This window comes from Aestuariivivens marinum (genome assembly GCF_022662175.1).
Classification (GTDB): domain Bacteria; phylum Bacteroidota; class Bacteroidia; order Flavobacteriales; family Flavobacteriaceae; genus Aestuariivivens; species Aestuariivivens marinum.
This window is the reverse complement of the sequence record NZ_JAKMCR010000001.1, coordinates 922,743-1,669,144: the sequence shown is the minus strand read 5'-3', so window position 1 is coordinate 1,669,144 and position 746,402 is coordinate 922,743. Positions and strand designations below refer to the sequence as shown.

The 746,402-nt window shown below is 34.6% G+C and carries 654 protein-coding genes, 5 tRNA genes, 1 other RNA gene and 1 pseudogene (1 of these 661 only partly in view); 277 read left to right on the top strand and 384 right to left on the bottom strand.

Annotated elements, in window-relative coordinates:
- The first annotated feature begins 86 nt into the window (after positions 1–86).
- From MR053_RS07235 to MR053_RS07225, 3 genes are all read left to right on the top strand, one after another.
- Positions 87–8,078 (top strand): LamG-like jellyroll fold domain-containing protein, encoded by a 7,992-nt coding sequence (locus tag MR053_RS07235; RefSeq protein ID WP_242131768.1) that lies wholly within the window; start codon positions 87–89, stop codon positions 8,076–8,078.
- 179 nt (positions 8,079–8,257) lie between these two features.
- Entirely contained in the window at positions 8,258–9,079 is an 822-nt protein-coding gene (locus tag MR053_RS07230) for a hypothetical protein (RefSeq protein WP_242131767.1), read from the top strand.
- 180 nt (positions 9,080–9,259) lie between these two features.
- On the top strand, positions 9,260–12,046 hold the full coding sequence (locus MR053_RS07225; RefSeq protein ID WP_242131766.1) for a LamG-like jellyroll fold domain-containing protein: 2,787 nt from the start codon (positions 9,260–9,262) through the stop codon (positions 12,044–12,046).
- Between the two features lie 95 nt (positions 12,047–12,141).
- Here MR053_RS07225 and hisS read toward each other — a convergent pair whose 3' ends face one another.
- The 5 genes from hisS to rpsF all read right to left on the bottom strand — a co-directional run bounded on the left by hisS (position 12,142) and on the right by rpsF (position 15,973).
- A complete protein-coding gene (gene hisS, locus MR053_RS07220; protein ID WP_255744891.1) occupies positions 12,142–13,758 on the bottom strand; it encodes a histidine--tRNA ligase in 1,617 nt (538 codons plus the stop codon).
- A gap of 408 nt (positions 13,759–14,166) precedes the next feature.
- Positions 14,167–14,634 (bottom strand): DUF6495 family protein, encoded by a 468-nt coding sequence (locus tag MR053_RS07215; RefSeq protein ID WP_242131765.1) that lies wholly within the window; start codon positions 14,632–14,634, stop codon positions 14,167–14,169.
- A gap of 235 nt (positions 14,635–14,869) precedes the next feature.
- Complete coding sequence (rplI, locus tag MR053_RS07210; protein ID WP_242131764.1) at positions 14,870–15,322, bottom strand: 50S ribosomal protein L9; 453 nt, start codon at positions 15,320–15,322, stop codon at positions 14,870–14,872.
- Between the two features lie 13 nt (positions 15,323–15,335).
- The gene (rpsR, locus tag MR053_RS07205) at positions 15,336–15,632 is read right to left on the bottom strand and encodes a 30S ribosomal protein S18 (protein ID WP_130938278.1); all 297 of its coding nucleotides are present in this window, start codon (positions 15,630–15,632) and stop codon (positions 15,336–15,338) included.
- 2 nt (positions 15,633–15,634) lie between these two features.
- Positions 15,635–15,973: a 30S ribosomal protein S6 gene (gene rpsF, locus MR053_RS07200; RefSeq protein ID WP_242131763.1), complete on the bottom strand. Its 339-nt coding sequence runs from the start codon at positions 15,971–15,973 to the stop codon at positions 15,635–15,637.
- A gap of 206 nt (positions 15,974–16,179) precedes the next feature.
- Here rpsF and MR053_RS07195 point away from each other — a divergent pair, with 206 nt between their 5' ends.
- Positions 16,180–16,875 carry a LytR/AlgR family response regulator transcription factor gene (locus tag MR053_RS07195; RefSeq protein ID WP_223549147.1) on the top strand — a complete coding sequence of 232 codons (696 nt, stop codon included), beginning with the start codon at positions 16,180–16,182 and terminating at the stop codon, positions 16,873–16,875.
- Positions 16,876–16,900: 25 nt separating this feature from the next.
- Here the strand turns inward: MR053_RS07195 and priA are convergent, their stop codons facing one another.
- The 3 genes from priA to nadC form a co-directional block, all read right to left on the bottom strand.
- Positions 16,901–19,354: a replication restart helicase PriA gene (priA, locus tag MR053_RS07190; RefSeq protein WP_242131762.1), complete on the bottom strand. Its 2,454-nt coding sequence runs from the start codon at positions 19,352–19,354 to the stop codon at positions 16,901–16,903.
- 3 nt (positions 19,355–19,357) lie between these two features.
- Positions 19,358–20,296 carry a YihY/virulence factor BrkB family protein gene (locus tag MR053_RS07185; protein ID WP_242131761.1) on the bottom strand — a complete coding sequence of 313 codons (939 nt, stop codon included), beginning with the start codon at positions 20,294–20,296 and terminating at the stop codon, positions 19,358–19,360.
- Between the two features lie 73 nt (positions 20,297–20,369).
- The gene (gene nadC / locus MR053_RS07180; protein ID WP_242131760.1) at positions 20,370–21,230 is read right to left on the bottom strand and encodes a carboxylating nicotinate-nucleotide diphosphorylase; all 861 of its coding nucleotides are present in this window, start codon (positions 21,228–21,230) and stop codon (positions 20,370–20,372) included.
- 113 nt (positions 21,231–21,343) lie between these two features.
- Between nadC and rlmH the strand changes: the two genes are divergently transcribed.
- A complete protein-coding gene (gene rlmH, locus MR053_RS07175; protein ID WP_242131759.1) occupies positions 21,344–21,817 on the top strand; it encodes a 23S rRNA (pseudouridine(1915)-N(3))-methyltransferase RlmH in 474 nt (157 codons plus the stop codon).
- Here the strand turns inward: rlmH and hpf are convergent.
- Together hpf and MR053_RS07165 are read right to left on the bottom strand one after the other, a co-directional pair.
- Positions 21,814–22,113 carry a ribosome hibernation-promoting factor, HPF/YfiA family gene (hpf, locus tag MR053_RS07170; RefSeq protein ID WP_242131758.1) on the bottom strand — a complete coding sequence of 100 codons (300 nt, stop codon included), beginning with the start codon at positions 22,111–22,113 and terminating at the stop codon, positions 21,814–21,816. The genes rlmH and hpf overlap by 4 nt on opposite strands.
- Before the next feature lie 123 nt (positions 22,114–22,236).
- Complete coding sequence (locus MR053_RS07165; RefSeq protein WP_242131757.1) at positions 22,237–23,793, bottom strand: tetratricopeptide repeat protein; 1,557 nt, start codon at positions 23,791–23,793, stop codon at positions 22,237–22,239.
- Between the two features lie 129 nt (positions 23,794–23,922).
- Here MR053_RS07165 and MR053_RS07160 point away from each other — a divergent pair, with 129 nt between their 5' ends.
- The 11 genes from MR053_RS07160 to MR053_RS07110 all read left to right on the top strand — a co-directional run bounded on the left by MR053_RS07160 (position 23,923) and on the right by MR053_RS07110 (position 38,094).
- Positions 23,923–24,504 (top strand): non-canonical purine NTP diphosphatase, encoded by a 582-nt coding sequence (locus MR053_RS07160; protein ID WP_242131799.1) that lies wholly within the window; start codon positions 23,923–23,925, stop codon positions 24,502–24,504.
- Positions 24,505–24,554: 50 nt separating this feature from the next.
- Complete coding sequence (locus tag MR053_RS07155; protein ID WP_242131798.1) at positions 24,555–26,774, top strand: RelA/SpoT family protein; 2,220 nt, start codon at positions 24,555–24,557, stop codon at positions 26,772–26,774.
- 26 nt (positions 26,775–26,800) lie between these two features.
- A complete protein-coding gene (locus MR053_RS07150; protein WP_242131756.1) occupies positions 26,801–27,253 on the top strand; it encodes a Fur family transcriptional regulator in 453 nt (150 codons plus the stop codon).
- A gap of 12 nt (positions 27,254–27,265) precedes the next feature.
- Positions 27,266–28,540: an adenylosuccinate synthase gene (locus MR053_RS07145; protein ID WP_242131755.1), complete on the top strand. Its 1,275-nt coding sequence runs from the start codon at positions 27,266–27,268 to the stop codon at positions 28,538–28,540.
- 112 nt (positions 28,541–28,652) lie between these two features.
- Entirely contained in the window at positions 28,653–30,431 is a 1,779-nt protein-coding gene (locus tag MR053_RS07140; protein ID WP_242131754.1) for an OstA-like protein, read from the top strand.
- 7 nt (positions 30,432–30,438) lie between these two features.
- Entirely contained in the window at positions 30,439–31,617 is a 1,179-nt protein-coding gene (locus MR053_RS07135) for an aspartate aminotransferase family protein (protein WP_242131753.1), read from the top strand.
- Positions 31,618–31,771: 154 nt separating this feature from the next.
- Positions 31,772–33,160, top strand: coding sequence for a tetratricopeptide repeat protein (locus tag MR053_RS07130; RefSeq protein ID WP_242131752.1), 1,389 nt, complete (start codon positions 31,772–31,774; stop codon positions 33,158–33,160).
- Between the two features lie 52 nt (positions 33,161–33,212).
- Complete coding sequence (locus MR053_RS07125) at positions 33,213–34,133, top strand: DUF368 domain-containing protein (protein ID WP_242131751.1); 921 nt, start codon at positions 33,213–33,215, stop codon at positions 34,131–34,133.
- Positions 34,134–35,153, top strand: a complete 1,020-nt coding sequence (locus MR053_RS07120; RefSeq protein ID WP_242131750.1) for a DUF368 domain-containing protein — start codon at positions 34,134–34,136, stop codon at positions 35,151–35,153.
- Positions 35,146–35,886, top strand: coding sequence for a shikimate dehydrogenase family protein (locus MR053_RS07115; protein ID WP_242131749.1), 741 nt, complete (start codon positions 35,146–35,148; stop codon positions 35,884–35,886). Before MR053_RS07120 ends, MR053_RS07115 begins: the two co-directional genes overlap by 8 nt.
- A gap of 174 nt (positions 35,887–36,060) precedes the next feature.
- On the top strand, positions 36,061–38,094 hold the full coding sequence (locus MR053_RS07110) for a DUF349 domain-containing protein (protein WP_242131748.1): 2,034 nt from the start codon (positions 36,061–36,063) through the stop codon (positions 38,092–38,094).
- A gap of 69 nt (positions 38,095–38,163) precedes the next feature.
- Here MR053_RS07110 and mqo read toward each other — a convergent pair whose 3' ends face one another.
- The 14 genes from mqo to MR053_RS07040 all read right to left on the bottom strand — a co-directional run bounded on the left by mqo (position 38,164) and on the right by MR053_RS07040 (position 56,377).
- The gene (gene mqo, locus MR053_RS07105) at positions 38,164–39,519 is read right to left on the bottom strand and encodes a malate dehydrogenase (quinone) (protein ID WP_242131747.1); all 1,356 of its coding nucleotides are present in this window, start codon (positions 39,517–39,519) and stop codon (positions 38,164–38,166) included.
- 782 nt (positions 39,520–40,301) lie between these two features.
- Positions 40,302–41,075, bottom strand: a complete 774-nt coding sequence (gene mazG / locus MR053_RS07100; RefSeq protein ID WP_242131746.1) for a nucleoside triphosphate pyrophosphohydrolase — start codon at positions 41,073–41,075, stop codon at positions 40,302–40,304.
- An 80-nt stretch (positions 41,076–41,155) separates the two neighbouring features.
- Positions 41,156–43,423 carry an aconitate hydratase gene (locus MR053_RS07095; protein ID WP_242131745.1) on the bottom strand — a complete coding sequence of 756 codons (2,268 nt, stop codon included), beginning with the start codon at positions 43,421–43,423 and terminating at the stop codon, positions 41,156–41,158.
- Between the two features lie 178 nt (positions 43,424–43,601).
- Complete coding sequence (locus MR053_RS07090; RefSeq protein ID WP_242131744.1) at positions 43,602–44,738, bottom strand: acyltransferase family protein; 1,137 nt, start codon at positions 44,736–44,738, stop codon at positions 43,602–43,604.
- A gap of 1 nt (position 44,739) precedes the next feature.
- Positions 44,740–45,852 carry an acyltransferase family protein gene (locus MR053_RS07085; RefSeq protein ID WP_242131743.1) on the bottom strand — a complete coding sequence of 371 codons (1,113 nt, stop codon included), beginning with the start codon at positions 45,850–45,852 and terminating at the stop codon, positions 44,740–44,742.
- Between the two features lie 40 nt (positions 45,853–45,892).
- On the bottom strand, positions 45,893–46,846 hold the full coding sequence (locus tag MR053_RS07080) for an AAA family ATPase (protein WP_242131742.1): 954 nt from the start codon (positions 46,844–46,846) through the stop codon (positions 45,893–45,895).
- A gap of 3 nt (positions 46,847–46,849) precedes the next feature.
- Positions 46,850–48,301, bottom strand: coding sequence for a peptidylprolyl isomerase (locus MR053_RS07075; RefSeq protein ID WP_242131741.1), 1,452 nt, complete (start codon positions 48,299–48,301; stop codon positions 46,850–46,852).
- On the bottom strand, positions 48,264–49,118 hold the full coding sequence (locus MR053_RS07070; protein ID WP_317221706.1) for a peptidyl-prolyl cis-trans isomerase: 855 nt from the start codon (positions 49,116–49,118) through the stop codon (positions 48,264–48,266). Before MR053_RS07070 ends, MR053_RS07075 begins: the two co-directional genes overlap by 38 nt.
- 62 nt (positions 49,119–49,180) lie before the next feature.
- Positions 49,181–51,133 (bottom strand): peptidylprolyl isomerase, encoded by a 1,953-nt coding sequence (locus tag MR053_RS14005; protein WP_242131740.1) that lies wholly within the window; start codon positions 51,131–51,133, stop codon positions 49,181–49,183.
- Positions 51,134–51,492: 359 nt separating this feature from the next.
- Positions 51,493–52,965: an IMP dehydrogenase gene (guaB, locus tag MR053_RS07060; RefSeq protein WP_242131739.1), complete on the bottom strand. Its 1,473-nt coding sequence runs from the start codon at positions 52,963–52,965 to the stop codon at positions 51,493–51,495.
- Between the two features lie 69 nt (positions 52,966–53,034).
- Entirely contained in the window at positions 53,035–53,529 is a 495-nt protein-coding gene (locus MR053_RS07055; RefSeq protein ID WP_242131738.1) for a hypothetical protein, read from the bottom strand.
- Entirely contained in the window at positions 53,530–54,057 is a 528-nt protein-coding gene (locus MR053_RS07050; protein WP_242131737.1) for an FMN-binding protein, read from the bottom strand.
- Positions 54,058–54,152: 95 nt separating this feature from the next.
- Positions 54,153–55,343: a hypothetical protein gene (locus MR053_RS07045; protein WP_242131736.1), complete on the bottom strand. Its 1,191-nt coding sequence runs from the start codon at positions 55,341–55,343 to the stop codon at positions 54,153–54,155.
- Positions 55,344–55,513: 170 nt separating this feature from the next.
- A complete protein-coding gene (locus tag MR053_RS07040) occupies positions 55,514–56,377 on the bottom strand; it encodes a hydroxymethylglutaryl-CoA lyase (protein ID WP_242131735.1) in 864 nt (287 codons plus the stop codon).
- Between the two features lie 144 nt (positions 56,378–56,521).
- On the opposite strand from MR053_RS07040, the gene MR053_RS07035 reads away from it, so the two are divergent.
- Positions 56,522–57,391, top strand: a complete 870-nt coding sequence (locus MR053_RS07035; RefSeq protein ID WP_242131734.1) for a T9SS type A sorting domain-containing protein — start codon at positions 56,522–56,524, stop codon at positions 57,389–57,391.
- Here the strand turns inward: MR053_RS07035 and MR053_RS07030 are convergent.
- Complete coding sequence (locus MR053_RS07030) at positions 57,377–58,408, bottom strand: quinone-dependent dihydroorotate dehydrogenase (RefSeq protein WP_242131733.1); 1,032 nt, start codon at positions 58,406–58,408, stop codon at positions 57,377–57,379. The two genes, MR053_RS07035 and MR053_RS07030, sit on opposite strands and share 15 nt — an antisense overlap.
- A gap of 227 nt (positions 58,409–58,635) precedes the next feature.
- Between MR053_RS07030 and pepT the strand changes: the two genes are divergently transcribed.
- Complete coding sequence (gene pepT, locus MR053_RS07025; protein WP_242131732.1) at positions 58,636–59,883, top strand: peptidase T; 1,248 nt, start codon at positions 58,636–58,638, stop codon at positions 59,881–59,883.
- A 254-nt stretch (positions 59,884–60,137) separates the two neighbouring features.
- Here the strand turns inward: pepT and yajC are convergent, their stop codons facing one another.
- The 3 genes from yajC to nusB all read right to left on the bottom strand — a co-directional run bounded on the left by yajC (position 60,138) and on the right by nusB (position 61,936).
- Positions 60,138–60,425, bottom strand: a complete 288-nt coding sequence (gene yajC, locus MR053_RS07020; RefSeq protein ID WP_223549207.1) for a preprotein translocase subunit YajC — start codon at positions 60,423–60,425, stop codon at positions 60,138–60,140.
- Positions 60,426–60,427: 2 nt separating this feature from the next.
- A complete protein-coding gene (locus MR053_RS07015; RefSeq protein ID WP_242131731.1) occupies positions 60,428–60,910 on the bottom strand; it encodes a DUF1573 domain-containing protein in 483 nt (160 codons plus the stop codon).
- An 81-nt stretch (positions 60,911–60,991) separates the two neighbouring features.
- Positions 60,992–61,936: a transcription antitermination factor NusB gene (nusB, locus tag MR053_RS07010; RefSeq protein WP_242131730.1), complete on the bottom strand. Its 945-nt coding sequence runs from the start codon at positions 61,934–61,936 to the stop codon at positions 60,992–60,994.
- 174 nt (positions 61,937–62,110) lie between these two features.
- Here nusB and MR053_RS07005 point away from each other — a divergent pair, with 174 nt between their 5' ends.
- Both MR053_RS07005 and MR053_RS07000 read left to right on the top strand, forming a co-directional pair.
- Positions 62,111–63,874 (top strand): ABC transporter ATP-binding protein, encoded by a 1,764-nt coding sequence (locus MR053_RS07005; protein ID WP_242131729.1) that lies wholly within the window; start codon positions 62,111–62,113, stop codon positions 63,872–63,874.
- 172 nt (positions 63,875–64,046) lie between these two features.
- Positions 64,047–64,424 carry a PUR family DNA/RNA-binding protein gene (locus MR053_RS07000; protein ID WP_223549215.1) on the top strand — a complete coding sequence of 126 codons (378 nt, stop codon included), beginning with the start codon at positions 64,047–64,049 and terminating at the stop codon, positions 64,422–64,424.
- A 71-nt stretch (positions 64,425–64,495) separates the two neighbouring features.
- Here the strand turns inward: MR053_RS07000 and MR053_RS06995 are convergent, their stop codons facing one another.
- The 3 genes from MR053_RS06995 to MR053_RS06985 are packed head-to-tail and all read right to left on the bottom strand — an operon-like array spanning position 64,496 to position 66,776.
- Complete coding sequence (locus MR053_RS06995) at positions 64,496–65,539, bottom strand: lysophospholipid acyltransferase family protein (protein ID WP_242131728.1); 1,044 nt, start codon at positions 65,537–65,539, stop codon at positions 64,496–64,498.
- A 4-nt stretch (positions 65,540–65,543) separates the two neighbouring features.
- A complete protein-coding gene (locus tag MR053_RS06990; protein WP_242131727.1) occupies positions 65,544–66,437 on the bottom strand; it encodes a bile acid:sodium symporter family protein in 894 nt (297 codons plus the stop codon).
- A gap of 3 nt (positions 66,438–66,440) precedes the next feature.
- Positions 66,441–66,776 carry a tRNA-binding protein gene (locus MR053_RS06985; protein ID WP_242131726.1) on the bottom strand — a complete coding sequence of 112 codons (336 nt, stop codon included), beginning with the start codon at positions 66,774–66,776 and terminating at the stop codon, positions 66,441–66,443.
- A 48-nt stretch (positions 66,777–66,824) separates the two neighbouring features.
- Here MR053_RS06985 and MR053_RS06980 point away from each other — a divergent pair, with 48 nt between their 5' ends.
- Positions 66,825–67,385: a thioredoxin family protein gene (locus MR053_RS06980; RefSeq protein WP_242131725.1), complete on the top strand. Its 561-nt coding sequence runs from the start codon at positions 66,825–66,827 to the stop codon at positions 67,383–67,385.
- Here the strand turns inward: MR053_RS06980 and MR053_RS06975 are convergent.
- The 3 genes from MR053_RS06975 to MR053_RS06965 all read right to left on the bottom strand — a co-directional run bounded on the left by MR053_RS06975 (position 67,378) and on the right by MR053_RS06965 (position 69,425).
- Entirely contained in the window at positions 67,378–67,863 is a 486-nt protein-coding gene (locus MR053_RS06975; RefSeq protein WP_242131724.1) for a GNAT family N-acetyltransferase, read from the bottom strand. The two genes, MR053_RS06980 and MR053_RS06975, sit on opposite strands and share 8 nt — an antisense overlap.
- Positions 67,864–68,409, bottom strand: coding sequence for a YfiT family bacillithiol transferase (locus tag MR053_RS06970; protein ID WP_242131723.1), 546 nt, complete (start codon positions 68,407–68,409; stop codon positions 67,864–67,866).
- Between the two features lie 83 nt (positions 68,410–68,492).
- The gene (locus tag MR053_RS06965; RefSeq protein WP_242131722.1) at positions 68,493–69,425 is read right to left on the bottom strand and encodes a peptidylprolyl isomerase; all 933 of its coding nucleotides are present in this window, start codon (positions 69,423–69,425) and stop codon (positions 68,493–68,495) included.
- Positions 69,426–69,694: 269 nt separating this feature from the next.
- Between MR053_RS06965 and MR053_RS06960 the strand changes: the two genes are divergently transcribed.
- The gene (locus MR053_RS06960) at positions 69,695–71,197 is read left to right on the top strand and encodes a sulfatase family protein (RefSeq protein ID WP_242131721.1); all 1,503 of its coding nucleotides are present in this window, start codon (positions 69,695–69,697) and stop codon (positions 71,195–71,197) included.
- A gap of 19 nt (positions 71,198–71,216) precedes the next feature.
- Here MR053_RS06960 and MR053_RS06955 read toward each other — a convergent pair whose 3' ends face one another.
- Positions 71,217–73,421, bottom strand: coding sequence for an ATP-dependent DNA helicase RecQ (locus MR053_RS06955; RefSeq protein ID WP_242131720.1), 2,205 nt, complete (start codon positions 73,419–73,421; stop codon positions 71,217–71,219).
- A gap of 252 nt (positions 73,422–73,673) precedes the next feature.
- Here MR053_RS06955 and MR053_RS06950 point away from each other — a divergent pair, with 252 nt between their 5' ends.
- The 4 genes from MR053_RS06950 (at position 73,674) to lptB (ending at position 76,651) form a co-directional block, all read left to right on the top strand.
- Positions 73,674–74,591, top strand: coding sequence for a KpsF/GutQ family sugar-phosphate isomerase (locus tag MR053_RS06950; protein WP_394800246.1), 918 nt, complete (start codon positions 73,674–73,676; stop codon positions 74,589–74,591).
- Positions 74,591–75,430 (top strand): twin-arginine translocase subunit TatC, encoded by an 840-nt coding sequence (gene tatC, locus MR053_RS06945; RefSeq protein ID WP_242131718.1) that lies wholly within the window; start codon positions 74,591–74,593, stop codon positions 75,428–75,430. Before MR053_RS06950 ends, tatC begins: the two co-directional genes overlap by 1 nt.
- Positions 75,423–75,773, top strand: a complete 351-nt coding sequence (locus MR053_RS06940; RefSeq protein WP_242131717.1) for a carboxymuconolactone decarboxylase family protein — start codon at positions 75,423–75,425, stop codon at positions 75,771–75,773. Before tatC ends, MR053_RS06940 begins: the two co-directional genes overlap by 8 nt.
- A 137-nt stretch (positions 75,774–75,910) precedes the next feature.
- Positions 75,911–76,651, top strand: coding sequence for an LPS export ABC transporter ATP-binding protein (gene lptB / locus MR053_RS06935; protein WP_242131716.1), 741 nt, complete (start codon positions 75,911–75,913; stop codon positions 76,649–76,651).
- Between the two features lies 1 nt (position 76,652).
- Here lptB and MR053_RS06930 read toward each other — a convergent pair whose 3' ends face one another.
- Entirely contained in the window at positions 76,653–77,537 is an 885-nt protein-coding gene (locus MR053_RS06930; RefSeq protein ID WP_242131715.1) for a DUF808 domain-containing protein, read from the bottom strand.
- A 10-nt stretch (positions 77,538–77,547) separates the two neighbouring features.
- A complete protein-coding gene (locus MR053_RS06925) occupies positions 77,548–78,303 on the bottom strand; it encodes a CDP-alcohol phosphatidyltransferase family protein (RefSeq protein ID WP_242131714.1) in 756 nt (251 codons plus the stop codon).
- Between the two features lie 185 nt (positions 78,304–78,488).
- On the opposite strand from MR053_RS06925, the gene MR053_RS06920 reads away from it, so the two are divergent.
- On the top strand, positions 78,489–79,559 hold the full coding sequence (locus MR053_RS06920) for a putative type IX sorting system protein PorV2 (protein ID WP_242131713.1): 1,071 nt from the start codon (positions 78,489–78,491) through the stop codon (positions 79,557–79,559).
- Positions 79,560–79,571: 12 nt separating this feature from the next.
- On the top strand, positions 79,572–80,747 hold the full coding sequence (locus MR053_RS06915) for a lipoprotein N-acyltransferase Lnb domain-containing protein (RefSeq protein ID WP_242131712.1): 1,176 nt from the start codon (positions 79,572–79,574) through the stop codon (positions 80,745–80,747).
- A gap of 166 nt (positions 80,748–80,913) precedes the next feature.
- Here the strand turns inward: MR053_RS06915 and MR053_RS06910 are convergent, their stop codons facing one another.
- The 36 genes from MR053_RS06910 to MR053_RS06735 all read right to left on the bottom strand — a co-directional run bounded on the left by MR053_RS06910 (position 80,914) and on the right by MR053_RS06735 (position 120,335).
- Positions 80,914–82,305, bottom strand: a complete 1,392-nt coding sequence (locus MR053_RS06910) for an exopolysaccharide biosynthesis polyprenyl glycosylphosphotransferase (RefSeq protein WP_242131711.1) — start codon at positions 82,303–82,305, stop codon at positions 80,914–80,916.
- 59 nt (positions 82,306–82,364) lie between these two features.
- A complete protein-coding gene (locus MR053_RS06905) occupies positions 82,365–83,378 on the bottom strand; it encodes a glycosyltransferase family 4 protein (protein ID WP_242131710.1) in 1,014 nt (337 codons plus the stop codon).
- 95 nt (positions 83,379–83,473) lie between these two features.
- Positions 83,474–84,298 carry a transglutaminase-like domain-containing protein gene (locus tag MR053_RS06900; protein WP_242131709.1) on the bottom strand — a complete coding sequence of 275 codons (825 nt, stop codon included), beginning with the start codon at positions 84,296–84,298 and terminating at the stop codon, positions 83,474–83,476.
- 121 nt (positions 84,299–84,419) lie between these two features.
- On the bottom strand, positions 84,420–85,787 hold the full coding sequence (locus MR053_RS06895; RefSeq protein WP_242131708.1) for an O-antigen ligase family protein: 1,368 nt from the start codon (positions 85,785–85,787) through the stop codon (positions 84,420–84,422).
- Entirely contained in the window at positions 85,771–86,922 is a 1,152-nt protein-coding gene (locus MR053_RS06890; RefSeq protein ID WP_242131707.1) for a glycosyltransferase, read from the bottom strand. The genes MR053_RS06895 and MR053_RS06890 overlap by 17 nt, the downstream gene beginning before the upstream one ends.
- 1,061 nt (positions 86,923–87,983) lie before the next feature.
- Positions 87,984–89,099, bottom strand: a complete 1,116-nt coding sequence (locus tag MR053_RS06885) for a glycosyltransferase family 4 protein (RefSeq protein ID WP_242131706.1) — start codon at positions 89,097–89,099, stop codon at positions 87,984–87,986.
- Positions 89,099–90,430 carry a glycosyltransferase family 2 protein gene (locus MR053_RS06880; protein WP_242131705.1) on the bottom strand — a complete coding sequence of 444 codons (1,332 nt, stop codon included), beginning with the start codon at positions 90,428–90,430 and terminating at the stop codon, positions 89,099–89,101. The genes MR053_RS06885 and MR053_RS06880 overlap by 1 nt, the downstream gene beginning before the upstream one ends.
- Before the next feature lie 2 nt (positions 90,431–90,432).
- Positions 90,433–91,167, bottom strand: coding sequence for a class I SAM-dependent methyltransferase (locus MR053_RS06875; protein ID WP_223549265.1), 735 nt, complete (start codon positions 91,165–91,167; stop codon positions 90,433–90,435).
- A gap of 6 nt (positions 91,168–91,173) precedes the next feature.
- Complete coding sequence (locus MR053_RS06870; protein ID WP_223549267.1) at positions 91,174–92,340, bottom strand: glycosyltransferase family 4 protein; 1,167 nt, start codon at positions 92,338–92,340, stop codon at positions 91,174–91,176.
- Between the two features lie 3 nt (positions 92,341–92,343).
- Complete coding sequence (locus MR053_RS06865) at positions 92,344–93,780, bottom strand: MBOAT family O-acyltransferase (RefSeq protein WP_223549269.1); 1,437 nt, start codon at positions 93,778–93,780, stop codon at positions 92,344–92,346.
- A gap of 3 nt (positions 93,781–93,783) precedes the next feature.
- Entirely contained in the window at positions 93,784–94,887 is a 1,104-nt protein-coding gene (locus MR053_RS06860; RefSeq protein WP_223549271.1) for a glycosyltransferase, read from the bottom strand.
- Positions 94,880–96,268, bottom strand: coding sequence for an asparagine synthase-related protein (locus tag MR053_RS06855; RefSeq protein ID WP_242131704.1), 1,389 nt, complete (start codon positions 96,266–96,268; stop codon positions 94,880–94,882). Before MR053_RS06855 ends, MR053_RS06860 begins: the two co-directional genes overlap by 8 nt.
- Positions 96,269–96,494: 226 nt before the next feature.
- A complete protein-coding gene (locus MR053_RS06850) occupies positions 96,495–97,682 on the bottom strand; it encodes a glycosyltransferase family 4 protein (RefSeq protein WP_242131703.1) in 1,188 nt (395 codons plus the stop codon).
- 496 nt (positions 97,683–98,178) lie between these two features.
- A complete protein-coding gene (gene asnB, locus MR053_RS06845; RefSeq protein WP_242131702.1) occupies positions 98,179–100,020 on the bottom strand; it encodes an asparagine synthase (glutamine-hydrolyzing) in 1,842 nt (613 codons plus the stop codon).
- A gap of 3 nt (positions 100,021–100,023) precedes the next feature.
- Complete coding sequence (locus tag MR053_RS06840; RefSeq protein WP_242131701.1) at positions 100,024–100,779, bottom strand: class I SAM-dependent methyltransferase; 756 nt, start codon at positions 100,777–100,779, stop codon at positions 100,024–100,026.
- Positions 100,780–101,805 carry a glycosyltransferase family 4 protein gene (locus MR053_RS06835; RefSeq protein WP_242131700.1) on the bottom strand — a complete coding sequence of 342 codons (1,026 nt, stop codon included), beginning with the start codon at positions 101,803–101,805 and terminating at the stop codon, positions 100,780–100,782.
- Between the two features lie 10 nt (positions 101,806–101,815).
- Positions 101,816–102,652, bottom strand: coding sequence for a polysaccharide pyruvyl transferase family protein (locus MR053_RS06830; RefSeq protein WP_242131699.1), 837 nt, complete (start codon positions 102,650–102,652; stop codon positions 101,816–101,818).
- Positions 102,643–103,530: a hypothetical protein gene (locus MR053_RS06825; protein WP_242131698.1), complete on the bottom strand. Its 888-nt coding sequence runs from the start codon at positions 103,528–103,530 to the stop codon at positions 102,643–102,645. Before MR053_RS06825 ends, MR053_RS06830 begins: the two co-directional genes overlap by 10 nt.
- The gene (locus MR053_RS06820; protein WP_242131697.1) at positions 103,512–104,297 is read right to left on the bottom strand and encodes a glycosyltransferase family 77 protein; all 786 of its coding nucleotides are present in this window, start codon (positions 104,295–104,297) and stop codon (positions 103,512–103,514) included. Before MR053_RS06820 ends, MR053_RS06825 begins: the two co-directional genes overlap by 19 nt.
- Before the next feature lie 18 nt (positions 104,298–104,315).
- Positions 104,316–105,164: an FkbM family methyltransferase gene (locus MR053_RS06815; RefSeq protein ID WP_242131696.1), complete on the bottom strand. Its 849-nt coding sequence runs from the start codon at positions 105,162–105,164 to the stop codon at positions 104,316–104,318.
- The gene (locus tag MR053_RS06810; protein ID WP_242131695.1) at positions 105,161–106,087 is read right to left on the bottom strand and encodes a glycosyltransferase family 2 protein; all 927 of its coding nucleotides are present in this window, start codon (positions 106,085–106,087) and stop codon (positions 105,161–105,163) included. Before MR053_RS06810 ends, MR053_RS06815 begins: the two co-directional genes overlap by 4 nt.
- A 105-nt stretch (positions 106,088–106,192) precedes the next feature.
- Complete coding sequence (locus MR053_RS06805; protein ID WP_242131694.1) at positions 106,193–107,059, bottom strand: glycosyltransferase family 2 protein; 867 nt, start codon at positions 107,057–107,059, stop codon at positions 106,193–106,195.
- A gap of 43 nt (positions 107,060–107,102) precedes the next feature.
- Complete coding sequence (locus tag MR053_RS06800) at positions 107,103–107,858, bottom strand: glycosyltransferase domain-containing protein (protein ID WP_242131693.1); 756 nt, start codon at positions 107,856–107,858, stop codon at positions 107,103–107,105.
- Positions 107,855–108,757 (bottom strand): glycosyltransferase family 2 protein, encoded by a 903-nt coding sequence (locus MR053_RS06795; RefSeq protein ID WP_242131692.1) that lies wholly within the window; start codon positions 108,755–108,757, stop codon positions 107,855–107,857. Before MR053_RS06795 ends, MR053_RS06800 begins: the two co-directional genes overlap by 4 nt.
- A 34-nt stretch (positions 108,758–108,791) precedes the next feature.
- Positions 108,792–109,580, bottom strand: coding sequence for a class I SAM-dependent methyltransferase (locus tag MR053_RS06790; protein ID WP_242131691.1), 789 nt, complete (start codon positions 109,578–109,580; stop codon positions 108,792–108,794).
- 258 nt (positions 109,581–109,838) lie between these two features.
- Positions 109,839–110,894 carry an alginate O-acetyltransferase AlgX-related protein gene (locus MR053_RS06785; RefSeq protein ID WP_242131690.1) on the bottom strand — a complete coding sequence of 352 codons (1,056 nt, stop codon included), beginning with the start codon at positions 110,892–110,894 and terminating at the stop codon, positions 109,839–109,841.
- 11 nt (positions 110,895–110,905) lie between these two features.
- Complete coding sequence (locus MR053_RS06780; protein WP_242131689.1) at positions 110,906–112,114, bottom strand: glycosyltransferase; 1,209 nt, start codon at positions 112,112–112,114, stop codon at positions 110,906–110,908.
- Positions 112,115–112,148: 34 nt separating this feature from the next.
- Positions 112,149–113,177 carry a glycosyltransferase family 2 protein gene (locus tag MR053_RS06775; protein ID WP_242131688.1) on the bottom strand — a complete coding sequence of 343 codons (1,029 nt, stop codon included), beginning with the start codon at positions 113,175–113,177 and terminating at the stop codon, positions 112,149–112,151.
- A 6-nt stretch (positions 113,178–113,183) separates the two neighbouring features.
- Complete coding sequence (locus MR053_RS06770; protein WP_242131687.1) at positions 113,184–114,047, bottom strand: beta-1,6-N-acetylglucosaminyltransferase; 864 nt, start codon at positions 114,045–114,047, stop codon at positions 113,184–113,186.
- Between the two features lie 8 nt (positions 114,048–114,055).
- The gene (locus MR053_RS06765) at positions 114,056–114,919 is read right to left on the bottom strand and encodes a glycosyltransferase family 2 protein (protein ID WP_242131686.1); all 864 of its coding nucleotides are present in this window, start codon (positions 114,917–114,919) and stop codon (positions 114,056–114,058) included.
- Entirely contained in the window at positions 114,906–115,682 is a 777-nt protein-coding gene (locus MR053_RS06760) for a methyltransferase domain-containing protein (protein WP_242131685.1), read from the bottom strand. Before MR053_RS06760 ends, MR053_RS06765 begins: the two co-directional genes overlap by 14 nt.
- The gene (locus MR053_RS06755; RefSeq protein WP_242131684.1) at positions 115,675–116,781 is read right to left on the bottom strand and encodes an ATP-grasp domain-containing protein; all 1,107 of its coding nucleotides are present in this window, start codon (positions 116,779–116,781) and stop codon (positions 115,675–115,677) included. Before MR053_RS06755 ends, MR053_RS06760 begins: the two co-directional genes overlap by 8 nt.
- Entirely contained in the window at positions 116,778–117,845 is a 1,068-nt protein-coding gene (locus tag MR053_RS06750) for a DegT/DnrJ/EryC1/StrS family aminotransferase (protein ID WP_242131683.1), read from the bottom strand. Before MR053_RS06750 ends, MR053_RS06755 begins: the two co-directional genes overlap by 4 nt.
- Positions 117,842–119,104: an ABC transporter ATP-binding protein gene (locus MR053_RS06745; protein WP_242131682.1), complete on the bottom strand. Its 1,263-nt coding sequence runs from the start codon at positions 119,102–119,104 to the stop codon at positions 117,842–117,844. The genes MR053_RS06750 and MR053_RS06745 overlap by 4 nt, the downstream gene beginning before the upstream one ends.
- Before the next feature lie 15 nt (positions 119,105–119,119).
- Complete coding sequence (locus MR053_RS06740; protein ID WP_242131681.1) at positions 119,120–119,983, bottom strand: ABC transporter permease; 864 nt, start codon at positions 119,981–119,983, stop codon at positions 119,120–119,122.
- A 148-nt stretch (positions 119,984–120,131) separates the two neighbouring features.
- Positions 120,132–120,335 (bottom strand): hypothetical protein, encoded by a 204-nt coding sequence (locus MR053_RS06735; RefSeq protein ID WP_242131680.1) that lies wholly within the window; start codon positions 120,333–120,335, stop codon positions 120,132–120,134.
- A gap of 1,286 nt (positions 120,336–121,621) precedes the next feature.
- On the opposite strand from MR053_RS06735, the gene MR053_RS06730 reads away from it, so the two are divergent.
- The gene (locus MR053_RS06730) at positions 121,622–122,371 is read left to right on the top strand and encodes a hypothetical protein (RefSeq protein ID WP_242131679.1); all 750 of its coding nucleotides are present in this window, start codon (positions 121,622–121,624) and stop codon (positions 122,369–122,371) included.
- Between the two features lie 126 nt (positions 122,372–122,497).
- Here MR053_RS06730 and MR053_RS06725 read toward each other — a convergent pair whose 3' ends face one another.
- From MR053_RS06725 to MR053_RS13955, 3 genes are all read right to left on the bottom strand, one after another.
- Positions 122,498–124,969 (bottom strand): GumC family protein, encoded by a 2,472-nt coding sequence (locus MR053_RS06725; RefSeq protein WP_242131678.1) that lies wholly within the window; start codon positions 124,967–124,969, stop codon positions 122,498–122,500.
- Between the two features lie 2 nt (positions 124,970–124,971).
- A complete protein-coding gene (locus MR053_RS06720) occupies positions 124,972–125,766 on the bottom strand; it encodes a polysaccharide biosynthesis/export family protein (RefSeq protein ID WP_242131677.1) in 795 nt (264 codons plus the stop codon).
- A 1,384-nt stretch (positions 125,767–127,150) separates the two neighbouring features.
- On the bottom strand, positions 127,151–127,276 hold the full coding sequence (locus MR053_RS13955; RefSeq protein WP_255744874.1) for a hypothetical protein: 126 nt from the start codon (positions 127,274–127,276) through the stop codon (positions 127,151–127,153).
- A 278-nt stretch (positions 127,277–127,554) separates the two neighbouring features.
- Between MR053_RS13955 and MR053_RS06715 the strand changes: the two genes are divergently transcribed.
- The 6 genes from MR053_RS06715 to secA all read left to right on the top strand — a co-directional run bounded on the left by MR053_RS06715 (position 127,555) and on the right by secA (position 135,818).
- Positions 127,555–129,417: an ABC-F family ATP-binding cassette domain-containing protein gene (locus tag MR053_RS06715; RefSeq protein WP_242131676.1), complete on the top strand. Its 1,863-nt coding sequence runs from the start codon at positions 127,555–127,557 to the stop codon at positions 129,415–129,417.
- Positions 129,418–129,539: 122 nt separating this feature from the next.
- Entirely contained in the window at positions 129,540–129,848 is a 309-nt protein-coding gene (locus tag MR053_RS06710; protein WP_242131674.1) for a GIY-YIG nuclease family protein, read from the top strand.
- 56 nt (positions 129,849–129,904) lie between these two features.
- A complete protein-coding gene (locus tag MR053_RS06705) occupies positions 129,905–130,759 on the top strand; it encodes an O-methyltransferase (RefSeq protein ID WP_242131672.1) in 855 nt (284 codons plus the stop codon).
- Between the two features lie 276 nt (positions 130,760–131,035).
- Positions 131,036–131,608, top strand: coding sequence for a cob(I)yrinic acid a,c-diamide adenosyltransferase (locus MR053_RS06700; protein ID WP_242131671.1), 573 nt, complete (start codon positions 131,036–131,038; stop codon positions 131,606–131,608).
- A gap of 460 nt (positions 131,609–132,068) precedes the next feature.
- Positions 132,069–132,290, top strand: coding sequence for a DUF2795 domain-containing protein (locus MR053_RS06695; RefSeq protein WP_019387375.1), 222 nt, complete (start codon positions 132,069–132,071; stop codon positions 132,288–132,290).
- 174 nt (positions 132,291–132,464) lie between these two features.
- Positions 132,465–135,818: a preprotein translocase subunit SecA gene (gene secA, locus MR053_RS06690; protein WP_242131669.1), complete on the top strand. Its 3,354-nt coding sequence runs from the start codon at positions 132,465–132,467 to the stop codon at positions 135,816–135,818.
- 496 nt (positions 135,819–136,314) lie between these two features.
- Here the strand turns inward: secA and argS are convergent, their stop codons facing one another.
- The 3 genes from argS to MR053_RS06675 all read right to left on the bottom strand — a co-directional run bounded on the left by argS (position 136,315) and on the right by MR053_RS06675 (position 138,819).
- Complete coding sequence (argS, locus tag MR053_RS06685; RefSeq protein WP_242131666.1) at positions 136,315–138,099, bottom strand: arginine--tRNA ligase; 1,785 nt, start codon at positions 138,097–138,099, stop codon at positions 136,315–136,317.
- An 83-nt stretch (positions 138,100–138,182) separates the two neighbouring features.
- Positions 138,183–138,620: a VOC family protein gene (locus MR053_RS06680; RefSeq protein WP_242131665.1), complete on the bottom strand. Its 438-nt coding sequence runs from the start codon at positions 138,618–138,620 to the stop codon at positions 138,183–138,185.
- Positions 138,613–138,819: a hypothetical protein gene (locus tag MR053_RS06675; protein WP_242131664.1), complete on the bottom strand. Its 207-nt coding sequence runs from the start codon at positions 138,817–138,819 to the stop codon at positions 138,613–138,615. The genes MR053_RS06680 and MR053_RS06675 overlap by 8 nt, the downstream gene beginning before the upstream one ends.
- A gap of 413 nt (positions 138,820–139,232) precedes the next feature.
- Between MR053_RS06675 and MR053_RS06670 the strand changes: the two genes are divergently transcribed.
- Entirely contained in the window at positions 139,233–141,284 is a 2,052-nt protein-coding gene (locus tag MR053_RS06670) for a tetratricopeptide repeat-containing sensor histidine kinase (protein WP_242131663.1), read from the top strand.
- Positions 141,285–141,287: 3 nt separating this feature from the next.
- Here the strand turns inward: MR053_RS06670 and ctlX are convergent, their stop codons facing one another.
- The 38 genes from ctlX to rpsL all read right to left on the bottom strand — a co-directional run bounded on the left by ctlX (position 141,288) and on the right by rpsL (position 166,552).
- A complete protein-coding gene (ctlX, locus tag MR053_RS06665) occupies positions 141,288–142,223 on the bottom strand; it encodes a citrulline utilization hydrolase CtlX (RefSeq protein ID WP_242131661.1) in 936 nt (311 codons plus the stop codon).
- A gap of 19 nt (positions 142,224–142,242) precedes the next feature.
- Positions 142,243–143,157 (bottom strand): dimethylarginine dimethylaminohydrolase family protein, encoded by a 915-nt coding sequence (locus MR053_RS06660; protein ID WP_242131659.1) that lies wholly within the window; start codon positions 143,155–143,157, stop codon positions 142,243–142,245.
- A 163-nt stretch (positions 143,158–143,320) separates the two neighbouring features.
- Positions 143,321–144,607 carry a citrate synthase gene (locus tag MR053_RS06655; RefSeq protein ID WP_242131658.1) on the bottom strand — a complete coding sequence of 429 codons (1,287 nt, stop codon included), beginning with the start codon at positions 144,605–144,607 and terminating at the stop codon, positions 143,321–143,323.
- Positions 144,608–144,786: 179 nt separating this feature from the next.
- Complete coding sequence (locus MR053_RS06650; RefSeq protein ID WP_242131656.1) at positions 144,787–146,115, bottom strand: citrate (Si)-synthase; 1,329 nt, start codon at positions 146,113–146,115, stop codon at positions 144,787–144,789.
- Positions 146,116–146,309: 194 nt separating this feature from the next.
- Entirely contained in the window at positions 146,310–147,599 is a 1,290-nt protein-coding gene (eno, locus tag MR053_RS06645) for a phosphopyruvate hydratase (RefSeq protein WP_242131654.1), read from the bottom strand.
- A gap of 216 nt (positions 147,600–147,815) precedes the next feature.
- Positions 147,816–148,940, bottom strand: coding sequence for a glutamine-hydrolyzing carbamoyl-phosphate synthase small subunit (carA, locus tag MR053_RS06640; RefSeq protein ID WP_242131653.1), 1,125 nt, complete (start codon positions 148,938–148,940; stop codon positions 147,816–147,818).
- Between the two features lie 86 nt (positions 148,941–149,026).
- On the bottom strand, positions 149,027–149,503 hold the full coding sequence (gene rplQ / locus MR053_RS06635) for a 50S ribosomal protein L17 (protein ID WP_223549356.1): 477 nt from the start codon (positions 149,501–149,503) through the stop codon (positions 149,027–149,029).
- Between the two features lie 73 nt (positions 149,504–149,576).
- On the bottom strand, positions 149,577–150,569 hold the full coding sequence (locus MR053_RS06630) for a DNA-directed RNA polymerase subunit alpha (RefSeq protein WP_242131650.1): 993 nt from the start codon (positions 150,567–150,569) through the stop codon (positions 149,577–149,579).
- Positions 150,570–150,667: 98 nt separating this feature from the next.
- Positions 150,668–151,273 (bottom strand): 30S ribosomal protein S4, encoded by a 606-nt coding sequence (gene rpsD / locus MR053_RS06625; RefSeq protein WP_242131649.1) that lies wholly within the window; start codon positions 151,271–151,273, stop codon positions 150,668–150,670.
- 193 nt (positions 151,274–151,466) lie between these two features.
- Entirely contained in the window at positions 151,467–151,850 is a 384-nt protein-coding gene (gene rpsK / locus MR053_RS06620; protein ID WP_223549361.1) for a 30S ribosomal protein S11, read from the bottom strand.
- A gap of 113 nt (positions 151,851–151,963) precedes the next feature.
- Positions 151,964–152,338 (bottom strand): 30S ribosomal protein S13, encoded by a 375-nt coding sequence (gene rpsM / locus MR053_RS06615; protein ID WP_242131646.1) that lies wholly within the window; start codon positions 152,336–152,338, stop codon positions 151,964–151,966.
- A 107-nt stretch (positions 152,339–152,445) separates the two neighbouring features.
- Complete coding sequence (gene ykgO, locus MR053_RS06610; RefSeq protein WP_013305171.1) at positions 152,446–152,562, bottom strand: type B 50S ribosomal protein L36; 117 nt, start codon at positions 152,560–152,562, stop codon at positions 152,446–152,448.
- Between the two features lie 60 nt (positions 152,563–152,622).
- Entirely contained in the window at positions 152,623–152,838 is a 216-nt protein-coding gene (gene infA / locus MR053_RS06605) for a translation initiation factor IF-1 (protein WP_007094967.1), read from the bottom strand.
- A 13-nt stretch (positions 152,839–152,851) separates the two neighbouring features.
- Positions 152,852–154,198, bottom strand: a complete 1,347-nt coding sequence (gene secY / locus MR053_RS06600; protein WP_223549365.1) for a preprotein translocase subunit SecY — start codon at positions 154,196–154,198, stop codon at positions 152,852–152,854.
- 13 nt (positions 154,199–154,211) lie between these two features.
- A complete protein-coding gene (gene rplO, locus MR053_RS06595) occupies positions 154,212–154,664 on the bottom strand; it encodes a 50S ribosomal protein L15 (RefSeq protein ID WP_242131643.1) in 453 nt (150 codons plus the stop codon).
- Positions 154,665–154,680: 16 nt separating this feature from the next.
- Positions 154,681–154,860: a 50S ribosomal protein L30 gene (gene rpmD, locus MR053_RS06590; protein WP_223549370.1), complete on the bottom strand. Its 180-nt coding sequence runs from the start codon at positions 154,858–154,860 to the stop codon at positions 154,681–154,683.
- A gap of 11 nt (positions 154,861–154,871) precedes the next feature.
- Entirely contained in the window at positions 154,872–155,396 is a 525-nt protein-coding gene (rpsE, locus tag MR053_RS06585) for a 30S ribosomal protein S5 (RefSeq protein WP_167917012.1), read from the bottom strand.
- Positions 155,397–155,402: 6 nt separating this feature from the next.
- A complete protein-coding gene (gene rplR, locus MR053_RS06580) occupies positions 155,403–155,759 on the bottom strand; it encodes a 50S ribosomal protein L18 (protein ID WP_242131642.1) in 357 nt (118 codons plus the stop codon).
- 10 nt (positions 155,760–155,769) lie between these two features.
- Positions 155,770–156,312 (bottom strand): 50S ribosomal protein L6, encoded by a 543-nt coding sequence (rplF, locus tag MR053_RS06575; protein ID WP_242131640.1) that lies wholly within the window; start codon positions 156,310–156,312, stop codon positions 155,770–155,772.
- An 18-nt stretch (positions 156,313–156,330) separates the two neighbouring features.
- Positions 156,331–156,729, bottom strand: coding sequence for a 30S ribosomal protein S8 (gene rpsH, locus MR053_RS06570; protein ID WP_223549376.1), 399 nt, complete (start codon positions 156,727–156,729; stop codon positions 156,331–156,333).
- A gap of 75 nt (positions 156,730–156,804) precedes the next feature.
- Positions 156,805–157,074 (bottom strand): 30S ribosomal protein S14, encoded by a 270-nt coding sequence (rpsN, locus tag MR053_RS06565; protein WP_242091660.1) that lies wholly within the window; start codon positions 157,072–157,074, stop codon positions 156,805–156,807.
- 3 nt (positions 157,075–157,077) lie between these two features.
- A complete protein-coding gene (rplE, locus tag MR053_RS06560) occupies positions 157,078–157,629 on the bottom strand; it encodes a 50S ribosomal protein L5 (RefSeq protein ID WP_242131639.1) in 552 nt (183 codons plus the stop codon).
- A 5-nt stretch (positions 157,630–157,634) separates the two neighbouring features.
- Positions 157,635–157,946: a 50S ribosomal protein L24 gene (gene rplX, locus MR053_RS06555; RefSeq protein WP_242131638.1), complete on the bottom strand. Its 312-nt coding sequence runs from the start codon at positions 157,944–157,946 to the stop codon at positions 157,635–157,637.
- A gap of 14 nt (positions 157,947–157,960) precedes the next feature.
- On the bottom strand, positions 157,961–158,329 hold the full coding sequence (gene rplN / locus MR053_RS06550) for a 50S ribosomal protein L14 (protein WP_027138502.1): 369 nt from the start codon (positions 158,327–158,329) through the stop codon (positions 157,961–157,963).
- A gap of 2 nt (positions 158,330–158,331) precedes the next feature.
- Positions 158,332–158,589: a 30S ribosomal protein S17 gene (gene rpsQ, locus MR053_RS06545; RefSeq protein WP_044626931.1), complete on the bottom strand. Its 258-nt coding sequence runs from the start codon at positions 158,587–158,589 to the stop codon at positions 158,332–158,334.
- A gap of 12 nt (positions 158,590–158,601) precedes the next feature.
- Positions 158,602–158,793, bottom strand: coding sequence for a 50S ribosomal protein L29 (gene rpmC / locus MR053_RS06540; RefSeq protein ID WP_223549383.1), 192 nt, complete (start codon positions 158,791–158,793; stop codon positions 158,602–158,604).
- A 13-nt stretch (positions 158,794–158,806) separates the two neighbouring features.
- A complete protein-coding gene (rplP, locus tag MR053_RS06535; protein WP_223549384.1) occupies positions 158,807–159,226 on the bottom strand; it encodes a 50S ribosomal protein L16 in 420 nt (139 codons plus the stop codon).
- A gap of 20 nt (positions 159,227–159,246) precedes the next feature.
- Positions 159,247–159,966, bottom strand: coding sequence for a 30S ribosomal protein S3 (gene rpsC / locus MR053_RS06530; RefSeq protein ID WP_242131634.1), 720 nt, complete (start codon positions 159,964–159,966; stop codon positions 159,247–159,249).
- A 9-nt stretch (positions 159,967–159,975) separates the two neighbouring features.
- A complete protein-coding gene (rplV, locus tag MR053_RS06525) occupies positions 159,976–160,383 on the bottom strand; it encodes a 50S ribosomal protein L22 (RefSeq protein WP_242131632.1) in 408 nt (135 codons plus the stop codon).
- A gap of 6 nt (positions 160,384–160,389) precedes the next feature.
- Positions 160,390–160,668 carry a 30S ribosomal protein S19 gene (rpsS, locus tag MR053_RS06520; RefSeq protein WP_013869040.1) on the bottom strand — a complete coding sequence of 93 codons (279 nt, stop codon included), beginning with the start codon at positions 160,666–160,668 and terminating at the stop codon, positions 160,390–160,392.
- Positions 160,669–160,671: 3 nt separating this feature from the next.
- Positions 160,672–161,499 (bottom strand): 50S ribosomal protein L2, encoded by an 828-nt coding sequence (rplB, locus tag MR053_RS06515; RefSeq protein ID WP_242131630.1) that lies wholly within the window; start codon positions 161,497–161,499, stop codon positions 160,672–160,674.
- 10 nt (positions 161,500–161,509) lie between these two features.
- Positions 161,510–161,800, bottom strand: coding sequence for a 50S ribosomal protein L23 (gene rplW, locus MR053_RS06510; RefSeq protein WP_223549392.1), 291 nt, complete (start codon positions 161,798–161,800; stop codon positions 161,510–161,512).
- 5 nt (positions 161,801–161,805) lie between these two features.
- Positions 161,806–162,435 (bottom strand): 50S ribosomal protein L4, encoded by a 630-nt coding sequence (rplD, locus tag MR053_RS06505; RefSeq protein WP_242131628.1) that lies wholly within the window; start codon positions 162,433–162,435, stop codon positions 161,806–161,808.
- On the bottom strand, positions 162,435–163,052 hold the full coding sequence (gene rplC / locus MR053_RS06500; RefSeq protein WP_242131627.1) for a 50S ribosomal protein L3: 618 nt from the start codon (positions 163,050–163,052) through the stop codon (positions 162,435–162,437). The genes rplD and rplC overlap by 1 nt, the downstream gene beginning before the upstream one ends.
- A gap of 177 nt (positions 163,053–163,229) precedes the next feature.
- Positions 163,230–163,535 (bottom strand): 30S ribosomal protein S10, encoded by a 306-nt coding sequence (gene rpsJ, locus MR053_RS06495; protein ID WP_223549398.1) that lies wholly within the window; start codon positions 163,533–163,535, stop codon positions 163,230–163,232.
- Between the two features lie 11 nt (positions 163,536–163,546).
- Positions 163,547–165,673 carry an elongation factor G gene (gene fusA, locus MR053_RS06490; protein ID WP_242131625.1) on the bottom strand — a complete coding sequence of 709 codons (2,127 nt, stop codon included), beginning with the start codon at positions 165,671–165,673 and terminating at the stop codon, positions 163,547–163,549.
- A gap of 7 nt (positions 165,674–165,680) precedes the next feature.
- Positions 165,681–166,157 carry a 30S ribosomal protein S7 gene (gene rpsG, locus MR053_RS06485; RefSeq protein WP_223549401.1) on the bottom strand — a complete coding sequence of 159 codons (477 nt, stop codon included), beginning with the start codon at positions 166,155–166,157 and terminating at the stop codon, positions 165,681–165,683.
- Between the two features lie 20 nt (positions 166,158–166,177).
- Entirely contained in the window at positions 166,178–166,552 is a 375-nt protein-coding gene (gene rpsL, locus MR053_RS06480) for a 30S ribosomal protein S12 (RefSeq protein WP_223549403.1), read from the bottom strand.
- Between the two features lie 269 nt (positions 166,553–166,821).
- Here rpsL and MR053_RS06475 point away from each other — a divergent pair, with 269 nt between their 5' ends.
- The 11 genes from MR053_RS06475 (at position 166,822) to rlmB (ending at position 184,560) form a co-directional block, all read left to right on the top strand.
- On the top strand, positions 166,822–168,474 hold the full coding sequence (locus tag MR053_RS06475) for a POTRA domain-containing protein (protein ID WP_242131624.1): 1,653 nt from the start codon (positions 166,822–166,824) through the stop codon (positions 168,472–168,474).
- A gap of 273 nt (positions 168,475–168,747) precedes the next feature.
- Positions 168,748–171,948 (top strand): SusC/RagA family TonB-linked outer membrane protein, encoded by a 3,201-nt coding sequence (locus MR053_RS06470; RefSeq protein ID WP_242131623.1) that lies wholly within the window; start codon positions 168,748–168,750, stop codon positions 171,946–171,948.
- Between the two features lie 10 nt (positions 171,949–171,958).
- The gene (locus MR053_RS06465; protein ID WP_242131622.1) at positions 171,959–173,404 is read left to right on the top strand and encodes a SusD/RagB family nutrient-binding outer membrane lipoprotein; all 1,446 of its coding nucleotides are present in this window, start codon (positions 171,959–171,961) and stop codon (positions 173,402–173,404) included.
- 13 nt (positions 173,405–173,417) lie between these two features.
- Positions 173,418–174,089 carry an immunoglobulin-like domain-containing protein gene (locus MR053_RS06460; RefSeq protein ID WP_242131621.1) on the top strand — a complete coding sequence of 224 codons (672 nt, stop codon included), beginning with the start codon at positions 173,418–173,420 and terminating at the stop codon, positions 174,087–174,089.
- A 21-nt stretch (positions 174,090–174,110) separates the two neighbouring features.
- The gene (locus MR053_RS06455) at positions 174,111–174,605 is read left to right on the top strand and encodes a lipid-binding protein (RefSeq protein ID WP_242131620.1); all 495 of its coding nucleotides are present in this window, start codon (positions 174,111–174,113) and stop codon (positions 174,603–174,605) included.
- A 69-nt stretch (positions 174,606–174,674) separates the two neighbouring features.
- A complete protein-coding gene (locus MR053_RS06450) occupies positions 174,675–176,126 on the top strand; it encodes an aryl-sulfate sulfotransferase (protein WP_242131619.1) in 1,452 nt (483 codons plus the stop codon).
- A gap of 191 nt (positions 176,127–176,317) precedes the next feature.
- Positions 176,318–179,458, top strand: coding sequence for a SusC/RagA family TonB-linked outer membrane protein (locus tag MR053_RS06445; protein WP_242131618.1), 3,141 nt, complete (start codon positions 176,318–176,320; stop codon positions 179,456–179,458).
- Positions 179,459–179,470: 12 nt separating this feature from the next.
- Positions 179,471–180,913: a RagB/SusD family nutrient uptake outer membrane protein gene (locus MR053_RS06440; protein ID WP_242131617.1), complete on the top strand. Its 1,443-nt coding sequence runs from the start codon at positions 179,471–179,473 to the stop codon at positions 180,911–180,913.
- An 88-nt stretch (positions 180,914–181,001) separates the two neighbouring features.
- On the top strand, positions 181,002–182,948 hold the full coding sequence (locus tag MR053_RS06435; RefSeq protein ID WP_242131616.1) for a S8 family serine peptidase: 1,947 nt from the start codon (positions 181,002–181,004) through the stop codon (positions 182,946–182,948).
- Between the two features lie 25 nt (positions 182,949–182,973).
- Positions 182,974–183,711 (top strand): hypothetical protein, encoded by a 738-nt coding sequence (locus MR053_RS06430; RefSeq protein WP_242131615.1) that lies wholly within the window; start codon positions 182,974–182,976, stop codon positions 183,709–183,711.
- Between the two features lie 102 nt (positions 183,712–183,813).
- The gene (gene rlmB / locus MR053_RS06425) at positions 183,814–184,560 is read left to right on the top strand and encodes a 23S rRNA (guanosine(2251)-2'-O)-methyltransferase RlmB (protein ID WP_242131613.1); all 747 of its coding nucleotides are present in this window, start codon (positions 183,814–183,816) and stop codon (positions 184,558–184,560) included.
- A gap of 3 nt (positions 184,561–184,563) precedes the next feature.
- Here the strand turns inward: rlmB and MR053_RS06420 are convergent, their stop codons facing one another.
- Complete coding sequence (locus MR053_RS06420; protein WP_242131612.1) at positions 184,564–185,289, bottom strand: rhomboid family intramembrane serine protease; 726 nt, start codon at positions 185,287–185,289, stop codon at positions 184,564–184,566.
- 137 nt (positions 185,290–185,426) lie between these two features.
- Between MR053_RS06420 and MR053_RS06415 the strand changes: the two genes are divergently transcribed.
- The gene (locus MR053_RS06415; protein WP_242131611.1) at positions 185,427–186,710 is read left to right on the top strand and encodes a replication-associated recombination protein A; all 1,284 of its coding nucleotides are present in this window, start codon (positions 185,427–185,429) and stop codon (positions 186,708–186,710) included.
- Positions 186,711–186,734: 24 nt separating this feature from the next.
- Here MR053_RS06415 and MR053_RS06410 read toward each other — a convergent pair whose 3' ends face one another.
- The 6 genes from MR053_RS06410 to radC all read right to left on the bottom strand — a co-directional run bounded on the left by MR053_RS06410 (position 186,735) and on the right by radC (position 192,363).
- A complete protein-coding gene (locus MR053_RS06410; protein ID WP_242131610.1) occupies positions 186,735–187,598 on the bottom strand; it encodes a hypothetical protein in 864 nt (287 codons plus the stop codon).
- The gene (locus MR053_RS06405) at positions 187,588–188,994 is read right to left on the bottom strand and encodes a DUF5723 family protein (RefSeq protein ID WP_242131608.1); all 1,407 of its coding nucleotides are present in this window, start codon (positions 188,992–188,994) and stop codon (positions 187,588–187,590) included. Before MR053_RS06405 ends, MR053_RS06410 begins: the two co-directional genes overlap by 11 nt.
- Entirely contained in the window at positions 188,991–189,557 is a 567-nt protein-coding gene (locus tag MR053_RS06400; protein ID WP_242131604.1) for a hypothetical protein, read from the bottom strand. The genes MR053_RS06405 and MR053_RS06400 overlap by 4 nt, the downstream gene beginning before the upstream one ends.
- A gap of 39 nt (positions 189,558–189,596) precedes the next feature.
- Positions 189,597–190,289 (bottom strand): YjjG family noncanonical pyrimidine nucleotidase, encoded by a 693-nt coding sequence (locus MR053_RS06395; protein WP_242131603.1) that lies wholly within the window; start codon positions 190,287–190,289, stop codon positions 189,597–189,599.
- Positions 190,276–191,580: a polysaccharide deacetylase family protein gene (locus MR053_RS06390; protein ID WP_242131602.1), complete on the bottom strand. Its 1,305-nt coding sequence runs from the start codon at positions 191,578–191,580 to the stop codon at positions 190,276–190,278. The genes MR053_RS06395 and MR053_RS06390 overlap by 14 nt, the downstream gene beginning before the upstream one ends.
- An 84-nt stretch (positions 191,581–191,664) precedes the next feature.
- The gene (gene radC, locus MR053_RS06385) at positions 191,665–192,363 is read right to left on the bottom strand and encodes a RadC family protein (protein WP_242131600.1); all 699 of its coding nucleotides are present in this window, start codon (positions 192,361–192,363) and stop codon (positions 191,665–191,667) included.
- Between the two features lie 141 nt (positions 192,364–192,504).
- On the opposite strand from radC, the gene MR053_RS06380 reads away from it, so the two are divergent.
- The gene (locus MR053_RS06380; RefSeq protein ID WP_242131599.1) at positions 192,505–194,031 is read left to right on the top strand and encodes a sulfatase family protein; all 1,527 of its coding nucleotides are present in this window, start codon (positions 192,505–192,507) and stop codon (positions 194,029–194,031) included.
- A 135-nt stretch (positions 194,032–194,166) separates the two neighbouring features.
- Here MR053_RS06380 and MR053_RS06375 read toward each other — a convergent pair whose 3' ends face one another.
- The 4 genes from MR053_RS06375 to MR053_RS06360 form a co-directional block, all read right to left on the bottom strand.
- Positions 194,167–195,522 (bottom strand): UDP-N-acetylmuramate--L-alanine ligase, encoded by a 1,356-nt coding sequence (locus MR053_RS06375; RefSeq protein WP_242131597.1) that lies wholly within the window; start codon positions 195,520–195,522, stop codon positions 194,167–194,169.
- A gap of 142 nt (positions 195,523–195,664) precedes the next feature.
- Positions 195,665–196,615: a tetratricopeptide repeat protein gene (locus tag MR053_RS06370; RefSeq protein ID WP_242131595.1), complete on the bottom strand. Its 951-nt coding sequence runs from the start codon at positions 196,613–196,615 to the stop codon at positions 195,665–195,667.
- 223 nt (positions 196,616–196,838) lie between these two features.
- Complete coding sequence (locus tag MR053_RS06365) at positions 196,839–197,564, bottom strand: SDR family oxidoreductase (RefSeq protein WP_242131594.1); 726 nt, start codon at positions 197,562–197,564, stop codon at positions 196,839–196,841.
- 44 nt (positions 197,565–197,608) lie between these two features.
- Positions 197,609–198,133, bottom strand: coding sequence for a DUF4136 domain-containing protein (locus MR053_RS06360; RefSeq protein ID WP_242131593.1), 525 nt, complete (start codon positions 198,131–198,133; stop codon positions 197,609–197,611).
- A 76-nt stretch (positions 198,134–198,209) separates the two neighbouring features.
- On the opposite strand from MR053_RS06360, the gene MR053_RS06355 reads away from it, so the two are divergent.
- Positions 198,210–199,145, top strand: coding sequence for a glycosyltransferase family 2 protein (locus MR053_RS06355; protein ID WP_242131591.1), 936 nt, complete (start codon positions 198,210–198,212; stop codon positions 199,143–199,145).
- On the opposite strand, the gene MR053_RS06350 is transcribed toward MR053_RS06355, so the two are convergent.
- Both MR053_RS06350 and MR053_RS06345 read right to left on the bottom strand, forming a co-directional pair.
- Positions 199,128–199,544 (bottom strand): sugar 3,4-ketoisomerase, encoded by a 417-nt coding sequence (locus tag MR053_RS06350; RefSeq protein ID WP_242131590.1) that lies wholly within the window; start codon positions 199,542–199,544, stop codon positions 199,128–199,130. The genes MR053_RS06355 and MR053_RS06350 overlap by 18 nt on opposite strands.
- Before the next feature lie 14 nt (positions 199,545–199,558).
- Complete coding sequence (locus MR053_RS06345) at positions 199,559–200,398, bottom strand: glycosyltransferase family A protein (protein ID WP_242131589.1); 840 nt, start codon at positions 200,396–200,398, stop codon at positions 199,559–199,561.
- Between the two features lie 36 nt (positions 200,399–200,434).
- On the opposite strand from MR053_RS06345, the gene MR053_RS06340 reads away from it, so the two are divergent.
- Complete coding sequence (locus MR053_RS06340; protein WP_242131588.1) at positions 200,435–201,571, top strand: glycosyltransferase; 1,137 nt, start codon at positions 200,435–200,437, stop codon at positions 201,569–201,571.
- An 18-nt stretch (positions 201,572–201,589) separates the two neighbouring features.
- Here MR053_RS06340 and MR053_RS06335 read toward each other — a convergent pair whose 3' ends face one another.
- The 7 genes from MR053_RS06335 to MR053_RS06305 all read right to left on the bottom strand — a co-directional run bounded on the left by MR053_RS06335 (position 201,590) and on the right by MR053_RS06305 (position 209,332).
- Positions 201,590–202,882 (bottom strand): O-antigen translocase, encoded by a 1,293-nt coding sequence (locus MR053_RS06335; protein ID WP_242131587.1) that lies wholly within the window; start codon positions 202,880–202,882, stop codon positions 201,590–201,592.
- A 20-nt stretch (positions 202,883–202,902) separates the two neighbouring features.
- Positions 202,903–203,970 (bottom strand): DegT/DnrJ/EryC1/StrS family aminotransferase, encoded by a 1,068-nt coding sequence (locus tag MR053_RS06330; protein ID WP_317221705.1) that lies wholly within the window; start codon positions 203,968–203,970, stop codon positions 202,903–202,905.
- A gap of 29 nt (positions 203,971–203,999) precedes the next feature.
- Positions 204,000–204,944 (bottom strand): FemAB family protein, encoded by a 945-nt coding sequence (locus MR053_RS06325; RefSeq protein ID WP_242131583.1) that lies wholly within the window; start codon positions 204,942–204,944, stop codon positions 204,000–204,002.
- A 24-nt stretch (positions 204,945–204,968) separates the two neighbouring features.
- On the bottom strand, positions 204,969–206,066 hold the full coding sequence (locus MR053_RS06320; RefSeq protein ID WP_242131582.1) for a sulfatase-like hydrolase/transferase: 1,098 nt from the start codon (positions 206,064–206,066) through the stop codon (positions 204,969–204,971).
- 386 nt (positions 206,067–206,452) lie between these two features.
- A complete protein-coding gene (locus MR053_RS06315; protein ID WP_242131581.1) occupies positions 206,453–207,835 on the bottom strand; it encodes a class I SAM-dependent methyltransferase in 1,383 nt (460 codons plus the stop codon).
- Positions 207,828–208,028 carry a hypothetical protein gene (locus MR053_RS06310; RefSeq protein WP_242131579.1) on the bottom strand — a complete coding sequence of 67 codons (201 nt, stop codon included), beginning with the start codon at positions 208,026–208,028 and terminating at the stop codon, positions 207,828–207,830. The genes MR053_RS06315 and MR053_RS06310 overlap by 8 nt, the downstream gene beginning before the upstream one ends.
- Before the next feature lie 62 nt (positions 208,029–208,090).
- Complete coding sequence (locus MR053_RS06305; protein WP_242131578.1) at positions 208,091–209,332, bottom strand: O-antigen translocase; 1,242 nt, start codon at positions 209,330–209,332, stop codon at positions 208,091–208,093.
- Between the two features lie 246 nt (positions 209,333–209,578).
- On the opposite strand from MR053_RS06305, the gene MR053_RS14000 reads away from it, so the two are divergent.
- Complete coding sequence (locus MR053_RS14000) at positions 209,579–209,824, top strand: hypothetical protein (RefSeq protein ID WP_317221555.1); 246 nt, start codon at positions 209,579–209,581, stop codon at positions 209,822–209,824.
- 14 nt (positions 209,825–209,838) lie between these two features.
- On the opposite strand, the gene typA is transcribed toward MR053_RS14000, so the two are convergent.
- A complete protein-coding gene (gene typA / locus MR053_RS06295; protein ID WP_242131576.1) occupies positions 209,839–211,638 on the bottom strand; it encodes a translational GTPase TypA in 1,800 nt (599 codons plus the stop codon).
- A gap of 130 nt (positions 211,639–211,768) precedes the next feature.
- On the opposite strand from typA, the gene kdsA reads away from it, so the two are divergent.
- On the top strand, positions 211,769–212,590 hold the full coding sequence (gene kdsA, locus MR053_RS06290; protein ID WP_242131575.1) for a 3-deoxy-8-phosphooctulonate synthase: 822 nt from the start codon (positions 211,769–211,771) through the stop codon (positions 212,588–212,590).
- A gap of 158 nt (positions 212,591–212,748) precedes the next feature.
- Here the strand turns inward: kdsA and MR053_RS06285 are convergent, their stop codons facing one another.
- The 4 genes from MR053_RS06285 to MR053_RS06270 form a co-directional block, all read right to left on the bottom strand.
- Positions 212,749–213,126, bottom strand: a complete 378-nt coding sequence (locus MR053_RS06285) for a DUF1801 domain-containing protein (RefSeq protein ID WP_242131574.1) — start codon at positions 213,124–213,126, stop codon at positions 212,749–212,751.
- A 93-nt stretch (positions 213,127–213,219) separates the two neighbouring features.
- The gene (locus MR053_RS06280) at positions 213,220–213,966 is read right to left on the bottom strand and encodes a slipin family protein (protein WP_223549472.1); all 747 of its coding nucleotides are present in this window, start codon (positions 213,964–213,966) and stop codon (positions 213,220–213,222) included.
- A 127-nt stretch (positions 213,967–214,093) separates the two neighbouring features.
- Positions 214,094–214,873 carry an SDR family NAD(P)-dependent oxidoreductase gene (locus tag MR053_RS06275; RefSeq protein ID WP_242131573.1) on the bottom strand — a complete coding sequence of 260 codons (780 nt, stop codon included), beginning with the start codon at positions 214,871–214,873 and terminating at the stop codon, positions 214,094–214,096.
- A gap of 28 nt (positions 214,874–214,901) precedes the next feature.
- Entirely contained in the window at positions 214,902–216,107 is a 1,206-nt protein-coding gene (locus MR053_RS06270) for an NAD(P)-dependent oxidoreductase (protein WP_242131572.1), read from the bottom strand.
- Positions 216,108–216,279: 172 nt separating this feature from the next.
- Here MR053_RS06270 and ssrA point away from each other — a divergent pair.
- Positions 216,280–216,678, top strand: a transfer-messenger RNA (tmRNA) gene (gene ssrA / locus MR053_RS06265).
- A gap of 256 nt (positions 216,679–216,934) precedes the next feature.
- Here the strand turns inward: ssrA and MR053_RS06260 are convergent.
- The 13 genes from MR053_RS06260 to MR053_RS06200 form a co-directional block, all read right to left on the bottom strand.
- Positions 216,935–218,422: a hypothetical protein gene (locus MR053_RS06260; RefSeq protein ID WP_242131571.1), complete on the bottom strand. Its 1,488-nt coding sequence runs from the start codon at positions 218,420–218,422 to the stop codon at positions 216,935–216,937.
- 931 nt (positions 218,423–219,353) lie between these two features.
- Positions 219,354–222,764, bottom strand: coding sequence for a VCBS repeat-containing protein (locus MR053_RS06255; RefSeq protein WP_242131570.1), 3,411 nt, complete (start codon positions 222,762–222,764; stop codon positions 219,354–219,356).
- A 6-nt stretch (positions 222,765–222,770) separates the two neighbouring features.
- On the bottom strand, positions 222,771–224,756 hold the full coding sequence (locus MR053_RS06250) for a glycoside hydrolase family 97 protein (protein WP_242131569.1): 1,986 nt from the start codon (positions 224,754–224,756) through the stop codon (positions 222,771–222,773).
- A gap of 139 nt (positions 224,757–224,895) precedes the next feature.
- The gene (locus MR053_RS06245) at positions 224,896–227,289 is read right to left on the bottom strand and encodes a hypothetical protein (RefSeq protein WP_242131568.1); all 2,394 of its coding nucleotides are present in this window, start codon (positions 227,287–227,289) and stop codon (positions 224,896–224,898) included.
- Between the two features lie 245 nt (positions 227,290–227,534).
- Entirely contained in the window at positions 227,535–229,205 is a 1,671-nt protein-coding gene (locus MR053_RS06240) for a RagB/SusD family nutrient uptake outer membrane protein (RefSeq protein ID WP_242131567.1), read from the bottom strand.
- 25 nt (positions 229,206–229,230) lie between these two features.
- On the bottom strand, positions 229,231–232,497 hold the full coding sequence (locus tag MR053_RS06235) for a SusC/RagA family TonB-linked outer membrane protein (RefSeq protein WP_242131566.1): 3,267 nt from the start codon (positions 232,495–232,497) through the stop codon (positions 229,231–229,233).
- A 168-nt stretch (positions 232,498–232,665) separates the two neighbouring features.
- Positions 232,666–233,799, bottom strand: coding sequence for a FecR family protein (locus MR053_RS06230; protein WP_242131564.1), 1,134 nt, complete (start codon positions 233,797–233,799; stop codon positions 232,666–232,668).
- Between the two features lie 133 nt (positions 233,800–233,932).
- On the bottom strand, positions 233,933–234,487 hold the full coding sequence (locus tag MR053_RS06225) for an RNA polymerase sigma factor (protein WP_242131563.1): 555 nt from the start codon (positions 234,485–234,487) through the stop codon (positions 233,933–233,935).
- Between the two features lie 160 nt (positions 234,488–234,647).
- Complete coding sequence (locus tag MR053_RS06220; RefSeq protein ID WP_242131562.1) at positions 234,648–235,190, bottom strand: hypothetical protein; 543 nt, start codon at positions 235,188–235,190, stop codon at positions 234,648–234,650.
- A 202-nt stretch (positions 235,191–235,392) separates the two neighbouring features.
- Positions 235,393–236,424, bottom strand: coding sequence for a UDP-glucose--hexose-1-phosphate uridylyltransferase (locus MR053_RS06215; protein ID WP_242131561.1), 1,032 nt, complete (start codon positions 236,422–236,424; stop codon positions 235,393–235,395).
- A 19-nt stretch (positions 236,425–236,443) separates the two neighbouring features.
- On the bottom strand, positions 236,444–237,592 hold the full coding sequence (gene galK / locus MR053_RS06210) for a galactokinase (RefSeq protein WP_242131560.1): 1,149 nt from the start codon (positions 237,590–237,592) through the stop codon (positions 236,444–236,446).
- 19 nt (positions 237,593–237,611) lie between these two features.
- Complete coding sequence (locus MR053_RS06205; protein ID WP_242131559.1) at positions 237,612–238,496, bottom strand: aldose 1-epimerase; 885 nt, start codon at positions 238,494–238,496, stop codon at positions 237,612–237,614.
- A 9-nt stretch (positions 238,497–238,505) separates the two neighbouring features.
- Complete coding sequence (locus MR053_RS06200) at positions 238,506–239,498, bottom strand: GntR family transcriptional regulator (RefSeq protein WP_255744857.1); 993 nt, start codon at positions 239,496–239,498, stop codon at positions 238,506–238,508.
- Between the two features lie 186 nt (positions 239,499–239,684).
- Between MR053_RS06200 and MR053_RS06195 the strand changes: the two genes are divergently transcribed.
- Both MR053_RS06195 and MR053_RS06190 read left to right on the top strand, forming a co-directional pair.
- Positions 239,685–241,334 carry a sodium/sugar symporter gene (locus MR053_RS06195; protein ID WP_242131557.1) on the top strand — a complete coding sequence of 550 codons (1,650 nt, stop codon included), beginning with the start codon at positions 239,685–239,687 and terminating at the stop codon, positions 241,332–241,334.
- Between the two features lie 115 nt (positions 241,335–241,449).
- The gene (locus MR053_RS06190; RefSeq protein WP_242131556.1) at positions 241,450–242,316 is read left to right on the top strand and encodes an alpha/beta hydrolase; all 867 of its coding nucleotides are present in this window, start codon (positions 241,450–241,452) and stop codon (positions 242,314–242,316) included.
- Positions 242,317–242,329: 13 nt separating this feature from the next.
- Here the strand turns inward: MR053_RS06190 and MR053_RS06185 are convergent, their stop codons facing one another.
- Positions 242,330–242,749, bottom strand: a complete 420-nt coding sequence (locus MR053_RS06185; RefSeq protein WP_242131555.1) for a (4Fe-4S)-binding protein — start codon at positions 242,747–242,749, stop codon at positions 242,330–242,332.
- Positions 242,750–242,862: 113 nt separating this feature from the next.
- Between MR053_RS06185 and kynU the strand changes: the two genes are divergently transcribed.
- The 8 genes from kynU (at position 242,863) to MR053_RS06145 (ending at position 250,731) form a co-directional block, all read left to right on the top strand.
- Positions 242,863–244,134: a kynureninase gene (gene kynU / locus MR053_RS06180; protein WP_242131795.1), complete on the top strand. Its 1,272-nt coding sequence runs from the start codon at positions 242,863–242,865 to the stop codon at positions 244,132–244,134.
- Positions 244,127–245,548 carry an FAD-dependent oxidoreductase gene (locus MR053_RS06175; RefSeq protein ID WP_242131553.1) on the top strand — a complete coding sequence of 474 codons (1,422 nt, stop codon included), beginning with the start codon at positions 244,127–244,129 and terminating at the stop codon, positions 245,546–245,548. Before kynU ends, MR053_RS06175 begins: the two co-directional genes overlap by 8 nt.
- Before the next feature lie 4 nt (positions 245,549–245,552).
- Positions 245,553–245,957 carry a RidA family protein gene (locus MR053_RS06170; protein WP_242131552.1) on the top strand — a complete coding sequence of 135 codons (405 nt, stop codon included), beginning with the start codon at positions 245,553–245,555 and terminating at the stop codon, positions 245,955–245,957.
- Between the two features lie 50 nt (positions 245,958–246,007).
- Positions 246,008–247,447, top strand: a complete 1,440-nt coding sequence (locus tag MR053_RS06165) for an aldehyde dehydrogenase (protein ID WP_242131551.1) — start codon at positions 246,008–246,010, stop codon at positions 247,445–247,447.
- Positions 247,448–247,561: 114 nt separating this feature from the next.
- Complete coding sequence (locus tag MR053_RS06160; RefSeq protein WP_242131794.1) at positions 247,562–248,344, top strand: SDR family oxidoreductase; 783 nt, start codon at positions 247,562–247,564, stop codon at positions 248,342–248,344.
- A gap of 24 nt (positions 248,345–248,368) precedes the next feature.
- On the top strand, positions 248,369–248,902 hold the full coding sequence (locus MR053_RS06155) for a 3-hydroxyanthranilate 3,4-dioxygenase (protein WP_242131550.1): 534 nt from the start codon (positions 248,369–248,371) through the stop codon (positions 248,900–248,902).
- A gap of 99 nt (positions 248,903–249,001) precedes the next feature.
- Complete coding sequence (locus tag MR053_RS06150) at positions 249,002–250,087, top strand: amidohydrolase family protein (RefSeq protein WP_242131549.1); 1,086 nt, start codon at positions 249,002–249,004, stop codon at positions 250,085–250,087.
- Positions 250,087–250,731: an O-methyltransferase gene (locus tag MR053_RS06145; RefSeq protein ID WP_242131548.1), complete on the top strand. Its 645-nt coding sequence runs from the start codon at positions 250,087–250,089 to the stop codon at positions 250,729–250,731. The genes MR053_RS06150 and MR053_RS06145 overlap by 1 nt, the downstream gene beginning before the upstream one ends.
- A gap of 21 nt (positions 250,732–250,752) precedes the next feature.
- Here the strand turns inward: MR053_RS06145 and MR053_RS06140 are convergent, their stop codons facing one another.
- From MR053_RS06140 to MR053_RS06125, 4 genes are all read right to left on the bottom strand, one after another.
- Complete coding sequence (locus MR053_RS06140; protein WP_223551239.1) at positions 250,753–251,040, bottom strand: Sec-independent protein translocase subunit TatA/TatB; 288 nt, start codon at positions 251,038–251,040, stop codon at positions 250,753–250,755.
- Between the two features lie 78 nt (positions 251,041–251,118).
- Entirely contained in the window at positions 251,119–253,380 is a 2,262-nt protein-coding gene (locus MR053_RS06135) for a M1 family metallopeptidase (RefSeq protein ID WP_242131547.1), read from the bottom strand.
- Between the two features lie 110 nt (positions 253,381–253,490).
- On the bottom strand, positions 253,491–253,988 hold the full coding sequence (locus tag MR053_RS06130; protein ID WP_242131546.1) for a DUF6702 family protein: 498 nt from the start codon (positions 253,986–253,988) through the stop codon (positions 253,491–253,493).
- Between the two features lie 282 nt (positions 253,989–254,270).
- On the bottom strand, positions 254,271–255,077 hold the full coding sequence (locus MR053_RS06125) for a carboxypeptidase-like regulatory domain-containing protein (RefSeq protein ID WP_242131545.1): 807 nt from the start codon (positions 255,075–255,077) through the stop codon (positions 254,271–254,273).
- A 106-nt stretch (positions 255,078–255,183) separates the two neighbouring features.
- Here MR053_RS06125 and pepE point away from each other — a divergent pair, with 106 nt between their 5' ends.
- A complete protein-coding gene (gene pepE, locus MR053_RS06120; protein WP_242131544.1) occupies positions 255,184–255,891 on the top strand; it encodes a dipeptidase PepE in 708 nt (235 codons plus the stop codon).
- A 42-nt stretch (positions 255,892–255,933) separates the two neighbouring features.
- Here pepE and MR053_RS06115 read toward each other — a convergent pair.
- The 3 genes from MR053_RS06115 to MR053_RS06105 form a co-directional block, all read right to left on the bottom strand.
- Positions 255,934–256,009 (bottom strand) — tRNA-Gly (locus MR053_RS06115).
- A gap of 46 nt (positions 256,010–256,055) precedes the next feature.
- Positions 256,056–256,478, bottom strand: coding sequence for a GNAT family N-acetyltransferase (locus tag MR053_RS06110; RefSeq protein WP_242131543.1), 423 nt, complete (start codon positions 256,476–256,478; stop codon positions 256,056–256,058).
- A 177-nt stretch (positions 256,479–256,655) separates the two neighbouring features.
- Positions 256,656–257,051 (bottom strand): ankyrin repeat domain-containing protein, encoded by a 396-nt coding sequence (locus MR053_RS06105; protein WP_242131542.1) that lies wholly within the window; start codon positions 257,049–257,051, stop codon positions 256,656–256,658.
- 249 nt (positions 257,052–257,300) lie between these two features.
- Between MR053_RS06105 and gpmI the strand changes: the two genes are divergently transcribed.
- From gpmI to MR053_RS06080, 5 genes are all read left to right on the top strand, one after another.
- Positions 257,301–258,818 carry a 2,3-bisphosphoglycerate-independent phosphoglycerate mutase gene (gene gpmI / locus MR053_RS06100; protein ID WP_242131540.1) on the top strand — a complete coding sequence of 506 codons (1,518 nt, stop codon included), beginning with the start codon at positions 257,301–257,303 and terminating at the stop codon, positions 258,816–258,818.
- Positions 258,819–258,859: 41 nt separating this feature from the next.
- On the top strand, positions 258,860–259,270 hold the full coding sequence (locus MR053_RS06095; protein WP_242131539.1) for a BT0820 family HAD-type phosphatase: 411 nt from the start codon (positions 258,860–258,862) through the stop codon (positions 259,268–259,270).
- Between the two features lie 67 nt (positions 259,271–259,337).
- A complete protein-coding gene (gene map / locus MR053_RS06090; RefSeq protein ID WP_242131537.1) occupies positions 259,338–260,156 on the top strand; it encodes a type I methionyl aminopeptidase in 819 nt (272 codons plus the stop codon).
- A 6-nt stretch (positions 260,157–260,162) separates the two neighbouring features.
- Positions 260,163–260,480 carry a cupin domain-containing protein gene (locus MR053_RS06085; RefSeq protein ID WP_242131536.1) on the top strand — a complete coding sequence of 106 codons (318 nt, stop codon included), beginning with the start codon at positions 260,163–260,165 and terminating at the stop codon, positions 260,478–260,480.
- 6 nt (positions 260,481–260,486) lie between these two features.
- Complete coding sequence (locus MR053_RS06080; RefSeq protein ID WP_242131535.1) at positions 260,487–261,251, top strand: class I SAM-dependent methyltransferase; 765 nt, start codon at positions 260,487–260,489, stop codon at positions 261,249–261,251.
- Positions 261,252–261,322: 71 nt separating this feature from the next.
- On the opposite strand, the gene MR053_RS06075 is transcribed toward MR053_RS06080, so the two are convergent.
- Positions 261,323–262,300 carry an FAD:protein FMN transferase gene (locus MR053_RS06075; RefSeq protein ID WP_242131534.1) on the bottom strand — a complete coding sequence of 326 codons (978 nt, stop codon included), beginning with the start codon at positions 262,298–262,300 and terminating at the stop codon, positions 261,323–261,325.
- Positions 262,301–262,318: 18 nt separating this feature from the next.
- Complete coding sequence (locus tag MR053_RS06070) at positions 262,319–262,696, bottom strand: Na(+)-translocating NADH-quinone reductase subunit F (RefSeq protein ID WP_242131533.1); 378 nt, start codon at positions 262,694–262,696, stop codon at positions 262,319–262,321.
- Positions 262,697–262,916: 220 nt separating this feature from the next.
- On the opposite strand from MR053_RS06070, the gene MR053_RS06065 reads away from it, so the two are divergent.
- Complete coding sequence (locus MR053_RS06065; RefSeq protein WP_242131532.1) at positions 262,917–263,501, top strand: c-type cytochrome; 585 nt, start codon at positions 262,917–262,919, stop codon at positions 263,499–263,501.
- Positions 263,502–263,566: 65 nt separating this feature from the next.
- Here the strand turns inward: MR053_RS06065 and nqrF are convergent, their stop codons facing one another.
- The 6 genes from nqrF to MR053_RS06035 all read right to left on the bottom strand — a co-directional run bounded on the left by nqrF (position 263,567) and on the right by MR053_RS06035 (position 269,706).
- On the bottom strand, positions 263,567–264,877 hold the full coding sequence (gene nqrF, locus MR053_RS06060; RefSeq protein ID WP_242131793.1) for an NADH:ubiquinone reductase (Na(+)-transporting) subunit F: 1,311 nt from the start codon (positions 264,875–264,877) through the stop codon (positions 263,567–263,569).
- A 1-nt stretch (position 264,878) separates the two neighbouring features.
- A complete protein-coding gene (nqrE, locus tag MR053_RS06055) occupies positions 264,879–265,634 on the bottom strand; it encodes an NADH:ubiquinone reductase (Na(+)-transporting) subunit E (RefSeq protein WP_242131531.1) in 756 nt (251 codons plus the stop codon).
- 70 nt (positions 265,635–265,704) lie between these two features.
- Complete coding sequence (locus MR053_RS06050) at positions 265,705–266,352, bottom strand: NADH:ubiquinone reductase (Na(+)-transporting) subunit D (protein WP_223551209.1); 648 nt, start codon at positions 266,350–266,352, stop codon at positions 265,705–265,707.
- Between the two features lie 6 nt (positions 266,353–266,358).
- A complete protein-coding gene (locus MR053_RS06045) occupies positions 266,359–267,108 on the bottom strand; it encodes a Na(+)-translocating NADH-quinone reductase subunit C (RefSeq protein WP_223551208.1) in 750 nt (249 codons plus the stop codon).
- A gap of 4 nt (positions 267,109–267,112) precedes the next feature.
- Entirely contained in the window at positions 267,113–268,351 is a 1,239-nt protein-coding gene (locus tag MR053_RS06040) for an NADH:ubiquinone reductase (Na(+)-transporting) subunit B (RefSeq protein WP_242131530.1), read from the bottom strand.
- Positions 268,351–269,706, bottom strand: a complete 1,356-nt coding sequence (locus tag MR053_RS06035) for a Na(+)-translocating NADH-quinone reductase subunit A (protein WP_242131529.1) — start codon at positions 269,704–269,706, stop codon at positions 268,351–268,353. The genes MR053_RS06040 and MR053_RS06035 overlap by 1 nt, the downstream gene beginning before the upstream one ends.
- Before the next feature lie 157 nt (positions 269,707–269,863).
- Here MR053_RS06035 and MR053_RS06030 point away from each other — a divergent pair, with 157 nt between their 5' ends.
- Both MR053_RS06030 and apaG read left to right on the top strand, forming a co-directional pair.
- A complete protein-coding gene (locus MR053_RS06030) occupies positions 269,864–271,114 on the top strand; it encodes a type IX secretion system plug protein (RefSeq protein WP_449500932.1) in 1,251 nt (416 codons plus the stop codon).
- An 84-nt stretch (positions 271,115–271,198) separates the two neighbouring features.
- Entirely contained in the window at positions 271,199–271,585 is a 387-nt protein-coding gene (apaG, locus tag MR053_RS06025) for a Co2+/Mg2+ efflux protein ApaG (protein WP_242131527.1), read from the top strand.
- A gap of 96 nt (positions 271,586–271,681) precedes the next feature.
- Here the strand turns inward: apaG and MR053_RS06020 are convergent, their stop codons facing one another.
- Both MR053_RS06020 and MR053_RS06015 read right to left on the bottom strand, forming a co-directional pair.
- Entirely contained in the window at positions 271,682–272,674 is a 993-nt protein-coding gene (locus MR053_RS06020; RefSeq protein ID WP_242131526.1) for a DUF6695 family protein, read from the bottom strand.
- Complete coding sequence (locus tag MR053_RS06015; RefSeq protein WP_242131525.1) at positions 272,667–273,392, bottom strand: NRDE family protein; 726 nt, start codon at positions 273,390–273,392, stop codon at positions 272,667–272,669. Before MR053_RS06015 ends, MR053_RS06020 begins: the two co-directional genes overlap by 8 nt.
- 153 nt (positions 273,393–273,545) lie before the next feature.
- On the opposite strand from MR053_RS06015, the gene pruA reads away from it, so the two are divergent.
- Together pruA and MR053_RS06005 are read left to right on the top strand one after the other, a co-directional pair.
- Complete coding sequence (pruA, locus tag MR053_RS06010; protein ID WP_242131524.1) at positions 273,546–275,174, top strand: L-glutamate gamma-semialdehyde dehydrogenase; 1,629 nt, start codon at positions 273,546–273,548, stop codon at positions 275,172–275,174.
- Between the two features lie 538 nt (positions 275,175–275,712).
- Positions 275,713–276,669 carry a tetratricopeptide repeat protein gene (locus MR053_RS06005; RefSeq protein ID WP_242131523.1) on the top strand — a complete coding sequence of 319 codons (957 nt, stop codon included), beginning with the start codon at positions 275,713–275,715 and terminating at the stop codon, positions 276,667–276,669.
- 5 nt (positions 276,670–276,674) lie between these two features.
- Here the strand turns inward: MR053_RS06005 and rsmG are convergent, their stop codons facing one another.
- The gene (gene rsmG / locus MR053_RS06000; RefSeq protein ID WP_242131522.1) at positions 276,675–277,304 is read right to left on the bottom strand and encodes a 16S rRNA (guanine(527)-N(7))-methyltransferase RsmG; all 630 of its coding nucleotides are present in this window, start codon (positions 277,302–277,304) and stop codon (positions 276,675–276,677) included.
- A 141-nt stretch (positions 277,305–277,445) separates the two neighbouring features.
- On the opposite strand from rsmG, the gene MR053_RS05995 reads away from it, so the two are divergent.
- Together MR053_RS05995 and MR053_RS05990 are read left to right on the top strand one after the other, a co-directional pair.
- A complete protein-coding gene (locus MR053_RS05995; protein WP_242131521.1) occupies positions 277,446–278,546 on the top strand; it encodes a fatty acid desaturase family protein in 1,101 nt (366 codons plus the stop codon).
- A gap of 21 nt (positions 278,547–278,567) precedes the next feature.
- The gene (locus MR053_RS05990; RefSeq protein ID WP_242131520.1) at positions 278,568–279,752 is read left to right on the top strand and encodes a pyridoxal phosphate-dependent aminotransferase; all 1,185 of its coding nucleotides are present in this window, start codon (positions 278,568–278,570) and stop codon (positions 279,750–279,752) included.
- A gap of 83 nt (positions 279,753–279,835) precedes the next feature.
- Here the strand turns inward: MR053_RS05990 and MR053_RS05985 are convergent, their stop codons facing one another.
- Positions 279,836–281,329 carry a TrkH family potassium uptake protein gene (locus tag MR053_RS05985; RefSeq protein ID WP_242131519.1) on the bottom strand — a complete coding sequence of 498 codons (1,494 nt, stop codon included), beginning with the start codon at positions 281,327–281,329 and terminating at the stop codon, positions 279,836–279,838.
- Positions 281,330–282,679: a Trk system potassium transporter TrkA gene (gene trkA / locus MR053_RS05980; RefSeq protein ID WP_242131518.1), complete on the bottom strand. Its 1,350-nt coding sequence runs from the start codon at positions 282,677–282,679 to the stop codon at positions 281,330–281,332.
- 255 nt (positions 282,680–282,934) lie between these two features.
- On the opposite strand from trkA, the gene ubiE reads away from it, so the two are divergent.
- On the top strand, positions 282,935–283,663 hold the full coding sequence (ubiE, locus tag MR053_RS05975) for a bifunctional demethylmenaquinone methyltransferase/2-methoxy-6-polyprenyl-1,4-benzoquinol methylase UbiE (protein ID WP_242131517.1): 729 nt from the start codon (positions 282,935–282,937) through the stop codon (positions 283,661–283,663).
- A 1-nt stretch (position 283,664) separates the two neighbouring features.
- On the top strand, positions 283,665–284,393 hold the full coding sequence (gene porT / locus MR053_RS05970) for a type IX secretion/gliding motility protein PorT/SprT (protein WP_242131516.1): 729 nt from the start codon (positions 283,665–283,667) through the stop codon (positions 284,391–284,393).
- A gap of 68 nt (positions 284,394–284,461) precedes the next feature.
- Here porT and MR053_RS05965 read toward each other — a convergent pair whose 3' ends face one another.
- Positions 284,462–285,196: a TrmH family RNA methyltransferase gene (locus MR053_RS05965; protein ID WP_242131515.1), complete on the bottom strand. Its 735-nt coding sequence runs from the start codon at positions 285,194–285,196 to the stop codon at positions 284,462–284,464.
- A gap of 157 nt (positions 285,197–285,353) precedes the next feature.
- On the opposite strand from MR053_RS05965, the gene tamL reads away from it, so the two are divergent.
- From tamL to MR053_RS05940, 5 genes are all read left to right on the top strand, one after another.
- The gene (gene tamL, locus MR053_RS05960) at positions 285,354–287,879 is read left to right on the top strand and encodes a translocation and assembly module lipoprotein TamL (RefSeq protein WP_242131514.1); all 2,526 of its coding nucleotides are present in this window, start codon (positions 285,354–285,356) and stop codon (positions 287,877–287,879) included.
- A gap of 179 nt (positions 287,880–288,058) precedes the next feature.
- On the top strand, positions 288,059–289,126 hold the full coding sequence (fbaA, locus tag MR053_RS05955; RefSeq protein WP_242131513.1) for a class II fructose-bisphosphate aldolase: 1,068 nt from the start codon (positions 288,059–288,061) through the stop codon (positions 289,124–289,126).
- A 220-nt stretch (positions 289,127–289,346) separates the two neighbouring features.
- Positions 289,347–290,204: an acetyl-CoA carboxylase, carboxyltransferase subunit beta gene (gene accD, locus MR053_RS05950; RefSeq protein ID WP_242131512.1), complete on the top strand. Its 858-nt coding sequence runs from the start codon at positions 289,347–289,349 to the stop codon at positions 290,202–290,204.
- 200 nt (positions 290,205–290,404) lie between these two features.
- Positions 290,405–290,674 (top strand): 30S ribosomal protein S15, encoded by a 270-nt coding sequence (gene rpsO, locus MR053_RS05945; protein ID WP_242131792.1) that lies wholly within the window; start codon positions 290,405–290,407, stop codon positions 290,672–290,674.
- A 208-nt stretch (positions 290,675–290,882) separates the two neighbouring features.
- On the top strand, positions 290,883–293,126 hold the full coding sequence (locus tag MR053_RS05940) for a polyribonucleotide nucleotidyltransferase (RefSeq protein WP_242131511.1): 2,244 nt from the start codon (positions 290,883–290,885) through the stop codon (positions 293,124–293,126).
- A gap of 52 nt (positions 293,127–293,178) precedes the next feature.
- On the opposite strand, the gene MR053_RS05935 is transcribed toward MR053_RS05940, so the two are convergent.
- The 10 genes from MR053_RS05935 to MR053_RS05890 all read right to left on the bottom strand — a co-directional run bounded on the left by MR053_RS05935 (position 293,179) and on the right by MR053_RS05890 (position 300,825).
- Positions 293,179–293,682 (bottom strand): hypothetical protein, encoded by a 504-nt coding sequence (locus MR053_RS05935; RefSeq protein ID WP_242131510.1) that lies wholly within the window; start codon positions 293,680–293,682, stop codon positions 293,179–293,181.
- A gap of 44 nt (positions 293,683–293,726) precedes the next feature.
- The gene (locus MR053_RS05930) at positions 293,727–294,002 is read right to left on the bottom strand and encodes a hypothetical protein (protein ID WP_242131509.1); all 276 of its coding nucleotides are present in this window, start codon (positions 294,000–294,002) and stop codon (positions 293,727–293,729) included.
- A 142-nt stretch (positions 294,003–294,144) separates the two neighbouring features.
- Complete coding sequence (locus MR053_RS05925; protein ID WP_242131508.1) at positions 294,145–295,137, bottom strand: NAD-dependent epimerase/dehydratase family protein; 993 nt, start codon at positions 295,135–295,137, stop codon at positions 294,145–294,147.
- Between the two features lie 82 nt (positions 295,138–295,219).
- Positions 295,220–296,017, bottom strand: a complete 798-nt coding sequence (locus tag MR053_RS05920; protein WP_242131507.1) for an SDR family NAD(P)-dependent oxidoreductase — start codon at positions 296,015–296,017, stop codon at positions 295,220–295,222.
- A 33-nt stretch (positions 296,018–296,050) separates the two neighbouring features.
- Positions 296,051–296,869, bottom strand: coding sequence for an SDR family NAD(P)-dependent oxidoreductase (locus MR053_RS05915; RefSeq protein WP_242131506.1), 819 nt, complete (start codon positions 296,867–296,869; stop codon positions 296,051–296,053).
- A 13-nt stretch (positions 296,870–296,882) separates the two neighbouring features.
- Positions 296,883–297,836: an SDR family NAD(P)-dependent oxidoreductase gene (locus MR053_RS05910; protein ID WP_242131505.1), complete on the bottom strand. Its 954-nt coding sequence runs from the start codon at positions 297,834–297,836 to the stop codon at positions 296,883–296,885.
- On the bottom strand, positions 297,833–298,510 hold the full coding sequence (locus MR053_RS05905; protein ID WP_242131504.1) for a CPBP family intramembrane glutamic endopeptidase: 678 nt from the start codon (positions 298,508–298,510) through the stop codon (positions 297,833–297,835). The genes MR053_RS05910 and MR053_RS05905 overlap by 4 nt, the downstream gene beginning before the upstream one ends.
- A complete protein-coding gene (locus MR053_RS05900; protein WP_242131503.1) occupies positions 298,507–299,193 on the bottom strand; it encodes a DUF6134 family protein in 687 nt (228 codons plus the stop codon). Before MR053_RS05900 ends, MR053_RS05905 begins: the two co-directional genes overlap by 4 nt.
- 115 nt (positions 299,194–299,308) lie before the next feature.
- Entirely contained in the window at positions 299,309–300,451 is a 1,143-nt protein-coding gene (locus MR053_RS05895) for a helix-turn-helix domain-containing protein (RefSeq protein ID WP_242131502.1), read from the bottom strand.
- A 209-nt stretch (positions 300,452–300,660) separates the two neighbouring features.
- The gene (locus tag MR053_RS05890) at positions 300,661–300,825 is read right to left on the bottom strand and encodes a hypothetical protein (protein WP_242131501.1); all 165 of its coding nucleotides are present in this window, start codon (positions 300,823–300,825) and stop codon (positions 300,661–300,663) included.
- A gap of 165 nt (positions 300,826–300,990) precedes the next feature.
- Between MR053_RS05890 and MR053_RS05885 the strand changes: the two genes are divergently transcribed.
- From MR053_RS05885 to rpe, 4 genes are all read left to right on the top strand, one after another.
- Positions 300,991–301,989: a hypothetical protein gene (locus tag MR053_RS05885; protein WP_242131500.1), complete on the top strand. Its 999-nt coding sequence runs from the start codon at positions 300,991–300,993 to the stop codon at positions 301,987–301,989.
- Positions 301,990–302,054: 65 nt separating this feature from the next.
- Positions 302,055–302,429 (top strand): hypothetical protein, encoded by a 375-nt coding sequence (locus MR053_RS05880; RefSeq protein WP_242131499.1) that lies wholly within the window; start codon positions 302,055–302,057, stop codon positions 302,427–302,429.
- A gap of 92 nt (positions 302,430–302,521) precedes the next feature.
- Positions 302,522–303,385 carry a sigma-70 family RNA polymerase sigma factor gene (locus tag MR053_RS05875; protein ID WP_027137161.1) on the top strand — a complete coding sequence of 288 codons (864 nt, stop codon included), beginning with the start codon at positions 302,522–302,524 and terminating at the stop codon, positions 303,383–303,385.
- A 185-nt stretch (positions 303,386–303,570) separates the two neighbouring features.
- Positions 303,571–304,233, top strand: coding sequence for a ribulose-phosphate 3-epimerase (gene rpe, locus MR053_RS05870; RefSeq protein ID WP_242131498.1), 663 nt, complete (start codon positions 303,571–303,573; stop codon positions 304,231–304,233).
- On the opposite strand, the gene MR053_RS05865 is transcribed toward rpe, so the two are convergent.
- Positions 304,230–304,646: a CBS domain-containing protein gene (locus MR053_RS05865; RefSeq protein ID WP_242131497.1), complete on the bottom strand. Its 417-nt coding sequence runs from the start codon at positions 304,644–304,646 to the stop codon at positions 304,230–304,232. The genes rpe and MR053_RS05865 overlap by 4 nt on opposite strands.
- 82 nt (positions 304,647–304,728) lie before the next feature.
- A complete protein-coding gene (locus MR053_RS05860) occupies positions 304,729–305,148 on the bottom strand; it encodes a CBS domain-containing protein (protein ID WP_223551144.1) in 420 nt (139 codons plus the stop codon).
- Between the two features lie 239 nt (positions 305,149–305,387).
- Here MR053_RS05860 and MR053_RS05855 point away from each other — a divergent pair, with 239 nt between their 5' ends.
- Entirely contained in the window at positions 305,388–305,948 is a 561-nt protein-coding gene (locus MR053_RS05855; RefSeq protein ID WP_242131496.1) for a CHRD domain-containing protein, read from the top strand.
- A gap of 49 nt (positions 305,949–305,997) precedes the next feature.
- On the opposite strand, the gene MR053_RS05850 is transcribed toward MR053_RS05855, so the two are convergent.
- From MR053_RS05850 to mraZ, 23 genes are all read right to left on the bottom strand, one after another.
- On the bottom strand, positions 305,998–306,768 hold the full coding sequence (locus MR053_RS05850; RefSeq protein WP_242131495.1) for a zinc-dependent peptidase: 771 nt from the start codon (positions 306,766–306,768) through the stop codon (positions 305,998–306,000).
- Positions 306,769–307,427: 659 nt separating this feature from the next.
- Positions 307,428–308,630, bottom strand: coding sequence for a hypothetical protein (locus MR053_RS05845; protein ID WP_242131494.1), 1,203 nt, complete (start codon positions 308,628–308,630; stop codon positions 307,428–307,430).
- A gap of 173 nt (positions 308,631–308,803) precedes the next feature.
- Complete coding sequence (locus MR053_RS05840; protein ID WP_242131493.1) at positions 308,804–309,565, bottom strand: outer membrane lipoprotein-sorting protein; 762 nt, start codon at positions 309,563–309,565, stop codon at positions 308,804–308,806.
- 19 nt (positions 309,566–309,584) lie between these two features.
- Complete coding sequence (locus MR053_RS05835; RefSeq protein ID WP_242131492.1) at positions 309,585–311,963, bottom strand: efflux RND transporter permease subunit; 2,379 nt, start codon at positions 311,961–311,963, stop codon at positions 309,585–309,587.
- Positions 311,960–312,574, bottom strand: coding sequence for a TIGR02453 family protein (locus MR053_RS05830; protein WP_242131491.1), 615 nt, complete (start codon positions 312,572–312,574; stop codon positions 311,960–311,962). The genes MR053_RS05835 and MR053_RS05830 overlap by 4 nt, the downstream gene beginning before the upstream one ends.
- A 3-nt stretch (positions 312,575–312,577) precedes the next feature.
- Positions 312,578–313,300, bottom strand: a complete 723-nt coding sequence (locus MR053_RS05825) for a hypothetical protein (protein ID WP_242131490.1) — start codon at positions 313,298–313,300, stop codon at positions 312,578–312,580.
- A gap of 43 nt (positions 313,301–313,343) precedes the next feature.
- Positions 313,344–314,465 carry an acyl-CoA dehydrogenase family protein gene (locus MR053_RS05820; protein ID WP_242131489.1) on the bottom strand — a complete coding sequence of 374 codons (1,122 nt, stop codon included), beginning with the start codon at positions 314,463–314,465 and terminating at the stop codon, positions 313,344–313,346.
- Positions 314,466–314,577: 112 nt separating this feature from the next.
- The gene (locus MR053_RS05815; RefSeq protein WP_242131488.1) at positions 314,578–315,441 is read right to left on the bottom strand and encodes a helix-turn-helix domain-containing protein; all 864 of its coding nucleotides are present in this window, start codon (positions 315,439–315,441) and stop codon (positions 314,578–314,580) included.
- A gap of 358 nt (positions 315,442–315,799) precedes the next feature.
- A tRNA-Arg gene (locus tag MR053_RS05810) sits at positions 315,800–315,873 on the bottom strand.
- Positions 315,874–315,883: 10 nt separating this feature from the next.
- Entirely contained in the window at positions 315,884–316,333 is a 450-nt protein-coding gene (locus MR053_RS05805; protein ID WP_242131487.1) for a GatB/YqeY domain-containing protein, read from the bottom strand.
- Positions 316,334–316,477: 144 nt separating this feature from the next.
- Positions 316,478–318,445, bottom strand: coding sequence for a cell division protein FtsZ (gene ftsZ, locus MR053_RS05800; protein WP_242131486.1), 1,968 nt, complete (start codon positions 318,443–318,445; stop codon positions 316,478–316,480).
- A 68-nt stretch (positions 318,446–318,513) separates the two neighbouring features.
- Complete coding sequence (gene ftsA / locus MR053_RS05795; RefSeq protein WP_242131485.1) at positions 318,514–319,824, bottom strand: cell division protein FtsA; 1,311 nt, start codon at positions 319,822–319,824, stop codon at positions 318,514–318,516.
- A 3-nt stretch (positions 319,825–319,827) separates the two neighbouring features.
- A complete protein-coding gene (locus MR053_RS05790) occupies positions 319,828–320,520 on the bottom strand; it encodes a cell division protein FtsQ/DivIB (protein WP_317221556.1) in 693 nt (230 codons plus the stop codon).
- Positions 320,521–320,536: 16 nt separating this feature from the next.
- A complete protein-coding gene (gene murC / locus MR053_RS05785; RefSeq protein ID WP_242131483.1) occupies positions 320,537–321,889 on the bottom strand; it encodes a UDP-N-acetylmuramate--L-alanine ligase in 1,353 nt (450 codons plus the stop codon).
- Positions 321,889–322,992, bottom strand: coding sequence for an undecaprenyldiphospho-muramoylpentapeptide beta-N-acetylglucosaminyltransferase (gene murG, locus MR053_RS05780; RefSeq protein ID WP_242131482.1), 1,104 nt, complete (start codon positions 322,990–322,992; stop codon positions 321,889–321,891). Before murG ends, murC begins: the two co-directional genes overlap by 1 nt.
- 46 nt (positions 322,993–323,038) lie before the next feature.
- A complete protein-coding gene (locus tag MR053_RS05775; protein ID WP_242131481.1) occupies positions 323,039–324,232 on the bottom strand; it encodes an FtsW/RodA/SpoVE family cell cycle protein in 1,194 nt (397 codons plus the stop codon).
- A 15-nt stretch (positions 324,233–324,247) separates the two neighbouring features.
- Positions 324,248–325,582: a UDP-N-acetylmuramoyl-L-alanine--D-glutamate ligase gene (gene murD, locus MR053_RS05770; protein WP_242131480.1), complete on the bottom strand. Its 1,335-nt coding sequence runs from the start codon at positions 325,580–325,582 to the stop codon at positions 324,248–324,250.
- A gap of 14 nt (positions 325,583–325,596) precedes the next feature.
- A complete protein-coding gene (mraY, locus tag MR053_RS05765) occupies positions 325,597–326,838 on the bottom strand; it encodes a phospho-N-acetylmuramoyl-pentapeptide-transferase (RefSeq protein WP_242131479.1) in 1,242 nt (413 codons plus the stop codon).
- A gap of 87 nt (positions 326,839–326,925) precedes the next feature.
- Complete coding sequence (locus tag MR053_RS05760; protein ID WP_242131478.1) at positions 326,926–328,389, bottom strand: UDP-N-acetylmuramoyl-L-alanyl-D-glutamate--2,6-diaminopimelate ligase; 1,464 nt, start codon at positions 328,387–328,389, stop codon at positions 326,926–326,928.
- The gene (locus tag MR053_RS05755; protein WP_242131791.1) at positions 328,386–330,347 is read right to left on the bottom strand and encodes a penicillin-binding protein; all 1,962 of its coding nucleotides are present in this window, start codon (positions 330,345–330,347) and stop codon (positions 328,386–328,388) included. Before MR053_RS05755 ends, MR053_RS05760 begins: the two co-directional genes overlap by 4 nt.
- Before the next feature lie 63 nt (positions 330,348–330,410).
- Positions 330,411–330,728 carry an FtsL-like putative cell division protein gene (locus MR053_RS05750; protein WP_223551123.1) on the bottom strand — a complete coding sequence of 106 codons (318 nt, stop codon included), beginning with the start codon at positions 330,726–330,728 and terminating at the stop codon, positions 330,411–330,413.
- Entirely contained in the window at positions 330,729–331,625 is an 897-nt protein-coding gene (gene rsmH, locus MR053_RS05745) for a 16S rRNA (cytosine(1402)-N(4))-methyltransferase RsmH (protein ID WP_242131790.1), read from the bottom strand.
- Positions 331,612–332,082: a division/cell wall cluster transcriptional repressor MraZ gene (gene mraZ, locus MR053_RS05740; RefSeq protein WP_223551120.1), complete on the bottom strand. Its 471-nt coding sequence runs from the start codon at positions 332,080–332,082 to the stop codon at positions 331,612–331,614. Before mraZ ends, rsmH begins: the two co-directional genes overlap by 14 nt.
- Before the next feature lie 294 nt (positions 332,083–332,376).
- Here mraZ and MR053_RS05735 point away from each other — a divergent pair, with 294 nt between their 5' ends.
- Entirely contained in the window at positions 332,377–333,141 is a 765-nt protein-coding gene (locus tag MR053_RS05735; RefSeq protein WP_242131477.1) for an alpha/beta fold hydrolase, read from the top strand.
- An 87-nt stretch (positions 333,142–333,228) separates the two neighbouring features.
- Positions 333,229–333,840: a ribosome biogenesis GTP-binding protein YihA/YsxC gene (yihA, locus tag MR053_RS05730; protein ID WP_242131476.1), complete on the top strand. Its 612-nt coding sequence runs from the start codon at positions 333,229–333,231 to the stop codon at positions 333,838–333,840.
- 257 nt (positions 333,841–334,097) lie between these two features.
- Here the strand turns inward: yihA and MR053_RS05725 are convergent, their stop codons facing one another.
- Positions 334,098–335,195 (bottom strand): ABC transporter permease, encoded by a 1,098-nt coding sequence (locus MR053_RS05725; protein WP_242131475.1) that lies wholly within the window; start codon positions 335,193–335,195, stop codon positions 334,098–334,100.
- Positions 335,196–335,202: 7 nt separating this feature from the next.
- Complete coding sequence (locus tag MR053_RS05720; RefSeq protein ID WP_242131789.1) at positions 335,203–337,350, bottom strand: carboxy terminal-processing peptidase; 2,148 nt, start codon at positions 337,348–337,350, stop codon at positions 335,203–335,205.
- Positions 337,351–337,669: 319 nt separating this feature from the next.
- Between MR053_RS05720 and surE the strand changes: the two genes are divergently transcribed.
- The 5 genes from surE to MR053_RS05695 all read left to right on the top strand — a co-directional run bounded on the left by surE (position 337,670) and on the right by MR053_RS05695 (position 342,625).
- Complete coding sequence (surE, locus tag MR053_RS05715) at positions 337,670–338,446, top strand: 5'/3'-nucleotidase SurE (protein WP_242131788.1); 777 nt, start codon at positions 337,670–337,672, stop codon at positions 338,444–338,446.
- 11 nt (positions 338,447–338,457) lie between these two features.
- Positions 338,458–338,739, top strand: a complete 282-nt coding sequence (locus tag MR053_RS05710; RefSeq protein ID WP_223551112.1) for a hypothetical protein — start codon at positions 338,458–338,460, stop codon at positions 338,737–338,739.
- Positions 338,740–338,846: 107 nt separating this feature from the next.
- Entirely contained in the window at positions 338,847–339,959 is a 1,113-nt protein-coding gene (gene lpxB / locus MR053_RS05705; RefSeq protein ID WP_242131474.1) for a lipid-A-disaccharide synthase, read from the top strand.
- An 8-nt stretch (positions 339,960–339,967) separates the two neighbouring features.
- Positions 339,968–340,510 carry a C40 family peptidase gene (locus MR053_RS05700; RefSeq protein WP_242131473.1) on the top strand — a complete coding sequence of 181 codons (543 nt, stop codon included), beginning with the start codon at positions 339,968–339,970 and terminating at the stop codon, positions 340,508–340,510.
- Positions 340,511–340,585: 75 nt separating this feature from the next.
- Positions 340,586–342,625 carry a ComEC/Rec2 family competence protein gene (locus MR053_RS05695; RefSeq protein ID WP_242131472.1) on the top strand — a complete coding sequence of 680 codons (2,040 nt, stop codon included), beginning with the start codon at positions 340,586–340,588 and terminating at the stop codon, positions 342,623–342,625.
- Positions 342,626–342,630: 5 nt separating this feature from the next.
- Here the strand turns inward: MR053_RS05695 and MR053_RS05690 are convergent, their stop codons facing one another.
- The 5 genes from MR053_RS05690 to MR053_RS05670 form a co-directional block, all read right to left on the bottom strand.
- Positions 342,631–343,176, bottom strand: a complete 546-nt coding sequence (locus MR053_RS05690; RefSeq protein WP_242131471.1) for a thioredoxin family protein — start codon at positions 343,174–343,176, stop codon at positions 342,631–342,633.
- Positions 343,177–343,180: 4 nt separating this feature from the next.
- Positions 343,181–343,645, bottom strand: a complete 465-nt coding sequence (locus tag MR053_RS05685; protein ID WP_242131470.1) for a thioredoxin family protein — start codon at positions 343,643–343,645, stop codon at positions 343,181–343,183.
- 111 nt (positions 343,646–343,756) lie between these two features.
- Positions 343,757–345,520 carry a peptide MFS transporter gene (locus MR053_RS05680; RefSeq protein ID WP_242131469.1) on the bottom strand — a complete coding sequence of 588 codons (1,764 nt, stop codon included), beginning with the start codon at positions 345,518–345,520 and terminating at the stop codon, positions 343,757–343,759.
- Positions 345,521–345,767: 247 nt separating this feature from the next.
- Complete coding sequence (locus MR053_RS05675) at positions 345,768–347,357, bottom strand: peptide MFS transporter (protein ID WP_242131468.1); 1,590 nt, start codon at positions 347,355–347,357, stop codon at positions 345,768–345,770.
- Positions 347,358–347,381: 24 nt separating this feature from the next.
- Positions 347,382–349,616, bottom strand: a complete 2,235-nt coding sequence (locus MR053_RS05670; protein ID WP_242131467.1) for a S9 family peptidase — start codon at positions 349,614–349,616, stop codon at positions 347,382–347,384.
- Between the two features lie 240 nt (positions 349,617–349,856).
- Here MR053_RS05670 and MR053_RS05665 point away from each other — a divergent pair, with 240 nt between their 5' ends.
- Positions 349,857–351,179 (top strand): hydroxymethylglutaryl-CoA reductase, degradative, encoded by a 1,323-nt coding sequence (locus MR053_RS05665; RefSeq protein ID WP_242131466.1) that lies wholly within the window; start codon positions 349,857–349,859, stop codon positions 351,177–351,179.
- A gap of 3 nt (positions 351,180–351,182) precedes the next feature.
- A complete protein-coding gene (locus MR053_RS05660) occupies positions 351,183–352,148 on the top strand; it encodes a GYDIA family GHMP kinase (protein ID WP_242131465.1) in 966 nt (321 codons plus the stop codon).
- Positions 352,149–352,201: 53 nt separating this feature from the next.
- Here the strand turns inward: MR053_RS05660 and MR053_RS05655 are convergent, their stop codons facing one another.
- From MR053_RS05655 to MR053_RS05625, 7 genes are all read right to left on the bottom strand, one after another.
- The gene (locus MR053_RS05655; RefSeq protein WP_242131464.1) at positions 352,202–354,358 is read right to left on the bottom strand and encodes a SurA N-terminal domain-containing protein; all 2,157 of its coding nucleotides are present in this window, start codon (positions 354,356–354,358) and stop codon (positions 352,202–352,204) included.
- A 152-nt stretch (positions 354,359–354,510) separates the two neighbouring features.
- Complete coding sequence (locus MR053_RS05650) at positions 354,511–355,800, bottom strand: hemolysin family protein (RefSeq protein WP_242131463.1); 1,290 nt, start codon at positions 355,798–355,800, stop codon at positions 354,511–354,513.
- A gap of 4 nt (positions 355,801–355,804) precedes the next feature.
- Positions 355,805–355,993 carry a hypothetical protein gene (locus MR053_RS05645; RefSeq protein WP_242131462.1) on the bottom strand — a complete coding sequence of 63 codons (189 nt, stop codon included), beginning with the start codon at positions 355,991–355,993 and terminating at the stop codon, positions 355,805–355,807.
- A gap of 83 nt (positions 355,994–356,076) precedes the next feature.
- On the bottom strand, positions 356,077–356,631 hold the full coding sequence (lptC, locus tag MR053_RS05640; protein ID WP_242131461.1) for an LPS export ABC transporter periplasmic protein LptC: 555 nt from the start codon (positions 356,629–356,631) through the stop codon (positions 356,077–356,079).
- Positions 356,631–358,010, bottom strand: coding sequence for a tetratricopeptide repeat protein (locus MR053_RS05635; RefSeq protein ID WP_242131460.1), 1,380 nt, complete (start codon positions 358,008–358,010; stop codon positions 356,631–356,633). Before MR053_RS05635 ends, lptC begins: the two co-directional genes overlap by 1 nt.
- A 25-nt stretch (positions 358,011–358,035) precedes the next feature.
- A complete protein-coding gene (locus MR053_RS05630) occupies positions 358,036–359,346 on the bottom strand; it encodes a hypothetical protein (protein ID WP_242131459.1) in 1,311 nt (436 codons plus the stop codon).
- On the bottom strand, positions 359,346–360,074 hold the full coding sequence (locus tag MR053_RS05625; RefSeq protein WP_242131458.1) for a type III pantothenate kinase: 729 nt from the start codon (positions 360,072–360,074) through the stop codon (positions 359,346–359,348). Before MR053_RS05625 ends, MR053_RS05630 begins: the two co-directional genes overlap by 1 nt.
- Positions 360,075–360,225: 151 nt before the next feature.
- Between MR053_RS05625 and MR053_RS05620 the strand changes: the two genes are divergently transcribed.
- Both MR053_RS05620 and MR053_RS05615 read left to right on the top strand, forming a co-directional pair.
- Positions 360,226–360,298: transfer RNA gene (locus MR053_RS05620), tRNA-Phe, on the top strand.
- Positions 360,299–360,443: 145 nt separating this feature from the next.
- Positions 360,444–361,991: a sulfatase family protein gene (locus MR053_RS05615; RefSeq protein ID WP_242131457.1), complete on the top strand. Its 1,548-nt coding sequence runs from the start codon at positions 360,444–360,446 to the stop codon at positions 361,989–361,991.
- Positions 361,992–362,027: 36 nt separating this feature from the next.
- On the opposite strand, the gene MR053_RS05610 is transcribed toward MR053_RS05615, so the two are convergent.
- Positions 362,028–362,534, bottom strand: coding sequence for an OsmC family protein (locus MR053_RS05610; RefSeq protein WP_242131456.1), 507 nt, complete (start codon positions 362,532–362,534; stop codon positions 362,028–362,030).
- A 210-nt stretch (positions 362,535–362,744) separates the two neighbouring features.
- On the opposite strand from MR053_RS05610, the gene acs reads away from it, so the two are divergent.
- The 9 genes from acs to MR053_RS05565 all read left to right on the top strand — a co-directional run bounded on the left by acs (position 362,745) and on the right by MR053_RS05565 (position 371,108).
- Complete coding sequence (acs, locus tag MR053_RS05605; protein ID WP_242131455.1) at positions 362,745–364,667, top strand: acetate--CoA ligase; 1,923 nt, start codon at positions 362,745–362,747, stop codon at positions 364,665–364,667.
- Positions 364,668–364,829: 162 nt separating this feature from the next.
- Complete coding sequence (locus tag MR053_RS05600) at positions 364,830–365,165, top strand: arsenosugar biosynthesis-associated peroxidase-like protein (RefSeq protein ID WP_242131454.1); 336 nt, start codon at positions 364,830–364,832, stop codon at positions 365,163–365,165.
- A gap of 89 nt (positions 365,166–365,254) precedes the next feature.
- Positions 365,255–366,310 carry an arsenosugar biosynthesis radical SAM (seleno)protein ArsS gene (arsS, locus tag MR053_RS05595; protein ID WP_242131453.1) on the top strand — a complete coding sequence of 352 codons (1,056 nt, stop codon included), beginning with the start codon at positions 365,255–365,257 and terminating at the stop codon, positions 366,308–366,310.
- Positions 366,311–366,368: 58 nt separating this feature from the next.
- Positions 366,369–366,860: a rhodanese-like domain-containing protein gene (locus MR053_RS05590; protein ID WP_242131452.1), complete on the top strand. Its 492-nt coding sequence runs from the start codon at positions 366,369–366,371 to the stop codon at positions 366,858–366,860.
- The gene (locus MR053_RS05585) at positions 366,853–367,482 is read left to right on the top strand and encodes a TIGR04282 family arsenosugar biosynthesis glycosyltransferase (RefSeq protein WP_242131451.1); all 630 of its coding nucleotides are present in this window, start codon (positions 366,853–366,855) and stop codon (positions 367,480–367,482) included. The genes MR053_RS05590 and MR053_RS05585 overlap by 8 nt, the downstream gene beginning before the upstream one ends.
- A complete protein-coding gene (locus tag MR053_RS05580) occupies positions 367,475–368,287 on the top strand; it encodes a purine-nucleoside phosphorylase (RefSeq protein ID WP_242131450.1) in 813 nt (270 codons plus the stop codon). Before MR053_RS05585 ends, MR053_RS05580 begins: the two co-directional genes overlap by 8 nt.
- 92 nt (positions 368,288–368,379) lie before the next feature.
- Positions 368,380–369,348, top strand: a complete 969-nt coding sequence (arsM, locus tag MR053_RS05575; protein WP_242131449.1) for an arsenosugar biosynthesis arsenite methyltransferase ArsM — start codon at positions 368,380–368,382, stop codon at positions 369,346–369,348.
- Between the two features lie 90 nt (positions 369,349–369,438).
- Positions 369,439–370,329 (top strand): DUF547 domain-containing protein, encoded by an 891-nt coding sequence (locus MR053_RS05570; RefSeq protein ID WP_242131448.1) that lies wholly within the window; start codon positions 369,439–369,441, stop codon positions 370,327–370,329.
- A 5-nt stretch (positions 370,330–370,334) separates the two neighbouring features.
- Positions 370,335–371,108: a TIGR04283 family arsenosugar biosynthesis glycosyltransferase gene (locus tag MR053_RS05565; RefSeq protein ID WP_242131447.1), complete on the top strand. Its 774-nt coding sequence runs from the start codon at positions 370,335–370,337 to the stop codon at positions 371,106–371,108.
- Between the two features lie 8 nt (positions 371,109–371,116).
- On the opposite strand, the gene MR053_RS05560 is transcribed toward MR053_RS05565, so the two are convergent.
- Positions 371,117–371,845: a metallophosphoesterase family protein gene (locus tag MR053_RS05560; protein WP_223550575.1), complete on the bottom strand. Its 729-nt coding sequence runs from the start codon at positions 371,843–371,845 to the stop codon at positions 371,117–371,119.
- Between the two features lie 295 nt (positions 371,846–372,140).
- Here MR053_RS05560 and MR053_RS05555 point away from each other — a divergent pair, with 295 nt between their 5' ends.
- From MR053_RS05555 to MR053_RS05525, 7 genes are all read left to right on the top strand, one after another.
- Positions 372,141–373,442, top strand: a complete 1,302-nt coding sequence (locus tag MR053_RS05555) for an NAD(P)/FAD-dependent oxidoreductase (RefSeq protein ID WP_242131446.1) — start codon at positions 372,141–372,143, stop codon at positions 373,440–373,442.
- A 2-nt stretch (positions 373,443–373,444) separates the two neighbouring features.
- Positions 373,445–375,043, top strand: a complete 1,599-nt coding sequence (locus MR053_RS05550) for a 4Fe-4S binding protein (protein ID WP_242131445.1) — start codon at positions 373,445–373,447, stop codon at positions 375,041–375,043.
- Positions 375,044–375,261: 218 nt separating this feature from the next.
- Positions 375,262–377,037, top strand: a complete 1,776-nt coding sequence (locus MR053_RS05545) for a tetratricopeptide repeat protein (RefSeq protein WP_242131444.1) — start codon at positions 375,262–375,264, stop codon at positions 377,035–377,037.
- A 93-nt stretch (positions 377,038–377,130) separates the two neighbouring features.
- Entirely contained in the window at positions 377,131–377,886 is a 756-nt protein-coding gene (locus tag MR053_RS05540) for a sterol desaturase family protein (protein WP_242131443.1), read from the top strand.
- Between the two features lie 4 nt (positions 377,887–377,890).
- On the top strand, positions 377,891–378,817 hold the full coding sequence (locus MR053_RS05535; RefSeq protein WP_242131442.1) for a homocysteine S-methyltransferase family protein: 927 nt from the start codon (positions 377,891–377,893) through the stop codon (positions 378,815–378,817).
- A gap of 137 nt (positions 378,818–378,954) precedes the next feature.
- Positions 378,955–379,647 (top strand): glycosyltransferase family 2 protein, encoded by a 693-nt coding sequence (locus tag MR053_RS05530; protein ID WP_242131441.1) that lies wholly within the window; start codon positions 378,955–378,957, stop codon positions 379,645–379,647.
- Positions 379,644–381,134 carry a cellulose synthase family protein gene (locus MR053_RS05525; protein ID WP_242131440.1) on the top strand — a complete coding sequence of 497 codons (1,491 nt, stop codon included), beginning with the start codon at positions 379,644–379,646 and terminating at the stop codon, positions 381,132–381,134. Before MR053_RS05530 ends, MR053_RS05525 begins: the two co-directional genes overlap by 4 nt.
- Positions 381,135–381,140: 6 nt before the next feature.
- Here the strand turns inward: MR053_RS05525 and ggt are convergent, their stop codons facing one another.
- Entirely contained in the window at positions 381,141–382,832 is a 1,692-nt protein-coding gene (gene ggt, locus MR053_RS05520) for a gamma-glutamyltransferase (protein WP_242131439.1), read from the bottom strand.
- 113 nt (positions 382,833–382,945) lie between these two features.
- On the opposite strand from ggt, the gene MR053_RS05515 reads away from it, so the two are divergent.
- Complete coding sequence (locus MR053_RS05515; RefSeq protein WP_242131438.1) at positions 382,946–384,403, top strand: mannosyltransferase; 1,458 nt, start codon at positions 382,946–382,948, stop codon at positions 384,401–384,403.
- Here MR053_RS05515 and MR053_RS05510 read toward each other — a convergent pair.
- The 15 genes from MR053_RS05510 to MR053_RS05445 form a co-directional block, all read right to left on the bottom strand.
- Entirely contained in the window at positions 384,390–385,175 is a 786-nt protein-coding gene (locus MR053_RS05510; RefSeq protein WP_242131437.1) for an RMD1 family protein, read from the bottom strand. The two genes, MR053_RS05515 and MR053_RS05510, sit on opposite strands and share 14 nt — an antisense overlap.
- Positions 385,176–385,586, bottom strand: coding sequence for a VOC family protein (locus tag MR053_RS05505; RefSeq protein WP_242131436.1), 411 nt, complete (start codon positions 385,584–385,586; stop codon positions 385,176–385,178).
- Between the two features lie 21 nt (positions 385,587–385,607).
- The gene (locus MR053_RS05500; protein ID WP_242131435.1) at positions 385,608–385,829 is read right to left on the bottom strand and encodes a hypothetical protein; all 222 of its coding nucleotides are present in this window, start codon (positions 385,827–385,829) and stop codon (positions 385,608–385,610) included.
- 16 nt (positions 385,830–385,845) lie between these two features.
- Positions 385,846–386,172 (bottom strand): hypothetical protein, encoded by a 327-nt coding sequence (locus tag MR053_RS05495; protein WP_242131434.1) that lies wholly within the window; start codon positions 386,170–386,172, stop codon positions 385,846–385,848.
- A gap of 27 nt (positions 386,173–386,199) precedes the next feature.
- On the bottom strand, positions 386,200–387,174 hold the full coding sequence (locus MR053_RS05490; RefSeq protein ID WP_242131787.1) for a deoxyhypusine synthase family protein: 975 nt from the start codon (positions 387,172–387,174) through the stop codon (positions 386,200–386,202).
- The gene (gene speB, locus MR053_RS05485; RefSeq protein WP_242131433.1) at positions 387,164–388,102 is read right to left on the bottom strand and encodes an agmatinase; all 939 of its coding nucleotides are present in this window, start codon (positions 388,100–388,102) and stop codon (positions 387,164–387,166) included. Before speB ends, MR053_RS05490 begins: the two co-directional genes overlap by 11 nt.
- On the bottom strand, positions 388,092–389,489 hold the full coding sequence (locus MR053_RS05480; RefSeq protein ID WP_242131432.1) for a type III PLP-dependent enzyme domain-containing protein: 1,398 nt from the start codon (positions 389,487–389,489) through the stop codon (positions 388,092–388,094). Before MR053_RS05480 ends, speB begins: the two co-directional genes overlap by 11 nt.
- A 329-nt stretch (positions 389,490–389,818) precedes the next feature.
- Positions 389,819–390,658: a pseudouridine synthase gene (locus MR053_RS05475; RefSeq protein WP_242131431.1), complete on the bottom strand. Its 840-nt coding sequence runs from the start codon at positions 390,656–390,658 to the stop codon at positions 389,819–389,821.
- A 65-nt stretch (positions 390,659–390,723) separates the two neighbouring features.
- On the bottom strand, positions 390,724–391,626 hold the full coding sequence (locus MR053_RS05470) for a geranylgeranylglycerol-phosphate geranylgeranyltransferase (RefSeq protein WP_242131430.1): 903 nt from the start codon (positions 391,624–391,626) through the stop codon (positions 390,724–390,726).
- Positions 391,627–391,700: 74 nt separating this feature from the next.
- Complete coding sequence (locus tag MR053_RS05465) at positions 391,701–392,630, bottom strand: mevalonate kinase family protein (RefSeq protein ID WP_242131429.1); 930 nt, start codon at positions 392,628–392,630, stop codon at positions 391,701–391,703.
- A 54-nt stretch (positions 392,631–392,684) separates the two neighbouring features.
- Positions 392,685–393,767: a diphosphomevalonate/mevalonate 3,5-bisphosphate decarboxylase family protein gene (locus tag MR053_RS05460; protein ID WP_242131428.1), complete on the bottom strand. Its 1,083-nt coding sequence runs from the start codon at positions 393,765–393,767 to the stop codon at positions 392,685–392,687.
- Between the two features lie 503 nt (positions 393,768–394,270).
- A complete protein-coding gene (locus MR053_RS14040; protein WP_394800315.1) occupies positions 394,271–394,396 on the bottom strand; it encodes a DUF1697 domain-containing protein in 126 nt (41 codons plus the stop codon).
- Positions 394,397–394,403: 7 nt separating this feature from the next.
- Positions 394,404–395,624 (bottom strand): BaiN/RdsA family NAD(P)/FAD-dependent oxidoreductase, encoded by a 1,221-nt coding sequence (locus MR053_RS05455; protein ID WP_242131427.1) that lies wholly within the window; start codon positions 395,622–395,624, stop codon positions 394,404–394,406.
- The gene (locus tag MR053_RS05450) at positions 395,621–396,310 is read right to left on the bottom strand and encodes a glycerophosphodiester phosphodiesterase (protein WP_242131426.1); all 690 of its coding nucleotides are present in this window, start codon (positions 396,308–396,310) and stop codon (positions 395,621–395,623) included. Before MR053_RS05450 ends, MR053_RS05455 begins: the two co-directional genes overlap by 4 nt.
- Complete coding sequence (locus MR053_RS05445) at positions 396,307–397,176, bottom strand: acyl-CoA thioesterase (protein WP_242131425.1); 870 nt, start codon at positions 397,174–397,176, stop codon at positions 396,307–396,309. Before MR053_RS05445 ends, MR053_RS05450 begins: the two co-directional genes overlap by 4 nt.
- Before the next feature lie 176 nt (positions 397,177–397,352).
- Here MR053_RS05445 and MR053_RS05440 point away from each other — a divergent pair, with 176 nt between their 5' ends.
- Positions 397,353–398,105 (top strand): SdiA-regulated domain-containing protein, encoded by a 753-nt coding sequence (locus MR053_RS05440; RefSeq protein ID WP_242131424.1) that lies wholly within the window; start codon positions 397,353–397,355, stop codon positions 398,103–398,105.
- On the opposite strand, the gene MR053_RS05435 is transcribed toward MR053_RS05440, so the two are convergent.
- From MR053_RS05435 to msrB, 3 genes are all read right to left on the bottom strand, one after another.
- Positions 398,102–401,812, bottom strand: a complete 3,711-nt coding sequence (locus tag MR053_RS05435) for a metallophosphoesterase (protein ID WP_242131423.1) — start codon at positions 401,810–401,812, stop codon at positions 398,102–398,104. The two genes, MR053_RS05440 and MR053_RS05435, sit on opposite strands and share 4 nt — an antisense overlap.
- 160 nt (positions 401,813–401,972) lie before the next feature.
- Positions 401,973–402,521 (bottom strand): peptide-methionine (S)-S-oxide reductase MsrA, encoded by a 549-nt coding sequence (gene msrA, locus MR053_RS05430; protein ID WP_242131422.1) that lies wholly within the window; start codon positions 402,519–402,521, stop codon positions 401,973–401,975.
- Positions 402,511–402,972: a peptide-methionine (R)-S-oxide reductase MsrB gene (msrB, locus tag MR053_RS05425; RefSeq protein ID WP_242131786.1), complete on the bottom strand. Its 462-nt coding sequence runs from the start codon at positions 402,970–402,972 to the stop codon at positions 402,511–402,513. The genes msrA and msrB overlap by 11 nt, the downstream gene beginning before the upstream one ends.
- A gap of 135 nt (positions 402,973–403,107) precedes the next feature.
- Here msrB and MR053_RS05420 point away from each other — a divergent pair, with 135 nt between their 5' ends.
- The gene (locus MR053_RS05420) at positions 403,108–404,397 is read left to right on the top strand and encodes a Pycsar system effector family protein (protein ID WP_242131421.1); all 1,290 of its coding nucleotides are present in this window, start codon (positions 403,108–403,110) and stop codon (positions 404,395–404,397) included.
- Here the strand turns inward: MR053_RS05420 and MR053_RS05415 are convergent.
- Positions 404,364–406,745, bottom strand: a complete 2,382-nt coding sequence (locus MR053_RS05415) for a GAF domain-containing protein (RefSeq protein ID WP_242131420.1) — start codon at positions 406,743–406,745, stop codon at positions 404,364–404,366. The genes MR053_RS05420 and MR053_RS05415 overlap by 34 nt on opposite strands.
- 268 nt (positions 406,746–407,013) lie before the next feature.
- Between MR053_RS05415 and MR053_RS05410 the strand changes: the two genes are divergently transcribed.
- From MR053_RS05410 to MR053_RS05245, 34 genes are all read left to right on the top strand, one after another.
- Positions 407,014–411,351, top strand: coding sequence for a T9SS type B sorting domain-containing protein (locus tag MR053_RS05410; RefSeq protein WP_242131419.1), 4,338 nt, complete (start codon positions 407,014–407,016; stop codon positions 411,349–411,351).
- Between the two features lie 95 nt (positions 411,352–411,446).
- Positions 411,447–413,687 (top strand): GH92 family glycosyl hydrolase, encoded by a 2,241-nt coding sequence (locus tag MR053_RS05405; protein ID WP_242131418.1) that lies wholly within the window; start codon positions 411,447–411,449, stop codon positions 413,685–413,687.
- Between the two features lie 82 nt (positions 413,688–413,769).
- The gene (locus tag MR053_RS05400) at positions 413,770–415,647 is read left to right on the top strand and encodes a sodium:solute symporter family protein (protein WP_242131417.1); all 1,878 of its coding nucleotides are present in this window, start codon (positions 413,770–413,772) and stop codon (positions 415,645–415,647) included.
- A gap of 105 nt (positions 415,648–415,752) precedes the next feature.
- Positions 415,753–416,718: a glycoside hydrolase family 130 protein gene (locus MR053_RS05395; protein ID WP_242131416.1), complete on the top strand. Its 966-nt coding sequence runs from the start codon at positions 415,753–415,755 to the stop codon at positions 416,716–416,718.
- Positions 416,719–416,755: 37 nt separating this feature from the next.
- On the top strand, positions 416,756–417,835 hold the full coding sequence (locus MR053_RS05390; protein WP_242131415.1) for a carbohydrate-binding family 9-like protein: 1,080 nt from the start codon (positions 416,756–416,758) through the stop codon (positions 417,833–417,835).
- Between the two features lie 19 nt (positions 417,836–417,854).
- Positions 417,855–418,997, top strand: coding sequence for a glycoside hydrolase family 18 protein (locus MR053_RS05385; RefSeq protein ID WP_242131414.1), 1,143 nt, complete (start codon positions 417,855–417,857; stop codon positions 418,995–418,997).
- 18 nt (positions 418,998–419,015) lie between these two features.
- The gene (locus MR053_RS05380) at positions 419,016–420,134 is read left to right on the top strand and encodes a putative glycoside hydrolase (RefSeq protein ID WP_242131413.1); all 1,119 of its coding nucleotides are present in this window, start codon (positions 419,016–419,018) and stop codon (positions 420,132–420,134) included.
- Between the two features lie 27 nt (positions 420,135–420,161).
- Entirely contained in the window at positions 420,162–421,181 is a 1,020-nt protein-coding gene (locus MR053_RS05375; RefSeq protein ID WP_242131412.1) for an isoaspartyl peptidase/L-asparaginase family protein, read from the top strand.
- The gene (locus MR053_RS05370) at positions 421,171–423,513 is read left to right on the top strand and encodes a beta-N-acetylhexosaminidase (protein ID WP_242131411.1); all 2,343 of its coding nucleotides are present in this window, start codon (positions 421,171–421,173) and stop codon (positions 423,511–423,513) included. Before MR053_RS05375 ends, MR053_RS05370 begins: the two co-directional genes overlap by 11 nt.
- Positions 423,514–423,673: 160 nt before the next feature.
- The gene (locus MR053_RS05365; protein WP_242131410.1) at positions 423,674–426,031 is read left to right on the top strand and encodes a PSD1 and planctomycete cytochrome C domain-containing protein; all 2,358 of its coding nucleotides are present in this window, start codon (positions 423,674–423,676) and stop codon (positions 426,029–426,031) included.
- A gap of 4 nt (positions 426,032–426,035) precedes the next feature.
- The gene (locus tag MR053_RS05360; RefSeq protein WP_242131409.1) at positions 426,036–427,496 is read left to right on the top strand and encodes a DUF1501 domain-containing protein; all 1,461 of its coding nucleotides are present in this window, start codon (positions 426,036–426,038) and stop codon (positions 427,494–427,496) included.
- A 2-nt stretch (positions 427,497–427,498) separates the two neighbouring features.
- Complete coding sequence (locus tag MR053_RS05355; protein WP_242131408.1) at positions 427,499–428,542, top strand: NHL repeat-containing protein; 1,044 nt, start codon at positions 427,499–427,501, stop codon at positions 428,540–428,542.
- Positions 428,539–429,342, top strand: a complete 804-nt coding sequence (locus MR053_RS05350) for a chitobiase/beta-hexosaminidase C-terminal domain-containing protein (RefSeq protein ID WP_242131407.1) — start codon at positions 428,539–428,541, stop codon at positions 429,340–429,342. Before MR053_RS05355 ends, MR053_RS05350 begins: the two co-directional genes overlap by 4 nt.
- A 4-nt stretch (positions 429,343–429,346) precedes the next feature.
- Positions 429,347–431,461: a c-type cytochrome domain-containing protein gene (locus MR053_RS05345; RefSeq protein ID WP_242131406.1), complete on the top strand. Its 2,115-nt coding sequence runs from the start codon at positions 429,347–429,349 to the stop codon at positions 431,459–431,461.
- A gap of 5 nt (positions 431,462–431,466) precedes the next feature.
- Positions 431,467–432,798, top strand: coding sequence for an alpha-L-fucosidase (locus tag MR053_RS05340; RefSeq protein WP_242131405.1), 1,332 nt, complete (start codon positions 431,467–431,469; stop codon positions 432,796–432,798).
- 2 nt (positions 432,799–432,800) lie between these two features.
- Positions 432,801–435,149: a GH92 family glycosyl hydrolase gene (locus MR053_RS05335; RefSeq protein WP_242131404.1), complete on the top strand. Its 2,349-nt coding sequence runs from the start codon at positions 432,801–432,803 to the stop codon at positions 435,147–435,149.
- A 10-nt stretch (positions 435,150–435,159) separates the two neighbouring features.
- A complete protein-coding gene (locus tag MR053_RS05330; protein WP_242131403.1) occupies positions 435,160–436,656 on the top strand; it encodes an alpha-L-fucosidase in 1,497 nt (498 codons plus the stop codon).
- A gap of 2 nt (positions 436,657–436,658) precedes the next feature.
- A complete protein-coding gene (locus MR053_RS05325) occupies positions 436,659–439,115 on the top strand; it encodes a hypothetical protein (protein ID WP_242131402.1) in 2,457 nt (818 codons plus the stop codon).
- 18 nt (positions 439,116–439,133) lie between these two features.
- Positions 439,134–441,389, top strand: coding sequence for a GH92 family glycosyl hydrolase (locus MR053_RS05320; RefSeq protein ID WP_242131401.1), 2,256 nt, complete (start codon positions 439,134–439,136; stop codon positions 441,387–441,389).
- A 38-nt stretch (positions 441,390–441,427) separates the two neighbouring features.
- Positions 441,428–444,082 carry a glycoside hydrolase family 3 N-terminal domain-containing protein gene (locus tag MR053_RS05315; protein WP_242131400.1) on the top strand — a complete coding sequence of 885 codons (2,655 nt, stop codon included), beginning with the start codon at positions 441,428–441,430 and terminating at the stop codon, positions 444,080–444,082.
- A 16-nt stretch (positions 444,083–444,098) separates the two neighbouring features.
- A complete protein-coding gene (locus MR053_RS05310; protein ID WP_242131399.1) occupies positions 444,099–446,330 on the top strand; it encodes a DUF4838 domain-containing protein in 2,232 nt (743 codons plus the stop codon).
- A 2-nt stretch (positions 446,331–446,332) separates the two neighbouring features.
- Positions 446,333–447,163, top strand: a complete 831-nt coding sequence (locus MR053_RS05305; protein WP_242131398.1) for an endonuclease/exonuclease/phosphatase family protein — start codon at positions 446,333–446,335, stop codon at positions 447,161–447,163.
- Between the two features lie 134 nt (positions 447,164–447,297).
- Positions 447,298–449,097, top strand: coding sequence for an alpha-L-fucosidase (locus MR053_RS05300; protein ID WP_242131397.1), 1,800 nt, complete (start codon positions 447,298–447,300; stop codon positions 449,095–449,097).
- A gap of 110 nt (positions 449,098–449,207) precedes the next feature.
- On the top strand, positions 449,208–450,542 hold the full coding sequence (fucP, locus tag MR053_RS05295) for an L-fucose:H+ symporter permease (RefSeq protein WP_242131396.1): 1,335 nt from the start codon (positions 449,208–449,210) through the stop codon (positions 450,540–450,542).
- A gap of 21 nt (positions 450,543–450,563) precedes the next feature.
- Positions 450,564–452,249, top strand: a complete 1,686-nt coding sequence (locus tag MR053_RS05290; RefSeq protein ID WP_242131395.1) for a beta-N-acetylhexosaminidase — start codon at positions 450,564–450,566, stop codon at positions 452,247–452,249.
- 131 nt (positions 452,250–452,380) lie between these two features.
- Complete coding sequence (locus MR053_RS05285) at positions 452,381–453,253, top strand: AraC family transcriptional regulator (RefSeq protein ID WP_242131394.1); 873 nt, start codon at positions 452,381–452,383, stop codon at positions 453,251–453,253.
- A gap of 161 nt (positions 453,254–453,414) precedes the next feature.
- Positions 453,415–455,079: a UxaA family hydrolase gene (locus tag MR053_RS05280; RefSeq protein ID WP_242131393.1), complete on the top strand. Its 1,665-nt coding sequence runs from the start codon at positions 453,415–453,417 to the stop codon at positions 455,077–455,079.
- 11 nt (positions 455,080–455,090) lie between these two features.
- Positions 455,091–455,870, top strand: a complete 780-nt coding sequence (locus tag MR053_RS05275) for an SDR family NAD(P)-dependent oxidoreductase (RefSeq protein ID WP_242131392.1) — start codon at positions 455,091–455,093, stop codon at positions 455,868–455,870.
- Between the two features lie 78 nt (positions 455,871–455,948).
- Positions 455,949–456,806: a fumarylacetoacetate hydrolase family protein gene (locus MR053_RS05270; RefSeq protein ID WP_242131391.1), complete on the top strand. Its 858-nt coding sequence runs from the start codon at positions 455,949–455,951 to the stop codon at positions 456,804–456,806.
- Positions 456,807–456,962: 156 nt separating this feature from the next.
- Positions 456,963–457,742 (top strand): L-fucose dehydrogenase, encoded by a 780-nt coding sequence (locus tag MR053_RS05265; RefSeq protein ID WP_242131390.1) that lies wholly within the window; start codon positions 456,963–456,965, stop codon positions 457,740–457,742.
- 31 nt (positions 457,743–457,773) lie between these two features.
- Positions 457,774–458,109: an L-rhamnose mutarotase gene (locus tag MR053_RS05260; RefSeq protein ID WP_242131389.1), complete on the top strand. Its 336-nt coding sequence runs from the start codon at positions 457,774–457,776 to the stop codon at positions 458,107–458,109.
- A 6-nt stretch (positions 458,110–458,115) separates the two neighbouring features.
- Positions 458,116–458,865 (top strand): (Fe-S)-binding protein, encoded by a 750-nt coding sequence (locus MR053_RS05255; protein ID WP_242131388.1) that lies wholly within the window; start codon positions 458,116–458,118, stop codon positions 458,863–458,865.
- 11 nt (positions 458,866–458,876) lie between these two features.
- Positions 458,877–460,247 carry a lactate utilization protein B gene (locus MR053_RS05250; protein WP_242131387.1) on the top strand — a complete coding sequence of 457 codons (1,371 nt, stop codon included), beginning with the start codon at positions 458,877–458,879 and terminating at the stop codon, positions 460,245–460,247.
- A 3-nt stretch (positions 460,248–460,250) separates the two neighbouring features.
- Positions 460,251–460,835 (top strand): LutC/YkgG family protein, encoded by a 585-nt coding sequence (locus MR053_RS05245; RefSeq protein WP_242131386.1) that lies wholly within the window; start codon positions 460,251–460,253, stop codon positions 460,833–460,835.
- A gap of 118 nt (positions 460,836–460,953) precedes the next feature.
- Here the strand turns inward: MR053_RS05245 and MR053_RS05240 are convergent.
- Positions 460,954–461,035: transfer RNA gene (locus tag MR053_RS05240), tRNA-Leu, on the bottom strand.
- Between the two features lie 91 nt (positions 461,036–461,126).
- On the opposite strand from MR053_RS05240, the gene MR053_RS05235 reads away from it, so the two are divergent.
- Both MR053_RS05235 and MR053_RS05230 read left to right on the top strand, forming a co-directional pair.
- Positions 461,127–462,515, top strand: coding sequence for a dipeptidase (locus MR053_RS05235; RefSeq protein ID WP_242131385.1), 1,389 nt, complete (start codon positions 461,127–461,129; stop codon positions 462,513–462,515).
- 128 nt (positions 462,516–462,643) lie between these two features.
- On the top strand, positions 462,644–463,522 hold the full coding sequence (locus MR053_RS05230; protein WP_223551866.1) for a DMT family transporter: 879 nt from the start codon (positions 462,644–462,646) through the stop codon (positions 463,520–463,522).
- A 45-nt stretch (positions 463,523–463,567) separates the two neighbouring features.
- On the opposite strand, the gene MR053_RS05225 is transcribed toward MR053_RS05230, so the two are convergent.
- On the bottom strand, positions 463,568–464,770 hold the full coding sequence (locus MR053_RS05225; protein ID WP_223551865.1) for an NAD(P)/FAD-dependent oxidoreductase: 1,203 nt from the start codon (positions 464,768–464,770) through the stop codon (positions 463,568–463,570).
- Positions 464,771–464,980: 210 nt separating this feature from the next.
- Between MR053_RS05225 and MR053_RS05220 the strand changes: the two genes are divergently transcribed.
- Positions 464,981–466,081 (top strand): DUF4407 domain-containing protein, encoded by a 1,101-nt coding sequence (locus MR053_RS05220; RefSeq protein WP_242131384.1) that lies wholly within the window; start codon positions 464,981–464,983, stop codon positions 466,079–466,081.
- A 6-nt stretch (positions 466,082–466,087) separates the two neighbouring features.
- Here MR053_RS05220 and MR053_RS05215 read toward each other — a convergent pair whose 3' ends face one another.
- Positions 466,088–467,659 (bottom strand): discoidin domain-containing protein, encoded by a 1,572-nt coding sequence (locus MR053_RS05215; RefSeq protein WP_242131383.1) that lies wholly within the window; start codon positions 467,657–467,659, stop codon positions 466,088–466,090.
- A gap of 218 nt (positions 467,660–467,877) precedes the next feature.
- Between MR053_RS05215 and MR053_RS05210 the strand changes: the two genes are divergently transcribed.
- The gene (locus MR053_RS05210; protein WP_242131382.1) at positions 467,878–468,306 is read left to right on the top strand and encodes a YybH family protein; all 429 of its coding nucleotides are present in this window, start codon (positions 467,878–467,880) and stop codon (positions 468,304–468,306) included.
- 489 nt (positions 468,307–468,795) lie between these two features.
- Here MR053_RS05210 and MR053_RS05205 read toward each other — a convergent pair whose 3' ends face one another.
- The 7 genes from MR053_RS05205 to MR053_RS05175 form a co-directional block, all read right to left on the bottom strand.
- A complete protein-coding gene (locus MR053_RS05205; RefSeq protein WP_242131381.1) occupies positions 468,796–469,374 on the bottom strand; it encodes a PhnA domain-containing protein in 579 nt (192 codons plus the stop codon).
- A 93-nt stretch (positions 469,375–469,467) separates the two neighbouring features.
- Positions 469,468–470,268 carry a hypothetical protein gene (locus MR053_RS05200; RefSeq protein WP_242131380.1) on the bottom strand — a complete coding sequence of 267 codons (801 nt, stop codon included), beginning with the start codon at positions 470,266–470,268 and terminating at the stop codon, positions 469,468–469,470.
- A gap of 194 nt (positions 470,269–470,462) precedes the next feature.
- The gene (locus MR053_RS13995; protein ID WP_317221704.1) at positions 470,463–470,663 is read right to left on the bottom strand and encodes an MmcQ/YjbR family DNA-binding protein; all 201 of its coding nucleotides are present in this window, start codon (positions 470,661–470,663) and stop codon (positions 470,463–470,465) included.
- 132 nt (positions 470,664–470,795) lie between these two features.
- On the bottom strand, positions 470,796–471,545 hold the full coding sequence (locus tag MR053_RS05190) for a cyclase family protein (RefSeq protein WP_242131379.1): 750 nt from the start codon (positions 471,543–471,545) through the stop codon (positions 470,796–470,798).
- A 54-nt stretch (positions 471,546–471,599) separates the two neighbouring features.
- On the bottom strand, positions 471,600–472,793 hold the full coding sequence (hemW, locus tag MR053_RS05185; protein ID WP_242131378.1) for a radical SAM family heme chaperone HemW: 1,194 nt from the start codon (positions 472,791–472,793) through the stop codon (positions 471,600–471,602).
- A gap of 303 nt (positions 472,794–473,096) precedes the next feature.
- Positions 473,097–473,648, bottom strand: coding sequence for a crossover junction endodeoxyribonuclease RuvC (gene ruvC / locus MR053_RS05180; RefSeq protein WP_223551857.1), 552 nt, complete (start codon positions 473,646–473,648; stop codon positions 473,097–473,099).
- Between the two features lies 1 nt (position 473,649).
- Positions 473,650–474,246 (bottom strand): outer membrane beta-barrel protein, encoded by a 597-nt coding sequence (locus MR053_RS05175; RefSeq protein ID WP_242131377.1) that lies wholly within the window; start codon positions 474,244–474,246, stop codon positions 473,650–473,652.
- A gap of 70 nt (positions 474,247–474,316) precedes the next feature.
- Between MR053_RS05175 and MR053_RS05170 the strand changes: the two genes are divergently transcribed.
- The 3 genes from MR053_RS05170 to MR053_RS05160 are packed head-to-tail and all read left to right on the top strand — an operon-like array spanning position 474,317 to position 477,343.
- On the top strand, positions 474,317–475,288 hold the full coding sequence (locus MR053_RS05170) for a hypothetical protein (protein WP_242131376.1): 972 nt from the start codon (positions 474,317–474,319) through the stop codon (positions 475,286–475,288).
- On the top strand, positions 475,285–476,406 hold the full coding sequence (locus MR053_RS05165; RefSeq protein ID WP_242131375.1) for a glycosyltransferase family 2 protein: 1,122 nt from the start codon (positions 475,285–475,287) through the stop codon (positions 476,404–476,406). The genes MR053_RS05170 and MR053_RS05165 overlap by 4 nt, the downstream gene beginning before the upstream one ends.
- Before the next feature lie 52 nt (positions 476,407–476,458).
- Entirely contained in the window at positions 476,459–477,343 is an 885-nt protein-coding gene (locus tag MR053_RS05160) for a hypothetical protein (RefSeq protein ID WP_242131374.1), read from the top strand.
- Between the two features lies 1 nt (position 477,344).
- Here MR053_RS05160 and MR053_RS05155 read toward each other — a convergent pair whose 3' ends face one another.
- The 3 genes from MR053_RS05155 to MR053_RS05145 all read right to left on the bottom strand — a co-directional run bounded on the left by MR053_RS05155 (position 477,345) and on the right by MR053_RS05145 (position 480,764).
- Positions 477,345–477,821: a hypothetical protein gene (locus tag MR053_RS05155; protein ID WP_242131373.1), complete on the bottom strand. Its 477-nt coding sequence runs from the start codon at positions 477,819–477,821 to the stop codon at positions 477,345–477,347.
- A gap of 124 nt (positions 477,822–477,945) precedes the next feature.
- Entirely contained in the window at positions 477,946–480,402 is a 2,457-nt protein-coding gene (locus tag MR053_RS05150; protein WP_242131372.1) for an energy transducer TonB, read from the bottom strand.
- 2 nt (positions 480,403–480,404) lie between these two features.
- A complete protein-coding gene (locus MR053_RS05145; protein ID WP_242131371.1) occupies positions 480,405–480,764 on the bottom strand; it encodes a BlaI/MecI/CopY family transcriptional regulator in 360 nt (119 codons plus the stop codon).
- Positions 480,765–480,907: 143 nt separating this feature from the next.
- Here MR053_RS05145 and MR053_RS05140 point away from each other — a divergent pair, with 143 nt between their 5' ends.
- A complete protein-coding gene (locus tag MR053_RS05140) occupies positions 480,908–481,384 on the top strand; it encodes a DUF456 domain-containing protein (RefSeq protein WP_242131370.1) in 477 nt (158 codons plus the stop codon).
- Positions 481,385–481,611: 227 nt separating this feature from the next.
- Here MR053_RS05140 and MR053_RS05135 read toward each other — a convergent pair whose 3' ends face one another.
- The 4 genes from MR053_RS05135 to MR053_RS05120 form a co-directional block, all read right to left on the bottom strand.
- Positions 481,612–482,286, bottom strand: coding sequence for a response regulator (locus MR053_RS05135; protein ID WP_242131369.1), 675 nt, complete (start codon positions 482,284–482,286; stop codon positions 481,612–481,614).
- Between the two features lie 8 nt (positions 482,287–482,294).
- Complete coding sequence (locus MR053_RS05130; RefSeq protein WP_242131368.1) at positions 482,295–484,304, bottom strand: tetratricopeptide repeat-containing sensor histidine kinase; 2,010 nt, start codon at positions 484,302–484,304, stop codon at positions 482,295–482,297.
- Between the two features lie 107 nt (positions 484,305–484,411).
- Positions 484,412–484,558 carry a hypothetical protein gene (locus tag MR053_RS05125; protein WP_242131367.1) on the bottom strand — a complete coding sequence of 49 codons (147 nt, stop codon included), beginning with the start codon at positions 484,556–484,558 and terminating at the stop codon, positions 484,412–484,414.
- A 350-nt stretch (positions 484,559–484,908) separates the two neighbouring features.
- A complete protein-coding gene (locus MR053_RS05120; protein ID WP_242131366.1) occupies positions 484,909–485,922 on the bottom strand; it encodes a LacI family DNA-binding transcriptional regulator in 1,014 nt (337 codons plus the stop codon).
- 384 nt (positions 485,923–486,306) lie between these two features.
- Here MR053_RS05120 and MR053_RS05115 point away from each other — a divergent pair, with 384 nt between their 5' ends.
- The 6 genes from MR053_RS05115 to MR053_RS05090 all read left to right on the top strand — a co-directional run bounded on the left by MR053_RS05115 (position 486,307) and on the right by MR053_RS05090 (position 490,147).
- On the top strand, positions 486,307–486,657 hold the full coding sequence (locus MR053_RS05115; protein ID WP_242131365.1) for a hypothetical protein: 351 nt from the start codon (positions 486,307–486,309) through the stop codon (positions 486,655–486,657).
- A 211-nt stretch (positions 486,658–486,868) separates the two neighbouring features.
- Complete coding sequence (locus MR053_RS05110) at positions 486,869–487,282, top strand: DsrE family protein (RefSeq protein WP_242131364.1); 414 nt, start codon at positions 486,869–486,871, stop codon at positions 487,280–487,282.
- Positions 487,283–487,431: 149 nt separating this feature from the next.
- Positions 487,432–488,298 carry a helix-turn-helix domain-containing protein gene (locus tag MR053_RS05105; protein WP_223551843.1) on the top strand — a complete coding sequence of 289 codons (867 nt, stop codon included), beginning with the start codon at positions 487,432–487,434 and terminating at the stop codon, positions 488,296–488,298.
- 100 nt (positions 488,299–488,398) lie between these two features.
- The gene (locus tag MR053_RS05100; RefSeq protein WP_242131363.1) at positions 488,399–489,529 is read left to right on the top strand and encodes an acyl-CoA dehydrogenase family protein; all 1,131 of its coding nucleotides are present in this window, start codon (positions 488,399–488,401) and stop codon (positions 489,527–489,529) included.
- 11 nt (positions 489,530–489,540) lie between these two features.
- Entirely contained in the window at positions 489,541–489,825 is a 285-nt protein-coding gene (locus MR053_RS05095; protein WP_242131362.1) for a hypothetical protein, read from the top strand.
- Positions 489,812–490,147 carry a hypothetical protein gene (locus tag MR053_RS05090; protein WP_242131361.1) on the top strand — a complete coding sequence of 112 codons (336 nt, stop codon included), beginning with the start codon at positions 489,812–489,814 and terminating at the stop codon, positions 490,145–490,147. The genes MR053_RS05095 and MR053_RS05090 overlap by 14 nt, the downstream gene beginning before the upstream one ends.
- A gap of 43 nt (positions 490,148–490,190) precedes the next feature.
- Here MR053_RS05090 and MR053_RS05085 read toward each other — a convergent pair whose 3' ends face one another.
- Positions 490,191–491,447, bottom strand: coding sequence for a hypothetical protein (locus MR053_RS05085; protein ID WP_242131360.1), 1,257 nt, complete (start codon positions 491,445–491,447; stop codon positions 490,191–490,193).
- 398 nt (positions 491,448–491,845) lie between these two features.
- Here MR053_RS05085 and MR053_RS05080 point away from each other — a divergent pair, with 398 nt between their 5' ends.
- The 5 genes from MR053_RS05080 (at position 491,846) to MR053_RS05060 (ending at position 497,952) form a co-directional block, all read left to right on the top strand.
- The gene (locus MR053_RS05080; protein ID WP_242131359.1) at positions 491,846–492,463 is read left to right on the top strand and encodes a class I SAM-dependent methyltransferase; all 618 of its coding nucleotides are present in this window, start codon (positions 491,846–491,848) and stop codon (positions 492,461–492,463) included.
- A 624-nt stretch (positions 492,464–493,087) separates the two neighbouring features.
- On the top strand, positions 493,088–495,253 hold the full coding sequence (locus MR053_RS05075; protein ID WP_242131358.1) for an ATP-binding protein: 2,166 nt from the start codon (positions 493,088–493,090) through the stop codon (positions 495,251–495,253).
- Between the two features lie 133 nt (positions 495,254–495,386).
- The gene (locus MR053_RS05070; protein ID WP_242131357.1) at positions 495,387–495,953 is read left to right on the top strand and encodes a hypothetical protein; all 567 of its coding nucleotides are present in this window, start codon (positions 495,387–495,389) and stop codon (positions 495,951–495,953) included.
- Positions 495,954–496,200: 247 nt separating this feature from the next.
- Positions 496,201–497,340 (top strand): T9SS type A sorting domain-containing protein, encoded by a 1,140-nt coding sequence (locus MR053_RS05065; protein ID WP_242131356.1) that lies wholly within the window; start codon positions 496,201–496,203, stop codon positions 497,338–497,340.
- Between the two features lie 189 nt (positions 497,341–497,529).
- Positions 497,530–497,952 (top strand): hypothetical protein, encoded by a 423-nt coding sequence (locus tag MR053_RS05060; RefSeq protein ID WP_242131355.1) that lies wholly within the window; start codon positions 497,530–497,532, stop codon positions 497,950–497,952.
- A 7-nt stretch (positions 497,953–497,959) separates the two neighbouring features.
- On the opposite strand, the pseudogene MR053_RS14035 reads toward MR053_RS05060, so the two are convergent.
- Positions 497,960–498,124, bottom strand: a pseudogene (locus MR053_RS14035) (Arm DNA-binding domain-containing protein); the annotation flags it as partial.
- A gap of 344 nt (positions 498,125–498,468) precedes the next feature.
- On the opposite strand from MR053_RS14035, the gene MR053_RS05055 reads away from it, so the two are divergent.
- The gene (locus MR053_RS05055; protein WP_242131354.1) at positions 498,469–499,101 is read left to right on the top strand and encodes a hypothetical protein; all 633 of its coding nucleotides are present in this window, start codon (positions 498,469–498,471) and stop codon (positions 499,099–499,101) included.
- Between the two features lie 333 nt (positions 499,102–499,434).
- Here the strand turns inward: MR053_RS05055 and MR053_RS05050 are convergent, their stop codons facing one another.
- Positions 499,435–500,250 carry a hypothetical protein gene (locus MR053_RS05050; protein WP_242131353.1) on the bottom strand — a complete coding sequence of 272 codons (816 nt, stop codon included), beginning with the start codon at positions 500,248–500,250 and terminating at the stop codon, positions 499,435–499,437.
- Between the two features lie 500 nt (positions 500,251–500,750).
- On the opposite strand from MR053_RS05050, the gene MR053_RS05045 reads away from it, so the two are divergent.
- The 5 genes from MR053_RS05045 to MR053_RS05025 all read left to right on the top strand — a co-directional run bounded on the left by MR053_RS05045 (position 500,751) and on the right by MR053_RS05025 (position 506,804).
- Entirely contained in the window at positions 500,751–502,151 is a 1,401-nt protein-coding gene (locus MR053_RS05045) for a leucine-rich repeat domain-containing protein (protein ID WP_242131352.1), read from the top strand.
- Between the two features lie 905 nt (positions 502,152–503,056).
- A complete protein-coding gene (locus tag MR053_RS05040; RefSeq protein ID WP_242131351.1) occupies positions 503,057–504,385 on the top strand; it encodes a phage integrase SAM-like domain-containing protein in 1,329 nt (442 codons plus the stop codon).
- Positions 504,378–505,229, top strand: coding sequence for a hypothetical protein (locus MR053_RS05035; RefSeq protein ID WP_242131350.1), 852 nt, complete (start codon positions 504,378–504,380; stop codon positions 505,227–505,229). The genes MR053_RS05040 and MR053_RS05035 overlap by 8 nt, the downstream gene beginning before the upstream one ends.
- Positions 505,230–505,318: 89 nt before the next feature.
- The gene (locus tag MR053_RS05030) at positions 505,319–505,600 is read left to right on the top strand and encodes a helix-turn-helix domain-containing protein (RefSeq protein WP_242131349.1); all 282 of its coding nucleotides are present in this window, start codon (positions 505,319–505,321) and stop codon (positions 505,598–505,600) included.
- Between the two features lie 4 nt (positions 505,601–505,604).
- The gene (locus MR053_RS05025) at positions 505,605–506,804 is read left to right on the top strand and encodes an AAA family ATPase (RefSeq protein WP_242131348.1); all 1,200 of its coding nucleotides are present in this window, start codon (positions 505,605–505,607) and stop codon (positions 506,802–506,804) included.
- Between the two features lie 214 nt (positions 506,805–507,018).
- Here the strand turns inward: MR053_RS05025 and MR053_RS05020 are convergent, their stop codons facing one another.
- On the bottom strand, positions 507,019–507,264 hold the full coding sequence (locus tag MR053_RS05020; RefSeq protein ID WP_242131347.1) for a helix-turn-helix domain-containing protein: 246 nt from the start codon (positions 507,262–507,264) through the stop codon (positions 507,019–507,021).
- A 98-nt stretch (positions 507,265–507,362) separates the two neighbouring features.
- On the opposite strand from MR053_RS05020, the gene MR053_RS05015 reads away from it, so the two are divergent.
- The 4 genes from MR053_RS05015 (at position 507,363) to MR053_RS05000 (ending at position 509,798) form a co-directional block, all read left to right on the top strand.
- Positions 507,363–507,872: a hypothetical protein gene (locus tag MR053_RS05015; protein WP_242131346.1), complete on the top strand. Its 510-nt coding sequence runs from the start codon at positions 507,363–507,365 to the stop codon at positions 507,870–507,872.
- Between the two features lie 66 nt (positions 507,873–507,938).
- A complete protein-coding gene (locus MR053_RS05010) occupies positions 507,939–508,343 on the top strand; it encodes a hypothetical protein (protein ID WP_242131345.1) in 405 nt (134 codons plus the stop codon).
- A 15-nt stretch (positions 508,344–508,358) separates the two neighbouring features.
- Positions 508,359–508,754 carry a hypothetical protein gene (locus tag MR053_RS05005; protein WP_242131344.1) on the top strand — a complete coding sequence of 132 codons (396 nt, stop codon included), beginning with the start codon at positions 508,359–508,361 and terminating at the stop codon, positions 508,752–508,754.
- Between the two features lie 651 nt (positions 508,755–509,405).
- Complete coding sequence (locus MR053_RS05000) at positions 509,406–509,798, top strand: JAB domain-containing protein (RefSeq protein WP_242131343.1); 393 nt, start codon at positions 509,406–509,408, stop codon at positions 509,796–509,798.
- A 5-nt stretch (positions 509,799–509,803) separates the two neighbouring features.
- Here MR053_RS05000 and dinB read toward each other — a convergent pair whose 3' ends face one another.
- Positions 509,804–511,021, bottom strand: a complete 1,218-nt coding sequence (dinB, locus tag MR053_RS04995; RefSeq protein ID WP_242131342.1) for a DNA polymerase IV — start codon at positions 511,019–511,021, stop codon at positions 509,804–509,806.
- Positions 511,018–513,981 carry a DNA polymerase III subunit alpha gene (locus tag MR053_RS04990; RefSeq protein ID WP_242131341.1) on the bottom strand — a complete coding sequence of 988 codons (2,964 nt, stop codon included), beginning with the start codon at positions 513,979–513,981 and terminating at the stop codon, positions 511,018–511,020. Before MR053_RS04990 ends, dinB begins: the two co-directional genes overlap by 4 nt.
- A 62-nt stretch (positions 513,982–514,043) precedes the next feature.
- Between MR053_RS04990 and MR053_RS04985 the strand changes: the two genes are divergently transcribed.
- The gene (locus tag MR053_RS04985) at positions 514,044–514,808 is read left to right on the top strand and encodes an XRE family transcriptional regulator (RefSeq protein ID WP_242131340.1); all 765 of its coding nucleotides are present in this window, start codon (positions 514,044–514,046) and stop codon (positions 514,806–514,808) included.
- 1 nt (position 514,809) lies between these two features.
- Here MR053_RS04985 and MR053_RS04980 read toward each other — a convergent pair whose 3' ends face one another.
- Positions 514,810–515,541 (bottom strand): SOS response-associated peptidase, encoded by a 732-nt coding sequence (locus MR053_RS04980; RefSeq protein ID WP_242131339.1) that lies wholly within the window; start codon positions 515,539–515,541, stop codon positions 514,810–514,812.
- 204 nt (positions 515,542–515,745) lie between these two features.
- Here MR053_RS04980 and MR053_RS04975 point away from each other — a divergent pair, with 204 nt between their 5' ends.
- Together MR053_RS04975 and MR053_RS04970 are read left to right on the top strand one after the other, a co-directional pair.
- Complete coding sequence (locus MR053_RS04975) at positions 515,746–516,045, top strand: helix-turn-helix domain-containing protein (RefSeq protein ID WP_242131338.1); 300 nt, start codon at positions 515,746–515,748, stop codon at positions 516,043–516,045.
- A gap of 48 nt (positions 516,046–516,093) precedes the next feature.
- A complete protein-coding gene (locus tag MR053_RS04970; protein ID WP_242131337.1) occupies positions 516,094–516,789 on the top strand; it encodes a YDG/SRA domain-containing protein in 696 nt (231 codons plus the stop codon).
- Here the strand turns inward: MR053_RS04970 and MR053_RS04965 are convergent.
- On the bottom strand, positions 516,786–517,157 hold the full coding sequence (locus MR053_RS04965) for a (deoxy)nucleoside triphosphate pyrophosphohydrolase (RefSeq protein WP_242131336.1): 372 nt from the start codon (positions 517,155–517,157) through the stop codon (positions 516,786–516,788). The two genes, MR053_RS04970 and MR053_RS04965, sit on opposite strands and share 4 nt — an antisense overlap.
- Before the next feature lie 138 nt (positions 517,158–517,295).
- Between MR053_RS04965 and MR053_RS04960 the strand changes: the two genes are divergently transcribed.
- The 8 genes from MR053_RS04960 (at position 517,296) to MR053_RS04925 (ending at position 530,028) form a co-directional block, all read left to right on the top strand.
- Complete coding sequence (locus tag MR053_RS04960; protein WP_242131335.1) at positions 517,296–518,876, top strand: type I restriction-modification system subunit M; 1,581 nt, start codon at positions 517,296–517,298, stop codon at positions 518,874–518,876.
- A complete protein-coding gene (locus MR053_RS04955; RefSeq protein ID WP_242131334.1) occupies positions 518,873–520,174 on the top strand; it encodes a restriction endonuclease subunit S in 1,302 nt (433 codons plus the stop codon). The genes MR053_RS04960 and MR053_RS04955 overlap by 4 nt, the downstream gene beginning before the upstream one ends.
- Positions 520,174–522,621 carry an McrB family protein gene (locus tag MR053_RS04950; RefSeq protein ID WP_242131333.1) on the top strand — a complete coding sequence of 816 codons (2,448 nt, stop codon included), beginning with the start codon at positions 520,174–520,176 and terminating at the stop codon, positions 522,619–522,621. Before MR053_RS04955 ends, MR053_RS04950 begins: the two co-directional genes overlap by 1 nt.
- Positions 522,611–523,882, top strand: coding sequence for an McrC family protein (locus tag MR053_RS04945; RefSeq protein ID WP_242131332.1), 1,272 nt, complete (start codon positions 522,611–522,613; stop codon positions 523,880–523,882). Before MR053_RS04950 ends, MR053_RS04945 begins: the two co-directional genes overlap by 11 nt.
- A 3-nt stretch (positions 523,883–523,885) precedes the next feature.
- Entirely contained in the window at positions 523,886–527,089 is a 3,204-nt protein-coding gene (locus MR053_RS04940) for a type I restriction endonuclease subunit R (RefSeq protein ID WP_242131331.1), read from the top strand.
- An 18-nt stretch (positions 527,090–527,107) separates the two neighbouring features.
- On the top strand, positions 527,108–527,968 hold the full coding sequence (locus tag MR053_RS04935; protein WP_242131330.1) for a TIR domain-containing protein: 861 nt from the start codon (positions 527,108–527,110) through the stop codon (positions 527,966–527,968).
- 57 nt (positions 527,969–528,025) lie between these two features.
- Entirely contained in the window at positions 528,026–528,937 is a 912-nt protein-coding gene (locus MR053_RS04930; RefSeq protein WP_242131329.1) for a hypothetical protein, read from the top strand.
- A gap of 77 nt (positions 528,938–529,014) precedes the next feature.
- Complete coding sequence (locus MR053_RS04925; protein WP_242131328.1) at positions 529,015–530,028, top strand: protein kinase domain-containing protein; 1,014 nt, start codon at positions 529,015–529,017, stop codon at positions 530,026–530,028.
- 383 nt (positions 530,029–530,411) lie between these two features.
- On the opposite strand, the gene MR053_RS04920 is transcribed toward MR053_RS04925, so the two are convergent.
- The 5 genes from MR053_RS04920 to dnaE all read right to left on the bottom strand — a co-directional run bounded on the left by MR053_RS04920 (position 530,412) and on the right by dnaE (position 537,252).
- A tRNA-Asp gene (locus MR053_RS04920) sits at positions 530,412–530,485 on the bottom strand.
- 81 nt (positions 530,486–530,566) lie between these two features.
- A complete protein-coding gene (locus tag MR053_RS04915; protein WP_242131327.1) occupies positions 530,567–531,496 on the bottom strand; it encodes a DUF58 domain-containing protein in 930 nt (309 codons plus the stop codon).
- An 18-nt stretch (positions 531,497–531,514) separates the two neighbouring features.
- Positions 531,515–532,057, bottom strand: a complete 543-nt coding sequence (locus MR053_RS04910) for a ClpP family protease (protein WP_242131326.1) — start codon at positions 532,055–532,057, stop codon at positions 531,515–531,517.
- An 84-nt stretch (positions 532,058–532,141) separates the two neighbouring features.
- The gene (trxA, locus tag MR053_RS04905) at positions 532,142–532,459 is read right to left on the bottom strand and encodes a thioredoxin (protein WP_167917628.1); all 318 of its coding nucleotides are present in this window, start codon (positions 532,457–532,459) and stop codon (positions 532,142–532,144) included.
- Between the two features lie 404 nt (positions 532,460–532,863).
- The gene (gene dnaE / locus MR053_RS04900) at positions 532,864–537,252 is read right to left on the bottom strand and encodes a DNA polymerase III subunit alpha (RefSeq protein ID WP_242131325.1); all 4,389 of its coding nucleotides are present in this window, start codon (positions 537,250–537,252) and stop codon (positions 532,864–532,866) included.
- 338 nt (positions 537,253–537,590) lie between these two features.
- Between dnaE and MR053_RS04895 the strand changes: the two genes are divergently transcribed.
- From MR053_RS04895 to MR053_RS04845, 11 genes are all read left to right on the top strand, one after another.
- Positions 537,591–538,778 (top strand): hypothetical protein, encoded by a 1,188-nt coding sequence (locus tag MR053_RS04895; RefSeq protein ID WP_242131324.1) that lies wholly within the window; start codon positions 537,591–537,593, stop codon positions 538,776–538,778.
- Between the two features lie 119 nt (positions 538,779–538,897).
- Positions 538,898–539,272 (top strand): hypothetical protein, encoded by a 375-nt coding sequence (locus tag MR053_RS04890; RefSeq protein WP_242131323.1) that lies wholly within the window; start codon positions 538,898–538,900, stop codon positions 539,270–539,272.
- A 16-nt stretch (positions 539,273–539,288) separates the two neighbouring features.
- Positions 539,289–540,197: a DUF5777 family beta-barrel protein gene (locus MR053_RS04885; protein ID WP_242131322.1), complete on the top strand. Its 909-nt coding sequence runs from the start codon at positions 539,289–539,291 to the stop codon at positions 540,195–540,197.
- Positions 540,198–540,203: 6 nt separating this feature from the next.
- Positions 540,204–540,479 (top strand): hypothetical protein, encoded by a 276-nt coding sequence (locus MR053_RS04880; protein WP_223552202.1) that lies wholly within the window; start codon positions 540,204–540,206, stop codon positions 540,477–540,479.
- Between the two features lie 17 nt (positions 540,480–540,496).
- On the top strand, positions 540,497–541,498 hold the full coding sequence (locus tag MR053_RS04875) for a 4Fe-4S dicluster domain-containing protein (RefSeq protein WP_242131321.1): 1,002 nt from the start codon (positions 540,497–540,499) through the stop codon (positions 541,496–541,498).
- Positions 541,499–541,500: 2 nt separating this feature from the next.
- Entirely contained in the window at positions 541,501–542,817 is a 1,317-nt protein-coding gene (gene nrfD, locus MR053_RS04870) for an NrfD/PsrC family molybdoenzyme membrane anchor subunit (RefSeq protein WP_242131320.1), read from the top strand.
- Positions 542,814–543,686 (top strand): hypothetical protein, encoded by an 873-nt coding sequence (locus MR053_RS04865; protein ID WP_242131319.1) that lies wholly within the window; start codon positions 542,814–542,816, stop codon positions 543,684–543,686. The genes nrfD (MR053_RS04870) and MR053_RS04865 overlap by 4 nt, the downstream gene beginning before the upstream one ends.
- 11 nt (positions 543,687–543,697) lie before the next feature.
- Positions 543,698–544,096 (top strand): c-type cytochrome, encoded by a 399-nt coding sequence (locus MR053_RS04860; RefSeq protein WP_242131318.1) that lies wholly within the window; start codon positions 543,698–543,700, stop codon positions 544,094–544,096.
- Positions 544,097–544,287: 191 nt separating this feature from the next.
- Entirely contained in the window at positions 544,288–545,202 is a 915-nt protein-coding gene (locus tag MR053_RS04855; protein WP_242131317.1) for a 4Fe-4S dicluster domain-containing protein, read from the top strand.
- Positions 545,199–546,536, top strand: coding sequence for an NrfD/PsrC family molybdoenzyme membrane anchor subunit (gene nrfD, locus MR053_RS04850; protein WP_242131316.1), 1,338 nt, complete (start codon positions 545,199–545,201; stop codon positions 546,534–546,536). The genes MR053_RS04855 and nrfD (MR053_RS04850) overlap by 4 nt, the downstream gene beginning before the upstream one ends.
- A gap of 3 nt (positions 546,537–546,539) precedes the next feature.
- Complete coding sequence (locus tag MR053_RS04845) at positions 546,540–547,139, top strand: hypothetical protein (RefSeq protein WP_242131315.1); 600 nt, start codon at positions 546,540–546,542, stop codon at positions 547,137–547,139.
- A 285-nt stretch (positions 547,140–547,424) separates the two neighbouring features.
- On the opposite strand, the gene MR053_RS04840 is transcribed toward MR053_RS04845, so the two are convergent.
- Positions 547,425–547,874, bottom strand: a complete 450-nt coding sequence (locus tag MR053_RS04840; protein WP_242131314.1) for a ferritin-like domain-containing protein — start codon at positions 547,872–547,874, stop codon at positions 547,425–547,427.
- 198 nt (positions 547,875–548,072) lie between these two features.
- On the opposite strand from MR053_RS04840, the gene MR053_RS04835 reads away from it, so the two are divergent.
- The 3 genes from MR053_RS04835 (at position 548,073) to rimM (ending at position 550,355) form a co-directional block, all read left to right on the top strand.
- On the top strand, positions 548,073–549,134 hold the full coding sequence (locus tag MR053_RS04835; protein WP_242131313.1) for a lactonase family protein: 1,062 nt from the start codon (positions 548,073–548,075) through the stop codon (positions 549,132–549,134).
- 111 nt (positions 549,135–549,245) lie between these two features.
- The gene (locus tag MR053_RS04830) at positions 549,246–549,764 is read left to right on the top strand and encodes a 30S ribosomal protein S16 (RefSeq protein WP_242131312.1); all 519 of its coding nucleotides are present in this window, start codon (positions 549,246–549,248) and stop codon (positions 549,762–549,764) included.
- A 66-nt stretch (positions 549,765–549,830) separates the two neighbouring features.
- Entirely contained in the window at positions 549,831–550,355 is a 525-nt protein-coding gene (gene rimM, locus MR053_RS04825; RefSeq protein ID WP_242131311.1) for a ribosome maturation factor RimM, read from the top strand.
- Position 550,356: 1 nt separating this feature from the next.
- On the opposite strand, the gene MR053_RS04820 is transcribed toward rimM, so the two are convergent.
- Entirely contained in the window at positions 550,357–550,821 is a 465-nt protein-coding gene (locus MR053_RS04820) for a DUF2383 domain-containing protein (RefSeq protein ID WP_242131310.1), read from the bottom strand.
- Positions 550,822–550,988: 167 nt separating this feature from the next.
- Here MR053_RS04820 and MR053_RS04815 point away from each other — a divergent pair, with 167 nt between their 5' ends.
- Positions 550,989–551,708, top strand: coding sequence for a tRNA1(Val) (adenine(37)-N6)-methyltransferase (locus MR053_RS04815; protein WP_242131309.1), 720 nt, complete (start codon positions 550,989–550,991; stop codon positions 551,706–551,708).
- A 4-nt stretch (positions 551,709–551,712) separates the two neighbouring features.
- On the opposite strand, the gene MR053_RS04810 is transcribed toward MR053_RS04815, so the two are convergent.
- From MR053_RS04810 to MR053_RS04795, 4 genes are read right to left on the bottom strand one after another with little or no spacing between them, the layout of a single operon-like run.
- Complete coding sequence (locus MR053_RS04810) at positions 551,713–553,089, bottom strand: c-type cytochrome domain-containing protein (protein ID WP_242131308.1); 1,377 nt, start codon at positions 553,087–553,089, stop codon at positions 551,713–551,715.
- Positions 553,090–553,116: 27 nt separating this feature from the next.
- Positions 553,117–554,025 (bottom strand): sugar phosphate isomerase/epimerase family protein, encoded by a 909-nt coding sequence (locus tag MR053_RS04805; protein WP_242131307.1) that lies wholly within the window; start codon positions 554,023–554,025, stop codon positions 553,117–553,119.
- Between the two features lie 8 nt (positions 554,026–554,033).
- Positions 554,034–555,503, bottom strand: coding sequence for a DUF1501 domain-containing protein (locus tag MR053_RS04800; protein WP_242131306.1), 1,470 nt, complete (start codon positions 555,501–555,503; stop codon positions 554,034–554,036).
- 10 nt (positions 555,504–555,513) lie between these two features.
- Positions 555,514–558,207 (bottom strand): DUF1553 domain-containing protein, encoded by a 2,694-nt coding sequence (locus MR053_RS04795; RefSeq protein WP_242131305.1) that lies wholly within the window; start codon positions 558,205–558,207, stop codon positions 555,514–555,516.
- 200 nt (positions 558,208–558,407) lie between these two features.
- Between MR053_RS04795 and MR053_RS04790 the strand changes: the two genes are divergently transcribed.
- Positions 558,408–559,586 carry an acyl-CoA dehydrogenase family protein gene (locus MR053_RS04790; protein ID WP_242131304.1) on the top strand — a complete coding sequence of 393 codons (1,179 nt, stop codon included), beginning with the start codon at positions 558,408–558,410 and terminating at the stop codon, positions 559,584–559,586.
- 96 nt (positions 559,587–559,682) lie between these two features.
- The gene (locus MR053_RS04785) at positions 559,683–560,402 is read left to right on the top strand and encodes an SGNH/GDSL hydrolase family protein (protein ID WP_242131303.1); all 720 of its coding nucleotides are present in this window, start codon (positions 559,683–559,685) and stop codon (positions 560,400–560,402) included.
- 175 nt (positions 560,403–560,577) lie between these two features.
- Here the strand turns inward: MR053_RS04785 and MR053_RS04780 are convergent, their stop codons facing one another.
- The 15 genes from MR053_RS04780 to MR053_RS04710 form a co-directional block, all read right to left on the bottom strand.
- A complete protein-coding gene (locus MR053_RS04780; protein WP_242131302.1) occupies positions 560,578–560,907 on the bottom strand; it encodes a 2Fe-2S iron-sulfur cluster-binding family protein in 330 nt (109 codons plus the stop codon).
- Between the two features lie 158 nt (positions 560,908–561,065).
- Entirely contained in the window at positions 561,066–561,404 is a 339-nt protein-coding gene (locus MR053_RS04775) for a hypothetical protein (protein WP_223549500.1), read from the bottom strand.
- 5 nt (positions 561,405–561,409) lie between these two features.
- On the bottom strand, positions 561,410–562,837 hold the full coding sequence (locus tag MR053_RS04770) for an NADH-quinone oxidoreductase subunit N (protein WP_242131301.1): 1,428 nt from the start codon (positions 562,835–562,837) through the stop codon (positions 561,410–561,412).
- A gap of 21 nt (positions 562,838–562,858) precedes the next feature.
- A complete protein-coding gene (locus MR053_RS04765) occupies positions 562,859–564,346 on the bottom strand; it encodes a complex I subunit 4 family protein (RefSeq protein WP_242131300.1) in 1,488 nt (495 codons plus the stop codon).
- Between the two features lie 9 nt (positions 564,347–564,355).
- Complete coding sequence (nuoL, locus tag MR053_RS04760; RefSeq protein ID WP_242131299.1) at positions 564,356–566,284, bottom strand: NADH-quinone oxidoreductase subunit L; 1,929 nt, start codon at positions 566,282–566,284, stop codon at positions 564,356–564,358.
- A gap of 9 nt (positions 566,285–566,293) precedes the next feature.
- The gene (nuoK, locus tag MR053_RS04755; RefSeq protein WP_223549507.1) at positions 566,294–566,611 is read right to left on the bottom strand and encodes an NADH-quinone oxidoreductase subunit NuoK; all 318 of its coding nucleotides are present in this window, start codon (positions 566,609–566,611) and stop codon (positions 566,294–566,296) included.
- A complete protein-coding gene (locus MR053_RS04750) occupies positions 566,608–567,132 on the bottom strand; it encodes an NADH-quinone oxidoreductase subunit J family protein (RefSeq protein WP_242131298.1) in 525 nt (174 codons plus the stop codon). Before MR053_RS04750 ends, nuoK begins: the two co-directional genes overlap by 4 nt.
- 4 nt (positions 567,133–567,136) lie before the next feature.
- Entirely contained in the window at positions 567,137–567,613 is a 477-nt protein-coding gene (locus MR053_RS04745; RefSeq protein WP_223549511.1) for a 4Fe-4S binding protein, read from the bottom strand.
- A 3-nt stretch (positions 567,614–567,616) separates the two neighbouring features.
- Positions 567,617–568,675: an NADH-quinone oxidoreductase subunit NuoH gene (gene nuoH, locus MR053_RS04740; protein WP_242131297.1), complete on the bottom strand. Its 1,059-nt coding sequence runs from the start codon at positions 568,673–568,675 to the stop codon at positions 567,617–567,619.
- A gap of 12 nt (positions 568,676–568,687) precedes the next feature.
- Positions 568,688–569,812 (bottom strand): NADH-quinone oxidoreductase subunit D, encoded by a 1,125-nt coding sequence (locus MR053_RS04735; protein ID WP_242131296.1) that lies wholly within the window; start codon positions 569,810–569,812, stop codon positions 568,688–568,690.
- 3 nt (positions 569,813–569,815) lie between these two features.
- Positions 569,816–570,382 carry an NADH-quinone oxidoreductase subunit C gene (locus tag MR053_RS04730; protein ID WP_242131295.1) on the bottom strand — a complete coding sequence of 189 codons (567 nt, stop codon included), beginning with the start codon at positions 570,380–570,382 and terminating at the stop codon, positions 569,816–569,818.
- Entirely contained in the window at positions 570,379–570,948 is a 570-nt protein-coding gene (locus tag MR053_RS04725; protein ID WP_449500931.1) for an NADH-quinone oxidoreductase subunit B, read from the bottom strand. The genes MR053_RS04730 and MR053_RS04725 overlap by 4 nt, the downstream gene beginning before the upstream one ends.
- A complete protein-coding gene (locus MR053_RS04720) occupies positions 570,939–571,289 on the bottom strand; it encodes an NADH-quinone oxidoreductase subunit A (RefSeq protein WP_223549518.1) in 351 nt (116 codons plus the stop codon). Before MR053_RS04720 ends, MR053_RS04725 begins: the two co-directional genes overlap by 10 nt.
- Positions 571,290–571,302: 13 nt before the next feature.
- On the bottom strand, positions 571,303–572,316 hold the full coding sequence (locus tag MR053_RS04715; RefSeq protein ID WP_242131294.1) for a 2-oxoacid:ferredoxin oxidoreductase subunit beta: 1,014 nt from the start codon (positions 572,314–572,316) through the stop codon (positions 571,303–571,305).
- A gap of 1 nt (position 572,317) precedes the next feature.
- Positions 572,318–574,174: a 2-oxoacid:acceptor oxidoreductase subunit alpha gene (locus tag MR053_RS04710; protein WP_242131293.1), complete on the bottom strand. Its 1,857-nt coding sequence runs from the start codon at positions 574,172–574,174 to the stop codon at positions 572,318–572,320.
- A 177-nt stretch (positions 574,175–574,351) separates the two neighbouring features.
- Between MR053_RS04710 and MR053_RS04705 the strand changes: the two genes are divergently transcribed.
- The 3 genes from MR053_RS04705 to MR053_RS04695 all read left to right on the top strand — a co-directional run bounded on the left by MR053_RS04705 (position 574,352) and on the right by MR053_RS04695 (position 579,034).
- Complete coding sequence (locus MR053_RS04705) at positions 574,352–574,702, top strand: 4Fe-4S binding protein (RefSeq protein WP_242131292.1); 351 nt, start codon at positions 574,352–574,354, stop codon at positions 574,700–574,702.
- 315 nt (positions 574,703–575,017) lie between these two features.
- Complete coding sequence (gene nifJ, locus MR053_RS04700; protein ID WP_242131291.1) at positions 575,018–578,548, top strand: pyruvate:ferredoxin (flavodoxin) oxidoreductase; 3,531 nt, start codon at positions 575,018–575,020, stop codon at positions 578,546–578,548.
- 105 nt (positions 578,549–578,653) lie between these two features.
- A complete protein-coding gene (locus tag MR053_RS04695) occupies positions 578,654–579,034 on the top strand; it encodes a HEPN domain-containing protein (RefSeq protein ID WP_223549528.1) in 381 nt (126 codons plus the stop codon).
- Positions 579,035–579,800: 766 nt separating this feature from the next.
- Here MR053_RS04695 and MR053_RS04690 read toward each other — a convergent pair.
- The 5 genes from MR053_RS04690 to trmB all read right to left on the bottom strand — a co-directional run bounded on the left by MR053_RS04690 (position 579,801) and on the right by trmB (position 582,943).
- Complete coding sequence (locus MR053_RS04690) at positions 579,801–580,046, bottom strand: NifU family protein (protein ID WP_242131290.1); 246 nt, start codon at positions 580,044–580,046, stop codon at positions 579,801–579,803.
- A gap of 2 nt (positions 580,047–580,048) precedes the next feature.
- Positions 580,049–581,185, bottom strand: a complete 1,137-nt coding sequence (locus MR053_RS04685; RefSeq protein ID WP_242131289.1) for an Mrp/NBP35 family ATP-binding protein — start codon at positions 581,183–581,185, stop codon at positions 580,049–580,051.
- A gap of 119 nt (positions 581,186–581,304) precedes the next feature.
- Positions 581,305–581,634, bottom strand: a complete 330-nt coding sequence (locus MR053_RS04680) for an MGMT family protein (RefSeq protein ID WP_223549533.1) — start codon at positions 581,632–581,634, stop codon at positions 581,305–581,307.
- On the bottom strand, positions 581,631–582,266 hold the full coding sequence (locus MR053_RS04675; protein WP_242131288.1) for a LysE family transporter: 636 nt from the start codon (positions 582,264–582,266) through the stop codon (positions 581,631–581,633). Before MR053_RS04675 ends, MR053_RS04680 begins: the two co-directional genes overlap by 4 nt.
- Positions 582,267–582,268: 2 nt before the next feature.
- The gene (gene trmB / locus MR053_RS04670) at positions 582,269–582,943 is read right to left on the bottom strand and encodes a tRNA (guanosine(46)-N7)-methyltransferase TrmB (RefSeq protein ID WP_242131287.1); all 675 of its coding nucleotides are present in this window, start codon (positions 582,941–582,943) and stop codon (positions 582,269–582,271) included.
- 149 nt (positions 582,944–583,092) lie between these two features.
- Here trmB and MR053_RS04665 point away from each other — a divergent pair, with 149 nt between their 5' ends.
- Positions 583,093–584,142, top strand: coding sequence for a glycosyltransferase (locus MR053_RS04665; RefSeq protein ID WP_242131286.1), 1,050 nt, complete (start codon positions 583,093–583,095; stop codon positions 584,140–584,142).
- On the opposite strand, the gene MR053_RS04660 is transcribed toward MR053_RS04665, so the two are convergent.
- A complete protein-coding gene (locus tag MR053_RS04660; RefSeq protein WP_242131285.1) occupies positions 584,122–585,168 on the bottom strand; it encodes a sensor histidine kinase in 1,047 nt (348 codons plus the stop codon). The two genes, MR053_RS04665 and MR053_RS04660, sit on opposite strands and share 21 nt — an antisense overlap.
- Positions 585,168–585,848: a response regulator transcription factor gene (locus MR053_RS04655; RefSeq protein ID WP_242131284.1), complete on the bottom strand. Its 681-nt coding sequence runs from the start codon at positions 585,846–585,848 to the stop codon at positions 585,168–585,170. The genes MR053_RS04660 and MR053_RS04655 overlap by 1 nt, the downstream gene beginning before the upstream one ends.
- 197 nt (positions 585,849–586,045) lie before the next feature.
- Here MR053_RS04655 and MR053_RS04650 point away from each other — a divergent pair, with 197 nt between their 5' ends.
- The 3 genes from MR053_RS04650 to MR053_RS04640 all read left to right on the top strand — a co-directional run bounded on the left by MR053_RS04650 (position 586,046) and on the right by MR053_RS04640 (position 589,362).
- Positions 586,046–586,372, top strand: coding sequence for a T9SS type A sorting domain-containing protein (locus tag MR053_RS04650; RefSeq protein WP_223549546.1), 327 nt, complete (start codon positions 586,046–586,048; stop codon positions 586,370–586,372).
- A 110-nt stretch (positions 586,373–586,482) separates the two neighbouring features.
- Positions 586,483–588,249 (top strand): T9SS type A sorting domain-containing protein, encoded by a 1,767-nt coding sequence (locus MR053_RS04645; protein WP_242131283.1) that lies wholly within the window; start codon positions 586,483–586,485, stop codon positions 588,247–588,249.
- Positions 588,250–588,381: 132 nt separating this feature from the next.
- Positions 588,382–589,362, top strand: a complete 981-nt coding sequence (locus MR053_RS04640; protein WP_242131282.1) for a LuxE/PaaK family acyltransferase — start codon at positions 588,382–588,384, stop codon at positions 589,360–589,362.
- Positions 589,363–589,470: 108 nt separating this feature from the next.
- On the opposite strand, the gene tyrS is transcribed toward MR053_RS04640, so the two are convergent.
- The gene (gene tyrS, locus MR053_RS04635; protein ID WP_242131281.1) at positions 589,471–590,766 is read right to left on the bottom strand and encodes a tyrosine--tRNA ligase; all 1,296 of its coding nucleotides are present in this window, start codon (positions 590,764–590,766) and stop codon (positions 589,471–589,473) included.
- A 90-nt stretch (positions 590,767–590,856) separates the two neighbouring features.
- On the opposite strand from tyrS, the gene MR053_RS04630 reads away from it, so the two are divergent.
- On the top strand, positions 590,857–591,867 hold the full coding sequence (locus tag MR053_RS04630; RefSeq protein WP_242131280.1) for an NAD-dependent epimerase/dehydratase family protein: 1,011 nt from the start codon (positions 590,857–590,859) through the stop codon (positions 591,865–591,867).
- On the opposite strand, the gene MR053_RS04625 is transcribed toward MR053_RS04630, so the two are convergent.
- The 3 genes from MR053_RS04625 to MR053_RS04615 are packed head-to-tail and all read right to left on the bottom strand — an operon-like array spanning position 591,830 to position 594,520.
- Positions 591,830–592,447 (bottom strand): DUF4296 domain-containing protein, encoded by a 618-nt coding sequence (locus MR053_RS04625; RefSeq protein ID WP_242131279.1) that lies wholly within the window; start codon positions 592,445–592,447, stop codon positions 591,830–591,832. The genes MR053_RS04630 and MR053_RS04625 overlap by 38 nt on opposite strands.
- Entirely contained in the window at positions 592,444–593,790 is a 1,347-nt protein-coding gene (locus tag MR053_RS04620) for a dihydroorotase (RefSeq protein ID WP_242131278.1), read from the bottom strand. Before MR053_RS04620 ends, MR053_RS04625 begins: the two co-directional genes overlap by 4 nt.
- A gap of 7 nt (positions 593,791–593,797) precedes the next feature.
- Positions 593,798–594,520 (bottom strand): polyprenol monophosphomannose synthase, encoded by a 723-nt coding sequence (locus tag MR053_RS04615; protein WP_242131277.1) that lies wholly within the window; start codon positions 594,518–594,520, stop codon positions 593,798–593,800.
- A gap of 115 nt (positions 594,521–594,635) precedes the next feature.
- Between MR053_RS04615 and MR053_RS04610 the strand changes: the two genes are divergently transcribed.
- Entirely contained in the window at positions 594,636–595,283 is a 648-nt protein-coding gene (locus MR053_RS04610; protein ID WP_242131276.1) for a DUF4271 domain-containing protein, read from the top strand.
- 21 nt (positions 595,284–595,304) lie between these two features.
- Positions 595,305–596,054: a uroporphyrinogen-III synthase gene (locus MR053_RS04605; protein WP_223549564.1), complete on the top strand. Its 750-nt coding sequence runs from the start codon at positions 595,305–595,307 to the stop codon at positions 596,052–596,054.
- A gap of 51 nt (positions 596,055–596,105) precedes the next feature.
- On the opposite strand, the gene pckA is transcribed toward MR053_RS04605, so the two are convergent.
- Together pckA and MR053_RS04595 are read right to left on the bottom strand one after the other, a co-directional pair.
- Positions 596,106–597,722: a phosphoenolpyruvate carboxykinase (ATP) gene (pckA, locus tag MR053_RS04600; protein ID WP_242131275.1), complete on the bottom strand. Its 1,617-nt coding sequence runs from the start codon at positions 597,720–597,722 to the stop codon at positions 596,106–596,108.
- 63 nt (positions 597,723–597,785) lie between these two features.
- A complete protein-coding gene (locus MR053_RS04595; protein WP_242131274.1) occupies positions 597,786–598,184 on the bottom strand; it encodes a DUF423 domain-containing protein in 399 nt (132 codons plus the stop codon).
- Positions 598,185–598,288: 104 nt separating this feature from the next.
- On the opposite strand from MR053_RS04595, the gene MR053_RS04590 reads away from it, so the two are divergent.
- Both MR053_RS04590 and MR053_RS04585 read left to right on the top strand, forming a co-directional pair.
- Positions 598,289–599,653 (top strand): saccharopine dehydrogenase family protein, encoded by a 1,365-nt coding sequence (locus MR053_RS04590; protein ID WP_242131273.1) that lies wholly within the window; start codon positions 598,289–598,291, stop codon positions 599,651–599,653.
- 122 nt (positions 599,654–599,775) lie between these two features.
- Entirely contained in the window at positions 599,776–600,243 is a 468-nt protein-coding gene (locus tag MR053_RS04585; protein ID WP_242131272.1) for an Lrp/AsnC ligand binding domain-containing protein, read from the top strand.
- Between the two features lie 93 nt (positions 600,244–600,336).
- On the opposite strand, the gene MR053_RS04580 is transcribed toward MR053_RS04585, so the two are convergent.
- Entirely contained in the window at positions 600,337–601,881 is a 1,545-nt protein-coding gene (locus tag MR053_RS04580; RefSeq protein WP_242131271.1) for a glycine--tRNA ligase, read from the bottom strand.
- A 130-nt stretch (positions 601,882–602,011) separates the two neighbouring features.
- On the opposite strand from MR053_RS04580, the gene MR053_RS04575 reads away from it, so the two are divergent.
- Both MR053_RS04575 and MR053_RS04570 read left to right on the top strand, forming a co-directional pair.
- A complete protein-coding gene (locus MR053_RS04575) occupies positions 602,012–602,689 on the top strand; it encodes a ComF family protein (protein ID WP_242131270.1) in 678 nt (225 codons plus the stop codon).
- A gap of 103 nt (positions 602,690–602,792) precedes the next feature.
- On the top strand, positions 602,793–604,409 hold the full coding sequence (locus MR053_RS04570) for an Ig-like domain-containing protein (RefSeq protein WP_242131269.1): 1,617 nt from the start codon (positions 602,793–602,795) through the stop codon (positions 604,407–604,409).
- Here MR053_RS04570 and MR053_RS04565 read toward each other — a convergent pair.
- The 7 genes from MR053_RS04565 to MR053_RS04535 form a co-directional block, all read right to left on the bottom strand.
- Complete coding sequence (locus tag MR053_RS04565; protein WP_242131268.1) at positions 604,393–605,175, bottom strand: amidohydrolase; 783 nt, start codon at positions 605,173–605,175, stop codon at positions 604,393–604,395. The genes MR053_RS04570 and MR053_RS04565 overlap by 17 nt on opposite strands.
- Before the next feature lie 2 nt (positions 605,176–605,177).
- Entirely contained in the window at positions 605,178–606,320 is a 1,143-nt protein-coding gene (locus MR053_RS04560; protein WP_242131267.1) for a methionine aminotransferase, read from the bottom strand.
- 149 nt (positions 606,321–606,469) lie between these two features.
- Positions 606,470–607,693, bottom strand: coding sequence for an L-2-hydroxyglutarate oxidase (lhgO, locus tag MR053_RS04555; RefSeq protein WP_242131266.1), 1,224 nt, complete (start codon positions 607,691–607,693; stop codon positions 606,470–606,472).
- Positions 607,694–607,705: 12 nt separating this feature from the next.
- Positions 607,706–609,478, bottom strand: coding sequence for a MutS-related protein (locus MR053_RS04550; RefSeq protein WP_242131265.1), 1,773 nt, complete (start codon positions 609,476–609,478; stop codon positions 607,706–607,708).
- Between the two features lie 78 nt (positions 609,479–609,556).
- Positions 609,557–610,252 carry a zinc metallopeptidase gene (locus tag MR053_RS04545; protein WP_242131264.1) on the bottom strand — a complete coding sequence of 232 codons (696 nt, stop codon included), beginning with the start codon at positions 610,250–610,252 and terminating at the stop codon, positions 609,557–609,559.
- Positions 610,253–610,330: 78 nt separating this feature from the next.
- Entirely contained in the window at positions 610,331–610,591 is a 261-nt protein-coding gene (locus MR053_RS04540; RefSeq protein WP_242131263.1) for a SemiSWEET family sugar transporter, read from the bottom strand.
- A gap of 123 nt (positions 610,592–610,714) precedes the next feature.
- The gene (locus tag MR053_RS04535) at positions 610,715–613,765 is read right to left on the bottom strand and encodes a leucine--tRNA ligase (protein ID WP_242131262.1); all 3,051 of its coding nucleotides are present in this window, start codon (positions 613,763–613,765) and stop codon (positions 610,715–610,717) included.
- Positions 613,766–614,468: 703 nt separating this feature from the next.
- Between MR053_RS04535 and MR053_RS04530 the strand changes: the two genes are divergently transcribed.
- Positions 614,469–615,347 (top strand): cell division protein FtsX, encoded by an 879-nt coding sequence (locus MR053_RS04530; protein WP_242131261.1) that lies wholly within the window; start codon positions 614,469–614,471, stop codon positions 615,345–615,347.
- 112 nt (positions 615,348–615,459) lie between these two features.
- A complete protein-coding gene (locus MR053_RS04525) occupies positions 615,460–615,714 on the top strand; it encodes a DUF3098 domain-containing protein (protein ID WP_242131260.1) in 255 nt (84 codons plus the stop codon).
- A 96-nt stretch (positions 615,715–615,810) separates the two neighbouring features.
- Here the strand turns inward: MR053_RS04525 and MR053_RS04520 are convergent, their stop codons facing one another.
- Positions 615,811–616,935 (bottom strand): glycerate kinase, encoded by a 1,125-nt coding sequence (locus tag MR053_RS04520; RefSeq protein ID WP_242131259.1) that lies wholly within the window; start codon positions 616,933–616,935, stop codon positions 615,811–615,813.
- Between the two features lie 107 nt (positions 616,936–617,042).
- On the opposite strand from MR053_RS04520, the gene MR053_RS04515 reads away from it, so the two are divergent.
- The 3 genes from MR053_RS04515 to MR053_RS04505 are packed head-to-tail and all read left to right on the top strand — an operon-like array spanning position 617,043 to position 619,313.
- Positions 617,043–617,837 carry an undecaprenyl-diphosphate phosphatase gene (locus MR053_RS04515; RefSeq protein WP_242131258.1) on the top strand — a complete coding sequence of 265 codons (795 nt, stop codon included), beginning with the start codon at positions 617,043–617,045 and terminating at the stop codon, positions 617,835–617,837.
- A 13-nt stretch (positions 617,838–617,850) separates the two neighbouring features.
- The gene (gene truB, locus MR053_RS04510) at positions 617,851–618,543 is read left to right on the top strand and encodes a tRNA pseudouridine(55) synthase TruB (RefSeq protein WP_242131257.1); all 693 of its coding nucleotides are present in this window, start codon (positions 617,851–617,853) and stop codon (positions 618,541–618,543) included.
- Positions 618,544–618,596: 53 nt separating this feature from the next.
- A complete protein-coding gene (locus MR053_RS04505) occupies positions 618,597–619,313 on the top strand; it encodes a hypothetical protein (RefSeq protein WP_242131256.1) in 717 nt (238 codons plus the stop codon).
- Here MR053_RS04505 and MR053_RS04500 read toward each other — a convergent pair.
- Entirely contained in the window at positions 619,297–619,914 is a 618-nt protein-coding gene (locus MR053_RS04500; protein ID WP_242131255.1) for a thioredoxin family protein, read from the bottom strand. The two genes, MR053_RS04505 and MR053_RS04500, sit on opposite strands and share 17 nt — an antisense overlap.
- A 92-nt stretch (positions 619,915–620,006) precedes the next feature.
- Here MR053_RS04500 and MR053_RS04495 point away from each other — a divergent pair, with 92 nt between their 5' ends.
- Positions 620,007–620,573 (top strand): DNA-3-methyladenine glycosylase I, encoded by a 567-nt coding sequence (locus MR053_RS04495; protein WP_242131254.1) that lies wholly within the window; start codon positions 620,007–620,009, stop codon positions 620,571–620,573.
- Between the two features lie 173 nt (positions 620,574–620,746).
- On the opposite strand, the gene aat is transcribed toward MR053_RS04495, so the two are convergent.
- The 3 genes from aat to MR053_RS04480 form a co-directional block, all read right to left on the bottom strand.
- On the bottom strand, positions 620,747–621,370 hold the full coding sequence (gene aat, locus MR053_RS04490; protein WP_242131253.1) for a leucyl/phenylalanyl-tRNA--protein transferase: 624 nt from the start codon (positions 621,368–621,370) through the stop codon (positions 620,747–620,749).
- 88 nt (positions 621,371–621,458) lie between these two features.
- Positions 621,459–621,836, bottom strand: coding sequence for a DUF3127 domain-containing protein (locus MR053_RS04485; protein WP_242131252.1), 378 nt, complete (start codon positions 621,834–621,836; stop codon positions 621,459–621,461).
- Positions 621,837–621,869: 33 nt separating this feature from the next.
- A complete protein-coding gene (locus MR053_RS04480) occupies positions 621,870–622,742 on the bottom strand; it encodes a flavin reductase family protein (protein WP_242131251.1) in 873 nt (290 codons plus the stop codon).
- A gap of 117 nt (positions 622,743–622,859) precedes the next feature.
- Between MR053_RS04480 and MR053_RS04475 the strand changes: the two genes are divergently transcribed.
- Positions 622,860–624,017, top strand: coding sequence for a sensor histidine kinase (locus MR053_RS04475; RefSeq protein WP_242131250.1), 1,158 nt, complete (start codon positions 622,860–622,862; stop codon positions 624,015–624,017).
- A gap of 346 nt (positions 624,018–624,363) precedes the next feature.
- Here MR053_RS04475 and MR053_RS04470 read toward each other — a convergent pair whose 3' ends face one another.
- Both MR053_RS04470 and greA read right to left on the bottom strand, forming a co-directional pair.
- Positions 624,364–624,753, bottom strand: a complete 390-nt coding sequence (locus MR053_RS04470; protein ID WP_242131249.1) for an HIT family protein — start codon at positions 624,751–624,753, stop codon at positions 624,364–624,366.
- 110 nt (positions 624,754–624,863) lie between these two features.
- A complete protein-coding gene (greA, locus tag MR053_RS04465; RefSeq protein ID WP_242131248.1) occupies positions 624,864–625,337 on the bottom strand; it encodes a transcription elongation factor GreA in 474 nt (157 codons plus the stop codon).
- Between the two features lie 173 nt (positions 625,338–625,510).
- Here greA and MR053_RS04460 point away from each other — a divergent pair, with 173 nt between their 5' ends.
- Positions 625,511–625,936 carry a hypothetical protein gene (locus tag MR053_RS04460; RefSeq protein WP_242131247.1) on the top strand — a complete coding sequence of 142 codons (426 nt, stop codon included), beginning with the start codon at positions 625,511–625,513 and terminating at the stop codon, positions 625,934–625,936.
- Positions 625,937–626,054: 118 nt separating this feature from the next.
- Here the strand turns inward: MR053_RS04460 and MR053_RS04455 are convergent, their stop codons facing one another.
- The 8 genes from MR053_RS04455 to MR053_RS04420 form a co-directional block, all read right to left on the bottom strand.
- Positions 626,055–628,202, bottom strand: coding sequence for a TonB-dependent receptor (locus tag MR053_RS04455; RefSeq protein WP_242131246.1), 2,148 nt, complete (start codon positions 628,200–628,202; stop codon positions 626,055–626,057).
- A gap of 344 nt (positions 628,203–628,546) precedes the next feature.
- The gene (arfB, locus tag MR053_RS04450) at positions 628,547–628,954 is read right to left on the bottom strand and encodes an alternative ribosome rescue aminoacyl-tRNA hydrolase ArfB (protein WP_242131245.1); all 408 of its coding nucleotides are present in this window, start codon (positions 628,952–628,954) and stop codon (positions 628,547–628,549) included.
- Positions 628,954–630,507, bottom strand: coding sequence for a DUF4301 family protein (locus MR053_RS04445; RefSeq protein ID WP_242131244.1), 1,554 nt, complete (start codon positions 630,505–630,507; stop codon positions 628,954–628,956). Before MR053_RS04445 ends, arfB begins: the two co-directional genes overlap by 1 nt.
- Positions 630,491–631,075, bottom strand: a complete 585-nt coding sequence (locus MR053_RS04440; protein WP_242131243.1) for an AAA family ATPase — start codon at positions 631,073–631,075, stop codon at positions 630,491–630,493. The genes MR053_RS04445 and MR053_RS04440 overlap by 17 nt, the downstream gene beginning before the upstream one ends.
- A complete protein-coding gene (pnuC, locus tag MR053_RS04435) occupies positions 631,036–631,668 on the bottom strand; it encodes a nicotinamide riboside transporter PnuC (protein ID WP_242131242.1) in 633 nt (210 codons plus the stop codon). Before pnuC ends, MR053_RS04440 begins: the two co-directional genes overlap by 40 nt.
- Positions 631,652–631,912, bottom strand: a complete 261-nt coding sequence (locus MR053_RS04430; RefSeq protein ID WP_242131241.1) for a thiamine-binding protein — start codon at positions 631,910–631,912, stop codon at positions 631,652–631,654. The genes pnuC and MR053_RS04430 overlap by 17 nt, the downstream gene beginning before the upstream one ends.
- A gap of 64 nt (positions 631,913–631,976) precedes the next feature.
- Positions 631,977–632,714, bottom strand: coding sequence for a geranylgeranylglyceryl/heptaprenylglyceryl phosphate synthase (locus tag MR053_RS04425; RefSeq protein ID WP_242131240.1), 738 nt, complete (start codon positions 632,712–632,714; stop codon positions 631,977–631,979).
- Between the two features lie 17 nt (positions 632,715–632,731).
- Positions 632,732–633,364, bottom strand: coding sequence for a 4'-phosphopantetheinyl transferase family protein (locus MR053_RS04420; RefSeq protein WP_242131239.1), 633 nt, complete (start codon positions 633,362–633,364; stop codon positions 632,732–632,734).
- Positions 633,365–633,495: 131 nt separating this feature from the next.
- On the opposite strand from MR053_RS04420, the gene ahcY reads away from it, so the two are divergent.
- From ahcY to MR053_RS04405, 3 genes are all read left to right on the top strand, one after another.
- Positions 633,496–634,812: an adenosylhomocysteinase gene (ahcY, locus tag MR053_RS04415; RefSeq protein WP_242131238.1), complete on the top strand. Its 1,317-nt coding sequence runs from the start codon at positions 633,496–633,498 to the stop codon at positions 634,810–634,812.
- Between the two features lie 74 nt (positions 634,813–634,886).
- The gene (locus MR053_RS04410) at positions 634,887–635,357 is read left to right on the top strand and encodes a very short patch repair endonuclease (RefSeq protein ID WP_242131237.1); all 471 of its coding nucleotides are present in this window, start codon (positions 634,887–634,889) and stop codon (positions 635,355–635,357) included.
- 46 nt (positions 635,358–635,403) lie between these two features.
- Complete coding sequence (locus MR053_RS04405) at positions 635,404–635,862, top strand: DUF1569 domain-containing protein (RefSeq protein WP_242131236.1); 459 nt, start codon at positions 635,404–635,406, stop codon at positions 635,860–635,862.
- 12 nt (positions 635,863–635,874) lie between these two features.
- Here MR053_RS04405 and MR053_RS04400 read toward each other — a convergent pair whose 3' ends face one another.
- From MR053_RS04400 to MR053_RS04380, 5 genes are all read right to left on the bottom strand, one after another.
- Positions 635,875–636,252: a DUF3052 domain-containing protein gene (locus tag MR053_RS04400; protein WP_242131235.1), complete on the bottom strand. Its 378-nt coding sequence runs from the start codon at positions 636,250–636,252 to the stop codon at positions 635,875–635,877.
- A 120-nt stretch (positions 636,253–636,372) separates the two neighbouring features.
- Positions 636,373–636,633 carry a 50S ribosomal protein L27 gene (rpmA, locus tag MR053_RS04395; protein WP_242131234.1) on the bottom strand — a complete coding sequence of 87 codons (261 nt, stop codon included), beginning with the start codon at positions 636,631–636,633 and terminating at the stop codon, positions 636,373–636,375.
- A gap of 25 nt (positions 636,634–636,658) precedes the next feature.
- The gene (gene rplU, locus MR053_RS04390) at positions 636,659–637,168 is read right to left on the bottom strand and encodes a 50S ribosomal protein L21 (protein ID WP_242131233.1); all 510 of its coding nucleotides are present in this window, start codon (positions 637,166–637,168) and stop codon (positions 636,659–636,661) included.
- A 115-nt stretch (positions 637,169–637,283) separates the two neighbouring features.
- A complete protein-coding gene (locus MR053_RS04385; RefSeq protein WP_242131232.1) occupies positions 637,284–637,721 on the bottom strand; it encodes a DUF4199 domain-containing protein in 438 nt (145 codons plus the stop codon).
- A gap of 333 nt (positions 637,722–638,054) precedes the next feature.
- Positions 638,055–639,785 (bottom strand): S1C family serine protease, encoded by a 1,731-nt coding sequence (locus MR053_RS04380; RefSeq protein WP_242131231.1) that lies wholly within the window; start codon positions 639,783–639,785, stop codon positions 638,055–638,057.
- Positions 639,786–640,039: 254 nt separating this feature from the next.
- Here MR053_RS04380 and MR053_RS04375 point away from each other — a divergent pair, with 254 nt between their 5' ends.
- Positions 640,040–640,420, top strand: coding sequence for a heavy-metal-associated domain-containing protein (locus MR053_RS04375; protein ID WP_242131230.1), 381 nt, complete (start codon positions 640,040–640,042; stop codon positions 640,418–640,420).
- A gap of 82 nt (positions 640,421–640,502) precedes the next feature.
- On the opposite strand, the gene gldD is transcribed toward MR053_RS04375, so the two are convergent.
- The 4 genes from gldD to mutY all read right to left on the bottom strand — a co-directional run bounded on the left by gldD (position 640,503) and on the right by mutY (position 644,076).
- Positions 640,503–641,108, bottom strand: a complete 606-nt coding sequence (gldD, locus tag MR053_RS04370) for a gliding motility lipoprotein GldD (protein WP_242131229.1) — start codon at positions 641,106–641,108, stop codon at positions 640,503–640,505.
- A 32-nt stretch (positions 641,109–641,140) separates the two neighbouring features.
- Positions 641,141–642,445, bottom strand: a complete 1,305-nt coding sequence (locus tag MR053_RS04365) for a gliding motility-associated protein GldE (protein WP_242131228.1) — start codon at positions 642,443–642,445, stop codon at positions 641,141–641,143.
- A 46-nt stretch (positions 642,446–642,491) separates the two neighbouring features.
- Positions 642,492–642,947: a single-stranded DNA-binding protein gene (locus MR053_RS04360; RefSeq protein WP_242131227.1), complete on the bottom strand. Its 456-nt coding sequence runs from the start codon at positions 642,945–642,947 to the stop codon at positions 642,492–642,494.
- Positions 642,948–643,035: 88 nt separating this feature from the next.
- Positions 643,036–644,076: an A/G-specific adenine glycosylase gene (gene mutY, locus MR053_RS04355; RefSeq protein WP_242131226.1), complete on the bottom strand. Its 1,041-nt coding sequence runs from the start codon at positions 644,074–644,076 to the stop codon at positions 643,036–643,038.
- Between the two features lie 141 nt (positions 644,077–644,217).
- On the opposite strand from mutY, the gene MR053_RS04350 reads away from it, so the two are divergent.
- Entirely contained in the window at positions 644,218–644,508 is a 291-nt protein-coding gene (locus tag MR053_RS04350) for an HU family DNA-binding protein (protein ID WP_042242127.1), read from the top strand.
- A 412-nt stretch (positions 644,509–644,920) separates the two neighbouring features.
- Positions 644,921–646,465 carry an Rne/Rng family ribonuclease gene (locus tag MR053_RS04345; RefSeq protein WP_242131225.1) on the top strand — a complete coding sequence of 515 codons (1,545 nt, stop codon included), beginning with the start codon at positions 644,921–644,923 and terminating at the stop codon, positions 646,463–646,465.
- Positions 646,466–646,535: 70 nt separating this feature from the next.
- Here the strand turns inward: MR053_RS04345 and MR053_RS04340 are convergent, their stop codons facing one another.
- Positions 646,536–647,138: a hypothetical protein gene (locus tag MR053_RS04340; RefSeq protein ID WP_242131224.1), complete on the bottom strand. Its 603-nt coding sequence runs from the start codon at positions 647,136–647,138 to the stop codon at positions 646,536–646,538.
- Positions 647,139–647,371: 233 nt separating this feature from the next.
- On the opposite strand from MR053_RS04340, the gene MR053_RS04335 reads away from it, so the two are divergent.
- Positions 647,372–649,219, top strand: coding sequence for a helix-turn-helix domain-containing protein (locus MR053_RS04335; protein ID WP_242131223.1), 1,848 nt, complete (start codon positions 647,372–647,374; stop codon positions 649,217–649,219).
- Positions 649,220–649,399: 180 nt separating this feature from the next.
- Here MR053_RS04335 and MR053_RS04330 read toward each other — a convergent pair whose 3' ends face one another.
- The 4 genes from MR053_RS04330 to MR053_RS04315 form a co-directional block, all read right to left on the bottom strand.
- Positions 649,400–650,185, bottom strand: a complete 786-nt coding sequence (locus tag MR053_RS04330) for a carbonic anhydrase (RefSeq protein ID WP_242131222.1) — start codon at positions 650,183–650,185, stop codon at positions 649,400–649,402.
- A gap of 155 nt (positions 650,186–650,340) precedes the next feature.
- Positions 650,341–651,381, bottom strand: a complete 1,041-nt coding sequence (locus MR053_RS04325) for an NADP(H)-dependent aldo-keto reductase (protein ID WP_242131221.1) — start codon at positions 651,379–651,381, stop codon at positions 650,341–650,343.
- A gap of 166 nt (positions 651,382–651,547) precedes the next feature.
- On the bottom strand, positions 651,548–652,507 hold the full coding sequence (locus MR053_RS04320; RefSeq protein ID WP_242131220.1) for an OmpA/MotB family protein: 960 nt from the start codon (positions 652,505–652,507) through the stop codon (positions 651,548–651,550).
- A gap of 10 nt (positions 652,508–652,517) precedes the next feature.
- A complete protein-coding gene (locus tag MR053_RS04315) occupies positions 652,518–653,306 on the bottom strand; it encodes an exodeoxyribonuclease III (protein WP_242131219.1) in 789 nt (262 codons plus the stop codon).
- A gap of 243 nt (positions 653,307–653,549) precedes the next feature.
- Here MR053_RS04315 and MR053_RS04310 point away from each other — a divergent pair, with 243 nt between their 5' ends.
- Positions 653,550–656,972 carry a hypothetical protein gene (locus MR053_RS04310; RefSeq protein WP_242131218.1) on the top strand — a complete coding sequence of 1,141 codons (3,423 nt, stop codon included), beginning with the start codon at positions 653,550–653,552 and terminating at the stop codon, positions 656,970–656,972.
- Here the strand turns inward: MR053_RS04310 and MR053_RS04305 are convergent.
- The 4 genes from MR053_RS04305 to MR053_RS04290 all read right to left on the bottom strand — a co-directional run bounded on the left by MR053_RS04305 (position 656,969) and on the right by MR053_RS04290 (position 661,495).
- Positions 656,969–657,889 (bottom strand): M28 family peptidase, encoded by a 921-nt coding sequence (locus tag MR053_RS04305; protein WP_242131217.1) that lies wholly within the window; start codon positions 657,887–657,889, stop codon positions 656,969–656,971. The two genes, MR053_RS04310 and MR053_RS04305, sit on opposite strands and share 4 nt — an antisense overlap.
- 171 nt (positions 657,890–658,060) lie before the next feature.
- Positions 658,061–658,801 carry a succinate dehydrogenase/fumarate reductase iron-sulfur subunit gene (locus MR053_RS04300; RefSeq protein ID WP_242131216.1) on the bottom strand — a complete coding sequence of 247 codons (741 nt, stop codon included), beginning with the start codon at positions 658,799–658,801 and terminating at the stop codon, positions 658,061–658,063.
- 10 nt (positions 658,802–658,811) lie between these two features.
- Positions 658,812–660,824 carry a fumarate reductase/succinate dehydrogenase flavoprotein subunit gene (locus MR053_RS04295; RefSeq protein WP_242131215.1) on the bottom strand — a complete coding sequence of 671 codons (2,013 nt, stop codon included), beginning with the start codon at positions 660,822–660,824 and terminating at the stop codon, positions 658,812–658,814.
- Between the two features lie 11 nt (positions 660,825–660,835).
- Positions 660,836–661,495: a succinate dehydrogenase cytochrome b subunit gene (locus tag MR053_RS04290; protein WP_242131214.1), complete on the bottom strand. Its 660-nt coding sequence runs from the start codon at positions 661,493–661,495 to the stop codon at positions 660,836–660,838.
- A 245-nt stretch (positions 661,496–661,740) separates the two neighbouring features.
- Between MR053_RS04290 and MR053_RS04285 the strand changes: the two genes are divergently transcribed.
- On the top strand, positions 661,741–663,033 hold the full coding sequence (locus MR053_RS04285; RefSeq protein ID WP_242131213.1) for an aminopeptidase P family protein: 1,293 nt from the start codon (positions 661,741–661,743) through the stop codon (positions 663,031–663,033).
- A gap of 61 nt (positions 663,034–663,094) precedes the next feature.
- On the opposite strand, the gene MR053_RS04280 is transcribed toward MR053_RS04285, so the two are convergent.
- On the bottom strand, positions 663,095–664,417 hold the full coding sequence (locus MR053_RS04280) for an aspartate kinase (RefSeq protein ID WP_242131212.1): 1,323 nt from the start codon (positions 664,415–664,417) through the stop codon (positions 663,095–663,097).
- Positions 664,418–664,529: 112 nt separating this feature from the next.
- Here MR053_RS04280 and MR053_RS04275 point away from each other — a divergent pair, with 112 nt between their 5' ends.
- The 4 genes from MR053_RS04275 to MR053_RS04260 all read left to right on the top strand — a co-directional run bounded on the left by MR053_RS04275 (position 664,530) and on the right by MR053_RS04260 (position 666,605).
- Positions 664,530–665,186, top strand: a complete 657-nt coding sequence (locus MR053_RS04275) for a hypothetical protein (RefSeq protein WP_242131211.1) — start codon at positions 664,530–664,532, stop codon at positions 665,184–665,186.
- Positions 665,183–665,959 (top strand): alpha/beta hydrolase, encoded by a 777-nt coding sequence (locus MR053_RS04270; protein ID WP_242131210.1) that lies wholly within the window; start codon positions 665,183–665,185, stop codon positions 665,957–665,959. The genes MR053_RS04275 and MR053_RS04270 overlap by 4 nt, the downstream gene beginning before the upstream one ends.
- Before the next feature lie 61 nt (positions 665,960–666,020).
- A complete protein-coding gene (locus tag MR053_RS04265; RefSeq protein WP_242131209.1) occupies positions 666,021–666,287 on the top strand; it encodes a hypothetical protein in 267 nt (88 codons plus the stop codon).
- A gap of 75 nt (positions 666,288–666,362) precedes the next feature.
- Complete coding sequence (locus tag MR053_RS04260; protein WP_242131208.1) at positions 666,363–666,605, top strand: hypothetical protein; 243 nt, start codon at positions 666,363–666,365, stop codon at positions 666,603–666,605.
- Here the strand turns inward: MR053_RS04260 and thiL are convergent.
- On the bottom strand, positions 666,595–667,641 hold the full coding sequence (thiL, locus tag MR053_RS04255) for a thiamine-phosphate kinase (protein ID WP_242131207.1): 1,047 nt from the start codon (positions 667,639–667,641) through the stop codon (positions 666,595–666,597). The genes MR053_RS04260 and thiL overlap by 11 nt on opposite strands.
- 165 nt (positions 667,642–667,806) lie before the next feature.
- Between thiL and MR053_RS04250 the strand changes: the two genes are divergently transcribed.
- The 16 genes from MR053_RS04250 to MR053_RS04175 all read left to right on the top strand — a co-directional run bounded on the left by MR053_RS04250 (position 667,807) and on the right by MR053_RS04175 (position 682,617).
- Positions 667,807–669,060: a choice-of-anchor B family protein gene (locus tag MR053_RS04250; RefSeq protein WP_242131206.1), complete on the top strand. Its 1,254-nt coding sequence runs from the start codon at positions 667,807–667,809 to the stop codon at positions 669,058–669,060.
- 7 nt (positions 669,061–669,067) lie between these two features.
- The gene (locus MR053_RS04245) at positions 669,068–670,408 is read left to right on the top strand and encodes a hypothetical protein (RefSeq protein ID WP_242131205.1); all 1,341 of its coding nucleotides are present in this window, start codon (positions 669,068–669,070) and stop codon (positions 670,406–670,408) included.
- Positions 670,401–671,171 carry an MbnP family protein gene (locus MR053_RS04240; RefSeq protein ID WP_242131204.1) on the top strand — a complete coding sequence of 257 codons (771 nt, stop codon included), beginning with the start codon at positions 670,401–670,403 and terminating at the stop codon, positions 671,169–671,171. The genes MR053_RS04245 and MR053_RS04240 overlap by 8 nt, the downstream gene beginning before the upstream one ends.
- Before the next feature lie 30 nt (positions 671,172–671,201).
- Positions 671,202–672,245: a cytochrome-c peroxidase gene (locus MR053_RS04235; RefSeq protein WP_242131203.1), complete on the top strand. Its 1,044-nt coding sequence runs from the start codon at positions 671,202–671,204 to the stop codon at positions 672,243–672,245.
- Between the two features lie 104 nt (positions 672,246–672,349).
- Positions 672,350–672,679: a HesB/IscA family protein gene (locus tag MR053_RS04230; protein ID WP_242131785.1), complete on the top strand. Its 330-nt coding sequence runs from the start codon at positions 672,350–672,352 to the stop codon at positions 672,677–672,679.
- Positions 672,680–672,727: 48 nt separating this feature from the next.
- A complete protein-coding gene (gene sufB, locus MR053_RS04225) occupies positions 672,728–674,179 on the top strand; it encodes a Fe-S cluster assembly protein SufB (RefSeq protein WP_223549719.1) in 1,452 nt (483 codons plus the stop codon).
- Positions 674,180–674,191: 12 nt separating this feature from the next.
- A complete protein-coding gene (locus MR053_RS04220; RefSeq protein WP_242131202.1) occupies positions 674,192–674,611 on the top strand; it encodes a hypothetical protein in 420 nt (139 codons plus the stop codon).
- A 23-nt stretch (positions 674,612–674,634) separates the two neighbouring features.
- Positions 674,635–675,387: a Fe-S cluster assembly ATPase SufC gene (gene sufC, locus MR053_RS04215; RefSeq protein WP_242131201.1), complete on the top strand. Its 753-nt coding sequence runs from the start codon at positions 674,635–674,637 to the stop codon at positions 675,385–675,387.
- Positions 675,388–675,455: 68 nt separating this feature from the next.
- Positions 675,456–676,769, top strand: coding sequence for a Fe-S cluster assembly protein SufD (gene sufD / locus MR053_RS04210; RefSeq protein ID WP_242131200.1), 1,314 nt, complete (start codon positions 675,456–675,458; stop codon positions 676,767–676,769).
- 119 nt (positions 676,770–676,888) lie between these two features.
- Positions 676,889–678,103: an aminotransferase class V-fold PLP-dependent enzyme gene (locus MR053_RS04205; RefSeq protein WP_242131199.1), complete on the top strand. Its 1,215-nt coding sequence runs from the start codon at positions 676,889–676,891 to the stop codon at positions 678,101–678,103.
- A gap of 147 nt (positions 678,104–678,250) precedes the next feature.
- Positions 678,251–679,342: a zinc metalloprotease gene (locus tag MR053_RS04200; RefSeq protein ID WP_242131198.1), complete on the top strand. Its 1,092-nt coding sequence runs from the start codon at positions 678,251–678,253 to the stop codon at positions 679,340–679,342.
- Positions 679,343–679,423: 81 nt separating this feature from the next.
- Positions 679,424–680,224: an META domain-containing protein gene (locus MR053_RS04195; protein WP_242131197.1), complete on the top strand. Its 801-nt coding sequence runs from the start codon at positions 679,424–679,426 to the stop codon at positions 680,222–680,224.
- Between the two features lie 40 nt (positions 680,225–680,264).
- The gene (locus MR053_RS04190) at positions 680,265–680,687 is read left to right on the top strand and encodes a SufE family protein (protein WP_242131784.1); all 423 of its coding nucleotides are present in this window, start codon (positions 680,265–680,267) and stop codon (positions 680,685–680,687) included.
- A gap of 64 nt (positions 680,688–680,751) precedes the next feature.
- Positions 680,752–681,078, top strand: a complete 327-nt coding sequence (locus MR053_RS04185; RefSeq protein ID WP_242131196.1) for an SUF system Fe-S cluster assembly protein — start codon at positions 680,752–680,754, stop codon at positions 681,076–681,078.
- A gap of 79 nt (positions 681,079–681,157) precedes the next feature.
- A complete protein-coding gene (locus MR053_RS04180) occupies positions 681,158–681,664 on the top strand; it encodes a DUF2480 family protein (protein WP_242131195.1) in 507 nt (168 codons plus the stop codon).
- Between the two features lie 8 nt (positions 681,665–681,672).
- Complete coding sequence (locus tag MR053_RS04175; RefSeq protein ID WP_242131194.1) at positions 681,673–682,617, top strand: DUF3078 domain-containing protein; 945 nt, start codon at positions 681,673–681,675, stop codon at positions 682,615–682,617.
- A gap of 358 nt (positions 682,618–682,975) precedes the next feature.
- Here MR053_RS04175 and hflX read toward each other — a convergent pair whose 3' ends face one another.
- The gene (hflX, locus tag MR053_RS04170; RefSeq protein ID WP_242131193.1) at positions 682,976–684,193 is read right to left on the bottom strand and encodes a GTPase HflX; all 1,218 of its coding nucleotides are present in this window, start codon (positions 684,191–684,193) and stop codon (positions 682,976–682,978) included.
- 74 nt (positions 684,194–684,267) lie between these two features.
- Between hflX and MR053_RS04165 the strand changes: the two genes are divergently transcribed.
- Positions 684,268–685,236 carry an endonuclease/exonuclease/phosphatase family protein gene (locus tag MR053_RS04165; RefSeq protein WP_242131192.1) on the top strand — a complete coding sequence of 323 codons (969 nt, stop codon included), beginning with the start codon at positions 684,268–684,270 and terminating at the stop codon, positions 685,234–685,236.
- A 50-nt stretch (positions 685,237–685,286) separates the two neighbouring features.
- Here the strand turns inward: MR053_RS04165 and MR053_RS04160 are convergent, their stop codons facing one another.
- The gene (locus MR053_RS04160; RefSeq protein ID WP_242131191.1) at positions 685,287–686,687 is read right to left on the bottom strand and encodes a DUF5689 domain-containing protein; all 1,401 of its coding nucleotides are present in this window, start codon (positions 686,685–686,687) and stop codon (positions 685,287–685,289) included.
- 10 nt (positions 686,688–686,697) lie between these two features.
- Positions 686,698–689,466, bottom strand: coding sequence for a carboxypeptidase regulatory-like domain-containing protein (locus MR053_RS04155; RefSeq protein ID WP_242131190.1), 2,769 nt, complete (start codon positions 689,464–689,466; stop codon positions 686,698–686,700).
- Between the two features lie 183 nt (positions 689,467–689,649).
- Here MR053_RS04155 and MR053_RS04150 point away from each other — a divergent pair, with 183 nt between their 5' ends.
- A complete protein-coding gene (locus MR053_RS04150; protein ID WP_242131189.1) occupies positions 689,650–690,681 on the top strand; it encodes an endonuclease/exonuclease/phosphatase family protein in 1,032 nt (343 codons plus the stop codon).
- Between the two features lie 22 nt (positions 690,682–690,703).
- Here MR053_RS04150 and MR053_RS04145 read toward each other — a convergent pair whose 3' ends face one another.
- The 10 genes from MR053_RS04145 to uvrC all read right to left on the bottom strand — a co-directional run bounded on the left by MR053_RS04145 (position 690,704) and on the right by uvrC (position 705,474).
- Positions 690,704–691,141, bottom strand: a complete 438-nt coding sequence (locus MR053_RS04145) for a hypothetical protein (protein ID WP_242131188.1) — start codon at positions 691,139–691,141, stop codon at positions 690,704–690,706.
- A gap of 95 nt (positions 691,142–691,236) precedes the next feature.
- Positions 691,237–693,786 (bottom strand): TonB-dependent receptor, encoded by a 2,550-nt coding sequence (locus tag MR053_RS04140; protein ID WP_242131187.1) that lies wholly within the window; start codon positions 693,784–693,786, stop codon positions 691,237–691,239.
- 158 nt (positions 693,787–693,944) lie between these two features.
- Positions 693,945–695,564 carry a glucose-6-phosphate isomerase gene (pgi, locus tag MR053_RS04135; protein ID WP_242131186.1) on the bottom strand — a complete coding sequence of 540 codons (1,620 nt, stop codon included), beginning with the start codon at positions 695,562–695,564 and terminating at the stop codon, positions 693,945–693,947.
- Between the two features lies 1 nt (position 695,565).
- A complete protein-coding gene (locus tag MR053_RS04130; RefSeq protein ID WP_242131185.1) occupies positions 695,566–696,897 on the bottom strand; it encodes a peptidoglycan DD-metalloendopeptidase family protein in 1,332 nt (443 codons plus the stop codon).
- On the bottom strand, positions 696,855–697,775 hold the full coding sequence (locus MR053_RS04125) for a tryptophan 2,3-dioxygenase family protein (RefSeq protein WP_394800321.1): 921 nt from the start codon (positions 697,773–697,775) through the stop codon (positions 696,855–696,857). The genes MR053_RS04130 and MR053_RS04125 overlap by 43 nt, the downstream gene beginning before the upstream one ends.
- A gap of 3 nt (positions 697,776–697,778) precedes the next feature.
- Entirely contained in the window at positions 697,779–698,585 is an 807-nt protein-coding gene (locus MR053_RS04120; protein ID WP_242131183.1) for a DUF3108 domain-containing protein, read from the bottom strand.
- 117 nt (positions 698,586–698,702) lie between these two features.
- Positions 698,703–699,863 carry a 4-hydroxyphenylpyruvate dioxygenase gene (hppD, locus tag MR053_RS04115; RefSeq protein ID WP_242131182.1) on the bottom strand — a complete coding sequence of 387 codons (1,161 nt, stop codon included), beginning with the start codon at positions 699,861–699,863 and terminating at the stop codon, positions 698,703–698,705.
- A 126-nt stretch (positions 699,864–699,989) separates the two neighbouring features.
- Positions 699,990–701,147 carry a homogentisate 1,2-dioxygenase gene (locus MR053_RS04110; protein WP_242131181.1) on the bottom strand — a complete coding sequence of 386 codons (1,158 nt, stop codon included), beginning with the start codon at positions 701,145–701,147 and terminating at the stop codon, positions 699,990–699,992.
- Positions 701,148–701,344: 197 nt separating this feature from the next.
- Positions 701,345–703,588, bottom strand: a complete 2,244-nt coding sequence (locus MR053_RS04105) for a patatin-like phospholipase family protein (protein WP_242131180.1) — start codon at positions 703,586–703,588, stop codon at positions 701,345–701,347.
- A 92-nt stretch (positions 703,589–703,680) separates the two neighbouring features.
- Positions 703,681–705,474: an excinuclease ABC subunit UvrC gene (gene uvrC, locus MR053_RS04100; RefSeq protein ID WP_242131179.1), complete on the bottom strand. Its 1,794-nt coding sequence runs from the start codon at positions 705,472–705,474 to the stop codon at positions 703,681–703,683.
- Between the two features lie 84 nt (positions 705,475–705,558).
- Between uvrC and MR053_RS04095 the strand changes: the two genes are divergently transcribed.
- The 4 genes from MR053_RS04095 to MR053_RS04080 are packed head-to-tail and all read left to right on the top strand — an operon-like array spanning position 705,559 to position 708,398.
- Positions 705,559–705,978 carry an ATP-dependent zinc protease family protein gene (locus tag MR053_RS04095; RefSeq protein ID WP_242131178.1) on the top strand — a complete coding sequence of 140 codons (420 nt, stop codon included), beginning with the start codon at positions 705,559–705,561 and terminating at the stop codon, positions 705,976–705,978.
- 1 nt (position 705,979) lies between these two features.
- The gene (gene rimK / locus MR053_RS04090) at positions 705,980–706,855 is read left to right on the top strand and encodes a 30S ribosomal protein S6--L-glutamate ligase (RefSeq protein WP_242131177.1); all 876 of its coding nucleotides are present in this window, start codon (positions 705,980–705,982) and stop codon (positions 706,853–706,855) included.
- Positions 706,856–706,859: 4 nt separating this feature from the next.
- On the top strand, positions 706,860–707,831 hold the full coding sequence (locus MR053_RS04085) for a succinylglutamate desuccinylase/aspartoacylase family protein (RefSeq protein ID WP_242131176.1): 972 nt from the start codon (positions 706,860–706,862) through the stop codon (positions 707,829–707,831).
- A gap of 3 nt (positions 707,832–707,834) precedes the next feature.
- Complete coding sequence (locus MR053_RS04080; RefSeq protein ID WP_242131175.1) at positions 707,835–708,398, top strand: 5-formyltetrahydrofolate cyclo-ligase; 564 nt, start codon at positions 707,835–707,837, stop codon at positions 708,396–708,398.
- Here the strand turns inward: MR053_RS04080 and MR053_RS04075 are convergent.
- The 10 genes from MR053_RS04075 to panC form a co-directional block, all read right to left on the bottom strand.
- Positions 708,395–710,278, bottom strand: a complete 1,884-nt coding sequence (locus tag MR053_RS04075) for an OmpA family protein (RefSeq protein WP_242131174.1) — start codon at positions 710,276–710,278, stop codon at positions 708,395–708,397. The genes MR053_RS04080 and MR053_RS04075 overlap by 4 nt on opposite strands.
- A gap of 90 nt (positions 710,279–710,368) precedes the next feature.
- Positions 710,369–710,989: a lipoprotein signal peptidase gene (locus MR053_RS04070; protein ID WP_242131173.1), complete on the bottom strand. Its 621-nt coding sequence runs from the start codon at positions 710,987–710,989 to the stop codon at positions 710,369–710,371.
- A gap of 257 nt (positions 710,990–711,246) precedes the next feature.
- Entirely contained in the window at positions 711,247–711,621 is a 375-nt protein-coding gene (locus MR053_RS04065) for a TraR/DksA family transcriptional regulator (RefSeq protein ID WP_223549784.1), read from the bottom strand.
- A gap of 5 nt (positions 711,622–711,626) precedes the next feature.
- Positions 711,627–715,031 carry an isoleucine--tRNA ligase gene (gene ileS, locus MR053_RS04060; protein ID WP_242131172.1) on the bottom strand — a complete coding sequence of 1,135 codons (3,405 nt, stop codon included), beginning with the start codon at positions 715,029–715,031 and terminating at the stop codon, positions 711,627–711,629.
- Positions 715,032–715,192: 161 nt separating this feature from the next.
- The gene (radA, locus tag MR053_RS04055) at positions 715,193–716,551 is read right to left on the bottom strand and encodes a DNA repair protein RadA (RefSeq protein WP_242131171.1); all 1,359 of its coding nucleotides are present in this window, start codon (positions 716,549–716,551) and stop codon (positions 715,193–715,195) included.
- A gap of 100 nt (positions 716,552–716,651) precedes the next feature.
- Entirely contained in the window at positions 716,652–717,128 is a 477-nt protein-coding gene (locus tag MR053_RS04050) for a hypothetical protein (protein ID WP_242131170.1), read from the bottom strand.
- Positions 717,129–717,189: 61 nt separating this feature from the next.
- Positions 717,190–718,341 (bottom strand): alpha/beta hydrolase, encoded by a 1,152-nt coding sequence (locus MR053_RS04045; RefSeq protein ID WP_242131169.1) that lies wholly within the window; start codon positions 718,339–718,341, stop codon positions 717,190–717,192.
- Positions 718,342–718,417: 76 nt separating this feature from the next.
- Positions 718,418–719,374, bottom strand: a complete 957-nt coding sequence (locus tag MR053_RS04040; RefSeq protein ID WP_242131168.1) for a lysylphosphatidylglycerol synthase transmembrane domain-containing protein — start codon at positions 719,372–719,374, stop codon at positions 718,418–718,420.
- A 156-nt stretch (positions 719,375–719,530) separates the two neighbouring features.
- Positions 719,531–719,881, bottom strand: coding sequence for an aspartate 1-decarboxylase (gene panD, locus MR053_RS04035; RefSeq protein WP_242131167.1), 351 nt, complete (start codon positions 719,879–719,881; stop codon positions 719,531–719,533).
- A 13-nt stretch (positions 719,882–719,894) separates the two neighbouring features.
- Positions 719,895–720,746, bottom strand: coding sequence for a pantoate--beta-alanine ligase (panC, locus tag MR053_RS04030; RefSeq protein WP_242131166.1), 852 nt, complete (start codon positions 720,744–720,746; stop codon positions 719,895–719,897).
- A 108-nt stretch (positions 720,747–720,854) separates the two neighbouring features.
- Here panC and MR053_RS04025 point away from each other — a divergent pair, with 108 nt between their 5' ends.
- From MR053_RS04025 to MR053_RS03995, 7 genes are all read left to right on the top strand, one after another.
- Entirely contained in the window at positions 720,855–721,664 is an 810-nt protein-coding gene (locus MR053_RS04025; RefSeq protein ID WP_242131165.1) for a glycogen/starch synthase, read from the top strand.
- A gap of 24 nt (positions 721,665–721,688) precedes the next feature.
- The gene (locus tag MR053_RS04020; RefSeq protein ID WP_242131164.1) at positions 721,689–723,353 is read left to right on the top strand and encodes a DUF4270 domain-containing protein; all 1,665 of its coding nucleotides are present in this window, start codon (positions 721,689–721,691) and stop codon (positions 723,351–723,353) included.
- Between the two features lie 171 nt (positions 723,354–723,524).
- Entirely contained in the window at positions 723,525–725,372 is a 1,848-nt protein-coding gene (gene glmS / locus MR053_RS04015; protein WP_242131163.1) for a glutamine--fructose-6-phosphate transaminase (isomerizing), read from the top strand.
- Positions 725,373–725,625: 253 nt separating this feature from the next.
- The gene (locus MR053_RS04010; RefSeq protein WP_242131162.1) at positions 725,626–728,397 is read left to right on the top strand and encodes a TonB-dependent receptor; all 2,772 of its coding nucleotides are present in this window, start codon (positions 725,626–725,628) and stop codon (positions 728,395–728,397) included.
- 1 nt (position 728,398) lies between these two features.
- Positions 728,399–729,928, top strand: a complete 1,530-nt coding sequence (locus MR053_RS04005) for an SGNH/GDSL hydrolase family protein (RefSeq protein ID WP_242131161.1) — start codon at positions 728,399–728,401, stop codon at positions 729,926–729,928.
- Between the two features lie 169 nt (positions 729,929–730,097).
- Positions 730,098–731,606, top strand: coding sequence for a F0F1 ATP synthase subunit beta (gene atpD / locus MR053_RS04000; RefSeq protein ID WP_223549810.1), 1,509 nt, complete (start codon positions 730,098–730,100; stop codon positions 731,604–731,606).
- Between the two features lie 75 nt (positions 731,607–731,681).
- Positions 731,682–731,960 (top strand): F0F1 ATP synthase subunit epsilon, encoded by a 279-nt coding sequence (locus tag MR053_RS03995; protein ID WP_242131160.1) that lies wholly within the window; start codon positions 731,682–731,684, stop codon positions 731,958–731,960.
- A gap of 58 nt (positions 731,961–732,018) precedes the next feature.
- Here MR053_RS03995 and MR053_RS03990 read toward each other — a convergent pair whose 3' ends face one another.
- From MR053_RS03990 to MR053_RS03965, 6 genes are all read right to left on the bottom strand, one after another.
- On the bottom strand, positions 732,019–733,101 hold the full coding sequence (locus MR053_RS03990; protein ID WP_242131159.1) for an acyltransferase family protein: 1,083 nt from the start codon (positions 733,099–733,101) through the stop codon (positions 732,019–732,021).
- 45 nt (positions 733,102–733,146) lie between these two features.
- On the bottom strand, positions 733,147–733,863 hold the full coding sequence (locus tag MR053_RS03985) for a LytR/AlgR family response regulator transcription factor (RefSeq protein ID WP_242131158.1): 717 nt from the start codon (positions 733,861–733,863) through the stop codon (positions 733,147–733,149).
- 95 nt (positions 733,864–733,958) lie between these two features.
- Positions 733,959–735,026, bottom strand: a complete 1,068-nt coding sequence (locus MR053_RS03980) for a sensor histidine kinase (protein WP_242131157.1) — start codon at positions 735,024–735,026, stop codon at positions 733,959–733,961.
- 142 nt (positions 735,027–735,168) lie between these two features.
- Positions 735,169–735,507, bottom strand: a complete 339-nt coding sequence (locus tag MR053_RS03975) for a carboxypeptidase regulatory-like domain-containing protein (RefSeq protein WP_223549820.1) — start codon at positions 735,505–735,507, stop codon at positions 735,169–735,171.
- A 25-nt stretch (positions 735,508–735,532) separates the two neighbouring features.
- Positions 735,533–737,527 (bottom strand): SusD/RagB family nutrient-binding outer membrane lipoprotein, encoded by a 1,995-nt coding sequence (locus MR053_RS03970; protein WP_242131156.1) that lies wholly within the window; start codon positions 737,525–737,527, stop codon positions 735,533–735,535.
- Between the two features lie 15 nt (positions 737,528–737,542).
- Positions 737,543–740,854, bottom strand: coding sequence for a SusC/RagA family TonB-linked outer membrane protein (locus MR053_RS03965; protein WP_242131155.1), 3,312 nt, complete (start codon positions 740,852–740,854; stop codon positions 737,543–737,545).
- 521 nt (positions 740,855–741,375) lie between these two features.
- Between MR053_RS03965 and MR053_RS03960 the strand changes: the two genes are divergently transcribed.
- The 3 genes from MR053_RS03960 to MR053_RS03950 form a co-directional block, all read left to right on the top strand.
- Complete coding sequence (locus tag MR053_RS03960) at positions 741,376–741,945, top strand: RNA polymerase sigma-70 factor (RefSeq protein ID WP_242131154.1); 570 nt, start codon at positions 741,376–741,378, stop codon at positions 741,943–741,945.
- Positions 741,946–742,023: 78 nt separating this feature from the next.
- On the top strand, positions 742,024–743,010 hold the full coding sequence (locus MR053_RS03955; RefSeq protein ID WP_242131153.1) for a FecR family protein: 987 nt from the start codon (positions 742,024–742,026) through the stop codon (positions 743,008–743,010).
- 184 nt (positions 743,011–743,194) lie between these two features.
- Positions 743,195–746,402, top strand: partial view of a SusC/RagA family TonB-linked outer membrane protein gene (locus tag MR053_RS03950; RefSeq protein WP_242131152.1) — the 5' portion only. 83 nt of this gene lie beyond the right edge of the window; 3,208 of the gene's 3,291 nt are visible here — the first part of the coding sequence; its start codon is at positions 743,195–743,197; its stop codon lies off the right edge, out of view.

The window sequence follows — 746,402 nt, the reverse complement described above, 5'->3', positions numbered from 1 at the left end:
CTACATCAGACCCTTTAACTTATAACTCGCAAGGCACGTTCACTATCAACTGGACGTTCGATGACGGTAACGGCAACTCCATAATAGTGCCTCAGACAGTAATCGTAGATGATGTGACGGATCCCGTTACGCCATCCCTTGCAGACGTGACCGGGGAGTGTTCTGCAACAGCTACTGCCCCAACAACAACCGATGCCTGTGCCGGAACAATCACTGGTACTACATCAGACCCTTTAACTTATAACTCGCAAGGCACGTTCACTATCAACTGGACGTTCGATGACGGTAACGGCAACTCCATAATAGTGCCTCAGACAGTAATCGTAGATGATGTGACGGATCCCGTATTAACCAACTGCCCATCAAACATTATATTGGACAATATCTCTGGAACCTGTAGTAATACGGCTACTTGGACACCACCAACAGCCAGTGATAATTGCTCGGTAACACTTACAAGCAGTCATACTCCGGGAGATACTTTTAATGTAGGAACTACAACTGTTACCTATACGGCAACAGACCCTGCTGGTAATACAGATACCTGTAGCTTTACCGTGACTATAAATGATATAGACCCTCCTGTTGCTATTTGCCAAGACTTTACAATTATACTCGATTCCGATGGCGCCAATACTACAGGGGATAAATTAAATGTAAGCTCTATTAATAATGGAAGTTATGATGCTTGTGGAAGTGTAAATGTGTCACTTGCCGATGGAGGGAATACCATGAACATCTTCTGTACAGATGTAGGTATCATGCAAGTCGATATGATCGTAACTGATAGTGCTGGAAATACATCAACATGTACGGCCAACGTAACTGTAGTTGATGACATTGATCCTGTTGCCATATGCAGAGCAACTCCACTAACCGTACAATTAGACAATACCGGGAACTATACTTTAGATCCAGCCTTATTGGATAATGGAAGTAACGATGGAGCAAACCCTTGTGGGGTTACTTTATCCTTAAGCCAATCAAACTTTGATTGTACGGACGTAGGTTCTAATACAGTAACTTTAATTGCCACCGATGGAGGAGGCAATACAGATACTTGCGACGTTACCGTAATTGTAGAGGATAACGTACAGCCTACTGCGGTCTGCCAAGCTTATACGGTTTATTTAGATGCTAATGGTAATGGCTCATTAACAGCAGCAGATATTGATGGTGGTTCTAGTGATGCTTGTGGCATCGTAGATTTATCAGCAAGTAAAGAAGATTTTGACTGTTCCGATTTAGGTCTTAATTCGGTGAGATTAGATGTAACAGATACTAATGGTAATGCTTCCAGCTGCTTTGCAGATGTAACTGTAGTTGATAATATTCCACCCATAGCTCCAAACTTAACTAATATATTATGGGGTTGTGATTACACGCCAGCTATACCAACAACTACCGACAATTGTACCGGAGGAACAATTTCGGGTGTTCCAAATACAACATTCCCCATAACCACAACCACAACTATTATTTGGACATTTACCGATAATGCCGGAAACGATTCTACATCAACACAAACTATAACTATAGATCCTGTTGTTTGTAATAGCTCAGTAACTCAGAACGTAAGTTGTTTTGGAGGCTCTGATGGTATTGCTACAGTTAGCGGGTCTGGGGGCAATGGCCCTTATACCTATAATTGGGGTGGTTTAGACCCTAATGCATTACCAGCCGGCACGCATACAATTACAGTAACCGACTCCGAAGGTTGTTCTAGCACCTGTACGGTAACCATTACAGAACCTACACAATTAACGTCAACAATAACAAATCAATCCACTAATTTGTTCTGTTTTGATAGTCCAACCGGATCAATAACAGTAGCTGGAGCTAATGGTACATCACCTTATGAATATAGTATTGATGGTGGTACATTTCAAAGTAGTGGCACGTTTAACAATTTAATAGGTGGCTCCCATACAATAACAACAAGGGATACTAATGGTTGTACTGTAGATATTTCAACCACTCTTATTGGCCCTACAGAAGCACTTATAGCAGATGTTCAATTAACGGATGCCAATTGTTTTGAGCCCGGATCTAAAGGCGTTCTTGTTCAAGGTCAAGGTGGTAACGGCGGATATGAGTATCAAATGTACGGTGATGTCATCGTGTCTTGGACTACAGATGGCGATTTTGGAGGCTTGATAGACGGTACTTATTTCTTCCAAACTAGGGATTCTCAAGGCTGTGTATCAAATCCTGTTGAAGTTACAATAAATGAGTCAACTCGGGTAAAAGTTGAAATTCCAAGTTGGCAAAATGTATTATGTTATGGAGAAGCGACTGGTAGTGCTAGTGGCGTAGTTTCAGGAGGTAAAGCGCCTTATACCTATTTATGGGATGACCCCTCAGCACAAACCACTTTAGCTGCCACAGGTTTAGCTGCCGGCACCTATACTTTAACGGTAACAGATTTTTACAATTGTCCGGTTACCGCAACGGTCACGATAACAGAACCTGATGATATAACGATTTCTGAAACCCATATAGATGTTAATTGTCATGGCGACAATACCGGTTCCATAACAGTAACAGCAACTGGTGGTACTCCTGGATATCAATACAACATTAACAATGGTGTTTACCAAGGCAGCAATACCTTTACAGGGTTAAGTGCAGGAACCCATACAATAGGGGTTTTGGATGCTAACGGCTGTGAAAAACAACTGGATGTGGTCATTACAGAACCTACTCCTATTACAGCGACATACACAACTAATACTATTGGTTGTGCTGAAGATAATAATGGAACAGCTACCGTAACAGCGTCTGGGGGTGTGGAACCCTATACGTATTCTTGGAGCAATGGACAAACCGGAGTCACGGCCACTGGATTAGCAGCTGGACCACATACAGTAACAATTACTGATGCCAACAATTGTATATTAGCACAAAATATAACCTATTCTAGTCCAGATGCCTTAACAGTAGCCATGAGCACGACCGTTACTTCTGGTGTTGGACAGTCTGACGGTATCGCAGAGGCTACACCTAGTGGTGGTGTGGGACCTTATACCTATTTATGGAGTAATGGCCAAACTAGTTCTACTGCAACTGGTCTAAGTCAAGGCTCTTATTCTGTTATCGTTACTGATAGCAAAGGGTGTCAAGTTACAGAAACGATTATAGTTGCAGACATCATTAACATTGTACTAGATTATGAAGCGGCCTGTGACCCCAACTTATCTGTGGATTTGCAAAGATTATTTGTAAGATTACTTGACCCGAATGGGGTTCCACTAATTACAGGTGGCTATGGTGATTTAACCTATACCTGGAATTTTGGAGCTAATGTACAATCACCCAGTAATCCTTACACAACTGTAAACGACAATTCAACTATTGAAGTTATTTATACTATTGGAGGCAACAAAACAGTTGCTCTTAGTGTTACAGACGAATCCGGACAAACGGTAAGTTATTCTTTTGATATATTCATTGATTCTTGTATTGAGTTCGACGTAGAATGTGACCGCTGTGTATCACAAGATTATCAGCTGTTGGATTGGTATATTGGAGATCAAAATGGAGATAGACTTTCAGACTGTGGTACTGCAGGAGCTATTATTACTGAACCCGTTTATATTTGGTTTTATTTAGACCATGGGGATAATACCAATTATAACCTAAATGTAGTGGCGGAATATGTTACCACCCATCCTTTAACAGGTGAAGTGACTGTAGAATCTATTGAAGAATGTTTATATGAAGGCGTTAAAATTGGAACGGGAGCCGCCTATTTATTTATAGACAACAGCTATGTTTGCGGTAGTACCATAGAAATATCTAAATTTTTAATCTCCTGGACCAAATTAGCTAAAACTCCTTGTGGACAAAGAGAACCTAAATGTTTTTGTCCAGGATTTGATATTGCCGTAGGGTCACCTTTAACAGCCATTGCTACTGCAACCAATATAGATTGCTATGCTGGAACCAATAATGGTACAGCTACTGTAGATGCCTTTGGAGGTACACCTCCGTACACATATCTATGGACTACCAACGATGGCAGTGGTTTAAATCCAACTGCTAAAGATCAAACAGGTCTAAGCCCGGGTACTTATACAGTTACTGTTACAGATTCTAACGTGACTTATGATCCGGATTTAGAAATGGATGTTTCAGACCCCTATACCTTTACAACCTCTGTAACGGTTGGGGAACCACCTGAATTAACCATAGATAGTTTTGATCCTAATGTGCCTCCATGTCATGGTGGTTCTAACGGGTATGCCCAGGTTAATGTTTCCGGTGGAACAGCACCTTATACCTATGCTTGGTCCAATGGGCAAACTACACAAACAGCAACTAATTTAAGTGCTGGCACATATAGTGTAACCGTTACCGATGCCAATGGGTGTACCGATTTTGCCTCTTTAACAATTACGGATCCGCCATTGCTTACAGCAACAGCTATTGGTACAGAACCACTCTGTTTCGGTAACAGCAATGGTACTGCAATAGTAACTCCTGCCGGAGGAACACCCGGACCTGGATATACATACTTATGGAGTAATGGTCAAACAACTCAAGAAGCTACAGGTTTAGCAGCAGGCAGTTATTCCGTTACAGTAACAGATGCCAATAATTGTACAGCTACAGCTAGTGTTACTATTGGCCAACCAACAGCCTTAGACGCAACAACCTCCAAAACTAATGTATTATGTAATGGAGCTGCTGATGGAACCGGCACTATAAATGTTACTGGAGGTACTGCACCTTATACCTATCTATGGAGCAATAGTCAAACTACTCAAACGGCAACAGGTCTTGCTCCTGGAACTTATAACGTAGTGGCAACAGATGCTAACGGCTGTCAGATCTCAAGAAACGTAACCATTACACAACCAACTGTACTAACCTTATCCACTGAATTCAATGAACCACAATGTTACCAAGGCGCAAATGGTGGAACAGCAAAAATTTATCCGTCAGGTGGTACGGCACCATATTCCTATTTATGGAGTGATGGGCAAACTACTCAAACAGCAATTAATTTAGCTGTTGGAACCTATACCGTAGATGTTACAGATGCCAATGGATGTACGGAAAATGCATCCATAGATGTAACCCAACCTTTAGAAACAACCGCCAATGCAGGCCCTGATCAAGATTTAAGTGTTGCAAATTGCGGTGTAACCTCTACAGTTTTAAATGCCTCAGGAACAGATTCTAATGGCACCCCTTTACCCGGAAGTTGGTATATAGTATCAGGTACCGGAGGTAGTTTCTCTAGCATAACCGATCCTAATGCGATTTTTACAGGTCAAGCTGGTACAACCTATCAATTACTTTGGGAGATTGATTGTGATCAAGATCTTGTTGTGATTTCATTTGGAGAAGGTTGTAATACCTTGGACTTTGATGGTGACAATGATCACGTAACATTTCAGAATGAATACAATTTAAGTGGTCCTTTTAGTTTTGAAATCTGGGTAAAACCGGATCCTACCCAAAATGACGGTGGAGCCAATAATGCTATACAAACCATTTTCTCGAAAAGAGACGCATCAGACCTCTCTCATGGATACGATTTAAGATTAGAAGGCACAAATCTTTTATTCAGGTATAACAACGGAGGTATTATATCGGCTTCTAATGCTTTAGGAACCAATAGATGGTATCATATTGCCCTAACATATGATGGATCTGATTATATTTTATATGTAGATGGTATCCAAGTAGGTTCGGGAACTGGTACTATACCTATCTCAAATAGTGACGAATTTATGCTCGGCGCCATGGATCAAAATCCCGCTGGTGGTAATCCAAACCCCGTTAATTACTACAGTGGATGGATGCAGGAATTACGCATTTGGAACACAGCATTAACTGTAGAACAGATTCGACAAATGATGAATCAGACTATTGAAAGTAACGGAACCGCTACCAGAGGTTCAGTAGTTCCAATTGATGTTGCTGGATTAAATTGGTCTACTTTAACAGGTTATTATAGAATGCTTCAACCTGCTGCACTCTCGGGAACAGGTTACTTGACATCAACTTTTGGAATTGGTCCAGACGGACAAATGCGCAATATTGAAACCACCCAACAAGAAACAGCACCACTACCATATGAATCTGATGAGGATGGTAATTGGAATGCCGTTAACACAACTGGAAATGATGCTGCTTCTCCTTGGAAGTGGGGACACTCTGTATGGGACCACCCAAATAGCACAGGTATTAATGGAGATCCTATAGATTGGAATATTGTAAGAACAGGGCATAATATTACTTCAGATTTACAAGATTTAACCCTACTTGGACTACTTGTAGATACTGCCGAACTTACAATTACTAACACTGGCACTCAAGATGAAAACAATCCTGGACATGAACTAAATATTTCACATTATTTACTTTTAAATGGGTTAATTGATTTAATTGGTGAATCGCAACTCATTCAGAAAAAATACGGGTATTATGATCATGACAACAATGCAAGCACGCCGGAAATAACTAACCAAGTAAGCGAAAGTATTTTGGACGCTGCTAGTTCTGGACACTTAGAACGTGACCAACAAGGGCAATCTAATTTATATAATTATAATTATTGGAGCTCACCCGTAAGTCCTACTTATAATGGGGCGTACAACGTTAGCGGTGTGTTAAAGGATGGTACAGATACTAACAATCCATTACCTTTACAATGGACTAGTGGATATAATGCTAATCCAACTACATCGGGTATTACTTTGAGCAGACGCTGGATATGGGCATTCAAGAACAATCCTATTAACTTTTATGCTAATTGGGAATATTTACAAGAAACAGGAACCTTAACCCCAGGTCTAAGTTTTACAATGAAAGGTAGTGGTGCCTCTGGAAATGAACAAAATTATGTTTTTGATGGACTTCCCCATAATGGAACCATCACAACACCAATATCATTTGGCAATGAAGCATTAGTTGGAAATCCATACCCATCTGCCTTTGATGCTAGAAAATTCATTAAGGACAATATCCCAGGTGGTAACCCAGGTACCTCCTCGAGTTTTGATGGAGCCCTTTACTTTTGGGTACATTACGATACAAATAACACACACGTACTGAGAGACTATCAAGGTGGTTATGCACAACTAACTTTAATTGGTGGAAATCAAGCCGTGGCACCATTAATAACCATTGATGGATATGAAATAAGTGGCATTGGATCATCCAATAAAATACCGGACTATTATATTCCTGTAGGACAAGGCTTTTTTGTGTATGCAGTTGAATCTGGTTCTGGTTCAGGGGATGTGACTTTCCATAATAGACATCGCGTTTTTAAAACAGAACAAGGTGGGGAGTCTGTGTTTATGAAACAAACCAATACGAAAGGAAAAACAAATACACCAGCTCCACAAAATAACCAAGAAATTGATGATATACAAAGGGTTCGAATATTATTTAGAACACCTGAAGGAGCAAAACGACCTTTATTATTAGGGTTTACTCCCGATAATTCAGCTACTGATGGTTTTGATTTTGGATATGACGCCATAAATAGAGAAAACCACCCGAACGATATGCTCTTTAGAATTGGTGATAAAAATTATATCATTCAAGGCGTTGGGGAATTTGATGAAAACAAGGAATATCCCCTTGCTATATTTTCTGAAACTGGAGGACTAATTGAAATTCATTTAACCGGATTGGAAAACTTACCTTCAAATACCAAAGTCTATATATATGATTCTCTATTAGGTAATTATACAAAAATCAATAATCAAGAATTCAATATAACTTTAGATCCGGGTACGTATCTTGACAGATTTTATGTGACCTTCTCTAAAAAGAATTCCCTTTCCACTAATGATGAGTTACTTGAGCAAATAGGAGTTAATTACCTTCAAAGAACCAATGAAATACATGTTAAAACAAACAATAATATAATTTTAAAGAAAATATATTTAATCAATATTTTGGGGCAAACAATCAATAAATGGGATATATCCAATACGGTTCATTTTTCAAATGATATAAAAATTCCAGTAAGAAATATTTCAGAAGGTAGCTACATAATCAAGGTTCAAACAGAAACAGGATCGATAAATAAAAAGATAGTTGTTGGACAATAAATAACTAAAAGTAAAAAATTAAAGAATGGACTTTTTGTCCATTTTTATATGCACTTTATCGATTAACAGTTTATATATTTTACACTTTATCGTATTTTTTTGTATTTTATCGTTATATTACTAATTTTGTTTTATATTGCATCAGCAATTTAATTTAATGTCTATTAAACCCAAATCTAATGACAAAAATTACTCGCTTATGTTTAATACTTGCTATCCTATTCCTTTTTAATGGAATAATTAATGCAACTAATACAAACAATGTTAATAATTCTAAAAACTCTTCTTCAACTTCAACAGAAATTCAAAGAGTCCGTATTTATTTTACATCTCCAAATGGGATTATAAGATATTTATTATTAGGTTTTACATCAGATGATAGTGCAAGTGATGGTTTTGATTTTGGATATGATGCCTTGAATAGAGACGATCTTCCAGACGATTTAAATTGGATGATTGACGATGATAGATATTTAATACAAGGTGTTGGAGCTTTTGATGATAACAAACAATATCCACTCGGGATGTTTTTGAAAAATGATGGAAATATTAAGATTGATCTCCAAGAACTTGAAAATTTTGAAACTCCCATAAATGTTTACATATACGATTCACTTTATGAAACTTATACAAAAATAAATAAGGCCACCTTCACTGAGAATATGACTAATGGTGAATACCTTGATCGCTTTTTCATTGCTTTTAAAGACAATTCTAGTGCTTTAGCTAAAAACAGCCTATCAATAGCGGATGAATCTATAGAGTATGCTCAAATAAATTATTTAAGAAGCTCTAAAGAGTTATACATAAAAACCAGTGATGGAAGCAATATAAACAAAATAACTGTTTATAATATTAACGGTCAAAAACTATATTCAAAAAATAATCTAAGGGATAACCTCATAAAAACCAACCTATCAAATTTAAATAGTAATCATGCCATTGTAACGGTTGAAAGTGATGATGGTAAAATGTCCTCTAAACAACTCATCATAAATTAAAAGAATTAGTCATTACAATCAATCTAAAGTGTCTAAAAAATAAATTTTTTAAACACTTTTTTATACATATCCTTTATAAAAATATTTAAAATTATGTATTTTGTCGATTTTATTTGCATTTCATAGATTATAAATATAATTTTATAATATAAATATTAACCCCAACTAAAACTTAACCTAATGAGAACACTTTCATTCAAAAGAAAGTATTTCATTATCATAACCTGTTTATTGTTATGCAAAAGCTTAATGGCTTTATGCTATAGTGTAAAATCAATAAACAGGCAGAACCTAAGCCCTCCAAACAAACCTTCCAAATTAGACTTTGATGGTATAAATGATTATATTGATTTTGGTGACAACACGGCTTTTGAATTTGATACTACATTTTCAATGGAAGCCTGGATACTTCAAGAAACAACAGTATCTACAGGAACAATCATTTCCAAAAGCAACACAAAAACATCACATGGTAGCGGATATCAATTCACTATAAAAAACAACCATCCCAATCTTAAGTTCTATAATAATTTAGGCTTAATACTAGTTGATATAACCTCCCCATATCCCATAACTAATAATCGCTGGTATCATATTACTGCCACCTATAATGGTTCATTGGCTAAACTATTCATAGATGGAATAGAAGTTGGAAGTGCTAGTTCGCCCCAACCTTCTTATGGTGATGAAAAATTCTTAATAGGTGCAACGTATAACAGTGATACACCTACTTCACCCAATAATTATTTTAATGGTTTTATTGATGAAGTACGCCTTTGGAATATAGCCCTGACACCTGATCAAATACATGAAATGATGAATCAGGAAATTGAACAAGATGGTGTCGCCATAAAAGGTAAAATCATTCCTTTGAAAATCTCTGGCGGTTTGCTTTGGAACAATCTGGAAGGTTATTACAACATGAACGCTAACGATGCAACCGATAAATCCAGTTACGCTAGAAATGGAAGTCCAGAGAACATGACTACTAAACAGGAACAAACTGCCCCTCTTCCCTATACAACAAAAGCTAATGGCAATTGGTTAGATAAAACAACTTCTACACCTTGGAGCTTTGGGGATACGGTTTGGAATTCCCCCAATACCATTGGTATTGATGGCGTTACTACAATAGACTGGAATATTGTTAAACTTTCCCATACTATAAACGGCCCAAATAGCAACATTAACCTGCTTGGTTTAGTCATGGACACCAACAGCCAACTCAATATCGCCAACCCCAATGAGCCTCTAGATGAATTAAACACTGGCCACGCACTATATATATCCCATTATTTAAGGTTGGATGGCAAAATAGATTTAATAGGGGAATCCCAACTCCTGCAAGATGAAGGTTGTATTCTATCAGAAGCCAGTACAGGTACACTGGAAAAAGACCAACAAGGCACAAAGGATATGTTTACCTATAACTATTGGTCTTCTCCCGTTGGTACAAACAATATCGCAACAGACAGTACCAGTACCCAAAACAATTTTACGGTACCAGATGTGTTAAAGGATGCTGTGGTCTCCTCAAATCCACTGGACATAGCATTTGCCTCTTCGGGATACGATGGGGCTCCAGGCATAGCTAATACTGTAGGAGCCACCATTGCCGATTATTGGATTTGGAAGTATGCAAAAAAAATAGGTTACACCAATTCACAATGGCAACATATGAGAAGCACTGGAACCATTTATCCAGGAGAGGGCTTCACCATGAAAGGAGTCGATAATACCCATGGTGCGATTTCCCAAACACAAAATTATGTTTTTAACGGAATGCCAAATAATGGAGACATCGCATTAACAATTGCTACCGGAAATGATTATTTAGTAGGCAATCCATATCCTTCAGCCTTGGACGCCAGCGCATTTATAAAGGACAATATTAGTATGGTAGCTGGAGGGAGAAATATAATTAATGTTATTAATGGTTCCTTATATTTCTGGGATCATTATGCCAATAGCACCCATGCCATACAGGATTACAAAGGAGGCTATGCTACCTACTCACTTATGGGTGGTATTCCTTCCATAAATAATGACACACGAATTAACACCACAGGAAAACCGAAAACAAAAACACCCGAGCAATACATTCCTGTAGGTCAAGGTTTTTTTGTATTTGCCAGAAACACCGAAGACAACAATACCTTGTTACTAGGGGGAGATATTGCTTTTAAAAATAGCCAACGGGTGTTCCAAAGAGAATCGGATGCCTCCTCCACTATTTTGAAATCTACAAGTTTCAAAAATATTGTAAATAAAACAGTAGATGTCAGACAAAAAATTAGGTTACTGTACAGTTCTCCCAATGGCTATTATCGTGAGTTACTCGTAGGTGTTGACGAAAATGCCACTAGTGGTTTCGACATAGGCTACGATGCCGATTTATTTGAAGACAACAAGGAAGATATGTATTGGTCTATAGATAGCGGTGCTAAACTAACCATTCAAGCCGTTGCCAATTTTAATAGTGAACAAGTGCTTCCATTGGCTATAAAAACCAATGTTGACGGATTATCATCCCTTAAAATTGACAAATTAGAAAATGTTGATTCCGATAAACTGATTTACCTTCATGATAAGGCACTAAACATTTACCAAGATTTGAAGCAAGAACCTTATGAAGTTTTTCTTTCTGCCGGTGAGCATACAGAGCGTTTCGAAATCACTTTTAAAAATTCCAACGCTCCATCTTTAAGCACTAACCGTATTGATAACAACTCTTTAAATGTCTATTTCTCGAATGAAAAACAAAGCTTTATTCTTCATAATCCTAAATTAAAGGAAATTAAAGCCATTAAAATATATAATGTAATAGGTCAGTCTATTTATGAGTTTACAAACCTTAAAAATGAAAATTACCAAGAGCTTAAAGCAAAAAAAACACCTACTGGAACCTACGTCATAAAAATGGAAACGATAGACAGCACACTATCGAAAAAAGTACTCATATATTAAGTTTTAGTTCATGTTAGTTTGAGTTAGTCGCTTAATACCCCAAATCTACCATTAACTCTGCTAATTACGAGAGTCTCAAAATAATTTGGGACTCTCTATTTTTGTTTTAATTTACCTATTAAAGCTTCAAGACTTACCTGCTCCTGATCTCCCTTGACCATATTTTTAAGCGTATACATATTGGATGCTATTTCCGATTCACCTACTAAAACCACATAAGGAATATTACGCTTATTGGCGTGATTCATTTGTTTTTTCATTTTAGCAGCATCAGGATAAAGCTCTGCATTAATTCCATTTGAACGCAATTGTTTAATTGCCTTGAGTGAAAATAAGGCTTCCTGTTCACCAAAATTAATAAACAGTACCTCAATATTTTTAGTCACTGTTTCTGGAAACAAGTTCAACTCTTCCAACACCAAATAAATACGGTCGAGCCCAAAACTAATACCCACTCCACTTATATCTTTCATGCCAAAAATACCCGTTAGGTCATCATAACGGCCACCGCCCCCTATGGACCCCATTTTTACTGAAGTTGGTGCAGCTACTTCAAAAATAGCTCCCGTGTAGTAGTTTAGTCCTCGGGCTAAAGTCACATCCAGTTGTAGTTTTGCAGTAGATAGATCCAATTCGGAAATAGCCTTATCTATAAATGCTATTTCCTGAATACCTTTTAATCCAACTTCTGATGTTGACAAAATAGCTTTTAGACTTTCTATTTGGTCTTCAAAAGTTCCCGACAAAGAAAATAATGGCTGTAGCTTAGTAATTCCTTCTTCCGAAATGCCTTTAGAAAGCATTTCTTCCTTCACTTTATTCTCGCCTATTTTATCCAGTTTATCCAAGGCCACAGTAAAATCGATAAGCTTATCACTAGCACCAATCACTTGAGCAATACCCGATAAAATTTTACGGTTATTGATTTTAATAGTAACACCCTTCAGCTTTAAAGCTTTGAAAACACTATCATATAATTGAATAAACTCAACTTCTTGCCAAAGCGATTTACTGCCTACTACATCTGCATCACATTGGTAAAATTCCCTAAACCGACCTTTTTGAGGTCTATCTGCTCGCCAAACAGGTTGGATTTGATAACGTTTAAACGGAAATTCTATCTCGTTTTGGTGTTGTACCACATAACGTGCAAAAGGCACTGTTAAATCGTAGCGAAGTGCTTTTTCGGAGATTTTTGATATATGTGTTTTTGAATCAAAAAGAAATAAACGAGCACACTTTAGCAAAATTATTTTTTTACATTTTGCCTTATAGCTATCTTGTAAAGGTAAAGATTTAGAAAAATCAATTTCTTTAATATTTAAAATATAATCTTTAATTTTGCCGTAATAATCTTCATTGTAGCCCTGTTTTAATTCATTTTCAATTGAATCTATCAAGATACCTTTATCTTTATTTAATGACTGATCAAGATAATTATAAAATTTTTCTAAACCGAAGAGGGTAACGGCATCGTCCATTAATAATGCTTTATAAAAATCCCCAGAATTCAAAATCTTAAAAATAAGTCGATCTCCTTCATCCCCATATTTCCCCATTAAAGTTTCTGAATTCTCAAAACTAGGTGTTTCAATAGGTTGAAATCCAAAAGTTTCAAAAGTATTGCGAATGGTATTGAAAATATAGTTACGTTTTGCTACCTGTTCTGGGTTAAAATCTCGGGTTCCTTTTGGAATACTTGGTTTTTGCATTATTAGTTTTTAGTAATTAGCTCCTTATCATACCATCACAGAGGTTTCTTTATGATGGGGTCTGACAAAAATAATTAATGATATTGTCATTGCGAGCTTTTTCAATAAAAAAAGCGTGGCAATCTCTACAGTGAAACTAAAATGATAATTAGTTTTTGTTGGCTATTAAGGATTCTATTGGCAATGTTTTTCTCAATCTTAAAATCCAATCTTATTCAATCTAATTTTATCGCCAAGATGCTAAGAGGCAAAAGCTATTAATATAATTATGCATAGCAACTGCCAATTGCATACTGGAATTAAGTAATTGTGCTATTTGCGAATAGTAAATCTCATTCAATCTTATGTTATCGTTTACAGCCAGACTTTATACTGCAACTGCAAACTGCAAACTGAATACTAATCTCCCTAATTAATTAGCTTATCAAAATATTGATACAACTCCCCTTTAGTGATTACTGCGCCTTGTTCAATCATTTTAAACTTATCCAAGTTTTTGTCATCGCTATAATCCTTATCCGCTTGAAAGAATTCTACATTCTCATCCATCAAGTTATCCCTTAGCCACTGATACCCCTCCTTAGTGGTAATATCTACATCATTTTTAACATTTAAAACAATGGCACTCATATGGTCTTCACCCAAATGGAACAAATACATGTGTTGAGCAGAGATGTGCTCTAAATATTCCGCTTGGTTTAAAACCCCTTCCCAAATGAGATCACTAAACACATCCAATTCGGTTTCGGCTAGCTCGGGTTTGTTTTGCTTTAAGTTGGCCCATTCATCGGCAGTAATGGACTGTGTGGCCAAAAAATTGATAAACTCTTGGTGCAGTTCCTCAAATTGTTCTTTGGTAAGTCTTGAATATTTCATTTTACCTCTTATTTTTTATTGTACTGAAAAGCCTCAAGTAGCATAGGCAATTCTGAAAGTAATTTATCTCGTCATTCACGCTGCCAAACTGAGGGTAATCTAAGTTGAAGCGATGAATCCTAATGAGATAAGATTCTTCAGTCGGCTATAGCCTCCTTCTGAATGACACTTTATAAACAACCTGAACAAAAAAGCCCCAACTAAGGTTGAGGCTTGAAAATTATATACTATAAAATTAATTTGCTTGTGCAATAACTTCAAAAGGTAATTCAACAGTAACCTCTCTGTGTAAACGTACAATAGCAGTATATTTGCCTAAACGTTTTACGTTTCCACCAATCACATTGATGAATTTTTTGTCTATCTCATGACCTTCTTTCTCTAAAGCGTTAGCCACATCAATATTGTTTACAGAACCAAATAATTTATCTCCAGCACCAACTTTAGAAGTTATTTTAATCTCTAAAGCCTTTAATGCTTCAGCAGTTTTATTGGCATCGTCTACAATTTTCTTTTCTTTATAAGCCCTTTGCTTTAAATTCTCTGCCAAAACCTTCTTGGCAGATGGCGTAGCTAAAATAGCATGGCCTTGAGGAATTAAATAATTTCTACCATAACCGCTCTTAACTGTTACAACATCGTCTTTAAATCCTAAGTTTTCAACGTCTTGTTTTAATATAAGTTCCATTGTTATCGGTATTTTATTTTAATAAATCTGCTACGTAAGGCATTAAAGCCAAGTGACGCGCTCTTTTTACGGCCACAGAAACTTTTCTTTGATACTTTAAAGAGGTTCCTGTTAAACGTCGTGGTAAAATTTTACCTTGCTCGTTTACAAACTTTAATAAGAAATCTGGATCTTTATAGTCTATGTACTTAATACCAGACTTTTTGAAACGACAATATTTCTTTTGTTTGTTGGTTTCTATATTAAGCGGAGTTAAATACCTGATTTCTCCGTCTTTTTTTCCTTTTGCTTGTTGATCTATTGATGCCATAATTAAGCTTTTACTTTAAGTTTTTCTCTTCTTCTTTCTGCCCAAGCTACAGCGTGTTTATCTAATTTTACGGTTAAGTAACGCATAAAACGCTCGTCACGCTTAAACTCTAGCTCCAATTGACCAATTGCATCACCTGCAACGGTGTACTCAAACAAATGGTAAAAACCACTTTTCTTGTTTTGAATAGGGTAAGCCAATTTTTTAAGCCCCCAATCTTCTTTAGATACCATCTTAGCCCCTTTTGAAACAAGAAAATCTTCATATTTCTTTACTGTTTCCTTTATCTGATCTTCAGATAAAACGGGATTTAAGATGAAAACAGTTTCGTAATGATTCATAAAAATCTAATTTATTGTTAAAAATGGGTGCAAAAATAGCTAAATATTTCATATATTGCAAGTGAAACCCAACTTATTACAACTAGTTATAATGTCATTCATTAAATGTTAAATTTTTGTTAAATTAAGCATTTAATCGATGATTTTTGGTTTTTAACCGAATTTTTTGTACTATTGTCGATACTTAACCGAAATATTAAAATGTTATGACTTTAAACTGTGTAGTAGTAGACGACTCAGCAATACAGCGTCTCTCGATTGTAAAGCTGGTAGAGAATCATCCATCGCTTAACTTAATTGCAGAGTACAGCAGTGCTCTAGAAACAAAGAATGGTTTAAATACGCACCAAGTTGATCTTATCTTTTTAGATATTGAAATGCCTGTTTTAAATGGTTTCGAACTTCTAGACGTATTAAATAACAAACCACAAATTATTTTTGTTACCGGTAAAACCGAATATGCCTTTAAAGCATTTAATTATGATGCTACCGATTATTTGCATAAGCCTATAACAAAAGAACGCTTCAACACCTCTGTAGAAAAAGCCCTAGAACAACACAAATTAAAATTAGACTTTAGCGAGGAAGAAGGCGAACATATTTTTGTGAAAAGTAACCTTAAAAAACGTAAGGTATATATAAAGGATATTAAATGGATTGAAGCTCTTGGGGATTATGTAAAATTAGTTACCGAAGAAACTAGCCTTGTGGTATTATCTACCATGAAAGCCTTTGAAAAAGAATTACCTGAAAATAAATTTTTAAGAATCCATAAATCTTATATTGTTAACTTAGATAAGATTGATCGATTTAATAGTAAAAATGTTGAAGTAGGCGCTTATGAAATTCCTTTAAGCAGGAATAAAAAAACCCAATTGGTTGATGCCTTAAATAACATTTAGGGATTTTATAAAAATCTATCTCTCACTAAAAGTTATCAACATTTAAAGTCATTTTAACCGACCGAAATTCTTTAATACTAAAGAAGCTGTTATTTATTTTAATAATAGCTTCTTTTGTTTTTGACAAGGACTGCCCTTGAGGAATCTTTACCAAAATGTTTTTATGGAACTGATTTCTAATCCTTGCTATTGGTGGTGATTCTGGTCCCAATACATATTTAGAAAAAATTTGCTGTAAGGACTTGGCCAACCATACTGAAGCCTGTTCCACCTTATTAAAGTCCTTGTGCTTTAAAGTTATTTTAATAAGTTTATAAATTGGAGGATACTTAAAGTTATACCTATCGTTTAGCTGTTCCTTAAACATGACCTGGTAATCATTAGTAGTAACCTGTTGTAAAATATTATGATAAGGGTTATAGGTTTGAATTAATACCTTACCCCGTTCGTTGGTACGACCTGCCCTGCCAGCAACTTGTAACATTAATTGAAAACTACGCTCATGTGCCCTAAAGTCAGGGAAATTCAGCATTGTATCGGCATTCATTATGCCTACTAATTTTACATTTCTAAAATCAAGCCCTTTTGTTAGCATTTGGGTTCCAACCAAAACATCAATTTCTTGCTGTTCAAAAGCTGTAATAATCTTTTCGTAACCATATTTGCCTCGAGTAGTGTCCAAATCCATCCTAGCAACTTTGTGCTTAGGATACAATATTTTAACTTCTTCCTCAATTTGCTCTGTACCAAAACCTTTTGAATCCAATTCCGAACTTCCACAGGCCTCACAGTTTTTATGCATTACTGTATTATACCCACAATAGTGGCAACGTAGCTGATTTCTATATTGGTGATAGGTTAAACTTACATCGCAATTGGGGCATTGTGGAGCATGTCCGCAAGTAATACATTCTACTATAGGAGAAAATCCCCTCCTATTTTGAAATAAAATAATTTGAGAACCCTCGTCTAAAGTTTCTGTCATAGCATCCAAAAGCGTGTCACTAAAATGTCCTTTCATACGCTTTCGCTTGTGTTTATCTTTTAGATCTACCAATTGAATCTCTGGCATTAAAACGTTATTATAACGCCTGCTGATTTCTGCCAAACCATATTTATCTTGTTGTACATTAAAATAACTTTCCAAACTAGGTGTCGCAGATCCCAAAAGGGTTTTTGCTTGATGCATTTTAGCCAACACAATGGCCGTATCGCGTGCATGGTAACGCGGTGCCGGATCAAACTGTTTGAAGGACTGCTCGTGTTCTTCATCAATAATGATGAGTCCCAAATCATTAAATGGCAAATAGACGGAAGATCTTGCCCCCACTATAATTTGAGCTTTCGAAGCAGACTGCAATACATTTTTCCATACCTCAACTCGCTCCTGTGAGGAGTATTTAGAATGATATACCGATATGCGTTCACCAAAATATAGTCGCAATCTGCCTATAAGTTGGGTGGTTAAAGCTATTTCGGGAAGTAAATACAATACTTGCCTACCCTGTTCTACTATATCTTCAATTAACTTTGAATAGACTTCGGTTTTTCCTGAAGACGTCACGCCATGAAGCAAAGCAACGTCATGTTTATGGAATGCTTTTTTAATAGCATCTAAAGCCTGTATCTGGTCTGTGTTTAATATCTTAGTTTCATGCAACTCCCCTCCTTTATAAGAAATCCTATCTGTTTGGATATGATATTCTAAAAGAATCCCTTTGTCAATTAATGCTTTAATTATTGAGGTGGAAACACCACTTTCTGTTGATAAATCTGAAACCTTAACTGGTTTTTTTGTTTTTGCTGCTATTGAAAACAAGGTCAGGACCACCTCTTTTTGTTTATGTGCTCTCCCCAAATCGTCCAATAACCTTTGAAGTGCTTTTTCAGAAGTATAATTGACGTTCAATTTTACATAACGCACCAATTTGGGCCTATACTTTTCATAGACTTCTTCCTCAAGAAAAACAACATTTTTCTCTATCAATCTATTTATAATAGGTAACACCTGTTTTTTATCCAGAATACCCATAACATCCTGAACCTTTAAAGAAGACTGGTATTGCAAAGCTTCAAAAACCAAAAATTCATCATCCTTTAATTCCGATTCATCAATGGAGACACCTTTGTTCTTAACAATACTGGTTTCACTTTCCAAAATAAAAGCACTTGGTAAGGCAGCACGCATTACATCACCTAAAGTACACATATAATAACTAGCTATCCATTGCCAAAACTGCAATTGTAAATCGTTTACCAAAGGTACATCATCTAATATTTGATGTATTTCTTTAGCTTCATAGACCGTTGGTGGTGTTTGATGAATACCTGCAACAATACCTGTATATATTTTGGATTTTCCAAAGGGAACAGCTACCCGCATGCCTTTTTCAATAAAATTAGCTTCGGAAGCAGAAATACTATATGTAAATAGCTTTTGAAGCGGTATAGGAATTATAACATCTATATAGTTACCCATAAACTACCTCCTTTTCCGAAGTTTATTTAAAGACACATTAAGTTCGTAACCTAAAAGCAAAATATTAGCATTGAGCCATAAATAGAATAACAATATTAACAGCGCTCCAATAGAACCATACAGTTTGTTGTATTGACTAAAATTCTCAATATAGACACCAAACAAATAAGAGGTAGAAATGATAAGCAAGGTAGTAAATAAGGCACCTACTGAAAAAAACTTGGACTCACGACCTTCTTTTGTTCCGAAGTAATATAATGTGGCTGTAGCAATATAGACCATAATAACAAAAAACACATATTTAGCTATATCGTACCAAAAAACGGTATCAGGCTCAACATAACCCGTGTTATTTAACACATCTACCAATCCTTGAACCACATAAATTTGAAAATACCCCAAAACCACAATGGTTATAATAAGTAAAAAAGCCAATATTAAAGCGATTCCTAAAGCATACAGATATTGCTTAAAAACATTTCGGCTCAATTGTTCATGGTACGAATTTTCAAAACCAGAGAATATAGCATTCACCCCATTGGCCATTAAAGCAATAGATAGCACAAAAACCGATGACAATAAGCCGCCTCGTTTGGAGCTTTCTATATTTTTAAAAATGTTGTCAAAGAAAAAATCGGAAGTACTTGGTGGTAAAAACGATTTCAAAAAATTCATAAAATCATCTTGGAAATTTGCTACCGGAATTTCCGGAATAATAATAATAACAAACAACAAAAAGGGGAACAAAGCTGTAAAAAAACTAAAAGCAATGGCACTAGCACGTGTTGTTAGTGCTCCTTTTACAATACCAGTGATATAAAGTTCTAATAAATCATAAAATGACAGTCCTTCTAAACCTGGTAATTTAATTTGCTTAAAAAATCGGATTAGAACATTTAAAATCGGGATTTTATCGAGATTATCTTCTATAGGTTTAGTCATTAAAACACCCTTTTGTTTTGGCCTATTAAACAAGTTATTTATACAAAAACAGCCAAAAAATTTGAAAAGGCAATTAATTAACTGCCTTTAAGCTTAAATCCATATTGTGGACCGAATGTGTTAAAGCACCACAGGATATATAATTTACACCACATTCAGCATAATGCCTAATAGTTGTTTCATTAATATTACCCGAAGATTCAATAAGACATTTATCTCCTATTAATTTTACGGCCTTACGCGTATCTTCATAGTCAAAATTATCCAACAAAATTCTATAAACACCATCATTTCTCAATATTTCCTCTACCTCTACCAAATTTCTTGCCTCTACCATAATCTGCAGGTCCTTTCCAGTCTCCCTTAAATATTGTTTGGTAGTTTCAATAGCTTTGGTAATTCCTCCAGCAAAATCAATATGGTTATCCTTTAGCATAATCATATCGTACAAAGCAAACCTGTGATTTTCACCACCTCCAATTTTCACAGCCCATTTCTCCAAAACTCTAATACCGGGAGTCGTTTTTCTGGTATCCAAAATTTTTGTTTTGGTACCCTTTACCAAGTCAACATAAAGTCTTGTTTTTGTTGCAATGGCACTCATACGCTGCATGGCATTTAAAACTGTACGCTCAGCCTTTAATATAGATTGCGATGGGCCCTCCACATACATTACAATATCTCCAAAGGTCACCTCGGTACCATCTTCAATAAGCACATCTATCCTCAAACTTTTGTCTATATAGGCAAAAACTTTTTTTGCAAAATTAACCCCTCCTATTATCCCTTTATCTTTCACCAATAGCTTAGCTTTACCTCTAGCATTTTCTGGAATACATGCCAGTGAACTATGGTCACCATCTCCAACATCTTCACTTATGGCTGCAGCAATTATGCGTCTTACTTCTGAATCAAAATATTCTTGTGTAATCATTATTTAAAAGTTTGATGCTAAAATAATAAATTGATTGGCGAAATAATATTTTACATTTACCAAATTTTAATTTTTATTAAGATAAAATCCGTCGTTCATCTTAATTTTACATTATGACTATTAAACTTTTGGCCATTGGAAAAACAGACAACGCACAACTTGTCTCTTTAATTGAAGATTACAAAAAACGTCTCAGGTTCTACATAAAATTTTCCTTTCAAATCATCCCCGACATAAAAAAAGTCAAAAATTTAAATGAAGAACAACAAAAAGAAAAGGAAGGTAAACTTATTTTAAATAACTTATCAAGTTCAGATGTTTTAGTATTATTGGATGAAAACGGACAACAATTTACCTCTATTGCATTTTCAAAACACCTCCAAAAACATATGAATTCCGGGATAAAACAACTTGTTTTTGTTATAGGAGGACCTTATGGCTTTTCACAGGAAGTTCATCATAGAGCGAACGAAAAAATAGCCTTATCCAAAATGACATTTTCACATCAAATGATAAGGCTTTTCTTTACTGAACAACTGTATCGGGGGTTTACTATACTTAGAAACGAACCCTACCACCACCGTTAGTGCTTAACAAAAGTTTGTTTTCTCTTTTTTAACTGTACCTCCAAATCCTTAAGGGTCTTTTTAACAGCATTTTCAAAGGTATTTTCACTCGACGTTGCAAATAACCTAGGACCTGGGGCACTCAATTCAATTTTACATATCTTTCCATTTTCCTTGGCATTATGTTCAATCTCAAAATGGACCTCGGCATTGATAATCCAATCATATTTTTGGTTAAGTTTATTTAATTTCCCGGTTACATAAGCGTTCATGGCCTCACTGGTTAGCATATGAACATATTGAATGTTAATTGTCATAATTCTATTTTTAATCCATTAAACAATACTCTAAAATAGTAAAATTAAAAAAAGGGGCCTCTAACAAAAATCATAAAAAAGAGATAAAAATCATATCATAAAGAACCTAAGGCATTTAGCTATTTAAATTTTATCCACTATTGGTACAGCTTTTCCTTTTGCACTTGAGATTTCGGCTATTGCCCTTAACGGAATTAACCTTTTAGTCCCTCTTTCCAATGCTTCTTTATAATAAGCAATCGCTTCTTCTGATCTGTTTTGTGAAATTAAAAATTTAGCGAATAATTCTTTTGTTGGGACAATAATATCTGGAGGCCCATAACTATAGGTCAAACTTTCTTCAAGTTCAACAGATTCTTTCAAAAAATGCTCAGTCTTGTCTAAATCCTCCTTAAGCCATGCTTTCAACCCCAACAATTGAACTTTCACGGTTTCAGCCCTCTTCACATCCTGTCTATTAGGTAACGATCTATCTGATGAGGCGCATAAACTTCCTCCTTTACCAATATTATCGACCAAAAGTGATTCCTTATTTATTTCATCTTCAAGATCATCAATATTCTTAATTAATGCTTCTTCATCCTTATTTTTAAAAGCTTTCATTCCTTCAATAAAATAATTTTGAGCCTTAATCGAAATATTTGCTCCTGAAACATCTATACCTACATTTGCTATAGGATGACTCCAAAGATCTGTCTCTGCAAGAAAAGTTCCTTTTAAGAACAAGAGATGCACTCTTGCCCGTTTCGATGGTTTTTCATTACAAAACTTTTGCATATCCCAAACCATTTTTTCAGCCTCATCAATTTGTCCTTTTTGTAAATACCCATACTGCAACCAATGGTAAGCGTGGTACCCCCTTGCATCATTATCCAAACCTTTATCTTCCATTCTTTTTAGGCTTGCCCCATAAGAATCTATATTAGAGGCAACTACTTTATCCCACATTCCTAAAGCCACATAAATATGAGATGGCATGTGCAAGGCATGACTAGCATCTGGCGCTACTTTTGCATAAGAATCTGCTGCTTCAAGTGCAAGATGGGCATGTTTAGGGTCATCGTAGGAATGAATTAGATAATGCAGTGCCCCTGGATGTTTGGCATTATTTTTTAAAACCTTATTGGCTACCAAAGCGCCCTCTCCATAAATAGAATCATTTCTTCCTTCTGTAACAGACCCCAATAGAGATAGAGAATAAAAAGCGGCCACTTCATTTTGATTTGGATATTTAACATACAGTGCCTTCATAAACTCCATATAACTTTTATCCCGTTCATCCTTTGGAGTTTTAGGCTTATATAGAATCTTTATGGCTTCTAATAAGTCCATTTCCACAGGATTTAATCCTGAAGTATCTATTTGTTCCAATTTATTTATAGCTTCAATACCGTCTTGATAATCTTGTTCCCTCCAAAGACTATGATTATAGGTCATCGCTTCACCCCAATAAGCCATAGCCATATTAGGATCTGCTTCCTGGGCTTGAACAAAAGCTTCCCTTGCATCTTTATATTCAAAACTATGCAATAACAACAATCCTTTTTCAAAAAAAGGAAGAGCATGCACCTTTCCAGTAACCTCAAAATCAACGATTCCTAAGTAAACAGACTGTTCCTCCTTTTTTTTGCAGGACACCATTAAAATAAAGGATACAAAGACAACAATTGATTTTTTCATTGGTTATAGTTTTAAATTTATGACGTCAGAATTCTTGCTGTTTTTAAATATACGTAAAATTTTTATCGGAAATTAGCAGCACGTTAAGATTATTGACGTTGCCTAATCACTTAAAACCTGTTTGTTTTGATAAAACTTGTTTTCGCCACTAACAATTTGAATAAAATTAAGGAAGTCCAAGCTTTGGTTCCACCACATATCAAACTATTAAGCTTAAAGGATATTGGTTGCTTTGAAGATATACCTGAAACCCAAGATACTATAGAAGATAACGCCAAACAGAAGGCCAATTATATAAAGACCACTTATAATTATGATTGTTTTGCAGATGATACGGGCTTGGAAGTTGAATCGCTTAATGGTGCTCCCGGGGTACTTTCTGCTCGCTATGCTGGTGAACATCGAAGCGATAATGATAATATGGATAAATTACTTTTAAATTTAAAAAATCGCAATAATAGAAATGCACAATTTAAAACTGTAATTTCATTAAACTTAAATAATGGCAACTACATTTTTACCGGAATTTGTAAAGGTGAAATCACCCCTACTAAACAAGGTGAAAAAGGATTTGGTTATGACCCTATTTTTAAACCTAAAGGGTATAATGACACCTTTGCCCAAATGGATTTAACCCTTAAAAATAGGATTAGTCACCGTGGTAAAGCCATTTCACAACTCATTGCTTTTCTAAATTCAGCACATATTTAAAAAACAAAAAGGTTGCCTGTTAATTATCTTTATGCTATTTTTAATATATGATGACCGAAGAAGCCATAGAACAAGAGAATTTAGCCATTACCAAAGCTTACAAAGAACTGCTTAAAGTAAGCTATCGTACACTTTCAAAAGATGACAAAAAACTTATCCGTAAGGCTTTTGATGTTGCTTTGGATGGCCACAGGAATCAGCGTAGAAAATCTGGAGAGGCATATATTTTTCATCCTATTGCTGTTGCTAAGATTGTAGCCCAAGAAATTGGATTAGACGCTACCTCAATAGCTTCTGCACTTTTACATGATGTAGTGGAAGACAATGAAAATTATTCCATTAATGATATTGAACAGCTATTTGGTGAAACCATTGCAAAAATTGTAAACGGTCTTACTAAAATATCTTCACTTAGTAAAGAACAAGATATGGATGTTTCTTTACAGGCTGAAAATTTTAGAAAAATGCTATTAACATTAAATGATGATGTTAGGGTAATTATTATAAAAATAGCAGACCGACTACACAATATGCTTACTATGGATTCCATGCGTCCAGACAAACAAGTTAAAATTGCTTCTGAAACACTATATATTTATGCACCATTAGCACATAGAATAGGTTTGTATAACATAAAAACAGAACTCGAAGACCTTGGATTAAAATACACAGAACCAGAAGTTTATAACGATATTTTAAACAAAATAAAGGATAGCAAGGAAGAACAAGACAAATATATAGAACAGTTTAGTGATGTTATTAAAAACTCTTTGGACAAAGAAAAAATGGATTACACCATTAAAGGAAGGCCTAAATCCATTTTTTCCATTAGAAAGAAAATGGTTAAACAAGGGGTTTCTTTTGATGAAGTCTATGACAAGTTTGCTATTAGAATCATTTATAGCAGTGATGAAATAAATGAAAAATTCTTAGCCTGGAAAATATATTCCATAGTAACCGATCACTTTCGGCCTAACCCTACCAGACTTCGTGATTGGATTTCATCACCAAAATCAACAGGTTACGAAGCACTTCATATAACAGTAATGGGACCTAAAGGAAGATGGGTAGAGGTTCAAATTCGTAGTGAACGTATGAATGAAATCGCTGAAAAAGGATATGCAGCGCATTACAAATATAAACAAGTTGGAGAAAAAGAGGACAGCCTTGAAAGTTGGATTAACCGATTACAGGAAGCGCTTGAAAACCCTCATTTAAATGCAGTTGATTTTGTAGAACAATTCAAACTTAATTTATATGCTCAGGAAATATTTGTATTTACCCCAAAAGGAGAATTAAAGTCATTACCCAAAGGCGCTTCTGCTTTAGACTTTGCCTTTAGCATTCATACCGAAGTAGGCATGAAAACACGAGGCGCTAAAGTCAATGGTAGACTAGTACCTTTAAGTCATATATTACATAGCGGTGATCAAGTAGATATATTAACCTCCGAAATAGCCAAACCTACTACCAACTGGCTAGATTATGCCACTACGGCTAGAGCACGTAGTAAAATAAAATCGGCTTTAAAAGAAGACAAAAAAATAATTGGGGAGGAAGGCAAGGAGATTTTAAGACGAAAACTAAGACAACTTAAAATTAATTTAAATGAACAAACCGTTAATGATTTAGTACGTCATTTTAAACTTAAAACCAGTCTCGATCTTTTTTATCGTGTGGGCATAGGTTCTATAGACAACTCGATGTTAAAAGAGTATGCAGCATCCCGAAGCAATGCCTTTGTAAGCTATATTAAAAATAAAATTTCCCGAAAACCTACCATAAGCAAAGAGGAAATTGAAAGAGATGAAATTACTGCAAAATATGACCTACTAGTATTTGGCAAAGAAGAAGAAAAGTTGGATTATAAATTAGCAAATTGCTGTAACCCAATACCTGGTGATGAAGTTTTTGGTTTTCTTACCGTTTCCGAAGGCATAAAAGTCCATAAAAAAAATTGTCCTAATGCCCTTAGTTTACAGTCCAATTATGCATATCGCATCATTCAAGCTAAATGGATAGACTCCTCACAACAGGAATTTCTGGTAAAAATAGAAGTGTCCGGGATTGACCATTTAGGCCTTGTTAATGAAATTACCCAGGTAATTTCCTCAAATATGCATGTTAATATGAAGAGTCTTAATTTTGAAAGTGACGACGGCATATTTTCAGGTCGAATTAATGCCATTATAAAAAACAATAGTATGTTAAAAACATTGTTAGAAAAACTAAAAAAAATTAATGGTATCGATAAGGTTAAAAGAGTATAAAAAAGTGTAAATTTGACACGAAAATTATGAGTACGAATTCCGAGTCTAAAAATCAAGATATTGTCAAAAATGTCTTTACCGGCTTTTTAGAAGCTAACGGTCACCGAAAAACACCGGAGCGTTACGCTATACTTCAGGAAATATATAATAATAACGAACACTTCGATATAGAGTCTTTGTACCTAAGTATGAAGAATAAAAAATATCGTGTTTCAAGAGCTACACTTTACAATACCATTGAATTACTTTTAGAGTGTGGTTTGGTTAGAAAACATCAGTTTGGCCAAAACCAAGCGCACTATGAAAAATCATATTTCGACAAACAACACGATCACGTTATTTTAACCGATACTGGAGAGGTTATTGAATTCTGCGACCCTAGAATTCAGTCCATTAAAAAAACAATAGAAGAAGTTTTTGATATCGAAATTCATACACACTCACTTTACTTTTACGGAAACAAAAAATCAACCAATTAATTTAATTTTATAATGGCAGTAGATTTACTACTAGGATTACAATGGGGAGATGAGGGCAAAGGAAAAATTGTTGATGTACTCACTTCCAACTACAATATTATAGCACGATTTCAAGGTGGCCCAAATGCAGGGCATACTTTAGTCTTTAATGGTAAAAAACATGTATTGCATACCATTCCTTCAGGTATTTTTCATGACAATGCTATTAATTTAGTTGGAAATGGTGTCGTTATAGACCCTGTTATTTTTAAGGGTGAATTGGATAAATTGGAAGCACAGAATGTCGACTATAGAAAATCACTACTAATATCACGTAAAGCGCATATTATTTTACCCACACATAGGTTATTGGATGCAGCCAGTGAAGCTTCTAAGGGAAAAGCTAAAATAGGTTCAACCCTAAAGGGAATTGGCCCAACTTACATGGATAAAACCGGTAGAAATGGTATTCGTGTAGGTGATTTGGAACTCAGTGATTGGAAAAAACGTTACAGGGCTTTAGCTGATAAGCACGAATCGATGATCGCCTTTTATAATGTTGACATTCAATATAACTTAGAAGAGTTGGAATTCGAATTCTTTAAGGCAGTAGAGGTTTTAAAATCATTAACATTTATAGACTCTGAAGAATATATTTACCAGGCCCAAAAATCTGGAAAGACCATTCTTGCCGAAGGCGCTCAAGGCTCTCTTTTAGATATCGATTTTGGAACCTATCCATTTGTAACCTCCAGTAATACAACAGCAGCAGGAGCATGTACCGGATTGGGTGTGTCTCCAAATAAAATAGGCGACGTATTTGGTATCTTTAAAGCATACACCACCCGTGTAGGCTCAGGCCCCTTCCCTACCGAACTGTTTGATGAAAACGGTGCTACCATGGCCCGTGTTGGACATGAATTTGGTGCTACTACAGGGCGTCCAAGACGTTGTGGTTGGTTAGACCTAGTAGCCTTAAAATATGCCTGCCAAGTTAATGGTGTTACCCAGCTTATGATGATGAAAGGTGATGTATTATCTGGTTTCGAAACACTAAAGGTTTGTACAGCTTATAATTATAAAGGTGATGTTATTGAACACTTACCTTATAATATTGAACCCGAAAACGTTCAACCTATTTACACAGAGTTTAAGGGGTGGAAAGAAGACTTAACTAAGCTATCTGAAGCCTCCCAGTTACCACAGGAACTTAATGATTATATTGCGTTTTTAGAAAAAGAACTCGGAATACCAATCACCATCGTTTCGGTAGGACCAGATAGAAAACAGACTATTTTTAGGGATTAATTATTATACAATTAAATGGTTTAACGCTTCAAAAACTTATTTTGGAGCGTTTTTTGTTTCATTATTCTTAAACATTATTTTTATCATTATTTTTGCTATAAACTATCATAATTTGAACACATCAATCAAACTTACCATATACTGTTTATTTAGCTTCTTTTCTATTCTTTCCACTGAAGCCCAACAAAAAAAGAGAATTGAAATCCAACAAGCAGGGGCCATAATTAAAAACGAAGACAAGTACCCTGGCGCCCAAGTTATTTTGCGTAATGATGAAGGTCAAGTACATATAACACATGAAAGTATAGCCATGTGGTGCGATAAAGCCATACAGTATAAAAATGACAATTTTATTGAAGCCTACGGCAATGTGAAAATGATTGAAAGTGATTCCATTATCATGAATGCAAAGTATGTGGAGTATAGCGGTAAATCCCAATTGGCCTTTGCCAGCGGTGATGTCATTTTAAAGACTCCTGATTCTGAACTTAAAACAGACACGCTTTATTATGACAGAATAAAGCAACAGGCTTATTACAGGAGTGGTGGTAAGGTTGTTAAAGATACCTCTGGAACCATTACCAGTAAAATAGGCCGGTATTATATGAACCTAAAAAAATACAAGTTCATTGACAGTGTGGTTATGATCAATAAAGAATCGACCATTAAGACCAATTTTTTTGATTACTACGAAGACACTAAAGAAGCATATCTATATGGCCCTTCAACCATAATAACCCCCGAAAGTGAAACTTATTGTGAAAAAGGCTTTTATGATACCCAATTAAAAACAGGTTATGCCGTTAAGAAAGCAAAAATTTATTACGATAACCGTATTGTTGAAGGCGATAGTTTGTTTTTTGACAACAATACCAGTTTTGCTTCGGCTACAAACCATATAAAGGTAACAGACACTATTAATAAAAGTATCGTTACAGGCCATTATGCCGAAGTTTTTAAGGCCAAAGATTCTGTATTTATTACCAAACGTGCCTTAGTTTCAACACTTCAGGAAAAAGATTCCATCTATATTCACGCAGACACGCTAATGGTAACCGGAAAACCCGAAAAACGCATTACAAGAGCCTTTAAAAATGTAAAGTTGTACAAGTCGAATATGAGTGGCAAAGCCGATTCCATCCATGTAAATCATGCCACGGGACTCACCCAAATGATCAATATTTCAAAAGGTTCAAATGTCGACCTCTTTTCCGTTAAACAGAAACCCATACTTTGGAATATTAAAAATCAGATTACGGGCGACACTATTCATTTAAAGTCAAATCCCGAAACCGAAAAGATAGACTCCCTTATTGTGTTCGACAATGCTTTTGTGATAAGTAAAGACTCTTTGGATGCAGGCTACAACCAAATTAACGGTAAAAAATTAATCGGACTATTTAACGATGAAAATGAATTATACCATGTTGACATATTAAAGAATGCACAATCCATATACTACATGCGAAATGAAAACAACGAACTTGTAGGTATTGATAAGTCCAAATCGGGGAGTATTGAAATTTTTATAACCAATAGGGAAATTGATGAAGTTAAAAAGTTAAATCAGATAGATGGTAAAATATATCCTGAATCTGAATTTCCCGACAAAGAAAAGTTATTAAAAGGCTTCGATTGGCGCGAAGAAGAGCGTCCTCTAAGTGTGGAAGATTTGTTTAAAGACGATCCTCCTTTGGTATTGCCCAAAATAAAAGGATTGGAAGATTATATCCCTCAGGAAGACTTTTTTGATAAAGAAATGCTGGAGCGCATTGAAACCGCCGACAAAGAATCTATCCCAAATTCAGAAGAAGGCAAGGCCTCTAGAAACTTACCTAAACGTGTAAAGAACAAAACCAGACCTGTAGGTTACAAGAATGTTCCTAAATAAACAGGCAATGAAGACGGATTTTTTTAAATACCAAGCCCAGACAACACCACATCCTATAGGCATGGAAATTTCACATGCATCCGGATCTTATATCTATGACAGTAACAATAAAGCCCATTTAGATTTTGTTGCAGGGGTTTCGGCATGCCCGTTAGGACACAGGCACCCAAAGATTATTCAAGCTATTAAGACCCAGCTAGAATGTTATATGCATGTTATGGTTTATGGCGAATATGTCCAAAAACCAGCAGTAGAGCTTACCAAACTACTTGCCAAACATCTACCAAATACTTTAGAAAAAACTTATTTGACTAATTCTGGAACCGAAGCCATTGAAGGTGCCATGAAATTAGCCAAACGTGCGACCGAAAGAAGCGAAGTTATCGCTGCTAAAAATGCTTACCACGGTAATACTATGGGGTCTATGAGTGTTATGGGCTATGAAGAACGCAAACAAGCATTTCGTCCACTTATTCCAAATATAAGGTTCATTGAATTCAATAATAAAACTGATTTAGAATACATTACACAAAATACTGCTTGTGTTATTTTGGAAACCATACAAGGTGGTGCTGGCTTTATTGAACCAAAAAATGGTTACTTAGAGGCTGTTAGAAAAAAGTGTGATCAAACGGGGACATTGCTTATACTGGATGAAATTCAACCTGGTGTTGGACGAACCGGAAAATTATTTGGATTTGAGCATTACAATTGTATTCCAGATATTCTGGTTACTGGTAAAGGTCTGGGAGGAGGTATGCCTATTGGAGCTTTTACCGCATCGAAAGACCTCATGGATTTATTACAAGATCAACCCAAACTAGGACACATTACCACTTTTGGAGGACATCCGGTAATAGCCGCTTCAGCATTGGCTACACTACAAGAAATCATTAATAGCGACTTAATGCCGCTAGCTCTTGAAAAGGAAGTGCTCATTAGAAAACTCTTAAAACATGCATTAATAAAAGAAATAAGAGGTATTGGTTTAATGTTGGCTTTAGTCTTACCCTCAAAAGAGATTGCCGATCGACTTATTATTGAAGCACAAAAACACGGACTCATCCTTTTTTGGCTACTTTTCGAGCCCAAGGCCGTTCGTATTACTCCACCTTTAACTATCTCAAATGAAGAAATTACAAAGGGATGTGGCATCATTATTGATATTTTAAGCAGTATTAAGTAAGCTTCAAACTATTGACAATCAAACAAAAAAAGACATTATTGCCAGTCAAAAAAAACAACTGTTCATTACTTTGTTAAAAACATTTGCCCAATTCAGTACAAAAAAAAGAATAGAACCTTAAATTTATTCAGCATAGAACTATACTATCGTGCCTATGGAGTTTAGTCAAGACGACAACAACAACTTACCTTTATCAAAATTCGAATCGATGCTAAAAACAAACCATGTATTGTTTTTTGATTCGGAAGAGTTTGAAAACATCATCCACCACTACCTTAATCATGGTAAAATAGCTCTCGCTAAAAAAGCTATTAAATTAGGTTTGAATCAACATCCAAGCTCAATAAACTTAAAACTGTTTAAGGTTGAAATTTATGTTTTTGAAGATAAATTGGTTGAAGCAGATGAACTCTTGAACTCCCTATACATTTTAGACCCAACCAACGAAGAAATATACATCCAAAAAGCCAATATTTTATCAAAAAAGGACGATCACCAAAAAGCTATAAGCGTACTTAAAAAAGCGTTGGAGCTTACCGATGATGCCATAGACATCTATTCCTTAATAGGTATGGAATATTTGTTTTTAGATGAGTTTGAAAGTGCCAAAACTTACTTTATGAAGTGCCTTGAAGAGGATCTAGAGGATTATTCTGCATTGTACAATATTATTTACTGTTTTGATTACCTGAACCAAAACCAAGATGCCATAGAATACCTAAACATGTTTCTGGATAAAAATCCATATTGTGAGGTCGCTTGGCACCAATTGGGCAAACAATATTTAGTACTAAAAAAATACCGAAAGGCCTTAACGGCTTTTGATTTTGCCATTATTTCCGATGATACCTTTGTTGGAGCTTATTTGGAGCGGGGAAAAGTATTGGAAAAACTGAAACGTTACGAAGAAGCTATTGAAAATTATAATATTACCCTTAAGCTCGATGATCCAACATCCTTCGCCTTATTGCGTATTGGCAACTGTTACGAAAAATTAGGTAATAATGACCTTGCCGTGCAGTACTACTACAAAACGGTGCATGAGGATCCTTTATTGGATAAAGGCTGGATAGCCATAACAAAGTTTTATAACAAGAATAAAAATTACCAAAAAGCACTATATTATATCAATAAAGCTATAAATATCGATGCTGAAAACGTAACCTATTGGAAGTTATATGCACAAATAAACCACCGTTTAAACTTTTTTGAAGAAGCCGAACGTGGCTATAAAAAAACTTTAGAACTTGGTAATTATGAATTAAATACTTGGCTTTCTAGAGGCGATTTACTCATAAAATTAGGTGAACTGGAAGCCTCGGTATATAACTTTGAACAGGCTGTTGAATTTTATCCAGAAAACGCCGAATTGGAATATCGCTTGGCGGGCTTATATTTTGCTTTAAATGAAAACGACAAAGGCTCTTTCCATCTTAAAAATGGACTTCGTTACAACAAAGAATATGCTTTTATAATAGAAGAACTTTTTCCGGAAGTAACGGATAAAACCCAAGTTAAAAATCTGCTAAAAACAAATCTGTAAACTATCGTTACATTAAAATACATATCTTTGGTTTTTTTGCTAAAACGAAAGTATGCAAAGACGGTTATTCGATTATATAGTCATATCCCTTAAAGGTATTGCCATGGGTGCTGCCGATGCCGTACCAGGGGTCTCAGGGGGTACCATTGCTTTTATTTCAGGTATTTACGAAGAACTAATCACCTCTATTAGTAATGTAAATCCGTCCCTTTTTAAAACGCTTATTAAAAAAGGCTTTGTCCCATTTTGGAAAATGTTAAACGGCAATTTTTTAGTAGCATTATTACTTGGTATTGTCGTAAGTTTTGTAAGTTTTATGAGATTGGCGAAATATTTATTGGAAAACCACCCTATTTTAATTTGGTCCTTCTTTTTTGGACTTATTCTGGCTAGTATTTACTTTGTTGGCAAACAAATCCAACAATGGAACTTTCCTATTTTAGTTGCTTTAATAATAGGAATTGTAATTGCCATTTATGTAAGTCAATTATCGTCCTTAACTACAAATGAACACTCATGGTTTTTATTTTGGGCTGGTGCAATAGCCATATGTGCCATGATTTTACCGGGCATTTCGGGTTCTTTTATCCTTATTATTTTAGGAGCATACAAAACATTAAGTGATGCACTGCACGATTTCGATATAAAAAAAATATTAGTTTTTGCAGCAGGAGCTGTTATAGGTCTTTTAAGTTTTAGCCATGTCCTAAAATGGCTTTTTAAACACTATCACAATATTACATTAGCTCTATTGACGGGGTTTATTTTTGGATCTCTAAACAAAGTCTGGCCATGGAAGGAAACCTTAACATGGTATACCAATTCAAAAGGTATTAAGACCCCTTTATTGCAGAAGAGTATCTCTCCATTTTTCTTTAATGGTGATAATCAAATCCTATTTGCCTTGCTTTTAATGATTATTGGTTTTTTAACTATTTTTATATTAGAAAGGTTAGGAAGCAAAAAAGTATAAATGGAAAGCACCAGAACACTTACAGATAAAATTTTTCTGGTCCTAAAAGGATTAGGTATGGGAGCTGCCAATAAAGTCCCTGGAGTTTCTGGAGGTGTTGTAGCTTTTGTTGCTGGATTTTATGAAGAGTTCATTTATTCACTTCAAAAAATTAACCGCAAGGCTTTTTTATTACTTATAAATGGCAGGTTTAAAAGCTGCTATAATTATATAAACGGTCGTTTTTTAGGCTTGCTTTTCTTTGGTATGATCGTGAGCTACTTTAGTGTATCAAAGCTATTGGATTATCTTATTTTTCATTACGAATTATATGTTTGGAGCGTCTTTTTTGGAATGATTATGGGCTCTATTTACTATATAAATAAAGACTTTAGGGATTGGAATTATAAAACCTACACTTTTCTAGCTATTGGTATAACTCTTGGGGTGGGCATTAGTTTTCTAAATCCAGCCATGGAAAATGATAATTTGTGGTTTGTATTTTTTTGTGGTATCATTAGTGTCTCGGGCATGACACTTCCAGGATTTTCTGGGTCATTTATTCTTATTTTATTGGGTAATTACGTCTTGCTTTTGGTCGATTCGGTAAACGCCCTTTATGATACTTTTTACGAAATACTAAGGGGCGATTTTATGTTTATAGAAAACTCTCAACGTATAAAAATGTTAAAAGTTTTGGGCGTATTTACATTAGGCTCAATAACTGGATTAGTAACATTTTCACATGTTTTAAGTTATATTTTAAAACATTATAAAAAAATTACCCTTTCAACAATTATTGGGTTCATTATAGGTTCGCTAGGTGTAGTATGGCCATGGAAAGAAACCATATATAAATATGATGAAAGCGGACAACTTCTGCACGATTCAACAGGAGAAAGAATTATTGAGAATTACCAACGATACATCCCCGATCCAAATAAAGAAACATTATACGCCATATTTTTTATATTATTGGGGATTTTAATCGTTCTAGCTTTAGAGGCTTATGGCGCAAAAACAAGAAAGCAAAATGCATAAACTGGGACTTTTAGGGAGACATATAGCTTATTCATTTTCAAGAACATACTTTAAGAATAAATTTGAAAGGGAAGGTATTAAAAATTGTACTTATGAAAATTTTGATATAGGCCGCATTGAGTTATTTCCTAACATAATAAAAAACACTCCCCATTTAAGAGGTTTGAATGTTACGATACCCTACAAACAGGAAGTAATTCCTTTTTTGGACGAGATGGATGAAGTAGCAGAAGAAATAGGCGCCGTAAACACCATTAAAATTACAAAAAACAACAAACTGATTGGTTATAACACAGATTGTTATGGTTTTGAAAAGTCCCTAGTTCCTTTATTAAGTTCCAATCATAAATCGGCATTGATTTTAGGTACCGGAGGTGCAAGTAAAGCCATTGCCTATAGTTTAAAAAAACTGGGGATATCCTACTATTTTGTTTCCAGAAGCGCATCAAAACAAGTAAAATACATCTATAGTGACTTGACTGAGGCTATAATTAAACAACATTTAATCATTATTAACTGTACACCATTAGGGACATTTCCTAATGTAGACGATTGTCCAAATATCCCTTACGAAGCCATTACAGATAAACATGTTCTATACGACTTAATCTACAATCCAGAAGAGACTACTTTTTTAAAACAGGGAAAAGCTTATGGAGCTACCATTTGTAACGGACAAAGGATGCTGGAGTTACAAGCAGAAAAGTCCTGGTCTATCTGGAATTTATATTAAAAACTTGCTTTTTATTGACTTAAGCCAGGCTTTACTTTGTAAATCCTTAGGTTGTTAGTATATTTATACCTGTTCTTTTTATAAAATTTTTACAATGAAAAACTATTTTTCATTAAAAAATAGTTTTATAGAACAACTCAAAATAATTATTTAACGACCCTAAACATTTTTAAAATGTCTGAGACTGATAACCTGCAAAAAGCAGAAGGAGAACAAGAAATAAAAAAAGAAAACAACACTAAAACTGGTAGTCAGGAGATTACAGATACTCGTGTTGTAAATACCGAAACTTCTCAAACAGAGGAAGCAAAAACGCAAATAGAGCCAGAAAAAGATCTAGAAGAAATTGAAGTTTCTTCAGAACAAGAAGAAGCCAAAACAGAGATTAGTGATAGTGACACACAAAATAATGACGATAAAGTTTTAGATGAAATAGAAGCTTCCAATGCCGAAGATGCCGAAGACGAAGGCAATAAGGATCGGCACACCATAGAGCATAAAGAATATGATAAAATGTCTTTGGAGGCATTGGCCATTGAACTTGAACGACTTTTAAAAAATGAAAAAGTTCAGGCTATACGCTCACATGTTCAAAATATAAACAATGAATTCAAATCGAAGTTTCAAGACCTAATGGATGAAAAAAAGGCAGAGTTCATTAATGACGGTGGTCACGAAATAGATTTTTATTACAGTTCACCTGTACAAAAGAGATACAAACAAGCTTATAGAGAATACCGGCATAAACTAAACGAACACTATAAAAATTTAGAAAAATCCTTAAAGGATAACCTAGCTGAAAAGCTAGAGATCATAGAAGAACTTAAAGGTTTAATAAATATAGAGGAAAACATAAATACCACATATAAGCATTTCAAGGAATTGCAAGAACGGTGGCGCAATACTGGTCCTATACCAAGAGACAAATATAATAATGCATGGAACAGCTACCACCACCATGTAGAAATGTTCTACGATTTTTTACATCTAAATAGAGACCTGCGCGATTTAGACTTTAAGCACAATCTTGAAAAAAAACTAATTATTATTGAGCGTGCCGAAGAATTGGCTCAAGAAAATGATGTTTTACATGCTTTCAGGGAACTTCAGGAGCTTCATAAAATGTGGAAAGAAGAATTAGGCCCCGTAGCTAAAGAACATCGTGAAACCATTTGGGAGCGATTTAAAACAGCTACAAAACAAATTAACGATAAAAGGCAACTCTATTTTAAAGAGATAGATAAGGTCTATGAAAAAAACCTTGAAGTAAAGGAGCGGATTATAGCTAATATTAATGACATCGCACAAGAAAACACAAATTCCCATAATGGCTGGCAGAAAAAAATTAAAGAAATTGAAACCTTGCGAGATGCATTTTTTAACGCAGGCAAAGTACCTTTAAAAGTTAATGAGGCTACTTGGTCTAAATTTAAAGAAGCTGTAAGGGAATTTAACAGGAAAAAAAATGCCTTCTATAAAGATCTAAAAAAAGAGCAATACAACAATCTTCATAAAAAATTAGACCTTATAAAAATAGCAGAGGACAACAAAGACAGTGAAGATTTCGAATCGGTTACACCTTTAATGAAAAAGATTCAGAGCGACTGGAAGAAAATAGGCCATGTTCCCCGTAAGGACAGTGACAAAATATGGAAACGCTTTAAAGCTGCCTGCAACCATTATTTTGACAGAATACATGCTAATAGAAATGCTTCTAACAAACAGGAGTTGGAAGCTTTCAACAAAAAACAAGAAATGCTCGATTCTATTCGAAAAATAGAACTGAGCGGAGATAAAACCAAGGATTTAGAAACTATTAACAAACAAATCTCTAATTGGAAGGAAATAGGTAGGGTTCCTTACGATAAACGTTATATTGAAGGCAAATTCCATAAGGTATTGGACGGGTTATTTTTGAGTTTAAAAATGGACCAGAACGAAATAGAAATGATTAAGTTCGAAAACAAGCTGGAACAATTAAATAATGAAGAAGACTCGAAACATTTAGATAACGAACGTGCCTTTATAAGTAAAAAAATAGATGAAATTAAGGGACAAATTAATCAGTTGGAAAACAACTTACTGTTTTTTACAAATGTTGATGATGACAACCCATTGGTAAAAGAGGTTCACAGTAATATTAAAAACCACAAGGATGCTCTAAAACTATGGAAGAAAAAACTCAAAAAAATTAAGGAGCTTTATTAAAAACCTGAATGATGAAGCTTATAAAAATGACAAAACACCTCTATTTTTTAAAAAAAAATAGAGGTGTTTTTAATTAAAGCTCTTTTCCAATACAGCCTTCATTACCGCATAAGAAGTTGAAGCTCCAGGCGATGCCCCTAATAAAGCTGCTATAGTTTTATCTTGGGAAACGATAATTTCGGTGCCAAATTCCAGCCTACCATAACCTTTTTTGTTCCGCTTGATAATCTGGACGCGCTGCCCAGCAACTACTATTTTCCAATCATCATTATCAGCATTTGGGTATAATTCCCTAAGCATATCCATTCTATCCTTAAAAGTTAACCGTACTTGCTTAATTAAGTATTTTACCAATGGTAAATTTTGATAGCCGGCACCCAAAAGACTCATGATATTATCAAATTCAACCGATCTAGGTAGATCGAACATAGAGCCATGCTTTAAAAACTTAGTCGTAAATCCTGCAAACGGTCCAAATAACAATTCTTTACGTCCATTAATAACTCTGGTATCCATATGCGGTACGGACATGGGAGGCGCACCACGTTTTGCCTTGCCATAGGCCTTGGCATAATGCCTTTCAATAATATCTGGATTGGTACAACGCAACCACAGGCCACTTATAGGAAACCCTCCATAGCCCTTGGACTCTTTAATATTAGCTTTTTCCAATAACGGTAATGTACCTCCACCAGCACCAATAAACACATAATTGGAAACAATTTTCCAGTGTTTACCAATATATTGTCCTTTTACCGTAGTTAGCCAACGCTTATTATTTGTTTGTTGAAGATTATAAACATTTCCATTATTCAGTAATTGCACATTATTTTGATTTCCTAGAAAACGGAAGATCTGGTCAGCGATTTCGCCGAAATTAATATCATAGCCTTTGTTGAAGTAAGTAGCAGCAATGTCTTCTTTATCCGCTCTTCCTTCCATCATTAACGGTAACCACTCTTTGATCTCATCTTTATTGTCAGAAAATGCCAAGTCCTTAAAATGAGGATATTCTTTTAAGATACGCCAACGTTTTTCTAAAAAGGCCATGTTCTTTTTACCTTGAACAAAACTCACATGGGGTACTTCGTTGATGCATTTAGATAAATTTTTAATATAGCCTTTACCTGCACAGTATTTCCAGAAATTTAGGGTTTCGTTAAACTGTTCCGAAATTTCAATAGCTTTCTTAACATCAATTTCACCTTTTCTTTCCGGAGTATAGTTTAGTTCACAATTGCCTGCATGACCTGTCCCAGCATTATTCCAAGCTTCAGAACTTTCTTCAGCCATCTTAGGCAATTTTTCAATGATGGTAATTGTTTTTTTGGGAAACTTTTCAAAAAGTAAAATAGCTAGTGTGGCACTCATGATGCCCCCTCCTATCAATACAAAGTCAGAATGTTTTATGGTTGTATTAGGCATTTTAAAAAGATGTGTTTTAAAATCGCCCGCAAAGATATATGTTTATTACAATGCTTTAAATTATGGATTGCTCCATTTTTAAAAAATTGCCAAAAACGTAATTAAAATAAACGTCCTCTGAAAAAAAGATAATGGTTTCTATTAAAACTTATTTTTTTGAAGACATGAAAGATGTTTTAAGGGCCAACTTGTTTGTGGGTGACATGCTTCAACTAATATATTAGGCTTTTCACCTAAATTCAAAACAGTAAATTTGTGAGTATTTTCCAAATATAACGAAACAAACAAATATTTTTACACTTTGTTAGCATTAGATTTTTTTATTTCTTTTATTAGTTTTTCAATCAGTTCATTTTTGCTCATAAAATCTTGAAAGATTTTACTTTTTGGAAGAAAATATAAATCCTTTATTTTTCCAGATTCAGTATATTTTAATTTAAATGGAAAGTCATCAAAAAGAAAAGTCCGTTTAATACTAATAATGTCTGAAAATAGAATATTTTGATTCGAATTAAAACTACCAATCGATATTGAATTTTCATTCCAGTAAACCGTTTTTAGCTTGCTTATTCCCATTAGTCTAAAAAAACAATAAAACACAATCCAACAACTCGCAAATATTATTTTGGTTTTGAAGTCGAATAGCAATAACGAAACCAAGAATATTATTGATAGAGTAATTAACTTAATAATTCCAACCATCTGAAAGATTATTGTAAAATCGGAAGATATTTTTTTCTTCATTTGCAATTTAATACTAACTACGGTTTGTACTTAATTTATTAAAGAGCCTTAGCTTCTTCCCAAAACACATCCATTTCTGCCAAGGTCATCTCTTTTAAAGGCTTGTTTAAACTTTTCGCCTTACTTTCCAGATATTGAAAACGTTTAGAAAACTTTTTATTTGTACGTTCTAAGGCGTTTTCTGGATTAATATTTAAAAATCGAGCATAATTAACCATAGAGAACAAGACATCCCCAAATTCATTTTCAATGGCATCCTTGTTACCAGATTTAACCTCGGCCTTAAATTCGTTAAGCTCTTCTTCTACCTTTTCCCAAACTTGGTTAGGGGCTTCCCAATCGAAACCAACGCCTGCTACTTTATCCTGAATTCTATTAGCTTTTACCAATGCTGGTAAACTTTTAGGAACACCTTCCAATACACTGGTTTTACCTTCTTTTAGTTTGAGCTTTTCCCAATTACGCTTTACATCCTCTTCATCTTTCACTTCTATATCACCATAAATATGGGGGTGTCTATCGATTAACTTATCGCAAATACCATTACAAACATCGGCAATATCAAAATCCTGAGTTTCGCTACCTATTTTAGCATAAAAAACAATATGTAGTAGTAGGTCTCCCAACTCTTTTTTTATTTCACCCAAATCATTGTCCAATATAGCATCACCCAGTTCGTAGGTTTCCTCTATAGTTAAATGCCGTAAGCTTTCCATGGTTTGCTTTTTATCCCACGGGCATTGTTCACGTAACTCATCCATTATGGTTAATAACCTGTTAAATGATTTAAGCTGTTGATCTCTGGTATTCATAAAAATTTTTTAAAAAGAAAAGACCTGCTAAGCGTCAAACACCTAACAGGTCTAAATATACTCTAAAATAGCTAATTTTATTAAGCGTTTTGCTCTTTAATTAAATTTAAAGCTGACCCTGCCTTAAACCATTCAATTTGTGCATTGTTATAGGTGTGGTTTGCTTCTACAATAGCTTTACTTCCATCGGCATGTACCACCTCAATGGTCAACGGTTTATTAGGTGCAAATTCATTCAGGTCCAAAAAGTTGAAGGTATCATCCTCTTGAATTAAATCATAGTCACTTTCATTGGCGAATGTTAAACCTAACATACCTTGTTTTTTCAAATTGGTTTCATGTATACGAGCAAATGACTTCACAATTACCGCAGCAACACCCAAATGTCTTGGTTGCATAGCCGCATGCTCACGCGAAGATCCTTCACCGTAGTTATGGTCTCCTACTACCACAGTTTTAATACCTGCTTTTTTATACTCTCGTTGAGCATCTGGCACACCTACATACTCTCCTGTTAATTGATTTTTAACAAAATTGGTTTTATCGTTAAAGGCATTTACAGCACCTATAAAGGTGTTATTGGCAATATTATCCAAATGTCCTCTAAAACGTAACCAAGGACCAGCCATACTAATATGGTCTGTAGTACACTTCCCTTTTGCCTTAATCAATAATTTTGCCCCAACAATGGTATCGCCAATTGGTTCAAAAGGCGTTAGCAGCTGCAAACGTTCAGAATTCTCATCAACGATAACCTGAACCCCACTTCCATCTTCAACAGGAGCTAAATAACCGCTATCTTCAACAGCGAACCCTTTTGGAGGTAATTCCCATCCTGTTGGCTCATCCAACATCACTTCTTCACCATTTTCATTAATCAGCTTATCAGTTAACGGATTAAAATCCAATCGCCCTGCAATAGCAATAGCTGCCGTTAATTCTGGTGATGCTACAAAAGCATGGGTATTAGGGTTACCGTCTGCACGCTTGGCAAAGTTCCTGTTAAATGAATGTACGATGCTATTTTTTGGTGCATTCTTTGGATCACTGTATCTTGCCCATTGTCCAATGCATGGTCCACAAGCATTAGTAAAAATTTTAGCATCTAATTTTTCAAATACCTCTAGAATACCATCACGTTCTGCAGTATATCGCACTTGTTCTGAACCTGGGTTAATTCCAAACTCAGCTTTAGTTTTTAAACCTTTATCGAGTGCTTGCTGTGCAATAGAAGATGCTCTGGATAAATCTTCGTAAGATGAGTTGGTACAAGATCCTATTAGTCCCCATTCTACTTTAATCGGCCAATCATTGGCTTTAGCCTTTTCTGTCATGGCTGTACCTACTGGTGTAGACAAGTCTGGTGTGAACGGTCCATTTAATAACGGATTTAATTCTGATAAATTGATTTCAATAACTTGATCAAAAAACTGTTCTGGATTAGCATAAACCTCTGCGTCTGCAGTTAAATAATTTTTCACCTTATTGGCAGCATCAGCAACATCAGCTCTATCAGTTGCTCTCAAATAACGCTCCATGGATTCGTCGTAACCAAAAGTAGAAGTTGTTGCTCCAATTTCTGCACCCATATTACAAATGGTTCCTTTTCCTGTGCATGACATTGCAGTAGCGCCTGAACCAAAATACTCAACAATGGCTCCCGTTCCTCCTTTTACAGTAAGGATTTCAGCAACTTTAAGAATAACATCCTTAGGTGCTGTCCAACCAGAAAGCTTACCTGTTAATTTAACTCCTATAAGCTTTGGAAACTTAAGCTCCCATGCCATACCGGCCATAACATCTACAGCATCGGCTCCACCTACACCAATAGCTACCATACCCAATCCACCGGCATTAACCGTATGGGAATCGGTCCCTATCATCATACCTCCTGGAAATGCATAGTTCTCTAAAACAACCTGATGGATAATTCCAGCACCTGGTTTCCAAAATCCAATACCATATTTGTTAGAAACAGACTCTAAAAAGTTAAAAACTTCACTACTTACATTATTGGCATGCTTTAAATCAACAGCAGCACCTTCTTTCGCTTGTATTAAGTGATCACAATGTACTGTGGTAGGTACCGCAACCTTGCTTTTACCTGCTTGCATAAACTGAAGCAAGGCCATTTGGGCTGTAGCATCTTGACAAGCAATTCTGTCGGGTGCAAAATCAACATAATCATTTCCTCTTACAAAAGCCTTAGTAGGAACTCCATCCCACAAATGATTATATAAAATCTTTTCTGAAAGTGTTAATGGTTTACCAACCACTTCTCGGGCTTTATCTATACGTTCGGCCATTCGTTCGTAAACACCCTTAATCATATCTATGTCAAATGCCATATCCTTAATTTATTTATTAGATTTTTTAAGTGTCGCAAAGTACAAAATTAATGCAAAGTTTTAAAAATAAAGGTCTAAGAATACTGGTAAACCATACAAATTTATTATAGCATTATTATGAATAAATATAGATTAAAATATTCTCAGTTTTTAGGGCTCAAAATAGCTTTTTAACAGTTTATGTATTAAAAAAATATTTGATTCTTAAATCATCCCTTAAATTGGTCATAGGCTTTTCGAAATAATTATACACCATCATGGAAAGCAAATAGGTAATTATTAGATACATGAATGCACATACAATACATTCAAGCATGCTTAAGCTATTAAAATCCAATAATAATTGCATTAAATACAATACAAATGTATAATGTAACAGATACATGGCATATGAATATATGCTTATGTTTTTAATAATTTTAGAAAGCCATGGTCTTGGTTCTTTCAAAAAGTAAAACTTGGGCAACAAAAAACCTATTGTTATTGAATTTAAGGGTAACAACATCACATTCCAATAGAATGGTGTTTTTTCTATACCTATACCCAACATTGGCATTATTATAAATAGTAACCCAATTAAAAATACACCTAAAAAGAAAAGCAAATCTTTTAATTTTTCAATACGTTTCTTGTATTTGTTAAAGTAATACACCAATATAAAACCATAGAAAATACTGTCTAACCTATAAATTACTATAGGCTTTAAACTAGAATTCCATATAGCTAAAGATTGTAAGGTATTAGCTGATTTAGCATAATATAATAGTTTAGTAACCAAAAAGAGAAGCACTAAGAAAACAGAAGTCCATAAAAATAGTTTATCTTTTTCCTTAATCGTTTTAAATAACTTATACATAATATAAAGACCTATAGGCGCCAAAAGATAGGCGTACTCTTCTATTGATAAACTCCATGATTCAGGAAAAAAAGGGATGTGGTATTTGTTAAAATTTTGAAGAAAGAAAACATATTTCCAAAGGTCATTAGGCAATTTATATCCTACTAGAATAGCTATAAAGATATTAACCAATAACATTAAATAATATAATGGTAAAGTCCTAAACCAGCGTCTTACCAAAAAATGAAGCACATTTTTTTGGGAAAAAGACGTTGTTGTGATTAACCTTAAAAGTATACCCCCTATTAAAAACCCACTTAAAACAAAGAATAATTCCACGCCCTCTATTCCCAACATCTTCATTCCAGGCAATCGATAACCCTGAAAAATATAAGTAGTATGCGATAGAACAACCATAGCAATGGCTATTGCTCGCATAACATCCAAACCAAATATTCTTGGTGTATTGTTTTTCAATTTATCTAGGAATTTTTTGGTCTCTAAATTTTAAAATAGGCTTTTCAAAATAAACATATATGAGGTTTGACACAAAAATAGTCGCGCTTAAAAAAAATAAAACCAGAAATGCTTTCACTAACATTCCAAGGGCTACAACATCAATAAACAATTGTAAATTGAGCAATAACAGAGAATAGTTAACCAAATATATGGCATACGATCTTGTACTTACAAACTCAATAACTTCTTTATATATCCCTTTTCCTTTTATATCCAAAAACAATGGAAACAATAGCAATAAAGACATGCAAAGTACTTGTAAATACAAAAAGGAATAAAACCATAAATGGGTTTCAGGTGACATTTTGAATATATAAATTAGTGCGTGTAACATGATAAAAATTACTAAACCAGATACAAACAAAATGCTCTTATACCTATTTATGAAGCTTTTATAAACGGTAATAAAATATACAGCCAAAAACCCATAATAAATACTATCCATTCTATAGACAACCACCTTTCTAAAAGATGAACTCCAATCGTGATAGTTTAAAACATCGGCATTAAAATAATAATGGATTTTCAAAAGTGTAAGTAAAACTATGGTTACTAGTGAAGTTAAAAAAAACAACTTTTCACCATTCCATTTAATGATTATTGACATTAAAAAAAGAAGCAAGGGCAAAAAGATGTAAGCGTATTCCTCAATGGATAAACTCCAGGCTTCAGTGAAAAAATTAGGATGTTCCCAAGCGAAATTTTGAAGAAATAGCCCATAAAGAAAAGTGTCTTTAGGTAGTTTCAATCCAATTAGGAATGCCAATACAATATTGACACACAAAATAAGAAAGTAATTGGGCAATGTTCGAAACCAACGGCGTTTCCAAAATCTTAGCAGTTTTGACCAATTTATATCATCATTGTTCATCATTTTAAGTAATATGCCGCCTATTAAGTAGCCACTTAACACAAAAAACAAATCAACACCTACTGCCCCCATCAATCTGAAAATATTCAGAACAACAGTTACATTTTTAGGGAACAATAAAAAAGTACAATGGGAAAAAATAACCAGACCTATTGCCAAAGCCCTTAAGCAATCCAGACCAAATATTCTATCTGACTTCATTTGATACATTGAAAACAAGTATCAATGTAGCATTTTTTTATTAAAATAGACTTTCAATAATCTGGCTTTCTGTTATACCTTCAGCCTCAGCTTTGTAATTTTTAATAATGCGGTGCCTTAAAATACTATGGGCTATGGCCTGTACATTTTCCATATCTGGTGAAAATTTACCATGAATGGCAGCATGGGTTTTTGCGGCCAATATCAAGTTTTGAGAGGCTCTTGGCCCTGCACCCCAATCGATATAGGTTTTTACCAAATCGTTAACCGTATTTCCTTCAGGTCTAGTTTTACCTACCATAGATACAGCATATTCAATAACGTTATCGGCTACTGGTATACGGCGTATTAAATGTTGGAAATCTATTATTTCTTGAGCAGTAAATAAGGCATCCACCTTATGTTCCACATCGGTTGTTGTTGTTTTTACTACCTGCACCTCTTCTTCAAAAGAGGGGTAACCCAAATTAATGGCAAACATAAAACGGTCCAATTGGGCTTCTGGTAAAGGATAGGTTCCTTCCTGCTCTATGGGGTTTTGGGTTGCCAACACAAAATAAGGGAGGCTTAATTTATAGTGATGGCCAGCCACGGTTACTGCACGTTCCTGCATGGCCTCTAACAAGGCTGCTTGGGTTTTAGGTGGTGTACGGTTTATCTCGTCTGCTAAAATGATATTCGCAAAAACAGGTCCCTTAACAAACTTAAAATGTCTATCCTCATCTAATATTTCGCTACCTAAAATATCACTTGGCATTAAGTCTGGTGTAAATTGTATACGCTTAAAATCCAAACCTAAAGCCTGGGCAATTGTATTGACCATTAAGGTTTTAGCCAAACCAGGTACACCAATCAATAAAGAATGTCCACCAGAAAATATAGAGATTAATATTTGATTGATTACCTCATCTTGACCAACAATGACTTTAGCTATTTCAGCTTTTAATTGGTTGTAACGTTCTACAAACTGTTCAATGGCAGCAACATCAGACATGTATTATTTTTTTAACCAGTTACTAGAAAACTCACAATCTCTATATTCTCCACCAATTTTAATATAGGTATCCATAATTTTCTCGGCTTGCCATTGTTCTATGGCCTTGATTTGTTTTTCCTGAAGAGCCAATTCCTTAATCTTAAGAAAATCTTGGGCATAATCAGCTTCATGATCATCAACTCTATCCGTAACGGTTAAGATTACAAACTTAATATCTCCTGTTCTTTCTTGATCGGTTAATACCAAACTGACTTCCCCGTCTTCTAAATTCTGAATTTGCGCATACAACTCAGTATCCATTTTTGTCAATTCAAAATTATAGTCTTGGGTTTCTGGATTGATAAGTTGTCCGCCTTCGGCCCTGGTTTCTTCTTCATCACTTATTTCCCTAGCAGCATCTGAAAAAGAAATATCACCACTAACAATACGTTGCCTTACCTTTTCTAGACGTTCCTTAGCTTCACGAATAGCTTCATTAGAGACTTTAGGTCTCAATAAAAGGTGACTTACATCGTATTCCTGCCCTCTAATTTTTTGAAGATGAATGATATGAAATCCAAAATCGGTTTCAAAAGGCTCCGATATTTCTCCTTCTTGTAATGAAAATGCGACCTGCCTAAACTCTTTAACCATTCTTGGTTTCTTTCTATTTAAGATATATTTATACCCCGATTGTTTCAATCCAGGATCTTCCCCATATAAAATAACTTTAGACCTAAAACTAGCCCCATTTTCTTCTACATCTGCTTTAAACTCTTTTAACCTGTCGATTACCTTTTGCTTTTCTTCTTCAGAGACCTTTGGCTTGGCAACTATACGTGCCACCTTTAAAGTTGTTCCAAAAAAAGGACGTTCTTCTTGAGGTATATTATTAAAAAACGTTCTTACCTCTTCCGGAGTCACCTCAATTTCCTCAACCACTTTTGCTTGCATTCTTCTTGCCAACATATTGGCCTTGTTAATCTCCATCATTTCATCCCTAAGACTTTTTTCGTCATCTTTGTTATAGAACTCTAAAAGACGCTCCATGGAACCATTAACTTGTTGCAAGAACTGCTCTAATTGGAAATCGACCTGTTGTCTTACTTCGGCATCGGAGACTTCAATACTATCCTGTATGGCATGGTGGGCATATAACTTATCTTCTAACAATTTTCCCATTAACTCACAATCTCTAATATCCTTGGTATTATAACCACTAGCTTCTAGTTGTGCTCTATTTTTAGGAATATCGGAATCTAAAATTATATAATCGCCAACTACAGCCGCCACGCCGTCTACCTTAACTGCATTTGCTGTATCCATTTTTACTTTAGGCTTTACCTCTTCTTTCTTATCCTCTTCAATAATCTCTTGGGCAGCCGTTAAATTAATCGCTATTACGACTAAGGTGAACGTAACCAATGGCTTTATACTATTTAAAAATCTCAAACTGTTTATTTTTAATTGCATCTTTTGTAATATCTTTTTCTATTTGCTTTATGAGCTCTAATTTTCTTTTGTTAATTACAATTTGGTCGATGGTAGGTTTAACATATTCTAATGGTGCCGTTTCGTTTCTCAAAAGGACATCATTAATTTGCATCAAATATACTCCTAATGAGTCTTTGAGTTGTATAAAATTAGATTTTTTTAACAAATCATCTTTATTCATCACATTTAAAGCTGGGATCTTGGCAATAACCTGATCAACTTTTACCCAAATAGAATCGTTTAAAGAATAGGATTTAAACTGGATGGAAATGGAATCGAGTTCTTTTTTATCTTCTGTATTAAACCGCTTAAAACGTTTTTCAATGGTATTAAAATTGTTTATACTTTCAACAACATGAATGTAACGGAACTTAATAAGTTCTTCATTCAATTTAAAAACATCCTTGTTTTCACTGTAATACACTTGGGCTTCTTCATAACTTACAACAGTATCCACACTTCTACTCACCAAAGCCTCTAAATAGGCCTTTGCAAATAAATCGTTCTTGTATTGGTTTACCAAACGGTTGAAGATTTCCTGCTTGCTTTCACTTAAATTAAGCTTTGCCCCATCGAACAACAATTGTTGGGTAGCCCAGCTTTTTATATAGTTTTGGACCAAAAGTGTACTATCTTCTTTTGAAGTCCCTTCAGATACGAGTCCCTCAATATCGTCTTCATACAAAAAAGAATTATTTACTCGGGCAATAGCATCACGATCATCAACCTTTTTGAAAAAATTACAGGACACAAAAGTACTGCTTATTAACATAATGGTCCATATTCTTAATTTCACTTGTGGTTTACTTTTGTTAATTAATCAATTATTACTTTTTCTGTTTTTTTAACCTCGTCTGACTATAGCTTACTCTTGACCTCATTTCTCACTTCTTTTAAAACGTCAGCATTAATAACAACCTTATATTTTTTTCTCAGTTCTTTCATCCATTGAGCCTCTTTGAATTCTTGGTAATCACTAATCACCAATCCTTTTGCTTCCTCAAAAGTTTTTAAGGACTTTGGGATAATCTCTTTTGTTTGTATTAAAACATAACCCGAATTATGTTTGTAGATTTTGGACAACCCTTTTTTAAATTTATATTCTTTTGGGATCGACTGATGGTTTGCATCCATATTACCTTGTGTAAAAATAACTTCAATATTATCGTTACTATTTACCAAGTTTTTAATTTGATCTATTTGCAAGCCTTCATTCAATAACTTAGCAACTTTTTTAAGTGGCTTTTGTTTGGATGAAGACGCTACCAAAGTATTTATACTTTCTGGTGTGTAATAATTAGCTTTATGACTGTTATAAAAATCCTGGATTTCAGTTGAATCTTTCGCAGCATTCCAAATGGTAGATTCCATAAGATCGAACAGTAACAACCCGTCACGATATTCGTTAACTACATGGGCAAAATCCTCATTTTCAAACTCCAAGTTATCCTCCTTATATTTAACCAGACTACTATTTAAAAAGGTTTCATAGTTTTTTTTCACTACGACCGAAAATGGCTCCCTCTTTTGAAAACTACGTTGGCTTTTTAACAAATATTGTCCAAAATCGTTATAACTTAATGCTTTATTACCAATTTTTAACAAAAGTTTGTTAGCGGTGAAATCCTGTGGAAGCGACCAAGTCCTTCTAAAATAATTTTCATTTAAAATAGAAGTGAAATAGTCAAGGACAGGCTGTTCCTCATTGATATGATATTGTTTCTTTAATTTACTATATAAGGCCTCATCAATCAATTTAGACCTATCATCGCGTTTGACCTTTACTTCCAATTCTGGCTTTAAAATCTTAAAAGGTGCGATTGGTGTTTTTTGGTAAAGTTTTATAATATGCCATCCGAACTTAGTCATAAAGGGTTGCGAAACATCTCCTATATTTTCCAATTCAAATGCCTTTTCTTCAAATTCTGGCGCGCTAAGTTGTCCACCAGAAAATGGATTTAGGAGACCACCCTTCGACGCCGAACTTTTATCTTCTGAAAATTGTTTCGCCAAGGCTTCAAAATCTTCTCCTTGGATTATTTTTTTATATATTTCGTTAATTCTAATTTCTGGATCTCCATTATCATCAGTACTATTTAACCCAATCATGATATGGGCTACGGTACGTTCGCCCCTAGATTTTCTTTTATCAAATACTTTAACAATATGATACCCAAACCGTGTTCTAAATGGTTTGGAGATTTCACCAACAGGTGTATTAAAAGCAGCATTTTCAAACTTATACACCATTTTAAAACCTGTAAAATACCCCAATTCTTCTCCAAAAATGGTCTTACCATTATGCACCTGCTTTCTCACCGTTTCAAAACCTTCTTCCATGGTACGTTCTCTTAGCTTAAGTATTTCGTTGTAAGCCAGCAAAGTATCTTGCGGACTTGCCTCTTCATCTACCCTTACCAGTATATGGTTGGCATTTACATCATGTGAAATGCGTTCATAAGCTTCTTCAACCAAAGCATCAGTAACTTTAGTATCGGATATATAACTTTTAGCCAGTTGTTTTTTATAAGTATCTAATTCCCGTTTATAGCTTTCTTTTTCATTTAGGCCCAAGGCTTTAGCTTCTTTTAACTTTAATTTATAATTGGTGAAAAGGGTTAAATATTCATCCACATCCTTTTGGGATTCATCCTGAACCAAATCAAGGTTTTTATTATAAACCCTTAAAAATTCAGAAACATAAACTGGATCTCCATCGACCGAAAAAAGAATATCATTAGTAGCCGTTTGGGCATAGCTCTTAAAAACAAAACACTGAACTACTAAAATTGAAAAAAACTTAAATTTCACAGGTTTAAATTTTTTAATTATTTGATAATATATTATTTACAAAATCAAGAACGTGTGTAAGCACTCCGTTCTCTTTTTAAAAATTTTAGATATTTCAATTGGTAAAGAAATTTATAAATTTTTAATGTTCATTTTATTTAAATATCAACTTTTAAGCTAGTCACAAAAATAGCAATATATACCTATAATACAAGTTGTTTAACATAACGTTTAAAAAGCAATTCTCGTATGAATCGTGAATTATAGGCCTTACCATAAAATTTCATAAACTATGATTAAACCATAGGATTTAGATAAAGCTTCTAACAAAAAAAGCATGACGAAGAGCCATGCTTTTGAAATTTTATAATTAAATATACTTACCTCGAATAATTAGGAGACTCTTTGGTAATAGTAACATCATGGGGATGGCTTTCATTAATACCACTTGCGGTAATTTTAACAAAACGTCCAGTGTCCTTTAAGGTCTCTATATCTTTCGCACCACAATAACCCATACCAGCGCGTAACCCACCTATAAACTGGTGGATACTTTCGTACAGATCGCCTTTATAAGGTACACGACCTACAATACCTTCTGGTACTAATTTTTTAATATCATCTTCAACATCTTGGAAATAACGGTCCTTACTACCTTCTTTCATAGCTTCAACAGAGCCCATACCGCGATAAGACTTAAACTTTCGTCCTTCATAAATAATGGTTTCTCCTGGAGATTCCTTGGTTCCAGCCAATAGAGATCCCAACATCACACAATCTGCACCAGCTGCAATAGCCTTTGGAATATCTCCCGTATATCGAATACCTCCATCGGCAATTACTGGAACACCACTGCCTTTAATAGCAGCAGCCACTTCAAGTACCGCCGAAAACTGTGGAAAACCAACACCAGCTACCACACGGGTAGTACAAATTGAACCTGGTCCAATACCTACTTTTACTGCATCGGCCCCTGCTTCAACCAAATATTTGGCGGCTTCGCCCGTAGCGATATTACCAACTATAACATCCAATTGTGGAAATTTGGCCTTTATATCCTTTAAAACACCTACAACACCTTTGGTATGTCCATGTGCTGTATCGATTACAACAGCGTCAACCCCTGCATTAACCAGAGCTTCTGCCCTATTAACTGCATCAGCAGTAACACCAATAGCAGCAGCTACTCGTAAACGTCCATATTCATCTTTATTAGCATGAGGTTTCTGACTTAGCTTAGTGATATCCCTAAAAGTGATAAGACCGGATAATTTAAAATTATCATCAACAATAAGCAGTTTTTCAATTTTATTAGCCTGAAGAATCGCTTCGGCATCCATAAGTGATGTCCCAACTGGAGCGGTCACTAAGTTTTCACTAGTCATAACCTCAACAATAGGCTTATTATTGTCATGCTCAAAACGCAAATCACGATTGGTAACAATCCCTTTTAAGGTGCCATCTTTATCTACAATTGGAATACCCCCAATACCATTCTCTGCCATAGACTGCTTTGCATCTATAACCTCGGCAGTAAGCGGCAATGTTACGGGATCTATAATCATACCACTTTCAGCTCGTTTTACCCGTCTAACCTTCATGGCCTGAGCCTCAATAGTCATGTTTTTATGAAGTACTCCTATACCACCTTCCTGAGCCATGGCTATAGCCATTTTACTTTCTGTAACCGTATCCATAGCTGCCGAAATAATAGGCACATTTATGGTAATGTTACGTGTAAATTTCGTTTGAATATTTACTTCACGCGGTAAAATTTCTGAAAATGCTGGAACTAAAAGGACGTCGTCGTAAGTAAGGCCTTCCCCTACTATTTTATTTTGATGTGCAGTCATTGCAATTACGTTATAATTGCGTGCAAATTTACATATTTTTTCCTTTCACTGCACAAAAAACCGTCTATTTTAAGCAGGTTTCTTTTGAAATAATTGGTATAGTACAATAAAAACCGATAAGGTAAATGTTAAGGTCATTAAAATGCCCGAAATCATAACTATGTATTTCATCCACAGCATCCCATTCCATAACAAATATAATCCACCAAAGGTAAATACTACAGAGAAAAAAGGTTCGACCATCAAAAATAGCTTAAACTTATTTGGTAATTTGGTAATCGCCACAAGCACTCCTAATAAAAAGAATATAATGGCCATGGACAGGACGTGGTTATGAACCAATCTCAGCATTTCCTGTTCACTCTTCTTAAAACGCATAACTTCAACATCTTCATCATGCTCATTGCCCAAATATTGTTCCTCTATACCATTTGGATTTGCTGAAGATGTTTCACCAACAAATAGTAAACCAGTATAAAAACCTATACTTAAAACCACTATAAATACACCTATTAGTAACTTTATTTCCTTTGGTAGTGTAACTATGACCCCGTTTATCTGCATCTATAATATATTTTTGGAATGGAGTATTTTTAACGATTTTAACAAATTGTTCATTGCTGTAGTCATAGAACGAACTGATATGGTCGCTCCAGAAATTGCAACAATATTTTCGCCATAATTTAATTCGTCGTTTTGAGACTTACCCACAAACTGTTTTAGCCAACGCTTACTACCAATTTCACCGCCATAATCCTCCCGATATACCAATACCTTTGCCTTAATAACTATCAGGTTCTCATCAAGTAATACTAGGTAATCAAACTGTGCCGTTTTACTTGGTGCCTGACCGATATAGGCATAACCTAAAAAATTATGATTTTCTACAATTCTAAAAAAATTATCGGCTTTAAATTCTGAAGGTAAATCTTTAGATATACTTTCATCTATACTTTGACTGGCAAGGGCATACATCTCTACCTGAAATGTTTCCTTAATTTCTTTATCAACTTTCTTTTTAATGTTTTTTGGCAAACCAAAAGACATTAAAGCCATTATCAATAATAATATCGAAACTTGTTTAAAGCGCATGATGCAAAAGTATTCTTTTTAAAGTGATGAAACAAGATACTCTATTTTTAGAATAATATTAAGTACCTTGTTTCACCAGTAATTCAATTCCTTATTTAGAACCAAACACCTATTCCAAAATTTAATCTATCGGAAACATTATCACCAGACAATGCATTATCCCTAAATTGATAATCCCCTTTAAGTACAACTCCAGGAGCTATGTGGTAACTCAATCCAGTGGTAATATCCGTTCTATTATAGGCATCGTTTCTAACAAAACTTCCTGCCGTATCTGCATGTGTATCATATTGTTCGTACCTCAAAAATGCAAATAATCGTTGCTGTTTTTCTATGGGCAACAAATTATAAGCACCCTCTATATACCAGCCTTGCAAAGCACTACCTAAACCTTGATTAATTGGTCTATTGGTTGCTATGTTGTATGCTTCTGTATCACTAAGACTTGCATAAATAAACTGACCACGAGCGGTAAACCTTTGATAGGCATAGCGTGCATCCAGTCCCAACATGGCAATACCAATATTAGCACCTTCAAGTTCTTCAATATTATCTTCTGCCTGCGTTTTTCCTGTATAACCAGCTAATCCTAAACGGAGACCTGGCAACCCGTAATAATCTAATTTTACTGATAAAGTAGGACTATCGATTGTAGACTTAATTGCTTTTTGACGCCCTCCTCGCAAACCACTTGATCCACTTAAAAAGCCACTTAAGCCACCTGCTCCATCAGAAGTAGTAGATTTAAAACCGTTGAAAACATAGGCTTGGTAACCCAAAGACAAATCATTGAACCTACCTGTAACCCCTACTCCAATCTCTCTCCAAGTAGTTGGAATAATAACATTATCTACGGCCGGACGTTCTACACCATTAAATGTTGTTGGTTCATGAAACTCATTAACAATTCCCATTGGAACCAACATTAAACCACCCCTAAGGCTTACATTAGAAGCTATAGCATAATTAACAAAAGCTTGTTCAACGAAAACTTCCTCTACATGTTCTAATTCCAATTCCGTTACAAACTGGGTTTTGTCATTAAACTTATAACCAAATAAAAGTACTAAACGCTGCACATCCAATTCACCGTTTTTTGCTTCTGGCTGGTTATAAGTTATCTCACCATAAGCACCAACAGTGACGGCTTTACCATAATTACCAGATAAAAGACGTTGAGCTGCATTAATCTGCTTTTGGGGATCGAACGTAATAGAATCCTGTGCTGTTTGTGCTTGAAGAAAAGACACCAATAAAAGTGCAATTAGTAACGTTAATTTTTTCATGATTTGATAAAATTTTATTTTTATTTAGATTAATTATAAATAATAGTTAGTTTATAGCCACAAAGATAAAACCCAAAATTACTTGGACAAAATTTATTTAGATTAAATTTAAATAAACTTTTATTAAAAAACATAACACTCTAATAATGTGAGGTTTAACCAATGTATTTTTAATGATAAAAATTGAATATTTTGGAAGCTTCATTAAAAGCACTCTCAAAACTAAAGGCGTTTAGTGTGTTAGTTTTGTTAGACGTAAAGTAAGATAATAGTTTTTCGGTTGGCATGTTGCCTGTAAGTTCGTCTTTAGCCATAGGACAACCGCCAAAACCTTGAATGGCACCATCAAAACGATAGCATCCAGCCTTAAAAGCGGCATCAACTTTATTAAACCAACTAGATCGTGTGGTATGTAAATGGGCACCAAATTCAATATTAGTATATAACGGAATTAAATTTGAAAATAAATACGATATCGTTTCTGGGGTCGCTGAACCTACCGTATCACTTAACGAAAGTATGCTTACACCCATATTGACCAATATCTCGGTCCACTTACCCACTATTTCCACATTCCATGGGTCGCCATAGGGGTTACCAAATCCCATAGAAATATAAACAACTACTTCCTTGTTATATTTATAGGCAATTTCAAGAATTTCTGATAACACCCCTACCGATTGAGTAATGGTTTTATGTGTATTACGCATTTGAAAGTTTTCTGAAATGGAAAATGGATAGCCTAAATAATCTATTTCCCTGTGTTTACAGGCATCGTTGGCGCCTCTAGTATTAGCAATAATAGCCAACAATTTACTAGTAGTCTTACTTAAATCGAGTTGGGACAAAACTGCTGTCGTATCCACCATCTGAGGGATAGCCTTCGGTGATACAAAACTTCCAAAATCAATAGTATCAAAACCAACTCGCAATAAGGCTTGTATATACTGTACCTTTTTTTCGGTAGGTATAAATTGTTTAATCCCTTGCATAGCGTCTCTAGGGCATTCAATGATTTTGACTGGCTTGGTCATAATTGATTTTATAACGAGATAAAAATAGCACTATTTTTTGTAAGACCTAAGCTTTATTACCGACATAAGAGTTGATTTTTCCTGATTAATATGAAGCCCTTTTATTCATTAGCACCCTTTCTTTTCTTATTTTCCATAACCTTTTTGCATACAGTTAATGGTCAAAGTTTTGCTGTATACAATTTTACGATTACCAGTACTTGGAATGAAACTGATCATACATCAATCCCTAATAATGCCCATTGGTCTGATTTGGTTGGCGCAACACATAATGTTATTAATGAATTTTTGGAAGAAGGGCAACCTGCTTCGATAGGAATTAAGAATGTTGCCGAATTGGGTTCAAACACAAATTTTGAAAATGAAGTCAATGTAGCAATTGCTTCCAATAGGGCTAACCAGTGGTTGCAAGAGCCTTTTACTCCACATGCTGCCATTAGTTCGGCTACACTAACAAATGTTCAAGTGAACGAAAACTATCCATTATTAACATTGGTTTCAATGGTAGCTCCCAGTCCAGATTGGTTTATCATGATTAACAGTTTAAATTTAAGAAATGAAACTAATACCAATTGGAAGCCTTCTTTTTCAACTGATGTCTATGCCTTTGATGCTGGAACGGATGATGGTATTGATTACGAATCGAATAATATGGCAAGTAATCCGCCTGTAGGTATTTTCAAAATTAATGGACCACCTTTTAATGGCAATGTTATTGGTACGCTAACTGTTAGCTTACAATCTGTTTTGGATGTTAAAGAAGATACTTTTCAAAATTTATCAATCTACCCCAATCCAAGTGATGGAAAAGTAACTATTTCTCACTCCCAGAATATAACTTTTAAAGACATTGAAGTTTTTAATGTTATTGGAAAGCTTATAAAAACCTATAACCATATAAAACCTGCTAATATAATTAAGTTAGACCTTTCACAATTAAACAAGGGGATCTATATTTTAAGACTTAATACAATTAATGGGCGAAGTAAAACACTAAAACTAGCACTTCAATAAAGCCCTATTTATAGACTTTACAAGTGAAGGTCCTTCGTATATAAACCCTGTATAGACCTGAACCAAATCGGCACCTGCATCAATTTTTTCTAAAGCATCCTTAGCCGAATGAATTCCTCCAACACCAATTATAGGAAAGGCTTTGTTACTGTGTTCCGATAAATATTTAATCACACGCGTACTTTTATCTTTTATGGGCTGACCGCTCAATCCACCATTGCCAATAGCATCCAGTTGTACTTTCGATGCTTTTAAACCATTTCTATCGGTAGAAGTATTGCTCGCTATAACGCCATCCAATTTTGTATGCTTTACTAGTTCTATGACTTCATCTAACTGGCCGTTGTTCAAATCTGGTGCTATCTTTAACAGGATTGGTTTTTCCTTTGCAAAACTGGCATTGACCTTTTGCACGGCACTAATTAATTCCTCCAAATAGTCCTTGTCGTTCAGCTTGGCATGACTTCCAACATTTGGACAACTCACATTAAGCACAAAATAATCCACATAGGGGTGCAGGGCATTAAAACACTCCAGATAGTCCTTGGTATAATCTTCGGGTTTGGTCGCCGTATTTTTACCAATATTACCTCCTATAATCAATTGGCCCCTATTCTTCTTCAACTGTTCAATGGCTGCTTCCACCCCCTCATTATTAAAGCCCATACGGTTTATAATCCCCTTATCATCCTTTAATCTAAACAATCTTCTCTTGGGGTTTCCGGGTTGAGCCTTAGGGGTTACTGTACCTATCTCAATAAAACCAAACCCAAAATTGGCCAACTCATTATATAATACCGCATTTTTATCGAAACCAGCAGCCAACCCAACAGGATTTTTAAATATTAGCCCAAATAAATGACGCTCCAAACGTTTATCATTTACCACATACAAACTTCTAAAGAGTTCCTTAAGACCAGGAATCTTAGACATAAACTTTATTAATGAAAAGGTGAAATGATGGATTTTTTCTGGGTCGAACGCAAAAAATAGAGGGCGAAATAATAATTTGTACATTCAGTATTATTTGTGCAAAAATACATAAAAATTTTTGTTTGTAAATTCATTGTAAAAAATGAAAAATTATATGTTCATCAAAATAAATTACTGATGTAAATACTAGATGTGAATTCTATAGGTTATAATCGTGTAAATAAAAATGGATTGGGCTAAAGACAAAAAAATTAATAATCGTAACTTTATGGTTTAAAAAAGCTATCAATTATTTCAATGACTATTTTACTATGATTTCAAAAGAAGATATTATAAAACGTTTTATAAGTTATGTTACTGTAGACACACAGTCAGACCCCAATTCCAATACCACACCAAGTACAGAAAAACAATGGGATTTAGCACACAAATTAGTAAAAGAGCTTAAAGCTATTGGCATGCAGGATGTGACTATCGATGACAACGCCTATATTATGGCAACCCTACCTAGCAATGTGGACCATGAAGTACCAACCATTGGTTTTATTTCACATTTCGACACCTCTCCAGATTTTACAGGAACAAACGTTAATCCCCAAATTTTTGAAAACTATCATGGTGGGGATATTTTATTGAATAAAGAAGAAGATATTGTATTGTCTCCAGATTATTTTGAGGACCTAAAACAGTATATCGGTCAAACGCTAATTACCACCGACGGCGCTACGCTTTTAGGAGCCGATGACAAGGCGGGCATCTGTGAAATTGTTTCGGCCATGGAATACCTTATCAACAACCCGGATATTAAACACGGAAAAATTAGAGTTGGCTTCACACCGGATGAGGAAATAGGTCGTGGTGCCCATAAATTTGACGTTGAAAAATTTGGTGCCGATTGGGCCTACACTATGGATGGGAGTCAAATTGGTGAATTGGAATACGAAAACTTTAACGCTGCCAGTGCAGTGGTAAAAGTTAAGGGTAAAATTGTGCATCCAGGTTATGCCAAAGGAAAAATGGTAAACTCGATGTACATCGCTACAGAATTTATTAGTTCCTTACCCAAAATGGAAACTCCAGAACACACGGAAGGTTACCAAGGTTTTTTCCATTTACATAATATGCATGGTGAAGTAGAAGAAACAACACTTGAATATATTATACGTGATCATGATAAGGCCCATTTTGAAGCACGAAAAGAGGTTATGCTAAAATTAACCAACGAAATCAATTCACAATACGGGCGAGAGGTTATTGTAACAGAGATTAAGGATCAATATTTTAATATGCGTGAAAAAATAGAACCTGTTATGCATATTGTAGATGTTGCTGAAGAAGCCATGAAACAATTGGATATAGACCCACTTATTAAGGCCATTCGTGGGGGAACAGATGGATCACAATTGAGTTATATGGGCCTACCCTGTCCCAATATTTTTGCTGGTGGACATAATTTCCATGGGCGCTACGAATATGTTCCTGTGGAGAGTATGATGAAAGCCACACAAGTGATTTGTAAAATTGCTGAATTGACAGCTGAAAAGAATGGTTCTTATTAAACCTATTTTTAAAACACAAAAGCATAGATGATGTAAGTAATTACATATTCTTTCATGCTTCTGAGAGTCTTTTCAGATTATTTAGTTAGACATGTATTTGCAAATTTAAACACAACACTACCAAACAATTTCGATTAAAAAATTAGAAGCCAATAACAAGTTACTTAGGTTTGAAAAGCTATTAATTGGACAAAAATAAAAAAAGCCCCCTTTAAAAGGAAGCTTTCCTAAATTTTTAAATAATCTGCTCAGTATTATTTAGCAGGCGCATTCACTTTATTGCTCATTTCCATAGAAATTGCCGACCGATCAAACTTTAACTTTCCAGCTAAGGTTTCAATAACACAACTGTTATCCTTATCGTTTAATTCGGCTATCTTGCCATGCAAGCCACTTTTAGTAACCACTTTATCGCCGCGCTTTAATTCTGCAGCAAACTTCTTTTCTTTTTTTGCACGTTTCATTTGTGGTGCTATCATAAAAAAGTATACCACAACAAACATTAAAATTAGGGGCAAAAAAGAGCCCATTCCTTCTCCCATATTTAGTTTTTTTGTACTGCTGTTGCAGTTGTTTTATTTGGATCTGGCTTAACAAAAGCCGTTATTCTAACTGTTTCGGTTCCTTTTTCGGTATTGGCAGTAACCGTAACGGTTTTAGATACCTTGTTGGTGCCACTGCCGTTAAACTTAACCGTAAATTGTCCCGTGTCACCTGGCGCTAACGGCTCCCTGCTCCAATCCTTAGGTACGGTACAACCACAGGAACTCTTAATGTCTGTGATAACTAAAGGTGCCTCGCCTGTATTCTTGTAACTAAACACTGTCTCTACTGGTGTCTTGGCTTCAATTTCACCAAAGTCATGCTCCGTTTTGTCAAATTCAATAACTGGGAATTTAGAGGCTACAGCATCTCTTTCAGCTGCTTGGGCTAAATTATCTTCGTCTATTTTTTTTGCTGCATTTTCTTTACAAGATGTAAAAGAAATTAAGCAGATTGCACTTAATCCTAAAATTAACTTCTTCATAATAGATGGTTTTAAATTTTTTGGTTGGTAAAAATAACAATTATTTACCCGATTAAAAATTTTTTACACATCTTAACAAAATTAAAGTAACCCTCTGCCAACTTTATTTAATGTATTCGCTTCTTGGTACTCCTTAACCAGCTTATCCAAAATACCATTTATGAAGATACTGCTCTTAGGTGTAGAGTATTCCTTGGCAATCTCCAGATACTCGTTAATAGTCACTTTTACAGGGATGGACGGAAACTCCTTAAGCTCACAAATGGCCATCTGTAATAACACAAAATCGATATTAGCGATACGGTCTGCATCCCAGTTTTTGGTCCTTTGTTCAATCTCTTTATTAAGTTTAGACGTATTTAAGATTGTTTTTCTAAACAAATCGACAGCAAATTGCTTATCGTCCAAATCCTTGTATAATCTAGGTGTAAAATAACCTTCCGAAACGGCGGGCTTCACTTTCCTAAGTAATTTTAAAATGGTAGTATTAACTGTTGGAAGGTCATCCAACCAAGTTAAGTGTTTGTCTTCAATATAATCATAGAGTTTATCGTTAGGTGCTATAACATCCTTAAAAATATCGATTATAAATTCTTTATCTTCCTTAAAATTAGAGGTTCGGGATTGCATATAAGTAGCATAGAGATCACTTGCTATAACAGCCTTAAAAATTACATCTACATACTCATCATCCAACTGCCAATTATTTATCTTATGGGCTTCAAGTTGTTCTTGCAATTGCTTATTGCCCCTTAAAAGGTGCAATAATTCATTATTCACAAACTTACGGTTTGGATTTTTATCCTCTTGGGTTGCTAAATGTTTGTTTTGCTTTTTTTGTAAGTCGGTTTCTGCTCTTTTTTGAACTTCTATTAGTAGTGATAACAGTAACAGATAGAGGTTGTACATATTATCGATGCTAAACAAAAGGAACTTTTGGGGTTTTGATAAATCGTCGCTTGCACTACCACTAAATGCATATATGGATTGCATTACTTTTACACGGATATGTCTTCTGTTGAGCATAATTACAAAGAGCCTTTAAATAAAAATATGTTATACTAATAATCTTATTTTCGGTACAAAAATAATACTATTTTAAAAAACCCAGTTCAAAATAGTATATTAATTACATCTACTTAAAATGCTGTATCTTTGCTTTCTTAATTTTTGAAATAAAATTAGATTTGTTCATTTTAAATGAAAGCACTCCAACATTTAAATAAATACTTTTATAAGTATAAAACCTACCTAACTATTGGCGTTATTATTACTATTGTTGCCAGGATATTTTTGCTTTACACCCCTCGCTATGTAAAAAAGATATTTGTTGTAGTTGAAAAGGGGTTAGAGGGTTCGATTAACAAAGAGGTTTTTAAATCCGAGTTAATTGAAGCTGTTTTGTATATCGTTGGTGCCGCTTTAATTGGCGGTATCCTTACCTTTTTTATGCGACAAACCATAATAAATGTCTCCAGATATATTGAGTACGACTTAAAAAATGAAGTATACAGCCAATACCAAAAATTATCTTTAAACTTTTACAAAAAAAACAGGACAGGTGATTTAATGAATCGCATAAGTGAAGATGTGGGCAGAGTACGTATGTATGTAGGACCAGCTTTAATGTATAGTATTAATACGATTACACTTTTTGTTATTGTAATTATTTATATGGTAAATGCATCGCCTAAACTTACATTGTACACCATACTGCCTTTACCCATTTTATCGGTTATAATTTATAAATTAAGTAAAGAAATTCATCATCGCAGCACTGTTGTACAAGAATATCTATCAAAGCTATCTACCTATACCCAAGAATCGTTCAGTGGTATCTCTGTTATTAAAGCCTATGGCATTGAACCTTTAACCAATAAAAATTTCAATGAGCTAGCTTTGGAAAGTAAGGAAAAACAGATAAGCCTTACCCGTGTACAGGCTTGGTTCTTTCCTATGATGATTCTGCTAATTGGTGCCAGCAACCTACTTGTTATATATATTGGTGGTATGCAGTATATAAATGAGGAAATTGAAAGCCTAGGTACTATTGCAGAGTTTATCATTTATGTAAATATGCTTACATGGCCAGTGGCTACCGTAGGTTGGGTAACATCTATCGTACAACAGGCAGAAGCTTCCCAAAAACGTATTAATGAATTCTTAAAACTTGAACCTGAAATTAAGAACAAGGTGGAAAATCCAACAGAAATTGATGGTGATATTGTGTTTAGCAATGTCTCTTTCGTTTATGATGATACCAATATTCAAGCTTTAAATAACATTAGTTTCACAATAAAAAAAGGTGAAACCTTGGCCATACTGGGCAAAACAGGTTCAGGAAAATCAACCATATTAGATTTAATAGGTAGGTTATATGATATCAATGCTGGCTCCATTACCATTAATAACACCCCCATAGACCAACTCAACCTGAATAATTTGCGTAATAGTATTGGTTATGTTCCACAGGATGCCTTTTTGTTTTCAGATAGTATTAAGAATAATATTAAATTTGGAAATGAGGATGCCACCGACGATGATGTTGTTCTAGCTGCCAAAAAAGCTTATGTACATAAAAACATCGTGAACTTTAAAAATGGATACAATACTGTTTTGGGAGAACGTGGCATTACACTTTCAGGCGGACAAAAGCAACGGGTATCTATAGCACGAGCAATAATTAAATCACCCAAAATTTTGTTGTTTGATGATTGTCTTTCTGCGGTCGACACCGAAACTGAAGAAAAAATACTCAAAAATCTGAATAAAATTTCTTCCAATAAAACAACGGTTATTGTTAGCCACAGAGTGTCTTCAGTCAAAAATGCAGATAAAATTATTGTTTTGGATAATGGTAAGATTATACAGGAAGGCAAACATGAAAGCTTGATAAACACAGAAGGTTACTACAAGCACCTCTACTTAAAGCAACTAAGCGAGAACGAGGCAAATAAGTCTTAAGCACCCAATATTGCTAATTTAACCTGCTTCCTCTCTTAATAGAAATACAATAAAAACCAAGATTCTAAAAAGAAAAATTAAAAATTGTTGGTTAGTTTCGGTTTTTTTTAGATTTTTGGTGAATATAACCATAATAGTTATCAATTTTAAACAAACAAGAATAATAAATGATATGATGGAGAAAGAGGAAATTTTTTCAAAAGTTTTACGAGCAGGAAGACGCACCTATTTTTTTGATGTACGTGCAACAAAAGCAGACGATTATTATTTAACCATAACTGAAAGCAAAAAGTTTACTAACGACGACGGATCTTTTCACTACAAAAAGCACAAAATTTATATTTACAAGGAAGACTTCGCTGAGTTTAAGGATATCTTAAGCGAAATGACCGATTACATTATAAATGAAAAGGGCGATGAGGTCATTAGCGAACGTCATCAAAAAGACTTTAAGAAAGAATATAATAATTCAGAAAACGGTGAAGCAATAACAGAAGACGCAGTTAAATCTACCGAAAGTTTCACTGATATTGATTTTGAGGATATTTAAAATCTAACTAATTTTTCAACTAAACTAAACTCAATTGAAAACCACTAAATACATTCTATTTAGTGGTTTTTTTATGCCTTTACTCGAACCAAAATAATTATTAAAGAAATTGCCAAAAAACCTGTTGCCACACCCCAGTTAAAAGCTAAAAATAATGCAATATAAACTATAAGAAGCCATAGAGGCACGAGTGTTATTGCCAAAGCAAACCTAAAAGTCGACACAAACTCTACCTCATCTATTTTAGGTTCTACGGCAAACTTCCAAATACCATAAGGCGCAAATAAAAGAGCAACAAAAAAGACTTTAAATACCATGCTTAAGAATCTCGGTGGCAATTCCTTTTTGAACTGACAATTTGAAAAATTACTAGCCATACAATCATTAACAGCTACTGGATTTAAAAAATCTGCACCAAGGGATTCCAATCGACTTAAAGTAGCATTATAATCCTTAGAAGGTATATGGGTTGTTAATTTTGAAATTTCAGTATGAACTCTAGTTTTTAACTGATTTACGGCTTCATTTTTATCGTCCAACAAAAAATCCTTAGCAGCTATTGCTTTGCCAAAAATAACAGTAACACTATCAGGAAAGGTATCTGCTTTTTCAAAATTTAAACCTATAGGAATGAGTTGTAAATCGGTATCAGGATATTTTTCCAAAGTTTCAAAAACAATACGGGTAAACCCTTTACTTAAGGGACGTACGGTTCTTATAATATTATGGCTTCCTTCAGGAAAAATAGCAACTGCCTTGCCTTGTTGTAACAATAATGAGCAAGTATTAAAAATGGAATTGTTTTGTGTTAATGTATTCCACCCATCCCTAATACGGTAAACAGGCAACATTCTAAACGTGTGCAGCAGTTTACTTACCAATGGTTTTTTAAAGACCGCTGCACGCGTTAAAAAATATGAAAATCGACCGCTCCTTGTGGCTATGAGCAAAGCATCAATTAAGGCATTTTGATGATTAGCCAAGAACAGTACCGGTTTATACTTTGGCACATTACTGTATTTAACAATCCTAATTTCTTTAAAGTAGAAGAACAGCCCTATCCTTAAATAAGCACGTATAGTATGTAACCATAATTTTCCCAAAACACTTCCCAAACCACTAAGTTTTGTTAGACCAATAAGACGCCAATATCAAGCCTGAAATAATATGCCAGACACCCCAAAAGGCAGCCAAAATGGCCATGCCCCCCAATCCGTCAAAAAAAGTAAAAATAAGCAATAAGCCCAATCCAGAATTTTGGATACCGGTCTCAATAGTTATTGTTTTTCTATTTTTAAATGACAATTTAAATAAATAGGCTACCATAAACCCTAAAAGTAATGCCACCATATTATGAAATACGGTCAAGGTAAATACCCTATGTATATATGCATTAAAAACATCTATATTTTTAGTAAAAGCCAAAATCACTATAACACCAAACACCATAATGGAAAAAGGCTTTAACAATTTTGATACCCTTATGGCCACAAATTCATTCTTATAGCGAAAAATCATTCCCAATACTAATGGAATTCCAAGAATTAAAACCACAAGCTTAAACAGTTCAAAAAAATCAATTTCCACGGTCTTTAATAGGTGAGCCGTGGGTTGATAAAAACTACCGTAAAACTGGAAATTTAATGGAGTCATAAATACTGCCAAAAAAGTAGCTAAAGCCGTTAAACTCACAGATAAAGCTGTATTTCCTTTGGCTAAATGTGTCATAAAATTAGAAATATTACCTCCGGGACAAGCGGCCACCATAAACATCCCCAAAGCTATACTGGGTTGGGGTTTTATTGAAAGCACTAAAATAAAAGTGATCAATGGAAGTAAAAAAAATTGCGACAAAACCCCTACCAGAAGTATCCTTGGTGCTTGTATCAGGTGCTTAAAATCATCAACTGTAATACCCAGTGCAACACCAAACATAACTACTGCGAGCGCTACATTTAACACCCATAAACCCGTACTGTCAAAATTAATTTTTACCTGATCTATTTCCAACATAGTTTAAGCCACAATACTTCCATTTTTAACTTTATGTTCTGGATTAAGCAATATAACATCCTTTTCCATTACCGCGCCTAGTACCAAACACTCACTCGTAAAATTAGCAATTTGTTTTACAGGGAAATTTACAACGGCTACTATTTGCCTATTCAATAAATCTTCCTTAGCATATGATGCAGTGATTTGGGCAGAGGACTTTTTTATACCTAAATCTCCAAAATCAATGGTGAGTTGATAGGCCGGTTGACGTGCTTCTGGGAATTCATTGACTTCAATGATGGTCCCCACACGTAAATCTACTTTGGTGAAATCTTCAAAAGTTAAAGTGTTACCCATGTTTTAAAAATACAAATTATTCCTAACTTTGAATAAAAGTTAAGCACCATGGCTCGAACCCCATCAAACATGCTTCCCTTAAAAACAAAAGCTCCCGATTTTTTGCTTATAGATACGATTACCGATTCGGTTTTAAGTTTAAATGACCTGAAGGGAGACAAAGGGACTGTTATCATGTTTATTTGTAACCATTGCCCATTTGTAATCCATGTTAATAAGGCATTGGTTGCCGTTGCCAATGATTATAAAAAAAATGGAATTGGTTTTATAGCCATATCAAGTAACGATGTAGACAACTACCCACAGGACAGTCCTGAAAACATGAAAATTCATGCTGAAAGAGAAGGTTACCCGTTCCCGTATTTATATGATGAGAGTCAAGAAGTAGCTAAATCATACAGTGCTGCTTGTACGCCAGATTTGTATCTGTTTAATAACGAATTAAAATTAATTTATAGAGGACAACTGGATGGTTCAAGACCTGGAAATGGCATTCCTGCCACAGGAGAAGATTTAAGACATGCTTTAGACTGCCTACTTAATAACAAAGCTAACAACAGACAACAAAAACCAAGTATAGGCTGTAATATCAAGTGGAAGATTAACTAAACTGTAACTGCCAAATGCCAATGGTTTGCCAACTGTTAAATTTAAAACCTACATCCTTTAATTCGGCTACTTTTTGAAATCCAAACTTTTCATGTAGTTTAATACTCGCATCGTTTGGTATGGTAAGCACTCCTAAAACCGTATGGTAGTTTTCTTGTTTTAGGAGCTTCAACAGTTCGGCATATAATTGGGTACCTATTTGTTTGCCATGAGCATCAAACTTAACATAAACAGTCGATTCTACAACATAATCGTAAGCAGGTTTTGGTCTAAATCGACTACCATAGGCATAGCCCAAAATGGTATTGTTTTCCACAAACACAATGAAAGGATAGACTTTATTTATAACATTCAATTTCTTTACAAAGGCTTCTAAAGTTAGAGGCTCTATATCGAAAGTTACGGCAGTATTAATAACATAATAGTTATAAATCTCCAACAAGGCTTGGGCATCATCAATATGTACAGGTCTTATCATTTAAATCCAACCATTTTGTTTTAATGCGTTTTCTATATGCGCGTAATGATGGTTACAATGCCATGCATAAATACCAACATTTAGCTTTAGTGGGACTTCGCTATTACTTTCGGGATGAATAAAACGTCTCTTCCGCTCTGTTTCATTCAACCCCTTTAACAAATACACCAACTTATAGTGCACTGCTTTTAAATGCTCTAAAGACATCACTATAGGTGCTGTTTTGGTATCGTGCAATTCTGCCCAAAGTGCTTCGTTATATGGTTTAATAATAGGTTTATCCTCTGTCAATGCCCATTTAAAACGAATATAACTGTGATGATGGCTATCGGAAACATGATGTACCACCTGACGAATAGTCCAACCACCTGGTCTATAAGTCGTATCCAATTGCTCTTTGTTCAAAAACTTAACCAATGCCTCTAATCGTAAAGGAAAGCGCTCTAAAGTTTCAATCCATTCATTTAATACCTCAGAAGTAATATGCTCTGGAGCTTTAAATGTACCAATGGGATATCTTAGTTGTTGAAGTTCTTCGTATGTCATATATAAATATAAAAAAAGCACTCTAAATTTGGAGTGCTTTTAATTCATATTTTGAATCAATTATTCAAAAACTAATTCGTTGATTATTTCACGTTCATCAACTCAACATCAAAAATCAAAGTCGCATTTGGAGGAATTACACCCCCAGCACCAGCACTTCCGTAAGCTAAATGACTAGGAATTACAAAACGTGCCTTATCCCCTACTTTAAGCAACCCAATACCTTCATCCCAACCTGGAATAACCTGCCCAACACCTAAAGCAAAATCAATAGGTTGGTTACGTTTATATGACGAATCGAATACCGTACCATCTGCCAACTGCCCTTTATAATGAACAGAAACCGTTTTACCCTTTTCAGCTTTTGTGCCGTCTCCTTTTTGAATGATTTGGTAACGTAAACCACTATTGGTTTTATCAAAACCAGCAGCTAATTTTTCCAATTCAGCCTCTGCCTTAGCCTTTTCCTCAGCCAGTCGTTTTTCCCTAGCACCTTCAAAAGTCCTGAATGCTTCAACAGCATTAAACCCTTCTGCTTCTGTACCAACACGAACTATTTCCAAAGTCTCAATAACATCCCCTTGTGCAATGGCATCAACAACATCCTGACCCGATTGTACTTTACCAAAAACTGTGTGGTTATTATCCAACCAAGGCGTTTCAACATGTGTTATAAAAAACTGACTGCCATTAGTACCAGGTCCCGCATTGGCCATAGACAACACCCCTGGCCCATCATGCTTTAAATCTGGATGGAACTCATCATCAAATTTATACCCTGGATTTCCCGTTCCTGTACCTTGGGGACAGCCCCCTTGGATCATAAAGTCTGGTATAACCCTGTGGAATTTTAACCCATCATAATATGGTTTTCCTTGTGGTTTGACCGAGTTCTCTAAGTTACCTTCAGCCAAAGCCACAAAATTACCAACCGTTCCCGGAGTTTTTTTGTATTCTAAGGCAACAAGTATTTCTCCTTTTGTTGTATTGAATTTTGCGTATAATCCGTCTTGCATTATATTCTGTTTTTAAATGAGCCGCAAAGATAGACATTGCATCCCTATCTATAAAATCAATCTCCAAAAGTTTACCTTAGCATCTTTACTAGCAAAAGCTTTATTACATTTATTTTGATATATTTAGGTTTCTATTAATTTCTTTAAAGACAGAGATGCAATTACTTTTAAATTCTTTTAAAGTTTACCTGATTTTCACCCTACTTTTAAGCTATAGCTGTGCTCCCCAAAAAAAAGATCATAAAAAAAGACCAAACATTGTATTTATAATGTCAGATGATCATGCCTACCAAGCCATTAGTGCCTATAACGACAACCTCATCAAAACTCCAAATATAGATCGTCTTGCCAACGAGGGTATGCTATTTACCAATGCCTCGGTTACCAACTCTATTTGTGCGCCATCAAGAGCCGTTATTCTCACAGGTAAACATGCGCACATAAATGGTAAAATAGATAATTTATCTCCTTTTGACACCACTAATATTACATTTCCACAGTTATTTAAAGAAGCGGGATACCAAACTGCTATGTTTGGTAAACTGCATTTTGGTAATAATCCTAAAGGATTAGATGAATTTAAAATACTACCGGGTCAAGGCGATTATTACAACCCAAAATTTATAACTTCAACAGGTGATACCATTATTAATGGTTATGTGACCGACATCATCACCGATCTCACTTTAGATTGGATGGAAAAGCGCAGGGACACTACAAAACCTTTCTTGTTGATGTATTTGCACAAAGCTCCTCATAGAAGTTGGCTTCCGGCAAATAGGCATTACAAAACGTATACCAAAAAAACATTCCCACTCCCTTCAACCTTATTTGATGAATACAATACGAGGGATGCAGCTTCAAAAACTGCTGAAATGAATATTTTAAGGCACATGCACCTTGGGTATGACAATAAATTAACCCCAGAAACTATAAACGAATTGAATATTGCGTATACAGGATTGCACAATCGTGCCATCGATCGTATGAATAACATTCAAAAAGCAAGTTGGGATTCCGTATACAAACCTATAAATGAAAATTTTATAGCCCAATATCAAACTATGAACGATTCAACTCTAATGGTTTGGAAATACCAACGGTATATGCAGGACTACTTAGGTTGCATAGCTGCTGTAGATGATAATGTAGGGAGGTTATTAAATTATTTGGATGACAAAAATTTAAGTAATAATACCGTTGTGGTCTATACCTCAGACCAAGGGTTTTATTTAGGTGAACATGGCTGGTTCGATAAGCGGTTTATGTATAATGAATCGTTTAAAACACCACTGCTTATTAAATGGCCGAATGAAATTACTCCCGGCTCTACAGAAACCGAATTGGTTCAAAACCTAGACTTTGCCCAAACCTTTTTAGACATAGCGGGCATTGAAGCTCCAAAAGATATGCAAGGTAAAAGCTTGGTGCCTTTGTTAAAGGGTGAAAAGGAATTATGGGATAGGGATGCAGTATATTATCATTATTATGAATACCCAGCCGAACATGCTGTAAAACGCCACTATGGCATCGCCACAAAGCGGTATAAATTAATACACTATTATTATGATGTGGATGCTTGGGAACTCTATGATAGGGAAAAGGATCCCATGGAGCTTAACAATATTTATAACAGTGCTCATTATACTTCAGTAGTAAAAGAGTTAAAAGAAAAACTCAAAAAACTTAGAAAAAACTATAAAGATTCCGACAGTTTAACCAATCATTATATTCAAGTTTATAAAGACAAAGGGTATATTAAGCAAAATTGAAAACGCCTTATAACTTCCTTTAATTGGCTACCTCACTAATAAATTTAATACGGTAAAGACGCAGTTCTTCATCGTCATAATCGCCTTCAAATTCGTCAATGGCAGCGTCTATACTGTCGGTATCAGATTCCATAAAATAGTCATGGATTTCCTCTTGCTGGTCTTCATCTAAAATATCATCAATCCAGTAGCTTATATTCAATTTAGTTCCTGAATACACGATAGCTTCCATTTCCTTTATAAAGTCTTCCATACTCATACCCTTAGAAGAGGCAATATCATCAAGCGGTAGTTTTCTGTCTATATTTTGGATAATGTAAAGTTTATTGGCCGAGTTACTCCCTGTAGATTTCACTACAAGATCATCGGGTCTAATAATATCATTTTCCTCAACGTATTGTGCAATCATGGTAACAAAATCCCTACCGTACTTTTTAGCTTTTCCATCACCAACACCATGCACATTACTCAATTCGGCTATGGTAGTTGGATATTTTAAGGCCATATCTTCCAATGATGGATCCTGAAAAACAACAAATGGTGGCACACCTAACTTCTTAGCATTCTTTTTACGAAGATCCTTAAGCATTCCCATCAAAACCTCGTCTGCAACAGCTCCACCTCCTTTAGAAGCTGTTATGATACTGCCATCTTCCTGCTCCCCTTCATAAACATGGTCTTCGGTCATCATAAAAGATACAGGCTTGGCTATAAAATCCCTACCTTCAGTGGACAACCTTATTACGCCATATGTCTCTATATCTTTTTTGAGATAACCAGCTACCAAAAGCTGTCTTAACAAAGCCATCCAATACTTTTTATCTTTTTCATTTCCAGAACCAAAAAATGGTTGCTCATTGGTTTTATGCGAATTGATTAAGGCATTTTCTTTACCTACAATTACCATTACCAAATCCTTGGCCTTGTATTTCTCATTAGTACTTTTAACAGTTTCCAACAATAACTTTACATCATCCTTGGCTTCATGCTTCTTTTTGGGATGCCTAACATTGTCATCCATATCACCACCTTCACCTGTTTCATTATCAAACTCTTCTCCAAAATAGTGAAGTATAAATTTTCTTCTCGAAATTGAAGTTTCAGCAAAAGCCACAACTTCTTGCAATAATGCATGACCTATTTCCTGTTCTGCAACAGGTTTACCAGACATGAATTTTTCCAATTTTTCTATGTCTTTATAAGCATAAAATGCCAAACAATGGCCTTCGCCTCCATCACGGCCTGCACGCCCAGTTTCCTGATAATAACTTTCTATGCTTTTTGGAATATCGTGATGAATCACAAACCGAACATCTGGTTTATCGATACCCATACCAAAGGCGATGGTTGCCACCACCACATCTACATCTTCCATAAGAAACATGTCTTGATAATTCGATCTGGACTTGGCATCCAACCCGGCATGATAGGGTACGGCTTTAATACCATTTACCTGTAGTACCTGTGCCAATTCTTCAACACGTTTCCTGCTTAAGCAATACACTATCCCTGACTTGCCTTGATTTTGTTTTATAAAACGTATAATATCAACATCAACCTGCTTGGTTTTTGGCCGTATCTCATAATACAAATTGGGACGGTTAAATGAAGCTTTGAAAACAGTTGCAGATTGAATACCCAAATTCTTTAAAATATCTTCTTGAACTTTGGGCGTAGCCGTCGCAGTTAATGCTATTATTGGAATATTATTTCCTATTCTGGCAATAATTTGCCTTAGATTTCTGTATTCAGGTCTAAAATCGTGACCCCATTCACTTATACAGTGTGCTTCATCTATGGCCATAAATGATATTTTTACAGAACGTAAAAAATCTACATTTTCATCCTTGGTCAACGACTCTGGTGCAACATAGAGTAATTTGGTAACACCATTTACAATATCTCCCTTTACACGCTTAACTTCTGTTTTATTGAGCGACGAATTCAACACATGTGCAATACCTTCTTCATTGGACACTCCTCTAATGGCATCCACCTGATTTTTCATTAAGGCTATCAAAGGCGACACCACTATAGCCGTTCCCTCTTGCATTAAAGCCGGTAATTGATAACATAGGGATTTTCCACCCCCGGTAGGCATAATTACAAAAGTGTTATTTCCCGATAAAATGTTTTCAACAACACCTTCTTGCAGTCCTTTGAATTTAGTAAATCCAAAATACTTTTTTAACGCAGCATGCAATTCACTTTTTGCTATTAACATGAATCATAAAAAATTTATACACACATACTAAAATACACTAAACTTTAAAAAAGCAATACGAAATTTAGTAATATTATTTAGAGACCCCTCAATGATTTTTTCGTTAGTTTTGTAACGAAATTTTCAAATCGAATTAGTTTTAATTCGATTATTAACTTAAAGATAACAAAATCTTTAAAAGCATCAACAAAAAATAAATAAATTTTGAGCCAAAAAGATTCTATAATTACTACGGCAAAACATACTATTGAAATGGAAAGCGAAGCCATTTCAAACCTGTCAAACCTGGTTAATGACGATTTTGCTAGTGCTGTCACTCTTATATACCAATCTAAAGGAAGGGTTATTATAACGGGCATTGGAAAAAGTGCTATAATAGCCAATAAAATTGTAGCAACTTTAAACTCAACAGGCACTCCTGCTATATTCATGCATGCTGCCGATGCTATTCATGGCGATTTGGGTTTGATTTTAGAGGATGATGTTGTCATCTGTATTTCAAAAAGCGGAAACACCCCTGAAATAAAAGTTTTGGTACCCCTCATTAAAAGTGCCAAAAACAAAATGATTGCCATAACGGGCAACGCCGATTCCTTTTTAGGGCATCAGGCCGATTATGTACTAAACGCCTATGTAGAAAAAGAAGCATGCCCAAACAACCTTGCTCCTACTACAAGTACCACGGCACAATTGGTAATAGGAGATGCTCTTGCTGTATGTCTATTAGAGTTACGCGGATTTTCAAGCAGGGATTTTGCAAAATACCATCCAGGTGGTGCTTTAGGAAAAAAATTGTATTTAAGAGTACAGGATATTTCTTCTGTTAACCAAAAACCAAAAGTTTTAAGCAGTACCAATATCAAGGATGTAATTGTTGAAATTACAGAAAAAATGCTTGGTGTTACTGCTGTAGTTGAACAAGACAAAATTATAGGCATCATTACCGATGGTGATTTAAGACGCATGCTTTCCAAGGCAGATGATTTTTCGCAACTAACCGCCAAAGACATTATGAGTAATAATCCAAAGCGCATAGCAGCAGATGCTATGGCAATAGATGCCAAAAAAATTATGGAAAACAATGGTATTTCACAACTTTTGGTGGAAGAAGAGGGTAAATACGCAGGCGTTATCCACCTTCATGACTTAATTAAAGAAGGCATCATATAATGGCAAAACAAAAAAAGCAAAAAAAGAACATTAATGAGATGTCCTTCCTAGACCATCTTGAGGATTTACGCTGGCATTTAATAAGGATTGTTGTGGCCATAGTTATTGTTGCATCACTGGCCTTTATGCTCAGCCGTTTTATATTTGATAATATCATCTTTGCCCCGCTAGATATGAGGTTTCCAACCTATGATCTGTTATGTCGAGCAGCCAATTATATTAATGTGGACACCACTTTTTGCGCTGAAAAAATACCTATGATCATACAAAACCGGACCATGGCCGGACAATTTTCAGCAGATATCTGGACCGCTATTTTAGCCGGGTTCGTTATTTCGTTTCCTTATGTTATTTATCAGCTTTGGAAATTCATTAGCCCAGGTCTACATGAGAATGAGCGCAAACACTCCAGAGGATTTATTATTATTTCATCATTATTATTCTTTATTGGAGTATTATTTGGATATTATATTATAACACCTCTATCTATTAATTTTCTGGCCAACTATAGCGTATCTACAGTAGTTGACAACCAAATAGACATAAGCTCGTATATTGCATTAGTACGTTCTTCCGCCTTAGCATCAGGATTAATATTTGAATTACCTATAATTATCTACTTTCTAACCAAAATAGGACTGGTAACTCCTGAAATTTTGAAAAAATACCGAAAATATGCCTTGGTTATTGTGCTAATTCTTTCTGCTATTATAACCCCTCCCGATATTGCAAGTCAAGTTATTGTAGCCATTCCTATCTTAATTTTGTACCAAGTGAGCATTTACATTTCTAAGATAGTGGTTAAGAACCAACGTAAAAAAGAAAAACAACATGGCTGATATCGTAAAGGAATTTGACGATTATCGCTCTAAGATGAACGATAAAATCCTAGCGGATAACAATAAAATAATCAAGCGTATTTTTAATTTAGACACTAACGCTTACACCAAAGGCGCTTTAGACCTAAAAACCAAAGAGCTATTGGGTTTAGTTGCTTCTGCAGTATTACGTTGCGACGATTGTGTAAAGTACCATTTAGAAACCAGCTATAAACTTGGCCTAACAAAGGAAGAAGTGGTTGAAGCCTTAAGCATAGCCACTTTGGTTGGTGGCACTATTGTAATTCCTCATTTACGACGCGCCTACGAATTTTGGGATGCCTTGGAGTCCCAAAATAAATAACTGCTTATATCTGTTAAATATTTCCCATGAATAACAGTGGCTCTTTGAAATTAAGTTTACAATATCGCGTTAAACCTATTATAAATTCTATTACGGTATATCCGATTTTACTATTTTAGCACTCAAGCAAACAGTCTATGATTTTAAGAGCCGAAAATTTAATGAAGTCCTATAGCGGACGAAAAGTAGTTAAGGATGTTTCTTTGGAAGTCAAACAAGGTGAAATTGTTGGACTTCTAGGCCCTAATGGAGCAGGTAAAACCACATGCTTCTATATGATTGTAGGCCTTATAAAACCCAACGGAGGCCATATTTTCCTAGACCATACCGAAATCACCAAATACCCTATGTACAAGCGGGCACAAAATGGCATTGGCTATTTGGCACAGGAAGCCTCGGTCTTTAGAAAGTTGAGCATAGAAGATAATATTTTAAGCGTTTTACAGCTCACCAAATTGAGCAAAAAAGAACAGCTCCTTAAAATGGAATCCCTTATTGAAGAATTTGGATTAAACCATATCCGTAAAAACAGGGGTGATTTATTGTCCGGTGGAGAGCGTCGTCGTACCGAAATTGCACGTGCTTTGGCTACCGACCCTAATTTCATTTTACTCGATGAACCTTTTGCCGGTGTAGACCCTGTGGCGGTAGAAGACATCCAACGTATTGTAGCGCAACTTACCAAAAAGAATATTGGCATTTTAATTACCGACCATAACGTACAGGAAACCCTGGCCATAACAGATAGAACCTATCTAATGTTTGAAGGAAGTATCCTTAAAGCTGGAGTACCCGAAGAATTGGCTAACGACAAAATGGTTCGTAAAGTCTACTTGGGCCAAAACTTTGAGCTTCGTAAAAAGAAAATCAGGGATTAGGTTAGCTTCTATCCCGTCTAAAAGAGCCCCGAATGGCTTTTAAAGCTTTTACCACTAAAAGTGCAGCTAAACCAACTAATAACCCCAATAAAAAGTCTCTTAATAAGCTTGGAATACTTTCTAAAAAGTGATGCAAAAAGGCTATATTGTGAACAAAAATACCTCCAGCGACTAATAATAAGGCCATAGTACCTATTACAGAAAGTCCCTTAATTACCCATGGTAATGCATTTATTAAAAAATTTCCAATAGTTTTTAAAATATTCTTTTTATTGGCATTGGCTTTAACCAACCTATATCCTAGGTCATCCATCCTAACTATTAGGGCAACAATACCATAAACTCCCACAGTAGCTATTACTGCTACAATTGTCACCACTAAAACCTGAAAAAATATTGGTTTTCCTAATACTGTCCCTAGCGCTATAATTATAATTTCAACGGACAAAATAAAATCGGTAAAAATTGCCGATTTTATCTTCTTCTTCTCTATTTCCAAAATAGTTTTTTCACCGTCACTAGGCTTGATCTCAGTATCCTTTTCATGATGGTGAGGTATAAAATACCCATATATTTTTTCTGCTCCTTCGAACGCTAAATAAACACCTCCCAAAACCAAAATCAAGGTTACCGCCCATGGTACAAAAGCACTTAATAAAAAAGCAATAGGCAAAATGATAAGTTTATTAAGCATTGATCCTTTTGTAATCGCCCATAATACCGGCAATTCTCTTGAAGATATAAAACCCGTTGCCTTTTCAGCATTAACAGCTAAGTCATCTCCTAAAATACCAGCCGTTTTTTTTGTGGTAATTTTACTCATTACAACAACATCATCCATTAATGTAGCGATATCATCCAATAATGCAAAAAATCCAGAGGCCATGAAACGTTTATTAAAATTTGGAAGTTAAATTATCTAAAACAGACATAATTATATACAATAAAGTAAGCAAGGGAATAGCTGCAAACTGTAACACAATAAGCAACACAATACAAAGCAAGACAAAAATATAACGGGTGGCATTCTCTTTAAAACCAAAGGTCTTAAATTTTAACGCAAACAATTTTATGCCGGAATTTAACAGATAGCAACTAAGCAAAGTCATTGCAATTAAAAACCATTTGTTTAGTATAATAGCGTTTAGAATGTCATTGTTTTGAAATTCCATAATAAGTGGCAAAGACAAAATAAGCACAGCATTAGCCGGTGTTGGTAAGCCTTTAAAATAAGTTTGTTGCTCCGTATCAATATTAAAGTTAGCCAATCGGTAGGCCGAAGCCAATGTTATGAATAAACCCAGAAGAGGCAATAAAGAATATTCAAGTCCGTTCCAGGATATAACAGTATCCCAACTACCATATGAACTATCAAAAGTTACCTCTCCTAATGTTAACTCCAACAACTTATACATCACTATCCCTGGCACTAAACCACTGGTAATTAAATCGGCCAAAGAATCCAGTTGTAGTCCCAATTCACTTTGCACCTTTAATTTTCTAGCTAGCAAGCCATCAAAAAAATCAAAAAAAACACCTAAAAAGACAAAAAAAGCTGCTGTAACAAAATTGCTGTTAACGGCATAAATAACACCTATACAACCACAAAATAAGTTTAAAAGTGTTAAGGCATTGGGGATATGTCGTTTCATATTTACGGTTTTACATTCAAGGTTTCAAGTTTTTGGTGACACGCCAAGGTATCAAGCCATAGCAACTTAAGACAATATGTAAAAATAACAAACAAAAGTTGACCAATCCAAGCTAAAAACAATATCTCTTCCAAATTCAAGTTTATAGATTGTAAATAATGTGCATATTTGTAAAAATTTTGTGATTGAAAGTTTACTTAACTACTATTCTTTGTATCCTAACACTGTTTGTAAGTGGTCAAACCACAAGAAAATATTCAAATGAGTTTATGAATATTGGGGTGGATGCTGCCGCATTGGGAATGAGCAGTGCAGTGACCTCCCACACAGCCGATGTTAATTCAGGCTATTGGAACCCGGCAGGTTTATTGGCGCTAGAAGATAACCAACTAGCCTTGATGCATTCCAGTTATTTTGCCAATATTGCCAATTACGATTATGCTGCCTATGCCATGCCATTGGACAACAGGAGTGCAGTTGCCGTATCCTTAATAAGATTTGCCGTAGATGATATATTAAACACTACACAACTTATAGACGAACAAGGCAATATAAATTACGATCGCATAAGTTTGTTTTCTACCGCCGATTATGGGTTGACTTTTTCTTATGCAAGGGCATTACCCGTTGAGGGTCTTAATTATGGTGTAAATGCCAAAGTCATTCGTCGAATTATTGGTGATTTTGCCTCTTCATGGGGCTTTGGGTTAGATTTAGGTATTCAGTTTAAAACGAAAAACGATTGGAAATTTGGGGTTATGGCTCGCGACATTACCACCACATTCAATGCCTGGGCGATTGATGAGGGTGAATTTGAAACCATTAGGGATGCCATTGAAGGGCAAAATCAGGAACTTCCTGAAACTACCGAAATAACCATTCCAAAATTGCAGCTAGGTGTATCTAAACTTGTTACATTCAATTACGATTACACCTTGTTAACAGCAGTTAACCTAAATATGCGTTTTGAAGAAAACAACGATATCATTTCTTCATCGTTTGCAAGTATAAATCCTGCATTGGGGTTTGAGTTTGGTTATATAGATATGGTTTATTTACGGGCTGGCATGGGTAATTTTCAAAATGAACTACAAATAGACAACACCCAACAACTTACCTTCCAGCCTAGTTTTGGCGTAGGGTTTAAATATAACGGTATTCAAATAGACTATGCCTTTACCGATATTGGCGACCAAAGTGTAGCGCTCTATTCGAACGTGTTTTCCTTAAAACTCGATTTTAGTATCTTTAGATAATTTCTTTTTTCAATGTACAAAAAACTACTTTTCTTAATTGCCTTACTACTTACCACGCATCATGTAAAAGGACAGCAAAGAACATTATCCTCAGAAGCAGAAATAAGTGTACTCACTGTTGGCCCTGGCATATCTTTAAACGATGCTTTTGGTCATAGTGCTTTTAGGATAAGAGATTATGTTAAAGGAATTGATTTCGTTTTTAATTATGGGGTTTATGATTTTAAAACGCCTAATTTTTACCTCAAGTTTGCTCAAGGAAAACTTAATTATTTAATAGGATTTGATTACTACGAAGATTTTTATGAAAGTTATGTATCCCAAAACAGGACCATAAAAGAACAGATATTACATCTATCGCAAATCGAAAAACAACAATTGTTCGATTACTTAACAAACAATTATAAACCAGAGAACAGAGCCTATCTCTATGATTTCTTTTACGACAATTGTGCCACCAAAATGCGTGATGTCCTGCAGGAGGTAACAAACAATAACATTAAGTTCAACACCCCAGAACATTTTAAGGCCAAAACATTTAGAACACTTATACACGACAACCTTAACTTGAATTCTTGGGGCGCAGTAGGCATCGATATGGCTTTGGGATCGGTTATAGATAGACAAGCAACACCTTATCAACACATGTTCCTGCCCGAAAACATCTATCTCTTTTTTAAGGAAGCCACCTTTAAAACAAAACCCAATCAAACATTGGTAAAACAAAGTAAAGTCTTGTTCCAAAAGATGGAACAAGACCAAAAAACAAACTTTTTTACCAGTCCGTTATTCATTTTTGGGCTTATTGGTTTTTTTATTCTGTTTTTAACCTACAAGGACTACAAAAATAAAAAGCGCACCGTTTGGTTAGATGCTTTATTGTTTAGTACAACTGGACTTATTGGTGTTTTTATTCTATTATTATGGTTTGCAACAGACCATACGGGTACGCACCAAAATTACAATCTGCTTTGGGCTTTTGCGCTTAACCTATTTATGGTTCCCCAGCTTTTTAAAAAGGAAGCGTCTAAATGGTTTTCCAAGTATATTAAGTTTTTAGCTATCTTACTTTGCCTGTTAACTCTGCACTGGATTATTGGTGTTCAAGTATTTGCCGTTACATTAATTCCTTTTTTGGTCGCTTTATTAGTCCGATATGTGTTTTTGGTTAACTGTTATAGGGTTTAAGGTTTATGGTTTGATCAAACTGAGACTGTAAACTGCAAACTGAGACTGCGACTCCCATCATCGGTCATCGGTACTCTGCCCTTCCTGTTCTCGCCAAGACACAAAGACACAAAGTTTTTTACATATTGACACTGCAAACTGAGACTGCCAACTACCTACTAAAAAACTACTGTCCCCTAAAGAAAACAACTGTACTAATAGTTTTCATTAAGATATTGAAATCTAGAAAAAAACTGCGATGTTTTATGTAATACAGATCGTGCTGTAATTTAAGCAAGCTATCATCTACCGAGGAACCATAACGTGTTTTTACCTGCGCCCAGCCCGTAAGCCCTGGTCTTATAATATGTCGGGTTTCATAAAAGGGTAGTAATTGTGACAATTCACGAACAAAGTGCGGACGCTCTGGCCTGGGGCCAATCAAACTCATATCCCCTCTTAAAATATTAATAAACTGTGGAAATTCGTCCAATCTAGTGTTTCGTAAAAATTTACCAAAAGTTGTAATTCTGGAATCGTTTTTTTTAGCCCATACCGCGCCATTATCTTCAGCATTTTTAATCATGGTTCTAAACTTTATCATCCTAAATACATCTCCGTTTTTCCCTATACGATCCTGAACATAAAACAAGGGCCCTTTATTACTTATAAGGTTTCCTAAAAAAATCAATGGTATCAGTAAAATGCCAATTAAAACACCTACAACAGCAATTAAAACATCCATTAACCGTCTAAAAAATAGATACAACTTATTTTGGTTACTTCTACTAAACGGGAAATATTTATAAAAATCCTTACCTACAAATTGTACTGGAACCCTATGGGTCATTTCCTCGTAAACTTGGGTATACTCTTTTATTGAAAAACCGGTTTCCAAAAGGTTGATAAGGGTATGGTATATGTCTTGGGTTATATTTTCCGAATTATAGGTGGCCACAACTATTTCCTTGATATTATGCTCCTTGATCACTTTATGTATCTCATTGGAATTGAATTGTGGAATGCCTAAAAAACGTAAGCCTTCTTTTTGTTCTACTTCACAATTTATAAAACCAATAATCTTATAATTGGGATCGGCCTCATTAAAAGCATTAATAATCGACTCAATATTAGACACTTCACCCACCAGCAGTACTTTTTTATAAAATCGTGGCGAAACAATAAACGTGATATACATAAAACGCCAAAGAAGCAAAGCCACTAAAATTGAAAAGTAAAAGTAGACGATTTGCAATCTGTTATCTGGTAAAAACGGTGTATAAAACGGCGTTAATAAATAAAATAAAACGGTTAAGGATACTGTTAGTACAATATTAGAAGCCACCAATTCCAATTTACTGGATTTTTGCAAATCGTAAAGTTCGAAAACAGTTCCAAACACCGAAATATACAAGATGAGCACCAAAACCCAGGTCCAGTTTTCCTTAGTAAAACTAAAGTAATCAAAGTCAAAAAGGTAACCCACCAAATAAAGTACCCCTAACACAAATACCAAATCGAAAATTCGAAGCAGTACCTTACGCTCAGATATATTAAAATGAATACTTTGGTTGGGCATGTTAATAAAGATATGATAGCAATATGTAAATATACTATGTTAAAACGACAAGACCATGTTTATTCTAAAATACTAATCCACTGCGATTTTATTTCACGCCAATCGAAAGACTCAGCCTTATAACGTGCATTTTCTACCATTTGGTTAAGCGCTTTTGGGTTGGCCATCAAATACATAATCGCGTCAACAAACTCGTGTTCATTCTCTGAATCAACAAGAATTCCATCTTTACCATGTGTAATTAAATAGGGCATTCCACCTACATTAGTTGAAACAACTGGAAGCCCTAAGGCCATGGCTTCAACAACGCTAACCGGCATATTATCAAAATGGGTGGTATTAATAAATACATTATAATCCTTTGAAAGGGCTGTCCATTGCTGTTTATCCAACACACCTGTAAACTTTACCGAAACCTGTAGTGCTTCAGCTAACCGTTTCGTAGCTTCTAAACTACCATCACCACTATCGGGCCCAACCATACAGAGTGTGGCCTTTACACCTTTATCAGTTAACCCCTGCAATACCCTTACAGCCAGTTCGGGATTATAAATTTTTGAGAAGGATCGTACCCAAATTAAATTTGCTCCATCCATAGGTCTTTGCCTAAAGGGGTATTCATCAATTTTAATCGTATTGGGGATATATTCAAGGTTTGAATAACCATACCTATTAAAACTGTCTTTTATAAAAACCGATGGGGCTATGTTTACAAAAGCATGTTTAAATATTAATCGGCTTAAAAAGGGATTGGTTCTTAGCCTTGACTCCAAGTTACCACCATGCAATATAGGTATGTAGCTTAACTTTAAGAACCTACATAATTGCGATACAAAAAAAGCATACCAAAAGTTTAAGGTGCTATAAGTATCAATAAGCACATAGTTGGCATGGTTTTTATTTACCACACATGTTTTTAACATATCCCATAATCTCACAAATTTATTGGTTTTTGAAGACGCATAGCTTATGAAGAAACCTTCCTGTTCCAGCAAAGGCCCCAATTGCCCAATACTTGTTAGATTGCGACCATGCGTGACCAAATTATTACCAATATACACTAGTGATATCATACAGTTAAAGGTACGAGAAAATTTATCTCTTCAAAAAGTTAAAAGCTAAAGATTCTTGGCTTAGATTCACTTTGCTCTTAATGTAAAAGTAACAATCACCTGTCGTAAACCAATTCATTTTTGTAATCGTCTAGGGGGAAAAGGTAATAATAACTCTTTTGGATAAGGTACAGCCAAAAATGGATCACAAAAACGGGACATAAAGCCATAAACCTATCTAAATAGACATCGTAAGTTTTACTATGGTAATTACAAATTAAAAAAGGGGCCCGATCCCGTTGCAAATAATAAAAATTTATAAGGTCCACATCAGGTGGATTGGTCTCTAAAAACGATTTGAATGCAATGGGCTTCTTCCGTTTATTACATTCAAACAATTCCATTACAGATAAGGGCACTAGGCTCCCTTCCAAATAAAACATTAGGGTTTTAGACACATCTATCAACACCCATTTTTGTAAGGATTCCGAATAAAACTCATTAAAGGCATGCCCTCCAAATTCTGAATTAAAAGGAAATGAGGTAATGCCCCATTCACGTACTTTTATATCATTAACTACACAAAAATTATTGAATATTTGCGCCATGTCGCTACAGACACCCCCTTCACCAGCCAACATTTTTTCTAATGCTTTTTCAGACGATAGGCTAAGCCCCCGCCCTCCTTTAATATTAACACGCAGCCAACGCGCCAATGCCAGGGCTTTATCAAAGTCATTAAATTCGCGTTTTTCCTTTAAAGCCAATGCACTGACCACAGCAAAACTTTTAGGAATCGCATGCTTTGCATTAATGGTATTATAAAAATAATTACCCAATTCTTCTTTGCTAACATTTTTGGATAAAAGTTTGAATCTTACATAATACAAGAAAGGATGCCTTTTAAAAATCCATTTTATTTTTTTTCCAATACGAAGCATATAAACAACTGGTAATCCTGCTAAAGTTAGAAAAACATTTTGACTTTTAAATAATCTTATCGTTTAACCCTAATTATTTGCACATAAAATACTATAAATAAAATGGCAAATGAGATCAAGATTATTTGTTAAGACTGCGCGTAAATACCCGTTCGGGCACGACGTTTAAAAGCGCCAATGCATACAATAAGGCTGGAGCTGCAATACGCATCCCAGAATGGTTAATGGTGGCAAACCAAAAGCAGAGAAAGGCATAAAAAAAGTAATTGCGTTTGTTCGCTGTCCTATACCCTAAGGGCTTTATAATTAATATCATGATAATAATTATTCCTAAAAACCCGTGTTCCGATAATAAACGTCCTATTTCATTATGTGAGGGCAATGGGTTGTTATCCCGTTCTACTCGTATATCCTTAACCCGACTCGCTCCAATACCCAAAAACGGATGGCTTAAAAAGCCCTCTATTTCTTCTTGAAACAATACAATACGGCCGGTTGTAATGTCTTCTTTTTTAATCCCCTGTGCATTTTCATTGGCATAGCGTTTATCTATCAACCCCCTGGTTTGACTAGAACTAATCGTCCAGGCCACCATTACTGTAATACACAATAAAACAAAAGATATCACAATTTGGGTTTTCATTTTATGGGACGATCTATAAAACAGCGTCCACAAAAAAGCCCCTATTACAATAATTGCTGCAAATACACCTCCTCGGCTAAAGGTAACAATAGCACGAAAGGTCATAGCTCCCAAAAGGGCTACATTAAGCACCTTTAAAAACAGCGTTGGCGATTTCATAAACAATCTAACTACCATAGCAAACATGCCCAAGCCTAATGCGGTAGATACTTGGTTGGGACCAAACCCACCAGACATAGCGACATTCGAGGCTGTTCCCGATAGAGTATCCCTAATACTTGGGTTATATAAAAACAAATAGGTGGTCATTGTAATACAGGGTAAGGCCAAATACAAAATAATGTTTAGCAATTGCCTGTTAGTTACCTTTCTTTCGTAACAGAATAAAGCGGCAATCCCCAAACATACCGGACCACTTAACACAAAGGCAATATTGGTCCTAAAATTCGCAAAAAAACTTAAGGTTGTAGACGCAACTAAAATGGAGGGAACCAAGAGAATTAAATAAATAAAATAAGGATAGCCTTTGCCATTTACACCTCTAAAGAACATGCCCATCAACATAAATAAAATAACCAAATATTTTGAGGCCTCGTAGGCCATTCCGCCATCGGTCATCCTAAACAAGACCTCGGCCCCAGAAAAATAGGCACAACCCAAAAACACATAATACGCCTTATAGGCATTTGGTGTCAAGATTATTCTAAAAATAAAATACCCCATAGCCACTAAAAAATAAACTTTCGACAGGGGTTCAAAAGCATATAGTACAATCCCAAGGGCCACATGCAGTAACACGGCCAACACATAATGGTCTTTAATATGTTTTCTAATTCTGGGCGTCAATGGGAATACTGTTTAAAATTTCTGTCATTATTCGGTAGTTATAATGGGAAAACGTAAATCGTGATACAATGGAAGGAACATGGTCCATAAACGATTTGCATTTGGTTTCAGGCAAATATAATAGCTTTTGTAAAAGGGTACTTAAAACAGCAACTGTTACGGGTTGCATCAAATACCCATGAACATTGTGCTTTATATAATGGCCTATAGATGACCATTGTGAAACAATTGGAATACAACCAAAGTTCATCGCTTCTGCGATTACCTTTGGAAAACCTTCCGAAGCCGTAGTAGGCAATAAAAACACATGGCTTTGTTTGTACACCTCAACGACTTTGTTCTTAGGTAATGCCCCATGAAATATAAAATGAATTGAACTGGTCTTTACTAAATCTTTAAAATATCGGGACTCTTTACCTTCCCCAACCAAATGCACGGTTCCAACCCGATCAAGTTCATCCTTAGCCAGTTCCAAAAATGCTTTAATAATGCGTTCCACACCTTTCTCCCGTTCCAGACGACCCACAAAACAAAATGACAGCCGTCCACTAAAATCCTTTTGTTGCCTTATGGTATTTCCCAACTCAATATCCTCATCTGTAAGACAGGGGTTTTCAAAGCTTATGTGATGCTTGGGTTGCCCCTCCCAAAAGCCGTTTATGGTTACCTTTCGTGATTGATTTTTTAATAACCACCGCTGCAGGGCATAACCCATTGGTGGATGTTTCTGGTTCCAATGCCCTGCATATTTATACCAGCCTGGTTTTTTAACAAAACACGTAAGGTAAGGAAGCAAATACACGCCTATACCTGTTGGCGCTCTTAATTGAAACACATCTACTTGTTTTAGTACTTTTGAAAGAATACCAATGGTTTGGGAGCCATACCATAAAATATGTAACTTACCAAATACGTTTTTACCCCCAACAGTAGGCACAGGCACAAAATGAATTTTATCGGATTGATAGGGTAAAGCACTGGCAGGTGCTGGTGTATCGTGTAGCATGGCAACATGGTATATCTCATCAAAAATATCCAGCAAATGATTGATTTCATTTACCGTTGGTCCCCAACCTACAATTGTACCATCAGGTGTTTTATAATGTTCAGTATGGGATATAATAGCCAGTTTCATGTTAATAAGCAAAGTTGCTATTTTTATTTAAATCTAAAAACTATTTTTAGCTATACCATCCAAAACTTCTTAGTTTATATCATACCCCATAGTCTAGCCACAAATGTTCCTCCCGGACCAAGCGTAAAAAAACAGTCTAGTAGACTGTTTTAGCGAAGGAGCCAGATGGCGCATGGCAAAGAGGTGAATAAAGGCCAACGTCTTCAGACGGAGGGTTCAAAAAAAACCCTCTCATTTCAAAAACGTCTCTGCGAATGGACAAAGGGAGCGAAGCCCTCTCTTAGAATAGATTCTTCACTTCGCTGTGCTCGTTCTGAATGACAGAGTTATTCTGAATGAAAGAAACGTTGTCATGCAGAGCGAAACGCTGTGGAGCGAAGCATCCCTCTTAGAATGGGTTCTTCACTTCGCTGTGCTCATTCTGAATGACAGGGTTATTCTGAATGAAAGAAACGTTGTCATGCAGAGTGAAACGCTGTGGAGCTAAGTATCTCTTTTCTAAATGGAACTCCATTTAGAAAGAGGGTTCAGACATGAAACAACCTAACGTGCCTTGTAGCTGGCAGGCGAGCGTCAACAGATTGAAGAAGCCGTGAAAACCTATGCTGTTTGACGACCAACGGGAGGAGCCCATAGGTTTTAGGCTTCAAAATCAGATTTGACCGCCGAAGCTATAAGCACTAGACTTTTTTGGTTCTTTTTTTGGCAATGAAAAAAAGAACATTAATAAAATCAAACGCCCATTTCTCCAGCCCTGCGACTGGATTCATTCCCCTCTAATGATTAATACCGTATATAACTCGAATTTACCGTAATAAAACACCCTTTCTTCCTTGCTGGTCACTGAGGCACTCGAAGTGAAGGGAAATGGATTACGCCATGGGCGTGAGACGGAGGGTTCAAAAAAACCCTCTCATTTCAAAAACGTCTCTGCGAATGGACAAAGGGAGCGAAGCATCCCTCTTAGAATAGATTCTTCACTTCGCTGTGCTCGTTCTGAATGACAATAAATTCGATAGTATTTAGACAGAGGATTAAAATTAAATTTAGCCAAAAAATAGTTAAGGATACGCATTAATAGTATCTATATAAAGCTTAACAACCTTATCCCAACGATGTTGCTCAGCCCATAAAACAGACGCTTCCTTAAACTTTGATTTGTTGTGCATAATATTAGATATAGCACTAATAAATGCTTTGGCAGCCATTCGATTAATGAGAATTCCAGATTTACCTTCTAAAATAGCCATTTCTACCCCACTTCCCCTTGCGCCAATAGCAGGAATTCCCAATGCATTGGCTTCAATTATAGCAATACCAAACCCTTCAACATCTCCTGTTTTTGTTTCACCACTTAGCATCACAAAAATATCAGAAGCTATCAAGAGTTGTTTCAACTCTTGGTGTGCTACTTCACCATGAAACGTAACATAATCTTCAAGCCCCAACGCTTTAACCGTTTTTAAACAAGCATCCATAGAATTAGCAATGCCCACACAATGGTAGTGAAGTTCCGGAAACAGCTTAAGCAATTCAGGCAAGTGCCTTATAACGTTTATCTGCCCTTTGCGTTCAGAAATACGACCAACAGTAATAAGCTTAGGACTTCCCTTTAAATGCAAACTTTTGTCTAGTGGTTCATCTGTCCATTTAGAGGCATCAAACCCGTTAGGAATGACCTTAATACAATCCCGTTTAAATTGCTCCACCAAACCTTTGGTATAGTTTGAAACGGCAACAATATACCGAAAACGTCTCAGGGCCATTGCCGTTAACTTCCTAAAAACAACTGACTTTAAATTAACCTCAGACCCATGTATGATGGCCAAATACTTTTTATTAAAAAACAAGCTAAACACCCCCACACTCCACAAAGAAAACTTTCCCGAAGCAATAACCATATCGTTATGTCTTATATGGCGCCATAAAAAATACAGGCGTTTTAAATACATAAAGGATCGAATAAACGATACTGAAATGCGAATCACTTTAAAGGGCAATGCAGCATCAAACGTAGCTTCCAGTTCACCAGAAACCGATCTGGAATCACTTATTACGGTAATTCCATATCCATGTTTACTTAACTGCATTCCCAAATTATAGGCATGATTGCCTATACCCCCGGGTTGTGGTGGAAATTCAGAACTCACAATAAGGATATGCTTAGGTTTTATCATTACTTTAAAGTATCAATTAATGGGCCTTGTTTTAATTTACAAGTAGATAAACGCCAAGATTTTATAACCTGAAACAATACCAAAGGTAAAAGTACAATCGATATCAAAGCACCCAATACCAATAGAGGTTTATTCTTTTTAAAGCGATAAGGCATTATAGAAAGGGGCACCAGCCTTAAAAGAGCTAGTTTAGCTCTTTGGTTTCCAAAATAACGTCTAAAAAAATAGAGCACACTGGGTATGGGACGGGGCGCATTCCATTTTTGGGTTCTAAAAGCATCCCAACTGCCCATATCGCGCAACCCCCCAGAGCCCACTTTTAAATGCAATCGTTTGGCATAAGGATTCGACACATTTAAAAAGCCATGCAAAAACACACGTAACCCAAACTCGCCATCGCCCATGCGCTGTTTTTCAAACTGACGGTCAAACAAACCAACCTGTTCAAAAACCGCTCTTTTCACCAAAGCATTACCCGTATCCAGCTGGTCACTTATTCTAAAAAAAGAATAATTTTTAGGAACCTTATCGCCAATTTTTGAAATAGAAACCCCAGAAGACACATCGGCTTTAAAAAAGTCCAGGCATTTCAAGTGCATACTAATCCAATTGGGTTCAACACGGCTATCATCATCAAAAAACAGTAAATAATCGCCTTGAGCTGCTTTAACGGCTGTATTACGGGCCAACCACAAGGCCTTTTCCTTTTGACGATAAACCCTCATATCTAATTTAAAAGAGCTATAAAAAGAAGCCTCGTATGGTTCAGATTGATCCACCACAATAACTTCAAAGTGGGTGTAATCTTGATGCTCTAAATCGGTTAAAACATCTTGGAGGTAATTGTATCGGTTTAAGGTGGGAATAATAATACTAATTTTAGGCTTGCTTTCCAGTAGTTTAGATTGAAAACCATTCCAATTAGGATAAGGAATAGGGGTTTCTAAATACCTACTTCGCTTGATATATCGGCTGGAATAGTAGGCTTGTAACTCCCTAAAAGGGTTATTAAAACTTAGTAACCGTAGAGCCAACACATAAGCCACCCATGCTGTATGGAAATATTTTCGAATAAAGCGATATTGATCTTGTATAGGGATAGCTTCAATAGTGTTTATGGTTTGTTCTTGGCCTATATAGCCTTTTTGTATAAGCTGCCAAGAAACATCATAATTTTTAGCTATTTCAGAGCAATAGTCTTTATCTATTAAAGCATAATTTAAATCACCAGGAGGTAACGTTGAGACATCTGGAAACACAAAGCTACCATTTTGTCTAGGCAATCCAAAATAATGTGTCGGCTGTAAGTATGTTAATAATTTAAAAAGCATCTCTATTTTGTAAAACACCAAACCAGATGGTGATTACTTAATCCATATGTATTAATTAAATCTAATTTTAAATCTTTAACCTTTAAAGTTTTAGTTTTAAAACCAATAGCTTCAAATCTTTTGAAGTAGTCTAAACCACAACTTCTACAATGGTCATCATGTCCATGTATTTTCTCATAATCATAATAAGGCAATGTTTCATCTTCAAAGGTCGTTTCATTATCAATAGGATAAATAGGAACACTGACCAAAAACCTACCTCCAGATTTTAATATACTATACACATTTGAAATTGCTTTCAAATCATTTGGGATGTGCTCTAATACATGCCAAGCAATAACCAAATCATAATGATCATTAGGTAATGTCAACTTTGTTAAATCTTCAACAATGTTAATATGCTTAACAGCCCTATTATTTAATCTATCATATTGCGCCTCTTTTGAAATAAGGCTTTTTAAACAGTGGTATTCATTTAAATTTGGAGCTACATGCAATATTTTTTTAGCCTCACTTAACAAACCAAAGTACTTTAAGGCAAAAGGAACAAGGCGTGTACGTGGTAAGGAATTACATTTAGGGCACTTTCCCTTAAAAAAATGTTGCCCTTGCCAACCACATATTTCACAAACTACCACATTTCCTTTATAAAAACAGACTCTTAAACCGTTTATAATTTTACTTAAAAGTTTTTGTAAATAGGGCTTTGGGTTTGAAATGAGTTTTCTATAGTTCATTATTAATTAGGTTGTAAAAAAGTTACAAAATTCCATTTTTTGTTTTTCTAAACCAAACGCTTCAATGACTCTTGTTCTAGCTTGATTTCTAATCTTGTTTTTTGGAGCTTCTGACAAATTTATTATATCCAATAAGGTTTTAGCTAACTTTTTTGGTTTGCCTTTTTCAACCACCCATCCAGTTTTCTCATGCAATACATTTTCAGGCAAACCACCTCCATCTGAAACCACACATAGTAGGCCCATGGCCTGCGATTCTAAAACAGCGTTACAAAAACCTTCAGAGTAACTGTATTGAATATAGATATCGGCTTGTGCCAGTTCCTTTAAAGTCTCTTTATGGGCTAATTTTCCAACAAGTGCTACGTATTGGGATAATCCCAATTGATGAATGGTAAACATTAAGGTTTCATATTTTGGTCCATCTCCTATAATATGATATTTAAAATCCATTCCTTTAGCTTTTAACAAGGCCAAAGCTTCCAAAGTAGCCTGTAATCCTTTAATCCAGTGCAAACGTGCCACGGTTACAAACCGAACGGGATTATTTTTCACAAATGGCTCTTCTTTAAAAAGTGATAAATCTACTGCCGGAGTTATGATTTGATGTGGTATATTCTTAGGTAAACCAAGGGCATATGCCTTTTGTAATAAATACATAGAAATACTATGCACTTTATCCACCCGTTGCCATAGTAAATTATAACATCCTGGATGTTTTAAAGGATAAACATCAAGGTCAAACCCCCTAAAACTAACGGTCATATTAGCTCCTATGGCTTTTGCTACATGTTCACTCTGTATGGCTATGGTAGCAAAACCAAAATGCAACCAGTCGAGTTTAGCGGTTAAAATATGGACATTATTATAGGCGTTTTTTAGGCTTTGTATCAGTAGTCGTCCAGCCCGTTGTTCCAATTGTATAAAACGCCTAAACCGCTTATAATAAACTAGGAATTTAAAGAGGAAACAAACGGATACTAATAATTGTTTAAACAGTTTTTGTTTATAGAATTTTGGAGCTATTCTTACTTGGCATAAAGAAAAATCAGGGTGTTTGTCTTGTACAAATAGAGTTATATCAAAACCATTTGTTTGAAGCCCCTTTATTTTTGATATAAAAAAGGTTTCAGAATATTGTGGTGTTTTTGCAAGTACAATTCCTATTCTCATATATTAAAATTGAAAATAAATAAATTCCTGTTCTTTACCACCATATAAAAAAATACTTATAGCTATAATATAGTATAATGTCCATCTAACTATTCTAGGATATTTTAGCCATAAATGTTCTATTGCAAATAAACTGTGTCTGCCACACCATTCAATAATCAGGAATACAGCTATAAATATAATTAAGTAAGTAGGTCTTACTTGGGGTATAGTAAATAAAGAATCATTGTATAAACCAACCATATAATCAAAGCCTTGCGACAAGGTTTCTGCCCTAAAAAACACCCAAGCTAATGTAGTCAATACAAAAGTCAACAACATCAATATAATATCTTTAATCTTAGGCATTCTCTTGTTTTGAGCAACTATAGAAAGGTGGGCCCTGTTTTTTTTCATTATTAAAAGAGGAACAAAGTAAAATGCATGTAATGCACCCCATGCAATAAAAGTCCAGTTGGCACCATGCCAAAAAGCACTGATCAAAAAAACAATGAATACGTTTCTAACTTGTTGTAGTTTAGAACCTCTTGAACCGCCTAATGGAATGTAAATATAATCACGAAACCAAGTGGACAACGAAATGTGCCACCTACGCCAAAACTCGGCTATATCTCTTGAAAAATAAGGGAAAGCGAAATTTTGTTTTAAGTCAAATCCAAACAATCTAGCGGTACCAATGGCTATATCCGAATAACCTGAAAAATCACCATAGATTTGAAACGCAAAAAACACGGCACCTAGCAACAAAGTGCTTGCTGAATAATTAGTATAATTGTCAAAAATCAAATTAACAAACTGAGCACAGTTATCCGCTATAACTACTTTTTTAAATAAGCCCCATAAAATTTGTCGAAGTCCATTAACAGCCTGATTATAGACAAAATTTCGTTTTTTATAAAATTGGGGTAATAAGTTCTTGGCACGTTCTATGGGTCCAGCGACCAACTGGGGAAAGAAACTAACAAAAGCAGCAAAAGCAATGAGATTTTGAGTGGGCTTTAACTTACCTTTATAAATATCTATGCTATAACTTAAGGTTTGAAAGGTGTAAAAACTAATTCCTACTGGTAAAATTATATTTAAACTGTTCGCTTCGATTTTTGTTCCAAAAAGTGAAAAAGCCTCTACAAAATTTGAAATAAAAAAATTGTAATACTTAAAAAAACCTAGTAAACCAATATTTACAATAATGCTAGTCAATAGTAGAATTTTTCTGGTATTAGCATCGAACTGTTTTGCCATAAAAAACCCTACGAAAAAATCTACAATAGTGCTAAAGATTATAAGTCCTAAAAATCGCCAATCCCACCAGCCGTAAAACAGGTAGCTTGCAATTACAATAAAAGCATTCTGTAATATTAAATGTCGTCTAAAAACAAACCAATAGAGTAAAAAAACAATAGGTAAAAAAAGAGCAAAATCTAAAGAATTAAAGAGCATAATCTATAGCTTTAATAACTTTGTATAAAGTGTTTGATGATTTAAAACACATTGGTTAATGTTAAAATATTGAACTGCAGAAATACGCATAGTTTCTTCCAAAGACTCTCTTTCATTACTGGTCATATCTATAACCTTATTAATAATTTTTATTAAAGAGGTAACATTACCAGCTTCAAATAAACAAAAATCAAATGGTTTTAAAATATCAACAATACCCGAAATTTTAGAACCTATAACTATTTTCTCCATAGCCATGGCTTCCATTGGGGCAATGGGCAAACCCTCTTTTCTGCCTATATCTAAGGTAGGAATCACAAAAATACTGGCCAAAGCCAAATAAGAACGTACATCCTGGTGCCTCCCTAGAAATTGAACATTACTGCCTTTATATTTATGCTTCAAGTCATGACCGTAAGTGTTATGGTAATCTCCAATAATCAATACTTTTATCGATTCGTCATTTAATAAATTTACAGCTTCCAACAGGACCTCAATGCCCTTTACTGGCACTAGATTAGCAACAGATACAATTACAAAATCTGAGTCTTTGATATTTAAAGTTGATTTCAAAGTTTCGGAAGGAGGCTGAGGTTTAAAATAATTGATATCGACTCCCAAGGGCATATAAACAACTTTATAATTAAAGGGCTTTAAAAAGGTATTTACCATATCGGTATTAATGGCAATCACTTGAGTACTCAACTGGGTACGCCATTGCCATGCTTTATTGCCCCAACCCATAGCTTTCTTGGTATATATAAAGGGGATTCCCGCTAATTTTGCAGCTAAAGGCTCGGTAATATCTGAACTCCAATGCCAGGAATGAATGATATCGAATTGATGTTTCCTAAAAAACCGAAAAATCTTTAATATTCGAAACGGTAAACTTAAAAAAGGCCTGTATGGTTGGGCAAATCTAAAAATATGGATTTTAATCCCTAAAGCGGCAACCTCATTAAAAAACTCCCCTTTATCATGAAAGCAACATATTTCAGGCACAAAGATTGTTTTATCCAAACCTTTTACCAAATCATACACGACTTTACCACTGCCGGCAGTATCAAAATTAGGGATGGTAAATAATATCTTAATACGCTTAGCCATGAACCTGGGTTTTATAAAATTGGGATAATACCAAAAGCATATTCATAGGGTGTGCATATTGTAAGGTGTCTTTATTAAAAAATTCATTGTTATAAGTTGTTACCAACTCCTTTGGAATAAAATCATTAAAATCACGATTGTTTATACGTTTTAATAACTCTTCTTGGTTAGAGCGCCCTAAAAATTGAAGTTCCCAATTCCGTTGCACATAAGGTAATCCCTTAATCGATGAAATAACCCGTTGCATTTTTTTAAGGAAACGATAGGGCAAATTATAAGGCACTTTATCAAAATGGTAATTATATAAATGGAAGGGGCGATGGTCCTGCAACGTAATTTTAGCTAATGCCGGCGCATAACGTTTTATGTAAGCTATTTGCAGTTGGCGCCCTGTTAAATAATATTCTGGCAGGGTACATATAAATTCACATAGCCTATTATCGTAATAGGGCAAGCTTATGGGAGCAATACGTTCAAACATTGACAAACTCACGGAAGTCCATCGTGGTGCCCAATACAGACTCTTAAACGCCCGTAATTTGGCATTGGTATCTTCAATATCAATTTTGGACAACAGCCCTGAAATTCTAGATCGAAGATAATCCATAAAGTTACCTTGTAAACCCCAATACTGCCATAAGGCTTGAGCAAATTCGAGTCCTCCTCGTTTAATAAGTTTTTTCGGCAGTACTTCTACAGTTTCTTCAAAAGACAGTTGGGGTAGATTCATGGAATCAAACAGCACATCACCCCAATGTCCTAAGGAAATCACGTCCCCTTTGCCTTGTAGGTTATTTATAACGGCCATTTGCCGCGGACTCGTAAAATCGGAATAACAATTATTAATGTTGGCCAAATCATCTATAACCGACCATAAGTAACCTTTAGGAATCACATAATCTTCAAATTCAAAACAACAAACCTCAGCTATACGTTGGGCTATTTTGTTTTCGGGATAGCCATTCTCAAACGCATAACTATAGCTAAAAACGTCTGCTTTTAATTGTTTCAATGCGGCCGCTTGGGTCCTACTATCCAAGCCTCCCGAAAGCGGCAATATAACCCGTTGGTCTTTGGTCTGCTCCTTAACAATGGTTTCAAATAAGCTTATAAATTCATCAAGGGCTTCAGAAAAGGATACTGGTTTCGGGTTGCTGTGCCACTTAAACCATGGTTTGGAATCTATCAAATAACCATCACCATCCAAGGTATGTTGCGATGCGGGAGATAAAACCGCCTGATCTTTCCAATAAGTATCCCTATCCAAAAAAAAGCCTATGGCTGCAAATATGCAAATGGCCTCTAGGTTTAACTCATGAGGCGCCTTAACCTTTGCAAAGGTTTGGTGCGTTGGGATAATGGGAGTGGTTATATCGGTCATATCAATGCACTAATATAGAAAATAGATAGAACACACATGCCTTTTTATAGGCCCAATAATCTAAAAGCTCCCCTCCTTTCCAAAGAGGGCGACCGAGCGTTAAAAATATATCCAGTGGATATATTTAGCGAAGGGGCGAGATGGCGGATGGGCATAAGGCGTGACGGGGAGTTCGCATTTTGTCATTCAGAAGAAGGCCGAAGGCCGACTGAAGAATCTCTAATTATCACCCCACAACCCTTTTATACATATCCAAAAACTGGGCAATCGAGGCTTCGGCATTAAAGTTTTTCTTAACAAATTGGTGTGCATTCAAAGTCATACGTTGCAACTCGATTTCAGGCATCTGCATTAGCTCTTGCACCGCTTTCGCTATAGATTCTGGATCTCGTACAGGCACTAACCATCCTGTTTTATTAGGAATAACCACCTCAGTCATGCCACCACAATCCGTTGAAATAACTGGAACCCCCAATGCCATGGCTTCTAAGATCACATTGGCAATCCCTTCTTCCAAACTAGGCAGAATTACAGCATCAAAACGCTGTACTTTTTTAAACAATACATCTTGTGGCATCCCCTCCAAAATGGTAATCTCATTTTCAAGCCCTAATTGATGGATTTGAAATACAATGTCTTCAGATATTGCATTTGAAGCTATAATCGTGTAATGCACTTGAACACCTTGTTCCTTTAAAAGTTTTACTGCATCTATAGCATAACTATAACCTTTTTTCCAATGAAAACGCCCTATGGATACCATACGAAAACAATTCGTATTACTTTTTTCAAAAACTCTAAAAGCATCAAAAGTCGTTTTAGCTATCGGAGAATGAATAACCTCTATTTTTTCTTTATCTGCCTGATATTTTTGAGCTTCTATAGCTATCGCTTTTGAAACAGCGTGAAACCTATCAACCTTAGGAAATAACGCTTTGTAAGTATTTGCTAGTTCAACATCTGCTATAGGAGAATAATTTATATGTGCCCCTCTTAAACTTAACAATAGTTTAACACCAAACTTGTCTTTTAAAAACACCCATTGCTTAATATCCTTTGCCCACTGAATATGAAAAATATTTGGCTTATGAAGTATTACAGGTACCAATCTTGATAAAGCATGCCTCCTTTTATGCCATCCCGAATAGGGCTTTAATTCTTTCCAAAGGTGTGCAAACCGCTTAGGATATAATATCATCAACGTTAAAACCCTAAACAGGGTAATCATTACATTTACAATCTTATTTTTTGGAGTTCCATAAATTTTTATGTTGGGTGACTTATACTTTGTAGGCACTGTTTGTTTACCGAATAATAACACTTCATGCTCTAAAGCCACTCCTTTAATTAAATTTTCTATAAAGGTGGTACTTGGTATGGATCCTGAGTAAATGGCTATTTTCAATGATTTCAATTTATTTATCACGTTAAAGATAAATCAATTATCAAATTAATCTAGTTTTTCATGGTGTTTGTGGTTAAGATGGTAATAAAATTTATATTCAGTATTTGCAAACCCTCCGTCTGAATACTTTTAGTATTCAGCCACCTCCCTTAAACTTAAAGGAGGAGCACAATATATAAACAAAACAGCTCCCCTCTTGAGATAAAGAGGGGAATGCATTTCACCCAGTGAAAGAAAGGGGAGTTTGAATGTAAACATCAAACAAAACCAACTTCTGGATATAGTCTTAAGATTCTTCACTCTGTTCAGAATAACGGTGTAAATTAAGCCTGAAAACACAATCCAATACGTCATTGTGAGGCACGCCAGTGCCGTAACAATCTGCCTAATCCTAAACGTCATTGTGAGGAGTCCCAATAAATTGGGGCGACGTAACAATCTGTTTAATCCAAACTCCAACCCAAAAGATTCTCACGCTCGGTTGCACCGAGCTCAGAATGACATTTCAAACCAACCCCTGTACTTTGGCCCACTTCTGCCAGGCATAAACATGCCAAACGCCCCAGTCATTGTCGTGCGTTTTATTGTAAAACCGTTTGACATAGTCTTTTATGGCTTCTTCATTCAAACAGGAAGCCCCATAAAGCGGTGTGTTAAAAACTAACTGCTCAACATCTTGCTTTAAACTTTGGTGCAACCAATCGCTTAACGGTACTGTAAAACCTTGCTTATCTTTATTTATGGTTGTAGCATCAAAGTAATTACCCATCATGGTTTTAAGTAGCCTTTTCAAATCTTTTTTTGCTTTAAAGGACTTGGGAAGATATTGAAAAGCCACCTTAATAACCTCTTTATCCAAAAAAGGCACTCGAACTTCCATACTATTGGCCATACTCATTAAATCTACTTTTTTAAGCACCCGTTGTAGGTGGCCATAAAACTCATTATATCGTAATTGGGCCAAAAGGGCTTTAGAATGGCGTTTGGAATCAAAACGGTAAAGTAGTTGTATGGGTTCAGAAAAAGCAATGTCATTATTAAAAAGAGCATCCAAATCGGTTTTAAAAATATAAGTATGCTTAGCTTGAATAAATTCGTCAAGCGTTTTATAATGATAAGGTGCCCAAGTACGGGTTAAGCCTAATTTATTACTAAATCGCACTAAGGGTTTTCTAATACCAAAAGGGACTTTAAACCAACATCGTTTTTTTATAACATCCAACATACGGGGGTATCCAAAAAACAATTCGTCCCCACCATCGCCAGAAAGCATTACGGTATGTCCCTTAGAGGCTGCCTTAGTGATTACATAACTGGGAATACTGGAAAAATCGCCCAAAGGTTCAGATAGATACTTAAAATGATGATCGACTTCGTTTAAAATATTTGTTTCGGTTACACGATGTACTTTGTGGACCATACCAAGTTGTTCGGCATAACGGGAAGCCTGAAAACCTTCATCCAGACGTTGATCGTCGACCGATAAGGTAAACCCTTCAATATCGGGCTTATGGGTTTTGGCTATGGCTGTTATTAAGGGACTATCTATACCTCCACTTAAAAAACTGGCCAAGGGCACATCGCTTACCAATTGCCTGTTTACCGCATCATGCAATTGCTGTTCTACAGTACTTTCAATGTTATCTTCACAATGATCATTTATCTTATCTGGAAACTGGCAAAACGAAAACTGTTGTAACTCGCCTAAGGAATCTATACAAATACAAGTACCAGGTTGTACTTGGTATATGTTTTCATAAATGGTGTTAGGTGCCTGCATATAACCAAACCCAAAATAGTCTTTAATAACATTGGGGCGTAATTCTAATTGAGCTTTAAACCAATTATGTCGAAACACTTGGTTAAACTGTGAAGCGGCCACGAGTCCCTTATCGTTTATACCATAAAACAACGATTTGATACCAGCAAAATCGCGGGCTAAATAGATGATTTGCGTTTGGGCGTCCATAACAGTAAGGGCAAACATTCCGTTAAGAACTTTTAAAGTCTCGTGGACACCTAGTATATCCAATAGATGAACTAAAACTTCAGTATCTGAAGTCGAAGATAAATTGTGGAGTTGGTATTGCTCTTGTAACGTTTTATAGTTGTAAACCTCACCGTTAAACACCACATGGTAGCGTTTGCTTGGGCTCCACATGGGTTGGTTTCCCAACTCAGACAGGTCTATAATCGCCAAACGGTTAAACCCTAACCGGTAATTGTGTCCTGTCTCTATTTGTGTATTATCTGGCCCCCTGTGTTTCGACAAGGCCAAAAGCACCTCAAAATGATCGGGATTACTTAGGTCGCCCTTAAAACTAAATTCTGTAAGGAAGCCGCACATATTTTATTGTTTTCTTTCAAAAATTCCTATAATGGTTGATGAAAAATATTTTGATGGATACTTTTCTACATACGTATTCAAAAAGAATTTAAACACCAATCTATGTATCTTAAAAATTAGTTTTTGTATTAAATTCAGTTTTTGATGCACACTAAAAGGAAAACCTCCAAAATAAGTTAGTTCCACAATATTTAAACCATTCCTTTTGGCAAAATGCTTAAATACTTTTAAAGACATACATTTTAAATTATGAACTTTAAGGTTCCTCCTATCAACCAATAGTTTATAGTATTTTATATACCCTTTCATATTAGGAATCATAATCATAATACACCCTTGAGGTTTTAAATAACTTACATGTAAATCTAATATATGGTTGAAATCTTTAAAATGTTCTATAAAACCATTTGAAAATACAAAATCATATTTTGATTGAGGTTGATACACGGTAAAATCTTTCTGGAGAATCTCAAACGATTCTACTCCCATCACTTTAAAAGACTCTTTAATTTGACTAAGGTCAGAATTAAAATCTAAACAGGTAGGATATACTCTAAATTTTGAAGCCAAATATGCTAAATACCGTCCCGGGAAACCGCCAATCTCAATAAGGGATGTGCTAGGAGTATTTGTAGTATTAAAAAAAATATCCCAATAAAAATCATAAAACGAACATACCTTAATTATATGTTGCCTATTAGCATGATTATTACCATAATAGGTTTCCCAATAACGCTGTGTGGTTAAGTTTTTGTTCAATTAATTCTTTTTGGAATAGATAAAGTCTTCTGTTTCTTTGGCAATTTTTGTCCAATTGTAATTTTCCACTAACCTTTGCTGGTTTGCAACCATCTCGTTGATGTAGTTATCATCATTCAATAACTTCTTAATATAATCTAGAGTTCCTTGTATATCATCGGTTTCAAAAACAGGAACACCAGACCCTTCAGGAAGGTAATCCTTTACGGCACCAACATTATTTATGATTAATGGACATTTATACACCATTGCTTCTAGAATGGCATTGGATGCCGTACAATCTTTCAAGGACATTAAAAGCCCTTTTGAAGATGCATAATAATTGTATAATTCATTATCCAATACATTATGGGTTAAACATGTTACGTTAGGTAAATCCTTATATAACTTGGCATGTTCCATAAACATGATGACTACAAAACTAACATCTAAATCGTTTGCCAGTGCTTTCATGATGTCACTATTCCTTTGGTGGTCTCTATGGGACGTACCCACTAATAATAATTGATTTTTTCTTTCAATAGGCTTTAAGTTATTCGTAATTTCGGTATTAATTCCATGCGGTATAAACTTAATATCCGCATTTGAATACTTCTTAAAAAAAGAAATTTGATTTGGCCCCATTACAATGATTTTATCTAAGGTTCCAAGCACCTTTTTCCTATTATAATGCAATCGTTTTTCTAATTCATAAGGTGGGTGGTGAAATGTTGCTACTAAGGTATTCTTCCTTAGGTTAAAAGGAAACCTTTTTAAATAATGTAGAAAATAAAAATCCATATCCCCATATAAGATATGGACCTGTTTTGACTTAAAAACCTTAAAAAGAATAAACAACTCCTTAGAAATGGTTTCACTTCTATAGTTTAAAACACGGGTTTTCCTTTTTAGGTACGACGCTAATTTAAAAGGTATTTTTAAACTTTTAGGATATTTAAATGCTATGGTAAGATAGTTTACAATACGCTGATAACCCGAATTATTACCATGTCTTGCCCATTCTTTGGATAATATATATATTCTCATAATGAATTATCTAATAAATCACCCCCAACTTTTTTAAATTATCCTTTTCCGGAAAATAAAAATCTTTCAAACCAATCTCTCTCTCAAGGGTAGTAGCCTTATTTAAAATATAATTAACAGAATAAATATCTCTGACCGGTTCTGGCAATTCTTTATCAATCGACAAGAAATAATCACGATACTTAAACATTGGTTCCTTGGATTGAGGTCTCACAAATGTACATGGTTTATTTAATGCATGACTAAATATTATACCATGTAAAGATGAGGCATAAACATGCTTAGATTTTAATATCTCTTTTGCAATTTTCTTTGGGCTATTATCAACATTTATAACTTTTATCCCCGAAGGGTATTTTCCATTATAAACATTTGTATCCATGAAATGTGGAATAAAAATAACTTGACTTTCAGAGCTTCTGCTTAAGTTTAGATTATATACCTCCTTTATTAATAGACCAGGGTCATATTCGAATTTTAAATTAGATAAGTCCGTACCATACTTCTCAAACAATGACCTTGTCAAAGGCCCTCTGACTCCATAAACTTTTAAAGATTTGATTAAATCTCTATCTTCATGAATATCATTCCCTTTCCATCCAACACCATTTATTATATCTCCCTCTTTAATCTTACTAATTATTGACCCTACCAACAATAATCGATTACCTTTATTTTTTATATTAATTGCCGACTCATTGTACAAATATTTTATTAAATCGATATTAAAGATATCACCTGCATTACCCTTTTTAAAAACCAAATGTTTAGGATTTCTAAATTTATGCCTATAATATTTAAAAAGTGACACATTTCTTTGATCCCAATAATAAGTCCTTAAAGCCATAACTCTTTTTGCTTTAAAGTTACTATATTCCAATCAACATCATTTATTCCATAACCAACAATAATATTTTCTCTATCTAAGGATAATCCAGAAAAGTAACTACAAGAGATTAAATTTTTATTAAACTTAAACTTACTTCCAAATAAAGATTTCCATGAATGAATTAAAAAAGATTTCTTAACGGCTATCTTAGGCGAGTCTTTTAAAAACAAAATACAGATGCGTCCTAAATAAAGCCTTTTCCTTTTTCTATAAAGTTTTTTGTGAGCTATAAAACAAAACTTGCCTTTAACCTTTACCAATTGAGTGCCTATTGAATAATTCTTTAAACTTTGGGTTTTATCATAAAAACACTTTTCAAACTCTATATAGTTCTCATCAGTTTTAATTGCTTTTAAAATAGTTAGAGGGCTTAAATTATATAGCGCATATAATTCTTCTTCATCAATAAAAAACGCCCAATTCTTTTCTGTTCTATAGCGTTCATTATAACCACAAAATTTATAATCAAAAATTCTACTTTTCTCTAATTGAAATAGCACCAGATGATTAAAGTCTTTAATAGCATCACCTGTATTAAACGTCCCATAAACTTTATTATTCATTATGAATAATTTCGGATCCGCAACTTTATGTATTCCTTCATTATCTTCAAAATATCTAGACAAGTTTAGCTGCTCAATATTCCCAGCATCATCCCAAACAAAAATAAGCCCTAAAATGGTTTCAGATTTATCTTCATATACCCTTATACTTAAATACCCAACACCATTATGTAGAATTAGGCTAGGATTGAATATATACGAATACTTCTTCAAGATTTGCATTAACTCCTGTGGTAAAGAATAACTAGGATAATTTATAAAGGTTTTAACCATTTTTTCAATCTTTTCTTAACTTTTGCTAATATTAATCTAAAACTAACTTTATCATTTTTGTAATCGTATATTTCCTTTATATCAATTCCATACTCTTTTAAAATAGAATTTGGAACTAATGAAGCATGTAAATTCAGTCTTTTTTGTGTATTAAGAAGATTTTTTTGTTTAGTGGGGCCTCTACCTGTGAAATGGATTATAAATGGTTTATGGATGTCTTTTTCAAAAAGATTTTCACACCTACTATTAAATGCTTTATAATCATGCAACATATAACGGTTTTTGTAGACTTGCCTTTCATGTAATAAGTAAATTATAGCGTCTTGATCCCCGTTGGTAAAATAGCCCAATTCTTTACGCCACCATGATTTTACAAGGCCTAAATCCAAACTTAAAGCTTCCGACAAGAATTGTTTTGAAATAGTGTTGCACTTTAAAATGAATTGCCCGGAACTCAAATAGGTTTTTAATGTTTTGAACGATGGACTTTTACATAGGGAAATAAAGTGGTTTTCTTGTGGAGCAAAAAGCATGATATCTTTGTTGAAATCGACAAAGAAAGCATCGTCGTCAATCCAAACCATATAGTCGTAAAGGTCTATATATTGTAAGATGTAATTAATTTTATTAAAGTAGGGGTTTCTTGTTTTAGTTGGGTAATTGCAGTGAATGTAGGTATAACCAAATAAGTCTGCATAAACTTTATGGTTTATCGCAGAACTAAATGTGGTGGCAGGGTACCTACCTGAAATTATACATACTTGCATGTTTAACATAGTTTTGCTTTATACAACAAGACCTGAGAACAGTTCTTTAATTTCTTTTTTGTCTTTAGTTGTAAATAAATAATTTCGAAACTCACTGGGTTTTGAAAACCACATTAACCGATTAATTGAATAATTGTTTTCGTCAATATCATAGATGTTATAATACCTTGGAAATAACCTCTTAACTTTACTTAGGTTCTTTATGTTGTTAATTTCAACTAGGACATCAGGTCTGTCATGCTCTAAAATGTCTAGCATGCCTCTCAAAGTGTCTTGCTCTGCGTCTTCAACATCTATTTTTACAAGGCTAACGGGGTTTTTATCAATTGTTCTTGAGTGAAAACCATCAAGTTTTATTGCATTTACTTCATCTTTGTGGTCATTCATTTTTTTTGGGATTAAACTAGCTACAGAACTAATTATTCCTTGTTCTTTATAAAAGTAAAAATCGACTATACCATTGAAATTGGTACACGCGGCTCTAACCAAGTTAATGTTTTTTAGCTTATTTAACTCACAATTCTTTTTTAGCCTTTCTAAAGTGTTCTCCTGTATATCGAATGCAAAGACTTTGTTGTTTTCAGAAATTTTTGCAGCTATTAAAGAATATATCCCTGTGTAGGCTCCCACATCGTAAACAATACCTTTATTGTTAACTTTTAAAAGATCATTCCACAACATCAAACTTGTATATTCCCAACCTTTAAATCCAGTCCAATACAATTCCTTTACAACTGTATCGTCATTTTCATTATACATTTTAAAATTTACAATACCATCAATATTAATGTCAATTTCTCCGTGTAAAGGATTTTCCTTCCAAAATAACTTTTTCTGATTTATGTTTAGATTAGAATAACTTTTCACTGTGATTTTTTTAATTTTAAATGCTTTCTTTTACGTTTTAAAATATATCTTAAAAAATAGTCATCGAGATAGCATAAAGCATGCCAGATACCGAACAAAAGAGTTCCTAATTTACGGCGATTTCCCAACTCAATTTTTCGATGTGTTTTTAATGCTTTAAAGTATAACTTCCTGTTAACTAATTCTGGAAACTCCTTTTTAAAGTCTTTTAACAATTGCCTAGAGGCTTTTAACTGTCCCCATGTATTTGTGGTAACCGATTGTCTTTGCGTCGTGCGATCCATATGTACCAACACTTTGGGGATACCATATACCTGGGATACCAAAGCAAAGCGCAACACATAATCCCAATCTACATTAAAATTACCATAGGTATTTTTAAAGGCCAAATTATTTTTTAAATGGGTATTTTTTCTAAGCATCATACAAGTGTTCACAACCTTTAGTTGGTTTTCGTATAAATACTTAAACAAGGCATCCCCTTGAGGGAATTGCTTTCCATGAGCCAATAATCCTGGAAACAAATCGCGTCTGGTTTCACTAACAAACTCAGCGATTCCGGATACCAAACCTACTTCGGGATAGTCTTGCAGGACCTCTATTTGCCATTGCAGCCGCTCTGGCACATAGATATCGTCCTGTTCGGCCATGGCTAAAAATTCGGACTGCGGTGCACTGGCTTGTATAAGTGCATTTAGATTATGTGCCAATCCTAAATTTTGTGGGTGCTGTATGATTTTAATTCTGGCATCCTTAAAATCTTCAGCAATAGCTTGAGAACCATCATGTGTACCATCAATACCAATCAACAATTCAAAATGGCTATAGGTTTGCCTAAGTAAACTTTCTAAAGTAGCCCTTAAGGTACGTTCCCCATTATAAACAGGTAATATTATCGATACTAGGGGCAGTTGGTTAGACATTAAAAAATTGTTTTAAGTTTACCAATGTTTTTAACTTGAGAATGTGCTTGTCATTCAGACCCCGATGTATCGGGGGAAGAATCTTAAATATTAAATAGTCAAGGATCATCCTTTCAAAAAATGCTTTAATCTAACCATGGTTTTAAACACGGGATGGTACAATTTAAGCAATTTCCATTGGTTTTTAGAGTGCAAATGCCAAAATAGATGCTTATAATAACTCGTAAATAATAAATGTTGTTCTTGAAGTCCATTATTTTTATTTAGGGAACTGGCTTGGGCATCATGCAATCTAAAACCAACCAATGTGTCATTAATAAACCCCACATCGTAGCGTACCATAACCCGGTACCAATACTCATAATCCAATACTTGTTGTAAATCTTCACGAAACCAACCTATAGTATCAAAACACTCACGCTTTAGAAGGACGGCAGTGGGCTCACCTATTTTGTTTTTAGGGCTATTTAAAAATTGACGATCTTTTAAATAAACCCTGCTGTTTATTACCCCTTCCATAACCAAAACATCTTGCCAATAGCTATGCAAATCACCATAAAAGCCAATAAAATCTTGAATTTTGGGCGTTAAGGTGTCGAATAAAAACTGCCGCTTACAATACACTAGGCCAATATTAGGATGTTTTTGAGCCATGTCCACCATCCGTGCTATACAATCGGGTTCTAGGATGTCGTCTTGTAACAAAAATTTAATGTATTCGCCCTTAGCTTGTTTAACACAATAATTCCAATTGGCACCAATGCCTTGTGGCTGGTGTTGATAAACATACAATAGAACGCTTGTATTCACTTGAAAAGATTGTACTATTTCCAGCGTATTGTCAACAGAAGCATCGTCAGACACTATAATCTCTAAATTAGCATAGGTTTGGGCTATTGCAGAGGTCATTGCTTCTGCAATGTATTTAGCACCGTTATAGGTGGGGATGCAAATGGAAACTAGTGGCTGCATGTTTTTCTATTTTTTCGTTAACTTAACTAATTCCTATTGGACATTATATTAACTTCTTAAGTTTTCTTAAAAATTTTACCATTAAAAAAGAAAAATCTTTTAAAAACCAATAATTATATTGCATAATGGACTTTTTTTCAAGATAGTGATCGTATCTATGAAGATGGTATTTAGAAAATTCATTACTAAAAACATTACCTTTTATCACATTTATTTTTTGCTTGGTTTTATAGATGGTGAAAACAATTGACAATTGATCCCTGCGGCTATACTTTAAGGTTTGTTCCCACCAAAACGGATAAAAATTTCCAGAATCAATATTTAGGTTTTTAACCATAATGCCTGTAGCATACATGCCTGCGTGAGCTGGCATGCCATTAATAAAATAATATATAGCTTGTCTTAAAATCCGTAATGAGAAATCCTTGCCGATCCTAATACTACTCATTGCTTCACTATAAAAATCATCACGATTTGGATGCATAAACATGGTCAAAAAAGATTTTTTTCCTAAATCAATCAAATCAGGAAGTTTATCAAAAACTAATTGAATATTTGCATCGTGCCATATTAAAACGTCGTAGTTCTTTAAAATAGCATCCCCCATTATTTTATAATAAAATGCATTTTTGGATACATCGTTAAACAATTGGGGCTTTAGTACGGTTGTATATGGCCATATACTTTTAACGGTATCGGTAAATAAATAAAAACTTACGTTGCTATCATCACTATAATTCAATGGAGGCTGCAGTGCATCCTTATCTCCAAATAGGCCAGTGTAAACGGCTATTTTCATACAATTCTTTTTAAAGTCAATCGAAATATATAGTACAATCCTTTCGCACCAAATTCTTTTAAAATGGCTTTTCTTATACTTTTTTCAAACAATCTATTCCTTGAGGAAAGCTGGCCTAAAAATCTATAACAGCGGTAAATCAAAAAAGCTTTTGCTTTTTTTGGAGCTTCGTTCTTAATCTCCAAATATGTATACCAATAGGAACTTAAATAACCTTGGGATTGTTTTATTCTGTTTTTTCTAAGTAACCCTCTTATTGAATTGTCATGATAGTGTTCCAAGGTTACTATTTCCTTTATAAAAGTTGCATGGGTAGTTTTTAAAACCAGTTTGCAAAAATAATTATATTCTTGGCCAGAGTGTAAATTCTCATTGAACCTTATGGATTTGGCAACTTTAGATTTTATGCAAACATCACGGGTTAACCAATTAATCTTGTGGGTTATATAATTAAGGGCAGAAATGTCATTTGAATTAAACATGTATTGCTTTTCACGAGCTTTGTTTAAATGTTCATTGTTAAAACACCTTGTCTCAGTTATAACAAAATCAAAGGTACCCATTTTCAATGCAGATACTTTAACATCTAAATGATTGGGAGTCATCAAATCATCGCTATCGAAAAAAATCACATAGTCTCCTGTAGCTTTTATCAATCCAATATTACGGCAAGCATTTGCCCCTTTTAAACTTGATTCAGGTCTTATAAATAGTTTAAACCGTTGGTCTTCATGAATTACTGCATTAATAACCTCAACAGAATTATCTGTTGAGCGATCATCAATAATTAAGCATTCCCAATTCTTATAGGACTGGTCAATAATGGAATTCAGTGTTTCAGTAACAATCTTCTCACGATTATAAACAGGGATTATTATAGAAACCAAAGGAGAATTCATAAGTTATATCTTAATACAGTGAAATATAATGCAATTAAAATAGGGTCTTAAATTCTGAAAAACTTAATAGATTCAAATATTCAATCCTATTTTTATTTAATTCTGGGTATTCATAAAACTCCATATTGTGATTAAGATATTGGCCTATATTTTTCTTTTTAGATAAAATTCCAACCCCAAAATCAGTGTCTATACAGCATGAGAAAACAGATGAATTAGCACGCCATTTCATAAAAGCCTTCCAAGTGGTACCATTCCAATTAGAAAATGATGGTGTGTACTTATAATCGTATTCATACCTAGCATGCCACTCTGTAGGAGGATTACAGTCATGAAGAACAATAAATCCATCATCTTTAATAAAATTCATAGAATTTGCAATGTCTCTATCAACCTGATGGGCTAGGTGTAAACCATCAATAAATATCAAATCGAATTTAATGTCTGGACTTAAAATCTTATTTTGATACAATTCTTTAAAAAAATTATCACTTGTTAATTTAAAATCTACTGGATTTTCTTTAAACTCAATCCCAGGATCTACCGAATATTTAATTGCTGCCTTAATCTTATTAAAATTTTCTTTAGGATTTCTTACACCAATCTCTAAATACAAGGTTTCTCTCGAAAATTGGGATAGGATAAAATTAATAATATCTGTGCGCAAAGGTCTTTTGGACATTTCAATTTTATCCTGCCTTCTTCCTTCAATATAATATGGGTCATTTAGAAAATTTTTACCCTTTATGTAATAAAAAAAAAGAGGGACCCTTAACAAAACCTTTTTAATTTCTTTATATATTTTCATTAATCTTTCTGCCATATGACTTACAGGGATTCAAAAGTGATTCTCTATTTATTGAACTTATACTAGTATTAATCAACTATCTAAACAACGATAATAATCTATCAGATAAACTTTGGTATAAAATTACTACTTAAAACTTTAATTGTCAGTTCTGCTTAATTTAAAAGCAGACATACTATTAAATATTAAAGTTTCTGCAAGTATCAATTTTTTATGATCAATTTAAGCTAATATAGCAAAAGCCACATACTGGTTTAAAAAAATATTTTGCTATCATTGAATTAATCCATATACTTCTTCAGCAATCAATTTAGTTGCAATTGGTGACCAATGCGTATCATCCGCAAAATACACATCTTTAACACCATTATCAATATATGGTTTTAACACAGCCTTTGTATCAATATACAAATAGTCTTTGGGCAACACTTTTAAATTCTCGAAAAATAGGTTTTCCCTATGCCTATTACCAATTATATAGTCATAATATATATCATATTTGTCAGCACATGGCATAACGATTAAATCTATGCCTAGAGCTTTAAGTTCTATATTTAACCGATTAAGAATGTTATTAAATTGCTTAACATTTTCTGCATTGCTGTAATTATTCATATTACTTATATCTCGATCATAAAAAAGGAGCATATCTTCGTTGGCCGAAAAAAGAGGCTTAGATAATTTTTTTTTATACACAGAAGATTCGAAAGCACGATCATTAAAGCAATACAACAAACCATAACGATAAAAATGCACCATATCATTCATTCTCATTCTAAAAGTACTATTTTGATACTTCTCATTTAAAGACAACTCAGCTTTTATATTCTCAAATAGATCAGTTATGGTCAAGCCTTTTTTTTCATTTAAATCATTCAAATGTCTAAGGATGTCTCTTTCTACAATTTGCAAAATAATGTAATCAGCCTTAACATGTTCAAAAATATCACTATTAAGCATTTGGTATAAAAAATGAAGAGGCTTATAATTTTCCAGCGCAAATGTTTTATAATCAAAATTCACTACATCCAATCCCTGTTCAATGGCCAAATAATTTTGATAACCATAAGCCCCTTGCTGGGAAAAAGAGTCGCCTATGGTCAAAACATCTACATACTGCACAGAATCTAGATGCAACTCAGAAAACTCATGATACCTTTTTTCTTGATTAAAAACTTCATGAAATTGATTTCTATAATCTTTAGGGTAAGGTATTTTCCCCAATCGATTTAAATCCCCTCCAGACTTCGTATAACTAATTTCGGCTACTATACCCAGCAAAACAAAAGGAACTAAAAATAATGCTAATTTTTTAAGAAATAATCTCATGAATCTTTTCTTTAATAACCCATATAAATATTAACAAGATGCTTTGTTTGTTTGTAAATATCATGGTTCGCTACTACATATTCCCTACCCAATCGGCTATACTCATCCCAGTTCATTCGCCCATCTATCAACATACTAAGACCTTTACAAAAACCATCAATGTTCAAAGGCGGCACTACAGTCCCACCTCGCACTATTTCCTTTACGCCTCCCACATTAGTTGCCAACACAACCATCCCACTAGCCTGCGCCTCCAACAATACAGTCGGCAAAGCTTCTGCTTTACTAGGCAAAAGAAATAAATCTGAAGTCGCCATTAATTTTGCCACATACGCAGAGTCTTTAGCTCCTAACAGTTTTACAATATGACCTAGACCAAGCTTTTCTATCAAATCTTCCAGTTTTAAACGCTCAACACCTTCACCAATAATCATATAGTTTAAATCTAAATTGGCCCTTGTCGCTATTAATTTACAAATGGCATGTATAGCTATATGCAATGCCTTTTCTTCCACCAATCTGGCAACTGTCAAGATATTTATAACCCCCGCCTTAGAAATCGCCTTTTCCCTTTTATAAAAAGCAGTATCTATACCATTAGATAATTTAAAAAGTCTTTCCTTTAATGCCCCAAATGACAACAACCTTGAATAATTAAAATCTGATATTGCAAATATCCCATCGCCAAATTCAAATAGATCTGCATAGATTGCCCCCCCTTTTTTTACACCTAACCTAATATCATAACCATGAAATGTAGAATACAACCTTAAGGGCAGCCCTACTTTTTTAAAGATAGCAGCTTCATTACCATTGGTACCATAATGCGCATGTATGATATCAATACGGTGCTTTATAAGGTAATGCACCCTAAAGAAGGTATTAAGCGATCGCTTCATTTTTTTAAAACTGGAAAAATCCAATGACCGCCTATAACATTTACCATATTCATGCCTAAACCCTTTTATCCCCAATATCCAAATAAAGAGCATTACCCTAAAAAACTTATTTTTTGGTGTGGACGCATCAATATCAATATGCTTCTTTTGAAGCTTATAGGCTTCATACCCATGTAAAGCTTTTATTTCCTCTTGATTTATGCCTTTATAGTTAGTATAAATAAGCACATCTATACCTTGTATTATTAAAGCAATTATTTGATCTCTAATAAATGTTTCTGAAAAAGTTGGAAATTTATTTAACCAGAACAGTACTTTCATAATACAATGGTGTATAGCTCAAGTAGTGAATATACTATTTTTTGTTAGTAAAGAATAATAATGATTTTACAAAAAAAATAATATGGGTTCTAAACGAAAATCTAAAAGAAGATATATGACATAAACTCAAATACTCAAAATATACAAGCGGATTAAATCGATCTCGATCCAAAAAAAAGGAATTTACAGATTGATATTCCAGAGCATTTAAGTAAGCTTTTAAACCATCGTTGTCAAAAAAATCTAAAGTTTTATTAGCCCTAAGAAGCTGCTTCTTTTTTTTTATTAAAATCTTTAACCCATTAAAATCCAAACTTTTACCCTTAAATACTTTTTTCCATACATCCTGCTCAATTCCACTAAAGGTTATGTTTAAATATTGGAATAATCGAATGCGTGTATTAAGTTTGCTCTCTATTTGCATAGCCCTTCGTTCTTGTGAGACTTGTTTATCATGGATACGGTACTTCAGTAAGGGTTCTTGTAAATTGTAAAATCTACCATATTGTAATAAATCTACCCACAAAGCATAATCCTCTGCCGGTTCACTAAAAACATCATATTTCAATTGATTTTCTACTAAAACAGATTTCCTTAACATAATAGTGGGATGTGCAAAACAAGTACCCTCCAACAATCTAAGCTTATTAGCCTCGTGCATTTCTGGATATGGTTTTATTACACCTGTACCAATAGAGATATACCAAGCACCACAAACAACAACATCGCTTTGTTCCTCCAAAAATGCAACTTGTTTTTCAAATCGTTCAGGCAAACTAACATCGTCACCATCCATTCGGGCAATATACTTGCCTTTGGCTAGCTCAACACCTAAATTTAAGCTAGTCGTATAGCCTGTATTAATGTTCTTTTTAATAAACTTAATTCTAGAATCCTTGATTTCAGAAACAATTTTAACCGTATTATCTGTTGATGCATCATCTAGTATTATAAGCTCAAAATTCTCATAAGTCTGATACAATATACTTTCAACAGCCTCCTTTACATAAAGCTCACAGTTGTAAACAGGCATAATAACACTTACTAGTGGGGTTTGAGACATGCGACATTAATCGTTAAAAGTTTTCAATAAACAAGCCTTAAGTTTTTGCGATACAGGAAACTCAAATTTTCTAGCAAATAGTTTATTGCTTGCTATTATTTTTTTCAAATCACTCTCATCTAAATTGGCGGGATGGTTCCCATTACGGGTATTCCAATCAATATAGCGCAAACTGTCATTAATCACTGTTAAAGCGTAAGGTGAATTCATAATAATGGTCTGAAAATAAATTTCTTCTGAACAAAAAGTATGTCGCAATCGCTTCAAAAATCTTGGGTTTTCATGCGTATAATCTAAAACATATCTTAAAGTACTATTGTTAAGGGTCCACCAAGTCTCACCACCAAATAACTTGGGAAGCCTTTTGGAAAGTCGTCGTTTAAAATGTATTTTTTTTTGGAAGTCAATCAATTTAAAGATATAATCCCTGTGCTTTTTGGCATCAATAAGGTCGTAAAAATTATAATACATTAACCGATTTAAACCACCTTCCTTCCATTTTTCAGATGGCAATTCATGATAATTTAAATAATTTTTTCCGGTATCAATATTGAGAAAATAAGAGATATTCTTTATGGGATAATCATGGCCACTAATTAAATGAAACATACTAATTTCCTTATTTAACAGGGCTTGTTCTGCTAGATGTAAAATACATTTTAAATGATTGATCCCTCCCCAATTAACCCTATACTTTCTTGAAATAAGCTTAACATTAGCAAACCCCTTTAACTGGTCAATATCAAAAGGTTCTACTTTAATTTTCCTATCAATATGGATATAGACACAAAAGTTGTTATCAAAAAAAGAAATGACATCTTTCAAATGATCAAAATTTTTATAGGCAGTAATTAAAAGGGCATGCTTCATAAAATAAATCAAAACTTAAATCGAAGATACCAATAATAACCTACTTGAAGCTTTGGCCATTTCTTAAACCTCAAGCTTGCTAAATCTAAATACAACTGGTTTAGTTTCTCTTTTACAATACTTTTCTCTTTTTTGTTCAATGCATTAAATATTGTTTTATAAAACCTTAAAAACTGGTACCTAGCTTGGGCTTGGGAAAGCTTAGAATAGACACCATCATGATGAACACGATACACGCTCATAAACTCGTTTATACACTGTATTTTTTTATTATCGGATATTATTTTATAAAGTCCTAAATCTCCAAACGGTAATTCATAGTACCATTTAGGCAACTCTAATTCCTCTGGTTTTCTAAACACAATACTTGCTGTTGCAATAAAATTATAGTATTTTAATAACTCTATATATTCAAACGCTTTGGTTTCAAACGGTTCTGGAATCTCATATGCATCTAGTATATTGTTTTTTAAAACCTGTGCGCTATGGAAGCAAATATTAATTTCTTTATTTTTTTCCAAAAAATCCACCTGTTTTTGCAATTTTAAGGGGTCAGTCCAATAATCGTCGCCTTCGCATAAGGCAACATACTTGCCTTTGGCACGTGGAAAATTATATCGAGCCATAATTCCCCTAACCCCAAGAGAATATTGATTTTCTTTTTGAAAAATGGGAAATACTACTTCAGGATGTTTTAGTACATAAGATTCAATAATTGATTTGGTTTTATCTGTTGAAGCATCATCATGAATTAATATTTCATATTCAAAATTAGTTTCTTGCATTAAAAAACCCTCTAATGCCTCCTCAATAAATTTTTCATGATTATATGTAATACAACATATGCTTACCAAGGGCTTAGTTTTTATCATGACAAATGTTTTTTAATATAAAAATAGGCCTATTCAAAAACTCTCCCAAACGATCATTACGTTCTATATTATTTTCGCTTAAGGGCTCATACACTATTACCTCTTTTTTATCAACGGCAACACCTATTGTTTCAATATTCCAATACTTACCAATCCCCTCTTTTATAAAATCTATTTGCTCTTGTTTTGTCCCATTGTTAAACAAACACCTATCCTTATCTCCTTTCCAGTTATAGCCCAATTGAAAAATAAGCGTACTTACTCTTGAACTTAAAAAATTAAGTTGGTTTATAATTTTTTCTTTTGCTTGTATAATGGAGTAATTTTTATTGCCATAGTCATCACCAACATGATGCAAAACATTTAATAGTAACCCAACATCAAATTTATGTGTGTCATTATTATTTTCGAAAGTGTAATAATCATCAATAATTTCGATTTTTTCATGATACCCTAAAATATTTGAGGCTAAATCAACAAATTTGGCATGTGTTTTATTGCCTTCAAAATAAGTAACATGGTGGGCATTTGCCTCTAAAAATTCATGAGAAAAAAAACCTGTGTTGCCCCCAATATCAATAATGGTCTTGTTAATGGGTTCAATATACTGCAATATAAAGTTTAAGCGTTCCTTTTCATATCTGGATATAGCAGGGGTTTTAGGCAATTGCATGAGCCTACTTAGCCTATCAGACAACACCTGATAAGAGGCATGCTTACTTTCACTTTCATAAAGCAATTTTAACGCTTCTAACTTATCCACCAACTTCTTTTTTATAATACTCTAAAGCGTCCTCTCTCTTATAAACATCAGAATCCAACCAATCTGTTATACTAAAACGTTTATCGCTGTAATAAACTAAAGAATTTAGTTCATTTATGCTTTTAATAAACCCTCCATGCCAAAAATACTTTTTATTTTTGGCTATATTGTTAAATGTTGGTGCTTTGTCAAGAAACTGGTAATCGAATAAAAAAGATTCAAATAAGTTGGCATTTGCATCTACAAACAATTGTGATGGCCCCCAAAATCTAGGATTTGCCTCAATCATATAATTTTTGAATTCTTTTTGTTTAACTTCAACCATAACCAACCCCCTGAAATTCAGAGATAAAAATAAAGCTTCGTATTTTTTTGATTCATCTGAAAAATGAAAATCAGACGAAGTAGCAGCTACTATTGACTTTCCGCCTGATTGCTGCACTATATTTTTTTGTGAAAATTTATATATCACTTTATTTCTACTAAAGTAATATAGCAAATAATGGCTATCCCCTTCAATAAACTCTTGAAAATAAAAATCGTCAATGGGATAGTTTTCCACAAAATAAACCTTTTCACTTTCATTAAATATGAGTTGAGGTGAAAAGGTCTTTCCTCCTTTTGAAAAATACTTCTTAGGCTTAGCTACAAATGGATAATCTATATTTTCAATTGTATAAAATTCTTTAGGAATAGATATTCCATTTTCTTTGCAAACAACTCCAAAACTGTATTTATCCGAAATTATATCATATAATGATTTTTTAGTAAGAGGCACAATAACTTTCATAGCTTCAAGCCGACTTCTTTCTTTTAACAAAAAACGGTTTAGAGCCTCTGTTGATGGAGCAATGAAGACATGAGTAGTCTTTACTTTTTGCCTTACTAAACATATATATTTCTTAATGACATCTAAATCTAAACTTAAATCATCTCTAATAGCAATAACTTTATTTTTATAAGTGGTAAAAAAGATAAAATCATCAAAAGATTTTGCGACAACAATATAATCCAACTTGTTCTTTTCAAGAGTTCTTATAAAAGAAACAACCGCTCTTTCATTAAATCCTGAGAAAATTAAGATTATAGGCTTACTCATAGTCTAACTATATTACAAATAGCTGTTATGTCAGCTTTTTTTAAACCTACATATAAAGGTAAACACAAAATTCTCTTTGATATAGATTCCGAAACACATACCTCTTGTTTAGTTACATAAGGAAGTTTATTTAAACTCGGATAAAAATAACGTCTAGGAAAAACATTATTTTCATTTAAAACTTTTTTTGATTCTAGTAATTGGGTTTCTGTCTCAAATACTATAGGATAATAACTATAGTTCCATTGAGTCCCTTCCCTAATTTTTAATGCTTTTACATTTGAACCCTTTAAGATATTGTTATAAATTTCAACACAATTAATCCTTGTATCTAATATTTTTGCCATATTTGGAAGTAAGGCAAGTCCCATAGCTGCTTGTAACTCACTCATTTTGGCATTTGTTCCCAAACCTTTAATGTCCTCTTGGCCATGATGACCAAAATTATGATAATCAAACAGTTTTTCATACAATTTAGTATTCTGCGAAAACAAGGCACCTCCTTCCCCTGTATGGAACAGTTTAGTGGCATGAAAACTACAGGTACTTACATCACCATAATTAAAAATTGATTGCCCTTTATAGGTTACCCCAAAAGCGTGGGCACCATCGTAAATAACCTTAAGGTTATATTTTTTTGCGATTTTATCGATAGCCTCTACATGGCATGGGTTTCCAAATACGTGAGTAGCTAAAATAGCCGTTGTTTTATCCGTAATAGCGTCTTCAATCTTGGACTCATCTATGGTTAAATATTCTGGGTGGATATCTACAAATACAGGAATACAGCCTTCCCAAAAAATACTGGAAGTAGTAGCCACATAACTAAAGGGAGTTGTAATAACCTCACCTTTTAAACCAAGAGCTTTTATGGCAATTTGCAAAGATAAAGTACCATTGGCAGTGGCCAAAATATGCTGCGTTCCCAAATAAACATTTAACTTGGTTTCTAACTCTTTTACCAATATACCTCTATTGGTCAGCCATCCTGTATTCCAAGCCTTCTCTAAAATGGCTTGGTAATCGTCTTGAGGAGGTAAAAATGTTTTGGTAACAGGAATCATTCAGTAAGGTTTTGCCATGTTAATTGAGGTTTAATATAGCCCGGTTCTTTACCCATATAAACCCCTAAATCCCTTTTAGCATCAACAACAGTAAAACTCATAATATCCTTTTCAATAAAAACAGCTTTTCTTTTGTTTTCAACAACAAAAAAAGACAAAAAATACTGTCCAGAGCGTAAAAACGATTTTGGGAAACTACAATGTAATCGATTATATCCTTTAAGGAGGTCAATACTTCCACTTGAAAATGAAAACAGTGGCTCTCCTAACTCATTAAATAAATGATAAGTGACATGATATTGTTCTGGGCACGAAGATTTAATAGTAATACAAGTGACCAATTCTAGAGCATCATCTTCCAATATTAAGGCGCTTTCAGTTTTATTTTGACCCTTGGCAATAATCTCGTGCAAAATAAATAGATCATTATCATAAAGGTCATCAAATATCTTTTTATTTTCCAACTCAAAACCATCTTTCAAATAAAAGCTTACTGCTTCAGTAGTATCACCCATAAAAGCAATTTTCCCTTGTCGCAAAACCATACCCCTGGTACACAAGCTTTTTACTGCAGCCATATTATGACTAACAAATAGTACTGTTCGCCCATCACCTTTACTAATGTCTTGCATTTTACCAATGGCCTTTTTTTGAAATTCGGCATCACCAACGGCCAACACCTCGTCAATAACCAAAATATCAGGTTCTAAAAAAGCGGCAACCGCAAAAGCCAACCGAACCCGCATCCCTGAAGAATATCTCTTAACTGGGGTGTCAATATAACGTTCACAACCAGAAAACGCAATTATCTCATCTTCTTTACTCTTTATTTCTGCTTTGGTCATACCCAATATGGCACCATTTAAATAAATGTTCTCCCTACCTGTTAGTTCGGGATGGAAGCCTGTGCCTACTTCTAACAAGGAGGCTATACGCCCTTTTGTTTTTATGTTGCCTGTTGTTGGGCCAGTTACTCGGGATAATATTTTTAACAAAGTAGATTTGCCAGCACCATTTTTTCCTATAATCCCTAAAACCTCGCCTTCCTGTACCTCAAAATTGATATCCTTAATCGCCCAAACATATTGGCTATCTCCTTTTGTACTCCTATCATTAAGCTCTCCTACCTTTAAAAACGGATCTTCCTTCCCCCTAACTTTATACCACCAGCGTTTTAAGTCATCACCCAATGCACCACTACCAATTAACCCTAATCGATACTGCTTACTTATGTTTTCAACTTTTAAAATAACACCCATTTTCCTTTTCAATAACTACACAGTATCAATAAAATTCTTTTCAGTTTTATTAAAAACCAACATACCCAATAATAACAATATCATAGTACTTATAATAGTAAAACCAAGCCCTTTAACCGAAATGCTCCCTGTATTTAAAAGTACATACCGAGCGGCTTCAATAATATAAGCCATAGGATTATATTCCACCAACCAGGCAAACTGCGGTAGTTTTTCACGTACCAATGCCAAAGGGTACATAACGGCTGAAGTGTACATAAGCAATTGTACGCCAAAGTTTAATAGATATTTTAAATCACGATACTTGGTAACCATAGACGATATAATCATGCCCAAACCCAAGCCCAACAACCCCATAATCACTACCAATAACGGAAACAATAAAACACTCTCATTTATAGAAACTTGGGCACCTTTTAAATAATAGTATAAAAAGAAAATAATAAATATAAAAAGTTGTATGCCAAAACGCATTAAATTGGAAATAACAACAGATAATGGCGATATAATACGCGGAAAGTAAACCTTACTGAAAATACCTGCATTACTATTAAAGGTATTTGATGTAGCCGTTAAACAACTTTTAAAATAATTCCAAACTGAAATACTGGCTAGATTAAATAAAAATGGGGGCACAGCACCTGTTTCTATATTGGCGACCTTATTAAATATTAGCGTAAAAGTTATTGCCGTAAATAAAGGCTGGATTAAATACCATAAAGGACCTAAAATAGTTTGCTTATAAACGGTAATCACATCACGTTTTACAAACAACACCAACAAATCACGATAGCGCCAAATTTCCTTAAAATTAAAGTTTATTAACTTGCGATTTGATGAGATATTATATAACCAGGTATCATCACTGGAGCGATTCAATATTTTGGGGTTTTTAGTTAAGGGATAAATATACTCAATATAGTTAAAATTCACATTTCAAAAGCCCCAAAATACAAATAGTTACCCTTCAACTCCAAAATATTGAATGATAAACTCTAAATACTGAATACTACCTGCCTTATAGACATCAACGAACTCCAATCTTATTAATTCGATTAAAAACATCCTCATAGGGCAATCCCATGTGCTCACAAAACTCAGCAATAGTAATTAATTGATGACGTTCCTTCTTTAAAAGCAATCTAATATCTCGTAAGACCTCTCGTGCATAACTTTCACTACGTCCGGTCAAAATAATAATATCTTGCGTATAAATACAAATACGATGCATGCTTTGGGGCATTACTAAATAATTGAAAACTAAAACACAACAAGCTTTAATTAGTCTGTTTCTTACAATAATATAAATTTAGACAAAAATAACCTACAAAAAAAATTATAATTAACAAATTATAAACAGAAATTCTATAATATAAAATCCAAAATTTAATCATACAACCTAATTATACTGCCTCCTCCCGAGCCAAGCGAAAAAAAACGGTCTAGTAGACTACTTTAGCGAAGGAGCCAGATGGCGCATGATAAAGAGGTGGCTCACACCAAAAGCATGAGGCGGAGTTCAGAAATTAAACACGGTACAACATCAATAACAGGGAAAACGTGCCTTATAGCTGGCAGGCGAGCGTCAAAAGATTGAAGAAGACGTAAAAAACCTATGCTGTTTGACGACCAACGGAAGGAGTCCATAGGTTTTAGACTTCAAAATCCTTTTTGACCGCCGAAGCTATAAGCACTAGACTTTTTTGTTACTTTTTTGGGCAATTCAAAAAAGTAAAACCAACCTTGTTCCTCCTGGGTCAAGCGTAAAAAAACAGTCTAGTAGACTGTTTTAGCGAAGGAGCCAGATGGCGCATGGTAAAGAGGTGGCTAAATGCAGCAGCATTTAGACGGAGGATTCAAAACCACCACACAAACACTTTCCATCAACAAGGGAACATGTCACAAAGTGACGGAAGGGTCTATACACACATCAAAACGTGCATTATAGCTGGCAGGCGAGCGTCAAAAGATTGAAGAAGACGTAAAAAACCTATGCTGTTTGACGACCAACGGAAGGAGTCCATAGGTTTTAGACTTCAAAATCCTTTTTGACCGCCGAAGCTATAGGCACTAGACTTTTTTGTTACTTTTTTGGGCAATTCAAAAAAGTAAATACCTATATGGCCAGTCACCAAGCCATCAAACTGAATGGAGACACCTAAATGTATTAGTATTTCGTATGTGGATTAAATTTTAATTAGTATCAATTAAGCATTCTTTCCATACGGTTAGTGTATGGCTCAAGTATGGATAATGTATGTCAAGGGCATTTCAGCAGAATACATAAAAAACACCATTTTTTAAATAAATCAGCTAAATAGTTTATAATTCAACATATTCTAATACCTACAACAGTAATTCAATACAACCAGTATAAATCCAGTATACATTAGCAACGGTACATAAAGAGTATATCACATTACTAAATTCAAAATATGGTATACAACCCCAAATCAAGTACCACATAAAAGTTTAACCAGAGTGTCTTAATAAAAGATACTCACAAATCTTATTATTATGGCAAAACTTAAAAGTTTTATCAAAATTGAAGGAACCCTAGACGACTTGACCTTTTACAAAGGTAAAGAAGGGTATTTAGTAAAAACCAAAAGCGGTGTTAGTGCTAAACGCATTAAAAACGATCCTGCTTTTGCACGAACCCGCGAAAACGGTGCCGAATTTGGCCAGGCAGCAACAAGTGGCAAACAATTGAGAAGGGCTATTTTAGCCTTATTAACCGATGCTAAAGACGACTTGGTAACCTCACGCTTAACACAAACAATGACCAAGGTAAAGAATGCCGACACCACCTCCCCAAGAGGAGAACGTAAGGTCGCTATTGGATTAACAACGGCACAAGGAAAATTGACTTTAAATGGTTTCAACTTTAACGAAAATGCCATTTTAAGTAGTGTACTGTTAAGCGATTATACACTTAATACAGCCACTGGAGAAATTGACATCCCCGATTTTATACCCCAACAAAACTTAGATGCTCCAGAAGGTGCTACTCATGTAAGCTTAGAAGCAGGATTTTTAAACATTGACTTTGCTACCGATGACAAAGACCTGCAATTAAGCCCAATCTTTAATACCGCGATTAACAACACGATAACACCAGTGGCATTAACTCCTGTTGGGGTACCAAGCGGATCGGGAAATGCACTCTATTTTTTAAAAGTAGCCTTCTTTCAGGAAATCAACGGCATACAATACGCCCTTAACAACGGTGCTTTTAATGCCTTACAATTAATTGAAGTCTTATAAAAAAAGGAAGCCAAAAAAACTCCTCCCTTATCCAAAGGGAGGTGGCTAAACGCTATAGCGTTTAGACGGAGGAATCAGAAATGACTCCCAACGAAGGAACAGGTACAAAACCCTAAAAAATCATAACTAAACCCGTTTAAAAAATTGTTTCACCCTACCCAAAACTGAGGACTTATCTTTTTCATGGTAGGCCTCCCCATACACGCCATAACCATAGCCATAGCCATAGCCATAGCCATAGCCATAATTTTGGTTGGTTTTGTGTTTATAAAAATTAAGAATAAAACTAATGTTCTTTAATTCACCTTTACGATGTTTCGCATTTACCAATTGCAACATGCCCTTTTTGGTAAAATCCAAGCGCACCACAAATAATATGGCATCGGCAAAGTTCGCTATCTCCAAGGCATCGGTAACCAAACCTACCGGCGGGGTGTCCAGCACTACAATATCATAAGTGTTCCTGAGTGTGCTAATCAGTTCATCCAGTTTACCCCGCATTAACAATTCACTGGGATTGGGTGGTATGGGCCCGCTGGTGACCACATGTAGATTGTCAATATGGGTTTTTTCCAACACAGATTCAAATGTCTCCTCCCCAATAAAATAATTAACAAGTCCCTTATCATTATCAAGGTCAAAATCATTAAATATTTTAGGTTTACGTAAATCCAGACCCAGTAATATGGTTTTCTTGCCCGATAAAGCATAGGCCGTAGCCACATTAATGGAACAAAAGGTCTTGCCTTCCCCACTTACCGATGAGGTCACCATAACCGTACGTCCCCCTTCCTTTGGTAGCTGTTTATAAAAAAACTGTAAACTGGAACGTATGGCCCTAAAGGATTCGGCAACGGCCGATTTGGGTTTTTCAAATACCACCAAATTATTTTTATAACGGTATTTGCCAATCAACCCAATAATAGGAATAGTAGACAGGCGTTCTACTTCATCCGAGCCATGAATGGTGGTATCCAATAAAAATACAATAAAGATGAGGCCCAGTGGCGCAAAAAAGCCAACCATAAGCGCCATCATATAGTTTAGGCTCTTGTTGGGCCCTATAGGCGGGTTCCCTATATCCTTAGCCTCATCTATCATTGAAATATCTGAGACATTGGCCGCCTTTACAATAGCGGCCTCACTACGCTTGGCCAGATAAATATCGTAGGCTTCCTGACTTAAATCCAGCTTACGCTGTATTTTTAAATACTCTTGCTGGTCTTCGGGCAATTCACTGAGCTTCGCCTCCAGCTTACGTATTTGGGCATTTAGCGTATTTAGCTGTATGGTAATGTTTCTTTTGGTGCCCGAAATAATTTCAAACAGCACATTCTTTTCGGCATCAATACGGCTATCCAACTCCTTAAACAAAGTGGAACCTTCCTTGGTGGTTGCTTCCAAATTTTGGCGCTCAATGGCCAAATTGGTAATCTTACCCACGCTTGTTAAAATATTACTTTCCTCAATACCTACAGAGGAGGGTGCAGCAATATCGGTATAGTCGGTTTTGGTTTGCAAATAGGTCTCCAACAGGTCTAAATAACGCAACTTGTCGTTAACCACATCTTTTTCCCTATCAAATGCCTTGAGTTTAGCCGACACCTCCTGCATTTCCACATCTACATCAAATATTTTATTTTGGGTTCTAAAGGCATCCATTTCCTCGCTCACGGCCTTTAAATCCACATTAACCGCATTTAAGGTACTGTCTATAAACTTAATGGTGTTAGTAGCATACTGGTTTTTACGTTCCAATTCGGTTTTACTCAATATGGCAACGGTAGTATTTAAGTAATCTACAATCTTGGCCTTATTGGTGCCAGACATCGCTAAGTTTAATACTGCCGAAGACTGCCTGCTGGGAGCGGCACTAACCGCTCTGGAATACTGATACACAATCCCGTCAAAATTGGCAAATTGAATATAATATTCAGCACCCGGCCTTACACTTGCTCCCTGCCTTATTTGTAAGGTCAAGTTTAAAAAAGAAAGATATACAGGTGTTCCAACTTTAAACCGCTCATTAAAGTCGCCCAAGGGAACAGTAACACCTTGTATGGTCTTATCACCATACTTTTGCACCGAAACACGATCTCTTTCAAAAGTAGTGAACACCTCAAAAATACTATCATTTACAAAACGAATACCTATGGGCTTACCCAATAGCTGCCCTTTTGTTTTATCTATATCCACACGAAACGGTGCCCTGGTATAAATATCCTCCATACGATACTTACCCTGCACCAAATAGCTTAGGTAATACTGTAGGGAATCCACCACCAATTCGTTATGTGCTCGAGTATTGAGCGAGGTCATTATTTTACCCACCTTACCCGACACCCCGCCCCAGTTAAAGGAGATACTGGTATTGGCCGTAAAAAAAGGGTTTTGGTCATTCTCAATAGAGACCAAAGCACCCAGACGATAAATGTTTTGCTTACGTACATTAATGGAATAGGCTATCACCATGGCAATCCCTATACTCAATAAAATAAGTTTCCATAGGTGGAGCACCTTAAACAAAAAACCCTTAAAATCGAAGGTCATCCCTTTCGATTCTACATGGTCCAGATCTTCAAATTCGTTATAAGACATGTTTACAGGCGATTAAATAGTAAAATGGTGGTCGTTACCAACGACAATATGGTCGCTACGGCACTAATATTTTGCAAGGCATTAGTACCCGTACCCCATGATTTTTGTCTTAAGGGTTTTACATAAATCATATCGTTGGGTTGAATATAGTAATAAGGCGATTGCATCACTTGCCTATCGGTTAAATCGATATGGTGGATCTTTTGGCCATCAGCGTATTGCCTTATAATAAGCACATCCTTTTTGTTTCCTGTATCCGGTATATCGCCAGAGTTGGCAATAGCCTCAAAAATATTGGCGCGCTCCTGATATAATATTTTTGTGCCTTTACCATTAATTTCGCCGTAGGTTGTGTATTTTAATCCTGTAAGTTTAACCGTAACAAAAATATTGGCGGTTTCCTTAAACTGGTCTTCCAAAAGCATTTGGGTAATTATTTGTTCTATATCTTTAACGGTATAACCCAAAACCGACACCTCACCCAACTCAGGAATGCGAATTTTACCGTGTAAATCTACCGTAAACCCATCAAAATAGGCACGCTCACCGGCGGTAGCGTTTAAATTACCCTCCCCAATGGGGTTAAATATCTCTGCGTTTTCTTGATCGGTTACTTTGATACGTATATTTAAAATGTCATTGATTTGAACACGATAAGGCTTTTGCTGTTCTACTATAACAGGGATCGAATCGGTTGCCTGGGCCTTATTTTGTAAATAAAGCGTATCCTTATAAGGAATGCAGGACACCAACGCAACCTGCATCAGTATAATGGTAATAAAAAAAGCGTTTTTCATATTGAGGCCTAATGCTTAGTCACAAAGCTACATATTTTTTTATTATATCGAACGCCCTAACTCCACCCTAATTTATAATGGAGGTGGCCAAATGCATTTGCATTTAGAAGGTGGGTTCAAAGCACATATTATGGATAACCAAAATGTGCTTTTTAGCGGGCAGGCGAGTGTCAATGGATTGAAGAAGTCGTAAAAACCTATGCTGTTTGACGACCAACGGAAGGAGTTCATAGGTTTTAGGCTTCAAAATCCTTTTTGACCGCCGAAGCTGTAAGCACTAGACTTTTTTGGTTCTTTTTTTGGCAATGAAAAAAAGAACAAAACCAAACTCCCCTTTCTCCCGCTTTACAGCGGCATTCATTCCCCTCTTAAACTTAAGAGGGGAACAAGCAATATTAAACTTTATGGCAAACCAGTTCCTCCCGGGCCAAGCGTAAAAAAACAGTCTAGTAGACTGTTTTAGCGAAGGAGCCAGATGGCGCATGGCAAAGAGGTGGCTCACGCTTACAGTGTGAGACGGAGGGTTCAAAGCGGATATTATCACAAACCAAAATGTGCATTGTAGCTGGCAGGCGAGTGTCAATGGATTGAAGAAGTCGTAAAAACCTATGCTGTTTGACGACCAACGGAAGGAGTTCATAGGTTTTAGGCTTCAAAATCCTTTTTGACCGCCGAAGCTGTAAGCACTAGACTTTTTTGGTTCTTTTTTTGGCAATGAAAAAAAGAACAAAACCAAACTCCCCTTTCTCCCGCTTTACAGCAGGATTCATTCCCCTCTTAAGCTTAAGAGGGGAACAAGTGATATTAAACTTTATGGCAAACTAGCTCCTCCCTTGCCCTGTAAGGGAGGTGGCTAAATGCTTTAGCATTTAGAAGGTGGGTTCAAAGCACATATTATGGATAACCAAAATGTGCATTTTAGCTGGCAGGCGAGTGTCAACGGATTGAAGAAGTCGTAAAAACCTATGCTGTTTGACGACCAACGGAAGGAGTTCATAGGTTTTAGGCTTCAAAATCCTTTTTGACCGCCGAAGCTGTAAGCACTAGACTTTTTTGGTTCTTTTTTTGGCAATGAAAAAAAGAACAAAACCAAACTCCCCTTTCTCCCGCCCTAAAGCGGCATTCATTCCCCTCTTAAATTTAAGAGGGGAACAAGCAAAATGGAACCTTACTATTTATATTTTAATAATTAATTTAATTAACCTTGTTCCTCCCTTGCTCTGTAAGGGAGGTAGCTAAATGCAATAGCATTTAGACGGAGGGTTCAAAGCGGATATTTTCACAAACCAAAATGTGCATTGTAGCTGGCAGGCGAGTGTCAATGGATTGAAGAAGTCGTAAAAACCTATGCTGTTTGACGACCAACGGAAGGAGTTCATAGGTTTTAGGCTTCAAAATCCTTTTTGACCGCCGAAGCTGTAAGCACTAGACTTTTTTTGGTTCTTTTTTTGGCAATGAAAAAAAGAACAAAACCAAACTCCCCTTTCTCCCGCTTTACAGCAGGATTCATTCCCCTCTTAAGCTTAAGAGGGGAACAAGCAATATTAAACTTTATATTAAATCAGCTCCTCACTTGCCCTGTAAGGGAGGAGGCTAAATGCTTTAGCATTTAGACGGAGGGTTCAGTAATAGTTCAATTAAAAACCGTAACTAGCTCCAATCCTAAATAATCAAACTCCCCGACCACACTAATCGTGTACCTACCCCCCTTTGTCATAAGAGGAGAACAAGTGATTTTAAACCTCCTAAACTTCCCATATTTTTCCGTTCTTTGCAAAAAAAGACCCATTGAATTACCTAACAGTTGAAAACATATCGAAATCCTACGGCGAATTAACGCTTTTCGAGAATATTTCCTTCAGCATACATAAAGACCAAAAAATTGCTTTTGTAGCTAAAAACGGCACGGGAAAAACCTCTATTCTAAACATCCTTTCGGGTGAAGATCAAGCCGATTCGGGTAATGTCATTTACCGTAAAGACATTACAGTATCCTTTTTGTCGCAAGACCCAAAGTTTGATAGCTCGCTTACCGTTGAAGACACCATTTTTGCCAGTGACAACCCTATTTTAAGCATCATTAGCAATTACGAAAAAGCCCTTTTAGAACCCAATGACACCGAAACCTACCAAAAGGCTTTCGAAGCCATGGAACAACACCAAGCATGGGATTTTGAGACCCAATACAAACAGATTCTTTTCAAGTTAAAATTAGATAAACTCGACCAGAAAGTCAGCACCTTATCGGGTGGACAAAAAAAAAGGTTGGCACTGGCCAACGCCCTAATCAACAAACCCGATTTGCTCATCTTAGATGAGCCTACCAATCATTTGGATCTAGAAATGATTGAATGGCTGGAAGCCTTTTTCGCCAAAGAACAGATTACCCTGTTTATGGTGACCCACGACCGGTATTTTTTAGAACGGGTCTGTAATGAAATCATTGAATTGGATGAAGGCCAGCTCTACAACTATAAAGGCAATTATTCCTATTACCTTGAAAAACGGGAAGCCCGTATAGAACGGGAAGCGGTAGAGACCGGAAAGGCCAAGCAACTCTTTAAAAAGGAACTGGAATGGATGCGCCGTCAACCCAAAGCCAGAACCACCAAATCCAAATCACGAATAGACGATTTTAAGGACATCAAGCACCGCGCCCACCAACGCCGTAAAGACCATCAAGTGCAATTGGAACTCAACATGGAACGCTTGGGTAGTAAAATCATAGAGTTTCATAATGTCTCTAAAGCCTTTAAGAATAAAACCATTTTAAACAAATTTGATTATACCTTTAAAAAGGGGGAACGCATAGGGATTATTGGAAAAAATGGCACAGGTAAAACCACCTTTCTAAATATTTTAACCCAAGTCGCCAAACCCGATTGGGGCAAGGTGGTTAAAGGTGACACCGTTAAATTTGGATACTACACCCAAAACGGCATTAGCATAAAACCAGAACAAAAGGTCATTGATGTTATTCGAGAGTTTGGAGATTACATTCCATTAAAAAAAGGCCGACAGATTAGTGCTCAACAACTATTGGAACGCTTTTTATTCAGCAGAAAAAAACAATACGATTTTGTTGAAAAACTAAGTGGTGGTGAACGCAAGCGCCTGTATTTGTGTACCGTGTTAATTCAAAACCCTAATTTTTTAATCCTTGATGAACCTACCAACGATCTGGATATTGTTACCCTGAACGTTTTGGAAGAATTTCTACTGGATTTTCCTGGTTGTATTATCGTTGTATCGCACGATCGCTATTTTATGGATAAGGTTGTAGATCATTTATTTGTATTTAAAGGTGAGGGTATAATTGAAGATTTCCCTGGAAACTATACCGATTATAGAATTTACGAAGATAGCCAACCCATTGTAAGTACAACTTCTGAAAATAAAAAGGATAAAACGGCATGGAAACAAAATGAAGCATCAAAACTCTCCTATAATGAAGAAAAAGAACTAAAGAATATAGAAAGCAAGTTGAATAGCTTGGCCTATGACAAAAAGGAGCTGGAAAGCAAATTTAACAACCCCGATTTAACCCAAGAAGAGATCAACACCCTTTCAGATGAATTACAACAACTTATAAAAACCATTGAAGCTAAAGAAGAACGCTGGTTTGAACTATCGGCTAAACTGGAGGAGTAATTCTTTGTCACCTCTAGCGTGATACAATACCATATATTATCTCTACTGTCAGGGTAAGCGCAGTCGAACCCCAATTTATTTTATTATGTTTGTATTACCTAAACACCTACTATCATTTAACTATGCTTATTTATTATGTATACATACTCCAATGTAAAGATGGTAGTTACTACACAGGAATAACCAGTGATTTAGAAAAAAGATTTGCTGAACATCAATCTGGCTTCAAAAAAGATTCATATACCTGTAAAAGAAGACCTTTAACTTTAGAGTTTTATCAAGAATTTAATGATGTCGAACAAGCTATATATTTTATAAAGAAAATAAAAAAATGGACTAAGGCTAAAAAAGAAGCCTTAATAAAAGGAGACTTTAATATGTTGCAAATACTTTCAGAGTCTAGAAATGCAACTCATTTTAAATATAGGTGATGCAGCCAAGAGGCTTCGACTGCGCTCAGCCTGACAATCAAATACTTTATCTTTAAGTGCATCAAACATTCCAATACATAAAGTTTCTACTTAAATCTACCAACCAACATGGTGTACACTCCCCTTTTGTGTATAATTTGGTTACAAAATGTTTTTATGACAGAACAGCGTATAAAGACTATAAAACAATCACCAAATACAGGAAAAAACTATTAAAGAACAATACTAAAATTTTGGTAACCGATTTGGGCGCAGGCTCTCAAATTATGAAACACCAAGAGCGTAGCATTTCCCAAATGTCCAAACACGCTGGCACAACCCTCAAAAGAGCCAAACTCTTATATAGGCTTAACCGCTACTTTAAGTTTGAACATATTTTAGAGCTGGGCACATCGTTGGGCATTGCAACACACGCATTAAGTTTAGGCTATCCAGAATCCTATATCGAAACTATTGAAGGATGCCCTACAGTTTCTAAATTCACCATGCAACAGTTTAAAAATCAGAAAATAGAAAATATTAGTTTCATTGTAGACGAATTTAATGACTACCTGAAATCTAAAATCCAAAATCCAAAACCCACTAAAGTCAGACTGAGCGCAGTCGAAGCCCAACAAACAACTAACAACAAACAACTAACAACAAACCGAAAACCAACGTACGACCTTATCTTCTTTGACGGTAACCATCAAAAAGAAGCGACTTTACATTATTTTGAATCGTTATTGGAAACCATTCACAATGATTCTGTATTTATCTTTGACGATATTTATTGGAGTAATGGCATGACAGAAGCTTGGAAAACCATAAAACAGCATCCAAAAGTTACCGTAACCATTGACACTTTTTACTGGGGTTTCGTCTTTTTTAGAAAAGAACAGGCTAAAGAGCATTTTACGATTAGGGTTTAAAAACGTAAATTGCCTAAACTATTCCAACTTTAAATCATGCTTTGGATTCTAATAATAGGTTTTTAATTATAACATTTTTTGTTGGTAATTCTAGTGGACAAATAAAGAGACTTCAAAAAGAATTATAAGTTAAAGAAAGTAAATAAGAAATTAAAAAAGGAAGTAATTATTTTATTTCTAATAGTCTATCTTTAATCTTCAACTGTCATTCCTATGTTTGTGAATATGTGGCAAAAAATCTTTTAACTTCTAACTTTTAACCTTTAACTTTGAAATATGAAGATTTACACCAAAACTGGAGACCAGGGCACAACAGCTTTATTTGGAGGCACCCGAGTACCAAAACACCATATTCGTATTGAAAGTTACGGCACCATAGATGAGTTAAACTCCTATTTAGGGTTAATTCGCGATCAGGATATCCATGAAGATTATAAAAATGTAATTATTAATATTCAAGAGCTTCTGTTTACTATTGGTGCTATTTTAGCCACCGACCCTCAAAAAGCTACGTTAAAAAGTGGCAAGGCACGCTTGAATATTGAAAAAATAAGCATTAAAGACATCGAACATTTAGAACACGAAATGGACCAAATGAACGAAAACTTGCCTTCAATGACACACTTTGTGCTTCCTGGTGGCCACCAAACCGTGTCATTCTGTCATATAGCCCGCTGTGTATGCAGGCGGGCAGAGCGTTTAGCTTCTGCTTTAAACGAGTTGGAACCGTTTGAACCTAATGCCTTAATATACCTAAACCGCCTTTCTGACTATCTTTTTGTATTGGCACGGAAGTTGACCTACGACTTACAGGTAAATGAAATTAAATGGATTCCTGAGAAGCATTAAATTTTAGTCATTGTGAAACATTTGAAAAATGTTGTGGCAATCTGTTAAATGAAATAAAGATTACCTCATCGCAAAAGCTCATTGTAATGACCATATATTAAGCGAAACTTAGGCCATGCCTAGGGATTACAGCGGCATCCTTTTTAAAACCTGAATGTAACAGATTGTAAGTACTAGAATTTGGCAGATTATTACATTCTTCGTCCACGTAACGACATTTTAAAAAGATATAGCGGAAAGCCCGACCTGTCACCCTGAGCGCAGTCGAAGGGCAGGTAACGCCCAAAAAACAATTAAAACAGTAGTGCTTTTCAACAAATATGGGACTTTTAAAGATTTTGATTTCAGCTGATTATAACACAAAATAAACGCTCTTTTAAGTAATGATTAAATAATTCATTTTTTTCTTGTTTGTTTGAACTAAAAAATTATTTTTGCACAAAATTAAACCCATAAAGAAATGTATTGGACTTTAGAACTTGCATCCTACTTAAGTGATGCGCCCTGGCCAGCAACCAAGGACGAGTTAATAGATTACGCTATTAGAACCGGTGCCCCTTTGGAGGTTGTTGAAAATTTACAGTCAATTGAGGACGAAGGCGATTCTTATGATTCAATTGAAGAAATTTGGTCTGATTATCCAACAGATGAAGATTATCTGTGGAACGAAGATGAATATTAAATAAAAAGCATAAAGAATAGTTAAAAAGTCTCGATTTTGAGACTTTTTTTTATTCAAATAATTAAACATAGTGTATCTTTGAATGCCTTAAAACGCACAAAAAACACTACTAAATAATATGGAACCTAATACAGCTATTTGCTATTTCGGTTCCACATAACAAAATATATACCCATGAGTTTTTTAAATTCTGTATTGAAGGTTTTTGTTGGAGACAAATCCAAACAGGATGTTAAGTCCATTATGCCCATTGTAGAGCAAATAAAAACCTTTGAATCGGCACTAGAAGCCTTATCACATGACGAATTACGAGCTAAAACAATCGAGTTTAAAGCCAAAATTGCTGAGGCCAACAAAGCCATAGATGAGGAAATTGCCAACCTGCTGGAAGAAGCCGAAAACACCGAAGATATAGATAGACGTGAAGATATTTATCAGGATATTGATAAACTAAAGGACGACGCCTATAAAATAACCGAAGATGTATTAAACGACATCCTGCCCGAAGCCTTTGCCGTTGTAAAAGAAACTGCTAAACGTTTTGTAAACCATACATCCATAGCAGTTAAGGCCAACGAATTTGACAGATCCCTATCAGGAAACAAAGATTATATTACTTTAGATGGCGACAGTGCCATATATTCCAATTCTTGGGATGCCGCCGGCAAACCCATCACGTGGGACATGATACACTACGACGTACAACTTATAGGCGGTATTGCACTACACCAAGGTAAAATTGCCGAAATGCAAACAGGTGAAGGTAAAACCTTGGTCGCTACCCTGCCCGTGTATCTAAACGCTTTAGCGGGCAAAGGTGTACATCTGGTAACGGTAAACGACTACTTGGCCAAACGGGATAGTGCGTGGATGGCACCCATTTTTGAGTTCCATGGCTTGAGTGTAGACTGTATAGACTACCATCAACCCAACTCAGCAGCACGTAAAAAGGCCTATAATGCCGATATTACTTATGGTACCAACAACGAATTTGGTTTTGATTACCTAAGAGATAACATGGCTCACGCACCAGACGATTTGGTACAACGTCCACACCACTATGCTATTGTAGATGAGGTGGATTCTGTATTGGTGGATGATGCCCGTACCCCATTGATTATTTCAGGCCCCATTCCAAAAGGCGATCGTCATGAATTTAATGAACTAAAACCTAAAGTTGATGATATTGTAGGTGTACAACGCAAATACTTAACTGGGGTTTTGGCAGAAGCTAAAAAATTAATAAAAGAAGGCGATACCAAGGAAGGTGGTTTTCAATTGCTACGTGTGTTCCGTGGTATGCCAAAAAACAAGGCGCTTATTAAATTCCTATCAGAAGAAGGCATCAAGCAACTGCTTCAAAAAACCGAAAATTTTTACATGCAGGACAACAATAGGGAAATGCCTAAGGTTGATGCCGAACTGTACTATGTAATTGACGAAAAAAACAATCAAATAGAGCTTAGCGATAAAGGGGTGGAATATCTTTCTGGAAAAGATGATCCTAACTTTTTTGTGATGCCAGAAATAGGTCTTGAAATAGCCCAAATTGAAAAGCAAGGTTTATCCCCTGAAAAAGAAGCCAAACTCAAGGAAGAATTATTTAAGGATTTTAGCGTCAAGTCGGAGCGTATCCATACCCTTAATCAACTTTTAAAAGCTTATGCCCTTTTTGAAAAAGACACCCAATACGTGGTTATTGACAATAAGGTGATGATTGTTGATGAACAAACGGGACGTATTATGGACGGTCGTCGCTATAGTGATGGGTTGCACCAAGCGATTGAAGCTAAGGAAAATGTAAAAATTGAAGATGCCACCCAGACCTTTGCCACGGTAACCCTCCAGAATTACTTTAGAATGTACCGCAAACTTTCGGGTATGACCGGTACTGCCGTAACCGAGGCCGGGGAATTTTGGGAAATCTACAAATTGGATGTGGTTGAAATCCCAACCAACCGCCCTATTGCCAGAGACGACAGGGACGATTTAGTCTACAAAACCAAGCGCGAAAAGTATAATGCCGTTATTGAGGAAGTGACCCAACTTTCGCAAGCTGGCCGTCCGGTTTTGATTGGTACCACCTCGGTAGAAATTTCGGAGTTACTAGGTAAAATGTTGAGCATTCGTAAAATACCACATAACGTACTGAACGCGAAACTCCATAAAAAAGAAGCCGATATTGTTGCCGAAGCGGGTAGACCGGGACAGGTTACCATTGCCACTAACATGGCCGGTCGTGGTACGGATATTAAATTAACCGAAGAGGTTAAAAAAGCGGGCGGGTTGGCCATCGTGGGTACCGAACGTCACGATTCGCGCCGTGTGGACCGCCAATTACGTGGTCGTTCAGGTCGTCAGGGAGACCCAGGAAGCTCACAGTTCTATGTGTCGTTAGAAGATAATTTAATGCGCTTATTTGGTAGTGAACGCATTGCCAAAATGATGGACCGTATGGGATTGAAGGAAGGCGAAGTGATCCAACATTCCATGATTTCCAAATCTATTGAACGCGCCCAGAAAAAAGTGGAAGAAAACAACTTTGGGGTTCGTAAACGTTTGTTGGAATATGACGATGTGATGAATGCCCAACGTGAGGTGGTATACAAACGCCGTCGTCATGCCCTGCACGGTGAGCGCTTGCGTGTAGATTTGGCCAATATGATTTTTGACACTTCGGAAGGAATTGCCGAAACCAATAAGGGTGCTAACGATTACAAAAATTTTGAGTTTGAGCTGATTCGGTATTTCTCAATGAGCGCACCCATTTCTGAAGCAGATTTCGAGAAATTAACCGTCCAAGAAATCACTTCAAAAATATACAAGGCAGCTTTTGAACATTACAGAGAAAAGATGGAGCGTAATGCCGATATTGCCTTCCCTGTGATTAAGAATGTATACGAAACACAAAGTGATAAATTCAAGCGTATTGTAGTGCCGTTTACTGATGGCGCAAAAACCCTGAACGTGGTTACCGATCTTCAAAAAGCATATGAAACCAATGGTAAGCAGTTAATTACCGATTTTGAAAAGAACATCGCTTTAGCCATTATTGATGATGCGTGGAAAACCCATCTTCGTAAAATGGACGAATTAAAACAATCGGTACAACTGGCAGTCCACGAACAGAAAGACCCTTTATTGATCTATAAATTTGAAGCTTTTGAACTGTTCAAGGCCATGATAGACCAAGTGAACAAAGATGTTATTTCATTCTTGTTTAAGGGTGAATTGCCACAGGAAACGCAAAACACAATACAAGAAGCACGTGCCAGAAAAAGAGAGAAGCTAAACACACAAAAGGACGAAATTCCTAATTTGGATGAACGTTCAGCACAGGCTAGAGCTGCTGGTAATACTCAACGCAGACAAGAAGTTGTTGAGACCATTGTTCGTGATAGACCAAAAATAGGTCGTAACGACCGTGTAACCATTAAGCATGTTATAAATGGTGAAAACAAAACCTTGAAATACAAACAGGCCGAACCTTTAATTGCCAAAGGTGATTGGGTGTTGGTTGAGGATTAATAAATATATTCCTGTGCTCTGCCCTGAGCTTGTCGAAGGGAAAACAGGAATCTCATAATAAAAATCCCGATAGCTGAATAAGTTATCGGGATTTTTTATTTCTAAACCCTCCGACTAAATACCATAGTATTTAGCCACCTCCCTTCCAGGCAAGGGAGGAACAAGTATCTTGAATTAATTCATTGAAATGAAGTAAGCTGAGTTTAAAAATCATGATAGAAAAATGTACTCGAAGCAAAAAATAGATTCTTCAGTCTCACGAATTCTCGGAATCCTTCTGAATGACAAAAACACTACATCCGTTTGGGACTTGAATACCAAGTACACGAAATGCCTTTGTCATTCCTGCGAAGGCAGGAATCCAGTAAGTTAGGTTGGCTTATCTTTATGGGATTTCTCACTTTAGCCTGTCTTGAGCATCTCGACTTGGCTCGATACGGGCTTAAGTCCAAAGATTCGAAATGACATCAAACTGCAAAAAAATCAATACATTCTATTACATCCGTTCCGGGACTTGAATACCAAGTACACTAAACGCATCTTTAATGGTAGATGCTACTTTTTGCGACAGTTGTACCCTAAATATTTTATCAGTTTCGGTATCTGCACCCAAAATAGAAACGTTTTGATAAAACGAATTGAATTCCTTAACCAAATTATAAGTATAATTGGCTATTAAAGCAGGACTATGCTGTTCTGCTGCAAATTGAACAACCTCTGGAAACAGTTCTAATTGCTTAATAAGTTCTCGTTCTTTATCATGAAGAGACCTTTCGACTGCGCTCAAGGTGGCATGGTAGTCAAAATCGGCTTTTCGGATTATGGATTGAATACGTGCATAAGTATATTGAATAAACGGTCCCGTATTGCCTTGAAAATCGATGGATTCCTTAGGATCGAACAAAATACGTTTTTTAGGATCCACCTTAAGAATAAAATACTTTAGTGCTCCTAATCCTATAACTTTGTAGAGTTCCTGTTTTTCTGCTTCGGTATAACCATCCAGTTTCCCTAATTCTTCCGAAATCTCACCAGCCGTTTGTGCCATTTCATCAATCAAATCGTCGGCATCAACCACTGTCCCTTCCCTGCTCTTCATTTTTCCACTGGGTAAATCGACCATACCATAACTTAGATGATATAAGTTTTTGGCCCAATCAAAACCTAATTTTTTTAGAATTAAAAACAGTACTTTAAAGTGGTAGTCCTGTTCGTTACCAACGGTATAGACCATACCACCTACATCGGGAAAATCCTTGATACGCTGTATTGCAGTTCCAATATCCTGAGTCATATAAACTGCTGTGCCGTCGGCACGTTGTACAATTTTTTTATCAAGCCCCTCATCGGTTAAGTCACACCACACCGAACCATCCTCAGCCTTTTCAAAAACACCAGTTTTTAAACCTTCTGCTACAAACTCTTTTCCCAACAAATAGGTGTTGCTCTCGTAATACAATGTATCGAAATCAACTCCAAGGTTTTTATAGGTTTCGTTAAATCCGTTGTAAACCCAACCATTCATTGTTTCCCAAAGTTCAACCACAGCTTTATCACCTGCTTCCCATTTACGGAGCATCTCTTGGGCTTCTATAAGAAGAGGTGCCTGTTTTTTGGCTTCTTCCTCTGGTATTCCCTTTGCTACTAAACCTTGAATCTCGGTTTTGTATTCTTGATCGAACTTCACATAATAATTACCAACCAGTTTATCTCCTTTCAAGCCTGTACTTTCAGGTGTTTCCCCATTACCAAACCTTTTCCAAGCCAACATACTTTTACAAATATGAATACCCCTATCGTTTATAATTTGTGTTTTATAGACTTTTTTACCAGATGCCTTTAATATTTCTGCAACACTATAGCCTAAAAGGTTGTTTCTAATATGTCCTAAATGTAACGGCTTATTAGTATTTGGTGAAGAATACTCCACCATTATGGCTCTCTCCTCTGGATTTGGCTTTACAAATCCGAAGTGATCTTGCTTGTAGATACTATTAAAAAAATTGATATAATACGAATCGTTAATCTCAAGGTTTAAAAACCCCTTAACAACATTAAAGGCTTTTACGTCTGTAGCATGTTCAAGCATATAAGCTCCAATAGTTTCACCTATCTGTACTGGATTACCTTTAACAAAACGTAACAAAGGGAAAACAACCACTGTAATATCGCCAGCAAATTCCTTTCTTGTCGCTTGGAACTCCACTGAATCGACATCTACCTGAAATGCTGATTTTACAGCTTGTTTTACCTGAATTTCTAATGTCTCTTGAAGATTCATCCTATCTTGATTAATAAGTGTGCAAAGATAGAATTTTTATCAAAACATATGGTAGACTATCTATTATTACATAGTTTGTGCTTTTAATAAAATTCATCCTCATTAACCATCAAAGTTGTTAATTCAACCGTATGGCCATCGGGGTCTTTGGTATATATGGAATGAAAAAAATAATGGTCTTGAATATTGAAATCCATATTCAATTGAGCATAACGCTCTTTAGCCTTTTCAAAATTCTCTTTGGTAACATGAAAAGCAAAATGGTCAATCTTTATGTTCTTTGAAAAAGCATCCAATTTGGGATCATCTAATTTTGCAGGGAACAATGCAATTCCGGATTTACCCGACAGTAAAAATATGGGGTATGCTCCCCATTCGGGCAATTGGTACTTTTTAAGACCTAAGACCCGTTGATACCATTCAGCTGAAACACTCAAATCTCGAACACGAATAGCAACATGGTCCAAAAATCCAATTTCTATATTATCTTCTATAGTTTTTTCTTTAAAATTTTTAGTCAACTTTTTTACCCGCAAACAAACTTAACACTATAGCTACCAAACCTAAAGCAATGGTAATATAGGCATCCGTATTGTCTTGAGCCTCTACGCTAAAATCACCTATACTAACCGATGCTTCTGGCGCAATCAATGTATAAATGCCATAAACTAATAATCCAAGTCCAGCTACTAAAAGAATTGTTTTAACTGATTTATTCATAATACAAATTAAGTAAGATTTACATGGTTAAGATACAAATTATTAACTTGAATTATAACCAATACTATTTAATGCTATTTAAGCACATATAAAAACAGACTTGTTTAAGGTGTATTTCATCGACAAAAGTGTAGTTTGTATATAATATTTGCCGTTAATCTATTCATCGATTTTTTTACGAATTTTTGCTATTCATTTCATCTAATTTATTGGTATTAAAACCTAAATATTAGCTTTTAATATGTGATTTTACAACTTTTGTTAAGCTATTAATTATCCATTTCAAGCAAAATAATTTAATAACGCTAAAAATTACATTTAAATTAGTAAACGATAGAGCACTCTTATTCCCTCAATGAAAGTCTCCTTAAGATACCTATTTATTAAATGATTTAGTTTAATGTAGATATTGTATGAGGAAATTAATTACGTTAGGCACTCTTTTAATTATGTTCTTAGGTTTTTCGCAAACCCAAGACATAGATAGCCTTACAATACAATTAGCCTTTCAAAAACAGGATACACTAAAAGCAAAGACTTCCTTAGAGCTCATTAAACTCCTCTACGATAAAAAAGATTATAACAAGGCTGTAAAGTTTATTGTTAAAACCGAAAAACTAGCTACAGATCTAGATTATAAAAAAGGGCTTGCCGATGTTATCTACTATAAAGCCTTAATTTATGCTCATAAAAACGATTATATCAATGCCATTAGTAGTTATGCAAAATGTAAGGACTTGTATAACGCGCTCAACGATACACTTGGTATCGCAAAAGTGAATAATGGTATTGGCTTAATAGAAATTAAACGCGGTAATTATGCTAAAGGATTACAGTATGCCTTATCGGCTATTGAAATTCTAGAACAGCAAGATTTAAAACAGGAACTTAGCTTGGCGTATAGTAATCTTGCTGATGCTTATTATAATATTAGTGATTACGATAAAGCGATTAGTTTTTATTTAAAAGCCTTACCCTTACAACAAACCTTAGTCGATATTGATGGTATTAACTCATCGTATAGCAAACTAGCCGATTTATATTCCTTGAAAAAGGAACATAGAAAAGCTATTGAATATTATAAAAATCTTTTAAATGCCAATATTGAAAACGACTCCATACAGGGCGTTGTTTCTGCTAAACTAGGTGGTGAATACTTGCAGTTTAACGACTATAATAATGCTTCGAAATATTTATTACAAGGATTAAACTTAAACAGACGTAATGACAACCAAACAGGTTTATTAATGACTTTAAACAATTTAGGTACCCTAAATTTAAATCAAGGTCGATTAATTCTTGCAGAACGACAATTATTTGAAGCTGGTAATATAGCTAAAAGCTTAGATAACAAACAAGAACTCCTCAGGTATTATAATACAATGAAACGCTTAGATTCAACCAGAAAGCGATTTGATCGAGCTTTTGTATGGCAGCGTGAATATTACAGCTTAAAAACATCATTAGAACAAAAAAGATTGTCTGCTATTGACATCGATACTAATATTGACACGGATATTAATTCAACTTTAAATTTAGACAATACAATTGAAGAAAGCGATAAAACCTTAACGTCTCAATCTGAAGTCGATAAACAGAAATCGTTTAAGCTATTGTTCTATATTTTACTGGCCATACTTGTTATGGCTATCGTATTTATTATTTTGACCAACTCTAAACGTATGGACAACATTAAACTGGTTCAGAGTTTAGAAGAAAAAAACCTAAAAGCCAACTTACAGCACGAAGCAGATCTCGAGCAAATAAAGCATTTAGAGAACATTAACAATGTAAAGGACAAGTTATTTTCCATTATATCGCACGATTTAAAGGATTCACTATCGTCTATTAATGGTTTTATAGACTTATTAAAAGACGATACGCTTTCTAAGGAAGAATTTGATAATTTAATCCCCGAATTAAGTGATAATGCAAGTAATGCTTCCCTATTACTGTTCAATCTTTTAAATTGGTCTAAATCCCAAATGCAATCACTTGAACCTAAACCTAGTCTGTTTGATATTCAAGAAGTTTTTGAGGACAAAGTAAATTTAGTTGAGCAACGTATGGCACAAAAAGGTATAAACCTTATTGATCATTCTTTACGCGATTTTGCTTATGCAGATAGAAGTATGATAGAAATCGTGATTCAAAACCTATTAGCCAATGCATTAAAGTTTTGTAATAAAGGCGACACGATTACAGTGTCCAACCATATCAGTAATGGTAGCTGTATTTTAAGTATTGCTGATACCGGTGTGGGAATTTCAAAAGAAAATCTTGGGAAGCTTTTTAAAAGTAGCACTTTTACCACTGCAGGAACCAATAACGAAAAGGGTACTGGTTTAGGTTTATCTATTTGTAAAGAACTGGTTGAACTTAATAATGGTAAAATATGGGTGGAAAGCACATTAAATGTTGGCACTACATTTTATGTACAACTACCAAAATCTAAGCCTGCTTAATACTTAGGCTTTTGGCAAAAAGACTTCTGCCATCATACAACGGGCACTACCACCACCACAAGCTTCAATAGTATCCAGTGAACTTGATAGTAAGTTTGTATGCTTTTCCAATTTTTGTACTTGTTCATTGGTCAATGCATTATATGCAGCTTGACTCATTATTAAATAACGGGAATCATTTTTGCCCCTCACTTGAAGCATATTACCTGCAAAGTGGTTAACTTGCTCTTCGGAAATATCAATTATATCCTTACCATCTTCCTTTAAATGCTTTAAAATATTTTTGCGTTCTTTTTTATCGTCAATACTATTTAAACAAATAACAGCAAAGCTTTCCCCTATGCACATCATCACATTGGTATGATAAATGGGCAATCGTTTATTATTAACCCATTGATAAGCGGTGAAAATAACTGGTGTAAATTCAAAATCTTCACAAAATTCTATAAACAAATCTTCATCTGCTCGTGAAGACAAGGCGCAATAGGCCTTTCGGCTTACACGATCCAACACTATACTACCGGTACCTTCTAGAAAAACACCTTCTTCTTCAGCACTTGTATAGTCTATAATATTTTTAATAATAAATCCTTGTTCTTCTAGGGTTAGCAATATATCTTCACGTCTTTCCAAACGTCTGTTTTCTGCAAACATAGGGTAAAGGCCAACATCGCCATTTTTATGAAAGGACACCCAATTGTTTGGGAATATGGAGTCTGGAGTATCATACTCGTTAGTATCACTAACAACAATCACATTAACCCCTATTTGTCTTAGCTTTTCAACGAAAGCATCAAACTCTTGTTGTGCCCTAACATTTACTGTTTCAGGTAAAATTTTGTCCAAAACTTTTTGGTAGTAATTATTAATGGCCGTCTGCTCGTTCATCCTGTAATTTATTGGACGAATCATTAAAATGGTATTTGTGGTTTGCTCCATAATTTCTTAGGAATAAAAACTAGTCTCTTATTAGAGGTAGGGTTGTACAACGCAAAAGTCCTTCTTGTTTTCCTATTTCGGCATAGGGCACCTCTTCTACAGTAAAGCCTTGCTCCCTAAGCCACTTATTTAAACGTGTGAAGTTTTTTTCGGAAATGACAATATCTTCCGAAATTGAGAACACGTTACTGTACATCTCGTACATTTCATTCTTGGTTATTTCAAAAACATTGTCCTTTCCAAAAAAGTTTACGAGCCATTCGTATTCCTCCTCTATTAAAAATCCATTCTTGTGAATAATAGCCTTTCCTTTACCTAGGGGATTAAAGCAACAGTCTAGATGTAATGCATTTTCTTTGGGATCTGTATTTGATTTTCGTAGTTCGAAAGATTTCACCTTTTTATGAGGAAACATTTCCTGAATCGAAATAACAGCCGCTTTATTGGTCCTAGCAGTGATATAGCTAGCATAATCTTCACCCGTATAAGTACCTATAAAAATATAATCGTTCCAAGGCATAACATCACCACCTTCAACATGACAGTCTTCAGGCAAAACAATTCTGTTTTTACTATCTATTTGGTTCCACACATAGCGTATGGCTTCAACCTCTTCTTCTCTATTGGGTAATATATTGGCACGTATTATCTTATCCTCTATTACGAAAGCAATATCTCTTGAAAAAATTTGATTACAGTTTTCAATCACTTCAGGGCGATAAACCATAACATCATATTTTTTAAAAACAGCAGCTACGGCCTCCATTTCTTCAACCATATCTTCTTCCTTTGGATAATTACCAGCCAATACGTGTTGAATGCTTTTAGGGTCGTAACATTCTGAAACACTAGGTGTTGGTCCATTGCTTTTGGCTGTACCTAAAATTACAGCTCTTAACCTAGATGTTTCATTTTTTACATTGAGTTTTAGCATAAAATTTTTTATCTGTATAAGTCTAAAAACAGACTTAATTTCAAGCTTCAAAACTAATGATTATTACACAATTTTTAAATTATTCTAAAAAATATTACTTTAAAAAAGAAAAGCTTCATGAAAAACCCATGAAGCTTATAAATTCTATAAAATCAAATAATTTTTATCTTTTGTCAATTGGCACAAAAGCCCTATATGTTTCACCTACATATAACTGTCTTGGTCTTCCAATTGGTTCACCATTTAAACGCATTTCTCGCCATTGTGCAATCCAACCAGGTAAACGCCCCAAAGCAAACATGACCGTGAACATGTCGGTAGGAATACCCATAGCTCTGTAAATAATTCCTGAGTAGAAATCTACATTGGGATACAGTTTTCTATCAACAAAATATGGGTCTTCCAAAGCTTCTTTTTCCAGACCCTTTGCTATATCTAATATAGGATCTTCAATACCTAAATCACCTAAAACTTCATCTGCAGCCTTTTTTATAATGCGGGCACGGGGATCGAAATTTTTATATACTCTATGTCCAAAGCCCATTAAACGGAACGGATCATCCTTGTCCTTGGCTTTAGCCATATATTTTTTGGTATCACCACCATCCACTTTTATAGCTTCCAACATTTCCAACACAGCTTGATTAGCCCCTCCGTGTAATGGCCCCCACAATGCAGAAATACCAGCTGAAAGTGATGCAAATAACCCAGCATGTGAAGAACCGGTTATTCTAACTGTAGATGTAGAACAATTTTGCTCATGATCGGCATGCAGGATTAATAATTTATCCAATGCATCAACAACCACTTTGTTTTGAACATAATCTTCATTGGGTTGCTTGAACATCATCTTCAAGACATTTTCTACATAACCCAAGTTCTTATCACCATAATCTAACGGCAACCCTTGCTTTTTACGCAAGGTCCAAGCTACCAATACAGGAAATTTACCTAGTATTTTTACAATAGCTTTATACATATCCTCCTCCGACTTGACATTTACCGACGAAGGATTAAAAGCCGTAAGTGCACTTGTTAAAGAAGAAATGATTCCCATAGGGTGTGCCGATTTCGGGAAAGCATCAACAATTTTCCTAACATCATCGTCTACAACAGATTGTGCTTTTATGTCACTATGGAATCTTTCACTTTGTTCTTGAGTTGGAAGTTCTCCAAAAATAAGCAAGTAAGCTACTTCTAAAAAACTTGCTTTTTCTGCTAATTCTTCAATGGAATAGCCCCTATATCTTAATATGCCTTTTTCACCATCAAGAAATGTAATGCTGCTGGAACAAGATCCAGTATTCTTATAACCTGAGTCTAAAGTTATTACACCACTAGTAGCTCCTCTTAAGCTTTTAATATCTATTGCAACTTCATTCTCGGTTCCAGTAATTAACGGAAAGTCATATTTTTTCCCATCTATTTCAATGGTAGCAGTTTTTGCCATAAGTTCAAGTAAATTTATTTTGTTTAAGCGGAACGCTAAATTACAAAAAAAGACCCTATTTTTAAAGTTTATCAATAATGATATTAATCAATTTAAACATAATTAAAATTGATAGTAAATAAAAAAGTGATTATTAAAAAAACAATCACTTTTTTAAGTATTCAAAAGAACAGATGGTTTTAATTTGTTCCGACTAGTTCTTGAGTAGGCTTAACCATTTTTTCTAGCATATCTGTAGTTACAGATTTAGGTCTTTCTAATGGATAACCCAATGCTCTATCCCATATAATATTGGATAGGACACCTATTGATCTACCAATAGCAAACAAAACTGTATAAAAGTCGTACTCAGTAATACCATAATGCCATTGCACCACTCCAGATTGAGCATCAACGTTTGGCCATGGATTTTTTGCTTTTCCTTGTTCTCGTAAAATATCTGGAACCACTTTATATAATGCGTCCACATACTTAAACAACTCGTCATCTGGCATATGCTTTAAACAAAACTCTCTTTGGACTGTATACCTAGGATCTGTTTTTCTCAATACCGCATGTCCATAACCAGGAATTACTTGACCACTATTTAAAGTATCCCAAACATATTGTTTCATTTCCTCCTCAGTTGGTAAATTTCCATTCATTTGATTTCTCAATCCCTGTAACCATCTTAACACTTCTTGATTTGCTAGACCATGTAAAGGTCCGGCCAAACCATTAATCATGGCTGAAATTGAATAATACACATCAGATAGGGTACTTGCTACTAAATGACCCGTATGAGCACTAACATTACCACTTTCATGATCTGCATGTATAATAAAATACATGCGAGACACATCATCATAAGGTTTATCCTTACCCATCATATAGGCAAAATTTGCACCTAAATCCATAGACGGATCTGGATAACGGTGTCCTTTCCCTTTTTGATATAATTTGTTATAAATATAGGCTCCTATCAATGGCATTTTAGCTATTAAGTTAATAGCATCTTCAAAGGTACTGTCCCAATAATCCCATTTACTTAAACCTCTCTCGTACATCACATTAAAATGAGACTCCCGCTGTAGACTCATTACAGCTGCAGAAAGAATTGCCATAGGGTGACTTTCACTGGGAAAAGAATCTATTACATCCCAAACATAACGCGGTATTATGCGTCGGTTTCTAAAGGTTACCATAACCTCATGAACTTCTTCTTTTGTTGGCATTTCACCAGTTAACAACAAATAATAGAGTCCTTCTACATAAGGCATTTCAGCCCCTTCTGCCTTTGGTAATTTATTTAACACTTCTTGAAGTGTATACCCTCGGTATCGAATACCTTCGTATGGATCTAAATATGAAATATCAGTTATTAGGCTTTTTATCCCTCTCATACCACCAATTATCTGAGATACAGTTACCTGATCAACAACTTTATCTCCACTTTCTTTTAAAAGTTTAGTAGTTCGCTTTCTATGATCTAGAATTTTTTGGTATAAGGTATCTTTTAATTTACTCATGACAAATATGATATTAGATTATTAAATAAGTACATTTTATAAATCTATCACTTATTTAACATTTAAAATATGATATTTATCAACAAATGGATTATATATAAAATATTTCACACGCAATCCATATTAAAACTAAAAGAACAAAAAAAGCCAAATTCAAGATATGAATTTGGCTTCCAACTATAGTTAAACTAGGTTTATTTTAACTTAAAAGCTTTTTTACGAGGAAAATAAGCAACTTCCCCCAATTCCTCCTCTATACGAAGTAACTGGTTATACTTTGCCATACGATCACTACGTGACGCAGAACCTGTTTTTATTTGTCCGCAGTTTAAAGCTACAGCTAAATCGGCTATCGTATTATCTTCTGTTTCTCCTGAACGGTGTGACATTACAGAAGTATAACCAGCATTTTTAGCCATATTAACCGCTGCAATAGTTTCGGTTAATGACCCTATTTGGTTTACTTTAATTAAAATAGAATTGGCAATACCGCTTTCAATACCACGAGATAAACGTTCCACATTGGTAACAAATAAATCATCACCAACTAACTGTACATGATCTCCAACTTTATCGGTTAACAATTTCCAACCATCCCAATCATTTTCATCCATACCATCTTCAATCGAAATAATTGGATACTTTTCACATAATTGGGCCAAATATTCAGCTTGCTCTGCAGATGTTCTTACTGCTCCTTTATCACCTTCAAATTTAGTGTAATCGTACTTTCCATCAACAAAAAACTCGGCGGAAGCACAATCTAAAGCTATCTTTACTTCATCACCAAATTTATAACCTGCATTTTCAACTGCTTTAGCAATGGTTTCAATAGCGTCTTCTGTTCCATCCAATGTAGGTGCAAAACCACCTTCGTCACCAACAGCTGTGCTTAGCCCTCTGTCATGTAACACTTTTTTTAAATGATGAAAAATCTCGGTTCCCATTTGCATAGCATGGGTAAAACCTTTTGCCTTTACAGGCATAATCATAAATTCTTGGAAAGCGATAGGAGCATCACTATGAGACCCTCCGTTAATGATATTCATCATTGGTACAGGAAGTGTATTGGCCGAAACACCACCTACATATCTGTATAAAGGTAAACCTAGTTCTTCTGCTGCTGCTTTGGCAACCGCTAATGAAACTCCTAAAATAGCATTAGCTCCCAATTTTGATTTATTAGATGTTCCATCTAAATCGATCATGGTTTGATCTATAAAGTTTTGCTCAAAAACTGAAACCCCCAATAGAGCATCTGCTATAGTGGTATTTACATTTTCAACAGCCTTTAAAACGCCTTTTCCCATATAGGCATTACCTCCATCCCTTAATTCTACAGCTTCATGCTCTCCCGTAGAAGCTCCAGAAGGTACTGCAGCTCTACCCAACACACCATTCTCTGTAACAACATCTACCTCTACGGTTGGGTTACCTCTTGAATCTAATATTTGTCTTGCGTGAATATTAAGTATTGCACTCATAATTGATTTATTTATAAACTTTTAACTTATTGAAGTAATTCAAAAACTTTCATCAAATTTACGACTAAATCTCAGCACTATTATGTAATTCTCTAACAAATACATAAAAATGCACCTATAACGTTTTAGTGACATTCAGTCGTATTTTAACAAGGGTATTTTCTAAAACAAACAATCTAAAAAGACTGTTTTTTAAAGAAATTCTTTTTTGTAAAATTATTCAGCTACTGAAAGTTTACTTTTTTTAATGTTTTCAATAAACTGATCGAAAAGATAATCTGAATCATGTGGTCCCGGACTAGCTTCCGGATGGTACTGTACTGAAAAACAATTTTTATTTTTCATTGCCAATCCTGCTACCGTATTATCATTTAAATGAAGGTGCGTTACCTGTAAATCTTCATTTGCTTCAGCCTCTTCCCTGTTTACGGCAAAACCATGATTTTGGGAGGTAATCTCACCTTTTCCTGTCAGTAAGTTTTTTACAGGGTGGTTAATACCTCTATGTCCATTGTGCATTTTATAGGTCGACACGCCATTGGCAAGTGCTATAACTTGGTGTCCCAAACAGATACCAAACAATGGTAAGTTTCGCTTAATAATTTCTTTTGCTACCGCCTGCGCTTCCTTTAATGGCTCCGGATCACCAGGACCATTAGACAGAAAATATCCATCTGGGTTAAATGCTTCTAAATCCTCAAACTTAGAATTGTAAGGAAACACTTTTATATACACATCTCGTTTAGCGATGTTTCTTAAGATATTCTTTTTTATTCCTATATCTAAAGCTGCTACCTTATATGTCGCATTCTCATCTCCAAAATAATATGGTTCCTTAGTAGATACTTTTGAAGCTAATTCCAAACCTTCCATATTGGGAACTTCTGCTAGTTGTTTTTTAAGTTCGTCAATATTATCTACATCTGTTGAAATGACTGCATTCATTGCACCATTATCCCGTATATAACTAACCAAAGCTCTGGTATCTACATCTGAAATGGCAAAAAGGTTATTTTTATCTAAAAATTCTTCTAAAGAAGCATCTGCATTATCTCTGGAATATACATAACTAAAATTCTTTACTATTAGGCCTGCTATTTTAACAGAATCTGACTCTACTTCATCTGCATTGGTTCCATAATTTCCTATATGCGCATTGGTAGTTACCATAAGCTGACCATAATAAGATGGATCGGTAAAAATCTCTTGATACCCAGTCATACCTGTATTAAAACACACCTCTCCAAATGCTGTTCCTTGTTTATTACCTACTGCTTTCCCGTGAAAAATGGTACCATCTGCTAGAAGAACGATGGCTTTTTGTCTTTTTTGATATTTCATGTTTTTAAAAAAGTTTTACAAAATTGCAAAAAAAAAGGATAAACTAATAATAGTTTATCCTTTATATTTCAAATGCTTATCAACATTTATTCTTCCTCTTCGTTTGTTGCTTTTGTTTCAACAGCAGGAGCAGCCGCAGGTTTAGAACCACCTCTTCTACTTCTTCTAGTTGTTTTCTTTTTAGGTTTGTCTGCATTATAGATTTCGTTGTAATCTACAAGCTCTATCATAGCCATATCGGCATTATCACCTAAACGGTTACCCAATTTAATAATTCTAGTGTAACCTCCCGGTCTGTCACCAACTTTTGTAGCAACTTCCCTGAACAATTCAGTAACTGCTTCTTTTTGTCTTAATCTACTAAAAGCAATACGTCTGTTATGCGTAGTATCTTCTTTAGACTTAGTAATGAGTGGCTCAACAAACTGTTTTAATGCTTTAGCCTTAGCTACAGTTGTATTAATACGCTTATGCTCTATTAATGAACAAGCCATATTTGCCAACATCGATTTTCTGTGAGCAGCCTTTCTGCCTAAATGGTTGAATTTTTTTCCGTGTCTCATGACATTTGTTTTAAACCTTTATCTTGCTCAATCCATGTTTGCGGAGAGCAAATTATAAAGGAGTTAGAAATAATTAATCTTTATCTAATTTATATTTACTTAAATCCATTCCAAAGTTTAAGCCTTTAATACTTACCAACTCTTCTAGCTCTGTTAAAGATTTTTTACCAAAGTTTCGGAACTTCATTAAATCGTTTTTGTTGAATGAAACCAAGTCACCTAAAGTATCTACCTCAGCAGCTTTTAAACAATTAAGTGCACGTACAGATAAGTCCATATCGATTAACTTTGTTTTAAGCAACTGCCTCATATGAAGCGATTCTTCATCATAAGTTTCAGTTTGGGCTATTTCATCAGCTTCAAGAGTGATACGCTCATCAGAGAATAACATGAAGTGATGAATTAAGGTTTTAGCAGCCTCAGTCAATGCATCTTGAGGGGTTATAGAACCATCGGTAATAATTTCAAAAACCAATTTTTCATAATCGGTTTTTTGCTCTACACGATAATTTTCTATACTGTATTTAACATTTTTTATTGGTGTGTAGATTGAATCGGTAAAAATAGTACCTATTGGTGCCGAAGCCTTTTTATTTTCTTCTGCAGGCACATATCCTCTACCTTTTTCAATTGTAATCTCTAGGTTGAAATTAACTTTAGGATCTAAGTTACAGATAACCTGCTCTGTGTTAAGCACCTGAAATCCAGATATGAACTTTTGAAAATCTCCTGCCAATATTTGTTCTTGACCAGAAATTGAAATAGAAACTGACTCGTTGTCTATATCATCAATCTGTCTTTTAAAACGTATTTGTTTTAAATTCAATATAATTTCAGTAACATCTTCCACCACACCAGCTATTGTGGAAAATTCATGATCTACACCTTCAATTCTAACCGATGTAATTGCAAATCCTTCTAAAGAAGACAATAAAACTCTTCTTAGCGCATTTCCTACTGTTAAACCGTAACCAGGTTCAAGAGGTCTGAATTCGAATTTACCTTCAAAATCAGTAGAATTGATCATGATTACTTTATCCGGTTTTTGAAAACTAAATACTGCCATATCTTTTTCTTCGTTTTAATTGTTATTTAGTTGCGCGGTCTATAAGTTTGAAGAAGAACGAATAGACCCTTTGGCTAAATACCAATGTTATTAATTTATTATTTAGAATATAATTCGACTATGAATTGTTCGTTGATGTTTTCTGGAATTTGAATTCTAGCAGGAACAGAAACATAAGTTCCTTGTTTAGTATCATTATTCCAAGTAATCCACTCGTAAACGTGGCTTGAATTTGAAAGCGATCTTTCAATAGCTTCAAGCGATTTAGATTTTTCTCTTACTGCTACAACATCACCTGCTTTTAATTGGTAAGATGGTATATTTACCAAGTTTCCATTAACAGTAATATGTCTGTGTGAAACTAACTGTCTTGCAGCACTTCTAGAAGGAGCTATACCCATTCTATACACAACATTATCTAATCTAGACTCACAAAGTTGTAATAGAACCTCACCGGTAATACCCTGGGCAGCTCTAGCTTTTTTAAATAAATTTCTAAATTGACGTTCTAAAATACCATAGGTGTATTTCGCTTTTTGCTTTTCCTGTAATTGGATAGCATACTCCGATTTTTTCCCTCGTCTTCTGTTGTTTCCGTGTTGACCAGGAGGGTAATTTCTTTTTTCGAAAGACTTATCGTCTCCAAAAATAGCTTCACCGAATTTACGGGCTATTTTAGTTTTAGGACCAGTATATCTTGCCATTTTAAATTGTGTTTTAAGAGTGATTATGAATTAAGGTCTTAATCTTATCCTTCGATAATCGTAAATCTCTTGTTGATACTTGTTTAAATTATTTATTAAAGTGAAACTAACTCGGTAATATCAAAAACCTCAATCACCAAGTAATTTCAAAAAATTCCTGCAAATATAAGAAGAATATTAGAAACAATAGTTCTTAAACCCTTCTGCGTTTTGGAGGTCTACATCCATTATGTGGCAATGGTGTAACGTCTACTATTTCTGTTACTTCTATACCCGCATTATGAATAGATCTAATAGCAGATTCTCTACCATTTCCTGGACCTTTTACAAAAACCTTTACCTTTTTCAAGCCAGCTTCCAATGCAACACCAGCGGCGTCTTCGGCAGCTAATTGTGCTGCATAAGGCGTGTTTTTCTTAGATCCTCTAAATCCCATTTTACCTGCTGAAGACCATGAAACCACATCGCCTTTCTTATTGGTAAGTGAGATAATAATATTATTGAATGACGCTGTTATATGGGCTTCACCTATAGCGTCTACAACAACTTTACGTTTTTTTGTACTTGTTTTTGCCATATTCTTTTAGTTTCTAGTTGTTAGCTTTTAGTTATTGGAATCCTAAACTTTTACATTTCGAACAGATTCTTCTAACGTCCAAATACTAATGACTAATGACTATTGTTTAATTATTATTTAGTTGCCTTTTTCTTGTTAGCAACAGTTTTTCTTCTACCTTTTCTGGTTCTGGAGTTGTTCTTTGTTCGCTGACCTCTAAGTGGAAGTCCGGCTCTGTGACGAATACCTCTGTAACATCCAATATCCATTAAACGCTTAATGTTTAATTGGGTTTCAGAACGTAATTCACCTTCAATTTTATAAGTTCCAACAGCTTCACGGATTGCTCCAATTTCGTCGTCTGTCCAATCTTGAACTTTAGTGTTTTCGTCAACTTTAGCAGTTGCTAAAATTTCCTTTGCCCTACTTTTACCTATACCATATATATAGGTTAAAGAGATAGCTCCTCTTTTGTTTTTTGGTATGTCTACACCTGCAATTCTTGCCATACTAATTTTAGTTTTTAGTTGTTAGTTTTTAGTTGTTAGAATCCTAAACATTTCTATTTCGAACAGATTCATCTAACTACTAAGTAAACTAATGACTTTTATCTATTTTAACCTTGTCTTTGTTTAAATCTAGGATTCTTTTTGTTTATAACGTAAAGTCTTCCTTTTCTACGCACTATTTTACAATCTGCGCTTCTCTTTTTAACTGATGCTCTTACTTTCATCTTTTTTGAATTTTGGAACTCTTTGTGGTTTCGACTACACTAAACCAAAAGTTCAAATTTTTAATATCTATAAGTGATGCGAGCCTTAGTTAAATCGTAAGGACTCATTTCTAATTTTACTTTATCACCAGGTAACAATTTAATGTAATGCATTCGCATTTTACCAGAAATATGTGCCGTAACAATATGGCCGTTTTCCAGTTCAACACGAAACATGGCATTAGATAATGCTTCTATAATTGTTCCGTCCTGTTCTATTGCTGCTTGTTTTGCCATAGTTTATAATATATTAAGCTACTGCTTTTCTATTTTTTCCAGTTTTCATCAAGCCATCATAATGCCTATTTAATAAATAAGCATTTATCTGTTGCATGGTGTCTATAGCTACGCCAACCATAATCAATAGCGAAGTACCTCCAAAAAATATGGCCCAATTAGATTGTACGTTCATCAACTTAACAATGAATGCTGGAAAAACAGCAATTAATGCTAAAAATATAGAACCAGGCAATGTTATTTGAGACATGATCTTATCCAAATACTCTGATGTTTCAGAACCTGGGCGAATGCCGGGAATAAAACCCCCACTTCGCTTTAAATCATCGGCCATCTTATTGGTAGGTACTGTAATTGCAGTATAGAAATAGGTAAATACTATAATCAACAATGCAAACACCACATTATACCAAAATCCAAACATATCCGAAAATTGTGTTTGCATCCATGCTCCAACAGCCGTTTCTTTCAATAAAGCTGAACCACCTATTAAACTAGGCACAAACATGATAGCTTGAGCAAATATAATTGGCATTACACCAGAAGCATTCAATTTTAACGGAATATATTGTCTGGACCCAGCCATTACATTTCTTTCATAGCCTCCAGAAGCCGTTCTTCTAGCATATTGTACAGCAATTTTTCTAACAGCCATAACCAATAGAATAGACAACAAAATAATAACGAACCATATTACCAATTCAAAAAGAATAAGCATCACGTTATTACCTTCTAATCTCGTAGCAGCATTTTGTAAAAACGCTTGTGGCAAAGTGGCAATAATGCCCACCATAATTAATAAGGAAATACCATTACCAATACCCTTATCAGTAATTTTTTCTCCTAACCACATAGCGAAAATACACCCGGTTACTAATATTACAACAGATGAAAAATAGAACAACCCTCCAGTTCCTAATAAGAAAGCCGATTGAGGCACGCCCAATGCTGGTAGACTAGCAAGATATCCTGGCGCCTGTAACAAACAAATACCGATGGTTAACCAGCGCGTAATTTGTGTTATTTTCTTCTGGCCACTTGCTCCTTCCTTTTGTAGTTTTTGTAAATACGGAATAGCTATTCCCATTAACTGAACCACAATAGAAGCAGAAATATATGGCATGATACCTAATGCAAAAACAGAAGCATTTGCAAAAGCTCCACCAGTAAAAGCACTAAGTAATCCTAATATACCACCTTCAGTGCTATCTGCCAAGCCACTTAACTGTTCAGCGTCAATTCCTGGTAAAACAACTTGGGCACCAAATCGATAAACCAATAACAGACTCAAGGTTAATATGATTCTGTTTCTTAGTTCCTCAATTTTCCAAACATTCTTTATTGATTCTATAAACTTCATGTATTGTATAGTCTTATAACGTTATTGCCTCACCGCCTGCAGCTTCTATAGCAGCTTTAGCTGAAGCAGAGAACTTGTGGGCAGATACTTTTAATTTAGCCTTTAATTCACCACGACCCAATACTTTTACCAAGTCGTTTTTATCAACCAAACGGTTAGCGAATAAGGTTTCAAAATCTACAGTATCCTTTATTTTCTTGTCATCAACCAATTGTTGTAAGGTATCTAAATTAACACCTTGGTATTCGACACGGTTAATGTTGTTAAAACCAAATTTAGGTACACGTCTTTGAAGTGGCATTTGTCCACCTTCAAATCCTATTTTCTTAGAATACCCAGAACGTGACTTAGCTCCTTTGTGACCACGGGTAGCGGTACCACCTTTACCAGATCCTTGTCCGCGACCTACTCGCTTGCCTTGTGTTTTTACCGAACCTTTTGCCGGCTGTAAGTTACTTAAATCCATTTTTTAGTCTATATTTTTAAGCTTCTTCAACAGAAACTAAATGTGAAACTTTAGCAATCATCCCTAAAATGTTAGGCGTCGCTTCATGCTCTTTTACTTGACCAATCTTTTTAAGACCAAGAGCTTCTAAAGTTCTTTTTTGTCTTAGCGTACGATTGATAGCGCTTTTAACTTTTGTTACTTTAATCTTTCCCATTTCTGATCGTATTAAGCGTTAAAAACTTTTTCAAGTGAAATACCTCTATCCCTTGCAATGGTATTAGCGTCCCTTAATTGTAATAAAGCATCGAATGTTGCCTTTACTACATTGTGTGGATTAGAAGACCCTTGCGATTTAGATAACACATCATGTACACCAACTGCTTCCAATACAGTTCTTACAGCACCACCGGCTATAACTCCTGTACCAGGTGCTGCAGGTATGATATTTACCCTTGCTCCACCGTATTTTCCTTTTTGTTCGTGTGGCAAGGTTCCTTTTCTAATAGGAATTCTAACCAAGTTTTTCTTGGCATCTTCCACGGCTTTTGCAATAGCACTAGCTACGTCTTTAGATTTTCCTAAGCCTTGTCCTACAACACCAGCTTCATCACCAACCACTACAATCGCTGAAAAGCCAAAAGCCCTACCACCTTTAGTTACTTTTGTTACTCTTTGTACACCAACTAAACGATCTTTAAGATCTAATCCACCTGGTTTTACTAACTCTGCACTTTTATATTTTTGAAACATAATTTCTTAGAATTTAAGTCCTGCTTCTCTAGCTCCGTCGGCTAATGATTTAACTCTACCGTGATACAAATAACCACCTCTATCGAAAGCAATGGTCTCTACTCCTGCCTTTAAAGCTTTTTCAGCTAAAGCTTTACCTACAAGGGCAGCAGCTTCAGTTTTATTTACTTTAGCAGTATCAATATCTTTATCCCTTGAAGATGCAGCAACAATGGTTTTTCCAGTTACATCATCAACTATTTGGGCATAAATTTCTTTATTACTTCTGTAAACAGCCAATCTAGGTCTCGCTTCTGTACCAGAAACCACCTTTCTTATTCTGTTCTTTATTCTTAATCTTCTTTCGTTCTTTGTCAATGCCATAACTAAATTATTAAGCTGATTTACCTGCTTTTCTTCTTATTTCTTCACCAACAAACTTGATACCTTTTCCTTTGTAAGGCTCTGGTTTTCTAAAGCTACGAATCTTAGCCGCTACCTGACCTACAAGTTGTTTATCATGAGACGTTAATTTAACGATAGGGTTTTTTCCTTTTTCAGAAACTGTCTCAACTTTAACTTCTGGAGCAATGTCCATTACAATGTTATGTGAGAATCCTAATGCTAAATCTAATTTTTGACCTTGGTTAGATGCTCTATAACCTACACCTACCAATTCCAATTCCTTAGACCAACCTTTAGAAACACCTTCTATCATGTTGTTTACTAAAGCTCTATATAAACCATGTTTTGCTTTTTGGTCTTTAGTATCAGATGAGCGAGTAACCAATACATTACCTTCTTCTACTTTTACCTCTACAGCATCAAAACTTTGTGTTAACTCTCCCAATTTTCCTTTTACAGTAATTACGTTCTCGTTTACGTCTACTGTTACACCTTCTGGAATGGCTACTGGATTATTTCCTATTCTTGACATTTCTTTTGGGTTTTAATATTAGTAAACGAAACATAAAACTTCACCACCTACATTTTCTCTTTTAGCTTGTTTACCTGTCATAACGCCATGAGACGTTGAAACGATAGCTACACCAAGACCATTCAAAATTCTAGGTAATTCATTAGCACCAGCATACTTACGTAAACCTGGTTTACTAACACGTTGAAGTTTTTTAATTACGGGTTCTTTAGTTTCTTTGTTGTACTTAAGCGCTATTTTAATAGTGCCCTGTACTGTTGAATCATCAAACTTGTAACTTAAAATATATCCTTGCTCGAATAATATTTTAGTGATGTCCTTTTTTAAATTAGAAGCAGGAATCTCTACCACTCTGTGGTTGGCACGCACTGCGTTTCTAATTCTAGTAAGATAATCCGAAATTGGATCTGTATACATATTTATTAATTTGCGGATGTGGTTTTCAATACCGTCCCTCGGCTTTGAACCTTCAACCTGTTTATAATTCTTTTATTACCAGCTAGCCTTTTTTACGCCTGGAATAAGACCTTGGTTAGCCATTTCCCTAAACGTTACACGAGAAATTCCAAAAACTCTCATATATCCCTTAGGTCTTCCTGTTAATTTACATCTATTATGCTGACGTATTGGGGAAGCATTTTTTGGCAACTTTTGTAACGCTTCGTAATCGCCAGCTTCTTTTAAAGCTTTACGTTTAGCTGCGTATTTAGCTACTGTTTTTGCTCTTTTTACCTCACGGGCTTTCATTGATTCTTTAGCCATAACTTAGTTCTTTTTAAAAGGTAACCCTAATTCAGTTAATAATGATTTTGCTTCCTTATCTGTTTCGGCAGACGTTACAAAAGTAATATCCATTCCAGAAATTCTGTTTACCTTATCGATATTTATTTCTGGAAAGATGATTTGCTCGGTAACACCTAAGTTGTAGTTACCGCGTCCGTCAAAACCTGTAGCCTTTATACCGTTAAAATCTCTTACCCGTGGTAAGGCAGAAGTAACTAAACGATCTAAAAACTCGTACATTCTCTCGCCTCGTAAAGTAACTTTGGCACCAATTGGCATCCCTTTACGTAATTTAAAAGAAGCAACATCTTTTTTAGATATGGTTGCTATAGCTTTTTGTCCAGATATAGTAGTTAATTCTTCTACGGCGTAGTCGATTAACTTTTTGTCTGCCACAGCAGCTCCAACTCCTTTAGATATTACTATCTTTTTAAGTTTAGGAACCTGCATTACATTTTTATATCCAAATTCGTCTGTAAGAGCAGCAATTACTCTGCTTTTATACTCTTCCTTAAGTCTTGGTGAATATGCCATAACTACTAAATTACTTCTTTAGATTTTGTTGAAAATCTTACTTTCTTATCACCTTCCATTTTGTAACCAATTCTAGTTGTTTCTCCTTTTGCAGTCAACAACGACAAATTAGACACATGGATTGGTGCTTCCTTTTCTACAATACCACCTTGAGGATTTTGTGCACTTGGCTTAGTATGTTTCTTTACTAAGTTCACACCCTCTACGATAGCTTTGTTCTTATCGATTAATACTTTCTGTACTTTCCCTTCTGAACCTTTATGGTCTCCGGCAATAACACGTACTGTATCTCCTGTTTTTATTTTAAGCTTTCCCATCTTAATAATTTGTATTAAAGCACCTCAGGTGCTAATGATACAATTTTCATAAATTGTTTATCACGAAGTTCTCTTGCAACAGGACCAAATACACGCGTACCTCTCATTTCACCTGCTGGGTTTAAAAGGACACAAGCATTATCGTCGAATCTGATATAAGATCCGTCAGGCCGTCTTACTTCTTTTACAGTACGTACTACAACTGCAGTAGAAACAGCACCTTTTTTAATGTTTCCATTAGGTGTTGCATCTTTAACGGAAACAACAATTTTGTCTCCTACAGAAGCGTATCTTCTTTTAGTACCACCTAGAACACGAATGGTCAATACCTCTTTTGCTCCAGTGTTATCTGCTACCTTAAGTCTTGATTCTTGCTGTACCATAATTACTTCGCTCTTTCAATTATTTCAACTAATCTCCAACACTTGGATTTACTTAAAGGACGTGTTTCCATGATCCTTACTGTATCCCCTTCGTTGCAGTCATTTTTCTCGTCGTGTGCTACGTACTTTTTCGTTTTTAAAACGAATTTTCCATACATAGGATGCTTTACCTTTTTCACTTCAGAAACCACAATAGACTTCTGCATTTTGTTACTTGTAACAACTCCTATACGTTCTTTTCTTAAATTTCTTGTTTCCATCTTTCAGCAGAATTATTGTAATTCTCTTTTAGTTAATTCAGTCGCAATTCGAGCTACAGTACGTCTAATAGTACGTAATTGAATTGGGTTCTCTAAAGGAGATATTGCATGTGCCAGTTTAAGGTCTGTATAACTCTTTTTGGTCTCACCAAGTTTTTCTTGTAACTCAGCTGTAGATAATTCTTTAATTTCTGATTGTTTCATATCATTAAATAAATTATGCTTCGTAATCTCTAGCAATAACAAACTTAGTCTTAACTGGTAGTTTTTGTGCTGCTAAGCGCAATGCTTCTTTAGCAATATCTAATGGCACACCACCAATTTCAAATAAAACACGTCCTGGTTTTACAACAGCTACCCAATATTCTACGGCACCCTTACCTTTACCCATACGTACTTCAAGAGGTTTTTTAGTAATAGGCTTGTCTGGAAATATTTTAATCCAAAGTTGCCCTTCCCTTTTCATGTAACGAGTAGCGGCAATACGTGCTGCTTCAATTTGGCGAGATGTTAAAAAATTCGAGTCTAATGCTTTTATACCAAAAGTACCGTTTGAAAGTTGGTTTCCTCTTTGGGAAATCCCTTTCATGCGTCCTTTTTGCTGCTTACGAAATTTTGTTCTTTTAGGCTGTAACATTTTTCTTTTACTTTAAAAAATTACTTTCTACGACGAGGTGCTTTAGCTCCACGTCCTGCTCCACCTTTTCCACCTTGCTTTTTAGATAATCCTACAAGCGGAGAAAGCTCTCTTTTACCATATACTTCACCTTTCATGATCCATACTTTAACACCCAATCTACCATAGGTAGTGTGTGCTTCTACTAAAGCATAGTCAATATCGGCCCTGAATGTTGATAATGGAATACGTCCTTCTTTGTAGTGTTCGCTACGTGCCATTTCAGCACCGTTTAAACGCCCACTAATTTGAATCTTGATTCCTTCAGCATTCATACGCATTGTAGCAGCAATAGCCATTTTTATTGCACGACGGTAAGAGATACGATTCTCTATTTGACGGGCAATACTTGATGCTACCAAAAATGCATCCAGTTCAGGTCTTTTAATTTCAAAGATGTTAATCTGAACCTCTTTTCCAGTAATCTTTTTAAGTTCTTCTTTTAACTTGTCTACCTCTTGACCGCCTTTACCAATAATGATACCTGGACGCGCCGTAGTGATAGTAACGGTTACAAGCTTAAGAGTTCTTTCAATAATTACTCTACTCACACTAGCTTTAGCCAGACGTACGTGAACGTACTTTCTAATTTTATCGTCTTCGGCTAGCTTGTCGCCATAATCGTCTCCTCCGTACCAGTTAGATTCCCATCCTCTGATAATTCCTAAGCGATTTCCGATTGGATTTGTTTTTTGTCCCATACTTCTATCTTAGCTTTGTGTGTTATTGTTAGCACCAACCACTAATGTTACGTGGTTGGAACGTTTTCTAATTCTGTGTGCACGACCCTGTGGCGCTGGACGCAATCTCTTCAACATTGATCCACCATCAACTCTAATTTCTTTTACGAATAATTCAGCCGACTCTACATCTGCATCTTCGTTTTTTGCTTGCCAGTTGGCGATAGCAGAAAGTAATAACTTTTCTAAACGCGATGAAGCCTCTTTTTGGTTGAATTTTAAGATATTAAGTGCTTTTTCTACGCGTTCACCTCTTACTAAATCGGCTACTAAACGCATTTTCCTTGGTGACGTAGGACAGTTATTAAGCTTAGCAAAAGCAACTTGCTTTTTTTCTTCCTTAATAGCGTCTGCCATTTGTTTTTTACGACTTCCCATAGCTTACTACTTTTTACCTTTGTTTTTAGCACCTGCATGCCCACGGAATGAACGTGTTGGTGAAAATTCTCCTAATTTATGACCTACCATGTTTTCAGTTACATAAACTGGTACAAATTGGCGGCCATTGTGCACTGCTATGGTTTGTCCAACAAAATCAGGCGTAATCATACTGGCTCTAGACCAAGTTTTGATTACCGTTTTCTTGTTAGCTTCTACGTTTGCAGCAACTTTTCTTTCTAATTTATAATGAACGTAAGGTCCTTTTTTTAATGATCTTGCCATGTCTTATTTCTTTCTACGTTCTACAATATATTTATTACTTGCTTTTGTTTTAGAACGTGTTCTATAACCTTTAGCCGGGATGCCTTTTCTAGATCTTGGGTGACCTCCAGAAGCACGTCCTTCTCCACCACCCATTGGGTGATCGATTGGGTTCATTACTACTGGTCTAGTACGTGGTCTTCTACCTAACCATCTTGTTCTACCAGCTTTACCAGAGATAAGCAACTGATGGTCTGAGTTAGAAACAACCCCTATAGTAGCCATACAAGTAATCAACACTAAACGGGTCTCACCAGAAGGTAATTTAATAGTAGCAAATTTGCCATCCCTAGCCATTAACTGGGCAAAAGCTCCAGCACTACGAGCCATAACAGCACCTTGACCTGGACGCAACTCCACACAAGAAATAATAGTTCCTAATGGAATTTGACTTAATGGCATAGCGTTTCCAATTTCAGGAGCAACACCCTCATTACCAGACACAACATTTTGCCCAACCTGTAAACCATTTTGAGCAATAATGTATCTTTTCTCGCCATCTTGATAGTTCAATAAGGCAATAAAAGCGGTTCTGTTTGGATCGTATTCTATCGTTTTAACCTCGGCTGGAATACCAGTTTTGTTACGTTTAAAATCGATAATACGATACTTTTTCTTATGACCACCACCTATGTAACGCATGGTCATTTTTCCTTGACTGTTTCTACCACCAGACCTTTTTTTCGGAGCCAATAAACTTTTCTCCGGCTTATCAGTAGTAATGGCGTCAAATCCATTTACTACTCTAAAACGCTGCCCTGGTGTGATTGGTTTTAATTTTCTTACTGACATTGTTGTCTAATTACATGTTACTGTATAAATCAATCATTTCACCTTCCGCCAGTTGTACAACCGCCTTTTTCACAGCGTTTGTTTTACCATGTTGAATACCCGTTTTTGTATAACGTGTTCTTCTATCTGGACGGACATTTATTGTACGAACTTTTTCAACAGAAACCCCATAAGCAGCCTCAACCGCTTGTTTAATTTCTATCTTGTTCGCCTTTGGATTCACTGAAAACCAATAGCAATTTTTCATCTCGCTATCTGCTGTCGCCTTTTCAGTAATTATAGGTTTAATTAAGATACTCATGGTTTCTATTTACTTAAATTTGATTCTATTCCTTCTAATGCGCCTTCTAAAAGCACTACTTGATTAGCGTTTAAAATCCTGTAAGTGTTTAATTCCGAGTTAGTTATAACTTCAGAGCCTTTTAAATTACGCGATGACAAATATACATTATTATTTGAGCCACCCAACACAAACAAAGATTTTTTGTTTTCTAAGTCTAAAGCCTTTAAAACCGCAGTAAAGTTTTTTGTTTTAGGTGCATCAAAATTGAAGTCCTCCAAAACAACTATCGACTTCTCGTTAGCTTTGATACTTAAAGCCGATTTACGTGCTAAACGCTTTAAATTCTTATTAAGTTTGAAGCTATAATTTCTAGGCCTTGGACCAAACATACGCCCACCACCTTTAAACACTCCAGACTTAATACTACCTGCTCTAGCAGTACCAGTACCTTTTTGCTTTTTAATCTTACGTGTACTTCCTGCAATCTCACTTCTTTCCTTAGACTTGTGAGTCCCTTGTCTTTGGTTAGCTAAGTATTGCTTAACATCTAAATACACTGCATGAGTATTAGGCTCAATAGCAAACACTTCTTTAGAAAGCTCGGCTTTTCTACCAGTGTCTTTTCCGTTTATATCTAAAACTGCTACTTTCATTACTTTCTAATAATTACATAAGCGTTTTTGTGTCCAGGTACACAACCCTTAACAACAAGTAAGTTCTTTTCTGGAACTACTTTTAAAACCCTTAAATTTTGAACTTTCACTTTTACTCCACCCATTCTTCCGGCCATTTTCATGCCTTTGAATACTCTTGCAGGGTAAGACGCAGCTCCAATAGAACCTGGCGCTCTTAAACGGTTGTGTTGTCCGTGGGTAGACTGACCTACTCCACCAAAGCCATGACGCTTTACAACACCTTGAAAACCTTTTCCTTTTGATGTTCCTGCAATATCAACAAATTCTCCTTCGTTGAAATGTTCTACGGTGATCGCATCACCTAACTTGTACTCCTCGTCAAAACCCTTAAATTCTATGACTTTGCGTTTTACAGAAGTACCCGCTTTTTTAGCATGACCTAAGTCTGCCTTAGTAGCGCTTTTTTCTGTCGCGTCATCGAAACCAAGCTGAACTGCTTCATAGCCATCAACTTCTTTGGTTCTGACTTGGGTAACGATACATGGTCCAGCTTCGATTACAGTACAAGGAATGTTTTTCCCATTCTCATCGAAGATGCTGGTCATACCGATTTTTTTTCCAATTAACCCAGACATACTGATTTTTGATTTACGATTGCAGATACCTATCTACAATCTTTGTTAATAATTAATCTACTATTTAAAATATTTCAGGGACAAAATACTTTTCGTCCCTGAAATGTATTTTTCCGTTTTTCCCGCGACCGCATCGGTGGGACATGTAAGATTCCGAAATAAGTTCGGAATAACAAACTATACTTTAATCTCTACTTCTACGCCACTTGGTAATTCAAGCTTCATCAAAGCATCGATAGTTTTTGATGAAGAAGAGTAGATATCCAATAAGCGCTTAAATGAACTTAATTGGAATTGCTCTCTAGATTTCTTGTTTACGTGTGGAGAACGTAATACAGTGAAAATTTTCTTGTGCGTTGGTAATGGAATAGGACCAGTTACTACAGCACCTGTACTTTTTACTGTTTTTACAATCTTATCGGCAGATTTATCTACCAAGTTGTGATCGTAAGACTTTAATTTTATTCTGATTTTCTGACTCATGTTCTTAATTTTTAAGCTTCAACGCCTTTAGCTGCCTTGATTACTTCTTCAGATATATTTGAAGGTGTTTCAGCATAATGTGAAAATTCCATAGTTGATGTTGCACGACCAGACGATAATGTACGTAATGATGTTACATAACCGAACATTTCAGATAATGGTACATTGGCCTTTACAACTTTAGATCCTGCTCTATCGCTCATATCATTTACTTGACCACGACGACGGTTAAGGTCTCCTACAATGTCACCCATGTTTTCTTCTGGAGTCAATACCTCCAATTTCATAATAGGTTCCATAATTACAGCTTTTGCAGCTTTTGCAGCAGCTTTAAATCCTATCTTAGCAGCTAATTCAAACGATAACTGATCAGAATCTACATCGTGATAAGATCCATCCGTTAATGTTACTTTCATAGCATCTACTTCGTAACCTGCCAACGGACCGTTCTTCATGGCTTCTTTAAATCCTTTTTCAACAGAAGGAATAAATTCCTTAGGAATGTTACCTCCCTTAATCTCTGATACGAACTCAAGACCTTGCTTACCTTCTTCGGCTGGTTCAAGTTTAAATACAATATCTGCGAATTTACCACGTCCACCAGATTGCTTTTTGTAAACTTCTCTGTGCTCGGCACGTTGCGTAATCGCTTCTTTATACTCTACTTGTGGCTGACCTTGGTTTACTTCAACCTTAAATTCACGTCTTAAACGGTCTACAATAATATCTAAGTGAAGCTCACCCATACCAGAAATAATGGTTTGCCCTGAAGCCTCATCGGTTCTAACAGTAAATGTTGGATCTTCTTCAGCCAATTTACTTAAAGCCATACCTAGTTTGTCAACATCAGCTTTAGTTTTTGGCTCAACAGCAATACCAATTACTGGATCTGGAAAATCCATGGATTCCAATACAATAGGATGCTTTTCATCAGACATGGTATCACCTGTCTTAATATCTTTAAATCCTACTGCAGCCCCTATATCTCCAGCTTCAATATATTCAATAGCATTTTGTTTATTAGAGTGCATTTGGTAAATGCGAGAAATACGCTCTTTTTTACCTGAACGGTTGTTCAAGATATAAGACCCTGCATCTAAACGTCCTGAGTATGCACGGAAGAATGCCAAACGTCCTACGAAAGGATCGGTAGCAATTTTAAATGCTAAAGCAGAAAATGGTTCTTTAGCATCTGGCTTACGCGATATTTCAGTACCTGTATCTGGATTTGTTCCTACAATATTATCTCTATCTAATGGAGAAGGTAAGTAACGACAAACAGCATCCAATAAGAACTGTACCCCTTTATTTTTAAATGAAGACCCACAAATCATAGGAATGATAGCCATATCCATTACAGCAGCTCTAAGCGCAGCGTGCACTTCTTCTTCTGTAATAGAATCTTCATCTTCCATAAATTTTTCTAAAAGATTTTCATCATAAGTAGCTACTTCTTCTATTAAAAGTGCACGATACTTATGGGCTTCTTCTTTTAATTCTTCGGGAATTTCAATAACATCAAAAGTAGCTCCCTGGGTTTCATCATGCCAAACAATAGCACGGTTTTTTACCAAATCGATAATTCCTTTAAAGTCTGCCTCATCACCAATATTTAATACAATTGGCACTGCGTTGGACTTCAACATATCCTTAACCTGTTGGCAAACCCCTAAAAAGTTAGAGCCCTGACGGTCCATTTTGTTAACAAAACCTATACGAGGTACCTTGTAATTATCTGCTAGTCTCCAGTTAGTTTCAGATTGTGGCTCAACACCATCAACCGCACTAAACAAGAATACTAAACCATCCAATACACGTAGCGAACGGTTAACCTCAACGGTAAAGTCAACGTGACCAGGGGTATCAATAATGTTAAAGTGATATCCTTTCGTATCATCGATTGGCTGACCATTTTCCAATGGGAAATTCCATGTACAGGTAGTCGCAGCAGAAGTAATGGTAATACCTCTTTCTTGCTCTTGCTCCATCCAGTCCATAGTAGCAGCACCATCGTGTACCTCACCTATTTTGTGCGATACACCAGTATAATAAAGGATACGCTCTGTAGTTGTTGTTTTTCCTGCATCTATATGCGCAGCAATACCTATATTTCTAGTATATTTTAAATCTCTTGCCATGTCCTAATTAAAATCTAAAGTGAGAGAATGCTTTGTTAGCTTCTGCCATTTTATGAGTATCTACTCGTTTTTTAACTGCCGCACCTTCTTCTTTAGCTGCTGCTAAGATCTCAGCTGCTAAACGTTGTGCCATTGATTTTTCGTTACGCTTACGAGAGTAACCGATTAACCACTTCATGGCAGTTGAAATTTTTCGATCTGGACGAATTTGCATTGGAATTTGGAATGTAGCACCACCCACACGGCGACTACGTACTTCTACGTGAGGCATTACATTTGATAAAGCATCCTTCCAAATTTCTAAAGCCGATTTTTCTTCATCAGTTTTCTTAGCATCTACAATATCAATCGCATCATAGAATACTTTAAACGCTACAGACTTCTTACCATCCCACATCATGTTGTTCACAAAGCGTGTTACCAACTGATCGTTAAATCTTGGGTCTGGTAAAAGTGGTCTCTTTTTAGCTTGTCTTTTTCTCATGTCTTCTTCTTAAAGTTTAATTACTTCTTAGGGCGTTTAGCACCGTACTTAGATCTACGTTGCGTTCTACCTTGCACACCAGCAGTATCCAAAGCACCACGCACAATATGATATCTAACTCCCGGTAAATCCTTTACCCTTCCACCTCTAACCAATACTATCGAGTGCTCTTGTAAATTGTGTCCTTCTCCTGGGATGTATGCGTTCACCTCGTTACCATTAGTTAACCTTACCCTAGCTACCTTACGCATAGCGGAATTTGGTTTCTTAGGTGTTGTAGTGTAAACACGAGTACATACGCCACGTCTTTGAGGACAAGAATTTAAAGCAGCCGATTTACTCTTCTTGGTTATTTTGGCTCTTCCTGTTCTTACTAATTGTGAAATTGTTGGCATAAATTATTATATAAATTTAAAAATCCTCTTCTTAGAGGGCTGCAAAGGTAGAAATTAAAATGAATTATTCAAACCCTAAATCATTAATTTTTAAGTGAATCGAAAAATAAGTTAAGTCGTTATATTATTAGTATCTATTTTACGTTAGATTTACATTAAAAAGCTGGAAGACCGAAGTTAGAAGACCGAAGCTCTAAATGCATTTATTAAATTCTATTTAGCAATCTGTACTTGTGCAAAAAAACACTTTTTTATTCCTTATTATATATATGCTTTTTTCTTCGGAAATAGACAGCCAAAATTTAAGGCTGAACATTGAAGGGAAAAACCAAGCAGAAACTGCAAAAATTGATTCATTGGATTATTTAAAAATTCACCCCAATTATCAATCCATAATAAATGAGGTGCATGCCATTCAAAATACACTTTACAAACAAGGCTATATTGAAAATGATTTGAAATATATTAAAAAGGATAACGACTCTGTTTTTACGGTCAAAATCCAAATAAATCAAAAATTCAACACCATATATATATATTATGACAAAACTGTAGTTGATATTGATACCCTAAATTCAATTTCCAACAATGTCAATGAAAACTATTTTGAGGTACCCTTTAATCAGGTTGAAAACACCCTTTGGATTATAAATTCAAAATTAGTAAACAAAGGCTATCCTTTCGCTAAACTAAAACTATCTAACATATCGATTGACGACAAATACCTAAAAGCTAGTTTAATAATTGAAGCCTTTGATCAAAAAAGACACATTGACAATATCGTAACAAAAGGTTACGATAAATTCCCTAAGTCTTATTTAAAACATTATTTAAAAATTAATCCCAAACAAACTTTCGATTTAGCGGCCATTAAGGCTAAAACCAAAAGACTGAACGATTTAAAATTTGCCAGTCAAATTAAGCCCCCCGAAGTTTTATTTTCAAAAGACTCCACTACCCTCTATTTATATATTGAAAAAACCAAGAGCAATAATTTTGATGGTTTTTTAGGTTTTGGTTCAAACGAAGACTCTGGTACTATTGAATTTGATGGGTATCTAAACTTAAACCTCTCCAATAACCTAAACTATGGTGAAACTTTTAGGCTTTTGTATAAAAGCGATGAAAACGACCAAAAAACCTTTGAAGCCAACCTGTCCCTTCCTTATTTATTTAGATCTCCCGTTGGATTGGATATCCAGCTATATCTTTTTAAACGAGATTCCTCCTTTACCAATGCGAATCAATCGATAAGGCTTCAATATCAAATTAACTCTAAACATAAAATCTACTCAGGCATCAATGGCACAAAATCAAATAACCTCCTTAAAAACTCCACCTCTACAATAACTGACCTTAATGCAAATTACTATGCCTTTGCTTACCAATATATCAATCTTAAACCAGACGATTTGTTGTTTCCTATAAATTCAACATTATATATTGAAACCCTCTTTGGAAAAAGAAAGACCATTGATGTTTCAGAAAGTCAAACAAAATATACTATTGACGCTCTAAAAATTATAGGTTTCAATATTAGAAACAGTCTTTATATAAGATTTAACGGAGCTAGTATAAATTCAGATAATTATTTCGAAAATGAATTGTTACGGTTTGGAGGCATGAATTCCATAAGAGGGTTTGAAGAAAACAGTCTCTATGCCTCATTATTTGGTTTAATTAATACTGAATACCGATATAAAATGAGCAATTCAATATATGCGCATTCAATAATCGATGCCGCCTATTTTGAAAACAAAATCGCCGCTACTAAAGAAAAACTATTTGGATTTGGATTTGGATTTGGCCTTTTAACAAAATCTGGATTATTTAAGTTCGTTTACGCTAATGGAAAAAGTGAAAATCAAAAATTCAAATTATCCAATTCTAAAATCCATTTAAGCTTAACCTCTTCTTTTTAATAAATTCAGTTAAAATTCAGCCTTAAGCACCTCTACTCAATATTAACAATTCATTAACAAACAAGTTGTTATGCTTGCATAACAATCACATAAAAGGCTTTAAGGAATTAAAAGCGATTTGTTAAAACAGCAACTTATATCTATAAAAAAGAATTGATTTTTTAAGAAAAATGTATTTCGAAATAAGTGAAACATTAATTTTTAACTCAAATTTGTTGTTTTATTAACTTTTTATTAAGACTTTTGGCATTGACTAATTCAAATAATTAAGAAATGAAAACAAAGTTTAGCGGAATGCTAGCGCTTTTCCTTGCGCTAGTTGTGCAGTTTGCTATTGCACAAGAAAAGACAATTACCGGTACTGTTTCAGATAATAGCGGATTACCGCTACCGGGAACAACTGTCTTAATTAAAGGTACTTCCACTGGTACCTCTACCGATTTCGATGGTAATTATTCAATTAAAGCAAACACTGGAGATGTTTTAGTTTATAGCTTTGTAGGATATACTACTAAAGAAATCACTATAGGCTCGTCTAGTACCATTAATGTTACCATGCAAGAAGATGCTGCAGTATTAGAAGAAGTAGTGGTAACTGCTTTAGGTATTAAAAGACAAAAAAGATCCCTTGGGTATGCTGCTACAGCTATTGATGATGAACAGCTAACAGAAGTTACTACAGTGAACCCTCTAGAAAGTTTATCGGGTAAAGTTGCTGGTGTAGATATTACAGCACCCAATCAACCAGGAGCTTCCCCCAGAGTTATACTAAGGGGATACACTTCATTAAATGGCAATGGTCCTTTATATGTTGTTGATGGCACACCAATTTCTAGTTCGGTTAATACAGGAAGTGTTTCTGGGCGAACAACAGATGTAAACAGATCTTTTGATGGTGGTAGTAACATTAACGATATTGACCCAAACTCTATAGAAAGCATCAATATCCTTAAAGGTGGTGCAGCAACTGCGTTATATGGATCTAGAGCAGCAAATGGAGCAATTATAATTACTACCAAAAAAGGTAAAGCTGATCAAAAGTTAACAGTCGAGATTAAAAGCTCTATTGACTTTTTAGAAGTTTCCAGAGTTCCTCACTTACAATATCAATTTGGTCAAGGATGGGATGGTCTAGGATATTCCTTCACACCAGCAGGAACTTTAGGTGCTTCTAACGAGAATGGTTCTTGGGGTCCTGAATTTAATGGGGAAATAAGAACATGGGGGCAAATTGTAAATAACAGCCAATTAATAAAGCCTTATGTAGCACTTGAGGACCAAATGTTAGATTTCTTTGATATTGGAAACACCTATGCCAATACCATTAGGTTAAGCGGAGGCTCTGATAATTCAGATTTCTCTCTTACATTTTCCAGATTGGATACTGATGGTGTTTTCCCAACAGATGCAGATGCTTTGAAAAAAAATACCCTTTCTGTTAATGCAGGACTCTCCCGTGATAGATTTAGGGTTAGAATAGCCGCCAATTATGCCCAAACACGCCAAAATGCAATTAATACAGGACAAGGAGATGATGCAGGCCAAGGGGCTACTTTAGTACAAGAGTTATTGCAGGTTCCTACCGATGTAAGTATTATTGACATGAAGGATTATTTAGGCAATCCATTTTATGGAAACGATTGGTTCTATACTCCTTATGCAAGAAACCCCTATTGGGTTTTGAATGAAAACGCAACAAATGTAAGACGTGAGAACCTTTACGGCAATATCAATTTCCAATATGACATCTTATCCAATTTAATAGGAACATTTCAGTTAGGTACCAACATTGTTAATAATGGGGTTCACAGTCATGGAGCTGTAGTTAATTTCACTCCAGGCTCAGCTAATGATGCTCTTGGCCAAAACCCAATAGTTGGTGGTGTTACAGAACTTATGAGTCAAAGGAGGCAATATGAAGCATTACTATATTTTGATTATAATACAGAATTATCTGATGATTTTGGTTTAGAAGCAAATTTGGGTGGTGAATTACGAAATTCTCAGTTCTCTTCTTTAGATGTAACAGTCACTAATTTAGATGTGCCTAATTTTTATGAAATTTCAAATTCTGCTGTAACTCCAATAACAGAACAAAATGATTCTCAGCTTAAAAATTACTCACTTTTTGGATCCTTAACCCTTAATTATAAAGACAGGATTTACTTAAATCTTACCGGTAGGAATGAGTGGGCATCTACTTTAGGTATTGGAAATAATTCATTCTTCTACCCATCTGCTAACATGAGTGCTATTGTTGTAGATAATGGTCAACATTTTGTAAAACTTAGAGGAGGATATTCTCAATTGGCCAATAGTGCAGCTGTATATTTAACCCAAAGTGAAGCTGCTCAAGGTGAGAATGACGGGTATTTTGGAAAAATTCTTTACCCCTTTGGCGGTGTTAACTCCTTCGAAATTGGTAGAACCTTAGGAAATGCTGGTATTAAGCCTGAATTTACCGATGAATATGAAGTTGGTGCCGAAGTAGCCCTATTCAATAGACGTGTTACTATTGATGCTGCTTATTACAATAAGAAAACAGACGGTGTCATCACGCAGTTACAATTACCTCCTACCACAGGTTATAGGGAGATTTTTGGAAATTATATGGACGTAGAAAACAAAGGAGTGGAATTAGCTGTAGGTTTAGTTCCTGTAAGAACCGATGATTTTAGTTGGAATATCGATTATACATTTACTAAAAATAAAAATGAGGTAACCAGATTACCAGAAGGATCTGAAAAACTTTTGCTTAATAGTGCTTATAGTGTTAGCTTTTATGCTATTAAAGGTCAACCATTGGGTGTATTTCAGGCCCTAGGCCCCAAAACTAATGATACTGGCCAAATTATAGTTGGGGACGATGGATATCCCGAAACCACAGATGAAGAAGTTACATTAGGTGACTCGCAACGCGATTTTGTGATGGGGCTACAAAACACCTTTAAATATAAAAATTTCAGGTTATCATTTGCTTTTGATTGGAAAGAAGGTGGTGAGATGTACAGTTATACTTCAAGATTGTTAGGTTTTACTGGAAATTCCCCAGCAACGACCTATAATGATCGCTTACCATTTATCATTCCAAATTCAGTTGTGGATAACGGTGATGGTACATATTCAGAAAACACTACCCCTGTTGGCTTCGAGGATGTAGGGGGATACTACAATGCTTCAAATAACCCTAGTACAGAAGCCACAAATCATATTATAGATAAAACATTTGTTCGTTTAAGAGATGCCTCTTTGTCGTATTCTTTCCCTTCAAATTGGATTGAAAATACAGGGATTAGCGATTTAACTGTGAGTTTATATGGCAGAAACCTTTTTATGTGGACTCCCGATGAAAACCCATATGTTGATCCAGAAGTCACTTCTTTTGGTGGTGCTGACTTAGTAACTGAATTTGGCGAGTTTGCTGCAAACCCTGCACAAAGAACCTATGGATTTTCACTTAAAATGACATTTTAAAAAATAGATTATGAAAAAAATAATAGTATTATTAATCGGATTTACATTGATCTTCTCGTGTGACGATCAATTAGATATTAACCGAGACCCTGATTTCTTATCACCAGATCAATTAGCGTTATCGGTTAACTTACCTACAGGTATTACAGGTATTGCAGCTGCACAAGGAGCTACCTATGCCATAATAGGTGGATTTTGGTCCCAACATTGGACACAGAGTAATGCTGCTAATCAATACCGAGTTATTGATAGTTATGATTTGAATACAACAAGTACTATTCAAACAGGTGCTTGGTTAGATATGTATGATGCTCTTTTAGACATTAGAAATGTAAAAAGAAATGCTGAGAACCAAGAGAATTGGAATTATTTTTTAATTGCAACGGTAATGGAAACTTGCGCATCGCAATTATTAACAGATTTTTATGGTGACATTCCCTATAGCGAGGCAAATGACCCTGAAATTTTCCAACCGGTATTTGACCCTGGCGATTCTGTATATGATCAAATGATTGCAGACTTAGATGAAGCCCTTGGAAAAAATTTATCGGCTTCACAGGGTAATGCACCGGGAATTGACGATTTGGTTTTTGGAGGCGATATGAGCGCATGGGTTAAATTTGCCAATACTATGAAATTAAAAATCTTTATGAGACAAACTGAAGCAAGACCAAGTGTTGCACAATCTGGGATTTCAAGTATGCTCAGTTCAAATGCACAGTTTTTGGATGAAGATGCGGCTATAACACAATTTAAAGATCAGGCCAATCAAAGTAATCCTTTGTATGAGTCGGACAGAAGACAATTAAATGTGCAAACAAACCTTAGAGCAAGCACCACCATGTATTCATTTTTTGAAAGTAACAGTGATGCACGTCTATCTAAATATTACGGCCCAGGAAACCCTTTAGATCAAGGCGACTTCAACAATACTGATGTTGCTCCAGCTTCTATATCGGTTGTTAATTTAAGTGCCACAACACCCTTATACTTTATAAGCCATGAAGAAAGTTTATTTCTTCAAGCAGAAGCAGCGTTAAGATACAACAATGGTACAGGCGCTAAAGCTTTATACGATGCAGCCGTTATTGAAAACTTTAGTAAGTGGAGTCTTGATGGTTCAGCACATGTGGCTGCCAGTGGTGTATATGAGTACCCTTCAGGGGGAACCACAGCAGAACAATTAGAGGCTATCATTGTACAAAAATGGGCTGCCAGCTTCCCTGGAAACGGTTTTGAGTCCTATTTTGAGTGGTTAAGAACTGGTTACCCTAAAACTTCAAATGTTGCACAAAGTGATGCTGGCTATATTCCTGGTGAATTTGCTTACTCATTAGAAGGTTCAACTGGTGGTGTATTTCCCCAACGAATTGAATATCCAAATACAGAACTTCAAAGAAATGGAAATGCTCCTACTTTATTAGACATAAAAACACCGATTTGGTGGAATCAATAAAAAATTTAAGATTATGAAAAAAGCAATAATTTTATTAATGACCATCGTTACCAGTGTTTTTATTGGCTGCGATACAGAATCTACAGGAAACGTTTCGAGAGTTACCGTATTTCCTGAACTAACAATCAATGGTGACGCTACTATTTTTCATGTAGCTGGAACTCCTTTCAATGATCCTGGTGCCAACGCCACGGTAGGGGGTTCACCTATAGAGTTTTCAACTAATTCAAATTTAGACACCAATACACCCGGAATTTATACGATTAGCTATTCAGCTTTCAATGAAGATGGTTTTGAAGCTGCAGCAGTTCGTACGGTTTATGTATATGAAACTGGTGACGACATAGCAGGAATCTATAACGGTATTCGTGATAACAGAGGTTTTGGTGGATTGGTTTTAGTTTCTACCAGAAATGATGGTGATTATAATATATCTGATATGCTTGCTGGTTATTATCATCAAGGTCTTGGATATGGCCCAGCATATTCATTCCCCGGAGTTATAGCTGTAACTAATGGCGTAGTAACTCATGTGCAACTTGGAATGGGAGGTTTTGGACCTGTATCAATACAAAATGGATCAGCAGATACTAGTGGTTCAACAACAGTTATGAAATGGTTTGGACAATTAGACAATTATGCTCCATTTGGATTTGATGTTACATTCACAAAAATTACTGATTAACTTAACAATATTAATATAGACATGAAGAAATTTAAATATAATATAGTTAATTCTCTAGTTTTAATTTTATTCACATGTGCATTAGTTGTATCTTGTGATGAAGGAGGGGAATTGGATCCAGGAGAAACTGCACTTGTTGAAGTTGCAGGAGATTGGGTTGTTGAAATTGAAAGAGATGGTAGTCACTGGGATCATAATATAATTAGTACTTATAATACTGCTGCTAACAGTCCTACTGTGATGTGGTTAGACGACCTAGAGCATGGTTGGGGGTTAAAGGCCAAAGTTCCGGTAAACCTTCAAGCCAAGACATTTGGTGGAAACAACTTAGAAGAGATATATTACGATGTTACAGTAAATATTACAGAAGGCGTAATTATAAAGAATGGTGCAACAGCACCTAGTGGAACGGTTGTAGACAGCATCTATTTTAAAGCCGAATTTTCAGATATTCCCGGTCAAATTTGGGAATATTATGGCTACAAGAGAACAGGTCATTTAGAAGATGAACCTTAATTATTAGATTTGTTAAACTCAAAAGCCATCCAATATTTGGGTGGCTTTTTGATATTACAAAACATTGCAATGTTAACAAAGAAAAATACTATTATAATCATTGTTTCTGCAATTATTCTACTTTCTTGCAGTAGCGAAAACAATACAATCATAGACAATCCCGATCTAGAACCACCTGTTGTCGATATTGAAATTCCTAAAGAAAATTCATTAGGTGTTTTGTTGAATAAAAAAGGTGTTTTTGATGGATTTTCTTTATTTACGCCCTCTAAGTCTACAGAAACATATCTTATAAACAATTGTGGAGAAGTAATAAATAAATGGTCTAGTGAATATAAATCTGGTAAATCGGTGAATCTATTAGAAAATGGAAATTTGCTGAGAGCTGGAGAAATTTTAAATCAAAATATTAAAATTGGTGGTATTGGTGGTGTGATAGAGCTATTCGATTGGGATGGAAACTTAATTTGGAGTTACATTTATTCATCGGAACAATTTAGTCACCATCATGATGCCATTCCCTTACCTAATGGCAATTTACTTTTATTAATTGCAACCAGAAAAACTTATGATGAAGCCATTTCTGCGGGTAGAGACCCAGATACAATGATTGATGGTGAATTATATAACGAACAAATTGTTGAAGTGGAAATGATTGGTAATGACCAAATAAATATTGTTTGGGAATGGAATATATGGGACCATCTCATTCAGGATTTTGACATGACCAAGGATAATTATGGAGTTATTGAAGACAATCCTCAATTATTGAACATAAACTTTGTGGGTAGATCGGCAGATAAAGCAGATTGGTTACACGCTAACTCCATACAATATAATTCAACTTTAGATGAAATAATTATTAGTTTTCAAGGAACCAGTGAAATATTCATTATCGACCATTCTACCACAACCGAACAAGCTGCATCACATGCTGGTGGAAACAAAAATAAAGGCGGAGATATTTTGTATCGCTGGGGGAACCCAATATCATATAACCTTGGTTCAGAAGAGGACAGAACCTTATGGGGACAGCATTACCCACATTGGATTCCAGATTCCTACCCGGACGGAGGCAAAATTCTTATATTCAATAATGGCCTTGAACGTATTGGAGACTTTTCAACTGTAAACATAATTTCCCCTCCAAAAACAAGTACTGGAGATTACATTATTAACCCTGGTGAAGCTTTTGCTCCTCAAGTAGCCGAATGGGAATATAAAGCTGATATGTTTTTTTCAGAAATAATTTCAAGTGCACAAAGACTACCAAATGGAAACACATTGATTTGTGAAGGCACCAAAGGACGCTTTTTTGAAATTGATGAAAATAAAAATGTAATATGGGAGTACATAAACCCAGACTCTGGTTCAGGTATTTTATCACAGGGAGACATGGCACTAGATAATGCTGTATTTAGAGTTTTTAAGTATAGCAAAGAATATCCTGCTTTCAATAATAAAGACTTAACACCTCAAAATCCTATTGAATTAGAATTTAATATAGGAAATTGCCATTAAAAGGTAATCCTAAAAAAAGTTAAGAAAATAGACCTTCATCTACATTAACAATTAAAAATCTAAACAATTTAAAAATAGTTTAATCTTAAAATGTTAATTATTTAACCAAAACATACTTTTCAGTTATCTTTCTTTGTTTTTTAAAAAATTTATCATGATTTTTGAACTTGACTAATTCTAATAATTATAACATGAAAAGAAAATTGAGTGGAATGTTAACGCTATTCCTAGCGTTTGTGGTGCAATTTACATTTGCACAGGAAAAGACAATAACCGGTGTAGTCTCCGATGAAAGTGGACTCCCTTTGCCAGGAACTACTGTCTTATTGAAAGGAACTTCAACAGGAGTATCAACAGATTTTGATGGTAAGTATTCAATTACTGCTAGCGCAGGTCAAGTGCTTGTATTTAGCTTTGTTGGGTATACAAATCAAGAAGTAACCGTTGGAGCTTCCAATACAATCAATGTAACCATGCAAGAGGATGTATCGGCTCTTGATGAGGTGGTAGTGGTTGCTTATGGTACACAAACAAAACAATCTATTGTTGGTTCTGTGGGTGTAATCTCTGATGCCGTTATTGAAACCCAACAAGTTACCTCTCCTCTAAGGGCAATTCAAGGAGCCGTTCCAGGTGTTAATTTATTGACACAAGGAGGGCAACCTGGAAATAATCCAGAAATAAGAATAAGAGGTTTTGGTAGTTTAAATGCCTCTCAAGACCCTTTGATTGTAGTCGATGGTGCTCCTTTTAATGGTAACCTAAATACCATAAGTCAAGATCAAATAGAATCTATATCGGTCTTAAAAGATGCATCTTCTACTGCTTTATATGGTTCTAGAGGTGCTAACGGTGTTATTTTAATTACCACTAAAAAGGGGACAAAGAATACTGCTCCTAAATTAACCTTTAGGTCACAAATTGGTATATCTAATCCTACTATAGGCTTGCACGATTTGGTTAAATCAGAAGATTATTTAAAATTGAATTGGGAAGCGTTGAAAAATACCAATCAATATGTAAATAATCAGTCCCCTACTGATGCAGCCCAAAATGCAACCAATCAATTAATTGATTACGTTGGTTATAATCCATATAGTGTTTCTAACCCTATTGATGTTAATGGTAATTTGGTAGCTGGAGCAAACTTATTATGGGAAACAGACTGGGAAGATGTTTTATTAAACGATGATGCCTTGCGCGTTAACCATAATGTAAGCCTTTCTGGTGGTGATGACAAGTCAACTTATTTCATGTCAATTGACTACTTAAAAGATCAAGGTCCTGTAATTAGATCAAATTTTGAAAGGGTTTCTGCCCGATTAAACTTAGAATCACAAGTTACTAATTGGCTAAAGGCTGGTTTAAGAACTAGTTTTTCAAGATCTAATTCAGGTAATCCAGATCAAACCAGTGGAAGTGTACAACAAGTTATCTCATATATTTATGGTGTAGCTGGAATTTATCCAATTTATGTTAGGGATGCTAACGGTGCCTTAATAAGAGATTCCGGAGGCAATTTAATTTATGATATAGGTGATGGCTATATAGTAGGGCAACCCGTAAATAGCGTAAGGTCTACTTTTGGTGGAGAAAATGTTCTAGCCACAATTATGTTAGGTGAAGAAAAAAGAAAAAGAAGTAATTTTCTTGGGAATGCCTATGCGGAAGTTAAATTATTTGAAGGTTTGACTTTTAAAACTAACTTTAGTTACGAACAATACTTGTTCGATTTGTTTAGTTTCAATGATGACCTCGTTGGTTTTGCTGCAGGTATTGGGGGTAGAATTTCTCAACAAAGAGATATCACTACTACTGTAAATGCTATTCAAAGCCTTAATTACAATAAAGATTTTGGAAATCACAACCTTGGTCTCGATTTAATAACAGAAGCCTATACATTTAATTACGATTACTTAAATGCGCAAGGAACTGGGTATCTAGCTGGAGTTGAAGTTTTAGACGGAAGAACTGTTCCTGAAGATGTTGGAGGTAACCTAAATGCCGAACGCCTAAATAGTTATTTAGCCAGAGTATCCTATAACTATAACAAAAAATATTATGCTGAATTCTCGGGTCGTAGGGATGGTTCTTCAAGATTTGGTTCAGATGTGAGATGGGGTAACTTTTTTGCAGCTGGTGCCAGTTGGGTCGTTTCAGGAGAGTCGTTCTTAAATAATAGCAATATCTTAACGTATTTAAAACTTAAAGGTTCTTATGGTGAGTTAGGAAACAATCAAGTACTAGATGCTTTGGGCAATCAAGTTTATTTCCCTTACCAATCTGGGTTTAACCTTGGCTGGAATAATGAAGGTAATACAGGTGTACTATTATCTGGGGTAGCCGATCCATTTATTACTTGGGAAAAAACAGCATCAACAAATGTTGGATTAGATTTCGAATTATTTAATGGTGCTCTATCTGGAACTGTTGAATATTTTAACAAAGAATCGATAGATTTAATATATGATAAACCATTGCCTTCTTCTACAGGTGTAAGTGAAATTACTACTAATGTTGGATCTATTAAGAACTTTGGCTGGGAAGCGTCTTTAAAGTCAAATATTTTAAATACTGATGATTTTACTTGGACTGCCGGACTTAACTTTTCCCTTATTGAAAATGAGATTACTGAACTTACTCAAGATGAGTTTATTAACGGTTCCAAATTATGGAAAGTTGGTAACTCCATTTACGATTTCTACATTCGTGATTGGGCTGGAGTTGATCCTGCCGACGGTAGAGGCATGTGGTTTTTGGATATAGAAGATGCCGAAGGTAATGTTATTGACAAGGTTACGACCAAAAACTATAACGAAGCAACGAGATACCAACAAGGAAGTTCTATTCCAGATGTTTTTGGGGGGTTAACTACTTACTTAAGGTATAAACAATTTGATTTGAACATTCTAGCCAATTTTAGTTTTGGAGCGCAGTTATTGGACACCGATTACTCTGGTTTGATGAATCAGTTTGAAAATCCTGGAAACCCAATTCATCCAGATAACTTTAACAGATGGCAAAACCCTGGAGACATTACAGATGTACCATTACTACTAGCCAGCAATAATGATCATGCTGGAAGGTCTAGTCGTTTCCTAGTCGATAACGATTATGTGCGCTTAAAAAGTTTAACCTTTGGATATAATTTTCCAGAATCAACATTAAATAGATTTGGCGTTAGCAGATTACGCTTATTCTTACAAGCCGATAATATGCTAACATGGCAATCCCATAAAGGTATAGATCCAGAGCAATCTTTTAATGGTTTAACAAATAACAGATCGCCTTTATCTAAAACCATTACTTCAGGTGTGATTGTAGAATTTTAAAAAATTATGAAAATGAAAAAAATTATTAACTTAAAAAGATATACCATTCTTTTATCGTTTGCCTTTTTAACAATAGTGGGCTGCTCAAAAGAATTTTTAGATGAACCAAAAAACACCGATGGTGTGACTTCTGATGTAGTGTTTTCCAACAATTCTACCGTGGAAGCGTTTATTACTGGTATTCTCAGGAATTTTAGAAGTCAATATAACCTAGTTGATTCAGCTGGGCTTCAATCTATTTATTTTGCAAGGACCATTAAAGGGAATGATTTAATTCAAGCACCTAGCTGGTACCTATTCGATTATAGTCATGAAAATAGAGAGCCAAACTATAGGCGTACTGTTTTTAATTGGGATTTTAGCTATGAAATTATTAATCAGGCCAACACCTTAATTCAAGGCGTTACCAATAGTACCACGCTAGATGATGCTGCTAAAAAAGAATATATTGCAGTAGGCAAAACGCTTAGGGCGTTTTATTACTTTCAGTTAGCATTAGATTTTACTCCTAACTACACTACCAACTCTAGTATATCCAGATTACCTATATATACTGAGCCCGCAACAGGGGAATCCGAAGGTAATCCAACAAGTGCTACAAGTGAAGTTTATAGCCTAATTATCTCAGATTTAAAAGCTGCTATTGCCGATTTATCTGCCAATAGACTTGGGAAAAGCTATATCAATAAAGCAGTGGCCCAAGGTATTTTAGCCCGTGTCTTATTAGTAACACAAGACGATTGGGCTTTAGCGTCATCCTCAGCTAGAGAAGCTTATGGCGGTGATGCCGCTGCTGCTGTACCATCAACGAGTTATGGAACAGGATTTCTAGATATGAGTGATCCAGAATGGATTTGGGCCATGTACCAAGACCAAGTAGAATCGACATACTACTATGGTGCACCTGCCAATTTTACAGATCATATCTCAGCACCTGCTTTTTATAAGGCCACGTATATTAACAAAAACTTTGTGAATACCTTCTCTGATACAGATGAAAGAAATTTATTTTTCGACTTATATGGCTCTTCTACTCCTTACAGAGAATTCATTACCACGAAATTCTCATTTACATTAGAAGAAGATTTTGCCATACTGAGAAAATCTGAAATGGTCCTTATAGATGCTGAAGCACAATACCATTTAAATAATGAAAGTGCCGCACATGATTTACTCTACGCATTACAAAAAGACAGAGATCCTAATGCTGTAAAGTCTTCAAATACAGGGCAAGCCTTATTAGATGAAATTTTACTGGAAAGACGTAAAGAATTGTACGGTGAAAATGGTGTTGAATGGTTTGATTTAAAAAGATACAAAAAACCTATTGTAAGGGACGATGTGCACAGGGTTGTACTTACTGTACCTGCAGACAGCCCATTATGGTGGCTCAAAATACCTGAAAAAGAGATTGATGCCAATCCAAATATTGATGACAGCATTAATAATGAATAAATTTTCATTATAGGATTCAAATGATAAATGGTTTTTTACCATTTATCATTTGAATTAATTATCTCTATCTTTTACACTAAATCTGGAAATGACAATTAGAGTATTCTTTTTTTTATTACTTATTCTATCTAATATAATTTCTTATGCCCAGACTGAGGCAGAAAGAAAAAAAATATCTGATAGCTATGATATGACCAAAATTGAACGGTTAAAGCATAAGTTACAAAAAGAAAATCTTGAAAGAAAGGAAAGAATAAATAAATACCTTGAAAATAAAGGACTTAAAAAAAGATTTAGTAAGAATGGCAAAACCTATGAAATTCATGATATAGTGAATGGCAAACCCATATATTTCACCACTCATAATTTAACAAGTGCCAAGGCAACCAAAGCAGCCAGACTATGGTCCGGTGGTAGTTTGGGGCTTGATTTGAATGGTGAAAATATGATTATTGCGGTATGGGATGAAGAAGATGTTAGAGCCACGCATCAAGAATTTTTGGATGATCAACCCATGCCCGAATCTAGGGTTACTTTTCCAGAACTAGCAGGAACGACTCGACCTGCCAGTAATCATGCAACACATGTTGCCGGTACACTTATAGCCAATGGTACTGTCACAAATGCTAAAGGCATGGCCCCTAAAGCATTGTTAAGATCCTTTGATTGGGATTTAGATGATGATGAAGCATTGGATGAAGCTCAAAACGGGTTGCTAGTTTCAAATCATTCTTATGGTGTATCCATTTTTGATGATGCTATACCAACCCCTAATTTGCAGGTTTCAAGCTCCAATATAGGTGCTTATAATTCTGATGCTAACACTTGGGATGATGTTGCCTATACGGTTCCTTATTACCTAGCCGTTAACTCTGCTGGAAATGATGGTGAAGATTCTTATACTGGAGGCTTAGGCACAGGGTATGACAAATTGTATGGTAACAAAACTGCCAAAAACAATTTGGTAGTGGCCAGTGCCAATATTTTTGTAAATGGATCGGGAGAAATTAGTTTTTTCCAAAGAAGTAATTTTAGTAGTCAAGGACCAACAGACGATTTTAGAATAAAACCAGACATAACTGGTAGAGGTGAATCTGTATATTCATCTGGTGTAGATGCAGATAATGATTATTTCACCACAAGTGGAACATCAATGGCTTCGCCTAATGTAGCTGGTTCATTAATTTTATTACAACAGCATTATAACAATCTTAATTCTAGTTTTATGCGTGCTGCGTCATTAAAGGGTCTTGTATGCCACACCGCTATAGATGATAATTTAAAACCAGGACCAGACCCTTGGTTGGGTTGGGGTGTTTTGAACGTTGAAGCTGCTGCTAATATAATTACCAATAACTCTAATGGTTTAGCTGCTATTAATGAATTAAGCTTAAACAATGGTGGAACCTACACTTACAATTTTAGTGTTAGTTCCCCGGGTTCGATAAAAGCAACCATTTGTTGGACGGATCCACCGGGATCAGTTTCCAGTAGTCCTGGTAATTCAATGACACCGCGATTAGTAAATGATTTGGATTTAAGAATTACCGATCCTAGCACTACAGTTTACACCCCTTGGAAATTAGACAAAACAGATGTTACTGCCAATGCCATAAAAGGCGACAATGATGTTGATAATATAGAAGTCATTGATATTACTTCTGGAAGTGCTGGAAATTATACTTTAACAGTAACGCACAAAGGTACACTAACTGATGGACAGCAAGCCTTTTCCTTGATTTTAACGGGAACTAACCTTACTTTAAGTACCTCCAATAAATCAATAGCCAATGTTTCCATATGGCCAAACCCAGTTAAAGATAGATTACATATAAACTTTTCTTCCAAATTGAGTGCTAACAGCAAAATCGAATTAAATGATATTCAAGGTAGAAAAGTTTTTTCGAAGGTTATAGGCTTAAAAGAAAATCAAAATAATTACACCATTAATGTAATGAATTATAATCCAGGTATATATGTTTTAAATATTTCTAATGGGTTATATACTCAAAAACAAAAAATTATTATAAAATAAAAGATTAACTCAAAAAACTAATATTATGAAAAAAATATTATCCTTATTTACAATAATGCTCGTCTTTGTTGTATTTACCAATTGCGAAGAAAATGAAATTACTCCTAAGGTTTTAGAAATTGATTACGTGGGCTTTGAATCAGGTTTTATACTAGGTGTTGATCCAACTGGAACAGCGGAACAAGAAATAAAAATTGCTACTTCCAATAAAACAACAAGTGACCGAACTTTTAACCTTGTTGTGGACTCTGACTTAACAACTGCTGATGCTTCTGCATATTCAGTACCTAACTCAGTTACTGTACCTGCTAATTCAAATATAGGTGTTTTTAATATTGCGGTTATTGGAGAATATATTGATCCTAGTGGTGATGACATTTTAGCTATTGGTTTTTCATCAAATGATAATAATGTATTTGTTAGTGGTTCAATAAGTTTGAATTTAAAACAAGTATGTCCTAACCCAGAGCTTATATTAGATATTACTTTTGACCCCTGGCCAGAAGAAATTTTCTGGAGATTATTAGATAGTAGTGGGAATACATTGTTTGCAAGTGCTAACTTAGCGTACGGTGCCTATGCTGGTTTATCCGGAGGAATAACAAAACCTATGTGTTTAGCTAATGGCTCCTATACTTTTGAAATTTATGACCAATATGGTGATGGAGCAGGACCATTTAGCCTTACTTATGATGGTTCTGTTGTATTTTCTTCAGACGGAGGCTACGGACCTGGTACTAGTCATACTTTTACATTACCTTAAATAAAACTTAAATTATATACATCATTTTTTCGATAATGTATTAATATATAAAAGTCCTATTTTAAATTTAAAATAGGACTTTTAATTTTATACCTTTACCCCATGCAAAACCAAACGCAAATATTCGGTATACGAGCGGTTATAGAAGCTATTAATGCTGGTGAGAGTATAGACAAGGTATTTTTACAAAAAGGCTTAAGAGGCGAGCTATTTGGTGAATTGGAGGCTCTTTTGAGAAAACAGGCCATTAATTCGTCTTATGTCCCAGCCGAGAAGCTTAATCGATTGACCAAAAAGAACCATCAAGGGGTGGTCGCCCAAATATCCCCTATTGCTTTTCACGATTTGGAAGATTTGGTTTTAAATGTTATTGAATCTGGAAAAATCCCACTCTTTTTACTTTTAGACCAATTAAGTGATGTACGTAATTTTGGCGCCATTATTCGAACTGCCGAATGCACGGGTGTAGATGGCATTATCATACAAAAAAAGGGAGGCGCTCCCGTTAACGGCGATACGATTAAAACCAGTGCTGGAGCAGTGTTTAAAGTACCTATCTGTAAAGTAGACCACATTAAGGATGCCGTATTTTACATGCAATCTTCTGGTATAAAAGTGATCGCCGCTACAGAAAAAACCAACAATACACTTTATGATATTTCTTTTAATGAACCATGTGCCATCATCATGGGTTCTGAAGGTAAAGGCATAAACCCATCTATTTTAAAAGTAGCTGATGCAAAAGCGAAACTGCCACTGTTGGGCGAAATAGAATCCTTAAATGTTTCTGTAGCATGTGGCGCTTTTTTATATGAGGCAGTTAGGCAGAGACTGTCTATTGACGATTGAAAGTTATTCTTTTTTCTCCTTATAGGTATAATTTATTTTGGGTTGATTGTTGTCAGACTCAGGTCCTAAGTTTTCAATAAAGTTGCCTTCTGCATCAAAATGCCTTAAAAAAGGATCCTCATCTTCATTGTAACTTTCTTGTTCCCATATATATTTTTTAGGCTTTGCAATTTCTTTTCTAAAAAACAAAGCAAAAGCCAACCCAACTATTAACCCAGACAAGTGACCTTCCCAAGAAATGCCTTCCTCAATGGGCAGGGTATACCAAATCATACTTCCGTATAAAAAAACAATTAATAGAGATAATGCTATTAACCTAAAGTGTTTTGCAAAAATCCCCTTAAAAAACGTAAAACTGATTAAAACATATATTAACCCGCTAGCACCTATATGGTAAGATGGCCGTCCAATGTACCATGTTAATAGTCCAGAAAACAATATACCCCATAATATTACTTTCCAAGTGATTGCCCTGTAGAAATAAAACATAGCAGCCGACAAGACAAACAATGGAATAGTGTTATGGTAAAGGTGTTGAATGTTACCATGTATAAACGGACTAAGTAACACACCTCGTAATCCTTTTAAAGTTTGGGGATAAATTCCATATTTGCTAAAATTAAATCCAAAACGAACCTCGAACCAAAATACTAACCATATGATAAGCACAAAGAAAACAGGATAGGCAATAACACCTGTTGAAAATTTAAATTGGCTTTGTACTTTCATAATACCTAATATAACAAATAGTTAACCAATTTTGACTTTAATGCTAAATTGGCAGAAATCAATTCTGTTGTTCAATCGCAATAATTAGTACAAAATAAGATTCCTTTTTACAAAGGAATTGTTTTAATTTTACATTTATGAATGCCAACGAACCTTTAGCAGAACGTTTACGACCAAAGACCTTGACAGATTATGTTAGCCAAGCCCATTTAGTTGGCCCAAATGGCAGTTTAACGCAACAAATACATCAAGGATTAATTCCATCCATGATTTTTTGGGGGCCACCAGGCATAGGAAAAACAACACTTGCAAACATCATAGCAAACGAATCTGGACGGCCATTTTACACCCTAAGCGCCATAAATTCTGGAGTTAAGGATATACGTGATGTCATTGACAAGGCCAAACAAAGTGGGGGTTTGTTCACCACTAAAAATCCCATTTTATTTATTGACGAAATTCATAGGTTTAGTAAATCTCAACAAGACTCCTTATTACAAGCTGTTGAAAAAGGCTGGATTACACTTATTGGTGCCACCACCGAAAACCCGAGTTTTGAAGTCATCCCTGCGCTTTTATCGCGTTGCCAGGTATATATACTAAATGCCTTTGATAAAACCGATTTAGAAGTACTTTTAAAACGTGCCATTGAACAAGATGAATTTATATCCAAGAAAAACATTACACTTAAGGAAACCAATGCGCTTTTAAGACTTTCGGGAGGTGATGCCAGGAAGCTACTGAATATTTTTGAGCTTATTGTGAGTTCGTTTACGACCAATAACATAGAGATTACCGATGCTATTGTGCTACAAAAAGTTCAGAATAATACGGTACGATATGACAAAACTGGCGAGCAACATTATGATATTATTTCAGCATTTATTAAATCCATTAGAGGCAGCGATCCCAATGCAGCGGTATATTGGTTAGCCAGAATGATTGAAGGTGGTGAAGATGTGAAATTTATTGCACGGCGTTTACTAATATTGGCAAGTGAGGATATAGGCAATGCCAATCCAACAGCATTGGTTATTGCAAATAGCACCTTTCAGGCTGTCTCAACCATTGGTTATCCAGAATCTAGAATAATACTAAGTCAATGCGCTACTTACCTAGCTTGCTCTCCAAAGAGTAATGCTGCTTATCAAGCTATAGGCAAGGCGCAACAATTGGTAAAGGAGACTGGGGATTTAAGTGTTCCGTTGGAGATTAGAAATGCACCAACCAAACTCATGAAAGAACTGGGCTATGGCGATAATTACAAATACGCCCACAACTACGATAATAATTTTGCCAACCAAGAATTTCTCCCTGAACAAATACAAAACACTAGATTGTACGAACCAGGAAAGAACGCTAGGGAAAATGCCCAACGGGAGTTTTTAAAACAACGTTGGAAAGACAAATATGGATATTAGAGATATTAGACCGTAGTTTAAATTTTAGAATTTTATATCCAATGTTTTCTTGATTGGTGTACTTCCCGCCAATTGTTCTATTACCCATTCATTACCTTCTTTGTAAATAATCGCACTAATGCCTTCTACCAAAAATACGTTGTTTACACCTGTTTCAACAATTTTATAAATGACTTTAGGTGAACTGTCCACTAACTGAAAACCATTTTCGATAGCTTGGGCATATAGCATACTTTTGGGAGCTTCTTGAACTTCTACAACCTGTTTTTTTGTTACAACAGGCTTTTTAACTGCTACAACTTGAGGTACATCCTGTTTAATTTCGGTGGGTTTAGCTTGCTTTTCTTCTTTCAAAGATTGAATTTCGGCTTTAAGCGCCTCAATTTCTTTAGTAACCGCTTTAGTTTCAGCTTTAGGTTCAACAGATGTAGTGGTAGCGACTACAGATGTATCAGGACTATAGCTATAATTAACACTCTCAAAGGATTCAAAAGCATTTCTCAAAGCATCATTATAAGCCTTTGCAAATTCCTTTTCCCTACTTTCACCCACTTGCGAAGTGTAAATCACTCTATCGTTACAATCCTTAAGTACTATGTTAAGTTTTGTTTTAAATAGTCCAGAATCTTTTATTACATCAGACTTTAATGCCAAACATCTATTAGCAACCATATCTTCTGGATACCCCTCACCTTCCATTATTGATTCAAAACCATATTTTTCAAACAAAAATTTAGCTAAGCCATTTAATCGATATTGATTTTCCTCCTTTAAAAAATCGAACTTTTTCGGAACAATTACATATTTATAATTGTTTAAGTTGGATTGGGAAAATATACTGTTAACAAAAAAACAGATAAGTACATAAAATATTAGTTTAGTCTTCATTTTTATTAAATATATAGTTAAAACCTAATTGTACAGAGGCACTTTGCGTATTGTAAATATTTTTTAAAGATAAAAAATTATCTGCCATAACATAAAAATTTAAGCTTCCTAAATGAGCAGACACACCTAAACCTATGTTACTAAAAGAATAAGAATCTACTGTATAGGTTACTTTTGCTCGTAAACCTTTAAAAAAGTGTCGATAATAGTAGGCCGTTAATGCCGATTGTGGTCTCTTTGGCCTATTGATTGCATAAAGTTGTAATCCAACAGCATTCATATATTCGTCATCATGCCTGGTACAATCGCAATCTTCATATTTTTGTTTTCCAAAGACATAATTTAATGAGGCATTGAACTTTATTGGTCGCCAAGTGGTATATTTAGTTGTAGTCTCATCAATATCTACTAAATCTTCAAAAGCTTCTCTTACTTCATTCCAATAATCTTCTGCGGTTTGACCCTCATTTGCTTCTGGAAATAAAGGATTTATACCTTCAAATACGTATTGTCCCTTAATTTCATAATTCGTTATGTCCTTACTATGCCTTACAAAACCAATATCCAATAAACTTACATCAAAAGTCCATTGCTTGGTTATATTATAAGAAACCCCAACATCAAACCCCAAGCCTAAATTACCTCCAAGAAGTGTTCTTTTAACAATATCTTTTTCTGAAAAATCAGAATCTTCATCCTCGTCTCTAATTATTCCTGAAGTTTGAAGCGCAAAATCAAGATTAAAAGTATGGGCATAAAAATTATTAACGCCTTGTCGGGTTACAAATCCACCATCATTTTTAATTGAATGGAAGTTAACTATGCTGGAATATATTTTACCTCGAACACCATACGTAAATTCCCTATTCACTTTCTTATTATAACCTACATGAAATACTGAAAGCGCTTCCCCTCTTAAGCTGACATGATTCAATTGAAAGAACTCCCCAATGTTATTGGCATTACCTTCCAGAGCCAATACAGCTATATCTTTAGGAAAGTAGGAAATAAAATCGGTTTCTTGGTACAATCCAAAACTTAAATATTTATTTTTCCTCTTGAAATCACCAAATGAAAAACCTCCCGATAACACTTCAAGCTGTTGTGTGAACGTGAAAAAATCATTTGGTTTCATCCTGTTCACTGCTCTTTGGAGCTTTACATTAAAGTCGATGCCATCATCAGCAAAAAGGTCGTAAACGGTAGTTCCTGATGTTCCTGCACTAGCATGGATGTGAGATAATAAAGGAAATCCAAGATACCCTTTGTTTTTAACTTTACCTCCTGGATTTAACATAAGGGATTGAGGTATGTCTGAAAACCCATAAAGTATTTGTTTGTTTTGGGAAAACGACAAACAGCTGATAAGGGCTAATAAAGCGCTCAGTTTATTCATTCTGAAACGTCTATTGATGTATAAAACAACCCTTTAGACTTAAGCTCAACACGTCCTGGGGTATTATCGTTTAAGGGATCTCCACCAGCAAGTACCTGCATGGTTAACACCACTTTATTAGAAGCCTTTAAGTCGTCAAGTGCTTGGTTTTCAAAAATTTCAGTATGTGTAGTAATAATATCAGTATTGTTAGGGGATGCTAAGGCCATTAAAGAAAATCCATGTCGCTTTTGGTTATTGATATCAAAAAACTCGATGGTTACGTTGCTGCTTCTATTTATGGAGTTAATTACCTTAAAAACAAATTCAGCTTTTACAACATAGTCCACAAAAAAATCACGGTTAAACAAATCGATGATTACGGAATCCCTAACCGTAACCAATTCGGTATTATCAACAAAAAACTCAGTAGCATCAGCATTGAAAAAAATCAAATCGGAAGCCACAATAGGCTCCAAAACCAAGTCGTTTGCTTGATTAAAATCAACCTGTTTAGTACAGGATGACATAAATAAACAGAAAATAATTAAGGGTAATGTATACTTTAAAAATTTCTTTATCATAGCTTTAGTAAAACGAACAACTTTATGAACTTAGTATTCTTACAAAAACTTTTTTAGATGAATTAATTTATCAACTTGTTTAATCTCACCATTTAGATTACCATTAAATGTTCCAAATAAAATAGCGCCCATTCCAATATCAATGGCTCCTAGAATATCTGCTTCGTAGTTATCACCTATCATTACTGCTTGGTCTGCTCTTACTTTTGCAACCTTCAAAGCATGCTTAAAAATCTTAGGGTTAGGTTTTTTAACCCCTACATTTTCTGAGTTTGTAATTGTTTTAAAATAATGATGAATTTTGGACTTCGTTAGTTTGCCTTGTTGGACTTCTTCAAAGCCATTGGTAATAATATGTAAGTTGTAACTTTTTTGTAAATAGTCTAAGATTTCAAAAGTGTTTTCAAACAAATGATTGAACGAAGTTAAATGGGTAATATAATCTGAAGACAAGCTATTAATTGTCCCCTTAGTAACTTTATAGCCTACTGCTTCAAAAGCATCACTTAATCTGTTATAACGCAATGTTGCCTTATCAACCTTCTCCTCTCGGTAAAGTTTCCAATAGTTTAGATTTATGGGCTCGTAATAGGATAAAAAAGTACCTAAATCAATGTTGATATTATTAATTTTAAAAATCTTATGGAAAGTCAAGGCTGAATTCTTGTCGAAATCCCAAAGGGTGTGATCCAAATCAAAAAAAACGTCGGTTATACCTTTAAGCTTTTCCATCTGCAGAATCTAGAATATTATTAAACAGTTCCTTAAACCCATTCCATCTGGACACACTGCTAAATGTATAATTATGGAAAACGGGTACAAATTCACCATCAACCTGTTTTATTTCAGTAATAATCTCATTTAAAACTTTTTTCTTATCCAATAAGGATTTGTGTTTTAAAAGGGCATAATCCATAATATGGTAGGAGTTTATCTTAAGAGGTGTTTGTGTTTCATAATCCAAATCATAAAACAAAAATGGCGTACAAGAACCTGCCCTAAATCCTACTTGGTTAACATATCCCATGGTATAGTCTTCTTTTATTTCTAATTCTACCAAATTTCTATAGGATTCGGGGAAATTAAGTTTGGAATACGATTGACGTGATGCGACCAATGAGGCATTTATTATAGATTCCATTTGTAGTTTTTCTTTCTTTAAAATTGCACTATTTTCGATAGCAAAATACGATGCTTTTAATCCTACATGACAATAGTCTGCAATATGCTTTATTAAAGATTTAAACTCCTTATTGTTAGGATTGGTTCCTTTATCGTATGTAGAATAACCACCAACCAAAAAGAAAAACAGAAATTTAAATTTAGTCTGTTTTTGCTTGTTAATAATGTATTTGTAGTTATCAAAGGGATCATGTTTAAAACCAAAAAGAACCATAAACCTGTTATAAAGCGTTTTAAGCTTTAAACTAAAAACATCCTTTATAATACCTCCTATGGTGCGCATAACACCTTTTAGCCTAAAATTATAGGCACTGGGTATATCTATTATTGGTTTTATGCCATACTTTTTTTTTGGGAATTTAAAATCTGGATATTGTTTTTGTATCTGAGCCTTGAATTTATAAGCCCAAATATCTACTACTGGTTGATGCAAAAACCCATATTTAAAAGCAATACTTTCAGTAGCTAAAAAACGACCATAATCATCCCGAACCTGTGGTAAATATTCTTCATACCGTGATAAAAGATAAAATGCTGCAGCAAAAATATCGAATGGCATTGCACTTTTGTCACCATTATAAAAAAAGCACTTGGTGTTTTCCCAATCGTGTACATTAATTTCTATATCTGTAATACCTTGCTCAAATAGTATATCGTGACTTTTTATAAAAAACTCATTCCCCAATTGTTGTCTGGTATAAGACATTTTTGCATTATCATGGGCAATAAAATCTTCTATTTTTGTGGTAAATGCCACCTCAATTCCTAAAATTCGTGTACAGATATGTTTAAAAACATATTTTAATCTTGGTGATATGCTATGTGTATAAACTAAAAGCATCTGTTAAACATAAACAAATTTTTATTTTTAAATTCCAAACTCCATTACTTTACTAATTTAATGCTATATACCATAATATCATATTTACAAGAGGGTCTCATCAGCAAAACTAAAGTATGCTTTTTCGGTTATAATTAGGTGATCCAACACGTTTATATCTAAACTTTGTGCAGCTGTCTTAAGTTTTTTTGTAATTTGTTTATCGGCTTCACTAGGTCTTAAGGTTCCAGACGGATGGTTATGAGCTAATATTAATCCTGTTGCCCCAACTTCAAGAGCATTTTTAAGTACCAAGCGTACATCGACCAAGGTTCCTGTAATCCCGCCTTTACTTAATTGGTGTTTATGAATAACTTTATTGGAATTGTTTAAATAAATGATCCAAAATTCTTCATGCACCAACTCCCCGATTACAGGTTGCATCAATTCGAAGACCGATTTGCTAGAATTAATTTTCTGCTTTTGAAGCGCTTCCTCTCCCCTTCTTCTTCTTCCTAATTCCAATGCAGCTGCTATAGTTATGGCTTTAGCTTCACCAATACCCTTAAATACCATAAGCTGCTTTAGTGATAACTTACCTAGCTCACTCAAATTATTGTCAACACTGGCTAAAATACGTTTACATAAATCTACTGCACTTTCATCTTTATTACCAGAACCAATTAAAATAGCTACCAACTCGGCATCACTTAGAGCAGCTTTTCCTTTGTTAAGTAATTTTTCCCTGGGCTGATCATCTTGCGACCAGTGTTTTATGGAAAAAGAGGGTTTTCTTTCAGACATTTTATAAATATAAATATTGTAGTTTTATAAATCAAAAAAACAGATTGTTTAAATTATCGTTTTATAATGAAATTCATAACCAACTTTAAGAAACATATATACAGCCTAATTGTTTGGTCTTCATTATTTATATTAATTTGTTTGAACTGCTCTAAACCTATTAAAAAAGAGGTAAAAAAGCCAAACATTATCTATGTATTGGCAGACGATCTGGGCTATGGCGATATTTCAAGTTTCAATCCAGATAGTAAAATTAACACCTCAAATATCGATAAAATTGCCAGTGAGGGAATGAGATTCATAGATGCCCATACTTCGTCGGCTGTTTGTACGCCAACACGTTACGGCATTTTAACGGGACGCTATAATTGGAGAAGCAGACTTAAAAGTGGTGTTTTAACAGGTAAGTCTAAAGCCTTAATACCAAATTCTAGGAGTACAGTTGCCTCAATGCTAAAAACCCAAGGCTACCATACTGCATTTATTGGAAAATGGCATTTAGGTTGGGATTGGGCCTTAAAAGATGAAGACAATACCTCTGGAGAGGGCTGGAATCCTGTCGATTTTAATAATATCGATTTTTCCAAACCTATTACCAATAGCCCAAACGATTTGGGCTTCGATTATGCCTATGGCCATTCAGGATCTTTAGATATGGCACCTTATGTTTATGTTGAAAATGGAAAAGCGACCATGATTCCAGATTCGGTTACCAAAAACACGGGAAAATATTCGTGGTGGCGTAAAGGTCCAACATCAAAAGACTTTATTCATGATGATGTGACCCCTAACTTTTTTAGGAAATCCTTCAAATACATTGCTGAAAGATCCGAAGAAAAGCAACCCTTTTTCCTATACTTAGCATTACCTTCACCACATACCCCTATACTTCCAACTGAAGCATGGAAAAATAAAAGTGGGGTAAATCCTTATGCTGATTTTGTTATGATGGTCGACGCCTTTATGGGCCAACTAACAGAAACCTTAAAGCAAAATGGTATTGAGGATAATACGCTTGTTATATTTACTAGTGACAATGGCTGTTCGCCACAAGCCGATTATGTTGTTTTAAAAGAAAAGGGACATAATCCTAGTTCTATTTACAGAGGTCATAAGGCTGATATTTTTGAAGGTGGACACCGCGTACCTTTTATAATGAAATGGCCAAAAGGTATCAATAAAGGGTCTACATCAACCGAAACCATTTGCACCACCGATTTTATGGCGACCTGTGCCGAACTAACTGGTTATACATTGAAAGACAATGAAGCCGAGGATAGTTATAGTATGCTATCCCTATTTAAAGATAAAAACCTTAAAACCCCTTTTAGGGAAGCTACAGTACACCATTCCATTAACGGTAGTTTTGCTATAAGAAAAGGCGATTGGAAGCTTATTATGTGTCCTGGATCTGGAGGATGGAGTTTTCCTAGACCTTCAGACAAAGCAGCTATAGATTCCTTACCTGAAAATCAGTTATATAATTTAAAATCAGACCCTAGTGAAACTCAAAATTTAATAGTAACAAACAAAGAAAAAGCTGAAGAATTAAAAGTATTGCTCGCAAAATATATTACCGAAGGTAGAAGTACACCTGGTACCCCACAAAAAAACGATGCTATTGATTTTGAGTGGAAACAGGTAGAATTTATTAATGATAATATCTAATAAATCCTTTGATTTAATTTTGGTTTTTAAGAAAAAAACATCATTCCAGTGAAAACAGGAATCCATATTTTTTTAAAGATTTATTATTTAGTACCCTATACAATAACAGATAGCTTTAATATAATAAATACCATATTATTTGATCAGTCTTTTTACCACCTCAAAATCCAATCCACCATAATTTCCCGAACTCATTAAAAGCAGTACCTTATCACTAAAATTTTGAGAAAACAAAAAGTTTTTAAAATCTTCTGGGTTTGTGTAAATTATTAAATCGTCCCGTTGGAACGCCTCGGCAATTTGCTCGTGGGTCACTTCCTCCAGTTTTTTAATTTCAACGGCATGGGGCGAATAAAATACCACAGCCATATCGGCAGCATCTAAAGCACCTTTATATTCCTTTAAAAATTCGGCATTCAGGCTGCTATAGGTATGCAATTCCAAACAAGCCACTAAAGTCCTATTTTGGTATTGTTCCTTTACGGCTTGGGTAGTGGCCTGCACTTTACTAGGAGAATGTGCAAAATCCTTAAAGACTACACTTGTTTTACTTTCCGCTATCTTTTCCAAGCGTTTACTGGCTCCTTTAAAAGTGGCAATAGCTTCGTAAAAATCATCTTCATCTACACCCATATGCTGACAAATCCATTTGGCACCTGCAAGGTTATTTAGGTTATGTTTACCAAAAATTTCAATGGGCAGATCACCTTCAGGGGTCGCCAACAAAGTTTGTCCGTTTTCAACAGTATATTCCGGAGTATGGTATGGAATCTTTCGAATAGTATTATCACTTGCTTCTACCACATGCTTTACCTCAGGGTCTTCTTCATTGTAATTAATACTGCCTCCACTAACTATGGAATCTACAAATATTTTAAACTGCTCTATATAATTTTCGAACGTTGGAAACACATTAATATGATCCCAAGCAATACCACTCAACAATGCTATATTAGGTTTGTATAAATGAATCTTGGGGCGTCTATCTATCGGGGAACTTAAATATTCGTCGCCTTCCAAGACCATAAAATCAGCATCTTCAGTAAGTTTGACCATAACATCGAAGCCTTCCAATTGGGCACCAACCATATAATCTACATCACGATCATGATACTGCATAACATGTAAAATCATTGAGGTTATAGTTGTTTTACCATGGCTACCGGCTATAACCACACGGGTTTTGTTCTTGGATTGCTCGTATAAAAATTCAGGGTAACTATACACTTTTAAACCCAATTCTTGAGCCTTTAACAATTCTAGATTATCGGCTTTGGCATGCATTCCCAAAACAACGGCATCAAGCTCTTTAGTGATTTTTTCCGGAAACCACCCAAACGTATCAGGTAATAACCCTTTGGCTTCCAATCTGGATTTAGAAGGCTCGAAAATAGTATCGTCACTTCCTGTAACTCGATATCCTTTATTGTGTAGGGCCAATGCCAAGTTGTGCATAGCCGCACCACCTATGGCAATAAAATGTACGTTCATAAAGCAAATATCAAATTCCAAATATCAAATTCCAAATTATTTGTATAGAAGTTATTTCACTGGGATTTATAGAAACCCCAACTACCCTTTGCATTATTATATCATGTGTTTTGATGACCTAAATATATGTTCAAGACTACAACTAAAGCTGCAAAATTTTTTCCCGATATACTTTAAAGGGTTTTATTTTTGGAAGTTCGGCCAAAGCTAAATCTATATATTTAAGAGCTTCCTGTTTATTCTTTTTGTGCATATGGATCTGTGCTAAACGGTAATGTGCCCAAGCCTTTGGCACACCGTCTTGTATCGAATAATTTTCGATAAAAGTCTTTAAGCATTGCTCGCCTTTTTGAAGCTGTACATTATATTCGGCCGCAATTTTACCAATTTGGTAATGTAAGGCATTACGATTGTGTTTTTGTTGGGCATCTTCAACAGTTTTAATGGCCTTTTCTGGTTTGTCTGTACTTTCGTAAAACGAGGTAAGTTTAGAAAAACAGGTTAGTGAACCTCCAACATTAATGGCTAATCTATAATATTTTTCAGCCAATTCGGGTTCATCGTCATACTCATAAATATAGCCCTTGGCCAGATACCCATCTACAGTTGAAAGGTTTTCCAATTCCTCAGCAAATGTTAAGGATTTACTTTTACTACCCCCTAAGATGCCGGGCAATTGCATGTACAATTCTACTAAAGCCCAACGGACTTCAATATGGTTGGGATCCAACTCGGCCGCCCTTAAAAATGATGCCTTAATATCTCCTATAAAACCCAAAGATTTTAGCTTGTTTTCCAAGGCCTTCATCCCCAAAACACCACCGTATTTATAATGGTAATTGGCCTCTAAGTCATTGACCTCCAACAACCTTTTGTACTGAACAATAGCTTGGTCCCATTTCTTTTGGTGCCCATACGCATCTCCCAATAACTCAATAGCTTTTAAATGGTTAGGGTGGTTTGTCAAAAAATCTATGATTACTTTTTCTGCCTGGAGATATTGTTGACCCTTAAAAAGGGTAGTAATATTTTCAATATCCAATTGCCCAAACATAAGGATAGGAAAAAGAAGAAAAACTAAAAATTTATTCATAGCATATAGGTCGAAAAAGCAAAGTTAATCTTTCTACTTGACTTAAAAAATGGCCAACTTTACTCAACCAATAGTAATTATTAGGTATTTATTATGTTCTTGGATATAATTTACGGGTTAACTATGCCGGTAATATGAGCAATGGCTTTACCACCATTTAAAGCATATATGTTCCCGAGTTTAGTAGTCATAGTGAAGGCACACGTATAACTGTAGAATAAAATTATTTTGTTGGTGGTTTGCTTGGACGCACTTCTATTTTACTCGGTAAAGTTCTTGGATTCATTTTAATCAAATCGACAACCAATTCGCCTATATCCTCTATTTGGATTTTCCAAGCATCGGAATCGTCTGGAGTATTACCGTTAAAATGTGTTGAAACCGAGCCTGGCATGATGGTACTCACTTTTATATCATGTTGTCTCAAATCCAACATCACCGCTTGGGTAAAACCAGTGAGTCCAAATTTACTGGCATTATAGGCCGATCCCTTTGCAAAAAAATTAGTGCCCGCTAAACTGGAAATGGTAATAAAATAGCCTTTAGACTGTTTTAAGGCATTAACCGAAGCTTTTATGGTATAAAACACACCTGTTAAATTGGTATCGATGGTGTCTTGCCATTGTTGTGGTGTTAAATCCTCAATACTCGCAAAATACCCTAACCCAGCATTGGCAATAACAAAATCCAGTTGACCAAATGTTTCTAAAACCAATTTCACCGCTTCCTGCTGACTTTCAAAATTTCTCACATCAGCTTGAATTCCCATGGCAGTTGCCTCACAACTATTATTAGCATTCAACTGTTGAGCAGCTTCTATAGCAGATGCTTCGCTTCTACTAGTAACCGCTACCTTAATGCCTTGTTCCAATAAGGCCTGAGCTATGCCAAACCCTATTCCTTTTGATCCTCCAGTAATAAGAGCTACTTTATTTTGTAATGATTTCATTGGATTATGCTTTTGGTAAAGCTACGAAAAATGAAGTTGAAGTTTTAAGACTTTGGCGGGTATTTGCTTAACACTTTTTTTACAATGTTATTGAGGTGGACTTCCCTTTTTTCTGCTGTGGCATTTGGATTAAAGCTAGATTCACTTACTGCTTGCCAAAAAAGACCTTTACCGTTCTTTTCATCAACAAAATCGAATGTAATCTGTCGGTTAATATTGGCCTGTCCTACAGGCAAACCTATGGAGATACCACCGCCTACATTTCGACCACCACCGCCAAGGCCTACACCTACGGTGCTTCTTTGTGCCTGCTGGAATTCGTTGCTTTTAATATCGATGAAAAAATCTGGTGTTTCGGATAATGAGAATCCATGTGCTTTCATATGTAAATCAAGAGCATCCAATAACCGCTTGGTATCCAGTTCACTCAAACCTGTTTGCATATCGCTATAGTAGTTATAGGTTTTGTATTGGGAAAAATTAGTATCTTTTTCGAAATCGTAATTAACGTAAATTGGTGCACAAGACGCAACACACAATAATAACACTAGAAATCGCAATATATTCATCTTTTTTTTATAAAGTTAATCAAAAATTATTCCAACAAGCTGAAAACATTATTTTTGCTAGATAAGTCGTATACCCATGCCTTTTTTTTCAGTAGTCATACCGCTTTATAACAAAGAAGCTTATATAGCAGACACCTTAAACAGTGTGCTCAACCAGACATTTGAGGACTTTGAAGTGATTATTGTTAATGATGGCAGTACAGATGGGAGTTTGGAAATGGCTTCTAGTTTTAAAGATCAACGAATTAAAATTTTTAATCAGGAAAACCAAGGCGTTTCTGTTGCCAGGAACTATGGGATAGAGCAAAGTCAATCTGATTTTATCGCATTACTTGATGCCGATGACATCTGGTATAAAAATCATTTAGAAGAGCTTAAAAAGCTAATTAAAACTTTTCCGGAAGCGGGGTTGTTCTGTAATAATTATAAGGTAAATCGAGATAAAGATTTTGTTACCCCTACAAAGTTCAATTTTAAATTTGATAACAAATGTTTAATTATAGATGATTTTTTCAAGTCCAGCATTATTAACTGTGTTGCTTGGACCTCATCTGTAGGTTTTAAAAAACAAGATTTTGAAGAAATTGGTTGTTTTGATATAAATTTACTAACCGGACAAGACATTGATTTATGGATTAGATTTGCTCTAAAATTCAAAGTTGCTTTTAATCCAAAAACGACTACCCTTTATAATAATTATGATCTCTTGAGTCTTTCGAATAGTAAATATAACAACCAAAGATATGATTTAATCAATAAATTTATTGAAGAGGAAAAAACTCTACCATCGCTCAAAATATATCTAGATATAAATAGGTATGCCTTAGCCATAAGGTGCATATTGAATGATGAAAAAGTTCTCTTTAAAAAGTTAAAAAAAGAAATTAATTATAGTAACCTTAATTTCAAGCAACAAATATTAATACGATTACCTAAAAAAATATTATGGTTATCTAAAAAAATTCAAGACTACTTAATTCGAAACGAGATCTACTTATCGTCTTACAGATAACATAAATTGACGATAATCACGAATATAATCTTCTTCTTTAAAAATATCCGAGGCAATAACCAAACATATTGCTCCTGAAGAAAAATTTTCTAATTCCCTCCATATCATTGTTGGTATCAACAAACCCTTACTGGGCTGATTAAGCATCACTCGATCCTTATTTTTTCCGTCTTCTAAAACAACATCAAAACTTCCACTCAATGCAATAAGGACTTCTGATTGTTCTTTGTGTGCATGCCCTCCCCTTGTTGCTCCACTAGGAACATCATATAAATAATAAACACGCCCAATATTAAAAGGAATACACTTTTCTTCAATGACAGACAAATTCCCTCTACCTTCTTTATCTATAATTTTTGGAATATCTAAAATTTGAGTGTTTCTTGTTTTTAATCCCATAAAATCTAATTAAATTATCTTTTCTCAATTCCTTTTTTTATTAATTCTTTGTAATGATAAATTCCTTTTATCCCAACCATATATTTAGATCCAAATTCATTTAATTTTATTTCATGGGCCATAAATGCATGATATAGATACTTGATTAGCTTTAAATAAGTCAAACTACCAGAATACTTATAAATTAAAGCACTACGTGCAAACACCATAGGATCACTTCCCATCACTCTTCCTGAACTAAAATAGTTGTGAGTTAAAATAACAGCTCTTTCAAAATAAATTTTAATATTTTCTTTTAAAGCATCTCTCAAAAAAATGTATTCATCAGCAGTTGGAAATATTGCTCCTAAACCAAAATTAATATTAAATCTTATACCTGACCTTAGAACTCGAGATCTCCTAAAAGCTATAACAACTGAATTTACGGTAAGTAATGTTTTTTGATTATGCCACTCTATATTAGGATAAGCTTTGAAAAGTTGTCCTTTATCATCCTCCATTTGAAAAGTTATAATATCAGCATCCTTTTTTTTATCAAACGATGCCATTATTATTTCTTTAAAATCATTTTTGTACTTAATATCATCATCCGCAAATAAACAAATCCTTCCGGTAGCATGTTTGATTGCTAAATTTCTACTTAATGACAGACCTTTTTCATAAGCATTAACAACCTTTACATTTTTGTAAGTTGATATTAATTCCTTTCCTTTTTCAGTTTGATTGATTATCAAAATATTATAAGAAGAAAAATCGGAACTGGGAAACATCTTTGAAAGAAAAGAAAAGTTGGTTCTTTGCATGGTAGAAATTAAGATTTCAAAATCGTTCTCTTTTCTTTCTGCCTTTATCATTAAAATTTATCTTTACAACAAAGATAGATAATCTCTATGAAAATTTTATTAATTGGAGAATACAGCAGGCTGCATAATTCACTTAAAGAGGGCCTCATTAAAAATGGACATGATGTTTTGTTGGTAGGCTCAGGTGATGGATTTAAAAATTTCCCTGTTGACATTAATATACGACCTGTATTAATTGAAAAACCTTTTTACTTCTTTTTTGAAAAAATTTTCTATAAACTATTTAAAATAAGTTTAGCCCAGTATGAATGTGCTTTTAGATTTTATAAAATATTGCCAAAACTTAAAGGCTTTGATATAGTACAATTAATTAATGAAAACAGTATTAGAACTCACCCAAAATTAGAGATTTGGTTATTAAAAAAGCTTATCCTCCAAAACAAAAAAATATTCCTTTTATCCTGTGGCACTGATTATATTAGTGTTAAATATGCCTTTGATAAGAAATTTAGATATTCCATTTTAACACCATTACATGAAGACCCTAATTTAAAGAAACACTTTGTGTATGTGTTAAAATACATCAAAAAACGATATTATAAACTTCATAGATTTCTATACCAACAAATAGAAGGTCTTATAGCATCAGATTTAGATTATCACATTCCCTTACTTAATTATTCTAAATATTTGGGACTCATACCCAATCCTATAAATACTGATTCAATATCTTATATTACAAATGACTATTCTTCTAAAATTGTTATTTTTCATGGTATCAACAGATTGAATTATATTAAGAAAGGAAATATCTTTTTTGACAAAGCATTAGAACTTATCCAAAAAACCCATGCCGACAAAGTTGAAATTATTAGGATAGAAAACATTCCTTATAATGAGTATATAAAACTTTATAATCGCTGCCATATATTACTAGATCAGGTTTATGCTTACGACCAAGGCTATAACGCCTTAGAAGCCATGGCTAAAGGAAAAGTGGTTTTTACAGGTGCAGAGAAAGAATGGTTGGAATATTTTAATCTTGAAGAAGATACTGTAGCTATAAACGCTCTTCCCAATGAGCAGAAAATAGCTGATAAGCTAGAGTGGTTAATATTAAATCCAAAAGAGATAAGAAAGATATCAAAAAACGCCAGAGCATTTATTGAAAAAGAACACCATTACATAAATATAGCAAAAACCTATATCTCTAAGTGGAAATAAAACTAATGGCTTTAGAGTTTATGGCTTGTTATTTTTGTTTAGTTTATAAAAATAACCATAAACTACCATTATCACAACTACGAGGTAAACAATGAACCTATAAAAATGGGCCATCACAACCCCTGTAGCTCCATACAGATCTACTAGATACTTGGAAAAGACAAAAAATAAGCCCAATGAAATCAACTCCGTAAAAATAAAGCTTTTAACCAATTTCTTGGCTAAAAATTGATGAGCAATCACTAGAGAGGCAAGTCTAATAAAATCTCCCATTAACTGCCATTTAAACAGCGGCTCCAATCCTACGAAATTAGGATATATGATATTGATAATAAAATCTCTAAAAATGTATATCAACAACATTCCAAGACCGAATAATGGTAGTAACGTTTTATAAATATTTATTACTTCTTTTAAAAACCCATTTCTATCATAAATCCTCGAAAATTTGGGAATAACATATAGTGTAAAAATGGCTGAGGAAAAAGCCATGTAATTCTTAGATATAAAGTTCATGGCTGTCCAATACCCTGCTTCATTAATATCAATTCTATTGGTTATCATAGTCCTAATATCTAACTCAACATAATTTAACAAAACAGTAGAGACAAAAGACATAAGTGTAAATGCCAACAACTCTTTGGCAAATGGCAATTTTAAACTTAATGTTTTAATCTGTATGAATCGCTTTAGGACAGAACCAAATATATAAACTATAACCAAAGATTGAATAATAGGTGTTATAACAATTGAAAACAAAACACCTTCTAAGTCAAAAGAATATAAGCTAACTAAAAGAACAACAACAGATAACAAATAGCTAAATAAGTCTATTTTTGCATATTTCTTATATTCTGAAAGACCATTGATAACTCCATGAAAGACACGATTAATACCAATTAAAATAGGCAATAAAGCCAAAACCCTAATTAACCAAACAACATCTAGGTCTTTAAATAGTATGGTATTTAACCATGGGGCTAAAAAAAACAAACACAAACTGGTAAGCAATGAACCTATAAAAACAAAAGTAAATGCAGTAGAAAATAATTTGCTTATCTCTTCATTATCATTTTTGAACTCAGCAACGTATTTTACAATTCCATTGAATATTCCTAAGGAAGATGTACTAGTAATAATTTGGATAAGATTTCTAATCTGGCCTATTTTAGCTATCCCAACCTCTCCTACAGTAACCGCCAAAAACCTTTGGACAATTATCGATATTACCAAACGTGTAGATATTACAACTGCATTTACAGAGGTAATTTTAAACAGAAGATTATTGACTATAATATTCTTGATACGCATCAAAATGTAATAATCTATAATTAAAAATTATTAATAGCATAAACAATCTCATACAACTCTTCATCTGTAAGCATAGGGCTAATTGGCAAACTTAAAACTTCATTATAGATTTTCTCTGTTATGGGTAACAATAAATGACCCAACTCCCTATACGCTTGCTGTTTATGAGGAGGAATTGGGTAATGAATTAATGTTTCAACGCTATTAGCAATCAAATAAGTTTTTAGCTTATCTCGTTCTTTATGCCTAACTACAAATTGATGAAAAACATGGTTTTTTGAAGCATTATAAGTTGGAAAAATTATTGCTTCGTTATTTATGGATGTACAATACATTTTGGCAATTTCCCTCCTCCTTTCATTATCTAAATCCAAATGCTTTAGCTTAATTTTTAGGAAAGATGCCTGTATTTCATCCAATCTGCAATTATATCCTTTAATATCATTTTCATAAGTTGATATCCTTCCATAATTTCTCAATCGAAGTAAAACGTTTGCCAAATCATCATCATTTGTTGTTATAGCTCCCGCATCACCTAAAGCTCCTAAATTTTTGGTAGGATAAAAACTAAACGCAGCAGCATTTGATAAATTACCTGCCTTTCTACCATCTTTATGTATTGCTCCATGAGCTTGAGCCGCATCTTCAATTAACAATAAGTTAAAATCTTTTGAAATTTCTTCTAATGCCACAACATCATATAGTCTTCCATATAAATGAACTCCTAAAACAGCCTTTGTCTTTTGAGTTATCACTTTTAAAATTTCGATAGGATTAACATTAAAAGTCTCTAAATTAGGCTCGACCAGAATTGGTACTAACCCAGTATTACTTACCGCTAGAATTGTAGCAATGTACGTATTAGCAGGAACAATTATTTCATCCCCTTCTTTTAGTTTACCAAGCACTTTATAGGCCTCTAAAATTAATTTTATAGCGTCAAGCCCATTGCTTACCCCAATGCAATATTTTACCCCACAGTAGATAGCATAATCTTGTTCAAATTTGTTTACTTGATCTCCTAAAATATAGTTTCCAGAATCTAAAAATGATTGAAAGGAGTCCATAAACTCCTTTTGAAACCTCATGTTCACTTTATGTAAATCTAAAAACTTAATCATTCTAAATCCAAACTAAAAAAATGCTGTAAATATACTCTTGCTCCTAATTCTTCTTTTTGCTTAACTAATCCCGCATTAAAACCCATGTCGTTGTTTTCAACAACAGTCCCCATAGAAAAGTATTCTTTATTTTCTTTTTTATACTTATAAATTAAATGTAGAAACAAATAATCCAATGCTCTAAATTTCTCACCCTTTAAAGATGTTGCGCCGTATTGAGATTTGACAACACCTCCCATTTCAAAAATAGTTATACCTGCCAATATTTCACCTTCTAAATAGATATTAAACTGTTTAATATTATTGGGAAAAGCATTTTGTAAGTTATTTATTTCAAACAATGTATGTACTGGCTTTGTATTATGTTTTTCAAGGAGTCTTTTTTTGAGTATTCTATCCCAGAAAATGGAAAGTTCATCATTTTCTTTTATTTCAAACCCAAAAACTTTGGCTTTTCGAAAATGCTTCAATTTTGTTTTATGTATATTAAAAGGAAGCTTATAATCTATTGCAAAAACCATTTCACTATGAAATGTAGTGTGTTTTTTCGACAAATAATACCCCAATTCATAACTCGGCTCCGAGCAGTAAAATCCTGGTATCTGTTTTATAAAAACCTTTGAAAATCCTTTAAGTTTTAAAAAATTAATTACTGAATCAAAAATGGCCGATATTTTTAGAAATGATGTTTTTTTCTCCAATATTAACCCGCCGTAAGTTAAACCTTGATGTGAATAAATTGAATTACTTACTTTATTGGCAGGCATTAGAGCTACTAGTTTCTCATTTTTGTATACCAAAAGCGAATAATCTTCAAACCTATCCGCATGGTATTCCATAAAATCCCTATAAAAAAGAAATGTAGCATTCTTAGCACTTGAAACAAAACGGTCCCATTGTGCCTTATATTCTGGTTTATATCTTTTTATTGATAAAATCACTACGGTTTTAATAGATGAATAAAGTTAATTTGAAACTTTGTTAAATACAACTTCACCCTTTTCATTTATATATTCATAAATACCTGATGGCGCTCCTTTTTCTATAACCGTAAAACTCTTATCGGACTGTAAATTATGTAATAGTTTGTCATCCTCGCTTAGATAAGCAAACAAGACCCTAAATAAATTAACATTTGTTTTTAATTGATCGTCATACTTTTGAAGCGTTTCTTTACCCCACTTTATTGCTAAAGCTGTTGAGAAAATAGAATAAATTAAATCTCGGTCCGTTTGTTTTATTTTACACTCCATAGTATAATCAAAACCAACAAATCCTCCATGGTCTGCTATTATAACTATAATTCCATTTTCATCTTGGTCTTCTATTTCTTCAATTATTTCCTTTAACCATCTATTACTTTTTTCTAATTGATTAAGATAATTTACTCTTTCTATATCTCTCCCACTCGAATAGCTTTTATATGTACTTATATGACCTGGCTGAAGTTTTTCTATAAAAAAGAAATTTGGCCGACTATTATTAATTATAGCTTCTTTAAAATCCCGTAAAATATCTTTATTCATTTCAAAACCCTTTCCTAAAAAGGACACTTCACCTAACTCTATATTGCAGTAATCGTAACCCATTTCTGGTCTGTTAAGTAATAAATAAGATTTTTCTAACAACAAATTGGTTTTATAGCCATTTTGCTTAAAAACCTTTACTACAGGGTTTTCGCCAACAATAATATCTCTAGCATTATATAATTCTTTATAACTACTATTAGTATTATTATAATAATGATGCTTCATACAAAACATGGAGCTATTTGAAGATAAGGTCGAAAAATAGTTGCTTCTAAAATTGTTATATAGTTTAAACTTTTTATCTTTTAAAAAGACTTCAAATTCACTATTGTTATATTGATAATAACCTCTTTCTAACTCTGAAAAATTTGGGTAACCATCAGGCTGAATAATATAAATATTAGGTTTTCTTTTAAATTCAACGTTAATAATTGAGTCCGGTTGTATTGCCCATTCATTATTGCAATTGAACTGTTTATTTATATCTGGAAGCAACATTGGTAAAACAATAAGTGCCATTATTAGTTGTAGCATTACTATTTTTTCAAAATGTTTCTTTATAAATATCGCAATAAACAAAGCCAATATAATTGCGATTAGCAAAATTTTTCGTTTAAGGCCATATATACTAAAAGTGATTAAAAATATAAAAAGGCAGATATTTAAAATTGGAACAATATATTCATATTGTTTTACAGACAAATACCTTTTACTAAATCCAGCTAAAAGGTTAAATACTCCCACTGGTATTAAAATAAATGTCAATAAAAACATAAATAATTGCTCCCATGAATTTACCAACGTAAAATTAGAATTGTAATAATATAATATTGGATAAAGTCCAGCTGATACAGCAGAAATTGTAGGGTTTAGTTTTTCCTTTTCAAAAAAATAAATGATTCTTTTTCTAGTTTTACCTATCATTCTTTTCTTTTAAGTAAATACATGATGCGATTGGAATCAACAATAAGTTCTTTCTCCAAAATATTGAAATAAATAGTATAACTTTTTTCAAAAACATCAATATTATAAAAATCAAAATAATCTTCAAATTCCCCTTTTGTTTTTAATAGGCGCTGCACCCAAGAATCTTCACGCTTTGGAAACTCTATAATCAAATATTTCGAAAAAGAGGCAAAAAATTCGGCCGACCCATGAAAAGGAACATTTCCTGACAGGGTCAAATGATGTATTACGGCCAAAGCAAGTGTAGCATCAGGACCAAAGGCCTTAATTCGTTTTAAAAAAGAAGCTCTTTCGGTATTATTAAACCCTATAGAAGCAGACGGATTTAACACATCTATAACAAAGGGTAATATGTGTTTTTCTTGATTAGCTTTTACCGATTTAAAATTTAAATCAACCGCATTATTATCTATATCGCAAACAAGTGCCATTTTCAATTTTCTATTTATTCTACGAACAAAAGTACCATCATTGCCACCTATATCAACTAAAGTTTCCGCCCCTAACTTATTTATCCATGAATCTACAAGCTTCGATTTTAGCATAAAACTTGATTCAGAGTAATTCGTTTTAGAATAATAATTCCCCCACTCACTAGCTGTCTCAATCTGAAAGTTGTTTATGTAATCGTATAAACCTTTTACGATATTTAGTTGGGCCTTTTTTGAGAGCTTGGCTTCTTTTACATTACCTTTGTAATCTTCATTATGTTTGCTTTCAAACTTTGCCAATAAATGAATATTTGAATATAAAAAAGGGTTAAATTTCGTTTTTAATGGCAGCATTGAAGATAACATATCCAAGGGTATACCATCAATAAAATTCACCATTAGACCCAAAGCTTTAACTCCAATATATTTTGCCAAAACCAAAGGTCCCAAAAAGTGCATTATAAATTGCTTGTAAGCTCTCCAAGGTTGATTTTCCTGATAAAAATCGAAAGACAATGAATCTATAAAAACCGCTTTACCTTTATGAAAAGTAACATTAAATGCAGATGCATCTTTAAGCGTAAAATTATGATCTAAACAGTATTTTTGTAATTTTAATGTTAAAAGTGCTGCTTCCTTATATTGATTAAAACTCCATTCGTAATGATAAGTAATAAAAGGAATTTGTTCTGGTTGAATTATTATTTCTGTATCAGTAACCGTAATTTCCTCGTGTCTGATTAAAAGTCCTGCAGAGAATAAATTATTATAAAAACCCTGTTCCTTAAAGGTAAAGTACTGTTTGAAGTAAATTGGATTGACACAACGTTTTATAAGACCATTTTCAACAAAAACATAACCAGACGGGTCTCTAAATGAAGCTGAATGAAAACTTCTATTATTCACTCTTTCTCTTTTTTTCTATATCACTATCTGTAACATCAATGTCATTAAGCGCATTTTTCTCTTTAGCCAAACCAAAAAACAGCTTCATTTTATAAACTAAATTTTTTGAAAACAACAAAACTCCTGCTACAGCTGCCACAATAGCTTGAACAATCATAGCACCCAAACCCGGATCAAAATAAAGAAAATACATAATTTAATATTTTCAACTAATCATTAATATAACCTTTTTTCTATAAAATCGTAAAAACATTACTACTCAACCCTTTGATTATCCACTCCAAACAAAGAACTTCCGAAGATAAGCAATATCACACCAAAATACATGGTATAGCTTACCAAATGACCAATAACGGCACCTTCAACTCCAAATAGTTTTATAAAATAAATACTGGTTACATATAGGATAATTACCAAAAAAGCTTCCGTAACAATGTAATGCCAGAACATCTTCTTAGCAAGAAATTGATAAGCAATAACGGTTGACAAAACCTTAACAAAGTCTCCCAATAGCTGCCATAAAAACAACTCCTCGACCGGTTCAAATTCTTCTGAAAAAACAACAGTAACGATAACAGATCTTAACAAATAAATAAGAATTAGTCCCAATGCAAACATGGGCACCACTGCTTTGTAAAAACTAAACACTTCCCTTCTAAATTCTTTTACCGAGTCTATTTCAGCAAATCTTGGTAATATGTAAAATGCCATAAGCGCAGTAACAAACATAAGATAATACTTAGAAATACGTGTCATGGCTTCCCAAAACCCAGCATCCTTGTAGCTTACATACTCTATAATGTAAGATCTGATAGCAATTAAAACCAAGGGTAAAATTATTGCTGAAAACAAAGCCATCATGGAATAAGGGCTTAATTTCTTAATAATCCAAAAGCTAATTTCTTTGACCTGAATCAAATTTGATAAACTCTTTCTGTTAATAATTCCTACCAACGTTATTAAAAAAATTAAGGCTTCGGCTATGGCAACAGAAATTAACGCACCATCTATTCGTTTTTGATAAATTAAAATTAAAGCTATTGATAACCCAAGCGTTTGACCAATGATATTTATTACTATCAAATTTTTATACTTGGCAAACCCATTCATTATAGAAAAAGAAAACATGTTTAATGCATAAAAAGGAAGCACAACCGCAAAGATCCTTATAACATAGGCATAGTTATTATAATCGGGAAAGATTAAGTCGTTAATAGATTCAGCAAAAAAATAGCAAAGGAAAGATAGTAAAATCGTAACCACAAATCCCAAGTAAAATACAGTTGAAATCGTTTTACTCAACTTAACCATATCTTCCCTAAAATCTGCTATGTACTTCACTGCCCCATTATATACCCCAACAGTTGAAACAGATTGAACTGAGCTGGTAAAATTTCTTAAATTACCAATAAGCGCAAGGCCTTCAGCTCCAATAAACAATGCTATAGCCTTTGAAGTTAAAATACCCGATAACATCTTTACAAAAACCGAAACCATTTTTAAAGATGTTATTTTAACTAAAACTTTGCTATTTATATACGCTAATAGTCTCTTCAATTATATTGAATTAGCTGTTTTGATAAACAAATCGAAAACCTTAAAATCTATAAAAGAATTTATCCCACTCTCTATTGACCAAATATACAAATCGTTTAAGGAACTAAAGGTTTGAAAAAAAATTAATTGTTTTTAGGAGCTGGCTTTTGCAACAGATAATAAAAATTAACTGAAAAAATTGCCACATTGGCAATTATTATAGGTAAACCTATTCGCAATGAAGGCATTAAAAAACCATACAAAATAAATAGAATACACCCAATCATATTCACAAGACGTAACTTTTTAATGCCTTTCATTGTAAAAGAAAGCAGTACCATTAAGGATGCTAAATACCCTACGTATTCCAATACAGTAATTCCAAATAACTCCATAAACAATATTAATAAAAAAAGGGAAACCTTTAACAGCTTCCCCCTTTTTACTTTATAATTAACAATCACTTTTTAAATGGCTTTACTTCGCTTGCGCTCTACTTCGGTCAATAATATTTTACGTAATCGCAGATGGTTTGGGGTTACTTCAACATATTCATCTTTTTGGATATACTCCAATGCTTCCTCTAAAGAAAATTTAATTGCTGGTACTATTCTAGCTTTATCATCTGCACCAGCAGAACGTACGTTACTTAGTTTTTTTGTTTTTGTCACATTTACCACCATATCATCCCCTCGTGAATTTTCACCAATTACCTGGCCTTCGTAAATATCTTCTCCCGGATCGATAAAAAACTTCCCGCGTTCCTGTAACTTATCTATAGAATAAGGAATAGCTTGTCCATTTTCCATAGACACTAAACTACCGTTCTGACGTTCAGGAATGCCACCTTTTAATGGTTGATATTCCTTAAAGCGATGAGCCATAATAGCTTCTCCTGCAGTAGCAGTAAGCAATTGATTCCTTAATCCAATAATGCCTCGTGATGGCACAACAAACTCACATACCATACGATCACCTTTGGCTTCCATACTTATCATTTCCCCTTTCCTCATAGTTACCATTTCTATAGCTTTACCCGAAACTTCTTCAGGTAAATCTATAGTCATTTCTTCAACAGGCTCACATTTTACACCATCAATTTCTTTTATAATTACCTGAGGTTGCCCTATCTGCAATTCATATCCCTCACGTCGCATGGTTTCAATCAATACCGATAAATGCAGTACACCACGACCAAACACCATAAACTTATCGGCGCTATTGGTTTCTTCCACCCTTAAGGCCAAGTTTTTCTCCAACTCTTTGGTTAATCGCTCTTTTATATGACGAGAAGTAACATACTTACCGTCCTTACCAAAAAAAGGGGAATCGTTAATGGTAAATAGCATACTCATAGTTGGTTCATCTATAGCAATGGTTTTTAAACCTTCAGGGGTTTCCCAATCGGCAACAGTATCACCAATCTCAAAACCTTCCAAACCTACAATCGCACAAATATCGCCAGCAAAAACCTCATCTACTTTTTTACGTCCCAAACCTTCAAAGGTATGCAGTTCTTTAATTTTAGATTTTACTATACTACCATTTCTTTTTACTAAGGAGATATTCTGATTAACTTTTAGCTCTCCTCGCGTTAAACGCCCAATAGCAATTCGCCCTGTAAAAGACGAATAATCAAGCGAGGTAATAAGCATTTGCGTTGTTCCCGTTTCAATTCTAGGCGATGGAATATGTTCAATAACCATATCTAATAACGGCTCAATATTTTTGGTTTGCTTTTGCCAATCGGTACTCATCCAGTTATTTTTTGCCGAACCATAAACGGTTGGAAAATCCAACTGCCATTCTTCAGCACCCAATTCAAACATTAAATCGAATACCTTTTCGTGTACCTCATCTGGAGTACAGTTTTCTTTATCCACTTTATTGATAACCACACACGGTTTAAGGCCCAAATCAATAGCCTTCTGTAATACAAAACGGGTTTGTGGCATGGGGCCTTCAAAGGCATCAACCAATAGCAGTACTCCATCAGCCATATTGAGTACACGCTCTACCTCACCACCAAAATCGGCGTGGCCTGGTGTATCTATAATATTAATTTTTGTGTCTTTATAAGTTACCGAAACGTTTTTTGAGGTAATGGTTATACCACGCTCACGCTCCAAGTCGTTATTATCGAGAATTAAATCGCCTGTGTTTTCGTTCTCACGGAACAATTGGCAATGGTACATAATTTTGTCTACCAAGGTCGTCTTTCCATGGTCTACATGCGCAATAATTGCAATATTTTTAATATTAGCCATAACTACATGCCTTAATTTAAGCGTGCAAAGGTACGCTATATTTTAACATGCAAGCTATTAAATGTCAATATTTCTATGGATAATTAAACTATCTTTGCAACAAACTTTGTAAAACACATTAATTATATCAATGAACCTTCAAGATATTCCAAAACTAAAACATATTAATTCTGATAATTTTTTCTTATTGGCTGGTCCATGTGCTATCGAAAGCGAAGATATGGCCTTACGTATAGCCGAAAAAGTGATTACCATAACTAATAAACTTGAAATACCCTATGTGTTTAAAGGGAGCTTTAAAAAAGCTAATAGAAGTAGGATTGATAGTTTTACTGGAATTGGTGACGAAAAAGCATTAAACATTTTAAAGAAAGTTTCAGAAACCTTTGATGTACCTACCGTAACAGATATCCATGAAGTTTCTGATGCTGCATTTGCAGCGCAATATGTTGATGTATTGCAAATCCCTGCCTTTTTGGTTCGTCAAACTGACCTGGTTGTCGCAGCAGCCGAAACTGGCAAGGTGGTGAATCTAAAAAAAGGTCAGTTTATGAGTCCTGAAGCCATGAAACATGCTGTGCAAAAGGTAAAAGATGCTGGAAATGAAAACGCATGGATAACCGATAGAGGCACCATGTTTGGTTATCAAGATATGGTAGTGGACTTTAGAGGCATTCCTACCATGCGTCAATATGCTCCAACTATTTTAGATGTTACCCATTCACTTCAACAACCTAACCAAACCATTGGTGTAACAGGGGGCAGACCAGATATGATTGAAACCATTGCACGTGCCGGGGTAGTAAACAATGTAGATGGGCTCTTTATTGAAACCCATTTTGATCCTGCCAATGCTAAAAGTGATGGTGCCAATATGTTACATTTGGATAATTTGGAAAAACTGCTAACCAACCTTGTAGCTATTAGAAAAACAGTTAATAGTCTTCAGTAAGTAGCATTCATTAGGTAGTTGCAGTCGCTGTTTACAATTTTAAACCTTACGCGCCTTTACATCTTGCAGAGAAAAAAATAATAACCAAAGACGAAACAGGTTAATAGTGACGGGTAATTAAATTCAAATCTCAAACTTAAAAGCCAGAAACCTTTAACCTAAATAAACCAAGCCTTATTACTGTTTCGTATGCGCTCTGCCGCGGCATGCAACAACTCTTGAAACTGCTCGTGATCTAAATCTTCTATTGATCTTAATTGAATAGAGCGCACTTGCTTTCGATTATTGTCATCTTTTAATACAGGATACTCATTTTCTAATAAAATACCCTGCACAAAAGCCACATCCACATAGTCCTTACCCTTCAAAATATTTAAGTACAGCATGGGCTTTTTTCCAATGTTATAAAACGGAATCTTGTAACTGTAACGTTCAACCACATCGGGAAGCGTATTCAAAATAACACTCCTAACATAGAGCATAATAGATTGATAGGGTTCTTTTTGATTAAAAAAATATTGGTCTACGGGTTTCATTATTCATTGAATATTTTGCTAAAATCTTCAGTAAACTTGTACAAATACATAAAGAGTTTATAAGGTTATTTCGAATAAATAATGATTCATTAGTTAGTCGACTTCTTGCTTTGTTTGCCTCGGTAATACTTCTTCAGGGAATGGGAACAGTATGGTTGAATTTTTCTCTGATGCAATATTAGATAAGGTCTGATACAATCTTAATTTAATGGCCGATGGGGATTGATCTATCAATTTACCAGCTTCTAATAACTTACCAGCAGCTTGCTCTTCAGCCAAAGCTAAAATAATGCGTGCCCTTCTAGAACGTTCGGCTTCTGCCTGATTAGCCATCATGCGTTTCATGTTTTCTGGTAATTGGATGTCTTTTATTTTAACATCTATAATCTCAATACCCCATTCCTTGGTTTCAACCTCAACAATATTCTTAATGTTTTTACCCATTTCTTCCCGCTTGGACAAAATGGTATCCAATTCAACTTTACCACAAACATCCCGTAAAGCAGCCTGAGATAACTGTGTAATGGCAAACTTGTATTCTTCAACTTCCAAAACAGCCATTTCTGGATCTATGACTTTAAAAAACACCACGCCATCTATACTGCATGGTACGTTATCTTCAGTCATTACTTCCTGTGAAACCACGTTTATAGTAATGACCCTAATATCTACTACTTGAATTGTCTCAACTAAAGGAATAATCCATCTAAATCCAGGCTGTAAGGTTTTAACATATTTACCAAACCTGAATTTTAAAGCGCGTTTGTATTCAAAAATTATACGTATACCTGAAAACAGAAATACAACAAGAAAAACCATAAACAATAAAGGAGGATTCATAACACATTTTTTAGAGTTAACAAACAGTTTATTACCCTATAAGGTAATGTTTTTTCACCAACTATAAAAGGATATTCATTAAATTAATCTTGAGCTTATGTATTTCTATCCTATTGTTTATATGTGATTATTCTTTTCTGTTTTTTTCCTGAAGGTTTCTAACAATTTTTGTGGCCATACCTCTTGAAACAAAGCGATTTATAGTTGCAAGGAACTTATTGATTAATCCAGGGATAGCTACTGTTTTTCCTTTTTGCATAGCTTTATAACCATATTGGGCAACATCCGATGGGCAAGCCATGTTAAAACTAATTTTATTTTCTGTAGTTTTTTCTGAAACCACACCCTGAAAGGCCGTTTTTGTAGGACCTGGACATAATACTGTTACCGTTACTCCAGTCCCCTTAACTTCATTAGCTATAGCTTCAGAAAATGACAATAAATACGATTTTGAAGCATAATAAATTGACATGAGTGGACCAGGTTGAAATGCGGCAAGAGACGATATATTAAGAATTCTACCAGATCCTCGTTTTACCATTCCCCCCAATACTAATTTTGTTAAATGCGTACTAGTAATAACGTGCACATACAACATATCCAATTCTCTTTGCCATTCTGTATTGGCAAACGTTCCAAACAATCCAAAACCGGCATTATTTACTAAAACATCAATAATAACATCAATTGCTTCTATAATTTCATTGGCAACATTTGGTTTACTCAAATCTTTAACCATAACATCAACCTTGCAACTATAGGATTTTGTAATTTCTGTCCTGACTTCATTCAGTTTTCCTGAATCAACATCTATTAAAATTAGATTATATTCATCATTAGCCAACAGCAATGATAATTCATAGCCCAATCCAGAAGCTGCTCCTGTTATTAATGCTGTTTTAGTCATAAAATTAAATTAGAAAAATAGGATCGGTCTACTCTTTTTCGTCTACATAGTCTTGTAGATAGGCAAACCGTTCTGTAAGCTTTCCTTTATCTGTAATCTTGGCCCGTTGCAATACCTCATCTTTATCATTATTGTAAAAAGCTGGTATAACATGTTCAAAAAACATATCCCCAAAACCTTCACTTGCATCCTTTGGCAATTCGCATGGTAGATTATCAACAGCCATAACTGTAATGGCATTTTTGGCATCGAAAGCCACTTCGCTTTCAGTTTTCGGATCATAACCATAAAACGGATCGGCAATGGTTGAAGGCCTTAAGGTGCTGGCTACTGGTCCATCAACATCACAACTAATATCAGCTACCAAATTGATGTTAAAATCGGGGTGTTTAGCATCTTCCCTTGTAAATAAAAAAGGAGCTCCATCACCATAAAAATGACCAGCTATAAAGAAATCTGTTTGCTTGGCATAAGGCATAAAATTGCTCACATAACCACTGGGATCAATATAAAATTCCTGTGTATTACCAACCTTACCATCTTTACGTTTACTATATTCCATAACATCTACCTTACAATATACTGGTTCGGTAAATTGTGATGTTAAATACAAGGCATCGCTTACCTCCTTAACCCCTAAATGGTCTAGAATTTCCTGAGCACCACGTGCTACTTTGCCCGTACCGGAAAGTAAAATTTTAATGTTGGGAAGTTTTATTTTATCCAATTCGGCCTTTAAAACATCTAAATCGGCCAAAGATTCCACCTTGGGCAAGCTATAGAGTTTATCCCTCAAACCTAAAGCCCTTAGTCCATTGTATGTTCCCACTAATCCCGCATAACGTCCAAAACCTATTAATCTAAACCCTCTATCGTCAACAATAGCCTCATGGTCGTAAAGCTCTATGTTCTTTTCCAATATGGCTTGTAGTAGTTTTCTATTGTAAGGTTGCTTTTTTATGGTATGTGAAAAGAAAAAATATTTTTTATTAGGAATTAAAGCTTCAATAGGAACTTCCTTAACACCTATCATAACATCACAATCGGTTATATAATCGGTTACTTCAAAACCTGCCTCTTCATATTGTTGATCTGTAAAAATTCTAATATCTGATGGTTCTACTTTAAAAGTGGCGTTGGGAAATTGTGTTTTGACATCTTTTAGTTTTGATGGAGAAAACACTACCCTACGATCTGGTGGGCTTTTGCGTTCTTTTATTATGGCAAACTTCATGTATTATTTGGAATAATTTTTGCACTAAAATACTCGGATTTATAATGAATTACAAAGTTTTTGGTAACTTTGCTGATACATTAAGATTTGGTGGCTTCGAGAACCTCAGCCTCCAAAATCAAATATAATACATTACCTTAAATCAAGAAGAATCCTGCTTTTGCATGAAACTGGGGTCGACTGGTTTTGACAGCGAGATGTATTGAATGGTAAGCACGTCGTGTAAGGGTTTTGAAACACGTAAAAGGCTAGACCAAATTTTAAACGGCGAGAATAACTACGCTTTAGCTGCTTAATAACCGAATTATAGTAGGTTCAAGCCTTTGTCCCGCAAGGCGGGAAAGCTAAATGTCTCTTGAAAGCCTTGGTTTATGGCGTTCTATATAGAGGCATCGTAAAAGTAAACCTAGAGGTATTAGTGCATCGATAATACCTCGACATTTTAAGATGATAAGCTAAAAGTAGATGGTTTTTAGTCGGCTTTTAGTCGAAAACCAAATAAAAACTAAACGTGTAGAAAGCCTTTTGGTAACTTGTTTGGACGAGAGTTCGATTCTCTCCGACTCCACTTTTTAAAACCTCAATTATTTGTTAATCAAATAGTTGAGGTTTTTTCTAGACAACTATTAGACAACCAACTCCAAAAAGATTGTTTTTTCTCCTTTTTATGGTTTCCTAAAAACAATTTAATCCATGGATTAAATCAACATTAGATTGTAATTTAAATTAAATAAAAAATAAAGCCTTTAGTAGAATTAATCTAAAGGCTTTTTCGTCTAATCCTCAACATGAATTGTAACATTTAAAAATTAATTTAAAGTGTTCTTTTAAATGTTACATCCAGTACATTCATCCTCATTAGTAAAGGTGTTGTTTGTTCCTTGGTTGATAATTATTATGTCTGTATCTCCACAGTATTGCATAGAATTTGTATTTTCTCCAAAGTAAATGACCGCACAACCTCTCGGGCTTCCTGTTTCATCCTCAAACATGCAAGATGAACTAAAATTTTCTATGTCATTGTTTGAGTATGTGACATTGGATACTTCCTTATCCGTAAAACTAAGGGAACTATAGGCTACTCCAGCAATTCCAGAAATTTTATTTTCAGAAACACAAACATTACTTATAGAAACATAATCTGCAACTATTTCAATAGCACCAAAATAATCCGAGTCAACATTAATATTGTTATCATAAATATTGATGCCCGATATCGGGTCAATGTTACCAGATTTACCCGGAGCCCCATAAACAAATATTGGAAATTTAGATGTCCCATTTATGTCTATGTTGTTATCATAAACATCAATGCTTGTATCTTGTACAATCCTAATAAAAATTCCACTTTCCCATATGGCAAAATCTCCAGATAACACTGGTGTAATTGAAAGATTATTATCCCTGACAATATAATTTCCAGATGCATTATTACCAATGCTTATTCCACCTGTTGAATTAACAAACTCATTATCTTGTATAATTGCGTCATGGTAATTCAAAGCCCAAATACCCAAGTGATTGTTTTCGAATTTACAATCTTCTATTAAAAGTTTTTCTTCAGTTCCAAAAGTCGTAATGGCTGCATAAACACCTTTACTATTATTTATAAAATGACAATCCTTAATAATAATTTCTTCAGGTTCTGGTAAAGAACCACCTCCAACACTGGCAATATGACCTCCATCAAATCTAATATTTTCAAAATGTATAAGTTCTCTATCCCATATTAAAACCTGTCTACTTTCTAAAATACCAAATCTTAAATAATCATAAGCACCTGTGAAAGTAGTCATATTTCCATTATCTTTTTCTCCAATAAATTTGATTTTTCCATAATAACCTTGAGTTTTACCACCAATCCATAAATAAAATTGACCAAAATTAAAGGAAGTTGGAACACCTTGAACATTAGTTGATTTAAGTCTCAATTCCAAATCAACCCCTTGGTTTTCTGCCTCATCCATTATTGCTTCAATGTTAATATAGTCATCAGGAAAAACACCGGTTGGATAAAGTTCCTGAACAACATAATTATCTTTTTCTAATTTATTTTTAAGCATAGTATGATTTTCAAATACAACTTTGTATTTCCCACGAATGCTATTGTACTTCTCCAACTCACTCTTACTAAGTTCTGGTATGTTAATTTCTTCATTGGTCATTGCATTCATAGCATGTTTTTCAATCTGACGAATTTTATTCATCAGAAGTGGTTCGTCGTCAATTTTTGACATTGTTGGTCCTTGGAAATTGTCTTTGCTACATCCAAAAATTAAAATAGCAATAAACAAACTTGTCATAATTTTTTTCATTGGTTTGATTTTTAGTTTAGTTTTATACGTAGTAAATTCCTTTAATTATTCAAAAGGACAAAACGACTAATAATATGTTAGTAGCGATAGGTAAATTGTATTATTTCGTTTATCCGGATTATCAACCAACATAATATATTAAACCATACAAGGTAAGGTAAGGCAAGAGTCCAATTTATTGAACGGGGACATAATTAATTAAAACAAACGTACCAATAGGCAGATTGAAGATCAAACATTTTACAAGATAAGAAGTTGTAATATAATGATTATTAATTTGTTAAGCAAATTTTTTAAATACATTATCCATTAATTAGGGGTATCGATATGTAAACATACCTTTTATGGAGTCTAAAAACACTCTTTCACCTAAAACAAAGTATTAAGGTTCATCTAAATTTAATATACTTTAATTAATTAAAACATATCACCCCGTATAAGATGATTTTTTTTGAAGTTAAGTAAGACAAAACATTAAATGTAAATATTTATCTAAAAGTATTTTCGCAGTTATGTATATTTAAAATAATTTCCCACTTACACCACTTATAAAAGCAACAATTAAAAATACTATTATAGGGATTGCCACAAGCCACCAAACTAATTTCGAGGTGTTACCCCTAATTAATTCTAACTTTTCTATCTGTAATTGTTGCGCAAAAAGATTTTCTTTTAAAATTTGACTTTCATCAAAATCCTTGTAGGTTTCCTCAAATTTTTTTTTTAGGTGTCATTCTTGGTTGATTATTATCACTCATAATAATATGTTATTTAATATTTATCCCACAATTTACGAATTATTAACTAAGATGAATATTACTAATTTATATTTTAGGGAAGTATAATAAAAACACTATATTTAATCTATTAAATGCAAAAACCGTAGAATGAAAAACTTAATTATTCGATTTTTTAGACCGTGATTCATTTTTTACTTTAGGGTCACTATTTGCATTAAGTCATTATTCTTTGCTATTAAAAAAGTATTCTCGTGACCATTGATTTTTATTTTTTTTATATGTTTTGAATCACCATCGATAAACAAACCGCTTTTATTTGAAGCTACCGTGGTAAACCCACCTTTTCCATCACCCAGCAATACCAAACCATGACTCGCATCGTTTCTTGGTGTTTCAATTTCTGAAGCATATAAGTTACCAATAGTAATGATGTCTCTCTTTCCATCGTCATTAACATCTTCCAATAACATATCATTAACAGACGAAAATTGCACTTCGTTAGGTAACTCTACCATTTTAAAGACACCTTCTCCTAAATTCTCTACGTATGAAGTTGCAAAAGTATTGGCTCTATAAGATAAAGATTGCTCTAAGGTTTCACCATATATGTCTTTTAATGTCGCCTGGCCAAAGGCATTGTATGTTGGAAATTTCTTTTTAATGAATGGCATTTGCTGGGAACTACAAGACCGCCCTCTTAAAGGGTATTTTTTACCCATATCGTAGTAACTCAAAACAATATCTAAACTACCATTGTCATCAAAATCGGCAGTATGTACTCCAAAGGGTTCTTCGTAACTCGCTTTATATTTATAGTTTTTTCCCAAATTACCAAGAACTAAATCCATATCCCCATCATTATCCATATCGGCTGATGCCAGACTGAACCACCATCCAGTTTTATCTTTCAACCCTGTTTTCACTGTTATATCTAAAAACATGTCTCCTTGATTTTTAAAAACGTTCACAGGCGTCCATTCCCCTACCACAATCAAATCTTTAGTTTTGTCTCCAGTAACATCTACCCATTCGGCATCGGTTATTAAACCCATTTCTTTTAATTCTGGAAGCATTTCATCGGTAACATCAGTAAACGAAACCTCTCCATTTTTAAAATCATTCCTTAAGAGATAACTTCTCGCTGGAAAAGGATACTTTCCTGGGACCAAACGTCCTCCAACAAACACATCCAAATCCCCATCATTATCAAAATCACAGGGCTTTACAACCGATCCACTTGTTATCATTTTAGGCAGTGCTCCAAGAGCTTTTGTAAAGTGCCCAAAACCATTATTTAAGTAAAGTCTATCTTGTAATGCTCTAGAATCATCATTGTACTCATTTCCTCCACTTACAACATAGAGATCCAAATCCCCATCGCTATCAACATCAAACAATTCGGCTCCTATGTCTTCACTGGTTTTATCTAATAACCATAGTTTATTATTTGTTTCTTTAAAAGTACCTTCTGTTGTTTGTAAATATAATCCGCCACTAAAATCTTTTGCCCCACCAACATAAAAATCATCCTTACCATCTCTATTAACATCTCCTACTGCCAATGCAGGGCCAAAATTTGACATTTTGTGCGGCAGTAAACTTTCCTGCTCAAAATCATCAAATTTATTTTCAATGTGTCTGTGATTCAATTTTGTTAAACTGGTTACATCTTTAAAAAAAGAACTATCTACTTCAATCACGGAATGTGTTTCTTTAGCATTCTCGTGATTTAACGTTATTACCTGATTACCCTTAAAATCATACAATACCTCTTGCTTTCCATCTGGCCAAATAATTTTCAACGCTTCTATTTCATCTCTACTTCCTAGACCAAAATGCAAAACTTCACTCACAGAGGACTGAAATCCACGGGTTAGGTACTGCTCTAAAATTTGCTCTCGCCCTTTTTGTTTGAGAATCAATTTGGCACCTACACCATAAGGATTCATACTCGATCCTTTTAATTTAACATCCAAAAAATAACCCCTTTTATTCTCTGAGGCATTATTTCTATATATAAAGGAAAAATCATCTGAATTATTAACCACAATATCCATATCGCCGTCATTATCAAAATCGGCATAAGCAGCTCCATTTGAGCTTGTTAAAATTCGATCTCTTACTTCTAATTCAATAGCTTCAAACGTTAAATCTCCCTTATTTTTATAAAAACAGTTTTCCTTTTTACGTTGTGGCATATGATCCATAATATCCTTAACATATGCTTTCAAATCAATATTTTGACCTGCTTCCTTTAACTCAACTAGTTTTTGTTGTTGCTCTTTTCTATAGTTTACAAAATCGTTATTTCTGAAATCCCTTTTAATCCCGTTAGAAATAAAGATATCCTTTAACCCATCGTTATCCATGTCAAAAAATAATGGCGCCCAACTCCAGTCGGTACTGGAAACTCCTGCCAACTGTGCTATATCTGAAAACCTAGGCAATCCCTTATGTACCCCTCCATTAAGTTGTAATGTATTGTACATATACTGATGGTGCAATCCTAAATTGACGTGTTTGTAAAAACGTTCTGGATTCATCCCACTCATACTCGTTTTAATGTCGAAATTATGCTCGGACATCATATCCACAGAAATAAAGTCAACCAACCCATCATTATTGATATCTGCAATATCATTTCCCATGGAAAAATTAGAGATATGCCCCGTTGCCATATTAATAATTTCTTTGAACGTCCCGTCCTTCTGATTAAGATACATGTGGTCCTTTTCAGAAAAATCGTTCCCTACAAGTATATCTGGCCAGCCATCATTATTTAAATCTCCAATGGCCACACCTAAACCAAAACCTATTAGATTGTTAATAATATGTGCTTCTTGTGTAACATCCATGAACACTCCACCATCATTTCTATATAAACGTTCTCCTCTATATTTTGAAGCTACATTGAGACTTTTCTCTATAGCATCATCGGGATATATCTCAATACCATGATTGATTAAAAACATATCCAAATCGCCATCTTTATCGTAATCAAAAAAAGAAGCTTGTGTTGAAAAATGTGGCAAATCCAAACCATACTGTTTAGCCTGCTCTTCAAATATCGGGATACCTTCAGAATTATTTCCTAGATTAACATACAACTCATTCCTTCTTAAATTAGGGTCATCGATTTTTCCAGATTTGCATATATAAATGTCCAAACGACCATCGGCATTAATATCCACCATGGTAACTCCAGTCGGAAACCCATAATGTCCTTCCAAATTTGCCTCCTTTGTCCGTTCTTCAAAAACCATGTTGCCCTGATTTAAATATAACTTGTTAGTCTTTAAATTTGACAAAAAGTAAACATCACATAATCCATCAGCATTTAAATCTCCAACTGCAACCCCAGCCCCATTATAATAATACTCGTAAAATAGTCCATTTTTAAACACCGTTTCAGTCAATTCATTTTTGAAGGAAATATGTGTCTCTTCTGGAGAAAGAATGGTAAATAAAGCTCCTTTCCTAGTTTCAGATATAGCATTAGAATCTTGCTTTTCATCTTTACAAGAAACACTTGTTACTAGCAATAAAAAGGAACATAAAAATGTAATACTATGCTTTATGAATATTTTATACTGTAGCTCCATATTTTCTTATTGTACTGGTTTTAACATCACTGCCAATCCACCCCCTTTTGCTAGATGAATTTGATTGTTGTAGGTATGGTCAACTATTATTTTAGATTGCTTAAAATCAATAGCTATTCTATTGGCATTCACTCCATCTTGGAATAATGTCATTTCATATTTCATCTCTTTTGGAAGAAAAGACAGATTCAATGATAAGTCCCTTTCATCCCAGTCGGTCATCCCACCAACATACCAGTTATCGCCATTTCTTCTGGCCAACAAAATATAATCTGAAACCTTAGCATCTAAAACGATGGTCTCATCCCAAACTGCTGGAATAGCTGATAAAAAAGACATACTTTCGGGTTCTTTATAATAATTACTAGGGCTGTCACATAACATTTGTAACGGACTCTCAAAACAAACATACATGGCCAATTGGTGACAACGCGTACCCAAAGCCATAGGCTTGTTCCATGCCACACCAAAGTTTTCTTCTTGTGTATTAATCATGGCTCCTGGTGTATAATCCATAGGACCAGCCACCATTCTTATGAAGGGTAAGGTAACATTATGTTCTGGGGTAATATAATTGGCCCATTTGTTATTTTCGTTACCCTTTACACCTTCTCGTGTTAACACGTTAGGATAAGTTCGTCTTAATCCCGACGGTTTATAAGATCCATGAAAATCGACCAACAATTCATGCTCCGCACAGGCCTTGGCTATACGTTCATAATAATTAACCATCCATTGATCGTCACGTTGCATAAAATCTATCTTCAATCCTTTTACACCCCACTCTTGGAATGTATCTAAAGCAGCTTCTAATTTTTGATCTAGTGAACTCCAGGTAACCCAAAGTATAAGCCCTACATTTTTTTCCTTTCCATAAGCTAGTAAAGCTTCCATGTCTATTTCTGGAACAACGCCCAATACATTTCCTAATGGGTACCAACCTTCATCTAGAATAATGTATTCCAAACCATATTGTGATGCAAAATCGATAAAATATTTATAGGTTTCGGTATTAACACCTGCCTTAAAATCCACGCCATAAATATTATTATAATTCCACCAATCCCAAGCCACTTTTCCAGGCTTTATCCATGAACAATCCTTTATTCTTGATGGTTCGGCCAACTGATAGGATAATTGATTTGTAAGCAGGTCTGCATCTGTTTTGGAGAGGGCCATGATGCGCCAAGGAAAAACCCGTGTTCCCTTGGTTTTTGCTATATAATTGGCTTTTTTGGAAACTCGAATGGTCCTATCGTCCGTCCATCGTGTATTATCCACCTTTTCTTCGAGTGCTACTGGCGGAAAAACAGCTTGCAAACTTTTACCTTCTGCTCCAGTAAGCCACATGCCCGGATAGTCTAAAAGCCCCGTTTCTGTAATCAGAAATTTGGTTTTTTCTGAATTTTCAATTAATACGGGAAGGCTACAAAGGTCATTATTTGAAAGACTATCCAATACTAAACGCTCATATAGGCGTTCGTTATGGGATTGAAATTCATCTTCTCTAGGAAAATAAACTTGATTATTATTGGTAAAATTGAATTTGGCCGTTTCAGAAGTAACAATTATATCATCTTTAAAACGTGTTTCAAATCTATAGGCCACTCCATTATCGAATGCCCTAAAAACTACTTTGTAATTGTTTTTGAATGTAAGTGATAGCTCATTAAAATTATTCCTAATTTCGGCACTCCTTACTTTTAACTCGGGGTAAAGTATGTTATCTACTTGTCTCGATTGTTTTTTTAAAAGTTTTGGATTAACCCCCAATAAGTTATCTTCATTAACGGTTAACACCAAAGTAGCCCCATCTATAATTTGTTCTTCATCTACAAAAATAGAATATGAAATCACCTCCCCAACATTAACTTCGACTACTATGGTACCATCTGGAGAATTAAGTCTTAAGTTTTTGTCCTTTGCAGATACAGCATTAAATATTAAGAACACTAAAAAGCAAAGCCCTATTTTGAAGATTGTAGTTTTCATCTGTTAATATTTATTTGTTTTAAATGTTACACTTCACTTCGACATGGCTCAGTAACCACGACTAAGCTCAGTGCAGGAATGGAATGCCCTAATTATCATTATTGGTTGGTTTGCAACTTTTGTTAATGAGCATTTCATATTATTCAGTAAATAATTCTATTCTTATTTTTTCTTTTGCAGTATCGTTTGATGACAACCATACTTCTGGTTTAAAGTCTATGTTTTCTTCATCGTATCCCATAATAAATATTTCGATACGCTTATCCTTGTAAGAAGGATCTAATGGTATGTAATACGTATAATTACTATCTCTCTTGGCGTTTACATACTCCCAAGTATTGGATGGATATGAGGCTGCCCGATCTGGAGCACCAACAAGCTTACCTCCTATTTTTGCTGCCACATAGGCTCCTTCCACACCATGCTTACCATTAAGCGCAACACTTAAATAGCTTCCATTTGGAATTTCATTTAGAATAAATTCCGATTTCCAGCTTTTAACAGCAGGCATTGCTTTTGGATGCGCAAATAAATTGGAAGCTCGCCATTTTTCACGATCTAAGGGTTTTCCATTTTTAAACCCTTCTATCTCTACAATATGTTGCGGCTGACTTCTAAACCTAAGGTATCTTATTTCTTTATGAATATCGATAATTGATTTCAAGTCGGCCAAATAGGTAATGGTTTCCCACTGTTTTAAATCTGTAGATACTTCAACGTAATTACCCTCTTCACGCAACAGTGGATGTAAGGAGAAATAATCGGGAACATGGACAATTAATTCATCGACAGCAACAACCTCTCCTAAATCAAGTCTAAAAGTTCCTTTTTTTACACGAAGGTCTATATCATATTTTTTGGAAGGCCAAAAACCAGTCGTCATATCACCATCAAACAAATTCTTATCCCAAATACCCCTATCTACAAAAGCAGGCTGTTCAAAAAAAGCGTCTCTAGCTTTCCTAACTTCTGGAATATCTGTTTCTCCCGAGCGGTACAACGAACGGACTTCCAAAGCATTATTATCGGCCGCAAACACAGTTGCCTCGTAAAGAGATTCAGCATCTTCGGGAATAACAATTTCATTAAACCCAGTTAATTTTCTATTAGCTTCATCTTTTAGCTTTTCTCCTCCAAACTTTAGTTTAACCTGTTTTCCTTGAATTAATTTTTTATTGTCTTCACCATTAATTAGGGCTGATTTGTAATCTTCATACTTATCTAGACTTACAAAAGTTTCGGTACCAGGGTTACCAATAACATCGATCAACACCGATTTGTCTTTTACATGCCTAACCACATTGAATTCTGCTCCTTTTATCAAAGGATCAGTATATAAATCTGAAGTAACCAAATACATGGCTGAACGAAAAGGCTCAACTTTTACAGGAATTTTGGCATTGTAGTTAAATGTTCCAATATATCTTTCGTTAGGGTGTACCTGAATTAGTTTAACATTTGATGCGTTTGACAATCCTATATCGCTATTTAATATCAACTGGTATTCTAGTGGTGACCAAGTTAAATTTCTGAGTGTAATAATTCTTGTTTTTTCATCACCACGGGCTACCGCATTAGGTCCATATTGTGATTCAGGCAATACCATTCCGTTTGCAAGAATATATTTGTATTTTCGATGTACATTATAGATTCTGGCCAATTTTGCAAATTCATCATCCCGTAAAAGCCAAGGATTTCCATAAATTTCTGGTGCTAGAATGAGGCTTCTGTTGAAAGCCTGTAAAATCAAATCGTCTTCCCAATAATCCAGACACGATGATAGACAGACACCATGGTCCTCAGTTAAACGCTGCAAGCCAGGCACCAAACCTCTTGAAATAGCACCCGCTCTATGATGTGGAGCTGTTACGTCGTTGGTCATAAAAACATCTATATAGGTTTCTGCTCCTCCAAATAAAAATGTTGTAGCGTAGGGTTTTCCTTTATTTAACCCTAACCTATGATTTAACAAAATTAAATCTGGGCTATATTTTCTGCTCTCCTGCATCATATGTATAAATGCATCCTCCTTTTCTGGACGTAATGGCCCACAAACCGCATCGAACTTGAACAAAGCGAAATGGTAATCACGGCAAAGACCTACCATTTGATCTATACGTGCCTTTTCCTCTTGAGGAGTATCCCCAAAACCATCAGGACCACCCCATACACCAAGACGAATACCAATATCTGTAGCCTTCTTATAAATGGAGTCCAACCCGTAAGGAAATTGATTCTTAAAGCGATCGGACGTTATACTTCCGTAAAAACGTTTGCCATCTATGGCACCAGCATCAAAAGCATAAATATCCAATTGCATGCCGTATTCCAGCTTCAACCAATTAAAGAAGTCCAAATTAATTTGGGTATGTGCTTCCGTAGCACCTTCATTGGTATTATTTATCCAAGAAAAATATTGTGCTCTCGAAGGTGTCTTTTCATCAGCTCCTGGATAAACCTTTTCTTGGGAATAAAAAATTTGAATTCCCGCCAAGATGCTAAATATTAGCAAAAGGTTTTTTGAGTTTTTCATCTGTTAATATTTATTTTTTAGTGGTCAGATGTAATGCCCAAATTATCATATCGGTTAGTTTGCAACTTTTGTTAATTGGCATTTCATAAAAACAAGTGTTTTAAAAATTTTGGAGACAAGTGTTGTCCTATTGAGGTATTCATATTCTAAGAACCCTCTTAAATTACCATTGAACCTCTACCCCGCTAAGGGGTAGAGCATCCAATTTAAGACTAACCAATCTTGGTTATAACTAACTCAATTTTTCACCAGCCTGGGTTTTGTTCCATGCCCGTCACATCAATTTCCGATTGAGGGATTGGCCACAAACCATGCTTTGCTGGGTCGAATATACGTTCACCCCATGATAATGTAACATCATTACCGTTGGCATCTTTATATGTTAATCCTTTAGGTACTCCAGGCATCACATCTTTAGCTATATCCCACCGTCTGATATCAAATAAACGCTGTCCTTCAAAAGCAAACTCTACACGTCTTTCACGCCTCACAATTTCCCTAAGCTCTGATTGGGTAAGCCCAGCAGGAATTTCAGGCATCATAACATCCGGTCTTTGCCTCACCTGATTGATCGCATCGTAAACAGAAGCATCAATAGCGTTGGCTTCTATTTTTGCTTCAGCATACATCAATAAGGCATCTGCATAGCGCATTAAAACATAATGTACACCACCGTCCCAAACATTAGATTCATCTATATCTTCTTGAGACATATATTTTAACCAGTTATAACCTGTAGCCGTTTTGTTCCATTGACCTCCCGTACCGTCTGTTAAATCGTCTCCAGGAATTATGGTTCGTCCAGGGTAAGTTGCTCCTGGTATAGTGTTATAAACACCACCTTGCCAATCGGCCCCAGGGTATAGTATAGAATATCCAAATCTTGGATCCCTATTATCATACGGATTTGCAGGATCGTATAAAGGAGAATCCTCGATGGTCATCCCATCAGTTAATTCATAAGTATCTACCAAAGTTTGCAAGGGGCAAGACACGCTCCATCCTCCTACGGAGTTCGGTCCAAAATTTAACCAGTAAAATTCACCTTCATCAACGTCTTGCTTTACCTGAACATCCAAGATCACTTCATTGTTTCCAATTCCTGCATAGGTAAAAAGATCTTTATAGCTAGGGTATAAACTATATACTCCTAAATCCATAAGCTCTTTAGATGCTGCTGCGGATTCCGTCCATTTCTCTTGCATCAATAGTATTTTGGCCTTTAAAAATAATGCTGTCCCCCTTGTTACACGACCTTTGTCGCTTCCTCCATAGGTTAAAGGCAAATCCATTTTTACTGCATCAAGTTCATCTACCAAAGCATCCAAAATAACGTTCTTATCTGTTCTCGTTGCCCCAGCTGCAGGTGTTAAACTACCATCTTCATTAATAGTAGGGGTTAGTTCCTCTGGCGAAATGCTTGCAGTTAAAAAAGGAACATCACCAAATAAGTATGTTAAATCAAAATAGAAATACGCTCGTAACACCTTGGCCTCTGCTAAAAGACGGTTTTTGTAATCGGGATCAATTTCAGCTATACCATCTACTCCTTCTAAAATCCTGTTGACCCTTTGTATCCCTTTGTAACGTTCTCTCCAACGTGCTGTTGAATAACTTTCATTGGCCCCAGCTGTACCATCTGCCAATCGGTATGCCGGATCCCAAGAATGATGATCTATAGCATCGTCGGTTACAATATCCAAACGTAACATATCGGTCCCCCGACCAAATTCACCCCAATCGTTAAACCCAAGTACATTATATACTGCATTTACTGCAAAAACCAAATCTTTCTCTTGAGTAAAAAATGTCGTTGTGGAAATAGCATCACTAGGAGATTTTTCCAAAAAAGAATCATCACAGCTTACAATGCTAATAAGCGTTAGTAAAGTAAAAATATATTTATATTGTTTCATCTTTAGTAATTTAAATTTTAGATAATTAAAATGCCAATTGCACACCAATAGTATAGGTTGATGTAGGTGGATAATACCTTACCCTACCATCATAAGTCTCTGGATCTAAGCCTGATTCTACATCAGTAATGGTAAACAGGTTTGTGGCTCCTGTGTAAATTCTAATTTTTGATAAATTGAATTTATCCAGTACTTTTTGATCAAAAGAATAACCAATTTGAATATTTTTAAGCCTCAAGTAAGATGCATCCCTTATCCAAAAGTCATTATATAAAAAATTATTTTTATTTGAAGCAGCTTCTATTCTTGGGAAGGATGCATTTGGATTATCTGGAGTCCATCTGTCCAATACTCTAGTTGTAGTGAATATCTCATATGCTGGCCCTTCGTTTGTAGCGCCGTAAAAATAGTTTTCTGCCTTTGCCACACCTTGCAAGAAGAAGTTCAAATCAAACCCTTTGTAATCTGCAGAAAAATTTAAACTGTATTCATACCTTGGGTTTGGGTTGCCAATTATAGTCCTATCATCATCATTAATCTCTCCATCACCATTAAGATCAACAAGTTTGATATCCCCTGGTTTTAACTCACTTTGATTAGGTTGGGGTGCATGATTATCTATTTCTTGTTGTGTTTGGAACAATCCATCAGACTTATATCCATAAAAAGAATTAATGGGCTCTCCTTCTTTTAAAACCGTCCAGCCATTTATTGAAAGTGGTAATCCTCCAAAATCGGTCAATTCATTTTTAATATCGGTAATATTAAAGCCAACAGCATATTTAAATTCACGATCTCTATTTCTGTAATTTAAAGAAAGCTCCCAACCTTTATTACTAACGCTACCAATATTTATCTCGGAAGATTCCAACCCTACCAAGGGCGATATAGGTAAGTTCAACAACATGTCTTTAGTCTTTTTATGGAACCAATCTGCTGTTACTCCCAATTTTCCTTTTAGCAATGAAAAATCAATTCCTATATTAGTCTGTTCTGACGTTTCCCAGGTTATATCTTCATTAGCATATGTACTTTGGGAATAGCCGTTTACTTGAACATCGTTAAAACTATAGCTGTAGTTTGTATTGATATTAGATGAAAATCTATATAATCCTATATTTTGATTTCCCAATTGCCCCCAAGACCCTCTAAACTTCAAATGGTGTATGGCGTCAATATTACCCATAAAATCTTCATTTGAAATGACCCATCCAGCAGAAAACGATGGAAAAGTACCCCACTTGTGTCCTTTGGCAAACCTCGATGACCCGTCATGGCGTATGTTGGCTTCTAACAAATATCTATCTTTAAAAGAGTAGTTGATACGCCCCAAATAAGATAATAATGCCCAGGCTTCACTAAATCCTCCATTATCTTTTGAAACAACATCGCCTGTATTCAATTCAGGTGAATCTTCATTATAGATATTTTGTCGGCTTGCCCATAAGCTATTGGCAGAGTTCTCTATACGCTCTATACCTCCAAGTAGGTTAATAGCGTGATCATCACCTAAGGTTACCCCATAATTTAATATACTTTTTAATTTATGCCTAGTCTCATCCCATCGACTTTCCAACAATTCACTTGGTGTCCATTGGTGTACCACATTGGTTAAGTCATTAGGGTCTTTAAAATCGAAACTGGCCTGAAAATCCTTATTTCTGATATTTGTCCTTAAATAGGTATAATCGGTTATCAGTTTTAAACCCTTGAGTATATTCCAATCCAGTCCTAAATTCATACTTAAAACTTCAGACACCCTTAGATCTGTTCCACTCTCCTTTAAGGCAGCCAGAGCATTGGTATTGTCCTTGTTTAAACCATAGGCACCGTTAGGGTATTGTAATACATTAACAGGAGAACTTCCAACCATAGCTGTAATGGCTTCTTCAAAACGATTTGGTTTTCTGGACTCCCTACTATTAAAATAAATATTCCCTCTTAGATTAAAAGATTCACTTAATTTAAAATCGGTATTTAATCTAGTGCCTATTCTTTCGCTACCTGTATTGTACAATAGGCCATCTTGATCTAAATAATTTACAGATAATGCTACTCTAGCCATTTCTGATCCACCCCTTATACTAATCGAATGATTTTGAACTGGAGCCGATTTAAATAGTTCATCAAACATATCGGTATAGGGATAGGCAATAGGGTCGTTACCAGAAACTGTATTTTGTATATAATCATCTGAGTATTTTTCTGGAAGTCCCGCATTTACCAAAGCCTCGTTCACCAAATTCAAATAATCCTCTGCTCCAACCAGTTCTGGTAAAGTAGCTGTTGTTTGCCACCCAGTATAACTATTAAGATTAATACTAAGCTTCCCTTCTTTTCCTCTTTTCGTAGTGATCAAGACCACACCATTAGCAGCCCTTGAACCATATATAGATGAAGAGGCAGCATCTTTTAATACAGATATGCTCTCTATATCTTGCATATTTATTTCACTAATTGGGGATTCGATCCCATCTATTAAAACTAATGGATCTGTACCTGCGGACACTGAGCCTATACCTCTAATTTTGAATCCTAATGTTTCTTCACCTGGTGCTCCTCCACGGTCTACAATAGTTAAACCAGTTGCAACACCTTGTAATGCTTGTCTGGCATCGGTCAGTGGTTTAATAGATAACTCATCACCTTTAATTGATGATACTGCGCCTGTTAAATTAGCTTTTTTTTGCGTAGCATACCCCACCACCACAACCTCATCTAGGCTTGCAGCATCTTCTAACAGCGTAATTGACATGGTTGTTTCCATTCCAACTACTACTTCTTTCGTTGCAAAACCAACAAAAGATATCACCAATACTGCGCTTTGGTCTGTTACATCTAATGTAAACTTGCCGTCAAAATCGGTTTGCGTACCATTAGTGGTTCCCTTCTCAACAATGTTTGCTCCAGGTAAAGGTTGTCCTCCAGTATCTGTTATCGTCCCAGCAATCTGTATCTTTTGTTGCTTACCAGCAATCGATTCAGGCTTTTTCGCTACTATTATTTTATTATTTTCAGTAATACTGAAATTGAAATTGTCGCCCGAAAGGGTTTCCTTCAATAATTTATTGGCTTTTATCACACCTTTTTTAAGATGCACTTTTGGAGTGCTTTTAAAAAGATCTTCCTGATAAATAAACGTGTAGTCCGTTTGCTCTCTTAACAAATCGAAAACCTCATCAATGGTTAATGTCTTATCTTCATCGATGACTATTTTAGTATTCTGTGAAAAAATATCACCTGTAGAAAAACTAAAAACAGTTGTACAAAATAAGAGTATTAAGGTTCTCATAATAATGTGTAACATTTTTTTCTTTAGCAAGAAAAAACGGTTAGTCAATTTAATTTCCATAAATTTGTGGTGTTAGTTGATTAAACATTTTTGTTTTTTTAATTAATGATTTCAAAGGGGATAAAGCAGCTACTGTCCAGGTATATGTACTTTGTTCCCTTTCTTTTTTTACTCTATAGTAATCCGTTTGTCTTTTATCTCATAGGCATTTATAAATTTTGGGGTTTTTATTGCATCTAAAATCTCTCTTATACTATCCTTTTTACTCAACACGCCGTTAAACCTTACTTCTTTTAAATCTTCTTTAATAAATTTAACTTCTACATCATACCATCGAGATAGTACAACCATAATCTCTTTTAAAGGTTTGCCCTTAAAACTGAAAAGTCCTTTTCTCCAAGCTGTTTCACTATATACATCTACTACATTAACAGCAATATTTTCATTTCCTATGCTAATAACTGATTGCTCGTTTGGTTTTAATATTTGAGATTCTATTCCATTATCAACATTCACCTTTCCTTCCACCAATGTTGTGTAGATATTATTTTCTTCTTTATAGGCCTTAATATTAAACTCTGTTCCCAATACTTCAACTCTTTGGTTTTGGTTCAATACTATAAATTTAGAACCGTTATGTTTTGCACTTGAAGAGACATCAAAATAGGCTTCTCCATAAACCAATTCTACTTCACGAGTTTCTCCTTCTACAAAAGCCTCTGGGTATTTAAGCTGTGATTCTGAATTTAACCATACTTGCGTACCATCTGCTAAAGCTATTTGAAATTGTCCGCCCCTTGGTATAGTTAAATAATTATATTTTATTTCAGATTTTATATTTCGATCAGTAGTATAAATCAATTTTTCACCATTACTACTTAAATTTTCGACCTGAAAATTTTTACCCTTTTCTAAGGCAACTACTGAGCCGTCGCTTAAAGTTAAAGTCGCCTTGTCTGTACCTATGGAAATGGGATTGTTTTCAATAACAACCTGTGGTTGATTTGGAGGGAAAAATTTTTCCTTTTGGAAGAACAAACCGAACGTGATTAAAATAGCAACTGAAGCAGCAACGGCATACTTCCAATAATGCTTTTTGGATTTATTTAATTTTAGTTTGGTTTGAATTTCAAGCCATCCCTTTTCAACATCAATAAAATCCAACTCCTTGTTATAGTTGTTTTTTACTAAATTAAAATAGTCTCTATGTCTCTGAGACTCTTCGTACCATTTTTTGAACACTTGCTTTTCTTCAGAGGTAAGTGTTCCGTTAATTTTTTTAATAATTAACTTAAATTCCATTCTCTTTCTTTATCGTTGGATTAAGATTTGATTATCTTTCTCTTAACTAAGACAAATGAATTTTAAAAATGGGTGACAAAAAAGAAAAGTTTTTTAAAAAATATAGCAAATTTCTTAAAATCAAAGACTGTTACTAGTGCATTTGTAGCAAAATTAAAATGGAAGTTACCAACTCAGTAATCTTCAATTTTGCTCTTTTTAATTGTGTCTTTACGGTGTTTACAGAAACTCCCATTTCATCCGCAATTTCTTTATATTTATAATTGTGCAAAAATTTTAACCTAACAATTTGTTGCATCTTTTCCGGTAACGAATCAACAATCTTTAATATTTGATGATAAACAATTTTCTTATCTTCATCATCAACACTATCAAAAACATGCTCTGTAATGAGATTGATATTGAATTCTAAAAATTCAATATCATCGGTAATCTTAATAGACTTTAAGTAATTCAAACATCTATTTCTCACCATAGTATATATATAACCTTTTAAAGAAGCCTTGATTTTCAACTCTGAAGCATTTTCCCATATATAAATAAACACCTCTTGAATAATGTCTTCGCTAGAATCCTTATCGAATAGATAACCATTAGCATATCGAACCAATTCTTCATAATGCTTATTAAAGAAGGTTCTAAATACCTGTTGGTTTTGTTTACTTATTTGTTCGAGAATAAGATTCATTAAATAAAAAAACCATTTTTTAGATTGAACAAATCTATAAAAAAATCAAAGATATTTAGAGTTTGTCTTTACTTAGATATTTTGACTTAAATAACATTTGTAAAAAAAACCTCCTTAAACTTTTACAGCTTAAGGAGGTTTTACTTTATTGAAATGAAATTTATTCTTCTGTCATTGTCTCTTCTTCCAGGACTTCATCCTTTTGCATTAAATGAGCTAAAAGCCCTGAAAAATCACCGTAAATTTGCTGTAACAAAATTTTTCCTTCATCATTAAAATCAAACGATTCGTAGAGTTTAATAACTCCTGATCTGGCTTCAGTAGAATCAGTTGCGGGTAATGTTACTTCCCAAGTACTATAATGCCTTACCGAACCATCTGGCTTTTTAGTGTCTGGATTTACACCTGGCAATAATACTGGTTCATTAAGCATTTTAAAATCGAAATACTCCCATGACCTTTTATCAGACGCTTTCAATTCCTCAAGAGTAATGGTGTCTTTTTTAGATCCAAACATAGTCTCTAACATGATAAAATCATCGGCATAAACCGAATAATCTAAATTTTCATCTTGCCATTGTTGCAGGTTAGCCAATACGGTTTTGGAGTTTTCTTCAAATTTAATTTGAGCTGAATTGTCGACCTTTTCTTCACATGATACAAAAAGTAATGCAATACATAAAAAAGAAAAAACTGTTTTCATAGTTAAGTGATTTTAGTGTTAAGTTAACTAAATTACAAAAAATACTAACCCCTTTCTTGTAAAGAGTTTATTTTTTAAAACTTACCTTATACAAAACCATTTATAAACCTCTTAACTTATTGTTTTAATACATCTAAAAAGCAATAAAAAAATTATAGGAATCTCAAGAAACATGATTAATGTCAATGCAAGTTGACTTTATTTAACACATTTTTATTAGGTCTTTTATTCTTTGTGCTGCAGTTTCAGCTGTAATATCCCTTTGTGGGGATCCAAACATTTCATAACCCACCATGAATTTTTTTACAGTAGCACTACGCAACAATGGTGGATAAAAACTCATGTGCCAATGCCAATGACTTTGGTCTTCTCTATTTGTTGGGGCTTGATGTATACCACTTGAATACGGAAACGAAGTATTAAACAATTTATCATAAGCCTTAGTTAAAACCGAAATGGCATCAGCATAAAGTAGAGCTTCTTCATCATTCATATCCAAGATACTCGATTGACGGGTTTTAGGTACAATCATAGCCTCAAACGGCCATACCGCCCAAAATGGAACTAACACCACAAAAGCATCGTTTTGGTAAATGATGCGTTCATTTTTTTCTAATTCCTGCTTCAAATAATCTCCTAACAAACTGCTATTGTTTTTTTTATAATAGTATAGTTGTTGGGTATTTTTTTTGTCGACTTCATTAGGCAATGTAGACTGACTCCAGATTTGTCCGTGTGGGTGCGGGTTACTACATCCCATTACAGCTCCCTTATTTTCAAATATTTGAACGTAGTTAATTAAATTATTTTCACCCAGCGCTTTATATTCCCTTTGCCACGCAAAAACCACTTTCTGAATTTCACTTGGTGTCATATCAGCCAAACTCTTGGAATGATCTGGACTAAAGCAAACCACTTTACATATACCTTTCTCACTTCTTGCCATTAATAACCCGTCTTCAACAGAAAATGAAGGTGAATCACTTTGTAAAGCCGCAAAATCGTTGGTGAAAATAAAAACGTCTTTATAATTAGGGTTCACTTCACCATTAACCCTTATATTTCCGGCACATAAATAACACGTTTCATCATAGGTTGGTCGTTTTTCATTTGATATAGCCTCATTCTGACCTTGCCATGGACGTTTAGCCCTGTGAGGTGAAACTAAAACCCACTCCCCCGTTAAAATATTGAATCGCTTATGTGAATAATCCTGTAAATCTGTATTTTTCATTTTATTAATATTTTGCAGACTACTTTACAATATGTGTCCCTTCAGATAATTCTATAAAGTAAACCGAACATGCTTTATCGAACTCTTTTTCATAAGCTTTAGATACCACATCTGCAAATGCCCTAGCCTTGGTTTTCTCAACTAGATTAATAGTACATCCACCAAAACCGCCACCCATCATTCTAGCACCCAGAACACTTTTATTTAATTTTGCCTGTTCTACTAAAAAATCAAGCTCATCACAACTTACTTTATATTGCTTTGATAATCCTTCGTGAGATCCATAAATTAAACTACCAAGTGTCTCTAAATCGTTATCTTCTAAAGCTTTAGACGCCATGATAGCTCTATTATTTTCTTGAATAACATATAAAGCTTTTTGATAGTTTTCCGGCGTTACCTTGTCCTTAACTGTTTCTAAATCAATTACTGTTGCATCCCTTAAGGCCTTAACACCTAATAATTGGGCAATACTTTCACAGGCCGAACGTCTATCGTTATAGGCACTATCAGATAAACTATGTTTTACATTAGTGTTTATTAGCATTAACTGGTGATCCTTAAAATTAATTTCATAAGGCTTAGATTGTACTGTTCTGCAATCCAATAATAAAGCATGGTCTTTCTTACCAAACATGCTGGCATATTGATCCATAATACCACACTTAACACCTACATAATTATGCTCCGCCTTTTGAGAAATTAAAATCATTTCCTCTTTGGTCAAATTCAAACCAAAAAGCTCATTAAGTCCAAACACTACACTATTTTCTAGTGCTGCCGATGACGACATTCCTGCACCACTTGGTATATCTCCCTTAAAAACGATATTGAAATTACCTACAACCTTATTCCTGTTTTGAATTTCAGCAACAACACCCAGAACATAATTTTCCCAACTACCTTCTGCCTGAGGTTTTAACTTATCCAATTCAAATTCAATATGGCCATCCATATCCAATGCATGTGCAGAAGAATACCCTGATTCGCTTTTTTGAATAGCAGCTGCAATACCCTTATCCACTGCTGCCGGAAAAACAAAGCCTTCATTATAATCTGTATGTTCTCCAATAATATTAATCCTTCCAGGTGAAAAAACAAGTAATGGTTCTATACCAAAGTTTTTTAAATAATTTTCTTTTACATCATTAATTAACTGCTCCTTCATTTTAGTTTGATTTTGTTTGTTATATTATTTTTATAAGCCATTCAATAGTATAAACTTCATTAGGTTTTAAAACCTCTAAGCCCAATTTATTGTTATAACTGTCTGATACACCGGTAGTAGGCTCAATAGCAATGGTATTGGCTTTTGGAGGCGTATATACTTGTAAAAAATTGTTATTCCCCGATGCGTTAAACTGCAGGTCATATTTAGGGGTTTTAAATAATACTTTATCAGAGTTCAAAGCCCAGCAATCATCCAACTGCTTGTTTTCAATTTTTATCGGTAGTTCAGTACTGGTTTTAGTCGTACCTGTGGTGATGTTACGGTCTCCCAAAATAATTTTACATGTACTATCCATAAGTATTTCACTCTCATAAAGATTCTCACTATGAAAATAAGGATGCCAGCCAAGTGTAAACGGAAACGCTTTTGCACTAGTATTTTTAACCGTTACTTTTAAAGCTAACGTATCTTTTCTGAACTCATATTTTATTTGAATATTAAATGTATAAGGAAAGCCTTTAGTTTCATTGATTTCATTATATTGAAGTATTATCGATACACAGTCTGCTTCAGTTTTTGATTCAACGATTTCAAAAGATTTATTGTATACCAATCCATGCAGCGCATTATTTTCTTCTTTCTGATTAGTTTCTAACTTAAAAAGCTTTCCTTTAAACATATATTCCCCATCCTTAACCCTATTGGCAAAAGGGAACAAAATGGATGATGCGTAAGTGTCATCATATGTTAATGGTGATAAATCCCGAATAATAGCATGTCCGTTGAGTGTCAATTCTTGAAGGCTTGCCCCTTGATTTAGATATATTTTAGCATATAACCCATTTTTGGTATTTTCTACCTCTATAAAATGTGATACTTTATTATAATTTATCTGGTACATTTAAAAAAGTTATAATGAATTTCTAATAATTAAACTATGGGGGTTTTCAATTCGCACTTGTTCTTTATTAAGTATCATTTCCGCAAGTCGTTTTCCCATAGCATTAAAATCTGTAGATATGGTAGTAATACCTCCTTCAACGATTTCCTTTAGTAAGGTGTCATTGTAAGATATAACCCCTACATCCTCAGCCAAAGATAGCTTCTCCTTTTTTAAGGCTTTAATGATATACAACAAACTTTTATCGTCCGGGATAATATATACATCACCAAATTTTGGAATATAATTTTTAACTGATTTAATTACTACATTTGAAAAGTTGTGGTCATCACAAAAACGCTGAAATCCCTTTAACATGCCTACAGGCTGTTTATCTTGTGGAAATACCAATACTAACTTTTCATATTTTTCTATAAGTTGGGACGCCTCTTTAAGGTTCTTATAAATTGCTTCTTCAAAATTTTGGTATATGGCAGCATATTCTGTTAAATCATCATGCACCTGATCTAAAATATACACTCTATCGGCTGGCAAAATTTTAATAACCCTATTAGTATTAGGCAAATTAGCAGGCATAATTACATAATAACTATACGCTCCTAAATTATCGTAAATAAGTTTGTCGAAAATTGATTTGTTAAAATGATGAAAAAATATATCGACATGAATATTATCGGTTAAGTGCTCCAAAAATGAATTGTACAAGTCTTCCTTAAAAGAATTCAACTCGTCAAATAACAAAAATATTTTTTGTTGCACTTCTATGTCTTCGCTTAACACATAATAGCCCTTCCCAACAATAGACTGAATAATACCCCGGTTTTTTAATTCATTAAACGCCATTAAAACCGTATCCCTTGACAATGAGTGCTTTGCTTTTACTTCATTTATCGAAGGGATTTTATCCCCTTTTTTAAGAACACCCGTAGCTATAGCATCTTCAATTGAATCAACAATTTGCTTGTATTTTGCTTTACCGATATTATTCTTAACAGATATCATATTAATTAGACAAATATACATATTTTTTAAAAAACCTACCACTACCTACCAGTATGTTTTTTTTCATTGAAATTTCAATTTTAATTTATATATTTGGCTTTCGGATTCATTTTTCATGACTGATTTTAAAAAATACTTTATTTATAAAACCATTAAAGTTTATCAAACTAAACACCACTAAAAACTATGACAACCGGATTTCACACATGGGATTATATAGTCTTCATCGCTTACGCCATTCTAATTTTAGGTGTAGGCCTATGGGTATCCAGAGACAAGAAAGGGCACCAAAAAAATGCTGAAGATTATTTTTTGGCAAGTAAATCTTTACCCTGGTGGGCCATTGGAGCATCCCTCATTGCCGCCAACATATCTGCCGAACAGTTTATTGGCATGTCCGGTTCTGGTTTTGCCTCGGGCTTGGCCATAGCATCCTATGAATGGATGGCTGCCATTACCCTTATTATAGTCGGTAAATACTTTTTGCCAATCTTTATCGAAAAGGGCCTATACACTATCCCTGAATTTGTTGAAAAACGCTTTTCCACAAACCTAAAAACCATTTTAGCTGTTTTTTGGATTGCATTATACGTATTTGTTAACCTCACAACAGTGCTTTACCTAGGGTCTCTTGCCCTTGAGACCATTATAGGTGTCCCTCTAATCTATGGCGTTATTGGTTTGGCTTTATTTGCAGCCGCTTATTCCCTTTATGGTGGTCTTTCGGCAGTGGCCTGGACTGATGTTATACAAGTGGTATTTTTGGTTTTAGGTGGACTTGTAACCACTTACCTAGCATTAAACACAGTGTCTGGGGGCGAAGGTGTTTTAGCTGGATTAAATTCCGTTTTTGAGGCAGTTCCTGAAAGATTTGAAATGATACTTGATAAATCTAATCCAGAATACAAGAACTTACCAGGCTTAGGTGTGTTGGTAGGCGGCATGTGGGTTGCCAATTTATATTATTGGGGGTTCAATCAGTATATCATTCAAAGAACTTTAGCTGCCAAGTCCTTAAGAGAGGCCCAAAAGGGTATATTGCTGGCCGCATTTTTGAAGCTTATCATACCTTTAATTGTTGTTATCCCTGGAATTGCCGCTTATGTTATTATTAACGATCCTGAATTAATGGCAAGCCTTGGGGAAATTGCAACAAGAAACATCCCATCGTTGGAACAGGCGGACAAAGCATACCCTTGGTTATTGCAGTTTTTACCAACCGGACTTAAAGGCGTGGCTTTTGCCGCATTGGCCGCTGCCATAGTATCATCTTTGGCATCGATGTTAAACTCTACATCCACCATTTTTACAATGGATATCTACAAACAGTACATCAACAAAAACGCCAGTGACAAAGCTACGGTAAACACCGGACGGATTTCTGCTTTCATTGCCCTGGTCATTGCCTGTATCATGGCACCTCTTTTGGGCAATCTAGATCAGGCATTCCAATTCATACAGGAATATACAGGGGTGGTAAGCCCTGGTATTTTGGCAGTCTTCCTATTAGGTCTGTTCTGGAAAAAGACCACGAACAAAGCCGCTATTGTTGGTGCCCTATCCTCAATACCTATTGCCATGTACTTTAAGGTTGCTCCTAAAGGCTGGTCTTCGTCACCGTTCTTTGTTGACGTTCCGTTTATGGACCAAATGGGATATACTTTATTGTTGACCATGTTGGTAATTGCCATTTACAGCTATGTACAACATAAAGGTGCTGATGATACCAAAGGCATTCCGATTACAAAAGCCCTGTTCAAAACATCACCTTTGTTTAATATAGGCTCATTTGTTGTTATGCTTATACTAACTGTATTATACGCTATGTTCTGGTAAAATTAAACCCTCTCAAAAATAACCTTTAGCCTTATAATCCTTTTATAAGGCTATTTTTTATCAATTACCATATAATCAAATAACAATAAATTGCTGGCTTTATAGTTATAAAAAAATGAAACGGATAAAATTATTCATTGTATTAATAGCTATTGCTCTACAATACTTCTCTTGTTCTAGTAATGGTGAAGGCCCTGAACCGCAAAAACTGGAATTTCAAGCAATAACTAACATCTCTTATGGCACTGATAGTAACCAAATTTATGACATCTATCTACCAGAAGGACGAACCACAAATACTAAACTAATGATTCTGGTTCATGGAGGCGGTTGGACTTCAGGGGATAAAAGTAGCATGAATTATCTTATTGAATTATATCGTGCCAATTTTCCAGATTTGGCATTGGTGAATATTAATTATAGGCTTTCGGACGAAAATAATCCCCCCTATCCCATGCAAATCAATGATATTACTTTAATCATCAATCAGTTAAAAAATAAAAAAAACGAGTATGTCATCTCAGAAAATTATGGGTTTATAGGCGTAAGTGCAGGAGGGCATTTATCACTTCTATGGAGTTATGCTTTTGACAGTCAAAATAACGTAAATATGGTTTGCAGCATTGTTGGACCAACCAATTTTACCGATTCGGCTTACCTAAATAGTACCAATCCCCAACTACAGGAACTTTTGGCAACCTATGGCAACAATCCTTCCATAGATTACTTAAAAGAAGTAAGTCCATTACATCAAGCCACAGAAACGTCACCACCTACAATTTTATTTTACGGCGGACAAGACCCCTTAATTCCAACTACTCAAGGTACCGATCTGAGAGATAAATTAAATATTTTGAATGTCGTTAATGAGTTTACTTTATATCCTGAAGCTGGACATGGTTGGGGTGATAATGAAGAAGAATTGGCTTTACTATTGGATACCTGGAACAAAATAAAAAACTTCACCCAAACCCACCTTTAATTAAAGGTATTTTTTAACCTACAAAACCATTTCTTGAATGCGAGCCATCGCAAAATGGTTTGTTATTGGAATGTCCGCACCTACAAAATGCAGTAATTTTACGTTTTTCCTCCTTTGTACCATCTTTATAAGTTACCTCTAAGTTCCCATGAACCAATAACGGTCCATTTGCCATAACCTCAACTTTAACACCTACCTTATTTATAGGCTCTTTAGGTTTGTTATTCAAATAACAACTTAAGGCTCCTGATGGGCATTGCTTAACCTGGTTTATTATTGTATCAGTATCGGCAGCATCTATTCTTACCCAAGGCCTCAAACTGGGTCTAAATACCTGCGGAAGGCCTTTGGCGCAAATTCCCGAATGCACACACTTTTCAGCTTCCCAAACTACAGTAACTTCACCATTTGTATATTTTCGTTTAACACCCATAGCATAAAGTTTAATTAAATATACAAAAAAGTCCTCTTGAAATTAGCAATTTTTGATCGTCTTAACTTGAGTTAGAATTCTTATTTTTGTTAGAAACCGAAAAACATTCCAAATTGTCCAGTTATAAATTAGGTCTTGATTTTGCTTTACAACAAGATCAAAATGACGAATTAAAATCCTATAAAAAACAGTTTCACATTCCTAAAAACCCTGAAGGTAAGGAAGTAATTTATATGACTGGAAACTCGCTTGGACTTCAGCCTAAACAAACTAAAACATACGTTGATCAAGAGCTACAGGACTGGGCTAATTTGGGTGTTGAAGGTCATGTTCATGCAAAAAACCCTTGGCTTTCTTACCATGAATTCTTAAATGAAAGCATGGCCAAAATTGTTGGCGCCAAACCTATGGAAGTTGTGGTAATGAATACGCTTACTGCTAATTTGCATTTTATGATGGTTTCTTTTTACCAGCCAACAAAAAGACGGTTCAAAATACTTATTGAAAGTGATGCTTTTCCATCTGATAAATATGCCGTAGAATCGCAATTGCGACATCATGGCTTTGATGATAAAGCGGGTTTAATACTTTGGAATCCGCGTAAAAATGAAGAACTGCTAAACTATGACGATTTAGAAAGCATTCTTGAAACCCAAGGTAACGAAATAGCACTCATTCTGATAGGCGGTGTTAATTACTATACGGGGCAGTTTTTTGATTTAAAACGCATTACCCAACTAGGGCATAAATATGGTTGTTTGGTTGGTTTTGATTGTGCGCATGGTGCTGGCAATGTAAAACTCAACCTGCATGATTCTGGTGCTGATTTCGCCGTTTGGTGCACTTACAAATACTTAAACTCGGGGCCTGGAAGTTTGGGCGGCTGTTTTGTACACAAGCGCCATGCCTATCGCAAGGATTTAAATCGTTTTACAGGTTGGTGGAGTCATAACAAGCAAACCCGATTTAACATGCGAAAGGAATTTGATCAATTATCTGGTGCAGAAGGCTGGCAATTAAGCAATCCACCAATCCTATCTATGGCAGCCATTAGGGCTTCGTTAGATGTGTTTAATGAAGTAGGAATGGAAAAACTTATCAAAAAATCAAAAAAACTAACGGGCTATTTTGAGTTTTTATTAAAGGCATTAGGAGAAGATGTTATTAGAATTATAACCCCTGAAAATCCTGAAGAACGAGGTTGCCAATTATCCATACAAGTTAAAAACGCCGATAAAACATTACATAGAAAATTGACTGAAAGTGGTGTTATAAGCGATTGGCGAGAACCAGATGTGATTCGTTGTGCTCCTACACCATTCTACAATTCGTTTGAAGATGTTTATCGTTTGGTTGAAAAATTAAAGACCATTTTAAATGCGTAAACAACAAAACATAATTATTATTGGGGCAGGACTTTGTGGTAGTCTGCTGGCATTACGCCTGGGGCAACGTGGTTATAACGTAATGGTTTACGAAATGCGGCCAGACTTGCGCAAAGTAAATATAAGTGCAGGTCGCTCTATTAACTTGGCCTTTTCAAATCGTGGCAACAAAGCCATGAAACTTGTTGGATTAGAGGATAAGGTAAAAGCACTTTGCATTCCTATGTATGGCCGTATGATCCACGACAGAAATGGAAACACATTTCAATTTAATTATAGTGGACGGAAACATGAGTATATTAACTCTGTGTCTCGTGGCCAACTTAATGCTTTGCTCCTAGATGAAGCGGAGAAACACGAAAATGTTTCGCTTTATTTTAACAAAAAGTGTAAATCCGTAAACTTTCAAAAAACAACAGCCCTATTTAAAGACTACAATACCAATACAGAATTTGAAGAAGATGCCGATGTTATTATTGCAACAGATGGAGCGGGATCCGCTATGCGGAAAAGCTATTTTTTAGGCAAAAAATTCCTGTTCAGTTTCTCGCAGGATTATTTAACCCATGGTTATAAAGAACTAAGTATTTTACCCAATAACGATGGGAGTTATAAAGCATTTAAGAATGCACTTCATATTTGGCCACGTGGTAATTTTATGCTCATCGCCCTACCTAATTTGGATGGTAGTTTTACGGTAACTTTATTCTTAAGTTACGATGAAGGAGAATACAATTTTAACAACCTGACCAACGACAAGATTGTTTTGGAATTTTTCAAAAAAGAATTTCCAGATGCACTTGCTATAATGCCTAATCTACTAAAAGATTTTTTTAAAAATCCAACAGCTGCTTTGGGTACCGTAAAATGTTCACCCTGGCACTATAAGGGCAACACTTTATTAATGGGTGATGCTGCCCATGCTATTGTACCGTTTTATGGGCAAGGTATGAATGCTTCATTTGAAGATGTAGTAGAATTTGATGTTGTTATGAACAAATATGAGGAGAGCTTCTCTGCTGACAAAGTCAACTGGGAAACTGTCTTTACCGAATACGAAAAAACACGAAAAAAAGATACCGACGCCATTGCCGACTTGGCTATAGACAACTTTTATGAGATGCGCAATCATGTTGCCAATACTATGTTCCAAGAAAAGCGTAAATTAGAGATGACTTTAGAAAAGGCATTTCCAAATGAATATTATTCAAAATATGCATTAGTTACATTTAATGAGGATATTGGTTATAGGGAAGCCATGCTAAAAGGTCGCGCTCAGGATAAAGCCATTTTAAAGCTACTTGCAGATGGGAAATTGAATAAAAATGATGATTTAAAATCAATATTAAAACAAATAAAACAAGAAACTGAAGCTATTCTAGAAGACGATAGAATAGTGGGCATGAAAAATTAGCTGTATGAAAGATGACACAGTAACACCACGAGGAGCATATCCCCACACTAAACGCGTGGGCGATTTTATATTTGTATCAGGCACAAGCTCTAGACGTCCAGATAATACCATCGCTGGTGTAGAAACCATTGACGGCTTGGGCACCAAGCATCTCAATATAGAAGTACAAACCCGTGAAGTGATAAAAAATATTGAAATGAATTTAACCAAAGAAGGTGCTTCACTAAAAGATGTAATAGATGTTACTTCTTTTTTGGTTAACATGAACGATTTTGCTGGTTATAACAAAGCCTATGCGGAATTTTTTGATGCTGAAACTGGCCCCACCAGAACAACGGTAGCAGTACACCAATTACCACATCCAGACTTAGTAGTAGAAATTAAGGTTGTGGCTTATATTGGAAATTAAAAGATAAACTAAATAGCATCTGTTTCTCTATGATTCGATAAAGAACAAGTATGAAAATCCAAAACTTCATAAATGGTCAATTCCTTGACCCTATCTTAAACAATTGGTTAGACAATTATTGTCCGGCCAATGGTGAAGTGTATGGACAAACCCCAAATTCGTCTAAAGACGATGTTGAAAATGCGTATATAGCCGCGCAATCGGCTTTTCCAAGTTGGTCACAAACTTCATTCGAGGAACGCAGTAGGATACTAATAAAAATTTCAGAGCTTTTAGAAACCAATTTGCAACGTTTAGCCGAGGCTGAAAGTAAGGACAATGGGAAGCCTGTAAATGTTGCTAAGATAGTTGACATTCCAAGAGCTGCAAGTAATTTTAGGTTCTTTGGTAATGCCATTACTCAATTTGCAAGTGAAAGTCACGAGAGTGTAGGGCACCAAGCCATTAACTATACATTAAGGCAACCTCTTGGGGTAGTTGGCTGTATTTCACCTTGGAATCTTCCGCTTTACCTTTTTACCTGGAAAATTGCTCCGGCTTTAGCCGCAGGCAATTGCGTTATAGCCAAGCCAAGTGAAGTTACACCTTTAACGGCTTATCTTTTAGGAGAGTTATGTAATGAAGCTGCGCTACCCTCAGGGGTTTTAAATATTATACACGGTTTAGGCAATACAACAGGGCAAGCTATTATTGAACACCCAAATATTAAAGCCATCTCCTTTACTGGTGGAACCAATACTGGGGCACATATTGCTAAAATTGCAGCTCCTCTGTTTAAAAAATTATCCTTGGAATTGGGAGGCAAAAACCCAAACATCATTTTTGCTGACTGTGATTACCACGATATGCTAGATACCACAATACGATCATCATTTAACAACCAAGGTCAAATTTGCTTATGTGGGAGTCGTATTTTCATAGAGTCTTCAATTTATGATATATTTAAAAATGATTTTGTCCATCGCGTTAAACAACTTAGAGTTGGCCACCCATCGGAAAAAGGCTCCCAAATTGGCGCTTTGGTTTCAAAATCACATTTAGAAAAAGTATTGCAATATATTAAAATTGCTAAACAAGAAGGTGGCAATATTTTATGTGGCGGCAATAAAGTAGAGGTCAAAGGTTTTGAAAATGGGTATTACCTTGAACCAACCATTATTGAAGTAGCAACTAATGCATGCACCATTAACCAAGAAGAAGTATTTGGCCCAGTCGTTACTATGATGCGCTTTAATAGTGAAGATGAAGTGTTACAAATGGCTAATAATGTAAAATATGGTCTTTCGGCTACCATTTGGACGAACGATTTAAAGCGTACCATGCGTTTGAGCAAGGAAATTCAAGCTGGCATTGTGTGGGTTAACACATGGATGACGCGGGACTTACGCACACCTTTTGGTGGCACTAAAGCAAGTGGCTTAGGACGAGAAGGTGGATTTGAAGTCCTACGTTTCTTTACAGAACCTAAAAATGTATGTATAAAATATTAATATAAACTATACTGCTGAACTACCATGCTAAGCTTAAAGAAATGTCGTTCAGCATCTAATTATAAATTAAATCAACCCATGAAAGATCCTGAAACAAGTTCAGGAAAACATATTATGAATTTAAATCTAACCAACAAAAACGCCTTGGTTTGCGGAAGCACTCAAGGCATAGGTAAAGCAACGGCCATAGCATTGGCCCAAGAAGGGGCTAATGTTGTATTAGTCGCAAGAAACAGGGAGCGTCTAAAAGAAGTGTTAGCACAATTGCCAGAACCTGGAAACCACAGCTATATTGTAGCCGACTTTTCTAACCCAAGGGATCTACAAGAGCAGGTCATTAAATTTATTGAAAAGCATCACGGTTTTCATATTTTGGTTAATAATACCGGAGGTCCTCGTAGCGGTGATATTTTAAACGCCAGTTTAGAAGAATTTGAAAAGGCCTTTACCCTACATCTTAAGTGTAATCATGTATTGGCGCAGTCTACTATACCGTACATGAAAGAAGCTGGTTTTGGCAGAATTGTTAATGTAATTTCCACTTCGGTTAAAGAACCTATTCCTGGTCTTGGAGTGAGCAATACCATTAGAGGTGCAGTAGGTAATTGGAGCAAAACATTAGCTACTGAACTTGGTCCATATGGCATTACCGTAAACAATGTATTGCCCGGATTTACTGAAACCGAACGTCTTACAGAAATTATAAAAATTAAGGCCGCTAACGAAGATAGGGAATTTGAAGATATGGCCGAAATTATGAAGAACTATACCCCTGCAAAGCGCTTTGCCCAACCTGAAGAAACAGCCAATGTAATAACATTTTTAGCAAGTGAAGCGGCAAGTTATGTTAATGGAATTAACGTTCCTGTTGATGGTGGTCGTACAAAAAGTTTGTAACTTTATGAATATAAATTCAATCCCATGAACAAATTAGTTTCTCCTTTAAATTTTAAAACTTGGATAGAAGAAAATAGACATCATTTAAAGCCTCCTGTTGGCAACAAAGTGATTTGGAAAGACGCTGACTTTATCGTCATGGTTGTTGGCGGCCCAAACAGCCGTAAAGATTATCACTATAATGAAACACCTGAGTTTTTCTATCAGGTTGAAGGCGATATTGTTTTAAAGATTATTGATAACGGCACACCCAAAGACGTGCATATCAAGGAAGGTGATATTTATCTCCTACCTCCTAAAGTACCTCATTCACCACAGCGAGGGGCCAATACCGTTGGATTGGTAATTGAATACAAACGCCCTGAGGGCATGAAAGATGCGCTCTTATGGTATTGTGAAAATTGCACCACCAAACTATATGAAGAAGATTTTACTTTGGAAAATATTGAAACCGATATGCCAAAGATTTTTGACAACTATTATAGTAACGAAAATAAAAGGACTTGTCCTAATTGTGGTCATGTTATGCAACCGCCTAAAAAAATTAAAGTTAATTGAAAACAACCCATTGGTAAATACAAAGAAGTATGATAATGCAATCTTTAAACTTTGAAAGGTTGCCATTCCCAGAGTAATAGAGGTCACAACAACAAATAAATGGAAAAACGCAATCTAAGGATCAATGGCCATTCGCACTTACTTCCTTATCCTGAGGAAATACCAGGTTACATGCGTGAAAAGGGCATTTTTTGGGTAGATAAGGATAGGAAATTCATGCTTCAAAAAGATTGGAACCGTCCCATTACTGATTCCAGTTTCTTTCTGCATGAGAAGTTGGAGTGGATGGAACGCAACAAAATAGACCATGCCGTTGTACTTAACTTGTCTCAGCTCTATGGTAATGGTTTACGGGTTGAAGAAATGAAAACAGCTCTAAGGTTTCAAAATGATTTTAATGCAGGCATACAACATGATCATCCCCGTAAATTTACCTGTGGCTTTGTTGTACACCCAGGTTTTTTAAGAAGCGCATGTTGGGAAATTGAACGTTGTGTAGAATCACTTGGACTACAATTACTTTGTTTACCTACACACTACATGGATACCATAGGCACTTGGCGGTGCATTTTCGACGAAGAAAATGAACCAATATTCGAGCTAGCTAGCAAATATAACCTTGCTGTTGAAATACACCCATATGATGGCGAAAAATTCATAAAACTGGAAAACACCTCCTGGCGTTTCCATCTCATTTGGATGTTAGCCCAATGTGCAGATGCTTATCATTTTTTAACCCTAAACAATTACCAAGAAAAGTTCCCCAATATGCGTACCTGCTTTGCCCATGGTGGGCAGTTAGCCCAAATAAATTTAGGACGTCGCATACAAGGCTTTGATGGTCGCCCCGATCTCTTTGAAGGCAAGCACCACCCAAGAAAAGCAGTTGGGCATAAAAACATCTTTTTCGATACATTGGTACATGACACAGGGTCTTTAGAGCTCCTTATTAAAAACCAAGGTTCTAAACAAGTATTAATAGGGCTTGACGACCCATATCCTTTAGGTGAAATGGAAAGCGACAAACAATCATCATATCCTGGAAAAATTTTAGATTTGGCCATTGAAAGAAACATCATTAATGAAACAGAACGCAATGCCATCTGGGAAGACAATGTTATTCAATGGCTTTGTGGTGATGATGAAACTGCAAAAGAAAAGTTGTATAATAGAATTTTAAACTAATGCACTTTATACCCGAAGATTTAGACAACTATGTGGTAAACCATTCTGAAGACGAACCAGAATTATTACAGCAACTCAGTCGAGAGACTTATCAAAAAATATTACAGCCCCGAATGCTAAGCGGTCACTACCAAGGGCGGGTACTGAGTATGATTTCTAAATTAATTAACCCCAAAAACATACTGGAAATTGGTACCTATACAGGGTATTCAGCGTTGTGTTTAGCAGAGGGCATGAAATCTAATGGTGAGTTACACACTATCGATATCGATGAAGAATTATTTGATTTTCAGCGTAGGTATTTTGATAAATCTACCTATGGAAAGCAAATTTTTCAACATTTAGGTAATGCTTTAGATATTATACCTAAACTTGATATGGTTTTCGATTTGGTTTTTATTGATGCAGATAAAGAAAATTATTCAAACTATTTTAATGCCATAATTAATAAGTTAAATACGGGTGGTATTATTTTAAGCGACAATGTACTATGGAGTGGTAAAGTATTAGACAAAACATTCAAAAAAGATGACACATCTACTCCTGCTCTTATTGAATACAATACATCATTGAAAAATGACAAACGTATTGAAACTGTTCTTTTACCTATTAGGGACGGATTAACAATTAGCAGAAAAATGTAATAGCTTAATAAGACAATCTTATTAGAACTTGCGTTTCACCGATCCCGTAAAATCTTCTAAATCGTCTTTTACTTTGTCGAGTTCTTTTTTTACATCGGAAGTAATGCTGGTATCTATACCATGATTTTCGGCACTCTTGGTAATTTCATGTTTAATATCATTAGTAGCATCCTTTAGTGTACGCATACCTTTTCCTAAACCACGGGCTATTTCAGGCAACTTATCGGCACCAAAAACCATAATAGCTATAAATAGTATGAAAGCTATTTCTCCTCCACTAATAAATAAAAATATTGCTTGTTGTATCACAATACAAATATAGTGAGTTGTTTGTTTAGAAAACAAAAGCCGATTGTAAAAAATCGGCCTTTATAAATAAAACGTTAGTTATCCTTGGATTTTCTTCTTAAACTTATCAAATTGACTTTCTTTTTCTTGTTTTGGCCATGAGTTATTGGACATATCTACATCTGCTGTTTCTAAATCTGGATCTACTACAATATTAGTAATTGCTTTATCCGTTTTAAAAACTTTAGTTACTTCTTTATCATTATAGCGCCATATCTGTGCCGGATATGTTTTTCTTTCTTTTGTACCATCTTCATATGTCAATTCAACAATTATAGGCATGACAAGTCCACCTGGTTTCTCAAAAGTAACTTCATAAAAATGATTAGGTGCTTTTTTTAATGCTTCTCTTTCACTGTCTGGTAACATTGCCAAATAATTATTTAAAACCTCAAAATCTGAAACTTCTTTAGCATCACTAGGCACAATACCATCTAAAGCCTCCGCATAATAAATCAACTGACCTTTATAATCGTCTAGATTCATGTTGTAACGCTCTGCTATCTTCTTAGCATTTTCTGTTGGCTTATCAGTTAAATAATACTGCTTAACTTCTTTTACACCTATATCGGTATAATCAGTAGTATAAAACCACCCTCTCCAAAACCAATCTAGATCCATAGCAGAAGCATCTTCCATAGTTCTAAAGAAATCTGCTGGAGTTGGATGTTTAAACATCCAGCGTTGTGAATAGGTTCTAAAGGCGTAGTCAAACAATTCTGGCCCCATAATAGTTTGTCTTAGCATGTATAATCCAGCGGCAGGTTTTGTGTAAGCATTAGGACCAAATTGATACACATAATCACCTTGTGACATGATGGGTGATAAATAGGATTGATCACCACCCATATATGGCACAATATCTTTTGGCAAATTACCTGTTATAAAATTTGGATCGTAATCCAACTCGGCCAAGGTTTCTACAAAAGAGTTTAATCCCTCATCCATCCAGGTCCATTGACGTTCATCGCTATTTACTATCATAGGGAAAAAGTTATGTCCCACTTCGTGGGTAATAACGCCTATCATACCTCTCTTGGTTCTTTCAGAATAAGTACCATCTGGATTGGGGCGACCAAAGTTAAAACATATCATTGGGTACTCCATCCCCTGTCTTTCAGAATGTACCGACACGGCCTTACTGTATGGATAATCGAATGTTAATTTAGAGTACTCTTCCAAAGTATTAGCTACAACTCTAGTAGAATGTTCTTCCCATAACGGATTACCTTCTTTTGGATACAATGAAATAGCCATCACCGTTCGCCCATTAATATCTACAGCCATGGCATCCCAAATGTATTTTCTAGAGGATGCAAATGCAAAATCTCTAACTTGATTGGCTTTGAAATGCCAAGTCTTTGTTTTTGTACTACGCCCTTTTTCAGTTTGCTCTGCTTCTTCCTGTGTCACTATAAAAACAGGATCCTTGAATGATTTTTTAGCTATATCAAAACGTTTTTGCTGTTCTTTTGTTAAAACATCTTTTGGATTTTGCAGTTCCCCAGTCGCCTCCAAAACATGATCGGCAGGTACAGTAATCTTCACTTCAAAATCACCAAACTCAAGGGCAAATTCACTTCTTCCCCAAAACTGCATATTTTGCCACCCCTCTACATTATCATAAACACATAACCTTGGGTAAAACTGGGCAATAGTGTAGTTGTTATTTCCGTCTGGAAACCTCTCCAAACCAGAACGGCCTCCATCTACATTTATATCGTTGATATTATACCACCATTTTATTTGAAACTTAAAAACGTCTCCCGGAGCCAATGGTTTAGATAAGTTAATACGCATCATGGTTTGATTAATTGAATGAGACAAGTTAGAGCCATCCTCATTCTTAACATATTCAATATTAAACCCACCATCGAACCGCTCTTTTAAATTGTCATTTATAAATGATACCGGGCCATTAAATGGATTGTTAAAATTCTCTGAATCAATATCTGGAGTTTTAGAGTCTTTTGCCCTCATATTTTGATCCAACTGAACCCATAAATACTCCAAGTAATCTTTTGAATTGTTATGGTAAGTTATCTTTTCATCTCCATAAATTCTATTGTTTGCTTCGTCCAACATAATGTTCATCACATAATCAACCTTTTGTTGGGTATAGGCATAACCAGGGGCACCTGATGCTGTTCTACTCTCATTTGGAGTTGCCAAAAGGTCTTTCATTTGCCTAAACTTATTTTGGTCGGTATGACCTTGTGGCTTCTCTTTTTCCTGCTCTTGGGCAAATACACTAGAAGAAATAATAGCAATCGACAACACTAAGTACTTAAATTTTTCCATCAATGAGTTTTGGATTATTTATTAAATTATTGTTTTTAAGCTTAAAACATCGCGTTTTTTGCAATTTTTAGCGCCCGAAAATAGTAAAATATGAGCTTCTTTTAATCTTTTTAATTAAACTTTAACATTGCAGAATGGCTCTGTTTAGTGAGGATTACACTTTTTTGGTTGGAGTAAATTTTGGTTTTAACAATATTTTGTTGATCCTCAAAAAGATCAAATAATACTTTATTGCTTATTTCAAACGTTTTTATACTATTTATGTTTTCAATTTCAAGATAACAACGCATTATATCACCATCATATTCTTTACCAATAAAAACAATAAGTTGGTTTTCCCCATTAATCTTTATTTCAAATCTTTCTTTCAAATATTTCTCCAAGTATACATCTGTTTCCTCAGGCTCATTTTCACCAGCAAGTATAATATCTTCACCGTACCTGCTTCTTAATACATTTTCCATGTCATCAATAAAAACCCTGGATATAATTTGTACAGACTGTTTATTCTCTATATAATTTATTTGAGAAACACTAACATAAAACTTGTGCATTGATGTAAATGCAAAAAGAGGCAACAGTATTAAACCAATAATTGATAGTTTCATAATTGCTTTCCGTATTTTTTTGCTAAAGTAGATATTTTGAGTTTTAATCATATCATTTGGTCATTTCAAAAAGCATTCCAAAAAGTTCAATAAAAGTCTATTTATTTTAGAAAAAGATACACTAATTCTATTAGTTAGAAACAGTTATAGCCTCAATATCATTGGCTTAAAAAAATTACTTTTTATCATTATTACTCTAAATCCTGAAAAAAAGCAATGAATATTTTAAGAAAAATTAAAACCTAAACGACTACTAAACCTCTATAAAACATTAGGAAGTCTTCACATCTTCAAAAACTCTTGACTCTTTTTATAAAGTAATTCTAGAAATTCAAGTTCCTTACCATAATTCAATAAGTTATAGTCAAAATCTGGATGGTCTTCTACAAATCGTATGAATTGTTCCACACGATGTTTTGGAATATTGAAGTTATCAATTATAAATTCAGACCCAAAATAATATTTAATAGACTGAACAGGAACTTCTGGTACTCCAACCGTTTTTTTATCCTTAACCTGAGCACGAAATAAAGGTAACAATAATTGATCTACTACATTAATAATGTTAAGACCATTAATCATAGGCCTAACATCTGGATTTTTTAAGGTTATATTATTAACTTTTGAGCTTTGATCGGTTTCAAACTCAAACTTTTCTTTATTTTTTATAGCAAAATAAAGCACATCTAATTTAAGTTTAAAAGTTTTTGTATTATTAATGTCTAATTCTAAATTTCCTGTTATATTATTTGAAAAAATAACAACTTCATCCAATTTATTGATTTCTTCTATAAGAAAAATCTTCATAAATTTAGAAGCCAGAATATTCTCATTAACACGAAAACTTATATTTTGATATTGTAGTGCACTAACCTCTACTAAATCATTTAAAGCGACCGCAAGGGTAAACTCGCCATTAACATCTGTAATAGTCCCTTTATTCGATGAGGCATTAAAAATGGTAATACCAATAACATCGTTATTTTCAACGACTAATTTACCTATTACTTTTGTTCTCTCAATTTCTTGAGCATTAACAGTGTAACCGTTAAAAGCAATAAATAGAATTAGTAGTTTTATTTTTTGCATCTTTTTTCTTTAAATTTAATAATTATAATTTGGATACTTAGAATTGAAGCATCAAAACTTTTAACTCAAAACAATATTAATTAGCTTTACCTAAAATAGTATAATTATGAAACACATTATAATTGCTAGCACATCAACTTTACATGACAGTAGTTATTTGGAATATATTTTAAATGATTTAGAAACCCATTTTAAGTCAGACAAAGAACTTTTATTTATCCCATACGCCAGACCTGGAGGAATTTCACATGACGAATACACCTATAAAACAAATGATGCATTTGCTAAAATCGGGAAATCAGTTAAGGGTATACATACCTATGAAAATCCTATTAAAGCCATTAAAAATGCTAAAGGCATCTTCACTGGTGGAGGCAATACATTTGTATTGCTAAACCAACTATACAAACACCGTCTAATAACTCCACTTAAAAATGCGATTAATAGTGGCACACCCTATTTAGGCACTAGTGCAGGCAGTAATATTTGCGGTTTAAACATTAAAAACACAAACGATATGCCTATTGTATATCCGCCAAACTTTAGTGCTTTAGGTTTGGTCCCTTTCAATATCAACCCACATTATGAAGACCCTAATCCTGAAAGTAAACATATGGGAGAAACCCGTGAAACCAGAATAAAGGAATTTCACCATTACAATACCAATCCTGTTGTAGGTTTACGTGAAGGAAGTTGGCTAATGGTTAAGGAAAAATCTATTGTGTTAAAAGGTAATTTGAACGCGCGCATTTTTGAATTCAATAAGGCCCCTTATGAAGTTGAACCAGAAACAGATTTAATATATTTGAAATAAACCTTTAAACATAAAAAAGCCCCATATTTCTATGAAGCTTCTTGGAGCGGGAGACCGGGTTCGAACCGGCGACATTCAGCTTGGAAGGCTGACGCTCTACCAACTGAGCTACTCCCGCATTATGCCTGCAAATATAAAATCTATTTTATTTTACACAATAAAAACTAGAGCTTTTTTAGAAAATGGTAACCCAAAATTTTAAAGCCTTCGTTATAATAAAATTTATGGGAAGCATAATTAGACACATAGGTATTTAATTCAACAGCTTCATATCCTTTTTCGCTAACATAATTATAAATCCACTCGAAAAACTGCTTTCCCAAACCCTTTCCTCGATAAGCTTCTTCTATGTATACATGATCAGGTTCTACACTCCTCCCCGAATAATGTCTAGTGCAGTACCACAAACCCGAAACGCCTATAGCAACCCCATCGTCTAGTATCACGGCACATTCATAATTCTGGTTCACCATATCAGCAAAGCGCGCTTTTAAAACCTCAACTAAAATACGACCTTGGTTTAATTTATAAACCAATGGAACAACCAAATCGATTTCGCTTTTTTCTAAAATCTTAAATTGAAACATCGCCTTTAAATTTATGCTTTTCGTATTAACCCTGAACTGATAAAAGTTATTAACACAAAATAAGCTTATTTTTTGCAATTTTAAACAGAATAACACTAGAGTCCATAAAAAAAGCCCTAATTAAAGGGCTTTTAAAAGAGTGACTAGCTCTAAAATAATTATAACTTAAACCGTAAATTATTTTCTCTTATTAGACATAGCATCCTTTAAAATAGCATGGGCTTCTTTTGCCTTATGTATTTCAGCATATTTTAAAGCGGTCATACCTTTATCTGACTTAACTTTTAATTTAGCACCGTTTACTATTAAAAGTTTTAATATCTCTGTTCTGTTGAATTTGGCAGCATACATGACAGGTGTCATTCCATTGGATTTTTCATTGACATCAGCACCCAAATTAATTAACTTTCTTACAGTTTCTAGATCACCTTTAGCGATGGAAACGCAAAAAGGACTTACTTTAAAAACAGTTGTTTTAGTATAAAGATCAAAATTGTTGTTCGGGGATTTGGCGTTTACGTTTACTATTGCAAAACATAATGCCATAGCAGAGATAATGAATGTTTTTTTCATGATGAAAGATTTTAATTTGATTAATGATTCGTTTTTTGATATACTAAAGAGACGACTTTTTTTTCAATCTGTTACACAAAAAACAGAAAATAACACGTTTTTAACGTTTCTTTTACTTTTCTTTAATAGTCCTATTCAATTTTTTAAGATTTCGAAAAAATTACAAAACCACCTTATTTACAAGGGTTTTCAGAATTTTTCTTCCTTATTGTTTGTTATCTTTGCAGTGTTAAAAAAGTCATCAATAAAATGAATAAAAAAGTTATCCTCATGATATTGGACGGCTGGGGACATTCGCCAGACCCAAAAGTATCTGCAATAGATTATGCTAATACGCCTTTCATAGATTCACTATATAAAAAGTATCCGTCTGCCCAACTTAGAACAGATGGGCTCAACGTAGGCCTTCCAGAAGGGCAAATGGGTAACAGTGAAGTAGGACACATGAATCTTGGTGCTGGACGTATAGTGTATCAGGATTTGGTTAAGGTTAATCTAGCCGTTGAAAATAAAACCCTAGAAACCGAACAAACATTGGTTGAAGCTTTTAAATATGCTAAGAACAATAACAAAGATGTTCATTTTTTAGGCTTGCTGAGTGATGGCGGAGTGCATTCCCATATTAATCATTTATTAGGTTTAATTGACGCCGCCAATAGCTTCGGACTTGAAAATACTTTTGTACATGCCTTTACGGATGGTCGTGATGTTAGTCCGACTTCGGGTAGTGGATTTGTGACCCAATTACAAGAACATATAAAAAACAACAATACCAAATTAGCTAGTATAACGGGACGTTACTATGCCATGGACAGAGATAAACGCTGGGAACGAGTTAAATTGGCTTATGATGCGATTGTTAATGGGTTAGGAGAAAAATCGGATAATGCTTATGATTCTATTGTAAACAGTTATAAAAATGACGTAACCGATGAATTCATTAAACCTATCATTATGGTTGATGATAATAATGAACCCATCGCACAAGTAAAAGATGGTGATGTCGTTATTTTTTTCAATTTTAGAACAGACCGAGGGAGAGAACTCACCGAAGCCTTATCACAAAAACACTTTCATGAGTACAACATGCACAAACTTAATCTGCATTATGTCACCTTAACCAACTATGATGACAGTTACAATAATGTAAATGTTATTTTCAACAAGGATAATTTAACCGAAACCTTAGGTGAAGTCTTAGAAAAGAATAATAAAAAACAAATTAGGATAGCAGAGACTGAAAAATATCCACACGTAACCTTTTTCTTTTCAGGTGGAAGAGAAGTTCCTTTTGAAGGTGAAACCCGTATTTTAAGAAATTCGCCTAAAGTGGCAACCTATGATTTAAAACCGGAAATGAGTGCTTATGAATTACGCGATGCCTTAGTTCCCGAGTTACAAAAAGGTGAAGTAGACTTTGTCTGTTTAAACTTTGCAAACGGCGATATGGTAGGACATACAGGTGTTATGAAAGCCGCCATTAAAGCCTGTGAAGCTGTTGATGAATGTGTAAAAGATGTGGTCAATGCGGCTCTGGACAATAGGTATAGTACATTATTGATTGCTGATCATGGAAACTGCGAAACCATGATAAATCCAGATGGTTCACCTCATACAGCACATACCACCAACCCCGTTCCAGTAATTTTAATTGATAACGAATTAAAAACTATTAAAGATGGTATATTAGGAGATATAGCACCAACAATACTAAAGTTAATGGGAATTTCACAACCTCAGGCAATGACAAGACATGCATTAATTTAAAAAATTGTAGCTTTACATGTACTATTTGAAGCTCCAATGTTATGAACTTTAATCGATCGCTCATTATTGCAGTAGATTTTGATGGTACTATAGTTGAAGATCTTTACCCTAAAATTGGAAAGCCTATCCGTTTTGCTTTTGAAACTTTAAAAAAGCTTCAAGAAAACGGACACAGATTAATATTATGGAGCTACCGTTCTGGAAAACGACTAGATGAAGCTGTTGCCTTTTGTAAAAAGAATGGCATACATTTTTATGCTATAAACAAAAGCTTCCCCGAAGAACAGCACACAAATGAACAAAGTAGAAAAATTCATGCCGATATCTTTATAGACGATCGAAATTTAGGAGGTTTCATAGGTTGGAGTGAAGTTTACCAAACACTCATCGGTACAGAAAACAATATAAAAAGAGAACAAAAAAAGAAGCGCTTTTTAGATTTTTTTAGATAATTAAAGACTTACCTCCATAAAAGATTAAAATTCTAATTTTAAGTATCTTTGCCATTATTTTTAAAACATGATTGTAGTAAAAACAAAGGAAGAAATAGAATTAATGCGTGAAAGTGCATTAATAGTATCTAAAACCCTAGGCATATTGGCAAGACAAATAAAACCAGGGGTTTCAACACTTCAACTTGATAAAATAGCAGAAGAATATATTAGGGACCATGGTGCCGAACCTGGTTTTTTAGGATTATATGATTTTCCTAATACGCTATGTATGAGTCCCAATTCACAAGTGGTACACGGCATACCAAACAGTGAACCATTAAAGGAGGGAGATATCATTTCAATAGACTGTGGAGCACTCAAAAATGGATTTTATGGTGACCATGCTTATACCTTTGCTGTTGGTGAGATTGACCCTGAAACTGAAAAACTGTTACAGGTAACAAAAGAATCTCTATACGTAGGCATTAGGGAATTTAAAAAGAATAATCGAGTTGGTGATGTGGGTTATGCAATTCAAAAATATTGTGAAGGTCATGGTTATGGTGTGGTACGTGAGCTAGTAGGCCATGGTTTAGGAAAAAAAATGCACGAAGATCCAGAAATGCCCAATTATGGCAAACGTGGACGGGGCAAGAAATTTATCGAAGGAATGGTCGTTGCCATTGAACCTATGATAAATATGGGTACACATCGTATAAAACAACATAGAGATGGTTGGACGATTACTACCTTAGACAACAAACCAAGTGCCCATTTTGAACACGACGTGGCTTTAGTTGATGGTAAACCAGAATTACTTTCAACTTTTGCATATATATATGAAGCTTTAGGTATTGAAAGTAACGAAGAGGAGGAATTTAGGCAAAAACAGCTAATGCTATAATTTATCATGACCCACAAATTTTCAGATATATCAGAAAAAGTGCTTATCAAGGGCATCAAAGGAAAGTATATACATACTGAAAACAATTCTATTGGATTCGTTACCATTGAAAAGGGATCTGTTTTACCTCCACATTCTCATTTTCATGAGCAAATAACACAAGTCATTTCTGGCAAATTAGAAATGACTATCAATGGTATTACACAGGTTCTTGAACCTGATTCCATAACTGTAATTCCTTCCAATACCATACATAGTGCAAATGCGTTAACCAATTGTGTGGTAATTGATACTTTTTTCCCAGTGCGTGAAGATTATAAATAACAGTCTTTGAAAACAATTTTTAAAGCAATACTTAACTTTATTCCTAGACCTCTGCTCATAAGGTTAAGCTATATAATTCGTCCAATTTTAGCAATCTTCTTAAAAGGCAAAACCTACACAGACCCCATAGATGGAAGAAGTTTTAAAACCTTTTTACCTTATGGTTATGGCATCCAACGTGAAAATGTACTCTCACCATCAACATTATCATTAGAACGGCATAGGTTATTATGGTTATATTTAAAAAATAAAACCAATTTTTTTAATGATAATCTTAAGGTTCTCCATTTTGCTCCTGAACAGGCCTTCTATAAGCGTTTTAGAAAGCTGAAAAATCTTGGTTATATAACTACTGATTTAAATTCTCCACTTGCTGATGTTAAAGCCGATATTTGCAACCTACCTTTTAGTGATAATAGCTTCGATGTAATTTTGTGTAACCATGTTTTAGAACACATACAAGACGATACCAAAGCGATGCAGGAACTGTATCGAGTTATGAAACCTGGTGGTTGGGGTATTTTTCAAATTCCACTGGATCTAAAAAGAGAAAAAACCTTTGAGGACAACAGCATTATAGACAAAAGTGAGCGTACCAAAATATTTGGACAATACGATCACGTTAGAATTTATGGTCGTGATTATTTTGATAAACTTCGTCGAATAGGTTTTCAAGTTAATGAAGTTGATTATACTTCAACCTTAACGAAAGATGAGATTGAAAAATACTGCTTGATTAAAGGCGAGATCATTCCTCTTGTCACAAAATAATTTAATTAGACAGTAATCTCTTACCCTTAAACAGGTTGTCACTTAAATTAACATTTGATATGAAATAACAACTAGTCTTTTGGAAAACCATTTAAGGAAAGTGATTCCAGTTCCTGCTTTTCATTTTCAAAAATTAAAAACACTTGAAGTTCGGGATGTGATTTTAAAAAGGTTTTTATTTTTTCAATCCCCATAGTCTTAAATGCAGTAGCGTAGGCATCGGCCGTCATACAATTATTTGTAATTACAGATATACTTAACAAATTGGTTTGACTGGGATAACCTGTTTTTGTATTAATAATATGTGCATAACGATTACCATATTCATCAATTTTAAACTTTCTATAAGTTCCAGATGTAGCCATAGATTTATTCTCTAAAGTAACAACGCGATTAATGGATTGCGTGCCATCAAAATTGGGATCTTCGACACCTACTTTCCAAGCCCCTCCCCTTTCAACATTAATCCCACTAGCCCTAAGCTCTCCTCCAATATCAACCAAATGGTTTTCAATGCCCTTGTGCTTTAAAAAATCTGAAACAACATCAACCGCATAACCTTTAGCTATGGCATTAAAATCAATAAAGGTTTCTTTGGGTTTAACTATACGATTATCTTCAATTTTCACTTTATCCAATCCAACAAAAATCATTAAACTATCCATTTTAAGACTATCAAGATTAATTATCTTCCCTTCTGGGCCAAAATCCCAAGCATTGACCAGAGCACCAATAGTAGGATCGAAAGCACCTTGGGTTTCCTTGAAAATACGTTTCGAAGTGTTAAAAACCTTTATAAAATGTGAGTCTACAATATTGGTTTCATTCCTATTCAATTTAGAAATATCAGAATTTACTTGATAAGTAGACATCGATTTATTGATAACATAAAATAAGCTATCGAATTGTTTAGTGTAATTAATATCAGAAGCATAGGTTACCCTATAATAGGTGCCAAAAATGGAGCCTTGAAGTTTGGTATTGACAATAGGTTGTTTACAAGACAAACACCCTACCAGAATTAATAAAATGCTGCTAAATCGATTCATATAACTTCAAGGCCCTATTTAATTTAAATGTGTTTCTACTATTTGTATACCATTGTATTCCAACAAATATTCCTCGTTAAGGTAAATCGGTAACTTTTCTCCTTTTATATTTCCTAAACCCACACCTGCATATAATACCTTAGCATTTTTATCTCTTGCATGTTTTTTAAAGGACTCCATCCAAAACACATCATAATTATTAGGATTCTCTGGTAAAATTACCGCTCTTACAATCACAAAATAATATTGTTTGTTTTTATCTATACAAACAAATTGTGGATGCTTTTTCAATTTGCTATTAACAGCTATAAATTCAAATCCTCGTTTTTCCAAATCCTTTCCTACATGATTCATGGCAAGATTATGCAATTCCTGAGCTGTAAGTACTTTTCTCATGTAGCAAAATTACCATATATATCTTTTGAATTAAAATTTTGTTTGCTTAATAGCTAATCAAACTTTTTTTGTATCTTCGGTAAGCTTCTCAATCAGTTCATAGATCCTACTTTAGGCAAAAATGACAGCCCACCAAACTATCACATTCTTTTACACTTACCTGTTTTGGTATATTAAATAACTAAAAAACACTATTGTTAAACACTAATTAACCAACTCTATGAAAGCAAAAACATTTTCATTAATTAGCCTTTGTCTTTTGTTGTTAGCTTGTAACTCTAATAAAAAGGAACAATCGGCCGAAGAAAATTATCAACCTGCAGAGGAAATAGCCATAGACCCTGTAAAACGAGGTGAATATTTGGTAAATTCCGTAGGCTGCCACGATTGCCATACTCCTAAAAAATTTACAGAACACGGTATGGAATTAGATTCTAGCAGATTACTTTCTGGTCACCCTACTGATGAAGAACTTCCTCCCTATGATGCTGAAACAGCAAAAGGCTATATCTTATTCTCTATGGGACTTACTTCAGCCACAGGTCCTTGGGGGACATCGTTTGCAGCTAACCTAACACCAGATGATACAGGTATTGGCTCTTGGACTGAAGCTCAATTTATGACTGCTATTAGAAAAGGGCTTTATAAAGGCCTTGAAGGTAGCAGGCCTCTGTTGCCTCCAATGCCATGGGAGCAATACCGAAACTTAAACGATGATGACCTTAAGGCTATTTTTGCATATTTAAAAAGTTTGCCTCCTGTTGAAAACCTTGTACATGCACCAATACCACCCCAAATGAACTAAAATTAAAACCCTAGACAGTCAAAGCCCAACAAAAGTTGGGCTTTGATTTTATATAGTGCATTAGATTATCCTCCAAAGTCATCAAATCGAATATGCTCATCTGGGATACCAAAATCTTCTCCCATTTTTTGAACAGCTTTGTTCATTAGCGGTGGACCACAGAAATACAATTCGATATCTTCTGGCGCTTCGTGCTTGCTTAAATAATTATCAATAACACAGTTATGGATAAAGCCTACAAAACCATCACCTTCGGCATCATGAATATCCTTTTTAACTTTCCAATTGTCTTCTGGTAATGGTTCAGACAAAGCCAAGAAGAATTTAAAGTTAGGAAACTTACGCTCTAACTCATAGAAATGTTCTAAATAGAACAATTCACGTTTAGAACGCCCGCCATACCAATAGGTCACGGTTCTTCCTGTTTCCAAAGTCTTAAATAAATGATACAGGTGCGAACGCATAGGTGCCATACCAGCACCTCCACCAACATAAAGCATTTCGCTATCACTCTCGTTAATAAAGAACTCACCGTAAGGCCCTGAAATGATTACTTTATCACCTGCTTTTCTTGAAAATATGTAAGACGAAGCAACTCCTGGATTAACATCCATCCATCCATTTTTAGCACGATCCCATGGTGGGGTAGCAATACGTACGTTTAGCATGATTTCTCGACCTTCAGCAGGGTAAGAAGCCATAGAGTAAGCACGCTCTACTGTTTCATCATTTTTCATTACCAATGGCCATAAGCCAAACTTATCCCACTCGGCTTGAAACTTATCTGGTGTTTCGTGCTCTTCTGGATGTGCTGTAATGTCTATATCAGAATATTTTATCTCACAAGGTGGAATTTCTATTTGAATATATCCCCCTGCCTTGTAATTCATGTCCTCTGGAATTTCTACCACAAACTCTTTAATAAATGATGCTACATTATAATTACGAACAACAACAGCTTCCCATTTTTTAATACCAAAAACTTCTTCTGGAATGGTGATATCCATATCTTGCTTTACTTTCACTTGACAGGCTAAACGTGCTCCATGTTGCAATTCCTTACGGGTAAAGTGTGGGGTTTCGGTCGGAAGCGCTTCGCCACCTCCAGATAATACATGACACTCACATTGGATACAGGTTCCACCACCACCACAAGCCGATGGTAAAAATATTTTCTCACCTCCCAAAGTCGATAATAAACTACCTCCAGAGGCAACTTCTATTTCCTTTTCCCCATTAATGGTAATCTTCACAGGACCAGATGGAGATAACTTTTGCTTAACAACTAATAATAGTGCAACCAATAATAATGTAATTATTAAAAAAGCGACTACCGTAACGACTATTGTTCCTGTTGTACCTGCGGCTAAAATCATCTTACTCATTTACTTTGTTAGTATTCAACAACTCCTTTTTTTCTTCAGTAGGGATTGAAGTAACCGTAGCTACTTCTACTGGTTTATTCTCTTGTTCTAAAACAGCCGTTTTTTCTTCTTTTTTACCTGCATCATCTCCTCCTGTAAGCATACCTCCAAAACTCATAAAACCAATGGCCATTAATCCTGTAGTAATAAAGGTTATACCTAAACCTCGTAATGCTGGAGGCACATTTGAATATCTTATTTTCTCACGAATTGCCGCTATAGCTAAAATAGCCAAAAACCATCCTATACCAGAACCAATACCATATACTGTAGCTAATCCTAGAGTAGGTATTTCACGGGATTGCATAAACAACGATCCTCCCAAAATAGCACAGTTTACCGCAATAAGTGGCAAGAAAATCCCCAATGAATTGTATAATGAAGGTGAAAATTTTTCAACTACAATTTCAACCAACTGTACCATGGTTGCAATAGTTGCAATGAACATGATAAACGACAAGAAACTTAAATCGAAAGATGCATAATCTTCACCTAACCATCTTCCTAATGCTCCTGGTTGCAAAATATATTGGTCCAACAACCAATTTAAAGGTACCGTAACCAACAATACAAATATTACAGCAGCACCAAGACCAACTGCAGTACTTACTTTTTTAGACACTGCCAGATATGAACACATTCCCAAGAATGTAGCAAATACCATGTTATCTATAAATATTGATTTGAAAAATAATTCTATATGTTCCATTTTTATAGTATTCTGTACTCAGTGTTCAGTTATCAATAATTGCTTACTGTTACCGCCAACTGCTTACTAATTAATGATCTTCAATTAATGCTTTATTTCTTGAACGCTGTACCCAAATAAGGACACCTACAACTATTAAGGCCATTGGGGCTAATAACATAAATCCGTTGTTTTCATATCCAAAAGCATACAATCCTGTTTTTGCTATTGGGTCTCCTAATACCTTAAACCCTAATAAGGTTCCAGATCCAAGCAATTCCCTAAAGAAACCCACTATAATTAAGATGATACCATAACCCAAGGCATTACCTACACCGTCAAGGAATGATTTCCAAGGCCCATTCCCTAAAGCAAAAGCTTCAAAACGTCCCATGATAATACAGTTGGTAATAATTAAACCAATAAAAGCCCCTAGCTCTTTACTTAATTGATAGGAAAATGCTTTTAATACTTGATCCACGATAATTACAAGTGCTGCTACTACTGTCAATTGCACAATAATTCTAATCTTGGAAGGAATAATATTTCTAATCAACGAGATTACGACGTTTCCAACACCTAACACAAAAATCACCGAAATGGTCATTACGATAGATGCTTTAAGCTGAGCCGTAATGGCCAATGCAGAACAAATACCTAACACTTGAATAGTGATTGGGTTATTATCTGCTAATGGATCTTTAATTAAAGCGGCGTCTTTTTTTGATAAAAGTCCCATACTATATTAATTTTTTAATGTGTTAAAATAAGGCACGTAAAGCTTAAGCTCCGACTTAATCATAGCCGCAACACCATCACCAGTTATAGTAGCTCCTGCAATAGCATCTACCTCATTATCTGTTTTATCATTATTCAAAGGATCTGCATTACTTTTAGAAATGTTAACACCAACAAACTTACCTGAAGTATTTAAAAGATGTTCACCCGTAAAATCATCCATAAAGAAACGCTCCTTTATATTTGCTCCAAGACCAGCTGTTTCTCCCTTATGGTCAAAATATGCTCCTTGAATCACCATATTTTCATCCATAGCCACATAACCCCAAACAGCATCCCAAAGTCCTTTCCCTCTAATTGGAGCTATATAAAACGTTTTACCTTCTTTTTCACCAACAAACAATGGTAATTGTCTTTCTTTACCTTCTTTCGCTTGAGACTGTTCTTTTTTAACATCTATTAGGTAAGCCTGATCATTTTCCCTTGTATCAGTTCCATTAGTAATAACTAACTGTTTTTTAATGTACTTTGCAAACTCTGTTTCTACTTCGTTATCTGCTATAAATGCTACAGAACCCTCTTCATTTTCATTGACCCCCATAGCATATAAGATGTTTTGTTGCTTTTCAATACGTTTGTTCTCATCAATTTTAGGCCGTAAAGATGATGCTACAAATGCCAACAAAGAACCTACTACTATTACCATACCAATGGCAAATAGAATTGTATATGAATTTTTTTCTGTTCTCTTTTCCATCGCGTTAAGCAGTTTTAACCTTTAAACGTTTCATTCTTTTCTTTACATTACCCCTAACCACATAATGGTCTATAGTCGGTGCAAAGACATTCATTAATAATATGGCCAACATCACACCTTCTGGATAAGCAGGATTGAATACACGAATCATAATTGAAATAAATCCAACCAAGAACCCATAAATCCATTTGCCTTTATTAGTTTGAGAAGCCGTTACAGGATCGGTTGCCATAAATACAATACCAAAAGCAAATCCACCTATAAGTAAGTGATGCCACCAAGTGGTACTCATTAAACCATAAAACTTACTACTTTCTCCAACAATACCGGTATCAACAACACCATTAAAAATTAAACCCATGGCTATTGCTCCTAAGACAGAGGACAACATGATTCTCCAACTTCCTATTTTAGTAAAGATCAAGAATAAACCTCCCAATAAAATAAGTATTGCCGAGGTTTCACCAACCGAGCCTGGGATAAATCCGTAAAAGGCATTCCAAATATCTGTTGCCGAATCAACCATCTCTTTACTATTTTGTGCCAAACTTCCCAAAATGGTTTCGCCAGAAATAGCGTCTAAATTTTCTCCTGTCGCAATTTGATTAGCACGCTCTTTTGCACCGTGAACCCAAACCTTATCACCAGACATCCAAGTAGGATAGGCAAAGAATAAAAATGCCCGAATAGTTAAGGCCGGATTAAGGATATTCATTCCTGTACCTCCAAAAACCTCTTTACCTATTACCACACCAAATACAACGGCTACGGCTAACATCCATAATGGAATATCTATTGGAACGATTAACGGCACTAACATACCGGTTACCAAATAGCCTTCTTCTACTTCATGTCCTTTTATAATGGCAAAGATGAATTCAATACCTAGACCCACACCGTATGACACAATAACCAATGGTAAAATCTTCCAAAACCCAACCATAAAGTTATCCATGGTCCAAAACTCTGGACTAAAAAACCCTTGAGTTACAGCCTGGATTTCACCTAAAGCCAAATGATGCTGATACCCTGCATTAAACATACCAAAAATCAAACATGGCAGCATAGCCATAATAACCGTATTCATGGTACGCTTCAAGTCATCTGCCACCTTAATATGCGTACCTCCATGGGTTGTTTCGTTCGGCAGGAATAAAAATGTATGTATTGCAGAAAATGCTGGCAACCATTTTTTATCCCTATTCTTTTCTTTAAATTGATGTAATTTACTTTTTAAACCCATTATCCTATCTCTTTAAGCATTAAGTCTAAACCTTCTCTTATTATCTTTTGATGCGGTTGTTTCGACACACATACAAATTCTGTTAATGCAAAATCCTCTGGTGCTACTTCATACATCCCTAAAGCTTCCATTTCATCTAAATCCTTATACATACATGCTTTTAAGATTTGTAAGGGGTACATATCCAACGGAAATACTTCTTCATAACTTCCCGTAACCACAAAGGCACGGTGTTCACCATTAGTGTTTGTGTTTAAATCATATTTTTTATTCGGACTTAACCAAGAAAATGTCAATGCCCTAGAAGTGGATACTTTATCGAAAATAGGTTTATTCCATCCAAAAAAATCATAATCATCACCTTCAGGAATAACAGAAATTATGTTACTGTAATAATCTAAAGCACCATCCGGTTGCACTTGCTTTCCAGTTAACACATTACCAGAAATGATACGCGCATTGGTGTCTTTAGAAATGCCCTTATCGTAAACCATAGTAGACACCTCACTACCAATAAGTGTTTTAAAGTATCTTGGCTTTTCTATTGAAGACCCCACTAAAGCTACTAAGCGTTCTGCATTAAACTTACCTGTTAAAAACAATTCCCCAATAATAACCAAGTCCTGCGGATTCACCGTCCATACAATCTCTCCTTTATTGATAGGATTGATTTTATTGATTTGTGTCCCTACGTTACCTGATGGATGTGGTCCGGAAACTTTATGCAATGTAATTCCAGATAGTCCAGCTAGGGGTGAGCTTGATGTTTTTCCAACAGAGACATGTATTTTTCCATCGGTTAATTTACTCAAAGCAGTAATAGCAGCTTGTAATTCGGCTTCCTTACCTTGAAGAGTAAAATCTAAATCGGCTGCTAAAGGTGCGGAAGCATAACCCGAAATAAATATCGCTTTTGGCAACTTATTTGGATTGGCAATCACATCGTACGGACGTTGTTTTATAAACGGCCAACAACCCGATGCCAATAAATGGGCTTTTATTGCTTCAGCCGCAGCTGAATTTGCATCTAACTTACCAAAATCATGGTAATCTAGCGACTTATCGGACTCAATCTTAATCGCGTCGATGCGTCTTTTGGGTCCACGAACCACCTCAATTACCTTACCCGATACCGGAGAAACAAACTTGATGAGTTCGTTAGACTTATCATAAAACAAAACTTCCCCAGCTTTTATCTGGGTCCCTTCTTTTGCAATAAGTTTGGGAATTATGCCGTGAAAATCTTCTGGTCTTATGGTACAGTAGTTGCTGATAATTGCCTGTTCGATAGTTTTTTCAGCTTCACCTTTAAGTTTAATGTCCAGACCTTTTTTAATACGAATGTCGTTTGACATATTTACTATATTGAATATTAGTTGTCTAAAAATCGGTGCAAAAATACAAATTTATAACACAGTTTATATAAAAAAGATTTATAATTTTATTTCTAAAAATACCGTTATCACTTTAGGAATGAATTTTGTTTATATTTACAAAAATCAATTTTTGGCAATGCCTTTCAAGTCTTTATTTTTGATTGTTTTCACTATAATGTCCACTTTTGTACTTGCTCAAGTACAAGAGGTCAATCCTCCCAATTATATTAAAACCATAAATTTTAAAGGCAATACACCTGAGAGTCAATTACCAGTATTGCGTTTAGGAGAATATTTGGTCTTGGAATTTGACGCCCTTAATGGCAACGAAGACGATTATTACTATAAAATTAAACATTATAATTTTGATTGGACTCCATCAAATTTGGTACAATCGGAATATATGGATGGTTTCGACAACCAACGCATTAGAAATTACGAAAACTCTTTAAATACTTACCAAATTTATTCTCACTACAAATTAACCATTCCCAATAACCAAACCAGGGGTCTAAAGGTATCGGGTAATTATCTTATAAGCATTTATGATAACTATGGTGACTTGGTGTTTTCTAGAAAATTTATGATTTACGAAGATAATGCTAATGTGGGCATTACTTTAAAACGATCCAGAAACATTGAATATATAGAAGAAAAGCAACGGGTAGAAATTGTTATTTCCCCGAAAAACATGCAACTCAACAACCCTAAGCAAACAGTTAATACTCTTATTGTTCAAAACAATAATTTAAGTACTGCCATCAATAACCTGAAACCACAATACACCATTGGCAACCAATTAATCTACAGGTATGATATGGAGTCTAGTTTTTGGGGCGGCAACGAATATTTGTTTTTTGAGAACAAAGATGTGAGGGCTGCCAATACCGGCGTTCAAAGTATTGCATTGGAAGATATTTACCACAATTATTTGTTTACCAATTTTGAAAGGGCCTCTAGGCCATACACCTACAACCCAGATATTAACGGTAATTATTTGGTTACCAATATAGATGCAGAGGATTCATCTATTGAAGCCGATTATGTTTGGGTACATTTCTCTCTATTACCCAATGTGACTTTTAAAAACAAGGACATCCATATTTATGGCAATTTCAATAATTACGCCATTGAAGAAAGCACCAAACTAACCTTTAACGATTACACCAATCGTTACCATTGTACTTTATTACTCAAACAAGGGTTTTACAATTACAAATTTGTTGCAATTAATGATGATGGTACTATAGATGAAGGCTTGATTAGTGGTAATTTTTATCAAACGGAGAACAACTATAAAGTATTGGTGTATTATCGTGATTTAGGGGCGCGTTACGACAGAATCATAGGTTTGGGCGAAGGAAGTTCGATTAATATCTCCAATTAATGCATTTTAACGGTTTTTATAATTTATCAATCTTAAAATTTCTTATTTTAGCCAACCTAAACACATTGTTTATCAGTATTTAAGATGGTTCAACAAGTTACAAAAGGCATAAAAATTTCGGTAGAAACCAACTTCGAAGGGTCATTTTATAAAGACTATAAAATACAATATGCTTATGGCTATACGATAACCATTGAAAATCAAAGTAAGGATTCTGTACAGCTCTTATCTCGTCAATGGCATATTTTGGATGCCTTAAACAACGTTGAAACCGTAACTGGCGAAGGCGTTATTGGCAGAAAACCTGTTTTAAAACCAGGAGAGTCGCACACCTATACCTCTGGTTGCTTATTAACCTCGCCCTTTGGCGCTATGTATGGTCATTACAATATGGTTAACTTTACCACTACCAAAAAGTTTAAGGTATCTATTCCTGCTTTTAAATTAAGTGCGCCTTTTGCGATAAATTAGTTATTATATTATCAACAGTTACAGACATTTGCAAGCTTAAAACAATCATAAAAAAGCTTCTTTTCCACCTACAGGATTCTCTGGCTGCAGCAAAAACTAACTCTTCCTATCAAACCTAAAAACCTCTCCATTCTGCTTCACATGAAAAAATTTACAGTTGGAATAGTGCACAAATTCAAACTTTAAATTATAATCAAATGCTTGATTATTCACCACATACTTGTCGTAAACATCAATATTTCCATAGGGTGAAATACGTTTGAAAAAATACTCAAGATCGTGTTCAATATCATGCAACTCGAACCAAGCCCCAGCAGCAATTCCCGACAGCCACTGTGCTTTTTCATGTAAATTATTCACAGGCCTGGGTTCTAAAGTTCCAATAAAATGTGGTTCGTGATTTTTTAAACTATCTAAAAAGCATCTTACATTTTCACTTTTCAGGGAACCTTCAAATGTTGAGACAACACCTGTTTCAGAAACTTCATAAACCTGATTTTCGGTATCGGCCAACAGCACATTGCCAACCGTACTGGGCGTAAACCACTTCGACTGTTTCAGTTTCTTTTTAATGCCTAAATCGGTAACAGAAGCAATTAGGCTATCGGTTACAAAACGTGCACAGTTACAGCCTTTTTTTATAAAAGCAGCATACCTAATAAAATGCTTATTTTGCATATTGGTAATATGTTCCCTTGCTTTTTGATAATCAACCACACGACACACCGACGCAATTAATTTACCATCACCATGCGTTTGCTTTGGGTGGGTCGCTAAAAACGTTAAGATATCGTGTAAATTAAGAATCTTATCATTTTCGATTTGTGCCCTTATCGGAAAATCCAATTCATTATCGGTATCCTTACCACGCACCCGCCCTGTAGGGTCTGGGGTTATGTAGCGCCCAAAATCATGATACTCCAGTTCACCTGTAGCTTTGTTGATTAACACCAAAGCCGCGTGTCCCGCCCGAACATAGTTTTTCTTACCTATGCCAATAAACCGTAAAAAAGGGGAAAACCATTCCTTAGACACCATAACAATGGTCTCAGGGTAAGCCAATGTTAACATAATCCCCGTATTATTCATTAATTGTTTGCGAAAAATTAAAAGTTTTGTTTGTAACCGAATGGTTTTTCAGGTTTTCATAGTGCATAGTAACCGTATCAGATTGTTTATCAATTTGGGTAATGCTTGTTGTTCTCACAAATCCCCGGTCTATAACAATCCCATAATCTGAATTATTAGCTTCGGTATTTTTATGAAAGTCCAACAAGGTCTCTTTATTCAATACCTGCTTGCCCTTAAAATCTTCAAACCATTGCAAGCGTTCATTCTTCATTATTTCATTATACAATGTTGCAGACGACCAAATTTTAGGTTCCAAGGGCAATTTGGTAAAATGTTTTACTGCTCCATCCCATATTAACTCATAGAACTTTAAGTTTACGTTCCAATCGGCAATCACCATGGTAAAAGGTTCTATATTTTGAAAATCATAAATTTTAACAGAAGGTTCAAGTTTTTCATATGTTAAAAAGTCTTTAGCAACCACCCCCCTGCTCTTTCTATAATTTGGCTGACGCTTATGTCTCTCAAAACCACCATTTAACACACAAACCACCCTATTCACTTCACTAATCCCAATCCAAGTCCCGTCAGAGAGTTTGTCTTTTGGAAACAACACCAAAGTATCATTTACCTGATAAGATTCTGGAGGCAACGATACCCTATTCGGAGCTTCATCCCGGTTCGAGGTTAAAATAAAATCCTGTTTTCCTTTCGGAACTATAGTTACTGTACACATAAACCTTATAGTCTTTCGAATAATGGCTAACTTACAAAGTTATACGCAAAAATAACACACCTATTTAAAGAAAGTATCTTCCTTTTTTTGATTTTAAAATTCGTAATTTTGCAGTCCATTTAATGAAAAATCAATAATAAAAAATTAAAAATCATGGGAAAAGGCTTTTTTAATGTGCCAATTGCAATTAATGAACCCGTTAAAAGTTATGCGCCTGGCTCACCAGAACGTGAGGCTGTGCTTAAAGCATACAAAGACATGTTTAACAGTAAAGTTGATGTTCCACTTTATATAAATGGTGAAGATGTTATTACGGGAGACACCAGAACTATGTCTCCCCCCCATGATCACCAACACATAGTAGGCACCTATCATGTCGCTGAAAAAAAACATGTTGAAGAAGCGATTGCAACCGCTTTGGACGCAAGAAAAACATGGAGCCAAATACCATGGGAACAACGTGCCGGCATCTTCTTAAAAGCTGCTGAACTAATTGCAGGTCCATACCGAGCCAAAATAAATGCAGCAACAATGATAGCACAATCCAAAACCATTCATCAAGCGGAGATTGATTCTGCTTGTGAATTGATAGATTTTCTGCGTTTTAATGTGCAGTATATGACCGATATTTATGCTGAGCAACCCGAAAGCACTAGTGATGCTTGGAACCGTGTAGAATACCGTCCGTTAGAAGGATTTACCTATGCCGTTACCCCTTTTAACTTTACTGCGATAGCTGGTAACCTTCCATCCTGTATGGCTTTAATGGGCAATGTTGTTATTTGGAAACCTAGCGACAGTCAAGTATACTCTGCAAAAGTGATTATGGATGTGTTTAAAGAAGCTGGTGTTCCTGCTGGTGTTATTAATGTGGTATTTGGAGACCCAGTGATGATTACAGAAACCATATTAGCTAGTCCTGATTTCTCTGGTCTACACTTTACAGGGTCTACCTTTATATTTAAGGAATTGTGGAAACAAATAGGCAACAACATTCATAACTATAAAACCTACCCCAGAATTGTCGGCGAAACAGGGGGTAAAGATTTTATAATAGCACACAAATCGGCTAATGCCAAGCAAGTTGCCACAGCTATTGTTCGTGGTGCTTTCGAATTCCAAGGTCAAAAATGCAGTGCCGCCTCAAGGGCATACATTCCAAAGAACTTATGGAACGATGTAAAGAACTATGTATTAGAAGATTTGAAATCGTTTAAAATAGGTTCACCGGAAGACATGGGCAACTTTATCACAGCCGTGATTCATGAAGGATCTTTTGATAAATTAGCAAGGTATATAGACCAAGCTAAAGCAGATAGTGATGCAGAAATCATTGCAGGTGGAGGCTATGACAAAAGCAAGGGGTATTTTATAGAGCCTACGGTAATTGTAACGACCAATCCAAAATACACGACTATGTGTACCGAATTGTTTGGTCCAGTTATTACCATTTATGTGTATAAAGATGACGCATATGCTGAAACCTTGAAACTTGTTGATGAAACCAGTGAATATGCCTTAACCGGTGCTATTTTAGCCACAGACCGTTATGCGATTACTGAAGCCACAACAGCTTTACAAAATAGTGCTGGTAACTTCTACATTAATGATAAACCAACTGGTGCCGTTGTAGGACAACAGCCGTTTGGAGGTGCAAGAGCATCGGGCACTAACGATAAAGCAGGTAGTGCACAAAACCTATTACGTTGGGTGTCTCCAAGGTTAATTAAGGAAACCTTCGTAACACCTACCGATTACCGTTATCCTTTTTTGGGAGAGTAACAGAACAATTCCTTGTTGAAAAAAGACTAATTAAAAAGTATATTCAGAACGAGTTTAGATAGTTTTCTAGACGAAGTGAAGCATCTTATTTATATATTATTTTAAAGAGATTCTTCGCTCTGCTTTGGATAACACCTTTTAATTAGTCTTTTTTTACGGTGTATTCTTTAACCGATAAAACATATATGTGTTTGATTTGTAAAAAAATGTTTAGCCTCCTAAACTAAATCTTTAAATATCCTATACTAAATATACCAGAGAGGTACATTTTGCCTCAGTAAGTAGCAATTAGGATAAATCTATTTTAAGGACCAAAGTAGATTATTATACCAATTTCTGAAAACTCAACAAAGCTATTCACTTTCTACATTTAGATTTACAAACCGCTAGAATACTAGAAAAGGAGTATTTATAAAAAAGTTAAAGCAAATAATCTTAAATAATTCTGATTAATTCATTTTTCATCTTATATTTAATAAAAAATAACCCTAATTTTATTTCTTAAAAAACGGCATATTTTTTGTTGAATAAGTTGCTAATGAAAAGACTATTAATTACCCTATTTACCATACTGCCCTTGCTCACTTATGGGCAAGTCAATAAAATTTACAGGCAAGCGCTTAGAGCTACCGATTTAAATGAAAAAATAGAATTACTTGATCAAGTCATTTCGCAAGAACCAAAAAACTTAGACGCGTATTTTTATCGGGGACTGGCAAAAAATGATTTAGGTGACTACGAAGGGGCTATAATTGATTATTCCAAAATCATACTAATAGAACCAGATGCCGACACCTATTTTAACAGAGGCAATTCCAGGTTTAATCTAAAGGATTTACAAGGTGCCAAAACCGATTATGAAAAGGCGGTAGAATTAGATAAAAGTTTTATAGATGCACGATACAGCCTAGCATGTACAAAATACGATCTAGGGGAATATGAAAATGCAATAACCGATTTTAGTATTTTACTTTCTATCATACCTGACCTTCAAATTGCTTATACTCTTAGGGCGGCATCTCATGTTGCAATGGAAAATTACAAGGAGGCCATTAAAGATTATTCAACAGCCATTTTGGTTAGTCCAGATTCGGATGCCTTTTATGATCGTGGTTTATTTTATCTAGATATTAAATATTATCAAAAAGCTAAAGCCGATTTAAATTCTGCCATTAGGTTGAACAAGGGCAACCCTTATCTTTACTTTTATAGAGGGGCTTCAAATTTATTTTTAGGAAAATATAAAGAAGCCCTAGATGATTTCTCTATTTCCTTAGCTTTTGATTCTCAAGATTTTGAGGCGCTATTAGGTTTATCAATGACCTACCTTAAAATGGATGATTCAGAAAATGCCAAAACATATTTCAAAAAGGTAAAATCCGTATTGGAAATGGATGCCAAGGCAGACGATCTTGAACAGTTTTCAAAATCCTATTGGTATTTAAAGCATTATTACTATTTTAAAAATAGTGTTGAGGAATTAAGTAAGCTGTAACTTGGCTACAATCTCTGCTTTAATGGTAAATGCACTACTTTTTTAGTATCGAAAAAGTCTTCTTTAAAGTAATCGGTTAAATTATAAATGGTGGTCGTTCTATAATCCTTAAGCTCCTCGGTTAAATCACCACCTTTTAAATACAGAATCCCATTCTTTAATTCGTGTCTCTGTTGTTTGTCTATTTTACCTTTTACCCAATGCACAAAGGTTGGCATAGCAGCTACAGCTCGACTAACAATAAAATCGTATGTCCCAGCAATTTCTTCAACACGGCTATGGGTGGTTTTTACATTGGTCAACCCTAGACCTTCGACAACCTCATCTACAACTTTTAGTTTTTTACCTATGCTGTCTACCAAATGAAAATGACATTGGGGAAACATAATAGCCAATGGTATACCGGGAAAGCCGCCACCTGTACCCACATCTAAAATCCTGCTTCCATCTGTAAACTGAATCACCTTTGCTATTCCCAAAGAATGTAGAACATGCCTTAAATAGAGTTCATCAATATCCTTTCGGGAAACCACATTAATTTTCAAATTCCAATCTTGATATAGCGATTCAAGCCCCTTAAATTTATTGATTTGGTCGGCTGTGAGATTCGGGAAATATTTTAGGATCAGATCCATTTTTGTTAAATTTTCAACAAAAATATAGTTTTTATATCCATTTTTTTGACTAAAAAGGATATAACTTAAAAACGTTTATACCTATCTTTGCGCCAGATATGGCAAATTAACATTTTGTTAAATTCCGTAAAAATTAATAGTATGACCAATCAGTCACTTTCATTCTCCAGAAAAGATTCAGCAAAGTTTTTTAGAACACTTAACAAACGCGTTAACGATTATTTCAAGGAAAATAATATTAAACGGACCGGAAACTGGAAACTATGGGCTAAAACTATAGTTATGTTTTCGATGTTTTTGACGCCTTATTTCTTAATCCTTACTTTAGATATTCCACAATGGCTACAATTAGTACTGACCATAGTAATGGGTGTTGGTATGGCTGGAGTAGGTATGAACGTAATGCACGATGGCAACCATGGTTCGTATTCAAACAAAGAATGGATTAACCGCCTTATGGGTAGCAGCATTTATATTTTAGCAGGAAATGTTTACAACTGGAAAGTACAACACAATGTATTGCACCATACCTATACTAATATTCATGGTCATGATGAAGATTTGGATGCTGGTCGAATTTTACGTTTCACTGAACACTCCGAATGGAAATGGTACCATAAATTCCAGCACTATTATTCAGTTTTACTATATGGGCTCTTAACAATTAATTGGGCCATCACGACAGATTGGCAACAAATGAAGCGCTATATGCAACGCAAATTATCGTATGGCAAATTTCCCAACCCTGTTTGGAATTGGAGCAAATTGGTGATTTCCAAAATCATTTATATAGGTGTTTGGATTGTAATACCAATGGTGTTTTTAGATATAACTTGGTGGAAAATTTTAATCGGCTTTTTTGTAATGCACTACACAGCAGGTTTAATTTTAAGCGTAGTGTTTCAGTTAGCTCATGTTATGGAAGATGCTGAAATGCCAATGCCGGAAGAAGATGGGACTATGAAGAATACGTGGGCTGTACATCAACTGAAAACTACTGTTAATTTTAGTACTAAGAACAGAATTGTAAACTGGTTTACAGGAGGCTTAAACCATCAAGTAGAACACCATATTTTCCCACATATTAGCCACATCCATTACACTAAAATTTCAAAAATAGTTAAGGAAACGGCACAGGAATTCAACTTACCATATAACGAATACAAAACTACACGTAAGGCCATTATTGCCCACTTTAAACACTTAAAGGAAATGGGAATGAAGCCAGCTTTACAAGTTTAACAATAATTTTATAACATTTTCATGCAATTACTATCTGATAGAATTTTAAACATGTCTGTATCGGCCACCCTAGCTATGGCTGCGAAGGCAAGGGAATTAAGAGGTGAAGGCAAAGACATAATTGGTTTAAGCCTGGGAGAACCTGACTTTAATACTCCTGATTTTATTAAGGATGCTGCCATTAATGCCATTAACGAAAACTACAATTCTTATTCCCCAGTTGATGGTTATGGTGATTTAAAGGAAGCCATTATCACAAAATTTAAAAGAGACAATAACTTAATCTATACTCCAGCTCAAATTGTGGTTTCAACAGGTGCCAAACAATGTTTGGCAAATATAGCTGGAGTGATGTTGAATGCGGGTGACGAAGTCATTTTACCCTGTCCGTATTGGGTAAGTTATTCAGATATTGTTAAACTTAACGATGGTGTTCCTGTTGAAGTAAAAACTTCTATTGACACTAATTTTAAGATGACACCTGCTCAATTGGAGGCTGCCATCACGCCAAAAACCAAAATGATTTGGTTTAGTTCCCCTTGTAATCCAAGTGGCTCGGTGTATAGTAAAGAAGAATTAAGGGGTTTGGCTAATGTTTTGGTTAAACACCCTAATATTTATGTAGTTTCAGATGAAATTTATGAGCACATCAATTATATTGGAGGACACGCTAGCATAGCTGAATTTGAAGACATGTACGACAGAACCATAACTGTAAATGGCGTTTCCAAAGCTTTTGCCATGACAGGATGGCGTATAGGTTACATAGGTGCTCCTGAGAAAATTGCTAGAGCCTGTAACAAACTCCAAGGCCAAGTAACAAGTGGTGCCAACTGTATAGCCCAACGTGCGGTAATTACAGCCTTAAATGAATCACCTTCTCGGGTTCAATACATGATTGATGAGTTCAAGGAGCGTCGTGACTTAGTTTTAGACCTTCTTAATAATATTGATGGCTTTAAAACCAACACACCTGACGGTGCTTTTTATGTATTTCCAAATGTATCAGCTTACTTTGGAAAAACTTTAAATGGAAAAACCATAAACAACGCAACCGATTTCTCTTTATACCTTTTGGAAGAGGCTCTAGTTGCTACGGTAACTGGTGATGCCTTTGGTAATCCAGATTGTATTCGTATCTCTTATGCTGCTTCAAAAGAACTAATAATTGAAGCTATAAAAAGAATAAAAGAAGCGGTTAGCTAATTAAGCAATCGTTTTAGAACTATAATTTAATCAGACCTGCTTGGTTTTTAAAACTTGGCAGGTTTTTTTTATGTCATTATAGATTACCTATTCCGCCAAAAGAAAGGGGTAAACAAAACCAATACGGTAAACAATTCCAAACGTCCTATTAGCATTAAAAAGCTACACCACCACTTCCCTATACTAGGCAGGGCAGAATAGTTATTTACTGGACCAAAATCACCCAAAGCAGGCCCTACATTTCCTAAACCAGATGCTGCTAAACCAATCGCAGATTGAAAATCGATACCCAAAATGGAGAATACCAGGGCCCCAATAATAAAAGACAACATATAAAGAATAAAAAAGGCCAATATGTTAAATACAATATCACCAGAAATGGATTTGGTATTATACCTTACAGGCAATATCGCATTAGGGTGTAGGGAGCGCTTAAATTCTAAAAAACCGTTTTTAATCAAAATTAAGTGACGTACCACTTTCACCCCTCCAGAAGTACTTCCTGCAGAGCCTCCTAAAAACATTAGCCCGAAAAAGAAAACCACTAAAAATGGGGTCCACATAGTATAATCTGCTGTAACAAAACCTGTTGTGGTCACTATGGCCAAAACCTGAAATATAGCATGCCTAAACGCACTTTCTCCCGCTCCCCAAACCATGGGATGGTCTATTGATGAAACCGATACATCAGCCTTAAAATAAATAATAAGTGCCGCTATTAAGGTAAAAACAGCTATAAACTTAAAATACAACTTAAATTCTTCATCCCTTAAAACTTTTTGTACTTTTCCCTTAAACGCAAAATAGCTCAATACAAAGTTTGTCCCCGCCAAAAACATAAATAGAATGATAATATACTGTATTATAGGCTGTCCGTTCCAATGGGCAATACTGGCATTCTTGGTAGAAAACCCTCCAGTCGAAAGTGTGCAAAGCGCATGGTTAATGGCATCAAAAAAAGACATACCAGCCACTTTAAGCAGAATAGTTTCGGCAGCAGTATAACCAAAATAAATGAGCCACAAACGTTTAGCAGTATCGGTAATTCTAGGATGTAATTTATCAGCACTCGGACCAGGTGCTTCAGCTGCAAACATTTGCATACCTCCAATACCCAAAAGTGGCAAAATGGCAATTGCCAATACTATTATACCCATACCACCTATCCAATGGGTTAAACTTCGCCAAAACAATACCCCTTTTGGTATGGCTTCAATATCGTTTAAAATGGATGCCCCTGTTGTGGTATAACCGGACATGGTTTCAAAAAAAGCATTAGTAAAACTTGGTATACTTTGGGTGAACACATAAGGCAGAGTACCCGATAAGGCCATTATTATCCAACCAAAGGCCACGACAATGTAACCTTCTCGCTTGTTCATTTCCTTGTTATGCTTTCTCGTAAAAAGCATGGCGACCCCACCACATATCAATGTTACAAAAGATGCCAGTAATAATGCGTGTGTAACACCATCATTGTAAATAAGACTTATCAATGTTGACAGTAACATGAAGCCTCCATTAAACAAAATTAGCAAGCCTAAAAAATGAAAAATTATTTTGTAATTAAGCTTCATCTAAAGGAACAATTTTTCAACACCCTTTATGGAACGCAACAAACTACATACTACCACCCTATCTCCTTTTTGAATCTTAAAATCACCCAAGGCGATTAATCCAACACCATTTCGAATAACACCTCCAATGATTGCAGACCTTGGAAATTCAATATGCTTGATTACCTTATTGCAAATAGCTGAAGTTTCCTTTACCTCAAACTCCAACAATTCAGCATTCATGTTGCTCAACTTAGTCATGGCAACCACTTCGCCTTTCCGTATATACCTAAATATATTGTTGGCCGCAAGAAGTTTTTTGTTAATAAGTGTATCAATACCAATAGAATGGGACAATTCAAAATAATCCATGTTTTCAACTAAGGCTATGGTCTTGTTTACCCCTTTCGATTTTGCCACCAAACAGGACATGATATTTGTTTCAGAATTATCGCCTACTGCTACAAAAGCATCCATATCACTTAGACCTTCCTCATCCAAAATATCTACCTTTCTACCATCGCTATTAATTACCAGTACATTTGGCAACTCATCTGCTATATCGAAAGCGCGTTCTTTGTTTTTCTCCAAAAGTTTTACATTAAATCCTTTGTCACTTAAGTCCCTTGCTGTTTTAAACCCTATTTGGCTTCCACCAAGAATCATTACATTCTTAATTTCTAAATTGACCTTTCCAGTTAATTTGCAAAGCTCTTCTGCCCCTCCCTCCGAAGTAATAAAAACAACATTATCTCCTCTCTTGAACTTCGTGTCACCACGAGGTATTAAAGTAAACTGGGTTCCTGCACGTTGAATGGCGATAGGTACAAAATGTATTTCAGGGAAAATTTGTGCTGCTTCCTTTACCTTTTTCCCAACAAAAAGGGCCTCTTTGGACAGTGTTAGCCCGGCCATGGTTAAAGCGCCATCTTCGAACTCATAATTATCGTTAAACGAAGTCTGTTTAAGCGACAATTCAATTTCTGAGGCTGCCAGTGCTTCTGGTGAAATCAATTCGTCAATACCAAACTTGGTAAAACCAACCTCATCCTTATGGGTAATAAATTCGGTATTAGAAATTCTGGCAATAGTTTTTTTTGCCCCCAATTGCTTTGACAACACACATACAGTTATATTGGTCGTTTCTGATGCGGTAACACCAATAACCAAATCACTGGATTCCACACGCGATTCTTTTAATATAGCTATAGATGTGGCATCACCCCTAATAACTTTAATGTCTAAATGCGTATCGGCGTGTGTTAGACTCTCTTTATTGGTGTCTATAAGTGTGATTTCCTGTGATTCGTAGGATAGTAATTTTGCTAAATGAAACCCAACTTCTCCAGCTCCTGCAATAATTATTTTCACACGTTTAAATTTTATTAATTATTTGATTATTATCTCAATTATAAAATTGAGAACATGTGCAACCACTTCGTTCTCTCATTAAAATTTCAAACACCCCTTTTTGTGAAGAAATCTTTAAAATTTATTAATATTTGTTTAATCTGTATACTTGTCTTACAGGAAGAACAAAGATATGCATTTTAACCTAATACAATTATTTGTTTTCAAGTTTCTTAATGACCTCCAATAGTTTATATTTGTCAAAAACTTTTTCTTTTGACTAAAATTAAGCCTTACAAAGACAGTGTTCTTGGAAAAAAAGAACAGGTTACCAAAATGTTTGATACTATTTCTGGGGATTACGATGGATTAAATCGCGTGATATCATTTGGTATTGATATAAAATGGCGCAAAAAAGTAGTGAATATTGTGAAACAGACCAATCCTAAAACGGTATTAGATATTGCTACAGGCACGGGAGACTTAGCCATTAATTTAGCTGTAACTGGGGCTAAAAAAATTATAGGTCTGGATATAAGTAGTGGGATGCTGGAAATTGGAAAAGAAAAAGTGAAGCAAAAAGGCTTACAGTCCCAAATAGAAATGATTCTTGGAGATTCTGAAAATATGCCTTTTGAAGACAATACCTTCGATGCTATAACCGTAGCTTTTGGTATTCGCAATTTTGAAACTTTGGAAACAGGCTTAAAAGAAATATTTCGCGTATTAAAACCCGGAGGGGCTTTTGTAATTTTAGAAACTTCAAAGCCTGAAAAAACACCATATAAACAAGGGTATAATTTTTACACAAAAAACATTTTACCGCTTATTGGCAGCATGTTTTCAAAAGATAAAAGTGCTTATAAATATTTATGCGAATCGGCTTCAGTTTTTCCTTATGGAGAGGCTTTAAACAATATTTTACGTAAAATTGGGTTTATTAATGTTACAGATTTACCACAAACCCTTGGGGTAGCTACAATCTACACATCATCTAAACAGTAATATGAAGTATTTTTTTATTTTACTAGCATTCATTTTTATAACAAACCAATCTCAGGCCCAATTATTTACTAAGAAAAAAATACAATATGATGCCAATCAAGGAAGGCGTTCAACCGATAATGATTTGCTGAGATGGGGTTATTTTTTAGGGATAAATGTATACGATTTTAATTTTGACTATAATCAAGACCTTCGAGATATTTACGTAAAACGAAGTCCTGGATTTAGTGTTGGTCTTATTGGTAATTTACGTATAAACAATTATATGGATTTACGTTTAGAACCTGGTTTAATAATCACTACCCGAGAACTCTATTACAGCTCAACCTATTTTCTAGGCACATCCTATAATAATTCCGATTTAATGCGTGAGGTAAAGTCAACTTACATACATATTCCTCTATTAGTTAAATTTTCAACCAAACGCATCAATAATTTTAAGCCTTTTGTTGTTGGCGGAGTTTCTACGGCATTAAACTTATCGAGCAATGAAGAAAACCCAAATGATAATAGTAATGGGCAGTTTCGATCTGTGAAAAACACTCTGTTTTACGAAATGGGATTTGGTATTGACTTCTATCTATACAATTTTAAATTCACACCATCCGTTCGCGGTGTGTTCGGCATTAATGATGAATTGGTAAGGGACAAAGACCCAAACAGCCCTTGGACAAGCAATATTACCAATATGAAAACCAGAGGGGTCTTTCTTAATTTTACGTTCCAATAAAGTTTATTTTTGTAAAGACGTTGAGTCACAATTAGCTTAAATCAACTAATAAACGAGTGAGTAAACAATTACTTTCTCTTAAACTCGCTCATCAAAATAGCAGTAGCTGTTGCCACATTTAAGCTTTCCGTCTCTTGAAGTTTACCAAACCTAGGAATTGCAATTTTTTCTTTTATCAATGCTTCAATAGCTTTAGATATACCGTTAGCTTCATTTCCCATAACCAAAATACCAGAGTCAAGCAACTTGCTCTTATAAACATTTTTGCCATCCATAAAGGCTCCATAAACAGGTAAACTTACAGTGCTTAAAAATGTTTCTAAATCTGTATAATTAATATTTACACGGGTAATAGAGCCCATAGTCGCCTGTATAACTTTCGGGTTAAAACAATCCACCGTTCCTACACTACAAACCAAATCGGACACCCCAAACCAATCGCACAATCTTATTATTGTGCCTAAATTACCAGGGTCCCTAACATCGTCTAATGCAATAATTATCCCGTTTGGTTTTATTGGTTTCGCTTTAGGTATTTTAAAAACGGCTAATGCTGTATTAGGAGTGGTTAAAAAACTAATACGTTTTAAATCGGCTTTAGAAATTAAAATTTCTTGAAAATTATTTTCAATATTGGCATCAATATTGAATGAAATAGTCGTATATAAAGCTTGAAGCTCGAACTGTGATTGTAAAAGTTCTTGAACAGCCTTAACACCCTCAACAACAAAAAGTCCATGCTGTAATCGATACTTTTTTTGTTTAAGACTGTTAATTAATTTTATTTGGGATTTTGAAAGCATTTGGCTTTGGTATTATTTTATAAAGAAAATGAATTTTAACGGAATTAGTCATTTCAAAGATGTTTTATTTAAATATTTTCAATCGAAATAATGTATTTTTGATTCTGTAATTGTTTTGAAATTAACATAACCAATAACTTAGATCAATTCGTATTATTTGAAGCTCAAACACTTTAAAATATTAGTACTTATTACTACCCTTATACTGCTTACTTCGTGTGATGCCGTAAAAAGAGTTCCTCTAAACGAGCATTTACTCACTAATAATACAGTTGTTATAAACGATAAAAAAAATAATTCTGAAACAATAAACAACCTATTACACCAAAAACCTAACAGGGCTATTTTAGGTTTTCCGCTACGCTTGCATCTATACAATGCGGCACGTCCAAACATAGATTCCATTTTACAAACCAAAATATACAATGATGAAGAAAAAATGGCATGGAAAACTAAACTATTGTCTAGAAAACAATTGGAAAAAGATATTGCCTCTAGAAAAGGTTTTAACTCATGGCTAAAGCGAACCGGTGAGGCTCCAGTTATTTTAGATGAGGAAAAAACCAAACAATCGATAATTCGCCTTGAGAGTTACTACATTAATAATGGGTGGTTTGATGTAGATGTTACCTACAATATAAACAAAACAGAGAATAAAAGAGCGCAAGTAATCTATAATGTTAACACAGGCAAACCGTTTATTATAGATTCTATTAGTAAAAAAATTGAATCCCCATTGGTTGAATTACTTTATGAAGCTTCTGAAAAAAAAGCATTATTAAAAACTGGCGAACAATATAATACCCATAATTTTGCTCAAGAACGCGATAGAATTACTACCGAACTTCGTAATACAGGTCTATTTCATTTTGGTCAAGAAAATGTAACATTCGAAATAGATACTATAGGCACGAACAAAAAAGTAAATGTAGGGGTATTTATTAGCAACCGTAAAATTACCACCCCAGATACGACCTACACCAAACCTTTTAAAATATTTAAAGTCAATAGGGTTAACATTTATACCGATGACACTTTTGCTACAAGAGATTTACCTTATAAAGACTCCATTATTTATAACGGCTACTCACTTAAAAGCCATGATAAATTGCGTTATCGTCCTAAAGCCATTACTGATGCTGTTTTTATTGCTCCAAAAACCATTTTTAGGGATATTGATCGTACACGCTCATACAGGTACTTAAATGAACTGCGGACCTTTAAATATCCTGAAATTAGATATGAGCCAGATTCCGATTCAACTCTAACTGCCAATGTATATTTAACACCACTTAAAAAATTCCAACTAGGTTTTAGTACTGAAGTATCACAGAGCAATATACAATCTGTAGGGTTAGGGTTAAACTCCAGTTTACAAATTAGAAATATTTTCAAAGGTGCTGAAACTTTTGAAATTTCAGCAGTAACATCGATAGGAGCTTCAAAAGACAAGAACAATTTAGACGATCCTTTTTTTGATATTAATGAATATGGTGTCGATCTAAAACTTCGTATTCCAAGATTATTTTCACCTTTTAATACCGATAGAATTGTACCCAAATACATGTCGCCCAGTACCAGGATTAGTTTGTCTGCTACAAGCCAAACAAACATAGGACTGGACAAACAAACATTTAGCGGTAATTTTAATTACAATTGGTCGCCTTCAGATAAAATAACCAATAACCTTGATTTGTTTAATGTACAGTATGTTAGAAACCTAAATGTAGAAAATTATTTTCGCGTTTATGAGAGTTCATTCAACTCATTGAACCAAATAGCTAAAGATATTAATTATATATCATCAGAAACAAATTTAAGTATACCCGAAGACACCAATGCTTTTTTAGACTATGCCCTTACCGACCCAACTCCTAATGAAATAAGCGATAGTCAGCTTTCCACTATTAACGGCATAGGGGAACGAAAAGACAGATTAACGGAAAACAACCTTATTTTTTCTACCAGTTTTGGTTTAACTAGGGATGTTAGGACCAATTTGTTTGATGAAGATTTCTCCATTTTTAGATTTCGGTTGGAATTAGCAGGAAATTTATTATCCAACACCTCAAAACTTCTTGGGTTAGAAAAAGATGAAGACAATAGATATAAAATTTTTAATGTCGCATTCTCACAATATGTAAAGACCGAACTAGATTATATAAAACACTGGGATTTGGGGAAAAAAAACATATTGGCCATGCGAAGTTATTTTGGTATTGCCATTCCTTACGGTAACTCCAACAACATACCTTTCTCAAAAAGTTTTTTTGCTGGTGGCGCAAATGACAATAGAGCATGGACAGCCTATAGTTTAGGACCAGGCAGTTCACAATCCAGTAATGAATTTAATGAAGCTAATTTAAAGTTAGCATTGGGTATAGAACAACGTTTTAACCTTTTTGAAGATTTAAATGCAGCTATATTTATAGATGCAGGTAATATTTGGAATGTTCTTGATGACGTTGAAGACGAAAATGCCACCTTTACAAGTCTAAATTCCTTAAAAGACATTGCCATAGGATCTGGTTTTGGTCTTCGCTATGATTTTAGCTTTTTTGTATTTAGATTTGATATTGGATTTAAAACCCACGACCCTTCTTATCAAAATGAAAAAAGATGGTTTAAGGATTATAATTTTAGAAATGCTGTTTACAATATTGGTATAAACTATCCATTCTAAACCATATGCAAACTAAGATCTGCGTGCTTTTGGAGGCTAACAGGTCAAGATTATTTTCCTTTAGCTAAACACTACAACGTTTTAGTTTAAATTTCCTTTTTTCAACACCCAAAACAACAAGCGGTTACATAAAATTTAATTACTTTTGAAGCTTAATATTAATTAAATTAAACTATAAAATGGGACACAACATAAAACCCGGTGTTGCTACAGGAAAGGAAGTTCAAGCTATATTTCAACATGCTAAAGCGAACAACTACGCACTACCTGCTGTGAATGTTATTGGATCGGATACTATTAACGGTGTTTTAGAAACAGCTAGGGACCTTAATGCCCCTGTCATTATTCAGTTTTCCAATGGTGGCGCACAATTTAATGCGGGTAAGGGATTAAGTAACGACGGACAACAAGCTGCCATTGCTGGAGCTATAGCTGGCGCCAAGCATGTACATACTTTGGCTGAAGCATATGGTGTCTCTGTTATTTTACATACCGACCACTGTGCTAAAAAACTATTGCCTTGGATAGATGGATTATTGGATGCAAGCGAAAAACATTTTTCCGAAACAGGCAAATCACTTTTTAGCTCACATATGATTGACCTTTCTGAAGAACCCATAGAAGAAAATATAGAAATCTGTAAACAATACCTAGAGCGCATGAGCAAAATGGGAATGACATTAGAAATTGAATTAGGTATTACAGGTGGTGAAGAAGATGGTGTTGACAATACCGATGTCGATGACTCCAAACTATACACACAACCAGAAGAAGTAGCCTATGCCTATGAAGAGTTAAGTAAGGTTAGTGATCAATTTACCATAGCTGCTGCTTTTGGTAACGTACATGGTGTATACAAACCCGGTAACGTCAAGTTAACACCTAAAATCTTAAAGAATTCACAAGAGTATATCTCAGAAAAATATGGCGTTGAACATAACCACATCGATTTTGTATTCCACGGAGGCTCTGGTTCTACTGTCGAAGAAATCAGGGAGGCTATTGGTTACGGTGTTATAAAAATGAATATTGACACCGATTTACAATATGCCTTTATGAGTGGTATACGTGATTATATGACCAATAAAACAGATTATTTACAATCACAAATTGGAAATCCAGAAGGAGAAGATTCACCTAATAAAAAATATTACGACCCACGTGTTTGGTTACGTGAAGGTGAAAAAACATTTGTTGCCCGTTTGAAAAAGGCTTTCGAAGATCTAAACAACGTTAATACACTATAAGTCAATTAACTTATTTTAATAACTATTATAAAATCCTGCCTGAAGTGCAGGATTTTATATTTGCAGTAATATGCATAACCAATAATTTTTAAAAGCATTACCCGAAATTAAAATAAAGGTTTAATTTTGTGCTCTAGGTTTAATACAAATCATTGTTATAAATAATAATCCAATGAACCATCCTGAGCATCGCAATAAGGATTTAAAAATGTAAATCAATATGGCTTGGTTTAAAAGAAAAGATAAGGGTATACAAACTTCTACCGAAGAAAAGAAAGACACCCCAAAAGGGTTATGGTACAAATCCCCTACTGGAAAAATAGTAGACACTAAAGAGTTAGAACAAAACTTTTACGTAAGTCCAGAAGATGGCTACCATGTTAGGATTGGAAGTAAAGAGTATTTTCAAATACTTTTTGACAACAATGAATTTAAAGAGCTTGATGCCACCTTGGAGTCTAAAGACCCTTTAAAGTTTGAAGACACCAAAAAATATCCGGAACGCTTAAAAGCTGCTCAGGATAAAACTAACTTAAAAGATGCTATACGTTGTGCCGTAGGCAAATCTAAAGGCAAGGATTTAGTAATAGCTTGTATGGACTTTGCCTTTATTGGAGGCTCTATGGGAAGTGTTGTAGGTGAAAAAATAGTCCGTGCAGCCGATTATTCGCTAAAACACAATATCCCGTTTATGATTATCTCTAAATCTGGAGGTGCCCGCATGATGGAAGCTGCTTTATCTTTAATGCAATTAGCGAAAACTTCAGTTAAATTGGCACAATTAGCCGAAGCTGGAATTCCTTATATCTCATTATGCACAGACCCAACTACAGGAGGCACTACAGCATCGTTTGCTATGTTGGGAGATATTAACATTGCAGAACCAGGAGCATTAATTGGTTTTGCTGGACCTCGTGTTGTAAAGGACACTACAGGCAAGGAACTACCTGAAGGCTTCCAAACTTCAGAATTTTTATTAGAGCATGGTTTCTTGGATTTTATATCTCAAAGAAAAGAATTAAAAAATAAGATAAACCAGTATATCGATTTAATTACCAATCAGCCGTTAAGAGCCTAACACAAAACAATAATAAATTGTTTTCTACCTAAGTTGTAAAGTGTACGGTTAATGCTTATTAAGATAGGGGTTAAAAACCATACATACTTACCCATTAAGAACAATTAATTAAAACATTTGCAAATCAATAAAAAAGCGTATATTTGCCGATCGAAAGAAAGGCTTTCGTATACATAACAATCATTTACAATAATATTAGCATGTATTTAACAAAAGAAGTAAAAGAAGAGATCTTCGCTAAACACGGTAAAGGTAAAACCGACACTGGTACTGCCGAAGCTCAAATAGCGTTATTTACGCTTAGAATTAATCACCTAACCGAGCACTTAAAAAAGAATCGAAAAGATTTTAATACAGAGCGTTCGTTAGTAAAATTAGTAGGTAAGCGTCGTGCTCTACTAGATTACTTAACTAAGAAGGATATCTTAAGATATCGTGCCATAGTAAAAGAATTAGGATTAAGAAAATAACAAAAAGAGGCTTTTACAGCCTCTTTTTGTTTTATAAATACTCAATCGTAAGAGTCAAAAAAACGTAAATAAGAAGCTGGATCCTGAAATAAATTCAGGACTTAAGGTTTTTCATTGGTCACACACAACAACTACACAACAACACAACGACCATTGTTTAACAGCATTCTGGCATGGAACAAATAGACCAGAATTAGAATTAAAAATTATGATTCCACAAGTATTTAAAGAGGTTATAGACCTTGGCAACGGTAGGGAAATTTCTATCGAAACCGGAAAATTAGCAAAACAGGCACATGGTAGTGTTGTCGTGCAATCGGGTAACACCATGTTACTTTGTACCGTAGTATCCAATTACGATGCTGCCGATGTAGACTTTTTACCTTTAACAGTAGATTACCGCGAAAAGTTTGCTGCTGCGGGACGTTACCCTGGCGGATTCTTTAAGCGTGAGGCTCGCCCTAGCACCGAAGAGATTTTGGTGATGCGAATTGTAGACCGTGTATTGCGCCCCCTATTCCCAAAAGATTACCACGCCGAAACCCAAGTGATGATCCAGTTAATGTCGTTAGATAAAGACGTTATGCCAGATGCCCTTGCAGGATTGGCAGCTTCGGCAGCACTTCAATTATCGGATATTCCTTTTGAAACTCCTATCTCCGAGGTTCGTGTAGGACGTATTGACGGCGAATTTATTATCAACCCCAGTTTTAGCCAGTTAGAGCAATCGGATATCGATATGGTTATTGGTGCTTCAGAAGACTCGGTTATGATGGTTGAAGGTGAAATGAGTGAGATTTCTGAAGAAGAAATGGTTGAAGCTATTAAGGTAGCACATGAAGCCATTAAGGTTCAAATTGAAGCCCAAAAACGTTTAGCTGAAAAAGCAGGCAAAAAAGAAACCCGTGAATACCAAACTGAAGCTGAAGACGACGTAGTATTAGAAAAAGTAAAAGCTTTTGCTTACAATAAATGTTATGAGATTGCTAAACAAGCATCATCAAAACAAGATAGAGGACTTGCTTTTTCTGAAGTAAAAGAGGAATTATTAGCTCAGTTTACAGATGAGGAGTTAGAGGAAGTAAGCGATTTAGTATCCAAATACTATAGCAAAATCCAAAAAGAAGCCGTTCGTAACTTAGTGTTAGAAGAAGGCATTCGCTTAGATGGTAGAAAAACGACTGAAGTTAGGCCAATTTGGTGTGAAGTGGATTATTTACCATCAACTCATGGTTCATCTATATTTACAAGAGGCGAAACCCAAGCTTTGGCGACCGTAACTTTAGGCACGTCACGTGAAGCCAATATGGTAGACAACCCATCATTAGAAACCGAAGAACGTTTCTATTTACACTATAACTTCCCGCCATTTTCAACAGGTGAAGCGCGTCCGTTAAGAGGAACTTCCCGTCGTGAAATTGGGCATGGTAACTTGGCCCAACGTGCGCTTAAGCGTATGGTGCCTGAAGATTGCCCATATACAGTTCGTATAGTATCTGAAGTGTTAGAATCTAATGGATCGTCTTCTATGGCAACCGTATGTGCCGGAACCATGGCACTAATGGATGCAGGTGTACAAATTAAAAAACCTGTTTCTGGTATCGCCATGGGATTAATCTCTGACGGAGAGCGTTATGCTGTACTTTCAGATATATTGGGAGATGAAGACCATTTAGGTGATATGGACTTTAAGGTAACCGGTACCGAAGACGGTATCACGGCTTGCCAAATGGACATTAAAATAAAAGGCTTAAGCTACGAGATTTTAGTAAATGCCTTAAATCAAGCTAAAGAAGGCCGTATGCATATTTTAGGTAAACTAACCGATACTATTTCTACACCTAATGTCGATGTAAAACCGCATGCACCTAAAATGGTTACGGCTACTTTACCAAATGATCTTATTGGTGCTTTTATTGGACCAGGTGGAAAAGTGATTCAGGAATTACAAAAAACAACCAATACTACTATTGTAATTAACGAAGATCCTGTTACCGGAGAAGGTATCGTTGAAATTTTAGGCAATGACCAAGAAGGTATCGACAAAGTTTTAGCGGCCATTGACTCACTAACCTTTAAACCAGAGGTTGGCAGTATTTACGAGGTTAAAGTCATTAAACTACTTGACTTTGGTGCCGTTGTAGAATATACTGAGGCTCCTGGAAATGAAGTCTTGCTTCACGTAAGTGAATTGGCTTGGGAACGCACAGAAAATGTTACCGATGTGGTAAATCTTGGTGATATTTTCGACGTGAAGTATTTTGGTGTTGACCCAAAAACTCGCAAGGAAAAAGTTTCGCGTAAAGCGATTTTACCAAAACCTGAGGGTTGGCAACCACGTCCTCCAAGAGACAATAACAGAGGTAATCGTGACAATCGTGGCAGAGACAATCGTAATCGCGACAATCGTCGCGACGATAGAAGGCCTAGAGGCGATAAGAAAGAAGATTAATTCTTACTACAAAACAAACCCCAATTTTAAGTTGGGGTTTGTTTTTATATCACTATTTCACTATCTGTTCCTTAAAAATCTTCCATTTAACAATATCTCCATTGATTATATAGGTTTCAGATTCTTTAAATCCAGCTGTAACACCTCCTATTGCAGCTCCTCCTGCCGCACCTAATAGCCCTCCGGCATAGGCTCCTTCACTTTTGCTATAGCTATAAATCCATGCATCTGGGTCGGCTGTGCTTATACCAATAATAGCCCCTAAAGTTCCACCCGCCAAAGCCCCAACCAAGACATTATGACCTCCAGAGTGTTTGGTTTTTATCTTACCTATAGTATTGAAATTAATGTCAATCTTTTTGCCATTACGATTTAAAGTCAAAGTAGAATCATTTACAAAAATTAGTTTTCCTTTGCTGATTTTCTTGCCCTCCAAATTATAGACACGTAAAAAAACAGATTTAGAATTAGAAGGCTTTTGGGCAAAAACACCAGCACTAAAGACTAGCATAAACCCAATGCACAACACTTTTAATAACTGCTTACTTGTTTTCATATCACATACTATTTAAAAATTACATATTATTCTTATTTTTTGTCTTAAAGCAAAACAACCGTTTTAATGGCATCAACATTTAATATCATTTTTTTGATTTCGCCTTTTATTTTTTTTAATCCATAAAACCGTTCTGACTCCAATACTATTTTTTTAAAAGTTAAAGTCTCGTTATTGGTTTTTACAACTTGAACAGGGTTTAAATTAGAGCTTGCTTTTTGGAGCAAATTGCAATTGTCCTTATAAACTTTAATTTGTGAAATACTTGGCACGAACCAGAAAAGAATTAGTGGTGACTTATTGTTTTTTGAAGTTTTCATAATTCAGATATTTAAAATGGATTAACACCCCAAATATCATCTCAAAAAACGGTTCTTATGTCCGATAACTTATAGTATGGAGGAATTAGGATGTCCAACGATAATCTCGGACTTGATTCTTAATAAAAAGCATCTTTTTAATCTATTTGTCCACTTTATTTTTCCTTTCAAACCATACAACTGCATCATGAATACCCTCATCTATAGGGGTAAACTTCATAAATAATTCTGCTCTTGCTTTATCATTAGAATAATAATTATTGACACTTAGGGTTCTAACATTTTCTATAGAAATCGAAGTTTTAATCCTAAGCAATCTAATCAAACTACCTACATATCCTATAGCATGTAACAACCAATTTGGCAGTTTGACAATACGAAAGGAGGTTTTTACATGGCTCCTCACTTTTTTATAAAACTCATAAAAGCTTAAGTTTTCATTTGCCAGAACATAACATTCTCCAGTCAAACCAAATTGCATTGCATTAACTATCCCTATCGAAACATCCTTAACACAAATAAAATTTTTTCCTCCAGACGGGCATAAAACCAATCTATTATACAAACAATTTTGTATTATTCTGCCAGAACTTGGTTTACTGTCATAAGCACCAATCATAAAAGTAGGATTGACAACAGTTACGTCTAACACATCTGATTTTGACAAAACATACTGTTGTGCATGAAACTTAGAAATGGCATAGTGCATTTTATTAAAAGGTGCCATCATTGGTTTTAGCTCATTTCCTAAGTCGTCTATAGACCCATATCCAAACACGTTCGACGTACTAACATAAATTAGCTTTTTAACCTTGCACTTTATAGCCGCTTCAACTACGTATTTTGTTGCTTGTACATTCACCCTATGGAATACCTTATAATCAACAAGCTTTGGATCTACCAATGCTGCTATATGTATTACAAATTGGGATTCTATCATGGCTTTTTCTAAATTTTCAACAGTAGTAATATCTCCAACAAAATATTCCAAATTATCATGATTAATACGTAAACAATTTTTAGGGTCTCTTACAAATGCCTTAACTAAAAACCCTTGGTTTAATAATTCCAAAACAGTGTTCATCCCTAGCAAACCATTGGCACCAGTTACTAAAATTTTTGATCTAGATTCCATTTGAACTTTCATTTAATCTATAACTGACCTTTAAATAATACTGACACAAACCAAAATTCTATTCATAACAGCTAACATAACTTCAAATTACATTGGTTTCAGGAAATTTATTGATCTCTCTATTTGATAATTTATCTTTCACAAACTCTGGCAACAGTTTATCCAAAGCTAATAGAAGCTTATTAATAAACCCTGGAACAACCAATGGTTTTCTCTTTAACATGGCATTGACAGCTACTTTTGCAGCATCTTCTGGGTTTAATACTGACTTACGAGGTATCCAGCTTAAAATTCGGTTTTGATAGCACAGCCTTGTAGTTGTATTTAATCCCCCAGGGCAAATTGTAGTAACAGAAATATTATCTCTTTTAAGTTCTTTTGCCAAACTTTTTGAAAACGAGGTTAAATACGCTTTTGTAGCGCCATACACCTGTTTTTTAGGTAAAGCAAAAAAACTGGCCATACTACTTATATTTAAAATGGCCGCATTATCAATAGTTTTTATATTAGGCAACAACAACTTAATAAGTAGTGTTGGAGCTGTTATGTTTACCGCTATTTGTTTTAAAACAAAATCGTCTTCCAAGGCATCAAAAAAACCTCTACTGAGCACACCTGCATTGTTAACCAAATATTGTATTTGAAGATTATTATCCCGAATATAATTTTTAACGGCATAACAATTTTCAACAAGGCTCAAGTCCAATTCCAAATAACGGACATCTACATTCATGTTCAGTTTAATAAAATTGGATAGTTGTGGCAATCCGGAATCTGGTAAAGCCAATAATATTAAATTCATTTTTCTACTGGCAAATTCTAATGCCAAGGCCTTTCCAAAACCTTGACTTGCACCTGTTATTAAAACATAAGATTTCATGATACATATATTAGTTTAAACCTTTTAATTATATTACAGATATCGTGATAGATATCTTTTATTAGTCCATATTAAAATGCGTTCCACTAGAATTGGAGATATCTTTTGAAGCATTAAATTTAGTTTTCCCAAAAAGGATAATGTGGTAGTAAATTTTCTCTTTTTTATATTATTAATTATAGCTTTGGCTACTTGGTGCATTGATAAAACATTATATCTAGATCTATCTGCTAACTTTATAAGGGTTCCGTTTTTTGAAATAGTAGTTTTACCCTTTTCTATTTCGGTTATGCCAACATAAATTAAACCTACATGTATATTAGAGTTTGCCTCTTCAATCCTAATTGATTCTGCTATAGCTCTTAAAGCCATTTTTGATGAACTATAAGCAGAATTACTAGGCAAGCCTCTTATCCCTGCCACACTTGAAATAAATATGATACTCCCACAAGTTTTTTTTATTGGTCCTATAGCATAAAGTGAAGTATTAACAGCCGCCATAACATTAATAGCGAAAACCTTTTTAAAGACTACTGGGTTAATATCTGAAAAATTGCCTCGCATCGAAACTCCAGCATTATTTATTAGAATATCTATCTTTCCAAAGGTCTTCAATGTATAATCTATTAATCCTTTTGCTTCAGATTGTTTGGATATATCTCCACAATAAAAAACAGCATTTGCTCCTAAAACCTTGATTTCATTTTTTACTTGAATAAGTTTTTCAATGTTCCGACCATTCAACACTATAATTGCTCCTTGTCTTGCCAAATCTATTGCCGTAACTTTACCAATTCCCTGACTGGAACCTGTTATTATAACTACCTTATCCTTAAAGTTTGATGTGTTCATAATTATATTTTTGTTAGGCTATTGTCTGCAATAAACCTAATTCAAGTGGTGTATACCTGTAATTTAATTCCAATTCAGCCTTTTTAGATGAGGCTATTCTATTATCGAACAATGTATTAAACGCTTTAGAATTTAGAGTCGACTCAGTTAAAACATTAAGAATGGAGAAAAGTCCTTTTAACAACAAGCCATCAACCTTAATAATTCTAACTTTACTTCTAGTCACTTCTTTAATTATATATAATAGTTTTTCATAGCTAGCGTTCTCTCCGCCAATTATAAGTTTAACATATCGCTTTTCACTTCTCATAGTTTCAATATGGGCATTCACCACATCGTCTATAAAAACATAGTTGGCAGAAATATTTAATTTGGAAGGTACTATTAACAATTGGCTTTTTATCATTTTCAAGATTAGCCTATTAACCCCATTGGAGAATGTATCTAATCCAGGTCCATATACTCTAGATACATTTAAAATAGCAGTTGAAAGTCCTTTTTTAGTATAAGTTTCCACCAACTCTTCTGCCATAGTTTTGGTCAATTCATAATCATTGGCATACGAAACCAATCTAGGTTGGCTCTCTTGTATTGGAACATTTTTATAGGAAGTCCCATAAACCGATAAGGTACTTGTATAAATGACCTTTTTAACATCGGCTTTTAATGATGCTTCTAATATATTTTTGGTTCCTAAAACATTGGTATTGTAAAAATTATCTATCTTTTTACATTTTAGGTTGGTGAATGCTGCGGTATGAAATACATAATCACATCCTTCAATAGCATCCACAACAGACTTATAATCGCATATATCTCCATTAACAGGCATAATGTTTTCATGCTCAGGAATTTTAGGAGAGTTGATATCTCTTACTAATGCAATTACCCTGTATCCGTTTTCTGCTAACTTTTTGGCTAATTGATAGCCTATATATCCTGTAGCTCCTGTTACTAAAATTTTCATGATAAAATATTATTTTTTAAGGTTAAATGATAAAATAAATAGCATTCATATACAGCCGACAGGCCTAGATGAATCAAGAAGGGATACCAAACACTATTTGTATAGTAAGCAAAAAGACATAGCACAACCCCAAACGGAATAGCCCCTAAAATTTCCTTTTTAGAATCGAAGCTATGGATCACCACATACAGAATAGTTGCATACAATATGGCCATTGGTAACGTAGTAAACTCTAAAAACTTGAATAGCAAAACCCCTCTAAAAAAGAACTCATACCCTAATAAAAATGTAAACCGTATTATAAAGTAGAGCCAAGCATGGGCAAAACCACAATCAGCACAGTCTACCAGGTCTTCTTCACGCTGTTTACTAATGCTTAAATAAGAGATATAAGCAGATAGCATGACCGTAAGGACAAAAATCAAAAGCAGAGGTATTCTAGGTACTTGAATTGTATCTACCAAATAGTTTAATTCTGGTATCATGGTATAGGACAACATGCCAAACAATACAATTCCCAATAAGTATTTTAAGTTTAAAAACCTTAACCCGTTGGCTGTCGTTAGGGCGTTTTTAAGGTTGTGCACTCCCAACCTTTTGTAAACCATGCTTATCACAAAATATGTGACAAAACAAATGACTATTAATACCCATTCTGTAGTTAATGCTTTCATGATGCAATAGGTATTAAAGTGACACTAAATAGCTTACTAACCGCTTCTACCTTAATGCACTTCCCTTTTTTGTAATGAAATACATTATATTTCCCTTTTGAGATCTCTACCTTATATACCCCATCGGAAACAGCTATAACAGGTACCATCTCTTTCTGGTTATCGCAAAAAACAAAACTGATATCCTTAGGTTCTTCAAAATAAAATGTGACCAAATTATGCTTAATGTTCTCACATGACATTGGCTTAATTTCATCTGAAGTTGCTATATGATATGTATTGCCCTGAAGTTCGACACTATGGTTAACCTTTACCTTGTTGTTAAGTGTTCTATAAACTGATGAATAAACTAATACCCCCTTTTTATAAATGGCTTTTTCTTTTCCAACAACATTAAACTTTGCTAAAAATTTGGCTTTAATGTCACTGGAAAGTGTATAAACTATTTCATTTTGGGATATACTTTTATCAATATGTATAACCCCTATAACCTTTTTGTTCTTAATGACATTATAGCTTAAACTTTTATTTTCACTAGGTATTGTAAAAGACGAGGTTAATAAAATAAGCCCTAATACAATTAAGAGTTTAAAGACTATATTTTTGGACATTAGACTCTTAAAAAAAATCTTTAATGTTCCTTTATACTTTCTGATGAGATATAAAATTAACGCCGGTATCATGACAACAGTTTTTAAGTTACTGTTGTAAAATTATTGTCTCTAAATCGTATTACTATCCAAGATAGTCCAAGAGGGAGAAATTAGGATGTCCAACGATAATCTCGGACGGCGAACACTAAAACTGATCTCTATAACTGCTAGGCGTTTGTGAGGTAAATTTTTTAAATGCAGAATAAAAGGTAGACTTTGAATTGAAACCACACTCCAAACCTATGGCTACGATGGTATATTCACTAAACTCATCGTTAGCCAAAAACTTTTTAGCTTGGGCTACACGTAACGAATTTATATAATCTGAAAAATTGAAATCACTGTAAGAGTTAACAAGTCTTGAAAAATAGCTCTTGCTCATACCCAAATCTAAGGCCAAAGACTCCATACCCAATAGCGGATTCAAATACAGCTTATTTTTTATAATATGGTCTTGGATTCTATTAAAATCTTTGCTGTGTTTCTCATTAAAAAAGTCATCTTCATCACTTGAGCCATTTACAGTTGATTGGGGCTTAATCATTACTTTATCTGTTTCAATAGAACTCCTTAATACAATACGGTCTTTTAGAACATTGTATTTATACATCCCTTGATACCCTATCCAATACAATAATATTGAAGAGCTTAAGTTTAAAAATTTATAGGCATATTCACTCCCGGTACTCACTTTAATTGATAATGCTACTGCCCAAAACCCTATAACAATCACACCAAATCTAATAAACCATTTCAACCAATTTAAATCATCATACGATAAAATATATGCTATTAAATGATGGCGTCTAAAAATTATTATAATTGAATTTATAAACAGAAAGATAGTGTAAAGCAGATTAAAAATGTCTTCAACCTTTGTATAGTTGTAGATTAATGTATCATCTTGATTAGGGACCTCATAATAAACATAAGAAATTAAACAAAGTCTAATGATAAGCTCAATGCCAAAAATTAAAATAGAAGTCTTTATGTAATTATTTACCTTGTGCTCTATTTTCAAAAAATAAACAACAAAAGCATAAAACATGGGCAAAATAAACAAGTACCATGGTATAAGCAATTGTTTAACAAGAAATACATCTGAAGAATATCCATTAGCTATGAGCCAACGTTGGAGGTTATTAAGAGAAATAAAAAAAACAATTAGATTAAGAAACACAATAACCTTATCAAACTTCTTTTTTACAAAAAAAGTCACCAGGTTAAAAACAAACCCTTGAACAACTCCAGCAATAAGTAAAAAATTAACAATAGATATAAAATCCATAGTATTAGCTATCTATGTAATAATTTTTAGTGGTTTTTAAATCTTAAATTTAAACAAAAAACCACTAAAATCAACATAGAGCACTAAAAAAGAAAGAAATTTATTAATAAAAGAGGAGGTATAAACGACACATTTAACGGCTAATGTTTCAATTAATTAAACCAAAAAACACTAACAAAACAAAGTCATAAATGTAATTAAGCAAAGATTTATGCAGCAGTTAAATGGTTTTCATGAATAAGATTGTGAACACAATCGTTAGCAAGAGTTTTTTTGTAATCTTTATTAATAACAATATGATATAAATAATAATCTAATATGCTTATTAATCGATTCGTGAAATTTTTTGATGCAGGTGAGGTTTTGGTTTTCATGACTAACTATTTTAATTCAAACTTTGATTATACAACTCTTAAAAAGTTACATGGTAAAATTAATTTATAATTACCGCAAACCGTTAACATAATTTGCACAAAAAATCACTTTTTTTTCTTAAATTTCACAAAATCTACTTTTAATCTACTTGCAATTTTTAAAAAATGCAAGAACAATTTATTAAATATTTAAAGGAAAAAACACAGGACAATACGTCTTTTGTTGATGAAATAGCCGGTATACTAGACATCGGTTATGATGCCGCTTACAGGCGTATCAACCTAAAAACCAGCATCACTCTTGAAGAAGCCGTAAAACTGGCCAGGCATTATAAGGTTTCCTTAAACAAGCTTTTTGAGGTTGGAAGCTCAAATGAGATTGTTGCAGAACTGTCTCCCCCTATTCAAAACCTTCAGGGATTGGAAATTTGGCTTAAGCAATCTATGGGCCATGTTATTCAGCTTAAAAAAATTAAAAATGCTGAATTCATATATTCCTGTAAAGACATCCCTTTATTCCATACATTAACTGATTCCCTTTTAACTAGGTATAAAATGTATGTTTGGTTAAAGGATTTAAATACCGAAATGGCCAAAAGCAAGATTTCCTTTGATGATTGGATGGAATCTATACCGGATTCACTTTTAAAAACCGCTTTTGAGCTTGGTGAAATATATAGACACACCAACATAACTGAGTTATGGAGTGACAACACCATTAATGGCTCATTACAGCAAGTATTGTATTATTTTGAAGCTGGCTTGGTTTCAAAAGATTTGGCACTTCGTATTTGTGATGACATACATGAAGTTATAAACCATATAGAAAAGCAAACTATAGATCAGAGTATTGGCGATAAAAACGACCAGAATTCTTTTATGCTATACAAATGCGATTTACATATGCTCACAAATACAATAATGGTAGTCACACCTTTTGGAAAATTATTCTTTTCTCCTTTTACAGTATTAAGTTATTTCAAAGTTGAACACAAAGAAACTTGTGAGATGATGTATGAGTTCCTGCAAAAACAAATGTCTAACTCGAAACTATTAGCTACTGCTGGAGAAAGAGACCGTACATTGTTCTTTAAAAAAGTACACCAAAAAATTTCCATTGCCAAAGAACGCATTAAAATGGATGATAAAATGACTTACCTTTAATAATCACATTTGTTAAACCTTGTTAAAAACTTGACTTTCTGCATTTTTTCATTATATTATAGGTTATGGTTTATACAGATAAAGAAAAATATTCAAACATTTTAGAAGACTCAATAACCTATCTAGAAAACAAGGGTTTTGAAAATATTAAAGCAGATCTTGAAGGTTACGAAACACCTAAATCGTATTTAAAAAAAGGAAGTGATATTGCCGTCACCCCTGATATTGTAGCTACCAAAGAGGGAAGAAAACACCTGTTTGACGTGAGCTTAAAATCGGAAAAGCCGAAGCTCTTAAAATCTAAATGGCTATTCTTAAATACACTCAGCAATTTAAAATCTTATAGATTTAAATTAATCACCACTAGGGGACACTACAAGTTCACCCATGAAATGCTGGATGCCATTAATCTAAACGACAAAAACTTAATCAAGATTTAAAATAATTTTAATCTTTTGTAACATTTACTGTTATTCTTACGTATAACTACTAGAAAAGAATTGCAATCCCTATAAAATATCGATAGCATTACATGAGACAACTTAAAATTACGAAGCAGGTTACAAACAGGGAAACTGCTTCGTTAGACAAATATTTGCAAGAAATTGGCAAAGTAGATTTAATTACTGCTGATGAAGAGGTAGAATTGGCACAACGTATTAAAGCTGGTGACCAAGTCGCTTTAGAAAAGTTAACCAAGGCTAACCTACGTTTCGTGGTTTCTGTAGCCAAACAATATCAAAATCAAGGCTTAACCCTTCCCGATTTGATAAATGAAGGTAATTTGGGTTTAATTAAAGCTGCCCAACGTTTTGATGAAACTCGTGGTTTTAAATTTATCTCCTATGCGGTTTGGTGGATACGTCAATCGATTCTTCAGGCTTTGGCCGAGCAATCCCGTATTGTACGTTTACCGCTTAATAAAATTGGATCTATTAATAAGATTAATAAGACTTTTGCCTTTTTAGAGCAAAGCCATGAGCGCCCTCCAAGTGCAGAAGAGATTGCAAAAGAGTTGGACATGACCATTAACGATGTTAAGGAATCCATGAAAAACTCTGGTCGCCATGTAAGTATGGACGCGCCATTGGTTGAAGGTGAAGATTCTAACTTATATGATGTATTAAATAGTGGAGAATCTCCAAACCCAGATAAAGAATTATTACACGAGTCTTTGCGCACAGAAATTGAACGTGCTTTAGAAACCTTAACACCTCGTGAAGCAGATGTTATTCGTTTATATTTTGGCTTAGGCAACCAACACCCTATGACCTTAGAAGAAATTGGAGAAACTTTCGATTTAACTCGGGAACGTGTGAGACAAATAAAGGAAAAAGCCATTCGCCGCTTAAAACACACCTCGCGCAGTAAAATTTTAAAAACTTATTTAGGATAATTATGTAATTACCCCTAAATTACGGCTACAAACAGTTTCACATAACTGTTCGTTTTTTGATTGATGAAAGGACCCCCGGCTGATTACCGGGGGTTTATTTTTAACTCGAAATCTCTACCCAAAGGAGAGAGACTTCAAAAAAGAGTTTTCTATATTTGCACAAACATATAAAATCACTACCTCCAATGAGTTCTAAGTTAATTGCCCCCTCTATTTTAGCAGCCGATTTTGCTAATCTACAACGTGATATTGAAATGGTAAACCAAAGTGATGCAGATTGGTTTCATATCGATATTATGGATGGTGTTTTTGTTCCCAATATTTCTTTTGGCATGCCTGTTTTACAAGCCATTGCCAAGCATGCAAAAAAAACCATTGATGTACATTTAATGATTGTAGATCCGGACCGTTATATAAAAACCTTTGCTAATCTAGGCAGCAATGTTTTAACGGTTCATTATGAAGCATGCACCCATTTACATAGAACGTTACAAGCCATAAAAGCCAAAGGCATGGAAGCTGGTGTTGCCCTTAACCCCCATACTAATGTTAATGTTTTGGAAGATACCATTAACGATATAGACCTAGTTTGCTTAATGAGTGTTAACCCTGGTTTTGGTGGACAAAGCTTTATTGAGAACACTTATAATAAGATAGCTCAACTAAAAGCACTTATTCTTCGTAAAAACGCAAAAACACGCATTGAAATTGATGGCGGTGTAACTAACAAAAACGCAAAAAAGTTAGTCGATACAGGTGCCGATGTTTTGGTTGCTGGTAGCTATGTATTTAAAAGCAGTAATCCATTGGAAACCATTAGTGATTTAAAGAAAATTGCCAACGCTTAAAACTGTTTTAGCATATATTTAATCAAATCGGTTGTGGTTACGATGCCTACCAGAATTGAATCGTCTACAACAGGTAAAGCATGAAATTCCTTTTCTGCTAATATTTTAGCTACTTTTTTAATGGTTGTACTACTACTTACCGTGACCAAATTTTTTGTCATAACCTGTTCTATACTAAACATATTGTAAACTACAGTATCTATATCTCGGTCATCATCAGTAGCATCAGCAAAACTAATTTTTAACAAATCGGTGTAACTTAACATACCTATTATGGATTCTTCCTTCACCACAGGAATATGCCTAATATGATGCCTTTTGAATAAGGCTTCGGCTCTGGTCAAGTCATCGTTTGTATTTAAAGCAATAAGATTTTTTGTCATTATTTCTGAAACTGGAGTCAATGCTTTCATAGTTCATCCATTTTTAAATTACAATTAAAATTACATCATTAAGACAAAACCATTTATGATAATTATCAGTAATCATTAAAACTTAAAACTGACTTAAAAGATATTTAATAATATCAGTAGTAGTAACAATACCTACCAACTTATTGTTATCTACCACTGGCAATGCATGAAACTCTTTAGTCGCAAAAATTTCAGCTACTTCCTTTATAGAATTTGAAGAAGATACCGTAACTATTTTTTGTTGCATGATCTGCTCAATAGTAAACATATGGTATACAAATGCATCTGAATCCATATTTTCTTTTTCTCCATAATCTGAAAACTTAAGACGCAGCAAATCGGTTTTGCTTAACATACCTATTACCACATTATTGGTTACAATGGGAATATGTCTGATATTATGCTTTTTAAAAATTTTCTCTGCCTTTTCAAGGCTATCTTTCTTACGTAACGTAATAACATGCTCGGTCATTATCGTTGAAATTGGTGCCTTACGTATCATGGTTTAATAGTATATGCTTGATAACTTTAAAATTATGAAACCGAGGCAAAATATATTATGACTTTAATCATACATTTGATAGATTATATGATGTTAATCGGAATTAATAGCCATTAAAAGTGCTTTCAATCATTTTAACAAAATAATTCGTATATTTAGTTATAACCAACTACAAACCATTTCTTTACCTACTTCTACTTGGTAAAAAAAATTATTAATTAATTCTTTAAAAAAAAGTTATGAAAACTCAAACCAAAATTTTGATGCGCATCATGCTATTGGCTATTTTCTGCCTCTTCATTACAAGATGCTCTACCGAACAACTAAACCTTGAAGGCAACTTACAGGAGAATGCTCTAACCTCTAGGACAGTAAACTCTAAAAAGTCTGACAAAGTCAAATTTAACTTTACGACTCATTTATCTGGAGATAACGAATTCCCTAATCCTGTAGAGACTAATGCTACAGGTCAAGCAATAGTAAGGATAAGCGAAGACGAAAGTTGGATTTATTATAAGCTTATTGTTGCTAACATTGAAAATGTAACGATGTCTCACTTTCATATGGCAGAAGCGGGAGCAAATGGAGGTCCGGTTGTATGGCTTTACAACAATATAAATGGGCAACCCTCAGGTACTTCAAATGGAATATTAGCTGAAGGTGTAATAATGGCCGACGATATTATTGGAGGATTAGCAGGAAATATGTCTGGCCTTATTTGGGCCATCAGAAATGGCAAAATCTATGTAAATGTTCATACTGTTGCATATCCAGGAGGCGAATTAAGAGGTCAGTTATAAAAAGTGTACCAAGGGGTCAAAGTTCTTTTTTGACCTCTTGTTTTTTTTATTAATACCCCGCATAATTAAAATTAAGCATCTGCTTAATTTTAGCATATACCTGTGGAAACTCACTCTTAAAATCGCATGGGGTTTCTATAAAATTTTCTATGGCTACCGCTAAAAATTCAAATTGGTTAGTATAAGCATATTTTCTAAAGTATTTAGATGATGTGATGGTATTTCTAAGGGTTTCATCTTTAGACAGCAATTCAGAAAGCTCTTTAAACGAATCACTAAAAATAGTAGAGCTTATATCACGTTCCTTAATACTATTGATGTGAATGGCATGTGTAAATTCATGGATACCTAAATTCAAATTATCATTATCAATGTCAAACCCCTTTACAAAATCTTCCCAAGACAGCACCAAAGCCTTGAGTTTGGGATTAAACTCCCCCTTGTGATAGGCGTTATTGGATTTAGAATAAAACTTAGTAGGATAAACAACAATTTTAGATATCAAACCAATATAAAAGTCCCTAAAGCCAAAGGTTAGCATGACAGCCGTTGCAGCAAGTAACACTTTTATTTCATCATTTACAACCAATCCACCCCTTCCAATAAAATCTTTATCAATAATAAAGGAGGCCACACGATGTTCAAAATAGCGTTTATTTTTATCGGTTAATTTATTGTAAAATCTAAATTTGGTTTTCAGAATTTGTTTTTGGTCTTTACTAAGTCTTCTTTTAAACCAATAAAAATGCACGTAGTATGGTTTCCTGTGTTTTAGCACATAGCCCATTTCAATCATTTTTATAGCAAAATGAAAAAACATATAAGCTAGTGCTGCAAAGAAAATACCTAGTATAATTTTACTGCCCAGTGTATATTTTATTATAAGAAAACTAAAAATCACTTTATAAATAACGCCTTTACTATTTCGAAATTACGTTAATCCTTTTAAAAAAGATAATTTATTGGTTAAAAAGCACAAGGTTTATCAATTACGCCCAACTGACTAGAGAATTTAAATTATGGAAAGATTGGACTTGAGACCTTATTTTATTAAAACTGTTGAAACTAAATATTTTCAATCTCAAAAAAGTTTTGGTCTTTTTTAAGGCAATATCATTGTTAAATACTTTGCAGGTGTAAACAATAATGAGTAAAAAACTCTCCGTCGACCAATAATAATTGAAGGTTCCAGAATCAAGTAGAGTAACATAAACGTCATAGCCAATATTTTACTCTTTTCATTCACCTCTTAGCAAGAAAATAATAGATTGCAAATACATTCTTAAATTCAAGGCTTTGGTAATTTTTTAAAATAGACTCCAATCAATGATTTTTATACCTGATTCCCTGAAATTCGTTCTGTAAAAAGTCTTTGCCTAGTAATAGTTAGAGTTAATTTTTCGAAACTATCTTTCTTCATATTTTGTTATACTTGCAAAATGATTTCTTAATATTTTACCTATTAATAGGCGATATAGACTAAAAATATTTTATTAGTGTCAAGCCTATAAAACTATCCTTTTTAAAATTTGACAAGAAAGGTTCATTATCGGCTATATTATTAAATAGACGCCCTTCTAACTCGAGTTTCATAGTGTTTCCCATTCTCCTTGAGGCTTCAATACCAATAATTTTACTACTCTTTTCCAAATCGGTTATAATTCCCAATAGAATGGAGGTGTCCTGCACATCATTAAAGGCAATTCTCGAACCAAAAAAAAGATCATTTTGTAAAGCACTAAATGCAAGATCTCCCCTTTCATCATAAAGATACTCAAGTATCAACCCAATATCAATACCTGAACTTTTTATGTTACTAATGGTATATTCAAATCCAGCCGTAAGCGCTAAAAATTTCTGAAGCCCACTTGACCTATAAATAGATTCCAGTTTCCATAAAAAGGTATTATTGGTAATTTGCAGATCAAGGCCTACTTGATGAATAATGGGATATAAGGCCGCAACTCCTTGGGCATTAAACTGAACAAGGGGTTCCCGTCCTGTTCCATAAAAATACGATAATCCTAAATCAACACTGTTAAAGCTATTTCCGTATCTTAAACTAACATCCTGATGCCATTCTTTTACCGAACTTTCGTAAAGCACATCATCAGTTTTAATGATTACTGGATATCTGAATCGTCCTTTTGCTCCTGGCAAGGTTCTTTTTCTGTGATAGGGCAAATAAAAAAGATCGAAAGTTCCCAAATTTGTGTAAATTGAAAATTGTACCATGGGTTGCCCCAGTTTTTCTTCACCATCAAAACTTTCAATGGCATCTGTCTGATTGATAACATCAACCAAGTGGTTACTCTCGGTAACACCCCAAAAGACTTTTTTCAAACCAATACTTAACTCCCAGTTCCCTTTTACCTTATGGAAATAGAATTCCCTAAAATCAAAATGAGTTCTTTCATCATCACGATCAACCCTTACAAACCCCTCAATATTAATACTATTACCACCCCCATTCAAATCTATAGTATATTTAGGTTTTAATGCCAACGATGGATAGTATCTTGTCTGTGAATAGAATGCCGGTGCTTCCAGAAAATATCTATTTTCTAATTCAATATCCAGCTCTAGATCATGATGGAGTTTTTTCCCAGGAGTTTCATCTTGAGCATGTGTAAAACTTAGAAACAAACCTATTAAAATATAAATTATATGTTTTTTCATCATTAACCCTTTTTTGTTTCATCTTATTAATTCACTATAGCCCCATGTATCTACAAACTGTTATGAACTTACTTAATAGCTGTAATTTTGTTTCCAATTTTAAAACATTGGAGGCTTTAATAATGGCTCCCAAATCAAAACATCAACCAACAAATCAAAATCGAAACATCACGATTTCAACTTCTCTTTAAAGCATTTTGGGTGAAATCATCATCTGTTAGGTTCATATCAAAATCGTAGTTTAAAAATTCCAACAGTGTTTCCTTTTTACTTTGGTGGTTCACCATATTCAGTTTAGCTGCTCTCCAGAATTTATTCTTATAAAGCTTATAGTCACTATAAGTCAAGGTCTTTAATAGGGCATTTTTCCTATCATAAAACTCTATGGTTTCTATGCGGTAGCCAGCACCCTTGTTATAGGTCACTACTCTTCTGGTATATCCTGACTTTGGATCGACTGGATATTGTTCAACCACCAAGTGGTTATTTTCCTCCTTCAAAAATTTGTAAGTGTATTTCTCAACTTCCTGTGAAGACAAATCTTCGTAAGCAAATTCACTTCCCACAAAAGGTCCTGATTTGTTATTGGAAGAAATACGTTTCACTCTTTTAATCGAAGGTAAATACAACCATTGATCGTCCGGTCCAACCTTATGGGTATAGGTTAAGGTAGACGTTCCCTTAACATCCTTGGGGCTGCTAAATACAATCAGTGATTTATCACCATCTTCAACCAACTCGAGGGTTCTCACCTCTAAAGCACGTTCACTAACCTGTCCGTTCTTATTCCTTAAAACCATTTTTAAATCGGAGGTTAAACTCTTAAATCCCAGATCAGCTTTTTCAGCTGCTTTTGCGATCTCTAATCCTCTATCCTGTGCTTGGCTAACTGTATAAAGGGCAAGCGATAGAACTACTGTAAATAATACATTCTTCATTTTCTTTTGTTTTTAATTGTTATCTATAAAATAATATTGAGGTATACTTTCTCTTAGCTTTTTTTATTGGGCTTGATAATATTAACACGGCAGGCAGTAACACGAAGTCTATGATTAGTGCTGCTATTATAATAACTACCGTAATTCTGGCCATATAGCTATTTAGTGCAAAGGAGGAAGTTGAAAGGACCGCAAAACCAGATAATAACACTATGGTTGTCGTAACCAAGGCCTTGCCTACTGTTTGAAAGGCATATTCTACAGCTCGATGTGGACTATAGCCATACTCTCTTCTGGCTCTCAGGAATTTACTCATGAAGTGTACCGTATCGTCTACGATGATACCCAGTGTCATACCAAATACTATGACCATTCCAGTATTGATTTGTGCCTTGTATAATGCCCAGATTCCAAAACCGACCAATACAGGCGCCACATTTGGCACTAAACTTAACAGGCCTAATTTAAAATTCCTTAAGGCCAACATAAGCACCAAAGAAATTAATACAAGTGCTATAATGTTTCCTGTAAACATGCTATCCGCTTGTCTGAATCCGAGTTTAGAAAACATGAGCATTGGGCTTACTCCGATGGCATGCATATATTCAGGAGCATTGTTCCTTAACCAATCCTCGCCCCTTTTGGCAAACGCAATCATACTTGGGCTGTCCAAATTTTTAACAGTAACGGTAACTCTAGACTCAGATTTATCCACATTAATCTGGTTGTTTAAATCCAACCCAAATGGTAAGGATAATTCATAAAGCAGTAAATACTGCGCAGCTTCCTCGCGTGAATTCGGAATCTTATAGTACGCCTCATCATCCCCATGCATTGATCTATTAATGCGTCGAGCTACTTCACTAAAGGCATTTACATGAATAACTTCAGGTTGTTCGTATAGCCAATTCTCAAATTCGTTTAGCTTATTTAAATAGTTTGGGTTATTTATACCGCCACTCTCACCACTACCGATGGAATACTCTACGTTATAAACCCCCGTTAAGTTGTCACTTATATAATCGGTATCAGATCTAAATTGAACGGTTTGATCAAAATAATTGATAAACTCGTCATTAAAGCTATTTTTGGTCGATAAATAAGTCAATCCAACAATAATTGCTAAGGAAATAACAGTAACTGTAATGGGCTGTTTAATTACCAAACTTGAAAATCCAGTATACCAGTCAAAATTAAACCTAGAAGTCTTGCTAGAAACTTTCTTATCAACCCTCTTAAATGGAAGAATTGCCATAAGTGCTGGTAAGGCTGTTGTCGAGTACAAGAAGGCCATAGTCATACCAAATGCTACTATATTACCTAAGTCCCAAAATGGTGGCACATCGCCAAAATTCATAGTCAAGAAGCCAATAACCGTTGTTAGACTGGTTATGAAAACCGGCATAAAATTTAATCGCATCGATTCAATTAAAGCACCGTATTTATCCATACCCTCCTTTCTAATTTTCTGAAGCATGGTAATTAATATATGGATGCTATCAGCAACCGCCAAGGTTAAAATCATGGTAGGGAACACGGACGAGGGCGGTGTTAATTTTACACCTATAATGCCTACAAAACCGACCGCACTGATCATGGAAAACAGCACCACTAAGAGGGTAGCTAAGGTGCTTTGAAAACTTCGTGTTAGAATAAAGGTGGTTAAAATAACAATAAGCAGCATAATACCCGTAAGAGCCATATCCTTCATAGAAGCCTCAAAAAAAGCCGTGGTTAAAGGCACCATACCTGAGGTATGGATTTCGAATTGAGGATATTTTTCCCGAAACTTATCAACCATTTCCCTAACGTAATTCATCACTTCAGGCACTTCTAGGGCACTATCTTCCCCTGGGAGTCGAACTGTTATGTTAACCGCAGTTACACTCCCCTCTTCATTAATAATCCTATTGACCAACATGGGTTCGGTTAACGCAATACCCCTAATGGCCTCCATTTCAGAGTCACTCTTATTACCGGAATCGTATAACAAATCGTCGACATATAGATCGTCATTCTCTGCTTTGGTATGTTGAAAATTGGTAATAGCATCGACTCTAGATGAATAGGGTGTATTCCAAGCCTCCTCGGTCAATTCCTCAATGGCGGTTAAATTCTCTTGTGTAAAGACATTTTTGTTCTTTGGTGATAACACCAATATAACATTATCATCCTTGGTGTACTTATCCTGTAAAGCATCAAAGGCTTCGAGTTCAGGATTGGATTTACTAAAGAACACATGGTAATCACCATCAAATTTCATAGCGCCTTGTAGCCCTAAAGCGATTGTTAACAGTACCGCTGAAACGAAAACATACCATTTGTTTTTAATCACAAATCTTGCCCAGTTAATGGCAAATTGGTTTGTTGAATTTTTTATTTTTTTAATCGTATTCATAGTTGACCATTTAATATTGTTTTAAAAGTATCTATCACTGGTTTTGACATTTGCCAATACGTTAGTAAGAGTTGATTTAATCCCACATTGTCTATTATATGAACAGGTATAATGGTTTGAAATACTGCACTATTCCCTCCTCGGATTAACTCACCAAAGGTGCTTTTGAATCGGGCATTTTCTGTAAAAACGTTAATCTGATTCATGTGATATTCAATCTTCTTCATTTGAGTTGGTGAGAGTTTGAAACATCCCATAGCAATTTTGATATACTTGGCTCCTATTTCGATATAAAACCCTGGTACTTCCCTATGTTTTCTTCCTTTAGCACTAATCAATGCCGACTTAAATAATTTATAAGGATTACCATCTTTATTGAATCTCATATCCTTTTGAATCCTGAATACTGCATCACTCACTTGAATATTAATCGATGAATCTTCAGATTTAACGGTTTCCAATACATCTTCGACAAGTCGATTAAATGGCTCATTCACATCATGCTCATATTTGGATTCGTTTAGCACAAACCATTCGCGATTATTATTTCTTTCTAATGCTTCAAAGAATGATATATAAGCCCTGGTAAAATATTTTTTTTCTGCTTCCATTTTTTATGATTTTAAAGCGTCTGTTTGAATTGATTTTTTCAACACCAATTTTCGTAATGTAAAAATGTGTAGCAGTAGGGCTATTGGAGCCGCTATTCCAATAATTAGCATCATAGGAAAAGAACCTGCCATAGCCGTGTTTGGTATACTATCGAACCAAATAGGATAGTGAGATAACAAAATGAAGAGCACCATCAATAAATCGGTGGTACCTACTACCGTTAACAGCCATAACCCAGGTTTTGACCATTTGCTACTTCTTAAGAGGGAAACCAAGGTCAGTATAGCGATAATACCTGTTGCGGCATCACCATACCCCGAAGCCATAAATGCTTTAGGCCCTATGCCCCATATAGCCACTAAGAAGAAGATTGACCCTAAAACCCGCCATGTTTGTCCCAATGCTAGATCCTTAAAAGACATAGCATTAAGTATTGTTCTAAAGTCACTGCTTTTAAACAAAAGTAATACGCCAACTACTGGCACAAATAGACCAATCAAGAATTTGGGAAATGCATCTTCAAGGTTATATGCAAAAGTTTCCGTTAAGGTTAAAATGTAAATTGTTACAACCCAAAAACCTATACTAATAAGTAATAGCTTTTTATAAGATGTTCTTAATGCTATGTCTAAATTAGATTTTTTTATCCCGTTCCAAATTGTAAGCGTAAATACAGCAGCCGCTAAAAGACTTATTACAATTGAAATTATTTTAATGAGTTCCATAATTATTGTTTTTAAAGTTTATATTATCTTTCTATTTATCCCTTTAATCGCTAAGCAATTGACGCCCAGTAAAGTCATATTGATCCCATTTGGGCAAAGGGTGAAAGTTTCCAGCTTGAACATCCCTAAACATCCTTTCAATAATATGGGATTTATAGAAACTTTGTCCCCCGATCATATCCATGCATTGGTCAACTGTAGATATACAAGCCTCTGTAACATTAGTTTTTAGGCTTAGAATATCGGTAGTTGTTCTACTACTTGGTGTAAATTGTAGATCTCCAGTCAATTGCACCATATGTTGCCATTGGGTCAATGCCATTAAGTAAGCGTTATAGGCTTTACCCACGATATAAGTAAGATGCTTATGGTTTCTTGAATAATTTTTCCCTATGCTAAAGGCTTCATGAAAGGCACCCTCAGCAATGCCCACATATGCGGACATTATAAGTGGCATGGCTACTGGTATAACAACATTCCAAACACCATGGTATTCACCTTGAGGTCTTTCTAATGAAATAGCAGAATCTGGAATGAATACATTGTCAAAAACAATGGTTTGTGATCCAGTGGAACGCATTCCCATAACATGCCAATCATCCAAAATAGTGACCCCGATGGAATTTGCAGGCACCCCAAAGTGCAAAACCAAACTACTCCTATTTTCATCCTTAAAAATACCACTGGTAATTACTAAATCACCTGCGGCAGACTGACTGGCAAAATGTTTCTTAGCTGTAAATAGATAACCGCCTTGGGTCTTTTTAAGATCCCCATTAGAGCTCAGCCAATCCCTTGCTCCTGTGCTAATAAGTACAAGTTCATGTTTGGCTACATTTTTCAACAGCACTTCATTAGATCCATCCATATAATATTTCCACATGCTAGCCGCAATCAAATGCTGGTGCATGGACAAAGCCAACGCCGTAGAACCACATGATTTGCCTATTATTTTTAAGCATTCACACATGTACTTGTAGCTTACGCCTTGGCCTCCTAATGATTTGGGAATCATCGCAGAAAAATAATGGTGTTTTTTTAAGGTTTCGTAGTTATCATAAACGAAGCCTCCATTTTCGTCATGCATTTTAGCTCTTTCCTTAAACTTTGTTGCTAATTTCTCGGTTAATGCAACCCATGAAATAGCTGTTTTTTCCTTAAGCATGATTAAACTGTTTATTAGTTTCAATGCAAAGGAATAGAACAAATAGAGTTTGTATTATTCAAAAAAGCTCAATGTTTTGACTGAGAAGCCCAGACTCGCTCTTTGAAGTTCTTTAGTCTAGTTTTCTATAAGAAGATGGTGTTTTACCGTATTGCGATTTAAATGTTCTGCTAAAATGTGCTACACTTTCAAACCCACAATCATAAGCAATTTGAGAAATCGTATCTGGATTATATTTTAGGAGTTCAGCAGCCTTTTTTAGACGTCTTTCTATAATCCATTTCCCTGGACTAATATTATAATGATTTTTAAAATCACGCTTAAAACTGGACTTACTTCTATGACAAAGTTTTGCCAATTGATCTAAACTCAAATTGTAATGAAAATTGGCTTCCATAATATTAGGTAGTGACGGTAAGTTGTTCAGTGTCGTATTTTTTAAATATGAAGCAATCTTCAAATTATCATTACTTGTAACCAAACTTAAGATAAGTTCTTTAGCCTTTAACTGAAGTAAACTATTTAGCGGTTTGTTGGTATCGTAAAAATACCCCAATAAGGATTGAAAAAAAGTTTCGATTTCAATATTCAGATTAATTCGGTCTATAATAAAGGAGGTGGCTCCCTCAATATTCCTAATCGGAATGTTTTTTATTTCATCCTTTAGACTAAACTTTATGATATCGTCTGAAAAAAAAACACCAATCATACAAAAATCCTCCTTTAAATTTTGTTTGATTACTGAAGCTCCTTTTTTAACATATATGGCTTCACCTTTCTTGACCAGCCAGTTCGACTCCTTTGTACTCCATGTTTTTTCTCCACTCAATATGTAAATTATATAATCGTATTGCGACCATATTTCTACCGTATCCTGTTCAAGGGGACATTTATACTCAACAAACAATAGGTTTCCGACTTCAAATTTATTAAAGAAGATATCACTCTTCATTGTCGTATAAAAGTCATAAATCATAAGAAATTCATTTTATTTCCCTTTCATGCTAAGGTAATTATAAAATTTTTTAAAGAGAATGGGTATGATATACAAAATAAATATAAAACCCTTTATTTCATATAGCTAAGCCGAAATACATAAAAAATATTTATGTTTTAAGAATAATAAAATTAAATCAATAAGGATTATATATCTAACAAAGCTCTACATTACAAATAGAAGCTTTACTTACAAATTCTAGAAAACCCTAAACTTATACACTTGGCTTCAGGAATTAATTCGATTCTCTTTTTTTTCATAATTCCACTTTGGAAGTAATCCAAAAAAAACGCTCAAGATTATTTGAGCGTTTTTTTCTTATTAAACAATTTATATGTGACCACGGAGGGATTCAAACCCCCGACCGCTGGAGCCGAAATCCAGTGCTCTATTCAGCTGAGCTACGTGGCCATTTATTTTACTAAGTTAATTTAGCTTTTACAATAGTAGATATGGTTTTACCATCTGCCTTACCTGCTAACTCCTTACTTACAATACCCATAACCTTACCCATGTCTTTCATACCCTGTGCACCAACATTTGCAATAGTTGCCACCACCACTTTTTCTATCTCTTCTTCACTTAAAGCATCGGGTAAAAACCGAGCTATGATTTCTGCCTCGGCAAGCTCTGGAGCAGCCAAATCCTGACGCCCTTGCTCTATATAAACAGCTGCACTATCCTTACGTTGCTTTACTTGCTTTTGAAGGATTTTAAGCTCTTGCTCTTCTGTTAGCTCGGCTTTAGCACCACTTTCAGTCTGCACCAATAAAATAGCCGATTTAACTGCCCTTAGAGCTGTTAAGGCCGTCTGATCTTTAGATTTCATCGCATCTTTTAATGCTGTCATTACATCTTGTTGTAAACTCATTGTTTTAAACGTATTGGTTACAATTCATCACCTTATGGGCATGCAAAAATAATGAAATTACTCTATGTAAATCATAAAAAAACCCAAAAAGGTGAGAAAGCTTTTCGGGTTCATAACTAAGTAAGGTCAGTAGACTTTTATACCTTAATCAACATTATCGTGTAAAAAGGAATTATTACTTCTTAATTGAATATCATCATTATCATCCAAACCAATACTGGTTCTGGACATATCTATTTCCGAAGAGTGCTTCACTTCACTTAAATCTACCCCTTGGCGTTTATAAGCAGGCACTTTTTCAATGTCATCTATCTTCGCATTGTTAAACTTATAATTAAAGTCTTTCATTTTACGTTTACGCTCTTCGGCACGTTCTTTTAGCAACTGGGATATAGGCATATTTATTGGGTCAACCTCATCTGTAGTTACCTCTTCTTCAACTGTATCCTCTACAATAACTTTCTTTTCGAAAACAATATCCTCATCTATTTTATCTACAGTTTCTTTTTTCTTCATATTGTTCATAGCAGATTCCAACTCAATATAATCATCTAAGGCATAACGCACTTCACCATCTTCATTGGCTTCTGTAACCGTAATAAGTTCAATATAGTCTTTCACTGGAATCTTTTTCACCTTTTCATTAACTAGTGGCTCAAGGGGGTCTTCTTCAACATTATTGTCAGAGGTTAATGGCAAATCAAAGGTTAATGTAATTTGCTGCTCTTCCTCAACTATATCCTCTTTTTGTTTAGAAACAACAGTTACCGGTTTTATGATAAAATCGTCTTCTTCGTGAACCTTTGCAAATACTTCTTCACACTCAACATCAATATTCTTAATGAATTCTGAAGTAGGTATTAGATTAATATCACAATCATTTGAAATGGTTATTTTCTTCGACTGTTGATTTTCGAGCTTTTGTTTGGTTTGTTTAACCTCGACATTCTCATCTTCTAAGTCCAAGGTGTGCCTTACTATTGGTGGTTCTTTCTTGGCATTCTTTTCTTCCATTTCTATTACTGGAGTAATAATTACGGGATCTCTATCCTTAGCCAATAAATCATGCTCTTCTTCAAGAGAATGAATTACTTTTTTTGTTTCGGTATTTGATATTTCATCTTGTTGTTCTACATTAAACCCAGTAGCTATAATGGTCACTGCAATAGACTCTTCTAAGGATTCATCTTCACCTACCCCCATGATAATATTCGCTCCATGACCAGCTTCATCTTGAATATGATCATTAATTTCTCCAATTTCATCAATGGTGATTTCATGTGAACCAGAAACAATAAGCAACAATACATTTTTAGCTCCTGTAATTTTATTGTCGTTAAGCAAGGGTGAATCTAAGGCTTTCCTTATAGCTTCTTGGGCTCGGTTTTGGCCTGAAGCCATTGCAGATCCCATAATAGCAGTGCCACTATTGCTCAATACTGTTTTAGCATCACGTAAATCAATGTTTTGGGTGTAGTGATGTGTGATTACTTCAGCTATACCACGAGCAGCAGTAGACAACACCTCGTCCGCTTTGGAGAACCCTGCTTTAAAACCAAGATTACCATACACTTCACGAAGTTTGTTATTGTTGATAACTATTAGTGAATCGACTACATCCCTTAATTTTTCGATGCCTTTTTGCGATTGCTCCAAACGCATTTTACCTTCAAACTGGAAAGGCATCGTTACAATACCAACCGTTAAAATATCTAAATCCTTAGCCATTTTAGCTATAATCGGCGCAGCTCCTGTACCAGTACCACCACCCATTCCAGCAGTGATAAATACCATTTTAGTGTTGGTATCCAACATGCGTGAGATTTCCTCAAAACTTTCTACGGCAGATTGCTCACCAATTTCTGGATTTGCACCCGCACCTAAGCCTTCAGTAAGGTGTACCCCTAATTGGATCTTGTTAGGAACTCCGCTGTTTTGAAGTGCTTGGGCATCGGTATTACAAATGTAAAAATCTACACCTTTAATTCCTTGTTGGAACATGTGGTTTATAGCATTACTACCACCACCGCCAACACCAATAACTTTAATGACATTTGATTGGTTTTTGGGTAAATCAAATGCAATGCTTTCGAATTCTTTCTTGCTGCTCATAAATTCTAGTTTACTGGTATTTATACTTAATTTTTAACTTATTATTTTATCAATGGATTATTTTTATTCTATTCGGCGTTATCTAAAAAATCCTTAACACGCTCGGTTAATTTATCTAAAAATGAACGCCGTTGTTTTACAGGAGGCTCCTGTGATTCTATTTCATCAACAAGATTACTTCCCTGTACTTCAGCTTCTATAGCTTCTTTTTTTCTTCTTTCCTGACGTTTCAACCCGTCCAAAACCAATCCTACCGCTGTAGCATACAACGGACTGGTTATATCTTCATCACTATCTCCTGCAAGATGTTCGTTAGGGTATCCTATTCGAGTATCCATACCTGTGATATATTCCACAAGCTGTTTCAAATGTTTTAATTGACTACCACCTCCCGTTAGTACGATTCCTGCTATTAACTTCTTTTTTTGTTCTTCGTGACCATAATTTTTAATTTCGACATAAACCTGTTCAATAATCTCTACCACACGTGCATGGATTATTTTTGATAGGTTTTTAAGGGTAATTTCCTTGGGCTCACGACCTCGTAACCCTGGTATAGATACAATTTCATTATCCTTGTTTTCTCCTGGCCATGCCGACCCAAATTTTATTTTCAATAATTCAGCCTGCTTTTCTATAATAGAGCACCCTTCCTTAATATCTTCGGTAATAACGTTACCTCCAAAAGGAATTACAGCTGTATGCCTAATAATGCCATCTCTAAAAATGGCAAGATCGGTGGTTCCTCCTCCAATATCAATCAATGCTACTCCTGCCTCTTTTTCTTCCTGACTCAATACCGCATTTGCTGAAGCCAAGGGTTCTAATGTGATGCCTTCTAAACTCAATCCTGAACTTTGTACACAACGACCAATGTTTCTTATGGAAGACACTTGACCTACTACCACATGAAAATTCGCTTCCAAACGACCACCATACATCCCAATAGGTTCTTTTATTTCACCTTGACCATCAACTTTATACTCTTGAGGAAGTACATGGATGATTTCCTCTCCCGGGAGCATAACCAGTTTATGAACCTGGTTTATAAGTCTGTCAATATCATTATCGTCTATTACATTTTCTGAATTGGGTCTTGTTATATAATCGCTATGCTGTAAACTACGAATATGTTGTCCTGCTATACCTACGGTAACACCGTCAATTTTCATATCGGCTGAAACTTCAGCTTCTTGAACGGCTTGTTGTATAGACTGAATGGTTTGTGTAATATTATTTACAACACCACGATGAACCCCTAAGCTTTTAGATTTTCCAATGCCTAAAATCTCAACTTTACCGTACTCATTTTTACGACCAATCATGGCCACTATTTTTGTGGTACCTATGTCTAAACCTACTGCTAAATTTTGTTCCATGTTTTATATTTTGGTACAGACCACTTGATTATCAAATTGTAAATTAACTTTACTATACCTGTTAAGTGTATTTTCCTTTAGATTCTTTTTATAAAACACTTTTAGGTTATTAATTTTTTTATCTAAAAACTCAATTGTCCCTAGTTTTACCACAAAATCGCAACGCCTTAATCTTAAAAAAATCTCGCCTTTGCTGTTTTGGTGAATTTCTATCACACTCTTTTTTAAAAACTCATCTGAACTAACTTTTTTGGCTATTTTATATATGCTTTTTAAGTTGTTTTTTTCAACATGACCTGTTACCAAAGGTACTCTTGCCGAATAATTACTCGATAGTGGCATAAACAAACCTTCATCATCAATGTAATATGATCCATTTGTACTTACCCTTGCTAATGGCTTTTTTTGCTCAATATCGGCATTAAGAGTACCATTTACAGACACATAGACTTCTGCCGACTTAATCATTGGGTTAGAATTCAGAGATTGTTCTAATTCATTCAAATCTAAAGTTTCTTTAAGCATATTTGTAACCCCTTGCCGATTTTGTATTAACAATTTACTAACAGTTTGATTAGTTATAAATAGATTATTCTCTCCTAAAAACTTTACATTTGGCTGTGATACTTTTCTAGCCGTATTCCTTGCTGTGGCAAATGCAAAAAGAAACACTACTGTACTTAACAGCAACAACATTTTTATAAAATTCCAATTAACTCGCAATACTAAATTCTTTTTTAATATGTTTCACTTCTTCTCCTATGTCTCCCGCTCCAAGTGTTAAAACAACATTGGCTTGACTTTCGCGAATTCTGGATATCAACTCCTCTTTGCTTACCAATTGCTTATTTTTTAAATCTATTTTTCCTAGTAACCATGCCGATGTTACACCTTCGATGGGTAATTCTCTTGCAGGATAAATATCTAATAATATCACAGCATCAAACTTAGACAAGCTTTCAGCAAAATCTTCCACAAAATCACGTGTTCTACTATATAAATGCGGTTGAAATACAGCCAACACCTTCTTTCCAGGATACATTTCCCTTACTGCCTGATGTACAGCATTAATTTCTTGTGGGTGATGAGCATAATCGTCTATAAAAACAAAATCGTCAGTTTTAATATGGTAAGTAAAACGGCGCTTTACCCCTTTGTAAGATGCTAAAGCCTTGACGAGCTGCTGGTGAGGGCAACCATACTCTACAGCCATCGCCAAGGCTATTAATGCATTTGACAAATTATGTCTACCTGGTAGGTTAAATTTTAAATTTTCTAGAACCTTTTTTGGTGTCTTAACATTAAAAACATAGGTTCCTTTTTCTATCTTAATATTTTGGACACTATAGTCTGATTCATCTTCAATACCATAGGTTATACCTTGTATGGACAATCCGTTTTTAATAAACAACTTTCCATTAGGCTTTAGGCATTTAGCAAAATCCATAAAAGAGTCTTTCAGTGCTTCAGCTTCACCGTAAACATCCAAATGATCAGCATCCATTGAGGTTATGCAGGCCATGTCTGGCTTTAAAGTTAAAAACGAACGATCAAACTCATCAGCTTCAACTACGGTAACTTCGGTTCCATTACTAATAAAGTTAGAATTATAATTTTCACTAATACCACCCAGAAAAGCTGTTATAGGTTTATTACATTCGTATAACAAATGACCTAAAATACTGGTCGTGGTGGTTTTTCCATGGGTTCCAGCTACGGCCAAGCAAAATGTGTTTTCGGTAATCAACCCTAATACTTTTGAGCGCTTAAAAACCTTGAAATTATTATTTACAAAATAATTTAACTCATTATGCTCTACTGGCATAGCCGGTGTGTAAATTACCAAAGTGCTGTCCTTATTTAAAAAAGACTCATTTATATTTTTAACTCCATCTTCAAAATGAATTTCGACACCTAATGCCATTAAGCCATCTGTTATTTCAGTTCGTGTTTTATCGTATCCAGCAACACGCTTATTATTGGCCACAAAATAACGCGCCAAAGCACTCATGCCTATACCACCAATACCAATAAAATACACGTTATATATGCTTTTAAAATCCATTATTCTTTCAACAATTTTTCTACTTCATCTGCAATGCGTGTAGTTGCATTTACGTAAGCCATTCTTTGAATGTTTTTACTAAGTTGATTTTGCTTTTCGGGTGACGCCAACAACTGACTGAATTTATTTTCGAAATCCACTTCCAAATCTTCTTCTTTTATCATCATAGCCGCATCTTCATTAACTATGGCCATGGCATTTTTAGTTTGATGGTCTTCTGCCACATTGGGTGATGGAATAAATATTACCGGCTTACCAACTATACACAGTTCGGACACCGAACTTGCTCCAGCTCGGGAAATAATAACATCGGCAGCAGCATAAGCCATATCCATATTATTTAAAAACTCATACACCTGTACACCATTGGTATTGTTATATATTTTGTACTGTTGATAATACAATTTTCCGCACTGCCAAATAATTTGGAGGTTCTGAGTGTCTAAAAAATCAAGCTTTTGTTCAATCAATTCATTTATACGCCTAGCTCCCAAACTTCCACCCAAGACTAACAAAGTGTTCTTACCATGTTTTAAATTGAAAAAGGCCTTTGCTTCCAGCGTTTTGATTTCTATATTCAAAAGCCCTTTTCTTACTGGATTACCTGTTTTAATGATTTTATCTGCAGGAAAAAATCGTTCCAATCCATCATAGGCCACACAAATTTTCCGAACCTTTTTAGCTAAAAGTTTGTTAGTAATACCTGGGTAAGAATTCTGTTCCTGAATCAAACTAGGAATGTGTTTTGACGAGGCCACATACAACAAAGGTCCACTAGCAAAACCTCCAGTACCTATAACCACATCTGGTTTAAATGCACTTACAATCTGTCTCGATTTCCACAAACTGCTTAGCAACTTAAACGGGAACATAAGATTCTTTAAGGTCAGTTGCCGTTGGATACCCGAAATCCACAATCCTCTTATCTCATAACCTGCTTGTGGTACTTTTTCCATCTCCATTCTATCTTTAGCCCCAACAAACAAAAATGTGGCATTTGGGTAACGATACTTTAATTCATTAGCAATAGCAATAGCAGGATAGATATGTCCTCCTGTACCACCTCCTGAAAGAATAATTCTATATGTTTTTTCCTTTGTCACTAATCCACTTTCACTTTAAATACTTTCTAATTTATGTACTTATATCTTAAATTGTTTCCGATAGAATTTCCAATGGATTTTCCTCTATACTTTCTTGCTGTATAATCTCCTGCCTATGAGCACTTACACTCAAAATAACCCCAATTGCCAAGCAGGTCATCCAAATAGAAGTTCCTCCACTACTAACTAAAGGCAAGGTTTGTCCTGTTACCGGAAACAATTCAACAGCTACCGCCATATTAATTAATGCCTGAAACACAATAGGCAATCCAACACCTAATACTAAAAGTTTACCAAAAACGGTATCGGCCTTTTGTGAAACTATTACAATTCTAAATAACAACCATAAATACAGAATCATAATAAAAAAGCCTCCCAACAAACCATATTCTTCAATGATAATGGCAAAAATGAAATCGGATGAGGACTGTGGTAAAAAGTTTTTCTGAATGCTTTTTCCAGGTCCCACACCTTTAATACCTCCAGAAGCAATGGCAATTTTTGCTTTTTGTATTTGATAATCGGCTTCAGTATCTTCATCATTAGAATAATTTTTAATCCTGTTCTCCCAGGTTGTTACCTTAACATTTAATGGACCCGAAGTAAGCTTCGCAAACATGATAAACATAGTCAAAGCAACTATTCCCAGTCCCATAATAATCCCCAAATAACGAACCGGATACCCCCCTATAAATACCAACATAGTTACCATTAAAAATATTATGGCTGCCGTGGAAAAGTTTGATGGTAAAATAAGCACCAATACCAAAAAAACGGGTAGCCACAATGGCATAATCGATTCTTTAAACGTAACGTGTTTATCCTTTATTTTAGACATATACCGTGACACATAAACCATTAAAACCACTGCTGCAAAGGTTGAAGTTTGGAACGACACCCCCACAAAAGGTATTTGAATCCACCTACTGGCACTCGCCCCAGCAATGGTTGTACCTTGTAACATTGTTACCCCTAAAAGCACCAATACCACTGGAATCATGACCAATGACAACCCTTTAAAATACCGATAAGGTATTTTATGCACACCGTACATAATGGCAAAACCTAAAAACAAATGCATGAAGTGTTTTACAAAAAAAGCAAAGGTGTTTCCATCACCTCCTTTGTAAGCCAAATTACTGGCAGCACTATATACGGGTAAAAAGGACACAATAGCCAACAATGCTACAATTGCCCAAATTAACCGATCTCCTTTTATGTTTTTAAAAAGTTGCTGCACTTTCTATTAATGATTTTATAAATTTCTTACTGCCTCTTTAAACTGACGCCCTCGATCCTCGTAATTTTCAAACAAATCAAAACTGGCGCATGCTGGTGACAACAATACATTATCTCCAGCTTCAGCTATTTTGTATGCAATTTTAACAGCTTCACTCATAAATTGTGTTTCCACCATAATATCTACCATACCATTAAAAGCTTCAATTAATTTAGTGTTATCTATACCCAAGCAAATAATTGCTTTTACCTTTTCATTAATAAACGGATAAAGCTCTGTATAATTATTACCCTTATCCTGGCCTCCAACAATCCATACGGTTGGTGAATCCATACTTTCAAGGGCATAATACGTTGCATTAACATTTGTTGCTTTAGAATCGTTTATATATTGTACCCTATTGATTTTTAACACATATTCTAGACGATGTTCAACACCTTGAAAGTTTTCCAAGCTTTCACGAATGGTCTGTTTTCTAATCTTTAATAAATGCGCAACGGTTGATGCCGCCATAGCATTTTTAATATTGTGCTTCCCTTCTAAGGTTAAGTTTGTTGTTGGCATAATTATCTTATTGTTATCTATTGTTATTGTTATTTGGTTATTTTGGTAATACGCACCATTATCAATAGTTTTTGTTAATGAAAATGGTAATAATATGGATTGAACCGGATAGTTTTTTAAATGATTTGCTATCACCTCATCATCGGCATCGTAGATTAAATAATCTTCAGATGTTTGGTTCATAGCAATCCTAAACTTTGAAGCAATGTAATTTTCGAACCTATAATCATATCGATCTAAATGATCTGGTGTAATATTTGTAATTACAGCAATTTTAGGCTTGAAATTAACGATATCATCCAACTGAAAACTACTGATCTCAAGCACATAATTTTCATAATCTTGCTCAAAAACCTGCTTCGCAAAGCTGTCTCCAATATTACCTGCTAATCCTACATTTAGCTCTTGTTTCAACAAATAATGTGTTAAGGTTGCCGTAGTGGTTTTGCCATTGCTACCAGTGATTCCCACAAGGGTTGCTTTTGTGAATTTTGAAGCAAATTCAATTTCGGAAATCACAGGAATATTAGCTGCCGTTAACCTACTTACCATCTCTACTTTATTAGGTATTCCTGGGCTTTTCATTACCAAATCCGCATTTAGGATTTTGGTTTCAGAATGTTTTCCTTCTTCCCATTCAATCTCATTATGTATAAGAACCTGTTTATAATTTTCTTTTATTTTTCCTTTATCGCTAACAAAAACATCGTATCCTTTTGCCTTACCCAAAAGCGCTGTCCCAATACCACTTTCACCTCCTCCTAATATGACCAATCGTTTTTGCATTTATACTTTTCGATTCACCTAATTTTTAACGTCACCAAACTTATTATGGCAAGTAAAATACCTATGATCCAAAATCTTGTTACAATCTTACTTTCATGATATCCTAACTTTTGGTAATGATGGTGTAATGGCGACATTTTAAAAATGCGTTTTCCTTCCCCATACTTCCTTTTGGTATATTTAAACCAACTCACCTGCATGACTACCGATAAATTTTCGGCCACAAAAATGCCACACAACACCGGAATCAACCATTCCTTACGAACAGCAATAGCAATCACAGCAATGATTCCCCCAATAGTTAAACTTCCTGTATCGCCCATAAATACTTGCGCCGGATATGTATTGTACCATAAGAAACCTATCAAGGCCCCAACAAAAGCTGCGATATAAATGGTTATTTCTTCGACCCTAGGTATATACATGATATTGAGATAATCTGAAAAGATGATGTTACTAGACACCCAGGCAAAAATGCCTAGCGTAAGGACAACAATAGCAGAAGTTCCTGCTGCCAAACCATCAATTCCATCGGTAAGATTTGCACCGTTAGATACTGCTGTAACAATAATAATAGCAATCAATATAAAAATGATCCAAGAATATTTTCTCAAACCGGGATTAATCCAAGTTATTAATGATGCATAATCAAACTCATTACCTTTCACAAAAGGTATTGTGGTTTTTGTGGATTTTACCTCCTCTTGAAATAATTTTGAATGTGAAATGTTGGGGTTTTCTGCTAGTAATTCTTGTTGTTTTGCTTCAGGAAGTTTTTCCTTAATGGTAACATCCTGATTAAAAAACAGGGTTAATCCTACAATTAAGCCCAAACCAACTTGCCCCAAAATCTTAAACTTCCCTTTTAAACCTTCCTTATCGTTTTTAAACTTTTTTAAATAATCGTCTACAAATCCAATAGTCCCCATCCAAAGAGTGGTAACTATCAAAAGAATGATATATATATTATCGAGTTTAGCAAGCAATAACACAGGTACTAAAGTTGCCAAAATAATGATGACACCACCCATAGTTGGTGTTCCCGCCTTCTCCTGCTGTCCTTCTAAACCCAAATCTCTAATAGTTTCACCCATTTGTTTCTTTAATAGAAACCGTATAATTCGTTTACCATAGATTGTAGAAATCAACAGTGATAAGATAATTGCAAAAGCTGCCCTAAAAGTTATATAACCAAAAAGGGACGCCCCTGGAAATTGGAATTGTTGTTCTAAATATTCAAATAAGTAATATAACATCTGTTGTTTTTTGAGATTCTTTAATCACCCTTCGACTGATTTCCAAAACTTAAATGATCAGGTTCAAGGCGATATTCAGAATGACATCTATTTTTGTAATTCTTTCAAATATTCTTTTACAATTTTAAAATCGTCAAAATCAAAGCGTTGGCCATTAATTTCCTGATAGGTTTCATGCCCCTTACCTGCTATTAAAATAATATCGTTAGCATTCGCTATTTGACAGGCAGTTTTAATGGCCTGTCTCCTATCGGTTATCGAAACAACTTTTTTAAAATTCTGAGGCTCCACACCTCTTTCTATATCTTCAATAATAGTTTCTGGGACTTCATTTCTTGGATTATCGCTTGTAAATATCACTTTGGTACTCAAGGTCGAAGCGATGTTGCCCATTTTAGGACGTTTGGTTTTATCACGATCGCCACCACAACCTATAACCGTGATTAACTCTTCATTTTTAGTTCGAATACTATTAATAGTCTCCAAAACATTTTTTAAGGCATCGGGTGTATGGGCATAATCGACAATGGCTGTAATTTTTTCATCTGAAATTAAATACTGAAAGCGCCCACTCACACTTTCCAATTCGCTTATTAATCTTAGTATCTCAACCTTTTCAAGTCCCAATAATTCTGCCGTGGCATAAATAGCTAAAACATTGTATGCATTAAAACTACCTATAAGTCTGGTCCACAACTCATTATCATTTAACTTAAGTAGCAAACCTCCTAATTGATTTTCCAAAATTTGGGCTTTGTAGTCAGCATAACCTTTTAGGGCATAGGTAAACTTTCTTGCTTTAGTATTTTGTAGCATAAAAAGCCCATTCTTATCATCTACATTTACTAATGCAAAAGCCTTGTACGACAACCCATCAAAAAACTGCTTTTTTACATCTCGGTACTCGGCAAAAGTGTTATGGTAATCCAAATGATCGTGAGTAAGATTGGTAAAAATCCCACCTTCAAAACACAACCCTTCAATTCGCTTTTGATGAATTCCATGGGAACTTACTTCCATAAAACAAAATTCCACCCCAGCATCATTCATTTCTTTTAAATACCTATTTAAGGTAATAGAATCTGGCGTAGTATGTGTGGCTTTAAACTCACGGTCATCTACCATGATTTTCACAGTGGACAGTAAGCCCACTTTAAAGCCCGCTTTATTAAATAACTGATATAGCAAACTGGCAACTGTAGTTTTACCATTGGTTCCTGTAACACCAACCAATTTTAGATTTTCCGAAGGAGCTCCATAAAAATTTGATGCCATTATTGCCAAAGCCTTGTTGGAGTCTTTCACCTCAATATAGGTTACATTTTTTATCAATTCTTGGGGCAACACCTCACAAACAATTGCATCAGCCCCTTGAGCTATGGCATTTTCAATATAATCATGTCCATCAACAGCGGTACCTCGAAGCGCAACAAAAGCATCACCTTTTTTTACGATACGTGAATCAAACACCATAGCTCTAACAGAAACATTAGTACTACCTACTACCGCATCTATAGAGACTTTATATAAAATGTCTTTTAGTATCATCATGACGCTGTTAACACTATAGTTTGGTTGCTACTTAACTTAATTCCTTCTTTTGTTGATTGCTGTTTGACCACGCCGTTACCCTGCAATTTCACATTCACATTTACCTGCATATTTTCCAGAAGCGCCAAGGCATCCATAGCTGGCAACCCTACTACATTGGGCATAATCGTTTTATAGGTTTTCGCTATCTTATAAAAGTTTTCGTATTCGTTCTCTACTAAGGCATTTTTTACTTCCAAGGATTTTACCTCATCGATGAGCGGTGTGTCTGTAAATATTTTTTGAGCAATTTTTTTAAATACAGGCCCCGATACATCGGCTCCGTAATACCCAACACTTTTATCAGGTTCGTGAATGACTACAATACACGAATATTTAGGTTTCTCTGCCGGAAAATATCCAACAAATGACGAGATATAATTAAGCTTTTCCTTATTTCTATAATCTTTTTGACAAGTTCCAGTTTTTCCTGCCATGGAAAAATTTTCAGAATACAAACGATGACCTGTACCATGCTCTTTCTTAACTACATTTTTAAGTAATTGCTGAAGCTTAGCAATAGTTTCCTTAGAACATATTTGCTTATTTATTACCTCTTTTTTAAAAGGGTCTATTACTTTATCAAACTCTTTTACCTCCTTTAAAAATTGAGGTTTCACCATTTCACCGTCATTCCCTATAGCATTATAAAATGTTAAGGTTTGTAAAGGTGTAAACGATACGCCATATCCATAAGCCATCCATTGCAATGCAATACCGCTCCATCGTCCATTTTTTATCCTAGGATCGGGAATAACAGGCTGTCCTTCACCTATAATCGGAATAGCAAGAGAATCCCTTAAATTCATAGCATATAAACGATCTATAAACTTGCTTGGTTGATTTTTATAAGCTTTGTCTATAACCTTTACAATACCTGTATTAGAAGATACTTCAAACGCTTTAGACACTGTAATCTCTCCATAACCGCCATGCTTGGAGTCCCTTACTTTTTTACCATAAAATGATATAATACCTTTTTCGGTATCAACCACATCACTGGTATCAACCAATTTATCTTCAAACGCTGCTGCCAATGCCATAAGCTTAAATGTTGACCCAGGCTCGTGACTTTCACCAACCGCATAGTTTAAACGCTCATAATAAGTTCCTCTAGTGCTTCTTCCTAAATTGGAAATCGCCTTCACTTCTCCTGTTTTGGTTTCCATTACCACTACGCAACCATGATCCGCTTTATACTTCACTAATTGTTCCAACAAGGCATGATGGGCTATATCCTGTATATTGACATTAATAGTTGTATACACGTCAGAACCATCTTTCGGCTCAACTTGGTTAGAATCGGTTATAGGTTTCCATTTCCCATTCCCTATTTTTTGCTTTAATCGTTTACCATCAGTTCCCCTTAAATATTTTACACCAAATGCTCCATCAATACCAGGTCGGGTTACATAACCAAAATCATCTTCCTTTTCATACCCAATTGTTCTTCGCGCAATTTCCCCCATAGGAAACTCCCGTTTGGTATTTTGCTCTACAATTAAACCTCCTGGTATCGCCCCCTTATTCAGCAATGGAAAATTCCTGATACGGATATAATCGGAGTACCCAATGTTCTTTACCAATAACAAGTACTGATTCCTATTAGCCCTTGCCTTTCTTATTAGTTTTTCATAATGTGCCGAAGATATTCCCGAATAACTTGCCAAAGAATCGCACAAGCCTTTTATATGCTCTTCAAAAAGTTTTACTGAGGACACTACCGCATCTATAGCAATATTGTATTTAGGAATAGATGTTGCGAGCAAACTGCCATCATCAGCATACACATTACCACGATTGGCTGGAATGGTTACATTTTTTACCGTCTGTTCTTTAGCTAAGTTTTTATATTTATCGCCATGAAAAAATTGGATACCCACCAATTTAAATAGCACGGCCAAACCGAAGACGAACATACACCCTGCTACAAAATACAATCGATTTAATATGCTTTTCTCGTTAACTGCCAATTCAATAAGTTACTTTTGAGATTTTACTTTTATTTTTTTTGGTGGAATCACCGAAGGCTCCAGCCCTTTTTCTTTCATTTTTAAAGCCACCGCCGATTCCATTTTAAGCCGCATGAACCTTGAACGTCCATCCAAAAATCTGGAACGCAACTCTTTCACCTCATTATTCAGTCTCGCTATTTCATATACTTTTTTATCGGCACTGTGTGAGCTTGCAATCATTACAATAGCCAAAACCGATATAAAAATGATAAACCTCCAATTTTTAAAGGAGTCATCGCTCACTAAAAATGTTCCTTTTAATATGCCGTATACTTTTTTCTTCATTTACAACTTTTCAGCTATGCGTAACTTGGCACTTCTTGCCCTATTGTTCAATGCAATCTCTTCTTTGGATGGTACAATCAATCCATTAACTTTTTTAAGCGGTACTTCAAAATTCCCATAAATATCACGCTCAGGCTCACCCTCAAACATACCATTTCTTATAAATCGTTTTACCAATCTATCTTCCAAAGAATGGTACGAAATCAAACTTAAACGCCCCCCAACACACAGCAAATCAGACGCCTGCAACAAAAACTCCTTTAGCACTTCAATCTCCTGATTCACTTCAATCCGAATAGCTTGATATATTTGCGCCAATACTTTATTTTCATGTCTGGGCGGCAAAAACTTTTTAAGCACCTGTTTTAATTGACTACTAGTAACAATTGGGTTTTGCTCTCTATACCCAACAATCAACCTTGCCATGGCTGGAGCAGCTCGCAATTCCCCATATTGCAAAAACACATTTTTCAATCGCTCCTCGTCATAATCATTGACTACATGATATGCCGACAATTCACTTTTTTGGTTCATCCGCATATCCAAGTCAGCCTCAAAACGAGTTGAAAATCCACGTTCAGCCACATCGAACTGATGGGAGGACACTCCAAAATCAGCTAAAATCCCATCAACTTTCTTAACTCCATAAAATCTCAAAAAGCGCCTAACATACCTAAAGTTTTCATTAATTAGCGTGAAACGAGGGTCGTCGATTTTATTTTTAAGAGCATCCAGGTCTTGATCAAAAGCAAACAACCTTCCCCCATCACCCAACCTATTTAATATTTCCTTACTATGTCCTCCTCCCCCAAAAGTCACATCCACATAAATACCATCTACCTTAATATTCAACCCATCCACGGTTTCCTTTAACAATACAGGGCTATGATACTCCATAATCGTCATCATCATGTCCCATTACCTCTTCAGCTAAATCGGCAAAATCCAAAGCAGCATCACCTATGGCTTGCTCATAAAGATCTTTATCCCATATCTCAACAATATTAATGGCCGAAGCCACAACAATATGTTTTGAAATATTCGCAAAAACCGTCAAATCCTTTGGAATCAATAATCGACCATTAACATCGACCTCAACCATCTTAACCCCAGCAGTAAAACGACGGATAAAATCGTTGTTCTTTTTCTTAAACCTATTAAGTTTATTCACCCTTTGCATTAGGTTTTGCCACTCTTGCATAGGGTACAATTCCAAACACTTTTGAAACACCGAACGTCGCAATACAAAACCTTCTTGCAAGACAGGAGAGAGCTGCTTTTTTAGTGCAGCAGGCATCATTAATCGCCCCTTAGCATCAACTTTGCATTCGTATGTCCCTATTAATGAGTCCAATTAAGTTGGTTGGAATTTTGGTGTTTAAGTTTCAAATATATTGAAAAATTTACCACATTTTACCACTTTATTCCACTTTGTTGATAAATTTTCGTTTAAATGTACCCTAAAACCGATTTTTCCAACCCAAAAACAGTTTTACCCTTAACAATCAAAAGGTTAAGAACACATCTAGATAAAGTTGAACTTTGTTAATATCTAGACGACTTCAATTATTCTTTGATAGTGAATTAAAATGATTGTAATATGAATGATTTAACTATATTTGTTTTTAATGTAATGACCAACTGATTAATGACGCACCGTTTAAAAAAGGAAAAAAATTACAGTTATATTGAAGCAGGTGAAGGCACTCCAATTATAGTGTTACATGGGCTTATGGGTGGTTTGAGTAACTTTAGCTCTGTCTTAGATTTTTTTAGTACAAAAAACTATAAGGTCATTATTCCTGAGCTTCCCATTTACACTATGTCCTTACTTAAAACCAATGTTAAAAGTTTCGCCAAATACTTACATGAATTTATAACCTTTAAAGGTTTTGATGAAGTTATTTTATTGGGCAACTCACTTGGCGGACATATAGGGTTGTACCACACCAAACACTATCCTGAAAAAGTTAAAGCCCTTGTTATTACTGGAAGTTCTGGACTATACGAAAGTGCAATGGGTGGAGGTTACACTAAACGTAGCGACTACGAGGTAATTAAAAAGAAAGCTCAAGAAGTATTTTATGATCCTGCAGTAGCTACCAAAGAAATTGTAGACGAAGTTTATGAAACGGTTAATGATCGAAATAAACTTATAAAAACCCTTGCTATTGCCAAAAGTGCCATCCGCCATAATATGGCCAAAGATTTGCCCAATATGCCTACCCCAACATGCATTATTTGGGGAAAAAATGACAACGTAACCCCTCCCGAAGTTGCTCGAGAATTTAATGACCTATTACCCGATTCTGATTTGTTTTGGATAAATAAGTGTGGGCATGCAGCCATGATGGAACACCCCGATGAGTTCAACCAAATTATGAATGCTTGGTTACAGAAACGAGGATTTTAGTAACGCCAAAAGACTAATAATTGCCTATGGGCTATGGAAGAAATCCAAATTCAAATTTTAATCATTGAACTTTGAACCAAAAGCACCATGCATATTAAATCTGCCGAATTTGTAATGAGCAACTCCAATGTTGCCAAATGCCCTAAAAGCATGTTGCCTGAATATGCTTTTATAGGCAGGAGCAATGTAGGCAAATCGTCTCTCATTAACATGCTCACAGGTAGAAAAAGTTTAGCCAAGACATCTGGAAGACCTGGAAAAACACAGCTTATAAACCATTTTATAATCAACAAAAACTGGCATTTGGTCGATTTACCAGGTTATGGATATGCCCGGGTATCCAAATCAGCAAAGAAAACCTTCCAAAAGTTTATCACCCAATATTTTGCCTTACGGGAACAACTGGTAACTGCTTTTGTTTTAGTTGATATACGGCATAAACCCCAACCCATTGATTTAGAGTTTATGCAATGGCTAGGTGAAAATGGCATTCCATTCTCCATCATATTTACCAAAGCAGATAAACTAAAGTCTAATGCGATTACAAGACATGTTGAAGATTACAAAGCGGTACTTTTGGAAACTTGGGAAACTATACCCAACTACTTTATTACCTCTTCCTCTAAAAGCATGGGAAAAGAGGATGTATTGAATTATATAGATGAATTAAACGGAAATATGATTTCAAACCTCAATTGATATCTATTCAATTATAAGGCTACAAAATAGTCGTGTTAAAAATGAATCGAATGGACATTGGAGGGCTTCTTACTAGGACATAAAATTTAAAAGAATTTCTTACAAAACAAATTCTGAAAGAAAAAACGTTGAGTAGGTAACGCCTTAATAATTCATTATTTCTATTTTCTCAAATTGAAATTCCTTACATTAAACAATCAACCAGTTTCATTTATTAAATTAGCACCTAATCAATACAACAGAGCATGATCAAACCGTCATTCCTTTACATCCAACGCATCCCTAAGGGCATTCCCCATTAGCATAAATGCCATAACCAAGCCCATAATGCACAAACCAGGAATAATGGCCAAATAGGGTTTTCCTAAAACAATATAATTGTAATGATCTTTAATCATGGCGCCCCAACTTGCCATAGGGGGCTGTGCTCCAATACCCAAAAAACTAAGCCCGCTTTCAATTAAAATGGCTGCCGCAAAATTAGCTGCCGAGATCACAATTACTGGCGCTATAATATTGGGCAAAATATGTTTGGTAATAATCCTAAAATCGTTAAACCCTAAAGCCCTTGCCGCAGTAACATACTGCATTTCCTTTACACTTATTATTTGTCCGCGTACCACTCTAGCGACCTCAACCCACATGGTCAATCCTACAGCAATAAACACCTGCCAAAATCCCTTGCCTAAAGCCAAGGTTATGGCAATAACCAATAAGAGTGTTGGAATAGACCAGGTAACATTAATAACCCACATGATAATAGCATCTACCTTTCCTCCAAAATATCCCGAAATACTGCCCATAAACACCCCTATCACTAACGAAATAAAGACGGCTACAAAACCTATAAAAAAAGAAATTCTTGCTCCTATCAACACCCTACTCAACAAATCCCTACCATACTTATCTGTGCCAAACAAAAAGTTTTTTTCTTTTATAAACTTGCCAACCGACTGGTTTGGAAATACTACCAAATCAATAGTTTTTTCCACTCCTTTCAACCCATCAGAGGCATACTCGGTATATGTCAACACGTTATCCTCCACTCTGTAGTTGGAAATAGGCACTTCGGTATCAGAGCTTTTAATTCCAAAAAACAGTTTGCTTAAAGTATTTTGTTCTGTTTTTGTTTGCGAGGGTATGGTCAACATCATTACCCTAAACCCCGGCTGTTTGGAATGAATGGATAAATGCATTTGGTTGGCATGTTGGGTTTTATCTGGTGCCAAGATATAGGCAAAAATAGAAACCAAACCTACCAAAATGATAAAACCAAAACTAAAAACGCCCCAAAAGTTGCTTTTAAACTTTTGGAGCGCTAATTGCTTTAATGAGCTGGGTCTATATTGACTCATACATGTTTTAATTCTTCATTTTATCGGAAGTGGTCACAACACGCTTCACCCCAAAAGAGCGGTTTAAATCTTCGAGAACATTTAGTGCTTCTTCTATATATACGTCCTGACTTAAACTTTTATGCCAACGCTCCCTTTTTTCTTGTAGGTTGGTAGTATCCGACCCAAACAAAGCCTTTTCGTAAGGCAAAGAGTCAAAAGTTAAATTGGTTTTATAATCTGCAATGGCATTGAATTTTTTAGCTTCATCCTCATTACGGTCCAATTGTGCCTTATAAGTATTATAGTTTAAGGAATAAACGGTTTCGTCAATCTTATTTTTTACCCATTTGGCATTTTCTTCAATAAGTTTTAACTGTCCATTGTTCTTCATACGCTCATTACTATTACTTATAGCTTCATCGTAATCAAAATAATTGTCCCAAACCTTATAATCCGCCGGATCAATTTCATCATAGGGTAATGGATTATCCTTATCCTTTTCGCCCACTTCAATAAAACTAAAACGTCCTGGCACCTTTACATCACTTTTAACACCTTCCAACTGCACAGAACCGCCATTAATTCTATAATACTTTTGAGTAGTTAGCGCCAATGCCCCTAAATCACCATGCGTGTTATTATGCATTATTCTGTTAAGATCGATAACATTCTGAACGGTTCCTTTACCATAGGTCTGTTTACTTCCTATGATAATAGCCCGCTTATAGTCTTGCATAGCAGCAGCCATTATCTCCGATGCTGAAGCCGATATTTCGTTAACCAATATCACAAGAGGACCATCCCAAATAATCGATTTGTCCCTATCACTTAATACTTCTTTCGATTTACCCGACGAACGCACTTGAACTACAGGACCATCCTTAATAAATAATCCGGCCATATCCACAACAGCAGGTAAGGATCCACCGCCATTATCCCTTAAATCCAAAACAAGACCTTTCATACCTTCTGCTTTTAATCGCTCTATTTCGAGTTTAACATCTTTAGCAGCATTCAAGGTTTTGTAATTTTGAAAATCGACATAAAAAGAAGGTAAATTAATTACGCCATATTTATGGCTATCCTTTTCAACAACCGATGCTTTAGCATAGGTTTCATTTATTTCAATAACATCCCTAACCAGAGTAATATCTTTAATAGTTCCATCTATTTTCTTAATTGTTAAGGTTACTTTAGTTCCCTTAGGCCCCTTTATATACTTAATAGCATCGTTAATACGCATCCCAACAATATTAACAGGAACATCTTCGTTTTCCTGTTTCACTTTTAAAATAACATCTTCTACTTCCAGTTGATTGCTTCTCCATGCAGGGCCTCCAGAAATGAGCTCTACTATTTTAATGTAGTCCATACGTTTTTGCAAGCGTGCTCCAATACCTTCCAACTTACCAGACATGCGCTCATCAAAGTTTTCTTTGTTCTTAGGCGCTAAATAATAGGTATGTGGATCGAACTCACTAACTATGGCATCTACATAAACAGCAAACCATTCTTCTCTGGTTAGGTCATCAACATTATCATTAAAATAGACTTCTATTGAATTTAATGTCGCTTCCCTAGCTTCTTTTTCAATCTCTGCTTCTGTTTTAGAAACATAAGAAGGATTTTTTTCTTTTGCTGCCTTTTCATCCATCATCAGATCATCATAATTGGTAAGTGTAGAAAACTTTAACTGCTTTCTCCATCGATCCTTCATTTGCTTTTTGTTTTTTGCAAACCCAACTTTATCGTAGTTAGTTTCAAAAGTTTCATCTATGGTATAATCAAAAGGTGTAGAGAGGACTTCTTTATAAATTTCCTTAGCCTCTGCTATTCGTTGTAATAAACGCTCGTGCACCACATTAAAAAAAGTAACATCAACTTCCTTTAGTTGATCGTCAAGACTCCACTTATAACGCTCAAAATCTTTGATATCCGATTCATAAAAGTAACGTTTCACAGGGTCAATGGTACCAATATAATCTTCAAACAATTCTACAGAAAAATCATCGTCCATCTCAATAGGATCAAAATGACCTTGTTGCAATACGTAACTAATAATACGAACCAATAATCTATCCTTATCAGGATCATCAAATGTTTTAGCAGTAAAACTGCAGGAAGCAAATGCCAATAATAGCACCAACAATAAAACTTTATAATTCCTTTTCATCATTTTTTTCACCATTTAACACTGTCTTTCTTTATATAATATAGCTTTATATTTTTTACTAAAATAAAGAAAAAACTATGCCAACAAACGCTATTAGCACTAAATTTTTGTTAAACCAAAGAAATATGGCCTTTACCTAGGAAACCAACACGATAAAATGCTATTGACGCTATAAGAATCATTCTTTCAGTATTAAGTCCTTTACTTCTATATAGAATAAAGCTTCATTACTATGCTAAAAATAACAAAACACAACCTCTAAAAAGCAATGAAAAAAACAGATGAAATTGTGTATTTTAGCGATGTAAAATCAACTATAATGAACAAAAAGCCCTTAATTTTAATTACTAACGACGATGGTATAAATGCCTCAGGTATTCGTACTTTAATAACCATAATGAAAACAATTGGCGAAGTTATTGTAGTTGCACCGGACAGTCCGCAAAGTGGTATGGGACATGCCATTACTCTAGACTCTACACTTTATGCTGAAGAGCTTCACCATAATGAAGGCGACCATAAAGAATATAGCTGCTCTGGAACACCGGCCGATTGTGTTAAGTTGGGTATAAGGGAATTATTGGACAGAAAACCCGATTTATGTGTTTCTGGAATTAACCATGGCTCTAACTCATCCATCAATGTTATTTATTCAGGCACCATGAGTGCAGCTATTGAAGCTGGCATTGAAGGTATTCCCGCTATAGGTTTTTCGCTATTAAATTACAAATGGAATGCTAAGTTTGATTCTTGCATCCCTTATGTAAAAACTATCACAGAAAATGTATTGGCCAATGGTTTACCCAATGGAGTGGTTTTAAACGTTAATATTCCAGATATATCAGAACAGGCTGTTAAGGGGATTAAAGTTTGCAGACAAGCGCGTGCCAATTGGGTTGAGGAATTCGATAAGCGAATTAATCCACAAGGCAAGGATTATTATTGGTTAACGGGCAAATTTGTAAACTTGGATCATGGTGAAGATACCGATGAATGGGCATTGTCCAACAATTATGTATCGGTGGTACCCGTACAATTTGATTTAACAGCACATGAGCATATTGAACATATTAGAAACTGGAAATTTAAATTATAACATTGAAATAGATGAAAAAGGACATTTTTATTGGCATATTTGTTGGCTTAGTTGCAAATGCAATAGGCTTATTTTTTACAGCCACATTGTTGGGACAGGGAGATGACTTTATTAAAGTTATCCAAGCAGCTGCAAACGAAGGCTTTTTAGGGAAGCTTATTAGTCTAGCCGCTATTTTAAACTTGATTGCCTTTTTTGTATTCATTAAAAAAAAACAAGATTACCGTGCACGTGGTGTGTTGCTAATAACAGTTTTTATAGCAGTATTTACATTTGTCTTTAAATTATTCTAAATTTAGCTTACTGATTCAGCATATCATATTTTAATCAAAAAAGGAAACGCACAACAACGAAAATAACAGCCAACAATCATTAATTCAACAGCCAATATTAACAACTAATGAAGTATTACATTATAGCAGGTGAAGCATCAGGAGACCTACATGGCTCCAACCTTATGAAGGCTTTATTGAAAAAGGATGTTAACGCCAATTTTAGATTTTGGGGAGGTGATTTAATGCAGGCTGTTGGCGGGTCTTTAGTAAAACATTACAAGGAACGGTCCTTTATGGGTTTTGTTGAAGTCCTTAGAAATCTATCGAAAATTTTTAAAGATATTTCCCTGTGCAAAAATGATATTGAAAATTACTGTCCAGATGTCATTATTTTTATAGATAACTCTGGTTTTAACCTGCGTATTGCCAAATGGGCCAAACAAAAAGGCTACAGAACCAACTATTATATTTCACCACAAGTTTGGGCATCTCGTGCCAAGCGAATACATGCAATTAAAAGGGATATCGATGCCATGTATGTTATATTGCCTTTCGAAAAGGCTTTTTACAAAACCTATGGTTATGATGTTACTTTTGTTGGCCATCCACTAATTGATGCAATTTCAGATCGAACACAAGTAGACGAGTACGCATTTAGAAAACAGTATTTATTGAACGACAAACCTATTATCGCCTTATTGCCAGGAAGCAGAAAGCAAGAAATAACAAAAACGTTGTCGGTGATGCTTAGCTTGGTTGATGATTATCCCAAATATCAATTTGTAATTGCCGGGGCTCCTAGTCAGGATTTCGAGTTTTATAAACCGTTTATCTCGAATTTTAATGTAGGTTTTGTAAATAACAAAACCTACGATTTGTTAAGCATCTCTAATGCTGCATTGGTGACATCGGGAACAGCCACTTTGGAAACAGCTTTGTTTAAAGTGCCCCAAGTAGTTTGCTACAAAGGCAGTAACATTTCATACCAAATTGCCAAACGTATTATTACCCTTAAATACATTTCTTTGGTAAATTTAATAATGGATAAAAAAGTAGTGACAGAACTTATTCAAAAGGATTTTAACACTATGCAGCTTAAAAAGGAATTGGATATTATTTTAAATCCTGACGAACGCACCAAGTTTTTCTTGAATTATTATGACCTAGAAAAAAAATTAGGAGGTAAAGGTGCCAGTGAGAAAACAGCCGATCTAATTTTTAAATCGATTAAAACTTAAGATAGGATATGCGAAAAACCTTAGTGCTTCTTCTCATCATTTTAAGTTTCATTAATTGTAAATCTTCCAAAAGGGCTAAAGCTTTTAAAACAAAAACTTTCACAGAAGCGCTAAAAAATTCGGAAGAAAACACCAACACATCTACTACTTTTAAAATAGTTAGCTTACAAGACAGTATTGCAAACTATGCTAAAAAATTTGAAGGTGTTCGATACAAATGGGGTGGCACAACAACCTCTGGCATGGATTGTTCTGGTTTGGTGTTTGAATCGTTTAGGGCACATCACATTTTTTTACCTAGAATTTCTAGGGACATGGCAAAAAAAGGTTTTAGAATAGCATTAAAGAATATTCAAAAAGGTGATTTACTTTTCTTTAAAACTAGTAAAAGCAGACGCCATAACATTAACCATGTTGGTCTGGTAATTGAAGTTAAAAACAAGGATATTACTTTTATACACTCAACCACCAAAAGAGGTGTTATCACCTCATTTCTTTCTGAAACCTATTGGGCCAATACGTTTTTTGAAGCAAGGCGTTATATAGATTAATTCCCGATAATACATTGATTGCATTTTTGAAAGCAATACGCTTAAAATTAGGATATTTCTTTATATTTATACAGTATGCGCCTACTAAATTTTACTATAATAAAATTAACGTTTTGCTTAATCATAGGTATCATAATTGGCTATTACTTTACTATCGGCCATAAAATCCTAATTTACAGTATTTTTTTTCTATTACTTGTTCTATTTTTTCTTTTATTAAAAAACAATAAAACATTTAAGAGAAGTATTTGGTTTGGAGCTTTTAGTTATTTAACACTAATAACATTAGGTGTTTTTACGGTTCATAGTCATAATCAAAAACAATTTTATTCCCATTATTCCCATTACTTAAACAAATCTAATGATTCGCTTACAAGAATTACATTCAGTGTTCGTGAAGTTTTAAAACCTACTAATTATTATGATAAATATGTAGTTAATATATTGGATGTAAATGGTAAAGATGCTGTAGGTAAAGTCCTTTTAAATCTTAAAAAAGATTCACTAAACCCTTACATAAAAGTAGATCAAGTATATAAAAGCCATACACAGTTAAAAGAAATCAATTCTCCACTTAACCCCTATCAATTTAACTATAAAAGCTATCTAGAAAAACAATACATATATCATCAAATCCAAATTGATAATGAGTGGCTTTTTAACACTCGCAATAAACACCATACAATTTTTGGTTTAGCTGACAGCATTAGAAGTCACATTAATTCCAAACTTAAAAATTACAATTTACCTTCTAATGAGCTAGCTATCATCAATGCACTGTTATTGGGTCAACGCCAAGATATAAGTGAAACCATTTATACCAATTACACTAATGCTGGAGCTATACATATTTTGGCTGTTTCGGGATTACATGTGGGTATTATATTATTAATTTTAAGCTTTTTATTACAACCCTTAGAGCAATTTAAACATGGTAAGTTGATTAAAATGGTACTACTTATTAGTTTGTTATGGGGTTTTGCCATTATCGCCGGACTTTCTGCCTCTGTAACACGTGCAGTTACCATGTTTAGTGTTGTTGCCATTGCTGCAAACTTAAAACGACCAACAAACATTTATAACACACTGGCCATAAGCATGTTTATTATATTACTTTTTAAACCTTTATTTTTATTTGATGTAGGGTTTCAGTTAAGTTATCTGGCTGTTTTTGGCATCGTAACAATTGACCCTATATTATACAAACTTCACCAATCTAAATATTGGCTAGTTGATAAACTTTGGCATACCCTAACTGTTACCATTTCTGCTCAGTTAGGTATTATACCTATTAGCCTGTTTTACTTTCATCAATTTCCTAGTTTATTTTTTATATCTAATTTAATAATCATACCCGTACTGGGATTGATTCTTGCCATGGGCATACTTGTTATTGGTCTTGCTGTTGCAAATATATTACCTGTTCCCATCATTAATTTTTATGTTAATATTATTCGATCAATGAATCATTTTGTTGAATGGATCTCAGAAAAAAAGGAATTTTTAATTACCAACATACCTTTTAACGAACTGTATGTCTTTGCAAGTTATGTCCTTATTATAACAATTGTTCGTTATTTAATTAAGCCCAGTTACTATACCCTAAGGTTTGTATTAATTGGTGTGCTTTTTATGCAATTATCTGTAATAGCTACATCTTACAATAAACCCAATAACCTGTTTATCGTATTTCAAAAGAACAAACATACCATTATTGGAAATGTTACACACAACCATATAAAAATAGCGTACGACTTAAATATCGAAGAACCAATCCTTGAAAATAGTATTAAAAATTATGTGGTAGGAAATCATATTAATAGTGTTGAGTTAGATTCTTTTCAACCAGTCTACCTTTTAAACAAAAAAACGTTGTTGGTTATTGACAGCATAGGTGCATATAAAGTAAAATCTTTTAAACCTGATTATATTCTTCTACGTCAATCTCCAAAAGTGAATCTTAATCGAGTAATCGATTCCATAAGACCCAAACAAATTATTGCAGATGGAAGCAATTACAAATCATATATTGAACAATGGAAAGTAATTTGTAATAAAAGAAAACTCCCATTTCATAACACCAACGAGATGGGAGCTTACATTATAGATTACTAAACAATTTAACCTTCAAACTCAGGCTTAAAAGCTCTATAGTAATCATTAAACTTTTCTTGAGTATCAATGGTCTTATGATCGTCTTGCTTAAACATTTTTAAATATAACTCTAATTCAGTTGGCACTTTGTATCCTCTTATTGGTGCTATCACTTTACCGGCTTCATCTATAAAAACAATTGTAGGGTAGGCACTAACTTGCAAGTAACTTGTTAATTGATGTGCGGCATTACGTCTATTAGCATTCGCAGCATTATAATTTGGATTTTCAAAAGTCTTATTATCGAAGGTCACAACTTCATTTCCTTCTCCATTAAATTTAACCGCATAATAATGCTTATTTACATAGTCTGCCACATCTTTATTTTGAAAGGTATTTTTATCCAACATTTTACATGGACCACACCAATTAGTATAGACATCCATCATTATTTTTTTAGGTGTTTTCTTTTGAAGTGCCAAAGCTTCATCCAATGTTACCCAATTGATTTCTTGTGCTACCAAATTAAATGACACTAAAGGAAGAATAGAAAACAATATGGTTTTAATCATTCTTTTATTTATTTATAAAATTATTGGCAACGGCCAACCACTCTTGGGCACCACCCCTAACATAGCCCGTTCTCCCCAAACTATTTAAATTCATTTTCCCATCAGGTTTCCTTTCCGGGTTTACAAAAAACACCGTTGGGTAACCGCTTACCTTAAAAATTTGTTGCAATTGATAATTTTGAACTTTAGTCGCTTGATCTAAAGCCGTTCGTCTTGGAAAATCCAATTCCATTAAAACCACATTATCCTTAGCCCAAGTTTGAAAATCAGAGGTCTCAAACACTTCTTTTTGAAGTCGTTTGCACCATCCGCACCAATCGGAGCCCGTAAAAAACATCATCACAGGTTTATTTTCCTTTATGGCAATTTCAGAGGCCTTGGTCATATTGGTATGCCATGTTAATTCTTGAGCTACTACTAGAGTACTCACAAAAATGGATAACACGATGATGGGTATCATTCTCTTCATGGATCACAATTTTATATTCAGATTTAGAACTTAGTTTCAAAATCCATTCCTAACTTACAAAAAAAGCACCTGTTAAGGTGCTTTTTGAGTTTATTTTAACGTTTTATTCGATTAACGCACCCCGTGCATGAGTTTTTTCAATAATGGATTTAACATCAATGAGATCAAACCTAATGCAATAGGGATAATGGTAAATATTAAGAAGAAAGTTGATAATCCATGCTCATTGGTTATTTTTTCAATATCCCCTCCCACATAATGGGCTAATTTATTACCAATAGCTATAGCCAAATAGTAAACACCAAACATAAAAGCCACCATTCTGGCTGGAATCAATTTACTCAAATAAGACAGCCCCATAGGTGACAAGCACAGCTCCCCTAAGGTATGGAATAAATAAGCTAAAACTAACCAAGCCATACTTAAACTAGCAGTTTTTGCTCCAGCAGGAACACTCATAGCACCAAAAGCCAAAAATCCAAATCCGACACCTAAAAGTGCTAAACCCAAGAAATATTTAACCGAAGCCTGTGGATTGAACCTACTATCCCACCATTTTGTGAATAACGGGGCAAACATGATAATAAACAATGGGTTTAATATAGCAAACCAAGTAACAGGTACCTCTGTTTCTGTGGCTTGAAATTCAATATAAAGTTTGTACAAAACAATACCCCAAACTATAACAAAACTAGTCCCAAGTATAGCATTAGAAAGTCCTATTCTATTGAATGTTTTTCTAAACAAACTCCATAACACATATGTAATAATAGCCAATGGGACCACAGTAACAATTAAATCTACAATTTTAAAAGTTGTTGCTGCTCCGCCTTCTAATAAACGGTTGGTAAAATCTCTTGTATAAACTGGCAAAGACCCAGCAGCTTGCTCGAAAGCGGCCCAGAAGAATATAGTAAAAACACAAAATATAGCAAAAGCAATCATTCTGTCACGCTCTACAACTATATATCTTGGAATTCTTATAATTAATAACAGTATAAATGTAATTGCAGCCAACAAAGCAAAAAACAGTGAATCAGTCATTCCTGCTATTGAAAAATTAAGGGTTTGTATATCTCCTATTTTACTTAGTGGGTCGTTAATTATGAAAATAAGAGCAGAAATTGTAAAAACCACAATTAAAATATAATCAATCGTTAAAAAGCGATTAAGTTTTACGGTCGCTTTAATTGAGTTAGTGTTGCTTTTATTGTTATTATCTTTAACTTTTAACGGCTTATCACCTATATTTCCAAAAATACTTTGGGCATAATAAAACTGAAGCATGCCTAACAACATGAAAACTCCAGCCAAACCAAAGCCATAACTCCAGCCAATTTTCTCACCTACCCAGCCACAAAGCATGATTCCTAAGAAAGACCCTGCATTCACACCCATATAAAAGATGTTGTATGCACCATCCTTTTTCTCATCATGTCCTTCATACATTCTTGAAATAATAGAGGTCATATTAGGCTTAAAAAACCCATTTCCAAAAATAAGTAATCCAATACCAATATAGAGGAATAAAGGTGTTTCTACAGCCATAGAAGCATGTCCTAAAGTCATTAGCAATGCCCCTATCACCACAGCTCTTCTGTATCCTATCTTGTTATCGGCCAGCCAGCCCCCCATTAAAGGCGTAAGATACACCAGCATAGCATAAGTACCCAAAAGCGATAATGCTGCCGATGTACTCCAACCCCATCCTGGATTATCGCCTAAAATGGCTCCTGTTAAAAATATAACCAAAATGGCTCGCATTCCGTAATAGGAAAAGCGTTCCCACATCTCAGTAAAAAATAGCACAAATAGCCCAGAAGGGTGTCCTAATACTTTGTCCTTAAAAAAATGGTCTGTTGAATTGTTATTCATAATATATAGTTTAGTTAGTATCTGCTAATTAAAGCCTTCTGTTTCATCATAATACATAACACGTTCATTATCTTCGGCTCCATAAGTTAATCGTTTTAAAGGTTTTAATAATAAAAATAAATAGGGCCCCTATAATAGGAAAAGCGTTCCCCCATCTCGGTGAAAAACAAAACGAACAATCCGGCAGGATGGCCCATTACCTTGGTATCAAAAAAATTTTGTGAATCGGTAGTCATATCTATTAATATTAATGTTTTTCTTCTATTAAAATCTCATCTTCATCAATATTTTCAGAATCGATTCCATGCATCATTCTTTTCACGAATGGAGACAATATCAACAATATAATTCCAAAAATAAGTCCAGTGTAAAATAGTGTTTCAAATAAATCTAAATAGCTAGCTTTTGCAACAGCTAAATCTGTAGCTTGACCTCCAGATGTATCTATGCTTGCAAGGTTTGCCAATAATGACGCAATATATTCGGAACCTGCTGTGGCCAAAAACCACACACCCATCATAAATCCAACAATTTTACCTGGTGACAACTTTGTAACATAAGATAAGCCTACTGGTGATAAACAAAGCTCCCCACATGTATGTAAAAAATAAGCCAACACAAGCCATATCATTGCAACCTTTCCTGCACCTGAGACCTCCCCTCCTAAAACCAAAGCTCCAAAACCTAATCCAACCAATAATATCCCTATTGAAAACTTAATCGCTGCGTTAGGATTCATGTTTCTTTTATCAAGTTTAATCCATAACCAAGCAAAAACTGGAGCCAAAAGGATTATAAATATCGCATTAAGACTTAAAAAAGCTCCTGCAGCTATCTCTCCGAATAAGCTAGACTCTCTATCTAAAGCTCGATCTGCAAATAAGTTTAAAGACGTATAGGCCTGTTCAAACAACGCCCAAAAAATAACAGAAAATAAAATCAAAATAGTTAGAGCGAACAACCTGTCCCTTTCTTTTTTAGTCGCTTTTGAAAAAGCATACCAAACTATGTAAATTAAAGAAGCTGCACCAGCCAGCATTAATAAAATTTCTACTACACTATGACTTTGAACCATTTGCCAAACTACAACAGTTCCTATAACAGCTAGCACATATATAGTAATTTCGTTACTAAGTCCTAAAAAGGATTTTTTTTGTAACAACCCTATATCTTTAGGTTCAGCTTTTCCATAAAAATATTTCTTTCCATAAACAAATGTCACTAAACCAAGAAGCATTCCAAATCCTGCGGCACCAAATCCATAACTCCAACCGTAAGTTTCCCCAAGCCAACTACAAATAATTGTTGCTAAGGCAGAACCTAAGTTTATTCCCATGTAAAAAATTGTAAACCCTGAATCTCTTCGTTTATCCCCTTTTTTATAAAGCTCTCCTACTATAGATGAAATATTGGCCTTTAAAAATCCAACACCCATTATTATTAGAGATAACGAAAAATAAAACACTTGTAACGCAGCATCATCTCTTTCAATAACACCATTGGCCATTTGTGTGGCTTCATTACCTTCATAAGCCATTCCCATATGGCCAAGAACAAGCAAAATACCTCCAAATGTAACTGCCTTTCTAAACCCTAAATACCTATCAGCAAGATACCCCCCTACAACTGGAATTGCATACACTAATGCAGCATAACTCCCTACTAACAAATTACCAGCATCATCTGAAAACAAGTGATACTTCACCAAATAAAAAATTAAAAGCGCTTTCATCCCATAAAAAGAAAAACGCTCCCACATTTCTGTTAAAAATAAAATATACAACCCAACTGGGTGTCCCAATAAGGTCTTTTGATTAATTGTAGCTGAATCTGCCATAAATTCCTATAATTAGTAGTTTAGTTATCCCTTTAACTCGAGTTTCTTTTTTTCCTTTTCTTCTTTCTGTTGCTCCCTTTTATCCCCTAACTTTTCATGGATAAAATGGGTCATTTTTTTATATAAATGCAATCTAGTATTCCCTCCATAAATACCATGATTATCGTCTGGGTATACCGCCCAATCAAAAGGTTTATCGGCTTGTATTAAGGCTTCTGCCAAACGCATGGTGTTCTGCAGATGTACATTATCGTCTGCCGACCCATGAACCAACAAAAAATCGCCTTTTAATTTATTTACATGGCTTAAAGGAGAATTATCGTCGTAACCACTAGGATTTTCCTGAGGGGTAGTCATATACCGTTCGGTATAGATGGAATCATAAAAGCGCCAACTGGTAACAGGTGCCACAGCAATGGCCATTTTAAACACATCACTACCTTTAAACAAACAATTACTACTCATAAACCCACCATAACTCCAGCCCCAAATACCAATCCTACTAGCGTCCACATACGGCAATTCGCCTAACTGTTTTGCAGCAGCTATTTGGTCTTCTACTTCATATTTACCTAATTCATTTTGAGTCATTTTCTTAAAAGCCGCTCCCTTAAACCCTGTTCCACGTCCATCTACACAGGCTATAATATATCCTTCCTGTGCTAGATGTTGATACCAGTAATCGTTTGCATTATTCCATTGATTTGCCACTTCCTGTGATCCAGGACCTGAATACTGATACATTAACAGTGGATACTGCTTGTTTTCATCAAAATCTACTGGTTTAATCATCCACATGTTTAGGTCATTACCATTAACATGTATGGTACTAAATTCCTTTTTGGATGTTTTATAATTGGATAGGTTTAGCGACAAGATATCGTTATCAACAATACTCTTAATTAAGTTACCAGATGCCGCACTGTTAAGGGTATATTCTGGCGGTGTGGTAGCACTTGAAAAGGTATTGATGAAATAAGAGTAGTCTGCACTAAAAGATGCACTGTTGGTGCCTTCACTTTTGGTCAATCGTTTTTTATCGCGTCCGTTTAATTTAACAGAGTATACATCTCTATTGAAAGAACCATTTTCAACCGATTGATAAAAAATGGTATTGGTAGATTCATCGTAACCATAATAATCGGTAACTTCCCATTTCCCCTTAGTAACCTGATTGATAAGTTTACCATTATTATCGTAATGATAAATATGATTGTAACCATCCTTTTCACTGGTCCAAATAAAGCTATTATCCTTTAAAAAGGTTAGGTTATCGGTTATGTCTACATAAGCCTTGTCGGTTTCAGTAAGCACCAATTTGGTTGTATTTTTTTTAGCATCAATAAACCATAAATCCAATACATTTTGGTGTCGGTTCATATATTGTGCACTTAAAATATTTGGATGATTGGTCCATTTAATTCTTGGGATATAAAAATCATTATAATGCTTATCCACATTCACCTCTTCTTTGGTTTTATTGTCAATATCATAAATATGAAGCGAAACTATAGAATTAGCCTCACCTGCTTTAGGGTATTTAAACACCTGTTGCGTTTGATACAGGCCAGTACCATAAACATCCATAGAAAACTCAGGCACATTGGTTTCATCAAACCTAATAAAGGCAATCTTATTACTACCTGTATTCCACTCAAACGCACGAACAAAAGCAAATTCTTCTTCATAAACCCAATCGGTAATTCCATTTATGATTTCGTTCTTTTTACCGTCAAAGGTGATTTGAATGGTCTCATGCGAATTCAAATCCTTTATATACAAATTGTTGTTATATCCATAAGCCACTTTGTTGCCATCGGGTGAAAATGTGGGTTCCTGTATTTTTTCTTCGGAAATTGCAATTACAGATCCCTCTGATATGTTATAAACGAAATAATTACCTAGTGTTGACCACCTATAAATGGCTTCTTCATTTGTAGCCAGTAATACCTTAGACTCATCATCACTAAAAGTATAATCAGTAAAATACTGCATTTCGTCAATATCACTCGAACTAATAAGTGTTTTTACCTTGCTTAAGGTTTTATAATCGTAAATATCAACTGAAGTGCTTCGTGTCGCTCTATTAAAATTAAGCACCGAATATTGTTGGCCATTCTTCATAGAATGCAATACATCCATGCTTTCTGTTCTAAATGTTCCATTCCAAATCTCTTCAAGAGCAATCGTTTTATTTTGCGCCGATAAAATGGTAGTTAAGAAAAGTGAAAAGATTAGGAAAAATTTAAGATACTTCATCCGTAAGTTACTGGTCTTTATTATTTTCAAAATATCTCTAAGATTATAAGTTTTCGACAAACTGAAAAATTACAAATCAAGGATTATTAGACAAAAAAATATTTATTTCTTAAAATGACGTCAAGTTTACTAAAAATTATGCAAAAACGATAATTATTAACACATAAATAAGCCACTCATTTTTAAGTTATTCAATATTCATACCAAGAGTAGTATCTTTGCACTGAAATCGACTAACTTATGAGCAAATCTATTTCTGGTTTTTCTAAGCTATCCAAGACAAAAAAAATTGAATGGATAGTTAATACCTATTTTTCTAATTCCAAAGAAGCAAAAGATATTATTAAACAATATTGGAACACTAATGCAAAGATCCAACAGCTTCATGATGAGTTTATAGAAAACACCATAACCAATTATTATTTACCGTTAGGAGTAGCACCTAATTTCCTCATTAACGACAAAATCTATACTATTCCTATGGCTATTGAGGAAAGTTCTGTAGTAGCTGCTGCAAGCAAGGCAGCAAAGTTTTGGTTAGATCGAGGCGGATTTAAAACTAAAGTGATTTCTACTATAAAAATTGGCCAGGTTCATTTCATGTATCACGGTGATTATAATAAACTTAAAACGTTTTTTAAACAGGTTAAGCCCCAGCTTTTAAATGATACTACTTCTATAACAAAAAACATGACCGCTAGGGGTGGTGGTGTTTTAGACATTGAATTGCGCAATAAAACAAATGAAATACCGGGCTATTTTCAATTACATGTTTCTTTTGAAACCCTAGATGCTATGGGTGCCAATTTCATTAATTCTTGTTTAGAGCAATTTGCTAAAACGTTTAAAAGTGAAGCTCAATCCTTCAATTTATTTTCCGACCAAGAAAAACATATCGACATTGTCATGAGCATTTTATCCAATTATGTTCCTGATTGTCTAGTTCGAGCAGAAGTGAGCTGCAAGGTTGAAGATTTGAGTGAAAGCAATAGTATCTCTGGCGAAGCTTTTGCGCATAAATTTGTACAGGCTGTTAATATTGCTGAGATAGAGCCTTACCGTGCAGTAACACATAACAAAGGCATTATGAATGGTATAGATGCCGTGGTTTTGGCTACTGGCAATGACTTCAGGGCTATTGAAGCCGGTGTACATGCCTACGCTTCACGACATGGCAGATATAGCAGTTTAAGCCATGCTTCTATTGAAGATGGTATATTTAAATTTTGGATTGAAATTCCACTGGCCCTTGGTACGGTTGGTGGACTCACCAAACTACACCCATTGGTCAAGTTGGCCTTAGAGTTGTTACATCATCCATCGGCAAAAGAGTTGATGCAAATTGTTGCAGTAGCTGGATTGGCACAAAATTTTGCAGCATTACGCTCACTTACCACAACGGGTATTCAGCAAGGTCATATGAAAATGCACTTAATGAATATTTTAAATCAGTTTGGTGCTAACGATACCGAAAAACTAGCTCTAACCGAGCATTTTAAATCGCATACAGTATCGCACAGTGCAGTTTCAGAAGCCTTACAGAATTTACGATTAAAGGATTAACAGATGCAAACCTTTTTAAGCAACGGCAAACTACTACTTACGGCAGAATATGTTGTTCTTGATGGCGCCAAAGCTTTAGCGCTTCCAACAAGCTTAGGACAGTCTCTAAGTGTCACTCCAATTGATAAAAGAATGATTGTATGGCAAAGCTTAGATGAAAAAGGAAACATCTGGTTTGAAGAAAACTACCACTTTGAAGAGATTTGCTTTCCTTTTGTTTACGAAGTTAAAATTGAAACCATGCCCAATGGTATTTCAAAAACACTTTTAACCATATTATATCATGCTGTAAGACTAAACAAAGATTTTTTTAGTAAACACTATGATGATTACGATGAAAACGGAGATAAAATAAAAGGAAACGGTTTTAAAATCTCAACTCAATTGGACTTCCCAATAAATTGGGGTCTAGGCACCTCGTCTACATTAATTAACAACATTGCACAATGGTTTAATATCGACCCTTATGAACTCTTAGAGCGTACTTTTGGTGGAAGTGGTTACGATATTGCTTGTGCTCAGAACAATTCACCTATTACGTATCAATTAAAATATAATACACCAGAAGTTTTGGCCGCAGATTTTAATCCGCCCTTTAAAAAGCAGCTATATTTTGTATATCTAAACAAAAAACAGGATAGCCGATCGGGTATAGCGCATTATAAAAACAATATGTTCGATTTAAGCAACACCATTAAAAGCATCAATGCGATTACTGAGGCCATACTAAGTTGTACATCCTTAAGTGAATTTGAACGTTTAGTAGAGCAACATGAAACCATAATTTCAAAAGCCACCAATCAAACTAAGGTAAAAGACCTCCTATTTAGTGATTTTAATGGTAGCATTAAGAGTTTAGGAGCCTGGGGTGGTGATTTTATTTTAGTGGCTTCAAAAGAAAACCCCAAAACCTATTTTGAAAGCAAAGGCTATACTACCATTTTAAATTACACTGATATTATTAAATAAAAATGCTCCAATTTATGGAGCATTTTTTTAACAATTATTATATAACTATTTTCTTATTGTACCTGGGTTTTCGCCCTGTTATCTTCAATATCGGCAGTAGCTTTTAAGGCATTGTATACTTTTGTAGTTACTGCGCCTGTTTTACGTTGCTCCACCCTATTGGCTGCTGCTTGGTAATTATCCAATTCAACAGCTGGGGTTACTTTAGTTACTTGAATCATATACACGCCTCTGTCACCCACAATCAAACCTGAAGTTTCTCCTTCTGTCAATCCAAAGGCCGCACCAACCACTAGTGGCTCTCTACCCGCTCCAGAAAGGGTAGGCGATTTCATAGTAATAGCCGAAGCCGACCTTACTGAAGTATTTTCAGCTGCTGCAACATCTTCTAAAGTTGTCGCTGAAATACGGTCTTTGATCATTTGGGCTTTTTTCTCCTTACGTATTTCTGGCAATACTGTAGCAGACGCATCTTCCACTGCCATTAAGCCTTTATCGTGCTTAGCTACCAATTGTACAATGGCATAACCTGAAGGAATGGTAAAACGACTAATGTCACCTACTTCAGTTTCATCTTTAAAAGTCCAACGTACAATTTGCCTTTGACTTCCTATTCCTGTAATATTCTCGTCCAATATTTTTATACCATTAATAGGACGAACTGTATATCCTGCTTCGGTTGCAACTTCTTGAAAGTCTTTTTTATCAACATCAACCTCAAATTTAGAGGCGTTTCTAAACACTTCGTTTATAGTAGCTTCAGAAGGTTCAATCTTTCTGGAAATAGTACCGACTTTCACAGCTCGCTTTTTGTCTTTTTGACCTTCGATTTCAATAATATGGAAACCGAAAACAGTTTTTACAACCCCTAAATCACCAACATTACCTTCAAATTCAAAATCGTTAAACTCAGGGACCATAGTATTGTAAGGATGCCAATCGTAACGCCCTTCGTTTTCGACACTACCCTGATCTGATGAAAACTCCTTGACAAACTCAGGAAATTTAGAACGATCTTTTTTAAGTACTGTCAATAAACTATCTGCTGTCGCTTCAGCCTCAACTTCAGTTTGTGTCACTTCTGGAGTTGCACTTCTTGCTCCCAAAAAAGGAATTAATATGTGTCTTACCTTAGCCGAATCAGGTATGTTCTTTTCGGCAATAAGCTTGGTTAACTTAAAACTACCATCATGCTTATAAGGCCCATAGACTTCACCTACGTTTAAATTATAAATGCTGTCTGCAAATTCTGTAGGCAGGTTATTTTTAAACACAAAACGGTCTTCAAACTTTTGGTTTGAACTTGCTATTAAGTTAATATAATCGGCGTGATTCTCCACTTGCGAAAAGGCAACAATTGTATCTTTTCTACCCGTTTCATCAACCAAACGTCCGTTTAAATACATCTCCAATTCTGCTTTTATAGCCTCTTCATCTTCAAGAGTGGCTTCTTCCTTAAATTCCACATAACGAATATCCCTAGAGGCTTCTACTTCAAATTGTTTTTTATGCGACTTAATATAGGCTGAAATATCAGATTTAGAAACTGTAATGGTACTATCAGGAATAGATGTATAAGGCACTTGAACATATTTAACATCTACTTTATTGCCATCCAATTTATGCTCTAATTCCCCTTCAGCCAAAGTTCCTGTTAAACCGGCCTTTACCAAATTATAATAGTTTTGCTGTAACGCACCAGAAGCTATATTTTGCTCGTAGTTAGTCCAATCTGAATACGTAATGGGCTGTCCGTTAAAAAATCCTGGTTGCGGTGCAATTTCCTTTAAATTAGCTATAAATTCGTTTAACTTATTTTCGTCAAACAACCCTGCTTCATTTAAAAATTGCGGATTGGTCGCCAAGGACGCCTTTATTAAATCACGCATTTTGTCCTGTTCTACAGAAATACCCAATTCTTCGTATTGTGATTCCATTATTGCTTTTCTAACCTCCTGATCCCATATACGGTTAGCTATCTGTGTGTTTGTTGCAGAAGGCCCTGCATTTCTTTGCGCAACCTCAACCTTTTGTACAAAGTCCTCACGTGTAATATCCTTACCATTAATGGTAGCAACAATATTTTGTGATTTTGATGTTAATGCATCACTATTTTTAAACAAATCGGCTAACACAAATGAAAACAATGCTAATGCAATTATTAGTATTAAAAAAAGCGAACGTTGTCTAATCTTATTTAAAACTGCCATTTTTGAAATCTTATTTTAAACCAGTAATACTGGATTTTTCTTGTTAATTATTGGTACATGCTCTATTAAGCAAAATATCGTGCGCGAAAATACCATTTTCTATTTAATAATAAAAGAAGAAGATTGCAATTATTGGTTAAACTTTAAGCGAGCTAGTTTTCTTCCATAAGTTTAAGTTCTACCAAATCTATTTTGGTATTGGAAACTTCCAAAATGGTAAACTGAAATGTATTGATGGTAACCACTTGGTTCTGTTCCGGAATTTCTTCTGTATGGTTAACAATTAAGCCTCCTAAAGTCTCATAATTTTCACTTTCTGGAAGGTTTAATTTATAGGTTTCATTAATTTGATCGACCTCCATACGTGCCGAAAATTTAAAGGTATTTCCATCAAGCCTCTCCTCAATCAATTCGGCAGTATCATGCTCATCCTCTATTTCTCCAAACAACTCTTCAACAATATCCTCAACCGTCATAATGCCAGATGTGCCACCATATTCGTCTAACACAACAGCTATACTTCTATGTTTCTTGGTAAGCACTCCCAACACATCCTTAATAAGTACAGTTTCTGGCACAAACTCAACGGGAAGCATTACCGACTTAATAGTTTTGGGCTTTTTAAACAGTTCGAACGAATGCACATATCCCAAAATATCGTCTATAGTTTCTTTATAAACCAGTATTTTGGTACATCCCGATTCAGTGAACAGTGCATTTAAGGATTTTATGGATTCATTTATCTCTACCGCAATAATTTCGGTTCGGGGTACCATAACCTCACGGGCCTTCACTTCCGAAAACTCCAAGGCATTTTGGAAAATCTGGATTTCAGAATCCACTTCATCATGTTCCTCAACCGATTCCATTTGCTCGCTTATATAATTGCCCAATTCTACTTTAGTGAATGCCAATTGAATTTGGTCTCCCTCGGTTTTAAAAAAGGTTCTTAAAACGGTATCGGAAATCCAAATCACAAAATCTGAAACAAACGTAAAAAGCACATAAAATATATATGCCGGAAACGCCAAAGCCTTAATTAAGGTATTGGCATATACTTGAAAAAACACCTTTGGCAAAAACTCCGCCGTAATTAATATAACTATAGTAGAAATAATGGTTTGCGACAACAAACTCAGTTCGGTAAACATGTAATTTAAAAAAGCTGATTGTGATGGTAGTTGTGTTTGAAACCAAGCCACCAATACATCTCCCATAAAAAGTCCATAAACCACCAAAGCTATATTATTGCCTATAAGCATGGTGGCAATAAATTTTGAAGGCTTTGCCGTTAGCTTCCTTAATATGGCTGCCAACAAACCTTCTTGCTTTTTTTCAATTTCGATGTGAATTTTGTTTGAAGACACATAGGCAATTTCCATACCCGAAAAAAAAGCCGACAAAAGTAAAGAGCTAATTATGACAACAAGTTCAACACTCATTTAGTTATTGGTCTTTATTTTCCATTTTTTTTGCAAATCGCCTTCTAAAGAAAAACATAAAGACTGCTGTTGCTGCCAATAACAAGGAGGTATAAGCTACAATACCCTCTTTAATATACTTGTTTATGGCATCGTAAATAAATAATACCGCAAAAATTAAATAGGCGTATTGAAAAAATTTTGAATATCTCATTTGGATAAGTAATCTAAAACTGTTAAAATTAATTCTCTGTAAAGATACTTAAAATAAGAAATGAATTAATTCTGATTAAGAAATTAATCTTCGACGCTTATATTCCCTGTAGGGTCAAGAACATTAGCTTTGTTAAAATCCGTATCAGAATCAAAAATATTACCGTGAATAATATCGGTTGCCGTTTTAAAGGTCACTGGCTTATTGGTAAAAATCCAGTTCTTATCGGAATCGTAATAGAGTTGTTCTGCAAATAGAGTGTCTTTTTTATGGGTCATGATACGTACGTTGCCCTGCAAATCGATCAAATTTGTTTTTCCGTAGTTAATCGCATAATCGGACACCACCACACTTTTATTATTTTCATCATCAAACAAATCGAGTGTTATACCCTCTGGAAATTCAAAATAGTCAAATTCCCTATTAGAAAAATCCAACATCCTGGAACTTATAAGAACAGCTCTAATTTTACCGGAATCGGTATACTTATAATTGAAATTTTCGGCGATGCCAACAGGTTCATTTTCTGAAATCCCCATATTCTGCACATCCTTAAAATTATCCTTACAAGAAAAAAACATAGCCACCGTAAGCACGATGACTATGATTGATAAGTTATATTTTTTTATTTCAAGCATTACACTTTAGGCACTGTTACCGAAGCCCCTATCCAGCATCCAATTTTTATCACTTGACCAGAGCAGGAACATTCAAATATCTCAGATTTAGAAGGTGCCTTAGCCATATAGTTTGCAACAGATTGTGAAGCTGCCTTTTTTAGTGTTGGGTCAACCCTAGCTGCTTTAGATGCTTCATCGGCCGCCAACCAGTATACTGCTCGTTTATTAAAATTAGTATCACCACAATCTTTGGCACTTGCTGCATACATGGCCGCAATTGCCAAATGCGGTCGTCCATTGGATGGGTTTAATTTTAAGGCATCTCTAAAATATCCCCTTGCTTGTCCGAAAGCCCCTCTCTTCTTTAAGGCGGTACCAACTTTGTAGGCCAATTTAGATTTCTTGAAATTATCGGTTTCCAAATCGATGGCTTGCTTGTAAAACGCAATAGCTTCAGTAGATTTTTTTTCCTTATCTTTTAATATACCCAAATAGTAAGCAGAATTGGCAGAAGGACTCAATTCGTGATAGGCATTAACTAACTTAAAAAACAAAGGATCGTCAGTACATTCTTTTTCAGACATTTTACCTGCAGCCCGCTGTAACCAAATAGCATTACCCTTATTTTCTTCAAAACCTTTTTCATATAATGGAATTAAGTTTTCGCAATTTGCTCTAGGCCCTAATTTGCCATCTATACTACCAGAAATTTGATCATACGCATTTAAATAACTCTCGTAATATTTTTTGTATTTTTTTTCTTTACTGGTTAAATCTGTACCGGCGTCTTCTTTTTCGATAAGCTTATTTAGCTTTTCAGAATAATTCTTTACTTCATCCTCTATCTTTTCAACAACATCATCATATTTGTTGAACAATTCGGCAGCAGCCTTTTGTTTAGCATCATACAAATCAACCATCAAAGAGAAATAGGTATATAAACTCTTTGGATTTGTAAATGTAGCCTTATCCAATTTATAAGCAGCATCATAACATTCATATAACTCTAAATCAGTTTTATCCAATTCCTTTCTATAGTCGTACATCAATTGGCAAGCTTTAGCTGCATACTCCCCTTTTGGGGTCTTGCTTGGAAAGTATTCACCACGTTCTTCCCATAGTTTTATCAAATCATTAATAAAAGCTACTTTTTCAACTCCAGAGGTATTTTCTATTTTATAGTCTAATATCTTCTCTCCATCTACATAAATAGCAATATTAAATTTTGGGCATTTTTTTCTTACCGCCATCCATGGTTCGTAGGCAGCATCAAAGTTTTTTGCTTTAACATATTCATGAAATATGGACAGCTTCGTCATACATTCTTCATCTTGCTGAGCAAAACTTATGTTAAGTACAAAAAGTAATAATGTTAGTAAAGTAATTTTCGTCTTCATGATAATAATTTCTCCTATGTTACTGTTAGTTATATTTTCGTTTCATAAACCATCTATCGTTCAAAGATAAGCTTAATCTAAAATTAATGAAATCCTCTTGTATTAGATGACTGTTAGTTGTTCCACGTTTTCCAATTTCAACTCCAAAATTGGCATTGGAAAAATCACCAAACTCTCCAACAGGTAAACCTACCCCAAAAGATATGCCAAACTCTTTAATTGACTTATCCTTTATAAGTAATCCTGTTTTTTCAAAGCGCAATCCTGCTCTATACACCGTTCTTTTTAAGTAGCTCGTGGTATTATACTGTGGTATAAAAAACCCACCAATAGATATAGTGGACGCATCTTCGTACGATGCTAGCGTTGTGTTTTGGTAGAGCGGATTGTTAAATTCACTAGTTTTCTGTGACGTATATTCAGCTCCCATAAACCATTTTCTAGGTTCACCTATACCTGCTCCAAAAGAGAACTTAGAGGGCAAGGTAAGCTTTGTTTCCAACAAACCTAAAGCTTCCAAATCGGTCTCTATTTGACTTACTACAAACTCATCTCCATTAGAGTTTATTGTTATTGTTGAAAAAGAACGTTTATTTTGCGAGGTTAAATTACTTTTTGGTGTTAAGGTAAACCCTGAAACAAACTCTAATTTTTCGCTAAACATAGCTTTATAAGAAAGTCCCAAGTTGAAATTTAAACCACTTAGATCCGATCTGTTATTTTCCCGGGTTTGATATTGCAATGGCACATTTTGGTCATCGTACCTAAACTCTACTATGCTATTTTGAGTATTTCCGAAATTGTAGTGGGCATCAACTCCAATACTTAACTCTTTAGTAAATTGATAGCCAAATCCTAAAAACGCTTTATTAACCCCTCCTTGACCAGTAAACCTGTTTTCCAAACCACCATTAGCATTCAAAGCTTCCAACTTATAACCCACTGCAGTATATGGCAAAAGCCCAAATCCCATTCCAAATTTTCCAAGAGGCACAGATAATGCGATGTAATCGAATGTTGTAGACGACGCATTGCCTTTACTACTATCACTCTTTAAACTCATAGTAGAATAACTGCCTCCAACCGTAAATTTTACAGGTCTGCCTTCATTACCATACATCTCTAGATTACTTCCTGTATAAGAAGCTGGATTCCTAAGGTTAACATGAATACTATCTGTATATACACTCAGCCCACCCATACTTCTATTCTCAACAGTACCTTTAAATTTTAAACTACCAATACCATAAAATGAATATGGAGAAGCCGTACCTTCTTGAGAATAACTATGAATTGCAAAAACAGCAATAAAAACTACTACAAGTTTTTTTGTCATCAATTTGAATTAAATTGTAAAATATAATTTAGCCCCTCTAATAAAAAATTAGAGTTGGCAAATATGCTACTTTTTAATTGTTTAGACAAGAAATTAGCATCTCCACCTGTTAAAATTACTGTTAAATCCGAATATTTTTGTTTATACTCAGAAATTACACCTTCAATTTCATGTACAAGTCCATTCACAACACCAGAATGCATTGAAGATTTGGTGGAGTTTCCAATTATATTATCTGGCATTTGAGTATCGAGAAGTGGTAAATTAACCGTGAAATGATTAAGGGATTGATAACGCATTCTAATTCCGGGTGAAATAGCCCCTCCCAAATATTCCTTATTCGCTGTAACAAAATCGAAAGTCACACAAGTTCCAGCATCTATAATAAGCACATTACTCTTTGGAAACTTATGTACCGATGCACTCACCAATACCATCCTATCTACCCCTAAAGTCTTAGGGGTTTTGTAACAATTTTTAAAAGGCACTTTTGTTTTATGGTTAATTTCAAAAAGCTTAAACCTCTTTTTTAAAGCTTCTTTTTGTTCTGCGCTTAATCGTGCAACAGAAGACACCAAAACCTTTTTAATCTCAGGTTGTGTGCTTGCTATGGAACTAATTACATCCACAAATGCATTCAGCCTTATGGTTTCTTTATGCTGTAATTTATTTTTATTAAAAATAGCCAGCTTAACAAACGAATTTCCTACATCTATTACTAAATTCATGCCCAGGTGGATAAAGTGTAAAACTACAAAACAGTCCGAATTTAAATCTTAAATATCTCATAATTATTGGCAACAAGCTGTAAATAGTGTTTTTTTTAAATTTTCTTTTGGCAAATAATAAAAATGAATATATTTGCATCCGCTTTAGCGAGGTACCTTAGCTCAGTTGGTAGAGCAAAGGACTGAAAATCCTTGTGTCCCTGGTTCGATTCCTGGAGGTACCACTTAAAAACCCTGAAACAGTAATGTTTATAGGGTTTTTTGTTTTATACCAAATACTTAATAATTCTGTTTCTTTTTTTACCGTTAAATATTATTTTAGCAGTATTGCTATGAGGATAACCAGTAAAAATTACAAATCCAATTTTTATGAAAAAAATAGTTTATTCATTAATAACATTACTTATAATTAGCGCTTCCTGTAAAGAAAACAAACAACAACTCGAATTAATAACTGAAAAATTATATAAGAATCAACCTAATATAATTTTTATTTATGCTGACGATTTGGGTTATGGCGATGTAGGCGCATACGGAGCTACAGAAATAAAAACACCTAATATGGATAGATTAGCAAATGGAGGTGTTCGTTTTACCAATGGCTATGCATCTTCTGCAACATGTACCCCCAGTAGGTATGCTTTACTAACTGGAACTTATCCATGGCGAAATAAAAACGCCAAAATATTGCCGGGAACGGCACCACTTCTTATTGATACTGCACAAGTTACTATTCCTAAAATGTTAAAAGCTAATGGCTATCATACAGGCATTGTTGGAAAATGGCATTTAGGCTTAGGCAGCGGAAACCTTAATTGGAATAGCCATATCTCGCCAGGGCCCAATGAATTAGGCTTTGACTACAGTTATATTATGGCAGCCACCCAGGATAGGGTACCTACGGTTTATATAAAAAATGGTAAGGTTGACAATCTAGACCTTAGTGATCCTATTGAAATCAATTACAATAAAAATTTTGAAGACCAACCTACAGGTAAAGACAATCCAGAACTATTAAAAATGAAATGGCACCATGGCCACGATAACTCCATAGTAAATGGCATCTCCAGAATTGGCTTTATGAAGGGTGGAGCATCGGCGAAATGGGTCGATGAAGACATGGCAGACACCTTTCTAAAAGAAGCTCAAAACTATATTAAACGCCAAAAGCATAACCCTTTCTTCCTATATTATGCCTTACAGCAACCTCATGTACCCCGTACACCTCATGAAAGATTCGTAGGTTCATCTGGTATGGGACCACGCGGTGATGTTATTGTTGAAGCCGATTGGTGTATAGGAGAACTATTAAAAACCTTAGAAGAGGAAGGTTTAATGGATAACACACTTATTGTTTTTTCTAGTGATAATGGTCCAGTTTTAAACGATGGTTACTATGATGATGCCGTAGAAAAATTAGGCAACCATAAACCGGCTGGAGTATTACGTGGAGGCAAGTATAGCCTTTTTGAAGCTGGCACAAGAGTTCCTTTTATAACGTATTGGAAAGGACATATAGAACCAACGGTATCTGATGCCTTGATTTGTCAAATAGATCTATTATCGTCTTTAGCTGAATTAGTAGGCAGTGAAACTAGTGTAAAAGACAGCGAACAACTTTTAGATGTCCTTTTAGGAAAAAGTAAAAAGGGACGGGAGACTTTGGTTATTGAAGCCATTTCTAGAACAGCATTGAGAAAAGGCGATTGGGTAATGATACCTCCATATAAAGGCCCTGCCAAGATTAGGTCTGTAAATATTGAAATTGGTAACGCCAAAGAATTTCAGCTCTATAATTTAGCAGAGGATATAGGCCAAACCAATAACCTAGCCCAAAGTCATCCTGAAAAACTGGCTGAAATGGTAAAAACTTTCGAAACTATCATAGGAATGGATTTTTCAAATACAAAACAATAGAAACAAAACAATTGCATACAATCTTCATAAGCAACCTCACATAATTTCAATTTCAGTTACTAGGTCTGTACTTGATACTAAAGTTTGGTAAACCACACAATACCTTTCCGTTAATTTTAACAGTGTATCAATTCTGTCTTTGCTTTCGGAGGTGCTTAGCTGAAAATTTAAACGGATGTTCTTAAAACCAACTTTTGCTTCTTTATCAACACCAAGGGTTCCGCGAAAATCCAAATCACCTTCAGCCTTTACCCTACCACCAGACATGTCGAACTCTAACGCCGTGGCAACCGCACTAAGAGTAACACCCGCACAGGCAACCAATGCTTCAAGAAGTAAATCTCCCGAGCATGCTTGCATACCAGTTCCGCCAGTCGCGGGATGAAGTCCAGCTTCAACCATAGCTTTTCCAGTATCAACCTTACATGAAATTCCCTTGCCAATTTCACCACTGGCCCTTAAGGTAATTAATGCTGCACTGGAATTTTTACGATATTTTTCTTTTATGGGAGCTTGTATCTTTTTTAATTCTTCGGCTTTCATTTATATCTAAAAATTTTTATTTATTATTAAACTAAGATAGAAAATGTGCGTGAATTTTCATTATCCCTATTCCTTCTCCCAAAATGTTATTTTTTTCATAATTTCTACTATCGTTTTGACTTAGCTTAGGCTTTTCAAAGGATTTTTTAATAAAATTTTAGTAAAATTGCAACTCACTTAATCTAATTGAACAGCTAAAAACAATAACTAATGAGTAATTATCACATAAAACATTTAGAAGAATACTACCAAGTCTATAGAAAATCGGTTAGAGAACCAGAAAATTTTTGGGAAGAAGTAGCAGAAGAACATTTTATGTGGCATAAAAAATGGGATAATGTGTTAAGTTGGGATTTTACAAAACCAGAAATTAAATGGTTTGAAGGCGCACAATTAAACGTTACCGAAAACTGCCTTGACAGACATTTACCTACACGTGGAAACAAAACAGCCATTTTATTTGAACCAAACGACCCAAAAGAGGCCGCAGAACATATTACCTATAAGCAACTACACGAACGGGTTAACAAATTTGCAAATGTTTTAAAAAATCAAGGTGTAGAAAAAGGTGACAGGGTATGCATATACTTACCCATGATTCCTGAGTTAGCTGTAGCTGTTCTTGCATGTGCTAGAATTGGTGCAATACATTCTGTTGTTTTTGCTGGTTTTTCTTCTACAGCATTATCAACAAGAATTAATGACTGTGATTGCAAAATGGTGATTACTAGCGACGGTTCTTACCGTGGTGCAAAAACAATCGATTTAAAGGGTATTGTAGACGAAGCTTTGGAAAGTTGTCCGAATGTAAAAACAGTATTAGTTGCTAAGCGCATCCTTTCCAATATTAGTATAAAAGAAGGTAGAGACCAATGGTTACAGCCTCTTTTAGATGAAGCATCTACCACATGTGAGGCAGAAGTAATGAATGCCGAAGACCCATTATTCATTTTATATACTTCTGGATCAACAGGCAAGCCTAAAGGTATGGTACACACTACTGCGGGTTACATGGTTTATTCTGCCTACACCTTTAAAAATATATTTCAATATAGGGAAAATGATATTTATTGGTGTACTGCCGATATAGGTTGGATTACAGGGCACAGCTACATCGTCTATGGTCCTTTAGCCAATGGAGCCACAACCGTAATGTTTGAAGGTGTACCAAGTTATCCCGACTTTGGACGTTTTTGGGAAATTGTCGAAAAACATAAGATTAATCAGTTTTACACAGCCCCAACCGCTATTCGTGCATTGGCCAAACAAGGCCTTGAACTAGTTGAAAAATACGACCTTTCATCATTAAAAGTTTTAGGGTCAGTAGGTGAACCAATTAACGAAGAAGCTTGGCATTGGTACAATGATAATATTGGCAAAAAACAAAGTCCAATAGTGGACACTTGGTGGCAAACCGAAACTGGAGGCATAATGATTAGCCCTATTCCTTTTGTTACACCAACTAAACCAACCTATGCTACTTTGCCTTTTATAGGAATTCAACCTGCACTTATGGATGAAAATGGCAATGAGCTCAAAGGCAATCAAGTAAGCGGAAGATTGTGTGTTAAATTCCCTTGGCCCAGTATAGCCAGAACGATTTGGGGAGATCACCAACGTTATAAAGACACTTATTTTTCCGCATTCGAAAACAAATACTTCACCGGAGATGGTGCCTTAAGAGATGAAGTGGGTTATTATAGGATCACAGGACGGGTAGACGACGTTATTATTGTATCTGGCCATAATCTTGGTACTGCTCCTATTGAGGATGCCATTAACGAACACCCAGCTGTTGCAGAATCTGCCATTGTTGGTTTTCCACATGACATCAAAGGCAATGCACTTTATGGTTTTGTTATCTTAAAAGATGTTGGGGAAACAAGAGACCAAAACAACCTTAGAAAAGAGATTAATCAAATTATCACCGAACATATAGGACCAATAGCCAAATTGGACAAAATCCAATTTACCGTAGGTTTACCAAAAACACGCTCTGGTAAAATTATGAGACGCATTTTACGTAAAATTGCCCATAACGATATAAGTAATCTAGGGGACACCAGTACGTTGCTCAATCCTGAAGTAGTACAAAGTATTATTGATGGTGCAAATTCTGAAAGTACTAATTGATACTAAAACGTCAATTTTCGAAAAACAATGTTACCCTATTCATAATCGAATAGGGTATTTTTATATATAAACCATTTACCGTTCAACTAAAAAATAATGTTAAGTAATTAGGTTTTTTTCGACAACAAGGTTTAGATTTTTATCTTTAAACAAAATATTTTTATGCAAAAAACATATTATGACCCGGCTGATTTAAGAAAATTTGGAAAAATCACAGAATGGAATGAGGAACTTGGTGAAAAATTTTTTGATTATTACAACAGTGTTTTTGAAGAAGGGGCTTTAACCGCTCGTGAAAAATCGTTAATTGCTTTAGCCGTTGCCCATACCGAGCAATGTCCCTATTGTATAGATGCCTATACCAAAGACACCTTAGAACGGGGTGTAACTAAAGAAGAGATGATGGAAGCCATACACGTTGGTGCTGCCATTAAAAGCGGTGCCGCACTAGTTCATGGTGTACAAATGATGAATAAAGTAAATAAGTTAGACGGATAGTATTTATAGATTCAAATAGGTAATACGCTCTAATGATGCAGTATTCCTTTTTATCATATCGACTGTAATCGAGAGGCCTTTTAAAAAAAATGATAACAAAATCCCTTCACAAACGCAATAGCACATTAGCCAATAGTAAACGCCAACTGGAAATTTTATCCAATGGTATTTTCCAAAATGGTGAATTACCTACGTTTAAGAATAAAATTGGTGAAACTGGTCAATTCCCTTTGAAAGCGAAAAAACTTGAAATTCTTCAGATTAATTTGGGCTATATGTGCAATCAAGTTTGTGAACATTGCCATGTTGATGCGGGTCCAGACCGAAAGGAAATCATGGCCAAAGAAACCATGTTACAATGCTTGGAGGTTATAAAAAAAACTGGAGCACATACTTTAGATTTAACAGGTGGTGCCCCTGAGATGAATCCAAATTTTCGTTGGTTTGTTGAAGAAGCGGTAAAAGCAGGTATTAAGGATTTTATTGTTCGTTCCAACTTAACGATTATTCGTGCCAATAAGAAATACCATGATTTACCCGAGTTTTTCAAAAAGCACAACATCCATATAGTTAGCTCTATGCCACATTGGACACGAGGTAAAACCGACAAACAACGTGGAGATGGTGTTTTTGACGCTTCAATTGAAACTCTAAAAATGTTAAACAAAATAGGCTATGGCATGCCAGAAAATAACTTACGTTTAGATTTGGTGTACAATCCCTCGGGTGCATTTTTACCTGCCAATCAAAATGACTTGGAAAAAGATTTCAAAAAAGCACTATTAAAAGATTTTGATATTCATTTTCATAATTTATTCGCCATAACCAATTTACCTATTAGTAGATTTTTAGATTATTTAATTGCCTCGGAAAATTATGAAGACTACATGTATGCTTTAGTAGATGCCTATAATCCAGTTGCCTTGGAAAACGTGATGTGTACCAATACACTATCGGTTAGTTGGGATGGCTATTTATATGATTGTGACTTTAATCAAATGTTGGAATTACCTTTAAATAGCAAAGCAAAACATATTTCGGATTATAATGAGTTGTTACTTCAAGGCAGAGAAATAGTTGTTTTCCAACACTGTTACGGTTGTACGGCAGGTGCAGGAAGCAGTTGCCAAGGAACGGTCACCTAATTAATTTTGTATGCAGACAACTAATCACTTTTCACGCTATAGTCCATGTCAAAAAACAATGGGAAATCTCATAGTTTTGGTATTACTATTTGTATTCAAATGCCATTCCCAAGAGACACTTTCAGGGCTATTAAATACCTATAATAATAACAGCGTACCTTATATTTCGGTTCAAGAATTGGCCGCGTCCAAAACAAAAACAATAGTCCTTGATGCTAGGGAATCAAAAGAATTTGAAATCAGTCATATTAAAGATGCCATTCATGTAGGTTTCGATAGTTTTAATCTTAAAAATACAACCCAAAAATTTAATGAAAAGCAACTAGCTATTGTAGTCTACTGCTCATTAGGAGTCCGCTCTGAAGATATTGCCGAACAATTAAAAAAAGCAGGCTATAGTAACGTTAAAAACTTATACGGTGGTATTTTTGAATGGAAAAATAGCGGTTTCCCTGTATACGATATAAAAAATAAAGAAACCGATAGCATTCACACCTACTCGATAGAGTGGGGTAAATGGCTAAAAAAAGGCATTAAGGTATATGACTGAAAGCTTACTCATTGTTTTTGTAAAAAACCTAAAATTAGGTAAAGTAAAAACCAGGCTAGCCAAAACTATTGGCAATCGGGCTGCTTTTGAAGTTTATAATGAACTCGTTAATATTACTGAACAGGTTACACAAACTATTTCAATAGACAAACATATTTACTTTTCTGACGTGGTTATCGAAGACAAATGGTCAAATGAATTTAAAAATGTTCAAGTAGGTAAAGATTTAGGCGAACGCATGAAAAATGCCTTTAAAAAAGGATTTGAAAAAGGTTATGAACGCATTGTTTTAATAGGATCTGATTTACCTGATATTAGCGACAAAATAATTGAAGGTGGCATTAACGCACTAAACGAATTTGATGTTGTTTTCGGCCCTGCTAAAGATGGCGGCTATTACTTGATTGGTTTAACCAAAATGCATAATTTCATTTTTGAAAATAAACCTTGGAGCCAACAAAACTTATTGGAAGAAACACTAAAAGAATTGTGCTTACAAAATATTACATATTCTACTTTATTGACATTAAACGATATAGACAACATAGACGATTTATTGACATCAAACTTTTTCAAAGAAAACTTAAAATTACAAGAAAAACTAAAACAATTAAATGATTAAATATATAGAAGAAACCGTAGACTACCTTAAGGAAAAAGGTTTTGAAAACCCAGAAGTCGGTATTATTTTAGGTACTGGCCTTGGGCAACTCATTAATGAAATTACAATTATTAAAGAAATTAGTTATAACCATATTCCCAACTTTCCAACTGCAACAGTAGAATTCCATAAAGGCAAACTCATTTTTGGTGAGTTAGAAGACAAGAAAGTAGTGGTTATGCAAGGTCGTTTTCACCTTTACGAGGGTTATACTCTACAAGATGTTACCTTTCCCGTTCGCATTATGAAACAATTGGGTATAAAAACCCTATTGGTTTCGAACGCCGCAGGTGCTATAAACCTCAACTACAAAAAAGGAGAACTTATGCTTATTGAAGACCATATTAATCTGCAAGGTAGTTCACCCCTGGCCTTTAAAGGTGTTGACCAACTTGGCGAGCGCTTTACCGATATGAGTGCACCTTACGATACACAAATAAACGCTACATTCAAAACCATTGCCAAAAATTATAACATCACCTTACACGAAGGTGTTTATGCCAGCGTTGTCGGGCCACAACTGGAAACACGGGCCGAATACCGAATGCTAAAATTTATTGGTGCTGACGCCGTTGGCATGAGTACCGTACCAGAAATTATTGTGGCCAATCATTTAAAATTAAAAGCTGCGGCGGTGTCAGTTTTAACAGATGAATGCGACCCAGATAACCTTAAGCCCATAGATATTTCTGAAATCATTGCAATAGCAGGCAAAGCAGAACCCAATATGGTCATTTTATTTAAAGAACTAATAAAAAACATTTAAGAAATAAGACCTGTATACATAAGAGTCTGGGTGTGTTTTTAAAATCTTGATTCTTGCATCTTGTTTCTTTTGCCTAATGTCTAAAAAATAATATGAGTTACCTAGAAACGACACAAAATGTATATAAAGAAGCAGCACTCAGACCAAATATTGGACTGTGTTGTAGCACCAACCCTATTTGGGAACTCCCAGGATTAAAGATTCCTAAGATTATGCAGGAAATGAACTATGGTTGCGGTTCTACGGTTCATGCACGCGACTTAACTAACAACCCTAAAATTCTTTATGTAGGTGTAGGTGGTGGTATGGAGCTCTTGCAATTTTCTTATTTTTCTAGACAAAAAAATGGAGTTATTGGGGTGGATGTAGTTGATGAAATGCTGGTGGCTTCCAGCAGAAATTTCATTGAAGCCGAAGCTCAAAATGATTGGTTTAATTCAGATTTCGTGAACCTTCGCAAAGGTGATGCTCTCAACCTTCCTGTTGATGATGGCAGTATAGATGTAGCTGCTCAAAATTGTCTATTCAATATTTTTAAGGAAGACGATTTAAAAAAAGCAATAGCCGAAATGTATCGGGTTTTAAAGCCTCATGGCCGTTTGGTTATGAGCGATCCTACTTGCGAGCAACCTATGAACAATACGTTACGTAACGATGACCGTTTACGTGCTCTGTGCCTAAGTGGAAGTTTGCCCATCAAACAGTACATAAAATTGCTCACCGATACTGGTTTTGGCACTATTGAAATCAGGGCCAGAAAACCTTACCGCATATTAGACCCAAAGCATTACCCAACAGATGAGATGATCTATATAGAATCTATTGAAGTAGCTGCCATAAAAGACCCAATGCCCGAAGACGGCCCCTGTGTATTTACTGGGAAAGCTGCCATCTATTTTGGGGAAGATGATTATTTTGATGACAAAAAAGGACATGTTTTATTAAAAAACCAACCCTTGGCCATTTGCGATAAAACGGCAAGTACCTTAACTGCATTGAACAGGGATGATATTTTTATTAGCGATTCGACATTTCATTATGATGGTGGAGGCTGTTGTTAATTTTAACTAATTATTGGTTAATAGTCGTGTTATTAAGGCTTGTATTTGAAGCTCAATAATGACTAAAAATTCTTAGGTAATTCTACATAGATGAAGGTTATAAAATTACTTTTCATTGCAATGTTATTATGTGATTGTTCTGGCCCTAAGCGGACCATTGAAAACAACTCTATAGCGATTATCCAAAGAGATGTTAAAAATGATAGCGTTACTGTAACCGTTACAGCAGTTAAAGAGACATCTTCTGCTCCAAATACTATAGCTGCAAAAGAGACCAAGCCCATTGAGCAAGACAATGTTTCAAACGATGCTAAGGAAGCTTATTCTAAAAAGGAAGCATGCCCTGTTCATAACACTTGGGATGAGCTGTTAAAAAAACACGTTTCAGATACTGGAAACGTTAATTATAAAGGCATCAAAACCGATTGGAAGACACTTCAAGATTACATTGTGTATTTGGGGAATACGTTGCCCAAAGACACTTGGGCAAAAGAAGGCAAATTAGCCTATTGGATCAACGCTTATAATGCCATGACTATAGACCTCATCCTCAGGCATTATCCCCTTAAAAGTATTAAGGACATTAATGACCCCTGGAAACAAAGACATTGGAAATTAGGTGACAAATGGTATAATTTAGATGAGATTGAACATCAAATCTTACGAAAAATGGATGAGCCGCGTATACACTTTGCCATTGTTTGTGCCTCTTATTCCTGTCCTAATTTACTGAACGAAGCCTATATTGCTTCAAACTTGAACGAACAATTAACACTAGCAACAAAAGCATTTTTAAACGATCCAGAAAGAAATTCCATTTCAAAAAATCATTTAGAACTTTCAAAAATCTTCAAATGGTTTCCTGAAGATTTTAAGAAAAATGGAGGTTTAATTGATTTTTTAAATCAATATTCAGAAATTGAAATTTCAGAACAAGCCAAAATAAAATATAAAGATTATAATTGGGTACTTAATGAATAGAGCCTATGCAACATCAAATTTCAATTATAATTCCTGTTTTAAACGAAAAAGGGCATATTGGCAAACTACTTAAGCATTTGCAAACTGTTTCGTCTAGGGAAAACATATCTGAAATCATTGTTGTTGATGGGGGTAGCACTGATGGCTCTCAAGATATTGTAAAAGCAATGTCAGGTCTAACGCGGTTACTGAGCTTATTCGAAATGGAGTCGAGACCTCATAATGACCTCTCAACTTCGCTAGAAGTAACGTCGGTACTACTTTTAGAATCGACAAAAGGTCGTGCAAAACAAATGAACCTTGGTGCTAAATGGGCGTCAGGCTCTATATTTTATTTTTTACATGCCGATTCCTTTCCACCAAAACATTTTGACCAACTTATTATTTCCGAAGTTAAAAAAGGACATAATGCGGGCTGTTTTAGAATGCAATTCGACAGTACGCACTGGTGGTTAAAATTAGCCAGTTGGTTTACCAGATTCAATTGGAAATCTTGCAGAGGTGGTGATCAAAGTTTATTTATAACCCAATCGTTATTTCATTCTATAGGTGGCTACGACGAGCGTTACACTATTTATGAGGACAATATTTTAATTAAAGAACTATACACTAGAAAGCAATTTATTGTAATTAATAAAAAACTGAAATCCTCTGCTAGAATGTACCGAAAACATGGTGTTTGGAAACTGCAATACTATTATTGGCGTATCCATTTGAAGCAGTGGTTTGGTGCCGATGCCAATGCCCTGTATCGTTACTACAAAAGAAAAATCTGTTAATTTAGTTCTTATTTATTTCTTCCTTTTTCATTAGGGTATAGGCTCGGCAATGCATCGCTTTGAAAAACAGTTTTGGAATTAATATCTATCGCCGACAATCTTCCCGTAAAAGCTGCTCCAGTATCAATATTCCATACATTTATGGCATGCATTGGGACTTCCACACCATAATTAAGGGTAGGGGTATGACCAATATAAATTTCGCTATAATGCTTTAATCGGTTAGGATATATAGCGGAATTCGTTTCAATACGCTTATCCATGGTCAAGGCCATTTCCCAAAGCGTTCGGTCAAAATAAAATACGGCTTGGAACACTTCTTTTTCCACTCCATGCATTGAGGTAAAACCAGCGTGTAAAAATAAACGATTGGAATTGTCAATATAATAGGGATTCATATTTTCAAAAAATACTAAGTGCTCTTGCTTTTGATTTTTTGAAAAAGGGTCATAGCTTTCTATCGTTTCCTTTCCTCCATGCATATACCAAACTGGATCTACTGCCCCATTTCTTAACCACGCTTCACACCAAATATCATGGTTCCCTTTTATAAAAATGCAGTTGAATTTTTGCGACAATTCTATTAAAAATTGAATCACTTGCGCCGACTCGCTCCAACCATCAACATAATCACCCATAAAAATAAGACTGTCTCCGTCTTTAAGCTCCAACTTATTTAATAATTGGATTAAAGCCTTTAATCCCCCATGAATATCCCCAATAGCAAATGTTCGCATACTTGATTTTTCAATCAAAAATAAGCTATTATTTTAATAAATAGAAAACCTTAAATATAATCAATTGTTACTGGATACTCCTGTGAAAATTTGGGTTTCATCAATTTTAATTCACTAAATAATACTCAATCTTAATTTATAAAAATGTATGTCAACTTACACTTTTAAAAAACTTAAAAGTCTTAAGATTTTGAAAGTCCCTACACAACTAATCCAATTTAAAGTAATTCTCAATTATTGATCAAATTAAGTTTTTATCTTTAACTTCGACCTAATACATATAATTCAAAAAAGCATGGAGCACATTGTAATTATAGGAAATGGCATTTCGGGCATTACTGCTGCTCGTCATATTAGGAAATTATCTAATAAAAAAATAACTGTTATTTCTGCTGAAACCGATTATTTCTTTTCGCGTACTGCACTGATGTATGTATATATGGGTCATATGACATTTGAACACACCCAACCTTATGAAAATTGGTTTTGGAAGAAAAACAACATCAATCTTAAAAGAGGTTATGTAAAAACGATTGAAACCAAAAGCAATACACTACATTTTGAAAATGGCAATGACGTGTGTTACGACAAACTTATTATAGCCACAGGTAGTAAGCCTAATAAATTTGGCTGGCCAGGACAGGATTTAGATGGTGTAATGGGCCTATATCACAAACAGGATTTGGAAAACCTTGAAAAATACGCCCCAAATAACAGGGCTTGTAAAAGAGCTGTTATCGTTGGTGGCGGATTGATTGGTATTGAACTTGCCGAAATGCTTAACAGCAGAAACATTCCCGTTACGTTTTTAGTTCGGGAATCCAGTTTTTGGAACGGCATACTACCCGAAGGAGAAAGTGCTATGATAAACCGGCATATTAGAAACCACAATATTGACTTGCGATTAAGTTCCAATCTGAAAGAGATTAAGGCAGATAACAACGGAAAAGTAATGTCTGTCATTGTTGAGGAAACTCATGAGGAAATACCTTGTGATGTGGTTGGGTTAACCGCAGGTGTATCTCCTAATATTGATTTTTTAAAAGGCTCTGATATTGAAACGGGGAGGGGTGTAAAAGTGAATCGGTTTTTAGAAACAAATATTCCAAACGTTTATGCCATTGGTGATTGTGCTGAGCAACACGAACCAATAGGTAACCGAAAATCCATTGAAGCAGTTTGGTACACTGGACGCATGATGGGGGAAACTGTAGCACAAACCATTTGTGGCAACCGTATGCCTTACAATCCCGGCCATTGGTTTAATTCGGCCAAATTTATAGATATCGAGTACCAAACCTATGGTTGGGTATTTGCCAAACCTAAAAAAGAGGAAGCTCATTTCCATTGGAAGCATGAAGATGATACTAAATGTATTACAGTATGCTACAATACCAAAACAAATGAGTTTTTGGGAATCAATACATTTGGTATTCGTATGAGACATGAAGTTTTTAACAGATGGCTTTCCGAAAAAAGAAATGTTGATTACGTGATACAACATCTAGCTGAAGCCAATTTCGATCCCGAACTTTTTTACAGGTTTGAAAGTCAAATTTTAAAAACCTACACTAACCACCAACTTCAGTCCATATAGTTATGAATCAAAAACTAAATTATAGTATGTCTTTAGCAAAACCTGATGCTAACCATTTATCTTCAGTTCAAAAAATTGCTGTTTTATTAGGCATGATTGGTCTATTTATTTTAGTTCTTGCCCTCTTTAACACCCCCTCTTCTCAAAAAACCTTAATATTAACAGTCTCATTAAGCCTAATTACTATAGGAACAATTATTTTTTCTAGGGATGCTTATCTAAAAAAAATGAAAGGCATAAAAAATGATAGCATTTGGTTTAAATCTATTTCTTCTAGAGGCGTATTAGGCTGGTTAACGGGCATTGTACTTACTGGTTTTTATATTGTCCTTTATTTTTTTCCGAAATATTTAGGGTTAGGCTCTAATAACAATGAAAACACTGGGCTCATTGCTTTATTTGACCCCTTAAGCTATTTATTAAGTGGCAAACCAGCTAGTCAATGGTTTGTTTACGGCACACTTTATACGGTTGCTATTCTCATTTTTGGATATAAGTTTATATTGAAATACCGCCATAATCGTTACCAACAGTTGAGAACCATTTCGGTTATGTTTTTTCAATTGGGTTTTGCGTTTTTGATTCCAGAATTTATGGTAAGACTAAATGAAAGCCCTAATTATAATCTCCCTTATTACGACTTAAAAAGTATTTGGCCTTTAAACTATTATATTTTTGACAGTTGGTCCATTAATGGTTTTTTATCCTCAGGAACTTTAGGACTATCCCTTTTAATATTTGGAATATTATCCATTTTCGCTATATCACCCATACTCACCTATAAATTTGGAAAACGCTGGTATTGTTCTTGGGTTTGTGGTTGTGGTGCCCTAGCCGAAACTGCTGGAGATGCTTTTAGGCAGTTATCCTCCAAAAAATTAGTTGCCTGGAAAATTGAACGTTGGTTAATTCATAGTGTATTGGTGTTTTCAGTTATCATGACTACAGCGGTTATCTATACCTATTTAAGTAGCGATCCTAATAAATTTTGGTTAACAAGAAAAACTTTTCTATTAAGTGTTTTTGGCTTTTTAACAGTCTTGTTCATTACTGTTATGGTTTTTAAGCGTAAGGAACTAGGTAAAGATGCCCGCTATGGTGCTATAGGATATTTTGCCATTATTGTTTCATTATTCCTATTACATTATACAGGCACATCAGATCAAGTGTTTTTTATAAAATCAAGCAGTTTACGTTCAGTCTATGGTTTGTATATCGGTTCTATTTTCTCTGGAGTTATTGGCACAGGGTTCTACCCTATTTTAGGAAATCGAGTTTGGTGCCGATTTGGTTGCCCTATGGCTGCCATTTTAGGATTTCAACAACGTATGTTTTCTAAATTTAGGATCACTACTAATGGAGGCCAATGCATTTCCTGTGGCAACTGCTCTACCTACTGCGAAATGGGTATCGACGTCCGTTCTTATGCCCAAAAGGGTGAAAACATTGTGCGCTCCAGTTGTGTTGGTTGTGGTATTTGCAGTGCCGTTTGTCCGCGAGGAGTTTTAAAATTGGAAAATAACACTATAAAAGGACGTATCAATCAAAATGACATCCTTCTAGGAAATAATGTTGATTTAATGAATTTAGTACATGATTAATAAAAAGAATATTCTGTTATAAGCCCTATTATTAATGCATTTTTCTTCTTCATTCCAAAAGACTCTCATAAACATTAGCATGATAACACCTTTAAAATTAAGAGGATTGGACAGAAAACAACATACCAAACCTTAATTAAATAAACGTTAATGCTTCTAAATTCCTTAAATTAGTAGTTCCATATGAATTGTCTAGGTCTCTTTCTTTTTAAAGTATAATGCTGACTAAAAACAAAAATATCACTATTGCCGTTTTACCATTTCAAATTACGAGCAGTGACAATAGAATAAAACAACTCTTCTTGGGTTTTGTTGAAGATCTTATTACTCATTTTTCAAAGTTTATAGGGCTTTCCGTGATATCCTCATATTCAACATTAAGAATAAAGGACATATCAAACCAAAAAGAAATAAACAAACTGGGAGCCGATTTTCTTATTCATGGTACAGTTCGTAATCTAAAAAACACGCTTAGGATATCCATTCAACTTATAAAAGCCAAAGACCATAGTTTGGTTTATGGCAACCAGTACAATGAAACATTAGATTCACTATTGGAAACCCAGGACGATATAATACAGCAAATAGTTACCGTACTTCAGGAAAAAATTAATTATAATCTATTATCCCATTCATATAAAAAAAATGCAGTCGATTTGGCGGCCTATGAAAACTATATCATGGGTATGCACACCCTACAAAAAGGAACTGGGGACAACGATATTAAGGCACGTGAATACTTTAATGCCTCTTTAAAAATTAACCCTAATTACTCTTTGGCATATACAGGCCTGTCATTAAGTTACTTTAATTTTTGGTCCTGTCTTATTTGGGATCGTTGGGATATTAGTATGCAAGGTGCCCATAAATACGCTTTAAAAGCCATAGAACTTGATGCTAATGATTATATCGCTTTGGGTGTTTTGGGAAGAATATATGTTTATATGGGTGAATATGAAAAAGCCGAGCATTATTTAAGAAAATCGTTGCGGATGAACTCCAATGACTGTTCACACCTACTCAGGGTTGCTTTTTCCTTAATGTTTTTGGGTTATGCGGAAGAATCTATAAAACTATACCTGAAAGCCATTGAATTGAATCCGTTTCATAACAATCATTATTACGCACATGGTTCGAATTACTATTTGGCCGTTGGTGATTTTGAAACTGCTATTGTGCTAAGCAAAAAAACCAATTTTAATTGTTGGACAGATTTCCCTGCATTCATAGCTGCAGCTTATTTACAACTTAAAGATTACAGTAACATGTGGCGTTGCTGGGATATTTATTTATCTCAATTTAAAAATGCTGTTTATTCAGAAAAAAAAATGCTTGAAGAAGAGGCCTTAGAATGGCTTATGATTGTAAATCCATTTAAGGGATTCACCTATTTAGCCCCTTTAGTTGATTTTATAAAGTCTGAAAAGCGATTACTAAAAGCACCTTCGAAAACTTCAATTGACCACACACATAATTCGTTCCAATTAAAAGGAGATATTTGGGAAATGAGTTATTTAGGTTATTATGTAAACCTAAAAGATGCGAAAGGGTTTTACGATATCTACAAGCTAATAAGCCATCCTAAAAAAGAATTTCATTGCTTAGATCTTATGAATGCTAGTGTTGATGAGAGCAAATCAATTGAAGTTTTAGACCATAAAGCAAAACAAGCCTATCAAAAGCGATTAAAGGAACTTAAAGAAGATATTGCTGAAGCCGAAACCTTAAATCAAATTGAAAAAATTAATCCTCTTAGGGAAGAATATGATGCCATTCTTGATCATCTTTCACAATCTTTGGGTTTGTCTGGAAAAACCCGAAAAATAGGTTCTACTATTGAAAAGGCACGTTCGGCGGTAACCTGGCGCATTCGTAATTGTATCAAAAAAATAGAGCTTGTGCATCCAGATTTGGCAAAACACCTCTCTATATCCATAAAAACAGGTACTTACTGTTCCTACTCACCAGAAATCATAGTACATTGGACCTTATAAAAGAGGAACTTACCTCTTATTTTTAAAACTTACATCGTAAGGCAAAAACTTACGCCTTTAGAAGTAAGAACAAAACTATTAAAAACTATTATTATGCCAACACCATTAGAAATTTTATTGGACCCCATCTCATTAATTGCTTTAGCAATGTACTTTATTCTAATTATTTGGGAAGCTTTATTTCCGGCTAGAAGATTGCCTAAAGTTAAGAATTGGAAACTTAAAGGGCTTATTTCCTTTGGAGTGTATTTTTATTTATCGTCATACTTACCATTACTCACTGATCCATTTTTGTCTAAATACCAATTTTTTGATTTAACAAGCCTAGGGCACCTTGGCGGTGGTATTTTAGCAATCATATTATACGAATTCGGAGTATTTGTATGGCATAGAGCTATGCACAAGAATGATACTTTATGGCGTGTATTTCACCAAATGCACCATAGTGCAGAACGTATGGATACTTACGGAGCCTTCTACTTTAGTTTGTTCGATATGATTGGCTTTACGTTCCTAGGAAGTATTTGTTTGGCTCTATTAATTGGTGTCACACCACAGGCCGTTACTATAATGTTATTGGCTACCATGTTTTTGGGTATCTTTCAGCATACCAATATTAAAACTCCGCAATGGCTTGGCTATATTATTCAACGCCCAGAAAGCCACACAATTCACCATGCTAAAGGAATTCATAAACACAATTATTCCGATTTACCCATTTTCGATATCATTTTTGGATCCTTCAAAAATCCAAAAAACTACGAATACGAGACAGGGTTTTACGATGGAGCCTCTTCAAAAATCATTGAAATGCTCACGTTTCGTGATATAAATAAATCAAAACCTTAGAATTATGACTATTACTGAAATGCTAAATACATCTATCTTTTTAACCGATGGAGGTCTTGAAACCGATTTAATATTCAATAGAGGCATCGATTTACCCCATTTTGCCGCATTCACTTTGTTGGACCACCCAGAACATGAAAATACTCTAATTGAATATTATGATGATTACATTAGCATAGCCAAGAAACATCAAACGGGGTTTATCTTGGAAAGTGCAACATGGCGTGCGAATCCAGATTGGGGTTACAAGTTAGGTTATAACGCTACCGATTTAATTAAAATAAATCAAAAAGCAATCAAGCAACTCATTACTTTAAGAGACAAGCACAAGGATTCTATTGAAGGTTTTATAATCAGTGGTTGTGTTGGCACAAGAGGAGATGGTTATTCTGTTAATGAATCTATGACCACAGACGAGGCCCAAAAATACCATAGCTTTCAAATTGAAGCGTTAAAAGCAGGAGGTGCCGATATGATTTCGGCCATTACCATGACCTATAGTAACGAAGCTATTGGAATTACTAAAGCGGCAAAATTCTTTAATATCCCTGTAGTAATATCCTTTACTGTAGAAACCAATGGACATCTCCCTTCTGGCGAAACTCTAAAAAAGGCCATCTTAAAAACAGATGAAACTACAGGGAATTACCCCATTTACTATATGATTAATTGTGCCCATCCAACACACTTTATGACTGCTATTGAAAAAGATGAAATATGGAAATCGAGAATAAAAGGAATAAGGGCCAATGCCTCTTGTAAAAGTCATGAAGAACTAGATCAATCCACTAAAATTGATGTAGGAGATAAAGATGAACTGGGTAAACTTTATGCCCAACTTAAATCCCTCTTACCTAACTTAAATGTGTATGGTGGTTGTTGCGGCACAGATGCCTCACACTTAGCATCAATATGTGACCATACGCTGTAAGATTCCTCTATGTATAAAGCCTATACAATTCCAAATAAAAGAATATGCCGAGCATATTCTTTTATTTGGAAATTCTATTAGTTAGTCATTGTAAAATCGACTCAGGTTGTTGTACTTTTGTAATTCAATATTACTACATGACTAAAATTAACGTCATTATTCCTGCTTTTAATGAAGCAGATTCCATTTCCTATGTCATTAGGGATATTCCCGAAAAAATAGATGAAATTATTGTGGTAAACAATAATTCAACCGATAACACCGAAATTAACGCCAAACAAGCTGGTGCTACCGTGTTAACCGAAAACAGTAAAGGCTATGGCTATGCCTGTTTAAAAGGTATGGAATATGTTTCAAATAAAACAGAAAGACCAGATATTATTGTATTCCTCGATGGTGATTATAGTGATCATCCCGAAGAACTAACCAAAATAGTAGCTCCCATTATTGATAACAACATCGATTTTGTAATTGGTGCACGGGTTAAAAGACTACGTGAACCTGGCGCTATGACTGTTCCTCAAATATTGGGCAATTGGCTTGCCACAACTTTAATGAAACTCTTTTTTGGAGCAAGATTTACTGATTTGGGTCCATTTAGAGCCATTAAATACCATAAGCTTTTGGAATTAAACATGGAAGATAAAACTTATGGTTGGACTATAGAAATGCAATTAAAAGCTTTAAAAAAAAATCTTACATACACCGAAATACCAGTAAATTATAGAAATAGAATTGGTGTTTCAAAAGTTTCTGGTACAATAAAAGGTGCTATATTTGCAGGTGTAAAAATATTGGGTTGGATATTTAAATACAGCTTTAACAAATGATTCTAGAAACAACTGTAATAGTTATATATTCTATTGCGCTTTTGCTGATATTTCTATATGCTTTAGCGCAGCTTAATTTGTTAATCAATTATTTATCCTCAAAAAAAGAGGAAGTAGATTGTGAAACGTTCGATCTTTCTAACCCAGATGAAATTCCGTATGTAACTATACAGCTTCCAGTATATAATGAAATGTATGTTATGGAGCGTTTATTGGATAATATAGTAGAAATTGATTATCCAAATAACAAACTTGAAATTCAGGTGCTTGACGACTCCACCGATGAAACGGTTGAAAACACTCGTGCACATATTGAAAAACTTCAAGCTACAGGAATAGATATTCAGCATATTACCCGAACCAACAGAATAGGATTTAAAGCAGGCGCCCTGAAAGAAGGCCTTAAAATTGCCAAGGGTGAATTTATAGCTATTTTTGATTCCGATTTTTTACCAAAAAAAGATTGGCTTAAGCAAACCATACCTTATTTTAAGGATAAAAATATTGGTGTAGTGCAGACCCGATGGGGGCACATAAATAGAAACTACTCGATACTTACTAGAATTCAAGCTTTTGCATTAGATGCCCATTTTACTTTAGAACAAGTAGGAAGAAACAGTAAAGGACATTTTATAAACTTTAATGGTACAGCAGGTGTTTGGAGAAAAACGTGTATTTTAGATGCAGGTAATTGGGAAGGTGACACCTTAACTGAAGATTTGGATTTAAGTTACCGTGCCCAACTAAAAAACTGGAAGTTTAAATATCTTGAAGATGTGCAAACCCCTGCAGAGCTCCCTATAGTTATTAGTGCTGCCCGTTCCCAACAGTTTAGATGGAATAAAGGAGGTGCTGAAAACTTCAGAAAAATGCTTTGGCGGGTTTTAAAAAATCCGAACATTTCGACAAAAACCAAGGTGCACGGCCTACTTCATTTATTAAATAGCACCATGTTTTTAAACATATTCATTGTTGGTGTTTTAAGTATCCCTATGCTATATATAAAGAATGAATACGCTCACCTTAAGCCTTATTTTTTTGCAATGAGCTTTTTTGTAATTAGTACAGTTATATTCTTTATTTGTTATTGGTATATGTACAAAAACATATATGGAAACGGCTTAAAAAATTTTATGGGATATATAGGGATGTTTTTTGTGTTCTTTTCAATAGCCATGGGCTTTTCGCTACACAATTCCATAGCTGTTATAGAAGGCCATTTGGGAAAGAAAAGTGAATTTGTGCGTACTCCAAAATTTAACATAAGCAGGTTTAAAGACAACTGGAAAAACAACAAATATATTAAAGGAGCCATATCTAAGCATGTCGTTTTTGAAGGTTTGCTTATGCTCTATTTTGGTTTTGGAATGTATAGTGCCTTTATTGTTGGCAATCAAGGTGGAGATTTTGGATTGTTCCCTTTTCACCTTATGTTGTTTATAGGCTTTGGTTATGTGTTTTTTAAATCTATAACTTCAAAAGTTTAATCCAGTTTAATACCCTGCAACCTGACCATCTTTTCTGCTTTCTGAAGCACCTCTGTACACCTTATTCTTGGCATCCCACAAAATAGCTTGATAGCCACCATAATATCCTAACCCATAGCCAACCTTATGCCCTTTTAACATAAGTCCCCTAACCGTTTCATAGGGAATTCCCGATTCTATATGGATCTCGCCTATACCCTCGGCCGCCTCGCCTGTTGGAGAAGACGACCCGCTATGGTCCCAACGTGGTGCATCACCAGCTTCTTGCAGGTTCATCTCAAAATCAACAATATTCATAACAATTTGCGTATGGCCTTGTGGTTGAAAATCGCCTCCCATGACCCCAAAACTTACGAAAGGTTGACCATCTTTAGTAATAAAAGCTGGGATAATGGTATGAAAAGGTCTTTTTTTAGGTTCATAGGTGTTATTGTAGCCTGGTTTTAAATTAAATAATTCACCACGATTTTGAAGCATAAAACCCAGTTTTGGAGGTGCCATTCCCGAACCCATCCCTCGATAGTTGCTCTGGATAAAAGAAACCATATTACCATATTTATCAGCTGTGGTTAAATAAATAGTCTCTCCCGAACTTATTTCACCAGCTTTATATTTCGAAGCTCTTTCTTTTATAAGTTCCCTTCTCTTAGCGGCATAGTCATCGGAAATTAATATTTCAACAGGTACTTTAGCAAAATCCATATCGGCATAGTATTTAGCACGATCTTCAAAAGCTAGCTTTTTGGCTTCGGTAAAAAGGTGCAAATGTTCAGTACTACCAAATTCAATTTCCGAAAAATTATAACCTTCTAAAATCTGTAACATCTGCAATGCCGCAATACCTTGTCCATTAGGCGGTAATTCCCAAATATCATAACCCCTATAGTTCACCGAAACGGGTTCGACCCATTCAGATTTGTGTTCAGCTAAATCTTCCATTGATAAAAAGCCGCCTTGTGATTTGATAAAATCCGTAATAGTTTTGGCTATGTCTCCTTTATAAAATGCATCCCTTCCTCCGTCGGCTATTTTTTTATAAGTATTGGCTAAATAGGGATTTTGAAATAATTCTCCTTCTTTAGGTATTTTACCATCCATTAGATAGTTATCTTCTATATTAGGGAATCCTTTTTCCAAATATTTTGAAATACCTATATTGAAATAAAAGGCTATAAGTTCTGTGAGCGGAAAACCATTTTGAGCATAATTAATAGCCGGTTCCAAAATGGTAGTCATGGACAACGAACCAAATTTATTATGTAAAGTAAACCAACCATCTACAGTACCTGGCACACTAATCGGTAAAGGCCCATAAGAAGGTATTGTACTTAGCCCTTTTTCCTTAAAATAGTCCAAAGTTAACCCTTTTGGCGAACGACCGCTGGCATTAAGACCATATAATCTTTGGGTTTTGCCATCCCAAAGAATCACAAATAAATCACCTCCAATACCACAACCCGTTGGCTCCATTAAACCTAAAGCTGCATTAGCTGCAATAGCTGCATCTACAGCATTACCACCTCGTTTTAAAATATCTAAGCCTACTTGAGTTGCTAATGGATGACTTGTCGCAACCATACCATTTTGAGCTATGACTTCAGATCTGGTTGCAAAAAGTTCACCTGTTATCCGATCTTGAGCCTGACCATTAAATATTGAAATAACGAAGACTATTAATAGAATGATTTTTAACTTCATAGGGGGTTTTTAGTTGATTTTCAGAAACCTAACGAAGTTAACAGATTAAATTAAGAATATCAAGTAAGTGTTTTAAAAAGAAAAATAACTGACAAATCCTTTATATTTGGCATATGCAATTCCCTTTAGGCTTTTTAAAATTGAACAAGCAACCTGTTTTACTAATTTTAATTAGTTTCATCCTGTATTATATATTTGCCTACCATTTAGCACGTACCAATTACCTGCTTTTGCTTTGTCTTTACTTTAGCTTGTTTGCTATATTCTATAAACTTGTATCAAGTTTTAAAAACAACATTAAAACCTTAATTTTTATTGCATTTGGTTTTCGGGCCATATTTATTTTGGCTATCCCTAACCTCTCACAGGATTTTTACCGTTTTATTTGGGATGGTCGCATAATTTTAGAAGGATTTAATCCTTATTTGTTCACTCCAGAATCCTTTATAGGTCAAGATGAATTCCCTATATCAAAAGCTCAACAGTTATTTAATGATATGGGCACTTTAAATGCCAGCCATTACAGCAATTATCCGCCTATAAATCAATTATGTTTTACCATTGCTGCTCTATTTGCCAATAAAAGTGTTTTGGGGTCGGTAGTGTTGATGCGCCTGCTTATTATTGCTGCCGATTTTGGCACGTTTCACCTTGGTAAAAAATTATTAAACAGATTGAACCTACCTCTACACCATATCTTTTGGTATGTTTTAAATCCGTTTATTATTATCGAACTGACAGGAAACTTACATTTTGAAGGTGTCATGATTTTCTTTTTGGTGTTGTCCTTATACTTATTACATCTAGGCAAATGGCAATGGGCAGCTGTGGTTTTAGGTTTATCCATTTCAGTTAAATTGATACCCTTAATTTTTTTGCCTTTGTTTTTTCAGTGGTTCGCTTCGAGTAGCCTCAGCAACCGTACTTCTACAACCCCAGTAAATGTTTCCACCAATTACGTGAGAGATTCTTCGCTATTGCTCAGAATGACAAGACTTATTTCATTTTATGCCATTGTAATCAGTGTTGTCCTATTACTCTTTGCACCTTTTTATTCTTCTGAATTTATTAATAATTACACCAAAACCATAGCTTTATGGTTTAATAATTTTGAGTTCAACGGTAGTTTATATTATATCGCTAGGGAAATTGGTTATTGCTTTAGGGGATATAACGAGATTGCCATAATAGGAAAAACGATTCCATACCTCATCTTACTTTTTGTTTTATTGATGACATTCTTTAGAGAAAACAAAACAACCCAACAGCTTATCACAGCCCTATTGCTCTCCTTATCGTTTTATTACTTTACAGCTACAACAGTTCACCCATGGTACATTGCAACACTTTTAATTTTGTCGGTATTTACTCACTATAAATATCCTTTAGTATGGAGTCTCATTATAATACTAAGCTATTTGGCTTACTTAAATACTAACAAGGCTGATAAGTCTGAAAATTTATGGATAATAGCCTTAGAATACCTTATTGTTTACGGCGTTTTTATATGGGAAATATTTATTAAAAAACTTCCTAAACGAGAGTCAAAACCCATTCTTAAATTAGATTAGCCAACTTGGCAATAAACAAATCAACCACTTCAATAACAATTAAAATAATTATAATCCACTCTAGTTTGCTACTCTCTTTATGATCCATAATATCTTTAAAGAGCTCTAAATTCTCTTTAATAATTTCTATACGATCGTGAATTAATCGGTACCTATCCTTTAAATCAAAAGATTGCTTTAAATCTAGATTAAGTTTGCTAAGTTGTTCTCTTTCCCAAGTGATTTCGGGAGAATCGAAAATATACAAGTTCTCCGAAATCTTATTTTTTATGTTTAAAATCTTGCCTATAAATCTTTTTAACTTGTTTCCAGAAATATCCAGCTTTCCTCTTTGTTCAAGATATAAGGTGTGTTTATTAGTTTCGACAAGTAGTTCTTCGGTTATTTCAGAATACCTATCCAGTGCTACTGATTGTGAAGTATTTAGCATCACCAAACGAATCATTTCTTCATCAAAATTAGGAAGCACAACTCTATCAAATTCTACTTTTAGAGTACTAGGTTCTATAGCAACTGTCACAGAATCTGACAATTTTTGTTTAAAATAATTAACACTTAGTGGCTGTATGTAACGCAAGGCCATTTTTATTTCAGCTTTGGACATGTTGAAAAAACTCACTATACCATACTGAAATATATATACAAATTTCTCTGGTGTAATTGAAAAATAAAGCTCATCGCTATCATGAAATAACAATTGCCAAGGTACCTGTTGCCTACTGGATTTGATATTGATAGCACTAGCAACCTGATAAGCAACTACAGCATACATTTAAAAACTAAATACGTCGTTTGAATCTTTAAAACTTTTAAATTCCAACATATAATCATTAGGATCTTTTACGAAAAAAGAATAGTGCTCACCCGCTTTGTCTTTTAAAAAAATAGACCCAGTTACCAGATCCAATTGTAATTCCATAAACTTGTCATAAACATTTTTCCATGTTGTATGGTCCAAGATAATCCCAAAATGGAAGGATGGTAATATCTTACCTTCGAACACATAGTTTGGGCTATTAAAATTAAATTTTCCAGCTTTAATGAACGTTATTTGGTGGCCATAAAAATTGACATCAACCCAGCTTAAGGTACTTCTTCCAAATGAAGCCCCAATACTCTTGTAAAAATGTTTTGTCTCCTTGACACTCTGGCAAGGTAGTGACATGTGAAATGAGGTTTGCATAGGCCATAATTTATAAATGAACTATAGAGGTTTTAAACTTTCAACTCTGTAAATAACATCATCACCATCTTCATCCTCCACAAAGGTTATCCTAAATTCCTTATCGATTAAACTCTTATCGTTTTTTAAATCGAATTGTTTTAAAACACGTGGATGGACTTCTTCAAAAGCCAATTCGTCACCGTTTTCAAACCAAAATGTGTAATAACCGTTTTTATACGACTTAAAAACAGCTGTTCTCATAGTAATTTATATTGTATTAATCATTATCGTCGTCTGTATCTTCATCAGTCACATCGGGATCTTGAACCGCTTCTGGATCATCATTATCAAAATTTTCATAATCATCTTCATCATAATTTTCCATAGTTATGGCCAGCTTTTTACTAACTTTTACTAAGTACTTGGTATCTGATGTTGTGACTTCAACAGCTTCAATAATCTCGTTATGCTGATTTCTAAATGATATAATTTGGTCGTCATCGTAACCATCGGGATACTTTTCAACCAATAAGGCCAATATCTCAGGCGTTAACTTTTTAAAGTCTACTATGACACGTTTTAAATTATCATTTCTGTTTTTCATATAAATCTTTTTTATGGTTGGTTTGGTTTATTGACCCAAAAGATATGCAAAAATTAAAGGCGCCACAATTGTTGCATCACTTTCAATAATAAATTTTGGCGTATCGATATCTAGCTTACCCCAAGTTATTTTTTCGTTAGGTACGGCTCCTGAATAAGATCCATAACTGGTAGTAGAATCACTAATTTGGCAAAAATAGCTCCAGAATGGGGTATTTGTACGTTCCATATCCTGATATAGCATTGGCACTACACAAATAGGAAAATCACCTGCTATACCTCCTCCTATTTGGAAAAAGCCTATACCTTTTTCAGAATTATCGGTGTACCAATCGGCCAAAAAAGTCATATATTCTATCCCCGATTTCATGGTACTGGCTTTCAACTCACCTTTAAGTACATAACTTGCAAAAATATTGCCCATGGTACTATCTTCCCATCCCGGACAGATAATAGGCAAGTTCTTTTCGGCAGCGGCATACATCCAAGAATCTTTTAAATCGATTTCATAGTATTCTTCTAGAACCCCAGACAACAGCATTTTATACATAAACTCATGTGGCAAATAACGCTCGCCTTTATCATCGGCATCTTTCCATATTTTAAAAATGTGCTTTTGCAAACGTCTAAACGCCTCTTCTTCTGGAATACAGGTATCGGTAACCCTATTCAATCCTTTTTCCAGCAAGTCCCATTCTTCTCTTGGCGTTAAATCGCGATAATTTGGCACACGCTTATAGTGCGAATGAGCCACTAAATTCATAATATCTTCTTCAAGGTTAGCTCCGGTACAAGATATAATCTGCACTTTATCCTGACGTATTATTTCTGCCAAGCTCTTTCCTAACTCTGCCGTACTCATAGCTCCTGCTAAAGAGATGAGCATTTTAGCACCATTATCTAATTGAGCTTCGTAGCCCTTTGCAGCATCCACTAAAGCAGCAGCATTAAAGTGCAAATAATGTTTTTCTATAAATTGGGATATTGGTCCTTTAGTATTCATCATCGTCATTAAATTTGTTTACATTACTTTTTTGTTTCGACACGTCGTAAGTATTATCGTAATCGTCATCGATGGCTTCGTTCATAAATTTATAACTTAACATCTTATAATACAATTTCGCTGCCAAAAAGTCGGATGATTTTTCTTTTGAATTCGGGCACAACTCAACAATATCAAACCCTACCACATTCTTTTCTGAAAACACCTGCTTTAAAAAATCCAAGGTTTCGTACCAGAACAACCCACCGGGTTCGGGCGTCCCCGTACTTGGCAAAATGGAAGGATCTAAAGCATCTAAATCGAAAGTTATGAATACATTATCAGTCATTTGATCAATAGCCGAGTCCATCCAAGTATCGTCCACTGCCATTTCATGTGCAAAATAAGTTTTATCAGTATCCATGACGGTTGTTTCCATAATATCCATAGAACGTATACCCACCTGAATTAGATTAGTGGTCTGACTAGCTTCATATACGGCACAAGCATGGTTACAGGATGTACCTTCGTAACTTTTACGTAAATCAGCATGGGCATCGATATGTAATACCGTCAAACTGGGAAACATTTCATTAAAAGCTCTAATGGTGCCTATAGATATAGAGTGTTCTCCACCAAAAATCGTTACGAATTTGTTTTTCTTAATATATTGCTTGGTTACTTTATGCACAGTATCGACCATGGCTTCCGGTGAACTGTTTTCGGTAACAGCATCAGCTAAATAAACGCCTTGCTGGTATACTTCAGTATCCGTTTCAATATCATAGAGTTCCATATTAGCTGAAGCATCCAAAAAGGCCTGAGGCCCTTTATCGGCACCTTTTTGCCAAGTACTTGTACCATCGTAAGGCACAGGAATCAATACAATTTTTGCTTGTTCTAATTTTGCAAATTCCTCTGGAATTCCAGCATAGGTATTAGTTGTCATAACCTAAAATTTTAAGTAAGTCTTCACTTCTTTGTTGTTCACTAAATAATTCTGTTGTAATTTTTCCGTCTACATCACGGTCAATTAAAATATGCTTTGGTGAAGGAATCAAACAGTGTTGTAATCCGCCATAACCACCAATAGTTTCCTGATAAGCTCCAGTATTGAAAAAACCTATATATAACGGTTTTTCCTTATTGTATTTGGGTAAATATATAGCGTTCATATGTTGTTCACTATTGTAATAATCATCACTATCGCAAGTCAAACCACCCAGTAGCACACGCTCGTAGGTATCATTCCATCGGTTAACAGGCAGCATGATAAACCGTTTGTTTATTGCCCAAGTATCTGGTAACGTGGTAATGAATGAGGAATTGATCATGTTCCACTTCTCTCGGTCATTTTGTTGTTTTTGGTACAATACTTCGTAAATGGCACCTCCACTTTCACCAACGGTAAAGCTACCAAACTCAGTAAAAATATGGGGCACTTTTACCCCTTCTTCATCGCAGGCCAGTTTTATTTGATTGATGATCTCATCAACCATATACTCATAGTCAAAATCGAAGGCCAACGAGTTTTTAATAGGAAACCCACCACCTATGTTTAAACTATCCAACGATGGACAAATCTTCTTTAAACTCGTGTATACCTTCAAACATTTTGAAAGCTCATTCCAATAATAGGCATTGTCCCTAATACCTGTATTGATAAAAAAGTGCAGCATTTTAAGCCTTACCTTTTTATTCCCTTTAATCTGATTTTTATAAAACGGCACTATATTTTTATAGCCTATCCCCAAACGCGAGGTATAAAACTCGAACTTGGGCTCTTCTTCTGAAGCGATTCGGACGCCAATGCTAAATTTTCCTTCTATCTCTTCAGAAAGCAAATCTATTTCTTCATAATTATCGATAATGGGAATACAGTTATTATGTCCATTATTTATTAACCTCGCAATATTGGTAATATATTGTGAACGTTTAAACCCATTACTCAGCACATAGGTTTCATCTGTTATCTTACCTTCCTTTTTTAAACTTTCCACAATATCGATATCAAAAGCCGAAGAAGTTTCAATATGGATATCATTTTTTAAGGCTTCGTTCAGCACATGTTTAAAATGGGAACTTTTGGTACAATAACAATAACTGTATTTACCACGGTACTTATTGTTTTTCATAGCCTTACCGAACCAGCTTTTCGCTTTTTGTATGTTTGCCGAAATCTGTGGTAAATAGGTAAACTTTAATGGCGAACCATAGGTTTCTACCAATTCCATTAAATCGATACCATGAAATTGAAGTGTTTTATCTTCAAGTGTAAATTCCTCTTGCGGAAAATCAAAAGTTTGATTGATTAAATCAATGTATTTCGTATTCATCTATTTTTTAAAAATTTTAACATGGAAAATGTGTATAAACCACACGTTAATCGAATAAAAATAAATGGTATCAAATACGGATTTGACTTTGTGTTGTAGGCACAAAATCGTAATGATGCTGGCTAGCACCTATTGCAGTCACGGAAGTTAGCTTTAAAATTCGGTTGCTTAATCTGTAAGCTGCTTTTGAATATGACTTCCTAATTTTCAAAAGCCCGAACGTAAAAACAGGTTTCAATTTGTTCAGCTAAATACAGTACAAATGAAATATAAAAAATTTAATTAAATCCGTTTTTTTTTATTTTTTTTAAATTTTTTTCACCCTTGATTTACAGCATCTTAAGATTATTAAGCTCTTGTTGGGTTAAATGCTTCCAATGCCCTCTTGGAATATCTTTTTTGGTAAGATGTGCTATGGCTACACAATCTATACTTAAAATATTATAGTTAAAATGGTCAAAAATAGTACGTATAATATTGTTTCCTGTGTTCTTAATCTTCAAACCAATTTCTTTTTTACTGGCACCATCGATATAACTAATCTCTTCAACAGCTATTAATTTACCGTCGATCTTAAAACCGCTTTGAATCTTTTTTAAGTCTTCCAACTTTAGATTTTTATCTAACTCTATATGAAACAGTCTTGGCACCCCGTGTTTGGAATTGGTAAATTTATTAACAATAACCTCATCATTGGTAAACAATAGTAAGCCTTTGGAATTCCTGCCTAATCTACCAATGGGTTTAATACGCGATGATGTAGCATTAGCTACCAAATCCATAACTGTCCTCCCTTTACCCTCACTTGTGGTGGTCGCAAAACCTTTTGGTTTATTAAGCAATACATAGGCTTTTTTCTCTGGGTTTATACGGGCTCCATCGTAACGTACCTCATCGTTATGTTTAACTTTATAACCCATTTCAGTTATTACCTTACCATTAATGGTTACCAAACCTGTGGCAATATGCACATCGGCCTCACGGCGCGAACAAATACCCGAATTGGCAATGTATTTATTTAACCGTATCCCGTCTGGGTTCAATGCTTCATTAACTTGCACAGCTTTTTTTATAGGTGCATTGCCCCTAGCATAACTGGTCTTACGATAGGTATTGTGTCCCCTTCCTGAAGGCTTCCCTTTTCCATTACTGCTTTGATGCCTATTCATGGTAATAAAATTTTATGCAAATATATGGTTAAAATTGCGATGGTGGGTTTTTGATAATGCTTTTATTAAATCCTATTCATCACTACATCTATATTAATCAACACAATACTAAAAACACCAACCACAATAATAAATTTAAGCATGTTATGTAGGATGAGATAATGGGTTTTTGTTTGGGATTTCCAAAGCAATCCCAAAAATAAAAGGAGCATTAATACACTTAAATAAAAAAATAAATACATGTAACCCACTTCAAAATAATACAACAGCAAATAAACTGGAATTAATGCTACAACAATTAATATAGTAAGCATAATCTTAGACACTTTTTCCCCATAAACAACAGGAATGGTCTTGTATCCCAATGCTAAATCGCCTTTAATGTTTTCCAAATCTTTGGTAAGCTCACGCATGGAAATCATTAAAAATAAAAAAATGGCATGTACAAAAATAACCGTCTCAAAATTTTTGTAGTACATGAAAATAGCAAAAAAGGGCAAAATTGTTAGAACTGCCGAGGTTAAATTACCTACAAACGGTAACTTTTTCAATTTATGTGAATACAGCCAAATACCAAAAATATAAAGAGAAAAAAATACTACGGCTCTAAATGACACATAACTAGCCATGATAACGGCCATAAAATTGAGCACAAAATAAAATGAGAGTTTGGTGTTTTGGCCAACCAATCGATCCAGTCGGGACTTAATAGGCTTATTAATTAAATCTTTTTCTGAATCATAAAAATTATTTATGATATAACCCCCTGCTATGGTCGCTGCTGAAGCCAAAACCAACATAAGCAGGTTTAAATCAAAAACCACCTGCTTCAACGGTTTATCATACGCTAAAATGTAAATAGACGTTAAATATTGAGCAATGACTACCACTAAAATATTATAGCCACGCACCACCGAAAACATGCTGAAGAATTTAAGTAAAATATGTTTCTGTTTTCTGGATAGCATTTGAGAAAAGGATGAGATTCTGAAATAACACTTCAATAAGCTCAGTATGAAGTTCAGGATAACATATTTAGGGTTTAGAAATTATAAACCACTTCCATCCTGTATCCTGAAAGGGCCTGTTTTGCTTTCTCTATATCTTGGGTAAACCCTAAAATATAGCCCCCACCACCAGAGCCACAAAGCTTTAAATAATAATCATTCGTCTCTATCCCATTTTTCCAAAGCTCATGAAACTGCTTAGGAATCATAGGTTTAAAATGATTTAACACCACTTTAGATAGCTTCTTAGTATTATGGAACAAGGATTTAATATCACCTTTCAAGAAATCGTCTACACAAGCATCGGTATGCTTTATAAATTGGTCTTTAAGCATGTTACGGAAGCCTTCCTGCTTCATATTCTCCATAAAAATATGTACCATAGGAGCCGTTTCACCTACTGTTCCCGAATCCAATAAAAACACAGCGCCTTTTCCTTCACTCTGCTGTGCTGGAATACCCGTGGCTTCAATATTATCTTTAGAATTGATAAGGATTGGAATACTTAAATAACTATTTAATGGATCCAATCCAGAAGATTTACCATGGAAAAACGATTCCATTACAGAAAAAATAGCTTTTAACTTTAATAGTTTTTCACGGGTTAAGTTTTCCAAAACCGTGATTTTATCAAAAGCATATTTATCGTAAATTGCCGCGACCAAAGCTCCACTACTTCCAACACCATAACCTTGCGGAATAGAAGAATCGAAATACATCCCCGATTTAATATGACCTTGTAGTGCAGTAATGTCGAAAGTTACCAAACTACTATCTATAGTTTCTAAATAAGCAGCAAAATGCTTTAAACAGTCGTTGGATGTTTTAGCGTTTGCAGAAAGGTTTTTTTTTGTCTTTAAAGCACCATTATAAAAGTTATAAGGAATAGACAAACCTTTTGAATCCTTAATGATGCCATACTCACCAAAAAGTAAAATTTTAGAATAAAAAAGAGGACCTTTCATAAACCTTATTTGTTTCAAAAATAATACAAAATATTAAACAATATTAATATTTTTCTATAATTCGTTAGCTCCTAATCCAATATTATCGCAAATATAGTTTCCATTTTCACAATGTGCAACTAATTCAGTACTAATGAATTTAAGCACATTTCTTAATTCCTTTTCTGGAAACAAAAGGTGCACATTGGCACCGGCATCAAGCGTAAAACATATTTTTGATCCCGTTTCCTTTCTATAGCTCCATATTTTATTAATAATTTCCAAGGTATTAGGCTTTATCAAGATAAAATAAGGCTTACTGGTCATCATCATGGCGTGCAAGGTTAGAGCTTCACTTTCAACAATTTTAATAAACATATCTAAATCACCCTGTTCCAAAACCAATTTTAAAGCTGATATATTGTCATGCGCCTGTTTAAATCGTTCTTGTGCAAAAGGATGGTCATGCATCAAATTATGTCCCAACGTACTGCTCACCTGTTTTTGACCTTTATCGACCAACAGGATAACATCCTGATAATTTTTAAAATTATCGTGAACCTCAAATGGATATTTTATTCCAAACAAATCTGAGCTCCCTTCTATTTCCTGATGAGCTCCCCAAACCACTAAAGGCCCTTCCAAACTACGACAGGCACTGCCAGATCCCAATCGGGCAAGGAAAGATGCCTTTTGTGTAAAAAACAGTTCGTTTATTTCGACTTCACTCAATGACCGCTCAACACTCATTAAACACAAGGCCAACGCACTCATTCCTGATGCTGATGATGCAATCCCTGAGCTATGTGGAAAGGTATTTTGTGTCTCTATAATAAAATGGTAGTCCTTTAAAAAAGGTATATAAGCTTCAATACGCTTAAAAAAAGTATCAATCTTGGGCTTAAAAGCATCTTTTTTTTCACCATTCAGAATCACATCAAATGAAAAATTACCGTTATTTTCCCTCTTGGTATAATTCAACTTGGTTATTGTTTCACAGGCGCTAAGCGTAAAGCTAATAGAAGGGTTTTCAGGAAGTTGCGGTTCTCGCTTTCCCCAGTATTTTACCAAAGCAATATTGCTAGGAGACGACCAGGTAACACTACCATTATCTAAAGTTTTTGAATATGGTTTTGGAATAAAATCTATTAATCTCATCTAATCAGTTTCAATATACAAAGACGCTCTAAAGACAGGTATCTGTCTATGAGCTAATATTTTTGCAAAAGTAAGCAAAATCTAGTGTGCTTTTTCTTTTTCAATAGATATTGCAAATTACTTAGCATGGTTTTATAATTTCTTAATGTTGTATTAACTTTTAGTTTTCGTTCAAAAAAATCATTATTGAATTTTAACCTGCCATAATTTGCCTTTCTATAAATATAAATACAATCTCCTCCAATGATAAACAATTCATCATTATAGGATAATTCTGATACCTCTGCAACTATTTGACTCGCTGCACAATAACTTAAAATAGACGTAGACTCTCTTTTCTTATGTTTCTTATGAAAACAAACAAATACTAAAAATTCTTTATAATTTTAATCGATTTATTAACAATACTGGAAACTTTAAAATCAAAATGGCCTTTGATAGCATCATGAATTTTCGATTCTAAACCATGAATGTTTTCTTCTATAGTTTGATAAACAAGATTTCTACTTTGAAATAAGTCTGTATCTTTTGAAATCCAAAGATTGACAAACACTCTCTAAGTTTAGCATAGAAACTTTCTTCTGTCCATTAACATTGATTTCCAGAAGTAATACAATATAAGCTCTCATGATAATTTTACATATCCTTATTTGTTATGTGCTTAGCTGCAATATAGGCCCCCGTCCATGCATTCTGAAAGTTAAAGCCTCCCGTAACAGCATCAATATTCAATATTTCTCCAGCAAAATACAGGTTTTTATGAACCCTACTTTCAAAAGTCTTAAAATTAATTTCCTTTAAATCAATACCTCCAGCAGTTACAAACTCTTCCTTAAAAGTACTTTTCCCTTCTACTTTAAAAACAGCTTTAGTGAGTTGGGTCGACAAATGTTCTAATTGCGTTTTGTTAATATCTGCCCAGATCATATCTTCATTAATAGTAGATGCCAATACCAACTGTTGCCATAAGCGTTTAGGAAGATCAAACCGTGCCAACTTGATTATTTTTTTCTTTGCCAAATCATGTTTTGCACATTTTAAAACCTTTAAGCAATTTTCAAAAGGCTTACCAACAAAGTTAATTTCAATTTGAAATCGATAATCCATCTTGGCCAATTCCAACGCTCCAAATGCCGATAATTTTAAAATAGCCGGCGCACTTAACCCATTATGGGTAATCAATAAAGGTCCTTTGGACTCTAAATTTGTCCCCAAAATTTTTACCTCGACATTATTAGCAACTACACCTGGCATATTCTTAATACGCTTGTCCTGCACGTTAAAGGTAAATAGAGAAGGCACAGGATTTACAATGGTATGCCCTAGCCTTTCTAAAAGTTTCCACATTTTTATACTGCTCCCAGTTGCGATAAGTATTTTTTTTGCAAAAAAATTTTCCTTGTTAGTGTTTATACACCAAGTACTATCCTTCTTTTTTATAGAATTTACCGTATGTTCATATTTAACTTCAATATGTAGTTTTCGGGCTTCATTTAAAAAACAATCAACAATAGTTTGTGAGGAATTGCTCTGAGGAAACATTCTGCCATCACACTCTACTTTTAGCATAATGCCTCGATTTTCAAACCAAGCTATGGTATCACCCGTCATAAATTGATGGAACGGCCCCAATAGTTCTTTTTGCCCTCTAGGATAATTCAATACTAAATCCTGTGGAATAAATTCTGCGTGTGTAACATTACAACGCCCTCCTCCAGAAATTTTCACCTTTCGCAAGCCTTCTTTGTTACGTTCTAAAATAATGATCTTTAATTGGGGATTGAATTCTGCAATATTAATGGCTGCAAAAAAACCAGCTGCTCCACCACCAACAATTATAACATCAGCTTTATTCATAACTTTTCCGGATTGTCTGATATAATACCATCAACACCATAATCTTTCATTCGCTTGATGGTTTCTTCGTCATTTACAGTCCATGTAATCACTTTATAACCTTTTGCCTGGGCGAACTTCACATTATCACGAGTTATAAGAGCAAAATTAGGATGTATAGATACAGCTTTAACCGTTTTGGCAAATTCTATAGCTTCAGCTACATTGGCTTTTGTTAAAACTCCTAATGAAATATCTTTATTCATTTTAAAGACGTCTTCAAGTTCATGATGCTGAAAACTGGACACAATAAAGTTATTATAACTCCAACCTTTAGTTTCAATATAATACTTAATAATATGACAAGCCTTGGAAGCAGTATGCTTTCCCTTTAATTCAATATTTACCAAATATTTGCTACCAACTAAGTCTAAAACTTCAGTTAATGTTGGTATTTGAAACATACCTTCCACCCTTAGTTGTTTTAATTCATAAAGCGATCGTTTACCAATCTCACCTGTACCATTAGTCATTCTATCTAAAGTAAAATCATGAAACACCACCAACTCACCTGTAGCACAGGCATGCACATCTATTTCTACACCGTCAATACCAAATGCTAAGGCCTTTTGTATAGATTCCAATGTATTTTCGGCCACATAGGCCATGGCTCCCCTGTGTCCCATTTTTAAAATTTTTATGTTCATTTTTTAGCTATAGGACGCATTAACCCTTCTTGTGTAACTGATGCCACCAACATACCATCTCTTGTAAAAATATGTCCTCTTGCAAACCCTCTTCCATTATGGGTACTTGGTGATTCCATAGAAAATAATAGCCAATCCTTAAAATCAAAATCTCTAAAAAACCACATTGAATGGTCTAAACTAGCGGTTTGTGTATTGCCCCAATGCGCTTTACTTGCATGTGGGTTAAGCGCTGAAACCAAAATATTATAGTCTGAAATATAGGTTAAAATTTGCTGTTTAACAGGCAAGTTCAACTGGTTTGGACCACCCTTAAGTCTAAACCAAACATCATTATAAGGAGGCAAATCTTTACGGTTCAAAGGATTTACAATAACCGTTGGTTTAAAATCTATAGGACGTTCAATTTCAAAAAATGTCTTAATGTGCTTGGGCAAAAAATTGTTGTACTGATATAAAATATCCGTCCAACTTAATAAATCCTCCGGCTGTTTTATTCCTGATTTCATTTTTATCTGATGGTTATACCCTACTTCACTTTTATGAAACGATGCTGCCAAAATAAAAATAACCTTATCATTTTGGCTAGCGGTTACTCGGCGTACGGAAAAGCTACCTCCATCGCGTAAAACGGACACATTATAATAAATGGAAGTTTCTAGATCACCTAGTTCCAAAAAATAAGCATGCAAAGAATGCAAGACCCTTTTATTGGTTATTGTCCTATAAGCAGCATTAATGGCCTGAGCCAACACCTGTCCTCCAAAAACATTAGGGCTGCCAACAGATTTACTCAACCCTAAAAACTCAGTTTCTTTAATTTTGTCTAATATTAAAATATCTAATAAATCTTTTACCGAGGTCATATTATCATATACTTTCAAACCATAAAACTATAAAAATCAAAAATTGGCATAGCATATTTTGATAAATAGTTTTAAATTTTATATTGTATTACATATTATTAGTGTTTCAAACTTACTATATGCTATTTCAGATTAAATACTTATTTTTTGTTTCTTTTTTATTTTTATCCTGCGATATGGGCAAATTGAACCTTATTGCAAGTTTAAACAATGATCTAGATGAAGCTTCTGCTATCGAAACTGTAAACGGCTCTCATTTACTCTGGACTATTGAAGACGCTGGAAATAAAAACAATGTCTATGGCATCGATTTAAATGGGAACATTGTTAAGAACATAGACATCAATAATGCTAAAAATGAAGATTGGGAAGATCTAACTTCAGATCATTTGGGTAACCTATACATTGGTGATTTTGGAAATAATAATAAAAAACGTGACCGTTTTACCATTTACAAAATAAATGATGTAGCTAATCTAAATGGTGAAACACAAGCTGAAATGATTCATTTTAAATTACCAAAAGGAGTAAAGTCTAAAGATTTTGAGGCCTTCTTTCTATATGAAAACGACTTTTACATTTTTAGCAAGGAAAACAAAAGTAGCGTCCTTTTAAAAGTACCCAACAGTATTGGAGAACATTCGGCTAAATTGGTAAGTGATTTCAACTTAAATGGCAAACACCACAAAATTACTTCGGCTGCAGTTAGTCCAAATGGTAAAACCATTGTACTTTTAAATCACGACAAACTTTGGAAGATCACCAACTTCAATTCAAGCAATTTTTTAAAAGGCTCTATTGAAGAACTGAAATTCGATCACGATTCGCAGAAAGAAGGCATCTGTTTTAAAGATAACAACACAGTTTATATTACAGATGAGCGCAACCATAGCGAGGGTGGAAATCTTTATACTTTTGATTTGAATTAAAAATTCATTCCAAAACCAAACGAAAACCGTAGGCCCTCTACACTATTAAAGAAATTAAACGTACCTGACAGGGTATCTGCTGCGGTTACCCAAAAACCGCCACCATAATCGTTGTGCCACTTATCTGAAAAATCACCCTTAAGCCATACCCTACCTATATCTCCTCCTGTAAAGATTCCTATTTGTAACGGTAGTGTTTTGGTCTTAAACTGAGGAAAACTAAATCGCAAATCGGCACTCCCAACTAAGGCATTCTTACCTGTAAAACGTTCTGTTCTAAATCCTCGCAAACCATTATTCCCCCCGATGTTTGCAGCTTGGTAAAAAACCAGATCATCACCAACTCGCAATTGAGTTCTTACATCAGTTTTTAAAACTAGGGTTTTATTGGTATTGATTGAATTATAAAACCCAAGATTTGAATTTAAATAGCCATAGGTGTTTTTTGTGTCTTCAAATTCAGTTTTCCCTCCTACTTGAAACATAAAGGTCATTGCTTTTTTAGGGTTGGCCTTGTTATCATGACTGGCATAGTTATACTGTGCTTCCAAGCCTCCGAAAAAACGTCTCTCATAAAAATTTACATTTGGTAACGACATAAATTCTTCAGTGATAAACCGACCTTGAGTATCATCAATCTTTATACCTTCAAAAATAACCCCTAACCCATAGTCACTACCAAAATTTCCTTTTTTTACCATACCCACCTTAGCAGCCATAATGCTAGTTTTAACACGATTATAGTCTAAATCCAGAACATCATCATTGTTCTGGGTTTCATTACCATACCCAAAGAAGTTGTTTGTAAAATTTTCCGTTGTAAATTTTCCACCAATACTTAAGTTCCAATCGTTCATAATATTGGCTATTTCACCATTATATTCTAATGAAAACCCTTTAGTAGCGAAATAATATCCCCCCTTGAAGTGATGTTGTTGGGAAAATGGATTTCTTTGAAACCCATTGGTGGTTTTGGTAAACGAAACACCTAACAGAAAACCATCATCTGGATTAAAACCTAACGCTGGAGCAATGACGCTATTCTTAACTATATTCTTATTAAAATCGAATAAATTAAGTTTATATACATCGGTAAACCTAATTCGTGCACCATTATTTTCTTCAACTGTATTCTTTTTACTTTCATGATCGTATATTTTAACCCTTCTACCATTTTTAATTCTATAGGTATCGTTTTCTTGACCACCAATAAGTCTAATAAATATTGGATTATTGGCTTTACCATTTACTTTAAAAATATCTTTATCGTCCAAACCATAAATCCAAATTTCTTTAGTAACATCTCTATTAAATACCTTATCAACAATTACTTCGGCTTTTTTACCATCAATTATACGCGATATTTTCACATGTGTTTCCTTATCGGCCATTCTAGTTATCTCAATAAAATCATCTTTATCTGTACCCGTTAGAATCACCAGTTCATTTAAATAATTATAGTAACGTTCAGCTATATCCAACATATTACCCCTACGCTCAATTAATAATTGCTTGATTTCATCTAAAGCCTCTCCTTGAACCTCAACCGGAATTTTTTTAAAGGCTCTTTCTATAACCTCATTAGTAACATTTTCCTGTAAAAATTTTGCTTGTTGCAACCAAGTTTCCTTATCGGCCTGTTGAATTAAAACTCGATCTAATTTGATTCCAGCCGAATTCATCCATTCTATATTTTTAAGTTTCCCATCATATACCTGAAGTTGCTTAGTTGAACCTGATATCCCACGCATAATATCCAAAATCGCTCCATCAAAATTCGCAAAGACCTGGTCTCTATCCCTGGGTATAGGCTTGTAATATTTATCACCATTAGCTTTATTGAACTGTGCCCAACGCCACTGGTCTTGATGTCTGTCCCAATCGCCCACCAACATATCAAACAACCTAGCCCTTACAAAGGCGTTTTCATCTATTTTATGCTTTTCATCGTCTCTAATCTTTTCAATAATATCATGCGTACTTTCAATATCATCGGCATATCCAAAATTTCGTTCGTCAGCATAATTTTCCTCAGGCCGCTCTTCAATCATATATAATTCACCTCCATATTTCCTATTATAATCACCTAGATATTTATGTTTTGGAATAAAAAACAACTTAGGATTAGTGTGATATACTTCAGCTGCCTCTGAAAGGTCTGGCATAACCATAAACGCGTATGGGTGTGCTGCTGTGTAAAAATCCATAATTAGTTTTTCTACAGCTGTTTTTTCAAAGTCATGTTCTATATAAGTGTCTTTAAAGACTACCGCTTGCAAATATTGTGTTGCACTTTTACGAAGGGCACGCATATTGAGTTCCCTACCATCTTTTGTTTTTAAGCGCATAGACCTTGTTTGATGACCACCGCCTTCCCGAACTATTTCCAAACCACCATAAAGAGTGTCTAAAGTAGCTACTTTAGCTTTTATTTTTTTACTGTATATATCCCTGTAATGATCACCCCAAATTGATTCATAAAACCCAGAAACATCTGTCTCTCTTTCACTGTAGATAGACACTTCCACCTCTTGTGGAAAAACATCAGGAAGATGGGATACGTCATAATGTTCTTTAGGAGGTATTACCTCTTTTTGAAATAATAGTTTTGGCAGACCATTTTCAGCTCCAAAATATTGCACCAAACTACTTCCGTCCTTAAAGAGTTTAAGTTCAACAAAGCCTTGCTTGCCATAAGCAAAAAGACCATTTTTACTAAGTTCAGCAGCTGACTCCTTAGCTCCTGACCCAGAAACTATTTGTTTTATATTTTCATTTTCTATGTATTGAAGCGTGTGCTCATGTCCCGATACAAAAATAATATTGTCCTCGTCCAAAGTCATTGCCTCAAGACGACTCATCAACTCATTATATCGTTCATTATACCGATCTTGAATAGATACACCTCCTTGATTCCTCAACTGGGTTACTAATGAAGCTAAACCTGGTAATGGTATTTTTTTTTGAGTTGGATATAAATGTTTGGACAAAGGATATTTCCCACCATGTATCCCATTGGTGTACATGGGATGGTGCATAGCAAAAATAATGGTTTTATGTTGAGCCTTTTTTATTTCACCTTCAACCTCTTCGAAAAACCGTTCACGGGTTTTAATCTCACACTTATCGTTTATTGTAGGATGCCTATCCCAATTTTCTAAATACCATTGAGTATCTATTATGATGAGTTCAATATCATCACTAACATTTACAGTTTCTAAAGGGCATCCATGTTTGGGTAAAAAAGCATCATCTCCAATAAGATCTTCGACAAATTCCTCTTCCCTCTTAAGTCCTTTAACACCATCGGAATACCAATCATGGTTGCCTGGAATAAATATAGTATTCCCTTTAAAACCTTTTAATGACCTTGCTTGTGCTTGAAGGGCATTTTCTGCTTCCGCTCGTCCTTTTTTATTTTTTTTTGGAAGACCATGTGGATAAATGTTATCCCCTAAAAAAAGCACATAATCCTTTTCTGTGTTCTTACTTTGAATGTACTGATTAAATGCGGATAAAGCAAAAGACATACCTCCCATAGGTGAAAGTCCTGCATCTCCAATTAAATAAAATGTCCTTTCAACTTCTTTTTCCGGGTAAGTGTCATTTTTATCTGTTTCCTCTTTATATTGCGCTTTATAAGTTGCACAAGCATGTAAACATAAAATGACTAAAGATGCCCATAAGATTTTAAAATAATGTCCCATAAAAAAAATGTTTAGTTTCATGGCAAACCTAATTACCAAATAAAAGGTAAACACACCAATAAAATACTTGGTATCAACAAATGTTTAAAACAAACTAGCCTAAGATACTTAATTACCATTAATATTTTATTACAACCTCAATTAAATTAAACGCTTTTAATTATTCTTGGGACTTTAGCTTGTCTTTATGAAGTTGTTTGAATTTAGCCAACTTAGGTAAAATTACAAAACTGCAATACCCCTGTGACTGATTATTTCTATAATAGTCTTGATGATAATCTTCTGCCTCATAAAAAACGCCAAGAGGTTTAATTTCAGTAACAATTGGATGATCATAATATCCTGAAATCTTTTCAACTACTCTTTGGGCAGTTTTTTTTTGAACCTCATTATGGTAAAAAATTACCGACCTATATTGTGTTCCTCTGTCGGCTCCTTGTTGGTTTAAGGTTGTAGGGTCGTGTGTGGTCATAAAAACCGTCAATATTTCCTCATAAGAAATCATCTGTGGGTCAAAAGTTATCTGAACTACCTCAGCATGACCTGTTAAACCTGAACACACTTCTCTATAAGTTGGATGTCCAGGCACATTCCCACCAGAATATCCAGAAACCACCTTGACAATTCCTTTAACTTCTTGATAGATAGCTTCTGTACACCAAAAGCAACCACCACCAATCGTTGCCAATTGTAAATTATCATTTTTCATTGAAAAATTCCTTAACTAGTTTGATGGATTCTGAATTCACACAATAACGTAGCCCACTTGGTTCTGGCCCATCCGGAAATACATGTCCTAAATGGGCATCACAAGTGTTACACATCACTTCAACCCGTACCATCCCATAAGAGGTATCCTTTTCATACTTAATGGCATTAATCTTGATAGGTTGTGTAAAACTAGGCCATCCAGTACCTGAGCTAAACTTTATGCTGGAATCAAATAATGGCGCATTACAGCAAACACAATTGTATTTACCTTCATCGTAAGCATTGCAAAGCTTCCCACTATGCGCATGTTCAGTCCCTTTTTCACGGGTAATCCTATATTGTTCAGGTGTTAAAATCTTTTGCCATTCTTCGTCTGTCTTAAATATTTTATCCTCAGGCTCTGGATTGCCATTAACAGTAAAACTAACAATATCTTTCCAAGTTAACATAAATTCTATTATTGTTTTTAGAGATTTATTGGTCATGTTCTAAAAATGCTTTTTTTTAGTTTAAAAAAACTTTTATTTAAAGCATATTAATATATTCAATTTTTAGTACTTTGTAAGCATAAATCTATCTGTTTTATGTCGAAATTAATTGAGAAAACTGAAAAATTTGTGTTCAATTTATTTAAAAATGAATTGGATCAGACTTTTATATACCATAACCATACCCATACCGAACGTGTACTAAAAAGTGTTCGAGAAATTATTGAGAACATCGACATTGAAGATGAAGACGCAAAAGTACTGGAGCTTGCAGCATTATTGCATGACACCGGTTATACAGTAACTAGAGAAGGTCACGAAGAGGAAAGTGTAAAAATTGCTACAAAGTTTTTAAAGGACAATGATGTTGATGAAAAAACTATTGGATCCGTTAACAAATGTATTATGGCCACTAAGTTTAAAGATTCACCCAGTACAGAGCTAGGTAAAATTATTCGTGACGCTGACGCTTCCCACTTTGGCAAAAAATATTTTGGGGAAGCCAGTGAGTTTTTACGCAAGGAATTGGAAATACAGGGTATAGCAAATTATACCCCCGCTGAATGGTTAGACAATAACATTAATGTATTGACGCAAAAGCATGAGTTCTATACAGATTATGCTCTAAAAAATTGGCAACCTAGAAAAGAAAAGAACTTAGCTAAGCTTATAAAAACCAAGAAGAAGAGAAGAAAAAAATTAAAAACTGAACAATTAAAAGCTAAATATAAAGCACAATACAAAAATGAGAGCCCCGAAAGAGGCATTCAAACATTTTACCGTGTTGCCCTTAGAAACCATATAAAACTTAGTGATATTGCAGATACAAAAGCAAACATTTTGCTATCTGTAAATGCTATTATAATTTCTTTAGTTATGGCTAATCTAATCTCTAAGTTAGACACCAACGCTTACCTGCTATATCCAACAGCCATTTTTACCCTATCTTGTGTTGTATCGATGGTTCTTTCCATAATAGCAACAAGACCAAACATTACCGGTGGGGAATTTACTAAAGAGGATGTCGCCAATAAGGAAGTAAACCTCACTTTTTTTGGAAACTTTCATAAAATGAAATTGAAAGAGTTTGAATGGGCTATTGGAGAGCTTTTAAAGGATAAAGATTATGTGTACAAATCCCTAACGAAAGATCTCTATTTTTTAGGTAAAGTATTGGAAAGAAAATATAGGATTTTAAGACTAACCTATACCATTTTTATGATAGGCATGATAGTGTCTGTACTCGCTTTTGGGTGGGCATTAAAAACTAACGATGCTGATTTAGAGGATGTGCTTCCAACGGAAACACATGCAGGACCAATATTAAAACCTTCTATGTTTAACGAAACCGATTACGTTTTAAGTTCTTTCATTAAGTCATCATAGGTATAAAAGGCTTTATCATTTTCTTTACCATGATAAAGAATACCAACACGTATTGCCCTTAACCCTGTAACACCTTGAAGATTTTCCAATTCAAGTATTTCTACATTTTCATCCAAAACCTTTTTACTTTGCAAAAATGAAATATATTGTAAATACTCTAACTCGTCTTCTTTTTGGGAAAATACAATAGTCATCTTTCCATTTTGTGTAATACGTTCTTCGGTACCTTTTATAAAGGCTTTATCTACACGCTTTTTAACAACTTCATACCTTGCATTATAAGTACCATCAACATCGAATTGTTTTTCATCCATTCTAAAACGGATGGATAATGGTTGATTAAAAACCAATATCATCGAGGCCACATCCAAAGTCAATGGATACAAATGCTGGTTATTGTAGTATTCGTTTTCCATTTCACACATCACTTGTAACTGCCACAATCTTAAATTATAAAGATAAACAGGGTTAAAGCTATCCTGTTTGGTAATAGCCTCACCAATATACATGTTATGCTCAACACCATCAGTTTTATAACGCTCAAAATAATGAGGGTGCATGGCTTGGGCTTCTTCCTGTTTTTCATCCAATAAAGACGACATGTTCTTATTGATAAGCATGATAGTGTCGTCATAGTTTTTACGATAATAATAAATGAGGTTAATATCAGAATCTACTTTACTAAAATAATCTTCAATATCTTCTTTTAAATTCTTATTCTTCTCTAGTTGAAACTTTAACAAAGGCTCTATTTCTTTTCTTAAGAAAGCTACAATGTTTTGCTCACTGTCTACTTTAAAATCGGTCTTTAAACTTTTTTCAAATTGCTTAATACGAAACAACAGTTGTTCATAAATAGGCAGATTTTCCAAAACTATAATTTTTTCAACTATTTTCTCCAATAAAGACAGTTGCAATAACAAGTCCTTTTGTGTTGCTAGATTCCTAGCATTGGATGACCCCTTTACGTCCATTTGACCGAATAATGGGTAAATATTATCAAAAACAATGCTTTTAAACGAAACATTTACACCCTGCTTTTGCTTATCTCTTAAAAATTGTTTTGCTGCATCGACAAACTTCCAGTACACACTGGGATGAATAGAGGTACATTCTTGTTGTATTATCGCCTCTATTAAGTTTTCTTCCTCTCGTTTAGAACGCTCAATCCCAGAAATGATATAAGGCATTACGTCAACCAACTTGTTGGCATTAATGCTATTGAGCATTCGCGGTGTTTTGGATATAATCTCTAAAACACCCATCAACCCTGACTCGTTGGCTATAGGAGCAAGAATAACACTTTTTATACCTTGTTTATAAAATGCCTTTATATGGTGAGGAGCTTTTCCCTTAAGTTTTTTATAAAGACCAGAAACGTCAGAAATTGAGAAATACTTTCGTTTATTAATGATTTTATTATACGACTGTTGGCACAACACTGCTTCACAAGTCGCCCGTGCTTCATCAACCAACAAGTAACTTTTTAATCCAACCCCTGGAGCCTGTTCAAAATTATTGTCGGCCTGATTATATATGGCAAACCCCAAATACAAATCCTTAATTCCAAAAAGCGACCTGAAAACTTCCTGAAAATCATCCATGAAATTGTCACAATCTTCTTGACCTTCCCCAATTAGATTGGATTTTATATTGGAAATGGATTGATCATCGGTAACATCAAAAATATTGGAAATAACAAATCCCTTAAATATATAACTGTTCGGCGGAAATTTTTCTTTCCATAAGTCAATATTCTCAAAATTATCCAACAGTTCATCATAATCTTCTTCGGTTATTTGTTTTGTATCTGGCTTTGGAACAACTTCACAAAAATCAGCATTATATAAAATTTTATAATATCTCGTCACGCCATTTTCATCAGGGATTTCATAATGAAACGGACGCTTAAAATTTAAATCATAATCATATAATGCATTTAAAATTACTGAACAGGCCATAATATACATATCGTCCTGTGGTATACTCTTAACCTTTAACTCAAAATCATTCCCTGCCGCTTTTATAATATCCTTAAACCGTTGGGATGCATTAAATATTAAATCATGAAATGGTAGTGATGCTGTTTTAATTTCATTTTTAGTAAGCAAAGGACTAAACAAATCTTGCAGAATAACACCTATCTCTTTTTTACGTTTTAATAAAATTTCGGAATCGTTAAACCCATTCCTTAACTCTGGAGACTGATCTGCCATTTTTAAAACACGTTTAGCATTGGCCGAGATGAATTCATCGTCACTACCTACTAAAACGTCATAATGTCTTAAAAGCTTTTCAAAGCTAAATTCAAGCTCAAATGGCGATAAAATATTATAATTAACATTCATTATATTAACTCTACTATATAACAAAGATACTAATTTCGATTTTGTCGTTTTTTAATAAATTACCTAACACAAAAAAATTCCTGCTATGCAAAAAATTAAATAAAATCTGTTTATTATAAATATTAAAAACTTTAAAGAACTTAAACCATAACGTTCCTGTTAAATTGAGGCAAAAATAATATAACCTTTAGCCTTAATAATAGTAGGTAAAAGACAATACGGAACCTAACTTTGATAAGTTTTTTTAAACTCCTTTAAATTAAATCCTGTGTTAAAATTTACGATAAAAGGGTACTTATTCTTCTGTACTGTAATGTTGTTATCAACTGTAAGGCTTTTGGCTTTTCAATTAATAGAACCACCTTTTACTCAAAAGTATAATTCTAACCCTATAGTAAGCAACTTAACTGATTTTGATGGCGATGGCATAGATGACAGTATAGATTTGGATGACGATAATGATGGCATCCCAGATGCCATTGAATGCGGTGAAGTATATTGTGGTGAAAATATAGTTAATGGTAGTTTCGAACAGCCAACAGTTAGCAATGGTACGTGGATGCTCTTCCATGAAAACAATGTGCCAGGTTGGAAAACAACAGCATCAGACAAACAAATTGAATTATGGAAAAGTGGGTTTTTGGGCGCACCATCAGCTGATGGCAACCAACATGCCGAATTGAACGCCAATCAAGTGGCCGCATTATATCAAGAACTTTGTATATCTGGAGGATCAAAAGTTCAATGGGAAGTAAAACACAGAGGAAGGGACGGTGTTGACGTAGCAGAAGTAAAAATTGGGGCGGACCTAACATCGGCTGAGGTCGTAGAAACCATGACTGATGGCACAGGATCTTGGGGGAGTTACTCTGGCACTTATGATGTTCCCGATGGACAAGACACTACCTTTTTCATATTTGAATCAAAAAGCACTTCTTCGGGAAGTACTTCTTCTGGAAATTTAATTGATGATATCGTTATAACTATTTTATCAGAACCTATATGCACAACAGATTTTGATGGTGATGGAATCCCCAACAGCTTGGATTTAGACTCAGACAACGATGGTATTTATGATGTAGTTGAATCGGGCAATGGCCATTTAGACAGCAATAATGATGGAATTATTGATGATGCCGACATTAATTCTGGAACCAATGGCCTATTCAATGACATTGAAACCATTGTTGATAATGGTGTTATCACCTATACGGTTTTAGATAGTGATAGCGATGGTGAAATTGATGCTTTGGAATTAGACAGTGATAACGATGGTTGTTTTGATGTTGTCGAAGCAGGCCATAACGATTCAGATAATAATGGTTTATTGGGTACCGACCCGGTAAATACAGATGTTTATGGCGTAGTAACTAGTGGCTCTAATGGCTATAACACACCTTTAGATGGTGATGCAAATGACGTATCGGATTTTCAAGAAACAGGCAACAACTTATCTATTGTTAACCAACCTATAAAGCAAGGAAATTGTAAAGGAGAAACCATTATTTTTGAAGTACTTCCGCAAGAACCAGACGTTACATCTTACCAATGGGAAGTCAATACAGGTAGTGGTTGGACTTCTGTTATTGATAATTCCAATTATAGTGGAAGCAACTCAAGCCAGCTGCAAATCACCAACACACCTCCAAACTTTACAGGCCATATTTATAGAGTCGTATTATCCCATTTGGCATTTTTATGTGATCCAGGACTAGTATCAAACGAAGTAACACTTACCGTTTATGATACGCCTGAACCAACAGGAAATTCGATACAACAATTTTGTGATACAGACAAAGCCTGTATTGCAGATTTAATCGTTAGTGGTACAGATATACTTTGGTACGATGCTCCTAATGGAGGCAATCTTTTAAACACTTCAAACATCTTGGTTAACAACACTATATATTATGCAACACAAACCCTTAATAATTGTGAAAGCCAAACACGAATGGCCGTAACCGCAGAAGTTTACGAAACCATCGTGGCTTTACCCTTTACAGACATACCTCCTATTGAAGTATGCGACACCCTAGAAAGCGGTAGTGACACCGATGGTATTGCGTCCTTCAATTTAAGAGAAAGGGAATCGCTCCTTTTAAACGGTAAAAATGCGGTAGATTATAATTTTAGATATTTTATTAATGATACTCGAACAAATGAAATTACCGGAACAGATGTATTGGCTTTTAATAATACATCAAATACACAAACTATTTTTGTGCGCATTGAAAATGTGGGGCGCATAGATTGCTATACGGATGTAGAGTTTGAAATAAAGGTAAACCCCAAACCGATTATAAATACCGTAGTACAACTTACGCAATGTGACGACGACCTTGACGGCAAAGCTCCTTTTAACCTCACTGAAGCCAATCAACTTATTTCTATCAACCATTTAAACGAAACCTTCATCTATTATACAAATGCAGCTGATGCAGAAGTGGGGGGAACTACAGGAAGGATTACCAACAATACCCAATCACCAAATCCAGAGACCCAATTTATCAACCCAATAGCTTTTAGTGGCAGTAGTGTGTTTGCAAGAGTTGAAACCTCTAATTTTTGCCATAGGGTAGCCGAGGTACAACTATTGGTAGGTGCGTCTAATATCCCTTCAGGCTTTCTTTTGGAATATTTTGAATGTGACACTGAAGTGGATGATAATGATGACACGAATGGCATTACAAACTTTAATTTTAGTGATGCCGAACAACAAATAGAAGCGATGTTTTCAAATAATGTTCAAGTTACATTTTATACTAGTCTAGAAGATGCCCAGGCCGAAATCAATGCCATTTCCAATATTAGTAATCATAGAAACGATTATACAAATAACAACTTCCCGAACACCCAAAATATCTATGTACGCGTAGATAGTGAAATAGTGAACGCTTGTGAAGGCTTAGGACACCATATTACCCTACATGTAAAATCCTTACCAGAAACACAGAGCATAACCGATTATCCTTTATGCAGTGAGACAAATACTGCTACTTTTGATTTAGGGATTAAAGATGCTGAAGCTATTGGCACACAAACTAAGTCCATCTTGGTAACTTATCACGAAACCCTAATCGAGGCACAAGACCCTATTGGATTTCCTGCTGGTTTGCCTAAAACCAATTACCTTTCAAATTCTAGAACTATTTACGTTAGAACACTTTTCGACAATAACAATAATGGACAACCAGATACTGACGAATGTTTTAACACACATATGACTTTTGACCTAATTGTAGAGCCAAATCCAATTATACTCCAACCAAACCCAATACACATTTGCAGTAAACAGATTGATACAGAATATGATTTAACGCTACGTGAAGACCAAATAACTAATAACGACATAAGTATACAACTAGAATATTATGACTCAACAAATAATTTAATTAACAATCCAAAAGCGTACCTTAGCACGCAACTTAACAACACTGTTATAGTATTGGCCACTGGTGCAAATGGTTGTACTAAATCTGTCTTCTTAGAATTAAAAACTACAATATATGCCAATATCAATGATATGCCAGATCCTATTGAGGAATGTGAGATTGACAACAATGGCTTTGATAATTTTGATGTTCGTCGCAGAGAAGCTGATATTTTAAATGGATTAGATCTTTCAAATTTTGATCCGTTAACTTATTACGAATTGGAAACAGACGCCATAGATGGCAATTCCAATTTCATACAAGACCCCTCAAATTTCACTAATACAACCCAAGACATACAAACTATATTTGTAAGAGTAACCCCCATAGATAGTGAATGTTATCAAATAGTTGAACTAACCTTAATTGTAAACCCAGTACCAGAGATAGACATTGAAGATGAATATGTTATTTGCTTGAACAACAATAATCAATCTATTCCTCCACAATTATTAACAACTTTACCCAATCCCCCAATAGACACACAATTGGATATATCAGATTATAGCTTTCAATGGTATAATGGTACAGAAGCAGAAGCCATTGACAATCCGATAGACACACAAATAGTAGGTGCTACAGATTCGAGTTTTATCCCTACCGAAGCTGGTCAATATACTGTAATAGCTACCAATAGAACAACAGGATGTACCATTCCGGCCACAACGGAAGTCACAGGTTCTTATCCACCAGAGAATATTGCTGTCGAACTAAGTTCTGATGCTTTTTCGGGAAACAACATCTTAAACATCACCGTTGTTGGAAATGGTAGCTACGAATACCGCCTAGACACAACCGATTGGCAATTAAATCCTAGATTTGAAAACGTAAGGGGTGGTGAACGTATTATTTACGCTAGAGATATTTATAATTGTAACGACATTTCGACTTTTCAAATCGTTTTGGATTATCCAAAATTTTTCACTCCTAACGGAGATGGAGTAAATGACATATGGAACATACGGGGTATTGACACCCAACCCAATGCAAAGATTTATATTTACGACCGCTATGGAAAACTTCTAAAGCAATTGACCCCAAAAAGTCTTGGATGGGATGGAACTTTCAACGGAAACCCCATGCCTACAAATGCATATTGGTTTACTATAGAATATAATGAGCCTAAAGACAACACAATAAGAGTATTTAAGGCACACTTTACACTAAAGCGATAAAGATTTTAGTATTTAAAACAATGTTGTTCGACTTAAAATAGTCGTTATTAGTCTAAAATAATTAAGGATAAAAATTAAATTAAAGATATTAGTATATGATTAAAAAACACCTCATATTAGTCCTTGTTTTCACTTTATTCTTTTCTTGTAAAAAAGATTATAAAAAAACAGTTAAAGAAAAAAATAAAATTGATTATGTAGACCCCTTTATAGGAACCGGTGGTCATGGCCATACATATCCTGGTGCTACAGTGCCTTTTGGCATGTTACAGGTTACTCCTATTAATGGCATTAGCAAATGGGATTGGTGTTCGGGTTACCATCATTCTGACTCTATTGCCGTGGGCTTTAGTCATTTGGCACTTAGTGGTACTGGCATTGGAGATTTGGCTGACATCTTGTTTATGCCCACCAATAATGAGGTCGATTTATCTAAGGGATCATCCTCACGGGATTCACTTCCATACAAATCCAAGTACAGTCATAACAACGAAACCACTACTCCCGGGTACTATCAATTGTTTTTGGAAGATCATAATGTAAATGTAGAATTAACCACCGAAAAGCGAACTGCTTATCATAAATACACCTTTAAAAAAGACGATAAACAATCGGTTGTAATTGATTTGGGGTTTGCAATTAACTGGGATACAGCCATTGAATCTGCTATTAATATAGAAAACGACCATACCATTTCTGGTTACCGTTTTAGTAAAGGTTGGGCCCGAAACCAAAAAGTGTTTTTTGTGGCGAAATTCTCAAAACCAATAACCAAACATCATATGTTTGTAGACGGAAACAAAACGAGAGAACAAACTTCCAAAGGTATTAAAACTTCAACACAACTATTTTTTAATGCTAATAACACTCAAGAGTTGTTGGCCAAAGTATCCTTATCCTCTGTTAGTATTGCCAATGCAAAAGACAATATGCGAGACGGCGGTTTTGAATTCGATACAATTAAAAAAGATGCTGAAGCAGATTGGGAAAAAGCTTTATCCATAATCACTATCGAAACACCTATTGATTCATTAAAAACTATATTTTATACAGCTATGTACCACGCCCAAGTGGCACCGGTAACTTTTAGCGATAAAAATGGTGCATTTAGAAAAGAAAATGATTCCATTACAAAAGCAGAAGGTTATACAGCCTATTCAACCCTATCACTTTGGGACACTTTTAGGGCAGAGCATCCGCTTTTAACCTTAATTGCCCCTGATAAGGTTTCTGATATCATTAACTCTATGTTGGCATATTACGAAACCAAAAAAATTCTTCCCGTATGGACACTTTATGCGAACGAGACCAACACCATGACAGGCTACCATTCCATTCCGGTAATAGCTGAAGCCTATAAAAAGGGCATAAAAGGATTTGATGCCGAAAAAGCCTATGAAGCTATGAGAACTACTATGATGCAGGACGAACGTGGATTAAATCATTATAAGAAGTATGGCTATATTCCGTTTAGCTTATTGGATGAATCAGTAACCATCTCTTTGGAGTTTGCTTATGATGATTGGTGTGTGGCACAAATGGCCAAAGCATTAGGAAAGGACGATGATTATAACTTTTTCTTGAATAGATCAAAAGCATACAGACATTTATTTGACAAAGAAACAGGTTTTATGAGAGGAAAATCGGTGGATGGCAGCTCTTGGAACGAACCTTTTGACCCTAAACATTCTAACCATAGAGAGCACACCGATTATACCGAAGGTAATGCATGGCAGCACAGTTGGTTCGTCCCTCACGCTGTTGAAGATTTGGCTCAATTACATGGTGGTAACGATATTTTTACCCAACGTTTAGAACAACTCTTTACAGAAAGTTCTGAAATTACAGGTGATAATATTTCAGCAGATATTTCGGGGCTTATTGGTCAATATGCCCACGGAAATGAACCCAGCCACCATATTGCCTACATGTTTAACCATGCCAATAAACCTTGGCGTACGCAATATTGGGCAAGACAAATTATGGATACCCAGTACAACACCACTCCTAATGGACTGAGCGGCAATGAGGATTGCGGACAAATGAGTGCATGGTATGCCCTAAGTTCTATTGGTTTGTATCCTATGAATCCCGCTTCAACCAAATACGAAATTGGTAGTCCTATTTTTGAAAAAGCAACTCTTAATCTTTTAGGAAAAAAAACATTTATTATCGAAGCTGAAGGTGTTTCAAATGAGAATATTTATATTCAATCGGCTACCTTAAATGGTGAAAATTTTAACCAAACCTCAATTTCACATCAACAAATTATAGAAGGAGGCAGACTTCATTTTGTGATGGGAAATACCCCAAATAAGAATTGGGGAGTTGATTGATGGATTATAAAATATCATTACTAACCAAGTGAAGTAACCTGCTAAATAAAAACATCAAAATACCAACCAATAAACCAACCGAATGAACAGTATCGACATCGCCATTATAATAATATACATCGCCTTAACTTTGGGGGTAGGTATCTGGATTTCAAAAAAAGCCTCCAAAGGATTAGACTCTTATTTTTTGGGAGGCAACAGTATTAAATGGTATTATTTAGGGTTAAGTAATGGTTCGGGTATGTTTGATGTGTCTGGTACGGCATGGATGGTCGGTATTCTGTTTTTGTATGGTGCCAAAAGTTTTATGTTTATGTGGATTTGGCCTATTTGGAACCAAATCTTTATTATGATTTTTTTGGCCGCTTGGATTCGTCGGTCGAATATTATGACAGGTTCAGAATGGATTCTGACCCGTTTTGGAGATGATAAGGCCGGAAGAGCTTCACACTTAATAGTAGCTATATTTGCCATTATTGCTTCCGTAGGTTTTATTGCCTATTTCTTTGAAGGGGTTGGCAAATTTATGACTATTATTTTACCATGGGACTTAACCATCTCTTTGGGAAATGGCACCTTACTAACTTCTGAGCAAAGCTATGCTCTTATTATTATATTTTTAACCACCATCTACACCATTAAAGGCGGAATGTTTTCAGTTGTAGCTACCGAAGTATTGCAATACATTATTATGGTTTTAGCTGGTGTATTGGTAGCTGTTTATGCGTTTTTCACCATTAGTGATGCCCAAATTACGTCTATTATTCCTGCAGAATGGAACTCCATTCTCTTTGGCTGGGAACTAGAGGGCTTTTGGGATGGCAAACTCCAAGCCTTTAATGATTTAATCGATTCCCAAGGCTATAAAATGTTTGGGGCTTTTATAGGCATGTCCTTATTTAAAGGATTCTTTGCCAGTATCGCAGGTCCAACACCAAGCTACGATATGCAACGTATACTATCAACAAGATCGGTTAAGGAAGCAGCCTATATGAGTGGGTTTACAAATCTTATTTTATTCATTCCACGTTATTTACTAATAGGAGGGATTGTGGTTATAGGGCTTGTATTCTTAACACCTGAAATGAGCACCCTGTCTGGTGTTGGTTCCAACGATTTGGAAATCATTCTTCCAAAAGTGATTAATTTTCACGTACCTGTAGGTGTTAAAGGATTATTGCTGGCCGGTTTATTAGCAGCATTTATGAGTACTTTTTCAGCATTTGTAAATTCCGGACCAGCATATATTGTAAACGATATTTATAAAAAGTATTTTAAACCAGAAGCTTCGGCAAAACACTATGTAAAAGCAAGTCATTTGGCATCGTTTACCATAGTAATTATAGGAGTTTTTATGGGGTTTTTTGCAGAGTCTATTAATTCCTTAACCTTATGGATTACCAGTGCATTGTATGGAGGTTACGTGGCGGCCAACTTTTTAAAATGGGTTTGGTGGCGCTTTAATGGATGGGGTTATTTTTGGGGAATGCTAAGCGGTTTAATTATTGCAACCCTTCAGTATTTATTGGATTTGAACAAAACAAATTTTGAGGTCGACACATGGCTTTACGACCTAGCGCAAATACCCCCAATTTATGTCTTCCCTATATTATTCTTTGTCTCACTATTGGGGTCTTTTTTGGGCACTTGGCTAACTCCTGCAACCAATATGGAAACCCTTAAAAGCTTTTATAACAACGTTAGACCTTGGGGGTGGTGGCATCCAGTATATAAAGCTCTTAAAAATGAAGACGGCACCATTACCAAAAACAACAATTTTATTAGCGACATGATTAATTGTGTTATTGGCATTGTATGGCAATCCAGCATGATTCTATTACCTATATATTTTATGGTTAGAGCCTACCCTAAAGCCCTTTGGACACTAATGGTATTTGTTATAACTTCAGTAATTTTAAAATTCACTTGGTTAGACAAGGTTAAAAAATATAAAAATTAAGAACTGAATAAAAAACTAAATGTCTTTTCGAATGATTCCAGACTTGCTTAGGTATAGCATCAAGAACCAAATCAAGATAAGACAACAAAAATTAACTACATATTTATGAACTCCATTCCTTGGCAAGATAGACCTAAAAACTGTAACGACGTCATGTGGCGGTATTCTGAAAATCCTATTATAGACCGTTATCATATCCCAACATCCAATAGTATTTTTAATAGTGCTGTTGTCCCTTTTAATGATGGCTATGCTGGCGTTTTTAGATGTGACAATAAAGCAGTACAAATGAATATTTTTGCTGGATTTAGCAAAGACGGTATTCATTGGGATATCAACCATCAGCCAATTGAAATGAAAGCTGGGAATACCCAAATGATTGATTCCGATTACAAATATGACCCTCGTGTGGTTTTTATTGAAGATCGATATTGGATTACTTGGTGCAATGGATATCACGGCCCAACTATAGGTATTGCTTATACGTTCGATTTCAAGGAATTTTTTCAATGTGAGAATGCCTTTTTGCCTTTTAACAGAAATGGTGTCTTATTTCCAAAGAAAATTAACGGAAAATATGCCATGCTAAGTCGCCCTAGCGATAACGGGCATACACCTTTTGGCGACATATATATAAGCTACAGTCCCGATATGAAATACTGGGGTGAACATCGGTGCGTGATGAAAGCTACTCCTTTTGAAGACAGTGCGTGGCAATGTACAAAAATTGGTGCAGGACCAATTCCTATATTAACCTATGAAGGTTGGTTGATGATTTATCATGGAGTGATTACTACCTGCAACGGATTTCGTTATGCTATGGGAGCAGCATTACTTGACGAAAACGAGCCCAATAATGTCAAATACAGAACACAACCATATTTACTAGGCCCAGCAGTAGATTACGAAATGATGGGAGACGTCCCTAATGTGGTATTTCCGTGTGCTGCATTGCACGACATTGAAGAAGATAAATTAGCGGTGTATTATGGTGCTGCCGATACAGTAGTAGCTCTTGCTTTTGGAAAAATAAGTGAAATTATCGAGTTTACTAAAAGCAATAGTTTATAAAAAATATTAAAGTATTTAAAGTTAAAAAGTGTCTAAAGTGTTTATAAAGCAAATAAAGTTTACGTTTTTAGTCGTAGCCCTTGGTTCCTATTCCATACTAAGTTGTGCCCAAACCAAACAAGATATTGTACCTCAAACTTATGTTGCTCATAAAACACAGGAAACTATAACAATTGATGGGAAAGCAGATGAAACAAGTTGGCAAAAAGCCAAATGGACTAATAACTTTATAGATATTGAAGGTATAGTGACTCCAAAATACAAAACCAAAGTTAAAATGCTTTGGGATGAGACCTACTTTTACATCTTTACTAATATTGAAGAACCCCACGTTTGGGCAGACATTAAAAAACACGATGCCGTTATTTTTTATAATAACGACTTTGAAATATTTGTAGATCCTGATGGTGATACCTATAACTACTACGAAACAGAAATAAACGCACTGAATACAGTTTGGGACCTGTTCATTACAAAACCCTATAGAGAGGAAAATGTTGTTCTTAACGATTATGAAACGACTGGATTGAAATCGGCTGTGCAGATTCACGGTACCTTAAATGACCCTAATGACATTGATGAAGGTTGGACATTGGAAATTGCCATTCCATGGGATGTCTATAAGACTTCATACTATGAGGATGCAGTACCTAGAGATCGGTTTTTTCGAGTTAATTTTTCTAGGGTTAATTGGAATTACAGCTTAGAAAATGGCAAATATTACAGAAAAAAAGACGATAATGGCGACTACCTACATGAATACAATTGGGTATGGTCACCCATAGGAGTTATCAATATGCACGAACCAGAAAAATGGGGCTATGTGTATTTTTCTACAAAGAAAATTGGCCAAACAGATCATTTTATCATTCCACAGGATGAAAAAATAAAATGGGAGTTATTTAAGTTATATCGTGCACAGAAAAAATATCATGAAATCAATAAAAAATGGGCTAACTCAATTGAAAATTTAACGCCTTCTGCTGTTACAATAGATAGTGAAATCTTATACCCAATATTAGAAACTCATAATTTTGGCTATAATATCTCGGTAAAAAGCCCTTTTACAAAAAAAATGCTAATCATTAATCAGGAAGGAAAATTCAAATCACAATAAAACTGTAGCCATTAATTATATGAGGTTTAGTATAACATCAATAAAATCAATTATCTTTTTTAGTTTATTTATACTTGTTTTTGCTTGTTCAAAACCTAAAAAAATCAAAATAAAACCTGTTGAAAACTTAAAAATTATTGGTTATGTTGCGGGTTATGAAGATTTTGATCCCGCACAGGTCGATGCTACTAAACTTACCCATATTAATTATGCCTTTGCGAATATTGTTGATGGATATCCAAAGTTCGAATTGGATATAGATTCCTCCAAAATTTCAAAACTGATAGCCCTAAAAAAAAAGAATCCAGATTTAAAGGTACTGTATTCTATTGGCGGATGGTTATGGTCCGATAAGTTTTCACATGTCGCTGCTTACCCTGAAACGAGGTTGCAATTTGCAATTAATAGTGTAGCACTTATGAAAAAACATGGGTTTGATGGCATAGATTTAGATTGGGAATACCCTGGACAACGTGGTGAAGACAATGCCTTTAGACCATCAGATAAAGAAAACTTTACTCTGCTCCTTGCTGAAGTTAGAAAGCAGTTGGATAAGGTTGGAAAAACAGACCAAACTCATTACCTACTTACTATTGCAACTGGAGCAGACCAAAATTACATTGACCATACCAATTTAGGGAAAGCACATCAATACCTAGATTTCATTAATGTAATGTGTTACGATTTTTATCATGGTTGGCACTATCAAACGGGTCATCATGCCAATTTATATCCTTCAGAAAAAGAAAAATTCATGGGTAATAGTGGACAGGAAGCCATAAACCGACATATAAAAGCAGGTGTACCCGCTGAAAAACTAATCATGGGGATTCCGTTTTATGGTAGAATGTGGAAAAAAGTACACTTAGGAAATAATGGTCTCTATCAAACGGCAATGTCTACAGGAATGATTGTGCCTTACTGGGATATTCTTGAAAAAATGAAATCGGGAAAATACCAAAAAGGTTATGATGACTCAGCCAAAGCATCCTATTTATGGAATGCTAACGACAGTATTTTTATTTCTTGGGAAACTCCAAAGGAAATTCAGCTAAAAACGAATTATATCAAACAAAATGGATTGGGGGGCACTATGTTTTGGGAATACAGTCTAGATAAAGATCAAGAGCTACTCAATACACTTTATGAAAAAATAAAATAAATATAAAGTTCAAAGAAGATGAAAACCATACATTTATTGTCCACTATATTACTTCTTAGTGTTACTGCATGTAACCAAAAAATAGGAGAGCATCAAGAAATAGCTGAAACATCAAGCACTGAAAACTCTGCATTTGAATTTGGCACTTGGATTACATCAAATAAAAACAAATCAAATGAAGATTACGCTGCTGAATTCAAAAAATATAAAGATGCTGGCATAGATGAAGTGCTTATAAACACAGGCACCGATCCAATAGAATTAGAGAGATTGGCACCTATAGCAACAAAAGTAGGCTTAAAAGTCCATGCTTGGATTATGGCCGTGAACCGTCCAGGGGACACCGTGGCTTTAAAACACCCAGAATGGTACCAAGTAAGTCGAGACGGTAAATCTTGCCATGATACGCGCCCCTATGTGGGGTATTACCAATGGTTGTGCCCAACCAGAGAAGCTTCTAGAAACCATATTTTAGGTTTGGTGGAGGGACTGGCTAAGGTTGATGGTATTGAAAGTGTACATTTAGATTACATACGTTTTCCAGATATCTTCTTACCTATTGGGTTATTGCCTAAGTACAATTTGGTTCAGGATGAAGAATTACCAGAATACGATTTTTGTTATTGTGATGTATGTGTAGAAGCTTTTGAAAATATGCACCATAAAAACCCTAGGAAAATTAAAAACACGGCTATAGACATGGAGTGGAAAAACTTCCGTTTAAATGCTATTAAGGCCTTGGTAGATGATGCCTATAAAATTGTAAATAAAAACAAAAAAAAATTAACCGCAGCAGTATTTCCGTATCCCGAAATGGCAGATCATATGGTGCGACAGCGTTGGGATAAATGGGATATTGATGAAGTATACCCCATGATTTACCACAGCTTTTACAATGAGGAAATCGATTGGATTGGTTATGCCACCAAACAAGGTGTCGCCGATTTAGAAGCTAAAAATGTGGGGCTTAACACAGGCATTTATTTACCGCCTTTCACTTCGGGCGATGAATTAAAAGAAGCTATAAGATTAGCAATAGATAATGGCGCCAAAGGTGTTACATTTTTTGATGGACCTGCACTAACACCTGAATATTTACAGGCTATAAAGGAAGCAAAAGCATCATTAAAACTGTAGTTAGAATATATGATAAAAATAAAAAGCATGGCAAACAGAAGAGATTTTATAAAGAAAGCGGCTTTAGGCTCAATGGGTATAAGTGCTATGGTAAGCTGCAAAGAACTTGCTAAAGATGATGAAAAAACTGAACCTCTTTTAGTAAAAAAAACACAAAAACCTTTAATTATAGCCACTTGGAAACATGGTCTACCTGCCAATGAAGCTGCCTGGAAAACACTTACCAGTGGAGGCACAGGTATAGATGCTGTTGAAGCTGGTGTAAGAGTTCCCGAAGGTGACCCTAACGAGCGTAGTGTTGGTTATGGCGGATTGCCAGACCGTGAGGGAAAGGTAACTTTAGACGCTTGTATTATGGACGCTAACAGTAATTGTGGGTCAGTATCCTTCTTACAAGGTATTAAGCACCCTATTTCCGTAGCTAGAAAAGTGATGGAAGAAACTCCACATGTCATGCTTTCAGGTGAAGGAGCCCTTCAATTTGCACTATCTCAAGGATTCAAAGAAGAAAATCTATTAACCCCAAAATCTGAAGAAGATTGGAAAAACTGGTTGAAAAAGTCAAAATATAAACCTGTTATCAATATAGAAAACCATGACACTATAAGTATGCTGGTGTTAGATGACAGCGGAAATCTATCCGGAGCCTGTACAACTAGCGGAGCTGCATGGAAAATGCATGGTCGTGTTGGCGATTCACCAATCATTGGTGCAGGATTATTTTTAGACAATGAAGTTGGAGCAGCAGCAGCTACCGGTCTTGGGGAAGCTGTTATTCGAACCGCTGGAAGCGCTATGGTTGTAGAACAAATGCGAATGGGGAAATCCCCTACCGAAGCTTGTAAAATAATTGTAGAACGCATTTACAACAAACATAAAAACCATCCTGACATGGAATACCTTCAAGTAGGCTTTATTGCCATTAACAAACAAGGGGAACATGGTGGGTACAGCTTGCGTTCCGGCTTTGACTATGCGGTATACGACAAGGATAACGGTAACAGAATGGAGGATGCTACATATAAAATGACTTGGGATGAAAAATAAAACCTATTTTACAATAAAATCAATAGTTACAATCTTTTTTGTGACAGTGTTCATGGGATGTCAAAGTAAACCCAAAAAAACATTTACCATAAATGATATTAAGGTCATACCAAAGCCAACAACATTAACCCTTGAAGAAGGCAGCTTTAGCTTTAATAAAAATACAAAGGTTTATGTTACTAATGATGCTCAATTACAGGCCGCAGGTATTTTATTAAACAGATTAAAAATCGCAGCAAGCTTAGATCTAGAAGTAGTTAAAATGCCACCATCATCGAACTTTATTCAGTTTAAACTAAACGAAGATTTACAAAATGAGGCATATCAATTAAATGTAAACAGTAAAAGCATTACCGTTGAAGCCAATAGTTTTTCAGGGTTTATATATGGCTCTGAGACTTTGCGACAATTATTGCCTGCCGAAATTGAAAGCCAAAACAATATTGAGTCTGTAGCATGGGTAATTCCAAATGTCAACATCACCGATTCTCCACGTTTCAAATGGCGGGGCTTAATGTTGGACCTATCTCGACATTTTTTTGAAAAAGACTATATTAAGCAGACTATAGATCGCTTGGCCTATTTAAAAATGAACACCTTGCACTTACATTTAGTGGATGATCAAGGTTGGCGCATTGAAATAAAACAATATCCAAAACTTACCGAAGTAGGATCTTTTAGGGTAAACCAAGAAGACAAACCTTGGAATGCCAGACATACTCCAAAACCAGAAGAAAAAGGAACCTATGGTGGTTTCCTTACTCAAGAAGACATTAAAGATATTGTTGCTTATGCTCAATCACGAGGGGTTACGGTAGTACCTGAAATTGAAATGCCAGCCCATGTTACAAGCGCTATTGCATCATACCCAGAGTTATCTTGTTTAGAGAAACCGGTAGCTGTTCCTTCAGGAGGACTTTGGCCAATAACAGATATTTTCTGTGCTGGAAAAGAATCTACATTTGAATTTTTAGAAAACGTTTTAACAGAAGTTATGGGTTTATTCCCCTCAAAGTATATTCATGTTGGTGGAGATGAAGCAACCAAAACCAATTGGAAAACCTGTAAGCATTGCCAAAAAAGAATGAAAACGGAAGGCCTGGAAAATGTTGAAGAACTACAGAGTTATTTTATAAAACGCATGGAACGATTTATTAGCTATAAAGGGCGTGTTTTAATTGGTTGGGATGAAATTCTAGAAGGTGGTTTGGCTCCTGGGGCAGCGGTAATGAGTTGGCGCGGTGTTAAAGGTGGCTTGGAAGCATCGGCCGAAGGACACGATGTGGTGATGACTCCCGGGTCACATTGCTATTTTGACCATTACCAAGGAGATATGGATACCGAACCCAAAGCTTGGGGTGGTTATACTCCAATTAGTAAAGTGTATGATTTTGACCCCGTTGTTGAATCCATGACCGAAAAACAAGCTCATCACGTATTAGGTGGGCAAGCTAATTTATGGGCAGAATATGTATCTACCACATCACATTCAGAATATATGATTTTTCCAAGATTAGTGGCTTTATCCGAAACCCTTTGGAGTCCTAAGGCGGATAGAACCTGGGAAGAATTCACCACCCGATTAACACCTATGTTTAAGCGCCTAGAATACCAAGGCATTAATTATGCAAAAAGTGCTTATAATATTTCTGCCGAAACACATGTTAACAATAATACAAATGTAATATCCGTTACCCTTAAAAATGAATTCCCTAATCCCGATATACGTTACACTTTAGATGGAACCGATGTAGACAATATGGCTATTTCCTATCAAACTCCTATTGAAATTACAAAGACCACTACGATTAAAGCGTCCTTATATGAAAACAACAAACCGATAGGTAAAGTTTTTGAAAAAACATTTAATTACCATAAAGGTGTTGGCAAACCCGTAAATTATATTACCAAATACAGCAACAGCTATCAAGGCGCCGGTACTAACAACATGAACAATATCGTTAGAGGTTCTAAAAACTTTCATGATGGCCAATGGCAAGCATGGATAGGTAATGACATGGAGTTGGTTATCGACCTAGAAAAAACAACCGAAGTTAGTAAAGTAAGCGTGGGCTCAATGGAAAATCAAGGGCCGGCAATTTACTTCCCAACTCATTTAGAGGTTCTACTATCTAACGATGGAAAAAAGTTTAATAGTGTTGGTAAAATAAATAGACCTTTTAATTCAAATGCTGAGATAGTGCTTAAAGATTTTACCATTGCATTTGAAAAAAGAACATCGAGATATGTTAAGGTTATAGCTAAAAGCCTAAAAAAAACTCCTAATGGTGGAGGGGCTTGGTTATTTGTGGATGAAATCACAATAGAGTAATTATAATGTTTTCAGCTATAACTCACTGTTATTCGTCGAAATTTTTTTGTATATTTTATACATAAACCCCATATTATGGGTTCATTTGTTAAAACTATAAGTTTTATCATAATATTATTTGATTTTTTTAAATTAATATATTGATTAACAATACATTACAATGTTTAATCCTAAAACCTTAAGATCGTTAAAGCTAGCATTGTATTTTATAATACCATTCACTCTTTTACTGCTGATTAAATATAAACTCAGTAGAACCAATGTTGATTACACAGCACTAGGCAATACCCTATCAAACCACAGCTCAAGTACTTCCAGCTCCAATGTTGAACTCCCCCAAGCCATCGATTACATTTTTCATGTAAAACCCATTCTTTCAGATCGCTGTTATTTATGCCATGGACCTGATGAAGGCACTCGAGAAGCAGGATTACGTTTAGACACAAAAGAAGGCGCTTATGCAGCTATCGGTGAACATTTAGATAGATATGCCATTGTACCTAACAATATTGAAGCAAGCCAGTTGGTTCATAAAATCAATAGTCAAGATCCTGAAAAAGTCATGCCTCCCCCAGATTCAAACCTAAAATTATCGGATTACGAAAAAAAGATTCTTACCAAATGGGTAGAACAAGGCGCTGAATGGAAAGATCATTGGTCTTTTATTCCTCCAGCTAGACCAGAGATTCCTAAAGTTTCTATTACAAATTGGCCAAGCAACGAAATAGATTATTTCATTTTAAAACATTTGGATGAAAAAGGGTTAACTCCTTCTGAAAAAGCATCAAAAGAAAAATTAATTAGGAAAGTTTATTTCGACCTAACAGGTTTGCCTCCCTCACTTGCAGCTATTGACGAATTTTTATCGAATCAAGATGAAAATGCTTATGAAAAAGTCGTTGATAAACTCTTGGCGTCCAAAGCCTATGGAGAACGTATGGCATCGAATTGGCTTGATATAGCTCGTTATGCAGACACTCATGGTTATCAGGACGATTTGGAACGAGTCATGTGGCCATGGCGTGATTGGGTGATCCATGCATTTAATGAAAATTTATCTTATGACGAATTTATTAAATGGCAAATCGCTGGTGACCTCCTACCTAATCCAACATTAGAACAAATTGTCGCTACGGGATTTAACAGAAATCATAAAATTACACAAGAAGGTGGTGTAATTGATGAAGAATACAGAGTTGAGTACGTTATGGATCGCACCAATACAACCTCTACAGCTCTATTGGGTTTAACTATGGAATGTGCAAGATGTCATGATCATAAATACGATCCAATATCACAAAAAGAATTTTATAGCATTTATGGGTTCTTTAATAAAGTAGATGAAAAAGGTAGAATTGAATATGATGAAATTCCAGAACCTAATATTAAGATAACAAATAAAGAAATTGAAGAAAGTTTGTCTTTTATAAATAAGCCTGATTCCATCCCTGAAATTAGGCTAATGGTTATGAAAGATGGTGCTCCAGACAGGCAAACCTATATCTTAAAAAGAGGTCAATATGACGCTCCTACTGATAAAGTAAGTACAGGAACACCAGATGCTATCTTATCATTTCCTGAAACTCTCCCTAAAAACAGACTAGGATTAGTCCAATGGCTTTTCGACGAAAAAAACCCTTTAACAGCTAGGGTCGCCATTAACAGAATATGGCAGCAAATTTTTGGAACAGGAATTGTTTCTACTGTCGATGATTTTGGCAACCAAGGTGCTTTACCTACACACCCTGAATTATTAGACTGGTTGGCAGTTACCTTTAGGGAAAAAGGCTGGGATATGAAACAAATGATTAAAATGATGGTCATGTCCAGCACCTATCAACAAACCTCAAAAGCAACACCCGAACTATTAGAAATAGATCCTGACAATCTATTACTGGCTCGAAGTTCAAGAAGTAAGTTAACCGCCGAAATGGTACGAGACAATGCATTAGCATTAAGTGGTCTTTTAGTGGATAAAATTGGTGGGCCTAGCGTAAAACCATTTCAACCAGAGGGCTTGTGGGCAGAAACTACATCTGGCCAAGGACTAACAAAGTACATTATGGATTCAGGTGAAAATAAGTATAGAAGAAGCTTGTACACGTTTTGGAAACGGACAGTCCCCCCTCCGGCCATGATTACCTTTGATGCCGCAACACGAGATATTTGTTCGGTCAAGCGCCAAAAAACAAGCACACCACTTCAAGCCTTGGTAATGTTAAATGACCCCCAATTAATAGAAGCATCCAAACACCTAGCAAAAGATATACTTGATTTAGATTCATTAAACGACAAAGAACGTATAAAAATAATTTTTAGAAAAATAACATCGCGTTACCCAAAAAAAGATGAAACCGATAAACTGTTGGACTATTTAGAATCATCAAAAGAAACTTTTGAACTAAATTCTCAAGGCACAACAATATCCAATACTGAAGAAAACAAAAAAGAGCTATACGCATATACTGTATTAACCAGTTTAATTTTTAATCTTGATGAAGCGATTGTAAAAGGATAATACCATGGAAGAGTTAAGCAAACATTTTATTAATAACAACCGAAGACATTTTCTTAAAAAACTTGGATTTGGCATTGGAGGTTTAGCTGCGGCTTCATTACTGGATCCTTTTTCCAGCCTTTCTGGTCAAGAACAGTTAAATAGTTCTTTAGGATTAAACTTACCTCATTTTGCTCCTAAAGCAAAAAGAATCATATATCTTTTCCAGAGTGGTGGTCCATCCCAATTAGAGCTTTTTGATTATAAGCCGTTACTTGATAAAATGCGAGGTCAAGACCTTCCAGACTCGGTAAGGAAAGGGCAACGGTTAACTGGGATGACCTCTGGTCAAGAACGTTTTCCTTTAGTTGGAAGCCTTTTTAAATTTAACCAATATGGAGAATCCAGGGCTTGGGTGAGTGACCTAATGCCAAATACTGCCAAAATAGTAGATGAGCTATGTTTCATTAAATCCATGCATACTGAAGCTATTAACCACGATCCCGCCATCACCTTTTTTCAAACGGGATCTCAGCAAACAGGAAGACCTAGTATGGGCTCTTGGTTTAGTTATGGCCTTGGTAGCTTAAATGAAAACCTACCTGCATTTACAGTATTATTATCGCGAGGTACTGGGCGTCCATTTTCACAACCTCTGTATTCACGCCTTTGGGGTAATGGTTTTTTAAGCTCATTACATCAAGGCGTACAGTTTAGATCAGGCAAGGATCCTGTATTATACCTTAAAGATCCCGAAGGTATGACCCGAGGTGAACGTAGAAAAATGTTAGATTATATAAGTGAGCTCAACCATAAGCAGGAAGAAGAATTTGGTGATCCAGAAATCAATAGTCGTATTGCACAATATGAAATGGCATACCGTATGCAAACATCTGTTCCAGAAACAATGAACATAGATGATGAGCCAGAGCATATCATAAAAATGTATGGTGCCAATTGTACAACTCCAGGCACCTATGCCTCAAATTGTTTGCTGGCTAGACGATTAGTTGAAAAAGACGTGCGATTTGTTCAGCTTTATCATATGGGTTGGGACCAGCATTTCGATTTGCCATCTCAAATAGAAAGACAAGCAAGAGACATCGACCAAGCTACAGCGGCTTTAATTTTGGACCTAAAACAACGTGGGTTACTTGAAGATACATTAGTGGTATGGGGTGGTGAGTTTGGAAGGACCAATTACAGTCAAGGCACTTTAACTGATACCAATTATGGTAGGGACCATCATCCTAAATGTTTTACCATGTTCATGGCCGGCGGTGGCGTAAAACCCGGATTTACCTATGGTGAAACTGATGATTTCGGATATAACATTGCTAAAGACCCTATGCATGTACACGACTTACAAGCCACTATAATGCAGCAAATGGGCATTGACCATACCAAGTTTACTTACAAACATCAAGGCAGAAGGTTCAGACTTACCGATGTATCTGGTCATGTTATTAACGATATACTTACCTAATCATGAGCCGTAGAATCTTTTTAAAACAATCATCCTGTGCATCACTGGGTATCTTATTGTCCCCATTGTATAGCAATGCCTTTTCTTTTTGTGACAACAAAGATGTTATTATTGGGCATAATTCACATCAATATAAAGTTAATATGAACTGGGGAAATTTAGATCCATTAAAAACTCCAGTAAAAGATTGTCATGAAATGGTTCAGGACTCAAAAGGGCGTATTGTCTTGCTAACCAATCACACTAAAAACAATATTATCATCTATGATAAGTCGGGCAAATTATTGGAAACATGGGGCACTCAATTTCCTGGTGGTCATGGTTTAACTTTATGCAAAGAAAACGGTGAAGATTTTCTGTTGATTACCGATTATGAAAGACATCAAATCATTAAAACTACTATTGATGGTAAAGTTATTTTTGAAATAGATTATCCAAAAGAAACCGGGAAATACAATGCTAAAGAAGAGTTTAAACCAACCGAAACAACCGTTTTGGAAAATGGTGATTTTTATGTTGCCGATGGTTATGGAAATCAATATATCTTGCATTACAACCATAAAGGAGAACTATTGAACATTTTTGGTGGTCGAGGTACCGGTGAATCCCAATTTTTAAATGCGCATGGTATTTGTTACGATAACAGAGATAAAAACAACCCATCAATTTTAATTTCTGCAAGGGAAATGAACATACTGAAGCGCTTCAGTTTGGATGGCAACTATATGTCATCAATAGACATTCCTGGGGCATTGATTTGTAGACCTGTAATTCATAAAGACCATATTTATTTTGCCGTATTAAAATCGAAAAAAGCACCTAATAGCGATTCTGGTTTCTTATTAATAATGGATAATAACAATCAAGTTGTTTCCTGTCCGGGAGCAACAGCCCCAACTTACAATAACAGTAACTTAGAAGAGTTGTACCAAACTATTAGGTTATTCCAGTATCCCCATGATGTTTGCATAGACGAAGACGAAAATGTATATGTTGCTCAATGGAATTCGGGAAACACTTATCCTATTAAACTAACAAGAGTATGATGCTAAAAGTAATGATATGCTTTCTAGCATTTATATTTTTTAATTGTAAACTGAAACCAGACAGCCTGTTTTTACAACAAGATCAAATTCAAATAACCCAACCTAGGTTAGAAGCTACTAATCAACTAATAGATTCTATAGCTTATTTAACTGCGAGCTTAAAATTGGAAGGCACTAAAATTTACTATACGACTAATGGTGAATCTCCATCTGAAAATTCAAACCTATATACTTCGCCTATAAAAGTTATAAACCCTGGAACTTATAAATTTAAGGCCTATCATCCTGACTGGAAAGAAAGCGATATTGTTGAGAAAGTATTTTATAAAAAAGGCATTCCTATTGATAGTATTATTTGGCATTCGAATGCAAGTGATCGCTACAAAGGTGTTGGTTCATTAACATTAAATAACAACAAAAAAGGAACTGTTGATTTTAAGGATACCCAATGGCTAGGTTTTGATACCATTGCACATGCTACCTTGCAATTAAAAATTGAATCGTTTGTTAAATCTATAACTATTGGTTATTTAAGTGATCCTGGCTCTTGGATTTTTCCTCCAGCACATATTACTGTAAAAACATCGGTTGATGGTAATAATTTTAAGAAGTTGTCTATCAACCTACAATCAATTGACGGTATTTCGGCTCCATCATTAAAACATGTTGATATCCCCATTGGGGAAGACATTAAATATGTTCAAGTAGAAGTAAAAAATGTATCATCAATTCCAGACTGGCATGAAGGAAAAGGAAATAAAGCATGGCTATTTATGGACGAATGGGTTTTAAACTATTAACTGAATGAAGGTTTTAAAAACGAAACATATTTTAACAATTACCGTTGTATTTGTTACGGTTTTAATCGTATTTGTTCAACCATCAAGGATGGTACTTTTTTTAGGCAGATTCCATCCCGTTATTTTGCACCTCCCCATTGGAGCTATTATACTTACCCTATTCATAGATATTGTTGGACGCATAAAAAACAATTACCCCAGTTTAGTTATTCAATATGCTTTAGGGTTTTCTTTGGTTTTTTCAGTATTAGCTTGTATTCTAGGTTATTTTTTATCATTTGAAGGCGGTTATGATTTAAATACACTAGATAAACATTTATGGCTAGGCGTAATTTCTACTTTGCTTATTACAGGTCTATTTCTTTTAAGTAAATCTAAAAGGAAACACACCTCAAAACTATTTATACCATTTTTTGTTTTAACATTGATTGGTATTACAATTACAGGTCATTATGGAAGCATCTTGACCCATGGAAGTGATTTTTTAACCCAATATGCTAAAACTCCTGTCAAATTGAAGCCTATAAAGCAAATAGACAGCCTGAAACTATTTGATGATGTTGTTTTTAAAATTTTGGATTCCAAATGCATTCAATGCCATAACACAACTAAAAGAAAAGGAGAATTAGCTTTAAACACTCCCGAAAACATTTTAAAAGGCGGGGAACATGGTAAAGTAATTGTAAAAGGAAATGCTAGTGAAAGTCAACTATTTAAAAGCATAACACTACCATTGTCAGATGACAAACACATGCCTCCAGAGGGAAAACCTCAACTAACTAAAGAAGAGCAATGGCTTATCTCTTATTGGATAAACCATAACGCTAATTTTGAAAATAAAGTTGTTAATTTAACTGAAAATGATACATTAAATAAGTTACTCGAAAAATATCTAGTTTTTGAAACCCATAATATTAAAGAGGCTTCATTGAGCGATATCAATAAAGTTAAAGATGTTGGCTTTTCGGTATTTAAATTAGTTCCTAACAAACCTGAGCTTAGTATAAAATTTCAAAAAACAGAACTAAGTAAAGACGCCTTAAAAGTGTTGGAAAAAATTAAAGACCAAATTATCGAATTGGACTTAAGCAATACCAATCTATCAGATGAAATGACTATTGGCTTTAAAAAGTTTAAAAATCTTATAAAATTACATATAAACAATACTGATATAACGGATGCATCCTTGAAGTTTATATATAATGCCAAAAGACTTCAAACCCTAAACCTATATAATACCAAAGTTACTAATAAAGGTTTGAATACACTTTTGGAAAACATTGTTCCAAAACACATTTATGTATGGCAAACAGAAGTCGACGATAAAGCTATTGCCATGTTAAAATCAAAATATGAAACAGTAATATATGGAGCAGCAGATGCTAATTTTGTTGAAATTTCTAATTTAGAAACTCCAACATTCCTTTCGGATAAAAATTTATTTGTAGATACCATTTCTGTTAGGCTTCAATCCAAAATCAAAAATGTTAAAATCTATTATACACTCGATGGTACTGATCCCGATTCGACATCACTTATTTACCAAGATAAGATTTTCTTAGATCGCCCTGCACAATTAAAAATAAGAACATATAAAAAGGGATGGTTACCAAGTAATATATTGGAAAAAAAGTTTTTTAAGGTAAAACACCAAGTCTCAAAATACAACCTAGTGAACCAACCCGACGAAAGATACCCTGGAGGGAATAAATTATTTGATTTTAAAGAAGGGAGTGAGTTGTTCAGAGACGGTAAATGGATAGGATTTTCAGGTGATGACATTAATGCAACGATAGATTTGGAATCGGTTAAGACCATTGACAAAATTTCGGTAAATTGTTTGGAAAATGTTGCCAATTGGATTCTTTTTCCAAAGAAAATATTGGTATATTCAACAACAAACGAAAATTCTGATTTCAGAAAAATAGGAGAACTTAAAATTAACAGAACGGGACAATATGGGAATGGTACAGAAATAAAAAAATATACTATTAATATCCCCAATACAAAAACCCAATATTTAAGAGTAGTGGTAGAAAATTTTAAAACACTACCTAGTTGGCACGAAGGCGCTGGAACTGATGCTTGGCTTTTTGTAGATGAAATTCTAATACAGTAATAAAAATGAAACACTTTTTTAAAATTACAACAACCTCTTTTTTTATTCTTTTTGGTTTAATAGCAAAAAGTCAATCCACTGAACTATCAAAAGAAGAACGCTTAGAGTGGTTTAAAGACGCAAAGTTTGGGGTTTTTATTCATTGGGGTATTTATTCGGTTAATGGCATAGATGAATCTTGGTCGTTCTTTAATAAATACATCCAATATTCTGACTACATGAAACAACTAGACGGTTTTACGGCCAAAAAATACAACCCTGAATATTGGGCCAACACTATTAAGGAAAGTGGTGCTAAATACACAGTTATTACTACAAAGCACCATGATGGTGTTGCCCTTTGGGGCTCTAAATATGGTAATCTGAATACGGTTAAGCAAACTAAGGCTAAAAAAGATTTGCTAACACCTTTTGTTGAGGCTGCTCGTAAAGAAAACCTAAAAGTAGGCTTATATTATTCCTTATTGGATTGGTCTTACCCCGATTATCCTAATTTTTTAAGGGACAAAAAGCGATATACCGAAGATGCCAAGCGGTGGGAAAAATTCACCAAATATAATTTCGGCCAAATAGAGGAATTAACACGTTACGATCCTGATTTATATTGGTTTGATGGTGATTGGGAGCAATCTGCTGAAAAATGGAAAGCCAAAGAAATTCGTCAATTATTGTTGGATAGAACTCCAACAACTATTATAAATTCAAGGCTTCAAGGCTATGGTGACTATGCTACTCCAGAACAAGGTGTACCCGTAACAAAACCAGAAAACAAGTATTGGGAATTATGTTTAACCATGAATAACTCATGGGGCTACCAACCAAACGATAAACAATATAAATCAGTAAACCAATTGATACGTATTTTAGTTGACTGTATTAGTATGGGAGGGAATTTACTGCTTGACATCGGTCCAAAACCAGATGGTACTATTCCACAAGAACAAATAGATATTTTACAAGGTATTGGCAAGTGGACCAACAAACATAAAGAAGCTATTTATGGGACTAGAGCAGGTATTCCGCATGGTCACTTTAATGGATATACCGCACTATCAAAAGACAAAAACATTTTGTATTTATATGTAGACTACAAACCAAATGGTCCCTTATTGATAAAAGGACTTAAAAACAAGGTCAATAGAATATGGGTAGTTGGCAATGGCACAAAGTTATCACATCAGGTGGTTGGCAAACAATACTGGAGTGCTGTTCCCGGTTTGTTATATATAGACTTGCCTGAAAAAGTACAAGATGATAATGTTACTGTAATTGCGGTGTTATTGGATGGCGAAGTAGATTTGTATAGAGAGGAAGGGCAAAAAATTGAAAGTAATTAAAAATGAAGTTCTCTTTAAAGATTTTTAAAGTATATCTAATTATTGTTTTATTTTCTTTTACATCGTGTAAACAGGATACAAAAGATAGTAATACAACTGTTATCGGTTTAAAAACCAACCTAGTTGACTTTGTCAACCCATTAATGGGTACCGATTCCGATTTCAGTCTATCCAATGGTAACACCTATCCTGCTATAGCCACACCTTGGGGCATGAACTTCTGGACACCGCAAACCTCTAAAATGGGTGATGGCTGGACCTATAAGTACGATGACAAAACCATTAGGGGAATTAAACAGACCCATCAACCAAGTCCTTGGATAAACGATTATGCAGCTTTTTCATTAATGGCTGTTACAGGCAATCTAAAATACAAAGAAGACGAACGTGCTTCCTATTTTTCGCATAAAGCTGAAATTGTAAAACCGAATCATTACAGTGTGTACTTGGCAGATTACGATATTACAGCCGAGGTTACCCCTACCGAACGTGCGGCCCATTTTAAATTCACTTTCCCAAAAGCCGATTCATCCTATATTATGCTAGATGCTTTCTTTAAAGGTTCCATGGTGAAAATCATCCCAAAAGAACGTAAAATAATTGGCTACTGTCGAAATAACAGCGGTGGTGTTCCCGATAATTTTCACAACTATTTTGTCGCTCAATTTGATAAAGATTTTGAAGTGAATCATACTTGGGGGGATGATTGGCAACTCCAAAAAAACTCTAGCAGAAGTCAAGGTGAGCATGTAGGAGCCATTATTGGTTTTAAAACCGAAAAAGGCGAACAAGTCCACATTAAAGTGGCCTCATCTTTTATAAGTCATGATCAAGCTGAATTAAATTTAATAAATGAAATTGGTAATGACTCATTCGAACAGACTAAAGAAAAAGCACGATTGGCATGGGAAAATGAGTTAGGTAGAATTAAAATTGAAGATGACAATATTGACAACATAAGAACCTTTTATTCTTGTTTTTATCGTGTACTCCTATTTCCTAGAAAATTTTACGAATACGATTTAAAAGGAAACATTATGCATTACAGCCCTTATAACGGTAAGGTTTTGCCCGGTTATATGTTTACAGACAATGGCTTTTGGGATACCTTCAGGGCAGTTTTCCCTTTTTTCAATTTAATGTATCCAGAATTGAACAGTCAAATTATGGAAGGTTTAGCTAATACATATAAAGAATCTGGGTGGTTACCGGAATGGGCAAGCCCTGGACATCGTGATTGTATGATAGGCTCTAACTCCGCTCCTATTATTGTCGATGCTTATCTAAAGGGCAATATAAAAAATGAAGATGTAGAGGTACTTCTAGAAGCCGTTTTAAAAAACACCCAAGTTTCTGATGGACGTCCCGTTAACTCAGTGGGTCGTGCAGGTTTGGATTACTATAACACCTTGGGCTATGTACCATACAATATTGGAATTCATGAAAATGCAGCACGAACCTTGGAATATGCTTATGCTGATTTTACTATAGCCAAAATGGCTGAAAAACTTGGCAAATCCGATTTAGCAAAAACATTTTATGACAAATCCAATAACTATAAAAACTTATTCGACGCTTCTACCAACCTCATGCGTGGTAAAAATGAAGATGGCACATTTCAAAAACCGTTCAATCCTTTAAAGTGGGGTGATGCGTTTACCGAAGGCAATAGCTTACATTATACCTGGTCCGTGTTTCATGATGTACAAGGGTTAATCGATTTAATGGGTGGAAAAGAAAATTTTATTTCTAAACTAGATGAAGTTTTTACTATGCCCCCTGATTTTGATGATTCCTACTACGGTTTTACCATACATGAAATACGTGAAATGCAGATTATGAATATGGGCAACTATGCACATGGCAATCAACCCATTCAGCATATGATCTATTTGTACAATTATGCAGGAGCACCATACAAAACCCAAGAAAAAATTCGCGAGGTGTTAACTAAATTATACACTCCCACTCCTGATGGCTATTGTGGCGATGAAGATAACGGCCAAACCTCTGCTTGGTATGTATTTAGTGCTTTAGGATTTTATCCAGTTACACCAAGCATTGACCAATACGTATTAGGCAGCCCTTTATTCAAAAAAGCGGCCATTACATTAGAAAACGGAAAAACCTTTATTATAACTGCTAATAATAATTCAGGTAACCATATGTATATAAACTCAGCATATTTGAACAATTTGGACTGGGAACATAATTTTATTCGTTTTCAAGACCTTATTAAAGGAGGGCAACTCAATTTTATTATGAGCAAATCACCTAATAAAGAGAGAGGCATTAATACCGAAAACATGCCTTATTCATTAAGCAATCAACATAAATATTTAAGACAATAAATCCACACTTATGAAACATTTAATCCATAGTATCTTAACATCAATTATCGTTTTAATTGTATCACATAATTGCATGACTGCACAAGCCATTTATGAGGATGAACGATATGTTCCAGAAACTGATTCCTTGGTCCTTCAAAAAGTAGACGAATGGCAAGATTTAAAATTTGGACTGCTCATGCATTGGGGGACCTATAGCCAATGGGGCATTGTAGAATCATGGTCCTTATGTCCAGAGGAATATGGTTGGTGCGAACGCAGAAAAGGCAGCAACCCTAATAATTATTTTGCCTACAAAAAAGAATATGAAGGATTGCAAAACACTTTCAACCCTGTAAAATTCGACCCAGACAAATGGGCTAAAGCAGCAAAATATGCTGGGATGAAATATGTGGTTTTTACAACAAAGCATCATGATGGTTTTAGTATGTTCGATTCCAAATACACCGATTACAAAATCACATCGCCTAATACGCCATTTTCATCAAGCCCAAAAGCAAATATTACTAAAGAAATTTTTAACTCTTTTAGAAAAGAAGGCTTATGGGCTGGTGCTTACTTTTCAAAACCCGACTGGCATGTTAAGAGTTATTGGGATCCGTATTTTCCACCAAAAGACAGAAATGTGAATTATTCTCCTGTAGACTATCCTGAAAAATGGAATGAGTATGTTGAATTTACCCATAATCAAATCATGGAATTAATGACCGATTATGGAAAAGTGGATATTCTCTGGCTTGATGGTGGCTGGGTTGCTAAAACACCTAAAGCCGAAATAACCCAATGGTACAAACATACTGTCGACAATGCTGAAGAGGGCTATCTAAAACACCGTATTATTAATCAAGATATAAAAATGGATGAACTGGTTATTAAGGCACGTAAAAAACAACCCGGCCTTATTGTTGTGGATAGAGCGGTGCATGGTAAAAACCAAAACTATTTAACTCCTGAAAATCGTGTTCCAGAAAAGACTTTACCATACCCATGGGAATCCTGTATCATTTCTGGTGGTGGCTGGTCTTACACCCCAAACGCCAAGTACATGAGTGGTAGAGCAGGTATTCACATGTTGGTAGATATAGTAGCCAAAGGTGGAAACTTATTACTAAACATTGCCCCTAGTCCAGAAGGCGAATGGCAGCAAGGGGCCTATGATCTTTTAAAAGAATATGGGGATTGGATGACCGTTAACAGTGGTGCCATTTATGCAACAGAACCCATTGCTCCTTACAAGGAAAACAACATCTGTATGACCCAGAATAAAGCAGGTAATGTATTTTTGTTTTATTTAGCTCAAGAAGGTGAAAACAAAGTTCCTTCAGAAATTGTTGTTAATTCCATTAGCCCTAAAAAAGGTACTAGAATAAGAATGATGGGTTCCAACAAAAATTTGAAATGGAAAAAACAGGACAAAGGTTTTAAAATAATCGTTCCTGAATCTTTACAAAACAACCCAACATCAAAATACGCATGGGTATTTAAAATTGATGTTATAGAAAAATAATCATGCTTAAAAAATTTAACTTTAACCTTTTAGCTGTATTAATTTTAAGCTGTTTTTTTGTCATCACATCGTGCAATAACAAAAATAAAGTCTTAACATTAAAAAACAACTCACTGAAATTTGAGTTTAATGGCAGTGGAGAGGTCATCGGAATTTTTGATAAACACACAAACACAAACTATTTAGACAGGAGTACCCCATCTTACTTAATGGCTATTCGTACTGATGATATTTTCGAGTACCCTACTGCAATGGAAGTAAAAGAAGATATAATAACTTTAAGTTATCCTTCTAATACACAAGCTGAAATTAAATTTAAGACTAAAGAAACTTTTTTCACTTTCGAGTTAGCAGGTATAAAAGGTAATGATAATATCGATTTGATAACTTGGGGGCCTTACCATACAACTATTAGTGAAACTATAGGCGAAACTGTAGGTGTTGTTCGAAACGACGAATTTGCCTTTGGAATCCAATCTTTAAATTTAAAAACGTTGGGCGGATATCCGTATAATGAAAACGATTGTATGCCTGAATTTGATGTGTTTTCACAAAACGACATCACTAACCTCGATGAAGAAGGAAAACCCCATGTTCTTTATCGAATTGAAGCTGCAAAACCTACCAAGGCTGGATCAAGCTTACAAACCTATTGTAGAAATAGAAATGAAGATAGAATTATAGAAAACCTAGGTCACGATAAGTTTGTTTCGCCCAAATACAACGACGGCGGTATAATAGGTTCAAAAACAGCCCTTTTTGGGGTCCCTACTAATGATGCTTTAAATACCATTGAGACCATTGAATTAGCTGAAAGATTGCCACATCCAACCTTAAATGGTAAATGGATGAAAACAGTCCCTGAGGCTTCTTCAGCATACATCATTATGAACTTTAATGAAGAAACCATAGATGAAGCCATAAAAATTACTAAACGAGCAGGGTTAAAACATTTATATCATCCAGGAAAGCTATATGAAAGTTGGGGACATTTTGAATTGTACAATAAAGTATTTCCTAATGGGTATGAAGGAATGAAGACATGTGTTGAAAAAGCGAAAAAGGAAGGCATTTCAATAGGCTCCCACACTCTTTCCAACTTTATTACCACTAATGATCCTTATGTAACACCTATCCCAGATAAGCGATTGGCTGAAGTAGGAAGTTCTGAAATTACACTAGATACAGATGATAAACAAACAGAAATCCAAATAGCATCACCAGATTTTTTCAACCAATTTAAAAATAACAGTTTACGGACCGTAAGGATTGGCAGCGAATTAATTAGATACGGTAGTGTTTCCGAAAAAAAACCCTGGAAATTATTAGATTGCCAACGTGGTGCTTTTGATAGTAAACCATCGTTACATAAATCAGGAACCAAAATTGCCAAATTACTAGATCATCCTTATAAAGTATTTTTATCTAATACTGAGTTGACAAAAGTGCTTTCAAAAAATATTGCTGATGTCTATAATAAAACAGGAATGAAGCAAATCTCTTTTGATGGTTTAGAGGGCAATAAATCTACCGGATTAGGCAATTACGGTGAAGCAATGATGCCTTATGTTTGGTACAATAATTTATCGGAAGACCTCAAAGACGGGTTTATTATCGATGCCAGTAGAACCACACATTTTTTCTGGCATATCTACACCCGAATGAATTGGGGTGAACCTTGGTATGCGGGTTTTCGTGAAAGTCAAACAGAATATCGCATGAAGAACCAGCCGTATTTTAAAAGAAACTACATGCCTGCTATGTTAGGTTGGTTTAGAATGACTCCTGAAATCAGTCTAGAAGATATGGAATGGATGCTTGCCAGAAGTGCTGCTTTTGATGCTGGGTATGCATTTGTTACATCTCAAGAAACTATTCAAACCCATGGACAATCTAACGCTATTCTAGAATTGATTAAACAATGGGAACACGCTAGATTAGCTGGAGTTTTTCCAGAAAGTTTAAAAATAGAAATGGAAAATTTAAAAAATGAATACCATTTAGAAGCCGTTTCAGAAAACTCTTGGAAGTTGTACCCAACTGATTTTAATGTCTTTAATCATTCAAAAAAAATAAGGCAACCTGGAGAACCTTTATATTCAACATTTAATTTTGAAAATTCATCTGGTATGCAACCGTTGGTATTTACCATTAAACCATCCAAAGCCACTATATGTAAAAATATTATAATAGAGTTAGATAACTATAAGAAAATCCAGTTACCCATAACCCTTACGAACAACCAAATATTTAAATACAAAGGTGGTGATGAAGGCTTTCTGTATGATAAAAACTGGAACATTATCAAAACTATAGATTTAAATATTGATACTATTGAAATTACAAAAGGAGCTCATTCATTAACGCTAGATTGCGAATTTTTAAGTGACGAGGATTCTGAAATAGAATTACAAGTTAAAACTATGGGAGAATCCATTTTGTTGACTAAAAATGAGTAACACATAAAAATTATAAAGATGTTGATTAAAGAACTTAAATCGTTAAAGCTTTTATCTACCATATTTTTATTTACTCTTGTATACCAGTTGTATGCTCAAACTCCTAAGGATTATGTCAATCCATTTATAGGAACCTCCAATTATGGAGCCACTAACCCAGGGGCTATCGCCCCTAGAGGTATGGTTAGTGTATCACCTTTTAACGTGGCTGGAACACAAAATGCACCAATGGAAAAAGATAGTCGGTGGCTCTCCAATCCTTATGTCTATGAAAATACTTTTTTAACAGGATTTAGCCACGTAAACTTAAGTGGGGTAGGGTGTCCAGATTTAGGTGTTATTCTAACTATGCCTACTACTGGAGAATTAGAAACTGATTTTGTAAAATATGGCTCCACCTATTCGTTTGAAATTGCCAAACCTGGTTATTACAGTACAACACTTAACAAGTATAAGGTAAAAGTAGAAACCACGGCTACAACTAGAACGGGTATTTCTAAATACTATTTCCCTGAAGGGCAGGCAAACATATTAATCAATTTAGGCTTAGGATTAACCAATGAAGAAGGAGCAACTGTAAAAATTGTATCACCTACCGAAGTAGAAGGCATGCGTAACGTGGGGTCATTTTGTTATTATAAACCCGATGAATCTTACCCAGTCTATTTCGTAGCAAAGTTTAGTAAACCCGCCGATAATTATGGTGTCTGGAAAAACCCTCGAAAATATGAAGGATTAGAAGGCCAATGGATGGGGTATAATGGTAAAACCCGTCTGTACAAGCAATATAGAAAAGAAGTTATTGGTGATAGCATAGGAAGTTATTTTAGCTATAATTTTAAAGAACCCACAGAAGTTGAGGTTAAAATAGGGGTGTCTTATGTAAGTATTGAAAATGCAAGAGAAAACCTAGAGAGAGAAACAGAAGGGTTAACATTTATAGATATTTATAAAAAGACATCAACTTACTGGAATGATCTACTCTCCAAAATTGAAGTAGAAGGTGGCACTAAAGACGACAAGACCATTTTTTATACTGCTTTGTACCACACACTCATTCACCCAAATATTTTAAATGATGTTAATGGTGAATACCCTACTATGTCAAAACGGGAAACAGCCAATACTAGTGGTACACGATTTACAGTGTTTTCCTTTTGGGACACCTATAGAAACTTGCATTCTCTCATGTCTTTGGTCTACCCAAAACAACAATCAGACATGATAAAAAGCATGATAAGCATTTATGACGAAAGTGGTTGGTTACCAAAATGGGAGCTCAATGCTACCGAAACTACTACCATGGTTGGTGATCCTGCAGGAATTGTGATAGCCGACACCTATTTAAGAGGTATTAATGATTTTGATATAGAAAAAGCCTATGAAGCCATGAGTAAAAGTGCAATGCAGTTAGAAAATAATCCGCTTCGTCCTGGAATTAAAGATTATGTAAACAAGGGGTTTTTAACGACAACCACAACAAAAAGTGGGTCGGTTTCTACAACACAGGAATATAATATTTCTGACTTTGCCATTGCTCAATTAGCAAAAACCTTAGGCAAAACAAAAGACCATAAATTATTCTCAAAACGTTCTATTTCCTATAGGAATTTATTCGACAAAGAATTCAACTTGTTGCGTCCAAAAAACCATGACGGTTCATGGTACTCCCCTTTCGATCCAAACAAAGGTGCAAATTTTGAAAAAAACCTTGGCTTTATAGAAGGTAATTCATGGCAATATACTTTCATGGTTTCCCATGACATACCATGGCTAATAAGAAGTATGGGTGGACAAAAACAATTTATGAAAAAGTTAGATGAAGTGTTTGAAAAAAATCTGTTTGATATGGCTAATGAGCCCGATATTGCATATCCCTATTTATACAATTTTACAAATGGTTATGAATGGAAAACCCAAGACCGAGTTTCTAATCTCATAAAAACCTATTTCACCAATAAACCAGCTGGTCTCCCTGGCAATGACGATACCGGAACCATGAGTGCTTGGCTAATTTATAGTATGATGGGTATTTATCCTGTATTACCAGCAAAACCTTTATACACCATTACCACACCAGTCTTCGATAAAGTCATTATTCATCTGGACAAACGCTATTATAAAAACAACACCCTTGTAATAACTTCCAATTCTTTTAAAACTGGCAAAAAACACATAAAAAATATTCAAATCAACAACGAAAACTTAAACAGTTACTTTATATCCCATGATAAACTGGTTAATGGGCAACTTTTAAAAATTAATTTAAAATAAACAGGTTTTATTTACAATAAAACAAAATACTCATATTGATGAAAAAAGCAAATATTCTATTAGTAATTTTACTTACAGTCATTCAAACAATTAATGCTCAAAAAACAATAAAACACCCTTACCAAGACTCTAATTTGGATGTAGAGGAAAGAGTTAAAGATTTATTAAGCAGAATGAGCTTAGAGGAAAAAGTACGTCAAATGGACATGTACAAAGGTCCTGCTTTTAAAGAAGATGAACAATTTTCGGAAACTAAAACCCAAAAACTTATTGGAAACCATTTAGGGGTTGGTGCAATCCATGACATTTACCCGCGTTCTGCAAAAATGATAAACGATTTACAAACTCATGTCATTAAAAATAATCGCTGGGGCATTCCTGCATTAATAATGTGTGAAATGCTTCATGGTTATTTAGACGATGGAAGCACTGCTTTCCCCATGAGTATTGGACTTGGAGCCACTTGGGACACTGATTTAATGGCTCAGGTAGGACAAGTTGTGGGTACCGAAGCTAGGGCCCATGGTGTGCATTATGGATTAGGTCCCGTACTAGGGGTAGGCAGGGAACCCAGATGGGGAAGAGTTGCAGAAACTTTTAGTGAAGATGCTTATTTGGCTGGAGAAATAGGTTTGGCCATGATAACTGGTATACAAGGCGACTCGCTATCATCTGACAGATCTATTATTGCTGAACCTAAACACTTTGCCGTTCATAGTTATCCTCAAGCAGGAGGAAATTCGTCACCAGTGATTGTAGGACAACGTACCGCAAGAGAAGATTTTTTACCCGTTTTTGAAAAAGCATACACTAAAGGTAATGCCTTAGGCGCAATGTGCGCCTATTCAGAATTAGATGGTATTCCTTGTGCTGTTAACTCTTGGTTGCTTACCGATGTGCTAAGAAAAGAATGGGGCTTTAAAGGTATTGTTATTTCGGATCTTGGGGCTATAAAATATGTTCAAACTACTCATTATGTTACAAGTTCCCCTAAAGAAAGCATCTTGGAAGCCATTAAAGCCGGTGTAGACATGCAATTTTATGATTTTACAAACGAATTTTGGCAACAAACCATTATTGACCTTGTGACAGAAAATGAGCTTTCTATGCAGCACATAGACAGGGCCGCTGGGGGTGTGTTACGCTTAAAGTTTTTACTTGGCCTTTTTGAAAACCCATATACGAATCAAAAACTTATAGACGAAAGATTTCACTCCAAAAAGCATCAAGATCTCGCACTATTGGCTGGGCAAAAATCCATTTGTTTGTTAAAAAATGAAAAGCAAACATTGCCTCTCAAAAAAGACATTAAAACCATTGCCGTTTTAGGACCTAATGCCGATGCTTCCCGTTTGGGTGGATATTCTGTAAGAAACAAAAAAGCTATTACAGTTCTTGAAGGCATAAAAGAGGTTCTTGGAAAAAACACTAACGTACTATATCATGAAGGCGTGCCATTAATAGTTAAAGGACAAGTCATTCCATCCTCATGCTTATTAACACCAGACCAATCCCAAAACGGGTTAAAAGGTGAATATTTTAACAATATGAATTTAGAAGGGACCCCTGTTTTAACTAGAATAGACAAACAATTGGAATTCGATTGGCCATGGTCTCCTGGTGAAGGAGTTAATGATGATCAATTTTCAATACGTTGGACAGGTTTTATAAAAGCTAATAAATCGTTTAACGGTTGGTTGGGCCTTAGTTCAGACGATGGTATTAGAATGTGGATTGATGATAAGTTGGTTATTGATAATTGGAAAAAAGGAGGTACTAATATAGTTACTACCCCTGCTAATATTGAAGCTGGAAAAACCTACAAAGTTCGCATTGAAATGTGGGAAGGGGGCTGGGGAGCTAGGGCACATTTACGTTGGAATCTTGAAAAAGTAAATATGAAACCTGCCATAGAACTTGCAAAAAAAGCTGATGTTGCCATAGTCGTTTTAGGCGAGTCGAGAGAATTGGTTGAAGAAAATAGGGATGTTGCAACGCTAGATTTACATGGTGTTCAAGAAGATTTCATAAAAGAAATCACTAAAACGGGTACACCTGTAGTCTGTGTACTTTTAAATGGAAGACCACTTTCAATAAACTGGATTAACAATAATGTTCCAGCAATTGTAGAAGGATGGTTTCCTGGTGAAGCTGGAGGTAAAGCTATAGCAGATGTATTGTTTGGTGATTATAATCCCGCTGGAAGACTCCCTATTACGGTACCAAAATCAGTTGGACAACTACCTATATACTACAATCAAAAACCCTCAAGTATCCATAGGTATGTGAAAGAAAGTGAAAATCCCCTTTACCCTTTTGGTTTTGGGTTGAGTTACACTACATTCGAGTATAGCAACCTAAAAGTAAGTTCCGGGAGCATTAAAATTGGGGCATCTGTGAATGTATCTGTGGATGTTAAAAATACAGGTGACCTAGATGGAGAGGAAGTTGTACAGCTGTACATTAACGACACATACAGTAGTGTTACAACTCCCCGGAAAACACTTAAAGGCTTCAGGCGTGTATTCATTAAAAAAGGAGAAACCCAAACTATATCCTTTACCCTATCCCCCAATGAATTAAGCATTTGGAATCGTGATATGAATCGCGTTGTTGAACCTGGAACTTTTGAAGTGATGGTAGGTGGTAATTCAGTAGATGTAATTAAATCTTCTTTTGAAGTTATAGAATAACCCTAAAAAAGTATTCATGAAAAAGCTGAAAGTGTTTAAACGTATCTCTAATTTTTTATGGATGCCAATTACCTTATTTGTGTTATTCTTTTCATGTAAAGAAAAAAATATACTAGAACTTGTATATGATGGACGTTCAAACTACGATATTGTGGTTTTAGATTCGGCTACAAAACATCATTACCAATCAGCTCAAATTCTTCAGAATTACATTGAAAAAATTACTGGTGTTCATTTGGAATTGGTGGATGAAAGTTCTCAGAATATAAATAAACACAAAATTTATGTGGGGACTATCACTGATAACAGCTTAGAAAAAGATCAAATCCTCATCAAAGAAGACAACAAAAATCTGTTTATAAATGGAGGTTCGGATAGGGCCCTAAGATTTGCTGTATACGAATTTTTAGAACGCTATTTGGATTGCAAATGGTTAGCACCTAAAGTGGATCATATTCCAAATTCAACCTCAATTACTTTACAATTGCCTATAGCGTATAGTTATAGCCCTGAAATTAAAACCCGAACCGTTCATTCGAAACTGTTTTATACCGATACCATTTTTTCGGAAAAACATAAAGTAACGACCCAAGCATTTCCTTATTATGTCCCAAAAGCAAGGGTGCACACCTTCCATCGTTTTTTACCCGAAGAACAATTTTATAAATCTCATCCAGAATATTTTGCTTTAAGAAATGGAAAACGTCTCCCAACACAACTGTGTTTAACCAATAAAACTGTTTTGGAAATTGTAAAAGATTCGGTACATTCATTGTTTAAACAATACCCAGAAGCTTTAGTAATTTCGGTAAGTAGTGATGATAATACGCAATATTGTACTTGTGATAATTGCAGTAAAATTGATAATGAGGAAGACAGCCATTCGGGTACTATGATTCGTTTTGTAAACGAAATAGCCAAAGCGTTTCCTAACAAGACCATTTCCACATTGGCTTACCAATACACACGAAAGCCTTGTAAAACAAAACCTTTAGACAATGTACTAATTACCTTGTGCTCCATTGAATGTGACCGTAGTGCCCCCATCACTAAAAAATGTACTGATTTTGCAGATGATATTAGGGGCTGGAGCAAACTCACCAATAATATCCGAATTTGGGATTACACTACACAGTTTACCAACTTTTTAGCACCTTTCCCAAATCTCAACACCCTGCAGCCCAACATTCAATTCTTTAGGGACAACCATACAAAATGGGTCTTCGAGCAGCACAGTCACAATCCAAGCGAATTGTTTGAGCTACGCTCATATCTTATGGCTAAACTACTTTGGAACCCCGATTTGAATGTTAATGAACTTATTACAGAATTTACTAATGGTTATTACCAAGAAGCAGGGCCTTTTATAAAAGAATATATAGATACAATCCATATTGAACTGCAAAAACACCCTGACTTTTTTCTATTTCTTTATGGCGATCCATCCCAAGCATTTAATAGCTATTTGAGTCCGGCGCTTCTAAAAGAATACAAAACACTTTTTGACAAAGCTGAAAATGCTGTTACAAACAAGCCTGAAATTTTAAAACGTGTAAAGCAAGCTCGATTGGGAATTGATTATGCCATATTAGAAGCCTGCAGAAAACATGTTTCGAAAGATTTTGTTTTAAATGAAAACTCTAAAACTTTGATTGAAAATTTCATGTATACCTGTAAAGAAGCTAATATCACCTTGATGAACGAAATGGGCTATACTGTCAAAGAATATGGTGAAGCCTATTTAAGATCAGTTGAAGTTGCCATGCAGCCCAATTTGGCATCAGGAAAATCAGTGACATTATTAACCAAGCCAAAAAAATATGCCGACGAAGATCCTCTATCCCTGACCGATGGCGCTTTGGGTGGTGCTAATTTTTATTCCAATTGGCTAGGCTTTGAGGGCAATGACCTAGAAGCTATTATCGATTTAGAAACACAACAGCAAGTATCCTACATTTCAACAGCCTTTTTGCAAGTGACCAACCACATTGTATTCTTTCCTAAACAAGTGTCTTATTATGGCTCTACCAACGGAAAAAATTTTAAGGAATTGGGAGTCGTAGCCAATGAGTATCCATTAAATAAATTAAGTAAAACAAACGATATTCAATACTTTAATTTAACCATTAAACCAACATCGTTTCGCTATTTAAAGCTAAAAGCAATCAATTTAAAAGAAGCCCCCTATTGGCACCATGCTGCAGGGTTACCGTCGTGGGTTTTTGCTGATGAAGTCATTATTAACTAACCATGAAAAAGATCCTAATAATTGCTCTAACTATGCTTTTTACAGGCTTTGTATTTGGACAGAACTATAAAATAATGACCTACAACATACGTTATGACAATCCAAACGATGGTGAAAACAACTGGTCTAACAGAAAAGCTCCAATAAGTAATCAAATACTTTCGAATAAACCAGATATTATTGGAATTCAAGAAGGTTTACATCATCAAATTGTTTATTTGGACAGTATACTAGTTAATTACAAGTATGTTGGTGTAGGCAGGGATGATGGCAAAATCAAAGGAGAATACAGTGCTATTTTTTATAATTCCAATACATTTAAAGTCATTAAAACTGAGACCTTTTGGTTATCTGAGACACCAAAAAAAATATCGGTTGGTTGGGATGCGGCCATGGAACGCATTTGTACTTATGCTCTATTTAAAAACAAAACCAACAAGGAACGCTTTTGGGTTTTTAATACTCATTTCGATCATATTGGAAGTATTGCCCGAGAACAAAGTTCAATACTAGTTGCTGAAACCATACAGCATTTAAACAAACACAATTATCCAGTTATTATTACGGGGGATTTTAATTTAAAACCTGAAAGTAAACCCATTAAATATCTGTCAAATATTTTTAATGACAGTAAATTGACCTGTAGTACCTTGCCTGTTGGTCCAAAAGGAACTTTTAATGGTTTTGATTTTACTAGACCAATAAATGATCGCATTGATTATATATTTACAAGTAAGAGCATTAAAGTAAAAAGATATATTGTTTTAAGTGACATGAAAGACGATAAGTACCCCTCTGACCATTTACCGGTATGTATTGAATTGTTATTATAAAACAACCAAAATGTTTACCTGAATTAATTTTAAAAAACGTAACTAGCAAAAATAATATTAGTTTAAGTCTTATTAGTAGTAGAAAAAAACTAGTTTTTCATTTTTATTTGTTAAAATGGTGGAAAATGATGTCTATGGTTAAGAAAATAATTGTATCCTTTATAATTTTTGGCTTCTTTCAAATGTCTTTCGCTCAAAAAAGCAATGACATAGATTACTCAAAAGAAATAACCGAACGTCCTTACCCTAAGTGGTTTAAAGATGCCAAATTGGGTATTTTTATTCATTGGGGGTTATATTCAGTTCCTTCATATGGCAGAAAAGAATCATATGGCGAATGGTTTTTAAGAGGTTTGCAAGTTAACGATTCACTACGTACAAATTTTATGAAAAACACCTATGGGCAAAACTTCACTTATAAAGATTTTGCACCATTGTTCAAAGCCGAATTATTCAACCCAGATGAATGGGCTAGCTTATTTGAAAGAGCAGGTGCTAAATACGTAATGCTCGTTTCAAAACACCATGACGGTTATGCACTTTGGCCCAGTAAGTATAACAGAAACTGGAATAGTGTAGATGTAGGTCCAAAAAGGGATATTGTTGGGGAATTAACCAATGCCGTTAGAAAAACCGATCTTAAAATGGGATTATATTATTCCTTGGCAGAATGGAACCATCCGCTGCACCGTTGGTATACAGATCCTCATGACAGTATAGGCAACTATGTCGATAACTATATGATTCCTCAATTTAAGGAATTAATAAGCACCTATAAGCCCACTTTAATTTTTGCAGATGGTGAGTGGTTCAACTCTGCAAAACAATGGCATTCGGCCGAACTCATCCATTGGTATTATAATTTGGTTGGCGATGATGCCATAGTAAACAATAGATGGGGAAGTGGTTTGGATGTTGGGTTTTTAACTCCAGAATATAGCGCAGGAATTAAAGTTACCAATAGACCTTGGACCGAAGTAAGGGGGCTAGGCAGATCTTTTGGACTAAACCGTAATGAGACTTTAGAAGCCTATGGCACGTCGCAGGAACTAATCCATCGCTTTGTACAAGCCGTAGCCAATGGTGGTGGTATGATTTTAAATGTTGGTCCAAAAGCAGATGGACAAATTCCACTTATTCAGCAAGAACGACTCATTCAATTGGGCAATTGGCTTCGTGTAAATGGTGATGCTATATATGGATCGGAAACCTATACTATCAAAGAATTGGAAAAAAAGGTTGCCTTTAAACGTATCGACAAAAATATCAACTTTAATTGGGTTAGAAACTCTCCCTTAACAGGTATTAAAGAAGACCATTTTTCTGTGGAGTGGAATGGCTTTATAGTGGCTCCAGAGTCGGGTAATTTCACCTTTGATTTAGAAGCTGATGATGAAGCAGTGGTTTATATTGATGGAAAACAAATTATCAACCTAAACTATTCTGCTAAAGGCACACAATCGGAAGTCATGGGATCAAATAATAGTTCAGCTTCCCAAGGCAAATTAAAATTAAAGGCTGGAATAGCCTATCCTATTAAAATTCAGTATAGAGAAAAAGATTTAAATGCGTCTATAAAATTGTATTGGAGTAGCAATACTGTTGACAAACAAATAATTCCTACATCTTCATTATTTGTAGATGCTACAAGAACCAAACAAGGTTTAACCGGCAATTACAGTTCGCTTAAAACCTACCTGTGTTTTACACAAAATGGTAATAAACTTTACGCTATAAGTTTTGATTGGCCCGAAGAGGAGTTGGTGCTTAATATTCCCAATCCTGGAAAAAATGCAACAATTAAAATGCTTGGATTAGATAAAAACTTAAATTGGTCTTACATTAATAATAGCTTGATTATAGATACAAAAGATATAAAATATGTAGATTTACCATCGCATGATGCTTGGACCTTTGAAATAGTGCATCAATAATTTTATAGCTTTAATGAGTATGCTTAGAGCACTTTTTAAATTTTCCAGCTAAAAAAATAACATTAACCCATGGGTTTAGTAAGTTAAGCCCTTAAAATTAATTATGTTTTATGGATACATTCAGTAAAATTCCAGTCGTATCAAAAAAAGTTTTAATACCTTTTATTTTAGTAACATCGCTTTTTGCCTTATGGGGTTTTGCTAATGCCGTAACAGACCCTATGGTTCAGGCCTTTAAAAAAGTATTAGAGTTATCAAACTCACAAGCTGCTTGGGTTCAAATGGCATTTTATGGCGGCTATTTTTGTATGGCTTTGCCTGCGGCTATGTTTATGCGAAAGTACTCCTATAAAGTAGGGATTTTAATTGGATTGGCGTTATATGCCACAGGTGCTTTATTGTTCTATCCGGCAGCACAATCGGAAAGCTTTTTGTTCTTCTGTATGGGATTATATGTATTAACATTTGGTCTGGCGTTTTTAGAAACTGCTGCCAACCCATATATTTTAGCTATGGGAGCCAAAGAAACGGCAACCCAACGGTTAAATTTAGCTCAGGCTTTTAATCCTGTAGGTTTAATTGCTGGTCTGTTAGTGGCTCAACAATTTGTGTTAAGAAATTTACAATCGGATGATGTAACAGATTTTAGCCTTCTGGACGAAGCCTCAAAAATTGCCATCAAAACTGCTGATTTAATGGTTATTCGTAATCCGTATGTTATTTTGGGCTTGGTTTTAGTTGGTATTTTTGTGTTGTTTGTAGTAAGTAAAATGCCTCAATCTAAAGATGAAGGTGGCATGCCAAGTATAAGTGTTACATTCGCTACTTTGGGTAAAAACGTTAAATACATTTTAGGCGTTTTGGCTCAAATACTGTATGTTGGAGCGCAAATTATGTGTTGGACTTATATATACCAATATGCAGAAGGTATTGGTATAGATAGTGTTACAGCTGGAAGCTACCAACTTGCTGCTTTTATTTTATTTATTGTTGGTCGGGCTGTCGGCACATATATGCTACGTTTTATTAGTTCTGGTAAACTTCTAATGTATTTTGCTTTATTTGCTTTAGCATTTACAGCTGGAACTATCTTTATACAAGGCACTGCTGGGTTGTATTGTCTAGTTATTATTTCCTTCTTTATGTCCTTAATGTTTCCAACCATTTATGGTATTGCCCTAGGCGATTTAACCGAAGAGCAATCAAAAATAGGTTCTGCTGGATTAGTTATGGCCATTGTAGGTGGTGCATTAATGCCAAAATTGCAAGGTATGATCATAGATGCTGGAGGTAATGGTGTTGCCGACACAAAAATTGTTGGTGTTTCTGAAGTAAATTTCTCTTTTATTTTACCACTACTGTGCTTTGTGTATATAGCATGGTATGGTTTTAGGGTATTTAAAAGACATGAAGCTACAGACGACATATTACATGTAACAGAATAAATTAATAATAAAACAAATAATATGAGAATTGCAATTTTAGGATTAATATGCCTGGTAAATTTTTCCTGTACAAACAAGTATAAAGATGTAGTTAATACAGAACAGGATTATCAAATTATACCTAAGCCTGCTTCATTGGAAGTAGCTAACGGACAATTTTTAGTAGATGTAAATACTAAAATATCTGCAGACAACGCATTACAAAATGAAGCTAACTATCTTGCCGAAATGTTAAGCCTTGCTTCTGGAATTGATATTAGTACTGGTGAAACAGGAACCATTCAATTAAAAATTGACGACACTATTGAAAGCGAAGAAGGTTATTCACTTTCTGTAAGTTACAATCAAATCATTGTTTCAGGAAAAACTGCTAAAGGTGTATTTTATGGCATACAAACTTTGAGACAATTAATACCTGTTACAACTGAATCTGCAAAATCAGATGAATTAACCATTCCGGCAGTTATCATTAAGGATCGTCCACGTTATCAATACAGGGGTATGCATTTAGATGTGGCACGTCATTTCTTTCCTGTAGACTTCATTAAAAAATATATCGATTTAATTGCCTTGCATAAAATGAACACATTTCATTGGCATTTAACAGAAGACCAAGGATGGCGGATTGAAATAAAAAAATATCCGAAGCTGACCGAAATAGGAGGTTATAGAAACGGTACAATTGTGGGACACCACCCCGGTACCGAAAATGACCAAAAACGATATGGCGGATTCTACACACAAGAAGAAATTAAGGATATTGTAGCCTATGCAGCCCAACGTCATGTTACCGTTATTCCAGAAATCGAATTACCGGGTCATAGTAGTGCCGCCATTGCAGCCTATCCTAGCTTAAGCTGTTTTCCCGAAGAACCAACGATTGTTACCAATAATATGATGTCTGAAAAAGGAAAACAAATTATTGCTGAAGGCACTCCAAAAATTGTTCAAGAGACTTGGGGTGTTTTTGATGATGTGTACTGTGCCGGAAAAGATGAAACCTTTGCTTTCCTTCAAGACGTTCTAGATGAAGTCATCCCATTATTCCCTTCAGAATATATACACATTGGAGGCGATGAATGTCCAAAGGCAAACTGGAAAAGATGCTCTAATTGTCAAAAAAGAATTAAAGATGAAGGCTTGCACGATGAGCACGAATTACAAAGTTATTTTATTACACGAATTGAAAAATACCTAAATTCAAAAGGCAAAAATATTATTGGTTGGGACGAAATTTTAGAAGGTGGCTTGGCTCCGAATGCCACAGTAATGTCATGGCGAGGTACCAAAGGGGGGATTGAGGCAGCAAAACAAAAACACGATGTTATTATGACACCGGGACATTCATGCTATTTTGATCATTACCAAGTTCATGATAAAGAAGAAAAAGAAAAAGAACCCTTGGCTATAGGTGGAAATACAACCGTAGCCGATGTGTATGCTTATGAACCTACTCCTGAAGAACTTTCTGAAGAAGATAGTAAATATATTTTAGGAGCTCAAGGCAATGTTTGGACAGAATATATGGAAACTACTGATTATGTTGAATATATGATTTTACCAAGAATGACTGCCCTATCGGAAGTAGTTTGGTCCCCACAGAATTCTAGAAATTGGGAAGATTTTGAATCCAGATTACAACATTTTTCAAACAGATATGATGCTATGGGCCTCAATTATGCTAAACACAGTATAAAAGAAAAATAATCTAATTTAAGTTATTGTTTAGGCAATAAAAGTATTACAACTAATACTTTTATTGCCTTTTTTTATAAACTTTGGTTTAATCTTTTAAATTATGTACTTTAGTGTTGGTGTTTAAACCATTATAACTAATAATGAAACTACATTTATTAAATAGAAGTAGCTTAGGTAATAATTCACTGCTAATTGGAAAAAAATCCTTTCCTCATTTCTTAAAAGTTTGGCACTATCACCCAGAATTAGAATTAGTTATTATTTTAGAAAGTAATGGCACTCGATTTATAGGTGATAATATTGAACCCTTTAGTAAAGGCGACATTATTTTAATTGGCAAAAACTTACCTCACATGTGGCTGAATGATAAAGAGTATTTCGAGAAAGATTCCATGTTAAAAGCCAAGGCCATTTCTATCCATTTCAACGAACACTTTGCTGGAGAAGGCTTTTTTAATATGCCTGAAATGAAGTCTATAAAAGAATTAATAAATAGAGCTAAATACGGTATCAAGTTTTCAGGAGAATTAAAGTCAGTTTCCAAATGGATTAAAAGCATTAATAACCTAGGCGGTTTTGATAAAACTATAAAATTTTTTAAAATTCTGCATTTTTTATCTGAACATAAAGATTACAGGCTACTATCCAGTAGTGGATTTATCAACTCATTTGAAATATCAGGAAAAAAGAATTTAGAAAATGTCTATGAATATATTATTAAAAATTTTAGAGAAAACATAACCCTTAATGACGTTGCAGAAGTTGCTTGCATGAATCCTTCAGCATTTAGTAGATTTTTTAAACGTGTTAACAGAAAAACATTTAGTGAATATTTAAATGAGGTACGTGTTGGATACTCATGCAAACTATTAATGGAAGCCAAAAGTAATATTTCTGAAATATGCTTCGAGTCTGGATTTAATAACATTTCCAATTTCAACAGGCAATTTAAGAAAACAATGAAATATTCTCCTACTGAGTATATTAAGATGCACTCAAAAAGCGAAATGTAATTTATAGCCAAAAAGCGTTCTTCTTTTTACATAAATTCTAACTTTAGAACACTATTTTTAATCCAAAAAGGCAAAAAAAGTATAAATAACTGTAGAAAAAAAGTAAGATATTTTATTGGTTTGGTTGTACTATTGTACTAAGTATTTTTTAATCAAAATAAATGAGCAACCATCAAAAAGTTCTTAAAATACATAATAAAGACAATGTCCTAGTTGCTTTAACCGACTTGGAAAAAGGATCAGAGATTATATTTGAAAATCATAATTACATAATTCAAAACCACATTGCCGCCAAACACAAATTTGTCACCAACACAATAGAAAAAGGTGGTAACGTATATATGTATGGTGTATTGGTTGGAAAAGCTAAAAAGAAAATCGTTAAAGGCGATTTAATTAGCACCTCTAATCTAGCACATGCCACTGAAGAATATCAAGTTAATAATAATAAAACCCCCATTAAATGGCAGGCTCCAGATATATCTAAGTTTGTAAACAAAACATTTAATGGCTATCATAGAATTGACGGCAAAGTAGGTACCGAAAATAATTGGCTTATTATTCCATTGGTGTTTTGTCAAAATAGAAATGTAAATGTTTTAAAAGATGCATTGGTTGAAAAACTTGGTTTTGGCAAAAAACAACATTTAAGATTAGATGTAGATTCATTAATTGCTGATTATAAATCTGGGGCATCTAACGAAGTTCTGTTAAAAAAAGACATTTTAAAAGAAAGTGAAGAAAGCTATAAAAGTGATTTGTTTCCTAATGTTGATGGTATTAAATTTTTAACCCATGATGGGGGCTGTGGAGGTTCTACTTCTGATGCTGTAGCATTGTGCCACTTACTAGCAGGATATATCAACAATCCTAATGTTGCCGGTGCCACCATTTTAAGTTTGGGCTGCCAACATGCCCAAGTTAATATTATACAACAGGCATTGCAAAAAATGGCTCCTAACCTACAAAAACCAATTTATATTTTAGAACAACAAAACAGTAGGTCCGAAAAAGATCTTTTGGCAGAAGCGATTAAAAAAACTTTTGTAGGTTTAATTGATGCTAATAAAATAGAAAGAAAACCAGCTAATTTAAGTAAATTAGCCATTGGATTGGAATGTGGTGGATCTGATGGTTTTTCAGGAATTTCTGCCAACCCAACTTTGGGATACGTATCTGATTTAATTGTGGCACTCGGAGGTACTAGTGTACTATCAGAATTCCCAGAGTTAAACGGTGTTGAACAAGAATTGATTAACAGGTGCACAAATTCTGATAAGGCTGAAAAATTTTCTCAAATAATGTCTGTTTACAATGAAAAGGCAACTGCATTAGGGGCTCCTTTTTCAATGAACCCTTCACCTGGAAATATTAAGGATGGGTTAATTACAGATGCCATAAAATCAGCTGGGGCAGCAAAAAAAGGTGGTAGTTCACCTGTAGAGGACGTATTGGATTACACCGAACAAATTGTTAAACCTGGTTTAAATTTATTGTGTACTCCTGGAAACGATGTGGAATCCACTACAGGTTTGGCCGGTTCAGGTTGTAATATCATTTTGTTCACAACAGGCCTAGGGACTCCAACTGGAAACCCTATAACACCTGTGATAAAAGTTTCATCAAATACGACCTTATTTAATAAAATGAATGATATTATAGACTTTAATACTGGTGAAATTATTGAGGGTAATTCTTCAATTAAAGAAAAGGGAGAAGCTTTATTAGACTTTATTATTGAAGTAGCCAGTGGAAAACAACAAACCAAAGCAAGAAAATTAAATCAAGATGATTTTATTCCTTGGAAAAGAGGAATGTCATTATAAAAAAAATACAGATGTCAAAGTTTAGTTTAGAAGGAAAATCAGCAATCATAACTGGCGGTGCCAGTGGTATTGGTGAAGCTATTTCAAATACTTTTGCAGAGCAAGGTGCCCATGTTCATATTTTAGAATTTAATCCCGAAAGTGGTAAGCAAGCAGCTAATAGCATTAAGGATAAAGGAGGTAAGGCCTCCTTTTATCAATGTGATGTATCCAATTACCAACAAGTTATGGATACCGTGAAAAAAATCTCAGAAAACAACGAAATAAATATCTTAATAAATAATGCGGGCATTGCTCATGTTGGTAATGTTGAAAACACCAAGGTTGAGGATTTGGATCGTGTTTACAATGTAAACGTAAAAGGGGTTTACAACTGTATACATGCAGTTGTACCTATTATGAAAAAACAAGGTGGTGGTGTCATTATAAATATGGCCTCTATAGCTTCTTCAGTTGGTCTTTCAGATCGCTTTGCCTATTCTATGTCTAAAGGAGCGGCACTAACCATGACTTATTCTGTTGCTAAAGATTATTTAAACGAGGGCATCCGATGCAACTGTATTTCGCCTGCAAGGGTACACACACCTTTTGTTGATGGTTTTATTAAAAAAAATTACCCCGGTAAGGAAGCTGAAATGTTAGAGGCGCTCTCCAAAACACAGCCGATAGGTCGAATGGGGAAACCAGAAGAAATTGCAAATTTAGCGTTATATTTATGTTCAGATGAGGCCTCTTTCATTACTGGAAGCGATTTTCCTATTGATGGTGGGTTTATAAAATTAAACGGATAAAAAGATATAATATTTTAAGAAGAGTAGAACATAACTATTTTAAGTAAAACAAATAATAAGACAAATAATAAATAACACATGAAATTAATACGATTTGGAGCAGTAGATAATGAGAAACCAGGAGTTCAATTAGAAGATGGCACTAGATTAGACATATCGGGTTTTGGACAAGATTATGATGAATCCTTTTTTGGTGGTGATGGTATAGATAAACTGGAGTTATGGTTAAAAGAAAACCAAGATAATTGTCCTAAAATAGCAGAAGATGTAAGATTAGGTGCTCCACTGGTACGTCCTTCTAAAATTGTTTGCGTGGGTTTAAACTATGCCAAACATGCCGAAGAATCTGGTATGGCCATACCTAAAGAACCTGTATTGTTTTTTAAGGCTACATCTGCCTTATGTGGCCCAAACGACGACGTGATTATTCCTAAGAACAGTGAAAAAACAGACTGGGAAGTAGAATTAGCGATAGTTATTGGTAAGAAAGCTTCATATGTAGAAAAAGTAGATGCCTATAAACATATAGCTGGGTATGTGTTGCACAACGATATTTCAGAGCGTGCTTTTCAAATAGAAAAAGAGGGGCAATGGTGTAAAGGTAAAGGATGTGATACATTTGCTCCGGTTGGACCTTTTATAGCCACTAAAGATGAAATTTCCAACCCCAACAACCTTAACCTATGGTTAAAAGTTAATGGTAAGGAATTACAAAATTCATCGACTTCCGACTTTATTTTCAATGTTGAAGAAGTGGTGTCTTATATTTCACAATTTATGACCTTACTTCCAGGAGATATTATCTCAACTGGAACACCCTTTGGAGTAGGACTCGGGCTTAATCCACCAACCTATTTAAAACCAGGAGATGTTATGGAATTAGGTGTTGAAGGTTTGGGAGAATCAAAACAAGTGGCAAAAGCTTATAAAAAGTAAACCTCCATAAGGTTCGCTCGGTTTTATCAATGCTGAATAATGGCGCTAAATATTAAGATTAATAAGTTTATTTATTAAAAAACATTTCGGTCTACTTAGAATGATAAAACCTTTGCTTGGTCGTTCGAGATAACATATAAAGAAATTCAAAATAAAATGGATTTAAAATTAAAAGATAAAGTCATTATTGTAACTGGTGGTTCCAAAGGTATTGGTTTGGGAATTGTCCAAACCTTAGTAAAAGAACAAGCTATCCCATTTATAGTTAGCAGAAATAAAGCCAGTGTGTTGGAGGTTGTTAACAACTATAAAAAAGAAGGTATCGAACTCCACTATGCTATAGCCGAACTCACAGACAACGAACAATGCAAAGCTGCAGTAGATGCTGTTATTAACACCTATGGTCGCATAGATGGCTTGGTAAATAATGCAGGTGTAAATGATGGCGTTGGTTTGGAGCATGGCAATTATGAAGATTTTATAAAATCTTTAAAACGTAATTTGGTACACTATTATTTAATGGCGCATTATGCCTTACCTGAATTAAAGAAAAGTAGAGGAGCCATTGTAAATATTGGATCTAAAACATCTGTTACCGGGCAAGGAGGTACCTCAGCCTATGCCGCATCAAATGGGGGAAGAAATGCCTTAACTAGAGAATGGGCCTTAGAACTCTTACCATACAGGATAAGAGTAAATGCCGTTATAGTTGCTGAATGCTATACCCCTTTATACGATAGTTGGATTAAAACATTTGATGACCCTAAAGCACAATTAGAAAAAATAACAAGTAAAATTCCTTTAGAAAACAGGATGACAACAGCTGAAGAAATTGCCGATACTGTAGCTTTTTTACTTTCAGAAAAATCTAGTCACACTACAGGACAGCTTATTTTTGTAGATGGAGGTTATACACATTTAGACAGGGCGCTTTAAGCTAATAATCCTAAAACTTGAAATCTAAAACATGAAACGATATTGTTTGGCCCTAGACCTTAAAAACGATCCGAAGTTAATTTCAGAATACAAAACATATCACGAAAATGTTTGGCCGGAAATTACCAAGAGTATTAAGGATTCAGGAATTGAAGATGCTGAAATTTATTGTGTAGGCAATCGTTTATTTATGGTTCTTGAGGTTAATGATACGTTTTCCTTTGACAAGAAGGAACAAATGGATGCCAATAATCCAAAAGTACAGGAATGGGAAACCTTAATGTGGAATTACCAACAAGCATTACCTATGGCCAAAAAAGGAGAAAAATGGTTGCTTATGGAAAAGATTTACGAACTAGACAAATAGAAACACATGAAGGTAGGATTGTTTATTCCATGTTATATTAATCAATTATACCCACAAGTGGGCATTGCAACACTTGAACTTCTAGAAAGATTAAAAGTGGAGGTTGTTTATCCTTCTGGACAAACCTGCTGCGGACAGCCCATGGCCAATTCAGGATATGAAAATGAATCTGAAGGTGCATGCAAAAACTTTGTTGAAAATTTTAAGAATTTCGATTATATCGTAACGCCCTCTGGTAGTTGTGCCTATCATGTTAAAAAACATTATGACATTATTGAACAAACACCTAGCGTAAAAAATGTAAGAAACAATATTTACGAGCTTTGTGATTTTATCGTAAACATATTAAAAATAAAAAATGTAGGTGCTACTTTCCCCTTTAAGGTAGGTGTACACAAAAGCTGTCATGGCTTACGTGGCTTACGTTTAGGCTCTTGTTCTGAAATTGTTGGCGACAGTTATTCCTATATTGAAAATTTACTCCAGGAAGTAAAGGGTTCACAAATTATGCCTCTGTCCCGTGCTGATGAATGCTGTGGTTTTGGTGGAACCTTTGCCGTAACAGAAGAGGCCGTTTCCGTAAAAATGGGTAAAGACAAAATTAAAGACCATCTTGATAATGGTGTTGAAGTGATAACTGCTACAGACACCTCTTGCTTGATGCATTTAGAAGGTTTAATCAATAGGAACAACCAGCCTTTAAAGGTTATGCATATTGCAGAAATATTAAATAGTCAAATAGCCGAAACTATATAAAAGATACTACCATGAGCCATCCAAAACTAGCAAGTATCTTTAATAAAGATGAACAAAAAGTGAATTGGCATGATAAGGCCTTATGGTTTGTGCGTCACAAAAGAGACCTGTCGGTTCATCAAGTAAAGGGTTGGGAGACCTTACGGGAGCTAGGTCATAATATAAAAGCCCATACCCTCTCCAATCTAGATAATTATTTAGTTGAATTTGAGACCAATGCCCTTAAAAATGGTATACAAGTACATTGGGCGGCCAATGCCAAAGAACATAACACCATAGTACATCAAATTCTTGAGGAGCATGGAGCCAAAAAAGTTGTTAAAAGCAAATCCATGCTCACAGAGGAATGTCATCTCAATCCATACCTAGAAGATCGTGGTATTGAAGTTATAGATACCGATTTGGGCGAACGTATTGTTCAATTAGCAAAGGAACCACCTAGCCATATAGTACTGCCTGCCATTCATAAAAACAGACATGAAGTAGACAAATTATTTCAAGAGCATTTACATACCAAACCCTGTGATGGCGACCCTCAATACCTCACCCAAGAAGCGAGAAAACATCTTAGGGAAAAATTTATTAATGCCGATGCCGCTATTACCGGTGTTAACTTTGCCATTGCTGAAACAGGTGGCTTTGTAGTATGTACCAACGAAGGCAATGCCGATATGGGTACCCATTTAGCACCCATTCATATTGCCTGCATGGGCTTTGAAAAACTAATCCCCAAGCAAGAACACCTTGGGGTCTTTTTACGTTTGTTAGCAAGATCGGCCACAGGTCAGCCCATAACAACATACTCCTCGCATTTTAAAAGACCCATGAATGGTAACAAAATGCACATTGTTATTGTGGATAATGGTCGAGCAGAGCAGCTGGGCAGACCAGATTTTAGAAAATCATTACATTGTATTCGATGCGGTGCCTGTATGAATACCTGCCCCATTTACAGACGCAGTGGCGGGCACAGTTACGATGCCACTATACCCGGTCCTATAGGCTCCATTCTATCTCCTGGCAAAGATTTAACCAAACACAGTAGCTTACCCTTTGCCTCTACCCTATGCGGCTCTTGTTCAGATGTTTGCCCAGTTAAAATAGACATCCATAGTCAGTTGTATAAATGGCGGCAAATAATTACCAAAGAAACCAAACAGCCTTTTGTAAAAAAGAAATCCATGGTATTCATGGGTAAACTCTTTTCTAAACCAAAACAATTTGAACGAATTGGTAAAATTGGACGCTGGGCACTTAGGAGCCTACCGCAATCCATGATTAATGCAAAACCTAACGTATGGGGAAAATCTAGAGATTTACCAAAGGGACCTAAGCAGAGTTTTGATGAATGGTACAGAAACAGAATGAAAAAAAGCCAATAAATCATGGGAAGCAGAACCGATATACTTAATAAAATAAAAGCTAATAAACCAGATAAACTTGCTTTACCTACTATTGATCCTTATATCTTTAATGAAGATTTGGATTTGGTTAAAGAGTTTACAAAAAAGGTTGAAGTGGTTGGTGGTAATGTTTACCCTATAAGCTCACTGGACGAGGTAACTTTAAAAATTAATACCCTACTACCAAACACCCATTCAAATTTTTCCACATTAGAAAACACTACTGGGTTTAATACCATCTCTATGGATGTTATTAAAAGACCACACGAGCTAGAAGATTTGGATGTTTTGGTACTACAAAGTGGTTTGGCAGTTTCAGAAAACGGTTCTATTTGGGTTGAAGACTCCGTACTGCCCATGCGTATTTTACCTTTTATTACCAAACATTTGGTTTTTGTAATAGATGAACGTTCTATAGTTCCGTATATGCATCAAGCCTATGAAAAAATTAACGATTTTAATTTTGGTGTTTTCATTTCCGGACCTTCTAAAACAGCCGACATCGAACAGTCTTTGGTTATTGGTGCCCATGGGGCCTTGAGTTTATCTGTATTTCTTTTAAAGTAAGCTTTTCAGTATTAAACATGATCTAAAAAGCCCATTAAACTTTCTTTTCTGTCTAGACTTTTTTTAAAACACCATGCTTTTAAATAAAAAAGCTCCTTGTTTCCAAGAAGCTCTTCGGTGCGGGCGGGGAGACTCGAACTCCCACACCTCGCGGCACTAGATCCTAAGTCTAGCGTGTCTACCAATTCCACCACGCCCGCAATAAGGACTGCAAATATAAACAAGATTTTTAAATTGCAAACTACTTCATTCCTATTTTTAGTATTTTTGATACCAATCCAAAAAACAATTATGCAAAACATAAATTCTTACCTAAACGATAATAAAGATAGATTTATAAATGAACTTATCGATTTACTCAAAATACCATCCATAAGCGCCGATTCAGCTTATAAAAATGATGTTTTAAAAACGGCCGAAGCCATAAAAAAAAGCTTGGAAAAAGCTGGTTGCACCACAGTTGAAATATGTAACACCGCTGGTCACCCCATTGTTTATGGTGAAAAACTAATTGATGCAAACCTACCAACCATATTGGTTTACGGCCATTACGATGTACAACCTGCAGACCCTATAGAATTATGGGATTCCGCACCTTTTGAACCTGTAATCAAAACAACAGACAAACATCCTGAAGGTGCTATTTTTGCCCGTGGCGCTTCCGATGACAAAGGTCAAATGTACATGCATGTGAAAGCTCTTGAATATATGACAACAACCAACCAATTGCCTTGCAACGTTAAGTTTATGATTGAAGGTGAAGAAGAGGTAGGTAGTCCAAATTTATCTGTTTTCGTAAAAAACAATAAAGAGAAATTAAGAAATGATATCATTCTTATTTCTGATACGGGCATGATTTCCAAAGATAATCCTTCTATCACCACCGGTTTACGTGGTTTGAGCTATGTTGAAGTAGAAGTCACAGGTCCTAATCGCGACCTACACTCGGGATTGTATGGAGGTGCTGTAGCCAACCCTATTAATATCCTGGCTGAAATGATTACATCCCTACACGATGAAAACAATCACATTACTATTCCTGGGTTTTATGATAAAGTCGAAGAACTTTCTATTTCAGAAAGAGAAGAAATGGCCAAAGCGCCTTTCAATTTAGAACATTATAAAAATGTTTTAGATATTGATGCAGTTTATGGCGAAACCGGTTATTCCACCAACGAACGCACATCTATACGCCCAACACTAGATGTTAATGGCATATGGGGGGGCTACACAGGTGAAGGTGCCAAAACAGTTATAGCCAGCAAAGCCTTCGCAAAAATATCCATGCGCCTGGTGCCGCACCAAGATTGGAAAGAAATCACAAAGTTGTTTAAAACCCATTTCGAAACAATAGCTCCAAAGGGAGTTAAAGTTAAGGTAACACCACACCATGGTGGACAGGGATATGTTACACCCATAAATAGTATTGGTTATACAGCTGCAAGTAAAGCTTACCAACACACCTTTGGAAAAACACCAATACCTCAACGTAGTGGGGGTAGCATACCCATTGTATCCCTCTTTGAGCAAGAGTTAAAAAGCAAGACCATTTTAATGGGATTCGGTCTCGACAGTGACGCCATACATTCCCCTAATGAACATTTTGGCATATGGAACTTTTTAAAAGGTATAGAAACCATTCCTTATTTCTATAAAAATTTCGCAGAGCTTTCCAAATGATTTTGGTGTGCCCAACTTTAATGGTGGGGTCGAACTTTCGGTAGTCACTTTTCCTTTGTTACGAAAATTCTCAAAGCTACCAAAGTAAAGAGATTCAATAAATTCTTAATCACTAACATTTCAAAAGCATGCAAAGCAACCATTTGAACCATCTATTACTACTTTTATTAGCTATGTTATTCATTAGTACATCTGGTACTTTGGGACGATTTATAGATATGTCTATTCCTGTTATTATTTGGTGGCGCTCCGTAATGGCATCATTTCTACTATATGGGTTTTGTAGGTATAAAAAAATCAGTGTAAAACTGCAATCCAAAAAAGACCTTTCGCTTTTTGTAATAACTGGTTTGTTTTTGGCAACACATTGGATCACTTATTTCTACGCATTAAAACTATCGAATGTAGCTATTGGAATGCTTTCCTTGTTTGTATACCCTATTATTACCGCTTTAATAGAGCCTTTGTTCATTAAAGTAAAATTTGATCCTGTATACATAGTTTTAGGTATTATAGTTCTTATTGGCATTTATATCCTATCTCCAGAATTTAACCTAGAAAATACTTATGTGAAAGGAATTTTATTCGGGTTATTATCGGCTTTGTTTTATGCTATTCGCAATGTTATTTCCAAACAAATGGTGGCCCGCTATAATGCAACTTCAATCATGCTCTACCAAATAACCATTATTAGCATTGTTTTGTGTCCCGCCTTACTTTTTTTGGATACTTCCGGCATGGAAACCCAATACCCTTACGTTATTATTCTTGCAGTCATCACAACAGCTATTGGCCACACCTTACTAGTTAACAGTTTAAGGCATTTTTCTGTAAGTACTGCTAGTATTATAAGTAGCATTCAGCCCATTTTAGGCATATTCATTGCCTTTGTATTTTTAAATGAATTACCCAGTTGGAATACTTTTTGGGGCGGACTCATTATATTGTCGACGGTAATCATTGAAAGTGTACGCTCTAGAGAAAAAAACAAGGAACTATCAAAATAACAACACTTTTTATATAAATAGTCCCTTGTTTTCAATCAAACCACACTAGGGTAATTGAGAGTACCCATGCTTTGTTTTCCAAAGAAAATACTTTTCAAATAACACCTTAGAAAAATCAAAAATCACATTCGGAATCATGATAGCAAAATTACGTGGTTTAAACAGGCTATTACTCAAAATAATAACTTCTTTTTTACCTGCGTCCATCACACAAATACCTGGTATTTTACCCCAAGCCTTTTGCTTTAGTTTAGTTTTTCCTTGAGAAACTCGATAAATATTTTCGGCAACAATTTTCCCAGTTTCATCAGATGGATATCCCGTTTTAGGTGAAGAGAAAGGCACTTTCCCTGGTGTAAAAGGCAACTTAACATCTACTGCAATACCTGCTGCCCAAACATTAGGGAGTTCGGTATGTCTGTAATCATCCGTTACCGGAATATAACCTGCTGGCGTAGCCTTTAATCCTTCCGATTTCGTTACAAAATCAACACCTACAAAAGGTGGCATCAACATGGTAAACTTACTATTAATAACTTCATCGGTACTTAAAACAACCTTATCCTTTTGCACCTCTTTTATACCTACTTCTGTTCTATAATGAATATTGAACATTTTCATAAAGGACTTGAGCATGGTTTCACCTCCTGTCATACCGTCAATACCAAAATGCCCTAAAAACGTTTCTGGGGTAATCCAATACAAATTCACTTTTTTTCTAATATGTTGTTCGCGTAGCCATTTTTCAACGTTAAACAAAAATTCATAAGCAGCACCCATACATCCTGCATTTTGGGTGGCTCCAATAACAATATCGCCAGGTTCATTTTTAAAAGCCTCTAAAGCGGCCCGTGTTTTCATAGCGCCATTGGGCGTACCAATATAATGGGCATATTCCTTAATCCCCGGTGCCACATCAAATTTCACTTTCGGTCCTGTTGCGATAACTAAATGATCATAATTAACTTCACCCTTATCAGTAAGTACAATTTGTTTTTCAGTATCAACACGAAGGGCTTCTGCATGCATAAATTCAACACCTTTCTTTTTTAAGATGGTATCTTTTCTAAAAGAAATATCCTTTATCTCACGCCTACCAAAAGGCACCCAAATAAGAGAAGGAATAAATAAAAACAATGGTGATTTATCCACCATAATAACCTTATGTTCTTTTTTACCTTTTCTTTTTAACTCGAGGGCTGCGGTCATACCTGCAAAGTTCCCTCCTATTACTACTGTTGTGGTCATGATTTCTAGTTTTATACGTTAAAATTAGTGTAATTCTACCATACAGAATGTTACAAAAGTTGCATAAGGATTAACACAAAATCACAGTAATATATATAATAGCATGAGCTTTTCACACAAAACATGTAACATTCTCACACTTTTTGCGTTCTAATATGTAATCAACCTGTGCTGAGCACAGCCGAAGCATCAATCAAAATCAACCATGTTATGTTAAAACGCTTTTTTATCATCTGCTCTGGCAGTGACACACAGCTTTTAGAGGACTGTTCCCAAGGCGAACAAATTAAATACGCTGGTATTGGCGCCACTGTTTTCTTTACCGCTCTTATGGCCTTTATTGCTGCCAGCTATGCCCTATACACTGTTTTTGACAACCTATTTACTTCCATATTATTTGGTTTTATATGGGGCCTGCTCATTTTTAACTTGGACCGCTATATTGTATCTACCATTAAAAAAACAGGAAATGTAATTGATGAACTTATACAAGCCTCGCCACGGATTGTTTTGGCAATCATTATCGCTGCTGTAATCTCTAAACCTCTAGAATTAAAAATATTTGAAAAAGAAATCGACCAAGTCCTGCTAACAGAAAAAAACAACATGACTTTAGCTAACAAGAATCAAATTGAGGAACAGTTTAACCCAAACATTATCGCTCTTAAAAATGACATAACTACACTTCAAAATGAAATCATCTCTAAAGAAGCAGAAGTAAACACACTCTACGACACCTACATAGCCGAAGCCGAGGGCCGCGAAGGCACTAAGCTCTTGGGCAAAGGCCCTGTTTATAAAGAAAAACGTGAAAAGCACGACGTAGTTCTTGCTGAATTACAACAACTAAAAATTGATAATAAAGCAAAAATTACTGCTCTTGAAAATCAAATAGCAGAACTTCAGGGTAATTTGAAAAACCAAATTACGAGTACCCAGTACATTATTAATAATTTTGATGGTTTGATGGCACGTATAAACGCATTAGGTAGATTGCCATGGTTGCCATCCTTTTTTATATTTCTTTTGTTTTTGGCTATTGAAACTTCACCTGTTATTACTAAATTATTATCTCCAAAAGGGGAATTCGATATAAAATATAATGAAAGAGAAGAAGACTTAAAAAATTGGGTCATGCAAAATTTGCATCAACGTCAAGCTTTGTTATATACAGATAACATACTTAACGATAAGGTTTATCACGATCTTAACAAAGAAGAAGAATTATACAATTACAAAAAGAGTATGGCACGCAAGTTAATTAAACAACAACAAGAAGCCTTTTACAATAAACAAGTAAAGATTTTATAAGTATTTTTAAAAACATTTAACCTCTGCCAAGGCTGCAAACTGTTGTCCGTCAAATGCAGATTTTGCAATAATTTTAAAATATCTAAATGAAGTTTCTTCAGCTAAATCAATATGGTGAATAGTATTAATATTTTTTAAAGTAAAATCACCTTTGCTTTCCCATTCATTATTGTCTGAACTTATTAATATTTCTACATCTTTTACTTTTCTGCTCCCATTTCTTTGTAAAAAGGAAAACCCTTTAGCAGTTATTGTTTCGGTGGCATCTACAACTAAAGTATGTGGGTATGAGGCGTTACAATTTATCCAACATGAATGCCAATAGGTAGAATCATCGCCATCAATAATTTGTGAAGCTAATCCATTGTTCCCCTCCCCCCCTTTGTCTTCTTGAGAACTGTAATAAACAATTTCCCATGTAGAACTATCTAAATAATTTTTATCTCCAAATGCTATTACTGGTATATTGTCAACAAACTTATAAGAGTAGGTAAATGTTGAAATATCTCCATTGACATGGCACATTCTTAAGCGTAGAATATATTCAGTATCTCCTTTTTTATAAAATTCACTTATAGGCATGGTGATATTAAAACTATTGTTATTTACCGGTGACGCCCAAGTTACTGCATCATAATCAGCATTATCATCTGCTGGATCATTATAAAAACCTATATAATTCACTGGAATATCCGAATCGAATGCTCCAGATATTACCAAAGCCTCATTTTCAAAACTTCCTTGAATACTTTTAATTTGAGCTGTTGCACCGTTATAAAAATCATTGTCAACATTATTAAAAACTTGATTGTTATTAAGTATGGCACAACTTGCCTCAGTTAAAAAAGTAGGAGTACTACCATAGGTATAATTACCGCCCCCCATCAAAGCTGTTCCTTTGGTTATATTTTGATGATCTGATACTTTTTGACTATTATGCGGCAAATTTAAACCATGCCCCAATTCGTGTAATAAGCCTCCAATCCATTTAGTAGCATTAGTACTTAATTTTGATGTCCCCCCAAAATATTTTACATCCATCTCATCATAATCTAAAGCAAAACACCAACGCCCTATACCATAAAATGGCACATTTGGAAAATCAATATCTTTTACGGGCATAATAACTATTATATGATCACTACTTTTTTCATTAGGGTTAGCCGTAAAATAGGTATTTATTTCATCCATCACTTTTCCTGCTCCACCTGAGTAGGGGTATTCGGATGTGTTTTGCTTACCCTCTACATATACTATTTTTACACGATTCTTATCTTTATCTTCCAATAAATTAAACGTTTTCTCTCCAAAACCATAGTCTTTCATATTTTTTTTAAAAAACTCTTGTCCGTGCAAAAAAACCTCACTTAATCTTTTATGGGAATCTATCCGTTTAGGGACATCCTTTGGAATAAAATAAACGATATTTAAATTGTATTTAGAAGCAGAGGTATAGTTGAAAGTTTCTGGTTCTTCAATTGGCAAATTGACTTCTTCATTAACTTGAGTTATTGGCTCTTTAGAACAGCTTAACATCATTAATAAAAATAGACATAAATTTATTTTTGGGACACTCATAAAATTTTTATTTAAGATCCCAAAATTAACCATAAGAATACAATAAAACTAATGGTTAATAAGAAGATTAAATTTCTCTTAAACTTTTAAATACATCAATGAATAAAAATATATAATTAAACCTATTGGGTATTGTTCAACCTCAATGTTTAGTAAAATTACGCTTGTTAAAAATTCTTGTTTCGTATATTTAGCTTAATTAATTACAATGAAACATTATGCGTGCTTTATTCTTACTTATTTGTCTTATGGGTTATCTGTCTGGTAATACTCAAAACAGTAAACATGATGTTAAAGCCATTAAAACCGTTTTGGAAAAACAAATAATGGCCTGGAACAATTACGATTTGGAAGAATTTATGGGAAGTTATTGGAAAAGTGATTCACTCAAGTTTTATAGCCCCAATGGCATTACCTTGGGTTGGAAAAATACTTTGATACGATATAAAAAAGGATATCCCTCAAAAGCACATACGGGTACGCTTAGCTTTAAAATTAACAGTATTTCTCCAATTGAAGATAAGTCTTATTTTGTTTTGGGTGAATTCTTTTTAAAACGTGAGGTTGGTGATGCCAATGGTATTTTTATGATTATACTCAAAAAAATAGATGGTGAATGGAAGATTATAGCAGATACATCTTGTTAGTAAAATTTTGAATGCTTCAATTTGATTTCTTATTATATCTTTTTTCAAAAAAAAATCTCCAAACATCTTCTTCCCTTATAATTTTAAAAGGCTTAAATACCCCAATTTTAAATAAAAGCACTTATTTATCAAACACATGTTTGGGACGAACAAATCTTTTTCAAGACCTCATCCAAAATAGGAGCGAATGTAATTTAAAACAATATTTACAAAATGTATATTCGAACGTGCAAATGTAGAGATTAATAAAATTGCTGGAGTAGCTTTGTTAAAGCTCCCAAATATTAATCTAACACCTAACCTTTTAGAGTATATTTAATGTTTGAAATTAGTAAATTATTTTAGTGACATGAATTATAGCCTTAAAATTTTACTCATGGTAATTCTTGCTAGCATTACTATCTATGGTATAGCAACCGGAAGGTATCTGTTCTTGTTTTTTATGTTTCCTTTAGGATTTGGTTTTCTTAAAAAGAAGAATAACAAAAACTAAGTTTTTTTAACATAATCTGTAACAATAACTATCTGTTGTGTTCCTACTTTACCTTCAATATATTTTTCGTTATTATAATCCAAACGAATATTTTTTACAACAGTTCCCTGTTTGGCAACCATACTGGTCCCCTTAACTTTTAAATCCTTTATCAAAACAACGGCATCACCAGTTTTTAATTCAACTCCGTTAAAATCCCTATGGATGATTTGTTCACTTGAATCTTTATCTTCTCCTGTGGCACTTGCCAACGCCAGAGCATCATCATTTAAATACATCATATCCAATAAATCTTTTGGCCATCCTTCGTTACGAAGTCTTTGCAACATACGCCAAGCCATAATTTGAACCGCCACATGCTCACTCCACATACTTTCGTTTAAACAACGCCAGTGGTTTGGATCCATTTCTACGTTACCTTCAACCTGATCAAAACAGGTATTGCATAACAACACATCATTATCTACATTTTCATTTAACGAAGGAGGAATAGTATATTGCCTTAGACCTTCTGAAGTCCCACACAACTCACAAGTAGCATTACTTCTTTCCTTTAAGGTTTGTAAAATACCCATATTTTAATTTTTGCAATAATACACTTAAAAATAGGAACTTCAAAAAACAAAAAGGGTGCCTAGGGCACCCTTTTGCAAAATTATTTTTCTATCCTATAGCTTAAGTGGTGCATAAAGATAATCGCCATGGCTTTTAAAGTATTTATTATAAGCTTTACGTTCATCTTCAGTAAGCGCTTCTTTTATTAATTCTTGATACTTTTCAAACATTTTCTCCAAATCACACATAGAGTCTGCATGCATGGCCTGATTAAAATGTCTTCTATCAGACCCCCAAGCATGCATACTAGGGTAATAGGATTTAACATACTCGTTTTTAAGAATCACATTTTCAAAGACTTTCTTATTTAATGTTTGCCATTCTTCCATAGAGCCATCTTCTGGAAATGCCATAGTGTTTTGGCGTAAATACATAACCGTATCATCGGTTATTTCACCTTCAAAATGTTTGGCACCAGGAAGCGTAGCGTATATTTCATCAGAATGGAAAATGGAATACGCCGAGTTAAGTTTCTTTAAAAAGGCCTTACGTTCTTCCTCATCTGGCCAGGCTTCTTTTTCAAGTTCAGCATTTCTAGCAGCTGCCTTATCGATGGCTTCCCAATTAGGATAGGATTGCACATAAATTACTTCGTTACTGTTAGCTGTGAAAAGATGCATAAAATAATTAGCGCCCATTATATATTCATTCTTTTTGGTCACCTTTTCCTTGTATTCTTTCTCGGTAGCTGTCCATTCTTCTGGAGTGCCCTTATAATTCTTGTTCCAATACGATTTTGTTACGGTAATATACTCAGGGCGTTTGGGCTCTTCGTCCTGAGCAAAAGTAAACATTGGCATTGCCAGTAAAAGCATAATTAACATTGCTGAAAGAAATTGATTAGTAGTTTTCATAATCTGTAAAAAATTAAAGTTAGTATAGTATAAAAAATTAAAACTTTGCTGTTAGATTATGGGGGTATTTACCTTGTCTTTTCAAAGGCGTACATCATGCACTATCATCAATTAATCTAGAGGAGAATTTAAATATACGATAAATTTTTGAATTATCTTACATACTATTTAACTTGTTCCTAAGGTTTGGTCATTCACTTAACAGCCATATCGTAAGAATGATCAATTAATTCCATAATAAAATTAATTAAAAGCCCACTTCTATAGATAGTAAGTGTATTCCAATGTTTATTACTCATATAGGTACCAACGTAAATACTATGGAACTGTTCTCGTAGTTCGAATATGTATTCTGGATCACACTTATCAGTTACTGAAGTATCTCCTTTTCCCATTGATCCAAAGGTGCAATTACAAACATTTTGCCAACATCTTAAACATTAAGATGTCCACATCAAAAGGAAATTATTCGGTAACTCCTTTCTTATTAATGCAATACTCCCGAAGTTGTTCTATATTCGCAAGCATTAATCTTCAATTTTATATAATATGGGTTTACTTGGTGTTGCATCGTTCTCAAAAGGAGCTATTTGTAAATTCAATAGATACTCACCATCAGCAATTTTATTGGACACATAAATAAATTCGGTTATGGTGGCATCCATTCTCAATTTTCCGTTGTTATTCCAAAACGCATTATGAGCCAATAACTCGCCACCATCTTTTTCCTTATCAATACTGGGCATGTCAATTAAAAGATGTTTAATTCCTTTTTCAACTAAATAATCAACTGCTTCCCTCAATAAATAAGGCCAATTAGTGTTTGAATATTGCTTTGATATTTTTTCTTTTGTATTTGGAATGGTTCTAATAACCACAGCATCCCTTTTCTTATTGCCCAATGCAAATTGTATCTGTTTTTTTGAAATGACCCTATCTTTCATATAAGTTTCAGGGGCAACTGTAATCACTTCAGCTAAAAAGAAAAACTGCTTAAGGTTTTTATTTATGGAATGAACCTTTTTAGTAATATGGCCAACACACTCGGTATGGGTGCCATGGGCATGAGGATTAAAATAAATGTTGTTAAAATTGATCCTTGCACCTTCACTTACTGACGCTGTCCAATTACCCTCTTTTACAGGTTCTATTTTTGGCCCACCTATATACCATGCATTAACATTTTTTTGTGAAGCTGTTAAAGGCATGGAAATATCCAGAGGTTTTTCTAAGTCTATTTTAAGTTTTCTAGAGTTGTATTGTATTGTTGCAATCATTTATGCTGAATTTATTTTCAGTATTTTTAATTTGAAGTTTTATCTCCAAATATACTAAATCATAAAGAGTTCGGATGCAATGCCATCAACCAAAAACTTACCTTTTAGTGTAGTCTTGAGAGTGTATTTATATGATTTCTTGTCGCCATGCTCTGTCGAAATGACAAGTAGCCCTTCATCTATATATTTTTTTGCTGAAACTTTTAAATGTTGTAAATAATCGCTCCCAAAATGGGTTTCTATCTTTTCTAAGGATATACCCCAAATGGTTCGTAAGCCAGTCATGACATACTCGTTAAAATGATCTACTTTGGTTAGCTTTTCTACCGTACACGGTAATGCTCCTTTTTGAATTGCTTGAATGTATTTCGTATTATTCGAAACATTCCAACTTCGTTCATTACCATTAAACGAATGTGCCGAAGGCCCAATACCCAAATACGGTTTCCCTTGCCAATAACTAGTATTGTGCTTAGAAAAATAATTTGGCTTTGCAAAGTTCGAAATTTCATAGTGTACAAATCCTTCTTGGGTGGTCCGTTCTACTAAATGGTTAAAGTGCTGCAATGCCAAATTCTCATCCAAAGGTGGGTAAATTCCTTTTTTAATAAAACTGTCCAAAGCTGTTTTTGGTTCAACGGTTAAGGCGTAACTAGAAATATGATTAATTCCAAAATTAAAAGCTTGTTCTAGGTTTTTATCCCACTTTTCCAAATCCATATTTGGAATCCCGTAAATAAGATCAATAGTTATATTATTGAAATATTTTGTAGCTTCTTCCAAACATCGTTTAGCTTCCGCTGCGTTATGGGCACGGTTCATATTTTTTAAATCGTCTTCAAAAAACGATTGAATGCCTATTGAAAGTCGGTTAATGCCTAGGGTTTTATACTCTTTAAATATACTTTTACTGGTGAGACCTCTCGACTCCGCTCGAGGTGACAACGGATTTTCAATTAAATCATCAGGGTTTGCTTCTAAGGTAATTTCGGGGTTTTCAGAAATTGTATAGTTTTTATAAACTTCATTAATCAAAAATTGCAACTCTTCAATCGTTAATAGCGAGGGCGTGCCACCACCAAAATAAATGGTTTCAACAGGCTCTTGCAATTCCTCTTTTCGCAACTCTAATTCTTTTACAAGAGCCAGTATAAGTTCTTCCTTCTTCTTTAATGACGTGGAAAAGTGAAAATCGCAATAGTAACACGCTTGCTTGCAAAATGGGATATGGATGTAGATGCCGCTCATATAGTATTAAGTACCGTATGCAATATTTAGGTTTTTGACCTGTAGTGGGTAAACCCAGGCTTAAACTGTCTTTTAACTACAAATCTCCTTTTAAATGCCAAATAAACAGAATATCCATAAACACTAAAAACCATGACGATTAAAAACCAGATATACTTGTAAGGTTTCTTTTTAAACTTTGTTTGATATAATTCTAGAATAAATAGAACTAAAAATATGATTATCAAATAAACCATTGAATATTACTACAAATCGATTCCTGCTTCTGCAGGAACGACAATTAAACAACTACCAACAAACAAATCAACCAATTTTTTTGGGATTCTGTTTTACAAATGCTGCCCAACCTGAATAACTTTTACCCAAACTAACCTTCCCTGAATTGTAAAAATGGCAAACCGCAGCGGCCAGACCATCGGTTGCATCCAAATTATTAGGGAGGGTTTGTAACCCTAGTAAGCTTTGTAGCATTTTGGCCACCTGCTCCTTGCTCGCATTACCATTGCCAGTAATGGCCATTTTTATTTTTTTTGGTGAATACTCGGTAATAGGGACTTGTCGGCTAAGTCCAGCAGCCATAGCTACACCTTGGGCACGTCCCAACTTGAGCATACTCTGTACATTTTTTCCATAAAAAGGAGCTTCAATAGCAATTTCATCGGGATGATGGGTTTCAATGAGCTCAATGGTACGTTCAAAAATCAACTTAAGCTTCAAATAGTGATCGTCGTATTTTTTTAAATCGAGCTCATTCAGCTGCATAAATCGCATGGTTTTTCCATCTACTTTTATGAGTCCAAACCCCATAATGGTCGTCCCTGGATCGATTCCTAAAATAATACGCTCTTTAGCCATTTTATTCACAATAATAACACCCACTCAATGAAATGGAAGCGCCAACGGTTAGAGTTAACACATTCCCGTTAAACGATCCGAAACCATTTGAAATGGGATCAAAATCTTTACTAAATCCATTTATATAAGACGCATCCAAAAACAAAGACAACTTATCAGACAACCCATAATGAAATTCCACCCCTGCCATAACATTAAAATAAGACGTGTCATTTTGGGTATAATTGCCTAATGGTTTAACCATAGAAAACCCAGGACCTGCATGGATAAAAGTCCCCATACCTGAGGGTAAAAAACTAATAATTCGTGAAGCATCATATACCGCCTGTATATTGATTCGAGAAAAGTTTAATTTAAATTCCTGGGCACTATCCTCATTTGACATTCTACTAAAACCATAATCTAACTTAGCACCCCACCTTTGCTTAAACATGTATTGCAAGCCTAAATTCACGGTAGGAAAATTATAGGACTTTGCTTCAAATCCTTGAACAAATCCGTCTTCTGAAGGCTTGTTTACACCCAAAGCTATTTGCGCCTTAAATGTACTTGTATCTTGGGCAACTCCATTAAACCCTGTCATTAATAATACTAACAAAAATAATTGTAGTTTGAAAGGTTTAAAATTTGAGGTCATAAAACAATATTAGTTTATTTTGCATCACACTATGGATACGCTACCCTACAAAGCTAAACAATTCTTTTTTGTGCTCATTAAATTAGGCATTGTATTGTTTGCATTTTACTTTATCTACAAAAAATTAACGTCTAACAATCAATTGGATTTTGTGAATTTTATTGAATCTTTAACCAAAAACAAGATGCTCTCATTGAAAAACGGTCTTCTTTTATTTCTTTTGAGCAGCTTTAACTGGTTTTTTGAAATTTTAAAATGGCAAAATTTGGTGTCGTATGTGCAAAAAATAACATTCTATGAGGCATTAAAACAAAGCTTAAGTTCATTAACTGCTTCTCTATTCACACCTAATAGAGTAGGAGAATATGGTATAAAATCGATTTACTACAGTAAAATTAAACGAAAACGTATAATGCTCATTAACTTTATAAGCAATATGTTACAAATGGGCACTACTTTGATTTTTGGCATTATTGGATTCTTATTTTTTATTAATCGGTATAATCCACCAATAAACTATTTCAAACTTATAATTCTTTTAGTTTCTATTAGCACAATAGTAGTTCTTATATTTTTGTGGGTTAAACAGAACACTATTAAAATTAGAGGTATTCCTTTAAGTAAAACTAAACATTATATTATCTGTTTTCCTAAAGATGTATTGGTGAAAGGCGGCTTATATGCCATAATCCGTTATGGTATCTTTTCATTTCAGTTTCACGTTTTATTGTTGCTGTTTGGGATTGATATGTTATATTTAGAAAGTATGGTCGTTATTACTACAATGTATCTTTTAGCATCTATTATACCTACTATTTCTATATTTGATGTAATAATTAAAAGTAGCATAGCCGTTTACCTGTTTTCTTTTTTGAATTTGGACAGCATAATTATTTTGACAATAACATCCCTCATGTGGATCCTTAATTTTGCATTGCCAAGTATTGTTGGCAGTTATTATGTCATCCTATTTAAACTTCCCAAAAACGACATGGAATCATGATATATATTGTTTTGTTCATAACCATTATCTATCTTATCATTATTGGACTTTTTATTTGGGGGTACGACAAAGTAAATACCTTTCATCTTCATGATATTGAACCTAAAACTACCTTTACTGTAGTTATACCGTTTAGAAATGAAGCTAACCATTTACCCGCTTTGTTACAGTCGATTAAAGCCTTAGCTTATCCAAAGCATCTGTTTGATATTATTTTTGTTGATGATGACTCTACCGATGCTTCTGTTAAAATCATAGAGGAATACTTAAACAATTGCTACAACATTTCGATTATTAAAAATAAAAGAATTTCAAACGCACCTAAAAAAGATGCTATTACAGCAGCCATAAAAACTTCAAAACACGATTGGATTATCACTACAGATGCCGATTGCACGGCACCCAAATATTGGCTGAATAGTTTTGACACATTTATCCAATGCACTAAAAGCAAATTTGTTGTTGCTCCGGTTAAATTGTTATTGGAACAAACATTTTTAAATCAATTTCAAGTTTTGGATATGCTTAGCTTACAGGGTGCCACTTTAGGTGGATTTGGCATTGAGAAACCGTTTTTATGCAATGGAGCTAATTTAGGATATGAAAAGACATTGTTTTATGAGCTTCAAGGATTTGAGGGAAACACCCATATTGCCAGTGGCGATGATATTTTCTTTTTAGAAAAGGCATTGAAGCATTCACCAAAAAAAGTTAATTATTTAAAATGTGAACAAGCTGTTGTAACAACCCATCCAGAAATATCATGGAAAAGCTATATAGAACAACGAATTCGATGGGCCTCAAAAACAAGGCATTACAAAAATAGTTTTGGTAAACTAACTGGCCTAATAGTTCTTTTAATGAATATAGTGATTCCCAGTTTATTAATACTTTCCCTGGCAGGATACTTAAGCTTTAAACCATTACTATATCTTATTATTATTAAGTTTAGTGTAGACTTATGTTTAATTTATCAATCGGCTTTATTTTTCGATCAAAAAGACTGCTTAAAAAGTTATTTTATAAGCTTTATTATCTATCCATTAACAAGTACCTATATTGCATTTAGTGCTTTGTTTAGACCTTATAAGTGGAAAGACAGAACGTTTAAAATTTAACTTTTTCTCGTTTATTTTTATTATTTTTATTGGAGTCCAACAGCCCTTATAAATGAAAACGCTTTCCCTTTTATTCATTCTTTTATTAACCCCTACTTTTTACTCTATTGCTCAAGAACATTATACCATAAAAGGTGAAACTTTAATTTTAAATACCGAGGTTGAAGGTGATTTAGATTTGTTGACCTTAAAATTGGATAAAGGTTATCGGTTTTTTGTAAGGGATAGCAACAATAACATACAAGAGCTTATTAACACTAGAGATATAGATAGCACCTATTTTAATGAATTTAGACATACATTAACCGAATTGACCAAAGAGTCCAATATGTCAACAGAACAAGTGGCATTCAGCAAATATGGCCTTAAACAATTCATTAAAGCATACAATAAAAAGGGAACAAGACGTTATGCCTATACCGAAGACAAAGTAGAAACCCAAATTAGGTTAGGCGTTTTTGGTGGCCTAACAAACCATCCGCTTGTTGAAAACACCAACAATACTAAAACGGTGTATTTTGGGACAGAACTGGAGCTATTTGAAAAAAAAGAACGCCCTAGACAATCGGGTTTTATTGGTATAGAACAAACCCTAAAAAGTGATGATTTTAATTATACATCTACCATAATAAATTTGGGTTATCGATTTCGGTTTATCAATTGTTCTGTTTTTAACAGTTATATAAACCTTCAATTAGCGACCTACACATTTTCAAAACATGTGATACTAGTTGAAAATGAAAACATGACACTTGAAGAAATGACCGTAAAAAATAATACCTTTAGAGTGCCTTTTATTTTTGGTATTGGCAGTGATATTAAGGTTTCAGAGAAGGGTTATATTACCCTAATTTATAATGAAATTGTTTCTCTTTTTGTAAAGAATAATGGGCATTTTCCAATAACCTTTTCGGTTGGCTACAAGTTTAATTTGTAGCTTAATTAACATTTATAATAATTGGGAGTTTGAATTCGGTCTTAACATGTTGTCCACGTTTTACTGCCGGAAAAATATCTGGCAAGGAGTCCAAACTTTTATGTAGCAAGATTTTTATATTGGGAATTTCCTTTTCGGTAATAGAATCCAGTTGAATGTCATTAAGCTGTAAATCGCCTTTTTCAGACACCTTAAAATCAAGACTAATCGTATCATTAATATCTTGGGTAACCACAATAATCTCCTTTTGTAAATTAGCCATAATATGCTCCCGCAGCACACCTTCAAAACATTGCTTTTGTTCTTGCTTTATCAAGGATGAATCACAAGCTTTAAAACTAGGATAAGTATCTACCTCATCCCAATTAAAGGTTTTTAGTTCTTCCTTTAAAATGGCTTCGGGTGTTGTTTTTTTTACTTTGAAACGCTCGCACGAAAACAGTGCAAGACAGACCAAAAAAATACAGATTTTTTTCATGGATTAATCTATACCCGAAAAATACGACTTTTTTGGTTTTTAATACCTATTTAAAAGAAAAACCGAAGTTGGAACTTCGGTTTTAAATAATTCAGCATCTAAAAATTAGAGTTAATAAACATATTTAATCTTGCACCTGAAAGATGATAGGTAAAGAATAAAGCACATCTACTCTTTTACCTTTATGTTCGCCAGGGGTCATTTTTGGCAATGTTTTTATTACCCTGACTGCTTCCTCTTCCAATACTTGATGAGGAGCTCTTGATTTTTCAATTTCTACACTACCTTTCTTTGTAATCTTAAAAACAACCATGAGGCGTTGTTGCCCTTTTAAACCTAAGCTTTTTGCCAAATTTGTATTAAAATTTCGATTGACATGCTTCTGAATTTCATTAGATACGCACTTTCTTTGTTCGTCTTGAGATAAACTTTCACAACCTGCAAAAGTAGGTACCTTATCTAAAATAGCAAAAGGTACAGCCAAACCTCCCAAAGTATCATCGGCATAGCCAACAACAGATACTTCATCCAGCATTTGCGTATCGTTCTCAACTTCAAAAATAATGGGTAATGAATAAGGAACAGTTACCACTTTTCCCTTTTGTTTTCCGGGAATCATTTTGGGCAAGGCACTAATAACCCGAACGGCTTCTTCTTCCAATTTAGGGTGACTAGCCCTAGAGCGAACACCAGTAATGTTGCCCTCCGCATCAATTTTAAAAATCACATTAATACGTTGTCTACCTGTTAACCCTAAATCGGTAGCCAATTTTGTGTTAAAGTTTTTAGCCACAAATTCTTGGATTCTTTCAGTCATGCATTGTCTTTTCTCGGTATTTGTCGTTAAGGTTTCACATCCAGGGAAAATAGGCACTTCCTCAATCACCGCAAAAGGCACTTCAATATCTTCTGATAACTTATTTTTTGAAGGGGTTTGACCATAAGCAACAACCACTGTTTCATCTGCAACCGATTGGTCTTGAACTTGAAAGATAATGGGTAATGAATAAGGTACAATAACTGCTTTTCCTTTTTGTTTTCCTGGAGTCATTTGAGGCAGTGTTTTTATGACCCTAATAGCTTCTTCCTCCAATTTGGGATGGGGAGCCCTTGATCTAATACCTGTAACATGGCCTTCTGTATCAATTTTAAAAATCACGTTAATGCGTTGTCTACCCACTAACCCCAATTGACTGGCTATCCCAGTATTGAAATTTCTATTCACGTGTTTAGCAATACTATTGGAAATACATGCTTTTTGATCTTCCTTTGACAGGTTTTCACATCCAGGAAACACAGGAACTTGATCTATGACCGAAAATGGCACAACAGATGAATCTTTATATTTTTCTTTTAACAATGAAAGTTCCTCTTCCCTTTTCTTTTTTTCTTCTTCAGAAAGCGGTGTTGAGGATGGTGGTGGTGGAGTTCCCCAATTAAAATACGCCACGTAAGATGTTCCATCTAGAGAGCCTACTTCACTTTTAGAAAAACCTTCTGGCACTTTTTCATTTACATGATGTACGCTATAATTTATTGTATTATTTTTTCTATCAATGTGTGTCCAACTCACATAATCCTTATTATTTGCCTTTAAAAAGGCTTCATACTTTTCATGAATTTTCTTTTTCTCTCCAATAAGTTCTTCCCCTTTTTTTAAAGAATAACTATATTGGCTTAAATCTTGATTTTCGATTTTAGTTTCTTGCGCTTCAGCAGAAGTATAAACAAGCATCCCTACCACCATAGGAATCAATAAGGCATACTTTAAAAGATTAATTTGTTTTGATTTTGATTTTTGTAACATAACGATTCGTTTTTTGATTAATGATTGTTGAAAAAATGGATTGATGAATGATATTTTTTTCGTTTCGAAAACTTGTGCCAAGAGATTTTGATAATATTTCGATTTACTTTCATGCTTTACCGCTTCGGCATCGGCTATAAACTCATGAAGCGCAGTGACTCTATTTTGGTAAATGTATACCAAAGGATTAAACCAAAATAAAATGCGGAACAGTTCAAAAAACAAAAGATCCAAACTGTGCATTTGTTTTACATGAACGACCTCGTGCTTTAAAATAGATTGCTTTTCGTCTTCCTTTAACAACTCCCCTAAAAACACATATCTAAAAAAGGAAAAAGCAGCACTACTATTTAAAAGTTTAACTAAGGTTAACCTACCAAAATTGACCTTGGAATTTTTCAGGATTAATAGCAAAATCCTAATAACCTTTATTAGAAAAACCAAAGCTGCTAAGCCCATGCCCGCATAAAATACAATCTCCCAAAAGGACATGTATTCATTATTTTGAATCACCACGGCATCCAGCTCAATTGGATTTACAATATTAGATGTGGATTGTCCCAAAATGATTTCTGGCAACGAAAACATATACTCTTGGGGCATGATTTTTTTAAACCGTTCTACCTCTACAACAGGTAATATAACCGACAACAAAGCTGTCACGATTAAGTAAAATCGATTCCAATTAAAAAAGGTCTCCCCTTTTAAAAACAGGTCGTATATCAATAAGAAAAATACTTGAAAGGCTATAGTTTCAATAATATAATGTGCCATGATCAATGCTCTTTATTGATTTCTTTTAAAATAGACTCCAATTCCTTTAGACTTACATCATTCTTCTTTACAAAAAAGGACACCATACTCTTAAAAGATCCTTGAAAATAATTATCTACTAATTTGTTTAAGGATTGATTACTGTAATCCTGCTGTTTAATCAAAGGAAAATACACATGACCCTTACCCTCTTTTTCATGATCGACAAAACCTTTACTTTCCAATATCCTCACTATGGTAGACACGGTATTGTACGCTGGTTTCGGCTCTGGTAAGTACCCTATTATCGCTTTAACATTGCCTTTGCCTAGCTGCCAAAGTATTTGCATGATCTCCTCTTCTGCCTTGGTAAGTTGTAACATGATTTTTTATTTTTTAAATGTTGAACTAAACATTTAGTTAAACAAATATAACTAAAAAATTAGTTTAAACTAATTTTTTAGTTTAAAAATGTAACATTTAGTATTCAAAAACGTCTTATTCATTGTAAAACTTAAATCTGTTTATGGATATTTTTTTAATTTTTGTTGCCTCGTTATTTATGGTTCTTGGAATTATTGGAAGTTTTCTTCCCATTTTGCCAGGCCCATTAACCAGCTGGGTGGGATTGTTAATTGTTCATTTTACAGAAGGTATTCCTATGAATACTTCCTTTTTGGTTATCACGCTAATTACTGCATTACTAATTTGGGTATTGGACTATATAATCCCCGCTATAGGCACCAAACGCTTTGGCGGTAGTAGATTGGGCATGATTGGCACAACTCTAGGCCTCATTATTGGGCTGTTCACTCCAATTCCTGGTGGTATTATCATTGGTCCATTTTTAGGCGCTCTTGTCGGGGAACTTATAAACAGGAACGATTCCAAAATTGCATTTAAGGCTGCCTTTGGATCTTTTATTGGTTTTCTAACCTCAACATTTATTAAGTTTATTGTGGCTATAATTTACTTAGGTCTTTTTATAGCCATTCTTGTTTAACTTATACATCAAACCATAAGAATAGAAGAAGCCCTATGGGTCTCTCACCTCCACAGGGCCTATGTAAATTGCTATTATCAACAATAAATTTGAGGGATTAATTAAATTGTAGTGTTGATATTACAAACCTAAACATTAGTTTTAACTTTTTGCTGCGGAAAAACCGTAAACACATTACGGTATAATTGTAAGTTCTAGTAATAATAAGGTGTTTCTTAATAAAAAAATTATACAAACCCTTGCTTTCTAGCCTCATTTAACAAGGTTTCATCTTGACCGTCTTCAATACAAAACAAATCTTTAAGTTGTCGCTTTCTTTTTTCAACAGCACTCAAGGACATATCTAAATGCGAGGCTAGGCTTTTGGTTTTAACCCCTTGTGATAATAGGTGTAGAATCTTTCTATTTTTTTCGTCAATTACAATATCACTGGTTATCGTTTTTCTAATATGGCTATTTACCGTACCACTATAAAAAGGTGGATTGTAAAGGACCGCTTGAAACGCACTTGCCAATTCGCTAGAAGTTAAATCACTTTTTATTAGAAATCCTTCAGGATCAATAGTTTTAATGATGTTGTGAATTCTAAATGACTCATTAAACATAGTAAGAATAATAATCTTTGCTCTGGGCAAAATCTTTCGCGCATGTTCTGCTAGATCTTCACCAGAATTCATAGTACCATCGGATGAAGGCGGCAAACTTATATCCACAAACAATACATTGTAGGGATCGTTTTGGGCTACGGATTTATCCATAAACCTAAGTGCCTCATCACAATTGTTGGCAATATCTATACGTAGTTCTTGATTTTCTTTTTTGGTAAATTGCAGTGTGTTTTGATAACCCTCAATAATCATTGGATGGTCATCGATCATTAGTATTTTTATTCTTTCAGTCATAATTGTCGTTAGGGTATAGGGACTTCTATACTTACTTTGGTTCCTTTGGCTATTTCTGAATTGATTTTTATTTTTCCATTAATGCCTTTAATTCTGGCATGTATATTTTTAAGACCTATACCAGACTTTGCTTTGTTAACATCAAACCCTTTACCGTCATCTTCAACAGCTAAGCAAATTACATTATTTTTTAATTTAAAGCTAATTTTTACATGCTTAGCATTGGCATGTTTATATATGTTATGTAATGCCTCTTGTACAATTCTATAAATGTGGATTTTCTTTATATTAGACACTTCATCCCAATTTATTACTTCACCGTAATCCAATTTATACTTTAAATCGTAGGCCAAGCATTGTGTCTCAACCAATGTTTTTAAAATATCCATAAAACCGCTACCTGCCACAAAATCAGTGTTCAATTCATGGGACACTTTTCTAATATCCTGTTCTATGGTTTTTAATTCTTCAATATATTGCCCTCTAGTTTTAATAGCTTCCGTACTGGTGGCCATATTTAAACTATCGAGGCTTAACCTTGTACCAAATAGTCTCCCTAACACACCATCATGGAGTTCTTCAGATATCCGTTTCTTTTCTTGGGTTCTTGCTTCTTCTATACTTTCATTTTGTGAAAGCATGAGGTTGTATATCTCTTCATTTGCTTCTTGTTGTTGTTGAATAAGCTGTAACTCCTTGTTTTTATTTCGCTGCGTAATTGCAATATATAATAAAACAAAAGTAATAATTAAGACAACTGAAATAATTAGCAACCACAAACGCTCCTTGGCTATCTGTTTATTTTCGCGCTCTATTTGTTCGGTTTCGTAATGAATTCTAGCATATTTGTTACGTGTAGCTCGTTCAATTTTTAAAAGGCTATCACTTAATTTTATATAAGAATCATAAAATTTTACTGCTATACTATCCGATTCCAGTTCAGACAATAGCAATAGGGAGCGAAGCAAATCATCTTTTGAATATTTTTCTGATATAGACTTAGATTGATACGCGTAATATTTTGCCGAATCCAGATTATTATATTTCTGATAATACTTCGCTAAATGCTGATTAATAATAATGGTATAAACATCATTATCTATACTATCACAAATTTTTAATGCGCGATGATATAGATATGGTAACTGCTCTTTTTTACCTGACAAGTGTAAAGTATGTGCATAATTATCAAGAACAACAGCATAAAAATCAGGTCGCTTACTTAACAAATTAGGATCGGCCAAAATTTCCTTTAGAAGCTCTTGGGCTAAAACAAACTTACCGGCATCTTTATAGGTTACCGCTAAATTGTTTTTCAGATTATTTACCATGCCTTTATTTTCAGCATTAAACTGCATCTGTCTCTTTAAAGCCTTTTCATAATAGGAAATAGCCTCATCAAATTGCTCTAAAATTTTAAATACATGACCAAGGTTATTATAAAAATGCACTTGATATTCTTTTACCGCATCTGTTTGGTCTAGCTCGTCTAATAGAGATAACGCTTCAACCGAAGTTAATTCACTGCCCGTTAAATCTTTTTCCTGCTTTTGCAATAAAGCAATATCTAAAAGCACTATTGCTGTGTTTAATTTATCATCAATATGCCTGTAAAGTTTTTCAGCCCGGTCATCATAATAGTAAGCACTATCTGGTATTTTATCATAATAATAATATCCTAAATTTTTGTTCAATAAAGCTAAAGAGCCTGTATCTTTAATACGACTTGCTAAACTTAAAGCTTTATGGCTGTATAATAAAAATAAGTTATAGTCCTTTTTATTTCTGTAAATAGAAGCCAAATTAATAGACGCATCAACAACTAAGGAATCCAATTGATAATTTTCTGCTAGTAGTTTAGCTCTATTAGCATGTTTTAATAGGATATGATTTTCTAGTTTACTATTTGAGGAACTGTTTATGTAATATTCTATACTATCTAAAATAGGAGCAAGACTCTCCTGTGAAAGAGAGAGTGAAGTTATAAAGCATAATAAAAACCAAAGTTTATGTTTCAACAGATTATCATATCGGGTTTATCAAATGTATCTATATTTTTTTATTTATAAAAAGATAAGGCCTTTATCGTACGATAAAGGCCTTAATAAATTATATTTTTCTAATACTATCTTGTTTCTATAGTACCATCACCAACAATTAAAGTGGTATTTGGTGCTAGTAATACGTCATCTTCATTTAAATCTTGCTTGGTACAAGAGGTAAGGGCTGTAAAAAACACAGTAACTAACAATATAAGTTTTAGGGCTTTCATAAATATTCGATTTTAAGGTTAAACTCTTTTTTCTATTGATTTAAAAACTTTAAATACTAAACTTGATAAAGCCTTTGGTGAACCAAAATCTTTAACGAGGGAAAAATGGAATAATTAACTTCAAAATCGAACACAAAAAAGCGCTCAGATTTCATTTATTTAAATTTTGAGGGAAAAAGACCTTACGGTCAAAAAATGGATTAATTTATCTTAACAGCACTGAGGGGATTGTGCTTTTATCGTTAAGCGTACACTAAAATAGGTTAAAGTGAATTTTATTGAATAACAAATTCGATGAAATACGTTTTTTATCGATGAAATACGTTTTTTCGGTAAAAGGAAACTTAATATTACCTGTTTAAAGTGGATTGGTTATTAATTAAACTCGTTTTAACAATGGTTGTTTTATATTCCAAAACTTCATCGTGCTTTTTCTCTAATCGTTTGATCAACAAATCTGCCGCATTAGCACCTATCTGTTTGGCATGTTGTCTAATTGTAGTAAGTTTAGGAATAGAATGTTGTGACACCGATTGACTTGAAAAACCAATAACCGATATATCTTTTGGCACCTGTAACCCCAAATGTAAAGCCACATTAATAGCGATAACACCAGAAGTATTATCAGCTGCTAAAACACCATCTACATTTTGGTTTTCTTTAAAGAAGGATATTATTTTATGCTGGTAATCATCTTCTTTCTTCAACTTAAGTTCCAATAGTTCTTGGGTACCCTGCTCTAGGATAGCCTTTTTATAACCATGTTCCCTAAGCTTACCAACACTTAAATCATCTATTCCACTAAAAAAAGCTATTTTTTTTCTGTTTTCAGAAATCAAATTTTTGGTTGCATTATAAGTGGCGTCAAAATCATCGGCTATTACTTTGTCACAAAACACATCGTATGCTACCCTGTCGAACATGACAATGGGTAATCCTTGGTTAATAGTTTTTTTAAAATGGTTAATTTCATTTTTTATCTGTGTTTCTTCAGCAACACACAAAATAAAACCATCTACACTTCCATTAGCCAAAACTTCTAATGCCTTTTTTTCTTTTTCCAACGATTCGTTAGAAATACAGGTCATGATATTATAACCTCTTTGGGTAGCCTCCCGCTCTATACCAAATAATACTTTTGCCAAAAAATAATTAAGGATATCTGGAATAATAACCCCTATTGTTTTAGTCCTATTTTGTTTTAAACTTAATGCTACTTTGTTTGGTGAATAATTATACAACTCGGCAAGTTCCTTAACACGCCTTACGGTTTCCTCTCCTATCTCCTCACTATTATTTAAAGCTTTGGAAACCGTAGAAATAGAGACATTTAACTCTTTTGCCAACTGTTTTAAAGTAACCATGTAAAAAGGATTAGTATATTCTTTGCAATTTAGCAAAAATACATGTTGTACAATACATTTAAAAAAAAACTCTTTATTTTATAGATTAGTCCGTTTTAAAGACAAAAAAAAGGCACATACAAATTGCACATGCCACTAGCTATTAATCATTATTAAAATCTTGGAGAGAATTTAGCCGACAAGTTATAATTAAAAAAAACTTTTTATGTAACATAAGTTACATTGAAGATTGAGATATGATGCTTTTAATGCCTTTTATATATTAAAAATTAAACCTAATTTAATTATTAGTTAAAGATAGAGTCACATTTAACTTATCCAAAAATATGGAAAGCTTATCAAGCTTAAATACTTTATATTTATATTTACATTCAAATTAAACTTATGCGATCTAAAACCTTATTATTCATTGGAATCATCTTTTTGGTTACAGGTATTTTGCTGAAAAAAATAATTCAAGTGGAAGCTTTTGGATTAATTTTAATTATAATAGGAGTTACATTTAAATTCTTATATATTATTATCAAAGTTAAAAGCGGTGAATATAAACCTGGAAAAGAAATATTGTTTTTGACAATAGGGTTATTACTGTTTTTTTCTGGAATATACCTTAAAAATACTAATCAAACTGTAATCAAACCAATCTATTTGATAATTTCTGGAATAACGCTTAAAATAATTTTTATCATTAAATTTATTCAAATTGTTAAATCCAATAAACAAGTAAATTCCTAATCAAAAAGGACCCATAAAAAAGCACCTCATTTTTCTATAAAGAAAAAAGCTTTTCATAGGCTTAACTACTCAAGCCTTTTAATAAAAATAGCACTGCAATTGATCTCCGCTTTTTATCATGGACTTCATAGATTATTTTTTGAACTTTTAAGCAAAACTTGACATTTATTTATAATTTTTCTTTGCTTCAAATAATCTAAACTTTAAAATCATGCAAAAAATATTATTAAGTCTAGCATTTATATTTTCTTTATTTAATGTTTCTGCACAAGAACCAAGTAGTAAAATAATTATTGATGTTACAAGCACTAACTTTAAGGTATATCAATCTGTACTTCTAACACTTAAAATCATGACAAAAAGCCATCCAAACACCCAATTTGATATAATAGCATATGGAGAAGCTGTACCTATGATGATAAAAAACCAATCTGTTGTGGCAGACGAAATATTAAAGTATATAGAAAATCAAAATATAAGTTTTACAGCTTGTGAAGTTAGCATGTCATTATTCAATATTAAAAGAGAACAACTATTAGAAGGTGTAAAAACTGTGGCTAATGCAGTAGATGACATTGTAAAAAAACAGAATGAGGGCTGGGGCTATATAAAATCTGGAAACTGATATGAAATAAATAATTAATTTGATTTTTTGATTTTTTTATGACTATGCCTCTCTAACATATACACCTCTATTTTTAACTATTAAAAATATAATATTTAAATTTGTTAGAGGGGCATATTAAAATGCAAGTTCATATCATATAAAAATCCATGCATAATTTATTTGAAAATATAAGGGACAGTTTGGTATTCAATAAATTTATGATAGATGAATTGATTTGTGTGGAATACTCTTGCCCGGTTGAAGATGAGCATGTTGGGGTTTATACACAATCTGATTATTTAATACATGTTTTAAGTGGAAAAAAAACATGGAAAACAATTGAAGGCGAATGGGTTATGGAGGCCGGTCAAACCTTATTTGTTAAAAAAGGAGCCGCTATTGTTACCCAATATTTTGAAGATGACTTTTGTATGCTAGGCTTCTTTTTACCTGATGACATTATTAGAAATTCACTGGAGGAAACCATAAATCGCATCCCAAATGGCAACACAATGGATGTACACCAATTTACTGCCACTAAGCTGCCTTCAAAAGATTACATAGAAAACTTTATTCAATCTATGTTTCCCTACTTTAAAGACAGAAAAGACCCTCCAGAGCCAATACTAAGATTAAAGCTCAAAGAGCTTCTTATAAACATAATATACCACTCTGAAAATGACCTGCTCGTTTCTTATTTGAAAACAGTCACCTTAAATTCGGAACCTTCATTAACCCATATAATGGAGACCAATTTTTCATTTAATCTCAAACTGGAGGAGTACGCCAAATTATGTCACAGAAGTTTATCTACATTTAAACGAGATTTTTTTAATCATTATAATACGACACCAGGAAAATGGTTGCTAAACAAGAGGCTTGAACACGCTGCAAATCTCATTTTAAAAAACACATTAAATATTACACAAATCGCTTTTGAAAGTGGATTTGAAGATGTCTCTCATTTTAGTAGGGTGTTTAAAACAAAGTTCGGCGTGACACCGAGCTCATTTTCTAAAAATATGACTTCGTAATCTTCTGAACTTCTTAAACCATTTTTTAAACTTTTAAGCAAAGTTTAGGCTTTTGTTATGTGCGTACTTTGTAATACTAACAAATTAATAATAAAGTATTATGAAAACAACGCTAAGATCAACAAGTTGGACAACAAAAATCCATGAGATTGGAGAAGAGTTTGCCCGTAATGCCTTAAAACATGATATTGACGGCACATTTGTTCAAGACAACTATTTAAGACTTAAGGAATTAAAATTCTTTTCTGCAGCAATTCCCATTGAGTTAGGAGGCGCTGGAGTAGCACATAAAGAAATGTGCGAAATTATTAAGACAATAGCATATTATTGTAGTTCTACAGCTTTGGCTTTCTCCATGCATCAACACTTAATATCGGCGGCTGTCTGGAAATACAAGTACAAAGGTGTAGGGCAAGATTTTTTACGTCATGTTGCGGAAAACGAACTCGTACTCATAAGCACTGGTGCAAGGGACTGGCTTGGCTCTAATGGTGACCTAAAAAAAACCAGCGGAGGATACTTATTTTCTGGAACCAAGCATTTTGCCAGTCAGTCTGCCGGCGGTGATGTTGTGGTAACCAGTGGGACGTACTTAAACAAAAATAATTCATGGGACGTCCTTCACTTTACCGTTCCCATGACCTCAAATGGAGTTTCAATATTAGATAATTGGAATGTTATGGGAATGCGCGGAACAGGGTCCAATTCCATTTTGTTTGAGGACGTATTTATACCCGACTCCGCAATAACCTTATCCAGACCTAAAAACGAATTTCACACTGTTTGGAACGTTGTACTTACAGTAGCATTACCATTAATAATGTCTGCCTACATAGGTATAGCTGAAAAAGCAAAGGAAATTGCTATTACAAAAGGCAAAACTTACCATAGAAACCAAAAGCATATAGCTATACTTATTGGTAGACTAAATAATGTGTTATTAAGTGCTCAAACCGAATGGAAAGCGATGTATTACCTAACAAACGGATTAAATTTTACCCCTAGTGAGGCCATCACCATTGATATGCTCTCTCATAAAACCAATGTAGGTGAAAATACCAAGAAAACTGTGGCGTATGCCATGGAAGCCATAGGTGGACAAAGTTTCTACAGATCTAATATCCTGGAACGTTTGTTTAGGGATGTACAAGCTTCCCCTTTTCATCCTTTACCTAAATGGGAACAATATGCTTTTACTGGTGAACGCATAATTAACTCTAAAATAATCTAACTAATTAAATTATGGATTTTGAAAATAGATATATAGATGAACTTATTGCAATACGTGAAGAGGCGAGGGAATGTAAGAATTATAACTTATCAGATAAGATACGTAACTACTTGGACAGCAAACACATTTTTATTTTTGACTCAGCTAACCAACAAATTGTCTATCATAGAAAAAAAGGCTCAAGACAAGACCTTATCAAAGAAATAAAAAAAGAACAGCGAGCCGAGAAATTATTTTATGCCTGGCTATATTCAATTAATAAAACAACTAAAACACCACATCATGAAAACTTTTAAAAATGCATTGAATAAGAATCAGCTAAATGCATATATATTAACCTATTGTGCTAAAGGAGATTTTAAACTTTCAAATCAAGAAGCAGAGTTTATTAAACGTAAAACTAAAATTGAAAGTTTAGATAAAATTAATTGCGAAATGAATAAGTATAATGATTATCAAATAATTCAAAAAATAAAAGATTCAATTGATGAATATAATTATTCAAACAATGAGCTAGAAAATCTCTTCAATGACATGCAAGAAGTGATTGAAGTTAATAATGGGTATAATGCATTAAAGCAAAATATCCATCGAGGTCTAAAACACATTTTAATGTAAAGGTTAAGTCCTATGTAGACCTCAGATAATAAGGTACTAAACTCTAATTATAATACTCTATGGTCCTTTCAGCAATAATATATATGGGGTCGTTCTTTTGGCTATCAAAAAGAACACACTCTACCCAATCCCCATGTTCATTATAAGTATATTTGGCCGTTGATTCTGATATCTTTTTGTTTTTTCTATATACTGTATGGACCGTATGATTCCCTTTTTCATTATACATATCTATTGATTTTCGCTTTCCCCAATCTTCGGTATATTCAACTAATTTTTCATCCATACTATAAACTTCTGTAATGGTATACTCCACATCACCCTTATCATCATATGTATAAATCATGTGTTTTTTACTATTGTCCAAATAATCATGTACTCTTTTAAAGGTTTTAACACTCCCTTTAATTTTCAAGAATCCTGTTTTACTCGGCATCTGTTCAACCGTCTTTATTTCCTCTTTAACTTTGTTGTCATCAATATACTTGTAATTCAAAGTAATAATCCTTTTGTCATAGGATCTAATAGGAGGCAAACCTTTTTCTAAAGACTTTTTCTCAATACTCTTTTTTTCCTCGCTTAAAAGGCCATTGTCTATATATTGATATTCCCATTGTATCGTTATTGTATCAATAGTTTTTGGATGTAAAGGGCCTAATTGGGTGGTATCTATATACATATACTTTTCCCTTAATACATTACCCTGTGTATCCAGTAATTCGAAATGATGATTGTTTAATGGAGCTATATCCTCAAATTCAGTTTCTATTGTATGATTAAGGCTGTCATTATTGGAAAGATAGTATCTCTGATAATCTTCATCAGTAAGATCCTTACTCCAATATTTATAAAACAAATTATTCAACCACCCTTTTAATGGCACAGCATGTTTATTCCATCTTGTTTTTTCAATTCTACCCAAAGAATCGTATGATATTCTTAATACAATACTATCATTTAATTCAAGCATCGTCATCTTGGCTTTAACTACCTGATTATTTTCATTGTAGTCATAGTTTTCCTTTAAATGATATTCCCCTTTATTATTTGGATAATATATGTCTTTTATAAGTCCATTTCTATCATATTCAATCTTACCAGTATTAAAATCACCACTAATGGGGTACCTAGGCTTGATTTTATAAATGGGTTCACCCTTCTTAACCTGACCATTAACAACACTGGCTTTAAATAATTTGATTTCAATACTTTTCATTTGATCACTGGTATTTACTGGTTGAGCCCAGGAAGCTAGACATACCATGATGATTATTATGAATATGCAATGTGACTTTTCCATCCCCTAGTGGTTTATTATTTAATACTTTTTTAAACAATACAATCTTAGACTTATTGCCGTAAGTTTTTCATTAACTAATAGGCTTTGTTTCTAAAGTTTGCTATTTTAAACTAAAAATTTAACCATTTAATTTATTTCTTAAAATGATATTAATCATGTCATTAATTTGAATGGCTAGTATAAAATATCTTATGAAATTTGAACATAACAAAAGGTTCCCTTAATTAGGAAAATCTTATATCGAGTCTATTTCTAAACTACTTTACCAAATATAAGTGCCTTGACAATTCTCCATCAATGGTTCGGGGCAGGACATATCTTTAATTTATAATCTTATAAAACAATTCATTTCTAATAACACTCTTGCCCATGAAGTAATGTTTTTGTATTTTAATAAAATGGGACTATACGATAAACACATACTTCCTAAGGTAGTTGATTGGGCTTGCAGGCAAAAGCCGACAAGAAAACAAAGAGAAAAAATAATACCCCTTGCCCATGGGAATGTATTAGAAATAGGTATAGGTTCAGGCTTAAATTTACCGTTTTATGACAAAACCAATGTAAAACACCTTACTGCAATTGACCCTTCGATTGAAATCTGGAATCAGAACAAATTTGATGTAAAAAGCTTACCTTTTGAGTTTAATTTTATTAAGGCGATAGCTGAGAATATTCCAGTTGATAATAATAGCTTTGATTACGTAGTAATTACATATACATTATGTAGCATCCCTGATGTCTCCAAGGCATTCAATGAAATTAGGAGGGTAATTAAGCCTAATGGAAAATTACTCTTTTGTGAACATGGTAAAGCTCCAGATAAATCTGTTCAAAAGTGGCAAAACTACATTAATCCAATTTGGAAAAAGTTAGGTGGAGGATGTACACTTAATAAAGATATTCCTTCTATAATAAAAAATAACGGCTTTAAGATTATTAATATGGAAACAATGTACATTCCTGGTTGGAAACCGGCAAGCTTTAATTTTTGGGGTAGTTCTGAAATTAAATAAAAAAGGTGAATTACATAATTCACCTTTTTTTGCCCCAAATCTACCATGAACTTAACCTACTTATGTTATGGTGGGTGAAATATAAACCTGTTTAACCAATTAAAATAAGTTTTTTAGTTAAGAAACCTAATTATTGGATTAACGGTCACCTTAAAGTATATTCATTTTCAAATTCATCCTTTTCCTTTACAATTAATCACATCTATCTTGAATACACTGTAATTTAAAAAACATAAAAAAGACTATTTAACCTTTGTTAAAAACTGGATATTTACCAAATAACACAACTGTTTTTAGCTAAAAAAATCAACTTGTTTAGAGTTCTCTCTGTAATCTTACAGTCTGGTGGGACCTATAGACATATTAAAAATCAAATTTTTGATGTTTATTAAATTCATTACACCTAAATAATTACCTCTTTTCTTAACTGATTTTTATCATTCTTTAGCATAAATAGTTGGTATATCTTTAATGGTTTATCTTACTGGGTTTATGCATTATTTATGTGTTTCGATAAAGTTACATTGTTAAATAATATTAGCCTTGAGATATTCAAAATAATCATGTTAGCACTAGAACAGGAATACAAGATTGCCTGGATCATTATTTGTTAAACTGTACAGCATGAAAAATACAACAAGTAAAAAGGTAATTGCTTGGATTGACCGTCACTTGGCTGATCCACGACTGGAACCTGAAGCTCTTCTTCGTAAGCGATGGACTTGGTTATACATGCTAGTTAACTTTATTGGTTTAACATGTATGACTGGTCTTGGATATGTGTGGGAAATATATCCAATCCTTTGGTTTGGCTATGCTTTAATTATTACCCAAATTGTAGCTATCCCCCTATTTCGTGTTTCAAAACGGTTTGACCTTGTTCTAAACATAAGCTATGGCATTATTGTTATTCTAGCGTTTGCCGTTATGTTGCAAACTGGTGGCCTCACAACTTCAATGGGCTTTGTTTTTATCGGGATAAATTGTGCCATGGGATCTGTTTTGGCTGGCAATTTACGTTGGACAATTGGAATGTTTGTTTTGTATTGTACCACAATCATACTTTTAGGCGTACTCCAACCCTATCTAGTAACCCCTGATTATATAACTCCTGAAGTCAATTCGTTTTATTTTGTAACTGATGCCGTATGGGTTAATGCCTGTGTGCTTTTCTTGGTAATATTGTTCATGAAGGACAAAAGCCGATATGAAAAATCTGAAGCAGAAAAACTCAGGAAAATAGATGAAGCGAAAACCCAACTTTATACTAATGTTTCCCATGAATTTCGAACCCCATTAACAATCATTTCAGGTATTGCAGATCAAATGGATCAAAATAAAGATAAGTGGCCACAAAATGGGCCCTATAAAATTAAAGTTCAAAGCCAGATACTACTACGATTGGTAAACCAGATGTTGGACATTTCCAAAATAGAAGCTGGAAGCATGCATTTAAACTTAATTCATGGGGACATTAAGAAATTTGCACAATATGTTATTGGAACTTTCAACAGCCTTGCTGAATACAAGCATATTGAACTGCATATCAATATTAACAATGAGCCTCTTTATGCTGACTACGATCCTGAAAAACTAATGCATGTATTTGGAAATCTATTATCGAACTCAATAAAATTTACCTCTCGAGGAGGAAAGATTGATGTTAGTGTTTATGGAGATAACCTAAGAGGTCAAGAAATTCTGTACATTTCTGTAAGGGATAGTGGAAGAGGAATACCAAAGGAGTCTATTAATTATATATTTGACCGCTTTTACCAAGTTCCTGACAAATACGATCAGATACAAGGCACCGGTTTGGGTTTGGCCCTAACTAAAGAACTTGTAAAATTAATGAAAGGAGATATTAATGTCAAAAGTAAGGTGGGAATAGGGTCAGAGTTTGTCGTTACCTTGCCCGTCAACAAAGAAGCCAGAATGGAAAAGGATCACGGAGTCTCAATGGTCAACTCGGACACTATTCATTCCATTATTCCGACACATAACGAAAACAAAGACTTAAAAATTAATCCGCAGTTATCTTTAGAAAACCCAATCCTTTTAATTGTTGAAGACAATAAAGATGTTGTAGAATACCTCATTACTATCCTTGGAGATCATTACATACTAGAGGTCGCTTTTAATGGTAAAGATGGACTTGAAAAAGCACTAGAGATCATTCCCGATTTAATTCTTACAGATATCATGATGCCAGAAATGGATGGCTTCGAAATGACCAGACATCTCAAAAATGATATCAGAACAGACCATATACCGATTGTAGTACTTACTGCAAAAGGAGACTTTCAATCAAAACTTTCAGGACTTAAAATAGGTGCCGATCACTATCTTATAAAACCATTTAGCGAAAAAGAACTATTACTGAAACTGTATAACCTTCTTGAGGCAAGACGTAAAATGCAAAAAAAGCTTGGCTCAATAAAATCCCTTTTCCGACAGGGTAATATGCATTACAAGCAGGAGATGTTATTTATGTCTAAAATCAATACCCTTCTCGATGAAAAATTACAGAATGAAAATTTAGGAATTAAAGATATATGCTTACACCTCAATATGAGCAGACCTCAACTTTATAGAAAATTTTCTGCATTAACAAACAATTCTATCGGCAAATATATTAGGTCTTATCGCCTACACAGAGCAAAAGCAATGATAGAAAGTCAGACCAAAAATGTAACAGAAGCAGCTATGGATTCTGGCTTTAAAAACCTATCTCATTTCAGCACCAGTTTCAGGGAAGAATTTGGCTACTCTCCAAGTGAACTTCTTTAAGTAAAGAATATATTTTCTTTTGAGAAGATTACCAAAATATTTGAGATTCTCACCAAAGTAAATCTCATTACAGAGATTTAATTTTAAAGAAACATTTTAGATAATAAGATTTTTAATTTAAATATTCTGAATCATGAAAACAAAATTATTAAGTATTGCCTTTATTGGTGTATTGGCATTGATCATGATAAATTGTAGCAAAGACTACGATGTAAAAAGCGATGTACAGCAGGATGTAATCCAGTCCCCCTTGGCCAACTATAGTTTCATTGGCAACCCTCTTGGTAAAACACTAATAAAACCAGGTAAAGACGTCACAAAAACTATCAAATTCTTTGATGCAACAGGTCCTTTTGAGTTTGATTTTAATGTTGATGGATGCGCTCCGGCTCCTTATCTAACGATTTCTGGAAAAGGAAATGCTTCCCATATAGGTTATTACACTGTAGAGAATCATGGGTGCTATGACGGTGAGAGTCCAATGTTAGGGATAATAACTGCTGCCAATGGAGATAAATTATACACCTATGTAGCTTCAGCTGTTCAAGACCAGATTACTGGCATATGGACTTACCACTATGTTATATACGATGGCACGGGACAATTTGCTGATGTTTATGGTGACATTTATATGCTTGGCACCATTGATTTTGAAAACTGGACATGGACTATGTCCGGAGAAGGAGAGATAACCTATTAATGCAAACTAGGAAATATAACAATAAAATAATTCCAGCTCCGCTAGCAGGAGCTGGTTTTACTGAAACAGTATAAAATATTATGTGCATGAATAATACACTGATATTGTATCAATAATTAATTTAAATCATTAAAAAAATTATACATGTACTGTTGAGATTCTTACCAAAGTAAATCCTATAACTTAAAGTTACTTTTATATTAAAGTTCAAAAAAAATCTAGGTTGTTAATTTAAATATTTTGAATCATGAAAAATATTACATTTTTATTTTGGACAGCAGTTATTGTATTGCTTTTGTCTCCCCAAAATGTAGTTGCCCAACCAGAGTATCAATTAGACCGAACTGAGGGATACTTATGGGAAGACCCTAATTGGTTTTTAGGATACAGGACTCAATACACCTATGATGATCCAGGTGCCGATTTTACGAATTCTTTATCTGAGATATACCTTGAGATTGACAATGAACTAGTCTGGCGACCATGGCATCAAATAATAAGAACTTACAATGAAGATAAGACACTTAATACAGAGATATTACAAGATCATGGTATTTTTTTTAGTGATGATGCAAAACCTAATTATAAGACAGAATATGAGTACGATTCACATGGAAAGAATATCAAAGTTACCCATTATAGCATTAATAGCATTGGTGATTGGACTAAAGATTGGCAGGATGTATTGCTTTATGACAATGGGTTGAATACAGAGGTTATCACCTATGAATGGGATGACACTTGGAAAGAATTTAAAAAAATTGAAAAAAATTACAACTCTGAAAATTGGATCATCAAACAGGAAGATTTTAAATGGGAGGATACGCACTGGGCCGTAACTCCTCAATCTACTACCGACTATACTTACTACCCCAATGGATTGTTAAAGGATGAAACTAAACGAAATGGAGGAAGTTTGGTAAATAATGCGCGTACTGAATATCTCTACGATAATGATAAGTTAAGTTTAGAAAGTCATTATGCTTGGAATTATCCCAATGGGCCCTGGATCTTACTGGGGGATCTGCAATATTCTTATCAATCAAATGGTCAATTAAAGGAAATCATAGATAATGAATATGGATGGTTTAAAATAAAAACAGTATACTTTTGGAACACTTTGGGAGTTTCTTCGAATGAATTAGTGAATGGTAAAGCCTATCCAAATCCATTTACGGATGTTTTGAATATTTCATTAAAAGTATCGATTGAACGTCAAGGCACGCTTTATATTTTTGATATCATGGGTAAAGAACTATCAAAAATAAACTTAAGTCAGGGTGTAAAAACCATAACTATACATAATCTCGATTTTTCAAAAGGTATTTATTTTATTAAAATATCTAGCGGTGCTTATAATCAGACTTTTAAAGTGATTAAGCAATAATTAAGATCTTCCTTTTAGAAGAACATACTCCCTAAAAAAAAGCATCCCTAATTGAAATCGTCCTAACATGACCCTCTGGTTATTAACTTTTTTAAAATTACATTGTTTGTAAAATTTTAACCTTTTTTTTAACTATATCATATTTTTATATACTTTTGCTTGCATATTAACCAACTAAAATCTTAATTTATGTTTTCAAAAACGAATCTAATTTCAACCTTAGTAGGTGCAGTTTGGTCCTACGTTGGAGGTTATTTGCTTTGGTCCATGCTTGGATCTTCACTTTTTGCAGGCCATGAAGGAACTGCAACGGGGCTTTGGAAAGAGACTCCAGATCAAGTTCATAACATTATTGCCGGTGTTATAATGGCTTTTGCTTTTTCAACGATTTATTCAAAATTATCCAATAGTGAGCATAGCATTTCCAATGGTGCAACTTATGGGTTATTAGTTGGTCTCTTTGTTGGATTTGGTGAAAGATGGTATGATTTTGCTTTTGCAAACATGATGGATATAACTGGAACAATCATTAATGGCATATTGAATCTTGTATTTTACTGTATTTTAGGTATTTTAACCAGCATGGTATATAATAAGGTAAAAAGTGCTTAAACCCAAGTTATAAAAACAAATAAGCCTGATTAAGTTTGGTCTTAATCAGGCTTATTTGTGTGTTTAATACTTTTGCATCTGGTTCTGGTGGTTCTATAAATCGCTTTTTAGAATTCCAGTTTTTGGGATTAATGAATAATCCTGTGGTGAATTCTTTTCTTTTCTTAGCAAATGTTACCCTACACCTAGGACACTTACTCTTTAAATTAGTTTTGTTTTATAGAGCATATAAGTAATAATTAGTTTCATGATTTTTAAAATGATTAACTAATGGCACACCTTTGAGAAATCTGATATACCTAGGGGGTACACCTAAAACTAAACATCCATAAAAGTCATTGCTAATTGAAAACTTCTCATAATAAATTAGAAATTTTATTTGTATCTTTATAATTACCACTGCTTTAGCATTCTTACATATATAACAGATGCCCTTCCTACATTATTAGTTTAAAATACTTCTGTTAAATTGATTATTAATTTACGTTTTCATTTGACTACTAAAGCTTTAATAAAATGGCAAGGGCTTTTAAGAACTTATTACCATTAATATTTATCATTTGCTATAATTTGAATAATTATGGACAAGAAATTGATACTTTTAAAGAGAGTAAACAAAATTTCTATTGGGATAAATTCTATTGTGGAATGGAAATGGGTATAGGCTGGCTAGAATTGGCCCCTTACCACATTAAAGGAAATAAAGAAACCAGTTTCTCAATGGCTTTTTTTGGGGGCTATACTCCTGTAAAATGGCTTCAGCTAGGAGTAAGTCTTAATGGATATCTTATAGAGTCCTATGATAGTTATAGGCCAAAAGACCCCAATAAGGGAGCAGGGATTTCTAATGCTTTTATTCAATCCAGAATAACTCCATTTGAAAAAGGAAATTTGCTAATAAATTTAGAAGGTGGTCTTACCAATTATTGGAGCTTTAGTACTGATGGATATCAAAGCAATGGCATTGGATATAAAATTGGAGTGGGGTATAAGCTTAATATGCTTTGGGACAACATAATATCCATAAATCTAAATTATGGCTCAGGAAAATTTAACAAAGGTGTTTTTGACCAAATTAGCAATAGGCATATTGACAATCCCAGTTATAAAGTATTAAATTTAGCTTTAAATGGCACTTATAAATTTTAACATTATTTTCCCCTTAGACAAAAAAGGTTAATCTTTTAAACCTAATTAACTTAATTAAATTACCCCTACATAAACCCTCTCTAAAACAAAACAGCATCCCAATTTTCTGTAAAGAAAAAAGGAAAGTTTTCCATTGGTTTAACTACTTAAACCTTTGATAAACACAGGGTGTTTATCAAACAACACAACTAATCTTTAGCTAAAAAAACCTCAACTAGCGTTGAAGCTTCTTTGCAATCTTTTAGTATGAAAAAGCTTAAATTGATAAATTCATCGTATTTAAATAATTAAAAGATTTAACCAAGTAAGGACTTTTTTGGCAATAAACGGATATTAAAAAATAACACCTACTCCTAAAGTTACAGAAGAAAAATGTTGTGTGCCAATTTTTAGGTGGTTATAACCTCCTATAGCCTTATATTTACTAATGTGGTAGTTTAACAAGACATTAAATTTATTAACTGTTTCAGAATTTATTAAAGTTTGATCAAAATTAATTTCTAAGCTTAAGGGCTTTGCGAAAAACAATTCGGTACCTAAACCATAAGTAAATCCAAATTGATTGACATTACCATCGACATAAGTTGTTCCAATGCCCCACCAAGCATCCATATTTTCGGTGCGTATGCGATAATATTTTGCCAATAGATTATAAAATGCCAAATGATCATTTCCGAAATTCAAGTTTCTTTCCCATAACTGATGGTAGTCCAATGCAATGCCTATACGTTTCAGAAATCGCATATCCAATGTTACATTCATACCTTTAATGGCATTATTTTCAGAAATATACCTGCTGGAAATTTCCGTTCTAAACCTGCTATACTCATCTTCTGGAGAAAATGTATAATTTCCTTTTTTAGAATTCTTGTAGGGATATGGGGTTAAAGGTGCCTGACTGGTCTGGTGCTGCATTTCAAAAGGCGTCTCAATAAGTGTATAATAGGTCAGATACATAAAGGCCTCCAAGATGACCCCATCAAAGGTATCTACAAAAAAATCACCCCCATCATCGTTGTCGTCATCTTGATTTCTGAAAGAGACACGCTCGCTCCGACTTAGACTATTTTCAGCTTTTTGAATTTTGGATTGTGAATAACAATTCAACACAAGACCAATAATGACAAAGTATATTATAATGTATTTCATCTCAATTAAATTAGTTAATCACCTAACTGGTATTTTATCCCGAGTAATCATTAAAATTTAAGTTAAAGGTATTCATCCCCTCTCAATTGAATATCCTAAAAATGCCTTGAACGAATTATTCGGACATATCATTTAGGTTTAAAAAAAGCTAACTTAAAAGTTATGTAATTCCAACAAGAAATAACATGATAATTGTCAGCCGAAATAAACCTTACAGAGGAAAAGGGTCTCAAAAGTATATTTCCAAAGGTTTTTAGCTCTTTTAAGAGCCTAACATAACTTATCATACCGACACGCCGTCAGATCCCTTTCTTAAAACATTACTCAGATGTTTACAAAACCTCTGTGTACTTATAACAAAAAATTGGACAATTAGTTGAATGACTAAGTTGATAGTTTAAATAAAGTTGCTAAATAAATTAAAGAACTGATTTATATCATAAATGGTTTCTGTTGTATTGTCTATCTTATAAAACTTCATTTTTTATAAAAATATAGACATGTTAAAAAATTATTCTTTACTTATTTATTTATTCCTGTTATTTGACGGAATATATATTCATGCACAGTCTACATCTATCCCAGACGAGAATTTTGAACAGGCTCTCATTGACTTAGGCATTGACACAGATGGTTTAAATGGGAGCGTTGAAACTGCTAATATAAATGATCTTGTATCATTGAATGTGGCTTCGAAAAATATTGGCGATTTAACAGGAATACAGGATTTTACAAATTTAAAAACCTTAACCTGCAATAGCAATTCTCTTATAAGTCTAAACCTAACCAACAATACTGAATTGACACAGTTACAATGTTTCTCAAATCAGATTACCGATATTGATTTAAGCAACAACACAAAGCTCATATTTATAAACTTTAATGGTAATCAACTAACAAATATCGATTTGCAAAATAATCCATTAGTTTCCAACTTAAGTCTTTCCAGTAATCAATTAGCAAGTTTAGACTTAAGTAATAATTTAGCATTATACTATTTACAATGTCAGAACAATCAACTCACTGAACTAGATGTAAGTAATAACAACGCTTTATACAATTTAGTTTGCGGTTCAAATTCACTAACAAATTTAGATTTGAGTAATAACACTGCTTTATCAAAATTAAATTGCAATGATAATAATCTTTCAGAATTAATTGTGAGTCAAAATACATTATTAACGGAATTAAGTTTTACAAATAATCCTTTAATAAGCACTATAGACTTAAGTAATAATCTGGAGCTTAATTATTTAAATTGTTCAATGAATCCTTTATTAGACAATTTAGATTTAAGTAACAACACAAAGCTTACTGATTTGTGGTGCCATAACAATGCCTTATTAACCGCTTTAGATTTAAGCAATAATGCAAATTTAGAATTGTTTTATGGTCCAGTAACACCATTCATAAATTTAGATTTTAGTAATAATGTAGCATTAGTTGTTCTTAACTGTTCATATAATCCAGAGCTAACTTCTTTAAATGTTAAAAATGGAAATAATGTCTCAATAATAGGTTTTGATGCACGAAATTGTTTCGCTTTAACTTGTATTCAAGTGGATAATGAAGAGGCCGCAAATGGAGGAACAGAACCTTATACTAATTGGTTAAAATATGAGTCCACACAATATGCCGAAGATTGTGCCTCATTAAGTTTAGATGATGTCCCCTTCGGAAATTTCATCACCCTTTACCCAAACCCGGTTACCAATACACTATTTATTGATTCCGAAATACCATTTACTAAAATTGGTATTTATTCTCTAATTGGAAAAAGAATTAAAGAATTATCTGGAAGTCAAAAGTCAATACATTTAGGGAATTTTCAAAATGGTATTTACATATTAAAAATTCATACCGAATTAGGATATGTAACCAAAAAATTGATAAAAGAATAATTAAAATAATAACCGCTTTGTTTACATGAAAAAAGACCACACTACCGTGCAGTCTTTCTACTTTTAATGCCTCTCTTGACTTTAGGAAAGGAAACTTTATGGTTTTTACATTTTTTAAGGATTGATCCACTTCGCTTTCTTAGAATACTTGTAGCTATAAAACCATGTTATATCAAAAATCATCCCGTTTAAATTAATGAAATCATTAGCATCCTATGCAAAACAATTAATCCAACATTATCCTTAATATCTAAATTAGTCCATTGATTGTCGAAACAGTAGAAATATAGTAATGATGTAAACGCTTAAATTCCTGACAGGTCTTTAATACTCTATTAGAAATAACCCAGTGTGTCGCTCTTAAACAAAAGATATAACAGGTACAATTACACTACCATATATTGATGATAATTTTAATTTAGTTACTGCATTAAAGCTTATTTAATTCACCATATAAATGGATTAAGAGATAAGCCTTATTCAAGAAATTTTTAGGGCACCTAAGGATATACTTATTTTAATATTATCCCAAAACAAAAAAGCATCCCAATTTTCTGTAAAGAAAAAAGGAAAGCTTTCCATTGGTTTAACTACATAAACCTTTTGATAAACCCTAAGGCTTATCAAACAACACAACTTCTTTTAACTGCCAAAAAAAGCCTCAACTTGCGTTGAAGCTTCCTTGCAATCTTGCGGTCTGGACGGGACTCGACCAATTCAATTTACAGATGGGAGACAACCCTTGTCATTTCTATATCACATTAATGATATCAAGTAATTACACGTTTTATAACAGTTTTCCGAGATTTAATTTAATCTAACAAAATTTAACCAAATCGAAATTTGGCTGACTAAATGCTGACTAAGCTAATTATTATCATTAATTTTAAACAATCATTTTTATTATGGCTACAATTAAATACTTGCTACAAAGTAAATCCGAGAATTCACCCATTTATATGAGGCTATCGATAAATAAATCAAAGTCTATCAAACGGAAAACTGGGCTATTTATAGACTACAAAAGATGGAGTACAACCTCTGGCCTGCCAAAACAAAATGAGACAAGCAACAAGGGGTTAATTTCAAAGCTTCGTAAACTGCGTACTGTAATTCTTGATAAACTAAATGATGCGAATGCTGATGGAGAAGTAGTTGATGGAGACTGGCTTTTATATCAGATTGACCTTCACTTTAAAAGAATATCTATAAATCATCAAAGTGAATTGATTACAGATTTAATACAAAACATCGTTGACAATGCGCATTTGCGAATTAATGCAAAAGGGGGCATTGGGTTAGGTCAAAGTAGAGTTAATGCCTACAAGCGCCTATTACAGCTTTTTAACGAGTTCCAAGGTAGAAAGCATTATAAAGTCAAAGAATTGAACAAAAATGTCTTCAACAGCTTTAAAAAATGGCTAATTGATGAGCAGGATTATGCATCAACATACGCATTAGTAAAGTTAAGAGATTTGAAATCCGTTTGTAAAGAAGCACGAAGTCAAGGAATAGAAGTGTCTATAGACCTTGATAGTATTAAAACTATACAAGTATCAGCATATGATGATGACATGGATGTAATAATATTAAACTTTGACGAGATTGAAAAAATTGAAAAAGCCAAATTAATTAATGAAGCTCATATCAATGCTCGCAAATGGTTGATATTAGCCTGTTACACTGGGCAGAGAGGAAAAGATCTAACCGATAGAATAAAAGCAAATAATTTTGAAAAGTATGGCGAAGGTTATATAATTAAAATCAAACAACAGAAGGGAAATAAACCCGTTATCATACCTGTTTTACCCAAAGTTCAGGAAATATATTTAGAAGGACTTCCCTATCACGTTTCGACTCAAAAACTAAATAAACATTTTAAAGAAATCGGAAAAATTGCTGGGTTAGATGAAATGGTTCTTGGGAGGCTTCAAGATAAAAAAACGAAGAGAGGTGTTAAAAAAATGCGCCCAAAGTACAAGTATTTAAGTACACATATTGGAAGACGATCTTTTGCCTCAAATCATTACGGTAAAATTCCAACACCATTACTTATGCGTGTTACTAATCACAAGAAAGAATCTACATTTCTCTCTTATATAAATCAGACCGACGACAGTCATGTTGAGTCATTCTTGAAATTCTACGATAATTTAGAACCAAAGAATCCCGAAGAAGGCAATTTCCAAGTAATAAGAAATGAAAATAATTTAAAGAAACTAAATAATGAATAAGTCTAAATTCGACGAATTCAAAAGCTACATTTTAAAAGCGAATAGATTAAATAGATCTGTTATCGAGATATTTCAAACTTTAAATAATTTAAAAGAAGATATTAAAAGTGAAATAATACACTTAAAACCAATTTTAGATCAATACAATTATGAAGCGACATTAGACAGTTTAATACATGATTTAAAAAAACTTGGTTATCCGGAGGAAGTAGACTTCACAAAAATTGAATCGTGGCTGAAAGAATTCGACACAACTAAAGAAGAGCTTTTACTTTGGCATACAGAGAATCCTAATGTCACTCATTGGGAATCAAATGAATCTCATAACAATATGCTTTTTGAAATTTTATATACCGAATTAGAGTTAATGGCTAATTTGGAATATTCTGGTCAAGAAAAGTTTAAGCATCTTGACAATATAACATATTCAGAAATACAATTAATTCAGCATCAATTTGAAGAAGTGATTAAAAATAGTATTGTGGAGGAGCTGAAATTGTTTCTTCAAGAGCTACGAAAGTCTAATAAGCCCAATGTAAATGATGAAAGATATTTAACCTATAAATGGTTTAAGGTAGCGTTGCTTTTCGCAACAGGAGAAATTGATGATTTGAAGTCTCGTTTTAATAATAATGCTACTCAAATAGCAAAACAAAAATTTCAAGATAATTGGAAAAGTTATAGACCGTATATCAGTGAAAGTATGAATAACACAATAGTCAGTGATAAGAATATTTTTTCTAAAAATGAAAAACTTTTATTGGTCTATAATTATTGTAAAAACAATGATATTAGATTATCCATAAAATTTTCCAACCTAATCAATTCATTTAAAGCTAATTAAGAAAACGGTACGAATTTGGTACGAGTACCAACAATAGTACCAAGTAAAGAGATTTAATATTGTTGAACAAATTCAAAAAACGTTCAACTATGAAATCTTTACAGCTTATTGAAATCACACCCGAACAATTACAAGACGCAATAGTAAATGGTGTAAACACAAAATTAGACGATTTAAAAAAGAACTTCCAACCCAAAGAACCTGAAGAATATCTCACGCGCCATGAGGTTGCAGAGATGTTTAAGATTGATATTAGCTCTGTACACAACTGGACCAAAAGAGGAAAAATAGTAAGCTATGGAGTGCCAGGATCCGGAAGAGTCTATTATAAAAGAAGTGAATTGGAAAAATTATTAATACAAATAAAATAGGGTTATGGATTCTATTTCTAAAATGCCTCTAAATTCAAATTCAAGTGGCTCAATAAAGAACAATATCAAGAACCTAAAAGCTATTCATGAAAAGAATAGCAATGTAACTCCCAAAACTTCTATTCCAAACGATCCCAGTCCACTGGCATCCAACATTAAAAGTATTAATAATAAACAACCCTTTAAAACCAAAAGTTTTAAACAATTTATAGAAGCATGTAAAGCCGAGCCTAAACCAAAAAAACTAATGGGTGATCTGATCTACGAAAATGAACAAATTGTAATGTTCTCGCCAACAGGCTTGGGAAAAACAATTTTGGCAATGCAGATCGCTATTGCTTCCGCCAAGGGAATTGATTTGGATTTAGGAAATGATGTAATACTTAAAAATGAAATTGGCAAAGTAACCACTGTTTATTTTGATTTTGAATTATCTAATGCACAACTTTACAGTAGAATTGGTAATAAATCAATTCCGGAAAACCTATTTATATCAAAAGTTGATAGAGGAAAATATCTAAAGGGTAACCCCCAGGAGATATTTGATTTAATAAAAATTGAAGCTCAAAATGTCAATGCGAAATTTATCATAATTGACAATATGTCAAAAATTGGATATGACCTTGAAAAAGGTCAAAATGCTATTAATTTCATGGAACCGCTATTCAATATAGTAAGGCATGAGGGATATACAGTGTTAATAGTAGCTCATACTCCAAAAATAGACAGAACACTTCCATTAACTACTGATAGTCTTGGTGGATCAAGTAAAATAGCTCAATTAGCCGATGCCATTATAGGTATCAATTCTGTAAATTCTAAAGACGAAAATAAAGTTTATATCAAACAGCTAAAAACTCGTAACGACGCTATTATATATGGCAAGAATAATGTTATATGCACAACTATTCTTAAAGATGCAGAAGGGTTTGTAAAACATTGCTGCTACAACTTATGTTCAGAGTATAAAGCTCTAAACGAATACAAAATAAAAGAGCCCAATTACGAAAACAAATTGTTAGCTGCTTGTTACTATATATTTTATGGATCCTACGGAAAAGCTAACGATGCCACAGGCATTTCAGAAAGTACAATTAAACAACGCGTCAGATATTTTAAAAGAGATTACCCAGATGAATACAAAAAATTGGAAAAAGAAAGCCAAAAGGAAATTCAAAATCAAATTATAGCACTTAAACAATAATGCATACATCATGTATACCTATGTGACCAAATTTGCCTTAATCCACTATAAAACAGAACAATTCATTAAAACATGTATGTATCCAAAACTATGTCCATAAATATGACTATTAACGGTTATATTCTGGTTATACAATAGTCATACCATTGGCCATATATATTAGCTTATACAAACTACTATAAACATTACTACTCTTGTCTTTTTAGACATATGGCTATAAATTGTTTGTCTTATTAAAATCAAACAACTCTTTCAATGGAACTTTTAATCCTTTAGCTAAAGCATTAGTAGTAGAGATCTTTGTATTAATTTTACCTCTTTCGATACGACTTATTAGAGAATACTCCATATCACATGCATTAGCCAAATCTTCCATGCTCATTTCTTTGGACTCTCTAAATTTTCTCAAATTAGCTCCAAACTTTATAATGAAATCTATTTCTTCTTCAGAATAAGCCACGATTTAAATGTCGTGACTATCCTATTGAAATGTTATGGCATATGTGCCATAATTTAATACCTTTGAAAAGAACTTACCCCTAACTTAATACTTTAAAAATGAAAAGATTATTTAATTCATTTCTGGTCTTATCATTGGCTCTTACATCATGTCAAGAGGAACCTACACTTCAAGAATCTCTAAACTATATTGAATCAGAACTCGATGGCCATGCAATCTTTTTTTACAGAGATTCCAGGGGTAGCAAAGAAATCCAAAATATATCTTTCAATATATTAGATTATGAGAAGTGTGAATGTGAATATATCTATACTTTCTACTATAATGGTGAGAAGTCTTTTAAAGAAATACAAAAGTTTAATTTAATGGAAGCTACGTACGCAAACGGATATTCTGGAAACCTGGAAATTAGGATTTCCTTATCAAATGAAAGCAATGAAAGTACTGTGATTCCTATTGAATCAAATGTTGTTAAGTATGAAATTAGAAATAAAAATGAAGTCATGCTTTATTTTAGACCGGAACAAGAAGATCGTCTTATAAGAGCATTTGAACATTCAATAAAACTCTGCAATGAAAAAATTGGAAAAAAATATTTTGAACAATAAATCATGAAAAAATTATTCTTTATTTTTTGCATTGTCCTAATTGGAAATTTAGGATTCTCACAATCTTTGGAAGATACCATTGACTGGATTACCCGGAACTCTGATGGAAGGGAGCAGGTACAATACTATAAAGACACTAATACCCTTCTATTGATTTCAGTAAGGGATGCGGGAGAATTAGTTTCATTTGTAAATGAAATTACACCTGAGGATGTAAGATCTGTCAGTGTTAAAAGCAGTGAGGGTTCATGGCAAAATTTGAATTTGAATCTAAAACATGGTGGAACAATGGTGCTTTATTATACCCTTGACAAAAATTTTGAAATAATTGGTGAAGTAAAAAACATTAGACAATATGGTATCAGTATATCATTTAATTGCAGTCAATCCATGATTCTTAAATTCAAAAAAGCATACATTCATTTATTTCAGTTATTAGGAGTGGATGTAAAAGACGGTGATATGTTTTAATAAAAAAGATTGAAAATGAAATTATTACAGATTCTTTTGATACTATGCGGCTTGAACTTAGGATTTGCACAAGACGTAATTAAGTTTAGAGCATTAACTAATTCTGCTGCTTTAATTGATGAACAAGGGAATTGGGATGAATGGACAGAAGAAGTAGAATGCAATGATTTAATAGTTTTTAATATTAAGGATCAAAGAGTCATTATTTACGGGGAGAAAAAATTCATTTACGATTTTATCGATTTTCAAGCTGATGAATATTATGACAATTTTAATGTTCTTTATATTAACTGTGTTAATAATTCAGGAGACGAATGTATGCTTCAAATACGAAAAAAAACTGATGGAAACTTCAGATTACTTTTACGCTACAAAAGTTTTGCAACGTATTACGATGTTAAAATGCTCTAACCGTGTAACTATAATTAATTAACACTTCAAAAAAAATACAAAAAAATTTTAAAAGAATATAGCCTACTGTTAGCTACTACTATAAAAGGCCCTACGTCATTTCAATTTTTGGTGTACGCGGGCTTGTTTGAAAAACACAAAAAAGAGAGTCTTTTTGAAGTCATTAATTAAAAAAATCTTTCTCGTGTGCTCTCGCTTGGTACCCAATCCGGCAAATTTGACGCTTGATGCCTTCTCCTATTCCATTATTATATGGCAAAATTAGGGTCGCTACTTTGCCTTAAATTCACAATAGTTGTGTGATCTGGTGATTTTTTGACGTAAAATTACTACCATATATGGCTCAAAATAAGGTGCTTTTTTTGAAGCCTATTAATAATTAAGGACGAACTTATTAAATAATTAAGGTTTAAAATTTCCAGACTCGCTATGTTTACATAATGTTCTGTTATAGTACAAACAAGTTGTAAGCTATAACGACATTATGTAAAATATCTACAACACTATTCTTGTCTTTCACCCGGGGAAAGTTTGAAATATTCAATTTAATTTATGTTTAACCAAAGGAATGCGAAAGCGTTCCTTTTTTAATTTCTATTAATCATGAAAAGTTCTATTGCAGAAATTCAGATTTTTTATTCCCCGAAAAAAATGAACACTAACTTAAAAGTTACAAGCAGTAAAAAAGCTTTTGAAGTTATTTTATCTAGTTGGAATAACAATACCATAGAACTACTGGAAGAGTTCAAGGTATTATTACTTAACAATTCCAATATTCCATTAGGCTTATATACGCTATCTAAAGGCGGAATGACTGCCACATTGGTAGATATCAGAGTTCTCTTCTCTGTGGCTCTAAAAAGCTGTGCTACGGCGATGATAACAGTTCATAACCACCCGAGTGGTAAACTACATCCAAGTAATCCAGATATAGAGATTTATAAAAAGATCAAAGAGGTCGCCAAATTTCATGATATCAATTATTTAGATAACCTGATAATTACACCACAAGGATATTATAGTTTTATGGATGAAGGTATTTAAATAGCTTATTGCCTTCTATTGGCCAATAATGGCGGTGGTTCTCCATTGAACGGATTCCATCTGCTTATACTCTTGGCAGACATGCCAGAAGCTCTTATCACGGCCCTATCTCCATAACGTTCCCTCATCTTGTCTAAAGCCTGGTATAAACTAATTGTTTTATCATCATCATTAAATAAATCTATTTGATGGCCACCCTCAACTAAATGGCTAAACTTAACCCCAATTAACCTAACCAATAATCGCCTTTGGTATAATTTATTATAAAGTTCCAAGACCACAGGAATTATATTATGGTCAGCAGCACTATATGGAATCCGCTTTTGTTGTGTGTAGGTTTGAAAATCAGAATATCTTATTTTAAACGTAATACATGCTGTTAACTTATTACCCCTGCGTAATTGATAGGCAAGGTTTTCAGCCATGGCAATAAGTATACTTTTAAGCTTATTGACATCGGTAGTGTCCTTGTCAAAAGTACGCTCGGTTGAAATGGATTTACGCTCATGATATTGTACCACAGGACTGTTATCAATACCATTAGCCTTTTTCCAAATGGAGACACCATTTTTACCAAATACTTTATACATCATGTCCATGGGCATCTTTTGTATGGTATGAATATGTTTTATCCCCAAATCACACATGGCTTTATAAGTAACATTACCTACCATAGGAATTTTTTTAACAGATAATGGGGATAGAAAAGGCTTTTCATTACCCATTGGAATTTGTATTTGGTTATTAGGTTTTGCTTCTCCTGTAGCAATCTTTGAGACCGTTTTATTAATAGAAAGTCCAAAGGAAATAGGAAGTCCTGTTTCCTTGATGATGCGTGACCTGATTTCAGAGGCTAATTGCAAGCAGCCAAAGAACTTATCCATCCCTGTTAAATCAATATAGAATTCGTCAATAGAGGCCTTCTCATAAAGCGGAACGCTTTCTTTAATGATTTCAGTTACGGAATTTGAAAACTTCGTGTAAACACCTGAATTACCTCTTAAAATAATGGCTTCAGGGCATAACTGTTTGGCCATTCGCATAGGCATGGCTGAATGAATACCGAATTGTCGAGCCTCGTAACTACAGGAAGCCACAACTCCCCTGTCCGAAGTGCCGCCAATCAATACAGGTTTACCCATAAGCTTACTATCCAAAAGCCTTTCACAGGACACAAAGAAGGTATCCAAATCCATATGAACTATCGATCTTTGGTTTGTCATAAGACTAAAGGTTTAACAGAATATCTTGGGTCTTCAATTATGGCTAGTCGTTCCATTTTAGAAACTTCAATAGTTAAACAATCAAACTCTTCCATAACGTTTCCGGTAATGGTATAAATGCCTTTCCATCTAAAAGGATATTGCTTAGCAACTTGTGGAAAATGAACTGTATCTATAAAGTCTCCAGCAATATCTAAAAATGTACCAAAGTACATGGTCTTGCCGTTAGAAGTTGAGGTATGCTTAATGGTAACCAAATACCCTTGGATGGTTACTGTTTTGCTAATATTATTGATTAAATCTAATGCCCTCATGGGGTCAGTTAACGGTTCCTTTAGCAACTCAAATGGACTACGTAGTGAATACCCCAAAAGCTCAATTTCATCAAAGGCATCTTCTAAAGAGTCCTGTGGTAATTCTGGTAGAGCAAAGGTTTTTCTTTGAGGTTTGAACAATGTTATTTCAGGTATATCAGTTAAGGTTTTACTGACTTTCAAATGAGCTTCCCATAGTAATGCTCTTTTGTTTTTATTAGTGAATCTAAAAGCATTTATTTTAATGAGAATTAAAAGCTGTTCAATCCCTATGGGTATACGGTCAATAAAATCATCCAAATCATAAAACAATCCATTCGCTTGACGTTCCTTTACAATGGAATTCCCTATTTTATGTTCAAAAGTATACAGGAACTTAAAGCCTATATATATGGATTTCCCTTTAATAACCGTATCAACATTACTATTATTAACACAAGGAGCTTCAATAATAGCGCCATGCATCCGTGCTTCATGTATGTAATATTCTGTTTTGTAATAACCCCCATAATTATTGATGGTTGCTACCATATATTCTAATGGGAAATAAGCTTTAAGAAATAGACTTTGGTAACTTTCCACGGCATAGGAAGCAGAATGCCCTTTAGCAAAGGCATAGCCTGCAAAGCTTTCAATTTGCCGCCATATCTCTTTAGTTAAATCGAAAGATTTATTAGCTTTTTTGCAGTTCTCAAAGAATTTGTCCTTAACCTTTAAAAACTCATTCCTTGATCTAAATTTACCAGACATGCCTCGACGAAGCATATCGGCCTCTCCAAGATTCAACCCGCCGAAAAAATGGGCTACCTTAATCACATCTTCCTGATAGACCATTACCCCATAGGTTTCGGGCATAATATCTAACAATACAGGATGGGCATCCTTCCTGCGTTCGGGATAACGATAGCGCATGATATATTCACGCATCATGCCTGACTTGGAAACTCCTGGACGAATGACAGAACTGGCAGCGACCAATCCTAAATAATTATCAACCCGTAACTTTTTTAATAGCATGCGCATGGCTGGGGATTCTACATAAAAACAGCCAATAGCCTTAGCGTTCCTTAATAAGTACTTTATTCGTTCATCCTGTTTAAACCGTTTGATGTTGTGAATGTCTATAGGTGGTTTATCGGGATGGTTGTATTTGATAATCTCAACAGCATCCTTGATCTTACCCAAACCCCTTTGACTTAAAATATCAAACTTATAATGTCCGATATCTTCAGCTACGACCATATCAAACTGTGTGGTTGGAAATCCTTTAGGTGGCATAAAGGTGGCTGTGTAATAATGGATGGGTTTTTCAGATATGATAATACCCCCAGCATGGATACCCAGGTAATTGGGGAAGCCCTGTATGCGTTTACTATAATTAATAACTAATTTAGATAGATTATCAAGGGTATTGTAATAGAAAGCTCCTTTTGTTAGCACATCAATTTCATGTTTTGGCAATCCAAATACTTTCCCTAATTCACGAATGGAAGCTTTAAATTTAAAGGTGTTGTATACCGTAATCAAGGCTGTGTTTTTGAATCGCCTAAATATGAATTCGGTAATATCATCCCTGTCAGTCCAGGAAAAGTCAATATCAAAATCCGGTGGATTCTTTCTGTACAGGTTTATAAACCGTTCAAAATAAAGATCCAATTCTATAGGATCAACATCTGTTATACGTAATAGGTAGGCGACAACACTATTGGCACCGCTACCGCGCCCTACATAAAAATAACCTTTGCTTCTGGCATACTTTAGAATTTTCCAATTAATCAAAAAATAAGAGACAAACCCCTTTTCCTTAATGATGTTAAGCTCTTTGCTGATACGATCCAATATCTTGTCATTCATCACATCATATCGGTAAGCTATTCCTTGATAGGTTAGTTTTTTTAGTAACCTATAATCCAAATGGGAATTACCGGTATAGGATTCCTGATTATTCGGTGTTTCCTTTGAAAAATCAAATGCAATTTGACAAGTATCGATTATAACTTTGGTATTGGCTATGATTTTAGGATAATCCACAAAGGCACTTTTGATATCATCCAAAGGCTTTACGATTTCATGTATTGTCCCCTGTTCTTCCAAAGGAAGTTTGCTTAATAGGGTATTATTATCAATGGCTCGTAATAAACGATGCGTATTATAATCTTTTTTGTTAGTGAATGAGAAGGTTTCAAGGATAAGCACTTTATCTAAATGATGCACAAGTTTAGACAATCTAAAGCGATTAAGGTCCTTTATGGATAGTCCGATAAACTCATGTTCTCCTAAAGGGATTTCCATTTGCTTTTCATAGGGGTAAATGGTAATGGTATCTGGAATGGTATCTGGCCTATCTTGAAATGGTAATTTATGGTGTAAATGATGAGACAGATACTCATTGATACCCATAAAACCATTATTGTTCTTAGCGATTAATACAAACTGTTGTTTTGCGCCATTTCTAAAATCAACCCCTAGTATTGGCTTTATATTATAATTACGAGATAATCTAACGAAATCCAAACAGGCAGAGGTGTTGTTGATATCGGTCAATGCCATAGCTGAGGCCCCATAGTATTGCCCTATTTTAAGCAGGGTCTCGGGTGCTATGGTACCATATCGTAAACTATAATAGGAATGACAATTAAGATACATAAATAATAAAAAAACAAAATTAACTACAATATGTAGTAATGATTGCTTAATTTTGTAGCAATATGAGTTATTTTGCAATCAACTTTAAACATTTAAGAAACCTTAAAGGGTTTTCGCAAGAGCAAATGGCTGATGAGCTTGACATTACACGCTCAAGGGTAGGATCGTATGAAGAAGGTCGATCTGAACCGCCTTTGGATTTATTGTCTAAGATTTCCGATTACTATAAATTACCTATTGATGCCTTAGTAAAAAATAACCTTACTAAAGTTTCTGATACCTCATTTATTAATATTGGAAACCGAAGGATTTTGTTTCCTATTACGGTAAGTGAACAGAATGAAGATTTAATTGAAATTGTGCCCAACAAGGCTACGGCAGGCTATTTAAATGGTTATGATGATCCCGAGTATATTGAACAGTTGGAAAAAATTAAACTACCATTCCTTCCTTCTGGTAAGCATCGTACATTTCCTATTAAGGGAGATTCCATGCTTCCTGTTAAGGATGGTTCCTATGTTGTAGCTCGTTATGTTGAGGATATCAAGGATATTAAAAATGGAAGGACTTATGTTGTTTTAACTTTAAATGAAGGTATCGTTTACAAACGCATAAAGCTTACTGAAAATCCTGAAACCCTTATGCTACATTCCGATAATAGAAACTACCAACCCTATGAAATTCTTAAAAAGGATATCTTGGAACTATGGGAATTCACATGTTGTATTAATACCCAAGAGTATGATGAAAGTGAACTAAAGATTAGTAGCATTTCACAGATGTTACAGGAATTAGGCGTAGAACTCGAACAACTAAAAAAAATATAGATTAAAATAAAGTACCTTTATCTACAGGTGTAACAAATTCGGGTGTGTTGGTATCGATCCCTTTTTTATATAGATCACGGGTCACAGGGTGTGCCTTAAATTCATTGGCCGTAAAACCATAGGCCATTAATTCATTAAGCTGTGGTTGATTCAATCCATCATCCAACCAATCTTCATATAAGTCATCTGCTAAAACCAAAGGCATGCGTTTACGCTTGTTATGAATTTCGGCAAAGAACGGATTCGCTTCCACGGTTAATATGGTTGTGGTAAACAACTCATCATCCAATTCGTTGTAAAGTCCAGCAAATAAAAACAAATCACCTTCGGGAAATTCTATTGAAGGCTGATAACAGAAATAAGGTATTGATACCCCATTTTCATGATGAGGCTCAAAAAAGCCATCTGCTAATATAAGGCAGCGTTTATCTTCTGCACTATCTTTAAACGAGGGTTTTTCAAAAATGCCTTCAGACCGCGCATTAAGGGTATTGCTTTTTTTCCAAAAGGACTCGGGATCATGTACGCCCCAGCCAGGTACCAATCCCCAACTCGCTGGATAAATGGATTCGGGCTCATCCATTTTAATAATGTATAAATTGCCATGAGTAAACCCATTTAAATGGTAATAGGGATTGTATTCCAAAGGGTATTCGAAAGTCGCACCGAGATTGGACAATAAACGTTGCTCAATCTGTTCCCTTTTTTTTCGTAATGAGGTGGAATAGCACATGGTACTAATTTAATGAAAAAAGCGATAAGAGGTAAAGGTCTTAATGAGATATGTAATAAGGATTTATAAAAATAGTGTTTAGTTCAAACTTCAAGTGTGTACTATGAAATTAGTAAGTTCCATGCTATTATTTTTGGGATAACCCTGTCCTGATAACTAATGGGTATTACAGTTTATGGATAAAAAAAATTAAAATGTTAAACTATGGAAACAAATAAAAAAATTCTCTTATATGAGATTAGCCCACAAGAATTTAAGGAACTATTAGTTCAATCGTTAATTCCCCAAATTGAAATAATCATTAAAAAGTTCATTTCCCAAGAACCGGCCATGTACTCTGTCAAATCGGTAGCTGATTTATTAGGAAGGTCAGAATTAACAATTTATAATTATATAAAAAGAGGAACTCTTCCTGCTTCTAAAATTGGTAGAAAATATATTATTCATAAGACTGATCTTGAATCAGCTTTTAAAGAAGTTAGATCAATGAAATATAAAAGATAAATAAATCTAACAAATGATTTTATTAAATTTATTGCTCAATTCCATGTTATGAGCAGACTATTTTTCGGAACACCAGAAGGCATTAAAGAAGGACAAAAATTCCCAGACAGGAAGGCATTAATTGCAGCTGGACTGCATCGATCCACTATGCACGGTATTGATGGTAATGGTAATGAAGGCGTTGCTGCTATTGTTTTGTCTGGCGGCTATGAGGACGACATCGACTGGGGCGATGAAATCATTTACACAGGTCATGGTGGTAATGATCCACAAACTGGACAGCAAATAGCCGATCAATCCTGGCAAGACCATGGCAATAAGGGTTTGGTAGTAAGTAAACTACGAAACTTCCCGGTAAGAGTCATAAGAGGCTACAAACATAATTCTCAATTTTCACCAGATAGTGGCTATAAATACGGTGGACTTTATAACGTTGTTGATCACTGGGAAGAAATAGGAAAGAGTGGTTTCACAATTTGTAGATTCAAACTTATTAAAGCTGATAAAATTCTTGATAAAGAAAGTGATGAGGTTAAAGAAGGTGTGGTTGTACTGGTAGAACCTTTAGGTAAGGATTCAAAATGGTTTAGTATAGGTGTAGAGCCCCCAGAATCATTACAAGCTCAAAGACTATCAAGTGATAGTACCTTTGCTAAAAAACTAATTGGAAAAAAACCAGGAGAGGTTATAGACTTTGGGAATGGATTTAAGGTCCTGGAGATTAAGAGGTATATGAGTGACTAAATCAAGTCAATAAAAGGCTTATCTGCATCAGCTAAATCAAAGTTTGATATGTCTACTTTAGATATCCATTCATAAGCATCATGATCGGTTAGCTTAAAAGATGCCTCAATAAAAGTACACTTATAGGCTATAAGTTCTATTGAGAAATTGGGGTAATGGTGGATGTTAGAACCTATTTTGCCTAAAACTTCTACTTGCATACCCAATTCTTCTAATAACTCTCTTTTTAATGCTTCTAGGCCAGTTTCAGAATCTTTTATCTTACCACCCGGAAACTCCCACTTGCCTTCCAGGGCAATGCCTGGTTTTCGCCTAGTAATTAGAAACTTATCTCTTTTGTAAATAACACCACAAACAACTCTAATCATAGGGTATAAATTTATAGGAAAATTTTTATTATTTAAACTTTTAGTTAAGGCATAAATAATTACCTTTATTGCTCTCCATTAAAAATAATTTTAGCCTTTAAATAAGCGGCTTTATCTATTTAATATGAAAATGATCAAATGACTCAACAAGCAATTAAAGATTTAGAAAAAGAATTATGGGATGCCGCTGATGAACTAAGAGGTAACTCAAAACTAACTGCTGCAGAATACAAAGATCCATTATTAGGTTTGGTACTCCTTCGATTTGCACAAAACCGTTATGAGGATGCCAAATTACAAGTAGAAAAAAATCTACCCATAAACCCAAGAACTGGTCAAAGAAGAGAAGCTACAAATGATGATTACGCGGCTGCAGGAGCTATTAAATTACCTGAAAAAGCCAAATATGATTACTTGGCTAACTTACCAGAAGATGCAGATATAGCCGAAGCGATAAACAATGCCATGAAGCTCATAGAGGCCGAGTATAAAGATCTCGAAGGTATACTACCAAAAAATTATCAGGAGTTTGGCGATAAGCTGTTAAGGGATTTAGTGCGAGTATTTAATAAAGATGCTGTCAAGCAGGCTAAAGGTGATGTCTTCGGTCGTATCTATGAGTTCTTCTTAATGAAATTTTCCATGCAAGGTGCAGGAGCCCAGGAAGGTGGAGAGTTCTTCACTCCCCCATCGTTGGTTAACCTTATTGTAAATTTCATAAAGCCCAATCACGGTATCATTCATGATCCTGCTTGTGGCTCTGGTGGCATGTTTGTACAAACAGCCCATTTCATAAAAGACCATGAACATAAAAGTGTCAATGAAGCCATTACGGTTTATGGTACTGAACTAAAAAGCAATAATACCAAACTTGCAAAGATGAACTTAGCCATTCATGGTATTGAAGGAAAAATTATTGAAAGCAATAGTTTTTATAGTGACCCGCATGGTCTGTTTGAAAAGTGTGACTTCGTTATGGCCAATCCTCCATTTAATGTCGATAAGGTAGATGCAAAAAACAAATTTTTGACAGAAGACAAACGCTTGCCCTTTGGGCCACCATTAACTGGTAAAGGAACCGTTAGCAACGGAAACTATTTATGGATCCAATATTTTTATAGCTATCTCAATAAAACTGGTCGTGCAGGCTTTGTTATGGCATCTTCAGCTACCGATGCAGGAAATGCAGAAAAACTGATACGACAAAAACTAATTGAAACGGGAGATGTTGAATGTGTTGTGTCTATTGGAAATAATTTTTTCTATACCCGTAGTTTGCCTTGTCATTTATGGTTTTTTAATAAAGGCAAAAAGGCAGAGAACAAGGATAAGATCTTAATGATTGACGCTCGTAATACCTATCGTAAAGTAACTACTACCATTAACGATTTTAGCGAAGAACAAATGGAAGGTCTAACAGCATTAATCAATGCTTTTAGAGGTGATGATTTGGAAGTAAGCTCTAATAACAAATGGTTTAAGGAGCACTTCCCTGAAGGTAAGTATAAAAATGTGGAAGGACTTTGTAAAGTAATAGAAATAGAAGATGTTATTGAACAGGATTATAGCTTAACCCCAGGACGCTATGTGGGTGTAAGTATTGACATTGATATGGATTTTGATTACAAAGGAAGAATGAAAGAAATTCATAGTGAATTAGGCTTTTTAAACAAGGAGGCAAATGATTTAATGAATAAGATTCAGTCATTAGAATTATGATGCAGGGATGGGAAAAAATAATCTTAGGTAATCATATAGATACTCTAACAGATTATCATGCAAATGGTTCGTATAAAAAACTGAAAGAAAATGTAACACTAAAGAATGAGCCATCATATTGTATAATGGTTAGAACTTTAAATTTTGAAAGAAATGATTTTAGTAATGATTTAATATATATTGATGAAACAGAATATAACTTTCTCTCAAAATCAAAAGTTTTTTCTGGTGATATCTTAATGAATAAAATTGCCCAGGCTGGTTCTGTTTATCTAATGCCTAAAATCAATCAACCAGCTTCTTTAGCGATGAATTTATTTCTAATTCGGTTTGATAACACTTTGGACCAGTTATTTATGTATTATTTAATGAAGGTCAATGAAAATTATATTAAACAATTCGCTAATGGGACAGCAACTACAACTATAACTAAAGAAGCAGTTAGAAATCTTAGTTTCATAGTTCCCTCATTGAATGTACAACGCAAAATAGCCAACATCCTCTCTGCTTATGATGATTTAATTGAAAACAACCTAAAATCAATTAAACTATTGGGAGAAAAAGCTCAACTTACTTATGAGCAGTGGTTTTTATATCGAATTATTGATAATACAGTAATAAGTGACAAAAACATAAAAATTGACACTTTAGAAAACCTTATTGTAAAGTACATAAATGGTGGGTGGGGAAAAGAAGAAAATGAGGGAAACTATACTAATGAAGCCTATGTTATTAGAGGCACTGATATGCCTAAAGTATCAATGGGTCAATTTGATGAGTTGCCTCTAAGATTTCATACTGAATCAAACTTAAAGTCAAGGATATTAAAACATGGTGATATTGCCATTGAAATGTCAAATGGCAACATAGATAATGTTGGAAGATCATTCTACTTTGATATTGGTTTAAGTGAAATATTAAATAAACCAACTATTTGTGCGAGTTTTTGTAAAATGTTAAGACCTAAATCGGTTGAGCTTTCTTATTTAATTGATGCTCATTTAAAATACATTTACAGTTCTAATAAAATGCTTGTCTACAAAGTACAAGCAGCCAATGGTATTAATAATTTCAATTTTGAAGAAATGATTCGAGATGAAGAATTATTTATTCCGGAAGGAGAAAATTTAAATATTTTGGTTAACTCTATAAAGTCCTGTTATAAATTGATATCTAATATTAGGATACAAAATCAGTATTTAAAAGAGGCTCGAGATATTTTATTACCTCGCTTAATGACTGGGATGATTGATGTGAAAAAAATTAATGTTGAATCTCTTAAGCTTACATCTGTCTAATGAATGTCTTTTTTGGTAAAATTTCCAATAAATATGATAAAGAACAAATAGATGGTGGTTACTACAAGGCACCTAAAGAAAGTTCATGGTTTAATGGATTAAAAATAGGTGATTATGTTTTGCTTATTGGTGGTGGTAAAATTCAACTCTGGAAAGCCAAGTCATGGGAACATATACCTGAGGAGAACAATGACAAATTGCATTTTGAAATTTTAAACTCCAATTTAGGTATAAGTACCAAAGACATAATGGCGTTTAAATTTTTTAAACTTACTATAGATCTTATTATCAAAACAAATCGTTCCACAGGTGGTGAAAAAAAGGCATTCTTTGAAATTGATATAGATACTAGTTTTTCGGAAGCACAATTATTAAACCCTGAAACTTTTAAGGATAAAAATAATTATAGAAAAGTTTATGTCTTACCTTCTGATGCTGAAGCCAGAAATGGAAGTCTAGACATTCAGCTTCAATGGATTGATAATATGCTCATAATGCATCCTGTAACGTTTTGTGATACCGAAATAGTTTCACGTTTTAAGGATAACACTGGATTTCTTGGAAAAGGGCAGCCACAAAAAGATAGGACTTTATCAGTTGTAAGCGCCCAAAATAATCAAAACAAAGATTTATCATCGCGTATCTCTTTAAAGGATCTTTTTGACGCCTTTATGTGCGATTACAGAGAGGAGAATCAAGAAACGAGATACTGGGTTGTAAATGGTTTTGAGGAAAGTAAAATAGAGTATGATCTAGATAATAATTGCTTTGTGATGTACTTTCAATATGGTGTTCAAAAAAAAGGAGAAGTTACAAAACAATTAAAGAAGGCTAAGCAAATTAATCCTGGTGATAAGGTTTTATTATTTAATAAGAACAAATATTTTGCCCACGCCATTTTTGAAGAGATTAGTTTAGAAGAAGCCAAGGAAATCACCTTGCACAATCAAATAAATTTGGCGAGTAAACATGATCCTGAAGATGTTGTAACGTATACTGATGCAAAATGCTATTATGAAGACTTGACCGCTGAAAACGGTTTTAATGGTGAATGGGGACAAAGACTACATGTTCAGGAATGGGAAGATGTCAATTCTGAAGGCGTAACCATACCAGGAATTACAAAATATTTAGGAAAATCTTCAATTATAGTTGACACCATAATTGAACTAAAGGATAGAACATTTTATGAGCTAGTTAAAAGCATTTTAGCTGGCCAAATAAATAATATAAATGATTTTAAAAAGATGAAGGAAATCATAAATCTCATCAAATCAAAAAAACAAATTATTCTTCAAGGCCCACCTGGAACAGGAAAGACCTATACAGCTAAGAACCTTGCAGAACAACTAATATTTAATTCAGTTTCTACTGATAAAAAGGTTCAAAAAAAACTTTTAGAGGAATCTGGTAGATGTGTATTGGTGCAATTCCATCCCTCATATAGTTATGAGGATTTTGTACGAGGGATAGAAGCTAAAACAAAGGGTAATGGAACAATAGTTTATAATACGACCAATAAAATATTTGGGGATTTTATTCAGAAAGCTTCAAGGAGTAAAAACAAAAATGAAGACGCACTTTGGGCAGCATTTAGAAACCATTTATATCAAATTGAGAAAACAAGTGATCAACCATTATATTTTGACAAAGAAAAAACCATTCGTTTTAAAGATGTTTATTATCCAGAAGAGGAGAAAGCTAAGCTAAGATATGAAATTCTAATAGATGACGATTATTGGTCTATGCCTACTTGGATAGATATTAAATCCTGTTTTAACCATGAATCTTTTAATAATGGTTTAGCTTTAAATAATAAAGATTATTCCAAGAGTTGGGTGCCAATTTTTAAATATTTTAAAGCATTTGTAATTAAAGAAGGACTATTAAATAACAACTACGTTCTCATTATTGACGAAATCAACAGGGCTAATTTACCTTCGGTATTAGGGGAACTTATTTATGCTTTAGAATATCGAAATGAATCAGTTGAAAGTATGTACGCCATAGATGGAGATAATACCATTACTATACCGGATAACCTTTATATAATTGGAACGATGAATACTGCAGACAGAAGTGTTGGACATATAGATTATGCCATTAAAAGAAGGTTTGCATTTGTAGATATATTACCGAATGAAACAGTTATTAAGAATAAAAATGCTTTATCCTTATTTCAAAAAGTTTCAGAATTGTTTATTGAATCAAAGGATGGCGAAATAACAAAATCTCAATATTTGGCTCCTGATTTTGAGTTTAAAGATGTGCATATCGGCCATAGTTATTTCATTTTAAATGATGTTGATGAAGAGAAGCAAAAGGCTGAGCTTTTAGGGAGGTTGAAATATGAAATCGTTCCTATATTAAGGGAATACCAGAAAGATGGTTTACTATTAGATATAGCAAAGGATAAAATAGAAGAGATCGCCAATTTTGAATGTTAATCTTTTAAAATACAACGAACATTTTGAAGGCGCTATAAAACCAGAGGATTGTGCCTGCCTAACCAATAAAGATTATAATGTATTCTTTAAAAAGAAAAGGGGAGATGATTTACCATGCTTTACAATAAAAGCTGATAAAGATAGACAGTCATTTTCAATGAATACGGGTTATTTTATAGGTGTAGATTGGCTTGAAAAAAATAAATCTGCCATATTTATAGCTCCCAAGCTAAATACTAATAAAATAGAGATTAATTTCGTTAGGATACTTTTTTCTTCACTTAAACATTCAGAGGTTTCAAAAGAAATTGACGAATTATTTGAAGTTAAATGGGACGAACCTAAGATTACCATTGAGCAAAAGGAAGACTTGCTAACACCTTTTTTAGTGATAGAATTTTTAGGACTATTAAAAAATATCGTTAGAAAAGGTTTAAAAAAATCTTATTACAAAGTTGAGAAAAACTTAAATAGCCGTATTAAGGGTAAAGTGTTAATCGCTAAAACTCTAAAAGAAAATTTGTTGCAAAATAAACCGCTGTACACGTATTGCTCTTATGAAGAATTCGGTTTAAATAATAAAGAGAATAGGTTGCTTAAAAAAGCCTTAACATTTATAAAACGCTATTTACCTACTTATGCTGAGTTGGGTAATAGCCAAGACTTGCAAAATACCTTTAATTATATTAATCCAGCTTTTGATGAGGTGAGCGAGGAAATAGAATTAAATGATATAAAGCATTCAAAAATGAATGTGTTTTATAAAGATTATGAGCAGGCCTTAAAATTAGCCAAATTAATTTTAAGAAGGTTTGGATATAGTATTACAAACACAGTAAAGAAGCAGGTTAATATACCACCTTTTTGGATTGATATGAGTAAGCTTTTTGAGCTATATGTACTTGGCCTGTTAAAGGATAGATTTAATAAACAGATTAAATTTCATTATAGCACCTATGGTAATGAACTGGATTATTTATTAAATACTCCAAATTATAAAATGGTTATTGACGCAAAATATAAGTTAAAGTATGTGGATAGCAGAGTCCATGAGGATATTAGACAAGTAAGTGGATATGCAAGACTCAAAAAGGTTTATCGAGAATTAAACATAAACACTGATAGTATTATAGATTGCCTGATCATACATCCAGATCCAGAAAATGGCTATGAGAATTTGAAAGAAGTTAATTTAAAGGAAGCCGAGATTCAAGATTACAATAGAATTTATAAAGTCGGTATTAAATTACCAGTAGTTTAAGCTATGAGTTACGAATATTCAGAAGATGGTCTAGTAGAACAAGCAACCCAAGATGTGTTGGAAGAATTGGGGTGGACTGTTATTACTGCATGGCATAACGAAACATTTGGTGATAATGGATTATTAGGCCGAGACAATAAATCTGAAGTCATTCTAACTCGTTATCTGTTAAGAGCTTTAAACAAATACAATCCTGGCTTACCTGATTCTGCCTATTTGCAAGCTATTGAGATTTTAGAACAAAAGATAGCAGATAAAACTTTAGGACGCATAAATAAAGAAAAGTATGGGTTTTTAAAAAATGGAGTTCCGGTAAGTTTTACTAACGTTAAAGGTGAATTGGTAAAGAAGAAACTAAAGATATTCAACTTTAGTGATTACTTGGATAATGAGTTTTTGGCTGTGCGACAATTAGAAGTAGTTGGTGAACTATACCAACGCCGACCTGATGTTGTTGGATTTGTAAACGGTATTCCTTTAGTGTTTATGGAATTAAAAGCACATCATACCGATTTACGTAATGCCTACAATGATAATTTAAAAGACTATAAGGACACCATTCCCCAAATATTCCATACCAACGGGTTTATTATTTTGAGTAATGGAACTGATGCCAAAGTAGGTACTGTGACAAGTCCATATAAATTCTTTTTAGATTGGAAACGTATTGAGGAAGATGAGGAAGGTGTAGTAAGCTTAGATACAATGCTTCGTGGTACCTGTGCCAAACATCGATTAATGGATATTTTTGAAAACTTCTTGCTTTTTGATGAATCAAGAGGTGATTCTGTTAAGCTTATGGCAAAGAACCATCAATATATTGGTGTTAACAAGGTCATTGAAAATGTAAAAAATATTGAAGATTTAAAAGGAAAGTTAGGAGTATTTTGGCACACACAAGGTAGTGGTAAATCCTATTCCATGGTCTTCCTATGTGAAAAGATTCACCGTAAGTTAGGTGGAGCTTATACTTTTGTAATTGCCGTGGATCGTACTGAATTGGAAAATCAGATTTACGATACATTTTCTGGTGTGGGAGTCGTAAGCGATAAGAATATTATCGCTGGAAAGAAGAAAGGCTTAACTGGCAGGGAACATTTAAGGGAATTACTCGCTGAAAATCACCGTTATGTTTTTACATTGATCCATAAATTTTCAATAGACCCTAAAATCGAATCTGAATACCCACTAATTACTGATAGATCAAATATTATAGTAATTTCAGATGAAGCTCATAGAACACAAGGTGGAACCTATGCACGAAACATGCGCTTTTATGGACTGCCGAATGCGTCTTATTTAGGCTTTACAGGAACACCTATCATTAAAGATGAAGAAGAGTTAACCAAAAACATCTTTGGTGAATATGTGTCTATTTATGATTTCAAAAGGGCAATAGAAGATGAAGCTACTCTACCCCTGCGATATATAAATAAAGGTGATAAACTCGACATTGAAAATCCTGAGCTTGACGAAAGAATGGCGGAGATTTTTGAAAATGAAGATTTAGAGGATGACCAAAAAAAGAAATTAGCATATCTATTCTCAAAAAACTATCCAATCCTTACTGCTGAACCTCGTTTAGATGCCATAGCAAAAGATTTGGTTTGGCATTTCAATGAACGTGGTTATCAGGGTAAAGCGATGTATGTAGCTCTTGACAAACCCACTGCCGTAAGAATGTATGAATTGGTGATGAAGTATTGGCCGGAGTATTTATTGGATCTGCAACAAAGAATAAATAATGCTTCAGATGAACAAGAAGAACAAGAACTACATAGGAAATATAAACGTGTTGCAGAAACAGAAGTATGTGTTGTTGTAAGTGGTGAACAAAACGAAGTGGATAAATTCCGAAAATTGGGATTAGATATTGAAATACATAGGCGAAAATTAGTTGAACGCAATTTAGAAAAGGAATTTAAGGATGAAGAAAATCCATTTCGTTTAGCCATTGTTTGTGCTATGTGGATTACAGGTTTCGATGCACCCTGTGTGTCAACGGTATATTTAGATAAGCCTATTAAAGGCCATACATTAATGCAAACCATTGCCCGTGCTAATAGAGTTTATGATGATGAAAAAGAAAATGGTCTAATAGTAGATTATGGAAACGTTTACAAACAATTAGAACAAGCCTATTCGATATATGGAGAGGGAAGCAAGGGTGAGAGTGGTAAAAAGAATGGTGGTAAACCTGCCGAATTATTAATTGAACTGGAATCAGAATTAAGAGGGGCAATAAAAGAAGTAGTTGATAACTTAAAATCATTAGGATTTGAATTGTCAAGTTTAATAGGTGCAAAGCCAATGGAAAAAATTGGGCTATTAAAAGCAGCCGCAGATTGTGTTTGTTTGAATGAATCGACAAGAACAACATTCGAGATCATGGCTCGTAATGTTTTTAGAAAGTATAAAGCCTTATATCCCGAAGAACAGGTAAAACCCTATGTAAAAAAATATAATGCCATAGAGGCAATTTACAATCTTTTAAACCAAAATGTAAAATCAGCCGATGTTACTGAAATCATCATGCAATTACAGTCTGTTGTTAGTGATAGTATTATTTTGAAAGATAGAGTTGAAGATAGTGATGAGGTTTATGTAGATTTAAGCTCCTTAGATTTCGATAAATTAAAAGCAGCCTTTGCCAAGGCTCCAAGGAAGAATACCATTACTTATAATTTGCAACAGGCTATTGAAAAGAAGTTAGAGCAAATGCTCAAAGAAAATCCATTACGCTTAGAGTTTTACGAACGTTATAAGGAAATCATAGAAGAATACAACCAAGGGAAAAGTTTAGAAGACACAGTCAGAGCTTTTAATAAGCTGAATAAATTTGTACAAGGTCTAACCCATGAAGAACAAAGGGCAGTAAGGGAAAATTTAGAAGATCAAGAGACCCTTGCCATATTTGATTTACTTATCGAAGGCAAAGAGCTCGACCAAAAATCATTGAAATCTGTAAAAAAAGTTGCTAAAGACACCTTAGATAAACTCAAAACCGAAAAATTAAAAATTGAACGTTGGAGAGAAAGCAGACAGATAAAAGCCCAAGTAAAAAGTATTATTTATGATAATTTACTATGGCTGCCAGAAGATTCCTATACTGATGAAGAGGTGAGTATAAAATCTATTAGTGTATATCAACATATCTATTCTAATTACTATGGTGGTGGGAAGAGTGTTTATAAAGAAACAGCTTAATTCCTAAATTTAATTAATATGTCAAAGAAAAAAACAACCCCTAAAAGTGAATCTTCCGAATATTATTTAGTTAAACCTTATGATCAAATAAAATCCGATTTAATTGATCGAATAGAAATTGGGAAGGAACTCTCCAAAAGAGAGGTAAATAATTCTGATCAATTAAATTCCTTATTGAAGGAATTTCGTAAATGGGATGTTTATAATTTAGAGTACTTTAAGAGAGTTTTTAACGATGTCAAAAATCAAGAAGCGTATAAGTATAGTTCTGTAAATAATGTTGTTGGCCTAATGGATGTATTCAAAAAAAAAGCTAACGTAAATAGTTTTGTATATAGATTAAAAGACGGGAAAACAAGAATTAATAATTTAATTGAATTCCTTGAAAATTTTTTGGAAAGGATAGATCTTATACCAAATGAAAATGATCAAAGGCTAATAGAAAAAGAAGATAAAGTTAATAATCATAAAGGATTTATTGTTCATGGTCATAATGATCAAATTAAATTAGAAGTTAGCAGATATATTGAGAAAACTTGTGATTTAGAAACTATTATTCTTCATGAAGAAGCTAATGAAGGTAAAACTGTTATAGAAAAATTTGAAAAATACTCTGATGTTGATTTTGCTGTTGCCCTATGGACTGCCGATGACGTGGGGAAGAGTAAAAAATCTGATGAATATAATTATAGAGCAAGACAGAATGTTATTTTTGAAACTGGATATTTTATTGGTAAGTTAGGAAGAAATAAAGTAATTATTCTTTATGAGGCTGGTGTTGAAATTCCATCTGATTATAATGGAGTAATATATATTGAAATTACAGGAAATTGGAAGGATTATTTAAGAAGAGAGATAGAAGCTATTTATAGTAATTAATCCTTAAAAAATTCATTTCAATAATTGAAAAGAATAAACCTTAATTCAAATTTATAATTGGAAATTGACAAAATTATTTCAGAATTAAAATCATTAGATTTATCTACTTATCCAACAAAAGAGATTAAAGATTTATTCAATGAAGTAGGTCATATTGGATCAATTATTGTCACCTATCATAAAGGGAAAGCTTTAATGAGAGCCAGGCCAAACAATGGTAGTGAACGCTTCAATAAAAAAGCAGATTTTTCATATAAACCTCAAAAATATAACTCAACATTCCAAAGAGCCAGTACTCCCTATCAAACAATGTTCTATGCGACTACTCTTCCTGATAAATTAGAAGAAGGAGAACTTGATAACATGCGTATAATAGGAGTCACTGAAACAATCCCAATGTTACGTGATAAAACAATGAGCGGATACCAAAAAATTTCTTTTGGTAGATGGATCGTTCACGAAGACATTAATTTAATGGCGATTGCACATAAGAATGCCTATTACAAGGAAAGTAATTTCACAAGAGAATTGGTAGATCATTTTAAAGACTTTTTAAAAAAATACCCAAATCATTTAATTGAAAAATCGTTAAAATTTCAAAATTTTTTAGCAGATGAATTTTCAAAAGAGAATATTCAAAATGATTATGACTATATGATTTCAGCAATTTTCACTGAAAATTGTGTGAAAAATGGTCTTGATGGTGTGTTATATCCAAGTGTTAGAACAAGTGGAAAAGGATTTAATGTAGCTTTAACCCCAAGTGCAACTGAAAAACTGGGTTTATATGTAGCTGGTGAATGCTCGATATATAAATTAAGAGATCATACTGTAATAGGCAATGACGCTATTATTCAATTAGATGGTAAACAAAGTGAATTTGATATGATAAATATTCCAAATCATCAAGATGCCTGTTTGGCTAAGTTAGGTGTTAATTCTATTGATGAGTTAACAAATAGCAAATAGTAATATTGATAATTGGCAAACAATAAAATTACTGATTGATTTACCAAAAAATGAGGAATATTATCAGAAAATATTATATGACGAAGGTTGAGCGAAGAATAAAATTTTTTAAAAAGAAATATAAGAATAAGTATAGTTTCTCTGGAGATCCAATAGGAGAAGGAGCTTATGGAGTAGTCTACAAAGCTAAAGATATTGATAGAAGCATTGATGTTGCAATTAAATTTTTCTTATCCTCAAATACTCCTATTGGATCCAATCGCTCTTGGGAAATTCAATCCAAAATAATTAACCCACAAATTGCCCCAATTTTTACCATCGAAAATCTGAGGTATATATTTAGAACCTATAAGGTTGTTATTTCGAGATTAATGCCTGGCAAATCTCTAAAGGATTTTTTTGAGTTTTGTAACCAACAAAAAAATGAAAATAATATACTTATTTCAGAAGATATAGCTACCTCATATCTTGATTCTTTACTCAATATTCTCGAACTCTGTCATTCAAATGGGTATGGTCATGGGGACTTACATGAGGGAAATGTTTTAATTTACCCTGTAAATTTTAGTTCTCAATTCGCGTTTAATGCAATTCTTATTGACTTTGACAACGCAAGTTTTAAAAAAAAATTAAAATATAAGAGCGAAAAAGAGAAAATCGAAAGTGACGTTAGATTATTTAAAAGACTCGCCAACAATCTTTTATTAAATTGGCCATATAAAAAACATTTAATAGAATTACTTAATTCTTATCATACTATTAGCGACATCCGAAGATCCTATAATTTGATGATAAATCTAATTGAGTTAATAAATAATAATCAACTTTCTAAAAAGAATATTCATGATATATTAGACAAAACTTACCTGAACAACTTTTTCTCGTTTAATTTTAACAATTCATTTAATCGTAATAGTATTATAAAAATTATGACAGAAATTGCTAAAGAAAAAAATGTGCAAAATGAGTTCAATGACTTTGTGAAAAGCTATAATGCTCAAAGTAGAAATTTTGATTTTGAAAGTGACAATTATGGTATAATAAAAAAAGGCAATTTAAGAAATAACCTCTATCGTAATTTCTTTGATTAAAAATTAGGGCATTATCATAATGGATAAACCGCTGGATAATATAAAATCGAATTAAATAAAAAAACCTTAACTAATTGAAGTTAAGGTTTTATTCTGTTCCCCTCTTGGAGTATAAAGGCTTGTAGAAATAAACAAAAAACTTTATATATACCTAAACAAAGATTTTCTTGGCAAGCGTGAAGAAAATTTTTGACATCACACTAATTTTAAAAATTGCTGACTAAATGCTGACTAAAAACAAAAAAGCATCCCAATTTTCAATTAAGAAAAAAGGAAAGCTTTCCATTGGTTTAACTACTTAAACCGTCCCATTTTACTGGGAACAACACAACATCTTCAAACAAAAAAAGCTCTAAATTTTTAGAGCCTCTTTTAAAATCTTGCGGTCTGGACGGGACTCGAACCCGCGACCCCCTGCGTGACAGGCAGATATTCTAACCAACTGAACTACCAGACCGTTGCATTATTGCGGATGCAAATATACACGCCTTTTTTTATAAGTCAAATCTTTTTTTAAATTTTTTACCCATTAATTTAATCAAGAAAATTTTTGGCGTTCTATCAAGTAGGTTGTAAGGATAGTATTAAAATCCTTATTAATATCTGCTTCCACATATTTTATTTTATACTGTGCGCATTTTAAACGTAAAGCTTCAAAATACGCTGCTACCGATTGACTGTAACTTTCCTTAATGGCATCAGCATACAGATTAATATATTCCCCCGTTTCTAAATCAATAAAACGCTTGGGGTTATTATCAAAATCAAACTGTAATTCCTTCGCTTTGTCATACACATGAAACAAAATCACTTCATGTTTATTATATTTTAAATGCCTAAGTGCTTCAAATAATTTAGTATCATCTTCGATAGTTTGAAACATATCGGTAAACAAAAAAATCATGGAACGCCTATGGATTTTCTCAGCGACCTCATGCAAATACTTATAGGTTTCGGTTTTTTTGTTTAATGGTTTAGCTATAACAGCCTGACTTAAATGATTCAATAACATTTGGTGGTGGCGCTCGCTGCCTTTTTCCGGAGCATAGTAATCGTAATTATCACTATAAATACTTAGGCCCACCGCATCGCGTTGTTTCTTTAAAATTTGCATTAACGAAGCCGCAGCCAACACCGAAAAACCTATTTTGTTTAAATGCCCAATGGAAAACGAATTTATTTTAGGGTAGTGCATGGAGCTACTATTATCCAAAATAATATGGCAACGTAAATTCGTTTCATCATCATATCGTTTGGTATACAACTTATCGGTTTTGGCAAATAATTTCCAATCGATATGGCGGGTACTCTCGCCGCGATTATAAATTTTATGCTCGGCAAATTCTGCAGAAAAGCCATGAAACGGACTTTTATGCATCCCAGCAATAAACCCCTCTACCACTTGCTTTGCAAGTAATTCTAGGTTTTTAAATCCTTCAGCTTTATTGAGTTCGTTTTGAAGATTCACCAATTACTATTAAAATTATTAGACAACGCCATCAACAATACCATAGGCAACCGATTCTTCGGCTCCCATCCAATGATCACGGTTAAAGTCCTTCATTACTTTATCAAAATCCTGCCCACAGTTTTCGGCTAAGATTTTTGCACTTAATTCTTTGGTCTTCAAAATTTCCTGCGCCGTTATCTCTATATCGCTAGCCTGTCCTCGTGCACCTCCGCTAGGCTGGTGGATCATTACTCGAGCATGGGGCTGAATAAACCGCTTGCCTTTAGTGCCAACCGATAACAAAATAGAACCCATTGATGCGGCCAACCCAGTACAAATGGTAGAAACATCGCTTTTTAATGACCTTATACAATCGTAAATCGCAAATCCAGAGGTTACATAGCCTCCCGGACTATTAATGTACAATTGAATATCTTTAGTTTCAATGGCATCCAAATACATTAACCTATCTATAACGTGCTTGGCAGAATCATCATCAACCTGTCCCCACAAAAACACTTTACGGTCCTCAATCAATTTACTATCTATAATATCCTGTACTTTCGATTTTTTACTCATGCTTATATAATTTTTATTATCAACTAAAATAAAAAAAGGTTTGCCATTACGACAAACCTTTTCAATTTTCTTTTTCTTTATAATTTACAATAGAGAATCTATTGCATCTGTATAGGCATTCTTAGGCGCAACACCAACTTGACGTCCTACCACTTCACCATTTTGGAACACTAAAACCGTTGGAATATTTCTAACACCATACTTAGCGGCAAATTCTTGATTGGCATCTACATCTACCTTACCAACAACAGCTTTACCATCGTATTCGTCACTTATTTGCTCAATAATTGGTCCTACCATTCTACAAGGCCCACACCAAGCAGCCCAAAAATCTACCAAAACCGGTTTATCACTCTTCAAAACCGTTTCTTCAAACGTTGCATCTGTTATTTCTAATGCCATAATATTTATTTTTTATTCTTATTTATTTTTACAATGTCACAAAATTAGTCAAAAAAAACACTAAAGCTTACAAAGAAACAATTTGTTTTACTTATAGCTAAATTGTATTATTTTATTTTCTTGGGGCGCATAAACTAAGCTATCCATTATATCTATATATGAAGCGATCTCTACTAAAGGGTCCCAACTTTCCTAATTACAACTTACACTCTCAAAGTAATAAAACTTGACCTCTCCTTTGTTTCACAAAAAGGATGTTGCTACTATCCTTTGTAAAGTAATTACTTAATACGCAATAAAAACATTTAAAATACAAAAATCAGTATTCTAAAACTTCTGTATAAAACACCACAATTCTTTCAAACACATATTTATTATTAGGCATTTGAACTAAATACCAAATTTTAATTTAACTTAAAATGCACATGTTGTGCTTCCAGTTCATTGAGCAATTCTTGGCACACCTTTACTTTTTGCTTTCTGCTGGGCATAGTAAGTTTAATTTTCTCCTTGCTATCGTAAACCAAAAAGTTTAAAACCTGATTCCCAGGATGCATTTTAAGCAATTCATTTAACGCAGTAATGTTTTCGGCCTTTAAGTCATTAATATCTATTTGTATGGACAATTTTTTGGCATATTGCTCCATTACATCATGTAGCAACTGAAAATTATTGAACTGTAAGCGGGGATCACTTTTCTTTCCTGTATCCTTGTTCACCCAACCTTCACGTACAAAGGTTTTTACAAACACAAAATTGTTCTTCATTAAAAAGTGTCTAAATTTTAAATACTCTTCTCCAAAAATTCTAAACTCATAACTATCGGTGTAATCTTCAACGGTAAATAAAGCCCAACCCTTACCTTGTTTACTCACACGATGTTGCACATCGGTAACGACCCCTCCAAAAACCAATTCACGATTTACAAAAGGTTCAAGATTGTTGAACAAAGCTACTGTGGCATTACAAAACGTATTCATTTCTGTTTTAAAATCATCCAAAGGATGCCCAGAAATATAAATTCCAACCACTTCACGTTCTTTACCTAACTTCTCCATGGTCCCCCATTCTTCACAAGGTGGCACTTGAGGCTCAGCAATTTCTACACCAGTGGCATCACCAAACAAGCTCACTTGGGCCGAGTTTTCATTCTCCTGGTGTTTTGCCCCATACTTTATCGCCTTTTCCAAAAAAGTAATACCATCGCCATCATCATGAAAATATTGAGCACGATGGGTGTTTTTAAAACAATCAAATCCACCTGCTAAAGCCAAATTTTCAAAAGCTTTTTTATTGGCTGCCCGTAGATCAATACGCTTAGCTAAATCAAAAATAGATTTGTAATGACCTTCCTTTTTCCGGTTTTCCACAATGGTTTTAACAGCACCGTGCCCTACCCCTTTTATAGCTCCCATTCCAAAACGCACCGCATTGTCTTGGTTTACCGAAAACTTATAATAAGACTCATTAACATCGGGCCCCAAAACATTTAATTTCATACGCTTACACTCCTCCATAAAAAAGGTCACCTGTTTAATATCGTTCATATTGTTGGAAAGTACGGCTGCCATATATTCGGCAGGATAGTGTGCCTTTAAATAAGCCGTTTGGTAGGCGATCCATGCATAACAAGTAGAATGTGATTTATTGAATGCATAACTTGCAAAAGCTTCCCAGTCTTTCCAAACTTTCTCCAAAATTTTTGCGTCGTGCCCATTGGCACTAGCCTGTTCTATAAATTTAGGCTTCATCTTATCGAGTACTGCTATTTGCTTTTTCCCCATAGCCTTACGTAGTACATCGGCTTCACCTTTAGTAAAATCAGCTAATTTTTGAGACAATAACATCACCTGCTCTTGATACACTGTAATACCATAAGTTTCCTTAAGGTACTCTTCCATTGCTGGTAAATCGTACTCAATATCTTCGTCGCCATGTTTTCTGCGCACAAAACTAGGGATGTACTCCATAGGCCCAGGACGATATAGTGCATTCATGGCTATAAGGTCTTCAAATACAGTGGGCTTTAAATCGCGAAGGTGTTTTTGCATTCCGGGGGATTCATATTGAAACACTCCAACCGTTTCCCCTCGCTGGAAGAGTGCATAGGTTTTTTCATCGTCCAATGGAAAACTTTCAGGATCTAGCTGAATGCCATGTTTAGCCTTAACAATCTTTACAGTATCCTTTATTAAGGTTAAGGTCTTTAACCCCAAGAAATCCATCTTTAAGAGTCCAGCCGATTCCACCACCGAGTTATCAAACTGGGTGACATACAAATCAGAATCCTTGGCAGTTGCAACAGGAACGAATTTGGTAATATCATCTGGAGTAATAATGACACCACAGGCATGAATGCCCGTATTACGAACCGATCCTTCAAGTGTTCGTGCTGTATTGACCGTTTCAGCTTCTAAATCATCCCCCTCCGATATATTTAAAAGCTGATTGACCTTCTCTAAATCTTCTGCCCGGAACTTATTACTTAACTCTTTTTCATCCAACCCAAAAATCTTGTTAAGCTTGGACATGTTAGGTATAAGCTTGGCAATCCTATCGGCATCAAACAAAGGCAAATCCAATACCCGTGCCGTATCCCGTATGGAGGACTTAGCTGCCATAGTCCCATAGGTAATAATCTGCGCTACCTGATTGGCACCATACTTCTTAATTACGTATTCCATGACCCTGCCCCTACCTTCATCATCAAAATCGATATCGATATCGGGCATACTAATACGGTCCGGATTCAAGAAACGCTCAAAAAGCAAATCGTACTTTAAGGGATCTATATTGGTAATCCACAAACAATAGGCCACCACCGAACCTGCTGCAGAACCTCGCCCAGGGCCAACCGACACATTCATGTTTCGTGCTTCACGAATAAAGTCTTCTACAATTAAAAAGTACCCTGGATACCCTGTGTTTTTAATAACTTGAAGCTCGAAATCAATTCGCTCCCTAACCTCTTCTGAAAGTTCTTCACCATATCGCTTCTTAGCGCCTTTGTAAGTTATATGTCTTAAGTAGGCATTTTCACCACGCTTACCCCCATCCATCAAATCCTCCTCGTACTTAAATTCATCGGGAATATCAAAGGCAGGCAGCAATACATCGCGGGCCAGTTGATAGGCTTCTACCTTATCGACAATCTCCTGAATATTAAAAACGGCTTCGGGAATATCCCGAAACAGTTGCTTCATCTCCTCCGAAGACTTAAAATAATACTCTTGATTGGGTAGACCGTAGCGGTATCCTCGACCACGACCAATAGGTGTCGCCTGTTTTTCTCCGTCTTTAACACAGAGTAAAATATCATGTGCATTGGCATCATCCTTCTTTTGATAATAAGTATTGTTGGTGGCTACCAGCTTAACATCATGCTTTCTCGCCAATTCAATTAGAGTCGGATTAACCCGATCTTCATCCTCTTGGTCGTGACGCATAAGCTCAACATAGAGATCGTCCCCAAACTCTGCTTTCCACCACAACAGAGCTTCTTCTGCTTGACTTTCACCTACATTTAACACTTTACTGGGAACCTCTCCATACAAATTCCCTGTAAGCACAATTAAATCGTCTTTATATTGCTGAATCAGTTTTTTATCCACTCGAGGCACATAATAAAAACCATCCACAAACGCATGTGAAGATAGTTTCGCCAAATTGTGATAGCCATTCTTGTTTTTTGCCAACAACACGATTTGATAACCGTTATCCTTTCTAGTTTTATCCAAATGATTTTCACAAACAAAAAATTCGCACCCAACAATAGGTTTTATTAATTTTTTTTCTGAAGGTTCGCTATTAGTTTCAGCTGTTTCTATACTAGCTTTTATACTACTGTTCTGCCTATTTACAGCATTCACAAAATGAAATGCCCCCATCATATTGGCGTGATCGGTTAGAGCTACTGCCGGCATGTTATGTTCGGCCGCCGCCGAAACGATATCGGCCACACTCATGGTAGATTGCAAAACCGAAAACTGGGAATGGTTATGCAGGTGAACAAAATCGACCTCGGCCAAATCCGAAACATTCTGCTTAATTTCCTCTTTTGAAATCGCTGGTTCTTCCTGCTTATCTAAACGCTCTCGGATTTTAGCACTTTCCTGTTTTAAGTTGATGTGCTTTAAGCCAATAAGCTGAATGGTTTCTGGGTTAGCTTCAGTAAATTTTTCAAAATAATCGGCTTCAACATCCAGTTCTTCCTTAGTATACTCCCTTAAACGTACCAACTCCAAAAAGCAACGCGTGGTGGCTTCCACATCGGCAGTAGCGTTATGTGCTTCGGCAAATGGTTCATTAAATAAATATTCATGTAGTTCGGTAAGTGTCGGTAATTTAAACTTGCCGCCTCGACCTCCAGGTATTTTACACAGTTCGGCCGTATGCTCGGTACAGGTATCTAAAACAGGAAGTTCCTGCAACGGATTGGCCACATCGCCTCGCACAAACTCAGCTCCCATAATATTAAGGTCGAACTTAACATTTTGGCCTACTATAAACTTCGTCCTACTCAAAATAGCATTAAACTTCTCCAAGACCTCAGCCAAAGGCACACCCTGTTTTTGTGCCAACTCGGTTGAAATACCATGTACTTTTTCTGCATCATAAGGAATATTGAAGCCTTCAGGTTGAATTAAATAATCCTGATGGTCAATACAATTACCCATCTCATCGTGCAACTGCCAGGCTATTTGTACACATCGTGGCCAGTTATCTACATCTGTTATGGGCGCTTCCCATCGTTTTGGCAATCCAGTAGTTTCGGTATCGAAAATTAAATACATTCCGCAAGTTTATCTGTTGATGTGTTTATTCGTTTCGAGCAAAAACGAAGTGTATAAAAATACATAGATTTTCCACTTTATAAGAATGAAGTTATAAACAGTTGTAAACAGAATATAAACTACAATCATTTAACCATAACACCATAAAAACCTCTGCTAAAAACCTTTTAAAAAGTTTTATAATCCAGTGTAATTAAAAAGTAAATGCTCCCTTAACGTTAATTAAAAAAAAAGATGTTATCTTAATGCTTTTTTAGATCTAAAAATGACATTTGTCATAGTTTAGGGTACCATAACATTTTATTTTTGGTCATAATTATCATATAATAAATATCATCATGAAAAATTTAAAGCTCATCGTTAACTTGATTGTTGTCACATCTAGTTTAATGTTTTTCCAATGTACAAGTGATTACACCGCAATTCCAGGTCAAGATGGAGAGAACGGGACTAATGGTATCGACGGAGTTGATGGCATTGACGGCATTGACGGCGTTGGCACTCAAGTCTGTATAGATTGTCACTCTGATACCCACCGTAGTGGTATTTGGGATGCCTACTTAACTTCAAACCACGGTGGTGATCCGGCGTATTCTTATGAATCTTGGGATAGAGGCACCAGAGAAAGTTGTGCATCATGTCATAACAATGAAGGATTTATAGATTATATTGAAACCGGTGCTGTAGCGGTTGCAGATGCAAGTGGTAACTCATATGGAATCTCAAATCCACTATCATGTACTGGATGCCATGATTCCCACAGTTCATTTGATTTTGAAAACGATGGCAATGATATGGCCGTAAGAACTGCCGCGCCAGTTGACTTTAAAGTATTTGCTGAAGATCCCAATCTAGATGATTACATTTTAGATTATGGCAATGCCAGTAACCTATGTGCCAACTGCCACCAGCCAAGAAGAGGAACACCTACACCTGATGCCAATGGCAAATATATGAACACCAGTACACACTGGGGTCCTCACCACGGTCCACAAACGGCTTTATTGGAAGGTTTATTAGGAGCTTATACTACATTTACTTTAGTTGAGGCAATCCCTGCTGTTAAGCAAGCTAAGCATAGAACTGATACCGGTAGCTGTGTTGATTGCCACATGCGCCATACCACAGACGGTTCCTATGGACATAGTTGGAATCCTACCAGAAACAATTGTTCTGATTGCCACGGTGGTCCAGTCGAAGAATTAAAAGTGACCGGCTTAGAAGAAGACATGGATACCTTAGGCCATTTATTAGAGCAAGTGATTGGTCAAGCAATAGCTAGAGATGCTAATGGTGATTACCAACCTGTTTTTGAAGCTGATGGCGTGACGCCTGTGCCAGTTGTAGGAATTGTACATTACGATGCTGGTGATGATGCATGGCACCCTGTGCGAGGACTATTTGACTTAAAAGCTGCTGAAGCCGCCTGGAACTTCCTGTTTATTTTAGAAGATAGAAGTAAGGGTATCCACAATCCTGATTATGCAAAATCATTGATTAAAAATTCGATAGCTAACTTACAATAATATATTAGTTACAATAGTATGGCCCTAAGGACCATACTATTGTAACCCCTTTAATTGAGTAGGTATATCAATTTTATATAAAATTGAAGTTGACTATTTAAAGTTAAAAATTAATTAAAATGAAAAAACTATTTAAAATAGTTCTCGTTAGCATTATCCCGCTAGTCTTATTTTCATGTTATTACGATGAATTTCCTGAAGTTATAGAAGACGGTGATGTGGTTATCGATCCTGGAACTGACGTTTCGTTTAAAGATGATATTGCTCCTATATTTGTAACATATAATTGTACACAATGCCATGGTGCTTCCGGACAAAGTCCAGATTTAACAGCTGGGAACGAATATGCTTCTTTAATTTCGGGATATGTTGTCCCTAAAAATAGCAGCGCGAGCAAACTATACACTAAATTGGTAGATGGCCATAGAAATGTTGATGCTAATTCTATAGCCTTGATTAAAAAGTGGATTGATGATGGTGCCGAAAATAACTAACCTTAAAGATGTTACAATGAAAAAGTATAAAATATTACTGTTTGTCTTGTTAATTATTCCAGCTTTGTGCTTTTCACAAAAAAAGGCTAAAGACTCCATTGTTGAAAAACCTGCCCGGCCTGCTTTTGAAAGTGCCACATTAATTGATAATGCCTCTAACGTATTATTCAATAAAAACACTTTAGAAGTTATGATGCAACACAGGTTTGGGCTTATTGAAGAAAAAAATTCTTTAGCTGGAATTTATGGTGCGAATTCAAATATTAGGATTGCTTTGTCTTATGCTGTATTAGATTGGGTAACTGTAGGATACGGTATTACCAAAAAGAATAGAATAAGTGACTTTAGCTTAAAAGTTGGTTTATTAAAACAAACGCGATCTGGAAGTATGCCCGTAAGCATCAGTTATTTTGGAAATATGGCCATAGATGGACGCTCTTTTGATACTAAATACCCTAATGGAGATCCTATTCCTCCTGATGCCAATAACGGTCCATTTTTAATAAGACAAGACCGATATTCCTACTTCCACCAACTAATAATTGCTAAAAGGTTTAATTCAAACCTCTCACTGCAAATTGCTCCAAGTTTATCCCATTTTAATGTCGTTAATTATAACGACGTAAATTCCCGCAAAGAAAATGATAGACTTTCTATAGCCTTTGGTGGGCGATATAAGGTAAGCCCTCAAACAGCACTAATATGTGATATTAGCACCCCTATAACCAAGTTAAATGACAATAAATACAATATTACAGGGTTTAGTTTTGGTGCTGAGTTTTCTACATCAGCTCATGCCTTTCAAATATTTATCACCAACTTTAATGGCATATTACCTCAATATAACTACATGAAAAACACCAATGACTTTTTTAATGGAGGTGCTTTGATTGGTTTTAATATTACCCGTAATTATAATTTTTAAGATGTCATGAAAAATAAATTTGGTAAAGGAAATCAACTTTCAAGAAGAGGCTTTTTACCCATTTTAGGCGGTAGTTTATTATTGCCCTTTTTGGGAATGGGCAGTCAAAATAAGAGTTCTACTAAACCCCAAGATGAAGAAGAAGGGTATCAAACCTTATTAAAACCCGATGGTACTACCGTTAAGGTTAAGGTTAGTACAATAAAAGAATCTAAAATCATCAAGAAAGACATATCAAATAAATCCTTTCTTAAGTGGCTAGGAAAAAACAGTAATGTATAGTTGAAACTTCATTTGTTATGGAAGATAATAAAAAAAACTCCAGACGTAAATTTCTCGATAAGGGCCTTAAGTTAGGATTTGTATCTGCTATTGGAGGACTTGGGCTGTCCCATCTTTCTGAAAAATTAAGCGCTTCCAATAAAGACAACAGTGTCGAAAAATTAGAATTAATGACTACTGATGGCTCAATAATTCAAGTAGACGCTTCAGAAGTTGAGGAAGTAAAACACTCTGATCATCATGATACCAAATATAATGTACGTGAAGGAATTCCTAATCGTAAATTTGTTATGGTTATTGATTTGGCCAAATGTAAAAATGCCTTAAAATGTGTAAGTGCCTGCAATAAACATCACTATGTAACTGGTGAAAACGCCTGGCTAAAGGTTCATAAAATGCAAGAATCCAAAGATACAGCACCCTATTGGATGCCGAGGACCTGTATGCATTGTGATCAACCTGCCTGTGTTTCGGTTTGCCCAGTTGATGCTACCTTCAAAAGAAGGGATGGATTGGTTTTAATTGACAATGAGCGTTGTATTGGCTGTCGTTTCTGTATGGCGGCCTGTCCATACTCAATACGGGTGTTTAATTGGAGTGAACCCGAACAGGGTGAAATGAGTGAGATTACCCTCAATATGATGCATATGGGCCATGAGAATCCATCGATTGAATATGCCGGTGTTCCGAGCAGAAAAGGGACCCCAGATAAATGTGACTTTTGCCCTCACCAAATTAATGAAAATCAATTACCACATTGCGTCACAGCTTGTCCCAATGGTGTATTCTATTTTGGGGATAAATACGAAGATACTGTGACCAATGGTGAGGAAACACTGCGTCTTAGCAAATTGCTCAAAGATAAAGCAGGTTATAGATTATTGGAAGAATTGGGTACTGCACCAAGTGTTTACTACCTCCCTCCTGTAGATCGATTGGTCGATTTTGAGAAAGGCCTGGAAAACTATACCGAATTTGAATCGGTAGAAAAGCCAACATCTCCTGAAAAACCTGAATAATTATGAAAAATTACGATACGCTTCTAGAAAAATTAGCTCCTAGAAAATTTGGCAAAAGGGGCACTGTATGGATAATTTTTTTAATCATCATTATTATACTTGGGCTCATTGCTTATATCGATCAAGTAATAAATGGGCAGGTAGTGACCAATATGAGAGATTATGCGCTTTGGGGTATTTACATATCAAATTTCGTGTTTTTTGTGGCGACAAGTTTTGTAGGGTCTGTTACTGTGGCCGTTTTAAGATTAACAAATAATACTTGGAGAACTCCTTTAGTTAGAATTGCTGAAATTATTACGTTTGCATCTATTGTGATGGCTGGCTTGACCATCATGATAGATATGGGACGCCCTGATAGATTGTTAAACCTTTTTATTCACGCAAGATTACAATCTCCAATTACTTGGGATGTTATTATTATTCCAACAACCATCGCCTTAAGTTTTCTCTTATTATATTTTCCACTATTACCCGATTTGGCAATACTTAAAAAATTCTATGAGAAGACAAAACCTAAATTTAGCAAATGGTATGGAAAACTTTCTTTAAACTGGACAGGGAGTAAAAGTCAAAAATCAATACAAGAAAAATCTATTAAAATAATTGCTGTATTAATTATCCCTGTTAGTATTATTTTACAAACTATAGATGCCTGGTTATTTTCTACCACTTATAGAATTGGTTGGGATAGCACCAATATGGGAGCCTATTTTATTTCAGGAGCTTTTGTTGCTGGGTTAGGCGCATTAGTTACTATGGTTTACATCATTAGGAGAGTAAGAGGCCTAGACGACTATATTACAGACTATCATTTTGATAAACTAGGTAAATTCTTGGCATTAGCATGTCTTACTTACCTCTACTTTAACATTAATGAGTATTTAATTCCAATATTTACGGCTCCAGTTGAAGAAGACATCCACTTAAGTGCCTTGGTTTCTGGAGAATGGGCCCCATTATTTTGGTTCTCACAAATAGTTGGTTTGCTGTTACCTTTGGTTATTTTATTGTTTAAGAAAGGACGAAAGCCCATTTCAATGCTTTTTGTAGGCTTAATGGTCGTTGTTGGTTCGTGGTGGAAACGTTACATTATTGTGATACCAACATTATTACATCCTTTTTTACCTATTGAAGGTGTTCCAGAATCATGGCATCATTATTTCCCAAGTGCCCATGAATGGATAATCACTTTTGCAACTTTAGCCATGGCTTTATTAATTATTACGTTATTCGTTCGTTATTTGCCCGTAATACCTATTCAACGGACTGCAGACGAAAAGGACATGACTTTAAATAAAAAAAATCCAGAATCATGAAAAATATGCTAAAATATCCTTTTGTTTTTCTAGTATTCATCGGAATGTTTTTATCATCTTCAAGGCTACATTCAGTTTATGCCCAAAGCGCTAAAAAAAATGCCGTGAGATTAAAAATAGACTACACTAAGATCATGGATAGTGTGTCCTATTTCAATATAAAAGCATTTTCACGAGTAAATCGAGAAAATGTAGATGTCTCTAACATCGATTTATCTGTTTTCAATGAAATAGACGACGAAAAGACCCTATTGGGAACTGTTAAAACAAATATGCATGGTGTATGTAAATTTGTTTTAAAAAATTTCGATTCGATAAAATCCGACTCAACTAATACTTACAATTTTGTTGTGTCTTTTAAAGGAGATGACTCATACAAAAAAACTTCAAAAAGCATTAGCTTTAAAGATGCCAGTATTATAACAAAATTAATATCAAAAGATAGCATCAATTATATAAGTGCCATACTAAAAGAAACTAAAACAGACAGCGTATTGAGCGACCAATTGCTTAATGTTCAAATCCAAAGATTGTTTAAACCTTTAAAAATTGGTAAAGAATTTAATATGACTGACAAAAATGGATCAATTATTGCAGTAATTGATAATGACATTCCTGGTATTAATGGAAATTTGATTATTGAAGTTGTATTGAGCGATAGTGAAGAATATGGAACTGTAAAGGCACTTGTTAATGCACCTGTTGGTATACCTATAATAGAGGAATCTACGTTCGACGATAGAACGATGTGGTCGCCAAGAAACAAAACACCTTTATTTTTATTAATATTCCCTAACTTAATAATTTTTGGAATTTGGGGATTTATTATATATTTATTTATCAATTTATTTAAAATATCTAAATCTTAATTGTTTTAATTATGAAAGCATTAAAAACGTTAACACTTATTGGAGTTATTATATTTAGTTTATATTCTTTTACCTCCGTTTTTCAGGATGGCTGGAATATTCCAGAAGAATATGTCAATATGAAAAACCCAACCAATCCTGATGAGGACCTTGCCATAGGCAAATCGTTGTACTCTAAACATTGTAAATCTTGCCATGGTAATGAGGGATACGGTGACGGCCCTAAAGCAGCAGAAATGAATGGAGACTTAGGCGACTTTTCCAGTGAAGAGTTCCAAGAACAAACAGATGGTGTACTTTTCTATAAAACATCATTTGGAAAAGATGATATGCCTGAATACACAAAAAAAATTCCTGACGATGAGGACAGATGGCTAATAGTAAATTATATGAGAACATTGGCCGAATAATTTTTTTGCTTCAATTTAAAAAAACCGAACATTTTGTTCGGTTTTTTTTATTACTTAAGTTTTAAATCAATTGCTCTATGCATTTCACTAAAGAGCTAAGAGTCAAACATGACATAAGTCATTAAATTTTAGGTTTTTACACCTTATCTTTAGTTTTCTACAAGATTGTTTGTTTAATTCAAATATTGATTATGGAAGACAATAATCCAAGATCGGACTCCAGAAGAAAGTTTTTAAAAAAACTATCAACCGGAAGTGTTCTTGCTGCAACTGGGTTGGCTTTTAACCCCCTTTCATCCTGCAAGGATAAATCAACTAAAAAAACCACCTTATTAACTCCTGATGGTAAACTTGTTCAAGTGCCAAATTCTGAAATTGAAGCCATGGAACACTTATATCATGGGGCACCTCCTGAAGAAGCGCGTAAAGGAATTCCCGGAAAAAAGTTTGTCATGGTTGTCGATTTAAGTAAATGTAAGAATGCAAGAAAATGTATTCAGGCCTGTGACAAACATCACAATTTAACACCAGATCGACCTTATATAAAGGTTCTTGAAATGAAAGACAATGAAGGGTCTTCACCTTATTGGTTGCCAAAAAAATGCTTCCAGTGTGATAATCCTCCTTGTGTGAAAGTTTGTCCAGTTGGAGCTACATTTAAGCGCTCAGACGGTATTGTACTCATCGATAACGAGCGTTGTATAGGTTGTCGATTTTGTATGGCAGCCTGCCCTTATTCTGCAAGGGTATTCAATTGGGGTAACCCTCCCGAAGGCAAGTTAAACCTTCCATATTCACCAGAAACGAGTCTGCCAAGTAAACAGGGTACGGTGGCTAAATGCGACTTTTGTCCCGATATGCTACGTCAAGACAAACTACCACATTGTGTTACCTCGTGCCCAAATGGTGTAATCTATTTTGGAAATGAGCTTGAAGACGCCGTAACAAACGGAGAAGAGACTGTTAGGCTAAGTACACTTTTAAGAGATAAAGCAGGTTACCGATATATGGAAGAACTTGGAACAAAACCCAGAGTTTATTATTTACCGCCCGTTGATCGACTCTTCCCTTTTGAAAAAGAAAATTCTGAAAACAGTGCGTCATGAATACGAAAATAGAACATAATCAAGAATTTAACGATAGAAGAGAAAAAGATCTTTTAAGACATATATTAAAAACTTCTTGGCGTTATAAACTATGGATAGCGTTTTTAATTCTTGTTATTTTAATAGGAATGTATGGTTATTATAGACAGTTAAAATATGGTTTGGTCGTCACCGCAATGAGAGATTACACCTCTTGGGGCATTTATATTTCCAATTTTGTTTTCTTCGTCGCAATTAGCCTGGTAGGTTCTCTTTTTAGTTCCATATTAAAGCTTAACAAAAATGAATGGTCTAAACCACTTACAAGAATTTCGGAGATTATTGCAGTATCTGCTATTATATGCGCTATTGTAATAATAATTGTGGATATGGGTAGACCAGATAGGTTCTTTTATGTTATCAGATATTTAAGAATTCAGTCGCCAATTATATGGGATGTTATTATTATCTCAACATATTTGGTAATAAGTTTAATATTACTTTATATTTCTTTGCTTCCTGATCTTGCTCTCTGTCGTGATCGATTAAAAGCAATTCCAAATTGGAAAAAGAAATTATACAGAGTTTTGGCCATTAATTGGCAAAACGATCCAAGACAAGTGACCATGCTTCAAAAGGTGACTAAAATTTTAGCCATTTCTGTTCTACCAGTAGCATTTGCTATTCACACCGTAACCTCATGGCTGTTTGCTACAACATGGCGCCCTGGGTGGGATAGCACTAACTTGGGGCCCTACTTCGTTTCAGGTGCATTTATGGCAGGTGCAGCGGCCATTATTATAGCCATGTACTTTATAAGAAAGTCCATTAATCTTAAGGCTTATATTACAGAAGCCCATTTTGATAAAATGGGTAAACTTTTAGTTTTATTATCATTGGTATACCTGTACTTTAACATTAACGAATATTTAGGGCCAGCATTTAAAATGGTTGGTGTAGAGGGAGAACACATAACGGAGTTATTTGTTGGCAATTATGCTCCTATGTATTGGTTTGTTCAATTGGGGGGCCTCGTTTTTCCTATTGTATTATTACTTTTTAAAGGCATGCGCAGGTCCTTGCCAATATTTATAATCTCAATATTTATAATATTAGGGGCCTGGTTTAAACGTTTTTTAATTGTAATACCATCTTTACAACATCCTTATTTACCAATACAAGGGGTAGATGAATCGTACTTACACTATAATCCAACATGGGAAGAATGGACTATTACTTTTGCATCATTTGCTTGGTTTTTATTAATTATTACGGTCCTTATCAAACTATTTCCTGTAATACCCATACAAAAGCATGAACACCTTTCAAAACGTCACCCAATACTAAATTTTTAAAATATGAAAACAGCGATTTATAACATTAGTTGGGTTTTAAGAATATCGTATTCAGTCTTATTTGTTTTTTTAAACTTTTATACGGTATCAGGCCAAGAGAATGGCACTATGGAAGATGCAAAAATAGCATTGTCGTTTAATGAAGAAGCCGACTCCAAAATCATAATTGCCACGGCAACCAATTTTAACAACGACCCAATAGAAGACCTTGAGCTATATTTTTACGTAAAAAGAACCTTTAGTAATCTGCCAATTGGTGATATATTTAATGTCACTGACGAAACAGGAACAGTTAAAATTGAGTTTCCAAATGATCTTCCGGGTGATTCAGAAGGTAATGTCACCATTTTGGTTAAAATTATAGATTCTGATCTTTACAATGACCAAACTATTGAAACCATTAAAAAGTGGGGGGTCCCATCACCTTCGCCAGATCAATTAGACGAAAAGAGATCTCTCTGGGCCGCAGCAGCAAATGCTCCAATCCCACTTATTCTTATCATTAGTGCATTAATTTTTTCTATTTGGTTTATCATCTTTTATATTATATATACATTATTTAAAATAAGTAAAATAGAAATCATAAAGTCAAAACCATACTAAACAAATTCAAAAAATACCACATATAGACCTAACCGTTCCAAGTAGTATTATAAAAAACTTAGTATCTAATAACATATTAATATGTTATTAGATACTATTTCTATTGGATTGTTAGAAACAAAGACCAAATGATATACGCAATCGATAATAATTGCCCGTATATACAAGCATAGAATTGATAAAAAACAGTTTCAAATGGAAGACCAGTAAATTATCTTTATAATATAATTAATAACAAGGCGCAACTCAAAAAGGTTGCGCCTTATTATATAATTATGATTACTATTAGGACACCAATTCTTCTTTAACTTTTGCCGTGTTAATTGCTGCTTGAATAGCACTTTTATGCTTAAACAACATGGTATCAACGCTTGGCGGCAATGTTCTATCTTTTAATACTTCAAGATATTCTTCCAAACTATCTTCTTCGCCTCTGATGGCTTCTTCCAAAATGGCTTCTTCATCGTTGGAGGAGAATAAAGCCTTAAGGCTAGTCCAATTTCTATGAACAATCCCTTTAAAACTCCCTGAGTCTTTTGGCTCTTCACCATAGCGAAGAATCTCTGTTCTTAATTCTTTGGCAAATTCACTTCTTTCTGTAGCGCGTCTTTTAAAGAATATTTTTAAGTCTGGACTATCGACTGTTTCAGCCGCATTTAAATACCCCTTTTCAGCATCATAGTTTTTTACTAATAATTCATTTAATTTGTTTGAAATTTTCTCTGTAAACTTCATAATATCATTTTCATTTTAAATTTCAATATTTTTTTTAAAGATGCGTATTGTTTCACATCTGCACCAATAATATAGGGTTGTAAACAGGTTTTGTCAAACCCTTTAACAAAGTTTAATAATGCTTTAGGGGAATATTAACACCTTAGGCTTCAATTTATGTTAATTTATCATAAATTAGATTTTTAAATTTTAAGACTCATGAAGATCAACTATTTTTTAATCGCACTTACCATTATACTTTCTTTTAGTTGTAAAAACAATTCTATTCCCTTATATATTGGCACATATACTGATGGCGAAAGTGAGGGTATTTACAGTTTTAAATTCAATATGGAAACAGGTGAACTGATCAACAAAACCCTAGTCGCCAAAACTGAAAACCCTTCGTTTATAACCTATGCCCCAAACAAAGATTACATATATGCTGTTAATGAAAATGAGAACGGCTCAGTATCGGCTTTTAAAGTGAATTCAAATTCGTTAACTCTATTAAATAAAGTTTCCAGTAAGGGGGCACACCCATGTCATATTTCTATTAATGAAACGGGAAACAAAGCCGTAGTTTCTAATTATTCAGGCGGTAACTTTTCCATATTCAACGTTAAAAATAATGGGGAATTAAGTGACGCTTTGCAAGTTTTGGAGCATAATACTGATAGTATTGTGTCGCATGCCCATTCTGCCCAATTTTTAGGTGATGACTTGTACGCTGCCGATTTAGGGAAAAATGGGGTTTACCAATACCAACTAGTAAATGGTACTTACAGAGAAGTTTCCTCATCGATTGTACCCATGCATCCTAATTCAGGACCAAGACATTTTGCTATAACAAAGGATGGCAATTTCATCTATATTATAAACGAACTATCCAGCACCATTACTTCAGGCAAAAAAACCAAAAGTGGTTTTGAACCTATTGAAACCCTTTCTACCCTAGCCCATGATTTTAATGGCGACAGCTATTGTGCCGACATTCACCTTTCTGCAGACGAACAATTTTTATACGGTTCGAACCGAGGAGAAAACTCCATTGTTGTGTTTAAAAGAGAGCCCTTAAATGGCACTCTTGAAAAAATCCAGAACACAAGTGTTCATGGCGATTGGCCCAGAAACTTTACCTTGGATCCTACAGGTAAATTTTTATTGGTTGCCAATCAACGCAGTCATAATATTACGGTGTTTAGCATAGACCAAACCAATGGAACACTTACCTTCTTGCAAGAGGTAAAGATGGATTCTCCAGTATGTTTGTTGTTTTAAATGAATTTTTGATTATTCAAGATAAAATAATAGTCTAAAAATTAAAAAAATACACTATCTTTGCGCCCTTATTAATAACCCGAGGTCGTGAACCTCAACTAATTAATTATTATGCCAGTAAAGATTAGATTACAAAGACACGGTAAAAAAGGAAAACCTTTTTACTGGATCGTTGCAGCAGATGCACGAGCAAAAAGAGATGGTAAGTACCTAGAGAAATTAGGCTCTTACAATCCAAACACTAACCCAGCAACAATTGACTTAAGTGTTGACGGTGCTGTAAAATGGTTGCAGAATGGTGCTCAACCAACAGACACCGCTAAAGCTATCCTTTCATACAAAGGAGCTTTATTAAAGAACCATTTAGCTGGAGGTGTTAAAAAAGGTGCTTTAACCGAAGAACAAGCTGAAGCAAAATTTAATGCTTGGTTAGAGGAAAAAGCCGCTAAAGTACAAGCTAAAGCCGACGGTTTATCAAAAGCTGATGCCAAGGCTAAAGCCGAAGCCTTAGCTGCGGAAAAAGCAGTAAACGAAGCTAGAATTGCTGCAGCTGCTCCAGTTGTTGAAGAGGAAGTTGCAGAAGTTGAAGCTCCTGCTGCTGAAACTGAAGCTACAAACGAAGAGGAATAAAAATTTATTTTTTATACTTTTAAAACTCCGATAGAACTATCGGAGTTTTTTGTACCCAAAAATGACATGCAAAAAGACGATTGTTTCTACCTAGGTAAAATAGTAAAAAAGTACAGCTTTAAAGGTGAAGTATTGGCCAAACTAGACACAGACCAACCCGAACTTTATGAGCACTTAGACGCCATTTTTTTAGACCTTCGCAACAATCTGATCCCCTTTTTTATTGAACATTCCCAATTACATAAATCGGAATTACTGCGTATAAAATTTGAAGATGTTGACTCTGAAGCTGATGCGGACGCCATCCTGAAAAGTGACTTATACTTACCTTTAGAATTGCTACCAAAACTAGAAGGCAATAAATTCTATTTTCATGAGGTTATTGGCTTTACCATAAACGATAAAAACTATGGTAATTTAGGTGTTATAAAATCCATTAACGACTCGACAGCCCAATCTCTTTTTGAAATTGATAATAACGGAAAGGAAATTTTAATCCCCATGAATGATGAATTCATTCTTGAAGTTAATAGGGAAACTAAAACTATTTTGGTTGAAACTCCCGAAGGGTTAATCGACTTGTACTTGTAAGTTAAGCTACTAACGCTTCTTTAGCTTTTATGGCATTCATGTTAACATGGAGCGCATCACGTTGACCCACCAATAATTTACATAAAGACAATGACAGGTTAATTTCCTGCAACAAACTATTATAGTTATCAATACTCCACTGCTTAATACTACATATTTGATCTAATAGTTCTGTTTCTCTATTATCATTAAGCATGGGTCTAATATTCTTCCATAAAATATAATACCTGCTGCTTAATCGGTTTAACTTATCGAAGTTTTTGGGTTCACCTCCAAGCTTAATAATTTGTTTACGCAACCCTCTTCCAAATTCATTTCTTTCAAAAGCGCGTTCTCTAAAAAAAGTTTTCAATCTTTTATCGTTAACGATTTCAACAGAATCTAAATAAATCTTTTCAATCTCGAAATTCATTTCCAATAAATTATTAATCTTAATAATGACTTTTTCTGATTGCTTCACCTTCATTTTTTACTTTTTTTTAATCCATTTACGTAAATATAACTTAAAACAGATTTGCAAATTATAAATTTTAACATAGTTTAATAACATATTTTTCAACATTTTAAGATATGGCATACTAATCTTAATAATACACACTATAAATTAATACTTTTGGCATCTAAAAATGTAGAATGTCCGACAACCCTTTTGTTTTTAAAAAATTCACCGTTAACCAAGATCGATGCGCTATGAAAGTGGGCACCGATGGCGTTCTATTAGGCGCATGGAGCCCAGTACACCATCAACCTTTATCAATTTTAGATATAGGTTCAGGAACAGGCATTGTTGCCTTAATGATGGCGCAACGCAGCAATGCTCAATTAATAGACGCTATTGAGATTGACAACAATACTTTTGAACAGTGTGTCGATAATTTTGAACAGTCACCATGGAACAACAAATTGTTTTGCTACCATGCATCTTTGGAAGCATTCGTTAATGAAATTGACGATCAATACGATCTTATTGTTTCGAATCCACCATTTTATACCGAAGATTTTAAAACAAATAATACGCAGAGGGATACGGCACGATTTCAAGATGCTATGCCCTTTGACCACTTGATTGATGGTGTTTCTAAATTGCTTTCTGAAAATGGTTTGTTTTCAGTAGTTATTCCTTTTAAAGAGGAAAACCACTTTGTTGAACTGGCATCTAAAACTGGATTATTCCCAAAACATTTTCTACATGTTAAAGGCAACCCTAATTCAGAAATTAAACGAAGTTTAATAGCCTTTTCGTTTGATGAAAGTGCACCAATTAACAAGGATATTTTAATTATAGAAACCGATCGCCACCAATATACCGAAGACTATATTAATCTTACCAAAGATTTTTATTTGAACATGTAGATTTTTAAATCCCTGAAACTATTTCGGTTTGCTTAAGGTTAGCCCTAATACTTTTTAACCCTTCATCTGATAAATTCGTTTTCCATAAATACAGTTTTTGAAGGGATGTTAGTTTAGTGAAAGACGCTATACTAGCATCACTTATTGGATTACCATAAAGATTGAGGTATTCTAAATACCTTAAATTTTCCAACTGCTTTACATCTGTATTAGAGAAATTTGTATTACTTGCCCTGAACTCTACAAGATGCTTAAATCCCCCAATTTTAGAGATTACCTCTTTACTTAGATCTATTCCTGACAGATTTAACCAAACCACATTAGTTTTTGCCTTTAAAAGCACATCCATTTTTTTACCCGTAAGAAGTGTTTTGGTATAAGGAGAGTAACTAACATCCAATAGTGTACTATTATTTGTTACTGTTTTAATTTTAAATCCTTCGGCTTTTATTGATGCAATAATTGTATCATGAACCCTTTGCAGTTCTAAACTTTCTATAAAAGTTTTCTCCAGACCTATACCTACTTCCTTTAAATAACCTTTAGTTCGATCGGTAAGGTTTAGTTCTACAATTTTTTTTTCAAAAGTGGCACCTTCTTCAATCCACCATTGTATCAACATGGTTTCTTCGTTTGTAAGTGGTGTCCGCCCTTCAGTTGGCATAAAATCTTTATGTATTGGGTTTAAGGTTATACGCCTAAAGAGTTCACTTGCCTTGACATCTCCTGGAACAATCACCGCACCATTTTCTCCACCTTTCATTATCCCTTCAGCATCTACTAACAGTAATTCTCCCTTGGCTTTGTCACTGTTATGGCACACATTACATTTTGATTCTAAAATAGGATGGATTACATCTTCATACACTAAGGCTTCCTCTAAATCTGTTACCCGTTCCCTAACAGGTTTCATGCCTACAAGTGTCCTAATAGAATTTGGAGCATGTTCAAGCAGATAATCTGACCCATGTGTTAATTTACCTCCATTGTGTCCCGCAACAAAAAGCAATCCCACAATAAGAATAATCAATATTGGATAACTCTTTTTAGCCCATAATACCAAAGCTTGTTTTCTTTTTACATAAAACAAGACAAAACTAACTAAGGTCAGGGATATACCTGTCCATTTATGAATATTTAAAGTAGACTCGTTGTACCCTCCATCTGAGGCTAACATCAAACCTAAGATAACGGACAAAACTCCCGATAAAGCTGCAAATAGAAACGCATAGCTAATGGCTAAATTGAAATCTGTTTTTTTCTTTATTGAGATGAGTTCAAAACATATAGCTAACACAATAAACCCGATAGGTAAATGTACAAGCATGGTATGAAATCTTCCAAAAAACTGATAGATATTTGTCTCTAAAAAAAGTGTCATATCCAAATTAATATACTATTAAAGAGATTACAAATATCTTTTACGCCATTCATGCATCATATGCACATTAATAGCCCATTGGTCTGCTAATGGTTGTTGTGTATATGGCATAGACCACAGATAGTTGGCAGGTCCGAACTCTGTAGTCATTGTTAATGGTTCCCCGGCTTCTTTTTTATAATTTACTACCTTATCCCACCAAACATAATGTGCATTAACAGCTCTTTGCCATTCTGGTGCTCTTGGCTCACTTACTTGAGGCCCTTCCTCATGTCCAATTCGTGAATGAATATGACAAGTACGTTTCAATGCTTTTTCAACAGTTTCTTTTTGGTTTTCTAATAAGCTTTCTGCCACAACACACCAATGTGAAATATCTAGGGTTAATTTAAGCTCTTTGATGGCATCTATAAAACGCTCACATATATGAGGGGCAAATAGTATACGCCCACGATGTGTTTCTTGATATACAGGTACTCCCGAACGCTTTGATTCATTAATTGCAAATTCTATTAGCTCCTTACTTTCTTCAAAAGTAAAAAAGTCCTTCCCTGCGTGACAATTTATAAAATCTGGTTTTCTGGAAATTACCTTACTTAAATTAGTTTTATAACTTTCTTTATGTAACATAAAATTGCCCCCATTACTCCCTGTCAAGGCTCCAAATTTTAAGTCGTATTTCTCTAAAGCCTCATATAGTATCTGTTCGTCTGCTTCATTATTGGGAAACCAATCCTCAATACCATCGTAACCTTCTTTTTTGGCTTCTTTACAAAACGCATCCATAGACCCTTTAAAACCCCATCGAGTTGCATAAATATTAAGTGAAAATCCTTTTTTTGGAAATGTGTTTTTTGGTAAATTCATACTCCTTAAAACCAATCCCGCTCCTGCTGCACTGGCTGTTGTTAAAAACTGACGTCTAGTTTGCTTCATCTGTAGCTTTATATAAGTAAATCTTTAATTACACGACCATGCACATCGGTAAGCCTAAAGTCCCTACCCTGAAAATTATAAGTAAACTTTTCATGGTTTATTCCCAACTGATTTAATATGGTAGCCTGCAAATCATGAATATGAACTCTATCCTTTATTCCATAATATCCTATTTCATCAGTTTCTCCATAAGAAATACCACCTTTGATTCCACCGCCTGCCATCCAAATACTATAAGCTTCTGTATGATGGTCCCTCCCATAATAAGGCATAACACGTCCTCCTCTGTTCTCACGCATGGGGGTTCTACCAAACTCTCCACCCCATATCACTAAGGTGTCGTCTAAAAGTCCTCGCTGTTTTAAATCTTTTATTAGAGCTGTCATTGGTTGGTCTACCTCTTCACATTTCGATTTCAATCCTTCATTTAAAGACGTTGCTTTACTATCACCATGCATATCCCATCCCCAGTGATATAACTGAACAAAGCGAACACCCTGTTCGACCAAACGTCTTGCCAACAAACAATTATTTGCAAATGATGCTCCACTTTGCTTTGCTCCGTACATTTCACGTATATATTCAGGCTCCTTGGAAATATCCATAACCTCGGGCACAGATACCTGCATTTTAAAAGCCATTTCATATTGGGCAATACGGGAAAGTGTTTCGTCATCATTAAACTCCTTGTATTGACTTTTATTAATTTCGTTTATCGCCTGTAATGATTTTTTACGAATATCCCGACTCATGCCATTGGGGTTGGATACATAGAGAATAGGATCGCCTGAATTTCGACATTGAACACCTTGATATTCCGATGGTAAAAATCCACTGCCCCAGGCGTTCTTACCTGCACTCGGATTTTTTCCTCCAGAAACCAATACCATATACCCAGGTAAATTTTCATTTTCCGATCCCAAACCATAAGTTACCCAGGCACCAATACTAGGCCTTCCAGATCTAGCACTTCCTGTTTGCAATAAAAGTTGTGCTGGAGCATGGTTAAATTCATCCGTATGCATTGATTTTACAATAGCCACATCGTCAACTATTTCACTAAAATGTGGTAAAGCATCCGATATAAAAGTTCCAGACTGTCCATACTGTTTGAAATCGAATTGAGGCCCTAACATTTTGGGGACTCCCTGTATAAACGCAAAACGTTTACCCTTCAAAAGTGATTCTGGGCAATCCAATCCGTGAAGCTTTTGCAAATCAGGCTTATAGTCAAATAACTCTAACTGTGAAGGGGCTCCGGCCATGTGCAAATAGATGACCCGTTTGGCCTTAGGCAAAAAATGTGGAACGCCTACAGGGTCTAAACTTTTTGCGGCACCATTACTACCAAAGACATATTGGGGCCCCATTAGTGAGGCCAATGCAATCCCCCCTAATCCCGTACCACACTTTTTAAGGAAATGCCTCCGTGTGGTAAACTCTAAGTTTTTCTTTCGTGCTTCGTTGTATAAATCCATAGGGTAACCTTTAACTTTTTACAATAAATTCATCCATGTTCATTAAAACATTCATTATCACAGTTAGAGAGGCCAATTCTAAATCATCAGAATTCACTAACTGCCTGGCTTCATCGTTATGGATTTTGTAATAAGCGTTAGTGTCTTCAAATAGTTTTAACAATATTTCAGACTTTTCCGGACTTATTCTTTTTCCCATTACCTTCTTATAAGCAGTTTCAACTTTAAGCTTACTATCCCCTTCTATAGCATCAATTTGTTCTGCTAATTTTATGGCCGCTTCAAAATAAACTGGATCGTTTAAAGTTACCAATGCTTGTATAGGTGTATTGGTATTAATTCTTCTGGACAAACAGGTTTCCCTTTCGGATGAATCAAAACTTATAAATGAAGGATAAGGACTCGACCTCCTTAAGTAAGTATATAACCCTCGCCGATAAGCATCTTCTTTTGGACTTGTTTTCCAAATATCATCACTATAAACAACTGTCCAAACACCCTCTGGTTGGTACGGCATGACACTCGGCCCATACATTTTATCACTTAACAATCCTGATACGGCTAATGCCTGATCTCTAATTTGCTCGGCTGACAATCTAACCCGTGGACTTCTAGCCAACCATTGGTTTTGTGGATCTTTTTGCTTTGCTTCTTCACTAATCACAGCACTTTGTTTATAGGTTTCCGAAAGCACTATATTACGAATTAATGTCTTCATACTCCATTGCCATTCATTAGAAAATTTAAGTGCCAACCAGTCCAATAATTCGGGGTGAGTTGGTTTCTCTCCAAGGGTTCCAAAATCTTCTGAAGTCAACACAATACCTCTTCCAAATAGTTTGGCCCAAAATCGATTAACAATCACTCTTCCCGTTAAATAATTATCGTCACTTACTAACCACTCTGCAAGATCCAAACGGTTCTTAAACAACCTATTGTTTACATTAAATAGCTTTGGAATACCCGCCTGAACTGTATCTCCCAACACCAACCAGTTTCCACGATCAAAAACTTGGGTTTGTCTACCAAAGTCTTTAGGTTTCTCAAATATAATTGGTGTTGATCGTATAAAATCAGCATTTAACAAAGCGTCTATTTTACCATAAATTACATTTGATGCCTCATCATTTGCAGGTAATTTATTCACTAACAAAAAACCATCTAAAGCGAATGAATAATTTTCTGCTTTGCTGTTAAATTGAAAATATAAATCAGCTGTTTTAACCCCACTAGTAAGCTTAGCAGGGAGATTTTCAAAACCATTAGACTTGTTCAATATAGCTTCACCAATAACCTCTCCATTGATACTATCTTTTGTTATCAATAATCTTCCTTTAACTTCGGTATGTTGACTGTAATTTATATAAACTCGATCGATATTACTTAGATCTACATTTCCAAGTTTTACATAAGCCCCATTATTAACTTCCATATAATCCTGTCCAGCTCTATTGTAATGTATTGTTTTGAATGTTTCATCAAAATCCTCTGGACGTAATTTAGGTTCTTGAATACGAATAAATGCCTCCCATTTATCAGCTTCTCCTTTTGATGAAACCTTAGTTATCCACTCTTTTACATCTTCAAGTTCGACCGTACTAATACTATCATACTCTCTATATATTGGGTGTTCCGTTGGTACATCCCAGTCTGCTGTATTATTAAAAAAGGCAAAAGAAGTATAATATTCTTTATGTTTTATGGGGTCATATGGGTGAGAGTGACATTGTACACAACTCATGGTTGTAGATTGCCACACTTCCCATGTGGTATTTACACGGTCTATTACCGATGATATTCTATACTCTTCATTATCGGTTCCTCCTTCTCCATTATTCAATGTATTTCTATGAAATGCAGTGGCTATATATTGATCCTTTGTTGGGTTAGGCAATAAATCTCCTGCCAATTGATCAATTGTGAACTGATCGAAAGGCATATCTTTATTAAAAGCCTTTATAACCCAATCTCGATATTGCCAAATTTCTCTTGCTCTATCAGCTTCGTAACCTTTAGAATCAGCATATCTGGCCAAATCTAACCACATACTCGACCAATGTTCTCCATATTTAGGAGATTGCAAAAGTGTTTCTACCAAGCTTTCGTAAGCTTCATCAGAAGGATTATTAATAAATTCATTAGCTTGCTCGTTTGTTGGAGGCACTCCTATTAAGTCTAAGTAAAGTCGACGCACTAAATCAGGTGCTTCAGCTCGATTACTTGGGAATAAGTTATGTGCTTTTATTTTGCTGAATACAAAATAGTCAATTTCATTAACACCCCAGCCCAAATCATCTAGAGCTACTTCTACTTTTTGTGGTTTTAAATAAGCCCAATGCTCTTGCCATTCTGCTCCCTGTTCAATCCACTTGGTTAGTATTTCTATTTCCCCTTTACTTAACGGTTCTCCTTCAAGAGGCATACGCATTTCAGGGTCTTTGTGAGTAATTCGAGAAATCATTTCACTCTTTTCCGGATGACCAGGAACAACACCTCTATGACCATTAATAGTTTTAGCCAAAGCATTTTCCCTAAAGACCAAACCAAATCCTCCAGACTGCTTAACCCCACCATGGCAACTTATGCAATTCTTATTGAGTATGGGTCGTACCTGAGCGTTGAAATCAATTTTATCTTGCTTGCAAGAAGTGACAAAAACTAATACCCAGTAAAAACCTATGGATTTAAAAAAAATCGTTTTCAAAAACTATTTAATTTTTAAATTATAAAATGATTTTGCAATAAATAGAACTCTTTGATTCTAAAAATACTCGAAATCGCCTAATAATAACACTTTTTTTACCACTCTTTAACTTGCTTTAATTAAATTTGAATACTATTGTGAATTTAATAAAATTTATGTGTTAGTTTTAAGAAATACGCATTTTAGATAAACGAAATAGAATGAAACCAGACCTATTTGAAGCTCCCGATTACTATGATTTAGACGATTTATTAACTGATGAACACAAATTGGTTAGAGATGCTTCCCGGGAATGGGTAAAGCGTGAAGTATCTCCTATTATTGAAGAGTATGCGCAAAAAGCAGAATTTCCTACACAAATTATAAATGGATTAGCAGAAATAGGGGCTTTTGGCCCTTATATCCCCATGAAATATGGTGGAGCTGGATTAGATCAAATTTCTTATGGGTTGATCATGCAGGAAATAGAGCGCGGCGACTCCGGTGTGCGTTCTACAGCATCAGTACAATCGTCCTTGGTCATGTATCCCATTTGGAAATATGGCAATGAAGAACAACGTGAAAAATACTTGCCCAAATTAGCTAGTGGTGAATGGATAGGTTGTTTTGGGCTTACAGAACCTGACTATGGAAGTAACCCTGGAGGTATGGTAACACATTTTAAAGATAAGGGAGACTATTATTTATTAAATGGTGCCAAAATGTGGATTAGTAATGCCCCTTTTGCACAAGTGGCTGTAGTTTGGGCTAAAAGTGAAGAAGGTCGTATTCACGGCCTCATTGTAGAACGTGGCATGGAAGGCTTTTCAACCCCCGAAACACATAACAAATGGTCCTTACGCGCATCGGCTACGGGAGAACTTATCTTTGATAATGTAAAAGTCCCGAAGGAAAATCTATTACCTAATAAATCGGGACTGGGTGCTCCACTGGGCTGTTTGGACTCAGCACGTTACGGTATTGCCTGGGGGGCTATTGGAGCTGCAATGGATTGTTATGACACTGCATTGCGTTATAGTAAGGAACGCATTCAATTTGGTAAACCCATTGGACAATTCCAATTACAGCAAAAAAAGTTAGCTGAAATGATAACCGAAATAACCAAAGCCCAATTACTGACATGGCGACTGGGTGTTTTACGTAATGAAGGCAGGGCCACTTCGGCACAAATATCTATGGCAAAGCGTAACAATGTGGATATGGCTATTAAAATTGCCCGTGAGGCTAGGCAAATGCTGGGCGGTATGGGTATTACTGGTGAATATAGCATTATGCGCCATTCTATGAACCTAGAAAGTGTTATTACTTACGAAGGCACGCATGATATTCATTTGTTGATTACTGGTCTGGACATTACAGGGCTTAATGCTTTTAAATAATTTTAAAATTTCTCAATACAGGCAAAATTATGCCTACTTAAACTTTTCATTAAAACAAAAGGTATAATTTATTTATATCTTTACGTAAAAGCTAAAATGAAAAAGATTCTTTATTTAGTGGTATGCTTAACTTTAACATATATTGGTTGTCATACACAACAATTAGAAGAAAACAACACAAAAGACATCGATGAAGAACTTCAAACAACTTTTAAAATTTTGGCTTTAGGTGACAGTTACACCATTGGACAAAGTGTGTGTGAAAGTTGTAAGTTTCCTGAACAATTAAAAGAACAATTGGCAAATTATTTTGGAAAAGATTACCAATTTGAATTAAAAGTCATTGCCAAAACAGGGTGGACGACAACAAATTTAATTAGTGCGATTGAAGAAGAAAACCTAGAAGATTCATTCGACTTAGTCACACTCTTGATTGGCGTTAATAATCAATATCAAAAAAAACCGTTTTCGATTTACGAGGATGAATTTCCAAAACTTGTAAATAAGTCCATTAATCTAGGAAAAAAAGACAAAAATAATTGCATTGTTATTTCCATTCCCGATTATGCTTACACTCCATTTGGAAATGGATATGAAAGTATTTCATTGGACATAGACAAGTACAATAATTTCGCCGAAAATTATTGTACATCAAAGGATATCACCTACGTAAATATTACAACAATAACTAGATTGGGATTAGATCAACCTGAGTTAGTGGCTTCAGATGGGTTACATCCGTCTGAAATAGCCTATAGCAAATTTGTAGAACTTCTATTACCTCATGCTATAAATAAACTTAAACAACGTGAATAATGAACTAAAGGATATAATACAAAAAGAGCACACAAGGTCACTTTCCGTAAAAGCGCTCTTAGCCAACTAACTATCTCTTTGTCAACTTCTAGATTATTCTCTTAACTAAATTAAAAAGAACTAAAACTGGACCTAAATTAATTTAGGTTTTTCTTATTATTAAACTTTAAAGTTTTCAACTCTCTGGTGCTAGTTCTAATTCCAATCCTTGCATGTCTGGTGTCATTTGAATTTGACACCCTAGTCTTGAATTCACCTTTACATCAAATGCTTCTAATAACATGGCTTCTTCTTCTTTACTCATTGACGGTAACTTAGTATCACTATTTATATAACATTGGCAAGACGCACACATGGCCATTCCTCCACAAATACCTATGGTGCCTTCCGGAGCTAATTCATAAGACCGAACTACTTCCATTAAATTCATAGCCATATCAGTTGGTGCTATAATTATATGTTTGTTTCCCTCCCTATCGGTTACTTTTATTGTAATATCACTCATTTTACTATTATTTGTTTTAGTGTTTGGACAAAAGTAAACCTATTTGTTTTTAATAACAATATTATTCCTATAGAATTAATAGGTATTAATAAATACAAAAAAATGAATGAATATGTATAGAAAAGTTAAAAATGAAGCGTTTTTACTAGATTAAAAAATTATTGGGGTTTTTGGTTGCCATTATTCCAATATTGGGGTTTAGAGTCTTCTGTTGCTTGTTCCCAATAGCCACGGGTTACCTTTTTACCATCAAAGGTTTCCAGTTTACGCTGGTAAACCCAAATGGTTGGATTAAACACCATATCGGTAACTGCAACAGTATAAAGTTGTGGGTCTTCTTCTGTTTTTCTTTTATCTTCTTGAATAATGACTTCAAATCCATTATATTCCAGTAGTTTTTTTAAAAACTCACTTCGATCTTTATCTACTCCCTTTTCAACAAAAGTCACTCTTGTATCTTCAATGGAACCGAATTTATGTTTACCTTCTAATGACATCTTTATCAATAAATAATTTTACTTAGTTCATAAATATAATCGTACAATGGACTGTAAATACCTAGAATTAAAATACCAACTACGGTAATAAGTAATCCCATTCTCATATACAATTTGGTTTTAAAATAAGGAATGGCATTGTCGCTTGTTCTTAAAAACATGGCTCTTACCACCAATAGATAATAGTACAATGAAATGGTCACATTAAACACCCCTAAAAACACCAAAAAATAATACCCTTCGCTTGCTGCTGCTGTAAACAAAAAGAATTTTCCAAAAAAACCTGCTACTGGCGGTATTCCTGCCAAAGAAAATAATGCCAACATCATTACCAAACTTAAGTTTGGATTAGTACGATACAATCCTTCATAATCCTTAATATTTTCCTTTCCTGTCTTAAGTGAAATGGCCTGTACAACTCCAAAGGCAGCTAAATTTGAAAATATGTATATTAAAACAAAATAGACTATAGTTGCAGTCCCTAATCGGTTTCCTATAATCAAGCCCAACAACACAAACCCAGCTTGTGCAATAGATGAAAATGCCAAAAAGCGTTTCATGTTTTGCTGGCGTAAAGCAAATAAATTACCTATAAACATGGTGGCTACAGCTATCACATATATCAAGTTTTCCCAAATTTGCATTAAAGGTTTTAACACGGTGAAGAGTAAAATCATCATTATAAAAATGGCTGCCCCTTTAGAAATAACTGATAAATAAGATGCAATACTAATTGGTGCACCTTCATAAACATCTGCTGTCCAAAAATGAAATGGCACTAATGAAATCTTGAACCCTAGTCCTGAAAAAAATAGTACTAATCCTAAAATTGAAAGATTGGAAGTGGCGGTTAAATTGGTTATATCATTAAAATATATTGAACCTGACATGGCATATAACATAGAAATACCAAACAAAATAGTACCTGAAGCAAGAGCTGAGGAGAGTATTAGTTTAATTCCTGATTCACTTGAAATTCGTTTTGAAGTTTCATAAGCAGCCAATGCAGCAACTGGTAAAACAGATAATTCCAAACCTAAATAAAACATTAAGAAATCACCTGAAGAAATCATGAAATACATTCCCAAAAGTGAGGAGAACAAAAGCATAAAAAACTCAACTCCTCTGTTTTCTTGAATGATTTTTTCTTGAATCCAATCTGCAGATTGCAACAACAATATAAGTACACCTATGTTTAGGACATTTTTAAAAAACTGAATCAATGCAGTGGTGTGAAACATCCCTCCAAAAAGACTTCCATATTCAATAGTTAAAAATCCAACAGCGGTATGAATACCAAACAAAAAAACAGATAGATGAACAATCGAGGTTTTCTTGTGCAGAGGTGTGAAAACTTCGGCTACAACCAAAATTAGAATGATGGCTAAAAGTAGCATTTCATGTCGCATCAATATAAAGCTATTAAAATCCATGTTTAATTTTATATTTTAATATTATAATACCCCTTGAATAAATGGTTCTAAACTTTTCATAATGATATCGCTTAACCAGAAAGGAACTACTCCAATTGCAATTACAGGAATCATTAATAACAACAGTCCTGTTTTTTCATACCAAGTCGCCTTGGGTAAATCTGTGACTTCATTTATCAATAACGGACCCATCATTACTTTTCCTACCAGTCTTAGAATATATACCGCTGTCACAACAATAGATGAAACTACTATAATGGTCAATATTCTATTAAACATATCTGGCTGTTGAAAAGCACCAACAAAAATGTTCATTTCTGCTACAAACCCACTGAATCCTGGCAATCCTAAATAAGCTAATCCTGTAATGACATAAATAGCACCAATAAATGGCAGTATTTTCATCATTCCTCCTAATTTAGCCACATCTCTAGTGTGCGTCCTGCCATAGATCATTCCAATAAGAGCAAAGAATAAGGCTGTTAACAAACCATGTGACAAAGACTGAATCATGGCACCGTTCCAAGCTATTTTATTAAGGGTTAATAAAGCAAACAACACCAAGCCTAAATGGCTCACAGATGCATAAGCATTTATATATTTTAAATCGGTTTGCTTGATGGCTGCAAAAGCACCATAAACCACTCCAAATGCTGCCAAAATAATAAAGAACCAAGACCAATGTAAAGCACCCGCTGGTAACAAATACATAGCAACCCTAAATACACCATAACCACCCAATTTCATCAATACACCTGCATGCAACATTGAAACTGCTGTTGGTGCAGAAGCATGCCCATCAGGTGACCAAGTATGGAAAGGGAACAAGGCGCTAATAACTGCAAAACCAACAAATACCAATGGGAAGAATAGTTTTTGAGCTGCAATTGGTATATTAACTTGGGCTATATCCAATATATTAAATGTTAGAGGCCCTCCATCTGCATTTGAATTAAAATAAATTCCTAAAATTCCAACCAACAAAATAGCTGAAGCACCCATCAGCATTAACGTTAATTTCATTGCCGAATATTCTCTCGGACCAGATCCCCAAATACCAATCAATAAATACATTGGTATTACCGCTATTTCAAAAAATACGAATAATGTGAAGAGATCAATGGATATAAAAACACCATAGACTCCCAATGATAATACGATAAGCGAAATGAAAAACTCTTTGGGAAGTTCTTTCATTTTCCATGAAATAAAGACACCTGCTAACACAACTATGGCTGTCAATGCTAAAAGAGCGACTGAAATACCATCTACTCCTATGTTATAGTGAATATTAAAGTTTTTAAACCAAACAACATCTTTAGTAAAGACCATGATGTCATCATTTACAGCACGTTCTTTTAGGTAGGCAAATACTAAATTAATTGCCATTGCCGCTTGAATGATACTTCCAATCATAGCAATTACTCGAGAGCGTTCCAAAGTTTTTGAAAATACTAATGCGACAACAGTTAGTATCGGTACGATTATGAAAAGAGATAAAATATCCATATTACTCGTTTAATTTGTCCATAAATAAATAAACACCAATGCCAATACAACAGCTCCAGCTATAAATGAGAATGCATAATCCTGAACCCTTCCAGATTGCAAACCTTTTATTTTTTCTGAAGTCCAAACTGTTTTATTACCGATGCCAACCATTGTTCCGTCAACATATTTCCTGTCGAATTTTGCAAACGGCGCAGAGATCCATTTGAAAATGATGTTTTTTGTGATAAACAAATAAATTTCATCAAAGTAAAATTTATCATAAGCCCATCTGTATAAAGCTCCAAAAGCATTTGCATATTTATCTGATAAGCTGTTTTCTTTTTTATAGAAAGCCCAGGCCAATACAATTCCAATTAATCCAACTGTAGTTGCAATGGCTGCTAAAGGATAATTTAAATGTGCTTCAAAGCCTATCTTATCAGATGTTACAAATTCACTGAAAGGGATAAAACCTACTACAATACTCAATAGAGCTAAAAACAATAGTGGAAACGTCATTGACAATGGAGATTCTTTTGGGGCATGATCATATGCTTTTTCTTTGCTCCAGAATATTCCGAAGTAAATTCTAAACATATAAAAAGCAGTCAATCCAGCTACAAAAACACTTGAACAATATATAAGTATGTTATTTTCGAAGGCAGCTACCAAAATTTCATCCTTACTCCAGAATCCTGCAAAAGGTGGAACACCTGCAATGGCTAAGGATGCAATTAAAAACGTAATATTGGTAATTGGCATATACTTTCTGAGTCCACCCATATCTTTTAAATAATTGCTGTGAACTGCATGAATAACAGACCCAGCACCAAGGAATAGAAGTGCCTTAAACATGGCATGTGTGAACAAGTGGAACATGGAAGCCATATAACCTAGCCCTTCATGCCCTTCGTAACCTGAAACTCCAAGAGCTAACATCATATAACCCAATTGAGACATGGTAGAAAAAGCCAGGACACGTTTAATATCGTTTTGTGTTATGGCTATAATTGCAGCAAATAGTGAAGAAATAGCTCCTACATAAGCCACAATGTTAAGGGCAAAACCATCTTCAACAAAATAAAACATTGGGAACAATCTAGCTACCAAAAATACTCCGGCAACAACCATTGTAGCTGCATGTATCAATGCTGAAACCGGTGTTGGCCCTTCCATAGCATCGGGTAACCAAATATGAAATGGTAACATGGCTGATTTACCAGCTCCGCCCATAAAAATTAAAATTAAGGCCCAAGTAATAACTGACAATCCCATAAAGGATGTAGAAGCCCAATTTAAAAGTAAACTTCCACCTTCAGGGCTTACAGCATTTAAGGTTTCAAAATCAAAAGTGCCAGTTGTAAAACCTACAATTAAAATTCCTACAAGAAAACCAAAATCTGCAAAACGTGTTACGATAAATGCTTTTTTTGCTGCAGCAACTGCAGATGGTTTGGTATAGTAATACCCAATCAACAAAAACGAAGATACTCCAACCAATTCCCAAAATATGTATATCTGAAAGAGATTTGTTGCCAAAACCAATCCATACATTGAGAAGGTAAACAATGATAAGAAAGAAAAAAACCTAGTGTAACCATCATCTCCTTTCATGTAACCTCGACTGTAAATGTGAACCATCAATGAAACCACTGATACAACCACCAACATCATCACAGAAATTGGATCAACAAGTATTCCCATATCAATTTGTAGGGTTTCAGTGAATTTCATCCATACTGCTTTCTCAATAAAAGTTTGGTAAACCCCATCCATTTTACCACTTACAAAAAAGTATTGATAAGCAGCATAAAATGATAAAGAGGAAGATACCAAAAGGCCAAGCACGCCAATATATCCTGATACAGCTGGTTTTATTTTCTGATTAAAAAGCCCTAACAATATAAATACTGCTAAAGGAATAAACGGAACTAATATTATATAACTAATGTCCATATCTAAGAATTAATACTTCATGACTTCAGTGTCCTTAACCTCAACAGAACTTATCTGCCTGTAAAGATTAATTATAATAGCTACTGCCAAAGCAGTTTCTGCTGCTGCAACAGCTATAATAAATATTGAAAACAATACGCCTTGTAACATATCTGGGTATAAATATTTGTTGATTACTACAAAATTTACAACCGATGCATTTAAAATCATTTCAATAGAAATTAAAATTGAAATCAGATTTTTTCTAGTCAAAAACCCATACACTCCAACAAAAAACAATATAGTGGTGAGGGTTAAAATTTCATATATAGATATTCCTTCAATCATATTGTTTCTTCATTTTTATCTGATAATTTTTTTCCTTTAGCAATTACAATTGCACCTATCATAGCTGCCAATAAAACCACACTTATGACTTCAAAAGGTAAAATAAAACCTCCTTCACCATAGCCTAAAAGTTTTGAACCTATTTGAGCTGTAGTGGTTATGTTTGAATTTTCAACAACTTTAAATGGATAAGAATATATGGTTGTCAAAAACACTCCTATACCAATCAAACAACCTATTGCAGTAATAATTTGTCTAATTGGTTTTGCCATGTCCAATTTCAATTCGATATGATGAACCAAAAGCACTGAGAAAATGATAAGTACTATAATCCCTCCAGCGTAAACCGTTAATTGAATTGCGGCAAGAAAATTATAATCTATTAAAAAGAAAATGCCTGCAACTCCACAAAGAACAAACAATAAATAAATCACAGATCGAAGCATTTTTCTACTGGTTACAGCGGTAATTGCAAATACAATCATCATTACTGCCAAAATGTAAAATATAATTTTTTCCATACTCTTATTCTTCTACTCCAGGAGCTAATCTTGACCCCGGTTTGTTTAATACTCTTGTTAGCTTAGTTCTATCATATACCGAATTTTCAAAATTCTGGCCCCATTTGATGGCATCGGTTGGGCATGCATCAATACACAATCCACACATGGTACACATACTTAAATGATAAACAAACTTGTCAATTTTCTTCTTGTTTTTACCTGTATATTCATCAATACCCCTATCCCAAACAATCTCAATAGTTCCATTTGGACAAGCAATTTCACACTTTTGGCAACCCGTGCATCTATGCTGATTGTTATCGTCATGTGGCATAATAACCTCACCGCGAAAACGATCGAACATTTTTAAGGTTGCTCTGTTGTCTGGATATTGTTGTGTGATGGCTCCTTTTCTTGAGTGTAGAAAATATTTTCCGGTAACACTCATTCCTGTTAACAGGGTTTTCACGCCCTTATATATATCTGAAAAATAACTCATACTTTAAAACTTAATTGTTAAGTTAAGCCAAACAATCAATGCCATAATCACAATATTTACAAGATTTATTGGTAACAAATATTTCCATTCCAATGTAAGCAATTGGTCTACTCTTAGCCTAGGGAATGTCCATCTAAACCACATCATTAAGAATACCAAAACCATTGCTTTTGCTAAAAACCAAAACACACCCAACCATGGAATTGATTCTGTAATTCCGAATGGTGACAACCAAGCTCCAAAAAAAACAGTTGTTGCAATAGATGCTATAATGAACATGTTTATAAATTCAGCTAAAAAGAAATAAGCGAATTTCATTCCAGAATATTCCGTGTGGAATCCAGCTCCCAATTCAGATTCAGCTTCCACCAAATCAAAAGGCGCCCTATTGGTTTCTGCTGTTCCTGCAATCATATATACCATAAATGCTATAATTGCTGGTATGTGACCTTGTAGAATCAACCAACCGCCTTGTCTTTGTACCTCAACAATTTCGGACAATTGTAAAGACCCGGTAATTAATATCATCGTTAAAAGGGACAACCCAACTGAAAGTTCATAGCTTATGGTTTGCACACCACTACGCATGGCACCAATTAGAGCAAACTTATTGTTACTTGCCCATCCACCCAACAAAATACCAATTACACCAATGGAAGAAACAGCTATTAAAAAGAATATTCCAATATTAATATCGAAGGCTTGAATCTGTTTAGAAAATGGGAAAACCGCCAAACTCATTAATGCTGTAATAATGACAAAATAAGGTGCCAAATTATAAAGTAATTTATCAGCTTTTATAGTACCCGTCAATTCTTTTGAAACCAATTTCAAGGCATCTGCCATAGTTTGCAGAAGTCCTTGGTAACCTACTCTGTTTGGACCAATCCTCAATTGAAACCATGCTGCTACTCGACGTTCCAATAAAACTAAAAATAAGCCTGCTACAGCAAAAAATGTCAAATACCCTAAAGCTATCAATAGAATCTCTAAAATACTCAAAGACTCTTTAGCTGTGGTGCTTAAAATCAAAAAGTAACTACTGTTAATAATACTTGTCATGGTTAAATAATATTATCGATCTATATCTGGTATCACTAAATCCAATGTTGCCATAATCGCTACCAAATCTCCTATTTTGCTTCCAACAGCCATATGATTTAAAGCTGATAAATTTGAAAATCCTGGTGAACGGAATTTTAAACGGTAAGGATTTTTGGTTCCTGTACTTATAATATAGACTCCAAGTTCACCTCGAGCCGTTTCTACTTTTTGATAAAACTCCCCTTTTGGTAATTTGATAACCGCATTTGTCTTTACCCTATACTCCCCTTCAGGAATATTGTCGATTAACTGTTCAACCACATATAACGACTCCCATAATTCTTGAATCCTTACTTGATAACGAGCAAAAGTGTCGCCTTCAGTTCTTAAAACTTCATTGAAATCTACTCTGTCAAAAGCACTATAAGGATGATACTTTCTAACATCACAAGAATAACCTGAAGCACGACCAACAGGACCTGAAACTCCAAATGAAATAGCATCTTCTTTAGATAAAATCCCTACACCCTTTGTTCGCTTTTGGAAGATGACGTTTTCAGATAAAAGTCTGTCATATTCTGGAATTTTAGTTTTAAAGTGGTCAATAAATTTTTTAACTCTACCAACAAAGTTTGGATGGATATCGTACATCAATCCACCAGGAACGTTATAATTCATGGTCAATCTTGCACCACAAGTTTCTTCAAAAATATCATTGAGCATCTCTCTATCCCTAAAGCCATAAAAATAGGTCGTCAAAGCTCCAACATCCATTCCCATAACACCCCACCACAAACAGTGCGATGAAATTCTAGTAAGCTCTCCAATAATGGTTCTGATCACTTTAACTCGATCAGGTATTTCTAGTTGCAAAGCTTTTTCTACAGTCAAACAAACGGCTTCGTTATTAATGTTTGCAGACAGATAATCCATTCGATCAGTTAAATGTACTATTTGTTGATAGCTGTCACGCTCGCACATTTTTTCAATTGAACGATGAATATACCCAAGATCTGGTTCTACTTTTTTAATAATTTCTCCATCAATGGTCAACAAAAGGTTTAAAACTCCATGGGTTGCTGGATGCTGAGGCCCCATATTGATTTGATATGGCTCAGTTTTAAAGTCTTTGTCTATTTCGATAAATTCTTTCATAGCTTACATTATAACCATGTTAACATCATCTACATAATCTTTCCTTAATGGAAAACCTTCCCAGTTTTCTGTCAAGAAAAGACGTTTTAAATTGGGATGATTATTGAATTTAATTCCAAAAAAATCAAACACTTCGCGTTCATGAAATTCGGCAGTTCTCCAGATATCCCAAACAGAATCAAAGTTTGGGTTTTCTCTGTCTGATGTCTTAACTTTTACCACAATAGCATGTCTGTTTACGGTTGATTCTAAATGGTAAACAACCCCAAGTTCTGGTTCCCAATCCATACCTGTTAAACAGAACAAATAATCAAAGCATGTTTGCTCATTACTTCTTAATTGCCCCATTAATCTATAAAGGTGTTCGGGTTGTACTGTGATATTTAGGAATTCAGAACCTTCATCAGTAAATTCCAAAAGGCTTTTGTTTATTGGTTGAGAAGGTTTGGATTGTGCTTCTGTTTGTTCTGTAACTTCTGGATTCTCTTTAGTTTCAGAAGTTACTTCTGTGGCTTCAGGGTTAGGAAACCAACTTCCTATTAGATTTTGTAGTTCTTGGTTTGTCATCATTTTTTATAAAATCCTTCGTCAAAACCTTCTATAGGATTGACTTTTTTCTTCATATTTTCAGTTCGTATCTTATCCTGCAACATAAGCATTCCTTCCAATAATGCTTCCGGTCTCGGTGGGCATCCAGGAACATAAACATCGACTGGAATCACATGATCAGCACCTTTTACAACAGAATAGGTGTTGTAAAAAAACGGCCCACCGGAAATGGCACAAGCTCCCATAGCTATGACATATTTTGGTTCAGCCATTTGATCGTAAAGACGTCGTAATACTGGAGCCATTTTATTAACAATGGTACCAGCAATAATGATTAAATCTGCTTGTCTTGGAGAAGGTCTTGCCACTTCAAACCCAAATCGTGAATAATCGTGTCTTGCTGCACCTGTTTGCATCATTTCAATAGCACAACAGCTTGTTCCAAAATACAATGACCATAGTGAATTGGAACGCCCCCAATTGATAATTTTATCCAATTGAGTCACTACTATATTAGCCCCATTTCCTGCTTCAATTACTTTTCCCGGAAAATCTTCCGGCATTTTATATGTATTGTCTACTCCCATTTTAAAGCTCCTTTTTTCCATGCGTACAACAGACCTAAACCTAAGATTATTAAAAATATTAGTATTTCAATAAAAGCTACACTCCCTATATCCTTAAACACAACAGCCCAAGGCACCAAAAAGGCAACCTCAACATCAAATACTAAAAATAAAATAGCAAAAAGGTAATACCCTACTTTAAATTGGACCCAAGTTGGCCCTTTGGTTACCATTCCACTTTCATAAGGTTCTCTTTTTTGTGGATTATCAGATTTTGGAGAAATTAAATTCGATAAAAAATTTGCACCAGCAACCAGAACTACTCCAGCTAGAAAAAAAACGATAATGGCTTCTGAACCCATAATTATATTTTAATTAAATAACTTGATACACATCTCCAGAAAAGAACAGATCATCTGTTTTTCTAAATTTTGAATTTGCCTTTACTTTAGCAGTTTGTTCATCTTCTCTAACTACAAAGGTCATTTCCTCAAAGCTTCTTATAATTCCAGTTACTAAAGGATATTTTGATCTCACCAACATTTGATGTAATGTTGGATCCTCTTCTTTAGCATTATGAATTAAAATATCTTCTTCCTTTATTCCATTTTCACCAATTGTGACTACTTCCAATTTAAGACCTTTGAGTATTAATCCCTTGTTACGTTGTTTACCAAAGATCATGGGTTTACCATGCTCAACAAATAATTGTCTATCCTCTCTTACTTCTTTATTTGTGAACTCATCATAAGCTCCATCATTAAAAATTGGACAGTTTTGCATGACTTCAATTAAAGAAGTGCCTTTAAATTTTACAGTTTCTATAAAAATCTGGGTCATTTCTTTAGGTGTGTTTCCTCCTACTCTTGCAAAAAATCTTGCTTGAGACCCTATAGCCAATTCACCAGCTGAAAAAGGAGGCTGTGTATTTCCATATGGTGACGATTTAGTTTTTTGTCCCAATAATGAAGTTGGTGAAAATTGACCTTTAGTCAAACCGTATATTTCATTATTGAACATTACTATATTTAAATCGATATTTCTACGTAGTACATGAATAAAATGGTTCCCACCTATAGCCATTGAATCACCGTCGCCTGTAATGACCCAAACACTCAAATTAGGATTTGCCAATTTTACACCAGTAGCTATGGCTGGGGCCCTACCATGAATTCCGTGCATTCCATAAGTATTCATGTAATATGGGAAACGTGAAGAACATCCTATACCAGAAATAAAAACCACGTCTTCTCTTTTAACTCCCATTTCTGGTAATGCTTTTTGCATAGATCTTAAAATAACATAGTCATCACAACCCGGGCACCATCTTACTTCCTGATCACTTTCAAAATCCTTGTAAGTATATTTTTTTTCTATTGTAGTTTCCATATTATTTTAACAATTGTTTAAACTTTTCTTCTAGCTCTTGGTTACCAAATGGCAAGCCTTGAATTTTATTAAATTGAGTAAGGTTCAGTCCGTCAAAATTCATTTTTAATACTTTAACAAATTGACCCGAATTTAATTCACACACCACGATCTTCTTGAATCGTTTTAAAACGGCTTCAGTATTTTTTGGAAGTGGATTGATATAATTAAAATGAGCATAACCTATATTTTTATGTCCATTTTCATTCATGTGTTTTACTGCAGAATGTAATGAGCCGTAAGTACCTCCCCAACCAACTACCAATAAATCACCTTCATTGGCAAACTCTGTTTTTAATTCAGGTATATAATTTTGAACACGTTTAACTTTTTCTGCCCTTTTTTTGGTCATGTATTCATGATTTTCAGGTACATAAGATACATTCCCACTAATTCTGTCTTTTTCAAGGCCGCCAACGCGATGTTCTAATCCGGGAGTTCCAGGAACAGCCCAATTACGGGCAAGTGAATCTTCGTCTCTATCATAAGGATGCCAATCTTCACTGGCCTCTTTTATGATTTTATGTTTTATCTCAGGCATTTCATTTACTGATTTTATTTTCCAAGGAGCAGATCCATTGGCAATATATCCGTCAGTCAATAAAATTACTGGAGTCATGTGCTCCAAGCTAAGTTTTGCAGCTTGAAAAGCATAATCAAAACAGTTAGCTGGTGTGCTTGCAGCGATTACAATAACCGGACTTTCTCCATTTCTACCATATAATGCCTGGAGTAAATCGGATTGTTCGGTTTTAGTTGGCAAACCAGTTGAAGGTCCACCACGTTGTACATTTACAATTACCAAAGGTAATTCTATCATCATAGCAAGACCAATAGCTTCACCTTTAAGTGCTAAACCCGGTCCAGAAGTTGTTGTTATTGCCAAATCTCCTGCAAATGCAGCTCCAATTGCCGATGTTATTCCCGCAATTTCGTCTTCAGCTTGAAGTGATTTAACACCAAAATGTCTGTGTTTCACTAATTCGTGAAGAATATCTGAAGCCGGAGTAATAGGATAAGATCCCAAAAACAATTCTAATCCAGCTTTCTCTGCTGCAGCTAAAAACCCCCATGCAGTTGCCGTATTACCCATAATAATTCTATAGGTTCCAGAAGGCATTTTTGCGGGTGAAATTGTGTAGGCATTTGGAATTAACTCCAATGTCTCAGCAAAATAATATCCAGTATTTAATACTTTCGTGTTAGCTTCTATAATACTTGGTGAAGATTTAAATTTCTTGTTAAAAAAGGATATAGTATGCTCAGGAGAACGATTATACATCCAATACACCATTCCTAAAGCAAACATATTTTTAGTTCTGGTTATGGTTTTATTATCGAGCCCTTCAACACTCTTTAAAGCTTCTTTAGTCAAAGACGTCATAGCAACTTCAATAACCCTATAATTTGACAAACTACCATCCTCTAACGGATTAGTTTCATATTGGGCTTTTTCCAAATTTTTCCTAGTAAAGGCATCTGTATCTACAATAATTGTATGACCAGGCTTAACAGCATGTAAGTTGGTCTTTAAACCCGCCGGATTCATAGCCACCAATAAATCGACTTCATCTCCAGGTGTACTAATTTCAACACTACCTATATGCACTTGAAAGCCCGAAACCCCATACAGGCTTCCTTGGGGTGCCCTAATCTCGGCAGGGTAATTTGGGAAGGTGGCAATATCGTTACCAAACATTGCTGAGGTATCAGAAAATTGTGTTCCAGTTAATTGCATCCCATCTCCAGAATCCCCAACAAATCTAATAATAACAGCCTCTAAAGTTTCTGGTTGGTTTTTTGTTAAAGGTGTATTCATACTGTAAGAAGAATTAAAAAAATTAGCTAAATTTACCTAAATATTAGTAAATTTATACATTGAAGCCCTAAAATTAATTCAACTTTTTAACACGAAACATGACATTTATCACATAAAAAACTTAATCGAAACTTTATTTTTACAATCATTAATTATAATAATAAAAAATAAATTATCATGGCAATTATAATAACAGACGAGTGCATTAATTGTGATGCTTGCGTATCGGAATGTCCTAACAATGCAATATATGAACCAGACCAAGAATGGTCCTATTCAGATGAAACTGCTTTAAGTGGAATGGTTACTTTACCTAATGGGGAAGAGGTTGATGCTGATGCAGAAAATGAACCCATTTCAGATGAATTCTATTTTATAGTGCCAAGTAAATGTACCGAATGCAAAGGCTTTCATGATGAACCCCAATGTGCTTCTGTCTGCCCAGTTGATTGTTGTGTTCCCGATGATAACCATGTTGAATCTGAAGATGAATTATTGGCCAAAAAAGCTTGGCTACATGCCGAATAACAATATATAATTCTTTAGTATAATAAAAAACATTTTGTAAAAGTACATTCTAACTATTTTGTTCAGGATGTGCTTTTTTTATGCAATAAAATATCTATTCATTTTTATTTCATAGCTACAGATATTTTAACCTACCTCAAAAACTAAAAATAAAAGGTGTTGAGATTTTTTTATTGTTTTAAAGTAAGATAATACTCCAAAACCAATTTGAAACATAAAACTTTGAAGATATAATTTTTGCACCTGACATATGTCATAGTATTTAAGTTTTAGAATATCTACTTTTCGTCCACTTATTTATAAAGTATAAAATTCATGGAAACAAAAATTAAGAAGCTTATATGCGATGCCAATGAAGCGGTAGCAAGAATAGCTCATAAAACTAATGAGGTTTGTGCCATTTACCCTATTACACCAGCCTCTCCAATGGGAGAACACGTAGATGTTTTTAGTACTAATGGCAAAAAAAATATTTGGGGCAATATCCCTAGAATTGTTGAAATGCAAAGTGAAGGAGGTGCTTCTGGCGCTGTTCACGGTTCGTTACAAGGCGGTGCGCTTACCACTACTTTTACGGCATCCCAAGGCCTTCTTTTAATGATTCCTAATATGTATAAAATTGCTGGCGAATTATTGCCATCGGTCATTCATGTAGCAGCAAGAACCGTGGCTACCCACGCACTTTCAATATTTGGAGACCACTCTGATGTTATGGCCACACGCCAAACAGGGTTCTCTATGCTATTCGGAGGCTCTGTGCAGGAAGCTCAAGATTTTGCTTTAATTAGTCAAGTCGCGACCTTAAAAACAAGAGTCCCTTTCTTAAATATATTTGATGGTTTTAGAACGTCACACGAAATATCAAAAATTGATGCTATTACAGATGATACTATTGTATCAATGATGCCAGAAGAAAATATTTTAGAACATAAAAAAAGGTCTTTAGACCCAGACCACCCTGTCATTAGGGGTACATCACAAAACCCTGATGTGTTTTTCCAAGCAAGAGAAGCTGCCAACACCTATTATAAAAAAGTTCCTAGTGTCGTTCAAGATACTATGGACGAATTCTATAAACATACCGGAAGACGCTATAGCCTTTTCTATTATATAGGACATCCTGAAGCTGAAAAAGTAATTGTCATAATGGGCTCTGGACAAGGTCCCGTTATTGAAACTGTTGATGCCCTTGCAAAAAACGGAGAAAAAGTAGGCGCTATTATTGTACGCCTCTTTAGGCCTTTTTCAATAAACCATTTTGTTGAATCACTACCAACAACAGTTAAAAAAGTAGCCGTATTAGACAGAACAAAAGAACCCGGAAGTATAGGTGAACCTTTGTACCAAGATATTATTACAGCCTTTATGGAAAGTAATAGAACCATGCCAACCATAGTTGGTGGTCGTTACGGTTTATCTTCTAAAGAATTTGATCCTGCTATGGTAAAAGCCGTTTTTGATAATTTAGAACTTGAACAACCTAAAAACCATTTTACCGTTGGTATAAATGATGATGTATCTCATACGAGCCTAGTTATTGGTAATCGTTTTAAGACAGCCAAAAATACTTTTAACTGTATGTTTTTCGGACTAGGTTCAGATGGTACCGTTGGGGCCAACAAAAATTCCATCAAAATTATTGGTGAAACCACAGATAATTATGTTCAAGGTTACTTCGTTTACGATTCTAAAAAAGCGGGGGCACAAACGGTATCTCACTTAAGATTTGGCCCAGAACCTATTTACTCAACCTATTTGATTCATAAAGCTGATTTTGTTGCCTGCCATCAATTTAACTTTATTGAAAAATATGATATTCTCGACCATGTTAAAAAAGGTGGTACTTTCCTATTAAATTCACCTTATGACAAAAACCAAATTTGGGACAACCTTCCTAAACTCATGCAGGAAGAAATTATAAAAAACGAATTGGAATTTTATGTTATAGACGCCTCTAAAGTAGCGCAAGAGGCTAAGCTTGGGAAACGCACTAATACAGTCTTACAAACTTGTTTCTTTGCCATTTCTGGCGTACTTCCCAAAGAGGATGCCATTAAAAAAATTAAGGATGCTATTGTAAAATCCTATTCTAAAAAAGGAGACAGAGTAGTGCAAATGAACTTTAACGCTGTGGATAAATCTTTAGAAAACCTACAAAAAGTAGATTATCCAAAACAAATTACCAGCAATGAAGATTTAAAACCTATTATGACGGGTACTGATGATCCTTTTGTAAAAGAGGTATTGGGTAAAATCTTAGCCGGTAAAGGTGATGAACTTCCTGTAAGTGCTTTTTCAATTGATGGCACCTTCCCAACTGGCACTACTCAATATGAAAAAAGAGGCATTGCTGATTTTGTTCCGATTTGGGATGATGAAAACCTATGTACCCAATGTAATAAGTGTGTAGTTATTTGCCCACATGCTGCTATTAGGGCCAAAGTGGTTGCCAATGCAGAACTATCAGATATCCCTTCAACTTTAAAATCCGTTCCAGCAAAGGGCAGGCCGTTCGACTCCAAAACAGAATCTTACGTCCTTCAGGTCTCCCCTCAAGATTGTACTGGTTGTGACCTTTGTGTGGCTGTTTGTCCTGCTGTTAGCAAAGACAATCCAGATTTTAAGGCCATTAATATGCACAATAAACTGTTAGTACAGGATCATGAAAATGTTAACTGGGACTACTTTATTAATTTACCTGATTATAACAGAACCGAATTGCAAATTTCCAATATTAAAGGATCTCAATTCCTAGAACCGTTATTCGAATTTTCTGGTGCTTGCTCTGGTTGTGGTGAAACACCTTATATTAAACTATTAACCCAACTGTATGGCGATAGCATTTTAATTGCCAATGCAACAGGTTGCTCATCAATTTATGGTGGTAACCTGCCTACTACCCCTTATAAAACTAATGCATTTGGTAGGGGACCTGCATGGGCTAATTCCTTATTTGAAGACAATGCCGAATTTGGTTTAGGCATGAAATTAGCCCTATCTAAAAAACAGGAAGTTGCCGTAAACCTTTTAAGGGAATTAGAAGACAAAGTAGGTACCGAATTGGTTGAAGCCATTTTGAGCAACCCCGAAAAAACAGAGGCTGAAAAAGCTGAAAACTTTACAAATCTCGATAAGCTTAAAGATAAATTAACAACTATCGATAACGCTAATGCTAAAAAACTATTGCAACTAACCGATCATCTCCGTAAAAAATCGGTTTGGATTCTAGGTGGTGACGGTTGGGCTTACGATATAGGTTATGGTGGTGTAGATCATGTTATGGCTTCAGGCGAGAACATTAATATTATGGTTTTAGATACAGAAATTTACTCTAATACCGGAGGACAAACCTCTAAAGCAACGCCTTTAGGAGCCAGTGCCAAATTCTCTGTATCTGGCAAACGTACTGGAAAGAAAAACCTAGCCTTACAAGCTATTTCATATGGAAATGTATATGTAGCACAAGTAGCTATTGGTGCTAAGGACCTTCAAACCCTTAAGGCAATTGAAGAAGCTGAAGCATACGACGGTCCCTCATTAATTATTGCTTATTCACATTGTGGGGATCATGGCTACAACCTAAAGGACGCAGCAGATCACCAGGACAAAGCTGTTAATACTGGATATTGGCCATTATTTAGATTCGACCCTTCAAAACCAAAAGGCAAGAAATTTAAATTAGACTCTAAAGCTCCTGCTGCTCCTCTGGAAGATTTCATGTATACAGAAACCCGCTTTACTAGGGTAGTAAAGGATAATGCTGAACTTGGCGCCAAACTCCTTAAACAAGCTCAAGAAGAAGTGGACTCTAAATGGGAACGATTGGAACTTTTTAGAGATTTATAAGTTCTCTATAAAATTTGTTTCCAATAAAAATGATTATTAAGTCTTTTCCAGAATATGTTAACATATTCTGGAAAAGTTTATCCTTAACTTTAAAATTAAGAACTCATGGAAAAAGAAGCAAATAAGTTATTTGACAAGGCTTTTCAAAGCCTAAATTCTGCAAACAAGGAATTATATAGACCAGAAGAGGATATTGTTCCGTATTCGGTTTGTAAAAATTCGCAATATGCCATTATGAATTTTTTAAAAGGATATTTATATAAAAAAGGTGTAAACCCAGATTCTTTTATAACAATTGATGAACTATTTGAAGAATGTAAAAAGCTAAACAAAGATTTTGAAAAAATAGATTTCTCCGATTTCAATTGCACACACCACGCCATTGATTCTGGATATTGTACCGAAGTATCTAAAGTTAACACCTGCTTTGCTACAGCAAACAATTTGTATGCTCTATTAAAGAAGGTAAAACTAATAACGAATTAAAGTTAATATTAAAAAAGGTATCCAAGGCAACGTTTAATAATATGGGTGACCAATATATGGAATGCCACTTTCAATGAAGACAAAGGCATCTAAAGGTGATGCTTATAAATCAATCTACGAATTTGACACCATAACTATTAGCCCATAAAGCATTATCTCTACAACATATTGCTAAAAAAGAATTTCCATCTCAAAAAAAATTCATCTTTAGAAATACAATTTTTATTGGGAATAAATTCAACTATTAATTGTTTCTTATATTCTTTTGCAAAAAACTTTTTAAATTAAAACTCTTTTAGCAAAGAAACTAGCATCTTAAATCAAGTCTTAAATTAAAACAACATCTACATGAAAGATTTGAAAGCTACAGGATTTTTTTTATTGATTGCTTTTCTCATTCTTGAAGGTTGTAACCAAATATAGAAAAGACAGGAACCATGAGTTTATTTTATTTGATAGATAATAAAACCGTCCGTGGATTTATAGAGTTACAAGTACATGTGTATAGGAAACAACACCTAAAAAATGGGGCTCAAGTATTATGGGAAAATATAAAAATCATAACCAAAAAAAGCAGAAAAGTACAGTACAACAAATACAGCTAAACCTATATATTAAAAGCTGTCTAATCGAGGATGAATAGAATATTGCAAAAATACCTAGAAAACAGTCTCGTCCTTAAAACCCAAAATAAAAACCTAAACCCTAACTTAACTTGTTTTAAACCTTTAGTACAACTTGAAGCCTAATATCAAAAGGTAAATCTTTATGCGTCTACAATATTAATGACCTGCTCTATTTGAGGCGCATACTTTTTTATGGTCATTTCTACCCCTGATTTTAAGGTCATTTGGTTAACACTGCAGCCAACACATGCTCCTTGTAGTTGTACCTTAACTAGTTTATCGTCCTCAATAGACAATAATGAAATATCACCACCATCACTCTGTAAAAATGGACGGATTTCATCAAGGGCCTTTTCTATATTTAATTTTAGCTCTTCTGTTGTCATATCTATTTTTTAACTGCCGAACATCCTGCCATTGTAGTAATTTTTATAGCCTCAGTGGGAGGCAAATCCTCATTACGTTTTACTACTTCTTGAACTATATTTTTGGTTAAAGTTTCAAAGGCTCGTTCAGATGGTGTGGCAATTTGTAATGCCGCGGGTCGTCCAACATCACCTGCTTCTCTAATACTTTGCACTAATGGTATTTCACCCAAAAAGGGAACTTTTAAATCTTCAGCTAAATTTTTAGCACCCTCTTTTCCAAATATATAATATTTCTTATCTGGCAATTCCTCTGGTGTAAAGTAAGCCATATTTTCAATAATACCTAAAACAGGAACACTAATACTTTCCTGTTGGAACATGGCTACTCCCTTTTTGGCATCAGCCAATGCCACATTTTGAGGCGTACTTACCACAACAGCTCCTGTAATGGGAAGTGACTGCATAATACTAAGGTGGATATCACCAGTTCCTGGGGGTAAGTCCAACAACAAGAAATCAAGCTCTCCCCAGTGCGCATCGAAAATCATTTGGTTTAATGCTTTGGCTGCCATAGGGCCACGCCAAACCACTGCTTGGTTGGGTTCTGTAAAAAAACCGATAGACAACATCTTTACGCCATAATTCTCAATAGGCTTCATTTTAGATTTTCCATCAATATTTACTGCTAAAGGGCGTTCTGATTCAACATCAAACATAATGGGCATTGATGGACCATAAATATCTGCATCCAGAACACCTACTTTAAAACCCATTTTAGCAAGGGTAACGGCCAAATTTGCAGTTACCGTAGATTTACCTACACCACCCTTACCCGAGGCCACTGCAATAATATTTTGAATACCCAGTATAGGCTCTCCCTTAATTACATTAGCCTTTGGATGCTCTGGAGCTTCTACTTTTACATTGACTTTTATTTTAGCCTTTTCGTAGACTTTATCATGAATGGTTTTTAAAATATCAACCTCCGTACGTTTTTTTGCTTGTAAACTTGGGTTCTTTATAGTAATATCAACAACTACTTCATCGCCAAAAACAACCACGTTTTTTACCGCACCGCTATCAACCATATTCTGTCCTTCTCCTGGAGCTGTAATAGTTTCTAATGCCTTTAATATCTCTTGCTTATTAAGTTTCATATATTTTATTAAGAATCATTCTAAAATGCAAATATATATAATAAAGCTGGAAGACAGAAGATTGAAGTTAGAAGTTTTAATGATATAACTATTTATAAGTTTTATAAAAAAGGTATGAATTACATCTCCTTATTAGGGTCCCAAAATACCTTTTCAAAATTTTGGATTTGATTGTCAACAATCTGGATGCCCTCACTTTCCAAGAGTTGTTGCATTAAATTGATACCATCAAAATGGTATTTACCAGTAAGCAATCCTTTTTTATTAACTACTCGATGTGCCGGAACCTCTTTACCAGACGACCCATTCATAGCATAACCTACCATACGAGCGCTTCTAACGGCTCCCAAATATTTCGCAATGGCCCCATAGCTAGTTACCCTTCCATAAGGAATGTGTTGAGCCACCTTATAAACCTTATCAAAAAAACTTAATGTTTCCCGTTTCATGAACCCAAATCTTTTATGATATTTATTAAGGTAATTATTGAAATTATTCCTGTAATACCTCCAATAATATAGTTCATGTTTTTTTGAGATGTAAACGAACGGCTTTTAATTTTTTCGAAGAAAAAAATATACATGTATAACATCACAAAACTTCCCATAGCAGCCCCCGTGACATAAGTTAGGATGCTTATAGTGTCGAAGGCCAACCAACCAACCGAGGCCAAAGTAACCGTCATGTAAGCTTGGAAAGGTATTGGAAACATATTAAGTGCCGACAAAAACATGCCGTGAAAAAACCTGCTATGTTTACTCCTAACTCTAGGTTCCACATCATGTTTGGGCATGGACTTGACAATAAACAAATAATAAATAGTTATCAATACAAAAACTACAAAGGCTACACGCTGCAAAATTTCCACAACTTCTGTATGCTTACTAAGGTACCTTGCAAAAATAGCCGCAATATAGGTTTGCACAAAAACCGTTACACAGGCTCCAACAGAAAACATTATACCCCTAATATGCCCTTCTTTTAAACTAATTTTAACAGCGCTCATATTTAAAAGGCCTGGAGGTATAACACCAATAAGCGTAATGATTAAACCTAGAAAGAAAACTATTGTAATGTCCAAACTTACTTAATTTTAAACCTAATATAGGTAATTGGCTTTTGTTGTTCTAAATACTGCATCTCATAAAAGGTTTGAATACTTGTAACCTCTTCTGGACTTCCTTCTAGTTTATAAACATTATGGTTTGCATACAATACTTCATGTCCGGCACCATGCAATAAGCCAAGAGTATAACCATGCATAAACTCGCTATCGGTTTTTAAATTAACTATGCCATCTGGTTTTAATATGGTTTTATAGCGATTTAAAAATTGGGCGTTTGTTAAACGGTGTTTAGTACGCTTATATTTTATTTGAGGATCAGGAAAAGTAATCCAAATTTCATCAATTTCATTTTCAGAAAAGGCATATTCTATAAGCTCAATTTGAGTTCGTAAAAAGGCGACATTTTTTATTTGCCGTTCTATAGCTGTTTTGGCACCTCTCCAAAATCGGGCCCCTTTAATATCGATACCTACAAAATTTTTGTTGGGATATTTTTGCGCCAAACCTACAGAGTATTCTCCCTTTCCACAACCCAACTCTAAAACCAACGGATTTTCATTATTAAAAAACGTTTTTCGCCAATTGCCTTTTAAAGAATATTCTTTATTAACCAGTTCATCGCGCGAGGGTTGAAACACGTTACCAAACGTTTCGTTTTCCTTAAACCGTTTTAACTTATTTTTACTTCCCACTAAAGCTTCTGTAATTTAATTATTTGGTAAAATTAAGGAAATATGTGAGAGGGTTGATATGCTTATCTTTGAATTTAATTGAAAACTGTAAATGGGTTTGAGGCTCTTCCGTAAAACGATTAGAAAGAAACCCTTACTAAATTGGTAAAATGAGCAAAAACATTTTAGTAGCCCCTTTAAATTGGGGATTGGGCCATGCCACAAGATGTATTCCAATAATAAAGGCACTTTTAAACTACGGTTACCAGCCCATAATCGCTAGTGACGGTGCAGCCTTATCGTTATTACAAAAGGAATTCCCTAATGTGTTATCTATTGAATTACCTTCTTACAATATATCCTATACTAAAAACGGCAAATTCCTTAAATGGAAGATTATAAAATCTTTACCTAGATTATTAAAAATAATTAAAGCTGAAAAAAAAGCCACCAAATACATTATCGAAACCCATAATATTTCGGGTATTATTTCTGATAATCGGTTTGGTGTTTACAGTAAAAATATCCCATCAGTTTTTATAACCCACCAGTTAAATGTTTTAAGTGGAACTACGACCTGGATGAGCACAAAAATGAACCAAAACATTATTAAAAGCTTTGATGAATGTTGGATACCTGATGTTGATGGTCCTTTTAACTTGAGTGGAAAATTAGGACATCCATCAACCCTTAAAATACCTACAAAATATATTGGCCCTTTAAGTAGATTTACCAAACAAGAATACACCATTAAGAATGATTTGTTGGTTTTACTATCTGGCCCAGAACAGCAGCGTACTATATTGGAAAAAAAGTTGCTTATTGAATTAAAAAGTTATCAAGGAAAAGTAATTTTTGTGAAAGGCATCATTGAGAAAGAGCAAACCATACAGTTAATGGACAATATGACGGTTTATAATTTTATGATATCCCCACAACTGGAAAAAACCATAAATGAAAGTGCTATGGTATTATCCCGATCTGGATACACTACCATTATGGATTTGGCAAAACTGAACAAAAAAGCCTTTTTTATACCAACCCGTGGACAATTTGAACAAGAATATTTAGCTAAGCGGCTTACAGAACAATATCTAGTCCCCAGCTGCAAACAGAATGAATTTAAATTAGAAATGCTTAAAAAAATTGACAACTTTAAAGGTCTTCATTTAGAAGCTCCCAGCACCAATTTTGAAACATTATTCAGAAACCTTTTCTAAGGTAAAAGAAAATTCGCTACCCACACCATACTCACTTTCTACATAAATTTTTTCGTTGTGGGCTTCAATAATATGCTTTACGATAGACAAGCCTAAACCTGATCCTCCTTCGCTACGGGCTCCACTTTTATCAACTCGATAAAATCGCTCAAATAAGCGTGGCAAATGATTTTTGGCAATGCCTTCACCATTATCGGTTACACGTACAATAACTTTATTCTTTATTAAATTTTCAATACTAACCTCGGTAGTTCCTTTTTCGTTACCATACTTTATAGAATTCACTATAAGGTTAGTAAGTACTTGTTGAATACGCTCTTTATCTGCATTTACAAATATGGGTTTTTTATAATCTGCATCGAATGTAAGGGTTATCTTTTTCTTACCGGCTCGTATTTCGAACATATCGAACACGTTCTTAACAAGCCCGACAATATCAAACACTTCCATATTTAAACTCAAATCACCAATCTCAAGCTTAGTAATCATGTCTAAATCCTTAACAATATATATTAAACGTTCTACGCCCTTACTAGCCCGTCTTAAATACTTATCCCGAACATTTTTATCATTAATGGCCCCATCCAAGAGTGTTAAAATGTAACTTTGTACTGTAAACAAAGGGGTTTTTAACTCATGTGACACATTACCAAAAAACTCTTTTCTATATTGCTCCCTAACTTTTAGAGTTTCTATTTCAAGTTTTTTATCCCTAGCAAATTTGTCTATTTCCTTGGTTAAGGTACCCATATCGGTAGTAATAGCTCCTCTTGTTATGCTTGCAGATTCTAAAAGCGTAAGGTCGTCATAAATTTGCTTAACACGTCTATATATTAAACGTTCTATTCGTAACTGGATAAAAACAAAAGACAACAGGTAGCTAAACACCAAAATGAAGACCAACAAACCCCAATTGATTTCAAAAAAATAATATAAAAAAACACTCGTTGTGAGTGTTAAGGATAGTGCAATATAAAGCGAGGTTTTCGCAGAAAATCGATATGGTTTTTTTAATTTAACTTGCATTAATCTACAAACTTATACCCTACTCCTTTTACCGTTCTAAAACTATCATCTCCAATTTTTTCCCTAAGCTTTCTAATGTGGACATCTATGGTTCTTCCGCCAACTATAACCTCGTTGCCCCAAACTTTATCTAAAATTTCATCACGTTTAAAAACTTTACCTGGCTTGGATGTTAACAAAGATAGCAATTCAAACTCTTTTCGTGGCAATATAATTTCTTCACCGTTTAAGTTAATTTTATATTCATCCCTGTCTATCACCAAATTTCCTATTTTAAGCATCCCTTCTTTTTCTTCTTGCTTATAACGTCGTAAAAGCGCCTTAACTTTGCTCACTAAAACCTTAGGCTTTATAGGTTTTGTAATATAGTCATCGGCTCCAGCATCGAAACCAGCCACCTGTGAATAATCTTCGCCCCTTGCGGTTAAAAAAGTTATCATTGTATCCTTTAGGCTTGGGATTTTACGAATTTGCTCACATGCCTCAATACCGTCCATTTCAGGCATCATGACGTCCAATATAATTAAATGGGGGTGCTCCTTTTTGGCTTTCTTTACTGCTTGCAATCCATTCTCAGCAGTAATGATTTGATACCCTTCAGCCGATAAATTATATCCAACAATTTCTAGAATGTCTGGCTCATCATCAACCAATAAAATTTTTATATCCTGTTTGTCCATATAATTAGACGATTTTTTATCAAAAGGTAAAGATAAAACTATTACTATTAACTTGTTAAAATGTTAAAATATATAACAAAAAGGTAACATACAGATTACCCTAGCTTAACCTTTTGTTAAAATAAAGAAATCTTTAACGTTTTAATTGGTACAACTTTTGATATTATTTACTAAATTTAACATATAAAAATCCTACTATGGTAAAAAACTACGTTTTAACCTTTTTCTTTGTATTATTCTTTGCAGTTGCCCCCAAAGCTTTTGCACAGGATATCCCACAGCAAAAAATAGAGAATCTTTCTATTTATCCTAACCCTGTTAACAGTAACAGGCAGGTTATTTATATTACTACAAAACGTAATATGACCAAACAAATAGAGTTTTTTAATGCCATTGGGAAAAAAATACATGCCACCACCATTACCGGAAAGGAATTAAATATATCGAAGTTGGCTACTGGGGTTTATTTCTTAAAGATTACCGAAAACAACATTACCGAAACACGTAAATTGGTAATTAAGTAAAAACAACATTATTTTATTATAAAAAAACCAGTCTATTGGACTGCTTTTTAGTATTATAAGAAAATAATTTCCTATTTTTATAAGGACTAATTCTTATAAATAATTTAATAATGAAAAAACTTTACTTTTTATTCTTATCATTTTTTGCTTTCTCATTTGGCTTTGGCCAAGATATGATAATTACAGGTGTCTTTGATGGTCCGCGAACAGGCGGTGTACCTAAATTTGTTGAACTTTATGTTGTAAATGATATTGCAGATTTATCAACTTTTGGAATTGGCTCAGCCAATAATGGTAGTGGAACAGATGGTGAAGAATTCTCTTTTTCTGGTTCCGCTACAGCAGGTGATTTTATTTATGTAGCTTCTGAAAATATTGAATTCAACAATTATTTTGGATTTCTTCCCGATTTTACTACATCTGCTATGAGCATTAATGGAGATGATGCAATTGAATTATTCTTCAATGGAAGTGTTATTGATACTTTTGGTGATATAAACGTTGATGGCACAGGAACTGGGTGGGACTACGTAGATGGATGGACCTATAGAAATAATGATACTGGTCCTGATGGATCAACATTTATCTTATCAAATTGGTCATTTAGTGGTCCTGATGCAACTGACGGTTGTACAACAAATGGCACTTGTGGATCTATTTTCCCAATTGGCACATTTACATACACCACTTCAACAGATCCTACCATAGCCCTTATTAATGGCCCAGTAAGTGGTTCAACCGTTGATTTAGGTCCTGAAGACCTAAGTGGAGAATTAGAATTTGTTGTTACCAACTTTAACGTGGATACAGAAGGAAATGGTGGAGATGGATATATTGAATGGAATGTAGTTAACGTAAACACTGCGGCAACTCATGATAGTGGTGGCCCTCTTTATGACCTAACCCCAGATCCTTTTATTCCCTTAGAACCAAACAAAAATTATTTCTTTGTTGCAGAATTAATTTATTATGGTTCTGGAAGTGTTGCAGCACAATACAATTTACATATTAATACTTTAGGTTACAATGTTGTTGCAGATATTACAGCTTTGAGAGCCCATGTAGATGCTAATGGAGAAGGTCTGTATTATGAAATTACTGGTGCCTCTTTAGTAACTCATACTGACGGTTTTCAAAACAGACAATGGATACAGGATAGCAATATTGCTGGCGTATTAATTTATGACCCGGACGGTATATCCAGTACTTACAGTGTTGGAGACAATGTTACAGGTCTTAAAGGACAAACTGAAGTTTCTAATGGGATTTTAAGGTTTATCCCTACCACTGATAGTGGTGTAATAGCTTCTTCAGGAAACCCTGTAATACCACAAACAGTATCTATTCCCACTTTTAACTCATCGCCTGATGATTATGAATCTGAGCTAATACAAGTTGAAAATGTAACATTTCAAGAAGGTGATGGTATTGCTGTGTTTGGTACAGGTCAAAATTACACTCTAGAAGATGGAAGTGCTAATACACTTGTAAAGAGAACTGATTTCTTTCTTGCTGATTATATTAATACTGTGATTCCCAACACGCAATTAGCAAGTGTAATAGGAGTTGCAGGTGAGTTTAACGGAACTGCACAAATTTATGTAAGAAGTTTAAATGACTTTACGCTTTCAACTAAAAATTTTGAAATACCTGGCTTTAGCATGTTTCCAAATCCAACTAACTTAGGTTATATAAATCTGTTAAGTAAAAACAATGCCAAGATGAATGTTTCTGTTTTCGATTTATTGGGCAAACAAGTTTTGAAAAAAGAAATTAGCAATACAGTTTTAGACCTAGCAAACTTAAAAACCGGATTATATATTATGAAAGTATCTCAAGATAATGCTACTGCTACAACTAAATTAGTTATTAGATAAATCCTAAAATATAAACATTAAAGCGTTACCATTGGTAGCGCTTTTTTTATGAACATATAAAAGATACTTCGACAAGCTCAGTATGGCAAATTGTTATTATTTCATCCTAGTATTTTAGTTACTTTTGTGGCAATGATCACTGCAAACGACATCTTTAATATTCAATCTGAAAACGACTTTAAAACTATGGCTTTTAAAGTCTTTAATTATCAGTTTGAAAACAACTCGGTGTATCGGTCGTTTTGTGATTTATTGTACATTCACCCCAGTGATATTACATCCATTAAGGACATTCCCTTTTTGCCCATTCAATTTTTTAAATCACATCGTGTTTTAAGCAGTTCAAAACCTATTGAAAAGATCTTTTCAAGTTCAGGAACCACAGGAAGTGTTACAAGTAAACATTACGTGACAGACCTATCAATCTATGAAAACAGTTTTCAAAAAGGCTTTGAACAATTTTATGGCAACATCAAGGACTATGTCATTTTAGCTTTACTGCCTTCTTATTTGGAGCGTGAAGGCTCCTCGTTGATTTATATGGCAGAAGTTCTTATTAAACAATCCAAACATAAGGAAAGTGGCTTCTATTTAAACAATCTTACCGAATTAAAAGACCTATTGATAAAACTGGAATCAGAAGGCAAAAAAACACTTTTAATGGGTGTTTCTTTTGCATTATTGGATTTGGTTGAACAATATCAATTCCAATTAAAAAACACTATAGTTATGGAAACTGGCGGTATGAAAGGCAGACGCAAGGAATTGATTAGAGCCGAACTCCACAATACCTTAAAAGAAGGATTTGGAGTAAGTACCATTCATAGTGAGTATGGTATGACCGAATTGTTAAGTCAGGCCTATTCTAAAGGCCATGGTATTTTTAATTGCGCGCCTTGGATGCAAGTATTAACTCGAGATACCGAAGATGCTTTAGCCATTCAAGATTATGGAAAATCTGGTGGAATAAATATTATCGACCTTGCCAATATTAATTCCTGTGCTTTTATAGCCACTCAAGATTTAGGTCGTACACATCCAAATGGTACCTTTGAAGTTATGGGACGTTTTGACCATTCTGATATTCGTGGATGTAATTTAATGGTGTTGTAAGGTCTTTATAAAACTTACGACTAAACCAATGCTAAGAAAAAGAAAAGTTTTTTAGTTTATTGGTTGGTTAAACAAAAGGCCCGATTTAACATTAAATCAGGCCTTTTATTATTTTACGGTTAAGACAAAATAATTCTTCTTACCACGTTGTAACAATACAAACTTGTTGTTGATTAAATCGTTGGTCGTTATAGTATAATCTTCGCCTACTTTTTCCTTATTTACCGCTATAGAATTTTCCTTTAAGGCCCTTCGAGCTTCGCCATTCGATTTTAAGAAACCGCCTTTTTCTGCCAATGCCCCTATAACATCCAATCCGTTTTCAATATCGGTCAAAGCAATTTCAGTTTGAGGTACACCATCAAAGACATCTAAAAATGTTTGTTCATTCAATTGTTTTAAATCTTCGCTAGTAGATTTTCCAAATAGAATATTACTTGCTTTGATAGCATTTTCCAAATCGTCTTTAGAATGCACCATTGTAGTAATTTCCTCTGCCAAACGTTTTTGTAACACACGTAAATGTGGCGCTTCTTGATGTATATCTATTAAAGCATTAATTTCTTCTTTGTTTAAAAAAGTAAAAATCTTAATATACTTTTCAGCATCTTCATCACTTGAGTTCAGCCAATATTGGTAGAATTTGTAAGGTGATGTTCTATTGGCATCCAACCATACATTACCACCTTCCGACTTTCCAAATTTAGAGCCGTCGGACTTTGTAATTAACGGACAGGTTATTGCAAACCCTTTGCCGTTACCAATACGCCTAATCAGTTCGGTTCCCGTAGTGATATTACCCCACTGATCGCTACCACCCATTTGCAAGGTGCAATTAATATCTCTGTATAAATGAAGAAAATCGTAACCTTGTACCAATTGATAGGTGAATTCGGTAAAACTCATCCCTTCTGAAGCAGTATCTGAAGAAATTCTGTTTTTAACTGAATCCTTTGCCATCATATAGTTTACAGTAATATGCTTACCTACATCGCGAATAAACCCTAAAAATGAAAAGTCTTTCATCCAATCGTAATTATTCACTAAAACAGCTGCGTTTTCTGCATCACTTTCAAAATCTAAAAAATGTGACAATTGTTTTTTTATGGCTTCTTGATTATGGCGCAAGGTTTTTTCATCCAATAAATTACGTTCATTGGATTTTCCCGAAGGGTCTCCAATCATACCTGTGGCACCACCCACCAAAGCTATAGGTTTATGACCACAACGTTGGTAATGCGCCAAAAGCATAATGGGGACCAAGTTACCAATATGTAAAGAATCTGCTGTTGGATCGAACCCTACATAAGCACTGCGTATCCCTTCCATTAAATGGTCTTCGGCCCCTGGCATTACTGTATGGATCATCCCTCTCCAAGTTAATTCTTCAACGAAATTCTTCATTGTCTTTTTGATTTTTTTATAAACTAGGGCAAAGATAAAAATACACTTATAATTACTCGTGCATTCTTAATATTTCTTTACATTAGTTGCATGATTTTAGTTACTGGTGGTACAGGATTGGTTGGAGCTCATTTACTCTTTAAACTTGTTGAAAGCAATACATGTGTAAAAGCTATTTATCGTAATGAAAGTAGTCTTAAAAAGGTAAAGCAGGTTTTTCTTTCTTACACGAATGATTATAATGCTTTGTATGATAAAATTATTTGGATAAAAGCTGATATTTTAGACATCCCTTCATTAACTAAAGCTTTTAAGGATGTCTCTTTTGTGTACCATTGTGCTGCATTTGTTTCGCTAGAACCCAGTAAATATTACCTTTTACGCAGGATAAATATTGAAGGCACCGCCAATATCGTTAATATTTGTATTGACAAACAAGTTACAAAGTTGTGCTACGTGAGTTCCATATCAACACTTGGCACATCCATAAATGGTGAAATGATAACCGAAAACACGTTTTGGAACCCAGAAGGCGACAATAGTGCTTATGGCATTACAAAATATGGTGCAGAAATGGAGGTTTGGCGAGGAACCCAAGAAGGTTTGAATACCGTTATAGTAAATCCTGGTGTTATATTAGGATCTGGCTTTTGGAACAATGGTAGCGGGAGTCTTTTTAAACGAGCTTATAAGGGCATTCATTTTTTCACTAAAGGCACTATTGCCCTTGTAGCAGTTGAAGATGTTGTATCCATAATGATTGGTTTAATGCAAAGTGATATAGAGAACGAACGTTTTCTGATAGTTGCCGAAAATTGGCCCTACAAACGTTTTTTACAACATTTGTCGGTAGCTGTAAACCAAAAACCACCAAAAAAAATGGCTTCGGTATTAATGCTTGGGATTGCTTGGCGATTGGATTGGTTAGCAAATACTTTAACAGGAAGCCCCCGAAGACTCACCAAGCATATTGCCAAAGTGCTTCAAAAGGAAAGACAATATAGCAGCAATAAAATAGAAAAGACTTTAAACTACAGTTTTAAACCCATAGATAATATAATAGTTAATCTTGGCCAACATTATCTGAAACAGGTGGAATAAGCCCTTCTTTTTTAACTTGCTCCATAAACTCGACCTCCAATAGAGAGTCATTTTCAATTTCACGTCTTATAGATTGATGTGCTGTTCTAATAGAATCCAACTTCATTTTTAATCCAAGAGTATCTTTTTGCATTGCTATTTTTACAGAATCCAGTTTTTTGTTCAACATTAAACGATCCTTTTTAACAAGTTCTCGCAGAGAGTCTTGCTTTTTTTTCGTATTAATTTCCTTAGTTTCTAAATCCTTGTAATAGATTTTTAAAGCTTCCAAACTATCCTTTACCCTAGTATAAATATCATCGTAATCATCAACACGATAGGCGTAGTACTCATTGCTTAGGGCAAATTGTAAACTATCTATGTTATACTTGTTCAAGATATAGGCTTCTTTATCGGTTACTTCTTTATCTAAAGTCCTTTTATTATTTCCTGTTGTAGCCGATATTAATCTAATATCGATTAAAATATTGACCATATCGTCCTTAGATATTAAGTTCTTAGGCTTTTTGGGGTTCTTAAGCCCGTAGCATCCTAGAAAAAGAATACCTATTAGAACCAAAGTAGTACGTTTTACAATCATCTGTTAAAAGTTAAGCGTTTTGCAGCACTTGCACTTGCAAACTTAAAGTTATTAAAAACCAGACTACCATTTAAAAACGTATGGGTGATTCTAGACTTAAATGTGGTTCCTTCAAAAGGTGACCACCCACATTTATATAAAATATTCTCCTTTTTAACCGTCCAAGGATTATTTAAATCCACTAATACCAGATCGGCATAATAGCCTTCCTTTATATAACCTCTTTTTTCAATTTGAAATAATATGGCTGGATTATGGCACATTTTTTCAACAACTTTTTCTATGGAAATCTTGTCTTGGTGATACATTTCCAAAAGTGCCGGCAAAGCATGTTGTACCAAAGGTCCCCCAGATGGTGCTTGGGTATAATTATTTTGTTTTTCTTTTAAGGTATGTGGGGCATGGTCTGTAGCAATTACATCAATCCTATCATCCAGCAAGGCTTCCAACAGTTGTTTTCTGTCTGTTTTAGTTTTCACGGCAGGATTCCATTTAATTAATGTCCCTTTTTTATCGTAATCTTCATCACTAAACCACAAATGGTGTACACAAACCTCGGCTGTAATTTTTTTATCCTTCAATGGTTTTTTGTTTGAAAATAAATGGGTTTCTTTTCCCGTAGATAAATGAAACACATGTAACCTCGCACCTGTTTTTTTTGCTAATTCAATAGCTTTAGAAGATGACAAATAACAAGCTTCCTCACTTCTTATAATAGGGTGTTTATTAATGGGGATATCGTCCCCATATTTTTCTATGTGCTCTTGAAGGTTTTGCCTTATGGTAGTTTCGTCTTCACAATGTACCGAAATAACCATATTGGTACTTTTGAATATTTTTTCTAATACCTGAGGATCATCCACTAACATATTACCGGTTGAAGACCCTAAAAATAATTTTAATCCTGCAACCGACCTGGGATCCACTTTTAAAATTTCATCCAAGTTATCATTGGTTCCCCCAAACATAAAAGAATAGTTGGCAAAAGCAGTTTTTGAAGCAATGTCGAACTTCTCCTCCATTTTTTCAATGGTCGTAGTTTGCGGATTGGTGTTAGGCATCTCTATAAATGACGTAATTCCTCCCGCTATGGCTGCTTTAGATTCAGAAGCTATATCAGCCTTATGTGTTAAACCTGGCTCCCTAAAATGCACCTGATCGTCTATCACCCCCGGCATCAACAATTTTCCTTCGGCATCAACAACCACAACATCCGATGATTTTGCACTTATGGAATCCTCTATTTGGACAATAAATTCGCCCTTTATTAAAACATCGCCATTAAAAATGCGTCCTTCATTTACAATTTTTGCATTTTTTATCAATGTTGTTTTCTCACTCATACACAATCTATTTTTTAAATAAACTTTTGATTTTCATGGAAATGACCCCAAAAATAGCTTCAGAAATAATCCCTGAACTTAGTTTAGATTCCCCCTTGGTTCTATCGGTAAAAATAACGGGCACTTCCACTATTTTGAAATTTTTTAAATGGCTCTTAAACTTCATTTCTATTTGAAACGCATAGCCTATAAACTTAATTGTATTTAAGTTTATAGTCTCTAAAACCTTTCTTTTATAACATACAAAACCAGCTGTAGTGTCATATATCTTCATACCGGTTATTAACCTCACATATTTAGAAGCCAAATATGACATGAGCACCCTACTCATGGGCCAATTTACCACATTAACCCCAGTAATATAACGTGAGCCAATAGCTAAATCGGCTCCTTCGACATGACAAGCATTATAAAGTTTAATCAAATCTTCTGGATTATGTGAAAAATCGGCATCCATTTCAAAAATATAATCATATTCCCTACCTAAACACCATTTAAATCCATGTATATAAGCCGTTCCTAACCCCGATTTTTCTTTACGGGTTTCTAAAAATAAGCGTTTAGAAAATTCATTCTGAAGCTCTTTGACTTTCAAAGCGGTTAAGTCTGGTGAATTATCGTCTACCACCAATATATGTATAGCTTCAGATTGTGAAAATACAGCTCTAATGATAAGTTCTATATTTTCTATTTCATTATATGTAGGAATAATGACAATGCTTTTTTGCATCAACTTTACAATTAAAATCAATAATTTTTAGCAAATGTAAGGCATTAGCTTTTTATTTATTTTAAATATTCCTTAATAATTAAGCAGGTAATAAAAATTATGATAATTTTATTGCATGATTCGTGAAACACCTTCAAATGAACTCTTTACTATTTTACTGGTAGCTTGTTTGCTTATTGTGGCGATTGCTAAATTGGTGTCTTCCAAACGCTTTAACGAGTTTATTTATGTTTTTACAAACTCGAAATACCTGAACATTTATGCAAGAGACCAGAAGTTTTTCGACAAATTTGATGCGCTTTTATTTGTCAATTTAATAATTTCTGCATCTATATTTGTCATTCTAGCTTTGCAGTTTTTTAACGGCATAGATTACACCTCTATAAACTTACTTTTTAAAATAACCGTCGGTATAGGTTCATTTATTCTAATAAAAGTTTTAATAGAACGCTTAATAGGTAGCCTTTTTGAGATTGACAATCTAATAGACACCTATCTGTTTCAAAAAATAACCTACAAAAATTATTTGGGTCTTATGCTGTTACCTATCAATGCTTTTTTGATTTATAGTTTTAAACCTTCTGCGCCTTTATTTTACATCATGTTAGGCCTTTTATTTGTTGTTAATATTACGGGGTTAGTCACGTCGTTTAAAAGGCACCAAAGTTTAATAAAAACAAATTTTTTCTATTTTATTTTGTATCTTTGCGCACTTGAAATAGCACCCTATATTATTTTATATAAGGTTTTTATTTTAGATTAAAAGAACAAACTACTTGTGCCTATGAAAGTGAAAACGATTTTGGTTTCCCAACCAGAACCTAAAATAGAGAATTCCCCGTACTTCGATTTAATAGATAAGCAAAAGGTAAAAATTGATTTCAGGCCTTTTATACATGTTGAAGGATTACCTGCAAAAGAAGTAAGACAACAAAAAGTAGACCTGAACAATTATACCGCCATTATATTAACCAGTAGAAATGCTGTTGACCATTTTTTTAGGGTTGCCGAAGAAATGCGTTTTAAGGTGCCAGACACCATGAAGTATTTCTGTCAGTCTGAAGCGGTAGCCTATTATTTACAAAAATATGTGGTATACAGAAAGCGTAAAATATATGTTGGAAAACGTACATTTGCTGAACTTTCACCTTTAATTAAAAAATATAAGGACGAAAAATTCCTATTGCCAAACACTGATAAAGTTAAACCAGAGGTTCCTGAAACCATGGATGCTTTAGGCGTTAATTGGAAACAAGCTACCTTTTACAAAACGGTTGTTAGTGACCTGTCGGATTTAGCCGATGTATACTATGATGTATTGGTGTTCTTTAGTCCTTCTGGGATTGAATCCTTATTTCAAAACTTCCCGGATTTCAAACAGAACGATACACGTATTGCTGTATTTGGAAATACCACGATTAAAGCGGTTGAAGAGCGAGGGTTACGCGTGGACATTGCCGCACCTACGCCTGAAACGCCATCTATGACCATGGCTTTGGAAAAATATATTGAAGAGGTTAATAAAAGGAAATAACTTCTTTCTTAACAAAAAAAGGGGTTGTCTTTTAGACAACCCCTTTTTAATTTAAAACGCATACCGTTGCGGACCACCACGACGTATTTCTTCACTACAGTGGGCTTCAAACTTTTTAAAGTTCTCACGAAATGCATTGGTTAATTTAAATGCCATTTTATAATAGGCTTCATCATCATTCCAAGTAGCACGAGGGCTCAACACACGAGTAGGTACTCCCGGGCAGGTTCTAGGCTGTGCTACGCCAAAAACGGAATGGATATGATAATCGTCGTAATTATATAACCCAAGGTGTCCTTCTAACACAGCATTAATCATAGCTCTGGTGTATTTCAATTCCATACGCTTACCTACACCATAAGGTCCGCCAGTCCAGCCCGTATTAACCAACCACACATTGACGCCTGCTTCTATCATTTTTTTACTTAACATTTCGGCATATTTTGCTGGGTGCAAGGGCATAAAAGGCGCTCCAAAGCATGCAGAAAATGAAGGTTGTGGCTCAACCACACCTGCCTCGGTACCTGCAACTTTTGCTGTATATCCAGAAATAAAGTGATAGGCGGCCTGGCTGGGTGTTAATTTAGAAATTGGCGGTATAACCCCAAAAGCATCTGCCGTTAAAAAGAAAATATGTTTTGGGTTTTTAGCAATTGAAGGTGTTTGAATATTATCTATATGATATATAGGGTAACTTACGCGAGTGTTTTGTGTAATTGAAGTGTCCTTAAAATCTACATGACCTTCTTCATCAAGGATGACATTTTCTAAAATGGCTCCCTTCTTTATGGCATCATAAATCTCAGGTTCATTATCCCTTGATAAATTAATCACTTTTGCATAACATCCCCCTTCAAAATTAAATATGGTATTTTCTTTGGTCCATCCATGTTCATCATCTCCAATCAAACTTCTATTAGCATCGGTAGACAAAGTGGTTTTTCCAGTACCCGATAAACCGAAAAATATAGCAGTATCGTTCTCTTTACCAATATTTGCGCTACAATGCATTGGCAGGGTATCCTTAAATACTGGAAGAATAAAATTCAATGCAGAAAAAATCCCTTTTTTAATCTCCCCAGTATAACCCGTGCCACCTATTAATGCCACTTTTTTAGTAAAGTTTAAAATAGCAAAATTATGTTGACGTGTTCCATCTTCTTTAGGGTTTGCCATAAAACCAGGTGCATTAACCACAGTCCATTCTGGAGAAAACTGATCCAATTCGGCTTCTGTAGGCCTTAAAAACATATTATAAGCAAATTGATTACTCCAAGGATATTCGTTTATCACCCTAATATTTAATCGGTAATTGTCATCGGCACAGGCATAACTGTCCCTTACGAAAAGTTCTTTACCCGACAGGTAATCTACAACCTTATTATAAAGGTTATCAAATTTTTCAGAATCAAAAGGAATGTTAATATCACCCCACCAGATCTTATCTTTAGTAATATCATCTTTAACAATAAAACGATCTTTTGGAGAACGCCCTGTAAATTCACCTGTATTAACTGCTAACGCCCCAGAAGAAGCTTCTAAGCCTTGCCCTTTTTCAATAGCAATGTCATGTAACTGCTCTGGTGATAACTGATAATTAATTTTGGCATTTTTAATGCCGTAACCCTCTAACGAAATCGTTTTCGTAATTGAGCCATAATTTTCCATAATACGCTTTAAAATTAGTTATCGGGCAAAATTATAACAATTATTTTAAAGCTTTTATAAATTTTAGTCCTTTTTAAGTTCCTTTTTTAACAAATTAGCAATCAATAAAATCCAGCTTAAAATTAACAAAAAACCTCCTACAGGAGTTATAAATGCAATAGATTTAAAATTAAAAACCGTTAGTGTATTTGTTGCCAGTCCATAAATGGATCCTGAAAAAAACAAAACTCCAAAAACCACAAGGTATAACACTATTCTTTTTGTTTTAATTGAAAAAAATGTTTTGTTATTCCCTAAAAACAGTAATAATAATGCGTGATACATTTGGTAGCGCAACCCTGTTTCAAAAGTTTGCTGCGCTTCAACAGTGATCTGTTCTTTTAGAGCATGCGCACCAAATGCTCCTAGAACTACACATGTAGCCCCTAGAATACATGCTGCTATTACTAATTTTTTATTCATATTTAATTATTCTTAAAAAAAACCTATTTTTTTTATTAAATTCGTAATTATAAAAAAGTTGCCTAAAGTTATTAATAAAACAAAATTAATCAACCTGGTTTAATATGCGAAAGATTTTAGTGATTGGTTCTGGAAAATCCACTTCATACCTCATAAAATACCTATCGGATAAATCTAAAGAAGAAAATTTATGTATTACCATTGGTGATCTTAAAATTGATGATGCCAAAAAGCTAATTAATCCCCTTTCTAATGTCAACGCTATTTCACTTGATATTTTTAATGACATCTCACGAACCAAAGCCATAAAGGATGCTGACATTGTAATCTCCATGCTTCCAGCACGATTCCACATTATCGTTGCCAAAGATTGCATTCAACACAAAAAACACATGGTAACAGCTTCTTATGTTAGTCCAGAAATGCAGGCATTGGATAATGATGCAAAAGCCAATCATTTAATCTTAATGAACGAAATTGGTGTTGATCCTGGTATAGACCACATGAGTGCCATGCAGGTATTGGATATTATTAGGGCTAAAGGCGGAAAAATTGTTTTGTTTGAATCGTTTACCGGTGGATTGGTTGCTCCGGAAAGTGACACAAATTTGTGGAACTATAAGTTCACTTGGAATCCAAGAAATGTTGTTATTGCAGGACAGGGTGGTGCAGCCAAATTTTTACAAGAAGGCACTTACAAATACATTCCATATCATAGATTATTTAGACGCACTGAATTTCTAGATATAGAAGGCTTTGGCAGGTTTGAAGCCTACGCTAATAGAGATTCATTAAAATATCAAAATGTTTATGGGCTGGAGAATATTAAAACACTGTACCGAGGTACCATGAGGCGTGTAGGTTTTAGCCGTGCTTGGAACATCTTTGTAGTTTTGGGAATGACAGACGACAGCTATACTATTGAAGATAGTGAAAACATGAGTTATCGCGACTTTGTAAATGCTTTTTTACCCTACAGCCATACTGATTCGGTTGAACTTAAATTACGCCATGCCCTAAAAATAGATCAGGACGATATTGTATGGGATAAACTAGAAGAGCTCGATATTTTTAATCCTAATAAAAAGGTAGAGTTAAAAAACGCAACACCTGCACAGATTCTCCAAAAAATTTTAATGGACAAATGGACCTTGGCCGAAGATGATAAGGACATGATTGTTATGTACCATAAGTTTGGTTACGAACTCAATGGCAAAAAACACCAAATTGATTCCAATATGGTTGTTTTAGGAGAAAACCAAACCTATACGGCTATGGCGAAAACGGTTGGTCTTCCTGTGGCTATGGCTGCATTAGCTATTTTAAACGGAAAAATCACGACTCCAGGTGTTCAAATACCAATCACCAAAGAAGTATACGAGCCCATCTTAAAGGAACTCCAAGATTACGGCATAACATTTAACGAAAAAGAAGTACCTTATTTGGGGTATAACCCATTGAATAATTAAGTTTCACAGGTAACTTTGAGTGCTACAAACTCATCAACCGTCTCAGACACCTAAAGGTTATACCTTTATTATTACAATTTAAAACCAAATAACTACTTTTATATTATTAAAACAACACCATTATGCCTCGAAAAGCTAAAACCATTACTATAGATGGTATCGATAAAAAAATATTGCGTATGTTAATGGAAGATGCTAGAACACCTATTCTTGAGGTCGCCCGACAGGTAGGCATTTCTGGAGCTGCTATCCATCAACGACTACGGAAACTGGAGAAAGCGAAATTGATTTTAGGCTCCAAACTTATCGTTAATCCTGAAGCTTTAGGCTTTGGCACCCGTGCTTTTGTGGGTATGTATTTTGACAAAGCTGCAGATGCTCCCACCATTATAAAATTATTAAAGCGTGTTCCCGAGGTTTTAGAATGCCATTATACAACAGGAAACTGGAATGTATTTTTAAAAGTGCTCTGCAAAAACAACGACCATCTTATGCAACTCCTTAACACCATACAGGACATTACAGGAGTAGCTAGAACCGAAACGTTTATTTCGCTAAACCAGGATATAGATAGGCAAGTTAAAATTTAAATGACCTTACTTAAATTCAAAAACTTCAACATAAAAAATCCCAAGTCAAACACTTGGGATCTAATTTAATATTCTAAATTATTTAATTCTTTATTATTTCATCTTTAACAACCAATTACGAACATCAACTTCTTTTTTGATGATATCGCGTAAATCATTTATTTTAACACGCTGTTGCTCCATAGAATCCCTGTGACGAATGGTAACTGTACTATCCACTAAGGTATCATGATCTACTGTAATACAGAATGGCGTTCCATTGGCATCCTGCCTTCTGTAACGACGGCCTACCGCATCTTTCTCATCATAGTCTACATTGAAATCCCATTTTAAATCGTCAACAATTTGTCTCGCTATCTCTGGTAAGCCATCCTTTTTAACCAATGGTAAAACTGCGGCTTTTATCGGAGCTAATACACTTGGTAGTTTTAAAACAGTCCGAGTAGTACCATTCTCCAATTCTTCTTCTTGTAAAGCATTGGAAAATACAGCTAAAAACATACGATCCAATCCAATGGAAGTTTCCAAAACATACGGCACGTAGCTTTTATTTTCTTCAGGGTCGAAATAATGTAGTTTTTTACCTGAGTACTTTTCATGTTGACTTAAATCGAAATCGGTGCGTGAATGTATGCCTTCCAGCTCCTTAAATCCGAACGGGAATTTGAATTCAATATCAGCCGCAGCATCTGCATAGTGGGCCAATTTTTCGTGATCGTGAAAACGGTAATTATCCTCTCCCATTCCCAAAGACAAGTGCCACTTTAAACGAGCTTCCTTCCAATACTCATACCATTCTTGTTGCGTACCGGGTTTAATGAAAAATTGCATTTCCATTTGTTCAAATTCACGCATTCTAAAGATAAACTGTCTGGCAACTATTTCATTTCTAAAAGCTTTTCCTGTTTGAGCAATACCAAACGGGATCTTTAAACGTCCTGTTTTTTGAACATTTAAAAAGTTAACAAAAATACCTTGTGCCGTTTCTGGTCGCAAATACAAATCCATCGCATTATCTGCCGAAGCTCCTAACTTAGTGGCAAACATTAAATTAAACTGCTTAACGTCAGTCCAGTTTTTACTACCCGTCAGCGGATCAGCAATTCCCAATTCTTCAATAAGGGCTTTCACATCGGTTAAATCTTCATTTTCCAAAGACTTTGCCAAGCGAGACAAGGTGGTATTGATTTTTCCCTGATAACCCAACACCCTTGCATTTGTAGTTAGAAATTCTTCCTTGTTAAAAGCCTCTCCAAAACGTTTTTCGGCTTTGGCAACCTCCTTATCTATTTTGGCCTCAACTTTAGCACAATAGTCTTCAATCAAAACATCGGCACGATAGCGCTTTTTTGAATCTTTATTATCTATTAACGGATCGTTAAACGCATCAACATGTCCTGAGGCTTTCCAAGTGGTCGGATGCATAAAAATTGCTGCATCGATACCCACAATATTCTCATGCATTTGTACCATGGCCTTCCACCAGTAGTCACGAATATTCTTTTTTAACTCAGCTCCATTCTGCGCATAATCGTATACTGCGCTTAAGCCATCGTATATTTCACTGCTTTGGAATACATACCCGTACTCTTTAGCATGGGAGATTACTCTCTTAAATGTATCGTCTTGATTTGCCATAGGTGCAAAAATATAAAACCGCTGTGAACTGGAAACGATCTCAATTAAAATTTACAACAAATTCACTAATAAATATTTATATTAGTGTCTTTATGGTTCATTTTTATAAACTACCCATTATAATTATAAAATGCTCAAGTCCCTTATCAATTTATTTTTCCCAAAAATTTGCTATGCCTGTCTAAATATACTTGAGGATAACCAAGATACTATATGTACCTCTTGTAGAAATAACTTACCAGTAACTAATTTTCATTTCAATAATGATGACACAGTGATAAAGGTACTTTATGGAAGGGCAAAAATTGAACAGGGAACAGCACTATTTAGGTTTGAAAAAAAAGGACCTGTGCAACAGCTTATTCATGGCTTAAAATATAGAGGATATGAAAATATCGGAGTTGTATTAGGCAATTGGCTAGGCGGAGAACTAAAAACCATTAAACACTATAACCATATTGATATTGTAATACCTGTACCACTTCATAAAAAGAAATTGAAGAAAAGAGGCTACAACCAAGTAGCAAAATTTGGGCAAGAGATTGCAAAACAACTACAAGTTACTTATGTTGATAATGTTCTTTTAAAAATTACCAACACCAAATCACAAGTCAACAAAAAACGCTTTGCTCGCTGGCAGGGTAACGATACCTTGTTTACCGTTAATCAAATCGATTCCATAAATAACAAGCATATATTGTTAGTAGATGATATTATAACCACAGGTGCTACCATGGAAGCATGCATCAATGTTTTATCCAAAGCTAAAAACGTTAAAATTAGTGTTGTATGTATGGCAATAGCCTAAGATTTATAGGCGTTATAATTTAAATAATGTACATTTCATTTCGTTTTTCTTAAATTTTAAAATGAAAAAATTCATGTACTTTTGCTAAAATTTAAAACGCTTCATGAATAAAACGTTTGCTAATCTTGTTTTATTAATTTTCCTAAGTCTTGGTTTCATTAATTGTGCTAATAAAGGGACGCCTGGAGGTGGCCCTAAAGACGAAACACCACCTGTAATTATAAAATCTGAACCAGAGAATTTTTCAACAAACTTTAAAGCAAGAGAAATTACTATCCATTTTGATGAATATATAAAACTAAAGGACATACAAAAGCAATTAATCATTTCACCACCATTGAAGACCCAACCCGAAATAAAACCTTTAGGAGGGGCAAGCAGGTACATATCCATTAAAATTTTCGACACACTTCAACCCAATACCACTTATGCTTTTAATTTTGGAAATAGCATTCAAGATAATAATGAGGGAAATCCGTTTTCCTATTTTCGCTATGTATTTTCAACAGGTGATTATATCGATTCTTTAACAGTAGGCGGTACTATAGTTGATGCTATAGACCGAAAAACAGAGACCTTTGTAAACGTTGGACTTTATGAAGTGGATTCTACATTTAACGATTCTATTATTTATAAAGAAAAACCTAAATATATTACTAACACCCTAGACAGTTTAACTACATTTGCTATTGAAAACATTAAAGAAGGCAAGTATTTACTCCTAGCCTTAAAAGATAATAATGAGGATTATAAATTTCAACAAAAAACAGATAAAATAGGGTTTCATAAAGGTTTTATAAATATCCCTACCGATTCAACTTATACCCTTAAATTATTCAAAGAAGACCTAGATTTTAAATCAACAAGACCTAAACTTATCTCTGGTGAAAAAATCGCTTTTGGTTATGAAGGTGATTACAAGGACATGGACATTAAACTCCTATTTGACACCCCTCAAGATTTTGAGTATAGAATTACTAAAGACCAACAAACCGATTCGCTTTATTATTGGTATAAACCAAGACTAGAGGTAGATTCCTTAATTTTTAAGGTTTCTAATCTAGATTTTGAAAAAGATTATACGGTTAGAATCAGTGCCCAAAAACGAGACAGCTTAACTATCACATCAAGTCCTTCTGGCAATATTACTTACAAGGAACCTTTAAAGATTTCTGGCTCAATACCTTTTGCAAAACTTGATGAGACCAAAATAAATATTGAAGATAAAGATTCTACCAAAGTTGTATTTACAACAGCTTTTGATACTATACAAAACACTTATCATATTAATTTTGAAAAGAAAGCAGACAATAGGTACCGAGTTCAAGTTTTGCCCGAAGCCATTTTAGACTTCTTCGATAATACCAACGACACCTTAAACTATGTAGTTAGCACAAAAAAAATCTCAGATTACGGTAACCTAAGGGTTATTATAAACAATGCCACATATCCTCTTATAGTCCAGTTAATGGACTCAAATGGAAAAGTGAAATATGAAAAATACACCATTAGAAATGAGGCATTGGATTTCTTAAATATAGATTCGGGGAAATACTATTTGAGAGCAATTTTCGATGCCAATAAAAATGGTAAATACGATACGGGTAGTTACCTTAAAAAAATACAGCCCGAACGTGTTAGCCTTTTTATCCCAGAAGAATCAGATGGTGATATTAGAGCGGGATGGGATGAAATTTGGAACATCAACCTATCAAACTAAAGGTATCTCTGTCGTTTAAAAACTTTAGTTTATTTCTATAAAAACTGATATGTTTTTTTTCCAAAACAGCAATTTCAGTATGTTCCTTATTAGGTTTTAGTGGCGTAATCGCATTTCCTAACACATCATATACAGCCGAATGACCACAATATTCATTCTGCTCTTTATCTTCTCCTATTCGATTTAAGCCAATGCAATAGCACATGTTTTCTATAGCTCGTGCTTTCAACAAAGTGTCCCAAGCCAAAATTCTGGGTTTGGGCCAATTGGCCACATACAATAAAACATCATAGTCCACAACATTTCTGGACCATACGGGAAACCGTAAATCGTAACATATTAACGGACAAATTTTCCATCCCTTATAATCTACAATTAACTTATTGCTTCCCGAAGCATATACTTTATCCTCATGAGCCAAGGTAAAGGTATGTCGTTTATCATAATGTAAAATATTTCCAGAAGGTTCTACAAAAAGCAATCTGTTATAAAATTTATTTTCTTCGGCAATAACAATACTTCCAATGATAGCTGCTCCTGTTTTTTTAGCTTTTCTTTGCATCCAAACCACAGTTTTTCCCTCCATGGTTTCGGCTACCTTAACTGCATCCATAGTAAACCCTGTTGTAAACATTTCTGGAAGTACTATAACATCTACTTTCTGGGATATTTCCTTAATTTTTTCAGAAAAATGCTTTCGATTTTCCTTTGGCTTTTCCCAAACTAAATTGGACTGAATATAAGCTACTTTTAATTGGTCCTGCATAATTAAATAGTATTTAAAATGTCGGCTGCCCGCCTTAAGGTGTCATCCTTTTTAGCAAAACAAAATCTAAGTATTTTTTGGTCTAAATTATTCAGGTTAAAAACCGACATAGGAATGGATGCAATACCAAATTCTAACGTTAAACGCTTGGCAAAATCCACATCATACTCATCGTTAATACTCGAATAATCCAACAATTGAAAATAAGTTCCTTTTGATTTTTTGAACTTAAATCGTGAGCCTTTAATCAAACTAAGAAACAAATCCCTCTTATCTTGGTAGAATGACGATAACCCTAAATAATGTTGAGATTCTTGCATATAATCAGCAATGCCTTTTTGAGTGGGATGATGTACGCAAAACACATTAAACTGATGCACTTGCATAAATAAGTCCATAAGATCTTTAGGGGCACAGCAATAGCCAACGCGCCATCCTGTATTGTGAAAGGTTTTACTGAATGATGCCACAACAAAACTCCGCTTCTTTAACTCAGGAAATAGGCAAACACTTTGATGTTTTTCACCATCATAAATCATGTGCTCATATACCTCATCACTCAATACAATGATATCGGTATTTTTGGTAATGGTATGTAATTGCAACATATCATCTTTTGAAAACACTGTCCCTGACGGATTATGTGGTGTGTTAACAATAATCATTTTGGTTCGCCTACTTACCTTTTGTCTTACCAAATCCCAATCGATACTAAAATGGGGAGCTTCCAATTGTATAGCTATAGGGTAGCCTCCATTTAGTTTTACTGCAGGTTCATAACTATCATATGCCGGTTTAAAGACCATAACTTCATCTCCCGATTTTACAAACGTATTTATTATGGTAAAAATGGCTTGTGTTGCACCTGCTGTAACCGTAATTTCATACTCAGGGTGATAACTTGTATCGTAAAGTAATTCTATTTTTTTGGAAATAGCCAAACGTAATTCTAAATTCCCATACATGGGTGCATAATGATTATAACCAGAATGCATTGCCTTACAGACTAAGTCTGTTAGTGTTTTATCACTTTCAAAATCTGGAAACCCCTGAGATAAATTAATGGCATCATGTGCTTTAGCCAAGCCACTCATTACAGAAAAAATGGTGGTTTTTACATTTGGGAGTTTAGAAGTATACTGCATAAATTAAAGGTGACGATCCATACAGAATCTATACCCCTAATTTAATAAGTAATTCTTGTTTACAAGAGCTTCCTTTAGAAATTTTATTGGATTTTATAAACAGAACATTTTCAATTAATTTCAAACAAAGTCCTTTATGAAGATTTATCCTAACCCAGATTAAAATAAACTGTTGCCATGTCACATATCTTATCACCAATAGCCAAACATGAAGTAGCAGCTGGCGATGGCGCATTTAATACGTGCAAGCTTCTATTGTGATAAATAATTTTAAAATCGTCTTGCATGCTCCCATCAGCATTCAGCAACATCGCCCGTACCCCAGACCTACCGGGCATTATATCCTGCATGGTTAATGAGGGTATTAAACGTTGTAGAGTTTCTAAAAACCGTTTTTTGGAAAAAGTCCTTCGGTATTCGTTAATCGCAAAACCTGTATGTTTGCACAGCAAGTTCCATGTTCCCAAATAAGATAAGGCATTTAGCGTGTCCTTTACATTGAAATCTGTTTTACCATAGCCTTCACGTTTAAACGTTAATACAGCATTAGGACCACACTCTACATCACCATTTACCATTCTGGTAAAATGTACGCCCAAAAATGGAAAATTGGGATTGGGTACCGGATAGATTAAGTGCTTCACCTTTGTCTTAGCCATTTCAGTCAAGTTATAATAATCACCCCTAAAAGCTACTACCCTCTCTTTTAACTTAACCCCATCTTGCTTTGCCAATCGATCGGCTTGTAAACCACCACAAAAAATAACGTGCTTGGCTGTATATTTATCTTTTGAAGTCACTACCAAAGATTCATCTCCTACATGTTCACAGGCTTCCACTTTCTCTCCTAATACAATTTTGCTTTTAGGCTGTATGGCTTGGATTAATTCTCCCAATTTATTGGTGGCACCAATAAAATCAATAATCCCGGTACAGGGCACCCAAATACCGGCTATCCCTTCAACATAAGGTTCAATTTCCCGCAACTGATTAGCCGTGATTTTTTCAATACCCTCGGTATTATTGGCTTTACCATTTTCAAATATTTTATCTAAATATAGTAACTCACTTTTATCTACTGCAGTAACGACTTTACCACACACCTCATGTTTTACACCATACTTTGTTGCAAAAGCGACCAATTGCTTTCTGCCATCAACACAATTTTTGGCTTTATCTGATCCTGGTTTATAATACAATCCAGAATGAATGACACCTGAATTATTTCCCGTTTGGTGTGCTGCTAACCTATTTTCCTTTTCAATTATAATAATTTTAAGGTTCGGATATTTTAATTGTATTTTATAAGCTGAAGCAAGGCCTACTATCCCTCCGCCTATAACTGCTATATCATATCTTTCTTTTAAATGCAAAACTTTAATATGCTAAACAATATTCATCTTTTTAAGTAGAAAGGACGCATTCATGTTCTGGCAAACACCCTGTTTCAACTTATAGTCAAAATGAAGTTCATCATTAATGATTTCGACATCAAAATAATAATTTTTCACTTCCGCCAGTTCCTGTTCAATCTCACAGAGGCTTAAATCGTGGGTGGCTATAATACCCGTGGCATTTGAAGCGACTAGTTTTTCAACAAACTTACGTGAGCCAATTGCTTTGTCGGTACTATTGGTCCCTTTTAAAATTTCATCTAATACAATAAAATAAGGTTCCTTTGCAATGACATCTACAATATATTTCAATCGGGTCAATTCTGAAAAGAAATATGAGCTATCATCGATTAAGGAATCGGTTGTGCGCATACTCGTAATGAGCTTTACTGGTATATATTCACTGTATTTGGCACAAACGGGCAAGCCCACATTCGCCATGACGATATGTAAGGAAACGGTTCTTAAAAACGTACTCTTACCAGCCATATTGGCTCCCGTTACAATAAAAAACTGTTCGTTTTCTATTGTTAGATTGCTGTCTATCCGTTTGGCTTTATCTAATAAGGGGTGCCCTAAAGCTTCTGCCTTTATAACTGGCCCTTCTTCTTTAATTTCAGGATATATAAAATTAGGATGGTTATAGGCATAATTACCTAAGGTGTTATAAGCATCAAAAAACGCTACGACCTCAAACCAATCTTTAACTTTATGTCCATAATACTTTATCCATTGCTCAATGGTATAGCTATGTTTTAAATCTGTAAGAAAGTAACCATTCCCAAAAATGGCCCCGAACAGATTGTTTCTATTATCTAATGCATCCAAGGCTTTCGACAGTTTCTTGAAGATTTGTGATGCCCGTTCTTCTTCTAACTGAATTTGTTGTCGCTTTTGTTTCAGTAATGTAGAAGTAAAATTTTCATTCTCGATTAAATCCAACAATAGGGCATGTTGCCTAAACGTATCCCTAATCTTATCTGCATTGGCCGATAATACATTAATCTTTTTGAGATATTTCCCAGTAATTCCCAAACCAATAATTAACCAATAGCCAACAACTAGTGGATTTGGCATAAGTTTGAAAACGGCAAGCATAATTATAATTACCGAAAGCACCCCAAAACATATTGGCAACCATGCCATGATTTTAGGTAAAAACGACTTATAATTTTTTAACCAATCTATAATACTTTTTGCTGGTGTTTCAACATGAACCATACTCGAAGTTGCTGAGAAATATTGACGCCATTTAGGCTTTTCAGACAATTCCTTAATGGCCTCTTGCCTTAGTATAATATCATCAATACGGTTAGCTTTTAAAATGTTAGCCAACTGCTCCGTTCCCTCGGCAATGGTCGTTCTGTTTATGAACTGAAAAAAGGACCCCCGACCAAACAAATCGATATCTAAACTGTAAAAATGATTGGCCTCTTGAAACTGAATCCCTTTATCACGATGGTGAAAATTTCCCGAAGCTATTTTTAGCTCTTCTTCATTAATATTGACCAAAGCCTTATTAAACCGTTGCAACCGTTTAACTTCAGTATATCGTGACAGCAAAAACAAAAACACAGCAATGCCCACTATGGCTATGGGGACCATGATTTGCCAATGCCCGAAAATCATATAAAGCAAAAAAACAGTTGTTAAAAACACAATGAGCCTCAGCATACTTAAACTAAGTATTTGTTTTTGCAAGTGTTTGACTTCTTGGCGATATAACTCGACGTGTTCTTTATAATAGGATAACGGATCTTTCATTTGACAATATGATTACACAGGTAAAGAAACAAAAAAGCCCTGAAAATTTCAGGGCAAGATTATAAATATACAGTAAAATTAATCTCTTGAACCTAATACTCGAAATGCCCAATACACCAAGTTAGCCAAGGCTCCAATTGCGGCCACTAAATACGTTCTAGCGGCCCATTTAAGAGCATCTTTAGAACCTACATATTCCTGTTGGGATACCATGTTTTTATTTTTTAACCAAGCCAATGCACGGTTACTGGCATCGTATTCTACAGGTAATGTTATGAAACTGAACAGTGTGGCAAAGCCCATCATGAACAATCCTGCTACAGCAACCCAAAATCCAAGGCCTGCTCCTGCTGCAGCACCTAACATGATGCCACCAATAACCACCCATTGTGACATCCCCGATGTTACGCTGACCACTGGCACTAATGCCGAACGCATTTCTAACCACTGATATGCTTTTGCATGCTGTACAGCATGACCGCACTCGTGTGCTGCAACTGCTGCAGCCGCAGCGTTACGTTCATTATAAACGGCCTCGCTTAAATTAACTGTTTTGTTTTTAGGGTTGTAATGATCGGTTAAACGCCCTTGGGTTGAAATCACCTCTACATCGTAAATACCATGATCGGCCAACATTTTTTCGGCAATTTCCTTGCCACTCATCCCATTGCGCAATTGCACTTTAGAGTATTTTTTAAATTTACGCTTCAATTGATTACTTACTAACCAACTTACTAAAGCAATTCCTCCTAATAATATATAATATGCTAACATGTTTTAGTTTTTTAATTTTGAATAAATATAACAATAATCACACCAATTACACATCATGAAAGTTTGTCAGTAAAACAATTATCTTTTTCTGTATTTAATTTTGAAATAGATTAATAAAAACGCTGAAACAACGGTTATGGTATTAGCAAAAATCATGGACGGACTTTGTTTCAAAACACCATAAATCAACCACCCTACAATACCTACAAAAAACATAAACAACATGGGTAAAGATAAACTCGAAACATCTTTGGTTCTCCAAGTTTTATAAACTTGGGGCAGAAATGCTGTGGTTGTTAATACCGCAGCAATAAAACCTATTCCTTCAATGTAGTTCATTTAGAGTTTGTCATTGTGTATCACATCAGAAACTTGATGTAGCTATCTGTTTATTTTTTATTCTAAGTTCAATTAATGAGATTCCCACGTCGCTCTCATTGCATTCATGCTCCTCTGGAGACATTAACCTACAATATTCACAATCTTACCAGGCACAACAATCACCTTTTTAGGGGTACGCCCTTGCAATTGTTCTTGGGTCTTTTCGCTAGCCAACACTGTCTTTTCTATCTCTTCTTTGTCCATATCTAATGGCAACTCCATGGTGAAACGCATTTTACCATTAAAAGAAATGGGGTAATTTTTAGTGCTTTCAACCAAATGTTTTTCGTCAAATACTGGGAATGGTGCCGTAGCAATAGACTCATTATACCCTAACACCTGCCATAATTCTTCAGCGATATGAGGAGCATATGGTGAGATGAGAATCAACAACGGTTCTAAAATAGTCTTACTAGTACACTTTTGGGTGGTCAACTCATTTACCGCAATCATAAAGGTAGATACCGACGTATTGAACGAGAAATTCTCAATATCCTCCTGAACCTTTTTGATGGTTTTATGTAAGGTCTTTAAACTTTCTTTTGTGGGTGACGTATCAGTAACCTTAAAACCATTGTCATCGAAATACAATTTCCAAAGTTTTTTAAGAAAGGAATGTACCCCAGTAATTCCTGCCGTGTTCCAAGGTTTGTATTGCTCTAATGGCCCTAGGAACATTTCGTAAAGGCGTAAACTATCAGCGCCATATTGTTCGCAAATCGCATCGGGGTTAACCACATTGTATTTGGATTTGGACATTTTTTCGACGTCTCGACCAACTATATACTTTTCATTATTGTCTTTATGGATTAACCTTGAATTATCACTTACAAAAATTGCATTTTCAAAATCTTCACCAAATTCCTCATCCTTCTTTAAACCATCAATATCAAGTTCATCTGAAGCATTTATATATTTTACTTTAACATGAAGTGGTTGAATTTCAGTAGTTTTAATATCCACTCTCACCAACTTCCTTTCAAAAACCTCATTAAGCATTGATTTCAAATCTTCATTAAATACTTTTATACTTTCAGGTAATTTATTTAATTCATCAAATAAGATTTTTGAAATAAAAATTGGGTGTTTTTTAATCAGATCAATTATTTTTTCTCCCTTTGTATCAAAACCAAAAGAATTAGGTGAAACCCTATAAACAAACGCACTGGTCCCCAAGATCATCCCTTGGTTAATCAATTTTTTGGCAAATTCGTCGCAGGGCACCAAACCTTTATCGAACATAAATTTTTGCCAAAAACGGGAGTACAATAAGTGGCCTGTGGCATGCTCGCTTCCGCCTATATACAAATCGACTTGTTGCCAATAGTTAATGGCTTCTTGAGAGAAGATAGCCTCGTCGTTATGCGGATCCATATACCTGTTAAAATACTGTGAACTTCCCGCCCAACCTGGCATGGTGTTTAATTCTAATGGGTAAATACCGTTATGAGATTCTTCGTTACGCTCAGAATGACAAAGGTCATTAGAAACGACTTTGTTATTTTCGGCATCCCATGCCCAAACAGTAGCATTACCCAGCGGTGGTTCACCCGTTTCGGTAGGCAAATATTTTTCAACTTCCGGAAGTTCAATAGGCAAATACGCTTCATCTATCATTTGTGGCATACCGTTCACATAATAAACTGGAAACGGTTCACCCCAATAGCGCTGACGACTAAACACTGCATCTCGTAAACGGTAATTGGTTTTCCCTTGACCCTGACCTAACTTTTCTAGTTCCTCAATTACTTTTTTAGTTGCGTCTTTATAGTTCAAACCGTTTAGAAAATCACTATTAGCAATGATAGTATTGTCCTTATCGGCAAAAGCTTCTTCAGAAATATCTACCCCTTCAAAAATATTAGGGATGGATATATTAAAGTGTTTCGCAAAATCGTAATCGCGCTGGTCACCACAAGGCACACTCATCACTGCTCCTGTACCATATCCGGCCAATACATAATCACCTATCCAAACCGGGATAGGTTCTTTGGTAAACGGATGTTCTACATAGGCCCCTGTAAATACTCCAGTAATGGTTTTTACATCGGCCATACGATCGCGTTCACTACGCTTTGCTGTAGCCTCAATATAAGCATCAACCTCAGCCTTGTGCTCTGGTGTGGTAATTTGTGATACTAATTCATGCTCAGGCGCAAGCGTCATAAAACTCACACCGAAAATAGTATCGGGACGGGTGGTGAACACAGATATGTGATGAGACCCTTCGCCTCCGCTCATGGTAACATGAGGGATAACAGTAAAAGTAACTGAGGCCCCAACCGATTTTCCTATCCAATTGCGTTGCATTTCTTTTAGTGGCTCTGGCCAATCTATAGTATGCAACCCTTGAAGTAAACGTTCAGCATAAGCTGAAATACGCATACTCCATTGGGTCATTTTCTTTCGAATAACTGGATGTCCCCCACGTTCGGATACACCATTAACAATTTCATCATTGGCCAAAACCGTTCCTAATGCAGGACACCAGTTGACTTCGGTTTCAGCTAAATAAGTTAATCTGTATTGTAACAGAATTTGTTGTTGCCTTTCTGAAGAGAATCTGTTCCAATCTTCAGCCATAAACAACTCAATATCATCATCGCAAGCGGCATTGACATTGATGTTACCTTCAGTTTCAAATATTTTTATTAATTCTGAAATGTCTTCAGCTTTATTAGCACTATTATTATACCAGGAGTTGAAGAGTTGAATAAAAATCCACTGTGTCCATTTGTAATATTTAGGATCACTAGTACGCACTTCACGCGACCAATCAAACGAAAAACCTATTTGGTCTAACTGACGGCGATAAGTTTTAATATTCTCTTCAGTCGTAACAGCAGGATGTTGTCCCGTTTGAATAGCATACTGCTCGGCAGGTAAACCAAAACTATCGTAACCTTGTGGATGTAACACATTAAAACCTTGGTGGCGTTTATAACGTGCATAAATATCGGAAGCTATATACCCTAGTGGATGTCCTACGTGCAGCCCTGCACCCGATGGGTATGGAAACATATCCAATACATAATATTTAGGTTTATCTGATTGGTTTTCGGCTTTAAAAGTTTGGTTTTTGGCCCAATACTCTTGCCACTTTTTTTCGATTGTATTAAAATCGTATTTCATTTTACTCTAAACATATTAACGTCATTGCAAACAAAGTGGAGCAATCTGCTATTTTAAAAAGATTACCTCGTGATTTCACTCCCTGTAATGACGATTTTCAAGTCGCAAATTTACGGTTTATTAACCAACTGTAAAACCTTTGGTTATATTTAAGTACCTCAACTTCTTTGTTTAAAATTCATTTTGTGTAATAATAGATTTACTTTTAACAAACTTTTTAAACGACAACAAAACATAACCTTGAAGAGTAACATTTTAAGAGCCTATTTAGCCTTTTTGAGCGCCAATCTTATATATGGCTTCAACTATATTGTTGCAAAGGGCATTATGCCCCATATATTAAGGACTTTAGTTTTTGGGGTTGTTAAAAAAGTGACTTTCTTTAAAGAAAAATAGATAAGAAGGATTGCCTGAGATTGATTCTTTTCGGACTCTTGGGTGCTACAACCAATCAGTTATTATTCTTTTATGGTATTAATTTGATATTGGTTAGTATTTATGTTTTCGTGCTAAACCACACCCAATACCAAGAGGAAATAGATGCTATAAAAGTTTTAAGTTTTCTTCTTGTAGTTTTTGGGGTGTATCTTATAAGTAAACATTTAAAATAAAAAGTGCTATGCACTAAAGTTGATATGTTTTAGTTTATATAAAAAGAGATTGAATATACTTTATTATTTTTACGTCTTAAATTTATCGTGGCATGAGTTCATCCTTTGAAAAACATCAAAAACGCAGGCTTATTTCTTCCTATTTTTCGGTAGTGCTAAGTATTGCTTTAGTACTATTTTTATTAGGTTTATTGGGAATGCTAGTACTTAATGCCAAAAAAGTTTCTGATCATTTTAAAGAACAGGTGGTTTTGACCATTTATCTTAAGGATTCGGCCAAGGAAGTTGAAATCAATCAGCTGGAAAAAAGTTTGGCGATGGCCGATTATGTGAAATCGACCGAATATGTATCCAAAGAAGAAGCTGCCGAATTTATGAAAGTGCAAAATGGTGAGGATTTTATGGATTTTGTGGGTTACAATCCGTTACAGAATTCTATTGACGTGCATTTAAAAGCAGATTTTGTAACGACAGAACATCTTGAAAAAATTTCAACTGAAGCCCTAAACAAAAATTTTGTGGATGAGGTGTCTTATGATAATGATTTGGTAAACCTTATGAACAATAATGTTAAGAAGATTAGCTTTTGGGTATTAGTCATAAGCTGTATTTTTACATTGATTGCAGTATTATTGATCAATAGTTCTATTCGATTGGCTGTATACTCCAAACGTTTTACTATTAAAACCATGCAAATGGTCGGAGCCACCAAGCAATTTATTCGTCGTCCGTTTGTTTGGAAGAGTGTACGCTTAGGTATTATTGGAGCCTTATTAGCCTTGATAGGCATGACCATTGTACTTTACTATTTAAATAAAACATTTACCGAATTGGGTCTATTAAACAAACCATTATTAATAGGGTTACTTTTTATATTGATCTTCGTTTTAGGCATCATTATTACGTGGATAAGTACCCACTTTGCAACACAGCGTTTTTTGAACTTAAAAACAGATGAGCTTTATTATTAAGTTGTTAAGTTGAATATCCAATTACTTTATAACACACTTTTAAAATATTATATAGACATTAACAGTTCTATTTTAAATAAATCTGTTATTTTGCACTACTAGTCTAAACTTTATGGGAGAACAAAAACGAAAAGAAAATTCAAAACCAGCGTTTGTATTTGGTAAAAAAAACTATAAGTTTATGTTTATTGGTTTAGCCTGTATTGCCCTTGGCTTTATTTTAATGTCTGGTGGTGGCAGTGACGATCCTAATATGTTTAATCCCGAAATTTTTAATTGGAGACGTATTCGTTTGGCGCCTACATTAGTACTCATTGGGTTTGGCATTCAGGTGTATGCCATTCTTTTGAATCCTGACAAAAAATAACTCAGCGTTATTTCTATATAAATAAACCCCACGTTAGTATTTTGTTGTTTTCAAATGGGTTCCTGCCTTCGCAGGAATGACATTTCAAATATATATTTACATTAATTTTTTCGCAAAAATCTTTGCCATTTTCCTAACGTATTCATAACTATTTTGCATGGCATCCTTTTCAGTTTTTGCATGTTTTATAACAGCGTCACTATAATCAATTCCATATTCTTTCAGTTGTTCTTCATTTAACACTATTGCACCGCATAAAGCGGCAATTTTTATGTTTTTTGCTTTAGCTGAAACTAAAACTCCATCAATGGTCTTCCCAGAAAGGGTTTGCCTATCCAGCTTGCCTTCACCTGTAATAATCCATTCGGCTTCAACAATATGTTCTTCAAAATTAGCCAAGGCCATTATTAATTCTACCCCAGTTTGTAAATCCCCTTTTAGGAATACTTTTGTTGCAATTCCCATACCACCAGCTGCACCAGCACCAATAACCGTTTGGGCATCTATTTTAAATTTCTTTTTCAACACCTTTGAAAAATGCTCCAAACCTTCATCCAATAGTTTTACATCTGCTAAACTTGCGCCTTTTTGTTTGGCATACACGTGTGCAGTTCCATTACTGCCATATAAGGGATTGGAGACATCGCAGGCCACCTTAAAACAGATATCTTTTAATCTTGGATGAACCTTTGAAGAATCAATGGTTCTAACATGTATTAAATTTAAACCAATAGGATTTACTTCTTGATTTTCATTATCTAAAAATCGATATCCCAAAGCAGCAGCCATTCCCATACCACAATCGTTTGTTGCACTTCCTCCAATCCCCAATATTACTTGTTTTGCTCCACGTTCAATAGCATCTAGTATTAATTGCCCTGTTCCAAATGTAGTTGCATTTTTACAATCTAACTGTTTATCCTTTAGCAATTTGATCCCCGAAGCTTCGGCCATTTCTATATAAGCTATTCGAGATGCTTCAAAATACAAATATGTTGCTGTTATTATTTGAAAAAAGGGGTTGCAAACTCGAATTCTAATTGGTTTACCTTTTAAATAATAATCAATAATCTGAATAGTACCATCACCTCCATCTGCAAGAGGTAATTTTATAATCTCAACATCTGAATTAAGAACAAGAAACCCTTCCTCTACAGCATTGCAAAATTGCAATGCTGTTAGAGAACCTTTAAACTTATCGGGTGCCAAAACAATCTTCATTTCAGTCTAGGTAAACCTCTTAGCAATTTACCAATTTTCAATCCAACACGCTAAAGTTTCATTTGATTAACATTTAATTATATATCTATTTTAATACTTTTGTGCCCATGGATATTATAGATTCTATCATTCTTGGTATTATTCAGGGGCTAACTGAATTTTTACCAGTATCATCGAGTGGCCATTTAGAATTGGGAAAGGCTATTTTAGGTGATCAATCAGTTCCTAAAGAAAGTTTACTGTTTACTGTTGCGCTTCATTTCGCAACGGCATTAAGTACCATAGTGGTATTTAGAAAAGATATTCTGGAAATAATAAAAGGGGCACTGAAATTTCAATGGGATGACAATTTACAATTCATTTTAAAAATTGCTGTTTCTATGGTTCCTGCTATTATTATTGGCCTTTTCTTTGAAAAACAATTGGAACAACTTTTTACCAGTAACATCCTATTGGTTGGATGCATGCTTATCATAACTGCTTTACTTCTTTTTTTAGCTGACAAGGCTAAAAACACGAACAGGTCAGTGTCGTTTAAAAATGCTTTTGTCATTGGTATTTCACAGGCCATTGCCATGCTTCCTGGTATTTCTAGGTCTGGAGCAACCATATCCACATCGGTATTATTGGGCAACGATAAAACCAAAGCAGCACGCTTTTCATTTTTAATGGTTGTGCCGCTTATTTTTGGAAAAATAGGCAAGGATATTTTAAGCGGAGACATTTCTACCGAAAATCAGAATTTTACGGCTTTATCCATTGGATTTGCAGCTGCTTTTATAGCTGGTTTGTTTGCCTGTACTTGGATGATTGCTTTAGTTAAAAAAAGTAAACTAACCTACTTTGCTGTTTACTGTGCTATTGTGGGCCTTATTGCTATTGGGTTTTCTCTTTTGAATTAGACACCTCACCACTATGCTCAGTAAAGACGATTACCTTTCAGGACAAGTATTGCTTATCGACAAGCCTCTTAATTGGACCTCGTTTCAAGTGGTTAACAAACTGCGTTGGGAAATTAGGCGTGCCTTTAAAATAAAGAAAATAAAGGTAGGTCATGCTGGAACTTTAGACCCATTGGCCACAGGGCTTTTGGTAATCTGCACGGGTAAAATGACAAAACAAATTGACACATTCCAAGCCCAGACCAAGGAATATACTGGAACCATTACGCTTGGGAGTACAACCCCTTCTTTCGATTTAGAAACCGAAATCGACAACACATTTCCCACCGAGCACATCACTGAAACATTAATCCATAAAACAACAGAACAATTTATTGGAGATATCCAACAATTGCCGCCTGTGTTTTCGGCCATTAAAAAAGACGGCAAGCGCTTGTATGAATTTGCTAGAGCTGGAGAAAGTGTAAATATCAAACCGCGTACAGTTAGCATTTCAGCTTTTGAAATCACTAAAATTACCGGTATGCAAGCCGATTTTAGAGTTGTGTGCAGTAAAGGTACATATATTCGTTCCTTAGCTAACGATTTTGGTAAAGCCTTGCAATCTGGGGCACATTTATCGGCATTACGACGCACGAAAATAGGTGATTTTAATATTGCTGACGCTACCTCAATTGACGGCTTTATAAACAGCTTAAAGAGCTAGATTGCATATTTTTACGTATATTGTTTTACCAAATGCTATAAATTTATCACGATTTGCACCTAACAGATCAACATAAAGCCCTACTTATCACGTTCCTTATTTCGGGAACCGTTGTCCTTTCAGTATTTAATTTCAGTCTAAAAAAACAGAGTGAATTTATTTCTGAGAGTTATTATATGGTTGAACCCGAAGAAGAGCTCACCGAAGAGGAAATTAAGATTTTAGAAGCCTTGGAACGATTAAACGCTTCAAAGGCTGAGACCAATCAGGCTTTTAACGAAACCCAACAAAGTAAACAGTTTGCTCAGGCCTATAAACCTATTGCTCCTCCCGAAGATTATGTGCCCAAACAAAGCAGTAATTTTGACGGTCCCAATACAGCTGCAAAAAGTTATGAAGATACAGAAGACGCAAAGTTAAAAGACGAGGAACTTTCAAAATTCAGTAAAGTAAAAGACCTTTTAGAGCAACAAAAAGATGATGGCAATAACGCGAAAAGCACCATTAGTTTTTCATTAAAAGATCGTAACAAAGTTTACATTCCAATTCCTGTTTACCTTTGTGAAGTAGATGGTAAAATTGTAGTAAATATTACGGTTAATTCTCAAGGAAAGGTTATAGATGCCTATATTAATACTAGCTCCAACTCATCTAACGAATGTTTAAAAGAACATGCCTTGGAATACGCCAAACAATCCCTTTTTAGTGCCGACCCAAACAAAGTATCGCAAATTGGATCGATAACCTTTTACTTTATTGGCAAACACTAGGTGCTAATTCACAAAGCTTTTCGGTTAAATCGTCAATTATATTTTGCCCTTTGTTATCGTTATACCAATGCTGTAAATCTTCCTTAAACTCTGGGGTTAAGGTACCATGCATAGCTTTAAATCGATTAACATAATAGGTTGCTTCGCTTGGTCTAGGGCCATAGGTATTTATTACTTCTCCAGAAGCATCTTCAATCATAATAACTTTAGGAATAGATCTTGCTCCAAAGGTAAGGAATGCATCCATTAGTTCTGGGTGCTCATCCCTCAGTACTAACCTCAAATTAATATTGTCATTGCTTTCAGCTAATTTATTTAAAACTGGAGTAATATGAGCAGAATCACCGCACCAACTTTCACTTATTACCAACCAAGTGACTTTTTCCTTAAAAGCACGAATGCGTTTTAAAGCCTCTCTTGATAGCTTAATGGTCTTATCCCAACGTTTCATTCGCCTATTATTTAATTTGGTGAAATTTATATTGGCTTCGGTTTTAAGATCTCCAGATGTAGAATTATCTTGTGCTAATTGAGCTACTAGCTCACTATATTCAGCATAAGACATACTTTTTTCAAGGCTATTTGCTAATACTGCATTCATATTTTCTCAAATTAATACGAACAAAATTAATATCTTGCCCTTACTTATAAGATGACTTTTGTCATGCTTTAACCTTTAAAATAACAAGTCTCATGAGTACAAAACACAAATGCGGCTGGTGTGTTGGAGACCCATTATATGAAGCCTATCATGATAATGAATGGGGAGTCCCCGTTTATGATGATGCCACATTATTTGAATTTTTGACCTTAGAAACCTTTCAGGCAGGGCTAAGCTGGATTACTGTTTTACGTAAACGGGACAATTTTAGAAAAGCATTTGATGGATTTGACTATATAAAAATAGCCAGTTATAAACAACCCAAAATTGACAGTCTATTACAAGATAGCGGTATTATAAGAAATACATTAAAAGTAAAGGCTGCTGTTACAAATGCTCAAGCGTTTATAAAGGTTCAAAAAGAATTTGGAAGTTTTAGCAAGTACATCTGGGGTTTTGTTGACGGTATACCGATTAAGAATAAATTAAAAACCTATAAAGATGCACCAGCTAATACACCTTTAAGTGATACAATTAGCAAAGATTTAAAAAACCGTGGATTTAAGTTTGTAGGATCTACTGTGGTTTATGCCCATATGCAGGCTACTGGTATGGTAAACGATCATGAAATTGGTTGTTTTAGATTCGAGGAAGTATAAGACTATGGCATAGCTTTGTTTTAATTTTTATTAGAATATTTATGAGATGTGCACACGGTTCTATTTGAAATTTCTTTTAATGAATATTAAATGATCCTAAAAAGTCTAAAAAATTATTTTAAAAAATAGTATCCAAATTTAACACAATAATAATTCGTATTAATGCTTATGCGCTAGAAATACCTTAAAAAAATATCCCTTGAAATTTCCTCAGCTCCAAGATTTTTGAGATGATTGGTATACACTTGACAATCTATAAGTTTATAATTGGTGTGTTGTAAAAAAGTAATAAATCCTATTTTACTCGCATTACTTACTGTAGAAAACATACTCTCTCCACAAAATACTCCATTGTTTAAATCGACACCGTAAAAACCACCCACCAAGGTATTGTCTTGCCATACCTCAACTGACTTGGCATAATTCAATTCCTGAAGTTTTACATAAGCCTCAATCATGTCTTCTGTTATCCAAGTCCCTGTTTGTCCGTTTCGCCTTATCACAGCACATCTAGTAATTACTTCCTTAAATGCTTTGTTAACCGTAACTTTATAGTTGGTATTTCTCAATACCTGTTTCATACTTTTTGAGACTTTTAGTTTTTCTGGAAATAAAACAAACCTTGGGTCTGGTGACCACCACAGTATAGGTTCTCCAATTTCAAACCAAGGGAATATCCCCAATTTATAGGCTAACAATAGACGTTCTGCAGATAAATCACCCCCAACAGCTAACAAGCCTTCAGGCGTTGCCTTATCAACTGAAGGAAACCATAGCTTTTCTGTTAAGAAATACATTGCATTAAATTAAAAAAACCTTCCAAACAATTCTGAAAGGTTTTATAATTATAATGTGATTTTGGTTTTGATTCAAGATGAAAAACATTTAAAAAGGTAGATCATCATGGTCGTCATCGTTTAAATCTTCAGCAGGTTCAAAGGCATCTGCCGGTGGTACGGGCGGTAAATTATCCCCCATTGATTCTTGCTGCAAAGCTTCTATACGCCATCCTTGAATGGAATTAAAATATTTGGTTTCCCCTTGTGGGTTCACCCATTCCCTGCCACGTAAATTAATATTGATTCTTACCTGTTGCCCAACTTGATAGTTGCTTAACAAATCCGTTTTGTCCTGCACAAACTCCACCAAAATATGCTGAGGGTACTGCTCTTCAGTAGTTACTACTATTTCCCTTTTTCTAAATCCATTAGCACCAAACGTTTGGGTCTCGCCAATCATTTTAATTCTTCCTTGAACTTCCATTAGTTATAAATTATATATGTTATTTACTTATTTTCAACTCAACAATATGTACCAAGCGCTTTCTACATCACCATAACTTAAATAGTTTTGTGCCAATTGATGTTTCTCTTCTAAAGTAATCGTTTTAAAGTTTGGATAACGACTTAGTTTACCCTCAATAAAAGCTTCAACATCAGCCTTTGTTGGCAAGCTTTCAACATTGGCCAACATACCCAAATTGTTTCCTGTTAAAACACTACTTTTTCTAATTACATCTGGTAAATTATCGACCCCAATTCCCAAAGTTTTAAGTGGTTTTGGTATTTCAAAAAAACCATTTTTCAACCTACTGTAATAACTTCCTCCAGCTCTAGCTACTAAATCTAATTTTTCTTGATTAATGCTAATATCTTCATTTAGCACATTATTATGAATATGGAACTTGACTACCTCACATATAATTAAGTTTCCGGCACCACCTTGCTTTCCTAATTTAATAATATCGTTTACTTTACATTCAAACTGCACGGGGGATTCGGCTACTCTATAAGGTTTAACAACATCTGACTTTAACATCGTTAATCCTGCCTTTTTAAATTCATTTATTCCTTTACCATACTCTGTACTACTTAAGGACATTTGGTAGACAATATTATAATTTACCACATTTATAACTACTTCATTCGTATCTTCAATGTTTAACAAAGTGTGCTTTACCGTATTATCCCTTACACGACGTGAGGGCGAAAACACCATAATTGGTGGGTTAGCACTAAATACATTAAAAAAACTAAAAGGAGACAAATTAGGATTACCTTCTAAATCAACTGTACTAGCAAAGGCAATAGGCCTAGGGGCTACAGCAGATTGCAAGTAACTTTGCAATGTACTGGTTTCTAATAGTTTTGGATCGAAAGTTGTTGTCAATCGTTTTGAATTTCAACAAAAGTAACCAATCTCCCATTCAACTAAAAACAGATTTACTAACAACTTGCACAATAATATTAACAGATTTGCATTATATTACGTATTAAATTATTATTGATGCTTTTTACCGAATATAGAAATACATTTCGTTGGCTAATTATTGTCATTTCGTTTTTTTTAGTGTCACTTATTCTTTGGAATACCTATATGTTTTTTCAGAACTTTAAGCAAGACCAACGTATTAAAATGGAAACTTGGACCTTTGCTTATAAAGAGATCGCAAAAGACCTATACAATGTAAATAAAACCAACAAGTTGGCTGAATTTATTATTATAGACTCTACTGTTACCGCCCCAATGCTATTAGTTGACAATAATAACCAAATAAGAACTTTCAGGAACCTTGACAGCTTAAAGCTACTAAATCCTAAATATTTTGAGAAAACAAAATTAAAGTTAGAAAAAGAAAACTCCCCTATTGAAATTAATATAGAAAATTCTGAATCAACTACCCTTTATTACGGCAACTCACCACTTTTAAACAAACTAAAATATTATCCTTCTGCATTAATACTTATTATTGTATTATTCGGAACCGTTATTTTTCTCTTTTATAGCAGTAATAAAAATGCTAGTCAAAACAAGCTATGGTCTGGCATGGCCAAGGAAACAGCACACCAAATAGGCACCCCCTTATCCTCTTTAATTGGTTGGACCGAGATTTTGAAAACCGAACAGGTTGACCCCAATTACATTGCTGAAATTGAAAAGGATGTCGATCGCTTAAAAACAATTACAGAACGTTTTAGTAAAATAGGGTCGGTTCCAAAACTTGAAATAGCAGATATTATTGAAGAAACCTCCAATTCTTTTGATTATTTAAAAGCTAGATCTTCAAATCTTATCGATTTTGAAATGAGAGTCCCTGATGGCAATATTTCTGTATATTTAAACAAAGAGCTTTTTAGTTGGGCTATTGAAAACTTAGTAAAGAATGCCATAGATGCCATGAAAGGCCGCGGTAAGCTTACTATAGAAATTTCACAATTGGAAAACAATATAAAAGTAAGTGTGACAGATACAGGAAAAGGGATTTTAAAAAAGGATTTTAAGAAAATTTTTGAGCCTGGATATACCACAAAAAAAAGAGGTTGGGGCTTGGGGTTATCACTTACTAGACGTATTATTGAAGATTTTCATAATGGCAAAATCAAGGTACTATATTCTGAAATTGACAAAGGCACTACCATACAGATTGTCCTAAAACGCGCTTAATATGCAGGGTTATTTTATACATATTAAAGAAGTCGCCTTAAAAAACAACTGCCCAATTTGTTATAGCAATGAAGGACTACACTTAAGTTTTAAACAGCGTATAGTAGACACTCAACTGTATAAATCTATTACTTCAGAGATTAAACATAAATTGGACTGTAAAAATTGCAATAGTCCAATTTATCCCGTATTATGGACAGACGACATCGAACAAGTCTTCGAATATCATAAAAAAGCCTTTACTCCTAAAAAAACAACTTTTAAATTAAAGACGGTTTCTTGGATCCTAATGGCAGTATTACTTTTAACGCTAACCGCAATAGTTTCTTTAACAATTTATCAATAATTATAAGTGTGCTTTTATGGCATTAGCTACATCCTGAAATTCTTCTGAAGTTAATTTTTTTTTGCTTATAAATTGGGCATCTTCCATGGAATGCAATGGTATTAAATGCACGTGGGTATGAGGCACTTCCAAACCAATAACAGTTATCCCGACACGCTTACAGGGAATGGCTTTTTCAATGGCCTTGGCTACATATCTGGAAAATGACATTAATCCATTATAAGTTTCTTCATCTAAATCGAATATTTTATCAACTTCCTTTTTTGGGACACATAAGGTATGTCCTTTACTATTGGGATTGATATCCAAAAAAGCAAAAAACCGATCGGTTTCGGCAATTTTATAACAGGGTATTTCACCTTTGATGATTTTAGTAAAGATTGAAGCCATATATGAAAGATTTTTAAGTGATATGTAAATATAAAAAGATTCCTAATTAAAACTGAATCGATTTTCAGCTAAACTAGGAATCTAATATTATTCTTTTAAAATGACTTTTATTATCTTGATATTTCTAAAATATCAAATTTCATAACGCCATTGGGCACTTGAATCTCGGCCACATCACCAACTGATTTCCCTAACAATCCTTTTCCTATAGGTGAGTTTACCGATATTTTTCCCGCAGCCAAATTGGCTTCACTTTCAGCCACCAATGTATAAACCATTTCCATGCCATTGGTTTGGTTCTTTATCTTCACTTTAGACAACACCAATACCTTTGAAGTGTCTAATTGCGATTCATCAATTAAACGGGCATTAGATAAAGTTTCTTCCAATTTAGAAATTTTCATTTCCAAAAGTCCTTGTGCCTCTTTGGCTGCATCGTATTCTGCATTTTCACTTAAATCGCCTTTATCACGTGCTTCTGCAATGGCCTGTGATGCTTTTGGGCGTTCAACGTCTTTAAGATGGTTCAATTCATTTCTTAATTTTTTTAGTCCTTCGGCTGTGTAATACGATACTTTACTCATAACTTCATTGATTTATTTAATAAAAGATGCTGAAACCTACTCAAACTTTAACAAGCAAAGGGGTTCAGCAAATAAAAAAATCCCGCTTACACGAGATTGTATACAAATATACAAAATATTTACGGTAATTTGCGTTTTATTATTGATTGCACATTTAAAAATTTATTGATTTTATGAAGGTATTGATTTCGCTATTAGGCCTTTTAACAATATTAAGTTGTAGCAGTTCACAAGAAAATGAAAACTGTAAATTTCTTTTGAATATAGGTGTTAACGTTAGCATCAACCTAAGCCTACCAGAATACAGTCAATTACAATTTACAGGAAATTCGGTTTATATTTCCAATCAGGGTAATGGCGGAATAATTGTGGCGAGCACCGGAGCAGATTTCTTTGCCTGGGATGCTGCCGACCCCAACCATACACAAAGCTCCTGTTCGGTGCTTATTAATTCGGGATTAAATGCTACTTGTGGATGTGATGATAAAAATGAATATAGCTTGGTTAATGGTCAACCCTTAAACAATAGGTCCCTAATGTGTGGTTTACGTAACTATCGTGTAGAGAAAAGTGGCAATACACTTAGAATATATAATTGAAGCCAGAATAAAAAATTATTTTTATTTTAATTCAACCACCTCAATTTCAATTTATTAATTAATTGAAACCTCTCATCCTTGTTTAAGGAGGAGAGGCTTAATCTTTTAAGGTTATTAACTAAAATTTCAATGTAGCCCCTACCAAAAAGTTGGTGGTAGCTTGTGGGTAATATCCTGTACCTTCAATAGTGGTAACTTGATTAGCATCTGTCCAAGTATCATCATAAGTATAATAATATCCATTGGAAACATATTTCCTGTTAAAAATATTATTTACCAAACCTGTTAATACTATAGATTTAAACAAGGAATTTGATTCAATTTCGAATGATATATTTAAATCGTTAATGAAATAACTACTAAGCTTTGACACTTTAGAGTCGATATTACCCATATACTGTTCTCCAACATATTTACTTAAAAACGATATTTGCAATGCTTTTATAGGCAGGAAATTAAATACATTACCTATTACTAGATCTGGCGAAAATGAAATATTAGTATTTCCTAAGCTTAACAATTCCCCATTTATAGATGCCTTAAAATCCTTATTTTTATTATTGCTTACAGCTATATTAGTAGACGTATTAAATGCGTCGCAAAATGTAATATTAGCATCTATTTCAAGCCCAAGCCTAAAACTTTTTCCGCTAGTAGCTCTTAAGGGACTTCCAACATCATCTAGCGCACCGGTTAACACCAATTGGTTTTGATAAAACATATAATACAAATTGGTGTTCACAGCTACCCTTTTAGTATTATAACGCCAACCCAATTCAATGTCATTTAAGGTTTCGTTGTCGGCAACACCGTTTTCAAAATCATCACGATTAGGCTCACGGTTAGCTCTTGCGTATGAGACATAAAAACTGTTAATATCACAATGCCTATAGGTTAGCCCTACTTTGGGATTGAAAAAGTCAAATGATGCATCGGTTACAAAATTTACCCTATCAGAATTTAATCCATTAGTCTTATAGCTTACAAATCGGCCTTGTAAATCCACGAAGCCCATAAATTTTTCATCAAACTTAAATGTAGCCTTTGAGAAAACACTAAAATCATTTTTATTGGCATCTCCATTATAGTAACGGTCCCTAATATTGGTATTTGAAGCCAAATCACTTCCCCAAATCACTTCCCCAAAATGATCACCCGTGTAATTGCTATAGGACAATCCTGAAATAACTTCCAAACCTCTATTTTTATAGGAGATGTTGCCATTGGCAACATAAAAATTATTATCGAGCCAACGGCGTACAATCACATCAGATCCTTCTTCAATTAAATTATTAAAATTCTCAGCGTATTCTTCTGTTTTATATTGCTCAAAATAGCCCTTGCCTTTAGTATAATTCAAGCCAATATTGATTGACCAATAGTTATCCAATCGCTCATTCCAATGCAATTGGTAATGGTCCTGCCAATAGTTATCGGTTTCATTCTCATAAGTATACGGGTTTTGACGACGGTCTTCCTGTAGTTCTTCAGCTGTTAAGCCATACCAGGATTGATAGGTTCGTTCTTTATTACCAAAAGTTAAAGCCTTGATTAAAGTATTGTCATCTTTATAAACTCCTTGTAGAAAATAAGATTTTAAGTCGGTAAAAGCACGATCTACATAACCATCGGAGTAAATTTTAGAAAACCGTCCTGAAAACTCAATGCTTTGTCCTTGTTCAGCATCCAAAATATCTCCTGTACTTAATTTAATCGTATGTTTACGTGTATTGTAACTTCCAAAACTATTAGATATTTCGCCATAAGGCACATAAGAAGATGCATCGGTCAACAGATTTAAACTTGCTCCAAAAGCCCCTGAGCCATTGGTTGATGTTCCAACACCACGTTGCAATTGCATATTCTGTGTCGATGAAGCAAAGTCCCCTAAATTCACCCAAAACGTCCCTTGACTTTCTGGATCGTTATATTGTATCCCATTAATAGTGACATTTACACGAGTGGCATCGGTACCGCGTACACGAATACCTGTATAACCTATCCCCGCTCCCGCATCGCTCGTGGTTACAACCGATGGTAAATAATTTAATAAAACCGGAATGTCTTGCCCTAAATTTCGCTTTTCTAATTCCTTTTTTGAAATATTGGAATGGGTGATGGGTGAATTGGCATTAACGCGAACAGCTTTAACTAGAACTTCGTCCAAAGTTTCTGTTTTTGTTGAATCTTGTTTCACTTGATTTTGTTGTGCGCTAATACAAATTGATAACAAAAAAAATGTTAAAAAAAGAAAATTGTTTTTCATCTCGAAATAAATAAAATTTAAATCGAATAAAAAGAGGTTATTATTCTTTGTTTGTTATTAATTGAATTTAAGAATTCATATTGAAAAGATTGGTTCGTTGTTTCGATAGCAATAGAAACTCCTCACAATAACAATATAAACTCACATTCCTTAGCAGCATTACCTGCTCAGGTTCAATGGGTATGATCTCAGCCTGAATGATTTTAGAGATTAGATATCAAATTTCTAAAGTTAAAAAATAGAAATTATCAATCATCAATCATCAATCAAAAAGCACCCCTTTTTGAGAACGCTGTAAAATTAATTAACAATGTACAATTTACAATGGATAATTGAAAAATATTCTATAGAAGCCCAGGTGGCTTTCTATTTGCTTTTTTATCAGAAAGATGACGCTTACTTTTTAACCGTTTCTTGATAACTGCCTTTGGTATTTTGGTAAGGATTCGTTTTTTGGGTTTCACCAATGAAGCTCTGATCAACTCCAAAAACCGTTTTATCACCAGTTCTTTATTTTTATGCTGACTTCGACTTTCGTCACATTGCATCAGTAAAAACCCATCTTTAGTTAAGCGATTTTGAAGCTTCTCCAATAGATGTGTTTTCTGTTCATCGCTAAACCCTAAAGAGTCCTTTACATTAAAACTTAGCTCTACTTTTGAAGCAACCTTATTGACATGTTGCCCACCACTACCAGAACTTCTAATAGCCTTAAAAGTTAATTCTTGCAGTAAAGTCTCTTGGTTAAACATTATAAATACTGGTGTGGTGCTTTTAACAAATCGTTTGCGGCCTTTACTGGATTAAATGTAACTAGAGGCACTTCAACAAAAATAGAGTTCCAATAAGCCATACTTCCGTTCCAAAGTCCGGGGCGTTCCAATGCCTTAATTTCGGTATCCAATCTTGATTTAACGGTGACAAAATAAGCATCATTATCTACAAATTCATTAAGGTTAAAAACTTCACCTTTATAGTTTTTTATGCCGCAAACAAAATCTGTTGGATTAAAATGTGTTGCATTTTTTACGATTTCCTTTTGGTCTTTGTTTTTGATATCGATTTGTGCAAACTCAACAATTTGCAAAGAGACATTCCCATTCTTATCCTTAACCCAAAACGGTCCTCCTCCAGGTTCTCTTTCGTTTTTTACAATGCCCCCAACACGAATTGGACGATTTAATTTATTCTTTAAAAAAGCTACTTTATTGGTTTGCGAAAGCTTAAAAAAATCTTCCTCTATCCTTTGATTAAACTTGGATATTAAAAATTCTAATATATCATCACATAACTTCTCATTAACCGCTTCATTATCTAATGTATGCAAATATTTAAAAGCCTGCTCTTGGGTGTCTATCAAAAGACCAGCCAACATTTTTTTATATTTTGCCAACTCTTCATGATGGCTCGATACCGTAACATTGTCTATGTTTTTAATAAAAATAATGTCATGATTCAATGCATTTAAATTTTCCAACAAGGCACCATGTCCAGAAGCCCTAAACAATAATTTACCATTTGGTTCTCTATAAATTTCATTATCTACGGTTAATGCAATAGTATCAGTAGATTTTTTTTGATTTGAAAATGAAATATCAAAGTAAGTTCCAGTTTCCTCTTCAACATCTTCTTCTATAAACTTAAATTCATCTTCAAATCCTTTATTATGATTTGGAGAAATAGTGAAATGCACATTTGCTTTCTTATTTGATGAGGCATATAATGCGGCTTCAAATAAATGCTCCTCGAAAGCTGAAGAAACATGTTGTTTATATCTATGAAAAGGCAATAGACCCTTTGGATAAGCACTGTAATTTAATCGGTCTTCATCGAGCATGGTTTTTATAAACTCTAAGCGCTTTTGGTCGTAAGACAGATCATTAAAATTAGGAATGATTTCATGCAACTTATGGACTACTTCTTCAAAAAAAGGTAACTTCTCCAACCCAGCAAAAAAAACAGCTAAACCTGAGTTTTTATGTCTGTTGATATACCCATTAATGGTATCCTTTTCAATATCGAAAGCTTTTAAAAACTGAAACAAAAATTTAAACATTCTAGTTGCTGCGCCTGATGCTGGTACAAACTTTACTAAAGACAACACATTACGATGATTTTCAAACGTTTTAACATATTGGTTTTGCTCTTCTGCTGTTAACTTTAAAATACCATTGCCAACGGTAGCTGCCTCTACCAAGTGGGTATAAGATGTCCCTCTTTTAATTCGCTCAATCTGATGATTAACCTTTTCTAGGGTTAAATCGTTGTTCTGTATTTGTATTATATCTTTATTGGTGAAATTCAATGTCTTTTCTTTTTAACAATTTATCTATATGTTTTACTGCTTCTTTGAACCGCAATTTTTCATCACCCTTCAACAAAACATAAGGTCTTTTTTGTTTTATCAATTCATTTTGAAAAGCTAGAAACATTTCAATTCTATGGTTAGGTTTATCCCTTAAATCGTCAGCTTCCCAAGGAGTGTCAATATAAGTTAAAAAATACAAATCGTAAGTATTTTCCAACGCATATTTTTCAAGTAATGGATCGCAACTTCCCAAATAATAGGTCTCGGAATAGACTTTGGTTTCCAACAAATCGGTGTCACAAATCAATATGGTATCTGTATTTTGAGCCAGTTCATTTTCTACCCGCATCTGCCCTTCAGCAATGGGTAACAAATCCTTTGGTTCACAAGTTTTACGTTCATTATTCCATTTATTTTGAAGGTACTCGCGTGCGTACTCAGGCACCCAAACCGAGTTATAATACCTTGCTAATTGTCTAGACAAGGTTGTTTTCCCAGTAGATTCTGGACCAAACAAAACGACCTTTAAGCAATTTGCTCGTTGTTGTTTAAGCTTTTCTTCCATGCAAAATAGCCTTGAATTGCTAAAATAGTAAAGATAAGATACTGCAAAGATAACATACCCCAGCCTCTGTATGCATAAAGTGGCACGGTTATAATGTCTGCAAATATCCAGAGTGTCCAATTCTCCAATTTTTTATTGGCCATAAACCACATGGCCGTAAAAAATATTCCTGAAGTAAAAATATCAATGTAATTCGATGTCGTTATTTCAGTACCATAAGCTTTATAAACCACATAAGTAACTACCATGGTTAACAAAAACATTCCAAACCCAATAATCTTTTCTTTTGTATTGGTTATCGAAATTGGCACCACATATTTGTTTTCTTTTTTCCTGGACCAATTCCACCAACCATAGATGCTCATTACCGAGTAATAAAAATTCATCATCATATCACCAATCAACTCATCTTTAAGAAAAATATAAACCGTAATTACCGTGGCAACGAGACCCGTAGGGTACACTAAGATATTTGTCTTTTGGGCATAGACCACACTGGCTATACCAAAGACAAAAGCAATGGCTTCCAACACAATTAAATAGATTGGCCTATTGTAATAAGGCTCAAGAAAAAAATCAAAAATGGGGCTCATAATCGTATCTGTCGGATTTTACAATCTTCATATAAAGTAAGCCTTTGTCAATTAATTGAAATGTTTCTTTAATTTCTGCATTTAGTAATTGCATCAACTCATCGTAATCGCCATAAACCTGTGTGCTTAACGGATTCTCTAATACTTTCAAATTAGAACTCCTTAATTTTTTTATGAAATGAATAATGGCAGGCTCAAAATCGTCCTGCAATGGGGTTAATGTTAATTCTACTGATATTTTCATAAGTCTTCAGATAATAGAGAATAGAATAAAGAGAAAAGAGTCTTTGTTCCATTCTCTTGTTTCTTTATTCGTATTTTAATTCGTCAAAAAATGACTCGTCATCCTCAAAAGCTGTACCAATAACGACCATATTGGCTCCTGCACTGTACGCTATTTCCAATTGTTGCTTGGCTCTAATACCTCCCCCTACTATTAAAGGTAGGTTTAATTCTTTTTTTACCGCTTGTATAATTTTAGGTGTTACAGGATGCTTAGCGCCACTACCTGCTTCAAGATACATTAATTTCATCCCCAAATATTCTCCTGCCTTAGCAGTATCTACTATATTTTGAATGTCTTTTCTTGACATTGGCTTGGTTTTCGTAACCCGTTCAACAGCCGTTGTTTTTCCATTTTCAATTAGAATATAACCTGTTGAAATCACCTCAAGTTCTTTCTTTCGTAATGCAGAAACGGCCTCGACATGCTTCCCTATTAAATAGTCTGGGTTTCTACCTGAGATTAGGGATAAAAACAATAGGGCATCGGCATTCTCACAAATCTGTGTTACATCGCCAGGAAAAAGCACAACTGGTAAACTCGTATGCATCTTTATAGTCTCAACCAAATTTGATGTGGCATGTTCTTCAACAAAACTTCCTCCAACAAAAATATGTGTTGCTACTGATTGGTTTATTCTTTCAATAAAGGCTTCCGTATTTTCAACAGAAAATTTATCTGGGTCAATCAAAACCGCTAAAAGCTGCTTATTTGCAGTTATTGATTTTAATATATTTTGATAAATGGATTGTTTAACAGCCACAAATTCACTAATATTTTTTATTGGCTTTTCAAGGCATAGGCACAAGCAAACCCTTCAAACTCTAAACAATGCGCACTGTATTTGCTTTTTACATCATTATAGTCTATCCAAGCAGTTGTTACATCTTCATTACTCGAAAATGGAATCACCAAACAATGGTTCTTAAAACTTAAGCCAGGCGTTGCATAAAGCTTATACAGGCTTTCTTTAATGCACCATAATACCGTAAGTTGTTTTATATAGTCAGTATCATTTTCATTCAAATAATCACATTCATAATCTAAAAACTTGTGTTTTATTACAGCGATTTTATCGCGTTGCTTTTCAATATCAATACCTACTGGCTCATTACTAATTATAACTGCTGAAAAAATAAATGAATGACTTATTGAAATATGCTTACCGTCCTTTAAATGCGGCTTTCCGTTGACATCATAAAACAAATCGAAATCCTTATATCCAAATTCCTTAAGCAAACACCTAACACTTAAAAAACCACATTGATGGATTTCACTTTTCATCCCCAAAACTCGCGTTTCATTTTCTGGCTTTAAGCTTACCTCACGCTTTAAAACATTAAAAGACTCGGTAATCTTCCAGATTTTAACAGTAGTTTGTGAGTTTACATCAATAGTTTTAAATAGCGGCATTTAATAATCTGAAAGTTATTGGTTATCTTTGCAGCGCCTTTGGCGCATTTGGTTTTTAACTTAGCGAAGTTAACTATTTACCGTTTAAACCCAAAGGCAAGTAACATTTTTAAAATAGAGAAATTAGAAATATGGATACGAAAACAATTCCGTATGTAGCGCATAAGGTAAAGGATATATCGCTTGCAGAATGGGGAAGAAAAGAGATTGAATTGGCTGAAGCAGAAATGCCCGGACTTATCACCCTACGTGAAGAATATAAAGATTCACAACCGTTGAAAGGTGCAAGAATTGCCGGTTGTTTGCATATGACTATTCAAACAGCTGTACTTATTGAAACCCTTCAAGCTTTGGGTGCCGAAGTGACATGGAGCTCATGCAATATATTCTCTACACAAGATCAAGCTGCCGCTGCAATTGCCGCTGCAGGCACTTCTGTTTATGCCTGGAAAAACATGACCGAAGAAGAATTCGATTGGTGTATTGAGCAAACCTTATTTTTTGGTGAAGACCGTAAGCCCCTTAACATGATTTTAGATGATGGTGGCGACCTAACTAATATGGTTTTGGATAAATATCCTGAGTTAACTGCTGGTATAAAAGGCTTAAGTGAAGAAACCACCACGGGAGTTCACAGGCTTTACGAGCGTGTTAAAAAAGGAACATTACCTATGCCTGCAATAAACGTAAACGACAGTGTGACCAAAAGTAAATTCGATAACAAATATGGCTGTAGAGAAAGTGCCGTAGACGCCATTCGTAGAGCTACCGATGTAATGTTGGCAGGCAAACGCGTTACCGTTTGTGGCTATGGCGATGTGGGTAAGGGCACAGCTGCTTCGTTTAAAGGAGCCGGTAGCATTGTTACCGTTACCGAGATTGACCCTATTTGTGCTTTACAGGCCGCTATGGATGGTTTTGAAGTTAAAAAATTGGAAACCGTTATTAGTAATACAGATATTGTTATTACCACTACAGGAAATAAAGACATTGTTCGTGGCGAGCATTTTGAAGCGTTAAAAGATAAAGCCATTGTATGCAACATTGGCCATTTCGATAACGAAATTGATATGGCTTGGCTTAATAAAAACTATGGCAATACCAAAAATACCATTAAGCCACAGGTAGACAAGTACACCATTAATGGAAAAGACATCATTATTCTTGCTGAAGGGCGTTTGGTAAACCTAGGTTGTGCTACGGGGCATCCCAGTTTTGTAATGAGCAACTCGTTTACCAATCAAACCTTGGCGCAAATTGAGCTTTGGAACAACAGTGAAGCCTATGAAAACAAAGTCTATATGCTACCCAAGCATCTTGACGAAAAAGTAGCCAAATTACATTTGGCTAAAATAGGCGTTGAATTAACTGAACTTAGGGAAGACCAAGCTGAATATATAGGCGTACAGGTTAAAGGTCCTTTTAAACCTGAGTATTATAGATACTAGTTTAGATTATTAAACTCTTAAATATTGAGAAACCCTTGCAATCATGCGAGGGTTTTTTGTATTTTTAAATCACTATGGTTTATGAAGAACCCATAATAAAAGTCCCACGCTTTAATGAGGCTTCTGGTTTTTACACCACCAAAAAACGCTCGAAAATAATGAGCAACATACGGGGTAAAAACACCAAACCCGAATTGCTCTTTCGGAAGGCGCTTTGGAATCATAATGTCCGTTACCGTATAGACAACAAATCACTTCCTGGAAAACCCGATATTTCCATTAAAAAATATGGCTTGGCTGTTTTTATAGATGGCGAGTTTTGGCATGGCTACAATTGGAACGAGCGTAAAAATACCATTAAAAGCAACCGACGGTTTTGGATTCCAAAAATAGAGCGCAATATGCAACGCGACAAAGAAGTAAACCAACAACTAACGGATTTAGGTTTTATCGTTTTTCGATTTTGGAGCAAGGATATTATTGAAGACTTAGATCGTTGTATTAATGATGTCTTAGTCTTTATCCGTATGGGGGAAACCAATTAAACAGTAAGAAACCTATAAAAAACTTAATTAAGTGTATCAAGTACGGATGAAAATATTAAATCGCTTATTGGCCCAAGTTGAAAGTTATATTCCTTATAAAGACCAAGAGAATTTATTAGTTTCTAAAGCTACCGTTGGTTGGCAACTCGACCACACTTTAAAAGTTTTCAATACGGTGAGTTTGACTCTAAAAAATTCGAACCCTAAAGACTATAAAAAACAATTCAATTATTGGCGTATCTTATTATTTCCGTTAGGTTATATACCAAGAGGTAAAGCCAAAGCCCCTAAATTAGTGTTGCCTCCAGAGGTGATTACAAAAGAAAACTTAAAAGCTCAATTAGAAATCGCTAAAAACCACACTGACGTTTTAAAAACACTGCCCAATCATGCTTATTTCAAACATTTCATTTTTGGAGTATTAACAAAAAAACAGACTCTACGGTTTTTGGAAATGCACACCAAACACCATTTAAAAATAGTTAGGGATATACTTGAAAATTAACTAGCAGAAAATTCAGTTCCTATCTTCTTTTCGGCAAACAAATTTCAATCCGCTCCAATCGGCATTTATGGCCGCTACTTTTACATCAACTAACTTTATTTCAGAAAGTATATAATCCCTTATAAGGTCACGGTTTAAATCTGTTGCCATTTTTGAAGTCTCTTTTGACCATCTTACCCAAATTAAACCATCCTTTTTCAAATAAGGTTTTTGTTTTACTATTTGGATTTTCAGGTCTTTCAGTGCCGTACAAAATATATGGATAAAATCTACAGATTCGGATTTAGGTTCTGATACTTCCAAAACATCTTCATGAAAATCTGCAAAAAGTGATTTATACTGTTTTGGTTGATTTACCAATACTATTTTGAATCTACTTTTTATACCCAATTTCTTTGCAAATGGTGTTCCTGAATAACCTTCCTGATTATTATTTTTACAATAAATATAAAATAAAAAAAGCCCCTTCTATTCAGAAAGGGCTTTGTATAACTATAAGAAACCTATTTCTTAAGCCTGAAAAGGCTCGATAGAAACATAAGATTTATTATCTTTTTTCTTAGTAAACTTTACAATACCATCTACTTGGGCGTGTAATGTATGGTCTTTACCAGCATATACATTTTCACCTGGGTGATGTGTATTTCCTCTTTGTCTTACGATAATGTTTCCTGCTATGGCAGCTTGACCACCAAAAATCTTAACCCCTAAGCGTTTCGATTCTGATTCTCTACCGTTTTTCGAACTTCCGACTCCTTTTTTATGTGCCATTGTATTTCGATTTTATATTTTAATATTAACTTAAAGCAGCGATTAAATCAGCTTTCTTCATAGAAGAAATACCTTCAATACCTTTTGCTTTTGCCATCTCCTTTAATTCAGCAACAGTTAACTTGCTTAAATCTTGAGTAGCTTCTGCCTTTGGAGCAGCAGCTTCTGCTTTTGGTTCTGCTTTGGTTGAAGTTGCTTTAGCTGGAGCAGCTTTCTTAGCTCCTGAAGCAGCAATACCTTCAATTACTATTTCGGTTAAAGCTTGACGATGACCATTTTTTACACGGTAACCTTTACGTCTTTTCTTTTTGAAAACTATAACCTTATCACCTTTTAGGTGCTTTAAGACTTTTGCACTTACTTGTGCTCCGTCTATAGCTGGGGCGCCTACAGTTACATTGTCACCATCGCCTACTAAAAGAACATTATCGAAAGCTACTTTCTTACCTTCTTCTGTTTGTAAACGATTAACAAAAACTTTTTGGTCTTTTTCAACTTTAAATTGTTGCCCTGCTATCTCTACAATTGCGTACATAGCGTAACGTTTTTATTAATTAATTTTTATCAAAAAAATGAGCCTACCTCTCGTAAGGCGGGTGCAAATATACTGCTAATTAATTAAACTACAAACGTTTTATTTATTTTGAAGATTATTTTGATTCTTTTTTAAAGAGCTGCATAACAGTAAGGGTACAAATAACCGTAGTGGCAAAACCCATAATAGCAACCACAGCAGTTATCATGCCCACATTAGTGTCGAAACCGCCTTTTATAGTGGCTAACAATTGTGAAATAAAATCGGCATTAAGCTCAGTAGCATATAATAGAAAAAAAGCGGTGAATAAAATGGTGGCAATTGACCCTGTTATTAAGCCTGTTTTAAAACCCTCACCATATGAAAACATCTCTAAATACTGTAATTTATAAACTCTTATAGCTTCATAAATACCAAAAGCAGTAATAACTGCATTAAAAAAACTAAAGACTGGATTAATGTGTTTATGAAATAGCGACAGCAATAAAAAATAAGCTATTAAAACAGTGCTTGTAACGAGACCAAACCGAATAGGAAGAGATATTGTTTTCATTTAATCAAATCTTTTAATTATAAAAGCCTGCTAAAAAATGAGGGTTTAAGTGAAAATTTATGTTTTTTTAAATCTCTACCCTGCACTATTATAAGTGACTTTAAAATAGATATTTTCTTGTTGTAGCTAGAAACATTACTAAAAAGGTTTTTTAAATTTCGCGAAAAAAATTGATTTAAAATAATTTCGAATTAAAAAATTTAAAATAAAGCTATGTAGACTACACCTTTTGTAGGACACCTCTAAATTCTATTCACTAATTATATAAATAATAACTTAGGAAGAATATCAGCATTAAAGAATAAACCGAAAATTAAAAGTATAACTACTTTGTTAAATATCGTTTTCTGCTGTTCTTAATATTTGACTTAAAACTTTTTCTAAATGTTCTAAAGGAATAGCTAATGAGCTCACTCTATTTCTTCTAGATATATTAAGCCCTACAACTTTACCATCTAAATTAATTAATGGCGTACCACATTGATCTATATTTAATGGCATATCATGAGTATAAGCATAAGGAAATCCGTCTTTAACTCTATTGGTTATCACATTATCTGCTATGTGATGCTTATGCTCACTAAAATCTCGCTCTCCTAGCACAACATCAATATTCATTACAGCATCATCTCTTAAGATTGTAATTACTACTTTTTGCCCTGGTTTTGTGTCTGAAAGTGCTTTTATCAAATCTTCAAAATCACCTATAGAAACTAAATTAAATTCTATAATTTTATCATCTGATAACAACCCAGCTTTATTTGCTGCTTGCCCGTCAGAGACACTTTTTATAGTTGCTTCACCACTTTGTTTAAAATCGACACCTAAATACCCTATATTTCTAGTAGATATAATATCTGCTTCTAAGCCTACAATTCCAGACCATCCAACACGCTCGTTATTTAGGACAGTACCTAATATCTCTCCAACATAAACTGATTGCTTAGTTGTGATATCAATACTATTTACTTTCTCTTTTGTTTTTATTTTTAATACTGCTAAATCATTATCCTTATCTCTTCCAATAAGACTGGCCTGACACATACTACCATTATATAATGTACAATATATTTGAGCTTCTCCAATTTCAGAAGATTTTGCAACAATATATCCATCTTTGCTAAAAATAGATCCTAGCGTAATTTTCTCTATAGAATCATGAATACTTCTTATTTCAACAACAGCTTTATAAATTGTTTTGTTTTTCTCACTCAACACTTTTACTAAAGTTTTTTTCCCTCCCTTCAATACAAATGGATTAACGGTATTTGGAGCTTGAGTAATACTATCATCATAATTCACTTTTTTATGATTTATTGTCTCTCCTGAAATCAGTCTTTTCCAATTTTTCTTTACATTTTCTACAGAAGAATAAAAATTTCCATCAATTTCTTTATTAATATAACTGCAAACACCAACAACTTCACCATTTAAATTAAATAAAGGTCCTCCTGAATCTCCAGGCTTCATAATACATGATGTTTTTAAATAATCATTAGCTGTTATACCTTTATAAAAACCTATCCTAGTAATAGCCTGTGGATCTTTTTCTGAGGATCCCGGATAACCAATCATTAAACAAGCTTCATCTTTGGCTAAATTTGAAGCATCACCTAATTGAGAAAACACAAGTTTTTTTAGAGGTTCTATTTTCATTAATCCATAATCCGCTGTGTAATCTTTTCCTAAACAAACTGCTAAATACTGTGAACCATCATGTAATCTAACCTTGAAGTTTTTTTCAACTGCATCTATAACATGTGCAGCAGTAAGTATATACCCATCTTCAGAAATCATAACACCACTAGCAAAAGAGTTTCCGGTTTCAACCTTTACCATACTTTGTGATAACTTATCATGTATTTCAAAAATTCTTTGCTGTATTTCCGCAACTCTTTTTTTATCATTTAAAACTCTATCATTAGCATTAACAGTACAATACCTTATTTGGGTATTATCTGAAACATACTTCTCTAAAGTATTTGACTTTGTTGTGAAAAAAAAGCAGATAGACAGACAAGATATTAATAGTATCAAATGTCTTTTTTTTAAAGTGACACTCATATATTATGATTTTATTTTTACAATATTAATAGACGCTAAAAATGCAATAACCCCTCACAATAAAGTGTTAAAATAAAACAAGATTTTCTTAATAGATATTTTACAATCAAATCTTGGAAAACTTATTCAAATTAATCATTCTATAAAAAATATCATTAAATCTAATTTATAGAATTAGAAAATTGGGTTTATTATTACTCAATAAACTTCAATATTGATTAAATTTGTTTACTAAAAGTAAAAACAAAATTTTTATGGAAACAATAAAATATATTTTAAGTTTATTCATAATAGCAATGCTTCTTACGGGTTGTAAAAATGAAATCAAGCCCGAAATAAAAACAGTTAAAGTAGAAATAACTAAAGAAGTAGACCCCAATGTTACATTTGCTAAGGCAGAATTTACTGTTGAAGGTATGACTTGTGCTATAGGGTGTGCCGCTAGCATTGAAAAAAGGATAACTAAAATGGAGGGGGTAAAATACGCTAAGGTAGATTTTGACAGAAAGCTAGCTATGGTTGAATACAATAAAGCCAAAGTAAATCATACATTATTGGAAAAAACAGTAACTAGCATTACCGATACTTATAAAGTAACCGACATGAAAACTGTTGATACTTTTTCAACAAAATAACTTTCTGTAATAAATTTAAGTTTAGGCTTTTTAGTTAATTTGAAACTTAGTTCAAACCTATTATATTAAACTTTAAAAGTTTTTATTCCCACTTAACGGTTTCTATAATATGCTTAATATCTTTTTGCAAATAATAGGCTGCGGGTAAAATGGAATCATAATTGGGTTTTACGCTAAAGTAAAGTGACCCTGTTAAGAAATGATTGATACTGTCGGTTACGTAAAATTGTGATTGAGATGCTGCATTCCCTCCAACTTTATAGAACATCCCATACACCTTTTTATCACTGTCTTCATAACGTTCTTCTAAAATGCCATCTGCTTTAACAGTATGCTTTTGAGTGAAATTTTGGGCATCTCGCAAAAAATCCACTAAATTCTTTTCACTACCTTCAACAGCTTTATAGGTTAAATAAATAGTACCTTTCATGGTTGGGTATTCCAAATTCACACCATAACTACTTGTAGTGCCTTCAACTGGCCTTATTATTAAATTTGTAGCCAAATTGTTTTTTTCAAAAGAGAAAGGCAAAGCTATTTGCACTTTATTATATTTTGCTTTAGGATAATCTAATCGCAAATAGGCTCTCGGTTTTGGCACTACATTTTCACTACAAGATAAAATACCCAAACCAGTCACTATCAAAAAACATCTTAAAAAAATATTGAACTTTATTTTAACAAGCATAGAAATTTTGTTTCTGTTTTCAGTTCTTTTGTTTAAGAAATGGTAAACTTTAAAAGTTTAATACGCTTTTTGTCTAAAGCTTCTATCGTGAAAACGTAATTTTCAAAATTTATTTTACTGTTGAGTTTTGGAAAACTTCCTGAAATTTCCAACACAAAACCAGCAATAGTTTCAGCTTCGCCTTTATTAGCCTCAAAAACCGATTCATCATCAACCTTAATAACCTTATAGAAATCCTTTAAAGCTGTTTTGCCTTCAAAAACATAATTATTATCATCAAGCTTAGAATAAGTTAAATCCTCATCGTCAAACTCATCACTAATATCACCAACAATTTCCTCAATTATATCTTCCAAAGAGATTAATCCAGAAGTCCCACCATACTCGTCAACAACCACAGCCAGATGTACCTTTTTCTCTTGAAACTCTGCCATAAGATCGTCCAGCTTTTTATTCTCTGGTACAAAAAAAGGTTCGCGTATCAACTTAGTCCAATCAAATTGTTTTCTATCAATATATGGTAATAAATCCTTTACATACAATATACCTTTTATAGTATCGATGTTATCTTGATAAACAGGAATACGCGAATAACCATTTTCAATGATTTCGGGCATAATATCGATGTACTTAGCCTCGATATTTAATGCAAATATATCAATGCGCGGACGCATAACTTGTTTGGTGTCTGTATTCCCGAAGGATACAATACCTTGTAAAATTTTTTGTTCTTCCTTAGTAGTATCCTCTTCACTGGTAAGTTCCAAAGCCTGTGATAGTTGATCGACACTTAAATTGGATTTCTTTTTTCCAAATTTGTTATGGATAGAAAGGGTTACACTTCGCATGGGCAAACTAATTGGGGACAGAACAACATCCAATACTTTTAGTGGGTAAGCCATAAAGGATGCAAATTTAAGTTTGTTTCTACTGGCATAAATTTTTGGTAAAATCTCACCAAAGAGCAAAATTAAAAAGGTAACGATTACCACTTCCAATATAAAACGAAAAACCTGTGATATAATGCTATTAAAAATAGAATTGCCCAAATAGGCAAACAGGATAACAATGGCAATATTTATAAAATTGTTTGCTACTAAAATGGTAGCCAACAGTTTTTTAGGACGCTCTAAGAGATTGAAAATAATTTGGATGCGTTTAGGGTTTTGCTCCATTTCAGCATCAATATCTGTTCTGCTAAGGGAAAACAAAGCCACTTCAGCCCCAGAGATTAATGCAGAACAAATTAATAACAATACTAGTAATACAAAACCGCCCACTATTGAAAAATCAACAGCTAAAGATAATAGTATATAACTCGAAGGGTCGGGATCCAAATAATAAGATATTAGTTAAACAATAAAAAACGTTCCACCTTACTGGTTAAAAAGGTAGATCATCATCTTCATCACCAATTGGTTCAATACTAGGTTCAGGAAAAGTATTTTCTTTTGGCTGCGCATTTTGATTATTATTTGAATTTGCATTAACCTCACTTTCGGCTTTGGTTGTTAAAAAGGTGAAATCGGTACACTGTATTTCGGTAGAATACCTGTCATTCCCTTTTTCATCCTGCCATTTTCTTGTTTTTAAACGGCCTTCAATATAAACCTTATCTCCTTTACTTAAATACTTTTCACAAATTTCAGCACCTTTATTTCGCACTACTATATTATGCCATTCTGTACTGGTAACCCGTTCATTGGTTTGCTTATTTGTATAGGTTTCGTTGGTAGCCAATGGAAAACGCCCTACACAACCTCCGCCTTCAAAATAATGCATTTTTACCTCATCCCCTAAATGCCCTATTAGCATTACTTTATTCAATGTTCCTGACATGGTTTTCTTTATTTTAAAAAGCAAAATTAGTCATTTGCTTTGCATTTTTTTAAAATTAATAAAAAAATGTGATTGCTTAACTATTGTTTTAGAAATTAAACGCCTCAATGAAATTTCCTATTAAAACAGGAACCGCATATTGGTGAATATCCTTTGTAAAAATGCCTTTACTTCCTAAATCATCAACTTTCACAATCCAAAACTTTGTATATAAATGCTGATGAGATAGCTTATGAACTATTGTATCTTTATTATATAAGGCAATATCAAAGGTTTTGTTTTTTAATAGATCATGAGTATTCAATAAAACTTTTAGTTGTGGAACATTAATAGCTTTAACCGTCTCTATTAGGGGGAATTGATATAGGTTTTGCCATATCCCTTTATCCTTACGTTGTTCTAATACTGTTTTACCATCATTTGAAATAAACACCAAAAAATTGAAATGCTTTTTCTTAACTTTTGCTGCTTTAAGTTTTACGGGTAACATGTCTATTTTATTTGTGCCCAATGCTAAACACCCCTCCTGCAACGGACAAACCGAACAATCTGGATTTTTAGGTCGGCATTGACGAGCACCAAACTCCATAATGGCTTGGTTAAACAAAGCAGGATTATCATTATCAATTAATTCTTGTGCTAAAGCTTTAAATTCTTTAGCCCCAATAGTTGTATTAATGGGTGTTTCAATAGCAAAATATCTGGATAATACTCTATATACATTCCCATCAACCACTGCAGTAACATTATTAAAGCAAATGGAAGCTATGGCACTTGCCGTATAATCACCAACACCTTTTAACTTTAATAGGTCCTTATAGTTATTTGGAAAAACCCCATTAAGTTCATTAACAATATATTTAGCGGTAGTATGCAAGTTTCTAGCTCTGGAATAATAACCCAACCCCTGCCATAATTTTAACACTGCACTTTCCTTAGCTTCAGCAAGATCGAAAACCGTAGGATACTGCTCCAAAAATGCTTCGTAATACGGCAGCCCCTGGGTCACTTGCGTTTGCTGCAAAATAATTTCCGATAGCCAGATATGATAAGGGTTGGTTGTCTCCCTCCAAGGCAAACTCCTTTTATTAACTGAATACCAGCGCATTAAAATTTTAGGAAATTGCATGTATACGATTTAAACAAAGTGCTAAAATAAACGTTTATAATCTTAAATTTTAATGAATTAGGTTTGAAATATTGAATATTTAATTCCTATATTTGCATCCCTTTAAAAACGATAATAGTAACTAAAAAATAAAAAATAAAAATGACTAAGGCTGATTTAGTAGCAAAAATTTCTGAAAAATTAGGAATTGAAAAAGGAGATGTTCAAGCAACTGTTGAAACATTCATGGAAGAAGTAAAAACATCATTAGAAAGTGGTGACAATGTTTACTTAAGAGGTTTTGGAAGCTTTATTATTAAAACAAGAGCTGAAAAAACTGGAAGAAACATTTCCAAAAACACAACTATTAAAATACCAGCTCATAATATTCCTGCATTTAAGCCTGCAAAAGTTTTTGTTGAAGGCGTTAAAACTAATGTAGAAGTCAAGTAAAAGTAATATGCTGTCCCGATAGTTGTCGGGATTAGCCTTAAAAAGAATCATTAATTTAAAAGACACTATTTATGCCAAGTGGTAAAAAACGCAAAAGACATAAGGTAGCGACGCATAAACGTAAAAAACGTAGACGCGCTAACCGTCACAAAAAGAAAAAATAAACTAAAAAAGTAGTTGGCTAACTACTTTTTTAGTTTTAAAACACAAAACGTTCTTTGAAATGAGCTTACTATACTAAGCTCCATGGATTTAAAAAAATCCTGTGAAATATCATCTTATTACAACTTTGATTTTGTATCATAAAACTAAAAAGATGATAACTGATGATTGAATACCATTTCTCTCCATCAGAAAAGATATTGTATAATCCATCTGTCACATGTGTTTGTGGTGGATTAAAATTAACTAAATGGATAAAGAATTGATTATTAGATCTAGTTCCGAAGAAGTTGATTTTGCCTTACTTAAAGATGGAAAACTAATTGAATTACAGAAAGATGAAGATGGTAACAACTTCTCTGTTGGCGATGTGTTTATAGCCAAAATAAGAAAAGCTGTTCCTGGACTAAATGCCGCATTTGTTAATGTAGGTTATGAGAAAGATGCATTTTTGCACTATCACGATTTAGGGCCAAAACTACCTTCTCTTTTGAAGTTCACAAAACGTGTAAGCACAGGTAAACTAAAAGATTTTTCTTTAAAAAATTTCCCATTTGAAAAAGATATTGATAAAGACGGTAAAATTACCGATGTCTTAAAATCAAATCAATCGCTATTAGTACAAATAGTAAAAGAACCTATATCTACAAAAGGGCCAAGAATAAGCTCAGAGCTTTCTATTGCTGGTAGATATATTGTTTTGGTTCCTTTTTCCAACCGTATTTCTATTTCTCAAAAAATAGAAGATAAGGATGAAAAAGATCGATTAAAACGACTGGTTAAAAGTATAACACCATCAGGGTTTGGCATTATAGTTCGTACGGTAGCAGAAGGCAAAAAAGTAGCTGAACTAGATCAAGACTTACAACGTTTGCTTAGTCGTTGGACAGCAATGTGTAAAAAGCTACACAAAGCCCATCATCCCAGTAAAGTTTTAGGTGAAATGAATAAAGCCTCGTCTATTTTACGAGACATATTCAACGACACCTTTACTGGCATTACTGTTGATGATGAAGAGCTTTACTATCAAATTAAAGATTACGTGCAGGAAATTGCACCAAAAAAAGAATCAATAGTTAAATTGTATCAATCCACCGTTCCCATTTTCGAAAAATTTGGAATAGAACGGCAAATTAAAACTTCCTTTGGCAAAACCGTTTCTATGGCAAAAGGTGCTTATTTAGTGATAGAACACACCGAAGCCCTGCATGTTATAGACGTAAACAGCGGTAACAGATCTAACAAAGCCAATAACCAAGAGGAAACAGCACTGGAAGTTAATTTAATTGCAGCCACCGAAATTGCCCGACAGTTACGATTACGTGATATGGGTGGTATTATAGTGGTTGATTTTATAGACATGACCAATGCCGAAAATAGGCAAAACCTATTTAACCATCTTCGTGATGAAATGAAGGATGATAGGGCAAAACACAAAATATTGCCGCCAAGTAAATTTGGTTTGATACAAATAACAAGACAGCGTGTGCGCCCAGAAATGAACATTAAAACCCGTGAGGAAAACCCTAACAGCATTAATGGTTCGGAGGTTGAAGCTCCTATTGGTATTGTACAAAAAATAACGCATGATCTTGAACGACTATTTAAGAAAGACTATAAAAAGCTGACCTTAAACACACATCCTTTTATAGCAGCCTTTTTAACAAAAGGTTTTCCATCTGTACGTTCAAAATGGTTTTTTGAACACAAAAAATGGGTTAAAATTTTACCAAGAGATGCTTACACTTATCTAGAGTACCACTTTTTTGATAAAGATGGTAAACAGATTAAATAATAAAAACCCTTTACTTATCTAAGTAAAGGGTTTTTTTGGTTTAAAACATTTTTCTAATTCCGTTTTTGCATCATTTCAAAATAATAATACCTTCCTGGGTATGATCGGTTCCGGTACCATCAGCTCTTACCATACCATGGTTAACAAATTGACCTGAGGCATTTTCAAACCGTCCAGTACCACCAGTAATATCAACTACATGAAAAAATTCTAAGATATATATGTCATCTTGGATGGGCATTACCTGACTGCCTCTTCCCTTTGTATATAATAGGTCACCATTATTGGCTTCTATAGCACTGGCTCCACCTGTAAACTCACCCATACCATTGGCAAAATCAGGCATACCTTGCTCATTTAAAACAATGTGGAAGCAAAATTTTAAATCTGTTGTAAAGTTCCCTAAATGCGTTGCGTTGCCATTGCCTACTTGATGCTCTGGTCTCCAAAAATTGGTTGGTGAGTTGGCGGAGGGGCAATCTCCAGTTGGAGTTCCTTCAGCTGGTCTTGTAAACATTTTGGCCTTATATGGCAGCTCTTTTTGCTTTGCTGTTTTAGATTGAAAGTTCGATTCAATGAAGTTATCTTCAATAATGGGGTCTTCATTCAATTCGCAAGCAGTGATTAAAAAAAGTACACCGCTAATCACTAATAGTAATCTTAATGTTTTCATTTTGTTTCATTTTAATTTAACAACTTAACTATAGCTCATTTAATAGCTTCATCTAAGTTATTTCTTTAAATACATAGGATAATTTATCTATGTTGCAATACCTGTTACATATGTTGCAAATCCTTTTAATTATGTTGTTGATAGTAAAACATCTTGAAATTAGGATTCTTGACTGCATATTTTTGTCCGAATAATTTTATTATGTAAATTCATGATTCATATTTTTATAAACCATGGATCGAACCTTTTCAAAGGAATGCACATTTATAGCAAAGCTTAACGGTATATTGGACGCAAACTACCATAACGAAAACTTTGGAGTGACTGAACTTTCTTTGGCCATGGGGGTTAGCCGATCACAACTCCATAGAAAGCTTCATCAAATAAAAAATACAAGCACTAGTGAATTCATAAAGTTATTTAGACTGGAAAAAGCTTATAACTTATTGAAAGACGATGTGTCATCTGTTTCCGAAATTGCTTATGCCGTTGGGTTTAGTAGTCCATCATACTTTTCCAAGTGTTTTCAAGATCACTATAAATGTTCACCAGGTAAAGCTAAACAAAAAGAGGTGTCCGAAAAGTTGGAGCTTTTAGTGCATGCCTCAGTTTCATCCAAATCAAAGACGTCCATAGGAAAGTGGACTTTAATTGGAGCAGTTTTAGCCTTGGTCATACTTGCTTTGTTTACCATAACTTTAGCTGGCAGTACAAGCAAAAATCAGGATTTAGTTACGATAGGAGTGCTCCCTTTTAAAAATTTAACCGAAGATGTGTCCAATCAATACTTCGCCGATGGGATTATGGAGGAAATCCTTAACCATTTGTCAAGTTTGGACAATCTCAATGTTTTATCTAGGACAACCATGGAGAATTACCCTAGAGAAACTAAAACAGTTCCTGAATTGGCGAAAGGGTTAAATATTACCCATCTATTGGAGGCCAGTGTTCAAAGACATGGCAAAAGAGTAAGGATTGTGATACAATTGATAGACGCCAATTTAGACAAACACCTTTGGGCAGAGAGTTATGAGCGGGATTATCAGGATGTTTTTGAGCTACAGAGTGATATAGCCAGAGAAGTAGCCAAACAACTCGAAAGGAAACTTACGGTTTCCAACCTTGCAAAGTTAGATGAAGCCCCCGCAGAAAATGTAGAGGCTTACAACCTATATCTTAAAGGGCGGTTTTTTTGGCAAAGGAGAAAGGAAGAAGACTTAAAAAAGAGTATTAGATATTTTGAGCAAGCAATTGATCTTGAGCCAAATTATGCCTTGGCTTATGCTGGATTGGCGGATGCATATTATATCATGGCTGTTTTTGGATGGTACGATAAAGAGGAAAGCTTTAGAAAAGGAAAAGAATATGCCATGAAAGCACTCTCAATTGACGACAATATTGCAGCGGCGCATGCCACCTTGGGAGCAACAGCCTTTTGGTATGAATGGAATTGGGTTTATGCCGAAAAAGAAATTAAAAAAGCCATAGATTTAGCGCCCAATTATGCAACAGCACATTTGTATTATGCAATATTGCTTGATATTTTAGGTAGAAAGGAAGAAGCCAGGGAGCAAATAGATTTGGCAGTAAAATTCAATCCAAATTCGGGCATCATGTTTAACATTAGTGGCATCATATTTTACAATAGTAGAGATTTTACAAAATCTCTAAATCATCTTAATAAATCCGTTGAAATTAGTGATGAGCCTTGGTATGCATATTATTTCAAGAATTTTATGAGATTAGGAGAAGAAAGTTTAGCATACAAACAGTTGAAACTAATTCTAGCAAGGAATGGTATTAAAGACGAAGCTAAAATAGATAGAGTGTTTGAAGAAGATGGTATAAAAGGCGTTCTTAATTGTTGCATAGACGATTTATCTTTTTCGGTAAAGGATCAGTACTACAATTCGGCTGCTTTCTTATGTTTAGTTGGCTACTACCAAAAAGCACTTGACTATCTGGAAAGAAGTTATGAAGCTCGTGAAACCCATCTTCCAAGAATAAAACACAGTATTGATTTTGAAGCTATTAGAAATGACCCTAGATTTACTGCTCTATTACATAAAATGAATTTTTAGATGATAACGAAAACAATTTAATACATTAAATGAGTTAAGATTAAAGGCAAAATTTTACCAAGAGATGTTTACACATATCTAGAATACCACTTTTTTGATAAAGATGGTAAACAGATTAAATAATAAAAACCCTTTACTTATCTAAGTAAAGGGTTTTTTGCTTTCATATAACAAATATATCTAATAATTATAACGCACAACCCTTCCATTTAAGGCCTGCTCATTCCTGTAATTATTAAGAGGCATAGTTTCTTTAAGTTTCAACACTTCTAATTCAGACAAAATAATAGGCTCTTTAAAAACAATCCAATTCACATTCTCAGTACAAGGTGGAGTTGTTAAAGAACCATTGTATGAATAGTAATGCTTATCCTTTAAAAAAAGACTCGATAAATCAATTTTTTGATGTATTTCTTTTGACTCTCCATTTTGCAAAGGCAAAAAACTTTCAAAAAATTCAAACAATTGACTTTGGTCTCCTTCTTCTCCAAAAATACCCAATACAGTTATTTCTCCTGTTCGGCCAACATGTACCAAGTGCATCTCTATGGGATAAATAACCCCATTGATTTTATGTTCTGAGGGTTCGTGAAAATGGATTTGCTTTAAACAATACGTCTTATTATTATAATTTATTGAATCACCTTCCTCAAAATTAAATTGAATGGAGTGCCCATTATTATCAACATTGCTTATTAATGTACTTGGCGTATATAATATTTTTAAATCGCCTTTCTTTTGTACAGAATCAACATCTTTGTGTAAAATGTTAATAGGCGATTGGTGTTTACCTCCACAATCTGAGTTTTTTTCTATATCCACCCAGTGTTCTGGAGATGTTTCGCCGGAGTAACTCCAATGTGACTCTTTATTTTCAAGATTTAACTGTGATGGTTTTTTTGTGTTATTGCAAGACACTATAGCACACAAAATCGAACAGCCTAAAAGTATATTTTTAACTGTCATAATAAATAGAAAAATATTTTTATACTACAAAGTTACTGATAGTAGTTGCATTAAAAACTTACTTTTGTCAGCTTTTGTGTTTTTATAGAATAATTTTTTTCTATTTCTTTTACAAAATATTTATTGTTAAAATTGCTTTTCAAATAGAAAAAATACTATGGCGCCGGATTGGGGGTGGTTTGATGTATTGTGTTAATTTCAGATAGTAATGCCTCACTTAAATTAATATGAACACTATCAATATTCTCCTTAAGCTGTTTTAAATTAGTAGCCCCTATAATATTACTGGTTAAAAAAGGTTGTTGATTTACAAAGGCCAAAGCCATTTGCGCTGGGCTTATGTTATAATCTTTCGCCAATTGTACATATTTTTCGGTGGCTTTTCTAGTGCGTTCCCCACTATAACGCTTTAATTGAGGAAAACGGTTTAACCTAGAATTAGAGTCAGCGGTACCATTAGTATATTTTCCTGTGAGCATACCAAAAGCCAAGGTGGAATAGGCCAATAAACCAATGCCTTCCCGTATGGACACTTCTGCCAAATCACCTTCAAAGGTCCTGTTTAATAACGAATAGGCATTTTGTATGGTAATCATTCTGGGTAGATTATTCATTTTATGCTCTTCCAGATAGCGCATGGCTCCCCATGCCTTTTCATTGGACAAACCCACATACCTAATTTTGCCAGCTTTAATATGCTTATCTAATTCATGAAGTACCTCGTTAAAATTATCCTGCCATGTATCATTTGGGTCATGCTTGTAATCTAGCTTTCCAAAGGTATTGGTCAATCGCTCTGGCCAATGCAACTGGTACAAATCAATATAATCGGTTTGTAAACGTTTCAGTTCTTTTACAATAGCGTCTTGTATAGATAATGGGCTGAATCCTGTTGTTCTAATATGCGCTACATAATCACTGGTTCGACCTATAACTTTACTGGCAATAACCACCTTATCCCTATTGCCTGTTTTTTTTAGCCAGGTTCCTATAATCTCACTAGTTCGACCACTGGTCTCAGGTGTGGCTGGTACAGGGTATAACTCTGCCGTATCTATAAAATTAATGCCTTCGTTAAACGCATAATCCAACTGCTCATGGCCTTCAGATTCAGTATTCTGGCGACCCCATGTCATAGTTCCCAAACATATCTTACTCACTTTAATGTTGGTATGCGGTAGGTTAGTAAATTTCATGGTTAACTTCTTTTATTTTCAAAACTTATGATTTTTAGACTGAACCTTAAAGATAAAAAACCTTTAAAAGTCGTCATACTTTAAAGGTTTTTTATTTAGTTTATTATACATTTTTTTTGGTAGCTTATAAAGGCTCAGCTATCAAAGCTACATTATCAGGCTAACTCTAATTATCACTTAACAACCTAGACAGCTCATCTAATTTAGGTGTTAAAATAACTTCAATACGTCTGTTTTTGGCTCTCCCTTCAGGGGTGTCGTTGGTAGCTATTGGTGAATGCTCACCTCGACCGGCTGCTGTAAGGTTTTCTGCATTTATATTTCCATTTTCACTCAAAATATCAACAATGGCCGTAGCACGTTTGGTAGACAAATCCCAGTTTCCTTTTAACGCCCCCGAGCCTTGGTATGGCACATTATCGGTATGACCTTCAATAAGCACAGCAATATCAGGGTTATCTGCAAGTACAGTTCCCAACTGCATAACAGCACGACGTCCTTCTGTTCCTACTGCCCAGCTACCAGATTCAAACAATAGTTTATTTTCCATTGACACGTAAACTTTTCCATCACGCTGTTCAACAGTAAGTCCCTTACCTTCAAAGTCGGTTAATGCTCTTGAAATAGCATCTTTTAATGCTGACATGGCTTCATCTTTAGCCGCTATAACACTTTCCAACTCGGCCACACGGTTTGAACGATCTTCCAATTCCCGTTTCAATTTTTCTAAACGGGCATTTTCAGCAGCCAAAGCCTGTTCCTTTGCTTCCAATTGTGCCAACAGCTCCCGGTTCTTTTGGGAATTAGCAGCTATAGCTGCCGAACTGTTTTTCTCTAAAGCATCATAAGAATCTTTTAATGCTTCATAATTGGCCTTTGTAGCATTATAATCGGCTTGTAATTTATCGCGTTGAGCAACGGCTTCTTTATAAGCGGCTTTAAGCTGTTTCAATTCATTTTCAGCTGCAATCTTTCCACTATTCAACAGCTCATTTTCATCTGAAAGCTTACGGTTTTCCTTTTTTAAATTATCGTATTTAGCTTCTAAATCTTTATAGACTTTGGGAGACACACAGCTAGTTACCAAAGCTAGAGTTAAAACGGTTAATAAAGTTTTTTTTATCATTTTTAAAGGTTCAAAAAATTGTTTTTTTACTAAAATATTTATCTATTTCCACTAAAACAGGACAGTGGTCACTATGCACTGCATCCGAAAGTATAACGGCTCTTTTTATATTTTCTTGTAATGCTTGGGCAACCATGGCGTAATCCAACCGCCAACCTTTGTTATTGGCTCGGGCATTGGCACGATAACTCCACCAGCTATATTGTTGTTTTTCGGGGTTTAAATAACGGAACGAATCTATAAATCCGTTAGCTATAAAATTACCAATCCACTCCCGCTCAACTGGTAAAAAACCTGAAACATTTTTCAAGCCTTTGGGGTTGTGAATGTCTATTTCTTCGTGGCAAATGTTGTAATCTCCACAAATGATAAGATTTGGGATGTCTTGCTTTATAGTATTAATATAATCTTGAAACATGGCCATATATTCCAGTTTATGGTCTAATCGTGCATCATTGGTTCCTGAAGGCAGGTATAAGCTCATCACCGATAGACCATTGAAATCGGCACGTAGGTTTCTACCTTCGGTATCCATTGACTCAATTCCTGTGCCATACTCGACATGATTCGGTTTTATTTTACTTAAAATGGCAACGCCGCTATAACCTTTCTTTTGGGCACTAAACCAATATTGGTGTACATAACCTGCTGCGTTAAAAATATCTAAATCCAATTGTTCCTTTAAGGCCTTTATTTCCTGTAAACAAATCACATCTGGACTGGCCGATTTTAACCAATCTATAAAGCCCTTATTAAGAGCTGCACGAATGCCGTTTACGTTGTATGATATAATTTTCATGTATTAATTTTATTTATTGCCACGAATTCAAGACTGTATCATTTTCAGGTTTAATTTTAAAAATAACTATTATTCATAGCATATTAAAATATTTAAGCTTCTAAGCTATATGAACTCTCATTTATCAAATAAGCTAATGTCTGCTAAAATAAATAATACGTTACTTTTACACTATGGATAAGCTAAGGAGTTTTAAGAAAAAGTATCAACAATAATAGTTCAAACCCGCTGTTTTAATATTTGATGAAGTATCTATTCTGTTTTATCATTTTCTGTATTGGTATTTTTGGGTATTCGCAAGACCGAACATCCAATTATAGAACTATAAAAGTGGCTTTACTAGACACCATTCGTATTGACAGTGTTAGTATTAACCCCCATTGGTTTTCCATTAAAACAAAAGATAGTTCCGTTATTGATTCTTCTTTTTACCAAGTTGATTTTCCTAAGGCCATTGTAACCTTTAAAAAACCAATTGCAACCGATTCCGTTATTATTAATTTTTTGAAATTTCCTGAGTTTTTAACCAGAACCTACAGACAGCTTGATGAAAACATTATTGTTGAAAATACTAGCACCCTACAAAAGCTTTATAAATTATCAGAATCTAACAGAGATAACAATTTCATCCCTTTTGATGGATTGACCACATCAGGGAGTATTTCAAGGGGCGTTACCATTGGAAACAATCAAAATTCAGTATTGAACAGTGAGCTCGATTTGCAGATTACGGGAAAACTAAACGACAAGGTCTCACTAAGGGCATCAATACAAGATGCCAACATTCCACTACAGGAAAGTGGTTATTCGCAACGTTTAGATGAATTCGATCAAGTGTTTATTGAATTGTTTAGCGATACGTGGAACATTCGTGCAGGAGATATCGATTTACTAAATACAAACTCCTACTTTGCTAATTTTTCCAAACGGGTACAAGGCTTATTGGTTAATCTCAATTTGGGTGAAAACGACCAACAAACCAATCTCTTCGCATCAGGCGCGTTGGTAAGGGGCCAGTTTACAACTAGTCAGTTTACAGCTCAAGAAGGCAATCAAGGCCCTTATAAGCTACAAGGTCCCAATGGGGAATTGTTTGTACTCATTGTATCGGGAAGTGAAACAGTTTACGTAAATGGAGTAGCTGTAAAACGTGGTGAAGACCAAGATTATATCATTGATTATAATGCTGGGGAAATCATTTTCAATTCCACCTTCCCTATTACTTCCGAAATGCGCATTACGGTCGATTATCAATTTTCTGAGCGAAATTATTCGCGCTTAGTGACTTTTGGTGGTGGAAATTACGAAAGTAAAAAGTTGAAAATTGGTGTGTCGGTTTATTCTGAAAACGATGCTAAAAACCAGCCATTACAACAAAATTTATCGGAGGAACAAGTACAAATATTATCCAATGCTGGGGATGATCGTAATTTAATGGTGGCTCCTTCAGAAGTTCCAGAACCCTATAGCGACAATAGAATTCTTTATAAAAAAGAATTGATAAATGGCGTTGAAGCCTTTGTGTTTTCTAATAATCCTGAAGACGAACTCTACCGTGTCACCTTTAGTTTGGTTGGTGACAACCAAGGCGATTATATTTTAAGCAGCACCAAGGCCATTAACAATATTTATGAATATGCAGGTATAGGTTTGGGCAATTATGCTCCTGTGATAGAACTTATTGCCCCTATCAAACTGCAAATAGCAGTTATAAATGGCATTTACCAACCTAGTGAAAAAACAAATATTCGCTTTGAAGCTTCGGGAAGCAAAAACGATTTGAACTTGTTTTCCAATACCGATGATGCTAATAATGACGGCTTTGCTGGAAAATTCAAAGCCGAACAAACTTTAATAAAACGCGACAGCTCATGGGCTGTTGATGCCTTTGTTAATGTGGACTTTATTGATGCCAATTACCGTACCATTCAACGTTTGTATAAAGCCGAATTTAACCGTGATTGGAATTTAGGGCAACCAACAGGTAATAACATAGTGAGCAACTTAGGCAACCAAAAACTTATTTATTCTGGATTTCGCACGCATCATCTTAAAAAGGGATTTATAGACTATCAATTTGAGCATTTGAATTTTTCGGAAGGCTTTAATGGTAATCGTCATGTTTTTAATACTCACTTACTGTTAAATAAATTACTTATAACTTCACATTCAAGTATTTTAAATGCAAATGCATTGATTAGCACCTCAACGTTTTTTAGATCATACAACCGCATAACATATAGCTTAAAAAAAGGCTGGTTAGGCACCAAACTGGCTATTGAAGATAATGAGCAACGTGAGGTTTCCTCCAGAGATCTTACACTGTTGAGCCAAAGATTTAAATCCTATGAAATGTTTACAGGTGTTGGTGATAGCACCAAAGTTTTTGCTGAAATCGGTTATAAATATCGCATAAACGATAGCATTAGAAACAATCAATTAAAACGTGTCAATACCTCTAACACGTTTTACCTAGACTCTAGGCTTGTACAAAACAAAAACACCAATTTGTCACTGTATGCTAATTACAGAATCTTAAAAGATGTAGAAGACACTGAAAAAGATGAACAATCTTTAAACTCACGTCTACAATACAATCAAAAGTTGTTTAAACAATTAATACAATGGAATACCATTTTTGAAACTACCTCTGGCACTTTACCACAACAAGATTTTACCTATATTGAAGTAGAACCAGGGCAAGGCAGATATACTTGGATTGACTACAATAACAATGGCATACAGGAACTTGAGGAATTTGAAATTGCTCAATTTCAAGATCAAGGTAAATATATAAGAGTATTATTACCCAATCGTGTTTTTATAAAGACACATCAAAACCGATTCAGCCAAACCTTAATCATTAATCCGTCACAATGGACTATTTCGGAGAATAATTCAAAAAAAATCTGGTCGCACTTTTATAATCAGGCCAGCTATTTAATAGATCGTAAAACTAAACGAGATAATTATACTTTTAATCTAAATCCTTTTGAAACAAAAGATGGCAATCCGTTAGGTTTGCAGTTAAATTTTAGAAATGTATTCTTTTTCAATCGCGGAAAACAATATTATACCACCTCATACACATATCTCTCCAACAAATCTAGAAATATTTTATCCATTGGATTTATTGAAAACAATATAAAGAGCCATCAATTTAATTTCACTCATAAGATAAAAGAGAGTTGGCTTATTACATTAATCTCGGCTTTTGACAATATCGAAAGCATAAGCGAAAACTTTACGAGTAAAAACTACAATTTCGATGAATCCCGATTCAATCCAAAACTGTCTTACCTCCTTGGGGATAATTCCAGATTTGATGTGTTTTATCAATACGCCAATAAAGACAATACCATTGGTAATAAGGAAACCTTACAACAGCAAAAATATGGCCTGTCCTTTAGCTTAACCAAAAATGAAAAAGGGGCTATAAATGGAGAATTCAATTACTTTTCCAACAGCTTCACTGGAAATGCAAATACGCCTGTTGCCTACCAAATGCTAGAAGGATTGCAACCAGGCACCAATTTTACCTGGACTTTATTGGCGCAAAAGAAACTTACCAATTTTTTAGACCTCAACTTGAGTTATTTTGGCCGAAAAACCGAAACCAGTAAAACCATACACACGGGCAGTGTGCAGTTAAAGGCTTATTTTTAAAAAGATAATAAATCAATTTGCTTAAAAACAGTAATGATTTGTTTTACTGCCTTGCAATAAAACTCGGGATGGATATTTTCAAAATCATCTGTGGGTTCGTGATAATCTTCGTGATCTTCAACCCCAAAATACAAGAAAGGAATCCCTTTCTTGTAAAAATTGGCATGATCTGAAGAATAGGTCCAATTATCCTTTTCATCATAACCATCATGTCCCACTAAAATTTTTATATCTTCTGTTTTAAATTCTTTACTAGAAAAAAGCTGCTTAAAATGCTGATGAGTTTCTACTCCAACTACAAATAGCTCCTTATTGCCACTTCTGCTAATCATGTCCATATTAATATTTAAAAGGATGTTTTTAGAAGGTACAACAGTATTGTTCACATAATGTCTAGAACCTCTAAGTCCCAATTCTTCAGCATCAAAAGCCACTAAAATAACGGAGTGCTTTGGTGGGTGTACTTTAAAATATTCAGCAAAACTAAATAATGCACATACTCCAGAGGCATTATCATCTGCTCCATTGTAAATCTGTCCATTTTTTATGCCTTCATGGTCATAATGTGCACTGACAACAATATATTTATTGGGTTTATAGGTGCCTTTAATCAAACCTAAAATATTAACCCCTTTATATTCCTTTTTGTTTTTTATAAACATAAAAGATTGCTCATAACTCTTTCTCAAAGGCTTAACTTGTAGTTTACAGAATGCATTAATAATATACTTTCTGGCTTTAACGGCTCCTTTGGTTCCCGTTCGTCTGCCTTCAAAAGCATCAGACGATAAGTTTTTTACATGCATCAATAATGCTTCTCCATCAAACAAGTCATCTTTTAGCTCTGGGGCCTGTGGAAAAACATTAACACATAGTATAAGGCAAAATGAAGTTAAAACGAAAATATATTTTTTCATGATTTGAATTGGTCAGCACCAAAAGTACATGAATTTTTTCATTTGTTAATTCTCATTATTTAAATGGGAGTTTATTTGTGATTATGCCTTTTCTTGTTTAAAATAACCTAACAAAAAAGACCCACAACTTCTGTTATAGGTCTTTTTTTATATTATTTTAAAGTTTTTTGACTAAAAACTTGCCTTCATCAATTCCCGATTCATTCTAGCGATATTATCTAAAGAAATACCTTTTGGACATTCAATTTCACATGCACCTGTGTTGGTACAATTACCAAAGCCTTCAAGATCCATTTGAGCAACCATATTCCTAACTCGATCTGCAGCCTCAATCTGTCCTTGTGGCAATAATGCATATTGGCTCACCTTAGCTCCAACAAATAACATAGCAGACGAGTTTTTACAGGTCGCCACACATGCGCCACAACCAATACAAGTAGCAGCATCCATAGCCTCATCGGCTGCATGTTTAGAAATAGGAATAGCATTCGCATCCTGTGTATTTCCAGAAGTATTTACAGAAATATACCCACCTGCTTGTTGTATACGTTCGAAAGCTGTTCTATCTACAACTAAATCTTTAATCACAGGGAAAGCCGCCGCTCTAAATGGTTCAATAGTAATGGTATCACCATCGTTAAACATACGCATATGTAACTGACACGTTGTAACGCCTCTATCCGGACCATGTGCCTCACCATTAATATACATAGAACACATGCCGCAAATTCCTTCTCTACAATCGTGATCAAAAGCTACAGGCTCATCTCCAGCATTAACTAATTGTTCATTCAAAACATCCATCATTTCTAAGAAAGACATATGTTCTGAAATATCAGTTACTTTATATTCGACCATTTGACCCCTCACATTTGAGTCTTTCTGTCTCCAAATTTTAAGTGTTAAATTCATAGTGTCAATCTTATTTGTATGAACGTTGTTTTAGTTCAATATCTTTAAATTCTAACTCTTCTTTATGTAATACTGCGTCTGCAGGCTCTCCTTTGTACTCCCAAGCAGCAACAAATGCAAATTCTTTATCGTTACGTTTTGCTTCTCCTTTTTGCTCACCGCTTTCTTCAACCGATTCTTCCCTAAAGTGACCTCCACAAGATTCTTCCCTCATTAAAGCATCTTTAGCAAATAGTTCACCTAATTCAAGAAAATCAGCCACTCGACCAGCCTTCTCTAACTCTGGATTCATTTCGTTTGCACTTCCAGGCACTTTTACTTCTTTCCAGAACTCTTCACGAATTTGTTTAATTTCAGTCATGGCTTCTTTCAACCCTTTTTCATTACGAGCCATCCCTACCTTATCCCACATTACTTTTCCTAGACGTTTATGGAAATAATCCACAGATTTAGAACCTTTATTATTAATGAAGAATTCAATCCTATCTTTTACTGCTTTTTCAGCTTCATCAAATTCTTTTGAATCCGTTGGAATTTTACCTGTACGAATATCATCGGCTAAATAATCACCAATTGTATAAGGCAACACAAAATAACCATCTGCCAGACCTTGCATTAAAGCAGAAGCCCCAAGTCTATTAGCACCGTGATCTGAGAAGTTAGCCTCACCAATACAGTAACATCCAGGAATGGTTGTCATTAAGTTATAATCTACCCAAACACCACCCATTGTATAGTGTGTTGCCGGGTAAATCATCATTGGGGTTTTGTATGGGTTCTCGTCAACAATTTTCTCATACATTTGGAATAAATTACCATACTTAGCTTCCACTATTTTCTCACCCAGTTGGGTAATTTTTTCTTTGGAAGGGTTTTGTATATTATGAATCTTTGCCTGCTCTTTTCCGTAACGCTCGATAGCTGAAGCAAAATCTAAATACACCGCTTCACCAGTAGCATTTACACCGTAACCCGCATCGCAACGCTCTTTTGCAGCTCGAGATGCTACGTCACGTGGCACCAAGTTACCAAATGCAGGGTAACGACGCTCTAAATAATAATCGCGTTCGTCTTCAGACAAATCGGTTGGTTTTTTACGACCTTCACGAATGGCCTTAACATCCTCTATGTTTTTAGGCACCCAAATACGGCCATCGTTACGCAATGACTCGGACATTAACGTTAATTTAGACTGATAATCTCCAGAACGCGGAATACAAGTTGGATGAATTTGCGTGTAACAAGGGTTGGCAAAAAATGCTCCTTTCTTGTGAATTTTCCATGCTGCCGTTGCATTAGAACCCATAGCGTTAGTTGATAAGAAATAAACATTTCCATATCCGCCAGAAGCAATAACAACTGCATGTGCCGAATGACGCTCAATTTCACCAGTTATTAAATTTCGAGCAATAATACCTCTTGCTTTACCATCAACAATTACAACATCTAACATTTCGTGACGATTAAACATTTCAATCTTACCACGAGCAATCTGACGATTCATTGCAGAATAAGCTCCTAATAATAACTGCTGACCCGTTTGCCCTTTTGCGTAAAAAGTTCTAGAAACTAAAACCCCACCAAACGAACGGTTATCCAATAACCCACCATAATCACGAGCGAAAGGGACCCCTTGTGCTACACATTGGTCTATAATATTTGCAGACACCTCAGCCAAACGATAAACATTTGCCTCACGTGAACGGTAATCCCCCCCCTTTACAGTATCGTAAAATAATCGGTAAGTGGAATCACCATCTCCTTGATAATTTTTAGCAGCGTTAATACCGCCTTGAGCAGCGATAGAGTGTGCCCTGCGCGGTGAGTCTTGATAAGCAAATGCCTTTACATTATAACCTAATTCTGCCAAGGTTGCAGCAGCTGAACCTCCTGCTAAACCTGTACCTACAACAATTACGTCTATATGACGCTTATTTGCTGGGTTTACAAGGTTGATTTTATTTTTATAATCTGTCCATTTATCTTTAATTGGACCTTTTGGTACTTTTGAATCTAAAGCCATTTTTATTAAGATTAATGGTTAAAATGATGAAATAAAGCAATAACTATAAATCCTAATGGAATGACAATAGAATATACTTTACCAAGTTTTTGCAATGTTGCTTTTCTACCAGCAGTTGAACCCATAGATTGAAATGCCGAAGTAAAACCGTGGGCTAAGTGCAGTCCTAAAAGAATAAATGCTACTACATAAGCAGTCACTCTCCACATAGGCAAAAACTTTTCGACCAATTCATGATAATACCGCGAAGGGTCTTCAGGTTGAACATTAATATATTTTACATTGATTTCATGAACCCAAAAATCTGCAAAATGGACTACCAAAAAAGCTAAAATTACTAGTCCACTGTAAATCATATTTCGACTCATCCAAGTAGAATTAGCTGCTCCATTGTTCCTGGCATAAGCTACACCTTGGGCCTTTTTATTTTTTAATTCTAAAATAAAGCCCATTACAAAATGGAAAACAACACCAAAAATTAAAACTGGCTGTAAAACCAATTGCACTAAAGGATTTGTTCCCATAAAATGCGATAGTTCGTTGAACAAATTTTCACTAAACAAAGAAGTAATATTTACCGCTAAATGAATAATTAAGAAAAACATTAGGAAGAATGCAGAAAGCGCCATAGCTACCTTTCTTCCAATCGAAGATTTAAAAAATCCGCTCATTATTTTAAAGTTAGTTTTTAAAGATCTACAAATGTAGTTATGACCACATTTATAGACAAATTACGTATGTCATGTTTTTGCTATTTAGAATGATTCTTAAATAATTATTAAGAAATCCCAAGAATTTTACTTTAGTACCATGAGTTTGCTTAATTTTAGACTCTAATAAGCTGATATCATAATGATATGAACATAAATAAATTTAATTTTTTTAACCACCGAAATAATTAAAATTTTTAAAACAGATGAAATATTACCCTATAAACAATCAGTTATTTATTAAAAACCGCAAAAACTTTACGGCAAAAATGAAGCCTAATAGCTTGGCCGTTTTTAACTCGAACGATATCTATCCTATTAGTGCCGATAGCACCATGCCTTTTGAACAACATCGCGATATCTTTTATTTAAGCGGAGTAGACCAAGAAGAAAGTATATTAGTTTTATTTCCAGATTGTCCTAAAGAAAAACATCGTGAAATATTGTTTCTAAGAGAAACCAATGAGCATATTGCCATCTGGGAGGGTGAAAAACTAACTAAGGATAAAGCTTTTCAGGTTAGCGGTATAAAAACAGTGTATTGGTTACAAGACATGGAAAAAATCATGTTCGAACTCATGACACAATGCGACACAGTATACATAAACACCAACGAACACTATCGTGCTAATGTTGAAACCGAAACTAGAGAAGACCGATACACCAAGTGGTTAAAAGAAAAATATCCAGCCCATAGCGTCGCCAAAAGCGCGCCTATTTTACAACGCTTAAGATCGGTTAAAGATCCTATAGAAATTGATTTGATTCAAAAAGCATGTGACATTACCGAAAAAGGGTTTAGGCGTGTTTTAAATTTTGTAAAACCCAATGTCTGGGAATTTGAAATTGAAGCAGAGTTCATACATGAATTTTTAAACAACCGCTCTAAAAAATTCGCTTATACACCAATAGTTGCTTCTGGTAATAATGCAAATGTGTTACACTATATAGAAAACAACCAACAATGTAAAGCAGGCGATTTAATTTTAATGGATATAGGTGCCGAATATGCTAATTATTCTAGTGATATGACCCGAACCATACCTGTTTCTGGTCGTTTTAATAAAAGACAAAAAGCCGTCTATAACGCAGTAAATAGGATTAAAATCGAAGCTACCAAAATGTTAATCCCAGGAACCGATTGGGCAGCTTACCATGTTGAAGTTGGTAAATTAATGACCAGCGAATTACTTCTTTTAGGCTTATTGGACAAAGCCGATGTGCAAAACGAAAATCCCGATTGGCCAGCTTATAAAACATATTTTATGCATGGTACCAGCCATCATATGGGACTAGACACACATGACTACGGTATCTTAACCGAACCCATGCAACCAAATATGGTTTTTACTGTAGAACCTGCTATATACATTCCAGATGAAGGTTTCGGTATACGTCTAGAGGACGATGTGGTTATTCAAGAACATGGCGAGCCCTTTAACTTGATGCGTAACATTCCTATTGAAGCCGACGAGATTGAAGACCTTATGAATTCTTAAAAAATATAAAAGGGGTGCTTAAGCACCCCTTTTTATCGGAACAAAACTAATTTTCGGGTATTTAAAGAGTGACTAATTCAAATAAATAATCGTTTAGTTTGTTCAGCGTAGTAATCTTATCATTAGAATTTATAAGCAAAGAAATATTATTTCTGCTACCTCCGTAGGAGATCATTCTAATTTTTACATCCTGTAATATTTGAAATAGCTTAAAGGTACTGTCATGGCTAACAATGGAATGTCCTACCAAACACACAATAGTTTGGTTCTTATCCACTTCAATAGATGCAATCTTTTCGAGTTCTGAAACAATTCTATCTAAGTTTTTATCATCATCAATTGTTAATGATACTGCCACTTCTGATGTAGTAATCATATCTATGGAGGTCTCATAAGTCTCGAAAACTTCAAAGACTTTCTTTAAAAATCCATAGGCTTGAAGCATGCGTCCAGATTTAATTTTTATGGCTGTAATATTATCTTTTGCAGCTATAGCCTTGATTCCATTTTCCGAGGTATCGCTAGAAATCAACGTGCCATCGGCAGCAGGATCCATAGTATTTTTTAAACGCACGGGTATACTATCTTCCCTAACGGGCAACACTGTTTGCGGATGCAATATTTTTGCTCCAAAATAGGCTAATTCGGCAGCTTCATCAAAGGACAGGTTTGAAATAGGATGGGTATTTTCAACAAATCTTGGATCGTTATTATGCATTCCATCAATATCCGTCCAGATCTGTACCTCTTCAGCATGAATCACCGCACCAATAATAGTAGCTGTATAATCACTCCCGCCACGCTGTAGATTGGATACATCATCATTTTCATCTAAACAAATAAACCCTTGTGTAATATATATATCTGATTCTGGAGTAGTTTCTAACACTCTTCCAAATTTTTCTTTTATTGAGACCAAATCTGGTTCTTTGGCACTATTAATTCTCATAAAATCCAATGCCGGTAACAACGAAGAACTTATTCCCTCTTGCTTTAAATATGCATTAAACATATAAGTTGAAAGTAACTCACCTTGTGCTAAAATTTTATTTTCTAAATTTTTAGAATACTCTAAATAAGTAGCTTCCAATAAAAAATTAAAAATTTCGGTAGCATAATTTTTTGCATCACTATTAAATGAAACATCTATTAGTAGTTCATCTATTACAATAAAATAAGACTCATGCATCTTATTAATTGTGTCTACAGCTTGGTTAGGTGTTTTATTCAAAATATCACTAGCAATAGAAACCAATGTATTTGTAGTACCAGACATTGCAGACAACACCACAATTTTCTTCGTGCCATCTGTAATAATATCCTTAACATGCTGCATATTCTTAACAGTACCTACAGATGTTCCCCCAAACTTTAATACTTTCATTATTAAAAATTTGAAACAAAATTAAAATCCAAATTCACATAGCAACTATTTATTAAAAAAAAAGTTTACATTTACACATAATGTTAAATAGTTAACATATTATAAATGCCTTATGAAAACTGTATCTAACTGCGTTGAAGATATTATTATTTCGCAACCTTATCTAGAGGAAGCATTGTCAAGAAACATTATCAACTTTAGTGCTTTAGCTATTGAATTGACAGAACCTATTAGTAAAATGCTTAAAAAAGATGTGAAACCTGGAGCTATTATGATGGCGCTTAGACGCTATAGCCCACCGCCTGCGTTGTCCAATTCGGTTAAAATGAAACGTGTCATTCAAAATTTGGGTGATATAACAGTAAGATCTAACCTAACAGATTTTACAGTAAAAAATTCAGACACTCTTATAGATAGCCATGCCAAGGTTTTGAATCGCATTAATCAGGAATCTAAGCTATTCTATACTTTTACGCGCGGTATCCATGAAAGCAATATTATTATTTCCAGTAGTTTAAAAGACTTTGTTTTAGAACATTTCAAAAAAGAATTGTTTTTAGCTATTCAAGATGGGCTCACTGCCATTAGCATAAACTTACCAGAGGACAACTCAAAAATTGCAGGCTTATATTATCATTTTTTTAAACGCTTGGCTTGGGAGGGCGTTGTCCTTTACGAGGTACTTTCTACAACCAACGAGTTTACTATTTTGGTAGAGGATGATTATGTTGATAAAGCGTTTACAGCTATTAAGAAAGTGAAATCGTGATTTTAAAGTACAAAAACACTTCTGTTTTTTATACTGATGATGGCATAGGCAAAACTATTGTTTTGCTACATGGCTTTTTAGAAAATTCAACAATATGGTATCCGCTTATAAATGTACTAAAAAATCAAAACAGGATTATTTGTATTGATTTATTAGGCCACGGACAAACAGAATGCATGGGTTATATCCATACTATGGAACAGATGGCCGAAGCTGTAAATGCTGTTATAAGTAAACTTAATATTAAAACATATACCGTTGCAGGACATTCTATGGGAGGCTATGTCGCTTTGGCTTTGGCTGAAAAATATCCAGAATATGTTGACGGACTATTACTGGTGAACTCAACTTCCCAATCAGATAGTGAAGAACGTAAACAAAATAGGGACAGGGCCATAACTGCCGTTAAGCATGACCATAAAACATTTATTCGAATTGCGATTGCCAATTTGTTTAATCCTGAAACTAAATCCAAACACGCTAATACTATTGAACAAATAACTATAGAAGCATTAAAAACACCTTTACAAGGAATAGTTGCCGCCCTTGAAGGTATGAAAATAAGGAAAAATAGAAACAAAACTCTTAGTCAATTTCAACATAAAAAAGCAATGTTTATTAGCATAAAAGATCCTGTATTAGATTATAATTCCTTATTTAAGGAAGCCCGTACAGTAAACATAGAAGTTGTAGAATTCCCAGATGGTCACATGAGTTTTATTGAAAATGAAGTTAGTTTCTTTCAAAATTTTATGCATTTCATCGAAAAATAATTGCATTTTAACGAAAATATGTTTTTTTTTTCTATGTTTATAGTGCCTTAAATTTAACGCCATGAAAAAAACTACTAATAAACCTACTTTTTTTTCAAAAATGTACTGCAGCTTTTTTGGGCATGATTATCAAGTATCCAAAAAGGTTACCCGGCATGTTAAAGAATACAAATGTTGCCATTGCAAGAAGGAATTAACAACCAATAGCAATGGCAAGCTCACTGAACTCACCTCTACTTTTAAAGAAATTAATGCTGTATTAGAGTTAATGTACAGTAGAAAATTGAGCAAGATTAGACAAAAAACATACAACACTAGCGCTGCTTAAATTGCTTTTGTAAATCACACATTTTTTTTTACCTTTAACTCCCTTTCAAAGAAAGAGTTAATAGCACATAAAAATATGAAAAAATTTTACTGCTCGTTATTTGGACATGAGTTCAAAATAACCAAGCATGTTACACGCCACGTAAAAGAGTTTAAATGCATAAACTGTAATAAACAATTTACTACTGATCAATCAGGAAATATAACTGAACTAACCCCAAACCTTAGAGAGATAAATGCTCTTTTAGAGGATATTCATTGTAAACGTCTTTTAAAGCGTCAAAAACAGCATCCTGAATTATTGGTTTTTAGGCATTAAAGTTTTTCCACCCTTGAGCTTTTAGAGCAATTTTAGTGTCTGCTCTAGTAACCAAATGCACCCCTTTTTCTTGTTCAGTGATAAAACCAATCACCGTAAAATTAGGGTTTGCTTTAATTTTAGGATAATCATCCTGAGAAATGGTAAATAAAAGTTCGTAATCCTCTCCCCCATTTAAGGCCACTGTTGTACTATCTATATTAAACTCTTCACATACTGAAATTACTTGAGGATCTAGTGGAATTTTATTTTCATATAAATCACAGCCCACATTACTTTGCTTGCATATGTGTAATATTTCAGATGACAACCCATCACTAATATCAATCATTGCTGTAGGTTTTAAATCTAAATCATCAAACAAATTAACAATATCTTTTCTAGCTTCGGGCTTCAATTGTCTTTCAACAATATAAGTATATGGCTGTAAATCGGGTTGACTGTTGGGGTTCACCTTATAAACTTCTTTTTCTCGTTCTAAAACTTGTAATCCCATATAAGCCCCACCTAAATCTCCTGTTACTATCAACAAATCATTTGGTTTTGCTCCAGATCTATAAACCACTTTATCATTTTTTAATTCACCAAAAGCTGTTACAGATATTAGCAATCCAGTATTGGAAGAAGTGGTGTCGCCACCAACTACATCAATATTATACAATCTTGCTGCGGTTTCTATACCTCTATATAATTCTTCTAAGGCTTCCAATGGAAATCTGTTGGACACTGCAATCGAAACCGTTATCTGGGTAGCAGAAGCATTCATGGCATAAACATCGGATAAATTAACCATTACTGCCTTATACCCTAAGTGTTTCAATGGCATATAGCTTAAATCGAAATGCACCCCTTCAACTAGCAAATCGGTTGTAACAACAACATTTTTGTTTTCAAAATTTAAAACTGCCGCATCATCCCCAATACTTTTAATGGTCGATTTTTGTTTAATTTCGAAATGTTTGGTAAGATGGTCTATCAGACCAAACTCACCCAACTCACTTAATGATGTCCTTTCTTGGTTCTTATCTTCTATCATGCTGCAAAAATAATAAGCTATTTGTATAAAACACCTATTTCTAGTATGATATTAACCAACATTACAACCATTACTGAATATATTTAAGCATTTTTTTTAGTTAAAATTGATATCCTTTAAGGTCAATAACTAATTATCAATTAAATTTGACATAAAACTCCTCCTATGAAATTTAACCTCAATAAAATTTTATCAACTTTTATTTTATGCGTTTTTATATTGATCAGCTTCCAATATTGCAGTAACGAACCTGTTGATTCTCTTGATGTTTCTTCTGGTGCCTTATTCGAATGTGAAAATGGTTTCGCTGATATTTATCCTTGTAATGGTTATGACCTAATGGCCCAAATACCATTATCGACATTCAATGCCAATTCGGGAAATGATTCTTGGGGTTGGACAGACCCTGTCAATGGTAGGGAATATGCACTTATGGGCTTGGATAACGGCACTGCCTTTATTGACATTACAACTCCTGAAGAACTTGTTTATCTAGGTAAGCTCCCTACCCAAACCACTAGTAACGATTGGCGCGATATTAAAGTTCACAACAACTATGCTTACATAGTTGCCGATAATGCTGACAATCATGGCATGCAAATTTTTGATTTAACACGTTTACGAAATGTTACTAATCCACCTGAAATATTTACTCCAGATATGGTTTATACCGATGTTGGAAGTTGTCATAATGTCGTCATTAATGAAAATGAAGATATGGCATATTTAGTAGGGTGTAATTTATATAATGGAGGTGTTGTTTTTGTTGATATTTCAAACCCCATTAATCCGGTAAGCGCAGGCGGTTATGCTGGCTCTGGTTATACTCATGACGCGCAAGTAGTGACCTATAATGGCCCAGACACCGAGCATATTGGCAAACAACTTTTTATAGGTAGCAACGGGAATTACCTTGGATCCAATACAGTAGTCATTATAGATGTAACAGATAAATCCAATCCGCAACTTATCTCAGATGTTAGCTACCCTAATCCAGGCTACGCCCATCAAGGATGGTTTACAGACGATATGTCACATTTTATATTCGGTGATGAATTGGATGAGCAGTTCTTTGGAAACAATACAGCAACCTTTGTTTTCGATTTTACCGATTTGGATTCCCCAGTACTATCGTCAACCTATCATGGCCCAACCTTAGCCATAGACCATAACGGTTATGTGAAAGGCAACACGTTCTATTTGGCCAATTATACAGCAGGACTAAGAGTGCTTGATATAAGCAATATTGAAGCGTCAAGCAATGCCATGACCGAAATTGGATTTTTCGACACCTATCCCGAACATAATAATGCTAGCTATGACGGAGTGTGGAGTATATACCCATTCTTTGAAAGTGGCAATATTATTATAAGCGACATAAATAGAGGTTTATTTGTTGTTAAAAGAAGTGACTTATAACACTGAGATGCTTTTTATTAAGCCCCAATATTATCTTTTATCTTTTCTAATCTTTATTGCATTCAATTGTAGTTCTGATGATTCTGGAAATCCTACAAAACAGGAACCAACAGCAACAATTACAACCTTAGGTGGCGCAGGTAATGAAAGCGGAAAATCCATAGTAAAAACTTCCGATGGCGGTTATGCTATTTTAGGGTACACCCAAAGCATGGATGGAGATATTACCAATAAACAAAATACCTCTTTTGATTATTGGCTTTTAAAATTTAGTGCAACCCACCAGTTGGAATGGCAGAAAACCTATGGCGGAAGCGATGAAGATAGAGGCAACGATATCATTCAAACCAATGATGGCGGATTTGCTATTTTAGGCTTTAGTAAAAGTGCTGACAGTGATGTCTCTGCAAACAATGGCCTAACCGATTTTTGGTTTACAAAGCTTGATATAACAGGAAAGGTCATATGGGAAAAATCGTTTGGTTTTTCCGGAGTAGATACGGGTATTTCATGTATTCAAACTAATGATGATGGTTTTTTATTAATAGGTATTATAGATGTCACAGCTTCAGGTGGCGAAGGCAATAGTAAATCTTTTTCAGCAAAGCGACATGCTGGAGGGGATTTTTGGGTTATTAAACTAGATGCTTTGGGAGTAAAACAATGGAGCAAGTACTATGGTGGCACGTTTACTGATACGCCAAGCGGTATTGTTCAAACACAAGATAATGGCTATATCATTATAGGCTTTTCAGACAGCAGCGATGTAGATATCTCAAATAACAAAGGAAGCTATGATTTTTGGGCTGTTAAAATTTCAGAGTTGGGCAACTTGATTTGGGAAAGATCTTATGGCGGGAGTGAAATAGACGAAGCTTGGGATATTATTAATTCAGGGAATGGAAATTATCTCATCGTTGGCAATACTAGAAGTAATGACAAAGACGTTTCACTAAACAAAGGAGCTTCCGATTTATGGCTCATTAAAATAAATGATAACGGTGATATTGTTTGGGAAAAAGTTTTAGGGGGGAGTAGTTTTGATGCTGGTCGTTCTGTTTCAAAAACCCAAGATAATGGTTTTATCATATCTGGAAACTCCCGTAGCACTGATGGTGATTTAAAAGAAAATAAAGGCCAAAATGATGCATGGGTTATAAAAATTGATGCTAATGCTAATATTATATGGCAAAAAACAATTGGAGGCTCGGGCATCGACTTGGTTTATGATGCAGTTGAGCTAAACAACAATAGCATTATAGCAGTTGGAGAATCCAATTCGTCAAACCAGGATATTGTCAAAAATCAAGGTTTTACCGATTTACTAATTATTCAAATAAATGAATAAAACAGTTTCAATAGTAGTATTGTTTTTTACTATCTTTTTATCATGTCATACAGACAATGATGATAAAGCTAATAATACAACTGTAAGTTTTAATTTTTCACATCATTGGGACGGAACACCAGTTACGAATCAAGATTTCAATGTTATTAAATTTACGAATGAAAATGGAGAGCAACTAAGCATTGAACGTTTACGTTATCTTATTTCTGACATAACCTTTACAAAGCAATCAGGAGAAGTTTTGAAAACCAATGACTATAATTTGGTAGATGTCACCAATGGCGAAAATTTAACATTTACACCAACCATGATTATCCCAAGTGGGATATATTCAAAAGTATCATTTACCTTCGGCTTTAAAAATGAAAAAAATACTGATGCTGTCTACCAAGATTTAAACATAGCGTCATGGTTTGTCCCTGCGATGCTTGGTGGCGGTTATCATTATATGCAATTTGACGGCAAGTTTATAAACAGTAGCAGTATTGAACAAGGATTTAACTATCATGCCATTAGAGCTGTAGACACCTCGGGAAGCGAACCAATATTTCCTCAAGACACATTTATCATTGTTAATCTAGGGCCAGTCACTATAAGCAATGACAGCACATTTAATATTGAAATGAACATTGCCGAGTGGTTTAAAAATCCTAATACTTGGGATTTAAACACCTATAACCAAATGCTAATGCCAAATACCACAGCACAAATTATGATGTTTGAAAACGGTCAAAATGCATTCAGTCTAAAATCAATAGAATAATAAATTTTGAAACTGTGGCTTAAATATTTTATGTTAATTTCCACTTTTATTATATGGTCCTGCTCCAATGAAAGTGTGGATCGTTATAGCCCAACACCAAATCCTTTAAGGATTCCTCAGCTTTTTCAAGATAAAATTCTAAACCCCATACTTCCTCCCAACAACCCCCAAACTATTGAAGGCATTGCTTTGGGCAAAAAGTTATTCTTCGATCCGATACTTTCTGGCGATAATACTCAAGCTTGTGCCGATTGCCATACCCCAGAAAATGCTTTTACCGACATTGATAGGTTTAGTAAAGGTATTGATGGCTCTATTGGAAAACGAAATTCCATGCCCATTTTTAACTTAGCTTGGAATTATGATGAAAAGTTCTTTTGGGACGGACGTGTGTTTAGTTTGGAGCATCAAGCCTTTAGACCTGTTACCGATCCTACCGAAATGAAAAGTACTTGGAATCAAGTTACTCAAAAACTGCAAGAACACCCCGACTACCCTAGCTTATTTCAACAAGCTTTTGGATCACGCTCCATAGACTCAATATTGGTCACTAAAGCTATTGCACAATTTGAACGCACTTTAATTTCTTCAAATTCAAAATTCGACAATTTTCTTTTAGGCAAAGCGACACTAACCGCAGAAGAACAAAACGGCTTTAATGTATTTATGGATGAAACCAAAGGTGATTGTTTCCATTGCCACGGTAGTGACAATAATCCGCTTTGGACAGATAATCTATTTCATAACAATGGTTTAGACGCTACGTTTACTGACTTAGGATTAGGAAAATTTACTGGAGATCCTGCGGACAATGGCAAATTCAAAACACCCTCACTCCGAAATCTAGCATTTACGGCGCCTTATATGCATGATGGAAGATTTGCCACTTTAGAAGAAGTGATTAACCACTATAGTGAAGGCTTAAAACATTCTTCTACCATTGATCCTTTAATGAAAAAAGTGGCGCAGGGAGGGGTACAACTATCTAATGAAGATAAGGCCGATTTAAAATCCTTTCTTTTATCTCTATCTGATTACGAATTCGTTAATAATCCCAACTTCAAAAATCAATAATAAAAAACTATTAAACCATATATCAATATAATGTTAGGTTATATGGTTTTGCAGGACTTATATTGTATATTTGCACTCTATTTAGACGAAATCTAATTAAGGCTATGATAAAAGTTTCTGAAACAGCTAAGAAAAAAGTCATTGAGCTTATGACTGAAGACGGATATAATCCATCCTCAGATTACATTCGTGTTGGTGTTAAAAGTGGCGGATGTTCCGGTCTATCTTACGACTTAAAATTTGACAAAGAACAACAGGAAGATGACAAAGTGTTTGAGGATAATGGAGTTAAAATTATTGTTGATAAGAAAAGCTTTTTATACTTAATTGGAACTACGCTTGAATACTCTGGAGGATTAAACGGTACTGGATTCGTTTTCAACAACCCTAATGCCAACAGAACATGCGGATGTGGAGAATCATTCTCATTGTAATTCAATTTATACCCCATACAAAAAGATATTGAAAATTAAACTCGACAAATGAGTAATAAATATACAGAAGACGATTTAAGAGAAGAACTGAAGACCAAAGAATACGAATATGGTTTTTATACTGATATTGAATCGGATACGTTTCCTAATGGGTTAAACGAAGATATTGTTAAAGCTATTTCCAAAAAGAAAGAAGAACCTGAATGGATGACTGAATGGCGCTTGGAAGCTTTTCGTATTTGGAAAGACATGATTGAGCCTGAATGGGCCAATGTTAATTACGAAAAACCAAATTTTCAAGGCATCTCTTACTATTCAGCACCTAATAAAAAACCAAAATATAATAGTTTAGACGAAGTAGATCCTGAATTATTAGCTACATTCGAAAAGCTAGGGATTTCATTAGACGAGCAAAAGAAATTGGCTGGTGTTGCCATGGATGTTGTTGTTGATTCAGTTTCAGTAGCGACTACTTTTAAAAAAACCTTGGCCGAACAAGGCATTATTTTTATGAGTATTTCCGAAGCTATTAAAGAGCATCCCGATTTAGTAAAAAAATATATAGGAACGGTTGTCCCTAAAAAAGATAATTTTTATGCCGCTTTAAATAGTGCCGTATTTAGCGATGGTAGCTTCTGTTATATCCCTAAAGGTGTAAAATGTCCTATGGAATTGTCAACTTACTTTAGAATTAATCAAGCAGGAACTGGACAGTTCGAGCGTACATTAGTCATCGCTGATGAGGGCAGTTATGTAAGCTACCTTGAAGGTTGTACAGCACCAAGTAGAGACGAAAACCAATTACATGCCGCCGTTGTAGAGCTTATTGCCTTGGACAATGCTGAAATAAAATACAGTACCGTACAGAACTGGTATCCTGGAAATGCTGAAGGAAAAGGAGGCGTTTATAATTTTGTGACCAAAAGAGGCCTATGTGAAACCAATGCAAAGATTTCATGGACTCAAGTTGAAACAGGTTCTGCAGTGACATGGAAATATCCTAGTTGTGTGCTAAAAGGAGACAATTCAGTTGGAGAATTTTATTCCATTGCTGTTACCAATAATTTTCAACAGGCCGATACGGGAACTAAAATGATCCACTTGGGGAAAAACACCAAGTCTACCATTATTTCAAAAGGTATATCTGCAGGAAAATCGCAAAATAGCTATCGTGGATTGGTTCAAATAAATTCCAGAGCAGAAAACGCGCGTAACTTTTCGCAATGTGATAGTTTACTTATGGGTAACGAATGTGGGGCCCATACCTTCCCATATATTGAAGCAAAAAATAAATCGGCTAAAATAGAACACGAGGCTACAACCAGTAAAATTGGTGAGGACCAAATTTTCTACTGTAACCAAAGAGGTATCGATACCGAAAAAGCTATTGCATTAATTGTAAATGGTTTTAGTAAAGAAGTATTAAATAAACTTCCTATGGAGTTTGCAGTTGAAGCTCAAAAATTATTGGAAATAAGCTTAGAAGGATCTGTAGGTTAAAAATTATCATCAATGAAAAATTTATTTTTTGTCTCAGTAGTTTTATTTGCGTTTTTAAGTTGTAAAAATGAGGCTAGATCAAAGGAGGTAGACAAAGATGTTGTTACAGATGGTCCAGAGCGTACCGCTAAACAAAGTGATGGTCTTACCCTTTTAAAGGGTGATTTTGTGTATTTCGATGGCGCTGCTGTATTACAGACCCATGCGAACATTTATGGTGTTTTTGTTACTGATAAAATGCACGAATTGAACAAACTTGTCCAACCATATAAAAAGGTCCCTACAGATATGATTCCCGTAGAAATACGTGGAAAAATTACAGATAAAGAAGATGATGTAATCCTTTGGGAACAAAAAGTAGAAATTAAGGAAATCCTTAATGTTTTTGAACCCAAAAAAGAAAATAACGACGTTATAGAACTAGGAAGCTAATTAATGAGACTTAAAATAAGTATATGTTAAAAATAGACAATTTACACGCAAGTGTTGAAGACAAAAGCATCTTACAAGGTATTAATCTTGAAGTTAAATCAGGCGAAATCCATGCCATTATGGGACCAAACGGTTCTGGAAAAAGCACATTAGCTTCTGTTATAGCTGGCAAAGAAGAGTATGAGGTTACCAAAGGTAGCATCACGTTTAATGGTGAGGATATTGAGGAATTGGATGCCGAGGAACGTGCACACAAAGGCGTGTTTTTGTCTTTTCAATATCCCGTTGAGATCCCTGGAGTATCAGTCACCAATTTCATCAAGACAGCTATTAACGAATCCCGTAAAGCACAAGGTTTGGAAGAAATGCCCGCTAAGGATATGCTGAAACTCATCCGTGAAAAAGCCGATTTATTGGAAATCGATAGAAAGTTCCTGTCTCGTTCATTAAATGAAGGATTTTCTGGTGGTGAAAAAAAACGAAATGAAATCTTTCAAATGGCTATGTTAGATCCCAAATTAGCTATTTTAGATGAAACCGATTCTGGATTGGACATTGATGCCCTTCGTATAGTTGCCAATGGTGTTAATAAATTAAAAAACAAGGACAATGCTGTAATTGTTATTACACACTATCAGCGTCTTTTAGATTATATCGTGCCAGACTATGTACATGTATTGCATAATGGTAAAATTGTAAAATCGGGGACTAAAGAGTTAGCACTTGAACTTGAAGAAAAAGGATACGATTGGATAAAACAAGAAATTGGAGCTTAATACTTGTAACCAGTTATCATTATATAATAAGCAGTCCACAAACTCCTGCATACTGAACACTTGAAAATATGGATTTAAAAGAAAAGTTATTATCATCATTTATGGTTTTCGAGGACAGGGTAGATACCAATACCTATGTTCACGATGTAAGGAATGATGCCATAAAAACATTCGAAGAAAAAGGCTTCCCATCAAAAAAAGATGAGGCATGGAAGTATACGTCTTTAAATAAAGTATTAAAAGAGGATTATAGTGTTTTTCCAAAACAGGAGAATGCTTTGGAATATAGTGAGGTTAAAAAATATTTCATTCACGATATAGATACTTATAAAATTGTATTTATAGATGGTAAGTACTCCTCACATTTGTCTCAAACCACACATGAAGGCATGGATGTTTGCCTTATGTCTGCTGCATTTTCGAAGCCTAAATACAGATTGGTTATTGAAAACTATTTTAATAAAGCAGCAAACAATGACAGTTTAGCTTCTTTAAACACAGCTTTCTCAAGTGAGGGCGCATATATTTATATTCCTAAAAACAAACTGGTAGAAAAGCCTATTCAAATCATTCATTTTTCTACAGGAAATGAATCGGCTTTAATGCTTCAACCAAGAAACCTAGTAGTTGTTGGAGAGAATTCGCATGTACAAATTATTGAACGTCATCAAAGTCTAACTAGCAACCCTGTTCTAACTAATAGCCTTACAGAAATTTTTGCAAGTAAACGGGCAATTGTTGATTATTACAAAATTCAAAACGATAACCTAAAAGCATCGTTAATTGACAACACCTACATCAAGCAAAAACAGGAAAGTATAGTCTCAATACACACCTTTTCATTTGGTGGAAACTTAACCCGAAACAACCTTAATTTCTACCAAGAAGGCGAGCGTATTGATTCTACCCTTAAAGGGGTGACCATAATTGGTGACAAGCAGCACGTAGACCACAATACATTGGTTCATCACATTGAACCAAATTGTGAAAGTCATCAGGACTACAAAGGTATTTTTGCCGATAATTCAACGGGCGTTTTTAACGGTAAGGTTATAGTGGAAAAAGAAGCCCAAAAGACCAATGCATTCCAAGCCAACAATAACATTTTGGTGAACGATAAAGCGACTATCAATACCAAACCCCAGCTGGAAATTTTTGCTGATGATGTAAAATGCTCACATGGTTGTACTATAGGACAGTTGGACGAAAGCGCATTATTTTATCTACGTTCCCGTGGTATTCCCGAAAAAGAAGCTAAAGCTCTATTAATGTTTGCCTTTAGCAATAATGTATTGAGCTCGGTTAAAATACCTGAGCTTAAACAACGTATAACTAAAATTATTGCCAATAAATTAGGAGTAAACATTGGGTTTGACTTATAAAATATTTGAAGTGTTTTCCATACTAATTAGTCACTTATCATTTTTAAGAACAAAGAGTTTATAAGTCAAGAAATATAAAAAACATTAATACTCGCCTTAATCTAAGTTATACACTAATAATGTACAATATAGAAAACATCCGAAAAGATTTTCCAATACTATCTCGAAAAGTAAACGGTAATCCTTTGGTATATTTTGATAATGCGGCTACCTCACAAACCCCTCAGCAGGTTATCGATTGTATTGTAGACTATTATTCCAATTACAACGCCAATATTCATCGCGGTGTCCATAGCTTAAGCCAGGAGGCCACAGACAAATACGAACAGGCTCGCAAAACCATTCAACAACATTTTAATGCAAAGCATACGCACGAAATCATTTTCACTTCGGGCACTACACATGGCATTAACTTAGTGGCCAATGGATTTTCCTCATTGTTAAAGAAGGAAGACGAGATTATTGTATCTGCCCTAGAACACCATAGTAATATTGTGCCCTGGCAAATGCTATGTAATAGTACAGGAACTACCTTACGGGTTATCCCTATGAACGACCAAGGTGAATTAGTGATTTCAGAATTTGATAAACTACTTTCAACCAATACCAAACTGGTATTTGTCAATCATATCTCAAACGCTTTGGGAACCATAAACCCCATTAAATATATTATTGAAAAAGCCCATCAAGTTGGTGCAGCTGTTTTAATTGACGGTGCACAGGCTTGTCCGCACATAAAAACAGATGTACAAGAACTAGATGTCGATTTTTATGTGGCATCGGCCCATAAAATGTGTGGTCCAACAGGAATAGGCATGCTTTACGGAAAAGAGGAATGGCTAAAAAAATTACCGCCTTATCAAGGTGGCGGGGAAATGATTGCTGAAGTGACTTTCGAGAAAACCACCTATGCAGATTTACCCCATAAGTTCGAAGCAGGTACTCCAAATATCTGTGGCGGTATTGCCTTTGGCACTGCATTGGATTATATGAACACGGTTGGTTTCGACACTATTGCTGCTTACGAAAATGACCTGTTACAATATGCCACCAAAAAGCTTTTAGAGATAGGCGGTCTAAAAATCTACGGAACATCAAAACAGAAAACTTCGGTCATATCATTTAATTTGGAAGGCATACACCCCTACGATGTTGGAACCATTCTAGACAAACTAGGTATTGCCGTTCGTACTGGTCATCACTGTGCACAGCCCATCATGGACTTTTACAAGATTCCCGGTACAGTAAGAGCCTCTTTTGCATTTTATAATACCAAAGCAGAAATAGATGCTTTGGTTGAAGGCGTTAAAAAAGCAAAAATGATGCTTTCTTAAAGTGTTTATATCTACCTAATTATAAACCTTAATTTTTTAAAACCTAAATCCTCTTTATCGATTATTTAATGCTTTCAGTGTGAAATATTTAATTTATTTCCCGAAAAAAATTATCTTCAACATCAACTAACCAAAAACTATTTAATAATGAAAAAAGCTTTCTTAAGTATGGCTACTATAGCCTTATTTTTCACAGCTTGTAATGACGATATTCAAGCCCCTGTTCAAGAGCAGCAAATTGACATGAGTGATTTTTATGTATACACAGACAGTCAAACAGATTTAACATCAAAATTTACAGAAAGTAAAAATCAAAATAGAACCTGTTACACTATGAACAACTTAAATAGGCTATTGGATGAAAATCCTGGACTGGAAAAGCGTATGTATGACATAGAATACCAAACCAGAAAGTTTATTGCAGCCAAAGGTAAACCCTCTAATGGTGGCGGTAAACCTGACAACAACACAGGGGATACAGATGTAAATGTTGAACCAATTGGTGGAAGTCTAATCAAAATTCCAGTTCATGTAAATGTACTTTATAATACGAACGATCAAAATGTTTCCACTCAACAAATTGTTGATCAAATTACAGTTTTAAATATAGATTTTAATAACCAAAATACAAATATTAGTAAATTACCCGAGGATTCTACTTTTGCGAATGATGTGGCAGACACTGACATTGAATTCTCATTCGACCCTTTAACAGATATTACAAGAAAATACACTGATGTTTCAGCTTGGAGTACCAACGATGATATGAAAAAATCTTCTCGCGGAGGTATTGACCCAACAAGTCCTGAAACTACTATGAACATTTGGATTTGCAATATGGGTGGTGGTATTTTAGGCTATGCACAATTCCCAGGTGGCCCATTAAGTACAGATGGAATTGTATTGTTGTATTCAAGTTTACCAGGGGGAACAGCAGTCCCTTACAACGAAGGAAGAACAGCTACTCATGAAGTTGGTCATTACTTAAATTTAAGACATATTTGGGGTGATGGTAGATGTAGACAAGATGACTTTGTAGCAGACACTCCCAGTTCAGATCGACCAAATTACAGGTGTCCTTCCTACCCAACAGTACATTGCCAAACAGCCGATATGACTATGAATTATATGGACTATACAAATGATAGCTGCATGTACATGTTTACCGATGGGCAAAGCAACAGGATGCGAGCCATTTTTCAAGAAGGTGGGGCAAGAGCTTCAATGATTGGAAACTAAATCTTAATCTCAAAAGATAATTTAATAGACGCCTACTTTGGCGTCTTTTTTGTATCTTAAAAATAAATATAAAATAGCTTCATGAAATTGATTTTAATAACATGCTGCATCATCGCTTTGCGATGCTGTTGGGGAGGGCCTTCAGATTATACCTTAATGTTGAAATTACAAGAGGATCAAAATGCCCCGAAGGAACTTAACGGCAATTATTTGATAAAGGAATTAGACAGAAAAGATGTCTCCTATTTTAACCTCAACATAACCTTCAACAATAACACAAAACAAGTTTTTGGTTTTTCGGGTTGTAATCGCTTTTTCGGATCCTTTTCATTAAATAACAATACCATAGCATTTAGTGCCTTGGGCAGTACTAAAATGATTTGTAACGACAATGCAAACCGTATTGAAGAAAAACTTTTTAAAACCTTTCAAAAAGCAAACCTTGTACTCTTTTCCCAAAATGGCATTTCGTTTTTCAACGACAAAAAGCTATTGTTATATGCGACTACAGAAATAGCTTCAGATAATATCAAAATTGAATATTCAGCTTCATCAAGAGGATTTCACAAACAAATTGTAATTACTAAAGACTCTATTTCAACAACAAGCAAAAGAGATAGCAAGTCTGTTACCAAACAGATTAGTCCTGAACATTTGAAGCAACTTATAGAATTCTTAAAATCTGTTGATATAACTGCTTTATCCTCATTTGAACCTCCTTCCAAAAACCATCAGTTTGATGGTGCTGCAATTGCTAGACTAACTATAATTTCTACTAATGGTAAAACATTCAAAACACAAGCTTTCGACCATGGTAATCCACCTAAAGAAATTGCTGAACTTGTTAAAGAAGTCCTATCTATTTCAGAAAACATTGAATAGCAACTTTTGTTGTTGTATTTTTGCATAAAAATTTATGATTGTGACCATTGAAGCCATTCAAAATGAAATAATAGACGAATTCTCAATGTTTGACGATTGGGAAGAACGTTACCAGTATATGATAGACCTGGGCAAAGAACTGCCCTTAATTGACGACCAATACAAAACCGACAGTAATTTAATAAAAGGGTGTCAAAGTAAGGTTTGGGTTCATGCAGAAATGAAAGACGATAAAATAGAATTTACCGCCGACAGTGATGCCATTATCACCAAAGGCATCATTGCTATTTTAATACGTGTGTTTTCTAATCAGCACCCTAAGGATATTATAAATGCCGATACTAATTTTATTGATAAAATTGGATTAAAGGAACACTTGTCACCAACCCGGGCCAACGGATTGGTAAGCATGGTTAAGCAACTTAAAATGTATGCCATAGCATACCAAACACAACTTAATTAATGTGTAATTTTTTCGTTTAATCGCTTAAAACATTTAAACGCATGAATAAATAAACCTATAGAAAATGAGAGACACAACAATAGATACCAACGCACTAGGTGAGAAAATAGTAAACGTTTTAAAAACAATTTACGATCCAGAAATTCCTGTAGATATTTATGAATTAGGGTTAATTTATGATGTTTTTGTCAATGAAGATTATGACGTAAAAATTTTAATGACCCTTACCACACCCAACTGCCCAGTGGCCGAAACACTACCTTTGGAAGTTGAGGAAAAAGTAAAATCCATAAACGAAGTAAAAAGTGCTGAAGTAGAAATTACTTTCGATCCCCCTTGGACACAAGAACTCATGAGCGAAGAAGCGAAGTTGGAATTGGGAATGCTGTAATTCTGTTCCCCAGTATGCAGTAACTATTAGCTGTTTTTAATAGAGACCCAATAACAAACAACTTAATATATGCACATTTGTGAAAAATGAAATTATAAACCGCGTTGCGAACAGTAAATTAATGACCTTTGATCTTGAGGATTATTATCCACAAGGGCAGCGCATATTGTTTGATATTAAAGATTGGTTACTCGAAGGTTTTGTGCTGCGTGAAAAAGAGTTTAGAAAATTAGCCCTAGAACACGATTGGTCGAAATACAAAGACACTTATGTTGCACTAACCTGTAGCACAGAGGCTATTATTCCAGGTTGGGCTTATATGCTTCTAAGCATTCATTTATATCCTTATACAAAACAGGTTGCTATTGGAAACCTCGAAACTTTGGAAACAGTAATTTTTCAGGATGTATTGAACAAGCTTGACCTTTCAGAGTTTAAGAACAAACCTGTTATCATAAAAGGGTGCTCCAATAAACCAGTACCTGAAAATGCCTATATCATGGCAATAAATAAACTCAAACCAATAGCAAAATCGATTATGTATGGTGAGGCTTGCTCATCTGTACCACTATATAAAAAGAAATAACTATTCACATGAAGAGAATTATACTTATAGGCTTTCTACTTTTTGGAGTTATTGTAATAAATGCTCAAACCAAGGAAGAATTACAGGCCAGAAAAGCCGAAAAACAAGCTGAGGCCAATGCTGCCCAAAAGGAAGCCAATGCCATTCAAGCAGAGATTGATGCATTACCAGGATGGCGTGTTGGTGCTTTTGGAACTATTGGTGGGAGCCTATCCAATTTTAAAAATTGGTATGCTCAAGGTACACCAAACAATGCTTCGGGTAATTTTGGTATTACGTTTAATGGTTTTGCTAATCTGATTGAGAAAAAGTTTTTTTGGAGGAATACATTAACTACCAATTTGAATTGGGTAAAATTAGACAATAAAGACATTGATACAGATGACAGTAGCTTTAAGCCGACTACCGATGTCTTTAACCTATCATCATTATACGGTAGAAACCTAAGTAAATCGTTTGCTGTATCTGGATTGTTAGAATACAGAACCACTTTACTCGACAATTTTAACGATCCTGGTTATTTAGATGTTGGTATTGGTGGCACATGGACACCTGTTACCAATCTTATTGTTGTAATACATCCATTAAACTATAATTTCGTGTTTAGCAGCGGAGACACTGTTTTTGAATCTTCAATGGGATCTAAAATTATAGCAGACTATACTAGAAAAATAGGTGCTATTAATTTTAAAACCAATCTTTCGGTATTCCAAAGCTATAAAAGTTCAGACTATTCGAACTGGACTTGGACCAACTCATTTAGTTATACCCTTTGGAAAATGATAGGTGTTGGCTTTGATTTTGGTTTGAGAAGCAACAAGCAAGAAGCGCTTAATTATGCTTTAGGACAATATGACCAGTTGGCTATACCTGTACAAACAGAGCCCTCATTTGACAACATTGATAACAAATTACAATCTTACTATACAATTGGTTTAAGTTATAAATTCTAACTAATTTTAAACTGACTAAAAAAGGCGTGCTTTAAAAATTTAAAGCACGCCTTTTAATTTTAGCAAATATCAATAACTCTATTCTGTTCTAAAATTTTTCTCTTATTACGATCACCAAACAACCTTTTAAAAAAACCATTCCTTTTTTCAGGCTCACAGTTAAATCATCCCATACATTGTCAAAAGGTTTATTAGAACGTCTTTAATTGATAGTTTGCTAAAAGCCCTAAAAATACACTTAAATGAATGACTAAAAAGGCCAACAATCGAAACGACAGCCAACAACGACCTCCTCAACCATTTTTGTTTTAACAATACCTTAATCTGTTACATTTTAGAGGCAGTTTGTCTCCTTTAATTAAGACGGCAAAGTATCATCATAATCTGGATACAAAAAATGATTGTATGGGAAACGGGTAATATGAATTTCCCTAACCTCATCGTATACTCGTTTTTTAAAATCGTCTAAATTTTTTTTATTTAACGCAGAAATAAACAATGCATTGTTTCCCACTTTGGCCATCCAGGTACTTTTCCATTCATCTAAAGTATAATGCTGTTCGGTTTTTTCGGTTTCCAAATCGGTTTCATCAAAGGGTTCTGCCTCGTAAGCATCAATTTTATTAAATACCATGATAGTGGGTTTATCACTACTATCTATTTCACCTAAAATTTTATTTACGGACTCTATATGTTCTTCAAAATTAGGGTGAGAAATGTCAACTACATGCAATAACAAATCAGCTTCTCTAACCTCATCTAAAGTACTTTTAAAACTTTCTACCAATTGTGTTGGTAATTTACGGATAAACCCAACGGTGTCACTCAACAAAAAGGGCAAGTTTTGTATCACTACTTTCCTTACTGTTGTATCGAGCGTCGCAAAAAGTTTATTTTCTGCAAAAACCTCACTTTTACTGATAACGTTCATTAGGGTAGATTTACCTACATTAGTGTAGCCTACCAAAGCAACACGAACCATTTTTCCCCGGTTACCCCTTTGAACGGCCATTTGTTTATCTATGGTTTTTATACGCTCTTTTAATAATGCTATCTTATCACGCACAATACGTCTATCTGTTTCAATTTCAGTTTCTCCAGGCCCACGCATACCAATTCCTCCTTTTTGGCGCTCCAAGTGTGTCCACATCCCTCTTAAGCGGGGAAGTAAATATTCGCATTGTGCTAATTCTACTTGGGTACGGGCATAACTGGTTTGGGCTCGTTGGGCAAAAATATCGAGGATTAAATTGGTCCTATCCAATACTTTTACGTTAAGTATCTTACTGATATTTCGTTCCTGTGCTGCTGAAAGTTCATCATCAAAAATAGCAGTACCAACTTCATTATCTTGAATAAATTGGCGTACATCTTCCAGTTTTCCAGAACCTATAAAAGTCCTAGGGTCTGGTCGTTCCATTTTTTGGGTAAATCGTTTTATCGCTTCCCCACCTGCCGTATATGTTAAAAACTCCAATTCATCTAAGTATTCCTTAGATTTATCTTCATTCTGGTCTTTGGTAATAATACCTATTAAAACCGCTTTTTCTAAATCAATATCCTTCTTCTCAATCATATAAAAAAATAATGCACAAAGTTACGTAATTGTGTGCATTTTAATTTTTATATTTTTAAGGTCAATTTTGATTTATGACGGATAACTTCACATACGATGAGATACGACACGATATGCAGACCATTGCCTTTTATAACCTTGAAAATCTATTCGATTTAACAGATGACAAGCATACTAATGACAATGATTTTTTGCCAATATCGGCTAAAAAGTGGACCCCTAAACGTTATGACAATAAGCTTAGAAAACTAGGCTTTGCTATTTCGAATATTGGTAAATCAGAAACTGGAAAACACCCTGCTCTAGTAGGGTTGGCCGAAGTTGAAAACGCTAAGGTTATTGAAGACTTAATCACTTCACAACATTTACAAGATTACAGTTATAGTTATGTACATTATGATTCCCCCGACGAACGTGGGATTGATGTTGCTTTAATATATAACCCCAACGCTTTTAAGGTTATTAATTCTGAAACTTTTTCAATTGATTTAACCAATGGAATAGGTTTACCTGATTATACACGAGATATTTTATTGGTTACTGGCTTATTGGATGAAGAAGTAATTCATATAATCATAAACCATTGGGCTTCCAGACGAGAAGGTGAAAAAGAAACCGAATTTAAACGTTTGGCTTCCTCCAATAAAGTAGGCGAAATCATATTGCGTTTAAGACTACAATATGAAGATCCAAAAATTGTGGTTATTGGTGACTTTAACGATGAACCCCATAACAAAAGCATCAAACAGCTACTAGACGGTTTCGAATTGCATAACCCTATGGCAAGCATTCGTTCATATAGTCGGGGTTCAACTTACCATAATAGAAAATGGAATTTGTTCGATCAAATTTTATTGAGCGTCAACTTTTTAAAAAGTTCTAACCATTCCTTAGAGCTTTATAAAGCCAACATTTTTGATGTAGATTTTTTAAAACTCTTTAATGGCCCTTATAAAGGTTCTCCCTTTAGAACATATGTAGGTAAAAAATATAAAGGCGGTTATAGTGATCATTTTCCGGTTTATGCTGTTTTTAAAAAATAAAAAAGCCTACATAATGCTGCAGGCTTAATCAATTAATTTTATTTCAGGAATTAAGGCACAGTCACCGTTACATTTTCAACATGTAAAGTCATGTTTTGGTTACCTGTATCGCTCCCCGAGTATTTAAACGCAATATAAGCTGTTCCCGTATACGAAGATAAATCTATCTCACCAGAACTAGTGAAATTATACCATGTCCCGTAATCTACTTTATAACTTACGTCAAAATCCAATGGCGACCAAGTGGCATTAGCAATACCCTCTTCGGTGCCATCAAAATCAGTTGATATAAGTACCTCCAAAGGATCATGACCAAAATCTGGGTAGGCGTGTTCGGTTTGGAAGGTTAATATTTCCCCTTCTTGGGCATTCATATCTATCCCTGGAGTGATTAACCATGATATTACAGATACATCTCCCGAACTAAACGGATTCAATTCTGCATAACCATTACCTCTAAACACCTGCTCTGTCCATAAAACACTACCTGCTTCGGCAAAATTGATCCAACCGTCTAAATTTAAGACAGTGTTATCTACTGCAGAATTGAAGCTTTCTTCAAAAACAGGGTCACAACGATCATCAATAAAGTTTATGTCATCAGTAGTATTTAACACCATAACACGCTCATCACCACCAAAACTTTGAGTAATAACTCCAGAAATAGAGCCTCTGGCATCTACTGGTAAAGGTTCTTGAGTAAAACTTGCGAAAGAACTGGTTTCAACAGGGAATTCGGTACCATCTGCACAACTCACAAGTGTACGCTGTGTATCGAAATCATCATTAGGATCTAAAAAAGCTTTTCCAACTAGGCTTAATGGAAACTGTACATTTTCAAAAGTTACAAACATTCCAAAGTGGGAATCATTAACCAATGAAGGTTCAACCACTAATGGAACAATTTCCTTAGTAGTTTGAGATCTGAAAATATGTTTTGGTATTTGTTTCCCTGTTAACTGGTCTACCTCATTACCATCAATAGTACCTCCAATAACAAGAACTTCTGATGAATTCTCACCCAAATACAGACCTTTAAGGTTAACATAAACCTCCCTACCAATATTAAATTGGTTATAAGAGTCTACTTGATTTAAAACTATTCCAATAGCTGCTGTTGGATTTTCAGGGGTATCTTGCATGTAAAATTCTTTATAAAAATTCCCTGTTCTATCGGAAGATGTTACATAGCCTTTTACTACTATGTTCGATACAATTTCAGTTGGTTGCCCAGTATATAAGGTCAACAATTCGGTTATGCTTACTTCGGACATTACACCACTGCTCAATCCATCCATAATCACTTGTAACCCTGCATTCTCTTCACTTCCCAAACTCTCTGGTATGGTATAGTCATCATCTTGAACACAAGATATTAACATTGCTAGTACAATTAATAATGAGGTTAAAATTCTATTGGTTTTCATAATGCTGAATATTATATTTTTCATAGTCATTTTTTTAAAATCTAAAATTTAGGTTTACAAAAAAGGTCGTGCCACGCCCATACCAATATTTTGGTCCAAAAACACGTTTTGGGCTAGCGTTATCATCACGTAATTCACGATAATTAGCATTACGTCCCTGTTCGAAACCCCCTGTTTTATATTGTTTGTCCAAAAGGTTATTGACACTAGCAAAAAAGCCAATGTATTTGTCATTAATTTTCCAAGACTTCCCACCAATTAGGTTTACCACCATATAATCATCAAACTTTTCTTGTTTTAAAAGAGCCCTAGCTATATCTACATCATAATCGTTAAAAGGCAACCCATCTGAATCTAAATATAAATTTTCAGTTCTTGTTAACGGGTTAACATCTATATAAGTGTTCGTTAAAAAATTTGCTGTAGCACCAAACCACCAATAGTCTGGATCTCTATATTCGAAGCCGGCTGAGAAGGCCTGTTGAGGACCAGCAGCTAGTTTATAATCTTTTAAGTTAGCCTTTCCGTAAGAAATTGATCCATCCTCAGAAGTAAAACTTGAAGAAGTTAAGTATATATCCGGATTGTTATCATAAGTAAATTGCCCCATTGAAGCTACACCCTTTAACTTTATAGTAGGTGTTACTTGTGCTTCAAGGCCTAGTTCTACACCAAAGTGTTTTTTATTAATCCCCTGTAACACCTCTTGTACAAAAGCAGAAGTATCATTATTTTCAATATCCTCACTACCACTTAAACCATCAGCAAAATAGAAACTCACCTCATTAGCATCCTCTGTTTTGGTATAATAACCTGTTAACTTTGCTTTAACAATAGGCGACCTGTAAATATAACTTGCATCAAATACTGTTATTTTTTCTTCTTCAATATGTCTTACTATGTTATGGTTTTCTCTTGAATTAGAAAATGTATTTCGTAATGTAGGTGCCTTAGTAATGTAACCCGCATTAATATCAAACAAATGTTTACCTGTTATTTTATAGGTTAATCCAGCTTTAGCACCAATACCTGTAAAGGATAATTTTTCTCCTTTACCAAACGATAAATCCCCTAAAAAGCGACTGTGCTCCCAAAGACCTTCCCGTTGATATTGGGTACTGGTCACACTTGCTGAAAGATAAAAATCTACTTTATTGTATTTAAATTGCCCCTGAGCAAATCCGGAAATTACATCGCCATATAGATTGTAATTGTATCTATATTTTCCCCCTTCATTAACAAACTTATTCGGATTTTGATTATCATATTGATAGTTATCAAAAGAATCTACATTTGACACTCCAACTATTGATCCTAGTGTACTTATAATTTCTCCAAAATTTTCAGACTTCAACTTTTTATAATCAATTGACACATTCAACAAAATATGGTCATTAAGTTCGGAATTCAAAATAGAATTTAAGGTAAACTGCTTATCGTCACTACGATCTTCGTAAAGTACATAGGCTGCCGATGTACCACTAATATTATTGGTAATGTTGGCATCAAGAATACGTTCCCAATCTATCTGTCCGTTGGCTATAAATTCTTGTTCCAATTGATAAGCGGTTGCAAAATCTGGTCCATCTGGGTCTGCTAAGGCATAACTTGGTAGGTTTTGATAATATGTTGGACTTGGATTTGCCCCTCCTGAATAATCTAATCGACTATTGGCAAGTTTTCCAAACTGATAGCCAATATTTGTATTCAATGATGTTTTACTCGACATGTCCCAGTAATGGTTCAACATTAAAATAGGTTCTTCAACTTCCTTTATACGTGAATTACGTTTTTCACCATCTAACCACCCCCAATACTCATTATATTTTATACCCTTTAAATCGTAAACTTCTTGTGTGTTTGGTGATGATTTCCCGCGTCTGTTTGGCGCATAAATTGAAACAAAGTTAAGGCTATGTTTATCATTAATTTTCTTTTCAATTGAGACAAAAACTGAATTGGCATCATATAGGGAGGCATCTTGATAGCCCTCGTTACCCCACCGTCTGCCCAATGACACTGTAAATGCCCAATTGTTTTTTAACAATCCAGAAGCATAAGTAGCCATTAAGCGATTTGTATAACTTCTGTTTGAAGACGAATACGTTATTCTACCCCCAGGTCTTGCTTGGGAAGCCCTTACGTTAATATTTGTTGTTCCCAAAATACCTCCAAAATAATATGCTGAAGGTGTTAGACCCCAAGTTAATTCTTGGTTACGCAATACATCGTTTATTCCTCCCCAGTTACTCCATTGTGGTCTTCCGTTATACAACTTATTCATTTCAATTCCATTAATTAAAACCTTCCCGTTTTCGGAATCCAGACCTCTGGCCCTAAAAAAGGATGAACTCCACTCAAACGCTGCTGTTCTCTGGAATACATCTAAAGATGAAGCCAATAATCCAGAAATATTATCTGCGCCACTGGTATCATCATTAAGTTCATCATCAGAAAGTGTAATGGTAAATAAATCGCTTGATGAAGCATCTACCTCCATCGTCATATCGGTAATATCTATAGTTTGATTTTCATTAACCACAATAGGGTACCTTTTAGTAATATAACCCGCTTTGGAAATTTTCAAAACTTGCTCTCCTAAAGGAATATTCGTTGTAAATTGAAATTCACCAAGCGTATTAGTTTGTGTAGTTTGGGTGGTTTCTTCAATGGTAACAAAAACATTTGCCATTGGCTTGAAAGAAATTGCTTCCTTTACACTCCCTTTAATGAGAGTCTGCTGTGCAAATGATGTGAAAATTGAAAAAACCACTAATAAATAAATAAGTGTTTTTTTCTTCATGTTTAGTTAATAAATTAGTCACTCCCTTAATTTTGATTTTAAGGTGTATAAATTTACGTTTTTTATAAGAATATTATACTTTTGATTCGAAATTTGTATTTAAAATAACCTTGATTTAATATTTTATTAATGACTAAATTTAAGCTCTATTTATTTTGGCTAGTATTTTGTTTCTTTTTCAAGATGCATACTCAAGAGAAAACCTATAAAATACATACCATTGCCTTCTACAATCTAGAAAACTTATTCGACACTATAAATGATCCTAAAAAGTTTGATGAAGCAAGTCCAATAATGGAATTAAAGGTAAATAAGTCTGAAATATTCAAAAAGAAAATAAACAATATGGCCAAGGTCATTGCTGATATTGGAGCAGATGTAGTCCATAATTCACCTGCTATTCTTGGAGTTTCAGAAGTAGAAAACAGAGAGGTTTTGGAAGCTTTGGTAAATCATCCTTTACTTTTAAAAAAGGATTATGGAATAGTACATTTCGATTCTCCAGATGCCCGAGGTATAGATGTAGCTTTACTTTACCAAAAACAAATTTTCATACCTAATAGTACAAGCAATCATGAACTGAAAATTTTTGATGATAATACTAAAGAGCGTATTTATACCCGTGATCAATTATTGGTTAGCGGTATGCTTGATGGTGAACTTATTCACGTTATTGTAAACCACTGGCCATCAAGGAGAGGTGGTGAAGCTAGAAGTAGACCTAAACGTGTGGCCGCTGCAAAACTCAACAAACATTTAATAGATTCTCTACAATCCATTAACCCTTATGCTAAAATATTTACTATGGGTGACTTAAATGACGATCCAACCAACGCTAGTGTAAAAGCTATATTAAAAGCCAAAAAAGATAGAAACCAAGTAGGTCTTAAAGGGATTTACAATCCATTTGAAAGCTACTTTAAAAAGGGTTTGGGTACTACGGCATATAGGGACGCTTGGAGTTTATTTGATCAAATACTCATTACAAAACCATTATTGGAAAAAGACTATTCGTCATTTCGTTTTTATAAAGCAGGAATTTTTAATAAAAATTATTTAATAACTAGAAAAGGTCCTTACAAAGGTTATCCTTATAGAAGTTTTGCAAATGGAGGTTTTACCGATGGGTATAGTGACCACTTCCCTGTTTATGTTTATGTAATAAAAGAAGTCTCCTCTACTCTAAAAGAGATTCCCTCCAAGGAAAGAAAATAAAATTAAAAAGATAATCTAAAAATTAAGCCATCCAAGTACTCCATGGAATTCTTGATAAAATCAATACTAAGGCAATACAATAAAAAACAGCTAATACTTTTAATTTTGATGCTGAAGTAAGCTTTTTTTTATGTTTTGAATACCCAATGGTTATCAATGTCACGGCAATAATATTTACCAATGGATGCTCTACTAAATACAACCTTGCTAATGCATTTCCCATAACACTTCCTCCTAATTCACTCCACAAATCAAATCTAGGAGATATAAAGTATAGCACCAACCCTATTAACAATTGAATATGCGATACTATTAAAGTGAATAACGATATCCTAAAATCCTTGGCACTATATTCCTTTCCAGAAATAGATTTAAACAATGCATTTCCTGAAGCTAGTATTAAAATTAACAGCACTAAATAAGCCCAATAAGAATGAAGTATTAGTATGGTTTCGTACATGATTATGTTTTTTATTGTTTACAAATGTAAGCATATTAGATATAAAAAAACCGCTTCTTTTGAAGCGGTTTAATTTTTCTATAGAAAAGTATGTTTTAGAAATTGTAACGCATACTTACGTTCCAGGTTCTTCCATAACCAAATCTACCTGTATTTGAAGTATTTATACCTTTCCAGTTTTCAGAAGGATTTGAAGAAGCCGGTTCATTTCCTGACACTGATTCTAAATAAAGTTCATCTGTAATGTTATAAATATTCACTCTAAACTGTAGAGATTTGCTATCATTTTCACCCAATAAAACTTTATATGATAAACCTGTATCAATCGTATTATATGAGGGTAATTTTAAAGCATTAGATCCAGCTCCAATATTAGAGTATAGATTTTTATACATATTCCAATTAGCATCTAAGCTTAATCTTGGAATGAACTCATATCTTCCAGATATACCTGCTGTAAATTGAGACGCACCTCCTACTTTTTCTCCGTCTAAAGGTGCAACAGTTGTCGTTAGCTCGGTTGAAGAAATATCTGTTCCATTATTATCAAATGCACTTATATCACCATTACCGTCAAATTCCCAATCTCCTATAGAAACAAATCCATTCAAATCCATATTATCAGTTGGTTTAGTCATTAGTTCCAACTCAACACCCATATGCACTTGTTTTACCCCTCTAGTTTGATAACTAATAAAATCGTCTCCAACTTCCCCATTATTACTTACAAGTGTTCTATTATCCCATGTTGTATGATAAATATTAAAATTTGCTTTAACATTGTCTCCTCCTAATTGATAACCAGCTTCCAATCCAGTTATTTTTTCGTTGTCAACTTCTGGATCTAATAACAAGTTACTATTTCTGTCACTTTGAAACAATAAACTATGAAAAGGTTGGCGCGAATAGTACCCTGCATTAACAAAAACTTTATTAAAATCATTTAAAGCATAGGCTGCACCAGCTTTAACATTGAACCCTGGGTTATTAACTTTTTTAGATTCTTCAGATTGCCCCTCATTTGTAGCATTTAAAAATTCTGTTCTTAAATGAGATTGTGTTGACACTGCTCCCTGAAAAAAAGCGGAGAATTGATCGTTGGAATATTCTAATTGACCAAAAATACCTGCATAATTAATTTGTTCCTCATAATCATACCCAAAGCGTTCTCCATGATCTGTATTGGGCTTAAAGAAAACAGTCCAAGGATTGATTCCCCCTGCTTCAGTTAACTGATAATTACCACCATTATAATCGCTAAATGCATTAACAGAATTAACACTTATAAACTCTCTAACATCTCTAAAGTGAATACCATTATAAAATCGAAAATCTGCTCCAATATTAAAGTTTAGATTCTCATTTAGCTGATTGTTATAATTTGAAACCAACCCATACCAGTTATGATTATTATTAGACCCCCTAGCATAAGTAACTTGACTGCCTGATGTTCTTGCTTGAGCAAAACTACCTCTACCCATAGAACCATATAAAACTGTTGAAAGTGAAGAGTTGTCATTAATATCTAAATCCCAACTAATGTTTGCCACTGGTTTATGATATATATTTCGCCCTCCTGGATATTTACCACCATTCAATAAATTAGGGCTTTCAACACCCGAGAAATTCCAAGAATTATACTTTCGCCCGTTATCTAAAAAGGACTTAATAGAACCACTTCCTGCTGCTGCATGCCATTGAGGTGCTCCAGTTAACAAAAAATTAAACGTATTATTATCATTTGGCTTATAACCAACCGAAAAGAAATATGTTTGCCCTTGTCCATCCGTAAAGTCCACATAACCATCTCCTTGCCAGTGTCCGAGTAAAGCCGCAAAAGACCATCCCTTTGTATTAACTCCAGTTGAATAGTATGCAGTTGTTTTCGTATAGTTGTCGTTTGCCACCATTTGCTGAACAAATCCACCCTTTCTTCTATCAATAGTTTTTGTTACAATATTCACTGTTCCTCCAACTGATGAAATGGCTAATTTTGAGGCTCCTAATCCACGTTGTATTTGAACGGCATTTGCTACGTCCAAAACACCTGACCAATTTGACCAGTACATTTTACCATCTTCCATACCATTTATTGGTTGTCCATTTAATAAGAAAGCTGTATTGGTTTGATCAAAACCTCTTAAAAACATTTGACCATCACCAAATCCACCTGCTTGAACAGACTGAACAGAAGGTGTCGACTTTAAAACCTCAGGTAAATCGGAATTACCAGCTTTTTCCTGAATTTGATTCGCTCTAATGGTAGAAACTGCTATAGGTGTTTCCCTGTCTTCTGCTAAATCTATTACTCCAGATCCTATGATTACTATTTCATCTAAAGAATTATCAGAAGTTAATTTGATACTTCCTAAATTAGTATTTCCATTAAACGATAAAGTTACAGAACCATAACCCACATAAGAAATAACAATTTGTCCAGAAGTAGCTTGGCTGGTTAATGAGAACTTTCCATCAAAATCTGTAGATGTACCGTTTGTGGTACTTTTTTCAATAACATTGGCACCTGGTAAAGGTGAATTGAGATCGGCATCAAGAACTGTACCTGTAATGGTACTTTGCGCAATGATAACTGAAGAGCATAATAATGCCACAGCTAACATCAATAAATGAGTAGTTTTTTTCATAATTAATTATTTGAATTAGTCATGGCAAAAATAACCATAAAAGACTGATTATTATTACCTAAATGTTAAAAAATTTAACAATTGTTAATAAATAAAAAACTGTTAATATTTGCATATTAACAGTTTTAATTGAATTCCTCTGATATAATCTTACTTTATTAAGATTTTCCCTTATAATAATTTAATAAATTTTGAGTAGAGACATCGTGCTTATCAACAATTGTTCCGCTAAATTCCTTTAAAATTCTTGTTGCCAATTGTTTCCCTAATTCCACACCGAATTGGTCATAACTAAATATGTTCCAAATTATACCTTGAACAAAAATTTTATGTTCGTACATCGCAATTAGCTTACCTAAACTCTCTGGTGTTAGCTTATCTATAAAAATAGTATTGGTAGGTTTATTGCCATTAAATATCTTAAAGGGAACAATATTTTGCGTGGTTCCTTCTTCAACAACCTGTGTTTCGGTTTTTCCGTTTAACAACGCTTCGGTTTGTGCTAAAAAGTTGGAAATCAATTTATCTTGATGATCTTTATTTCCATGCAAAGAAGATACAAAACCAATGAAATCGGCTGGTATTAACTTAGTTCCTTGATGTATCAATTGAAAAAAGGCATGCTGTGAATTGGTTCCTGGCTCACCCCAAATAATAGTCCCCGTTTGATAATCTATGGGATTACCATTTCTATCAACACTTTTGCCGTTACTTTCCATTATACCTTGTTGCAAATAGGTGGCAAACTGGTTTAAATATTGGGAATATGGAATAATAGCTTCACTTTCGGCTTTAAAAAAGTTGTTATACCAAATACTTATTAATGCTAAAACTACAGGTATGTTATTTTTAAAATCTTTATTTTTAAAGTGATTATCCATTTTATTGGCGCCACTAAGTAGGCTGTCAAAATGGTCATAGCCCACTGCCAAGCTAATGCTCAACCCTACGGCACTCCATAGTGAAAAACGACCTCCAACCCAATCCCACATAGGGAAAACGTTGTTTTCATCAATGCCAAAACCTTTTACGGCATCTAAATTTGTAGATACAGCCACAAAATGTTTAGCAATATCTTCCTCTTTAGCTGATTTTAAAAACCATTCTTTAATGGTAGTCGCATTCGATAAAGTCTCTTGAGTAGTAAAGGTTTTAGAAACCACAACAAACAAAGTCGTTTCTGGGTCCAACTTTTTTACAACCTCGTTTACATGATCACCATCTACATTACTTACAAAGTGAGTTGTTAAGTGGTTTTTGTAATACTGTAACGCTTCTACAACCATTGCTGGCCCCAAATCTGAACCGCCAATCCCTATATTCACCACATCGGTAAACGCTTTACCTGTATAACCTTTTAATTGGCCATTAACAACCTGATTTGTGAATCCCTTAATTTTTTCCTTAACCTCATGTACCTCAGGAACAACATTAACGCCATCTACATAAAAAATATCTGATTTTGGTGCTCTTAAAGCTGTATGTAGGACTGCACGCCCTTCGGTTTGATTAATTTTTTCTCCAGAAAACTGACTTTCTATAGCTTCTTTTAGTTTAACTTCTTCTGCCAATTCTAAAAGTAAAGCTATGGTATCGTCGGTTATTCTATTTTTAGAGTAATCAACATAAAAGTCTTCCCATTTTATAGTAAACTTATCAGCTCTCTTATCATCCTGAGCAAATAAATCTTTCATATGCATATTAGACACTTTATTAAAGTGTGCCTCAATTTCTTTCCACGCTTTTGTTGTCGTAGGATTTATACTTGGTAATGCCATATTATGATTCTGCTTGTTTAATTACAGGGGTTTCCAATTCAATATCGTCTGTAATGTCCGGTTCAAAAAAGATATTATCCAATTGGTATTTTATAGGTTTTATGAAGTCTAGGTACTTAACTTTTAAACTATCCGAAATAGGTTTCGCTTCTGGTAATTTTTCCCTAAACGGATCGACTTGCCTCCCATTTTTCCAAAAACGATAACACACATGCGGCCCTCCTGTATTTCCTGTCATACCTACATAACCAATTACGTCTCCTTGCTTCACAAACTGGCCCACTTTAACATTACGCCTACTCATGTGTAGGTATTGGGTTTCATAAGTAGCATTATGTCTTATTTTTACATACTTGCCATTGCCTCCCTTTCGGGTAGACTCAGTGACTGTTCCATTTGCCGTTGCACGAATTGGTGTTCCAACAGGTGCGGCAAAATCGGTACCTTTGTGAGGACGCACTTTGTATCCATAGTAAGCAATACGGCGTTTTAAATTATATCGGGATGATATTCTACCAAACTGTATAGGAGATTTAAGAAAAGCCCTTCTTAAATTCTTGGCTTCTTCACTAAAATAATCGACTATCCCTTTTACAGAATCTGTCTGAAAACGAAAGGCATAAAAGGGTTCGTTGTTATGCTCAAAATAGGCTGCTTTAACATCGTGTACTCCAGTATAAATGGTATCGTCTATATATTTATCGGTATAAATAACCTTAAAACGATCACCTTTTTGTAAACGGTTAAAGTCTATGGTCCATGCATAAATTTCATCGGCCATTTTATTGGTTAGTACCGGACTTACCCCTAATTTATCAATCGTTTCTGAAATACTGCTTGTAACTATCCCTGTAATGGATTTTTCAACATATTTTATAGGCTTTTTGCTTTTATAAGCATGTATGGAGTCCTTAAAATTAATAACTATATACTCCTCTTTAGTTGGCTGATAAATAAACGCCTCTGGAGATTCTAAAGAGTCTTTTGCACATAATAATGTATATGGTTTCCCTTTTTGAAAATATCTAGCAATATCATACGTTTTTTTAGTTTCCTCTGCAATGTAAAATATCTTAGGATAACCTATTTTATTTTGTTCTAAAACCTTTCCAAAGCTTTCCCCTGCTTTTACGGTGTCTCTTTTGACAATATAATCGTTAAGTTTAAACCCAAATTCAAAAACTTCTTTAGGTTCTTCGACCTTAGCAATTTTTTCTTTTAATTCGTGTTCTGTTTTGTTTTGGTCATTTATACAGCTATAAAAAGTTATAGCTAATAATACTGTTATAATTAAATATTTGTTCCCCAATCTTCTAGTTCTTTTTTTGTCCATAATTCTGGAAAGAATATTCGTTTTTGATATTTTGGGTGCATGTATTTCACCCACTCACTTCCACCTGTGGCCTCAGCCGTTTTGCCTCCTATATTTAAATAATGGTTTGCTGTATTATAATGCGCCATAACCCATTTAATGTTTACTGTATAATCGTAGTGGCGCATAGCCTTAATTAATGCTTTATCGGTCTTTACCCTATCGGGTAAACCTTTAAATTTAGTCCAAAGGTTATTTTTATTATAAAATTGCGTAAATCTAATAAATTCATCTTTATAACGGTCTTCAAAAACTGTTAAAGTGTAGCTCTTTTTACCCGTTTCATAATCTTTGCCTGCAGCTTGCCAGTACAAATGTTCAAAGGCGTTTTCGTAAGATGAATTTCGGTCTATTGTTTCCCTAAAACGCTTATCAATAAGATTGATGAGTTCGGTAGAAGCAAATTCAATTTTTCTATATTGTGCGCTTTGAAAACCACTAGCAGGAGTCAATGTTGTTCTAAATTTATTATACTGTGCGACATCCATCCCATCCTTCATAATACTAAAAGAAGATGTAAGTACATCAAAATACCTACTCACACGCATAATCTTATCGGCAAAAATATCTGCTGTTAGTGATGGGTGTTTAGCAACTTGCTCCATTTCGCTAAGTATCATTTTAAATAAGAGTTCTGTAACTTGGTGGTACATAATGAACACCTTCTCATCTGGAAGCGATGTACGGGTTACTTGTAGATTTAGTAGGACATCGGTTTGTATGTAATCCCAATACGTAATGGGCTTACTATGTAATAAGCCTTCAATATGTGTCTCTACATCCTGTCCTATACTATTAAATTTCTCTTTAAGTTGGTGAATTACTTTTTTGTTCAAAATGCCTCAATTATTTACAACAATTTTAAACGGATGCTTTAATCCCTTAAAGGCTTCTAAGTCTGCTCTTAAAGAACCTACGGCCAAATCGGCTTTAATACGTAAAGGTACTTTATTTTTGTCTTTTGACACCCATAGTGTTAAACTTTCCTCCTCTTTAAAAACACGTCCCGCCATTACATAAGGCCTGAATTTTAATGCTTCAATAGTACCAAAGTCTGTATCAATAATATCTTCACCTAGGTATTTTAATTTAAAACCATAGTTTTCTTCATCAAAAAACATATCTACCCTTACTTCATCTCCTACTTTTAATTTTTTGGTATCTAAATTATTTCTAAGGTAATAAAACGTAGATACCATATCCTGAATATTGGGTTTGGTATCGAAAATTGCTTTTTTATTATGCTTTTTGTCATTAACATAAGCTTTATAGTTCTCTTGGTCGAAATCGATTTCAATATCCTTGGTATGACCTCCTTCATCTATATTTCTTATAAACCGATATGGCTTGATTGAATCTTTATAAAAATAACTCTCATAACGATCCTTTACCTTGAAAAACCATTTGATCATACCGGTAGTCCACCCTTTGCCAACAACATGATAGGTGTCCTTGTTATTATATTTCGATTCTTTTACTGTTAATGTTGCATTTCCTGCTTTTAAAAATCCACTATAACTCATTCTAAACTTAAACCATTCTCCAACGCCAAAAGCCGATTCATTGGTTTGGGTTTTTAACAAATCGGATTGCGCAACAGCTACTTGAGTTAGCAATAAAAGAAATACTATATGTCGTCTTTTGTTCATAGCTCACATTATAATTGCATTTTCAATACATAAATTACAATTACTGTTCCAAAAGTATTAAAACAAAAAACGCCATCAAAAAATAAAATTCGATAGCATTTTGTTTAATGCATAACTCTACAAAGTTCCTCTTTTTGCCTGTTCCCTTTCTATTGATTCAAATAACGCCTTAAAGTTTCCTGCCCCAAAGCCTTTTGCCCCCATTCGCTGTATGATTTCGAAAAATAATGTAGGCCTGTCTTCGACAGGTTTTGTAAATATTTGAAGTAAATAGCCTTCTTCATCAGCATCAATCATAATTCCCAGGCTTTTAAGGGTTTCTATATTTTCCCTTAACTCATGACTGTGTTCTTCTAAACGCCCAGGGACTGCCTTATAATATTCCTCTGGTGGGGTTGATAGAAACTCTACACCTCTAGCCCTTAATTGACTTACCGTACTTATAATATCGTCTGTTGCAACAGCAATATGTTGCACACCAGGACCCTCATAAAAATCAAGATATTCTTCAATTTGTGATTTCTTTTTGCCTTCTGCTGGTTCATTAATTGGGAATTTTATGCGTCCGTTACCATTACTCATCACTTTACTCATAAGTGCCGAATACTCGGTATGGATTTGCGTGTCATCAAAAGACAAAAAGTTTTCAAATCCCATTACCTCTTCGTACCATTTAACCCAAGTATTCATTTGTCCCCAACCTACATTACCTACCATATGGTCTATATATTTTAAACCTACCTGTGTTGGGTTGTAATCACTCTCCCATGCTTTAAACCCCGGCAAAAATGAACCGTTATAATTCTTGCGTTCTACAAACATATGAACCGTTTCCCCATAGGTATATATACCTGCTCTAACTACTTCACCATGTTCGTCATTTTCCACAATTGGTTCCATATACGATTTTGCTCCACGAGCCGTAGTCTCTTGATAGGCCTTTCGGGCATCTTCTACCCAAAGCGCAACGACTTTAACACCATCACCATGCTTTACAATATGGTCATTAATAGGTGACTTGCTATTAAGTGGTGTTGTTAATACTAATTTAATTTTGTCCTGTTTTAGCACATAACTTACGGTTTCTTTAGACCCTGTTTCCAGTCCTTTGTAGGCATAGGATTGAAAACCGAATGCCGCTTTATAAAAATGTGCTGCCTGTTTGGCATTACCCACATAAAACTCTACATAATCTGTTCCCAGAAGTGGCAAAAAATCTTGTGCTCCTTTAAATATTTTTTCTAAACCGTAGTTTACTGATTCTATGTTTTTACTCATAATCTAAATGGTTTATTGTTGATGAAATTAATTGTTCATCCTCTGTCTTTGCTGCAAATGCAGGAATCTTATCGTTTTGAATAAAACTTTGATAATATGAATTCCCACCTTCTCGGGAATGACAATTTATTCCAACCAAGATTTATAATAATCTTCATCGGCTATTTTCATAGCTTCCTCCGTAACCATTAATGGTTTGAAGGTGTCTACCATAACCGCTAACTCTTGAGTCTCAACTTTGGCAATACTCCTTTCGGTTGCTCCAGGGTGAGGCCCATGAGGTATTCCTGCCGGATGTAGCGATATCTGCCCCGCCTCAATGTCATTTCTACTCATAAAATCACCATCTACATAATATAACACCTCATCGCTATCTATATTGCTATGGTTATATGGCGCAGGAATTGATTGTGGATGGTAATCGTACAACCGTGGCACAAAGCTACACACCACAAAAGCATCGGTTTCAAAGGTTTGGTGCACTGGTGGTGGTTGATGAATACGTCCCGTTATAGGCTCAAAATCATGAATTGAAAACGCATAAGGAAAATTATAACCGTCGTATCCAATAACATCAAAAGGATGTGAAGCATAGACCATTTCAATGATTTCACCTTTCTTCTTGACCTTTATTAAAAAGTCCCCCAACTCGTTATAGGTTTCCAACTCTTGTGGCCTAAGAATATCGCGTTCACAAAATGGCGAATGTTCCAATAATTGTCCAAACCAATTGCGATAGCGTTTTGGAGTATATATCGGGCGATGTGACTCTACAATAAACAATCGATTGTCCTCGGTATCAAAATCTATTTTATAAATAATCCCTCTTGGAATTAAAAGATAATCGCCGTACTTAAAATCGAGGTTACCCAACATAGTACGCAATTTACCAGTTCCTTTATGAATGAAAATCAACTCATCGGCATCGGTATTCTTGTAAAAGTAATCTTTAGTGGAATGTTTTGGCGCTGCCAAAACAATGGCACAATCACTATTTACCAAAACAGTTTTACGGCTTTCTAGAAAATCGCTCTCTGGTTTTACTTCGAACCCTTTTAAACGATACGATTGGATATTATTTGCTCTAGCTATTTTTGGTGCTACACTATATTGTTTTTTAATAGCTTTCACCTGTGTAGGGCGTTGCTCGTGGTAACTATTGGTGTACATACCATCGAAACCAATAGTTCCAAACAATTGCTCATAGTATAAGCTTCCATCTGGTTTTCTAAATTGTATATGTCTTTTATGAGGCACCTCCCCTAATTTATGATAGAATGGCATTTTTTTTATTTTAAGTTAGATATAAAAAGTAAATAAATTCTACTAAAGATAATAAAATTATAGGTGATTCCTGCCTTCGCAGGAATGACAATAATGCCAACTTATTCAGGATTTCGCTTGATAAGGCAATGTAGAAATAGCAATAAATCGTTCCAAAAAGATTGCATATTGAACAAATATCGCGATTTTTAAATCAATTAAAACCAAAATCCCACATTAAAGAACCAAATACTTTGTTTCAGCTCAGGAGAATAGGAATATTTAGCTTCTATTGGCCCAATAAACGTATTTATGGCATACCCTAATGCATAACCTCTATAGTCTGGTAAGGTAAACCACTCACCTGTTTCAAATATATCATCATCAATATTAGCCCAATTACCTTCTAATGTAATGTGGTGGTTTTTAATTACCTCATAATCTGCTTTAGCCATTAGCTTTACATAGCTATTACCTGTGAGTGAGATAAAATCATAACCTAAAAACGGAATAAAATTGTTAATTAAGTTGTTACCATAGCCCCCCAAAGCAAAATCTAAGGTTTGTGTTGATTTATCACCCAACTTAAACCCACCACTAACATCTAGATTAAAAGCTACTCTATCTAAAACCGAAAATGCATAGCCCATATTCGCCTTAGCAACAGAGAAATTGTCAAAGCCTTCATTAAAATGTGATGCAAAAAGGTATAAGTGCACATCTCCATTAAAATACACCCCTCTTGTAGGGAAGTATCTGTTATCATAGGTATCTAATTTTAAATTCCCGAATACACTAAAATAATCGGTATTTTCAAATATAAATTCATCATTAGGATTGGATGATGATATGGTTTCCGATTTAACTTCCAAACGTTTATGTTCAACTCCTAAACTCAATGCAAAATCTTTTCTAAACAAGGTTTGCAAATAGAATTGATTGGTTTGGTCTTCCAATTCTACATCTATTTTATTTATCCCATTTGCAGCAATTTCCCCTTCATCCAACAATAACTGTGCGCTAATGTTTTTATTAAAAGCATTGAATCTGGACCGCAACCCTATACTCCAATAGAATCCCTTATCGATTAAATATTCAAAATTATAACGTACATGATCTCCCAAAATAATATCTAGAGAGGTTACATCATTGTTAAATAAAAAGCGCTTTTTAGTAATATTTACTAATGCTGCACTTTTATATAAATTGTCATAATGTAAACCTAACTTCAAAAAGTTGGTTGTTTTAGTTTCACTTACATTAGCTCGTAAATTAAACTCATCAGGAAGTTCATCTTTTTCCAATTCATAATAAAACGAATCAAAATTATTAGTGGCCACCAAATTATCTACCCCTTTTTGAAAAGCATTATAGCTGATTTTTTCCTTATCCTTCAATTTCAACTTACCCAAAATATAAGCTCTTGTATAGCGGTTATTTCCTTTAATATTAACCTGGTTAATTTGAATACTATCGCTTTTGAATTTTTCTGTTTTAATTTTTGGATACCTCCCCATACGCTTAGTTAAAGCTTCAAAATCTTTTATTTTTTCCAATGCTGCATTTTCTCCTCTTTTTAGTATAGCATCTCCTTCATCAAAAGATACCACAGAAAAATCCCTGATATTAGGTTTAATATAAATATCCGTTTTTTTGGACTTTGACGCCATGGCCTTTATGGTCCTAAAATTATTTATCTGCAACAATACCTCTGGTGCAGAACCCAATTCTTCCCTCGTTAACAACCCATCCTGCACATCCACTCCTATTATAACATCTACCTCTTTTGCGCGCAATTCATCAACAGGATAATTGTTCACCACACCACCATCTGTTAGTACTTGATCATCTATAACTACTGGTTGAAACAACGATGGCAATGCCCCACTTGCCATTATGGCCTGAGCCAAATTACCCCTATCTAAATAAACGGGCTCTCCTGTTTCTATGTTTGTCGCAATACAGAAAAACGGGATAGGTAGATTTTCAAACAATTCAATATCACTCACATGCAATAACAATTTAGATAAGGCATTGTATGCATTTTGCCCTCTGGACAAGGCCGAAGGTAATTTCACCTTGAAATCCTCAAAAGGAAGGGTAAGCGCATATTTTTCTGAATTTCCCCGTTCGAAAAACGCTTTAGAGGCACGTGGCAATTCGTCGTTTATTATTTTATCGAAATCTATTTTTCTAAAAACAGAATCCAATTCCTTTCCCGAATACCCTGATGCATAAAGAGCACCTATAATGGCTCCCATACTGGTGCCTGCTACATAATCTATCTTAACACCAAGACTATCTATAACCTTTAGGACCCCAATATGTGCAAGGCCTTTAGCCCCTCCACCACTAAGTACTAGACCTACTTTTGGTTTAGGCTGTTCCTGCTGCTTTTCTTGTGCTTCTACTGAAAGCAAAACAAAAAGGGAAAAAGTTAATATGATAGTTTTTTGTTTCAAATTAATCTTTTTGATTTCTATCTCCAGTTTACATCTTAGTACATCAACACCCTTAAGATAAACTTAACGATTCTAAATGACAAATCATTAATTTAATTCCTATGATAATAATTATATACCTTTTCAGCCTTGAATTTTCCAATCACATCTTCTAGTTCATCCAATTTGGCATTGGCAACACGTTTTGCCGATTTAAAATGCTTTAATAGCTCTACAACTGTTTTTTTACCGATGCCATTTATGGTTTCCAACTCTGTATTTAAGGCATTTTTACTGCGTTTGTTACGGTGGTGTTCAATACCAAACCGGTGGGCCTCGTTACGCAACTGTTGAATGATTTTCAGGGTTTCGCTTTTTTTATCTAAATATAAGGGAATTGGATCATTCGGATAAAATAATTCTTCTAAACGTTTGGCAATCCCAACAATAGCAATCTTTCCTCTTAAGTTGAGTGCATCCAAACTTTTTAATGCAGATGACAATTGTCCCTTGCCTCCATCAATAATTATAAGTTGCGGTAAGGGTTGTTCTTCATCCAACAAACGTTTGTAACGTCTGTATACCACTTCCTCCATAGAAGCAAAATCATCTGGTCCTTCAACGGTTTTTATATTAAAATGACGATAATCCTTTTTACTGGGTTTTCCATTTTTAAACACCACACAAGCAGCAACGGGGTTTGTCCCTTGTATATTACTGTTATCAAAACATTCTATATGTCTTGGTTCTTCTCTAAGTCTTAAATCGGCTTTCATTTGTACCATTATACGATTGGCATGTCTATCGGGGTCAACAATTTTCATTTGTTTGAACCGTTCCATCCTAAAGTATTTGGCATTGCGAAGCGATAAATCTAATATGTGTTTTTTGTCTCCTAGCTTTGGGACCGTAATTTTAATAGCCTCCCCTAAGTCGACTTTAAAAGGCACATAAACTTCCTTGGATTTGGAATGGAATCGCTGCCGAATTTCGGTAATGGCCAGTTCTAACAGTGCTTCGTCGGTCTCATCCAACCGTTTTTTTAACTCTAAGGTGTGCGACCTAATTATGGAACCGTAGGACAACTGTAAAAAGTTAATGTAGCCATAGCTTTCGTCACTAACTATAGAAAATACATCTACATTATTAATTTTTGGGTTTACTATAGTTGATTTGGCTTGGTAATTCTCTAAGACCTCTATCTTCTCCTTTATTTTTTGCGCTTCTTCAAACAGCATAGTCTCTGCATAATCTTGCATCTGATTTTTAAATTGCTGTAAAGAATCCTTAAAATTTCCTTTTAAAATCTGCTTAATGGCCTTGATGTTCTTGTTGTATTCCAATTCGGTCTCCAAACCTTCACAAGCCCCTTTACAATTCCCTAAGTGATATTCCAAGCAAACCTTAAATTTACCAGCTTTAATTTTTTCTTCAGATAATTGATAATTACACGTTCGTAAGCTATACAGGCCTTTTATTAAATCCAAAAGAGTTTGTACCGTTTTCACACTAGTGTAAGGGCCAAAATATTCACCACCTCCTTTAAAGATACGTCTTGTAGAAAACACTCTGGGAAAGCGTTCATTCTTTATACAAATCCACGGATAGGACTTATCGTCCTTAAGCATTACATTATAGCGTGGTTTATGTTTCTTTATCAAATTGTTTTCCAGCAACAGCGCATCGGTTTCCGTTTCGACTACAATATGCTTTATATAGGCTATTTTCTTTACCAACACACTAGTTTTACCGTTATCATGGGTTTTGGTAAAATAAGAACTTACCCGCTTTTTTAAATTTTTAGCTTTTCCAACATAAATGATGGCACCTTCCTTATCAAAATATTGATAAACGCCGGGTTGGTTTGGTAGGGTTTTTAACTGTATCTCTAACGCAGGGTTATCCATTATCTCAAAGGTAAATAATATTTAAAACCTAATGTATTTTGAATTAACTAATTTGCTACCTTGCGCCACTTTTCATATACGCTAATGAGCAAAAAAATTATTGGGCGAGTTGATAAAATTGACTTCCCAAAACTGGGATTATACGACATAGATGTAAAAATAGATACAGGAGCTTATACTTCTGCTATTCATTGTTCTGAAATCATAGAAGAAGACCGTACATTAAGATGTATTTTTAATAGTGAGGTTCATCAAAATTTTGGTAAAACCGAAATTATTTTTGACACATTTTCACATACCAATGTAAAAAGTAGCAATGGTTATAAGGAAAATCGCTATAAAGTGAAATCTGAAGCTATATTTTTTGGAAAAACGTACAAGATTAACTTAACTTTAAGCACAAGAGACGACATGAAGTTTCCCGTATTGATTGGCAGGCAATTTTTAAGACGGAAATTTTTAGTTGATGTTGATTTGGAAAACGTGTCTTACTTAACTCATTAGCATGAACATAGTCATTCTATCTAGAAACCCTAATCTTTATTCTACCGAGCGTTTGGTTGAAGAAGGTGAAAACAGAGGCCATTTAGTCGAGGTTATCGATCCCTTAAAATGCGACATCATTATTGAAAAGGAAAAACCTACCATCTATTATAAAGATCGTTATTTAGACTATGTTGATGCTATAATACCCCGTATTGGTGCATCGGTAACGTTCTTCGGTTGTGCAGTGGTAAGACAGTTTGAAATGATGAACGTTTTTACTTCGGTTACTTCAGATGCTATAATTAGGTCTCGAGACAAACTGCGTAGTTTCCAAAGGCTTTCAAAGGCAGGTATTGGTATGCCCAAAACGGTTTTCACCAATTATTCGAGAGATATAGAGCAAGTACTTTCACATGTTGGTGGCACACCAGTAATCATTAAATTGTTGGAAGGCACGCAAGGTTTGGGTGTTGTTTTAGCAGAGACTAAAAATGCAGCCAAATCGGTTTTAGAAGCATTTAATGGTTTACAAGCCAGAGCATTGGTACAAGAATATATTGCTGAAGCAAAAGGTGCTGACTTAAGGGCTCTTGTTGTAGATGGCCATGTAGTTGGAGCTATGAAACGTCAAGGGAAAGAAGGTGAGTTTCGTTCCAATCTTCATCGTGGTGGTACAGCTAAAGTTGTTAAACTCAGTGAAGCCGAATTACGTGTCGCCATGAATGCCGCTCGTGCTTTAAAACTCCCCATCTGTGGTGTAGATATGTTACAGTCCAGTAGAGGGCCTTTATTATTGGAAGTGAATTCTACCCCTGGTTTAGAAGGTATTGAAAGTGCCACAGGAAGAAACATAGCCAAAAGCATTATAACTTATTTAGAAAGAAATAGACGTTAATGTTATGAGCACAGAAAGTAATCTACTTTTTATACTTAACGAAAGCATAAAGCCCGGAGAAAGTAAAGAAGTGAATTTTAGTGTTGCCAACCTACACACCTCATCACCTGTAAACGTCCCTGTTATTATTGAGCGCTCCAAGAAACCTGGTCCTACTGTATTGTTTACAGCTGGTATTCATGGCGACGAAGTTAATGGGGTTGAAATTATACGTCAACTTATTGCTAAAGGCATTAACAAACCTAAAATTGGCACTATCATATGTATGCCCATCATTAATATTTTTGGATTCATTAATTTAAAGCGAGAATTTCCCGATGGCCGTGACCTAAATCGGGTTTTTCCAGGTAGTCCAAATGGATCTTTGGCCAGTAGGGTGGCTTTTAAACTAATTAATGACGTTGTCCCCCATGCCGATTTAATTATTGATTTCCATACGGGTGGCTCGGGGAGGTTCAATGCTCCTCAGCTTAGATGCTCTAAAGACAAAAAAGATCTCGAAATATTGGCTAAAATTTTTGGAGCACCTTTTGTCCTATACTCCAAAAATTTATCAAAATCATTTAGAGCAACATGCAACAAATTGGGTAAACCTATGTTACTTTTCGAAGGCGGTAAATCGTTTCATATTGATGAGACAATTACTAATTCTGGGGTAAACGGTTCAAAACGTATTTTAAAACATTTAGGTATGCTAAAAACAGTTTTTAAATCTACAAAACCTAAAAAGGACTGTATTTTTATAACCGAGAGTAAGTGGCAACGCGCGAAATATTCAGGCATGTTTAAGACGTCTGTTGCAATTGGTTCAAAAGTTAAAAAGGAAGATATTATTGGTAATATAACTGACCCCTACGGTAAGTTTAATTTTTTTGTTAGGGCTTTAAATTCTGGTTATATAATTAACATTAACGAATCTCCTATAGTTTACCAAGGTGATGCCCTTTTTCATATTACCACCAAACTAAAACGATAATACATGACTAAAGCTGAGTTAAGAAAAAAATATAAAACTTATCGCCATAATTTAACTCCAAACGATATAGAAGATTTTAGTTTAGCCATCGCGAACCAACTTTTAAAACTACCTATTTGGGACTATTCTTTTTACCATATTTTTCTTTCTATTATAGAGCACAAGGAAATCAATACTGATTATATTTTAAATATTCTCTCTGGAAAAGATAAAAATATTGTAGTTTCTAAAAGTAATTTTAAAACCAATACACTTACTAATTATTTACTAACTGATAACACAGTACTTAGTAAAAATTCCTGGGGTATTCCAGAACCTATTGATGGGATTGAAATTGACAACAAAAAAATAGATGTTGTTTTTGTCCCGCTTTTAGCTTTCGATAAGAATGGCCATCGAGTTGGTTACGGAAAAGGGTTTTATGATAATTTTTTAATTAACTGTAAACCAAACACCTTAAAAGTAGGCCTTTCCTTTTTTAAAGCTGAAGATCTGATTGAAGACATTTATGAAAATGATATTAAGCTGGATTATTGTGTAACGCCTGAAACGATCTATAGATTTTAATCATTACAGTTTTCACAATAGGTCTTTCTTAAATATTCATTTTCCAATAATTGAAATGTTACGCCCCCTTTTTCTTTATTGTTAAACAATTTACAATATCTTTCCTTGTTCATGTTGATAGCATTCAGCATAATTGTTCTGTAATCTTCGTCTTTGGTTAATGCTTTGTCGACCAATGTGAGGTTTAAATAATAAAAGAGCAAATCCACATTAATATCAATACTACGTGCTTTAGCACTAAGTAAACCTACTGCATCTTCCGATTTTGAATAATAGGTTAAAAATTGAGCTAGACTGAGATAATCAAAATCTGATAACGGGAAATTGTTGTAATGTGCTTTTATGAAATCAATCGATTTATCTTTAGCTCCATAATTTCTTTTCCGCATATATTTTTCAGCTTTCACAATGTGGAAATTTACAAGCATTCTATCTATCAAAGATGCATGGATACCATAATTTCTTAGATTCTTTATCTGCTTTTCAAAATCCAATTCATTAATTTTCATCCAATTGTAACGCCAAATGGGAAAGGTTGTCGCCACGATATTATATTTTAGTTTGGGGTCTTTAGGCGCCAATTTTTCCAATTCCTTCAATTCATTATGAACAATGAGGCCCTCACGGATATCCTTCATAAAACGAAATGCCGAATTTTTATTGAATATCTTAACAAAGCGCTCTTGTTTTGGAATATTCATTTTATGTAATAAATCTGGCGAAATATTATTGCGTCTAATTCTTTCAAAAATGGCATTTTGAATTTCTGTAGCTTGTTCCAATTCATCTTCATTTAAAGCTTTATTGAATCGCAGAATCAATGCTTCTTCAGAGATATCCTTATAATTATCTTTCCGTTCTAATTCTAATTTTATAACCGCTTTTCGATGGTTTTTCAAATAGGGTTCTAATTCTTCTGAAAGACCGCTGGCTAAACGGTTTTTGATTTCAGCCTTATTCAATTTTTTTATGTAAGAATACTTGGATTCTGAAATATCATTTAAAAATTCCACCCAGTTTTCACTTGCCTGAATATTTGTCACTACTGTAGGCTCTTGAAATGATTGAAGCGCTTTAGCTATACTGGCAGCTCGTTTGGTTTGCAGCTCTTTGTTTCGCTCCAAAGTTCCCTCCACCGAAGCATAGGCGCGGATGGTTATGGTTTTGATATTAAAATCGGTTAACCTTAAAGAATCATACAAAGGTTTAATATCTTCAGGAGAATAATCGGCCTTATTTTTTTTAAACGGGATTGTAAACACCAAAGTTTTTTGCTTTAAAACATAGCCTTCCTTAACGGTGGTTATCTTTTTTGTACTAAAAGTTAAAGAATCGAGATACATGCCCATATCCAACAACTCCCAAGGATAAGATTCCAAATTGTAAATGGTTTGGTAGCGGCAGAAGGTTTTATTATTAAGGAAAAGAATGTTGTATTCTAATTCCCTTTTTAAATAGGTATCCGGCAGCTTACCAACAAAAACCCTAAAATAAGCATCGCCGTCTTCCTTCAATCCGCTTTTAAGCCTTTGTGCATAAATAGGCTTAAGCAGCATGCCCCTTATTTGCTCATTTACAATAGTATCATTAGCACAATCATACCGGTTTTTATCAATAACATCAATCGCCATGCCATCTGTTGGATTTTTAAAAAAGTTAAGAAACCAGTTCTTATCTGTTATTTTAAAATAGAGGTTGTTCCGCTCACGTTCAATTGAAAAATAAACTTCCTTAGGCTTTTGTTGAAACATTTGGACACAACGTTGGCACTTTTGATTGCGCTCCACATCGGTTTTTGGAAAAATAATATCAAAAGTGTTTTGTGAAAAGCAAAAATTGACAAATGCTATGATTATCAGGAAAGAAATTTTAATTTTCATTAACTAAGAATTTTTATACACATCTTATTGAAAATTAAAATTAACAAACATAAATGAGGTAAAAAAATACTTACTAAATAAAGATTTGGGTTACTTTTTTGAAAACGCCTTCTTATTGAACACAATAAGCATAACAAAGCCTGTGCTAATAGCTACATCGGCAATATTAAAGACAGGCTCAAAAAAGGTAAAAAATTGCCCTCCATAAAATGGTAACCATTCTGGTAAATAACCTTTATACAATGGAAAATAGAGCATATCTACAACCTTACCATGAAATAGGGTATCGTAACCACCTGTTTGCGGAAAAAAGCTAGCTACTTGACCATGACTATCACTAAAGAAGACCCCATAAAAAACAGAATCTATAATATTACCTAAGGCTCCAGAAAAAATAAAAGCGATGGCCAGTATAAGCACTTTAGGACTTTGCTTTTTTATGGCACTGCATAACCAATACCCAATACCAAATATGGCCACAACACGAAATAGTGACAATACAATTTTTGCTGTTCTATCTGAAATAAAAGAAACAAAATCACTAATTTTTGTTCCCCATGCCATACCGTCATTTTCTATAAAATAAATTTTAAACCAGTTAAAAACGGGCACATCTTCCCCTATTATAAAATGGGTCTTTACATATATTTTACTGATTTGGTCGACCAATAAAATGATGAAAATGATTATAATGGATTTTTTTAGTGACATACAAAAAACGCTTGAAAAGTAGATTCCCGCTTTCACTTCGACTTTGCTCAGCAACCAGACAGGAATGACAAATAAAAAACGCCTCAACAAAGAGACGTTTCAAAAGTACATGATTTTTTTAATTTGAAAAATGACATATAATAAATTAAAAAAATTATGTGCTAACAAAGTGGTTACCAATGTAAACTTAAATTTTGTATTATAATATGAATAAAATTTAAGTTTTTTTACAGAGGAAATATATCATTTTAAAAAAACTATTGCATGTTTTTAGCTTCAATGCTTAAGGTGGCATGTGGCACTAATTTTAAACGCTCCTTATTAATAAGCTTTCCAGTAACACGACACACTCCATAGGTTTTATTCTCTATTCTAATCAAAGCATTCTTTAAATCGCGAATAAACTTTTCTTGACGAATGGCCAATTGTGAATTCGACTCCTTACTCATTACTTCACTGCCTTCATCAAAAGCTTTAAAAGTAGGCGATGTATCATCTGTACCATTATTGTGGTCGTTCATATAAGCACTCTTAATAAGTTCTAAATCGTGCTGCGCCTTTTTTATTTTATCCTGAATTAAGGCTTTAAATTCAGCCAAATCTTTATCTGAATATCTTACACTTTCTGACATAATTTCTAATGTTTTTGAATAAATAATTTGGTATTTACATCATCAAAAGCAACTTCAATACCTTCATTTATAGTCTCTCTAATTTCTAATTCTTCAGTTAATGTTTCTGTTTTAATATAATCGATGTTAGTTTCAACTGCATTAACGATTTGCTCGTCTTTTTGAAGCATCACATCAATTCTATCGGTTACTTCAAAACCTGAATCTTTTCGTAAGTTTTGAATACGATTAACCAATTCCCTAGCAATGCCTTCTTTACGCAATTCGTCTGTAATGGTCACATCTAAAGCTACCGTTAAAGAACCTTCGTTCGCCACTAACCAACCTTCAATATCTTGCGATGTAATTTCTACATCTGTGCGTTCTAATGTAATATTTTTTCCATTAATGGCAACATCTAACCTGCCATTTTGTTCTATTTTGTTAATATCTTCTGCAGTAAAGTTAATTACGGCATTGGCAATGGCCTTCATATCCTTTCCAAATCGTGGGCCAAGCACTTTAAAGTTTGGCTTTATTTGTTTCACCAAAATGTCTGAAGCATCTTCAAGGAGTTCAATTTCCTTAACATTCACTTCATGCTTTATTAAGTTTGAAACCGCTGCAATTTCTTCCTTTTGCTGTTTGCTATCAATAGGAATCATGATTTTTTGAAGCGGTTGGCGTACCTTAATCTTTTCTTTAGCCCTTAACGACAATACCAACGAAGATATTGTTTGGGCGCTTTCCATTTTACGTTCCAAAGGCTTATCTACATAAGCAGCATTGTAAGTTGGGAAATGCGCCAAATGCACACTTTCAAACGGTTCCTTTTTGGTTACGGCGTTTAAATCTAGGTATAGCCTATCCATGAAGAATGGTGCTATTGGCGCACCTAGTTTCGCTATGGTAACCATACAGGTATAAAGCGTTTGATAGGCCGAAATTTTATCCTGTTGGTAATCGCCTTTCCAAAATCGTCTTCTACTTAAACGTACATACCAGTTACTCAAATAATCTTGGGTAAAATCTGAAATGGCCCGTGCTGCCTTAGTTGGCTCATAATCGGCATAAAAAGCATCAACCTTTTGGATTAAGGTATGTAATTCTGAAAGGATCCAACGATCTAATTCAGGGCGTTCTTCTATAGCAATATCGGCTTCACTGTAATTGAATTTATCCAAATTGGTATACAGTGCAAAGAACGAATAGGTATTGTAAAGCGTTCCAAAGAATTTACGCTTTACTTCCTCAACACCTTCTATATCAAACTTTAAGTTATCCCACGGATTGGCGTTTGAAATCATATACCAGCGCGTAGCATCTGCCCCATAATTACCCAATGTTTCAAACGGATCGACGGCATTACCCAAACGCTTGGACATTTTTTGTCCGCTTTTATCCAATACCAATCCGTTGGACACTACATTTTTATAGGCCACGGAGTCGAACACCATAGTACCTATGGCATGAAGTGTATAGAACCACCCACGGGTTTGATCGACGCCTTCAGCAATGAAGTTGGCCGGATAAGTAGTTCCTTTATCAATCAGCTCTTTGTTTTCGAACGGATAGTGCCATTGAGCATAGGGCATGGAGCCAGAATCGAACCAAACATCTATCAAGTCACTTTCCCTTTTCATAGGCTGGCCACTATCGGACACCAGAACAATTTGATCGACTATGTTTTTATGTAAATCTATTTTGGCATAGTTCTCATCAGACATGTTACCAGCTTCAAAATCTCCAAAAATGTCCTTGTCTAAAACACCTGCTCCCACAGCTTTTGCCATTTCAGCCTTTAACTCTTCTACAGAACCAATACATTTGACTTCTTTACCATCTTCGGTTCTCCAAATAGGTAATGGAATACCCCAATATCTTGAGCGTGATAAGTTCCAATCATTGGCATTGGCTAACCAGTTACCAAATCGTCCTGTTCCTGTCGCTTTTGGCTTCCAGTTGATGGTTTCATTCAGTTCAAACATACGATCCCTTACATCTGTGACTTTAATAAACCATGAATCTAGCGGATAGTATAAGATTGGCTTATCAGTTCGCCAACAGTTCGGATAGCTGTGTTTGTATTTCTCAACCTTAAAGGCTTTGTTTTCTTCTTTTAGCTTGATGGCAAGCTCAACATCAACCGAACGTTCTGGTGCTTCACCGTCATTGTAATATTCATTCTTCACATACTTACCAGCAAACTCTCCCATTTCTGGTCTAAACTTACCTTGTAAATCCACCAATGGCACTAAATTACCATTCTCATCTTTTACCAACATAGCCGGCACTTCTGGCACGGCTTGCTTGGCTACCAAGGCATCGTCGGCACCAAAGGTAGGTGCAGTGTGTACAATTCCTGTACCATCTTCGGTAGTTACGAAATCTCCAGAAATCACCCGAAATGCATGTTCAGGATTATCGTTAGGCAGTGCATAAGGCAATAACTGTTCGTATTTGATGCCTACCAAGTCCTTTCCAAGAAACTCTTTTAAGACATAAAACGGGATTTTTTTATCGTTTGAATTATACCCTAACAATTCAGATGCATCTTCTACCTGATTAAACTTTCCTGAAAATTGGTAATTCACCAATTTCTTGGCAAGTATCACATTTATTGGTTCAAAAGTATATTGATTGAAGGTCTTAACCAGTACATAATCAATTTTAGGTCCAATAGTCAATGCCGTATTACTTGGTAAGGTCCAAGGTGTAGTCGTCCAAGCTAAAAAATGGATATCACCTTCATTTTGTAAAAAACTAGGTAAAGTGTCCGAAATGGCTTTAAATTGGGCCACCACCGTGGTATCGGTCACATCCTGATAGGTTCCTGGCTGATTCAACTCATGCGAGCTTAACCCCGTTCCTGCCTTTGGCGAATAGGGCTGAATGGTGTAGCCTTTGTACAAAAGTTTTTTGTTGTAAATCTGCTTTAACAACCACCAAACACTTTCCATGTACTTAGGCTCGTAAGTAATGTACGGATTGTCCATATCTACCCAATAGCCCATTTTTTGGGTAAGATCGTTCCAAATATCGGTGTAACGCATCACAGCTTTACGACAAGCGGCATTATAATCCTCAACCGAAATGGTTTTTCCTATATCCTCTTTAGTAATACCAAGTTCTTTCTCAACACCAAGTTCAATAGGTAACCCATGTGTATCCCAGCCTGCTTTACGTTTTACCTGAAAGCCTTTTTGGGTTTTATAACGACAAAAAATATCTTTAATAGCACGCGCCATAACGTGGTGAATCCCTGGCAATCCATTTGCAGATGGTGGGCCTTCAAAAAATACGTACGACTCCTGTCCTTCACGTGAGGTTATACTTTTCTCAAATATGTTATTATCCTGCCAATAGCTTAGAATCTCTTGGGCCACTTTTGGAAGGTCAAGTCCTTTATATTCAGGAAATTTAGCGCTCATTATATCATATTTCTTTTCGATGCGCGAAAATAAGGATTTTTGATAAAATAGACAGTATGGAAAACCACTTTATATCCATTGTCATGCTGAACTTGTTTCAGCATCCATATTAAAGCTTTCCTAGAGACCCTGAAACGAGTTCAGGGTGACACTAATAAGTGTCAAACAATAAAATCCGCCAAATCCTCAATTTTGGAAACCAATTGGATTTTGATTTTCGTGTTTTTCAGGGAAATTTTATTGTATTTGGATACAAAAATGGTTGAAAAACCTAATTTTTCAGCTTCAAGGATACGTTGTTCCACACGTTGTACCGGGCGAATTTCCCCCGACAATCCCACCTCGGCAGCAAAGCAAATATCTTTTTGAAGCGGCTCGTCTTCATTAGATGATAATATCGCTGCCACCACTGCTAAATCTATCGCAGGATCATCTACCGTAATACCCCCTGTTATGTTTAAAAACACATCTTTTGCACCCAAACGAAAGCCTGCCCGTTTTTCTAAAACAGCCAGAAGCATATTCAAGCGCTTGGCATTAAAGCCGGTTGCCGAACGTTGTGGCGTGCCATAAACTGCAGTACTTACCAAGGCCTGAACTTCTATCATAAGTGGACGCATTCCTTCCAAGGTTGCCGCAATGGCATTACCCGACAACTCTTCATCTTTTTTGGAAATTAAAAGCTCTGACGGATTGGATACCTCCCGTAATCCAGATCCCTGCATTTCGTAAATGCCCAATTCGTTGGTAGAACCAAAACGGTTTTTATGTGCCCTTAAAATACGGAACACATGGTTACGATCGCCTTCAAATTGCAAGACGGTATCGACCATATGCTCCAAAATTTTAGGTCCCGCTATATTCCCATCTTTAGTAATATGACCAATTAACAACACTGGTGTTGCCGTTTCCTTTGCAAATTTTATGAGCTCAGTGGTACACTCCTTAATTTGTGAAATGCTTCCCGAAGAGGATTCTATATAGTCGCTATGCAAGGTTTGAATGGAATCGATAACCACAATATCGGGTTCTAACTCCTCTATTTGCCTAAAAATATGTTGTGTTTTTGTTTCGGTTAAAATGTAGCAATTGGTATTACTTGAATGGATACGCTCTGCCCGCATTTTTATTTGTTTCTGGCTTTCCTCACCTGAAACATATAAGGTTTTATAAGGTAGTTTTAAAGCAATTTGAAGTAGCAAGGTACTTTTCCCAATGCCTGGCTCACCACCCAACAAGGTTAAGGATCCTGGCACAATACCACCGCCCAAAACTCGATTGAATTCAGCATCAAACGTATCCAGTCGGGGTTCTTTTGAGGTATCAATCTCATTAATTCTTAAAGGAACTGCCACTCTTTTTACTTGTGCTGTTGACGATTTCCAATCGCTTTTTTCAGGCTTTTGAATGAGCTCCTCTACAATGGTATTCCATGCTTTGCAAGCATTGCACTGCCCTTGCCATTTGGCATATTGCGTGCCACAACTCTGACAGAAAAAAGCGGTTTTTATTTTTGACATTTATTTTGTTAGTTGTTGTTGGTTAATAATTATACGGAATTATGTTTATCCTTGATAAAATCTAATTTGCATCTTTCACAAATTATTGTCAAATGCTTTTTTAATATCCCCGACCAAAGGCTTTTTTGTTAGCTATCATTTTTTTTGTTCTTCTATTCCCCAGAAAAGTGAAAATTAGAGTAAAAACTGGCAAATAGAATGGAAGTTTTAATTTGAAAAAATAGTAAATCAAAAAGTCTAGAAAAATTCCGAATATGATATATTTTATTTTGTTCGTTCCTACATGCCTAAAATCTCTTTCATATATTAAATACCGTCCAGCTTTAAGAATATATTTATTGTATAATTCCAATTGGGTTATTTTTCCTGTTGGTAAATCAGTCGTTTTTAATTTGTCAATATATTCAGCAATTAGAGCTTTATATTTTTCGGATTCTCTATTATAATGAAATTTTAATAACTGATTTCCAATATTTAGTGTCGAGTTATAATTTACCTGACCTTTAACCTCCTCTGTTTCAGTCTCAAATAGTTTTATGAATTCTTCTAATTTTTCTTTCAAAGATTCGTTGCTCATTAGCTATTGAAAATTTTTAAATGTTTACCAATAAATAACGCCCTAATAGCTATAACACAATTCAATACCCAAAATCTGCCTTAATAGCGTCTGACTTCTCCAACACCAAATCTTTTGTTATCCCTGCTATTTCCTCTAAGATGTAAGCTGACTGATAGGTACGCATCGCCTTTTTGGGCTCCCCTGTTTCTTCATAAAATCGAGCCAAATAGTAATTGCCCAACATAGTTTCTGGATAGTGTTTTCGGGCTATTTTGCCCAATTCTTCGTAATACTCGAACTGCTCATTTTTTTCAATAGCAGCAGCTACAGCTTTAAAATCGTTAATTAATATTTGTTTGTCTATGGCAAACAAATCGCTAATGGTTTGATATTTCTCTTGGAGATAGGCTACTGGCGATTCGTCTAACTTAAGTATGGTGTCTTGGTATTCTTTTTTGGAAATGGGTTGGTACACAAAAAAGATGCTTTCCAACGCTCGTGGGATCGCGTGCGCTGGCACCGAATAGTGTGAGGGGTTTTCAAAACTATCAAATCTATAGAATATATTTTTATTTTCAATGGACTTTATACTGGCATCCAATGCTTGGGTCATGTCCTTGATGGATTTGGAATCGTTTTTGGTGTTAGCCAAATAATAAAAGGTTTTAGATTCCAGTTTACTCAAGCGCTCGGGTACATAATCTAACATATTTGGTGCCAACTCTGGACTAACCACCACATAGGCCTGAAACAAAGGTTGTGGTTTCAACAGGTAATAATTAATAAAATTGGCGGTTTCGCCATGTCCAACAGCTACCCTAAAATTAACCGTTCGGTATTTATTTTCAATATAGGGCAAGAGCTCCATACCAATAAATTCGAAAAACGCAGCCCCGGTTTCAATGGGCAGTGAGTTTTGTTCAGAGTACATGCAATCGTCATAACGATTATCCAACTGGTTTACCCCAACAACTATAGCTTCGGGCATGTCTTCCCAATAGGAATAATAATCAACATTTCCCGCAACCGCTTCAAACAAATAATCCCCATCCAACACAATAAAAATGGGATAGGCTTTATCCTCATTATTCTTATAGCCTCGAGGCAACTGTATTTTAAGCTGACGGGATTCCCCCAACCTTGAAGATTCTATGGTTTCATAAGTGACTTGGGCATGTGCAGTACTAAATACAAAAAAAAATATTAAAACATAAAAGATAGATCGATTCATCCTTATACATGATTTGAGATTATAGGAGCAAGGTAAGAAATTAAGACTAGTTTAAAAAAAGAAGTCTTGGTTTTACTTAAGACTGTTTTCTATTAAAAACAGGAAGATAAATTAAGGACACCCCTCCCAATAAAATAATCATAAAAGTTTGTGATGCCCACATAATCCAACCAAATGCGTAACTGGGGTCTTTATCAATTCCGAAGATCGCAAAGGCTCCATAGACGGCCAGAGGATATAATCCTATACCGCCATTAGTAGCAGCAATACTAAAACTAGCTGATATAAAACCGATTAAAATTGCTCCAAAAGGCACACCATACAATTCTGGAACTGCAAATGAGGTAACATAAAACATAAGCACATACATCCCCCATATAAATAAGGTATGGAAAATGAATGCCCACTTTTTTTTCATTTTAAAAATACTTAGTGCTCCTTCGACCAAACCACTTGTAAAGTGCTTGATTTTTAATGCAACTTTAGAATCACTTTTTCTTACATATAATGTGAAAAACAAAAGAACAATTATTGTTAATCCTAGGGCCATTATAATTTTTTCGGGATTAAACCTTTCCATTAGGAAAGTATAAATAAAGTCGAATTGCAAAAACAGTGTTATGATGATAATTCCAAACATTACCAACAAATCAGCTATACGTTCGGCCACAATGGTACCAAAACCTTTTTCAAAAGGTACGTCTTCATAGTTGGTTAAAATAGAGGCCCTAGCCACTTCACCTGCCCTAGGAATAGTATAATTAATTAAATAGGTGGCAAATACCGCCATAATACTATTACCTAGTTTAACATGGTAACCCATTGGCTCTAATTGAAAACGCCACCGATACGCTCGCGACAAATGACTAAGTAGACCAAGAAAAACCCCCAACAAAATCCAGTTTTTATCGGAAGCTTTCCAATACTCCAATATTTTAGATAACGGAACGTCATTTAGAGAATACCAGACCAAAAAAACTCCCAGTAATAATGGGAGCATAATCTTAAGTATTTTTTTTATGGTCAGTTTCATGTGTTAACACCTATTTTTTTATGGTCACATAGAACATACAAATTATCATACCGCTATGTGATTAAAATTTAATCATGGATATTTCATGATTTTAAACCCGTACAAGTAAAATATTTGTAACACTAGGTTGGTCATTACCCTAGCATCTTTAAACATTTATTTTAGTAGGTTAGTAGCTTCATCAGGAAAAACCAAAGAAGGTTTAAACGTTTTGGCTACTTCAAAATCCATAATAGCGTAAGTTATTAAGATTAAGGTGTCACCTACTGAAACCTTTCTCGCAGCCGCACCGTTAAGCGTTATTTCTCCACTCTTTCTTGGTCCGGGAATAACATAGGTTTCAAGACGTTCCCCATTATCGTTATTAACTATCTGGACTTTCTCTCCTTGTACAATGTTTGCAGCATCCATTAAGTCCTCATCAATAGTAATACTACCAATGTAATTAAGGTCTGCTCCAGTACATTTAACTCTATGAATCTTAGATTTTACTACTTGAATTTGCATGTGGCAAAGATAATTAATTTAGTGCGATATTATCTATTAGTCTAATATCATCTGCAAATACAGCTATAAAGGCTCTGTATGCTTTTTTATTTGATTTTCTTTTTATTGGCTTTAAGGTCTCTGCGTCTGCTATAATAAAATACTCCAATTTCAACACCTCATGGTTAGCAAACTGTTTCCCAACCCAATGTATCACTTTATTAGCACTTTTTGTGCCAAATTGTCTTTTGGCAGTTATTAAAGCTTTATAAATAAAAGGCGCTGCTTCTTTTTGTTCTTTGGTTAATCTAGTATTACGGGAACTCATTGCCAAACCATTTGTTTCCCGATGTATTTTACAGCCAACGATATTCACCGGAATTTGATATTTATCAACCATTTTTTTTATGATTGCCAATTGCTGAAAATCCTTTTTTCCAAAATAGGCCTTATCAGGTTTTACAATCTCAAATAATCGTTTAACAACTGTACCAACACCATTAAAATGGCCTGGTCTAAATTTACCTTCCATCTCTTGTTCCAAACCATCAAAATCGAAATTTTGAGATACTGTGTTACCCTCATAAATATCTTCTACCGTTGGAGCATATACCAAAATATCATTCTTGCTTACGGTTTCAAGTAATACAACATCACTATTCAAAGTTCTTGGATATTTTTCTAAATCTGTGGTATTATTAAATTGTGTTGGATTAACAAAAATGCTTACCACTACTTTGTCATTATTTCCCAAGGCTTCTTTAACCAAAGTCAAATGCCCTTGGTGCAACGCACCCATGGTTGGAACAAAACCAATAGTAATCTGTTTGGATTTGAGCTGTTCTATTTCAGCCTTAATTTGTTTTTTTTCTTGATAAACCTGCACTTTTAATAAAAAATTAACGCGTGCAAACTTAAGATTTTACAGCCAATCTGCATAAATTTTTGTACTTTTGCGTGTTTTTTATTTTGAATCTTCAAAAGCGAACTGTTTATGAAAGATAAGAGGATATTGTATGTATCATCTGAAGTAGTACCTTATTTACCCGAAACCGAAATTTCTTCAATGTCGTTTGAAGCCCCAAGGCTAGTGAACCAGCAAGGTGGACAAATTCGAATTTTTATGCCCAGATATGGTAATATTAATGAAAGAAGACATCAGTTACACGAGGTAATTAGACTTTCTGGAATAAATTTGGTAATCAATGATTTGGACATGCCTCTTATTATAAAGGTAGCTTCCATTCCTAAAGAGCGTATACAGGTTTATTTTATTGATAATGATGAATATTTTAAAAGAAAGGCCACATTGACAGACGAAGACGGGAAATTATTTTCTGATAATGACGAACGTGCCATTTTCTTTGCCAAAGGTGTTATAGAAACCGTTAAAAAATTAAACTGGTCTCCAGATGTTATTCATGTTCATGGTTGGCTGGCCTCTTTATTACCTTTATATTTAAAGGAGTACTATAAAGACGAACCTTTATTTAATGAAAGTAAAATTGTGACTTCAATATATAATCAAAGTTTTGATGATACGTTAAACAAAGACATGTTTGACAAGATTAAATTTGACAATATTGATGACAATGCCATCAAACCACTTGAAGAACCCACCTATAATAACTTAATGAAGATAGCTATAGACTATTCAGATGCGTTGATAGTTGGTTCTGAAACCATTCCAGATACCTTGGATACTTACCTAAAAGATTCGAATAAACCTATACTGGAACACAAAAGTAGAGATGAGTTTGGTGAGGCTTACACAACTTTCCTTAATGCTGAAGTTGTAAGCTAGACCCGAAAAATTCGTAAAAATCATATGAAAAAAACATATAAAGCCCTAAACCCCTTATACATTCTTGTATTTATTATTACATCCTTTATTGCTTGCGACAAAGACTTTAGCTCTATAGATAGTGATGTGCTAGGCAAGGATAATGCTAATTTTAATAGTAACAAGATTAATATAGAAGCATTACTTGCTTATAATAAAAAATTAAAAAATGTTCAGGTTAATGGACTAAATGCCAATCTATTGGGTGTTTATAACGATCCCGTTTATGGACAAACAACTGCTAGTATTGTATCACAAATTACACCTACTTTCTACAACCCTGATTTTGGCAACAATCCAGTAATAGATTCTGTTATACTAAACATTCCTTATTTTAGTAGAGAGGATGGTGTCGACGATGATGGGAATACTAAATATGTTATTAATGAACAAGATTCTTTATATGGTGACGACAAAATAATTTTATCTATTTATCGTAACAATTATTTTTTAAGGGATTTTAATCCAAATACTCAAAACCAAGAAACGCAAAGTTATTTTTCTTTTGCTGAAAACACCCCCAATAATGCTGAAAACTTTATTGTTACAGAAAACAGTGAAGTTAATTTTGACTCCTATAAGGATCAGCTAATAGCTGTAGACAGTGCATTTATTACGTCTAGCAACCCCATTGTTACATTAACCGGTGAAGGGGAAGACGCCTCTCTTTCTTACGCTGCTCCTGCTTTAAGAATTGATTTATACAACCCTGACAATACATTTTGGGAAGACCATATTTTTGCTAAGCAAGACGGCAGTGAACTTAGCAACGTCAATAATTTTAAAAACTATTTTAGAGGCCTATACATTAAAGCAGAGCCTAAAGATGATCTTGGCAGTATGACACTTTTAAACTTGGCATCATCCAATGCTACAATTACCATTTATTACACCAAAGACCCCATTACAGATGGTGATCCAAGAGTTCAGGCTACTTATGCTTTTAATTTTAATGGTATAAAACTTAACACGCTAACAAACGATTATAGTATTGCCCCTGCACTATTGGTCGATGGTAACAACTCCGAGGGAGACCAAACACTTTATTTAAAAGGTACTGCTGGTTCTATGGCACTTATTGATTTATTTGGTAACAATTACACTTACGACCCTAATCAGGATGTCCCTGATGCCTTAATAGATTTGAGAAATGAATTTAGAGATGGCAGCAATCCTACAAGACTAATTAATGAAGCTCATTTGGTTATACTTGAAGACCAATCCTTAACTGTTGGAGACGACCATACTTATGACAGGCTTTATGTCTACGATGTAAAAAACAACATACCATTAATAGATTACAGTTTTGATCCTTCAGAAAACACGGTTTCCCCTGTATCATCAAAAATTGTACATCTAGGTAAAAGGGATACATTATCAACAAGTCCCCTAACAATTGGTTATAAAATTCGTATTACAGAGCACATAAAAAACTTAGTGTTTAAAGATTCTACCAATACTAAATTAGGGCTGACAATATCCAATAATGTGAATTATACGAGTAATGCTAAAATTTTGAGCACCACAGATGATGTCTCGAATATCCCTGCAGCAACACTTCTAACCTCAAGAGGAACAGTTTTATTTGGAAGCAATACTGTTGATGATAAAAAAATAAAGTTAGAAATTTATTTTTCCGAACCAGAATAAGGTTTCTTAAACATTAAGTATACATACAAATACCCAAATAAAACCCCAAGGAATGCCTTGGGGTTTTTTATTCATAATAAATCGGCTTAAAGATAATATTGATATTATTTTTGCGTTTATAGGTATTTATTTTGCATATTTGCTTTCTCAAACAACTAGAACCTAATATTTATGTGTGGCATTGTAGGATACTTAGGAAATAGGGAAGCTTATCCCATTATAACAGAAGGTCTTAAACGATTAGAATACCGTGGTTACGATAGTGCTGGAATTGCATTATTTGATGGCGTTAATTTAAAAGTCTCAAAAACCAAAGGAAAAGTAGCAGATTTAGAAAATCGAGTAAATCAAGAAATAAACCCAAAAGGTTACATTGGCCTTGGTCATACACGTTGGGCAACACATGGTATTCCAAACGATATTAATTCGCATCCTCATATTTCCAATTCTGGTAATCTAGTGATTATTCACAATGGTATCATCGAAAATTATGAATCATTAAAACAGGAGTTAATTACAAGAGGCTATACTTTTAAATCACAAACCGACACCGAAGTTCTTGTCAATCTAATAGAAGACGTTAAACAAAAAGAACATGTGAAGCTTGGCAAAGCGGTCCAAATTGCACTTAATCAAATAGTCGGTGCTTATGCAATAGCTGTATTTGACAAAACACAACCCAATGAAATTGTTATCGCACGTTTAGGAAGCCCATTGGCCGTTGGTGTTGGGGAAAACGAATATTTTATTGCCAGTGATGCCTCTCCTTTTATAGAATACACTAAAAATGCCATTTATCTCGAAGATGAAGAAATGGCCATTATAAGACAGTATAAAGACATAAAAATCAGAAAAATTATAGATGATTCTCTTGTCGATCCATACGTTCAGGAGCTTAAAATTAGCTTAGAACAAATTGAAAAAGGAGGATATGATCATTTTATGCTAAAAGAAATACATGAGCAACCTAAAGCCATTAATGACACTTACCGGGGCCGGTTAAATATTGATCAAGAAATTATAAAAATGTCTGGTATTGATGATAACCTAGATAAAATCCTAAATGCTAATCGTATAATTATAGTCGCTTGTGGAACATCTTGGCACGCTGGCCTTGTTGCTGAATATATTTTTGAGGATTTGGCCAGGATACCTGTTGAGGTTGAATATGCTTCAGAATTCAGATATCGAAACCCCATAATAACAGCAAGTGATGTGGTTATTGCAATATCCCAGTCGGGAGAAACTGCCGATACTCTTGCAGCCATTAAACTAGCCAAGTCTCAAGGTGCTTTTGTTTTTGGTGTGTGTAATGTAGTAGGTTCATCAATAGCAAGAGAAACCCATGCCGGGGCTTACACTCACGCCGGTCCAGAAATAGGAGTAGCATCTACCAAAGCCTTTACTACTCAAATTACGGTACTAACACTTATAGCCCTTCGTTTAGCCAAGGCAAAAGGCTCTATTACCGATTTAGAATTTTTAGAACTCCTTTTAGAACTTGAAAGAATTCCTAATAAAGTTGAACAAACCCTTAAATTGGATGCACCTATACAAATGATAGCTGACACCTATAAAAACTCTAGGAATTGTTTGTATTTAGGAAGAGGATATAATTTTCCTGTAGCATTAGAAGGTGCCCTAAAACTAAAAGAAATTTCATATATCCATGCCGAAGGTTATCCTGCTGCCGAAATGAAACATGGCCCTATTGCCCTTATCGATGAAAACATGCCCGTTGTGGTTATTGCTACAAAAAAGGGACATTATGAAAAAGTAGTAAGTAATATTCAGGAAATTAAATCACGTAAAGGTAAAATTATAGCCATAGTTACCAAAGGTGACACACAAGTTAGAGCATTGGCGGATCACATTATTGAAATTCCAGAAAGCTCAGAGCTATTTTCGCCACTTATTACAACAATCCCGCTTCAACTTTTATCATATCATATTGCTGTATTGTTAGGCAAAAACGTAGACCAGCCAAGAAATTTAGCAAAATCTGTTACTGTGGAATAATTTAAAATGACTTATGAAAACAGCTAAAACAGTCCCAAAAAGTATCCCAATTTATCTTTCAAATAATTTTTCGGATAGTATTTAAAATGAACAACTCTAGTTTTGTTAAAAGTTAGATATTAAATCCTTAACGAACAATTATTAAAAGCACACATTTTTAACAATATTTTTGTCACTTTTTAATATGCACGCATAATTTTTCATATTTTTAACACTTAAACTGGATATAATCCATACTTTAATTATTGGTCCAATGAAAACACTCCTCCCAATCTTAATGTTATTTCTTAGTGGTATAACATTTTCACAAACTAAAATTAGTGGTTCAGTGGTTGATGATAGTGGTCAACCTATACCTGGCGCAAACATACTTGTTATTGGAACTGCTACTGGAACCGTCACCGATTTTGATGGCAACTTTGCGTTAAGCTACAGTCAAAATCCACCATTCTCAGTTCAAGCCAGTAGCGTTGGCTTTGAAACAGCAATCGTTGAAGTGACTTCAAACAATCAAACCCTTAACTTTATTTTAAAGGAAGGGACCTCATTAGATGAAGTGGTAATCTCTGCCTCTCGAACTCCTGAGCGTATTTTTGAATCGCCCGTTACGGTAGAACGCTTAGGCATAAAAGATATTAAAACTACGGCTTCTACCGATTTCTATGGAGGCCTTGAAAATTTAAAAGGTGTTGATGTAAACACCAACAGTTTAACTTTTAGATCGGTAAACACCAGAGGTTTTGCCACCTTTGCCAACAACCGCTTTATGCAACTGGTTGATGGCATGGACAACTCTACACCTGCCCTAAACTTTCCAATTGGGAATCTAGTGGGCATGATAGAAACCGATGTGCAAAGTGTTGAATTGTTGCCTGGAGCCTCATCAGCATTATATGGTGCGAATGCCTTTAATGGAATTTTATTTATGCGCAGTAAAAACCCTTTTGACCACCATGGTATTAGCGCATCTCTTAAAAGAGGTATCACATCTCAAAAAGCTGCAGGAGACAATGAATATTTTGACTATAGTTTAAGGGCTGCGCACAAGTTTAATGACAAATTTGCTGTCAAAGTTAACTTTGGCTACTTAAAAGGGACAGATTGGGCAGCTAATAGCAAAGTAGATAAAAACTCAAGTGGAGGAACCAGAGAAAACAACATAAATTATGACGGTGTAAATGTTTATGGTGACCTGGCCTCTGCTAATATAAGATCAGAAGCCCCTGCGGCTTTTAGACCTCTTATTCCAGATGTCTATGTAAGCAGAACTGGTTATGATGAAGCTGATTTAACCGATCATAACGCTGAAAGTATTAAATCTGATTGGGGTTTATATTACCGCCCATGGGCGAATGATTTTGAAATTCAGTATGTAGGCAAAGTAGGTACAGGCTCCACCATTTATCAAGGCAGTAACAGGTATTATATTGATGGCTTCTTTCAACAACAGCACAAACTAGAATTGAAAAATAATAATTTCTTTTTTAGGGGATATGTAGTTTCTGACAGAGCTGGTGATTCATATGATATGGTAGTGACAGCTGTACAAATTAACAGGGCTTGGAAAAGTGATGCAGATTGGTTTGGCGACTATATAAGCACATATGTTGGAGCAACATTGGGAGGAGCTACCGATGCTCAAGCGCATGCCGCTGCAAGAGCAAAAGCTGAATCAGGTCGTTATCTCCCCGGTTCTCCTGAATATCAAGCTGCCTTCAATAGGAGTATAAATGACCCTAATTTAGTAACTGGATCTAAGTTTCAGGACGCATCCAAATATTATCACTCAGATGCAAATTATAACTTTAGTCACTTAATCGATTGGGCCGAAATTCAGGTAGGAGGTTCTTATAGAAAATACAAGTTAAACTCTTCCGGAACAATTTACACAGATTTTGATAATCCTATTGAATATTCAGAGTTTGGAATCTATACCCAAATTCAAAAAAATATTGAGTTAAATGATGCTTTGAACTTAAAACTAACTGGATCAGTACGTTATGATAAATCGGAATTTTTTGATGGCTTTTTGTCTCCAAGGTTATCTGCTGGCTTAACTATCAATAAAGATCATAATGTTAGAACCTCTGTTCAAACTGGTTTTAGAAACCCTACCACACAAGATTTGTTTATAGGTTTAGACACGAGCTCATATATTTTAATTGGTTCGGCCCCTAACAATTTGGATAGGTATTCTAGACCATACAATGTTAGTGAGACAGCTAAACAAGATCTTGGGCAACCAGACACCATTACGCAAACTGGAAATGCAGCTTATACCAATTCATACACTAGAAGCGCAGTTCAAGAATATGAAGATACTGGAAATATTGATATCCTGAATAATCCAGAAGCTATAGGAAATCCAAGTCTAATAAAACCTGAGCAAGTAACCTCTGCTGAGGTTGGGTATAGAGGAAAAATTAACAATCTTACAATAGACTTTAGTGCTTATTACAATAGCTACAAAGATTTTATTTCTCAAAATCGAGTTGTGGCACCATTATACGGTATTGTAGGTGACAATGGTAATTCAATTGAAGCCATCAAAAATGACGACTATGTAGATTATGGTATTTACACGAATTCTGAAGCTGATGTAAATTCATATGGAGCGTCTCTTGGATTATCTGTCAAACTATTGGGTGATTTTGATTTAAGTGGTAGCTACACCTATGCTAAATTAGATTTTGATAGAGACACATATCCAGATTTTGTAACCAATTTCAATACACCAGAGCATAAATTTAAGGCTTCATTTGGAAATACAGAATTATTTAAAAATTTTGGATTTAATGTTGCTTACAGATTTAGTGATGATTATTACTGGGAAGCCACTTTTGGCGACGGCGTAATACCCGAATTTCATGTCTTAGATGCGCAAATTAACTTAACAGTGCCTAGCTTAAAATCAATATTTAAGGTTGGTGGCACTAACTTAACCGGAAAAGAATATTATACAGCTTATGGTACTGGCTTTTTAGGTTCAATGTATTATATATCATGGACAATTAACAACTTATAAGATGAAAAAGAATAATATAAACACAAAATATACATGGCTAATTGCTTTATTTTTTGGGCTTATTGCCTGTAATGACCCTGAAGACGTTCTTGCTGACTTTAATATTGATACTGCTTCTCCAGAATTGCCTGTTTTATCATCAGGCTCCGTAGATTTTTCAAAGTATGTGGCTGTTGGGGCTTCTTTTACTGCAGGATACACAGATGGTGCTTTATTTAAAGCAGGTCAGGAAAACTCGTTTACCAATATGCTAGCAAAAGAATTTTCTAAAGCAGGTGGGGGCACTTTCAATCAACCTCTGATGAATGATAATATCGGAGGCCTCCTTTTTGGTGGTGCTCCTAACCCATCGTTTGGACCTAGACTGTTTTTTGATGGAGTAGGTCCTGTAAGGTTGCCTGCAACACCTACTACAGAGGTCTTTAATACTCTTTCTGGACCATTTCAGAATATTGGTGTACCTGGTGCAAAAAGCTTTCATATGATATTTGAGGGCTATGGCAATCCAACCGGATTACTTTCTTCACCAGCCACGGCCAATCCTTATTTTGTTAGAATGGCTTCAAATCCTACTGCATCCATGATAGGTGATGCAATAGCTCAAAACCCTACGTTCTTTACCCTCACTCTTATGGGTGGAAATGACGTTATAGATTATGCTTTTTGGGGAGGTGACAGTTCCAAATCTGTTACTGATTCGCAAACCTTTAATTTTGCTTTTACTACAGCAGTTAATATGCTTACATCAGGAGGGGCAAAAGGCGTGGTAACCAATGTTCCATATATAGAAGATTTACCTCACTTCACAACAGTGCCCCATAACCCAATTCCATTGGACGCCGGTACTGCAGCTGTACTTAATCAAGCTTATGCACTATATAATGGGGGAATTCAACAAGCCTTAGCAGCTCTAAGTGGATTAGGTTTATTTACCGAGGAGGAAGCATTAAAAAGGACAATAACTTTTCAAGCTGGTCAAAACGCTGTTGTAATTGAGGATGAAAACTTAACAGATTTGGGAGCTATAAACCCTGCATTTGCAGCTCTTCCAAAATACAGACAAGCTACTGCTGAAGATTTAATTGTATTATCGGCTAGCACCTTTATTGGTACTGAAGCCATCCCTGGCAATCCTCAAACTGTAAATGGTGTAGCCATACCGTTAGCAGACCAATGGGTGCTAACACCTGAAGAGCAGCAAGAAATAAAAGACGCCACAGATGCTTATAATAATACGATTGAAAATATAGTGGCCTCAAATGAAAATCTAGCTTTAGTAAATTTAAAAGACCTTTTATATAAACTTTCAACTGATGGCCTAACATCTGGTAATTTCACCTTAACATCAGACTTAGTTACTGGTGGAGCCATTGGATTGGATGGCATTCATTTAACAGCAAGGGGGTATGGACTATTAGCTAATGAATTTCTGAAATCCATTGATGCTCAATTTGGATCGAACTTTATCGAATCTGGAAACATGATTAATATTGGTGATTACCCGACTAACTATTCACATACTTTACAATAATTTATATTTAAAATATAATTCTAAAACACCTTCAGATTGAAGGTGTTTTTGTTATTGTAAAAAAGCTCAAAAAACCACTTTCTTTTTAAATTAAAACCTATATATTTGCAGCCGAAAACAAAACCATGTTTTCTAACAATTAAATCGCATAATATTAAACAGATAAGTAATGTCTAAAGTTACAGGTAAAGTTGCACAGATAGTAGGTCCGGTTATCGATGTAGAATTCGCTGCTGGTTCAGAGCTTCCAAAAATTTATGATTCATTAGAAATTAAAAGACCTGATGGTTCTGTATTGGTATTAGAAGTACAGTCTCACATTGGTGAAGATACTGTTCGTACTATCGCCATGGACTCTTCAGATGGTTTAAGTAGAGGAACTGAAGTTGTAGCAACTGGTGCTCCTATTCAAATGCCTATTGGCGATGATGTTTATGGACGTTTGTTTAATGTAATTGGAGATGCTATTGATGGTCTAGGTGATTTACCTAAAGCTGGCGAAGCTGGTTTACCAATCCACAGATCAGCTCCTAAATTTGAAGATTTGTCAACGTCTACCGAAGTTTTATTTACAGGTATTAAAGTAATCGATTTGATTGAGCCTTACGCTAAAGGTGGTAAAATTGGTTTGTTTGGTGGTGCCGGGGTAGGTAAAACAGTATTGATTCAGGAGTTAATTAACAATATTGCTAAAGGTCACGGTGGTTTATCGGTATTTGCTGGTGTGGGTGAAAGAACCCGTGAAGGAAATGACCTTTTAAGAGAAATGTTGGAATCTGGAATTATCCGCTATGGTGAAGATTTTATGCACTCTATGGAAGAAGGCGGATGGGATTTATCTAAAGTAGATAAGTCTAAAATGAAAGAATCCAAGGCGACGTTTGTATTCGGACAGATGAACGAGCCTCCAGGAGCTCGTGCACGTGTGGCCCTATCTGGATTGACTATTGCTGAGTATTTCCGTGATGGTGCTGGTGACGGACAAGGAAAAGACGTATTGTTCTTTGTCGATAATATCTTCCGTTTCACACAAGCTGGTTCTGAGGTATCTGCATTATTAGGCCGTATGCCTTCTGCGGTAGGTTACCAACCTACATTAGCAACAGAAATGGGTGCGATGCAAGAGCGTATTACGTCAACTAAAAAAGGATCTATTACATCTGTACAGGCTGTTTATGTACCCGCAGATGACTTAACAGACCCTGCTCCTGCCACAACCTTTGCCCACTTAGATGCAACTACGGTATTATCTCGTAAAATTGCCGAGCTTGGTATTTATCCAGCAGTAGACCCATTAGACTCCACTTCAAGAATTTTAACTGCCGATATTTTAGGCGCAGACCACTATAATTGTGCGCAACGTGTAAAAGAGTTATTACAACGCTACAAAGAATTGCAGGATATTATTGCGATTCTTGGTATGGAAGAGCTTTCTGAAGACGATAAGTTAGCTGTAGGTCGTGCAAGACGTGTACAACGCTTCTTGTCTCAGCCTTTCCACGTAGCTGAGCAGTTTACAGGTATCCCAGGTGTATTGGTTGATATTAAAGACACCATTAAAGGCTTTAATATGATTATGGATGGTGAATTAGATCACTTACCAGAAGCAGCCTTCAACTTAAAAGGAACCATTGAAGATGCTATTGAAGCTGGAGAAAAAATGTTAGCTGAGGCATAAAATTAGTTTGCAGTAATCAGTCTCCAGTCCTTAGTGGCTGCAACTGCAAACTGCAGACTGCAAACTGAAAAAATTATGTATTTAGAAATTGTATCACCAGAAGCGACTTTATTTAGCGGAGAAGTAACAAGCGTTGCCGTACCGGGGGTTAATGGAGAATTCCAAATGTTGAAGGACCACGCTCCTATTGTCTCCTTGCTAAAAGAAGGTGTTGTGAAAATTTTTGGTGCTATTGAATTAGATGAAGAGGTTCAGGATAAATTTACCAAAGGTGACAAAGACACCACGTTATTAAAGATTAATTCTGGAACCATTGAAATGAAAGACAATAAAGTTATCGTTTTAGCCGACTAAAACTTTGATTAAAAAATATTATGACAAAAAGCGGAGTAAATACTCCGCTTTTTTTGTATCATACTTTAATAATTATCTTCTTTCGATACAGTACATAAGCTAAAAACAAATAAAATATCACGACACATAAAGCATAAAATAAAGATGATAATTTATCATTAATAAAATCATGAACAAAAACATTGTTATAAATCAAAGAATGAATATTCTCGTCTCCAATTTTTGTCAAATAAAATGTTTTAGAAATAAAACTGGACAGAAAATATATAATAATCGCATTCATGCCAACATATTTAAATATACTTCCAAATTTGATACCCCTTTCATCAGTTACATAATAAATTACACTAAGGATTAATGTTCCCCAACCACTTGTTACCAAAACAAAACTGCTACTCCAAATCGATTTATTTACAGGAAACCATAAACTAAGCAAATAACCTAAAACCAGTAATACAACAGACATTAAAAGCAATATTTTAGCGCTTTTAAACATACTTAAAATTTTACCAACTAATATTCCTAAAACACAAGTAACAATTGCAGGAAGTGTGCTTAAAATCCCTTCAGGATCATAATCTGGTTGCCACATATGTGTACCCAGTACTTTTAAGTCTAAATAATTTGCCCAATTATTAGGTGCTCGATCAAAAGTTGGCAACTCTCCGTTAGGCAAAGGTAAAAATCCAAACAACAACCAATAACCCAATAAAATAGTAATCCCAATTCCCATTAAGGCTTTCCAGTTGCAATTGAGATATAAAATAGCCGATATTAAAAATACTATTCCAATACGTTGCAACACACCAAAAAACCGAAGCGTTTCAAAATCTTTGACAAAAGGAAAGTATGGCAAAAATAAATTCAAAAATAATCCCAAACCAATAAGCTTAAGGCTTCTAATAATTATTTTCTTATATGTTGGCATACCTTTAGCTTTATTTTTATATGCATAGTGTATGGAAATACCAACAATAAATAAAAAAAAGGGAAATATTAAATCTGTTGGTGTAAGTCCGTGCCATTCAGCATGAAGCAAAGGTGCATAAACATGACTCCAATTACCCGGTGTGTTTACAAGAATCATTGCCGCTATAGCAACCCCTCTTAAAATATCAACAGATTCAATTCTTTTTGCCATCAATTGAGTTTTAATTCATATTCTTTAAGCTGTTATACCATGCCGTTAATCATTTGTTTCATTTATTTTAAAAATGCGTTCTTTAGCTTCCTTTAAGTACATTCTTCCAATAGGTATTTTTTTATCAGCGATTTCTATGGTATTACCGTCAAGCGCCTTTACCTGACTCATAGAAACCGTGAAAGATCGATGAACCCTTATAAAATTTGAAGAAGGCAGCTCATCTGTTATAGCGGTTAAAGATTTGTGCACAACATAGTCTCCTAAATTTGTAATCACTTTTATATAATCCTTTAAACTTTCAATAAAGAGAATATCTGATAAATATACTTTTATCAGCTTTTTATTTACCTTTAAAAAAATATGTGATTCCTGTTGCAAATTAGACTCGCTATTGCTTGTTAATTGCTTGAGTTGATATATTTTATTAATTGTTTTCAAAAATCGATTAAATGGTATGGGCTTAACTAAGTAATCGGTTACATCAAGCTCAAAACTTTCCACAGCATATTCCCTATATGCAGTAGTAACAACAATTAATGGCTTATAGTTTAAACTTTGCAAAAAAGTAAAACCCGTCATTCGAGGCATATTAATATCCAAGAAAATAACATCAGGTTTATTCATTTGGAGTACTTCAAATGCTTTTAAAGGGTCATTGAATGTATTAGTGATTTCTATATTGTTGAACTCCTTTAAATGACTTTCAATAACTTGAATAGCCAATGGTTCATCATCAATAATAGCACATGTAATTTTCATCTATATAAAATTTTTATTTGATTATCAATGAAAAAACTATTTATACTCATAACATTATAATATGCATTTACATTTAAATGCATGCACTTTAGTTTTCAAGTCACAGGAATCCTTAAAAATAAACTGTAAATACCATTATCTGTATTCGTTCTTAAAACAAAGTTTTTGGAAAACAAAATCTTCAACCTTCTTAACGAATTAGAAATTCCTATCCCTTTTTTTTCCTCATTCATGGCTTCTGGGTTATAATTATTAGAAATACTAAACTCTAAAAATTTTCCATTAACAACTTCAAAATTAATTTCTATTTTAATCTTATCGTTGTTTCTTAAGCCGTGCTTAAAACAGTTTTCAACAAAAGTTATAAATAATAAAGGAGGCACTTTAACATCTTCTATGTCTCCTGTAATATGCATTTCTGTTTCTACCCTATTCTTAAACCTTAAATTTTCAATATCAATGTAATTATTAATATGATTGATTTCTTGCAGCAAATTTGCTTTAGAATCTTGTACTTCATATAGCACATATTCCATCATATCAGATAGTTTTAAAAGAAGCCGAGGCATACTATCAGACTTTTTTAAGGCAAGTGCATATAAATTATTTAGGGTATTGAAGAAAAAATGAGGCTGAACCTGTGTTCTCAAAAACTTTAATTCCGTACTTAATTGCAGTTGTGAGAGGTCTTCATTACGTTTCTTTTCAATACTCCAATCGACCAAGACTTTAATTGCGGTAACAAAGGTCATCACATAAAGCTGCCCTAAAGCAACCACAATAAAATGATTTAAGTCTAAAAACGAAACTGGCCTACCTAGTTCAGGAGAAACAACCCCAGTTAATACATATATAAAGGCCGTTCTTACAATGTAAACCAATATTAAAATAATAAAGATAGAACTTATATATTTTAAATACTTTTTCTGTAAGAATAAATTAGGTATTAAATAGTATATATTAAAATATATAACAATAATATGAATGGTAAATTCTATTAGATTGGTTTTCAATGAATATTGAAAATCATTAAAAAAACTACCCCATCTTACTACATTAAATGTAAAGTAACTAATCCAAAAAATAATATGATATTTAATTGGAATTGTACTCCCTACTCCTTCTTTTAAGGGTGAAAAAATTTTAACAATAGATACACTCATATAAAACACCAATTATTTTAATAAAACAAATCCTTTTTTTACAAAAATAGAAACAAATGATATTAAAAAAACTAAGGTGCGATAATTATACATCATCTGCACCTTAGCTTACAATTTAACTGTTAATAAGTTTATCGCTACACTACTTTTGAGTTAATGTTAAGGCGACCTCTTCAACAATTTCATCACCAACGTAAACAATCCTAGGCCTATTACCAGTATCCCAAACTGTTCCATTAACTGTAATTGTTGCTCCAATATAATAATTACCTGATTCTAAACCAGAAAATTTAAAATTCCCTTGACTATCTGTTTGGGTATCTTCAAGTAGGGTAGTACTTTCTGAATAAAGCTTCACAGTAATACCAGACAGAACATTCCCGTTATCTGCAGATGCTGTCCCAATTATTGTAGCATCATCTTTCTTGCTACAAGAAACAGATAAAACAATGGTTAATATTAATATTATAAATTTTTTCATACTATAAAATTAAAGTGTTAATATTTTATTCAAGTACATTAGTCCATTTTGTTTGACGTCCAGTAAACCATAATGGTAAATTATAGTCATCATGTTGACTTATAATTGCCCATGCTTCTGGATCTGTTGCTTGAATATTTGGGTTGTAAAGGAATCTTTCCTTCCAAACAAAAACTTCATACGGCGCCCCAGGGTTATCTCCTAAATACTTGATTAAACGACGTGCATTAGAATAAGGTGTCTCAAAGTTGAACATATTATAATGTAACTGCATTTGATTAAATATAGCTGTCACCTTATCTTTATCTGACATTGCATTAAACTGCTGGGCCGCAAAATCAGCATAGGCGCCTGGGTTATACTCCATCTCAGGACGGTCTCTATCGATTCTTGATTGAGCCATGTTACTAGGGAATGAAGGCGTAGTACCCTTATTATAGGCGTTGTTTGCGTTTATGCCATACCAATAAGCACATGATAATTCAATTGCGTTTTTATAATGGTCGGCAGCATTTCCTGTAATTCCACCAAAACCTCTAACAATTGCTTCCGCTTTTAACAATTCTGACTCTACTGCGTGCAAGGTAGGATACCTAATATCAAAATTATACTGTGGCCGTACATTATATTCTGAGATCATATTTCTATCTGTACCAATTGTCCAACCAATATCCTGATATTGTCCACATTGATTTCTAAAGGCTTTCAATAAAAAGGCTTCCCGCTTTGATAAATCGGCTGTAGCCTCATCATTCAGCTTTATGGTCATTTCGTTACCTTGAGCTCCAAAAGTAATCTCAGTTACATTAATATCGGTCATAATAGGATGATTAATATAATAAGCCCTCATAGCTTTATTGAAATAACTGTTAGGGTCACTACCATCGTCCCATCCTGTTTCTGCACCAACATATCTTCCCAAAACATCTTTAGAAAACAGATAGGCTACCCTTGGATCAACAGTCCCATCCATTAAACCTTGAGCAGAGTTATCACCATCAAAATAATATAATGTTTCTCCATTAACTACAACACTACTCTCGGTAGGCACGCAGTTCATTACGTCTTCTAAAAAGCGCTTGGGAGCACGACATTCATCTGCACGTTCCCTAAATGCTCTTGTAATACCTAATTCTACTTGTAACCTATAAGGCTCTACTATAGCTATATCTGCCAAACCGGCAACATCATTGGGCTGATCAAACATTGGTTTCCCATTCAATTCAGAAAGCACAGTCGAAGTAATATTTGGCTGAACTTCACTAACGTTCATGGCCCACCTTAAACGTAAGGAATTAATATACTTTCTCCACTGCATGATATCTCCGTTAAAAATAACGTCTTGATTTGTAAAAGAAGTTTGCTCTGCTGGTCCTAAAGTTACATTAGCTAGATATGCTTCAATTTCTTTTGCTTCATCAAGAATAATAGGGTATATCTCTTCTTGCCCAATCCATTCAGCCTTTTCTCCATCCAAAGCTCCTGCACTACCGGTTTGGAAGTAAGGCACTTCATCGTACAGATCAATAGCACGTTGGTAAGCAACACCTTTTAATAGCTGTAGCAGTTTCATATAAAGTTCATCGCTAACTGAACGGTCGGCTTCAGGTATATTATTATATTCTTTTTGCCCCCATAAATATTGCTTTATCCAAGCACTATTAATGTTGTTGAACACACCTCTGTTAAAGGCATTGGAACCCCAATCGTTCTCAACATCTCTAAGCACATAACTTAGACCAAAAGCATCTGTAGTATAATAAAGTTGAACTCCTGTCCCCATAACACGGGAACCACTTCTTAATTGGTGATAAGCTGAACCATAGTCACCTCTTAGAAAAAAACCACGAGTAAGTTGCGAGGTAAAATACCCTGCAATAATACTAACCCCAGCAGCATCTGCTTGAGCTTTAGAAAACCCATCTGGGTCTTGAAATAATTCTTCTAGCTTATCGTCACAACTCACAGAGCTAAACAATACGCAAATTGAAAGAATTGATCTTAATAATAAATTCTTCATAGTTACATTTTTTTATTAAATTTTTCCTTTTATCGACAATCCAAACGAACGTTGTAATGGCATAGCAGTTGTTCCATAAGAACTATCAGCCCATCCTGTTCCATTAGAAGCTTCAGGCACCGTATTTGGTGCAGCTTTGTAAATATACGCAACATTATTTGCAAATACAGATACAACTATATCTGAAAGACCAATAGTTTTAGAAAAATCGGGTAATCTATAGTCTAAAGCTATATTACGCAATGCAATATAATCACTCTTAAACAAGCGATCTTCAGGATAAAATCCATTGGAAAAGTAAGAATCATAATAATAATCTTGAGCTGCAACAACTTGATTATTTGGTGTTCCATCTGATCTTACACCGCTAAGTAGAACGCCATCATTGTATGTAGCTCCATTAGGATTTTGTCCTGCTACCTTAGTATTACCATTTAAATAATAGGCCAGACCACCTGTTTCTGCATCTCTGTATTTTAAACTTTCTTTTAAAACACCAGCTGCCATCATATAAGTTTCCCCTTCGTTAATAAAGGTCGCTCCAAATGAATAATCTATATTAAACACTAAACTAAAGTTCTTATAATTCATTCTGCTAAAAACTCCCCCAAAAACATCTGGCAATAATTTACCAACAACACGATTACTACTAGTAGAATAACTGTAACGTGTGCCAGAATTATCCACAATACGTTCTCCATTGTTTGAATCATTATCATCTGAAGGGTTTATATAATGTTGCCAACCTCTTTGCTGATATATTAAACCATACTCTCCTCCAACTCTTGCCACAGCATTTAAACCATTGGTTGACCATAAGTTTAAACCTTGTATTTCACCATCTAAGCGTTTAACTTTGGTTTTACTTCCCGAGAATGTCATATCAAAATTCCATGAAAAATCTTGTGTTATAATAGGCTTGGTCTTTACAGCCAATTCCCATCCAGTATTAGCAACATCCCCTGCGTTAAGTCTAACACTACTTACACCCAATCCTGGGGGTGCGGTTACTCGCATTATTTGATCGTAAGTATTCGAATGATAAATCGATAAATCGAAACCTAAACGCCTATCATCAAAAAGGTAACCTTCTAAACCAACTTCAAATTCACGTTTACGTTCTGGTTTTAAGTTAGGAAGGAAATTCTCGTCAATTGGAGGCAAATCGTTTGGTGGCGATAAAATGAACCCTCCACCTGACTGGGATACTCCAAGATTGACATTACCAAAATAACGAGGACCCGGACGACCTACATCTGCCCATGATGTTCTCAATTTTAAAAACTTAACGACCTCTGGTAATTCTAAAGTGTTTGATGCAATCCAAGTAGCACTCAATCCAGGATAGAAAAACTGGTTATTGGCAGGCGGTAATATGGATGACCAATCTTGACGGGCTTGAGCCTCTATATAAATTTGATCTTTCCATTCAACCTGAACAGATCCCAACAAACTATATAAAATATCTTCTCCGTTGGAATAATTGTAAACAGGCTGAACTCCCGAAGGCAAGTTTGAAAACGAGAAGAAGTTTGGAATTACAAAGCCACCAATTTTTTCAGCACCTTTAGACTCTAAATAGTTTTTTCTTATCACTCCTCCAACAAATCCAGAAACATCAAAATCTCCAAACCCCTTATTAAAATTCAAGGTAGCTTGACCATAATTTTTACGAATTAATCTGTTTGTATCCCTAAAAACCGAACCACTGTTAGGTCCTATTAAAGATGGATCTTGAAGCTTCCCTTTGTACATGTTTCGTTCAACAGTATGATCCAACCCTCCAAGTAAAGTCAAGCTTAAATTATCTGTGAACTTTAAATCTATTGTAAGCGATTGAAGATTGTGGTTTCTGTTAAAAATGGATTCATTCTGAGTCCAATCCCATAAAGTACCAATTACCGATGCTCTACCTGCAGAAATATAATTATTACTCAAGTTTGGATTTGCAAAGTAATTGTAACCATCATCAGTAACTAAAAAGCTTCGCAACAAGTCTACATCAATGTCTCTTGCATACGCCCCTAAAGATGCTCTTGCCCCTTGGGCATCAAAAGATCCGGCATAAGCGGAGTTTAAATTATCTGTTGAATAGTAGTTACCAGAATATTTTACTGATATAAAATCATTCAAATCGTAAGACGCAGCCACACTAAAGGCATCTTTTTTGTATCTAGCTCCTAAGTTAATAGGTGTATAATCTGTTTTAGTATATGAAAAACGGATAGACCCTTTATCACTACCTGAGCTTACCGAAACATTTGCCACCTGTTGAGAACCTGTTCTAAATAATTGCTCATAAACTGATTCCTTATTAGCAACCCACGGTCTAGTCGATCCATCCCACCAGTTTAGCATTACATTAGGATCAAATTTGGGACCAAATGCAGCCCCGGCTGGATCTAACGATCTCTCTAAATTTTCATTAAGAAAATACCCTTCATCATCTGTAGCACTTAAACTAGCACTCCTACCCGTTCCATAGATATCTTGAAGTTCTGGATAAAACGCTGCATTTTCAATTGTTGTCGTTGCTGAGAAAGATACGCCAAGACCGCGACTTTTTGAACCGCTTTTGGTTGTTATAAGCATAACCCCGTTAGCTCCTTCACTACCATATAATACAGAAGCCTTTGCTCCTTTAAGAATTTGAATCGATTCAATATCGTCTGGGTTTATATCATTAATCCCTGTACCATTATCTCTACCTGCTCTCGCGTTGTAAGTGATATTAGAGTTCTCATCATGAATTGGAATACCATCCACAACAATTAATGGTCTAGTAGTAGAAGCAGCATCAAAAGAAACTGCATTACGAATATTAATTTTCATACCCCCTGAAGGTCCCGTAGCCGTTGTAGCTACAGTTACACCAGAAGCAGAACCATATAAGGACTGTAAGGCATTTACAGGCGTACCACTAGCCATAATACGTTCATTATCAACCTGAGCAACAGAATAACCTAAAGCTTTTGCCTCCTTTTTAATCCCTAAAGCCGTTACCACAACTTCATCTAATTGGCTAGCATCTTCTTCCAATGTTACATTTATAGTTGTTTGGTCATTAACATCAATTTCTTGAGCTACATAACCTACATAAGAAATTTGCAGAATTGCATTTCCTCCTGAAAGCGTAATACTGTAGTTTCCATCAAAATCTGACGATGTTCCATTAGAGGTGCCTTTTTCAATAATATTGGCACCTAAAAGAGGTATTCCATTTGTGTCAGTAATTTTCCCTTTGACAATTGTTCCTGTTTGTGCAAAAACACTGTGAGCACCTAAAGCACAAACAAAAACAATAAGTTTGAGTAATTGTTTAATCATAATTGTTTTTTTGAATTTGTTAATTTAATCTCGAGTTTAATTTGTTAATCCATTTTAAACTTTAATGGATTATTAAGATTAATCGTTTTTTCTCATACACATTTAGTTTTAAGTTAATATTTAATTGATTTTGTTTTTAAAAAATTTAAAGTATTAATTTTCACCCACTGTCAGAAAAAAAATATATAAACAACATAATTTTACATATAAACAACTATATCTATAAGATATTTGTGAATTTAATAAAAATAACACTGAAAAATCTAATTTAGCCATTCTCTATCAATATTTCTTTTAAGCATGTAGCCCATCCAGAAACAAGTCGATTTTGTACCAACCCATTTTAGAATTAGGACAATAATATAAACTAAGACTTCTCAAATTATATGGGTTTCTAGCACTTAAATCAAACCTAATAATTATAGGAAACCTAAACGCAAGTATATTTTTTTATGAAATTCATAAAAAAATTGTAGATTTATCAAATTTATAAAAATTTAAGTCTTTACAGAAGAATTTACATGAATAATATTTCGCAGTTAAACACTAAAGAATTTATAACTCGTATTAACAATGGCGATGTTTTAGCTTTTGAAGTATTATTCAGGTTATACAGGCCAAAACTTCTTTATATTGCTTCACAATATATTACCATAAAAGAGGATGCTGAAGAGATTATTCAAAATGTATTTATGAAAGTTTGGTCCAAAAAAGATATTAAAACCAACTTAAATGGTTATTTATTTAGCATGACCAAAAATGCTTGTCTTGATTATTTAAGATCTAAAAAACAACAACTTCATCTAGATAATAATTTATCCCAACTAGAAGCTTCTATTAATTATGTTGCATTATCTGATGATTCTGCTTCATTACTCATAGAAAAAGAATTAAATGAAGCTATACTCAATGCTATTGATTTGCTTCCCCCAAAATGTAAGGATGTGTTTATTAAAAGTCGTATAGAAGGGTTAAAGCACAAAGACATCTCTTCTGAAATGAACATTTCAACAAACACCATCGAAAACCACATTTCTAAGGCTCTTAAGCAATTAAAAATTGCTTTAAGAGAGTTTCTTTCTATTCTATAATTTTTATTTTTTAAAAAAAATCAAAATTGACTAGTGGATGTATGTATATAATTACGTCTTATATATAACAAGTCTTATATGAATAAAAAACAAATCATAAAATACATTAAAGGCGATTTGGATTCTATCGATAAAAGAAAGGTGATAGAATGGATTAGAAAAAATCCTGAAAACCAGAAAGTATATAATATCTTAAAAGCCAAGTATATTGCTTCAACTTTTAAAGATGCTCCCAATAATAGTAATGATTTCTTTTTTGAAAGATTTAAAAACAATATTAAAAAAAGAAAATTCGGCAAAAAAATATATTTAGTAGCATCTATCGCTGTTGCTTTTGCTTTTTTGTGGAATTTTCAACCTAATACAATCTTTAACGACACATTATCTTCTCCAAAAGAATCCATAACCAAAACCCTTAATGATTTATCCAAAGTTAGTTTCATTACAGAAAGAGGTGATAAAAAAGAAGTTTATCTCCCAGATGGATCTAAAATTGTTTTAAATGCTGATAGTGAATTAAGTTATCCTAGAGAATTTAACGACAGTATTAGAGAAGTCACTCTTGTTGGAGAAGCGTTTTTTGATATAAAAAGAGATGTAACTAAACCTTTTATTGTAAATACCAATAGTATTAAAATACGTGTTTTGGGAACTTCATTCAATGTTAAATCTTACTCCAAAGACAAAAGGATTGAAACCACTTTAGTTTCAGGTAAAGTAGAGTTAATTAAAGATGAGGAAACTCCTATAATATTAGCCCCATCACAAAAAGCGGTTTTCCATAAAAAAGACAATAAATTAGAAATTGAAGAAGTAAAGTCATTGGATCAAGTGGTTTCCTGGAGAGAGGGGAAACTCATTTTTAATAAAACACCTCTTCAGGAAGTTGTTTCCGATTTAGAAAGAAAATATAACACAAAAATAATTATTAACTCTAAAACCCTTTTAAACTATGAGTACACTGGTACATTTGACAACTTGAGCATCAATGATGTCCTTAAACTTTTAACTATATCATCTCCTATTAAATTTAAAATAGCAGATGATAAAATAATACTGGAGTAAGATAGTTTTTCACATAAAAAAAAAGAGAATGCGCCAACATTCCCTTTTTAAGTGAAATTATCGCTCTAGTGAGTAATAACTAATAAAACTACACAAAATTATGAAAAAAACAGACACAAAGATCCTGTCTAAAACATTTCTCTACCGGATTATGAAAATTTACACGCTCCTGCTTTTTATTTCTATGGCAAAATTATTTGCTGTTGAGGCTAATGGGCAAAATGTTACTATTAATGTAGATAATACCGATCTAAAATCAGTTTTTACTGAAATTGAAAACCTGACCGAGTTCAACTTTTTTTACAATAATAGTTTAATTGATGTCTCCAAAAAAGTATCATTAAATGTTAGCAATCAAGACTTAAAACTTGTTCTTACCAGTTTGTTTAAAAAAACAGATATTGATTACAGGTTTATAAAAAACCAAATTGTATTATTTCCAAAAAATAATCCCTCAGTTATTAAGATTATTGAAGATATCATTAAAAATGAAAATTTAGATAAAGAAATTGAAACCTTAATCAACGATGTGCTTCAAAATGAAATTAAAGGAACAGTAGTCGATGCTAGTGGTTTACCTCTTGCTGGAGTTAACATTATTATTAAAGGCACCACTGTTGGAGCATTAACCGATTTTGATGGAAACTTTACTATACAAGCCAGTGTGGGTGATGTTTTAGAGTTTTCATATGTAGGAATGAAAACCGAGATTGTTACAGTTGGTGATTCCAACACAATCAATATTACTATGCAGGAAGATGCCGAAAGCTTAAGTGAAGTTGTGGTAACGGCTTTAGGCATCAAAAAAACCCGTAAGTCCCTAACCTATGCTGCTCAGGACATTAACGCAGATGAGCTAAACAAGGCTAAACAAACTAACCCAATTAACAGTTTATCAGGTAAGGTATCTGGTGTTTCCATCACGCGAAGTGCATCTGGCGTTGGAGGGTCTGTTAAAGTAACCTTACGTGGTAATTCTTCAATTGGAAACAACCAGCCTCTTTATGTGGTAGATGGTGTTCCGTTATCTAACCCCAATGCTAGTCAACCAGGAGATACTTTTGGAGATATTAATGGGGGTAACCGTGATGGCGGTGATGCCCTTTCACTAATAAACCCTGACGATATTGAATCATTAACTGTATTAAAAGGTGCTTCGGCTTCTGCTTTATATGGTAGTGCCGGTTTAAATGGTGTTATTTTAATAACGACAAAAAAAGGACGTTCAGGTGCTTTTAAAGCAGACTTTTCTTCTAACTTAACAGTAGATAGTGCTGCATATACAATGGATTTTAACGATGAGACTCAAAGTAATATCGATGACTTTTTAGATACTGGAATTACAAATATAAACTCGTTATCAGTTTCTGGTGGAACAGAAAATGCACAAACGTACTTTTCATATAGTAACACCTTTGCCAATGGTATATTACCAACCAATAACTTAAAACAACACACTTTTAACGTTAGAGAAACAGCTCAATTATTTGATGGGAAGTTTAACATTAGCGCAAGTGTTATGGCATCTACCCAAAATATTAAAAACAGACCTATTTCAGGTTTGTATTTTAACCCATTAGTTGGTGTTTATGCGTTTCAATCCGATACCGAAAAATTATCTAACTACTCTAATTTTGAGGAATTTGAAGCAAGCAGAAACATCATGGCCCAAAGGTGGTTTAGGGGCACTTCAGATATTGAACAAAACCCATATTGGATATTGCACAGGAATGCTTCAGAAGATACTAACAATAAATTATTGGCCTCTTTAAATTTAAACTTTAAAATTAATGATTGGCTATCACTACAAACCAGGGGAACTTATGATAGGTCACAGCTTAATTTTGAACGAAAAATTTATGCTACTACCGAAGCTACATTAGCCCCCGCAAATGGACGCTATTTAGTTATTGAAAATGACTTCACCCAGCTATATGGAGATATAATTGCAAACATTAATACGCAAATTAATGAAACTACCTCTCTATCTGCCATTATAGGTACGAGTACAACACGTAATATCACTGAATCATTTACGGGTGACTCTGGAACTAATGGTGGCTTACAATATGCTAATGTGTTTGCTTTCCAAAACTTTAACGGTAATCCTTCTGTTAACTTTACTCAAAACTCATTGGAAATAAGAACCAGTTCTTTATTTGCTAGTGCAACAATAGGATTTAACGACAAACTATTTGTAGACTTAACTGCTCGTAACGATTGGTCATCGACTTTACCTGCCGATAACAATTCGTTCTTTTATCCTTCAGTTGGTGTGACTGGGGTTTTAAGCGAAATGTTTGAATTACCGGAAAGTGTTTCGTTTGCAAAACTAAGAGCTTCTTACGCCGAAGTAGGTAATGCTTTTGTTGCAGATCAAATAAACCCACAACGATCTATAATCTTTGGAGGTGGAGGTGTAAGCCCTACCAACCCCATCAAACCTTTCCCTGGGTCAACTCCAAAACCAGAAAGACAAAAATCGTTTGAAATTGGTACTGAGTGGAAATTTAATAACAATCGTTTAGGTTTTGATATAGGCTATTACAATACAAAAACTGTAGATCAATACTATGCCTTTTCAACCTCTGTATCAATCATAGGGGCATCTCAGGCTTATTTAAACTCAGGTGAAATTTCCAATAAAGGGATAGAAGCTTCAGTTTATGTCATCCCTATTCAAAAAGAAAATTTAACTTGGACCTCAACACTAAACTTTGCATCCAATAAAAATAAAATTGAAAAGATATACAATGGTCAAGTATTAGAAGGATTAATCGAACCTGAATTCTTTACACTATCTGGAAAAGGAGTTAACACATTTGGATCTTATCTTGTTGAAGGCGGTTCGTTTGGTGACATTTATGCCCAAGTTGTTAGAAAAAATGCTGATGGTTTGCCCATTATTGAAGGTGATGCTGTAATTGCTAATGATGACAATACTATAGATGGACTTACCAAAGTTGGAAATGCCAACCCAGATTTTACTTTAGGTTGGAACAACTCATTTGAATACAAGAATTTCTCATTAGATTTCTTAATTGACGGAAAATTTGGTGGTGAAACCATGAGTATGACCGAAGCTATTGTAGAAGGTTTTAGTAATAATTCCGCTAGGGAAACAGCAAATGGAACGGTAAGTGCACAAATAGATGGATCTGTATCAACATTATCTGCTCAAGATTATTATGGTAAAGTTGGAGGTAGAAATGGTTTTACAGGAGAGTATATTTACAGTGCCACCAATGTGAGGTTAGCTGAATTTGCTTTAGGATATAACTTTAATTTACCTGAAAACGCGTTCTTTTCTAGAATAAAAGCATCTTTTGTAGCCAACAATTTATTCTTCTTCTATAAAGATGCCCCACACGACCCCAATATTTCATTAAGCA

Coding starts and splice junctions, on each gene's coding strand:
- MR053_RS07230 (WP_242131767.1), top strand. CDS start 8,258: ATGACAAAAATTACTCGCTTATGTTTAATACTTGCTATCCTATTCCTT.
- MR053_RS07225 (WP_242131766.1), top strand. CDS start 9,260: ATGAGAACACTTTCATTCAAAAGAAAGTATTTCATTATCATAACCTGT.
- hisS (WP_255744891.1), bottom strand. CDS start 13,758: ATGCAAAAACCAAGTATTCCAAAAGGAACCCGAGATTTTAACCCAGAA.
- MR053_RS07215 (WP_242131765.1), bottom strand. CDS start 14,634: ATGAAATATTCAAGACTTACCAAAGAACAATTTGAGGAACTGCACCAA.
- rplI (WP_242131764.1), bottom strand. CDS start 15,322: ATGGAACTTATATTAAAACAAGACGTTGAAAACTTAGGATTTAAAGAC.
- rpsR (WP_130938278.1), bottom strand. CDS start 15,632: ATGGCATCAATAGATCAACAAGCAAAAGGAAAAAAAGACGGAGAAATC.
- rpsF (WP_242131763.1), bottom strand. CDS start 15,973: ATGAATCATTACGAAACTGTTTTCATCTTAAATCCCGTTTTATCTGAA.
- MR053_RS07195 (WP_223549147.1), top strand. CDS start 16,180: ATGACTTTAAACTGTGTAGTAGTAGACGACTCAGCAATACAGCGTCTC.
- priA (WP_242131762.1), bottom strand. CDS start 19,354: ATGGGTAACTATATAGATGTTATAATTCCTATACCGCTTCAAAAGCTA.
- MR053_RS07185 (WP_242131761.1), bottom strand. CDS start 20,296: ATGACTAAACCTATAGAAGATAATCTCGATAAAATCCCGATTTTAAAT.
- nadC (WP_242131760.1), bottom strand. CDS start 21,230: ATGATTACACAAGAATATTTTGATTCAGAAGTAAGACGCATAATTGCT.
- rlmH (WP_242131759.1), top strand. CDS start 21,344: ATGACTATTAAACTTTTGGCCATTGGAAAAACAGACAACGCACAACTT.
- hpf (WP_242131758.1), bottom strand. CDS start 22,113: ATGACAATTAACATTCAATATGTTCATATGCTAACCAGTGAGGCCATG.
- MR053_RS07165 (WP_242131757.1), bottom strand. CDS start 23,793: ATGAAAAAATCAATTGTTGTCTTTGTATCCTTTATTTTAATGGTGTCC.
- MR053_RS07155 (WP_242131798.1), top strand. CDS start 24,555: ATGACCGAAGAAGCCATAGAACAAGAGAATTTAGCCATTACCAAAGCT.
- MR053_RS07150 (WP_242131756.1), top strand. CDS start 26,801: ATGAGTACGAATTCCGAGTCTAAAAATCAAGATATTGTCAAAAATGTC.
- MR053_RS07145 (WP_242131755.1), top strand. CDS start 27,266: ATGGCAGTAGATTTACTACTAGGATTACAATGGGGAGATGAGGGCAAA.
- MR053_RS07135 (WP_242131753.1), top strand. CDS start 30,439: ATGAAGACGGATTTTTTTAAATACCAAGCCCAGACAACACCACATCCT.
- MR053_RS07130 (WP_242131752.1), top strand. CDS start 31,772: ATGGAGTTTAGTCAAGACGACAACAACAACTTACCTTTATCAAAATTC.
- MR053_RS07125 (WP_242131751.1), top strand. CDS start 33,213: ATGCAAAGACGGTTATTCGATTATATAGTCATATCCCTTAAAGGTATT.
- MR053_RS07120 (WP_242131750.1), top strand. CDS start 34,134: ATGGAAAGCACCAGAACACTTACAGATAAAATTTTTCTGGTCCTAAAA.
- MR053_RS07115 (WP_242131749.1), top strand. CDS start 35,146: ATGCATAAACTGGGACTTTTAGGGAGACATATAGCTTATTCATTTTCA.
- MR053_RS07110 (WP_242131748.1), top strand. CDS start 36,061: ATGTCTGAGACTGATAACCTGCAAAAAGCAGAAGGAGAACAAGAAATA.
- mqo (WP_242131747.1), bottom strand. CDS start 39,519: ATGCCTAATACAACCATAAAACATTCTGACTTTGTATTGATAGGAGGG.
- mazG (WP_242131746.1), bottom strand. CDS start 41,075: ATGAATACCAGAGATCAACAGCTTAAATCATTTAACAGGTTATTAACC.
- MR053_RS07095 (WP_242131745.1), bottom strand. CDS start 43,423: ATGGCATTTGACATAGATATGATTAAGGGTGTTTACGAACGAATGGCC.
- MR053_RS07085 (WP_242131743.1), bottom strand. CDS start 45,852: ATGAAGTCAGATAGAATATTTGGTCTGGATTGCTTAAGGGCTTTGGCA.
- MR053_RS07080 (WP_242131742.1), bottom strand. CDS start 46,846: ATGTCTGATGTTGCTGCCATTGAACAGTTTGTAGAACGTTACAACCAA.
- MR053_RS07075 (WP_242131741.1), bottom strand. CDS start 48,301: ATGCAATTAAAAATAAACAGTTTGAGATTTTTAAATAGTATAAAGCCA.
- guaB (WP_242131739.1), bottom strand. CDS start 52,965: ATGACTGCACATCAAAATAAAATAGTAGGGGAAGGCCTTACTTACGAC.
- MR053_RS07055 (WP_242131738.1), bottom strand. CDS start 53,529: ATGCAGATAAACGGGGTCATAGTTACACTACCAAAGGAAATAAAGTTA.
- MR053_RS07050 (WP_242131737.1), bottom strand. CDS start 54,057: ATGCGCTTTAAACAAGTTTCGATATTATTATTGATAATGGCTTTAATG.
- MR053_RS07045 (WP_242131736.1), bottom strand. CDS start 55,343: ATGAAAAAATTAACGTTACTAATTGCACTTTTATTGGTGTCTTTTCTT.
- MR053_RS07040 (WP_242131735.1), bottom strand. CDS start 56,377: ATGACCAAGCCAGTCAAAATCATTGAATGCCCTAGAGACGCTATGCAA.
- MR053_RS07030 (WP_242131733.1), bottom strand. CDS start 58,408: ATGTACAAATTATTATTTCGCCCTCTATTTTTTGCGTTCGACCCAGAA.
- pepT (WP_242131732.1), top strand. CDS start 58,636: ATGATTTCAAAAGAAGATATTATAAAACGTTTTATAAGTTATGTTACT.
- yajC (WP_223549207.1), bottom strand. CDS start 60,425: ATGGGAGAAGGAATGGGCTCTTTTTTGCCCCTAATTTTAATGTTTGTT.
- MR053_RS07015 (WP_242131731.1), bottom strand. CDS start 60,910: ATGAAGAAGTTAATTTTAGGATTAAGTGCAATCTGCTTAATTTCTTTT.
- nusB (WP_242131730.1), bottom strand. CDS start 61,936: ATGCTCAACAGAAGACATATCCGTGTAAAAGTAATGCAATCCATATAT.
- MR053_RS07005 (WP_242131729.1), top strand. CDS start 62,111: ATGAAAGCACTCCAACATTTAAATAAATACTTTTATAAGTATAAAACC.
- MR053_RS07000 (WP_223549215.1), top strand. CDS start 64,047: ATGATGGAGAAAGAGGAAATTTTTTCAAAAGTTTTACGAGCAGGAAGA.
- MR053_RS06990 (WP_242131727.1), bottom strand. CDS start 66,437: ATGTTGGAAATAGATCAGGTAAAAATTAATTTTGACAGTACGGGTTTA.
- MR053_RS06985 (WP_242131726.1), bottom strand. CDS start 66,776: ATGGGTAACACTTTAACTTTTGAAGATTTCACCAAAGTAGATTTACGT.
- MR053_RS06980 (WP_242131725.1), top strand. CDS start 66,825: ATGGCTCGAACCCCATCAAACATGCTTCCCTTAAAAACAAAAGCTCCC.
- MR053_RS06975 (WP_242131724.1), bottom strand. CDS start 67,863: ATGATAAGACCTGTACATATTGATGATGCCCAAGCCTTGTTGGAGATT.
- MR053_RS06970 (WP_242131723.1), bottom strand. CDS start 68,409: ATGACATACGAAGAACTTCAACAACTAAGATATCCCATTGGTACATTT.
- MR053_RS06965 (WP_242131722.1), bottom strand. CDS start 69,425: ATGCAAGACGGATTATACGCAAAATTCAATACAACAAAAGGAGAAATA.
- MR053_RS06960 (WP_242131721.1), top strand. CDS start 69,695: ATGTCAGATGATCATGCCTACCAAGCCATTAGTGCCTATAACGACAAC.
- MR053_RS06955 (WP_242131720.1), bottom strand. CDS start 73,421: ATGTTAATAGCAAAAAGTGAATTGCATGCTGCGTTAAAAAAGTATTTT.
- MR053_RS06950 (WP_394800246.1), top strand. CDS start 73,674: ATGGAAAGCGAAGCCATTTCAAACCTGTCAAACCTGGTTAATGACGAT.
- tatC (WP_242131718.1), top strand. CDS start 74,591: ATGGCAAAACAAAAAAAGCAAAAAAAGAACATTAATGAGATGTCCTTC.
- MR053_RS06940 (WP_242131717.1), top strand. CDS start 75,423: ATGGCTGATATCGTAAAGGAATTTGACGATTATCGCTCTAAGATGAAC.
- lptB (WP_242131716.1), top strand. CDS start 75,911: ATGATTTTAAGAGCCGAAAATTTAATGAAGTCCTATAGCGGACGAAAA.
- MR053_RS06930 (WP_242131715.1), bottom strand. CDS start 77,537: ATGGCCTCTGGATTTTTTGCATTATTGGATGATATCGCTACATTAATG.
- MR053_RS06925 (WP_242131714.1), bottom strand. CDS start 78,303: ATGAAACGACATATCCCCAATGCCTTAACACTTTTAAACTTATTTTGT.
- MR053_RS06915 (WP_242131712.1), top strand. CDS start 79,572: ATGTACAAAAAACTACTTTTCTTAATTGCCTTACTACTTACCACGCAT.
- MR053_RS06910 (WP_242131711.1), bottom strand. CDS start 82,305: ATGCCCAACCAAAGTATTCATTTTAATATATCTGAGCGTAAGGTACTG.
- MR053_RS06905 (WP_242131710.1), bottom strand. CDS start 83,378: ATGATATCACTAGTGTATATTGGTAATAATTTGGTCACGCATGGTCGC.
- MR053_RS06900 (WP_242131709.1), bottom strand. CDS start 84,298: ATGCTTCGTATTGGAAAAAAAATAAAATGGATTTTTAAAAGGCATCCT.
- MR053_RS06890 (WP_242131707.1), bottom strand. CDS start 86,922: ATGAAACTGGCTATTATATCCCATACTGAACATTATAAAACACCTGAT.
- MR053_RS06885 (WP_242131706.1), bottom strand. CDS start 89,099: ATGATAAAACCTAAGCATATCCTTATTGTGAGTTCTGAATTTCCACCA.
- MR053_RS06880 (WP_242131705.1), bottom strand. CDS start 90,430: ATGCTTTTTAAATTATTAACATACTTACAGCCGACACATTATTTTGGA.
- MR053_RS06875 (WP_223549265.1), bottom strand. CDS start 91,167: ATGAACTATAGAAAACTCATTTCAAACCCAAAGCCCTATTTACAAAAA.
- MR053_RS06870 (WP_223549267.1), bottom strand. CDS start 92,340: ATGAGAATAGGAATTGTACTTGCAAAAACACCACAATATTCTGAAACC.
- MR053_RS06865 (WP_223549269.1), bottom strand. CDS start 93,780: ATGCTCTTTAATTCTTTAGATTTTGCTCTTTTTTTACCTATTGTTTTT.
- MR053_RS06860 (WP_223549271.1), bottom strand. CDS start 94,887: ATGGCTAAGCGTATTAAGATATTATTTACCATCCCTAATTTTGATACT.
- MR053_RS06855 (WP_242131704.1), bottom strand. CDS start 96,268: ATGACCGATATAACCACTCCCATTATCCCAACGCACCAAACCTTTGCA.
- asnB (WP_242131702.1), bottom strand. CDS start 100,020: ATGTGCGGCTTCCTTACAGAATTTAGTTTTAAGGGCGACCTAAGTAAT.
- MR053_RS06835 (WP_242131700.1), bottom strand. CDS start 101,805: ATGAGAATATATATATTATCCAAAGAATGGGCAAGACATGGTAATAAT.
- MR053_RS06830 (WP_242131699.1), bottom strand. CDS start 102,652: ATGGCTTTAAGGACTTATTATTGGGATCAAAGAAATGTGTCACTTTTT.
- MR053_RS06825 (WP_242131698.1), bottom strand. CDS start 103,530: ATGGTTAAAACCTTTATAAATTATCCTAGTTATTCTTTACCACAGGAG.
- MR053_RS06820 (WP_242131697.1), bottom strand. CDS start 104,297: ATGCAAGTATGTATAATTTCAGGTAGGTACCCTGCCACCACATTTAGT.
- MR053_RS06810 (WP_242131695.1), bottom strand. CDS start 106,087: ATGTCTAACCAACTGCCCCTAGTATCGATAATATTACCTGTTTATAAT.
- MR053_RS06805 (WP_242131694.1), bottom strand. CDS start 107,059: ATGCAGCCACTAGTTTCCATTTGCATCCCCACCTATAACGGTGCTAAA.
- MR053_RS06800 (WP_242131693.1), bottom strand. CDS start 107,858: ATGAAAATAGCCGTTTACACTGGCCTATTTGGAGATAAGGATGCACTG.
- MR053_RS06795 (WP_242131692.1), bottom strand. CDS start 108,757: ATGAATTCTCCTTTGGTTTCTATAATAATCCCTGTTTATAATCGTGAG.
- MR053_RS06790 (WP_242131691.1), bottom strand. CDS start 109,580: ATGGCAGAAAGATTAATGAAAATATATAAAGAAATTAAAAAGGTTTTG.
- MR053_RS06785 (WP_242131690.1), bottom strand. CDS start 110,894: ATGAGATTATTTCTTAAAAAATTAGCATTATTTTTAGTTCCTTTTGTT.
- MR053_RS06780 (WP_242131689.1), bottom strand. CDS start 112,114: ATGAAAGTACTGTTCTGGTTAAATAAATTTCCAACTTTTTCAGAAACA.
- MR053_RS06775 (WP_242131688.1), bottom strand. CDS start 113,177: ATGTCTCAAACCCCACTAGTAAGTGTTATTATGCCTGTTTACAACTGT.
- MR053_RS06770 (WP_242131687.1), bottom strand. CDS start 114,047: ATGAAGCATGCCCTTTTAATTACTGCCTATAAAAATTTTGATCATTTG.
- MR053_RS06765 (WP_242131686.1), bottom strand. CDS start 114,919: ATGATAAAAACTAAGCCCTTGGTAAGCATATGTTGTATTACATATAAT.
- MR053_RS06755 (WP_242131684.1), bottom strand. CDS start 116,781: ATGAGTAAGCCTATAATCTTAATTTTCTCAGGATTTAATGAAAGAGCG.
- MR053_RS06750 (WP_242131683.1), bottom strand. CDS start 117,845: ATGATTCCTGTTACCAAAACATTTTTACCTCCTCAAGACGATTACCAA.
- MR053_RS06745 (WP_242131682.1), bottom strand. CDS start 119,104: ATGGGTGTTATTTTAAAAGTTGAAAACATAAGTAAGCAGTATCGATTA.
- MR053_RS06735 (WP_242131680.1), bottom strand. CDS start 120,335: ATGCATCGTATTTGTATTTATACGCAAGATATTATTATTTTGACCGGA.
- MR053_RS06730 (WP_242131679.1), top strand. CDS start 121,622: ATGGCAAAACTTAAAAGTTTTATCAAAATTGAAGGAACCCTAGACGAC.
- MR053_RS06725 (WP_242131678.1), bottom strand. CDS start 124,969: ATGTCTTATAACGAATTTGAAGATCTGGACCATGTAGAATCGAAAGGG.
- MR053_RS06720 (WP_242131677.1), bottom strand. CDS start 125,766: ATGAAAAACGCTTTTTTTATTACCATTATACTGATGCAGGTTGCGTTG.
- MR053_RS13955 (WP_255744874.1), bottom strand. CDS start 127,276: ATGAATCCTGCTGTAAAGCGGGAGAAAGGGGAGTTTGGTTTTGTTCTT.
- MR053_RS06710 (WP_242131674.1), top strand. CDS start 129,540: ATGCTTATTTATTATGTATACATACTCCAATGTAAAGATGGTAGTTAC.
- MR053_RS06700 (WP_242131671.1), top strand. CDS start 131,036: ATGAAGATTTACACCAAAACTGGAGACCAGGGCACAACAGCTTTATTT.
- MR053_RS06695 (WP_019387375.1), top strand. CDS start 132,069: ATGTATTGGACTTTAGAACTTGCATCCTACTTAAGTGATGCGCCCTGG.
- secA (WP_242131669.1), top strand. CDS start 132,465: ATGAGTTTTTTAAATTCTGTATTGAAGGTTTTTGTTGGAGACAAATCC.
- argS (WP_242131666.1), bottom strand. CDS start 138,099: ATGAATCTTCAAGAGACATTAGAAATTCAGGTAAAACAAGCTGTAAAA.
- MR053_RS06675 (WP_242131664.1), bottom strand. CDS start 138,819: ATGAATAAATCAGTTAAAACAATTCTTTTAGTAGCTGGACTTGGATTA.
- MR053_RS06670 (WP_242131663.1), top strand. CDS start 139,233: ATGAGGAAATTAATTACGTTAGGCACTCTTTTAATTATGTTCTTAGGT.
- ctlX (WP_242131661.1), bottom strand. CDS start 142,223: ATGGAGCAAACCACAAATACCATTTTAATGATTCGTCCAATAAATTAC.
- MR053_RS06660 (WP_242131659.1), bottom strand. CDS start 143,157: ATGCTAAAACTCAATGTAAAAAATGAAACATCTAGGTTAAGAGCTGTA.
- MR053_RS06655 (WP_242131658.1), bottom strand. CDS start 144,607: ATGGCAAAAACTGCTACCATTGAAATAGATGGGAAAAAATATGACTTT.
- MR053_RS06650 (WP_242131656.1), bottom strand. CDS start 146,115: ATGAGTAAATTAAAAGATACCTTATACCAAAAAATTCTAGATCATAGA.
- eno (WP_242131654.1), bottom strand. CDS start 147,599: ATGAGTGCAATACTTAATATTCACGCAAGACAAATATTAGATTCAAGA.
- carA (WP_242131653.1), bottom strand. CDS start 148,940: ATGAAATATCAAAAAAGACAAAAAGCCATCGTTCTTCTAGCAGATGGT.
- rplQ (WP_223549356.1), bottom strand. CDS start 149,503: ATGAGACACGGAAAAAAATTCAACCATTTAGGCAGAAAGGCTGCTCAC.
- MR053_RS06630 (WP_242131650.1), bottom strand. CDS start 150,569: ATGGCAGTATTTAGTTTTCAAAAACCGGATAAAGTAATCATGATCAAT.
- rpsD (WP_242131649.1), bottom strand. CDS start 151,273: ATGGCAAGATATACTGGTCCTAAAACTAAAATAGCCCGTAAATTCGGT.
- rpsK (WP_223549361.1), bottom strand. CDS start 151,850: ATGGCAAAAACAAGTACAAAAAAACGTAAAGTTGTTGTAGACGCTATA.
- rpsM (WP_242131646.1), bottom strand. CDS start 152,338: ATGGCAAGAATTGCAGGTGTAGACATACCAAAAAACAAAAGAGGAGCT.
- ykgO (WP_013305171.1), bottom strand. CDS start 152,562: ATGAAAGTAAGAGCATCAGTTAAAAAGAGAAGCGCAGATTGTAAAATA.
- infA (WP_007094967.1), bottom strand. CDS start 152,838: ATGGCAAAACAAGCAGCAATAGAACAGGACGGAACAATTATAGAAGCA.
- secY (WP_223549365.1), bottom strand. CDS start 154,198: ATGAAGTTTATAGAATCAATAAAGAATGTTTGGAAAATTGAGGAACTA.
- rplO (WP_242131643.1), bottom strand. CDS start 154,664: ATGGATTTAAGTAACTTACAGCCGGCAAAAGGTTCGGTAAAAACACAA.
- rpmD (WP_223549370.1), bottom strand. CDS start 154,860: ATGGGAAAGATTAAAGTAACAAAAGTTAAAAGCGCTATCAATCGTACG.
- rpsE (WP_167917012.1), bottom strand. CDS start 155,396: ATGTTTCAAAAATATAAAAGTGCAGAGTTAGTAAAACCAGGTGGATTA.
- rplR (WP_242131642.1), bottom strand. CDS start 155,759: ATGGCATTGACAAAGAACGAAAGAAGATTAAGAATAAAGAACAGAATA.
- rplF (WP_242131640.1), bottom strand. CDS start 156,312: ATGTCAAGAATAGGAAATAATCCAGTAGCCATTCCAGAAGGTGTAACA.
- rpsH (WP_223549376.1), bottom strand. CDS start 156,729: ATGTATACAGATCCAATTTCGGATTATCTTACTAGAATTAGAAACGCA.
- rpsN (WP_242091660.1), bottom strand. CDS start 157,074: ATGGCTAAAGAATCAATGAAAGCCCGTGAGGTAAAAAGAGCAAAAACA.
- rplE (WP_242131639.1), bottom strand. CDS start 157,629: ATGGCATATTCACCAAGACTTAAGGAAGAGTATAAAAGCAGAGTAATT.
- rplX (WP_242131638.1), bottom strand. CDS start 157,946: ATGGGAAAGCTTAAAATAAAAACAGGAGATACAGTACGTGTTATTGCC.
- rplN (WP_027138502.1), bottom strand. CDS start 158,329: ATGGTACAGCAAGAATCAAGACTTAAGGTAGCAGATAACACTGGAGCA.
- rpsQ (WP_044626931.1), bottom strand. CDS start 158,589: ATGGAAACAAGAAATTTAAGAAAAGAACGTATAGGAGTTGTTACAAGT.
- rpmC (WP_223549383.1), bottom strand. CDS start 158,793: ATGAAACAATCAGAAATTAAAGAATTATCTACAGCTGAGTTACAAGAA.
- rplP (WP_223549384.1), bottom strand. CDS start 159,226: ATGTTACAGCCTAAAAGAACAAAATTTCGTAAGCAGCAAAAAGGACGC.
- rpsC (WP_242131634.1), bottom strand. CDS start 159,966: ATGGGACAAAAAACAAATCCAATCGGAAATCGCTTAGGAATTATCAGA.
- rplV (WP_242131632.1), bottom strand. CDS start 160,383: ATGGGAAGTCGTAAAAAACAAATGGCAGACGCTATTAAGGAAGAAAAA.
- rpsS (WP_013869040.1), bottom strand. CDS start 160,668: ATGGCAAGATCATTAAAAAAAGGACCTTACGTTCATTATAAATTAGAA.
- rplB (WP_242131630.1), bottom strand. CDS start 161,499: ATGTCAGTAAGAAAATTAAAACCAATCACACCAGGGCAGCGTTTTAGA.
- rplW (WP_223549392.1), bottom strand. CDS start 161,800: ATGAGTATCTTAATTAAACCTATAATTACTGAAAAGGCGACAGCAGAT.
- rplD (WP_242131628.1), bottom strand. CDS start 162,435: ATGAAAGTAGCAGTTTTAGATATAAACGGAAAAGACACTGGTAGAAAA.
- rplC (WP_242131627.1), bottom strand. CDS start 163,052: ATGTCTGGGTTAATTGGAAAAAAAATCGGTATGACCAGCATCTTCGAT.
- rpsJ (WP_223549398.1), bottom strand. CDS start 163,535: ATGAGTCAGAAAATCAGAATAAAATTAAAGTCTTACGATCACAACTTG.
- fusA (WP_242131625.1), bottom strand. CDS start 165,673: ATGGCAAGAGATTTAAAATATACTAGAAATATAGGTATTGCTGCGCAT.
- rpsG (WP_223549401.1), bottom strand. CDS start 166,157: ATGAGAAAAAGACAAGCTAAAAAGAGACCACTTTTACCAGACCCAAGA.
- rpsL (WP_223549403.1), bottom strand. CDS start 166,552: ATGCCAACAATTTCACAATTAGTAAGAACAGGAAGAGCCAAAATAACC.
- MR053_RS06475 (WP_242131624.1), top strand. CDS start 166,822: ATGCTTTTTTCTTCGGAAATAGACAGCCAAAATTTAAGGCTGAACATT.
- MR053_RS06470 (WP_242131623.1), top strand. CDS start 168,748: ATGAAAACAAAGTTTAGCGGAATGCTAGCGCTTTTCCTTGCGCTAGTT.
- MR053_RS06465 (WP_242131622.1), top strand. CDS start 171,959: ATGAAAAAAATAATAGTATTATTAATCGGATTTACATTGATCTTCTCG.
- MR053_RS06460 (WP_242131621.1), top strand. CDS start 173,418: ATGAAAAAAGCAATAATTTTATTAATGACCATCGTTACCAGTGTTTTT.
- MR053_RS06455 (WP_242131620.1), top strand. CDS start 174,111: ATGAAGAAATTTAAATATAATATAGTTAATTCTCTAGTTTTAATTTTA.
- MR053_RS06450 (WP_242131619.1), top strand. CDS start 174,675: ATGTTAACAAAGAAAAATACTATTATAATCATTGTTTCTGCAATTATT.
- MR053_RS06445 (WP_242131618.1), top strand. CDS start 176,318: ATGAAAAGAAAATTGAGTGGAATGTTAACGCTATTCCTAGCGTTTGTG.
- MR053_RS06440 (WP_242131617.1), top strand. CDS start 179,471: ATGAAAAAAATTATTAACTTAAAAAGATATACCATTCTTTTATCGTTT.
- MR053_RS06435 (WP_242131616.1), top strand. CDS start 181,002: ATGACAATTAGAGTATTCTTTTTTTTATTACTTATTCTATCTAATATA.
- MR053_RS06430 (WP_242131615.1), top strand. CDS start 182,974: ATGAAAAAAATATTATCCTTATTTACAATAATGCTCGTCTTTGTTGTA.
- rlmB (WP_242131613.1), top strand. CDS start 183,814: ATGCAAAACCAAACGCAAATATTCGGTATACGAGCGGTTATAGAAGCT.
- MR053_RS06420 (WP_242131612.1), bottom strand. CDS start 185,289: ATGAAAGTACAAAGCCAATTTAAATTTTCAACAGGTGTTATTGCCTAT.
- MR053_RS06415 (WP_242131611.1), top strand. CDS start 185,427: ATGAATGCCAACGAACCTTTAGCAGAACGTTTACGACCAAAGACCTTG.
- MR053_RS06410 (WP_242131610.1), bottom strand. CDS start 187,598: ATGAAGACTAAACTAATATTTTATGTACTTATCTGTTTTTTTGTTAAC.
- MR053_RS06405 (WP_242131608.1), bottom strand. CDS start 188,994: ATGAATAAACTGAGCGCTTTATTAGCCCTTATCAGCTGTTTGTCGTTT.
- MR053_RS06400 (WP_242131604.1), bottom strand. CDS start 189,557: ATGATAAAGAAATTTTTAAAGTATACATTACCCTTAATTATTTTCTGT.
- MR053_RS06395 (WP_242131603.1), bottom strand. CDS start 190,289: ATGGAAAAGCTTAAAGGTATAACCGACGTTTTTTTTGATTTGGATCAC.
- MR053_RS06390 (WP_242131602.1), bottom strand. CDS start 191,580: ATGCTTTTAGTTTATACACATAGCATATCACCAAGATTAAAATATGTT.
- radC (WP_242131600.1), bottom strand. CDS start 192,363: ATGTCTGAAAGAAAACCCTCTTTTTCCATAAAACACTGGTCGCAAGAT.
- MR053_RS06375 (WP_242131597.1), bottom strand. CDS start 195,522: ATGAACGTACATTTTATTGCCATAGGTGGTGCGGCTATGCACAACTTG.
- MR053_RS06370 (WP_242131595.1), bottom strand. CDS start 196,615: ATGAATAAATTTTTAGTTTTTCTTCTTTTTCCTATCCTTATGTTTGGG.
- MR053_RS06365 (WP_242131594.1), bottom strand. CDS start 197,564: ATGAAATCATTACAAAATAAAGTAGCTCTTATTACTGGAGGATCAAAA.
- MR053_RS06360 (WP_242131593.1), bottom strand. CDS start 198,133: ATGAATATATTGCGATTTCTAGTGTTATTATTGTGTGTTGCGTCTTGT.
- MR053_RS06355 (WP_242131591.1), top strand. CDS start 198,210: ATGCCTTTTTTTTCAGTAGTCATACCGCTTTATAACAAAGAAGCTTAT.
- MR053_RS06350 (WP_242131590.1), bottom strand. CDS start 199,544: ATGGGATTAAAAACAAGAAACACTCAAATTTTAGATATTCCAAAAATT.
- MR053_RS06345 (WP_242131589.1), bottom strand. CDS start 200,398: ATGATAAAGGCAGAAAGAAAAGAGAACGATTTTGAAATCTTAATTTCT.
- MR053_RS06340 (WP_242131588.1), top strand. CDS start 200,435: ATGAAAATTTTATTAATTGGAGAATACAGCAGGCTGCATAATTCACTT.
- MR053_RS06335 (WP_242131587.1), bottom strand. CDS start 202,882: ATGCGTATCAAGAATATTATAGTCAATAATCTTCTGTTTAAAATTACC.
- MR053_RS06330 (WP_317221705.1), bottom strand. CDS start 203,970: ATGAGGTTTCAAAAGGAGTTTATGGACTCCTTTCAATCATTTTTAGAT.
- MR053_RS06320 (WP_242131582.1), bottom strand. CDS start 206,066: ATGCTACAACTAATAATGGCACTTATTGTTTTACCAATGTTGCTTCCA.
- MR053_RS06310 (WP_242131579.1), bottom strand. CDS start 208,028: ATGTATTTTCTTTATTTTGATCCGGGTTTGGGTGCTATGATTGTTCAA.
- MR053_RS06305 (WP_242131578.1), bottom strand. CDS start 209,332: ATGGTTTCGGTTTTTGTAAAGATGTTATCGGGTATTTTAACTTCAAAG.
- typA (WP_242131576.1), bottom strand. CDS start 211,638: ATGGCTAATATTAAAAATATTGCAATTATTGCGCATGTAGACCATGGA.
- kdsA (WP_242131575.1), top strand. CDS start 211,769: ATGAACCTTCAAGATATTCCAAAACTAAAACATATTAATTCTGATAAT.
- MR053_RS06285 (WP_242131574.1), bottom strand. CDS start 213,126: ATGAAACCCGTAGACCAATATTTTTTTAATCAAAAAGAACCCTATCAA.
- MR053_RS06280 (WP_223549472.1), bottom strand. CDS start 213,966: ATGAATCCTCCTTTATTGTTTATGGTTTTTCTTGTTGTATTTCTGTTT.
- MR053_RS06275 (WP_242131573.1), bottom strand. CDS start 214,873: ATGACTAAAACAGCATTAATAACAGGAGCAGCTTCTGGATTGGGCTAT.
- MR053_RS06270 (WP_242131572.1), bottom strand. CDS start 216,107: ATGAAGTTTGCCATAATAAAAGAACGCAAAAGCCCACCAGATCGTAGG.
- MR053_RS06260 (WP_242131571.1), bottom strand. CDS start 218,422: ATGAAAAAAATTATGACAAGTTTGTTTATTGCTATTTTAATTTTTGGA.
- MR053_RS06255 (WP_242131570.1), bottom strand. CDS start 222,764: ATGGAGCTACAGTATAAAATATTCATAAAGCATAGTATTACATTTTTA.
- MR053_RS06250 (WP_242131569.1), bottom strand. CDS start 224,756: ATGAAAACTACAATCTTCAAAATAGGGCTTTGCTTTTTAGTGTTCTTA.
- MR053_RS06245 (WP_242131568.1), bottom strand. CDS start 227,289: ATGAAAAACTCAAAAAACCTTTTGCTAATATTTAGCATCTTGGCGGGA.
- MR053_RS06240 (WP_242131567.1), bottom strand. CDS start 229,205: ATGAAACAATATAAATATATTTTTACTTTACTAACGCTTATTAGCATT.
- MR053_RS06235 (WP_242131566.1), bottom strand. CDS start 232,497: ATGAGAACCTTAATACTCTTATTTTGTACAACTGTTTTTAGTTTTTCT.
- MR053_RS06230 (WP_242131564.1), bottom strand. CDS start 233,799: ATGGAATTTAAGTTAATTATTAAAAAAATTAACGGAACACTTACCTCT.
- MR053_RS06225 (WP_242131563.1), bottom strand. CDS start 234,487: ATGAATCTTATTCTCGAACAAATAAGTAAACAAAACCAACAGGTATTT.
- MR053_RS06220 (WP_242131562.1), bottom strand. CDS start 235,190: ATGAAAACAGTTTTTTCTTTTTTATGTATTGCATTACTTTTTGTATCA.
- MR053_RS06215 (WP_242131561.1), bottom strand. CDS start 236,424: ATGAAAAATACAGATTTACAGGATTATTCACATAAGCGATTCAATATT.
- galK (WP_242131560.1), bottom strand. CDS start 237,592: ATGAAGGAGCAGTTAATTAATGATGTAAAAGAAAATTATTTAAAAAAC.
- MR053_RS06205 (WP_242131559.1), bottom strand. CDS start 238,496: ATGTACCAGATAAATTATAATAAAGTATCACATTTTATAGAGGTAGAA.
- MR053_RS06200 (WP_255744857.1), bottom strand. CDS start 239,498: ATGATATCTGTTAAGAATAATATCGGTAAAGCAAAATACAAGCAAATT.
- MR053_RS06195 (WP_242131557.1), top strand. CDS start 239,685: ATGACAACCGGATTTCACACATGGGATTATATAGTCTTCATCGCTTAC.
- MR053_RS06190 (WP_242131556.1), top strand. CDS start 241,450: ATGAAACGGATAAAATTATTCATTGTATTAATAGCTATTGCTCTACAA.
- MR053_RS06185 (WP_242131555.1), bottom strand. CDS start 242,749: ATGGGTGTTAAACGAAAATATACAAATGGTGAAGTTACTGTAGTTTGG.
- MR053_RS06175 (WP_242131553.1), top strand. CDS start 244,127: ATGCGTAAACAACAAAACATAATTATTATTGGGGCAGGACTTTGTGGT.
- MR053_RS06170 (WP_242131552.1), top strand. CDS start 245,553: ATGAAAGATGACACAGTAACACCACGAGGAGCATATCCCCACACTAAA.
- MR053_RS06165 (WP_242131551.1), top strand. CDS start 246,008: ATGAAAATCCAAAACTTCATAAATGGTCAATTCCTTGACCCTATCTTA.
- MR053_RS06160 (WP_242131794.1), top strand. CDS start 247,562: ATGAATTTAAATCTAACCAACAAAAACGCCTTGGTTTGCGGAAGCACT.
- MR053_RS06155 (WP_242131550.1), top strand. CDS start 248,369: ATGAACAAATTAGTTTCTCCTTTAAATTTTAAAACTTGGATAGAAGAA.
- MR053_RS06150 (WP_242131549.1), top strand. CDS start 249,002: ATGGAAAAACGCAATCTAAGGATCAATGGCCATTCGCACTTACTTCCT.
- MR053_RS06145 (WP_242131548.1), top strand. CDS start 250,087: ATGCACTTTATACCCGAAGATTTAGACAACTATGTGGTAAACCATTCT.
- MR053_RS06135 (WP_242131547.1), bottom strand. CDS start 253,380: ATGGAAAAATTTAAGTACTTAGTGTTGTCGATTGCTATTATTTCTTCT.
- MR053_RS06130 (WP_242131546.1), bottom strand. CDS start 253,988: ATGAAACTATCAATTATTGGTTTAATACTGTTGCCTCTTTTTGCATTT.
- MR053_RS06125 (WP_242131545.1), bottom strand. CDS start 255,077: ATGCAAAAAATAAAACTACTAATTCTATTTATTGCTTTTAACGGTTAC.
- pepE (WP_242131544.1), top strand. CDS start 255,184: ATGAAACACATTATAATTGCTAGCACATCAACTTTACATGACAGTAGT.
- MR053_RS06110 (WP_242131543.1), bottom strand. CDS start 256,478: ATGTTTCAATTTAAGATTTTAGAAAAAAGCGAAATCGATTTGGTTGTT.
- MR053_RS06105 (WP_242131542.1), bottom strand. CDS start 257,051: ATGAAAAAAACATTCATTATCTCTGCTATGGCATTATGTTTTGCAATA.
- gpmI (WP_242131540.1), top strand. CDS start 257,301: ATGAATAAAAAAGTTATCCTCATGATATTGGACGGCTGGGGACATTCG.
- MR053_RS06095 (WP_242131539.1), top strand. CDS start 258,860: ATGAACTTTAATCGATCGCTCATTATTGCAGTAGATTTTGATGGTACT.
- map (WP_242131537.1), top strand. CDS start 259,338: ATGATTGTAGTAAAAACAAAGGAAGAAATAGAATTAATGCGTGAAAGT.
- MR053_RS06085 (WP_242131536.1), top strand. CDS start 260,163: ATGACCCACAAATTTTCAGATATATCAGAAAAAGTGCTTATCAAGGGC.
- MR053_RS06075 (WP_242131534.1), bottom strand. CDS start 262,300: ATGAATCGATTTAGCAGCATTTTATTAATTCTGGTAGGGTGTTTGTCT.
- MR053_RS06070 (WP_242131533.1), bottom strand. CDS start 262,696: ATGAGAAAAGTACTTACAGCTCAGGAATTGCATAATCTTGCCATGAAT.
- MR053_RS06065 (WP_242131532.1), top strand. CDS start 262,917: ATGAAAGCAAAAACATTTTCATTAATTAGCCTTTGTCTTTTGTTGTTA.
- nqrF (WP_242131793.1), bottom strand. CDS start 264,877: ATGATTTTAGCCGCAGGTACAACAGGAACAATAGTCGTTACGGTAGTC.
- nqrE (WP_242131531.1), bottom strand. CDS start 265,634: ATGGAACATATAGAATTATTTTTCAAATCAATATTTATAGATAACATG.
- MR053_RS06050 (WP_223551209.1), bottom strand. CDS start 266,352: ATGGGACTTTTATCAAAAAAAGACGCCGCTTTAATTAAAGATCCATTA.
- MR053_RS06045 (WP_223551208.1), bottom strand. CDS start 267,108: ATGGAAAAGAGAACAGAAAAAAATTCATATACAATTCTATTTGCCATT.
- MR053_RS06040 (WP_242131530.1), bottom strand. CDS start 268,351: ATGGGTTTAAAAAGTAAATTACATCAATTTAAAGAAAAGAATAGGGAT.
- MR053_RS06035 (WP_242131529.1), bottom strand. CDS start 269,706: ATGTCAAACGACATTCGTATTAAAAAAGGTCTGGACATTAAACTTAAA.
- MR053_RS06030 (WP_449500932.1), top strand. CDS start 269,864: ATGCCTTTCAAGTCTTTATTTTTGATTGTTTTCACTATAATGTCCACT.
- apaG (WP_242131527.1), top strand. CDS start 271,199: ATGGTTCAACAAGTTACAAAAGGCATAAAAATTTCGGTAGAAACCAAC.
- MR053_RS06020 (WP_242131526.1), bottom strand. CDS start 272,674: ATGAATAATACGGGGATTATGTTAACATTGGCTTACCCTGAGACCATT.
- MR053_RS06015 (WP_242131525.1), bottom strand. CDS start 273,392: ATGTGTACAGTAACTATAGTTCCGAAAGGAAAACAGGATTTTATTTTA.
- pruA (WP_242131524.1), top strand. CDS start 273,546: ATGGGAAAAGGCTTTTTTAATGTGCCAATTGCAATTAATGAACCCGTT.
- MR053_RS06005 (WP_242131523.1), top strand. CDS start 275,713: ATGAAAAGACTATTAATTACCCTATTTACCATACTGCCCTTGCTCACT.
- rsmG (WP_242131522.1), bottom strand. CDS start 277,304: ATGGATCTGATCCTAAAATATTTCCCGAATCTCACAGCCGACCAAATC.
- MR053_RS05995 (WP_242131521.1), top strand. CDS start 277,446: ATGACCAATCAGTCACTTTCATTCTCCAGAAAAGATTCAGCAAAGTTT.
- MR053_RS05990 (WP_242131520.1), top strand. CDS start 278,568: ATGCAATTACTATCTGATAGAATTTTAAACATGTCTGTATCGGCCACC.
- MR053_RS05985 (WP_242131519.1), bottom strand. CDS start 281,329: ATGAAGCTTAATTACAAAATAATTTTTCATTTTTTAGGCTTGCTAATT.
- porT (WP_242131516.1), top strand. CDS start 283,665: ATGAAGTATTTTTTTATTTTACTAGCATTCATTTTTATAACAAACCAA.
- MR053_RS05965 (WP_242131515.1), bottom strand. CDS start 285,196: ATGCTTTCAAAATCCCAAATAAAATTAATTAACAGTCTTAAACAAAAA.
- fbaA (WP_242131513.1), top strand. CDS start 288,059: ATGGGACACAACATAAAACCCGGTGTTGCTACAGGAAAGGAAGTTCAA.
- accD (WP_242131512.1), top strand. CDS start 289,347: ATGGCTTGGTTTAAAAGAAAAGATAAGGGTATACAAACTTCTACCGAA.
- rpsO (WP_242131792.1), top strand. CDS start 290,405: ATGTATTTAACAAAAGAAGTAAAAGAAGAGATCTTCGCTAAACACGGT.
- MR053_RS05940 (WP_242131511.1), top strand. CDS start 290,883: ATGATTCCACAAGTATTTAAAGAGGTTATAGACCTTGGCAACGGTAGG.
- MR053_RS05935 (WP_242131510.1), bottom strand. CDS start 293,682: ATGAAAACAAGTAAGCAGTTATTAAAAGTGTTGTGCATTGGGTTTATG.
- MR053_RS05930 (WP_242131509.1), bottom strand. CDS start 294,002: ATGAAAACTTCAAAAAACAATAAGTCACCACTAATTCTTTTCTGGTTC.
- MR053_RS05925 (WP_242131508.1), bottom strand. CDS start 295,137: ATGGAATCTAGATCAAAAATTTTAGTAACTGGTGCCAATGGTTTGCTA.
- MR053_RS05920 (WP_242131507.1), bottom strand. CDS start 296,017: ATGAAATCTTATGTTTTAATAACAGGTGCAAGTCAAGGTTTTGGAAAG.
- MR053_RS05915 (WP_242131506.1), bottom strand. CDS start 296,869: ATGAACACATCAAACTTTAAGGATAAGGTAGTTATAATAACAGGTTCC.
- MR053_RS05910 (WP_242131505.1), bottom strand. CDS start 297,836: ATGAAAATTTTAGTAACAGGAGCTACAGGATATATAGGCTATCAATTA.
- MR053_RS05905 (WP_242131504.1), bottom strand. CDS start 298,510: ATGAAAGCATTAACTACAGAATGGGTATTAATAGTCATTTGTTTTGTC.
- MR053_RS05900 (WP_242131503.1), bottom strand. CDS start 299,193: ATGATACCGGCGTTAATTTTATATCTCATCAGAAAGTATAAAGGAACA.
- MR053_RS05895 (WP_242131502.1), bottom strand. CDS start 300,451: ATGGATTTTATATCTATTGTTAATTTTTTACTTATTGCTGGAGTTGTT.
- MR053_RS05890 (WP_242131501.1), bottom strand. CDS start 300,825: ATGAAAACCAAAACCTCACCTGCATCAAAAAATTTCACGAATCGATTA.
- MR053_RS05885 (WP_242131500.1), top strand. CDS start 300,991: ATGCAAGAACAATTTATTAAATATTTAAAGGAAAAAACACAGGACAAT.
- MR053_RS05880 (WP_242131499.1), top strand. CDS start 302,055: ATGGTTTATACAGATAAAGAAAAATATTCAAACATTTTAGAAGACTCA.
- MR053_RS05875 (WP_027137161.1), top strand. CDS start 302,522: ATGAGACAACTTAAAATTACGAAGCAGGTTACAAACAGGGAAACTGCT.
- rpe (WP_242131498.1), top strand. CDS start 303,571: ATGAGTTCTAAGTTAATTGCCCCCTCTATTTTAGCAGCCGATTTTGCT.
- MR053_RS05865 (WP_242131497.1), bottom strand. CDS start 304,646: ATGAAAGCATTGACTCCAGTTTCAGAAATAATGACAAAAAATCTTATT.
- MR053_RS05860 (WP_223551144.1), bottom strand. CDS start 305,148: ATGATACGTAAGGCACCAATTTCAACGATAATGACCGAGCATGTTATT.
- MR053_RS05855 (WP_242131496.1), top strand. CDS start 305,388: ATGAAAACTCAAACCAAAATTTTGATGCGCATCATGCTATTGGCTATT.
- MR053_RS05850 (WP_242131495.1), bottom strand. CDS start 306,768: ATGTTTTTTCATTTTGCTATAAAAATGATTGAAATGGGCTATGTGCTA.
- MR053_RS05845 (WP_242131494.1), bottom strand. CDS start 308,630: ATGATGAAAAAACATATAATTTATATTTTAATAGGTTTGTTTCTAAGT.
- MR053_RS05840 (WP_242131493.1), bottom strand. CDS start 309,565: ATGAAGAATGTATTATTTACAGTAGTTCTATCGCTTGCCCTTTATACA.
- MR053_RS05835 (WP_242131492.1), bottom strand. CDS start 311,963: ATGAATACGATTAAAAAAATAAAAAATTCAACAAACCAATTTGCCATT.
- MR053_RS05830 (WP_242131491.1), bottom strand. CDS start 312,574: ATGGAAGCAGAAAAAAAATATTTTACCAGGGCTTATATATCATTCTTT.
- MR053_RS05825 (WP_242131490.1), bottom strand. CDS start 313,300: ATGGAACTCATTAAAATAATTTCAATTGTAATAAGTCTTTTAGCGGCT.
- MR053_RS05820 (WP_242131489.1), bottom strand. CDS start 314,465: ATGCTTAAGGAAAAAACAGCTATTTCATGGGTTGCATTAACCGAGAAA.
- MR053_RS05815 (WP_242131488.1), bottom strand. CDS start 315,441: ATGATTTATGACTTTTATACGACAATGAAGAGTGATATCTTCTTTAAT.
- MR053_RS05805 (WP_242131487.1), bottom strand. CDS start 316,333: ATGAGTTTACAACAAGATGTAATGACAGCATTAAAAGATGCGATGAAA.
- ftsZ (WP_242131486.1), bottom strand. CDS start 318,445: ATGAGCAGCAAGAAAGAATTCGAAAGCATTGCATTTGATTTACCCAAA.
- ftsA (WP_242131485.1), bottom strand. CDS start 319,824: ATGGAACAAAATTTAGCAGTAGGTTTAGACATAGGTACCACAAAAATA.
- MR053_RS05790 (WP_317221556.1), bottom strand. CDS start 320,520: ATGTTGTTGCTGTTAAGTACAGTAGTGTTTCTTTTTGCATTTGCCACA.
- murC (WP_242131483.1), bottom strand. CDS start 321,889: ATGGATTTTAAAAGCATATATAACGTGTATTTTATTGGTATTGGTGGT.
- murD (WP_242131480.1), bottom strand. CDS start 325,582: ATGCAAAAACGATTGGTCATATTAGGAGGAGGTGAAAGTGGTATTGGG.
- mraY (WP_242131479.1), bottom strand. CDS start 326,838: ATGTTATATTACTTATTTGAATATTTAGAACAACAATTCCAATTTCCA.
- MR053_RS05760 (WP_242131478.1), bottom strand. CDS start 328,389: ATGATGATACTAAAAGACATTTTATATAAAGTCTCTATAGATGCGGTA.
- MR053_RS05755 (WP_242131791.1), bottom strand. CDS start 330,347: ATGTTCGTCTTCGGTTTGGCCGTGCTATTTAAATTGGTGGGTATCCAA.
- MR053_RS05750 (WP_223551123.1), bottom strand. CDS start 330,728: ATGAAGAAAAAAGTATACGGCATATTAAAAGGAACATTTTTAGTGAGC.
- rsmH (WP_242131790.1), bottom strand. CDS start 331,625: ATGGAGTATCATAGCCCTGTATTGTTAAAGGAAACCGTGGATGGGTTG.
- MR053_RS05735 (WP_242131477.1), top strand. CDS start 332,377: ATGACGCACCGTTTAAAAAAGGAAAAAAATTACAGTTATATTGAAGCA.
- yihA (WP_242131476.1), top strand. CDS start 333,229: ATGCATATTAAATCTGCCGAATTTGTAATGAGCAACTCCAATGTTGCC.
- MR053_RS05725 (WP_242131475.1), bottom strand. CDS start 335,195: ATGAGTCAATATAGACCCAGCTCATTAAAGCAATTAGCGCTCCAAAAG.
- MR053_RS05720 (WP_242131789.1), bottom strand. CDS start 337,350: ATGAAAAGGAATTATAAAGTTTTATTGTTGGTGCTATTATTGGCATTT.
- surE (WP_242131788.1), top strand. CDS start 337,670: ATGAACAAAAAGCCCTTAATTTTAATTACTAACGACGATGGTATAAAT.
- MR053_RS05710 (WP_223551112.1), top strand. CDS start 338,458: ATGAAAAAGGACATTTTTATTGGCATATTTGTTGGCTTAGTTGCAAAT.
- lpxB (WP_242131474.1), top strand. CDS start 338,847: ATGAAGTATTACATTATAGCAGGTGAAGCATCAGGAGACCTACATGGC.
- MR053_RS05700 (WP_242131473.1), top strand. CDS start 339,968: ATGCGAAAAACCTTAGTGCTTCTTCTCATCATTTTAAGTTTCATTAAT.
- MR053_RS05695 (WP_242131472.1), top strand. CDS start 340,586: ATGCGCCTACTAAATTTTACTATAATAAAATTAACGTTTTGCTTAATC.
- MR053_RS05690 (WP_242131471.1), bottom strand. CDS start 343,176: ATGATTAAAACCATATTGTTTTCTATTCTTCCTTTAGTGTCATTTAAT.
- MR053_RS05685 (WP_242131470.1), bottom strand. CDS start 343,645: ATGAAGAGAATGATACCCATCATCGTGTTATCCATTTTTGTGAGTACT.
- MR053_RS05680 (WP_242131469.1), bottom strand. CDS start 345,520: ATGAATAACAATTCAACAGACCATTTTTTTAAGGACAAAGTATTAGGA.
- MR053_RS05675 (WP_242131468.1), bottom strand. CDS start 347,357: ATGGCAGATTCAGCTACAATTAATCAAAAGACCTTATTGGGACACCCA.
- MR053_RS05670 (WP_242131467.1), bottom strand. CDS start 349,616: ATGAAGTATCTTAAATTTTTCCTAATCTTTTCACTTTTCTTAACTACC.
- MR053_RS05665 (WP_242131466.1), top strand. CDS start 349,857: ATGAGCAAATCTATTTCTGGTTTTTCTAAGCTATCCAAGACAAAAAAA.
- MR053_RS05660 (WP_242131465.1), top strand. CDS start 351,183: ATGCAAACCTTTTTAAGCAACGGCAAACTACTACTTACGGCAGAATAT.
- MR053_RS05655 (WP_242131464.1), bottom strand. CDS start 354,358: ATGGCAGTTTTAAATAAGATTAGACAACGTTCGCTTTTTTTAATACTA.
- MR053_RS05650 (WP_242131463.1), bottom strand. CDS start 355,800: ATGAGTGTTGAACTTGTTGTCATAATTAGCTCTTTACTTTTGTCGGCT.
- MR053_RS05645 (WP_242131462.1), bottom strand. CDS start 355,993: ATGAGATATTCAAAATTTTTTCAATACGCCTATTTAATTTTTGCGGTA.
- lptC (WP_242131461.1), bottom strand. CDS start 356,631: ATGCTTGAAATAAAAAAATATAACTTATCAATCATAGTCATCGTGCTT.
- MR053_RS05635 (WP_242131460.1), bottom strand. CDS start 358,010: ATGAAGACGAAAATTACTTTACTAACATTATTACTTTTTGTACTTAAC.
- MR053_RS05630 (WP_242131459.1), bottom strand. CDS start 359,346: ATGACAAAAAAACTTGTAGTAGTTTTTATTGCTGTTTTTGCAATTCAT.
- MR053_RS05625 (WP_242131458.1), bottom strand. CDS start 360,074: ATGAATTTAGTAATAGATGTAGGAAATTCGTTTGTTAAGCTGGCTATT.
- MR053_RS05615 (WP_242131457.1), top strand. CDS start 360,444: ATGAAAAAAATAGTTTATTCATTAATAACATTACTTATAATTAGCGCT.
- MR053_RS05610 (WP_242131456.1), bottom strand. CDS start 362,534: ATGAAAGCCGAAGAATTAAAAAAGATACAAGCTCCCATAAAAGAAAAA.
- acs (WP_242131455.1), top strand. CDS start 362,745: ATGAGTAATTATCACATAAAACATTTAGAAGAATACTACCAAGTCTAT.
- MR053_RS05600 (WP_242131454.1), top strand. CDS start 364,830: ATGCAAAAAACATATTATGACCCGGCTGATTTAAGAAAATTTGGAAAA.
- arsS (WP_242131453.1), top strand. CDS start 365,255: ATGATAACAAAATCCCTTCACAAACGCAATAGCACATTAGCCAATAGT.
- MR053_RS05590 (WP_242131452.1), top strand. CDS start 366,369: ATGGGAAATCTCATAGTTTTGGTATTACTATTTGTATTCAAATGCCAT.
- MR053_RS05585 (WP_242131451.1), top strand. CDS start 366,853: ATGACTGAAAGCTTACTCATTGTTTTTGTAAAAAACCTAAAATTAGGT.
- MR053_RS05580 (WP_242131450.1), top strand. CDS start 367,475: ATGATTAAATATATAGAAGAAACCGTAGACTACCTTAAGGAAAAAGGT.
- arsM (WP_242131449.1), top strand. CDS start 368,380: ATGAGTTACCTAGAAACGACACAAAATGTATATAAAGAAGCAGCACTC.
- MR053_RS05570 (WP_242131448.1), top strand. CDS start 369,439: ATGAAGGTTATAAAATTACTTTTCATTGCAATGTTATTATGTGATTGT.
- MR053_RS05565 (WP_242131447.1), top strand. CDS start 370,335: ATGCAACATCAAATTTCAATTATAATTCCTGTTTTAAACGAAAAAGGG.
- MR053_RS05560 (WP_223550575.1), bottom strand. CDS start 371,845: ATGCGAACATTTGCTATTGGGGATATTCATGGGGGATTAAAGGCTTTA.
- MR053_RS05555 (WP_242131446.1), top strand. CDS start 372,141: ATGGAGCACATTGTAATTATAGGAAATGGCATTTCGGGCATTACTGCT.
- MR053_RS05550 (WP_242131445.1), top strand. CDS start 373,445: ATGAATCAAAAACTAAATTATAGTATGTCTTTAGCAAAACCTGATGCT.
- MR053_RS05545 (WP_242131444.1), top strand. CDS start 375,262: ATGCTGACTAAAAACAAAAATATCACTATTGCCGTTTTACCATTTCAA.
- MR053_RS05540 (WP_242131443.1), top strand. CDS start 377,131: ATGCCAACACCATTAGAAATTTTATTGGACCCCATCTCATTAATTGCT.
- MR053_RS05535 (WP_242131442.1), top strand. CDS start 377,891: ATGACTATTACTGAAATGCTAAATACATCTATCTTTTTAACCGATGGA.
- MR053_RS05530 (WP_242131441.1), top strand. CDS start 378,955: ATGACTAAAATTAACGTCATTATTCCTGCTTTTAATGAAGCAGATTCC.
- MR053_RS05525 (WP_242131440.1), top strand. CDS start 379,644: ATGATTCTAGAAACAACTGTAATAGTTATATATTCTATTGCGCTTTTG.
- ggt (WP_242131439.1), bottom strand. CDS start 382,832: ATGAAGTTAAAAATCATTCTATTAATAGTCTTCGTTATTTCAATATTT.
- MR053_RS05515 (WP_242131438.1), top strand. CDS start 382,946: ATGCAATTCCCTTTAGGCTTTTTAAAATTGAACAAGCAACCTGTTTTA.
- MR053_RS05510 (WP_242131437.1), bottom strand. CDS start 385,175: ATGTATGCTGTAGTTGCTTATCAGGTTGCTAGTGCTATCAATATCAAA.
- MR053_RS05505 (WP_242131436.1), bottom strand. CDS start 385,586: ATGCAAACCTCATTTCACATGTCACTACCTTGCCAGAGTGTCAAGGAG.
- MR053_RS05500 (WP_242131435.1), bottom strand. CDS start 385,829: ATGAGAACAGCTGTTTTTAAGTCGTATAAAAACGGTTATTACACATTT.
- MR053_RS05495 (WP_242131434.1), bottom strand. CDS start 386,172: ATGAAAAACAGAAATGATAATTTAAAACGTGTCATAGTAGACTTTAAA.
- MR053_RS05490 (WP_242131787.1), bottom strand. CDS start 387,174: ATGAATACTAAAGGACCAATATCCCAATTTATAGAAAAACATTATTTG.
- speB (WP_242131433.1), bottom strand. CDS start 388,102: ATGACAACTAATACCTATGCTGGAATTCCAGAGGAATTTGCAAAATTA.
- MR053_RS05480 (WP_242131432.1), bottom strand. CDS start 389,489: ATGAATACGAAATACATTGATTTAATCAATCAAACTTTTGATTTTCCG.
- MR053_RS05475 (WP_242131431.1), bottom strand. CDS start 390,658: ATGAATAGGCATCAAAGCAGTAATGGAAAAGGGAAGCCTTCAGGAAGG.
- MR053_RS05470 (WP_242131430.1), bottom strand. CDS start 391,626: ATGCTATCCAGAAAACAGAAACATATTTTACTTAAATTCTTCAGCATG.
- MR053_RS05465 (WP_242131429.1), bottom strand. CDS start 392,630: ATGAAAGGTCCTCTTTTTTATTCTAAAATTTTACTTTTTGGTGAGTAT.
- MR053_RS05460 (WP_242131428.1), bottom strand. CDS start 393,767: ATGAGATTAATAGATTTTATTCCAAAACCATATTCAAAAACTTTAGAT.
- MR053_RS14040 (WP_394800315.1), bottom strand. CDS start 394,396: ATGAGAGCTTATATTGTATTACTTCTGGAAATCAATGTTAATGGACAG.
- MR053_RS05455 (WP_242131427.1), bottom strand. CDS start 395,624: ATGAATAAAGCTGATGTTATAATTGTTGGTGGTGGAGCAGCTGGTTTT.
- MR053_RS05450 (WP_242131426.1), bottom strand. CDS start 396,310: ATGAACATAAAAATTTTAAAAATGGGACACAGGGGAGCCATGGCCTAT.
- MR053_RS05445 (WP_242131425.1), bottom strand. CDS start 397,176: ATGACCTCGGTAAAAGATTTATTAGATATTTTAATATTAGACAAAATT.
- MR053_RS05440 (WP_242131424.1), top strand. CDS start 397,353: ATGGGCAAATTGAACCTTATTGCAAGTTTAAACAATGATCTAGATGAA.
- MR053_RS05435 (WP_242131423.1), bottom strand. CDS start 401,812: ATGGGACATTATTTTAAAATCTTATGGGCATCTTTAGTCATTTTATGT.
- msrA (WP_242131422.1), bottom strand. CDS start 402,521: ATGAAAAATGATAATTTACAATTGGCAACGATTGGTGGTGGTTGCTTT.
- msrB (WP_242131786.1), bottom strand. CDS start 402,972: ATGTTAACTTGGAAAGATATTGTTAGTTTTACTGTTAATGGCAATCCA.
- MR053_RS05420 (WP_242131421.1), top strand. CDS start 403,108: ATGTCGAAATTAATTGAGAAAACTGAAAAATTTGTGTTCAATTTATTT.
- MR053_RS05415 (WP_242131420.1), bottom strand. CDS start 406,745: ATGAATGTTAATTATAATATTTTATCGCCATTTGAGCTTGAATTTAGC.
- MR053_RS05405 (WP_242131418.1), top strand. CDS start 411,447: ATGATTAAAAAACACCTCATATTAGTCCTTGTTTTCACTTTATTCTTT.
- MR053_RS05400 (WP_242131417.1), top strand. CDS start 413,770: ATGAACAGTATCGACATCGCCATTATAATAATATACATCGCCTTAACT.
- MR053_RS05395 (WP_242131416.1), top strand. CDS start 415,753: ATGAACTCCATTCCTTGGCAAGATAGACCTAAAAACTGTAACGACGTC.
- MR053_RS05385 (WP_242131414.1), top strand. CDS start 417,855: ATGAGGTTTAGTATAACATCAATAAAATCAATTATCTTTTTTAGTTTA.
- MR053_RS05380 (WP_242131413.1), top strand. CDS start 419,016: ATGAAAACCATACATTTATTGTCCACTATATTACTTCTTAGTGTTACT.
- MR053_RS05375 (WP_242131412.1), top strand. CDS start 420,162: ATGGCAAACAGAAGAGATTTTATAAAGAAAGCGGCTTTAGGCTCAATG.
- MR053_RS05370 (WP_242131411.1), top strand. CDS start 421,171: ATGAAAAATAAAACCTATTTTACAATAAAATCAATAGTTACAATCTTT.
- MR053_RS05365 (WP_242131410.1), top strand. CDS start 423,674: ATGTTTAATCCTAAAACCTTAAGATCGTTAAAGCTAGCATTGTATTTT.
- MR053_RS05360 (WP_242131409.1), top strand. CDS start 426,036: ATGGAAGAGTTAAGCAAACATTTTATTAATAACAACCGAAGACATTTT.
- MR053_RS05355 (WP_242131408.1), top strand. CDS start 427,499: ATGAGCCGTAGAATCTTTTTAAAACAATCATCCTGTGCATCACTGGGT.
- MR053_RS05350 (WP_242131407.1), top strand. CDS start 428,539: ATGATGCTAAAAGTAATGATATGCTTTCTAGCATTTATATTTTTTAAT.
- MR053_RS05345 (WP_242131406.1), top strand. CDS start 429,347: ATGAAGGTTTTAAAAACGAAACATATTTTAACAATTACCGTTGTATTT.
- MR053_RS05340 (WP_242131405.1), top strand. CDS start 431,467: ATGAAACACTTTTTTAAAATTACAACAACCTCTTTTTTTATTCTTTTT.
- MR053_RS05335 (WP_242131404.1), top strand. CDS start 432,801: ATGAAGTTCTCTTTAAAGATTTTTAAAGTATATCTAATTATTGTTTTA.
- MR053_RS05330 (WP_242131403.1), top strand. CDS start 435,160: ATGAAACATTTAATCCATAGTATCTTAACATCAATTATCGTTTTAATT.
- MR053_RS05325 (WP_242131402.1), top strand. CDS start 436,659: ATGCTTAAAAAATTTAACTTTAACCTTTTAGCTGTATTAATTTTAAGC.
- MR053_RS05320 (WP_242131401.1), top strand. CDS start 439,134: ATGTTGATTAAAGAACTTAAATCGTTAAAGCTTTTATCTACCATATTT.
- MR053_RS05315 (WP_242131400.1), top strand. CDS start 441,428: ATGAAAAAAGCAAATATTCTATTAGTAATTTTACTTACAGTCATTCAA.
- MR053_RS05310 (WP_242131399.1), top strand. CDS start 444,099: ATGAAAAAGCTGAAAGTGTTTAAACGTATCTCTAATTTTTTATGGATG.
- MR053_RS05305 (WP_242131398.1), top strand. CDS start 446,333: ATGAAAAAGATCCTAATAATTGCTCTAACTATGCTTTTTACAGGCTTT.
- MR053_RS05300 (WP_242131397.1), top strand. CDS start 447,298: ATGGTTAAGAAAATAATTGTATCCTTTATAATTTTTGGCTTCTTTCAA.
- fucP (WP_242131396.1), top strand. CDS start 449,208: ATGGATACATTCAGTAAAATTCCAGTCGTATCAAAAAAAGTTTTAATA.
- MR053_RS05290 (WP_242131395.1), top strand. CDS start 450,564: ATGAGAATTGCAATTTTAGGATTAATATGCCTGGTAAATTTTTCCTGT.
- MR053_RS05285 (WP_242131394.1), top strand. CDS start 452,381: ATGAAACTACATTTATTAAATAGAAGTAGCTTAGGTAATAATTCACTG.
- MR053_RS05280 (WP_242131393.1), top strand. CDS start 453,415: ATGAGCAACCATCAAAAAGTTCTTAAAATACATAATAAAGACAATGTC.
- MR053_RS05275 (WP_242131392.1), top strand. CDS start 455,091: ATGTCAAAGTTTAGTTTAGAAGGAAAATCAGCAATCATAACTGGCGGT.
- MR053_RS05270 (WP_242131391.1), top strand. CDS start 455,949: ATGAAATTAATACGATTTGGAGCAGTAGATAATGAGAAACCAGGAGTT.
- MR053_RS05265 (WP_242131390.1), top strand. CDS start 456,963: ATGGATTTAAAATTAAAAGATAAAGTCATTATTGTAACTGGTGGTTCC.
- MR053_RS05260 (WP_242131389.1), top strand. CDS start 457,774: ATGAAACGATATTGTTTGGCCCTAGACCTTAAAAACGATCCGAAGTTA.
- MR053_RS05255 (WP_242131388.1), top strand. CDS start 458,116: ATGAAGGTAGGATTGTTTATTCCATGTTATATTAATCAATTATACCCA.
- MR053_RS05250 (WP_242131387.1), top strand. CDS start 458,877: ATGAGCCATCCAAAACTAGCAAGTATCTTTAATAAAGATGAACAAAAA.
- MR053_RS05245 (WP_242131386.1), top strand. CDS start 460,251: ATGGGAAGCAGAACCGATATACTTAATAAAATAAAAGCTAATAAACCA.
- MR053_RS05235 (WP_242131385.1), top strand. CDS start 461,127: ATGCAAAACATAAATTCTTACCTAAACGATAATAAAGATAGATTTATA.
- MR053_RS05230 (WP_223551866.1), top strand. CDS start 462,644: ATGCAAAGCAACCATTTGAACCATCTATTACTACTTTTATTAGCTATG.
- MR053_RS05225 (WP_223551865.1), bottom strand. CDS start 464,770: ATGACCACAACAGTAGTAATAGGAGGGAACTTTGCAGGTATGACCGCA.
- MR053_RS05220 (WP_242131384.1), top strand. CDS start 464,981: ATGTTAAAACGCTTTTTTATCATCTGCTCTGGCAGTGACACACAGCTT.
- MR053_RS05215 (WP_242131383.1), bottom strand. CDS start 467,659: ATGAGTGTCCCAAAAATAAATTTATGTCTATTTTTATTAATGATGTTA.
- MR053_RS05210 (WP_242131382.1), top strand. CDS start 467,878: ATGCGTGCTTTATTCTTACTTATTTGTCTTATGGGTTATCTGTCTGGT.
- MR053_RS05205 (WP_242131381.1), bottom strand. CDS start 469,374: ATGGGTATTTTACAAACCTTAAAGGAAAGAAGTAATGCTACTTGTGAG.
- MR053_RS05200 (WP_242131380.1), bottom strand. CDS start 470,268: ATGAAAACTACTAATCAATTTCTTTCAGCAATGTTAATTATGCTTTTA.
- MR053_RS13995 (WP_317221704.1), bottom strand. CDS start 470,663: ATGGGAAAAGGAGATACTTCAGTAACTGATAAGTGTGATCCAGAATAC.
- MR053_RS05190 (WP_242131379.1), bottom strand. CDS start 471,545: ATGATTGCAACAATACAATACAACTCTAGAAAACTTAAAATAGACTTA.
- hemW (WP_242131378.1), bottom strand. CDS start 472,793: ATGAGCGGCATCTACATCCATATCCCATTTTGCAAGCAAGCGTGTTAC.
- ruvC (WP_223551857.1), bottom strand. CDS start 473,648: ATGGCTAAAGAGCGTATTATTTTAGGAATCGATCCAGGGACGACCATT.
- MR053_RS05170 (WP_242131376.1), top strand. CDS start 474,317: ATGGATACGCTACCCTACAAAGCTAAACAATTCTTTTTTGTGCTCATT.
- MR053_RS05165 (WP_242131375.1), top strand. CDS start 475,285: ATGATATATATTGTTTTGTTCATAACCATTATCTATCTTATCATTATT.
- MR053_RS05160 (WP_242131374.1), top strand. CDS start 476,459: ATGAAAACGCTTTCCCTTTTATTCATTCTTTTATTAACCCCTACTTTT.
- MR053_RS05155 (WP_242131373.1), bottom strand. CDS start 477,821: ATGAAAAAAATCTGTATTTTTTTGGTCTGTCTTGCACTGTTTTCGTGC.
- MR053_RS05150 (WP_242131372.1), bottom strand. CDS start 480,402: ATGGCACATTATATTATTGAAACTATAGCCTTTCAAGTATTTTTCTTA.
- MR053_RS05145 (WP_242131371.1), bottom strand. CDS start 480,764: ATGTTACAACTTACCAAGGCAGAAGAGGAGATCATGCAAATACTTTGG.
- MR053_RS05140 (WP_242131370.1), top strand. CDS start 480,908: ATGGATATTTTTTTAATTTTTGTTGCCTCGTTATTTATGGTTCTTGGA.
- MR053_RS05135 (WP_242131369.1), bottom strand. CDS start 482,286: ATGACTGAAAGAATAAAAATACTAATGATCGATGACCATCCAATGATT.
- MR053_RS05125 (WP_242131367.1), bottom strand. CDS start 484,558: ATGAAAGCCCTAAAACTTATATTGTTAGTTACTGTGTTTTTTACAGCC.
- MR053_RS05120 (WP_242131366.1), bottom strand. CDS start 485,922: ATGGTTACTTTAAAACAGTTGGCAAAAGAGTTAAATGTCTCTATTTCT.
- MR053_RS05115 (WP_242131365.1), top strand. CDS start 486,307: ATGCGATCTAAAACCTTATTATTCATTGGAATCATCTTTTTGGTTACA.
- MR053_RS05110 (WP_242131364.1), top strand. CDS start 486,869: ATGCAAAAAATATTATTAAGTCTAGCATTTATATTTTCTTTATTTAAT.
- MR053_RS05105 (WP_223551843.1), top strand. CDS start 487,432: ATGCATAATTTATTTGAAAATATAAGGGACAGTTTGGTATTCAATAAA.
- MR053_RS05100 (WP_242131363.1), top strand. CDS start 488,399: ATGAAAACAACGCTAAGATCAACAAGTTGGACAACAAAAATCCATGAG.
- MR053_RS05095 (WP_242131362.1), top strand. CDS start 489,541: ATGGATTTTGAAAATAGATATATAGATGAACTTATTGCAATACGTGAA.
- MR053_RS05090 (WP_242131361.1), top strand. CDS start 489,812: ATGAAAACTTTTAAAAATGCATTGAATAAGAATCAGCTAAATGCATAT.
- MR053_RS05085 (WP_242131360.1), bottom strand. CDS start 491,447: ATGGAAAAGTCACATTGCATATTCATAATAATCATCATGGTATGTCTA.
- MR053_RS05080 (WP_242131359.1), top strand. CDS start 491,846: ATGGGACTATACGATAAACACATACTTCCTAAGGTAGTTGATTGGGCT.
- MR053_RS05075 (WP_242131358.1), top strand. CDS start 493,088: ATGAAAAATACAACAAGTAAAAAGGTAATTGCTTGGATTGACCGTCAC.
- MR053_RS05070 (WP_242131357.1), top strand. CDS start 495,387: ATGAAAACAAAATTATTAAGTATTGCCTTTATTGGTGTATTGGCATTG.
- MR053_RS05065 (WP_242131356.1), top strand. CDS start 496,201: ATGAAAAATATTACATTTTTATTTTGGACAGCAGTTATTGTATTGCTT.
- MR053_RS05060 (WP_242131355.1), top strand. CDS start 497,530: ATGTTTTCAAAAACGAATCTAATTTCAACCTTAGTAGGTGCAGTTTGG.
- MR053_RS05055 (WP_242131354.1), top strand. CDS start 498,469: ATGGCAAGGGCTTTTAAGAACTTATTACCATTAATATTTATCATTTGC.
- MR053_RS05050 (WP_242131353.1), bottom strand. CDS start 500,250: ATGAAATACATTATAATATACTTTGTCATTATTGGTCTTGTGTTGAAT.
- MR053_RS05045 (WP_242131352.1), top strand. CDS start 500,751: ATGTTAAAAAATTATTCTTTACTTATTTATTTATTCCTGTTATTTGAC.
- MR053_RS05040 (WP_242131351.1), top strand. CDS start 503,057: ATGGCTACAATTAAATACTTGCTACAAAGTAAATCCGAGAATTCACCC.
- MR053_RS05035 (WP_242131350.1), top strand. CDS start 504,378: ATGAATAAGTCTAAATTCGACGAATTCAAAAGCTACATTTTAAAAGCG.
- MR053_RS05030 (WP_242131349.1), top strand. CDS start 505,319: ATGAAATCTTTACAGCTTATTGAAATCACACCCGAACAATTACAAGAC.
- MR053_RS05025 (WP_242131348.1), top strand. CDS start 505,605: ATGGATTCTATTTCTAAAATGCCTCTAAATTCAAATTCAAGTGGCTCA.
- MR053_RS05015 (WP_242131346.1), top strand. CDS start 507,363: ATGAAAAGATTATTTAATTCATTTCTGGTCTTATCATTGGCTCTTACA.
- MR053_RS05005 (WP_242131344.1), top strand. CDS start 508,359: ATGAAATTATTACAGATTCTTTTGATACTATGCGGCTTGAACTTAGGA.
- MR053_RS05000 (WP_242131343.1), top strand. CDS start 509,406: ATGAACACTAACTTAAAAGTTACAAGCAGTAAAAAAGCTTTTGAAGTT.
- dinB (WP_242131342.1), bottom strand. CDS start 511,021: ATGACAAACCAAAGATCGATAGTTCATATGGATTTGGATACCTTCTTT.
- MR053_RS04990 (WP_242131341.1), bottom strand. CDS start 513,981: ATGTATCTTAATTGTCATTCCTATTATAGTTTACGATATGGTACCATA.
- MR053_RS04985 (WP_242131340.1), top strand. CDS start 514,044: ATGAGTTATTTTGCAATCAACTTTAAACATTTAAGAAACCTTAAAGGG.
- MR053_RS04980 (WP_242131339.1), bottom strand. CDS start 515,541: ATGTGCTATTCCACCTCATTACGAAAAAAAAGGGAACAGATTGAGCAA.
- MR053_RS04975 (WP_242131338.1), top strand. CDS start 515,746: ATGGAAACAAATAAAAAAATTCTCTTATATGAGATTAGCCCACAAGAA.
- MR053_RS04970 (WP_242131337.1), top strand. CDS start 516,094: ATGAGCAGACTATTTTTCGGAACACCAGAAGGCATTAAAGAAGGACAA.
- MR053_RS04965 (WP_242131336.1), bottom strand. CDS start 517,157: ATGATTAGAGTTGTTTGTGGTGTTATTTACAAAAGAGATAAGTTTCTA.
- MR053_RS04960 (WP_242131335.1), top strand. CDS start 517,296: ATGACTCAACAAGCAATTAAAGATTTAGAAAAAGAATTATGGGATGCC.
- MR053_RS04955 (WP_242131334.1), top strand. CDS start 518,873: ATGATGCAGGGATGGGAAAAAATAATCTTAGGTAATCATATAGATACT.
- MR053_RS04950 (WP_242131333.1), top strand. CDS start 520,174: ATGAATGTCTTTTTTGGTAAAATTTCCAATAAATATGATAAAGAACAA.
- MR053_RS04940 (WP_242131331.1), top strand. CDS start 523,886: ATGAGTTACGAATATTCAGAAGATGGTCTAGTAGAACAAGCAACCCAA.
- MR053_RS04935 (WP_242131330.1), top strand. CDS start 527,108: ATGTCAAAGAAAAAAACAACCCCTAAAAGTGAATCTTCCGAATATTAT.
- MR053_RS04925 (WP_242131328.1), top strand. CDS start 529,015: ATGACGAAGGTTGAGCGAAGAATAAAATTTTTTAAAAAGAAATATAAG.
- MR053_RS04910 (WP_242131326.1), bottom strand. CDS start 532,057: ATGAGTAAAAAATCGAAAGTACAGGATATTATAGATAGTAAATTGATT.
- trxA (WP_167917628.1), bottom strand. CDS start 532,459: ATGGCATTAGAAATAACAGATGCAACGTTTGAAGAAACGGTTTTGAAG.
- dnaE (WP_242131325.1), bottom strand. CDS start 537,252: ATGTATTTAATTTTCGATACCGAAACTACTGGATTGCCAAAACGATGG.
- MR053_RS04895 (WP_242131324.1), top strand. CDS start 537,591: ATGAAAAATTTAAAGCTCATCGTTAACTTGATTGTTGTCACATCTAGT.
- MR053_RS04890 (WP_242131323.1), top strand. CDS start 538,898: ATGAAAAAACTATTTAAAATAGTTCTCGTTAGCATTATCCCGCTAGTC.
- MR053_RS04885 (WP_242131322.1), top strand. CDS start 539,289: ATGAAAAAGTATAAAATATTACTGTTTGTCTTGTTAATTATTCCAGCT.
- MR053_RS04880 (WP_223552202.1), top strand. CDS start 540,204: ATGAAAAATAAATTTGGTAAAGGAAATCAACTTTCAAGAAGAGGCTTT.
- MR053_RS04875 (WP_242131321.1), top strand. CDS start 540,497: ATGGAAGATAATAAAAAAAACTCCAGACGTAAATTTCTCGATAAGGGC.
- nrfD (WP_242131320.1), top strand. CDS start 541,501: ATGAAAAATTACGATACGCTTCTAGAAAAATTAGCTCCTAGAAAATTT.
- MR053_RS04865 (WP_242131319.1), top strand. CDS start 542,814: ATGAAAAATATGCTAAAATATCCTTTTGTTTTTCTAGTATTCATCGGA.
- MR053_RS04860 (WP_242131318.1), top strand. CDS start 543,698: ATGAAAGCATTAAAAACGTTAACACTTATTGGAGTTATTATATTTAGT.
- MR053_RS04855 (WP_242131317.1), top strand. CDS start 544,288: ATGGAAGACAATAATCCAAGATCGGACTCCAGAAGAAAGTTTTTAAAA.
- nrfD (WP_242131316.1), top strand. CDS start 545,199: ATGAATACGAAAATAGAACATAATCAAGAATTTAACGATAGAAGAGAA.
- MR053_RS04845 (WP_242131315.1), top strand. CDS start 546,540: ATGAAAACAGCGATTTATAACATTAGTTGGGTTTTAAGAATATCGTAT.
- MR053_RS04840 (WP_242131314.1), bottom strand. CDS start 547,874: ATGAAGTTTACAGAGAAAATTTCAAACAAATTAAATGAATTATTAGTA.
- MR053_RS04835 (WP_242131313.1), top strand. CDS start 548,073: ATGAAGATCAACTATTTTTTAATCGCACTTACCATTATACTTTCTTTT.
- MR053_RS04830 (WP_242131312.1), top strand. CDS start 549,246: ATGCCAGTAAAGATTAGATTACAAAGACACGGTAAAAAAGGAAAACCT.
- rimM (WP_242131311.1), top strand. CDS start 549,831: ATGCAAAAAGACGATTGTTTCTACCTAGGTAAAATAGTAAAAAAGTAC.
- MR053_RS04820 (WP_242131310.1), bottom strand. CDS start 550,821: ATGAAGGTGAAGCAATCAGAAAAAGTCATTATTAAGATTAATAATTTA.
- MR053_RS04815 (WP_242131309.1), top strand. CDS start 550,989: ATGTCCGACAACCCTTTTGTTTTTAAAAAATTCACCGTTAACCAAGAT.
- MR053_RS04810 (WP_242131308.1), bottom strand. CDS start 553,089: ATGACACTTTTTTTAGAGACAAATATCTATCAGTTTTTTGGAAGATTT.
- MR053_RS04805 (WP_242131307.1), bottom strand. CDS start 554,025: ATGAAGCAAACTAGACGTCAGTTTTTAACAACAGCCAGTGCAGCAGGA.
- MR053_RS04800 (WP_242131306.1), bottom strand. CDS start 555,503: ATGGATTTATACAACGAAGCACGAAAGAAAAACTTAGAGTTTACCACA.
- MR053_RS04790 (WP_242131304.1), top strand. CDS start 558,408: ATGAAACCAGACCTATTTGAAGCTCCCGATTACTATGATTTAGACGAT.
- MR053_RS04785 (WP_242131303.1), top strand. CDS start 559,683: ATGAAAAAGATTCTTTATTTAGTGGTATGCTTAACTTTAACATATATT.
- MR053_RS04780 (WP_242131302.1), bottom strand. CDS start 560,907: ATGAGTGATATTACAATAAAAGTAACCGATAGGGAGGGAAACAAACAT.
- MR053_RS04775 (WP_223549500.1), bottom strand. CDS start 561,404: ATGTCATTAGAAGGTAAACATAAATTCGGTTCCATTGAAGATACAAGA.
- MR053_RS04770 (WP_242131301.1), bottom strand. CDS start 562,837: ATGGATTTTAATAGCTTTATATTGATGCGACATGAAATGCTACTTTTA.
- MR053_RS04765 (WP_242131300.1), bottom strand. CDS start 564,346: ATGGATATTTTATCTCTTTTCATAATCGTACCGATACTAACTGTTGTC.
- nuoL (WP_242131299.1), bottom strand. CDS start 566,284: ATGGACATTAGTTATATAATATTAGTTCCGTTTATTCCTTTAGCAGTA.
- nuoK (WP_223549507.1), bottom strand. CDS start 566,611: ATGATTGAAGGAATATCTATATATGAAATTTTAACCCTCACCACTATA.
- MR053_RS04750 (WP_242131298.1), bottom strand. CDS start 567,132: ATGGAAAAAATTATATTTTACATTTTGGCAGTAATGATGATTGTATTT.
- MR053_RS04745 (WP_223549511.1), bottom strand. CDS start 567,613: ATGAGTTATTTTTCAGATATATATAAGGGCGTGAAAACCCTGTTAACA.
- nuoH (WP_242131297.1), bottom strand. CDS start 568,675: ATGACAAGTATTATTAACAGTAGTTACTTTTTGATTTTAAGCACCACA.
- MR053_RS04735 (WP_242131296.1), bottom strand. CDS start 569,812: ATGAAAGAATTTATCGAAATAGACAAAGACTTTAAAACTGAGCCATAT.
- MR053_RS04730 (WP_242131295.1), bottom strand. CDS start 570,382: ATGATGACAAACCAAGAACTACAAAATCTAATAGGAAGTTGGTTTCCT.
- MR053_RS04725 (WP_449500931.1), bottom strand. CDS start 570,948: ATGGGAGTAGACAATACATATAAAATGCCGGAAGATTTTCCGGGAAAA.
- MR053_RS04720 (WP_223549518.1), bottom strand. CDS start 571,289: ATGGGTTCAGAAGCCATTATCGTTTTTTTTCTAGCTGGAGTAGTTCTG.
- MR053_RS04715 (WP_242131294.1), bottom strand. CDS start 572,316: ATGGAAACTACAATAGAAAAAAAATATACTTACAAGGATTTTGAAAGT.
- MR053_RS04710 (WP_242131293.1), bottom strand. CDS start 574,174: ATGAATACACCTTTAACAAAAAACCAACCAGAAACTTTAGAGGCTGTT.
- MR053_RS04705 (WP_242131292.1), top strand. CDS start 574,352: ATGGCAATTATAATAACAGACGAGTGCATTAATTGTGATGCTTGCGTA.
- nifJ (WP_242131291.1), top strand. CDS start 575,018: ATGGAAACAAAAATTAAGAAGCTTATATGCGATGCCAATGAAGCGGTA.
- MR053_RS04695 (WP_223549528.1), top strand. CDS start 578,654: ATGGAAAAAGAAGCAAATAAGTTATTTGACAAGGCTTTTCAAAGCCTA.
- MR053_RS04690 (WP_242131290.1), bottom strand. CDS start 580,046: ATGACAACAGAAGAGCTAAAATTAAATATAGAAAAGGCCCTTGATGAA.
- MR053_RS04685 (WP_242131289.1), bottom strand. CDS start 581,185: ATGAAACTTAATAAGCAAGAGATATTAAAGGCATTAGAAACTATTACA.
- MR053_RS04680 (WP_223549533.1), bottom strand. CDS start 581,634: ATGAAACGGGAAACATTAAGTTTTTTTGATAAGGTTTATAAGGTGGCT.
- MR053_RS04665 (WP_242131286.1), top strand. CDS start 583,093: ATGAGCAAAAACATTTTAGTAGCCCCTTTAAATTGGGGATTGGGCCAT.
- MR053_RS04660 (WP_242131285.1), bottom strand. CDS start 585,168: ATGCAAGTTAAATTAAAAAAACCATATCGATTTTCTGCGAAAACCTCG.
- MR053_RS04655 (WP_242131284.1), bottom strand. CDS start 585,848: ATGGACAAACAGGATATAAAAATTTTATTGGTTGATGATGAGCCAGAC.
- MR053_RS04650 (WP_223549546.1), top strand. CDS start 586,046: ATGGTAAAAAACTACGTTTTAACCTTTTTCTTTGTATTATTCTTTGCA.
- MR053_RS04645 (WP_242131283.1), top strand. CDS start 586,483: ATGAAAAAACTTTACTTTTTATTCTTATCATTTTTTGCTTTCTCATTT.
- MR053_RS04640 (WP_242131282.1), top strand. CDS start 588,382: ATGATCACTGCAAACGACATCTTTAATATTCAATCTGAAAACGACTTT.
- tyrS (WP_242131281.1), bottom strand. CDS start 590,766: ATGAAGAATTTCGTTGAAGAATTAACTTGGAGAGGGATGATCCATACA.
- MR053_RS04630 (WP_242131280.1), top strand. CDS start 590,857: ATGATTTTAGTTACTGGTGGTACAGGATTGGTTGGAGCTCATTTACTC.
- MR053_RS04625 (WP_242131279.1), bottom strand. CDS start 592,447: ATGATTGTAAAACGTACTACTTTGGTTCTAATAGGTATTCTTTTTCTA.
- MR053_RS04620 (WP_242131278.1), bottom strand. CDS start 593,790: ATGAGTGAGAAAACAACATTGATAAAAAATGCAAAAATTGTAAATGAA.
- MR053_RS04615 (WP_242131277.1), bottom strand. CDS start 594,520: ATGCAAAAAAGCATTGTCATTATTCCTACATATAATGAAATAGAAAAT.
- MR053_RS04610 (WP_242131276.1), top strand. CDS start 594,636: ATGATTCGTGAAACACCTTCAAATGAACTCTTTACTATTTTACTGGTA.
- MR053_RS04605 (WP_223549564.1), top strand. CDS start 595,305: ATGAAAGTGAAAACGATTTTGGTTTCCCAACCAGAACCTAAAATAGAG.
- pckA (WP_242131275.1), bottom strand. CDS start 597,722: ATGGAAAATTATGGCTCAATTACGAAAACGATTTCGTTAGAGGGTTAC.
- MR053_RS04595 (WP_242131274.1), bottom strand. CDS start 598,184: ATGAATAAAAAATTAGTAATAGCAGCATGTATTCTAGGGGCTACATGT.
- MR053_RS04590 (WP_242131273.1), top strand. CDS start 598,289: ATGCGAAAGATTTTAGTGATTGGTTCTGGAAAATCCACTTCATACCTC.
- MR053_RS04585 (WP_242131272.1), top strand. CDS start 599,776: ATGCCTCGAAAAGCTAAAACCATTACTATAGATGGTATCGATAAAAAA.
- MR053_RS04580 (WP_242131271.1), bottom strand. CDS start 601,881: ATGGCAAATCAAGACGATACATTTAAGAGAGTAATCTCCCATGCTAAA.
- MR053_RS04575 (WP_242131270.1), top strand. CDS start 602,012: ATGCTCAAGTCCCTTATCAATTTATTTTTCCCAAAAATTTGCTATGCC.
- MR053_RS04570 (WP_242131269.1), top strand. CDS start 602,793: ATGAATAAAACGTTTGCTAATCTTGTTTTATTAATTTTCCTAAGTCTT.
- MR053_RS04565 (WP_242131268.1), bottom strand. CDS start 605,175: ATGCAGGACCAATTAAAAGTAGCTTATATTCAGTCCAATTTAGTTTGG.
- MR053_RS04560 (WP_242131267.1), bottom strand. CDS start 606,320: ATGCAGTATACTTCTAAACTCCCAAATGTAAAAACCACCATTTTTTCT.
- MR053_RS04550 (WP_242131265.1), bottom strand. CDS start 609,478: ATGAAAGATCCGTTATCCTATTATAAAGAACACGTCGAGTTATATCGC.
- MR053_RS04545 (WP_242131264.1), bottom strand. CDS start 610,252: ATGTTAGCATATTATATATTATTAGGAGGAATTGCTTTAGTAAGTTGG.
- MR053_RS04540 (WP_242131263.1), bottom strand. CDS start 610,591: ATGAACTACATTGAAGGAATAGGTTTTATTGCTGCGGTATTAACAACC.
- MR053_RS04535 (WP_242131262.1), bottom strand. CDS start 613,765: ATGAAATACGATTTTAATACAATCGAAAAAAAGTGGCAAGAGTATTGG.
- MR053_RS04530 (WP_242131261.1), top strand. CDS start 614,469: ATGAGTTCATCCTTTGAAAAACATCAAAAACGCAGGCTTATTTCTTCC.
- MR053_RS04525 (WP_242131260.1), top strand. CDS start 615,460: ATGGGAGAACAAAAACGAAAAGAAAATTCAAAACCAGCGTTTGTATTT.
- MR053_RS04520 (WP_242131259.1), bottom strand. CDS start 616,935: ATGAAGATTGTTTTGGCACCCGATAAGTTTAAAGGTTCTCTAACAGCA.
- MR053_RS04515 (WP_242131258.1), top strand. CDS start 617,043: ATGGATATTATAGATTCTATCATTCTTGGTATTATTCAGGGGCTAACT.
- truB (WP_242131257.1), top strand. CDS start 617,851: ATGCTCAGTAAAGACGATTACCTTTCAGGACAAGTATTGCTTATCGAC.
- MR053_RS04500 (WP_242131255.1), bottom strand. CDS start 619,914: ATGAATGCAGTATTAGCAAATAGCCTTGAAAAAAGTATGTCTTATGCT.
- MR053_RS04495 (WP_242131254.1), top strand. CDS start 620,007: ATGAGTACAAAACACAAATGCGGCTGGTGTGTTGGAGACCCATTATAT.
- aat (WP_242131253.1), bottom strand. CDS start 621,370: ATGTATTTCTTAACAGAAAAGCTATGGTTTCCTTCAGTTGATAAGGCA.
- MR053_RS04485 (WP_242131252.1), bottom strand. CDS start 621,836: ATGGAAGTTCAAGGAAGAATTAAAATGATTGGCGAGACCCAAACGTTT.
- MR053_RS04475 (WP_242131250.1), top strand. CDS start 622,860: ATGCTTTTTACCGAATATAGAAATACATTTCGTTGGCTAATTATTGTC.
- MR053_RS04470 (WP_242131249.1), bottom strand. CDS start 624,753: ATGGCTTCAATCTTTACTAAAATCATCAAAGGTGAAATACCCTGTTAT.
- greA (WP_242131248.1), bottom strand. CDS start 625,337: ATGAGTAAAGTATCGTATTACACAGCCGAAGGACTAAAAAAATTAAGA.
- MR053_RS04460 (WP_242131247.1), top strand. CDS start 625,511: ATGAAGGTATTGATTTCGCTATTAGGCCTTTTAACAATATTAAGTTGT.
- MR053_RS04455 (WP_242131246.1), bottom strand. CDS start 628,202: ATGAAAAACAATTTTCTTTTTTTAACATTTTTTTTGTTATCAATTTGT.
- arfB (WP_242131245.1), bottom strand. CDS start 628,954: ATGTTTAACCAAGAGACTTTACTGCAAGAATTAACTTTTAAGGCTATT.
- MR053_RS04440 (WP_242131243.1), bottom strand. CDS start 631,075: ATGGAAGAAAAGCTTAAACAACAACGAGCAAATTGCTTAAAGGTCGTT.
- pnuC (WP_242131242.1), bottom strand. CDS start 631,668: ATGAGCCCCATTTTTGATTTTTTTCTTGAGCCTTATTACAATAGGCCA.
- MR053_RS04430 (WP_242131241.1), bottom strand. CDS start 631,912: ATGAAAATATCAGTAGAATTAACATTAACCCCATTGCAGGACGATTTT.
- MR053_RS04420 (WP_242131239.1), bottom strand. CDS start 633,364: ATGCCGCTATTTAAAACTATTGATGTAAACTCACAAACTACTGTTAAA.
- ahcY (WP_242131238.1), top strand. CDS start 633,496: ATGGATACGAAAACAATTCCGTATGTAGCGCATAAGGTAAAGGATATA.
- MR053_RS04410 (WP_242131237.1), top strand. CDS start 634,887: ATGGTTTATGAAGAACCCATAATAAAAGTCCCACGCTTTAATGAGGCT.
- MR053_RS04405 (WP_242131236.1), top strand. CDS start 635,404: ATGAAAATATTAAATCGCTTATTGGCCCAAGTTGAAAGTTATATTCCT.
- rpmA (WP_242131234.1), bottom strand. CDS start 636,633: ATGGCACATAAAAAAGGAGTCGGAAGTTCGAAAAACGGTAGAGAATCA.
- rplU (WP_242131233.1), bottom strand. CDS start 637,168: ATGTACGCAATTGTAGAGATAGCAGGGCAACAATTTAAAGTTGAAAAA.
- MR053_RS04385 (WP_242131232.1), bottom strand. CDS start 637,721: ATGAAAACAATATCTCTTCCTATTCGGTTTGGTCTCGTTACAAGCACT.
- MR053_RS04380 (WP_242131231.1), bottom strand. CDS start 639,785: ATGAGTGTCACTTTAAAAAAAAGACATTTGATACTATTAATATCTTGT.
- MR053_RS04375 (WP_242131230.1), top strand. CDS start 640,040: ATGGAAACAATAAAATATATTTTAAGTTTATTCATAATAGCAATGCTT.
- gldD (WP_242131229.1), bottom strand. CDS start 641,108: ATGCTTGTTAAAATAAAGTTCAATATTTTTTTAAGATGTTTTTTGATA.
- MR053_RS04360 (WP_242131227.1), bottom strand. CDS start 642,947: ATGTCAGGAACATTGAATAAAGTAATGCTAATAGGGCATTTAGGGGAT.
- mutY (WP_242131226.1), bottom strand. CDS start 644,076: ATGCAATTTCCTAAAATTTTAATGCGCTGGTATTCAGTTAATAAAAGG.
- MR053_RS04350 (WP_042242127.1), top strand. CDS start 644,218: ATGACTAAGGCTGATTTAGTAGCAAAAATTTCTGAAAAATTAGGAATT.
- MR053_RS04345 (WP_242131225.1), top strand. CDS start 644,921: ATGGATAAAGAATTGATTATTAGATCTAGTTCCGAAGAAGTTGATTTT.
- MR053_RS04340 (WP_242131224.1), bottom strand. CDS start 647,138: ATGAAAACATTAAGATTACTATTAGTGATTAGCGGTGTACTTTTTTTA.
- MR053_RS04335 (WP_242131223.1), top strand. CDS start 647,372: ATGGATCGAACCTTTTCAAAGGAATGCACATTTATAGCAAAGCTTAAC.
- MR053_RS04330 (WP_242131222.1), bottom strand. CDS start 650,185: ATGACAGTTAAAAATATACTTTTAGGCTGTTCGATTTTGTGTGCTATA.
- MR053_RS04325 (WP_242131221.1), bottom strand. CDS start 651,381: ATGAAATTTACTAACCTACCGCATACCAACATTAAAGTGAGTAAGATA.
- MR053_RS04320 (WP_242131220.1), bottom strand. CDS start 652,507: ATGATAAAAAAAACTTTATTAACCGTTTTAACTCTAGCTTTGGTAACT.
- MR053_RS04315 (WP_242131219.1), bottom strand. CDS start 653,306: ATGAAAATTATATCATACAACGTAAACGGCATTCGTGCAGCTCTTAAT.
- MR053_RS04310 (WP_242131218.1), top strand. CDS start 653,550: ATGAAGTATCTATTCTGTTTTATCATTTTCTGTATTGGTATTTTTGGG.
- MR053_RS04305 (WP_242131217.1), bottom strand. CDS start 657,889: ATGAAAAAATATATTTTCGTTTTAACTTCATTTTGCCTTATACTATGT.
- MR053_RS04300 (WP_242131216.1), bottom strand. CDS start 658,801: ATGAATTTAACACTTAAAATTTGGAGACAGAAAGACTCAAATGTGAGG.
- MR053_RS04295 (WP_242131215.1), bottom strand. CDS start 660,824: ATGGCTTTAGATTCAAAAGTACCAAAAGGTCCAATTAAAGATAAATGG.
- MR053_RS04290 (WP_242131214.1), bottom strand. CDS start 661,495: ATGAGCGGATTTTTTAAATCTTCGATTGGAAGAAAGGTAGCTATGGCG.
- MR053_RS04285 (WP_242131213.1), top strand. CDS start 661,741: ATGAAATATTACCCTATAAACAATCAGTTATTTATTAAAAACCGCAAA.
- MR053_RS04280 (WP_242131212.1), bottom strand. CDS start 664,417: ATGAAAGTATTAAAGTTTGGGGGAACATCTGTAGGTACTGTTAAGAAT.
- MR053_RS04275 (WP_242131211.1), top strand. CDS start 664,530: ATGAAAACTGTATCTAACTGCGTTGAAGATATTATTATTTCGCAACCT.
- MR053_RS04265 (WP_242131209.1), top strand. CDS start 666,021: ATGAAAAAAACTACTAATAAACCTACTTTTTTTTCAAAAATGTACTGC.
- MR053_RS04260 (WP_242131208.1), top strand. CDS start 666,363: ATGAAAAAATTTTACTGCTCGTTATTTGGACATGAGTTCAAAATAACC.
- thiL (WP_242131207.1), bottom strand. CDS start 667,641: ATGATAGAAGATAAGAACCAAGAAAGGACATCATTAAGTGAGTTGGGT.
- MR053_RS04250 (WP_242131206.1), top strand. CDS start 667,807: ATGAAATTTAACCTCAATAAAATTTTATCAACTTTTATTTTATGCGTT.
- MR053_RS04245 (WP_242131205.1), top strand. CDS start 669,068: ATGCTTTTTATTAAGCCCCAATATTATCTTTTATCTTTTCTAATCTTT.
- MR053_RS04240 (WP_242131204.1), top strand. CDS start 670,401: ATGAATAAAACAGTTTCAATAGTAGTATTGTTTTTTACTATCTTTTTA.
- MR053_RS04235 (WP_242131203.1), top strand. CDS start 671,202: ATGTTAATTTCCACTTTTATTATATGGTCCTGCTCCAATGAAAGTGTG.
- MR053_RS04230 (WP_242131785.1), top strand. CDS start 672,350: ATGATAAAAGTTTCTGAAACAGCTAAGAAAAAAGTCATTGAGCTTATG.
- sufB (WP_223549719.1), top strand. CDS start 672,728: ATGAGTAATAAATATACAGAAGACGATTTAAGAGAAGAACTGAAGACC.
- MR053_RS04220 (WP_242131202.1), top strand. CDS start 674,192: ATGAAAAATTTATTTTTTGTCTCAGTAGTTTTATTTGCGTTTTTAAGT.
- sufC (WP_242131201.1), top strand. CDS start 674,635: ATGTTAAAAATAGACAATTTACACGCAAGTGTTGAAGACAAAAGCATC.
- sufD (WP_242131200.1), top strand. CDS start 675,456: ATGGATTTAAAAGAAAAGTTATTATCATCATTTATGGTTTTCGAGGAC.
- MR053_RS04205 (WP_242131199.1), top strand. CDS start 676,889: ATGTACAATATAGAAAACATCCGAAAAGATTTTCCAATACTATCTCGA.
- MR053_RS04200 (WP_242131198.1), top strand. CDS start 678,251: ATGAAAAAAGCTTTCTTAAGTATGGCTACTATAGCCTTATTTTTCACA.
- MR053_RS04195 (WP_242131197.1), top strand. CDS start 679,424: ATGAAATTGATTTTAATAACATGCTGCATCATCGCTTTGCGATGCTGT.
- MR053_RS04185 (WP_242131196.1), top strand. CDS start 680,752: ATGAGAGACACAACAATAGATACCAACGCACTAGGTGAGAAAATAGTA.
- MR053_RS04175 (WP_242131194.1), top strand. CDS start 681,673: ATGAAGAGAATTATACTTATAGGCTTTCTACTTTTTGGAGTTATTGTA.
- hflX (WP_242131193.1), bottom strand. CDS start 684,193: ATGATTGAGAAGAAGGATATTGATTTAGAAAAAGCGGTTTTAATAGGT.
- MR053_RS04165 (WP_242131192.1), top strand. CDS start 684,268: ATGACGGATAACTTCACATACGATGAGATACGACACGATATGCAGACC.
- MR053_RS04160 (WP_242131191.1), bottom strand. CDS start 686,687: ATGAAAAATATAATATTCAGCATTATGAAAACCAATAGAATTTTAACC.
- MR053_RS04155 (WP_242131190.1), bottom strand. CDS start 689,466: ATGAAGAAAAAAACACTTATTTATTTATTAGTGGTTTTTTCAATTTTC.
- MR053_RS04150 (WP_242131189.1), top strand. CDS start 689,650: ATGCATACTCAAGAGAAAACCTATAAAATACATACCATTGCCTTCTAC.
- MR053_RS04145 (WP_242131188.1), bottom strand. CDS start 691,141: ATGTACGAAACCATACTAATACTTCATTCTTATTGGGCTTATTTAGTG.
- MR053_RS04140 (WP_242131187.1), bottom strand. CDS start 693,786: ATGAAAAAAACTACTCATTTATTGATGTTAGCTGTGGCATTATTATGC.
- pgi (WP_242131186.1), bottom strand. CDS start 695,564: ATGGCATTACCAAGTATAAATCCTACGACAACAAAAGCGTGGAAAGAA.
- MR053_RS04130 (WP_242131185.1), bottom strand. CDS start 696,897: ATGGACAAAAAAAGAACTAGAAGATTGGGGAACAAATATTTAATTATA.
- MR053_RS04120 (WP_242131183.1), bottom strand. CDS start 698,585: ATGAACAAAAGACGACATATAGTATTTCTTTTATTGCTAACTCAAGTA.
- hppD (WP_242131182.1), bottom strand. CDS start 699,863: ATGAGTAAAAACATAGAATCAGTAAACTACGGTTTAGAAAAAATATTT.
- MR053_RS04110 (WP_242131181.1), bottom strand. CDS start 701,147: ATGCCATTCTATCATAAATTAGGGGAGGTGCCTCATAAAAGACATATA.
- uvrC (WP_242131179.1), bottom strand. CDS start 705,474: ATGGATAACCCTGCGTTAGAGATACAGTTAAAAACCCTACCAAACCAA.
- MR053_RS04095 (WP_242131178.1), top strand. CDS start 705,559: ATGAGCAAAAAAATTATTGGGCGAGTTGATAAAATTGACTTCCCAAAA.
- rimK (WP_242131177.1), top strand. CDS start 705,980: ATGAACATAGTCATTCTATCTAGAAACCCTAATCTTTATTCTACCGAG.
- MR053_RS04085 (WP_242131176.1), top strand. CDS start 706,860: ATGAGCACAGAAAGTAATCTACTTTTTATACTTAACGAAAGCATAAAG.
- MR053_RS04080 (WP_242131175.1), top strand. CDS start 707,835: ATGACTAAAGCTGAGTTAAGAAAAAAATATAAAACTTATCGCCATAAT.
- MR053_RS04075 (WP_242131174.1), bottom strand. CDS start 710,278: ATGAAAATTAAAATTTCTTTCCTGATAATCATAGCATTTGTCAATTTT.
- MR053_RS04070 (WP_242131173.1), bottom strand. CDS start 710,989: ATGTCACTAAAAAAATCCATTATAATCATTTTCATCATTTTATTGGTC.
- MR053_RS04065 (WP_223549784.1), bottom strand. CDS start 711,621: ATGTCAGAAAGTGTAAGATATTCAGATAAAGATTTGGCTGAATTTAAA.
- ileS (WP_242131172.1), bottom strand. CDS start 715,031: ATGAGCGCTAAATTTCCTGAATATAAAGGACTTGACCTTCCAAAAGTG.
- radA (WP_242131171.1), bottom strand. CDS start 716,551: ATGTCAAAAATAAAAACCGCTTTTTTCTGTCAGAGTTGTGGCACGCAA.
- MR053_RS04050 (WP_242131170.1), bottom strand. CDS start 717,128: ATGAGCAACGAATCTTTGAAAGAAAAATTAGAAGAATTCATAAAACTA.
- MR053_RS04045 (WP_242131169.1), bottom strand. CDS start 718,341: ATGAATCGATCTATCTTTTATGTTTTAATATTTTTTTTTGTATTTAGT.
- MR053_RS04040 (WP_242131168.1), bottom strand. CDS start 719,374: ATGAAACTGACCATAAAAAAAATACTTAAGATTATGCTCCCATTATTA.
- panD (WP_242131167.1), bottom strand. CDS start 719,881: ATGCAAATTCAAGTAGTAAAATCTAAGATTCATAGAGTTAAATGTACT.
- MR053_RS04025 (WP_242131165.1), top strand. CDS start 720,855: ATGAAAGATAAGAGGATATTGTATGTATCATCTGAAGTAGTACCTTAT.
- MR053_RS04020 (WP_242131164.1), top strand. CDS start 721,689: ATGAAAAAAACATATAAAGCCCTAAACCCCTTATACATTCTTGTATTT.
- glmS (WP_242131163.1), top strand. CDS start 723,525: ATGTGTGGCATTGTAGGATACTTAGGAAATAGGGAAGCTTATCCCATT.
- MR053_RS04010 (WP_242131162.1), top strand. CDS start 725,626: ATGAAAACACTCCTCCCAATCTTAATGTTATTTCTTAGTGGTATAACA.
- MR053_RS04005 (WP_242131161.1), top strand. CDS start 728,399: ATGAAAAAGAATAATATAAACACAAAATATACATGGCTAATTGCTTTA.
- atpD (WP_223549810.1), top strand. CDS start 730,098: ATGTCTAAAGTTACAGGTAAAGTTGCACAGATAGTAGGTCCGGTTATC.
- MR053_RS03995 (WP_242131160.1), top strand. CDS start 731,682: ATGTATTTAGAAATTGTATCACCAGAAGCGACTTTATTTAGCGGAGAA.
- MR053_RS03990 (WP_242131159.1), bottom strand. CDS start 733,101: ATGGCAAAAAGAATTGAATCTGTTGATATTTTAAGAGGGGTTGCTATA.
- MR053_RS03985 (WP_242131158.1), bottom strand. CDS start 733,863: ATGAAAATTACATGTGCTATTATTGATGATGAACCATTGGCTATTCAA.
- MR053_RS03980 (WP_242131157.1), bottom strand. CDS start 735,026: ATGAGTGTATCTATTGTTAAAATTTTTTCACCCTTAAAAGAAGGAGTA.
- MR053_RS03975 (WP_223549820.1), bottom strand. CDS start 735,507: ATGAAAAAATTTATAATATTAATATTAACCATTGTTTTATCTGTTTCT.
- MR053_RS03970 (WP_242131156.1), bottom strand. CDS start 737,527: ATGAAGAATTTATTATTAAGATCAATTCTTTCAATTTGCGTATTGTTT.
- MR053_RS03965 (WP_242131155.1), bottom strand. CDS start 740,854: ATGATTAAACAATTACTCAAACTTATTGTTTTTGTTTGTGCTTTAGGT.
- MR053_RS03960 (WP_242131154.1), top strand. CDS start 741,376: ATGAATAATATTTCGCAGTTAAACACTAAAGAATTTATAACTCGTATT.
- MR053_RS03955 (WP_242131153.1), top strand. CDS start 742,024: ATGAATAAAAAACAAATCATAAAATACATTAAAGGCGATTTGGATTCT.